We start from the raw sequence: 922,746 nt of genomic DNA on the forward strand, positions 1-922,746 counted from the left end.
GCTGCCTGCTCAACCTTTATCGGTGTGGAGTGCTCCAGGTGCTTTAGCCATCTTCGTCATGATCACGACAGCAGGTTTTGCGATTTCCGAGGCTAACGGCAAGCGATTAGTCGCTAAAACAACGCTGCCTGCTGTTAACACCACGCGTTTCCAGTGGGAGCAGGTGGTGGCGACCCATCGGGCGAGAGTAGCGTTTACCGAACAGTTGCAGAATACACCGTTGGAGCCCAGACCATTGCCTGGTTTGTTAGGGCGCAACGTCTTATTAACTTTTATTGAATCTTATGGTGTGTCGGCCATTAATGATTCTCGCTACAGCAGTGTCGTACTTCCTACGCTAGATGACATACAGCGACGTTTGGGACAGCGCGATCTACACGCTGTTTCGGGGTTGCTAGAAGCGCCTATTCGAGGGGGGCAGTCTTGGCTTGCCCATGCCACGGCACTAAGCGGGCGCTGGATTGATAACCAGCTATGGTATCGGCTGATGCTGGAGAGCGATCATTCAACGCTTATTAGTGATTTTAGTAGCACTGGGCAGCGGACGCTCAGTGTCATGCCTGCCATTACATTGGCTTGGCCAGAAGGGTTGGCCTACGGATTTGATGAGATTGCAGCAGCGAAAGATTTACCCTATGTAGGCCCACCGCTGAACTGGGTCACGATGCCCGATCAGTTCACTCTGGATTACACCCAGCGACATTTATTAGGTGAGGCGCCGGTATTCGCGCAACTCGCACTTATCTCTAGCCACGCGCCATGGACACCCATTCTGCCCGTTTTCGAAGACTGGTCGATGATAGGCGATGGGCGTGTTTTCGCCCCCTGGGAGGAGGCCGGCGATCCGCCAGAAGTGCTTTGGCAGGATATTGAGCGTATCCGCGACCATTACGCGTGGTCAATAGACTACGCTGTGAAGGTCACAGGACGCTGGGCTGAGCGAGTAGTTGATGACAAGACTCTATTGATTGTACTTGGAGACCATCAGGCGGCACCGCTGATTACTGGCGACAACGCCAGTGCAGCAGTGCCAGTCCATGTGATTAGCGGTGACCCCCGACTCTTAGAACCTTTTAAGGCACGTGGTTTTATTGATGGCATGCTGCCGTCACTGGAAAGCCCAGAGGAGGCCGCGAAAATGAGCCAGCTGCGTCATTGGTTACAGCAAGACTTTGGCACGCCAGCATTAACCTCTTCTTTGTCAACGACAGGGGAGACACCATGATCCAGCCCGTCATCCTTAGCGGTGGTAGTGGTACGCGGCTTTGGCCACTCTCTCGTGAGCAGATGCCAAAGCAGTTCTTACGCTTAACGTCTTGTCAAAGCCTACTGCAGCAAACGCTTGCGCGTTTGGCAGGATTAGATGCCCAGCCGCCGATGTTGATGGGACACCATGCTCATCGGTTCTTAATGGCGGAGCAGTTACGGGAGAGCGGTCTACAAGGAACGTTGGTGTTAGAGCCAGAAGGGCGTAACACGGCACCGGCAATTGCCTGCGCTGCGCTATTAGCACGTCAAGCGGGCGAGGATCCATTGCTACTTGTACTTCCAGCAGACCACGTTATCGGCAATGTAGCAGCGTTTACTCACAGTGTCGCTTGCGCAGAACCGCTTGCTGCCCAAGGGTATCTCGTTACGTTTGGCGTGGTCCCTAGCTATCCAGAAACAGGCTATGGCTATATTGCCTGCGGCCGCCCTTTAGGCGGTGGTCACGAGATAGCTTCATTTATCGAGAAACCTAGCGCAGAGCGTGCCCAGCATCTTTTAGACGCAGGCAAGACCCTGTGGAATAGCGGTATGTTTTTACTGCAAGCATCCACTTACCTGTCTCAGCTCGAACGTTTGCAGCCAGCCATGCTGGTAGCTTGCCAACAGGCTGTTGACGACGCTCATCGTGACTTGGACTTTTTACGTTTAGGTGAAGCTGCATTTTGCTCATCTCCGGCAGAGTCAATCGACTACGCCGTCATGGAGCATTGTGACCACGCAGCGGTGGTTCCGTTGGATGCCCAATGGAGCGATATTGGTAGCTTTGATGCGTTATGGGCAGCGCAAGCGCCCGACAAAGCTGGCAATGTGATTAACGGTGACGGGATCCTGACCAACACGCAACGCTCGCTTGTTATTGCTAAGCACCGACTGGTGGCAACGCTCGGTGTTGAAGATCTGATCGTGGTGGAAACATCCGACAGCGTGCTCGTTGCCCACCGCGATCAGGCTCAGCAGGTTAAACAGCTGGTGGCATCACTCACTCAAATGGGTCGACGTGAACCCCATGCTGCGCCGTTAGTTCATCGACCTTGGGGAAGCTTCCAGGCCATGGATAGTGGCGAGCGCTACCAAGTGAAGCACATCACGGTGAAACCTGGAGGGCGGCTTTCGCTGCAGCGTCATCACCACCGTGCTGAACACTGGGTCGTCGTGAGTGGTACCGCCCAAGTCACTGTCGACGAGCGGACCTTCCTTGTCAGTGAGAACCAGTCCACCTATATCCCTATTGGTGCGCTACACCGGCTGGAGAACCCTGGAAAAATTCCGTTGGAGTTGATCGAAGTCCAGTCGGGCAGCTATTTAGGAGAAGATGATATCGAGCGATTAGATGATGTATATGCTCGGCACAGTGATGAATAGGGGGTGGATACTTATTACCAGAGCCAGCTGTTAGGACGAGCCGGGGGCTCTCCCTGGCGCACTGCGACCCAGCCAATAATACAGCGCGCACCAAGCCACACGATTAATAGTGGCCATAGCAATGTGCCTACTAACATCAAACTAAGGGTAAAGGTGACGAAAAAGTAGAGGCAGCCTATCCAAAAAGTACGGATCAAGTAACGGTAGTGAGCTTGCAACCACGGCGCTGCCTCTTTGCGATACACGTAAGCGACTATAACGCCAATCAATAGCGTAACATTGGCCGTTACTAGACCTGCTAAGTAGAGCGCGTAAATGATCTGGGGTGGGCGCGTTTCCTCTTTGGGACTATAACGCTGGGTCATAAATTACCTCGTTACCCGTTAGTAAATCCGAAATTCTTTGGCGTTTGCCAGCCCTTGTTGTTGCTCTATGACTTTGCGATAGCGTTTGTATTCCCACTGATACTGCGTTGGATCAAGTGCAATTGATGCTTCTACGCTGGCATTAACACCAGTGGCTGAGACCACATCATCGGCGCTGTAAACCTGCTCATCGGCGTCAAGGAAATGAATTTCAAACCCCTTGCCGGGCACCCGTAAGGCAACGCCGGTGACTACCCTTGCCTGAGTGCGGGCGACCAGTTTCGGTAGCAGTGTTGCCGTGTAGGCATCTCGCCCATAAAAGGGGGCGAATACACCGCTGCCCCAGTTCGGTTCTTGGTCCGGTAAGATGCCAATGGCTTCGCTGCGCTTAAGTGCTTTGAGAAGGGCAGCAACGCCCCTGGCGTTGGTGGGTACCAAGCTGGCTCCCATGCGCTCACGGCCATGGCGAATAATAGGCTCAAGGTCGGCAATTTTGGGTGGCTCGTACATGGCGGTGAAAGGGAAGTGACTGGAGAGCCAAAAATTAAGCACTTCCCAGTTACCAAAGTGCGGAGCAAGTACGATGACGCCGCGGCCATTGGCTCGGGCGCTGTCTAGTTTATCTCGGCCATGAACCGATAAAATGCTGGCCTCTACTTTTTCGGGAGCAGCCATCCAGGCATGGCCAAGTTCCAGCATCGTTGCTGCCGAGTGGCGCAGGCTTTGTATGGCAAGCGCTTTGCGCTGGCGGGCAGTGGCTTCTGGGTTGACCACTTCCAAATTGATTTCCGTCACCTGGCGCTCTCGTTTGCTAAAGCGATAGACCAGCGGACCTAGCAGCACGGCAATACGCCATAACGCGCCAAGTGGCCAACGCGCCAGTAGCTTCCAAAGGGCTGTAATGGCACGTGCTTGGAGGCGTGATTTTTTAGAAGGTGACTGTTCTGTCATAAGCTACAGGAACCAGCTATCAACGTTGGTTGGCGCACGCTTCTCCTGCAGACCCTTAAAGCCTTTCACACAGCGAACAATAAACCATATAGCCAACGCCAATAGCATGGGGATGCCAATCAGAATAAACGTTAGCAACGTGGCAATGCTGCCGTAGAGCAGCCCAATCCAAAACGTACGGATCTGGTAACGGTAGTGTTCATCTAACCATTTAGGGCCTTTACCACGATAGACATAGGCGATAACGATGCCGACCAGAGAGGTAAATCCTACCAAAAAGCTTGCCAAATAAAGTGCGTAAATCACCATTGCCATGGTGGTGTCTGGCTGTTCTGAGGGCGTATTTTCGCTAATTACTTCACCTTCTAAAGGTGCTTTGTTGGCATCGTCGCGCATAACCGATCCTTTTTGCTATTCGCCATGAGGCATCCCTGAAGACGCCGCTTAAGCGCGCTATGATAGCGCGGCTGGCGCGGCTTATCATTAGCGGGCAGCAGGTCGGCAAATTTCTAGCAAATTACCGTCCGGGTCGCGTAAGTAAATCGACTCAATTGGACCATTAGCGCCTTGGCGGGCAACCGGACCAAGCTCTACGTCAATAGCGAGTGCATCCAAGTGCTGTTTGAACTCATCCAGCGGCAATTGGCAGCGCAGGCATAAATCCAGGCTGCCTGGGGTAGGGGTGGCAGAAACAGGCGCAATGTCGGTATCGGTTTGATGCAGACGCAGTGCCGTGTCGCCGAGCATAAGATCAACCCGCTGCGCGTCTCGGTAGCGCACGTCTAACCCAAGCACTCGGGAGTAAAAATCCACGGCGCGACCCATATCAGTCACCGTAACAACAAGATGGTCCAAACCTGAGAGCATGCCACTTTCCTTAAAAACAAACGTAAAACATGAGAATACGATGATGCGACGCTGCCCGCTATGCAATACGCCTCACTCGACGCTATATCACCAAGACCGTCGCCGCGATTACTACCAGTGTGCCACGTGTGCCTTGGTGTTTGTGCCTGCCGAGCAGCATTTAGATGCATGTCAAGAAAAAGCAGAGTACGACCAGCACCAGAATTCGCCGCATGATACGGGATATCGGCATTTTTTGGGGCGTTTATTTGCACCGCTAGTGGCTAAGCTGCCACAAGATGCCCATGGGCTAGACTTTGGCTGTGGCCCAGGGCCTACGCTGTCGGTGATGTTTGAAGAGGCGGGGTTCGTGATGACGGTTTACGATTTTTTTTATGCCCCAGACGTTGAAGTACTCAACCATCAGTACGACTTTATTACTGCCACCGAGGTGTTAGAGCATCTTGCGATGCCAGGCAAAGAGCTTAGTCAATTGGTCGAGAAATTAGTCCCAGGGGGCTATCTTGGGGTAATGACAAAGCGTGTCAGTACCCCAGAGGCGTTTGCCCGCTGGCACTATATAAACGACCCGACGCATGTGTGCTTTTTCAGCGAAGCGACGTTTCGCTGGTGGGCAGATAAACAGGGTTTAATAGTGGAATTTCCTGGCAATGACACAGCAATATTTAAAAAACACTAATTTACATACCCCAGCTATGAAAAAGCATTGACTTTGTGACATTCAAGGCAATAATTGCGCGCCCGTTTTCTGCCTGCTTGATGTGATAGGCGTGCTTGAGATAGGCGAGCTAACGGCTAACTGCTCTTTATTCAGGCAAGGTGAGGTATACATGTCGCGGCAACTGCTAGCCATGGCGCTAGCGCCCTTATTAGGGCTGTTTATTCTTGGGATTGGCAATGGCTTTCTCGCCACGCTGATCACGGTACGGCTGGACGCTGCGGGCGAGTCGGCAACGGTGATTGGCATTGTCTCCTCGGCTTACTTTATTGGCTTAGCGCTAGGTGCATTGGTTAATGACCGTTTGCTACTGCGTATAGGCCACATTCGCGCTTATGGCAGCTTTGCCTCGCTGGTTGCTGTCACGGTGTTACTGCAAGGGCTGTTTTTTGACCCTTGGGCGTGGTTTGTGCTGCGTTTAATTGGCGGCTGGGCCACGGTGGGCGTTTACTTAGTGATTGAGAGTTGGTTGCTGACATCAGGCGATCAAAAAGTACGTGGCCGATTGCTAGCGATGTATATGATCTCGCTGTATGCCGCGGGTGTACTTGGTCAGTTGCTATTGGGTGTCACCAGTGCCATGGGGGTGACAGCTCCCTTTATGGTGATTGGCCTATTGGCATCGTTATCGGTGTTGCCCATGGCAATGATTCCGCGGGTGTCGCCTATTATGGAACACGCTGAGCCGCTACCGCCACATCGCTTGATTACGATGACGCCAACAGGGGTAATGGGGAGTTTAGGTTCTGGCATGGTGGTGGCTGCCGCCTACACCCTGTTGCCATTGTATTTGCAGCGCATTGGTATGAGCGTCAACCAGGTGGGGCAAATGATGGCCGTCGTGATTCTTGGTGCCATGTTGCTTCAGTACCCGATTGGACGCTGGTCTGACCGTCACGACCGACAAATCGTATTGATCGCCATCAGCGCCTTCTGTGTGGTGATTTCCGCGGCCATGATATGGCTTCCGATGTCGACCCCCTTGCTGGCGGCGCTGCTGTTTTTACTGGGTGGCGGTGTATTTGCGCTTTACCCGGTGGCGGTTAGCCATGCCGCCGACCGTGCTCCTGCGGGAGCGCTGGTACGCATGAGCCAGGGCCTGCTATTGATCAACTCTATTGGGGCTACTATCAGCCCGCTAATGATATCCCCGGTAATGACCGCCATGGGCGATGCCGGGCTGTTCTGGGCGTTTGGCTCGCTGAGCCTGTTTTTTGTTTTATTTTTCAGCTGGCGACGCAGTGTTCGGCCTGCGCCAGTTCCTGTTGCTCCCTTTACACCGACAACGCCGATGACAGCAGCAGGTGCCGAGCTAGTGGTTACTGAGGAACTGATGCAAGGTGCGCTCGAGCACGAGCATCTGGAAGACCTCTCTGATGTTATACCTGACGTTGATGCTGTTGAACCCATCGTTGGGCCCCCCTCAGAAGATCAAACGCATATTGTTTATTACGATGATGTGGAAACTGAGGTGCGTCGATAACGAGAACTGGGTGAAACTGAGACAAAAATGCAGATAGAGGACTGATGTTAATTCAGCAGGTGAGACCTTGGGCTAATGGTGTGATGAAAGTAGTGAAACTACTATTCATGATAGTGTTTTTGCTAATTGCTATTTATCACCGATTTTCTCTGAGGTTTCGCCATGAATTATTATGCTGCGCCGGTACGCGATTTGCGTTTTGTACTCGAAGAGTTACTTGCGCACCGCTCGCTGGGACTGCCAGGCTTCGAAGAAGCCACGCCCGACTTAGTTGAGGCGGTGCTGGAAGAGGCAGCAAAGCTTGCAGGCGATGTGTGGGGGCCGCTAAATAGTGTCGGTGACCGACAAGGTGCTAAGCGCCACACCGATGGCAGTGTCACCACCTCAGAGGGTTTCGCAGCGGCCTATCAGGCGTATGTAGAAGGCGGCTGGAACGGCATTGGTGTTTCTGAAGCGTTAGGCGGACAAAACCTACCTGAGGTAGTCGCCAGTGCCGTTCAAGAAATGCTTCACGGTGCCAATATGGCCCTGGGCCTTTGCCCCATGCTGACGGCAGGCGCAATCGAAGCGCTGGCGCATCATGGCAGTGAAACGCTAAAAACGACTTATCTCCCCAAGCTCGTTGAAGGTACCTGGACAGGTACCATGAACCTGACAGAGCCTCAGGCAGGCTCCGACCTTTCTAAAGTACGTACCAAAGCCATCCCCGAAGGCGACCATTACCGCATTAGCGGCCAAAAAATCTATATCACCTGGGGCGAACACGACGCCGCTGAAAATATCATTCACCTCGTGCTAGCGCGAAAACCCGATGCGCCGGAAGGTAACAAGGGCATTTCGCTGTTCCTAGTGCCGAAGTTCCTGGTTAACGCAGACGGCTCGTTGGGCGAGCGCAATGACGTCACCTGCGCCTCTATCGAACATAAGCTGGGCATTCATGGTTCGCCTACCTGCACCTTAAGCTTTGGTGAAAACGACGGCGCTATCGGCTATCTAGTGGGTGAAGAGGGACGTGGCCTTAACCACATGTTCACCATGATGAATGAAGCTCGCCACAAAGTAGGTATTCAAGGTATTGGGGTGGCTGAGCGTGCTTGCCAGCATGCGTTTGCTTACGCCTTGGATCGCACTCAGGGGCGAGCACCTAAATCTCGCGGTGGTAACGAATGTACGATCAGCGACCACTTAGATGTGCGCCGGATGCTGCTCTCAATGCGCGGCCGCACCGATGCCCTTCGTGCTCTGGCGCTTTACTGCGCTGGCCAACTTGACCTTGCCCGACACAGTGAAAGTGACACCGAGCGCCAAACTGCCCAAGCATGCGCCGATGTACTGATTCCTATCGTCAAAAGCTTTTCTACCGACCAAGCCGTGGATATCGCCTCAATGGGTATTCAGGTACATGGCGGTATGGGCTATGTGGAAGAAACAGGAGCCGCTCAGCTACTTAGAGATGCACGAATCGCGCCTATTTATGAGGGTACGAATGGCATTCAGGCCCTCGATTTGGCGGGACGTAAGTTACAGCGTGATGGTGGTGCTGCGTTATCTGCGCTAATTGATGAGGTGCAAAAAACCGCTGAGACAATGCGTTCTGAGCCTAGCCTTGCGCGTATGGGCAGTGCGCTAGCGGTCGGTGCCGACGATCTTCGTACTGCTATGCAGCTTGTGCTTGAACAAGGCAGTGACCCTGAGACTGGCCCGGATGCTGTGCAGGCCTATGCAACGCCGTTGCTGAATCTAGCTGGCCATGTGCTATGCGCTTGGCAAATGGGTAACGCTGCCCTTCACGCGACCAGTGCGCTGCAACAAGGCAGCAATGAGCCGTTTTATCGCGCCAAGTTATCCAGCGCCAACTTTGTTATCACGCAATGGCTGCCTGTTGGTCGCGCGCAACGCGCGGTTATCGAAGCGGGTATGCAGTGTTTGAGTGATTTTGAATTAACCCCATAAAACACTGTAACGCCAAGTGCTTTAACCACTCATTTCCGCCGGCCTATTGGGTCGGCGGCTTACGTTAATACGCAGTGAAACGATCGTTTTAAAACGTATCGTTGTGCTTAACCGCGTCAGTACGCTTGTGCGTATCGTCACGCTAACTCTTTTTTCTGGTTCACAACAACATTAATGACTCAAACCAAGGAGCATTTCATGCAACTTAAGCACCGCCAGCACGGCGAAGAGCAGCCATACTGGCCCCTGGGGCCGTTTAAAGTGCGACTACCTTTTGTCCATTATCGCTGGGAAATGGCGGAGATGATTCAAGGGCTCATCATGTTTGTGGTTAGCCTGGCGATGATTCCGCTTTTAGAGCAGTACCTTGGCTTACCTTATGATGTTGCCTTGGCTTATGTGGTGGTGTGCGGCGTCGGCTTTATGCTTCCTGCCTTGCTAGGCGTGCCAATGGTGCCTGGTTGGATAACGCCCGCAGTGCCGGTGGTGTTGGCCTTCCTAGGAGATTTTGAGCCAGGCCCAGAGGCTATTCAGGCGTTGTTTGCACTTCAATTCTTGGTCTTTCTGATTTTCTTAATTTTAGGGGTAACCGGGCTGGGTCGTAAGCTGGTTCACTTGGTTCCTAACTCCCTTCAGGCAGGCATTATTATTGGTGCAGGCATCGCGGCTATTACGGGTGAAATACAGCAGGGCGGGCGCTTAGCTGAGACCCCGGTATCATTAATCGCTGGTATGTTAATTGCCATATTTATGCTTTTTTCGGTGGCCTTTAAGCGCTGGGTAGAAGAACACGCGATCATGCGTAAAATTGCCAACTACGGCATGGTGCCAGGCATGATTATTGCGATCCTGGTGGCTTGGGCGATTGGTGAGTACCCACGTCCTACTATTGAGTGGGGGATTACCCAGCCGAACTTCATCGAGATGTGGAACTACCTACCTTTTACAGTCGGCTTTCCTGGCGTTGATGTCTTTATGCTGGCCATACCCACTGCGGTGATCGCCTACGTCATCGCGTTCGGCGATATTGTCGTCGGGCGGACGTTGATGTCTCGTGTTGACCATATTCGTACCGATGAAAAAATCGACTACAGCACGGATCGTATCCACCACGTCACCGCTATTCGCAATGGTATGCATGCTTTTTTTGCTCCCTATCCTGGCTTGGCGGGCCCGATCTGGACTGCTGTAACGGCCACCATGGCTGAGCGTTATAAGAATGGCCGACATGCAATGGAATCGATTTATAGCGGCGGTGGCACGTTCTGGATTACCGGCTTTATTGCGCTGTTTACCCTGCCATTGGTCAGCATGTTTCAGCCGGTGCTGCCCATTGCGCTCTCGCTTACTCTGCTGCTGACTGGCTATATTTGCTTAATGGTGGGTATTGAACAGACTAAAACCACTGCTGAGCGTGGCGTTGCAGGCACGATGGCCGTAGTGCTGGCGGTATATGGTGCAGGGTGGGGGTTAGCCGCCGGGGTCGTACTGTACGTGTTAGTGCAAAAAACAAATATGCTCGGGCGTGAGCCTTCGTCTAGCCAAGACGCGGAAGAGCAAGATCAGCGCTAACGATAAAGATGATCAACACCAAAACGATCAACATAAAAGGTGATTTATGAACGCATCCATTTTTGAGCAGGGCATGCCGCCCACCGTTGCTAACCATGTACCGCTCTCTCCGTTGACGTTTATTGAGCGTTCGGCGGCGGTGTATCCTGATTACCCTGCGGTGGTGCATGGCACAACACGCCGCACCTGGGCAGAAACATGGACTCGCTGTCGGCAATTGGCGTCAGCGCTTGAAAAGCGCGGTCTTCAGCCCGGCCAAACGGTAGCGGCGATGCTGCCTAATATTCCGGCGATGTTTGAAGCCCATTTTGGGGTGCCTCTGGCAGGCTGTGTGCTCAATACCTTGAATATTCGCCTGGATGCCGAAGCCATCAGCTACATGCTGGCCCATGGTGAAGCGAAAGCTGTTCTTGTTGATCCTGAGTTTGCACAGGTCATCAACGAAGCCGTTGCCTTATTAGACAATAAACCGCTGATTATTGACGTTTTCGATCTGGAGTTTTTAGGCGAAACTCAAGGTATTGGTGAGGTTGAGTACGAAGCATTGCTCGCCGAAGGTGATGCTGACTATGCCTACAAGCTGCCTGAAAATGAGTGGCAAGCGATTTCGCTGAACTATACCTCGGGCACCACGGGTAAGCCCAAAGGGGTGGTTTACCATCACCGTGGCGCCTACTTAAACGCGGTCAGCAATATCTTAGAGTGGGCCATGCCGCATCATCCGGTCTATCTCTGGACCTTGCCGATGTTCCACTGTAACGGCTGGTGTTTCCCCTGGACAATTGCCGCTAACGCCGGTGTTAGCGTGTGCCTACGCAAAGTTGATCCAAAGCGGATTAATGACCTGATTGTGGATGAGAAGGTCACGCATTTCAGCGGTGCGCCGATTGTACTGAACGGCCTTGTGAACTTGCCAGCTGATCAGAAGCGGGAATTTGATCATCCCGTGAAAGTGACCACAGCAGGTGCCGCGCCGCCTGCATCAGTCATTGCTGGCGTTGAGAAACTCGGCATTGAAGTGACCCATGTGTACGGGTTAACAGAGGTATATGGCCCGGTGACGGTGTGCGCTTGGCGTGAAGCATGGAATGAGTTGCCGCTGGAGTCCCGTGCCAAGATTAAGGCGCGTCAAGGAGTGCGTTACCACATGCTTGAAGCGCTTTGTGTCGCCGACCCGTTGACCCTTGAGCCCGTCGCGAAAGATGGTCAGACCATTGGTGAAATTTTGATGCGCGGCAACAACGTAATGAAGGGCTATCTGAAGAATGCCGAAGCCACTGAGAAAGCCCTGGAAGGAGGGTGGTATCACACCGGCGATCTCGCGGTTTGGCATGCGGATGGCTACATCGAAATTAAAGACCGCTCTAAAGACATCATCATTTCTGGCGGTGAGAATATCTCCACTATTGAAGTAGAAGATGCCATTTATAGCCACCCTGCAGTAGAAGAAGCCGCCGTTGTGGCCAAGCCTGATGAAAAGTGGGGCGAGACTCCATGCGCGTTTGTTAAATTAAAAATCGGTTATGGTGAAATTACTGAAGCCGACATTATTGCTCATTGCCGAGAGCATTTAGCGAGCTTCAAAGTACCGAAGACAATCATTTTTAGCGAATTGCCAAAAACGTCTACGGGCAAAATTCAAAAATTTGTTTTGCGCGAAGAAGCGAAACAGCACTGATTCAGGGGATAAATAACGATGAGTGAACAACCAATCGGTGTAGTGGGAGCAGGCACCATGGGGCAGGGGATCGCTCAGGTCGTCGCTGCCAGTGGTTTTACGGTTCGTCTCTTTGATGTCGCCGATGAGCAGCTTACCCGCGCCCAAGGCAATATTGATAAAGGCTTTGGCAAGCTGGTCGCAAAAGAAAAAATGAGCGAGCCGGCTAAGCAAGAAGCACTGGCGCGGCTTTCCACGACCACTGATCTCGAAGCGTTGAGTGACTGCGGTATTATTATTGAAGCCGCACCAGAACAACCCGCGCTGAAAGAGAAGCTGTTTCGTGATCTGAGTCATTTAAGTAGCGATGCTATTCTTGCCTCTAACACCTCGTCGCTCTCGCTAACGCGGTTGGCTGCCGTGTGCGAACGTCCTGAGCGGGTAGTGGGCATGCACTTTTTTAACCCAGTGCCGGTGCTCAAATTAGTGGAAGTGATTCGTGCTGAGCAGACTTCTGATACCACCGTTGAGCGCATAGAAGCGTTGGCAAAAGCGCTGGGTAAAACAGCGGTACCGATTGGTGATTCACCGGGCTTTGCGGTTAATCGCTTGTTGGTGCCAATGATTAATGAAGCCGCCTTTATTGTTCAAGAAGGAACCGCAACGCCAGAGGCCATTGACGAAGCGATGAAGCTTGGCGCTGCCCATCCAATGGGGCCGTTGGCGCTGGCGGATCTGATTGGTCTTGATGTTTGTCTGGCGATCATGAATGTGTTGCAAGAAGGGTTTGGCGATCCTAAATATCGCCCCTGCCCGCTGCTAAAGCGCATGGTGGATGCGGGGTATCTGGGACGTAAGAGCGGTCGCGGCTTTCATATATACGAGTGAGAACGCGTAAGCGCATCAGGTCAGTCAAGCGCGACAAAAGAAGTGATTGCCTACCAACCAAGCGTTCGCTAGGGTTGGTAGGTGTTCACTTTAAATGCGTAATAACAATTAAGGAGCCTGTATGAGCGATGCAGTGATTGAAAAAGTTGATAACGACGGTGTGGTACGTCTGACGATTAATCGCCCTAAGGCGTTGAATGCACTGAACAGTGATGTGCTGAGTGCCTTAGAAGCTCATCTTGTAGAGCTTGAAACGCATCCACGTTTACGCGCTGTCATCATTACCGGTGCTGGTGAAAAGTCGTTTGTTGCCGGTGCTGATATCACCGAAATGCGCGATAAAACGCCAGAAGAAGCGCGTGCTTTTGCTACCCAGGCACTGCGTACTATTAAGCGCTTAGAAACATTGCCCGTGCCGGTGGTCGCGCTAGTGAACGGGTTTTGCCTTGGCGGCGGCTGCGAATTGGCGTTGGCCTGCGACTGGGCAGTAGCTAGCGACAACGCTGTCTTCGGCCAGCCTGAAGTGTTGCTAGGTGTGATTCCCGGTTTTGGCGGCACCCAGCGGTTGCCGCGTCGTGTTGGGCCTGCCATGGCGATTGATCTAGTAACCACTGGCCGAAAAATCGATGCTCAAGAAGCGCTGCGCATTGGGCTAGTCAACCGTGTCATGCCCCAGGCTGAGCTTGAAAGCTATGTAGAAGAGCTCACCAAGCAGCTTAAAGGCAACGGCCCTCTATCAGTGCGTGGCGCGAAGCAAGCCGTTCACGATGGGTTAGATCAAGACCTTGATAGCGCCTTGGCGCTGGAAACCAGCCTGTTTGCATTCTGTTTTGCTGGCGAAGAGCAGAAAGAGGGCATGAGTGCTTTCGTTGAAAAGCGCAAACCCAACTTCTAATCTGTGCTTAACTAAGTTTTGCTCATTTAAGGGGTGGCGGCTACGTCACCCCTCTTTTGTGCTCGATAGTTGGCTTCAGCTGTTGTCGGTATTCACAAGGAGCGCTGCATGTTTGATCTGTATATTGCCAACAAGAATTACTCGTCTTGGTCGCTGCGCCCTTGGGTGCTAATGAAGGCGCTGAATATCCCCTTCAATGAACATGTTATGCCATTTGAAGGTGGAGTGGGGGACAGTCATGCCACCTTTACGCGTTTCTCACCTTCTGGCTTGGTGCCATGTTTGGTGGATTCGGATGATGAGGTGACGGTATGGGACTCGTTGGCTATTGTTGAGTATCTTGCTGAAACGTACCCAGGTGTGTGGCCGGAAGACAAAGCAGCACGCGCCTGGGCACGTTGTGCCAGCGCTGAAATGCACAGCGGGTTTGGTGCACTGCGCGCTGAGTGTCCAATGAACTGCGGCGTGCGTGTTGGGCTTAAAGAGCTTTCAGCAGGGCTAAGCAACAATTTGGCACGGCTTGATACGCTATGGCAGGAAGGCCTTGAACGCTTTGGTGGCCCCTTTCTGGCAGGGGGGCAGTTATCAGCTGTGGATGCGTTTTACGCCCCCGTCGCATTTCGGGTACAGACGTTTAACTTGCCGCTGAGCGATGCATCATTGGCTTATGGTCAGCGTCTACTTGCACTTCCGGCGATGGAGGAGTGGTACCAAGCAGCATTGGCAGAAACTTGGCGTGAGCCAATGCACGAGCAGGACACGTTTAAAAACGGCCTTTTATTAAACGATTACCGCGCGGTTTAGCGTACTGTCGCCCTGTATTTTGATAAATCCGCTACACTGGCGAAAATTTTAGATGGATATTTCCAATGGCGTTGAGTGCTACCCCTTACAAAGTTGATGTCAACCTGACGGACCTTGATCGCAATGTCTATGAGACGCTGCGTTTTACGGTGGCTCGGCACCCTTCTGAAACCGAAGACCGGATGTGCGCACGCTTGATCGCCTACTTATTGTGGTATAGCGAAGCGCTCGCTTTTGGTCGCGGTCTTTCCGATGTTGACGAGCCTGCCTTGTGGGAAAAAAGCTTGGATGGTCGCGTGCTGCATTGGATAGAAGTAGGGTTGCCGGATGCAGAACGTCTTACTTGGTGTTCACGCCGTGCTGAGAGGGTGTCACTATTAGCTTATGGGCGAGTAGATCTTTGGGAAAATAAAGTGCTACCGGCGGTGGCGTCGCTCAAGAATGTACATGTAGCGGGGCTACCGCAAGAGGCACTTACGACCATCGCAGCGGATTTGCCGCGGTCCATTAACTGGGCAGTCATGATCAGCGACGGCTCGCTGTTTATTACCGATGAAAATGGCCAGCATGAAGTAACACCTCAGTGGCTTCTCCGAGATCGCTAGAGGAGGAAAGCTAGCTAGTCGCCATGCAAGGTATGGCGTCGTTTTTTCATGACAGGATGTCGTGATAGGCATTGAGTTAGCGAGGTAGATAGCAAGAAGTACGCTTGCTATCTATTCGTGCTATTACATACAATCATTCATGTTTGTTAATGATTGTTCACTCTTGCTTTCCCCGATACTCAAGGATTGAGCCATGAATAATACCTCTGCTCTATGCAGGAAGGTGCTGCCGCTTATTTTACCGTTAAGCCTGATGCCCACATTGGCCGTGGCTAGCGACAGCGCCCTGTCGGTAAAGCTTGAAAATGATGGTTTTGCTAGTAGCGATGACGGCCACTTTACCAGTGGTTTCGAGCTTAACTGGACCTTCACACCGCAAGAAAAAAGTTGGGTACAACACCTTGCGACAGCGCTGCCCGATAGCCTTATTGGCAAAGCGGATAGAGCGTCTTATCGTTTGATTCACCAGATTTATACGCCGAACAATATCGAGCGCCGCGCGTTGATAGAGGATGATCGCCCCTATGCAGGTCTTGTTTACGGCGGACTGTCGCTCTATGAAGACGTGGCGATGGGGCAATGGACGCAAGCTACCGATTTACATCTTGATATTGGGCTCGTAGGACCGTCCTCACTTGCGGACAGTATTCAGCGCGAAGTACACCGTGTGACCGATAGCGACCGCCCACGAGGCTGGAGAAATCAGCTGGGCGATGAGGCGCTGGTGAATGTAACCGTTCGTCGCCAGTGGTGGAATGACATACCGCTAGCCGGTAAACAGTTCTCCCACGGCCCCAGTGTGGGCGCAGCGTTAGGCAACTTGTATACCTATGCAAGTGCTGGCTATAGCGTACGCTGGGGGGACGATGCCGAAGGCATTCCTACGCTGACACCCAACCCGGGTAGCCGTCATCTAATGAGTGGCCATCGTGGTTGGCAGTGGTATTTGTTTGCGAATGTAGAAGGCTATTACATGGCGCAGAACCTAACGCTGGATGGTAATACGTTCAGAGATAGCCACTCTGTTGACCGTGAAGAATGGGTAGCAGAAGCCTCTGCAGGGCTTGCCATGGCCTGGGAGGACTGGCAAGTAACGTATGCCGCTGTTCAGCGTACCCGCGAGTTTGATGGACAAGATGAGCAGGACAAATTCGGTTCAATTACGCTAACGAAACGCTTTTAGTAAAACAATAAGCGGAAGGGGGCGGTATGGCCAACAAGTACCCACATACGCCGGATGGCCGCTATTTTGTGGCTAAAAATCGGCTATGGCGCTGTACCGACCCACGCTTGAGCGATGATGAAAAACGTACCCACATAAAGGCGCTGATGAAAGCCCGCCGAGCGGTGCGCACTGCTCAGCAACAAAACGATGAAATAGCGCTACGCCAAGCACGCGAGGCGGTGCAGTCTGCCAAGGAACTGCTGGGGGAGCGCGGCCCGGTATGGTGGCAGGACGGTGCCCCCGATGAAGGTGGTCTTGCCCCTCACAATAGCTCTTATGCAGAGTGGTGGGCGTCGCACTCCTAAGTGGTGGTTGCTACCCTGAATGCAAGGAGGCGTCAGCTATTCCTCCATTAATATCTATTTAGGAGGAGATTCATATGGATATAGTCTTTTATAACGGTTGGGAAAGTTTGCTGCGCACGTTAATCGTTGGGGTACTTGCTTATGGTGTGCTGGTCGCGTTTTTGCGTATTTCAGGAAATCGTACGCTGTCTAAAATGAATGCCTTTGACTTAATTGTGACCGTTGCACTGGGGTCTACGTTAGCCACCGTGCTGCTTTCAAAAGACGTTGCTTTAACAGAAGGAGCGCTAGCATTAGCATTGCTGATTTCACTTCAGTTTGTGATTACATGGCTTAGCGTACGCGTTAGTTGGGTAAAGCGGTTGGTGACGGGCGAACCATTGATGCTGTTGTATCAGGGGGAGTTTTTAACGTCCTCGCTGCGCCAGGCTCGGGTTACCAAAGACGAAGTGCGCTCTGCTGTTCGCAGCAGTGGCCTTGCAAGCCTAGAAGCAGCGCAAGCAGTAGTACTTGAAACAGACGGCTCGCTTAGTGTTGTTAAGCGGGAAGATGAAGGTACAGGTTCAAGCCTGAATGGCGTTCGTGGATCTCGCTAAACTATTAAAAATCATAAAATTTATAGCCATGACGGTAATTTTCCATTCACGATGACACAAGTGGATGGTAATCTGCGCCACTTTGTTTCTTAACATTTAAGGGCGCACCGTGAATATTAAAGCGAATCTCTCTATTCTAGATATTATTGGCCACTTATTGATTTGGGTGGTGCTAACGATTATTACCTTCGGGATTGCATTGTTTTTCTTCCCCTATTCGTTTTCACGCTTTGTGATTAATCGTACTTCAGTCGTGGATATTGCAACTGGTGCAGAGCGTAAGATGGTGTGTGATATTAATATTTTTAGCAATATTGGTCATATTATTTTGTGGATGATTATCTCAATTTTAACGTTTGGTCTTGGGTATGTTTTTTACTTCTATCGTGTTTGGAATTACGCACTGAATAACTCTCGTATTCAGTAAGTAGCAGGTGTTTTGGCTTCTTGTTGATAGCTTTTGTTTTATTTCCCTCTCCTGCAGGGCTGCCTGCAGGAGAGGTTCCCTTCCACGTCTATTTCTAGCACCACTATTGCCTATGGCACGTCACCTTATGGGTGCATTGACATCGTTTGGTTAGGTCTCTATATTTTCGCGAATAAAAATTACTATCATTAACTTTAACATTCGCTCTGGGATCCTATTCAAATGACCTTTACACCTACTTTTCGATTGCGTCGGCTAAGCATTGCTGTAGCGCTGGCGTCGACGGCAGCTATTCCTGGCGTTCAAGCGCAAGACGGTGCACCAAATGACAGCGTCGACCTCGGCACGGTAGAAGTGACTGCTGAAGTTGCAGGGCGCTTTGGATATAGTGATGCTGAGCGAGATCCCCTCGTTGGCAAACTCGATGTGCCGCTGGCAGAGCAGCCATTCTCAATGTCAGTAATCGACCAAGAGTTTATACAAGACAGCGGTGCTAAAAATATTCAGGATACGTTGCTCTACACCCCCGGTGTTTACGCCGGTAACTTTGGGTTTGATACCCGTGGTGATAGTGCCAAAGTGCGTGGGCTAGACGCCGGGCGCTACTTGGATGGCTTGCGCCAGTTGTATGGCTCTTACAATACGACGAGAACCAATGTTTATGCGCTGGAAAGCGTTGAAGTACTGCGTGGACCGTCGTCGATGCTTTATGGCCAAGCCGATCTAGGTGGCATTATTAACGGCGTTTCTAAGCTTCCTCAGGAAGAGCGAAGTGGGGAAGTTTGGGCGCAGTACGGCTCTTTCGATCGCAAACAGTTGGCATTTGATTTCACCGGTGCTGCGGATGAAGAGGGCACGTTTTTATATCGGATTGTTGGTTTGACTCGCGATAGTGATACCCAGGTAGATCATGTAGCCGATGACGGTTATTTAATTGCCCCTTCGTTTACTTGGCGTCCCAGTGACGATACCAGCATCACACTACTGCTCAATCGTCAGGAAGATAAAAGCCAGGTTTCTGCCCAGTTCTTGCCTCAGGTAGGCACATTAGAGCCGGGTTCCAAGGGCTTTATTGGCTCTGAGCGCTTTGTTGGTGAGCCGGGCTGGGATCGTTATGACAGCGAAAAAACTGAAACGACGCTGTTTGTTGATCACCAGCTGAATGAGAACTGGGCTTTTTCAGCCACCGCGCGCTATACCGATTCCCGCACCGAGACCCGAGAGCACTGGGTGGATATCCCTAGTGTTCCTGATGTTAATGGCGATGTGGACCGTACGATCTTTACGGCAGACGCAGAAACACGCATTTTGAATATGGATGCGCGTATGCAAGGGAAGTTTGAACTGGGCAGCACCCAGCATACGCTGATAGCCGGTATTGATCGTCAGGATGCCCGCTGGTCTCAAGACAACTACAGCTCGGTGACCAGCGGTGGGGGGCGCTTTAATGTTTACAACCCCCAATATGGAAATCTACAGCTAGATTCGCTCAACCCAACAGACCGCCCCGATAATGAAATTGAGCAGGTCGGGGTGTATCTTGCCGATCATATTGAAGTCGGGCCTGTCGTCGTATCCGCAGGCGTGCGCCGAGACTGGGCTGAAAACCGTACCTTGGCGCTGTCAGGTCCCGATACGGTAAGCGATGAAGGTGAAACAACCGGGCGATTGGGATTGATGTATCGTTTTGATAATGGCTTTTCGCCTTATGTAAGCTACGCGGAAGCATTTTCGATGAACCTGGGTAGCGACGGCACGGCGAACCCCAGCCCGTTGAAGCCCACCACCGGCGACCAAGAGGAGATTGGCTTTAAGTACGTCTCGCCAGATCAGTCGTTGGCGATTAGCGCGGCTTACTTTGATATTACCCAGCATAACCGCATCAGCGACGGTGCAACGCCGGGCGGTGTAGAGCAAGTGGGTGCTGTGGTGGATGGCTGGGAGCTGCAGATCAATAAACGCTGGCAGCAATTCGAGACGCAGCTGGCGTATACCAACATAAACGCGATCAACGATAGCACGGGTGCCCGGTTACCTTTTGTTGCTGAAGAGCAAGCGTCCTGGTGGAACCGTCTCTATGTCGGTAGCAACTGGCGTATCGGTGCTGGGGTGCGTTATGTGGGGGATAATGTTGGATCTGGAGGTGCTCCCGTTGTGCCTTCTAATACGCTTTATGACGCCATGGTGGGTTATACGATGGGGGAGTGGGACTTCTCGGTTGATGTGAAAAATGCCACAGATGAAGAGACTATCTCTTGGTGCCGCTATGAAGGTGGTGATTGTGGATATGGCGACCGCCGCAGTATCGTGGGTAATGTTCGATACCAGTTCTAAGTAGCGTTATTACTACTGCACCTGTCTTAACACCGGGCCTGAAAAATAGGCCCGATGTTATCAATGGTGCTTAGCCTGGGAGTTTAGTATATAGGGTTAGTGTGAAAGGTTAATTTAGGCGGTTAGTGTGGGTGCTTAATAAGTACCTTAACCAATCGCCGTACAATAGGCGACACTAGATTAATGACCGGTAGAGCAACCGCAAAAGCAAATAGCCATGCCTTCAACCAAACAAAGACAATGCCATCTATAAAGCCGACATTGTAGAGCGTAATCACCAGCGACATAATGCATGACATAAACAGTGCCATTAAGAAAGAAAATATCAGCTGGGCGTATTTTGGATCAAACATGACTGCCTCTGTCAAACATGCTATGAATTACAAATTAAAAATCGATAGCTAAATCAGGGTCGATAATGCAGTAAAGAGCGATAATGAAACACAGTAAATCGCCATCCTTAGCGATCGTTAGCCAATCCGGCCGCCTTAACGTTTATCTTCTGTCTTGTGAATAAAGTCACTGGCATCGTGGCGTTCGTGGAGCTGTTCGTTAGGCTCACCCCAGGTGCGGTTAACTATTCGTCCACGTTGAACGGCAGGGCGTGCGTCAATCTCCTCAGTCCAGCGTAAAACGTTCTGATAGGTGTGGGCTTCTAAAAACTCAGCTGCTTCATACACGCGGTTTTTTACCAGTGCGCCGTACCACGGGTGAATCGCCATATCCGCGATGGTGTACTCATCGCCCGCCATAAAGCGGTTATCCGCTAAGTGGCGATCCAGTACATCCAACTGACGTTTCACTTCCATGGTATAGCGATCAATCGGGTACTGGTATTTTTCTGGTGCGTAAGCGTAAAAGTGACCAAAGCCGCCGCCAAGCATGGGCGCACTACCCATTTGCCAAAATAACCAGGATAGGCACTCGGTTCGCTTCGCCGGGTCATTGGGTAAGAACGCACCAAATTTCTCAGCTAAATAAAGCAGAATCGCTCCTGACTCAAAGACCCGCTGTGGCGGGGTGGTGCTGTGATCCATTAGCGCTGGAATTTTAGAGTTGGGGTTTACCTCAACAAAGCCGCTACCAAACTGATCACCTTCGCCAATTTGTATCAGGTGAGCATCGTATTCCGCTTGTTTAATACCCTGTTCCAGCAGCTCTTCAAGCATGACGGTAACTTTTACGCCGTTTGGGGTTGCAAGAGAGTAAAGCTGCAGTGGATGCTTACCCACGGGCAATACTTTATCGTGGGTCGCGCCAGCAATGGGGCGATTGATGTTAGCGAATTTTCCACCGTTACCAGGTTCCCATTTCCAAACCCGCGGTGGCGTATAAGTCGTGTTGTCGCTCATGATGTCCTCGCTATTCCTAGAATTAAAAAGGGCGGTGCAGCGACTCACCCGAAATGTTGTGGCTACTAAGGCGTTATGGGGCCATAAAACGTGGGTACAAGGATAGTGTGTTGTTAGCCTGATAATAAATAGTTATTTATCATGGAGAAATGTCATGCGGACTATTGGCGTATTAGGCGGTATGAGTTGGGAGTCGACACAAAGTTATTATCAGGCGCTAAATCAGGGGGTTAATCAGGCTCTTGGCGGTTTTCACTCAGCGCAGATTGTGATGATAAGTGTTGATTTTGCTGAAATAGAAACCCTGCAACAACGGGGGGATTGGCAAACTGCTGGCCAGTTGCTCGCAAGCGCTGCCAAACGTATTGAAGAGGCTGGGGCAGAATGTTTGCTATTGGCTACCAATACTATGCATAACGTCGCGCCTGCGATTGAGTCTGCTATTCAGATTCCCTTTTTGCACATCGCCGATGCTACCGGGGAAACATGTCAGAGTGATGGCGTGACTCGGGTTGGGTTAATAGGTACCCGCTTCACGATGGAGCAGGACTTTTACAAGGCACGCTTAAAAGAGCGCTTTGGGATTGATGTCGTCATTCCGAATGAGCAAGAACGTGCCGAGGTGCATCAGGTTATTTTCGACGAGCTATGCCATGGCGATATCCTCGCGTCATCGCGTGTGCGTTATCTGGATATTATTACGTCGCTACACCAGCAGGGTGCCGAGGCCATCATTCTAGGTTGCACAGAGATAGCGCTATTGGTCGAGCAGAAACACACCCAGGTACCCCTTTATGACACCACCGCTCTGCACGCAAGCAAAGCGGTGGAGTGGGCGCTAGGTAATTAAACCAGCGTCAGTGTGACATCGATATTTCCGCGGGTAGCGTTGGAGTAGGGGCAAACAATATGGGCTTTGTCGACCAGTGATTGGGCAACGTCTTTTTCCAAACCAGGCAAGCTGATTTTTAGCTCAACTTCAATACCGAAGCCAGTTGGAATGGCGCCAATACCCACACTGCCATCAATCTGGGTTTCGTCGGGAAGTTTAACTTTTTCCTGGCTGGCGACGTGTTTAAGTGCGCCTAGGAAACAAGCGGAGTAGCCTGCAGCAAACAGCTGTTCGGGGTTAGTGCCTTCACCGCCTGCGCCACCTAGCTCTTTAGGTGTACTGAGCTGAACATTTAGCGCGCCGTCAGAGGACTTAGCATGACCTTCGCGGCCGCCAGTGGCGTGAGCGTGTGCACGGTAAGCAACAGTTTCAATTGACATAGATTATTTCCTAAACTTGGTTGTTATGGACATAGCTGTTATGAACCAAACGTGTGCTTGGGGGTTTAATTTAGTGCAGCTTTATTTTGCGCGCAAGTAAATGGCTGAAGAAATTACCTACCCTGCCACAACGTTCAGCGGGTTACTTGACCTTAAGTAAGTTTTCGCGCAGCTGGACTAAATCTTCTTTCAGTTGGTTGAGTGCTTCAACCGACGTTTCGCTGGCGTTGACGATACAGCTGGGAATATGGCGCGCCTGTTCACGAAGCGAGCGGCCTTTATCTGTCAGGAATAACTCGACAACACGTTCATCTTGAAGGCTACGCTGCCGGATAAGCAGCTGATCACTTTCAAGCCGTTTTAGTAGCGGCGTTAACGAGCCAGGATCTGTTAGTAAGCGTTTGCTTAGGGTACCTACTGTTAGGCCATCTTCTTGCCACAGTACCAGCATGGCGAGGTATTGCGGGTAAGTGAGCCCTAGCTCTTTGAGCAGAGGTTTATAAACTTTGGTCATCATCAGCGATGTTGAATACAACGCAAAGCAGAGCTGGTGATCTAACTCTAATTCGCTACAAGGGTCTAGCGCTGGCATGTCGACTCCAGGACAGGGTGCATAACGCGTAATGTAGCGTGCGGGGAAGTGAGTAGCTATCCCTAGACGTTGGTCGTAAGTTGGTCGTTTTGTTTTGACACCGCGTGTTGCGATAGCTAGCCTTCACTTATCGGATGTTACCGGTAACAATTTGTTGGAACATAAACTGCAAACCTGATGGCCGATACGATTCGATAGCCTTTCGGTAAATAGCCAACCAACAACAACGACTATTCTGGAGATAACGTCATGACAACGATTTGGCGCAGCACGCTTACTTTGGTCGGTGCGACCACTCTGACTTTTGGCATGGCACATGCTCAAAGCCCTGAACTTTCTGATCCGCCTGCGATTGAAGGCGACGTAGTGGCTGACCACGGAAGTCACACCCTGCGTATGGGCATTGGCCTGTCCGAAACATCGCCGCAGTTTCTCTCTAGCCAGTACTTCGGTGAAATTCTTGAGCAGCGTACCGATGGCCGTATTACGGTCAATGTTTTCCCCAACAGCCAGTTGGGCGACGATGTTCAAATGATGGAAATGCTGCAAACCGGCACGTTGGATATGACCTATCCTTCAAGCTCAGCTACGACCGGGTACGTGGAGGCACTGTCAGCATTTGATTTGCCATTCCTATTACCAAGCCGAGAAGCCGCGATTGCTGTTATGCAGAGTGATGTGGCTCAGGGAATGCTGGATGCGTTTGAGGGCACGGGCTTAAAAGCACTGACGTTCTCAGAAAATGGCTACCGCCAGCTCTCTAATAGTGCACGGCCCATCGAATCACCTGAAGATGTTGCTGGCTTAGACGTTCGCGGACTCAGTGTTCGTACGATGGAAAACCCTGTGCACTTAGCCATTTGGGAAGCGTTAGGTGCCAACCCAACACCAATGGCCTTTGGCGAGCTATTTTCGGCGCTTGAGCAAGGTGTTGTGGACGGCCAGGAAAACCCGTGGAGCACCATCCTTACTTCTAACTTCAATGAAGTGCAGGATTACGGCACCGAAACGCGTCACGTTTATACGCCATTTATCATGATGCTCTCCGAGCGTACCTGGAACCGCATGGCGCCTGAGTATCAAGCGCTGGTGCAGGAAGCTGCCCGACAGTCTGCTGAGTACGAAATCCAACTTTCTGCCGAGTATGACGATTGGTCGCGTGATCAGTTAGAAGCACGCGGTATGCAAATTACCCGCTTAGATGATGAGCAGTTAGCCGCTTTCCAAGACGCCGTTCAGCCTGTTTATGAAGAGTGGGCACCGCGTATCGGTGAAGATCTGATCGCTGAAATTCAACAAATCGTGGAAGACAGCAGCAACTAAGCTGCTACGTATAGCGCGCCATCGGGCAGGCCCACACGCCTGCCCGACTTGTCAGTGCCCCTCGGAGTTTTTATGACTACCTCCTCTACTCCCCCAAACGCGGTGACCTCTACAGCACCAACGTTGGAAGATCCGTCGGTTTATTTGAACGACCCTAATCGCAAGCTGCTTGAGATTGATACTGAGACTCGCCAAGGTCCTGCGCTGTTCCGCTGGTTAACACTCGCTATGGAGTATTTGATTGGCGTTATTTTGGCGGCGCTGATTGTCGCGGTTTCCAGTAATGTCGTTGGCCGTTCTGTGTTCAACCATTCACTGCCCTGGGTCGATGAGTTGGCACGCATGCTGTTTATTTGGCTGGTCTTTATCGGCGCAGCGGCGGCGTTTGCACGCTATGAGCATATTGCTGTCGATGCGCTGGTGAGGCGCTTGCCGTTGCGTGTCGCGCATATGCTCTATTTCTTACAACACCTGATTATTGCAGGGCTCATGCTGGTGATGATTTGGGGCGGCTATCAAGTGCTCACGCGCTCAAGCGGACGCTCCGCGATCATGGGCGTACCGCTAAGCTTGGTCAGCCTGTCATTGGTGTTGTGCGTCATTTTTATCGCGGCGGTATCGCTTTGGCGTATGTGGGTAAGCGTGGGAGTTATCCGTCAACCACATCGCCAATCGGCTGACTTACCAGGGGAGCGTTAATCATGCTGTGGATTTTTCTAGCCATATTATTGGCATCTATTGTGATTGGTTTGCCGATTGCGTTTGGCCTAGGGGTAGCAGCCTTAGTCATGGCAGTGCTCTCTGATATCCCGCTATCGATTATGATTGAGCAGTCAATTCGTGGCGTGAATAGCTTCCCGCTACTGGCGATTCCCTTCTTTATTCTCGTCGGCGAAGTGATGAGCAATGGTGGCATTGCTCGACGCTTGATGGAGCTTGCAGGCGCGTTGGTGGGCTTTATGCGCGGTGGGCTTGGCCAGGTAGCCATTACCGGTTCGATGTTTTTTGGCGGGATCAGCGGCTCGGCGGTTGCGGATACCGCAGCGACCGGCGCGATGATGATCCCCTCGATGAAACAGCAAGGTTACACCGCCGCAAATGCCACGGCGATAAACACCGTGTCATCGGTGATCGGCATTATTATTCCACCGTCAATACCGCTTATTTTATATGGCATTGTTACCGAGACGTCGATCAGTCGCCTGTTTATCGCGGGGATTGTGCCTGGCCTGTTAATTGGCGCGGCGCTAATGGTGACCACCTTTATTCTAGCGAGCAAGCAGGGTGGCGGCGTTCGCCAATTTCGCTGGGACCGGCTGTGGAAAGCGTTTAAGGATGCCTGGCTAGCCCTGGTGCTTCCTGTGATCGTTATAGGTGGCATTATTGGCGGCGTATTTACCGCTACAGAGGCTGCCGTTGCTGCGCTGCTCTATTCGCTGGCTATTTCTCTGCTGGTATACCGCGAATTTAAGCTCAGCGAGTTGGGCGGTATGTTAATTCGCACTGCAAGGCTTACTGGCATGGTGATGATGCTGTTGGCATTTGCCACCGTTATTGCTTGGTTTTTGACTATTAACATGGTTCCACAAACCTTAGTACGCCAAGTACAGGCGATTACCCAGGAGCCGTTTTTGCTGCTGCTAATTGTGGCGGGGCTACTGCTGTTGGTGGGGTTCGTGATGGACCTAACGCCGGCCATGGTGATTATGGCACCGATGCTTGCGCCGATTGTGACATCGGTAGGCGTCGATGCCGCTTATTTTGGCGTTCTAATGGCCTTTATTTTAGGCATTGGGCTGTTGACCCCGCCGGTTGGCACCTGCCTGTACGTTGGGTGTGGCGTTGGCAAGGTGTCTATGGAATCTCTGGTAAAAGCCATGCTGCCTTACTACGCCGCCTTGATCGTTGTTCTGGTGGTGCTGATTGCGTTCCCTGGCATCGTTACTTGGCTGCCAGACCTAACCGCCGTGCGCGGCAATTGATAGGAGCATCGAGTGAATAAATTATCACATCGTATTCTTGTCATGGGCGTTTCTGGATCAGGGAAGTCTCATATTGGACAGCAGTTAGCAGCAGAACTGGGCGCAACGTTTATTGACGGTGACGACCATCATTCACCCGCCAATGTGGCGAAAATGGCCAGCGGTACGCCACTCAATGACAATGATCGTCGTGACTGGCTGGCAACACTTGCTGATCTGTTCGCGGCTCATAAAGCGCGCAATGCTTCTGTGGTCATCGCCTGTTCCGGCCTTAAAAAACGCTATCGGGATCGCCTGCGTGAAGGTGACCCCGCACTGCGTGTTTTGTATTTAGAAGGAACCCACGCACTTCTGCGTGAACGGTTAGAAACCAGGGCAGGGCACTTCTTTAAAGGTGATAACATGCTGGCAAGCCAGCTTGCCGATTTAGAGCCGCCAAGCAGTGATGAAGCGGTGACGGTCTCCATTGCGCTATCGCCTATCGAGATTGTCGAGCGCTTCACGGCGGCGCTAGCACCCACGCTACGCGTTCATTAGGCTAAAGGATGGGATAGGCGAGGGGCCGTACTATTCGCTATGGTATGGCCCCTGCGCCTTCAACAGTCCTGTATTTAGCAGGTTTACGTAGTTAACAGGCTTACGCATTTAACAGAACAGTCAGTGACGCCATTGAAGAAAAAACGCCCGACATTACAAGATATTGCTGATCGCGTTGACGCGACAAAAATGACCGTCAGTCGCTGCTTGCGGGACCCTGATACGGTATCGGAAGGGCTTCGCGAACGTATTTTTAGCGTTGCTGAGCAGATTGGCTATATTCCCAATCGGGCACCAGACCTGCTTTCTCGGGCTACCAGCCACTCTATCGGCGTGTTGGTGCCATCGCTGACCAACCAAGTATTTGCTGATGTCATTGTCGGTATCGAAGCGTACACCGAGCCTGCCGGTTATCACTTGATGCTCTCTCACTACGGTTACAGCCCTGAGCTTGAAGAGCGCAGTTTGGCCTCGCTGCTCTCTTATAATGTGGATGGCGTCATCTTGTCTGACCGCGATCACACGCCGCGTAGCCTGCGGATGTTGGAGACAGCCGGTATTCCTATTGTGGAAATTATGGATACCCGCCGCCCGCCACTACAGCAGGCGGTGGGTTACGATAACGTACAGGCCGCTTACGATATGGTGAGTGAGATGATTCGCCGTGGCAGGCGCCAGGTGATTTATCTGGCTGTGCGTCTAGATGAACGGACACGCCAGCGCGAGCAAGGCTATCGCCAAGCCATGGAAGAGCAGGGGTTAACACCGATAACGCTTCAGAGCAGTCAGCGCTCTTCCTATAGTGTTGGGGCGGCGCTTATGCAGGAAATTCAGCGAGATCACCCTGGTGCCGATGGCATTTTCTGCACCAATGATGATGTTGCGGTGGGGGCTTACTTTGAGTGTTTACGCCATGGCATTAATGTCCCCGGAAAAATGGCGATTGCCGGGTTTCATGGCCACGATGTTGGCCAGGCGATGACGCCGCGCCTTGCCAGTGTCATTACACCTCGGCAAGCCATTGGGGAAGTCGCTGCGAAAACGCTATTGTCGCGCATTCGTGGCGAGTTCTCTGAACACCAAGTGATGGATCTGGGGTATCGAATTGAGGCGGGCAAAACACTTTAGCCGCTAGGTAGCTGGCGGCGAACCGGCAAACTCGATAGGCTGTTAATTAAAGAGTGGATATTAACCAGCCATCAAAAAGAATCGCTATAGAAAGCATGAGGCCGCCGTGAAAATTACCCAACTCACTGTCTATCCGGTTAAATCCTTAAAGGGAATTAACGTTACTCAAAGTGAACTCCATGGCCATGGATTGACCTGGGATCGCCGGTGGATGTTAGTGGATACTCAGCAGCGTTTTGTCACCCAGCGCCAGCTACCAGAGCTTGCGACCATCGCGGTTGAATTAACCGATCAAGCACTGGTGCTCTCTCACCCCAAGGTAGATCCGATCGCGATTCCCCTTGAAGACCCCCAAGGCAATTTGCGTCTTGTAAAAGTGTGGAACGACCACTGCAAAGCACTGCCAGAAAGCGACGATGTATCGCACTGGCTGGTGGCGGCGTTAGGTGAACAAGCACAAGGCATCAGTTTGGTGCGCTTTGCTACAGAGTTTACGCGTTCTGTTGAAGAGGATTTTCTGGCGGGAGGCGAGGCTCATACCTACTTTTCTGATGGCTACCCTTTCCTGATAACCACCATCGGCTCTCTGGATGCTTTGAATCAAGCACTTGTTGCCAATGGGCAATCCCCTGTACCGATAAACCGTTTTCGGCCGAATATTGTGATCGATTGTGATGATGCCTGGGCAGAGGACCAGTGGGCAACACTCGCGAGCCAGGGGGGCTATGAGCTGACGCTGCGTAAACCCTGTCAGCGCTGCAAAATTACCACTGTTGACCAGCAAACGGGCACCGTACCGGAGCAGGCAGAACCACTGAAAACACTGCTTTCACTGAACACTCAGCCCCACCTTAAAGGTGCGCATTTTGGCCAAAACGCCACGCTAACCCAGGGGCAAGGCAGCATTATTCGTGTGGGGGACGAGGTGGTGTCAACGCGCCGCGAGACCTAAACCTTAATAGCCGGGTGGCAATGGCGGTACCTGCTAGGGTAATTACCATGCCAGTCACCACTTGAAGGCTAAGCGTCTCATTAAGCAGTAAATACCCCCACAGTAGCGCGCTGACAGGAATCAAAAAGGTAACGGTTGACGTTGCGGTAGCGCCTGCGCTGGCTAAAAGTCCGAAGTAAAGCAGGAACGCTAGTGTTGTGCTTAGCATCGCCAGCGCCAGAGCGTTGCCCCACGCGAGCATGCTGACAGGCTCGCTAGGCCAGAGCAGCAGACCAGGTACGAGTAATACCAATGCTGACATCGCGCTGCTACCAGCCGCCAACACGCGGCTGGGCAGGTGACTCAAGCGGGTTTTCGAGTAGTTACCAGCCAGCCCGTAGCAAAACGTGGCACCGAGTACAGCAACAATAAACCAGCCGTCACCACCTAGAGTGAAGTCTAGTCGATCAGCAGAAAGTACATACACACCAAACAACGCCAATGCTAACCCTAGATATTGTTGGCGTTGTATGGGCGTGGCAAAAAAAGCAGCGCCCAATAACGCGGTAAAGATTGGCGTAGTGGCGTTAATAAGTGACGTAAAACCTGCTTCTAAGCGCGTCGTTGCTAAGGCCAGTAATGAAAAAGGCAGCACATGGTTAATGATGCCTAAAATCAATAACGCCCCTTTATGCTGCCAAATGAGCCTTAGATAGCGCAGGCTCATTAGCAACGGTACTAAGAGCAATGCGCCGATGCCCATTCTTATTAGCACGAGCGGGACTGGACCAAACTCCGGTACTGCGACGCGCATAAAAATAAAAGATAGCCCCCATAGCGAAGACAGCAGTAATAAACGCAGCGCATCAGCCGATGACATGAAATGTCCTTAGATTCATTGTGGCAATCATAAGCATAGTGGATGCCATAGTAATGCTCAGCTTAGCGATAAAGCGTTGGAAAGCGAATACTCTAGATTGCCCGTGCATCAGCATTTGCTAAAAATAGATAATATGTTTGTTAATCTTTGTATCTTTACTGATTTGGCGTTGACGCTGTTGCAAGGAAACTCTACTGTCTCGGCCAATTGTGCAGTTAGCATTTTTTTACATTCTTGAGGGAAGGCCGTGGATCTCGCAACGCTAATAGGTTTGGTAGGGGCTGCTGTGTTAGTGGGTGCCTCTGTAATCATGGGCACTTCGCCTGAGGTGTTTATGAACCCGACGGGATTGTTACTAGTGGTCGGGGGAAGCCTATTTGTTGTGCTGGCAAAGTTTAGTATCACCCAATTTAAATTTGCCTTCAAAGCGGCGGCACGGGCATTTAAATTCCAACTGCCAAGTGTTCAGGCAAGTATCGATGAGTTAGTTGAGCTAGCGAAAGTTGCCCGCCGTGAAGGAATGATTGCGTTAGAAAATCGAGAGGTAAACTCTCCATTTCTTAAAAAAGGCCTGCAAATGTTGGCTGACGGCTACAGTGCCGAAATGATTAAAGACATGATGGAAAAAGAGCGCCTGCTGACGTTGGAGCGAAACGAAGCCGGTGGCCAAGTATTTTCAGCATTAGGGGAAGTGTCACCTGCGATGGGAATGATCGGCACTTTGGTTGGCTTGGTACAAATGCTCTCTAATATGGGTGACCCATCTTTAATTGGGCCTGCTATGGCCGTCGCTCTGTTAACGACCTTATATGGGGCAATGATTGCCACCATGATCGCTAATCCGATTGCTCAAAAGCTGTGGGTACGGATGAATCAGGAAGCCAAAATGCAGGAGCTGTGGATCGACGCGCTGATAGCCATTAAGAGTGATAAAAATCCGCGGGTTCTTGAACAAATGCTAACGATCTATTTGCCCCCTGAACATCGTGGCTTAAAAGGTTCAGATGAAACTAGCCCTGCTGGTGAGCGTACGTAATCCATGGCACAAAAACAGACCAATATTCCTGCCTGGATGGTGACATACGCGGATTTAATGTCGCTGTTGTTATGCTTTTTTGTGTTGCTGTTGTCGTTCGCAGAAATTGATGCTGAAAAGTTTCGTCGTGTGGCGGAGGAGCTATCAAAAGCCTTCGGCGTTCAGCGCGATGTTGAGGCTACTCAAATCCCGATGGGGACCAGTGCGGTGCTCCAACAGTTTTCTCCAGCAGTGCCCGACCGAACGCTGTTAGACGAAGTACGCCAACGGACCACGCAGCAGCAGCCACAGCTTGAGTCCATGCGCAGCATGCTTGAAGCACAACGGCAGCAGAGAACTCTTCAAGTGGCCGCTAGTCTCGCGGAATTGCTCAAAACATCGTCGTTAGAAGGTGTTGCCGACATTGAGGTGGACCAGTTTCGTGTGGTTGTTAGGATTTCAGAGCAGGGCACATTCGGCTCCGGTAACGCAGATGTTATGCCCGCGTTTGCTGATTTGTTAGGGGAGCTAGCGGCGGTATTAGCCGCTGTCACTGGAACGATTTCAATTGAAGGGCATACAGACAACGTGCCTATTCAAACATCTCGGTTTCGAAGCAACTGGGATTTATCCGCGTTACGTGCGTCTTCTGTTGCGAATGTGCTTGTTGCCACTGAAGAGCTAACGCCTGAGCGCCTGATGATACAAGGCTTCGCTGATACTAGGCCGTTGGCTTCCAATAACACGCATGAAGGGCGAGCGAACAATCGTCGTGTTGAAATAAGGATCGATCTTAACGACTCGCTTGAAGAGCGGGGAGAGCGTTCAATTCGTGATCTGGCTGCGCAATCTGCTCTGTAGACAGTATGCCTACCTAGTAAATTCGGCAGCAGCGATAGAATCAGCTACGCTGATTGAGTTGACGGGCGTAGTGACTGCGTCCTAAAACGAGATGACGCTAACTATCAGAGGAAAGGAGAACGGAATGGATAGTAAAGCAAGCGCACGTTGGGAAGGTGGACTTAAAGATGGTCAAGGCAATGTGGCGACGGAAAGTGGAGCATTGGATGCTGGCTATTCGTTCAAACAGCGCTTTGAAGGGGCTCCCGGCACCAACCCAGAAGAGTTAATTGGCGCTGCCCATGCAAGCTGTTTCTCAATGGCGCTCTCCATGATTCTTGGAGAGAAAGGTTTTACCGCTGATGCTATTGATACTAATGCTCGTGTCACGCTTTCACAAAGTGCTGAAGGCTTCGATATTTCCAGTATTCATTTGGACGTTGTTGCCAGCGTAAGCGGTGCCGATGACGCTGCTTTCCAAGAAGCTGCTGAAACGGCTAAAGCGAACTGCCCTGTTTCCAAAGTGTTAAATGCTGACATAACAATGGAAGCAACCTTAAAGGGGTGATTCGAACGCCAGGTCATGCCGAAAAGCGCTGCAGACATGCAGCGCTTTTTTATGATCTTTTACGAGGAAGCGCAATAGCCGCTTCAGGCACTTATGAAAAGGCGCTTATGAAAAGGGCCTTGCGGCTAAGCAAGGCCCTATAGCAGTCGAGTTGAACTTATGTTGGCGAAAGCCACTAGTTAAAACGCGCGTTACTCGTCGTCATTTTCGCTGTTATTTAGCTCAGTGTCGCGTTCTGTTTCATGGTCACTGTCACGATTGTACTCTTCAGCGTTTTTAAGAGCATCTTCGGAAGCGTTTACTGATATGACGTAATCTTCGCTATCTTCGTCCTTAGTAAGTTCAAGCGAATCCCATTCGATAGCGACATCTTTTTCGCCCATACCAAGGAAGCCACCAACGCCTACAACAACAGCATTAATTTGCCCATCCTCATCAATGATTAAATCATTGATGGTGCCAATGTCTTCGTCGTTTTCAACGCTGCTTTTTACTTGATTACCCGTTAGAGAATCTGAGTGGAAAGTTCCTTGCGGCGCATGGGTCAAATAAGAGGCTTCCATGCCGGTCTGGTTGTCATCACTTGCGTGGGCAACGCCAGCGACTGCAATAAACGTAGGAATAACCAGCGTGCTGAGAAAAGTCGTTTTCATCGTTTTGCTCCTTGCATTTTTATAAAGGTATTAACAACTGAGCTGTTAATCCCTAAGTAACGTCGTAGCGATAGACTGATCGGCGACTTGCTTGCTCCTTGCTAGCCAACTCTACCCGGTAGGTTCCTTGTGCCGGGCGCGCTACTGTTCCTGTTGGTGATGAGTAAAGCCCGGCACGTTGCTGTGCACAGGCACTTCTAAAGGTAGGTGCTATGCGCTGTATTGCAACGCTAATGAAGAACTCTTAACTAAGATCAATTCAAATCTACATCAGCGTTAAACCAGGACGTGTTAGATTTATTAATAAACGTTAAAATCACTCTCAATGAGACGTCTCACCCACATTGGTCGTTGAGGTTGCTGCGACAGTCTGTCGAATTGACCCATCTAAACCACTTGTTCATATTCGCACGCAAATTGCCCCACAGCAGCCTGCCCAACAGCAGATAGTGCCTTGGGGTTTTATAATAAAGGAGACCCCATGACGTTAACTGAACGGTATCAAACGCTTCGACAGGTTAAAAAATTGTGGGCTAGCAGTGTAGCCCTGGGAGCTTGGCTGTTTGCTTCCAGTGCCGTTGCCAGTGAAAGTGAGTTACCTAAAGGCCACTTCGTGCTCCCTGATCAAGGGAATATGGTAGGCGAGATGTATACCGTTACGGCAAAAAAAGAGGACACCTTGCTCGACATTGCCCGTGAGCACAATGTTGGCTATGAAGAGATTCGTATGGCGAATCCGGATACCAGTATTTGGATACCAGGTGAAGGTACCGAGGTGACAATTCCCGGCCAATATATTCTGCCAGACGAGCCGCGGACTGGCATTGTGATTAATGTTGCTGAGCTACGGCTCTATTATTATCCAGAGGTGGAAGAGGGCGAGGCGCCTCGGGTAGAGACGTATCCTATTGGCATTGGTCGTGATGCGTTCAATACGCCGCTGGGCATTACTAAGACCACTATGCGTCTTGAGAACCCTGCATGGTATCCACCTGAATCTATTCGCCAAGAAGCTGCTGAGCGCGGTGATCCTGCGCCCGCGGTTGTTCCACCAGGTGAAGATAATCCGTTAGGGCAATACGCTATTTTGCTGGATATCCCAGGCTACTTAATTCACGGCACTAATCAGCCAGACGGTATTGGCATGCGCGCTAGCCGGGGCTGTATTCGGATGCACCCAGAAGACATTGAGTCTGTATTCTGGCGTGTTCCAGTAGGCACGCAGGTCAATATTATCGACTCCCCCATCAAGGTAGGTTGGGGGAGTAACGACAATGCCTATGTTCAAGCTTTTACGCCCACGGATGAGCAAAGTTTTGGTATGGAAACGCTGTTAGAAGTGGTTAGCTTAATTGAGGCTCATGAAGGTAATGAGCGCGGCATTGATTACGAGCAGGTGCGTAATGTGCTGGAAAAAGCCAATGGCCAAGTTGTTCCACTTAGCTAGGTCGTTCGCTATCAACATGGGGGGCGCTGAGCGAGGAAACGAGCTCCAGCGCCACCGCTTGTCGCACCAGCTCTGCCAAGTTTGCGGCGTGCATGGCCTTCATGGCTCTTAGTCGATAGACCTCGACGGTTTTACCGCTAATCTCCATGTGTTCAGCAATTTCACGACTGGTCATTCCCTCTGCTACATGAGTCACAATGCGCTGCTCTTTTGGGCGTAAGGATTGGTAACGTGTTCGCAGCATTGCTAACTGCTGCTTAGCGCGTTGCTGTTGATGAGCGTTGCCCAACGCTTGTTGCACGCTGTCAATCAGCTGCTGGTGGTTAAACGGCTTTTCAATAAAATCAAATGCGCCGTTCTTTAGTGCTGCCACTGCCATGGGTACATCGCCATGCCCCGTCATCATAATGACCGGCAGGGTAGCGCCTTGATCAACCAACTGCTGCTGCACTTGAAGACCACTCATTCCTGGCATGCGAACATCAAGCAGCAGTGCGCCGAACTTATCGTGCTGACTCCCTAAGAATTGCTCGCCGTCATGAAACGCTTGAGCGGTTAATCCGACGGATTCAAGTAACCAAACCAGCGATTCGCGCAATGCTTGATCATCATCAACAACCGCGATGGTGGCGGTAGACTGTCGTTCAACACTGCTGGTCATTACTGGCCCCTGTTAATGCACTGATTGCGCATTCATATTGTTTCTGTGCGAAGCGTGATGTCAAAGCAGGCGCCTTTCGCGCTTTGTTGGGGGCGAAGAGTAAGCGCCCCGCCCATGCTCTCAATTAGCGAACGGCTAATTGCCAAGCCCATTCCCAGTCCTTCATCGCGGGTGGTGAAGAAGGCATCAAAAATGGTGTCTTGATGTGCTGGCGCTACACCTGGGCCCTGGTCTTCAACGCTAAGGGTCAGTTGCCGATTGCCGCTTTTTTGCGCCGAAACGATGACCTGATCGGCACCAGGGGTGTCACGGCTCGCAGTTAGCGCGTTGAGCAATAGGTTAACGATTACTTGCTCAAGGGCAATAGGGTCTGCATAAATACGTGGCAATCCATGGGGCAATTGTTGAGTAAGCTGAACTGAGGCCTGTTTATATTGCCAGTCGCACAGTTGAAAGGCGGCGGCAATGACGTGTTCAAGTATCAGTGGCCTGACGCAGTGACTGCGTTTACGCACAAAGCTGCGCATATGTCGGAGTCGCTCGGCAAGACGCTGTACTTGCTCATCAATGCGGGCCAGTGGCAGCTGAAGTTCGCTGGCGGGTAAGTTGGGCGTGTGCGTTGTTTTCAAAAGGGCGCCACTGGTGTAATTGGCGATTGCACCAAGAGGCTGATTGAGTTCATGGGCAATATTAGACGCAAGCTCTCCGGCGGCGGCTAACCGATTGGCATGGGCAATTTGTTCTTGGTGCCGACGTGCCTGGGCTTCGGCAACTTTACGCACGCTAATATCGCGATTAATTAATGCAAAATGCCCAGGTTCCGCCCCTCGGCTGCGGTGGGTAAGCACGACACTAAGTACGGGAACTGAACCGTTCGTGCTGAGCATTTCCAGCTCGCCGCTCCAGGAGCCATAGCGTTCAACGGCGGGGAATACCACCTGCTCCAGTAGTGCCAATGAGTCAGTAGGGTAAAGCGCTGACAGGGCAACTTGCATGGCATCTCGCGGGAGTGAAAAACAGCGCCGAGCTGCTTCGTTGGCACTAAAAATATGTTGGTTAGGCCCTAAAAAAAGCACGTAGTCAGTGGTGGATTCGACCACCTGCGCTAAGCGCTCTCTTGTGGCTTCTGCATGGACTCGGCGGCTTACATCCCGAGAGACGCATAAAATATCAATTAGCTCGCCTGTGGCATCATCTCGGCGGGTTCGGCTGGTGGTTTCAAACCATATGTAGTGACCTGCTTTAGCCCGAAACCGATACGTTTGCTGATAAAAACCGTCGTGATAGTAGACTCGAGGTGATTTGTTAAGCAGGTCACTTAAATCGGCGGGATGAAACAGCTGATAGGCAGACACGCCAATCAGCTCTTCCGGTTCGTATCCTAATAAGTCTCTCGCTGCTTGAGAGGCATATAAAAAAGTACCGTCGCGGGCATGGCGAGATATCAAATCAGTGGTGCTTTCTGCTAGCCACTGATAATGACGCTTCTCTTCTTCTAGCACTGCGTTTTGCGCTTCTAGTGCTTTGATTCTGGCAATTAATGTGGCTTCGTTATTGGTGTCCATACTGTTTCAGCGCGCCGGGTCGAGCACGCCACCCAGCGAGGCGTTACGCCTAAACCAGCCAGCGATGCTAGCGCGCGGATGCTGGGTTGGCAGCACCTCGTGGGGAATGGTTTCGGATAAAAAGCAGGCAAACGTACCTGCTTCAGGCACTACGCGGGCGACTTCCTGAGAAGGGGTGTCGGGGTGATAAATGACCATTTCTCCGCCGCCATCTAAGGGCCACTGAGGGTTTAAGTAACCGACAGTTGAAATAACTCGGTTCGCTCGCCCTCGAAAACTGTCTAAGTGGCGTTGATAAAACGCGCCGGGCGGGTAGTGGGCAAAGTGGGCCTCATACTCAAACAATCCTAGGAAGAGCGCTTGATTGAGAGATAGCTGGAGTTCTGCCATGGCATCTAGGTAGCGGCGCTGGGCTACGCTTTCTCTATCCAACCAATGAATGGCATCGCCGCGAATATCTTTGCGAAGATGATGCTCTTTGCCACGGCCAATGCCAGCCTCATCAAGTACATCGTGTGCGGCCATGTGGAGCAGCTCTTTGTGCAGTGCTTGGCAAAGATCAAGGTCTATCACGTTGTTACCCACGTACCAGCCTTGCTCAACAAGCGCATCAACCAGTGCAATATGGGCGACGGGGTTGATCGCTGGTGGGCTATTACTATTGCTATTGGGTAAGGCGTTTGGCGCTGCAGAGGCAATCATTTCATGGTTCTCTTAGTCGGCATGCGAGTTGCTTTTGGTAGGCGACTGCTTCTCTCTGGATAGTGACGTAATGCTCCTGGTGGGCGCTGGTAAAGGTCAATTGCCATGCCAAATCCTTCCGCCAGAAGTTCTACCAGCATCATGGCAGAAAGCCCCCAAATCACGTGGCCGTCGACATGGTAGCTGGGTACATAGTGGGCAACGCCATCTACCGTGATCACATCGGTATGGGTGCGCTTATCATCTAGAAAATGGCTGATAGGTACTTCAAAAATGGTGTCTAATTCAGATGGATCTGCCACCAAGGGTAAATCTGGCGGAATGATACCGACCCACGGGGTTACTCGGATGCCATGCAGTGAAATAACGTCTGATAACCTTCCCAAGGGTTGTACAAAGGTGGGCGCTAGCGCAATCTCTTCTTCTGCCTCGCGAAGAGCCGTCGCATAGAGGTCGGCATCACAAGCCTCGCGTTTGCCACCGGGAAATGCCACTTGTCCACTGTGAGTGCTGAGATGGCTCGCTCGCCGTGTAAACAGCAGCGTGGGCGATGGACGCTCAACAATAGGCATGAGCACGGCAGCCTCAGGCATTACAACGTGGTCTAGCCGTTGAGGAGAGTGCTGTTGCAGCTGTTTGCGCAGTTTCTCTAACATAGAGCTTCCATTTGCTTTGTTCTCTTTTACCCAGCAGCGGTGTTTGACGTCAAGTACGTTAAAGCCTTGCCCCATCAGCCGTAGAGAAAACGCGATGAATTTTTGTAGTCAGTGTGGTGAAAAAGTCCGTTTTGCTGTTCCTGAAGGCGATGACCGTTCGCGCTATTTATGCGATGCCTGTGGCACTATTCATTACCAGAATCCGCGTATTGTCGCGGGTACGCTGCCGGTGATTGGCGATAAAATATTGCTGTGTAAACGGGCGATTTCTCCGCGCAAAGGGTATTGGACGCTACCCGCGGGCTATATGGAAAACGCCGAAACCACTCAGCAGGCCGCCGCACGCGAGACCTGGGAGGAGGCCGTTGCCGAGGTCAAACTGGAGGGGTTATACACGCTCATTGATCTGCCTCATATCAATCAAGTGTATATGATTTTCCGTGCAGAGCTTCTCGGTGGTTTTAGTGCGGGCCCTGAAAGCTTGGAGGTAGCGCTGTTCGAAGAGCATGAAATTCCTTGGGACGAGCTTGCTTTCCCAACGATTGAACGCACGTTACAGCACTTTTATGAAGACCGTAAAAGTTCGCACTACCCGCTGCACATCAGCTCAATTACCCCTGAAGATAGGGAGCGATATTTTGGCAGTGCCTAAGTTTTATTGCTGTTTAGGCGTTGCTAGCAACGTGGTCTATTAAAGCCTGGTAACGCTGAATTACAGGTCGGCCAATTGCCAAACATCATAGGCCACCTCTTCATAGGGGTGGGCTAATTTCAGTGCTGCAATCGCTGCCCGTATATGCTCATCGCGGCAAACAAGTTCAACCTTCACTTCTTCGACAATTTCGAGCGACCCTACGTGTCCAATGTGGGGGTGCGAGCCCTCCAGCGGGCGGAATTGGCCGGTGCCGTGGGTTTGAAAACAGCAGGCCTCGTAATCACCAAGTCGGCCAGCCCCTGTTTCAAAAACCGCTTCTTTAACACTCTCGGCATCATCAACGGGAACAAAAAAAGCAAGCTTGTACATAGTCATGTATATCCTTATTAATAAACCATGGCGCAAGAGCCCTACGGAAGGCGTTGTGCGACAATATTTCAAATTATAGGGCAGTGAGTGTGTCAATGGATAAGTTTGAGGTGAAGCTTGATCAGGCGGCCAGAGCCGCTTGGATGTCTTATGTCGGCGGCATGACTCAGGATGAAATTGCCAACCAGTTAGGGGTTTCTCGACCCGGTGTCCAACGCCTGTTAGCACTCGCAAGGCAAGAAGGGTTGGTAAAGGTCCATATTGACCATCCTATTTCTACCTGTATGACATTAGGCAGCGTGCTTCGCGATCATTTCGGCTTAGCGTATTGCGATGTTGTGCCCGCCGATAGCCAGGCACCTGAAAGCGCTGCGTATTACTTAGCTGTTGCAGCTGCTGAACGGATGGCTCGCTTGGTGGAGCGCAGCGATCCATTAACGCTGTCTTTAGGAACTGGGCGCTCGGTACGGGCTGCGGTAGAGGCTCTTAGTCGTATTGAGCGGCCCCAACATCGCTTTGTTTCTCTGGTAGGGAATGTTGCCAGGGATGGGTCGGCTAACCGCTACGACGCGGTCATGCTGCTGGCGGATAAAACGGGTGGCGAGCGCTTTTTACTACCTGCTCCCGTGGTTGCTGAGTCGTTAGTCGAGAAAGAGGCCATGTTGACACAGCGCCTGTTTAAAGCGATTGCCGATGTGGCGAGAGAGTCTGAAGCTGCCTTTATTGGAGTCGGCAGAATTGATCGACAAGCCACGTTATTTCAAGACCACTTCATCAGCGAAAGTGAGCTAGATGAGCTATTAAGCCTTAAAGCAGTAGGTGAGTTGCTGGGCTGGCCGCTTAACGAACGGGGAGAGGTGATTAATTGCTCAATAACACGGCGAGTGACCAGTTTGCCTCTAGAGCGATTCGGTAAGCATCATATGGTGGCAATAGCGGGTGGGCACGATAAAGCACCCGCCATACGGGCAGCATTGCGAGGAGGCTGGTTAAAAGGATTGATAACGGATGAAATCGCGGCAAGACATATCGTTAACACCATTACGCAATGATTTTAGCGCAGTGCAACATGCAAATAGCTGAATGAATTAGCATAAAGTCTAAAAGAGTTGGCTTTGCTTTTTTTTGGCTTTCGTACGATCATTTGATCGATGATTGATCAATGTGATCATTTTGGCTGCGGTGCCAATAGCTACATTTCCAATAACCACCGTCTTTAATAACCACCGTCTTTAATAACCACAGCCCTAATAAAGACCGTTCCAGTAACAGCTGTGCCGATAAAAACAATGCCAATATTTGCCAAGAGGAAAGCTGTATGCGTCTCGCACGTCATTTGCCCGTCACGACCCTAGCGGCCGCTATTGCGGTAGCTGGCCAAGCCCACGCTCAAACAGAAATCACGGTTGCCACGGTAAACAATAACGACATGGTCATCATGCAGAGCCTGACCGATGCCTTTGAGCAAGCGCACCCAGATATCACTCTGGACTGGGTGGTGCTTGAGGAGAATGTGCTGCGTCAGCGTATGACCACAGATATTGCCACCGGTGGAGGGCAGTTCGATGTGATGACCATCGGTACTTATGAAGTGCCTATCTGGGCAGAGCGCGGTTGGCTTGAGCCGCTGGAAAACTTGCCCGATGACTACAATGAAGATGATTTGCTGGCATCGGTTCGCGATGGCCTAAGCCTAGATGGCACGCTGCACGCCCTGCCGTTCTATGCGGAAAGCTCTATGATGTACTACCGCACTGATCTGTTTGAGCAGGCTGGCATCGAGATGCCAGAGCAGCCCACCTGGGAGCAGGTGCGCGACTGGGCTGAGCAGTTACACGGTACCGAAGAGAACCTGGCAGGTATTTGCTTGCGCGGTAAGCCGGGCTGGGGCGAGAACATGGCTTTTGTCTCGACGCTGGTGAACACCTTTGGCGGCCGCTGGTTTGATGAGCAGTGGAATCCGGAGCTTAACTCCGAGGCCTGGAACAATGCGATTGCGTTCTATGTTGACCTGCTAAGCAATTACGGTCCGCCTGGTGCCAGCTCCAACGGTTTCAACGAAAACCTAGCACTCTTTTCTCGTGGGAACTGCGCCATGTGGGTTGATGCCACCTCGGCAGCAGGCAAGCTCTACGATGAAAACGAATCGGACGTAGCAAATACACTAGGCTTTGCGCCAGCACCCATCGCGGAAACCCCTAAAGGCTCTCATTGGCTTTGGTCCTGGGCGCTGGCGATTCCCGCTTCCTCGGAGCACAAAGAAGCAGCACAGCAATTCATTACCTGGGCGACTTCACAGGAGTACATCAAGCTTGTTGGTGAAACGAACGGCTGGACCAGCGTACCGCCGGGTACTCGTGAGTCCACCTATGCCAACGAGCAGTACGTTGATGCCGCGCCATTTGCCGATTTTGTGCTTAACGCCATACAAGAAGCTGATCCTACTGACTCCAGCCTAGAGCCAAACCCCTATGTCGGCGTTCAGTTTGTAGGTATTCCAGAGTTTCAGTCGATTGGTACGCAAGTGGGCCAAACGATTGCCGCCGCTCTGACCGGTGACACCTCAGTAACGCAGGCGCTTGATAGCGCTCAGCGAGCCACCGAGCGCACCATGCAACGGGCTGGCTACATCGAACGTTAATGTACTCTTGCGTCTGCCCAGTCATGGGCAGACGTATTTCAGTGGTTCTAGCAGGTCTGTTTTCTTGCAGGTATTTCCATGAATAGAACACGTGCTTCCGGCCGTACGGTCGGCGGGCTAAGAACGCTTTCGCTTCAAGCGCCCGCGGTATCGCTGCTGCTGCTCTGGATGATCGTACCCCTGGGTATGACGATCTGGTTTTCTTTTCAACGCTATAACTTACTCATGCCAGGGATGACCGGCTTCGCTGGGCTGGAAAACTATGAGTATCTGCTGACTGATCCAGCGCTATGGTCGGCGATGGGCACCACCCTATTACTGGTAGGTTCGGTGCTGGTGATTACCGTGGTGGGAGGCACCCTGCTTGCAGTGCTGTTCCAGCAGGAGTTTGCTGGGCGTGGCATTGCTCGCGTGCTGGCGATTTCTCCCTTCTTTGTCATGCCAACAGTGAGTGCACTGGTATGGAAAAACATGATGATGCACCCCTCTAACGGGGTCTTAGCGTGGCTGGCGCAGTCGCTAGGGCTGCCTGCATTGGACTGGTTCTCATCGTTACCACTAACGTCCATCATCATTATTGTGTCGTGGCAGTGGCTGCCGTTTGCGCTACTGATCCTGCTCACCGCCATGCAGTCGCTGGATGAAGACCAAGTGGAAGCGGCGCGTATGGATGGTGCTGGGCCACTAGCGATTTTCTTCTTCATTACGCTGCCGCACTTAAAGCGTGCCATTAGCGTGGTGATCATGATCGAAATGATATTTTTGCTGACGATTTTTGCTGAGATTTTTGTCACCACCTCCGGTGGGCCGGGGCTTGCGACCACTAACTTAGCCTATTTGATCTATATCCAAGCGCTACTGGATTTCGATGTGGGCATGGCCTCTGCGGGTGGGGTGATCGCCATCATTCTTGCCAATATCGTCGCGATTTTCCTTGTCCGTATGGTCGCTAAGAATTTAGAAGACTAACCCCGGTGCCAGGGCGTCTTGGGAGCATTTCAATGACACTTCATCGTAATAGCATCGCGCCAGCTAACGCTCGCTCGTTGCCCATTAGGCAACTGGTTTTAACCCTAGTAGGCTGGTCGATTGCCCTGATTATCTTTTTTCCCATCCTGTGGATGGTGTTGACCGGGTTTAAAACTGAAACGGCAGCCATTGCAGATCCAAGTTTTATCTTTTCCCCCACACTTGAGAGCTATCAAGCTGTTCAGGCACGCTCGGGCTATGCGCGTTTTGCGCTAAATAGCGTAGTCGTAGCGTTTGGCTCCACTTTTTTAGCACTGCTGATTGCCATTCCATCGGCGTATGCCATGGCCTTTTTGCCCACTAAGCGCACCAAGGGCACGCTGCTCTGGATGCTTTCTACCAAAATGCTGCCACCTGTCGGTGTCTTGGTACCTATCTATTTGATTTTCCGCGATGTGGGGCTGTTGGATACCCGTACCGGGCTAATCATTATTTACACCCTGATGAACCTGCCCATTGTGGTGTGGATGCTCTACACCTTCTTCAAAGATATGCCCAAAGACATCTTGGAAGCCGGCAGGATGGACGGCGCGTCTACTCTGCAGGAGGTGTTTTTCCTGCTGCTGCCGCTAACGTTGCCGGGCATCGCCTCTACTGGGCTGCTCTCAGTGATTTTGAGCTGGAACGAAGCGTTCTGGAGTCTCAACTTAACCTCGTCGAAAGCGGCACCGTTGACCGCGTATATTGCCTCCTTCTCAAGCCCTGAAGGGCTGTTCTGGGCCAAGCTTTCAGCGGCTTCCACCATGGCAATCGCCCCCATCCTGATCCTCGGCTGGATGACCCAAAAACAAATGGTGCGCGGCCTGACCTTTGGCGCCGTCAAGTAAAGGAGTTCCCCATGGCAACCTTACAACTGAAGAACATTATCAAACAGTTTGGCGACACCAAGGTCATCAAAGGTATTGATCTCGAGGTGAATGACCGCGAGTTCGTGGTGTTTGTTGGCCCGTCGGGCTGTGGCAAATCCACGCTGATGCGCATGATCGCGGGCTTGGAGAGTGCAAGCGACGGCGACATTCTGATCGATGGTAAGCGAATAAACGATGTGGGCCCCGCCGACCGGGGCTTGGCCATGGTGTTTCAGAGTTATGCGCTATATCCGCACATGACCGTTGAGGGCAACATGGGCTTCAGCATGCGCTTGGCCGGAGTGCCCAAGGAGGAGCGGCGTGCCAAAGTGTTGGAGGCGGCCAAAATTCTGCAACTGGAGCCGCTATTAGATCGCAAGCCTAAAGCGCTTTCAGGCGGCCAGCGCCAGCGAGTGGCGATTGGGCGAGCGATTGTGCGCAATCCGAGTATCTTCTTGTTTGACGAGCCGCTCTCCAATTTGGATGCGGCGCTGCGGGTGCAGATGCGTATTGAGCTGGCACGGCTGCATGAAGAACTAGATGCCACGATGATTTACGTCACCCACGATCAGGTAGAAGCCATGACCATGGCCGATAAAATCGTTGTGCTACACGATGGCGTGGTGGAGCAGGTGGGCTCGCCAATGGCGCTCTACCACCATCCGCGCAATCGCTTTGTGGCGGGCTTTATTGGCTCACCGAAAATGAACTTTCTACCGGTGACGTTGACCGGCGTAACGCCTGAAGGCGTAGCGATTCGTTTGCCCGGCGGCGGTGAGCGCAGCGTGCCGGTCGATGGTGCACATTTGGATGCTAACGCCACCCTTGAGCTGGGTGTTCGCCCAGAACACTTAGTACTTGATAAGCAGGGGCCGCTGAGTGGGCAGATCAAAGTGCTTGAGCGCCTCGGCGGTCAAACCTCGCTCTACGTTCAAATGGACGATGAGCTGATCACTATTATGGCTGATGGCGATGTGGCCTACCGGGTCAACGATACCGTGCGCTTTGGTTTTGCCCCCGAGCGTGCCCATCTGTTTGACGCAGGCGGGCTAGCCCTACCTAGCCTGCAGCAGCATCCGCTGGCAAGCCTGACCCGTCAAGATAACCGCGTGGCTACGGAATCAGCCTCTCCAGGGGAGCAGGTATGAAAGCGCTGATTTTTGATTGTGACGGCGTCTTGGTGGATAGCGAAGCACTTGCTGAAGAGACCCTGGAAACCCACCTTGGGCAGTGGCTGCCGGATCTGGATATCCCGACGTTGCTTAGCCAAGCCTTGGGGATGACGACGGCCAACATCCTCCAGCATCTGGAACAGCTAAGCCGCCATTTATTGCCGCCCAATGCCGCTGAACTGGTTGATAACGCCATAGAGGCGCGCTTGGCGAGGGAGTTAACCGCCATTGCAGGGGTGCATGCAGCCGTCAGCGGGATCGATTTACCCAAGGCTGTCGTGTCGAACAGCCGCCGTTGCCGCGTGCTGGCATCGCTCGCCACTACCCAACTGAACGGCGTGCTAGGCGATGTGCCGATTTTCACCGCCGAGCAGGTCGAAAACCCTAAACCGGACCCCGCTATTTATCACTTGGCGGCCCGTTCTCTTGGCTGCCCACCCAGCTGCTGTCTGGTGGTAGAAGATAGCGTGGCAGGGGTAACCGCTGCTTATGCTGCAGGCATGCGAGTGATTGGTTTTGTGGGAGCGAGTCATATAGATGAACAACAGTCCTCACGGTTATTAGCGGCGGGCGCTTGGCGAATTTTGCCCCATATGCGCGGACTTCACGCTTTAGTAGACGAGTGGCAATCCCATTTGCAAGGACAAGATAACAATGAAACTGCTCAATAAACGCGCCGTCATCACAGGCGGTGCTCGTGGTATCGGGCTAGCCATTGCTCAGCGCTACCTCGCCGAAGGGGCGAATGTCATTGTGGCCGATATCGATGCCAATGCCATTGACGATGCGCTCGCCACGCTGCAACAAGACGCTAGTGCCGAGCGTGTGATGGGTGTCGTGCTGAACGTGTGCGACCAAGCTTCTATCAACGCCATGGTGGAGCGCGTTACCGAGCGATTTGACGGGATTGATATTTTAGTCAATAACGCCGCGGTGTTTGATATGGCACCGGTGCTCGAGGTGACAGAGGCCAGCTTTGACAAGCAGTTTGCGGTGAATACCAAGGGGCTGTTTTTTACGCTACAGACCGTGGCTCGCGCCATGGTGGCACAAGGCCAAGGGGGTAAAATTATTAATATGTCGTCTCAGGCAGGCCGACGAGGCGAACCACTCGTCAGCGTTTACTGCGCTAGTAAAGCCGCTGTTATTAGCCTCACCCAGTCCTGCGGGCTGGATTTGATTAAGCACCGTATCAACGTGAACGGCATTGCACCAGGCGTAGTGGATACGCCGATGTGGGAAGAAGTCGATGCATTGTTTGCACGCTATGAGAATCGCCCGCTGGGCGAGAAAAAGCGTTTGGTTGGCGAATCTGTCCCCTTTGGACGTATGGGGTTGCCGGAAGACCACACGGGGGCCGCCGTGTTTCTTGCTAGTCAGGATAGTGACTATGTCGTTGCCCAGACGCTCAACGTCGATGGTGGGAACTGGATGAGTTGATACGCCTATGACCCCTGATCTTGTTTCGTTAAGCCACCAACTGTTGGATGCCGCCGAAGGCAAAGCGCGCTTTATGGTTGCTCTGGTGGGGCCACCCGGGGCAGGAAAGTCTTATCGCAGTGCGCTGTTATGCGATGCGATTAATCAGCAGCAGCCAGGGCAGGCAGCCGTGGTTCCGATGGATGGCTATCACTTCGATAACGCCGTGTTGGGTGATGAGCAACTGCCGTTGAAAGGTGCGCCGCACACTTTCGATGTTGATGGCTTGCATCATGATTTAGTGCGCATTCGTCGCGGTGATCAAGCGGTAGCGGTGCCTGTGTTTGACCGACCGTTGGATCTCGCTCGAGCCGGAGGGCGGTTGATTACTCCAGCGCACCGCATTGTGATTGTAGAAGGTAATTACTTGCTACTGGATCAAGAACCCTGGCGGGCGCTGCACAAGCTGTTCGACTGGACGCTGTTTATCGATGTGGACGATGCCGTACTGGTTGAGCGGTTGGTGAATCGCTGGCTGTGCATGGGCCAAGATCATATCGGCGCCCTCGAGCGTGCTCATCAAAAAGACATGCTTAACGCTGAACTTGTAAAAAGCACCAGCGTGCCACCTGACCAGCGCTGGCGCTAGGGCGCGGCGTGCCTAACAAATGACCCGGAGAGTGACGATGACCCAGCTTAATAATCACAACATGGGTGCCCTCAGCGCGGCGGTTGAGACGCCTTCTTATGATCGGCAGTCCGTGACGCCAGGCATCGTGCATATTGGCGTCGGTGGTTTTCATCGTGCCCATCAAGCGATGTACCTTGACGCGCTAATGAACCAGGGGGAGGCGTTTGAATGGGGCATTGTAGGAGTGGGAGTAATGCCTGGCGATAAGCGTATGCAGAAGGCCCTGGCTGCGCAAGACTACCTTTATACGCTCGTGGTGAAGCACCCCGACGGCGAGTATCAGCCCCGTGTGATCGGCAGTATGGTGGATTATCTGTTTGCGCCAGAAGACCCCGAAGCAGTAATCGAAAAAATGGCCGATCCCGCCATCAAGATTGTATCGCTCACCGTGACGGAGGGGGGCTACAACCTCCATCCGGTGACCGGAGAGTTCAATCTGGATTCTCCGCAGGTGCGTGATGATCTCACCCATCCAGAGCAGCCTTCCACCAGCTTTGGCTTAGTGGTGGAAGCCCTGGTTCGTCGCCGGGCGCGGGGCATTGCACCTTTTACGGTGATGTCCTGCGACAATATTCAAGGTAACGGTGACGTGGCTAAACGTATGTTCAGTGCCTACGCACGTGCCCGTAGCGCAGGGCTTGGTGACTGGCTAGCTGCCGAAGTGGCGTTTCCCAATGCCATGGTGGATCGCATCACGCCAGTGACAGCGCCCGTGGATATCGACGAGCTGGCCCAGCGGTTTGATGTTGAGGATGCTTGGCCAGTGGTATGTGAGCCATTTACTCAATGGGTGTTGGAAGATCACTTTCCTTTGGGTCGCCCAGCGCTTGAGAAAGTAGGCGTTCAACTTGTCGCTGATGTAGAGCCTTATGAGCTGATGAAGCTACGACTGCTCAATGCCAGCCATCAGGCGCTTGCTTATTTCGGCTACTTAGCAGGCTACCGTTACGCCCATGAAGTGTGCCAAGACCCGCTGTTTGTTGAGTTTTTGCTGAGCTACATGCGTGAAGAGGGCACGCCTACGCTGGCACCAGTGCCAGGGGTGGATTTAGAAACCTATCGGCTGACCCTGATTGAACGCTTCGCCAACCCGCAAATTAAAGACACTCTGGTACGACTATGTGCTGAAAGCTCTGATCGCATTCCCAAATGGCTCGTGCCTGTCATTCGCCAGCAACTTGCCCAGGGAGGTGAGATTAAGCGCAGCGCCGCCGTGGTCGCCAGCTGGGCACGTTACGCTGAAGGCGTCGATGAGCAGGGAGAGGCTATCGATATTGTTGACCGTCTGCGTGAGCCATTGATGGCTATTGCCACTAACAACCGCACGTACCCCGCTGCGTTTGTCGAGAACCGCGAGCTGTTTGGCGACTTGGCTGACCAACCTCGCTTTCTACATGCTTATCTAAAGATATTGACGTCGCTGCATGAACGGGGAGCACGGGCTACTCTTGAGACTCTGGTCACGTCCAAAGGAACGTTGTGATGTATATCGGGGTAGATTGCGGTACGCAGAGTACTAAAGTCGTGGTAGTCGATGTGGAGCGCGGTGTGATCCTGGGTGAAGGCAGTCGTTCTCATGGTCTAGACGAGGGAGAGCATGGCCGCCGGGAGCAGGCACCAGCAGAGTGGCTGGCAGCGCTCAAAGGGGCTTTTATTCAAGCGATTGAGCGTTCTGGTATTGATACCAAGCAGGTGCGGGGGATAGGCGTTTCCGGACAGCAGCACGGCATGGTGGCACTGGATGCAGATGGCGTGCCGGTGTATCCCGCAAAACTGTGGTGCGATACCGAAACTAGTACTCAAAATAACGATTTAGTGGCTCGGCTTGGAGGCGAAGCGGGCTGCCTGGAGAAGCTTGGTCTGGTATTACAAACCGGCTATACCGCGTCTAAAGTGGCGTGGCTGCGCGAAAACCACCCTGATGCCTACCAGCGTATAGCCACGCTGCTACTGCCCCACGACTACCTCAACTTCTGGCTGACTGGTGAGCGAGTCACTGAGGCGGGAGATGCGTCGGGCACCGGTTATTTCGATACGCGTGCCCAATGCTGGCAGAAAGAGGTATTTGCAGCCATTGCGCCGGAACTTGACCCTGATCGTGTGCTGCCTCGCCTTATCCAGGCGCATGAGCCAGCAGGGCGAGTACGCCCGCTAGTGGCGCAAGAGCTAGGGCTTCATGATGATGTGTTGGTGTCTTCTGGCGGCGGCGACAACATGATGGGCGCAATTGGCACCGGTAATATTACTCAGGGGCTGGTGACGCTTAGTTTAGGTACGTCCGGCACGGTGTGCGCCTACTCACCTGATTCGGTGGTGTGCGACAGTGCCATGGTGGCCAACTTCTGTGCCAGCCACGGTGGCTGGCTGCCGTTAATCTGTACTATGAACGTTACTTCTGCGACTACTCGCGTGCGTGAGTTGTTTGGGCTGGACTTAGCTACCTTCAGCGAGCAGGTGGCAAGCGCCCCGATTGGGGCCGAGGGGGTGATTGTACTGCCGTTTTTTAACGGCGAACGGGTGCCGATGCTGCCCATTGCAACTGGCGACTTCCTTGGCTTGACCAGCCTTAATATGACTCAAGCTAACCTCTGCCGAGGGGTGATGGAAGGCGCTACCTTTGGCCTGCGCTATGGTTTGGAACTATTAGGTGAGCTAGCTGCAGGCACTAGCCAGATTAGGCTGATTGGCGGCGGTGCAAAGAGCCCAGTTTGGCGGCAAATGGTGGCTGACATTACTAATACCCAGGTAATTTGCCCAGAAATCACCGACGCTGCTGCACTAGGTGCTGCCATTCAGGCGGCTTGGTGCGACTTACATCAGGAGAGTGTGACCTTGGCATCGCTTTGTGAGCGCTTGGTGCACCTTAATACCGCTTCACTTGCGGATCCTGATGCTAAGCGTGTTACTGCTTATGAAGTGATTTATCAGCGTTATCGCGAGGCACTTGCTCAGCGTCATAGCGTTTAATAATGCGGATTGCCTAGAAAGGTATTGCTGTGCCTTGTAACGTTAAGGAGAGATACAGAGAGTATACGCGATGCTCAAGCGGAGAGAGTCATGGATGCCATCTTGCGCGATCTGCTAGATACGCTGGGATTAATCCCCATTGATAAACTTCAGCCACTCAGTGGTGGTGATATAGCGGCTGTTTACGCCTTGACTACCCGCCAAGGGCAAGTCGTTATTAAGCACGATGATTCAGCGCGACTACTTGGAGAAGCAGAAGGACTTCGCACACTAAAAGGGGCGGGTACTTCATTAGTGATACCTGAGGTTCTAGGAGAGGCGATGGGGTGGCTGGTGATAGAGTCGCTCGATACCAAACCCGCAAATGCCCAAAGCAGCGTCGCTTTGGGCGAGGGGCTGCGTGAGTTGCATGGTGTGATAGGTGAGGCCCATGGCTGGCATCAGGATAATGCGTGTGGGCGTACGCCCCAACCCAACTCCCCACTGACAGATGGCCGTGCGTTTCAGCGCGAACGGCGTCTACTGCCTCTTACTCAAGCTTGTTATCAGCAGGGCCTGCTGGATGACACGTTATGCCGCCGTATTGAACATCAAGCAGGCCAGCTAGAAACATGGTTGCCAGATTCCCCTGCCAGCCTTATTCATGGGGATCTATGGTCGGGCAATGTGCTGACGACCACTAAAGGGCCAGCACTGATCGATCCTGCTGTTTATCGCCATTATCCCGATGTTGATTTGGCCATGCTGACCCTGTTTGAGACACCAGGCGCACCTTTTTTTGATGCTTACTGGGACGGCAATAAGCCAACCGATTGGCCAAGGCGTGAAGCGCTGTTTCAGCTTTATCCCCTGCTTAATCATTTGCTGTTATTTGGTTCGGGGTATCGCGGTGCCGTTGAACGTGGTGTGGCAGTGTTGGAAGCTTTTGAGACTTAATAAGTCAGCATTTGACGCAGCAAAAATGGCGTTAGCGCTATTTTTCTCGCTTGAATAACCATCAGTTTGTTTTGCCAATTACTTGTTTGATAAGCCAATTACCATTTCATTTTTTTGAGAAATTCAAATGCTCACTTCATGCAGCATGTTATTACATTAGCTGTAACACTGTTTACTTAACATTCGCGTGGGGAAATGTAGTGCTAAAAAACTGCAAGCTCATAGGGCTTTGAACTAAGGTAAAAGAGAGTCTTATGCAGTGCGGCTATTTATAAGTGACGCTGTCCATATATTTAGGTTAAGTTCAAGCCTAGCATACATACATGAATGTAACTATAATGCCCCCTTTCAGAATGGCTATCAGACTCGCCAACCTACGTTGACACCTAGAGGCAATCCCATGCGACTGGCACACTGGGCAGTCAATGCCCCTTTTCGTCCCCTGCTATTAGCAGTGCTTACATCGTCTTTCATCCTGCCTGCTCAAGCGGCAGATTTGATCAATATCACCCGTGATGCGCTTAACAACAATGCTGCCTTGGCCTCTGCACGTGCTGAGTTTTCAAGTGTTGAAGCGGCAAGTGACGTGGCAAGTGGTGCATTGCTACCCCAGGTAAATGCTTCTGGTAACGTCGTACATAACCAGCAGTACGAAAGTCAGTCCTCCTCAAGAGGCGGGCAGAGTGGTGGTGCTGCTTCTAATGCAGGTGGAGGAGGTGTTGGCGATGATCGTTACAATACGGTGTCGTTAACGCTTGAAGCGACCCAGGCACTATTTAATGCCGTCACGCGTCAGGAAGTGAATCAGGCTGAGCGCCAGATTGATCAACAAGTGTACCTATTGGCCGCTACTGAGCAGCAATTGTTGATTGATGTTGCTACCGCTTATTTCGATATTTTACGTGCCCATGAAGTGCTCGAAGCGCGCTTAGCCCAAGAACGCGCGATTGGCCGCCAGTTAGAACAGGCTCAAGAGCAGTTTGAAGTTGGCCTCATTGCAATTACTGAAGTGGAGGAAGCGCGGGCAAGTTTTGATCAATCCCGCGCTGATCGCATCGCTGGAGAAAGTAATCTTCAGGTGGCATTTGAGGTGCTTGAACAGCTGACGGGGCAGCGTTATGCCAATATCGATGCACTTGGCGACAGCATGCCGATTGCCCTGCCGAGCCCCACGGATCGTAACTATTGGGTAGAGCAAGCAATAGAGCGTAATCCGCAGGTATTAGCGCAGCAGGCGGGTATTGAGCTTTCTCGCGTAGGCGTCGAGCTCGCGCGTGCCGGACGTATGCCGACGGTGCAGGCATTTGCTAACTACCAGTACTCGGATAGCGATAGTGATTTGGTGAGTGGCTACAACACATCAAGCCAAGTGGGTGTCTCAGCTAACTTGCCTATTTATACCGGTGGCAGCACCAGCGCTCGTATTCGCCAAGGTACCTTCCAGTTAGAAAGTAGCCAGTATGACTTCGAGTCCCAGCGCCGTACTACTATCCAGCAGGTGCGCTCGCTCTATACCCAGGTCAGCAACAACGTCGACACCGTTGAGGCTCGTCAGCAGGCAATCGTCTCTAACCGCAGTGCGTTGGAAGCTACCCGTGCCGGTTATGAAGTGGGCACACGCAATATTGTTGACGTGTTAAACGCGGAACAAAGCCTTTACAACGCCATCGCTAACTATGCTGAAGCGCGCTATGACTATGTGGTGAATCTCCTGTCACTGCGGCAGCAGGCTGGTTTGCTAGACGTTGCTGCAATTGAAGAAGTGAATGGGTGGCTAACGGGTGATGAGGTGAACTTCACGCTACCTGAGGGCGGCGACCCCGACGCCTATCAGCGAGCTATGGATATTGGCGCCCCACCCACGCCGGGCGCGTAAGTCAGCGAGTTGTTAGCTTAGTTTTCTAACATATTAAACAAAACACGCGCTGTGCTGCTATCCGTCAATGTTGAAAAGATTAATGGGAAACCGACGTATGAAGAAGACGATTCACTCAGGTCGAGCGAGTCTAGTGACGCTGATAGCTGCATTGGCGCTAGCCGCATGCGGCCAGGAGCAGCCTCAGGAACAGCAGGCCGAACAGCAGGAAGCTCCACCGCATGCGGTAGAAGTAGCTGAAATAGCTCGTCAGGATATTCCTCTTGATAAATCCTATCCATCCCTGCTGCGCAGCGACAGTGAGGTCACACTTGTAGCGCGGGTAAACGGGTTTCTTGAAGAGCGCCATTTTGAGCCAGGTCAACTGGTAGAGCAGGGTGATCGCCTTTACACCATTGAGCCAGACCTTTACCAAGCAACGGTCAACCAGCGTGAGGCTGACTTGCAAAGTGCGCGCGCTGAACTAGCCCGAGCTCAGCGCGATGCGCAGCGTTTTGAGCAATTGTTAAGCCAAAATTCGGTGAGTCGTCAGCAATATGATCAGGCACTGGCTGACCAGCGTGTTGCCCAAGCTAATGTTGCTCAAGCAGACGCTGCGTTATCCAGCGCTAACCTTGATTTAGGGTACTCAAACGTTACGGCACCCGTGTCTGGCATGATCAGCTTAAGCCAGATAAACGTTGGTAATTTGGTGACGCCAGGAACTGAGTTAGCCACTATTACGCCGCTTGATCCTCTTGAAGTTCGTTTTCAACTACCTCAGCGCGATGCCTTTGAGTTGCGTCGACAACTGGGTGAGAGCGGTAACGCATCAGACATTACCGCGCGTTTAAGCGTGCCAGGACAGTATGGTGGTGACAGCACTGAGCTTGAAGGTCGTTTAAACTTCCTGGGTTCTCGTGTTGATACCGGTACTAGTACGGTTCAAGCGTCAGCAACGTTTGCGAATCCTGATGGTGCTGTGTTGCCTGGTCAGTTCGTACGGGTTCGTATTGAAGGCTTGAAGCGTTTTGATGTGCTGGCGGTGCCGGAAATTGCTGTTACTCAGGGGCTGATGGGGCCGCAGGTCTTTATTGTTGATGATGAAAATAAAGCTCGCGAGCGTACGGTTCAACTCGGTGAAGTGGCTGGCCCATGGCAAATCATTCGTGATGGCCTTACCGCTGGTGAGCGTGTCATCGTAGGCGACCCCGCTGGTTTGGAGCCAGGAATGGCAATTGATCCTCAACCGTTTGAGGGTAGTGCTGCCGATATCGTTGAAGAGGCTGAGCAGGAAGACGCCCAGCAAGAAGCTGAGCAGGCAGAGGCAATGCAGGAAGGGGCAGCGGACGCACAGCCCGCTGAAGGGGAAGAGGGCGCGCAATAATGAACTTTTCCAACTTCTTTATCAGCCGACCGATTTTCGCCACCGTTTTGGCGATTATCTTGACGCTGGTAGGTACGATGGCGATGCGAATACTGCCGATTGAGCAGTATCCCAGCGTTGTTCCCCCCACAGTGTCAGTGCAGGCCCAGTTCCCCGGTGCAGATGCTGAAACGGTTGCGCAAACTGTAGCTGCTCCGCTTGCTGAGGCTATCAATGGTGTTGAGGACATGCTTTACATGACCTCTAACAGCGCTGATAACGGTACCATGAGCCTGAGCGTGGCATTCAATATCGGCACGGATGGTGATATCAATACCATTAACGTGAACAACCGGGTGCAGGGCGCACTTTCGCAGTTACCCGAGGCAGTTCAGTCTCAAGGAGTGACGGTCGAATTACGCTCTGACTCTATTTTGATGCTTGTTGCCTTGACGTCACCCAGCGGTGACTACAACAAGATCTACATGCAGAACTATGCCACGCTTAATATCTTGGATGAATTACGCCAAGTGCCAGGTGTAGGTAATGCCGAAGTACTGGGCGGCGGTGAGTTTGCGATGCGGGTATGGATGGACCCCGATAAGCTGGCTCAGTACAACCTTACGCCAAGCGAAGTGGCCAGTGCTATTCGCGCGCAGAACACCGAGATTCCCGCGGGTAACTTAGCGGCAACGCCACAAAGCGAACCGCGCGCTTATACCTATACGATTACCGCCGGTGGGCGTTTGTCGGGCACTGATGATTTTCGCAATATCTTTCTACGCACCAATCCGGACGGTTCTTCGCTACGTTTAGAAGATGTGGCGCGTATTGAGCTGGGTGCCTCGTTTTATGGCGTGGATGCTCGTTTAAACGGCGCCACCATGACGCCCATTATTATTAACCAGCAGCCTGGTGCCAACGCATTGGAAACCGCTGATGCGGTACGCACCACCATGGAAGAGCTTTCCGGGCGTTTCCCGCCAGGGCTTGAGTATGTAACGCCTTACGACACCACTCTGTTTATTGATGCATCTGTAGAAACCGTATTAAAGACCTTCATCGAAGCGTTCCTGATCGTTATCGTTATTCTGTTTATCTTCTTGCAGAACTGGCGTTTTACGGTCATTGCTATGTCGGTCGTGCCGGTGTCGGTTATCGGCACCTTTGCGGGCTTCTACTTATTTGGCTTCTCAATCAACCTGCTAACGCTTTTCGCCCTGGTGTTATCGATAGGCATCGTGGTGGATGATGCGATTCTGGTGGTCGAGAACGTCGAGCGGGTACTGAGCGAAGAAGACGATATCTCGGTACGTGATGCGACTATTCGCGCGATGAAAGAGGTGGGTGGTCCGGTTATTGCCACATCGCTGATTATGGCGGCGGTATTTGTGCCGGTGGCCTTCCTGGGTGGTTTTACCGGGCAAATTTATCAGCAGTTTGCGATTACTGTGGCAATATCGGTGGCGCTGTCAGCGTTGATGGCACTGACGTTCACCCCCGCGTTGTCAGCTATTTTCATTAAGCATAACCTGCATAAAACGAAACAGTCCGCGTTCCGGCGTGCTATTACCACGCCGCTGCGTCTGTTTGATCGCTTCTTCGCCGGTTTTACCGCCGTTTATATGTGGTTCGTGAAAAAATTGGTGCGCTTCTGGGTGTTAGCGCTCGCGCTAACCGTGGCGGTCGGTGCTGGTTCTTACTGGCTCTACGCGAATACGCCTTCCACGCTAGTGCCGGAAACTGACCAAGGTATCGTGCTGGTCAGCGTTTCCTTGCCAGATGCTGCGTCACTTAGCCGAACGCAAGCCTACATGGCCGAGCTCAGTTCACAGATAGAAGCCATTCCAGGCGTTGAGTACTCCTCTGCGGTCGCAGGTTATGACATTTTATCGAGTGCCGTTAATACGGCGCGTGGCATCATGTTTATCAACATGAAAACCTGGGCTGAACGAGACCTAACGGCAAATGAGTTAGTAGGCCGTATCATGCAGCTGGGTGCGAGTATTGATGGTGGTTCGGCAATGGCATTTAACGTGCCGCCGATAATGGGCCTCTCTACAACGGGCGGTTTCACTGGCTATTTGCAATCTTTTGAGGGCGCTTCCACACGTGAACTTTATGAAGCGTCATTACAAATTATGCAGGCAGCTAACCAACACCCGGCGCTGAGCCGAGTATTCTCGACATTTAATGTCAACGTGCCTTCTTACCGTGCGGAAATAGACCAGCAAAAAGCACTCAGTTACGGCGTTGCTCTTGAGAATATCAACTCTGCACTCGCCAATACCTTTGGTAATGGTTTTGTTAACTTCTTTAGCTATCAAAACCGCAATTTCCAGGTCTATCTACAGAACGAAGATGAATTCCGTAAAACACCGGATGATGTCAGCAGCGTTTATGTGCGCGGCGGCAATGGTGAGCGCATTCCTCTTTCCGAGTTTGTAACGCTTGAACGCCAAACTGGTCCATCGGTAGTCTCCCGTTTCGGGGTTTATGCGGGTGCACAGTTCCAAGGCAACCCTGCGCCAGGTTACAGCTCTGCCCAGGCTATCGAAGCCATGGAGGAAGTGGTTCAAGAAACGTTAGGTAGAAACTGGGGCATGGGCTGGACAGGTACGGCGTACCAAGAGTCTAACCTTGGTAATACCGCCACGCTTGCCATCGTGTTTGGTATCTTGATGGTGTTCTTGATCCTTGCGGCACAGTATGAGAGTTGGTCGCTTCCTCTCGCGGTACTGACCGCAACGCCGTTCGCCTTCCTAGGAGGGATTGGTGGCATTGTGTTGCGCGGCCTGGACACCAGTGTTTATGTCCAGATTGGGATGCTGGTGGTCGTTGGTTTGGCTGCTAAGAACGCGATATTAATTGTCGAGTTTGCTGAGATGCAGCGCAAAGAGCAGGGTAAATCGATTCGTGAAGCAGCGATTACCGCCGCGGAGCTTCGTTTCCGTCCTATCGTTATGACCTCGCTGGCCTTTATCTTCGGCACCTTGCCGTTGGCACTGGCCTCTGGCGCAAGTGATGTGAGCAGTCACCACATAGGTACCACCGTTGCGGTCGGTATGGCATCTGTTGCCGTGCTAGGAAGCCTGTTTATTCCAAGCTTCTACGCAATGATTGCCACGGTCTCCGATTGGCTCTATCGCAAACGCCACCCTGACCGGGATGGTAACAACGAGCAGGCAGCGCTAAGTCACGACCAACCGTAACGCTGTTTAGCGACTTGCTAGCGGGCACCCTGTTTTCAGGGTGCCCGTTTTTTTGAATGTGTTATCTCTGTTATTTCCGATGCTTGTAATAAATACTGCTGCTTAGGCGGATTTTTATATTAATTATTTATGGTTTTAAGCGTTTAGTGAGTTTTTTAAACTACACTTAATTGATAGTGGCTACCCAGAAAAGGATATCTATCAATGAGTAAATCTAACGCCTCAACAGCATCTGGTTCAACGCTAAAAGCCCATATTGATGCACTAGAGAGGCAGCCTCTCGATATTGCGCCAGACGCCTCATCAAGACACTTACACAACGGTGTCGACACGCCATTTCCACCCGCCGATCTGCATGGCAGCTACACCAACAATCGCCCGCTTCCAACCGACGGTATTGAGGGGCGTCATGCCTGGATCGTTGGCGGCGGCATTGCAGGGTTGTCTGCTGCCTTCTTCCTTATTCGTGACGGCCACATGCCGGCTGGCAATATCACTTTCCTAGAGGAGCAGAGCATAGAAGGTGGCTCGCTGGATGGTGCTGGCAACGCGGAAGAAGGCTATATCGTGCGTGGAGGTCGTGAAATGGAGATGACCTACCAGAATTTCTGGGACGTCTTCTCGGAAATACCGGCTCTGGAGTTACCGCCACCATTTACGGTGCTAGATGAGTACCGCATCGTGAATGACGCCGACAAAAACTGGTCAAAAGCGCGCCTGTTGGAAAAGCAGGGTCAGATCAAAGACTTTTCCACCATGAACCTCTCCAAACGCCAGCAGTTGGAAGTCGTCAAGCTTCTGCTAGCGCGCAAAGAGGATCTGGATGATGTCACGGTAGAGCAGTGGTTCAGTGAGGGATTCCTGGAAACTAATTTCTATACCTTCTGGCGCACGATGTTTGCCTTTCAAAACTGGCATTCAGTACTCGAAATGAAGCTTTACATGCATCGCTTTTTGCACTTGATGGATGGGCTTAACGACATGACGTCACTGGTGTTTCCAAAGTACAACCAGTACGACAGTTTTGTTCGACCACTGATGAGTTGGCTGAAGAATCAGGGGGTGAAGGTTGAGTACGACACGGTTGTCGAAAATTTAGACATGGAGACTCTGGAAGGCGGCAGGAGAACCGTCACCACGATTCAGTGCCATGGCAGTAACGGCGGTAAAACTATCCCGATCGGCCCCCGCGACTTGGTGTTTGTCACCACTGGTTCGATGACCGAAGATACTGCTTATGGCGATGATGACACCGTTCCACAGTTGAAAGACAACGTGCAGACTGGCGAGGGATCAGGCTGGCAACTGTGGAAGAATCTCGCAGAAAAATCCGATATCTTCGGGAAGCCAGAAAAGTTCTGCGGAGACGTTCCACGCTCTACCTGGGAGTCAGTAACGCTTACCTGTAAGCCTTCGCCTCTGATGGATAAACTTAAAGAACTGTCGGTTAATGATCCTTATTCAGGATTCACGGCTACAGGCGGGATTATCACCTTTACAGACTCTTCCTGGTTAATGAGCTTTACCTGTAATCGCCAGCCACACTTCCCCGACCAGCCCGATGATGTGATTGTGCTATGGACATACGCATTGTTGATGGACAAGCCCGGCGATTATGTCAAAAAGCCAATGCCTGAGTGCACTGGGAAAGAAGTGCTGACCGAGATGTGCTATCACCTTGGCTTGATTGATCAGCTCGACACCATACTGGCTGCCACCAAAACACGTATCGCGCTAATGCCTTATATCACCGCTCAATTCATGCCAAGAGCCAAGGGGGATCGCCCCCGCGTAGTGCCTGAAGGTTGCACCAACCTTGCCTGCATGGGGCAGTTTGTAGAAACTCATAACGATGTCGTGTTCACACTGGAAAGCTCGGTAAGGACTGCCCGTATGGGTGTTTATAGCTTACTAGGGCTAAAGAAGCAGGTGCCTGACATTTATCCTGGTCAATACGATGTGCGTCGCTTGCTGCGGGCAACTCGCACTTTGAACAGTGACGAAGCATTTTTGGGTGAAGGCGTTTTACGGCGTATTCTGGGGGGAACCTACTTCGAGAATATCCTGCCGCTTGGCCGAGAAGAAATCCCTGACGATCTTCGCAATCATGGGCTGTTTGAGCATCAGCTTCAGGCTGTTCGTAGTTTGTTGGGCGAAAACCATACCCTTGATGAAGTTAAAAGCCAGTTGCAAGCATTAAGGGATAAGTTGCGAGGGCGTCGCTGATTTAAAATAATTCATTTCAGTTAATGAGCTGCCTCAGCCTGTCGTCACATACGCGCGGTTAAGTTGAGGCAGTTTTCGTACAATGCGCAGTCTTAGCTTTTTGTCGATAAGTGATGAGAGTCAAGTTAGATAAACACATAAACGCGTAAGGTGGTCTACGCTAAAAGAGACCCTGTTTTTAGCTTGTGCTAATAAATATAACGTCAAGCGAAAACATCACCAGGCTTTGTCTGGAGGAGAACACGCCATGATGCAATCACTTGTTTCCGCCGTACTGCAATTTCCAACAGTTGTTTTTACCTTCTTGTTGGCTTTGATAGCGCTCTACTGGTTACTGGTGCTGGTCAGGCTTGCGCCGTTGGAGCTATTTGAGCGCGATAGTCTACGCGACGATCATATGGCCAGTACACTGGTATCACTCGGCTTTGCAGGTGTGCCTGCCACGCTTGCATTAAGCTTCTTGGTACTGTTTGCGGGTGCTATTTCGTTGGCTATTGAGTTATTAGTCCTCCGCTGGTTATCGCTGGGTATGTTGAGGGTGCCTGTCGGTGTGCTCGTGCTGTGGATCTCATTTGCGGTTGCGTCCCCAGTTGCGGCAGCCGTGTGCCATTCATTACAACGCGCGCTTCATCGCTATCAGCCGTTCAAACGTCGCTGTTTATTAGGCGCTACTGTCGTTGTTTCAGAACGTCAAAATGATGAATATGCATCTGCTCAGCTGGAAAACGAACCCAGCAGCGCAGTCAAATTGCATTGCAAAGCGGGAGACTGTCCGCAAGCTGGCGAGCGGCGGGTGCTTGTGAAGTATCTTGCTAGCGAAGGCGCGTATCGCAGTGTGCTTGAGCAACAATATCTTGATACGCGCGTTCGCGTAAATAAGCTTCGCTTGCATCGCAAGCATCATTCGAACGGCTATTCCACCTAGCGAATGTTGTCTAGCCAACGTATTGTCTAGCCAAATAGGCGCCGCCACTGCTTAATGAACCACTGGCCAATAGGATGCGAAGGAGAGGAGGCGCTTGTTGGGTTGCTGTGGGGGAAAGCGCTTAGTGGCGTGTCGAGAAACTGACGAAGCGGTGTTACTTGTTCGGAATGATTGAGCATAGGAGCATGGCCACAGCCTGGTGCGGTGAAAGTGACTAAGCCGGGTTGCACCTCTTTCATACGTGGCAGCGTTTCGGCATCCAGTAACGTTGATTCGGCACCTCGAATCACCATCACTGGGCAGTGAATATTTGCCCAATCTGCCCATGTGTCTCGCGGTGTGTCATGGATGAATTGCTCGCCAATACGAGGGTCGAAGTGATAGGTCCAGCTACCATCAGGGAGGCGTCGTGCGCTTCCTAATGCCAGTGCTCGCCATTCATCATCGGTGGTAATTCCAAAGCTTGCGTAGTGCTGTGTCAGCTCTTTTTGTAGGTCTACAAAGCTCGTAAAGCGGTGGGTTAGGCTGAAATAACTGGAGAGCGCGATTAGGCCGTCTTTATTCAACTCAGGCCCAACATCGTTCAGAATAAGCCTAGAAATCCGATGTTGATGTGTTTTGTCAGCAGCCAGCAGCATGCCTAATAGCCCGCCCATGGAAGTGCCCAGCCAGTCGACCTGCTTTAATTGAAAATGATCTAGTACGCCTATCGCCACGGTCATGTAGTGGCTGTAGAGATAATCGTGGGCAGGAAACAGTGACCAACTGGAAAGGCCGCGCCCGGGCGTATCTGGTGCAAGAATACGCCATTCGCTGCCCAGTTGATGGGCTAGGGCTTCGAAATCACCGCCGTGGCGCGCAAGGCCATGCCATGCCATCAGCGTGCGGGGGGCGTCGGGATTCCAAATGCGCACAGCGATATCAAGTTCGCGGATACGAACAAATTCCAATGCATCCATAAAATTATCCTATGCTGACAATCCGCTCAGTATAGGTGTATTGCTGCATTGCAGCGAGATGGTTAGCGCTTCATCATGGTGATTAATGTATCGATGAGCTCACCGCCGCGTTCGCGCAATGAAAAAGATTCTGGATTTCGCAGCCAGTCATGAAACAAGCCACCCAGTGCTGCCTGCATAAGCCGCGTTGCCACCTCAGGGGTTAAATCAGCGCGTAGCAACTGCTGCTGTTGGGCCAGTTGAAATACCGACAGCATTTCATCAAAACACTCGTCTGCAATCTCGTCCTGCATCTGAATCGGGTTGATATCGCTAAAGAATTCACAGCGGTGTAAAAGAATCGATAAAATTCGCTGATGGGATGGCTGCTCCATGCGGTTTAGGCCAGCATGGCAGGCAAGTTGTATGGCAGTGAGTGGTGAGATAGTCGGGTCGGCGTTATTTACCTCTTCCATTAGCGACTGGAAGGGCATGCGCACACGCTCCACTAGCGCCATAAAGAGGTCGCCTTTATTTTTAAAATGCCAATATACGGCACCGCGCGTTAGGTCAGCATGACGAGCAATTTGCTCCAGCGATGTGCGAGCTACGCCTTTTGCGAAAAACACCTCTTCAGCCGCATCCAACAGCGCTTCGCGAGTTGCAGCAGCTTCCGCTTTGGTTTTTCTTGCCATATAAAAACGTAACCTCAGTAAGCGACACGTGATAAGCCCATTTTATCTTATGTGCACCACTTTTTACATTCAAAACTGTATGGTTAATTGCTTTAGCTCATAACGTGGGTTAACAAATTCGTCATTTGTCGGTAAAAAGCGTATAAGATTTATTTGGAAACGCCGTTTCGAAACGAAACCGTCATTACGCACGCTATAGGAATTTCAGCATGGCGCGAGCTCCTTTTACCCTGGCCGGGCACACTGTGATGCCCGGCCAGCGCTTACAAATTGATGTGCCCGTGGCACGTTTATATACCCATACTCAGCTTCATATTCCGGTTGAAGTCGTGCATGGGCGTAAAGACGGCCCGGTCATGCTGGTGTGTGGTGGAATTCATGGCGATGAAATTAATGGGGTCGAAATTGTTCGTCGCTTGCTGCGTTCTAAAGCAATCAATAGCTTGCGTGGCACGTTAATCGCTGTGCCCGTCGTCAATGTCTTCGGTTTTTTACAGCAAACGCGCTATTTACCAGACCGCCGCGACTTGAACCGCTGTTTTCCGGGCAGTGAAAAGGGCTCGTTAGGTGGGCGGATTGCCGCGCTATTCCGCGATGAAATTGTCGATCACGCCACGCATATTATCGATTTGCATACCGGTGCTATTCACCGTACCAACCTTCCGCAAATTCGTGCTCAGTTGCAGCCTGGCAGTGAAACTGAGCGCATGGCTGATGCGTTTGGTGCTCCCGTGGTGCTCAATGCAGAGCTTCGTGAAGGTAGCCTGCGCCACTATGCTCAAAATCGTGGCATTCCGGTGCTTACTTATGAAGCCGGTGAGGCGCTACGTTTTGATGAGTGGGCAATTGCCCCCGGCGTGCGTGGTGTTTTACGAGTGATGCGACGTTTAGGCATGCTAGCGGGCGAGCAGCGTCGCCGCTCGCCAATGCCTGCGGAACTTGCCAATGGTTCTAGCTGGGCGAGGGCACCTATCGACGGCATCTTACGACCCAAAGTGCGTCTAGGCGCTCGGGTAGCAAAAGGCGAGGTGCTCGGTAAAGTAGCAGACCCCTTCGGTAATGATGAAGGTGAAGTGCTTTCTATGGCCGACGGCATTGTTATTGGTATGAGCCGTCTACCGCTAGCGAACGAAGGTGAAGCGCTTTATCACATTGCCCGTTTTGATGAGATTGAAGAAGCTGAGACGGCGATTGAGAATTTTCAATCAAGCCTGACGCCTCAGCCTGATGCGATGTATTGATACTGGGCTTTGGTACTGGGCTTTGGTACTGGGCTTTGGTACTGGGCTTTGGTACTGGGCTTTGGTACTGGGCTTTGGTACTGGGCTTTGGTATTTGGTAGTCGGTACTAATGATGTGCACTGTTACTAAGTAACGGTGCTCTACAAAGAGACCTTTGAACATCTGCTCACAAGCCGTTGTTGAAAATTATTGTTAAAGGCTTTTCATTAAAAAATTATAGCTAAAAACTATTGGCCTAATAGCAAAAGAGACCGAGTCACAGATGGCGTGATGCACGTGAGTTGGCTATACCTGTGGGGTGGCCGCTTTAGCTTAGATTAATATAGCCTGTTAAAGGCGGCCTTTTTCCAGTGGTACGGATCGTGCCATGTCGAATGTGACAAGGAGGAAGTGTTATGAGCAGTGATAGCCAGCATCCCACTACGAATGAGTCAGGTATTCCGGTTTCAAGCGACGAGCATGCGCTGTCAGTAGGGCCTGATGGCCCCATTGTTATGCACGATCACTATTTGATGGAACAAATGGCGGCGTTTAACCGCGAGATGATTCCTGACCGCCAACCTCATGCAAAGGGGAGTGGTGCCTTTGGGCATTTTGAAGTAACCCACGATGTTAGCCACTATACCAAAGCCAAGTTTCTACAACCGGGCACTAAGACTGACGTGCTGATTCGCTTTTCGACCGTCGCCGGCGAGAGCGGCAGCCCTGACACATGGCGCGACCCCCGCGGTTTCTCGATTAAGTTTTATACCGAAGAAGGCAACTTCGACATGGTGGGCAACAATACCCCCGTGTTTTTTGTTCGCGACCCGATGAAATTCCAACACTTTATTCACTCGCAAAAACGCCGAGCGGATAATGGCCTGCGTGACCACGATATGCAGTGGGATTTTTGGACACTGGCACCTGAGTCAGCTCACCAAGTGGCATGGTTGATGGGCGATCGAGGCGTGCCAGCTACGTGGCGGCACATGAACGGTTACTCCAGTCACACCTATATGTGGGTAAATGCTGAAGGAGAACGGTTTTGGGTGAAGTATCACTTCAAAACTGATCAAGGGATTAAATGCATGACCCAAGAGCAGGCCGATCAGATGGCCGGCAGTGATGCTGATTATCATCGTCGTGACCTGTTCGAGGCCATTAAGCGGGGCGACTATCCTACGTGGACGCTCAACATGCAGATTATGCCGTTTGATGATGCCAAGACCTACCGAGTGAATCCTTTTGACTTGACCAAAGTGTGGTCTCATAAAGACTACCCGTTAATCGAAGTTGGTAAGCTGACGCTCGACCGTAATCCCACGGATTTTCATAGCGAAATTGAGCAAGCAGCGTTTGAACCTAATAACATGGTGCCGGGGACCGGATTATCACCGGACAAAATGCTATTGGCACGCTCTATCTCTTATGCTGACGCTCACCGTGCCCGCTTGGGTGTGAACTACAAGCATATCCCAGTGAATACCCCAAAATGCCCCGTGCACAGCTATAGCCAAGGTGGCGCGATGCGTATTCGGCACGCCACCGATCCTGTGTATACGCCCAATAGCAAAGGCGGGCCGAAAGCCGATGCTCAGCGTTACCCAGAAGATGCGGTTTGGTCGACAGACGGAAAGTTTGTACGCGCGGCCTATACGCTCAGAAAAGACGATGACGACTGGAGTCAAGCCCATGCGTTAGTGCGTGAAGTAATGGATGATGCCCAGCGTGATCGCTTAGTGTCGAATGTGGTAGGACACTTATCCGGTGGCGTTACCGAGCCTGTATTAGCACGTGCTTTTGAGTACTGGCGCAATATTGATCAAGAGGTCGGCGAGCGGATTGAGCAGGGCGTTCGCAATCCATAGCGGTGCGTTTTTGCGCTTAACGCACTCAAGCCGCTAGGCAAGTTTCGACTGTAGCTAATGGCAGCCCGCAGTCCAACTAGGATGCGGGCTGTAGTGCTTCCTGAGTCTCTGTTTCGGGTTCGCGAACTAAGCTAAGCGCTTCATCGAAAAGCCGCAGGCCCGCGTCCTCTTTGTGCGCGTGCTCAGACAGGTGGCGACGGAAACGCCTGCCACCGGGACAGCCCTGAAATAACCCCAGCAAATGGCGGGTAATGTGATTCAGTTTGGCCCCTTCATCCAGCCGCTGCTGAATATAGGGGCGAAACGCGTTAGCCGCTTCCAAGCGCGTGCGTGCAGGCCCCGCTTCACCAAACAGCTGCTCATCCACCCCAGCGAGTAGCCACGGGTTCTGATACGCCTCACGGCCCACCATCACACTGTCTACGTGCTCAAGCTGGGCTTTGCACTCGGCAAGGGTTTTGATCCCCCCATTAATGCCAATATGCAGCTCAGGATGGCTTTGCTTCAAACGATGCACGCGGGGATAGTTAAGTGGGGGGACATCCCGGTTCTGCTTAGGTGACAAACCCTGCAGCCATGCCTTGCGCGCGTGAACGGTAAAGACGTTGCAACCTGCCGCTGCCACAATCTCAATAAATCGCGCCAAGTCAGCATCTTCATCTTGATCGTCAATCCCAATACGGCACTTAACCGTGACCGGAATTGACACTGCCGCCTGCATAGCTTTCACCGCCGCTGCCACTTTTTCAGGGTAGCCCATCAAGCAAGCGCCAATCATATTGTTCTGCACTCGGTCGCTGGGGCAGCCGACATTCAGATTGACCTCGTCGTAACCCCAGGCCTCGGCAATGGCTGCACACTCGGCCAGCTCTCCCGCATCGCTGCCACCCAGCTGCAATGCAATCGGATGCTCAACATCGCTATAGCCTAAAAAGCGCTCACGGGGCGTTCCATGCAAAATGGCACCAGTGGTCACCATCTCGGTGTACAGCAATGTCCGCTTGGTTAACGTGCGTGCAAACGCGCGGTAATCGCTAGTTGTCCAATCCATCATAGGTGCGACGGAGAAAGTTCTATCCAGCACAGGTCGGGCAGTGCCAGACTTCATGCAGGTTTGCGGGATTGTGTTATCATTCATAACTGTTCATATTTACAGTGGTTAAGCGGCGTTTTACATGGTTCGTTGGTACATATCTGGTACTTGAGCCGCTTTGGATTTGGTACATCGGAGAGGCAAGTATGGCAACGATTCGTAAGCGCCGTAAGAAGGACGGCAGTTTCTCATATTTAGTGCAAATACGCATCGCAAGACGTGGTCAACCTGACCACGCAGAAACAAAAACATTCCCTAGAAAAGCTATGGCTGAAGAGTGGGCAAAGCGCCGTGAACTTGAGTTGGCTGCTCCAGGTGGCGTGCTAGCTGCTAAATGGAAGGGCGTTACTCTAAACGATGCCATTGAACGCTACCTGCATGAATTTGCGAATGGGGCAGGGCGCAGCAAACGGGCCACTATTGAGCAGTTGCAGCGGTTTCCCATTGCCCGCGTCAAAATTACTGAGTTGAGTAGTGAGCAGATTATTGACCATGCCCAAATGCGGCGCCGTAGTGGCGTTAAGCCTTCAACCACGGCTCAAGATATCACCTGGCTGGGTATCATTCTGAAAACTGCAGTTGCCGCTTGGCGTATGCCGGTGGATCTCAATGAATTTGAATCGGCGAAGCTGCTTTTACGTAGCAAGGGCCTGATTAGTCGCCCTGGTTCGCGGGACCGCCGGCCAACGCTAGAAGAGATCGAGCAAGTACGCGCTTACTTCCAGCGCTCTCAGAAAATACGGCCAAGTGCGATTATTCCTATGGAAGACATCATGGATTTTGCAATTGCTTCGGCGCGGCGCCAAGAAGAGATTACACGTATTACCTGGGATGATCTGAATGAAGATGACATGACATGCTGGGTACGCGATGCCAAGCATCCACGTCAAAAGTGGGGCAATCACAAACGCTTTAAACTTACCCATGAAGCGATGGCTATCATCCAGCGGCAGCCGCGTAAGCAAGATGAACCGCGGATATTTCCCTATAGCGGTAAATCAATAGGTACTCGCTGGCGAGCAGCAACTGCGGCTAAAGGTATCGAAGATCTACGATTTCATGACCTGCGCCATGAAGCCACTTCACGACTGTTTGAGGCAGGATATGAGATCGTGGAAGTGCAACAGTTCACACTCCACGAAAGTTGGGATGTATTGAAGCGGTACACACATTTGAGGCCAGAAACGTTGCAACTTAGGTAGTCGGCATGGCGTTAGCAATATTTTTTAGTGCTATTAAGTCAGTGGAAAGGTTCAACGCATGCATCTTCCGGTGACAGTTGGGGCATAGTGCAACAGTGTTCTCGATAGAATCATCACCACCTTTGGCTAGCCACTCAATGTGGTGGCACTCCAGGTAACGCTCGCCCTTTTTGGTTTCAAAAGGGGCTGGTTGCTGACAGAGCTCACAATGCCCATTGGCACGTCGCTTAGCGTAGGCAGCAATATAGGGCGATCGAGGTATGACGGTAGTTTGACCTGTTCGACTTCCTACTTGAGCGGGGGCATTCTCAGCGCGTTTTCTTAGCTCGGTATCAGATAGCTTGCGAGCTTTTCGCTCTTTCTGCTCGAATAACTCACGTGCGGCCGTTTCATCCATTATCACGGCTTCGGCGTCCTTCAGCTTTAACGGAAAGAGCCAAACGCTGCGAAGGGCGCCTTGGGAGTCGGGTTGTGTTGCCTGATAAGGAGGGGCGACGCGGACGACCTCGCCTGTGTAGGTATATTGCTTATCCTTAAAAACTTCAAAAAGGTGCACTGAAACGCCATTTTCGGGGCTTTCACTGAGCGTTTTGTTCTGGTTGAAGCTCAGGCTCATGTCACCGGTTTGGCCCATTCCTGTGTAATGGATGGTATCGCCATGCCATTGGTCATCATATATCGATGCAACATGGTTAGTGACTATCACCAGGGTGTTCGTCTTATGAGATCGGCGCATGCCCCCTTGTGGGCTGCACTGGAATATTTCACATAGTTCTTGATTATTGAGAACTGTGCCGGGCTTAAGCGAGTTAATCGAGTTCATAAGTGCTTATCAATTCCTTGGCGATTGGGATGTCAGCGGGGGCCAGTTTGTAGTTAAGCAGGTCGGTGAGCGGCGCCCATGTGAGACAGTCGTGTACCTGTAGTTCAGGCTCTCCAGTGACGGTCACGAGAACGCCTATGAGGTTAATCACACCGCCTGGGTACTCGTACACGCTTTCCTGAAAAATGCGCTCAGCCACACATGTTAGATTGAGCTCTTCTTTGATTTCCCGCTCGATGCACTGGTGAACGGTCTCACCTGGCTCCACCTTACCACCGGGGAATTCCCAGAAACCTTCGAGCTGCTGCCCAGGCGCTCTTCGCGTCAGCATGATTTTACCGTTTGCGATTGCAAGCGCCGCGGCAACGTTCTTCAAAGCACACCTTCCTATCTCAAAATGGTTAGCTTACCTTAGCTTTTCAGCAGCCCGCTATCTACTCATTAACCATCTTCCACTGCTCCCTAGCCTCAGCACGCTTCTCATCAATGTATTGAGCCAAATCGATTGCACTGATCAGCCATGGGCTTTTTTGTGAATCTCCAGCGCGATAAGCGGGTACCGGTAGTGCTTGGGCTCCAGCACGAAAGCCCGCCGTTCGCGCAGTAATTCCGAAGAAGCGTGGCGCGACTTCTTCCAGCGGTAGTTCTGTACGGCCGTTAAATTCTGCGAGTAATCCGAAGTATGTATTCATTGTTGGTTATCTCCTTTTTGTTTAACTCGCCAGTGGTTGAAGCGGTTGCGAATCATACGAAACGATTGGCGCGCGGCGGGATTGCTATCCAGCTCCGCGCGGCTGGTAATTTTGCAGGCAGCACATAACCAGTCGCGTGCGTCCTGTTCGTTGTGGGTACCGTCGGGTAAGGCGCTGGGCTCAATGCCAAACTTGGCGCGGCGGCGACGGTCCAGGTAGAGCTGGAAGGCGCGATCCTGACAGAGCATGGCGGCTTGCCTTGCTACGGTGCCGCCCTTAGGTGGCGATGCGTTTGGTGTCCCCATAGTTCTGCTCCCTGCTTATTGTTTGAGACATCTAGCTCGTTAACTGTGTCGGGTTTCTTGTATCTTTATTGCGTAGTTTACTGCTCATTTTTGGCCATTTTGTGATTTTTTGAGCATTTTGTTGCACATATTGCCCGCTTTTCATCTTGGTACTTGCCCCCGCTTAAAAGTGCGATAGCGGCTAGCGTGCCTAACGTGATGAGCGCGAGCGCCGTTAGTAAGTAGTTCATTTTTGACCTATCGGCCCTGTCGGGCTTTCTGTTCGCGGATGCCCTGACACTCAATACAAGTGGCAGCCCATGGCGCGGCTTGTCGGCGCTGTGCGGGGATCTCATAACCGCAATCAATGCATTCATCGCTAGCGGCTTGCTGTGCAAGGTTCGCTTTACGAGCCAGGGCGGCCTCCAGGCTTTGTTGGATAGTGATCGCGGCGCGGTCGGCGTTATCTGCCATCGTTCTTCCTTGGGTTAAGTGATTGGCGGCGTGGCGAATAAACGGCGCGCGGCTTCTATGGCTTCTTGGCCTTCTCGGAAGGCGTCTTCTGCTTCAGTCCGGTAAATTTCTGAGCGCTTCCACTCTGCGAGGCGTTCGCGCTGGGCTTTTAGCTCTGCTGGTGATGGCTCGCGGGGCTGAATATCTGGCCCCTGCGTACAGTTAGTGACACGAGTCCAAGGGGACGCGGCTTCGCCGCCTCCCGAAACCCCCTGGTGGCCGCGCGACTTACTGCGCACTTGCCAGCGGTAAAAGCGGGTCAGGTATTCGTGTTCGTTACCCCGGCCATCGGAAACCACAATGCCGAAGGTGCCCAACTTGCTTTCGCCGTGGCGGCCTTTGGCTTCCACGCCTTCATGCACTTCGCCGGTGGCGTGGCTAAATTCAAGGCGGTCGAGGTCTACGCGGGGCATCGTCCACGGCTTAATCGGGCGCTGTTTGCGGGGCAGGTTAGGGCCACCCATCAAGCGTAAGAATTGATCCCACTGGCCGGAGTTAGCCGCCGCGCGGATCTTCTCCAAGCGCCCAGCAATGCGTTTTTCTGGTCGGGTGGCGGCTTCCCAAGCGGTTAGCTCATCAATGTGTTTTTCATTCAGGCGGCGCACTTCACGCCACACGGTGACGCTAGGTAGGCCAACGAACTGAAACTGGCGAATGCCCCACACCGCCGCCCACGACTCAATGCGCGGTGCGCTGCTGTTGAGGTCATGGCCATAGCGGTCTTTGTCATCGTCTTGCACACCATCGCGGGTGAACTGTTCGCCGTTAATGTTCTTTGAGATGTACTTGGCCACGTACCCCGCAGCGGTACCGCGTCGATAGTCGATTTTTTCCACCTTGAACCGAGCGGTGGTTTTCTCGCCACGGCGGTCGTAAAGCTCTTCGGGGGTATCCGCTTCGGCGTGGCAGCGTAGAATTTCGTTAACGGTGTCGGCGTGCTCAGGGGCAGTCCATATCAACAAATGCCAATGGGGCGTGCCATCGTGGTGGGGTTCCACCACACGGATGCCATAAACACCGATGTTTTCGCGGGCAAGCTTGGCGCGGGTGCGCGCCCATACTTGCTGCAAGTAGGCCTGTGCTTCACGCGGGGTGCTGCCGTCATACTTCGGGTTACGGGCGCTACTGCGAGAAAGCACCGGGTGAAAGCGGCTGGGGGCGGTGATGGTGTAGAACATGCCCACATGCCCTAAGCGACGGGATTCCACTTCCGTATCGCGGATGCGCAGCATCAACTCCGCCCGGCGGTGGTCAGGGTTCGATAAGCCCAGCTCAGCCAGTTCTGCCAGGGTGTAGACCTGACCTTCCTGGTTGATGGCTTCCAACGCTTCCAGCAAAGCGCGGGTGCGGTTCTTCTGGGAGCGGCGGCGGTCGAGTGTGACGTTGCTGCAGTAAATGCCTGCGCGTTTGTGTACGCGGTGGGCTTCGCGCTGCACTTGTTCCAACCGGCGGCCACCTAAACGGCGCAGTTGCCGACGCCACCAAATAGGGTCAGTTAGCTTGGCCAGTTGCACGCTGCTTTTCAGCTTCAGGCTAGGCGGGTTAATGCCATGCAGGCGCGCCCGGTGGCGTGCCTTTTCGAGCGCCATTTCATTGACGACGGATAGGCTCATAACTGGTGCGCGGTACCAGTTGAACACTGCCATCAATGGAATGACGCCCAATGGCGGGCTTAACGGATTGCGGGAATCGGCTATCTGCAACGCGATTTCACGCGCTTGGCCGGAAAGGGTGCGCGCCTTGGGCGTTTTCAGGTTTAGCGGGGGCGGCAGCAAACCCAAGCGAAGGCGGCGGTTATGTTCAGCAATGCCGCCGATCAACTTGCTACGTTCGCGCTCGATTGCCGTGGCCTGTGCGTCTGCATGATTGATGACCGCTTCATCGTCGTGGGTCACGTTCAGGCCATGAACTACCAAGCGATCTTGCACGCTGGCCAACCACTGGCACGCCTGCTGTAACCCTTCGATGGTCGTGGGCGCACGCTTCACCATGGCGTTATAGCCACGCTCTAAATCGGTTCCCATCGATTCAAAGCGGCGGTAGATGCTGGCAGGGTCGACCAGTTCGGCCGCGTTGCGCGCTAACCACCGGTTGCCCGCTGCATTACCGTGGCGCTTGGCCACGTGCACAAAGCCGCCCGCCAGTGTTTCAGCGATGCTAGGCAGCGGCGCCCAAAAGTTAGCCTCACGCCATACGCGGCATTCGCGGGTGCCAAAGCGCTGGCTCTGTTCCAGCGCGCTCATTTAGCACCCATCTGTGTAGCGGCAATATCGACTTGATACGCTTTTAATACATGCTCTAACTGCATTAACTGCTCGCTGATTTTGTCCAGTTCGCGCTGCAGTTCTGCCGCAGCCATCTGATGCCCGCGTTCGGCTAATGCGATGGCTAGCTTGTCAAAGCGCACCTTGGTGATGAACAGGTTGTCCATGGTGGTTTGGATATTCATGCCACCCCCTTTTCGATCAGGCTGAGCCAGTGCAGTGCCGCTTTGGTGTTGCCTTCTACGATGGCTTGGCGGGCGTGGCTGGCCAGTTCACAGCTGGGGTGCTGGGTGCGGTTGCGCAGCTGGTCACGCAGGCCGTTGGCGTAACTGCTCATACGGTGGATGGCGGCACGCACTGCATCGCGCTCGGGCTTGTTCAGTTGGCTGATTTGCTGGGTAGCATCGGCCTCTAACCCTGCGCTTTTCAGTACCAAGCGGCGCTCAGGAAAAGGCAGTTCCGCCCAAACGGCTACTAAGTCTTGGTCGGCTACGCGGCTGTGTAGCTCGGCGCGAAGTTCGCCGAAGCCCGCACGGTCGTGTTGAACGACCGCCGCGCGTTGGCGTGAGGGAAGTGGGGTCACATTATTCATGGTGGCCACCTCAGTGCTCTAACACGATGGGGCGGCGGGTATCGGCATCAACGACTTGAGCGAGGCCAGCATCGCGGGCTTGTTGAATCATGCGGTCGAGATCCCGCGCGGTGAACATGACCGGGCAACCGTTGCGGGTACGTAACACCACCACATGAGATGTGCTGGCATTCATATCGATGCTTGAATCCAAGTTCACGCTATCCAGATCGGCGAAGGCCTGAATGGCCGCCACTTCGGCAGTCGCTTCACTGATGTCGTAATCGTTGACCAGCGTGCCGATGGTGATGCGTAAGGCCTCGGCGCGGTTTTCCCAGCGATGTTGCCACAGCACTTCGGTAGCGATATCGAAGGGGGCTTTTGCGGTGTTAATGGATGTGACGTTCATTTTTTCGCTTCCTTTCTTGCGTCTAAAATCAGGCGGATTTGGCCTTCGCTCTCTAAAATTTCTTGATGCATCTTTCGCATTACCCAGGGCGACATCTTGATATTTACGCTTGGGTTTGGGCGGTAGCTTGGTGCTAGGGTCTCACTCAGGGTTACTCTTCCTTTGCAGCGGTAACCGCACTTAAATTCATTGGTGCAGTGCAAATACAGCTCGCGGTATTCAGGTAAGTGCGTCTTCGAAGTCCGCACTTTCATGTAGCTACCGCAGTGGGGGCAGTCGAACCGGAGTCGACTAACCTCCTGCATATCGCTCTCTTCAATTGGCTCAGTCACTTCGCCCCCTGACGTCGTAAAGAGCGCGGCCGCGGCCGGTGAGGTTGCCAACGCCTTTGCGCAAGCGGCGGCGGGCGAGCCATTCGGCGGCTTGGTCTATCGTTTCTAAGCCTTGCTGTTGCCGCACCGCCTCCAGCTGGCGTTCGAGTTCGTCATCCAGCGCTAGGTGGTTCTGGGGCATTTTGGGTGCTCCTTTTAGGCCTTTTTTGTGCCTGCTTTTACGACGCACGCTGGCCCATACTGGTGCTCACGATGTCGCTAACGCCGAGTGTTTCGAGCGCTTCTTTCAACACCAATTGGCGTAGCAAGGTGGCTTTCGACATGCCGGTGTAGTCGACCAGGGCGTCAATCAACTTGGCTTCGTAGTCGTCCAAATTGATGGCGGCATAGCGCTGACGGATGCGACGGGTGTCTTGATGCATGACGGCATTCCTTATGCAGAGGCACGAATAACGGGTTATTCGGCAGAAAGGGTGTCCTGGTCGTATTGGGCAATACCGCGCAGCATGAGCATGCGAGCAGTGGCCGACATTGAGCGCATTTCCAGTTGGGTAATGCGTTCCAGGCTGGTTCGCTCTCTATCGGTGAGGTAGGTCATGATGGGTTTATTGCACCCCTTGGGGGCATAAATTGGCTTTGGGCCAATGGTGTTAGCGGTGGCCATGGGTTAGGCTTCCTTAATAGAGTGAAATACTTTGAAAGAGATGGGTTAGTGCAGCGGCTTGCCGCTGGCGGCCTGGGTAGTAATGGCATTGTGGGTAACAGGTGTGGCCATGGCAGAGGCTCCCTAATGTTTTGGTTATTGCCCGAGGAGGGCTTTGGTTATGTCTGAACGTGTAGTGCATCCGAAAACTTCGCCTGAGAAGGCAGCTCAAGAAGTCGTCTTGGCACTTTGTGAAACCGGCGCTTTTGATCTCGGTGGTGAGTACAAGGCGATGGGTACCGGTGACGGCGAAGCGCTTGCTGATGCCATCATTGCGGTTCATAAGAAGCTGACGGCGTACTACAAGGAGCTTTAGCGCCAACGTGGTGGATACCCGCGCAAAGGGCGGTGGCCAGGTCGATTGCCCGCTCGCGTAGTTCTTCACCTGTGAAATGACCGCGCTTTGCGAGTTCGCCTATAGTTTCGACGACGACCTTGTTGGCCATCACTTGTTGGTGGCCTTCCAGGGGAATGTGGTAGTGAGATTCAGCAGGTGTGGCCATGGCAGTGGCTCCCTTGCAAAGTGTTATGAAGTAAAAGACATGAATAGAATGGTTCAGAAAAATGAACCTGTCAATAAGGATGGTTCATAAAAATGGTCATCGGTGAGCGTCTGAGAAAAGAGCGAGAACGACTTGGGCTTAGCCAGACGGCTTTGGCTGAGGTCGGTGGAGTCGGTAAAACGACGCAAATTAAGTACGAAAAAGGCACAAGTCGTCCCGATACTGCTTACTTATCTGCAGTTTCTGATAGAGGCGTTGACGTTCTCTATGTGCTCAAAGGGAAAAGATCAGATACCGCACAAGCCGATGCCTTAAAGGTTTCGTTTGGTGAACCTTCGGCTGATCATTCGCCGGTCAAGATGTACGACATTGAAGCGGCCGCCGGGGCAGGGCGAAGCTTTGAAGGCGAGCCGGTGAAAACCACGCTGTACTTTTCCACTGCCGAACTCACCGAGCAGGGGCTAAACCCCGCCCAGGTAGTGGGCATCAAAGTGCGCGGCGATTCGATGGACGGCACCCTAGCGGATGGGGACTGGGTGCTAGTGGATCGCAGTAACCGCGACCCGAAACAGGAAGGTGTGTTTTTGCTGCTGGTCAGCGGTGAGCGCCGTATCAAACGGGTGCAGCGCCTAGCAGGGGGCGCGCTGTACTTGATTAGTGACAACGACCATTACCAGCCGGAAATGATCAAGCCGCAGGATATGCACGACGTGGAGATTCTGGGGCGGTGTGAAATTCGGATTGGGCGGGTTTTGTAACTGTAAAACCATGGATGCATAAAGGCGGTTTTGAGGCTGCTAGATAATGATAAGAGAGGTGGGGAATGCCTGTTTTTACTGTTACAGATTTTTCATACATAGCAACGTCTGATGCAAAATTAAAACAAGGCCGTGAACGGAGTCTAAAGAATAGACCTTCTTACGCTCATTACCGTGATTACTATCTGAGTCTGAGGCAAGCCATTAAAGGTCTATTCAAACACCAGCGCAGTTTTGATCATCTACACGATGTTGCCAAAAAATCACATAAAGACAAGCAAGATAACTATTCAAAAATTGCCGAGAATTTTATTAGTTGGGCAAAGGGGAAAAATATTTATCACTATGATCCCCCTAAAGCGAGTTATCAGTATAGAGATACAGAAGTTCTATGTAATCCTGAGCTTTACTATAAAGTTGATGGTGAGGATCGTTTGCTAAAGCTGCATTTCAATAGTAGTAAGAAAATGAATCAACAGAGGGCAAATATAATTTGCTTTCTTATTAGTGAATCATGCGATGTCCCTCTCTCAGAATGCCGTGTTCTTGATCTGAGCATGAGAAAAATCTATAGCTTTAAAGGTTCTCCTGATACTCAGCTTGAAATGGTGGAAAGTGAAATAAGGCGTATAGAAAGTGAGTGGGATGAGCTCTAATGAGGCTTGAGTTTTAAGTCTTTGATAGGGTTTTGTTATTAATAATAAAATGCTTGGATCGCTCATGCTTATATTGATTTCTTTGTTATCTAGTGTGTTTTGTTTAATTTGGGTTATTTTGGATATTTCATTCTCAAGTGTTGCTGCTTTTCTGGCCTCCGTAGTTGTTGTTTTAACTTTTGTTTATCAAAAAAAATCTTCTTCTAGCAAGCAGGTGCAGAAGATCAAAAAAGGGTTTGGTATCCAGGCTGGTCGAGATGTAAATATAAGTGGGAAGCAAGGGAGGGATGAAAGTGTTAGATAAAGACATACAAACACAAAAAGCTTCTGGCAGTGCTCTTGCTGTTCAATCAGGAAGAGATACATATGTTGGGATGCAGTATGGTGACGTGAAAGACTTGGTTGTCTTGCTACTTGAAAATAATTTTCCTCGCCTCAGAGCTGAAGCAGTGGAAGAATCTAGAAAATATGTTGATGAGTTTGGAGAAAAAATAATCGAAAAGTTGGCGGATAAGTTTGAAGGCGACGATTATTCATTTTTATCTAAACCAAGTTTTCAAGCTTCTGTAAATGATGGAGTGATGTATGCTGCTCGTAAAACGAGTGAGGCAGATATAGACTTGGTTAGTGATCTTATAATTGAAAAAATAAATAATAAAAACGATTCGATAGTTGACATAATTTCTACTGAAGCAATTGCAGTTTTGCCTAAAATAAATAAAAGCATAATAGCTTTTCTAGCTTTTCATCATTTTATAAGACATTGCAGTGTTTTGCCTGCAAGGTATAGAGATCTAAAGTCAAAGTTTTTTTATAACTATATGTCTACTAAAGTTATAGCTTATGATGATATTGAAGCTATAGATAAAGATTATATTGAATACTTAGGCTTGGTCATGAGTGGGAAGCATTATACAAAAAAACTTTATGAACTTATGGAGTCAAATTCTGGATTAAAACATCCTAAAGATGACTATGATAAAAAGTTAAAGGCTGGGAATTATTATTATGATAATTATGAATTAATGTCTAAGTATATGCTGAAGTTTGGTGTTGAAAGCTTAAAGGAGTGGGATGATATGCCTATAAATAAAATTGCTAGTAAAATAGCTATGTCATATTTAAATGTTAATAATTTATATTGTGTTGAAAGATTGATCTTGAAAAAATAGAACGTAACTCTTCTTCTTAAAACGAGCACCTTCATCCGTATACGCCACCATCAACTCATCACAATTCGTCCTATAGCGCGGGCTTCGGTTCGCGCGGTGTAGGTGCCAGGGGAGGCGTTCTTTTCGGGCAGCCCTATGCGTTGATTCCATAACCCTTGCTATGCACTGTTAATTTTTACAGTATTGTACTTAGGGACGCGATGCATTGCATCGCTGTAGGGGAGCTAGCACAGGGCATGGATTATGCGCGTGAATTACTTGGGGCCTGCGGTGATGGGTGTGGAGCACCCCGCGATAGCAGAGATGGACAAGCGACGGTTTCCGCCTAGTTGCTTTCTGGTGGAGATCAGTGACGAGGCGCACTCAGGTGGGTTATGGATGGAAGGCGATGTGCTGGTAGTGGATGAAGCACGCTCGTTTGGCCATGCGGATCTGGTGGTGGCTGAGGTAGAAGGGGAATACCGGCTATTTAAATCTCATCGCGTGGGTAGTCGTTGCCGTTTGTTGCCTGCCAACGGTGGTGAAGGGTGTTTTATCACCCCCAAGCAGTATAAAGGCGTGGTGGTTCGGCAAGCGCGATGCTGGGCGGTGTAGTCTGTATTCAGTATTAAGCCCTTAGTCAGTGGCGATGACTAAGGGCTTCTTTGTGTTAGCGCTTCTTGCCTTTCCCTCCACTCGGTTTGCTAACCGTTTGAACAAACGTTGTGCTCGGCTTCGCCTTCACTTCCTTATCTGAAACAAAGCGGCCAGTTTTAGCGCTCTTGTTAACGGTAGTTTTCGTCATGCTTTACGCTCTCTTTGGCTATATATTGTACTCCGGTGTAGAGTACAATACTCTATATAGTATTAGTTGTGGTTTTGGTCAAGGTTAGATGTCGCTTATGCTTGGCGACTACTCGTTGGGGCGAAACGGTGGCGTAAAGCTGCTTTTGCCGCCTAGTGGCGGTAACGGGCTGATGGCCACGGCGAGGATGGTGCGAGGGGTGGTGGTGCATCAAGCGCGGTGCCAGTTGGATGAAATGGCGTGACTGTATAGGGCTTACGATTGGGGGCAAGAATGGCTTATCGGGTAAACGGCACGATGAAAGATGGGAAGTTAGTTTTAGAGCCTTCCCAGCTTCTACCGCCTTCTGAAAGAGTAGCAAGCTTGGCGCGTAAGCCCAATGAGACTGAGCTAATCCCGCTTTCAACTCCCTTTTGGGAAATGGATTTTTTTAAGGGGGTTTTTAATCGAAAGTACGAAGAAGCCCATTACTTGGAAAAGGCCTTGGTTAGTCAACATGTTTCTTTTTTGATGAAGAGCCACGCCTTGGCTCCTTATGCCACCAGTATTTCGGCAGGGCTAAGCTCGCCTGACTTCTTAACTGATCATATGAAGCTTCCTGATTGGGCTGAGCGATCAGCTAGCATTGCCAGTGAATATCAAGACCCTCTGGAGGCCGCTCGTAAAGCTGCATTGGGAGATAGTTCATATTACTTGGATCAGCATTTGGCTTCTTCTAACTTAGCGGGGCAAGTAGCAAATGGCTTTTCGAGCAGCACCATTGAAAGTTTTACCCGAGATTTAACAAGCTCCGAGGCTGCATATAAAGCCGCTACGGGTACCAGCTTAAGCTCTGCTAGCGAAGCTGTGGCGGGACTAACGAAGAACTATACTTCACTACTTGACGATGACGTACGTGAATCTCTGAAAGGCCATCATGCTTCTATTCGAGATGCTATAGCGCCTCAGTATGCCGATATTCCAGAGTCAGAGAGTAGGTTACCTTCAGTAGATATTGCTCCCTTTAAATATATTGATGAGCAAAACGCACGACTCAGGAAAGAGCAAAATGAACGTGACGAGTGGTTAAAGAAACAAGCCGAAAATAGTGATAAGCAGTTGCACATCCTAGCGGCCCAGGTGGAAGAGGGAAAGCGTTCACAGTCAGCACAGAGTCGAAGTAACGTCTTTGCACTGCTGCTTGCGGGAGCTGCTTTATTAGTCTCAATCCTGACTGGATTTTGGGACGCGGAGGAGCTGCGGGCGATGGTAATGGGTGTTTTTGAAGATCGTTCTGAGTGAGGGCTGATTGTTGTTGCTAACTCAATAAGCAATTCCCCCAGCATAGCCGGGGGAATTAAAGCCTAATTCAGCTCGACACCTTCGAGCGCCACTAACCACTCAGACGCCTTTGCTAATGCATTTTTCTGGCCTTTGCTGAAACGATTTGGCTTAGTTCCTTTGTTCCAAACCTCACCATGATAAGGGTTAGCAGCTATCGGGTCATAACCAATTATTAGGCCTGCACCGCGAGCAGCAACTGATTTAAAAACCACGGAGCCAGTGAATACAGGAGTGGTCACAAATTCCTTAACATCCGTTTCATCAGCTTCCATGAGCCTGGGAATATCAACAGACATGCCATCGTTAGGGCCTGATGATGCTGAAAAAAGCTTCGACGATACACGTTCTCTTTTCAGGTTCTCATCAAAAATCACATGCTGCTCGCGGCATACTCTTCTAATGATGTCATCTTCATTTGCAATCTGTGCCTCATCATAAGGTTGTACTGACATAACAGAGCTTGCTCTCCTCTATGCCAATTCGTTGGCATCTGCTAGAGAGCGTATCCAATCAACTACTCCTGCGAAGTCGTTTTGGATCTCCAATAAGTCTTCTTCATCAGTCAGAATGTTGTAACGAGTGGCTACCACATTTTGAGGACCTAATACATCGAGCTCAACATCATAATTGTTGCGGTGCCACTCTACCTGTAAGCTGCCATCACTACCTGGTACAAGGTAAGGTGCGGGCACACCATCTTGGCATAAACGCTCTAACATGTTGATAACAAAGTGAGCTGTTTGGCAAGACACTGGCCGACCGTTGTACCCATCCCAACCAACGGACAGAGATGTAAGTTCATCAAGCCTTTCTCTTAGAGCTATGCTCCAATCAGACTGATAACCGTGGACATTCAATCTGAAAGCTGAAAAAGCACTATGCGCAGCAGAAATATCCCGTGACCGACGTTCAGGGGTAGTTTTATAAGCCCTGTAAGGTGACTCTTTTCTGATAGCTTCAGCAATCATAGTATTTCTCCCCAAACCTTATGTGCTTCCTTGGTAGTCATTTCGCTAAAGCGATTGACAATTTTTTCTCTTCCCTGCCGGATAAAATTCATTGCATATGCAACACTGTTTCCGGCTGGTTGACCTCTATACGTTAAGATTAGCCTTACAGCTTTCACCTTTCCGTTTTTTGTCACTACGGGCTGCAACTCATGGAAAAGACGTGCAACTGGTTTTTTGTTAATGTCATTGACTACCTCGGTGAAATTAATGTTCATGCTTTCTACATTAATTCCTGAAAAATCAAGTGTTTTTATCCAGCTATTTATTTTTGAATAGTCTTCAGCCTGAATAAAATTAATATAAGATACTTCTGCTTGATTTATGTCGAGTGCGTTTTTCTGTCCATTGAACGAAAGTGCTTCAAGCTTTAGTAAATTGCTTTCAAAATTTTCAGATACACCCTCGAAGCGTGGGTATTGATTACCGTTAGCCTGTTTTCTCCAGTTCAAAAGAAAGCGATCTTCTTGGAACTGGATTAGATGGTTCTGATCCTGTGATATGAACCAAAGCCTAGGATTTAATTGGGAAGGGCCAAATCTAAACTGAACGCTTTGCTGAGGCCCCATGCCCCCGAATGTTTCAAAAGTTGGCTCAATAGGAGGATGCTCTTGGATAAGAGGAAAGTCATCCTTGTATAAGCCCCATACATCTTTTGCCAGCACCGATGAGTAGCCAGGAAGAGCTGAAAACTGAACACCAATAACCACTTCATCTAACGGTGGGTTAGAGAATTCTGGCAGATTTTTTGGCCTATCTTTCAAGTAATCGCTCCTCTAATTATTAGGCTTCTCTTGCCACACAAAGCCCAGCTTCTCATCCATGACGGCTCATTTCTCGCTACCAGCCATGCGAAAACCGCCTCTACGGTTTCGTGGGCGGTGTTTTCTGCTCAAACAGCCTAATAGAGCAGCCAATACAATTTTTCATTGGGTTCATTCTTGCAGGATGGTGCGGATATGACAAGGTGTATAAACATTCAGACGGAACCAGTGCCTAACTTTTGTTGCGAATTTCTAGTTGCAAGGCGGTGGTGTCGGTGAGGTTGTGGGTTACCTCGGTGATGATCCATGGGGTGGCGTCGATTTGGGGCTCGCCGCTCAATACTTTGAGGGTGTGGATACCAGGATAGTCGTAACCAGTGTCAACGCTAACTCAGGCTTTGCCTGACTTCGCGATGCTGGGCGGTGTAGATGATGGCTTACACGCTTGTCAGCAATTTCTTACACGTTACCCGCCAATTTCCTACACGCGTTAGTGGCAATGGCTTACATGGTTTGGCGGTAATAGCTTACATCGCTGCTGCTTTATTTCTGAGACCATGACACTGTCGCCTTGTAGCACGCGTGGTGGTTTCCGCTTCGCCAGAAGATTGCGACAGCAGTAGCCCCCGGCCATTGGATGGCCGGGGGTTTTTGTTGTGCGTGGTTATGCGCTTTTACGTGCTTTGGCCAGTTCTGCCATGGCAACCCGCGAGAGGAATCCGCTACGCGTTTTATCCCCTGGGTGGCTGGCCACAAAGTCGTCAATCTGTTTCACCAGTAGGTCTGGCAACGTGACGTTGATTTTGTGGCTTTTGCCCAGGTAGGGGGTTAGGTCAATATCGATCACGGCCCAGATCCAGCCTTCAAAATCGGGGTTATCCATGTGGTGTTCGATAGACGTTGCTTCAGGAATCGGGTCGCCGTAGTCCACGGCGACTTCTAGCCAGCCTTCAATGGCTTCCTTGGCGTTGACCATCGCTTCTTCAAAGGTATCGCCTGCTGAATGGCAGCCGGGCAAATCAGGCACCGCCACGCCGTAGGCGTGTTGTTCGTCGCCGCGTTCAATTGCAATGGGAAACAACATGCGTTGATCTCCTGTTGTGGTGCGGGGCAGCAGTGGCCAGCCTCATAAGAGGCCGGCGCTTTTTCTGATTCCCTTTACTAGCCCTGTTTTCAAATCCTTTTTGGGATGTGGCACGGTCACTGTGCCTGGCTTAGTAGGGTGCCTGAAATGGTGGTGGCTGCCTTTGACTCTCACTAACTCCCAGCCATCCGCTTCCAGTTCCTTGATCAGTGCTCTGCTATTCACCTCCTGCCCCTGTGTTTTTGAATGTAGGGTTACTATAACCCCGCATTTTGTGGCGGTCAAATTAAATAACCCCAATAACCCTGTTTCTATTGTTCTGAGCGGGTTTCGAGCTGCAACGCAGTGGTATAACTGGATTCGGTGAGGTTGTGGGTGACTTCTGTGATGATCCAGGCGGTGGCGTCGATTTGGGGTTTCCAGCCAATGCATTGGGCGGGCGTTTCGGGGAAGACGTTGGGGTCGCCTACCGCCTGGGTAATGCTGAAAAAGGCGACGCCGCGTTGCAGGCGTTGCCATTCTGCTTGGGCGGCTTCCAGCGCTTCGGTTTCGCTGGCGTAGGTGTGGCGTAGCTGCTGGGTGTTGTCGGGCTCGCCGACGGTGACCGTGAGGCGTTCAGCTTGGTCTTTTTCATACCATAGGGCGGTGACGCCGGTGTAGGCGTCGCGCTCGGCAACTAAGTATCGGTGTTGGTCACCGGTTTCGCGCCGTAGCTGGATGGGTGGGATTTCTAGCCCGCTGGCGGTGGTGGCTTGGCCCATGGGGACGAAGATCAGGTAACCACTTTTGACAGTGGCCACCGCGTCGAAGCGTTCGGCTAGGCGAGTTAGAAAGTGCAGGTCGCTTTCATCGGTTTGATCAATATGTGCGATGCGGATGCCTGCCAGCGTTGCGCCTACGCTGGCCACCAGCTCATGCCGTGCGGCAATGGTGATAAGGATCTCGCGAACCGTTACTTCATCCCAACTTTGCGTTCTTTTGCCGGGCAGCCCTTGGCGCATATCCGCACTTGAGGCGCGTATGCTGAGGGTATCCGGTGCGCCGGTGTGCTCCACTTCATCGACGATAAACGTGCCGCGTTCAGTGAGTGCTTGGCCTTGCCAGCCGATGGCCAGTGTTAGCTCTGCGCCTGTGGGCGGTATATCGAGCATGCCGTCATCGTCTGATAGCGTTATGTCCAGCTGGTCGGCTTGCATGCCACGGCGGTCGTGTAGGGTGAGTGATGACAACCGGGCACGAAACGCAGGGCTAATGGTTTGGCCTTGTAGGGTGATGCGGTAGTCGGGGGTCATGCCAGCGCCCCGCTAATGGCGCGAAGAGCACTGTTTTGCAGCACGCCCAGCAGTTCGGTTCTGGCTTCATCCACGCGGGTTAGCTTTAGATCAAATTCGATTTGCTTGGCCGCGCCGTCGCGGAAAAACTCGCTTTTACGTTCTTGAAGGCTTCCGATGGTGTACATGCCGTAATAGGTGCCGGTGCCTTCAATCAATGGCCACGCGCGGCCTTCATCCGCTAGTACCCTGAGCATATCCAGGTTTTGTTGGCCGCCGGTGAATAGGGGCAGCAGGGTGCCGGTTAGCGTGATGGTGTCGTCACCAGGGCCAAGGTATTGATGGGCAGGCCGCGCGTTGATGCGTGATGTGCTGGCGTGTCGCCAGTTGGTTTGCCGCTGTAATTCTTGATAAGCGGCGGTATTTAGGCCGAACACGAAAAGGCCATAGGTCATCATCATGTGATTGCCCTCAATCGTTATCGTAAAAGTTGCGGCGGCTGGCAGCGGCGGCGCGGCGTTCGGCTTGTTCCAGTGCCCGCTGTACTTGCTCATTCACCAGCCGTGCCAAGGCTTGTTCATCCATGCCGGGGGCGGCGTGCACTTGAATATTGATACCACCCTGAATCACCAGCCCGCCGCTTTGCGATGCGCTGGCATGGCTTTGCAGCGGTGGGCGGGCGTCTATTTGCACGCTGCTGGTGTCGACGTTGTTGCGATCTACGCTGGGTAGCTCTTGGGCGGCGATGTTTGCGGTGACGGTTTGCGCTTCGGGCTGTGGTATGTCTAGTGCAGCGGCGGGGCTGGCGATCCCTGCGCTGAGCATTAAGCCGCCTGCCGCGCTGCGTAGACTGTTGGTGAGGCTACGCACTTGCTTCAGCGGGCCGTCTGAATCGTCCTTGATGCCGTTGGCCAGACCGGCAGAAACATCTATGCCGATACTTCTAAACACGCGGCTTGGTGAGTGGGTATCCAGGTCTTCGCGGGCCTCTTCCTCTGCGCTTCCTGTCATCCATCTGATTGCCCCTTGCACTCTGCCTGTTGCGTTGGCTATACCGTCGCCTAGGCCATTGGCAATATCGCGACCCACATCAACGGCACTACCGACGGCGTTACTCATCCAGCCTGCTATATCGCTCGCTAGGCTTGTTACATGGTCGCGTAGCGCCCCAGCCATGCCGCCGATGCCGTTGATGATGCCTTCAACAATATTGGTACCGAAGCCTTCAAAGACTCGACTGGGGGAGTTGATGCCGAGTACGCCTTTAAACCAGTCCATGATGCTGCTAGCTATGCCGCTAACGCTCTCGCGCAAGGCATTGAGTTTGTCATTTAGCCCGCCGATTAGGCCGTCAATGACAAAGCTGCCCAGGTCGCGGAACCCCACAGGTACTGAAATACCCAGCAGATCTAGCGCGCCGATGAATGCGCTATGAATGAGGCCTAACGGTGACCAGTTGATTAGCAGGCGGGCAACGCCGTCGATGCCTTCATCGAACGCGGCTTTCACTTGTTGCCAAAGGCCGAGGAAAAACGCCTTGATGGGTTCCCAATATTTATAAATAAGGTAGGCCGCCCCGGCGATGGCGGCGATGCCTGCGATTAGCCAGCCAATCGGCATGGCCATCATGAGCGCACCAATCGCCTTAATACCTATGCCTAATGCGGGTAGCGTCTTCGCGAGCGCAATGATGGCACCTCCCGCTTTTACTATGCTGACGCCAAACATCACAATGCTGAGTATCATTTTGGCCGCGAATAGGCCGCCAACAATCATGGCGAGGTTGTCGAACCCGCCGACCAGTTCGGCCGTTCTGCTCACAATGTCGCCGATGCTGTTGGCCATGCCTGCCGCGCCGGTGGCTAGGTCGATAATGATGGGCACGGCGTTTTTCAGCCGTTCGCCAAACGCTTTTGCAAAGGCCTGCACTTGCTCGCGGTTTTCACGCATCCAGCCGACGAACTCGCGCATGATGTCGGTGACGGCGGGCATTAGCTCTGCCCCGATGGTGTTTTTGACACCTTTAACGGCGAGCTGGGCATCTAGCAATGCGTCTTGAAAGTTTTCAGCGCCACGGGCGGACTCTTCACTGAGCACATAGCCGGTTTCAAGCCCGGCAGCCATGAGCGCTTCTAGCTCTTCGCTGCCGCCGCGCAGCATGTTGATCATGGATTCGCCACTATTGCCCATGATGCCGCTCATGATGGCGATTTTGTCACCGTGGCTTTCGACGCTTTCCAGGGCGTCGGCAATGGCGGCCACCGCTTGTTCAGGGCGCATGTTATTCAGCTCTTGAGCTGATAAACCTAGTTGCTCTAAGGGCTTGACGGCTGCCCCCGTACCATTAGCCGCGCGACCTATGCGGCGAACCATACGTTGCATGCTGCTGTTTAAGCCTTCGGTGCCCACGCCAGCCCGTTCAGCGGCATAGTGCAACTGTTGCAGCTCCGTGGTGCCAATGCCCATTTTGTCGGCAGTTTTTGCGACGTCATCGCCTAAGCTTGCGGTGCTGCTGCTGAGTGCGAATATGGAGCCAGCCGCAATGCCGCCCGCTACCGTTACATTGCGGCCAAAGCGGCGTATTTCGCCGGTCATTGCATTGAACCTGCCGCCCACGTTGGCCTCTCCTAAACGTCGTAAGGCATCTTGCTGGCGACCCAGGCGGTGGTTGGTTTCTTCAATTTGTTTTGCTAGGGCATCTTGCTGCTGTGTAAACCCACGAACCCCTTCAACACCTGCGGGCAACTCGCGGGCAAGTTCTCTTACACGGTCGCGGTTTTGGCGGTATTCGCCGCTGAGCTTTTCAACTTCACGCTGGGCACGTTCCTGTTGCTGGGTAAGGCGGCGGGTGGGGCCGGTGGTGCTTTCCAGCTCTTGAGTGATGCGCTTTAGCTCCTCGCGCTTGTCCATTAATGCGCGGCGGGTGCCGTGGCTTTGGCGCGACATGTCCCGAAACGCGGTTAGCTTCTTTTGTTGATCTTGCAGGTTGCGCAGGTGGTCGCGGGTTTCGCGGATGGCACCGCCTGCCCCGCGAGAGCCTTCCATAATTTGCCGCAAAGGGCCGGTGGCTTTGTTGATGGCCTGTAGGGTGACGCTTAGATTTAGGTTACGGGCCATGCGGCCTCCTGCAGCAAAATGCCCCATTTATGGGGCATTGAGTGGTTTATCGCCCGCGCTTTTTAGGCGTGTTGCGCTCTCTGGCTTTTTCTCGCCAACGGGCTAGCTCTTCTAGCCCCATGCTATCCATGGCACTGGGTGGCCAATGGAATACGAAGGCAATATCGGCCATGGCGTCTTCAACATCGTTGGGAATGTTAGCGGTTACCCCTCGGCGCGTTTGCCCAACAAAAAATTTGAGACCGCCGTACCCAATTGCAGCAGGTCGGCGGGGTCTAGCTCGCGGCAGTCGGCTTCTGTTAGCGCTGGTTCGGTGATGCGTGGCAGCACCTTTTGCAGGCTGCGGGTATCCATGTTGAGCAGATCAACTAACGCTACGCCGCGAAGGGCACCGCTTAGCGGTTTTCGTACGTTAATTTCAGTGATGTCGGTTTTGCCGCGCTTTATCGGTGTATCCAGCTCTACGTTTTTCGTCGGCACGCCGGGGGCGGTGGCTGGCTTTGTGGCGGCTTGGGTTACTTGCTCTACGGCGTTGGCTTCAGTCTTTGCAGTCATGGTGATGCATTCCTATGTGTTGGGTTTGGCCGCCTGGGCGGCCGTGGTGAGTGATTTGGCTTACAGGTTTAGGGCGCGGCGGCGGCCTGCGAGGCGATCGACACCACGTACCTTGAATACGTAGCCGGGGACGTCGCGTTCGATGATCTCTTCGCCGTCGACGATGAGTTTGAAATAAGAAAGGGAGGTGGTAACGCTGATTTGGTTGTTATCCCCCTTGCTTGCATCGCCGAGGTTGATGGTTTTGTGGCGTCCGCGCATGACGATCTCCACGGGAATAATCCCGCCGTCTTCGTCGGATTCGTAAGCGCCTGTCATGCGTAGCATGGCGGCATCGTGAATGGGGCTGCCGTAGGTGTCGAAGATATCGACAATCATGCCGCCTGCTGTCCACTCAAACGTTTGCAGTTCGTTGCCGTGGTCCACCTCAATCGGGCCGTCCATGCCGCCGCCTTCGTACTCGACCATGCGGCGGGCGAGTTCGGGCAGTGTTAGTTCTGGAATCTGGCCTTGCCAGTTGTGTCCGTCACCAAACAGGTTGAAGTCTTTAAGAATGTAGGGAAGTGCCATGGGGCTGTGCTCCTGTTAGGCGGCGACGCGTTCGGCAAAATCGACTAAGTAGCGGTCGGTGATGCGCTGCTGCAGCGTGAGGTCTTCCAGTGGGGGCACTGGTGTGTAGTCGTAGTCGATGTACAACTTACCGGACTTCAACACCTCGGGGCTGTTGAGAGAGTCGTCAAACCACGCAGAGCCACCGAGGATGTAGCCACGGCGGGTGAGTTCGCGAAACTTGGCGTTGAGGCCTTCGATGATGTCGCGCACCAATGAGGGGTGCATGGGTTTATCGACTGCCCATAGGTGCGCCTCGGCGACGGTGTCGGCGAGCACTTGGGCGGTACGGGTGTAGCTCTCGAACGCGAACAGTGGGTCAGCGCTGCAGGTGCGTGAGCCCCAGAAGCGGAAGCCCGTTTTGTTGATCAGCGTGGTGACGTCGGCGGCGTTTAAATAACCGGCATCGGTGGCGGGGTTTTGCAGATCCCAGCTCAGGTCCTTGGTGATACCAGTGACGCCATTAACGGGCATGTTGGATAGCGTTTTATGCCAGCCAATGTCGTTATCCAGCTTGGCGCGATGGCCCAAGGCTTTGGCAACGGCCGATAGCGGGCGGGTTTCGCCTGCGTCGGCATCGAAAGCTTGGAAGTTTGGCCATAGCACCATGACTTCGCGTTGGCCGAAGTTTTCTCGGTACATGACCGCTTCTTCTTTGGTTTGGCAATCAAACGCAGAGACATACGCGAAGGCGCGCAGCTGCTGGGCGATGCCTGCGAGTTCCGAAGCAACGCTCTCATTATCGAGTTCAGGCACGCCCAAAATTCTCGGCTTAACACCCAACTTGGTTTCAGCCGTGGTGAGTGCCTGCATGCCGAGCTTTTGGCCTGTCTCGCTAACGCCGCCGATAATATTGGTGGTGGTTTCGACATCGTCTGGGCCTTCGGCGACACGCACAACCACACACAGTGCGCGGGTTTCACTGGCGATAGTGGCGAGGGTGCGGCGTAGTGTGCCGCCCACACCTGCTTTACCCATTGCGGCATAAAGGTCAGTGACTAGCACTGGTACGTTAAGGGGGAAGGCGGTTTCATCGGCGGCGGGGCCGGTGGCCACTAGGCCAATCACCGCGGTACTAACCGTGCGAATCGGGCGGGTGCCTTCATTAATTTCAACGACGCGAACGCCGTGGTGGTAGTCGGACATGGCTTGTCTCCTGCGCAGGTTCAAGCGGGTTCTGGTGTTTTCCTAAGTAGTGCCATGGTGTGTGGCTTACGCGCGGGAGGGTAGCGGCGGGCGTTGTGCGGGGAGGGTGGGACAAGGTTAGAATGTGTATTAAGAACGCTTAATAAAAAGGGGCAGGGACGTGAAGCATCTTAATAAATGGCTAGTGGGTGTGGTTGTAGGTGTGGCTGTCATCGCCATTGTTCTTTATATCTGGAATTTCTGGGGAAGGCCGCCCTCTGAAGACCCAAGTGACTGGGCGCATTTTGCGACGTATCTGTCTGGTACGGTGGGGGTAACAGCGGTAGTGGCGACACTGTTTGCCTTTGTTAAAACGCTAGGTCAGCAACAAGCGCTGATTGATAGCCAGGAGGAGATGATTGAGTCTCAAAAAACTCAGCTCTCACTAACAAGAAGCCAATTGGAGCTTGAAAAGGAAAGGAGAGAAATTGAACTAGCTTATAATAGCTCTTTTACAATATTTCCGATGCTTATGGATAGTTTGAAAAAAGATCTTGATCAAGATTTTTGGGCTGCTAGTGAAAGAGAAAAAGAGGTGCTTGACAGAGTTGTTGAGGAATTTAGAAACTATGATTTTTTAAATTATGACTTAATTTCAGACATGGAAGATTATGCTTCTATCATTTTAAGCTGTAATGAATATTCTGTTTACGAGTTTGCTGATGGAATTTTTTTAAAGTTAGATAAGATTTATGCATTTATGCTGAGTAAGTTGAAAATTGAGGAGGGGTTGAAGAGTTATTATGAGTCTTACTTGCTTAGTAATTATAATCATGCGACTACCTATTATCATTATATTTATTGTTACCATGCTTATTTGTTCGGGTGTGGAGAAACAGACTATGCTAATTTAGGTGTTAGTTTGCTAGATTTGCCGAAAGATTACCAAGAGAATCGAGATACATATCACGCTTGGTTAACTATAGGTGAAAAAGTCAAAAAAGTTAAAGAAGGCGTTAAAGCAAGTAATGAGCAGAAAGCCCGCTAATTAGCGGGCTTTTAAGTTAGAGATGACTACCAGTTGAGCGCTTCTATCGCATCCCTATCTTGTTCGCGTTCGGCGTTGTCGAGGGCATCTTTTAGCTGCCAGCTTTTCTGGTAGATGCCTTCGATGTGGGCGAGGGCGGCCATGGTGAGTGCGTCCATTTCTGTGGCGGTGATTTCTCGGTTGACGTTTTCGGCACCGCGAAACGTGAGGGTGGCGTCTGGGTGGCCTGCTGCGATCATCCGTTGTGCCTTCGCTGACAGCGCAATTAGATTGAGCTGGTCTTCCGGGCGGGTTTGCACCACATCGGTTTCGCCGTTGAAGTTGTATTCCATCCCCTGGGCAAAGGCGGCATCCCTTGCTGCGTTTAGTTCGCGGCGCTTTTGCGTGGCCAGCTGTTGAATGGTGGCCGCCGGTGGTTCTGCCAAGGTGGGGCGGCCGTGTTCATCGCTGATGATGTTTAGCCCAGTGGTTTGGCCATTCATCAACGCTTCATGGGTATCGGCATCAACCTCGACGGCATCTTTTGGTACTTTGGTGTCTGGATTGGGTACCTCAAGCATCGGAGGGATGTCGTCAGGATTGTTTTCATCGGGCTGCCATGCGGGATCAATTACCCGCAATAGGGGGGCACCGTGAATGCTGCTGTGAAAGAAGGCGTGCGCGGTGGCGCTCCAGTAAATTTGCTGCATGGGAATGCTCCTAGTTGCCGTATACCCAGTAGTTGAAGGTGCGCACGCCAGCGACGCCGAGCGTGGAGATGGTTAAGCCGGCTTTCGATACTTCGATGCCGACAACGTCTTCGGCGTTGACGCCTGCGCTGACCCGCGTTGCGACGCCGCGAAACTGTTGGTTAGGGAATTCAATGGGGAGCACAACAGAGGCGAAGTGACTGCCGGGCTGAATGGTGACAAACCCCCATTGCATAATCAGACCACTGGGTAAACGCTGCCAGCCAGTGGGGTGGGTATCCCCGGCAAAGAGGTCGTTTAAATGACCGTCATGGATGATTTTTCGCCATTCTGTGTCGCCATAGGCGTTTAAGCCTTTGCGCTTAAAGTAAAGATTATCGTCATTTTGGTAGCCCCCCGGCGCAAATATCCGAAAGCCGTCTGTGGTGCTCCCACCGTGCTCAACCCAACTCCCAGAGTTTCGGTTAGGGGCTTGTGGTGGGTTAGCTATGTTTCGATAGAAACCACTGGCTAAGGGATCAGCCATGCTTGTAGTGCCGGTGCTGGTTTTGCCCAAGCCGTAATGATTAAACGCTTGGTGTACGCGGACGGGCGTCATCAAACGTTCGTTGTCTTCTCCCGCTCGCGCTTGGGCTAGCGTTGCCATGTGTAGCTCGTGGGAGTGGCCCTCTGCTGTTGTTTCATTTTCTGACGTTGCGCTCAGCGGTTGAGGGGTTCCCATTTCGATGGTGATATCGCCACTTAACTCACCGCCGCCGGTAAGGCCTGCACCGGCGGTTACTTGGCGGGTTGGCTGAACCGCACCCTCGGCTTTTTCTAGTTTAGATAGGGTGGCGGTGTCGAGTGAGAGCGTTCGGTTGCTTGCTAAGCTGCCGCCGCCCGTAAGACCGGTACCGGCGCTAATGCTGCGGTTAGTGCGTACCACGGTGTTATCAACGCTTAGGGTTCGGTTGGCACTTAAGTTTCCGCCACCAGTGAGGCCACTGCCGGTGTGGACGGCGCGTTCGGTACGTACGACGGTGTTATCAACTCTGAGCGTTCTATCGGCGGTTAAGTCGCCGCCGCCACTTAGGCCGTCGCCTGCCTCGATTTTGCGGCTTTTGGGGGTTAGGTGTTGAGTTTGGGCGGCGATTTGCTGGGCCACGTATTCATGGGTCGCCAGTACCACCGATGGGTCGACCGTTAGCGTGACGGCTTCGGTATCGCTGACTTGCATGATGATGCGCACGGTTTGGGTGCGCCCGCTGCCTTCACTGAGTAGCGGTTTGTAGGTCTCGGGGTAGTTGCCGTAGACAATCAAATCCCCGGCGCTGTCGTAAACGCCCACCTCGCGAATCATCCAGCCACCCACTTCCGGTGGTAGCACCGCTTCGATGACCAGCCAGTGGGGGTTGTCGCTATCGACACCAATCACATTAATGCCGACGCGGTGCACTTCTTTAACCAGTGCGGTGCGGGCGGCGCTGGGGGTGGGAAGCGAGCCGCCGCCGTCACCCATGGCCACGGCGGAGAGTTCCAGCGGCTCATTGTTGGCAAGGGCGGCGGCCAATTTGGTTTGGCCTGTTTGGGTAATCAGCGTATGAAATTCGGCCATGGTGACTCCTGTAGGGTGACTAGGGCTTGGGGTAGACGGTGGTGGTGTCGGTGACATCCAGCCCTATGGCGGTGTACGCCATGACGGTGGCGTCTATATCGGGCATGCCGGGGTAGATGGTGGTGGTATCGGCACCTTGAGCGCTGGCGGCGACGTACATCACGCCCCTGACAGTGGTGAGTATGTTTAAGCCGGTCAGGTGGCGGGTAACGGGGCGGGCATCGTCAATGAGCCGTACCAGTTCGTCGTAGCCCTTTTCGTCTATCCCCTGGGCGGCCACGGTCATCCACCACGTAGCGGGGTGTTCGTTGGGGGTGACTTGCCACCACTCGGTGACGGATTCGATCTCATGGCCCAGTAGTTCAACCACGCGGCGCACGGCGGCATGGGTGCCTTTCTTACGATGAACTAACCAGCTTTCGGCAATGGCGCGGCGTTTGCGCTCGGTGGGCCATTCAGGCCGCCAGTGTTCGACGGAAAACGCCCAGGCTAAATAGGGCAGTAAGTGCTCTGGGCAGGTGTAGGGGTTCCACAGTGTGCGCAGGGGAATGGGCACCCGTTCTATATCAGCCAGGGCGCGGGCGGTGGCGCGTTCCAGTGGTGATCGGTTGGGCGGTAGCAGGTCGTTTCGTTCAGCCATCGTAGACCTCGATCGTCAATTCGATGCTGGTGCAGTGGCCCGCTTGGGTGGGGTCTAGCGGTAGGTCGGCCGCTGGGGCGGTGATGCCGACGTGGTGTACGCCTTCAACGTGTAGGGCGGCGTAAATGGCCGAGCGTCGGATGTCTCGCCCCAGGCGGCGCTGTTCGGTGATGTAGTGCTCAATGGAAGCGCGAGCGGCATCGAGAATAGGTTCTTGCTCTGGGCCTGGGTTGACGTAGAGCGTGGCGTCGATGTGGTAATCGATGATCTGCGCAGACTGCACGGTTAGCCGGTCGGCGACCGGGCGAATGTCGTCGGCGGACAGGGCGGTGTCTACCCGCTGTAGAAGATCCGGCGGTGCGGTGCCATCGCCTTCCACGGATAGCACGGTAACCACGGCCACGGCGGGCGATGGGCTAACGGTGGTGGCATCGGCGACTTGGCCATCGGCAGAGAGGGCGTAGAACACGTAGGCCGAGCGCGGCCCCGCGACGCTTAACCCTTCCCAGGCTTGTTGGGCGCGGATTCGTAGTTGGCTGTCGCTTTCCTTGACCGGCGGGATGGGGGGCACGGCCGAGGGGTCGCCGGGGTGAATGGTGAGGCGTTCAACGTTGTAGTTGGCTGCTAGCTGGTCGAGGTCGCTTTCGCGGCTGTAGGCCAGCATCAGTGCTTGGGCGGCTTCATTGACCCGTTGCCGCCAGACCAATTCACGGTAGGCGTTTTCTTGTAGCAGCTTGGTGAGCGGTTCGGATTCTAGCGCTAGGGTGCTTTCGACTGCTTCGCGCTGTGCGGGATCGACAAGATCCAGCAGGGCGGCGCGGCGTTCGGCATAGATGGCTTCGTAGTCCAGCGGTTCAATAACAATCGGCGCGGGGAGCAGGGATAGATCAATGGGGCCGACGAGTTTCATAGTGGTACCTCGAACACGACGTTATCGCCTTTGCGGGTTTGCCCTTCAATGGTGAGCCGGGCGGCCCCGGGTTGGGTGGTGCTGACGCTGCGCTGGGTGCGGGTAATGCGTAGGCGCGGTTCCCATTGGCTAACGGCAATCACCGTGGCGGCGTAAACCTGCATTAACAGCGCGTCATTCATCGGCCTGTCGATGAGTTCGGGCACTAGGCTGCCGTAATCGCGGCGCATCACGCGGGTGCCAATCGGGGTGGTGATGATGTCGGCAACGCTTTGTTGAATGTGTTCGATGCCGTTGAGCGCGTGGCCAGTGTGAGCGTTCATGCCTGCCATTAGATGGGTTCCTTTGTGGTGCCGCTGCCGCTTTGAACGCCGCTGTGTTTGTGGTCGTGGCCGATGTTTTTGCCGTTGTGGGTGAGCCCACCGCCGGTTTGTTCGTAGCTGCCTTCGCGCTGCATGTTGCCCTGCTGATTAATGTTGCCTACCCATGAGGTGCCGCCGGGGGCGTGGATCTCGATTGCGCCGGGCAAGTGAATGCGTAGCACGCTGTTGGCGTGGTCGTATTCAAACAGGCCGCCGTCGGGATATTCGCGCGCGACTTTGCCGGGGGCATTGCTCGGCGGCTGGTGATTACGTTGGAACAGGCTGGGCATGGCCACGCCGTTGGCCAAGTCGCCACCGGGGGAGAGGATCATTACCTGCTCGCCGATGGTGGGCGGGTTCCAATCGCGGGTGGTGCCCGCGCGGCCGTTGGCCCAGGGTAGCCAGCCGGTCAGCAACGCGCCGGATTTCACGCGCACGGCGGGTAGGCGTTCGCCGGGCGCGCCGTGGTCTACCTCGGCAATGGTGCCCAGGCGTAGTAGGTTTTCGATGAGGCGGAGTAGTTCGGCGACGTTGTTCATGCCGCCAATGGTGTGTGCCTTACGCGCGAATGGGTAGCGGCGGGCGTTGTGCGGGGTGGCTTGGACAAGCGGTGGTTATCGATTGGGAGGTACTAGGTGGTTTAGCACGCTGTCGGCGATGTGGTCGGCATCGGCTGCGGTGATACCGATGAGTTCGCGGCGGGCGTATTGGTGTTGCGGGCCGCCTTTTTCGACGCGGTCGCGCAGGCCGTAGTGGTGAACGCGGGCAATGCGGGCGACGCGAGCAAGAAAGCCGACGGCGGCTTCATCGGCGCTGGTTTTGATTTTTAGGTGTTTGGCGGTGCGTAGCTTTGTGAACATGGCTTTTCGGCGGATGGCACCGCTGCGGCCACGTAGTTGGGTGCGGGGTTCAAACGGCGTGCCGTCGGGGTTGGTTTGCGCCTTAATGCGGTTGCGGTTTGCTAGGCGTAGGTCCCGCGCGACTTCCCGCGCTAATACGCGGCGCTCTTTGGGGGTGAGCTTTTCGATTAGCGGCGCTACCCATCCTTCTAGCTGTTTTAGCTCTTGTTCAAGATCGGCGCTCATTCAGGGCTATCCCATTCGGCGATGAGTTCATGCGTTGTTGTATGAGGGTGCTTTATATACAACAGCCAGTGTTTTGTGGGGCAGGCGTCTACGGGAAATTCTGGCATGCGGTGTTCGGCGTTGATGGTGCCGGTTTGGCAATCCACCTTGGCGACAACACGCTCGGTTAAGCGCACGGTGATGGCGAGATCCCAGTGGGTGTTGTTGAGTATTTCGGCTTCTAGCGTTACCGCTTCATCAATGACGAGATCTGGCTGGTAGTGGTTGAGCCACTGCAGTAGCGGGATCATCACGGTATCGAGTGAGCCGCTGTAATCCGTAATGATGATTTGAGCATCGACGGTGTATTGGTGGCTGAGGTTTTGGCCACAGGCAAACTTCACTTTTCCATCGTTAATGAAGGTGTGTAGCTGTTCTGGGTTGCGGCGTAGCTCTTCGACCGAGGCCAGTAGGTGTTGGCGTAGGGATTGGAGTTTGATCATTTGCAGTGGCCATCACATTTGTGGGTGGTGTTTTTTCGCCAAGGCAAGGCGCCACCGAGCCGCACGCCCCAGTACATTAGCCGCCGTGTGATGAGTGACGTTGGATCATTGGCGGCGGCCATGGCTTCGAGAAAGATTTGGTCGGCGTGCTTGCGGGTTAGCTGCGTTGGCCAGCAGTCGTATAGGTAGTCGTGAACGATGGCGGGTAACACGGCTTTGCCGCCCACGGCGGCGTACACCAGGGGGATGCGCGGCACGCTGGCGAAGTCGGTGCAGTAACCGGCGGGGATTTTTATCAGGCCGGGGGTTGCCTTGGGCAGTTGCAGCCGTTTTAGCGTTGCCGAGCGGTAGTGAAGCGGGGCATCCAGCCGCCAGGGGTAGCGCCCACCTTGCCAAATGACGCGGGGGGCGTTGGTAAAACCGCTGGTCATGGTTACCACCGTTTGGGGCCGCCGGTGCGTGTGTCGATATGGGTAAAGCTGGCGTAACGGCCTACGCTAGCGTGGGGTGCATTTTCGATGACCCAGTCGGCAACGGCGGTGGGGGATGTGTTGCGAACTTGAATATCCGCCGCGCGGCCGCGGGTGTGTTGACTGTTAGGGGCACCACCTACGCGAGTGTTGTGGGCGGGGCAGCGGCATCCGCTGGTGATGATGACCGGTTGGCCGAAGTGGGTGCGCACTTGCTCAAGTATTTTCAGCGTTTGTGGGTCGACGGTATCGAACCCACAGCCGCAGCGACAGGCGAATTCTCGGCGTTGAAAGTGTTTGCTGAGTTGGGTCATGGGCGTGCTTCCTCTAGCTGTTGGATGCGTTGGTCTAGTGCGCTTACGTTGGTTCGTAAGGTTCTGAACTCGCGTTCGGCATCGGTTTTGCGGTAGTAAAGGTCACTCCATTCGCGCAGTTCGCGGCGCATTTCGTTAATCAATTGCCCTTGGTAAACCAGACGTTCCTGCAACACGGCGGTAGATTTTCCGAGGTTGACCAGTTCGACGCCTGCCCATGCCAATAGGGCTAGCAAGATGACTTGTATGGCGGTTTGTACGTGTCGCTCGAGCATAGTGGGTGACCTTTCGTGAGCAGGTGGCGAGGGCATCCCGTCTCCTAATTCCAAAGCTGAATGTTGGGTGGTTTGGTTTCGCGGGTTTCCGGGGGCGGCGGTAGCACGACCGGTGTTCCCTCTTTCAACACCGGGCCTTGTTCGGCTAGGCCTGGGTTGAGCGTTAGCGTTTGTTCGGTAATGGCGGCGGTTTTGCCGTACACGCGGTAGAGCAAGGCATCTAATGTTTCGCCTTGATGGGCGCACACCGTGCGTTTCATATCAGGTCGACCGTGGTGTGGTTGTGGCCGGTTAGCTCGGCAATTGCCCAACGGGCATCGGCGCGGTAGTCATCGGCGGCGAGGTCTTTGGCTTCGCCGAGCTTGTCGCCTTCGCCGGTGGCGGATGTATCGCGGTAGCGCTCTAACAGGTCGGCTTGTGCTTGGGCGTAGACGGCGCGCAGGTAGAGCAGCTGTAAATCTCCGGGCGTTTGCCATGATTCGATAGGTACGTCATCTATCACCGCGCGGCCGTTTTCTTGCTGTTCGGCTTGGTAGCTGGCGAGCTGGCGGTTTACATCGGCGATGGCGGCACGCAGTGATTGACGGATGCGCGGCGGCGTGACGTTGTGTACGCGCTCTTCATCAATGAATTGATTCGGGTCGATATTTGGCCAGAAGCCGTTGTTGCTGATGGTTTCTAGCGGCTGGCTTGGCGGGTTGGTGCCGTGGGCGATCATGCTAGCCACCTATGTTGCCGACGGGTTAAAGAAGGGGGTGGACCACTTCGCGCGCGGCTAAAAGCCCTTGCTTGGCGGTGCCCCCTTGCCGTCGGGGTGCGACTCGGTTGGCGGTTAGGCGGGTGCCTGTTCGCCCTGTTTTTTGAGCTGACGTTCTAGCTGCTGGATGTCTTGCTTGACGCCAATTTTTTCGTTGAGCGCTAACGCTTGCTTGAGCTGGTGTAGTGCTTCTTCTGCATCTTCTGCTGCGCGTAGGGCGTAGCCGTAAGACTTATGCACTTTGGCTTTGATTTGGTCGTGCATGTCGGCATCACCGACGATAGCGACAGCGCGAGCCATCACGTTGGCGAGGGCGTCGGCATCGGCACCTTCTTTATCCAACTGAGCCTTCACGCCTTCGGCGATCTCTTCGGCCAGGATGCTGACGGTGTCGCGGTCGTACTGGTCGGGCGTGTCGAGGTTGTGCTTCACGGCGTAGGCTCCAATTTCCAGCGCTTTTTCAAAATCGCCCACGTCGATACACCAGACCATTAAGGTCATGAGTACGTCGTCTTTTGCGCCTTTGCCTTCTGCTAGCACGCCATTCACGTAGGGCATGAAGTCGGGCAGTAATTCGCGCTTTTTCTCGATCTTGGCTTGAATCGATTTGATGGTTTTTAGGGTGCGGCGGGCTTCATAAAGTGCAGCGGCGTGGAGTTCGTATTGCTCGCCGCCTTGTTGCTGACCGGGCGTGGCAGCGCCCGCCGCTTTCGCGGCGGTCACCTGTTCAAAGTGTTGTCGGGCTGGGCTTTTCATTACGGAGATACTCCTGTTTGTGCCCCTACTTCTGCGATGTTTTCGACGATGCAGCCGAAGCCGTAGTCTTCAACGACGTAGGCGTCATTACTGGATTCGTAGTTTTCGATACGGTTGCGCTTGGGGTTGTCGATGACGTGGCGGCGACGGCTGCCTAGCTGCCAGTAAAGCGAGAGATTGGCCAACGAGGTGATCATGATTGTGCCGTCGGGCACGAACGGTGCGCGCACGGCTTGCAGACCACCGACACGTTTCTGGCTCACCATCATGTCGAGCGCACGAGCTTCGGTGGGCGTTTCGGCATGTTCTTGAATCAGCGGGAAATACTTATCGGCGAGTATTTTGCGACCCATGATGGCGACCAGTGCCGTGTCTTCGCGGTACCAGGGGTCGATCATTTCGTTGACCGCATCGAACACCAGGGCGTCGAGGTTTTCATACGTTCCCCCAGCACCGACAGTGACACCGGATAACACGCGGGCGGGGGCGTGGTTGCGGTATTTCTGCAGCCAGCCGATGTTGACGTCTTCTAACAGTGGATTAGCGGCACGATCGGTTTCAACGGCGGCACTGGTGCCGTTAAAGCCGATCATGATGCGGTCGAGCGCTTGGCGACGAATGATGGCGTTGCGAATGCGCGCTTGAAAGTCTTTAAAGCGTGACCAGGCATCCAACTGTGCCCACTTGATATGGGTATCAAACTCGGTGCTGACACATTCGTAACTGTTATCGCTTAGCTCGGTGACATCGCGGGTGGCGCGGTCGTTGTTGTCTACGTCGGTGCGCCCTGCAATGGGGCCGGAAACGCCGAGGCCCACTTTCTGCCCCTTGATTTCATCAACACCAATGACGTTGATTTGGCCAAGAAAGGCGCTTGATTCCTGCATTTTGCTTTCCAGCGTTTGCTGAACGCTGGGTTCGACGTTGAACTGTTCGCCGGTGTTATCGACGCCGTTTAACTGTGCTAATCGTGCCTTGAATTGGTTGAAGGCTTTACGGGTATCGTTGCGCATGGGTGTTCCTTTGAAATGGTGGCGTTGGCGGTTGGCTAGGGGCTGGCCAGCGTTAGCAGTCGGTTAGCTGTTCATCGCCACTGCCACCGGTAGCGGCTGGGCGGGTTGGCGTATCCGGCGTTGTGTCGAGCTGGGTATAGAGTTCGTCGAAACGCTTTTTCAGATCGTCGTGAGCGGTTTGCAGCTGGCTGAATGCTTCAGCGGTTGGGCGTTTTTCTAGCTCGGCATTCATGGCGTCGTGTTGCTTGGCAAACTCTTCAAACGCGCCTTTGATATCTGCGCCGAACGCTTCAAAGCCTTTGGTGGTTTTGGCGTCTTGGCGGTTGAATAGGTTTTTGACGAACTCGCCAATGCTGGGCTTGGGCGCTTCTTCCTCTTCAAAGTCGAAGTCGACTTCTACGGCTTCGGTAAAGAGGTTTTCAGGATTTTGCTTGCGGCTGGCCAGCGGTGACTTATCGCCCGCTTCTCGACTGAACTTCATCATTTCAGTACCCAAACTGGCGGGGCTGTCGGTAACTGCCAGGCCTTCTAGGTATGCCTGATCGGTGTCGCCAAACTTGTGATTGATTTCGATTGAGCTGTAGACCTTTTGGCGCTTTTTATTCATCGCCTTGAGTTCGTCGGTGGGGTCGATTTCAGCAAACAGGGCTAGCTTGCCGTCTTCCACTTCTTTGGCTTCTACCGAAATGACGTCGCCCATTGCACGGAACGTGCTATCAGGCCCAATGCCACGGATATGCTCGATCCATACACGGGCACCGTATTTGTTGGGGTCGTAGTTGTCGGCCATTTGCTGAATCCATTCGCGCTGGATCTCGCGGCCATCTGTGGTTGCGCCTTCTGTAGCAACGCGGAATTTTTTAGTTTTTCCAGCCATGTTGGGCATCCTGAGCAGTTTGCTAATTGATAGCGCTCAGGTTCCGCGCGTAAGCCGATTGGCTCAACGGTTGCGCGTTGTGCGGGGGTGGCAGGACAAGCTGAGGCGCGCGAGGGGATCGCGCGCGGCGGGTACGCTGGCGGCATGACGACGACAGCTCCCAACCTCATCCCCAGCGTGGAAGAATCCCCGCGACTCACCGCCCGCCATTTGTATTGGCAGGGATGGCGTGTTGCGCGCATTGCCGAACATATTGGTGAAAAACCGGCAACGGTGCATAGCTGGAAGGCACGCGACCGTTGGGAAGATGCGACACCTACCGAGCGCGTTGAGTACACGCTTGAAGCGCGGTTAGTTCAACTGATCGCATTGCCTGAAAAAGAGGGCAAACACTTCAAAGAGATTGATTTGCTGGGTCGGCAAATTGAGCGCTTGGCGAGGGTGCGCAAGTATCACGAAAGCGGCAGCGAGGCGGTTCTAAACCCTAATATAGAGGCACGCAACGCGGGGCCGAAGAAGAAGCCCCGGCGCAATGCACTGGATGATGAGCAGATTGAGGCGCTGGAAGCGGCGTTTCTAGATTCGCTGTTTGAGTACCAAGCGGTTTGGCATGAGGCGGGGCAGAAGCACCGCATTCGCAATATTCTTAAAAGCCGCCAGATCGGAGCAACTTGGTACTTCGCGCGGGAAGCCATCGTCGATGCGTTCAAGAACGGGCGTAACAAGATTTTTCTCTCTGCCAGTCGGGCCCAAGCCCATATCTTCCGTAACTATATCGTTCAGTTCGTAAAAGAGGTGTGCGATGTCGAACTGAAAGGCGACCCGATTGTTTTAGATAACGGTGCCGAGCTGCACTTCCTGGGGACTAACAGCAAGACTGCTCAGGGCTACCACGGCGACGTTTATCTCGATGAGTACTTCTGGATTCATCGTTTTGCTGAATTTCGGAAGGTCACCAGCGGCATGGCCATGCATAAGAAGTGGCGGCAGACGTATTTCAGTACGCCCAGTAGCGTCGGCCATGAGGGTTATCCGTTCTGGAACGGGGATCTGTTTAACAAGCGCCGGAAGAAGAGCGAGCGTGCTGAGTTCGATGTTTCTCACGATGCGCTGAAAAACGGGAAATTATGCCCTGACGGCCATTGGCGGCAGATAGTGACGGTGCTGGATGCTATCGCGGGCGGCTGTGATCTGTTCGATCTTGAACAGTTGCGCATGGAGTACTCGCCGGAAGAGTTCGACAACCTGTTGATGTGCGGGTTTGTTGATGATTCACAAAGTGCGTTCCCACTCGCCACGATGAAGGCGTGCATGGTCGATAGCTGGGAAGTGTGGGACGACTACCGGCCATTTGCACCGCGCCCGGTGGGTGATCGGGAAGTGTGGATCGGTTACGACCCGACCGGTCAAGGCGAGGATGGCGACGGTGCCGGGCTGGTTATCGTGCTACCTGCTGAATCCAGCGAGGAAAAGCACCGGGTGCTGGAACGCCACCGCTTGAAGGGCCAGGACTACGAAGACCAGGCCGCCTTTATCGAATCGTTCCGCGACAAATACAACATTGGGCATATCGGCATTGATACTACTGGCATCGGCGGTGCGGTGGCCGAATACGTCGAGAAGTGGTTCCCCACGGTAGTGCGTTACCGCTATGACGTGGCATTGAAAACATCAATGGTGCTGCAGGCTCAGCAGATCATCCGCAAGGACAGGTTGGAATTCGACGCGGGCTGGTCGGATCTCGCCGCTAGCTTTATGGCCATCAAAAAAGAACTCACCGGTTCCGGCCGCCAATTCACCTATGTATCAGGCCGCAACAAAGCGACCGGCCACGCGGACTTGGCGTGGGCCACGATGCACGCTCTACATTTCGAACCTATCGACGGCCCGGCGAACGAAGGCGCGGGTAAATCCCTTATGGAGATGTACGAATGACAACTACCGCTGCGGCTAAGCCGCGCCATCGCGTGTATGCCTATGAGACTGACAAGGCCGCCCCAGCGGTGGCCACCGACAGCGGGAGAATGGAGGCGTTTACGTTTGGCGACCCTGAGCCGGTCACGTCAATGCGTGATGTTTGGTATGAGGGTGTTTGGTTAACGCCGGATGAGTGGTATGAGCCGCCGATCCCGCTTAGCGTGCTGGCAAAAACCTACCGGGCAACGCCGCACCATGGCAGCGCGATGCAGGTTAAACGCAATATTTTGCTGAAAACGTTTGTCCCGCACCCGATGTTGAACCGCAGGACGTTTAGCGCGTTGGCGTTAGATTATTTGGTATTCGGTAATGGTTATCTTGAGGAAGTGAAGGGGCGTTTGGGGCGTCGTTTAGGGTTGCAGCATCGTAGCGCCAAATACATGCGACGGGGAGAAGAGGACCGCTATTGGTGGCTTCCCAATTATATGGAAAGGGTGGAGTTGCCAAAAGGACGAACGATTCACCTGCTAGAACCGGATATCGATCAAACCATTTATGGGGTGCCGGACTATATTGGCAGCCTTCAATCAGCATGGCTGAATGAGAGCGCTACACTGTTCCGCCGCCGGTACTACCTGAACGGCTCGCACGCTGGTTTCATCATGTACGTGAATGACCCTGCGCATGATCAAAAAGACATCGATGACATGCGTAAGGCGCTGAAGGATAGCAAAGGACCGGGCAACTTCCGCAATCTGTTCTTATATAGCCCTCGGGGGAAAAAGGACGGTGTGCAGATTATCCCAGTCAGCGAAGTGGCGGCTAAAGATGAATTCGGCAGCATCAAAAATATTACGCGCGATGACCAGCTCGCCGGGCACCGAATACCGCCCCAACTGATGGGTATCATCCCCAATAACACTGGCGGGTTTGGCGACATTGAGAAAGCCGCGCGGGTATTCGTGGCTAACGAGTTGGAGCCGCTACAGGCAACTATGCGAGAGATCAACGAGCACGTTGGCGAAGAGGTGGTGAGGTTTGAACCTTACAGTTTAGGAATTGAAGCATAAAAAAAGCGCCCGGTAACCCAGGCGCACCGCTCGTTCATCCTTGAAATTAAAGGGAGCTTCCGGCCCCGCAAGCGATAAGAAGACTATACCCTAAAACTGTATATATGAACAGGTGTTCAAGGATGATGAATCGACCGATTTTGCCCTGGATGGGCGGCAAGCGACGGCTGGCTAAACAGATCCTGCCACTCTTCAAACCCCACACAGCTTATGTAGAACCTTTCTGTGGTGGGGCGGCTATTTTCTTCATGAAGGAGCCAAGCAAAGTAGAGGTGATCAACGATGCGCATGGGGAGTTGGTCAATCTCTACCGCATCGTGAAGCACCATCCTGATGAACTGGTGAAGCAGTTCCGCTGGGGGCTGATTAGCCGTGAAGAGTACTTAACTCAAAAAGAGGTCGACCCACGCCACCTAACCGATATCCAGCGGGCGGCGTGTTTCTTCTACCTGCAGAAGCTAGCGTTCGGTGGCAAGGTCAGCGGCCAGACGTTTGGCACCTCAGCAGTATCACCTCCCCGGATGAACCTGCTGCGCATTGAGGAAGATCTAAGCGACGCGCATCTTCGGCTTTCCAGGGCGGTAGTCGAGCATTTGGACTGGGCAGAGTGCATCCGGCGTTATGATCGGGAGGGCACGTTGTTCTATCTTGACCCGCCTTATTGGGGCACCGCTGGATACGGCTGTGACTTCCCGCTTGAAGAGTATTACCGCATGGGCGAGTTAGCACGAACATCAAAAGGGCAGTTTGTGATCAGTGTTAACGACACGCCTGAGATGCGCGATGCATTCAAGGGCTTAACGATCCGCACAACTCAAATTCGTTACACTGTTGGCCAGCAGGCAACTGAGCCACGCGGTGAGCTCATTATCACCAACCGCTAACTCTCTAGCCAGCTACCCATGCTAAGCCGCTCCGAAAGGGGCGGCTTATTTTTCGATAGATGCAGGAAAAGCCAAATGATTACACTTAGCCTCCCAGGAGTATCATTGCCAGTTGCAGCGAAGGATTATAAGCATTTAGAGGATGCTTATGATAAGTACCTCTTTGACCCAAATCACCGACCATCACAATTTGGTCTAGAGGCGGCCTACTGGCGCTGCTATAAAAAAAGAGCCTCTGCAAAGCTTATAGATGACCTTGCTCAGGTGTCATGGGGGCCGATGAAAGCCTGGGAAGTTTTCGGCAAATCAAGCCCGGCGCTGATTCAGTGGAATCATGCAAACCATTCAGTTAAAGAGAAGTGGGGATTTAGGTATCCGAAACTTTGGAAAGCTTTTTCCTTTTTCTCAACTCCTATCCTATTTTTTGCATCCGCATTTCTACTATGCGCAGGTTTTTTTGCTGTAGCTGAAGTTGTTGTGATGTGGGTTGAAGCCTCACTTAGTGACTTTCACGACTCAAAAGAAGCTCTCCTATTCTTAACTTTTTTCTTTGGCACACTTGGCCCTGCACTTATCGGAACTGGGGCTGGTGGTCTATATATCTCCGCCATAACGACTAAAAGCGCTTCTTTGGAATCACATGTCCAAGAGTTGAAGAGATTGCTGGATGAACATCAGGCAAGCTAATGCTCACCCACGCCGCGCCATCGTCACCCCGCCCCGCCCGCGCGCTAAATGTAGTGGTTTTTATGCAGTATTGCGACAGGGGGCAGGCCGCGCCACTGCTGGGCGGAACGATGGTTCTAAGGGGATGTTTTTTTATGCGTTTTCATGCGGATTTATGCAGTTTTTCAGGTGGAGTCGCAATCTAGCAGCAATTGAAACGAAAAAGCGCCGTTTAGGCGCTTTTTTGGGATCTTGTTGTGACAAATTTGGTACTAAATAACTAGGAGGCCAGAAAATACGGCTTCATCGTCCAATCCATCATAGGTGCCACAGAAAACAGACGGGCAGCGTCTGCTGGGCTTGTTTTAGTCATATCAATCACTTGCATCATTCGATGCGGTATAAGCCAGTCGTGGTTGCTTAACAGCGGGGGAGTCGTTGGCGAGCGATTGTACGCAAAAAGTGGGTTTGAGTACAAAACAGACGCTGCTTAATTGAGAAGGTGGACGCCGGCAAAGATAGAAGGCAAATATTGCTTATTCAAAGCTAAGTGCTTTGGTGGGTAGGGGGGCAGGCAAAAGAAATACTAATACATTTGCTTGCTATGCGTAGTAAAGAGAATGGAGTATTTGGCTGAGGATCGCATAGAGCGGAATCTATCTGGATAGTTTCTGTAATAAGCTCTCAGCCATTGAAGTATTGGTATAGTCCTGTGACTTATGCATTCAATTTTAACAACTCGACTAACTTTAACCCTGCGACACTGGGCGCGCACCACCCACTCCAGACCCGCTCCCCAAAACTACCAGCTATGAGACTGCGAGTGACTTTATTTTCTGGCTGGTGGAGACGCGTATCGCCAACGAGTATTGAACGCTTACAAGCAGTCGTTCAACGCGGCATTTTATTTTAATGTTTTAGATAGGTTGGCTACGAAATTGCCGAGTATTTTCGTTTGCCGTGCTATTAACGTTTAGTTTTTGTATAAGTCTTATGAGCCCTGCAGCACTTTGCTTCTTTTGCGGTCTAATTCAATGTGATGAGGGCTAGGCAGTGGTAAGCTGATATTTCGTTGTTGAGGAGTCTCTATGCATAAGACACTAGGTGGTATCAGTTTAGTGTTGGTGAGCGTGTTACTGCTGGCTAGCTGTGGCGGTCAGGAGGAAGAGTCGCCCTCAGAACCGCCTGAGCCGGTCGTTGAAATGCCTAGCCCGCAGGAACGCGCCGAACCAAAAGAGATGGTCGATCCTCTCGTCGTAGCTATTTCGACTAAGGCCTCTCTGCGCTCTGATCGTCGTTTAATGGTAGAAGGCGAAACCAACTTGCCGGACGGCGCGCTCATCCAGGTAACCATTGAGCGTGAGATAAGCCGCGTGCGTTGGCAGGAGCGAACCAGTGTTTCGCAAGGGCAGTTTTATGCTGGCCCCTTTGGCTCCGGTAGTGGCTTACCGGATGGAAGGTATATCGTAAGCGTCCAGCTTTCAGAAGCTTCTGTGCAGCCAAGATTTGTGCAGGCGCGCATTGGCAGTGAAGGAGAGTACCTGACTGGTGAGCTAGTTAGCCAAACTCGCCATGGACTAGGGCAGGTGGCCACCTACTCGCGCAGTTTCTTGGTGGGCAGTGAACCAAGACGTACGCGCGACCAGGTGGACGTGGTTGAAGAAATGTAGGACGCGGGGAGGTAAAGATGCTTTAGGCAGGAGACCAGTGTGCTAGTAGTACCGCATGAATGGTGGTGTCACTGGGCGCCTTTGCAAAATGCTCAATAACATAACCTTGTTCACGCTGGATCAGATAATGGCCAGCTTTGTGAAACACATGGGTAGGCCCTAATAGTACTAAGTCGCCTGCTGACACCGGTGAGAAATCCGTTTCTTGGCCGGGAGTTGCCATGACACAGGGGGCTTTCCAGTCAATCTTTAGCGGCAGATGATGCGGCACCGTCATTGTGGTTGCCTTAACCTGTTCCCAGGGGAGGGGGCCAGTATGTGTCAGGGTCAACAGAGGGGGGGCGCTGTCACCTTCTAGCAGGGTTGCCAAAGAGCAATCAAGGGCATCGGCGAGCGCAACAAGGCGTTCGTGGCCGATTTGTTTGATAGCACCTGATTCCCAGTAAGAAATGGTGACATCTGATACACCTACTTTACGTGCGAGGGCAGCTTTGTTGAGCTTGGCCCGAAGCCGCAGTTGCTTTATACGTGAGCCTAGCGATTCCATTTCATTTTCCTATCGATGAGCCAAACAAGCTCGTTGAGTGTACTTCCACCCTATTCGGCGGCGCTCTGTGCATACTAAAAATCGCAAGGCGATTTCAAGTATGAACACGAATCATAGGTACTGCGCCATACTAAGCGATTGTGCTTTAACGCGCATCTTCCTATCAGTGAGCTTCCAGCTTTTGATCAGACGCTTTTAAGTCAAACTCGTTCCCTGCAAGGTACTGCTGGTTGCCTTAAGGGTGCGTATAATGCCCAGACGCTTTATTGCCAAAAGGACATTTTGATGACCGTTCGTACTCGTATCGCGCCTTCTCCAACGGGTGATCCGCATGTAGGTACTGCCTATATTGCGCTGTTTAATCTCTGTTTTGCGCGCCAGCATGGTGGCCAGTTCATTTTGCGCATTGAAGACACCGATCGGGTTCGGTCTACTGCTGAATCAGAACAGATGATTTTAGATTCGTTACGTTGGCTTGGTCTGGAGTGGGATGAAGGCCCTGATGTGGGCGGCCCTCATGGCCCGTATCGGCAAAGCGAGCGTGGCGATATCTACGCCCAGTACGCCCAGCAGCTTATAGATGCAGGGCATGCCTTTAAGTGTTACCGCACCAGTGAAGAATTGGATGAATTGCGGGAAGCTCGCAAAGCGGCCGGTATGCACTTGGCCTTGAAACCGGTTGACTTGGCGCTGGACTCTGATGAACAAGCCCGCCGTGAGCAAGAAGGCTGGCCTTATGTCGTTCGCATGAAGGTGCCAAGTACAGGCGTTTGTGTAGTTAACGATATGCTGCGCGGCACAATCGAAGTGGAGTGGGCACAAGTAGATGCACAAATTCTGCTGAAGTCGGATGGCATGCCTACTTATCACCTGGCGAACGTGGTTGATGATCACCTGATGAACATTACCCATGTTCTGCGTGGCGAAGAGTGGATTAACTCAGCGCCGAAGCATCAGTTGCTGTATGAATATTTCGGCTGGGAAATGCCGCAGCTTTGCCATATGCCATTGTTGCGTAATCCCGATAAGTCCAAGCTCTCCAAGCGTAAAAACCCGACGTCGATTAACTATTATCGTCGTATGGGGTTCTTGCCTCAGGCGGTCACTAACTACTTGGGCCGCATGGGTTGGTCGATGCCTGACGAGCGGGAGAAGTTTAGCCTGCCAGATATGATGGCTGAGTTTGATATTCAGCGGGTATCGTTAGGCGGGCCAGTGTTTGATTTGGAAAAACTGACCTGGCTGAACGGCGTCTATATTCGTGAAGACTTAGACGACGATGCGCTACTTCAGGCGCTTCGCGAATGGGCATTCAATGAGGAATATGTGAAGCAAATACTTCCTCAGGTGCGTCCACGTGTGGAAACGCTTTCCCAGGTAATACCGCTGGCGGGACACTTTTTCTCTGGGCTGCCTGCGCTAACGGAAGACGACTTTGATAGCGTGAAGCTTGAGAAAGAAGAACTGGTTAAGCTGCTGCAGTTCTTGGTGTGGCGTTTTGAAGCCGTACCTGCTTGGTCAAAAGAGGCGCTCTTAGCTGAGGTTAAAGTGCTTGCTGAACACTTTGACATTAAAATGAAGGCCTTCCTAGCCCCGGTCTTTATTGCCATTACGGGGAGTACGTCGAGTACCTCAGTGATGGATGCCATGGCGATCTTGGGTTCCGACGTTACGCGGGCACGGCTACGTAGCGCCATTGACGTACTAGGTGGTGTTTCCAAGAAGCAAGCAAAACGCTTTGAGAAAGAGTTTCGTGATCTCTAATGTCTTGTTGATATTTAGGTCTTGGCACTAGCGGGCTTTCTACAGGTGCCTTTAATAGAAATACTTGAAAAGGGCACTTGAAAAAAGAATCTTGTTTGGTGTTATGTCTAGTGTTGGGAAGCGCCACTTTTATATCAATCACTGAATTTGGCGTTTCCGGTGCTTTAAAGGCTTGACGAAGACGGGCGTAATCAGTAATATACGCTCCGTCTTCGAGACATGTGGGGCCTTAGCTCAGCTGGGAGAGCGCAACACTGGCAGTGTTGAGGTCAGCGGTTCGATCCCGCTAGGCTCCACCAATATTGAAAATTCTAATTGTCAGTTTTCAATGATGGGTTTTCAATATAGCGTTTCAAGGCCGTATTTATTAGGTTAATAACGTCCCATTCGTCTAGTGGTCTAGGACACCGCCCTTTCACGGCGGTAACAGGGGTTCGAACCCCCTATGGGACGCCATCTCCTACTTCCCCGAAATTTATTTGCAGATTTATTGTCGGCAAACATTTCTCAAAATACGCATTTTAATTAAAGGCAATGAGGAAACTCATCTGTCGATTTTTGCGTTCCTGTTATTGTGGCCATTGGCTGAAATCATTCCCATTTCAATCGTTTTTGGACGATTTTGTGCTTGACTTGTCCACTTTTGCAAGTTTGCGAAAGGGGTTGTGCACAACCCTGGGTTGTTGTCTCAAAAAATCAGTGATTTAGCATTATTTCTTTTAAATCAATAAGTTATGTTAGGTTAAAAAATGACCAATTTAAGGCTGGGTCACTGTTCATGGCGATTGTGGGACGTTTTGTAGTGGTTGTGAACAGGGTTATCCACAGATAGTGTGGAAAACCCTTTTCAAGATCGAGACGCTTAAAAGTCAAGCGTTATTCTGGCTTTTGTAGGCGCTTTAATAGCGACGAAGTGTCCCAACGACCACCCTCCATACGTTGCACATCAGCATAAAACTGGTCGACAAGGGCGGTCACAGGTAGCGTGGCACTCAATCGGCGAGCCTGCTCTAAACAAATACCTAAATCTTTGCGCATCCAGTCCACTGCAAAGCCATGGTTATACTCATTGGCAATCATCGTTTTGTGGCGGTTTTCCATCTGCCATGAACCAGCAGCACCCTTGGATACCACATCAATTACCTGTTGCTGATCCAGTCCTGCTTGTTCGGCAAAGTGAAGACCTTCGGCAAGACCTTGCACTAAACCAGCAATACATATCTGGTTAACCATTTTGGTAAGCTGGCCACTGCTAGCACTCCCCATTAGTGTGACGGCGCGAGCATAGTGATTAAGGATGGGGTGTACGGCGTCAAAGTGTGCCTGTTCACCGCCACACATAATTGTCAGTGCGCCATTTTCAGCCCCTTGCTGTCCGCCAGAAACGGGGGCATCTAAAAAGGCGACGCCTTGCTCGCGGCAGGTGGTGTCTAGCTCCAGGGCGAGGTCTGCAGAAGCAGTAGTGTGGTCGATGAGGTAGGTGTCGGCTGCCATGCTGCTCAATACGCCGTCGGTGCCGGTAGTTACTTGTCTGACGTCGTCGTCATTGCCTACGCATATCAAAACAAGATCCGCGCCGTCGGCGGCTTCCTTGGGTGTGGCATGGGCGGTGCCGCCATGCTCTTTTGCCCAGGCATCCGCTTTGCTGCTTGTGCGGTTGTACACGCGCGTTGTCAGGCCTTGTTTGGCGAGGTGACCTGCCATGGGATAACCCATAACGCCCAGGCCAATAAAGGCAACAGTAGTAATGGTTCGCATAGAGCACCTTATTTGTGTGGGGGAGTAGTTTGTGTGTGAGGAATAATAGAGAGAAGTGAATTTACGATAAGCAAAAGGCCACCCGAGGGTGGCCTTTTATTATCCTAGTCACACTGCGTTGTTGCTGCGGCGTTATTTTTTAGGATAGTCGCGCATATCGTGGCCGATATACAGCTGGCGCGGGCGGCCAATTTTGTAGCTTTCGCTGAGCATTTCATGCCAGTGAGAGATCCAGCCAATGGTGCGAGATACCGCGAAAATGACGGTAAACATATTGGTCGGAATGCCCATGGCTTTGAGAATGATGCCAGAGTAAAAATCGACATTTGGATACAACTTGCGCTCAATAAAATACTCGTCTTCAAGGGCGATTTGCTCAAGACGTTTGGCGATTTTGAGCTGCGGGTCGTCAGCTAAGCCAAGCTCAGCAAGGACTTCATCACAGGTCTCTTTCATTACTTTGGCGCGCGGGTCAAAGTTGCGATATACGCGGTGACCAAAGCCCATTAGCTTGAAGGGGTCATCTTTATCTTTTGCTTTGTCGACAAAGCGCTGAATGTTTTCTTCAGAGTCGTCGCCGATTTCGTCTAGCATATTAAGTACGGCTTCGTTGGCGCCGCCGTGTGCTGGGCCCCATAGTGCCGCAATACCTGCACTGATGCAGGCAAAGGGATTAGCGCCGGTTGAGCCTGCTAAGCGCACTGTAGAGGTAGACGCGTTTTGCTCATGGTCCGCGTGTAGCATAAAGATGCGGTCCATGGCTTTCGCGTATACCGGGTTTATTTTGTACTCTTCGCACGGATTGCTGAACATCATGTAGAGGAAGTTCTCTGCATAGCTCAGGTCGTTGCGGGGGTAGTTGAAGGGCTGGCCAACATTATATTTGTGCGACATTGCGGCCAGGGTAGGCATTTTAGCAATGAGGCGAATAGCGCTGATCACGCGGTCTTCTTCTTGGGTAATGTCCATGTGGTCATGGTAGAAAGCAGCTAAGCCGCCAACAACGCCACATAGAATCGACATTGGGTGCGCATCGCGGCGGAACCCTTTAAAGAAGTTGTTGATTTGGTCGTGCACCATGGTGTGATTGCGAATGCGCGACTCGAAATCTGCATACTGTTCATCATTGGGCAGCTCACCGAATAGCAGGGTGTAGCATACCTCGACAAAATTAGACTCTTTGGCCAGTTGGTCGATAGGGTAGCCGCGGTGTAGCAGCACGCCCTTGCCGCCATCAATATAAGTGATGGCGGACTGGCAGGAAGAGGTGGCCATGAAGCCGGGGTCGTAGGTAAACAGGCCTTCGGCACCTAAGCCGCGTACGTCGATGACGTCGGGGCCAAGTGTGCCGGAATACATGGGTAGTTCGATCGATTTTTCTAGACCGTCTACCGTCAATGTCGCTTTCCTGTCAGCCATGCTGGCCTCCTTTCGAATTCGGTTTGGGACGTAATGTCGTTGTTTCGCATACCGCGCCGGCGAAAAGGCTCGCCTACTATAGAAGTGTGCGACATTTTGTCAATTAGCCTAAGCGCTAGGTATCCTTGTACAGCTGTTGTTGTATTGGATAATCTTTGTATATGATAAGTGTGGAGTTCATAGTAAAGAGGCGTCAGGGGGTTGACGACACGTTAACGGACTTATCAAACCATCAATCTCCTGTCACTATAAACATGCTGCAACGCAAAATCGACTCAGGTTGACCTCATTTTTCTTGCACCATAGTCGAGTTAAGCTTGAGTTCGGTTTGTCAGCAGGGGCGAAGGTTCTTATAATCCACGGCGCGCGACCGGCAGGTAGGAGGTCGTGCTCGACTTGGCAACGGCCGAGCCCCTTCCAGCAACCACTGCCCGCTCGGGCCATGCCCGACCTGTCGCAGAGCGGGCCAAGAGAGTGTGTATAACGCCGTGAATAGCAAACGACCCGTAAACTTAGACCTTACTACGATACATTTCCCACTACCGGCGCTAACGTCGATTACACACCGTATTACGGGTGTCATCCTCTTCGTTGGCCTGATCTTCGCTTTTTGGGCGCTGGGTAAATCACTATCGTCTCCGGCTGGCTTTGATGCCGTCAGCAACGCATTGGCCAATAACTTTTTCGCCAAGTTCATTGCCTGGGGATTGTTATCCGCATTGGCATTCCATTTTGTAGCAGGCATCAAACACCTGTTGATGGATGCGGATATCGGCGTGACCCTTGAAGGTGGCGTGAAAAAAGCACAAATCACTGTTGTCGTCAGTGTCGTTCTGATCATCCTGGCAGGAGTTTGGGTATGGTAACCAACATCACAAGTTTTGGCCGTAGCGGGTTATCCGATTGGCTAATGCAGCGCGTTTCAGCGGTAATTTTGGCTGTATATACCGTCTTTATCGTTGCCTACCTGCTGCTCAATCCTAATCTGGATTACTACGCTTGGAGCGGACTGTTCGATCAAACTTGGATGCGTATTTTCTCGCTGCTCGCATTTGTTTCCATTGCAGCGCACGCCTGGATCGGTTTGTGGACGGTCACCACCGATTATCTCAAGTCCACTCGCCTGCGCGTGGGTGCCCAGACTCTGATTATTCTGGTCATCTTCGTATATCTGGTGTGGGGCATTCAAATTCTGTGGGGAGCTTGATACATGTCTAACCTTCGTAGCCTGACATTTGACGCCATTATTATCGGTGGCGGTGGCTCTGGCTTGCGTGCTGCTTTAGAACTTGCCAAGTCTGGCAAAAAGACAGCCGTACTGTCCAAAGTGTTCCCGACACGCTCCCACACGGTTTCTGCCCAGGGCGGTATTACTTGCGCCATCGCATCTTCAGATCCGAACGATGACTGGCGCTGGCATATGTATGACACTGTTAAAGGCGGCGACTACATTGCCGACCAAGACGCAGCTGAGTATATGTGTTCAGAAGGCCCGAAAGCGGTGTTTGAGCTTGAGCACATGGGGCTACCGTTCTCGCGCTTTGATAATGGCCGTATTTATCAGCGTCCCTTTGGTGGTCAGTCGAAGAACTTTGGTGAAGGTGGTCAGGCGGCACGTACCTGCGCAGCTGCTGACCGTACCGGCCACGCACTGCTTCACACGCTTTACCAAAACAACCTCAAGAACAACACAACGTTCTTGAATGAGTGGTACGCGGTAGATCTGGTGAAAAACAGTAACGGTGACGTGGTCGGTTGTATCGCCATGTGCATCGAAACGGGTGAAGTTGTCCACGTTAAATCGAAAGCCACTGTTCTGGCGACGGGTGGTGCAGGTCGTATCTATGCCTCTACTACGAATGCCTTGATCAATACAGGTGACGGTATCGGCATGGCGCTACGTGCTGGCTTCCCTATGCAGGACATGGAAATGTGGCAGTTCCACCCAACCGGTATCTACGGTGCGGGTACGCTAGTCACTGAAGGTTGCCGTGGTGAGGGTGGTTACCTGATCAATAAAGACGGTGAGCGTTTCATGGAGCGTTATGCGCCGAATGCCAAAGACTTGGCAGGTCGTGATGTTGTTGCGCGCTCAATGGTTATGGAAATTCTGGAAGGCCGTGGGTGTGGCGAGAAGGGCGATCACGTCTTCTTGAAGCTTGATCATCTGGGTGAAGAAGTTCTTGGTAAGCGTCTGCCGGGTATTGTTGAACTGTCGAAAACGTTTGCTCACGTTGATCCTGCTAAAGATCCGATTCCTGTTGTGCCTACTTGCCACTACATGATGGGCGGTATTCCGACCAACATCCATGGTCAGGCAATTACCCAGGACGAAAGCGGCAACGACCATATCATTAATGGCTTGTTTGCTTGTGGTGAAGCGGCGTGTGTGTCTGTTCACGGTGCTAACCGTCTGGGCGGTAACTCTCTGCTGGACCTAGTGGTCTTTGGTCGTGCGGCAGGTATGTTTATTGAAGGCGCGCTTAACGAAGGTATTGACTACCTAGATGCTTCTGAATCTGATATCGAATCAGCGATGAAGCGTATTACGCGCTGGAATGAATCTGAAGGTGGCGAGAGCATTCCTGAGCTTAAAGCTGAGCTTCAAGACATCATGCAGACCTCTTTCGGTGTCTTCCGTGAAGAGAAGAATATGCAGGAAGGTGTCAAAAAGCTTGCGGATCTGCGTAGCCGTATTGCCAATGCGCATCTGCCTGATAAGTCCAATGCTTTCAACACGGCGCGTGTTGAAGCTTTGGAGCTTGATAACCTGATGGAAGTGGCAGAAGCAACGGCGATTGCTGCCCTTGAGCGTAATGAGAGCCGTGGTGCGCACTCGCGCTACGACTACCCTGACCGTGATGATGTCAACTGGCTGAAGCACTCGCTCTACTTCCCAGCCACGAAAGAGCTGAAGAAGCGCGACGTCAACTTCAAGCCGAAAACTGTTGATACGTTCGAGCCTAAGGTTCGCACCTACTAATCTCTGCACTGACGAGAGGGAGTCACCATGTCTAACCTTCAGGTATCCGTATACCGCTACAATCCGGAAACCGACTCCGCGCCCTATATGCAGGAGTTCCAGGTCGATACTAAAGGCCGCGATCTGATGGTGCTGGATGTTCTGCATCTGATGAAAGAGCAGGATAGCGGACTTGCGTTCCGTCGCAGCTGCCGTGAGGGCGTATGCGGTTCCGATGGCATGAACATGAACGGCAAAAATGGTTTGGCGTGTATTACGCCGCTGTCAGATGTTGTGAAAGGCAACAAACTGACCTTGCGTCCGCTACCAGGCCTGCCGGTTATCCGCGATATGGTCGTTGATATGGGACTGTTCTATAAGCAGTACGAGCGTATTCAGCCGTATCTGCAAAACGACACCCCGGCCCCGGCGATCGAGCGTCTGCAATCACCAGAAGAGCGCGACAAGCTAGATGGCCTGTATGAGTGTATTCTTTGTGCATGTTGTTCTACGTCATGCCCATCGTTCTGGTGGAACCCAGACAAGTTTGTCGGTCCGGCTGGTTTGCTTCAGTCTTATCGCTTTCTTGCAGATACACGTGACACGGCTACCCGTGAACGTCTTACCAGTCTGGAAGATCCGTTCTCCGTATTCCGCTGCCGCGGTATCATGAATTGCGTTGCAGTTTGTCCGAAAGGGCTAAATCCGACCCGTGCAATTGGTAAAATTCGTGAAATGTTGTTAGCTGATGCGACGTAAACGCCTAATCCTATGAAAAAAATGCGATCGCTATGTAAGTTGCTGCACAAAGCTACTTAAATCGTGGCGCTTCGCTTGTTATCATAGGGACGTTAGATGGTGCGGCGACGCGTCGCACCGCCTAACCAGTCAAGTTTAAAAGCCGGTGCCGCAAGTACCGGCTTTTGAGCATGAACTGATTGAGTATGACTAGATAAAGAAACGCCTCTTATCGACGTAGTGAAAATACGTTGGGAAGTAGAGCGTTATGAAGTAGTACGTAATGAAGTAGTACGTAGTGAAAATGTAGTATTTACAGCTAGTATGAATAGGGCTTCCGGCCTCCGGTCGGCGCCGCCGGCATATGTCCCGCCCCGCCGGCAGGGCAATAGCGATGTCGTTGCGCGATTGCAGCGATACCGATACCACCCCATCAGTGCAGGGTGACCGAGAGATGCAACAAGGCATAATGGAGTTGATGTGGCGTTCCTCTCACGTTAGTGGTGGCAATGTCCACTACGTGGAAGCGCTTTATGAGCAGTACCTCGCCGATCCTGATTCTGTCTCAGACGAATGGCGCAGCTATTTTGATCAGCTGCCACGTTCTGAGGGCAGTGCCTCCCACGATGTTCCACTAAGCCCCACTCGTGATCAGTTCTACCAACTGGGCCGTGAAAGTCGCCCAGGCCGGGTAGCCGCCGCCTCCGATAGCGGTGAGAATAAAAAGCAGGTGAAGGTCCTGCAGCTGATTAACGCATACCGCTTTCGTGGTCATCAGAAGGCCAATATCGACCCGCTAGGACTGCGTAATCCCACCCCCGTCCCAGACCTCGATCTGTCATTTCATCAGCTTTCCAAAGCTGATCTTGACACCGAGTTCCAGACTGGCTCGTTTTTTCTAGGTATTGATAAAGCGCCGCTGCGTGAGATTGTGGATGCGTTGGAGCAGACCTATTGTCGCTCTATCGGCTGCGAGATCATGCACATCGTCGATACTGAAGAGAAACGTTGGTTGCAACGGCGTTTTGAATCGGTGCGAAGTGCGCCGAAATTCAGCGACGATGTGCGTAAGCACGTGTTGGAGCGCCTTACCGCTGCCGAAGGTTTGGAGAATTACCTAGCGTCTAAATATCCAGGTACTAAACGCTTCGGGTTAGAAGGCGGTGAATCATTTGTTCCAATGATGGACGAGTTGATTCAGCGGTCCGGCGGATATGGCACTAAAGAAGTCGTGATTGGTATGGCCCACCGTGGCCGCTTGAACCTGTTGGTCAATATTCTGGGTAAAAATCCCGCTGAATTGATCGATGAGTTCGACGGTAAAAAGGTGATCGAGCGTGGTTCTGGTGATGTGAAATATCACCAAGGCTTTAGCTCTAACGTCATGTCGCCTGGTGGCGAAGTTCACTTGGCAATGTCGTTTAACCCGTCGCATTTAGAAATTGTTGCGCCGGTTGTGGAAGGCTCGGTACGTGCACGTCAAGATCGCCGGAATGACGAAGAGGGCAGCAAAGTACTGCCAATCAACGTTCATGGCGATGCTGCGTTTGCTGGTCAAGGCGTGGTCATGGAGACATTCCAGATGTCTCAAACCCGTGCCTACAAAACCGGTGGCACAGTACACATCGTGATTAACAACCAAGTGGGCTTCACGACGTCAAACCCCTTGGATGCGCGCTCCACCGAATACTGTACTGACATCGCTAAGATGGTTCAGGCGCCGATTTTTCATGTTAACGGCGATGATCCAGATGCGGTTATCCATGCGACTCAAGTGGCGTTGGATTATCGTCAGCAATTTAAGAAAGACGTTGTTATTGATCTGGTGTGCTATCGCCGTCGCGGCCACAACGAGGCTGACGAGCCATCGGGTACTCAGCCGATGATGTACGCCAAAATTAAAGATCATCCTTCTTCGCGCTCACTGTATGCGAAACGTCTGGTTGAGCAAGGCGTGCTTTCAGAAGAAGACGCTAAGGCAATGGTTGAAACCTACCGCGATGATCTTGTGGCAGGTAATCACGTAGCGAACGCTTTGGTGCAAGAGCCTAATACATCGCTCTTTGTGGACTGGGCACCCTACCTGGGGCATGAGTGGACCGGTGATGCAGACACTACCTTCGATATGAAGCGTCTGCAGCAGCTAGCTGCGAGAATGTGCGAGATTCCAGATGGCGTCGAAGTACAGCGCCAAGTCGCTAAGATCTATGAAGACCGTCGCAAAATGCAGGCGGGCGGCATGGGGCTTAACTGGGGCTTTGCTGAAACGCTGGCGTATGCCACGCTGCTTGATCAGGGGCATCCGATCCGTATTACCGGTCAGGATGTTGGTCGTGGGACGTTCTCTCACCGCCATGCGGTTGTCCACAACCAGAAAGATGGTTCTACGTACGTGCCGCTGCAGAATATGTCAGACGGTCAACCACGCTTTACCATCCACGACTCTTTCCTATCGGAAGAGGCTGTGCTGGCTTTTGAGTACGGCTACTCCACAACAGCACCGGGTGACTTAGTCATTTGGGAAGCCCAGTTTGGTGACTTCTTCAACGGTGCCCAGGTCGTGGTTGACCAGTTTATCTCTTCTGGCGAGACCAAATGGGGACGACTGTGTGGACTGACCATGTTATTGCCGCATGGCTATGAAGGTCAGGGGCCAGAGCACTCCTCCGCACGTTTAGAGCGCTTCTTGCAGCTGTGCGCCGAACACAACATGCAGGTGTGTGTGCCAACCACCCCCGCACAGATTTATCATCTGATGCGACGTCAAGTCATTCGTCCGTTGCGTAAGCCGCTGGTGATCATGTCGCCGAAGTCGCTATTGCGCCATAAAGAAGCGGTATCTAGCCTAGAAGATCTCGCTCACGGCAAGTTCTACATGGTGTTGCCGGATCAGGCGAATCTTGAGGCAGAAAAGGTGACTCGCGTTATTATGTGTGCCGGTAAGGTTTACTACGACCTAGCCAACTGGCGTGCAGAAAACGAGCGTGATGACACGGCGATTATTCGTCTTGAGCAACTCTACCCCTTCCCGAAAGAAGAACTTCTGGAAGTGCTCCAGGCGTATGCCAATGTGGAAGACATCGTGTGGTGCCAGGAAGAGCCGCTGAACCAGGGCGCTTGGTACTCAAGTCAGCACCACATGCGCGCCGTGGCCGATATGCTGAAAGATGGCTTCGGACGTGATTTGAAATTTGCAGGACGTCCTGCCTCTGCCGCACCGGCAGCGGGCTATATGTCCGTCCACACTGAACAGCAGCGCCAGCTGGTGGAAGACGCTTTTAACCTATAAGCGCCCACCGGGTTTAGAGAACATATAAGGGAAACGACATGGCTACTGATATCAAAGCGCCAACCTTTCCGGAATCCGTTGCCGAAGGCACTGTGGCTGCGTGGCATAAAAAGCCGGGTGACAGCGTCGAACGTGACGAGCTGATTGTTGAAATTGAAACCGACAAAGTGGTGCTAGAAGTCGTCGCACCGGAAGCGGGTACCCTGACTGACGTGATGGCAGAAGAAGGCGATACCGTTGAGTCAGAGCAAGTCTTAGGCAAAATCGGTGAAGGCAGCGCGTCTGGCAGCAAAGAAGAAAAATCTTCTGACGATGCCAACGCTAAAGCGTCTGAAGCGAAAAAAGATGATAAGCAAGAAGAGAAAAAAGCCAGCGGCGGTAACGGCGGTGGTAAGCAGCATGACGTAAAAGCTCCAAGCTTCCCTGAGTCTATCCAGGAAGGCACCGTGGCAACGTGGCACAAGAAGGTAGGTGAAGCGGTTAAGCGTGATGAAGTGCTAGCCGATATCGAGACTGACAAGGTTGTGCTAGAAGTTGTCGCACCTGCCGACGGCGCACTGGCAGAAATTAAAGCCGAAGAAGGCAGCCAAGTTGAATCCGAAGCGGTTCTGGCCGTCTTTACAGAAGGTGCTGGTGGTGCCGGTGAAGAGAGCAGCAGTGCCTCTTCTTCAAGCGCTGCGGGTAGCGATGATGAAGGCTCTGATGAGAAGGTCGGCGATAAGATCCTAGCACCGGCGGCACGCAAAATGGTCGCTGAGCATGACCTGGACGTTGCCAAGATTGAGGGCACCGGCAAAGGTGGCCGCATCTTGAAAGAAGACGTGCAAAAAGCAGTGAAAGATGGTTCTGCTAAAAAAGCAGCCAAATCTTCAGCGCCAGCGAAAGCTGCCGCTGCACCAGCAGTGGAAGGCGATCGCGTCGAGAAACGCGTTCCGATGACGCGTTTGCGCCAAACCATTGCTAAGCGTTTGGTTCAGGCCCAGCAAACGGCTGCCATGCTGACCACGTACAACGAAGTGGACATGACTGAAATCATGGCCCTGCGTGCGCAGTACAAAGATACGTTCCTAAAGGCTCACGATATTAAATTGGGCTTTATGGGCTTCTTTGTGAAAGCGGCTTCTGAAGCACTCAAGCGCTTCCCGGATGTTAACGCCTCTATTGACGGTACTGATATCGTCTACCACGGTTATCAAGATATCGGTGTTGCGGTATCAACGGATCGTGGCTTGGTTGTACCGGTACTGCGTGATACCGATAGCATGAAAATTGCCGACGTTGAGCGCACGATTGTTGATTTCGGTAAGCGTGGTCGTGACGGTAAGCTGGGCATGGATGACATGATCGGTGGCACCTTCACTATCACTAACGGCGGTACATTTGGTTCTTTGATGTCGACCCCGATTATCAATCCGCCTCAGACCGCTATCCTGGGTATGCATAAAATCCAGGATCGTCCAATGGCTGTGAATGGTAAGGTCGAGATTCGCCCGATGATGTATCTGGCGCTGTCCTACGACCACCGCATGATTGATGGTAAAGATGCGGTACGATTCCTGGTTACTATTAAAGAGCTGCTGGAAGACCCGGCTCGCTTGCTGCTGGACGTATAACGGAGCGCGCTGATCCGCCTCCTCTGATGTATTAGCGTTCTAATGCAATCGCACCTTGCCTCCTGCCTGTTTTAGATTCAAGCGGGGGGAGGCAACCAAGCTAAAGGAGCCAACATGGCTGACAAGTTTGATGTGATCGTTATCGGTGCAGGTCCTGGTGGCTACGTAGCGGCTATCCGCGCTGCGCAGCTGGGCCTGAAAGCCGCCTGTGTTGAAAAATGGATTGGTAAAGAAGGCAATGTTGTTCACGGTGGTACGTGTTTGAACGTTGGCTGTATCCCGTCTAAAGCGTTGCTTGAGGCCTCGCATAAGTTCGTTGAAGCCAAGCACGATTTCGACGATATGGGTATCAATGCCGGTGACGTCACGATGGACGTCAAAAAAATGATGGCTCGCAAGGACAAGATCGTTAAGAACTTGACCGGCGGCATCTCTGGCTTGTTTAAAGCCAATGGCGTTACCGCTATTGAAGGTACCGGTAAAGTGGTTTCCGGTAAGCAAGTCGAAGTTACCGATCTAGACGGCAACACCACCACTTACGACGCTGATAACATCGTTGTTGCCGCAGGTTCTGTGCCGGTTGAAATTCCACCAACACCGCTAACCGAAGGCTTGGTTGTTGACTCTACCGGCGCGCTGGAATTCCAGGAAGTGCCGAAGCGCTTAGGCGTTATTGGCGCTGGCGTTATCGGTCTAGAGTTGGGTAGCGTTTGGAGCCGTTTGGGTTCCGAAGTCACGGTTTTGGAAGCGATGGATAGTTTCTTGCCGATGGTCGATACGGCGATCGCTAAAGAAACGCAGAAGCTGCTTAAAAAGCAGGGACTGGATATTAAGCTGGGCGCCCGCGTGACTGGTTCGGAAACCAATGGCGATGAAGTCATCGTTAAGTACACCGATGCCAATGGCGAACAGGAAATGACCTTCGACAAACTGATTGTTTGCGTTGGTCGCCGTCCGTACACCAAGGGTGTGATTGCCGATGGTGTTAGCGTTGAGCTGGACGAGCGTGGTTTTATCTTTGTTGATGACCAGTGCCGCACTAACGTACCGGGTGTTTATGCCATTGGCGACTGTGTGCGTGGCCCCATGCTGGCGCACAAGGCATCTGAAGAAGGCATCATGGTTGCTGATATCATCGCTGGCCACAAAGCCGAGATGAACTACGACACGATTCCGAACGTGATTTACACGTTCCCGGAAGTAGCGTGGGTCGGTATGACCGAGCAAGATGCCAAAGCTAAAGGCATTGAAGTTAAGACCGGTAGCTTCCCATTCGCGGCCAGTGGTCGTGCGATGGCGAACAATGCCACCGAAGGTAGCGCCAAGATTATTGCCGATGCGGAAACCGACCGTATCCTCGGCATGCATATCGTTGGTCAGCACGCGGGTGAGATGATTGCTCAAGGCGTGATTGCAATGGAATTCGGCTCTAGCGCCGAAGACTTGGCTCTGACCTGCTATGCACACCCGACCATGTCGGAAGCTGTGCATGAAGCAGCTCTTGCGGTAGAAGGCCATGCCATTCACATGGCTAACCGTAAGAAGCGCAAGTAATTCGCTAAGCAACAACCAAGCGCCACCGTCAGGTGGCGCAACACTTTCGGCTCTGTGAGAAATCAGCGGGGACGAAGGTACGGGGATGCCCCGCTCTTTTAAAGAAGCGGGTCATCGTTCGAGTCACATGCAACCAATGGCATGAATCGATGAACCTTCACGAGTATCAAGGCAAACAGCTGTTTGCTGATTATGGTCTACCAGTGTCTAAAGGCTTTGCCGTGGACACTCCCGAAGAAGCTGAAGAAGCGTGCAAAAAGATCGGCGGCGACATGTGGGTGGTTAAAGCCCAGGTTCACGCTGGTGGCCGCGGTAAAGCGGGTGGCGTTAAGCTGATTAAAGATCCGGCTGAAGCAAAAGCTTTTGCCGAGCAGTGGTTAGGCAAGAACCTGGTAACCTTCCAGACTGACGAAAAAGGTCAGCCGGTTGCTAAGATTTTGGTTGAGACTTGCACCGACATCGCTGATGAGCTGTATCTCGGCGCCGTCGTCGATCGTACTACCCGTCGCGTGGTCTTCATGGCTTCTACTGAAGGCGGTGTTGAAATCGAGACCGTTGCTGAAGAAACGCCAGAAAAGATTCTGAAGGCTGAGATCGATCCGCTGGTCGGCGCACAACCCTACCAAGCGCGTGAGCTGGCATTTGCTCTGGGTCTCAAAGGCGACCAGATCAAGCAGTTCACTAAGATTTTCCTAGGCCTTTCTAAGCTGTTCCATGACAAAGATCTGGCGCTGTTAGAAATTAACCCGCTAGTAATTACCGACGAAGGCAATTTGCACTGCCTCGACGCTAAACTGGGACTCGACAGCAACGCGCTGTACCGTCATCCAGATCTTCAGGCGATGCGCGATCCTTCCCAGGAAGATCAGCGTGAAGCTGATGCCGCGAAGTGGGAGCTGAACTATGTAGCGCTTGATGGCAACATCGGCTGCATGGTTAACGGTGCTGGCTTGGCCATGGGCACCATGGACATCGTCAACCTAAGCGGCGGTAAGCCTGCTAACTTCCTAGACGTTGGTGGCGGCGCGACCAAAGAGCGCGTTGCTGAAGCGTTCAAGATCATCTTGTCTGACGACAATGTCAAAGCGGTTCTAGTGAATATCTTCGGCGGTATCGTTCGTTGCGATATGATTGCTGAAGGCATCATCGGTGCTGTTGAACAAGTGGGTGTTAACGTTCCAGTGGTTGTGCGTCTGGAAGGTAACAACGCTGAATTGGGCGCTGAAAAACTAGCGTCTAGCGGTCTGAATATCATCGCTGCTACCAGTCTGACCGACGCGGCTCAGCAGGTTGTAAAAGCAGCGGAGGGCAAGTAATGAGCATCCTGATCGATAAGAACACCAAGGTCATCTGCCAAGGTTTCACCGGTGGCCAGGGCACGTTCCACTCCGAACAGGCGATTGCCTATGGCACGCAAATGGTCGGTGGTGTTACGCCGGGCAAAGGCGGCCAGACGCACCTGGGCCTGCCTGTTTTCAACACCGTGAAAGAAGCGGTTGAGAAAACCGGCGCAGAAGCCAGCGTGATCTACGTTCCGGCACCGTTCTGTAAAGACTCGATTCTTGAAGCCGCTAACGCTGGCATCAAGCTGATCGTATGCATCACCGAAGGTATCGCGACGCTAGACATGCTCGAAGCAAAAGTAAAATGCGACGAGCTGGGTGTGCGTTTGATCGGCCCGAACTGCCCAGGTGTTATCACGCCTGGCGAATGTAAAATTGGTATCATGCCGGGTCACATTCACCAGCCGGGTAAAGTCGGTATCGTGTCGCGTTCAGGCACCTTAACTTACGAAGCCGTAAAGCAGACAACTGACCATGGTTTCGGACAGTCTACCTGTGTAGGCATCGGTGGTGACCCGATTCCGGGTTCTAACTTTATCGACATTCTTGAAATGTTTGAGAAAGACCCGAAAACCGAAGCGATCGTGATGATCGGTGAAATCGGTGGTACGGCTGAAGAAGAAGCAGCGGCTTACATCAAAGCCAACGTTTCTAAGCCTGTGGTTTCCTACATTGCCGGTGTAACTGCACCTCCTGGCAAGCGTATGGGCCACGCGGGCGCAATCATCTCTGGCGGTAAAGGTACTGCGGATGAGAAGTTTGCTGCCCTGGAAGATGCCGGCGTGAAAACCGTGCGTTCTTTGGCTGAAATCGGCGATGCACTGAAAGAAGTTACTGGCTGGTAAGCCTTGACCTCTAGTCGCACGTAATAAGGGCGCCCCTCGGGGCGCCCTTATTCGTTGACGTACGGTTATCTTTACGGCGTTTTATGGTCGGGTTCTCGTTGCAGCAACCGGTAGCTGTACAGAATAAAGAGCGGCGCCCCCACCGCCAAATAGAGGTGGTAGCTCACCAGTCGCCACACCAAGACGGCTGCTGCGGCCTGCTCACGCTCCATCAAAGGCAGCAACAAACTACCAACGCCCACTTCGGCGGCACCTGCGCCGCCAGGAAGAAAGCTAAGCTGGCTAGCCGCCATGGCCAGCATTTGGGTTAAAAACGTCCACATCCAATCGGCATGACCGCCCACGCCCAGTACCGCCAAATAGAGCAAGCTATAGCGCATTAGCCAATGCGCTGTAGTGAGTGTCATTATCGTGAGCAGCGTTGTGCGTGGAAGCGCGAGCGTGACCTTGAGCGCCTGTCGGCATCGTAATAAACGGCGTGCCAGCCAGCGTCGTCGATAATGGCTTGGCCAGGTCGTTATAGCGCCGCCTGCACGTAGCAGGCTGGGTAAATAGCACATTACAACACTGACTAGCGTAGCCATGAATGCTAAACCGACGAGTGCCCATTGAACTAGCGACTGATGTGGCCACTGAGTGTCGCTAACCAGCGAAAAAAGCACCAAGCCGCTCAGCATGATAAGGAAAAATAGTAAATCACAGCCTTGGTCAATCAAGAACACGGCCGCCCCTTTGGCGGGAGGGAAGCCTCGTCGTGCAAGCAGGAAAAGTAGGGTGGCTGGCCCACCACTTCCTCCTGGCGTAGCGCACAGCGCAAACTTAGAGGCTAGTTCGATACTCAGCGCGCCACGCTGACCAAGTTGCCCTGCACGGCCGCCTAACATTAGTCGCAGTCTTGTCGCATTCAGATTCCAACACAGAAACGCTAACACTAGCATCAATAGCAATAATTCGAGTGGAAAGTGTTGGATACGCCGTAGCGCCTCGGTACCGCCCAGCCAAGTGGTAAGCACTAGCGGGGTTAAGAGCGCCCCTGCCAGCAGAAAACCATGCCGAGGGCGAAAACGTAGCAGCCGTTGAGGCTTAGTGGTGGTGGGCGAGGGCATTGGGTCGTTCAATGTTGCAAAGGTCGAGGTAATGCTCAAGTAATGACTGGATAACGCTATCCCAGCTGAACTGGCGTTCGACAAAATGACGGGCATAACGTCCGCTGGCGGCGATGTCATTACTAAACAATGCTGTACAGGCTTCTGCCATAGCATCTGGGTCAAGGGGGCGGCACAGAATACCTGCGCCTAGCGGTACATTTTCAGCCAGCGCGCCGGCTCTTGCTCCCACGACAGGTATGCCACAGGCCATTGCTTCTTGCGCGATTAGACCGAATGTTTCTCGAGTGCCCGCATGCAGAAGGGCATCGCTACTGGCGAGTGCTTTGGCCACTTCATGTGCGCCGCAGCAGCGATCCACGATAGTGACATTGTTGGGTACCTGATGGGGCATGCCGGGACCCATCAGCAATAAATGGTAATCACTGCCGAGCTGGCGCATCGTCGCCAGCAGCACATCAATATTTTTCTCGCGGGAATTGCGGCCCACAAAAATCAGTAGCTTTTTATCGCTGGGAATGCTCATCCCTTGGCGGAAGGAGGGATCTCGCTGCTGGGGATGAAAATGGTTTAAATCGACCCCTAATGGCTGTACGCGAACGTTATCGACTCCCCACTCCCTTAGTCGATTAGCCATGGCGTTACAGGGGGCTAGCACGCTATCAAATTGGCAGTAGAGGTCTTTAACATAGCGTGTTAAGCGTTTCTCAACGTGGCGGCCAAAGCGATCCCCCATTAAGCGCGGAAGGTCTGAGTGATAAAACCCTACCACCGGTACCCCAAGCTTCTGTCCCGCGGCAAGGGCCGCCCACGCCGTTACATAAGGGTCACCAGCCTCGATAAGGTCTGGCTTAAGATCAATCAACGCATCGCGCCAGCGTGACCCTCTCAGCGGAAATCGATACCCCTGGCCCAAGGGGAGATGTAACGCTGGCAAGGTGTGGTGATCGCCAAGACTATCGCGCTCAGCTCCCGGCACAAGCAAGCTGGCCCGTAAATGGGGGATGCCTGATAAAACACGGTGTTTAGCTTGTAAATAGGTGCGTACACCACCGCTGGCGGGGGCATAGAACATCGTCACATCTGCGATGTGCAAGCGAACCTCCAAATCCAAAAAAGCGTCTTCGTTTCACCATAAGGGAGAAATAAGTCAATTCAGCGACAGCTTAGCTAGGTCGTTGATTACACGTTCATCTGTGTTAACTCCCCATCAAGCTACATGGCGGAGAATCGCTTTCGCTTGTCTCATTGCTTGACACATGTCGGTGTTAGATTAATATAACATCCATATGGATGGTATATGGATTCCTTTTGGATTCTTTTGTAAGTATTTTAAAATGTTTTGAGCTGCTCTTACCTAGAGAGTTAGCCAACGAGGAATGACACATGAGTGTTCATGAACTACGCCGCAAGTCCGGCGATTCCAGCGAGAAAATCACCATTAACCTTGGGGTGGTCGACCTGGGGCAAATCGACCTGCTGGTTCAAGAAGGATTTTATTCAAACCGTACCGACCTGATTCGCACGGCTATTCGTAACCAATTGGCGACACATGCTGAAGTGGTTAAGCAAACCGTGACTCGTAAAGCATTCGTTCTGGGGCTTGAAAATTACAGCCGGGCGGACCTGGAGGCGGTGCAGTCAGCTGGCGAGAAGTTGCAGATTCAAGTGCTGGGGTTGGTCAGCATTGCTGACGACGTAACGCCGGAGCTTGCCCGCACCACTATCGAATCGATTGTGGTGCTAGGTGCCCTCCACGCCAGCAAAGCGGTGAAGGCCGCTCTGGCAGACCGAATCCAATGAATTACTGATCACCGCTTAGCGGAAGTAGGATATTGACCATGATTGGCGCGACTATGAATAAGCGAATGGAAGAAGTAACGCGACTGACGCGTGCAGGCAAGTTGCATGAAGCCATGGCGCTTCTCCAAGGCGCGAATGGGGAAGAAGCGTCAGCTAAGCCCTCCCAGGGTGGCAATATCTTTGAGGGAACCTGTGAGGTTGTCGACGAAGATGGCACTGCATCGAAATCAAGGCCAACGTCGAAAACCTCGTCTTCTGCGTTTGGTCGCAGCTGGCAAGCCAGCGCGGGCGCGTTTACGTCTGGGCATTTTTCTAACCATGTTGGCTCGCGTGATTACAAGTTGTATATCCCCAGTGGCCATAAGGGTCAGGCATTGCCGCTAGTGGTTATGCTACACGGCTGCACACAGAATCCCGATGACTTTGCTGCTGGAACCAACATGAATCAGTTGGCTGACGCTCAGCAATTCTGCGTGCTCTATCCTGCTCAGCCGGTCAGTGCTAATCACTCGAAATGCTGGAACTGGTTCAAGTCGGAAGACCAGCAGCGCGAAGGAGGAGAACCTTCGATTTTGGCTGGTATGGCACGTCACGTTACTGACACGCATGGGCTCGATGCGAGCCGGGTTTACGTGGCCGGGCTTTCGGCAGGAGGAGCCATGGCGACGACGCTAGCGATGACCTATCCGGATCTGTTTGCAGCGGTGGGTGTTCATTCTGGGCTGCCTCACGGTGTGGCAAAAAGTCTCCCCGACGCGCTGGGTGCTATGCAAGGTGGCACAGGGCCACTCGCTAACAATGGGAAAAAGCCAGGGGATGAGTGGGTATCAAAGGTGCCTGCCATTATTTTTCATGGCGACCGCGATACCACTGTGCACCCTAATAACGCGGATCGGGTAGCCGCCCAGTATGGCGCATCGCGTCCTGCAGGTGGCGCTAACAAGCCAACGGTAGACCAGGGGAAGTCCGCCAATGGTCATGCTTACACGCGTACCGCGCATTATGATTCAGCGGGCAAGACACGCCTGGAGCAGTGGAAGATACATGGAGCAGGCCACGCTTGGTCGGGGGGAAGCGCGAAGGGTAGCTATACCGACCCTAAAGGGCCTGATGCCACGCAAGAAATGCTGCGCTTTTTTGTTCAGCATCAGCAGCCCAGCTTAAAGCAGTGAGTTTCTATTGCATGGAAGAAACAACAACGGCGCCTTAGTGGCGCCGTTGTTGTTTATCTGGCTGATTTATCTAACAAGTTTATATAAAAGGTTTAGATAGAAGGCTTTATACCGTCGGTTTTGCCACCAGTGAACGGGTTTCTTCACGGGCTTCCGTTAGCGCAACGCGCAGGCTGTCGCCCAGCTTGTAGCGTTCTTCGCCTTCAATCTGAATGCGGCCCTCTTTATCATCAATAACCACTTTATCGCGATCACTGTGCATCAGCGGGGCTGGCACGAAGGCAGTAGCACCGTTTTCCAACAGGCGTACCCGCATACCACCGCGGTTGATTGCCATGATCTCTGCGTCAAAGGCATCTTGGTTTTGAGCCGCTGGCGTTAAGTAGCGAACGTAGAGCCAATCTTTTACGTCGCGTTCTGCCATACGGTTCAGGCGACGACGCTCAGTAAGCTGCTCAGTGAGCTGCTGGCTGGCTTCTGCCGGTGCCTGTTCACCCTTAAGCACACGCTTGATCAAACGATGGTTGACCATATCGCCATACTTACGAATTGGCGACGTCCAAGTGGCATAAGCCGGTAAGCCAAGGCCAAAGTGCGGGCCAGGTTGAGCTGACATGCTGGTAAAGCCTTGGAAGCGGCGCAGGCGTGCATCCAGCCAGGCATCATCACGGCTTTCGAGGGCGCGCTTCAGCTCTTTGTAGTGAGCTAGCTCAGTCAGCGCTTCCTGGGCAACCTCAATCTCCTGAGTTGCTAAGAACTCTTGAGCTGATTCGGCTTTTTCAGGCTCAAAAGCGCGGTGCACATTAAAGATGCCGTGGCCGATATGCTTGGCGAGGAAATCCGCACAGCAAGCGTTGGCGGCAATCATCGACTCTTCAATCATACGGTTGGCAATGCGACGATCTTCGGTGCGAATGCCTAATACGTTGCCCGCGTCGTCCAGGTCGAAAACGTAATCAGGACGATCTTTAAACACCAGCGCATGTTCGTTGCGCCAAGCGGTGCGCGCTTCGGTCAAATCGCGCAGTGCTTTCAGCTGTTCAGCGATATTGTCAGCGGGAGCCCACTCGCCTTGTCCTTCAATCCAGTCGGAAACGCGGTCATAGACTAGTTTGGCGTGGGATTTTACGTTAGCCGCAAAAAAACGGTAATCACCTAGGCTGCCGTCGGCATTAATATCTAACGAACAGGCAAGGGCAGGGCGGTCCTGACCTTCCCATAGCGAGCAGAGATCATCTGCCAGCTGTTCAGGCAACATCGTTACATTCTGGCCGGGTAGGTAGACCGTGAAGGCACGGGTACGCGCTTCAAGGTCGGCTGCATGGCCTTCTTCAACGTAGGCCGTCGGGTCAGCGATCGCGACGCTTAGCCGCCAACCGCCACTTTCCAGCGCTTCCACGTGAAGCGCGTCGTCCATATCGCGGGTTTTTTCGCCATCAATGGTGAAGAAAGGCTGCGCCGTAAGGTCTTCACGGATTAAACCTTCATCATGCAGCGGCCATTCAGTACCGGCGTCCGGGCATTCCTGTTCCAGCGCATGGCGGGCAAGGGTGACGCGCCACGGAACAGCGGGGTCATCAGATTTAGCCACTAGTTCATCAATTTGCGTAAAGAAGCCACGATCATTTTCTTTCAGCGGGTGGCGTACCAGCCGCGCGACAACCCAGTCGCCATCAGCAATGGTAGCTTCATCCAGGCTGTTCTTTATGCGCGCCTTCAGTACATTGCGAATCGACGGATGGTCGGGAACAACGGCTAAACGGTCTTCGCGTTTCTGAACACGGGCAACAAAGCGGTCAAGCCCAGCTTCGATCAGCTTTTCAGGCTCAACAGACTTTTTGTCGCCGTTTTCATGGATCACCGCCTCGACGCGATCGCCATGGAGTACTTGCTTCATGGCGGGGGGCGGCACGAAATAAGATTCACCGCTGTCGGTTTCAAGGAAACCGAAGCCTTTTTCGGTGGCTTTGATCACCCCTTCAGCGCGTGGGGTGGTATCACGGATCTGTTGCTTGAGCTGGGCAAGCAATGAGTTGTTTTGCAGCATGTGTTCAATCAGTTGGCGAGAGTAGCCTGCCACTATACGGATTCCCAAAGGCTGCGCCAATCGTGGTAGCCCTGAAGTTCGCTTTGGTCCCGCACTATCAATGATCTGCGTGCAATCTGATATGCGTGTTATCGCCTTGTGGGGTAATGCGGGTGCCACTATTCAACCATAGTTGTATCTAATTGGTATTTGATTGGTATCTTATTGGGTCTATAGTGGTATCTAATTGGTATGGCCGCTACTGGAGACACTCATGGACCCACGCTTTACTCAGCTACATCTTGATCCTCAGGGAGCAACACCGCTTTATCAGCAGTTAGCGCGCCAGCTTGAACAGGCCATTGAGACGGGCGCTTGGCAAGCTGGCGATGCGTTGCCTTCTGAGCGCAACTTGGCAGAGAGCTTATCGGTTTCACGCATTACTGCCCGTAAGGCGTTAGATCGACTAGCAGAGCTAGGGCTGATTCGCCGTAGCCGTGGCTCTGGCACGTTTATAACCCCTCGCCTTAATCAGTCTTTATCACGGCTCTCCAGTTTTACCGAGCTGCTGGCCCAGCGTGGGTTTACGCCGAGCTCTCATTGGTTAGAGCGCAAGCTGGCAAATCCCAGTGCAGAAGAGAGCATGCGCCTTGGCCTGGGGGCTGACGCCCAAGTCTCGCGCCTCAAGCGTTTGCGTTTAGCCGATGATGTAGTGATGGCGGTAGAGGAAAGCTGCCTCCCCATTTCAGTACTTCCTGATCCGCTAACGGTAGACACGTCTCTTTATGCGGTGCTGGAAGACAGCGGCAAAGGCATAGCGCGTGCCCTACAGCATGTTACTGCCATCAACGCAGGTGAAGAGTTGGCAGCGCTTGCTGAGGTGCCTGAGGGCCAGGCGCTGCTCAAAGTGACGCGCCTCGGCTATCTCTCAGATGGCACACCGGCAGAGCTCACCATTACCTACTGTCGAACCGATTATTACGACTTTATGGTTGAGCTGACCCGCTAGGAGGCTTTATGCAGTTTGGCAATATTCTCACCTCTGAGGGCTGGTGTCTGGGAGAGCTTCACTGGGAAGAAGGGCGTATCAGACGCATTGATGGCGTTCCAGTAGATCCCGATACCAATGATCATTCGCGCATTATTCCCGGTTTTATAGATTTGCATGTGCATGGTGGTGGTGGTGCCGACACCATGGAGGGCGGCGAGGCGCTTGCCACGCTAGCGCGAACCCATGTGCGTTTTGGAACCACCCGTTTGCTAGCTACCACCATGACGGCGCCAGATGCCCAGATTCGTCAGGTGCTATGCGACGTCGCCCGCTATATGGAGGCGCAGGAGCCGGATGCCGCCAGGGTATTGGGCGTTCATTTGGAAGGCCCTTATATCAACCCAGGCAAGCTGGGTGCTCAACCTGCCCATGCGCGTAATGGTGTGATTGAGGAGGTTGACGAGCTGTGTGCTTTGGCCCCCATCCGCTTACTGACACTGGCCCCTGAGTTAGCTGGCCACTATGCGCTAATTCGCCATCTTAGCGAGCGAGGCGTGCGGGTTCAGCTAGGGCATACGCTTGGCAGCTATGAAGAAGGCGTTGAGGCAATGGCTCATGGTGCCTGCGGATTTACTCATCTGTTCAATGCCATGACTGGCCTGCATCACCGTAAACCGGGAATGGTCGGCGCAGCGCTCGCCCATGCGCAGTACGCCGAACTGATTCCTGATTTGCTGCATGTGCATCCTGGTGCCATTCGTACTGCCTTACGCTGCATCCCTAATCTCTATGCTGTTACCGATTCCACCGCTGCAGCAGGCATGCCAGACGGTGATTACCGTCTAGGTGAGCAGACCGTCACCAAATGCCTGGGAGGAGTGCGTTTGGCTGACGGCACCTTGGCAGGCAGCACGCTGACCATGGATCAAGCGTTACGTAACTTCGTCAGTCTCGGCCTTACCCTGGCGGATGCCTCGGATCGCTTGTCACGTTTTCCCGCTGACTTCCTCGGAATTGACGATATTGGTCGCCTGCAAGAGGGCGCGTTCGCGGATCTAGTCGTCCTTGACCCTCAACTTCAACTCCAAGCGGTCTATGTCGAAGGCCGTCATATCTGTGGAAACGCCCAAGGAGTCTCTCCATGTCTCTAATGCTTGAAGAAACCCGCAATGCCCCTGAACGAATTCGCGGCCAGCTGCAGCGTAATGCGCCGTTGCTCGCTGCGTTAGGCGAGCGCTTACGCCTTGCCGAGCCTAACGCAGCGGTTACTGTGGCGCGGGGCAGTTCCGACCATGCCGCCAGCTACTTCGCTTACCAATGCATGAAGCGTAAAGGTGTTCCGGTGGCCTCGCTGCCTCCTTCGTTGACCACCTTGGCTAAGGCGCCTTGGCGGCTAACGGGGCAGTTGGCATTGGCGGTCTCCCAATCTGGACAAAGCCCTGACTTGGTGGCGATGCAGCAGGCGCTCACTGTCGCTGGAGCTCGAACGATTGCGTTAGTCAATACGCCGCAGTCACCCCTGGGTGCCGCCAGCGATAGTGAAATTCCACTCTATGCGGGGGAAGAAAAAAGTGTCGCTGCCACCAAAAGCTACTTAGCCACGCTGTCCGCTATGGCACAGCTCATCGGCCACTGGCAGGAAGACCGCCTACTACTCACTGCCCTGGAACAGCTTCCAGAACGGCTAACTCAGGCCCTGGAGGTGGATTGGTCACCGGCTATCGAGGCATTACTAAATGCCGACAAGATGATGGTGATTGGTCGTGGGGCCGGTCTTGCTGTCGCTCAGGAAGCGGCGCTCAAGTTTAAAGAAACCTGTGCGATTCAGGCTGAATCTTTTAGCGGTGCCGAAGTTCGCCATGGCCCTATGGCGCTGATCGGTCCGGATTATCCGGTGTTGGTATTCGCGCCACCAGGACACGAGCAGGCTGGTTTGTTGGAGTTGGCCAAATGGCTCACGAGTGTCGGTGCCAGAGTAGTGTTAGCTGCCGATAAGAGCGTCGTACAGCGCAATTTGACCTTGGTAGATGCTGGCCATGAAGACCTGCAGCCACTGTCGGTAATTCAAAGCTTTTATCAAATGGTGGCTGGTCTTGCGGCAGCTCGAGGAAGCGATCCAGATCGCCCTCGGCACCTCAATAAAGTCACCTGCACCCTGTAACGTATAACAACTATCTTGGGAGTCTTCCCATGTCAGATTCTAATCAATTACTAACACTGCAGGCCCCCGTGTCGGGAGTGGTGGTACCTCTATCAACGGTGCCCGATCCGGTTTTTGCCAGCCTAACCCTGGGAGAGGGCATTGCCCTTGATCCATTGGGTGAGTGTCTGCATGCCCCCTGTGATGGCGAGGTGGTGCAGTGTGCTCGCACCCATCATGCATTCACCCTAAAAACCGAGGCAGGCGTCGAGTTACTACTGCACCTGGGTTTGGATACGGTTGAGTTGAACGGGGAAGGCATTGAGCCTTTGGTTGCCGTGGGTGATCAAGTGCGTGCTGGCGATCCGTTGTGCCGCTTCGATGCTGATGCATTAGCGCAGGGCGCAAGTGCGCTGATTACCCCGCTGGTGGTTACCGAGGCGGCTGGATGGCAATTGTTGCCGACGAAGCATCGCGAGGGAGAGCAGGTTTCACTCGGTGAACCTTTACTGGTGCTAACCCGCACTGCTATTGAGCAATCTGATATACCTGCTGAAGGGTCGTTCGCTGAGCGCCGGGTGACCCTAGCCTTGGCATCGGGGCTGCATGCGCGACCGGCTGCTCGACTTCGTGCTATTGCTCGAAAGCATAACGTTAATCTGACGGTGCAACAGGAGTGTTCAAGCGACAACGCTACCAGTGCTAGCGCCGCTAGTCTTAGCGCATTAATGAACTTGGGCCTGACCGAAGGCGCAATGTTAAAACTGACTGCCCAGGGAGAGGCTGCTGAGGCCTCGCTGGATGCCGCCGAGCGGCTGTTAACAACTCCTGAAGCCGAAGAACATAGCGCACCTGCGTCATCTACATTAACCGCAGTAGCACTTAAAGAGGGCGAACTGGCTGGCTTAGTGGCTAGCACTGGTTTAGCCATCGGTCCGCTTGTCTCTTATCAATTGCCGCTACCCGCCGTGCCTTTGATGGGCGAGGGAGAAGCAATTGAAACAGCTCGCTTGAAAAAGGCGCTATTAAGCGTTGGCGAGGCGCTAGCCAACGCTGAAGCGCAAGCGACACGCCAGGGGCAGAGTGCCGAGGCGGAAATCTTTGCTGCCCATGGCGCCTGGCTCGAAGATCCCGATTTGGCGGCAGCTGCAGATAAGCACATTAGTGAAGGTCGCAGTGCTGGCCAAGCTTGGCGTGAGGCGCTTGATGCCGAAGCCGCAAGGCTTGCGGCGAGCGGAAATACGCTGCTTGCCGCCAGGGTTGCAGATCTGCGCGATTTGCAGCGCCGTGTGATGGTGGAACTAAGCGACGACCAGCAAACGGCACTTCCTGAGCTGCCTAAGGGGGCCGTCGTCGTTGCTGATGAACTGACTCCCTCAGAGCTGGTGGCCGTTGCTACCCAGCATCCTGCTGGGCTGTGTCTCGCGGGCGGCGGCACCACTTCTCATGTGGCCATTTTGGCACGCGCCCGAGGTATTCCCTGCCTTGTGGCCATGGGGGCGAGCCTAATCGACGCTGCTAATAGCGCCACAAGCGAGAGCGTCATTCTAGATGCGGAAAAAGGGCGCTTGGCGCTGAGCCCCAGCGCTACTCAAAGGGCGGAAGTGGCAGAGCGCATTAATGCTCGCCGTTATGAAGCTGAGCAAGCGCAAGCGTTAGCGCATGAGCCAGCGATGACTCTGGACGGGCGAGAAATTGAGGTATGCGCCAATATCGGTGGCGCCGAAGAGGCGCGTTTAGCGGCAGATTCGGGGGCTGATGGTGTAGGCCTACTGCGCAGTGAGTTTCTTTTTCTTGAGCGGGATAGCGCCCCCAGTGAAGCGACTCAGCGTGATGAGTATCAGGCTGCTGTGAAGGCCTTAGATGGCAAACCTGTGATTATTCGCACCCTGGATATTGGTGCAGACAAGCAGCTTCCTTATCTGCGATTGCCGTCAGTACCTAACCCAGCGCTGGGCGTGCGGGGCGCTCGTTTGTGGGCCAGCCAGCCTGAACTGCTGGAGACTCAGCTTCGAGCGCTACTCGGCGTCACGCCGTTGGAAACGTTGCATATCATGCTGCCGATGGTGACTGAGGTTGGCGAGCTGCGCGAAGTGCGCAAGCGCTTAGAGACGTTGGCCAGCGAAATGGGGCTCGATGCGCGGCCGCGCCTTGGTGCCATGATCGAGGTGCCTAGTGCTGCTCTGTGTGCTAGAAGCCTCGCTGTTGAAGCCGACTTTCTGTCGATCGGCACCAACGATCTAACCCAGTACACCCTGGCGATGGACCGTGAGGACCCGGCGCTCACCGCACGAGCGGATGTATTGCATCCCGCGGTGCTGCGGCTGATTCAAGCGACGGTGGACGGCGCGAAAGGGCACTGCCCCGTGGGAGTCTGCGGCGCGGCTGCGGGTGATGAACAGGTCGCGCTTCTGCTCGTCGCGCTGGGTGTCGATGAACTCTCTGTAGAACCAGCACGTGTGCCTGCAGTGAAAGCTGCCCTGCGTTGCCTGAATGCTGCCGCACTGGCAGACGAACTTCCCGCACTACTGGCCTTAGACGATGCGACCGCTGTACGCCAGCACTTAAGCGCGTGGCTTGCTCAGGCCAACCAAACCGACATAACAACAACGACCCTTGAGAGGTGCTGAAATGTCTTCTACGACCTTCGGTTCCCGCCTGATGGGCGGACTACAGCGGCTTGGCCGCTCTCTGATGCTACCTATCGCAGTATTGCCCATTGCAGGTCTATTGCTGCGACTTGGGCAGCCTGATCTGCTGGATATTGCCTTTATTGCTGGCGCTGGCGAGGCCATTTTCGCCAACCTGGCGCTGATTTTTGCCATCGGCCTAGCCGTAGGTTTCGCGGATGATAGTAACGGCGCCGCTGGTCTAGCCGGGGTGATTGGCTATCTGGTGCTAGATGCGGTGCTGACAGCGCTTAACCCTGAGATCGATATGGGAGTGCTGGCAGGGATTATTGCCGGCAGCGTGGCAGGTCTGCTTTATAATCGCTATAAGTCGATTCAGCTCCCTGATTATCTGGCCTTTTTTGGTGGTCGACGCTTTGTGCCTATTGCTACTGGCCTAGCTGCGGTGGCAATGGGGGTTGTTTTTGGGGTGATTTGGCCGCCCATCCAACATGGCATTGATGCACTTGGTCACTGGCTGATTGGCGCCGGTGAACTGGGACTTTTCGTGTACGGAACGATTAATCGTTTGTTGATTGTGACGGGGCTGCATCACGTACTGAATAGCCTGGTGTGGTTCGTCTTCGGCAGTTTCGAGACAGCCTCTGGGGTAGTAGCGAATGGAGACCTGAATCGTTTCTTTGCCGGTGACCCTGAAGCAGGGCGCTTTATGGCGGGCTTTTTCCCGGTGATGATGTTCGGCCTGCCAGCTGCGGCGCTGGCCATGTACCATGCCGCACCAAAAGGCCGCCGTGCCCAGGTGGGTGGCTTGTTACTTTCGTTGGCATTGACGGCTTTCCTGACCGGTGTCACGGAACCCATCGAATTCACCTTTATGTTCCTGGCACCGCTGCTTTATGGCATGCACGCAGTGTTAACGGGCATTTCCATGGCGCTGCTGCACTGGCTGGATGTGAAGCTTGGCTTCACCTTCTCCGCTGGAGCCTTTGACTTTGCACTCTCTTACGGGCTTTCCACCAATGGCTGGCTGATGCTGCCTGTCGGCCTCGTCTATTTTGTTCTGTACTACACGGTATTTCGCTGGGCTATCGTCCGCTTTAATTTACCTACTCCAGGGCGCGAGCCGGAAAGTACTTCCCCTGCAGCAGCCTCAACGCCACTCGGTGAACGTGGTCCGGCTTTTGTCACTGCGTTAGGTGGCGCGAGCAACCTGCAAAGCGTAGGTGCCTGTACGACTCGGTTACGCTTGGTGCTGGAGAATCCTGAGGCAATTGATGAGTCGGCTCTGAAATCGTTGGGCTCTCGGGGGATCATGCGTCTCCAGGGCGGTGGTCTCCAGGTAGTGATGGGGCCCATTGCGGATGGTATCGCAGATGAGATTCGACAAGCGCTCAAGCAGAGTGGAGCGGCGATGGATGCCAATACCTCTTCTTATAGCCCTTCTGAACATAGCCCTTCTGAACATAGCCCTGGTACCCCCGCAAACTCATCTCAACCGACGGCATTGCCCGCCGAGGTGGCCCAACGCTGGATGGCTGCCTTAGGTGGTAATGCCAACGTGCAACGGCTGGACGTCCAAGCCCAGACACGCCTGCGCGTGGAGCTAGTCGATGGCGCTGGTCTAGACAGCGCAGCGCTTGACCAACTGGGATGTAGAGGTATCCAAGCGTTGAACGGCAATACATGGCATCTGATCGTCGGCGATCAAGCCGCTGCTATCGCGCATTCACTAAGAGCCTAACGCTCGTAATCGACACCCGTTACTCGGCACCTGCTGAGTAACGGGGAGCCGTGGCGATTTAGCCAAGACTTCTACGTATAGACCCATGTTTATGGGGCAGCGTTGCGCTGCCCCACAGACCCCGCGCGTCTTTAAAACGTGCACATCACTGCAACGCTAATACAAAATCAACAACAATCGGATACGACGCCATGCTGATATCAAGCATACCTACGCCCCAAAAAGGGCAGCCGTTAGGTCGCTTTGGTCAACTAGCCCTGATCGGTACTTTATCGTTGGTTCCTTTGACGTCTTCTGCCGACGAGCCTCAGGGCTTTATGGAAGAGGCCAGCCTTGAGACCACTCTGTTTTATATCTATCGCGACCGTGATCGTCGTTCGGGAGGTATGGGGCCGGATGGCGAGGGCAGCCCAGGGGCTTACGCTTCCAATCTGCAGCACTCCACCGCCAATCTGGCTGTCGACTTCTCGAGTGGTCACGCGGGGGGCGTTGTGGGGCTGGATCTAGCTGCCTTTGCCGCCTATGACTTTCAGAACCGCCACCAGGGTACGGAATTTAATTTCCGCCCAGCGAGCACTCTGTGGGAAGAACGCTGGGACGGCAAGGAGACGAATGGTGCCAGCCTCTACCGGGCCGCACTCAAGTTCAAGTTTGGCGATATGTGGGGGCGGTTAGGGTATCTGCAGCCCCAAGGCACCAGTGTCATTGCCCCTAACTGGTCCTTCCTGCCAGGCACTTATCGCGGTGGAGAACTCGGCGCCAGGATAGGTGACCTATCGCTGAGCTATTTTCATGCTGATCGTTACAAGGCTCCTTGGTATCAGAGCTTCTACGAGTTCCGCCAAGCCGATGGAGAGACGATCGACTACCTACACTCGCTGGGAGCACGCTACGAAATCACCGAAGACCTGGTGCTCGAGGCAGCTTTTGGGCAAGCCCAGGGCTATATGGATCAAGGATTCGGCAAGGTTTCTTATGCCACCCAGCTAAACGATTCCCCGCTGCGCTTGAGCTACCAGGCCTACGCCGCCAGTGACCGTCATGACGATGGCTCGGCCAACGACGTCTATGACGGCACTGCCTGGCAACAGGTGCTTACCGCTCACTATGATCAAGGTGCCTTCGATTGGCGGCTTGAGTTTAGCTGGGTGCATGCCCCTGGGTCTCAGGGCTACTTCCTGCCGCGAATGACCACCCCTTATGCATCGTCTAACGGCCGCATGGACGTCTGGTGGGATGCCCGGTCCGATTGGAATCACGATGGCGAGAAGTCCCTCTACGCCGGTGTCACCTATGACCTGGAAGGCTGGAGTTTGCCTGGTTGGTCGCTGGGCGTGGCTCATGCTTATGGCTGGGATGCTCGTCCCTACTCAGGTTTTGAGGACCCCAGCCGCCGCTTTAGTGAGTCCGCCTGGAACTTTGATGTGCATTACAAGGTTCAGAATGGCTGGGCCGAGGGCACGCGTTTTCAACTGCACTATACCCGCTACGACAACCGCACCGACTACGCCTCCTGGGGAGATGGCGGCTTTAAAAATGCCTTTCAGGATGAACACGACATCAAGTTCACGGTCGTGGCTCCTTTCTCGATTCTGTAATGCTTGAGGTAAAAACAATGACAACATTGACAATGAAGGCCCTAACGGCACTGGCTGTCGGGGTTGCAATCAACTCGGCGACAGCCCAGGCCAGCGAAACCACACAGCTTGACGCGTCGTCTGCCCGCGACTTGGCGCAGCGGCTGGACGTGCAGTACAAGGTAACCGCCAACCAGCCGCAGGCGCATGATATCGACTGCCAGAGGCTGGGGGCGGATTATGCCGCCTGTTTCACCGCGACAATCCTTTTGACCAATACCTCCGATAAGGCCATTGAGGCGAGCGACTGGGGGCTGTATTTCTCGAGTATTCGTCGTCTGCTGCAGATGGATCACCCTGAACTGTCGCTGACGCGTATCACTGGGGATCTCCATCGCCTTGAACCCAATGACACCTTTACTGGACTGGACGCTGGAGAGAGCCTGGAAATTCCCATCGTGGGTGAGTACTGGCAGCTATTCATGACCGATGTGATGCCCAACTGGTACCTGGCAGTGGGCGATGAAACAGCGGTTATCGATAATACCCGTGACGACGTATTGACCGATTTTGTCCGTGCTCCTTTCGGTGAGCAGCTTATGCGTACACCGGACGATAACAACGTGGTGATGACGGCCGAGACACGCTTCGAGCGCAACGCTGCGGCCACTGCAATGCCCGCCGACGCATTGCGAGGAGCTATTTTGCCGACACCGCGCTTATCTCGCCTTGGAGAGGCTACCCTCGATTTATCTGAAGGGGTCAGCCTCGAGATGCCAATGCTTAGCGAGGCCAGCCTAGCGGTACTGGGAGAGCGCTTCGAGCGGTTCGACATCCCCGTCAACGAAGGTGGCGACAGCTTGGTGATCCGAGCCCGCTTGGTCTCTGAGTCAGACGTTCTCGATGAAGCATTGGCACGGGAGGGGGGCTATCGCCTGCAGCTCAATGAGTCCGGTGCCGATATTCTGGCCTTTGACGCCACTGGGGCTTTCTACGCTGTCCAGTCGCTAATAGCGGCCATGGATGAAGCGGGATTGGTGCCAGCGATGGACATTGATGACGCTCCACGTTACGACTATCGTGGCGTCATGCTGGATGTTGCACGGAATTTCAAAGATAAGGCCTCAGTGTTGCGCTTGCTTGATCAGATGGCTGCGTACAAGCTCAACCGTTTCCATTTCCATCTCACCGATGATGAGGGCTGGCGGCTGGAAATTCCGGGGTTGGCGGAATTAACCGAAGTAGGCAGCAAGCGCTGTCATGATCTGGCAGAAACGAACTGTCTTTTACCTCAGCTGGGCTCTGGCCCAGAGGACGATACTGCCGGTAGCGGTTTCTACACCCGTGAGGATTATATCGATATCGTTCGCTATGCCGAGGCTCGCCATATTCAGGTGGTGCCTGAGATTGATATGCCGGCCCATGCTCGCGCCGCTGTGGTGGCTATGGAAGCGCGACATCGTCGGCTGATGGAGGAGGGCGATAGTGCGGCAGCCAACGAGTATCGATTAATCGACCCCGAAGATACGTCCAATACGCTGTCGGTTCAGCTCTATGATCGTCGCAGCTACCTCAATCCCTGTCTTGAGTCGACGAACCGCTTTGTCGATAAAGTGATGGGCGAAGTGGTATTGATGCACCAAGAGGCAGGTCAGTCGCTGGACAATTGGCACTTTGGTGGTGATGAAGCCAAGAATATCCTGCTGGGTCATGGTTTTCAGGATATCGATGCCGAAGAGCCGGTCGACTGGCGAGGAACCATCGACCAGCGTGATCAGCACCATCCCTGGGAGGCGTCGCCAATTTGCCAACAGAGCGTTGCCGATGGAGAGGTCTCTTCTGTAGAGGAACTGCCGAGCCGTTTTGCCCTACAGGTCAATCAACTCGCTGATAGCTACGGAATAGCACGGATGTCAGCCTGGCAAGACGGCCTTAAGCATGTTGAGTCTGCCGCCGAGTTTGCGACGCCGCAGGTCGCGGTCAATTTCTGGGATCCGCTGTTTTGGGGCGGTAGCCAGTCGGTGGCTGAGTGGCAGTCGCGGGGTTATGAGGTGATTCTTTCTAGCCCAGATTATCTCTACTTCGACATGCCCTACGAGGTCAATCCACACGAACGAGGCTACTACTGGGCGACACGTTTCACCGATACTCGCAAAGTGTTCTCGTTTGCCCCCGATAATCTGGCGCAAAATGCGGAAACCTCAGTTGATCGAGACGGCAATACCTTTCGTTCCGAGAGCGCCGAGGGGTGGCAAGGTGCTCGGGGGATTTCCGCGCAAGCCTGGGGTGAAACGGTACGTAGCGAGACGCAGATGGAGTACATGATTTTCCCGCGTCTGCTAGCGTTGGCCGAGCGAGCCTGGCACCAAGCCGAGTGGGAACTCGATTATCAACCTGATCAGGCGTTCATCGGTGGTGAGACGTCCTTTGTCGACCATGAGTCGTTGATCGAGGACTGGCAGCGTTTTGCCAACCTGCTTGGCCAGCGTGTCCTGCCACGGCTGGAACGTGACGGAATCGCTTATCGTCTGCCGTTGCCTGGAGCCCGGGTTGAAGCGGGTAGGCTAGTGGCCAATGTTGCTCTGCCGGGGGTAAGTATTGAGTACTCCTTGGACGACGGGGCAAGCTGGCAGGTTTATCAGGACAACGCGCCACCTGAGGTGGAAAACGCGGTGCTATTACGCAGCGCCAGTGCCAATGGTCAGCGGCATAGCCGTGTCGTGACGCTAAATTAACCAGCGTTAAGATAGCGAAGAGCCCTCTTCAAGCGGCGTTGCCTTAGAGGGCTCTGATCCGGCTGGGAGCGGCGAGCGTAATCGGATAAGCTGAGAAGTTCTATCATCAGGAGTTCACCATGACATCACGCCTTATCGTTTCCGACCTTGACGGTACGCTGTTAGGCAGCGACCATCGGCTGCACGACAGCACTATTGAGGTGCTGAGAGCGCTGGTATCGCAAGGCCATCATGTCGCGCTAGCTTCTGGTCGCCACTATAACGATATGCGCGTGTTTCGCGATCAGTTGGATATCCCTGCCCATTTAATTAGTACCAACGGGGCATATATCCACGATCCAGACGGCGCTCTTTTGAGCGCGACCCATCTTGAACCAGCCCATGCCGAAACACTTATTGAATTGCCGCGCCCGCCTCAGGTAAGGCTCAACCTTTATCGTGAAAGTGGCTGGTATATCGATGCCGACGCACCGCATCTGTTGTCATTGCATGCCTCGACAGGCTTTCGTTACGAGGTTGTGCCGCAGGAAGCGATGGATGCCGATGGGGTTGGTAAAGTGCTCTATATAGGCGATCCGGCTGCGTTAGCGCAACTGGAATATCAGGCCCAGGAGGCGCATGGTCACAGCCTACATATCACATACTCAACGGTCGACTCTTTAGAAATTATGGCAGGTGGCGTTAATAAAGGCGTGGCCTTAACGGCGCTGTTGGAAAAGCTAAAGCTAACGCCGGCAGAGTGCTTAGCATTTGGCGATAACCTAAACGATACTGAAATGCTTAACCTGGCAGGGGAAGCCCAGGTGATGAACAACGCCCACCCGGCGCTTTTCGATCGTGTTTCCAGCGCTAAGCGTATCGGCCATCATGGCGAAGCGGCTGTGGCTCAGTGGCTAGCAAAACGCTTCGCGCTGTAACCTTGGTCGATGGCCGCTTGCGATAGGGTGGCCACTCCACCATCATCTAGCCCCTAAAATGATAATAACGAGTAATAATAACCCAGGGCATATTGCTACCATGACCACCACGCCTGCTACCTTGATGGTCGTTGATGACGACTCGGAAATACGCGAACTGCTGGCAGACTATTTTGGGCGTCACGGCTATCACGTGTTGACCGCCGACGGGGCGGATTCGCTGTATCAGCAATTGGTGGATCAAGCGCCAGACTTGTTGATCGTTGATGTCATGATGCCGGGGGATGACGGTTTTACCATCTGCCGGGAACTGAGAAAAACCAGCGATACGCCGATTATTATGCTCACCGCCAGTGCCGATGATACCGACCGCATTTTGGGGCTTGAGTTAGGCGCTGATGACTATATCGCTAAGCCCTTCAACCCTCGTGAGTTGCTGGCGCGAATTAAAGCGGTATTGCGCCGAGCCCGCCCGGCAGCAACTGGCGCGTCAACCCAAGAGGCTCGCTGGGTGCGCTTTGGCGACTGGCAACTTGACCGCATGACCCGCGAACTGATTGACCACGAAGGTCTTCGCACCGCACTTTCCGGCGCAGACTTTCAATTACTGCAGGTATTTCTGGAACGGCCTGCCACCGTCATTACTCGCGATGATCTCTACACATTGACCCGCGGCCGTGAAGCGCCACCGCTAGATCGCTCGATTGACGTACATGTGTGCCGCTTGCGCCAGCGGCTGGGGGAAGATGCACAGCACTCACAACTGATTCGAACTGTGCGTGGGGCTGGCTATGTGTTGACCGCTAGGGTTGAAGCTGCTTCGTGAAGGGCGTAAAGCGCAACCTCGCGGGCTGGTTGCCGAGCAGCCTACGTGGGCGCTTTGTGGTCATTATGATTGCGGGCGTGCTGGCTGCTCAAGCGGCTAGCTATGCGCTATGGACATCCCAGGTGCGAGCCAGCCAGCTGGAACAGTTAGACGAGCTTTCCAGCAACATGGCCTTCAGTATTGCTTCGACCATGCGGTTTTTCCGTTCGCTGCCAGTAGATTATCGGCACATTGTACTGGATCAGTTGCGTAGCATGGGCGGCACGCGTTTTTTTGTCAGCGTGAATGAGCGACGTATTCCTGTCGAAGATATTGGCAGCGGCCCGGAAAAAGAGGTCGTAGTCGACAATGTCCGCGCTATCTTGACCCAACAACTCTCCATCGACGATGTGGTGGTGGAGTTTTCCCGCCCGGAAACCTTGCGTGTCTTTAATAACGAAGTGCTGCTTTACGATTTACCACCCCGTTGGGGGCAGCACAGTCTGTTAATGGAGCCGCTTTCGCCCCCTATCTTAGTGGTGCAGTTGGAGCTGGCCCCGGATACCTGGCTTTACGTGGCCACATTACTGGGGGTGCCGGATATTTTTAGCGGCTACCGCTGGCTGTCTGAAGAGCGTTTATTAGTTGGTGTGCTGGTGCTGTTAAGCGTGCTCGCGCTTTCGTTACTCGGTATTACCAGTGTGACTCGGCCGTTGGCGCGGCTTTCCCGAGCAGCACGCCAACTGGGTGATGATTTGGATAGTCCGCCACTCAAAGAGAGCGGCCCTAAAGAAGTGGCCGCCACTGCAGTGGCCTTTAATCGTATGCAACGGCGTATTCAAGATCAGATTGATGAGCGTGAGCGGCTGTTTTCGGCGATTTCTCATGATCTTAAAACCCCCATTACACGCATGCGATTGCGTGCCGAAATGCTCGATGATACTGCTCAGCGTGAACGTTTTTGCGCCTCACTTGACGAGTTGAGTGAGCTGGTCAAGGGGGCATTGGCCTCGGTCAAAGGGTTGGACCTGCATGAAGAACCCCGGGCCACGGATCTTAACGCGCTGGTGTTGGAGATTGCCGAAGAGCTGCGTTTACATGGTGGAGAGGTATCTCTCTGTGGCAGCGTAGCACCACTGACTGTTAAGCCATTGGCGCTAAAACGCTGCTTGGCAAACCTGCTTGAAAACGCGGTTTTTTATGGTCAGAAAGCAACCGTAACGCTGGAAGAGCAGGCGGGCGTCGTGACGTTGCGCATTCATGATAATGGGCCAGGTATTCCTGATACGCAGCTTTCCCGAGTATTTTCCCCGTTTGTGCGCCTGGAAGCCTCTAGAAGCCGTTACACCGGTGGAAGCGGCCTGGGGCTTGGTATTGCTCGTCATATTGCCCGTGCTCATGGGGGCGATATTGTCTTATCGAATCACTCGGCAGGTGGGTTAGTGGCCACGTTAACGCTACCGCGCCAAACGAGTGTTACTGACTTGTAATAAAACCCTAACACTATTAATAAATTGCCAAGACTATGCAGGACTCGGTAACTCCCGTTGTGTACCTGGGTGGCGTACTCTGCTGTGAGTCGTTCAGTCGAGCATCATCAGCAACGACATCTCATAAGCACAAAAACAACACCACAATAACAACAGCAGGAGCTATTCATGCCGATTACCAATATGCCCGTTTTTAACGTCCCCACATTTAAAAAATCCGCACTCGCGTTAGCCCTGGTGGCTGGTACCACCATGGCAGCCAGCACCACCCAAGCTAACGAAGTGGAAGTACTGCACTGGTGGACATCCGGCGGTGAAGCCCGCGCGGCAAACGTTCTCAAAGAGTTAATGGAAGCTGAAGGCTATGGCTGGCAGGATTTTGCCGTGGCTGGTGGCGGTGGTGAAACCGCTATGACGGTACTTAAGTCTCGTGCAATGTCTGGCAACCCGCCTTCCGCCGCGCAAATTAAAGGCCCTGAAATTCAAGAGTGGGGCGAACTTGGCCTGTTGGGTGATTTAGACGACGTCGCCACTGCTGAAGACTGGAACGATCTACTGCCCGAGAGTGTTGCCGATATTATGCGCTACGACAGCCACTATGTTGCCGTACCCGCGAACGTTCACCGTGTTAATTGGCTGTGGGCCAATCCTGACGTGCTAGACGCGGCAGGCGTTGAGATGCCTACCACGCTTGAAGAGCTATTTACCGCCGGTGACGCCATTCGCGAAGCTGGTTTTGTACCGCTAGCCCATGGCGGCCAAGCGTGGCAAGACGCGACGGTGTTCGAGAGTGTCGTGTTGGGCAGTCAAGGCACCGAGTTTTACCAGCAGGCGCTGGTGGAACTAGACCCTGAGGCGCTGGGCGGGGAGCAGATGATTACGGCACTTGAAGACTTTAAGCGCCTGCGCGAGTTGATGGATCAAGGCATGTCAGGCCGCGATTGGAACATTGCTACCGCGATGGTGATTGAAGGTGTTGCAGGTTTTCAGCTAATGGGTGACTGGGCTAAAGGGGAGTTCACCGCCGCAGGCCTTACCGCTGGTGAAGACTATCTGTGTGCTGCCGCCCCCGGTACTGAAGACGCCTTTACGTTTAATATCGACAGCCTGGCGATGTTCCGTGTTACTGACGATGCTGAACGTGATGCCCAGCAAACCCTGGCGCGCCTAGTCTTAGAGCCGACCTTCCAAGAAGCCTTTAACCTCGCCAAAGGTTCCATTCCAGCGCGGCCTGATCTGGATATGAGTGAGTTCGATAGTTGTGCCCAGCAGTCGCTTGCTGATTTCCAACGCACTGCTGATAAGGGTGGCCTGGTGCCGAGCATGGCCCATGGCATGGCGGTACGCGCTGATGTTCAGGGAGCAATCTTTGATGTCGTGACCAACTACTTCAACGATACTGATATGCCTGCCGAAGAAGCCGCCCAACGGTTAGTGAGTGCGGCTGAAACCGCCTCTTTTTAAGCCACCGCGTACTTTTTTATAAGTGACGTAACTAGCGCCGCCGCAACGGCGGCGCTAGCGGTTGACTGGCGAGGAATTATCTCATGAGCGAACCCACGACGCGCACTGCAGTGCGACCGACGGCGTCTGGCTGGCTGCAAACTTGGCTACCACGCCTGGTGCTAGCCCCTTCTGTAGCGGTGTCTCTGTTTTTTGTTTACGGCTTTATGCTGTGGACCTTTGTGCTCTCTCTAACCAGCTCGCGCATGCTGCCAAGCTACGACTTTGTTGGTTTTGGCCAGTATTCGCGGCTGATGGCCAACGAGCGTTGGTGGGTAGCGTCCACCAATCTAATGGTGTTTGGCGTGCTATTTATTGCGATTTGCCTGGTGATTGGCGCACTGCTGGCAATTTTATTGGATCAGAAAATTCGCCAAGAGGGTGCGTTGCGCACGATTTATCTCTACCCCATGGCGCTGTCGTTTATCGTCACCGGTGTGGTGTGGAAGTGGCTACTCAACCCGCAGTTGGGCATCCAGGCGATGGTGCAAAGCTGGGGGTTTGAGTCGTTTCGCTTTGACTGGATCGTTAACCCGGATATGGCGATTTATACCCTGGTGATTGCTGCGGTTTGGCAAGCATCTGGCTTTGTGATGGCGCTCTTTTTGGCGGGGCTGCGGGGTATCGATGACAGCATCGTCAAAGCGGCTCAGTTAGACGGTGCTAGCCTGCCGCGCATTTACTGGCGAGTAGTGATGCCTTGCCTGCGCCCGGTAGTGTTCAGCGCGGTGATGATTCTGGCCCATATTGCGATTAAGAGCTTTGACTTAGTGGTAGCGCTCACCGGCGGCGGGCCTGGCTACGCCACCGACCTACCGGCCACCTTTATGTACACCCATGCCTTTAACCGTGCCCAGATCGGGCTTGGCTCCGCCAGCGCCATATTAATGCTCGGCGGCGTTCTGGCTATTTTGATTCCTTACCTCTATTCCGAATTAAGGAGCCGTAAACATGGCTAACGTGATTCGTCGGCAAACGCCCGCCGCGCGGCTTTTGCGTGCCGTGCTTTATGGCGTACTTATCGTGGCGGGGCTGTTTTATATCCTGCCGCTGGTGGTCATGCTGATGACCTCTATCAAGCCGTTGAGTGAAATTAGCGCGGGTACGCTGCTTTCACTGCCGCAAAATCCAACCCTTGAACCCTGGACGAAGGCCTGGGGAGAAGCGTGTACCGGTATGCGCTGTGAAGGGGTAGGTGGCTATTTTTGGAACTCCTTTGCGATTGTGATTCCTGCGGTGCTGATTTCCACCACGGTTGGAGCGCTAAACGGCTATGCGTTGACCAAATGGCGCTTTAAAGGCTCTGAGTTGGTCTTCGCGCTGATGCTGTTTGGCTGCTTTATCCCGTTTCAGGTGGTGCTGCTACCGATGGCACAAACCCTGGGCTGGTTAGGGCTTTCCAGCTCACGTGCAGGGTTGATTTTGGTTCATGTGGTCTTTGGCATCGCCTTCACCACGCTGTTTTTCCGCAATTTTTATGTCGGGATTCCTAACGAGCTAGTCTCGGCGGCGAAGTTGGATGGCGCGGGATTTTTCCGTATTTTCTGGCGCATTTTATTGCCGGTTTCCGCGCCGATTATTGTGGTGTCGGTGATTTGGCAGTTCACCCAGATTTGGAACGACTTTTTATTCGGCGTGGCATTCTCGGCCCACAACACCCAGCCAGTGACGGTGGCGCTCAACAATCTTGTGAATACGTCCACTGGTGTGCGTGAGTACAACGTCGATATGGCCGCGGCAATGATTGCAGCACTGCCAACGCTGGTGGTGTATGTCCTGGCCGGAAAGTATTTCGTGCGCGGGCTGACGGCAGGCTCCGTGAAAGGCTAATAACAACTAAGTGAATGGCAGCAACCATTTCTAGACGGTCAGAAGCAGCCCTCGGCGGGGGCGCTGTGAACCCATCCATGGGCGCTACTTTCGCCATCCATGGCGAAAGACCCCCGCTACGGGCTGCTATTGACCGATCCAACTAAGTGGAGTTTGTCAGTCGCTTTACAATGGGATTTTCATTATGGCAGCGTTAGAAATTCACAACGTGCGCAAAGAGTTCGGCAGCGAGCGGGTGTTGAAAGATGTCAGTATTTCGATTGATTCTGGTGAATTCCTGATTTTGGTGGGGCCATCTGGCTGTGGTAAATCCACGCTGATGAACGCCATCGCCGGGCTTGAGCCCGTGACTAGCGGCAATATCTATATTGACGGCGAAGACGTCACTTGGCGCACGCCCGCTGAACGGGATATTGCCATGGTGTTTCAGTCCTACGCACTTTATCCCAGCATGACCGTGCGGCAAAACATCAGCTTTGGCCTGGAAATGCGCAAGGTGCCCAAAGCTGAGCGTGCCGCTGCCGTAGAGCGCGTAGCCGACCTGCTGCAAATCTCCCACCTGCTGGAACGTAAGCCTGCCCAGCTTTCCGGTGGTCAGCGTCAGCGTGTGGCCATGGGGCGGGCGCTGGCCCGTGAACCCAAGGTGTATCTATTTGACGAGCCGCTATCCAACCTGGACGCAAAACTGCGGGTGGATATGCGTACCGAGATTAAAAAGCTCCACCAGCGCTTAGGTACCACAATTGTTTACGTCACCCATGACCAAGTTGAAGCAATGACCCTGGCCGACTGCATTGCGGTGATGCGTGATGGTCATATCCTGCAGCTTGGTAGCCCCGATGAGGTGTATAACAACCCGGTCGATATGTTCGTCGCAGGCTTTATGGGTTCACCCTCGATGAACTTTATTCGCGCGACGCTGGAGGCGGCGGGTGATGGTTATGCACTACGTATTGCCACCCCTGATGAAGATGATGTTTTGCTGCCATGGCCCTCTGAACGCAACACAGCGGGGCTCGTGGAACAGTTGAACAAGCCGATTATTCTCGGACTTAGACCAGAACACTTCAGCGAGGAGGATGTTCGGCTGAGCGACCAGGCAGAAGGGACGTTAATGGAGGCCAAGGTAAGCGTCGTTGAGCCGACCGGTGCCGATATTCTGCTACGCCTGCCGCTGGGTGAGCAAGAAATCACCGCTAGGGTAGGGCCTAAATGCGCAATTGCCCCCGGCGAGCGCTTGTCGCTGCGCGTTGATATGGCCCGCGCTGTGCTGTTTGATGCCGAGACTGAACAGCGCTTGGCTTGAAGCGTTAGTGTCATCTCATACTGATAAGTAACGAGCCTCTGCTGATGTTAGCAGAGGCTCGTTACTATCATCCTAATGTCCTCGTTAGCGACGCATATGCTTTAACTCACCATTAAGCGCTTTAATGATTGAGTAGCACATCAGCAGCATAACAATTGAGAATGGAATGGCCGTTGCTGTCACGCCTGCCTGAAGCGCTGATAAGCCGCCACCAATAAGCAGTACGATAGCGATAAGCCCCTCAACAATTGCCCAAAACATGCGCTGTGGTCGGGGAGCGTCAATTTTTCCGCCGGCCGTGATAGTGTCGATAACTAAAGATCCCGAGTCCGACGAGGTAACAAAGAATATCAGTGCCAACACGATGCCTAAGGTAGACATAATACCTGTTAGAGGCAGCTCATTAAGCATGCCGAATAGCGATAATTCAGGTCTGTAGTTGTCGATGACATACTCTTTAACCAAGCTGCCGGCGGGGTCTGCGTAGAGCTGATCTAGCGCAGTAGCACCAAAGACGCCCATCCAAATAAAAATGAACAAGCTGGGTACAAGCAGCACACAGAGCACGAACTCTCGCACTGTACGACCTCGTGACACGCGGGCGATAAACATGCCGACGAAAGGTGCCCAACTGATCCACCACGCCCAGTAGAAAATAGTCCAGGATTGACGGTAGGCATCATCATCACGGCCAAAAGGGGCAGATAGAGGCAAGAAGTCAGCAACATAGGTGATAAGCCCAGACATAAAACCGCTTAGCGCAATCAACGTTGGGCCGGCAAACAAAACGAAGAAGAAAAACAATACAGCCAGGATCATGTTGAATTCAGAAAGCTTCTTTAAGCCGCCCTCTAATCCACGCCATACTGACACTAGCGCGACTGCCGTTACGAGCACAATGACGATCACTTGGGTGGTGGTGTTTACCTCCATGCCAAAGACGAAGTTCATGCCCGCATTCGCTTGCTGTGCGCCCAGTCCTAGGGATGTGGCCAGCCCGAAGAGGGTGGCAAACACTGCCAGAATATCGATGGCATGGCCCCACCAACCCCAAACACGTTCGCCCAGAATTGGAAAAAACGCTGAACGTATCGAAAATGGCAGGCCCTTATTATAGGTAAAAATACCCAGGGCGAGAGCCATCACAACATACACCGCCCAGCCATGGAGACCCCAGTGAAGATAGGTGCCCGCAAGCCCCATGGCACTCGCATCAGCAATAGCGTCAGGGTTCAGTGTTCCATCACTTCCAAAGGGCGGCGTAATACCTAAAGGCAACGAAACATTGGCGTGATAAACCGGTTCTAGAACGCCAAAGAATAGTAAGCCGATGCCAATGCCCGCAGTGAACAGCATTGCAAACCAAGAAAGATAGCTATGATCCGGGCGAGCGTCAGGCCCCCCTAGCCTGACTGATCCATAAGGCAAGACCACTAGTGCCAAGCAAAACAGAATAAAGAAATCCACCAGGATCATGAAATACCAGTCCAGGGTGCCCGTGGAAAAAGCGACGATCGACTGAAAAATGCTCCCTGCGCGTTCAGGAAATAGCAGCGTAAGGATAATAAACACGACCGAAGCAAGTGCGGATACAGCAAAAACGCGATTATGGATATCAAATCCGATGGGGCCAAAGCTCCCCTCGATATTATCCTGCCCGACGACGTAGTCGGTTTGCATATCACTAGTCATAGGCGGCGACTCAGGGTCGCTTTTAGTGCTCATAATAAAATTTCCCTTATTATTAATAATGGGCTCATCAGCCGTCTTATCATCTTTATTTTAGGGTGGTAGTGGTTAAATGATGAATCAACGGTTGTTAGTTACAGAGACGGCTACTAAAAACAATGATGGTATTTTCATCGAGGCCAGTCTCTTTCAATGCTTTAAGCACGTCACCGATTTGATCATCGACATAGCTTAGCGCCCCATAGTAAGCATGGCGCGCGTTGCGAATCTGCTCATCGTTGATGGATCCCTCATCGCACTGGTCAACATGACGCAGCCGCTTTGAGTGTGGATCCATCAGCGCTTTCGAATAAAGCTCACGTGGTATATCGATGTCGTCGTTCTGGTAGCGGTCTCAGGACCCCGAATGGAGTAAGGGGCGTGTGGGTACGTATTTTAACTAGTCAGGAAGTGGTTTTTCCTGTCTGTAGTGCTGGGTTGGAGAGGACTAGTTGAAGACATGCTCGAACGTGACATGCTGGCCGGACTGACGCATCTCAGTCCAGCGACGCCTAACGGTTATGGCATCATTGATGCCAACCCAAATGACAATGGGGTTGGCAAACGCACGTTTCTCGATTGGATCGCATTGAATCATCCCGTTTAACGATCTCGTGAAACGGGCTCTTTATCGAGCCGTTTGATTTGCCTCCACAGGTCTTGACGTAGATCGGCCAACTTGGGTTGCTCTTCATCTGTAAAAGCCACAGGGCGACATAGGCGCTGGGCGCGTAGCCCTAAACGGGCGCTCAGAAGGCCTGTGGCCAAGCCTTGGCCCGCGCGGGCGGAAAGCCTACCTGCCAAATCCAGTGAAAGCATATCCATGCTGGCGTCAGTGGCGAGTTCACTGGCCCCAGCAAAGGCCATGTTATGCAGCACATTACGGAAAAGCCTTAGTCGGCTGGCGTAACCAAGCTCAAGCCCGTAAAGACGGCAGAGCCTGTCGACCATGGCAAGGCTGCGCCAGGCCACCAGTGCCATATCCACCAATGTAAGCGGGCTGATAGCCACCATAATGGCTGTTTCGCCGGACATACGGGTAATCAGGCGTTGGGCTTCGCGGTCACGAGGTGCCAGTAGGTGGTAGCGCAGCAGTGTTTGTATCTCTTCACCGCTGTGGTGGGGCTGGCAGGCGCGCTGAAATGCCTGCCAATGAGGATCATCGTCGCCCAGTTTTAGCTGGCGCTTAAGCTGCTCTGCCATCGATTGGGCTTGCTTGGTAGAGCGCTGTGGCAGCTCGGCTAGGTCATGGCGTAATCGGTCGTGGCGCTTTAAGCGGCGCAGACGGCCAAGCTCTTTCAACAACGACAGACCGCCTAAACCAATCAAGCTAATGCCAAACAGCTGCCAGGCCATGGACATCCACTGTGACTGGGCAAAGGCGTCTGGAATGCCGGTGACCAGTTCTACGCTGCCCAAAGTGGCACCGCCGACCAGGGCAAACATCAGCCCCCAATGGCGCTTTCGGGGCGTGCTTAGGCTCGTTTCCGGAAGTGCTTTAACGTCTGCCTGGGTAGTCAGCGGCTGATGCGATTCACTCGCGGCAAAACTTTCACGCTGACGCAACTGCTCGGGGCCAGGGACGGATGCTTCTTCTGTCTGAAAATCTCGGCGCGGCTGAGGATTACTCATATCAATTTATCTCCAATCAGCCAGTCGATAGCGGCATCCATGCGGATGTGTGAAAGCGCTTCGCTGTCAACAGACATTGGGCGAAAGCTGGGAAAGTCAAAGCCCTGCTGCTGCCAAAAGTCCGGTTTCGGAAGGCGGTTCGGCACGTCACCCGGGTAGACAAGTACGTCTTCACCCTCAAGGGTGGTGCCTTTTAGGGCGGGGGTGCGTTTGCCTTCGTGGAGCACTTCACGGGCTTCAGTGGCGCGTATGGCTGCCAGTGACAATGCTTTCACCGGGATGTCGGCAAAACGCAGATCTTTAAGCGGTTCAGCAAGTAACGCCTCCAGCAGTTGCACAACATTGCCGTGCTGATCGGGCGTCACGTGGTCAGCTTTGGTTGCAGCAATAGTGAGACGGTCAATTTTCGGCGCAAACAGGCGCGTCAGCAGGCTACGCTTGCCGTAATCGAAGCTTTGCATCAGTTGGCGCAGCGCTCGGGAAAGGTCTTCAAAGCGTTCCGGTCCGGCATTAAGCGCGCCTAGCACATCGACCAACACAATCTGACGGTCGAAACGGCGAAAATGGTCACGATAAAAGGGCCTTACCACTTGCTGCTGATAGTAGCGAAAGCGTGCTGCCAAGGTGGCGTAAATACTAGTATCGGGTAGTGCTTCCAGGGTTTCTTTTGGTGCATTTAATTCAGGAAGCGGAAAAAATTGCAGGACTGGCGCGCCATCTAGCTCGCCAGGGAGCAAAAAACGTCCTGGCTGAAGATCGGAAAATCCTGCCTGTTTGGCCCGTCGAAGACCTTGGGCATAGGCATCTGCGAGTGCTGCCAGCTTGGCTTCATCAGCCTCGGCGGCAGGGTCTAGTTGCTCAACCTCCACTAGCCATTCGCTGAATAGCACCTTCCGGTGTGGGCCTTCATGCAGCGACTGCGCCTGGCACCAGCTATAAAAGTCGTGCTGTAACAGGGGTAAATCCAGCAGCCACTCGCCTGGGTAGTCGAATAAGTCGAGGGTTAAGTGGGCAATGTCTGGGGTGAACCAGCCTTGTTGGGCAGGGCGGTAGCGTAACTGTAAGCGCAGTTCACTGATGCCACGGGTGGGCTCTGGCCAGCGCGGCGGTGTATCACGTAGCGCCGCTATGCCAGGGTCATAGGGGAAACGCGGCACACCAAGGTCGGGTTGGTTCAACCGCTGCGCACCCAGCAACCGCCCCTCACGGGCGGCCGGTAGCAAGCCTAGTTGGGCCTCAACTCCAGCGTGGCGCAACTGATTTACCAGCGACGTTAGAAACGCGGTTTTCCCTGCTTGAGATAGCCCCGTTACCGCCAGCCTTAATTGCCGGTCACGGCCTCGCTCTAATAAATTGCTAAGTTCGCGACTTAACGGCTGGCGCATCCTCTCAATTCCTTATTAGTACAGCCTGGGAAAGCATGGGTAGGGTGGCGATGATAAACCCGACCACAGCGACGCTATATCCTGGCCAGCGGCGCTGCATTTTTTGCGCAAGTGTTAAGCCAATTAAGCATATCACCATGCCAATCAGGTTAAAGGCAAAGGTGGCAGCCTCCAGCCATTGCTGTGGATCCATCGTGTCTCCCTTAAAAACGTTAACGACTTCGATGATAACAAAGCGTTGATGAACCGAGGATTAACCGCGGCTTAATGTCGTACCTAATAGATGTTGTGCGCCGGGGACTAGCCATACTGGATCTAAGCGGGTGTTGGCAGCTTCGACGCAAAAAAAGTGACGCGCAGCGTCGACTGGCGTGTCATTGGGTAAATCGCTGTCTGGGTGCCACACCACAGTGGAGTCGCTGGATTGTTTGGCAATACGAAGCGTACGTTGCCCATCGTTCAATAATACGGCTTCATTGGTGTGATAAATACGGTCGACGGCTCCGCGAATGGCCAGCGTGCCCTGTTGTTGGTTCTCGGCAAAGCCGCGCAGTTTGTCTAGATAACGTGCGCCTGCCAACCCTTCTAAGCGGCATTGGTGTACATCACTAACAGCCAAATAGGTGTGAAGAGCACCGCTGATTTTAACCGGTGCTTCACCAATATTTTCGCTGATCAATTCGACGTTCAAGCGTTGTGCGTTAGCCTGAATGACAACACGCGCGGTTAGCTGGCTATGCAAGGAATCGACAGGAGAGAGATGGACTTCAATACCTTCAGCATGTTCATCCACTGCGTCTAAACGCCACTGAGCGTGGCGAGCAAGCCCGTGGAAAGGGCCGTTACGATCAGGACTTTCATCGGCATAGCGCTCGTCGCCAAACCAGGGCCAGCATAGAGGAATACCACCACGAATCGCGCCAGGAAGCGCCTGTGGCGTGGGGGTAACCCAAAGCCAGCCAGTGTCGTCAGTAGGTTGAAAATGCAACACTTGTGCGCCCTGTAGGCTAACCGCCATTTCTCCCCAAGCCATCTTGAATAGCGCTATGTCACGCCCCTGCCAAGTTACCTGTTGGTGGCCGTCTACATCGGACAGTAATTGCTTGAGAGAATCGGGAATCATAGGGTTTCCTTGTAAGAGCAGGCATCAAGTAGGCAGAACAGTTGCGCCGTGTGCTATGGTAGGACAAGCAATAGTTATACGTAAAACACTGCGGATAAAACGTTGCAGTTAAGATGTTATAGGTAAAACCCTGACGAAAGTGAACATCAAGGAGGCACTATGGGCTTTATTGCGTGGTTGATTATTGGTGGTTTGGCTGGCTGGATCGCTGGCAACATCATGCGTGGCGGTGGTTTTGGCATTTTGGGAAATATTGGTGTTGGTGTTGTTGGCGCAGTGCTTGGCGGGTTTTTATTCAGCCTGTTAGGTCTACAAGCGGGTGGTTTTATTGGCTCGTTGGTAACAGCAACTGTCGGTGCAGTCGTGTTGTTATGGATAATCAGTAAAGTTAAAAGCGCTTAGCGCAGTCAACCAAGAGCATTATTTGCTGCCCGGCCCAGTGCCGGGCAGCACTGTTTTAGGCGCTCGATTTTTGCCTCGTTTTACGTTTCATCGCTATCGGCCTTCGCGCCACTTTCCGTTACACTATGCCTTCTTTGCAATGCCATTTTGACGATGTCTTTATAACGACGTCTCTTTTTATTTTAAGCGGCCTTATTTAGCGGGCGGCTCACTCTTTTTTTATTTTATTAATAGCTTCCTGTTTCTTAGAGGTGTCTTTTGGCCGATGCACTGAATGCCTGGTGGGCTCAACAGCTCGTGTTGTGTGATTGGGCCTTTACGCCGCATCCACTGACGGTGGATGCGAGTGCGGCTGAGCAACGTCTGCTACAGCTGGGTATTGCACACCGTGGTGAGTTGGCTGATCAGCTCTTTTTTGCGCTGGATGCCCCCACCAGTGAAGCTGATCGGCTATTGGGGGCGCTAGAGTGGGCAGCGCTAGCAGGTGCGGCATGCTGGTTGACACAATCTCAAGCGCAAACGTGGGCACACCACATTACTCGACGCATTACGTCTGATTACAGTGATCTGCGCGCTTGGCTTTCCGACCTGCGCCGAGCGCTTGGCGTGAAAGGATGGGAAACCGGCGCGGATGATCGTTTTATTGATGCTTGTCAGGCGTTAGCGGATTTAGAAAGTGAAGGCGAAGGCATCACTTGGCAAGTTCTTGAAACAGCACTGGCACGATTGCCTGAACCGCAGCCGCTATGGCCAGAAGGCCCCTCAGCACAGCCGTGGCGTCTATGTGCGCTGTTTCGCTCTGTGCTCAGCTATCCGGCAAGTGCTGCTGATTGGCCGGATGCCCCCCAATGGCTAGCACGTATCTGGCAGGTTCACGATCGGGATCAGTTACTTGAAGTGATGCTGTGGCTAAGCGCTCAAGGGGAGCGACAGAGCTGGGATATTGAAGCCCGTGAACTGCTTACGATGGATCATGCTCAGCGCCAAGAGTGGCAGCGAAGTGCTGTTGCAGATGCCCCCTATGCCCCTGTGTTGACTACATTTGTCAGTCAGGGCGAGCCACTGGAGTGGGCCGCTTGGGACTGGCTACGTCTGGTGGAATTGGCGTGGGCGGGCGCTTGCTGTGGCTGGTTAAGCCAAGCAGAAGCTGATGATCTTGCAGCGCATGCGGCTGACTTAATAAGCCGCCGTTACCATGATTGGTACGCGGTGCTGAAAGCCTACATGCGTGGCCAAAGCCTATTTGAAGGGGTCGATCGGCGTGGTATGACGCCTAGTACGCGCCATAAGTTGCTAACGCAGGCGCATCACAGTCCGTGGAAGTGCCCGTTGAGCTCGCTGCTTGATGAGCCAACGCTGAGTGCATCTCGTGAGCGTATTAAGCAATGGCGAAATACCTCTCATCATTGGTTACTGGCCCTGGCTAGCGTGCGAGAACCGGATGTGATGCTACGTCAGTTAAATCCGTCAGCGCCTATCTCAGAGCAGCGCCGTGCTGAAGCGGCGGTCTATCTTCAGGATTCGTTAGATCTGCATGCTGACGAGGGGTACCAAGCACTAGCTCGCTATTGGCTGCCTGCACAGGCGCACCACCTTAACCAGCTTGCCGCAGATGCCGTTCACGGCGTTATGCCGCCGTCGCAGACACCTTTTGGTCAACCTACGCCTGACGAGCTAAAACAGCGTAACGCTGTAAAAGGGGTTAGTCGTCACGCTGCTACTATTCACATGGCAGAAAAGTTCGCGTTTTACCTACACATGGCGCTGGATAGCAGCCTATTTGAGCGTGAACCACTGATGACGCATGCCAGTGCTTTGCGTAGCTGCCTATGTCGCTTTTATGCCACGCCAAAGCGTTTGCTTGAGGCATGGTTTGCCTGGGAAAGCTGTTTACCAGAGCCAGAGCACGATTCACTGATTAATGAAATTGCCTGGCACTTAGAGGACCCCGGTAGTCTTTTTCATTGGTTGAATTGGCGCCCTGATGCGTGGTGTGAACCTGGCGAACGGCCAACGCTCAGCCATTTCACTGCCATGTCGCTGGTTGGGCCGCTCAATAGCGCTGTGTGGAGTGAACCTCAAGTGGAAAGCCCCAGAGAGTGCGCTGATATCCGTGAATGGGTGGAAAGTCATTATCATCTGACGAGTGCTGGTGACATGCAGGAGTTTTTGACCTTCATGTTCGAGTCTGGTGATCGTCAGGAGTACCAGATTAACTATGCGCCCTACACACTTAACCCTGAGCGCTTAGATGCCGAAATCGCTATTTTAGAGTCGGGGGATTGTGCTGAGGAGGATCGTCATCATCTGCTTCGCTTGCGCCGAGTGCAAAGTAATGAAGATGGTTGTAACGATGTGGATATGGCTGCTTGGGACATTGCTCAATTAGTGGATCTCGCGATTGCTGCTCGCCAGCTTGGCTGGTTAGACCGGCAAGCGTTTGCTGACGTGCTGGATCGCGCTTATAAGCTGGCGGCTGATCACTATTCCGGCTGGCAAGAGTATTCCGCGGGAATGTACGCAGGCTTTTCATTTTTTATGGGCGAAACACCCGAGCGAGAAAGTTTTCTGGCAGGGTTTCGACAGGCGTTAGTCGCGTGGCTGTGTGGTGCACCCATACTGGCTGGGCCATGGGCAAGCCTTGATTTCCCTGGCAATAAACCGCGCCATTTCGCCCCGCTACATATCGATACGTTACCGGGCGATCAGCGGATATTACATTGAAGCTCGCCAAGCATAGGGTAATTAGCTTATAGTCCAGGGTTTGAAAAAATGAGCTATCTCATACGTCACTCCCATTAAACATTTTTATTGTTACGAGGTTAATCGCATGGTTGCGTCGCCACACCCCGCTGTGACCGCTGTCCGTGTTGTAAGTGTTTGTGCTGTTGTCGCTGTTTTAACTGGTTGTGCTGGCTCTGCCTCACGCCAGGGCATGGAGCCACCCGAGAATTATTTCTCAATGGCGCTGCCGGGATTGGCAAAGGGCGAAAGCCTCGCAATGTCTCCGGTCAGTAACGCCACTGGCCAACTGCGTAGCCTTCAGACGCCGCCACCTACGATCATTCGTCAGGCACTGTTAGAACAGCATCAGCGATGGGCTGGGACGCCGTACCGAATTGGTGGCACCTCAGAACAAGGCATTGATTGCTCTGCTCTGGTAAGAAATGTTTTTCGTGACACGTTTAATTTAGAACTGCCTCGATCAACCTATGATCAAGTGCATGAGGGACGCCCGATCGACCGCCAAGAGCTGCAGGCGGGCGATCTGGTCTTCTTCCGCCCTCCAGGTCAATATAATCATGTGGGCATTTATGTGGGAGATGGCCGTTTTTTACACGCGTCTTCTTCCAAAGGCGTCATGATTTCTCGTTTGGATAACAGTTACTGGCAGCGCTACTATTGGCAGTCTCGCCGCGCGCTTGAGCCGACTAACTTAGCCCAGCTTAGTAGCCGCTACATGCCGTAAATGTCTGCTATCAGTTTTGCATAGTTTGGACATCACATGATCGAAGCTAGAACGCGCGCCTGGTGGCGCGCGACAGCGGCTCTTTGCCTGGGGTCATTCCTTGTTTTTATCAACTTGTATGTTCCGCAACCGCTGCTGCCAGGGCTTAAGGACACCTATGGGGTATCCACCTTAGGTGTCAGTTTTTTGATGTCCGCCTCCACGCTTTCTCTTGCTTTCGCGCTACTCGTATTTGGTCCTCTGTCTGATGCAATTGGCCGTGAGGCTATTATGCGCGTCACGTTGCTCTTAGCAGGCGGGCTCTCCCTCGCATTGGCTTTTGCACCTACGTTTGAGAGCTTGTTATTGCTGCGTTTACTGCAGGGTTTTGTGTTGGGCGGGTTGCCAGCTGTTGCGATTGCATGGATGGGGGATGAGTTTGAAAAGTCTGCCTTACTCAGCGCGGTTGGCTTGTATATAGGTGCCAATTCGCTGGGGGGGATTAGTGGCCGAATTGTAGGGGGGGGGGCGGCGGCCTTAGGTGGCCCCTCAGCAGCATTTTTAGCGGTAGGAATCATGACGGTAGTAGGATGCGCGGTTTTTTGGCGACTGCTACCGAATAGTCGGGCTTTTACACCCAAGCGTTTCAAATTTCGCCAAGCGGCCGGTGATCTGCTCGGGCATCTGCGCACGCCAGTGCTGTTGGCGGCTTATTGTCTGGGCGGAATTAATTTTCTTATTTTTATCAATCAGTATAGCTATATCACGTTCCGTTTAGCTGGTGAGCCCTACCAATTAGCCGCTAGCAGCTTGGGCTTGATTTTCCTGACGTATCTGGGGGGGACGTTTGGCTCTACGGTATCAGGCCGGCTAGCTGGACGCTTTTCACCCGCTAGCTGCATGAGCGTGGGCATCGTAATTTTGATGCTAGGCACTGCGGTAACGCTGGCCAGTTCACTGCCGCTGATTATTGTTGGCCTCACTATTAACGCCTTTGGGTTTTTCTTAGCACACTCTTTAGCCTCTAGCTGGGTGGGCCGCTATGCACAGGGTGCAAGGGGAAGCGCCTCAGCGCTTTACTTAGTATTTTACTACCTCGGGGCGAGTGTTGGAGGGTTCTGGCTAGAGCCATTTTGGCGCTGGGCGCAGTGGCAGGGAGTAGCGATGGGGTCTTGGCTGCTGCTGTGTGTCACGTTAATCATTAGCATTGGTTTATGGCGCTTCGAGCGTCGTGAACTGCACTAAGCGTGCCTTGGGCTAAATGGAAACGTTTAGAACACAATCGCGCTAGCAGTGCCGCGTCATGGCTAATCACCAGTACGCCTAGTTGGTGGCGGTCGGCAACCTTTCTTATCGCCTGCCATAGCTCCGCTTGGGTGATGGGATCAAGCATGGTCGAGATTTCATCCGCGATCAGATAGCGCACACCTGGGGCCAATGCTCGCAATACGCATACCCGCTGTAGTTCTCCACCAGATAAGGCGCTTGGAAAACGAGAGAGCCAATCAGGTTGGATGTTAAAGTCCTGCATTAATGATTCGGAAGGGCACCATGCTTCGCAGAGTACTTTCTTTACTCGCCAACGTAGGTTGACGGCAAGTTCCGGTGATTGCGGTAGCCACTGAACCGGCCGCAGCCCACGAGAGGGGAATGGCTTACCGTCGGCATAAATCTCACCCTGTTGTGGCCGCAGTAAGCCAGCCAAGAGTTTTCCCAGCGTAGATTTGCCTGCCCCTGAGTCACCGCTTAGCCCCAACCATTCTCCCCGTTCAAGCTGAAATGAAAGTTGCGTTAATAGAGGTGCTTGAGAACGGAATCCAAAGGTGATTTTTCGCGCATCAAGCAATGGTTGGCTCCTTTGGTAGGCCAGTGGCATTAGCATGAGTGGCGCTTTCGCTAGCACGTACCTGAGTACTAAAGGTGTTGTCGGGTAGAGCATTCCATAGCGCCCGGGCATAAGCGCTTTTAAGCTGCTCTCCATTGCCTTGAAAGGCACTGGCTGGGGTGGTTTCAATGCACTGTCCACGGCGCAGTATCGTTACGTGGTCGGCAACGGGTAACGCATGGCGCAAATCATGGGTAATTAGCATGACGGCCTTACCCTCAAGCGCGAGGGCCTTCAGGGAGGCCAATACACGGTCGCGCTGCTGAGGATCCAATCCTACGCTTGGTTCGTCGGCAATAATCAGGCTAGCGTTACCTATTTGGGCCATGGCGGCTAAAACACGCCGCGCCATACCGCCTGAAAGCTGGTGGGGGTATGCCCGCTGGGCGTGTAAGTTGAGCTGATAATGATTTAGTGCACGCTCTGCGCTGTGCCAAGCGACAGTTCTGCTTTGCCCTGCCCGGCGAGCTGCCCAACTGACTTGGCGTTGGCTGCTAGCGAGCGGGTCTAGAGCATTGAGGGACTGAGGAATAAGAGCCAACTGGCGGCCTCTTAGCTGGCGCTGGCGCTCAGTGTTCAATGGCGCACCTTTAAAAAATAGCTGGCCACTGGTTTTTGCCCCTTCCGGCAGTAATCCCATAATCGTGTAGGCTAGCAGGCTTTTTCCTGCGCCGGATGCACCGATCACCGCATGTACTTCACTAGGTTGTATGCTTAACGACAGGTTATCAACGCAGGTGGTCCACTCTCGTCGCCACCAGTGCTTGTAGTAGGGCAATTGCAACGTCAGGTTTTCTAACTGCAGCATGCTGACTTCCTCCCGTTATAGAGCGCGACGCAACTGCGTCGCTAAACGATCAATCGATAGCACCATCAGCAGTAACCCTAGGCCCGGGAATACCCCTAACCACCAACCCCCCCCGGTTAAGTAGCGCATGGCATCAGCTAGTAATACACCAATAGCGGGTTGGGTAGGGTCTAACCCCACGCCTAGGAAAGTCAGTGCGGCTTCATGCAGAATGGCGTGAGGAAACAACAACAGCGCACCAACAATGCACTGGGGGAGTACATGGGGAAGTAAGTGGTGTGCTAAAATAAAACAGCGGCTTTTTCCTAGTGCTTGGGAAATAGCGACATAGGGAGCATGACGTAGGGAAAAGAGTTCTGCCCGCAGTATCCTGGCTAAACTTGGCCAATGGGTAAGCGCCACCGCAATAATCACTGCCTGTGTGCCACCACCTAAAGCAAAGGCTAACAGTAGTAGTAATATCAGATGCGGTACGCTTAACAGCGTGTCAATCAGCAGGCTAACGAGAGCATCTAACGTGGTTGAAAGTGTGGCCAGCGTCGCTAGCGTTAACGCAATGAGTGTGCCGAGTAGCGCAGCGCTTAGCCCGACCCAGAAGCTGAGCCTTAACCCAGCCAGTGTCCGCGCCCATAGCTCGCGTCCTAAAGCATCGGTGCCTAGCCAGTGGCTGCTGCTTGGTGGCATAAGGCGCGCATCAAACTGCATTTGTGCCGCGCTATGACCTGCCCACCATGAGCTACTTATCAGCAAAACCAACAATATGAGTAGAAGGCCAATATAGCCAGCGACGGCTAAGCGTGGTTGATTCATCTTCATGGCTGTTCCTGTGCCATGCGTGGGTCGATAAGTGGGTGCAGGCTATCTGCGATCAGGTTGCCGACACTGACAAACAGCGCGGTAAACAGCGCGATCCCAAGAAGCAAGGGGACATCGCTGCGTAGTCCTGCTTCAACGGTAGCTTGACCAAGGCCGGGGTAAGCAAATACCTGCTCAATTAATATTGAGCCGCCAAACAGCTCTCCCAGCGAAGCAAAAGCGAGTGTTAGTGCCGGGAGGCTGGCATGACGTAGACCATGACGCCAGGCGATATCTGATCGGCTGGCTCCTTGGGCGAAAGCGTGGAGGGCAATGTCGGAGTTCATCAGCGCTATCATGCGTGCGCGGGTATGAAGGGTGACGGTAGCGATGCCTAGCAGGGCCAGTGTCGTTATCGGTAGTATCAAATGGTGTAATCGCGTCAGCGTGCTTACGTCTTGATTGAGTACGCCTACAGGCCCGGCGCAGCAGGTCGGAGTCCAGCCGAGATAAACGGAAAACAGTAGTACAGCCAGCATGCCAAGCCAAAAAGCAGGTGTTGAGGCGATTATATAGGCGTAGCCACTAATCAGCTGGTCAAGTAGTGAGCCTTCTTTTGCACCCGCGATGACGCCCAACGCAAAGCCAACAACCAACGACATTAGCCAAGCGCTACCCAGCAAGATAAAAGAGCGTTGGAAACGCTGAGAGATAACCTCACTGACCGGTTGATTGTAGATATGGCTCCAACCTAACTCGCCATTTAACAATTGGCTTAGCCAATGGCCAAATTGAACGATCGGTAAAGTGTCAAAGCCCCACCTTTCAGCGATTAAGGCGTGTTGTTCTGGGCTTACCTGTGCCATTTGAGGGCCAAGGTAGGCATCCACAGGGTCAATAGGCGAGAGCATGACTAACCCAAACGTCACTATAGCGACGCACAGCAATACTAATGCTAGCCGTACTAAACGGCTTGCCAGTGCCTTAATCAATCGCACGTCCAGCGCCATTCAAGCAGGTTGGCGGTAATTGGCCAGCCGTGGCCGTGAGGAGCAATGCCTAATTCCCCAAGGTCCAGGCAGGTGTTGGCTGCATATACATGGGCTAGGTTAACCATCCATGCCCAGCTAGTATCGCCCCTAAAGCCATAGCCCGTATTGCCATCCCACTGGGCGGCTTGCCAGTGGCGGTTAGCTTCTTCTGCCCCTGCGGCCGCTTGAGCGGCTTCTAGGTGGCTATCCACCGTCGCGTTTGAGTAATAGCCACTGTTATAGAAGCCAAACCCCGCGTGCTGGCTATGAAACAGGTAGTACACCTCTTGTGGGCTGTGACTGCCAAAGCCGAAGACGATGGCGTCTTGGTGCAGTGCTTCACGCTGTATTTCGTCCCAGTGACGGCCTGTCGGCTGCATCTCAATGCCCAGGGGGCGTACCATCTCGGCGCTTACCTGAGCGAGCAGTTGGCGAGTGGTGTCGCTGGCAGGGTAGGTCAAGCGAAAACGGGCGGGCTGGCCGTTTTTATAGCGTAGCCCGTCGGCATGGCGCTCCCAGCCTGCTGCATCAAGTATCTCATTGGCACGTTCACTGTCGGGTGCTGTAAAGGATTCGTCATTAAGGCTCCAGGGTAACCCATCTGCAGGGCCAAAGGCGGGGCGTCCAAAACCATTTAGGGCGACGTCAACGAGTGTGTTTCGATCAAGGGCAAGATTAACCGCCCGGCGTATCGCACGATCGGCAGTAACATCGTTACCGATAGGCGCACCAGACGCGGCCTGCTCGCCCGTGGCAGGCTGCATAGGAAACAGAATACCTCGATTATCGACGCTTTCCATTACGATGCGCTGCATATCGCTTGGCAGATTGGTGGCGAGTGCTGGTGGCACAGCGGCAAGGTCGAGCTGCCCAGCATGGGCCGCGCTTAACGTGGACTCTTCGCCAGTAAATACAAACACCAGTCGTTCAAAGGGCGGTATGGGGCCATGGAAATAGGGATTCCGCTCAACAATTAGTTGCTCGCCCTCTTGCCATTCGACTAGCCGATAAGGGCCTGAGCCTAGCGGTTGTCTACCGTACCCTTCGCGATAACCGTTTTCTCTGTTAGCGTCAGGAACGATACCAAGCGTCATTAACTGATCGATGAAGGTAATACGCGGCGCGTTTAAAGAGAGCTCCACGGTTGTATTATCGATGGCGCTGGCTTTGTTCAGTGCGCTTAAATCGGCCCGGCCACCGGCTTGCTTTGCGGCATTAAAGGTGTAGGCAACATCCTTGGCAGTTAACGGTGTGCCGTCACTAAAGCGAGCGTCATCGCGCAGAGTGAGTATCCAGGTGAGTCGATCTTCTGACAGTGTCCACGCGGTAGCCAAACCGGCTTCTGGAGTAAGGTCATGTCCGCGGGTTAGCAACGTCGATTGAAAAAGCGGACTACCGTACTGGCCCCAGCCAAGCAGTGGGTCGAATCCCTGCTCGGGCTCTCCGCCGATTGCCAGAACCAATTGCTCTTTGCTGAAGGCAGGGGAACTAAACGCGACGCACGTAGCCGCCAGACCCAGTAAGATAGTACGACGCATGAGGCACCCCAGAAACCAACGTATGATGTTTTTACAATAACATCATACTCTAAGGGCTGGAAGTCACGGCAGCACCGCGCTTGCGGCGTTAGTTTAGGAGAGAATATGCAACGGGTAACGGTAACGCTGGATGAGGAACTACTGAGCGAGGTCGATGCATTGATGCATGCGCGCGGCTACCAAAACCGCTCAGAAGCGATACGCGATTTAACACGGAGTGGGTTAAAGCAGGCCAAAGAGGAGGTTGCGCCCGAAGCGCCGTGTATGGGCGCGCTCGTCTATGTGTACGATCATGCGGCGCGAGATTTATCGAAACGCTTAACCCGACACTCTCATGATCATCATGATCTAACGCTTTCGACGCTTCATGTGCATATTAATCATGACAGCTGTCTGGAAGTGGCGTTATTAAAGGGGCAGGGCAGCGCGTTGAAGCAGTTTTCTGATGAAGTGACATCGTCACGTAGCGTGCGCTATGGACAGTTGGTGATTATCCCTGAGGAGTAAAGCGGGGGAGCGCCCATTAAAAAGGGCGGCCCTAGGCCGCCCTATAAGCACGCGTTAAGCAACTTAGTGCTCTACGCCGCCTTCGCCGTGCACATGACCGTGCTCGACTTCTTCCTGGCTCGCTTCACGAACGGTTGCAATCTCAACATCGAAGTTAAGATGTTGGCCAGCCAGCGGGTGGTTGCCATCAACTACAACTGTGTCGCCTTCAACTTTCTTGACGGTAACCATCAGCGGGCCGCCTTGAGTCTGGGCCTGGAACTGCATGCCCGGCTCAATGCTTTCAACACCTTGGAACGCATCGCGAGGTACTTCTTGCATCAGCTGTTCTTGAACTTCACCGTAGCCCTCTTCTGGGGTTACTTTTACGTTCAGCTTATCGCCTTCGGCACGGCCTTCGAGTTCTTTTTCCAGACCCGGAATAATATTGCCAGCGCCGTGTAGATACGTCAGCGGCTCACGGCCTTCGGAACTGTCTAGCACTTCACCTGCATCATTGGTCAGGGTGTAGTGGAACGCGACAACCGAGTTTTGCGCAATTTGCATTTAATAACCTTTCGGTGAGTGCATGTCCCAACATGGTAACGCGTGAGAGCCTGCTTGTCAGGGGGTAAGCAGGCTTTTTCCTCCTCTCACTCCTTTGGCGCTATTGCGCCACGGGGTAACCGGGGATACCCTACGACAACTTCTTTTCCCCCTTTAGACAACATTCACTGGAGCTGGTTATGACGATCTTCTTGATTTGGGTTATCGCCTTTGTGCTAATTGCCTACTTTGCGAACAAACGCTGGGATAGCAGTGTCAGTCAGGGGCTGGATAAAATGCTGCCTGAGGTATTAAAAACTCATGGTGACAACCGCTATTTATGGGTGGCGGCATTAGCCGTGTTGGGTGCCACAACGCTGGTTCGTCCAGTCGATATTCTTCTGGTCGTTATCCTGCTGGCCATTATCGGTTTGATTGTCGCAAAGCTGGCAAGCTGGGCGAGCAATAAAGTGACCCACTAAATTATGCCTTGCTAGCTGTTAATTAAGGTGACAAAAATGCCCGACCAAGTCTACTTGGCCGGGCATTTTTCTTTTATGGCGCTACCTGTGTTGTTGGCTAGGAAGCGTTTGGTGATACGAGCTTAGTAAGGAGCTACGCTTAAGTTAGCGCCGCTGCCAATCAGGCGAACACGCTGACCTGCTTGATATTGACGGTCAGCACTTTGGACCACGATTACGTCCGTGCCATCATCGCGACGAATTTCCATTTCTAACGCGCTAATGCGGTTTGCGCGGTCTTCCACTGCGGTACCGGCAACTGCGCCACCCAATGCACCCGCGACAGTTGCTAGCTGACGACCAGAACCACCGCCAACTTGGCTGCCTAGCAGACCGCCGATGACAGCACCGCCACCACCGCCCAACAGGTTGCCTGTACGGCTGTCTGCTTGGATTTGTACAGGACGAACCGCCACGATAGTGCCATAGGCCACGCTTTGGCCTGTTTGCGCTTGATTACCACGGTATACATCACCTGAGTAAGGCGCAGTGTTTGCACAACCTGCCAGCGTGAGAATGCTCAATGCTGCAATAGGTAGTAAACGTTTCATTCAAACCTCCAGTGTGTCTTGGCCCGCATGGCTGCTAGGCAGCGGCGGTGGTAATACGTATGCTAGTTATAGAACAGCGTTCGCCAAAGATAACCTAAGCGACTAGTTTTGACTAGCCATCAATAAGAAAGATCATGGACTAAAGTGTAGACAAGTATTAAGAAAGTAATGTGTAAAAGTGAGCACGATGCTTGATCAGGAGAGGGATATTGTAAGGCTAACTTATAAAAAAACAGGGGGCCTAAGCCCCCTGTTGTGTAATGCTAATTAAATGTTTAGCCGAACTGGTTCATGGTGTTGTCTTTGCCACCGGCTTTAAGCGCCGCGTCGCCATGGAAAAACTCTTTATGGTCGTCGCCAATGTTAGAGCCAGCCATATCCTGGTGTCGTACAGTGGCAATACCTTGGCGAATTTCCTGGCGTTGTACCCCTGCGACGTAGGCAAGCATGCCTTCATCACCAAAGTAGCCTTTCGCTAGGTTATCTGTAGATAGTGCTGCTGTGTGGTACGTCGGCAGAGTGATTAGGTGGTGGAAAATGCCAGCTTCACGAGCGCCATCGCGCTGGAAGTTGCGTGTCCACTCATCCGCTAGCTGACCAAGCTCAGTGTTGTCGTATTCAACACCCATTAGCTTGTCACGCTGGTAAGCGGAAACATCTTTGCCTTCTTTTTCCCAGGCATCAAATACTTGCTGGCGGAAGTTCAGCGTCCAGTTAAATGACGGTGAGTTGTTGTACACCAGCTTAGCGTCGGGCACTACGGCGCGGATGCGGTTAACCATGCTGGCAATTTGGCCAACGTGTGGCTTCTCAGTCTCAATCCACAGCAGGTCAGCACCGTTTTGCAGGCTGGTGATACAGTCAAGCACAACACGGTCTTCGCCAGTCCCCGGTTTGAACTGGTAGAGGCCTGATGCTAAACGCTTCGGCTTAACCAGCTTACCGTTTTGTTTGATAACCACATCACCATTATTGATGTCGCTAGCATTTTCGATGACATCGCCATCTAAGAAGCTGTTGTACTGGTCGCCTAAGTCGCCGGGCTCATTAGTCACTGCGATTTTTTGGGTCAGGCCTGCACCTAGCGAGTCGGTGCGCGCTACGATAACGCCATCTTCAATGCCGAGCTCAAGGAAGGCATAGCGCACTGCATTGATTTTTGCCAAAAAGTCTTCGTGAGGAACGGTGACTTTGCCATCCTGGTGGCCGCACTGTTTCTCATCGGAAACTTGGTTTTCAAGCTGGATACAGCATGCACCGGCTTGAATGAATTTCTTGGCCAAGAGGTAGGTCGCTTCAGCATTGCCAAAACCAGCATCGATATCAGCGATGATCGGTACGATGTGCGTTTCGTAGTTATCGATTTTGCTGATAAGTTCTTGCTCTTTAGCGCTATCGCCTGCTTCTTTGGCATCATCCAGGGCACGGAACAGGTGGTTAAGCTCCCATGCATCTGCCTGCTTCAAGAAGGTGTAAAGCTCTTCTATCAGGTCAGCGACAGATGTTTTTTCATGCATGGATTGATCCGGCAGCGGGCCGAACTCAGAACGTAAGGCGGCTACCATCCAGCCTGACAGGTAGAGATAGCTGCGCTTAGTCGTGCCAAAGTGCTTTTTAATGGAAATTAGTTTTTGTTGCCCAATAAAACCGTGCCAGCACCCCAGAGACTGCGTGTATTTAGACGTGTCGGCGTCGTAGGCCGCCATATCATCACGCATAATTTTTGCAGTGTAGCGTGCAATATCTAAACCGGTATGAAAACGGTTCTGAGCACGCATGCGTGCAGCGTATTCAGGTTTGATCGCTTCCCATTTGCCGCCTTGAGCTTCGCGCAGTTGGGCCATTGCTTTGATATCGTCGAGCAGTCCTGACATAAGCTGTTTCCTCCGGGGTCATGATAGCTATTCGCAAGTTAGCTTATTCTTATGCTGCACCTGCGAAGATGTGTTCAGCATTATCGAAATTCGCTGCGCTGTCTCTACGCCAATTGTCTCTGAGCAAAACGTCTCTTAGTCAAACGTCGCATCGGAGAGTCATCATTGTTGAGACGCTTATTTAAACGTCGGTTACAGCGTTTCTAGTTTGGCTACCTTCGATGTTGCGCCATAACGCTGCGGTGCAATAACTATCAACGAGAACGGCAGGTTCAACAATTGTCACTTGGGGGCAGAAGGGGTTGTAGTTCAACTACAGGAGCGTGCTGAAACGCTCTGTTTGTGTAGTCGTTTTTCGTCAGGTGAGCTGAAAATGGAGCAAAAAAAGCGCCACATAGCAAATGGCGCTCTTATTGATCGATCACAACAGTAGTGAAAAAAAGAAACTACAGCGTTAGTAACATCTCTCGATGCGGTATTCCAGCATCCATAAAAGTGCTTCCGTGCACTACAAATCCCAAGCGCTGATAAAAGGCGAGAGCGTGCAATTGAGCGCTCAGCGCTACATGGGTATGGCCTGCTTCTCTGGCCGCCTGGATGGCAGCTTCCATAAGTTGATAGCCAATGCCAGCACCACGCGCGCTATCTAATACTGCAACGCGTCCAATATGGCCGTCGGGCAGCAGTCGCGCCGTCCCCACTGGCTGACCCTTAAGATAGGCAATGAAGTGGTGACACTCTTCGTCACGGCCATCCCACTCTTCCTCTTGAGGTACGCACTGCTCTTCGATAAACACCACGCGGCGGATATCGGAGGCTATGTCCTTTAGCGTACTCCAATCACCTTTAATAATCGTTGTCGTCGACACCGCTACTCCTCATCATCCTCTTCGCCCATAAAGCCTAAACTTCCAGTGTTTACTAACTGTGTTATCAGTGCTGCTGCCCCATCAATGGCAAGTACGTCTTCATACATGGGCGATGGGTCTGCAAGCCGCTTGGCAAGATCTTTGGAGCAGGAATGTCCGTCGCCGTCGACAAAGAGCGTGGTGCCATTGGCATCGCTTCGCCAAGCAAAGCGGGAGCCTGGCATATGAAACAGTGGTTCACCGTCTTGTAGTTGCGCAACAAGGTCAATTTCTGTCATTGGCACTTCAAGGGGCGCTACTTGGTCAATATATTTCGGTTGGGTCATGACGCGACCAAACCACTGGGCTATTTGCTCAGGATTATCCAAGGTGGAAAGTACGAACTGGCGCATACGCTCAACGGCAGCATCATCTAATTCACCCACTTGGCTTGCAGGAGACATGCCTGCATCGCTATAGCGGTGGGCGTCAGAAAGCTGCTCTCCTAGATAGTCGGCGTAGGATGTGATGGCTTCATCCGCTGATGGTGCCCTAAACCCTACCGAGATAGTCATGCAGTCGTCGGTTTGACTAACGCCATGGTGCGCCCAGCCGGGGGGAAGATAAAGCATATCGCCCGGTGCTAACGTCCAGTCAGAGTCAGCTTCAATCTCAAAGGTTTCAAGAATACGTAGATCAATACCTTGGATAATAGACGCGTTGTCTGGCTGCTTACCGCCTAGTTGCCAGCGTCGGTGGCCGCTAGCCTGCAATAGGAAAACATCGTATTGGTCGATATGTGGGCCGACGCTACCACCAGGCGGCGCATAGCTGACCATGATGTCGTCCAATCGCCAACGGGGAAGGAAATCAAATTCATCCATTAGTGCAGCGATAGACGGTACGTAGTGATCGACGGCTTGAACAAGGAGGCTCCAGTTGCCTTCCGGCAACCGCTCAAACGTTGCGTCGTCAAACGGGCCGTGGGAAACCTGCCAGGGGCCATCAGGCCCATTTTCTTCTACAAGGCGCGCTTCTACACCGGGTTCGCAGGCAAGCCCGGCTAGCTCATCTGGATCGATGGGGCTAATAAAATCGGGGATAGCGCCACGAATCAGCAGCGGCTTCTGCTGCCAGTAATTGGCCAAGAAGTCTTCAGGCGTTAAATCGCCCAGCAATGTGAGTGGCTTATCGTGTTGGCTCATGGCGTTATCCTAGTTCAAATGAGCGCTGCGTCTTACTAAGGGCGCAGTGCGTCGTTTAGAGTGCAGCAAGCCGCTGGTTAAGTGCTTCGGCTTGAGCCTTCGCATTACCAATATAGCTGGCAGGAGAGAGGGCTTTCAGCTCATTTTTAACCGACTCGGGGAGCTCAAGCGTATCAATAAAAGCAGCAAAGCCTGCTTGGTCAATACGTTTGCCGCGGGTTAATTCTTTAAGCTTTTCGTAGGGCTTTTCGATGCCATAGCGACGCATGACCGTTTGAATTGGCTCAGCCAGTACTTCCCAGCTGTTATCCAGGTCTTCAGCTAAGCGCTCAGGATTTGCTTCCAGTTTGCTGATGCCCTTGAGACTGGCGTGATAGCCAATTAGGCCGTACGCCAGGCCAACGCCTAAGTTGCGCAACACAGTGGAATCCGTCAGGTCGCGCTGCCAGCGTGAAATCGGTAGTTTTTGGGCCAGATGATTAAGCACGGCATTGGCCAACCCAAGGTTGCCTTCCGAGTTTTCAAAGTCAATTGGGTTAACTTTATGCGGCATGGTCGATGAGCCAATTTCGCCTTCGACGGTGCGCTGCTTGAAGTAACCCAGCGAAATATAGCCCCACACGTCGCGATCAAAATCGATCAAAATGGTGTTGAAACGGCAAATTGCATCGAAAAGCTCGGCAATGTAGTCGTGCGGCTCAATCTGTGTGGTATAGGGGTTGAAGTTCAGTCCTAAGCCTTCCACAAAGGTGCGTGCGTTGGCTTCCCAGTCAATGTCTGGGTAGGTCGTCAGGTGGGCGTTGTAATTACCCACAGCACCGTTAATTTTACCCAGAATCTCAACGCGTTCGATTTGTTTGAGCTGGCGCTTAAGGCGGTAGGCCACGTTGGCCATTTCCTTGCCTAGCGTTGTGGGGCTGGCGGTTTGTCCATGGGTGCGTGAAAGCATTGGTTGAGCTGCATGCGCAATGGCCAATTTGGCAATCTCATCGGCGACTTCATGCAGGGTGGGCAGAATGGCCTTTAGCCCATCTGCCAGCATAACGCCGTAGGAAAGATTGTTGATGTCTTCGCTGGTGCAAGCGAAGTGAATAAATTCAGTGACCGCGTTGAGCTCGGGCTGCCCCGCAATCTTCTCTTTCAAGAAATACTCAACTGCTTTGACATCGTGGTTGGTGGTGCGCTCTATTTCTTTAATGCGTTCGGCATCTTCGACAGAAAAGTCACGAATCAACTGCTCAAGAAAAGCCGTCGCTTCGACTGATAGCGGCGGTACTTCGACAATTTGGCTGTGGTCCGCAAGGCGCTGCAGCCAGCGCACTTCCACAATCACGCGAGCACGGATAAGACCGAATTCGCTGAAGTGCTCCCGTAGTGCGGCGGCTTTTGCGCCGTAGCGTCCGTCAACGGGGGAGAGGGCGGTCAAAGCAGAGAGTTGCATGGCTTGGTTTCCAAGGTGGTCTGAAGTCAATGGTTCGAACAGCAATATGTCGAAAAGAAATTGCTCGAAGTGCCGAGATGATCTTTGGGCGCGTTAGCCAAGGCTATCAAGCGCGCGCCTCAACGCTTTACGCTGGAAAACAAGCTTCCAGCGACGGCCGCCTTGCTGGTGCCATAGCAGCGCAAAACGTATGCCCGCCATCAAGCAGGCGCGCACCCGCTCGGGCATCATGCGAGTCTGCAGTAAAGAGGGGTCGCCCTGAACCACGATGCGGGTTTTAAACGTCGAAATGGTTTCTTGGTAGGCATCACCGAGGCTTGCAATCACATTTTCATGAGTGCTGCCGAAGTGCTCTGCCTGCCCCTGTACATGGGAAAGCTTTTGACCAAGTAACTCCATCATATGGCGGTCGGTGCGCAGTTTGTTCATTAAAAGTAGCAGCGAAAAACCGTAACGGAGAACCACAGGATTGGCTTGTTTACGGCCAACCAGGGCTTCGAGTGTTTCTAACCCGCGGCGTAAATTATTGGGATGGCCGCCATAAATAGCTTCAAAGCTTTCCGGGTTAGTGTCCACGGTTGCATTGATGAGTGTTTCCCAGGCGCGAGGATCTACTTGTCCAGTACGCGCGAGTTCATCTACCAAACTAGCGGATTGGAAGACGCCGGCTAGTGCTAGTGCTTGGCGAGCGGCTTGAGAATCCGGCGCGCGATGAATAGGGGTAGCGCTCATGCAGCGGCCTCCGTGGTATTCCAAGTGGCGCGAATAACACCGCCGCCTAAGCAAATTTCATCATCATAAAGCACCAATGACTGGCCCGGTGTAACCGCCCACTGAGGATCATCAAACACCACCTCTACAGTACCATCGGGCAGTGCATGGATTTCACATGGGCAATCACTTTGACGATAGCGGGTTTTTGCGGTGTAACGGCCCTGTGCGGCAGGCGGTTCACCTGCTACCCAATCCATGGCTTCAGTGGCCAAAGCATTGGTGAACAGCAGTGGGTGATGCTTGCCTTGGACGACAATCAATACATTGCGCTCAAGGTCTTTGGCCGCTACGTACCATGGGTCTTCCGAATAGTTGGCGAGACCACCAATGCCTAAGCCTTGGCGCTGCCCAAGGGTGTAGTACATCAGCCCCATATGCTTGCCAATGACATCGCCTCCGGGCGTTTCAATATTGCCGGGTTGTGCGGGCAGGTATTGCTGCAAAAAATCGCGGAAGCGGCGCTCGCCGATAAAGCAAATACCAGTAGAGTCTTTTTTCTTGGCGGTAATAAGATCGTGCTGTTCAGCTAAGGCTCTAACGACAGGTTTTTCCAGCTCACCAACAGGAAACAGAGTGCGAGCAATCGCTGCTTCAGGCACGGCGTGCAGGAAATAGCTTTGATCTTTATTGCTATCTACACCTTTTAGCAGGCGCGGGCGTCCTTCGCGAATCCCTTGTCGAACATAGTGCCCGGTCGCGATTTTATCGGCGCCTAACATTTCAGCGTAGTCTAGAAAGACCTTAAACTTGATTTCTCGGTTGCAAAGGATATCGGGATTGGGCGTTCTGCCCGCTTTATATTCGGCCAAAAAGTGCTCGAAGACGTTATCCCAATACTCAGATGCGAAATTGGCCGTATGCAATTTGATGCCCAGCTTCTCACACACGGCCTCTGCATCGGCAAGATCTTCTTTTGCCGTGCAGTATTCAGTGCCGTCGTCTTCATCCCAATTCTTCATAAACAGGCCCTCAACCTCGTACCCTTGTTGGAGAAGAAGGAGAGCAGAAACCGATGAATCAACGCCGCCCGACATGCCAACGATTACTTTTGGGGTCTCGGGCGCTTCAGGGATAGACGTGCCTTGGGTGGATGTCATTGGCATCCTCAGTTGAAGTAGTGTGCAATTGGGCGCTGATTATACACGATGGAGGCTTGGTGCTTCGAGTGCTTCACTCATGAATCACGGTCAGGGGATAACATTGGCCGTTAATGGCGTTTTCGATCCTTTTAAGTACCAGGGGGCTGCGCAGCCGACCGGCATTGCCGAGGGCTTTGATGTCATTCAATGTGAGCCAGTGAGTGGCGGTGATGTCGCTATCAATGGGGGACGAGAGCATGACGTCTGGTGTGGCTATAAAACCATGGCTATGAAAGGTAAGGCCTTCTGGCGTGTGGAAGACATAAAGACCTAAGTAGTCGGTTAGCGTCACCTGCCAAGCAGTTTCTTCTTGCACTTCGCGCAAGATGGCTACCATAGGACCTTCGCCTGGCTCTACGTGCCCAGCCGGTTGGTTAAAAACGGTTTGCCTACCGCCGCGGGCTTCTTCCACCATTAAGAAACGATTGTTGTGCTGAATCACGCAGGCAACGGTGCTTCTGATGATGGCGTTTTTTATCATCTCACTGCTCATTTGGAGTGCCTGTGCCGAGGTGCGCCGCTGCGCTTTGGCGCTTTAGTGGGGCGTGGAGCGTGCAGTGTTTGTTTGCGCCACTCGCCGGGGGCAAGGTCACCAAGTTGCCATGTGCCAATCGCCGCGCGTATCAATCTCAACGTAGGAAACCCTACATGGGCAGTCATGCGCCGAACTTGGCGGTTACGGCCTTCGCTGATTGTTAACTCTAACCAACTGGTGGTGGGGTGGAGCTTAGGGTCAATCCTTGAGTCGCGTTGTGCAATGGCAGGTGGCTCAATGCGCCGGGCTTTTGCCGGCTGGGTTGGGCCATCTTTTAAGGTGACACCGTTTTTGAGAGCACTAATTGCCTCATCATTAATCTGCCCTTCGAGCTGCACCCAGTAAGTTTTGGGCTGCTTGTGACGTGGGTGGGCGATACGGTGAATGAGGCTGCCGTCATCACTTAATAACAGCAGGCCCTCAGAGTCATAATCAAGCCGCCCTGCGGCGTACACGCCGGGCACATCTATAACATCGGCTAATGTGGCGCGGCCTTGTTTATCGGTAAACTGAGAGAGCATACGATAGGGTTTATGCAGTAAATATAAAGTGCTCATAATCTCTTTAGAAGGGTGCCCTTGATTTGTCGACAATCTCTCATGCGATTAAAATGCAGCGCTGGTATACTTTGAGGCTAATCCTGCAAAGGCAGTTCTTAAAAAGCTGCCTTTGAATAGCGTTTATGTCGTGCTGGAGTTGTCGTAATTATCACTGAAATAACCACCGTAAAAACCACCGATTGATAACCGGGAAAGCCAAATTAAATGGCCCCGCCTGCTTCGCGGCATGGTCTCTCGTTGAAGAAGTCGCGTCGCTCAGGATCTCTATAATCACAGCGATAGAAAAAAGAGGTTAACGCAAAATGTCTAAAACGCCGAAGATCATTTACACGCTCACCGACGAAGCGCCTGCGCTCGCGACATACTCTTTGCTACCGATTATTGATGCTTTCACCGACGCTGCTGGCATCGAGGTGGAAACCCGGGATATCTCCCTGGCGGCTCGCGTTCTCTCTTTATTTCCAGACTACTTGACTGAAGAGCAGCGTATTGAAGACCACTTGGCCGAATTGGGTGCACTTGCCAAGGTTCCTGAAGCCAATATCATCAAATTACCGAATATCAGCGCCTCAATGCCGCAACTGCGCGCTGTGATCAAAGAGCTGCAAGAACAAGGTTACAAGCTGCCCGAGTATCCGGACGACCCAAGCAGCGATGAAGAGAAAGATATCAAAGCGCGCTATGACAAAGTGAAAGGCAGCGCAGTTAACCCTGTATTGCGTGAAGGTAATTCCGACCGTCGCGCACCGAAAGCCGTGAAAGAGTACGCCCGCAAGTACCCGCATTCTATGGGGGAGTGGAGCCAGGCGTCACGTACCCATGTTTCGCACATGCATAGTGGCGACTTCTACCATGGTGAGAAGTCGATGACCCTGGATCGCGCCCGCAACGTCAAGATGGAGCTGATCACCGCCAGCGGTGAAACCAAGGTGCTCAAGCCTCGGGTCGAGCTACTGGAAGGCGAAATCATCGACAGCATGTTTATGAGCAAGAAAGCGCTGCTGGATTTTTACGAGCGTGAAATCGAGGATGCGCGTAAGACCGGTGTGATGTTCTCATTGCACGTAAAAGCGACGATGATGAAGGTGTCGCACCCCATCGTGTTTGGGCACTGCGTCAAAATTTTCTACAAGGACGCCTTTGAGAAGCACGGTGAGCTCTTCAAAGAGTTGGGTGTCGATGTTAACAACGGCATCGCTAATCTCTACGATAAAATTGCGACCTTGCCAGAATCTCAACGTGATGAAGTCATTAGTGACTTGCATGCGTGCCATGACAAGCGCCCAGAGCTGGCAATGGTTGATTCGGCTCGCGGCATCACCAACTTCCACTCACCCAGCGATGTAATTGTTGACGCTTCAATGCCGGCGATGATTCGTGCGGGCGGTAAAATGTACGGTGCTGATGGTCGTCTCAAGGACGTCAAAGCCGTCATGCCTGAGTCGACGTTCGCGCGTATCTATCAGGAGATGATCAACTTCTGTAAGTGGCACGGCGCGTTTGATCCGGCAACTATGGGTACCGTTCCTAATGTTGGTCTAATGGCGCAGAAAGCCGAAGAGTATGGCTCTCACGATAAGACCTTCGAGGTGCCGGAAGATGGTGTTGCTAACATTACTGACCTGGACACAGGCGAAGTACTGCTGTCGCAGACTGTGGAGCAGGGCGATATCTGGCGTATGTGTCAGGTCAAAGATGCACCGATTCGCGACTGGGTGAAGTTGGCTGTTGAGCGCTGCCGTGATTCTGGTATGCCAACGGTGTTCTGGCTCGACCCTTACCGCCCGCACGAAAACGAGTTGATCAAGAAGGTTAAAACGTATCTCAAGGATCACGACACTGATGGGCTTGAAATCCACATCATGTCCCAAGTTCGGGCGATGCGTTACACCCTTGAGCGTGTGATTCGTGGTCTCGACACGATCTCTGTAACAGGTAACATTCTCCGCGATTACCTGACCGACCTATTCCCGATCCTCGAGCTGGGCACTAGTGCTAAAATGCTTTCCATCGTGCCGTTGATGGATGGCGGTGGTCTGTTTGAAACAGGCGCCGGTGGTTCCGCACCTAAGCACGTTCAGCAGCTGCTTGAAGAGAACCACCTGCGTTGGGACAGCCTTGGTGAGTTCCTGGCGCTGGTTGCTTCTTTGGAGCATCTCGCCAAACGTTTTGGCAACGACCGTGCTAAGTTGCTGGCGAAAGCGTTGGATGAAGCTAACGGCAAGTTCCTAGAAAGCAACAAATCACCTTCACGCAAAGTGGGCGAGCTTGATAACCGTGGCAGCCACTTCTATTTGGCGCTGTATTGGGCAGAAGCATTGGCAGCTCAAGATCAAGACGCTGAATTGAAAACACGCTTTGCCCGTTTGGTAGAAACGCTGAAAGCCAATGAAGCTACCATCATTGACGAGCTGAATAGCGTGCAAGGCCAGCCTGTTGACCTTAAAGGCTATTACCACCCGAATGGGGAAGTGGCGAGCCAAGTCATGCGCCCAAGTAAGACGCTCAACGAAGCCCTTGCAATGGTCGCTAACGGTTAAGACTTAAATCACCAGCAATCTGCGCTGCCGTTGAGCAACGCGTATTAAAACGCTGTGATCTCCCTCGCCCGCCTTGGTGGGCGAGGGTTTTTTGTCTTATTTAGTATGCTAATTTTGTATTTTCCATGAACCCTTGCTGGTAACGAGCGTCTTACTGTGGAGAGCAAAATCAGAGTGATCGAATCTAGCGTAATTAAAGTTAGTGCACTTAAAGCTAGGATGGATGATTCAAGCGCCGTAAGACACCACCCGCCAGCTAAGAGACGATAAACCTTGCTGCTTATGCCTACTACAGACAGCCTATACATCATGGCTACCCTGCACGCAGGAATGACTCGGCCTGATGCGCCTGAATACGATGATGACCTAGCCGTTCAGTCAGCTGAGCCTGAGCTTGCTCGGCCGCCGTTGTACAAAGTGATACTTCACAACGATGATTTCACGCCGATGGAGTTTGTCGTCGAGGTATTGCAGGGATTTTTTAACATGGATAGTGAGCAAGCGGTGCAAGTGATGCTTGCGGTGCATACCCAAGGTAAAGCGACGTGCGGTATCTTTACACGGGATATTGCAGAAACGAAAAGTTACCAAGTCAATGAATATGCCCGCGAATGCGAGCATCCTTTAATGTGTGATATCGAAGCTGCTGACTGAAAGCGTTGAAAAAAATTAGCGATGGGCCTTGCAAGTGCGCCATTTGTACCCGATGTTGAAAGTGCCGGTCGATTAAACTGATCCGACGCAAGCCCTAGGTGGCGATAAGCCCTAGGTAGTAGCGAAAAGGGGACTGCCATGCTGAGCAAAGAACTTGAACTTACCCTGAACACGGCCTTCACCGTGGCTCGCTCAAAGCGCCACGAGTTTATGACCGTTGAGCACTTGCTCCTGGCGCTGCTGGATAATGCGTCAGCGGTTGATGTGCTGAAGGCCTGTGGGGCGAATCTCGATAAGCTGCGGTCCGATCTGCAGGATTTTATTAATTCGACCACGCCACTGATTCCTGAAAGTCAGGCGGATCGCGAAACACAACCAACACTTGGTTTTCAGCGCGTATTGCAACGTGCTGTATTTCATGTGCAGTCATCTGGAAAGAGTGAAGTGACTGGCGCGAATGTGCTGGTCGCTATTTTCTCTGAGCAGGAAAGCCAAGCGGTTTACTTCCTCAAGCAACAAAGCGTTGCGCGCGTAGACGCTGTTAACTACATCGCGCACGGTATTTCTAAAGTGTCTGGCCATGGACCTGCTCCATCGCCGTCTTCTCAAGAGAGTGAAGATGCTGAAGAGGGTAGCTCTGAAAGCGCAGCGCATCCGTTAACCGGTTACGCTACCAACCTGAATGAGCACGCGCGTCAAGGCAAAATAGATCCATTGATTGGTCGCGACCATGAGCTTGAGCGCGTTGTGCAAATCCTTGCTCGCCGTCGCAAGAATAACCCCCTGCTGGTTGGCGAGGCCGGTGTTGGTAAAACAGCTATTGCGGAAGGCTTGGCAAAGCGCATTGTTGAAGAAGACGTGCCTGACGTTATTGCCGATGCAGTGGTTTACTCGCTTGATATGGGTGCGCTGTTAGCGGGCACTAAATATCGTGGCGATTTCGAGAAGCGCCTGAAAAGCTTGCTTAGTGAATTACGCAAGCAGCCTAACGCCGTGCTCTTTATTGACGAAATTCACACCGTCATCGGGGCGGGAGCCGCTTCGGGTGGTGTAATGGATGCATCTAACTTACTGAAGCCTTTGCTTTCTTCGGGTGAGTTGCGTTGTATCGGCTCGACAACGTTCCAAGAGTTTCGCGGCATTTTTGAGAAAGATCGTGCCCTGGCTCGTCGATTCCAAAAAGTGGATGTGCTGGCGCCTTCAGTAGATGACACTATCAAAATCCTAAAAGGGTTGCGTTCGCGCTTTGAAGAACACCATGAGCTTAAGTACACCGATGGTGCACTAGAGAGTGCTGCTCGTTTGGCCGACCGCTATATCAATGATCGTTACTTACCCGATAAAGCCATCGATGTGATTGATGAGGCTGGTGCGCACCAGCGGATGTTACCGCCAGAAGTGCGGACTAACACCATCGATGTTGAGCAGGTGGAGGCGGTAGTAGCGTCTATTGCGCGTATACCGCCAAAAAGTGTCTCAAGCTCTGATCGTAAGTTGCTTGAAAAGCTCGACCGCGACTTGAAAATGTTGGTATTTGGTCAAGATGAAGCCATCGATACACTCTCCGCTGCTATTAAGCTTTCTCGTGCCGGTTTGAAATCGCCAGATAAGCCCGTGGGCAGTTTCTTGTTTGCTGGCCCAACGGGTGTTGGTAAAACCGAAGTGGCTAAGCAGTTGGCGCATATCATGGGTATTGAGTTAGTGCGCTTTGATATGTCTGAGTACATGGAGCGTCATACTGTTTCACGCTTGATTGGTGCCCCTCCGGGCTACGTAGGCTATGACCAAGGTGGGTTATTAACGGAAGCCGTCACTAAGCAGCCGCATTGTGTATTGCTGCTAGATGAAATTGAGAAAGCGCATCCAGAAGTGTTTAACTTGCTCCTGCAAGTTATGGATCATGGCCGTTTGACAGACAACAATGGTCGTGAGGCGGATTTCCGTCACGTGATCCTCATTATGACCTCTAACGCAGGGGCAGAGCAGGCATCACGGCGCTCTATCGGTTTCCAAAGCCAAGACCACTCAACTGACGCGATGGAAGTGATTCGTCGCACCTTCTCGCCTGAGTTCCGCAACCGCTTGGATGGTATTATCCAGTTCCATGCGCTGCAAACGTCTGTTGTGCGAAACGTTGTTGATAAGTTCTTGATCGAGCTACAGGCACAGTTGGACGAAAAGCGTGTGCAACTTGAAGTCGATGATACCGCGAGAGACTGGTTGGCAGAGAAAGGTTACGATCCCGATATGGGGGCACGCCCAATGGCCCGCTTGATCCAGGAGAAACTGAAGAAACCGTTGGCTGAGATGATTCTATTTGGCGAGCTGGCTGATCAAGGCGGCATCGTGCACGTAAGCCTTGAAGAAGGAGAGCTGCATTTGTCAACGGAGTCGGAGATGGCGGATGCGCCCTGAAAAGGGCGCTAAGGCTACCTAAGTCTACATCAAGCCCTTCTCTCATGCCTAACTAAAGCACAGCGCCCTGTCATCCGACGGGGCGTTGTCGTTTCCAGAGAGCGGCGCCGTACTTACGCTATATTTTCAGTCAGGATGCGTGCATGCGCGGGCAGTGTTTGCTTGTAGGCGTTACCAAGGCTTAGCGCGAGCGATAAACAATACGGCCTTTTGACAGATCGTAGGGCGTCAGCTCTACTTTTACCTTGTCACCTGTCAGGATGCGGATGTAGTTTTTGCGCATCTTGCCTGAAATATGAGCGGTCACGACGTGGCCGTTTTCCAGCTCAACACGGAACATGGTGTTGGGAAGGGTATCAACAATAACGCCTTCCATTTCAATATGATCTTCGCGTGCCATATAGGCAGATCCTCACTTATTTAACGTAATGGTTTGGTCTAATTAGTCACTTCAATGGGCGTCGTCAGGTGACGGCTACCCAGCAAGCAGCGCTATATTGTGCCGTAAGCCTGCCATCAAGGCAAAAAAGCTGGCAAGTTTAGCAAATTAAAGGCCGCCAATGTCGCCCATCGAGCACCTCTATGGGAGTGAATGCGCGCTTGTAACGCATCTTGCGGCACTCCTCAATCCAATAACCAAGGTACAAGTGGGGAAGCGATTTTTCACTGCATAATTCAATAAGCTTGAGAATAGCAAACGTTCCCAATGATCGCTTTTCCAGGGTCTTATCGACACTGAAAAACGTATAAATAGCCGATAGCCCATGCTCAAGTTGATCATATGCTGCTACTGCGACGAGTTTTCCATTCAGGCGCATTTCTAAAAGATGCGCATAGGGCTCTTCAAGCGTTAAAAAGGTACGGTACTGCTCCCGGCTCGGGGGATACATGTCTCCATCGGCGTGGCGTAAGCGGATATAATCTGCGTAGAGTGCATAATGCTCTGTCTCATAACGTGCAGGCACTACGCGTGTAGAAATATCGGCATTGAGTCGCCGGATTTTGCGTTGAGTACGATTAGCGCTAAAGTCGCTGATAGGAATGCGTACTGAACGACAGGCATCGCACCCCTCGCAGTGAGGGCGGTATAGATGGCGACCGCTGCGACGAAAACCTAGCAATGAAAGTGAGTCATAAACGCCGGGAACAGGAGACTCCTGGGGATCCAGAAACAGAGTGGTTGCCTCTTTGCCAGGAAGGTAGCTGCAGGCATGAGGAACGGTTAGGAAGAAGCGCAAATCCCGCACGGGGCGGCGAGGAGCGTTACTACTCACGGCTTGCCTCCTTGCTTAGTTTGAATATGAACTAGTTTGGATACGCTTACCATTCTGGGTGGTGGGACGAGGCAATAGCACCAAGCCACGGTGATCCAGGTACAGTAGGCGCTTCATTAATCATATTCGTTAAGTTAAATGCCTTGTTAGGCAACCACTTTTCAAGATAGTTGATGAACGTCTTACGAGCGACTGTTGTCGCACCAAGGCTTGCCAAGTGAGGTGTATGCATCTGGCAATCAATAAGTTTACCTTCATGGTGCTGCATAGCATGGGCTAAGTGGGCAAGGGCTACTTTGGAAGCATCGGGCACTCTCGAAAACATCGATTCACCAAAGAAAATAGGCCCCATTGCTAATCCATAAAGTCCGCCAACCAGTTGGCCTTCAAGGTGTACTTCAATGCTATGTGCTATGCCTAGCTCGTGTAGTCGTTGATAAGCGGCACGCATATCTTGATTGATCCAGGTGCCGGGTTCTCCAAGGCGTGGTGCAGCGCATGCTTTAACAATGTTTTCAAACTGTTGATCCAGGGTGACGATAAAGCCACCATGGCGCAATCGCTTAACAAGACTACGACGTCGTTTAAAATGTTCTGGTAGTAATACCATACGTGGGTTGGGGCTCCACCACAAAATTGGCTCATCATCGCTATACCATGGAAAAATACCTTTCCGGTAAGCGTGGATTAACCAGTGTGGGGAGAGCTCTCCGCCCGCGGCAAGAAGGCCGTTTGGTGAGTCTAGTGCAAGGTCGGTAGAAGGAAAGATAGGCTGTGGCGATGAAAGCCAAGGTAGCATTGTTTGCTCCTGTTACTGAACACTTCGATAGAAGCGCTGTGACGGCGAAAGGATGCTCGGTATGATGCAAACTCGCAAGTGGATTAAAGACACCATTGAGGTGTAAAGGGAGAATCGCTTGAAAGTAAATAAGGCGGTAGACAAGCGAACGCAACGTAACTCGCGTCAACCATCATCAACGGCCTCAACTGGGCGAGTTAAAGCCGCTAAGGATAAAGCTCGTCGGTTTGGGCTGCGCTTACAGGGCTCGGCTCGCGAAGGCGTGGTCGTGGTGCTGCTTGCGCTATGCGTATTTTTGTTATTAGCACTGTTTAGTTATGATCCTGCCGACCCTGGCTGGTCTTATCAAGGGCCGGAAACAGACGTTCAAAATTGGATGGGGCCTGTCGGCGCTTGGCTTGCGGATGTACTTTATTCGCTGCTAGGCGCAAGCGCCTTGTGGTGGCCGGGAATGTTTGGGTATGCAGCCTGGTGGCTAATGAGATCTCGCCAAGTACGGTTTGAGATTGATCCGGTAGCGATTGCTGTACACAGCGGCGGATTAGTGCTGCTGATCTTTGGCACGACGATGCTGGGGGCACTCCATTTTTATCATCCTGACAGCATTTTGCCTTACGCTTCTGGCGGTATATTGGGCGAAGGGTTAGTAAGCACCCTGAAGCCACTGGTTAGTAGTGGTGGCGTTGGGCTTATTTCTGCCGCGCTAATATTGATTGGTTTTCCGCTGTTTAGCGGCATGTCGTGGTTACAGGTGGCTGATGAGCTTGGTCGTCGTCTATGTAAAGTAGGGAGCTGGTTCAGCGCTCGGCGCGCTAAAGGGCGTGAGAAGCGTTCCCAGCGTGCTGCTGTGCGTGCCGCAGCGAAAGCTGCGTCTCAGAAAGTAAAAGAGAAGCCTCTTACTGAATTCAAAGCAGCTAAGCAAGAGAGTGACTCGCAACCTCCAAGTCCAAAAGAGAGTAGTCACCAGCAAGCACCCGCCCAAGAAAGCAGCCGCGTACGTCGTGAGCCTAGTTTTTCAACGACGACAGATACCTCAATTCCATGGGCAGCTGCTGCATTTTCAGGTGCGTTGCCTGAGGAAGAGATGCCCAAGCGTGTATCCTCAACTGCGCCTGAGCAGCCTGCTCCTGAGATGGATGCGCTTCATGATGTTCCGTTGGCTGAGCCTGACAATCAGCCTTTAACGTCTGCCACCGCGACTGAAGAGCGACGTGAAGCCAAAATAGAGCCCAAAACAGAAGTTAAAACAGAGCCTAAAATAGAGCCTGTTGTGAACAACGATGTGGAAAAGGTTGCGGAAGACGCTGTAGAAGACGCCGAGGAAAAATTGCCCAGCGCGCCTCGCGAGGATGCTTTTGCGGTGCGTATCAAGGATGAAAGCAGCGAGCCAACACCTTCAGTACCGCTCTCCGCGAGAGAGGCAGAGCCAACGTTCGATCGGCCGGCGCGTGATGAGCTAGCCGGTGAAAAAGCGGCTTCTTATTCTGCGCCTAGTTTCCAGCCAGCAGAAACGCAGCCATTTACTTCATCGGCAGACGTATCACGCGATGAAACAGAGCATCAAGCTACGTCTCAGGCGATGCCTTATGCAGCGTATGAAATAAAACAGCATGATGCAGCTAAGCAAGGCGACGACGTTGAACGCGAGATGGCGCCTGTTTCTACCAGCATGCCGGAACCCGAGCATACGCCCGCAATCACACCGCGAGATGCTGGTGACTCTCGCCCTGTACATGCGACGCCCCCTGAGCCTCGTTCCGAACGAGTACCTGAAGTCGTGCCAGAGCCAGTATGGGATGATGAGGAAGATGATCTCCCTGTCGCACGGCCAGCCGCTACTGCCGTGCGCCAAGAGCCAACGTTACATGATTCTGACGTACCCAGGGCAGAAGTACCTAGGACAGAGGTCTCCAAGGTTGGGGCTCCCCAAGTTGAGTCTTCTGAGACGGTGGATTCAAATGACATGTCTGCCGACGAGGCGTCTTCTGAGGAAAAAGAATCTGACAATGGGCCTACTCTGTGGACCGTTGAGCATCTGCAGAGCCAGCGTCCAGCGTTTGAAACATTTGATGAGCCAGAAGGGGATGTGCCCAGTCTCCAACTGCTGACGCCTCCAGAGCCGCATGAGCCAAATTACACGGACGAGCAGCTTGCTGATATGGCGGAGCTCTTGGAAGTGCGGCTGCGTGAGTATGGTGTTAAAGCAGAAGTCGTTGATACATGGCCTGGTCCAGTTATCACTCGGTTTGAAATTAAACCGGCGGCTGGGGTGAAAGTTTCTAAAATCAGTAACCTTGCCAAAGATCTAGCACGCTCGTTAATGGTCAAGAGTGTACGTGTGGTTGAAGTAATTCCTGGACGCCCAACGGTTGGCATTGAAATACCTAACCCCCATAGAGCGATGATTCGTCTGCGCGAAGTCATTGACTCTGACCGCTATCAACAGGAAAGCTCGCCACTGACCATGGCGTTGGGTCAAGACATTGGCGGCGGGCCCGTTGTCGCTAATCTAGGTAAGATGCCCCATCTTCTGGTTGCGGGTACGACGGGGTCTGGTAAGTCAGTGGGTGTTAATGCCATGCTGATTTCCATGCTGCTAAAAGCGACCCCAGATGAGCTGAAGCTGATCATGGTTGACCCAAAAATGCTGGAGCTGTCAGTCTACGATGGCATTCCACACCTTTTGGCTCCCGTGGTCACGGATATGAAAGAAGCTGCAAATAGTCTGCGCTGGTGTGTTGCGGAGATGGAGCGCCGCTACAAATTAATGGCGGCAATGGGGGTGCGTAACATTGCAGGCTTTAATGGCCGTTTAGATGAGGCTGAGAGTGCCGGCGCACAAGTTGCCGACCCGCTTTGGGAGCCACAGCCATGGGAAATGCATCAAACGCCGCCAATCCTTGAAAAACTGCCCTATATCGTGGTGGTGATCGACGAATTCGCCGACATGTTTATGATCGTCGGGAAGAAAGTTGAAGAGCTCATTGCTCGCTTGGCGCAAAAGGCGCGTGCAGCGGGAATTCACTTGATTTTGGCTACTCAGCGTCCCTCCGTTGATGTGGTGACAGGGCTGATTAAAGCGAATATTCCGTCGCGAATGGCCTTCCAGGTATCGTCGCGGATTGATTCGCGTACCATTCTAGATCAGGGGGGGGCTGAGAGCCTGCTTGGCCATGGTGATATGCTTTACTTACCCGCTGGCTCAGGGCCGCCTAACAGGATTCATGGTGCGTTTGTAGACGATGACGAAGTGCACCGGGTCGTGGATGATTGGAAACGACGTGGCGCGCCTGAGTACATTGAAGAGATTTTGTCAGGCGGTGTGACTGCCGATGCGCTGACAGGGCTTGAGGCTGAGGGCGTAGATGGTGATGATGCAGAGCAGGATGCGCTTTACGATGAGGCGGTTCAGTTTGTTACCGAAACGCGTAAAGCGTCTATATCTGCCGTTCAGCGTCGCTTCAAAATCGGCTATAACCGCGCTGCACGTTTAGTAGAGGCAATGGAAGGTGCCGGTGTGGTTACCTCTATGGGGTCTAACGGTGCCCGTGAAGTACTGGCTCCGCCACCGATAGGTCACTGACTTATCTCTATTAATGCATGCCTGGTACTTGATTCAATAATGCAATAAGCGTGAAAGTCGCGCCGTAGGTGAAACCCTGCGGCGCGTTTTGCGTCTGAGAGGCTACACGGATCGTCTTAACGCTCCTTGCCTCGTCCGCTATTCGGCAATGACTGCCTAGGGAGAAAATAATGCGCGATACACATACTCGACGCTCATCATCGTTGGCGTTAGCAGCCAGCGCGCTAGGGTTAGCCTTTGCAGCGCCTATTGCGTGGGCAAACGACGCCGCAGAGCGTCTTACTGAGCGGCTTGATCCGTTAGAGAACTATCAAGCGACGTTTGAACAGCAGATTTTAGACGGTGGTGGCGAGCGCTTACAAAGCGCACGTGGGGAAATGTGGCTCTCGCGTCCTGGTATGCTCCGTTGGGAAGTAGAGGCACCTTATACGCAAGTCGTCGTCTCAGATGGCGACGATGTTTATCTCTATGACCCTGATCTTGAGCAAGTCACCATTCAAGCGATGGATGATCGGGTTACACATACTCCGGCGCTATTGCTTTCGGGAAGTGCAAACGATTTAACTGCTAGCTATGACGTATTTCATGAGCAGCAGGACGGTGACGATGTGTTTACGCTGATTCCTGTCTCAGCAGATACGCTATTCGAAGAGCTGAGCATGGTCTTCGACGATCAAACCTTAACTGAACTGTGGATGATGGACAGTACTGGTCAGCGTACCGCGATTACGTTTAGCGACATTACCCGAAACGGTAGTATTGACCGCAGCTTATTCAAATTTGATATTCCTGATGGCACTGATGTTATCCGCGAAGAGTTGTAAAAGTGTTGTGAGAAGAGCAATGCACTGCTCGCAATAATGTACTCCGCACGATGATTAGATCAGGCACCTTAGGGTGCCTGATCTGCTTCTAGGTCCTGATGTTCCCGCCACGCCATGATCTCACCAAAGCGTTTCTCCTGACCAAAATCGCTCGGTTCATAAAATCGTGTTTTAGGTAAGTCGTCAGGCCAACAGTCATGAGCGCTGCCAGCAGGGTAGCCATAGGTTTCATCGTGCGCGTAGCGATAACCTTGGCCATGTCCTAACTGCTCCATCAATTTGGTGGGGGCGTTACGAAGATAGCTGGGTACTTCCAATTGTGGTTGCTGCTGCACAAACTGCTGTGCAGCCTTCCAGGCACGGTCGATACGATTACTTTTTGGAGCAACCGCTAAATGAATAGCAGCGTGAGCAATCGCTCGCTGGCCCTCATAATCGCCTAAACGTAAATAGGCATCCCAGGCAGCAATGACCAGGGGCAGTGCTCGCGGGTCAGCATTTCCTACATCTTCTGAGGCAATCGCCGTTAAGCGGCGCACAATATCAAGCGGGTCGCCGCCGCCCTGTAAAAAGCGTGCCATATACAGCAGGGCTGAATCAGGACGTGATGAGCGAATTGATTTATGAAGTGCTGATAATAAATCGTAATAAGCGTCACCTTGCTTATCAAAGGCGCTTGATTGATAACCTACCACGTCGGCTAACACCGCTTTTTGTAGCACCTCTTTATCACCATGCTGCTCAGTAAAGTCGCAAGCTGTTTCTAGTAGCCCCAACGCGCGACGTGCGTCGCCAGCACTGGCATGAGCAAGTGCATCTAATACTCCCTCTTCCAACTCGATGCGTCGCTTCCCCAGGCCATGCTCTGTGTCGCTTAACGCCTGGGATAACACCCGGAGAAGTTCGTCATGGCTCAGCGGTTTAAGCACATAGACCCGAGCACGAGAAAGTAGCGCCGAGTTCACCTCAAAAGAGGGGTTTTCCGTTGTTGCACCGATCAGTGTTAGCAGGCCCGACTCCACATGGGGCAGCAACGCGTCCTGTTGGCTCTTGTTCAGACGGTGGATTTCATCTAAAAATAGAAGTGTAGGCGATGTGCGTTGTTGGGCTCGCTCTACTGCTGAACGAATTTCTTTAACACCGGCCATGACAGCGCTTAAATGCTCAAGATGTGCGCCAGAAGCACGTGCTAGTAACTCCGCTAGCGTAGTTTTCCCCACGCCGGGTGGCCCCCATAAAATCATTGAGCGTACTATCCCAGACTCTGCCATTCGACGTAGGGGTTTTTCAGGCCCAACTAATGCTTGCTGGCCGACATAATCGTTAAGGGTTAGTGGGCGCATACGGTAGGCAAGGGGCACGTCTTCGCTCGTGGTAACGGACGCGCGGTCAAAAAGATCCATATAAACGTTCCCTCTAAATTTCCATCGTAAATCTTGCCATTGAACAATCAACGATTAACACGTGTCTGTGGTAAATAATGTAACGTCGGGCTACCTTTGGGCATAACCGACTGATAAGCGTCTGCTTGCCTAGGTAATGTCAAAGGCGCATGGTAACGATTAACACCAGTGTAGTTGAACCCAGCTCATGCCATGCGCTTAAGCGCTATTAGGCAATGGGCGAAAGGTAAAGCACTTACAAAGGAGACGGCAAGATGTTAAACCAACTGCGTCTAGATCATGCCAACATGGCGCGAATGCTCCATGTATTGCAGCTAAAACAAAAAACACTCGTGAGCGGTGAACGGCCCGACTTCCAGTTGATGCGTGAGGTGGTGGACTACATTTTGTCTTATATGGATGGTTTTGCTTCTCCACTGGAAAAGATTTGCGTGGAACGTTTGCAAGAGCAGGCTCCTGAGCACCTTCCATTGATGGAGCAAATGGCCAGTGACTATCGAAAATTAAAGCCGCGCCTGTCCCGTTTATCCAATGATATCGACATGATTCTAATGGATAACGTGCTACCAATGGATCGCTTTGCAGAGGCGTTAAAAGCGTACCTTGATGCACATCGTGCCTACCTTCGCCATGAGAGAGAGGGTCTGTTCCCGTTGATAGATAAGCATTTCAGCGAAGAGGATATGGAGGAGCTTCGTCAAGCGTTACCTGAGGGAGCTGAAAAAGAGCTAGAGCGCCTACAGCAAGCGTACCCCGAACTTTATGCTGAGTTGCGTGGTGCCGAGGTGCCATCAATGTAGCGTGTAAGCGGATCACTCAAGGTGTAACGGGGCGTGTTAGACTAGCGCCCCGTTTTTTATTGGCGGCTTGAGGGGGGTGGCATGTACAAAGCGTATTGGATGGTTAAGCAGTGATGTCAGGGCCTGTGCTACTGTTTGATTCAGGTGTGGGCGGACTTTCTGTTGCCCATGCCCTTCGCCAGCATTATCCGCATCTGGCAATGTGTTATGCCAGTGATAACGCGTGGCTGCCCTATGGTCTGCGCGATGATGTGATGCTCTCAGGGCGTATTGTCTCGGTATGTAAAGCGGCAGTAGATGCCTGCCAAGCGAGTGTCTTGGTCGTTGCCTGTAATACCGCTAGCACGCTAGCGTTAGAAGGGTTGCGTGCAACGTTAGATATTCCTGTCGTTGGAACAGTACCTGCTATCAAGCCCGCTGCGTTGAGTAGTCAGACACGTCATATTGGCTTGCTCGCCACAACGGCGACCGTCAATAGGTCATATACTCAGACGTTGATTGATAGCTTCGCGAGTGACTGTGTGGTCACCAAGGTGGCGGTAGATGCACTCGTCACAGAAGCAGAAGCGTGGCTATCAGGCGCGGCGATTAACGACCAGCGCTTAAACCTTGCGCTAACACCTTTATGGCAGGCTACCCAAGCTACCCCGGCACTCGATACGGTTGTGCTGGGGTGTACCCATTTTCCGCTATTGAAAACTGAGCTAATCCGGCTGTCGCCGGTGCCGCTGGTGTGGGTGGATTCTGGCGATGCAATTGCTCGTCGGGTGGGGCAAGTGGCACCTACTCTTGCAAACAGCTCCCAAGATGGGCGTTGCTTCACGACAGCGCCAGCGTCGCAACTCACTAAAGGGTTCGCACGCTTTGGTTTTCACTCGCCACAACGTTTAACGATTCCTAACGCGGTGTAGCCCCTCTGTTAGGTTGTTTGTTTTTATTGATGTTATTTACTTAAATGAGGAACTACCTTGGCGATCCCCACTGTAGAACCAGAACGCTACGCCGAACAACTCGCTGAAAAGCAAGCCTACGTGGAGAAGACCTTTGCAGCGTTCACCACGCCCACGCTAGAAGTCTACCCCTCACCGCCAAGCCACTATCGGCAACGCTGCGAATTTCGCATCTGGCATGAAGATGATGACCTCTTCTACGCCATGTTTGAGGTCGATTCGGATAATCCTAAAAACAAGCGTGTCGTGCGTTTGGATCAGTTCCCCATCGCCAGTGAGCATATTAATGCGCTGATGCCGCGTCTGCGAGAAGCGTTTCTTGCCAGCGATGAACTTCGCCGCCGCTTATTTCAAGTTGAGTTTTTAACCACCTTATCTGGCGAAGCCTTGGTAACGCTGATCTACCACCGCCCGCTAGGCGAGGCCTGGGAAGCCGAAGCGCGCGCACTGGAGGAGACGCTTGGCATCATGATTATTGGCCGCTCTCGCAAGCAGCGATGGGTGTTAACCCGAGATCATGTTTGGGAGCGCTTAACAGTTGATGGACGTGAGCTGGTGTACCAGCAGGTCGAAAACAGTTTTACGCAGCCGAATGCGCATATCTGCCAGACCATGCTTAGCTGGGCCAAGGAGGCCACCGCCGGACGGCAAGATGAAGACTTGGTGGAGCTTTACTGTGGTAACGGTAATTTTACGATTGCGTTAGCGGATAACTTTCGCCGCGTTTTGGCGACTGAAATTTCGCGCACCTCGGTTGCTAGCGCTAACGTCAATCTGGACGCTAACGGTGTGACCAATGCGCAGGTAGCAAGAATGTCTGCTGAAGAGTTCGCATTGGCGCTGAAAGGCGAGAAAACAGGCCGCCGAGTGACAGAGATGGGATTGGACGCGTATGAGTTTTCCACTGTACTAGTCGACCCACCACGAGCAGGGCTGGACGCCGAAAGTTGTCACCAGATCAGCGAATACGCTCAAATCGTCTATATTTCATGCAATCCGGCAACGCTAGCCGAAAACTTAACCATACTGACTCAAACGCATCACATTAAACGGTTCGCGCTTTTTGATCAGTTTCCGTTTACCGATCATTGTGAATGCGGTGTATTGCTCACAAGGAAGAGCATAGAGTAATAATTAACTTGTCAATAGTGCTTATGATGCATAAGCGGCATACATCATGAATAACCTGTCAGATGGTTAGGGAGACGAGCAACGGTAGCGTAAGCTAGTGGATAGTGTGGCCTAAAGGCCTATTGTCCTTCGTTTTTTGGCCTAAATAGTGGCCCCAGGCAGTCGAGGTGATGGATGCATTACGTTGCGATTGAAGAGAGTCGGCGGGATCTTTTGAAGCAGCTACAAGAGCGATTGGATGCGCGACTGGAGCCGGAGCGAGCGGCAGATGTCGAAGCCTTTGCTCGCCACTTTTACGCCACTGTGCCTGTGGAAGATCTAGTCGACCGACGCCTAGATGACCTATATGGGGCCACGCTATCGGTTTGGCAGTTTTTGCAGCATCACGATCCTAAAAGCCCCAAAGTGCGTATCTTCAATCCCGATTTTGAAGAGCATGGTTGGCAATCAACCCACACCTTTGTTGCCGTTCTGCACGAAGATATGCCGTTTCTGGTTGATTCAGTCCGGATTGAACTTAACCGTCGTGGGCTGACGGTTCACGCTATTCAAAATGCCGTATTTGCCGTAGCTCGTGACGGCCAGCACCAGCTTAAAGAGTTAACGTCACCAAGAGATGAAAATGCGCCTGAAGCGCGTGAGTCGTTAATGGTCATTGAAGTGGATCGCCACTCAGATCCTGAATCGTTGACCAAAATTGAGAACAAATTGCATGAAGTGCTGCGTGATGTTCGAACGGCTGTCAGCGACTTTGACGAGATGTGCGGTCAAATTACGTCGGCTATTCAAGAGTTAGAGAAAAACTGCCCCCCGCAAATTGATCCTGACGATCATGAAGAAGCTATCGCGTTTTTAGAGTGGCTGCTCAAAGACAACTTTACTTTCCTGGGTTATGACGAGTACCTGCTGGAAGGAAAAGAGTTGCAGCGCGACCCCAATAGTGTTCTGGGTGTTTTCCGCCTTGATCAGCCCCGATACCGCGAGCGCATCCGCACTGAAGAGGGGATTGATGATAATGACGACTACGTGCTGGTACCCCAGCTATTGTCGTTTGCTAAGAGCGCTCATCACTCCCGGGTGCATCGCCCCACGTATCCAGATTACATTACCGTTGATCGCTACGACGACGATGGCAATGTGATCGGCGAGCGGCGCTTTTTTGGCCTTTTCACCGCCACGGTTTACAACGAATCGCCACGCAATATTCCGCTGCTGCGTCGCAAGTTGAAAGCTGTGATGGATATTGCTGGGTTTAACCCCCAGGGGCATAACGGCAAACAGCTGTTGCAGGTGTTGGAAGTGTATCCCCGTGATGACCTATTTCAGATCAGCACGGAGTCACTGGCCAGCACTGCACTTGGTATCCTCAATATTCGTGAACGCCGACAAGTACGCTTGTTTATTCGCGCGGATGTCAGCGGTAAGTTCTACTCCTGCTTAGTATTTGTCCCAAGAGACGTGTTCTCTACCGACCTGCGCCAGCGCATACAAACGATGCTGTGCGATGAGCTAGACGCTCATTTTGGCGACTTTAATACCTATTTGTCAGAGTCGGTTCTCGCCCGTATTCAGCTTATTCTGCGTTTTAATGGGGAAGGGCCTAGCCAATACGACCTTAAGCGCTTAGAGAGCAAAGTGGCACGTTTGGCACGCAGCTGGCGTGATGAGCTTCAGGAAGCAATGGTTGAAGGCTTTGGTGAAGAGCGCGCCAATCACCAAATGGATAACTTCCATGATGCGTTCTCGGCCAGTTACCGAGAAGATTTCAATGCCCGCACCGCGGTGTTTGATGTTCAGCACCTGCTGACCCTGGATAGCGGTGAGGATCTCTCGCTGTCACTTTATCGCCCCCTAGAAGAGCAGGCGGGCGGTATGAATTTGAAGCTTTTCCATCGTGAAACGCAGATTCCGCTGTCTGATGTGCTACCGATGATGGAAAACCTGGGGCTGCGTGTCATCGGCGAGCGTCCCTACGACATCAATGCCCCGCAGCAGCGCTACTGGATTCATGACTTCGAGCTGGAACATAGCCGTGAAGGCGTCAACCTCAGCGAAATGCGTGACACTTTCAGCGAAGCGTTTAAGCGTATATGGGCAGGTGAAGCGGATAACGATGCCTTTAACCGTCTGATTATTGGTGCTGGCCTCGATTGGCGCGAAGTGGCCATGCTGCGTGGTTACGCCCGTTACCTTAAGCAGATACGCTTTGGTATGTCGCAGGACTACATTGCAGCTACCCTGGCTAATTACCCGGCAATCACCCAGACACTCGTTGAGCTTTTCCGGTTACGCTTCGATCCCAAGCGCCAGCCAAGCAGCTTAGATGACTGTATTGCTCGCTTAAACGAGCACCTGGAAGGTGTCGCCAGCCTTAATGATGACCAGTTGCTGCGCCGCTTTATGGAGCTTATTCAAGCGACGTTGCGCACTAACTACTACCAGACAGCTGCTGATGGTCGCTTTAAAGATTACATCTCCTATAAATTGGAGCCGTCGAAAGTCACGGGCATGCCCAAGCCACGCCCGGCGTTTGAGATTTTTGTTTGTTCGCCTCGCGTAGAGGGTGTTCACCTGCGTGGCGGTAAAGTCGCTCGTGGTGGCTTACGTTGGTCAGACCGCCATGAAGACTACCGCACGGAAGTATTGGGTCTAGTAAAAGCCCAGCAGGTGAAAAACGCGGTTATCGTGCCTGTGGGTGCTAAAGGCGGTTTCGTATGCAAACGCATGCCAGAAAACGCTGGTCGTGAAATCCAGCAGAAAGAAGGCATCGCTTGCTACAAAATCTTTATCCGTGCTCTGTTGGATGTCACTGACAATTTAGTGGGTGGTGAGGTCGTGCCGCCGCAAAACGTGGTGCGCCATGATGGCGACGATAGCTACCTTGTGGTAGCTGCCGATAAAGGGACCGCAACCTTCTCGGATATCGCAAATGAGATATCCATAGAGTATGGCCATTGGCTCGGTGATGCCTTTGCCTCTGGCGGTGCTAACGGTTACGACCATAAGAAAATGGCGATTACCGCGCGTGGTGCCTGGGAATCCGTAAAGCGACATTTCAAAAATCTCGACGTGAACACCCAGCAAGATTTGTTCACGGTAGTAGGCATTGGCGATATGGCTGGAGACGTGTTCGGCAATGGCATGCTGTTGTCGGATAAAATCCAGTTGGTTGGCGCGTTTAACCACCTGCATATTTTTGTCGACCCGAACCCCGACGCAGACGCTGCTTTCGCCGAGCGCAAACGCATGTTCAACCTTCCGCGCTCTAGCTGGGAAGATTACAGTGCTGAACTGATTTCGCAGGGTGGCGGTGTCTTTAGCCGCAGCGCTAAATCGATCCCGATTACCCCGGAAATGCAGCAGGTGTTTGGTATCGAAGAAACGCGCCTTTCACCCAACGATCTGATCCGCGCAATGCTGAAGGCCAAGATTGATCTGTTGTGGAACGGTGGTATCGGTACCTATGTGAAGAGCTCCGATGAAACCGACGCCGACGTGGGCGATAAAGCCAACGATGCGCTGCGTATTAACGGCGCTGAGTTAAACTGCCGCGTAGTCGGAGAGGGCGGTAATTTGGGCTTGACCCAGCGTGGCCGGATGGAAGCAGCCGCTAAAGGTGTGCGCGTTTACACTGACTTTATCGATAATGCCGGGGGTGTTAACTGCTCGGATCATGAGGTCAATATCAAGATATTGATCGATGAAGTGGTTAAGCGCGGCGACATGACCGACAAACAGCGTAACCAGCTGTTATCAGATATGACAGAGGAAGTAGCTAACCTAGTTATTCTCGATAACTATCGGCAAACCCAAGCGCTGGACCTGTCAGAAATACTGTCTCACCAAGGCATGGGACCCTACCGTCGCTTTATCAGTGAGCTTGAGTCAGCTGGTCAAATTGATCGTGAATTAGAATTTTTGCCTGCCGATGACGTGCTTAAAGAGCGTGCCAGTCATGACCAGGGCATGCGGTTGCCTGAACTTTCGGTGCTGATTTCTTACGCTAAGAGCACCCTGAAAGGCGATTTGATCAACTCTGATGTGCCGGATGATCCCTACATTCACCGTCACCTAGAGCGCTTGTTCCCTGAAGTGTTAACGGAACGCTACCAGACTGAAATGTACGACCACCGTCTGAAGCGTGAAATTGTTGCCACCCAGGTGGCTAACGATCTAGTTGATCACATGGGCATTGTGTTTGTTCGCCGCCTAATGGACTCAACCGGCGCAGGTCGAGCTGATATCGCGCGCGCTTATGTAGTTGCTCGAGATGCGTTTAACCTCACCTCTCTGTGGGAGCAAATCGAGGCGCTGGATAACCAAGTGCCGAATCGCGTGCAGTATTCGATGATGCTTGACCTGATGCGCATGATTCGTCGCGCGACGCGCTGGTTCCTGCGTCAGCATTTGGGGCTGTCGACTCAGGATACAATTGAGTACTTCGGGCCACGTCTTGCTCAGTTGCAAGAAGGTATTGGTGAACTGCTCAGCGGCGAAGAGCAGGCTGCATGGCGTAAGCGTTGCGACGAGCTGCTAGAAGCAGGTGTGCCTGAAGCGCTAGCTTCTACGGTGGCTGCTTCGCCTAGTCTCTATGCAGGTTTAGGCATTATTCACGCAGCGCGGGTCACCAATGAGAAACCCCAGCGTGTGGCCGAAGTGTTCTATGAAATCGGCAGCCGTCTAGAGCTACCCTGGATGATTCAACAGGTGACCCAGCTAGAAGTGCGTGATGCATGGCAGGCACAAGCGCGAGAAACCTTCCGTGACGATATTGATCGCCAGCAACTGGCACTAACGACCAGTGTTCTGAAGCTGGAAGCGGGTAGTCGTGACACCCAAGAGCGTGTGGCTCAGTGGCTTGAGCAGCACGCCGAGCTACACCGCCGCTGGTGCCATCTGATTGACGAAGTGCGTGGTGGCAGTGAAGGAGGCTTTGCACTGTTTGCCGTCGCCGTACGTGAATTGGTCGACCTTGCTGAAAGTGATAGCGAAGCGTAAGTCACAAGCTAGCTATCGAATTGCTCGATAAGTAACACCACCTAACCGCGTCCTGAATCAGGGCGCGGTTTTTTTATGACCGATCTTGTGACTGCTCGTGTGATCGCTTTTTCACTGCATCGCCTTTCTCACCGCACAGCGCTGCGAAGATAACTTGATTTACGCTATACTCTGCGCGCCGCGCGCTATGCCGTCTATTTGCTCACATGTAGCGTGCTTGTTCGTCTGCTTCATGCCCACTGCTCTGGAGAGCCTCGCTGATGTATAACTTCGCCCGTTCGCTGCTATTTCGACTCGACCCAGAAACGTCTCATAGGTTGGCGCTGGGTGCGTTAGATACTCTGCATCGGGTGGGTGGTGTGCAGCGGGTATATGGAGAACCTGTGAGCGACCCTGTCGAACTGATGGGGCTGCATTTTAGTAATCGGGTAGGGCTTGCCGCAGGGCTGGATAAAAATGCCGATCACTTGGATGCGCTGGGCGCGCTGGGCTTTGGGTTTGTAGAAGTAGGGACCGTGACGCCCAAAGCGCAGCCAGGCAACCCGAAGCCACGCCTGTTTCGGCTTGCAGGCCACGAGGCGATCATTAACCGCTTTGGATTTAATAACAAAGGGGTTGAGCACCTTGTCGCTCAGGTGAAAAAGCGCCACTACAGAGGCGTTGTGGGCATCAATATTGGTAAAAACTTAACCACCTCTGTGGAAAACGCGCTCGATGATTACCTGCTTTGTTTAGAGGCGGTGCACAGCGTGGCTGATTATATTGCGGTCAATATTTCCTCGCCTAACACGCCTGGGCTGCGGACATTACAGTTCGGCGAACAGCTGGACGCACTGCTTGGGCCTATTCGTTCGCGCAGCCAAGTACTGGACAGCGCGTTAGGCCGCAAGGTGCCGCTACTGGTTAAAATCGCCCCAGATATGAGTGAAGAAGAGGTCGCTCTGGTGGCTGGCAGTATTGCTCGAAATGCACTGGATGGTGTTATTGCGACAAATACCACGATAGCTCGCGATGCTGTTAAGAGTGACCCTCAGTCAGATGAGGCGGGTGGGCTTTCTGGAAAACCCGTTTTTGAAGCATCGAATAGAGTGATTCGCCTGCTGCGTGCGCAACTGCCAACGCTGCCTATTATAGGCGTGGGCGGAATTGATAGCGGTGAGGCCGCTGCTGCTAAAATTGCCGCTGGCGCAGACTTGGTGCAGCTCTATTCAGGGTTGATCTACCAAGGCCCTGGGTTAGTGAAAGCGTGCGCCGAGGCATTAAAACAGCAATAATTGAGCAATAAAAAAGCCCGCTTGTCAGCGGGCTCCGTACTCCAAATGTCATGTTTGAAAAGGTAAAAAACTAGGTCATCACCATGGGGTTTTTATGGATACCGGAGACGCCGGTCATCCCGTCCCACTGATCACCGCGACCTTCACGCCAACCACTCATCCAATATTCGCGTAAATTGACATCTTGACTGGGGCAGTCATCTCGGGAGCGACCCGTAATGCCCGCTTTATAGCCGTGAACATAAGCCCGTTGGAAGCGATCACGTTTTTGTCGTTTCATTGGCTAACCTCTTTTCACGAAAGCCTTTGATAAGAAAAGCACGCTGGGCAAAAATGCTATATTTGCATCAGTGCTATTTCGATAAATAACGTTGGCAAGCCGCCACTCAACGCTAGTGCCTAGCACTCACGTGCTGAACGGGCAAAGCGGCAGACTCGACAAATTAGGGATCTTGAAAGCAAGTTGCTAATAGAACCCTGACAAACAACGCATGCGTTTTTCAGTAGCTACACTCTTATTGTTAGCTCATGATGGGGTCACTTGTCGACCATCAAATTGTCATAAGACGTAAACTCATTTGCCATATATAGGAATATCGCGCTCTTACGCGCGGCGATAAACATGACCGAGTCGAGCCAAACTGCCCCTCTAAACCTCCTTGCTACCTGCCCAAAAGGTATTGAAGGCCTTTTAGCTGATGAGCTTTCAGCACTAGGAGCCGAGCCAGGTAAAACGACCGTGGCGGGCGTTTATTTTTCCGCCAATCTAGCAACCGCCTATCGCATATGCCTGTGGTCACGGTTAGCTAACCGCATTATTTTGCTGTTGGCTCGGGAGCCGATGATTGATACCGCTGAGCAAGTGCGTGACGTGGTTGCCCGACTTCCCTGGACGCAGCATTTAACGCCAGGCAAAACGCTGGCGGTAGATTTCCATGGCCGCAGCGATCACATTCGTCACACCCGGTTTGGTGCTCAGACGGTGAAAGATGGCGTTGTTGATTCGCTGCAGCTAGCAGGGCAGGAGCGCCCAAATGTTGATACCAAAGCACCTGATCTGCGCATCTATGCCCATCTACACCGCGCTAACTTAAGCCTGGGGATTGATCTTTCCGGTGAAAGTTTGCACCGTCGTGGCTACCGCCGTGATGTTGGGCATGCACCGCTGAAAGAGAACTTGGCAGCGGCATTGCTGTTGCGTGCAGGCTGGCCAGAACGAGCAAAAGCCGGTGAGCCGTTGTTAGATCCATTATGTGGCGCAGGCACGCTGCTGATTGAAGCGGCGCTAATGGCTGCCGACCAAGCGCCCAATCTCAATCGGGAGCGCTTTGGCTTTCAGGGCTGGGCAGGCCACGACGAGCCGCTGTGGAAAGAGTTAAAGCGCGAAGCTGAGGCACGGGCGTCGATAGGCCGTAAACGCTGTAAAACGGCGCTGGTGGGCTTTGATCAGAGTCCGGCGGCATTGACAGCAGCGAAAGCCAACGCCATGCGTGCGGGCATTCCTGCGCTAATTACCTTGCATGGGCAGAGCCTAAGTCAGCTAACCAGGCCAGAGACTATTATTGCCGAACGTGGGCTATTGATAACTAACCCGCCTTATGGCGAGCGCTTAGGCGAATTACCTGAATTGGTGCGTTTGTATGCCCAGCTGGGAGAAAAGGCAAAGGCGCTGTTTCCTGGCTGGACACTGGCGCTGTTTACCGGTAACCCCGATTTGGGGCATCGCCTTGGGCTGCGTGCTCATAAGCAGTATGCGCTGAAGAACGGGGCGCTGGATGCGAAGTTGCTGCTGATGGAAATTGCCACTCACACGGCTAGTACGCCAGGCAGTGACAGCGTTTCTTCTGTCTCAGAAAACGGAGGAGAGACGCAGCAAATAAGTACCAGTGCCAAGCCTGCCGTGTCGGAAAATGCCCAAATGTTTGCCAATCGACTGGCGAAAAATCAAAAACGTTTGAAAAAGTGGCTCAAGAAAAGCGGTGAGACTTGCTATCGTGTTTACGATGCTGATATGCCGGAATATGCGCTGGCAGTCGATCGTTACGGCGACCGAGTGCACGTTCAAGAGTACGCCGCACCCAGCTCAATCAACCCCGCTCAGGCTCAAAAGCGCCTATTTGATGCACTGGAAGTGCTACCAGATGCCCTGGGCGTTGATCCAGGCAAGGTGTATATAAAGCGTCGTGAACGGCAAGCTGGCAGTGCCCAGTACCAGAAACGGGATGCTAGCGGTGAGCGCTTTGAAGTGCAGGAAGGTGACGCTCGGTTGTGGGTCAACCTGCGTGACTACTTGGATACCGGCTTGTTTTTGGATCATCGGCCAGTGCGCCGCCTGCTTAACGAGATGGCTAGTGGGAAGCGCTTCTTAAACCTGTTTTGCTACACTGCGACGGCAACTGTGCAAGCAGCCCTGGGTGGTGCAAGCGACAGCGTCAGCGTCGATATGTCGAATACCTACCTTGAGTGGGCGAGGGACAACTTTTCGCTGAACAAGCTGGACCCAAGGCTACATCGCGTGGTGCGGGATGACTGTTTCCGCTGGCTAGAAACCGCGAACGCCGAATTCGACTTGATCTTTATGGATCCGCCAACGTTTTCTAACTCCAAGAAAATGCGCGATACCCTTGATGTTCAGCGTGACCATCCGCGGCTAGTAGAACTGGCCATGGCGCGTCTTGCGCCCGGCGGTACGCTGGTGTTCTCGAACAACCAGCGGCGCTTCAAGCTAGACGAGGCGCTCAGCGAGCGCTACGCAGTAGAAGATATTACATCGCGTACGTTTGATCCGGATTTTCAACGCCGAACCAACCTGCATCACGTGTTTTTGCTACGGCATAAAGCGTAAGGGCACAAAGAGATCGGATATGATTCAGCTGTCGATTTATACAACGTTAGGCTGCCACTTGTGCGCTCAGTTAGAAGCGCTGGTGGTAACGTTGGCGAACCAAGAGGTATCGCTGCATCACATTGAAATCAGCGACGACGATACATTAGCGGAGCGTTATGGTGTGCGCATTCCGGTGTTGATAGATGGTAATGGAGAAGAGCTGGATCGAGGCTTTGATCTTGATAGGCTGAGCGCTTGGCTACAAGCGCGCGGCTGGTTAGATGAGGCTGCGCTTGCGACACTTACCACACCGCCCGAAAATGCGCCGCCAATTGGCGTGCATCAGCGCAATGGACGGCGCTATTTGGGTTGAGATAGCCCTTGAGACAGCCCTTGAAACTGGTCTTAAAACAGCCTTTAGGGGTTGAATTATTGTCGCTAACATGGAATTTGATGCCCCTAAAGTGCATCAAGTAGCGACAACTGCCGCATGGCTTCCTGTCCTTCGGGCGTATGATCGGCTGCTTCCAGTACCTTGCGAAACCCTCGCGAGGTCTGGATGGTGGCCTCATCTTCCATCCACATTTGCGCTTGCTCCAGGGTGTCTGCCAACTGATGCTTTAGCCCGCCAAACTGGGTGCCGATTTGCCCCCAGGCGCGGCTGAAAATCCAGTCGCCAAACATATCCTGGTGAATGTGTACCAACACATAGTCATGGTCGGTTTCCCAGCGTACGATCACACCCATCTCCTTAACTGCTTCTTGATCATGCCTGCACAGCAAGCCGTTGCGGGCGTATTGTAAAGCCCGGATACGAAAACGCCTATGAAACTTGTTATCGACGCGAACATCCCTGCTGCAGACCTCTGTTTTGAGTCATTTGGCACGCTGCACCGCTTGCCAGGGCGTGAGATTCGTCCTGCCGATGTGGCTGATGCAGATGCACTGATCGTGCGCTCGATTACTCAGGTCAATCAAGCGCTGTTGGCACAAAGCCCTGTCCGTTTTGTAGGTACTTGCACCATCGGTACTGATCATATTGATCGCGCACTATTAAGCGAGCGTGGCATTGGCTTTGCCAGTGCTCCTGGCTGCAATGCCGACGCTGTCGTGGACTATGTGCTTAGTAGCCTACTGTTGATGAGTGAGCGAGAAGGTTGGTCGTTGCTAGCGCGTAGGGTGGGTATTGTGGGTGCTGGCAACGTTGGCAGTCGTTTGCAGCAGCGTTTGCAAGCGCTGGGTGTGGAAACCTTGGTGTGTGACCCACCTCGTGCAGAAAAAGAACACCCTGGAAAAGAGCCCACAGCAGTAGGGGAGACGAGCCTATTTTGCTCGCTGGATAGTGTAATCGAACACTGCGACGTAGTGTGCCTGCATACCCCGCTGGTGAAAGAGGGCCCCCATGCCACGTATCAGCTGCTTAATGCGGAGCGTATTAATGATCTTGCCCCTGGGACTGTGCTGCTAAACGCGGGGCGGGGTGATTGCATTGACGGCTTGGCGCTACGCAGCCGCTTAGCGGGTAAAGGCGATATCACGGCTATTCTCGATGTTTGGGAAGATGAGCCGGCGATTGATGCCGGGTTGCGTGATTTGGTAGCGCTGGCGACACCACATATTGCTGGGCATAGCCTTGATGGCAAGTTGCGTGGTACGTGGATGATTCAGCAGGCGCTGGCTCAGCATATCGAGCGGCCAAGTGGCGTTACGTTTAGCGAACTCTGCCCACGACCTGCGCTGTCGGCATTAACGCTGCAGCAAGCGATGCCGATAGAAGAAGCACTCCGGCTATGCACGCGCGCGGTTTACGATGTGCGCCGTGACCACGATGCGTTGCAGCGGCACGTGTTTCACCAGGGAATCAAAAAGGGCTTTGATTACTGTCGATCCAACTACCCACTGCGTCGAGAGTTTGCCACGCTTCGCATCTTATTAGAGAGCGACGCAACGATGTTGGAAGCGCCATTGCTAGCGGCTGGTTTTCAAGTGCAGTGTGTTTAGTTGCGTAGTGACGGTGTGTTGGTAGTGAGGTGATATAGAAAGCACAAGGCCCGCATCTGCGGGCCTTGTGTGTTATGCGACTAGCAACTATGTGACTAGCAACTATGTGATTAGCAACTATGCGTTACTGACGGTAAGCCGCTTCTTTCAAAGCGCGAATGCGATCGTCCAGCGGTGGGTGGCTTGCAAATAGCTGCTCTAACAGAGAGCGGGTTTGGCCTTTAGTAATAGCCATCGCGCGCAGAGTATCAGGCATCTGGTCAGGCATTTCAGTTTCCGCTTTCAGACGTGCCAGCGCATTTACCATCGCGCCGGTACCCGCTAAGCGTGCGCCTGCCTCATCAGCACGGTATTCACGATAGCGAGAGAACCAGGCAACGATTGCAGAGGCGACAAGACCAAAGACGATTTCTGCCACGATCACCACGGCAAAATAGCCAATAAAACCAAGGCCACCTTCGCCGTCGCTACGACTTCTTAAGAAGTTGTCGACTAACTGAGCCACGACCCGAGCAAAGAACATAACAAAGGTATTCACGACGCCTTGAATCAGCGCCAGCGTGACCATGTCGCCGTTGGCCACGTGGCCGATTTCGTGGGCCAGCACCGCGCGCACTTCTTCAGGGCGCATGCGGTTTAATAGGCCCGCTGAAACGGCGACTAATGCATCGTTTTTATTCCAGCCGGTGGCAAACGCGTTGGATTGCTGAGCAGGAAAAATGCCCACTTCTGGCGTTTTAATACCCGCTTCGCGGGAAAGTTCGGCCACCGTATCCAACAGCCACTGCTCTGTTGAATTAGAGGGTGTTTCGATAATCACGGTGCCAGTCGAACGCTTTGCCATCCACTTGGAAATAAACAGCGATATCAGCGAGCCGACCATGCCGAAGATAAAGCAGAAAATCAGCAGGCTGGTAAAGTTGATGCCCTGACTGCTTAGGTAACTTTCCACCCCAAACAGTCGCAGCGTTAAGCTGGCAACCAGCAACACCGCTAAGTTAGTGGCTAAAAACAGCACAATTCGCATCATGGTGCAGGTTCTCCATCAAGGGTCATTAAAAAAGCGTTAGTGGAATGACAGTTTAGATACGTGCTGTTAACGTCAGTTTCAAGTCGCCGTTTTTATTGATGACTGTCTTTATTGACGATAACGGGACAGGAAATTAGCAAAGCGATCAAGCGCATCCCCCAGCTGATCGGCCCAGGGCAGAGTAACAATGCGCACGTGATCCGGTTCTGGCCAGTTGAACGCAGTGCCTTGCACCAGCAGGATTTTTTCCTGGAGCAATAAATCCAGCACCAGCTGTTGGTCATCCTTAATGTTAAACACCTTGGGATCTAAGCGGGGAAAGGCATACAGCGCGCCTTTAGGCGTCACGCAAGAGACTCCTGGAATGGCGTTAAGCTTCTCTATCGTAATATCTCGCTGAGCCAATAGTCGGCCGCCCGGCAGAATCAAATCATTGATTGACTGGTAGCCACCCAGTGCAGTCTGGATAGCGTGCTGAGCTGGGACGTTAGCGCACAGGCGCATCGAGGCCAGCATGGTCAGGCCCTGAATGAAATCACTGGCGCGCTGTTTGGCCAGCGTGCCGGAAATGGTCATCCAGCCTGAACGAAAGCCCGCGCAGCGATAGCTTTTCGATAGTCCATTCATGGTAATGACCAGTTGATCATCATCGGCTAATGCGCCCGTGGCAGTGTGCTCTACGCCGTCGTAAAGTATCTTGTCGTAGATCTCATCGGAGAACACCACCAAGTTGTGCTCTTGGGCAATATCCAGCACTTCCCGTACTACTTCAGGGGGGTAGACCGCGCCGGTAGGGTTATTTGGGTTGATAATAACAATGGCTCGGGTACGGCTGGTAACTTTGGCGCGTATATCTGCCATGTCCGGTGCCCAATCGGCTTGTTCATCGCATAGGTAATGCACACCGTGGCCGCCAGACAAATTCGCTGCGGCGGTCCATAGTGGGTAGTCGGGGGCAGGGATCAGTACTTCATCACCATCGTTTAACAGCGCCTGCATGGCCATCACGATCAGTTCGGAAACGCCGTTACCGATATAAATATCTTCAATGCCAACCCCAGGGATCTGTTTACGTTGACACTCTTGCATAATTGCCTTACGCGCCGAGTAAAGGCCTTTGGAATCACAGTAGCCCTGAGCAGTGGGCAGGTTGCGCATCACGTCTTGAAGAATCTCTTCCGGTGCCTCAAAGCCAAACGGCGCCGGGTTGCCAATGTTAAGTTTTAAAACTCGCTGGCCTTCTTCTTCCAGGCGCTTGGCGTGGTCGAGCACTGGGCCGCGAATGTCGTAACAGACGTTATGCAGTTTGTGCGATTTTTTCAGCGTGTGTGATTCTGTAGGCTGCGGGGTGTCCATGGGGTTTATTATCCAAAATGTCCTGTGGCCGAGGGTGCTGCTGATGATCAGCCCATTATGCGTCGGATTGTAGGTGGCTGTCTTCGTCGTTTTGTATCGGCGGCGGTGGAATATCACCTGGGGTTTCTAAGGTAAGCCTACCAAGTTTGCCATCGCGTAGCTCGTGAAGCAGTACTTCGGCACCGCGGTGTATGTCGACCTCGCCACCTGGACGTAAGCCGCCGCGCTTACTCGCAATTTCTTTCAAAATGGCGTGGCCGTCAAAACCGGCGATGGCTAAGAAATCTGGCTTTTGCGGGCCATCAGCATCCACCTCTTGCGCTACGGGCGCTTCATACGTCGGCAGCGCCTTTAACTTATAACGGGCGGTCAACTCTTCAGGATAGCGCTTGGCAAGCTCGGCACTGGTGACGATGGCTACATCGGTATACTCAATCGCAGTATCACGAATTGCGCCGCTAGCAGCCAAACGATAGGCACTAGCCTGATCTTCGATTTTTGGCCATAACACCCCGGGGGTGTCGATTAACGCGACGCGGCCGTCAATTCGGACCTTTTGTTGGCGCTTGGTGACAGCGGGCTCATTGCCAGTTTTAGCAATTTTCCGACCCGCTAGCCCGTTGATCAGCGTCGATTTTCCGACGTTGGGAATTCCCATTACCATCACGCGGACATCTCTATCAGCACGCACCGCGCCTGCTAGTTCGTGGCATAGTTTAGGGATTTTTTTAAGCTCACGAATATTGGTAGTGGTAATTGCCAGGGCGCGGGTATCTTCTTGAGCATCGAAAAAAGATACCCATTCTGCAGTACGCTCAGGGTCGGCAAGATCTGCCCGTGACAAAATTTTCAATACAGGCTTATGGCGAGTCAGCTCGGCCAGCATCGGGTTGGCGCTGGAGTAGGGCAGACGCGCATCAAGTACTTCAATCACGACATCAATTTCGGGCAGCGCGTCCTTAATCTGGCGGCGGGCCTTGTTCATATGTCCGGGGAACCAGCCGAGCATGAGTTTCTCCTAATTAGCGCAAAGCAAATACAAGTACGAAAAATGGGCACAAAAAAGCGGGCTGCCATTCTAACAGATGGCGCCCGCCTTTCTGACGTTGAACGAGGATTTAGTGACGATTACTCGTCAGGATGAAACTCTAGTGACACCGAATTGATGCAGTAGCGTAACCCCGTCGTGTCTGGCGGACCGTCAGGAAATACGTGACCCAGATGGGCATCGCAGTGGGAGCAAACAACTTCAGTGCGCCGCATGCCGTGGGAGGTGTCGCTATGCTCTTCAATGCAGCGTGTTCCCAGTGGGCGATCAAAGCTTGGCCAGCCGCAACCCGCATCAAACTTATGTTCGTTTTCAAACAGCGGCGCATGGCAGCACACGCAGTGGTAAATACCTTGGGCATCACTGACCTGATAATCTCCGGTGAAGGGGCGTTCAGTGCCTTTTTCACGCGCCACACGGTACTGCTCCGGGGTGAGTTGCTTGCGCCATTCGTCAGGGGATTTTTCTATTTTCGCCATGGGGGTCTCCTCTCCCTCTGGTTACCGTTAAACAGAGGCTTACTAAGCAGGCTAGCGTATCACTACGCAGAGTGACAGTAGATAGCCTGCCCAGGTTCAGCATGTGTGAAAGGTAAAAAAACCGCCAGTATGACGTTTACACGCTAGCCGCACCTCCGTTGCTGCGCGGATCGTGGGCGCTTTCAATTAAGCCATCAGGATGCCGCACGATGCCGCCCGCATGACCCATGGTGTCGCTAAACGCCTCGGGAAGTACTTCAATATCGTGCCCAGCCGTAGCAAGTTCGGCGATCAAGCGGTCACTGAAGCGATCTTCGAGCTTCAAGTTAGTGCTGGATTCTCCCCAGGTGCGGCCCAATAGCCAGCGAGGTGCTGTCACCGATTGCTGAAGCGGCATGCCGTGTAGGGCATAACGGGAAAAAACCGCCGCCTGAGTTTGTGGTTGGCCTTCGCCTCCCATTGTGCCGTAAACCATGGTGCGGCCATCGTTAAAGGTAGCGAGTGCCGGATTAAGTGTATGGAAAGGCTTTCGACCAGGCGCAAGGCCACGTAAATCACCTTGGTTAAGTGAAAAGCTAATGCCGCGGTTTTGCCAAAGCACACCGCTTTCCGGCAGCACTACGCCACTGCCGAATTCCCAGTAGATACTCTGAATAAAACTCACCGAGCGGCCTTCGCTATCAACGCTGCCCATCCAGATGGTATCGCCAGGTGCGGGCTCATGGGGCCATGGGAGCGCCTGTGCAGCATCAATTTCAGCGGCTTCAGCGCTAATGCGCTCCTCACTCAACAGCTGTTGCAGGGGAACAGGCACGCGGTGGGGGTCTGTCACATAGCGGTCACGCAGCATAAAGGCCCGCTTGGTCGCTTCAATAAGGCCATGCAGGTGATCATAGCCGTTTGGTTCGGCTGCCTTAAGACGTTCGTAAATACCCAGAATCATCAGCGACGCCATGCCTTGGGTGGGGGCTGGTAAATTATACAGCGTGGCATCTTGCAGGCGCACGTGAAGAGGCGTGACCTGTTGAGCGTAGTAGGCGTGGAAATCGTCCAAGCGAAGCGGACTGCCAAGCGCTTCCAAGTCGCGCGCCATGCTGGTGGCAAGTTCGCCTCGGTAAAAATCATCCAGTCCGGCATGTGCCAAGCGTTTCAGTGTGTTGGCTAGACGTGGTTGGCGAAGGCGCTGGCCTTCCCGAGGTACTTGACCGTCAATCAGCAAGGTGTCCTTAAAGCCAGGACTTTGGCTCAGGCGTTCTAAGTGTTTTGCGGTCAACGTTTCCTGGCTCTGGGTGACGGCTATGCCTTCATCAGCATGGCGAATGGCATCGCTTAGTAGAACGGAAAGTGGCAGCGACTCTCCCCAGTTAGCGGCCACATTTAGCGCTTCCTGCCAGCCACTAATAGTGCCCGCCATGGTCAGCGCGGCCTTTGGGCCACGCTCAGGAATGTTCGACTCACCTGCATAAAAATCACTGTTAGCCAGCTGAGCCGCGGGGCCGCAAGCATCAATGGCGACAGGGGCTTTGCCGGGTTCATGAATGAGCCAGAAACCGTCACCACCTAGCGCGTTCATATGAGGATACACAACGGCAATCGCAGCCGCTGCGGCGACCATCGCCTCCACTGCATTGCCACCTTGTTTCAACACATCACGCCCTGCACTTGCGGCAAGATGGTGAGGGGCAACACAGCTGCCGCCGTAACTACGCTGAGTGTGGAGCATCTTCAATTCCTTTGTTATTGGTTAGGGTCATCAGCCAATGGCGAAGGTAACTAACGAACCACTGTGATGGCTGAGGCACAAATACACAGTGTGCCAAAAAATCGATTTTATTGTACATGAAAGATTTTTAGATAACTTTCTACTTTTTAATAGCCTTTTGGATTGATAGCTCTTTTGTGTTGATAGATGCGAGAAGGGCAGGTCGGGCTTTTATAAGAAGCCCGCTTATACGACGTTTCTAGGATGATGTGCTAAGGTCGCCAAATTACTTACTTTGAGCACAAAGCAGGCGCTACTCGTGGCAGGTTAAAACGTTTCGATTTCAGAGTGCTTGACAGCACATTAAGGGCTGAGTAATATACGCGCCACCTCGACGAGGCAATGAAACGTCCCATTCGTCTAGTGGTCTAGGACACCGCCCTTTCACGGCGGTAACAGGGGTTCGAACCCCCTATGGGACGCCACTTACTCTTTATAGAGTAAGAGGTTATAGAGTAAGAGTTCGTCAAGGTATCGGAATTGCGGGAATAGCTCAGTGGTAGAGCATCGCCTTGCCAAGGCGAGGGTCGAGAGTTCGAATCTCTTTTCCCGCTCCAAAACGTCCCATTCGTCTAGTGGTCTAGGACACCGCCCTTTCACGGCGGTAACAGGGGTTCGAACCCCCTATGGGACGCCAATCCGATTTGCGAGTAATACAGATTAAGCGGGAATAGCTCAGTGGTAGAGCATCGCCTTGCCAAGGCGAGGGTCGAGAGTTCGAATCTCTTTTCCCGCTCCAAAACGTCCCATTCGTCTAGTGGTCTAGGACACCGCCCTTTCACGGCGGTAACAGGGGTTCGAACCCCCTATGGGACGCCATCTCGCATTTTTGTAGCATTGTTTGTTTTACGCGGGAATAGCTCAGTGGTAGAGCATCGCCTTGCCAAGGCGAGGGTCGAGAGTTCGAATCTCTTTTCCCGCTCCAAGCAAACACTTTCTTTCATCCCTCCTTTTTGCTTGTTTTCCTTTGTTTTTTTGAACACTGTATCGCACATCAATTGGCGATATTTTTGCGTGGCTGTCTTTTGGGTGACTTGAAAAAATATACGGATGCCCCGATATCTTTTTATCTAGCTCGTTTTTCTTGTGCTCCCCATTTGCTGACAGGACATATTCATGGCCGAACCGGCATTGTCTATCCGTGGCCTTACAAAAGTGTATGGCAACGGCTTTCAGGCGTTAAAAGGTATTGATTTAGACGTCCAGCAGGGCGATTTTTTTGCTTTGTTAGGGCCTAACGGCGCGGGTAAGTCGACCACCCTCGGCGTGGTCTGCTCGCTGGTGCAGAAATCAGCCGGTAAGGTGTCGATTTTTGGTATCGACATCGATAAAGATTTCGCAAAAGCCAAGTACCAGCTTGGCGTGGTGCCCCAGGAATTCAATTTCAATCAGTTTGAAAAGGTCATTGATATCATTCTGGCCCAGGCGGGTTACTACGGAATGACCCGTAAAGAGGCGCTGCCCCGTGCCAAACAACTGCTCAGTGATCTTGGGTTGTGGGACAAGCGCAATGGTAGTGCGCGTATGCTTTCTGGCGGTATGAAGCGTCGTTTGATGATTGCCCGTGCGCTGATGCACCGCCCAAAACTACTGATTCTTGATGAGCCAACGGCAGGCGTAGACATCGAGCTGCGCCGCAGCATGTGGGAATACATGCGGCGTATTAACCGCGATGAAGGCACCACCATTATTCTCACGACACACTACCTCGAAGAAGCCGAGAGCCTGTGCCGCAATATCGCCATTATCAATCAAGGCGAAATTGTGCGTAACACCAGCGTGCGTGAACTGCTGACAGAGCTGAACACTGAAACCTTCCTGCTCGACCTGTCTGCGCCGGTAGAGCAAGCACCCGTTATTGAAGGGTTTGAAGTTCAGCAGATCGAGCCTTCCCAGCTAGCGCTGGTAATTCATCGTGGGCAGCGGCTCAATGATGTGTTCAGTGCCTTAAGCGAACAGGGGGTAACCGTAGTTTCCATGCGCAACCGCGCCAACCGCTTAGAGGAGATGTTTGTTTCCATGGTGGAAAGCAGCCAGCAAGCGATTGATCAGCGTGAGCAGCAGGAGGCGCGGGTATGAATGCAACGCAAACCCTTATCGCGCTGTGGACTTTAGTGCTTAAAGAGATCAAGCGCTTTACGCGGATTTGGCCCCAAACCTTGCTGCCGCCGTCAATTACCATGGCGATGTACTTCATCATCTTTGGTAACTTAATTGGTTCGCGTATTGGTGATATGGATGGCTTCAGCTACATGGACTTCATTGTTCCAGGGTTGATCATGATGTCGGTGATCACCAATAGCTACTCCAACGTGGCCTCTAGCTTTTTTTCCAATAAGTTTCAGCGCTCTATTGAAGAAATGATGGTCTCGCCGATGCCCAATTGGGTGGTCTTATCCGGCTTTATCTTGGGTGGTATGGCCCGCGGCCTAGGGGTTGGGTTAATTGTTACGCTGGTATCGCTGTTCTTTACCCGTTTAACTGTCGAGCATCCACTGCTCACGGTGCTGGTGGTGGTGCTGACCTCGGCGCTGTTTTCCATTGGTGGTTTTATTAACGCGCTGTTGGCTAATAAATTCGATGATATCTCCATCGTGCCAACGTTTATTCTGACTCCGCTGACGTATTTAGGTGGCGTGTTTTACTCGATTTCGATGCTGCCCGATTTTTGGCAGGGCGTCTCCATGCTTAACCCAATACTGTATATGGTGAATGTCTTCCGCTACGGCTTTTTAGGCGTTTCCGATATTCCGGTCGTCTGGGCGCTAACCGCTATCTTTGCCTTTATCGTTGTGCTGTTTATGGTGGCACTCACCATGCTAGACCGCGGCAAAGGGATTCGCAGTTAAACGTGTGATAACGCCCAGTAGAGGGCGCTACTAATCAAGAGAGCAACCAGTAATGGCACACCGCCCTGATACCTTAGAACACGCGCCCCTTGGGCGCGATTCCGCTTACCCAGAACAGTATGACGCTGGGCTGTTGTATCCTATTCCCCGTGCTGCAAACCGTGCCCCATTGGGCATCGAAGACAGTAAGCTGCCGTTTGTGGGGGAAGATGAGTGGCACGCGTTTGAAGTTTCCTGGTTGAATTGTCGTGGTAAACCCATCGTGGCGGTTGCCCGTTTTCGCCTGCCTGCGGATTCCCCCAATCTGATCGAATCCAAATCCTGGAAGCTCTATCTCAATAGCCTAAATCAAACGTGCTTTGAAAGCCGAGAAGCGGTGCAATGTGTGCTTGTGCGCGATCTGACCGCGGCGGCGGGTGCCTCTGTGAGCGTAGAGCTATTAGGGGTAGACGACAGCGACCTTACCCCCCAGCGTCTGCCGGGCGAATGCCTGGATGACCTGGATATCGACATCAGAGATTACACACCCAGTGCAGCGCATTTGGCAGTCAGTGAAAAGATCGTTGAAGAGACGCTGCACTCCCATTTACTTAAATCTAACTGCCCTGTGACTGGCCAACCCGATTGGGGTAGCGTATTAATTCGCTATAAAGGCCCTAAAATTGACCGTGAAGGGCTGCTACGCTACCTAATCGGTTATCGTCAGCACCAGGACTTTCACGAGCACTGTGTCGAACATATTTTTACTGACTTGATGCAGCTGGCTAAGCCTGATGAGCTACTGGTGTTAGCCCGCTATGTTCGCCGCGGCGGGCTTGATATCAGCCCATGGCGAGCAACGCCGGGATTAACGCCGCCCAGCCCATTGCGCCTAGCAAGGCAGTAACAACGGCGCTAACCTAGCGCTCCACGATCAATAAAAGGGGAGTCATAATGGACGCACTCACGCTGCTTCACGAACGTAGCTCTATGGGGAAACTCACTGAGCCTGCGCCCAGTGCCGAACAGCTCAGCGCTATTTACCAAGCCGCGCTGCGCGCCCCAGACCATAAAGAGCTGCGCCCCTGGCGGTTTATCGAATTTATCGGTGAAGGGCGCGAGCGCCTGGGTGAGTTGTTCGCAGAAGCAGAGTTTCAAGAAGACCCCAGTGCCAGCGACGACACACTAAATTCCGCACGTAAAAAGCCGCTGCGTGCGCCGATGATCATTGCCGTGATCGCCAAGGTCACCCCGGATGTTCCTGGTGTGCCGAAAATGGAGCAGGTGATTTCCGCCGGATGCGCCGCCCACGGTATTTTGTTAGCGTCCCACGCGCTAGGGTTGGGTGCCATGTGGCGCAGCGGTAAGTACGCCTTTGATCCCGTGGTGCGTAAAGGCCTATCGCTAGAAGAAGATGACGAGGTCGTCGCCTTTATCTACCTGGGCAGCCTAGCAGGTCGCCACAAGCCACTAGCACAGCATAATCAAGCTGACTTTGTAGAGCGTTGGGATTAACGAGGAGCAGGTGATGAGCCAGCCACGCCAACCGGGTATGCCTTACCCCCGTTTGCCACTCCCTCAGGCTCATGAAGACCTTGCCGCCTTTCAGCAGTGGCTAGGGGAGGCGATTCCCATGGTGGGTGCACTGGGTATTCAGAGTATGTCCCAATGCACCTCTCAAGAAGGCGGTTCATTGACGTGGCAACTGGCGCTTAACCCGAACCTAAACGATAAAGGCACAGGTTTTGGCGGCGCGCTAACAGCGCAAACCACGCTGCAGGGCTGGTGTTGGGTAACGCTATGGCTGCGTGCCCAAGGGCGGGCGCAAGATGTGGTAGTGGCAGAAGCCAGCCAGCGCTTTCTTGCGCCAGTTACTAGCGACTACCGCATCATTTGCACTCCCAGCGACTCCCAAGGCCCTGAGCAGCTAGCGGAAAAGCTTAACGCGCGGGGGAAGGGCAGCATTGCACTCACCCAGCAGCTCTACTGTGGCGACACGCTCTGCCTGGAAGCCAGCGGGCGCTACGCCGTGCTGCCTGTTGCTTAAATCTTTAAAAGGCTTGCTATTTTGGGCCTTAGACCATAGAATATGCGCCGTTCTGTTGGGAAAGGCAACGCCTTAACAACCGAGCAAAAAAGTGGAGAGGTGTCCGAGTGGTCGAAGGAGCACGCCTGGAAAGTGTGTAAGTCGAAAGGCTTCGAGGGTTCGAATCCCTCCCTCTCCGCCACAGAATATAGAAAAAGCCCGCTGAGCAATCAGCGGGCTTTTTCGTGCCTGCCATTTAAGTTATCCACATGCAGTTTGCGCTACGTTAGTCCTGTTTTTGCCCATACAAGGTGACAAGTGTGGTGTGCTTCGCTATTGTCATCTTAAGAATGGTGAGTATTTAGGCGGCTTTCGATCCGGTGCGGCGTTCCGCCGGAGTCGCATATTCACGGCAGCGTTTTGTTCGCATCATGCGAACTTTTCAGGTTGCAATTATCTTTCGGTTGAGATTTATTTCTATAAATTGCAGATAAATGGTTGAGGTTTTGGTTGCTAGAAAAACACGTATGCGCACTAACAAATTTTCATGAAGTAAGTTTAAATACTTGAGAACTGAATGGGGTTTTTATTTTATGAGTTTAGAAAAAGAAATTGAAAAAGCAAGGAAAGAAATTGTATCTGATGGCTATGATATGTCATTAGGTGAAGTAATGAATTTGTACAAAGAAGACGAGCTAAAGATAAATCCAGAGTTTCAAAGGCTGTTCCGTTGGGATATTACTAGAAAAACACGATTTATTGAATCGATATTGCTAAGTATTCCTATCCCTCCAATTTTTGTATTCCAGGATAAAGATGGAAATTGGGAATTAATTGACGGGCTTCAACGCCTGTCAACGATTTTAGAATTTGCTGGAGTGTTAAAAGACTCTGAAGGAAAAAAAGTATCTCCAAGCACTCTTGAAGGCACTAAGTTTCTGCCCAGCCTGGCTGATAAGCGTTGGCAAGTATGGAATGATGGTGATGCATCTATTGATAAAAGTATGCAGATGCAAATTAAGAGAGCTAGAATTCGTGTTGAAATTTTACTTAAAGAGAGTGATGAAAATGCTAAATATGAACTGTTTCAGAGGCTAAATACTGGCGGAGCACAATTATCTCAGCAAGAAGTTAGGAATTGTGTTGCTGTAATGATTAATCCTGAATTTTATAAGTTGCTGAAGAAACTTTCTGAGAATGAAGATTTTTCTAATACGGTGAATCAGACAGATAAGGCTCTTGAAAAACAGTCAGGAGTTGAGTTGGTTCTTAGGTATTTTGCCTTTAAATATCATCCATATAAAAACGGTTTGGATGTTCATGAATATCTTGATGAGGCTCTTATCGAGATTTCGCAAAATGTTGATATCGACTGGGTTAAAGAAGAGGTATTGTTTAAGAAAACATTTAGTTTATTGAATGATTCACTTGGTGATGCTGCGTTTAAGCGTTGGGATGGTAATAGTTTTAGCGGGAAATTTTTGATGTCTCTCTATGAAACAATAGCTTCTGGTGTTTCCCAAAACTTGGATGAAATTGAATCTAAAGATAAAGAAGAGCAAAAGGAATTTTTGGTAGCAAGGGCTAAAGCACTTTGGTCTGATCAAGTTTTTGAGAAAAACTCGGGTGCAGGTATCCGTGGCACAACACGTCTATCTAAACTTCTCCCTATGGCTAAGGGGTTTTTCAAACCATGAGTAAAATTAGAACAATAAATAAATTGCAGAACGCTTTAGATAATGAGTTTTCTTGGCGATTAAAGGAGATTGCTAATCTCAAAATCGTTGTGCGAAGCTCTGACAACCTTAATAAAAAGACAGCGGTTCGTGCTGCTATACCTCTGTTATATGGACATTGGGAGGGCTTTATAAAAAGCTCTTCTACATTATATTTAGAATATGTAAATGGTCAGTCTTTAAGGTATAGAGATCTTAAGTCATGTTTTGTTGTTTTTGGAATTAAACGTAAAATAAATGACTTGATAGATTCAAAGAATTCTAATTTGTCAATATCGACATTGGATTTTTTGCGTGATGAGTTGGATGAAAAAGCAAATCTTAAAATTGAGTCAGCTATTAGAACCGAGTTTAATCTTAGCTCAAAAGTGTTTGCTAACATTGCCAATTCTATTGGAATAAATACCCAAGATTATGAGGCTAGATATAAATTAATTGATGAGAGTCTATTAAGTAGGAGGAACTATATAGCTCATGGTGAATACTTAGATGTAGACTCGGAAGGTTTTCGTGAATTAGCAGATGAGATTCTATTCTTGATTCGTTCATACAAAACAGATATAGAAAATGCTGCATCACTTGAGGAATATAAGATAAGCGCATAACAAAGTGCTGCTGTTAGTAAAGTTTTCTGCAGATTGCTGTTTTTTGTATTTTTGTAAAGCTTAGGTGTTCAATGGAAGATTTAAATAAAGTAGGAGTTGAAAAGGACCATTTGGATAAAGTCTCTCGGGCGCCAGTCCTTAAGTGCCTTAACTGAACTAGTTTGGAATTAATTTGATGTTTACGCGGACCTAGTGCAAGTTGAAATAGATAAAACTGATTTTGGTTTGCAAGCTGTTCATGTAAACAAGAATGATGGGGCTAGGGTTGTTTATAAAGATCTTGGCCGCAGAAACTGAGTGCAACACCTGAGCATTTCGCTAAGGTGTTGTCCCATGTCTTACCCCGAACTCAGCATTGAAGAACGTGCCAGCACCCAAGTGAGTCAAGCCCAAGGGATTAGCCTTCGGCATATTGCCCAGCTCCTGGGGCGAGCTCCTTCGACCATATCTCGTGAAATACGCCGTAACCAAATGGCCCAGAACGGTTACTGTGCCCGGCACGCCCAACGTCAGCGAGAAAAGCGTCGAGCGGTCTGTCTTCCTGCGCGTAAGCTTTTGCCAGGCACCGAGCGGTTTTGACAAGCTACTCAAGTAGTGCACAAATAGCTGATTTTTCTCCAGCGTCGCTAATATTAAATAACTATTTTTCCTCTTAATGGGGCATTATACCAGCGCCATCTAAGTTTCGTGCCTGCCCGTTACATGCTTTAGCAATTCACCCACCGCAGCCTCTCAATCACTCCGCACTCGGCGATGAGGTGGCCACGGCGAGTCTGGTGTCAGTTTCCTTTAAAAGGGAAATATGCCGCTGAAACCTATCCCTGCGACGGCGACGATCACAACAACGATAACGACAATGGTAGTGGTAGATGGCATTTTTCTCTTCCTTTGAGATATGAATGTCATTGAAGCGTAGTCGTCATTGGCGTGTTTCGCACATCCCGCGTTTTATGAAGAGCTCTCTTTATTGAGTGCTTTCCCCAAACTGCCAAAATACACCCTGAACAGCGCATTGATGCGTTCGCGCTGCTCGCCTTGTGGATAAAGGCCGCGTTCTGCCTCGGGGGAGGTTTTGGTGCCTTTCACCAGGAAGTGGTTTTTGATGGTGGAATCTTGCACGAAGGCTTCAAAGGCTCGGGCGCATAGCTCTTCTGGTTTGCTGTAATAGAGCTGACCGTGAGCTTTATCCATGGCGGCCGAGTGGTTGAAAAGCGCGCTAGGCTGCTGGCCGTCGGGGTGAAGAAGAATCGCGTGGAAGCAGGCGAGTAGGCGCTGGTTGAGCGGGTGATTAATCGGGGCTGCATCCGCTAGCCATGCCGCCGAGGCGAAGGCGCTAGCGGGCATGTTGTTAAAACACTTCTGGGCAATGTAGTGATCAAAGGCGTGAAACCATTCGTGGGCAATGCTGCCAGGCCCCGCATTCTTAGCGAGCGAAAAGCTGCGCTGGCTGGGGTCATAATGAGCAGAAACGCCGGGCCTACCACCGCTGCCGTACTGTAGGGCTAACGAGCCACGCAGTGAAATCAGCGCTTCATTGCCGTGCAGTATCAGCATTAAGTCGCACAGCGCATCGTGGAAAAGCTCGGCGGCGCGGTCGCGCTCGGCGGTGGTCACCCAGCGGCCTATTTCAATTGAGCGAAAATCGAACTGGCGACGGATCAGCGCAAAGCTGCTAGCACGCTCTGGGCGGTGCATTGGCCCTTGGCGGTAAAACTCTCGCGCTTCAATGCTCACGGCGTGCTCGCTAGCCTAAAAAAGAAGTTCACTGAGCTATTTTATCGAAGGTAGCGAGTAAGCGCCAAAGGCTGTTCGGCAAGACTGGCTAAGGTGTCTACCCTTATACCTAGGCAGCGAATGATCGGCTGCGTTGTGTTCCACAACAGGGAGGAAGTATGGCAACGGCACATGTTTATCGCATGAAAACGGATGCGCACCAGTGCCCTTTTGGTTTGAAAACCGTTTCATTGCTGCAACGCAAGGGCTACGAGGTACATGACCACCCGTTAACATCCCGCGACGAAACCGATGCATTTAAAGCGAAAGAGCAGGTCGATACGACGCCGCAAACCTATATTGATGATAAGCGCATCGGTGGCTATGAAGAGGTGCGCGAGTATTTGGGCTTAAGCGTACCGAGTGCCCAGGAAACGTCTTATCGGCCAGTGATCGCCATTTTTATCACGGCATTACTGATCGGTTTGGCGATTAGTTGGCTGGCCCATGGGGCGCTATTGACTACGCAATTACCTGAATATGCAGTGGCTACCGCCATGGTGCTGCTTGGGTTGCAGAAGCTTCAAGACGTGGAAAGCTTCAGCACCATGTTTCTGAATTACGATTTGTTGGCTAAGCGCTATGTGCCCTATGGGTATATTTACCCCTATGCGGAAACCCTGGCGGGGGTCTTGATGCTGGCGGGTGCCTTGATTTGGTTAGCGGCGCCCTTGGCACTGTTCATTGGTACGGTGGGGGCTGTGTCAGTCATTAAAGCGGTTTATGTCGATAAGCGAGAACTGAAATGTGCTTGTGCGGGGGGGAATAGTAATGTGCCGTTGGGCTTTATTTCGTTGACGGAAAACCTTGTCATGATCGCCATGGGGCTATGGATGCCACTAAAAAGCCTACTGTAGCAGTAACGGGACGTAATGGTGCGTGGTAATGGTTTTTGTAATGGCTGTTGGTGACCATTGGTCGTTATCGTTCGCTGCGCGCCTTGCAAGCAAGAAAGCACGCCCCAAGGTAGAGTAGGTAACGCAAGACGCTATCGCACGCTTCACGATTAGGAGTATTGAGATGAGCAAGCGTATTTTGGTTGTGCTGACATCACATGATCAGCTAGGGGATACCGGCGAAAAAACCGGCTTTTGGCTAGAAGAGTTAGCAGCGCCGTACTATGTCTTTAAAGATGCAGGTGCAGAAGTAACGCTAGCCTCGCCAAACGGAGGGCAGCCGCCACTTGACCCGAAAAGTGACGCAGACGATAGCCAAACCGACGAAACGCGCCGCTTTAAGCAAGATGATGAAGCGAACGCGGCGCTAACGGCAACGCATCGCCTTAGCGATATGAGTGCTGATGATTTCGATGCTGTGTTCTACCCTGGTGGCCATGGCCCGCTGTGGGACTTGGTTGACGATAAAGACTCTATCCAGTTGATCGAAAACTTTATTGCCCAGGGAAAGCCAGTGGCATCGGTTTGCCATGCGCCTATCGTGTTGATTAATGCAAAAAACAGCAGTGGTGAACCACTGGTAAAAGGGCGCCAAGTCACAGGCTTTACTAACGGCGAAGAGGATGCGGTTGGCTTAACGGATATCGTCCCGCATTTGGTGGAAGATGCGTTGCAGCAGTGTGGCGGTATTTACAGCAAAGCTGACGACTTTACGGTTTACGTGCGTGAAGACGGCCAATTGATTACCGGCCAAAATCCGCCTTCCTCCGCGGCTACTGCTGAATCACTGATGGCGTGGTTGGCTCGTTAAGCGGTACATTTTTTAGCGTTAGACACCATGACGGCGGGCATAATGCCTGCCGTTTTCATGTGCGTCTATGAAAAGCTATACGTCAATATGGGCGTGCGTACGTAGTTATAAAAAGTAGGAGTACGTGTCTTTACGCCTATTGGCGTCGAGCAAAGCGATCACGTAGGCGTTGGAGCGCCTGTTCATCCCAATCGGGTGGTTCAGAAAGTGCTACCCAGGCATCAATATAGTGTTCAGCCGCAATTTCATGCCCAAAGCCTGGCGGGGCGCTGCCGGCGGCTAAGTCGGCGAGCAATTGCAGCATGGTCACGACTGGGTACCAGCGCAATTGCGGAGACACATCGGGGGCGCGTGGCTCTCGCATCCACTCGGGTTCTCGCCAGAAAGCTTCTGGTTCAAAAAACACAATGGGGTCGCTGGCGTACTGTAGATAGGCAATACGGAAATCTCCCCATTCGCCTGTGGTTTCATCCAATCCTTGGTATTGGTTCATAAAGCGCACCACGTCGCCATTACGGAACGTGGGTAACCAAGCGTGGCTACCTGGGGCGCGGTTGGCCGTCACATTGCGCCATGTATCGCTGCGAAAGGGTGGACCACTCCACAGTGCGCCATGGAAGGGGTCATTAATAATGTCGTATAAATCGAAGGAGAGGTCTGAATTAAGTGCGCCCAAACTTAGCCCGAATAGATATAGTTTGGGGCGCTGATCGCGGGGCATCGCAGACCAGTAATTGTAGATGGTGGTGAACAGTGCGCGGGCATTTTCAACGCCGTATTCTGCTTCAGATATAAGCGATAGATGGCTAGGAAGGTAAGAATATTGCGCTGCTACTGTCGCAATGTCGCCTCGGTGAAGATATTCCACGGGGTCTTGGGAGCTGGGATCAATCCAGCCGCGCCCGGTGGGTGTGGCTAGCACCAGCATAGAACGTTCAAAACCGCCTACGCGAATCAGCTCTTCAAGGGCAAGTTGGGCTCGGCCAGTGGGTGTGTCGGCAGCATTGAGGCCTACATAGACACGGATCGGGTCTAGGGATTTTTTGCCGAGAAACTCACCAATTTCAGCACCGTTTGGGCCATTGGTCACAAAACGCCTACCTCGGCTACCCAGCGCTTCCCAGCTAATCAATGAGTCGGCGCTGCCTGGTATCATAGGGTCGTCAGGTGGGTCGAGGTCATCCTGGATTAACTCATCCACTTCTTGATAGGAGCGGTCAGCCACTTTCAATGCGTAGGTAAAGACCACGCCTTCAATGACCATCCAAAATAGTGCGACGGAAGCGATTGTGCCTAGCACATAGGCGGTGCGGCGGGGGAGTATGTGGGTTAATTTAAGAGAAAGCAGCTTGAAAGTGCGTTTGAACAGCAGGCCAAGTATGCGAAGAAACACAAAGACACCCAGTGCAATGAGCGCTATAGAGAGCGGGCGGGTGCCTTTAGCGGGGGGCATGTCCATTAACTGGCGAATGCTGTCCTGCCACTCGGCAGCACGCCAAAGAAAAATAATCGAGATGCTTAAACAGACCAGCGCCGCTAGCCATTTCAGGTAGCGTTCCAATGTAGGGTTGGGTTCTGGCAAGTGCAGGTAGCGCCAAAGTGTGTGGCCTACCACGCCCATCGCGTACCCCGCTGCAAAGCTCAGCCCGGAAACAATGCCTTGGGCCACCAGCGGTCGAGGAACAAGGCTGGGAGTTAATGAAAAGGCAAAAAATAGCGTTGCTAGCACTAACCCCGCACCTGAAAGGCGGTTAAGGCTTAAGACCTTCCCTAGTCGGTTGGCGCTATTTCCCATTGTTTGCTCTTAAGTTATAAAATGATACACAAAATACTTATATTATAAAGGCATGGCCAACTGCCCGTGTCAAAGGCGATCGATTTTAGAAACGACCGACTTTAAAACGACTGATTTTAAAAACGACTGATTTTAAAATCGATAGCTTAACGATACTCCGGTGAGGGCTTGCCAATCGCTGCCTAACTCATCAACGATTGGGCTGTCGGCCGCGCTGCCAGTAAGGTGGGTTGCGCCGACGAAGCCAGTGGCTGTCCATTCAGGTGTCAGGAAGTAGCTGAGGCTAGCATTCACCCCCATTCGCCAGTAACCGCCGTCTGGGGTATAGGCTGCTACACCGCTGCGCGCGCTATCTTGAACCGACACACCAAATAGCGATTCGGTCCACTTCTCATTTGAATACGTAACGCTGGGTGTTAGCGTGAAGAGAGTGCGTTCGCTAACAGGCATACGCAGGGCGGCGTTGGCTGAAAATTTTGCGCCTTCAACGTCGCCGCTCACCGGCGTACTGCCTGCAACGCTATAACGCCAGAACCCTTGCTGATAGCTAACCCGCAGACCTAGCGTTGCCCCGCCATCGACTTTTTCAAACTGGCGGATATCGCCCTTATTGTCTCGCCCAAAGGTGTAGCCAATGAACGGGGAAGCGGTCCAGTTACCGTTACGGACAGCGTGCCACTCAATACCGTTGCGCACGTTGATCGAGAGCTGATCGCCGTATGCCAGGTTAAGGACAGGCCATGCTCGTGTGTCATAGTCGTCGCTGCCTAGGTAGTCAGGTGAGTAGGTCACGCCTGCGCCGATACTGCCTTCCCAGCTGTCTCCCAACGCAGGAGCGGTTAATGCGATGCTAAAAGCAGCCGCTAACCAGGGGGTAAAATACTTATATTTAGAAGCGCTTTGAGTAGCGCGAGAAACGAAAGTTGTCACGGGGTGTCCTTTTAATTATTCAAACGTGCGTGATTGTATGTTTTTGATTCAAGCGACTGCAAGCTCTCTAGAGGCCTGTGTGGTTCATGAATTGAAACTATTTTCTGTTTCATAGCTTAGGTTAGATAACTCAACGGCTATAGGGCGCACTGTGTGCACATAGCGCAGGGATAGCGCTACAGGGAAGTGCAAGCAGGGAGTGCTTGTGATGCACAAGGACGCATGAACAGGATGTTCGTGAAGGAAGATCAAGGAGGACCTGATAAAACCCCGGCCAGTGCGATGGCCGGGGTTTTTTTATGGGCAAACGGCACTGTTGACTAACAAGCGTGATGATAAAACAGTGCGCTGAGTTTGCTCATTGGTGTGGATACCGCCGTTTGGCAATTCATACAGCGTAGTGTCGCGCTGTCTTTGCCAGTGCCTTCAAGGCGAAATCGTTTTAGGTACGATGTTGTCGAGGATTCCGCGTTGCCGCAATGACGGCAAATAATATCCACGCCGTATACAGTCGGGCTGATCATGATATGTCTCACGCTGACCTCCTAACGCAAGGGGGTTAATGGGTTCAGTCGTGGTAACGTCCGTGTAGAAATGCATCCGTGACGATGCTTAAAAAGTATAAACAGCAAACGGCTAGTTCGCCATTTATATAAGCAGCTATCTATTTATGAGCTGGTAGTAAAAAAATTAAAAAAACGCATGTTTTGATATCCCAGGTTAATGTTTTTGACATATATGAGGTTCATGGTGAGTAACAACACAGGGAACGGTGTGAGGGAGCACGACCAAGCAGGAAAGCTTGTTAAACCAAGGATGCACGGACAGGATGTTCGTGAAGAAGGATTACGGAGGAAATACTACTACCCCGGCCAGGAATGGCCGGGGTTTTTTTACGCTAGTGTCTGGCTACAGTAGCTCTTTGCTACTTCTTCGCTTTTTTGGGCTTTGAGGCTTTTTTGTCTTCATCTTTATCAGACTTGTCACTGTCAGGCTTGTCGCTACCTTGATGGCTAAGCGGGCTGGCCTGGTCAAGCCGTGGATGGTTGTCCAGGAATTCCCGCTGAAGATCGGGTAGGGCATCCAGTGCTTTTAAGGTGTGGGTCAGCGCGTGAATGGCCGCGAGCACATCCTGGGTGTTGCCGGTTTCGGAAATAGTGTGCATGTTGCGGATCGGAAAGCCGATTGAGGTAGCTGCGCTATCAATAGAGGCCAGCACGCCAGCCATGCCGTCAGTTCCCGTATCCACACCAACGATGTCTCGCTGCAGGGGAATATCCTGCTCTTTGGCGGCGCTGGCGATAATGCGGTTGAGCTGTTCGCTGGCAATAGAACCTACCGCCATGGTGAAGCCTTTGCCCATCTCTAGCGGCTGCATGCGTTTGTCGCCAATACCAGGAGCAGCTACGTAGTCGTGGTTAACGTCTACGCCAATGAGTGCGTCTGGTTTTAATTCGCCAGCCAACACGCGGCTGCCGAAACGGCCAATTTCTTCGTAGCTGGCAATGGCAAACAGCACGCGTACGTTTTCGGTGCCGCCAGCCTCCGCGATTAGCTTCGCCACTTCTGCAGTAACAAAGCAGCCCAAGCCATTATCCAGGTAAGCCCCGTAGAAGGTGTTCGGGCTAAAACCAGGGCGAATAGGGCGGTCGAAAATAATGGAATCACCCGGGCGAACGCCTAGATTCAGCACTTGCTGCTTTTTATTTTCGCCGTGGATTTGCAGGTCCAGGTAGATCTGCTCTTTTTTGATGCCTTTGCTGCCATCGCGTTGTGCAGGATCAGAAAAGTGAATAGCGCCTAGGGCTTCTACTGTGCCACCTTGGATGCAGCGGTAGCTGCCGGGGGCGTCAGGATCTTCGCTGAACAGCTTCACTTCATGGCCGATAAGTACAGTCGGCAAGAAAGAGTCAGTGTTGATCCAGATCTTGCCGTCTTCGCCAATTGAGCGAACCTGCATGCGGATTTTGTCCGCGTGGCCGATGATCATGACTTTGAACATGTCATCGCGACCTGGGTGGGTATCCAGCACTACGCCAGCATTGCCTTTAAACTGATGCAGATGCCAGCTGGTTGGCGCGAAGCTTTCAAAGTAAGGCTTCAGTACGCCGTAAGTCATGGCGCCTTCCAGACCTACCGGGCTGGGGGCGGCAAGAATGTCGCGCATGATGTTGAACTGCGCATCGGGCATAGGCTGCGTCCAGGGTTTGGCGCTGTCGCTCATATTAAGCTCTCTCCATTGGGTGGTGTTTATCGCTAACTAGTCTGCCAGATTCTTGATTCAGATGCGCATGGCTGGTTCGCCTAGTGAGACAAGAATTTTGGGCTTTGGTTATAAAATCCTCTAGGATAGGCGCTTTTTTCTGACAAGGTGGAAGGTCATGGCGTCTTCTGGGCAACCTCGCATTCAGTGGCTGGGCCGCTGGGGCTTTATGCTGGCAGCCACCGGTTCGGCGGTGGGGCTGGGCAATATTTGGAAATTTCCCTATATCACCGGGGAGTATGGCGGCGGAGCCTTTGTGCTGGTGTATTTGGCGTGCATTTTAGCCGTCGGCGTACCGGTGATGATGACCGAGATTGCCTTTGGTCGCCGTGGGCGCGGCAGCCCGATTGATGCGATACGGCGCGTCGTCAATGAGTCTGGCCGCTCCTCTGCCTGGTCGTTGATTGGTTGGATGGCCATGCTCTGCGGCTTTATGATTCTGTCGTTTTATGTCGTGGTAGCGGGCTGGTCGTTCTCTTATTTATGGAAAATGCTCACCGGCGGATTGGCTGGCAGCAGCGTTGACGATATGGCCGCCGTATTTAGCGCGAATAACGCGAACCCGTTCATCCTGGGCGGTTGGAGCACACTGGTAGCAGTGCTGACCATGGTAATTGTGGGCAAAGGCGTTCAGGAAGGTATTGAGAAAAATGTCAGTTGGATGATGCCCGGGCTGGTGCTCATGCTCGTTCTGCTGATTATCTTCGGGGTGTTTTCCGGTGGGTTTGGCGAGGCCGTGAGCTTCTTGTTCTCGTTCAACGCAGGCAGCCTCTCGAGCGAAGGGATGCTAGCGGCGTTGGGCCACGCCTTTTTCACGTTGTCGTTGGCATCCGGTGCGATTCTTACCTACGGTAGCTACTTGCCCAAAGGTGCATCCATTGGGCGTACCACGGTAAGCGTGGCGATTGCTGATACCGTGGTTGCATTAATGGCGGGGTTGGCGATCTTCCCAGTCATTTTTGCTAACGGTATGAATCCTGGTGAAGGGCCGGGGCTTATCTTTATGAGCTTACCGTTGGCCTTCCAGGCGATGCCAATGGGCACGCTATTTGGCATTCTGTTTTTCTTGATGCTCTCAATGGCAGCGCTGACCTCGTCTATTTCGATGGTGGAAGCGACGGTGTCGTGGTTATGCGATAACAAAGGCATGACCCGTAAGTCTGCCTCTTGGGCGACGGGCATCGTGCTATGGCTGATCAGCACGCTGGCGATGCTATCGTTTAACCTGGGCGCTGATTGGGCACTTGCGGGCAAAAACTTCTTTGATTGGTTGGATTATTTGACCTCGCGCTGGATGATGCCGCTGGGGGGATTGGGTACGGTCGTGCTGGCGGGGTTTGTGCTGAAAAGTGAGACATTCCGCGATGAACTAGGCCTTGCACCGTTGCCTTATGCGCTATGGCTGACCATGGTGCGCTACGTTAGTCCGTTGGGTATTTTGGTTATCTTTGCTGATGCCTTGGGGCTTTACCAAGTTTCGTTCGCGGTGCATTGGCCGTGGCTGCTAGCAGTTTTGGTGGTCATGGTCGCAGCGGGGGAGACCCTAAGCCCGCGGCTGCGCCAAGCGCTGCGCTCGCGCTAGCCGCTGTTGTTCACGCTTCACCCTGGCGGCCGCAATGGCGCCAGGGTGAGTGCCTGCCTCCATGAGTTCGTCCCAGCAGGTGGTGTAACGGTCAGAGCGGTGTGCACAGCGTAGCTGCCACGGCGCTTCCGCCTCTGTCATTCCAAAACGAATGGTGCCTTGCCCCATGCGCTGATTGATGGCGTCAATGGTGTTCATCAAGTGCGGATGCGCCTTGGTTAAGGGCTGCAATAGTGAAAGCTGATACTGCTGCGCATCCACTAAGTCCAATAGCATGACGCCGGCTTTCATAAACTGAAAACCTGGCCGATACATCTGTTCAAGCCCTTCGCGCACGGCTTCTAAAATGATGCGGGTATCGTCGCTTGGCGATGCCAGGGGAATCATCGCGCTAGGCGAAAGTTGAGGCTGGTCTTTACGATGGCGGTTGGTGTTTAGAAACAACAACACGGCGCGGGTAAGGCTTTTCTGTTGGCGCAGTTTTTCGGCACTACGCTGGGCATGGCGCCGCAGCGCTGCGTGCAATTCCACTTTTACGCCGGTGGCTTGACCAAAAGAGCGCGACGTCATAATACGCTGACGCGGCTCTTCTAGTGCGTTCATTTCCAAGCAGGAGGTACCACGTAGCTCAAGTGCTGTACGTGCAAGCACTACTGAAAATCGTTTGCGAAGTTGCTTTGGGTCGCACTCCCGCAACTGCCACGCCGTGCGAATACCACTCACCGCAAGCCGTTCTGCTAGGCACCTACCGACGCCCCATACGGCATTCACCGGCAGCTGTTTAAGCAGCCCCATAGTGGTCGGGCTGTTGGCGGTGAGTAGGCAGACGCCTTGGTAGTGAGACTGCTTTTTGGCAACGTGATTCGCGAGCTTGGCTAACGTATGAGTAGGTGCCAGCCCTACGCATACGGGCAACCCTAAATAGCGGCGAATACGGCGGCGCACAACGTCCCCAAGCGTTTGACATTGAGCGTCGCTGAAGCCATCCAGGTAAATAAACATTTCATCAATAGAGTAAGGTGCGACGTCTGGGCAGGCATCTCGCAGCAGTTGGGCGAGTCGTGCGGACATGTCGCCATACAGCTCGTAGTTAGATGATAATAAATGAATCTCTCCCCGCCGATGCAAACCTTCCAGTTGGAAAGAAGGAGTGCCCATGGGGATTTCTAACGCTTTCATTTCAGCCGAGCGGGCAATTACACAGCCATCGTTATTCGACATCACGCCAACGGGTTTACCTTCAAGCGCGGGGTTAAAAACACGCTCGCAGGAAACATAAAAATTATTGGCATCAACAAGGCCAATCATGGCAAATACTCATGCACCACGGCGCGCACCACACCCCATAGCTGGCAATTTGTCTCTTCTAACGGCAGCGGTGGATAGTGGGGATGAGCCGAGCAAAGGTGTGGCGTGCCTTGATAGAGCGCATAACGCTTTATCAGTACTTCCTCTTCAAACATGGCGACCAGGATATGCCCTAAACGGGGCGGTATGCTGCGATCTACCACCAGTAAATCACCTTCGAATATCCCCCAGCCTTCCATGCTGTCGCCTGCGGCGGTGAGATAAAACGTGTGGTTGGGGTGTTTAATCAACCGCTCATTGAGATCTAGTGTGCGTGGTTCGTAATCTTGAGCAGGTGAAGGGAAGCCGCTAAACCCAGCACGACCGTATAACGTTGGAAATGGCAACGGCTGAGAGGTTAACGGCAGGGCTGTTGAAACCATCGTTGTTGTAAATGTGCTTGTTTCAAGCGTAGTTGTTTTTAAAGAGGCGGTTTGAGACGGCATCGTCGGCATCCTCATGAATAAATAATGTACTTAAGTACTGTTTTTATAGCCAGTATTTGTGAGCAGTATTTATTCATAGGGAGAAAATTGCAAGCGACGCTCAACGCTGGGGCCTACTGGCTCAGCGGGTGCTATTGGCTCAGCGGGCAAGCCATAGACCAACCACCAACGCGCTTATCACGGTAATCAAGAACACAAGATTGCGAGCACGGGTGTCACGACGTGGTTTCATGGTCATTTTCCTGTTGGTCATCATCGTTAAGAGCATTTCGAAGTAGTCGCAGCACGCAAGCGTTATCCGCATAAAGCGACAGATGTGCTGCGCTTAGCATGGTAACGTTTACGCCCTAGAGCGTCATCTGACGTAGATGACATTGCTTGGTTATCCGGCTTTAAAGAGATCCTGCTTATGAATGAATCGACCCACGTCGGTACCGCTGCGCAGCCGCTTTCCCTGGCGAATGGGCGGCTGGCGGCGCTTAGCTGGGGGCGTAGCACTGCGCCTACTTGGGTGGCACTGCATGGTTGGCTAGACAACGCGGCGAGCTTTAGCCGGCTGGCACCGCTGTTAGTGAAAGCGCTGGATATTCGCATTGTGGCGATCGACTTCCGTGGTCACGGGCACTCAGCTCATGCGCCGACAGGAAGCGACTATGCATTATGGGACTATACCCACGACGTGCTGGATACCATGGAGTCATTAGAGATCGAAAAAACGACGCTACTTGCTCACTCGATGGGGGCAGCCGTGGCTTGCCTAGTATCGGCAGCGCTACCCGAGCGGGTAGATAAGCTAATTTTGTTAGATGGCTTAGGAGCGCTAAACACACCTGCTGAAGAGACTGCAAGCCAACTACGCAAAGGATTAGTGGCTTACAGGCGGCCGCTTTCACGTCCTCCTCGTTATCCCGATGTTGAGAGTGCTGTGGCAGCGCGGGTAGCCGGAGGTGTCACGCCGCTGGACAGCATCACCGCCACGCCACTTGTCGAGCGCAACACACAGGCCACTGCCGATGGGCATGTGCAAATGCGCACTGATAGCCGTTTGTTAAAGCCTTCTTTGGTGCGCTTTACGCCCCAGCAAGTGTTGTCACTACTGGCGGAGATTCAAGCCCCGGTGCTATTGATAGAAGGTGAACGAGGTATTTTAGGCGAGCGGGACTGGGCAGAAAAAGCGCGGCAAGCAGTACCACAATTAACGCGCCATGTGCTAGCGGGCGGCCATCATCTGCATCTTGAACCTCAGGCGGTTCGTCACGTGGCCAGCATAATCAGTCAGCAAGCGTAGCGGGTATCTGATTGCTCGCGTTAGGAAGGTGACGATGAAGAAAGTAGCGCATGTTGTTAAAACACCTGGGGCAAGCAGCTGCTTGAATGGCGGTAATAAAGTTGCGCTGGTATTGGGAAGTGGAGGGGCTAGGGGGTACGCCCATATCGGCGTTATTGAAGCACTGGAAGCGCGCGGCTTCGAGATAATTTCGATTGCGGGTTGCTCCATGGGCGCGCTAATTGCTGGTATTTATGCCGCTGGAAAGCTGCCTGAATACCGGGAGTGGGTGTGTAACCTGGATTACTTAGACGTGCTCAAGCTGGTCGATGTGACCTGGAGTCCGATGGGCGCCATGCGAGCGAATAAGGTCATGAATAAGCTTGAAGAGCTGGTCGGCGATATGCTGATCGAAGATCTGCCTATTCCGGTGACGACCGTCGCGACAGATCTGGTTCGTCAACGTGAAGTGTGGTTTCAAAATGGCCCTTTACTCCAGGCAATCCGTGCCTCTATTGCCGTGCCGGGTGTCATTACCCCGGTGCATGTGGGGGATCAGGTGCTCGTTGATGGAGGCTTACTGAACCCATTGCCGATGATGCCGATATTAGCCGCCCACGAAGCGGATTTTGTGGTGGCGGTTAACGTGACGGCACACAGTCCGCAACCCATTACGTTAGAGGAGTTGTTACCCAGTGAAGGTGCAAGCGACAGCCGGACTGAGTTAGAGCGCGACCGCGATGCTAATATTGGCGGTTGGATGGACGATGTGCGTGCCACTACGCGCCGCCTGTGGGATGGGCTGGGAGGCAGCAATGGCGAAGAGAGCGATGTTGATGAAACCGTTGACCTGCGTGGTAAGCGTGAATGGGGCAAGCTCGATATGATTCTAGAGTCGTTTGATATCACCCAGGCGGCGCTCGCGAAGTATAAAATCGCAGGCTATCCGCCGGATGTATTGATCGAAATTCCCAAAACTGTTTGCAGTACTTACGAGTTTCACCGGGCCAACGAATTAATTCGTCTGGGGCGGCATCTTGCAGATGAAGCGCTGGAGCGCCGAATGCCAGGCATTGCCTCGGATGCCACCGAGTAAACCGCTGATTAAACGTAGTGAAATAGCCGCTTACTGCCCGCGCTTGCGTAGCAGAATATACACCGCGCCTGTGCCGCCATCGATATCGGTGGCGGAACAGAACGCCAAGACGCCGGGCCACTCTCTTAACCACGCATTGGTATGGCTTTTAAGTACCGGAAAATCTGAGGTGGTGCCCCACGCCTTACCATGCACCACTAGAACACAGCGCATGCCTTGTGCAGCGGCGTCGCGTAAAAAACTTTCCAACTCAATCCTAGCTTCTTCTAGGGTATAGCCGTGTAAATCCAGCCCCGCTTGCCAAGCGGTTTGACCACGCTTTAACTGGCTTAAGGTGCGCCAGGGCAGGTCGGGCACGCTAAACTCCAGATACTCAGAAGGGCGTACCGCCTCTACTCGGCCGTCGGATGTGCGACCGCTAGTTTGCAGCGTGTTGCTCTCTACCGCCGCTTGTCGACGTGCTTGCTGGGCCGCTTCGTCATTACGCTTAGGCTTGCCGGGGTCAGCTTGATTACTAGCAATACGGCGCACGCCTGCTGCCTGCAGCGCTTGGCGAAAGGCACTGATATCGTCGTCGTTGGGCAGGTGTCGCGTCATGGTCGGCTCAAGTAGAAAAATGAAGTGTTAACAAATAAGCATAATTGAGAAGCGCACAGTATAGCGAGCTTGTCGTTGCTGTGAACCTACCGTTCCTGTAAACCATGGCTGTGAACCGTTCACTGCGAACCACGCGCTGTGAACCAGGCGGCGTCAAAGGTACAATCCTTCTATGAACTTTTTACACGCCAGGAGCCGCTGTGACCACGCATCTCAATGATGAGACCTCCCACTCAATGCTTTCGTTGCCGGAGTCGGCATTAGTAAGCGAGCTTTTTACACTGCGCGACTATTTACGCTGGGTGTCCAGCGAGTTTTATCTGGCGGGGCTGCACTATGGGCATGGCACAGAATCGCCCTGGGACGAGGCTGTTGCGCTTTGCTTAGGCGCACTGCACCTACCGTGGAACGTCGATCCTGCTGTGCTGGACGCACGCCTATTGCCAATAGAGCGCGAGCGTATTATCCGTTTTGCGCGAGAGCGGGTGACGACTCGCCGCCCGCTGCCTTACTTGCTGGGCGAAGCTTTTTTTGCAGGATTCCCGTTCAGCGTTGACGAGCGCGTGTTAATTCCGCGCTCGCCCATTGCCGAGCTGATTGAAGACGGCTTTGCAGCATGGTTCCCAGAAGAACCGCCTGCCCGAGTATTAGATTTATGCACCGGTTCTGGCTGCATTGGCATTGCCACTGCGCTGGTATTGCCTACCTGCGAGGTGGCGTTGGCGGATATTAGCCAGGATGCCTTGGCAGTTGCTCGTCAAAACATTACGCGTCACGACGTTGGTGATCGCGTACGGGCCGTCGAATCCGATGTGTTTGATGGACTGGAGGGGCAGCGCTTTGACCTGATCGTATCTAACCCACCCTATGTTGATGCGCGAGATCTAGCCACCATGCCTGCCGAGTTCCGCCATGAGCCTGCCTTGGCATTGGGCGCTGGTAACGACGGGTTGGATATCGTGCGACGTATTCTGCGTGAGGGACGCCAGCACTTAACCGACGAGGGCTGGCTGATTGTTGAAGTTGGCAATTCCGACCGCCATGTGGAGGCTGCTTTCCCTGAAGTGCCCTTTATCTGGCTTGAATTCGAGCGTGGCGGCCAGGGTGTTTTTGCCTTGAGCGCCGCTGAACTCGACGCCCATGCGGCGTCTTTTGCGTGAGGAGCTAACGCCCATGTCTGGCAATACCTTTGGCAAGCTATTTACCGTTACCACGTTTGGTGAGAGCCACGGCCCTGCTTTGGGCGCTATTGTTGACGGTTGCCCGCCCGGCATACCGATCAGTGAAGCAGACTTGCAGCTCGATCTAGATCGCCGCCGTCCAGGTAGCTCTCGGCATACCACTCAGCGTAAAGAGCCAGATCAGGTGCGGATTCTTTCTGGCGTTTTTGAAGGCAAAACTACGGGTACGTCGATTGGTTTATTGATTGAGAACACCGACCAGCGCTCCAAAGACTACTCTAAAATCAAAGATCAATTCCGTCCCGCCCACGCTGACTACACTTACCATCATAAGTATGGGCACCGCGATTATCGGGGCGGCGGTCGTTCTAGCGCGCGGGAAACTGCCATGCGTGTTGCCGCTGGCGCTATTGCCAAGCAGGTACTGGCTGCGCAAGGGATTCAGATTCGTGGTTATATGAGCCAGTTAGGGCCAATTAAAATCGAATTTAAAACCTGGAACGCGGTAGGCGAAAATGCCTTCTTTTGCCCTGACCCGGACAAAGTGGCCGAACTTGAAGACTACATGGATCAGTTGCGTCGGGATCAAGATTCAGTGGGCGCTGAAATTACCGTGATTGCCGACGGTGTGCCGGTCGGGTTAGGCGAGCCAGTCTTCGACCGTTTAGATGCTGATTTGGCGCATGGTTTGATGAGCATCAATGCGGTAAAAGGGATAGAGATCGGGGCTGGATTTGGTTGCATTGCTCAGCGTGGTAGCGAGCACCGTGACGAGATGACGCCTGAAGGGTTTCTTTCTAATCACGCAGGTGGGGTGTTGGGCGGAATTTCCAGTGGCCAACCGATTGTCGCTCGATTAGCGTTGAAACCAACGTCAAGTATTACCACGCCTGGGCGTTCAATTGATGTACATGGTCAGCCAGTTGAGGTAATAACGAAAGGCCGCCATGATCCCTGTGTCGGTATCCGCGCGACGCCTATCGCTGAGGCGATGATGGCAATCACGCTGCTAGACCATTGGCTACGTCATCGTGGACAGAATGGAGACGTTAGCGTTGATACGCCGCGTTTAGAACAACAATAACAGCACGGTGCGCTTGGCGTAACGCTGCTACACTCTAGGAAGATGGTTAAGGAGTCGCCTATGAAGATCAACGTTGAATTTGACCTGACACCGGATGAGTTTCGCCAATCGCTAGGGCTGCCGGATGTTGAGGCGTTTCAGCAAAGCCTGCTGGAAAATATTCAGCGGCAAATGGAGTCTGGGGTGGATGGCTACGACCCCATGAGTCTAATGCGTCCTTTCCTGCAGCAGCCGATGATGCAGCAAGGTCTTTCCCAAGGGTTGGCTAACTTCGGCACATATCAACAAATGATGTTGGACATGTTGCGCAAAGCAGGCTCCTCCGGCAGCAGTGCCGAACAGGATGGCGGTACAGATCAAGGCGAGTCACAAGAGCCGGCCAAGCCAGCAGCGTCAGGTAGAAGCGCATCAAGTGCGAGAAGCTCCAAAGCGAAAGCGACAGCTTCTTCGCGTTCTCGCGCTAAAGGGTAGAACTGTCATGTGAAATGTGTAGCGTTGCTGAGCGTGCTGCTAAGAATGTTGCAAAGCAGCATTGCAGCGTTTACTCTTTTTGCAGTGCAGCAATTTTGCCAAGTGATGAGCCACTCCAGGCTCATGCCAAGGAACGAGAGACAGGAGCAGACACTATGCAAGATAAAATGATGGACGCCTTTAGTACCCAAACTCGCCAAATGTTTGAGCCAATGCGTAAGATGAACTCGCTAATGCTCAACAATATGGAAAAAATGACCCAGTACCAGCTGGAAGCAATGAAACGCTACAGCCAAATGGGCACCGAGCGCATCCGTAGCGCGACGGAAATTAACGATGCAGAAAGCCTGCGTGACTTTGGCACCAAACAAGCCGAAATGATGAACGAGCTTTCTCAGCAAATGCAGGAAGATGCCCGTGTCATGGGTGAGATGAGCTTGCAGTTCAAATCCGAAATGGAAAAGCTATTCAGCGAAGCTGGGCAGAAAATGAGCGAGCAAGCCACCTCTGCAACGAAAAGCGAACAGCCTGCGAAATCGACTAGCCAGTCTTCACGTAAAAGCTAAACGCAACTATGTTCGCGGCGCCTCCAAGGCGCCGCGTTCTTTTGGATGATGTGCCTGGGCAGAGAATGCCAAGCAGGTGAGGGGAGAGTGAGTATGCTGTCAGGGTGGAAAATGCCGTCTCAAGGTGTTTCTCAAGAAGAGCTTGAAGCATGGAAAGTGCAGCTAAGCGATGTTGGTGAACAGTACAAAGGCCTGCTTGAGGATTTACTGTCACGGATAGCACCCAGCGAAGCTGCTGACTCCGTCTACAGTGATATGCGCGAAAGCTTTGAAGCCGCCGCACAGTCGCTCATGAGTAACCCTAACCTGCTGTGGCAAACTCAGTCCCGCTTACTGCAAGATCAGTGGCTACTTTGGCAGCAGGGTGTGCGAGCGATGTCTGGCGAGCAAGTGACGCCATTGATAACGCCTGCAAAAGGCGACCGCCGCTTTAAAGATGAAGCCTGGACACAAGAGCCTTACTACTTAGCGATTATGCAGCAATATTTACTGTTTTCGCAGATGGTAGAGGAGCTTATTGAAGGTCTGGATGGTTTAGACCCGACACAGAAACGCAACCTAGCGTTTTATGCTCGGCAATTAGTAAGCGCCATGTCGCCTACTAATTTCGTATCGACTAACCCTGAGGTCATGCGGTGTACGTTAGAAACACGCGGGCAGAACTTGGTGGATGGTTTGACGCGTCTGCGAGAAGACCTGGCGAACTCTGCCGAAGGTATTAACGTACGCATGACCGATCGAAGTGCCTTTGGTGTTGGCGATAACATTGCTGTCACCCCAGGTGCCGTGGTGTATGAAAATGAGCTGATTCAGTTAATTCAATACACCCCTACCACGGAAAAAACCTTTAAAACCCCACTGTTGATCGTGCCCCCATGGATCAATAAGTACTACATTCTCGACCTGCGAGAAGACAATTCGCTGGTTAAGTGGATGGTGGATCAAGGGCATACGGTATTTCTGATTTCCTGGCGTAACCCTGGCCTAGAACAGCGTGACATCACGTGGGCTGATTACATGCAAATGGGCCCCATCAGCGCGATGGATGCTATTGAGCAAGCCTGTGGTGAAAAGTCAGTCAACCTGTTGAGTTACTGTGTGGGTGGCACACTAACTGCCTCTACAGTCGCTTATCTGACAAGCACGCGGCGTGGTCGAAAAGTGAAGTCTGTTACCTATATGGCGACGTTGCAGGACTTTCGCGATCCTGGTGATATTGGCGTATTCCTTAACGAACGTGTGGTTGAGGGAATTGAAAACACGCTAGAAATGAAAGGCTATTTAGATGGCCGCTCGATGGCCTACACCTTTAACTTATTGCGTGAAAATGATCTCTTCTGGTCGTTCTACATCAATAATTATCTGAAAGGCGAAACGCCCGCCGCGTTTGACTTGCTGTACTGGAATACTGATGGGACTAACCTGCCAGCCGGTACCCATGCTTGGTACTTGCGCCATATGTACCTGGAAAACCGTTTAGTAGAACCCGGTGGTATCGAACTGGACGAGGTGAAGATTGATCTTCGTAAAATCTCGACGCCGTGCTACTTCGTTTCGACGAAAGAAGATCATATCGCTAAGTGGAACAGTACGTATTATGGCGCGCTGTTGCCCAAAGGGCCGGTGACGTTTGTATTGGGTGGTTCTGGCCACATTGCGGGCATTGTGAACCCTCCCCATAAGAATAAATACGGCTACTGGACCAACGATGCGCTGCCCGACACCCATGAAGCGTGGCAGGAAGGCTCGACCTTTAACGAAGGCTCCTGGTGGCCGCACTGGCAAGCATGGGTAACGGAGAACGGCTATGCAGATCCAGAACCGGAAAAAATGGTGCCTGCGCGTCAGCCGGGAGAAGGTGAACTAAGCGTGATTGAAAGCGCGCCCGGGCGCTATGTGAAAATGACGATTCCTGAGGTGCTGGGCGAAATTCCCTCCGCGGAATGATGTGCCACCATAGCATGATAGTCTGATAATCAGACGCTACGTTTGTCGTTCAGTTAGAGCAGTAGAAAATGGCGGTGATGTCCTATTAGGAGTGATCTAATAGGGTATCACCGCCATTTGCATTACTCCCTTTTTTATAGGGTTACCTTCTCTATATCTACCGTTAATGTCTCTTCTGCCCTAGCAAAAACAGGCTAATAGGCGACCTACATAAACACCGTGCTCGAAGGCAGAAGGAGTAATCAGAAGTCCGTGATCATCATCAACGCATAACCTAATTTGTTATTTATTGAAAATGTTAAATCAGGGTTTAGGTGCTAAGGATAATAATCAGAGAAAAATTAGTGGATACGCGTTGGTAGTGCGTTAATGGTTCGTTGAGCAACGATTAGTGCTAAAAGTTGTTATGCCCGCTAGCTTTTATTGCTGTATTTTTTATAAGACTATTATGAAGTAATTGTATGCTGGTAAATTTGATGTATATTAAATTATGTTAACCTGCGGCAAGATAACTTAGCCTTAAGAAAGTAATTTTTTTGTTAACCGAGGCGCTAGCCATGCCCCCTATAGCCCATTCTCTATTTTCACCAGTGCTAACAGATGCCCACGCTCATCATAGCCATGGGGCATGCTGTTGTGGGTCGCCGATATTGCAACGCTTTCATGAACGAGTGATGGCAGAGATAACCCGCCGCCAAATGATTGGAGGAACAGCGGCGGTGATGGCGCTTTTCGCAGGTTTCCGTGTGCCGTTTGCTGTTGGTCAACAACCTAAAGCCCATGATGGACCGCTACTGCTAACCAATTTAAGGCTGTTTGATGGCAGCGGTGGTTCGCTGCGTGATGGCGTATCAATCAGGGTAGAAGATGGTCGTGTCGACGCTATTCTAGACAGTAGCGGAGAAGTGGACGGTATTGATGTCATTGATTGCGGCGGTCGTGTATTGATGCCAGGTTTGATTGATGCCCATTGGCACACCACTTTAGCGGCCATCTCCCAAATGGAAGCCATGACCGCTGATATTGGCTATTTGCACTTGGTGGCAGCAAGAGAAGCAGAGCGAACCCTGATGCGCGGCGTTACTTCGGTGAGGGATGTTGGGGGACCGGCGTTTGCGCTAAAGCGTGCTATTGATGAAGGTATTGTGAATGGCCCTAGGATATTTCCCGCAGGGGCGATGATTTCTCAAACATCGGGCCACGGTGATTTTAGAATGCGCCATGATATACCTCGTGGAAGCACAACGCCGCTAAGTGAAGCAGAACGTCAGGGAGTCGCAGTAATTGCAGATGGCGAAGCTGAAGTGCTTCGACGCACGCGTGAGCAGCTGATGCTAGGGGCTTCTCAGATCAAGTTGATGGCTGGCGGTGGAGTAGCCTCGCTTTATGACCCGTTAGATAGCACCCAGTTTACGGAACGAGAACTACGCGCAGCGGTTGAGGCTGCCGATGATTGGGGCACCTATGTGATGGTGCATGTCTATACGCCCCGCGGCATACAACGCGCTCTGCGGGCTGGTGTTAAGTCAATTGAGCATGGACAATTAGCAGATGAAGAATCGGTAAGAATGATGGCTGGAGAGGGGGCGTGGTGGAGCCTTCAGCCTTTCCTGCAAGATGAAGATGCCAACGTTTATCCTGACGCTGCTCGCCGAGAGTCTCAACGCCAGGTGGCTGAAGGCACTGTTCGCGCCTATGAAATGGCGCAGCGGTTTAATGTGAAAACTGCCTGGGGGACAGACATTCTCTTTAGCCCTAAGAATACGCCAAATCAACTTCGGCATTTGGCAAAGTTAACGCGCTTTTATGATCCGCTAACCGTATTGGCAATGGCAACGGGGCATAACGGTGATTTGTTGTCACTTTCAGGCCCTCGTAATCCTTATCCTGGTGTACTTGGTCGCATTGAGCCGGGTGCTCTGGCTGACCTCTTAGTCGTTGATGGCGATCCAAGTCGTGATCTTGATTTTTTAACCGACCCAGAACGTAACTTACGCATGATTATGAAAGGCGGTCAAATTTACAAGGATGAGTTATAAGGATGAGTGGTAAGGAATAAAATTTTTGACTAATTATTAGAGAAATTTGACTAAAACGATGGTTTTATTCTTAGTAATGAAAAGGTATTTTGTTTTTTCTTAAGTCTCATAGAGGGCTCTTTGGAGGTGTTATCTACCTAAAAGGCGAAAAGAGTCTTTAAATAGAGTCGTGGAAAAAAGTCATTGGCTGCTGCGCTACTCTTTTGCTGACAAGTGAGCAAAAACTAAAGTGCAATATTTTATATTCATGTAACTTAGTCGGCAATTTCCCCCACCTCCCGCTAGCGAGCCAATGTCTTTTTGCGGGAGATAGGGGCACTTACCTAGCCATTAAGTCAGTGTTTGCGTATCAAGCCTGGTAACAGTAGCAGGCCAGCGAATAACCACGCAGGCCAACTGCCAGTGCGGGTAAATGGTGTTGCTCCTTCCATGGCGTAAAATTCGCCAATGAGATAGGTGGTTTCAAATTGCGCTGCGCTATCTACCAACTCGCCACGTGGGTTAATAATCGCGGTAATGCCGTTGCTAGTAGCACGCACGACATAACGGCCATTCTCTAGTGCGCGCAGGCGGGCCATTTGCAAGTGTTGGTGGGGGCCAATGGAAGCACCAAACCAAGTGTCATTAGATACCGTCACAATCACATCGCTATCTGCTGCACGGCGTGCCACCAACTGCGGGTAGATAATCTCATAACAAATAGCGTTGCCAATTGTCACCCCGGCGGCCTGCATTGGCGTTTGTTCAGAGGCACCCTTAGAAAAACTCGACATCGGTAGATCAAAGAAATCGATAGCACCCCGTAACACGCTTTCAAGCGGCAGGTATTCACCAAACGGCACTAGGTGCTCTTTTTGGTAGCTACCCTCTACGTTGCCAACACCAATCACACTATTGAAATAACGGTTGTCCTCGTCGAGTTGGACAATGCCGGTTAGTAGCGCGGTGCTTGGCGGTAAGTTGGCTTGTACGCGCTCTAACACCGGACGAGCTTGGTTATCGATCATTGGCAAGGCGGTTTCGGGCCACAAAATGAGATCGGCATCATCCGCGACGCGGCGGGTTAAATCGCTATAGGTATTTGCTGCTACGCGCTGGCCTTCGGGGGTCCACTTTAATAGCTGTGGCAGATTACCCTGGAGTAGCGCAACGCGCGTGGGCTCGCTTGCTGGCGTTGTCCAAAGTGAGGGCAGTGCCAGCGGAACGAGCCAAATAGCGGCTAACGGCAGCGCTGCCCACCATTGGCGCCGCAGCAGTTCAGCGCCTAAGGTCCCCGTGAGCACTACCAGCAGGGAGAGCAAGTAAACGCCGCCTACTGGTGCCCAGTTGGCCAGCGGTGAATCCACATAGCTGGAGCCAACCAGCAGCCACGGAAAGCCGGTAAACAGATAGGTGCGAAGCACTTCCCCCAGTACCCAGGCCCCTGCAAAACTAGCCAGTGCCCAGCGCGGACTACAAAAACGTCGATAAAGCCAAAACGTGCCTGCAAAAAAGAGTGCTAATACGGACACAAAAAGAGCTGTCAGAAATACTGCCAGGGGAACGCCGGTATAACCGTAATCGTGAATGGATACATATACCCAAGATGTGCCGCTGGCGAAGAGCGCTACGCCGTATAGCCAGCCTTTTAGTGCTGCTTGAGCAGGACTTAATGTATGCAGGCCAACATAAAGAAGGCCGATAGCGATGGGCCCTAACCACCATAGTTCAAATGGTGAAGCGGTAAGCGTCGTGAAACCACCGGCTACAAGGGCAGCCAGCAGTTGAAGTGCAAAGGTGGGCGTCAACCCCATGGTGATATCCTATCGGCAGGTTGAGGTGGGCGGTTGGCTAACCGTCGCTGTCGTCGCCATCGGTAGCATTATTTTCACTGGCGTCATCGCGATAAGCTTCCAGCAACCGAATGCGCCGATTATCGGCATTAAGAATGACAAACCGCCAGCCGCCCAGGCTAGTATGTTCGCCACGGCCTGGTAAGTGGCCAAACTGTTGCATCACAAGGCCACCGACGGTATCGAATTCATCATCAGAAAATTCGGTGCCAAAGCGTTCGTTGAAGTCTTCAATCGGTGTGAGAGCACGAATGGCGAAGTGGCCATTGTCCAGCGTGCGGATATCGTCCTCTTCATCGGTATCATGCTCATCCTCGATATCCCCGACGATCTGCTCCAGAATATCTTCGATAGTAATAATACCAGCCGTGCCGCCGTACTCATCCACCACAATTGCCATATGGTTATGGGTATCACGGAATTCCTTTAGCAAACTGTTTAAGCGTTTGGACTCGGGAATAAACATTGCTGGGCGCAGAACGTCTTCCAGCTTAAAGGCATCACGGCTTTCTTGCGTTTGAGAGAGCAGGGGGAGCAGATCTTTAACCAGTAAAATGCCTTTTACATCGTCAAGATTCTCGCCAATCACCGGATAGCGGGAGTGCCCTGTTTCCTGAATCAATGGTAAGTAGCCATCGCTGGTTTGATCAAGGGTGATAGCCGACACTTGCGAGCGTGGAATCAATATTTCACGCACTTGCTGATCGCTGATTTCAAGAGCGCCTTCAATAATCATAATGGCGTCTTGATCAAGTTTTAGTTTCCCTGCGGTGTGGCGTAAAAACGTCATTAGCTCATCGCGTGAGCTAGGTTCGTCATTGTCTCCGGAAAGGGCGCCAAAGAGTTTCTCGAGCCAGGATTTTTGATTTGAGTTGCTCGATCGGTCTTCGCTCATTGCGTCTAATCTCTCTATTACGTGCAAATAGTTACTTGCAAATAGTTGTGTGCAAACAGTACGTCAAAGCAGTACTTAAAAACAGCTATGTGAAAATGGCGATGGATAACCAGTCTGTCGTTTTATCACTGAGTTGATGGATACACCACCTTAAAAGCAATTATCGGTCAGGGTAACAGCTTACTCATGATAAGGATCAGTAATATCAAGAATGGCAAGAAGCTCGCGTTCTAGCTGCTCCATATCTTCCGCTTCCTGTTCTTCAATATGGTCATAGCCCATTAGGTGCAGCGTGCCATGCACCACCATGTGCGCGTAATGATGCTCAAGAGACTTCTGCTGTTCACTGGCCTCATGAGCAACGACGGCATGGCAAATAATCAGGTCGCCAAGTAATGGTAAAGAGACGCCGGGAGGGTTCTCAAAAGGGAACGAGAGCACGTTAGTGGGTTTATCTTTACCCCGATAATCTCGATTGAGCGCTTGGCTTTCCGCTTCATCCACAAAGCGAATCGTCAGCTCCAAGCGCTCATCATCAGGATGTCGTGAAAAGACACAGCCCACCCAATGGGTGAGCTGTTCGAGGGTAGGAAGCAGCGGCTCATTGATGGCTGCCTGACGGTCAATCACGATGTCATTCATCGTGGTGCCTCTCCTGCGCGTTCAAGCGCTTGCATGCGGGCTTCACGCTCTTGCTGACGAGCTTCACGGCGAGCGCGCTCTTGTACTTCCTGCTGCGACTCAAACTCGTCATAGGCTTCGATGATCCGTTGAACCAGCGGGTGGCGCACAACATCTTTCGCAGCAAAGTGAGTCACGCCGATGCCCGGGGTTTCTTTAAGAACATCCAGCACTTGTGAAAGTCCAGAGCGCTGTCCGCGTGGAAGGTCTACCTGGGTAATATCACCGGTAATCACTGCCGTTGAGCCAAAGCCAATCCGCGTCAGGAACATTTTCATCTGTTCCGGCGTGGTGTTTTGGCTTTCGTCCAGAATGATGTAAGAGTTATTCAGCGTACGCCCACGCATATAGGCGAGCGGGGCAATCTCGATCACCTGGCGTTCAATAAGTTTGGCGACCTGCTCAAAGCCGATCATCTCGTATAGTGCGTCGTAGAGTGGGCGCAGGTAAGGATCGATTTTCTGGGCAAGATCACCAGGTAGGAAGCCGAGCTTTTCGCCTGCTTCTACCGCTGGGCGAACTAACAGAATGCGCCGCACTTCCTGTTGATTTAGCGCCTCTACCGCTGCGGCAACCGCCAAGTACGTTTTTCCCGTACCGGCAGGCCCAATGCCGAAATTGATATCGTGCTCGCGAATGCTTTGTACGTAGCGCTGCTGATTAAGGCCGCGAGGCTTAATCATGGTGCGCGGTGTGCGCATAATCACGTCATCGCTGCTGATGTCGCTATCATCCTCTTCTTCTAGCGCTTCTAAGCCAGATTCCTGAAGGAATAAGTGAACCGTGTCTGCTTCAAGCTCTTCTGCCGCAGTTTCACGGTAAAGGTGCTCAAGCACGTTAGCAGCGGCTTTGATCCGGTTAGCGGCACCGGCCAGCTGAAACACATTGCCGCGGTTGCGCAAGGTCACGTCCAGGCGACTTTCAATCAGCTTTAGGTGCTCGTCCTGTTGGCCGCAAAGGCTAGCTAGCCGCTGCGGGTCATTGGGTTCAAGGCTTAGGGTGATAATGCGATTGGCCTGAGGTGATGGCTGGCTCAAGAGTAAGAAACCCATTAGTTGATGTATGTGAGACTCAGCTTACTGCCCCGGCGATGCCGGGGCAATTACCTAGGATAAGTGAGCAGTTAATAACGCTCTGGAGAAGCGAGATCGCCACGCAACGAGTTGGGCAGCGCTTCGGTAATCTCCACGTCTACAAAGTAGCCGATCAGTTCTGTTGGGTTGGCCGCACGGAAATTAACCACGCGGTTATTTTCGGTGCGCCCTGAGAGTTGGCCCGGGTCTCGCGGTGAGAAACCGGATACCAGAACTCGCTGGGTAGTGCCGACCATGCGTCGGCTGATCTGCGCCGCCTGCTGGAGAATTCGCTCCTGCAAAATGGCGAGACGCTGTTTCTTGACACTTTCCGGCGTTTCGTCTGGCAGGCCGGAGGCTGGTGTACCCGGGCGTGCCGAGTAAACAAAGCTAAACGAGTGATCAAAGCCGATGCGATGAATCAGATCCATCGTTGCTTCGAAATCTTCTTCGGTTTCGCCAGGGAAGCCGATGATAAAGTCAGACGAGAAGCTAATGTCCGGGCGATTGGCACGAATACGCTCCATCTTCTCGATATACTCTTCTGCGGTATGGCCGCGCTTCATCGCACTTAAAATACGGTCAGAGCCTGACTGTACGGGTAGATGTAGATGGCTTACCAGTTCAGGGATATCAGCAAATGCATCTACCAAGCTATCAGTAAACTCCACCGGGTGAGAGGTCGTAAAGCGTACGCGGTCAATGCCATCGACTGCAGCGACGCAGGCGATTAACTCGGCAAGGTCAATCTCATCGCCCTCGTCATTTTCACCGCGATAGGCGTTCACGTTTTGGCCAAGCAGGTTAATTTCTCGTACCCCTTGATCGGCTAAGTGAATAACTTCATCAATAACTGATTCAAAGGGGCGGGAGACTTCTTCACCGCGGGTGTAAGGCACGACACAGAACGTGCAGTATTTCGAGCAGCCTTCCATGACAGAAACAAAGGCGGTTGCGCCATCAGATTTTGGCTGCGGCAGGTGGTCGAACTTTTCGATTTCTGGAAAAGTGACATCGACCGCGGCAATCTGATTGTTATTACGCGCGTCCAACATTTTTGGCACGCGATGAAGCGTTTGTGGGCCAAAAATCATATCGACAAAAGGTGCGCGCTTGCGCAGCGCTTCACCTTCTTGGCTTGCCACGCAGCCGCCAACACCAATCACGAGGTCTGGATTGGCGTCTTTTAGCTTTTTCCAGCGACCCAATTGATGAAACACCTTGTCCTGCGCTTTTTCGCGAATAGAGCAGGTGTTCAACAAGATAACGTCAGCTTCTTTTTCGTTATCGGTCAATTCCAGCTGGTGAGATTCGCCGAGCAGATCTGCCATACGCGAGGAGTCGTACTCGTTCATTTGGCAGCCGTGCGTTTTGATAAAGAGCTTCTTCGCCATCGGTACCTGTCATCTATGAGTCGTCGGGGGACGAGGGATGAATGAAAACATGATTGCAATCGTAATGGGCAGTGTAACGTGCTGCCATTGAATGGCGGTATTATACGGACACAAGAAACCTGGGGCTAGCGTTCACCTATAATCGATACTTGACCCGAGCATTTCTATCAGTATACTACGCACCGTGTTTGAGCAGTTCCTCGATAGCTCAGTTGGTAGAGCAAATGACTGTTAATCATTGGGTCGCAGGTTCGAGTCCTGCTCGAGGAGCCAATAAACTGAAGCAGACTTTGTGCTGATTTCAGTGGCTTCGCTCTAAACACAGCAGCAAAATGTAATGTTCCTCGATAGCTCAGTTGGTAGAGCAAATGACTGTTAATCATTGGGTCGCAGGTTCGAGTCCTGCTCGAGGAGCCAAACTGCTGTTCTTCTGTTATTACCGCCTAAGGTAGATGTTCCCCGATAGCTCAGTTGGTAGAGCAAATGACTGTTAATCATTGGGTCGCAGGTTCGAGTCCTGCTCGGGGAGCCATTCGGTTTTTTATCTTCCGGCTTTACTTTTCTCGTAAGCATTATCTACGTTGCCGTCAGCTTATATCGAGCGATTGACATCTCAGCGCTTTATTTATGATAACACTCAGTGCCCTCTGGCATTTGGGTGATTTTTTGTGCCTCTCGGTTGGCGGACGTATAGACTGTTTTGGATACTCATTGTTTGGGAAGGTGCTCGTGGGAAAAGCTACCGGTTTGCATGCGCTACAGGTATTTAAGTGTCTAAGTGACGAAACGCGATTAATGCTGGTGCTCTTGATCGCGAAAGAGCAATCGTTGTGTGTGTGCGAAATGACCTATGCGCTAGAAGAGTCGCAGCCCAAGGTGTCGCGTCATTTGGCTCAGTTACGCCAGTGTGGGTTGCTGATCGATCAGCGCGAAGGGCAGTGGGTTTACTATCGTTTGTCGCCTGATCTGCCAGGCTGGGTGCAGGCTATTATTGACGCTGGCGCCGAAGGTAGTGCAGTACGTCTTCAAGCGCTAGTCCTGCGGCTAGCGAAAATGGGCGACCGACCGGCACGGCGAGCCGCACTATGCTAATAACTAGCCATTAAAAAAACGCCGACCTTTGCTTTAGGTCGGCGTTCGTTGGTTAGTGCTTAGTTATTCGCTTAACGCTTAGCCATCCGCTGTGAGCCCTGAAGATGGGCATAATCGAGCAAGATTTCGGCGGCTTCTAGTACATGGGCGCGATCAGCGGGCATGTCTTCATCTTTCTCATCCTCACTGGCATCGTCCGCTTCACTGCCTTCAGGCTGCGAGTTATCGCTGCGTGCATCCATCCACTCTTCCAGCTCAGGTAGGTTTAAAGCGCGACGGCGTTGGTTTTCAAGAGAAAGCTGTTCAGCTTCTTGGGCTTCAAGCTCCCGCTGACGCTGCTCGCGATTTAGGCTAACGCTAGTATGCTGTTCGCGCAGTTGACGGGCCAGGGTGGACTGGCGTTCTAGATAGCGGAAGTTAGGATTCTCCTTGGCGCGCTCTTGGTGCTGGGAGGTCAGTGCAGCGAGCGCATTCTCGGGGGAGCCATAGCGACGGTATTGAACGTTTTGCACGGTATCCCAGGCAAGTGCGTTATCAAGACTGCTTTCACCAATGCGCTCTGGGTCAATTAGGCTGGGAAAAATAATATCGGGTTCAACACCGCGGTTTTGGGTGCTATCACCTGAAATGCGGTAGAACTTGGCACGGGTAAGCTTAATTTGACCATGGCTGAGATCATTCAGTGTCTGTACAGTGCCTTTGCCAAAGGTGGGGGTGCCTACCACGATGCCGCGACCATAATCTTGAATAGCGCCGGCAAAAATCTCTGATGCTGATGCCGACAGTCGGTTAACCAGAACGGTCAGTGGTCCATCGTAAACCGTACCCGCTTCGGTGTCGCCATAGAGCTGAATGCGCCCTTGAGCATCGCGAACCTGTACGGTAGGGCCTCGATCAATAAACAAGCCTATCAAGGAGTTGGCTTCTTGAAGTGCACCGCCCCCATTATTGCGAAGATCTAGAACAATACCTTCAACACCTTCTTGTTTGAGATTTTCAATTTCTCGGGCAACGTCACGCGTAGTGCTGCGGTACTCATCCTCGCCGGCTTGCCAGGCATCGAAGTCAACGTAGAACGTGGGAATATCAATCACGCCAATACGATGAGGGCTGCCGTCTCGCTCAATGTCAATCACTTCGCTATGCGCTGCCTGATCTTCCAGGCTGACGGTGTCGCGGGTAATTTCTACAATTTGTGAGCGGGTCATGTCTACTGCTTGAGCAGGCACTACGTCCAAGCGTACGACGGAGCCTTTAGGGCCGCGAATAAGGTCGACAACGTTGTCTAGGCGCATGCCTACCACATTGACCATGTCGCCTTCTTCTTGGCCTACGGCGATGATTCGGTCAGCGGGTTCAAGCACGCCCGCTTGATCGGCAGGGCCGCCGGGGACTAGGCTGGAAACTTTGACGTATTCACCATCGGCTTGAAGTAGTGCGCCGATACCCTCAAGCGAAAGGCTCATTTGAATATCAAATGATTCACTTTGGCGAGGGGAGAGGTAGCCAGTGTGGGGGTCGATTGTGCTGGAGACTGCCGCCATAATTAACCCAAAGACGTCTTCAGGCTCCGATTGGCGCAAGCGGGAGAGTTGTCCTTCATAGCGTTGGCGCAGATTATTCTCTATCTGCTCGTCATCTTGGTCGGTTAGAGCGAGCGTCAGCGCATCGTTTTTGAGCCGTTTGCGCCACAGTTCATCTAATTCATTTTCACGGGTTGCCCATGGGGCGTCTTCGCGATCGACTTCTAAGCGTTCGTCGCTATCGAATTCGAATGAAAGCCCTTCATCAAGACGTGATAGTAACCACTCAAGGCGTGCGGTGTGACGCTCGCTAAGGCGATTATAAAGTGCAAACGCATCGTCAAGATCGCCATCGAAAAGCGCTTCTGCCATGTCGCTCTCTAAATGGCGATAAGGCTCTATGTCGCGGTTCAACAGATAGGAGCGCTGGCCATCCAGAATGTCTAGATAGCGTTGGAAAGCTTCCGCTGACCACTGCTCATCGAAGTTAATATCAGCATAATGCCCATAGCGAAGTGAATCCGCTATTTCCACTGCCGCTTGGCGTTGTTCGTCGGTCGGCTCAAGTTGCGCCAGCGCAGCCGGGCTGGTAATAACCAGCATCATGGCAAGGGCGACCGAGCGCGAAAACGTTGCAAACAAGCTCATCAGTCAAGCTCTCCCGGATTTGTGTACACTCATTCTTCCCTAGACCCGCAGATAGCCTATGAGTTGCGTAGGCCGAGGGAGCATTGTAGCAGGTCATTTACCCTGTGATACTCAATCATTACTGTTATGAGGATTTCTATGTCCGAAGCTTTCAACGCGGATCGTGTAACGCGACTATGTGATTTTCTGCACCAGTCGCCCACGCCATGGCATGCGACTCGCTGCATGGCGGAGCGTTTGGAGCAGGCGGGCTTTGTGCGTCTTGAAGAGACGGCTAGCTGGCAGCTTAAGCCGGGTAAGCGCTATTACGTGACGCGCAATGATTCGTCAGTGATCGCATTTCAGCTGCCTGCAGAGAAATTAACCAGTCTGCGTATGTTAGGTGCGCACACGGATAGTCCGGGGCTACGTTTGAAGCCCAATGCTACCCAGTATGCCGCGGGATGGTTGCAGTTAGGTGTGCAGGTATATGGTGGTGTGTTGTTGGCCCCTTGGTTTGATCGCGACTTGGGGTTGGCAGGGCGTGTGCATGTACGTCACGCCGATGGTCATTTAGAAAGTGTGCTGTTAAATATAGACCGACCAATCGCCATGGTGCCTAGTTTGGCGATTCATTTAGACCGCGATGTTAACGCTGGGCGTGTTATTAACCCACAAACGCAAATGTCGCCTGTTGTCATGCAGAGTGATAGCGCGCAGCTTAGCGACTTATTGGCTGATTGGTTGGAAGAGCAGCATGGTCTGCGCGCTGTGGAAGTCGTCGACTTTGAGTTAGGGTTTTATGACGTACAACCGCCATCGTTGGTAGGGCTGCGTCAGGAGTTGGTCGCCAGTGCGCGGTTAGATAACTTATTGTCGTGTTTTGTGGGGCTGGAGGCGATGCTAGCGTGTGATGCTAGTCAGGGGGCCTTATTGGTGGCTAATGACCATGAAGAGGTGGGTAGTGCCAGTGCCTGCGGTGCTCAGGGGCCTTTCTTGGGTGATGTGCTAAAGCGTTTAAATGCCCAAGTGGGTGGTGCTACTGAAGAGTCGCTGATTCAGCTGATTCAGTCATCGCTTATGATTTCGTGCGATAACGCTCATGCTTTACACCCTAATTTCCAGGACAAACACGATGAACGTCATGGCCCTGCGATTAATGGTGGCCCAGTTATTAAGGTAAATGCCAATCAGCGCTACGCCACTAACAGTGTAACGGGGGCGCTGTTTCGGGATGTGTGTCGTGAGGCAGATGTGCCCGTGCAGTCGTTTGTTACGCGTTCAGATATGGGTTGTGGTAGCACTATTGGGCCGATTACTGCTACTGAGGTGGGCGTGCCGACGATTGATGTAGGGCTTCCTCAGTGGGCAATGCATTCTGTACGTGAAACCGCGGGTACGCGCGATGTTGATTATTTGACCCAGGCGTTGACGGTGTTTTTGAACCGGTCTGAATTGCGCTGAGTTTTGTTGTGGTTTGATAACGAAAAAAGCCCGCTGACACAGTCAGCGGGCTTTTACTATTCGTGTGGTGGCTACGCCCTGATTTGAACAGGGGACCCCATCATTATGAGTGATGTGCTCTAACCAGCTGAGCTACGTAGCCATTCAACGGGGGCGAATATTACTCAGTAGTTCGCCGTTCGTCAAGCGTTTCTTTTTATTGTCAGACGGTTGCCTGTCAGACGTTAAAACGGAAATGGATTACATCGCCATCTTTAACGATGTAATCCTTGCCTTCTAGGCGCCATTTGCCAGCGTCTTTAGCCCCTTGCTCGCCATTGAGTGAGACAAAGTCTTCGTAAGCAACCACTTCGGCGCGGATAAAACCTTTTTGGAAATCGGTGTGAATCACGCCCGCAGCTTCCGGAGCGCTGGCACCTTCTTTCACTGTCCAAGCGCGCACTTCTTTAACGCCAGCGGTGAAATACGTTTGTAGGCCAAGCAGGGCGTAGCCTGCGCGAATAACGCGATCAAGTCCGGGCTCTTCCATGCCCATTTCGGCTAGGAACATGCTGCGTTCTTCGTCATCCAGCTCGGCAATCTCAGCTTCTAGCTGGTTGCATACCGGCACCACTGCTGCGCCTTCTTCCGCCGCAATCTCGTTAACGATGTCCAGGTAAGGATTATTCTCGAAGCCGTCTTCATTAACGTTGGCAATGTACATGGTGGGCTTGAGCGTTAAGAAGCCGAAACTCTTAATCTGGCGCTTCTCGTCTTCATCAAGACCAAAACTACGCAGCGGCATACCTTCAGCGAGGTGTGGCTGGATTCGGTCAAGAATGGCCTTGGTGGCAGTGGCATCTTTATCGCCACCTTTCACTGCACGAACGAGGCGTTGGCTAGCTTTTTCGACGGTGTCCAGGTCGGCAAGCGCCAATTCCAGGTTGATGGTTTCAATATCCGCGCGCGGGTCCACTTGGTTAGCAACATGGATTACGTTGTCGTTATCAAAGCAGCGTACAACATGGGCGATCGCCTGGGTTTCGCGAATATTGGCCAAAAACTTGTTGCCCAAGCCTTCGCCTTTGGATGCCCCGGCGACTAAGCCTGCGATATCGACAAATTCCATTGTTGTCGGCAGCACTTTTTGTGGCTTGACGATCTCCGCAAGCTTATCAAGTCGCGGGTCAGGCATCGGTACGATGCCTACGTTCGGCTCAATGGTGCAGAATGGGAAGTTTTCTGCATCAATACCAGATTTGGTCAGCGCATTAAAAAGCGTGGATTTGCCTACATTAGGTAGGCCGACGATACCGCAGTTAAAGCCCATAAATTACTTCCTGGCCGCTAGGGCAGCGCAACAAGGGAAGCGCCTGCCAATATTGAAAAAAGGGCGTGCTAGAACGCCTGATTTTAAGGGTACTTATAAAGTGTGCTGCTATTTTACGCTATGAAGGCGGTTCATGGCTTTAGCCCAGTCGCCAGAGAGTGCAAGCGGCAATGTAGCCAGGCACTCATCCAAAGCGTTTTCGATGGCTTCCCGTTCGGCTTTGCCGGGTCGACCTAACACATAGTTAACGACTTGGCGTGCGTCTCCGGGATGGCCAATGCCAATCCTTACCCGATGAAACTGTTTCTGGTTGCCTAAAGCGCTAATAATGTCTCGCAGGCCGTTATGACCGCCATGGCCACCGCCGGTCTTGTAGCGTGCCTGTCCTGGCGGAAGGTCTAGCTCATCATGAGCGACCAGTAAATTGTCAGGCGCTAGCTTGAAAAACTGTGCAAGCGCCGCGACGGCAGCGCCGCTACGATTCATAAAAGTAGTGGGGTTGAGAAGGTGCAGTTCATGGTCGCCAACACGTGCTTTGGCGTACAGGCCCAAAAATTTCTTTTCCGGGCGAAGCTCTGTATGCGCGCTGCGTGCAATGGCGTCTACTAGCCAAAAGCCCGCGTTATGTCGAGTTGCATCGTATTCTGCACCGGGGTTGCCCAGGCCAATAATGGCCGTTACCTGGCTCATTGTCCCACCTCATAAAAAATTTCTAGACGAAATTTTCGACGTCATGTCAGGCCGCAAAAAAAAATCAAGCGCCGAAGCGCTTGATTTTATCATTCCTGAGCCATGCAGGCATGACCCAGGCGGCGCTGAAAAGCATCAGCTAGCAGCGCCGAGAGCTGGCGCTTACTCGGCGCTGGGCTCTTCTTCGCCTTCACCTTCGCTCTCTTCGTCATCACCGCCACGTACTTTTACTTTGGTGATGCTTAGAACGGCGTTGTCATGCTCTTCACCGTGAGACAGGTCAACAGACGTAACGCCTGCAGGCAAGGTCAGGTCAGACAGGTGAAGGGTGGTGCCCAGTTCGACGTTGCTGATGTCAACTTCCAGGAAGTCCGGAAGATCTTTCGGCAAGCAGCTGATCGCGACTTCGTTGGCCAAGGTGTGTAGTTCGCCACCCTGATCTTTAATGCCGACACATTTCTCTTCGCCAACGACGTGCAGCGGCACGTTAATGGTGATTTCGTGAGTAGCGTCAACACGCAGGAAGTCAGCGTGGGTTAACAGTGGCTTGAAGGGGTGACGCTGTAGGTCACGAACAACCACTTGCTCTTCCGTACCGTCGATGACCAGTTTGATAACCGAAGAGAAGAAGGACTCGTCTTCAATTGCTTTGTAGAAAGCAGTTTTTTCTACAGAGATAGACTGAGCGCCTTTTTCACCGCCATAAACAACGGCCGGTACTTGTTGGTTCGCACGACGCAGGCGGCGGCTCGCACCTTTCCCCAGGTCGTTACGAACGCTGGCTTTCAGGATAAAATCAGACATTTAATTTGCCTCTTAGTTTAAGTAAGGAAACGCCGCCGTCCGCGACCAGACGACGACGCTTCCAGGGCCCCAGTAGGGGGCTATGACGTTAGACGATTAATGGAACATCGCGCTAACGGATTCTTCGTTGCTGACCCTGCGAATAGCTTCCGCGATGAGTCCAGCAACGCTCAGCTGGCGAATTTTTCCGCTACGACGGGCAGTGTCGGAAAGCGGAATGGTGTCGGTCACGACAACCTCGTCCAGCACCGAGTTGGTAATATTGTCGACGGCAGGGCCAGACAATATCGGGTGTGTTGCATAAGCGACAACGCGTGCTGCGCCGTGATCTTTCAGCGCTTCGCCAGCTTTGCAGAGCGTGCCAGCGGTATCAATCATGTCATCAACAACCACACAGGTGCGGCCTTCGATTTCACCGATGATATGCATCACCTGGGCCTGATTGGCCTGGGGGCGACGCTTATCAATAATGGCAAGATCAGCGTTGAGTTGTTTGGCAATAGCGCGAGCGCGTACAACGCCGCCTACGTCAGGAGAGACCACAACGAGGTCGTCATAGTTCTGGCGCTCGATGTCGTCCAGCAGAATGGGCGAGCCATAAACGTTATCAACCGGTACGTCGAAGAAACCTTGGATTTGGTCAGCGTGCAGGTCCATCGTCATGACGCGATCAACGCCAGCTTTTACCATCATGTCAGCAACAACTTTCGCTGAGATGGGAACGCGAGCAGAGCGGACGCGACGATCCTGGCGTGCATAGCCAAAATAGGGAACGACTGCCGTGATACGGGCAGCTGAGGCGCGACGCAGGGCGTCCACCATCAGAATCAGTTCCATCAGGTTATCGTTCGTGGGGGCACAGGTGGATTGCAGGATGAACACATCCTTACCACGCACGTTCTCATTGATCTCGACCGCGATTTCGCCGTCGCTAAATTGACCGACCGTAGCATTACCCATACGGCTGTCTAAGCTCTCGGCAATCTTTTGAGCGAGTTCGGGATTGGCATTCCCGGTGAAAACCATCAATTTTGACACGCGCAGCCACCTTTGCAGTGTTGGGGATCAGGGGAGAAAACGCAGATCATAATTAGGTTGGCTGGGGTACCAGGATTCGAACCTGGGAATGCCGATACCAAAAACCGGTGCCTTACCACTTGGCGATACCCCAGCAATAGCCTAATGCGATGACCGGGCGCTTTCAGCGGCCCAGAGCATCTTGTAGGGGAGAGGTGTTGAGTCCGCGCGCTACCCATGAATGCCAATGTTGACTTGCCATATGTGCGACGGTTTGCGCGGCTTGTTGTGAATCGAAAGCCGCAAACAAACAGGCGCCGGTACCGGTCAACCGACTAGGTGCATGCTGCGTGAGCCAGTCCAATGCTTCCGCAATTGGCGAATAGCGTTTTTTGGCGATAGCTTCGCAGTCGTTACGCCACTCCGGCGCTCCCCCCTGCAGTGCGCGCGCCATAGTAATGGGGAGGCTGTCGCGTGTCAATTCTGGGTCTTGGAAGATTGCAGGTGTTGAGACGCTAACACCTGGGTGAATTACCACGAACCAGGGCGTATCTAGCGTGACAGGAGTAAGCTTTTCGCCAACGCCTTCCGCCCAAGCGCTGTGGCCGTGGACAAACACTGGGACATCGGCACCTAGCGTCAACCCCAGTTTGGAAAGCGCTTCATGGCTTAGTCCTAGTTGCCACAGATGATTTAACCCGACCAGAGTGGTAGCTGCATTGGAGCTTCCACCACCAAGACCGCCTCCCATCGGCAGGTTCTTTTCGATGGCGACCGAGACTCCTTGCTGAGTACCGCTTGCCTGTTGCAGCAAGCGTGCTGCACGTACAATTAAATTATCGTCGTGGGCAACGCCACTAAGAGCGTTGGAAAGGGGGGTGGAAAGGGTGTTGGAAAGAGTGATGGCGCTGTCAGTGCGTGGCGTGAAGGTAAGGTAATCGCACAAGTCGATAAACTGAAAAAGCGTTTGTAGCTCGTGATAGCCGTCTTGACGACGGCCTACGATATGCAACATGCGATTTAGTTTAGCGGGAGCAGGCAGTGTCAACGCCGGGGGTGTTGCAGGCATGTGATCTCTCTACTGATCTAGGAGTCCGAGTTAGTGGATTGCCACTGATTAACCACGAGGGTGATGCGCAGGTCGCCGTAGTTCATCACTAGTCGACGGGGTAGCCACATGCCTTCTACTTGCTCCCAGTCACGGTAGTCGATCTCCCAACCATCTTGCTGTAAATGGTTAGGGAAGCCGAGTTCGTCTGTTTCCAGCTGGTAACTGGCGTGCTCGCCCGGCAGGCCTCGTACCCAGTCAGGCATGGCGCGAACCGGCAATGACCAGCCAAGTTGTTCTTCCATTAATGCTTCTGGCGTTTCTGCTTCAAATCGACCATCGCTGGTGGTTAGCGAAAAGCGCCCTTCGCGTCCTTCTAGCACACTGCGTCCGCCGCCAAAGGGGCCACTGATTAGCATGCGGAAATAGTGAGGATGTTGGTTCCAGTCTAGGTTAGCGCTGGTATTTTCCTGGGGGGTGCGAAGTCCTGCTTTGCCCACGAGTGTCCAGGTATCGAAGGCTTCAACGTCTGCTTGCTGGCGTTCCCATTGTCCAGCTTGGCGTCCGCCATCGTCTACAGGCGCTTGAGTGGCGCACCCTGCCAGTGTTAACAGGGCAATACCGGCCATTAGCAAGCGAGTTGAGCGGCTACATAGTGATAAGCGGCTCGCGGGCAGGGAATTGGTTAACATAAACTGGCTCCATGTCAGTGTTGCGTAAACTGTCTTTTATAAAGGCATGCTTTTATAAGGGCATGCCGTATTAGGGCGCGCTTGACGGTGTTAGTTCAGGATGGCGCTCAAGTAAATCATCAATTTGCGGGTGATAGCTTGCCCGTTGGAGAATGCGCGCAATAAGTTGGCGTGCTTCTTCACTGCGCCCTAGGGCATGAAGAACTTCGGCTAAATGAGCGGCAACTTCTTGATCCGGTAGTTGTGCGTAGGCACTCTCTAACCACGCAAGGGCATTGTCAGGCTGGCCAAGCCGAAAATAGACCCAGCCCATACTGTCGAGTATTGCAGGGTTGCTTGGGTCTGCTTCATAGGCACGCTCAATTAGATCACGTGCTTCTTCAAGGCGACCCTGTAGATTCAGGTCGGCAAGCGTGTAGCCTAATGCGTTTAAGGCATCTGCATTATCAGGTTCAGTATGCAGTATTTGGCGCAGGTCTCGTTCCATCGCTTCAATATCGCCCATTTCCCAGGCGCGCATTGCCCTTAAATAAAGCAGGCTGGTGTCATCTGGCGTACGAGTAAGCTCTCTATTAAGAAGTGCCATGGCATCTTCTTGCAGATTGAATTCATCCAATAGCTGTATTTCTAGCATTACAAGCTCGCCGAAGTAGGCGTCATGGCGCATTCGCTCAACACGCAGCATAGCGCGAGCATCTAGCAGGCGATCATTTTCAATCAGCATGCGTGCAGCGGCAGCTCGGGCTGGAAGAAACTCGTTGCCATCTTGTACTTGCCGATAATAAAGCAGCGCGTTGTCGACTTCTTCTTGGGATTGAGCAATGGCTCCCAATAAGAAGTAGGCAGTGTTAGGTACGCGCTCCTGACCAATAAGGGGTTGCAGTAATCGATACGCTGGCTCGCCATGGCCTTCTTCCAAGTAGAGTTGGGCGAGAGCAATACGTAATTCTTCGTTACCACCATGCGTTTCTAGCAGAGTGTTGGTGTGTGCTTCCGCTGCGGTAATGTTGTTCAAGCGAATTTCAGCTTGAGCCAGCATTAAAATAAAGCGGACATCATCTGGCGCTAAATCTAGCCCCCTTTGAGCGGCATTCTGAGCGCCACGATGATCTCCTGTCTCTAATGCCAGGCGTGCCTTAGCAAGCCACAAAGCGGCAGATTCAGGCGACAGCTGCGTCACTTGATCCAGATGCTGTTGCGCTTGACGTGTTTGCCCTAGTGCTGACTCGATCAGTGCGGCGCCAAGTAAAACATCGCTGTGGAATTCATTTTGCTGGGCGTCAGGTTGGGCAAGATAGTCGCGCAATGGCTGGATTAATAGATTCAGTGGTGCCTCTTCGGCCACAGCTGCTTCAGAAAAAGCGGCTATTTCACCATTGCCCCCTGCCTCAGTGATCGCTAGGCGTTGCTCTAAGCTGTCCAGCCAGTCCCCCCGCTGTAATGAGAGTGTAGCCAGCAATCTGTTCGGCAGCTCCGCTTGAGGGGCTAATTCACGCCAACGTATCGCGGAGGCCTCCATTAATGCGACGTCATTTCCAAAGCGTGCTGCAAAGGTTGCGCGCTCGGCTAGCGCGGGGTTGCTGTAGCGCTGTGATGCTTCCAGATAGCCTTGGCTGGCGTAGCGATAATCGCCCCGTTGGCCAGCAAGTTCTGCTGACAGCAGCGAGCGAAGTCCCTCTGCGTCCAGTCCGCGCGTAATCGGCGGTGCTGACTGCATGGGATCGTAAGCATCATTTTGAACCCCGCTCTCAAAGGCAAAAGGAGAAAGTTGGCAGCCGCCCAGTAGTAGCGTTGCGGCCAAGGGCAGTAGGGGGAAACCCGGTAACGATAGGGGGTGACCCAGTAGTGTCGCTCGAAGGGGCATGCGTCTCTCGATCAGGTGGCCGAGTGCTCAGCATAGCGGCTTGGTTGCCTGCGGCAAAGTGGTGTGCGCCAGAACATGCTGTGCTGTGATAGAATATTACACCTTGAAAATAGGGTGGGGTGGTGCAATCCATGGTATCTACTCATAGTATCTACTTATAGTTCATAGTATCTACTCATAGTTCATCGTATCTACCCACTCTTTAGACTTGCTATAGCAAGCTCCAGACATTCAGATCGACAAGTGACGTGACGACCGATCCACTAGCGAAGACGCATAACGCATGACGCTTCTTGCCCTGGGAATAAATCATCGTACCGCCAGCGTGGCCGTACGTGAGCAGGTTGCATTTACGCCAACGCAGCTGGAAAGCGCGTTGACGGAACTGCGTAACCTGCCACAAATCAGCGAAGCGGCTGTGCTTTCGACGTGTAACCGTACCGAGCTTTATTGCGTGACGGATGCCGCCGGTGAGCATGCCGTGCTGGATTGGCTTGGGCGCTTTCATAATTTGCGCGTCGAAGATCTTTCCCGCTGTGCTTATCATTATCTTGACAACGATGCTGCGCGTCATCTGATGCGTGTCGCCGTTGGCCTGGACTCTATGGTGCTGGGCGAACCACAAATACTCGGTCAGTTAAAAGATGCTTATCAGCAGGCCCGCCAAGCCAATGGGTTGGGGGGTGAATTGGAGCGGTTATTCCAACACACCTTCGCGGTAGCCAAACAAGTGCGCACGGAAACGGGCATTGGCAAAAATCCAGTGTCGGTGGCGTATGCTGCTGTCAGTATGGCTAGCCGTATTTTTGATGATTTTAGCCGTGCCAGAGCGCTTTTGATCGGGGCGGGAGAAACCATTGAACTGGTAGCGCGCCATCTTCATGAAGCCGGTGTGCGGCATCTTACGGTAGCCAATCGTACCCGGGAACGCGCTGAGCAAGTGTCTGCCCCCCTGGGGGGATCTGCTATTACACTGCCAGAAATACCGGAGGCGTTGGAGCAGGCTGATATCGTCATATCCTCCACGGCTTCTCCGCTGCCGATCCTAGGGAAGGGCATGGTAGAGCGTGCGCTGAAAAAGCGCCGCCATCGACCGGTGTTTATGGTGGATATCGCGGTGCCACGTGATATCGAGCCAGAAGTGGGTGAGCTTGCAGATGTCTTCCTTTATACCGTTGACGATTTGCAAGAGGTCATTGAAGAGAATCGCCGTCACCGTCAAGTTGCCGCTGATCAGGCTGAGTCACTCATCGAGCACGGGGTGGGTAGTTGGCAGCATGAGCGCCGAATCCGTAATGGCGGCGAAATTATTCGCGACTATCGACGTCACGGAGAAGCCATTCGAGACCATTCTCGTGAGCAAGCTCTTGAGCGATTAGCAAAGGGTGAAGATCCTGCCAAGGTGATTGAGCGTTTAGCTCACCAATTGGCGAATCGGTTAATGCACCAGCCCACGCTTGCCTTGCGCGACGCTGCATCCCAAGAAAATAACGAGTTGCTGAATGCCGCGCCTAATATACTACTGCCTGCTAAGCCTGCCTTTGAGCAACCAGTAGCCGCGGTAAAATGCCAGAAGGATGATACACCCGCATGAAAGAGACTTTGCGCCAACGCCTAGATAGCTTTTCCGACCGCTTCGAAGAACTGGCAATGCTGCTGTCTGACCCTGAGGTGATTAATAACCAGCAGCGTTTTCGCGACTACTCCCGTGAGTACGCGGAATTAGAAGAGCTGGTCGCCGCCTGGCAGCGCTACGGCGAGGTAGAAAAAAGCATCGAAGAAGCCGTGCAGTTAAGTCGCGACAGCGATCCCGATATGCGCGAGCTGGCAGAAATGGAAATCAGTGAGGGGCGTGAGAAACTCGAAGCCCTGGATAGTGAGCTGAAACGCCTGCTGGTGCCTAAAGACCCCGATGATGGTCGCGGTGTGTTCTTGGAAGTGCGTGCCGGTACGGGTGGGGATGAAGCCGCTATTTTTGCGGGTGATCTGTTTCGCATGTACTCACGTTATGCGGAAAAACGTGGCTGGCGCGTTGAAGTTGTCAGTGCAAGTCACGGCGAACAGGGCGGTTACAAAGAAGTTATTTCTCGTGTGAAAGGCGATGGTGTCTATGCGCGCTTAAAATTTGAGTCTGGCGCGCACCGCGTTCAGCGAGTGCCCGCGACGGAATCGCAAGGCCGGATACATACGTCTGCCTGCACGGTGGCGGTCATGCCTGAGGTGGATGACGTGGGCGATATCGATATTAATCCCTCGGATTTGCGCGTTGATACCTATCGTTCCAGTGGCGCGGGCGGTCAGCACGTCAATACCACAGATTCTGCTATCCGTATTACTCACTTGCCTACAGGCGTCGTGGTGGAGTGCCAGGAAGAGCGTAGTCAGCATAAAAACCGCGCAAAGGCGATGTCGTTGCTGGCAGCCAAACTCAAACGCAATGCGGTTGACTCGCAGCGCCAAGAGCAAGCAGACGCTCGCCGCTCATTGGTTGGCTCAGGGGATCGCAGTGAACGCATCCGTACTTACAATTTCCCACAGGGTCGGATTACCGATCATCGTATTAACCTGACACTCTACAAATTAACGGAAGTCATTACGGGTGAGCAGCTTGATGATGTCATCGAACCGCTTATTCACGAATATCAAGCAGAGCAGCTTTCAGCCCTTCAGGACGCTTAATGAGCTTTGATGTTCCGACTTTCGATGCGCTTTTGCGACGAGCGACGACTCGGTTGCAAGCGGTAGGTTCACCTTCCCCTAGGATTGATGCAGAGGTACTGCTTCGTCACGCAACGGGGCATGACCGTACTTGGCTGTATACCTGGGGAGATCGTGAGTGCCCCCTCTGGGAGCAAGCACGATTTGATGCGTTGGTGGCTGCACGTGCTCAGGGAATGCCAATTGCCTATCTGACTGGTGAACGAGAATTTTGGGGACTGCGGCTGGCAACATCGCCAGAAACGCTGATTCCACGACCTGATACTGAAACCCTGGTTGAGACTGTGCTGATGCGTGCCAAAGCGAGGGCGGGGAGATTGCTGGATCTTGGCGCCGGCACTGGCGCTATTGCACTTGCGTTTGCCAGCGAGAAACCTCACTGGCAAGTAATAGGGGCGGATATTCGCCCAGAAGCAGTGGCGCTTGCAACGCGTAATGCACAAGCGCTAAAAATCGATAATGCTCAGTTCGTAATTAGCGATTGGTTTAGTGCGTTCGCTCAGTCCCCTCAAGCGGTTGCATTCGATATTATTGTTAGTAACCCGCCCTATATCGCTGCCGACGACCCACACTTGCGCCTGGGTGATGTGCGTTTTGAGCCATTATCGGCATTAGTGGCCGATGCTGACGGGATGGCGGATTTGCTGCATTTGATTAGCACTGCTTGTGGTTATCTTTCCGATGGAGGCTGGCTTGCCTTAGAGCATGGTTATACGCAAGCGGCCAACGTACGCACTGCGTTAGTGCGTGCTGGCTTCCAAAACGTTGAAAGTGTGCAAGACGTTGGAGGTCATGAACGGGTTACCCTGGGTCACCTTTAATAACTGCCTGATTCATCAGTATTGGATCCTGCCATGAAACCAAAAAATAGAACGCTGGACCGGATCGATCTTAAAATTTTGCGCTGTCTGCAGGAAAATGCGCGGATTTCCTATGTCGACCTTGCCGCTGAAGTCGGCTTATCCACAACCCCTTGTTTAGAGCGTGTTAAGCGCCTTGAGCGTGCGGGTATCATTCGCGGCTATCAAGCCATTCTTGATCCGCAGGCACTGAAAGCGAATTTGTTGGTCTTTGTGGAGATTAGCCTGGAGACACAGTCACCAGCTGTGTTCGATGAGTTTCGTCGGGCGGTAGAGAAATTACCGCAAATCCAAGAGTGTCACTTGGTGTCTGGCCAGTTTGATTATATTTTAAAATGCCGAATTCCTGAGATGTCAGCTTACCGACAGCTGCTAGGCGATGTCGTACTGACGCTGCCTGGGGTAAAAGAGTCCAAAAGCTATGTGGTAATGGAAGAAGTGAAAGAGAGCTTCAACTTACACATACCCGATTTCGAGGAATTTGAGGATAAGTAATCCGATGATGGATGATCAGGCGCTGCTGCGCTATAGCCGCCAAATTATGCTACCCGAAGTTGATATTCATGGGCAGGAGCTCCTGAGAAACGCTCATGCTCTGGTTGTTGGCGCTGGTGGGCTTGGGTCTCCCGTGGCGCTTTACTTAGCGGCTGCTGGCGTGGGCAACATCACTATTGCCGACGCTGACACGGTAGAGTTGTCAAACCTGCAGCGCCAGATTGCTCACCAGCAGGCGAGTATCGGCATCAACAAGGCACGTTCAGCAAAAGCGAGTATGGAGGCACTTAACCCTGAGTGCCATGTTACCGCCTTGGAGCAACACGCTGATGGCCAGGCACTCGAGGCACTGGTAGCGTCGGCAGATGTGGTGCTGGATTGCACAGATCGTTTTTCAAGCCGCTATGCGATTAACGCTGCTTCTCAGAAGGCCGGTGTGCCACTGGTCTCTGGAGCGGCAATTCGTTTTTCTGGGCAGTTAGCCGTTTTTGATCCTCGTGATCCAACATGCCCCTGTTATGCGTGCCTTTATCCTCCTGGCGACAGTGAAGATGAAGCCTTGAGTTGTGCAGAAAGCGGTGTCATGGCGCCACTGGTAGGATTGATTGGCTGTTTTCAAGCGATAGAAGCTTTTAAGCTGTTGAGCGGTGCAGGAAAATCGCATCAAGGACTTTCCACCTTTGAGGGCTTGAGCGGCCAGTGGCGTCACTTCCAAGTGCCTCGTGACCCTGCTTGCACAGTGTGTGGTTGCGCCGATTAACCATACGAACAAAAAAACGCCCGCAGGGCAGCGGGCGCGACGTCACGTTTTTACGTCAAAGGAAACAGCCTGCTAGGCGGCAGGGGCCCCGCCCGTCAGGCTAGCTAATGTCGAATCAGACTAGTGGCGAATCAAATAGTCAAACGCACCTAGTGATGCTTTTGCACCTTCACCCATGGCGATAATAATTTGCTTGTATGGCACAGTAGTAACGTCGCCTGCAGCAAATACGCCTGGAACCGACGTCATGCCATGAGCATCAACAATGATTTCGCCGCGCGGCGTCATCTCAATCGGCGAGCCTTTCAGCCACTCGGTATTAGGTACTAAGCCAATTTGAACAAAGATACCTTCTAGTGCGATGGTTTTAAGCTCATTGGTATTGCGATCTTTATAGGCTAAGCCGTTAACCCGGCTGCCGTCACCAGTCACTTCCGTGGTTTCAGCGTTTAAAATAATGTCCACGTTAGGCAGGCTCTTAAGCTTTTTCTGTAGCACGGCGTCTGCACGCATCTCACCCATAAACTCGACTAAGGTGACGTGGCCCACAATACCGGCCAAGTCGATAGCTGCTTCAACGCCAGAGTTGCCTCCGCCAATGACTGCTACGCGCTTGCCTTTAAATAGCGGACCATCGCAGTGGGGGCAGTAAGCAACGCCCTTGTTGCGGTACTGTTGTTCGCCAGGCACATTCATCTCGCGCCAACGCGCACCGGTTGCCAGCACAAGCGTTTTGCTCTTTAGCTTAGCGCCAGACTCGAAGATTATTTCGTGTAAATCACCTTCGTTTTCAGCTGCTTTAAACGATGTGGCGCGCTGAAGGTTCATGATGTCAACATCATACTCTTTAACATGCTCTTCTAGAGCGCTAACCAGTTTAGGGCCTTCGGTATGGCTAACTGAGATAAAGTTTTCGATACCCATGGTGTCTGCAACCTGTCCACCGAAACGCTCAGCAGCAACGCCTGTGTTTATTCCTTTACGCGCAGAGTAAATCGCTGCTGATGCACCCGCAGGGCCGCCACCAATCACTAACGTATCAAAGACAGCTTTTTCGCTAAGTTTTTTTGCTTCCCGTTCAGCAGCGCCCGTATCAACCTTGGCTAGAATCTGCTCTAAGGTCATGCGTCCCTGGTCAAACGGTTTGCCGTTTAAATAGATGCTGGGAACCGACATGATTTCTCGGGCTTCGACTTCATCCTGGAACAATGCGCCATCAATGGCTACGTGGCGAACATTCGGATTGAAAATTGCCATCAAGTTAAGCGCTTGAACAACATCTGGGCAGTTCTGGCAGGAGAGCGAGTAATACGTCTCGAACAGCATTTCGCCGTCGAGCGTCTTGATTTGATCTAGCAGTTCTTCGGATGTTTTTGGAGGGTGTCCACCCACTTGTAGCAGTGCCAGCACCAGCGAGGTGAACTCGTGACCCATCGGGATGCCAGCAAATACCACGCCGGTTTCTTCGCCGGGGCGGTTAATGGCAAATGACGGCGTGCGATTATCCTGGCCGTCAGTTTGCAGTGTAATCTTGTCGCTTAGGCTGCTGATGTCTTCGAGCAAACCTAGCAATTCACGTGACTTGGCCCCGTCATCGAGGGACGCAACGATCTCGAACGGTTGAGTCACTTTTTCTAAATAAGCTTTCAACTGATTTTTTAAATTGGCGTCCAGCATGACAGTGGCTTCCTCGCAGTCAGCAGTAATGAGTTCTCAACCTAAAACGCTCCCTGCTGTTGAAAGACCGCAGCATGAAAAAAGAGCGATAGGGAAAACGGTGGTTGCGTTAACACGGGTACTTAAAGAAAGACACCCGGGGTATGCCCGGGTGTCGTGCTGCCTTAAGGGGCTACCCTGAACGGCAGCGGTAGGCCGTTTAGATTTTGCCTACGAGGTCTAGAGACGGAGCAAGTGTCTCTTCGCCTTCTTTCCATTTGGCCGGGCATACTTCGTTTGGGTTCTCGCGAACATACTGGGCGGCTTTCACTTTGCGCAGTAACTCTTCAGCGTTACGGCCAATGTTGCCAGCGTTGATTTCGACGATCTGAATTTTGCCGTCGGGATCAACAACGAAGGTGCCACGCTCTGCAAGACCTGCTTCTTCAATCAATACGTCGAAGTTACGAGAAATTTGCAGGGTCGGATCAGCAATCATTGGGTACTGCAGCTTACCGATGGTTTCAGAGCTGTCGTGCCAAGCTTTGTGAGTGAAGTGAGTGTCGGTAGACACGCTGTAGATCTCAACCCCTAGCTTTTTAAACTCAGCGTAGTTGTCAGCTAAGTCGCCAAGCTCTGTCGGGCAAACAAAGGTGAAGTCAGCAGGGTAGAAGAAGAAAATAGACCACTTACCTTTCAAATCTGCTTCAGTGACGTCGATAAACTCGCCGTTCAAGTAAGCAGTCGCTTTAAACGGTTTTACTTCAGTATTGATCAAGGACATTCAGAACGTCTCCAAAATAAGTGAGTGGCAGTGAAAAAAGTTGATGCTCATGTTAACCAACTACGACTAATAGCTAAAATTGTAAAAATGAATCTATGCAATAGCTTTGAGCTATTAGTGCATGTTTTTGAGAGTTGGCTACTCTACAAATGGGGTCGCATTAGGCAGAATACAAGAATTTTCCACATGGGCTTGCGATAGATGTCGCTGCACCGCAAAATTCGCTCATCTGGCATAGTAGCTACAGCTGTTTCTAATGTTTTGGCGTAAGCTTGACGTTTGAATGCCTTAGCAGTTAACCAAAAATTCTTTGCGATATCGGATTTTATAAGGAGTAGTGAGATGGGGAATATTCACAAACTTTCAGTGGCCGTTACGGCCCTCTCTTTTGCCGTAGCGGCTGCTAATGCCCAAGCGAATGAAGTGCGAGTTTACAACTGGTCTGATTATATCGCCCCTGAGACGCTTGAAAAGTTTACCGAGCGCACCGGTATTGAAGTGACTTATGATGTTTATGACAGCAATGAAATTTTAGACGCTGCGCTTTTGTCTGGCCGTTCTGGCTATGATGTTGTTGTTCCTTCTACACATTATTTTACGCGTCAGTTGAAAGCTGGTGTTTATCAGCCGCTGAACCATGAGCTGTTGCCCAACCTGGACAATCTTAATCCTGAATTAATGGGTAACCTTGAAGGTATCGACAGCGGTAGTGAATACTCTGTGCCTTATATGTGGGGCACCAATGGCCTTGGTTACAATGTTGATCGTATCACCGAAATTTTAGGTGATGATGCACCTGTTGATAGCTGGGCACTGCTATTTGATCCAGACATTACTAAACAGCTTAGCGATGCTGGCTGCGGATTAGCCATGCTGGACTCTGGTGATGAAATGCTGTCCCCCGCTATGGCATACCTTGGCCTTAGTCCACTTAGTGAAAACATTGAAGATCTTGAAGCGGGTGGCGAACTAATCGCTAACATCCGCGATAACATTACGTATTTCCACTCCTCTCGCTATGTTTCCGACCTAGCAAATGGCGATATCTGCGTAGCAGCAGGTTATTCTGGCGATATTTTCCAGGCGGCTGACCGTGCTGAAGAAGCGGGGCGCGATTTCACCATTGCTTACAGTATTCCCAAAGAAGGCGCTGCGCTGTGGTTTGATATGATGGCCGTTCCAGCAGATGCGCCGAATACTGAAAATGCCCACGCGTTTATCAACTTTATTTTAGAGCCAGAAATTGCGGCTGAAATTAGTGAATATGTGCGCTATGCCAACCCTAATGCAGCGGCAAATGAGTACCTGTCTGATGAGTTGCTAAATGATCCTGCCGTATATCCTGAAACGGATGTCATGCAAAACCTCTACGTTGCGGTAGAGAAGCCTCAAGATGTTCAGCGCGCGCGTACGCGTATCTGGAATCGCGTAAAATCAGGTCGTTAATTTAATCAACGCTTAACAGCGAGCCAAGCGAATGCTGGGCTCGCTGTTACTTTTTTAACGCCCGGTTTCCGGGCCTTTTGATGGGAGTGGCGAATGGTCACTACGCCCCTGTCGAACGAGCCGTCATCCTCTTCTGCGGTAACGCCTCCCGCTGCTCAGCGTGCTCAGGGAAAAACGCCAAGGTTTGCAGAAGATATTGTGCTTGAGGTAAAGCGCTTAAGTAAGCGCTTCGACGATGCGCTTGCGGTCGATGATGTTAATTTGCAGGTAAAGCGCGGCGAAATTTTCGCCTTGCTCGGTGGGTCAGGATCAGGCAAGTCGACGTTGTTGCGTATGTTGGCAGGGTTTGAAACGCCCAGCGAAGGGCGGATTCTGCTAGGTGGCGAAGATATCACCTCTATGCCACCACATAAGCGTCAAATCAATATGATGTTTCAATCCTATGCGTTATTTCCTCATATGACGGTAGCGCAAAACATCGCTTTTGGGCTCAAGCAAGATAGGCTAACTAAAGGAGATGTCGATGCGCGTGTCGCACAGATGCTCAAACTAGTGCATATGGAACGTTTTGCTAAGCGTAAACCGCATCAGCTTTCCGGTGGGCAGCGTCAACGGGTCGCGCTTGCGCGTTCGCTGGCCAAACGTCCCAAGCTGCTGTTGCTGGATGAGCCGATGGGGGCGCTAGATAAAAAACTGCGGACTGAAATGCAGCTCGAGGTTGTTGAGATCATTGAGCAGGTGGGCGTGACCTGCATTATGGTGACTCATGATCAAGAAGAAGCCATGACCATGGCGGACCGTGTTGCGATTATGGCCGACGGCTGGATCGAGCAGGTGGGCTCACCGGTCGATATTTATGAAAGTCCGGCCAGCCGAATGGTGGCGGAGTTTGTCGGTACGGTGAATCTATTCGAAGGTGAAATCGTCGAAGACGCTGCGGACCACTGTCGCATTGCATCACCCGCATTATCTCGGCCGATCTATATTGATCATGGCATCACGACCCAGGCGGTAGATCGCCGTGTGTGGGCTGCGCTGCGCCCTGAGAAAATCTGGCTAACCCGTGAGCAGCCATCCACAGAGTACAACTGGGAAGCAGGCAAGGTTGATGATATCGCTTACTTGGGGGGCTACTCGCTTTACTACGTGCGTACGGCCTCTGGGCAAATGATCAAAGTGAGTATGGCCAATACTGAGAGGCGTGGTGATCGCCCAACCTGGGAGGATAGTGTTTATGTCTATTGGGAAGACCACAGCGCTATCGTGCTGAACCGCTAATGCCTCAGTGGCTGATAGGAGATCGCCAATCATGATGCCATCTCGCATTGCAGGCTTCGTAAAGCGGTTGCAATTAGGTCGTCGCGCAGTTATTGCGCTTCCGCTTTTGTGGCTTACGCTGTTCTTTTTGTTGCCGTTTGCGCTGGTCCTAAAGATTAGCCTTTCGGAAGCAGCAATTGCTATTCCACCCTATGGGCCGTTGGTCGAGTATGCTGACCAAACGCTCAATATCTTTTTGAATCTGGGCAACTATTTGTTTTTGTTGTCAGACTCTCTCTATGTGGCGGCCTATTGGGGCTCGATAAAAACCGCGTTTGTAGCAACAACAGTATGCCTATTGATTGGTTACCCGATGGCGTATGCAATGGCCCGTGCTCCTGGGCGCTGGCAACTTATTTTGCTGCTGTTGGTGATGCTCCCGTCGTGGACGTCGTTTTTGATTCGCGTCTATGCATGGATGGGTATTTTAAGTAATAGCGGGTTAATCAATAACGTATTGCTGGGAATGGGGCTGATCGACTCACCGCTACGCATGATGAACACCCAATTTGCTGTCATTATCGGTATTGTTTACGCCTATCTGCCGTTTATGGTACTGCCGCTTTATGCCCATCTAACACGGTTGGATAACTCGCTGCTAGAAGCAGCGTCTGATTTGGGGTCGCGTAAGCTGAATACCTTTATCAAGATAACGCTGCCGCTCTCTATGGGTGGAATCATCGCGGGCTCTATGCTGGTATTTATCCCCGCAGTGGGAGAGTTTGTGATTCCTGAGTTACTAGGTGGACCCGATACGCTGATGATTGGCAAAGTACTGTGGGAGGAGTTCTTCTTAAACCGCGACTGGCCTGTAGCTTCGGCGTTAGCCATGGTAATGCTATTGCTACTGTTAATTCCCATTGTGTGGTTCCATCGCTACCAGTCACGGGAGCTTGAATAATGATGAGACTGCGTAGACGCCCAAGCTTTACCACAGTGATGTTGGTATTGGGTCTGTTGTTTCTTTATTTGCCCATGGTGGTGTTGGTAGTTTATTCCTTCAATGCCTCGCGGTTAGTGACGGTATGGGCAGGATTTTCCACACAATGGTACGGCGAACTGTTTCGTGATCAACAGATCCTGTCTGCGGTTTGGACCAGCCTGAAAATTGCCTTTTTTGCCGCTAGCATGGCGGTATGTTTGGGGACGGTGGCCGCTTTTGTAATGACGCGATATGGCCATTTTCGCGGCAAAACGGCACTGTCGAGTATGGTTACCGCGCCGCTTGTAATGCCGGAAGTTATTACGGGACTATCGCTATTATTGCTATTCGTGCAGATGGCTCAACTGATTGGCTGGCCAGCTGATCGTGGCATGGCAACTATCTGGATTGCTCACACAACGTTTTGCAGTGCGTATGTTGCGGTGGTTGTGGCAGCCCGTTTGCGTGAAATTGATCGCTCTATTGAAGAAGCTGCTATGGATTTAGGTTCGCCGCCGGTAAAGACCTTCTTCTTTATTACGCTGCCTGTTATCTCACCTGCATTAGCAGCAGGATGGTTGCTGGCATTCACGCTTTCATTAGATGACTTGGTTATTGCGAGCTTTGTCTCTGGGCCTGGTGCGAACACGCTGCCAATGGTGGTGTTTTCGTCGGTGCGGATGGGTGTGTCGCCTAAAATCAATGCGCTGGCAACACTGATTATTCTAGTCGTATCGCTCGCGACGCTATTGGCGTGGTACTTCATGCGCCGCGGTGAAGCAAAACGTAAAGCACTACTTCGCCAAGCCGAGAGTGCTTAGCGTAGGGTGCTAAAGCACATCATCGTCTCGACCGGTGAGCACGGCTTCTAGCTCACCGGTCATTAGCGAGACAATGATATGTAATTGAATCGGTGCGCAGCATTGGTGGCAATCCTCCCAGGTATCGTGGCTACCTTGTGAGGTGTCAATCAGGAAAGTGAGGGGGGTATCGCAGTAGGGGCAGTGAAAGTCATGGTTTACTAGAGCGTCATCCTGCATAGCTATTTCCCCTTAATGTGATCGCTAGTGCTCTTTTATTAAAAAGCCCTGAAAATGAGGAACTCTAAAGATAATAGTGTAGCAGTGAGCTTGTCCGGTAGGACATGTAAGTAATGAATCAGGTAGGATAATAACGTATTCCTTAAAGCCACCTAGAGATGAGTGCGATGATGATACGACACATGGCAGTAGCGGCCTTTTTGGCCTTCCCGATGGTCGCTCAGGCAGAAACTCCTAACGTCACGCCTGGCGAGTGGGAGTTTGTCAGCGTGACCAGCATGAGTGGTGACATGCAAATTCCAGATCAAACGGAAACCGAGCGTCAGTGCATTACTCAAGAAGAGCTAGATAGCGCTGAGTTTGGCTTTATTGAAGAGGAAGAGGGTTGCGAGCTGCTCAACCAGGATATGAATGCCGATGGCCTTTCCTACAGCATGGTTTGCCGTGCCGATGGCGGTGAAGCGACTATCGATGGTGAAATGCGTTTTATGGGTGAACAGATCGAAGGCAACGTGGATATATTCACTCAGTCTCCCATGGGTGAGCTGACCATGAATACGGTGATTGAAGGCGAGCGTATTGGTAACTGCGAATAAGACGTCAGTTAGCGTATTTTCATGACCTAAAACAAAAGGCGCCCAAGTGGCGCCTTTTGCTTACTTAGTGCGAATGTCGTTACATGACATTTCGCAATGGCTCACATTAGCGCTCGGGTGTATTTAGCGGCGTATGATGAGCGGTAGGGGCGCTGGCTATTTCTTCTTCTAGCTGGCGCTTAACTGCCCCTGGCGAGCCTGAGTAACGCGCAAGCAAGTCGTAGGCTACGGGGACTACAAACAGCGTAAATACGGTCGCAGAGCCGACACCCGCCATAATGACGGTACCAATAACGAGCCGTGATTCCGCACCCGGGCCACTTGATAGTATCAGTGGTATTGCACCCGCCATCGTAGTGACTGCTGTCATTAGAATTGGCCGCAAACGAGTTACTGATGCTTCAATTAAGGCCGAACGAAACGCCTGGCCCTCATCGCGTAGCTGGTTGGCAAACTCAACAATCAGAATGCCATTTTTAGCTGCAAGGCCAATAAGTAGTACTAAGCCTACTTGGCTGTATATATTGAGCGACTGTCCGCTAAGCAGCAGAGCAAGCAGGGCGCCAATCATGGCCAGCGGGACGGTCAGCATGATAACAAATGGGTGGATTAAGCTTTCAAACTGGGCCGCAAGTACTAAGTAAACCACCACGGCACCTAGCACTAATAAGAACATGGTAGCGCCACTGGCCTGTTGAAAATCTCGGGAAGGCCCGGCTAGGTTCGTTTGTACTTCTTCGGGCAATACATTGTCGGAAGCTTGTTGCAAGTACTCCAATGCTTCTCCAAGGGGATAACCGTCGGCTAGATTGGCTTCAATAGTAATGGCGCGAACGCGATCAAAGCGGTTCAATGTGCTAGCACCAGCAAAGTCAGAGAGCGTTACTAAGCTGGCGAGAGGAATCAGCTCTCCTGAGCGTGCTGAGCGCACTTGAATATTATTTAGCGCAGCAGGGCTTTTTTGACCGCTGCGGTCACCTTCCAGGATGACATCGTACTCTTCACCATCATCCACATAGCGAGTGACATTGCGCCCACCCAGTAGCACTTCTAGCGTCCGGCCTATCTCTGTAACCGTGACACCCAGCGCTGCAGCGCGCTCATAATTGATATCCACGCGTAACTGGGGCTGTGTCTCATCATAATTACTTTCGATAGCGGTAATACGTGGGTTGTTTTCACGAACATGAGTAATCAACCTATCCCGCCAACGCGCTAAATCCTCGTAAGTGCCGCCCCCGAGTACGAATTGCACAGGTTTTTGAGTGCGCTGTCCAAAACCTTGTCTCATCACTGGAAAGGCCTGAACACCCGGCAGTGTTCGTAGCTGCTGACGCACCTCGGCCATTATCTCCCAAGCGCTACGACGGCTTCCCCAGTCGGCCATGTTAACGATAATAAAACCGCTGTTGAAATTTTCGATATTACCAAAGCCACGTGGAGCACGAACTACAATTCGTTCAAGCTCACCATTGTCCACAAAAGGCGTCAATCTGGCCTCTATCTCATCCATATAGTCCATCATATAGTCAAACGTTGCGCCTTCTGGGCCGTTGACAAGGACAATGAAATTGCCACGATCTTCTTGCGGTGTGTATTCATTGGGTAGTGCGGTTGCCAGCCAAGCGGTAGCGGCTATTAACAAGAAAAACAGGGCAACGACCAGCCACTTTAATGCGAGCACGATTTCTAATGCACGCTGGTAACGACGTTGGGTGCCCGTTAGCAGCCACTGAACGGCTTGGCTAAGCCGGCTATCATGCATACCTGGCTTGAGAATCTTAGAAGCCATCATCGGGGTTAGGGTGAGAGCTAGTAGGGTTGAGACAACAACCGCTGCCGCCATGGTAAGTGCAAACTCTGAAAAAAGCCGACCAATATCTCCCTGCAGCATGCTGAGGGGAACGAAGACTGCCACTAAAACTAGCGTCGTAGCAATCACCGCAAAAGCGATTTGCCGTGTGCCTCGAAATGCTGCGACCAGAGGTGTTTCTCCGTAGTCGTGCATACGTCGATTGATATTTTCAAGCACTACAATCGCGTCATCAACAATTAACCCAATCGCTAGCACCAGCGCCAATAGCGTGAGTAGGTTGATCGAAAAATTCATAGCGGCTAGGGCGGTAAATGCTCCAATGACGGCAATCGGCACCGTCACTGCAGGCACCAGTGTGGTGCGTAGATTACCTAAGAACATAAACATCACCACGACGACTAGCCCCATGGCGATAAACAGCGTCATCACTACTTGTTCGATAGCGCCTGAAACGAATACTGATGCATCATAGTTAAGGCTGAGTGACATCCCCTCCGGCAAGGTGCCTTGAAGCCGGTCAAGTTCTTGTCGAACGGCTTCCGATAGCTCCACTACGTTAGCCGTTGATTGCATGATCATGCCGAGCCCCACCATCGGGACTCCATTGGCACGAAACACAGATCGGTCCTCTACCGAGCCTATCTCGACACGCGCTACATCACCTAGTCGCACTAGGTAACCGTTACTACCTTCAATTAAAGCAATCTGCTTAAAATCATCAGCAGTCGCGAAGCTGCGCGGCAAACGAACAATAAATTGGCGATCTTCGGATTCAATTGAGCCGGCTGGCAGCTCAACATTTTCAGCACGCAAAGCATCCTCAATATCGCCGACGGTTAACCCTCGTGCAGCGAGTGCATTGCGGTCCAGCCAAACTCGCATCGCGTAATCACGCCCACCACCCACACGTACCCTTGCCACGCCGGGCTGCACCGAAAGGCTGTCCACCAGAAAGCGATTGGCATAATCGGTCAGTTCAGTAATGGTGTAATCTGCCCCTGAGAGACTTAGCCACACAACAATAGTCTCACTACTGTCGGCTTTGGTGACCTCAGGGTTATCGGCATCATCTGGAAGGTTGCGCAGCGCTCCTGAAATACGGTCGCGGATATCGTTCGCGGCAGCATCGATATCCATGGTGATGGCGAACTCAATTTCAATTCGCGAACGACCATCTTCGCTTTGCGAGGTGATCAACTCAATGCCTTCCACGCCGGCGATACGGTCTTCGAGCACTTGGGTAATGCGTGTCTCTACAACGCTTGCTGATGCGCCAGGATAGCGGGTGTCAACACTAACGATAGGTGGATCAACCGTTGGGTATTCTTGTAATGGCAGGCGGTTGAGTGCCAGTAGTCCAAACGCGATAATCAGCGTGGCAATTACCATCGCCAGTACCGGGCGCTGAACTGAAATATCGGATAAGCGCATTAGCGATCAGCCTCAAGTAGCGAGCGAATATCCGTTTCTTCATCAGCGATGCCTAGCAACCTGACGTGTTGGCCATCTCGGGCGAGTTGTAATCCGTGAATCACGATTAGGTCGCCTGCATTGATACCATCAAGCACTTCTACTTCACCACTTCGTCGTTCGCCAATGATCACTTCTCGCCGTTCTAATCGAGAAGTGTCGTTCTGTTGGTCGATCAACATCACAAAGTGGCGGTTGCCACTGGGTTCGATAGCGGCTTCAGGTAGAACAAGCGTATCGCGAACGCGCTGTTGAACCACGACCTCCATTAACATACCAGGCCGCAGACGAAGCCCAGGGTTTATCATTTCAGCGCGAACGTTAACACTGCGGGTGATAGGGTCAATGCGGGTACCAATGCTAGAGATTTCACCACTGAAGACCTCGTCTGGGAATGCCGCCGTAGTAGCACTAAGCTTTAGTCCGTTGGATAAACGCCCTAAAAATACTTCAGGTACGGTAAAGTCGAGCTTCATGACATCTAGCTTATCAAGCGTGACAAGCTCCATGCCGGGCGTCACTAATGTACCGATACTTATGTTACGAAAGCCAACCCGCCCGCTAAAAGGAGCATGTAAGCGAAAATTTGACAATCTAGCCTCTAAAGCTTGTGCGTCGGCTTGTGATTGGCGTAAACGAGCTTGGGTATCTTCTACATCAGCACGCGGGGCAAGGTTGCGCTGTTGCAGCTGGGTGGCTCGGTCTAATGCATTGCGACGTTCATCATTGAGGGCTTGCGCAGCCCTTAGCTGAGCCTGCTCTTCAGCATCTTCTAAACGAATCAATAACCTTCCGCGTTCTACCTGTTCGCCATCTTCAAAGTTAATCTCGGCAATCGTATCGGTCACCGTGGCGGAGAGTGTCACGCTCTCATCAGCGCTCAGTGTCCCTAACGCTTCAAGCGGATCAGACCAAGTTGTCATGGCAGCGTAGTGCCCAATAACGGGAGGGGGTGACTGTGCCAGCAGGGGGGTAACCCATATCAGGGTAAACAACCAAAAGAGAAAGATACGTTTACAGACAAGCATGGGCGTCTCAGTGTTATCAAAAATGCCTAGTAATACCATTTAGGGGAATGCCGCGTTAGAGGGCGAAAGAGTGAACAGTGATATTTTTTTAAATAGATATACATTGTTTGTACATCTTCTTTTTAATGTACAGTAATTTTGGGCTATTTACCTGTTAAAATGCCTCTCATTTTTTCATCTTGGGAGCCTGATTTTATGGTCTACGACGTCGTCGTCATTGGTGCGGGTGCCGCTGGTTTAATGTGTGCGGCTCAAGCGGGTTACGCGGGGCGTCGTGTGCTGTTAGTGGACCATGCTAACAAGGCGGGCAAGAAAATATTGATGTCTGGAGGTGGGCGCTGCAATTTTACCAATCTGGCTACCACTCCTCAGAACTTTTACTCGGAAAATCCGTATTTTTGCATTTCTGCGTTAAAGCGTTATCGCCCTGAGCATTTTGTGTCGCTGGTAGATCGGCATGGCGTTGACTATGTGGAAAAAGCGCCAGGTCAGCTCTTTTGTGCGAGTTCCGCTAAAGACATAGTTAGTGTCTTACTCACCGAGTGTGAATGGGCAGGCGTCGAGGTGTCGCTCAATACGTCAATTTCTAGGGTTGAACGCATGGGGGATAGCATGCGGTTAGCCACATCGTTGGGAAGTATCGACGCTGGAACAGTAGTGATTGCTACGGGGGGGCTGTCGATACCCACGATGGGGGCGACAGGATTTGGTTATGATATTGCCCGCCAGTTTGGCTTAGATGTTCTGCCTACCCGCCCAGGGTTGGTGCCGTTTACCTTGAGCGATAGTTGGAAAGAACGTGCGGCAGCGCTCTCTGGGGTCAGTGTGCCATGCGAGGTGAGCTGCAACGGTAGGCGGTTTATAGAACCCATGCTATTTACTCATCGTGGCCTGTCAGGCCCGTCGATGCTGCAAATTTCCAGCGTTTGGCAACCAGGCGATACTATCATTATTAATTTACTGCCCAGTGAGCATGTTGCTGACGTATTACGTCATGCGCGTCATGCGACCCCTAAGCGTCAGCTGTCCACTTGGCTGGGAGAGCGTTTTCCAAAGCGGTTTGCTCAGGCGTTGCTAGAGTGGTACCCGGACGCCAATCTTACTAGCCCTATGGCAGAATACAGTAATGATGCACTTGATCATTGGGCTCAGCGGCTAAACCAGTGGCAGTTAAAACCGTCAGGTACAGAAGGTTGGCGAACAGCTGAAGTAACGATGGGAGGGGTAAGTACGGAAGCGATTTCATCAAAAACGTTTGAAGTGAAAGACTTGCCGCAGCTTAGGTTTATCGGTGAAGTGCTAGATGTGACGGGTGAGCTGGGGGGATACAACTTTCAGTGGGCTTGGGCAAGTGGCGTCGCCTGCGGGCAAGCGTGTTGATAAGTGTTGAGCACTGGACCGTCAACACATAAAGCATTGATAAATTAGTGCTCATAAAACGGCCCAGTGTAGCTCACAGAAAATATTACTAGTAACTTGTTAGCTAGCCACTTTCGCGAGCAACTTAAGCTTTCGTATTAACATGTAGCTAGCTAATGCTTTTCTGCCAACCGCCATTGCGCCACCTGGATGGCGCAAAATACGGAAAGCGGCGACGCCACCAATCACATACAAAGGTATTTTGAGGCTGCGCCAATTCTTGTCTAGCGGTGAGGCTGCCTTTGTAAGTGTATCGCTATCAACCAATATATCGATACGCTGTTGCTCTAGTTCAGCTAACAAGGCAGCTTTGCGTTCCGCTCGGCTGGGAGGCTTATTAACGGTGTTGGGTTGAGTCATCCTCATTCACCTCCAACAAGGCTCGGTCAGCGGAGAGTTGCTTAAGCGTTTCTTTTAATAGCGTATGCTGCTTAGCTTGACGAATAGCAATTATCGCTAGTAAAAAACTTAAGGCAATAAGGACGCCTGCACTTACGCCAATCGCAGTAAGCCGATAAGTGTCCCAGAACAGCACTACTATTAGCGCGGTAAGGGTTGCGACGCCTAACAACAATAACAGAAGGCTAGCCCCTGCTAATAACAGCAGGGTCAGTAAACGAGCGCGCTCCTCCTCTAATTCTAAAACCGCCAAACGAAGCCGGGTTTCACCATTAGCAACTAATGATTTCAGCAGACGTTTAGCGGCAGAGAAGACGCGTTGTGTTGGCCCTAAAGCCATTAGCGACGACCGAGAAGCATACCCACCACTAAACCAGCTGCGGCACCAATACCAATACTAGCCCAGGGGTTTTCGTGCACGTAACGATCACAGCAATCAACTTGCTGAGACAGCGTTTCTCGAGTGTCTTCGTAAAGTCGTTCACCACGCGCTTCTAAGCGCGCTCGGGTGTCTTTCAGTCGTTTTTCTGCGCGTTCACGAAGATCACGCATCTCGCCACTTGCATCTTTTGACGTGGCGTTCATTAACTCTTCTACGGTTTCACTCAGGTGGCGGAGATCTTCCTTCAGCTGGTCAGCGCGAGCAGAGGTATCAGTATTACGTTTAGCCATGATGTCATCCTTTGACGAGTGAATAGGTAAAGTAACAACTCCAGCATAGCAGCCGTTACTTATAAGACAACCTCAGGCGCTATCGGTTCAGCCCTGACGTACTGAACAAGGGGTTTAAGCTAAAGCCGATGCTGAGACGATGCACACGATTATTGTAGTCAATCATGCTCTCTCCGTAGCCGTAGTAGTACTGCAGATGAGCACGCACATTGTTAAAAGCAGGCCAGCTGTAGTCTACTTGAGTACCGTAGTTGCCTGCGCTGGGATTGCCTCGCAGCTGCCCCGCGACTTCGTGGTTCCCATTGAGTCGTTTTGCCAGACGGATATCGCCATAGCCGACAAAGCGTTCAATATCCGGGTTGTCATCGTCGCCTTCGGACTCAGGTACGCGCCAGTGAGGCGCGAGTGAAAGTGCCCAGTCACCGCGTTGGAACGTGCTTTCTAGATAAACTCTGTTCCAGCTGCGTGAGAGTGGATCCGAGCGGCCGTTAGACTGATGAATGAAGGAGAGGCGATTGCGCGTATTTACCCAGCCTAATGCGCTCCAGGCGTTATCAAAATCAATAAAAATTTCAGGTTCGTAGTTAGTTTCCCGGAAGGGTGACGAAGCATCGGTATTATAGGCCTGCCACCAGCTTCTCTGCGTATAGGCGAAATAGACATCGCCAATATCACCAAATACATCCTCCGCAAGGTTGAATTTAGCGCTGAACTGAAATTTCACTTCGACATCGTTGGGTGAGGCGTCCTCAGAAACGCTGCGAAAATTCTCTGCATTTTGATTGGTGTTGTAGCTAACAGGCAAAAGATAGTTGAGTCGGTGAGTCGTAATAGCAAACGGGTTGCGTGACGACTCGTGCTCAAATTGGCGTCGCTCACTGAGATCTTCAAGCGCCATTTCTTCTGGAAGCAGCTGCGGACGAATCGTGGGGTCGCTTTCTGCCGGATCTTCAACATGTTGCAGCTGTTGGCGCAACTGATAAAGTTCGGTGTTGAGTGCGCGGATACGAGCCTCAATTTCCTCGCGTGTCTCTGCAAGGGCGCTTTCAGTGCCTAGCAAAACAATTAAACTAGTTAACAGCAGTTTTCGAATGACCATCAAAATGGCTCGCAAATAAATAAAAGGCAATTATCAGAGTCTCTTCTATACACGCCCATCGTGTAAGTCAACTCCCCCTGTGCATCAAACGCGTTAGATTGCGTAAGAAGCCAGAACGCCTGACAATGGCGTTCTTCCTGATTGGAGTAGCATCCATGTCGATGAGGCATATGTAACGTGGTCAAAAATGCACTGAAGGCACTCCTCAAGCTCTTCATTATTTATCTATTGTTAATAGTTTCTGGTGCGGGGTACGCACAAGCGTCGTTGCTTGATCAAGTTCCCACTGAGGCACAGTTAACTGAGCGATTGTCAGAGCTTGAGTCGCAAGAAAGCGAGCTAACCACCGAACAAAATCAGGTGAAGGAAGCCTTATCTGCTGCGTTGCAAAGTTATGAACGCCTTCGCGCAGTTGAAGAGCGCATTGAAGCGTTAGAGCAACGGGTTGCACAAGCTCCCGACATATTGCTTCGCCTAGAGCGTGAACTGAACGAGGCGGAAGAACAAAGCCGACAGTTATCGGTGGATAATCTTAGTGATATGCCACTGAATGAGCTGGAAGCTCAGCAGGCAGAGGCCGTCGTGGAACTTCAGCAGCTTCAAAGCCAATTAGCCGAAGTTAACTCTCAGCTGTTGGCTGCTCAAACCCTGCCTGAGCGTGCTCAGCAAGCAATTTCAGATGCGTTGCAGCGAGCTGAAAATTTACGACGCCAGTCTGATGAGCGAGAAGCCTTGCTGGGTGATCGGCAGCTATCGGCACGCCACGATGCGCAATTAATTCAGTGGCGCATTGAGCGAGCCCTTGCAGAGCAGGAAGTAAACCTGAATCAGCGCGAACTAAGTGCCAACAGTCGGCTGCGTGAGTTGGCCCAGGAGCGCCGGGAACTCATAGAGCTGCAAATAGACCAGCAGGAGCAGCAGCTTAATTTGTTGCAAGGCGTCATTGATCGCCAGCGGCGGCTTCAATCCGAACAGGCTATTGCCGATGCAGCAAAAAATGATCCACTAATAGCTGAAGGGCACCCTGTGGTGCTCAATGCCCAGCAAACGAACCAAGCACTGAGCCTGGAGCTGTTGCGAACGACGGATAGAGCGAATGGCATTATTCGTGAGAATATTGAGGCCCAGCGCCAGTTGGATCATGTACGGCAACTTCAGCGAAGCCTGAACGAACAAATTGATGCTATTCGTGGTAGCCAATTGTTGTCGCGTATTCTTCGAGAACAGCGCCAGTCGTTACCTTTAGTCGCGCCAAGGCGTGACTTGCAAGATGAAATTGCTGATTTGCGTCTCAAACAGTTTGACCTGATTCGTCAGCGCGATCAGTTGCGCCAAAGTGACCGCTTGGCAGCTCAGCGTTTGCAAGAAGCGGGGGTTGATGTCACGCCGGGGCTGGTGGACTCATTGACGCGACTTTACCAGTCACGCCGTGAATTGGTAGAGCAGCTTGAACAGTCGTACGGCAGTTTGCTGAGTGGTGCTATTGAGCTTCAACTGAATCAACAACAGCTATTAGCGACGACACGAGATTTACGAGCAACCATTGATGAACAGCTATTCTGGGTAGCGAATAGCCGTCCTCTGGATTTCAACTGGTTACGACAAATTCCCCACAACCTTCAACTGGAATGGCTAGAAGGCGAGTGGCGGGCGGTTTTGCCCTCTCAATGGAAAGGTTTTACTTGGCGTATGCTGATTGGCACGCCGTTTATTTTGCTGGGCGTGGTTCTGGTTGGGCTACGTCGGCGAATTAAGTCACGGCTTGCGCTCATTCACTCACAAATTGGTCGACTGAAAAGTGATACTCAGCTGCATACTACTAAGGCGGTGCTGCTAAATGCTCTTCTTGCGTTGCCAGGGCCGTTGGGATTGGCAGGTATTGGAATAGGCCTAAGTGAGGCTGAAGGCGCACTGGCAAGCAGCGTTTCGCCAGCGCTGCTGCAACTGGCTCTTAGTTGGGGGGTCGTGGCTTGGGGCCGTCGGCTCCTCGTTCATGATGGGGTGGCTGAGCGCCATTTCACCTGGGCGCCTGCTTATACAGCGAGGTTACGTAAACTGCTTGGTGGGCTAGGGTTGGCGCTAGCGCCCGTGGTCGCTATTGCCGCGCTGTCTGGGCAAATGGAAACACCGTTGGCGTTTCGCCCAGTGGCAATAGGGCTTTTTGCCGCGGGCTTGGTGGCAATGAGCTGGTGGCTGGCACTATTAATTCTATCTCATGTGCCATTTTTCGGTGTGCGACTCTTCCGGTTGGTGTTAGGGCTAGCGATGGCTTCGGTGCCCCTAGTGCTCCTTGGTCTTGTCGTCTGGGGGTACGAGTATACGGCGTTGCGGCTGGTTGCTCGTTTTGCAATAACCCTTTATTTGTTGGGCTTGTGGGTAGTTGTAGAAGCAACGGTTGTGCGTAGTTTAGCTGTTGCAGCCCGTCGGCTAGCTTATCGGCGAGCGCTCGCTAGGCGTCGTGCTCAAGTGCAAGAGGGCGCAGAAGGAGGATTGGAGGTCGTTGAAGAGCCACCTTTAGATATGGAGAAAATCAACTCGCAATCATTGCGGCTTTCAAAGTTGATTTTGTTGATTGGCTTCAGTGCCCTGTTGTATCTGGTGTGGTCAGATCTACTGGCGGTACTGGGCTATTTAGATCAGGTGTCAATATGGGATGCGGAAGAGGGTGACTTAGTTGGGGATGCGCTATCGATTTCCGATGTATTCACTGCGCTTCTTATAGTTGCTATTACGTTTATCATGGCGCGTAACTTGCCCGGTTTGTTGGAAGTGATGGTGCTTTCACGGCTGTCACTAAAGCAAGGTAGCGCTTATGCCATTAGCTCGCTGCTTTCTTATACCATTGTTGGTACTGGCGTAGTAATGGCGTTAGCCACGCTGGGTGTTTCGTGGAATAAATTGCAGTGGCTGGTAGCAGCGCTGAGTGTGGGGTTAGGCTTTGGGCTTCAAGAGATATTTGCCAACTTCATTTCTGGCTTGATCATTCTGTTTGAGCGCCCAATTCGGATTGGTGACACTATCACGCTTGGTAATCTTCATGGCACGGTCAGTCGGATTCGCATACGAGCGACTACGGTGACTGACTTTGACCGAAAAGAAATTATCATACCGAATAAAACGTTTGTGACGGATCAACTCATTAACTGGTCGCTATCAGATAATGTGACCCGCGTGGTATTGACTTACGGTGTTGCCCACGGGTCTGATCTGCCTTTAGTGCATACATTGCTTCGCCAAGCCGCCGACGAAAACCCTCGCGTGCTGGAAGACCCTGAGCCTCAGGTTTTTTGTCTGAACTACGGGCCGCATAGCTTGAATTTTGAGCTGCGTATTTTCGTTAACGATTTGCTGGACCGTCTGTTTGCTGCCGATGAAGTTAACTGCCGGGTTGACGAGCTGTTCCGTGAAGCGGGTGTTCGGGTAGCCTTTGAGCAAATGGATGTGTGGTTGCACCGTGATCGGGGCGAATCAGTTAAAGTTCAGTCAGCCAACCGACTGCCTCCTGCTAATCTAAGCTAACTATCATTAAGCTAATGGCTGGCTTGGCATCGGGGTTGGTTTAAGCACTTGGTTATTCATATTTTAGTGGCGAATAGTAAAAACTCTCGATTACCGTCGCTGCCGGTAATCGGGCTTTCCTGCCAGTGGCTAATGACCAAGCCGCACTCTGTACACGTATCACGTATCTTTTGCTCCACGTCGACATAACGGCTAGCGTTACGTACGATGCCACGCTTATCCAGTGCGCCTGGCTCTAACTCAAACTGTGGCTTTACCAATGAGAGCAGCTGCCCCCCAGAAAGGAGAAGAGAGGCGATCTCGGGCAAAATCAGTGTTTGTGAGATGAATGAAACGTCCATCACGGCTATATCGATAGGATGTTTAGCTACGGCGTGTTGAAGGGCTGTCGATGATGTCATATGACGAGCATTTAAGCCTTCAAGGCACGTGACCCTTGGATCGCCACGTAAGCGCTCGGCTAATTGGGAGTGACCAACTTCAATGCCTATGACATGACGGGCACCAAATTGAAGTGAGCAATCGGTAAAGCCCCCCGTTGATTGGCCAACGTCTAACACGATGCACCCATCCAGGCGCATGTTTAGCGCATTAAGAACGCCCTCTAGTTTTAAGCCTGCACGGGAAACGTAGCGTTCCTCTGGATCTTCATCAATATGAAGCGGAGTATCCAGGGGCCATTTTTCGGATGGTTTTTCGAGTGGCGTGCCATCGTGAAGCGACACGCGACCGTTGCGAATTAACCGCTGCGCGCGCGTACGTGAACGGGCCAGCCCTCGGCTGACCAGTAGTTGGTCTAATCGTGTTAGTTGAGTCATTGTCGTCAATATAGCGGTTATTAAACGCTTCTAGCGATTCTCGCTACGGCGTGTGTGGCCCTTCATCTGCCTGCAGTTCAGTGGGGGGTAAGCGGCTAGCTCCCCAACTGCGATGCAGATAGCCTTTTACAGATTCAAGTTCTTCTTCCGTCACCGTGGCCAGCTCGCCACGCTCCAACGGGTCATAGTGGTAAATATATAATCGAGACGTGAACTGTGCGAAGGGGAGCGAGGCCTCGCCAAAGCGCTCTCCATTACCTGATGTGCTAACTTTAACGCCATCTCCCCAATCTTGGCCGCTGTCGTTATTAGGGTTATAAAAATAGATTCTCATCACATCGTTGGGATCTAACGAGGCGCGTAAAATGGTAATCGCATGCCAACCAATAAACCGAGCAGCACTGTCAGTGACGGCAATGCCCGCAGGCTGAGGGTGAATCAGCGGTTGGTTGCCATTGTAGTAAGGGTGGTAGCTGGCGTAGAAGTGACGAATAAAGCTATCCACACCACTAAGTTGGCCGGAGGCAACATCAACGTTAATGCTAAAGCCCCGACCTGACCACCACCCGTGAAACTCTGGGTTAACCCAGCGGTGGGGATCGCCTTCTCGGCCAATACAGCGTCTGCCCATCTCAGCGTAAATGCGGTCAAGGTGGGGGACAACGATTAAAGAGGCTGGATCAAGATCCATAGGAAGCTCGGAGGCAACGCCTGAGGCGCTCTCCATTGAAGAGATTGACTGACCCTCGAAATGCATAATGATTTCATCATCACGCGCAGCCCAAGCCACCATTTGCAGTAAATAGTCAGGGTCGTTATAAGCCCACATAGAGAGCGCTCTCGCTGACTGGCAGGTAGGATTATTACCCTGTCCTACACCCAGTGGGAGCCCTAACATGCAAAGCACGCCTTCAATTAAACGTGCGCGGGGTGACGCATCTTCACCATAGGCAAGATTCAACCGTGCTTCTGACCACTCTGAAAGCTTTAGATTTAGCTGCCGCCACATCGCCGGAGCGACGGGAGGCTGATAGAGAATGCCCCGCTCAAGTAACAGGGCTAAGCCATACACCGCTTGGGCTGTGGCTGGATAAACACCGCCGCGAATCAGTGCATGTACCAGCTCGCGATAGCAAAGTAGGCAGTCACGCCCTGTTGAAGAGAGACCCAGGGCCTCCGATAGAAGGTGGTCTCCCTCTTCGAGTAAATAGCGCATCAGTATCGTATGATAGGGCGATACCAGCCCTGTGTCATGCATCGCACGAGCGAAGCCAGTGGATTCCGCTTGCAACGCAGCGTTATCCATACGTTCTAAGCGTTCACGGTACACCGCAACGCCAGGGTCTTCACGACAAGCTTGTGTCGGTCCAAAAAGCGAACTAACCAGCCTGTCAGCCCCTTGGCCACTTGCTCCCAAATCAATTGCTGGATTCACTTGGCACAGCGCAATTTGGGTGATCATCTGCTTTATGGCGTCAACTTGAATAGGACGTTGTTTTAAAATGCGCCATATTTCATCAATTAGCTGATCAATAACGTGTTCGTAGCCAATTCGATCGGCTAGGTGTTGAAACAGTTGCCTGGGAATCGTCGCTAATCGACCCTGGGTTTCCCGTTCGGCTTCACTAGGTGCGTTAAATAACAGCCACAGATTGATGGCCATTACTTGGGTTAAATAGTGGTGTGCATGCTCTTGGGATACCAGAGCATGTAAGTAATCACCTTTGGCGACTGCTAGAAGCCGCAGCTCACTCAGTGCCTCGATAACGACCACATTGGCGTCAGGGCTTTTGAGAGAGAACGTAGTAAGGGTGGGTACTAGGAATTGTGGGGTTTCCCAGTCTGAGCCCGCAAACACACCGGCGGATTCAAAATCCGCCGCGCGTGCTTCGAGGGCAGCGCAGCCACCCTCTTGCATCAAGATTCGGCGCGCAGTATCCATTACGCGGGGCAGTTTCGCCGGTTTAGAAAAAGCAGGCGCCTGCGAAAGCAGGCGCACCGCATCATCAAATTTGCTCAGCAATCCTTTGAGCTTGCCATCTTCAGTTGAAGATGCCTCTTGATTGATCGTCACATTGACTCCTTATCCCAGCCGTAGCGGGGATTATACATAGAAGTCGAGGTCTTCTTGGCGTTTAAGCAGATCACGGAGTGTATGTGCGTCTTCGCCTTTAAAGTAGACCAAGCCCCAGTGGGTACCAAATGCCGTACGTTTGGTAACGGTTTCTTCAACCGGTGATGTCAGCTCATGGGATTCAAAATAGGGGTGATCCTCTGTTTCTTCAGGAATCTCCAGGCGGCTAACAACGCGGCGGCGAGGGTAAACGCCAAAGCAGCCCGCGAACCCATCTGCATCCACCACTTCTTTGGGAAAGAAGGCAGCGACTTCTTCTTTTGTACTCTTAGGATCGAATACCAACATAGACGCCTGATAGGCGTTAAATCCGTAAACCCGCTCTAGGAGTTCGAAGACTTTAAAGCCGGGTGGGCGATAAGCGACTTCGCCAAAGTACATTTCACCATCACTGGTGACAAAATATTCGGGGTGAATGAGGCCGAACTCAATATCAAACGCTTTGATCAGCTTTTCGATTTGCGCAGTAATCTGTTCGCGATATTTTTCAAGCTCTGGAGATGCTGGCACAAATACTGAGTAGCCAAGTGTGACGTACTCTGAAATATTCAGGAAAGCGATCTTACCATCGTGAATCCACGCCTCTACGGCGAATTCCCAGCCGTCTAAGTGAGACTCCATCAGCACAGGGAATTCTTCGTCCGGGATAGTATCGACTTCATCCGGTGTGCGAATAACGCGGTGGCCAAGGCAGCCAGCCTTATCAAATGCCTTAAGATGGATAGGATCGTTGGGATCGCCATCCAACTTGAGTAGCGTCTGATTAACGCGTTTAAGAAAGCGTACGACGTCATCTTTATCGTGGGCTTCTTCGAAAATACCCACGCGAATGCCGCCGAGCTGGGCGCGGCGTTTCATCAATGCCTTGTCGCGAAGCAACAGCGACTGCCCGTAAATACGTGGATTGTCCAGCAGCACTGAATTAATAGCGCCTGCCCACTCTACAGTTTCCTCATAGAGCGGGATAGCAACGTCGACGCCTTTTTCTTTCAGCGTTTCAGCAATTTCGATGGAGCGATCATTGAGGCGCTCAAAGTTCCAGGGAACGTAAGGAATATCATGTTTTTGGCAGTACTCCTCGGCCCAGTCGGGTGCAACCACGATATAACGGCGGTCATAATTCTCTGCCGCTTCAATCGCATTGAGGCTCCAACCTAATAGGGCGATGTAGCCCTTATTGGGATCCTTTTGCATGATGGTGACTCCTGTGGGTGAGTGAATAAAATTGCCATACCACTTACTTCACCATACACGATAGGGCCTTGCGTCGGCTAATTAGCAGCCCCTGAAGGTGAAAATAGCCAAAAATAAGCACTTTTGATGGTGACGTATTAAAGAGCAAACCCCTGAGTATGGTAGGCTAGACCCCTTAACATTATGTTCAAGTGGCAAGAGGAATAGGCCAAGATGGCGGCCAAGCCGATCTACCGTGTGGTGGTTCACCAGCAAGGTGAAATCTGGGATTTATACGTCAGAGAAATCTTTCAAAGCGAACTCTGGGGCTTTATTGAAGTCGAGGAGTTTGTCTTTGACGATGCGTCGCGGGTTGTTGTCGATCCAGGGGCGGAAAAACTACAGCGTACCTTTGACGGTGTTAAGCGCAGTTACCTGCCGCTAAACGCCATTGTGCGTATAGATGAAGTTGAACGTGAAGGCCCTTTGAAAGCAGTTAAAAGCGATGCTCGCGTCGCAGAGTTTCCTCGTCCCTTTCCACTGCCGCCTCGTGGAGAAGGGTAAGCGCACAAGACAAGCGCACCGCTTTGAGCAATACGCGCGACTGGCTTCGTCTGCCTCGCGCGTTTTTACAATCAGGACATGACGTCATGCAAGTAAATAAACTTCGTAGTAGTTGTTACGCCGCTGCCGCTGGCGTGTTGTTGAGTATCGGAGGTACCCCTGCATTTGCCCAATCTGATACCCAAGCTTGGGTAAGTGATGAGTTAAGCACGTATGTGCGGAGTGGCCCCACTGATGGTTATCGCATTGTGGGAACGCTAAATGCAGGTGAGCAAGTCGAAGTGCTTGAAATAAGCGGCGATTATACTCGCGTACGTAGCAATAGCGGCGATACGGTGTGGGTGCTCAGTAGCGAGCTACAGCAAGATCCAAGCGCCCGCGAACAGTTGCCCGTATTACAAGCCCAGGTAGAAGAGCTTACTCAAGAGTTGGATGGTATTAACAGTACGTGGGAGCAGCGCGTTTCTTCGATGACGGAAACGCTTGATATCCGTGAACAGCGGATCGCTGAGTTAGAAACGCGCAACCATGAGCTCGATAATGAAGCTGAGCAGTCTCGCCAGCAGGTGCGTGCACTGCAAGCTCGTTTAGACACTCAGGAAGAAGATTTGCTGATGCGCTATTTCATGTACGGCGGTGGGGTTGCCGGGGCTGGGTTATTAGTTGGTCTGATTGTTCCTCATTTACCACGCCGTCGTAAAAAGAGAGACCGCTGGTTTTAAAGCGACGTTAGAAAACAAGCGTTACGAGTAAATTTCGAGTACGAGGTGGTCGCAATGGAAAACCCCTGGCGCCAACGTTGGCAGGAGGGTCGTATTGGCTTTCATTTGTCCGATACACACCCTGCGCTGGTTCAATACTGGCCTACGCTAAATGTGACGCCTGGGGCCAAAGTGCTTGTGCCGTTATGCGGTAAAAGCCTGGATATGCGTTGGTTAGCAGATGAAGGGCACCCAGTACTGGGTATTGAACTGGCGCCTGAAGCAATAGAGCAGTTCTTAGCTCAGCGCAGTGCTGGCGTATCGCGCTATACCCAGGCAGGTTTTAATGTCTCACGCCAAGGTAGCGTTGAATTGTGGTGCGGTGATTTTTTTCACCTGCACATCAAGCAGGCGGCAGAAGTCGGCGCGTTTTATGACCGAGCTTCATTAATTGCACTGCCTCCGGCTACTCGAGAGCGCTATGCCTTCCACCTTGCCCAGCTAGTGCCGCCTGGCGCCAGAGGGCTGCTAGTGGGATTAACTCACGATGAAGGCAGTGCAGGCCCGCCTTATAGCGTGCCCAATAGTGAGATTGAGCAATTGTTTGTGCCAAATTTTCGCGTTGAACTGGTTGAGGACAGAGAGGCGGATGAACGGGGGCGTAGTGAAAGCGTTTGGGCGTTGGAGCGTCGTGGGCCGCACGTATAAATCTGCCCGCAAAGCGGGCAGTTATTCTCACTATAAGTCGTCAGCATGAGCCGCTTAGCGGGCGAGCAAGCGACCAAGCTCAGGGTCACTAAACGCACGGTTCAAACCATCGCTTAACAAGTCGTTTAACATACGTGTATTGGCATCTTCACCGGGCTTGATGGCATAGCCTTGGGTGCGGCGCGAGGTGTAAGTGCCGGTATACGTCGTGCCTTTATTCTGGGCGATTGCCCGAAAAACCCCTTCAATACGCGCTTCGTCGATGAGCGGCTGTCCGCTGTCACCTTTGGCATAATTAAGGCTTGCGAGCTCAAGAGTAACGCTTGGGCGGCCTTGTGCAGCATCACGGGTTGGGGTAAATCCCATGTCCCGCACAGCGCGTTCCGCTTCGGCTTGCAGCTGCGGAATGAGTTCATGACTACTCACGGTAATCTGCGCGGTAGACATACTGCCACCTGAGCGCGTTCCAATCACTTCACTTTCCCTGGCATCGGCAGTGATCACAGTGACCTGCTGACCAGAACCTGTCTGCGGCACGCTAGCACTGCGCTCTGGACTTAGCTGTAGGTACTGAGGGCTAGCGCAGCCTACTAGCAAAACGCTGGTAAGCAGCGCACCAGAGAGGTATAAAAAATGGCGCCGACGCATACGATTCTCCGCTATAACCAGTGATATACAATAAAACGCTGATGGTTTCAGTGCGTTACCATAAAAGCTTGTCTAAACAGTAAATGCCTAACGTGCATGGCATTAGCTATATCGGTTGTCTGTATAGCCGGTTGCCAGTATAGCGCCGCGCTAGTGTAAGGTGCTACTAACGCTTAGGCCGCACGAGTCTGCTGCTGAGGCTTTTCAGTTTCTTCTTTAAAACGGTGCCATTGACGTGGATGGACAAAGAGACGTTGTCCACGGCGCATCTGAAGCTGCTCAAAATCAGCATGGCGCACCGTTGCAAGCCATGGCTTAGCCAGCCAGTCGGCCTCCAGTTCAACACGCACTTCAGCACCTACCGGTGAAATAGCAGTAATCGTCACCGGTAAGTGGCTCTCTGCACTAGGCTGCTGAGCAAGGCGAACTTCGTGAGGACGAAGCAATAACTCTTCGTCACCGTCAGGCAAGTCAACATTGAGATGAGCGTCGCCGCAGGTGAGTACGCCTTGATGTACTTTGCCTTCTAAGTGGTTAACGTCGCCCAGGAATTCAAACACGAAACGGTTTTTGGGCGAACGATAGAGCGTTTCAGGCGTATCAATTTGCTCGATACGACCGTTACTCATCACCACGACACGGTCAGAAAGCTCCAATGCTTCTTCTTGGTCGTGGGTAACAAACACGCTGGTAAAGTTAAGCTCTTCATGAAGTCGGCGTAACCAGCGACGTAGATCCTGACGCACTTTGGCATCCAGCGCACCAAACGGCTCATCCAATAACAACACGTCTGGCTCTACGGCCAGGGCGCGTGCAAGCGATACACGTTGCTGCTGGCCACCCGAGAGCTGGGCAGGCAAACGGTTCGCTAAATGCTGCAGCTGAACCATTTCCAGCAGCCTAAATACGCGGGCACGAATCTCGCCATTAGAAGGGCGGCGCTTTTTGGGCATCACGGTTAGCCCAAAGGCTACATTGTCGTACACGCTCATATGGCGAAAGAGAGCGTAGTGTTGGAAAACAAACCCAATGCGGCGATCGCGAACGTGAACGTTAGTTACATCACGGTCGCCGAACAATATTTTACCGGGTTGAGGGGAGCGATCAGCACTCTCCAAGCCGGCAATAATACGTAGAAGTGTCGTTTTTCCAGAGCCAGACGGACCAAGCAGTCCGACTAGTTCGCCTTCATGAATGTCCAGATTGATCGGCTCAAGCGCTTGGGTATTGGCAAAGTGCTTGGCGATGTTCTGTAGGCGAATACTCATAAAAATGCCTCCTGGCGCGCTGCGCGCCATTCCAGGCCTGCCTTGGCCGCAAGGGTTAACAGGGCAATAAGGGCCAGCAGCGCGGCGCTAGCAAACGCGCCCACCGCGTTGTAATCCTGATAAAGCTGCTCTAGGTGCAGTGGTAAGGTGTTTGTCTTACCACGAATAGCCCCGGCGACCACCGAAACGGCGCCAAATTCACCCACCGCACGCGCGTTGGTGAGGATGATCCCGTAAAGCAGTGCCCAGCGAATATTAGGTAGCGTGACACGCCGAAAAGTAGTCCAGCCACCTGCGCCGAGGGTCACGGCGGCTTCTTCTTCCCGGGAACCTTGAGCCTGCATGAGCGGAATGAGTTCGCGGGCCACAAACGGACAGGTCACGAAAATAGTCACCATTAAAATACCGGGCCAAGCGAACATCAGTTGAATATCGTGGGTGTCTAGCCAGCTGCCAATCCAGCCGTTTCGCCCATAGAGCAGTAAATATATAAGGCCTGCTACTACTGGGGATACCGCAAACGGAATATCGATCAGTGTTTGTAAAATGCGCCGACCTGGAAAGCTGAAGCGGGTAACTAGCCACGCCAAAGCGACACCAAACACTAGACATACCGGTATGGTTAATAATGCAATGACGAGCGTTAGGCCAATCGCGTGCAAGGTGAATGTATTGCTAACGTTAGCCCAAAAGACCATTACGCCCTGGGAGAACGCTTGGGCAAAGATTGCCACCAAGGGCAGCAGCAAAAACAGCGCTGACAGCAATAGTGCGGCGCCAATGAGTAAACGCCGCACAGCGGGTGCATCACCAATCCGGCGCATTAGCCTGTTCCTCCATGCAAGCGGCGCACAAAGCGGCCTTGCCAAATATTAATCGCCAGCAGTAGTGCCAGTGACACAAAGAGCACGACGGAGGCAATTGCGGAGGCACCAGCGTAGTCATACTCCTGCAATTTGACGAAAATCATCAGCGCAGTGATTTCGGTTTCGTAGGGCATATTACCCGCGATAAAAATAATCGCCCCGAACTCACCTAACGAGCGAACAAAGGCTAGCCCGGTGCCAGTAACGAGGGCTGGCCACAGGTGCGGCATAATCACACGCCGAAACGCCACGCCATCGGTTGCGCCAAGAGACATCGCTGCTTCATCAACTTCTGCGGGTAAGTCCTCCAGCACCGGCTGGACGGTGCGTACCACAAACGGAATGCTGGTAAACGCCATGGCCAGTGCAATGCCTACCCAGGTGTAGGCTACTTGGAATCCTAGTGGCTCTAATAAGCTGCCCATCCAGCCGTTACCCGCATACAGCGTAGCGAGGGTAATACCTGCAACCGCTGTGGGGAGCGCAAAGGGAAGATCCATTAAGGCATCTAAAAGACGCTTGCCGGGAAACTCATAACGAACCAGCACCCAGGCAAGTAGTAAGCCAAATGCTGCATTCACCAGCGCCGCGACAGCCGCTGCTCCTATGGTGACCATGTAACTGGCCACCACACGGCCTTCGGTAATAATGGCCCAGTATTCGGCAAGGCTAAGCCCTGCCAACTGGCCAAATAGCCCGGTGATCGGGAGAAGGAGAACCAGCGAAATAAATAGGACGCTGATCCCCATAGATAGGCCAAAGCCCGGCAGCACGCGTGCGCTGCCGGACCGCCATAATGCTAGCTGGCTCATGGGGTTCCGTTAACGACGTTGCAGTTGATCAAGTAGGGCGCCGCCTTCAAAGTGGTTTTCCATTGCTTCTTCCCAGCTGCCAAACACATCTTCAACTTCAAACAGTTCCGTATCGGGGAATTGATCGGCAAATTCGGCTACAACCGTTTCATCGTGAACGCGATAGTTAAAGCCTGCCAGCAAGCGCTGGGTGTCTTCACGGTAGAGATACTCAAGGTAGCTCTGGGCAAGGTCGCTGTTGCCGTTGCGCTCAGCATTTTCACCCACTACCGCAACGGGGAATTCTGCCAGAATGCTGACTGGCGGCACGATGACTTCGTAGTCGTCGCTGCCGTATTCGCTACGGATGTTGTTTACTTCTGATTCAAAGCTGATCAATACGTCGCCAATGCCGCGTTCGATAAAGCTAGTGGTGGCGCCACGGCCGCCGGTATCGAACACTGCAACATTGCGCAAGAAAGTACGCATGAAGTCCTGGATTTGCTCTTCATCACCCTCAAATTCGTTCTCGGCAAATCCCCAGGCGGCTAGGTAGGTGTAGCGGCCGTTACCGGACGTCTTAGGATTAGGGAAGACCATCTGCACGTCTTCTTTCACCAGGTCATCCCAGCTCTCAATACCTTTCGGGTTGCCTTTGCGAACCAAAAATGCAGTGGTGGAGTAATAGGGAGAAGCATTATTGTCGAACGCGTCCTGCCAGTCTTCTGCTACGAGGCCTGCATCCGCAAGTACTTGAACATCGGTTACCTGATTAAAGGTAACTACATCTGCACGCATTCCTTGCATAATCGCGCGCGCTTGAGCTGAAGAGCCGCCGTGGGACTGGCTAATGGCAATCTCCTCACCGTGCTCTTCTTGCCACCATGCTTGGAATTCCGGATTGATAGCTGAAAACAGTTCACGGGCAATATCGTAAGAGGAGTTCAGTAACTCGCGCTCTTGCGCCATCGCCGTGTTTGAAACAGCGGTGGCAGCCACCGTAGCGCCAATAGCGGTAGCTATCAGGCTGCGGCGCAGGCCGGTACGAAAAAAAGTAGATCGCGTCATTACAGGCTCCTTGCATATGGGGGCGATTTAATCGCAATGAGGATAAGGTTAAACCTGTGATTGTGGAATTACAATTATGTTTTATATTCTATTTGGAAATATGTATTTAGAGATATGCATTCATCGTGGGACGAGCTTTAACGGCAGGGAGATGGGGCTTCTTGGGTGGCTCTGGTAAGATATGTGGCTTCCTTTTCCCCTGTTAACCTAGGAATGCACTATGAGCGCTGAGCAGGACTTCCTGATTGCCCCTTCGATTCTTTCCGCTAATTTCGCGCGTCTTGGTGAAGAGGTCGACAATGTGTTGGCCGCTGGTGCCGATATTGTTCATTTCGATGTCATGGATAATCATTATGTGCCGAACCTGACGATAGGGCCGATGGTATGCAAAGCTCTGCGCCAGCATGGCGTGACGGCACCCATAGACGTCCATCTAATGGTTAAACCCGTGGATCGTATGATCGGCGATTTTAGTGAGGCTGGGGCGAGTTACATTACGTTTCACCCGGAAGCTTCTGAGCATGTTGATCGCTCGCTACAACTGATTCGCGATAGTGGTTGTAAGGCAGGGTTGGTATTTAATCCGGCAACACCGCTTTCGTATCTCGATTATGTCATGGACAAAATTGATATGGTGCTGTTGATGAGTGTTAACCCGGGCTTTGGCGGCCAGTCATTTATTCCCGGCACGCTGGACAAATTGCGTGAGGCTAGGGTACGTATCAATGCATCAGGCCGTCCGATCCGCTTAGAAATCGACGGCGGCGTTAAAGTAGATAATATTGCTGATATCGCCGCTGCGGGTGCTGACACCTTTGTCGCAGGTTCAGCTATTTTCAACGCTCACCGGTCAAGCGACCCGCACGGTTACGATAGTGTTATTAAGCAACTGCGCGCCGAATTGGCAAAGGGTAACGGCTAAGCGAAAAGCTTAATGCAATTTCATGCGGGGCTTTAGGTAGCGGTTTAGCTTATCAACCAGCCATGCGAGTCCCGTTTTGGGCGCGCCATGAATAGACAGCTGATGCATTCGATAAAGCGAAGCATAGGCTTGGCGCGCTAACCAGCCCTCCAAAAATAGCCCACGAGACGCGGAGCTACGCATCAAGTTTCCTACGGCATCGTAGCGGGCGAGCGATACCAGTGAACCGTGATCACGATAAGTAAAGCTTTGTAGCGGTTTACCATCCAGACAGTGCACGAGATTTTTGGCAAGCACTTTGGCTTGTTGATGAGCAGCCTGAGCCCGTGGTGGCACGGAGTTGCCTTCGCCCTGAGGGCAGTCAGCGCAATCGCCCATGGCAAAAATATAAGGGTCATCCACGCTTTGAAGCGTTTGGTGAACGCTGATTTGATTTTTCTTATTAGTGGTTAGATCTAATTCAGCCAAAAATGGCGGCGCTTTAATGCCCGCTGCCCAAACATTTAGGTCGGTTTCGATAATATCGCCATCGCCTGTCACTAAGCGATACTCCTCAGCCTCCTGAATAGCGGTGCCGACATGTACGTTTACGCCCATGTTTTCAAGCTCTTGTTGCACGGTTTCGCTGATGCGTTCGGATAGGCCAGGCAGCAGGCGGGGCGCCGCTTCGATGAGGTGCACGCTAATTGTTTGGTGGTCAACAGCGGTTACGCCGTAGGCGTTAAGCAAGCGCGAAGCATCTAGAAGTTCTGCGGAAAGCTCGACGCCCGTTGCGCCGCCGCCCACTATGCCAATGGTCAGCTCTTTATGCTGGCGCAGTTCTGGATCGGTATAGCGCAAAAAAGTATTGATCATATCGCGCTGAAACGCTTTGGCCTGCTGGGGTGAATCAATAAAGTGGCAGTGTTCAGCAACGCCAGTGGTGCCAAAATCATTGGAAACACTGCCAAGCGCTAGCACTAAATAATCGTACGTTAGTTTTCGAGAGGGAAGGACTTCAACACCGTCTTCATCTTTGATTGGTGCTAGGTGAATGACTTTTTGTTCTCGATCAAGACCATTTAGAGAGCCGCGCTGGTACCGGTAATGGTGCGCGGACGAGTGGCCACGGTAATCTACTTCATCCATGCTGGAGTTCAATACTCCGGTCGCGAGTTCGTGTAAAAGCGGTTTCCATACGTGGGTGGCATTGCGGTCTAGCAGGACAATTTCGGCGCGTTTTTTTTTGCCTAGCGTGCGCCCTAAGCGCGTTGCTAGGGCAAGCCCGCCAGCGCCACCGCCGACAATCACAATTCGGGGGATGGTCATTACTTTCTCCTCGGCTAATATGGTCACAGCATAGAGCTTTCGAGCGTGGTTGGCGACGTGCTGAGTGGGTAGGATAAAAGAATCAGCGGCGATTACGTTTACTAGTGTCCATGTTTGAAAAATATTTTTGCTTAGAGTAGGAGAAAGCAGCGTGCATGCCATTTTGCAGGGAAAGCGGTTAATTGCGTTTGATTTAGATGGCACTTTGATTGATTCGGTCCCGGATCTAGCGATAGCGGTTCAGAGCGCACTCAGTGATGTTGGGCTGCCTGTGCCAAGCGAAGAGTATGTGCGTGACTGGGTAGGTAATGGTGCGCAGGTACTCATTGAACGAGCGCTAACCTGGGCGCTAGCAGATATGCCAGGGAGGGTATTAAAAACCACCGCCTATGAGGCTTTTATGCGCCATTACGGTGCTGCTCCCAATGCGCTAACCCAACTCTATCCAGGTGTGCGAACAGCATTGCATGACTTGCACAAGGCAGGCTATCCACTGGTGCTGATTACCAACAAGCCTGAGCGCTTTATTGCGCCAATTCTGAACCACTTTGGCCTGCTAGCGCTCTTCACACATTGCATTGGCGGCGACACGCTTGCCGAGAAAAAGCCCAGCCCACTGCCGCTACTTCATGCGGCTCAACAGTTGGATATTCCACCTTCAGCAAGTGTCATGGTAGGCGATTCACGCCACGACATCGCCGCTGGCAAAGCCGCTGGTTTTACTACCGTGGCGTTACCTTACGGCTATAACCACGGCGAGCCAATTGAGCATAGCGAGCCTGATTTGATCATTAGCTCATTGCTGGCGCTGACGGAGTAAAATAGTCGATGTTTTTGTGCTAGGTGCTAGGTGCTAGGTGCTAGGTGCTAGGTGCTAGGGCTACTTCTCTGCCCGTGCCCCGCCTAAATATTCATGCAGTAATTCAGCGTTATGGCGCAACATAGCCGGGTAGTTATAGGCAGAGCCGTCGGCATCGCTCAAGGTATCTACGTATAAAGGCCCAGCTAGCGAAAGCTCCATTTCTCTGGCATGTGCATCCATGTGGATATAGGGTGACGTACTTTCATAGAACAGTGCAGGCGGGCGTTTTTGTAAGAGGCGCATGCTCATTGCTTCCATCGCCTGGGCACTGCCAATTGTCTCGCTGCCAATCCCCCAAATGGCTGTGTATTCAAAACGGTATGCACGGGCAAAGTAGGCCATGGAGGCTTCGCTGGTAGTGAGCATGCGATTGGTTTGCGGAATACCTTCCAAGCGTTCATTGAGTTGATGATCTAGCAGCGTTAATGCTTCTCGAGTTTCCGTTGCACGCGAGGTAAATGCATCAGCCTGATCGGGATAGTGCTCAATAAGCGTTTTTTCTATCACATCAACATAAGCGGCTGCCCCTTTCGGGTCCATCCACATATGCGGATCAGTGCTGTCTTTATATTGGCCTACGGGAATCGGTAGCGGCTCATAATCGGCACTTTCTGCAAGTGCTATCAGTGTTAGTGAATCATCTGCCATAGCTTCAATATGCCGTATCCATGGCTCTAGCCCATGTCCGTTGTAGAAAACAATGTCAGCTTCCTCAACAGCCAATGCATTTGGCGGTTGAAGCTCCCAGCGGTGCACATCTTCGCCTGTGGGCACAATGGTTGTAATGCTGATGCTGTCGCCCGCCACACGCTTCACTAAATCTTTAATAACTGAAAACGAAGCGATAACTTTAAACGAGGTGTCTCCCAGCGCGTGAGTGCTGCTGACAGTCGTCATCAATACGAGCGTTATTATCCAGGGTGCTCGATTGTCCATGTCACGCTCCTAACGCATTAAAAAGTCGGCAGATAATAAAGATAGTATAGGTCCGTTGCCAGTTTCGTTATGCTGCCAAGTTGCTTAAACCTAGCAGGAGGGGCTAAACAGTTGCCTTCAGGATTTTTATTTACTTTGAAAAGCCCCTCACAATTTACTGATAAACTCGGCGCTAGTTCCCCACTGAAAACTACCAGAGTACTCAACCGTGGTTTGTTGGTTGGCCCTCTAAAATAAGTGTAAATGTCTCAGTCGACCCTTGGCCCTGCAAGTGGTGCTTGGGTTGGGGTATCATCCCAGCAAAGTGGTTTGTCTAATGTGATGGAGTAAGTGGGGCGATGGCGCAAGTGCAGGTAGTGCAACGTGTGTTGATGATCGATAATTATGACAGCTTCACGTTCAATATCGTCCAATACCTTGGTGAGCTGGGGGCCGAGGTAATGACCTATCGCAATGATGAACTTACCCTTGAACAAATTGGCGCTTTAGCGCCTACCCATTTAGTCATTTCACCGGGACCATGCACCCCCAACGAGGCGGGCATATCGCTGGCGGCGATTGACCACTTCGCAGGTAAATTGCCTATTTTAGGGGTTTGTCTTGGGCATCAGGCGATTGGGCAAGTTTACGGTGGTAAAGTGGTGCGAGCACCTCAGGTAATGCATGGTAAAACGTCGGCTGTAGTGCACAGTGGGCAGGGGGTTTTTAGCGGGCTCGAAAACCCGCTAGAAGTGACCCGTTATCATTCACTCGTGGTAGAAAAAAACAGCTTGCCAGAGTGTTTTGAAATCACTGCTTGGACCGCAGACGATGACGTTACGCCAGGGCTGATAATGGGCTTTCGTCATCGCAGCCTGGATGTTGAAGGGGTACAGTTCCACCCTGAGTCCATACTCACGCGCCAAGGCCATGCGTTATTGGCTAACTTTTTAAAACGCGGCTGATTGCCAAATTTATACGCTTTAGGGGCTTTTCTGTTCATGCAAATGCGAGATGCAATTAACGCGGTGATGCGCCGCGAAGACCTCTCTTTCAATGCGATGCACGCGCTAATGCGTCAGATCATGACCGGCGAAGCCTCCGATGCGCAAATTGGCGGCCTGCTAGTGGGACTCGCCATGAAAGGCGAGAGCGCCGAGGAAATTAGTGCGGCGGCACAGGTTATGCGCGAGCTCATGAAGCGTGTTGAACTGCACACCGACAACGTAGTCGATATTGTCGGCACCGGCGGTGATGGAGCGAACCTGTTTAATGTTTCTACGGCGGCTAGCTTTGTGGCTGCTGCCGGGGGCGCTCATGTCGCCAAGCATGGTAACCGTAGCGTCTCCTCGTCGTCGGGCAGTGCAGATCTTTTCGATATCGCTGGCATTTACCTTGATCTTAAGCCTGAACAGGTGGCGCGCTGTATTGAGCAGGTAGGTGTGGGCTTTATGTTTGCCCCCAATCACCACCCGGCCATGCGCTATGCTATCGGGCCGCGCCGGGAAATGGGCGTGCGCACGCTGTTTAATATCCTTGGCCCATTGACCAACCCAGCAAGCGCACCTAACCAAGTGCTGGGCGTTTACTCGCTTGAGCTAGTGCCGTTGATGGCTGAAGTGCTGCGCAAGCTCGGCAGTCGACACGTGTTGGTGGTGCACTCTGAAGATGGTTTGGATGAAATTTCTTTGGCTGCCCCTACGCGTGTAGCTGAACTAAAAAATAGCGAAATTACTGAGTACACCATTACTCCCGAAGAGTTGGGTATCGAGCGTCAAAGCCTGGCGCCATTAAAAGCGACCAGCGCTGAAGATAGCCTACGGTTAGTGAAGGCCTCTCTTAGTGGCGAAGGGGCAGCGGCGGATATAGTGGCACTAAATGCTGGTGCAGCACTTTACTGCTCGGGTGTGGCCGATAGCTTAAAAGAGGGTGTGATGGTGGCTCAGGATGCACAGGCTTCCAAGCTGCCGTTAGAGAAGCTTCGAGAGCTTTCACACTTCACTAGCGTCTTTAAAGGGTGAATAATCTAATGACTGACCAGGCAACGCCAACAATTTTAACGCGTATTTTGGCTCGTAAAGACGAAGAAGTAGCCGAGCGCCGACAGGCGGTTTCTGAAGCAGATTTGCTGGCGCTGGCCGACAAACAAAGCGCCCCACGTGGCTTTATTAATGCGCTGAATGACCGTATTGCCGCAGGTGATGCGGCGGTCATCGCTGAGGTGAAAAAAGCCTCGCCTTCCAAGGGCGTGATGCGTGAAGATTTTCATCCTGACGATATCGCTAAACGTTATGCAGAGGGCGGCGCAGCCTGCTTGTCAGTATTGACGGATGCTGATTTCTTCCAGGGGCATGAAGACTTTCTGATCGCTGCCCGCGATGCCTGCGACCTTCCCGTTATTCGTAAAGATTTTATTACCCATAGCTATCAGGTAACCGAGGCGCGTGCCATTGGTGCAGATTGTATCCTGCTGATTGTAGCTGCTCTAGACGACTCTCAACTGCGCGATCTGCACCAGCAGGCCAATGCGTTAGGCATGGATGTGCTGGTAGAAGTGCATGACGCTGTTGAGTTAGAGCGTGCCCTAGCGCTGGATCTAAAACTGGTAGGTATTAACAACCGTAATCTGCATACCTTCGAGACCAGCCTGAATACCACATTAGACCTACTGCCGCGCATTCCTGAGGGCGTCACGGTTATCACCGAATCCGGTATCCATACCCGAGATGACGTAGAGCTAATGCGCGACCATGAGGTGAACGGTTTCTTGGTTGGTGAAGCCTTCATGCGTGAAGAGGACCCTGGCCAAGCCCTCAAGCGGCTCTTCTTTTAATTGACGGTGTTTAAAGCGTTGATTAACTTGCCCGCTTGAGGCACGTAAGTAGCGCCTGAAGCGGGTGGTGCAATGTTTGTGCTGAGTAGCGCTTCACCTGGCTGCGGCAGGAGTAGCCGGTGGCGAGCAGCTTGCCCGCGTTTTCCTCGGCTTCCACCTGGGGCTGCCAGGATTGGGCGTAGATCGTCTTCGACGTTTCGACATTGCGGGTTTCATGCCCGTAAGTGCCGGACATACCGCAGCAGCCGGTCGCCATCAGCTCAAGCTCTAAGCCAAACGCCGCAAACACCTGCTGCCAGGCCTTGGGGCTGCCCGGTGCGTTGGTTTTTTCGGTGCAGTGGGACAGCAGCTTAAAGCCAGGATCGGTTAAGTTCAGCTGGCGAGGCGCTAGCGTGTTAATGCGGGTGGCCAGCCACTCTTGCAGCATCAACACCTCGGGGACCTGCTCGGCCCCCAGGGCTTTGACGTATTCTTGGCGGTAGGTCAGCGTCATGGCGGGGTCGATCCCTACCATCGGTACGTCGAACTCTGCCAACGCCCGCAGGCGCTTGGCCTGTTTTTCCGCTGTGCGCTCAAAGGCGCCTAAAAAGCCCTGCACCTGCAGCGGTTTGCCGTTGGCAGAAAATGGCATCACAAACACTCGCAGATTCAGCCGCGACAGCAGTTCCACCACGTCCATCACCAGCTTGGCTTCAAAGTGGCTGGTGAACGCATCCTGGACAATAATCACGCTGTTAGCGCGCTGCTGCTCGGTAAGCAGTACCAGCGAGGTGGGCGTGGCTTCCGCAACGCCCCAGGCGCGCAACTGCTTTTTCACGCTGGCACGGGATAGCTGTGGGGAGTCACTCATTCCAAGCCCTTTACGCATCAGGCTATCTACCCAGCGCTGGTTGAGTAGGGCGTTATACAGCGGCGCAACCTTGGCAAGGGTTGGCAACATGAATTCGGTGCCACCGATGATGTAATCGCGCAGCGGGCGTAAATAGCGGCCGTGGTAGACCTCTAAAAACTGCGAACGGAACTGCGGCACATTGACCTTAATCGGACACTGGCCTGCACAGGATTTACACGCCAAGCAACCCGCCATGGCATCGTAAACTTGGTGAGAATAGTCGTGGTGTTGCTTACGGCTGAGCGTATTGGCAACGCGCAGTGGAAAGCGTTTAATAAAGCCCCAGCCGTTTTCGGTTTTCTTTTTGCGCGACTCTTCCACCACATCGATCCCTGCCTGGGACTGCAGACGCAGCCACTCACGCATCAAGCTGGCACGGCCTTTGGGCGAATGCACACGGTCACGGGTAGCCTTCCAGGAAGGGCACATGGGGTCATCAAGGTCGTAGTTGTAACAGGCACCGTTGCCGTTGCAATACACCGCCGCGTCATAGGCCTGCCAAGCACGTTCATCAATGGTGCGATCTAACTGGCCGCGCAGGGTGACGCCATCAATCGTTAACAGTTCAGGGTCGCTGTCTTTGGCAATCAGGTTATTGCTTTCGGCGGGAGACGCGATTTTGCCGGGGTTTAGCTGGTTATGCGGATCAAACGCGGCTTTGACGCGCTGCAGGCTGGGGTAGAGTTCACCAAAAAATTTGGGGCCGTACTCTGAGCGCACGCCTTTGCCGTGTTCCCCCCATAACAACCCGCCATACTTCTGGGTCAGGGCTGCCACTTCATCGGAAATCTCACGAATCAGTTTTTCCTGCTCGGGATCTTTCATATCCAGTGCCGGGCGCACGTGCAGCACCCCCGCATCGACATGGCCAAACATCCCGTAGGAGAGCTTTCGGGCATCCAGCGCGGCGCGAAACTCAGTAATAAAATCAGCCAAGTGCTCCGGTGGTACGGCGGTGTCTTCTACAAAGGCAATCGGGCGTTTCTCGCCCTGCACATTGCCCAGCAAACCCACTGAGCGTTTGCGCATGGCGTAGACTTTTTGGATCTGCGGACGACCTTCCGCCAGGGTGTAGCCTAAGCGCTCAACGGTAGCGTCTTGGCTCAAATGGTCAGTGAACGCCTGTACCCGTTCCGCCAAGCGCTCAGGATCATCGTCATTAAACTCGATCAGGTTAATGCCACAAATCGGCGTACTGCCGGTGGCGGGGAAAAACTCAGCTACGCTGTCCCAGACAAAGTCTTCCATGGCCAGCTGCAACACGGTGTCGTCGATGGTTTCAATCGAGGTGGGCCGAGCGCTGCTGGCCATCAATGCCTTGGCATCGCGCAGCGCGTCCATAAAGCTGGAGTAACGCACATTGATCAAAGTGGCGTGCTGGGGAATCGGCAGCACGTTCAATACCGCTTCATTCAAAAAGCCCAACGAGCCTTCCGAACCACACAGCAAGCTGTTCAGGTTCAGCTGGCCTTGCGCTTCCCGCAGGTGCGCCAGATCGTAGCCGGTTAAGCAGCGGTTGAGCGGCGGAAATTTCGCCTCAATCAGCTCACGCTGCTGGTCGATAATCTCAGCGGCGGTGGAGTGCACGCGACCAAGGATGCCTTCTTGTTGGCACTCAGCCTGTTCTTCTTCAGCGCTAAGCGCGCGGCTATGCAGATGCTGCCCCCCCAGCAGAACCGTGTCCAGTTCCAGCACATGGTCACGGGTTTTGCCGTACTCGCAGCTGCCCTGGCCGCTGGCATCGGTGGAGATCATGCCGCCGATGGTGGCACGGTTAGAAGTAGACAGCTCCGGGGCAAAAAACAACCCATGGGGCTTCAGCGCCGCGTTGAGTTGATCCTTCACCACGCCCGCCTGAACGCGCACCCGCCGTGCCTCTACATCAATCGATAGGATCTGGTTCATATGGCGGGAAACGTCCACCACGATGCCGTCGGTCAACGACTGGCCGTTGGTACCGGTGCCGCCGCCCCGAGGCGTGAGCACGATATCGCGGTGGGGCAGCTCAGCAGCCAGCTTGGCAAGGCGTTCCAGGTCTTCCGCGTGCTTAGGAAACACCGCCGCCTGAGGCAGACGCTGGTAAATAGAGTTATCCGTTGCCAGCACCGTACGGTTGGCGTAGTCCGGGGCAATCTCGCCTTCAAAGCCACGGGCACGCAAGGCTTCGAGGAAACGCACGTAATGAGTGCTCAGGCGTTTAAACGGGGCCGTACGAGAATCCAAAGATGCAATCATAGTTGATCAAGCCGTCACTGCAGGGAGCGGATAGGGAAGACGCTACTTTACCGCAGCTACCGCGGCTCTGCATCTTGATGGCAGTCTTATGCGCTGCCAAGCGCTTCTTTTACCAGCGCTGCACTGGTAGCGCTCATGGGCAGTGCCAGAGCGAGTGTATGTGCTTGGGGTGACATCTTGCCCCAGGTTTTTTGCACAATACGTACCATATGGTTGTGCTCGACCTTGCGGGAGAAATCTGCAAAATAATTTTCCAAAAACACTAGGCAGGCGCAATCTTCCAGCACTTGCACATCGGCATCCCGACCAAGCCCTTTCTTGCGGATAATCGTTGCGGTTCGTTCGGCGTCTGCTGCGCTATAGCCAGCATCGCGCATCAGTTTGGCAGTGGTATCGCCCGCGCGCTCACCCTGATCGCGACGCCAGGTTAAATAGCCTATGCGCCCTTCAGGGTAATCGCTGCGCGGTACAAGCCAGCGCTGGAGATGCTGGGCGCGTACTGCCAAACGCAACAGCTCGGTAGTGGCTGATTGTAATTGTGCTAACCAATGGCTCATACGCTGGGCATAGGCAAGTTCCTGGGGCAGGGGGGTGCCATCGGCAAGGGTGGTTTGGCGCGGATCTTGAGAGTGAAGTGCATCGATGGCTGTTAGAGTTTGTTCAAACGCAGAAGGCATAAGAATTCGCATAGTTAGGGGCAATTAACAACATGCTAGCAGGTTAGCGCCTAGCCATAAAAAAAACGCCTGCTGCAAAGGCAGCAGGCGCTAAAGCAATCTTCACAGGAAGTCTACGTGCGGCTGTTGTTATAAACCTCTTCGTTTAGCTCGCCTTCGCTTTTGCCCACGAGCGTCGTGACCATCAAATCACCTGCCACGTTTACGCTGGTGCGAGCCATATCCAGAATACGGTCTATACCGGCAACCACTGCAATGGCTTCCAAGGGTAGGCCAATTTGTGCCATTACAATCGACAGCATTATGAGGCCCGCGCCGGGAACGCCCGCGGTGCCAATTGAGGCCAGCGTACCGGTGGCCACAATCATACCGTAATCCATCATGGTTAAATCAGTACCGGTCATTTGGGCAATAAACAGCACTACTACGCCTTGGTAAAGCGCCGTGCCGTCCATATTAATCGTCGCGCCCACGGGTAGCACAAAGCCAGATACGCCTTCTGAAACCCCTAGGTTTTTTTGCGCACAGCGAATTGACACCGGTAGCGTGCCTGCAGATGAGGCAGAGGAGAACGCCACCACAATGGCATCCAAGCTTCCTTGTAGGTAGCGGACAGGATTCAAGCGGCCGAGTAGTGAAATAAAGCCAGAATAAACCACTAGCACGTGCAGAATGCTGGCGAGATACACCACGCCAATAAGCTTGGCCAGCGGCAGCAGGATTTCTAAGCCGTACTGGCCTGAGACGTGAGCAATTAAGCCAAATACGCCGAATGGGGCAAAGGCCATGACAATCCCCGTAAGCTTGTACATTGCTTCAGCAAAGCTATCGAAAACCTTCATAACTGGCTCGCCTTTTTCGCCAATCAGCGTTAGCGAAATACCTAAGCCAATGGCAAATACAATGATCTGCATAATGTTGCCATTAGCCAAGGCATCGAGAGGGTTGCGCGGCACTAAGTTAACCAGAATAGAAATCAGGGAGGGGGCTTCGTTTGCCGCCACTTCTGCATCGAAGCTTAAATTGACGCCAACCCCAGGCTGTAACAAGGTGGAAAGCATCAGGCCAATGCTGATTGCAAAGGCCGTGGTCACCAGATACAACGTAATGGTGCGCGCACCAATGCGCCCCATCTTTTGCGGGTCCCGCATGGAGGTAATACCCACTATCAGCGTCGAGAACACTAGTGGAACAATCAGCATCATTATGGCGTTAATGAAGATATCGCCGAGTGGCTTAAAGATGCTGGCAGTTTCACCCAGCATTGCCCCTGCTAACACCCCTAGCGCCAACCCCGCCAGAATTTTTTTCCATAGCGCGATTCCACGCCACCAAGAAAATTTTCCCTTTTGCGCTGTTTCCTGCACTACGTTTCTCCTGTTTAAAACCCGTTGTTAGTGATTTGCGCTGCAAATCGGCGGGCACTCTACCACTTTTGACTAATGGGCCAAGGTTTTTATGCCAATTGGTAATAGCGCATACAGGGGAGATGAGTTTTGTGCAGCAAACTTTCAGAATGATGTTTTATTGGGCAAGCGAGCCCTTAGTATCGTTTTCCAATCCGCTTTTTATAATTTGCTGCATCAGGCAATAATTCCCTGACGCTGCCCCCATAGCTCCACGCCTTGCTTTTGCCTACAATAGGCCCCTTTCATCACGGGCAGTGTACGCCGTGTTCCACTGATTTCAGGCCAAGGGATAACTCATGCTCGATCCAAAACTGCTGCGCGGTGATCTTGATGCGGCTGCGCAACAACTGGCCCGGCGGGGCTTCGAACTTGATAAAGCAGCACTGCAAGCGCTGGAATCGCGCCGTCGTGAGTTGCAAACCCAGACCGAGCAACTGCAAAACGAGCGCAATATGCGCTCAAAAGCGATTGGTAAGGCGAAGGCTAACGGTGAAGATATTCAGCCGTTGCTGGATGAAGTGAGCGATTTAGGCGAGCGTCTGGATAAAGCTAAGAAAGAGTTGGCCGAGGTGCAGGAAGAGTGGGATGACGCTATCAGTGGCATTCCCAACCTTCCCCATGAAAGCGTGCCGGAAGGAAAAAGTGAAGACGATAACGTTGAACTTCACCGCTGGGGTACGCCGCGAGAATTCGATTTTGAGGTGCTGGACCATGTTGATCTTGGTAAGAAGTCGGGCTATCTCGATTTTGAACTGGCGGCTAAGCTGACCGGCGCTCGCTTTGCAGTAATGCGCGGGCCGATTGCGCGCCTGCATCGGGCGCTGGCGCAGTTTATGCTGGATACGCAAACTCAGGAGCATGGTTACGAAGAGTGCTATGTGCCATATATGGTGAATCGCGATTCGCTGATGGGCACCGGCCAACTGCCAAAATTTGGCGAAGATTTGTTTAAACTTAACGACGAGCGGGAATACCATCTAATTCCGACGTCGGAAGTGCCGCTAACTAATTTTGTGCGTGATGAGATTGTGGATCAGGCGGCATTGCCAATGAAGTTGACTGCCCACACGCCTTGTTTCCGCAGCGAAGCAGGTTCCCACGGACGCGATACCCGCGGCATGATTCGTCAGCATCAGTTCGATAAAGTGGAAATGGTACAGATTGTCGAGCCTGAAAAGAGTTATGAAGCATTGGAAGAGATGCGCGGCCATGCTGAAGCAATTTTGCAGGCGCTGGCGTTGCCTTACCGCGTTGTAACACTGTGTACCGGCGATATGGGCTTTGGAGCGGCGAAGACCTATGATTTGGAAGTTTGGTTGCCTAGCCAAGAAACGTATCGGGAAATTTCTTCAGTCTCTAACTGTGAAGATTTCCAGGCGCGGCGCATGCAAGCCCGCTTCCGCCATCCAGACACAAAAAAACCACAGTTGCTGCATACGCTGAATGGCTCGGGCTTGGCGGTGGGGCGTTGCCTGCTGGCGGTGCTTGAAAACCACCAACAGGCGGATGGCTCTATTACTGTTCCTGTGCCTCTGCAACCCTACCTGGGCGGCCTTGAGCGTCTTGCCCTCTAAGTGCCCACTCGACGTTGACCTCGGCATCGATACGAATGGTGCCGGGGCGATAGTCGCTAGCTGAACCACTGCCCATGGCATCGCTTTCAGCGCGCATTGCCATCATGCGGGGTTGGAAGATGGGCGCTTGGACTTCTTCGATGCGCCGTACTGGGCCAAGTCTTACGTTTAGCGTGCTGGCCATTAAGTCCGCTTTATGGCGGGCTTTTTCTAGCGCTTTAGTTAGTGCTTCATCGGTAGCGGCGTCGCGGTCTTGTAGATCAAACTGAACGCCGTCTAGCGTGTTCACGCCAGCACTTATCATCGCGTCAAACACCTCGCCCAATTGGTCTATATTGGTAAGCTCAACACTAAAGGGGCGCTCTAAACGGGTGCGCATCAATGTTTCTTGTTCGCCGTCATCATTGCGCGGGCCTGCGACATGTTCAGGATAGACATTGAGCGACCCAGCATTGATGGCGCGTTGTTCAATGCCGATGTCTTCCATGGCTTTAATTAGCTCACTGGCACGAGTTTCAAGCCGTTCGCGTGCATCACTCAACGCTGCACTGTCGGTTTCTTCCAAAGTGGAGACCGCAGGCGTGTTTTCCCACAGCCGTGCAGATAGGGTGGCTTTATCAGGCTCTACTTCCACCCATGACTGAGCTTGGACATGCAAGCTGGGCGGAGTGGGTTGTGCAGCGTGAGCCGAAGATGCTGCCAGGAGGGCGAGAAGCGCGCTGCCAAGTACGCCATAGCGCAAACGTTTGAAAGATGGGGTTACTGAACTCATAGGTCACTTCCTTACTGAGAGAGCCAATGATTAGCGTTAACTAACTTATAGTGTGACGCTGCTTTGAAGGCCGAAGCGCCATAAAGTTCACTGGCTAAGAGTCGAAGCAAAGCAGTTGCTTAATATTGTCATGGTTTGTGCAATATCGCGCGAGCAGCCATGATGTATGGATTACATGCTAAGGAAAGGGCAATGTCGAAATTATCGGATGAGGATTATCGTAGTATCCCCTTGAATGCGACCTTGGCGCTTGCCGCGTTGGTGGTGATTATTGCGGGTATGAAGGCTGGGGCGGATCTTCTGGTACCCCTATTATTAGCGGTATTTATTGCTGTGGTATGTACGTCGCCTGTGCAGTGGCTTCACCACTGTGGCCTCAGCAGGCGTGCTTCTGCTTTTTTGACGCTGATGGTGCTGCTGGGTTTTATTTCCTTGATTGGCCTGCTGGTGGTGAACAGCTTTAGCACCTTTGTTCAGGCGCTACCAGATATCGAATCGCGTTTGTATGAGCACTATTGGGATATGCTGAACGCGCTCTCTAGTCGTGGGCTAGCCATTGATCCTGACCAGCTCAGTAATATGTTTGCCATGGAAGACGATGCGTCGTGGTTAACAACGTTATTAGGCGAGCTCGGCAATCTTTTTATGCAGGGCAGCATTATCGGGTTGTTAGTCATTTTCATGCTGTTTGAGACGCTCAACTTCCGAGATAAAGTGTCTCGTGCCCTTGAGAACCCAGCGCCAAGTCTAAAACGGTTTAGCGAGTTTAGTTTAACGCTGAAGCGCTACCTAGCGGTAAAGACAGTTATTAGCTTGGCTACCGGGGTATTAGTCTGGCTCTCTTGCGTGATTGTGGGCGTTGAGTTTCCATTGCTATGGGGGGTGTTGGCTTTTGCCCTGAATTTTATTCCCAATATAGGCTCGGCCTTGGCGGCGATTCCTCCTGTTTTACTATTGCTGGTATCTCAGGATGGCGGGGTATTGCAGGCCCTTTTACTCGCATCTGCTTATTTGGTAATCAATTTCGTTTTGGGCAACTTGATTGAACCACGAGTGATGGGGCAAGCCTTGGGGCTATCGACGTTTGTGGCGTTTCTGTCGTTGGTTGTGTGGGGGTGGATCTTTGGTGCTGCGGGGATGTTGTTGTCGGTAGTATTGACGATGACGTTAAAGATCGCCTTGGATAGTCATCCTCAGACTCGATGGATCGCCCATTTACTGGGGCCAGGGGGGCAGCGTAGAACGCGTCTTGGCGATGCACGACGTCCACCTTGGATGCGTCGAGAATAAATATGAAAGGAGACGTTGGAGGGCAAAACGTTACCGCTGGTATTGCCAGCGGTAACGTTAGCGCGGATTAAGCGTTTTGATCGATAAATTGGGTCAACTGAGATTTAGACTGAGCGCCAACCAGCGATGCGACTTTCGTGCCGGACTTAAATAGCATCACCGTCGGAACGCCCCGTACACCTTGTTCTGCCGCAATTTCAGGCGCATCGTCAACGTTCACACTAACCACTTTCAAATTGTCACCACGTTCGGCAGCAACTTCATCAACCACAGGTGCCATTACTTTACAGGGGCCGCACCAGGGGGCCCAAAACTTCAGTAGGACTGGCTGTTCGGCGTTGAGGACTTCTTGCTCAAAATTGGCGTTGGTGACATCAACATTGTTAGCCATTTGTTTCTCCCGTTTGCGTTGCTCTTGCTGTTTCGTTGCCTCAAATGGAGCAACGGTCATTACGCGTTCTACTAGCGCACTTTCACCGCGCCAAGTTGGCAGATGTTAGCGGGCGGAGAAGGTGCTGGCAAATTTCCTATAACGTTTTGACAGCAATTATGAAAAATTAATGGGTGTTCGTGACGGCTATTTTTTATACTATAAGTGAATTATAAGATATTTTTTTATTCAAAATTGTATGTATGAGGCGTGCCGCCCACCAAGTACTTCACCTTTAAGTGCTTCGCGGGAAAGGCAAGGCAGCAGCGGCGCGAGGATGCGCTTCAACGTGCTTCCTGCATAGATAATAAGGTGAGGATATGAAGCTACAGCAACTTCGCTATATCTGGGAAGTCAATCGACACAACCTGAATGTGTCAGCCACCGCGCAGAGTTTATTTACCTCGCAGCCGGGTATTTCCAAGCAGATACGCTTGCTTGAAGATGAGCTAGGTGTGGAGATTTTTGCACGCAGCGGAAAACACCTTACCCGCGTAACACCTGCTGGGCTGTCAATCATTGAGCTGGCAGGTCAGGTGTTGAAGCTGACCGAAAACATCAAACAAGTTGCCCAAGAGCACAGCGACGAGCGTCGGGGTAGCTTGTCGATTGCTACTACTCACACTCAGGCACGCTATGCGCTGCCTCCTATCATTAGCGAATTCACCCTCAAATACCCTGATGTTGCCCTGCATATGCAGCAAGGCACACCAAAGCAAATTGCTCAGATGGTTAGCGAAGGTCAGGCCGATTTTGCAATTGCCACCGAATCGCTAGAGCTATTCACCGACTTAGTGTTGCTACCTTGCTACCGCTGGAATCGCTGCGTTTTGGTCCCTAAAGATCATCCGTTGGCATCGATTAATAAGCCGCTGTCCCTTCAAGCGTTGGCCGAACATCCATTAGTGACTTATGTGTTTGGATTTACCGGCCGCTCGCAGCTTGATGATGCGTTTAAAGCCCAGGGGCTCACGCCAAATGTAGTGTTAACTGCTGCCGATGCTGACGTAATTAAAACGTATGTGCGGTTGGGAATGGGTGTTGGTATTGTTGCCCAAATGGCGGTTGATCCGGTGTTAGATGAAGACTTGGTCGCGTTGGATGCCAGCCATTTGTTTGCGAGTTCTACGACTAAGATCGGTATCCGTCGTGGCACCTTTATGCGCGGTTACATGTATGATTTCCTAGCCCGCTTTGCACCTCATCTCACCCGGGACTTGGTAGACGAAGCCTTGTTAGCTGGCCCACGTTTTGAGCATGAGCTGTTTGAGGGAGTAGAGCTACCTGAGCATTAGAGCAATCAGGTAGTGGATGAATAGCGCTTAAAAGTGATCTTCGGGCGCTATTCACCTTTTTCTGTGCTAGTTCTGTATTAATCAGCACTGGGCGTTCTATATCAGTGTTGTAAGTGCAGGCCGCACTCGCGTTTGTCTTCTACTTTGGTGGGGTCGAAGTAGTCGAAGTTATTGGGCAGGTCGTGTGCCTCAAGGTAGTAGTGCATATCTTTCGCACTCCAATGCAGTAGCGGGGCGATTTTTAATAAACCATCGCTGTTCCGGCTGGCAGGCTGCATTTTGGCCCGCTCTGGTGTGTCCTCTGCCCGTAACGCGGTAAACCAGATATCTGGCTGCATTTCTCGCAGGGCGCGCTCAAACGGCTCAATCTTTACTTCTTGAGTGAAGGCCGTGTGGCGTGGGTCGTCAATGCTTGGCATTGGGCCCTCTAGCGCTTCACGGTGAGCACGGGTTCGCTTCGGAATAAAGCTGACCATGTTTAGGTTTAGACGCTGGATTAAAGCATCGGCAAATTGATAGGTGGCCTCAGTGTTGTAGCCGCTATCCATCCATATAATTGGGATGTCTGGACGCGCCTGGGTGACCATATGCAGAATCACCGCTTCAAAAGGACGGAAATTTGTCGTGCAAATAGGGCGCTCACCTTGGCTAAGCGCCCACTTGATGAGGTCTTGGGGGGAATTGGCAAAATCACGGTTAATGCTGTCAAGTGCTGAAGACATGCTGCCTCCTGTCATAAGATCGAGTATGACACTAGGCTATCAAAGAGAGGGGGCTTAGCCCCAATACCGTTTGGTTTGGCTTTTATATTCCTTTTTGATGTAAAAATTTTGTTATTTATTCCAAAGCGCCAATTAGATGGCAGATTTTATCCAGCGTTTCTGTGTACTCCTCGTCTGCCCTAGAGTCGGCTACTAATCCTCCGCCGCCCCAAACATGCAGCTTGCCTGCATCTGCCACCATGGTGCGTATCGCAATTGATGTGTCCATGCTGCCCCGTTTATCGATGTACCCCAGGCTTCCGCAATAGATACTACGCTGGCAAGGTTCCAGCTCGTCGATAATTTGCATAGCGCGTATTTTAGGTGCGCCAGTAATAGAGCCGCCAGGAAACGCTGCTGTCAGCAGAGACAGCGGTGAGCGATGCTTAGCGAGCTTGCCTTGAACTACGCTTACCAGGTGATGCACGTTCGGATAGCTCTCTAACTGACATAGTTGCGGTACACGAATAGACCCTGGTGCGCATACGCGTCCCAGGTCATTGCGCAGCAAGTCAACAATCATGACATTTTCCGCGCGGTCTTTCGTACTGTTTAATAGCTGTTCTGCTAAGGCGGCATCCTCCTCCGGCGATTTACCTCTTGGTCGCGTGCCTTTAATTGGGCGCGTTTCCACCTGCCCGTCTTTACACTGGATAAAACGTTCTGGGGAAAGCGAGAGTACTGCCTGATTTTTCCATGCCATAAAGCCTGAGAAGGGCGTCGGCGTTGCCTTGCGAAGGCGTAGGTAAGCTTGCCATTCATCGCCTTCATAGCTCGCTGTGAACCGCTGGGCAAGATTAATTTGATAGCAGTCGCCTGCGCGAATGTAGCGCTGAACAGTCTTAAAACGTTCGGTGTAATCCGCTTGGCTTAGTTCGCCCTGGAAGGGGCTGATTAATTGAAAGTCTTTATCAAGACTGGCTGGTGGATTAGCCAGCCATTTCATAACCTGCCGTTGGCGACTCTCTGTTGCTATGAGCCATGCTGCCTGCTTCTCGTGATCAAAGGTAATGCACCAGTCGTAAAGCCCCAAACGTGCCAATGGCAGATCAGTAACACTGGGGTGGCGGCTGGGGATCGCGAGGTTATTACGTCCTAGATCATAACTCCAATAACCCATCAGACCGCCTAAAAAAGGCAGCTCGCTGGGGAGGTCTGAGTTGGGCAGCTGTTCAAGCATCCATTGTTGCTGGGCGGTCATGTCTCTCGTGAGTGCCGAAGGAAGTTCAAGCTGCGCTGACGTGAAGTTAGTTTGTCCGTCAGACATGACTTCCAGCGTGGCCAGCGGGTCACTGCTGATAATATCGAAACGCCCGTTTGCTGATGGGCGGCCGCTATCAAGTAATACCGCACCATGACGCTTTCGCAGGTGAGCAAAGATCTCCAGTGGAGTAGGAGAGTAGGGCAGGGCTTTAATGGTCAACGCCGATGTCATGAAGCAAACGCCAGGCCGATGGAAGGCAACGCATTCTAGAGGTCGTTAATAGATGACACCAGTGTTAACCACTGACGCCTTTCTCACGATAGATTAAACACGGTTAACGGAAAGAGAGTGATTGTTGACATTAACCCAAGAATAAATAGCTGGGTTACACGAAAGGTGAATAAAATCGACCATTTTGACTAGTTGACGGCACAAATGTGGCGGGCTAAAGTTCTCTTACCTCATAATTGTCGACAATTAGCCATGACCTCACTTGCTACTCTTTCTCGTTCTACAGCTGATTCGCCCAGTGATCAGGTCTCTCCAGAAGTTCGCACGCTGGCTGAGCGGGTCTTTCATCAGCTTCAAGACGCTATTGTACGTGGAGAGCTGGCACCGGGCAGCAAAATTACCGAGCCGGGACTTTCTAAAACGTACGGTATCTCACGCGGTCCGTTGCGCGAAGCCATGCGGCGTTTAGAAGCGCACCGTCTTATTGAACGTGTGCCCCACGTTGGCGCTCGCGTCGTCAAACTCTCTATGAAAGAGCTGCTTGAGTTGTTTGATGTGCGTGAAGCGCTTGAGAGCATGGCTGCACGTTTGGCTGCCGAGCACATGTCTGCCGAGGAGATCAAGGGGCTGCGAGAGGTGCTTGCACTTCATGAAGGGCAGGCAGACCTGAAGCGTGGCGAAGCTTACTATCAGCGCGAAGGCGATCTCGACTTCCACTATCGCATTGTTCAAGGCAGCCATAACAAAATGCTGATGAACCTGCTTTGCGACGATCTTTACTACTTAGTGCGTCTTTATCGTACTCAGTTCAGCGCCAGCGGTAAGCGGCCCCAGCTCGCCTTTGTAGAGCACCATCGTATTGTGGATGCCATTGAAGCCGGGGATGCCGAGCTAGCGGAATTGCTGATGCGCCGCCATGTTAGTGCTTCCCGTGCAAACGTCGCCGACCGTTACGCCGCTATCCTTGAACAACAATCAACGTCATCAGCGGATTAGTTCGATATAACTATCCGTCAAGCCTTTTAAAGGAGTAACGCCAATGTCCACCTCATCTACTCTCACGCCAGGTGCTCGCTTTCGTGCTGCGCTAGAAGCGAACCGCCCTCTACCGATTCTAGGCACGATTAACGCGTATACCGCGTTGATGGCTGAGCGAGTGGGGCACCAAGCGATTTATCTGTCGGGCGGTGGCGTGGCTAACGCGTCTTTTGGCTTGCCAGACTTGGGGATGACCAGCATGAACGATGTTGTTGAGGATGCACATCGTATATGCGGTGCGACTGACCTTCCGCTGCTGGTAGATATTGATACGGGCTGGGGCGGTGCTTTTAATATTTCTCGTACCGTTAAAGAGATGCAGCGCGCAGGCGTTGCTGCTGTTCACTTGGAAGACCAAGTGGCTCAAAAGCGCTGCGGCCACCGCCCGAATAAATCCATTGTGTCCCAGCAGGAAATGGTTGACCGCATCAAAGCCGCGGCAGATGCCAAATTCGATCCCGATTTTTATCTGATTGCGCGTACCGATGCGTTCCAGAAAGAGGGCTTAGACGCCGCCATTGAACGTGCTAATGCCTGTGTGGAAGCGGGTGCTGATGCAATCTTCGCCGAGGCCGTGCATACGCTGGATGATTATCGTGCGTTCTGTTCGCGCGTGAATGCGCCAATATTGGCTAACATCACTGAATTTGGTGCGACCCCGCTGTTCTCTCAGCAGGAGTTGGCCGACGTGGGCTGCCGCATGGTGCTCTATCCGCTTTCTGCCTTCCGCGCTATGAATGCTGCCGCATTGAAGGTGTATCAGAGCATTTTAGATAACGGTCATCAAAAAGAGGTGGTCGATACCATGCAGACTCGCGATGAGCTTTACGACTTTTTGAATTATCACGATTTCGAGCAAAAGCTCGACGCGCTATTTGCTGAGCAGAAAGACGCTTAATAGCCGTTAATAAAATTAAGACTAAAACATATAAAAAGAGCTAACAGGAGACACGACATGGCTGATAAATCGCAAAACAGTGCAGGACTACGAGGGCAAAGCGCCGGAGCTACGGCACTGTGTACGGTGGGTAAAACAGGTTCTGGACTAACCTACCGGGGTTTTGATATCAAAGAATTGGCCGAGAAGGCAAAGTTTGAAGAAGTCGCGTATTTATTACTGAAAGGCAAGCTGCCCAATCAAGCCGAGCTTGATAGCTATATTACCAAGCTGAAGGGGCTGCGTGGCTTACCGGATGCTTTGAAAACTGTGCTAGAGCAAATCCCCAAAGACGCGCACCCAATGGATGTGATGCGCACCGGTACCTCTATGCTAGGTAACTTGGAGACAGAAGAGAGCTTTGACCAGCAGCAAGATGTCTCTGATCGTCTGCTAGCGGTGCTGCCTTCGATTATTTGCTATTGGTACCGTTTCAGCCACGACGGTGTTCGCATTGATACTGAAACCGACGATGCCTCGGTAGGCGGCCACTTCTTGAATATGCTGCGTGGTGAGCCTGCTTCTGAGCTGCATGCGCGGGTTATGAACGTATCACTGATTCTATACGCCGAGCATGAGTTCAATGCCTCAACGTTTACGGCGCGTGTGTGTGCTTCGACGCTTTCCGATATGCACTCCTGTGTTACCGGCGCGATTGGTTCGCTGCGTGGCCCGTTACATGGTGGTGCTAACGAAGCGGCCATGGCGATGATCGAGAACTGGGCATCGCCGGAAGAAGCCGAGCGTGAAATGCTTGGTATGCTTGAGCGCAAAGAGAAAATCATGGGCTTTGGGCATGCAATTTATCGCGAGTCTGACCCGCGTAATGAAATTATCAAAGAGTGGTCAAAGAAACTTTCTGAAGACGTTGGCGACAGTGTGCTTTATCCCGTTTCTGTGCGCTGTGAAGAAGTCATGTGGCGCGAGAAGAAGCTTTTCTGCAACGCGGACTTTTTCCATGCTAGTGCTTACCATTTCATGGATATTCCGACCAAGCTGTTTACGCCGATCTTTGTCATGTCCCGCTTGACGGGGTGGGCAGCCCACGTGTTTGAGCAGCGCGCCAATAATCGCATTATTCGCCCTAGCGCCGACTACACTGGCCCTGAGAAGAGCGAGTGGGTGCCCATCGAAGCGCGTGACTAACCCTTAACGGGCCGTGATTAAGTGAGAGGCATTATGAACACGAATTATCGTAAGCCGCTGCCAGGCGTGACAGCAGAGGGGGCTCCGGTAGATTACTTCGACGCGCATCAAGCCGTTGAAGATATCAAGCCCGGCGCCTACGCGACGCTGCCCTACACGTCCAGAGTGTTGGCTGAGCAGTTGGTACGCCGCTGCGATCCAGCGCTGTTAACCGACGCACTGAAGCAGCTCATCGAGCGCAAGCAAGATTTGGATTTTCCTTGGTATCCGGCACGCGTTGTGTGCCATGACATCCTGGGGCAGACCGCGTTAGTCGACCTTGCTGGCCTAAGGGATGCCATTGCTGATAAGGGCGGTGATCCGGCTAAAGTGAATCCTGTGGTACCTACACAGCTGATTGTTGACCACTCATTGGCCGTTGAACATGCTGGGTTTGAGAAAGATGCGTTCGAAAAAAACCGCCAGGTAGAAGATCGCCGTAACGATGACCGCTTCCATTTCATTAACTGGACCAAAGTGGCATTTGAGAACGTCGATGTCATTCCTCCGGGCAACGGCATTATGCACCAGATCAATCTGGAAAAAATGTCACCGGTGGTGCAGTGCCGCCCTGATGAACAAGGCGTGCATATTGCTTACCCGGATACCTGTGTGGGTACCGATAGCCATACACCAATGGTTGATGCGCTTGGCGTCATTTCCGTCGGTGTTGGCGGTCTTGAGGCCGAAAGCGTAATGCTGGGCCGTGCTTCGATGATGCGCCTGCCGGATATCGTTGGTGTAGAACTTTCTGGCAAGCTGCAGCCGGGCATTACCAGCACTGATATGGTATTGGCGATTACTGAGTTTCTGCGTAAAGAGCGCGTCGTAGGTGCCTACCTGGAGTTTTACGGAGAAGGCGCTGACGCGTTAACCGTAGGCGACCGGGCGACCATTTCCAATATGACACCAGAGTACGGCGCCACGGCGGCGATGTTCTACATCGATAACCAAACCATTGATTACCTCAAGCTCACTGGGCGTGAGGATGAGCAGGTTGCTCTTGTCGAAGCCTATGCCAAGCACACAGGGTTGTGGGCCGATAGTTTAAAAACTGCTGAGTATGAGCGGATACTGCGCTTTGATCTTTCTAGCGTTGCTCGCACCTTGGCAGGGCCTTCCAACCCCCATGCGCATTTGCCTACCTCGGAGCTAGCCCAGCGCGGTATCGCGATCGACCTGGATAAAGCAAGGGCCGACGAGCAAGCGGGCAGAATGCCGGATGGCGCAGTCATCATCGCCGCCATTACCAGCTGCACGAATACCTCTAACCCGCGCAACATGGTAGCAGCTGGCTTAATTGCTCGTAATGCTAACCGCTTGGGGTTAACCCGCAAACCATGGGTTAAGTCGTCGCTAGCGCCGGGGTCAAAAACTGTCAAGATGTATCTGGAAGAAGCCAAGCTGATGGATGAGCTGGAAACACTTGGCTTTGGTGTCGTGGCATACGCCTGTACAACCTGTAACGGTATGTCCGGGGCGTTAGATCCGGTGATCCAGAAAGAGATTATTGACCGTGATCTATATGCCACAGCGGTACTTTCCGGTAACCGTAACTTTGACGGGCGTATTCACCCCTATGCGAAGCAGGCGTTTTTGGCATCGCCCCCGTTAGTGGTTGCCTACGCGATTGCGGGCACGATTCGCTTTGATATCGAGAAAGACGTACTGGGCACCGACCATGATGGAAACCCTGTTACGCTGAAGGATATCTGGCCCGATGATAGCGAAATCGATGCAATTGTGAAGGCTTCCGTGAAGCCGGAGCAGTTCCGTCAAACCTATATCCCAATGTTTGACCTCGACAAGAGCGCGCGAACTCAAGTAAGCCCGCTTTATGAATGGCGGCCACAGAGCACCTACATTCGTCGCCCTCCCTACTGGGAAGGCAATATGGCTGCCGAGCGTGGTTTGAAAGGCATGCGTCCGTTGGCGATCTTGCCGGACAATATCACCACCGATCATCTGTCGCCTTCTAACGCGATCATGATGGACAGTGCGGCTGGCGAGTATCTGCACAAGATGGGCTTGCCTGAGGAGGACTTTAACTCCTACGCGACCCATCGAGGCGACCATTTGACGGCTCAGCGGGCGACCTTGGCCAACCCCAAACTGTTTAATGAAATGGTGCACGACGAGCAGGGCAAAGTGTTGCAGGGGTCGCTGGCACGGGTTGAGCCAGAAGGCACTGTGACGCGGATGTGGGAAGCCATTGAAACGTATATGGCACGTAAACAGCCGCTGATCATTATTGCCGGTGCAGATTATGGTCAGGGTTCCTCGCGTGACTGGGCGGCGAAAGGCGTTGCGCTAGCGGGTGTTGAAGCTATTGTGGCTGAAGGGTTTGAGCGTATTCATCGTACCAACTTAATTGGTATGGGGGTGATGCCGCTGCAGTTTGAAGAAGGCACCACACGGAAAACTCTAGCGCTGGACGGTACGGAAGTCTTCGACGTAGAAGGTGCTCCTCAGCCTCGCGCTAAGCTGACGTTGGTTATTCATCGTCAAAGTGGTACCACTGAGCGTGTGCCAGTGATCTGCCGCATTGATACTGCCGAAGAGGTCACAATCTACTCTGCCGGTGGGGTATTGCAGCGTTTCGCACAGGATTTTCTTGAATCCACCACGGCGTAGCCAAGAAGGCGTGTAACGTGTAGTGCCAAGGCGATTAATGAAAGAGCCCGTCGCTAAGCGCCGGGCTTTTTTTTCGGCATGCGGTTAGTGAACATGGTCATTGAGAAACGATATTGAGCATGGTCATTAGGCATCGTCATCGAAAATGGTTAGGGAGCGTTGTTTATGTCTCATGTTGCGCAAATTAGTATTCCCGCCACGTATATGCGAGGCGGCACGAGTAAAGGAGTGTTCTTTACTCTAAGCGACTTGCCCGAGGCAGCGAGAGTGCCAGGTGAGGCGCGGGATAAGCTGTTGATGAGGGTGATCGGAAGCCCCGACCCCTATGAAAAACAGATTGATGGGATGGGGGGGGCGACATCCAGCACTAGTAAAACGGTTATTCTTTCCAAGAGCGAGTCCGCGGAACACGATGTGGACTATCTATTTGGGCAAGTGTCTATCGATAAGCCGTTTGTAGATTGGAGCGGTAACTGTGGCAACTTGTCAGCCGCCGTTGGTCCCTATGCAATTGCTAATGGATTAATTGATCCCGCTAAGGTGCCGAAAAACGGTGTGGCTGAAGTGCGTATTTGGCAGGTCAATATTGGTAAAACCATTGTTTCTCAAGTGCCTATTGTGAATGGTCAGGTGCAAGAGGCTGGCGATTTTGAACTGGATGGCGTGACCTTTCCTGCTGCTGAAATCCCCGTGGCTTTTATGGACCCTGCTGACGGTGAGGGGGCCATTTTCCCCACTGGCAACTTGGTAGATGAGTTGGAAGTGCCCGGTGTTGGTGTTTTAAAAGCGACGCTTATTAATGCAGGTATTCCCACCGTGTTTGTTAATGCCCAGGACATCGGCTATACCGGCTGTGAGTTGCAAGAAGCGATTAACAGCGATGCCAAGGCGCTTGCTATGTTCGAGACCATTCGTGCCCACGGCGCGGTGCGTATGGGATTGATTAAGCACGTTGATGAAGCGGCCAGCCGACAGCATACGCCGAAAGTAGCTTTCGTTGCCCCACCTGCCAGCTATACGGCCTCCAGTGGCAAAGCGGTGAGTGAAGAAAACATTGATCTCGTGGTAAGGGCGCTTTCAATGGGTAAACTGCATCACGCTATGATGGGCACCGCAGCGGTTGCCATCGGCGCGGCAGCAGCCATTCAGGGCACGTTAGTAAATTTAGCCGCAGGTGGTGAGGAGCGTGAAGCGGTGACCTTTGGGCATCCTTCTGGCTCGCTACGTGTAGGTGCAAAAGCAAGCCTGACCGATGGTCGCTGGCAGATTGATCAAGCTGTCATGAGCCGTAGCGCACGGGTGTTAATGGAAGGTTCTGTACGCATACCCGGTGATAGCTTCTAAATAGCACTTATAAATAGTGCTTGTAAATAACGCTTGCGTGGGCTTTTAATTGGGGTTTGATAGGGCTTGAAAGGCGGTTTTAGGCAGCATTTGACTAAGTGCCGTCTTACTTGCTATCACCGCCGTTTGGGATATCCCCAAATGGCGGCTTTGAACGAAAGTGATGTAAGTTTAACGCCTACCTCTGTTTTAGCGCCTTACTCTTCAGTTGCCACTTGGTCGCGCATGCGATCAACCGTGGCAGGCCCAATGCCGCTAACGCGGGTGAGATCATCTGCATTAGTAAATGCGCCATTGTTCTCGCGCTCTTCTATAATAGCGGCCGCACGGCTCGGTCCGATGCCAGGCAGTTCGGCAAGCAGCTCAGCATCCGCTGTATTCACATCAATAGGCGCTATATCTTGTGCCAACGCTAGGCTTGAAACCCCCAGGCTTAAGCTCAGTAGAAGTGCGGCCAGTAGTCCTTTTAGTGTTGTTTGCATTATTAACATCCTCATAGATTTCCCTGTGACCGCCTATCCCATAGATCGTTGGATCAATTAGTTATAAATTGTGGCGGTTCGTGTATGCAAAAGAGGTTTCAGCTTCTTCTATGCCTTTTGCCTTGATTAAACTAATACGTTTATAGAAGGAGTTCTGTAAGACATTAACGACGGTATTTGTAAGATATTTGCTCTCTGATAATGGTCAATCGCTTACACAGCAGGGTGGGGATGGCTGTTATAATGTGTCAAATGAAAAATGGAGTTAAGCGTAGTGGCTACTGATTCCCCTTTGATTATCGCTCTGGATTATTCCTCTCTTGATTCGGCCTTATGCATGGCAGATCAACTTGATCCTAAACGCTGCCGGGTGAAGGTTGGTAAAGAGTTGTTTACGCGCAGTGGCCCTGCGGTGTTAGAAGCCTTGCATGGTCGTGGTTTTGAAATTTTTTTAGATTTAAAATTTCATGACATTCCCAACACGGTGGCAGGCGCGGTGCAAGCGGCAGCTGAGCAAGGCGTATGGATGGTTAACGTGCATGCTTCCGGCGGGCGCAAGATGATGGAAACGGCTGCGAAGCGTTTAGATGATAATGGACTTAGTACACACCTTATTGCCGTTACTGTACTAACCAGTATGCAAGCTGCAGACTTACATGAGACAGGCATTGATGCTACGCCTGAAGAACATGTCTTGCGTTTAGCCGCCTTAACTCAGCAGAGCGGATTAGGTGGAGTTGTCTGTTCAGCCCAGGAAGCAGCGCAAATAAAGTCGCTCTGTGGTAACGACTTTTTGAAGGTAACCCCAGGAATACGGCCGAGCTTTGCTGCGGCTAATGACCAGCAGCGTATTATGACACCAAGCGATGCGATGCGTGTTGGTAGTACACATTTAGTGATTGGGCGGCCGGTGACACAGGCGGAAGAACCAATGGCGGCACTAGCAGCCATAGAAGCTGAGCTGGCTGGCTGATAATAATGTCGGTTAGTTACTCGCCATCAACCCCGGTAATAGGTTTGATAGTGCCCCAGCGGCGGCAGCTAGGGCACTGCCATGCTAGGCTGTCACTGGCAAAGCCGCAGCGGCGGCAGCGATGGCGAGACTTGCCCTCTAAAAGGGCATTAGTATGGTGCTTTAAAAGTAGCAAGCGCGTATCTGGCGGAGTTTTTCCACTCAAGCGTTGGCTTTCATGGTAAAGGTCGATCAAGTAATCAAGCCCTCCTAGGCTAGGCGCTTCCCTAAGCCATTCACCTGTTCTTTCAATGGCGCTATCTACGCCATCTCTTTGATGAACGAGTTCTCCTAAGGCGATAATTATACTGGTGTACGGTGCTTGCCCCAGCAGCCGATAAAGATGCGTCTCAAACCCCTGAATATCGTTGTTTCGCTCATAGGCATGCTGAAGAGCGGGCAGCATAGTGGGAATGTGAGCAATATCCTGTTGGGGGATATGGCTAAGGCGTTCAATGGCGCGCGTGTAATGCCCATTATCCATTTCCAGTTCAGCAAGCAGTAACGTCGCACGGACACATCGTTCATCAAGCTGAAGCGCTTTTTTTAAGTGCTTGCGGGCGAGCGCACGACTTGCTTGATGTATCTCTTCCTGGGCGAGTTCACATAGCCAGTGAGCAGCAGGACGACGCATGCCGGGCTGTTGTTTTAGCAGCGACTGTGCAACATCGAGTGCTTCTTGCCAGTCTTTTTCGCGTTCAAGTAAATCAATTAGCAGCCGCTTGGCTTCCTGACGATAGATGTCATTGACTGATTTATCCAGCAGCGCTCTCAGCATTCGCTGGGCTCGGTCGTGAACGCCTAGCGCCATAAAGTCACGTGCTAGTTCAAGCTGTACATGTTCGTTAGTGCTGGTGGAAAGGGCGGGGCGAGCAAGTAGGTTTTGATGAATGCTAACGGCTTTGTCTGCTTCACCGCGTGCTCGAAACAACTTGCCCAGCGCGATATGAGTTTCCACTGTATCGCTATTGACATCTAATGCATTGACAAACGTATTGATGGCTTCGTCGGGCTGCTCATTTAGCAGGTAATTGAGCCCGACAAAGTACTCTCTCGATAAACCAGATGGGCGAGAGTCGTGAGTGCGCAGGCGGCGGCGGGAAGCGTGACGAACACCCAGGCCAAAGCCGATGGCAATGGCTGCTAGTAGAACGCCTAGCAGCACGGCATCATACATTTAAGCCAGTTCCTTAAGCTCCTGGGTGCGTAGGCGGTCTAGCTCTTTGCGCTGTTGCCTATTGTGTCGTTCGCTTCGTGCTAGCTGCGCTTTAAGGCGTACGTAAACACCCAGCATGGCAAGCATACCTAGGATGACGCCGAGAGCTAACGTCGCTAGCAGCCATACAGAAAGTGACACAGGCGGCAATTCTGCCCAAATTAGGTTTAAGGCAATAGTTTGTTGGTTGTTGACGGCAAATAAAATGCCCACCAGTAGAACAACCAGCAATATGACGGCCAGAATCAGCCCTTTGATCCAACGCATGAGAGTTTCCTAGTCAGTGACATTCATGATGGCTCTATTGTGTATGAGTCGTGGCGCGGCGTCATCCCGCATAAAGTCGGATAACAAGACCATATTAATCTTGCTATTGAAGACGCCGTGGTTGTGTAGCCTCGGTGAGCTCATTAATAGCCAAGTGCACGGCTTGCATCTACCTGCTCGCGCAACTCTTTGCCCGGTTTGAAGTGCGGGACGTACTTACCGTCCAAGTCGACCGGGTCTCCTGTTTTAGGATTGCGCCCGACACGAGGCTCTCGGTAGTGAAGCGAAAAACTACCGAATCCTCGGATCTCAACCCGTCCCCCGCTAGCAAGAGCATCGGTCATATCGTCTAAAATAATACGCACCGCCGTTTCTACTTCTTTGGCGGATAGCTCCGGTTGACGCATCGCAATTTGTTCGATTAGTTCAGATTTGGTCATCGGTTGGCTCCCTGCGAACTTTAAAGGCCGTGACGCGCTTGCGACCTCGATAACAACAGAGTCAGCATACTGCGCATAACAGCATAAAACAATTCAGATAAAACAAGGTACTAGAATGAATAACAGCATAGGCGAAGTGCGGCGCTGGCGCGACCCTGTGGCTTAGGTATACTGGCAGCTCATTTTGTAACTGGAGAGGCTGACGTTGAACGACGATACTTCCCCTGCAGCCATATTGCGTAAACGGCTTTATTGGCACTCTCGCCGTGGCATGTGGGAGCTTGACCTGTTGCTGATACCGTTTCTTGAGCACCGCTTTGATGAGCTGAGTGAAGATGAACAGTTAGCCTATCAGCGTTTAATTGAGGAGGAGGATCAGGACCTCTTTGGGTGGCTGATGCGTCGTGAATGGCCCGAGGAGCCAGCGTTGAAGCGCATCGTGCAGATGATCGTAGAGCATGCTGAAAATACCGACAACTCTGCTTATCGCACGCTCTAAAATCCAATGCGCTTTCCACGCATTCTTGGCATTCGGGTTGTGTGCGTTAACGGCGTGGCTTGTTAGTCTGTGGATAGCGTTGCTTGCGGCAGCCGCAGCGATATTGTTGCTGGGCCGTGAGTATCGCTATCAACCCATTGGCGAGTTAAGAATTTCAAAAAATGGCAATCAATTAAGTGCTCAGTGGTTATCCGAAGAGGGGGAGCTTGAAAACGAGCAGCCCGTCACTGCTGATTACGTGAGCCCTTGGTTAGTCGGGCTCCATGTCGGACCGCAGCGGCTTTGGCTATGGCCAGATAGTCTGCCAGCTCAGAGCCAGCGTTCGCTGCGGCGTTTATGCCATCGTCCCGGGCGATAGCTGATCAAGTGACATCTCCGAAGCCGCTGTATTTTCCTGATGTTCAGGCCAGTCGATGGAGTAATGCAGCCCTCGTGATTCATGCCTTTGAAGTGCCGCTAATACTGTCAGCTTTGCAAGCCATAGCGCTTGCTGTAAGCGCACGCTTTCAGAGTGCCTGCGTTTGCCAACGATGGTGCTTTCAATAGCGTTGTTAGAACCGTCTTCAGCAATTTCGCTATGAATACCGTTAAGCTGCTTCTCAAGGTCGCTCAGTTTGTTGTGAGCGATGCTTAGCCCCTGGTTGCTGCGAACAATCGAAACATACTGGCTCATTATTGCCCGCAGTTCGCTACGCATAGTCGCCAGGATTTCCAATGAGGAGGATGACCACTGCTGGTCTGATGGCGATACTGCATCGAGGGTATCACTAAGAAGCGCTTTAGGTTCAGCTGGCAGTGTCTGTGCTCGTTTTTCCGGTGTGAGTAAGTGCTTTGCACAGCTTCTGGCGTATACCAGGCACTCCAATAGTGAGTTGCTAGCCATGCGATTTGCGCCGTGTAGGCCCGTGTAAGCAATCTCACCAATCGCATAGAGGTTGGTGACGTGAGTTGCACCGCGATGATCTGTGGCAACACCACCGCAGCTGTAGTGCGCCGCAGGCACTACTGGAATAGGTTGGCGGGTTATGTCAATTCCCCGGGAGGCGCAGTGTGCCAAGATTGTGGGGAAGTGGTGGCGAATAGCGGATGCCCCAAGGTGGCTGATATCTAGCCACACATGCCCTTGGCTGCTTTGTTGGATTTGTGAATCGATTGCTCGGGCAACGACGTCTCTGGGGGCCAGTTCGGCGCGAGAATCGATATCGGGCATAAACCGGTGACCAGCCTCATTTAGCAGATGCCCACCCTCTCCTCGTACGGCTTCGCTAATTAAAAAAGCAGGTCCTTCTGGGTCAAACAGGCAGGTGGGGTGAAACTGCTGAAATTCAAGGTTCATCAGTTTAGCGCCCAATTCAGCAGCCATTACCATGCCTTCCCCGCTGCTTGGTGATGGGGTGGTGGTGTGCCGATAAAGGCCACTTGCACCGCCTGTGGCCAGTACGATGTGCTTAGCAAGAAGGGTTTGTTGTTGTTGCTGTTGATCTACGCCTTCCGCGCCAATGCAGCAGCCTGTGGTATCGCTGATTAAGTGTAGGATGGTTAAGTCATTGCGCTGAATAATATTGGGGTGAGAGGCCACTTTTTCGTACAGAGTGTCGACGACTGCGCGTCCCGTTGCATCGTCAGCATGAATAATGCGACGTGCGTTGTGGCCGCCTTCCCGTGTTAAGTGATAAGGATAGCGGGCGCTTGGGTCTGGATCCGGCGTAAATGGGACGCCGTTGTCGATTAACCACTGAATGGCGTCTGGGCCGTGAGTCACTGTAAATCGAACAGCCTCTTCATCACAAAGACCATCGCCAGCAATGAGTGTATCTCGCACATGGGCATCCAAATCGTCGTCTGGCGAGAGTACAGCTGCTATTCCGCCCTGCGCCCAGCGGCTGGCTCCCTGGTCATCCAGAGCGGGCCTAACCAGGGTGACCGAAAGGTGGTCAGCAACTTCAAGGGCTAAGGTTAGGCCGGCGACGCCGCCGCCGATGACAAGTACGTCGGATATTGGCGAGCTCATGGGGCCGAATCCTCTTTTTACATTCAAACGCAGTAGATGCTAAATGCTTCACACGCTGTAAACAGCAGAGGAAGGCATCATAGCGTGACTGCTGTCGCTTGGCGATGAGGGTATGTGAAAAATTGCTTTCAGCGCATATAGATAGCGGCTAAACGCTCTAATGCAATATTTAAGAGAGGGCAAGCTATTTAGCGATTGGATAAAACAGGAGGGGCAAAAAAGAGGGGTAATCAAAAAATTGAAGAGCCATTTAAGAAGCGTAAAAAACGCTTCTCTAGTGCTCTTGAAGCAATGCAAGCAGCTTTTACTGCTCAAAAGGGGGGTGCTAATTAAATATGGTGCCCGGAGCCGGACTTGAACCGGCACGGAGTTACCTCCGAGAGATTTTAAGTCTCTTGCGTCTACCAATTTCGCCATCCGGGCAGTGCATCGTAGGAATATTGCTATTCATCGCCACACTTAAATGGAGGCTGGAGTCGGAATCGAACCGGCGTACACGGAGTTGCAGTCCGCTGCATAACCACTCTGCCATCCAGCCTTACAAGTCGTTGGAGCGGGAAAGTAGATTCGATCGGACTGGCGTTCCAGCTCACGACCCTCACTTGCTTAACCACGCTGTCCAAGTTGGAGCGGGAAAGGAGATTCGAACTCCCGACCCTCGCCTTGGCAAGGCGATGCTCTACCACTGAGCTATTCCCGCTCGACTCGAGGGCGAATTATACGCATCGCTACGAGCTTGTCAATTAATGAATTTGTTTGAAGGTTCAGTCGTCTAGAGAGTCGGTCACATGGAGCGGCTCAAGTGAGGCCAAGCTGCTTTGAGGTATTGCGCCATTGACCACAGCGTAAGAATGGCTGCAGCATAAAGAACAACGACTCCAATTAGTGCAAATTCATGGCCTGGTGGGAAGGCCAGGAGTATGAGCAAGGCAACCATCTGCAGTGTTGTTTTAAGCTTACCGATCCAGGAAACCGCAACCATGCCTCGCTTGCCCATTTCGGCCATCCACTCACGCAGCGCCGAAATGACGATTTCGCGGCCGATAATGACCAGCGCGGGCAGTGTTAATACCAGTGTGTCAAAGCGCTCAATGAGTAGCGCCAGTGCAACTGCGACCATCAACTTATCAGCCACAGGATCGAGAAACGCGCCAAACGGCGTTGATTGATTCCAGCGGCGGGCTAAGTATCCATCTAGCCAGTCGGTGATGGATGCTAGTGCAAATAAGCCTGCAGCGACTGGCATGCTCCAGCTGAAAGGTAGGTAAAAAAGCACTACCAGCAGTGGAATAAAAACGATTCTTGCCAGAGTAAGTATGTTGGGTATATTCATCGCAGGGCGCGATCCTTGCCGGAGAATCATGGAAGACGGAGTGTAGTGGGGGACATTCTATCCCCCTTGGTGCTTAGCATCCATGTTAACAGTTAGGTTTATCCATTTAGAGATTGGTAAATCGTCTCAGCGAGCGATGCATTAATGCCAGGTACGCGTGCCAGCTCATCGCGACTAGCCTTCTGAACCCCCTGCAAGCCGCCGAAGAAGCGTAATAGTTCGCGCCGTCTTTTAGGGCCTATGCCGGGAATGTCTTGAAGCGTAGAGGTGCGCCGTGCTTTGTCACGTTGGGCTCGGTGGCCAGCAATCGCAAAACGGTGAGATTCATCGCGTATATGCTGAATTAAATGCAATGCTGGTGAAGCGGGGTCAAGGGGTAATGGGTTGTCAGTAGTTTCTAGAAAGAGCGTTTCTAGGCCTGCTTTACGGGTGGTGCCTTTAGCAACGCCGAGCAAAATAATATCGGTAACAGCGAGTTCGGTTAATACGCCGCGAGCCATGTTTAGCTGACCTTTACCGCCATCGACAATCAAAATATCAGGCGCCACTGCCTCGCCACTTTTTACTCGTTTAAGGCGCCGTGTTAGTGCTTGTTGCATGGCTGCATAGTCATCGCCTGCGGCGACGCCTTCTATGCGGAAGTGGCGGTAATCGCTCTTGCGTGGGCCTTGGTGGTCAAATACCACGCAAGAAGCAACGGTCGCTTCCCCATGGCTGTGGCTAATGTCAAAGCACTCAAGGCGCTCGGGTATTTTGTCCAATGAGAGGGCTTTCTGAAGGGCTTCAAATCGCTGAATAAGCTGGGTTTTGTTAGCCAGTTGCGAGGCAAGCTGTTGCTCGGCATTCGTCATAGCCAGATGCTGCCACTGTGCGCGATGCCCCCGAACTTGGCTGGTGACGCGAACGCGTTTACCCGCTTGCTGTGAAAGTGCGTCGGCAATCAGTGCGCTATCTGCAAGTGGATGGCTGGTAATTACTTCACTTGGTACATTATGAGGCTGGCCAAAATAGTACTGGCTGACAACCTCTGTTAGTAGCATGTCCGGGGGCAGGTCGAGGTCGTTTTTAGGCGTGTGATGGCGAGCGCCTAGTAAGCGGCCATCGCGAACGCTAAGTATTGATACTCCGAGCGCCCCAGGGCGTTGGGCCAGCGCAAAGACATCGGCATCACCACTTTCATTATCGACAAACTGGCGTTGCTGTAATTGGCGTAGTTGCTGTATTTGGTCACGTAACCTTGCTGCTTCTTCAAAATTCAAAGCGCGGCTAGCCGTTTCCATCTCTTCGCTAAGAAGCTGGGTAACGTGCTCGCTTTTACCTTCAAGGCACATCACCGCATGCTCAACATCGCGTCGGTAATCTGCTTCCGAAATGAAGTCAACACAAGGCGCGCTACAGCGCTGAATTTGGTATTGCAGGCACGGTCGAGAGCGGTGGGCAAACACGCTATCTTCACAATTACGTATGCGAAAAATTTTCTGCATCAGCGCTAGACTTTCTTTCACCGCCCCGCTGCTTGGATAAGGACCTAAATAACGGCCATCTCCTCGACGCTGTCGCGCACGTTTGTACTCAAGCGCAGGGTAAGCATGCCGATCGGTCACAAATACGAAAGGGTAAGACTTATCGTCTCTTAGCAGAATGTTATAGGGTGGACGCAGTTCTTTTATGAGCGTCTGCTCTAGCAGCAGGGCCTCTGTTTCGCTACGGGTGACGGTAATTTGGATATCTGCAATTCGCGCCACCATCGCCTGGGTTTTGGTATTAAGCTGGCCACGAAAATAGCTAGCAAGTCGAGCTTTCAGGCGCTTGGCTTTGCCGACATAGAGAGTGTTGCTGTGCTCGTCCAGCATTCTATAGACGCCGGGCGAGGCACTGACAGAGCTTAAAAATTGCTTGGCATCAAAAGTCATAGCAGGATATCGGCGCTTCTAGGCAACGGAAGTTGCGATGGTAGGTCTATCCCAGCATGGCGTCAAAGCCCTCAACTAAACCGTGGCGTAGGGCCAAGTGGGTAAGCTCTACATCGGTAGCAACCTCTAGTTTGTCAAATAACCGATAGCGATAGGTGTTCACTGTTTTGGGGCTGAGGTGTAAGCGGTCTGAAATATCCTGGACGCGCTGACAGTTTACAATCATAAGGGCGATTTGTAGCTCACGATGCGACAGGTGTCTAAATGGATTGTCTTCGTCAGTAAAATGGGAAAGAGCCAGCCGCTGGGCGATTTCTTTACTGACATAGCGCTTTCCGTGAAAGACTTGACGGATAGCATCGGTCATTTCGGTAATGTCAGCCCCTTTACTAAGAAAGCCAATCGCGCCCGCTTCCAGCATGAGCCGTAACGCACTATCTTCCATGTGAGCGGTTAATATGAGTACTTTGACGTCTTCCATTGTTCTCTGGATGCGGCGGGTAGCTTCGAGTCCACCGATGCCCGGCATGCGAATATCCATCACGACAATGTCAGGTTTCAGGCGGCGGCATTGAGCTACTGCGCTTTCGCCATCGTCAACTTCGCCTACGACTTTAATATCGCACTCTTCGTTTAGCAGGTGAGCAATACTGGTTCTCACTAGGTGATGATCATCGGCGATTAAAACTTTGATCAAGGTGCAGGCTCCTGCATAAAATCATCGTAGTGGTGGGCGAAAGCCGCGTTGCATGACATAGAGTGCCACAGCTCTAACCAAAGGAGAATTTAGTTGATAGTTGTTCATCATTAGCTTGACGCTAAGCAAATTACTGGCGTAGTATCTTGCCGCTGCTCAATGAGTGGTTTGGAAAAGCAGTATGTAAAATTATGTGGGGCCTTAGCTCAGCTGGGAGAGCGCAACACTGGCAGTGTTGAGGTCAGCGGTTCGATCCCGCTAGGCTCCACCATTTTACCGAATTATAGAATCCAAAAAAACGCCCCGTTACCAGTAACGGGGCGTTTTTTATGCTTATGATTTTCAATTGAGCGTGCGTACTGTTGGTCATTCGCGTGATTAGCAGCCTGTGCTTATAAAGCTCGTGCAAAAAAACACGCACCTATGCGCTACTTGTTGGTAATTTTGCCAAGCAGTAAAAACTCGATTAGTGCCTTTTGTGCATGTAGGCGATTTCCCGCTTCTTGCCACACGACAGCGCGTGGATCGTCCAATAAGGTGGCGCTGATCTCTTCGCCGCGGTGTGCAGGCAGGCAGTGTAGGAAAAGTACATCAGGTTGAGCGCTATCAAGCATCGCCTCGGTGACCTGGAAGCCTGTAAAGTCTGCTTCGCGCTTAGCCTGTTCTTCTTCCTGTCCCATGGATGCCCACACATCCGTAGTGATCAAATCGGCGTCTTTGGCAGCCTCATGAGGGTCGTGAAGCAACGTAACGCAGTCCCTAGCGGCTTCCAAAATGTCCGCGCGAGGTTCATAACCTTTAGGGCAGCAAACACGCAGTTTGAAACCAAACTGACGGGCGGCGTTAATCCAGGAGTGGCACATGTTGTTGCCATCACCTACCCAAACAGCCGTGCGTCCTTCTACACTGCCACGCAGCTCGGTCCAAGTCATCACGTCTGCTAGCAATTGGCAAGGATGATAATCGTCACTCAACGCGTTAATTACAGGCACGCTGCTGGCGCTGGCATAAGCTTCTAGGCCCGCGTGTGAAAAGGTGCGAATCATAACCGCGTCAACCATTTCGGACAGGACGCGGGCGGTGTCTTCAATAGGCTCTCCACGCCCTAGCTGGGTGTCACGGGGAGAGAGAAAGAGTGCGTGACCGCCGAACTGCGCCATGCCGGTTTCAAACGACACACGGGTGCGAGTAGATGACTTTTCAAAAATCATCGCTAACGTGCGGTTAGGCAGCGGCGTATAAGTGGGGCCGTTAGCCTTGAGCTCGGTTTTGATCTTAATCGCACGCTGAATCAGGTACGCCAGCTCATCTGGGGTTAAATCCAGCAAGGTTAAGAAATGGCGTGTCGCCATGATGATATCTCTCCGCGCAAAAACACTATCCTAGCGATGCGGCGGGGGATGCGCAACGCGCTCGGCATGCGTAGAATGACGTCCCATACGGTAAGGCCGAGTAGTTTGCTCAAGTATTAGGTTGCACAGCAACAAAAGGTAATCTTCGGCTTTAAGGGTTAAAGCTAGTTAACGAATTGCGTAAACTGGCGAGATAACATCACTTGTTTTAGGAGCACATCATGAGCACGACTGCCGAAAATATTCAGCGCCAAATTAGTGAAAACCCCATTCTTATCTACATGAAAGGTACACCTCAGTTGCCACAGTGTGGCTTTTCTGCACAAACAGTGCAGGCGCTAATGGGCTGCGGTGAGCGTTTTGCCTTTGTTAACGTGCTGGATAATCCAGATATTCGCGCTGAGCTGCCAAAAATTGCTAACTGGCCGACCTTTCCGCAGCTTTGGGTGGAAGGTGAATTAGTTGGCGGCTGCGATATCGTGATCGAGATGCATCAAAGTGGTGAACTCGAAAAGCTGATCAAAGAAGCTGCCCAGCGTGCTGGCGCAGCTGAAAGTGACAACAACGCTTAACGTTTAATGCCCTACGCCGCTTGGCTCCGTGGGCTACAGGTCCATTGGGTTGAGCGGTTGGCGGGCTGCCGCGCAGCCGCTAGAATGGTGTCCTTTTCGCATCGACAGTTAGCCCGCCAAAGGAAGTAATGCTCAATGAGCTATCAGGTTCTGGCCCGCAAATGGCGGCCGCGTACATTCCACGAGCTCGTGGGCCAGGCCCATGTTCAGCGCGCCTTGGTCAATGCACTCGACCAAGGCCGTCTTCACCATGCCTACCTATTTACGGGTACCCGAGGTGTGGGCAAGACCACCCTCGCGCGTATCCTGGCTAAATGCCTCAACTGCACCGCAAATGGCCGTGGCAATGAAGGTATTACCTCTACACCTTGCGGTGAGTGCGACAGCTGTCGCGCGATTGATGAGGGTCGGTTCGTTGACTTGATCGAGGTCGATGCTGCTTCGCGGACAAAGGTTGAAGATACCCGTGAGCTGCTCGATAACGTGCAGTATGCGCCAACGCAAGGGCGCTATAAGGTGTACCTGATTGACGAGGTGCACATGCTATCGACCAGTAGTTTTAATGCGCTTCTTAAAACGCTGGAAGAGCCGCCACCCCATGTGAAGTTTCTGTTAGCCACTACAGATCCGCAAAAGTTGCCTGCCACTGTCCTATCTCGCTGTCTGCAGTTCACGCTCAAGCATATGCCACCTGAACGGGTGGTAGAGCACCTAACCTATGTGCTGGGAGAGGAAGGGGTTGAGTATGATGAGAGCGCTTTGTGGCTGTTAGGTAAGGCCGCGGAAGGTTCTATGCGCGATGCAATGAGCCTGACCGACCAAGCTATTGCCTTTGGCCAGGGTGCGATTCGCCATGCGGATGTCGCTGCCATGCTGGGTACCTTGGATCATCGCCATGTGTTGGCGCTGGTAGAAGCACTGGCTGAGGTGGATGTTCAACGACTGCTAGCCGAGGTTGCTCAGTTGTCGGAGCAGGGGCCTGATTTTGCAGCAGTTTTGGATGAATTAAGTGCGGTTCTGCATCGCTTGGCCGTGGCGCAGATGGTGCCTGATGCCGTTGATAATAGCCACGGTGATCGAGCGCTTATTCAACAGCTGGCGAGCCGCTTTACTGCCGAGGATATTCAACTCTATTACCAGATCGGCATTCAGGGGCGTGGCGACATGGTGCACGCACCTGATCTGCGCAGTGCGCTGGAAATGACGCTGCTGCGTATGCTGGCGTTTCGCCCCCAGGGTGTGCCAAAGCCTGCTGCCACGCCGCTTCCGTTGCGCCGCGAACCTTCCAGTGACACTGTTTCCCAAGAAACGGTGTCGCATGAGCCTGTCTCTCATGAGCCAACAGCAAAAAAGCCTGAGCCTGCGCTGCCGAGCAATCAGGTAAAAATGCCTGACTCAGCCGCGGTGCAGGCGAGTGCTGCCACGGGTGCAACTGAAGAGTTAAGCGCACCTGGCGCTGTTTCATCAGAGCAAGCGCCACCCTGGTCGCTTGACGAGGTGGAGAGTGCCGCCATGCTTTCTTCAGAGCCAGAGCCAGAGCCAGAGCCAGAGCCAGAGCCAGAGCCAGAGCCAGAGCCAGAGCCAGAGCCAGAGCCAGAGCCAGAGCCAGAGCCAGAGCCAGAGCCAGAGCCAGAGCCAGAGCCAGAGCCAGAGCCAGAGCCAGAGCCAGAGCCAGAGCCAGAGCCAGTTTCCAGTGAGGTGCCTGCCAATGCTGCTAGCAGCCAGGCTGCTGACGATCGTCTAGACCATGCTGGGTGGCTGGCATGCTTCAGTGCCCTTGGGTTAGGCGGCCTTACCCGTAATTTGGCAGCGCACTGTCAGCTTGAAAGCGATGATGGCCACACGGTGGTGCTGCGGCTTGACCCTGGGCAATCCGCTATGCAGGCCGATGTTCACAATGGCCGTATTGAGCGCGCGCTAAGTAGTTATGGGCTGCCTCGGCGTATCGAGTTTACGGTGGCTGACTTAGCGCCTGATCTTGAAACTCCCCGCCAGCAGGAAGAGCGTCAGCAGAAAGAGCGTCACTCGTTGGCTGTTGATCTATTACACCGCGACCCCAATATACAGAAGCTACAGCAGGCATTTGGGGCTACTCTCATTGAGTCAACCGTTAAACCCGCGTCTGACAAGCGTTCTTAGCCGCTGACGATTGACTCACGATGCTTATTTTTTATTCCTTCAGGAGATAACCGCATGTTTAAAGGTGGAATGGGCAACATAATGAAGCAAGCCCAAGAGATGCAGGAAAAGATGCAGCAGATTCAAGAAGAAGCTGCTAAAGCGGAAGTCCATGGCGAAGCGGGCGCCGGTATGGTGAAAATCACCATGAACGGCCGCCACGATGTTACCAATGTCACTATTGATCCCAGCGTTCTTGAAGAAGACAAAGAGCTGCTGGAAGATTTGCTCGCCGCTGCCGTGAATGATGCTGTTCGAAAAGTGGAAGCAAACTCCAAGGCGAAAATGGAAGAAGCGACGGCAGGCTTGAACTTGCCGCCCGGCTTTAAGATGCCGTTCTAAACATGCGCTTCTCCCCGCTTGTTGAGCAACTGATGGACGCTTTTCGCGTGTTGCCGGGCGTTGGGCCAAAAACGGCTCAACGCATGGCCATGCACCTATTAGAACGCGAGCGCCCGGGAGGGCAGCGGTTAGCAGCGGTGATTCAGCAAGCCATTGAAGAAGTCGGTTATTGTCAGCGCTGCCGTACGTTGACCGAAGCGGATATCTGCGCGCTGTGCGAGAGCCCCCGTCGTGATGATGCGCTGCTGTGTGTAGTTGAGTCGCCTGCTGATCAGCTTGCTATTGAAGAGGCGGGTGGCTTTCAAGGGCGTTATTTTGTATTGCATGGTCACCTTTCTCCGCTGGACGGCATTGGCCCAGATGCTATTGGATTGGATCTATTGGAAAGCCGCGTCGCAGAGGGCAATATTCGCGAAGTAGTGCTTGCCACCAATCCCACCGTAGAAGGCGAAGCGACAGCGCACTTCATTGCTGCCCAGCTTGCTCACTACGGTGTCTCTTTTTCGCGGCTCGCCTACGGTGTGCCCATGGGAGGGGAGCTTGAGTATGTAGACGGTGGTACGCTAAGCCGCGCCTTTAATGGTCGCCAGCCTTTCGCCAGCGATTGACCCTTATAAAAACGCAAGCGCTTTTGCGATTGTGCCAACCCGGAAGTTTGCTTTGTCCTCTTTAGCCCCCTCGTTGTATCAATGGATTGATAGTGCCGACGCCTTAGATGCTGCATGCGAGCAAGTCGCCGGTGCCAGTGTAATTGCCCTGGATACTGAGTTTTTCCGTGAAAACACGTTTTTTCCGGTGCCAGCGCTTATTCAGTTCACCACCGGTGACATGGCGTATTTAGTGGACCCGTTGAGCACGCCTTGCACCGCTGCTTTTCGTGATTTGTTGCAGAATAGTGCCATCAAATTACTGCATGCCTGCAGCGAAGACCTCGAGGTTTTCCAACACTGGGCCGGCGTATTGCCAGTACCGCTTATAGATACGCAAGTCGCTCAGGCTTTTTTGGGGGAAACTCCCGGCATGGGCTATCAAAAATTGGTAGAGCACTGGATGGGGGAAACGCTGCCTAAAGAGGAGACGCGTTCCAACTGGTTAGAGCGCCCCTTAACGCCCTCCCAGTGCGAATATGCGGCGTTAGATGTTATCTATTTGCTGAAGGTTTGGGGGCTTCAAGCGGAGAAGCTTGAGCAAATGGGGCGGCGCGAATGGCTTAACGATGAGTGTGCCAGTCTTATCGAGCAGGCAGGCCGCAGCGTAGAAAGCGATGGCCAATGGTATACGCGCCAGCGGCAGTTATGGCGCCTTGATCCTCGCCAGCTTGAAGCCTACCGCTTAATGACCATTTGGCGGGAAGGCGAAACCCGCCGTCGGGATTTGCCGCGTAATTGGTTGGTTAGCGATAAGTTGCTGTTCGCGGTGGCTGAAAAAATGCCTAAAAATCGTTATGAGCTAGCAGAAATTGAAGGGGTTAAGCCGCCCCTGGTTAAAAAAGAAGGCGATACGCTGCTGTCGCTGGTGAAACGGGCTCAGCATTGCCCCGAAGGTGATTTGCTGGCGCGCTGGCCAGACCCGATGCATCCTGTGTTTAAGCGGCGCTTTAAAGCACTTAAAAAAGTAGTGACTGAGAAGGCTGCTGAGCTGCAAATAGCGCCCGAGATGTTGCTGCGGCGGCGAGATATTGAGGCGCTTGTGATGCAGCGGCTTGCAAACCAGCCATTAACCACTCCTGGCGGCTGGCGTGATGCCTATTTAACTCAAGAAATTCATCAAGCGCTTGAGGAGTTATCGTAATGAGCGAGAAACTGCTTTGTGAGATTTTAAAAAGCTCACGCAAAGACGAGATGTATCTCTACATAGACAAACAGAAAGGGTTGTCATCCGTGCCCGACGCATTGATGGATACCTTCGGTAAGCCAGTGCCGGTGCTGACAATGATACTGACTGCCGATAAAAAGCTGGCTCGAGTGAACGCTGCTGATGTGATGGATGCAATCCAAGAGCAAGGCTTTTACCTGCAAATGCCGCCTGCGAAAGAAGCCTATTTGCTGGATGTTCACCGCGCTCAGGCGGCTAACCGCGAATGAGCGTTATGAGCTTCTTGTCATGAACGTTCTGCCATGAGCGTTTTTCCATGAACTTTCTTGCCCATGCTTGGCTTGCCCATCCTGGTAGTGATGAGTTTCTGTACGGAAATCTGATTGCTGACGGCGTGAAGGGGCAAGACTTAACGGCTTGGTCGCCAGATGTTGCTAGCGGCATACGTCATCATCGCCGCGTGGATGCCTGGATTGATCGGCACCCAAACGTTTTAGAAGCAAAGCGGCGCGCGCCACATGCTCAGCGGCGTTATGTCGGTATCGCGTTAGATATTGTGTGGGATCATTTTCTTGCTCGTCAGCAGGCGGGAGAGCAGCAGCACCAGTTAATCGAGCGCTGCTATCAGTTGTTACAGGCTTGGCCTGCGCCGCAACGGTTGTCTACCATGATGCCGTTGATGATTAAGCATGACTGGCTGCACCGTTACGCTGATTTTGACTTTACCTGCCGTGCAGTAGCAGGCATTGGTCAGCGGCTATCGGGGCCGAACCGCTTAGCAGAGTTAGTGCCTTGGCTTTACGAAGACTATCCATGCTTAGCGGCCGACTTCGCAGTGTTATGGCAAGAGTGTCGTGCCACGCTAACCAGCAGCGGTAGTGCTGCGGAGAGTGGGAGTTATTCAGACATGTTGAAAGTAAAGGGAATCAATGATGGTGGCGGCCATGCGTGAGCGCTTCTGGGAAAGATACTCGCTAGAAGAGTTAACGCCCCAAGAGTGGGAGGCGTTATGCGATGGTTGCGGCCAGTGTTGCTTGTTGAAGCTCCACGACGATGAAACACAAGAATTAGCGGTGCTTAACGTTGCCTGTCGGTTGCTGGATATTCACAGTTGCCAGTGCAGTGACTATGAAAATCGCTTCGATAGCGTACCCGACTGTACACAACTGACGCCTGAGCTCGTCAAAGAGTTTACCTGGCTGCCGCACACATGTGGCTATCGGCGTGTTGCTGAAGGGCGCAAGCTAGCAGGATGGCATCCGCTGCTGAGTAACGATGCTGAGCGCGTTCACCGGAAGGGCGTAAGCGTAAGAAGCTTTGCGGTTTCCCAAGATGACGTGCCCGAGCGCCTTTTGGAAGAGCATATTATCGCTGTATTGCCGATGTCCTAAACCTAACAGTCGCCCTCCCTGGCATGCTCACTAACCGCTGGCTAACGGTAATAACGTTAGCTGGCGGTTTTGCTTTTTGTGCTATCCCAAATGGTTAAAAACGCCTCTTTAAGGGGAGAGGGCTGTCGCTTTGCTATAGCTTCTCGCGTGGCAGATTGATGGGAAGGTGCGGTTGTTTTTAATGGAGTATCCCAAATCGTTGGAAACTTTTCCTGGTAGTTCATGATGCACTCCTGATTCTTCAATTAAGATGTTTGTCTATAAAACTTATGGCTAGTATGGCGTAAAAATTAATTTATGGAAAGCATTTCCATAAATTAATTCTTTCACAAAAAAGCAGCGCCTGGGCGCTGCTTGAATGCTATTTGCAGATCTTATGCTGTTTCTTGATGGGCCGTTATTGCGGTTGCTTTGTTCTGTTCATGGGGGCTAACCCAAGTGACCACAAAATAAACGCGTCTTGCCGAGCCGTATCTCGCCAAGCTTTGAACCTGCCTGACGCGCCGCCGTGGCCGCTGGTCATGTCGGTGTGAAGCAGTACAGGAGCATTGCCTTGCTGTGCCTCGGTAACGCGGGCATAAAATTTGGCAGGCTCCCAGTAACTAACACGAGTATCAAACCAGTTGCCCTCTATCCATAGCGCTGGGTAGTGCTGGGCGCGTATGTTGTCGATAGGTGAGTAGCCAGCGATACGCTCGGCGACTTCGGGGTCTTCAGGATTGCCCCACTCACTATATTCGGCGGTGGTAAGCGGTAAATCTGGGTTCTGCATGGTACGGAGCACATCCAGAAACGGCACCTCCAATACCGCTGCGCAAAATGCCTCAGGTTTACGATTGACGCAGGTGCCGACTAGCAAACCGCCTGCGCTTGCCCCGCAAGCCACGATCCGTTCTGGCTGGCTAAGCCCCTCGTTTACTAGCGCCTCTCGGGCAGCTAAGAAGTCGTTAAAGCTATTCTCTTTATGAGCCATTTTGCCATTTAGATACCATGGTTCGCCTCGCTCACCGCCGCCGCGTACGTGGGCGACTGCAAATGCTGCGCCACGCTCCAGTAGTTCGAGCCGAGCAATTGAGAACCAGGGGTCAAGCGCTTCACCATAGGCGCCGTAACCATACAGCAGCGTGGGCAGTAGTTGGCCAGCTAAGTCGGCGCGCATGACAATGGATACTGGCACGCTTTCGCCGTCAGCGCTGGTTGCCCATATGCGCTGGCTGACTAGTTGATCAGGCAGCAGTTGGCCGTAAACGGGGACTTGCTTTAGCAACGTACGTTCACCGCTATCAAGGTTTAGCGCATACCAGCTGGGAGGGCGAGTGAACGACTCTTCACGGAGGTGCACGATATTGGCATCGAAGTGTGGCGAATCTTCTAGTAACTGCGAGCAGGGCGTTTCAGGTAGTTCTATATGCTTATCTAGTGTGAGGTTGTGATCTTTATCTAGCACTAAGCGGCGTAACATAACCTGGGCATCACGATGGCTGCGCTCGGCAATGATTAGCCCCCATTCAAACGCATCGATCCCTTCTAGGGTAGTGTCTTCACGGTGAGCTATCAGTGACTTCCACTCGGGAGCAGGGTTACTGTGTTGATCAGCGCGTGTGAAGTCGAGCTGAAAATGCGGGCCTGCGAGATTTTGTAAGCGATAAAACGTACCAGGGCGATGATCAATGCTCACTTCAACCCCTGCCTGGCGGGCATGTAGGCACACTGGGGAGGTATGGGGCTGATCTGCCGGCACGACATGAATCTCTGTTGTATCTTTCGAACCGCTTTCAATCAAAAGCCATGCTTTCGAGCGCGTTTTGCCAATCCCAATCCAGAACTCCGGATCGTTCTCACGCATTACTAAGGTTGGTTCAGCAAGGCGCTCTGGCGTTGAAAACGGTATCCATACACGCCAGATGGAGTCCGGGCGCTGAGTGTCATCAAAGCGTGTAAATAGCAGCGTTGCGCCGTTGGTTGTTTCATCCTCTGCCCAGCATACGCTAGCGCCAATATCGCTCAGTAACTGCTGTGGTTTTCCATTGGGTAGTGCTTTTAACCATAGAGTGAATCGCTCGTCGCCCTGAGTGTCTTCTGTCCAGGCAAGCCACTGCTCATTTGGGGAAAGTGCCATGTCACCCATGTCATAAAAAGACTGATCGGCGGCACGCTCACGTACGTCAAGAAAACACTCATGAGCATTGGGTTGGTCGTTAGGGTGGCGCCACCAGCAAGGGTAATCATCCTCGGCGGCGGTATTGCTCCAGAACGTAAAGTGGTCAAGCGCTGTCTTAAGGCTGGTTATTGCCAATTCACGACGCGCTAAGTGGCTCTGATAAAGTGTTTCGGCAAGCGGCCGTAAAGGAGCAAACCACTCATCATGCTGATGGTTTGCGGCTTCTAAAAAAAGCGATACGTCAGGCGCATCACGCTCTTCTAACCAGTGCCATTCTGGAGAATTAGCGCGATAATAACGTGTAACAGGCGAGCCTTCGTGCTTACCAGGCTGTGCTTTCATAAATTGATAGGTACCATAACGGGAAATCAACGTCGGGTGTCTCCACCCACATGAGGGGTATTATGCTGTTTGAAGACTCAATGTCACTGCTGTGGTTAAGTTATTACGTTCTTTCACTGATCGTGCTGATCGCTGTCTACTTTGCGCTAACATTTTTGCCTCGCCTACCGCGTTTGGTGATCACCTGGTGTGTGGCCGGTGCGATGTGGATACCGGCAGGGTATCGGTTACCGTTGATAGAAGAGGGTGAGTTTTATACCGGCTGGGCACCGGCTGCCATGGTGTCTGCGGTTGCTTTTCTTGAGCATAGCACCAGTGCACTACGTGGTGGTTTGCTGTGGTTGATTTTAGGCATTGCTTTAGGTGCATGTGTTGGCATTGCCCTTTGGTGGTGGCGTAGGCCGGAACCTTATGACGATGCGTCTCAGCATCAGCCCCAGGAAGAAGATCCTCAGCCAACCCGACGCCGAGAACCAGTGATTAACTAATGCGAGTACTAGGCGCGATGATGGAGCTAGCCGATGTGTGAGTTACTAGGCATGAGCGCCAATGTTCCTACCGATATTTGTTTCAGTTTTTCCGGCTTTTTAAACCGCGGTGGGGGCACTGGCCCTCACCGCGATGGGTGGGGCATCGCATTTTACGAGGAGGGGGGGTACCGTGAATTTCGTGACCCCCATCCCTCGGTTAACTCCCCCATAGCCCGTTTAATCTGTGAATATCCTATCAAGTCCAATGTGGTGATTAGCCATATTCGCCAAGCGAATGTAGGCGGCGTACGGCTGGCAAATACGCACCCATTTACCCGTGAAATGTGGGGGCGGCCCTGGTGCTACGCCCACAATGGCCAGTTGAGTGATTGGCGGCAACTGCCATTAGGTACGTACACCCCGGTAGGTAATACAGACAGTGAACACGCTTTCTGCTGGCTAATGGGCGAACTACGTCGTTGCTTTCCCACGCCGCCCGCATCTCCTGACTCATTGTGGGAGCGTCTGCATGGGTTATGTGAAGAGTTGCGCGGATTAGGTGTTTTTAACCTACTGTTATCTGACGGTGTTTACTTATACAGCTACTGTTCGACCAAACTGGCTCATATCACACGACGCGCGCCCTTTGGTGAGGCGGAGCTGTCCGATGCAGAGTTGACGGTTAATTTTATCGAACATACGACGCCTAACGATATTGTCTCTGTAATTGCCACCGAACCACTTACCCAAAATGAAGCGTGGCAGCGAATGGTTCCTGGCGAATTATTGGTATGGCGCGAGGGAGAAATTAAAGCGAGTTACGGTCATAGTAAATAGTGTGACAACAAGTATGAGCGACAGCGAAGGGGGGATGTTTTAAGCTAAAGTTGAAACGCCAGTTTCAATCGATCGTTTTACAGCGTGCTGCCTGTCGTATATGGTTGGCTTTTTTAGGCTTGCTAGTTAGTCACGCAACAATAACAAGGTCGGTCAAATATCGACACGGATAGCGGAGATTGCCCATGAGCGAACACGCCAATGCCCACGTACTTCGTGGCCCAGCGCTTGAAGGCTTGGATCAGTACAACTCAGTCACGGATGTCTTTCATTCAGCGGTTAAACGTTTTGCCCACAAGCCAGCATTTAGCTGTATGGGTAAAACCCTCACGTTTGCCGACCTTGATCGTCTGTCGGCCAATTTTGCAGCTTGGTTGCAGCATGAAACTGATTTGGTTCCTGGAGATCGAATAGCCATTCAGCTGCCTAACGTGCTGCAGTTTCCTGTGGCGGTGTTTGGTGCATTAAGAGCAGGGCTCGTGGTCGTTAATACCAATCCGCTTTACACCGAGCGGGAGATGGCTCACCAGTTTAAAGACTCAAATGCCAAGGCCATTGTGATTTTGGCCAATATGGCTGACAAACTTGAGAAAGTGCTGGATAAAACGGATATCCAACACGTCTTAGTCACCCAGCTTGCCGATCTGCACGATGTGCCGAAGCGTTGGTTAATTAACGCCGTTGTTAAGCACGTTAAAAAGATGGTGCCTGCCTACTCGCTACCAAACGCTGTAGGTTTGCGCGATGCACTGAAAAAAGGCGCTTCGTTACATCATACCGAGGTGCAACGCACCATGGATGATGTGGCTGCACTACAATACACCGGAGGCACCACCGGTATGCCTAAAGGTGCGATGCTGACTCACCAGAATCTAGTGGCCAATATGCTCCAGGCGCGTGCCGCTATCGGTGAGCATTTGACTGATGGCGAAGAGCTAGTAGTCGCGCCATTGCCGGTCTATCACATCTATACGTTTACCGTTAACTGTTTGTTCCTGATGGAAACAGGCAACCACTCGCTATTGATTACCAATCCTCGCGATTTACCGAGCTTTGTGAAAGAGCTTAAGGGGTTGCCATTTACAGGTTTTATTGGTCTGAACACGCTGTTTAATGCGCTGTGTAACCGAGATGACTTTAAACAGCTCGATTTTTCAAAGTTAAAGCTGACCATTTCGGGCGGTATGGCGCTTACCAAAGCCGCTGCTAAACGCTGGGAAGAAACGACAGGTTGTCCAATTGCGGAAGGCTACGGGCTGACGGAAACATCGCCCATTGTTAGCTTTAACCCCACTAACGCTATACAGCTTGGCACCATTGGAAAGCCAGTGGCTGGTACCGCTGTGAAAGTGATAGATGCAGATGGTAATGATGTTCCCATGGGGGAGCCTGGTGAACTTTGCGTGCAGGGGCCTCAAGTGATGAAAGGGTACTGGCAGCGCGAAGATGAAACACGTAATTCCATTGATGAAAATGGCTGGTTTCACACGGGTGATATCGCCATATTGCAAGACGATGGCTATATCAAAATCGTTGATCGTAAAAAAGATATGATTTTAGTATCTGGCTTTAATGTCTATCCAAATGAAATAGAAGATGTGGTGGCAGCGCATCCAGATGTGTTGGAGTCGGCGGCCGTTGGCGTGCCGGATGAAGATGCGGGTGAAGCGATCAAGCTATTCGTTGTTTCTAAAAACAGTGAGTTAGACGCTGAGACGCTGCGCAAGTGGTGTAAAAAAGAACTAACCGGATACAAAGTTCCGAAGTACGTAGAGTTCCGTGATGAGCTTCCCAAAACCAACGTTGGTAAGGTGCTGCGTCGTCAGCTCCGCGATCAGGAAACAAGCAACGCTTAAGCGCTTAACGAGTTTGCTATCAGGTGGCTGTTAGGCGTCCTGTTATCGAAGGCGTTACAATAGTCGGCCCACTCATGCAGTGGGCCGATTTTATTCTGAGATGGAAACCGAGCCTAACGTGACCACCGACACGCAAACTTCCCATGCTGACGCCCAGAACGCTTCTCCACTCACCGTATTAGATGAGGAGATAAGGCACGTTATGCTGCGTGATGCACAGCAGCTAGCACGTCGTGTGGCAGGCCTTAAGCGGCGTCAACGAGACAGTAAGCCGATTGACCACGGTGTACAGCAAGTTCAGCGCGATCTTGAAAAAGCTAAACGCCTGCTTGCCAACCGCGAAGCACTGAAGGTGACGCTAGAGTATCCTGCCGAGTTGCCCGTTGTGGAGCGGCGAGAGGATATCTTAAAGGCGATCCGCGACCATCAGGTAGTGGTCGTGGCGGGGGAGACAGGATCGGGAAAAACCACCCAACTGCCTAAGATCTGTCTGGAGCTTGGCCGTGGACGCAAGGGGATGATTGGGCATACCCAACCGCGTCGATTGGCAGCGCGTAGCGTTGCCGGGCGGTTAGCGGAAGAGATGAGCGTACAGCTAGGTGAGCAGGTGGGGTACCAAGTACGCTTTAATGATCAAAGCTCGCCGAATACGCTCGTAAAGCTGATGACTGACGGTATCCTGCTGGCAGAAACGCAGCACGACCCATTGCTACTACGTTATGACACGCTAATTATCGATGAAGCTCATGAGCGCAGCCTTAATATCGACTTTTTGCTGGGCTATTTAAAGCGCCTGTTGCCGAAACGACCTGATCTAAAAATTATCATTACTTCAGCCACCATTGATGTGAATCGCTTCGCTGCCCACTTTGGCAGTGCTAAGACGACTGCGCCGGTGGTGGAGGTGTCTGGCCGCACCTTTCCTGTCGATGTTCATTATCGCCCGTTAGCGCGCAGTGAAGAGGATGAGGATGACCGGACACTGCAAGAAGGCATTTTACATGCAGTGCGCGAAATCGAAACCATCGAGCGTGAGAAGGGCTGGCTGCATGGTCCACGCGACGTGCTGGTGTTTTTACCCGGGGAGCGGGAGATTCGTGAGACAGCCGATACGCTGCGACGAGCTGACTTAACCGGCACCGAAATATTGCCACTCTATGCTCGGCTTTCCAACGAAGAGCAAAATCGTGTCTTTGCTGCCCACAAAGGGCGGCGAATTGTGCTGGCTACTAACGTTGCTGAAACCTCGCTCACGGTACCGGGAATTCGCTACGTTATTGATCCTGGCTTGGTGCGTATCAGCCGCTACAGCTATCGGGCGAAAATACAGCGACTACCGATTGAGCCGATTAGCCAGGCCAGTGCCAATCAGCGTAAAGGCCGCTGTGGACGTGTGGCGGAAGGGGTATGCATTCGTCTTTATGATGAAGAGGATTTCCTGTCGCGGCCAGCGTTTACCGACCCAGAAATTCAGCGCACCAATTTAGCATCAGTCATCCTTTCCATGCTGGCGCTGAAACTTGGCAGTATTGAAGCATTTCCTTTTGTTGACCCGCCCGATGGCCGATTCGTAAAAGATGGCTTTCGTTTGCTGTTTGAACTGGGAGCGGTAGACGACCAGCAGCGCCTGACCCCGCTGGGCCGCAAGCTAGCTAAGCTACCCATCGACCCACGCCTAGCGCGCATGGTGCTGGCAGGTGCCGAACGAGGCAGCCTGCGGGATGTGTTGATTGTGGTATCGGCTTTGGCGATACAAGATCCTAGAGACCGACCTGCTGACAAACGCCAAGCGGCGGATCAAGCGCACCAGCGCTGGCATGATCCCGATTCTGATTTTGTTGCGTTGCTAAACTTATGGCATGGCATCGAAAATGCCCGCGAGGCTCTCTCAGGCAACCAACTACGTCGCTGGTGTCGCGAGCACTATATTAACTATCTGCGCATGCGCGAATGGCATGACACGTTCCGTCAATTGCGTCAGCTGCTGCGCGATATGGACATCGACGTGCCCGCACCGCTGCCCAGAGATGAAGACGAAAGTGAAGAGCAGGCCAAGCAAGCGCGTCGTAAAACGTCAGGAAAACTGCACCAAGCACTGTTATCTGGGCTGCTTTCTAACCTGGGAACACTGCTGGAAAATCGTGAATATCTCGGTGCGCGGAATCGTAAGTTTATGATTCACCCCGGCTCAGGGCTGGCGAAAAAAACGCCGAAGTGGGTAATGGCGTTTGAGCTGATTGAAACCACTAAATTGTTTGCCCGTACTGTGGCGAAAATTGATCCCCAGTGGATTGAGCCTCAAGCGCAGCACTTGATAAAAAGCAGCTACAGTGAGCCTCACTGGGAAATGAAACGTGCCCAGGTAGTCGCGTTCGAGCAAGTAACGCTGTTTGGTCTGCCGATCGTTGCCCGTCGCCGCGTGCATTATGGCCCTATTGCTCCACAAGAGTCCCGGGAGCTGTTTATTCGTCGTGCGTTAGTGGAAGGCGAATTTCAGACTAAGGGTGCGTTTTTTGCCCATAACCGAGCGCTGATTGAAGAAGTTGAGGCACTCGAGGATCGTGCACGTCGGCGCGATATTCTGGTCGATGAAGAGACGTTGTTTGCTTTTTATGATGAACGACTCCCACACGATGTCGTTAATGGCAAAGGATTTGAGCACTGGCGTAAACAGGTGGAACGTGAGTCTCCTGACTTACTAAAATTCGATATTGAGGCACTTAAAGCGCGGGATGCCAACGACGTTACTCAGGCGCAGTACCCTGACCACCTAACGTTGGCAGGGGTTGCTTATCCGGTCAGCTATCACTTTGATCCTGATGCAGAAGATGATGGCGTCACGCTAACCGTTCCTGCTGCTATGTTGCCTCAGTTGCCCGTGCATGCCCTTGAGTGGGTAGTGCCGGGTTTACTGCGCGAAAAGTGTATTGCGCTACTTAAATCGCTGCCGAAAAGCATTCGCCGCCAGGTGGTTCCTATTCCCGACTGGGTCGATGCAGCGCTGGAAATGCTCGTGCCTGATAAGCGCCCACTGACTGAGGCGCTTGGCGAGTTTATTCGGCGGCGAACGGGCGTGCGGGTTCACCCTGACGACTGGCGGCTTGACTTGCTAGCGCCACATTTAATCATGAACGTACGGGTTGTGGATCACGCTGGCAAAACGCTGGGCCAGGGGCGCGACGTTCGCGCCCTTGAAAGACGCTTTGAAGAAGCCGCCAGTATGGGGGCCCAGGCATTAGCAGAACAGGCTAATCAGGCCCCGGCGCTTGAAAGTCTGCCTAGTGAGCCGCTCCCTGAGTCGCGGGTGACGACCCAGGCGGGTATCCGTGTTGAAGCTTATCCGGCGCTGGTGGCAGAAGATTCACGCTTCAAAGTGGCACTTTTCGACCATCCCGCCAAGGCAGCGGCAGCTCATCAAATGGGTGTGGCCCGTTTGGCGATCTCACAACAGCCGGATCAGGTGAAAGCTATTAAGCGTTTGCCGGACGTGGAAAAATGCGCATTGTTGTTTGCGAAGGTAGGGAACAAAAATGAGTTGGTTGATGATCTTTTGTTGGCGGTGTTTACTCAAGTAGTGGCTACGCATCCTCTACCACGCTCTGAGCAAGCCCTTAAGGAGCGCTTGCAAACTTCTGAAGGAAGCTTGTTAGCGCATGCCCAAACACTGTTAACTCATGTTGAGGCGGCGCTGAAGGGGCACTTGGCAGTGACCAAAATTTTAAAAGGGAAGCTCAATTTTGCATTGGCGCTTGTATACAGCGATGTCAGCGCGCAGATGAAGCGATTGGTTTACCCCGGTTTTATTCGCGATGCAGGTGAGTGGTTAACGGAGTATCCTCGTTATACAGAGGCTGCACTAATCCGGCTGGAGAAAGCCGCGCGAGAGCGAGGGCGCGACCAAATGCTGATGCACGATGTCCAAGCATTAGAAACACGTTTCGACGCGCGCCGAAAAAGCGAACGCAGAGGCGACGCAGAAGACCCAGAGTTGGTGGCATTTGGTTGGTGGATTCAGGAGCTCCGAGTGTCTCTGTTTGCCCAACAGTTGGGTACTAAAATGCCTGTCTCTGTGAAACGCCTAGAAAAGCGTTGGGAAGAGCTTATTAGCGTTTAACGCTTGTCGTAATACGATAATAGGCTCACGTAGTTAAGCCTATGCACCAAGATGACAGCATCGATTGACAGCCAGCGACTCTCATCAAGCCGCTAAAAGGAGAAAGGCATGACACATGTGGTGATTACCGGTACAGGACTTTACACGCCGGAACACGCCATTGATAACGCGTCGTTGGTGAAAGCATTTAACGCGTGGGTAGACAGCCAAAATGCTCGGCATGCTGATGCAATCTCACGTGGTGAACGAGCGCCGTTGTCACACTCAAGTAGCGAGTTTATTGAAAAGGCATCCGGCATTAAAAGTCGTTATGTGCTGGATGCCTCGGGTATTCTTGACCCGGCGCGGATGCGGCCTAAATTGCCACAGCGTAGCAATGATGAACCTTCTATTCAGTGTGGTATGGCGACCCAGGCAGCACAGCAAGCATTGGCAGCAGCTAACGTCGATGCTGCTGATATTGAGCTTGTCATCGTGGCGTGTTCAAACCTAGAGCGTGCCTATCCAGCCGTAGCCGTCGAAGTTCAACAAGCGTTAGGCACCAGCGGTTACGGTTTCGATATGAACGTGGCCTGTAGCTCCGCAACGTTTGCACTTGAAACAGCAGCCAATGCGATTGCATCCGGTAGCGTGAAGCGAGCACTCATCGTAAATCCAGAAATATGTTCGGCACACCTAAACTTTACAGATCGCGATAGTCACTTTATTTTTGGCGATGCTTGTACAGCAATGGTACTGGAAAGCAGTGACTGTGCGGTGGCAGATGAGCAATTTGAAATATTAGGTACGCGTCTAGTAACGAAGTTCTCAAATGCGATTCGTAATAACGCAGGCTTCCTTAATCGCGTTACCGACAGTGACCCGCTGGCGCTGGATAAATTATTTGTACAAGAAGGACGACGGGTCTTCCGAGAAGTTTGTCCCATGGTGGCTCAACTGATTTCGAGCCATTTAGCCTCTTTAGAACTTTCTGGAAGCGATTTGAAACGTATGTGGCTGCATCAGGCTAATCAGCATATGAATGATCTTATCGCACGGAAAGTGCTAGGTGTGGAACCTAGTAAAGCGCAAGCGCCTATTATTCTTGATCGTTATGCTAATACCAGTTCGGCAGGATCGATAATTGCCTTTCACCTGCATCGTGAACAGTTAGAAAGTGGCGATATTGGTGTGATTTGTTCATTTGGCGCGGGCTATAGCGCCGGTAGTGTTGTTATACGTCGTCAATAACAGTGCCTTTTATTAATTGTTTTTAGGCGTGAAATGCGACGAGCCGCACGCCACACATGTTGAAAGAGGAGCTACCATGCTTGGGTTGTTAGCAAAACACAAAAGCGCGTTTAGCTGGCGCTACAAGGGATTGCCTGTCTTGCTGCTAGCCGTATTAAGCATGAGTGGGTGTGCCAGTTCAGGGACTAATGTTGGCGAACAAGCCCACCCTGAAGATCCCTGGGAAGGGTTTAACCGTCGCGTGTTTGCTTTTAATGACGTGCTCGACCGTTACACGTTAAAGCCAATAGCTAAAGGTTACCAGACGGTTACCCCTGACCCCGTACAAACTGGGGTAGGTAACTTTTTCTCTAACCTCAGCGACGTGCGTACCGCGTTAAACAGTTTACTCCAAGGCAAGCCCGCCAATGCGGGGCTTGCGACGTCGCGCTTCTTAATCAACTCGACGGTGGGTATAGGTGGGTTGTTGGATTACGCGACGTTGATGGAAATCAATGCCGATAAGGAAGATTTTGGTCAAACGCTGGCGGTGTGGGGGTGGGATGATTCGCGCTATTTAGTGCTCCCGTTGCTCGGTCCTAGAACACTTAGGGATACCACGGGACTGCCTTTTGATATTGCAGCTCATCCTCTTACCTATATGGATGACCATACGCTGAGGGCTGGTTTAACGGCGCTGGATATTATTCATATTCGCGCAGGGCTACTTGATCAAGAAGAATTGATAAGCGGCGACCGTTACCGCTTTGTTCGTGATGCCTTCTTACAACGCCGTCAGTTTGAAATTAGTGATGGTGAGCTTGGGGACGACCCATTTGCCATGGACGATTTTGAATTCGACGATACCGATTTTGGTGACGACGATTTCGCCGATTGAGGCTTAATATGGATCATTCCAAGCAGTTGATCGCGGTGATCGATGAGCCGGGGCAGGAGCGAGATGCGCTAGCAGAAGCGATTACGTGCGATGGCCTATGGGTATTTGCAGCAGATAATATTGACAATTTGCCTGCCGATACAGCGCTTATCGTTGCTCATGCAAGGGCAGTACCGCGCCAGCAGTGGTCGCAGTTAACACATCGTTTGCCTACCTTAGTTGTCAGTGATTCTCGCCAGGACGCGGACCTAATCAAGGCAGTTGATGTTGGTTTAGTTGACTATATTGTTCACCCGCTGCGCCACGCGGAATTGTTGCGCCGGATGATTCGCAAAGCCATTGAGCTCCACACATTGGCTCAGGAGCGAGATCGAGACCGAGAGCGTCTAGCTGAATTAAATGAAAGCCTGGAAACGCATCTAGCCTTGCTGCGTATGGATCAACAGAGCGGTGGTCATATTCAGCGCCGTTTATTGCCGATTCATCCTAAAATCATCAACGGTGTGTACTACGATTACTGGTTTGCACCTTCGCTGTATTTGTCGGGAGATTTTCTTGATTATCAGCGCTATAACGACCGCTACAGCGCGTTCTATTTTGCTGATGTGTCTGGGCATGGGGCGTCCTCTGCGTTTGTTACCGTGCTGCTCAAGTATCTATGTAACCGATGGCTTAACGAGTGGGATGGTCAATCACCAGAGCGGCTGGCACCCAACTGGCTGGCGGCATTAAACAGAGAGTTGCAGGATACTGATATTGGTAAACACGCAACCTTGTTTGTTGGTGTCATTGACCACGAGGCACGAACGCTTCACTATTCGCTTGGTGCGCAGCTTCCTATGCCATTGCTAGTGTCTGGTGGTAAGCTAGTGCGTCTGGCAGGAGAGGGAATGCCAGTAGGTCTTTTTCCAGATGTAGAGTATCCTTCGCTCAGCTGTGCTTTACCGGCCGATTTTCATTTATGGCTGTGTTCAGACGGTGTATTGGAATGCTTGCCGGGTAAGACACTCGACACGCGGCTCAAGGAACTTGAGCAATTAGTAAGCGAAAGTGTCACGCTTGAGCAGTTGCGCGACCGGTTAGCCAACACCAACTCCCTTCTTATAGAAGGCGATGCGGACAACGAGGCGAACCAGGACCGCGATGCTTTACCCGATGACCTGACAATCATGATGGTGAGCGGATTTGGTCATGCTGATTGAAGAAGGCCGCATTAAAGCGGCGTTCGACTCCGGTGTTTTTGTTTTAAAATTATGCGGCGACGTGCGTTTGACGTTGTGTGCTACGCTTGATTCTCAGGCTCAGCGGCTTGCTGAAACGCCCGGGCTAACGGCGGTAATGATCGACCTGCGCGAAGCGACGAATGTTGATTCGACCGCGCTGGGCTTTCTTGCCAAAGTTGCTATGGCGGTCAAAGGACGTTTAGAGCGCCCACCCACCATCATTGCTGATAATCCAGATGTGCGACAAATGCTGGATGTGATGGGCTTTGCTCGTTTTTTTACGCTGATGGAAGCGCCATTGCAGCAAGCGTCGAAACTAACATCGGCCCTAGAAGACTTGCCTGCTGAGCCAGCTGACGAGGAAGGGTTGCGTGAACGTATTTTAGAGGCCCATCGAATTCTGATGCATATGAACGAGCACAACCGCGAACAGTTTCAACCGCTTGTGGAAATGCTCGAGGCGCAGAACACAACGGCCCACTAGCGCACTTTATCTGTATATAGGTTTCAAGAACTAGGTTTCAAGAACTAGGTTTCAAGAACTACGCTTCAAGAACTACGCGTCTACTAAACAAGTCCCTCTAAGATAAACATCCTAGAGGGCTTTTTTGTTTTTCTTTCGCCTATCTATGTTAGCGATCAAGCGGAGTCAGTAATCGTGTTAGCTGCTGCGAAGCTTACTAAGCAGTTCTTCGAGCTTGCGCTGGTCAGCCATAAACTTGCGGATACCTTCTGCCAGTTTGTCCGTCGCCATCTCATCTTCGTTCATTGCCCAGCGGAAATCCGCCTGGGCTAACGCTTCACTCGGTGCGCTGCTAGCGGTTTTGGGAATAAGTTGTTGCGGCAACTCTCCTTGAAGTTCGTCTAGCTCGTTAAGTAGTGCAGGGGAAATCGTCAAACGATCACAGCCAGCTAGCGCCTGAATTTCACCCACGTTTCTGAAGCTTGCGCCCATGACGATGGTGGGGTAGCCATGGTCTTTGTAGTAGTCGTAAATGCGCTTAACAGACTGCACGCCTGGGTCGTTGGTACCGCTAAAATCTGTGTCAGGGGATTTGGCTTTATGCCAATCGAGAATACGGCCAACAAATGGTGAAATAAGCGTTGCGCCAGCATCCGCACATGCCTGTGCCTGGGCAAAGCCAAATAGCAGGGTTAAGTTAGTGCGAATGCCATCGCGTTCAAGCTGGCGAGCGGCTTGGATGCCTTCCCAAGTCGACGCCATTTTGATCAAAATACGCTCCGGGCCCACTCCATGCTGTGCATATCGCTCAATCAGCGAGTGCGCCTTGGCAATAGTGGCATCACAATCAAACGATAGTCGAGCACTGACTTCAGTTGATACGTAGCCGGGGACCAGCTTGCTGATTTCGCTGCCGATATCAACTGCCACGCGATCTACTGCATCTTCCAGGTCAGTGCTTTCTTTAGCAATGCTGGCGAGCCGTGTTCGCCGATCTTCCTGCTGTGCAGCTTGCAAAATGAGCGAGGGGTTGGTCGTGGCATCTTGTGGCTGAAAACGGCGGATCGCGTCAAGGTCGCCGGTGTCAGCGACAACGGTGGTCATCTCTTTTAATTGAGTTAATAGGCTAGCTGCCATGCATCGCTCCTTAGTTGTCTTTGAGATAGTTGTCTTTGAGATAGTTGTCTTTGAGATAGCTGTCGTTTAGATAGTTGCCGTTGGGATACTTTAGCAAGGGCATTGCGTGGCGAACAGAGACCGACAAATGTAATGGAATCGATTATGATTAGCGGCCTATCTATTCAGCGGCATTCTCCGCTGATTAATGCCAACTTCAAGGATGTTTATGGAACTTAATCCTCGTCGGGTGGCGCTGTTGGTGGCGGCCAACACAGCGCTTGCGCCGTTTGCGATTGATGCTTACTTACCAGCCATGGGGATTCTGGCAGAAAACATTAATGCGAGCATTCACCATACTGAACTCTCTATCAGTATGTTTTTATTTGGTTTCGCAATCGGTCAGCTGTGCTTTGGGCCGCTGTCGGACAGAGTGGGGCGTAAGCCTGTTTTGCTCAGTGGCTTAGTGGTGTTTATGCTCGCAAGCCTAATGATCACTACCGTTGATAGTTTGTCCTCATTGCTGGTATGGCGATTTATTCAAGCACTGGGTGGCGGCGCTTGTGTGGTGAACTCAGCGGCGATTGTGCGCGACTGTTTTAGCGGACGTGAAGCCGCCAAAGTCATGTCGACGATGGCCATGATCATGATGCTTGCGCCGTTGGTGGCACCTGCCGTGGGTAGTATCTTGCTGCACATTGCAGGATGGTGGCTGATATTTGTGTTTTTAGCTGCTTACGCAGGGTTTCTGCTTTGGCTACTAGGTACTCGCTTACCTGAAACACGAGATACTAACTTGCCCGCGGCTTCGCCACGCCAAGTCATACGCAACTATGCCAGCGTGCTGCGTCATAAAGAGGGGATGGGCTATATTTGCGCTGTCGCAGCTTCATTCGCAGGGCTGTTTGCTTTTGTAACCGCTTCTCCATTTTTATATCTGGATTACTTCTCGCTATCACCTAGCGTTTACCCAATGGTATTTGGCGTCAATGTGTTGGTGATTGCGCTGTCTAATCGCGTCAATATTCATTTGCTGCGTAAGCGCTCACCACAACAGAATTTACGATTGGGGTTGATGATTCAGTTAATTGCAGCGCTGGGGCTTGTTATCGCGACAGCGCTTAATCTGGCGTCGCTGTATGTTGTGGTTCCCCTGATCATGCTGTTTACCGGCATGATTGGTTTGATCACGCCTAATGCCATCTCTGCGTTATTGGATCATTTTGGACATATCAGTGCTACGGCAACTGCATTGCTGGGCGGCATCCAGTTTAGCTGCGGGGCAATTGCGGGCGTGCTGGTGGGCTTGTTCCAGGTAGAGCACCTGTGGCCAATGGTGCTTACAATGCTGGGGGCTGCGCTGTTGGGTAATATCGGTGTCCGGAAGCTGACAAAAAAGCCCGCGTATGATGATTCATACTGATGCTGTGTCTGCAGAATGGTGCTAGCAAAAAAGCATGATGACCGATTTAGATGAATAACTTGTTGCCATGGATAGACATGCCACTTGGCATGTGGCTGGCCTGTTCAGCCGTATTAATGCTGGGTGCTTTTGTACAGCGTGCGACAGGCTTTGGTTTGGCGGTGGTAGGGGCGCCACTACTTTTGATGCTAGAGCCACGTTTGGTGCCGGTGGTTCTGGTGTTGTTTGGGTTCACGGTTTCATTGCTGATGGTGCGCCACTACTGGCAAGAAATACGCCTGGATGCGATAGGTATTGCATTAATTGGCCGCTTGCCAGGGAATGCGTTGGGCATTTGGTTATTATTAGCTGCCCCGATGGTAATACTTGAAAAACTAATCGCTGCTATCGTGCTGTTTGCTGTGGTTGTAACGCTGTTTCGTTTCAAGCCCCCTGTAAACCGTGTGACGCTGCTCTTGGCAGGTGTGCTGTCAGGTATTTTTGGCACGGTGGCCGCCATCGGTGGTCCTCCAATCGTTCTGCTAATGCATGGCTTTCCGCCGGATCGCTTGCGCGGCAATTTAGCCGCTTTCTTTATTCTGACATCTCTCCTTACGCTCACGACATTAGCGCTCGCAGGCCAAGTATCTGCTTGGCATTTCAAATTGGCGTTGACGTTTCTACCTGCAGTACTGATAGGTAATGCGTTGGCAGATACGATTGCCCATCGATTGGATAGACGATTACTGCAAGGTGTCTCGCTTGGGCTATGTACGTTGGCTGCGTTGGGGCTGTTAATTTAGTACCAGTAGTATGCGGTATTTCGGACTAAAAATTTTTATGATGTCACGTCGTGTCACAAAGTTGTCATTGAAGCGGTGCAAAGTACGTCTTGCGAAGGCCAAAACCTTACATCGACAGGAGTATTTCGCATGAACCGTATTCTAAAAACTACCGTGATAGCGGCTGCCGTAATGAGCGTTGCCGGTGTTGCCCAGGCACGTGACCAGATCCGCATCGTAGGTTCCAGTACCGTTTATCCATTTGCCAGCTACGTTACTGAAGAGTTCGGTGCCACTACCGGTATCCCTACCCCTGTTATTGAATCAACCGGTTCAGGTGGTGGTTTGCGCCTGTTCTGTAATGGTGTTGGCGAAGGCACACCCGATATCACCAACGCTTCTCGTCGTATGAAACCCTCTGAATTCGAGCGTTGTGAAGAGAACGGTGTTACCGATATTACCGAGGCTAAAATCGGTTCTGACGGTATCGTTCTTGGACAATCAGTTGATAACGACGCAGCAGACTTTACCCTAGAACATATTTTCCTAGCAGTTGCCGCTCAGGTTCCCGTTGATGGTGAGCTGGTTGATAACCCTTACACCAACTGGAGCGAAATCGACGATTCTTTACCGGATCGTGAGATCTCTATCTATGGACCGCCCACGACTTCTGGTACCCGAGATGCTTTTGAAGAGCTGGTGATGGAAGTAGCTTCAGAAGAGTTGGGTGCTTACGGTGACGAAGGTTACACCGACATTCGCTCAGACGGCGTTTATATTGATGCAGGTGAAAACGATAACTTGATCGTTCAGCGTTTGTCTGAAGACACTAAAGCGTTCGGTATCTTTGGATACTCTTTCTTGACTGAAAACCCGGATACTATCCAGGGCGCGTCTATTAATGGTGTTGAGCCAGAAGTAGAAGCAATTAGTTCTGGTGAATATCCAGTTGCTCGCTCGCTGTGGTTCTACCTCAAGAACCAGCACGCTGATGAAGTACCGCCAATGTATGACTATGCCAACATGTTTATGGAAGAGCTAATGATTGGCAGTGATGGCTATCTGGTTGATATTGGCCTGATTCCGTTGCCCGAAGCTGAGCGTGAGCAAGCTCGTCAGCGCGTTGCTGACCGTGCTCAGTTAACTGTTGAAGACCTGAAGTAAGTTAGAACGCTAGATACAAAAGGCCGGTAGCATAAGCTACCGGCCTTTTAGTTTGAGTTGGCTATATCTTGGTGTTTGTCACATTGCTGTCATGTTTTTACTCCAAAGTGGTCGCCAACACGATTTCATTAGGTGATGCGAGAGAAATTCGATGCAAACTAACCAGCTACTTTTACTCTTTTGCACTGTGCTCTTGCTGCTTGGGCTAGCGGCCTACTTTATTGGCCGCGCAAAGGCTTCCCGTGTACGCGCGTCAGGAGCTGCGATGTATGCGCAGCCAGATCAGTATGCATGGTTTGCTGTTCTCTCAACCGCAGGGCCAGCAGTGCTAGTGGGTGCAGTCGGCTCTTTGCTTTTATTGCTACTAGGCGCTGAGATACCCCCGCTTTATTTGTTTGCCGCTAGTCTTGTGGTGGCCGCCGCTGGTCTCGCCGTAGGTGTTGCTCAGGTAAAACCTCAGTTCCACGCGCGCCAAGCCATTGAACGCGTTATTCGGTGGATTTTAGCGGGCGCGGCTTTGATCTCGATTTTCACAACCTTCGGAATACTATTCTCAATTATTTCAGAAGCTTTACGCTTTTTTCAGATGCACAGCTTCTGGGAGTTCATTACCGGCACCACATGGAATCCAGGTGCGAGCTTTTTAGCATCGGCAGGGCGTGGTGACGGCAGCGGAGCAGAATTTGGTTCAGTGCCGCTATTTGCGGGCACCTTTATGATCACCGCTATTGCGATGTTGGTGGCAGTGCCGGTAGGGCTGCTCTCTGCTATTTATATGTCGGAATATGCGCCTACTAGGGTTCGCACTGTTGCTAAGCCTGTACTTGAAGTATTGGCGGGCATTCCAACCGTGGTGTATGGCTTCTTTGCTGCCATTACCGTTGCCCCAATTATTGTAAACATTGCGGGGTTCTTTGGTTTAGATGCCTCTTATAACAATGCCGTCGCACCCGGTGTAGTGATGGGGATTATGATCATCCCATTTATTTCATCACTTTCTGACGACGTCATTAATTCTGTACCAGACAGTATGCGACAAGGTTCGCTCGCATTGGGGATGACCAAAGGTGAAACCATCCGTGATGTTGTGATACCTGCTGCCTTACCAGGGATTATCTCTGCGTCATTGCTTGGTATGTCACGAGCGCTGGGCGAAACGATGATTGTGGTGATGGCCGCGGGTATGCGACCGAATCTGACAGCTAATCCATTAGAGGACATGACGACGGTGACTGTTCGCATTGTAGCGGCGCTCACTGGCGATCAGGAATTTGAAAGTGCCGAAACTCTCTCGGCGTTTGCCCTGGGCTTGGTGCTGTTCGCGGTGACACTGACGCTCAACCTAGTGTCTGTCTTAATGATTCGCCGCTTCCGTGAAAAATACCGCGTAAATAACCTGTAACGCCGAGGAACTGATTCGATGAGCCATACTTTTGACGAGATCAGCCAGCAGCTTAAGCGGCGTCACCGTAAGTCGGCACGCCTGAAGTGGGTATCCATGGGGGCGCTGGGGTTAGCGGGGCTGTTTTTGGTGCTGTTCTTTGCAGATATGTTGAGCAAAGGGTTGCCCGCTTTTCAGCAGGCGTACATCAATGCAGAAATACGTTATTCAGAAGAAGCTAGCCGCGATGGCCGTCAAGCATTTGATGATGATTTGATACCGCTGATTAGCCGCACTGTGGTGAGGGTAATTCCGCTTCAACTGCGTAACAACCCTGAGCTAATCGGAACATCAGAACAGCAGTGGATGTTGGCAAACAGTGAAGTAGATCAATATCTAAAGGGGCACCGCAATCGCCTCAGTGATCAAGAAAAGGCAGAAATTGACGAGCGTGTAGCAGCAGGCCAGGTGGATCTACGCTTCAATAAAACCTTCTTCGGTTCTGGTGATTCAAAAATTGCCGAGAATGCAGGTATTTTGTCAGCGGTTGTCGGGACGGTGATGACGATGATCGTCACCCTGTTGATTGCGTTTCCCATCGGTGTAATGACAGCGATTTATTTAGAAGAATTTGCACCAGATAACCGATTTACCCAAGCAATTGAAATTAATATCAACAATTTAGCCGCCATACCTTCGATTCTATTCGGTTTGTTGGGCTTAGCAATTTTTATCAATTTTTTTGGGGTGCCACGTTCTTCGCCACTGGCAGGTGGTATGACTCTAGCGCTGATGACACTTCCGGTGATTATTATTTCTACGCGGACGGCGCTGCGCAGCGTGCCGGATTCCATTCGTCATGCGGCGTTTGGAGTAGGGTGCTCACGCTGGCAGGTAGTGCGTGATCATGTTCTTCCCTTGGCAATGCCTGGCATCATGACGGGTTCTATCATCGGTTTGGCGCAGGCAATGGGTGAAACAGCGCCGCTGATTATTGTTGGTATGGTGGCATTTATCCCTGATGTAGGGGCTTCCTTTACTAATGCCGCAACGGTAATGCCCGCTCAAATATTTACCTGGTCAGGTGAGCCAGAGCAGGCGTTTGTAGAAAAAACCGCCGGCGGTATTTTAGTGCTGCTCACCATACTCATCTCACTCAACGCCTTTGCCGTTGTACTACGTAAGAAATTCGAGCGTCGCTGGTAGGCCAGCACGTCATAGAGGACATTACTATGAACAGCCATGCACCTGTCATGAACCAGCAGAATCTGCCCGACGTGGGGCAGCCTTATACGCGTAATGAAAAGGCTTGCCATGATTTAAGTATCCGCGTTCGTGATTTGAACCTCTGGTACGGTAAAACCCAAGCGTTAAAAGGGTTAAATATTGATCTCTTTCAGAAGAATGTGACCGCGCTGATTGGCCCTTCGGGGTGCGGTAAATCGACCTTTTTGCGCTGCCTTAACCGCATGAATGACCTGATTCCTAGTGTGCACACTGAGGGGCTGGTCGAAATGGATGGGCATGACGTCAACGCTTCTAAGATGGATGAAGTGGCGTTGCGCCGTCGTGTCGGCATGGTCTTTCAGAAGCCAAATCCTTTTCCTAAGTCTATCTACGAAAATATTGCCTACGCCCCGCGTATGCATGACATGGTTAGTCGTAAGGCAGATCAGGATGAGCTTGTTGAAAAAGCCTTGCGTGATGCAGGCTTGTGGAATGAAGTGAAAGATAAACTGCAGGAGCCAGGCACCTCATTATCCGGCGGCCAGCAGCAGCGTTTGTGTATTGCCCGAGCGATTGCAGTGCAGCCAGATGTGATTTTAATGGATGAACCTACCTCTGCGTTGGACCCGATCTCTACAGCAACGATCGAAGATCTAATGGATAAGCTGAAAGAGCAGTTCACCATTGTTACCGTGACGCATAATATGCAGCAGGCCGCACGGGTAGCCGACTACACGGCATTTTTCCACCTGGGAGAAATCATCGAGTACAACGATACCAAAGTGATGTTCTCAACTCCTGCAAAGAAAAAAACCGAAGACTATATCTCCGGTCGTTACGGTTAACTAAAACTGCCTGTAGGCTAGCGCCAAGCTAACCTGCAGGCATTTTTTTAGTTTTTCATATATGATTTTTCGCATATTTAAATTACGGTTTTTGCACTGTTCATTTATTTAGACGTTCATCCATACGTTTATCTAAATAGGAGGCCTTATGGGATTACGTATCGGTATTAACGGATTGGGTCGTATTGGTCGGCTGGCATTACGCAGCCTATGGGCTGACGTTGAAGCTGGGAGAGTAGAGCTTGTGCGTATTAACGACCCTGGCGGTGATTCAGCAACGTTTGCCCACCTGCTCGAGTTTGATTCGGTGCACGGCCACTGGTCTCCTGGTATAGGGATTACCGCTTCCGACGATGCGATTGTTTTAGATGGTAAAACTGTTGCATTTAGCGCTAATACAGCGATTGCTGACAGTGACTGGTCAGCGTGTGACGTGGTCATCGAGTGCTCTGGCAAAATGAAAGAAACCACCAAACTCCAGACGTACCTTGATCAAGGCGTTGCGCGGGTGGTGGTCAGTGCGCCGATAAAAGAAGCCAGCGTGCTGAACGTAGTGGTAGGTGTCAATGATCACCTTTATGATCCCGCTCAGCATCGTATCGTGACTGCCGCTAGCTGTACCACTAACTGTTTGGCACCGGTCGTTAAAGTGATTCAGGAAACCTTTGGTATTCGCCATGGTTCGATGACGACGATACACGATATTACCAACACTCAAACCATTCTGGATGCGCCGCATAAAGACCTGCGTCGTGCCCGTGCCTGCGGTATGAGTTTGATTCCGACAACGACCGGCTCTGCGAAAGCGATTACCGCAATTTTCCCCGAGCTGGAAGGCAAACTCAATGGCCATGCCATTCGCGTACCGCTGGCCAACGCATCGCTCACCGATATGGTGTTTGAGCTTGAGCGCGCGGTCACGGCGGAAGACGTTAATCTGGCGCTGAAGGCGGCCGCGGAGGGAGAGCTTGCCGGTATTTTGGGTTATGAAGAGCGCCCGCTGGTATCGATTGATTACCGCACCGACCCGCGCAGCTCCATTATCGATGCGCTTTCTACCATGGTGGTCAACGGCACCCAGCTTAAGCTTTACGCCTGGTATGACAACGAGTGGGGCTACGCTAACCGCACGGCTGAGTTGGCTCTGATGGTAGGTGGTGAGCAGATAGCGAGTGAGCAGGTGGCTCGTGGCTGATTTGGTGAAGATGTTCGCGCGCGTAAAGGCGCTACCTTTCGAGGTGCGTCAATACATGCTGATCACTGGCAACTACTGGGCGTTTACCATTACCGACGGCGCGCTGCGCATGCTGGTGGTGATGTATTTCCATCAGCTAGGTTACTCGCCGCTGCAAATTGCCATGCTGTTTCTGTTCTATGAAGCGTTTGGCGTAGTGACCAACTTGGTAGGTGGCTGGCTTGGTGCGCGGTTAGGCTTGAACCGCACGATGAATGTGGGGCTGGGGCTGCAAATTGTTGCGCTTGCCATGCTGATGGTGCCCGCAGGGATGCTCACGGTTGTTTGGGTGATGGCGGCGCAGGCGCTCTCTGGCATCGCCAAAGACTTAAATAAAATGAGTGCTAAAAGTGCGGTCAAAGTACTGGTGCCTAAAGACAGTGCCAACGCCAATAGCTCTCTCTACCGCTGGGTAGCGATGCTGACTGGCTCTAAAAATGCATTGAAAGGTCTAGGCTTTTTTATCGGTGGGGTGTTGCTAACGCTGATTGGTTTCCGTGGCGCGGTGATTGCTATGGCGGTGATGCTGAGCGCGGTATTACTGGTCTCTTTATGGCGCTTAAAAGCAGACTTAGGGCGCCAAAAAGTAAAGCCTAAGTTTTCGGAGATTTTCTCCAAGTCTCGTGCCATCAACGTGCTTTCAGCGGCGCGCTTTTGCCTGTTTGCTTCTAGGGATGTCTGGTTTGTCGTGGCGTTGCCGGTGTTTTTATATGATCAGCACGGCTGGACTCATTGGACAGTGGGGGGATTACTGGCAGCATGGATTATTGGCTACGGTGGGGTACAAACCCAGGCACCTAAACTTACCCGATTGATTAAAGGGGATGCCCGCGCGCTAACCGCAGGGTGGGCAGCCGCTTTAGCGGTACTAGCGATTTTGTTGGCGTTACTACCGCTGGCGCAGGTAGGTTGGCTGGTGGTCGGGCTTTTAGCGTTTGGTGTGCTGTTTGCGATTAATTCCAGCTGGCATAGTTACCTGATTGTTCATTATGCCCGTGCCGATGGCGTCTCGATGGATGTTGGCTTCTACTATATGGCCAACGCCATGGGGCGTTTGGTTGGAACGCTGCTGTCAGGCTGGCTGTATATGGCTTACGGGCTGAGCGCCTGTCTATGGGTATCGGCGGCCTTAGTGGCAGCCAGTTCATTGATGGCACTGGCGTTGCCAAAGCAGGTTACCTAAAGGCCAGTTTTTAGTCTGTTGATAACGCCGCGCCATCCACATAAAGATGGCGCAACTTCCACCAGCCTTCCACGCCAATGCGCAGCCCTTGAGCAGCCAGCTCAGGCGCGACCCATAATGTAATCCCTTGATAAACCTGTCGTTGAAAAGCTTCCGGATTATTTGGGGCTTGTGTTTCCGCGACTGCCACGCTGGCAAGGCCACCACAGCAGCCGTACTTAGGCGATAGTCGCACGGTTACAACGCCTCCCTGTTGTTGAACAAAAGCGATCGCAGCATTATCTATGTCGATCAGATTGGTCAATTCACCCTCTCTTACGCAGCGCTATTGATGGCCGTTCAAAAAGTTTTATCGTTTTTAGGCGCATTGCGCTGAGCGGGCGATTTATTAAACGCAGGTGATAGCGTTGTGGGATCTTGCTCGGCTTTGTGCAATTTGGCCGCTTCTGCCCACCACGTTAATTGGCCCAACGTGCGCCCAAAATAGCTTTCCCAGCGCTCATGTTCCCGGGCAAATTGCCCATCGTCGTTCAGTGCTTCCTGGACTTTGGGTATATGGATCATGGCAGACACTGGCAGGCAGCCAAGCTCAGATAGAAATGCGCGCATGCTAACGGCGGCACGTGCGCCTCCCCATTGCCCCATGGAGTAAGTCACGATAGCGCTGGGCTTAAACGCAAAAAGCGATGCGCCAAAATGATTCAGCAAATGGCTCAGCGCTGGGCTCATGGAGTGGTTATATTCGGGGCTGACCATCACGTAGCCATCGGCTTGTTCAATCTTGCCTGCAAGAGCTTCAAGATCATCAGGAACCGCTGTTTTTGCGTAAGCAAAATGTGGTTTAAAAGGGCCGTTAAGGTCTAACGTTAGCGGGTCTATAACCTCTGCCGTTGTATCGGGTAGCGATCTAAGTAGGCGTTTGCACGCCTGGGATACCCGCTCGCCTAAACGAGCAGGGGCGGGCGGCGTAGAGGTTCGAGTTGAACCGAGAAAAACTAAGTAATGTGCCATCCGAGTATCTCTTTGTTATGTGTTTTCAGGAAAATGCTGACGTGTTTTATTAGCAATACGTACTAGCGCGAGCATAAGTGGTACTTCAACTAAAACACCGACTACCGTGGCTAACGCGGCACCTGACTGTAAGCCAAACAGTGCAATGGCCGCTGCGACCGCTAGTTCAAAAAAGTTGCTGGCGCCGATCATTGCACCAGGAGCAGCGATGTTGTGCGGCACACGCCACGCTTTGGCCCAGCCGTAGGCGATAAAGAAGATCAAAAACGTTTGGATAATTAGCGGAATGGCGATTAATACGATATGCAGCGGATTATTCAGAATAACGTCGCCTTGGAAGGCAAATAGTAACACCAGGGTAACGATTAATCCGATGGGGGTGATGGGGCCGACCCGCTTCATAAATACGTTGTCGTACCATTCAGCACCGTGCTTGGCGATCAATGTTTTACGGGTGATGTAGCCAGCCGCAAGTGGAATCACGATGTACAGCACCACCGATAAAATAACTGTGTCCCATGGCACTTGGATATTTGAGATTCCTAGTAACAGCACCACAAGCGGCGCAAAGGCAAACAGCATGATCAAGTCATTCAAAGCTACTTGAACAAGGGTGTAAGCCGCGTCGCCGCGGGTCAGGTAGCTCCATACAAATACCATCGCGGTGCAGGGTGCTGCCCCTAGTAATATGGCGCCCGCTAGGTATTGGCTGGCCAGTTCTTCAGGAATAAATGGCCGAAAAATCACCATGAAAAACAACCAGGCCAAAGCGAACATTGTGAAAGGTTTAATCAGCCAGTTGACTGTGGTGGTAATAGTCAGTCCCTTTGGCTGGCGGCGCACTCCTGCAATAGCACTGAAGTCAATCTGCGCCATCATGGGAAAAATCATCGCCCAGATTAATACGGCAATCGGAATGGAGACCTGGGCATACTCAAACCGTGATAACACCTCTGGCACGGCAGGGGCGAACTGCCCAAGTGCAATCCCGGCAACAATGGCAATCGCTACCCATACGGAAAGGTAGCGTTCAAACAGCCCCATGTCGGCGCTGGTGGGTGAAGAGTTGCTCTGGGTCGTCATAAAACCACTCCCTGATCAAATAGCGCGTTGATTGACGCGTTTGGAGACTTCTTCGGCACTCTCTTTACGTTCAGAGTAGCGGTCGGTTAGCAGATCGCTACGCTCACGAACCAGCAGGGTGAATTTCACCAGCTCTTCCATGACATCAACAATGCGGTCATAAAAGGGTGAAGGTTTCATGCGGCCGTTGTCATCGAACTCCATAAAAGCCTTAGGCACCGATGACTGGTTAGGAATCGTCACCATACGCATCCAGCGGCCTAAAATGCGCAGCTGATTCACCGTGTTAAACGACTGGGAGCCACCGCACACTTGCATCACGGCAAGGGTTTTACCTTGGGTGGGACGAACACCACCTAGCGCAAGAGGAATCCAGTCTATTTGTGCTTTCATAATGCCGGTCATCGCACCATGGCGCTCAGGTGAGCACCACACCATGCCATCGGCCCACTGTGCCAGTGCACGCAGCTCATCCACTTTAGGATGGCTCGCATCTTCCGCATCAGGCAGAGGTAAGCCACGGGGATCAAAAATTTTTGTACTAGCCCCCATTGCATTGAGTAGCCGAGCGGCCTCTTCAACGGCTAATCGACTGAATGAGCGTTCCCGGAGTGAGCCGTAAAGCAGCAGGATTTTGGGTGCAGGCTGGTCACTCGAGGGAAGCCTCAATGTTTCATGATTGGGAGTTTCGAACAAACTGCTATCTACGTTGGGTAAATCGTCAAGCAATGCCATTGGCGGTACCCCCTTTTGTGTCGAAGAAGTGGTTATTGATCGTTATGATATATGTTTTTTCGTATATTTGTACCGGGAACTAGCAGGCTGCAATAAAGACGTCATCTTGAAGGCGTAAATTGCTGAAATTACACCCATCAAGAGGTTATTTATTTATGCCAAAGCGCCGCGTGCTGTTCCTTTGTAATGCCAATTCTGCACGGTCTCTGATGGGGGAAGCGCTGCTTCGCCAGATGGCAAGTGATCGCTTTGATGCTTTTAGCGCAGGCTCCGAGCCAGATGAACCCCATGCGCTAACGTTAGAGGCGCTGCACAAACAAGGGCTTTCTACAGAAGGATTGCGTAGTAAGTCATTAGGTGAGTTTGAAGACGAGTACTTCGATTTTGTCATTGTGCTATGTGACAAGGCGCAACAGGTTTGTAGAGACTGGCAAGGGCGGGCGAGAGAAGTGCTTTTCTGGGATATTCGCGATCCGAGGCTAATTAGTAAATTAGATGCATACGAGCAAGCGCTATTAGAGATCCGTCGGCGTCTACAGTTGTGGCTGCCCCTGCATACTGACGACCAGTCACGTGGTTGAGAGCTTTTATGCGCATGATTAATAATTTAAGCATTAAAGCGAGCTGGGCTCTGGTGTTAGTGACCTTCACCTGTCTTATATTGATGATTGGCGGGTTGGGGTTGTTTGCTAATCACTTTGGTCGTGAGGCATTTACGTCGCTGCAGCAGCGAGATATGAATCAGGTACGTGAGCTTAACGGGGCCTATACTCAGCTGCTGCGTGCCCGCATACAAATGAATCGAGCTGCAGAGCTAATTCGCACCCCATCTTTTGATCGTCCAGAACCTTTATTAGAAGAAGCAGGACGTTTATTGAGTGCTGCTTCAGCCCGGTTTAACGCTTTCCACTCGAATTTTGCTGAGGAAGAGCGGCTTGAGCTCGTGGATCAGTTAGCGAATGATTTCCGCTCGCTGGTTGATAATAATTTAAGTTTGCAAATGATGATGCTGGAAGAGCGCGATGTTCGAGGCTTCCTTTCTGGCGAGTCCCGCGTGGATGAGAGTAGCCAGCAGTTCGTGAGTACTGTCGAAGCTTTCTACGGTTACTCGGTCTCCCGGGGGGCTGGGCTGCTTGATCGCTTTCAAAAAGTATCATCACTCCTGTTTTGGGGAGTGCTGGGCGTTGTTGTGGTGGCAATGCTGGTCATAGCGTTAGTGGTATGGGGTGTGCGTAACAATGTATTGCAGCCTCTGCGTGCAATAACGCAGCACTTTAAACGCATTGCCAAGGGCGATTTATCAACGCCTGTTGAAGCCCATGCCGCTAATGAAATTGGTCTGTTGTTTAGTGAATTGGCGAACATGCAAAATTCGCTGACGTCGACGGTTAACCATCTTAATAACAGCAGTCAGCAGGTTTACACCGATAGCCAGGTAATGGCAGCTCAAAGCCAACAATTGGCAGGTCAAACGGACTCGCAAGTGTCAGCGCTTGTAAAAATGGCGGCAAGTCTTGAGCAGTTAACCGCAACCGTAAATCAGAATGCAGAAAGTGCGGCGCATGTGAGTCACGCAACGACGGGTGTTGCCCATAAAGCGCAGCAAGGCGATCAGGTAATTGCCCAGTTCATTGCGACTATGCAGGCCATTAACGAGCACTCCGAAGAAATACAAAGCATCATTTCAATGATTGAAAGCATTGCCTTTCAAACGAATATTCTTGCTTTGAACGCCTCTGTTGAGGCGGCGCGTGCTGGTGAACACGGGCGTGGCTTTGCGGTGGTAGCCAGCGAAGTGCGAGCGTTAGCAACGCGTAGTGCTGATGCTGCACATGAAATTCGGTCACGTATTGAAGCATCTCGTCAGAGTGTTGAAAAGGGGAGTGAGTTATCTCAGCAAGCGGGTGAGCATACGCGCGATATCATGCAGTCGGCTACTCAGGTAGAGCAGTTGATGGCGAGGATCGCCAGCGCGTCTGAGGAGCAGCGGCGTGGTATTGAGGAAGTGAATAGAGCGGTCACGCAAATTGATGTGACAACCCAAGATACGTTGCGGCTGGTCAATCAAGCGGCACAAAGTGCGGAAGGACTAACTCAAGAAGCTCTGCAAATGCGTGAATATGCTGGCCAATTTCGCATGGCTGAGGATCAGCGTAGCAGTAATCTTGATGATGTCAGCGATGCTGCAGAGACACTCAAGTCGTTGGACTGGCAGACATTAGCGACTTCAGAAGCCTATGGCACTAAGGAGGATGGGCGCGCCTTGGCATGACCAGCATGCCAAGGCGCGGAGGAGTTGATTGTATTAATCGATGAGTTCAACGGCCACGGCGGTGGCTTCGCCACCACCAATGCACAGGCTAGCAATACCCCGTTTGCCGCCTTTCGTGCGTAGGGCATGAATAAGCGTCGCAATCACCCGCGAACCTGTTGAGCCAATCGGATGCCCTTGGGCACAAGCACCGCCAAATACATTCACCTTATCGTGAGGTAGCCCTAAGTCATCCATGGCCATTAACGTGACGACCGCGAATGCTTCGTTAATCTCAAAGAGATCAACGTCGTTAACGCCCCAGCCAAGCTTTTTCATCAGCTTTTCAATCGCACCTACCGGCGCAATGGTGAATTCGCTTGGATGGCGGGAGTGGGTGGTATGGCCGAGCATTTTGGCTAGTGGCTTCACGCCATGACGCTTAGCGGCTTCATGGCTGGCCAAAATAAGCGCTGATGCGCCGTCGGAAATTGAGCTGGCGTTGGCAGCCGTAATAGTCCCGTCTTTGGCAAACGCTGGGCGCAACTGGCGAATTTTATCCAGTTTGGCTTGGAAGGGCTGTTCGTCATGTTCGACCAGCGTTTCACCTTGGCGGGTGGTTACTGTTACCGGTGCCATTTCAGCCGCTAAGTGGCCGTTATTGGTGGCGTCCATGGCACGCTCTAGAGAGGCAATGGCAAAGTCGTCCAAGCGCTCGCGCGTGTAGCCACGCTCTGATGCAACATCCTGGGCGAAAACGCCCATCAATTTGCCGGTTTCGGCATCTTCTAAGCCGTCTAGGAACATGTGGTCTTTCAGCTCGCCATGACCTAAACGGTAGCCGCCACGCGCTTTAGTAAGCACGTGTGGGGCATTAGACATTGACTCCATACCGCCTGCAAGCAGGATTTCGCCAGTCCCTGCTTTGATTAAATCGTGGGCTAGCATGGTGGCTTTCATGCCAGAACCACACAGCTTATTGATGGTGGTAGCACCATTGGCATCGGGAATGCCAGCCTGACGCATGGCCTGGCGGGCTGGCCCTTGTTTCACGCCGGCGGGCAGTACACACCCCATGATGCCTTCTTCAATAACGGATGCTTCAATACCTGCTCGCTCTATGGCAGCGCGGATTGCAACGGCCGCAAGTTCGGGAGCCGTCATGCTGGAAAGACTTCCCATCATGCCGCCCATTGGCGTGCGGGTGGCAGATAAAAATACAACCTCGGTGGCATTACTCATTTGTGCGTCTCCTGACGGATTTATTGTGATTATCTTGCTGTGAGCTTAGTGATGCGTTGACCCGTTGGCGGGGCTGTGGTCTTCTCCTAAGTAACCAAGCAAGCGCTAGTGTAAATGACATGAATGTAATGAATGCTTCCCCTCGCCGCAAGGAATTGACACGTTTAGCGGCTCAGCTATTCGTCCAAGAAGGCTTTGATCGCACTACAGTGCGTATGCTGGCGCAAGAAATGGGTATCAAGTCTGGCAGCTTGTTCCATCACTTCAAAGATAAGCAGGAAATCTTAGCTGCTGTAATAGAGGAGGGCACCCAGAATGCTCTCAGTATTGCTAAAGCAGCACTTCAAGAATGCGAGGATGATCCTGAGGCGCGTTTGCATGCTATGGCCCGGGCGCACTTAGAGACGCTTTTTGCTGATCGTAACGCCCATGTGGTCGCGTTATTTGAATGGCGACGGTTAGATCCTGATGCGAGTGCCCATTTAAGTCACCTTCGGGACGCCTACGAAGCACTGTGGGTAGACGTTATCGACGATGCGCTGGCAGCGGAGCTTATTCACGGTGACCGCTTTCTGGTGTCGCGGTTTATTTTGGGTGCGTTGAATTGGACAGTTCGCTGGTACGACCCGAGTGGGCCGCGTACTCCCGATGATCTAGCCGATGAACTTGTTGCGATGATTATGGTTCGTTAATACCCCCGCTCGACCAACGTCTAATCCATTTACGACGAGGATTGCTTGCGCTCCCGCGTAAATGCTTTTAGCGTTAGTTCAATTGCGAGGTTTCCGTTAACGTAAACGGACAATAATAAAGCGTAAGATCGGAACCCTGGCCTGTCTGTTTGCGTACCAATGCTCACGACTAACAACATAAGAGAGCCATCATGACAGCAACATCAGCGTCACTACCCACATATCCGACCTTCCTGGAAGACTTTACGGTTGACACCATGATTGCCCGGTTGGATGACCATCAGGATGGTTGTTTCAATGCCTTTGAAGCATGCTGCGGTCGTCATGTGCGCCAAGGGCGAGGCGATGTGCTTGCGCTCGTGCAGGAAGACATCAATGGGCAAACCCATACGCTGACGTATGCAGAGTTGGACGAACTGAGTGGCAAGCTTGCAGGTTGGTTTAAGGCCCAAGGGCTTGGTGAAGGGGACCGTATTGCCTGCATGCTGCCGCGCTCAACAGCGCTGTTAGTGGCTGTGCTCGCTACTTGGCGAATTGGTGCGGTTTATCAGCCGTTATTTACTGCTTTCGGTCCTGATGCGGTGGATTATCGACTGGGGCGCGCTGACACCAAGCTAGTGATTACCGATCACGCTAATCGCTTTAAGTTTGATGGGCTAAGTCAGTGCCCACCTGTTTTGGCAGTAGGTGGAGCCACTGGTGAGCATCCTAATGATCATGACTGGCAGACTGCATTGACGTATACGTCAATGAGCGACAAGCCACCTCGTCTTGCCCCTGAAAAACCTTTTCTGCAAATGTTTACTTCGGGCACGGTAGGTAAGCCAAAGGGAGTGGCTGTGCCGCTTTCTGGTATGACCGCGTTTGCTCTCTATATGGAGCTAGCAGTCGATCTTCGTGACGATGACCGCTTTTGGAATATGGCTGACCCAGGCTGGGCATACGGGCTATATTACGCGATCGCTGGACCGCTGCTGCTCGGTGTTACCACGCACTTCTGTGAAGCGGGTTTCAGTGCAGAAGGTGCCTTAGCGTTCATGAAGCGTCACCATATTACTAACTTCGCCGCAGCGCCCACGGCGTACCGTTTAATGAAAGCGTCAGGGCTGTTCGATGATGCCCACCAAACCTTAGAGCTTCGCGCGGCGAGTTCGGCAGGCGAGCCACTGAATACAGAAGTAGTGACCTGGGTGGAGAAGTCGTTAGGTTGTCCGGTCATGGATCACTATGGTCAAACAGAAACCGGCATGACATGTAATAACCATCACTCCCTTGACCACCCTAAACATGTGGGAGCGATGGGCGTGCCAATGCCGGGCTACCGCTTGGCTATCTTGGACGCCGAGTATAACGAGCTGCCGCCCGGTGAGCCGGGTGTGCTTGCAGTTGATATCAAAAACTCACCCGCCCACTTCTTCCAAGGGTATACCTGGCAAGAAAAAGACCCCTTTGTGAATGGTTACTACCTAACTGGCGATGTGGTTATCCGCAATGAAGACGGCTCATTTCAGTTTGCCGGACGCGATGACGACATTATTACCACCGCAGGCTACCGAGTTGGCCCTACGGATGTTGAAAACAGTGTCATGACCCACCCTGCGGTTGCCGAATCTGCAGCGGTTGGCCAGCCAGACGAGATTCGTGGCGAGGTGATTAAATCTTATATCGTACTGCGTGATGGGTATGAGGCTAGTGAGGCGCTTGCTGATGAAATCCGCCAGCAAGTGCGTGAGCGTCTTTCTACTCATGCGTTCCCCAGGGTTATCGAATTCGTCGATGAGCTGCCAAAAACGCCTAGCGGCAAGATTCAGCGCTTCAAACTTCGTGCCCAAGCGACTGAGCAAGCACGCAACGATAAATAATCAAAGGAAAGTTGAAATGCAGGTAAAGGATGGTACGTTTTTAATTACTGGTGCTGCTTCAGGGCTTGGTGCGGCAACAGCAGAGCGCCTAATAGCTGCCGGTGGGAGCGTAGTATTGTGTGACATGAATAATAGCGTGTCGGATCATGCTAAACGCTTAGGTGATCGTGCAGTGGCCTGCATAGCTGATATCACCTCTGCCGAGCAAATGCAGCAGGCGATTGACGAAGCGATTGCACTGGGAGGTGAAAACGGCCTTTCGGGTGTTATTCACTGTGCTGGCGTAGTCAGCGTGGCCAAGCTGGTTGACCGTAATGGCAATCCTGCAGATCTGGAAAGCTATGCAAAAACGATCAACATTAATTTAGTAGGTACGTTTAATGTGATGCGTTTGGCAGCCGCCGCCATGGCCAAAAATACGCCCAATGAAAGCGGTGAGCGGGGCGTAATTATTAATACGGCTTCTATCGCGGCATTTGATGGGCAGGTGGGGCAATGTGCTTACAGTGCTTCGAAAGCCGGTGTTGTGGGAATGAGTTTGCCTGCTGCTAGAGAGCTATCGCGTCATGCTATTCGCGTTATGGCGATTGCGCCTGGCGTTTTTGAAACGCCCATGATGAGCGAGATTCCTGACGAAGCGGCTCAAGCCTTAGCCGCTGCTGTGCCTTTCCCCAAACGGTTGGGTAAGCCAGATGAATTTGCTCAGTTGGCTGAGCAGATTATTACTAACCCAATGTTGAATGGTGAAGTGATTCGGCTGGATGGCGGCATTCGAATGCAGTAAATGGGCTGGAAAATTAGTAGCGTCTGATAACCTGTCAGCACTTTTGCTGACAGGTTTTTTTGTTTATAGATCAATTTTTTACCGGTTGGTCGACCAAAGTTGTAGCGGTTTTAGGTGTTATATTCAAACGACCGCTTGACTATGGTGCGGCTGCGCGCTAGTTTTCAAACATGTGTTTGAAAGTGGCTTTTTTGAAATCCAAGCCGTACTAAAATGTAAGCCGCTTTCAGCCCCCTGCTCAGGAGAAGTGACATGCCCAGCTATCAAGCCCCTCTACGTGATATGCGTTTCGTTATGGACGAAATGTTTGACTATCCCAGTCACTATGCAGCGTTGCCATGTGGCGATGATGCGTCTCCAGACGTCGTGAGTGCGATTCTTGAAGAGGGTGCGCGCTTTGCCCGTGAGGTGCTGCTTCCGCTCAACCAAAGCGGTGATGAAGAGGGGTGCTTGTTAGAAGGTGGCGAAGTGAAAGCGCCGCAAGGTTTTAAAGAGGCCTATCAGCAATATGTTGAAGGTGGCTGGCCAAGCTTGGCAGCAGACCCTGAGCAAGGCGGGCAAGGTCTTCCGCCCTCATTGGCGATGATGCTGTCTGAAATGATCTGCGCTACTAACTTAGCGTGGGGTATGTATCCAGGGCTTTCCCATGGTGCGGCCGATGCACTTCGGCACCATGGTACTGATGAGCAAAAGGAAACCTACCTTACCAAGCTGGTTGAGGGTGTTTGGACAGGCACTATGTGTCTCACCGAGCCCCACTGTGGTACTGACCTAGGATTAATTAAGACGCGTGCGGTGCCTGATGAAAGCGGTGCCTATGCCATTACAGGTACTAAAATCTTTATTTCTGCTGGCGACCATAATCTGGCAGAAAATATCGTACACCTCGTATTAGCCAAACTGCCTGGTGCTCCTGAGGGCTCGAAAGGTATTTCTCTATTTGTTGTGCCTAAGTTTATGCCCGATGCTCAAGGCAATCCCGGCGATCGTAATGGCGTTTCCTGTGGCTCGCTCGAACACAAAATGGGTATTCACGGTAATGCGACCTGCGTGATGAACTTTGATGGTGCGACTGGCTATTTAGTTGGAGCGCCTAACAAAGGGTTGGCGTGCATGTTCACTATGATGAACGCCGCACGTCTCGGGGTGGGCATTCAAGGCTTAGGCTTAATTGAAGCCAGTTTCCAAAACTCGCTCAGTTACGCTCGTGACCGGTTACAAATGCGTGCCCTTTCCGGTGCTCAAGCGCCTGAGAAAGTAGCAGACCCGATTATTGTTCATCCTGATGTGCGCCGTATGCTACTAACCCAGAAGGCGTTCGCCGAGGGTGGTCGCATGCTGGTGCTATACACCGCTCAAATGCTAGATATCGTTGAGCACGGTAAGCCCGGCGAAGAGAAAGAGCAGGCTGAAACTCTGCTTGGCCTATTAACGCCTATCGTGAAAGCGTTTCTCACTGAAGTTGGTTTTGAGTGCACCAATGAAGGCGTGCAGATTTTTGGTGGGCACGGCTTCATTAAAGAGTGGGGGATGGAGCAGTTGGTGCGTGATGCGCGTATTACCCGCCTATATGAAGGTACTACCGGCATTCAAGCGTTAGACCTGCTTGGTCGAAAGGTGTTGATGAGCCAGGGTGAATCGCTAAAAGTATTCACCAAAGAGATCCATAAGTTCTGTAAGACGGAAGCTGATAACCCTGCTCTAAAAGAGTTTGTTGAGCCGCTAGCGAAGCTGAATGCTGAGTGGGGCGAGCTAACGATGGGCGTGGGTATGAAAGCCATGCAAGACCGTGAAGAAGTGGGGGCGGCTAGCGTTGACTACCTCATGTACTCCGGCTATGTCACCTTGGCGTACCTTTTTGCCCGCGCAGCTAAGCAGTCGTTGGTGGAATTGGAAGGTGGCGATAAGGCGTTTTATGCGGCCAAGTTGAATACTGCTCGTTTCTATTACCAGCGCCTGCTGCCGCGTACTAAAGCACATGCTCAGATGATTCAAGCGGGGGCGGGAAGCCTTATGGCGATGTCGAGCGAAGATTTTGGCTTGGGCTTTGAGATTTAAGCATTAGGTTTAACTGAGTACTCTCTGGTCAGGGGACTGATCGGTGGTTTGCGGCAGGCTTGTTCTTGGAACAATACCTGCCGCTTTTTTATTTCAATTTATTTTCCAATAGCCCTTGCCAAGACGGCAGCGAATCCGTAAAGTACGCATCCGCTGCCGGGGACGCACAGCGTTACCAGCGGTGATTGAAGGTGAAAACCTTCGGTTTGTCAGAGAGTTAGGGTAGTTATAAAGAAAGCATCGTTATCTCGCTTTCTTAACCCACTCGCTTCACTCGCTAAAAACAGTGATTGACAAACACTAGGAAATGCGTAGAATACGCCTTCCTCGCTGAGGCAAGCCAGTTCATCGGTTAGTCAGTCACTTCTTCGGAAGTTCAGCAGCGAAAACAGCTCTTTAACAATTTGATCAGGTAATTCATGTGGGCGCTTGCCGATGAGGGTGATAAATCACCAAATATCAAGGCAAGCGGTCATGACAATGTAAATTGAAATGAATTCGTTTGAACCTTGAGCCAAGTTTGATGCGCTTTTGTTGCCTTCGGGTGACAAGTAAGTATCACAATGATTTTAAACTGAAGAGTTTGATCATGGCTCAGATTGAACGCTGGCGGCAGGCCTAACACATGCAAGTCGAGCGGTAACAGGGGTAGCTTGCTACCCGCTGACGAGCGGCGGACGGGTGAGTAATGCATAGGAATCTGCCCGGTAGTGGGGGATAACCTGGGGAAACCCAGGCTAATACCGCATACGTCCTACGGGAGAAAGGGGGCTCCGGCTCCCGCTATTGGATGAGCCTATGTCGGATTAGCTAGTTGGTGAGGTAAAGGCTCACCAAGGCAACGATCCGTAGCTGGTCTGAGAGGATGATCAGCCACATCGGGACTGAGACACGGCCCGAACTCCTACGGGAGGCAGCAGTGGGGAATATTGGACAATGGGGGCAACCCTGATCCAGCCATGCCGCGTGTGTGAAGAAGGCCTTCGGGTTGTAAAGCACTTTCAGCGAGGAAGAACGCCTAGTGGTTAATACCCATTAGGAAAGACATCACTCGCAGAAGAAGCACCGGCTAACTCCGTGCCAGCAGCCGCGGTAATACGGAGGGTGCAAGCGTTAATCGGAATTACTGGGCGTAAAGCGCGCGTAGGTGGCTTGATAAGCCGGTTGTGAAAGCCCCGGGCTCAACCTGGGAACGGCATCCGGAACTGTCAAGCTAGAGTGCAGGAGAGGAAGGTAGAATTCCCGGTGTAGCGGTGAAATGCGTAGAGATCGGGAGGAATACCAGTGGCGAAGGCGGCCTTCTGGACTGACACTGACACTGAGGTGCGAAAGCGTGGGTAGCAAACAGGATTAGATACCCTGGTAGTCCACGCCGTAAACGATGTCGACCAGCCGTTGGGTGCCTAGCGCACTTTGTGGCGAAGTTAACGCGATAAGTCGACCGCCTGGGGAGTACGGCCGCAAGGTTAAAACTCAAATGAATTGACGGGGGCCCGCACAAGCGGTGGAGCATGTGGTTTAATTCGATGCAACGCGAAGAACCTTACCTACTCTTGACATCCTGCGAACTTGTGAGAGATCACTTGGTGCCTTCGGGAACGCAGAGACAGGTGCTGCATGGCTGTCGTCAGCTCGTGTTGTGAAATGTTGGGTTAAGTCCCGTAACGAGCGCAACCCTTGTCCTTATTTGCCAGCGGGTAATGCCGGGAACTCTAAGGAGACTGCCGGTGACAAACCGGAGGAAGGTGGGGACGACGTCAAGTCATCATGGCCCTTACGAGTAGGGCTACACACGTGCTACAATGGCCGGTACAAAGGGTTGCGAGCTCGCGAGAGTCAGCTAATCCCGAAAAGCCGGTCTCAGTCCGGATCGGAGTCTGCAACTCGACTCCGTGAAGTCGGAATCGCTAGTAATCGTGAATCAGAATGTCACGGTGAATACGTTCCCGGGCCTTGTACACACCGCCCGTCACACCATGGGAGTGGACTGCACCAGAAGTGGTTAGCCTAACGCAAGAGGGCGATCACCACGGTGTGGTTCATGACTGGGGTGAAGTCGTAACAAGGTAGCCGTAGGGGAACCTGCGGCTGGATCACCTCCTTAAACGATGCATCATCCCTCGCGGTAAGCGCTCACAATGAATTACCTGATCAGAATGCTGTTGATACGCAGTGATAAGCGTTTTCTTCATAGTGAAAGAAGAGAAAAGAGCTTTTTTAAGATCTTCTTTAAAGACCTTTCTTTTCCTTTTAATGTGAAAAAAGCAACCGCTTATCACTGCGCATAGCAGTCGCTCTTTAACAATGTATATCATGCTGACATAAACGCTTCTTTGAAGTGTTTATACGTAATTGTTTTGTGATACGTCTCAAGCGTATCCGGCAATCGTTATCATTGCGAGACACCAGACTCCTTCGGGTTATAGGGTCAAGCAATGAAGCGCACACGGTGGATGCCTAGGCAGCCAGAGGCGATGAAAGACGTGGAAGCCTGCGATAAGGCTCGGCGAGGTGGCAAACAACCTGTGACCCGGGCATTTCTGAATGGGGAAACCCACTCATCATAAGATGAGTATCTTACGCTGAATATATAGGCGTAAGAGGCGAACCAGGGGAACTGAAACATCTAAGTACCCTGAGGAAAAGAAATCAACCGAGATTCCCCTAGTAGCGGCGAGCGAACGGGGACCAGCCCTTAAGCATGTGACTGATTAGGCGAATGCGCTGGGAAGCGCGGCCATAGTGGGTGATAGCCCCGTAGTCGAAAATCTGATCATGTGAAATCGAGTAGGTCGGGGCACGAGAAACCTTGACTGAAGACGGGGGGACCATCCTCCAAGGCTAAATACTCCTGGCTGACCGATAGTGAACCAGTACCGTGAGGGAAAGGCGAAAAGAACCCCGGAGAGGGGAGTGAAATAGATCCTGAAACCGTGTGCGTACAAGCAGTAGGAGCAGACTTGTTCTGTGACTGCGTACCTTTTGTATAATGGGTCAGCGACTTATATTCAGTGGCGAGGTTAACCGTTTAGGGGAGCCGTAGGGAAACCGAGTCTTAACTGGGCGACACAGTCGCTGGATATAGACCCGAAACCGAGCGATCTATCCATGAGCAGGGTGAAGGTTGAGTAACATCAACTGGAGGCCCGAACCAGGATCTGTTGAAAAAGATTTGGATGACTTGTGGATCGGAGTGAAAGGCTAATCAAGCTCGGAGATAGCTGGTTCTCCTCGAAAGCTATTTAGGTAGCGCCTCACGTATCACCGCCGGGGGTAGAGCACTGTTTCGGCTAGGGGGTCATCCCGACTTACCAACCCGAGGCAAACTCCGAATACCGGTGAGTGCGAGCGTGGGAGACACACGGCGGGTGCTAACGTCCGTCGTGAAAAGGGAAACAACCCAGACCGTCAGCTAAGGTCCCGAAATCCTGGTTAAGTGGGAAACGATGTGGGAAGGCTCAGACAGCTAGGAGGTTGGCTTAGAAGCAGCCATCCTTTAAAGAAAGCGTAATAGCTCACTAGTCGAGTCGGCCTGCGCGGAAGATGTAACGGGGCTAAACCAGGTACCGAAGCTACGGGTTCACACTTAGGTGTGAGCGGTAGAGGAGCGTCGTGTAAGCCAATGAAGGTGAATTGAGAAGTTCGCTGGAGGTATCACGAGTGCGAATGCTGACATGAGTAACGATAAAGGGAGTGAAAAACTCCCTCGCCGGAAGACCAAGGGTTTCTGTTCGACGCTAATCGGAGCAGAGTGAGTCGGCCCCTAAGGCGAGGCCGAAAGGCGTAGTCGATGGGAAACGGGTTAATATTCCCGTACCGGACATGATTGCGATGGGGGGACGGAGAAGGCTAGGTGAGCCAGGCGTTGGTTGTCCTGGTGAAAGTGAGTAGGCTGGCATCTTAGGTAAATCCGGGATGCTTTAAGGCCGAGACACGAAACGAACTGACCACGGTCAGGAAGTCATTGATGCCACGCTTCCAGGAAAAGCCTCTAAGCTTCAGATCATGTGCGACCGTACCCCAAACCGACACAGGTGGTCAGGGTGAGAATCCCAAGGCGCTTGAGAGAACTCGGGTGAAGGAACTAGGCAAAATGGTGCCGTAACTTCGGGAGAAGGCACGCCGGCGTAGGGTGACGAGACTTGCTCTCAGAGCCCGAACCGGTCGAAGATACCAGGTGGCTGCAACTGTTTAGTAAAAACACAGCACTCTGCTAACGCGCAAGCGGACGTATAGGGTGTGACGCCTGCCCGGTGCCGGAAGGTTAAATGATGGTGTTAGCCGCAAGGCGAAGCTCTTGATTGAAGCCCCGGTAAACGGCGGCCGTAACTATAACGGTCCTAAGGTAGCGAAATTCCTTGTCGGGTAAGTTCCGACCTGCACGAATGGCGTAATGATGGCCACGCTGTCTCCACCCGAGACTCAGTGAAATTGAAATCGCCGTGAAGATGCGGTGTACCCGCGGCTAGACGGAAAGACCCCGTGAACCTTTACTATAGCTTCACACTGGACGCTGATGTTGCCTGTGTAGGATAGCTGGGAGGCTTTGAATCTCGGACGCCAGTTCGAGGGGAGCCAACCTTGAAATACCAGCCTGGCATCATTGGCGTTCTCACTCAGGTCCGTTATCCGGATCGAGGACAGTGTGTGGTGGGTAGTTTGACTGGGGCGGTCTCCTCCCAAAGAGTAACGGAGGAGCACGAAGGTACCCTCAGCACGGTCGGACATCGTGCAGTGAGTGCAAGAGCATAAGGGTGCTTGACTGCGAGACAGACACGTCGAGCAGGTGCGAAAGCAGGTTCTAGTGATCCGGTGGTTCTGTATGGAAGGGCCATCGCTCAACGGATAAAAGGTACTCCGGGGATAACAGGCTGATACCGCCCAAGAGTTCACATCGACGGCGGTGTTTGGCACCTCGATGTCGGCTCATCACATCCTGGGGCTGAAGTCGGTCCCAAGGGTATGGCTGTTCGCCATTTAAAGTGGTACGCGAGCTGGGTTTAGAACGTCGTGAGACAGTTCGGTCCCTATCTGCCGTGGGCGTTGGATGTTTGAGAAGGGCTGCTCCTAGTACGAGAGGACCGGAGTGGACGCACCTCTGGTGTTCCGGTTGTCACGCCAGTGGCATTGCCGGGTAGCTATGTGCGGACGGGATAACCGCTGAAAGCATCTAAGCGGGAAGCCCCCTTCAAGATGAGACATCCCTGAGGCCTAGAGCTTCCTGAAGGGCCCAGCGAGACCAGCTGGTTGATAGGCACGGTGTGGAAGCGCTGCAAGGCGTTGAGCTAACGTGTACTAATGGCCCGTGAGGCTTGACCCTATAACACCCAAGGGGTCTGGTCGCAGTGATAACGAGACGAGTGTGAAGACACTCAGAGAACCGGATACGCGAATCAAGCCCAACGTGACACACGAAGGACTTGAGACGAAAGAGACGCCACAAAACATCAGTAACATGTTCAGCATGATATGCATTAAAAGTTACGCCTGACGACCATAGCACGCGTGAACCACCTGATCCCATGCCGAACTCAGAAGTGAAACCGCTTAGCGCCGATGGTAGTGTGGGGTCTCCCCATGCGAGAGTAGGTCATCGTCAGGCACTTATACCGCAAAAAACCCAGCCCATCGGCTGGGTTTTTTGTTTGTGCGGAAGAAAATCAATTAGGGACGTTCCCAAGTCACTGCACCGTCATTCCCGAGTGGGGTTATCGGGAATCCACCTTGACCTTGGCCTGCAGAAGCCTGGAACCCCAGCTCAACATGGATTCCCGCTAAGGGCCTGTGGGAATGACGAGAGCTGGGGGGCGCTGATAATGTTTTAAGCGTATCAAGCAGATAAATTACCGCTACTAATCTCACTACTTAGAAAGCAATTGAAAGAAAGTGCTATGATGCGGCGATTAACGGGGGCATTTTATTCTGAATAGATGTTCACCTATGACATGAAATTACTTTCGAGGTGAAAGGGTGAGTGAAACAGTACCCACATCGTGGCTTGTCTATTGCCGCCCAGGGTTTGAGAATGACGCGCTGGCTGAAATGCAGCACCATGCCAAACAGCATGAGGTGGATTGCGAGCCTGCGCAAGGCGATGGCTGGGCGAGTTTGACGCGCTTAGATGAAGAGCCAATTAATGATTTACACCGTAAAGCGGCGTTTAAGCGACTCATTTTTGCTCGTCAAAGCCTGGCGGCGCTGCCTGCTCTTACGTTGTCTAGAGATGATAGGCTCACTGCTATTCTTGATCAAGTAAAGTCAAGTCGTTGGAGCTTTGAAGAAATTTGGCATGAAACGCCAGATACCAATGATGGCAAAGCATTGGCAGGCCTAATTAAAGCGCTGACTAAACCTTTGCAGAGTATGCTTAAAAAACGGGGTGCCTTGCGCGGTAAGGCTGGTGCACGTCGTTTGCATATTTTCTGGACGGATGGTGATCGTGTTCAGTTGGGTATGAGCTTTCCTGACAATCGAAGTGAGCTGATTAATGGTATACGCCGCCTACGTTTCCCTTCCCGCGCACCAAGCCGATCAACGCTGAAGTTAGAAGAGGCATGGCATGAGTTTATTCCGCGAGAAGAGTGGGATACCCGGCTTGCAGATCATATGCAAGCAGCGGATTTAGGAGCCGCTCCTGGTGGTTGGACATGGCAGTTAGTTCAGCGTGGCATGTATGTTTATGCCATTGATAATGGGCCAATGGACAAGCAGCTAATGGCTACGGGACAGATAGATCATCTTAAAGAAGATGGATTTACTTGGGAGCCGCCGCAACGAATGGATTGGCTAGTTTGTGATATCGTTGATAAACCTGTGCGCGTGCTAGCAATGGTGGAAAGGTGGTTAACCCGCAAATGGTGCCGAGAAGCAATTTTTAATTTAAAACTGCCCATGAAGAAACGCTGGGACGAGGTTAACCGCTGTATTAGCACGTTGGAAGAAGCGTTGGAAGCGGCGGGAGTGCGCGCTAAAATCACATGTCGCCACCTCTACCATGATCGGGAAGAAGTGACGGTTCATGTAAGGCTCGCTCACTAATTTAAAGGTAAGTGGGGTAGCGTGAGGATGTTAACAGCCTGGCTCGTATACGCGGATTGTTTCGTCTTCTGTTAATAGAGGTAAGATACTCTGCATGGCCGCTGCACGTGCTTCACTTGAATGCCACTCTTTCCAAGCGCGAAGATCGCGCCATTTGGTAATCATCAGGCGACGATCTGTATGGCCAAGTTCGACGAGTGTTTCTCCACCGACAAATCCTCGTACGCCAAGTGAAACGCGCATTGCTTCGCGTGCAGCCAGCTCATATTCTTCTTCCAGGCCAGGCATAATGCGCCGTTCAATGATTACTTTGATCATGCTGTCTGTTTCCTAAACGAGATTGTAGATGACTGATAATACGTATGACCCAAGTGCCTTTGATACATCGTTAGACACAACGGGTTTATATTGCCCTGAACCTATTATGTTAATGCATAATAAGGTGCGTGATATGGTGCCGGGGCAGGTGTTGAAAGTAATAGCAACAGACCCTGCAACGATTCGCGATGTCCCAAAATTTTGTCAATTTTTGGGACACCAGCTGCTGCTGCAAGAGGAATCTGATGACCACTACGTGTATCTTATTCGCCTAGCGTAAGGTTTCTGCAGCTATGCGAGGCTAGCCATTAATACTGGCTCTAGGCACTGGCTTTCATTGGATAGCCTCGCAAGTGCTTATTAAGATCTCCCTTCTTTATTTGGAACAACCATCATCGTCAAGGCTTCCAGTGTCGCAGGGTCTTCATCCATTATGCGGCTAGCGATATGGCGTTGAAAAAAGTAAACCATGCGATGGCGGGAGTGGGCATCGTAAAGGCACTTGTCACCAAGAAGGATGGGGGACATTGTGGCTTGCTGTTCATCAGCAAGAACTGCTTCAACACTTCCATCACTGTAGAGACGCCATCCATAGACTTGCTTCATGTTCCAGGGGGCATCAGGATGATTCATGCATAAAGCATGAGTGCCCAGGGTGTCCGGAAGTTGTTGAATCAGTGTAACCTCACCAGAAGATTCATACTCGAAGTAGCTGGCTGAAGCCGTTAGCTCATCGTATTTATGATCAGGAGGAAGGGCGAAAATTTCTTCGGTTTCTGGATCGCGATAGCCAATAAACTGGCCGTTTTCATGGCTGTCTAGCTCATGACAAGCAGCGAGCTTCTCCATCCATGGTACAAGGCCAATGACGTTACCGTTCTCTTGTAGCCCCCAGGCCAAAACAGGTAGGCCGTAATACGTGTCGGGACTCGCAGCGAGCTGGTAGACCATCTCTAACCCGTCTAGCTCAGGGGCTAGGCGGATCAAACATTTTTGCGCCTGCTGACGCTGACGCACGGTTTCCAGGTCGATGACCTGGGCAGAGCGGGGTGACAGGGTTGCGCCCATAATGTCCCTCCTTGTGCTGCGTGGTCACGACATCGGTGGGTAGCGTGTGCTTGCCCACCACTTAGTTCACCAATAGCACAGGTTGCTCAGAAGGTTAAGAGGGTATGTGATTTTTAATTATCAGAACAGCGATTAAATTGATCTCGTAGCGCTTGGTGTTCCATTTTTACTCGTTGCAGTTGCTGCCAAGGGGCCTGGGGGTTACGCAGAGACAACCAAGTGTTCTGATAGTTCTTAACCACTTCTGGCGGCGTTATTTGATGGGCATTAATTAATCGGTTAATTGCTGTAAGCCACTTGAGGGAAATCCGCTCAACTTGATTAAGTTCTACTGAAAAATCATCTTGCAGACATTCATTAGTCGTTAAGCGCGTTGACTCAAGTGCCGCGTTTGCTTCCGTTAAGCGCTGATGGGCGAGCAACAGTGTGCGTAAAATTTCTGCTGTTAAAGGCCTTTCCTGCAGGACTTTAAGGTGGTTTTCAAGCACGGAAGAGTCCTGCTGCCACGCTTGGCTAAATTGGTGCGTCACCATCCGCTCAAGGTAGTTAACTGCAGCCAGTTGATTGTCAATATTAGGTAGTTCCGCGCTGTTTAAGGGGGCGCTTGCTCGGGAAAAGCTTTTTTCCCACTCTTCAGAATCAAAAATGGCATTCCAGCTGACCGCTGGTAGCTGTTCTGTCTTGAGCTCAGTTAGTTCAGCCAATCGCGCTTTATTGTCATCACTTAAGCGGTCAGGAATATCACTGTTCCAGCAGGCACTTAGACGTTGCCATAGCGCGCGTTCGTAAAGCCAGTGCTGGCTAGGGGGAGCAACGCGCCCTAACTGATTGTTCCGTGCTGCAATGAGTGATGTTATCTGACACTCACGTAACGCATAGATATTGAGCATACCTTCTCGGGTTTCAGGAATGTTGAACAGTCGCTCTCGACGTTCAGGAAACTCACCAATATTAGGTGGAGGATGACGCTCAATATCAGCAATTGAAAGATCTCTAATGAGCTGTTGGTGATACTCTACCCAGGGCTGTTCAGCACTGCTGTTTCCGCAGCCTGCTACTAGCAAGCTGGCACTGATAGCCAGCCATAATATAGGTTGAGGGTAGAGTGCCATTGCTTACTCCTGTTGACTAATCCACTTTAACCGCCAAGCAAGTAATAGTGCGGCTGTGCTGAGCCCAGCAATAAGGCCTATCCAGTAACCATGCACTCCCAATGGATCAGACATGTCACCTATAGTGTGAGTTCCTAGCCAGTGGCCCCCGCCTAAGCCGACAATCCAGTAAGAAAGTACGGTAATGACCATCACGATTCGAGTGTCTTTATAACCTCGTAATGCACCTGCCAAGTTGACTTGAAGTGAGTCTGAGAGTTGAAAAATAACCGCCAGGGATATGATGGTGAGCGCCAAAGCCTGGATGTCGGCATTGGAGGTATACAACGAAATCACCGGCACCGCTGTGAACCAAAGTAGTGTACTGTTGATGACCGCCACAATAACGCTGATCACAATACCATTCCAAGCAACAGTTCGTGCCATGGCTGAACGTTGTTGGCCTAGTGTATTACCTACGCGTACGGTCAGTGCCATGCTCAATGACATTGGCAGCATAAAAAGAATAGACGTAAAGCTCAGTGCAACTTGGTGAGCCCCCACCGTGACCTCCCCAAAGCTGGCAATAAACAGGGCTATTAGTGTAAATAACGTAACTTCCACGAAAATAGCCACCCCGATGGGCACACCCACTACGACAAGTTCACGTATACCCGCTAGCTTTGGTGGCGTCAGTGTCTGCCAAATTGAGACGCTTCGATAAGTGTGTCCTTTACGGGTGTAGAGAGCCATCGCAACGGCCATTGTCCACATCGAGAGGGCTGTGGCGATACCACAGCCGAATGCACCTAATGCAGGCAATTGTTGGAGACTATCGGGTAACCCTTCTCCAAATAAATTAACCAGACCATCGCCACCGTAGATAAGTAGGTAGTTACTGGGAATATTGACGGTTAATCCTACTAAGCTTATCCATAACGCAGGGCGGGTGTGATTCATGCCATCTGAAAAGGCTCTAAGCGCCTGAAACAAGGCGATTCCAGGCATTCCGAAGGCGACCGCGGAAAGGTAGGCAGCAGACTCTCTTGCAACCGCTGGAGGAACCTTCATGAGTTCGAATATCGGGGTAACGACTGTCCACAGTAATGCCGCGGCAGTGAACCCGAGTACTAAGGCGACCCACAATGCCTGGTGAACCGCAGGGCGAATATCAATGTTTCTCTTGCCGCCCAAAAGATGTGCCACGATAGGCGTAAGGCCCATTAACGTACCGGTCATAAATAGCATCAGCGGCATCCATAGGCTTGAGCCAACCGAAACGGCAGCTAAGTCGGTGGCGTTGTGCCTGCCGGTCATAATGACATCGACCACGCTCATACCCGCTTGTGCGAGCTGAGCGCCGCAGATGGGTAGTGCTAACGCTACCAATGTGCGTGTTTCTGGCCAGTAGATAGATTTTATATTGCTAGTAAAGCCGCCCACGGTATGTTTCCTGTTTAGCAAAGTGACCCAACAAAAGCCGATAGAGTAGCAGGAGTCGCTGGGATATCGGTAGCTGTCTAATGATTTGTTGTTTCCTTATCATAGGGACTAGGCGGGGGTATACTTTACGAAATGAACGGTGACGTAGATATATGGTGACTCAAGAGCAGGAGCGTTGGACGCTTCACGACATAACGGCGCTGTTTGATGGTGTGTTTTTAGAATGTTATCAGACGCGATTAATCAAAGGTGGCGATGAACCCCTATATCGCCCAGCTACATCTGAAACACCTTATCATCAGGTGATTTTTGCGCGCGGCTTTTTTGCTAGTGCACTGCACGAGATCAGCCACTGGTGCATCGCAGGAGAGAAGCGTCGGCAGTTGGAAGATTACGGGTACTGGTACTTGCCTGATGGGCGCAACGCCCAGCAGCAGCACGCCTTCGAGCAAGCGGAGATTGCTCCGCAGGCACTGGAAAAGCTGTTTACCCACGCCTGCGGACGCACATTCCACGTTAGTGTAGATAATTTAGGTGGGGACGTTGAGGTCGATCGTGAGGCGTTTGCCAACAAAGTAGATGCCAGAGCAGCACGTTATTTAGAAGAGGGACTGCCATTGCGTGCCAACGCTTTCTTTATCGCGTTGACACGCTATTATCAGCATCAAGATACTTTAGTTCAGGCCATTAAACAGGGGCAGCGAGAACTTGACGTGGTGCTGGTCGCGTCGGCTTAGTCTTTCTCGGTAAGCTGCTTGTGAAGCGTTAGCATTACTTCAATTTCGTGCTCGGGCCGCATCGGTTCGAGCCCCATGTCGTTAAAAATTTCGCTGCGTAAGCGGTGCCAATCTCTCGCACTAATCGCTTCATAAAGCACCTGTGCAGGCGCTAATTCAACAAAAGGATCCAAGCCGTAGGTGTCAAAGAGCCGAGCCAGCGCTGCTTCATCCTCACCGTTATCGCTAGTGTACAGCGTAGCCGAGAAGTGATCGGTCTCTAGTTCACGTATGACATCCAACGGGCTGACGCCGAGGCTTTCTAGCTCTTCAATGCTATAAGAACCCATCACGTTCGTGTCTTCACTGATCCAGCTATCGTCAGGCTGAATGAGTGTCTGTTTAATGCGTCCATCAGGTAGAGACCAGGCAATAGCCAGCGGCAAGCCGTCATCTTCGCCCGTCTCAATGGCAATAAATCCTGGGTAATCAGCCACGCTTCGCTCCTTTTAAGCTTCCGCATCAAGGCGGAAAAAATGCTGGGCAGTGCGGGTTGTTGCGTTCCCCAGCTCGGTTTCAGTCACGTCATGCCACTGGGCAATCTCTCTTACAATCCATGGTAGCAAGGCTGGCTCGTGACGGCGTCCTTTTAGTTTGGCTGGAAGGTTGCGAGGCAGCAGGTAAGGACAGTCAGTCTCTACCATTAACCTTTCTAACGGAATATCTTTCACTATTGAACGAAGGTGATGACCTCTGCGCTCATCACAAATCCAGCCGGTTAACCCAATATGAAGATCTAAATCGAGATAGCCGTGCAGCGTATCTCGGTCAGCGGTGAAACAGTGAATAACGGCTTGGCTGATATCATCTCGCCAGCTATGCAGCATTTCACGCATTCGTTGCCCCGCGTCACGTTCGTGCAAAAATAGCGGTAAGCCACTTTCAGCAGCGAGCGCCAACTGAGCCTCAAACGCTCGCTCTTGCTCGTGAGGCGTTGAAAAATTGCGATTAAAGTCCAGTCCACACTCGCCCACGGCAACCACTTCAGGTTTTTGATGAAGCGCTTTCAACTGGCGCGCCACATCACTGTTCCACCCGCTAGCATCGTGTGGGTGAACCCCGGCAGTGGCATATATTCCTGGGGTCTGTTTAGCCAGCTCTACGGCTTGCTCAGCGTGTTCAATATCAGTACCCGTCACTATTAAGGTAGCTACATTGGCCGCTTTCGCCCGAGCAATGACATCAGCTAAATCACGCTGAAAACTCTCGTGAGTCAGGTTAGCGCCGATATCCACCAAAGGGGCACCAGAACGAAATTGCAGCGCCTCGGGTAAAAAACTATCCACAGCACTTGTCGCCAAGCGTCACACTCCCAGTGTCAGTTAAATATTCGATAGCAGCCAGCTCTCGTTAATTATTTAGCCAGCTGTAAAACGCCATTGTAACGCTGGAGAGTAACAACGACTAATGGTCTATCCCGGATGGATATCTCATTCGAATGGCACGAATTGCAAAAAAACTGGCTCGATAGGTAAACAGTAAAGCGGTTTTTACTTTTAACATGAGGATGAAGCATGAAATAAATCGGGCTTAAGGCTCTTTTAATAACAACAATAGACAGGTGAAAAGCATGCATCTATCACGTCGTTTCGCTATTTCTGCGCTATCGGCTTCGGTCATTGCGGTGAGCTATGCACCCAGCTTAGCCGCCAATGAAGGCATCTCAGATAATGAAATCCGTATTGGTTATCTAGCTGATATGTCAGGTGTTTATCGTGATCCCATAGGCCCATTAGGGCAAGACGCCATTGAGATGGCAATTGAAGATATTGGTGGCAGCGTACACGGTGCTCAAGTTGTCGTCTTTAGTGCTGATGATCGCAATAGCCCTGATGTTGGCTCAAGCGTGGTGCGCGAATGGATTGATGAACGCAATGTCGACATGGTCACTGGTCTAGTGGCTTCATCGGTTACATTAGCAGCAGTAGGCTTGTTGGAAGAGGCAGATAAACTTGGCTTAGTGAACGGCGCTGTTTCTTCCAGTGTCACTAACGAACACTGCTCTCCTAACCATATTCACTGGGTTTACGATACCTGGGCTATGTCCAATGGCACGGCAAAGGCAATTACGCAGGAGGGCTATAAAAACTGGTATTTGCTCAGTGCCGACTATTCATTTGGCCATGCACTTGAAGCGGATGTCGAGCGTGTGGTTATCGAAAATGGTGGAACGATAGTCGGTAGCGCGCGCCACCCCTTTCCGAACAATGACTTTTCCTCTTTCATGCTACAAGCCCAGGCATCGGGTGCTGATGTAATTGCCCTCAATAATGCCGGTGGAGACACCATCAATGCCGTACAAACGGCTGGCGAGTTCGGTATTACCCAAGCGGGACAGATTCTAGCCGGCATGGTGCTGTTCAGCACCGATATACGCAGCATTGGGCTCGAAAATTCTCAAGGGCTGCAGTTCACTAAAGCATGGTATTACGACTTAAATGATGAAACGCGTGCCTGGGCAGAGCGTTTTCGTGAGCGCACCGGCAGCATGCCAACTATGGTGCATGCAGGGCTATATTCCAGTACCCGCCACTATTTAGAAGCTATTGAAGCAACGGGAACAGATGACACGCAAACCGTTCGTCAGCAGATGGCCGATACCCCCATTAACGATATTTTTGCGACGAATGGCTATATACGCGAAGACGGCCGTATGGTGCATGACATGTATCTCGTTGAAGTGAAAACACCGGAAGAGTCAGTTGATGAGGACGACCTATTCAGAGTTGTGCGTACTATTCCCGCCGAGGAAGCATTCCGGCCACTGTCAGAAAGCGTTTGTCCACTCGTCAACAATTCATGAAACGCTGAAGCCTTAACAACACATAACAATAAGGACTTGGCATGGAACACCAACACTTAATTCATCGTAATACGATTGGCGCTGCGCTAAACCGCAGCGCTCGCAAATATTCTCAGCAACTCGCACTAATGTTTGGTGAGCGAACCTGGAGCTATCAATCGCTTAACAATGCCGCTAACAGCGTAGCCAGTGGTTTGTTAGAGGCCGGTCTTTCTCCTGGGGATCGGTTGGCGGTATATGGTAAAAACTCAGATGCCTATGTCATTGCCTGGCTTGCTGCCACTAAAGCGGGCTTAGTACATGTGCCTATTAACTTTGCGCTGAGTAGTGATGAACTGCGCTATATCCTTGAGCAGTCCGGGGCGAAAGGACTGCTAAGCGATAGCTCGTTAGCTGACAAAGTTCAGGAGGCAACCCAAGGTTTAGCATTAACGGTCAATGGAACACTGCATGCTGATCAACAAGATATCCAGTTAGGTCGTTTTGATGTCTTGGCTTATGTGCATTCCTCGCCATCAACAAGAGAGCCAGCGGTCGCCGTAGAGGGAAGCAGCCTGGCACAGCTGCTCTATACCTCTGGTACAACGGCAGCGCCTAAAGCGGCAATGATGACCCACCAAGCGCTGATGGCGGAATATATGGCCTGCATGGTGGAGTTGGATATCAAGGGAGGCGACGCTATGTTGGCCGCTCTTCCGCTTTACCACTCGGCACAAATGCATGTTTTTTTGATGCCCGCTCTGCTACTAGGTGCTCCCGTTTATCTGCTTGAAGCGTCGTTAGCGGATAGCATTTTGGCGGTAATTGCCGAACAGAAAATCGTATCGTTCTTTGCGCCACCCACGGTCTGGATCAGCTTGTTGCGTCACCCTAACGTTGATCGGTTTGATTTAACCTCGCTCAAGAAGGCGTATTACGGCGCCTCGATCATGCCAGTGCCTGTTTTGGAGGAGATGCAACAGCGTTTCTCCGGCGTCGGTTTATATAACTGCTACGGGCAGAGTGAAATTGCCCCTTTGGCAACGGTGTTACGCCCAGAAGAGCATGCTGAACGTCCCGCATCGGCGGGGCGGCCCATACTCACGGTGGAAACGCGCATTGTTGATTTAGAAATGAACGATGTTCCCCCGGGGGAGCATGGCGAGATTGTCCATCGTTCGCCGCAATTAATGACGGGCTACTGGGACAAGCCTGAGATGACCGCTGAATCTTTCCAAGGTGGCTGGTTCCATTCTGGTGATGTGGGCTACATCGATGAAGCAGGTTATTTATATATCGTGGATCGTATTAAAGACGTTATCAATACGGGGGGCGTGTTGGTTGCCAGCCGTGAGGTGGAAGAGGCGCTGTTTAAGCACTCGGCCATTTCGGAGGTAGCGGTGGTGGGGCTGCCGGACGAAAAGTGGATTGAAGCGATTACCGCCGTGGTTGTGGTGAAAGAGGGGCAATCGGTTAGTGAGGGTGAACTCATCCATCATGTTAAAAGCTTAATTGCCCCCTACAAAGTCCCTAAGCGCATAGTGTTTGCAGAAGCATTGCCAAAAAGCACTGCCGGTAAAATTCTAAAACGTCACCTGCGCCAAGACCTAAAGGAGTGAGCATGGACGAGCAAACACAGGCACTATTTCATGACATGATCTCCCGCTGCTTAGCGCAGGAGGTGGCGCCTTTCTACGAGCAGTGGGAGGCGGCCGGTGAAATACCGCGCTCTTTATGGCTAGCGCTGGGTGGCGCTGGTCTATTGGGAATTGATCTTGATGAGACCTATGGTGGCTCAGGTGCCGATATTGCCATCACCCAATTGGCACTGGAGGAGATGTCTCGGCAAGGGTTTGGTGGGCTAGCCAGCGCTTACAACATTCACGCCAATATCGTGATGCCTTACCTGCAAAATTTAGGCACTGATGAACAGCGCGAAACCTGGCTGCCCCGCATGGCAAGCGGGGAGTGGTTGGGGGCGATTGCCATGAGCGAGCCGCATGCTGGCAGTGACTTGGCAGCGATGAAAACCCGCGCCACCAAAACAGCCGATGGGTGGCTACTCAACGGCAGCAAGCTGTTTATTACCAATGGCCAAGTGGCCGATCTCGTTATTGTCTGTGCAAAAACAGACCCCAGAGCAGGTGCAAAAGGGGTCTCGCTGTTTTTGGTCGATACGTCACTTCCCGGTTTTTCCCGTGGCAAGCCCATCAAGAAAATTGGCCAGCACGCCAGCGATACGGCAGAACTAGCATTTGACCAACTGCAACTGCCTAACAGCGCCTTATTAGGGGAAGAGGGCGCTGGGTTTCGCTACCTAATGCAAGAACTGCCCCGGGAGCGCTTAGGCGTAGGCGCGCAAGCACTTGGCGCGGTAGAGGGGGCGTTGGCATTAACGCTTGATTACGTCACCCAGCGTCACGCGTTTGGTCAGCGCGTGGCCGATTTTCAAAATACCCGTTTTACGCTAGCTGAAATCAAGGCACAGCTGGATGTCGCGCGTGCCTACTTCGATCAGTGCGTTAATAAGTACCGCCACGGCACGATGACAAGTACCGATGCCGCGATACTCAAATTGCAGCTTAGCGAGCTGCAGTGTCGTGCTGTTGATCGATGCCTTCAGTTGTTTGGTGGGTATGGTTACACCCATGAATATCCGATTTCACGCTTCTATTTAGACGCCCGTGTGCAAACTATTTACGCCGGTAGTTCTGAGATTATGAAAGAAGTGGTCGCACGCTCGCTGTTGGGCAAAGTGGCTTAAGCGCTTTTCTTAAGTTCTTTTCTTAAGTCCTTTTCCGCTGTGCGTCATTACTAAGGAGAGATTATGCAACTGGATAGCGTTGTTATTGTAAGCGGTGCTCGCACTGCTATTGGCGGGTTTGGTGGGTCGCTCTCATCTTTCGCGCCCCATGAGTTAGGCACTATCACTGCCCAGGAAGCACTGCGCCGTGCGGGCATTGCTGGTGCTGATATCGACCACTCTGTGTATGGCCATATTATTACCACGGGCCCAGAAGATGCCTATCTTGCCCGTCATATCGCGTTGAGTGCGGGTGTGCCGAAAGAAGCCGGTGCCTTTAATGTTAACCGGCTATGTGGTTCCGGCGTGCAGGCAGTGATATCCGCAGCGCAACAAATTGCCCTGGGCGACAGCCGCTTAGCATTGGCAGGTGGGGCTGAATCCATGTCGCGAGGTGCCTATCTACTGCCGCCCCAAGCACGCAATGGCATACGCCTAGGCGATGCCAATATTCAGGACCTTACCCTCGGCATTCTTAGTGACCCATTTGGCAGCGGCCATATGGGAATGACCGCTGAAAATATCGCCAAGCAGTATGGCTTAAGCCGCGAGCAGCTAGATCAGTTTGCAGTGGATAGCCATCGTAAGGCGGCAAAAGCCATTGCAGAAGGGCGTTTTGACGAGCAAATCGTGCCTGTTGAGGTGACAAAAGGAAAACAGACGGTTTCCTTTGCACGTGATGAGCATGTGCGAGAAGGCGTTGAGTTAAGTGATTTAGCACGGCTTAAACCGGCCTTTAAGAAAGAGGGAATAGTAACGGCAGGGAACGCATCCGGGATCAACGATGGCGCAGCGACCTTGGTGCTGGCGCATGCCGATGAAGCACAGCAGCGCAATTTAACGGTTAGGGCGCGGCTTCGCGTGGCAACTACCGCCGGTGTGGAGCCTTCGGTAATGGGGTTAGGGCCAATTCCTGCGGTGAAACGCTGTCTCCAACAGGCAGGGCTAACGATCAGTGACATTGATGTGATTGAGTCCAATGAAGCGTTCGCGGCACAAGCGATGGCGGTTGCCGATACGCTGGGTTTCCCATTGGAAAAACTAAACCCGAATGGTGGTGCAGTGGCGCTCGGTCATCCAGTAGGGGCGACCGGTGCCATCTTGATCTTAAAAACCTTACATGAATTGGAGCGACGTCAGGGTCGCTATGGTTTGATCACATTATGTATCGGTGGTGGTCAGGGCATTGCGCTGTTAATAGAACGCGAATAGCAACCGGTTTTCCAATAACAATCGACAGGTGTGTTTTATGTCTACGATAACGCCAAAAATACTTCCTTCTACGCCGTCTGCGACTAGCTCGCCGCTGTTAATTAGAGACTTGCTGGAGTCAGGTGTTCGAATGGCGGGGAACAACCAGATTGTTTATCGAGACCAGAGCCGTCATGACTATCGACATTTTCGTGAGCGGGTACATCAGCTTGCCCATACGCTAACAGCACAAGGCGTTCAGGCAGGTGATGTGGTGGCGGTGTTGGACTGGGACAGTCATCGCTATTTAGAGTGTTTTTTTGCCATTCCAATGATTGGTGCCGTGCTTCACACCGTTAACGTACGTTTGGCACCTGAGCAAATTCACTACACGATGGTGCACGCTGAAGACGTCTTTGTGCTGGTGCATGAGGATTTCGTGCCGCTACTGGAGCCACTTGCTGATCAACTACCTAATATACGCGGTTACCTACTTTGCCAAGAAGCGGCGAGTCAAGAAACACAAAGCACCCTCAACACGTCGCTGCCAGTAGTTGGTGAATTTGAGGCATTGTTAAGTGAGCAGCCAACTCATTACGAGTTCCCTATTTTTGATGAAAATGCAGTGGCTACGCTGTTCTACACCACGGGCACCACCGGTAATCCGAAAGGGGTATTTTTTACCCATCGCCAACTGGTACTGCACACACTAGGCGAAGCCAGTACCTTCCAAGCACCGGGGTTTGAGCTGCTCAACCGTGACAAGGTATACATGCCCATCACGCCGATGTTCCATGTGCATGCATGGGGCGTGCCTTACACCGCTACATTGATGGGGGCTACCCAGGTGTACCCTGGCCGTTATGAACCTGAAATGCTGGTTAAGCTGCTGGTGAACGAAAAGGTTGATTTCTCCCACTGCGTGCCAACGCTGTTAAATATGGTCGTTAGCGCTGACGCTATTGCATCGAAAAAAATTGATTTAACCGGTTGGAAGGTATTGGTGGGCGGCAGTGCGCTAACTCAAGCCCTGGCTAGCCGTGCTTGGTCACTCGGCATTGATACGCGTAGTGCCTATGGCATGTCAGAAACCTGCCCGCTGCTAACCGCTGATATTTTACCTCAGGATGTGGCTGAGGCCAGTTTTGAAACGCAGCTTCCCTGGCGATGTAAGGCTGGTTTACCCGTGCCTCTAGTGAAATTGCAGGTGGTTGATGCCAATGGAGAACCGTTACCCCATGATGGCGTCAGTGTCGGTGAAGTGCGTGCCCAAGCACCCTGGTTAACCCAGGCGTACTACAAGGAAGAGAAACGCAGTGAAGAGCTTTGGCGGGATGGATGGCTTCATACCGGTGATGTTGGCTCGATTGATGAGCATGGTTTCTTGGCCATTAGCGACCGTATTAAAGATGTCATCAAAACCGGTGGAGAGTGGCTCTCCTCACTTGAGCTGGAAAGCTATATTAGCCAATGCCCGGGTGTGGCGGAAGTGGCGGTAATTGGCGTTACGGATGATAAATGGGGGGAGCGTCCAGCAGCACTTGTTGTTCCCAGTGATATCAATAACCCACCCACGGCAGAAGAAGTACAGGCGTTTATGGTGCAGTTCGTCGAGCAGGGCAGCATCAACCGCTGGGGCATTCCATCGTTGATTCGCTTCGTAGATGAAATTCCTAAAACCAGTGTCGGTAAGCTGGATAAAAAGCGCATTCGCACTGAGATATAAACGCTAGCGTTTTATGCCCGCCGTTTGCGCCTTGCGGTAAGCGGCGGGTGAATTTCCTGTCCACTGTTTAAACGCTCGGCTAAGACAAGCAAGGTCTTCAAATCCTAGTTTTTCTGCGATGGTTGTCAGTGGTTGTGTGCTGCGAGTGAGTGCTTGAATGGCATAGTCGCGACGGTATTCGTCTTTAACTGCTTGGAAATGGGTACCTTCAAGTCTCAAGTGTCTTGAAAGTGTACGGACAGACATATGTAACGCATCTGCCACATGCTGAACAGTGCATGAGGCGGGTAAGTGGCGGCTAAGGTGTTCGCGAACGCGGTGAGTCACTAAACGATCTTCAAAAGAGACGTAGAACCAGTCAGCCGGTGCGCGTTGTAGAAATGCGCCAAGATGTTGTTTGGTTTGGCGTATGGGGTGGTTGAGAAACACCTTATCAAAGTAAACAGCTGTTTGCGGTTGATCAAATTTTACCTTGCCGGGATAAAAGTAGAGGTAGTCAGCACTGTGAGCGGGTTGGGCGTAGCCGCACTCCATCAAGATAGGTGGGATTTTGCGTGCGATCATCCAGGAGGCGATACCGTGAAACAGTTTCAACATCAATTCATGAATCAATATTCGACTGCCATGAAGCGGAGCGCGTTCTTCCAGCGCCATCCGGGCAAACCCGCCTTCAATAGTAAAGTCGTAGCCGAAATCATCTAAGAGAATCCGAAAAAACTGCGTATAGCGGTGAAGTGCAACATGCAGCGTAGGCGCATCTAGCAAGCTCAAACACAGCAGCTTTAGCGTTCCACAGCGTAGCGGCCTGGAGAAAAAGCATGGTGTCTCATCATCTAGCTTAAGGGCGAGGAGGCGGTAAAGCTCGGCAAACTGCTCAACAGTGACTCGACCGTTCGGTGCGCTGAGTAGAAAGGGTGAAATTCCAGCAAGTTCCAAGTAGCGAACAGGAGAATGCTCAGTAGCGGGTAAGCCACACAAGAGTTCGTTCACAAAGTGCATTGAGACGGTAACGGTCACGATGTCAGCCCTAAACGAGTAGCTTGGCACTACCTTGTTATTATCACGTGATGATGGGACGTTAGCACGATGTGTCGTTTGGCTCTATAAGGGCTCTCCTTAACGTGAGTGCATGCGTTACACTGTGCGCCTCATGATGAAGGAGGACACTGCGTGACCTTGTTACGACTCGAACAGCTGCAACTCGCTTACGGCACCCAAGTACTGCTTAACCGCGCCGACCTAACGGTTGAAAAAGGCGAGCGGCTGGCGCTGGTCGGGCGCAACGGCACCGGTAAATCAACGCTATTAAAACTAGTCGCGGGCGATATTCATGCCGATGATGGCTCTATTTGGCGTGCGCCGGGCTTGAAGATTGGCGTCTTATCCCAGGAGCTGCCTGAATCCTCAGGCATGACGATTTTTGACATGGTTGCTCAGGGGCTGCCGGAAGCGGGGGAGTTGCTTTCTGAATACCAGCATTTGATCAATGACCCAGATCCCGATATGAACCGCATGGCCAAGTTACAAACCCGCATAGAGGCTATCGACGGTTGGTCTTTCCATCAGAGTATTGACGTTGTCCTCACTCGCTTAGGATTACCCCCTGAAGCTGAAATGAGCGCGCTTTCCGGTGGCTGGCGCCGCCGTGTGGCGTTGGCGCGAGCATTGGTTTCTGAGCCGGACTTACTGCTTCTTGACGAGCCAACCAACCACCTCGATCTGGACACGATTGCTTGGTTGGAAGAGCAACTGCTGGCCTTCAACGGTGCGGTATTACTGATTACCCATGACCGTGCTTTTTTATCTAAGCTGGCCACCACGATCCTTGAGCTAGACCGAGGCAAGCTTGGCCGTTATCCCGGTAACTACGCTGAATATCAAGAGCGTAAGCAGCACGAGCTAGAAGTAGAAGCGCGAGAAAATGCGCTTTTCGATAAAAAACTGGCCCAAGAAGAAGTCTGGATTCGTCAAGGCGTCAAAGCGCGGCGTACCCGCAACGAAGGACGTGTTCGTGAGCTTGAGCAGATGCGCTTGGAGCGCAGTCAGCGACGTGAGCGTCAGGGGACTGCCAACCTCAACGTTGACAGCGGCGAGCGTACTGGTAAGCGGGTAGTTGAGTTGAAAGGCGTAACACAGCGCTTTGGTAATGATGTCATTCTGCGTGATGTGAATCTTGAAGTGATGCGCGGCGACCGCATTGGTTTCCTTGGTCGCAACGGTGCAGGTAAAACAACACTGCTGAAAATCTTGCTAGGCGAGCTTGCTCCAACGGAAGGTAGTGTTCAGTTGGGTACCAATTTAAAAGTCGCTTATTTTGATCAATTGCGTGCAGGCTTAGAACTGGAAAAAACCGTCTATGACAACGTTGCCCAAGGCAGTGATCGGGTAACCGTTGGTGGAAAAGATCGTCACGTGATGAGCTACCTTCAGGATTTCCTATTCACGCCTGATCGTGTTCGACAGCCAGTGAAAGCACTTTCCGGCGGTGAGTCCAACCGTCTGTTGTTAGCCAAACTGTTTACTCAACCAGCCAACGTATTGGTGTTGGATGAGCCTACAAACGACTTGGACATGGAAACCCTTGAGCTGCTTGAAGAGCTGCTGCTTGACTTTGATGGCACGCTGCTACTGGTCTCCCACGATCGGACATTTATGGATAATGTCGTGACTAGTATGCTGGCCTTTGAAGGTGAGGGCTTAGTGCGTGAATACGTGGGTGGCTACACAGATTGGATACGCCAAGGGGGGAAATTACCGCCAGCACCTTGGGAAGGCGCTGCCCGCCAGAACACTGAGCCGACCAGCACTGCAGTTGAAAAAACGCCAGAGAAGCCAGTTGATGAGCCCGTTAAGAAAACCGTTAAGCTCTCTTACAAATTGCAGCGGGAGTTAGATGCGTTACCTGCGGAGATTGAGCGGCTTGAGAATGAGGTAGAGGCGTTAGAGCAAGAAATTGGCAACCCCGCTTTCTATCAGCAAGAAGCCAGTGTCGTTACAACAAAATTGCAAGCGTTAGAAAACGTACAGCAGGCGCTTGAAACGGCAATGGAACGTTGGATGGAGCTTGAGGCGATGGCCAACGGTGATTGACACCAGCATCGAATGAGTAAAGGCACCCATAGGGTGCCTTTCTACACTGATTACTCGTCGCTCTCTTCACCTTTTTTGCCGACCCTAACGGCCAAGACGTCGCACTGCGCACCGTGCAGTACGCCCGTAGAGGTAGATCCAAGTAGTAGGGCAAAGCCATGGCGTCCATGCGAGCCAACAACGATCAGGTCGACGTTGTGCTCTTCTGCAAAGCGATGGATTTCAGTGTCTGGCATACCGACGACGACATGTTGATCAGCAGGCTCGACGTGAGGGGCGGCAATTTCAGCCAGCCGTTTTTTTGCGTGGTCGTCTAACTGGTCTTGAATGCTGGTGAGATCCATCGGGATGTCACCACCGTATGCGAAGCCCAATGGTTCGAGAGTGTGCATGATAGAAATCTTAGCATCATTGTTGCGTTCAGCAATCGCGACTGCGCGCTCTAAGATTTTATGGGAATCTTTGGTTAGATCAACGGCTACTAATATGTGGTGATAGCTCATGGCTTATCTCCTTCGTGATAATTAACAAAGAAAACGCTTTGTTAGATGACCTTTACTTTAGGCTGCAAGCGCAGTCTTAACAACGATCTATGTCATGCTTTTTTAAGTTAAAGAATAGGAGAGACGCCGAGATGGAATGGTTAATTATTATTTTTATTTTGATGTTTGTTATTGCTCCAGTGATGTGGCTTAAGCCTAGCCCTCAGCAAAAGCGTCAGATGGCCCTGCGTTTAAGCGCACAGAAGCAAGGGGTAACGATCAAAATGGAGAAGCCTCCCCTACATCATTTCCGAGGCACAATGCCCGCCTATCGTTGGTATTTTTCCCAGCAGCAGCCAGGGCCTGATTTTGTGTTGGTTCGCGAGTCGAACGCCAGTGAGGCGCTGGAGCTTTATCATGCCGGGTGGCGTTGGCGTATTGCCCCATTACGGCCGCTTCCAGAAATGGCAAGTGTCTCTTTAAAAGCCCTCCTAGAGCGTCTTCCACAAGATGCGTTGGTGATTGAGTCAAATTCTACGGCGCTAACACTTTGGTGGTGGGAGTCACAAGCTGCCGAGCGTTTCTCTACCTATGGAGAAGATTTTCAGGTGTTAAAAGAAGCGCTAGGCGGATTGTCAGACCGCCCTGCTGCAAGGCCGCTAAACGGGGCTGGTGAAACAGCAGGGCACTAAGGGGCGTTTTATGCCGAGGGACCATCTTGGTCTCTCGACTGAATCGCCATGCCATTGGACTCTATTAGCGCTAGCCACTTGTCTAACTGGTCTAAATCACCCTCACTTAGGCCAGCCAGCATCTCTTTGCGTGCTTCCTGGACAACGCTGTCGATTTGTTCAAGTAGCGGCATTGCCGCGGGTGTTAGATAGAGCCGTTTGCTACGGCGATCATTATCGCAGGCCCGCCGTTCAACCAGCCCTTGTGCCTCAAGTTGTCCAAGGGTTCTTACTAACGATGGCGCTTCAACGCCAATCGCCCTTGCTAAATCACACTGTGGATTGCCTTCACCTAATTTCCATAAATGGTAAAGCGTCACCCAGCGCGTTTGTGTTAATCCCAAGGGTGCAAGCCTTCGGTCAAGAATTGAGCGCCACAGGTGGGGCAGGCGTGCAATGCGAAAACCAATTGTTGAAGCCATAGTAAACAGCTACCTAAAAATGTAAGTAGGCGAATTGTCATAAGCTGTGCCGCTGAATGCAAGGCGTTATGTTATTCGTCCGTTGATAGATCGTTTTCAGAGTTGCTGTTTCCCGGTATAAAGCGGCGCAAATTTAGGGCACTCAAGCCGCTTGGTTGGATCTTGCTGTCCGCGATCGTGGCTTTTCCCAAATCTTCTGAAACAGTAAACCGGATCAGCCCTAACCGTTGTCCGCTATCCGTCATAATGTCGATACGCCACTCTCCTGACGGCGCTTCAGGAAAATTCTGCTTATGGCTCCACGCCCGGTAGCCCTGTTCCCGACCACCGTTGATAGCAAGTTCTACTTCATCTAACAATTCACCGTTGTGGTGCCATACATGATGAATTGTCTCGCTTAATCCACGCGGTGCACGAATAGCGGTGTAAACATAAAGGCCTTTTGAGCGAATTGCGTCTGGCGTAAGCGCCATTGTCCCCTGCGGCTCGCGGCTTTGAATATCAAGAGCCGGGGAAAGTGCACTGTTTGTCATCCACAAACTGGCAGGGGGTACCCATATTTTGCCGAGCCAAGCCGCATAGGCCAACAAAATAGTGAGTCCAAAGAAACTGCACCAGCGCGTTAATGAGCGTTTTTTAAGCAAGTGCCAAAAACTGGGTAGTGCAACAAATATGGTGATCACTAGCGCAAGGATCAAGCTTTGGCCAGTCGTCAGCTGCAGCATGATAGGCAGAATAACCAGTACAACTAAAAAGACACATTGGGCATGAAAGATAAAATAGAGGCTTCGCCAGCGCCCAGCGAGCTTGTAATAGAGCGGGTCTATGATCGACAGGATTGCCATTGCGATCACTAACAGCGCAAATAGTGTTTGCCCGCTATTCCAAACGGTTGTAACTAGGATGAACGGCAGCGTAAAGAAAAGTGTTTCCTGGTGAATCATTTGGGCAATAAAGGTGGTGACGCCGCGGGGCAGGGTGGGGTGGCCACGTTTAGCAAGCCAGCGTCCCATAAGGCTCTCAGTAAGCAATAGCAGCCAGGCAAAAAGAAGTCCCAGCGTTAACACAGCCCCTAGCCACTGTTGGCGATCCACCAGAAAAAAGCTACCTACCCCAGCGCCAAACGCGATAGGTGGCCACAGCCAGCTCCAGGGTTTTAGGCGTTCGACGGTACGTTCAACCTGCGCTTGCAGTGCAGTGATACGAGCGGGAGTAAAGAAACTACCCATGGCGTTGTTGGCTCACAAATGAAAACAGCATGATCGTTGGATTAATCGGGAAAGTCGATGCGTTCCCTATCATGTCTATAAAAAGCGCAAAAAATGTGCGCCTGTTGTAAGTTGATTTGTGTAAGTGCACTTGAGAGATAAGCGCATTAGCCAAAAGTCAGGGCTTGACGTTCCTCACTATCTCAACCAAGCTTACGCAATCAAACGACCGTATGAAATGCGTGGCGGGGCCGAGTAAAGGTGCCAGCCCGAACTTGTGGAGAGAGCGCGGATGATCTATCAAGGCAATGCCATCACGGTGGAGCGTCGTGACACCCAAGGTGGCAATGACATCGCAAAGCTCACTTTCGATCTGAAAGATGAGTCCGTTAATAAGCTGTCCAGTGCTGTTGTGGCAGAGCTGGGCGAGGCAGTAAAAGCGCTTCAAGCTGAAAGCGGCCTACAGGGGTTGATGATTAGCAGCGGCAAAGATGCGTTTATTGTTGGCGCTGACATCACCGAATTTCACAGCCTTTTTGACAAAGGTGAAGAGTATCTTGTCGAGATGAACCTTAAGGTTCACGACATTTTTAATGCGATTGAAGACCTGCCTTTCCCCACGGTGACGGCCATTAATGGTTTGGCTTTGGGAGGGGGCTGCGAAGTACTGTTGACGACCGATTTCCGAGTAATGAGTGAGAAAGCCAAAATCGGCTTGCCTGAAACCAAACTAGGCATTTTGCCAGGCTGGGGGGGATGTGTACGTTTACCTCGCTTGATTGGCGCGGATAACGCGATTGAGTGGATTGCCGGTGGCACTGAAAACCGTGCTAACGCAGCACTGAAAGTCGGCGCAGTCGATGCGGTTGTATGCCACGAGCTTTTGGAAGAAGCTGCGTTGGACATGTTAGACCGCGCTAATGCCGGTGAGTTGGATTACCAGGCACGCCGTGAAGAGAAGAAAGCACCGCTTAATCTCAACGCCATTGAGCAAATGATGGCGTTTGAAACCGCCAAAGGGTTTGTAGCTGGCAAGGCTGGCCCTCACTACCCAGCGCCGGTAGAGTCGATCAAAGTGATCCAAAAAGGCGCTGGCGAGACGCGCGCCCGAGCCCAGGCAATTGAAGCAAAAGCATTTGCCAAGCTAGCACTCAGCAGTGTTGCCTTTAACTTGGTCGGCCTGTTCCTTAACGACCAAGTCGTGAAGAAAAAAGGTAGCAAATACGAGAAGCAGTCGCAGCCAGTTAAGCAGACAGCTGTACTGGGCGCTGGCATTATGGGGGGGGGTATCGCCTATCAAAGTGCTAGTAAAGGCACGCCCATCATAATGAAAGATATTAACGATGAGGCTATCGAGCTGGGCCTGAAAGAGGCGCGTAAACTATTTGCTAAGCAGGTAGAGCGTAAAAAGCTGACGACCGAACAGATGGCTGAAAAGCTGACCAATATTCGCCCCACACTTTCCTACGGTGATTTCGGCAATGTTGATCTAGTGGTTGAGGCGGTGGTTGAAAATCCCAAGGTCAAAGACGCCGTACTGACCGAAGTGGAAGGCATGGTGAGCGAAAACACCATCCTTACCTCTAACACTTCAACGATTTCTATCAATCGTCTGGCCAAGAACCTTAAGCGTCCAGAAAACTTCTGCGGTATGCACTTTTTTAATCCTGTGCATCGTATGCCGCTGGTAGAAGTTATTCGTGGCGAGAAGACGTCAGATGCGGCGGTGGCCGCAACAGTTGCCTACGCACGTGCAATGGGCAAAACCCCGATTGTTGTGAATGACTGCCCCGGCTTCTTGGTCAACCGCGTATTGTTCCCATATTTTGGTGGTTTTAGTTTCCTGGTAGAGCAGGGCGCTGATTTCCAACGCGTTGACAAAGTGATGGAAAAATTTGGCTGGCCCATGGGACCTGCTTATCTACTGGATGTAGTGGGTCTAGATACGGCGGTACACGCTAACGAAGTGATGGCTGAAGGCTTCCCTGATCGTATGGCGCGTGACGGCAAAACCGCTATTCAGGTGATGTACGACAATAAGCGTCTGGGCCAGAAGAACGATAAAGGCTTCTATGCCTATGAAGAAGATAAGAAAGGCAAACCTAAGAAAGTTACCGACGAGCAAGCCTACGCGCTGGTGAAAGACGTCGTGAAAGAGCAGAAAGAGTTTTCTGACGAAGACATTATCGCTCGCATGATGGTACCGCTTTGTCTGGAAACTGTTCGTTGCCTTGAAGATGGCATTGTGGAAACCCCAGCTGAAGCCGATATGGCATTAATCTACGGCATCGGTTTCCCTCCCTTCCGCGGTGGCGCGCTGCGCTACATTGACGCGATGGGTGTTGCCGAATTCGTGAAGCTAGCCGAAAACCTTGCGGAAGAGTTAGGCCCGCTTTACGCGCCCACTGAGAAACTGCGTCAGATGGCTCAAAATAACGAGCAATTTTATTCTGGCACTCAGGCCTAACCACCACGCATAGGAGATAGAAGATGAGTTTGAACCCAAGAGATATCGTGGTGGTTGACGGTGTACGTACCGCCATGGCGAAAGCTAAAAATGGCGCGTTTCGTAATGTGCGCGCTGAGAACTTGTCAGCAGCCGTCATGCAGGCGCTGTTTGATCGTAACGCTAATCTAGATCCGTCCGAAGTGGACGATGTGATCTGGGGGTGTGTTAACCAGACCCTTGAGCAGTCCATGAACATCGCGCGTAACGCGGCGATCATGACCGGTATTCCCCGCTCGGTGCCTGCGCAAACCGTTAACCGTCTATGCGGCTCCTCAATGACGGCACTGCATATTGCGGCGGCCAACATTAAAGCGGGTATGGGCGACTTTTACGTGATCGGTGGGGTAGAGCACATGGAGCACGTGCCCATGGCTCACGGTGTAGACGTTAATCCCGCTGCCAGTAAGTACGCCGCAAAAGCCGCCATGATGATGGGGCTGACCGCTGAGCTGCTAGGCAAAATGCACGGTATTTCTCGTGAAGACCAGGATAAATTTGGCGTGCGTTCCCACCAGCGTGCCCAGGCCGCGATGGAAAAAGGCTATTTCGATAACGAAATAATTGGTGTTGAAGGCCACGATCAGCGCGGCTTTAAAATTCTGTTCAAAAACGATGAAGTAATTCGTCCTGAGGCCAGTATCGAGTCAATGGCCAGCCTTAAGCCGGTATTTGATCCTCGCAACGGTACCGTTACTGCGGGCACGTCATCTGCACTTTCGGTAGGCGCTTCGGCAATGGCTGTTATGAGCTACGAGCGCGCCCAGGCGCTGGGGCTTGAGCCGATTGCGAAAGTGCTTTCAACAGGTGTTGCGGGTTGTGATGCTTCCATCATGGGTTATGGCCCAGTGCCTGCATCTAAAAAAGCACTGAAAGCCGCTGGCCTGTCGGCAGCAGACATTCAAACGGTTGAGCTCAACGAAGCGTTCGCTGCACAAGGTCTGCCCGTTTTGAAAGATCTAGGCTTCTTAGATGCCATGGATGAAAAAGTAAATCTCAACGGTGGTGCCATTGCGCTAGGCCACCCGCTGGGCTGTTCTGGCTCGCGTATCTGTACGACACTGCTTAACGTTATGCAGCAGCGCGATACTACCCTCGGCCTTGCCACCATGTGTATTGGCATGGGGCAAGGGGTTGCGACCGTGTTTGAACGACTCAAATAAACACAACGGCTACCCATAGAACGGCACCCATGTGGTGCCGTTTTGCGTTCATAACGGCATTAAAATAAACCGTTATCCAGTCCCGCTGCCATGTAAAGGCCTAGCTCTTCTACTTGGTTTGCAAAAGTGTCTTGCCACTGACCACGTAACGTTAGTGGTTCCTGAACCCAGCGCCAACGTAGTCCTGTCACAATGCTTTCTATTGCCCGCCGGGTGCCGGTGCCGTCGTGTCCAGCGCGAATATAGAGTGCGCATGGAAGCCCTTGTTTCTCTTCCAATATGCTGTAGTAACTGCGATCAAAAAAATCCTTAAGCGCGCCGCTCATGTAGCCCAGGTTTTCCGTCGTGCCCAACAAAATGCCATCGCAGGCGCGAATATCGTCGGGTCCAGCTTCGAAAGGCGTTTTTACTGTGCAGGTAACCTGCTCAACAATGTCTTGGCTTGCGCCCCGCTGCGCGGCATCACACAGAGTGCGTGTATTAACTGATGGAGCATGGGCAACGATTAATAGATGTTTCATTGTAGCGCCCCGGTTAAGTGGAAATTTGCGTAGAAAGCGCAAAGTGTCACACTGCTAAATACGACCACGATGAGAGCCTATATGTCTGATAATGCCTCTATCAATGTTTTCTACGATGCTGTTTGTCCTGTATGCCGAAAGGATCGTCGTCTTTTTGAGAGATGGGCTGGCAAACATGGTACCGGGATTAACTGGTGTGATGTCACTGAGCATCAGCAACAATTGCGTGAAAAAGGGGTGACAGCAGACGCTGCTTTACGCTCGCTACATATCGAAAAAGCTGATGGCACGCTTATTGAAGGCATCGATGCCTACCGCTTGCTAATGATGCGTATTCCTCTGCTTGTGCCAATCGCATGGCTGATTGGCCTGCCAGGGATCAAAACAGCCTTACGCTGGTATTATGATCGCTGGGTAAAAAAGCGCCTAAAGCGGGAAGGGCGTTGGTCTGAATAAGTATGGATATTGATATAGGGAATTTATCATGAAGCAGCGTCTTCTAAGGTTAGTGCCAGCATGCGCAATGTTTACTATGTTAGTGGGGTGCGCTGGTCAGCCAGCCTCCTCTCAAGCACCTGATGCGGTCGCTCAGGAAGTGCCGTCTAGCGTGGCTCAGGTATCTCCAGGAGCAGCGCAGTCAGGTTACGTAACTAACCGCCAAGTAACCGACTGGGTGCCGCCACTGTTAACGAGCCCTGAAGAGAAGGCGGCTTACTATGTTAGTCGATTGGCAGACAGGCGTTTTGTTTCGCAGTACGGCGGACAAGATAATCCCCGTACTTGGTATATTGCGGCAGAGCGGCTAGGAGAAATTGGCTTGCCCGCCGTACCTTTGCTGTTTGCGCGTCTAAATACGACCGATGACTATGAGTTGATGTTAGCCCTATATGCGCTTCAGCTTGCCACCCAAGATCCGTTATTAATGGCGAGAACGCGAGGTGACTATATACAGTTGCCCAAAGTGTTAGATTCGGCTGCGAATGCAGGCAATGTAAGCATTGCAAATGAGTGGTGGCAGCGGCATTCCGCTAAACTGAATTAATGTTGACTTCTTATCGCTATTCGACAAGGCTAAAAATGCTTTTTTGTTTTGTCCCTATAGGAGAGCAGCATGGCATTTGCACTATCCTCTATGCATGTGACTAGCAGCGCGTTTCTCAACCATCAATCTATTCCTACTAAGCACACCGGCGAAGGCGAAGATGTTTCGCCTGCCTTAACCTGGGAAGGTGTGCCAGAAGGCACCAAGGGATTTGCAGTAATTTGTCACGACCCTGATGCACCATTGGTAAAAGAAGGAAGTTACGGGTTTGTCCACTGGGTGCTCTATAACCTTCCTGGTGATATTCAGGAGCTGGCTGAAAAGACGCCGTTAGGTACGACGGGAGTAAATGACAAAGGAAGTAATGGTTATTGTGGACCGATGCCGCCAGAAGGACATGGCAACCATCTTTACTATTTTTGGGTGTTAGCGTTGGATCATCAAACCTCACTACCTGAAGGGTTAACGCTTCAAGAGTTGCTCAATGAAGTTGAGCCACACCTGCTGGGTATGAACCGACTAGTAGGCACCTATCAGCGTGGTTAAGACACCAACTCTGGACATTTTGCAGAACCCGTGTAGGCTCCATCGCTTTCTAAATCCTGTGAATTAGATTGATGTGATGGAGCCTGTTATGAGTGATCTACCCAATTGTCCTGCCTGTGCCTCTGAATTTACCTACGATGATGGTATCCAGTATGTCTGCCCGGAATGCGGCAACGAATGGTCAAAAGTAACAGAAGAGGGCACTGAAGAAGCTGACTCTGGTATTCGTGATGCTAACGGCAATATTTTGGCCGATGGTGACACCGTGACTGTCATAAAAGACCTCAAAGTCAAAGGCAGTTCACTGGTGGTTAAGGTAGGCACTAAAGTCAAAAATATCCGTTTAGTCGATGGTGATCACGATATTGATTGTAAGATTGACGGTATTGGACCCATGAAGCTTAAGTCCGAGTTCGTCAAAAAAGCATAGTACTTAAAGGCATAGTAGTTAAAGGCATAGTACTCAAAGACATAGCACTCAAAGACATAGCACTCAAAGACATAGCACTCAAAGACATAGCACCTTCGTCACAAGGAGCTGTTCTTTTAAAAAAACCTGCGAAATTCTCGCAGGTTTTTTTTGTTAAACACATCGATAGCTTTTTCAAATGATAATGATTGTTGTTTTTGATGCTATCAGAGCCGAACGTGCTGTTATTTTGCACAAATTGATAACGATTTTGTTCTAGGGCTTCACATCAAATTTATACAGGACTAAAATGGTACCAATTAACGGGTAAGCCAACTGTAACGGCGAATGGGAGTCAACATGCTCAAGCTTTCTCGGCTGACAGATTATGCCGCTGTAGTGATGGCACAAATTGCTCGCCACCCACAAGCGTCACATGCGGCGGCTGATTTAGCAGACGCAGTGCAGCTACCACATCCCACTGTTAGCAAAACGCTAAAGATGCTGGTGAAAGCTGGTCTTCTGGAGTCGCAACGTGGTGTTCAGGGTGGTTATCGTCTGGCGCGACCCGCATCACACATCACCGCTGCCGATATTATTGCCGCTATTGAAGGGCCTGTGGCAATGACCGAGTGTAGCCAAGCGGAGGGTGAGTGTGATCTGGCTGCTACCTGCGGTGTCGCTGATAACTGGCAGCGAGTTTCACTGGCGATTCGCACGTTACTGGAAAGCGTTACGTTGGCGCACCTAGCTGATACGACGCCAATCAAGCTACCCGTACAGTTACCGATTCAAAGCATTAGCCTAGCATCTGCTTAGGCAATGCAACATAGACTAACCCTATTGACGGCGAGCTAGGCTCGCCACCCAACTGCCCGGAGGGTATCACCATGGCAAGCGAAGAAATGGAACAGTTGGTTCGTCGCGAATATAAAGATGGTTTTATAACCGATATTGAAAGCGACACCCTGCCACCTGGCCTTGATGAAAACACCATCGCCTTTATTTCTAATAAAAAAGGTGAGCCGGAATGGATGCTGGAGTGGCGCTTAGATGCCTATCGTCAGTGGTTGAAAATGAAGGAACCGTCCTGGGCGCATCTTGATTATCCGCCAATTGATTATCAATCGATCTCTTATTTCAGTGCGCCCAAGCGCCCTGAAGACCGCCCTCAGAGCCTGGATGAAGTTGATCCTAAACTTCTCGAAACATATGAAAAGCTTGGGATTCCTTTACATGAGCGTGCAGCGCTCGCGGGTGTGGCAGTCGACGCCGTATTTGACTCTGTTTCCGTGGCAACCACGTTTAAAAAACAGTTAGGCGAAGCGGGCGTTATTTTCTGCTCGATTTCTGAAGCAATTCGCGATTACCCAGACCTTATTAAACAGTACCTCGGTACGGTCGTTCCGGTGGCTGACAACTATTTTGCCGCACTGAACTCGGCTGTATTTACCGATGGATCGTTTGTGTTTGTTCCTGAAGGCGTGACTTGCCCTATGGAACTGTCGACCTATTTCCGTATTAATGCGGCCAACACCGGCCAGTTCGAGCGCACTCTAATTATCTGTGAGAGCCGTGCTCAGGTGTCTTACTTGGAAGGTTGTACGGCGCCAATGCGTGATGAAAACCAGCTTCACGCGGCAGTCGTAGAGCTCGTTGCGCTGGATGATGCCTACATTAAGTACTCCACCGTTCAGAACTGGTATCCCGGTGATGAGAACGGTAAAGGCGGGATTTACAACTTCGTTACCAAACGTGGCGATTGTCGCGGTGAGCGTTCCCGGATCAGTTGGACACAGGTAGAAACCGGTTCGGCGATCACCTGGAAATATCCTTCTTGCATCTTGCGTGGCAAAGACAGTATCGGTGAGTTCTATTCTGTGGCGGTAACTAATGGTCGTCAGCAAGCGGATACTGGCACCAAAATGATTCACATTGGCGAAGGCACTCGTTCCTATATCGTTGCCAAAGGCATTTCGGCAGGTAAGAGCGATCAATCTTATCGTGGCTTGGTCAAAATTGGCCCTCGTGCCAAAGGGGCTCGTAATTTCACCCAGTGTGACTCGTTGTTAATTGGCGACAAGTGCGGTGCTCATACCTTCCCTTATCAAGAAATTGGCAACAGCACCGCCACGATTGAGCACGAAGCCACCACGTCTAAGATCGGCGAAGATCAACTTTTCTACTGCCAAAGCCGTGGAATTTCTGAAGAAGATGCGGTCAGCATGATTGTTAATGGCTTCTGTAAAGACGTTTTCCAAGAGCTGCCAATGGAGTTCGCGGTAGAGGCAGAAGCGCTTCTAAATGTGACGCTTGAAGGCGCAGTGGGTTAACCACTTCGGCCCCTGACTTATTTTACGGGAGACGCGCTAGCGTCCCGCAGGAATTTAAAAGGTTATGACTATGTTGCAAGTTAAAGATTTACACGTCACCGTCGACGGCAAAGAAATTCTGAAAGGTTTAACGCTCACCATCAATGCAGGTGAAGTGCATGCCATTATGGGCCCGAACGGCGCAGGTAAATCCACATTGTCGGCAGTTATTGCCGGTAAAGATGGCTACGAAGTGACCCAAGGTAGCGTTACCTTTGAGGGACAGGACGTCCTGGAAATGGAAATCGAAGAGCGCGCTCAAGCTGGCTTGCTACTAGGTTTTCAGTACCCAGTGGAAATTCCAGGGGTAAAAAACATCTACCTGCTTAAGTCTGCGCTTAATGCTCAGCGTGTCGCACGTGGTGAAGCAGAAATGCCCGCTCCTGAGTTTATGAAGCTCGTGAAAGAGAAGCTGGGCTTTATGAAGATGGATGCCAGTTTCCTGCAGCGTGCCGTCAATGAAGGTTTCTCTGGCGGTGAGAAAAAACGCAACGAAATTCTTCAGATGCTGGTGCTCCAACCAAAGCTGGCCATGCTTGATGAAATTGACTCTGGTCTCGATATCGACGCGATGAAAGTCGTTGCCGATGGCGTTAACAGTCTGCGGGCTGAAGAGCGAGCCATTCTGCTGGTCACTCACTATCAGCGTCTGCTTGACTATATCGTGCCGGATAAAGTGCACGTCTTAGTCGACGGTCGTATTGTGAAGAGCGGCGACGCTGAGCTTGCTAAAGAGCTGGAAGCCAACGGCTATGAAGGTATTGAGGAGTCTGCGGCATGAGCGATACGCAAACGTTTTTGGACACGCTGAAAGCGCGTAGCCAACAGCGAGGAGTTGAGCCAACCTGGATCGCGGCTCGCCGCCAAGCGGGAGCTGCCCGTTTTGAAGCCATGGGGTTTCCTACTCGCCGCGATGAAGAGTGGAAATACACTGACGTACGCACGATTGCTCAGGGAAACTTTTCGCTGGCAGAGAATGCAGACTTTTCCAAGGTCCAAGCAGCCGCGCTTACGCTGCCGTTGGATGCGTACCGACTGACCTTTGTGGACGGTATTTTCTCAGCTGCGCTGTCAGACTTAGAAGCACTGCCAGATAGCGTTCAGGTAATGCCGCTTTCTAAAGCGCTGAGCGATAACCACGAAGCCGTTGGTGGGCCGCTAGGTCGCTTAACGGGAGTAGATTTTTCCCCGTTCGCAGCGCTGAACACAGCGTTTATGGAAGAGGGTGCTGTGGTGCGCATTGCACCGGGTACCGTTGTGGAAAAACCCATCCTGCTTCAGTTTCTGTCCCGTGCGGGTGCGCCAGTAATGAGTCATCCGCGCATTTTGGTTGAAGCAGCAGGGCGTAGTGAAGCTACGTTAATTGAGCACTACATCGGTGAGGCCGATGCGGCCAACTTCACCAACGTGGTTGCAGAACTGATGCTTGATCGCGGTGCGATTCTGAATCACTACAAATTGCAAGAGGCGCCCTTGGGTGATCTGCATGTCGCCAGTATTCATGTTGAACAGAGCCGGGACAGCCGCTACAGCTCCTACAATCTGAATTTGGGCGGTGCGCTAGTGCGCAACGACCTTATTAGTGATTTAAACGGCCAAGGCGCAGAAACCAACTTCTATGGCCTGTTCTTTGGTCAGGGTCGCCAGCACGTGGATAACCACACCAAGGTTAATCACAATGCGCCCCTCACGTTCTCGAACGAGAACTATAAAGGCATTTTGGATGACCGCGCTCATGGTGTCTTTAACGGTAAAGTTTTCGTTAAGCGCGATAGCCAGAAGATCGAAGGTTTCCAAAGTAACCAAAACTTATTGCTTTCAGATCGTGCACATATCGATGCCAAGCCTGAGCTCGAAATTTATGCTGATGACGTGAAGTGTTCTCATGGCACTACCACGGGGCAGTTGGATGAAGACGCGATCTATGCATTACGTACCCGCGGTATTGACAAGGCGACAGCGCGAGGCTTGTTAACGCTTGCATTTGCTGGCGAGGTGCTTGAGCAGGTCGCGTTAGATGTGATTGCTGAGCGGGTAGAGTTGGCAGTAGCGGGCAAGCTGCCGGAACGCTTCAACCTCGCTGGATTGGTAGAAGCAGCGGCCGCACTCAACGACTAACGCACTCAACGACTAGCCAAGGAGTCATCGATGCCCCATAGCGTGATTGAGAAACCCTCCGTGCTCGCCCCTGCAGCGTTTGATGTTGAGGCGCTTCGCAACGACTTCCCGATACTAAAACGGGAAGTGCACGGAAAGCCGTTGGTATATCTAGATAATGCCGCGACAAGCCAAACTCCCCAGCAGGTTATTGACGTATTCAGCGACTATTACTCGCGCTATAACGCTAATATCCACCGGGGGCTGCACACGTTGTCGGATGAGGCGACAGCCGCGTTTGAAGCCACACGACATCGCGTCAAGGCGTTTCTCAATGCGGAAGATGCACGCCAAATTATCTTTACGCGGGGCACGACTGAAGCAATTAATCTGGTAGTTCAAAGTTGGGGGCGTTCCCAACTTGCAGCGGGCGATGAAGTGCTAATTTCAATGTTGGAGCATCACTCCAATATTGTACCTTGGCAGCTGTTAGCCGCTGAAGTCGGCTTTACTATCAAGGTTATTCCCGTAGAAGCTAATGGGTCGCTAGACATGGCGGCGTATCGCGCGCTGCTCAGTGAGCGCACTAAACTGGTGGCGGTTAATCATGTCTCGAATGCGCTGGGCACCATTAACCCAGTAAAAGAGATGGCAGCGCTTGCCCATCAGCACGGTGCGCTTATTCTGGTGGATGGCGCCCAGGCAACACCGCACCAGCAGGTTGATGTTCAGGAGATTAATGCAGATTTTTATGCATTCTCTGGGCATAAAGTGTATGGCCCTACTGGGGTTGGCGTGCTGTACGGTAAGCAGGACTTATTGGAAGCAATGCCGCCTTGGCAGGGTGGTGGTGAAATGATTAAAACGGTCTCTTTTGACGTCGGTACCACCTTTGCGGAACTTCCGCATAAATTCGAGGCTGGCACTCCCGCCATTGCGGAGGTGATTGCTTTGGGGCGCGCTATTGAGTGGTTAGAAGGCGTTGGCGTGGAGTCGATAGGTGCTTGGGAAGCCGTATTGCTGGAACATGCCACTGAAGCGGTGAGCCAGATAGATGGCCTACGCATTCTCGGCACAGCGCCGCATAAAGCTGGGGTGCTTTCGTTCGTGGTTGAAGGTGCTCATTCTCAGGACATTGGGCTGCTGATTGATCAGCTAGGCGTCGCTATTCGGACCGGACATCATTGCGCACAACCATTACTACACCACTTTGGCGTAGATGCCACGTGTCGTGCATCATTTGCGGCGTATAATACGCTTCAAGAGATAGATACGTTCATTGCGGCACTTAACCGTGTGATTGGAATGGTACGTTAAAGGCCGTCATTTAAGGACCGTTATGGATATTGAGCAAGTGGCCAGCCTTGAACGTGGTCAAAAACTGCCGCTTCAACGTGATGTTGACGCCATTGCTATTCCGTTTGGAAAAACGGAGACACTGGCCGAAGATTGTGTTGTCAGCGTGATGCAAGCGAAGGGAAGCTCGGTAAGTGTTGGCTTTGAAGGACGGCTTTATCTTATTGAAGGGCGTAATTTAGATGCGTTAGGACTCGAGCCCTTGCCGCGTCCAACACTGCCGGAAAGTGCCAGCGATGAAGAAATTGAACAGTTTGTTTGGGATCAGTTGCGTACCTGCTTCGACCCCGAAATACCGGTTAATATTGTTGATCTAGGGTTGGTCTATGGTTGTCGTCTTGAGCGCTTGATAAGTGGTGAGCGGATGGTGACTATTCGCATGACGCTTACCGCACCAGGCTGTGGAATGGGCGATGTCATTGCGGCTGATGCGCGGAATAAAATCCTAGGCGCACCTCAGATTAATAAGGTACATACTGAAATAGTCTTCAGCCCGCCCTGGAGCCGTGACATGATGAGCGACGAAGCCAAGCTTGAGCTCGGCATGTTTTAACCCCTGGTGGGGAGCTGGATGCACAGCCTGCTATTACGTTACATAAAACGTTTTTTGATGTCGCTAGGAGCACTTATGCTGCTGGCGACATCGCTGTTTATAGTTGGTAATTTTTGGGTGGTTGCCAGTACGGCACGCTATATTGATAAAAATTTTGCAGAGTGTCGCCCAGCCGATGTGGCGATCGTGTTTGGTACCTCTAATTGGACACGTAGCGGCTTTCGAAACCCTCACTTTCACGCCCGTATGCGAACCTCTGCGCGTTTAATTGCCGACCAGCGGGTCAGTCATTTATTGATCTCTGGGGATAATCGTACTCAAGCCTATAACGAGCCTCGCGCCATGTGGCGTGACCTTTATCGTCGCGGAGTGCCAGCGGATCAGCTCACCATGGATTTTGCTGGTTTCAGCACCTATGACACGCTTGCGCGAGCTAGGGACGTCTTTCAGTTAGATAAGGCGTTGCTGGTTACACAGAGTTGGCACCTTCCCCGGGCAGTTTTTATTGGTCGTGCATTAGGGATGGAGGTAACCGGCTGTGTAGCCGAAGAGGAGTCTGTTGCTGGGGAGTGGCGGTTGAAAATTCGCGAATGGGTGGCGCGGGTTGCTACAGTAGGAGATCTATACATCTGGGGAAGAGAGCCTCACTTTCTAGGCTCTCCAGAACCTATCGAATTAAAAGCTAGTAGCAACGTCGGCGAAGTGTATCGCTTCCTGGTTGACCTTGAACACGCAACTGAGAGATTGGCACAAGCGCCCCATGAGCAAGCGTTGGGTGCCCAATAGGAGTGATCAATAGGTTAGCGATGCGTTTTGCGCTTTTGTAAGCTATACAATTCGCGTATTAGTTTACGGCAACCTTGCATGCACTCTTCAACCACAGGCTCAATGGGGTCGGGCAGGGGATGAGTGAATAGCGTTGAAAGGGCCTGCATCAGTACACGCTCTTGTTCCAGCAGCTCATTGATTAATACCTGACTATCGTTACCCACAAAACTTTTTAGACGGCTCCATAGCCATAAAAAGTCATCACGCTCTACATCGGCATCCCTGGGAAGCATTTTTAAGTGCGCACGGGCAAGCTCCTGTAGTTTACGCATCTGCTTTAACCGCTCTGTGTAGTGCGGTTTCAGCGCGTCACGCAGCGTAGGTCGCAGGCGTTCAATATTATCCTGGAAATAATCAATGCTGTCGGCCAGCGCTTCCAGCACGCTGTCCATCGCCACTTGGCGATTATCGAGAAACATGAGCGTCTACCTCCTTCGGTGACGCAGATTGTGGGGGTGGCAGCGATAATTTGCCACCCCTAATGCGGATTATTTTTGCATCCAGCCTTAGCCTTTAGGCTTGGGTGGCGCTTTACGCACCGGCATGGCATTTTTTTCGATGTGTTCGATGATCATGCCAGCAATATCTTTACCTGTTGCATTCTCAATACCTTGTAATCCAGGTGATGAGTTAACCTCCATAATCACCGGCCCATGGTTAGAGCGCAGTAAGTCGACACCTGCAACGCGCAGCCCCATGGCTTTTGCCGCTCGAATGGCGGTTGAGCGCTCTTCCGGTGTAATGCGGATGACGCTGGCGGTGCCGCCTCGGTGCAGGTTTGAACGGAACTCACCCTCGGCTGCCTGACGCTTCATCGAAGCAACCACTTTATCGCCAATCACTAGACAGCGAATATCGGCACCACGAGCTTCTTTAATGTACTCCTGCACCATGATATTGGTCTTCATGCCCATAAACGCTTGAATAACCGACTCAGCTGCTTGATTAGTTTCAGCAAGTACAACTCCGATACCTTGCGTCCCTTCCAGCAGCTTGATGACCAACGGTGCACCTTTGACCATGGTAATTAGGTCAGGAATATCATCAGGAGAATGGGCAAAACCTGTGATGGGCAAGCCCAGCCCCTTCCTTGAGAGAAGTTGTAGCGAGCGCAATTTATCCCGCGAACGAGTGATGGCAACAGAGTCGTTTATAACGTAGGTGCCCATCATTTCAAATTGACGCAGTACGGCGCAGCCATAAAACGTGACCGATGCCCCTATACGAGGAATGACGGCATCAAAGGGCTCGATTTCAGCGCCTTTATAATGAATCGACGGATGGTGGGAGGCGATGCTCATATAGCAGCGCAACGTGTCTACCACGCGAGCGGTGTGCCCACGCTGCTCGGCGGCCTCAATAAGGCGGCGAGTAGAATATAGATTGCGATTGCGCGAAAGCAGGGCAATATGCATGCAGGGCTCCGGGGCCAAAAGATGTGGCTAATAAGTTAGTTTAAGGCTCGCCGTGCAAAAATGCAGCCCCAGGGGCTATAAGCAAGCGTCGCATAGCGCGGCGCCCAAGCAGCATGGGATGGCGCATATTGCTACGGTCAGTCAGGGTTAGTTCAACCGGAAAATTTAGTTCACCCAATTGCATCGGGGTGCGAATCACATAACGCCACTCGCTGTGCCCATTAGAACTGGTAACGCGCCGCCTGTCGTGCAAGTGGAGCTGGTAGCGGTGAGCAGGCGTTTGCGGGCCACCGCTATGGGTAATAAAACTTACCCACAGCTGCCCATCCTCATCTTCATGAGTCTCAATCTCTTCGGCATGCAAAGCAGAGGTGCGCGCGCCAGTATCGGCTTTGCAGCAAAGGTGAAGCCCTAACTCAGGTAACGTCACCATTTCACGGCGGCCGATGACTGCTTTGGCCTGATAGGGTAATTCCTTCACGGCATACTCCTGGCAAATGAAGGTTTGTCATCAAGAAATGAGTCGTTTTAGCGTCTCATGAATGAATAGCTAGCTTCTAGCTTGGTTAATCAACGCATTTAGCCTTAGCTGAATCGCAGAATCTGGCGATGCGTCGCGTAGTGTCAGCATAACCAATAGGCGGAGCCTGGGAATCAGTGCAAGGTCACGTACTACTGCATTAAAGTTAGTGCGTTTGTCTTCTGCTAAACGCTGTAAAAGCAACGGTAAACGTTCAGCGTCTTCTAACAATAGCCACCCGCGGCCAGCGATGGCTGCGATAATATCTGGGCCGCAGGCAGCGGGGTCATTTAAAAGGCTTGAGTACCATTTGCCTACACTTGCTGATAGTGTGCAGCCCACGGCGCGTACACAGGCGCACAGGGTTTCTACGTCGGCATCAATGGCTGCTTGTTCTCCACGCGCCCGTAATGCACTTACCAGCGGCTCTTCAAGAGGCCTATGCTCCAGGCAATAGCACAGCGAGTGAGCGACATTAGTGGGCAGGTGGGGTAGGCGCAGCGCTAGCGCTTCTGATGTGGGTAAATCGAGGCGTACCACATAATCAGCGATGCCTTGTAATCCCAGTGCTTGCCAATCAATAGTCTGTTGGCCACTGAGATATGCTTCTACAGGCTCTAAGTGTTGGCTAGCGGCTAGCCCTAATGCGTGGGTGGCCTGTGCATTAAGCATTGCTTGAAAAGTAATATCAGGCGAAAAAGCGAGGGGATTATCCTTCATTAGATGATCCACGTCTGCAGTTTCTGCCTTACCTAGCGGTTTATTTTCCACCTGTGAAGCATTTCGCCCAAGGGTTTCTAGCAAGCGATTAATAAAGCCGTCTCGTTGGGCGGGGGAGAGCTTGCCTTGTTCGTCTAGCGGCAGCGCCAAAAACCAGATGGCTGGTTCAGGCATGTCACCCATACGAAATACCACGCCAAGTCTTGCCTGTTGTTGCCAGGGTTCAGGCCAGGCTATCTCGCCGCTTTCGAATGAACGCAGCGTTTCTCGTGGGCAGGTCGTTACTCGTCGTCCCATATGGTAGAGGGAAACGTCGGCGCCGCTACGTGTAAAAAACTCATCAAGTGTTTGGATTGGTTGCATGACATCCTTCCGCATTTCAAGCCTGCACTCTACCTTGCTGATGTATCACTGTCAGCCGCAAACGCTGATTAATCCGTGCTTTATTATCAAAGTGGTTAAAAATTGCACAACATGGCGTAACCCGCATGAGAGTAACAGTAGCGACATCTTTCCATAGTTTATCCACAGTCTCTTGCAGGTTTTCTGTGAGTCTGTGAATAAGGCACAAATTCAGCCAGATGGTTGGCAACTTGCGCATAGTGCTGGGATAATAAAGGCTTATTGATTCAAAGGGAAAAGGTACTTATGAGCGTCCATCAGCAGCTTCAAACCGCGCTTCTTGAGCTTGAAGCCACAATGAAGGCCGCTAATTTATGGCGTATGCCAACGCCTGATATCTCAGCATTTAATAGCCAGCAACCCTTCTGTATCGACACGATGTCGCTGCCTCAGTGGATTCGATTTGTCTTTATCGCTCGATTAAATGCACTGGTTGATGCCGAGGCCGCCATGCCTGACAAGTGCGATGTAGCACCGGCAGTGGCTGCTTACCTGATGCAGGAAAAAGTGCGTGCCAGTGACCAGCTGCTGGTTGTTCGCGCCGTTGAAAAGATAGATCGGCTAGTTACCGAAAGCTAGGTCGCGGTAAGACGAGGAGCTGAAGCCTAGTGTGATCAGGGTATCAGCAATGACAATGCCCAGCACCGCAAGCAGCGGTACTGGGCATTTTTCATACGATTATGGCGCTAGCACAGCCGTAGCGGTGCTTAGAAGCGGTAGCTTAAGCCTGCCATAACCACCAGAGGGTCAATCTCTACTGTGCCTGCAGCGTCGCCGTTAACGGTTGCGTCAGTATCGATGTCGATATACCACGCTGCTGCGTTAAGCGCCCAGTTATCATCGATAAGTAAATCGATACCCACCTGAGCAGCGGCACCCCAAGAGTCGTCCAGCTCCAACTCGCCAATGGCTAGTTCTTCATCAGAGAAAAAGGTGTAGTTAATACCTGCGCCTACATAAGGCTGTACGCGCGCATCAGTTCCACCTAGTGGGTAGTACTGGAGAGTTAGTGTGGGGGGGAGGTGTTTGGTAGAGGCAAGATTGTCACCGTTCAGGGCAATGTCGTGCTCAAACGGCAGAGCTGCCAGTAACTCGATACCCATCTTGTCGTGGAAGCGATAGCCAAGTGTAAATGCAAAATCGGTTTTGTCTTGAACATCAACCGCCAACGCGCCTCCAGCTAATGAGCCGTTGTCGCCTTTTGGTTCCACTTTGGCAACACCCACGCGAGTAAAGAAATCGCCAGCGCCGTAAGCTAAAACTTGGCCGCTTGCCATCAATGTGGCTGCTGCAAGTCCAGTGGTGAGCAGTGTTGAAAGAGAGTTATGGCGCATAGCATCGCTCCTGACCATTAATATGAGTCTTTGCAGTGAGAGGTTAACGTGAACCGTTGTTCGACATGATCGCGAACCATGTAAGGAGTGTATCGGGTAGAAGAAGACAGGTTATTGACCTGGGGCAAAGAGTGGAGCTACGCCGCTAAACATTGGGCTTATAAAAGAGGCAATCTGAAATGAAAGAAGCCTTCCCATGCCACGGGAAGGCCTCGATAATCAACTAATTGTTTGATCACGTTGAGTGTGTAATTGGCGCTCGTCTAGCGATCAATATGCTGATATTCACCCGCATCGGCAGTTACGCGACTAACCACCAAGATGGCAATAAAGGCAGCGATGAAGCCAGGGATGATTTCGTACACGCCGGGGCCACCCATGAATTCTCCGTTCCAGCCTAATGCAATCCAAATCATGACGGTAGCAGCACCCACCACCATGCCTGCAAGGGCGCCAGCACCGTTCGTGCGAGACCACATTAGCGACAGAATGATCAGCGGGCCAAATGCTGCGCCAAAGCCAGCCCAGGCGTTACTCACTAGTCCAAGAACCTGGGAGTCTGGATTTGACGCGATCACAGCGGCCACCAGGCCAACCAGTACGACACAGATTCGCCCCACCTTTACGCACTCTTTATCGGTTGCTTCCTTTCGTAAGAACAGACGATAGAAGTCCTCGGTCAATGAAGAGGACGACACTAACAATTGGCTAGAAATAGTGCTCATAATTGCAGCAAGCAGTGCCGCGTAGAGGAAACCAGTGACCAGCGGGTGGAATAGCAGGTTAGCCAGAATGATGAAGATCGTTTCTGGATCCTCGATATCCATGCCGTTGCGAATCGCATAGGCCCGGCCAAACAAACCTAGAGAAACAGCGCCAATCAGGGAAATAAGCATCCAACTCATGCCGATATTACGGGCAGTAGGCACATCCTTCAGCGTCCGGATGGCCATGAAGCGCACAATAATATGTGGCTGACCGAAATAGCCAAGCCCCCAGGTCACCGCAGAGAGCCAGCCAATAAAGGTTAGCCCTGACGTCCAGGATAGTAGGGTGGGATCGACTTCATTTAGCGTCTGCGATGCTTGGGAGAACCCGCCGCCACCTTCGCCAAATAGCACTACTGCTGGCATGATGACTAGCGCCAACATCATTATGCAGCCTTGAACGAAGTCAGTCATGCTAACGGCCAGGAAGCCGCCAACAACGGTATAGACAAGTACCACACCAAGTGTAATAAGAATGCCCACAGCGTAGTCGCTCATGCCGCCGATGTTAAAAATACCGGCAAACGCGCTTTCAAACAGCTTGCCCCCAGCGACTAAGCCAGATGCTGTATAAACCGCGAAAAAGATGACGATAACAATAGCCGACACCGTGCGCAGGGAAAGCGCACGTGTCGGAAATCGGTTTGCAAGAAAGGCTGGAATGGTAATCGCATTACCGTAGTGAACCGTCTGTTCACGAAGCCGGGGGGCGACCAGGGTCCAGTTGAAGAATGCACCCACCAGAAGGCCAATGCCTATCCAAGCTGATCCCAAACCGGAAACAAACATTGCGCCGGGCAGCCCAAGCAGCAACCAGCCGCTCATGTCCGACGCGCCAGCCGATAGAGCAGCTACTTGTGGACTTAGGCCACGTCCACCCAGCATGTAATCTTCCGATGAAGATGTCGCTTTGCGCATAGCATAAATGCCGATGGCGATCATAAGCGCAAAGTAGGCAAAAAGACTGATCCAAACACCGATAGCCATGAAAGTTCTCCAATTCGTCAGGACGGAGCTAGCTCCGACAGGTTAGCGCGCTTGCCGTGCAGGACCGGTAGTGGCACGCATTTTTAACTCCGTTTCTTATTCGCGTAACAAGGCGCTACCGTTTGATCCTCGATCTTCCTTGCTAGGGAGACGCCTGTTCTAGTCGTCTCCCGGCAACACGAGGTCATTATCTTATCTAAGTTTAGTTGCGAAATGTGGCGTCGACAAAGCTTGGGGGCCTATTCGGCCGTTGCCAGCAGGCTGGCGTTGCCTCCCGCAGCAGTCGTGTCGATGCACAGATGACGTTCCACCACGTAGCGATCTGGTGAAATGGTCTGCGTCTCGAGTGGCACGATGGCACCGTCGCGCTTAGCAAGTGCTATCCGCAGTTCATGCGTCCAATCGCTTTTGCCAGCCGCGGCGACTGCTGCAATCCCGTTGATCTCGCTCAGCGTATCTGCCGTGATGCTTCCCTCGAGCCCAATCACTGGCGCGCCAGCATCGACTAGCGGCTGGACGGCTTGGGCGGCGCCTGGTGCGATTACTACCGCCGTACAGCCTGCGCCAAGCGCCTGTATGGCTTGGGCAGCAGCGATATCGAGAGTTGGTCCAAGGCAAAGAACAGCTCCCTTTGGATACATCGCCAAACGGTTGCTTTCCCCTGTTGGCCCCGGAAGTGTCTGCGGTGTCATGTCGAGGGACGCTGTCTCATTGAGGGCTTTGCGGATCACGCCACCTTTGCCGGAGAGCGCTTTGCGGAGTACCTCGATCCGGTTTGGTCGTACCGCCCAGTTACGCGCATCCAGCCCATCTAGGGCCGATTGGAGGTCGCTGAGAGAAACGGTCTTACCCTCCGGAGCCACGTGGTGTTCGGTGACGGCAGTGCGGCGGAAGCGAGTGACATAGAGCGGGCCACCGGCCTTGGGTCCGGTACCTGAAAGGCCTTCGCCCCCGAATGGCTGGGAACCGACAATGGCGCCGATCTGGTTACGATTAACATAAACGTTGCCGACATGGATGCGCTCGACAATTTGCTGCACGCGATCATCGATGCGGGTATGCAGGCCGAAGGTCAGCCCATAGCCTTTTCCATTGATGGCATCGACCACGTTGTCGATGTCTCGTGCCTTGAAAGTGGCCACATGTAGAACCGGGCCGAAGATTTCACGTTCAAGATCCTCAATGCCACTGACCTTGATCACTGCTGGAGTGACAAAAGTGCCGGTTTCCGGCGCAGACAACTTCTTAAGTACGTTGCCAGACTTTTCGTGAGCCGCCACGTAGTCGCTTATCTCGGCTTGAGCGTCGGCGTCGATCACTGGTGAGACGTCTGTGTCAGTATTCCAAGGGTCGCCGATGGTGAGCGAGTCCATGGCACCATAAAGCATGTTGAGCAACCGATCGCGCGCTTCTTCCTGCACATACAGCATGCGTAGCGCTGAGCAACGTTGCCCAGCGGATTGGAAGGAGGAGATTAATATATCGCGGACTGCCTGCTCGGTTAGTGCCGTAGAGTCGACTATCATCGAGTTAAGGCCGCCGGTCTCGGCGATCAGTATGGCATCGGGTCCTGCGTTCTTTGCCAACGCCTTATGGATAATCTGTGCTACGGGAGTCGAGCCAGTGAAGCAGACACCAGCAATGCGGGGATCGCTAGTCAGCGGGCCGCCCACTGTGGGGCCATCGCCAGGCAGCAACTGTAGTGCCGCTTCAGGTAGGCCAGCTTCACGCATCAGCTCGACGGCGCGGGCGGCGATCAGCGGTGTTTGCTCGGCGGGCTTGGCAAGCACCGCGTTGCCAGCCACCAAGGCAGCGGCGATCTGCCCGGTGGTGATGGCCAGCGGGAAGTTCCAGGGGCTGATGCAGACGAAAATGCCACGGGCGCTACCGGGTTCTTCCGCCTCCAGCCGCTCGCCCTCATTGGCGTAGTAGCGCAGGAAATCAACCGCTTCGCGCACTTCAGCGATGCCATCAAACATCATCTTACCGGCTTCGCGGGTGGTGATCACGGTCAGTTCAGCGATATGTTCTTCATAGAGATCCGCAGTACGACGGAGCACCTCGGCACGCTCGGCCACCGGACGTGCTGACCACTCGCGGAAACCTTCCTCTGCAGCGTCAAGGGCGGCGGCTACCTCATCAGGGGTGGCCTCATGTACCTTGCCGATAATACGCGACTCGTCGGCGGGGGAGACGGCATCGCGAGCCGGGCCCTGGGGAGCAGGATTTCCCGCTAGCATGGGGCCTGCTGTCCAGGTCTTGTCAGCAAACGTTTCCCGCGCATTAAGCAGCGGCAGGATCGAGGCGGGCTCGTTGATACGATAACCCTTGGAGTTTTTGCGATCTGGCGCAAACAGCTCTCCAGGCTGGCGGATCAACGGACTTGAGATGGCGTCGCCAAGCTGTTTAAACCCTTCAACGGGGTCTCTTGAAACCTCGCTTGGGGGAATCGAGCTATCGACTACCTGGTTGACGAACGAGGAGTTCGCGCCATTCTCTAGCAGACGACGTACCAAGTAGGCCAGCAAGTCGCGGTGAGCGCCGACTGGGGCGTAGATGCGGCAGTGCGTGCCCTCGGCCTCCTTAACGATGTGGTGCAACGATTCTCCCATGCCATGCAGGCGCTGAAATTCGTAGCTGTCCTTATCATCGCCTGCCATGGCCACTACAGCAGCGCACGTATGGGCGTTGTGAGTGGCGAATTGTGGATAAATGCGGTCGCGCCGGTCAAGGAGCATTTGAGCGCAGGCCATGTAACTAACATCGGTGTTGACCTTACGAGTGAAGACCGGGAAGGTTTTAACGCCCATTTCTTGGGACAGCTTGATCTCGGTATCCCAGTAGGCACCCTTGACCAGGCGCACCATGATCTTGCGGCCGAATCGCTCGGCAAGTTCGTAGAGAGTCTCTATCACCGGCGCGGCGCGCCGCCCGTAGGCTTGCACAACGACCCCGAAGCCATCCCATCCGTCTAGGCTGGGGTCAGACATCAGAGCCTCGATTACGTCGAGAGACAGATCCAGTCGATCCTGCTCTTCTGCATCGATGTTGAAACCGATATTGGCTTTGGCTGCTTGTCTTACCAGCTCCAACGCACGTGGAACAAGCTCTTCCATGACCGTGTCACGGTGGGTGTATTCATAGCGCGGATGCAGAGCCGAGAGTTTTACCGAGATACCGGGGCTTCCACGTACATCGCCCTTGGCCTGTTCGGCGATAGCAGTAATTGCTTTGGCATAGGCCTCGTGATAGCGGACGGCATCTTCATCAGTGCGAGCTGCCTCGCCCAGCATGTCGTAAGAATATGTGTAGCCTTGCTTCTCTAGGTCGCGGGCATTCTTCATACCCTCTTCGATGGTCTGGCCAAGTACGAACTGACGACCGAGAATCTTCATCGACTGGCCAACCGCCTTACGCACTACCGGCTCGCCCATGCGGCGTACTAAACCACGTAGCGCTCGGGTTGGGCCCTTAGGGTCCTCTTCCAACACTTTGCCGGTTAGCAATAGTGCCCAGGTCGAGGCGTTAACCATCGATGAGGATGATTTCCCCAAGTGCGCGCCCCAGTCGGACGGCTCGATTTTATCGTGGATCAGATCGTCGATGGTTTCTGCATCAGGCACGCGCAACAGGGCTTCTGCCAAGCACATCAGGCCTACACCTTCTGTGGTTGACAGGCCGTACTCAGCGAGGAACGCCTCCATCATTGAGGGAGACCTTTCTTTGCGCACACGTTCCACGTAGTGGGCGCCGACGGCAGCAACTTTGCGTCGATCATCCTCTGATAGCTTGATTCGTTCGATCAGCTCATGCAGCACCGCTGCTTCATCGACGTCATAGTTGCTACGGATGCGTGAGCGTAGATCGCTCACGTCGCTATGCAGATTAAGGTTAGCTTTGTTCATGATGGTTCTCTCCTTGCAAGTCGACACATAGCGTAGATGTATCGACTTAAATCTTTTGCTTTTAATGGCTCACTAGCGATCAATATGCTGATATTCGCCAGAGTCGTTAGTCAGGCTACTCACCACCAGGATGGCAATGAAGGAAGCAATAAAGCCTGGAATAATCTCGTAAACACCAGGGCCACCCATGAACTCACCGTTCCAGCCTAGCGAGATCCAGCTCATGACAGTGGCAGCGCCTACCACCATGCCAGCGATGGCACCATTACCGTTCGTACGTGGCCACATTAGCGACAGAATAATCAGCGGACCAAACGCCGCACCGAAGCCAGCCCACGCATTACTGACCAGCCCCAACACCTGAGAGTTTTCGTCAGACGCTATTAAAGCTGCTACCAAGCCAACTAGCGCAACACAGACTCGACCAACGCGCACACACTCCTTGTCAGTTGCTTCTTTACGCAGGAACAGGCGATAGAAGTCCTCCGTCAACGATGATGACGACACTAGAAGCTGGCTGGAGATAGTACTCATGATCGCAGCTAGGAGAGCCGCATAAAGAAAACCGGTGATCAGCGGGTGGAACAGCAGCTCCGCAAGGATGATAAAAATTGTTTCCGGATCCTGGACATCTAATCCATTACGGATTGCATATGCTCGACCAAAAATACCCAGTGAGACCGCACCAATTAGGGAGATAAGCATCCAGCCCATGCCAATGTTGCGGGCGACAGGAACATCCTTGAGTGTCCTGATCGCCATAAAGCGCACAATGATGTGTGGCTGTCCGAAATAGCCTAACCCCCAAGTAACCGCTGATAGCCAGCCAATAAAGGTCAGTCCCGACGTCCAGGATAGTAGGGTGGGATCAACTTCATTTAGCGTCTGTGACGCCTGGGAAAAACCGCCGCCGCCTTCACCAAAGAGCACCACCGCTGGCATGATCACCAAAGCAAGCATCATGATGCAGCCTTGCACAAAGTCCGTCATGCTCACGGCGAGAAAGCCGCCGACAACGGTGTAAATAAGCACGACGCCCAGTGTAATGATGACACCCATGGCGTAGTTGCTCATATCACCGATATTGAAGATGCCGGAGAATGCGCTTTCAAACAGCTTGCCGCCTGCCACTAGGCCTGATGCCGTATAAACTGCGAAGAAGATAACAATAACGATAGCGGACACTGTACGTAGCGAAAGGGCTCTTGTCGGAAACCGATTCGCTAAAAAGGCTGGGATAGTGATCGCATTACCGTAGTGAACCGTTTGTTCACGAAGTCGTGGGGCGACCAGTGTCCAGTTGAAGAACGCACCCACGAGTAGGCCAATACCAATCCAGGCTGAGCCCAAGCCAGATACGAACATTGCACCGGGTAGCCCCAGCAGCAACCAGCCGCTCATGTCTGAAGCACCAGCCGACAGGGCCGCCACCTGTGGGCTGAGGCCTCGACCACCCAGCATGTAGTCTTCGGATGAAGACGTCGCTTTGCGCATGGCATAAACGCCGATGGCGATCATGAGCGCAAAGTAGGCGGTAAGACTGATCCAAACACCGATAGCCATAAGAACTCCTTCATTACATTAGGCCGGACGTAGCGCCGACAGGTATGTGCGCTTACCAAAAGAATCTAGTAATGGCGCAGCCTTATTGTTAAGCGTTGTTATTGAACCCTATGCTTATTCACGTTACTGGCCCCAACGAAAACCTACCCAGAGCCTCGTCAGAGGGGTAAAGCCTGGGTAGGCAACGAGAGTGAAGGCAATTGCTCAATTCGTTTCAGCTATTAGGTCACCTCATTAAAGAGAGTGAGGTTAATCGTTTTGTTTATCCATTCACTCATCGCCAAGCGCCAGAAGTGACGCGTTTCCACCTAAGGCAGCGGTGTTGTTGGTGATCGTTTTTTCAGTCACAAAGCGCTGGAGGTAGTGTGGGCCGCCTGCCTTTGGGCCGGTGCCAGAGAGGCCCTGTCCGCCAAACGGTTGAACGCCAACGACTGCGCCAATAATGTTGCGGTTGATATACACATTGCCTACTCGCATTTTCTGCGCTATTTCAGCGGCAAATGACTCATTACGGCTGTGCACCCCAAAGGTCAGACCATACCCGCGACCATTAATGTCATTGATAACGCGGTCAATATCGCGAGACTTGTAACGGACAATGTGCAGAATGGGGCCAAACTGCTCCCGGGTAAGCGAGTCAATGCTGTCGACGACAAAGGCGGTGGGCGCCACGAAGGTGCCATTTTGGGTGTGTTCTGCCACCATCGGTGTTTCCGCGACTAGGCGATTTTCACCCTTCAACTTTTCTATATGCGCCGTTAGACCCTTACGTGCGTCTTCATCAATCACCGGGCCCACATCGGTGCCTAAATCTCGTGGATCACCAATACGTAGCTCGTTCATGGCGCCTTTTAGAATTTCAATGACGCGGTCGGCAATATCGTCTTGTAAGTAAAGCACCCGAAGCGCGGAACAACGCTGACCGGCACTTTGGAACGCAGATTGAATTACATCGACAACGACCTGTTCAGGCAACGCTGTAGAGTCGACAATCATGGCGTTCATGCCGCCTGTTTCGGCAATCAGCGTTGGCAGCGGTGCATTTTCGCGGGCTGCAAGAGCACGGTTGATTATCTGCGCCGTATCAGTGCCGCCGGTGAATACAACACCCGTAATACGTGGGTCAGAGGTTAAGACGCTACCTACCGTGGGACCATCGCCAGGCAGTAACTGAACCACGTCACGTGGCATGCCCGCTTCGTAAAGCAACTCAATAACGCGGTGAGCAACGATCGACGTTTGTTCTGCCGGTTTAGCGAGTACGGTGTTGCCAGCAACGGCGGCGGCGACAATCTGGCCGCAGAAAATTGCCACCGGGAAGTTCCAAGGGCTGATTGCCGCGAATACCCCCTTACCGCCCATCATCAAGCGGTTGGATTCACCGGTAGGGCCTGGTAGCTCAATCGGCTGACTAAACGCTTCTTCAGCACGCATAGCGTAATAGCGACAAAAGTCCACAGCTTCCTTGATCTCGTCGACACCGTCGGTGAGCAGCTTACCGCCTTCACGTGAACAGAGCGTCATCAGCTCTGCCATGTGCTCTTCCATCAAGTCGGCTAAGCGGCGAAGGATGTCAGCACGCTCGGTTACCGGGGTCGTTTCCCAGCGGGGAAACGCTTGCCAAGCCGCGTCGAGTGCTTTGGCTGCCTGCGCTTTGCTAGTCCACTGAATGCTGCCCACAGTTTTGCGGCGGTCGAAAGGCGAGGTGACTGCGTGGGTATTCGCGGCATCGTCGGCAACATCAAAGGCCAGCAAGGGTTTTGCCAGGTACTGCTTATCCATAAACGAGCCCATCTTGTCCATTAACGGATAGAAATGGCTACGAATATTAAGATTGACCCCGCGAGAGTTACGGCGCTTAGGCCCATAGATATCTTTTGGCAGCGGAATGCGCTTATTGGAAAACGTTTTATGCTGACGAAGCGTTTCAATCGGGTGTTGGCACAATGACTCTACAGGGACTTCCGGATCGACAATTTGGTGAACGAAAGAGGAGTTCGCTCCATTTTCAAGCAGGCGACGTACTAGATAGGGCAGTAGGTCTTTATGGGCACCAACCGGGGCATAAATTCGGCAGTAAGTGCCTTTTGGCGCGCGTGCTAGGGCTGCGTCATAAAGTGCTTCGCCCATGCCATGTAAGCGCTGGAATTCAAACGGGCGGCTATCTTGATTGGCGAGTTCAAGAATCGTCGTGACGGTGTGGGCGTTATGCGTTGCGAACTGAGGGAAAATACGCCCACGAGTATCGTTGGATAGCAGAAACTGGGCGCAGGCCAAGTAAGCTACGTCGGTACAGGCTTTGCGCGTAAATACAGGATAGCCATCTACCCCTAGCTGTTGAGACTCCTTGATTTCGCTATCCCAATAAGCGCCTTTAACCAAACGTAGCGGTATTTCGTCGCCTTGTTGCTCGGCCAGACGGTTAATGAAGTGCAGTACGGGTAAAGCGCGTTTCGAATATGCCTGCACGACAAGGCCAAAGTGCCCCCATCCTTTCACTGCATCACTTTCATATATCGCGCGGAAAACGTCGAGAGAGAGCTCTAGGCGATCCACTTCTTCAGCATCAATTGTCACTGCTACGTCAAGCTCACGAGCCTTAGTCACTAGCTTAATAACCGTGTCGACTAGTTCGGTAAGTACCTGCTCGCGGCGACCAAACTCATAGCGGGGATGTAGGGCAGATAACTTAATAGATACTGACGGGGCAGGTGTTTTATCGCCTAATGTTTTGCAGGCTTTGCCGACCTGCTCGATTGCGCGAGCGTAGTCATCATAGTAGCGCTTGGCGTCGGCACGGGTGCGCGCTGCCTCGCCCAACATATCATAGGAGTAGGTATAGCCTTTATTGAAGAGCGTTTTAGAGCGTTTTAGTGCTTCATTAATATCGCGCCCTAAGACAAACTGTTTACCCATGATTTTCATCGCTTCCATCATGGCGCGACGAATAACGGGTTCACCTACTTTATTAACCATGCGGTTAATAAAGTGGGCTGGTTGGCCCTCTTTTGGGTGATCGAGCTTCAACACATGCCCGGTCATCAATAGACCCCATGTAGAAGCATTGACCATCCATGATTCGCTTTTACCTAAGTGGGACTTCCAATCTGCAGGGCCAAGCCTATCTTCAATTAGCGCATCGGCAGTCGCTGTATCTGGGATGCGCAGCATGGCTTCTGCTAAACACATCAGCATTAAACCTTCATGGGTGTCCAGACTGTACTGTTGCAGCAGTTCGTCAATCGTATCGACAGCAGTATCCATTTTGCGGACATCACGCACCAACGCTGCTGTATTCGATTCAATCCGTGCAAAATCGTCACTGTCAGCATTGAGAACTTTAATTAGCTCACTGACGAAGGCGTCCTCATCTACAAGATAATGATCACTGATACGCTCCATAAGCGTATCAAGATCAGTTTGCCAGATGGCAGGGTCACGCATTTTCTTGGCATTGAGCATTGAGGCCCCCATAAGTCTGAGCAGAAAACGAAAAGCAGAAACAAATAACCGAAATAAAGCGATGGTAGGGCGCTGTGCCCAAGATAACGGTCGAATGTAGAGCGAGCTGCCATTAGGTGTATGTCGTTTTCATGGCAAAACGTGTCAAATTCTCGGTAAGAAACGCTTTTTAAGACTTTAGTTTAGTTTCTGAACGGCTGCCAACACGCAAAATGGCGTGTTATGTGCCCAAGCTAACTGCTTCATTACTAGCGAAATGAGAGTGCGCCAGTCTTGACGCTTGCTCCTGAAGAAGGCGCGGAAGATGCTAACGAAGTTGCACTGGATGTTGAAGAAGACGCTAAGTGGGTAGCCGAATCGAGCGGCGTATTGGTTGCGCTTACACCTTGTCGTAGCTGGCGGGGAGACAAGCCGTAACTACGCCGAAAAGCATGCGAAAGAGCGCTCTGATTCGCGAAGCCTGTCTGGATGGCTATGTCAGTGAGTGGTAGACGGCTTTGTAATACAAGCTGCCTGGCTGCGTGTAAGCGTTGGCGTCGAACATATTGCCAGGGCGACAGGCCCGTTTGGACGCGAAAGCGTTCAGAGAAATGTGCCTCACTGAGGCAGGCCAATTTTGCTAAATCAGCTACTCTCAGCTCATCGGCCAAGTGATGGCGAATAAAACGATCAATTTGATCAAGGTTGAGCCGCCGTTGTGATGCGCTTTCTGATGCGCCCAGACGAGCCTTTAATGAACCTAACAACGTGGCAGCAAGACGATCTTGCTGGAAAGACATTGCCGACGTGTCAAATCCTTGGGCGAGCTCGCTTTCTACGAAAGCAAGGTAGTGGCGCAATGGATTGTCGAGTGCAAAAAAACGCGGCGCATCAAACAGTGCTACTAATTCGCGGTGTTCGCCCGTTAAGGCAGGTGCATCTTCAGGCAGGTCCAGTATCAGTTGACGATTGTAGCCGTTACCTGAATAGAAGTGTTCATGATTCGCGGGAACAATGCAGCCTGAAAATGCGTTTACCCGGCCACCTAGGCCTTCAATCTCAAATTCTGAAGAGCCGCACAGCGTAATGACTATTTGGTGAAAATCGTGGGAGTGATGCTTTGTGGCACTTTCTAAAGGGATTTGACGAATAGTACTCGGCATGAGGTCTCCTCGGCACTGCTGGCCTGTTTACCGCTGGCGCAGCGCTGTGTGTGCCACTAAATGATCACGTAGTGCTTTCAGTTCCGCATAACCCTCCTGGTTAAGTAACGGTTTGCTTCGAGCAATTTGCCAATGGCGCCCGTGGGTGTCCATTAAATGTGATGCGCGACGTCGCACATTATCCAGATACTCATCGTGGCGAATGGGGTAGCCAATGATGGCATTCCATTCCGTTTCACTAATGTTGCTTTCCAGCGCTTTGTCAAACAAATCGATCAAGTCGCTAGGCTCAGTTCGGTAGCGTGGCGTACCCACCGTCATCAATATTAGCAGTACGGCACCTATTACCAGCAAACAGACGCCAAACACTAATAGGTACAGCGCCATACTAAACTCCCTGCAAAATCAGTATCAGAATTCGTTTCAAGGTGGATGACAGTATACGCCTGCTGTCCGTTAAGACGAAAATTTTGCAGTTTTGCGAACTTTTCCTGTTCAAGGTGTCAGAGTGTGTACAGGCAACATCGCGATAGCAGTCGTTAATAGTGTTGTTCTGGCTATTGTTTTCGATCCCTTGCTTCCGCTGCTTATCAAGCAGCGGTTTTTTTTGCTTATCAATCGTTCATTATTCCGACTCAGAGCGACGACTCATATGGCTGGCAGCCTGTAGGTAGTGTCGACAAACAGGTAGTGTCGGCGAATAGTTAGTGTCGGCGAATTGTTAGCAGCGCCATCAAGATATCGCGACGCGTGACAATACCCACTAAGCGTTGCTGTTCCACAACGGGATAAACCTTAGGTTTTGCTCCGAGCATTTCCTGTGCTAAATCGGTAATGCTTTTGTTGGGCGTTGTGGTGAGTACGTCTTGGCGCATTAACTCACGTACCAGGGGCGCTTCATCATCGTGATAAATGCTATCCAATACGCGGCCCATTACATCCTGCTCAGATATAAAACCAATCAACCGATCAGACGCATCTACTACCGGGGCGCCTGGTAAACGGTGTAATGCCAAACCTTGAGCCAAAGTAGTGATAGAGGTTTGGCCGGTGACACGGTAGCAGTCCCGTGACATAACATCGCGTACGTTATCGGGGGTTTTTTTATTCATGTTGACACTCCTTGACGTGATACGCGCAGCTTCACTCTGTAAGAGAATAGAGCAATAACCGCTTGCTGCATGAAAGCCATGAATCACGAGACCTATAATTCTATTAATGTAGAAGATTTAACTCACCCTGCGTTGTCCTTATTATTGTTACATTCAACGCTTTGCTTCATTCCTGAAGCTGCAAGGAGTCAATATGGACGCACGTGAATACCTTAATCGCAAGGGCGTTGGCATAGAAAGAGACCCTGAACGGCCCAACACATTAGAAGAAAAAGCGTGGGAGCGAGCTCGCGGGTCAGGTAGCCAACGTCCGAAATCCGGTACGCCACATGACTGGGAAGATTGGGAGCGTCACCACGATGATTTGGCAGACGGCGCGGAAACGTTAGAGCAGAAAATTGATAAAGAGGCTCACCAAAAAGCACTAGCTAAGGAGAAGCAGCAAGCCAAGCAAGCGCAGGCGGCAGTAGAGCACTTTACGCCTACCGTGCAAACCACTGAGGCAGATAGCGCGCTGAAGCATCAAACCCCACCCCCCATTGTTTCTGAAGTAGTGTCAGCGTCGTCTCAACCTACATCGGTTCTGCTTGCCTACCGCGCGTTAGCCGTTTTGCTACCGCCTTTGGCCGTCGGGTTAACAGAGGGCGGGTCAAAACGTGTTGCCATTAGTATTGTATTGACGTTATTGGGCTGGATTCCAGGGGTGGTGCATGCGTTTATATGGTTAAAAAAGCACTAAGCTAGCGATTCCTCATCTAGCCCATTGGCAGTTGTCGTGAAGTGCGTATAATCCCCGTCAACTTTTCTGTGCTATGGGGTTTACTATGGGCTACCTTGTTGGCGTGACGGCGTTGTGGGCGTTCTCTTTTTCGTTGATTGGCGTATATCTGGCAGGTCAAGTAGACAGCTACTTTGCGGTGCTTGTGCGGGTAACGCTCGCCATGCTGGTGTTCCTGCCATTTTTACGGCCCAGCTTGCTGCGCGGTAAACAGCGTTTAGCGTTAATGGCGCTGGGTGCAGTGCAGTTAGGCATCATGTACACCTTCTTCTATCACTCGTTTTTGCTGCTATCGGTTCCTGAGGTTCTGCTATTCACGATTTTTACGCCAGTTTATATTGCACTTCTAGATGACCTAATGTTTAAGCGCTTCACGCCTATTTATCTAGTGACTGCACTATTGGCGGTGATCGGGGCGGGCGTCATTCGTTACGATGGTATTGATAGTGGTTTCTGGCTGGGCTTTTTGGTTGTGCAGGGGGCTAATCTCTGTTTTGCGTTAGGCCAGGTTGGCTATCGTCGTCTCGCAGCTGATTTGCCGCCCACTCTGTCGTGGCATAACGTCTTTGGTTGGTTCTTTATCGGTGCAATGCTAGTGGCGCTCCCTGCCTTTTTGCTCTTTGGTAATACGACAGCGCTGCCCAGTACTCCGGTGCAGTGGAGTGTATTGGCATGGCTTGGGCTAGTGGCTTCTGGCGTGGGTTATTTCGCTTGGAATCAAGGAGCCACTAAGGTTGATGCAGGAACGCTGGCCATAATGAACAATGCGCTGGTACCTGCGGGCTTGGTGGTTAACCTGGTGATTTGGAACCGGGATGCAGATATAGGCAAGCTACTATTGGGCGCCGCTATCATGGCCGCTTCTCTGTGGTTAAATCACTGGTGGTTGCAGCGTCGTCGCGCTATACCGGTCTAACTAATTCAAGCTATTGTTTTTGCCCAGAGTAGCCAGTGGTTTCGCGTTGCGCTGGGCAATTTGCTCGACACCCTCATACTCTCCATAATGTGGGCTGATGCCAGCGAGAGTTGTCCATGTCTAACACCCCATCGTCAGGTTTAGCACCCTTGAGCCAGGCCAAACGCACGCAGCCTTTTGAAACGACGCCCTTAAAAGCGACGTCCTTTAAAGCGACGTCCTTTAAAACAACGCCCTTTAAAACAATCGGCTTAATCGGTCGTTTAGGCAGTGACAAAGTGGTCGATTCGCTTAAACGGTTGGTCAGCTATCTAGTTGCCCACGACTATAAAGTTCTGATTGAAGACCGAACAGCAACGGTGTTGCCGAACCATGGCCTGCCTGAAGCCAGCCGCCGCATGTTGGGGGAACTGTGCGATTTAGTCATCGTTGTGGGAGGAGATGGTAGCCTACTCGGGGCTGCTCGTACGCTATGCCTCAGCGGTACGTTGATGTTAGGCGTTAATCGGGGGCGGTTAGGCTTTTTAACGGATATTTCTCCCGATGAGCTGGAAAGCCGGGTTGGCGAAGTGTTGGCGGGTGAGTTTGAAGTTGAAGAGCGTTTCTTGCTAGATGCCGTGTTGTACCGAAATGGTAAAGCGGTGGGGAGCGGTGTGGCGCTCAATGAAGTGGTGGTTCATCCAGGTAAAGCGGTGCGCATGATTGAATTCGAACTGTTTATTGACGGGCAGTTTGTGTACAGCCAACGTAGCGATGGTCTGATTATTGCCACGCCCACTGGCTCAACCGCCTATGCACTTTCTGGCGGTGGGCCAATTATGCACCCCAAACTTGATGTGGTGACGTTGGTGCCTATGTTCCCCCATACGCTTTCGAGTCGTCCTATTGTGATTGACGCTGCCAGTGAAATCCGAGTTCACATTGGTGAAACCAATCAGACCTATCCCCATATCAGCTGCGACGGACAAACCCGTGCCGTGGCTAAACCTGACGATGTGCTCGTTATTCAACGTAAACCGGAACGTGTTCAACTCGTGCATCCTATTGGGCATAACTTCTATGAAGTGTTGCGCAGTAAACTCGGCTGGAGCCATCGGCTAGGGGATTAATATGGAGGGCTACGATTTAATCGGGGATGTACATGGCTGTGGTGCAACACTGGCAGCGTTACTAGAACGGCTTGGGTATCATCAGCGGGGTGGGGTGTATCGTCACCCTCGCCGAAAAGTGATCTTTTTAGGCGATTTAATTGATCGTGGCCCCCGTATTCGTCTAGCGGTTACCATCGCACGCAGGATGGTTGAAGAGGGCGAAGCATATATTGTCATGGGTAACCATGAGTACAATGCCCTGGCCTATACGCACCCTGCGCCTCCTGGTAGCAACAAGCGCTGGCTGCGCGAACATACGCCGCGCCATAATCGTATTATTGAAGATACGCTGGCTCAGTACCGCGATTATACCAATGAGTGGGAAGACACCTTGGCGTGGTTTAAGACTATTCCGCTATGTCTTGAGCTGGATGGGATTCGTGTGGTGCATGCCTGCTGGGATGACGAGTTGATTCGACAGCTTAAACAGCGTGCCCCCAGCGCCTGCATGGACAACCACTTTCTGATTGAGTCCACTGATCCCTCAACGCAAGCTTTCCGTATACTTGACCGCCTAACTCGCGGGCCCCATATACCGTTGCCAAAAGGCATTGCGATACACTCAGGCGATGGCTTTACCAGGCAGAGTTTTCGTGCGCACTTTTGGTCAGCGAATCCCCAGCAGTGGGGAGACGTGGTATTTCAGCCGGATAACCTTCCTGGTGACTTAGAGACCAGAACGCTGACCGATACTGAGCGTCAGCGCCTTAGTTATTACGGCCCTGAACAGCCACCTTTATTTATCGGCCATTACTGGTGCGAGGGTATTCCCGCCTTACCAGCACACAACATTGCCTGCTTGGATTATAGTGCGGTGAAATTTGGCCGTTTAGTGGCTTATCGCTGGAGCGGAGAAGCGCGGCTCAATGCTGATCATTTTGTGTGGATACAGGTGCCAAAAGAGGAGCGGGCACTGCCTAAACCGTGGGAAATAGATTTTGATTAATAGCGGTATTTTTCAACTTTACACATGGTTACATATTTTTTTCAAAATAGCTGAACTAACGGTGTTGTCGGTTATCAGAGTAAGTGTTCCCTTGAATGATCCCTTGCTTTTTGATCCGGCGGCCCCCTCCGCCGGATTTTTTTCGTCTATCCGTTGGTGACGCGGCGTGTCATTGCGCCGATTCTTATTGGTTGAAAGGAACCTGCCATGCATCCAGTCATGCTTTTACCTACGGGCGCGGACACAAAAGAACTGCGTAAAGCGCTATGGCACTACCGCATTGGACACCGTATTACCGATGAAGCAGATGGCCAGCTACTATGGGTTGCTGACCCGCACCAACATGATGAAATGAGATCGTTGGTGAGTCGATGGGAGCGAGGTGAGCCTCTGATTACGACGACTGTTCGACCCACTCACCGTGGCGTGAGCAGTCGCTTGGTGCCGATGTTGCGCCAAGTGCCGGTAACAGCGCTGATGATTGGTATTAGCCTGTTGGTTTTTGCCCTAACGGGAGTGTTTGGCGACTTACTAATTGTAGGGCTCACCATCGTGCCGGTGGGTGTTTCAGGTGGGCAGCTCGTATATGGCAACCTTAGTGACACAATAATGTCTGGCCAAGTATGGCGCTTACTGTCGCCTGCGTTTTTACACTTTGGCTGGATGCATTTGATCTTCAACCTGATGTGGGTATGGTACTTCGGTCGTCAAATTGAGCAGCTTCAGGGTAGTCGTACCATGCTGCTACTGCTTCTGGTTGCCGGTATTGGCGCTAACATTGCGCAATATGTCACTGGCACAGTGCTGTTTGGCGGTATGTCTGGTGTGGTTTACGCCTTGCTAGCTCATGTGTGGCTGATGTCCTATCGTGCCCCGCAAAGCGGATTTTTCGTCCCCCAGATGCTAGTCGTCTTTATGTTGGGCTGGATGGTGTTCACCATGACCAATATTGCCGGTAGCGTGGGTTTTGGCAACGTTGCGAATGAAGCGCACTTGGGCGGGCTGCTCGTGGGGCTGGTCACAGGCTGGTATTATTCATCCAAACGAAGCAAACATTAAAGGTGCCTACGATGAGTGACATGACCTTCGATAAAATGATTAACCAAATGACGCCCGCCATTTACGAAAGCCTCAAACAGGCAGTTGCGTTGCGGAAATGGCCCGATGGCCGATATTTGACGCCAGAACAGACCGAGCTGTGCCTGGAAGCGGTGATGCGTTTTGAGGTGGAGAATAACGTTCCTGAAGAGAGCCGTGTCGGCTATCTGGAGCAGCGTACCTGTGGTGCTGGCGCGACAGGTGCCGGTGTTTCACCTGAAATGGCAGGCCTTGCCCGGGATGCCACGCGTGACTGATGATCTGTTTGCCTCGGTAGCATCCCCGGTGCAAGGGTGCTTGCAAAAAATGGCGGCTGATTTGCCTAGTCGCCAAGATGATCGGGTGGTGTATCACCTTCGCGCGGGAGACCATCGAATGCCACTGAATGAGCGTATCGGCTCGCCGATGCGTCTTGCCTGGAGTGGCGCGATTGCTTGTACCCACTGCGGGCGGGCAACCAAAAAAAGCTTTGCTCAAGGCTACTGTTACCCCTGTTTTAAACGCTTAGCTCAGTGTGATACATGCATCATGAAACCTGAGACTTGCCACTATCATCAGGGCACCTGCCGCGACCCCGGGTGGGGTGAAAAGCACTGCTTCCAGCCACACATTGTCTACTTGGCGAACTCATCAGGCTTGAAGGTGGGTATCACCCGCAAAACGCAAATGCCTACCCGTTGGCTGGACCAAGGGGCTATTCAGGCGTTGCCTATTCTTGAGGTAAACACCCGACAGCAGTCTGGTTTTGTCGAAATGCTCTTTAAAGAGCAAGTGGCCGACCGAACTAACTGGCGTGCCATGCTAAAAGGCGAGGTGAAACCACTGGATTTGTGCGCAGAGCGTGACCGTCTTTTCAATCTGTTCGGCGATGGGTTAGGGCGGTTACGTGACGTGCATGGTGCGGATGCCATTCGTGCGCTGGACGAAACGCCACTGGACTTTCATTATCCCGTGGCGACTTTCCCGACTAAAGTGACGTCCCATAACTTTGATAAGCAGCCGCTGATTGAAGGTACTCTTCAAGGTGTAAAAGGGCAGTACCTGATCTTTGATACTGGAGTTATTAACCTTCGTAAATTCACCGGTTACGAAATCACCGTGAAGTAACCCTTGTCATATCTCCTAACGGGTTCTTTTAACTGATTATAACTACCTATCTTAGCCATCCTGCCTAGCCAGAGTCGCTTTTGTTAACTAAGGTTGTTAGGGATAAATCCCATTCTGCCTTACGCAACGCAAGGAAGCCTCGATGCCATGGCTAAAACTGCTGCACATTGCCGCACTGGTCATCTGGTGCGGCGCACTTCTATACCTACCCGCTCTACTTTTGCATGCACTTCAACTGCGTAAAGACGCTGGGTTCGCGCAAGGCGCACCCCCGATGCCGCGATTTTTCTACAACTCCGTCGCAACGCCTGCTGCTCTGGTCGCCATCGCGTCCGGCACGTTACTGTTTCTGCTGCATGGCCTTCTCGGAGGGTGGTTAATTCTTAAACTAGGTGCCGTTGTGCTAATGGTGGTCGCCCACGGCTGTTTCGGTTGGCTGATTTTGCGGCTGGAAATGGGTATTTTTAAAGGGGTAAAAGTTGCCAGCTTATGCGCCTTAGTCCTCGCGTTAACGGGTATATTTGGTGTTCTTGGATTTGTGCTCTCCAAACCGCTGGCTTGGAGTTAACGCGATGACGACGGCTCCCTTTATTGCCTTCACTTCTGTTGCTATCACTATTGTTGTTATCGCTACTATTGCCAACATTATGCTGTTAAGGCGACTTCTCAACGTCGACGCCGACGGCATGCTCGTATACCAACTGGCCTCCCAGCCAACCTGCCAGTGCGATCAAGCTGGCAGTTACCAGCGAAATTGCCAAGCCCCAAGGCAGCACAGCGCTTGGTTCAGTAAAACGCAAAAGCCAGTTCAACGATGCCAGGGAAAGCATAACGACGGCCACAATTGCGTGGCTCCAGCCGGTGATCAGGCGGCGGATCCGCGCCACGGTGACCAGGTCAATAATGCCCGCTACCGAGGCAATCCAGCCGCCAAACGCGCCTACCCCCGCCAACCACAAACCGCTGCGCAGCCAGAAGGGATCTTGGGTATACCAGTAAGCCAGGTCGCTAGCGACCAGCGCCATCAGTGCGGCCACAGGAAAGTGAATCATCACTGGGTGAAGCGGATGGCCCGCCAGCGAAGCGCGGCTTTTAATCGAGCGTTGGGGAGTATGTGTCATGGTCACTTCCTGTGGTTAGACAAAGCGAAAAAGTCATTCAGACCAACGGCATGTCAGGGAAATTGCTAATGAGGGAGCGTAATAGCGTAACGTCCATCATCATTTCATATTTATCGTCGCGATGGGGCCGTCGTACAGCTTGCTTGCTTGCGACTTTCATACTGGGAAGCTTAGCGGGCTGCACAGGTGATAGATCTATCTTAGACCCTGCCGGGCCTGCAGCGCGAGACGTGCGGCTAATTTGGTGGGTAATGCTCGGGTTTGCCACCTTGGTACTGATCGGGGTGACAGCACTTTGGCTTTACGCCTTTAAACCAAGAAACGTAGTGCGTACACCTAGCCAAGAACGTCGCATCGCCCGTCGCTGGATTGTCGGTGGCGGCATTATGTTGCCAGTGGCCAGCATTACCGCGCTACTAATGTTTGGTGTTCCCGCCGGCCAGCGAATGCTGACGCTTCCAATGAGCGAGCCGCCAGAAGTTATCGAGGTGATTGGTCATCAGTGGTGGTGGGAAGTGCGCTATCCCGGCGCTGAAGGTGGCGAGGTTGTTACCGCTAACCAACTGGTGATGCCTGCAGGCGAGCCCGTGGATTTTCACGTCAGCGGTGCCGATGTGATTCATGCATTTTGGGTGCCCCGACTGGGGGGGAAAATAGATATGTTGCCGGGTCGCGTAAATAAGATTCGTTTACAAGCCGATGAGCCCGCGGTGTTTGGTGCGCAGTGTGCCGAACTTTGCGGCGTGGGCCACGCCCATATGCAGTTACATGTGGAGGCCTTGCCGCGCAGCGAGTTCGAGGCATGGTTAACTGCAAGACAAGAGGCGACGCTTAGCGAACTGTCCGTTGCCGATGCTACCTACGACGACGCGCGTGATGCCTTTATGACACACTGTGCCCGCTGCCACCAAGTAGCGGGTGTTAGCCAGGGGGGCATTGGGCCAACGCTTTCAGATGTTGGGGCGCGCGCCACGCTAGGAGCAGGGGTGATTGCCATGGAAGAGGGGGCGGTTAGCCACTGGTTGCAGCATCACCAAACGCTAAAGCCAGGCAATAAGATGCCTACCCATAGTGATATTGAAACGGACACCTTGGATGCCCTGGGTGCTTGGCTGGAGGCCTTGTCACCATGAAAAGTGTCAATCAAGAAGCCATTGAGCATGACCCGCAGCAATTGCACGAAGACTTGCACACCATTTGGGGGAACCCAACAGGTTTAAGATCCTTAACTATCGTCAACCACACCACGCTTGGCCTGCGTTTTATGGTCACAGGGATGGTGTTTTTCCTGATTGGCGGCATTTTGGCAATGCTGGTGCGAACCCAGTTAGCGATGCCCGACCAAAACTTTATGTCGCCAGACATTTATAATCAGGTCACCACCATGCATGGCACGGTGATGATGTTTCTGTTCGCTATTCCTATGCTGGAAGGGTTGGCGATTTACCTGATCCCAAAGATGATCGGTGCCCGCGACCTGGTCTGCCCTCGGCTAACGTCACTTGGCTATTTCTGCTATTTATTTGGCGGGATTATTCTTACTTCCAGCCTGATTATTGAAATGGCGCCTTCCAGCGGCTGGTTTATGTACACCCCGCTTAGTAGTAAAGAGTTCGCGCCTGATCTGGGCTCGGATTTTTGGCTGTTGGGAATCACGTTTGTGGAAATTTCCGCAGTGTCTGCGGGTGTAGAGTTGGTAGTGTCTATATTGCGTACTCGCACTCAGGGCATGGCGCTGCATAAAATGCCGTTGTTCGCTTGGTATATCTTGGCCATGGCGCTGATGATCGTGGTGGGGTTCCCACCGTTGATTCTTGGCAGCGTATTACTGGAACTTGAGCGCGCCGTTGGTATGCCGTTTTTCCAGATTGCGGGAGGTGGTGACCCCTTACTGTGGCAGCATCTGTTTTGGCTGTTTGGTCATCCAGAGGTTTACATCATCTTTCTACCGGCAGCGGGCATTGTTTCCACGCTGATACCGGTTTTTGCCGGGCGGCCTATTATCGGTTATGGGTGGGTGGTAGCTGCCATCGCTATTATGGGCTTTATCAGTTTTGGGCTTTGGGTACACCACATGTTTACAGTGGGTATCCCACAGCTCGCTCAGGCATTTTTCTCGGCGGCGAGCATGCTGGTGGCGGTACCAACGGCGATACAGGTGTTCGTTTGGCTGGCTACCCTGTGGCTAGGTAAACCTAAAATGAAACTGCCCATGCTTTGGGTGATGGGCTTTTTAATTATTTTCGTTTGCGGTGGCTTAACCGGGGTGATGTTGGCGCTAGTGCCATTTAACTGGCAGGTGCACGATACCCATTTTGTAGTGGCCCACATGCACTATGTATTGGTGGGTGGCATGTTCTTCCCACTCATTGCCGGACTTTACTACTGGTTGCCGCTATTTTCCGGGCGTATGCCATCTGAAAACCTTGGGCGCTGGGGGTTCTGGCTAACCTTTTTAGGCTTTAACGGTACTTTTTTAATTATGCATTGGACGGGCCTTTTAGGTATGCCCAGGCGTGTTTATACCTATGAGGCTGGCTCTGGGTGGGAGATTTATAACCTGCTCTCATCCGTCAGTAGCTTTGTGCTGTCGGCGGGTATTGCCATGGTGTTGCTGGATATCGCGCTACACTTCCGGTTTGGTAAACCCGCCAAGCAGAATCCGTGGAATGCCGATACGCTGGAATGGGCTAACACGATGCCCCCAAGCGCTTATAACTTTGTCAGCTTACCTACTGTAGAAACGCGGCATCCGTTGTGGGATGACCCGAATTTGCCACATACCATGGCGAAGGGTATGCATGGCTTAGCAGTGGCTTCCCACGGTCGGCGTGAAATGTGGGGTACCGACCCGATTACTGGCAAAGTGCGCGAAATCATTCACCTGCCTGGTAACTCTTGGTGGCCGCTGTTTGCCGCAGCAGCGCTGGCAGTGGTATGCATTAGTTTATTAACCCGTGTCTATGCGCTAGCGGGCATCTTTGTAGTGATTGCTGGCGTGTTTCTACTGCGCTGGTCGTGGGAGAACGGTGCACACCCCAATGCAGCCCCTGATGCAGGGGTAAAACCAGGCGATCCGCCGCTCCATTCGCGCACGATGGATGGCCCTGGGCTTTGGGCAATGGCGGTGTTTTTAATTGCCAATGGTTCGTTCTTTCTTTCCTACCTGTTTGGCTGGTTTTATCTATGGACTGTTTCGCCTGAGTGGCAAATGCCAGATACACCGCCGCTGTCTCTGCTGATAACGGGCATGGCTGGCGGGGCGGTTATAGCAGGGTGTGTGGTGATGGAGAAGCTGGTACGCGGGCTGCGTCAGCAACGTGATGCGGGGTTAAGAGCAAGCCTCTATTTAGCCGCTGCGTTAGGCGCACTTCAAGTGGGGCTCGCTGGCTGGGCGCTGTGGCGAGCCGATCTTTCACCGACCCAAACCACCCACGATGCGGTGATGCTGGTGGGGCTTGTTTACGCGCTTTTTCATGGTGGCCTAGCGGTTATTTTAACGGTGTTGCAAGGCATGCGCGTTGGTTATGGCTACGTGGGTGCGCATGCGCCGTTTGAACCCGCCGTAGTGGCACTACTTTGGCGCTATAACGTGGTCACATTCTGGTTGTTAGTCGGGGCGTTGGCGGTACTGCCTCGGGTGATAGGAGGATAATGGTGATGGTACGACTACATTTTACTCATCCCATCCACTTAATTATCGGACTAACGCTATGGAGCCTATGGTTTGTGGCGGTTTATAGCGGCCTTTCAGTAGCCTGTGCGGTGGCGCCACCATCGCCAGAAGCGGGAGCGCTTACAGGTCTTAATGCCGCGCTAGGCGGTGTTAGTCTTATTGCTGCCGTAGGGCTTGCGGCGCTTGCCTGGGGGAGTTGCCAAGTGGCGAAGCAGCATAAAGGTCGCCAGCGCTTTCATGCCACTGTCTCGGCGTGGCTGTATTTGTTTTCGGCTTTCGGTGTGGTGTTTGCGGGTATGCCGATTATCGGTGTGCCGCCTTGCCTATAAGTCATAGCGCCCACGTTAACTTGATGCCAGAAGACGATAAGACTTCTAGCCATAACACTCCTCTCTACACTTTGCATGGTATGTGGTGTACCAGCTGTGCTCTGGCGGTAGAGGGCGCGCTAACACGTCTGCCTGGGGTCATTGACGCTAGCGTTCATTACCCCACGGCAACCGTGTGGGTGAAAGGTGCGCGAGAGGCAGTCGATCTGACGGAGCTTGCGCCGGTAGTCAAACGGTTGGGTTATCGGCTAACTGAATTAGAAACCGTTGATGATGCCCATGATCGTCTTGAGCAGGAGAGCCGCTACCTTACCTTGCGGTTGTTAGTAGGCGCCGTATTCGGTATGTGGACCATGTTGGCATCACTGCTTATTTATGTGGGAGCGCTACCGAGCGCATCGATAGAGCAAGTGGTGGCGTGGATATCGGGTGCCTTTGCACTGCCCGTAGTGGTGTATTCGGGCTTGCCGTTTTACCGAGCAGGCTGGCGCACGTTACTTGCCAAACGCCCAGGGATGGATGTGCTGGTTAGCCTTGGCGCGATCGGTGCAGTGAGTGTGTCGATTGGGTTGTTGTGGCGTGGCTCGGCGGAGGTGTATTTCGATACGGCGGTTATGCTGATTGTGCTGTTGCTCGTTGGGCGACTGGTAGAAACGCTGTGCCGCCACCGTGGGCTGAAAGCGCTGGATGCACTGGCGTTGCCAGATGCAGTTATAAGCGCTTGGCAAAAGGGGGGCTGGGTCTTACTACCTGTCAATGATGTGGTCGCGGGTACGCGCGTTAAGCTAGCGCCGGGGGAGTTAGTGACGCTAGATGGCATTCTTGATGCTCCCGGTTGGATTGATACCGCCTCACTGACCGGTGAAAGCTTGCCACGTCACTTCAATGCAGGGCAGAGAGTGTATGCCGGCTGCTGCTATCTAGGCACGACGCCACTGATAATGCAGGTCACTGCGGGGGTTGGGAAGCGCCGATTGGATCGACTGCGTCATGAAATGCGCCGCTACCAGGCCCAAAAAGGGGAACTGCAGAAACTAGCCGACCGTTTTGCCGCTTGGTTAAGTCCTTTGGCACTTGTGCTCTCGCTAGTGACGTTGCTTGGTGCGCTACTCGTTGGATTGGGGTGGGAGGATGCATTGGTGCGTGCGCTCTCAGTGCTCGTGGTGGCATGCCCCTGTGCCGTTGGGCTGGCGGTGCCGTTGGCTAGTCTTGCTGGGAGCGGTCAGGCTATGCAGCAAGGTATTGCACTGCGCGACCCCGCCGCGCTAGAAATCTTGGCGCGTATTCGTTCAGTAGCGCTGGATAAAACCGGAACCTTAACAACAGGATGCCATGCGGTACTGCACTGGCAAGCACGGGGTGGCATGGATGAACACATGCTGCAGCACAAGCTCACCAGCGCCGTTGCCGGGAGCGAACATCCGTTGGCGCAAGCATTGGCGCGTTGGTCGGGTGGCCAAGATCAACAAAGCTTTCAGCCTTCCATAGAAGACATTGATGAATTCCCCGGGGAAGGACGCCGTGTTCGCCTTGTAAACGGTGAATGTCTGATGATAGGCAGCGCCGGTTGGCTGACACAGCAGCAGGTTGATGTTCCTTCCCAAGCGGAAGAGGCCACGCTGGCTTTTGCTTCCCAAGTAATGCTGGCAGATGAGTCAGGCTGGCTGGCGACGTTCTACCTGACCGATCAACCCGTCGACGGTGCGGAGCTAAGCGTGAAGCACTTGCTCGCGTCAGGTTATTTGGTTGCAATGATCAGTGGTGATCGACAGGGTGCGGTTAGTTGGTTAGGTGAGCGTGTTGGTTTGGTGCGCGAAGCTTGCTATGCCCAGCGCTCACCGGAAGCCAAGGCAAGGCTATTACGCGGGTTACCATCACCAACTCTGTTTGTGGGGGATGGCGTAAATGATACGCTAAGCTTGGCGGCAGCAGACGCTGGCATTGCCCCACTGAGTGCCAGCGAAGCTGCCCGCGAGGGAGCATCCGCCCAACTCATGACGCCAGGGGTCGGAGGGGTAGTAAAACTGCTCAATATCGCCAAGCGTACTCGGCGCGTTATGGAGCAAAATCTTTTCTTTTCGGCGCTTTATAACACTTTGGCACTTGGCGTGGTGGTCGTCATGGCCATACCACCGTTGATCGCAGTACTCGCCATGGCAATAAGCTCGCTTAGCGTGACGCTTAACGCCGCACGATTCGCATGGTCTGAGCCGGAACAATGAGTCAGTGTTTAAGCGTAACCAAGAGACTGCTTTAGCCGTTCCGCATGAGTAGCAACCCAGTGAGGATCTATCGCTCCCCAGTCACGTATCTGGTAGTGACCAATATTATGGCGCTCACCTTCGCCTTTCTCGAATATACACTCGATATCCAGCTCCGCAAGTGAGGTGATAGTGTCTTGCGCGGTACGACGAGGCATACCGGTAGCCTCGATTAACGCTGGCACGCTTGCGATGCCTTGCTCAATTAAATGCGCGACATACAAGCGGCGGTAAAAACTTGATTTGGTCTTGCTAAGCGATGTCATTGGATTTCCTTTGGCGGGAAGCTACTACATCAAAAGGCTTAGCTTAAATGAATAAATCCCCTTGCGCCCGTGGTGGACGAAAGTCGCGGGTATTCAGGCCCTGTTCGGTGCGTGGCTGCATGTTCCAATGGCGGCTGGCGCGATTAAAACGTTGGGCGATCAAGTCGGCAAATACACCTTCACCACGGAAGCGTTTACCAAATTGTGCATCATAGTTTTTGCCGCTTCGGCACTGGCGAATCAGGCTCATTACCTTAGCGGCTCGTTCGGGGTAGTGGGCTTGTAGCCATGCTTCGAACATCGGTGCGACTTCATGGGGCAGGCGCAGTAGCATCCACGTTGCTGTGCGCGCGCCAGCTCGGCTGGCCGCTTCAAGAATGCGTTCAATTTCGTGATCAGTAAGGCCAGGAATAATCGGTGAGACCAGCGTACCCACTGGAATGCCTGCGGTGTTGAGCTCTCGGATTACTCTTAAGCGCGCCTGAGGCGAGGCCGTCCGGGGTTCCAAGGTACGCTTTAGGTTGGCATTCAGGCTTGTCAGGCTCACAAACACTCGCACTAACCGGTGCTCGGCCATCTCTGCGAGCAGGTCTAAATCCCGCAGTATTAGTGTACTTTTAGTGACTAGGGTAACCGGATGCCTGCATGCCAGTAGCAGCTCCAATAAACGACGAGTTGTTTGATATTTTGCTTCCAGCGGCTGATAGCAGTCGGTGTTGCCGGAAAGGTTGATAGGACGACATACATAATGTGGGTGGCTAAGCTCGTCTGTTAAGTGCTCAACTAGTCCTGTGCGGGCGATTAATTTAGTTTCAAAATCGAGACCCGGTGATAAATCCCAGTAGGCGTGGGAAGGGCGAGCGTAGCAGTAAATGCAGCCATGCTCGCAGCCGCGAAAAGGGTTAAGTGAGCGGTCAAAGGGTAAATCTGGTGAACGGTTCCAGGAAAGCGCGCTCTTGCTGGGTTCCTCGCGTATCTCTGTTGCAAGCGAAGTAGAGGCCTCCTCATGCCACCAGCCATCATCCTCTACCACGCTGCATGTTGGTGCGAAGCGGTTATGCGGGTCGTAGGTCGCACCACGTCCTTTATACACGGTAGCGCTGGAAGGGGAAGAAGCCATTAGTTGCCACCTCTGCACGGACTAGAGTTGCCATATATGATTATATATACAGTATATGGCGTTTAGCTCTATGTGCAAGGTACGGCTTGGTGAGTTAGCGAAGTCAGCTGAACATGTGATTGGGTGTTTTCACCGCTGGCGTTGAGTTTAAACCTAAGCACAACCTCGGTTAACCGTTCAGCTTCATGCTCTAGCTGGGTTGCGGAGGTGCTGGCTTGTTCCACCATGGCGGCATTCTGCTGAGTCGTCTGTTCCATTTCGCCAACAGCACTATTTACTTCGTTGATGCCAACACGTTGCTCCTCGCTAGCGACTGCGATCTCATCCATTAAAGTGGTAACACGCTTAACAGATTCCATAATGGCGACCATTGACTCACCGGCTAGATCCGCTTGTTGAGTGCCTGCTTCTATCTGGCTCACTGACGTTGCAATCAATTGACGGATATCCGCTGCGGCATCAGCGCTGCGTGTTGCAAGCAGGCGAACTTCACTGGCTACCACGGCAAACCCACGACCATGCTCACCTGCTCGGGCTGCTTCAACTGATGCATTGAGCGCTAAAATATTGGTCTGAAAAGCGATTGAGTCAATTAGGCCAATTATGTCAGTAATCTGTTGCGAACTATGACGTATCTCATGCATTTTACTAACCACATGAGTCACGACATCACCACCTTGCTGTGCATTATGCGCAGCTTCTTGAGCAACGCGGCTAGCTTGCGCTGCGTTATCACTGTTGCGTTCCATGGTAGCCGTCATTTCTTCAATGCTGGAGGCAGTTTGTGTCAACGACGCGGACTGACGTTCGGTTCGCGAGGCGAGATCTTGGTTGCCTAACGCAATTTCCCGTGCGCCTGCAAAGACCTCTTCACTGCTATGGCGCACGGTTGCCACCGTTTCCAACAGATCTTTTTGCATGTTGCGTAACGAGTTGAAGAGAATGCCGATTTCATTTCGGCCATGCTTTTCAATTCCTCTAGAAAGATCGCCTTTCGCAATATGTTGAAAATGCTCGTTGATGCGTTGCATTGGGCGAATTAAGTTGACGCTTACGCCCCAGTAGACAATGGCAGTAATGATTAACGCGATGATGAATACAGTAACAATAGTTGAATTAGCTAAGTTGACCACTGAAGAGAAGTTATCCAAACGCTTATTGCCTTCGTCTTCTACCGTATGAAAAAAATTAACGGCATCTTGATAAAAAGTGTCATAGGCATCATGGGTACCATTGCGTAGGCGTTGGTAGCCAGCAGTGTCCCCTTGGTAAAGCGAGTCAAGTTGAGGAAATAGCTGGTTGCTCATCATGTTATTGAAGCTACTATCTATTTCACGAATGAAGTGCTCATGAGAAGGGTTGAATGATAAAGAAAGAAAATCAGCGAACACGTTGTCTGCATTTTCAAGCAGATTACGCATTTCATCAGCTCGTTGGCGCCTTTCAACGGCAGTAAGAGAAGGGGATGTCTCTAGCAGCTCTTCGTACAGACGACCCATTTGTAAACGTACATTTTGTATCGACGAATTGGTTCTGTTAAGTGTCGATTGTTGATTGACATTGACGTTGGTGAATTGCTCGATGCTTTCCTGGCTATGATTGACCGCGTAGAGGCCGGTGCCACTCAGCAGTAGCAGTAATGTCAGAAAAGAGAATAACACGAGTGACCAGCTCATTCTCATTGTCAGATTGTTTAAGCGATGCATGTGTCACTCCATTAGTCTCATTATTATGTTCTGCAAAGAGAAATAGAACTGCCGGGCTAGCGGCAGTTCTAAAGCGTCGTACATGTTTTAAATGATGTTTTAAATAATGGCTTTGGTGATAACTAACACACCATTACTCAGCATGAATGCTACGTTGACTAAGGTTATTATTCTGGTTGTTGTCTTCTTCCTTAGTGTCTTTATCTTCGTTAGCAATCTTTTCCCTTTCTTTAGCCTCATCTGAAAGAGATTTTTTGGGTAGGACGATATTCAGCGTGAAAGCCGTAATAGCGGCCACAACGATAGGCGCTCCGCCAATCAAGTCTCTTAATACCGCAGGAAACTGCTCAATAGCTGATGGCTCTGCAGCGATGCCTAAGCTTAGTGCTAGGGAAAGGCCGACGATGGTCATATTGCGCGCAGACATCTCATCTTTAACCAGCAACTGGATGCCGGTCATGGTAATCATGCCAAACACGGTAATTGTTGCACCACCTAGAACGGGGTAAGGAATCGTCGTGATCATTGCGCCGAATTTCGGACTGAGCCCCGCCAAAATCATAAAAATACCTGCCAGCGCCAGTACGTATCGGCTAATTACCTTGGTCATGGCTACGATGCCAACATTCTGGCTGAACGTAGAGGTGGGCAGGGCGCCGAAGAAAGAGCTGACGGTAGTGGTTAAACCATTGCCGAGTAGGCCGCCGGTAAGCTCTTTTGTTTTTAACTCACGGTTCATACCGCCAACGGTCGTGGCAGATAAATCCCCAATGGTCTGAACAGAGTTGATAATACAAATGACGACCATCGAAGCGATGGCTGCTGCGTGAAACTCCATTTCAAATGGCATTACTTTGGGAACGGCTACCCAGGATGCATTGGCTACGTTGTCGAAATTAACCAAGCCTAGCGATAGGGAAAGTAAATAGCCCACCACAATGCCCACAATAATGGCAGAGAGCTTAATCACCCCTTTACCAAATTGAGCTGCAATTAAGACAGTGAGCAACGTAACGACAGCGACGATCCAATTAATGGGGTCACCAAAGTTGGCAGCATTAACGTTTCCACTGCCCGCCATATAGCGAATAGCGATGTCATATAGCGACAGACCGATTACCAATACCACTGTTCCTGCCACGACAGGGGGGAACAGGTGGCGTATATATTGGATAAAGTAGCCCACCACGACCATGGTCATACCGCCAATCAACTGGGCGCCGAGTATTCCTTCAATCCCATACTGAGCGCCAACCGCCACAAGTGTCGGTACGTAGGCAAAGCCGACACCAAAGATAGCAGGTAAGCGCGCACCGAATTTCCACACACCGTATAGATGGAACACGGTACAGACACCTGATGCCAGTACCGCTATCTGGATAAGCAGGAGCTTTTCTTCGACGCTCGCGCCAACGACTCCGGCAACGATAATAGGCGGTGTTATCACGCCAGCAATCATGGCCAGTAGGTGCTGAAGAGAAAGCGGCAGCACCTTTAAGAATTTAGGTTTTCCATAAAAATCAAAGAGGGAGGTGCTCTTTCCATCTATTCGCGCTCGCTCTTCCGACGAGGCAATTGCGTCACTCATAAGGGACTCTCCATTGTTGTTGTATTCAATGATTTGAAATTATTGTTCATTTTTGAAGTTAATACTGTACACAAAAAATCTGCTGAAAATAAATAATTTCGCCCTGTTTGTGCTCATCTATTCGGCTAATAGCGACTCTTGATACGACAAGTAGCATGATGATTTTTCTGTCATGCTCATCAGTATTGTTATTCAAGCTTCTGATTTTTAATTTGTTTTTAGGTTTTTCTTTCTGAGGGATTCCTATGCTTGCATGCCTGATCGTCGCCTAAGAAAGAAAATCTGAGTAGCTAAGGTAGCGTCAAAATTTTGGCGCTGGACAGGGTGAACAAAGCTTCCTAATGAAAATGTATACAAAAATTCTTTGAAATGTGTCGATTTTTTATATAGAAATGTAGTCATTGGGTTTTGGGCTATGCCGTGTCTTACCCACTGTTGAGCTACTTATTGTTAGTAAGGCATTGGGAAAAAACAGGGTAATAGCTCTAATTACATTAATAAAATATTGGAGAAACCAATGGGTTACGTGACAACTCATGTGTTAGACACTGCGCAAGGCTGCCCAGGCGAGGGAGTCAAAATTGATCTATACCGTGTCGTTAACGGTGAACGCAGCTTCCTCAAAACGGTAACCACCAATGATGATGGCCGCTGTGACCATCCCATATTGGATGGCGACGAGCTACAAGAAGGGGAGTACGAGTTGGCGTTTCATGCGGGTGATTACTTCGCCAGTCAGGCTGGCCGAGTTGCGGATAACGGGCCTGCCTTCTTAAATGTGATACCGCTTCGCTTCGGGGTTAATGACGCTACACAGCACTATCACGTGCCATTGTTGCTATCGCCCTATGCCTACTCAACGTATCGCGGCAGCTAAAAAGACTTGATAAATAGTCCCGATAAAAATAGCCCTGATAAAAAACCTAATGCTGCCGACTAACAACAAACAAATGAGGCGAGGAAGCCGACATGCTGTCCTACTTAATTGATTTTTCTAATTTTATGCTTCGCTGGCTACACGTTATTGCCGCGATTGCCTGGATTGGTGAGTCTATCTACTTTGTCATGCTAGATAATGGCTTAAAATCCCCCAAAGATGAAAACTGCCGCAAAAAAGGCGTGTTTGGTGAGATGTGGGCCGTGCACGGTGGCGGCTTCTATCACAATCAGAAATATGCCACCAGCCCGGAAAAGCTACCTGATGACCTTCACTGGTCTTTCTGGAAGGCTTATACCACTTGGTTATCTGGCTTCGCTTTGTTCATTATTCTGTACATGGTTAATCCTGGCTTTTACTTGGTTAATCCCAATAGTAGCTGGGAGTGGGCTGCCAATATGACGGGCTGGCAGGCCAATGTTTTGGCACTGACCTTTTTGTTACTGGGGTGGGTGGTCTATAACGAAATGTGTAAGCGCATCAGCCCCAACATGGAGCGCGACGGCCTATTAAGTATTGGTGTTGCGATCATGATGGTGGTGGTAGCGTATTTAAGTACTCAAATGTTCTCAGGTCGTGCCGCATTTTTATTGACCGGGGCTGTTATGGCCACGGCGATGTCTGCCAACGTGTTCTTTTGGATCATTCCTGGGCAACGCCGCATTGTTAAAGCGATGAAAGCAGGCGAAACGCCAAATCCGTTAGACGGCAAACGTGGTAAGCAACGTTCGGTACACAATACGTACTTTACGTTACCCGTTGTCTTATTAATGATCAGTAATCACTACTCTTTCGCCTACTCTCATGCCCATGCGTGGGTAATCATGGCGCTGTTGATTTTTGCGGGTGCATTAATTCGTCAGTACTTCGTGTTGATGCACGCTGGGAAAATACAGCCTGGCTATCCGGCAGCAGGTGTTCTCTTGATTATGGTGGCGTTTTGGATAGGGATGCCCGCTAATCAACAGGCCAATGCTGGTTCAGAAAGCGGGCCGGACATTGCCGACGTGCAAGCAGTCATTGAACAGCGCTGTGTTGCGTGCCATGCCCAGTCGCCAACGCAGCCCGGTTTTTCTGCACCTCCTGCTGGCTTTGCTTATGACAGCCTTGACCAAATCGTTCGTCAAAAAGAGAGCATTCAGCAAGTGGTGGCCAGTGGTTACATGCCCCTTGGCAACATGACCAATATGACAGATGAAGAGCGCGCTTTGATTGGAGAGTGGTCTGAGTAACTAGCTCGCTCGTTGTGATGTCAGCAGCTAGCACTTCGAGCAGGAGTGATAGCTGCTGTCTCAACAGAGTTCCTCAACGAATGCGCAAGGTTACTTTATAGCCGTAATGACAATCGGCCAATGGTAAGTTTACGCAGGTGTTGAGGGGTTCACGTTATCTCGATAATACAAATAACGAAGTGAGCTAACCCGCCATGAGTGATAAGGAAAAAAAGCATTTAATTCCCGCGCTTGAACGAGGGCTGACGATTTTAATGGAGCTCAATCGTCATCATCGTGAGATGAGTTTTGCCGAGATCGTTAAACGCGTTGGCTATCCCCAGTCGACGTCGTATCGCGCAGTACAGACCTTGGAGCATATGGGGTTTCTTCGTCATCACCCGGTCACTGGCTTGTATTCGCTGGGCGTTAACGTGCTAAAGCTGGGCTTTGAATATGTGGCCTCATTAGATGTTGTGCAGGTAGGTCATCCGGTTATTGAGTCCCTATGTGAGCAGACCGGCTGCTCAAGTCACATTGCCGTTCGGGATGGAAGGGATGCCGTTTACGTGGCCCGTGTGGGCGCCACTAACGCCACGATTCGTCGCGTTAGTGTAGGAACACGAATTCCGCTGCACTGCACCTCATTAGGGCGACTGCTTCTGACAGATCTCTCAAAAGAGGAATTTGAATCGCTCTATCCTGATGATCAACTGCTTAATAAAGAACTCGGTGCCCCCATCCGGCGTGATGTTCTGTGGGACTTGGTTCAGGAAGACCGTCAGCGTGGTTATGTTATTGCAGATTCTTACTATCACTTTGGTATTTCATCGATTGCCTACCCGCTTTACAACCATGATGGGGTAGTGGAGGGCGTCGTTAGTATCATGGTGCCTGTGCATGAATTTGCCGAGGATGAGCGAACCAAGTTGCAAACATTGGTGCAAGAGGCCGCGAGAACAATCTCCGACATGCTAGGACACGACCAAGCCCTTGCGAAACGCGATGATTAGGTGTTGTAGGCGGCAATAGCACTTTGCGCCCGGGGTTAAATCTACACAATGTTTACCATTGTATGGACTGGATGCAAAAGCACCGGTCCGATTGGTATGCCTGTTTTACCAATACCGAGAGCGTTTCGTTAGCAACGCTTGTGCTCTCTTGTACCTGTGTATATTCAATATAATAGATATTAAGAATTTGATTTTAAATGATTTTTATTGCGTCTGTTGAATTTAATGGAAATATTTTCCATTAAATATTGACAGTGCGTCGGATGGCGCATACTTTGAATATTGTCTCGTATACAAAATTAAATACAAAAATGAATACTAAATGTATTCAATCTTCGAGGAGAAGTTGTGATGGCTAAAATGACAGCTGCAGAAGCCGCCATTCACGTCCTGAAAAAAGAAGGTGTTGATGTTGCCTTTGGTGTTCCAGGCGCTGCGATCAACCCCTTTTACGCTGCGATGCGTAAAGTGGGTGGGGTGGACCATGTGCTAGCACGCCACGTGGAAGGTGCCTCACACATGGCGGAAGGGTATACCCGTACAACCGCTGGCAACATTGGTGTGTGCATTGGTACCTCTGGCCCCGCGGGCACGGATATGATTACGGGGTTGTATTCTGCCAGTGCTGATTCAATTCCGATTCTATGTATCACTGGCCAAGCTCCCCGCGCCAAGATGCATAAAGAAGACTTCCAGGCCGTCGACATTCAGACGATTGCTGGCCCGGTGACCAAATGGTCCGTTACGGTGATGGAGCCTGCTCAGGTGCCGCGTGCGTTCCAGAAAGCTTTCCAGATCATGCGCTCTAGCCGTCCTGGGCCGGTATTGATCGATCTTCCCATCGATGTACAGATGAGCGAAATCGAGTTCGACCCGGACACTTACGAATCACTTCCGGCTTATAAACCCTCAGCATCTCGTGCCCAAATTGAAAAAGCACTGATGATGCTCAACGAAGCCGATAAGCCGCTGATCGTGGCTGGTGGTGGCATCATCAATGCCGATGCTGCCGAGCAATTAGTTGAATTTGCTGAGCTAACCGGGGTACCGGTGATCCCGACGCTGATGGGGTGGGGAACGATCCCGGATGACCACCCGTTAATGGCAGGCATGGTAGGGCTCCAAACGTCGCACCGATACGGCAATGCGACCATGTTGGCCTCTGACTTTGTCATGGGGATTGGTAATCGGTGGGCTAACCGACACACTGGCAATGTTGAAACGTATACAAAAGATAGAAAGTTTGTTCACGTTGATATCGAGCCTACACAAATAGGCCGTATTTTTGGGCCTGACTACGGCATCGTTTCTGACGCTAAGCTTGCCCTAGACCTGTTTATCGACGTCGCTCGTGAAATGAAGGCCAGCGGACAGCTTAAAAACCGTAGTGCCTGGGCCCAGGAGTGTCAGGAGCGTAAGCGCACGCTACTGCGCAAAACGCACTTCGATAATGTGCCGGTGAAACCGCAGCGTGTTTACGAAGAGATGAACAAGGTTTTTGGCAAAAATGCGCGCTATATCAGCACCATCGGTTTGTCTCAAATTGCTGGCGCTCAGTTCCTGCATGTGTACAAGCCTCGTCACTGGATTAACTGTGGCCAAGCTGGGCCACTAGGCTGGACAGTGCCTGCGGCACTGGGTGTTTGCCGTGCCGACCCTGATGCCGAAGTGGTTGCGCTGTCTGGCGATTACGACTTCCAGTTTATGGTAGAGGAGCTAGCGGTTGGGGCACAGTTTAACTTGCCGTATATCCACGTGCTGGTGAACAACTCCTACCTCGGTTTGATTCGTCAGGCCCAGCGTGGCTTCGACATGGATTACTGTGTCCAGCTCTCGTTCAAGAACATCAACTATACCGACGAAGAAGCGGCGCTCGCTGAGTACGGCGTAGATCACGTGTCGGTTGCTGAAGGCCTTGGCTGTAAAGCGCTGCGTGTCACTACACCCGATGAGATTGCACCTGCGTTAGAGAAAGCGCGTGAGCTAATGCGCCAATACCGTGTGCCGGTCGTGGTGGAAATCATTCTAGAGCGCGTTACCAATATCTCGATGGGCACTGACCTTGATGGGGTTAATGAGTTCGAAGCGTTAGCTGAAAACCTTACCGATGCACCGAGCTCTATTGCCAGCCTGACGTAACGCACCAAGGTGCTTCCAGGCAAGTCGCTGAAGTCGTTATTAAGACGCTAAAACGTTAGGAGAACACTATGGCTAAGTTTGCCGCGAATCTCAGTATGCTGTTCACTGAAGTCGATTTTCTTGATCGCTTTGAGGCCGCCGCAAAGGCGGGCTTTGAAGGGGTTGAGTACCTTTTTCCCTATGACTATGCGGCAGCTGACATCAAGCAGCGCTTGGATGCGAATGGCCTAACCCAAGTGCTGCACAACTTACCTGCGGGAGATTGGGGAGCCGGCGAGCGAGGCATTGCTTGTCATCCCGACCGGGTAGAAGAGTTTCGCGCCGGTGTGGATAAAGCGATCGACTATGCCACTGCGCTTGAGTGCAAGCAGGTGAACTGTCTTGCGGGTATTCAGCCTGAGGGCGTTAGTGATGCTGAGGCTCACCGTACTTTGGTCGAAAACCTTCGCTACGCTGCCGAAAAACTCAAAGCAGCCGGCATTTTGCTGCTTGCAGAACCTATCAACACCCGTGACATCCCAGGCTTTTTCCTTAATCGCACCGAACAGGCGTTGGCACTTTTTGACGAAGTCGGCAGTGATAATTTAAAGCTGCAGTACGACATCTATCACATGCAAATCATGGAGGGCGATCTTGCGCCCACTATTGAAAAGCATTTTGCACGTATCGCTCACGTGCAGTTGGCGGACAACCCGGGACGCCATGAGCCAGGAACGGGTGAGATCAATTATCCCTTCTTATTTAGCCACCTGCAGCAGCTTGGCTATGACGGCTGGATTGGCTGCGAGTACAAGCCCAAGACCACGACAGTCGAAGGTTTGGGTTGGTTAGATAAGACGCGTTAACCCTGTATGACTTAAAACAGGCAAGTGGGTAGATAGTCGTTAACTCAGGAAATATAAATCATTTAGAAACAATAGGTTGGTTTCTGAAAGACGCGAATGGAGAACAATTATGAGTAAGATTGGTTTTATTGGTTTAGGCATTATGGGGCGTCCTATGGCGGGGCACCTGCTCGACGCTGGTCACTCGTTGGTGACTGTTAAACGCGGCACCTTGGATGCTGCGCTTGCCGAGAAAGGCATGAGTGAAGTCGCTTCTCCCAAAGCGGTGGCTGAAGCGTCTGACGTCATTATCACCATGGTGCCCGATACGCCCGATGTCGAAAGCGTGTTATTTGGTGAGGAAGGCGTGATTGAAGGCCTGAAGCCCGGCACTCTTGTGATTGATATGAGCTCCATTGCTCCAATGCAGACCCAGGCATTTGCCAAGCGGATTACCGATGCAGGCGGGGAATTTGTCGATGCGCCGGTTTCTGGTGGTGAAGGTGGTGCGATTAACGCTGCGCTTACCATTATGGTGGGCGCAACAACGGAAGGGTTTGAGCGAGCCAAGCCATACCTGGACGTTGTTGGGAAGACGATTACCCACATCGGCGGCCACGGTGCAGGTCAGACGTGCAAAGTGGCTAACCAGATTGTGGTAGCACTGACCATTGAAGCAGTAGCAGAAGGGTTGCTGTTTGCCTCTAAAGCAGGTGCTGATGTCGCTAGAGTGCGTGAATCATTAATGGGCGGTTTAGCTCAATCGAAAATCCTCGATGTTCATGGCGAGCGCATGATCAAACGCACCTTTGAGCCTGGGTTCCGCGTTCGTCTGCACCAGAAAGATCTCAACTTAGCGTTAGAAGGTGCCAGGACGTTAAACCTGTCATTGCCAGGCACCGCCAATGCACAGCAGTTGTTCCAAGCGTGTGCCGCCAACGGGGGCGAAGATTGGGATCACGCAGGTATTGTGCGCGCTTTAGAAAAGCTGGCAGACCATGAGGTTGGCCAGTAACGCGCCTTTGTCAGGCAGGCCAGCGTCTGTTGGTCTGCCATTAAGTTCTTTTTACTGAGTTTTAAGTTCTTTTTATTGAGTTTTAAGTTCTTTTACTAAGCTTTCAAAGCTCTTTGCTTATGTTCTTTTCTAAGCTCCTTTCTGAGCCCTTTTCCTGATCCCTGCCCGAGGAGTCTTTTGATGAATTCCCTTGTTCGCTTGGCGCCTTTTACCAGTGAAGAGGCAACCCGACAGTGGCTGACTCAACTGGCCGAAACGGCCATTGCTGCCGTGCATCCCGATAGCTTATTAACTGCCCAGTTGCCTGAAAAACCACCAGGCCGAACTGTCGTCGTGGGCGCGGGTAAGGCTGCTGCCGCCATGGCGCGCGCATTAGAGTTGGCGTGGGAAGAACGCGCTCGTGAGTCAGGCGAAGAGGTTGATTTAACGGGCGTAGTAGTGACCCGTTACCAGCATGGTGCAGCCTGTCGCTATATCGATGTACTGGAAGCCTCTCATCCAATGCCTGATGCGCTGGGTGAGCAAGCCGCTAAGCGCATGCTTGATGAAGTAAAAGGCCTGGGTGAAGACGATCAAGTGATCGCACTTATCTCCGGCGGCGGCTCCGCGTTAATGACCCTGCCGGCGGACGGTATTTCGTTAGAAGACAAACAGGCTCTTAATAAGGCGCTGCTTCGATGTGGTGCACCGATCCGTGAAATCAACACCGTAAGGCGCCACTTATCGGCGATTAAAGGCGGGCGGTTGGCCACTGCTGCGCACCCCGCGCAAGTGGTGACGTTACTTATTTCGGATGTTCCTGGTGACGTGCCTTCATTAATTGCCTCAGGCCCGACGCTGCCGGATAACACAACGTCGTTAGATGCGTTGGCAATATTAAACCGCCATGAGATTGAGGTGCCTGAGCACGTGAAACGCCATTTAATGGCCGATCATCGTGCGCCTCAGACCTGGAACCAAGGATTTGCACGGGATAAGTCGACTATCCTAGCCCGTGCGCGGGACGCACTGAAGGCCGCCCAACTCAGTGCCGAAGAGAGTGGTTTAGAGGTAAGAGTGTTAGGTGATGATCTTGAGGGAGAAGCAAGAGATTTAGGCATTGCCCAGGGGCGTATGGCGTGCAAGTTGCAGGCTGAAATTACTCGTCCGCTGCTGGTACTGTCAGGCGGCGAAACGAGCGTTACCGTGCGTGGTAATGGTCGAGGAGGGCGTAACGTTGAGTACCTGCTGGGGCTTTTTGATACGCTAAAAGGATGTGATGGCATTTATGCGATTGCCATTGATACCGATGGAATCGATGGCTCTGAAGATAATGCAGGCGCGTTAATTGGGCCTGAATGCTGGCAGCGGGCTAAGGCATTAACGCTTTCTGCACAGGATTACCTTGCCCGTAACGATGCGTACAGTTTCTTTGACGCGTTAGATAACCTCGTGGTAACGGGGCCAACCCGAACCAATGTTAACGATTTTCGAGCGATTCTTATTCTACCCAACCCGTCGTAAGGCTGTGGTTGTGCCCGTATATCGACCCGATTACCCGTTAAGGCATTGTTTTGCGTGGTTCTGAGTGGTTGTCTGAGGGGTAAACATGATAAGTTTCGTCGAGGTTCATTAGAGAGTTAGGCCATGACCCTCGGCTGGCACAAGAAAGGTTTTACCAAAACGAAAGAAGGTCGCGTTAGCGATCAAGATATTGTTGAACACATCCGGTCTGCGGTACTGATGCAGCGACTGGCACCGAATACAAAACTGCCTGAAGTCACCATCGGCGATGTATTTGGCGTCAGCCGTTCAGTGGTGCGTAAAGCGTTAACACGGCTTGATGCTGAACATGTTATCGACCAACGGCCGAACCAGGTTGCCCGCGTCAGAGCGCCTTCGATTGACGAAACGCGAGAGACGTTTTCTGCGCGTAGGTTAGTGGAAGGTGAGATTGTCTCACTGTTGGCGGGTAAGCTGGATGTGGCGACTTACAAGGCGTTAGAGAAGCAGGTCGCCCTTGAAAAGCAGGCGTTTGAAAACAGTGACGAACCGTCACGCATTGAGCATTCCCTCAACATTCATCACCTCCTTGCGCAGCATGCCCCTAATCGTATCTTGGGTGCGATGTTGACCGATCTCGTCTTGCGAACGTCAATTGTCATCGCTCTCTATAAGCGTCCGGGCTTGTCTTCTTGCTACTTGGAAGGCGATCATGCGAACTTGCTTGGGCACTTGGCGAGTGGTGATGCACAGGCGGCTAAGCAGGCGATATACACGCACCTTAATAGCTTAGAGTCTTTGCTGGTACTGTCGTCTCAAGAGCCAGAAAACGACGATTTGATGACTATTCTAGGCGGTAAATCTGTTAGGGCGTGATTCGCTAGCCCTAGGTTTTCGATAACCCTGGGTTTTCGCGAACAAAATAGATTTCAATCCTCCAAACTGATGTCTCAAAAAAGCGGCGCCCATTGGGCGCCGCTTGTGGCTTACTCAGAGACGATTACAGCAGTAATCGGCGTATATCCGTCAGCACATCGGCCAGGAAGGCCGTAAAGCGGGCGGCATCCGCACCGTTAATCGCCCGGTGATCGTAGGAAAGCGATAGCGGCATCATTAAGCGCGGCTGGAAGGCACTGCCATCCCACACCGGTTTCATCTGCGCTTTCGACACCCCCAGGATCGCCACTTCCGGTGCATTAACGATCGGTGTGAACGCGGTTCCACCAATAGAGCCAAGGCTCGAAATGGTGAAGCAGCCACCGGTCATCTCGTCGCGCTTAAGCTTCTTGGTTTGCGCTTTCTTGCAGAGCTCCGCCATCTCCTTGGCAATCTCAATCAAGGATTTTTTATCGGCGTTGCGCACTACCGGCACCATCAGACCATCAGGTGTATCCACGGCAATCCCAATATGCACGTAGTTTTTCCATACCAGCGTTTCGCCGTCACCTTTCAGGCTGACGTTGAACTGGGGGAACTTACGCAGTGCAAAGGCACAGGCTTTAACCATAAACGGCAACGGTGTCAGCTTGGCGCCTTGGGCTTCGGCCTCGGCTTTCATGGCTTTACGGAAGCTTTCGAGCTCGGTAATGTCGGCCTCGTCGAACTGCGTCACGTGAGGCACATTGAGCCAGCTGCGGTGCAGATTCGTCGCGCCCATCTTGAGCAGGCGCCCCATCGGCTTCTCTTCTACGTCGCCAAACTGACTGAAGTCGACGTCCGGTATCGCGGGAATGCCAGTACCACCACTTGCTGCTGGGGCAGTCGCTGTTTGTGCTTTACCTTGGTTGGCTATGGCCTGTTTCACGTAGGCCTGTACATCTTCTTTCAGCACCCGGTCTTTCGGGCCACTAGGCTTAACAAGACTAAGATCAACATTTAGTTCACGTGCCAGCATGCGTACTGCTGGGCCTGCATGCACCAGCTTACTATCCCGTGGCTGATCATCAGCGATTTGTGCTTCCGGACTCGGGGTGCCTTCAGGAGAAGGGGCTTGTTTTGCTGGTGCTTCAGCGACAGGTTCTTCAACGGCAGACTCTTCAACAGCCGCTGCTTCCGACGCGCTGCTGGTTTGGCTAGCGGCTTGCGCTTGCGGCGCGTCTGCGCTGTCGTCACTACCCTCGCCAGCGATTTCCATCTGGCCGATCACGTCGCCTTCCGAGACGGTATCGCCTTCTTTCACCGTAAGCGCAACGATCTTACCACCGTGCGGGCTGGGTACATCCATCGAGGCTTTATCCGACTCGAGGGTGATCAAAGTGTCTTCAGCGTTGACCTCATCGCCAGCGCTGACCGCGACTTCGATGATTTCAACGTTGTCTGAACCACCCAAGTCCGGCACTTTAATATCGACCGTTTGCTTGCCGCCACTGGCTTTTTTAGCGGCTGGGGCTTGCTCTTTAGTCGGTTCTTTCGGTTTGTCTTCTTTCGCTGGCGCGTCGTTGGGCTGGCTGTCAGACGCGGGGGCTGACGTCTCTTCGCCACCGTCTGCGCCACCTTCAACCTCCAGCTCAACGATGTCGTCGCCTTCAGAGACGGTATCGCCTTCTTTCACCAGCACTTTGAGCACCTTGCCGCCTTTCGGGGCCGGGACGTCCATGCTGGCTTTGTCAGATTCCAGGGTGATTAGGGTGTCTTCCGCTTCAATGACGTCGCCTTCTGACACCGCAATCTCGATGATTTCGACATCGGCATCGCCACCGATATCGGGAACTTTGATGATTTCGCTACTCAAGGTCGCGCTCCTTCCAAATCGGATCGAGCCGGCGGGCATCTGCCCGCCGGGCAGCGGTTTAGCTGGTCAGCGGGTTCGGCTTGTTGGCGTCAATGCCATACTTCTTCAGCGCCTCGCCGACGTGCTTGCGATCAAGCTCACCACGGTCTGCCAGCGCACGTAGCGCCGCCACGGTGACGAAGTAGCGGTCTACTTCAAAGAAGTAGCGCAGCTTCTCGCGGGTGTCGGAACGGCCAAAGCCGTCCGTGCCCAGCACGGTGTACTCGCTCGGCACCCAGGCACGCACCTGGTCGGCGTAGAGCTTCATGTAGTCGGTGGAGGCAATCACCGGGCCGTCACGTCCTTCCAGGCACTTCGTCACGTGGGGCTTATTGCCCTCAACGTCCGGGTTCAAGAAGGCTTCACGCTCCAGCAGAAGGGCTTCGCGACGCAGCTCGTTAAAGCTGGTCACGCTCCAGATATCCGCGCCAATGCCCCAGTCGTTGGCCAACAGCTCCGCAGCCGCTTCGACTTCGCGCAGGATGGTGCCGGAGCCCAGCAGTTGCACGCGGCCTTTATCGCCCTGCGTTTCGTTGAGCAGATACATGCCTTTGACGATATCGTCGGTGGGCACGGTCTCAAGCGCGGGGTGTTCGTAGTTTTCGTTCATCACCGTCAGGTAGTAGAAGCAGTTCTCTTTGTCGGAGAACATGCGCTTCAAACCATCCTGGAGGATGACCGCCACTTCGTGGGCGTAGGTCGGGTCGTAACTGCGGCAGTTGGGGATGGTGGAGGCTTGAATCAAGCTGTGGCCATCCTGGTGCTGCAGACCTTCACCGTTGAGCGTGGTACGCCCGGCGGTGCCGCCAACCATAAAGCCGCGGGCTTGCAGGTCACCGGCGGCCCAGGCCAAGTCACCAATGCGCTGGAAACCGAACATCGAGTAGTAGACGTAGAACGGCAGCAGGGTGACGTTGTTGTTGCTGTAGGACGTCGCGGCGGCAATCCATGCGGACATGGCACCGGCCTCACTAATCCCTTCTTCGAGAATCTGGCCTTTCTGATCCTCGCGGTAGAACATGATCTGGCCTTTATCGACCGGCTCATACTTCTGACCTTCCGAGGTGTAGATCCCGAGCTGACGGAACATGCCTTCCATGCCGAAGGTACGCGCTTCGTCAGGAATAATCGGGACGACATGTTTGCCGAGCTTCTTATCCTTCACCAGACCGTTCAGAACGCGCACGAACGCCATGGTGGTCGAGACTTCGCGCCCTTTGGAACCCACCATTTGCGAGGCAAAGGTTTTGTCTTCCAGGCTGGGGATCTCCAGCGCTTCAAAGTCACTGCGGCGGCTCGGCAGGTAGCCGTTTAAGCGTTCCCGCTGCAGGTGCATGTACTTAAGCTCGGGAGAGTCTTCTTCCGGCTTGTAATAGGGCACATCTTTAAGCTGCTCGTCGGTGAGCGGAATACCAAAGCGGTCGCGGAATTTACGCAACGCCTCGTACTCCATGCTCTTGACCTGGTGGGCTTCGTTGGCGGCTTCGCCATCGCCACTGCCCATGCCGTAGCCTTTGACGGTATGCGCCAGAATGACCGTGGGCTTACCGTTGGTCTGGTTGACCGCTTCGTGGTAGGCCGCGTAGACCTTGAACGGGTCGTGGCCACCGCGGTTGAGCTTCCAGATGTCTTCATCAGACAGGTCGTTGACCATCGCTTCGGTTTCGGGGTACTTACCGAAGAAGTGCTCACGGGTGTACGAGCCGCCGTTGGCCTTGTAGTTCTGGTACTCACCGTCGACCGCTTCATCCATGCGTTTTTGCAGGATGCCTTTCTTGTCCTTCTCGAACAGCGGATCCCAGTGACGCCCCCAGACGACCTTGATGACGTTCCAACCGGCACCACGGAATACGCCTTCGAACTCGTCCATAACGCGGGAGTTGCCGCGTACCGGACCGTCCAAGCGCTGCAGGTTGCAGTTGATGACGAAGATCAGGTTATCGAGGTTTTCACGACCCGCCAGGGAGATCGCGCCCAGTGACTCCGGCTCATCACACTCGCCGTCGCCCATAAAGCACCAGATCTTGCGGTCGTACATGTCTTTCAGCTCACGGTGATGCAGGTACTTCATCACGTGGGCTTGGTAGATGGCCTGAATCGGGCCAAGGCCCATGGACACCGTGGGGAACTGCCAATAATCCGGCATCAGCCACGGGTGCGGGTAGGAAGACAGGCCATCGCCGTCGACTTCGCGACGGAATTTGTCCATCTGCTCTTCTGATAAACGGCCTTCCAAGTAGGAACGCGCGTAAATACCCGGGGCAACGTGGCCCTGGATGTAAATCAGGTCGCCTTCAAAGTCGCCTTTGGGGGCGCGGAAGAAGTGGTTAAAGCCAACATCGTACAGTGTGGCTGACGACATAAAGCTGGCAATGTGGCCACCCAGCCCGGGGTTGGCGCGGTTATTACGGATGACCTGGGCAATGGCGTTGTAACGAATCAACGACCGAATGCGGCGCTCCATAAACAGATCGCCGGGCATCGGTGCTTCGCGATGCACAGGGATCGTATTCCGGTGCGGGGTTGTCACCGAGAAGGGCACCTTCATCCCGTCCCGGCGCAGGCGATCCGCCAAGCGGGTCATCAGGTAGCGGGCACGATCTTCGCCCTCACGATCCAGTACTGATTCCAGGGATTCCAGCCACTCCGTGGTTTCGAGCGGATCGAGATCTTCTCTTGTCTCCAGACGCATAGAGGTCTCTCCGAATGACGATAAAAGGTAAGCCTCACAGCCTGAAGGGCCGAGCACCACAGGTCAGGCTGAAAGGAAAATACAAGCGCTAAGCGCGTGAGAATTACGCTGCCTCGGCCGCACGCATGTGCAGGCGAAAGCGCGCTATCTGGATGATTTGCTCAATAGCGGTTTGACGCTCGGTAGCGGCGTCGTTTTCAAGACGCTTTTCGAACGCATAAAGGATGGCGTGTCGATCAAGCCCTTTAACAGCAATCACGAAGGGGAAGCCGAACGTATCTTGATAGGTCTGATTCAGGCGTTGAAAGCGCTCAAACTCTTCAGTTGAACACTGATCTAGCCCTGCACCTGCCTGCTCACGGGTGGAATCCTGGGTTAGCTCACCCGCCAGAGCCGCTTTCCCGGCAAGGTCTGGGTGAGCACGAATGACAGCAATTTGCTGATCAATATCAGCACGTTTAAGCACATTGCCCATGCAGTCAGCTAGTACATCTGGGTCATCGTGTTGGTCGGTAAACCCCTGTTTCCAAGCGGTTTCGGCTACCCAGGGTGAATGTTCAAAGATGTCCCCGTAATGCTCAAGAAAGGCGTCTAAGCCGAGGCGGCTGGGGCGAGCTGATTTTAAAATCCGCGACATTGTATTCTCCATTTGTATTTGTTTATCTGTTTTATTGTATACAATAAATATGTCCAAATGTACTCTAGGAAGTGCCGTTTCTGCAAAAAAATCGCTATCGCATCCGTGAGAAGCGGGCATAACGGCGTTAGAAAGGCCTTTACAGAGGGGCTCTTAGAAAGATGTCTAAAAACAAAATCAAACAACAAAGGGTTTTGCATGTTGAAGAGCAAACGAGCAGTGACAACGTATCTGGCGATAGGCGTTTCTCTTAGCGCTATCTCGGTAAGTGCCCAGGCAGCGACATGGAGCGATACGTTCGTGGGTTATCGCTATGGAACGCAGTTTACCGAGCCGAATAACCCAGAGAATATAGAGAAGCATATTCTTCAGTTTACCCATGTTAGTGGTTACTCACTGGGCCAAAACTTTTTAAATCTGGACGTGCTTCAGTCCAGTAGCCAAGACCCCGCCAATAACAGTGATTCAGGGGCGACTGAAGCCTATTTGGCATATCGGCATCAACTCCATGGGGGCGGCGTATTCAATGAGCCCATTGCTTTCGGGCCCGTCAAAGACATGGCGCTGACATTTGGGTTTGACCTAAACACCAAAAATACTGGCTTTGCACCACGTAAACGTCAGCTAGTGGTGGGGCCAACGTTTAAATTTGATGTGCCGAGAGGTTTTGTGGATCTAAGTCTCTTCTATAGCCGTGAGTGGAACCACTGCGGCTTGACACCTTGTGGACTGCCACAAAATCAGAACAGCATTTCGTTTGATCCCTATTACCAAATTAACTTAGCCTGGGGTCTGCCGTTTGAAGCGGCGGCGTTACCGCTAAAATTCCAAGGGTTCTATAACTACAACAGCGAAAAAGGAGACGATTACTTTGGGGAAGCGACCGAGCCAGAGCAGTTAATGCGCACCTCGTTGATGCTAGACGTCGGGCAGGTTGCCTGGGGCGCGGAAAACTCCCTATGGGTAGGCATCGGTTATGAGTATTGGCGCAACAAATTCGGAAACCACAGCCAACCGGGGGTCGATACCGATGCCATGACCTTTAATTTGGAGTGGCACTTCTAAAACCAACCACCGCTACTGGTTTAACCGATACCCCTTGGCTTGAAAGTGCCAAGGGGTATTTTTTTATGTCTCAGGTGCTTCTTGACTAAGAGCGTTTGAAGAGATAGGCCATTATTTTTTGTGAAGCAGTGGTTTTTAATCGGGCGATTGTTTATTGAAGTTTTACATTCCTGCGGGTTGGTATACAACAATATTAATGCTTATTAATGTCGTAAGTGGTTAATTTTTCCTATATGTCAGTGTTTAAATATAGTTGTTGATATATGTGTCGTAAAAGTTTTGTTTTTTATTAACTATTGTTCACGTTATTGATGGTGTGCTTTTCCTTGGTGTTAGATAGTTATATTGTATATTGGTTAAGGTAGGTTTGGGTAAAGGTGTATTTTTAATGTTAAATTCGGTAAAGATGTCTCGTGGTTTTAAGTTTTTACTGAGCAGTTGTTAAGAATAGTAAAATTTTACTTTGTGATTGATGAAGTGTGAGAAAAAGAGTAAGGGATGGATTGGGATTTTAGTGTCTGGAAAAGGAGTTCCTCGATATGTCTGTTAGGGATAGGTTGCTTACAACTAAAATGAAGGTAAACGTAGTTATTAAGGCTGCTGACGTTTGGTTTTTCGATAGGGATATCGCGGTTAAAAATAATTATCAAAAATTGAGTTCTTGGTGTCCTGTTTACTTAGGAAGGGCTTGTTTGTGCCTGTTTTTGATGTGTGTTGCAAGTAATGCAGCCGCACAGAGTTCATTGGATCTTGACAACGAGTCCCTGCGCCAATTTCGGCAGGAGCAAGAAAGATTAAGGCAGCAGCGCGAGCAGCTTCAGCCTCAGAGCGATGTGCGACTATCTCCCCTGCATGATCCCAAAGTTCCGCTTGTTTTCCCTGCGACAGAGACGCCTTGTTTTGAAATTAGCAGTATCTCTCTTAATGTTATTGACAGAGGGAGTCGGGACTGGGATTGGCTATATGACTATGTTGATGACCCTCAAGATAGTCAGCCAGTGCTTAGTCGCTGCTTAGGAGCTCAGGGGGTAAGCGTCATTATGGCTCGCCTGCAGCAAGCGTTGGTTCAGAAGGGCTGGACAACCACACGCATTCTTGCGCCCCCACAAGATTTGTCGTCTGGAGAGTTGCGCCTAGATATCTTAGAAGGCGTGATTAGTGATATTCGCTTTGCGGAGGAATATGGTCAGCGCGCGACTCTTTTCAATACCATTCCAACCCATGCTGGTCGGGTTCTAAATTTGCGCGATATTGAACAGGGACTTGAAAATTTCAGACGTGTGCCAACAGTTGAAGCTGATATCTCGATTGAGCCTGGTGAAGAACCAGGTCAAAGTGAACTGATAATCCGCCACAAGCAGGCTTGATGTGGCAACAGTCTTCCGGACATATTTTTAAGCAGCTACTGGTAGCGCTGACTCATAGTCCACTGGACTCATATAGCCATTGCTGGAGTGCAGCCGCACCCGGTTATAAAACACTTCGATATACTCGAAGATGACTTGCTTCGCTTCAGCCCGTGTCTTGAAGTCTTCATGGTGAACAAGTTCCGTCTTTAGCGTGTGGAAAAAGCTTTCTGACGGGGCATTATCCCAGCAATTTCCCTTACGGCTCATACTGCACCGATAACCATGTTGCGTCAGCAGCTGCTGGAAGTTGTCCGATGCATACTGGCTTCCGCGGTCGCTATGAACCAGTAATCCGGCATTAGGCCTACGCTTCCAAATCGCCATGGTAAGCGCATCATTGACCAGCGAGGTCGGCATGCGACTATCCATTGACCAACCTACGACAGCGCGCGAATACAAGTCGATAAACACCGCCAGGTAAAGCCACCCCTCCCGTGTCGGTATGTAAGTGATATCCCCCACATAAGCCTGATCGGGCTTCTCCGTGGTGAAGTGTCGATCCAGCAGGTTGGGAGCAACGGGTTTATCATGTTTCGAGTTCGTCGTTGCCCTGAACTTGCGCCTTGTTTTGCACGCCAAGCCTTCCTCCTGCATTAATCGGCCAATGCGACGCCGACTGACTGATTCATTCTCTTCCGACAGCTTCTGCTGGAGACGTCGCGTCCCATACGTCGCTCGGCTGGCTTGATGGTGCTTATGAATGTTGGCCTTCAACGCTTCATCTCGCTGGTTTCTCAAGCTGGGCGGCCGTAATTGCCACTCGTAATAACCGCTTCGAGAAACGTCAAACACCCGACACATCAGAGCGATGCTGAATTCGCTCTGATGGTGCATGATAAAGGTGTATTTCAGCGTGATTCTTTGGCGAAGAAGGCTGCCGCCTTTTTTAACAGTTCCCGCTCCTCCTTGAGTCGGGCATTTTCACGACGCAGCTGTTTTAGCTCCTCATACAGATGCACGTCATTTACCTGCTTACCGGAGCCTGGCGGTGGTTCGCCGTGAAATTTATTGATCCAGGTATGCAGTGTATTGACGTTCACCCCCAGTTCTCGGGCGGACTGGGCAACTGGCTGATTCGATTCTATCGCCAGTTTGACGGCACCTTCTCTGAATTCGTCGGTATAAGAATTGGTTTTCTTCTGAGTCATGACACACCTCTATAAGCAGGAGATATTACCTGCGTCTGTGTGTCCGGGAAACTATAGCCACTTCAGCTTTTCCTTTCAGAGTACATGCATCGGTTGATGATTCAGGCAATGAAAGCACAGGAAAATACCAAGGGGCTTTTACACTCAGCTACGATAACCTTTTGACACTAAGCGACCTGTTCTACATTACTCTGCAGTCTGAATTAGGAGGTAAAGACCCCGGAGACCGAGGCAACTCTGGGCATGCTTTACATTACTCCGTCCCCTGGGGGTACAGTCTCCTGTCATTCAATAGTTCTAGCTCTCGATATCATCAAACTATTGCTGGTGCTTTTCAGGACTATGTTTATTCGGGTACAAGCGATCAGCACGATGCACAACTTTCGCGTGTCCTTCAGCGTGACCAAGCAGGTAAAACCACAGGCGCTATACGTGCGTTTCACCGGCGCTCAAACAACTACATAGATGATACGGAAATTGAGGTGCAGCGTCGTGCTGTATCTGGGGTGGATATCAGTCTTGGTCATCGTCGTAGCGTGGGCCCGGGGGTGTGGGAAGCAGTCCTCACTCATCGTAGGGGCATCGGTGCATGGGGGGCATTGCCCGCCCCCGAAGAAGCATTCGGTGAAGGCACGTCACGTATGCGAATGTGGTTACTGAATGCCAGTGTGAGTATTCCTTTTGATTTTGTCCATCAGCGTTGGAACTACCACGGTAGCTTTCGTGGACAGTGGCATGAAACCCCTCTAACTCCCCAAGATCGATTTTCTATCGGTGGACGTTATTCCGTGCGCGGCTTTGATGGTGTGAGCATGCTCAGTGGTGACAGTGGCCTTTTATTGCGTAACGAAGTTTCCATGCAGCTTGGTCGAAGCCCCTACAGCGTGTACTCAGGGTTAGATTGGGGGCGGGTCAGCGGACCCTCTAATCAAATGCAACTGGGTAACGAAATGGCTGGGGCGGTAGTGGGTCTGCGTACGCGATGGAACACGGGGCCAGTGCAAAGCAATGTCGATCTTTTCTTAGGTCAGCCACTTCATAAACCTGAGGGGTTCAGAACCGCCAGTCAGGATTACGGATTTAGTTTTCATATTCAATTTTGATACGAGAAAACAATGAATAAAAAACTCTACCGACTCGTCTTTAATGCCTCGCGCGGTTGTCTTGTCGCGGTATCAGAAAGTGCTCTGCGAAAAAACAAGAGCTCTGGACGGAGGCAGGGCGCCGGTATGGGGAGTTCCGCAATTGTGGTGCTGCGTTTGGCCGCTACTTTCGCCTTGGGGTTAAGTACTTTGAGTAGCGCTTTGGTTCAGGCGCAAATCATGCCTGATTCTGCCGCACCGGGCAACCAACGCCCTACGGTGCTAAGCACCTCTAATGATGTGCCGTTGGTCAATATTCAAACCCCAAGTGCTGCTGGTGTAAGTCGTAATACATACGAACAATTTGACGTGGGTGCGCCAGGAGCCGTACTCAATAACAGCCGCACTGATGTGCAGACCCAACTTGGGGGGTGGGTGCAGGGAAATCCGTGGCTGGCCAAAGGTGAGGCGCACATCATTCTCAACGAAGTTAACAGCAATAACCCTAGTCAGCTCAAAGGGTTTATTGAAATCGGTGGGCAGCGTGCCGAAGTCATCATTGCCAACCCTGCCGGAATTGAGGTGGATGGTGCAGGTTTCATTAATGCTAGCCGTGCCACTCTCACCACGGGTACCCCCTCAATGAACGGAGGTAGCCTCGAAAGTTATCGCGTGCTGCGCGGTACTGTTCGTATCAATGGTAAAGGCCTTGATGCCAGTCTGACTGACTATACTGGCATCCTAGCGCGTGCCATTGAAGTCAATGCTAGCATTCATGCGCAAGAGTTGGACTTAGTGACGGGTGAGAATAATATTGATGCTAGTAGCCCAAACAATATTCAGCCAAGCTCTGGCACTGGTGCTGCGCCAGCCTTTGCACTGGATGTGGGTGAGTTAGGAGGTATGTACGCTGGACAAATTCGGCTAGTAGGAACTGAAGCGGGAGTAGGTGTCCGTCATCATGGGACTATGGCTGCTAGCGCAGGCAATATTCAAATCGACACCAATGGTCAACTGAGTTCAACCGGGACTATCCAAGCAGATCAAGGTGATATTGCTATCCGTACCGCGCAAGACCAAAGCTACAGTGGAAGCTTGCTAGCCGGAGAAAACCTGACGCTGCATAGTGGCGGCAATCACCAGAATGAATACAGTGATAGCAAACTCGGTACCATTGAAAACAGCGGGGTTCTACGTGCTGGCCAAGAAGCTAATTTGCGTGCGGTCGATTTAAATAATAGCGGCCGGGTAGACGCTCAGCGGCTAGATATAGAGGTAGATAACCTCAGCAATAGTGGTGACTTGTGGCAAAGTGGTGCCCAGAGCCTTAGTGTCCAAGCCACCAGTCTGGTCAACGAGCAAGATGGGTTTCTAGGGCGTGTGGCATTACCTACACCAGCCCCTCAGGCTCCGGAATCTTCTGTACAAGTCCCAAGTGGCGATGAAACAAACAGTTCTCAAGTCTCTGATAGCCTGGTTATATCTTCGCAACCCAATCCGGACTCTAAGCAAGCTTCAGCTCCGCTTGCATTAGGGACGGTGAAAGTTGGTGATCGCTTGGAAAATTATGCAGATGGGACTCTAGCTGCAAAGGGTGATCTTTACGTAAGTACAGGTCAAACATTTAGCAATGCTGGTCACGTTCGCGCTCAAAGCGTGCAGGCTAGCGGCGACTGGTTTGAAAATTCTGCTGGCACCCTGCAGGTTGATCATCTCAGTGTTGGAGTAGACACCGTACACCTAAGCGGCGGTGCGGTGTCGGCTGATACCTCCACGCTCAGAAGCAAAAAGCACATCCAGGAGTCGGAAGCACAGCTTTATTCACATGGTGAGCTCCGCTTGAATTCTCAGCGTCTGAGCAATGCCGGTGAAATTCAGTCTGACGGCACGTCTCATATTGCTATAGCCAACAGTCTAACCAACACCGGCACCATTGCGGCGTCCGATGATCTAATCATCGATGCTGTCCGTATTGATAGTAGTGGCACTCTGGCGGCCGGCTTGAGCAGTAATGGAAATCTCAAACCGTTTGATGCTAATGGTGCTGCACTTCGCGTTACCACGACTAATGACCTGATCGCCACCGGTACTAATTTGGCTGCAGGCACTCTGACCCTTAACGGCGACAATGTCGATCTGAGTGAGAGTCAGACCAGTGCTTTTGATACGCATATCACTGCCCGTGGTGATATCGACACTTGGCAAGCCAGTGTCGTCACCCAGGAAAACTTATTGCTCCATACTGACGGTGCGCTCGACAATACCAAGGGCACCCTGTCCAGCCAGCAAGGCGACCTGAGTGTCCAGGCACTTAGCCTGAGTAACGAGCAGGGTGAGTTATTGGCTGATAAAGACCTGTCGATTGCTCTAAGAGACACCCTAAGCAACACTGATGGCGCCATCTACGCTGGCAAAAACGCCACTCTAGACACCACTGCGCTGACCAATACCGGCACCATCACGGCAGCTGATGATTTGACTATTGATGCCGACAGCGTTGATAGCAGTGGCACTCTGGCCGCTGGTCTGAATAGCGATGGCAGTCTAAAACCGTTTGATGCTAACGGTGCTGAACTGCGCGTCACCGCCACTGGAGGACTAAGCACCTCCGGCACTAACTTGGCTGCTGGCGCGTTGACCTTTAATGGTGACCATGTTGACCTCAGCGATAGCCAGACCAGCGCTTATCGCGCTGATATTGCGGCGCGTGGTGATCTGGCGACTTGGCAGGCCAACATTGTTGCTCAAGAGAGTTTATCGCTCCAGTCGGGCGGTGCTCTGGATAACACTGATGGCACCTTGTCCAGTGAGCAAGGTGATCTAAGTGTCCAGGTGTTGAGCCTTAAAAACACCGACGGCACCATCTACGCGGGTGGAAACGTCACCCTAGATACCGGCACACTCACCAACTCAGGCACTATTGCTGCAGCCGATGACGTGACAATTAGTGCTGCCAATGTGCACAGCAGCGGCACTCTAGCAGCTGGCCTGAACCAAGATGGCACCCTGAAGGCATTCGCCATCGGCGGCAGGGTTCTCGACGTAACGACCGCCGGCGATCTAACCGCTACAGGTACCAACCTAGCGTCGGGTAATTTGACGCTGGATGGTGGCAATGTCGATCTGAGTGAGAGCCAGACCAGTGCTTTTGATACGCATATCACTGCCCGTGGTGATATCGACACCTGGCAAGCCAATGTCGTTACCCAGGAAAACTTAACCCTGCAGGCTGAAGGTGCGATTGATAACACGGCAGGTACTTTGTCCAGCCAGCAAGGCGACCTGAGCGTACAAGCGTTGAGTCTGAACAACGAACAGGGCGAGCTGCTGGCAAGTGATGCCTTAGAGGTGGCTCTTAGCGAATCCCTCAGCAACACCGACGGCACCGTCTATGCAGGCGGCAGTGCCTCCCTCGATGTCAGTATGCTTACTAATACTGGTACTGTTGCTGCAGCGGATGACCTGGCTATTGATGCTGCCAGCGTTACTAGCAGCGGCACCTTGGCCGCTGGTCTGAATAGCGATGGCAGCCTCAACACGTTTGACGCGAATGGTGCCGGACTGCGTGTTACCACCAGTGGTGATTTGAGTGCTACCGGCACTAACTTGGCTGCAGGTACGCTTACTCTGGACGGTGAGGCTGTCGATCTGAGTGAGAGCCAGACCAGCGCCTATCGCTCTGGTATTGTGGCGCGTGGTGATCTGGCGAGTGGGCAAGCCAATGTGGTTGCCCAGAACGACCTATCGCTACAGTCTGGCGGTACACTGGATAACACTGAGGGTACTTTGTCCAGTGAAGACGGTGATCTAAGAGTGCAGGCGCTGAGTCTGAACAACGATCAGGGTGAGCTGTTAGCAGGCAACAGTCTTGAGGCCACTCTTAGCGACACGCTTAACAACACCGATGGTACCGTCTATGCAGGTGGAAATGTCACCCTCGATACCGGCACACTCACCAACTCTGGCACTATTGCTGCAGCCGATGACGTGACGATTAGTGCTGCCAACGTGCTCAGCAGCGGCACTCTAGCGGCTGGCCTGAACCAAGATGGCACCCTGAAGGCATTCGCCAACGACGGCGGGGTTCTCGACGTAACGACCGCCGGCGATCTAACCGCTACCGGTACTAACCTCGCGTCGGGTAATTTGACGCTGAATGGTGAGACTGTCGATCTGAGTGAGAGCCAGACCAGTGCCTTTGATACGCGTATCACCGCCCGTGGTGATATCGACACCTGGCAAGCCAATGTTGTGACTCAGGAAAACTTAACCCTGCAGGCCGAAGGCGCGATTGATAACACGGCAGGTACTTTGTCCAGCCAGCAAGGCGACCTGAGCGTACAAGCGTTGAGTCTGAACAACGAACAGGGCGAGCTGCTGGCAAGTGATGCCTTAGAGGTGGCTCTTAGCGAATCCCTCAGCAACACCGACGGCACCGTCTATGCAGGTGGCAATGCCTCCCTCGATGTCGGTGAGCTTACCAACACTGGTACTGTTGCCGCTGCTGATAATGTGACCATTAACGCCGCCAGCATCGATAGCACGGGCACGTTGGCAGCTGGCTTGAACAGCGAAGACGGCACCTTAAAAGCATTTGCCGAAGACGGTAGCGCCCTTAGCATCATCACTGATGGTGATCTCAGCGCCACTGGTACGAATATTGCGTCAGGCCGCCTGACCTTAGACGGCGACTATGTCGATCTGAGTAAGAGCCAGACCAGCGCCTACCGCGCTGATATTACGGCTCGAGGTGATTTGGCGAGCGGGCAAGCCAACATCGTCACTCAAGAGAGCTTATCACTCCAGTCAGGCGGTGCCCTGGATAACACTGAGGGTACCTTGTCCAGTGAACACGGTGACCTAAGTGTGCAGGTGTTGAGCCTCAACAACACTGATGGCACTGTCTATGCGGGTGGCAATACCACCCTCGAAGCAGCGGAGACCATTGATAACCGCCGAGGCACGCTATACAGCGAACAGGGCGATTTGAGTCTGCAGGCGATCAGCCTGGCTAATACAGAAGGCACTGTCTACGCAGGTGGCAACGCCGCCTTGGATACTGATGCACTGACCAATACTGGCACCATTGCCGCCGCTGATAATCTAGCTATCGACGCTGCCAGCGTCGATAGCAGCGGCACCTTGGCCGCTGGCCTGAGTAGCGATGGCAGCCTCAACACGTTTGACGCGAATGGTGCCGCACTGCGTGTTACCACCAGTGGTGATTTGAGTGCTACCGGCACTAACTTGGCTGCAGGTACGCTTACTCTGGACGGTGAGACTGTCGATCTGAGTGAGAGCCAGACCAGTGCCTTTGATACGCGTATCACCGCCCGTGGCGATATCGACACCTGGCAAGCCAATGTTGTGACTCAGGAAAATTTAACCCTGCAGGCTGAAGGCGCGATTGATAACACGGCAGGTACTTTGTCCAGCCAGCAAGGCGACCTGAGCGTACAAGCGTTGAGTCTGAACAACGAACAGGGCGAGCTGCTGGCAAGTGATGCCTTAGAGGTGGCTCTTAGCGAATCCCTCAGCAATACCGACGGCACCGTCTATGCAGGCGGCAATGCCTCCCTCGATGTCAGTGTGCTTACTAATACTGGTACTGTTGCCGCAGCGGATGACCTGACTGTTGATGCCACCAGCGTTACTAGCAGCGGCACCCTAGCGGCAGGTCTGAGTAGCGATGGCAGCCTTGGCACGTTTGACGCGGATGGTGCTGCACTGCGTGTTACCACCAGCGGTGACCTGAGCGCTACCGGCACCAACTTAGCTGCGGGATCGCTGACCCTAGACGGCGACCATGTCGATCTGAGTAAGAGCCAGACCAGCGCCTACCGCGCTGATATTACGGCTCGAGGTGATTTGGCGAGCGGGCAAGCCAACATCGTCACTCAAGAGAGCTTATCACTCCAGTCAGGCGGTGCCCTGGATAACACTGAGGGTACCTTGTCCAGTGAACACGGTGACCTAAGTGTGCAGGTGTTGAGCCTCAACAACACTGATGGCACTGTCTATGCGGGTGGCAATACCACCCTCGAAGCAGCGGAGACCATTGATAACCGCCGAGGCACGCTATACAGCGAACAGGGCGATTTGAGTCTGCAGGCGATCAGCCTGGCTAATACAGAAGGCACTGTCTACGCAGGTGGCAACGCCGCCTTGGATACTGATGCACTGACCAATACTGGCACCATTGCCGCCGCTGATAATCTAGCTATCGACGCTGCCAGCGTCGATAGCAGCGGCACCTTGGCCGCTGGTCTGAGTAGCGATGGCAGCCTCAACACGTTTGACGCGAATGGTGCCGCACTGCGTGTTACCACCAGTGGTGATTTGAGTGCTACCGGCACTAACTTGGCTGCAGGTACGCTTACTCTGGACGGTGAGACTGTCGATCTGAGTGAGAGCCAGACCAGTGCCTTTGATACGCGTATCACCGCCCGTGGCGATATCGACACCTGGCAAGCCAATGTTGTGACTCAGGAAAATTTAACCCTGCAGGCTGAAGGCGCGATTGATAACACGGCAGGTACTTTGTCCAGCCAGCAAGGCGACCTGAGCGTACAAGCGTTGAGTCTGAACAACGAACAGGGCGAGCTGCTGGCAAGTGATGCCTTAGAGGTGGCTCTTAGCGAATCCCTCAGCAATACCGACGGCACCGTCTATGCAGGCGGCAATGCCTCCCTCGATGTCAGTGTGCTTACTAATACTGGTACTGTTGCCGCAGCGGATGACCTGACTGTTGATGCCACCAGCGTTACTAGCAGCGGCACCCTAGCGGCAGGTCTGAGTAGCGATGGCAGCCTTGGCACGTTTGACGCGGATGGTGCTGCACTGCGTGTTACCACCAGCGGTGACCTGAGCGCTACCGGCACCAACTTAGCTGCGGGATCGCTGACCCTAGACGGTGACCATGTCGATCTGAGTGAGAGTCAGACCAGCGCTTTTAATGCTCATATCATTGCAAGAAACGCGCTAGGTACTGGCAGTGCCACTGTTGTTACTCAGGAAAACTTATCACTCCATGTCGCTGGCGTGCTTAACAATGCCGAAGGTACCTTGTTTAGCCAGCAAGGTGACTTGAGTGTTCAAGCGTTCAGCCTGAACAATGACCAGGGTGAGTTATTGGCCGGTAATGACCTTGAGGCCATCAGCAAAACCCTCAGCAACACCGACGGCACCGTCTATGCCGGTGGTAACGCCACTCTCGATACTGGTGCGCTGACTAACACCGGCACCATTGCGGCGGCTGATAACCTGACTATTGATTCCGCCAGCGTTACCAGTAGCGGCACTCTGGCGGCGGGCCTGAATAGCGATGGCAGCCTCAACACGTTTGACGCGAATGGTGCCGCACTGCGTGTTACCACCAGTGGTGATTTGAGTGCTACCGGCACTAACTTGGCTGCAGGTACGCTTACTCTGGACGGTGAGACTGTCGATCTGAGTGAGAGCCAGACCAGTGCCTTTGATACGCGTATCACCGCCCGTGGTGATATCGACACCTGGCAAGCCAATGTTGTGACTCAGGAAAACTTAACCCTGCAGGCTGAAGGCGCGATTGATAACACGGCAGGTACTTTGTCCAGCCAAGTGGGCAGCCTAAGTGTTCAGGCACTTAGTCTGACAAACGAGCAGGGTACGCTGTTAGCGGGGAACGACTTGTCGGTTGCCCTTAGCGAATCCCTCAGCAACACCGACGGCACCGTCTATGCAGGTGGCAATGCCTCCCTCGATGTCGGTGAGCTTACCAACACTGGTACTGTTGCCGCTGCTGATAATGTGACCATTAACGCCGCCAGCATCGATAGCACGGGCACGTTGGCAGCTGGCTTGAACAGCGAAGACGGCACCTTAAAAGCATTTGCCGAAGACGGTAGCGCCCTTAGCATCATCACTGATGGTGATCTCAGCGCCACTGGTACGAATATTGCGTCAGGCCGCCTGACCTTAGACGGCGACTATGTCGATCTGAGTAAGAGCCAGACCAGCGCCTACCGCGCTGATATTACGGCTCGAGGTGATTTGGCGAGCGGGCAAGCCAACATCGTCACTCAAGAGAGCTTATCACTCCAGTCAGGCGGTGCCCTGGATAACACTGAGGGTACCTTGTCCAGTGAACACGGTGACCTAAGTGTGCAGGTGTTGAGCCTCAACAACACTGATGGCACTGTCTATGCGGGTGGCAATACCACCCTCGAAGCAGCGGAGACCATTGATAACCGCCGAGGCACGCTATACAGCGAACAGGGCGATTTGAGTCTGCAGGCGATCAGCCTGGCTAATACAGAAGGCACTGTCTACGCAGGTGGCAACGCCGCCTTGGATACTGATGCACTGACCAATACTGGCACCATTGCCGCCGCTGATAATCTAGCTATCGACGCTGCCAGCGTCGATAGCAGCGGCACCTTGGCCGCTGGTCTGAGTAGCGATGGCAGCCTCAACACGTTTGACGCGAATGGTGCCGCACTGCGTGTTACCACCAGTGGTGATTTGAGTGCTACCGGCACTAACTTGGCTGCAGGTACGCTTACTCTGGACGGTGAGACTGTCGATCTGAGTGAGAGCCAGACCAGTGCCTTTGATACGCGTATCACCGCCCGTGGCGATATCGACACCTGGCAAGCCAATGTTGTGACTCAGGAAAATTTAACCCTGCAGGCTGAAGGCGCGATTGATAACACGGCAGGTACTTTGTCCAGCCAGCAAGGCGACCTGAGCGTACAAGCGTTGAGTCTGAACAACGAACAGGGCGAGCTGCTGGCAAGTGATGCCTTAGAGGTGGCTCTTAGCGAATCCCTCAGCAATACCGACGGCACCGTCTATGCAGGCGGCAATGCCTCCCTCGATGTCAGTGTGCTTACTAATACTGGTACTGTTGCCGCAGCGGATGACCTGACTGTTGATGCCACCAGCGTTACTAGCAGCGGCACCCTAGCGGCAGGTCTGAGTAGCGATGGCAGCCTTGGCACGTTTGACGCGGATGGTGCTGCACTGCGTGTTACCACCAGCGGTGACCTGAGCGCTACCGGCACCAACTTAGCTGCGGGATCGCTGACCCTAGACGGCGACCATGTCGATCTGAGTAAGAGCCAGACCAGCGCCTACCGCGCTGATATTACGGCTCGAGGTGATTTGGCGAGCGGGCAAGCCAACATCGTCACTCAAGAGAGCTTATCACTCCAGTCAGGCGGTGCCTTGGATAACACTGAGGGTACCTTGTCCAGTGAACACGGTGACCTAAGTGTGCAGGTGTTGAGCCTCAACAACACTGATGGCACTGTCTATGCGGGTGGCAATACCACCCTCGAAGCAGCGGAGGCCATTGATAACCGCCGAGGCACGCTATACAGCGAACAGGGCGATTTGAGTCTGCAGGCGATCAGCCTGGCTAATACAGAAGGCACTGTCTACGCAGGTGGCAACGCCGCCTTGGATACTGATGCACTGACCAATACTGGCACCATTGCCGCCGCTGATAATCTAGCTATCGACGCTGCCAGCGTCGATAGCAGCGGCACCTTGGCCGCTGGTCTGAGTAGCGATGGCAGCCTCAACACGTTTGACGCGAATGGTGCCGCACTGCGTGTTACCACCAGTGGTGATTTGAGTGCTACCGGCACTAACTTGGCTGCAGGTACGCTTACTCTGGACGGTGAGAATGTCGATCTGAGTGAGAGCCAGACCAGCGCTCACAGTGCTGAGATTGCCGCCCAGAGCAAACTCGACACCTGGCAAGCCAATGTTGTGACTCAGGAAAACTTAACCCTGCAGGCTGAAGGCGCGATTGATAACACTGAAGGGACCCTGTCCAGTCAGCAAGGCGACCTGAGCGTACAAGCGTTGAGTCTGAACAACGAACAGGGCGAGCTGCTGGCAAGTAATGCCTTAGAGGTGGCTCTTAGCGAATCCCTCAGCAACACCGACGGCACCGTCTATGCAGGCGGCAATGCCTCCCTCGATGTCGGTGAGCTTACCAACACCGGTACTGTTGTTGCTGCTGATAATGTGACCATTAACGCCACCAGCGTTACTAGCAGCGGCACCCTAGCGGCAGGTCTGAGTAGCGATGGCAGCCTCGGCACGTTTGACGCGGATGGTGCTGCACTGCGTGTCACCACCAGTGGTGATTTGAGTGCTACTGGCACTAACTTGGCAGCGGGCTCGCTGACCCTAGACGGCGACCATGTCGATCTGAGTAAGAGCCAGACCAGTGCCTACCGCGCTGATATTACGGCTCGAGGTGATTTGGCGAGCGGGCAAGCCAACATCGTCACTCAAGAGAGCTTATCACTCCAGTCAGGCGGTGCCCTGGATAACACTGAGGGTACCTTGTCCAGTGAACACGGTGATCTAAGTGTGCAGGTGTTGAGCCTCAACAACACTGATGGCACTGTCTATGCGGGTGGCAATACCACCCTCGAAGTAACGGAGGCCATTGATAACCGCCGAGGCACGCTATACAGCGAACAGGGCGATTTGAGTCTGCAGGCGATCAGCCTGGCTAATACAGAAGGCACTGTCTACGCAGGTGGCAACGCCGCCTTGGACACTGAAGCACTGACCAATACTGGCACCATTGCCGCCGCTGATAATCTAGCTATCGACGCCGCCAGCGTCGATAGCAGCGGCACCTTGGCCGCTGGTCTGAATAGCGATGGCAGCCTCAATACGTTTGACGAAAATGGCGCTGAACTAAGAGTTACCACCACTGGTGAGCTAACGGCCAACGGCACTAACCTAGCGTCGGGTAACTTGACGCTTGACGGTGACAACGTTGACCTGAGTGAGAGCCAGACCAGTGCCTTTGATACGCGTATCACCGCCCGTGGTGATATCGACACCTGGCAAGCCAATGTTGTGACTCAGGAAAACTTAACCCTGCAGGCTGAAGGCGCGATTGATAACACTGAAGGGACCCTGTCCAGTCAGCAAGGCGACCTGAGCGTACAAGCGTTGAGTCTGAACAACGAACAGGGCGAGCTGCTGGCAAGTGATGCCTTAGAGGTGGCTCTTAGCGAATCCCTCAGCAACACCGACGGCACCGTCTATGCAGGCGGCAATGCCTCCCTCGATGTCGGTGAGCTTACCAACACTGGTACTGTTGCCGCTGCTGATAATGTGACCATTAACGCCGCCAGCGTTACTAGCAGCGGCACCCTAGCGGCAGGTCTGAGTAGCGATGGCAGCCTCGGCACGTTTGACGCGGATGGTGCTGCACTGCGTGTCACCACCAGTGGTGATTTGAGTGCTACTGGCACTAACTTGGCAGCGGGCTCGCTGACCCTAGACGGCGACCATGTCGATCTGAGTAAGAGCCAGACCAGTGCCTACCGCGCTGATATTACGGCTCGAGGTGATTTGGCGAGCGGGCAAGCCAACATCGTCACTCAAGAGAGCTTATCACTCCAGTCAGGCGGTGCCCTGGATAACACTGAGGGTACCTTGTCCAGTGAACACGGTGATCTAAGTGTGCAGGTGTTGAGCCTCAACAACACTGATGGCACTGTCTATGCGGGTGGCAATACCACCCTCGAAGTAACGGAGGCCATTGATAACCGCCGAGGCACGCTATACAGCGAACAGGGCGATTTGAGTCTGCAGGCAATCAGCCTGGCTAATACAGAAGGTACTGTCTACGCAGGTGGCAACGCCGCCTTGGATACTGAAGCACTGACCAATACTGGCACTATTGCCGCCGCTGATAATCTAGCTATCGACGCCACCAGCGTCGATAGCAGCGGCACCTTGGCCGCTGGTCTGAAAAGCGATGGCAGCCTCAATACGTTTGACGAAAATGGCGCTGAACTAAGAGTTACCACCACTGGTGAGCTAACGGCCAACGGCACTAACCTAGCGTCGGGTAACTTGACGCTTGACGGTGACAACGTTGACCTGAGTGAGAGCCAGACCAGTGCCTTTGATACGCGTATCACCGCCCGTGGTGATATCGACACCTGGCAAGCCAATGTTGTGACTCAGGAAAACTTAACCCTGCAGGCTGAAGGCGCGATTGATAACACTGAAGGGACCCTGTCCAGTCAGCAAGGCGACCTGAGCGTACAAGCGTTGAGTCTGAACAACGAACAGGGCGAGCTGCTGGCAAGTGATGCCTTAGAGGTGGCTCTTAGCGAATCCCTCAGCAACACCGACGGCACCGTCTATGCAGGCGGCAATGCCTCCCTCGATGTCGGTGAGCTTACCAACACTGGTACTGTTGCCGCTGCTGATAATGTGACCATTAACGCCGCCAGCGTTACTAGCAGCGGCACCCTAGCGGCAGGTCTGAGTAGCGATGGCAGCCTCGGCACGTTTGACGCGGATGGTGCTGCACTGCGTGTCACCACCAGTGGTGATTTGAGTGCTACTGGCACTAACTTGGCAGCGGGCTCGCTGACCCTAGACGGCGACCATGTCGATCTGAGTAAGAGCCAGACCAGTGCCTACCGCGCTGATATTACGGCTCGAGGTGATTTGGCGAGCGGGCAAGCCAACATCGTCACTCAAGAGAGCTTATCACTCCAGTCAGGCGGTGCCCTGGATAACACTGAGGGTACCTTGTCCAGTGAACACGGTGATCTAAGTGTGCAGGTGTTGAGCCTCAACAACACTGATGGCACTGTCTATGCGGGTGGCAATACCACCCTTGAAGTAACGGAGGCCATTGATAACCGCCGAGGCACGCTATACAGCGAACAGGGCGATTTGAGTCTGCAGGCAATCAGCCTGGCTAATACAGAAGGTACTGTCTACGCAGGTGGCAACGCCGCCTTGGATACTGAAGCACTGACCAATACTGGCACTATTGCCGCCGCTGATAATCTAGCTATCGACGCCACCAGCGTCGATAGCAGCGGCACCTTGGCCGCTGGTCTGAAAAGCGATGGCAGCCTCAACACGTTTGACGCGGATGGTGCTGCACTGCGTGTCACCACCAGTGGTGATTTGAGTGCTACCGGCACTAACTTGGCTGCAGGTACGCTTACCCTGGACGGTGAGAATGTCGATCTGAGTGAGAGCCAGACCAGTGCCTTTGATACGCGTATCACCGCCCGTGGTGATATCGACACCTGGCAAGCCAATGTTGTGGCTCAGGAAAACTTAACCCTACAGGCTGAAGGCGCGATTGATAACACTGAAGGGACCCTGTCCAGTCAGCAAGGCGACCTGAGCGTACAAGCGTTGAGTCTGAACAACGAACAGGGCGAGCTGCTGGCAAGTGATGCCTTAGAGGTGGCTCTTAGCGAATCCCTCAGCAACACCGACGGCACCGTCTATGCAGGCGGCAATGCCTCTCTTGATGTCGGTGAGCTTACCAACACTGGTACTGTTGCTGCTGCTGATAATGTGACCATTAACGCCACCAGCGTTACTAGCAGCGGCACTCTGGCGGCAGGTCTGAGTAGCGATGGCAGCCTCGGCACGTTTGACGCGGATGGTGCTGCACTGCGTGTCACCACCAGTGGTGATTTGAGTGCTACCGGCACTAACTTGGCAGCGGGATCGCTGATTCTGACCGGGGGCCATGTTGACTTGAGCGAGAGCCAGACCAGTGCCTTTGATACGCGTATCACCGCCCGTGGTGATATCGACACCGGGCAAGCTAATGTTGTGGCTCAGAAAAACTTAACCCTGCAGGCTGAAGGCGCGATTGATAACACGGCAGGTACCTTGTCCAGCCAAGTGGGCGACCTAAGTGTTCAAGCACTTAGCCTGAGTAACGAACAGGGTGAGTTATTGGCCGGTAATGACCTTGAGGCCATCAGCAAAACCCTCAGCAATACCGACGGCACCGTCTACGCAAATGGCAATGCCAACTTGTATGCCGACGTACTGGCCAACACCGGCACCATCGCGGCGGCCGATAACCTGATTATTGATGCTGGCAGCGTTACCAGTAGTGGCACTCTGGCGGCGGGCCTGAATAGCGATGGCAGTCTCAACACGTTTGACGAAAATGGCGCTGAACTAAGAGTTACCGCTACTGGTGAGCTAACGGCCAACGGCACTAACCTAGCGTCGGGTAGCTTGACGCTTGACGGTGAGAATGTCGATCTGAGTGAGAGCCAGATCAGCGCTCACAGCGCTGACATTGCCGCCCAGGGCAAACTCGGCACTTGGCAGGCCAACATAGTTACCCAGGAAGATTTGTCGCTACAAGCTAACGGCGCGCTGGATAACACCGCAGGTACCTTGTCCAGCCAAGGGGGTGACCTAAGTATTCAGGCACTTAGTCTGATAAACGAGCAGGGTACGCTGTTAGCGGGGAATGACGTGTCGGTTACCCTTAGCGAAGCCCTCAGCAACACAGACGGCACCGTTTACGCCGGTGGTAACGCCATTCTCGATACTGGTGCGCTGACTAACACCGGTACTATCGCGGCGGCCGATAACTTGGCTATCGATGCTGTCAGCGTTGCGAGCAGCGGCACTCTGGCGGCGGGCCTGAATAGCGATGGCAGTCTCAACACGCTTGACGCGGATGGTGCTGCACTGCGTGTCACCACCAGCGGTGACCTGAGTGCTAACGGCAACAACCTAGCGGCGGGCTCTCTGACTTTGGGTGGTGATAATGTCGATCTGAGTGAGAGCCAGACCAGCGCTTTTAATGCTCATATCATTGCAAGAAACGCGCTAGGTACTGGCAATGCCACTGTTGTTACTCAGGAAAACTTATCACTCCATGTCGCTGGCGTGCTTAACAATGCCGAAGGTACCTTGTCTAGCCAGCAAGGTGACTTGAGTGTTCAAGCGTTCAGCCTGAACAATGACCAGGGTGAGTTATTGGCCGGTAATGACCTTGAGGCCATCAGCAAAACCCTCAGCAACACCGACGGCACCGTCTATGCCGGTGGTAACGCCACTCTCGATACTGGTGCGCTGACTAACACCGGCACCATTGCGGCGGCTGATAACCTGACTATTGATTCCGCCAGCGTTACCAGTAGCGGCACCTTGGCCGCTGGTCTGAATAGCGATGGCAGCCTCAACACGTTTGACGCGAATGGTGCCGTACTGCGTGTTACCACCAGTGGTGATTTGAGTGCTACCGGCACTAACTTGGCTGCAGGTACGCTTACTCTGGACGGTGAGACTGTCGATCTGAGTGAGAGCCAGACCAGTGCCTTTGATACGCGTATCACCGCCCGTGGTGATATCGACACCTGGCAAGCCAATGTTGTGACTCAGGAAAACTTAACCCTGCAGGCTGAAGGCGCGATTGATAACACGGCAGGTACTTTGTCCAGCCAGCAAGGCGACCTGAGCGTACAAGCGTTGAGTCTGAACAACGAACAGGGCGAGCTGCTGGCAAGTGATGCCTTAGAGGTGGCTCTTAGCGAATCCCTCAGCAACACCGGCGGCACCGTCTATGCAGGCGGCAATGCTTCCCTCGATGTCAGTGTGCTTACTAATACTGGTACTGTTGCCGCAGCGGATGACCTGGCTATTGATGCTGCCAGCATTACTAGCAGCGGCACCCTAGCGGCAGGTCTGAATAGCGATGGAAGTCTCGACACGTTTGATGCTAATGGTGCTGCACTGCGTGTTACCACCAGCGGTGACCTGAGCGCTACCGGCACCAACTTAGCTGCGGGATCGCTGACCCTAGACGGTGACCATGTCGATCTGAGTGAGAGCCAGACCAGCGCTTTTAATGCTCATATCATTGCAAGAAACGCGCTAGGTACTGGCAATGCCACTGTTGTTACTCAGGAAAACTTATCACTCCATGTCGCTGGCGTGCTTAACAATGCCGAAGGTACCTTGTCTAGCCAGCAAGGTGACTTGAGTGTTCAAGCGTTCAGCCTGAACAATGACCAGGGTGAGTTATTGGCCGGTAATGACCTTGAGGCCATCAGCAAAACCCTCAGCAACACCGACGGCACCGTCTATGCCGGTGGTAACGCCACTCTCGATACTGGTGCGCTGACTAACACCGGCACCATTGCGGCGGCTGATAACCTGACTATTGATTCCGCCAGCGTTACCAGTAGCGGCACTCTGGCGGCGGGCCTGAATAGCGATGGCAGCCTCAACACGTTTGACGCGAATGGTGCCGCACTGCGTGTTACCACCAGTGGTGATTTGAGTGCTACCGGCACTAACTTGGCTTCAGGCACGCTGATTCTAAACGGCGATAATGTTGATCTAAGCGATAGTCAAACCAGCGCTTACCGCGCAATATTTGCCGCCCAGGGCGATCTCGATATACGAGCAGCCGCTATCGTCACTCAGGATAGCTTATCGCTTCATACCGCCGGCGCGTTGGATAACACTGAGGGAACGTTGTCGAGCCAAGCCGGTGACCTGAGTGTCAAAGCGCTAAGCTTGAACAACGAAAAGGGCAGCCTGTTGGCAGGAAATGACCTCAAGGTCAGCCTTAGTGAAGCCCTGATTAACACAAACGGCTCCGTCTATGCTGGGGGGAACGCTACTCTAGATACCGGTGCATTGGTCAATACAGGTACTATCGCCACGGTAGATGACCTGACTATTGATGCTACTAGTGTGGACAGCAGTGGATCTCTGGCTGCTGGTCTGAACCAAGACGGCACTCTGAAAACGTTCGCCGACGGTAGCGGTGCGCTCAACATAACGACGATAAATGATATAGCGGCCACTGGCATCAACCTAGCTGCAGGTAACTTGACGCTGAAAGGTGACAACGTTGACCTGAGTGAGAGTCGGACCAGCGCTTACAGTGCTGACATTGCCGCCCGTGGTGATCTTGACACCTGGGAAGCCAACATCGTCAGCCAGGAGAGCTTATCGCTCTATGCCGACGGTGCACTCGACAATACCAAGGGCACCCTGTTCAGTCATCAGGGCGACCTGAATGCCCAGGCGCGTAGCCTGAACAACGAACAGGCTACGCTGTTGGCGGGGAATGACGTGTCGCTTGCCCTTAGCGAAGCCCTAAGCAACGCCGACGGCACCGTCTACGCCGGTGGCAATGCCACTCTCGACGTCAATGCGCTGACGAACACCGGCACCATTGCGGCGGCCGATAACCTGACTATTGATGCTGGCAGCGTTGCGAGCAGCGGCACTCTGGCGGCGGGCCTGAAGAGCGATGGCAGCCTCAACACGTTTGACGCGAATGGTGCTGAACTGCGTGTCACCACCAGCGGTGATCTGAGCGCTACCGGCACTAACTTGGCAGCGGGCTCGCTGATCTTGGGCGGTGACCATGTTGACCTGAGCGAGAGCCAGACCAGCGCCTACCGCACGACCGTTACTGCCCGTGGTGATTTGACGAGTGGGAAAGCCAATGTCGTTACCCAGGAAAATTTAACCCTACAGGCTAAAGGCGCGTTGGATAACACAGCAGGTACCTTGTCCAGCCAAGCCGGTGACCTTAGCGTTAAAGCGCTGAGTCTAAACAACGAACAGGGCAGCCTGTTGGCAGATAATAATTTGGTGGTCCTCGGCGAAGCCCTAAACAACACTGACGGCACTATTTACGCAGGCGGCAATGCCTCCCTCGATGTCGATGTGCTTACCAATGCCGGTACCGTTGCCGCTGCCAATGACCTGACTATTGATGCTACCAGCGTGGACAGCACTGGCACCTTGGCTGCTGGCCTGAACAGCGATGGCAATCTCGCTGCATTTGATACTAACGGTGCTGAGCTACGCATCACCGCCACCGATCATTTTAGTGCTACAGGGAACAACTTGGCGGCGGGCCACCTGACTCTGGAAAGTGGCAATGTCAATCTGAGCAATAGCCAGACCAGCGCCAACAGTGCGGCCATTGCCGCGCGTGGTGAACTACGTACTGACAATGCCGCGCTCATTTCCCATAGCGATATCGATATTGATGCTCAGAACCTGAATAACATGGGGGGCACTGTGTATGCAGGCAACAATGCCACTTTAGATGCCGGTGTGCTCACCAACACTGGCACTATCGCAGGGGCCGATAATCTCATCATCGACGCCAATAGTATTGAAAGTAGTGGCACCCTGGCCGCTGGTATGAACCAAGATGGAACCCTAAAAGAGCCTGCCCAAGGAAGCGGTGTACTCAGCGTCATCGCCATCGGGGACTTGAGTTCCTCTGGCACCAACTTGGCGGCGGGACGCCTGACGCTTGATGGTAACAATATTGATCTGAGCGGCAGCCAGACCAGTGCCTACAATGCCGACATCGTTGCCCGTGGCGACCTCACCACTTGGCAGGCTAATGTCGTCACTGAAGAAGAGTTGTCGCTTCGTGCCGCCGGTGCGATTGACAATAAAGACGGTGTCTTGGCTTCCAAGGCGGGTAGCCTAATGATCAATACCCACGGCGTGACAAATACCGGCGGCCTGATGGTAGCAGCCACCGAACTGGGTATCGAGGCCAATAGCGACAATATTAACAATATCAGTGGTGACATCCTGTCCCAAGGTGACATGAGCCTGTCGACCCACGCCGACATTCTCAACACGGGTGGTATCGTTCAGTCCAATGCGGCTATCAGCCTGAGTGCTAACACCGTCAACAACCGTCAGACCGGCGAAGATACCCAGGGTATTGTAGGTGATGACGTGCAGATCACTGCCAGCTTCGTCGACAATACCGAAGGACAGGTGCTAGCTGGGCGCGATCTGACCATCACTGCCGACAGGTTCATCAACAATACGCATGGTAAAATCAACGCTCAGCGTCATCTTAATCTGCAAGATGGTGTGCCCGGTTCAGACACCCTCCCTGGTGAGCGCAACCTAGTTATCAGCAATGCGGGGGGCGAGATTGTTGCTAATAATGACATCGCCCCAGCGGCTGCCTCTATCACTATTACTGCTAAGACGCTGGGTCTGGATGGAACCATGGAAAGCGGCGGTGATATGTCGTTGGATCTAGTGGGCGACCTCAACACCGCCGCTGATCAGCAAGTGCGCACGGAAGGCGTCTTGAGTTTACGATTACATGGCGAACCCAATGGTAACACCTTTAATAATGCTGGAAAGTGGGAGGGCGGGCGCGGTCTCGCTATACACGCCGATGAGATTCGTAACCAGGCTAGTGGCGAATTACGTAGCAGGGGTGTCACCGCACTAGACGCCGTACAAACAACCAATCGAGGCTTAATCGATGGGGCTGATACGCGAATCAACAGCCACAAGGTCGACAACGTAGGTACTGGGCGTCTCTATGGTGACCATATTGCCATTGCCGCCAATCACCTTAGCAATCGTGAAGAAACGGTGGGTGGCCAGACGAAAGCTGCCACGATTGCCGCCCGAGAGCGGCTGGATGTTGGCGCCCAGCATATTACCAACCGTGAGGGTGCGCTGATTTTTAGCGGCGGCGATATGGCCATCGGTGGCTCACTCTTCTCTAACTATCAGGCCGTGGCAGACGGCACTGGCAATGCAGCAACGCTCAACAACAACAGCGCCACCATTGAAAGCTTAGGAGACATGGTGCTGGCGGCCGACACGCTACGCAATACCAATGAGCATTTTGCGATCACTGAGGAGTATCTTGGTGAGACTACGTTAACGTTGATTCAGCCAGAGGGCTGGGGCACGGAGTTGATCATTGCTGAGAACGAGCAAGTTTTGAGGCCGCTTCATGGCTGGAGAACGCAGCTTGACAACGGGGTGACGCTCGTTTGGCATGATGGAGATAAAAGGCCAGAAACGCTATATTCTGAGTATTACCAAGGGAAGGATTTCTCGGGCTACTACGCCTATTACGACGGATCTGAACCAGACATAATTCGTAGTTGGACGCAGTACTGGGTTGACCGAAAAGAGTATGAAAGCAAGGTCGTCTCTAGCGCCCCCAGCCAGATTATGGCGGGAGGAAACCTCGGCCTGAGAGGACAACACATACTCAACGATAAAAGCCGTATTATCGTTGGTCGAACTCTGTACGGGGATACGGGTAACCTGGAAAACAGGGAGGCCTTGGGAGAAAGACGTGTAAGTAACGAAGGCACAGCACGAAAAACTAATCCTTCTGGAGCATCGTTTAGTGGCCCAGACGGAAGTGGAGGCATCCACTATACAAGACGTCACTGGCACGCTCCAACGAGTTACAACCCGCCTGATGAAGTCACGACCATCAACCTAGGCGTTGGTGAGATAAGACAAAACACAGCCGTTTCAGGTACCGGTGTTAGCATTGGTGGTAAAGCTGACCTTGGCACTGCTAGCGGCGTCAGCACCGGCAGCACAGATGCCACCGGTTCCGCACTGGCGGATCAAAACGCCAGTCACGATACACAGGAGGTGGCTAAGGCGAGTAATAGCACCAACGCCGTGAACACGGAAACCCATGGGGTTAGCGAAACAACGTTCAGTGCCAACCGCTCAGGCGATGCGACCAACAGCACCAGCGCGGTAAGTACGGATGCCCGCGAGGTGACTGATACATCGTTTAAGGCTAACCACTCAGGCAGCGTGGTGAATAGCGCCGACAGCGTGAACACGGAAACTCATGGGACAAGCGAAACATCCTTCAGTGCCAATAGCCCTGGTAGTGTGCACAGCGCTAATGGAGTGGACACGGATGCTCATGGTGTGACGGGAGCATCGTTTAGTGCCAACAACTCAGGTAACGTGACCAACAGCGCCAATGTCGTAAATACAGAAACTCATCGGGTGAGCGAAGCAGCGTTCAGCGCGAATGAAGCTGGCAACGCTGCCAGTAGTGTCAACGCTGTGAACACAGAGGCCTATGGGGCGACTGGCACGTCGTTCAGTGCCAACGATTCTGGCAACGCCGCCAGCAGTGCCAACGCTGTGAACACGGAAACCCATGGCGCGGCTGGCACACCGTTCAGTGCCAACAAGCCAGGCAATGCCACCAACAGTGCCAATGTGGTGAATACGGATGCTCATGGGCAGACCGAGGCATTGTTTAGTGCTAACAGACCGAGCAATGTCACCAACAGCGCCAATGCGGTGAATACGGATGCTCATGGACAGACAGACACATCGTTTAGTGCCAATAGCTCAGGTGACGCAACCCGGCGCGCCAATGCAGTGAATACGGAAACCCACGGAGCCGCTGGTACTTCGTTCAGTGCCAACAGCCCCGGTGATATAACCCACAGCGCTAATGCGGTGAATACGGATGCTCATGGGCAGACGAGAGCATCGTTTAGTGCCAATGGCTCAGGTGACGCAACTCGTCGCACCAATGCAGTGAACACGGAAACCCACGGAGCCGCTGGTACTTCGTTCAGTGCCAACAGCTCGGGCAACGTCACCAATAGCACTAATGCGGTGAATACGGATGTCCATGGAGCGACTGAAGCATCTTTTAGTACCAACACTAATAGTGCGACCCATAGCACCAATAGCATCAATACAGATACCCACGAGACCAACAGCGCCTCGTTAACTGTCCCGTCTTCCAGTAGCACTACCCAAGGCAGCGCCGCGCTCCCCACCGGCAACGCCCCAGTCTATCACACCAGCGCAAGCGAAGGGGCGCAAGCGACAGCAGGCTTGGGAACGCCATCCGCGCCTGCTGTCTTGCTGCCGACCAGCAGCCTCTTCACCATAGATCCTGGTAGTAACGCGCGTTACCTGGTGGCGACGGACCCCAACTTTACTGATCACCGCCAGTGGCTTTCCAGTGACTATCTACTTTCAGCGTTGGCCTACGATCCGGTTCATGCACAAAAACGCCTGGGTGACGGCTTTTACGAGCAAAAGCTCATTCGTGATCAAATCGCCGCGCTCACCGGCTACCGCTTCCTGGGCGATTACCGCAGCGATGATGCACAATACGCGGCGCTGATGAACGCGGGGGCGACCTTTGCGCATGAACACAAGCTGCGCCCCGGCATTGCGTTGTCAGCGTCGCAAACCGCCCAGCTCACCAACGATATCGTCTGGCTAGTCACACAAACCGTACAGCTACCCGATGGCTCTACCGCCACCGCCCTGATGCCCAAGGTCTATCTGGCCCCGCGCCAGGGTGATCTAGCCGCCAATGGCGAGCTGTTGGGTGGCCATAATGGCACGCTGATCAGCGCCCGTGATATCGACCTGGCCCTGAGTGGCGACCTCAACAACAGCGGCACCATTGCCGGGCGCAACCTGGTGGATATCAGCGCCCAGAACCTCACCAACAGCGGCCGCATTCAAGGCGATATCGCGTTAATTGATGCCCGTCAGGACATCACTATCGACGGTGGCAGCATTGCCGCCAATACTGGCATGGCGTTGCAGGCGGGCGGGGATATCAACATCGCCAGTACGCTCCACAGCGCCACCAACGAGGTCGATGGTAATACCTTCAGCCTGCAAGGCATTGACCGGATGGCCGGGCTTTATGTCAACGGCGAGGCGGGCAACCTGCTGGCCAGCGCGGGCGGTGCGATTAACCTCACCGCTGCCGAACTACACAACATTGGCAGTGGCGTGACTCAGCTCACTGCAGGTAGCGATATCAACCTGGACACATTGGAAGTTGGCCAACGCCACGCCCTTAACTGGGATGCCAACAACTACCATCACCAGAGCCACAGCGAAGAGATTGGCAGCGTGATCACCGGCGGCGGGGCGGTGAGCCTCACCGCTGGGCAAGACATTAACCTGCGTGCCGCCACTATTGACGCCCAGGGTGCCCTGGCCCTGAACGCCATTGGCGGTGATATCACCCTGGAAGCGGGCCAGCGAACGGATAGCCTGGCTGAAGGCCGCCAAACCCGCAGTAGCGGCCTGTTCTCCAGCCGCACCCGCACCACCCGCACGAGCAGCATCAACACTCAGGCACTAGCCAGCGAGCTAGGCGGCCAGACGGTCACTATGACCAGCGGTCAAGATATCCACCTCAGCGGTGCCAACGTCCTGGCCGACCAGGATCTAGGGATTCATGCTGGGGGCAGCCTCACCCTGGATGCCGCCCAAAACACTCTGAGCGACAGCCACTTCAGCGATAGCCGCAAGAGTGGCCTGTTCAGCGGTGGGTTTGGCATTAACATCGGCAGCCAGCGGCAGATGACCGATGCCACCAATACTGCCACCTTCGTTGCCCCCACCACCGTGGGCAGCATTGGCGGCAACGTTACCCTCACCGCAGGCGACACCTACACCCAGATCGGTTCTGACGTGCTGGCCCCCAGCGGCGATATCCTGATTGGTGCCAACACGGTCAACATCCTCGAAGGCCGAGAGACCCGTAGCAGCCAGACCGAACAGCGCTTCAAACAAAGCGGGCTAAGTCTCTCCCTCAGCAGCCCCGTGATAGACACCGCCCAACGCCTCGAGGGCCAGTTCCAGGCCGCTGGCGACACCCAGAGCCCGCGGATGCAAGCCCTGGCGGCGGCCAATAGCGCCCTGGCGGTGAAGGATATTCAGCAACAGCTGCAAAACGGCAACACCACCGACCTCAGCCTCAACATCAGCCTGGGCTCCAGCCAAAGCCGCAGCAACAGCGAAGCGAGCAGCAACACCGCCCTGAGCTCGACGATCACTGCCGGTGGCGACCTCGCCATTCACGCGCTCGGCCAAGGAGACGGCGAAGGCAACATCACCGTACAAGGCAGCCAGCTGGACGCGGGCAACCAGCTTCAGCTCAACGCCGCCCAGGATATCCACCTGCTGGCCAGCGCCGATGCCGTCTCCCAGCGCGACAGCCACAACAGCAGCAGTGGCAGCATTGGGCTGGGCATCGGCACGAATGGCATTGCCCTCAACCTGGACGCCAGCCGCGCCAAGGGCCACGGCAACGGTGACAGTACCTTCTTCAACAACACCCAGCTCAGCGCCGGTAATCAGGTCATCCTCACCAGCGGCGGCGACACCACCCTGCAAGGTGCCGTGGTCAGCGCCCCGCAAATCAGCACCCACATCGGCGGCGATCTGACCATTGAAAGCCTGCAAGACACCGCCACCCACAACGAACGCCACCAAAGCAGTGGCGGAAGTCTCAGCATACCGCTGATCGGCGTAGGGCAGGTCACCGCCAGCCTCAACGCCAGCCGCACTAAGCTCAACAGCGACTTCCAAAGCGTCAATGAGCAAAGCGGCCTGCGCGCTGGCGACGGCGGCTTCCAGGTCAACGTCGGCGGCACCACCAAACTCACCGGCGGTGCCATCACCAGCACACAAACCGCCATTGACAACGACCGCAACCGCTTCACCACCGCCGGGCAAACCGCCAGCGAAGCAATAGAAAGTGGCGCACTCACGTTAACCGACCTTGCCAACAACGCCACCTATGAAGCGGAAAGCACCAGCGTTGGCCTCAGCAGTGGTGACAAGGGTACCGGTGAAAGCAGCACCGGCCTCTCCGGCATCGGCACCGGCCGCGACGACGGCGACGCCAGCAGCACCACCGAATCCGCCATCAGCGGCCTGGCAGGCAACCAAGACGCCCGCACCGGCGACGCAGACACCGGCATTGCACCGATCTTCGATGCAGAAAGCGTCAGAAAAGACGTCCAGGCCCAGGCCGAGATTACGCAAGAGTTTGGGTCACGGGCGAGCAAGTTAGTGGGCGACACCGCCCAGGCCAAGCTCGAAGAAGCGCAGATCAAACGCCTGCAAGCCCAACAGGCTCAGGCCGCGGGTGACACAGAACGTGCCAACCAACTCAACGCCCAGGCTGATCAACTGCAAAGCGACTGGGGTGACAACGGCACCCAACGCCTCGCCGCCCACACCGCCATCGGCGCACTGACCGGCGGAACTCAAGGTGCCACGGGGGCCGCCGTGGGTACCCTCAGCGCCCCGGCCATCGCGAGTGCCCTGAAAAACGCCGGCCTCGACGACACCCTCACCGACGGCCTCACGGCACTGGCCAGCACCGCTGCCGGTGCAGCTACGGGCGGCACCCAAGGCGGCGCGGCGGCGTTTAATGAGGTGGTGAATAATTATCTGACCAACCGTGCCATTAACCAGGAGCTGGAGCGATTAACTTCGGAGGACTCGGCACTGGATCCAGAACTAAAACGCCAACTGGTTGAGCATCAGCTATTGAATGGCCTGCAGGAAAACGCGCCGTTGGATGACTGCCGCGTAGTTGGCAGTGACTGCAGCCCACAACTGGATGAGATAACGGCAACGTTCGAGCTGTTGCAAGATCCCAATACACGGGAACAGCTTGGCGGTGATCTCACCGATGCCCTCATCGAGCGTCAATTGAATGATCTAGTCGCCACCCTAGAAAGTGTTGACTGGTCACAAGACCCGGACACCATCGCCCGCGCTGAATGGATAGGCCAGCGTGTGCGCAACATTATTGATATATGTGCTGTGTTTCCAACAGGGGCAGCCTGCCGAGGGGTGTCTCTGGGAATGACTGGCTCGGATGTGACTGAGAAGGTATTAGATGGAGATGGTAGTGGAGCGTTGATACAAGCTACAGCAGCAGCTGCTAACCCGGTTGTTGGAAAGGCAGTCTCAGGAAGTGCCGAAAAAACTGGCGTGTACTCCGAGGAGTTCCTTGAATGGATGAGGAATATTTATGGAGCTGGCACCGAGAAAATCATTCAGTGGATATATGACGAAACGCAGTCCGCGCCTGATACAGACGACGAGTAATACCGCGATGGTAAAACGAGTTAGTCAACACCGGGGTGGGCACAAACAATGACAGAAAAACAGTTTCAGATATTTTGCAAGGTGATTTACCGGGTAACAGTGATGACGTTAATGCTGCAAATTGTGGCGTGTGGCATGATGTTCTGGATGTTTTGGCGGGGCATGCCGGAGTACCAAGATGTGTTGATGGGGTTGGCAGGCTCCATAATTTGGTCATTAATGCTCTTGAGTTCAAAAAAAACGCTCTTTAAACGTAAAGAAGTTAAAATGGGCACTTTGGGCGATTCAGGCATTATGCACTCACTGGGTGCGAATATCTTTTGGTGGTGTGGCTACCACTTTTTTGAACTGTTTTTTGTGCTATATGCAATCTGGCTTTATATAAAGGTGGTGTGGCTTTGAGTTCTACCTTTGACCGCCCACTGCCGTTCAACACTGTGGCCAGCATTGGAGGTGGCACATTGTTTGGTCACGCCATGAAATAACACCCTCAACCGACGCAGCAACACGGACGTTGCTGCATTGATTGGCAGGGAAGGCACGGAATGTCTTGCCTGGCGGTAGCGTGGTGATAAAAGGGCTCAGCCTACTGGAAAGCGCTGCTGATCATCGCCCGCCATGGTATTCTGCCACTATAGAATTAACAGGGACGCGTTATGGCCATCCACCACCACGATACCGGCTACAAGGAACTGTTCAGCCACCCTGAGTTCGTTGAGCAACTGATTGAAGGCTTTGCCCCGCCTAATTGCCGGGTTAATGAACTTCACGACGCTCAAGAAGCACAGTGGCCATTACATCACACCGCTGTTCGAAGAGAAGATCGAAGACGTGGTGTGGTCGGTGGAAGTCACTTGGCAGGGCATGACGCAGCGGGTGTTTCTATACATTTTATTAGAGTTCCAGTCAGCGGTTGATCGCAGCATGCCGATTCGGCTGATGCACTACGTCGCCTGCTTTTACAGTGAATTACTCAAACAGAAGGTCATCACCCCCAGTCAAGGCCTGCCACCGGTGTTTCCGGTGGTACTGTACAACGGCTCCAAGCCCTGGACAGCCCCGCTGGATATCTACGAGATGGTGCAGCCGGAACCGCCGAGCTTTCTGCAGGTCTATCAACCGCGCCTGCGCTATTTTCTGGTTGATGAAGGGCGTTATACTAACGAAGAATTGGGCTTACGCCAGACACCGCTCAGCGGTGTATTCGGTGTGGAAAATGCCGGTGAAAGTTGGGAAGCCCTACAGAACGCTGTGGATCGGGTCGTCGCCATTATTCAGGCTGACCCCAATAAGGAACGCATCGACCGGATTATCACCCGCTGGCTCAAGCGACATTTGTACCGGCTGGGCACAGAGGTCAACCTGGATCGGCTTGACAGCCTGATGGAGGATAAAGACACGTTGGCAGAGATAGAGAACCTGGTCAAGAAAGAACGCCTGGAAGGACGGCAAGAAGGACGTTTGACTGAAGCGCGCGAGGTAGTACGCACCCAGCTCACATTCAAGTTTGGTGAGGTGCCTGACTGGGTAGAAGCGCAGCTTGTGCAAGCCGATCATGACCAGTTGAAAGTCTGGATGCGTGATGTACTGTTCGCCAATCGCCTGGATGATATGTTCAAGCGCTAGCATTCTTACAGCCTGTAAGCCATCGACCGGGTAGTAGGCCTGCGCGTCGAACTGAAAAACGAGGCGATGTTGCTGACGTAACCGATACCCCTTGGCCCGAAAGTGCCAAGGGGTATTTTTTATGTTTCAGATGCTCCTTGGCTAAGTGCGCTTGAAGAGAGGTCACTGTTTTAAGTGAAATAGTGGTGATAAATAACTAGGATAATATCGTCAGCCCCCGATGTTCATCATGTGGCGTTTATATCGATGTAAATCACAGGGAGTGTGAACATATTCTATGAAAGCTTTCTCTATTATCTTGTTACGCATTTTAGCGCTGTATATTGCGCTTAATCCGCTACTTGCCCTAGCGCCGATGCTGTTTGGCCCAGGCTCGACAGAATCATATGACGAGTGGTTAGTCACCCTGATAGCAATGATTGTTATGCCTCTTATTGTCGGCGCTGTACTTTGGCTAGTGGCAGAACCGCTGACTAATAAAATTCATCCAGCTAATAACGCTGACTCTCAGTTATCACTGCACGAACTAGGCTTAGTCCGTGCAGGTAGTTTTCTGATAGGTGTTTATCTCACTTTGCAACATATTGGCACAGCGATTAGTCAGTGGATCTGGTCAGGTAGTATTGCCTATGGTTCTCTCGTCGTCATTGCTCTTGGTGTGGGCTTGATAGTGGGAGTCAATTTTATCGGTGAGCTATATAAGAAGATAAAGTATGCGGGCAGTGGTTTGTAAGTGCTAAATATAGGTAATCACTGTGCTGTAGAGCATAAGATCAGGCAAAAGCTTAACCATGCCTACTGCTATGATTCGACCATTCTACCCAAGCGTTACCGAGTGTGTGCTGGGCATCTGGCTAGAAGTCCCCACTGTCGATCTTTCGGTTGGCTTTGCCTTGGGTTTTAAACACGCTATTTCTAGGAGGTCTTGTGGCACTTCGCGCAATTTTGCTAGATCACGATGGGACGATCGTCAGTTCTGAACACATCCATTTTCAAATGTGGATACATATTCTGAGCCAATATGGCGTTGAATTGTCTGAGCTGCAGTACAGAACCCACTATGCAGGCCTACCAACGCGCGCCAATGCCCTGGATATGGTACAGAGGTTTGGGATTGATGCGTCCCCTGATCAACTGATAGAAGCGAAGAACGCCGCGACGCAGGACTACCTTGCTAGCCAGGCATTCCCGTTAATGCCTGGCGTACGAGAGGCTATTGCTTACTTCCACAGTGCGGGTTTGAAGCTGGCAGTGGTGACAGGCGCTAGTGCAAATGGTGTTCAAAAAACGCTGCAGGCCAATGGGTTTGAAGATAAGTTCTCTACGATTGTTTCTAACGATGATGTCCGAGACAGCAAGCCCGCACCTGAATGCTATCTCCTGGCTCTTCAACGGCTTGGCGTTGCTGCGGATGAATGTCTCGCCATTGAAGATACACAACATGGTCTTGAAGCCGCCTTTCGAGCTGGCATAAGCTGCTTGGCACTACCCACGGAAATGTCTAAACAGCAAAACTTTCATTCAGCGACAGCGGTTCTTAGTGGTATGGCTGAAGCCGTTGAGTATATACGCCATGCCTATGGCGTAGAGAGCAACTCTGCGCCTGTTTAAATCGAACGCCTAAGGGTAAAGGGGGCTTTAGGCTTTCTAGCCAGAGCTGGCTAGCCATTCGTTAAAGCGCTGTTTGTAAGGAGAGCATAAATGCATTTTCAAGCCATTCCGATTATACGAATTTTTGATGAATCTAAAGCCAAGGCGTTCTATCTTGAGTTTTTGGGGATGTCGCTTGATTGGGAGCATCGCTTCGAAGCAGACTTTCCTGTCTATATGCAGGTATCCCGAGGTGATCTGGCTTTTCACCTCAGTGAACACTCTGGGGATTGCTCCCCTGGCGCTAAAACGTTTGTGAATACTGATGATCTTGAAGGCTTGTACCGCGAGATTTTAGCCCGTGGTTACAAGTTTAGCCGACCGGAAATAACCACAGCTCCGTGGGGCGATAGGGTGTTTGAAGTGGTAGATCCGTTTTCCAACAGAATATTGTTCAATGAGCCTACAGCAGCTTAGCTCTCGTCGGCATCACAAGAGCAACTGTCATGGGGCTAACGGTAAGGGAGTTTGCGATGAAAGGAACATGTCTTTGCGGTTCCATCGAAGTGACTGCGCCTAACCACGAGCAGGTCAGTGTTTGTCATTGCTCACTATGTCGGCGTTGGTCGGGTGGGCCTATGTTCGCTGTGCATTGTGGTGGTCCGGTAGAATTCTCTGGTGCTGAGCCTACCGCTTACCGCTCGTCTGAATGGGCGGAGCGAGGATTCTGTGCAACCTGCGGGACGCATCTGTTCTATCACCTGCTACCCAGCAATGAGTATATTCTCCCAGCAGGCCTGTTCCAGGATCAGACGTACCAGCTTACCAGCGAAATATTTATTGATGAGAAGCCCGGTTATTACGAGTTTAATAACCAAACAGAAAAAATGACCGGACAGCAGGTCTTTGAGCAATTTACGCCGGATTAATTTAGTCGGCTAGGGGCTTCTGATTGCCTCCAGCCAGTGACGATACTGGCATCAAAGATCAAATCAAAAACGCCTTGGCTGAACAGCCAAGGCGTTTCTTTATCTAACGTTTACCTAACTCTCCGCTTAACGCTTCTTCCTAGCAGGCTTCTTATCAGCGCTGGCTGGCGCGCTTTGCTTTGCGTTGCTGTCGCCGGGAAAGTGGGCGCGTACCAGTTCCAACAAACCCTGGGTGGAGGTATCGAAGTCGGCGGCGTTGGTGTCGATGCGCTCGCTGATTTCACCGGCAATGCGTTTGCCAAGCTGCACACCCCACTGATCAAACGAGTTGATGTTCCAGATAACACCCTGCACAAACACCTTGTGCTCGTAGAGGGCAATCAGCGCGCCTAGGTTTTTTGGCGTTAGCTCATCAAGCAAAAGGGTGCTGGAAGGCCGGTTACCGGGGCAGCTGTAGGGGTCGTGCTGGCTAAGTTCTTTGCTGTCCCCTTGGCTGCCTTCCATAAAGGCGTTGGCTTGGGCGAGCATATTGGTGAGCAAGGCGAAGTGGTGGTCTTCCACGCCGGGCTCGGGTTTCAGCGAGGCAATAAAATCGATTGGCACGTAGCGGGTGCCCTGGTGTAGTAGCTGGAAGAAAGCGTGCTGACCGTTGGAGCCTGTTTGCCCCCAGACAATCGGGCCGGTTTTGTAGTTAACCGGATGGCCAAAGATATCGACTGACTTGCCGTTAGACTCCATATCCAACTGCTGCAGGAATGAAGGTAGTTGGTTCAAGGCTTGATCGTAGGGCACGATAGCCTGGGTTTCGGCGCCAATAAAGTTGATGTACCAGATACCAATCAGCGCCATCAGAACGGGCATATTCTGTGAGAAGGGCGCCTCGATAAAGTGGCGGTCCATCTCATGAGCGCCTTCCAGCAGCTCGATAAACCCTTCAAAACCAACCGAAAGCGCAATCGGTAGGCCGATAGATGACCACATGGAGTAGCGACCGCCCACCCAGGCCCAAAACTCGAACACGTTCTCTTCACGAATCCCGAACTCCATCGCCGCTTTGCGGTTAGTGGAAGCGGCAATAAAGTGGGCGCCTACGTCGGCATCTTCACCGGCATTTTCCACGAACCAGCGCCGTGCGGTTTTGGCGTTAAGCAGGGTTTCCTGGGTAGAGAAAGTTTTGGTGGAAACGATAAACAGCGTGGTCGCCGGGTCTAGTCGTGAAAGCACCTTCTGAATATGGGTGCCATCGACGTTGGAGACGAAGTGGAAGTGCAGTTCCGGGTGGCGGTATTTGAGTAGCGCGCGTACGGCCATGTTGGGGCCAAGGTCTGAGCCACCAATGCCAATATTGACCACGTCTTTGATGCGTTGGCCGTTATAGCCTTTCCACTCACCGCTTCTAACCGCTTCTGAGAACTGCTTGATTTGTTCCCGGGTGCGATTGATTTCCGGCATGACATCGTTGCCGTCTACATGTACCGGTTCATCGCTTAAATTGCGTAGTGCGGTATGCAGTACCGGGCGATTTTCGGTGACGTTGATAATGTCGCCAGAGAACATCTGTGCGCGACGCTGAACCAGGGCAGAGTGGTCGGCCAGCTCAAGCAGTTTGGCAAGCACTTCATCAGAGACGTGATGCTTGGAGTAATCCAAGAATAGGCCGCCCACCCGTAAGCTCATTTTTTCAAAGCGCTGCGGGTCATTGGTGAAGTAATCACGAATGCGGTCGTTGGCGGTTTTGTCGCGCAGGCGTTCAAGTGCCTGCCAAGTAACGCTGCGGGTGAGTTGAAACATAGAGGGCGGTCCTGTTGTTTTAGATCATTATTAAGTGACGAGCGCTATATTGCTGGCTCGTGCTTTGTACTATTTATGGCTCTATTTAGGTAAAAATACTACATAAAACCCCAGTTTAAGCAACTGTTAAGCGATTTGGGGTTAAAAAAATCAGTAATAAACCGTTGCTGGTATGGAGTTGAGGAGGGATATGCGTAGCAAAATAGGCGCTGAGCAGGTAGCAACCTGCTCAGCACTGGCGTTCAAACGTTTAGCTGGTAACGACGACGTGTGCGGCGCCGCGTTTGATAAAGGCATAGCCTAAGCCGGTTACCAGCGAGCCGATGATAATCGCGCCGAGGTAGAGCAACGCTGGGGTAATAGCGTTGGGGATTAGCAGAACAAAGATACCCCCGTGAGGTGCCATTAGTTTTGCGCCTACCAGCATGGAAAGCGCGCCGGTGATCGCACCGCCCACCATGCACGCGGGGATAACCCGCAACGGGTCTTTCGCCGCGAAGGGAATGGCCCCTTCACTAATAAAGCAAAAGCCGAGTACAAACGAAGCTTTGCCTGCTTCCCGTTCTGGTTCAGAAAATTTATTGCGCGCTACGAAACTGGCAATACCCATGCCAATCGCTGGCACCATGCCTGCCGCCATAATGGCTGCCATTGGGCCGTAGGTTTCTGACGCTAACAGGCCCACGCCAAAGGTATAAGCTGCTTTATTGACGGGGCCGCCCAAGTCGAAGCACATCATTGCGCCCAATAGAATGCCCAGCAGCACCGCGTTAGTAGAGCCCATCGAGGCCAGGAAGCTGGTCAGCGCATTCAGCAATGCTGCGACAGGTTCGCCAATCACATAGATCATCGTCAGGCCGGTGACCAGACTAGCCACCAGCGGGATAATCAGAATAGGCTTGAGCGATTCAACGCTGGAGGGCAGCTTAACGTAGCGGGTAACCGCGAGGGCTACGTAGCCTGCCAGAAAGCCTGCCAAAATACCGCCAATAAACCCGGAGCCAATGTTGGCCGCCAACATCCCGCCAATCATGCCTGGGGCGATGCCGGGGCGGTCGGCTATGGAGTAGGCAATGTAGCCTGCCAGCACAGGAATCATTAGCGCGAAGGCGGTACCACCGCCAATTTGCATAAGCGCAGCGGCCAGCGTGCCTTCCTGCTCAAAGGCTTCAATACCGAAGACAAACGAGAGCGCAATCAGCAAGCCGCCCGCTACCACCATAGGCAGCATGAACGAAACGCCAGTGAGTAGGTGCTTATAAACGCCTTTCTCTTTAACGCTCTTATTGGCGTTGCCCGAACCGCTGTTGGCGTTTTCTACGCTAGCATCAACAAGGGCGGCTTCCAGAGTGGGACGTGGCTTTTTTAGTGCATTGCCGGTTGAGGTGCGGTAGATACGCTTGCCTGCAAACCGCGCTGGGTCAACGTCGATATCGCAGGCCAGTACGACCACGTCGGCGTCGGCGATCTCTTCTTCGGTTAAATGATCCTGAGCGCCCACTGAGCCTTGGGTTTCCACGCGAATGGCATGCCCCATGGCTTTGCCTGCTTCGGCTAGCGCTTCAGCGGCCATAAAGGTATGGGCAACGCCGGTGGGGCAAGCGGTAACAGCGACAATCTTCTTGCCACCCGTGTTGCTCGCCGGAGTAGCAGCAGCTGTAGGGGTTGCAGGAGCAGTGTAAATCGGTGCTTCACGCTTGGCTTGAGCTAAAAAGGCGCTGGGGTCGGGCAGGGCGCTGGCAATCGGCGCCTGGAAAAGTCGCTTGCCTTCAAAACGCTCCGGGGCGGGAACGTGATCGGCGGCCACCACAATTAAATCGGCATTAGCAATTTGCTCGGCGGTGGCAGCCTGCAGCGGCGCAATCTCGCCGTGCATTTCCACATGAGCGCTCCAGCCCATCCGTGTGGCCGCTTGTTCAAGGCGCTTGGCGGCCAAAAAGGTGGTCGCCATGCCGCTGGGGCAGGCGGTAATCAGAATCAGGTTCATCGCGTGGCTCCCTCGGTGATAGTGTCGTCAAGACGCCGTACCAAAGTCTGTTGTTGGAGTAAGTCAAAGTCGTCGGCGTGGGGGGTGCCCACGCCGACGTGGCGAACCGCTTCGGCAGAGAGTGCCGTTGCGAAGCGAAGGGTGTCTTGTGGGGCGAAGTCGCTGAGCAGCCCATGAAGCATGCCAGCCAAAAAGGTATCGCCCGCACAAACGGTATTGGTGGCGTTCACGCTAGGTGGGGTAGATTGCCAGGTGCCCTGTGAACTAACCCATAAAACGCCCTCTGAGCCTGCGGAGATCAGTGCGTGCTCGATGCCGCTGGCGTGCAGTCGCTCGGCGGCGACCTGGCGCTGTTGATTTGAATCTAGCGCGCTGCCAGCCCAGTCAGCGAGTTCCGTTTCGTTAGGTTTTACAGCCGCAGGCTGAGCAGCAATGGCGGTCAGCAGTGCCGGGCCACTGGTGTCTATCCAAAGTGGTACGCCATAGCTTTTTAGGGTGGTTAGTAGCTCAGCAAACAGCGGCTGATCAATACCTGGAGGAAGACTACCGGCAACGACGACCGCTTGGGGCGGAGCGAGGCGCTGAAATAGATCGTCTAGGGTAGTTCGTAAGGCATCTAGATGGGTAGCCTCAATCGGCATGCCGGGGCCGTTAATATCAGTGACGCGGCCACTCTGTTCCGCCAGCTTGGCGTTAATGCGTGTGCTGCCGGGTACTCGTACAAAGGCATCTTCCACGCCGTAGTGGGGGAATGCCAAGCTGAACGGCGCGTCGTTATCCTGGCCGAGAAAGCCGCTAACAATCACTTGATGGCCTAAACTGGCCAGCACGCGTGCTACGTTAACGCCTTTGCCCGCGGCTTCTAACTGGGCGCTGTGGGGGCGGTTCACATGACCGAGTGTCAGCGTTTCAAGGTTGAACGCTAAATCCAGCGCGGGGTTGAGTGTAATGCACACTATCTGGGCCATTAGCGGGCCTCCAGGGCGTCACGCACCTCATCGCTGGTGGCTTTACTCAGTGCTAATTGGGCAGTGGCTTTTGCATCGGCAAGATCAAATTCACGCAGGCGAGCTTTGACTAGCGGAATTTGTCGCGCACTGACGGAAAGCTCATCAACGCCTAACCCTACCAGGACTGGCACGGCCATGGCGTCCGAGGCTAGCTCGCCGCATACGCCGACCCATTTGCCGTGGGCATGGGCGGCATCGACGGTCATTTGAATCAAACGCAGCACGGCGGGGTGCAGGCCATCGGCCTGGGCAGAAAGCTCTGGATGGCCGCGGTCGATGGCCAGGGTGTACTGAGTTAAATCGTTAGTGCCAACGGAGAAGAAGTCCACCTCGGCCGCCAGCGTAGGTGCTAGCAGTGCGCTGGAGGGTACTTCGATCATCACGCCCAGTTGCACATCAGTGGCGCGCTGCTGTGGTGGGATTTCGCTAAGCAGGCGGTCATAGATGACGTTGGCGGCGCGGAATTCAGCGACATCCTTAACCATCGGCAGCATGATGCGTAGCGGACGGCCGACAGCTGCCATCAGCAGCGCGCGGATTTGTGTTTCCAGCACTTCCGGTTCGGTCAGCGCTAAGCGAATGCCGCGTAGGCCAAGGAAAGGATTGTCTTCCTGGGGAACCGGCCAGTAGGGCAGCGGCTTGTCGCCACCCACATCCAAAGTACGCGCGACCAGCGGACGGCCATCCAAGGCATCGGTGGCTTCGCGGTACTCGGCAATTTGGGTGGCTAGGTCCGGTGCGCTTGAGTAGGCCATAAACAGGAATTCGGTGCGCAGCAGGCCAACACCTTCGGCACCGCGTTCAACCGCATCGGCGGCGTGGGCGGTGTTACCAAGATTGGCTGCCACTTCTACCCGATGACCATCGCGGGTTTGGGCTTGCTCAAAACGCAGCTCCCAGGCATCGGCTTCGCGCTGTTGCTGGTCGAGAAGCTGTTGTTCCGCGCGCTGCAGACGCTCTTCGGAAGGCTGGGAGGTAACCCGCCCACGTTCACCATCCAGAATCATCATGCTGCCGTTATGCAACGCCATGACGGCTTCACCGGCGCCGACAACAGCGGGAATGCCCAGGGCGCGAGCCAGAATAGCACTGTGAGCGGTGGCGCCGCCGCGCACGGTAAGCAGGCCGCGTACGCGTGAGGTATCCAGGCGGGCAACGTCGGAAGGGCCGATGTCATCCATCACCAGAATATACGGGTGGTCAGGCGGCTCGGGCAGTTGGACATCGCACAATACGCCCAGCACGCGGCGGCCTACGTCGCGCAGGTCGGCGGCGCGCTCGGCCAGCAGGCGGTCGGCGAGCATTTCCTGAGCGTGGGCGGCGGTTTCAATGGCATTCCACCAACCGGCTTCTGCTGAACGACCTTCACGAATCGCATCAATGGCAGCGTGGTGCAACTCGGGGTCGTCGAGCATCTCTTCGTGCATCGAGAGAATATCGGCCACTTCACCGCCAGGGGCGTTGTGCACCAGTGCCTGTAGTTGAGCAGCGCCTTCTTTGAGAGCCACTTTCAGGCGACTAATTTCAAGTTCGGGGTCGCTGGCGTGTTCGGCGTAGTCGAACTGCATCGGGCGAATCGCAAACACCGGCGCAATGGCTAAGCCCGGCGAGGCGGCAACGCCGGTGTGGGGCGCATCGGCGACTAACGGTTCAACGGGCTTGCTCGTGTTAGTCACCGACTTGGCATCAAAGCCGCCGTCGAACGGCGTTACTTTCTCGCCCAAGCCTTCTTCGATCGCAGCGGAAACGGCGTCCAGTGCAGCCGTTGCCTGCTCACCTTCGGCAGAAAGAATCAGCCACTGACCACGCCGTGCTCCCAAGCCAATCACTTTGGTGAGGCTGGCGGCAGAAACCGTGGAGGCACTGCCTTCTTCAAGGCGTACGTTAATCGGTATTGATTGCGCGCGGGCGACCTGTACCAGCTGTTTCGCTGGACGAGCGTGCAGGCCATGGGGGTTCAAGACGCGCACGCGACGAGTCTGAGTGCTGGCGGTTTCGCCCGCCAGCGTGGCCAGCAGCTGTGCGCTGCTTTTGCCCACCAAGCTATCACTTTCGCCGTTCTCTAGCATGGCTAATAGCTGTTCCAGCAGTGGGCGGTGGGCATCGCCACTGGCCGCTAAACAGAACAGCGCATGGACAGGGTGATCACTATGCTCAAGTTTAGGATCGGCTGGCGTGGCAACGCCTAGTGAGGGTTGTGTCACCCCTTGGACGTGGCTTGCCAACCAAAATCCCTTGCCCAGCCATTGGGGGGAAGCACTGGCGATGGCACTAATAAAAGCGTTATCAACACAGCCACTTTGGCGAAGCCGAGCGGCAGCGGCCAGGGCGAGCTCTTGAGGGTCGCGAGCAGGGAAATTAACGCACAGCGTATCAGCATCCAGGCGCGGCTCAAGCGCTGGCTTGGAAAGTAAACGCGCTACCTCGACAGCCGAACTGGCGCTGGCGAGCTGGTTGGCGACGCCGTCGCGGTCTAAGACGTGGGTTAATTGACGCAGGATGTCTAGATGTTCGTCATTTTGCGCGGCTATCGTCACCAGAACATAGACCGTCTGGCCGTCATGCCACTGAACGCCTTTGGGGAACTGCAGCACCCTCACGCCGGTATGTTTTACGTGCTGACGGCTTTCCGGCGTGCCGTGTGGAATGGCAATCGCATTACCAAGATAGGTTGACGACTGCGCTTCACGGGCATGGAGGCCATCACGGTACTCGGCCTCAACTAAGCCCGCATCCGTTAGCGCCTTAGCGGCGATGTCGAGTGCAGCTTGCCAGTCGTCCGCATGGCGGTCGAGCAAGATGTCATCTGGGCCGAGAGTTAACATAGGGTTCTCCTGTAAACGCTGTCAGCCAAGGGTAATGTCTGCAGCGTGATCATGCTTAAACGTTGGTCGTAGAGCGTTGAGCTTCGCTGGATGAATCGTGTCATCTGTGGTTAGTTGGCTATGCTGAATCGATTCACTTAAAGACACAAGGGTTGTCTTTCTAGACTTTAGTCTGGGTGGGGAGAAACGGCTGATAAACTACACCGGCAACCAGAGGGAGAATTGCATGACACTTGCCGACATTGCCCGGCTTGCGGGCGTATCGCGCACCACGGCGAGCTATGTAATTAATGGCCAGGCCGAGCAACGGCGTATTAGTAATGCCACCATTGAGAAAGTAATGGCGGTCGTGCGGCAGCATCGCTATCACATTGACCCGCAGGCAGCAGCGCTGCGTCGTGGGGCAAGTCGGCTGATTGGATTGATCGTGCCGGATCTTGAAAATATCAGCTATGCGCGGCTCGCGAAACGCTTAGAGCGTGGCGCGAGAGAGAAGGGCTATCAGCTGTTGGTGGCTAGCTCAGATGACTGTGCCGATAGCGAGCGCGCTTTGGCATTGGCGCTTCGCGCGCAGCGCTGTGAGGTGCTTATTACCGCCAGCTGCCTTGCCGAAGAGGACACCTTCTATTCTGATTTGGTGGATGAAGGCTGGTGCGTTGTGGGAATGGACCGTGGGCTTGCGCCGGCACGTTTTGCTAGTGTCGTCAGTAACGATCAAGACGCAGCATATGCGCTAACGCGCTCGGTCATTACGGGTAGCACGCGGCGGGTGGCGTGGTTAGAAGCGATGCCAAGCTTGTCGATCAGTCGTGAGCGGAGGGTGGGTTTTCAGTCAGCACTACAAGACAGCTCTATCGAGCCGGTTTTACTTAGCGGTACGCACTACGAGCGTAGCGAAGGTGCCCGTCTTGCCGCTCAACTGCTGGATGAGAAGGGGGGCGCTGACGCGTTGATCACCGCGTCTTATGTGCTGATGGAAGGGGTGTTTGACGTGTTTCTGGAGCGTGGTGGGCTACCAGAAGAGATGCGGTTGGCCACCTTTGGCGACCACCGCTTATTGGACTTTCTGCCGCAACCGGTGAATTCAGCGTTGCAAGATTATGATCGCATTGCTGAACTCACCCTGCGCTGTGCCCTGAATGCCATGAACGGTGACTATCAGTGTGGGCAGCAGGTCGTGGCGCGCCACCTGCATACCCGATAAGCCCCATTGATTCGTTCAGAGCTTGAGTTGTTAAGACCTTGAGTTGTTAAGAACTATACCGTGCGGGCTTGAGCCCAGGCCTGCGCATCCGGAATAGACATATCGTAGCGTTCACTGAGATAGGGCGACGACAGTAAAAAGTCGGCGCTCGCCGCATTGCATGCCACCGGCACGTTCCACAGCGCGGCTAAGCGCAGCAGCGCTTTGACATCAGGGTCGTGGGGCTGAGGGGCAAACGGATCCCAGAAGAAAATCAGCACGTCTAGCTGTTGTTCGGCAATACGCGCGCCAATTTGCTGATCACCGCCTAGCGGCCCGCTCATCAACCCCTCGACCTCTAGGCCAAGCGAACTTTTAAGCCGCCCAGCGGTCGTCCCCGTACCAATAAGCGTGTGCTGGCTGAGTGTTTCCTGCCAGCGTGTTGCCCACTCCAACATTTCGGTTTTTTTGCCGTCGTGGGCAATTAGCGCAATGCGTTTACGCGGTTGCAGCGTACGAACGGCTTGGCGGGGGGGACGTGCGTCGCTCATGGCATGGCTCTCCAGTTAACATTCCGGCTATTTCAGGTCACAGTTAGATTTACGCTTCTTCAACGGCCAGCACTTTCATGGTGTTGGTGCCGCCGTGGGCGTTCATGTGGTCGCCGCGGGTAAGAATGACATGATCACCAGGGTGTGCCAAACCATGAGCTTGCAGTAGCTTGACGGCTTCTTGATTGAGTTCTTTAGGGTCCATGTGAGTTGTGTCGAAGGGAATCGACACGACGCCGCGATAAAGCGCCATGCGCCGTTGGGCAATCGGGCTATGTGCAAGGCCAACAATCGGCAGGCCAGAGCGAATGCGTGAGGCAATCAGTGGCGTATAACCTGTTGAGGTCATGCAGGCTATGGCGCGTACGCCCGTTAGGTGGTTAGCGGCATACATGGCAGAGAGGGCAATGGTTTCATCAATGCGCTCGAAGCCTTCATGAATACGGTGGCCTGATGACTGAGCAATACGTTCGCGCTCAGCGCCGAGGCATACCCTATCCATCGCTTGAATGGTTTCTACCGGATAGTCACCCGCGGCGGTTTCCGCAGAAAGCATGACGGCGTCTGTGGCATCAAGCACTGCGTTAGCCACGTCGAATACTTCCGCGCGGGTGGGCAGTGGCGACTCAATCATTGACTCCATCATTTGTGTGGCGGTAATTACCGCGCGGTTAAGCGTGCGAGCATGTTTGATGATGCGTTTTTGAGTGCCGATCAATGAGGCATCGCCAATTTCTACGCCTAAGTCGCCTCGGGCGACCATTACGGCTTCAGAGGCTTCGATAATGCCATCCAGTGTCTCATCATCGGCAACCGCTTCGGCGCGCTCAAGCTTGGCAACCAAACCTATTTCCTTGCCTGCTTCGCCGAGCAGTTCGCGAGCTTCTTGCATATCAGCAGCACTGCGCGGGAACGATACCGCCAAGTAATCCACCCCGATATCGATCGCAGTGTTTAGGTCTTCTTTATCTTTTTCGGTAAGCGCAGGGGCGGATAGTCCACCCCCTTGCTTGTTGATGCCTTTGTTATTGGAAAGCTTGCCACCTACATGAACGCGGGTGTGCACTTCTTGATCAATAATCGAGGTGACATCCAGCACGACACGGCCATCATCCAGCAGTAGTCGGTCACCCGGCGCAACATCGTCAATCAGTGACTTGTAATCACAGCCGACGCGCTCGGCCGTGCCGCTGTTGGCATCTAGGGCCATGTCGAGCACGAAAGGTTGGCCAATATCCAAGTGAACGGCACCTTCGGCAAAGCGGGATATACGAATTTTTGGCCCTTGCAGGTCACCCAGTGCGGCAACGCTACGATTTAGTCGCTGGGCGATCTCGCGTACCTCTTTCAAGCGGCGGCGATGGTCATCTGCGGCGCCATGGGAGAAATTTAGCCGCACGACATCAACGCCCGCTTTTAGCATGGCTTCCAGGACGCCAGGGCGATCGCTTGCTGGGCCAAGCGTCGCGACAATCTTGGTGCGGCGAAGGGGAGTGGGAGATGTTGAGCGAGTCATAAAAGTTACTCCTATTGACCATCTTGGCGGTGATTAATTATTGGACTACGATAGCCTTTATATAGTAATTTTACTACATATTGGGATGTTATTAGCCTTTAAGGGCAGTTTGGATAGGTAAAAATTGACCTAAAGGCGAATAAATACGTATTTTTAGTAATTTTTTTACTGGATACGCCATCGACTACCACTGCTTGACTGAGGTGCCATCATGACAATAAGAGTTGCTATTAACGGATTTGGACGGATTGGTCGTAACGTACTGCGTGCGCTGTACGAAAATAGCTACCGGGATCGTGTCCAAGTGGTTGCGATTAATGATTTAGGTGATCCTTCCCTGAACTCGCATCTGCTGCGTCACGATACGGTTCACGGCCACTTTCCTTTTGCCGTTGAGCATGATGCCGAAAGTATTCGTGTGGATGGCGATCGCATCGCGATCTCTTCTGAGCGTGATCCTAGCCTGCTTCCTTGGGCATCCATGAACATTGATCTCGTCATGGAGTGCACAGGCTTGTTCACTAAGCGAGAAGCCGCTGCCAAGCATATAGAAGCGGGTGCTAAGCGTGTGTTGATTTCTGCACCCAGCCCCGATGCTGACGCTACTATCGTATATGGCGTTAATGACGATATTTTGACGGCTGAACACACGGTGGTCTCCAATGCGTCGTGCACGACTAACTGCTTGGCGCCTGTCGCCAAAGCGTTAAACGATGCTGTAGGCATTGAAAATGGCTTGATGACCACGGTCCATGCCTACACCAACGACCAGAACCTATCGGATGTTTATCACTCCGACCCTTACCGCGCGCGTAGTGCGACGCATTCGATGATTCCGACCAAAACAGGCGCAGCAGCGGCCGTTGGTTTGGTTTTGCCTGAGCTGGCAGGTAAGTTTGATGGGTTAGCCGTACGCGTACCGGTGATCAACGTTTCCCTGGTAGATTTAACATTTACGGCAAGCCGCGATACCACCAAAGAAGAGATCAATGCAATTGTTGAAAAAGCAGCGGCGAACTCGTCTGTGCTAGCGGTTAACGCACAGCCGCTGGTGTCTATTGATTTCAATCATGACGCACACTCGTCTACTTTTGATGCTAATCACACCCGTGTGAATGGCCGCCTGGTGAAAATTATGGCGTGGTACGACAACGAGTGGGGTTTCTCCAACCGTATGTTAGATACCGCCCTTGCCATGCAGAAAACGGCCAAATAGTACCTGGCTGATTTTTATGGGCAAGTGTCACCCAGCAGCAACTCTGTTTTGAGTAGCTGCTGGGTTTTGGGTATCCGACCTAGAATCATTTTTGCCGCCACGCGGCCTTTGCCCGCACTGTCCTGGCGCACGGTCGTTAAACGCGGTGCTCTATATTGCCCTTCAGCAATGCCATCAAAGCCTGTAATTCTTAGCTCCCCAGGTACGTGAATGCCGCGCTGTTCGGCTAGCGTAAGCGCGGTAAGCGCAATACGGTCTGACATACACAGCAACAGATCCGGGCGCTGCTTGGCAGGCAAGTCAAGGATTTCTGTGATTACCGGTGAGCACACGTCAAACACGTTCTCTTCGATATTCCACAGTGGGATCTGTTCAGCATCAAAGCCATGTTCGGTGAGTGCGGCATGAAATCCGGCCAGGCGCGCACGGCTGATGGTGCTAGTGTCTGGAAGTAGGGTGTGCACTTTGGTGACTCGGCCGTTGCAATGCTCTTTTGTCAGGCGAAGATTAATTACCGCAGGCCGCTGTGGCCGCGTTTTTAATGCGTGCTGGGCAAGGTGGTAGCTCGCGTCTTGGTCATCGATATGAACAGTCGGGCTGCCGTCAATATCAAAATCCACAGACACCAGTGGCCGCTGCGAAGGCAGCTCGCTTAGAAGCTTGTTATTAGGCATCAGGCCGTAAACGATAAAGCCATCGGCAATGTTTGCGGACCCTGGCGGCTGTGAAGCATGGCCTCGACCAGGCAGTAGTAGCATGGTATGACCATGTGCATCGAGTACTTCAGCGACACCGGATAAAAATTCACTGGCGACAGCATCATTGAGGCTGTAGGTCAGGCTTTCGGCAAGAATAACCGCAACAATGCTGGAACGCCCAGTACGCAGACTGCGGGCCTTGGCATCTGGACCGTTATACCCAAGGCGTTTGGCCTCGCTTAAAATACGATCGCGCAGAAGTGGCGAAAGCTGGTCGGGGCGGTTGAAGGCATTTGATATTGTCGCGGTGGAAACGCCGAGTTCTGTGGCAAGATCCTTGAGAGTCATTCTACGATGGGCTGTCACGGGCTTCCTATCCTGTTTAATTATTTGAGTGTTATTTTACATCGCAGGCTAATGAATTGAATCTGGCGCACAAAAATACGGCCTTGACGTTGTTTCTACTACCTTTGCATAAAGAGGTAGTAGCATCAAAGGCCGTTGTTCGCTTAGCAACAGCGCAGTCGATTGTGTTCGTTAAGCCGCAGAGCGTGTCTCTGAAAGCATCAATGCTGCTCCGCTTTCATCAAATAGGTGCACATGCTCAATGTCAGGCACCAGGGATACTTTTTGGCCTGCTTTCCACTGGCTAGGGGCTTCGCTACGGTGAATAAGCAGTGTATCGCCCTCTTTTGGTTCTAGGTAGACATAGACCTCATTACCCAGATACTCGACATTGAAAATTTCAAAGCAGTTATCGCCCCTGGGGGCTTCTAAACGTAGGTGCTCGGGGCGTATGCCTAAGGTAAGCGAGCTGCCCGTGGGATAGGCATCTGCGGCTTGGGGGAGCGCGACTTCTCCCAATCCTTTTGCAGTCACCCGGCAACCATCTTTTGAACCGCTGGCAAGCTCCGCGGGCATAAAATTCATCGTCGGTGAACCGATAAAACCGGCGACAAACTTGGTGGCTGGGCGTTGATAAAGCTCATGTGGGCTGCCAACTTGCTCGATATGGCCGCCTTTTAGCACCACGATTTTATCTGCCAAGGTCATCGCTTCGACTTGGTCGTGGGTCACATAAATCATCGTAGAGCCCAGGCGATTGTGCAGCCTGGCGATCTCGTTGCGCATTTGTACTCGCAGCGACGCATCCAGGTTGGAAAGTGGCTCATCAAAAAGCAGAATGCGAGGTTCTCGGGCCATCGCACGGCCCATTGCAACACGCTGGCGCTGACCGCCCGACAGTGCTTTCGGCTTGCGGTGCAATAGGTCCTCAAGCTGCAAAATTTTAGCGGTACTCATTACCCGTTCATGAACCGTCTCTTTGTCCGTTTTGGCAAGCTTCAAGCCAAAGGCCATGTTGTCATAAACAGTCATGTGTGGATAAAGAGCATACGACTGGAACACCATGCCCACACCACGTTCACGTGGGGGAAGGTCATTAACTAACGTATCACCAATGTTTAAGTCACCGTCGGTGATTGACTCAAGACCCGCGATAAGGCGCAGCAGTGTGGATTTGCCACAGCCGGATGGGCCAACAAAGACGACAAATTCACCATCGCCAATGGTCAGGTCAACGTCTTTAATAATGTGATCGCGACCAAATACTTTGTTGATCTTTTCAAGCGTAACACTTGCCATGGTTAGCTCCTTGTCGGCCTCAATGCTGCATTCCTCGTATCGGGCCGACTATCGTTATTGAATGTTGTTATTGAGTATTGCCATTGATTTGACTAAGCAACGTGCATGAAAGCGGCTTGATAGGCAGGCAGCGTCAGCACATTGTTTTTACGTGCCGCAGTGAAGCCGTGTCCTTCCAGGTCACCAATGACGTCTAAGGGGAGAGCAGTTTGCAGCTCATTCCCCGTCAGGTTAAAGACACACAGCACTTTCTCTTGGTCATTTTGACGAATAAAGCCCAACAGCTCCTCGCCAACTTCAATAAGCTGTAAATCACCGTCGAACAGCGCGGAGTGCGCTTGGCGGAAAGCCAACATGCGACGCACACCGTTAAGCGTTGAGTACGAGTCTGTTTGCTGTCGGCTAACCGCCAATGGCAGGTGGCGTTTTTCTACGGGTAGCCATGGTTCAATGGCCGAGAAGCCTGCCTGGGGGCCATCTGTCCATGGCATCGGCGTGCGGCACCCGTCTCGGCCTTTAAACTCTGGCCAGAGCACTTTGCCGTAAGGGTCTTGAATGCGCTCGAAGGGCACGTCGGCTTCAGGAAGCCCTAACTCTTCCCCCTGATAAAGGCAGACGCTGCCGCGTAGGGAAAACAGCATGGCGAGCATCACTTTAGGATAAGCAATGGGATCTTCTTCAGCGCCCCAGCGCGATGCGCTGCGTTCAACATCATGGTTGGATGTTGCCCAGCAGGGCCAAGCGTCGCCCGCTAAGTGCTGAAAGCGCTCAATAACATGACGAATATAGCTAGCGGACCGTGGCTTATTGAGCAAGTCAAAGGTGTAAGCCATATGCAGTTTGTCACCGCCTGCGGTGTACTCCGCCATGCGCTCAAGTGGGTTGTCATCGCCGATTTCACCCACGGTCGTAGTACCGGGGTACTCATCCATCAAGGCGCGTAAGTCTTTCAAGAAATCTACGTTTTCAGGGCGACTAATATCGTAGACATGGCGCTGCCACGTGTAGGGGTTAGCCTCTGGAGCGCCTAGAGTCTTGGATTCGCCTTTTGGCACCGGTGGATTGTCGCGCAGCTCAGCGTCGTGGAAGTAAAAGTTGACGGTATCAAGACGGAAACCATCAACGCCAAGGTCCAGCCAAAAGCGCATGTTATCCAGCTGCGCCTGACGGGCTTCCGGGTTGTGGAAGTTGACATCCGGTTGGCTGGTCAAAAAGTTGTGCAGATAATACTGCTGGCGGCGTGAATCAAAGGTCCAGGCAGGGCCGCCAAAAATAGATAGCCAGTTATTAGGGGGTGTGCCATCGGGCTTAGGGTCTGCCCATACAAACCAATCGGCTTTGGGGTTGGTACGATTCTGGCGGCTCTCTTTAAACCAAGCGTGCTGCTCAGAGGTGTGGCTGATGACTTGATCAATCATCACTTTTAGCCCAAGTGAATGGGCCTTGCCGAGCAGCGCCTTGAAATCATCCAGGGTGCCAAACATCGGATCAACGTCACGGTAGTCGCTGACGTCATACCCGAAATCCAACATGGGAGACGTGAAGAAAGGCGACAGCCAGACACCGTCAACATTCAAAGAAGCGACGTAATCCAGCTTTTCGGTAATGCCTTTCAGGTCACCAATACCGTCGCCACGGCTGTCTAGAAAGCTGCGGGGGTAAATTTGATAGATAACGCCGCCGCGCCACCAGGTCAGATTGTCTTGCATGAATAAATCCTTAATAAAACGTAAATAGCACCCACGCTTAGCCTTTAACTGCACCTGCAGTTAAGCCTGAAACAATGCGACGTTGGAAAATGATGACCAGGATAACCAGTGGCACGGTGACGACGACCGACGCGGCCATAATTGGCCCCCAGGGAAGCTCGTAGGCGCTACCACCTGACAACAGTGCAATGGCAACAGGCACGGTGCGCTGGGCATCAGTGAGTGTGAAGGTTAAGGCGAACAGGAACTCATTCCACGCAGCAATAAAGGCAAGCAGGCCAGTCGTGGCCATGGCAGGCCACATCAGCGGTAGGAAAACTTTAGTAATCGTAATCCAGGGCGTAGCGCCATCCATGATGGCGGCTTCTTCCAACTCCATGGGCAGTTCTTTCATGAAGGTGGTAAGTACCCACACTGTGAAGGGCAGCGTGAAAATGGTGTAGCTCAGAATGAGGCCAGCGGGATTGTTGTAGAGATTTAGTGCGCGAATCACCTCAAACAAGCCTGAGAGCACCGCGACTTGAGGAAACATGGAAACCCCAAGAATAACCAGCATGACAGTAGAGCGACCACGAAAGCGAACCCGGCCCAGCGCGTAAGAGGCGGTGATACCCAGTAGAAGCGCGATGAAAACAACGCTAAACGCTACGACTACCGAGTTAAAAATCGCACGTATAAAGCTCGACTGGCTAAAAATCTGCGCATAGTTGTCCAGGTTCCAGTTTGAGGGCCAAAGTTCAACTCGGAAAAGCTCGCTGGAAGGTTTAAGTGAGGTAATGACCGCGTAATAAAACGGGAAAACGGCATACACCATAATCAGCGCAATTAAGGCCCAAAAGCCGACGCGCTTGGCAATTTTGGCTAACTGACGTTGGTTCATCAGTCACCTCCTAGTTGTATTTTGTTGCGGCCTAAATAGAGGTAAGCAACGGTGGCCAGGGCAATAATCAAGAACAACAGCGTAGAGGCGGCACTACCGTAACCAACATCCTGGAACTCAACCAATTGTTGACGCGCATAGACTGACATCGACATCGTGCTGGTCGAGTTAGAAGTCAGTACGTAGATCACGTCGAACACCCGCAGGGCATCTAGAAGGCGGAAAATAACCGCTACCATCAAAGCCGGCGTAATCAGCGGCAGAGTAACTTTGAAGAACACACGCACGGGATGAATGCCGTCTACTTCTGCAGCTTCGTAACAATCTTTTGGCAACATTTGCAGGGCGGCTAATACCAACAGGGCGACAAACGGAATTGTTTTCCAGACATCAACCATGATGACGGCCCACATGGAGTAAGTAGCGCTAGCCGTCCAGGCAATAGGATTGTCGATAATCCCAACCGTCATTAGCAGGTGGTTGATGATGCCGAACTGATCGTTGAGCATCCACGCCCACATTTGGGCGGAAACGATGGTGGGGATTGCCCACGGAATCAGCACCGCTGCGCGAACAATCGTCCGGCCCTTAAACTCCGCATTTAGAATCAGCGCCACAATGACACCGAAAATGACTTCTAAAGAGACAGATACCACCGAAAAATAAACAGTGTTCCAAACAGAACGCCACCAGATAGGGTCGGCAAGAACCCCGAACCAACGGCCATTGTCATAGACGAGATAGTTTTCAAACCCGATTAGATTAGCCGCACCTAGGTCCGACAGTGAGGCATCTGTAAAGCTTAGAAAAAATGTTCGCATTAACGGCCAGCCAGCAACCAGCGTTAATGCAATCAGCATGGGAGCCAAGAACAGCCAAGCCGCTTTGACCCGCTGACGGCGTACTTTAGTGCCGCGATGCCGACGCGCTGGCGCTGCGGCTGAGCGCGCCTCCAGGGGCGCGCTGTTGTTAGAAGAGGTCGACATAGGTGTCTCCGCGGTTACCAGTTGCGACGCTTCAGGCGGAGTAGATCGCCTTCGAGGTCAGCGACGGCGTCAGCGCCAGTTTTAGTGCCTGAAAGCACATCATGTGAGGTGCTGAAGAAGGCGTTGCTGACACGGCCATAGGCATCCCCAGTAGGTGCTGACGGACGGGCGACGGCGTTGGTGAAGGTGTCGTAAAGGGTGCCGAAGAAAGGTACGGCTTCCAGTACTTCTTCATCTTGGTAAAGCGCATCGATGGTGGGGTTGTAGGAAGCTTGGATAGCACGACGCTTTTGCTCTTCTTCACCGGCCAAGAAAGCGACCAGATCAGCGGCAAGCTCGGGATGTTCGCTATAGCGGGATACCGCTAAGTTCCAACCGCCTAAACCGGCTGCACTTTGCCCGTCCTCTCCACCTGCGGGTAATTGGGTGACGCCGACGTTGCCACGTACATCACTATCCTCGCTTTGAGCCAGTGACCATGCGTATGGCCAGTTACGCATAAACACGGCATTCCCACCCTGGAAGACGCCACGGGCTTCTTCTTCGGTGTAATTCAGCACGCCCTCTGGAGAGATATCGCCAATCCATGAAGCTGCTAAATCTAGCGCTTCAGCAGCTTTCTCGTTATTAATGGTTACTTCGCCATTCTGATCTACCACGGTACCGCCACCGAAGCTTGAAACCCACTCCAGTGCATTGACAGTAAGTCCTTCATAAGCACGACCCTGGAAAACAAAACCCTGCATCCGATCATTGCCTTCTGCGCGCTCGGCATCTTTGATATCACGCGCGATGTCGGTCAGTTCTTGCCACGTAGTAGGTACGTCATGGCCATGTTTCTCCAGCAAGTCCTCGCGGTAATACAGAACACCTGCATCGGTAAACCAGGGCATCGCAACTAGGCGGCCATCGATAGTGTTGTTAGTGACAATGGTGTCGAAGTGACCTGCGGCAGCGTCTTCCCCGAGTACTTCGCTTAGATCGAGCAGGTGATTAGCAAGTAGGCCAGGCCAGACAACATCGATCTGCATGACATCAATGTCGCTAGAATTGGCGGACAAAATTTGTTGGTAGAGTGACAAGCGTTCAGTAGATGAGTTTGGCGTTGAAACCACATCGACACTGTGCCCAGTCTTCTCTTCCCAGGCGCTTACACCTTCTTGGCAAAGGGTAAGCTCCGCACCAACAGCTCCACAAGAAATGGTTAACTCAGCCGCTTGGGCAGAGCCTGTGGCGCTAGCGATACTAGCTAAAGCAATGGCAGAAGTGAGTAATGTCTTTTTCATAGGGCGTTCCTCGGCGTTTATTGTTGTGGGTAATGGCTGTTAAAAGCGCTTGCAGCGCTTACTTAAACGATTAAGTAAGGTGTCAGTTAGCCGTCTCCTCGTGACAAGTTCAATAGCGACTTTTGTCTAATGCCGGTGCATTACTTTTTTCTAACCTAATGATCAGTTTAGACATTGGTCGATAATTAGTAATTTCTTGTTGGTTTACTACCTCTTAATCGATTAAGTTCTTTCTACCGTTATTTAGCGGGATAAAACGTAGTTGCTTTGCAACATAATCTTCTGAATTTGGTTCTCGGTACAGCGTTTAACGTGACTCAGTGGGAGAGTCGTTGGGCGTGTTGATAAGCGGGGCTATCCGTGCAGTAAAGCGCCAGACTGATGGCTTTGGCTCGAAGGAAGGTTTAAAGCAAAAGCTTACGTTTTCAAGAAAATCTCAAAAATAAAAGATTTAAAACCAAGTTTTTAAAGCGGCCTTTAATGCATGAGAAATAAGAAGATAGCTTTCAAAGGTACAGTCTTTAAAAACAGCGGTTTAATAAATTAGGGTTTAAAACAATGCACAAAATGACATTCAAAACACCCCTCGCCATTGCCATCGCCGCTGCAAGCTTTGGGCTGTGTGGAACTGCTAGCGCCAATACCACATTGGAAGAACGGTTTGCTCAGTTAGAGGCACGAATTGCGGCTGCCGAGCAGCGGGCGGATGCCGCAGAGCGTCGCGCGGAGTTAGCAGAGCAGGGACAAACCGCACCATCGTCAAGTGCGCCCGCCGCCGCCACTGATATTGAAGAACGCCTTGCCCGTGTAGAGCGCCAATCCAGCGGTGAAGAAGGATTCTCCTTTAATGTCTATGCTCGTTCCGGCCTGCTAATTGGTGAAGATGGCAAAAGTGCACCAGGTGGCCCTTATCTAACACCCGCGGGTGGAAATGGCGGTGCCGTTGGTCGTCTGGGCAACGAGCCGGATACTTACTCTGAAGCCATTCTTAATTACCGCATGCAGTTTGATAACGGTGCAAAAGCCCGTTACACCACTATGTTGGCTGCCGGTACTAATTCCAGCAACGACTGGGTGGGTGATGATACCAACCTAAACGTGCGCCAGGCGTATGCAGAGTTTAGTGACTTACCAAGCTTTACCGGCGCGTTTGAAAACGCTTCTATTTGGGCCGGTAAGCGCTTTGACCGCGATAACTTTGATATCCACTGGCTTGATAGCGATGTCGTCTTCCTCGCGGGTACCGGTGGTGGTATTTACGACATGCAGCTAGCCGATAACTGGAAGAGTAACTTTTCAGTTTATGGTCGCAGCTTCAGCGACTATCCGGTCGTCAACCGTGAAAATCCGGGTTTAGATGGAGAAAATAGCGATACTGATAACCTCGTATTGACCTCTAATAATTACTTCGGTAACTGGCAGGTCATGGTCAACGGCATGTCTGCTGCGGATAACGATGAGCGTGATATCGGCGTGGGCCAAACTGCGGCTGATACAGGCTGGCATACCATGGTGGCTTACCACGGCGATAGCTTCTTCGGCATGGGCGAGGGTAACTTTAAGGCTGCTGTACTGCACGGCCAAGGCTTAGGGGCTGAAGTTAAAGGGTTGGGTAGTAACGGCGACCTGACGGATGATGCTACCGCAACGCGGCTGGCGTTATACGGAACGACCTATATTGCACCGAAGTGGCGTATTGCACCGTCTATACTGGCTGAAACCAGTGAAGATCGTTTCGCCAATGGTGACAGTTATGATTGGGCTACGCTAAACGTACGTCTGGCGAATGAAATCAATCAGAATTTTGAAATGCAGTACGAAGCTAGCTATCAGTGGATGGATTTAGATCCACAGGGTTACAGTGACCGTAACGCGGTTGATGGTGACTATATGAAGTTCACTATCGCACCGACTTTCAAGCCGGAAGTAGGTGGTTTCTGGAAGCGTCCTGAGATCCGTCTATTCACGACTTACAGCGATTGGGACGATAGCCTTAATAGCTACGGTGCAAGTTCTCTAGGTAGCGATGGATTTACTGGCGGTGAATTTACCTTTGGTGTACAAACCGAGGTATGGTTCTAAGCATAGGTTCTGAGCATAGGTTCTGAGCATAGGTTCTGAGCATAGGTTCTAAGCATAGGTTCTAAGCATAGGTTCTAAGCATAGGTTCTAAGCGTAAGCCGCTGCTCGCTAGTGAAAACTGTTTCTCCAATGCTGATTGCCCGCGACGTGTCGCGGGCTTTTTGTTATGTAAAAGCACTGATATCGGGAGGCGCTGATGTCGTTACTCCAAGAAAAGCTAAAGGCACCGCCGTTGCCGCTTAGTGTGGTGGCCCGTCCACGTCTAAATGATCATTTCGCCTTAAACGAGCGTACCCGCCTGCTAGTGCTGGCAGCGCCCTCGGGTTATGGCAAAACCACACTGCTGGCCGAACGGTTGCCCGCGCTGGAACAGGAGACTGCTTGGCTTCGGTTGGATCAGCGTGATAATCAGCCAGCACGCTTTCTAACCTACTGGCGGGCAGCGTTGAACAAACTGTTCGATGACACCTATGTGCTTTCGTCCATGGCTGACAATGCTGACTGCATCGAGCAGCTTGAACGCTGGTTGGGCGAGTTACCCGAGCAACGTTCCCCGTGTCGTTTTGTCGTAGATGAATTTGAACACGTGACCCATCCCGATATTTTGGCTGGCGTCGCTCACTGGCTGCGTCATCAGCCACCCTGGTTGACCTTGACACTGGCGAGCCGCTCACGCCCAGCGCTTGGTTTGGCGAGCTTGCGATTGAGGGGGGAACTTGAAGAGATAGATCTTCACGACTTGGCCTTTGACAGCGAAGAAGCACTCACTCTGTGTGCTGAACAGCTAAGTTTTCCACCCACTCGAGTGAGCCTTGAACGCGCGTTGCGTAGAAGCGGTGGTTGGATCGTGGCGCTTAACTGGCTGGTTGAGCGAACCACCACGCGCGCGGGATTTGATGCGCTGGTAGAGCGTTTAAGCGGTGCGCATCCTGATTTTGTCGCTTGGTTTGATGAACTGCTCGCTGCTGCGCTTCCTGCTGAAGAGCGCGAGCTGATGCTTCAGTTGGGGGTGTTAGAGCGTTTTTCGCCCGAGCTAATGGCACGCCTTTTGGAAGGGGAGCGGCTAACTCAGCGTTTAGAAGCGTTTGAGCAAGCGGGACTCTTTATTGAGCGACCCGACCCGCATTCCCAGTGGTTCCGCTTTCAGCGGTTATTTGGCGAGTATCTTCGACACCGCCGCCACGAGCTTAATTTATCCACTCAGCGTAGGTTGCATCAGCGGGCGAGCCAGGCGTGGTTAGCGCTAAATGATCCCGTCATGGCGTTACGACAGGCAATCTTAGCCGAGGAGCAAGAAGACGTTGCCAGCTTATTGACCGAGCAGGGCCCTGCCTTATTAGCCGGTGGGGCCTATGCGTTATTAGCGCAAGGTTTTGCGTTGCTGGGCGAACCGCGGCTTTCAAAAAGTCCGGAGCATACGCTGCTCTATGGTTGGGTATCCCATGGGCAATTTCAATTTGATATCACGGCACGAGTGATCGGATGGATAGAGGCGCAACTGGGTGAGCCCGAATGGCAGGCATTGAACGCTGAATTTGCCACGTTGCGTGCCCAATTGGCGATTAACCATGGTGATGCTGAGCGCGCAGCGCCACTTGCTGAGCAGGCGCTTGCGGTGCCTGCGCGTTACTTAGCGTCAACGCCGTTGACGGCAACAGCTATTCTAAGCGAAGCGCGCTTTGTACAAGGCTATTTAGAGGAGTCGCTGCAGCGGGTGCGTGACGTAGAGCGTCAGGCGCGGCAGGGCGATGATCATCAACGACTGCTGTGGTCGTTTTGTCATCAGTCGGAAGCACTGGTGGCTCAAGGTCGCTTGCAGGCCGCCTATGATATTCAAGAGCGTGCCTTTGCTCATCTAGAGCGCGCCGAACTTGAACATTTACCGGTCGCGGAGTTTTTGTACCGCATTCGCAGCCAGGTGCTTTGGGAGTGGCATCGGTTAGATGAAGCCGAGCAGGCCGCGTTGAAAGGTATTGCGGTGTTAGACAATCAAGGCGAGCGCTGGACGCTTCAGTGCCATATTCAGCTCGCTAAAGTCGCCCAGAGCCGGGGAGACCAAGCGCAGTGTGCTGACCATATTCGTAGGCTTCGCAAAATTCTCTCAGAAGGGGATTACCATATTGATTGGGTAGCCAATGCCCATGCAACGCTGTTGGCGTGGTGGCAATCGACACACGATATGGACGCGGTTGAACGTTGGCGCCAAGAAGCGCCAGAACCACTTACCGAGCATGCCACCAACCACTTTTCTCAGTGCAACGTGCGTAATCATGCCCGTGCATTAACACTATTGGGGCGCTACGAAGAGGCCCGCGAACTGCTGGATGCCCTTGAAGCCCACACCCAGCGACTGGGATTAGTGACCGACGCGAATCGCAATCAGCTGTGCTTAGCGGCGGTGGCTTGGTATCAAGGTCAAACCGCCCAGGGAAGTAGCCATATGCAGCAGGCACTTGGTTTAGCTTCCCGTACCGCATTGGTAGGCAGCTTTTTACGCTTAGGAAAACCACTGGGGGAGCTGCTGTCGACGTTATTAGCAAGTAACACCTTAGCCCCCCTTGAACAGGCTCGTGCGGAACGGTTATTGACCTTAGCTGGCCGCCAAAAAGATTTTGGCAGTGCCCGCCGCTTGATGTTAGACGAGACAGTGATTGCAAACATTGTGGCACGGCCCGATGTGCCTGAACTTATCAGAACATCGCCACTGACTCGACGAGAGTGGCAAATCTTGGGGCTGATTCATGCTGGGCTCTCTAATGAGCAAATCGCTGAACAGCTGTCGGTGGCGCCCACCACCATCAAAACGCATATTCGCAGCCTTTACCAAAAACAGAATATTCGGCGGCGTGACGAAGCCATTGCGCTGGCGGGGCAATTATTGGCGCATATTCAAGGAGAATAAAGGAAGAGTAAACAGTGCTCATGGCCGGCGATAGCAGCTACTCCTAACGCCTACGCCTACCGCTGCCTCTAGGGGAGGATTTTATCTAACGATCAACGCTGCATCATGCCAATCAACAGGCCATTTAAAGGATAAGGACAATACGATGATGCAGATGCCTTCCACCTCCCACTACGTTGGCAGCCAAGGCGCTGACTGGTGGCGCGGCGCAGTGATTTATCAAATTTATCCGCGCAGCTTTATGGATAGCGACGGAAACGATGGACGAAGCGATGGGATTGGTGACTTAAAAGGGGTGATCGATAAGCTTGATTACATTGCCTCGCTAAACGTCGATGCCATCTGGCTGTCGCCGTTTTTCACCTCGCCCATGAAAGACTTCGGCTACGATATTAGCGATTACCGTGGTGTTGACCCGATGTTTGGCACCCTGGAAGATTTCGATCGCCTAGTAGAGGCCGCTCATGCCAGAGGGCTGAAGGTAACGATTGACCAAGTAATGTCGCACACTTCTGACCAGCACGCATGGTTTGAAGAGAGCCGCAAAAGTCGCGATAACCCGAAAGCGGACTGGTATGTCTGGGCCGACCCCAAACCTGATGGTGCGCCGCCTACCAACTGGCAATCGGTGTTTGGAGGTAGTGCTTGGCAGTGGGATACGCGCCGTTGCCAGTATTATCTGCATAACTTCCTGGCCAGTCAGCCGGATCTCAATTTCCGCACTCCCGCCGTGGTGGATGCCATTCTGGAAGAAGCGCGCTTTTGGCTAGAGCGGGGGGTCGACGGCTTCCGTCTTGATGCAGTGAACTTCTGCACCCATGGCGAGCTTAAGGATAATCCTCCGCGCGCAGAAGTAACCGAAAGCTTTTTAGGTGTTCGCCCAGATAACCCTTATGGCTACCAGTTACATCAGTACGATAAAACCCAGCCGGAAAACGTGGTGTTTTTAGAGCGCCTGCGAGGCCTGCTGGATGAGTATCCCGGCTCGACGAGCGTAGGAGAAGTTGGTGACGATGACGCCCTGGGCGTGATGGCGGAATACTCCCAAGGTGGGAATCGCCTGCACATGTGCTACTCCTTTAACCTGCTGACCGACAAAGCCGACCCTGGATATTTGCATAAAACGCTCACCGAAATGGAAGCTCGGATTGGTGATGGTTGGCCCTGTTGGGCACTGGGAAACCACGATGTTACCCGCCTTGCCACTCGCTGGCAGGCCGAAGGGCAACTGGATAAGCTGCGCCTTTATATGGTGTTTTTGCTTACCCAAAGGGGCAGTGTGTGCCTCTATCAAGGTGAAGAACTTGGCTTGCCAGAAGCCGAACTGACGTTTGAGCAGTTGGTTGACCCGGCGGGCATCACCTTTTGGCCTACCTATAAAGGCCGCGACGGCTGCCGAACGCCACACCCTTGGCAAGCTGACGTGCGACACGCTGGCTTTAGCGACGTTTCGCCCTGGCTGCCAGTGCCCGATTCGCACGCAAGCCTCGCCGTTGATCAGCAAGATAATGATGCCGGTTCGTTGCTCAATGCTTACCGTGAGTTTTTAGCATTCCGTCGCACCCAACCTGCGCTAGTAAAAGGCGATGTGCGCTACCACGCTGTGCATGACGATGTGCTCTGTTTAGAGCGCACTTATCAACAAACACGCTTGCTGATTGCGCTGAATTTTAGCGATCAACCCGTCACTCGCGTGGCGCCGGAGGGCGCTGAATCACTGACGGGTTCGCCTTCTTGGCTAAATGGCGTATGGCAGGAGGGGCAACTACGACTACCGCAACTGTCCCTTCCGCCCTATGGCGTAGCGATTGCCTGCTGCCCACAATCCGAGGAGGATGCACCATGGGACGTTTAACGCTTAGCGGTATTGGTAAATCCTTTGACGGTGTGGAAATCTCTCGGGATATCGATCTTACGATCGAAGATGGCGAGTTTGTGGTCTTCGTTGGCCCTTCTGGCTGCGGAAAATCCACCCTGCTGCGTATGATTGCCGGTCTTGAAGACATCACCGAAGGCGATATGCAGCTTGATGGTCAGCGGATCAATGAGATTCCGCCTCAGGAGCGGGATATCGGTATGGTGTTCCAATCCTATGCGCTTTACCCGCATATGAGCGTGGCGGAAAATATGGCTTTTGGCTTAAAGCTGGCGCGTACTGATAAAGCTGAAATTCGTCGTCGTGTACAGCACGCCGCTGAAATGCTGCACTTAACTGAACTACTTGAACGCAAACCTAAAGATCTTTCAGGTGGCCAGCGTCAGCGGGTAGCGATTGGCCGTACCTTGGTAAAAGAGCCCGCGGTTTTTCTATTCGATGAACCGCTCTCAAACCTGGATGCCGCGCTGCGGGTGGATATGCGGGTGCAGATTGCGGCCCTGCATAAGCGCCTGAACGCCACCATGATCTACGTGACCCACGATCAAGTGGAAGCGATGACTCTGGCTGACCGTATTGTGCTGCTTTCCCGTGGCCGTATCGCCCAGGTTGGCGCGCCGCTCTCGCTTTATCACTTCCCTAAAACCCTTGAAGTGGCCGAGTTCATCGGCTCGCCGCGGATTAATACCTTTCCCGTCACGGTGGTAGACCCAGGTGAACGTCAAACAGTAGTGCGTCTTCATAGCGGTGACGCGCTGACAGTGGCGGTCAATGGCAAGCACCTTCAGTCAGGGGATAGTGCAACGCTTGGGCTGCGGGCAGAAGATTTTGTCGCAGCCGAGCAGGCAGAAGCCACGCTGAATGCGACCTTAATGGTGGCGGAAAAGTTGGGTTACGAAACGCTGGCGCATTGGCAGGTAGCAGGCATCGACGTCCCACTTACCCAGCGTTTAGACGGTTTGACCCACCTGAAAGAGGGGCAAACGGTGCGTTTGGGTCTTGTAGGCCAGCATTGCCATCTGTTTGATCACAGTGGCAATGCTTGCCCCCGGCAGGTTGAAGTAGATAGCGTTAGCCAATAATTAATCAGCTGATTTATATACACAAAAAGCGCCTCAGATTTTTTAGGCGCTTTTTTCTTAATTATTTTCTAAAACGAGTGCATCCAAAACGTCTCCTCGTGTGTATCCCCTATACAGCCACACTTTGCAGTGGTTGATACAAAACCCAAGGAGACTGAAATGACTATCCAACCTCTTACGCGTGCAGCACTCGCCGCTACCTTGATTGCATCCTTCAGTCACGTTGCGCTGGCCGATATGACGCCTGCCGACGTTCAAGTGCCCGATGGCAATACCGTCGCTCTGGAAACAGTCGGTGTGGGTGCGATTACCTACATGTGTGAAGCCAAAGACGACGGTACTATGGGCTGGGTATTCAAAGGCCCACACGCGGCGCTGAACGACAATGATGGGGCTCAAGTTGGCAGCTACTACGGCCCGCCTGCTACTTGGGAAGCATTGGATGGCTCCAAAATAACCGGCACTCAGCTGGCAACTGCTGCGAATGGTGATGGCAATATCCCATTGCAGCTAGTTGAAGCCAATCCTGCGGAAGGTGAGGGCGCAATGACTGGCGTTAGCTACATTCAACGTCTGAATACTCAGGGCGGTGTCGCCCCCGATGTGGCTTGCGATGACGGCCACGACGGTGCCACCGCAGTTGTAACCTATCAAGCAGACTATATTTTCTGGACAGCTAACTAAGTCCTTTAATTGCTTAGTTAATATTAATACTGTTGCTAAGCAAAAATTTTCTCAAGAAACACATCTAAGTAAGGCTAGAGGCTCGTCTCGCGAGTCTCTAGCCGCTATGCTAGCCAAAAGAGCGTCGATGACAGAATTGGTATTGGCGATAGTATTTGTGGACAGTATTTGTGAATAGTATTTATGAATAGCATCCCCAACTGTATCGGCGCGTCACTAGGGAGCTAGCATGTGTCTGATATAGGCGTATCTACGATAGCCAACGACTTCGACTATGCTGATGCACTTGCCCGCTGCGCGCGTGGTGAGCAAGCGGCACTGCATCAGCTTTATCGTCAAGAGGGGGCCCGACTGCTTGGCGTTGTCATACGTATCGTGAAAGACCGCGGTATGGCTGAGGACATTGTCCACGATGCTTGTCTGAACATCTGGCAGCGTGCCGATAGTTTCGACCCAGAACGGGGCTCTGCCCGAACCTGGATATTCAGTATTGCCCGCCACTTAGCATTAAATGCTATTCGTCAGCGCGACCGAGAAATCAGGGTGGATGTCAACGACCCAGGCGAGCTAGCCGATGATGATACCTACCAACAGTCATTATCGACGACGGTGGAGGCCTTTGACTGGCAGACTGGCCAACAGATGGATGAGTGCTTGCAGCAATTGGAAACCGAGCGCCGAAACTGTGTGCTACATGCCTACGTGGATGGGTTAAGTCATGCCGAAATTTCTGCACACACTGGCGCGCCGCTAGGCACTGTTAAAGCCTGGATTAAGCGAAGTTTACTTCGCCTGCGGGAGTGTATGTCATGACACGTTCAAACGAAAATGATGACCTTCATGCACTTGCAGGGGAGTACGTATTAGGGTCGTTACCCATTGCTGAGCGAGAAGCCTTTGAGGCACGCTTAGCCAACGACCCAAAATTACAGACCATCGTGGCTGACTGGGAAGAGCAGTTTTTCCCCTATACCGCGATCGTTGATCCTGTTACCCCATCAGATTATTTATGGCCGCGCATAGAGCGCAGCATGCAAGCCGCATCGAAAAGATCAGCGCGTGTTCCAAGAGCGGCACCAACGCCACGCCGCTTGGTGCACAGCCTGCCATTTTGGCGCGCCGCTACCGGCCTTGGTTTGGCTGCCGCGGTGACCATGGGAGTGATATTGACCAATGTCTCTACTGCACCAACAACGCCAGAATATATGGTGGTGCTGTTAGCGCCGCAAACTCAATCAGCAGGGTGGGTCGTACAGGCCGCCAACCGCCAAGAGATTCAACTGATCCCGTTGGGCACTTTTGAAGTGCCCGAAGGAAAAGCACTGGAGTTCTGGACCAAGGCAGATGATTGGCAAGCGCCGGTTTCACTTGGCCTAGTAGAGCCAGGGCAACCGCTACGCTTGCGTTTAGACCAGTTACCGCCGCTTGAGGATAACCAGCTCTTTGAACTCACGCTAGAAGATGACACCGGTTCGCCCACCGGTTTACCCACTGGCCCGATTGAGTTTATCGGCCGCGCGGTGGAGATTTAACGTATAGCATTATGAGCGATGCTAAAGAGTCTCTGATTCACGTGAGGCTAGTTCCGAGTGGCTTAAAAGAACGTTAAACCCACTTGGAATAGCCGCTCCACGTCACGAATGCGCCGCTTATCGATCACAAACAGAATCACGTGGTCGCCGCTCTCTACCATCACATCCCCATGGCCAATGATGACCTCTTTGCCTCGCACAATGGCGCCAATAGTGGTGCCTTCAGGCAGATTGATCTCAGCAATGGTCCGGCCCACCACTTTTGAAGACTGCTTATCACCGTGGGCGATCGCCTCGATGGCTTCTGCAGCGCCACGGCGTAGCGAGTGCACATTGACAATATCGCCCCGGCGGACGTGAGTAAGCAGGCTGCCGATGGTTGCTTGCTGCGGGGAAATGGCAATGTCGATTTCGCCCCCCTGAACCAAGTCCACGTAGGCAGCATTGTTAATCAGCGTCAGTACTTTCTTGGCTCCCAGGCGTTTGGCCAGTAGCGACGACATAATATTCACTTCGTCGTCGTTGGTCAGGGCACAAAAGATATCGCAGTCTTCGATGTTCTCTTCTTCCAACAGCCGCTTGCTGGTGGCGCTGCCGTGAAGTACCACCGTTCGGTCAAGCCGCTCGGAAAGCGCAGTGCAGCGCTCTAAACTGTGCTCGATAATTTTGACCTGATGGCTGTGCTCCAGGTGCTCGGCCAAGCGTTCACCGATATTGCCCCCACCAGCAATGACCACCCGCCGAAAATCCCGTTCAACACGGCGTAGTTCGCTCATTACTGCACGAATATCGCGCCGTGCCGCCAGGAAAAACACCTCGTCGTCGGCTTCAATCACCGTATCGCCACGGGGAATAATTGGCCGGTTGCGGCGGTAAATCGCCGCCACGCGTGTTTCCACATTGGGCATGTGCTTGGCGAGAAAGGCTAAATCCTGTCCCACCAGCGGGCCACCGTAGAACGCCTTGACCGCCACCAGCTGCACCAAACCACCGGCAAACTCCAACACCTGCAACGCCCCGGGGTGCTCAATCAGGCGGCGAACATGATCCGTGACTACTTGTTCAGGGCTGATCAGTACATCAATAGGAATCGCTTCGTGGGCGAACAACCCCTTACGGGTGAGGTAGGCGGTTGAGCGTACGCGGGCAATTTTGGTGGGGGTACGGAATAGTGTGTGAGCGACTTGGCAGGCGATCATATTGACTTCATCGGTGTTGGTTACCGCAATCAACATATCGGCGTCTTCGCAGCCCGCCTGACGAAGCACAATGGGATACGAAGCTGCGCCCGTCACGGTGCGAATATCCAGTTTGGTGTGCAGTTCGCGCAGTTTCGCACCGTCGGTATCGACAACGGTGATGTCATTTTCTTCGCGGGCAAGGTGCTCTGCCAGGGTGGCACCGACTTGGCCGGCACCCAAAATAATAATCTTCATCGGTGGTTAGATCACTCTGACGACATGTCACTGAGGATAGTCACCTATCTATAGGGAAGCTGTCGAGTGCAGCAGTGGCAGGAAACGCTATTAATGAGCCAAAAGCTCATTTTTTTACACCTTTTTGACGGTTAACGCCTTAAACGCCATCGATTTTTTACGCAGGCAATCTCTAAGCTCAAGGTGCCAATCAAAGGAGGCACATCGATGAATATTGCACTGTTGATAATCGCGACCGGCACTGCGGCGTACTTGTTTTACGCGCTAGTTTGCCCCGAGCGTTTTTAGGAGATTGCTATGAACGACATGATCGCCATTTATGCCATCGTGGCATTACTTGGTGTGCCATTGGGGATCTATATCGCCCGCGCGCTAAGTACTCAGCCTAGCCGAATCGACACGCTATTCAGAGTGATAGAGACGCCTATCTACCGATTAGCAGGCGTTAATAGTCAAAGCGTAATGACGTGGCAAGTCTATGCGTTAGCCATTCTGAAGCTGCATGTAGGCTTGATACTACTGGCATGGTTGGTGTTTATGTGTCAGGGCTTACTGCCCCTGAATCCTGACGGCATACCCGGCATGAAGTGGGATACAGCGCTGCATACGGCGGTGTCGTTTGCCACCAACACTAACCAGCAGCACTACTCAGGCCAAGCACAGCTTTCCCACCTCAGCCAAACCTTTGCCATTGTAACGCTGCAGTTTTTAACCCCCGCTACGGGGCTTGCCGTACTGGTCGCCATAGCACGTACCTTACTAGTGGCTCGGCCAGCTGGAACGTTAAAAGGAGTTGGCAATTACTATCATGACCTGACTCGCACGGTAGTACGCGTTATGTTGCCGCTGGCAGCAGTGGTGGCGTTGCTGCTGACGTCCCAGGGAGTGCCTTCTAGCTACCAAGCGGCGCATCAGGTGGAAATGCTGGATTCGCAAGTGGAAGAGGTGCAGTCGATACCCTTAGGGCCGGTTGCGTCCATGGTCGCGATCAAGCAACTGGGAACCAATGGTGGTGGCTGGTATGGGCCAAATTCTAGCGTTCCGCTTGAAAACCCAACGCCGTTGGCCAATGTGATTGAAACTGCTTCCCTGACGATCATTCCCTTCGCATTACTGATTGCCATTGCACTTATTAGTGGCCGACGCCGATTAATGATGGGTATTGGTGCTGTGATGCTGACGTTTTCGCTGATTTCCACCTCTGTTGTGGTTTCTTCGGAACGTATGCCGAATGCTGCTCTTGTCGAGCTTTCTCAGCCCGGCGCTAATTTGGAAGGCAAAGAACTGCGTTTTGGTACCGATCTTTCCGCTTTGTGGGGCAGTTGGACGACACAAACATCGAACGGCTCCGTTAACGCCATGCACGACAGCTTTAACCCCATGGGCGGCATGATGGTGTTAATGGATATGTTTGTGAACGTCACCTTTGGCGGCGTGGGTGTTGGGCTTATCGGTTTCTTTCTCTATCTGATGTTGGCGGCTTTTGTTGGCTCATTGATGGTCGGTAGAGCGCCAGAGCTGTTTGGCAAACCGCTAGAAACCCATGAAATGCGTTGGATATCTTTAGCGATCCTGGCGCAGCCGTTAGTCATTCTTGGTCTTTCCGCGCTTACCGTAGCGATGCCTAGCGCTGCTGGAACCTCAAACCCTGGTTTCCATGGCCTATCCCAAGTGCTTTACGAATTTACCTCTGCATTTGCCAATAACGGCTCTGGTTTTGAAGGGCTTGGCGATGATACGCCTTGGTGGAATCTCGGCTGTGTTATTGCACTGATGGTCGGCCGATTCCTTCCCATGCTGGTGCCATTAGCGGTGGCCGGATGGTTGGCAGCGAAGCGCACTGCACCCGCAGGACGCGGCACCTTGCCGATGGATAGCCCTGCATTTATGGGATTGACCGCCGGTGTGATTGTGATTGTTAACTTGCTGGGCTTCTTACCGGCGTTGGTGCTTGGCCCGATTGCTGAAGCCGTGACGCAAGGCTTCTAGGAGAAACGAGATGTCACATACTGAGCTTGCTAAACAGCCGCGTCGTCCGCTACCCATTGGCCAAGTCGTCGCTGGGGCTGTGAAAGGACTTGCGCCTCAACAACTTGCGCGAAATCCCGTGATGGCCGTGGTCGCCATTGGTACCGTAGTGTGCTTTGGGCTGACGCCTATTGCTTTCGTCCAGGGAGAAAATGGCGGTTTTGCGTTGGCTATAGCGTTGTTGTTGCTGGCCACCGTTCTGTTCGCCACGGGAGCCGAGTCGTTGGCAGAGTCTCGTGGTAAAGCCCACGCTGGGGCGCTGCGTAAAACCAAGGGAGAGCTGAAGGCAGTTAAGCTGAACGCTGATGGTACGACGAGTAATGTTACGGCCGACTCTCTCCGCAAAGGCGATCGTGTGAAAGTTGTCGCGGGGGAGCTGATTCCCGCCGATGGCGATATCGTTGAAGGGGCTGCCTCGATCAATGAGTCGGCTGTCACAGGTGAATCTGCACCCGTACTGCGTGAAGCGGGCACTGATAACAGCGGTGTCAGTGCCGGTACCAAAGTGCTGTCAGATCATCTGATTATCGAAGTCAGCGCTAACCCTGGCGAATCGTTGTTAGATCGCATGATTGCCTTGGTAGAAGGCGCCAATCGTCAGAAGACACCTTCCGAGCTGGCGCTATCGGTACTCTTGGCAATGCTAACGCTGGTGTTTTTGATCGTGGTCGTCACATTGGTACCCATGGCGACCTTCGTGGGCGTTGAAACCTCCACGGTCATGCTTGTGGCATTACTGGTCTGTTTAATTCCCACCACCATTGGTGGCCTCTTGCCTGCTATCGGTATTGCGGGTATGGAGCGCGCGATGCGGGCTAATCTGGTGGCTAAATCAGGTAAAGCCGTCGAGATCGCTGGCAGCATCGACACCTTGCTGCTGGACAAAACCGGCACGATAACGCTTGGCGATCGTCGTGCGACGGAGTTTGCTCCTTGCCAACAGGTTCCGCGCCAGCGAGTCCGTGACGTAGCGTTTTTAACGTCACTGGAAGACCCTACGCCGGAAGGACGCTCAATTGTTGAGCTAGCCACTGAACAAGGCGTCGATGTCCAGCTTAGTGAAGAAGCCGATGGTGCAACCTTTGAAGCGTTCAGTGCTGAAACACGTCTGTCAGGCGTTGATCTGACCAGTGGTAAAAAGCTGCGCAAGGGGGCACCGAATGCTATCGCTGAATGGGTAAAAGCCCAGGGCGGTGACATACCCAGCGATTACGAGCAGGTCATTGCACGTATCTCACGGGATGGCGCAACCCCCATTGCGGTGGCAGAAGGCAAACAGATTTTGGGCGTGGTGGCGCTGTCTGATGTGATTAAAAGCGGTATCGCGGAGAAGTTTGCTGAACTGCGTGCCATGGGTATCAAAACCGTAATGATTACGGGGGACAACCCGATTACGGCGTCGGCTATTGCCGCGACGGCAGGCGTGGACGATTACATTGCCGAAGCCACGCCAGAGCGCAAGCTAGCGTTGATTCGCGAAGAGCAGGCCAGTGGTCGCTTGGTTGCCATGGTGGGTGACGGTACTAACGATGCTCCCGCTCTTGCTCAAGCTGATCTGGGGTTGGCAATGAACTCGGGCACCCAGGCAGCCCGAGAAGCGGCCAATATGGTGGATCTGGACTCTGATCCTGGCAAGCTGATTAGTGCGGTGGAAATTGGCAAGCAGTTGCTGGTTACTCGAGGCGCGCTGACGACGTTCTCGCTGGCGAATGATGTGGCTAAATACTTTGTTATTTTGCCAGCGCTGTTTGCCGCTAGCTTCCCTGCACTTGGCGTGCTCGACGTTATGAATTTGCACTCGCCTACCACGGCGGTGCTAGCGGCGGTGCTATTCAACGCGTTAATCATTCCGGCATTAATTCCCTTTGCCTTGCGCGGTGTGTCTGTGAAGGCGGCATCGGCGACGGAATTGTTGCGTCGAAATCTGCTGATTTACGGCCTGGGTGGGCTGCTGCTGCCATTCCCTGCCATCAAGCTTCTCGACATGCTGATTGCGTTATTTATCTAGGAGAAACGTCATGAATGTAGATATGAAACGCCAGATCGCTGCGAATGACGATGTGCTGCAGGCAAAGGCTTCCTGGGGTAATGCACTTCGCTTTATGGTGGTAATGGCAATTCTGCTGGGGCTGATTTACCCGTTGGTTACCACAAAACTGGGTGGCTGGTTATTCCCCGAGCAGGCCCAAGGGAGCTTGGTACGAGACGCTTCTGGTCGGGTGGTCGGGTCAAGCTTAGTGTCCCAAACGTTTGTCAGCGATGAGTACTTTATTGGTCGTCCATCAGCGGCGGGCAATGACGCAGGTGATGTCTCAGGGTCTAATCTGGCGCCGAGTAACGTATCGCTGCGCGAGCGTGCCCAGGCAGATGCAAATGCTATTGCTCAACGTGAAAACGTAAGTGTCGAACAAATTCCAGTTGACCTGATTACCGCGTCTGGGTCAGGTATCGACCCACATATCTCCCCCGAGGCGGCTGAGCTACAAGTTGCAAGAGTAGCGCAAGCACGCGGAATCGACGAAGTTACTGTGACGGCGCTAATTGATCAAGCACTTGAAAACACAGGCTGGCTGGGCTCGCCGGTGGTGAACGTGTTGCGGCTGAATGTCAGTTTGGATGACCGTTTTCCAGTATCATCAACCACCGCAGCGCCATTAACCCCAGCCCCAGTCACCTCGACGGCTTCAGACACCATGGAGTAAACCAATGTATTCAGCGGATCAACGACCCGATCCCAATACATTGCTAAAAGCCGCGCGCCGAGAGGCGCGCGGCTGTTTGCGTGTATTTCTGGGAGCTGCGCCCGGTGTCGGTAAAACCTACACCATGCTTCGCACCGCCCGTGAACGGGCAGAAGAAGGTGACGATATTGTCATTGGTGTGGTGGAGTCACACGGACGCGCTGATACCGAAGCCTTGTGTGATGGGGTGGCACGGCTTCCGTTAGCGCCTTTAAAGCACCATGGCCGAACCTTCTATGAATTTGATATTGACGCGGCCCTGGCGCGGCGCCCCACTATTTTGCTGGTGGACGAACTTGCCCACCGTAATATCCCCGGCAGTCGGCACCCGCGTCGTTACCAGGATATTGAAGAGCTGCTAGATGCAGGTATTGACGTGTGGACAACCGTTAACGTCCAGCATCTCGAAAGTTTGAATGATGATGTCGCGCGGATTACTGGGATTCGCATGCGTGAAACGGTGCCCGATGCGCTGTTAGAGCGCGCCCGAGATGTATCGCTTGTTGACTTAACGCCTGACGAGCTCCTTGAGCGCTTAAGGCGCGGCAAAGTCTATATACCCGAGCAAGCCCGTGCCGCCATGGAAGGCTACTTTAATGAATCCAATCTCAACGCGCTGCGTGAGCTGGCGATTCAAACTATGGCCGAGCGCGTAGATGCCGATGTGAAGGTGGCAATGGATGCTGGCGGCAGGGCAGGCCCCTGGCCGGTGAGACCGCATCTGTTGGTGGTCATTAATGGAAGTGAAGACGACGTATCGCTGGTTCGCGCGGCTCATCGGATGGCAGAGCGGCGCTTAGCGGTATGGCGAGCGGTTTATGTTGATAAAGGAGTTGTTTCTCCACAGCAGCAACTGGCCGTTGAACAAGTCTTCAGCCTGGTCGCTCGGCTGGGTGGCGATTCAATACGTTTACAGGGGCATAGCCAGCTAAGTGAGATTCTCAACTATGCACGTTCAATTAATGCGACCACTATTGTGGTGGGTCGCGAAGCGAAGCGTCGCTGGTGGAAGTGGTCACTGCCATTGGCCCAACGCTTGATGGCGCATGCCGAGGCATTCGATATTGTTGTAGTGGCTAAAGGGGCTTTGAAACAACGCGCCAATCAATGGCAGCATGGCTGGAAGCTGCATCCTCCCCAGTTACTGGCCGCTAGCTTGGCGGTGATGGCATCCCTAGGGGTGGCTGTCATGCTGGAGCCCTGGCTTGAGCTAGCTAACTTATCATTAGTGTTTTTAGTGGCCGTACTGTTCAGTGCGGTATGGGCGGGTACCGCCATGGCAATGTTCAGCGCCATCGCGAGCTTTTTAGCATTTAACTTCTTCTTTACCGAGCCGCGTCTCACCTTTGCCATGGTGGAGCGTGGGCAGTTGCTAACGGCAGTATTTTTCTTGCTCGTTGCCGTGGTGGTTGGGCAGCTTGCAGGCAGGGGACGTCGGCGTTTAATTGCACTGCGTGCTAGCCGCGATCAGACTCAGCTTTTGTTGCGTTATGCCGAACAGCTATCAACCGCGACAGACAGCGCCAGTGCAGCAAAAATTGGCGTTGATACATTGGTGCAGTGCTTTGCGGTGCCCACGGTATTTATTGAAAGCGCCGAAAGCGCGAATGAAGTGCGGGTTGTTCATGCGCTGCCGGATTCGGTGCGCTTAGACATGGCCGCTAAGCAAGCTGCGGTGTGGAGTTGGCAGCATCAAAAGCCCAGTGGTCAAGGCACAGACACCCTGAGTCAACAGGCTTGGCGCTTAATACCCCTGGCAGTGCAGGGAGAAAAAGTAGGGATGCTGGCGCTTAAACTATCGGAAAGCCAAAAGGCGCTCACCTACGAACGAGAGTCGTTAATGGATACGCTGGTGCGTCAGCTTAGTATGGCGCTAGAGCGCACTCGGCTAGTGGCAGAGCTGAACACAACCCGTGTCTCCGAGGAGAACGAACGTCTGCGTTCTGCGTTACTCTCATCGGTGTCTCATGATCTACGTACACCACTTTCCTCTATTATTGGCTCAGCCAGTTCGCTGATCGAGCTCAAACCGCAGCTAAGCGATAGCGACCAGCGTGAGCTGCTTGATGGCATCCTGTCTGAAAGCGAGCGCCTTAATCGATACATACAAAACTTGTTGGATATGACCCGGCTAGGGCACGGCACGTTAAAAATTGAGCGAGACTGGGTAGCGTTTGACGACGTTATTAACTCAGCGCTCAAGCGCTTGGGTCAGTCACTTAAGCATGTCGTTGTCCGCAAGTCTTGGCCTCCTTCGTTACCGCTACTTTATGTCCACCCTGCGCTGGTAGAACAAGCGTTGGTGAATGTCTTGGATAACGCCCAACGTTTTTCACCACCAGGCGGAGAATTGAGCATAAAGGCGCACCTTAACGAAGGTGATCTCGCAACGCTGGTGATTACTGTTGAAGATCAAGGCCCGGGCATTTCTCCAGAGTTGCGCGAGCAGGTATTCGATATGTTTTACAGCGGTGGCGACGGCGATAGAAGTGCCCACGGTAGCGGCCTTGGTTTAGCCATATGTCGTGGCATGATTGGTGCCCATGGCGGCACTATTATGGCTGAAACCGGCGAAAGAGGGCGAGGTACCGCGATTATTATAACGCTGCCACTGTTAGGTGCAGATATCAGGAGGGGTGATGAAGAGTGAAGGCAGCGGTCGCATTCTAATTGTTGATGATGAGCAGCAGATTCGGCGATTTCTGCGTATCAGTTTAGCTTCTCAGGGCTACGGAGTATTGGAAGCAGAGAATGGCGAGCAAGCGTTAGCCATGGTGTATACCCAAGCCCCTGACGTCGTGCTGCTCGATTTAGGCTTGCCTGATATGGACGGCCACGAAGTACTGCAGGGGATACGTGAACACAGTACCGTGCCGGTCATTGTGGTATCTGTTCGTGATCGGGAAGAAGAGAAAGTCTTTTCGTTGGATAACGGCGCCAACGATTACGTTACTAAGCCCTTTGGCATTCAAGAGTTACTAGCGCGTATAAGGGCGGTATTGCGCTTGGCCCAGAAAGCTAGGGGAGAGCAAACATCAAGCTACTATGTCAGTCAGGGGTTAGCGATTGATCTGGAACTAAGGCGTGTCACACTACAACAAGAAGATGTGCATTTAACGCGAAAAGAGTTCGCTGTGTTAGCGCGCCTGTGCCGCTACGCCGGGCGAGTCGTTACACAGACTCAGTTGTTAAAAGAAATTTGGGGGCCAACGCATGTAGACGATACGCACTATTTACGCATCGTGATTAGTCGCCTGCGGCAGAAACTGGGAGATGACCCACAAACACCCACCCTGCTTCAAACAGAAGCAGGCGTCGGGTATCGATTATTGGTAGAAGCCGCGCTGCGCCCTGGAACGTAGCGCCGCTCTAACAAGGTTAGCGTCGCCAGAACATCGGCGTGAGCAGTACCACGACCGTTAAAATTTCCAGGCGACCCATTAACATACCGATGCACAATAGCCATTTAGCGGCATCGGGTAGTGTTGCAAAGTTACCTGCCGGACCAATGGTATCACCGAGACCAGGGCCTACATTCGCTACCGCAGTGGCCGCTCCGGAAAGGGCAGTGACTAAGTCCAAACCTAATGCTGAAAGGCCCAATGCAAGCACTGCAATCGTAATAAAGAAGAAGAAAGAGAAGGCCACTACGCTGCGGGAAATATCGCTGGTCACTGGCTGCTGATTATAGCGCGTTGTGAAAACACCATTGGCGTGAATCAGATAGCGCAACTGATTACGCAACATCAGCATAGCGATTTGGAACCGGAAAATTTTCATACCACCGCTGGTAGAGCCGCTACAGCCACCCATAAACGTAAGATAGAAAAACGCTGCAATGGGTAATGAACCCCATAGGGTATAGTCGTCGGATGCATAGCCCGTAGTGGTCACGACTGAAATGACGTTAAACGTGACATGAGTGAGCGAGACAAACCAGTCATCGCCTTGGTAAAAACGCCACGCGCTGAGAATCAAGATCGCTGTTAGCAGCAGTTTTAACAAACCACGGACCTGTTGGTCTTTCCACAGTGCGCTGCGAGAAGTGCGAATAAAGCGAATATACAAGACAAAGGGAAGTGCTCCACTGAGCATGAAAAAGCTACCCATCCATAGCAGCCACGGCTGCTCAGCGTAGGCACCAAACGAGGCGTCAGAGTTAGCAAAGCCACCGGTCGCCAGTGATGTCATTCCGTGAACCACTGCATCTAGTGGCAGCATTCCACCGATCCAGTAGCTCAGCATGGCCAGTAGTGTCAGCCCCACATAGATACTTAGCGTCGCTTTAGCAATGCCGCCCGTGCGGGGCATTACTTTATCGGACCAATCCGATGATTCGGTGTGGAATAGCCGCATGCCGCCTACTTTAAGAAACGGCAGAATGGCGATGCCCATGACGATAATGCCGATACCGCCCATCCACTGCATTAAGCCCCGCCACAGCTTTAGGCCGTCGGATAACTCTTCGATCCCAGATAATATGGTTGACCCGGTGGTGGTAATCGCGGAGACCGACTCAAAGACTGCATTAGTGACGCTAAGTTGGGGCGCACCTAAAATAAGCGGAAGGCTGGCAAAACAGCTAATGCTGGTCCAACTGCCCGCCGTCAATATAAACATCTGCCAGGGCTTCAGCTCCAGCGATACTCGGCGGGTTAGCAACCAAGTAATAAGCGTAGCGCTCAGAATAATGAGAAGCGACATTCCGAACGCAGGAGCGTCAGGATCTTTTTCAATAACGAGAACAATCCAAGGCAGTGTCATAAACATGGCAAGTACTAACCATAATACTGCCATGATTTTAAAGATTTGTGCCCAATTGCGGTAAGCGTCTCGATAGTAAATTCCGCTGGGAAAGATGGTCATAGATCCGCTCTTAAATTGCCCTAATGTTTATCGCGATATAACACCATGGCAACCACAAAAAGTCCGTAAAAATTCTCTAAAAAAATACTCAAGTGATGAACTCAGTGATGAAAAAACCGGCCCTATCAATAGAGCCGGTGACGAGCAAGGTGCTCAAGCGAGGAAGCGGGAGTGGTGTACTGAGTAGTTAAATCCAGGAATTTAGCCTTTGACGCCCCCAGCGGTTAATCCGCCAATAATCCAGCGCTGACAGATCAAGAACGCGACGGTAATGGGCAGGCCGGAAAGCACTGCAGCGGCGGCAAAGTTACCCCAGCGCTGGTTGTGGTCGGCAAGGTATTGTTGAGCACCTACCGCCAGGGTGAGCTTGTGCTCATCTACCAGCAGAACTGAGGCCATGGGGTACTCCATGATGCTCATCACAAAAGCCAGAATGAAAACCACCATCAAAATGGGAATCGACAGCGGCAGCAGAATGTAGCGGAACGCTTGCCAAGTGCTAGCACCATCGACCATAGCCGCTTCTTCCAGCGAGCCATCAATCGACTCAAAGTAGCCTTTAATGGTCCAGATATGCAGCGCGACTGCGCCCAGTGATGCCACGATCAACGCGCCGTGGGTGTTGATGCCTAACCAGCCAACAAACTGCCCCAGTCGATCAAACAGGGCGTAGAGCGCCACAAGCGACAGTACGGCTGGGAACATCTGGAAAATCAGCATACCTTTCAAAAGCGGTTCTTTGCCTTTAAAGCGCATGCGTGCGAAGGCGTAAGCGCTCGTCGTCGCTAACATTAGAATCAGCACCGAAGAAACTACTGCCACTTTTATTGAGTTCCAAAGCCACAACAGCACAGGGAAGGGTGGCTGTACAATACTGCCATCTGGGCGTTCCCAGGGAATTCCCAGTGCTAGTGACCAGTGTTCCAACGAGAAATTATTGGGAATTAAGCTGCCAGAGGCAAAGTTACCCTCCCGAAATGAGATTGAAATCACCAACAGTAGCGGGAAGACAATCAGCGAAACAAAGCAGATCAGTGCAAGGTGAGCGCCCAAGCGGCGCGCGCCCACAGAACGCGGTTGAACCATGGCCATGAGTAACCTCCTAAACCTTAACCTTGGAAAGGCGCAAATTAAGCAACGACATACCCGCGACCAAGAGGAAAATGAGCGTTGCGATGGCGGCTGCCAGCCCAAAGTTCTGTCCAGCATCCTGGAAGGCAATGCGGTAGGTGTAGCTGACCAATAGATCGGTGGTGCCTGCTGGGGTGCTGGCGCCCAAAATGTCGGGGTTGCCGCCCGTTAATAGCGCAATTAGCACAAAGTTATTGAAGTTAAATGCAAAGGCGGCAATCAATAGTGGTGTTAGCGGTTTAATGATCAGCGGCAGGGTAATCTTGAACAGGTTGGTAATAGGGCCTCCGCCATCTACCGCCGAGGCTTCGTAGAGATCTTGGGGGATGGCTTGGATTAGCCCCATGCATAGCAGCAACATATAGGGGTAGCCCAACCACGTATTAACAATCAGCAGCATGGAACGCGCTAACCACGGGTCGGTAAACCACTCTGGGCGAACACCAAACAGCGTGTCCAGAATCATGTTTACTTCACCGAAGTGTTGGTTAAACATGCCTTTAAAAATCAGGATGGAGATAAAGGCGGGCACGGCGTAGGGCAGAATTAACAGCGTGCGATAAACGGCTTTGCCCTTGAGTTGGTCCCACTGCAACAGTGACGCCAGCACAAAGCCAACGGCCAGGGTGAAGACCACCGTCAGTGCGGCAAACACAAAGGTCCACACAAAAATTTGCATGAACGGGCCGCGAATGTCGGGATCGGTGAATATCTTCGTATAGTTGGTAAACCCTACATTGACTGGCCATCCCGGCGTGATGCTTTCACCGTTATCAGCGACAAAAAATCCGATAGCGGGGTCGGGGGTAAGAACGCGGTCATCGCGGCGATCATAAAGCGAGCCGTCTTCACGAGCTTCATAGCGATCTACCATAGGGGCAAACTGGCGTAACCCTGCCATACGCAGCTCCGCGCCATCCGGTGTCAGCAGCCTAAGCCCTTGCAGAGAATCACGTGCCTGGATAATAGCGCGCATTCCTAGTGGCTCTTGGGCAGGCGAAGCGTCTACTGCCTGAATGCCTATTTGGCGGGTTTCATGGTTGGCGAAGTTGAGCGGTGAAGAAACGAAACGCTGGGTCGTGTCTGCCTCACTGTTTTCCAGGTATAAGCGGACAAGCTCACCTTCTTGGTAAAGCGTTAGCTCAAACGCGTTGCCTTCCTGTTGATAGGTTTGGCTCATCAGCTGGCCGCGCACGCGCTCTTCCGATAGCAGGTTGCTTGAGCTGTAATTACTAAAGCTAATGCCGATGGTGTAAAGCAGCGGAAAAATAACAAATACGCCGAGCCCCGCTATGGCAGGAAAAATATACCGGTGGCTCATTAACGTACGTTTGGTAAACACCACGCCTAGCGAGGCGCCCAGCACTAGAAAGAGCAGCGCAAACATCCACTGGCCGTTAAGGTGGAAGGCGACTACCAGCCATAACAGCGCGATTACCAAGGTGGCAATGACGCAGCGAAGTGCCCAGCGGGTGTAGCGTTCGGTGAGATGGCGAGAACGGTGGCGGGGAAGGCCACGAGAGGCGTTAGTGGTATACATAGTGACATCCTGAAAGCTGCCCGGTGGCATTGGCTACCGGGCAGAAGGGCAGAAAAAGCTTACTGGCGCATACGCCGCGCAGCGGCATCCAGCGCTTCTTGGGGCGATTGGCGTCCACTGCCGATGTTTTGAAGGGCGGGCTCCATGGCTGCCCAGAAAGCACCCATTTCAGGAATATTTGGCATGGGCATACCGACTTCAGCATTTTCAAGCGTCGCGGCAATGTTAGGGTTATCAGCAAGTTCAGCCTGATAATCGATATGGGCGACCGCTCCCAGTGACCCGTCGCTGTTGAATGTGTGCATGCCCTCTTCGCTAAGCAGGTAGTTTTCTAAAAACTCCACGGCGAGAAAATCATTGGGTGTGGCGGAGTTAATCATTGCCGTCATCACGCCAAACATGGGTTTAGCACGTTCATCACCCACTTTCGGCAGTAGCGCGACGCCGTAATCAATTCCGCTACGCTCAAGGTTCGGCCAGGCCCATGGGCCGCTAATCATGGTAGCCACTTCGCCCTGGTTAAAGCGGGTATCCATCAAGTTGTAATCAGTGCCTCGGGGTAATACATCACTTTCAATTAGCTCAACCAACAGTTCTGCCCCTTGTAGGGCACCTTCGTTGTTAACGCCTATATCGCTGACGTCATAGCCGCTGTCAGTCTGCTTGAAAGGGTAGCCGCCGTTGGCCGCTAGTAAGGTCCAACCGTAATACGGCTCGCTGTAATCAAATAAGATGGCCTTTTTGCCGTCTTGAGAGAGCGTTTCGTCAAGCTTCATCAGCTCGGCAAAACTTTCTGGCGGTGTTTCTACCAGGGCTTTGTTGTAAATGAGGCCCAGTGACTCTACCGATATCGGGTAGCCGTAGGTTTCACCATTCCACAGCGCAGCTTCCCAGGTGAAGTCGTAAAACGCCTCACGGAAGCTGTCACTTGGGGCGACTTGTTTCAATAAACCACTTTGTGCCCACTCACCCATGCGGTCGTGAGCCCAGATGACGATGTCTGGCCCTTGGCCACTTCCCGCCGCCTGCTGAAAGCGGTCGGTAAGGTTGTCGGGAAATACCACCTCAACTTCGATGCCTGTTTCTTCACGAAACTGCTCGGCAACCTCACGAATGCCTTCTTGACCTTTATTATCACCCATCCAGATAGTCAGGCGATCGTCCTCAAACGCAACGGCGGGAAGGGCGACACTGGCAGCCAGCGTCGCGGTTAGAAGCGGCATCATGATGGGGCGAGACGTAGCCATAATGTAAATACCTCATTGTTGTTGTCGTAGAGTGCTGCGAGCATATTGATGAGCAGCGCTTTAGTCAGTGCCAGCGTCGCCAATTACGCGCAACGTCACCTCATCCTCAGGGGGCGTAGCGATGGCGTATCCAAGGGGCGTAGAGTGGAATAAAAGGTAACAATAAAGCGGTATAACGTTAGGTGTCTGCATCGGTGCTGATCAGAGATGGCACTGCTCAAAGAGAGACGTTAATAACGTTAAAAGACGTAAATGGGGAGGCAATACTATTTTTTTGTAGTAAAATTACATGTAATGTTGCGTATAATGCCCGATATCAGATAGATTTTAGGTAATCTAACTACATTAGATCATCTAATTATAAATAGGAGCTGAGATGAGCCAGTCACAATCCCCGCTGGGCGATCAGAAGCACGCTATTGATTTAGCGCTGTTTGGGGCGCTGGGCGATCTTGCAATGCGCAAGCTGTTTCCTGCGCTTTATCACCTTGACCGTGAGGGCTTAATGCCCGAAAGCACGCGGATTATGGGGCTGGCACGTCAAACGCATGACACCGCTGCGTTTCGCCAGTTGGTAAATGGTGCGCTGCAAAAGCGGCTGAAAAAAGATGAGCAGGATAAAGAAAGTCTCGAGCGTTTTCTAAATCGGCTTGACTATTGTCAGCTGGATTTCAAAAAAGCTGAGGGATTTGAGCAAGTACGTGAATGGCGCGAAGGCTCCGATCGCCCCATGGTGGTTTATTTATCCGTTGGCGCAATGATCTACGGTGATATTTGCCGCAACCTTGAGGCGAGTGGCAGTCTGGATGAGCAAACGCGGGTCATCGTTGAGAAGCCCATCGGCTACGATTTGGTGTCATCAGAAGAAGTTAACGACGCTATTGGGGCCGTTTTTCCTGAGTCGCGTATTTACCGTATTGACCACTATTTGGGTAAAGAAACGGTACAGAACCTGATTGCGCTGCGCTTTGCTAACCCGCTATTCGGGACACAATGGAATCAGAACCACATTTCCCATGTGGAAATTACCGTCGCAGAAAAGGTCGGCATTGAAGGGCGCTGGGGTTACTTCGATGATGCCGGACAGCTTCGCGATATGGTGCAAAACCACTTGCTCCAGTTGCTATGCTTGATTGCCATGGATCCACCTTCCAATCTGGATGCTGACGCGATTCGTGATGAGAAAGTAAAAGTGCTTAAAGCCTTAAAGCCGTTTACCGGTGAAGCACTGGGGCGTGATGTAGTACGTGGACAATACACTGCGGGCACTAACGATGGACAGCCGGTACCGGGCTACCTGGAAGAAGATGGAGCGAATACCCAGAGCCAGACCGAAACCTTTGTGGCAATGAAAACCGAGGTTTCTAATTGGCGCTGGGCGGGTGTGCCGTTCTACCTGCGTACCGGTAAGCGCATGCCTGAAAAACTGTCCCAAATTGTGATCCACTTCCGCCAGCAGCCGCACTATATTTTTGATCCTGATCAGCGGGGGATTGCGTCTAACAAGCTGATCATTCGCCTGCAGCCAGATGAAGGGATCGCGCTTCAGGTGCTCACCAAAGACAGCGGTTTGGATAAAGGCATGCGCCTGCGTCCTGGTCCGTTGCACCTGGACTTTAACAGCGCGTTCCCCAAATCACGTATCCCAGATGCCTATGAGCGCTTACTACTGGAAGTCATGAAAGGCCAACAGTATCTGTTCGTGCGTCGTGACGAAGTTGAGCACGCCTGGCGCTGGTGCGACCAGCTTATCGATGGTTGGAAAGCCCGCGAAACCCCACCACGCCGTTACCCAGCAGGCTCTTGGGGGCCGGTTGCCTCCATCGCCATGATTACCCAAGATGGCCGCAGTTGGTACGAGGATTATTAATATGAGCGAAGCACGTCAGGCGCTAGCACAACAGCTGGCAGAAGCGGTCTTCCAGGCATTGACCGAAGATTTGAATCGCCAAGAGCGCGCGCTACTAGTCGTCTCGGGTGGCTCTACGCCGGTGCCTTTTTTTAAAGCGCTGGCAGCCAAACCGCTGCCTTGGGAGCGCATTGATATCACGTTGGCCGACGAACGCTGGGTAGGTGAAGAAAGTAGCGATAGCAATGCCAAGCTGGTGCGCGAAAACCTGCTTCAAGGAGCGGCTGCGAACGCCAACTTCGTACCGCTAACCTCAGATGCCTCGACGCCGGAGGAAGGGGTTGAAGAGGTTGCCACACGCACGGCATCTCTGCCTTGGCCCGCCAGCGTTGTGATCTTGGGAATGGGCGGCGATGGTCATACGGCATCGCTATTCCCCGACAGCCTAGAGCTAGGTTTAGCGCTCTCTACTGATGAGCCGCTTGTCGCGGTACGCACGCCTAGTCAGCCGCAGCCGCGTATTACTTTCTCGGCAGATCGCCTGCATCAGGCGCATCGACATATTTTACATATTACTGGCGATGATAAGCGCAGCGTATTGGCAAACGCCATGAATGGTGATGATGTCCGTAAGCTGCCGATTCGCGCGTTTTTATCTTGCCCGTTAGCGATCTATTGGGCGCCGTAATGCCTGGGCTTTCGCCAATAAAACGTTCGCCAGTAAAAATTGCTTGGAGACTCACTGATGACAATCGATAAACAGCTACCCTCAACGCGCACTGCCGAGCTTGACAGCATCTGCTTAAAGGCTGAGGTCATTCCGGTGATTACCATTGAGCGTCTTGAAGATGCGGTACCGCTAGGTCGCGCCTTGGTGGAAGGTGGCTTAAGCGTGCTGGAAATTACCTTGCGTACTGACTGCGCGCTGGAAGCAATTAAACGCATGAAAGAAGCGCTGCCAGGAGCCAGCATCGGTGTAGGTACTGTGTTAACGCCCGCGCAATACCGCCAAGCTGAACAGGTGGGGGCGGATTTTGTGGTGACACCCGGCGCGACAGAAGCGCTTTATCGCTATGGCGTAGAGAGCCCAGTACCGATGTTGCCCGGCGTATCAACGATTTCTGAGTTGATGACAGGCTGGCAATACGGCTATCGCCGCTTCAAGTTTTTCCCGGCTGAGTCCAGTGGTGGTGCCAACGCCATTAAAGCCTTTGGTGCGCCGATCCCCGAAGCGCGTTTTTGCCCAACCGGCGGTATCACGGTCGATAACGCTGAAACCTACCTTTCACTACCCAATGTTATGTGTGTAGGCGGTTCCTGGTTAACGCCTAAAGCAATGGTAGAAGCGGAAGATTGGGACGGTATTCGCGAGCTGGCCCGTCAGGCCGCTGAGCGTTTTCACCACTAAAGAATACGATGTAAATCGACACGAGCACTCTCGTTACTTGCCTCACTGATATCGGGTCGTGTGGGTAAGTCATTTGCCCGAGCATATTGCCATGCTCGGGCTTTTTTGTGTGCTTCACCTAACGGCGTAGAGCAGAGAAGAAAAAAGCGTGTTAGCCTCAACTTAATCGATTAAGTAAGGGTTTTTAACATTGAATCTCGTCAAATTTACTCCTCTCAGGCCAACGCTGCATTTTACGCCGCCTACCGGCTGGATGAATGATCCCAACGGGCTTGTGTATTTCGAAGGAGAGTATCATCTCTTTTATCAATACCATCCCCATGACACGGTATGGGGGGCAATGCACTGGGGGCATGCAGTGAGCACCGATCTCTGCCATTGGGAACACTTACCTATTGCGCTGGCGCCAGATGCCCAAGGCGCGTGTTTTTCAGGTAGTGCCATCGTGGATGAGCATGATGTGACGGGTCTGTTTGACGGCCAGTCGGGGCTGCTGGCGTTTTATACCTGCCACCGAGTACTTTCCGATGACCCTGAAGATTATGAGCAGTCACAGTGTTTGGCTTATAGCCACGACATGGGGCGTACTTGGCATCAGTACGCTAATAACCCGGTGCTTCCCGCGCCAGGGTTTAAAGATTTTCGCGACCCAAAAGTGTTGTGGCATGCCGCTACCCAGCGTTGGGTAATGGCGCTGGCCTGTGGGCAGGAAATTCATTTTTACACCTCGGAAAACTTATTGCACTGGCAGTTTGCCAGTGCGTTTGGCGAGGGCCATGGGGCGCATACTCAACACCCCTGGGAATGCCCCGATTTGTTCGAACTACCTGTGGAAGGCGCTAAAAATGGCCAGGCGACTAGCCGCTGGGTATTAATCGTGGGCATTGGTGCTACGCCAGATAATGCCTTTGGCTCGTTCACACAATATTTTGTGGGCGAATTTGACGGGCAGCGTTTTACTAACGACCACTCGCCTGATGACGTCATGATGATGGACGAAGGGCGTGATTTTTACGCCGTGCAGAGCTGGTCGAATACCCCGGGGCGTCGTTTAGCCGTGGCTTGGCTGAATAATTGGCAGTATGCCAATCATGCGCCTGAAGCTGGCTGGCGGGGGATGATGAGCCTGCCCAGAGCGTTAACCCTGCGTGCGACATCGAGTGGCATTCAGCTTTGCCAGCGTATCGCCAGTGAGTGCCATGAGGCGCTGACAGCTGTACCGCATATTATCCCGCCACAGGCGATGCCGGGGGGTGAGCAATATAGTGTCTTAACCTCGTTGCCGTTGGTAAGTCGTGGTTTGCTTGAACTGACCTTAACGCCTGGCAGCCGAGTAGCGTTGTCGCTTCAGCAGGGAGATCATCAACAGCTTACGCTTGAAGCGGGAGAAGCGGACGTTGCACTTCGCTACACGCGTAACGGCGTGAACGGACAAGCAGCTTTCGACAACCATTTCGCCTGTGACCATGCAGCGGGCAGCGTTGATGGTCTAACGATCACAATAGAGTGGTGGTGTGATCATGGCTCGCTGGAGGTCCTGATTAACGGCGCGACGCAGCAACGAGTAATTTCCCAGGTTAGCTTTACAAGTCTAACGACAGGCTCGATTGATGTGCACGTCTTGGAAGGCAGCGCAGAGTTGCTCGGTGGCAGTGTAACAACGAGTAAAGAAGCGGTAGCGCAAGAGAAGGTAGCCAATTCTTGCACTTATTAGCGCGCTAGTAGGATGTAGAGTGTAAATGGGATTTAGCGTGTTAGTGGGACTTAGCGTGTAATTACATGGTTAAGGGCGTGCTGTTGCACGCCCTTTTTCACAACAGACGTTACGTATTTCTTAGCGCTTCAATATCACTATGGGTCGGTAGTGCGGCGTAGGCGCCTGGGCGGGTCACTGCGTGAGCACCACAGCGGCAAGCAATATCCACCGCGCGGGTTAGAAAGGCACTGTCCTGGTACCAGTTCTCATCAATTCCGTGCCGTGATAACTCAGCCAGCAGGCCGCCAATAAACGCATCACCGCCAGCGGTTGTGTCAACAGCGGTCACCTGGGGCGGCGTGATGGTGTGGTCAAGGCCAACACCTCTCAGCACCACGTTGTTAGGGCCGTCAGTGATTAAAATTACTTTTACCCCAGCGGCTAGTCGCTGAGATAGCCACGCTTCCTGAGAGTGCCCGCCACGAAGATAATCAAGCTCATCTAGTGAGACTTTAACGAGATCGGCGTTATCCAATAGCTCGGTTACCAGCCAGAGGTCGGCTGACCCTTCGGTCCACAGGTTGTGGCGGAGGTTGGCATCCACGCTGACTAAACAGCCTGCGCGCTTTGCCATAGCGGCAATCGCTAAGGTGGTGTCGGCAATCTCAGGGTCAGTCAAACTGTTGCTGCATAAGTGAACAATGGCCGGTTGTTCAAACACGCCGTAGGGCAAGTGCTCTAGGCGATAAAGCAGATCGGCCGCCGGTGGGCGATAAAAATCAAACGTGCGCTCGCCGCTACTGTCCCGGGAAACAAACGCCAGCGCAGTGCGTGCTTCTTTGGTCAACACCACGCCCTGAGTATCCACACCATGGCTTTTTAGCTCACGAATCAAGAAGTGGCCAAACGTATCGTCACCCACCATGCCTAAAAACTGGCTGGGTACATTAAGTCGGGCACAGGCAACCGCGACGTTAGCAGGCGCGCCGCCCGCGTAAGGCGTGAAGGTTTCTTGGCCAGTGTCATCGCCTAAGCGGCTGGACAACATATCAACCAAGGCTTCACCGAAAGCAATCACCGGCGTCATAAGTCATTCCTTGTCATTATATTATTAATTGATGAAGGGATTACGCGACGCAGTGGCCTCGCGCGGCCTCTAACAGCTCGTACCATGTCTCTCTTGATAGCGTCTCAGGCCCGTCGAGCATGTCAGCAATACGCTCAGGTTTTACACTGCCGACAACGGGAATCGGACGGCTAGGCAGTGTCCGCAGCCAAGCCAGCCCTAACGCGTTAGGAGTGCAGTTTTGCTCTTGGGCTACGCGGTTAAGCACGTTACCGACGTCGCCTTGCATGAGTGTGCCGCCCGCTAGCGGTGACCAGGCCATCGGCGCATGGCCATCGGCGCAAAGATCATCAAAGCTGCCATCAAACAGGGGGGCGTTATGGCTAATGGAAAGCTCGATTTGGTTGGCTCGTAAAGGGTGGTGCATGGCGTTTTGCAGTCTGCGCCACTGGCTTGGCAAATGGTTAGAAATGCCCGCAGCGCCAATTTTGCCTGCGTCGATAGCGTCATCCAGGGCACGCCCAGTCGCTTCTGCGTTCATTAATAAGTCAGGTCGATGAATTAAAAAGTGATCTAGCCGTTCGACGTCCAAGCGATCTAGTGCGGCATCAATCGCCTTATTCAAATAGGCAGGGCTGGCGTTATAGTGCTTTATCTTGCCAGAGCCGTGGGCTGGGTTATCGTTGGCGATGCTCGCTTTGGTCACCACCTTAAGCTGTTTTGCCAACCCAGGACGCGTACGCAGCGCTTGACCAAATAGCGTCTCGCAAGCACCGCTGCCATAAATGTCGGCATGGTCGAACCAGTGCAACCCCTGCTCGATACGGGCTTCGATCCAGTCGGCAAGGTGATTCGCTTGGTGCATCTCTGGTGCTTCATGCAGGCGCATCATGCCGAGAGCAAAGGGCGCATCGAAAGTGTGAGCAGGCATGGACGTTCCTAATAAGTTAAAAGACTTCTTCGTTATGCAGCGCTTCGGCGGCTCCGAGCAGCCCTGTCCACGGGTGAGTAACAATCCACACGGGAATATCGGCGTTATAGGCGCCCATCCGGCCTTTGTTCACAAAGCTATCACGCAGCTCGGATTTAGGTAGCCACTCCAGCAGGCGCGGTAAGATTCCGCCGCATAGATAAACGCCCCCCCTGGCTCCCATTGTTAGGGTCGCGTCGCCGCATACATCGCCGAGGATTTTTAAAAAGCGCAGCAGGGTGGCGGTGGCGATAGAGTCACCCTGATTGGCGGCTTGGGTAACCTCGGCTGGCGTCGTGTAGCTAGGCGTTTGCTCGTTCAGAGCACAATGGGCCTGATACAGCTCTAGTAGGCCCTGGCCGCATAAAATGCGCTCCACGCTGACCCGTTGGTAGCGCTGTAGAAAAACATCCAGCAGCGCCCGCTCGGTGGTGTCAGTGGGAGCAAACGTGACGTGGCCGCCCTCGGTGGGCAGTGGTATCCAAGCATGTTGGCCGGGAAAAACGCCAGCAACGCCCAGGCCTGTACCGGGGCCAATTACCAAGCGGGTAGAGTGAGACTGAGCCACACCTGCTTGCACTTCCACCAGGTTGTCGGTGTCCACATGGGGCACGCCCAGTGCCTGTGCGGTAAAATCATTAATCACTTTGAACAGTGATAGGTTCAGCGTCTGCTGAACATCGCTTTTCATAAAATCCCAGTGATTATTGGTCATCTTGACTCGCTCGGCGTGAACCGGGCAGGCAAATGCCAAACAGGCTTCCATTGGTGCATTGTCACCGGTAGCTCCCACGCGCTCCAGGTAGTCCTGAATCGCGTCGATAACCCCAGGGTAATCCGCGCAGGGAAGATTAATAATATCGTGCGGCGTCACTTTGCCTGGCGTGACGAGCGCCAGGCGTGCATTGGTACCGCCAATATCACCAATTAAGGCTGGTCGCATCAGGCATCCTCTTGAAGAATCTGGTCCTGTTGACGAGCGAGGTCGTCGGCTTCAAAGCCGCCCAGTGAGCCTGCCCCTTCTTCACCCCGCATGGCCAAGTGGCGGAAGCCGCTAAACAGTTCACGGCCGAGGCCGACGTGATAGTGATCCAAATTCGCCACTACGCGCTCGCGATCTGCCCAGGTAGCCGCCTCTACTTTGGCTTCCAGCGTGCCTGCGTTAGCGTCCAGGCGCACAATGTCGCCGTCGCGCAATTTCGATAGCGGGCCACCGTCCAAGGCTTCTGGGCTGATATGAATCGCAGCGGGCACTTTACCGGACGCGCCGGACATACGACCATCGGTTACCAGTGCCACTTTGAAGCCGCGGTCTTGCAATACGCCAAGGAACGGTGTCAGTTTGTGAAGTTCCGGCATGCCATTGGCTTTTGGCCCCTGGAAGCGCACCACGACGATCACGTCGCGATCTAAATCTCCAGACTCAAACGCAGCTTTCATTTCGTTCTGGTCTTCAAAGATTTTTACCGGCGCTTCTACCACGCGATGCTCGTCGGCAACGGCGGATACTTTGATCACGCCGCGTCCCAGGTTGCCTTTCATTACTGTTAGGCCGCCGGTAGCTGCGAAGGGCGTAGCTACTGGGCGTAAGACGTCTTCATCTAAGCTGCTTTCTGGTCCTTCGTGCCAGACCACTTTGCCATTTTCTAGGAAAGGCTCTTGTGTGTAGGCTGTCAGGTCGGTGCCGAACACCGTTGGTATATCGCCGTGCAGCAAGCCCGCGCCCAGCAGTTCTCGGAACAAGTAGCTCATGCCGCCTGCCGCCTGGAAGTGGTTAATGTCCGCTTGGCCGTTAGGGTATACCTGCATCAGGCTGGGCGTTACGGCGGAGAGGTCTGTAAAGTCGTCCCAGTTCAGCGTAATGCCCGCCGCGGCGGCCATGGCAATCAAATGCATCGTATGGTTGGTTGAGCCGCCAGATGCCAACAAACCGACTACCGCGTTGACGATGGCGCGTTCGTCAATCTGCTTATAGAAAGGGCGGTAGTTGCCGCCAGGCTCAGTGTTGCGAATCGCTTGTTCGGTCGCGTAGCGGGTCAGGGCTTCACGCATTTCCGTGCCGGGGTTCACAAACGAAGTGCCCGGCAGGTGAAGGCCCATTACTTCCATCATCAGCTGATTCGAGTTGGCAGTGCCGTAGAAGGTGCAGGTGCCAGGGCTGTGATAAGAGTCAGACTCCGCTTGCAGCAGCGCGTCGCGCCCCACTTTGCCTTCTGCGTATAGCTGGCGGATGCGTGCTTTCTCTTTGTTCGGCAGGCCGCTGGGCATCGGGCCCGCAGGTACGAACATGGCGGGTAGGTGCCCAAAGCGCGCAGCTGCGATAAACAGGCCAGGGATAATCTTGTCGCACACGCCCAGATAAAGGGCGGCATCAAACATGTTGTGTGAAAGCCCAACCGCAGCAGCCATCGCAATCACGTCGCGGGAAAACAGCGACAGTTCCATACCCGGTTGGCCTTGAGTAACTCCGTCGCACATGGCGGGTACACCACCGGCAAATTGGGCGGTTGACCCCATGGCGCTAGCAGCGGCTTTGATGGTTTCCGGGAAAGTTTCAAACGGCTGGTGGGCCGACAGCATATCGTTGTAAGAAGAAATGATCCCCAGGTTGGCGCTATTCATTAGCTTCAGGGAGTCTTTCTCTTGGGGACTACAGGCGGCAAAGCCGTGGGCTAGGTTACCGCAGGATAGCTCTGCACGGTGCACACCACGCTTATGCTGGTCCGCCATGCGTTGCTCATAGAGAGCACGCCGCTCAGCAGAGCGCTCACGAATGCGTTGGGTAACCTCAGCAACGGTAGTATTTAAAGTAGCGGATGTTGAGCTCGGCATAGAGACCTCTGCAGGGTAGAGACGGTGAGTCAAGTTTGTAGTTATTTTACATCTTTTTGTGTCGATATAAGAGACTTTACGGCAATAAAAACCATATTTGTAGTTTTATTACCCCTGGTTAATAACGACTATCGTCGTAAATGATGATGCTTTTATGAACATTACAGCTAACAGGGCAGTTCAGCCCCTGATGGGGTTGTTGCGTGCTGGAGTGTCTTAAAGCGCAAGTATAGCAGCCGCGCTTTTGCTACCATCTTGCGCAAAATGAATTTGATTGCTGCCCTGGAGTTGCTATGCATCCCGTCGTTAACCACGTCACGCCACTTGATAGCCACACTGGCGCATTGACACTTCGCTATATTGATACGCTCACCAAGCCGCCAGGCAGCCTCGGCCAGTTAGAAGCATTGGCCGTTACGCTTAGTGAGATCACTGGTGAATGTAAGCCAAGCATCACGCCACCGGCGATCATTGTCTTTGCTGCTGATCACGGTGTTGCTGAAGAGGGCGTGTCGGCCTTCCCACAAGAAGTGACGGCGCAAATGGTGGCTAACTTTACCCGTGGCGGGGCGGCAATTAATGTCTTTGCCAGGCAAATTGGTGCACAGGTTGAGGTCGTGGATGTTGGTGTTGCGTCACCGTTGGTAATGCCTGATGTGATAGATGCCAAGGTGCGCGCAGGTACCGCCAATATGGTGCTTGAAGATGCCATGAGCCGTGACGAAGCGCTAGCTGCGTTACAGGTAGGCGGCGAGGCCGTTGAACGCGCCGTTCAGGCGGGAGCGAAATGCATTATTGTTGGTGAAATGGGCATTGCTAATACCACGTCAAGCAGCGCGATGCTGGCGGCGCTGACCGGTAGGCCAGTGGCTCAGTTGGTGGGCACTGGCACCGGTATTAACAGTGCTCAGCAGGCCCATAAAGTAGCGGTGATCGAGCGGGCGCTAAAAGCACGCCAAGCTAATGCCGAAGACCCCATGGAGGTGCTGAACAAGCTCGGCGGGTTAGAGATCGCTGCCATGACAGGAGCTTATTTGGCCACGGCGGCCAATCGCTTGCCAGCCATTGTGGATGGCTTTATTGCGACGGTTGCAGCCCTGACAGCCTGCCGTTTATGTCCAGCGGTGCGCGGTTATTTGATTTTTGGACATCGTTCTGAAGAGCCTGGCCATACCACGGCCCTTGAGGTGCTTGATGCGTCGCCGCTGCTAGCCCTGGGAATGCGCCTGGGAGAAGGCAGTGGCGCGGCGTTGGCATTTCCTTTATTGCAGGCCGCCGCCGCGATGCTCTGTGAAATGGCCACCTTTGCCGATGCGGGCATTAGCGATAATGCTGCCCCATGAGTGAGCAAGAAACGCTTTCATTTAGCAAGCCGCTAACGTGGTCGCAAAGCGAACACTGCTTGGTGGTGTCGGCTGCTGAGCCACTGTACACCCTGAGTAGCGCGCTTGTGGGGGGTGGGTTTGGACCTCGTCAACACTTCGCAAATTTTCACGTTGATAAAGATTACGACGGCCATCACCCGAAAGATGACCTGCTACGTTGGCTAGCAGATCAGCAGCTACCGCTATCCGCTGTTGCGATGATGACTGCAGTGCGCCTGCGCAGCGTATGTGCTGTCAGCGTGCCGTTGGCTGAAACACCTGATGGCGTGCTGGCCGTGGTGACGGCAGGTGTTGGCAACGCGGTGGATATTAGCGTTCCAAGCGATTCAGACCCTCGTCTAGTGCTGCGAAGCACATCCAAGGTGGGGACGATTAATACGCTTCTTTTTTTAGATGCTCATTTGACCGATGGTGGGCTGGTTAATGCGTCTCTGTCGGCAACGGAAGCGAAAGTTCAAGCATTGAGAGAAATGGGTGTTAACGATCCATTCAGCGAAACGCCCGCTACCGGCACATCAACCGACAGCCTGTCTATCGCCGCCACCCAGCGAGGGTGTCAGACCCCCTATGCAGGTTCTGGCACGGCGATTGGGCGGGCGATTGGCCAAGCAGTGTATCAGGCAACGTTGGGTTCGCTGACGAAATCACAGCAGGTTTCACCATGCTAGGGGTAACGTCTGTTGGATTAGTAGCGATGGCGATTGTCATTGATTTGATCGTTGGTGATCCCCGTTCGTTGCCGCACCCAGTGGTCATAATAGGGCGTGCCATCAGCGTACTTGAGCAGCGCTGGAACCAGGGAAGTGAAAAACGCCGTCGGCTTCAGGGCTTTATACTCACCGCCACCATTGTGCTGGGCACGTTTACCCTCGCTTGGCTGAGTTTGGAGCTACTGACTTGGGTGCATCCTTGGCTTGGGCTAGCTGCCGAGCTTTGGTTACTGGCAACAACGCTGGCTATAAAAGGCTTGGCGGAAGCGGGGCGCGCCATTGCCGTGCCGCTGGCTAACGGTGATGTTGTATCGGCACGAAAGGCGCTTTCTATGGTGGTGGGGCGTGATACGGAGCAACTGGATGAAGCGGAAATTACCCGTGGTGCGGTGGAAACCATTGCAGAAAATACGGTGGACGGCATCACCTCGCCGCTTTTTTTTGCTTTGATAGGCGGTGCGCCGCTGGCGCTGGCTTATAAAGCGATCAACACACTGGATTCCATGGTGGGTTACCAAAACGAACGCTATAGCGACTTCGGCTATGCCTCGGCGAAGCTCGATGATATAGCTAACTGGCTGCCCGCTAGGCTGACCGCGCTATGCTTGTGGGTTGCCGGGGTGCTGATCAGTTGGCAATCACCGGCGCTACATTGGCGTCGGGCCATGTTGGCTACCTGCCGCGAAGCGCCCCGCCACCCAAGCCCTAATGCGGGGTGGCCAGAAGCCATGGTCGCGAACTTGTTGGGTGTGCAGTTGGGTGGCACCAATGTTTATCAGGGCGCGGTTTCTCATCGAGCAACCCTTGGCTCGCGACTGGAAACGCTGACGTGTTCGCATATCAACGCCACGATTAAATTGATGCACGGCGCTTGGCTGCTGTTTTTCTTGTTAATGACCGTGTTGATGAGTGTATTAACGAGCGTATTAATGAGCTCGGAAAGCGCGGGGATTTCATGGCTATGAGTCGTCAAACCACTGTTCACGAGGCTGCTGATTGGCCAAGCCATGGTGGCCAGGCCGCCGCGCTGCTAAAGCGTTTTGGATTAGCTGCCGATCATGTGATTGACGATGTGAGCGCTAACCTTAACCCGCTTGGGCCGCCCGAGTGGGTAGCAAGCTGGCTGGTAGCGCGGTTTGGTGGGCTTAGCCGCTACCCCTCGCCAGACTACGCTGCAGCCCGGCAGGCCATTGCGGCGCACAACGGTGTTCAACCAGCACAAGTGCTGCTAACCAATGGTGGGGCAGAGGCCATTTTTCTTGCCGCTGCGCTGCATGCCAGTGGGCGTGCCTTATTACTGGCTCCCAGCTTTGGTGAATATGCCAGAGCCTGTTCTGCCCACCGTATTGAAATGACCGAGCATGTGTTGCGCGAGCCGCATTTCGCTTGTGAGATGGCCGACCTGCTAGAGAGCGCATCAAGCGCCGACGTGGTGTTTTTGTGTCGTCCGAATAACCCGACTGGCACGCTGATATCCATCGATGCAGTAGAGACGCTACTAGCGCATACACAGGCTACTGGAACCCAAGTGGTGGTTGATGAAGCCTTTATCGATCTATCGATAGGTGTCGAGGCGTTGACGCCGCTACTTAAACACTACTGTCACTTAGTGCTGCTACGCTCAATGACCAAGTTTTATACCTTGCCTGGAGTGCGCTTAGGCTACGTGCTGGCTTCGGAAAACATAGTAGACACCATGAGTCACCACCAGCCGCCTTGGAGTGTGAACCATCTTGCCGCCGAACTGGTGGCACCGCTGCTTGCGGATAGTGAGTTTGCACGGCTCACCCAGCAGTGGCTTGCCAGGGAGCAGCCACGTATGGGCAAGGCGTTGCAAACGCTAGGGCTTGAGGTGGCGACTAGTCATAGCTGCTTTTTCCTTGTGCGGCCTGGTGTTTTACAGCGTGAACGCGGCGTGACCAGCGCAGACCTTTTTGAACGCATGCTTTATAAAGGACTATTGGCGAGGCATACCCACAGCTTTAAAGGGCTTGAGGGCAGTTGGTTACGCTTGGCACTGCGTGATGAGTCGGCAAATAACCGCTTGCTAAAGGTGCTGCATGATTGTCTTTGTTAGTGGGGGGGCTCGCTCTGGAAAAAGCCAAGTAGCGGAGCAGCGAGTGCTCAGCGCAGCGGGTGACGCCCACTGCTATTACATTGCCACCGCCAATATTTACGACGCAGAAATGGCCGACCGGGTATCTCGCCACCAGGCACGCCGGGAAGGCCAGTGGGTGACGCTAGAGGCGCCCCTGGCGATTGACCAAGCGATTGCCCAAGTGCCCGATCACCACGCGGTGCTGCTCGATTGTTTAACCCTATGGGCAGGACAAGTGCTGTTTGGCGCTGAGCCAAATGAAGAATTCAGTGATGAGCAAGGCCTAGCGCTGTTGGCTCGCTGCCTGCGTGATGCACAAGCACGTGGGCTGACACTGGTGATTGTATCGAACGATCTCAACGAAGAGCTGATTCCTGATCAGCCGGCTACCTGGCGCTACGTTGAGTTTATCCAGTACTTGCACCGCTGGTTAGCGGCGGAAGCTGACTCAGTGCTTGAAGTCATCGTGGGCTGTGCCATGGAGTGGAAACGATGAACAATGCGCTGTTCGGCCTAATACTCGCGCTGCAGTTTCTAACCCGAATTCCGCTTCCTGTTGCCTGCCCATGGACACCTGCTACCCGTCGCTGGGCAATTCGCGCCTATCCGTTGGTAGGGTTATTAATTGGCAGCGTGCTGGCGTTAAGCGCGCTGCTATTAAGTTTCATAGCGTCACCAGCGCCAATCACTGCGTTGCTACTGCTAAGCCTATGGGTAGCGCTTTCGGGTGGTTTACATCTCGATGGCGTAATGGACCTTGCCGATGCGTTAGGCAGTAACCAACCCCTTGAGCGGCGTTGGGAAATCATGAAGGACGCTCAGATAGGCAGTTTCGGCATCCTGGCATTGCTGTTTTTGCTGGCCTGGAAGGGCGTATTGCTTTGGGCGCTGGTGGCTTATCAGGCGCCGCTGTGGTGGCTGGTGGCAGTGCCTGCATTAGGTCGATTTGCTGGCGTCGCACTGCTGATTTTTACTCCCTGTGCTCACTCGAAGGGGCTCGCATGGAGCTGGCAGCAGTCGCTTAGCGCCCGTGATGCTGGTTATGCCTTGTTACCGTTGGCGCTGGTTGTTGCGGTTTCACCGACATTGCTGGTCTGGGGGGTGGTCATCATCGTGTGGGTAGCAATCGCCAGAAGGGCACTGCTGCGGCTATTTAACGGCATCAATGGCGATATGGTAGGTGCCACCATTGAAGGAGGAGAGCTTTGGCTACTGGTCTTAATGTGGAGTTGGTGGCAGTTCGCCACGGTATTACCGCCTGGAATTTAGAGCGCCGCTACCAAGGGCAGCGCGATATTCCGCTGCTATTTCCTGATGCTGAAGCGGGGCTGCTAGCACTGCGTGACGCATTGGCAGAAGAGTGCTTTGATGCTGTTTATTCAAGCGATTTAAACCGCTGTCAGCAAACCCTTGAGTGGTCGCAGGCGGCAAAGCCGGGTGTGCCGCTGTATCTAGAACCACGATTACGGGAGCTGGATTTTGGTGACTATGAAGGCAAAGTTTACGATGAACTAAAAGACTTACCCCATTATCGCGCCTGGATTGACAGTGTGGGGGAGCTGGAAATTCCAGGCGGTGAATCGTCTGGCCAGCTACGTGACCGTTTAAATGCTTGGCTTGAAGAGGTGGCGGCGCACGCCCGCGAACATCATTATCAAAAAGTGCTGGTTGTTACCCACGGCGGGGTAATACGCGAGTTGCGGCGTCGTTTCGAAACCATTGGCTTTTGGGAAGGCATCGTTCATCAAGCACAAGGACGGCGTTGGCAACTGACGTATCTAAAACGTGAAGATGGCAAAGGAGAGTGGCAATGCAGCTGTTCATCGGCGGTGCCTGCGCAGGTAAGCGCGATGTTGTAAAAGCACGCTTTCCCAGCGCTGTTTGGTGGCGGCTTTCTCCAGGGCAGCGTTTACACGAAGTGACCCACATCATGCAGCCTAATGTGCCGCTCGTTCTGCATGGTGTGTTTGAGTGGTTAGCAGCAGTGTTGCACTCGGATATGAGTAGCGATGCGTCGCGCGCGCAGTGGCGGGGAGACCTGGAATGCTTGGCCACTGCCGCACAAACCCACAGTGTAACGCTAGTGGTGATTATGAATGAGTTAGGGCGGGGTATCGTTCCCATGGCCCGAGACCAGCGTCGCCTGCGCGATTTAAGCGGCTGGTTTAGCCAAGACGCTGCCGCCCAATCCGAGCAGGTCTGGCATGTACGACATGGGCTCGTGCAGGCGCTTAAACCCTAGTCGGTTAAATTGACCAGCCCCTAACAAGTTGCTAGTTTACGCGCACTCTCAGGTGCTGATGGCCATTATCGCCATCAGTTAAACGGGAAGTTGGTGAACACTTACGTGAATCCAACGCTGCCCCCGCAACGGTGATCGAGATAAGAACGGCTAAAGACGCCACTGTGCTAACGCATGGGAAGGTGGTCGTTCGGAAAGGCATGATGCTGTTATCCGCTTTTCGCTCGTCAGCCCGGAGACCGGCCTAAGAGGCATGGTTCTACAGGACCACAACATGCCGAGACGCGGAGGGCGTGCTCAGGGCGATATCGCTAGCTTAGGCTGCCGATCTCCCTATCATCCCTCTGCCCGGTCAAAAAAATACGCTGTGCGGGTGAGCACAGTGAGCAAGGGATCTCCTCATGTCTTACCGTTTTCATTCCACCGCCACGCTGGCGGCGTTTGCGATGGCTGCATTGCCCATGGCCGTTCAAGCCCAATCGAGCGCACAGCCTGCTGCGAATACATTAAACCCCGTTGTTGTTACCGCCGCACTTGCGCCGCGTACTGCTAACGACAGTCTGTCCTCGGTGACTGTACTGGATGAGGCAACGCTACGGCGCCAAGATCCTGTAAGTATTACCGACCTGTTTCGCGGCCAGCCCGGGGTGGATGTTTCCACGAACGGCAGCTTTGGCAAAAACAGCAGCGTTTTTATTCGCGGCAGCGGTAGCGGCCAAAATGTCCTGTTGATTGACGGGATTCGTCTTCGTTCTGCCACCAGTGGTGGGGCTGCTTGGCAGCATCTAGAACCGCGCATGTTTGATCGTGCTGAAATTGTGCGTGGTCCGCGTGGTAGCCTATACGGTGCTGACGCAATTGGCGGCGTTATTCAGTTGTTTACCCCCCAAGGCGAAGAAGAGGGCCCGCAGCCGCGTGTTTCTGTCGGTGGTGGATCGTTTAATACTCAGCGCTTAAGTGCGGGTATTAGCGGTAAAGAAGGCGGCACCCGCTATAGCTTTGCAGGTAGTCACTTCACCACTGAGGGTCAGCCGGTTCGACGCGACGGAGACGATAAGGGCTATGACAACACCACGGCGTTAGCGCGGGTATCTCACACCTTTGAAAGTGGTGCAGAAGCGGGCGTGTTGGCGCTTCGTGCCCGTGGTCACAACGAATACGATGGCGGTGAAAACGATTTCGTTCAGCAGGTGGCGGGTGTCTACGGTGAGCTGCCGATAACCGATCACTGGCGCAGCCGCTTAACACTCAGCGAATCTCGTGATGAAAGCGATAACATCGATAACTTTGGTGACTCAGTGTTTAACACCAAGGTGAGTACTGCGCGCTGGGAAAATACCTTAACAGCGGGTGCCCACGAGCTAATTGCAGGCGCTGAATACAGCGAAGATCGAGTCAATAGCACCACGGCGTACGATGAAACCAGCCGGAGCAACGCGGCGGTATTTGCCCAAGCTTTGCTCGATTTTGCACCGTTTACTCTGCAAGCCAGCTTGCGCTTTGATGACAATGAAGCTTACGGTGAAGAAGTTACTGGCAGCGTAGGTGTGGGCTATGACGTAGACGGCCATCACACCTTGCGTGCCAACTACGGTACAGCCTTTAACGCACCCACATACAACCAGCTCTATTTCCCAGGCTTTGGTAATCCCGACCTGGAGTCTGAAACGTCGGATAGCATTGAGGTAGGCGTGCGCGGTCAGTACGCCCAATGGTTCTGGGATGCCGCGCTTTATCAAACCGATATCGACAATTTGATTGCTGGTCAGGGGTTGCTGTTTAACGTACCCGAAACACGTATTCGTGGGGCTGAGCTGGCTGCTGGCGTTGAACTTGACCGTTGGACGCTAGCCGCCGCGCTGACCTACACCGACCCTGAAAACCGCCTAACAGGTAAGCGCCTGCAAAACCGCGCCTCACAAAGCCTTCGCTTAGACGTAGACCGTGAGCTTGGCGACTGGTCGGTGGGTGGGTCCTGGATTGCCCAAAATCACCGTTACCGTGATGCACAGAATAAAGACCGTCTAAGCGGTTACGGGCTGGTTAACCTGCGTGCAGGTTGGCAGTTTGCCCCGCTGTGGAGTGCGCGACTAACGTTGGAAAACGCGTTGGATCAAGATTACATTACAACGCGCTCGTTTGATGGTGCCGACTACATTAATGCAGGCCGCGCAGGGTTTTTAAGTGTTCACTTTGGCCAATAAAAAAGCGAATCAGAGATTTTTTAAACAGTGCGGGGCCATTGGCCCCGCACTGTTATTAAGTCGCTTCATACTAAGCTTATCAATGTTCAGTGGTGTGGTTTCAAACGCCGTATTGGCAGATGACCACAGCCGCTGCGCGGTGGATGATCGTGGCCGTGAAGTATGCCTATACACGTCAGCTCAACGTATTGCCACGCTCTCGCCAGGAGCGACTGAACTGACCTATGCCGCGGGTGCTGGGGATCAGGTGGTGGCTGTGGTTAGCTACAGTGATTATCCACCAGAAGCCAAAGACGTTGCGTCTGTTGGCAGCCACACGCGCATTGATTTAGAAGCCCTGGTAGGGCTAGCGCCTGATTTAGTGATCGGTTGGGTAACCGGGAACCCCGCTGAACAGCTGGAAACCCTTGAAGCCCTGGGTATGCCGGTGTTCTATATTGAGCCTAGGAATTTTGAGGGAGTGGCCAGCGCAATTGAGCGTTTGGCGAGGCTGGCAGGCACTGAAAACGCCGGTCAGGCGGTCGCTGATAATTTCAGATCAAGGATGGCCGAGCTGGCAGCTCGCTATCGTGATCGGGAGCCAGTGCGCACCTTTTATCAAGTGTGGGATGAGCCGTTAATGAGTGTCAATGACGCACATCTTATCGGCCAGGTGATCGAGATCTGCGGCGGTGAAAATGTGTTTGGCGAGCAGGCGCGCTTAGTGCCACGTATTGATGATGAGGCTGTCCTGGCGGCAAACCCTGAAGCGATTGTTGCCGGAGGCATGGGGGAAGAGAATCGCCATTGGCTGACCCACTGGGAGCAGTACTCAAACGTAACGGCGGTTGCCGATGGTAATCTCTTTTTTGTCCCGCCTTCTCTGATTCAGCGGCCTACTCCACGCTTGATGGAAGGTAGCCAAATTCTCTGCGAGAAGCTTGATATCGCCCGACAAAAACGCGAGCGCCATTAAATGTTAGCACGATTGGGCTTCCCGCTTGGCCTGTTGCTGCTAGCGGCACTGGCTTCGCTAGTGATCGCCCTTGGCGTCGGCAGTGCGCAGCTTTCCCCAGCGCAAATTTGGCAAGTGGTTCTCGGTCATCTTGGTTATATAGGCCAGGACGAGGGCAATGCACTTGCGCGTACCATGGTGCTGGAGCTGCGCTTGCCAAGGGCGCTTTCGGCTTTTGCTGTCGGTGGTTTGTTGGCGGTAGCGGGGGCTCTGATGCAAGTGCTGTTGCGTAATCCTCTTGCAGACCCTTATGTGCTCGGGCTTTCCGGCGGTGCCTCGATTGGTGCACTTGCTGCCATGCTAGGTGGTCTTGGAGGATTGGCGATTTCAAGCTCGGCGTTTGGCGGTGCGCTTTTTTCGACGTTCTTAGTCTTTGGCTTGGCCCATGGCAGCGGTAGTTGGACACCTTCGCGGCTACTGCTTACCGGCGTAGTGGTTGCGGCAGGCTGGGGCGCGGTGATTACTCTGATGTTGGCATTAAGCCCTGCTGAGCGGTTGCCGGGCATGCTGTATTGGCTAATGGGCGATCTATCCTACGCGCGTGCTCCTTGGCCGCCGCTGCTGCTGTTACTGGCTACCTGCGTGGTACTGATGCCCCTTGGACGCAGCTTAAATGTGCTGGCCCGTGGCCCGCAGCAAGCTGCTGCGCTAGGCGTTGCCGTTCGGCCACTTGAGTGGTGCATCTATATTGTCGCTAGTTTGTTAACCGCCGCAGCCGTTACTACGGCGGGCAGCATTGGCTTTGTCGGCTTGGTAGTGCCACATATGCTGCGCCTGTTACTGGGTAATGATCAGCGGTTAATCTTACCGGCCTGTGCTCTGGCTGGGGGCACCTTGCTGGTGCTGGCCGATACGTTGGCGCGCACGATGATTGCTCCGGAACAACTGCCAGTGGGGGTGATTACTGCGCTATTGGGTGTGCCGACGTTTCTCTTTCTGCTTTACCGGAGCCGCTGATGAGCCGTTTGGTTACGCAAGACCTCATCATCAACGTGCCGGAAAGAAGCGATGGCACGGCGCTGAATATAGCCATTGAACCAGGGCAGGTATGGGGCGTTCTCGGCCCTAACGGCGCAGGTAAAACGACGCTGCTGCATACCCTGGCAGGGCTCAACGCGCCGCGTTCCGGGCAAGTGATACTGGAAGGGCAGCCGCTTGAGACGCTACGCAGGCGCCAAGTTGCGCAAATGTTGGGAGTTGTATTCCAAGAACGCTTGGATGGATTTCCCGCGACCGTGCTGGAAACCGCGCTGATTGGCCGCCACCCCTACCTATCGCCGTGGCAAATGGAGGGAGCAGACGACTATGTCCAGGCCGAGGCAGCGCTTGCACGGTTAGACGTTGCGCACCTGCGCGACCGTTTGGTGAGTACACTTTCTGGCGGCGAGCGCCAACGAGTGGCGATGGCCACGGTACTGACTCAGGCACCCAGCATCTGGCTGGCTGACGAACCCACCAATCACCTTGACCTACATCACCAAAGCGCAGTGATGGCGCTGATGGCACAGCAGGCAGCCCAGGGCAGTGCGGTGATGATGTGCCTACACGATTTAAATCTTGCCGCCCGCTGGTGTGACCACATTTTGCTGCTTTACCCAAGTGGCGATGCCTGCTGGGGCACGCGAGATAGCATGCTGGTGCCTAGCGCATTAGAACGTCTTTATCAGCAGCGGCTGGCAGTGATTGAAGTGGAGGGCGCACCGGTATTTGTGCCGATAAAAGGATAATTCAAGCCTGGGGACTCGTTTCAGGCTTGCTATAAAGATATAGGCAAACCAACCCAACCTAAACAGCATTTCGAAATCGCATGATCTGCTTGCCATCGACAGGGTCATCGATCACATGGGCATGCACACCAAAGGTCTGTTGTAGCCTGCTGGCAGTTAGCACATCACGTGGTGGGCCGCTATCGATCAGGCGGCCGCTATCCATAACGCCGATGCGGTCGCACTCCATGGCCTGGTTAAGGTCGTGTAGTGAAATAATCACCGTAATCGGCAGTTGCCTGACCATCTCAAGAATCGAAAGCTGGTGGCGAATATCCAGGTGGTTGGTAGGCTCATCCAGTAGCAGGATATTAGGATGTTGAGCTAATGCCCTGGCAATATGCACGCGCTGGCGCTCACCGCCAGAAAGGGTATGCCACAGCCTGTCTGCCATATGCACCATATCGACATCTATCAGCGCTTTAGCCACGATGGCATTATCTTCAACTGACCAGGCGCGTAATGCGGAAAGGAAAGGTGTGCGGCCCAGCGCGACCACTTGGCGCACGGTAATTCTATCGGTGGTATCAGCCTGTTGCTCAACTAAGGCAATAGATTGAGCGATAGCCCGTTGTTTGAGAGCGTGTAAAGGCTGGCCATCAATCCGCACCTGGCCTTTCTTAGGTTTGTTCAAACCGGCCAGCAAACGCAGCAGGGACGTTTTTCCCGAGCCGTTGGGGCCCACCAGACCAAAGGTCTGACCGGGCTCGACGGTGAGATTGACGTCAACGACCAGTGGCGTGCCATGTACCGCCCAGGTGAGTTGTTCTGCAGATAATTGCATTAATGCCTCTTGCCACGGACAAGAATAAGCGCAAAAGCGGGCGCGCCGATCAGAGATGTAATCACCCCGATGGGAAGCACCTGACCAGATACTAGAGTGCGCGAAAGAATATCTGAACCGATTAAAAATACCGCGCCAGCAAGCGCGGTGGCGGGTACTAAACGCGTGTGTTGGCTGCCGACAATAAAGCGCATCGCATGGGGGATGACCAAGCCAACAAAGCCAATCGCGCCTACGATGGAAACCATTACCGCAGTGACCAGCGCCATCGCGATAATCAGCATGCCGCGTACCGGGCGCACTGCAATGCCCATAGACGCGGCACTATCGGCTCCGAAGGTAAACGCATCAAGGGAACGGCGGTGCCATAGGCAAACCATTAGCCCGAACAGCGCGGCAGGCACCGCTAGGCTAGCATCAGCCCAGCGCACCCCGGAGAGATTGCCCATCAGCCAAAACATAATGCCCCGTGCCTGTTCAGCACTTGCTGACTTGGTGATGATAAAAGCAGTCAGTGCATTAAACAGCTGCGAGCCAGCAATCCCCGCCAGAATAATCGCTCCTGCTGCCTGAACACCACGTCCACCACCGACACCACTATTAGCTGCATGGGCGAGCATCACGACGATGCCAAAAGCGAGTAGAGCGCCAGCGAAGGCACCCAGCGATAACGACAGCATGCCAGCGCCTAACCCAGCAACCGCCACTGCAACGGCACCCGTAGAAGCTCCAGCAGAAATGCCCATTAAATAGGGGTCAGCCAGAGGGTTACGCAGCAGGGCCTGCAATACGACTCCCGCCAGCGCCAAGCTGGTGCCGCAACAAGCGGCAACGACGGCGCGACTGAGGCGGTAGTTCCAGATAATACCCTCGTCGATTCGGTCAACTGGGTAATCCGCGCCAAGTAGTTGATTGGCGAGCACTTTGAGTATCGTATCAACGGGAATTGGTGTCTCGCCGATGGCGGTGCCCGCGATGAGCGCGGCCACCAGTACAAGAGGCGTCACCCAAAGCCAGCGCAACCCGAAGCGCCTAGTTGTTGGCCGTGATAGCGCTATGCTCATTCGTTAAAAGCCATATCAGTTGAAAGACATCGTCGATAGCGCCTCGGCTAATGACTCAAGGCCGTAAATACTGCGCATGGTGGCACTCATCGCATGGGCATCCATCTCTACGATGCGGTTATTTCTAACCGCCGTCATTTCGCTAGTGACGGGGTCACTGTGCAGAAACTCACGTTTTGCTTCGATGTCGTCAGCAGGAAAACGACGACGATCCATGGAGGCGATAACAATCACATCAGGGTCAGCCTTGGCGATGCTTTCCCAGCCAACGGTGGGCCACTCTTCATCAGACTCAATGACATTGCGAATGCCCAGTTTTTCCATCATATAGCCCGGTGCGCCAAGTTGGCCGGCAACGAAAGGGCTAACCCCGAGATCCGTTGATGAAAACCAAAATACTGCCGAGAGGTCTTCTGGTAAATCAAGGCGACTTGCTAAGTTAATAGCGTGCTCTTCACGGGCGTTAAGATCGGCCACCAGGGCTTCACCAGCGTCTTGAACGTCATAAATTTCCGCCAGTTCAGTGATCCCTTTATAAATCGACTCCGTCGAGAAGGCGGCAGTGCGAGTACCATCGCCACCGGTAGAGTTATCCTTGGTGTCGCAATCGGCGGGCATGATGTAAGTGGCGATGCCTAGTTCATGGAACTGATCCCGGCTGGCCACGCTACCGGTGGGGCCCACGTGCCACTCATACTGTACCGCAACCAAATCAGGCCGCTTATTGACGACGGCTTCGAAGCTCGGGTCGTCGTTGGCGATTCGCTCGACCTGTTCATTGACGTCTGCAAACTGCGGCAAGACCGGATTAAACCAGACCGAAGTGCCGTTCACGCTGCTAGCGAGCTCTAGCGAATAAAGGATCTCCGTGGCCGACTGACCCACCGTGACCGTTTGCTCAGGTGCCGACGCCACACTTATCTCTACGCCGCAGTTGGTCAAGTTAACGGGGTAAGTGGTGGTATCGGCCATCGCAAAAGAGACAGGCAGTAGCGCGGTGCTCAGTAGATAACACATGACCTTCATGTCTAGGGCCTTCATATCTGGTATCCAGAGGGTTGATGATGTTTGATGAACATACCGACAATGGTATTTATTGTTATGTTATAACATTTAAATTAATTCAAGTGTTATATGTTAGCTATATCTTAACTTATCTAGGCTGTCGCTGGGGACGACCTGGGTTTCGAACTGGCTTCAAAGCCGCGCCTTCCTCTATACTGCAATACTTTATTTCATCGTTTCCTTATGAATGGTTTTATCATTACTTATCAAATCATCATGAATCAAGTTCAAGCTTCGGGCATGCTCTGCATGGGAGGTTCGGTTGAGTGACTTTCCCTTTGTGGGCGTTGTTGGCCAGGAGGCGCTGAAAACTGCCTTGCTGCTAAATGCGATCAATCCGCACATTGGTGGTGTGCTAATCAGCGGCCCACGGGGCAGTGCGAAATCCACTCTGGCGCGGGCGCTGGCAGCGGTTTTGCCAAAAGACAGCAATGGCAAAAAGCCACCCTTTGTCACTCTGCCACTTGGTGCCAGCGAAGACCGGCTAGTGGGAAGTCTAGATTTGCAAAAGGTGCTAGCCGAGCGTGAAGCCACCTTTCATGAAGGGCTCCTCGCCAAAGCCCATGGCGGGGTGTTGTATGTCGATGAAGTCAATCTGCTGCCAGATATGCTGATTGACCTGCTGCTGGACGTGGCCGCTAGCGGGGTCAATATCGTTGAGCGCGATGGCATCAGTCACTCCCACCCGGCGCGCTTTAGCTTGATTGGCACCATGAACCCAGACGAGGGCGAGCTGCGCCCGCAGCTGCTTGACCGTTTTGGGCTCTGTATTGAACAGGCTGACCGCGTCAGCGTTAAACAGCGCATTGCTATTGTTCAGCAGCGCGAAGCCTTTGACCGCGACCCTGAGGCTTACATAAAACAGTTTGCAGTAGAGCAGGCAGCGCTGACTCAGCAGCTTCGCCATGCCCAGCAGGCGCTAGCCTCAGTGACCAGCGATAGCTGGGTTTACGAGACGATTGCGACGCGCTGCGAAGCCGCCGGCGTTGAAGGCCTGCGGGCCGATGTTACCTGGCACCGAGCAGCCCAGGCTCATGCAGCCTGGCGGGGGGCGAAAAGCGTCAGCCAAGAAGATATCGATACGGTAGCGCCCTGGGTACTTGCCCATCGGCGGACGCTTTCATCAGACCCTCAACCACCTAATGAGCCGTCTGGGGGCGCAGCAGATAATCAACCAAGCGATTCCCGAGACGGCCTAACTGGACAAGGCGGGCAAGGCTCTGCAGGACAAGGCTCTTCAGGACAGTGGGGCGCTATGCCGCCTATGGCACAGGCGTCTATTCACCAGCCAGCGGTTAATCTGCCTGAGAGCAATACCTTTTCCCCGCGTGCGCAACATGCCGATACAGTGGCTAGCACAGGCAAAGGAAGTGTCTCCGGTCGAGGGCGCTCTCAGGCGGAAACCTCACGGCTAGACGGGTTCGCGACGCTGATTGCCAATCGTGGCCAGTGGCCTTGGCGGCAGTTAAAAATGCGCAAATCTCGCGCAGGGCAGGCGATAGCCCATCTGGTGCTACTGGATACCTCTGGTTCCACCTTGGGGCAGCGTCTGTTAGGTCAAGCCAAAGGGCTGGTTGAGTCACTGGTCACCCAAGCCTACGCTGCGCGGGAGCAGGTCGCGGTGCTGGGGTTTGGTAATGGTGGCGTGGTGTCGATACTCTCACGTCGTCGTGCTCCCAAAAACGTGCAAGGCACGCTTGACAGTGCCAAGGGCGGCGGTGGCACACCGCTGCGGGAAGCGATTATTGAAGCCAAACGGCTAATTCAACAGTGGCAGCGCCGCGAGCCCGGCTTAAAAGTGCGAACTTATCTGATTACCGATGGCCGCACACGGGAATCTGTTGACGACCTCGCCCCGTTAGGTGACTGCCTGCTGATCGATACCGAGCAATCGAGAGTTAAACGCGGGCAGGGCGTACGCATCGCCCAGCAACTTGGCGCTCGTTATTGGCCAGCCTCGTTTGGCAAACCATCTTTGGCACCTTCTGTTTTTGCACATCAACCTGGGGAAAGCCCATGAGTGACGCTAGCCATTTAAACCGCATGCAGCGCAAAAAAGACGTGGTCGATGAGCGTATTAGCCGCGCCACTGAAGAGCGTGGCGTGCTGATTCTGCTTAAAGGCAACGGCAAGGGCAAAAGCAGCTCGGCCTTTGGCACCATGGCGCGTTCACTGGGGCACGGTCAGCAGTGCGCGGTCATTCAGTTTATTAAAGGCCGCCGTGAAACCGGCGAATACCTGTTCTTTCGCGATCATCCCAAGCTTGATTGGCACATCATGGGCCACGGCTTTACCTGGGAAACCCAGAATCGCGAGCGAGACATCGAAGCCGCAGAGGCCGCCTGGGCAGTCGCCAAAGGACTGCTGGAGAACCCCGCTTATCATATGATCGTGCTGGACGAGATGAGCTATATGTTCAAGTACGGTTATCTCGACCCCGAGCCAGTGGTGGAAGCGCTCAAACGTCGCCCGATGCACCAGAACGTCATCATTACTGGTCGCACTATGGCCACGCCGCTGCAGGAAATCGCCGATACCATTAGCGTTGTTCAAGATGAGCGCCATGCTTTCCGCGGCGGCGTCAAAGCTCAGGCGGGGATCGAATACTAATGCGCATGCCAACCGCTAGCTGCCCCGCGCTGTTTATCGCTGCCCCGGCTTCCGGCCAGGGTAAAACCACCGTGACAGCGGGCTTGGCGCGGCTGCTGCGCAATCAGGGCAAGGTGGTGCGGGTGTTTAAAACTGGCCCTGATTATCTGGACCCGCAGATATTGGCTCAGGCATCAGGTCAACCGGTAGATCAGTTAGATCTATGGATGGCAGGCGAAGCTTACTGCCGCCAACGTTTTTATGACGCCGCCTGTGACGCGGATTTGATTCTCGTCGAAGGTGCCATGGGGCTGTTTGACGGCGAGCCCTCCAGCGCTGACTTGGCGGCCTTGTTCGCTATTCCCATGGCAATTGTCATGGATGTAAAAGGCATGGCCCAGACCGCTGCCGCGCTGGTGTCAGGGCTTGCCAGCTTTCGTGATGACATCCATATCGCCGGATTAATCGCCAACGCCTGCGGCTCGCAGCGTCATCGTGAGTTGATTGAGTCAGCGCTGCCGTCGGCGATTCCTTTGCTGGCCGCTGTGCCACGAGACCCTGATTTAGCGCTCCCCGAACGCCATCTTGGGCTGGTGCAAGCAGCGGAGATTCGCGAGGATTTAGAGGCACGCTTTGAAGCCGGTGCTAAAGCGCTGGAAGCCGCCGGGCTGCTGGACGCGCTCGCGGCGCTTTCACCCGTGACCTTTACCGCACCGCAAGAGCAGCTTGCGGCCGTTAAGCCGTTGCTCAAAAGCCATACCATTGGCGTGGCCCGTGACGCCGCCTTCAGCTTCGTCTATCAGGCCAACCTTGATCTGCTGGAGCAGATGGGTGCCACGCTGCGCTTCTTCTCGCCGCTGACGGATAACCGCCTGCCCGAATGCGATGCGCTGTGGCTGCCGGGAGGCTACCCGGAGCTTCACGCCCAGCAACTGGCAGGTAACAGCGCCATGCGTTCGGCCATTGAGGCTTTCTATCGCGCCGACAAGCCTATTCTGGCCGAGTGTGGCGGGCTGCTGTACTGCCTGGAAAGCCTGACTGACTACGACGATATCATCTACCCCATGCTCGGCTTGCTGCCTGGGCAGGGGGCGATGCGCGGTCGGCGCGGCTGTCAGGGGATGCAAACTGCCGAATTGCCGGAAGGCCCGGTTCGTGGCCATGCGCACCACCGCTCTATGTCGGAAGGCACTCCCGAGCCGATTGCTCACGGCCGCCGTCAGCGTCACCCCGCACCGGGGGAAGCGATTTACCGTCAAAAGCGCTTAACAGCGACCTATTTACATCTGTTTTTCCCCAACAATCCTGACGCTGTGGCGAGGCTTTTTTCCGCCAGCCCGGCGCACTGCGAACTGCAGCACAGCGAGGCATTTACCCATGCAGCCCAATAACGTACAGCTGAATAAGATTCCCGCCACGGTCGTGACTGGTTTTCTCGGCAGCGGCAAAACCACGCTGCTGGCCAATATTCTGCGCCAAGTGACCGGCAAGCGGATCGCCGTGATCGTCAATGAGTTCGGCGAGCAGGATATTGATTCCAGCCTGCTGCGCAGCTGTGCGCTGGGGTGTGAAGAGGGTAGCGAAGGCGGGCAGCTAGACGGGGAAGACGGCAGCATCTATGAGCTGGCCAATGGCTGTATCTGCTGCACCGTGGAAGAAGAGTTTCTACCGGTGATGAAAAAGCTGGTCGCCCGCCGCAATGATATCGACCACATTCTGATTGAAACCAGCGGTCTGGCACTGCCTAAGCCGCTGGTGCAGGCGTTTAACTGGCCGGATGTACGCCAGCACTGCACCGTCGATGCGATTATTACCGTGATTGATGGCCCTGCAGTGGCCGCCGGCCGTTATGCCAGCGATGTGGATAAGGTCGAAGCCCAGCGTCGTGCTGATGAAAGCCTGGATCACGACCCCAGCCTGCGAGAGCTGCTTGATGACCAGCTAAGCGCGGCGGATTTGGTGCTGGTCAGCAAGGCGGACCTGCTTAGCCCGGAAGAGCGCACGCAGGTTGAAGCGGTGATTCAGTCACGGGTGAGCGAATCGGTAAAAACGCTGTTTATCGATCAGACCCAGACCACCGACACTGCCCAGTTGGAAGCGCTGATGGGCATTGGCGCGGCCAGCGAAGAGCATATTGACAGCATCACCAATCACCACGATAAGCACCACGCTGAAGGCGCGCATCACGACCACGCCCACGATAACTTTGATTCCTGCGTGATTACCCTGGGTGAAGTGGATGGCGACGCCCTGGCCAGCAAGCTGCAGCAGCTGTTGAAAAGCCACGAGATTTACCGCGCCAAAGGCTTTGCCGCGATTCCCGGCAAACCCATGCGCCGGGTTATTCAGGCGGTTGGCGAGCGTTTGGAAGGTTACTTCGACCGGCTTTGGAGCCAGGACGAGACGCGCCAGACCCAGCTGGTCATTATTGGCAAATCGCTGGATAGCGCCGCGCTACGTGAAGCGCTAGTGGAAGCAGAGGTTCAAACGGCTAGCTAATGCACTTATTTGCCGCCAAGCCCGGGGGCTTTGTCGATGATGAAGGCATTATCGACCTGCAACAGAGCCCCGCCGAGGTCGTGATACTCTCCGCCGCCGATAGTAATCTGTCGGCGCTGGCCCAGGCGGTTGATCGCCTGGGAGAAGCCTACCCCTCGGTACGGCTAGCCAACTGGATGAATTTGGTAAAACCGGCGGCCTATGATCTCTATGAAGATCGGGTGCTGGAAAAGGCTCAACTGGTCATCGTCTCGCTGCTGGGCGGTAAAGCCTACTGGCAGTATGGTCATGAGCGCCTGCTCGACTGGGCGGCAGCCAAACCCGAACGCCAGCTGATTTTGGTGCCGGGTTGCGACGCACCGGATGATGCCTTGTTGGAAGATTCCACCATCGCCTTTGATGGCGCTTACCGGGTGTGGCGCTATTTAAGAGAGGGCGGTGTGGATAACGCCGAGCAGTTGCTGCGCTTTATTGCCAGCGAATGTTTATCGCTTTCTCTGGCTTGGCAGGAGCCGAAAGTTATTCCGGCCGCGGTAATCTATGCACCGCAAGACCAGCAGGCGTCAAGCCTAAGCGAGTGGCGTGATCGTCAGGTGCCAGGGCGGCCGGTGTGCCTGCTGCTGTTTTATCGCAGCCACTTGCAGGGGGCGAATACCGCTGTACCCGACGGGTTGCTGGCAGCGCTCAGAGAAAAAGGGCTAGAGCCGCTAGCGGTGGCCGTGGCCTCCTTGAAAGAGGGGCCATGCATTGATTTTATCAACCACCTGATTGAGCAAACCGGCGCCATGCTGGTAATTAATACCACCAGCTTTGCGGTCAATCGCAACGCCGACGGCCTGGATGCTCTGGGTGAAAAGCTACCCGACAGCCTGTTTGTGGGGCGTCCGGTAGTGCTCCAGGCGATTCTTGCCAGCAGCACCAGTGAAGACTGGCAGGACATGGCCGCCGGGCTGCATAGTCGCGATGTGGCCATGCAGGTAGTGCTCCCCGAAATGGATGGTCGCATTATCACTAGGGCAGTGGGGTTTAAAGCCGAAGCCCACTATAACCCGCGCTGCCAGCTGGCAGTGACCCACCACGTGATTCATCCAGAACGAGCCGCCTTTGTGGCCGAGCTGGCGCGGCGCATCTGTTCGCTACGGCTAATCCCCAATGGGCAGAAGCGTATTGCGCTGATTATGGCTAACTACCCCAATCGCGATGGCCGGATCGGTAACGGGGTCGGGCTGGATACCCCAGCATCGACGCTGCAGATTCTCAGCGCTCTGAAAGGGGCGGGTTATCCGCTCAGCGAGCTGCCGGAAAATGGCGATGGGTTGATCCGCCAGCTTCAGGGCGCGGTGACCAACGATCACGGAAGCCTCGACCAGCGCGCCTGCTGGCAGAGCATCAGCGTTGATGATTACCTTGCTTGGTTTAAAACCTTGCCCAGCGAGCTGCAAGAAACCGTATGGACGCGTTGGGGGGCGCCTCACGAAGACCCCAAATGCCGCCAGGGACGTTTGATGATCGCGGGTGTTCGACTGGGAGAGACCTTCGTGGGTATTCAGCCGGAACGCGACTTTATCGACGATCTCACCCAGTCCTATCATGATATGGAGCTGGTGCCGCCCCACAGCTATCTGGCGTTTTACTACTGGCTGCGCGAGCACTATCAAGTCGACGCGGTTATTCACGTGGGCAAGCATGGCAACTTAGAGTGGCTGCCGGGTAAAAGCATCGCCTTGAGCGCGGACTGCTGGCCGGATATTGCCCTGGGGCCGCTGCCGCACTTTTATCCGTTTATTGTTAATGACCCCGGCGAGGGTGCCCAGGCCAAGCGCCGCAGTCAGGCGGTCATTATCGACCACCTGATGCCGCCGCTAGCGCGGGCCGAACTCTACGGCGCTATGGCTGAGCTTGAAGCGCTATGTGATGAGTATTACCAAGCGCTGGATATGGATCCGCGCCGGGAAGCGCTGATTCGCAGCCAGATTCTCGCCCACCTGCGTGATACCGGCATCGATCAGGAGCTGGCGCACGCCGTCGACGGTTGTGAAAACAGTGCTGATGATGCCGACATTCTCAACGAGCTGGATACCTTTCTGTGCGATATCAAAGAGTCGCAGATTCGCCATGGCCTGCACATACTCGGCACGCTGCCGCCGCAAGAGAAGCGGGCGGGGACATTGGTAGCGCTGCTACGGCTACCCCGTGGTGAAGCGGTGGCCAGCCGCGGCCTGCTGCACAATCTAGCGAGTGATTTAGGGTTGGATTTTGATCCGTTAGCCGCTGGCAACGAACCTTGGCAGAAGCCTAAGCCCGTTGTTCTAAGGGAGCTGCTGGATACCCCTTGGCGCACCGGCGCGGATACCCGCGAGCGCCTGGAACTGCTGGCCGAGCGTTGGGTGGCCGACTACGTGTTAGCCCCTGGTTGCCTGAAGGAACTGGCCCAAGATTACCCCAATACGGCGGAGCAACTGCGCTATGCCCGCGAGCAGCTATGGGTCGCCATGCAGCGCGGCGTGAAGATGGAAATTCAGTCGCTGCTCGACGGCCTAGAAGGTATCTTCGTTCCCGCTGGGCCTAGCGGCGCGCCCAGCCGAGGGCGGCTGGATACGCTGCCCACCGGGCGTAACTTTTTCAGCGTCGATAACCGCTCGATTCCATCGCCCGCCGCCTGGACGCTGGGGGAAAAATCCGCCCAGGCGTTTGTCGAGCGCTACCTGCAGGATAACGGCGACTATCCGCGCCGTTTGGGGCTTTCGATTTGGGGTACCGCCACCATGCGCACTGGTGGTGATGACATCGCTCAGGCCTTCGCGCTGATGGGCGTGCGTCCTAAGTGGTCGCTGGGCTCCCAGCGGGTGACTGATTTTGAAGTGATCCCCTCGATGCTGCTCAATCGCCCACGGGTAGATGTCACTCTGCGGGTATCCGGGTTCTTCCGCGACGCCTTCCCCAATGTGATCCGCCTATTTGATGCCGCCGTGCAGGCGGTGGCCAGTTATGAAGAGCCGGGTAACAGCAACACCATCCGCGAGGCGGTGCTTGCTCGCCAGCAAGCACTGGAAGACCAAGGGCTAAGCCCAGAGATGGCCGCCCAAGAGGCAAGTTACCGTATCTTCGGCAGCAAACCCGGCGAATATGGCGCGGGCTTAAACCGCCTGATAGAAAACCGCTCTTGGGACAGCGCCGACGATTTAGCCGAGGCCTACATGGATACAGGTGCCTACGCCTACGGCCAGTTTGAGGCTTCCGGCACTGCTGCGCGGGCGGCGTTCGAGCAGCAGCTCCAAGGGCTGGATGCGGTGATGCAGAACCAGGATAATCGCGAGCACGATATTCTTGATTCCAACAGCTATTACGCTTTTCAGGGTGGCATGGCCAACGCAACGCGCTCGCTAAGCGGAAAAGCACCGACTATTTATCACGCCGACCACGCCAATCCCGCTGTGCCCAAGATTCGTACCTTGAAAGAGGAGCTGGCGCGGGTGATTCGCTCGCGCGTGTTGAATCCCAAGTGGATCAATGCCATGCGCGAGCACGGCTATAAAGGCGCTTTTGAGATGGCTGCTACGGTGGACTACCTGTTTGCTTACGATGCCACCACCGATCTAGTCGCCGACTACCAGTACGCCCAGGTGAGTGATGCCCTGGTGCTCGACGCCGCTAATCAACAGTTTCTGCGTGAGCACAACCCCGCGGCTTTAGAAGAGATGGCGGAACGCTTACTTGAAGCCGCCCAGCGAGGCATGTGGCAAGCCCCCGGCGAACATGGCCAGGCGCTACAAGACTTGCTGCTGGAAATGGATGAAGCCAAAGAGGCGGGGCATTATGACCACCATCCCGCGCATTAAAGGCTGGTGCCCCGGCGCGTGGCGACCCATGGCTACTGGCGATGGCCTGTTGGTGCGTGTACGCCCACCGCTGGGCCAGCTTTCACGGCAACAGGTAGTGGCACTGTGTGAAGCCGCTGAGACCTTCGGCAGCGGTTTAATCGAGCTAACCAGCCGGGCCAATATTCAGCTGCGCGGGGTCACCGACGCCAGTTGGCCGCCGCTGATGGCGTTTCTGGTTGAGCATCAGCTGGTGAGCGACGACCCGCAGGTAGAACGCCAGCCGCAACTGATGCTGGCACCTGCTTGGCAAGTGGGCGATGACACTCATACCATTGCCCGCCTGCTGCAAACGCGGGGCAGCGAATTAGCCACCATGCCCGGTAAGATCGGCATCGCCATTGATACGGGAAAAGCACCAGTGCTGTGCGATAGCGCCGCTGATTTTCGTGTTGAGCGCTCGGTGGAAGGCAGTTTGATAGTACGCGCCGATGGCTATGAGTGTGGCACGGCGGTGAACGAGTCCGAAGCCGCCGTTGAGCAGTTAATACGCCTGACCCACTGGTTTGTGGACAGCGGCGGTTGGGAGTCTGGGCGCATGCGGCGGCACACAGCACCGCTGCCCGACTGGGCACCTGCGGATACTGCCCCCGCATCCCCTGGCGAGAAGCTGGCGCTGGGCAAACATAGCGAAGGCCGGGTGGTGGGGCTTCCCTTTGGGCGGGTAGCGGTTAATACGTTGCGCGCTGCTGTATCGCCAATAAATGTCAGTGCCTTGCAGGTCACGCCTTGGCGGCGCTTGCTGGTGAAGAGCGGCGATACACTACCAGCGGTTGACGGCTTAATCCGTCATAATAGCGACCCGCGGCTAGCAATGGATGCCTGCCCCGGTGCACCCTTTTGCGAACAGGCGAGTGTTTCCACCCAGCCGCTTGCTGAACGGCTAAGTGGCTGGGTGGAAGCAAGCGTACACATATCCGGGTGTGCCAAAGGCTGTGCCCGCCAACGGCCAGCAGCGCTGTGCCTAACCGGCCGCGAAGGGCGCTTTGACGTGATTGTTAACGGTCGCGCCGATAGCACACCGAAGGCCACCGGCCTTAGTGAATCTGACGTTTTACACTATTTGGAGAGTTTGGGTGCCTCACGTTTATGAAACACACGGACCGGCGATTTACCGGCAGTCGTTTGCGATTATTCGCAATGAAGCTGAGCTTGATCGCTTTTCAGCGGAAGAAGAAACGGTTGCGGTACGTATGATTCACGCCGCTGGGCTGGTGGAGCTGGCGGCGCATATTCATTTTCAGAATGACGTGGTCAATCGAGCGCGTTCAGCGTTAGAACAGGGCGCACCGATTCTTTGCGATGCTCGGATGGTTTCCGAAGGCATTACCCGCAAACGGCTGCCCGCTAATAACGACATCATCTGCACCCTTAATGATGAACGCACCCCTGGCCTTGCCCAGGAAATGGCCAATACCCGTTCAGCGGCAGCGCTAGAACTGTGGCGGCCGCACTTGGAAGGCGCGGTCGTCGCCATTGGCAACGCGCCCACCGCGCTGTTTCATCTGCTCAATATGCTCGAAGATCCAGACTGCCCGCGCCCGGCGGCCATTATTGGCTGCCCAGTCGGCTTTGTCGGCGCGGCGGAATCCAAAGAAGCGCTGTTGGCTAACCCCGCGCTGCCCAGCTGTATCGTGCGTGGCCGCCTGGGTGGTAGCGCCGTCACGGTAGCGGCCATCAACGCCATGGCGGATTGTATCGAATGACCCAAGGAACCATTTACGGAGTGGGTTTAGGGCCCGGCAGCCAAGACCTAATGAGTATGCGTGCCGACCGCTTGATACGCGGCGCGACCCATGTGGCCTATTTTCGTAAAAAGGGCCGCTGCGGACATGCGCGCACCATTGTGGAAGGCCTGGTCGCCCCAGGCACAACCGAGCTGCCAATGGAGTATCCGGTCACCACGGAAATTCCGTTTGATGACCCTCGCTACAATGAACTGCTGTCGGCCTTTTACGAACGCAGCGTGGCCCAACTGATCGAGATGGCAGAGGCCGGCTGCGATGTAGTAGTGCTTTGCGAAGGCGACCCGTTTTTCTACGGCTCCTTTATGCACCTCTACACGCGGCTGCTGAATCGCGTGCCGGTCTCAGTGGTGCCGGGGATTACCGGCATGTCGGCGGCCTGGACGGCCACCGGGCAACCGATCACCTGGGGCGATGACATCATGACGGTGCTGATGGCCACGCTGCCGGAAGAGACGCTGGCCGAGCGCATCGCCCAAACCGATGCACTGGTGGTGATGAAAATTGGCCGCAACCTGGCCAAGCTGCGCAGAGCGCTGACGCATGCTGGCCGTGAAGGCGAGGCGTGGTTGATCGAGTACGCCGCCATGACCCAGCAGCGTGTGCTGCCACTGAGTGAGGTTGGCGAAAGCGTGCCTTACTTCTCGATTGTGCTGATCCATGGCAACGGGAGGCGTCCATGAGCGGTTGGCTGAAAATCGTCGGCCTAGGGCCGGGTGCCGACGCCATGATTACCCCGGAGGTTTCGGCTGCGCTGCTGGAAGCCACCGATGTGGTGGGCTATGTGCCCTACGTTAATCGCGTGGCACCTAGGGCTGGATTAGTCCGCCATGGTTCTGATAACCGCGAAGAAATTCGCCGGGCAGAGCAGGCGCTACAACTGGCGTTTGAGGGCCACCGGGTAGTGGTTGTCTCCTCTGGCGACCCTGGCGTATTCGCCATGGCCGCTGCGGTATTCGAAGCCTTGGAGGCGGGCGATGCCCAGTGGCGCACGCTGGATATTCAGGTACTGCCGGGTATTTCTGCCATGCTGGCCGCCAGCGCAAGCGTCGGCGCACCGCTGGGGCACGACTTCTGCTGCATTAATCTATCCGACAACCTCAAACCCTGGGCGCTGATTGAGAAGCGCCTGCGCTTGGCTGCCGAGGCCGACTTCGCCATGGCGTTTTACAATCCGCGCTCCAAGGCACGGCCAGCGGGGTTTGAACGAACGCTAGAGGTACTGCGGGAAGCCTGCGGGCCGGATCGATTGATAATCTTCGCCCGCGCGGTTTCGACCCCGGAAGAATCAATTCGCGTCACCACATTAGAGCAAGCGACGCCGGATATGGCTGATATGCGCACGCTGGTCATCGTTGGTTCCCAGCAAACCCGCTTGATTGAACGCAGTGGCGTGCCGCTGGTTTACACGCCGCGTTCGGCGTGATGATTAATCGTGGTCACTAAGCCAGCTAAACACGTCATTGATACGATGAACTTCATGGCGTGGCGGTAGTGCTGGCCGCTCGATCATCACGATGGGTAGGCCGAGCATTCTCGCCGCGGTGAGTTTGGACGACGCACCTTCGCCGCCAGCGTTTTTGCACACGATGCGTTGGATGCGCTGATTCTCCAGCAGGGCGAGATCGCCTTCCAGCGTAAACGGGCCTCTATCAATCACACTGCTAACATCCGGCAGTGGCAACGGGCTGGTCGGCGGGTCAACTAAACGCAGCACGTAATGGTGCTGAGACTGGTCGGCAAAGGCGCTAAGGTGCATTCGCCCAATCGCAAGCAGCACCCGTTGGGGCGGGCCAGCCAAGGCGTTAACGGCCTCATCAATACTTGCCACGCTTTGCCATTGGTCGCCGGTAACAGGCTGCCAGGCAGGCCGGGTAAAAGCGGTGGCCTTTACACCGCACTGTGCCGCCGCGGCTAATACGTTGCTGCTCATTTGTGCGGCAAACGGGTGGGTGGCATCAACAATATGGGTAATGCGTTCCTGGGCTAAAAACGTGACCAGCCCATTAACGCCGCCAAAGCCGCCAATGCGGGTCGGCAGTGGCTGGGGTTTAGGCGTGTTAACGCGCCCTGCATAGCTAAAAATGGCGGGAATGCCACGCTTGGCAACAGCGCTAGCCAGGGCGCTGGCCTCGCTGGTTCCCCCGAGAATTAGGATTTTGATCATGGCTGAGGTTAACAACGCTCCCTGGCTTACCCTTTTAGGCTGGGGAGAGGGTGGCACACAGGGGCTGACAGCGGCAAGCCGACAGGCATTGGAAAGTGCCGAGGTAGTGTTCGGCGCACGCCGCCACCTGCGCCTTTTACCGCCGCTAAACGCCGAGGTGATTGAGTGGCCAGTGCCCTTTGCCGATGGCATTGCTAAGCTGCTAAATCAGCGCGGCCGCCGGGTGGTGATGCTGGTCTCAAACGACCCGTTTTGGTTTGGGGCGGGTACTACATTAGCGCAGCATCTCAGTGCAAACGAGTGGCAGGCACTGCCAGCCCCTTCCACCTTTAGCCTGGCGGCTGCACGTTTGGGCTGGCCGTTGGAGCGTTGCACTTGCCTGGGTTTGCACGCCAAACCGCTAACGCGCATTCGGCCTTACCTGCATGTTGGTAGACGCTTGCTGGTGTTGATAAGAGACGGCGAGGCGGTGACCGAGCTGGCGGCGCTGGTAAATAGGCTTGGCTTTGGAGATACCCAGCTAACACTGCTGGAATCTTTGGGTGGTGATAACGAGCGCATTCGCCATTGTCGTGTCGACGCCAGCTTGCCCGACGACATTGCCCACCCGGTGGCGGTAGGGCTGGAAGTCGCCGGTAATGGCCCCGCCTTGCCGCTGACGCCCGGCCTGCCGGATCATTTTTTTGACCACGACGGCCAGATTACCAAACAGACCATTCGCGCCATCACCCTGGCGGCCCTTGCCCCCATGCCCGGCGAGCGGCTGTGGGATATCGGTACCGGTTCGGGTTCTGTTGCCATTGAGTGGCTGCTCACCCATACGGATAATCAGGCGGTGGGCTTTGAGCAAAACGCTGAACGGGCAGCGCGAGCACGCAGCAACGCAAACAACCTGGGTGTTGACTGGCTAGAAGTAAAACAGGGCCGCGCGCCTGACGTACTCAACGATACGACGCTACCCGATGCGGTATTTATCGGCGGTGGGTTATCCCAAGCGCTGTTAGACGACTTATGGCAGCGCCTGCCCATGGGCGTGCGTATCGTTGCCAATGCCGTCACTCTGGAATCCGAAGCGCTGCTGGCGCACTGGCACCAGCAGGTAGGTGGCGAACTGCTGCGTTTAGAGCTTGCCAACGCCGCCCCCATCGGTACACGACGGGGCTGGAAAGCCAGCTATCCGATTGTTCAGTGGCGGGGCATTCGATGAAGCCATCGGCATTGAGAATTGCAGGGTTTGGTTTTCGCCGCGAAGCCACGCTTGAATCACTTATTCAAGCGTTAGATCAGCTTATTGATCAGTACGCTGCTGTCTACAAGTACGGCCTTATCAACCGGCTGGCGGCGGCGCGTTCTATGTTGCCGTTGGTAGAAGAGCTAGGCCGGCTGCGCAATATTGAAGTCATCGCCGTAGCGGATGCCGAGCTATCAACAGTGACAACGCTTACCCATTCAAACCAGAGTATGCAGGCGCGCGGCACAGGCAGCGTTGCCGAAGCCGCGGCGCTATTAGCCGCAGGCCCGAATGCGAGATTAGTGGGGCCACGGATAATTTCAGTAGATCGGCGGGCCACTGCCGCCCTGGCGTTGTTAGAAGTACCAGAAGGAGCCACCGAATGACCGTACACTTCATTGGCGCAGGCCCTGGCGCGCCGGATCTGCTTACCTTACGCGGGCGGGATTTAATCGCCGCCTGCCCGGTGTGCCTGTATGCGGGCTCTTTAGTGCCGGAGCAGATTCTGGAACACTGCCCGGCGGGGGCAAGGGTGATCAACACCGCGCCGCTCTCGCTGGATGAGATCATGCAGGAGATCAGCCGCGCCCACGCCGAAGGCCAGGATGTGGCCAGACTGCATTCGGGGGATCTCTCGGTATGGTCGGCCATGGGCGAGCAACTGCGTCGCCTGCGCGAGCTGAATATCCCCTACAGCATTACCCCAGGCGTGCCATCCTTTGCGGCAGCGGCGGCAACCTTGGGTCAGGAACTGACGCTACCCGGCGTGGCTCAGTCGGTAGTGCTCACCCGTACATCGGGGCGTGCCAGCGCTATGCCCAGTAACGAGACGCTTGCCAATTTCGCCCGCACTGGGGCAACGCTGGCCATTCACCTCTCCATCCATAACCTTTCCCAGGTAGTCGAAAGCCTGACGCCTTACTACGGCGCGCAGTGCCCGGTGGCGATTGTGTGGCGGGCAAGCTGGCCCGATGAGCGAGTGGTGCGGGGGCGGTTGGATACTATAGAAGAGCTGATCGATGATTCCATGCAGCGCACCGCATTGATCCTGGTGGGACCAGTGCTTGAAAGCGATGACTTCCAGGAGAGCAGCCTTTACGCGGTAGGCTACGACCGCCGTTTTCGCCCCCAGTCGGCGGATTCGCCTTTTGCCACGGCAAGCCAAGACCAAGAGAGCGACTCATGATCACGCTATCGCTAATAGGCATCGGCACCGGCAACCTTGATCACGTCACCCTGGCCGCCGTGCGCGCCCTCAATAGCGCCGACCTGATTCTTCTGCCTCGCAAAGGCGAGGCCAAGTCGGATTTGATCGACCTGCGCCGCTTACTCTGCGAACGCCTGTTAGAAGAACCAGTGACCACCAAGATCGTCGAGTTCGATCTTCCCAGTCGCGATGATCATAATGATTACCTTGGCGCGGTAGACGACTGGCACGCTGCGATTGCCAGCGTTTGGGCGCAATTGATGGATGAACATCTCCCCAATGGCGGTCGGGTCGGCATGCTGGTGTGGGGCGACCCTTCGCTTTACGACAGCAGCCTGCGCATTACCCAGCGCTTAAGCGCTGCGGGCAAGCAGGTTGATGTAGAAGTGGTGCCAGGCATCACCAGCCTGCAGGTGCTCGCCGCGGAACATAAAATTCCCCTCAATGCCCTCGCCGAGCCAGTACAAATCACCACCGGCCGCCGCCTGCGCGAGCGCGGCTGGCCAAATGATGCTGCCACGGTAGCCGTAATGCTGGATAGCGGCGGGGCGTTTACCACGCTGCCGTTTGACGACACCTACATCTGGTGGGGCGCCTACCTGGGCATGGATAAACAGTGCTTAATCAAAGGCTGGCTAAGCGAGGTCAGCGAGCAAATCATCCAGCGCCGCGCAGAACTACGCGACACCCACGGCTGGATTATGGATATTTACCTGCTCGCCAAGCAGCCGGAAAAATAAACCCAGGTATGAATATGGAATATTTTTCCATAAAATACTTCTGTCTACTAAATAACTAAGTTATCAGGAGCGATTATGAGCTTTTACGTCTATCTTTCTGGCGAGATCCACACCGACTGGCGCGAAGAGATCCAGCGCGGCGCTGATGCAGCGGGCCTGGATATCGTCTTCACTGCACCCGTCACCGACCACGATGCCAGTGATGCCGCAGGCGATCACCTAGGCAAGCCGGAAAATGGCTTCTGGCGTGACCACCAGTCCTCCAAGGTCAACGCCATCCGCACTCGTACCATGATCGAGCAAGCGGATCTGGTAGTTGTGCGCTTTGGCGACAAGTACAAACAGTGGAACGCCGCCTTTGATGCAGGCTACTGTGCCGCACTCGCCAAGCCCTACATCACCCTGCACAGCGAAGACATCGTCCATCCGCTGAAAGAAGTTGATGCCCAAGCCCAAGCCTGGTGCACCACCACCGACCAAGTCGTTGAAACCCTGCGCTACGTCCTCAAAGCCTAAGCACACAGCGCCTCCCACAACCCCGTCACTGCATTAGTGATGTTGTGGGAGGGCGCTTTAGCCCGCAACCATCCCGCCCCATAAACAACCCCGCCACTGAATCGATACTCTGCCCAAGTGTTGTGGAAGGGCGCTTCAGCCCGCGAAGACTCAGCCACATAAACAATCTAGCCACCCGTAGCGCGGCGTAACGCTTGTCGAGGAACGAGCCAAAAGGCAGCATTAGCTGCCCAAAGCCTGCTCCAGCTCAATTTTTCTTCAAAGCCACGTGACCTAAGCCAAATTTATGAATACAGTATGGTTAGATCAGCAAAACTAGTGCGTACGCGAATTTTGGATGTTATTGTTAATTTAATTAAATATCAGATAGTTATGGCGTTTTGATACGCGTGATAAGAATGTTAAACAGCACAGCGCGTTTATTCAATATCAGAACGTGCAGTCTAATCACTGTTAGTTTTCTGGTTAATGCCGTCATTTATCGTCGAGGAAAGAAATGGAAAGTATCATCGAATTTGTAAAATCAGACATTGGTGTCACATTGGCCTGGATCTGTACTGTAGGTAGCACATTCTTTGCAGTTATTAAATCAAAGAAAAATAAGCAGTTGAAAATTAAAATTAGTGAAATTAACAATAATTCATCAATAGATAACAGTCAGGACAGAGTTACACAAAATGGCCAGAAGAATGTATATACGAAGAGGAATTCTGGCGGTATGAAAATAGATATGTAAAGGACTGAATCTTGACAATAGAAAATGAAAAGGTGATGCACCTGTGAATAAAACAGTCACTGTTGAGCGCAATGCTGGCAATATCATTATTGGAGATTCTCCCGAGTATGAAATCAGCTCCGCCATAAATGAATTGCTAAAGACATTAGCCAATAAACCATTTTCATTTAATAAAAAAAAGCGTCGCCCATCTTCCGAGACAGTTGTAAAGATAAAACACAATAATCTTAAATCTAAAAGTCATATCATAAAACAATATCTAGACCACTCTTCAAAAATAGAAGAAGCGTATTCTGATATTGACTCATTAATAACTTTTGGAAAAGATACGATTCTTCAAAATTTAAACGACTTATATTATCTGGCATTAGATGCTGCTGATATAAGCTATCTAACTTGCGATATAGACATAGAAGAAGTCAGAGAAAATTCAGAGTTTATTTTGGAATTCATCATTCAAAAATTAAAAAATACCGTATTTGAGTCTAAAAACACTCCAGCTTACAAAGAGCATGTTGAGTTAGGAGTGAATGTCGTTGTAGCTCATGCTTTTATTGAATGCATAATCATGGAGAACCCTACTTATGATTCCTAGTAGAGGTTGTGACCCTGAGATAAACGTCGTAAGCATCGGGGCAAAGATCTTAAAGAAAATAGCAGAAGAAAATTCATCTTTAGATTCCATGCTTAGTGGCTGCTCGTCGGATCTTGGAGTTTCGGTTGATCACATCATCCTGTCATTAGACTGGCTATTCTCAATTAAGGCTATTGGCTTTAATGGCGTAGAGGTGTTTATAAATGAAGCTTGATAGCCTTGAAATAAAGATAAACAATGAAGTCAAGAGATTTGTAAAATTCGAGTTTGGCCTGAACCTCATCACAAACAAACCTGACTCAGGTCGCACAGGTAATAGCGTAGGAAAATCAACCTTGTCAAGAGTTGTTGATTTTCTTATGCTGGGAAGCATAGAAAGCATTTACATTGATGAAGAATTTAAAAAACCAAATCAAGAAATTGAAACTCTATTCAAAAACAATGTTGTGACGGCATCACTCAGTTTCCATGACTACTCAAATAAGATAAACCAAATTTCACGGAATTTATGTGTAGGTACTGGCTCAGAATCTAAATTCTGGATAAATGGCGAAGCTGTTGAAGAAAACAAATATGAAAGTTTTCTTCAATATAAAATATTTAATATATTAACCAGAAGGCCATCGGTTAGAGCTGTTGCCCCTAAGTTTATTAGGAACGACAGTCACCGAATGTTAAGTACAACCAAGTTTCTTGATAAACGACAAGGTTCAAAAGATTATAGCGAGCTTTTTTTATACCTCTTCGGCTTCAGTAATACGTCTCTGCTTACTGAGAAAAGAGATGCAACTAACTTGGTTAATAGACGCAAGCGGAATTCAACTTCTATTAATGCCTTAGTGAAAGAACAAAATCCAAGAAGTGAAATTAAAAAATATAAGGCCGATGCTAAAGAGCTAGAAAATAATCTTTTGACATTTGAGTATTCATCAGAGTATTCGAATCCAATAGAGAGGCTTTCAGAACTACAGGTACAAGAGGATAGATATACTGAAGAGCTTTTGTCTATACAGCGAAAAGTAGACAACATCAATCATACTATCGAACTCTTATCTAAAGACAAAGATGGTTATTTAATCAATGAGCTTAAAGCTATATATAGTTTCTCTGGTGTCGCAATTGACGGAGCATTACGAGAACTTGAAGACGTCATTTTGTTTCATCAAAATCTCGTTGAAAGAAAGAAGCACTTTCTTACAATTGATCTACCTAAATTGGATGAGGAGTTTGAAGGGCTTCAGGCGGAGCTCAGCTCAATAAGGAAGGATAAGTTACAAGTTTTTTCTGACATGAGGTCTAAGGAAAGCTTAGATAACGTGACTAAGAATCTGAAACGACTTGGTGAGCTTAAAGTTGAGCTTGGAAAATTAGAAGGTCTAATGGAGCAACAGTCAAAAGCAAAATCAAATCAGATTGAAGCGGAAGCTCAGTTGCAAAAGATTCTTGAAGCTATTTCCAAAGAAATTGACAATGTTTATGTGTTTGAGAAAAATTTCAATAAACATTTAAGATCACTTACCAAAAGTCTTCATGATGAAGAATACAGCATAGATTTAGAATTCAATAAGGATAGTGGTACTTGTTCTATAGAGCTCAATAATTCAGCAACTAATCCTGAGGGCGGCAAAAAGAAAGCTGAAGTTATTGCTTTTGATTTTGCATATATACATGCCATTAATGAGTTAAATATTAATAGACCAAATTTTATTTTTCATGACAGTATTGAGGATATTGACAAAAAACAGATCGAAGACATCTTCAAAGAAGCTAGCAAGCTTCCAGGTCAACAGATTTTGTCAATGCTTTCAGACAAAATATCAGAAGAAACTTATAAGAGAATATCTAAAAATATAATTTTGTCTCTTGATGAGGATGAAAAATTCTTTCGTGTTTAAACGAAAACTAATAAGTCAAATCACTCGGACGCAGCAAAGCTGCGCCGGTGTTTGAAGCGTTAACTCTATCAAGGAACGGGCCATGAGCATACATGACACAATCACCCAAATCGCAAGGTCAGGAATGCCCTCGAGCACTGAAATCAACTTAAAAACTCAAATTGAGTATTATCAGGCTTTTATTTCATGGAACTTGAATGACGATCCTGAAAGGCCGAATAAAAAATCTAAGACTATTATTCTTAATGTTTCGTATGAAGTTTTGGAGGACATACTGAAACTACCAGAAGACAAGCAAAGACAGGCCATGAACCAGATTGAGGCACACCTTCGAGACAACCTTAAGTCGTTTGACACAAGTCATGATACGCCATACTGTACACCAGTTCCTTCAGTCACTTGGGTTATTGATTCAACTATCGCAGGGTTAGCAAGTTAAGGCATGCGACGTAGAAAAACGTGTGCCTGCTTAATGCATTAGCCGATTTTTTGTTTTCTATATCCGCTTTAAAAAGCTTCAACGATCAAGGGAAAAACATTGATAGCATTAGCGACGGTTCTTCTAGTTATAGTAGGTGTCGCGCAAGTAATTGTGCTAATAATACAGCGGCGCCAAACTTGCCTAACTTTTGTTGAGTTTTATAGAAAAAGATGGTTCGAGTTGCGTGAAGCATGGTCCATAACTGTATTTTTTGGTAGAGATCCAGACGAGTATTACCAAGTCGTAAATAAAAACGTTGTAAAAAAATACCAAGAGGATTCTGCTAAAGCCATGCTGAGCGCACCAACTATATGGGCGCGCGAGTCGATCCAAGCAACGTGCTCAATGTTTAGTGACGTATGCCTGAAAATCCTGCAAGGGCAGCTAGCAGTCGAAGATATTTATCCCGTTTTTGGAACCGAACTACTTCGGCAGAGTAGGCCGCTCAGAGTTTTACTCGATACTACGGTTGATGATGGCCGGCATAAGTGGTTCGGGATGCACGCTGGCCCTTCGCAAGTACAGGAAAATCATTACAGAGTACGAGAAGAGCTGCAGGACTGGTTAATTTATCACGATGGTATTAGGCGCCGGTGCCTTATTCTTATTGACCTACTATGGGCCGAGGCGGTGAGGCTTGGAGATCTGCCGCCTGACGATATCAAGAGCGCCGCTGACGCTAAAGAGCTGTCTGGGCATCTAAATAGACGTCGCCTCAGCGACGAATGCCGAAGATTAAATTTAGCAAAATACGGCATTCGAGGCCTATGGTTATCGTTCTTTTTGCAACACGCTGAATACAAGAAGAAAAAGTTTATTCCCGGTATTGACCGGGAACGTTTGAAGGAGCTCGATAGAGAATGGACAAAACGACTGCTTCGGAGGTAGCTTTTGCGGCTAACTGCAGTTGATCGCCCAAAGCGCTGGCGCGCTTCGGGCGGCAGCTGAGCTCAGGCGTTAGGGCCACTAGAAATGACACCAACGAAATCCTGCTCCGTGGTTCTGCGTAACGGCGAGGAGATGGAAGTTCTTGCATTCCTGCATCCGATTGCTGGCCTTCAGTTAGTAAAAGGCACAATTGAACCGGGCGAGAATCCAGGAGAAACAGCGGTACGCGAACTCGCAGAAGAGGCCGGCATACTGGCCGCAGAAATCAAATCTGATCTAGGCCTTTGGGAGTCTGGCTACCAAGATCAAATCTGGTCATTTCACCTCAGTAAGGTTGAACAAGAAATTCCTGATGAATGGGTTCATCACACTGCCGACGATGATGGGCATGATTTCAAGTTTTTCTGGTATCGTCTTGCCAAGCCAACCAATTCAGAGTGGCACGAAGTTTTTCAGGGGGCGTTGGCTTTTATTCGTACGGCCCTAACCAATCATTTCAGCGGATCCGCTAAAGCGGGCCGCTGAACTCAAGCGTTATGCCTTCAGTTAAGCAGGAAATTTAAATGAATGAAGCATTACACCCTTATGAGATGCAACTGATAGGCTATTCTGACTATGTTGCATTGGCCGCAGATAAAGGGCATCAGATACCCAATGATTGGGCCGGAGGGCGTTGTCCAGTTTGTAAAAGAAGAATGAGTGTTAGAAGTGGACATAAAAAGGATGATGGGCATTTTTATCATGTTGATAGTGATTTTTGTCCTACTAAAGATCCTTCAGCAAGGCCTTATCTTTCAAAAATACCAACTAAGGTTGATCTCGAAGCTGAGGCTCGAAACAAGAAATTTGCTAGCGAGCACATCGATCAAATTTGGGGACGACTGAATGAAATGGTTCCCTTTCTTGATTTCAAAGAGTTTATATTGATAATTGAACAGGCTAAGAAGCTTCGAGTTTATGGATATGTAAATCTTGATCCCGGTTTTTTGCCATATGTTTATGCGACATTGATTAATTTCTTGCCAAGCAAAAGCAAGAACAAATTGAGAAAGCTTAAGTTTTGTTTTTTCTTTGAATCAAGTGTTAAGAAGTTTGATGAGCTATGGATAGATAGAGGCGAGAATAGTCAGTTTTCAAGAATTTCATATAAAGGAACAGATACAAAAAAAGTGTCTATCTACGAGTTAGAGAAAGATTACTTGAATAGAGGGTTTTACCCATTGTCGCAAGCCCAAAAGAAATGGGTGTTCGATAAAATCTAGGCATAACACCTATGAGCTTTCTCTCTGTCAATAAGCCGTAGTGTTTTTTATTGGCCGCGTGAGCGGCCAATATCAAGTCCCTGAGCCTGTGATCCTACTTCATCTGTCATCGTTGGCTGTTGGTGGCTTACTGCAAAAATACCGCAAGGGTACTTCCTTCGGTCGCCTATTGAGGCTCTCTTGGTGTGATCGTTAATCACTGCCAAACCGGTTTGCTCCTTGCAGGTGGGTCTGGGGCACTAGGCATTCATCGGTTAACCAGCATCTGTCCTATTCAAACAGCGGGTTACTTTATAGTCCCAGTTAGTTTCAGGTTCAGCGCCGGTGTAAGCCCACTCGCTCAGGGTATTGGTGCAGGCCAGCAGGATGGGTAATCAAAGCGACGGGCTTCGAATTGGGTGTAGAAGTCGGGTTTCAGATCTGAAGATTAGTCAGCAGACACCCGGTTTCAGCACACTCCGTGATGATCCAGTTAGACATTGATCATCATCCTACTGCGTAACTAACTCGTTAAAAAGCGTTGTTCACCAAACACCTTTTCGTTTTTTAACATGAAATAGACCGCACGCCCTAGCTTGTGGGCCAGAGTCGATAAAGCTTTGGCTTTACCCATGCGTTTCTGGAAGCGTTGCAACAGCTTTTGTGCACCTGGATTACCGCGTAGATAAAGCACCGCAGCCTCAGAAAAAGCCCACTTTAGATGGGCATTACCAGTCTTGTTGCCCTGGGTGCCATAGGTCTTACCAGCCGATTCGGCTTTGCACTTGATCAGTCGGGAATAGGAGGAAAACTTCTGGACAGAGTCATAACGTCGAATATCACCCACTTCATACAGAATGGTGAGGGCTAAAATACGGCCAACGCCGGGAGTGGTGGTTAATAAGTGGTAGTAGGTCGGCTGATGCTTTTTAGCCTGCTTTTCCAATAGCCATTCCACCTGGCTTAGTTCTCGGTGGTAGCACTCTAAAACGGCCATATCTAAATCAATATTGCGCTGAACGAGCGGGTCATGAAAGGTTCTGCCCAGTTGCTCTCTGGCACTGACATTTTTAAAATTGACCTTGTTGGGTGGCAGATTGTACTGACTCGTTGTGTTGACAACATGAGCTTTGAGATCAGCGCCGTGGCGAACGAGCCCAGTTCGGCGGCGAAGCAGGTCGCGAGTAGCTCGCATTCTGCGTGGGTAGACATAAGCGAGGGGGAAGTTGCCACCGCGAATAAGCGCGGTAATTTTGTAAGAATCCACGCGATCATTCTTAGTTTTACCGCCATGAATGGCATTGAAAAGTACATCCTGTACTTTTCCCTTCGGGCCAGCTAAAGCTGACCAAATTCTTTCCAGAAGAATTTGTCATATAAAGGGCATGACCGAGAATGAAAGCAATGCCCTGGTCTTCACAGAAATCAGCGACTCAGTACCAGCAGTGCATGCATTCCCGATCACTAGATCATCCAGGTAGGTTTTGATTAGTCGAAGTAGAGGTTCTGGGCTAGCGGGAATCTCTTTATGCAACAGGGTTTCTCCCTGTTGATTGAGGATACAGACATAAAGGCTTCTAGCATGTAGATCAATGCCACGGTAGTGACGATGAGTGCTATTGTAAAAGTTCATTGAATCTTCTCCTGTTAGGTTTGGTCGCCTTTTCGCTTAGTGAGCTGGGGGAGAAGGCTCAATGAGTATCAAAAGCGTCAATTAGGACGCTCCTGACGTCGCGCCTATTACGCTGGCGTTAACGAGAAATACTGAGAGAAAATGAACAATTTCGGAAGCACAGCCAGCAAAAGTTATCGAGAAATCCTCTTGGAATTATTGCTCTATTTATCGTCCTTGTTTACGGAATTGCCGGTCTGGTTCTAGGTGTGACTGGCGAAAACTTACTGCAACAGCATAAAACAGTTTTGGTTTGGTTCTTGGCTATTTTCCCCTTCGCGGTTCTTGGTGCTTTCACTTGGCTGGTGAGTCGTCACCATACCAAGCTTTACTCACCGTCTGACTTTCGCAATGACGACGGCTTCATTCGGATTTTGTCGCCGGAGGAGCAAAAGAAAAGAATTAAAAGTGGGGTTAGGGAGATCAGAGAGGCTGAGCAAAAGCTGAGTGAAAAGCCACAAGAAGAGCCTCCGGCAAGAAGGAATAGCGAGATTGTGCGTTCAATTATCCTAGCCGAAGAACTGGCCTTTAGAGAATTGGAAAGCATCTATGGTGTTTCTATAAACCGCCACGTGAGCATTGGAGCTGGTTACGATACTGGGATTGACGGAATGTTTGTTTCCGAAAATCGGGCTTATATTGTTGAAATAAAATATGTGAAGCATAAAATTAATTTCGCCTCATTTGAAAAGGGCCTGCTGGGCATGGCGAATAAATTGAAAAATTTCAATCGGAAGAATTTCAACATCATTTTTTCTGTAGTTCTTGAAAACGAACAGCTTCTAACCAAAGAACAAATGGGTCAAATGATGGAGCGCTTCACGCAGTTCGGTTCAGAGATTGGAGTGAAGGTTCTTCCTAAGGTGTTTCTTTTGAAGGAACTCAAGGAAAAATTTGGCTATGAGGAAAATCGCTAACCAGTGGGTGAAGCTGACCGGTACTACGCTCCGCACCGGCAGCTTGCCCGAGGCGTTAGATTCTGATAGCCACTGGAAATTGAGAAGAGGTATGAGTGAATAAACTGAAATTAGTAGCGCTGCAAATTGATGACATGCACCTGGCCTTCAGAGATGGTCTGAACTACATCGTCGGAAAAAATAATACTGGGAAAACAACAATTTTTAACTGCATTAGATATGTGCTTGGCTTGAGTAAATCTAGTGAAAGTTCGAACGTATATAGTATAAATTTAAAAGCTCGAATAGATGATCATGACCTGTTTTTTTCAAGAGATGTTGGTGATTCATCAATTTCGGTTTCCGTGAATGATGTGCTCTACCGTTTTCAGCCAATGTCCAAAGACTTAAATGACTTTTTTTGTGAGTATCTACGCCCGGACTACATATTTGGGGCGAAATATGAAGACATGTTTAGTTTGTTGGACTTTTTCTTCTTATCTGAAGAGCGCTCAGTAAATCGGCGGAAGCAGTGGGAGGCAATTAATTCAGTCTGCGGAATCAATGTGTCATTACTTAGCTCCTTAGAGAAAGATGTTACTTCCCTAAAGAAAGAAGTTTATAAAAATAAAGAGATTCAGGACTCAGTCGAAGAGTTTTTGGGGCTTTTTTTAAAAAACCTAAATGGGTCTTCTCATGATATTGGCGTTGATAAGAGTATAGAGATAACAAAGTCAGAATATTTTTCAAAGTTTTTGAAGGATAAAGAGTTGCTTGTTGGTGTAACTAAGAAGCTAGAGGATCTCAAGAGCAAGTCTGCATATGAATTAAGTGATCGGGTTTCAGAGATAGAGAGAGTATTTATAAGCCTGAGAAATTTTGCAGGCTACGAGCGGTGGGCTCTTGATGATTTGGAGTCGCTTGTAAGGGGGCGAAACCGCTACATGTCATATGGTGAGGAAGTTTTCTCTAAATTTATTCTTATCTTGGCGATTGCGAAAATAGCTCAAGATAGGAGATATAACTTTCCAAGTATAATTGTCAACGATAGCTATTTGTCAGCTGGTCTTGATGAGAAAGCATACAGAAATGCTCTTGAAATTTTGGAAGATGTAGCCGGTAATGAAAATGGGGTTCAGTATATTGAGTTTACCTATCGCGACAATATCCCAAAAGAGTATGTAGTACTGAATTTGAATTCTAAAGGTGCCCTTCATGTCTTCAGAGACTAAAAATATGAATTTGGCCCAGAAAATATCTTTGACAATCTCGGTACTGACCTTTGTTGTCGGTTTTGTTGGTCTTACGCTAAGTGACAGTGTTTCAGATTTGATAGAGAAAGTAGATATTGTTGTGATTCAGGACTCTATAAAGCTAGATGGGCTTGCTGAATCAGATGGTTACATAAACACACTGAACCTTCGTAATCGAGGTAATGCTTCATCGACGAACATGATTCTGATTGTTGATTTCGAGTCAAAAATGCCAGATTACAATATATCAAGTGATGAAGATTTAGGTGAGACAGACATTAGTGGTAATAGGTTGAGAGTTCGCATGGATAGGCTTTCAATAAATTCAAGTCTAAGTATCAAAATGTTTTCTAAGTTTCCTATAAGTTATGAAGCATCTTACATTGACGATAGCGGTAACCATAAACTCTATGCAAACAAAGACACGGCTCAGCGAAGCCTAGTTGATATGATCCTGCTTCTCATCGTAATAATATCGTTATTAATTATTGTTTGGATATGTAGGAAGGCCTCAGAAAACGCCTTGATTGAGACTTTGCAGAACCATCAAAATGAAATTCAGGATAGGCTTCGTGAAGTTCGTGATGAAATAGGGAATATTGAAGTTGTTGTCAAGGATTCACCTAACTCTGTTACAGCGGAAACAGAAGGTAATGATAAGGGCTTCAGTCAAAGGCTCTCGGACTTTATGAATAAAATCTAACAAATGCAGGCACAGCGACGCCCATTACATTCCGCCTTCGGCTCCATTCTATGGGCGCGCATGCTGCAAGCATTGAGCCTGTAGAAAAACTCCGCTTAAGGCTAAGTTTTGCTAGGATCGATAAAGCAGTCGAGAAGTGTTTTGCATGCCGCGCTTCAAGCTCTATAAACTACTAAGATCAACTCCACTCCGGCACCTTTGCGCACGCGGTGTATTTTCTGATCGAACACAAGTTAGACTTATCCGTTTTCCATGCCGAGTACCGCAACGCTGCGACTGCTCGGCTGGCTAAGCTATTCATCAAGGTTATTCAAGGCGATCCATCAATATTATGGCGAGAAAAACACTCAGTTTGAAAACGAAAAGGCAGACAGATGCCAAGCCCGCCGACGAAGTTGAAGATCCATTTTCTGATGATCCCGAAAAACGTTTTTTAAATGGCGTGGCTATTCATCCTTCCCCACGCATTGTTTTAGAGCTTGGCTCTACGCAGCGTAGTGTGCGCGCGATGGATTTGATTACGCCTATTGGGATGGGGCAACGCGGGTTGATTGTTGCGCCGCCGGGCTCTGGCAAAACGACGATGTTAAAACATATCTGTCAGGCCGTGGCAGAAGCTCATCCTGACATAAAGCTGTATGCCTTGCTGATTGATGAACGCCCTGAAGAAGTGACCGATTTTAAGCGCAGTGTATCGGCAGACGTACATGCATCGTCTTCAGACGAAACCTACTCACACCATGTGCATTTGGCAAATAAGCTCCTTGAGGCGGCGCGTAAGCAGGCAGGCGAGGGTCATGATGTGATGATTGTGATCGATTCGCTTACTAGGCTATCGCGGGTTCATAATGCCGAGCAGCGAGGCAATGGTCGTACCATGTCGGGTGGGCTGGATTCCCGAGCGATGGAAATACCACGCAAATTGTTTGGCGCTGCGAGAAAGATCGAGAATGGCGGATCGCTCACGATTCTGGCCACCGTGCTGGTGGATACCGGTAGCCGTATGGATCAGGTGATTTTCGAGGAGTTCAAGGGTACGGGCAATATGGAAATCGTGCTATCACGGGAAGTGGCGAATCAACGGATTTTCCCGGCGATAGATATTGCCAAAAGCAGTACCCGTCGAGAAGAGCTATTGATTGATGCAAAAGACATTGAAAAAGTACGTGCATTGCGTCGAGCGTTGACACATCTTAAGCCAGTAGAAGGCGCGCAGAAGTTGTTTGAGTTATTGGATAAATATCCAACCAATGCCGAGCTGTTAGATGCGTTTTCACCCGCCTAACGGTGGAAAAGATCTTTGACGACCGCAAGTTTTTTAAAAGCGACGTTGACTCCAGAAGTATTTAACAGTGAAGCCCACCTTTATATTTATCTAAAGGTGGGCTTTTGTGTTAAGGCTTAACGACTGCTTTTTTTAACGTGGTTCAAGTTGGAAGCGGGGACGGCTTTTTTAACCGGGAAGCCCTCAACTTCTTTGCGCTCAATCGTATTTTTCAAACGCTTTTCAATCGCACAAAGGTTTTTAAAGTCGCTGATGTCGACAAGAGAGATGGCTTCACCTGATGCTCCCGCGCGGCCGGTTCGGCCAATACGGTGGATGTACTCTTCTGGCTGAAAAGGTAGATCGTAATTCACCACTCGGCTCAGTTCACCAATATCCAACCCCCGAGCGGCTACGCCCGTAGCCACTAGGTACTTCAGTTCGCCAGTTTTGAACTGATCTAACACCTTCTCGCGCATGGCCTGGCTTCTGCCGCCATGGATGGAGTCTGCTTGAATGCCGCGCTTTTCCAGCTGAGCCACCAGTTTGGCTGCACTGTGTTTTTTCTCGACAAAAATAAGTGCCTGATCCCACGCTTGCTCGTTGATCAAGTGGCTCAACAGGGCGGACTTGGTGTCTTTGTCTACCGTGATTAGCCACTGTTTGATATTGGCGGCGGCGCGGATGTTGGGAGAGATGGAGATGTCAGCCGCCAGGTCGGTCATCTTACTATCTGAAAAACCGTAGGCGAGGGCGCGAACGTCGCCGGTCATAGTGGCTGAAAACAGTAGGTTCTGACGGTTTTCAGGCAGGCGTACTAAGATTTTGTGGATATCATCGACAAAACCCATGTCAACCATTCTGTCCGCTTCGTCCAGTACCATGACCTGAAGTTCATCAAAGTGCAGCGCACGCTGATGCGCCAAATCCAGCAACCTGCCCGGCGTGGCGACCAGAATATCCACCCCTTCGATTAGCCGCTCTTTTTGCGGCGCGGTGTCCACACCGCCATACACAGCCATAGAGGTTAACTGCGTGTGTTTAGCGTATTGAGCCACATTGGCTTCGACTTGAACCGCTAACTCGCGGGTCGGCACCAGAATCAGCGCACGTATGCGTTTGCCGCGTAACGCTTCCGATTGACTGAATCGCTCTAGCAGAGGCAGAACAAAGGCAGCAGTTTTGCCTGTGCCTGTTTGTGCGGTTGCGATTAAGTCTTTGCCCGAAAGAATGGCAGGAATCGCTTGTTCCTGAATGGGCGTTGGCGTTTTATAACCTAGTTCGGTAATTGCTTGAACAAGAGGACGGGATAAGCCTAGTTTTGAAAATGACATGAGGTGCTCAGACAGATGGTCGTAAGGTGTGTCGAAAATTAAAGATGAGGCAGTATAGCGTAAAAGCAGCCGTTCATTGCTCGAATAGTGCAATTAGCTTCATAGCGCCGAATGGCGATTTTTGTGATGAAATTAAAGGTGTTAATTAAATGAATGGTAAGTGATTTTTTATAGCACGTTTTGCTTTTTATGATCTGGTTTTTTAATTTTGAATACTATCTCTTTGAATTATGATTCGGTTTTACTAAGCAGTCGACTACTGAAGCGGAACCGCTTCAGCCCTCGCATATTTTCGAGCCACAATTGCGGGTGCGCTTCGCTTACCACGCACTACAAAACCATTAAAACCCAACGTTTACACATTTGTAGCGCGGCGTAACGCTTGGCGAGGAACGAGCCAAAAGACACCCGCGATGGCGGCGCAGCCGCCCAAAATAGCCACAGCGCAATTTTAAGCAAAGCTGCGTGACCTAAGCCAGTTTTATTAATAAAGTATGATTAGATTAGTGGGGCGAAGCGTTTGGTCAAATTTTGGTTATATACTGCCGGATTATTGTCAATTAAATGATATATCAAATGCTTAGGGGTTTTTTACGCGCACGATAAGCGTGTTGGAGAGCGCAGTACGTTCATTCAATATCAGAATGCGCTGTCTAATACGCTGTTAATTTCTAAAGACAGGGAGCAGTCCATGAATCGAGAAGGTCTGAAACAAGCACGAGAACACTGGTACGCCGCCTATTTCGCTGGTGACATTGAGTACCTTGTCCAAGTTCAGGCAGACAGTTTCACGGTTGCCACTGAGCGTGGTGTCCAATCCAAGAAATCCCAAATCGATGCTATCGCTTTAGCCAAACGGAACGGGAGCTGGTTTCCTCAAGGCGGGGAAAAACAGGATACTGAGCTAAGCTTTCAGGAATCTAATGGCAGCATCACCACAGTAACCGGTAAGGGGGTTACTCTCACTGGTGAATCCAAAGGGCCGGTGGTAGCGTTTATAGAAACCTGGGAGTGGAAGGGTAGTGCTTGGCAGGTTGTCAGTCTGAGCTACGGTGCTGCCCGAAATTAAAATTAACAAGTCGCTGCAGTAAGCGGCCGGTGGTCGCCGCTGGGCTCCGCGTTATAAGAAGGGAATATGAATTACGAGCTAATAGAGGTTCCCTCTGAAAAGGAAAGCTTTGAACTTTCCCAAAAGTTTCAGGAGTTTGTAAATTCCAATACTCCTTTGCCAGATGAGTCAGCAGATAAGAAATTCATAATAAACGTGAGAGACAGCGGCAAAGGGTTAATTGCTGGGATATTGGCTAACGCATACTGGGACGGTCTTGAGATTGATATCTTGTGGGTAGATCGAAGCCACAGGGGTACAGGCCTGGGCGCTGAGCTGCTCGGAAAAGCTGAGCAATATGGAAAGGAGCAAGGTGCGGTCATCTCGTTTCTAAAGACTGTAGAAGCCAAAGGCTTTTACGAAAAGTACGGCTACCAAGTTTTTGGTATTTTGGAGGATCGACCAATAGGTACTTTTCTCTACCATATGAAGAAGCGATTGGACTGAAATCTTATAACCACTAGCGTCAGTCGGACCGATTTTTTTCGCTTCCTATCCATAAAACCGGCCTCTACGTTGAGTCTGTAGATAAGCCCCTTTGATGTCTAAGTCTTGGTAGGATCAGCTTAGTTATATGACAGGAGAAGATGTGCATCATTTAGCAGCCCAATGGATAGTGGGATTACTGAGAGAAAGGAGTATTCCTTTTTTGATCTGCGGGGGACTCGCAGCAAAGGGGTATGGTTCTGAGCGTGATCTAAATGACATTGACCTTTTTGTCCCCGGCGAGCACTTTGCGTCAGTGGTTCAGGCCGGTCAGGAGTTGGTATCCAAAACTGCCGCTCACCGTCAAGAAGAGGGTTGGGATCTAACCTACGTCCAGTTTAAGTATGAAGGCGTTAAAGTGGAGGTAGGTAGCGCCGACGGCCCGCAAATTTTCGATGCAAGTAACGAGACCTGGGTACCGCTCAACATAGATTTTTCTCGCTATGTGATCGTGCATTTGTTGGGTCTTGAGCTTCCCCTTATGCTGAAGGACGATCTGGTTCGGTATAAATCTGCACTCGCACGGCCGGTGGATATTGAGGATATCTGCGCCATCCGTCAGAGCGCGGAGCTAGAAAATTCATCGAGTGGCGGGCGCTAGGCATTCGAGGAGGGGGCGTCAGAAATGCTAACTAAAGAAGTGTGTGCCTCTGCGGAGCAGAGTGTTCTCTGTTGGCTAGCCACAAGTGATGAAAGTGGCCAGCCGAATGTATCGCCAAAGGAAGTCTTTGCTGTTTTGGATAGCCAGCACATCGTAGTGGCAAATATTGCATCACCAAAGTCAGCTAAAAATATCAGAATAAATCAGAAGGTATGCCTTAGCTTTATTGATATCTTTGTCCAGAAGGGCTTTAAGATTATTGGTACTGCCACTGAGCTAAAGCCAACAGCACCAGAGTATTCCCATTGGGTTGCACCACTTCTGGCTATGGCGGGGGATCGCTACCCAATTCATAGTGTGCTCGTTATAAAAGCGACTGCTGTCGAACCGATTGTTGCGCCTAGTTATCGACTTTATCCCGCGGAGACCTCGGAAGAATCACAAACTCAGGCAGCACTGCGTACTTACGGTGTGAATCGAGGCAAAAGGCCTTGATAGTGTTATTTTAAAATGACTTTGTGAAAGGGGGCATCAGCCTACGATGATATCCGACAAGCCACCTTGCCACTAAACGAGTGTTCTGCACTGGTTCTTTGGGAGGCAGCTAGTGAGGGGTGAGCTAGCCAAATAATACAGTGAATTCGCTCATTGCGATCACCGCACGCTCAGGCGTTAATCGGAAACTAAATGAATCCCGTCATTCAAGAAGAAATATCCGGCTGTGGCATTGCAGCATGCGCAGTGCTTGCGGGCATTACCTATGCGCAGGCCAAAGAGACAGCCAACGCCTTGGGTATTTATGCCGAAGATACAGCGCTTTGGTCAGATACGAAGTACGTCCGTAAACTCTTGCGTGCTTTGGGTATCATGGCTGCGCCAACAGAGATGCCATTCGACACCTGGGTGACTCTTCCAGACAAGGCGTTGTTGGCCATCAAATGGCGCACAGAGCAGGGCAGGCCTTTCTGGCACTGGGTGGTGTTTGTCAGAACCAAGCAAGATGCCGTGGTGCTGGATTCCAAGAAAGCCTTGAAATCCAATATCCGTCGAGACTTTGGGCGTATCAAACCCAAGTGGTTTATTCATGTAGATTAAACATAAGGGCTACTATCCTTAATGCTCAAGGGGAGCGTGGATATCGCGTTGTACCGGAGTCTGCCCGTGGAGTAGTCAATTAGCGTTTGGCTTCGGTGTTTATTGGTTATGTGTTTGGCGCCGACTTCAGTGTTTGCCTGCAGGCGTAAACCTCCTAAGTGGCTCAGATGAATGTCCAGGCCAACACTCTCGTGATCTTATTTCCCTGCTTCATCTCTATTTCCCGTACATCAACGGCACCGAGCTTACGAATCAACTTCTTGGCAGGCTTAACATTGTCGGTTTTTGAAACCAGGCTGGTAAACCAGCGACACTGAGTTGAATACACCTTACTTTCTCTTATCAGCTTTTTAAGAAACAGCTGTTCGCCTCCCTTACACCAAAGCTCTGCCCCCAGCCCGCCAAAATTCAGAGTAGGGGATTGGTTTTTTGGTTGTTGTTCACCGCGACTGCGAGCAAGGTTATTGAGTTTAAGCTGGCTACCTTTAAGTGCTTCATCAAGCGAGGCATGGAAGGGAGGATTGCATACGCTGACATCAAAGAACTCGCCAGCTTGAATAATCCCTTCAAAAATGTGGTTTTTATCGTGCTGCATGCGCAGCGTGAAGCGTTCTTTGAGTGTGGGGTTGTTGGCGATAATCGTGGCTACGTTTTCAAGCGACTGAGGGTTAATGTCACTACCGACACACTGCCAGCCGTAAATTTGGCAGGCCAGTAGTGGGTAGATTCCATTGGCTCCAGTCCCTATATCGAGCAGCTTGATACTGCGCTGTTCACGCCCCAACAAGTCAGCTATGTAATGGATATAGTCGGCTCTGCCTGGGATTGGAGGGCACAGCGCGCCCTCAGGAATATCCCAATCGACAATGTTGTAGTGCCGGTTTAATAACGCGGCATTAAGCGTTTTTACTGCCAATGGGTCTGCGAAATCGATGGAAAGGTCGCCATGCGCGTTCGGTTTCACATGGGGGGCTAATGCTGGGTGGCTTTTTACGAGGGCCGGGAAGTCATAGCCTTGGTTGTGTCGGTTCCTCGGGTGCAGGCCTTTGCGAACAGGCTTGGCTCGACTTTTTTCACTTCGATGGAGGGTGTTCACAGTAATAGGCCTGAGGCTTGGCGCTCAATAGTAGAGTGGGTTTGGCTTAGCCAGTGATTATAATCTCAATGGCTGTGACGTGCATGCTCGGCAGTTCGAGGGGAGCGAGAGGCCTCCTGTTCATTACACGTTTGTTTCTTGTCGGGTTCTGGCTTTTTGCTCTGCCTGATCGAGAAGTACGGGGCCGCTACCTGATTCTGCCAGCTTATCGTCAGGGTTATAGAGTGGGCAATTAGTCATGCTCAGGCAACCACAGCCGATGCATCCCACTAGGTTGTCGCGCAGTTTTTGCAGGTAAGCAATTCGGCCATCAAGCATCTGCTGCCAGTTTTTTGAAAGCTGCTGCCAGTCTTCCACTGTTGGCGTGCGGTTATTCGGTAATGATTCAAAGGCCTGCTTGATTTCCTCCAGACTGACGCCAACTCTCTGTGCTGCTTTTATTACCGAAATTCGCCTTAGCACTTCTGGTTTATAACGCCGCTGATTGCCCGCATTGCGCCAGCTGTGGATCAGCCCTTGCTGCTCGTAATAGTGCAAGGTACTAACCTTAATACCGCAGCGTTTCGCTACCATTCCGACACTCCAAATAACCTCTGCCATCACTCACCCCAAAATTTTTTTGCCATTCTTTCCCACAAACCACTTTACCTCAACTTAAGTTGAGGTTTTATCCTGCCATCTCACTTAACGCAAGGAGACGCTTATGTACTTAGAACACGTGAATCTGGTGGTTACTGATATGGATGCCATGCTGGATTTTTACCGGGCAGTCTTTCCACACTGGCGGGTGCGAGATGAAGGCCATGGCGAGTGGTATGGCAAACCGCGTAAATGGGTGCACTTTGGTGACGATGAAAATTACTTGGCGTTAAGCGATCACGGCGAAGGGGCGAATCGCGATTTGAAAGGTCACAGCGTTGGACTGGCCCATTTTGCATATGTGGTCGATAACCTCGATGCCGTTGTTGCTAGGCTCAATAACGCGGGCTATGCCATTGCCAAACCTGGCGCTGTAGAGCCGTTTCGGAAAAATGTCTATTTTGTCGATCCGGCGGGTTTTGAAGTGGAGTTTGTCGAGTACCTGAGTGACATCCCAGCCGAGCGAAATTTAAACCGTGATGCTTAGCAACCAGCAGTACAGCAACGGAAAGGGTCAGTGTAATGAACGTTGCCGTTGTGTTTCATTCTGCTTTGGGCAGTACTAAGCAACTCGCGCAGGCTGTCGCTGCTGGAGCGGCAGCGCAGCCTGGTGTTGATGCTATTCAGATAGAAATCGTTGGCGCAGATATTGTTGAAGGGCGTTACTTAGGCCAACGGGTGGCGCAAGTCAGCAAGAAGTTTACGGTTTGAGGGCTGTTCACTTGGGCGTGCAGCAGGTGCTGACTAGTGATAGATTTACATTAAATTAGTAAAAAATAATGTAAATTACATTAGCTGCTGAAATTCAGGAGATTTTGATGAGAGTTGAAACTCAAAAAGGGATATTGGAAAGCGAGTGGCACTACTTAACTCAATGGAAAGAGAGAGTATTTCCTGAAGAGGGGCGAAGCAAAGAGTGGTCACCTGTTTCCTGGCATAGCATCGCCTACTCGGAAGCGAATGATCCTATTGGTCACATTGGTTTTGATCGTTTTGAAGTGCTAATTGATGCCGTGCCACGCTTTGTAATTGGTATTGGAGGGGTTGTTGTGCGGCCAGAATATCAAGGGCAAGGCATACCGGCTTTACTGTTTAATGAAGTGCATCATCAGGCAAGTAAGCGTTTGGGAGCTGATGTATTTACGCTTTTTTGCCCGTCTCGACTGGTTTCGTACTATGCAAAACAGGGTTATCAGCAGCATCGTGGTGACGTTTATTTCCTACAGCAAGGTGAGAAAGTACTTTCTACTTTCGAGTTCATGCATTGTGGCGAATTAACCGCGGATGGAGAGGTGGTGCTACAAAGCGAGCCCTGGTGAGTGTTGGTTTTCTAATAGGTGCATATGGTACCGCCACGCAGTTTAAACAAGTTTTGTAAGCTCTATTGCGTATATCTCAGCGGTCACGTGTGCCGGTGTCAATGTCTAAAGGAGTTATGGAGCGTTATAAATGGAGATAAGAAAATCATCCAGGCTAATAATTGTCGATGAAGAGGGACGTTTGCTCCTGTTTTTATACCACGATGAGCATCATGCGCCATTTTGGGCGACCGTTGGCGGCGAGCTGAAGTCCGGTGAAGGCTATGTTGAGGCTGCTGAACGTGAGTTATATGAGGAAACAGGCTTAATACAAAACGTTGGTGAAATGATAAGAGAGCGAGATGACGTCTATGCCGTTGCGAGATCGGTGCCAGCTCGGTGGCTTGAACAGTACTTCTTAGTTGAATGGCCTGCCAATAGAGACGTATTTGCTGCAGAGTGGACCGATGAAGAAAAGAGTACGATTCAAAAGTGGAAATGGTGGAGCTTAGACGAATTGCTCGATAACGACCCTGATCTTTTCAAGCCCGAATGGCTTCCTGATTTACTTCGCTCTGTGCTGCACAAACAACGGTTATCAAACGAGTCTCTGTAGTGCATTGGTTCAGCTGACCATCAGTAAGGAATATTTAAATGATTCGTAAATGCCGAGAGACGGATATTGACCAGATATTGGAGATATGGCTTTCAGCATCGATTAAAGCGCACGCTTTTGTTGAGGCGGAATTTTGGGCGTCAAAGGTTAACGAAATGCGAGATGTTTATATCCCCGCATCGGAGACGTTTGTCTTTGAATCTGGCAATCAGATAGCAGGATTCTACAGTTTGTACGGAAATACGCTGGCTGCCATTTTTGTGTCCCCAGAGTTACAGGGCGAAGGTGTGGGGTCTGCGATGCTGGATGATGCCAAGAGCAGAAGGGAGTGCTTGCAACTGTCGGTCTACCAGGAAAATACTCCCAGTATCAACTTTTATAAAAAGCAGGGGTTTATTTCATTAGGTGAGCAAGTTGATAAACAAACAGGCCATCCTGAGTTGGTCATGGAGTGTTATTGCTAACACAATGTCGCGTTAGTGTGGGCTGTTGGATGTGAAGTATTATAGGAGTGTTGAATGAAAGGTGAGTGTCTCTGCGGGGAGGTTAAGTTCAGCGTTAAAGGAGAACTACCAAACTTCTATCAATGCCACTGTTCTTTGTGTCGGAAAGCAACCGGTTCTTCAGCGAATGCCGCCACGTTTGTAAGCGAAGAGTGCTTTCACTGGATGTCTGGTCAAGACAATATTCGCTCTTTTCAAAAACCAACTGGCTATCGGAATGATTTTTGTTCGAACTGTGGTAGCTCAGTACCCAATAAATTGAGAGATACGGGGCTGATATGGATCCCCGCTGGACTGCTTGAAGGGGAAACGGGATCACGCGTTGCTGTGCATCTTCATTTGTCTTCATCGGCGACATGGGAACAAGCGTCCAGCAGCAGCATTCGGTTAGATGATGGACCCAATAGCTTAGCGTCGCTTCATGAAGCATTACAGCGCACAAGCTGATGAATACACTGTTTTATTTTCGATAATCAGAATAAAACGCCATGGTAAGGTGTTGCGATGGATCATGAAGCGCTGATCAAGCAATGGATAATGAGCGATCCTGATCGCCTGGAGGCGCTGACTATCGCGGCTGCGCAGGAGCTGCCGGGTTGGTGTCTCGCTGCGGGGTTCGTTAGAAATTTGGTGTGGGACAAGCTGCATGACTTTTCAGCGAGTACGCCATTGAACGACATTGATTTAATTTACTTCGATTCGAACGACATAAGCGTTTCTCGTGATCGTGAGATTGAGCAAGGGTTAAGAGGCGTCTCAACCTTTCCCTGGTCAGTAAAGAATCAAGCAAGAATGCATGAGCGAAATAGGGACTATCCGTATACCTCAACTGAAGATGCGATGAGTTTCTGGGTCGAAGTAGAAACTGCTGTAGGCGCTGCTTTGGATGATGGAGAAATCACTATTGTGGCTCCCTTTGGCGTTAAGCCACTGTTTGACTATACCGTTACATTAAATCCTAAACGGCCAAAACGAACGGATTTTGAAGCCCGGGTATACAACAAGCGGTGGCTGCAAACTTGGCCAAAGTTGGTGGTAAATGCTTAACACCAGCTAATTCGATGAGTTGCCGAATCGAAGTGGTGCGGTGTAACGCACGTTGAGGAGTGGTGGCTTTATTCTTAACTGTTGGCAAATAGCAAACTTAGATTCTAAGGACGTCCTCAAATGAACATTGGTATCTATATCTATGACCAAGCTGAGGTGCTCGATTTCTCGGGCCCCTTTGAAGTTTTTACCACGGCCAGTCGCGTCAGTGATGAAGACGCGCCGTTTTCAGTATTTTTGATTGCTGAAAAAGACGGCCCGGTAACTGCTAGGGCGGGATACCAAGTCTTGCCAAATGCCACCATTGATAATCACCAGCCTTTGGATGTATTGATTATTGTCGGTGGTGTACACACGGGTGAAATGGCAAACGAAAAGGTAAAGGCCTGGATTGCAGATCAAACAGCCATAGTGCAACAGGTGGCCACAGTGTGTACCGGTATCTTCCTAGTTGCTAATGCCCAGCCTAGCCTGAAAGGAAGAGTGACTACCCACTGGGACGATCAACGTGATTTGCGAACTCAGTTTCCGCAGCTTGATGTGGTGGAAGACGTGCGCTGGGTAGACGATGGCGGTGTTATTAGTTCCGGTGGCATCTCGGCGGGGATCGATATGTGCCTACACTTGGTAGCCAAATTGCACAGCTCCGAGCTTGCGGAGAAAACAGCGCGACAAATGGAATATCGCTGGAACCGGTAGGATTTTCCTATACGTAAGCAGCGGGTTTGGGCATCTTATAAGCCGCTAGGTAGCTAAAACCCTAGCGGCTATAGCAATGTCGGGTGTTGGCTCAACTAGACGTGCTTTTTACCCGTATTTTTAATACTCAATGCGTAAATAATAAACATGATGAGTGACCCCATTACAAAACACCATACGCCTACGGTTGCATAGAAAGCGCCGGACGGTAGGAATAAAAGACTGCCAAAGAAAAAACATAAACTGGATAAGAGACCCAGAATATTAGGTAGCTGTTGACGCTGTTTCGTCACACTGTTCATTTCATTTACTCATCTAAAATTTTAGTTTTAAGTGCCTAAGATGGATTAGGTACGGATTTCCGGTGCAAACTGAAAGCCCACCGATATCCGATTCCAGCTGTTGATTTGAACAATAATGGCAGTTAGGTCAATTAGCCCCTGCTCACCAAAGGCAGTTAATGCGTTTTGATAAGTGTCGTCGCTGATAGAGGGCTGTTGGCTGATGAGTGTGAGTGCTTCGGCCCAGGCGAGTGCGGCGCGCTCTTGTGTGCTAAAGCAAGATGCTTCTCGCCAGGCAGGTAATACGTCTAGGCGAACCTGATGCTCACCATCGTCTCTGGCTTCTTGGGAATGCATATGCTGGCAAAAGCAGCAGTGGTTAATTTGCGAAATGCGCAGGTTGATTAAGTGGATTATCGTGCGATTAACCGTTGAATCTACAGCAACATTGCCCAGTGCCGTCAGGTGTTTCGCTAGGCGTGGGACAAGGCGATACACTGACTGCTGAGATAGACGAGTAGACATGTGAGCGACCTCGGTGAGTAAGTTGAGAGCTCAGCTTAACGTCGAGGTTTTTTTACGCCTTGTAAATTTGCGACAGTTTTCGCTTGCGATAGGTGGCGGGTGTTTCATAGGCGAGTGATTGAAAGGCGTGAGTGAAGTGAGCCTGGTCATAGTAGCCGCATTGTAGCGCTATTTCCGCTAGGGGCAGCGCGGTTTCAAGCAGTCTGTGACGGGCACGGTCTAGTCGGGCATAGGCGACTAATTGGCCTGGCGTAACGCCCACCTCGCGTTTTAATTTGCGTTCCAGGGTTCGCCTAGTCACCCCTAATGTGGCACCTAACTGTTGAGGGGGAAGCTGTAGTTTTCCAATGGCTTGAACCATCGTGGGGGTACGACTATTGATCAGTGGCTGGCTCTTTAGTCGGTGTAACAACCATGTTTCTAGCAGGCGTAAACCCTGTTGTGCATCCAGATGGTAGAGTTGCTCTACCACGGGCATTAACCCTTGCAACCCGTGTGTTCCAAGCTCGTCATCTAGGCGCTGAGGTTTATCTGTGAATGCTTCGGGTAGCAAGCCCAACAGGCAGTGAACGCCTGCTGCTTTAAAGCGAATCCCCAGGCAGGGAGTGTAGGCGTCGAGTGTTTCTATTAATGTGCGCCTGTTAAAACAGAGCGTGATGATGGGGTGAGAACTAGCAAGCTTGATATTGAGACTAGCGCCGGCATCGGGATAGAATTTTTCGGTTCTGGGTTCAGTAACATCCCCTGAGCCACCCATTGACCAAAAGCACTGTACCCACGGGGCTAAACGCTTATCAGGTAGGCGATGCCGAAAATTGAGATAGTTAGCGTTGCTTGGCAGGATAAGATCGGTCATGGGGGCAACCTGCGATATGTTTTCCTAATGGTAGCTCGTATTGTCTCAATCCAGCAGCTTTTGAGAACTGGCCCGGCGCCATACACTCGGTGGCACTTTCTCGTGGCGAGCCCAGATACGCCTTAGTTGCCGTTCATCACCGAAGCCGGATGCTTCGGCAACCCTTGCTAGGGTCCATGTCGTCTCGGTCATTAATGTTTTAGCGCGTTGCAAGCGCAACCCCATAATGTATTCGCCTACCAGCATACCGGTGAGACTTTTGAACTGGCGCCGAAAATGGCGCTCACTCATGGCTGCTTGAGTCGCTAATGTTTCAATACGCCAGGTTTGCGAGGGGGCGGCACATATTGCATCTTGAACGCGATGCAGCCGTTCATCCACATGATTGCGGCCCTCAAGCCAGGCTCCCAACTGGGGTTCCTGTCCACTGCGGCGAAGATATAGCACCATTTCTCGCGCCACCGCTAGCGCCAATGAATGACCGCAAGCACGGGTGAGCCAGTACAGCATGGTATCTATACCGGTTGAAATCCCAGCGCTGGTTAAATAGCGGCCATCTTCAATAAAAATACAATCGCTTTGCACCTTAGCCTTTGGCGCTTTGGCCTGTAACTGTTCGATTAACGTGTGATGCGTGGTGCAACGTCGCCCTTCCAGCAAGCCTGCATCAGCCAGTAACAATGTGCCAGAGCAAACAGTCATCAGTGTGTCCGCATAGCATGCGTTTGCCTTGAGCCAACTAACACACTCTTGCTGCGCCAATGGCTCCACGCTATTGCGATACTGTCCTGGAATTAGCAGTAAGTGTTGAGGGGGAAGCTGTTCCGGTAACGGGTCAATGCCGCTAAGCGTCAGCGGGCCTAACCATGGCATAGCGGCGTTGGGGCCGACATAGCAAATCTCAACATCTATTGAAAGCCGGTCGGCACACTGCAGTACTTGTAGAGGCCCGACCAAGTCAAGCGGCACTTGGCCAGGCATCATCAATACCGCAATCCGCAGGGTGTTGGCTCTTTGGGAGAGCGGTTGGCTATTCTGTTGCTCTTCATTCACGCGTGTTTTGCCACTGATTGATCAAGTCTTGAGTATTGATAATACGCGCAAAACGGTCTTCAAGTACCAGTTCGGTACGTGCCTTAATATCATCCGCTGACCATGTAATGCCGTTACGCGTCATAGGAAACGTTAGTGTTGCATCGCTGACAAAATCAACGCTAAAGCCTAAATCTGACGCTACGCGGGTGGTTGTCTCGCAGCACTGTTCTGTGCGAATACCACTAATCGCAAGTTGATTAATACCGCGTTCACGTAACCAATTTTCAAGCTCCGTATCGCTGAATGCATTATGAACACGCTTATGGAATGTCACCGCCGCTTCATCGTCAAAACCATCAAGCGGGCGAATGAGGCCATTAGCGGGGTCAAAAGCGCCTTGGCTACCGGGTGCTTCATGAAAAATGCGCACAACAGGTATGTTATTTGCCTGCGCCGCGTCTAGCACTGCTCGTTGCTTGGGGCGCCATGCTTGCGCCAGAGATTCTACCCAATAATCGCGGGCAGGGAAGGAGGCTTGAACGTCAATTAATAGCAGAGCGGTTTTAGACTGGGTCATGGCTAATCTCATCGTGTTGAAGTGAGGCTACAGATTAGCTATTCCCATTTCAGCCAACGATACCTTGTGCGGTCTAAAAGCGGTCAATTTCGGCCAAGTATAGGCTGGTGGCGGGAAGTGTCGGCAAGAAGTGAAAAGCCACCTTGCTGATATCGAAAGCTGTAAAATGATCACCCGATGGTGCGCTATCAAAGGCTATAATGGTGTGATTATGGTGGAAAACCGCTACCGTGACTTTTATCTATCGGGCTGGCTTTTATAGTCTTTTATAAAATTACGTCGATAAGTCGGCCTGTTGGGTAATTTTTGTTGTTTGTTTTAATGAAAGGAAGGTGGTTGGTAATGATTAACACCAAAATATATAAAGCGGTTTATGAACTCGCGGAACGGCTAATGAAAGCCGCGGCTAAAGATGACAGAGAGGCGTTTGCTCCGCTCTATGCCGAGTTGCAGGCGATTTGTACCGATAACGAGAATACTGATAAAGACCACCCAGAGCAGTGGGAAACCTTGGCTGACTTTACCGAAGAGCTAGAGGATGCGCTGCCGATTTACCAAAAGGCGCTTGAGAAAGCTATTGCTAAGCACTCGAAAGACCACATGGCCTCTATTGGTTTTTCCATGGCAACGTTGCAAGTACAGTTAGGTCAGACGGATGACGCCATCGAAAGATTGCAACATGCGAAAGCCAGCGCTGATGGCATTGAAGATGACGAGCTGAAAGCAGAAATCGACCAGTTGCTTGAAACGCTAACGACCCACTAGGAACCCTATTTTGACGAATAATGATATTTTTCGCCGCATTCGCTACACCTTTGATTTAAAAGACAGCACCATCGTAGATATCTTCTCACTGGCTGACGTCAGCGTGAGCCAAGCGCAGGTCACTGCTTGGCTGAAAAAGGACGAAGATGATGCTTTTGTCACGATGAAAAACAGAGAGCTGGCGGCGTTTCTGAATGGTTTTATCAGCTTTAAACGTGGAAAGCGTGAAGGCCCGCAGCCTGCGCCTGAAGCGCAATTAAACAATAATATGGTTTTCCAAAAGCTGCGAATTGCGCTGAATCTGAAAGCAGACGATATCTTAGCAGTGTTTGAACTGGTGGGCTTACCGCTAAGCCATCATGAGCTAAGCGCTTTCTTCCGTAAGCCAAGTCATAAGAATTACCGTGAGTGTAAAGATCAAATGCTGCGTAATTTCTTGCTCGGTATTCAACGCCAGTTACGGCCTGGCTCGAACGACGCAGGTTCTGAGTCTTAAGTTCAGCGCGTTACACCTCGCTTTATGTCACACGGTAGCGGCAAGAGGGGCAACATAAGCCTCTCTGCCTTATCGACGCTAACGCTTAACACAGACGAAAATCGCATTGCCCGAAAGGTTATCCCAAGGGGTGATGGTCTGGTAGTTGTGCTCAAATACATGCACCTCAAAATAAGGCGCCAGTAGGTCGGTTAACTCCATAAAGCTGACCGCTACCATGGGGTGCTCATCGTTCCATATCTGGGTGGCGTCTGCGTTGGTTTTTTCAATACTTAGTCTAAGCGATTGCTTTTCGCCGTGTCCGTCGTAGTGCCAACCCGAGCGAAACGTAAAGATATTGTCTTCTTGTCTGGCACTGTGTTTAACAAATAAATCGTTATTGATTTTGTTTTTATCCACCACGTTAAAATAGAAAACGCCGTCCTGTTTTAGCGCGCGATGGGCACTGGAAATACATCCTTTTAGCTTTTCAATCCCATCGTTGTAGTGGATCGAGTACAAAAAACAGGTGATTAAATCGAGGGGTTCGCTGGCTTCGAATGCACTCATGTCTTGCAGCGAAAAGAGTGCTTCTGGGCAGCGTGTGGCGGCGATATCCAGCATGGGTTGGTTAATATCAAGACCGCTGCTGAGATAACCAAAATCAATAAAGTGGCGAATATGAGGGCCTGTGCCACAGGCTAAATCAAGGTGCGTATGCCCGCCGTTGCCGAAGATCTGATGGAGCCGATGAATGGCGTTGCTTTGCGCTTTATAGTCAATATCGACGCACATCAAATCATAGTAGCCAGATAGGTCGGTATAGAGTGCGTTGGCGGACAAGTTGGCGGACATAGTAGCCTAATGGTGGGCGCTGAAGTATTGGGTGGCGCATAGTAAACGAGCGGGGAAGGTTTTAGAAGCGAGGGTAAGGCCTCACCCGCTCATTTTCATAAAGCGGGAGGTTTCGCGGGGAAATTGTGCCTATTTAGTTTGGTTGCTTTTTTCCGCTAACCCTTTGGCTTGCGCATACCCTGTTAGCGCCAGATAGTCACGATTGCTATCAATGTCACTGTCTGTACCTGCTTTAAAGAAGGTTTTTTCAAGCATCGCTTCTCTGGCCTCCATGAGGGTTTGAGCTGTCTGCATATGTTCGCTGACAATCTGGCAGCCGCGCTGAATGTCTCCTTGACGCAATGCCTCTAATAATTGACGTTGATAATCATAGCCTTGACGGCGTAACTCAGGGTTGGGCTGTTCGTAGATTCGCTGGCAGACTGTCATGTTCATCAACAGACGTACTGGAAATCGGCACATCAAGGCCAGCAGAGGGTTAGGGCAATAATCAATCAGGACTAAATGAAACTCCAACTCCTTAAATCGCTGCTCGCGCTCTTCTTCTAACGATGCTGGCGGGTGGTCATAAAAGGTCATTACTGACGCTAGTCGATCAAAGGCATCCGTATCGAGGACGCCCTCAAGACTCTTTACCAGGGCTGGCCAGAGGGCTTTACGTGCTTCATAGATGTCGTGAATCGTGGGCGAGTGAAAGAAAAAATAGTTACCCAGCAAGGTCATCGCTCGATCATCGCTTACTTCACTGATAAAGGCTCCACCACCTGGGCCTGTTCGCGTTTGAACCAGCCCCTGGGCTTCAAGCCCCTTGAGAGCTTCACGCACCGTGCCTTTGGATGCATCTAGTGCCTGGATCAGTTCTTGTTCCTGTGGCAGTCGATCACCGGGCTTTAAATGGTGTTGCGCAATATATTCCTTAATTGCCTCACTGATTACGTCACTACGCTTAGGTTTAGCAGGTTGGCGTGCTTGCTTCATGATTGTCTCAGCTTACATTGGAAGAGGCATTTTTAATAAGAATCATCCCCTTGCAGTGACGTGATGTCTAGCAAATGTCGGCTTATGATTAAACGCGCGAAGCCGATTGAAGCTAGTGGGAGCTAATTTATAGTGATAAATTTTAAACCTCTTCAATCTGATAAGCGAGCAATACATCATGACCTACAGTTTAATAGCACTTGATAAGCAATCAGGCACTTTCGGCGTTGCATGTGCTACCGGCGGGCCTGCACTGGGTGGTTTTGTTCCCCATATGCTACCGGGTATTGGTGCCGCTATTACCCAGGGCTTTAGCACCAATGTATTCAGTGCAGAGCAAGGACTGTATCGCTTAGCCAACGGGGAAAAGGTGGCGGATATTATCAGCAGCCTGCAACAACAGGACAACGGTGCTGCGTGGCGACAGGTTGCTTTGATGGATCAGCGTGGCGTTGCCGCAGGCTGGACAGGCCATGAAAACGTTCCGGTTGCTGAGATGCGAATTAGCGATGGTTTGCTGATTGCAGGCAATATGCTGGCCAATCGTGACGTTATACCCGCCATGGAGGCAGCCTACCTTGATACTCGCCAGCGTAAAGATATGGCCAGCGCTTTGATAGCCGCGCTGAGTGCTGCTCAGCAGCAGGGTGGGGATCATCGTGGCACGCTCTCAGCGGCTCTGAAAGTACGCGCCCCAGGCGGCTTGCCCTACGATTTGAGAATCGATTATGCCCCTAACGCGATTACTGCACTGAGCGAACTTCACCTACGTATTGAGCAGGATGGTGATTTTCAGTCATTTCTTGCTCGTCTTCCTACAGCTGACAATCCGCATCGTTATTAATTATCACAATGTTGGTTAGACATAGGTCTTAAAACCGATAATCCCCCGAAAATTTAACCTTTTATTCTGGCTGAGTTTTTTGTTTTCCCAGTCGAAATGTCTTCTTGTCCGCTTCCTCAAGGGTTTGACAGTTTGTTCGATGCTCTCATAAGCTATTTATCATGATAAATAGCCGTTTTGTGCAGCTCACCAAACAATAACCTCTTGAGGCAACCATGACGCTTTCTTTAACCCAGGCCGGAGAACAGGCGTGGAAGTGGCTGGAAGATGCCGCTAAGTTTAGTGAAACCGACAATATTGAACGCGACGGCGTTACCCGTCGCTGCGCCACCCCTGAACACCGCGCTGTGCTGAATGAACTTGCAACGTGGATGAAAAGCGTGGGTATGTCTGTGCGCATGGATAATGCCGCAAACCTGATCGGTCGTTATGCCAGTCCACAGGCCGGTGCCCGTTCGCTGCTACTCGGGTCGCACCAGGACACCGTTCCTAATGGCGGCAAGTACGATGGCATGATGGGCGTTATTCTGCCTCTTGCCTTGGTGAGCTACTTGCATGAAAACGCGATTGAAATGCCCTTTCACATTGATGTGGTGGCGTTTAGCGACGAGGAAGGGACACGCTTCAGTTCTACCTTGCTTGGCTCTAAAGTGCTGGCGGGCACGTTTGAACCAGGGATGCTTGAAGCCCGCGATGATCAGGGCATAACACTTGGGCAAGCGCTGGCTGACTTTGGTTGTAACACCCAGCATATCGACGCCGATCGATACTTATCGAAAGACGTAATCGCTTTTATCGAAACACATATCGAGCAGGGCCCTCAGCTTGAGCAGGATGATGTCGCGGTGGGTGTAGTAAGTGCAATTACCGGGATCGAGCGCCACGAGATAACCATCAATGGCATGGCAGGACATGCTGGAACTGTTCCCATGCATATGCGGCAGGATGCGCTGGTGGGAGCTGCCCATGTCATCCAATTGGTCGATCAGTTATGCAAAAGCACTAATGAACTCGTTGGTGTCGTGGGCAAGATTGAGAACGCGCCTAATGGCGTCAATGTCATCCCTCAAACCACGACCTTGAGCATTGAGCTGCGCTCGCCGGATGATGCAATTCGCCGTCAAGCAAGAACTCAATTGTTAAGCCAAATTGACGCGTCTATGCAAGCCTTGAACCTTGGCTTTAAGCATCGTCACACCTATGAACAATCGGCTGTTCAATGCGCCAAGCACCTTATCGATACCATGCAGAGCGCGCTTAAGGATGCTCGGATTGAGCCACGGGTGCTATTCAGCGGCGCAGGCCACGATGGGTTAGCCATGGCCGACCTGTGTGACATCGGCATGCTGTTTGTTCGTTGTCGCGGCGGTATCAGCCACCACCCCAGCGAAGCTATCAAGCCTGAGGATCTCGGCGTTGCCATTGAGGTTCTCTTAAACACCTGCCAGCGACTCGCACAAAAGCAATAGCTGTCTTCATTGTATTAAGACATTTGTCCAACTAGCTCAACATAAAGCCACAAAAATCATAAGGGTTGATTATGAGCCAACAACAGCAAGTTTCAGACACAAAAGCCCCTGCATCAGGTAAATGGTACAAGCAGATACCGGACCCGATGGTGCTAATTTTTTTCATTCTGGTCGCCGCCTACCTAATGACGTTTATTGTGCCCGCAGGGGAGTTTGAACGTCAGACTGTCGATGGTCGTACGACGGTCATTCCTGAGTCTTTCATGTACTTGTCAGATGTTGCGAATCTGCACTTTTTCAAGATTTTCGTCGCCATACCGGAAGGTCTGATTAACGCATCGCAATTTCTGTTTATCGTGTTTATTGCTGGTGGTCTGTTTCATATTCTACAGCGGACAGGTGCACTGGAGAACGCCATTGGTGTCGCCGTTCATCGAGTGGGTGCTGAAAACAGCATTAAAAGTCGCAACCTGATCATTGCTGCGGGCACCTTTATCTATGGCTTCTTTGGCGTTGCTGTCGGCTTTGAGAATAATATCGCGCTCGTGCCCATTGGCGTGCTGATAGCTTCTGCCATTGGCTGCTCTCGATTAGTCGGCGTTGTGATGGCCGTAGGAGGTATCGGTATCGGATTCGCTTTATCCCCGATCAATCCATATACCGTTGGCGTTGCTCAAGGTATCGGTGAATTACCCACCTTTTCAGGCTGGTGGTTACGTACATTGATGGTTGTTGCGTGTCTGGCTACCTTGGCGCTTTTTATCTGCCGTTACGTTGTCAAAATGGACTACCACGATGACAGCCCGGCTGAGCTAACCAAGCGTCTCGAAGATTATACCTTGAGCCGCCAAAACATCATTACATTAGCTATTTTTATTTCTGGCCTGATTATCATGCTGATTGGTGTGTTCACCCGCGGTTGGTACATCAATGAAATTGCAGCCATGTTCTTGCTGATGGCGATTGTTATTGGGCTCTCTAACGGCCTGGGTGCTAATGCGCTGGTAAGACAAATGATGGAAGGAGCCTCATCCGTAACAGCCGGTGCCTTAGTCATTGGCGTTGCTGCTTCTATTCAGGTCATCCTTCAAGATGCACAGATTATTGACACTATTGTTAATTCCCTCAGCTCTCTGGTAGGTGATATGCCCACCGCTGTGGCGGCTGTCGCTTCAAGTGTTATTCAAGGCGTGATCAACCTGTTTATTCCGGGGGGATCAGGACAAGCATTAGTGACCATGCCGATTTTGATTCCTTTAGCAGATTTAATAGGCATGAGCCGTCAATTGATGATCACGTCATTCCAGGTGGGAGATGGTTTGACTAACCTGATTGTTCCAACGTCTGGTGGCACTCTTGCGATGCTAGCGCTAGGGCGGGTTTCTTACGCGCAGTGGCTACGCGTTATTACCCCTTTATTAGTACTAGTTTACGTTATGTGCTGGGCAGCGCTGGTATTAGGCTATTACGTGGGTTATTAAGTGCTGTAGTTTAGCGGTTAACTAACGGCCGACGAAGCAATGATGGGGGCGAAAATCCAGAAGGGTTTTCGCCCCATTTGTTTGACGGTTATGTAGGTTGGCCCTAAAGAAATCTCCCCATTATCCGATAATTACGTAAGAGGTATGAAAATACCAAACCGCCACAAGAGTCAGCCATGCCAAAATCAGTCGCTTTTTTTCTCGTTGCCATACTGCTTAGTCTAGTTCCCTATGCTCAGGCCTCTGCTCAGACGGCAGAAGCAGCGGCGCTCGCATGGTTGGAGTCAATTGACAGTGGTGAGGTTGAGCAAGCCTGGGAGACCTCATCGTCGCTACTAAAAACGCCGCTATCGCCCAACATGCTTAGACGTATCATTGAATTAGCGCGTCATGAGTTTGGCGCGGTTGAATCACGTCGGAAAGTGCAAGTCTCTCACTACCAATCTATGCCGGGTGCACCAGATGGTGACTACATGGTTTTTATCTTTCATACCCGGTTTGAAAATAAAGCGAGAGGAATAGAGACCGTAACACCTCATCTGGAAAATGGAGAGTGGCGAGTCAGTGGTTATTATGTGCAATAGTACTGTAATAAATCTTTGTAATAGGTTTGTGTAAATGACTGATGCCGTAACCAATACGAATCAAGGTAGTGATGCTATGCCTAGTATTGCTAATACGCCCGAGCCTCCTTACTACGCGGTTATTTTTACTTCCCTGCGCACTAATATTGATAATGGCTACGATGAAATGGCTGCTCGCATGGTCGAGCTTGCGGCTCAGCAGCGGGGATTTTTAGGGGTTGAATCCGCTCGTAACGAAGTGGGCGTTACTGTTTCATACTGGACTGATTTGGCCTCGATAAAAGCGTGGAAAGCGCACGCAGAGCATCAGGAAGCTCAGCGACTAGGTCATCAGCAGTGGTACCAACATTTTAAGACACGGATTGCTAAAGTCGAACGAGATTGTGGTGTTTAAAATATTAACGTAGCCTAGGTGTTATGCCTAGGCTACGTTTTTTGGTTAATAAGTGCCTGACGGTGACTCCACCCCAGCCCTCGTCATTCCTGCAGGCCCTGCCACGTCGTCATTCCCGATTACCCCACTCGGGAATGACGGTGTGGTGACTCGGGAGTGACGTGCGGTGCTCGCTTTGGGAGGTGGCCGCTTTGTTATATGGGGCTAGGGGAGAGTGCCAGTCAGCCTTAACTGACTGGCATTACAGCCTAGGCAGGCTTTATGCTGATTAAATTTAAGATGCTAACCTCAAGGCAAAGCCAATAATCAGTGTTCCAAATACCCAGCGTTGTAATGTTTGCCTTTTTTGATGGCTAGCAAACCAGCGCTGCATCTGCGCTCCTAAGCAGGCATATAGCGCATCGTACAAAAGCCCTACGCCCACTAGCACAGCCCCCAGTAAAGTAAATTGGAGCGCAACATCACCTTGTTGGGTGAGAACGAACTGGGGTAATAACACCGAACAAAACAGCAGCGATTTTGGGTTCAGCAAGTTCGTTAAAAGACCCCGTCTCCAAGCTAGGTAGTAGCTGCCGGTGAGTGATGCTTGCGGGTGGTTAGTATCGGTGCGCCGTTTGGTACGAATTAGCTGTACGCCCACCCAAATCAAGTAGGCAGCGCCGAGATAACGAACAGCATCAAAAAGCCACGGGGCGGCGACAAATAGGGTGGCTAGGCCCAAACCAGCTAACGCCACATGCAGCCCTCGCGCGATAGCTAACCCTAACGCTGTGGCTAGCCCATGTCCGCGGCCCAGCGTACTACTGGTATGCAGCACCAACAGCATATCAGGACCTGGAATCAGGTAAACAATGGCTAATGCGCTAATAAAAAGACCGATTTCCATGGCCGTTCCCTCAAGATTACACGTAGTGACTTCATAAGGAGCATGGTACCGTTAAAGTGATGAGTGAATTCTTGCCATTTACGCTCAATAATCACCAAATATTGGTATGTTGTGCTAGCTAGGAATAGGGAAATACTTACTTATGCCAATTGATCAGTTAGATACAACCGACCGACGCATTCTTGTGTTGCTACAGGGGGATGCTCGCTTAACCAATGTGGAGCTTGCGGAGAAAGTAAATTTGTCGCCGTCTCCCTGTTTACGCCGAGTGAGACGCTTGGAAGCCAGTGGCATTATTCGTGGCTACCACGCGGAGCTTGATCGTCGAAGCGTCGGGCTGGAGTTAACGGTGTTTGTGGGCATTAAGGTAGAACGCCACCATGAAGAGCAAGCTAATGCCTTCCGAGAAGCAGTGGTTAAACTGCCGGAAGTGGTCACTGCGCATTTGGTGTCTGGTGAATCGGATTTTCTGCTACAGGTGGTAGTGCCTAGCTTGGCTGCGTACGAGGCGTTTTTAACGGGGACGTTGCTGCGCTTACCAGGAGTGAGCGATATTCGCAGCAACTTTGCTATTCAGCCGGTGAAAGAGTACGGCACATTACCACTTGATAATAGCAATAAGGCCTAGTCGGGCAGTTGAGAGATGAAGAAGGCCTACGGTTTAGCGATTAACGCGACATTACTAACCCAGCCAGCGACTGTAATCCGACGACCACCACCAGAACCACCATACCTAGCGCGATGCTGGTTTTAAGCGCGTGACGCTTCCACATAAGTTCCACGCGGTTGCCAAAGCGGTGTACCAGCCAAGCAAGGCCGAAATAGCGAAGCCCGCGGGCTAACAGGGCAGCTAGCACAAATAACATAATCGGATAGCCGGAAAGCCCGGCGGTAATCATCGCCACCTGAAAGGGAATCGGCAGTATGCCAATGGCTAAAATTGCGGCAAAACCGTACTGCTCAAAGAAGGTTTGGAAAGATTGATAGCTTTGCTCAATACCCATGAATTCGATAAACCACATACCGATGGATTGATACAGCACCATGCCGACGGCATAGCCCACAATGGAAGCTATCAGGCAGCCGAGAGTCGTCGCGGTGGCAATTGCCCAAATGCGCTGCTTGTTAATCGCCATGAGCGGGATCAATACCAGCTCAATGGGAATAGGCAAAATAATGGTTTCTAAAAAAGACAGGGTGCCGAGTAACCACAGCATGTTTTTCGAGCCATTAATACGCTCAAACCACTGTTTAGTCCGTGTTGTTGAAAGCATTTTATGTCTCTACATTTCAGTATTAATGCGACGATAGACGGCCGCTAAAAGGCTGTAGAGACCAAACGCAAAGAGCCCAAGGGCGACAAAGGCAAGCAACCACTGACCGAAAGGTTGGCCTCGCAGTGTGCTGAATACTTCTCCTATACCACCTGCTTGATTAGGGTTGATTTGGTAGGCTGCAATGATAAAAAAGCTGCCCACGATCACGAAGACGAGACCGCGTATCACTAAGCCGAATCGACAGATCGGGTAGGCCCATTGTTGAGTTTGTGGTGGCATCGCAAAGTGTTTATCGAATTTTGCTTTGTAGCCTTTGATTGCATGGGCAATACCAACACCCATCAAGATTAAACCAACCCCGCCAACTAACCATCGCCCAAATGGCTGCTGCATCAACCAACCTGCTACGCCTTGCGAGCCGCCGCTGGAATCCCCAGAAGAGCCTGCAAATTGGAAGATGAGCGTTGCGGCAAAAAATGCCAGAAGAATATAATATGCGTAATGGCGCTTGCTAATAAGCCCGCACGAATCGCTAAGCCTTTTGCATCTTTACCATGATGGTCGGTGTCTTTAATGGCTTGGATGGTGCGCCACATAGCATAGCCGACCAAACCAACAGCAATAAGGCCCAACATGCTTTTACCAAAGGGAGCGGTAAGTACTCGCTCTAATGCGCCGCGGCTGCCTTCGGTCTGGCCGCCTTGCCCAAAAGCTGCCAGGGCGGCGAGGCCACCCACTAATACATAAACGATGCCGCGAGAAGCGTAGCCCATTCGGGCGAAAAGGGTAATCGCATCACGATGATCTGGGTTATTCATACGATTGGCCATGGTGTCCTCCTGACGTTAATGGCATTGCGAATTCCTTCGCAATCTGGCTTATATAGAGCTTGTCTGGCGGCCCATACTGTGCACGTGATGTGCTATTGTCCAGCGTAGGCCAAGTTAACAGGCTATTCGCTATTTTTTTGATGATGCGAGCAGAAGATGAGCTGTAAGTCTTTAGGTGCTGGGTCTCCAAGTTCTGGGTCGCCTCCGGTTTTTTGGCGCGACTCACGACTGCCCTATGTCGAACTACGTAAAATCAGCGATGCAAGGCAAGTGTGCTACGCCCCTCATAGCCATGTTCACTGGTCGGTAGGAGCCGTTACGTCAGGCAGCAGTACGTTTCGTTATCGGGAGTCGACTTATCCTATTAGCGCTGGTGACTTAGTCATGATGAACCCCAATTGGGTTCATGCATGTAACCCCATCAAGAATGAGCCTTGGGCATATTTGATGCTCTACGTGGACGCGCAATGGCTAGCGGATTTACGTTATCAAATAGGCACGCTGGATACCCCCGTCTGGAGTGATATCGATACGGCGGTGGTCTCTCAGCCAGCGCTTTATGCTCACTATTGCGAAATGGCGGCTTGCTTATTGGATGAACAACACGCCCTCTCTTCCAAGCACGCGTCAGTGACAGGGTTTCTTACAACATTAATGTTGGCATTGACGCATGAGACAACCGTCTCTAGGCCGCAGCCGCCGGATGGCTTGCAGGCTGCGGCTGCCTATTGTGACGTGAATGCACCTTTTGATGTGTCATTGGAAACGCTATGTCAGTTAACCGGTTATAGCGCTGGCCATCTTATTCGTGCGTTTAAGTACCACTATGGGCTTACCCCCCATGCTTATCTGATTAATCGCCGTGTACAGCTTGGCCAGCGGGCGCTTAAGCAGGGGGAGTCGATCGTTAATTCAGCTCTGTTAGCCGGTTTTAACGACCAACCCCATTTCCAGAGAACCTTTAAGCGGTTAGTGGCGGCGACACCCAACCAGTATCGTTATCCGCTACTCAAACAACAGGAAAATAGCGCTGGCAGCTAGACCAACAGCCAGTGTGCGATTAATAGCAAGTAGTATGAATGGACGGTGAATATAGCGTTTAAGAAAAGCACCTGCATAAACCCAGCTTGCCAATGACAGCCAACAAATGGGTAGGTAGAGAGCAGCGAAGAGCCATAACTGGTAGGGGTCATTACTGCTGGTATAAGCCCCAATGCCAGCGGCAGACGCCAGCCACGCCTTAGGGTTTAACCACTGCATCATCGCGCCGGTCATAAAACCTGGTGGCTTATCTGTACTCTGGCCTCGAACCAAACCATTATGCTGGAAAAGCTGGTAGCTTAAGTAAAGTAAGAAAAGTAGACCTGCCCAACGTAATATTTCCTCCAGTAGCGGTAGTGCGTTCAGAAGTGAGTAGAGCCCCGCGCCAATCGCCAGGAAAAGCACTAGAAACCCTAGGGTTGCACCCGTAACAAAGATAAGCCCTTTGGCAATAGGGTAGTGGGTACCGCTACTCAGGCAAACAAGGTTGACTGGGCCTGGGGAAATAGACGCGGCAAGAGCAAATGCTGACATTGGTAACAGTAGTGAAACGCTCATTGTTATCCTCCTAAACAGAGTCAAGAGCTTGCAAGAGCGCGGGAAAAGAGTATTGAACAAAATTGAGATGCCACGATATTGCGCAAGATTCGGGTAGGCCTGATGACACGGGCTAGTTAAGCTTGTGTTGTATTCAGAGAGCCCTATGCTTTTCCTCGTTTAGCTTCGGTGAGAACGTCTTTATGAATGACTATGCCCGTATCGAAAAAGCGATGGCCTATATGGTGGCCAATGCCGCTAGCCAGCCAAGTTTGGAAGCGGTGGCGGCGCAAGTACATTTGAGCGCTTACCATTTTCAGCGGCTGTTTTGTCGTTATGCGGGTATCAGTCCTAAGCGTTTTTTACAGGCGTTGACCTTGGAGCGGGGTAAACAACTGATCGCATCGTCAGAAAGTCTTACCAATACTGTGCATGCGCTAGGACTAAGCGGTGGCTCGCGGCTTTATGATCACTTTGTGCAGTTAGAAGCGGTCACGCCGGGTGAGTTTAAACGCCAAGGGGAGGGGGTGGAGATTGCCTATGGCGTGCACCCAACTCCTTTTGGCGAGATATTGGTGGCGATGACGCCAAGAGGAATTTGTCGGATGGCCTTTGTGGCGTCTACCAGCCAGGAAGCATTGCTCACACAACTAGCAAAACAATGGCCACGCAGTACGTTATGCCATCGCCCTGATGCCACTCGCTATGCGGTAGAGGCTCTGTTTACAACATCTGCAGAAACGACCAAAAAAGCGACACCTGCCACACTGTCGCTCCACGTGAGCGGTACTAATTTCCAGATTGCTGTTTGGCGCGCGCTGCTCACCATTCCTGAAGGGCAGTTGGCGAGCTATTCGCAAATTGCCCAGGCACTTGGCACGCCGAAATCATCTCGCGCAGTCGGAAATGCGGTGGGTGCTAACCCTATTGCACTGTTGATTCCTTGCCATCGAGTGATCCAACAAAGTGGTGCGCTAGGCGGCTATCGCTGGGGAATTGAAACCAAGCAGCAGGTCCAGGCCTGGGAAGCGGCGCAGCATTCCTCCTTGCTTGAGCCGCATTAACGCTGACTTAGTGTCCAAATACCGACCAGCCGGTCTCTTGAGCAAACATTTCCAAGGCGCGCGTACCCAGTAGGCTATTGCCGTATTTATCCAGCCCCGGTGACCATACGGCAAGCGAACCACGCCCAGGAGCAATAGCTAAAATTCCTCCGCCTACGCCACTTTTACCGGGCAGACCAACGCGGAAAGCAAACTCACCCGACGCATCGTAGTGGCCGCACATCATCATCAGTGAGTTAATCCGCCGCGCTCTTTGGGGCGATACCACGCGTAAACCACTTGGCTGATTGACACCATCCGATGCCAAAAACAGTCCGGCGTGAGCAAGCTGTTCGCAGCTCATGGCAATCGCGCATTGGTGAAAGTAGGTGCCGAGCACTTTATCGACATCGTGGCGCAGGCGACCAAAGGCTTTCATAAAATGAGCCAGAGAAGCGTTGCGGTCTTTGTGCTGCATTTCGGAAGCCGCTACCTGATGGTCAAAACAGATACTGTTATCGTCGGCGATATAACGCACAAAGCTAAGAATTTCCGCCAGTGTCTCTTTAGGCTCGTGACCCATCATGATGGCATCAACAATCGCAATCGCCCCAGCATTAATAAACGGATTACGCGGTTTACCGCTTTCATGCTCAAGCTGCACAATAGAGTTGAACGGGTCGCCAGAAGGCTCACGCCCGACCCGCGACCATAATCCATCGCCCCATTTCCCCAGCGCAATGGTTAGCGTAAAAACTTTGGAAATGCTCTGGATTGAGAACGGTGTGGTGGCGCAGCCCGCAGAAAAGCGCTGGCCGTCTACCGTAGCTAAACTGATAGCGAATTGGCTGGGGTCCACATGGGCAAGCTGGGGAATATAGTCAGCGACATTTCCCCGCTCGGTTTCAAGGGCAAGCTCAGCGGCAATCTTATTGAGTAACTCTTGCATGTAATACGAATTCGTTTGGCAGCGTGAGGCGCTACCCTAGCGGAAATTAGCAGGCTTGTCTGCTGGCGGTTGATACCGAAATGCCATGGCCTATGCACGTTGTTGAGAGGTCTTGTCCGTTGCTAACTATCTGTTCGGCGGCTACAGTTCGGCTACTCTCAGCAAGGGCCGACGGGCATGACCACATTAATGATTCAGGGAACTACTTCGGATGCGGGCAAAAGTACGGTAGTTGCCGGGCTTTGCCGCGTGTTAAAGCGCCGTGGTATTTCAGTCGCGCCATTTAAACCGCAAAACATGGCACTTAATAGCGCCGTTACCAGTGATGGTGGTGAGATTGGCCGCTCCACTGCGTTACAGGCGCAGGCAGCGGGTGTGGTTCCCCATAGTGATATGAATCCGGTGCTATTAAAGCCGGAGACGGATCGCGGAGCCCAAGTGATTCTACGCGGTAAAGTGCATGGCCATATGGATGCACTGGATTATCACGCGTTTAAGCGCACGGCGAAAGAGAGCGTCATGGCAGCATGGCAGGCCCTGGAAAGCCGCTTTGATGTGATCATTGCCGAAGGCGCGGGCAGTCCGGCGGAAATCAATCTGCGTAAAGGCGATATCGCTAATATGGGTTTTGCCGAAGCTGCAGACTGCCCGGTTTTATTAGTGGGCGATATTGACCGCGGCGGTGTGTTCGCTCAGCTAGTAGGAACACTGGCGCTACTAAGCGACAGCGAGCAGGCACGCATGAAAGGATTTATTATTAATCGTTTTCGGGGCGATATTGCTCTTTTAGAACCAGGGCTTGAGTGGTTAGAAGCGCGTACCGGCAAGCCAGTACTGGGAACCCTGCCTTACTTGCAGGGCCTACTGCTGGATGCTGAAGATAGCATTGGTCGGGTTCACGCTGAAAAAGCCAATCACACCCTGAAGGTCATTGTTCCCGCGCTGCCGCGTATCAGCAATCATACGGATTTTGATCCGCTGCGCTTACATCCCCAGGTATCGCTTACCTTTGTAGGGCCAGACCAACCGATTCCACCTGCTGATGTAATGATACTGCCGGGGAGCAAAAGCACCGCCAGCGATTTAGCCTGGCTTACACGCCAGGGCTGGAGAGAAGCGATTGCTCGCCATTTGCGCTACGGCGGCAAGGTACTGGGGATTTGCGGTGGTTTTCAAATGCTGGGCGAGTGGGTAGATGACCCGGACGGCTTGGAAGGCCCGCCAGGGAAAGTAGCAGGTTTGGGGCTGTTGCAGATGTCCACACGTATGGTAGCGGGCAAGCAGCTGCGCAATGTCAGCGGCGTCATGGTTGGGCAAGAAGCGGCTGTGACGGGCTACGAAATTCACAATGGTGTAAGCAACGGAAATGCACTCAATCGGCCGCTGTTTGATTTAGGTAGCCACGTGGATGGCGCTATCAGTATCGATGGCCAAGTGATGGGCACTTACTTGCATGGGTTGTTTGACCATCCTGAAGCCTGCCAAGCGTTGCTGACTACGTTAGGCTTAGAAAGTGCGGCCCCCGTTGATTACCGTGCCCATCGCGAGCAAGCGCTTGATCGACTGGCTGATACGCTGGAAGCGCACTTGGATATTGAGGCGGTGTTGGCGTTACTTATGCCTGTAGGTAGCGCTAAATAGTCTCTTTTCCCCAGTGTTCTAGAAGAAGATCAATAAATAACTGAGCGGTACTGGATAGGCTATGTGAGTTGCTGCGAACCAAGCCAATAGAGCGCTGAATGCGTGGTTCGGGCAGCTCCCGAGAGCAGAGCGTGTCGTGGTCTGGGCCGGGCATGGTCATGCGCGGCAAAATAGCCACGCCTAGCCCCGATTCGACCAGCCCTAATGATGTGGATAGATGTTGGACTTCGTAAAAGCTATTGAGGTGAATACCCTCTGCTGATAGGGCATTATCCAGTAGCGTGCGATTTCCACTATCTCGGCTCACCGTGATGAGTCGCACATCTTCAAGGTCGCTCCACTCAATTTTTTGTTTGCTAGCGAGCGGATGATCAGAACGTAACGCCAGTACAAAAGGATCTCGGAGCAGCGGTGTAAATCTCACCTCAGAGCTTTGCGCGCTGATCATGTTGATGCCGAAGTCAGCCTCGCCATTAATAACTTTTTCCAATCCCTCGTTAGCACTGACATCTAGAATCCTGATGCGTATGCCCGGCCACGCCTCGCTAAACACGCGAATGACACTAGGTAAAAAGTAGAATGCCGCGGTCGGCAAGCAGGCAATCGTCACAGTGCCTTTTTGGTGTGTGACTAACTCCCGAATCCCCAAAATAGAGGATTCATACTCCTCTAGCATGCGCCTGGCCCGGGGCAAAAAATCTGCTCCGATAGGCGTCAGTCGAGTACGCCTAGTCGTTCGCTCAAGTAGTTCAACTTCAAGGAGTTCTTCCAGCTTTTGGATGCGCCGAGTGAGGGCCGGTTGTGACAAATGCAGGCGCTGAGCCGCCTCATGAAAGGTGCCTAATTCAGCGACTAAAACGAACGCATGAAGGTCAAGAAATTCGAGTCTATGCAGCATAGTATTGTTGCGCGAAAAAGTTGGTTTAATAACCAAAACACATTAATGCAAAAAATGGATTTATAGCAATCTATATTTGCATTTGAGACATTAAAGATTGGCTGACATTCTCCGTTCATACAGTCATCGTGAACTATGGCGGAACGATATGAACAGCATTCCTTGTGTCATTATGCGGGGCGGCACCTCTCGAGGCCCCTTTATCCGTATGAAAGACCTGCCCAGTGATCAAGAGCAGCAGGCCGACATCCTGCTAAGTTTGATGGGGTCTGGGCATGCGCTACAGATTGATGGCATTGGAGGGGGCGACCCTCTCACTAGCAAAGTGGCTATTGTAGAGCGCTCATCGCACCCTGACGCCGATGTTGACTATCTATTTGCTCAAGTGGATGTAGTGAACAAACGTGTCGATTTCAATCCTAACTGCGGCAACATGCTCTCTGCTGTAGGTCCGTATGCCATAGAGACGGGGCTAGTGGAGCCCCAAAACGGAACTACGGTGGTGAAAGTACATAATTTAAACACGCAGCGGCTGATTGAATGCCATGTCCCCACACCGGGGAAACAGGTGCAGTACGAAGGCAGTGTCACCATTAGCGGCGTTCCGGGAAGTGCTGCGGGCATTCAGCTCAGTTTTTTAGACATCATGGGAAGTAAAACAGGCCACCTGTTACCCACCGGAAAAGCATGTGAAGAGATTGCGGGTGTCGAGGTGAGCTGTATCGATGCGGCTACCCCGATTATGCTACTGCGTGCCGAGTCGGTCGGATTGACCGGCTATGAGTTACCTGTTGAATTAGATGATAACGCGCCCTTGTTAACGCGTTTAGAAACCCTGCGCCGTGAGGCGGGGCTGCGGATGGGGTTGGGCGATGTTAGCCAAAGCGTTCTGCCAAAGGTCGTGCTTATTTCAGCGGCTGAAGCGGCATCGCATACGCTCAATGTTCGCTATTTTGTGCCTCATCGCTGCCACAAAGCCATTGCTGTAACGGGGGCAATAGCCGTTGCGGCCGCGATTAATGTGCCTGGTTCAGTTGCCAATGAAATGGCAATTGGTACCCAGCGGTTGTCCGCTGACCAACTTCTATCAAAGATTGTCTTAGAGCATCCTTCTGGCTCTATTGAGTTGACGGCTGAATATCGTCAGCAGAACGCGTTTGATCTAGCGCGTGTGTCGCTTATCCGAACGGCTCGTAAAATTATGAGTGGACAAATTTTTTATGCATCCCCTGCAAAGGCAGTGGGTAGTCACGCCATCGAAGCTGTTAATTAAATCACTCAACGAATATAACCAACCGACAATAATGAATAACAGGAGTTTCGCCATGACTACTCTAAAGAGAAAACCCCTCAATGCTCATAAATTGCCTGCTTTGCGCACAGTTTACAAAAAAGCACTACTTGTTGTTGCCTGTTCAGCGTTAGGCGCTACCAGCGTTAATACACAGGCAAGTGATGTGGGGGTGCCCGATACCATTCATTGGACCATTCCTTTTGGTGTCGGCGGGGGAACCGATGTGTGGGCACGCTTCTTCACGACCTGGATGAGCGACCATGTACAAGGTAACCCCACGCTGGTGATCGATAATGTGCCTGGCGGTGGCTCCATTAATGGCAGCAACTTGTTTGCCATGCGTGCTGCCTCGGATGGCAGTCAATGGATCGGCACCTCTGCCTCCACCCAGTATCCAGCCATGCTGCAAGATCGGCGTGTGCGCTATAGCTACGACGATTGGACACCTATTTTAGCTACCCCAACGGGAGGCGTGGTGTATGCCCAGCCTAAGCTAGGAAATACCGCAGAGGAGGTGCTAAGTGCGGTGGCCGATCAACGCGTTAAGTTTGCCGTACAAAGCCATACGGGGCTAGAGCTGCCGGTATTGATTGCGCTTGATTTGCTTGGGGCTGATGTGCAGGCCGTTTCGGGCATGCGTAGTCGTGGAGAGGGCAGATTAGCTTTTGAGCGGGGGGAGGCTGATATCGACTTCCAAACCACTTCTGCTTATTTCAGCAGCGTTGAGCCGCTGGTTGAGAGTGGACGGGCGGTTCCACTCTTTTCCCTGGGTATGCTCAATGATAACGGGGATATCGTCCGTGACCCAGCTTTCCCTGACTTGCCGACGTTCTATGAGGTGTACGAAACAGTTCATGGTGAAGTGCCTAGTGGTCCTGCTGCCGAGGCGTTTCGCAAATTTTTTGCCTCAGGATTCACACTTCAGAAATTGATCTTACTGCCTAAAGACGCGCCAGACGCATTGATTCAGGAGTATCGCGAAGCAGCACGTCGTTTTGTTGATACGCAAGCGTTTCAAGACGCTGCAATGGCCCAACTTGGCCCTTACACGCCCGTTGTTGGTGAAGTGGTAGAGCAGCACCTTCATGATGCTATGTCACTAGACGATGCCACGCGGCAGTGGCTGGTCGAGTGGTTGCTAGAGCAGCACGGCGCCCGTATTTAGCACGCCAATTAATACTACAAAAGCTCTGTTTAAGCAGTGCTTTTGGGCTCCCTTACACTAAACAACATAAGAGCCATCACAATGTTAGATGTCTTATTCTCCAGTTTGGGACAGTTGTTTACTGTTCCCCATATGCTGTACATGGTTATGGGTGTCCTCATTGGGCTCATTGTAGGCATTATTCCTGGCCTTGGCGGCATTGCTGGTATGTCGCTATTGCTGCCATTCCTCTATGGCATGGAGCCTACCGTGGCGCTGGGCATGCTGATGGGGTTAGTGGCGGTAATACCTACAGGCGATACCTTTGCCTCCGTGTTACTTGGCATACCAGGCTCCAGCGCTTCTCAGGCAACCGTGGTGGATGGCTTTGCGTTGGCCAAAAAAGGGCAAGCTGCACGAGCGCTTTCCAGTGCGTTCCTTTCTTCAATGATGGGTGGGCTAATCGGTGCGCTTGTGCTCACCGCATTTATTCTAATAGCCCGACCTGTTGTTCTGTCGTTCTCATCGTCTGAGCTGTTTATGTTAACGCTGCTGGGACTGTCCATGGTGGCAGTGCTTTCTGGTAAGGATGTTTTTAAAGGCGTTGCCGCTTGCGGCGTTGGGCTGCTGGTCGGCACCATTGGAATGGCTCCTGCCACCGGAGAGTTCAGGCTGCCCTTTGAAATTGACTATCTCTATGATGGTTTGCCGCTAGTGGTGGTCGGTTTAGGTATCTTCGCACTGCCCGAAATCATTGATTTATTGGTAAAACGAGGCGCGATTGCCGAGCAGCCTTGTCAATTAGGCAAAGGCTGGAAAGAGGGCGTAAAGGATGTCGCTCAGCGGCCGGGGTTAGTGGCCCGCTGTGCGGGGATTGGTAGCTTAATGGGGACGATTCCAGGCTTGGCCGGCTCGGTGGTAGATTGGCTAACCTACGGCCACGCTGTGCAGAGTGCCAAAGATAAATCGCAGTTTGGCAAAGGCGATATTCGCGGCGTCATTGCACCAGAGTCTGCTAACAATGCGTGTGCCTGCGGGGCGATGGTACCCACTCTGCTGTTTGGTATTCCCGGTTCGGGCACGGCGGCGGTCTTCTTAGGTGGCTTGCTACTACTTGGCCTTCAGCCCGGTGTCAGCATGTTAGAGACGAATCTTGATCTGACGTACACTATTATTTGGTCATTAGCGCTCGCTAATATCTTAGGCGCTGCTCTCTGCCTAGGTTTAGCCAGGCCCGTGGCTAGCTTAACGCGGGTGCCGTTCGTGATTTTAGCGCCGCTGATTACCATCTTGATACTGTTCGCGGCCTATCAAGCGACGCGCTCGTTAGGGGATTTATTCGCCTTAGGCATTATTGGCGCTATCGGGGTGCTGTTCAAGCAAGCAAACTGGTCTCGTCCCGCCTTTTTGATTGGGTTTGTTCTGGCGCCTGGAGCCGAGGCGTATTTCTATCAAGCCGCTCAGTTTCAGGGGGTAGAAGCCTTTATGCGGCCTGGAGTACTGATCATTGGTGCACTGATTGTGGCATCACTGATTGTCCCCCCTTTACGCAGCTACCTGCAAAAGCGCCCTCAGGCCGAGCAGCCCTCTCCACATGCACTTCAGGAAGAGGTGGCTCCGCTGTCGCTGGGTGTGATCGATTTGGTATTGCTGGGCAGCTTATTGGTAGGCGCTGGGTATATGTGGTTGGCCTTTGCTGATCTTTCCCTACTAGGTGGGATGATGCCGAGGCTTGCGATGGCCATTATCGTGGCAGCGTGCCTGCTTGAAATTATCAGAACGGCCATCAAACCGTTGCAATGGCAAACCCAGGTGTTACGTCAGCATTTCTCGTGGGTGGCTGGTTTCTTCGCCTTAATTGGCAGCGTGATGATATTCGGCTTCCTGTTTACTGCAGCGGTATTTTGTCTCGGTTTCTTGCTTATGGTGGCGCGCATTAAGCCTGTTGTTGCAGTGGGGGTAGCGGCCGGAGTGACTCTTTTCCTAATTGGAATGGCGAATCTGCTCACCCTGACATACCCCTCAGGTATGTTGGCTGGGCTATAAAGCTGATTCACGTTAGGTATGTAAGCACAAAAAGTCATTAATTTGGCTTTTTGTGCTTAATAGCAATTAGAGGTCTGGACGCTTTGCCATCAAAGTAATTTCGACGGTGCTGCCCCCGCAAATATTTGGTGACTCTGTACAGGTGCGTGCTGGGTAGCGTCCTGGTTCAAAAAACTCCGCGTAGATACTGTCTAATGCATTGATCTGTCTTAAGTCAGCAAGATGAATGTCGACTCTAACAATATCCGCCAGACTGCCTCCCTCTTGTTTTAGCATGCGTTCAAGTTCGCGCATGACGAGTCGAGTTTCCTCTTTGACATCTCCACGGGAGGCTTTGCCGTTAGAAAGATCTGTAACCGTTAGTCCTGAAATAAACACATAATGATCATCGATAACCATGTGGCTACCAGGGAAACTCGGTTTGGGTAACGTGGGATCGTCGATATACTGTGGCATTGGCTCTCCTTAGCGACAAATAAGCGAGTCGCGCTTAGTGCGACTCTGCCACTAGAGTGTAGTTCCTTTGGGAGCAGAGGGTGGTGCTAGCGAAAGCTTTGCTCTAGGCTGGCGAACTTTTAAAGTTTTTCTGTTGTTGATGTGATTTTAAATTCTCATGAGAGAGCGTAATGAAGGTAGTTCATATTAGTCAGAGCGCCCCGCGTAATGCGTGTTTGGCAACCTTGTGTGCCAAGGTATACGGTCAGCAAGCTGGGTTAACGCCATTGGTAATTTTTACTGGCACTAAAAATGTGTTGTTTGACCAAGAGGCAGCCCGTTTGTTAGCGGGAGTCGATGGCGATGGTAAACCCCTGGCGCTAGCATTGCTGGTGTTGGATGAGGCTGGCGAGGGGATGACGGTAACTCACGCTTGCGAGTTTGTTGATGGTGCTAAAGCGCGTCTAATCAGCGAGTTAACCCTTAAGGCCCCGCTGCGCGTTGAGGTAAGTGATGCCACCCAAGAAGCGTTCTATCAGCAGTGCGGGTTTAAGCGCTGGTTTGATGGTGCACAGGGGCAGCGCATTGGTTTAGGCGCCCGACATCCTGCTAAGCATAGTAATGACCTGACGCCCACCTTGAGTCTTGATGAGGCGTTAATACTACGCCGATTTAAGCATGACCCCGCTGCATTTACTGAGGCCAAAGAGGCTTTTTTGTCAGGTTTGAACAACTTTCCTGCCACGCTGTAGGCTAAAAAACAACGAAGCGTTCCATTTTATGCAACGAACTTGCACGCTGATGTCATGATGTTGTCTATTTTCCTGGGTAAAATAGAGGCAAGTTTTATCTTTAATTAAAGGGAAAAGCGTATGGCGCTAGCAATGATGGATACTAATAAACGCTATGGGATAGTCAGTCGCCTGCTTCACTGGGGGATGGCACTATTATTTGTATGGCAATTCAGCAGTGCTGCAGCGCGGGTGTTTTTCGAAGACACTCCGCTCGAATCTTTTTTATGGGGTACTCACAGCCAAGTGGGCGTTGTGCTCTTGACGCTTGTTGTCGCGCGAGGTGCCTGGGCGCTAATGAACGCATCTCGCCGCCCGCCCTCGGTTAGTGTGATGGCAAAGCTGGGGCACTTGGCACTGTATGGTTTGATGATCGCAGTGCCCACGATTGCACTGATTCGCCAATACGGTTCAGGTCGTGCGCTGGATGTATTTGGGTTCAACCTAATGCCAGGCTTTGATGGTGAAGAAATTGCCTGGATGACAGAGCTTGGCGGTTTGCTGCATGGTGAACTTGGTTGGATACTGCTGGCGCTGATTGTAGGCCATGTGGTGATGGCAATTTTGCACCGTAAATTGACCAACCATGATGTGCTATCACGCATGACTTAGTGGGAAGCGTTAGTCGATTAGGTTTGCAAAAACAGCGCGTTCTATCGAACACGCTGTTTTTTTGATTAAAATTTCAGATGAGATAGTAATATTGTTCCTTTTGACGAGTTGCTACTTAGCTAACTCGCGCATGGCTGTCTCCAGCCCTTCCATGGTCATGGGATACATGCGGTCATCGATAACGTCACGAATTAACTGGGTCGAATAGGTGTACTCCCAGGCACGGGGTGGCATGGGGTTTAACCACGCCAAGCGTGGAAACGTATCAGCCAAGCGCTTTAGCCACACGCCTCCAGGTTCATCATTGAAGTGTTCCACGCTGCCACCCGAGTGAGTGACTTCGTAAGGCGACATGGCGGCATCACCGACTACCACCACCTGATAGTCCGCCCCGTAGGTGTGCAACACATCCATGGTCGGGATGCGTTCGTTACGGCGCCGCATATTGTTACGCCAAACCCCTTCGTAGAGGCAGTTGTGGAAGTAATAATGTTCTAAATGCTTGAATTCGGAACGTGCCGCTGAGAACAACTCTTCGCAGACACGAATATGATCATCCATCGACCCACCGACGTCTAAAAACAGCAGCACTTTAACCGCATTATGACGTTCTGGGCGCATTTGGATATTAAGCAGCCCCGCATCCCGTGCGGTTTCGCGGATAGTGCTGTCTACATCAAACTCGTCCAATGCCCCTTGGCGAGCGAACTTGCGCAGCCGCCGCAAGGCCATTTTGATATTGCGGGTGCCCAGTTCAAGCGAGTCATCGTAATCGCGAAAACGCCGCTCGTCCCATACCTTTGTGGCGCGTCGATGGCGTGAGCCATCTTGGCCAATGCGTATGCCTTCAGGGTTGTAACCATACGCTCCAAAAGGGCTGGTACCACCTGTGCCAATCCACTTGTTGCCCCCCGCATGGCGCTCTTTTTGCTCTTCCAGGCGCTTTTTAAACGTCTCGATCAGCTCTTCAAGACCACCCAGGGATTCAATTTTGGCTTTCTCTTCGTCGCTGAGCTGTTTTTCAAATTCACGTCGCAGCCACTCATCCGGAATGAGTGCCTCAATTGCCGAATCCATGTCTTCCAGGCCTTTAAACCAGGCAGCAAAGGCGCGATCAAAGCGGTCAAAGTAGCGCTCGTCTTTGACCATGACAGTACGCGCCACTTGATAAAACGCTTCCATATCGGCAAACACGACGCCACGTTCGACCACGGCGTGAAGATCAAGTAATTCGCGCAGAGAAACGGGCACACCGGCACGTTTGAGGGCATCAAACAGACCAATAAACATGGCTTAGCGCCCCGTACTCTTTTGGCGACGCATCATAAACGCCAGGCGCTCTAGCAGGTGAGTATCCTGCTCGTTTTTAACCAGTGCGCCCGCCATCGGCGGTAGGGCTTTGGCCGGGTCGCGGTTATAGAGCGCTTCCTGGGCCAGTTCGTCGGCCATTAGCAGCTTGAGCCAATCCACCAACTCTGAGGTAGAGGGCTTTTTCTTGAGCCCTGGGGCGTTGCGCAGATCGAAAAACACTTCCAAGGCTTCGCCGACCAACCTGGGGGCGATATCCGGGAAGTGAACATCCACAATCGCCTGCATGGTTTCGCGGTCGGGGAATTCGATGTAATGGAAAAAGCAGCGACGTAGGAAGGCGTCGGGTAGCTCTTTCTCGTTATTCGAGGTGATCACGATAATCGGGCGCTGTTCGGCGCGAATGGTTTCGCCGGTTTCATAAACATGAAACTCCATACGATCCAGCTCTTGCAGCAGGTCGTTGGGAAACTCGATATCCGCTTTGTCGATTTCATCAATCAGTAGCACCACGCGCTCGCCCGCGGTGAAAGCTTCCCACAGCTTGCCGGGCTTGATGTAGTTACCGACATTTTCCACCCCTTCAACGCCCAACTGGGAATCGCGCAGGCGGCTGACTGCATCGTACTCATAAAGCCCCTGGGCGGCTTTGGTGCTGGACTTGATATGCCAAGTAATCAGCTTAGTGCCCAGGGATTCAGCGAGTTCCTCGGCCAGCAGTGTTTTACCGGTACCGGGTTCACCTTTGATGAGTAGTGGACGCTGTAGCACAACCGCGGCATTGACTGCCTGTTTGAGTGCATCAGTTGCAATGTAAGAAGAGGTTGAATCAAACGCCATGGGGGAGCCTCGGCTTGTCGAAACGAGTTGTTTAAAAATAGATTCAAACAAGTGTACGTGAGGGTAAACCCCATGGCCAACTAGTGGATAGAGCAATTGGCTATCAGCCCTGCCAGTTGGGGGGCACAATCCCTTGGCGCTGCATTTGCCGATATACCGTGGGACGCGAAACGCCTAGCTCACGGGCAACCGCGCTGATATTCCAGTGATGTTGCTTGAGCAGATCGATAAGTGAACCTGAAAGGGCTTCGCTGGCGTTCGTTTCAAGTTTGGCCGACGCGTTGCAGGTAATTCGCTGGCTAAGGCACTGTTCTGGCAGGTCGTGAACGGTGATTTCGTCACTTTCCGAAGTGGCCAGGGCAAAAGCGAGAGCGTTTTTAAGTTGACGGATATTGCCGGGCCAAGAATAAGCGAGCAGCGCACTGATGGCATCTGCGCGCAGGCGCGGCGAGGCACGCGTGGCGCGTTCGGCAGCGACGTCTTCAAACACGCGGCGAATAACAAATAGCTTATCGGCGCGTTCGCGTAGCGCGGGCAGTCGAAGCTGAGCACCGTTGAGCCGGTAGTAGAGGTCTTCGCGAAATTCCCCTTGCTGGATCATTTCTTCGATATGGCGATGGGTGGCCGTAATAACGCGAATATCGATTTTAACTGGCGTGTTAGCCCCCAGCGGCATCACTTCCCGTTCGGCCAGCACGCGCAGCAGTCGGGTTTGTAGCGCTAACGGCATATCACCGATTTCGTCTAAAAACAGCGTGCCTCCATGGGCCTGTGGAATGAGCCCGCGCATCCCTTTTGAGCGGCCGCCGGTAAAGGCGCCAGGTTCGTAGCCAAACAGTTCGCTTTCAATCAGTGACTCGGGAATGGCCGCACAGTTGACGGCAATAAATGGTTGTTTGGCGCGGTTGCCGCTTTCGTGCAGCGCCCGTGCAACCACCTCTTTACCGGTGCCGGTTTCGCCGCTAATCAGCACGTTCACGTTAGCTTCATTACGCAAGCGGTCGGCCAGTTTTTGTACTTTGCGCATCGCAGGGTCGTCGGCACCCAGCCGAGCTAAGGGTTCCGGCAGTTCAGAAGTAAGCGGTGTTGCCCGTTGCGCCATGCGGGGACGGCGGGGTTCCAGCAGGCTTATAAAGTGGATGGTGTTGCTGGCGCGAGCGCGGAAGGCACGCAATTGATCATCAGTACCGCTATTAATGCTGAGTATATCGGCGATTTCGCACTCAAATAGTTCGCCAAGCATTGGGGTGTAATTTGCGGACCAAGGTGGCCAGCGGTGCTGGTGTTCGGCGATTAGCTCGCGGCCCACGGCGTTGGCGGCGATCACCTGTCCATTCTCTTCAATGGCGATTAAACCACGCCCGTTGACGTGCACAAATTCCCGCGAGGTATCTAGACGCACCATCAGGCAGTCGCGGTAGCGCTGAAGAAAATAGGCATCCTCAATCATGCGTGCATAAAGCGTTACCAGCGATAGGCTGAAATTCTGGCTTTCGTGCTGGGTAGGCGACTGCAGCGCGGAGATATCTAATACCGCCATCACATTACCTTGAGGATCCGCAATAGGAGCGGCGGTGCAGGTCAGCGAGATATGGGATGCATCGAAGTGTTCTTGGCGGTGGCAGATGATGGCCTGACGATCATGTAAACAGGTGCCAACAGCGCAGGTGCCGGCAAAGCGTTCATCCCAGTCAGCCCCCAGGTATAGGCCTGCTTTGCGTAATTGCTGATCCTGGTTGGGATCACCGCGAAACTCAACGGTAATGCCGCGGTGGTCGGTGACCAGTAGCACGTAGCCAAGCTGAGCTATTTGTCCATAGAGCTGATCGACCCCGGCACGGGCGACATGCAGTAACTCATCGACGGACTCGCGGTGCTCAATCAGTGTTTGCTGGGGCACTACCCGCGCTGGGCGTGGATGAGTGGGGTCTAGTTGATATTCGTTCAGGCAGCGCAGCCAGGAGCGACGGATGGTAGCCTGCGCAGGCAAGCAGGGAGCCTCTAGCCCTTCACCGAGCTGAAAAATATGCTCGATATGTCGACGCTGTTCAGACTGAAGCTGTGTAGTTGTCTGAAACTGTTTAGTGGCGTGCGTGTGATGCAGCATGGCGTTACTCAATGGGCGCTGTTGTTATTGTCCTTTTAGCCTATGCGCTTTCCCCCCAGAGTCAACGTGGGCTGCTTACGCCGTTAGTCGTGCGTTACACCTGTAACGTTTAGCTGTAAACAGCGTGACAGGTGTACGGCACTTTCGCTGTTTTATCTATTTGTCTGTATGTGGATAAATTATATATTTTTCAGCTGCTTATTTTTTATATGGTTGGTTTGGCACGGCGGCTGCTATGTATTGGGTGCATCACAGTTAACTCAACAATAACAAATGCACATGGAGTACCCGCTATGTCAAAGATAACGGCACAAGTCCAGCAAACCCCCACGGATACTGTTCAAGCGTGGCTGCACGATTTCGATACTGCTCTTCAGGCCCAGGATATTGAGCGCGTGCTGTCACTGTTTGGAGACGAGTGCTACTGGCGTGACTTTCTTACGTTTACCTGGAATTTAAAAACCTGCGAAGGCAAAGATGAAATTCAGGCCATGCTTAATGCCACGCTCGATAACGCACAGCCTACGGACTGGCAGTTAGACGGCGAGGCCACTGAAAACGGCGATATCTACGATGCGTGGTTTACTTTCAATACAGCGGTTGCCCGTGGAAAAGGCTATTTGCGCCTAAAAGAAGGCAAGTGCTGGACGTTGCTAACCACCATGCAAGCACTGAACGACTACCCTGAGCAGTGCAATCACCATCGTCCCAAAGGGGCTGAGCACGGTGCCAATAAGCAGCGTGAAACGTGGTTGGAGTCACGGGAGCGTGAAGAAGCGGAGCTGGGCTACACCCGGCAGCCTTACTGCGTGATTATTGGCGGTGGCCAGGGTGGTATTGGTTTAGGCGCACGGCTAAGGCAACTGGGCGTGCCAACGATCATCATTGAGCGAAACGAGCGCGCGGGAGATTCCTGGCGTAACCGCTATAAGTCGCTCTGCTTGCACGATCCAGTCTGGTACGACCACCTTCCTTATATCCCCTTCCCAGATAACTGGCCTGTATTCGCCCCGAAAGACAAAGTGGGTGACTGGTTGGAAATGTACACAAAAGTGATGGAGCTCAATTATTGGAGTTCAACCGAGTGTCAGAATGCTAGCTACGACGAGGTCGCAGGTGAGTGGGTGGTTAAGGTTAAGCGCAACGGCGAAGAGATCACGCTACGGCCCAAGCAGTTGGTAATGGCTACCGGTATGTCTGGGATGCCGAATGTGCCTAAATTCCCAGGGGCAGAAAACTTTGAAGGTGAGCAGCAGCACTCTAGCCAGCACCCTGGGCCGGACGCCTATAAAGGTAAGAAGTGTGTCATCGTTGGCTCTAATAACTCGGCCCATGATATTGCCGCTGCGCTATGGGAGCACGATGCCGATGTCACCATGCTGCAGCGTTCATCTACCCATATTGTGAAGTCAGACTCACTGATGGAAGAGGTGTTAGGGCCGCTTTATTCGGAAGAGGCTGTGGCGAATGGGTTAACCCATGAAAAAGCCGATCTAGTGTTTGCCTCGATCCCTTATAAGGTGCTGCCGGATTTCCAGCGCCCCGCCTTTGAGGCGATTAAAAAGCGCGATGCTGAGTTTTACCAAAAGCTTGAGAAAGCGGGTTTTATGCTCGATTTCGGTGACGATGAATCGGGTCTGTTTTTGAAGTATTTGCGCCGCGGTTCGGGTTATTACATCGATGTAGGTGCATGCGACTTGGTGGCCAGTGGCGATATCAAACTGCGCAGTGGCGTAGGTATTGAGCACATTAATCCGCACTCCATCACGCTGACTGATGGCAGCGAGCTTGATGCTGACTTGATCATCTATGCCACCGGCTATGGCTCGATGAATGGCTGGGCGGCACGGCTTATTTCTCAAGAAGTGGCCGATAAAGTGGGCAAGTGTTGGGGATTAGGTTCCGACACCACCAAAGACCCCGGCCCATGGGAGGGTGAGCTGCGCAATATGTGGAAGCCCACTCAGCAAGAGGCACTGTGGTTCCATGGCGGCAACCTACACCAGTCGCGGCACTATTCACGTTATTTGGCGCTGCAGTTAAAAGCACGCATGGAAGGGCTAGACACCCCTGTCTATGGTCTGCAGCCAGTTCATCACAGAGCATAAGACATAATTGCATAACTAAGGGGTAGCTAATGAGCCAGTCAACGATGCAGGCAGCGGTTTGGTATGCAGCGAAAGACCTTCGTGTTGAGCAAATGCCAATACCGACGATTAACGACCCTCATGAGGTAAAGGTCAAAGTAGCTGCGTGTGGTATTTGTGGTAGCGATTTGCACGAATACGCCGCTGGGCCGATTTTTATTCCGGTCGGTAAGCCGCATCCAATTAGCGGCGAGCAAGCACCGATTATCATGGGGCACGAATTTGCTGGTGAAGTGGTTGAGGTAGGCGACAAAGTAACACGGGTAAAAGTGGGGGACCGCGTTGCCATAGAGCCGATTCTTTCACCTAATCAGAACGGCGCTTACCAAATGGAGCGCTACAACCTCACGCCGCTATTGGGTTTCCATGGCCTTTCTGGCGGCGGCGGTGGCTTCTCGGAGTTCACTGTGATGGGGGAGCACATGGTGCATAAGCTGCCGGATGATCTCAGCTTCGAGCAAGGGGCATTGGTAGAGCCAGCGGCGGTTGCTTTGCATGCAGTTCGTCAAAGTAGTTTGAAAGCGGGGGATAGCGCAGCAGTATTTGGCGCTGGCCCAATTGGGTTAATGACTATCGAAGCACTAAAAGCAGCAGGCGCCGCTCAAATTTACGCCGTGGAAGTAGCACCTTCACGTAAAGCCAAGGCCGAAACGCTTGGCGCTATTGTAGTGGACCCACAGCAAGAAGATGCAGTGGCTAAGCTACAAATGTTGAGCAACGGTGGCGTTGACGTGGCGTTCGAGGTGACCGGGATTCCGGCCGTACTGAATCAGTCTTTGCATAGTACTCACGAAGGCGGAGAAGTGATCGTGGTGAGTATTTGGGAAGGGGAGGCCAGTTTTCATCCCAACGACCTGGTCATTAAAGAGCGCACCATGAAAGGTATTATTGCCTATCGTCATGTTTATCCGGCGGTGATGGCGCTAATGCAGCGTGGCTACTTCCGAGCGGAAGATATGGTGACTCAGCGCATTCCATTAGCAGATATTGTTGAAGAGGGTTTCGAGGCGCTGTTGAGTGATAAAGCGCAGGTGAAAATAATCGTTACGCCCTAGCACTGCACAGAGCGACGACCCTAGGCCATCCTATGATGGCCTTTTTTAATGGTAGATTTAAATTAACTCTCAGCGCGACAACGCACGATTTAATTTTATTTCAAAAAAAATATTAATTTAACTATTTGATTTTAAATACATAATAATTTTAATTAGCAGAATATAAATATTGAAAATTAGTCGGATCAGCGACAAACGCTGAATTAATGCATACATTTTACTAATCAAAACGATCTAAGCAGTATTGCTGCATGAATGACGCTAACCAATACCGAATAAGAGGGGTGTAGCCATGGTAAAGGGTGAGCAAGAAAGGCTACGATCGTTGCGCCAACTGGCGCTTTTGGATACCCCTCCTGAAGAGCGTTTCGATAGGATTGTTCGGCGAGCCATCCAATTTTTTGGCGTAGAGACTGCGCTAATAACGTTAGTCGATGAAAATCGTCAATGGTTTAAATCCCGACAAGGAATGGCGCTTACCCAAACGTGTCGGCAAGAGTCATTGTGTGCCCATGCAATTCAGCAAGAAGGAATTTTTGAGATTGAAGATGCCAGGCTGGACGACCGTTTTAAAGACTTTGTTTTGGTAACAGCACATAGAGGCATTCGCTTCTACGCAGGCATGCCAATGACAACGGTGGATGGCTTCAGAGTAGGTACGCTTTGTATTATTGACTCCGTGCCACGGCGTTTAAATGAGCAGCAGCGTCAGGTGTTAAAAGATTTAGCAGCATGTGCTGAAGATGAGATCAACCGATCACGCTAGAAGCACTTCTCTGCTCAACGTTAAACGGAATTTCCAATAGGGCGATTCGTTATGAGGCAAAGCCAGCCTTTCATGCTCATAGATGGTGCGCTTTGGCACTGGCAACAACGCCTTTCAATAAGTATTCAGTCTTTATTTTTTATAAGGTGTTGTTTTTAAAAATTAAAATTTTAAGTGGCACGCAGTTCGCTATATATAAAGTAAGAAGCAAATGAACAGAGTCCCAGGCGTTAAATAGGTGTCTCTCCCTTCTTTGCTATATCGCCCCAACGACGATTGGTTAGCGATACGCTGAGTGAGCTGGCGTGCTCCACCTGGTCCCCTTCGGGGGACTTTTTTTATGCCTGTCATTTGTACCTGACGTTTATAACCGATGCTGTTGGCCGACTATGCTTGATATGTAAAACTTATATTAAAATAACACAACAAGTTTGGAAACGCTGTTCGATTGGTATATATTGTATAGGTAGCTGGAGTTACCGGCACCAATCCCAAGTAAGATGTAAGAGGATGACCCTGATGAGTAAATTAAAATTAGTATCTGCTGCTGTTCTTTCCGCTAGCGCATTGGTCGCCAGCCAAGCAGCACTCGCTTACGAAGCAGGTGACGTTTTCGTACGTGGTGGTGTCGCCCAAACGGATACGGGTTCTGGAAATGGCAATGTTGGCGCGGCAGATCTAAACGTACAAAGCGCGCGAGGATTTACGTTTGGCGCGGGTTACCTGTTCACCGATAAGCTTGGCGCTGAACTGAACAGCTCCGAGAAGTTTGAACACGACCTCAACACCAGTCCTGGTGGCAGCGCAGGCAGCGTAGATCGTTTGCCAATTAATCTGATGGTTAACTACTATCCGATGGGCGGTTTGGACTCTAAAGTTCAGCCCTATGTCGGCGTTGGCTTGAACTACACTCGCTTCTCAGGCGAGCCCACTGGCCTAAGCGTGGATGAAAGCTATGGCGCGATAGGTCAGGCGGGGGTTGATTTAGCGGTTACCGATAACGTCATGCTGAATGGTTACGTTAGCTACGCAGACGTGAATGCCGACATTAATGCAAGTGGTAACAAGGTCGGTGAAGTAAACATGGAACCAGTCACTATCGGTGGTGGCGTTACTTACCGCTTCTAACGGTTCGATCTGATAGTCGCCCGGCCCGGGGAATTAATCCTCGGGCCGGGCGTTTTGCTTATCAGGGGGTCAAGTTTTTGAAGCCACTCTCTGTGACGACAACGTTATCTTCAATACGGATGCCGCCACAGTTGGCTAACGAATCAACGGCTCTCCAGTTAATCGGCAGTGCCTCGTCGCGCAATGGTTTCAGCAACATAGGGATATAGTAGAATCCAGGCTCTATGGTTACTACCATGCCTGGGCGCAGTGTACGGGTTAAACGTAGCGCTGGGTGTTGTTCAGGAGCAGGTGAGGGCGTTCCGTCTGGATGACGAAGCCCTGCCACATCATGAACCTGTAGCCCCAACGAATGCCCTAATCCGTGTGGGCAAAAGGCCCGCGTAATCCCCTCATCAACTGCCTGTTCTGCACTACCCTGAAAAAGATCATTGGCAATCAGAATATCTGCCAACAAACGATGCATTTGCTCATGTAGCGCCATGAACTCCACGCCTGGAGCAACGCTTCGGACAAGCGTGTCTTTTAACTGGTGGATACCGTCAATTAAATCGCGATAGAGGGCTGGCGCGTCAGGGCCTGCATAAGTGCGTGTAATATCAGCGCAGTAACCGCGAAAACGGCGACCAGCGTCCACCAGTAGGCTATGTCGTTGCGTGGGACTTTTTAGATCATAGTGTTGGTAATGTAATACGCCCGCATGATCATTCAGTCCTATGATGTTCTGATAGGGGACATCGGATTCACGCTGTCTGCTGGCAGCTAGGTAGGCCAGTTGAATATCTAACTCTGCCGATATGCCAATAAAAGCAGCCTGCGCGGCTTGATGCCCTGCTATAGCAAGTCGGTTAGCTTCGCTCAAACAGGCTATTTCATAAGCCGTCTTAAACATGCGAAGTTCATCTAGCGCCTTAATCAGCGGTTCGGGCTGATACTGCGCGTCTAATGCTTGTCGCGTGGTGGCCTCAATATCGCCGATCACGGCAGCGCGACCGGCTAACGTTGGCGTAGTTTTTTCACTACATAGATGAATATCAAACTCAGTCACCCATGGCTCTTCAGGCAGGCGAGTAGGCAAATGCCAGAAATCCGCTGGCGCATACAAGTACAGCTGTGGGCGCTTGCCTGGTTGAATCACCAGCCAACTGTGCTGGATATCGGCTATGCCTACCCAGTGCATAAAATGGCCGTAAGTCTGGAAGGTTGGCGTTTGGTCGTCGCCAAAGTGTGGGGCTGTGTGGCCGCTATAGATAGCCAAGCTATCGAGACGGTGACTGTCTAACAGGTCTGAATACGCTTGCTGTAAATGCGCTAGGTGTTCGCGCTGCAGGTTAAACAAAGAAGCTGACATTCAAGTAGTGTCCTTTTTTCAATGACGGCTCGGTCATAAACTCTGATGACGGTAACACGTTGGGTAATAACCTTAACTGTTGGCTTAATTGCGCAGCGGAGCGAGCTCACTCCATAGGCTATCCAGCTCTGCGTGATGCTGGTTTTGATGCCGATATAGTCGCAGTTCCATCGGGACATCCCAACGGCTATCGCCTGCTCTGATTAATGTGCCGTTGGAGAGCTCAGCGGCTATGTTGCGTTCAGGTAGCCAGCTCATGCCATAGCCGAGAAGCACCAGCTCTTTAATACCCGCCGCATAGAGATTTTCACTTTGCGCCATGAGGTAGGTGCTCTGCGGTAGGCGAGCGAGATGCGCCTTTACCGCTGAGCCCAATAGGCCCCGCTTTGGATAGGCCAGCCAAGGCGCGGGTTGCTGCCGTGAGCCGGGCAGCAACGCACAAGGTGCGCCATTAGCATCTAAGCCTGTAACAGGAATCAAACGCTCGTGGCCAATGACTCGATACGTGCAAGCACTGGTATCAATGTCTAGATCGCAACGCCCGATTGGCCAATAGCAAATAGCAAGATCGCATTCTGCACGGCCAAGTGCTTGAAAATAGTCGCTCGCCACCCAGCCAGTCGCTCGTAAGTACGGCTGTATACGCTCTTGCCAACCCGTAGAGGCAAGCCATTCTGGCAAAAACTGCGGGAGTAAGCTCTGCGGAGCAGCCACCATGATACGGCGCTGCTGTCCGGCGCTGATTTCTCGCACACGGTCACGTGTTAAACGCACGCGATCGGTTACCTGTTCGCAAAGCGTCAGGAACTCCTCTCCCGCGGGGGTTAGCGAAAGCGGCAATGTCTGCCGGTTGATCAGCGTCACGCCCATCTCTTCCTCTAGCAACTTAATGCGCCTGGAAAAGGTGGGCTGTGTGACGTGCTGCTCATCCGCTGCGCGAGAGAAGTGTCGTGTTCTGGCCAGGGCAATAAAGTCTTCTAGCCAGCGAATTTCCATGTCTTACCTCGCAGTGCTGCCAAACGTAATGCTGTTGTTGAAACTGGCGTCATAGGCGGCCTTCTTCAACAGCGTGGCACGCAACGCGAGTGCCGTCATCCTGCGTTTGCAGAGCAGGGATTTCCTGATGGCAGCGGGCGTTGGCATAGGGGCAACGGCCATGGAATACGCAGCCGCTCGGTAAGTTGACCGGTGTAGGCACTTCGCCAGTAAGACGAATATGCTGGGGGCGATCATCTTTTAAGCGAGGAATGGCGGATAGTAGCGCCTGGGTATAGGGATGGCGCGGTTTAGCAAATAGCGTTGCCGTTGTGGCCACTTCACAAACCGTGCCTAAATACATCACTGCTACGCGGGTACCAAAGTGCTCAACAACTGCCAAATCGTGGGTGATAAATAGATAGGTCAGGTTACGTGCTTGTTGCGCCTCCATTAGTAGGTTGAGTACTTGCGCCTGAATGGATACATCCAGTGCCGAAATGGGCTCGTCGGCAACAATAAACTCAGGATCGACGGCTAGGGCGCGTGCTATGGCGATACGCTGGCGCTGGCCGCCGGAAAACTCATGCCCAAAACGCTTGCCCCAGTCGGGGTCTATCCCCACTGAACTCATAACGTCCTGAACTTTATCGAGTATTTTCTCACGGCTCCAGTCTGGGTGGTGCAAACGTAATGGTTCTTCCAGCGTTTGCTGAATCGTCATCCGTGGATTAAGCGAGGCGTAAGGATTCTGAAATATCATCTGCATACGCTTGCGATAAGGTAATAGTTGGCGCGAGCTTAAGTTATCGATACGCTGTCCGTCATAGCGAATCTCACCCTCTGTGGGGGTGAGTAAGCCCATAACAGTTCTAGCAACTGTGGACTTACCACAGCCAGATTCACCAACTACACACAGCGCTTCCCCCCGTTTGATATCAAGGTTGACGCCATTAATCGCGTGGACATGCTCTTGGTGACGTACCAACTTGCCGCCTTTAAAGCGCAGCTGGTCCAAAAAATCCCCTGATAATGAAAAGCGCTTCTTAAGGCCACGAATTTGTAGTAGTGATTCGCTGCTCTCTTCATTTTGAGTGGGCGTCGTTTGAGTAGACGACTTGGTTTGAGTAGACATAGCTTGATTCGGCGACGTACTTCGGGTTTCTACCTGAGCACTCATTGTGTTTCCTCCTTCAGGCGACGATCTTCAAGCATTTCAGCCACCATATGGCAGGCGACACGGCAATTGCCGGATTCGACAAATTCAGGCACTTGCTGGGTACAGGCAGGCCGGGGTTGACCATCGGCTCTATTGATGAAGTCGCAGCGAGGATGAAACGCGCAGCCGCTAGGTAAGTTCGAGAGAGACGGCATGCTGCCGCGGATCTGGTTGAGCTTTTCACCTGGGGTGGCCATTTGCGGTAACGCGTTGATCAGGCCTTGAGTATAGGGGTGCTGTGGATCATTGATGATTTCCCGTGTTAGGCCTTGCTCAATAACGCGACCGGCATACATGACCAACATGCGCTGGGTGACCTGACTCACGACACCCAGGTCGTGGGTGATGAGAATCAGGCCGACGTTGTGCTGTTCGCATAGCTCAAGCAACAGCGCCATGATTTCCGCTTGGATGGTCACGTCCAGGGCGGTGGTCGGTTCATCGGCAATAATAATATCGGGGTCGAGCAGGAGGGCGATGGCGATAATTATACGCTGACGCATACCACCAGAAAGCTCGTGGGGATATTGATCTAAGCGTGTTTCTGGTGACGGAATCTGAACTTGACGCAATTTATCAAAAGAAATGGCGCGTGCTTCTTTGGTGGAGATACGTCGATGGGCTTTTAAGCACTCGACCATCTGTTCACCAATCGAGAGCACAGGGTTTAGCGTCATCATCGGGTCTTGGAAGATCATCGAGATGCGGTTGCCGCGTATTTTTCGCAGACCGCGCTCGGACATGGTGTTAAGCGTCTGACCCTCAAATTTAATGCTGCCACCCGCTATAAAGCCGGGTTTGGCGATTAGGTTAAGCAGCGAGAAGGCGGCCACGGATTTACCCGCGCCCGACTCGCCCACGATACCTAAGCGCTCGCCGCGCTCCAGGGTGAAATTGACATCGCGAAGAGCGCGCACTTCACCTTGGCGAAGGGCAAAACGTACGTCGAGTTGTGAGACTTCAAGTAGTGCCATGGTGTCCTCAGCCTTTATAGAGTCGTGGGTTCATGACATCGCGCAGCCAATCACCCAATAGATTGATAGACAGCACCAGCACAACTAGTACCGCACCAGGAATCAGAGTGATCCACCAAGACCCCGATTGGATATAGTCAAATCCCGATTTGATCAGCGACCCAAGCGATGGGTGGGTTTCGGGCATTCCCAAGCCTAAAAACGATAGGGCTGCCTCTGAAATAATCGCGTTAGCAATTTGCACCGTTGAGATAACAAAAATCGGCGACATGGTATTAGGCAGCACATGGCGGAACATTATACGTTTGCTACGCAGGCCCATAACGCGTGCAGCATCAACGTACTCTTTATTTTTCTCAGCCAGCACAGAGGCGCGTACCGTGCGTGCATACTGAGGCCATTCGGCTAACCCGATAATCAAAATAAGCATGAGCACGGCATATTGGCTGTAAAACGCACTACCCATGGTAGCTTTCACTAGCGCGCCCACCACGATAGCGACCATCAGGGTGGAAAATGAAAGCTGGATATCAGCTAAGCGCATCAAAAAAGCATCGATGCGGCCGCCTAGGTAGCCTGCCATTAAGCCAAACGTTACGCCGAGCAGTGCTTGAAGTATGACAGCGCCAAAACCAATCAGTAGCGATACGCGGGTGCCGTAGAGAATAATCGACCATAAGTCGCGCCCCTGGGCATCGGTGCCTAGGCTGTAACGCTCATCGGCACCATCAATCCAAAAGGGGGGCAGCTCTGACGACATAATGTCGATATAACGTAGGTCATAAGGATCAGTTGGGGCTAGCAATGGCGCTGAAAAGGCTGCAATAACTAGGCAAATAAACATCGCAAGGCACAGTTGAGCCGTGCGGTCGCGCTTAAAGCTGTACCATAAGTAGGAGTCGCGCAAGCGTTCCCAGCGGCTAGGTGCAGTCGTTGTTGTGGGCGTTGTCATGCGGGCTTACCTGTCAGTTTTACGGTGGGGTTCACGAAGCCGTAGATCAAATCCACAATGGTGTTCGTCACCACGAAAATGACGCCGACAATCATCAAGTAAGTAACAATTAGCGGTATATCGGCTCGGTTAATAGCATCAAGGAACATCAGTCCCATGCCCGGCCATTGGAAAACGGTTTCGGTCAAAATGGTGTAAGCCACCATGGTACCGATCTGTACGCCGCCAACGGTAATCACCGGCAGCATGGTATTTTTAAGCGCGTGAACAAAGTAAACACGTCGCATTGAAATGCCTTTCGCTCTGGCGTACTTCACATACTCTGATTGCAGCACTTCCATCATTTCTGCGCGAATCAGGCGGATAAACAGCGGCAACATAATGGAGGCGAGTGAAATAGCGGGTAGTACCAAATGCTGTAAGCCATTCCACGTGGCTAAGTTGGTGTCCCAGTGGCCTACCACATGCACTAAGTCATAGCCACGGCCAAACGATGGCATATTACCTTCTGTCGACAGCAGGCTATTTAACCAAGCTCCCCAGCTGGTACTTTCAGGAAACAGGGTGATCGTGATCCCAATCGAGAAAATCTGAATCAATAAAATGGCGGTCAAAAACACCGGTATTGAAATGCCAATAATTGAGGCGCCCATAAAAAAACGTGATATAGGAGAGCGTGGTTTTATCGCGCTATAAACGCCGATTGGCACTGAAAAAAGTACAATAATGAGCGTAGCCGCAAAAACCAGTTCGAGGGTTGCGGGTAAGTGCCTAGCAATTACTTCCAGCGCAGGTTCGCGGTAGAAATAGGAGTACCCAAAATCGCCTTGCACCGCATTTTTAGCAAAGCGTACATACTGAACTAAAAACGAATCATTTAAGCCTAAGCGCTCGCGAATAGCTTCACGTTCACTTTCGGGGACCGACTGTCCGACCATCTGTTGTACAGGGTCACCCAGGTTATCCTGGATGGCGAAGGCCAGTACACTGATGACAAACATCACCAATATCGCGTGCATCAGGCGCTTGATTAGAAAAGCAATCATGGCGTACGCCACCTATGTCATAGGTTTAATAGAGAATTAATGGCAAGTTAGGGCGAAGCCTACGATGAGACTATTAACCACATAAAATGCTTCGTCCCCCAGGGTTATGGGGAACGAAGCATCCTTGCACGTGTAAAAATAAGCGTGGAAATTAGCGATTAATTACCAGATCACCTAGATAGGGGAAGTCAATGGCGTTAACGATTGGTTCGATATCTATGCCGTCAGCAGCGCCATAGGCGAGGTTTTGCCAATGCAACATGATGTAGCCTACGTCTTCATAGAGCATGGCTTCCGCTTCACGCAGCATTTCATTGCGTTTTTCTAAATCAGTTTCGCTATCTGCCGCAGTAACAAGCGCATCAATTTCTTCGTTGCAATAGCTGCCGTAGTTGTATTGACCAACGCCGGTCTCTTCATCAATGCAGAAAGAGAGATATTGGAAGAAGTTAGCGGTGTCTTCGGTGTCCGCATGCCAGCCAATCATTGCAATGTCAGATTCGCGAGTATCGTATTCGGGCCAGTACTGAGCAAGCGGCATCGTGCGCAAATTAACATTAATGTTAATTTGTGCCAGCATGTTAGCCACTGCTTGAGCAATCTGAGCATCGTTCACATAGCGGTTATTAGGCGCGATCATGTCAACGCTGAACCCTTCCTCGTAGCCCGCTTCTGCCATTAGCTCTTTGGCACCTTCAATGTCATAACGAGGCACTAAGTCAGGGTTGTGGCCAGAGTATCCTTCTGGAGAGAACTGGCCAGCTGGCGTGGCGAAACCGCGCATCAATCGGTCGGCAATACCTTCTTGATTAATTGCTAAGTCAACGGCTTGGCGAACACGTACATCTTGGAAGGCTTCAACGCGTTCTTCGTTGAGCTGGAAGCCAATGATGCGTGTACCTGCAATCTCTACTAGATTGGCATCGTTAGCCTCACGTACACGATCCAGGTCGTTGGGGGGTACTGCATCAATAAAGTCAACGCCGCCTGACAGTAGTGCCGCCACGCGTGAGGCATTTTCAGCAATGGGCGTCAGGACAATTTTAGAAACGTTACCTTCGCTGTCGGTATCCCAGTAATCCTCAAAGCGTTCAAAATCAACGCGGACACCTTGACGGCGTTCAGTGATAATAAATGGGCCAGTGCCGGAGACATTTCGCGATGCAAATGAGTTGCCCGCTTTTACGATTTCAGCTTTTTCATTGCCGCTTTCGGTTTCACCCGTGTAGAACTCGCTATCCATGGGGAAGATATAAGTTGCAAGGTTTAGCAGTAGCGGGTAGGGCTCAGTGGTTGTAATTTCGACAGTGTAATCGTCAACTGCTTCAGCACCTGCGACGGGCTCAAAAATAGCGCGATAATCGGGGCTTTCTTTCAGACGTTCAATGGTCCATACCACATCTTTGGCGGTGAACTCGTTACCTGAATGGAACGTGACGCCTTCTCGCAGCGTCATCCGTGTCGTCGTTTCGTCTACCTGTTCCCATTCGGTCGCCAGACGTGGCTCAAACTGAAAATCTTTTGTCCAACGTACCAGCGGATCAAACGCTAAGTGTGAAAGGCGCAGCATGCCGCCCGATAACTGCTCATGGATATCAAGGGTTTCAGGGTCGGCAGAATAACCAATGCGCAGGGTTTCTGCGCTAGCGGTCATGGGCAGCATCGTCGTGCCTGCAACCACAGCACCAATAACAGAAGCCAGTAGCGTTTTCTTAAACGTCATAATGTTTCCCTTTGTATTGTTTATTGTTCACTTTGCTGGCCAAACCTAGCGTGTTTAAAAACTAAGTGCTTTTAAAAACCAGCTGCGTTTGAAAACCAGCAAAACAGACACGGTCAGCTTATAAGCTGTTCTAACAATATTCTGTTCGCTATAAACATAGAGAGTGTGGGGCGCGTCATACAATCGAAATAATGAGAGGTATCATTCATCTGCTGAATGATAAGGCTGGGTGCGGTCTTAAAATGGAGGGAGATTAGACGAAGGTGGGGGGCCGCTATTGGGTGCTAGGTGCTTCAGTCGAATAGCGGCACTGTGTAAATGTGTTTTAAGCGAAATGTTGGTGCAACCAGCGGTTAATGGCATCTGACTCGTAGAGCCACTCTTCCCGGCCGTCTTCATGATTAATTTTTAAGCAGGGAACTTTGACTTTGCCACCGCCTTCTTGAAGGGCTTTTTTATGAGCAGGGTCTAGCTGAGCATCGCGCAATTCGATCTTTAGGCCCAACCGAGCGATTTCTTTACGTACTTTGATGCAGAAAGGACATGTCCGGAACTGATAGAGAGCTAGGTGTTCACAGGCGGCATCGACCTTAGCTTGCTCTTCCTCGGTACGCTCTACAGATTTAGGGGTTGAAAGCTTCTCTGAGATCAACATGACGGGGGCTAGAATAAGGCGGACACCTCTGAAGAAATAGCGAATCAAAACACGCATTGTAAGCTCCCTCGGTTACGCTGAGATTGGTCAGCGGTTGGATGTGTATGAATGATCATATTTAAAAAATCATGAGCAAAAAGGTAGCCGCATCCTGCATCAAACTGGGCGTTTTGTCACTTCTGAACGAGCTTTGGCCCTAGTTTTAAGCCAAGACTGCCTTGAACTAGATGAGCCTGTTAACGTTGCATGCTAGTCTCAGCAGCCTAGTTAACTGGTTAAGTAAGGAGCGCTTCACCGATGCGTCTGCATATTATGGGTATCTGCGGCACTTTTATGGGGAGCCTGGCTTTGCTAGCGCGTGAGTTAGGGCATCAGGTGAGCGGCTCAGATACGAATGTGTATCCTCCCATGAGCACCCAGTTAGAAGAGGCGGGGATAACCTTGATGGAGGGATATCGCGCTGAAAATCTTGCTGATCAGCCTGCACTTGTCATTGTGGGAAATGCGTTATCTCGGGGTAACCCCGAAGTCGAGGCGCTGCTAAATAGCGGTTTGTCCTATACCTCAGGTGCTCAGTGGCTGGCTGAGCATGTACTGCCTGGCAGGCAAGTCATTGCCGTTGCAGGTACTCACGGTAAGACCACCACTGCCAGCCTTTTAGCATGGTTATTGGAAAGCGCTGGCTTTACGCCTGGATTTTTAATTGGTGGTGTGCCGCGTAATTTTGGTGTGTCGGCACGCTTAGGTCATCACAATAGCCCCTTCATTGTCGAGGCTGACGAGTACGATACGGCATTTTTTGACAAGCGCTCTAAGTTTGTTCACTACCGCCCCCAGATTGCGGTGATGAACAACTTAGAGTTTGACCATGCCGATATATTCCCTGACCTTGCTGCGATTGAGCGCCAGTTCCACCATTTGGTACGAACAGTGCCGAGCCGAGGTTGCTTACTAGTTGCTGATCAACAGCCTGCGCTTGAGCGTGTTCTGGGAATGGGGTCGTGGTCGTCGGTCGAGCATTTCGGCACATTAGAGAGCAGTGAGTGGCAACTGCGTTTGGAACGTGCTGATGGTAGCCGTTTTCAGGTGCTCCACATCGGGGCAAACGGTGAAGAGGATGGCGTGGTCGAATGGGCGTTAACGGGTGAGCACAACGCGCGCAATGCACTCGCGGCACTTGCTGCAGCGAGCCGTTGCGGTGTGAATCTCCCTCGCGCTTGTGCCGCTCTCGCGCGTTTTAAAACACCCCGTCGGCGTCAAGAAATCATCGGTGAAGTGGACGGCGTACAAGTTATTGATGACTTTGCCCACCATCCAACAGCAATTGCAGCGACGTTAAAAGGGTTGCGCGCAGCCACCACCAAAGGGCGACTACTCGCGGTGATTGAGCCTCGTTCCAACACCATGCGTTTAGGCGCTCTACGTGCTCGACTAAACGAGAGCGTTGCCGATGCGGATGCGGTGTTCTGGTTTCAACCGGCAGGGCTTGACTGGTCAATGGAGGCGTTAGTGGCTGAACAAGGCGAACGCGCTGAGCTATATAGCGATATCGATGCACTTGTTAAGGCGGTTGTTACTCACGCGTCGCCACTCGACCGTATTGTTGTTATGTCCAATGGTGGTTTCGAGGGCGTTCACCAGCGTCTATTGAGTGCGCTGTCTGCCAAGGAGCAAACTGAGTGACAGACTTTAAACCTCCGGTGACGGTGGCGCTGACAGGTGCTTCAGGGGCGCAATATGGCCTGCGCTTGATCGACGTACTGGTGGCCTCAGGGCATGAAGTATGGGTAATGATCTCCAAAGCGGCGCATATGGTCATTGCCACTGAGACGGATGTGTCGTTACCCGCTCAGCCAAAACGCTTAGTAGAGGCGCTTACTGAGCAGAGTGGTGCCAAACCCGGTCAAATCCGCTGTTTTGGGCGTGAAGACTGGATGGCGCCCGTGGCATCGGGGTCCGGCGCTCCCTCTGCGATGGTAATTTGCCCCTGCTCTACAGGTACGTTGTCAGCAGTCGCAACTGGCGCGAGCAATAACTTAATTGAGCGTGCCGCTGACGTTGCCATCAAAGAGCGGCGGACATTAGTCATGGTGCCGCGTGAAAGTCCATTTTCCCCCATTCACCTGGAGCACATGCTGGCGCTAAGCCGTCTGGGTGTCGTGATTTTGCCTGCGGCCCCCGGCTTTTATCATCGCCCGGAACGGATAGAAGATTTGATCGACTTTGTGGTCGCACGGATTCTCAATCAGTTAGGCATTGCCCACCGTCTAGTACCGCGCTGGGGAGAGGGGTATGAAACCACGTCTAGCGATGCAGATAACGATGTAAACAACACGGAAGAGTAATGATGATGTCATGGGCGACGCTGTCGGTGTTTGTACCCACGTTTTTATTCGTTTCCCTTACGCCGGGGATGTGTATGACGTTGGCGATGGTACTGGGTATGACCCAGGGGGTGAAGCGAACGTTGTGGATGATGATAGGTGAGTTAATTGGCGTTGGCATCGTGGCAGCCGCTGCAGGTGCTGGTGTGGCAGCGTTAATGCTACGACAGCCAGAGCTGTTCATTGCGTTTAAGTGGGTAGGCGGTGCGTACTTGGCTTATCTGGGGATTATGATGTGGCGCTCCAGGGGGCGAATGGCTATCCCTGACGAGCTTAATGCCGGGCCGCCTGCTGGGCGGGTGCAACTGGCAATTCAGGGTTTGGTGACGGCCGTGGCCAACCCTAAAGGGTGGGCATTTTTTATGGTGCTGCTACCGCCGTTTTTAGATGGTAGTCGACCACTCGCGCCTCAGCTATCCCTTCTTATTGCGGTTATTTTAATAATCGAGTTTGCCAGCATGCTCGTTTACGCAACAGGGGGTAAAACGCTGCGTAACGTGCTGGGCAAAAGTGGCAATGTAAGGTTGCTTAATCGCATTGCAGGGACATTAATGATAGGCGTGGGAATCTGGCTGGCTCTGGGGTAGCACCGAATGGCTAGACAGGTGGCATCAGTATAATCCGTAGGACTACCAGCGCGATGGTGAATGCCATTAGTCTGCCCCACGGGCAATGAGGTAAAGGAGCTCTAACGCGTCGCTGCCAATTCAGTCGGATGAGGGCGCATACCAGCAAGCCCAAGAGCGCGCCGCCGATGAGATCACTTAGCCAATGAACGCCCAATATCAAACGCGATAGCGCCATAGGCGTTACTAGGGTAATGGCCAGCCAATAAACCCAAACGCGTTGTTTGCGGTGCAAGCCTGCTGCAATAAAAGCGGCTGCTAGCCCCACTACAACCACCGTCGTGGAGGTGTGTGCACTTGGATATGAAAATGAGCCAATTAAGTAGTCCGGTGTTTGCGGACGAGCACGCTCAAAAACCATTTTTCCAATAGTGTTGAGTAGTGCAACGAAACCAATGGCAAAGGCCCAATGGCAGAGAGCATCGATACGTTTATGGTGTGCCAGCCAAATGGCCAAAGGCACAAGCAGGGCGGTAACCCCAAGTGGATCCCCTATTTTTGCTAAGACCAGGCTGGTTAACTGAAGTGGCTCATTGGTTAACCAGCTAAACAGGCGCTGCGCTTGTAGGTCTATCGGCATAGGAGCTTGATGATTCATTACTAGCAGTGTCCAGGCTGAGACACTTGCTAACGTGATTACAAGTAGCAGTAACGAGGCTAGCGGTACTTCATCATTCAGGCTCATTGAGAGCCATGAGCGGCGCATAAAGGGAACGCGACGAATAAGGCGTGCTGTTGCCAAGTAGATAAAGCCATGGCGTCCAACCTGGGCTCTTCCCCAAGAGAAAATCACCGCAAGCACGACGAGACTGGCACCTAATGTAATGAGTACCGTTTCTATATTTTGGGGTAGATTGAGGTGTTGTTGCCAGGTCCTTCCTAACAAATAGCCAGGTAACACATAAGCGGGTGCCCACAAGATTGCAGACGTTATATTGGCCCATAAGAATGTGTGCTTTGGCATCCGCATCATCCCGGCTATAAGCGGAATGATAGGACGGACGGGGCCAACGAACCGGCCAATAAACACTGAATGGATACCATAACGTTCAAAAAAACGTACGCCGCGTTCAAGCCATTCTGGATGCATGGATAGGGGCCAACGACGGGTGACCTGTTCACGGTGGTGATAGCCAAGCAGGTAGCTGATGCTATCACCCAAAATTGCACCTATTAACGCAGCACCGATTAACCATGGCAGGGCAATGGCTTCATGTCCCGCTACAGACGCAGCTGCAGTAATTAACACCACACCAGGTACCAATAAACCAACCAGTGCAAGAGACTCAAGCAGCGAAATCAGCGCCACCATCAGTAGTAACATGGCTGGCGAGAGTGACAGGGCAAACAGCGTATCCGCCATGAAAAATACTGCTCCATTTATTCCGCATTAGGCGATAGATAATGCCTTGGCACGTGCTTCCAAGCGATTTGTATAGCGTTCGAAACTCTCATTTCGGCATGGTATGCAAACAGCAATACGGGTTTCTAACTGCCCCGTTTCCACTAGAACACGCTGTGATAATGCGCGTTGAAGCCGCTCGCGCACCAGCATAGCACCGCTCTCGCTTGTATCAGGTAGCACTAACCAGAATGTGGCATTACCTGCCCTGCCTAGTAGGTCGTGGTCACGGCAACGGCTATTCACTTCGTTACAGAGAGCGCCCAGTAGTGCCGTTTTTGCACGTGAACCAAATTGTTCTTCCGCCATATCAAGCTGGGGTAAATGCATTACTAAGACTGCCAAACGTTTGTTAAGCATCGCTGCGCGAAGAAACTCATTATGTAATCGCTCTTTAAGCGTATCGATATGGTAAGCATCGCAATCGTTGTCGTTTGGGTCTGTCGCTCTTAATAATGCGCGCTGCCGCGTGTGTTCCCATGGGGGTAATGCCAGCAGCAGAATGAGAGCGGTATAAGCAATGATCATCTCTGTGGTTGTATCGCTATGGCGGGTTAGCAACCACCACAACGGGCAGGCAAGTGCAGTTAGCGTTAAAGCACTCGATAGTGGTAGCAAAAAAAATGCAGCGGCCGTGGGCAGTCCGATCCAAATTGTCGAGATGCTAGGATGGTTATAGAAGGCTGCTAGGGTAATAACGTAACTGCTACCTAGCAAAATAGCGCGGGGGAGAACAGGATTTAACGCCTGACTGTGGTGCATTAACAACGCTGCAAATAGCAATAGTGTCACAAACATGGGCACTAAAAGGTCGTTATAGTTTCCCATCCCATAAAGCCAGAATGTGTACCCTGCTACCAGGGTCACGCTGGCGGTGTAGGCAAAGGTCATGAGGTGCCTGGGCAGCGGCTGATCAATCATTGTTCTCATCCCGTTGTTGAGGCGGGGGTTGGATTAGCGCCTCGACGGTTAGGCCTGATAGCTCTATATCCATTAGTGGTAGTTGGTGGGAGTGCTGTATTTCTGGGAGGCCAGCGCACAGAAGCTTGCGACGGTGGGCGGCTTCTTTTGAATTATGTGACAACATCAAGGCAGCAAGCGTCTGATTATTTAAGCGATAAACGTGTTCGAAGCTGTATGTAAGGTTGCATAACTTTTGCGCTGACGACCAAAGTTGATGGCGTTTTACTTGGATAATTAATAACTCTGCATAGATAGCTTCACGTTCAGAGCGGGTTTGTTCGCGGTTCAGGTCTTTCAACAGCTGCCCACTTGGCCATAGATTCAGTCCGGGGATAAGCCGAAGGCGTTTGCGAATGGAACCGTTAATATCGATTAACTGGCAGGCTTTTGCGCTGGACAGCACGCCCAGTGTCATCAATGCCGCCAACAGTAATAGCGCTTCGGGTAAGGCAAGAAGAGGGGCGATTAATGACCAGCTGATCAACGCAGCGCACGCATTAAAAACGGCCACCCAGCGTTTCTGAGGCAGCATAAACATTGCCGCCCAAGCCCATATTAAAAAGCTATGGCGCTCTGGAGCAACGGCAATAAGCCCCAGTAGTAGCGCCCCAGTGAACACTTGCCAAGGCAGGCCTTTAGAACGACGATGGCTAAAATCAAGTAATAGTGCAGTAAAAAAAAGCCAGCCAACAGACAACCAAAGCATTAGCGCAGCCACCGGCTGTGCCATATGCGTCCAAAACGCTAATGCTACCGCCGCTGCAAACAGATTGGCTCTTAGTAGGCGTATTTTGTACTTGCTTTGCATGGTGGCTTACTATTCACCTTTAATTCAGGATTGCCCATGGCACACTTTAACTAGGCGTGGGCGTCGAAATGTAATCACTGACAGCGTCAGTATAACGCTCTAATGGCGTAACATACTGCCAAACACCTAGTACCACTACCATAGAATGCAACTTGCCTTGCATACGCGATAACACAGGGAGAAAGTATGAGCGGTTCAAACGCACACCAGAACATAGCCCTACAGCAACTAGCTGCGGGGGATGTGCCCGCTTATATCCAGGTGCTCGGTCAAGGCGCTCGGGCAGCTGCTAGAGAGCTGCGACGTGCAGATACGGGATTGAAAAATCGCGCGCTTGAAGCAATGGCATCGCGCCTGATGGCATCTAGACAATTAATACTAGAGGCTAATACGCTTGACGTGCAGAGGGGTAAAGAAACGGGTCTAGACAATGCGTTGCTAGATCGACTGGCACTAAATGACGAACGAATTGATGCCATGATCGAAGGCCTTCATCAAGTGGCCGCACTGCCAGATCCTGTTGGCGAAGTTGACGATATGCGCTATCGCCCAAGTGGAATTCAAGTTGGCAAAATGCGCGTGCCGCTAGGAGTCATTGGCATTATTTATGAATCCCGCCCTAACGTCACCTTAGAAGCAGCAAGCCTCTGTTTAAAATCTGGCAATGCTTGTTTGTTACGCGGAGGTTCTGAGGCCAGTGCGTCAAATGCGGCGATTAGTAGTTGTATCCAGGAAGGGCTAGCCGATGTTGGCTTGCCAGCTGAATCAGTTCAGGTCGTTGCCACCACTGATCGCGCTGCGGTGGGGGCGATGATTAGTATGCCCGACTACGTCGACGTCATTATTCCTAGAGGTGGGAAATCTCTGATCGAGCGTATTTCCCGCGAGGCAACGGTACCGGTTATTAAACACCTTGATGGGGTTTGTCACGTTTACATCGACACTACGGCAGATCCCGCTAAAGCGCTGGCCATCGCGGTAAACGCGAAAACGCATCGCTATGGCACCTGCAATACGATGGAAACACTACTGGTGGATGCCCCGATTGCCGATATTGTGCTACCTGAGTTGGCTCGTGCCTACGCCGAGCATAAGGTAGAGCTTCGTGGTTGCGAGCGCACAAGAGCATTGCTGCCCCAAGCCGCGTTGGCCACTGAAGAAGACTGGGGGGCTGAGTACCTGGCGCCTATTTTAGCGATTAAAGTCGTCGATGGCATGGATGAGGCGATTCAGCATATCGAGCAATATGGTTCCCATCATACTGATGCCATTGTGACTCAAGATATCACTCTGGCGAGGCGCTTCATGGCTGAGGTCGACTCAAGTTCAGTCATCGTAAATGCCTCTACGCGCTTTGCCGATGGTTTTGAGTATGGGTTGGGCGCAGAAATTGGTATTTCAACCGATAAACTGCATGCGCGAGGGCCGGTTGGGTTGGAAGGGCTCACAACGCAAAAATATGTCGTCTTTGGAGATGGGCAAGTCAGGCAATGAGTTCAACACCCGTGCGAATAGGTATGCTGGGGGGCACATTTGATCCTGTGCATCTGGGGCATTTACGAAGCGCCGTTGAGGTTCGTGAAGCCCTTAAACTTGATCGTCTCCACATGATTCCCGCGCCTCAGCCGCCTTTGCGTGATACGCCTCAGGTGTCGCCGAAACAGCGTTTTGAGTTGTTAACGTTAGGTATTAGCGATACGCCAGGGGTGGTAGCGGATGATCGTGAACTACGCCGCGAAGGACCTTCTTATAGCGTGGATACGCTTGCTGAACTACGGCAAGCGTATGGCGATAGTGCTCGCTTAGTGATGATAATCGGGTTCGATGCTTTCCTGCGGTTAGCCAAATGGCACAAAGCCTCACAGATATTCTCTTTGGCGAACCTAGTGGTGATCGCTCGACCTGGTTATAACGCGCCGTTGCCTGAGGCATTAAGGGAACTGGTAGGCGATCGTGAAGTCGATACCGTAGATGAACTAATGAAAAGCCCTAATGGTAATGTTCTGACGCTGGCCTTGCCCTCCATGATGGCGATCTCGGCTACCTACATAAGGGAGCGTTTAGAAAAGGGCAAAAGCGTTCGTTATCTACTGCCTGAGGCCGTCGAAGAAGCCATTCTGCGGCATGGTTTCTATCATTGTGATGAATAGCGCTGGCAGTCAGGAAAGAAGCCGTTACAATGGCCGGCTTATTGACTGAATATCACTGAGCTTGTTTTTGCTGAGCTTACGACAACAAGGGGTTGCCTTTAGGAGCCATGCACATCGATACACTTAAAAATCTAGCGGTTGAAGCCCTAGAAGAACTTAAAGCACGAGATATTACGCAGCTAGATGTTTCCAAACTGACCGAAGTTACGGACTTGATGCTGATTGCCAGTGGTACGTCTACGCGCCACGTGGCTGCATTAGCGCAAAACGTTGTGGAAAAAGCCAAAGCATCAGGCCTTTCGCCCCGAGGTGTTGAAGGTGGCGACAATGCCGATTGGGTGCTAGTCGATCTGGGCGATGTGGTTGTGCATATTATGTTGCCTGAAGCGCGAGCGCTCTATGATCTTGAGCGTTTATGGGCAGATCTTCCCAATGACGCTGGTGCCATTAGCGAGTCGCTTAAAAGATTTGAAGAGCGAGCTACGATGTCATGAAGATCCGGCTGTTAGCGGTGGGCACCAAAATGCCTGCGTGGGTTGAAGAGGGCATTGAGACCTACCGCAAACGGCTACCTAGGGACTTCACGCTTGAAATAGAAGAGATTCCGTTGGGGCAGCGCGGCAAAAATGCTGATATTGCTAAGGCGTGTGCACAGGAAGCTCAGCGTATACGTGACAAGCTTCGCGGCGACGAATATATCGTGGCACTTGAGGTTAAGGGCAAAACCTGGAGTACCGAGCAACTTGCTGTCGAAGCTGATGCTTGGCGCATGTTAGGCAAAGATATAGTGTTGTTGGTGGGGGGGCCAGATGGTTTAGAGCCATCCCTTTCAGCAATGGCCGACAAAGCGTGGTCTTTATCACCTCTCACGTTGCCGCACCCTCTAGTACGCATAATGCTAGCTGAGCAGCTCTACCGGGCGTGGACCTTATTAGTAGGTCATCCCTATCATCGATAATTGCTTTTTGTCTGATTTGAGAGTCATCGTTACCCATGCCTAAGCGCCGTGACACGCTTAAAAACCCTGAGCAAGAATTGCGTATTTTTCGTGTCAGGGCGCTACTTGCCGTCTTAGTGGTGGCTGTTTTAACAGGATTGTTGACTGGGCGATTAGCTTACTTGCAGATCGTTCAGCACGATTTATACAGTACGCGCTCCGAAAAAAACCGTGTCCGTGTCGAGCCGTTACCTCCTAATCGTGGGTTAATTTACGACCGCAATGGTGTCCTCCTTGCCGAAAATCGCCCAACCTATAACCTCACGTTGGTGCGTGAACGCGTTGATGATTTAGATGAAACGCTAGCGCTGTTAGTTGAACTTCTAGACTTGCCCGAAGATGATATCGAAGCGTTCAATGTACGTTCTCGACAACGCCAGCGCCCCTTTCAGCCTGCGCTTTTAATGAGTGATTTGAGTGAAGATCAAATAGCGCGGCTGGCGGTGAATCGGCATCGTTTGCCAGGGGTTGAAGTAGAGGCGCAACTGCTCCGTTACTATCCGGATGCCGAAATGATGGCTCATTCGCTAGGCTACGTAGGACGCATCAACGCAGAAGAGATGCAAAGCCTAGATGCTGGGCGATATGCGGGGACGCACTTTATTGGAAAAACGGGTGTTGAGCGTTTTTACGAGACGGAGCTACACGGGCAGGCGGGGCTGCGTAAGGTTGAAACGAACGCACGTGGGCGTGTACTTAGAGAGCTTGGCCGGACTGATCCGGTACCAGGGGAAAACCTTACGTTGACGCTTGATAAGTCAATGCAAATGCTGGCTTACGAGCTGCTAGATGGTAGGCGTGGATCTATCGTCGCTATCGTTCCTGGATCGGGTGAAATCCTTGCCATGGTATCGACACCTGGTTTTGATAGTAATCAGTTTGTTACGGGAATTGATGTCGCTTCTTATCGCGGCTTGCAGGAAAATATCGACCTTCCGCTATTTAACCGAGCAATTCGTGGTCATTATCCACCAGGTTCAACTATTAAGCCCTTTTTGGCGCTTGCAGGACTAGTCGAAGGCGTTATCACTCCTGATAGCACGATTAATGATCCTGGTTTTTATCAGTTGCCTAACGACTCCCGTCGCTATCGTAATTGGCTACGCTGGGGGCATGGCCGAGTAGATATGGAGCGGTCTATTGCTGTTTCAAACAATACTTATTACTACACCCTAGCCCATGATTTGGGTATCGATAATCTGCATGAACAAATGACTAATTTTGGTTTTGGCCAACGTGTTGCTCATGACGTGCAGGGCGAAAGCACAGGCCTTATGCCATCTCGTGATTGGAAGCGGGCACGTTTTAATCAGCCTTGGTATCCCGGTGAAACTCTCTCTGTAGGTATCGGGCAAGGTTACTGGCAGGTAACGCCGTTACAGTTGGCTAGCGCAACCGCTACATTGGCTAATCGTGGGCATTGGGTAAAGCCACGTCTTGCGTTAGAAATAGGCGACGAACCCCTGGCGCAGGACTTACCAGACACGTTACCTGATATTCAGTTGGATAATGAGAATTGGTGGAACCGTGTTTTCAGCGGTATGGAAAAAGTTATCAGCGGTAACGAAGGTACAGCGAGGCGTACCGGGGTAGGTCTAGAGTACCGTATGGGTGGAAAATCCGGCACCGCCCAGGTGTTCTCGCTTGGACAGGATCAGCGTTACAACGCCGAAGAGCTTGAAGAGCGCCTGCGCGATCACGCTCTCTTTATGGCGTTTGCGCCACTCGACGACCCGCAAATTGCGGTTTCAGTCATTGTTGAAAATGCTGGCGGCGGAAGCACCCATGCCGCTCATTTGGCACGTGCAATGACCGATGCCTGGATACTAAGAGACGATGCGCCAGATGTAGAAGAAGTTAAAGAAGTATTGGAAGAAGATGCTGCCAACGTGGAGGGCAACTAATGAGGTCGTGGCAAACCCTCTCTCGCCCATTACGTCGTTATCCGGTACGCCCGCCAGACAGCGGTATTGCCAGGCGCAAAAGTATCTGGGAGCGGATTCATCTTGACCCATGGTTGTTAGGTTTGCTGCTCTTGCTGATGGGCGGTGGGTTATTAGTGCTTTATAGCGCCTCTGGGCAGCGCATTGATACAGTGATTGCTCAAGCCATACGTTTTGGTGTTGCCATCGTTATTATGGTGGTTATTGCTCAACTTTCGCCTTCCACATTTTTGCGTTGGGCGCCTTTAGCGTATGGCGTGGGTTTGGCAATGTTGCTAGCAGTTGAGATTGCTGGTGATGTGGGCATGGGGGCAAAGCGGTGGCTTGAAATACCGGGTGTTATTCGTTTTCAGCCATCTGAAATGATGAAGTTAGCGGTGCCCTTAATGGTGGCTGCCTATCTGAATCGTTGCCAATTACCGCCGCGTTTCAGGCATATTTTGGTATGCGCGGTGATCATCGGCTTGCCAGTAGTGCTTACAGCTATTCAGCCGGATCTTGGAACATCGCTTTTAGTGGCCAGTGCGGCGGTCATTGTCGTGCTTCTGGCAGGGTTGTCTTGGCGCTTAATTGGCTTAGTTGGCGCTTTAGTTGCGGCAGGGCTTCCTGTTCTATGGATGAACATGCACAACTATCAGCGTCAACGGGTGTTAACGTTCCTGGATCCGGATAGTGACCCATTGGGCTCGGGTTGGAATATTATCCAATCCACAACAGCCATTGGTAGTGGTGGTTTATGGGGTAAGGGGTGGCTTGAGGGCACTCAGTCCCAATTAGAGTTCCTGCCTGAGCGCCATACGGATTTTATTATTGCCGTGCTAGGTGAAGAGTTTGGTCTGGTAGGAATGCTGGTGCTGCTGTCCCTATACGTCATGATTGTAGGGCGAGGCCTTTGGCTGGCAACGTCTTCACAGGACACCTTTGGGCGACTATTTGCAGGTAGTATTATTCTTACGTTTTTTATATATGTGTTCGTCAATGTTGGCATGGTGAGTGGTATTTTGCCCGTTGTTGGCGTACCGCTGCCGCTAGTGAGCTATGGCGGGACTTCCAGCGTGACCTTACTGGCTGGGTTCGGTATTCTCATGTCAATACATGCCCATCGGCGGTTGTTGCCGCGCTAGTATCGAATGGATAAATAGCGGTGCTTTTTCACAGGAGTGGTGAGTTAATGAACTGGGCCCGAAATAAAGCAGGCGGTTGCGTGGCAGCTGTACTCTTAGCGTGTTCTTACACAGTTGCGTGGGCTGATGATGCGTCGCCCTTTGATCCGCAACAGCACGAAGGGACTCAACAGTTAGTTGACGAGTTAGCAGCGCAAGGAATTCCCCGGCAATGGCTAACAAATACCTTGAATCAAGCCAACTATAGCCAATCTGTTTTAGACGCTATGGAAGGTGCGGCTGAACGTCGCTTACGCTGGCATGAGTATCGAGATATATTCTTAACACAACAACGCATTGAGGAAGGTGCTGACTTCATCGATGAGTATGAGAATGCGCTTGCTCGGGCTGAAGAGGAATATGGTGTTCCCAGAGAGGTCATTGCCGCCATTATTGGTGTTGAAACCTATTACGGTAAGCATAAAGGACGCCATCGCGTACTAGACTCATTGGCAACATTGGCGTTCCATCATCCAGTCCGTGGTGGCTTTTTTCGAGGCGAGCTGGTGGCTTTCTTGAAAATTGCTCATGAGCAAGGCGTTGAAGCAGACGAACTCTATGGTTCGTATGCAGGTGCAATGGGGTATCCCCAGTTTATTCCCACTAGTTACCAAGCGTATGCTGTCGATTTTGACGACGATGGTAAACGAGACTTATGGGAAAATCCGGTTGATGCTATTGGCAGTGTGGCGAATTATTTTGCTGTTCATGGCTGGCAGCGTGATGGCGCAATTTATCATGAGGCCAATGGTCCTGATTCAGTGCCTGAAACGCTTCCTATGAATCAAACCAGTAAACCCGTTGTGACTGCAGCTGAGGCGATTGACGCTGGCATTGAGTCACAGAGTACGCTTGAACCAGAGTTGCTTGTGGTGCCATTAAGGCTCGAGCTTACCGATGACAGTATCCAGTATCGATTGGGTGAATATAACTTTTACGTTATTACTCGCTATAACCACAGCCATCTCTATGCAATGGCAGTAGCGGAGTTGTCAGAAGCTATTGCGCAGCAGGTTGAGGGCTAAACATGAGAACAGTGCTGTCTGAGGCTCGCTGTATAGGTGGTGCGGTGGTCATTATGGCGTTGGTTAGCGGTTGTGCCAGTCATGAAACTAACCAAAATAGCGCCAATCAGCCTGCTAGTAAGCCTGCTGCAGGTGCGAGTGGGGCGCTCAGCAGTGGAGCAAGTGATAGTGTGCAACGTGGTGGCTCATCACCGGGTGAGCGCTATGCAATGACTGGCGATGCGTATCCGCTAGAGCCGCCGGATGTGAGCAAAGTGCCAAACGCTGAGCCTCGTATAGAGCCACTATCGCGTGCTGGTAATCGCTCCACTTATGAAGTGTGGGGTGAAACCTATCATGTGCTACCGGATGCAGCAGGCTACGTGAAGCAGGGAACGGCCTCTTGGTACGGCGAAAAATTCCATGGCTATGCCACTTCAAACGGTGAAATCTATGACATGTATAAAATGTCAGCTGCTCACCGTTCGTTGCCATTACCAACATTTGCCCGCGTCACCAGTCTAGATAGTGGTCAATCTGTTATCGTGCGCGTTAATGATCGAGGTCCTTTTCATAGTGATCGTGAAATCGATCTTTCTTATGCAGCGGCTGCACGGCTAGGCTTTTTAGATAATGGCACTGGCGCCGTCCGCGTTGAAGCTATTGAGCCTGAACAATGGTTGGCGCAGCAGGGTAGGAGTGGTAGTAGCGGTAGTAGAGCAGCCAATACGGTTTCTTCTACAACTCCTGAGGTGAATGCACAGCCTGTACGAGAGGTTGCCGTACAGCGATCAATGGCAACCGATAATCCCATTTATCTACAAATTGCGGCTTTGGGTAGTGAAGAAGGAGCCCAGCAGTTGCAACAGCGCTTGGTTGATGAGCTGCCGCATAAAGTGCGGGTGATGAGTGATACAGATGTGCACCGTGTACAAGTTGGGCCAGTAAGCCCTGCACAGGAAACTCAAGCGCGTGAAGAACTCCGTCGGGCGGGCTTCCCACAAGTGTTTATCGTGAGATAGCTCACCCCATTTATTAGCTAAAATAACGTGCTTCGTTGACGTTTTTTCTTTGTTGTGAGAAGTATAGAGATGAATGTATTGATGTCTATTCGCCGTACCGCTGGGCTTTGTTTGTTTGCGGTTTTTGCCGTGGTGGCTTCACCGGCCGTGGCCCAAGTGATACCTCAGCCGCAAACAATTATTCCCTCTGCTCCTCAGTTGGCGGCGAGCTCATGGATTTTGATGGATGCCAACAGCGGTCGTATTCTTGCCGAGCATAATTCTGATGAACGATTGCCGCCAGCAAGCCTAACTAAACTCATGACTGCTTACTTGGTAGAGCGTGAGTTAGATCGTGGCACCATTAGCCTGACGGACATGATCAATATTAGTGAAAGAGCGTGGCGCACTGGCGGCTCTAAAATGTTCATTGAGGTGGGGGATCGAGTCTCTGTCGATGATCTGCTGCATGGTATTATTATTGTTTCGGGTAATGACGCTAGCGTGGCAATGGCAGAGCACCTTGCTGGTGGCGAAACGCCATTTGCAGATTTGATGAATCAGCACGCTACGCGCTTGGGAATGCACAACACTAATTTCCAAAACGCGACAGGACTGCCCGGTGATAATCACTACTCAACAGCCCGTGATATGGCATTGTTGTCTCAGCATATTATTAACGATTATCCCGAGCACTATGCCATTTATTCTCAACGTAACTTCGCGTTTGGTGGTATCGACCAGCCGAACCGTAACCGTTTGCTATGGCGTGATCCGAGTGTCGATGGCTTGAAAACGGGTTGGACAACGGAAGCAGGTTACTGTCTTGTCTCTTCAGCTGAGCGTGATGGTATGCGCCTAATTTCAGTCGTGATGGGCACTAGCTCAGAAGAGGCAAGAGCACAGGAAACACAGAAGCTCCTTAGCTACGGTTTCCGTTTCTATGAAACGATGAAGCTCTATGAGCGTGGTGCCGTGCTTGCAACGCCACGGGTATGGGGGGGTGATAATAATGAACTGCGTGTGGGCGTCGACGGTGAAGTGTTTATGACGCTTCCGCGCAACCGTAATGAAGAGTTGCGTGCTCGCTTGAACCTGGATGGCGATCTTCAAGCGCCAATTGCTGTGGGTGATGATGTCGGTACGCTAGAAGTCTATTTAGGCGAAGAAATGGTCGGCGAGCGTCAGCTAGTGGCTCTGGAGAATGTTGAAGAGGGCGGCTTGTTTAAGCGTTTATTTGATCAAGTAAGACGTTTCTTCAGTGGTTTGATCAGTAACTTCACCGATTAATTAGTCACTTCACCGGTTAGTCGCAGCGAGTGAGCTTAAGCGCAGAATTTTAAGCATTTTGCGCTTAAGTTACTAACTCTATAAAGCTGTACTGCATTCGAGTGTTGAACAGACGTATCTATATTCCGTGTAAAGGCGAGCTATGAAAAAAGGCGCGAAAAATGGGCTAAGAGATTTACGTCAGCCTGAAGTAAACGAGCCACCCAAAATCACCTTTCCCTGTGATTATTCATTGAAAGTGGTTGGCGATGCCGCTGAGGACTTCCCAGCCTGCGTGTGCCAAGTGATTGTTAAGCATTCTCCGGATTTTGATGAGACGTCACTTCAAGTCGTCGACAGCCGTAACGGTCGTTTTCAATCTGTGCGTGTCACTATTATAGCGACTGGCGAGCAGCAGCTACGCCAACTCTTCGATGATCTGAAGGCTACGGGTCGTGTTCACATGGTGGTATAACCATGGATAGTCAACCTATTGAACTGCATCAGCTTGGCCATCGTGCCTACTTGCCTGTGTGGAGCGCGATGCGCGAACTCACTGATACCCGGGATGAGGCCACGCCTGATCAATTCTGGTTAGTTGAGCACGATCCCGTTTTTACTCAAGGCCAAGCGGGTAAGCCAGAGCATGTGTTAATGCCTGGTGATATCCCTGTAGTGAAAACGGATCGAGGTGGGCAAGTAACCTACCATGGCCCAGGACAGGTTGTGCTGTACCCCTTGCTGGATGTGCGGCGTGGAAAAATTGGTGTTCGAGAGTTGGTTACTGCGCTAGAAAATTCAGTGATTGACGTACTTGCCTACCATGGTGTTTCTGCCTGGGCGAAGCCAGATGCACCTGGCGTCTACGTTGATACGCAGCAGGGTGAGGCTAAAATCGCCTCTCTGGGGTTGCGAATTCGTCGGGGCGCTAGCTATCACGGGGTTGCACTAAATGTAGATGGTGACTTATCCCCCTTCGGGCGCATTAACCCCTGTGGATACGCGGGTATGCAGGTGGCGCGCTTGGCTGATTTAGTGGTGTTGCCCACGCCTCACGACGTGGGCAAACAGCTGGCTTGTTCACTAGCTTTGAGGTTGGATCGTCACTTGGTGGATGTGCCGGTGACCCAGTAATTAGCTATCTGCACGCAAGACACTGTAGAACTGATGTGACTGTTCTGAACGGGGTATGTCAATTGCGTGCAGATAATTGGTGTTTCGTTTTATCCAACGTTAAACGCTGGAATACGGTTAGTATCAGGCTCTTGGCCAGGAACCGCGGCGGGGGAAGCAAGACCAAGGTTGTTTTTCTCAAAAACGCGATCGGCGCGATAGCTTGAGCGAACCAGCGGTCCTGAAGGCACTTCCAGAAATCCTTTTTCAAGACCAAGCACACGATAACGGTCGAACTCTTCTGGAGTAACCCAGCGCTCTACGGCCAAGTGGTTTTTGGTAGGACGCAAATACTGGCCAAGCGTCACGATATCAACGCCAATCTCTCTTAGGTCATCAAAAGTTTTAAGTATCTCTTCGTCTGTCTCGCCTAATCCAAGCATCAAGCTTGTTTTGGTAATTATGTCGGGTCGATACTGTTTTGCATGCGCTAATACATCTAACGTTTTACGGTAACCAGCACGCGGGTCGCGCACTTTGCTGGTTAGGCGCTCGACAGTCTCAACGTTCTGCGCGAACACTTGCAAGCCTGAATCGACAACCCGTTCAATAGCGGCTTTATCCGCATCAAAGTCGGGTGTGAGTGCTTCTACAACTACTTCCGGCGTGCGGGATTTAATAGCCTTAATACAGTTGGCGTAGTGTGTAGCGCCACCGTCGTCTAGGTCATCACGGTCAACAGAGGTCAGTACGATGTAGCGCAGCCCCATCAGTTCAACCGATTTTGCAGTGTTTTCCGGCTCGTCTTGATCAAGCCAGCCTTTCGGGTTGCCTGTGTCCACGGCGCAGAACCGGCATGCACGTGTGCAAACAGATCCCATCAACATGATGGTGGCGGTGCCATTGCTCCAGCATTCACCCATGTTAGGGCAGTGCGACTCCGCACAGACAGTGCTGAGGCGGTGTTTAGAGACATTTTTTTTGACGGCCTCGAAGCGTTCGCCACCTGGAATCTGCGCGCGCAACCATTTAGGTTTACGGTCAAGACTGGGGGACGCTTCTTCTGACGGTGCTTTGCGCTGCTTCATGCCGTCTTTGATGACTGACATGCCGTGCTCATTGCGGAATTTTTCGCCGCTAGGGACACGCGTTGTGGGGTTGTTGCTCATAGGAGAGAGCCTCTCTACTGTGCGGCAGGCAATGCCCAAATGTTATGCGTTATGGCGTCTAACCATATGCTTTGGCGATGGCGTTTAAATGCCATGGCGTTGACAGTTGGATCGCCTGCGCGAATACATGCCAAACCCTGAATATTCTGAATGATACGTAGGTAGTAGGCTAATGTAACATATCTCTTGGTTAACAAGACACTAAGCCACCTTTATCGCGCTGCTAAATAGCTATCCCACTAAATCGGGATCCTACTCTATAAACAACCTATTATATTGGCATTAATGGCAGGCAGGAAACGCCATGGCTGGGTAGCGGGCTAGAGGGGGCTTGAAAATGCCGACGAAAATCCGGCAGATGTTCCCTTATAAAGCGTAAAAAGAGATCGGCGACTGGCGTTGGAAAATGATCGCGGCGATACACTGTGCACCACGAGCGGCGAATGGGGAAATTAGGTAAGGGCAGTGCTGATAGCAACCCCTGCTCTAGTTCAAGTTGAACCGCCAAACGGGGCAAGACGGCAACCCCTAAGTGAGCCATAACACCTTGTTTAATGGCTTCATTAGTACCTAATTCAATGCGGTGGGGAAGACCGATTTCTTGGTCAACGGCCAACTGCTCAAATGCAATACGCACTCCAGAACCTGGCTCACGCATCAATACATAGTGACGCGCAAAGTCGGCTAGTGTGGGTGCTTCCATATGAAGCAGTGGGTGGTCTGGCCATACTAGAGCGATGAGTTCATTTTCAAGAATGGGCATTACCACCAAGTCGTCGTCTTCAGGCACCATGGCCATAATCACGACATCATCTTTCTGTTCTGCCAGCCTTTCTAGCGCTTGACTGCGATTGCATACCTTTAGACGAATACGGACATCGGGATAACGTGCTCGAAAGCGGGCTAATAAATAAGGCACCACATATTGGGCTGAGGAGACTGCCGCGATGTTCAGTTCACCGCTAATGTTGCCATTAATCTCCGAGAGATTCATTTGCAGTCTCGAGAGCTGTCCGAAAATTTCGCGCGTGGAGAGCGCCAAGGTATCCGCTGCAGGTAGCACGTGTAGGGTTTTACCGGCATATTTAAACAGCGGCTGACCAAGAGCGAGCTCTAACTGGCGAATTTGCGCGCTAACCGCGGGCTGTGTAAGTCCCAACTGCTCGGCCGCGCGGGAGTAGGATCGCTGGCGGTGGACTGCTTGGAATACCTGTAATTGTCGGAAGGTCAAACGGTTGAGTAGTGTAAGGGATGACATAGCAACCTCTCGGTATACACCCTCCGAAGATAGAAAGTGCCACAAAACAATAAGTCTCAGCATTACGTAGGAAATGCTATCACCGATGAAGTGCGGCGTCTTTATGGCAACAATGATGAATTTGCAAAGGTAAGCATCGACGTTACGCAGTGAGTGGCCTAAACTATATTGCATTGCAGCATCATCGCTTCGGGACGGGTGCTTTGCATCAACCCAATGGGAGAATATATGAACTTTCTCGCTCATCCTATGTTGCCTGGCAGCGCGCTGAAAAGCCTGTGGCCAGGAGCGTCTGATCAAATGACTCCACTGCCGGGCGGCGAGGCCCTTGCTAGCATGGTAGATCCGTTCGGATTCGGACGGGCTGCCGCGAGCTATTGGCGCGACAGTATTGAACGTAGCGTCCTTTATTGGGATGTTATGCGCGAACGCGGAAATCAATATCTTGAGCATATGGAGCAAACTAAGCCGAACGTGCTTGGGTTTGATACGGAAGTGCTCATTGACGGACGCACGCTTCCACATCCGACGAATTATGAATTACTGAGAGTTCTTCCCCCCAGTCATATTCAAATTGACCTTGAGAAACGTCCGTTTGTTGTCGTGGACCCCAGGGCAGGTCACGGCCCAGGTATCGGTGGATTCAAGCCTGATAGCGAGCTTGGGGTGGCACTTAAAGCTGGTCATCCTTGCTATTTTATTGGTTTTTTGCCTTTTCCCGAGCCGGGTCAAACTGTCGAGGATGTGGTAGAGGCTGAGATTGCGTTTTTACGCCATGTTATCGCTCTGCACCCCGAAACAGCTGAAAAACCAATGGTAGTGGGCAACTGCCAGGCAGGTTGGCAAATAATGATGGCTGCGGCACTTGAACCGGATGTGTTCGGGCCGATTCTTATTGCCGGTGCGCCGCTTTCTTACTGGGCGGGGGAGCACGGTAAAGCACCTATGCGTTACACCGGTGGTATGACTGGTGGAAGCTGGATTACTGCTTTAACGAGTGACATCGGTAATGGCCTGTTTGACGGTGCTTGGCTAGTGCAGAACTTCGAGCGCCTTAACCCAGCCAATACCTACTGGAAAAAGCAGTATCACCTGTATGACAACATTGATACAGAAGCCAAACGCTATTTAGAATTCGAGCGCTGGTGGGGCGGTCACGTTGTTTTAGGTGGTCAAGAGATCCAATATATTGTCGATAATCTATTTGTCGGTAATCGTCTCTCAACTGCCCAGTTGGTAACTCGGGATGGACGTCGTGTTGATCTTCGCAATGTGCGCTCGCCTGTCGTCGTGTTCTGCTCACGTGGTGACGATATAACGCCGCCGCCTCAGGCGCTGGGTTGGATACGTGATTTATACGAAGGCGAAGAAGATATCATCGCCAATGAACAGACAATTGTTTATTGCTTGCACGACACGACAGGGCATTTAGGAATTTTTGTTTCCGGCAGTGTGTCACGCAAAGAGCATACTGAGTTTACGGCAAACATGGATTATATCGATGTTATGCCGCCAGGGCTTTATGAAACAACGGTTTCGCATGTTAGCGAACGAGATGATGCGGACTTGCTTGAACGCGACTATTTGCTTGAGTTCACGTCGCGCAACTTTGAGGAGCTGGATCAGGATGTAATGCATAGTCCTGAGGATGACCGCCGCTTTGCAACCGTTGCCCGTATTTCTGAAATCAACCTTGGTTTCTATCGGCTGTATGTTCAACCTTGGTTGCAGGCTATCATGACTCCAGAAGCGGCACGCTGGATTCGTCGTATGCATCCTATCCGGTTAGGCTACAAGCTTATGTCTGATCGTAACCCGCTGACGGTCCCATTGCCCGTTATGGCTGACGCAATTCGACGCAATCGTCAGGTAGTCGGACAGGATAATGTTTTTAAAGCATTAGAAACCATGTGTTCTGATCAAATCGTCGCCAATCTTAATGCAGTGCGAGATTTGCGCGATAGCTCGACAGAAAGGCTGTTTATGGATATTTACGGGCAGCCACTATTGCAAGCAGCAGTAGGTTTGTATGGCGATGCTCATGTTCATCGTCGCCGTCCTGGGGCCGAGCCAGAGCATCAACGTTTTGTTGAAAACCGTAAAAATGAGCTGCGCAATAAAATAGCTCAAGGTGGCGCTCACGAAGCAGTCATGCGCTCGGTTATCTATGTGTTAGGTGGAGCACCCGCGACAGATGAGCGTAACTTCAAACGGTTACGTGCTTCCCGTGCTGAACTAGAGCCTAGTTCAACGTTGAGTGAATTTAAGCGTTTGGTGCGTGACCAGTTCTTTATCTTGAAATTAGATCGTGAACGAGCGCTATCGTCATTACCTGAGCTGTTAAAAGGCCAGAGCAACAGTGATATCGATGGGCATATTGAGCACCTTAAACATGTGTTCGCTGCGAGCGGTGAATTATCAGAGCACGCAGCAGAGCGCTTTGAGCAGGTGAAGACGTTATTTGATCAAGCGAGACCGCCAAAAGCTACTCAACCAAAAGCCGTGAGCGCACCAGCTACTGACACTCAGCAAGCAGGTGACCAGGAGGCGGCTATTGATACGCAAACCGCTGCAAGTTCTCCAGCTGAAAGCGTGTTGACAGAAGCTAAAAGCGTGACGACAAAGAAAGTATCGGCGGAAAAGGATGCTACCCAACGCGCGTCTGCCGAAAGTGTGCCTGCTACTAACAATGTAGCAGCAGATGCAGCTAAAGAAGCAAGCAAGCCTCAGTCAAGAGCGGCATCGCGCAGGAAACCACCGCGCAAGCGCTAAGTGTTGTAACACTTGTCCACGCCTCTGTTTTGTTACAGGGGCGTTTTTTTGTTTCCGTATTTTGGGTTGCCGTCTGCGTATTGGCAGTCTAGTGTCTAGCTACTTCATTATGAAAAATAGTACGGATAGACACCTCGCGGTTCAGCATTAGTTTGTTACTTATGCGTCGGTTGTTACTGGCGCTTGTTGCAGGCCTGGGGTAGGGTAGGCGCATTTTTCTCATGGTCGTCAAGTGGTAACGACAGGCGACAACGTATTCAGAGCATGGGCGACAGCGCCTAAGCATTAGGAAAGTGGAGCACTATGGGCAAGTCACTGGTCATCGTCGAGTCGCCTGCGAAAGCGAAGACGATCAATAAGTATCTCGGCAACGATTTCATCGTAAAGTCGAGCGTGGGTCACATCCGTGACCTGCCGACCAGCGGCTCAGGTAAGGCAGCCTCCGACCCGAAGGAGCGCGCTCGCCAGGCTGCGGCAACACGCAAGATGTCGGCGGAAGAGAAAGCAGAGTATAAAAAGCGTAAAGCCCACGACCAGTTAATTAGGCGCATGGGCATCGATCCGGATAATGGCTGGGAGGCGCGCTATGAAGTGCTCCCTGGTAAAGAAAAAGTCGTTGCTGAATTAAAGAAGCTGGCTGAAAAAGCGGATGCTGTTTATCTCGCAACGGATTTGGATCGCGAAGGGGAAGCAATTGCCTGGCATTTGCGCGAGACAATTGGTGGTGATGACAGTCGCTATAAGCGCGTTGTATTTAACGAAATAACCAAAAATGCCATTCAGGATGCGTTTAAGTCGCCAGGGGCGCTTAATATTCCCCGGGTGGAAGCACAGCAAGCACGCCGCTTTTTGGACCGTGTTGTTGGCTTTATGCTTTCTCCGCTGCTGTGGGCCAAGATTGCCAGAGGGCTATCAGCAGGTCGTGTTCAATCGGTTGCGGTTCGTCTAATCGTTGAGCGTGAACGAGAAATTCGTGCGTTTATTCCCGAAGAGTTTTGGGATGTGCATGCTGATCTCGCGTCCCCGGATGGGGAGCTAGTCAGGTTTGCGCTGGTGCGTCAGGAGGGTAAACCCTTCCGTCCTACCTCCGAAAAAGACACGCTTGCGCGTATTGAGCAACTGCGCAAATCCAAGCTTGCGATCACGTCCCGCGAAGACAAACCGACGAGTTCCAAGCCTACCGCGCCGTTTATTACCTCAACGTTACAGCAGGCTGCTAGCGGCCGGTTAGGGTTCTCTGTTAAGAAAACCATGACCATGGCTCAGCGCCTCTACGAGGCTGGCTACATTACCTATATGCGTACTGACTCCACCAATCTTTCAAAGGATGCAGTGGAGAGTGTTCGCTCGTTTATTGATGAAGAGTACGGTGCACGCTATTTGCCAGAATCTGCTAACCGTTACAGCAGCAAAGAGAGTGCCCAAGAAGCCCATGAGGCTATCAGACCCTCTAGTGTTGAGCGAAAAGCAAGCGACCTCTCTGGTATGGAGCGCGATGCAGAACGTCTCTACGAGCTGATTTGGCGTCAATTTGTGGCCTGTCAGATGACGCCTGCTGAGTACCTTTCCAGTACGTTGAGTGTTGAGATTGATGGCTACGACTTGCGTGCCAAAGGACGCGTGCTCAAGTTTGATGGTTACACGCGGGTGATGAAACCATCAGGTAAAAACGAAGATCAAAGCCTGCCCGATTTGCCGAAGGGCACGGCGATGGCGCTTGAAAAACTTGATCCCCAGCAGCACTTCACCAAGCCTGCCCCGCGTTACACCGAAGCTAGCTTAGTAAAAGAGCTTGAGAAGCAGGGCATCGGCCGTCCTTCTACCTATGCTTCCATTATTTCCACGATTCAGGATCGTGGTTACGTGAAGCTAGAAAGTCGCCGTTTTTATGCTGAAAAATTGGGTGATATTGTCACCGAACGGCTGAAAGAGTCTTTCCCGGATTTGATGGATTATTCGTTCACGGCTCGAATGGAAGATAGTCTGGATGAAGTTGCAGAAGGTGAGCGTAACTGGCAAGCCTTGCTGGATGCTTTCTATGGTGAATTCAGCCAGGAGCTTAGCAAAGCGGAAAGCGACGAAGGAATGCGCCCTAATCAGCCTGTTCCAACGGATATTGACTGCCCAAGTTGCGGCCGCAAAATGCAAATTCGGACGGCCTCCACTGGAGTTTTCTTGGGTTGCAGTGGTTATAACTTGCCGCCCAAAGAGCGCTGTAAAACCACCATTGATTTAATTCCCGGTGAAGAAGCCGTTGCAGAAGATGCAGGCGAAGAGGCAGAAACGAACGCGCTTCGTGCCAAGCGTCGTTGCCAGAAGTGTGGAACTGCCATGGATAACTATCTTATTGATGAGGGGCGCAAACTGCATATTTGCGGTAATAGCCCTGATTGCGATGGTTATGAAGTGGAAGAGGGCAAGTTCAAAATCAAAGGCTACGATGGCCCCATTATCGAATGCGATAAATGTGGCTCTGAAATGCAGCTTAAGTCGGGCCGATTTGGTAAATATTTCGGCTGTACGAACAGTGAGTGTAAAAATACCCGCAAGTTGCTTCGTAGTGGTGAAGTCGCGCCGCCTAAAATGGACCCTATTCCCATGCCGGAACTGGCCTGCCAAAAGGTGGAAGATCACTACGTCCTGCGTGATGGTGCCAGCGGCCTGTTTTTAGCGGCCAGCAAGTTCCCTAAAAACCGTGAAACCCGTCCCCCATTGGTAAAAGAGCTAAAAGCCCACGCCGATGAACTGCCGGAAAAGTATCATTTTATCTTGAAGGCTCCCAGCGAAGATCCGGACGGCCGTCCTGCACAAATTCGCTACTCACGGAAAAATAAAGAGCAGTACGTGATGACCGATGAAGAAGGCAAAGCAACCGGCTGGAAAGCGACGTTTGAGGGGGGGAAATGGCACGTGGAGGATAAGCGTAAGTGAGCTCACGTTCTCGTACCAACCAATTGCTTTATCAAGCTGAGCTTTTGGTTGGTCTTCCAACAGGTAGTGACGAGCATACGCAGGCTCGTCAAATGGCAATTGAGGAGAGTGCCCTGGCGCTTTTTGAGCTGGCGTTGAATTCGCTGCTCAAAGAAGTGACCGAGCATGCGCGCCTTAACGAGCATGGTTGGCAAACGCTTCTCAATGAAAAAGGCCCCGACGTTGCTGAACTGCAGCGCTTAAGGGATATGATGCACCAGCCGGATAGTTGGTTGCACTGGTTGATAGAGCAAGTAGAGAAGCTGCATAGTGACGAAGGGGTGAGTAAACGCGTTTTACAGAACCCCTCAATGATTGCTGTCGGCAGTCAGGTGAGCGTTTCTGACCAGCTGTTAGCTAACCTTCATGCTGCAAAACGCGACATTGCCGCGTTACGTGAAACTAGCCAAGAGTGGTAACTATAACGGCAAACATGCTTCTTGAAGAGAGTAAATCGCAAAAGGAGATATAGATGCGCTATAACCAAGTCAAAGACTTAGTTGAATGGGCCGCGGGTTATCATGGGCACATGGCGCGTCAGTATCGTGGCGCTGCTGACTCATGCGACCATCAGCGTCTTGCCATGGCATTAACGTATGTAGCCGACAGCGAACTACGCATGAAGACGGGGCTGGAAGCGCTTTTTAATGATGGCTCTGATCACAAAGAAGTGTTGGAAATATGGTTTGATGACCCTAGTGACTTTCCTCAGCCGCCAGCGCTCGAGGCGCTTGCCCAACAAACGGTGGCAGGTTCTATCGATGAGTTGACTCGTGTAGCTATCGAGTCGCATCGGCAGCTGCAAGGGCTCTATGAGCATCGTGCATCACGTGCGAAAATTGAGCCTGAGGAGACTTTTTTTAACGCCTTGGCAGAAGGGCACAATGCAGAGGCGCGCAAATTGGTAGTGAGTATGCAGGAATTTGAAGATATTTAGGCAGGAATTTAAGGCTATCTAGACAACAATTTGAAGCTTCCTGGATAGCATTTTAGAATAGTGCGGTTGCCAATGTTGGCGCACTGGCATGTTATTTGGCTTGTTAAAGCACTGACATTTGGTGTGAGAATAAGGTATAACAATCGCCACAAATGCTTTGTTGGCTGGTGATGCTGGCCTATTTAGAGAGCGATAACGATGCCTGTAAACCGTCGCCGTTTTTTAGCGTTGGCGCTGGGCTGGCCTGTTGTAGCCAGTGCAGCGACTTCGAGTACCTTGAGTAATTACGAACCCACAGACCTTGTTGAGACGCTTCTTTCGCGTGCGAGTATCCCGCGTCACAGCAATGAATTATGGGTGTTAATTGATGATAAAGACGCCACGTTGAGTGTCTACCGCGGTAATGCGTTAGTTGAGCACTACGCGCCCATCTCCCTTGGGCGAGGCGGTGCGAAAACTCAGCGAATCCGCGGTGATAATGTGACACCGCTTGGCGAGTTTCGAATTAATCGATTTAATTACGAAAGTCAGTGGCATATCTTTATTGGTATCGATTATCCTACGCCACCTCATGCAAGAATGGCGCTCGAAAAAGGCATTTATTCCCAAGCGGATTATGATGCTTATTTTGATCACTATCGGCGTCACGGCTCACCGCCGCAGAATACGGCATTGGGCGGCGCCATTGGCATACATGGTGTTGGTGGTGGTGATCCAGACATCCATGGTCAGTATCACTGGACCCAGGGCTGTGTTGCTGTCACCAACGAGCAAATTGAACGCGTTGCTTCGCTGGTAGGTGTTGGCACTCGCGTAGTGATCCGATAGGCTATGTTGTTGAAGGAAGTTAAAGGTTTTAAATACGTGGCTATAGACAACCGCTGTGGTCTATTATAAAACAGCGTTTGACTTGCGTGCGTTGGTGTAATGCCATGTACAAGTCGCTGTAAAGAACCTGCACCGCAGGTAGACAAAATTGAGCTAACGCTTTAGCCTTAAATTTGTCATACCCTTAACGTTGTACCCAAGGAAGACTCAAGGAGAACATTATGACTCTGAAGACTGCTCTGAAGATGACTGCCGCTGCCGCTTCACTGGCAATCCTAGCTGGCTGTGCTTCTACCAGCGCTCTGGAAGAAGTTCGCATGACTGCTGAATCTGCACAGGCTGATGCCGCAGAAGCACGCAGCATGGCTTCACAAGCAATGAACACTGCAAACCAAGCTCAGCGCGACGCGCAAGCTGCTCTGCAGATGTCTGAGCAAAACCGTGAAGAAATGAACCGCATGTTCCAGCGTTCCATGCAGAAGTAATTCTGCTTGGGCTCTAAGTGTTAAAACTTAGGGTTGCTGTAGATGTAAAAAAACCCCGCTTCGGCGGGGTTTTTTTATTTATACGAAGGTTATGCTTCTTCCTGTGCTTGTGTCGCTGTCGTGAGCTCAATTTCTTCTAATAATCCATCAAGCTCGACAGGCTCTTCAGCAGGGGCTGGCGCTGGTGCTTGGGGGCCATAAAGCGCTATAAAGCGACCATCCGGATTTTCTACTGCCAGTTTTACCTGAGCGTAATCAACCTCAGCCTGATCTTCAGCAAGCTCGCTTACTCGCTCGATAGCATTAAGCAGTGGTTCGAAATCGCCAACGTTTTCTTCAAGCTGAGGGAAGGACTGTACAAACAGTGTGCCGTCAGCTGCCCAACCTGCTTTAAATGGTGCATCCATCAGGTTGACCTGGGTGCCGCTTGGCATGCGCTCGTAGAGCGACTCGATATCTTCTGGGTACATGCGAATACAGCCGCGGCTTACCCGCATGCCTACGCCTTCAGGGCGGTTAGTGCCATGAATCAGGTAACTAGGCATCGCCAGCAATATAGCGTGACGACCCAGTGGGTTGTTGGGGCCAGCAGGCACAATAGAAGGTGCTGGCTCGCCACGTGCGGCTGCTTCACGTCGCATAGAGGCTGGTGGAGCCCAGGCAGGATCTTTTACCTTCACTGTCGTGCGGGTAATGCCGACCGGTGTTGCAAATTCCTCGCGACCAACACTGACAGGATAGGTTTCAACAATGCCAGGATTGTCAGCTGGATAATAATAAAGTCGCAGTTCAGACAAATTTACGACCACACCTTCGCGGGGAGCAGGCGGTAAAATATAGCGCGCAGGTATAACGATTTCTGTGCCTTCCCCGGGTACCCACATGCTGACGTCTGGATTAGCCATGCGAATTTCTTCGTAGCCAATGTTATGACGTCGCGCTATGTCGATGAGTGTCTCTTCTGGATTTTCGACGACGACGGTGTAGTGCTCTCCAATGATGTCTCCCGCCTCAGGGATGCGAAAATGGCCGCGTGGGAGTTCTCTTTGCTCTGCGAGCTGGTCAGTGCTGGCCAGCGCCTCTTCTGAAAGGGCAGTAGGACTTTCAGCCGTATCAGCATCGGCTGACTGCTGTGCATAAATAGGGCTGGAGAGGCTTGCTGTAAGTAAGACAGCTAAGCTAGTTGGGCCCCAGGCGTTATATAATTTACGAATATTCATGGTGGTTCCTAATTAATTTATGCGCCACATTACTGCAAATTAGCATAGTCGTGGGCAGCAGTTAGAGGGCCGTGCGTAGGGCTTTCATACAAGTTTGCCCCAAGGTTCACGCCGCCGCTACTTTTTGATTGAGTGTTGTAAGCAGAGCTTCGACTTTATCAAAACGCTGTTCGGTAGTTTCCATTGGAAATTCAAATCGTAAGGTGTCTGAACCATCCAGTCGGTAGTGCTGTGGCGATTTTTGAATGAGTGTCACAAGCGTTAGTGGGTCAACTTGGGTTGTGCCGTTGAAAAGCACTCGTCCACGGTTTTCACCGGCTTCAATGCGCGCTACACCTAGTTGCTCAGCTCGGTGGCGAAGCTGGGTCTGGCGTATCAGGTTTTTCAAGGGCTGAGGCAGGAGACCAAAGCGATCAATAAGCTCGACTTGTAGCTCCTTAAGCTCAGCGTCGCTCTGGGTGTTGGCGATACGCTTATACATCACTAGGCGCTGCTGTACGTCGTGAATATAGTCGTCTGGAATCAATGCTGGCAGGTTGAGGCTAATCTCGACGCCGGTGTTAAAGGGGGCATCAATGTTAGGTGTTTTGCCTGCTCGAATAGCCTTCACCGCGCGATCCAGCATTTCCATGTAAAGCGTGTAGCCGATGGTTTCCATTTGGCCGCTCTGCTCGTCGCCTAGCAGCTCGCCCGCGCCGCGAATCTCCATGTCATGACTTGCTAGGGTGAAACCAGCACCGAGGTCATCAGAGGCGCTAATCGCTTCCAGGCGTTTAACGGCATCTCGTGTCATTGCCTTGGGGGGAGGTGTTAGTAGGTAAGCGTATGCTTGATGGTGGCTGCGGCCAACGCGGCCACGCAACTGGTGAAGCTGTGCCAGGCCGAACTTATCGGCGCGCTCAATCAGAATTGTGTTGGCGCTGGGCACGTCAATGCCTGTTTCTATAATGGTAGAGCACACAAGCACATTGAAACGGCGATGATAGAAGTCTGACATTACTCGTTCAAGGCTGCGCTCGGGTAATTGGCCGTGGGCGACAGCGACCCGTGCCTCTGGCACCAGCTCGCGGATTTGTTCGGCAGCGTTTTCAATCGTTTTGACTTCATTGTGCAAAAAGTAAACTTGTCCGCCGCGTAATATTTCACGCAGCAGGGCTTCTTTAATGACGCTACTGTCTCGCTGCTGCACAAACGTCTTGACCGATAAGCGCCGCGCTGGCGGTGTGGCGATAATCGAAAGGTCTCGGATGCCGCTCATGGCCATATTAAGGGTGCGCGGAATTGGTGTTGCCGTTAGCGTCAGAATGTCGATTTCGGCGCGCAGCGTTTTGAGTTTCTCTTTCTGTGCGACCCCAAAACGGTGCTCTTCATCGATAATTAAGAGTCCCATTTTGGGAAGCTCAACGCTTTTAGACAGCAGTTTATGGGTGCCGATTACGATGTCAGTTTGGCCATTTTTGATGCTTTCCAAGGTTTGCGTCATTTCCTTGCCACTGGTAAAACGTGAAATGAGGCTAATATTCACAGCGGTATCGGCAAAACGGTCTCGGAAGTTTTCAAAATGCTGACGAGCTAATAGAGTGGTGGGAACAAGAACTACCACTTGGCGGCCAGTCTGAACGGCCAGAAATGCAGCGCGCATGGCGACTTCGGTTTTGCCAAAGCCTACATCGCCACAAACAACGCGATCCATTGGTTGGGGAGAGATCATGTCGCTTATAACCGCCTCAATAGCGGCCTGCTGATCAGGGGTTTCTTCAAACGGAAAGCTGGCAGAGAAGCGAACGTACTCGTCTCCTGGCGTGTCGTAAATGAACCCTTCCTGGGCCTCCCTTCGGGCGTAGATGTCGAGAAGCTCAGCGGCAGTGTCTCGGATTTTCTCAGCCGCTTTACGACGTGCTTTTTCCCACTGATCTGAGCCTAAGCGGTGCAGCGGGGCTAGTTCGTCATCAGCGCCGCTATAGCGAGAAATAAGATGTAAGCTATCGACAGGGACATAGAGCTTGGCACCATCGGCATAAGAAAGAGCTAAGAATTCGTTAGCCTGCCCGCCAGCTTCGAGGGTTTCCAGCCCCAAGTAGCGGCCTACGCCATGGGCTTGGTGAACAACCGGTGCGCCTTCTCGTAACTCAGATAGGTGGCGCACGGCCAATTCGTTGTCGTCGGTCGCTTTTTCTCGCCGTCGGCTCTGGCGCACGACATCGCCAAATAGCTCAGTCTCACTAATCACTGCGACATCTGGCTCGGTAAGCCATAAGCCACTACCTACCAAGCTTTCAGTGATGGCAATTCGATCAGTACTGCTTAAAAAGTCTTGGAAGGTGTCAACATGGGGCAGATTTAATTTAAGCGGCGCTAGTACTTCTTCTAGCGCTTCTCTGCGGCCCCGTGACTCGGCAACAAAAAGTACCCGCGTAGCTTGCTGTGCATCCAGAAAAGAAGCCAGTTCGCTAAGGGGGTGCTTGGCGCGAGCGTTAATCGCAAGCGAGGGCAGTGCCTGGGCTTTCGGCGTCAGGGCATGACGTTGAGTGTCGTCGTCGGTTAGTTCGATTCGTGGGCGTGCTTTAATCGCCGAAAAAACATCATTAACGGGAATAAACGCGCGATGAGGTGGTAAAAGGGGGCGTGTTGGATCAACGCCTAAATTTTCGTAGCGTGACTCAATAGATTGCCAGTGCTGCTCAGCCGCTTTGAATACGCCTGGCAATAGCGCCACGCGGGTGTCATCGGTAACGTGCTCAAATAAAGAAGCGGTTTCGTCGAAGAACAGTGGTAAATATTGTTCTAAGCCTGGGGATGGAATGGCTTTCAGTGCGTCGTTATAGAGAGGGCACTGGCGCGGATCAACATCAAAAAGCGTTTCAAACTGTTCTCGGAAGCAAGCAATCGCGCTGCGGCTTAACGAGTACTCATGGGCGGGTAGTAGCTCAATCACATCGACTTTGTTGGTCGAGCGCTGATTGCCAGGGTCGAAATGACGTAGCGTATCGATTTCGTCATCAAACAAATCAATACGAATTGGCTCATCCATGCCCATGGCGAAAAGGTCGATGATTGCGCCGCGCATGGCGTATTCACCAGGCTCGTAGACCGTTTCTACGGCGCGATAACCTGCCCGCGATAGCGATTCACGAAATGAGTCCCGATTTAGCTTCGCGCCTGCTTTTAGCGTCATAACACGCCCAGCAATATATGATACGGGTGGCAGGCGCTGCATCAGCGTATTGATTGGCACCAGCACAATGCCGCGCACGCCATCCTGCAGCAAACGCAGCGTGCGCAGGCGTGACGAGATAATATCCTGATGCGGAGAAAAACTGTCGTAAGGCAGCGTCTCCCAGTCTGGGAAGGGCAGAACAGGAACATTGCTATAGAACGCCAGATCCTGTTCCAAGCGCTGTGCGCTGGCAGTATTCGGCGTGATAACCAATAATGGCGCGCTTAACGCTACCTGAGCCAGTGCCAGGGCAGTTGCACTGCCCGGCGGCGCTGTAAGGTAGAGCGTATCGCGAATCCCTTTTGGTTGGGGCGGTTCGAGCAGAGAAAAAGAGGGCATAGTCACGGTATCGTTTTGCGCTGAAACGGAAATTGGATCATACACGATCAGTACTTTTAGGCAGAGACCTGCATAAATCAAACGCAGGGTGAAGTAAGTCTTCAAGCCTTTTTTAAAGGCTGATGGTGTTACTATATTTTTCCATACATTATTGTGGCTTGTAGTCAATTCGTACTTTCTGTAATACCCCTACATGTTGTGCGACTATCCATTCATTGCGGCATGTAGGTAAGCCCAGGATAATGCTCCAGGAAATTTCTTTTCACTACCCAATGAGGCCGCACGTGAGTCAGCAAGCTCTCGAAAACGTTTTTCAGGAATGGCAAAGCAACGAAGCTCTGGCTGAGCAAATGATTCCGCTGGTGGGTCAGCTGTATCGCCAAAACAATGTTGTCGCCACTATGTTTGGTCGTTCCTTGATTAAGCGGTCCGTTATTCGCATCCTCAAAGATCACCGCTTTGTACGCAAAATTGAAGGTACTGAGCTGTCTGTTGAAGATACGTTCCCCATCGTAAAAGCGATGAGTGAGATGAATCTCGGCCCTGCCCATGTTGACGTTGGAAAGTTAGCGGTTAACTTTAAACGCCAGGGCGGTGGTGACCTTGATGCTTTCCTGCGTAAAGAGCTTGCTGAGATCATTGATGGCTTTCAGCCAAACGGCAGCAAAGGTGAACCTCAAGACGTTGTGCTTTACGGGTTCGGTCGTATCGGTCGATTACTTGCACGTGTAATGGTCGAAAAAGCGGGCGGCGGTAATTTGTTGCGTTTGCGAGCGATTGTCGTTCGTGGCCGTGGCGATGTGGCTAAAGATCTTGAGAAACGCGCCAGTCTGCTGCGTCGTGACTCGGTACATGGGCCTTTCGATGGCACAATTACCGTCGATGTTGAAGCGCGCACACTTATTGTCAACGGTAACGTGATTCAGGTTATTTACGCCGACTCACCGAGTGAAATTGATTACACTGCTTACGGTATCGACAACGCGGTGATTGTTGATAATACAGGTATCTGGCGCGATGAGGCCGGTTTGGGGCAGCACCTTGAGTGCAAAGGTGCTAAGAAAGCACTGTTAACTGCTCCCGGTAAAGGCGATATCAAAAATATCGTCTTCGGCATTAACCATGAAACAATTGGTGATAATGACCGTATCGTGTCGGCAGCTTCCTGTACCACCAACGCGATTGTGCCAGTGCTTAAAGCATTAAATGATGAGTATGGTGTGGTGACCGGGCATGTAGAGACTGTGCACGCTTACACTAATGACCAAAACCTTATCGATAATTACCACAAAGGTGACCGCCGTGGCCGTAGTGCGGCGCTGAATATGGTATTGACCGAAACGGGTGCAGCAAAAGCGGTCGCAAAAGCGCTGCCTGAGCTCGAAGGTAAGCTCACAGGTAATGCCATTCGTGTACCTACACCCAATGTCTCAATGGCTATTTTGAACCTGACATTAGAAAAGGGTACTGATGCTGAGGCGTTGAACGATTACCTTCGCCGCGTATCGATTGATTCTTCTTACCAGAAGCAGATTGACTTCGTTGATTCAGCGGAAGTCGTTTCGTCTGATTTTGTTGGAAACCGTCATGCAGGGATTGTCGATGCTAAAGCCACCATTGCAAACGGTAATCACGCCGTTGTTTATGTGTGGTACGACAACGAATTTGGCTATAGCTGCCAAGTTATTCGTATTCTTCAGCATATGTCCAATGTGAAGTTTTTGAAGTTACCGCATCAAGCTGTTTGAGCATTAATGGCGTTAAAGCCGCAGTTAAAGCGCTTTTAAGCGCGAAGTTGTACCAAAAGCCACCTTAGGGTGGCTTTTTTTGTGCTGAAAACGAGAGCAGCTAAAGCGTCTATAGCACTTTAGGAGGCTGTCAGGGATGTGGTCATTGGCCGCGCTTATCTTTATAATACGATGGATTTTTCGGGGTGGTTCAAGCGTGCTTGGGCCTGACTGGTAACAATCTGAACAGACAATAAGAATTTACTGAACAGAAATAAGCATTCGAACCCCTTACCTTCGTATATCCGATCCATCAACTGGGCGAGACTATGATCGAAGTCAAAAAAGGCCTGGATCTCCCCATCACGGGAGCGCCCGAGCAGCGTATTGAAGATGCGCAGCCTGTGCGCCACGTGGCAATCCTGGGCACCGACTACGTTGGCATGAAGCCGACGATGGAAGTTCAGGAAGGGGATAAGGTCAAACTGGGCCAATTACTCTTCACCGATAAGAAAATTGATGGTGTGCGCTTTACAGCGCCTGCCAGCGGTGAAGTAGTTGCTATTAACCGTGGCGAAAAGAGACGTCTGCTATCTGTCGTTATTAAAGTCGATGAAAATGAAGAAGCGATGACATTTGCTTCTCATGATCGTGGCACTTTAGGGCAGCTAGAACGTCAATCTGTTGTTGACCAACTGGTTGAGTCAGGGCTTTGGACTGCTTTGCGCACCCGGCCTTTCTCTCGCACGCCAGCTATCGGCAGCGTGCCTACCGATATTTTTGTCACTGCTGTGGATACTCATCCTCTTAGCGCTGACCCTGCGGTAGTGATTAACGAAAACTCCCAAGCATTTGAAGACGGCCTCAAGGTGCTAACCCGCCTGACCGAGGGCAACGTTTTTCTATGTACGGGCGCTAATGCTTCCATTCCTGGTGGTGATGTCAGCGGCGTAAAGACTGAGAGCTTTGCTGGCCCGCATCCGGCAGGTTTGGTAGGAACGCATATTCATTATCTTTCGCCGGTAGCCCTACACAAAAAAGTGTGGCACATCGGTTATCAGGATGTGATTGCGTTCGGCAAGCTTTTTGTAGAAGGCAAGCTTGATACGACTCGTATCATTGCTGTCGGTGGCCCACGTGCTGAAAAGCCTCGTTTATTACGCACTCGTATTGGTGCTAGTACTGAGGAACTCTTAGCAGGCGAGGTCATCAAACCCGATGACACCCGCGTTATTTCAGGCTCTGTGTTCTCTGGCGCTTCTGCTGAAGGGAATCTGACCTATCTGGGGCGTTTCCATAATCAGGTGAGTCTGCTTGAAGAAGGCAATAAGCGCACCTTTATGGGATGGCTGTCCACGGGCGCTAATCGCCACTCAATTATGGGCATCTACATTTCCAAGATCAAAGGCTTGAGTAACTACGCGCCGACAACGTCTACCAATGGTTCTGAACGTGCCATGGTGCCGGTGGGTAATTACGAACGCGTCATGCCGTTGGACGTAATGCCAACACAGCTACTGCGTTCGCTGATTGTGGGCGACATTGAGGTTGCCATGCAGCTTGGGTGTCTTGAGCTGGACGAAGAGGATCTGGCGTTGTGTACCTATGTTTGCCCAGGCAAATATGAGTACGGCCCTATCCTGCGTGACAATCTCACCATGATCGAGAAAGAGGCCTGATGATGGGTATTCGACAAACACTCGATAATCTCGAGCCGCACTTCCATAAAGGTGGCAAGTACGAAAAGTTCTATCCGCTCTACGAAGCGATAGATACCGTTTTTTACTCGCCCCCCAGCGTTGCGAAAACCACTGCCCACGTGCGTGACGGTGTTGACCTCAAGCGCATTATGATTACGGTGTGGATGTGTACTTTCCCAGCGATGTTCTTTGGTATGTGGAACGCTGGCTGGCAAGCGAACACCGCGATTGAAGCTGGCTACGCGTCAATGAGCGGCTGGCGTGAGGCAATCATGATGACCCTGGCGGGTGGCCATGATCCCAGCAGCCTATGGGCCAACTTCGTACTGGGCGCTACTTACTTCTTACCTATCTACCTCGTTACGTTTGCAGTAGGTGGTTTTTGGGAAGTAATGTTTGCCATTAAGCGAGGCCATGAAGTTAACGAAGGCTTCTTCGTAACTTCCGTGTTGTTTGCCCTGATTCTTCCGGCAACTATTCCGCTATGGCAGGTCGCACTGGGTATTACCTTTGGTGTCGTGATCGGTAAAGAGATCTTCGGTGGCACGGGTAAAAACTTCTTGAACCCAGCTTTAACCGGTCGTGCGTTCCTATACTTCGCTTATCCGGCGCAAATTTCCGGTGATGCAGTATGGGTAGCTGCCGATGGTTATACTGGTGCAACAGCACTCTCCATGGCCTTCCAGGACGGTATGACAGCATTGACCAACACTTACAGCTGGTGGGATGCCTTCTTAGGTTTCATTCCTGGCTCAGTAGGTGAAGTGTCAACGCTGGCAATCCTGATCGGTGCTGCGGTACTGCTTTGGACTAAAATCGCTAATTGGCGAATCATGCTGGGTGTTTTCTTGGGCATGGTCATTACCAGCACGCTGTTCAATCTGATTGGTTCTGACAGCAATCCCATGTTCGCAATGCCCTGGTATTGGCACCTAGTGATTGGTGGCTTCGCTTTCGGCATGGTGTTTATGGCAACGGACCCCGTGTCTGCGGCTATGACTAACCAAGGTCGCTTAGTGTTTGGTGCGCTAATTGGTGTGATGACCGTGCTGATTCGCGTAGTAAACCCGGCCTTCCCCGAAGGCATCATGTTGGCCATTCTGTTTGCCAACTTGTTTGCGCCGCTGATTGACCACATGTTCGTCCAGGCCAATATTAAACGCCGTCTCAAGCGGACTGGCGTACCGGCCGAGGAGACTGCCTAATGGCACAAGGTAACAACTCCATCAAGAAGATCCTGATCGTAGCGTTTTCGCTGTGTATCGTATGTTCGGTGATCGTGTCGACGGCTGCTGTGGCACTGCGTCCCGCTCAGCAGTTAAATCAGGAGCTGGACCGTAAAACCAACATTCTTAATGTGGCACGTCTTTATGAGCCGGGCATGGATGTTGAGGAAGCGTTCCGCACCCAAATCACCGCACGTGTGGTAGAGCTTGATTCTGGTGAATATACCGATCAGTTCGACCCAGATACCTTCGATGGCTTCGAAGCATCTCGCGATCCAGCCACGGGTCGTACACTGTCTGGTGATCGTGATATCGCAGGTTTGTCTCGTGTAGAAAACTTTGCGACCGTTTATCTTGTCGGCGATGAAGAGAATCCAGACCAAATTGTTCTGCCCATTCGTGGACAAGGACTTTGGGGTCGCATGATGGGCTTCCTAGCTGTCGAAGGTGACGGTAATACCATCGTCAGTATCACCTACTACGACCATAGCGAAACCCCGGGTCTTGGCGCTGAGGTAAATAATCCGCGTTGGCAAGCTCAGTGGGAAGGTAAAAAGATTTACGATGAAGAGGGCGACCTCTCACCGGAAATCCACCTGACCAAAGGCGGTGCAAGCAATGAGTACGAGGTTGATGCACTATCTGGTGCAACGCTGACCAGTAACGGCGTGACTAACATGCTGCAGTTCTGGTTCAGCGAAGAAGGTTTCGGTCCTTATTTGGCGAAGTTCCGTAGTGGAACTGAGCCAGAAGACGCCGAAGATACCGACACCAACTTCGACGACGTTGAGGGGGCCTGATCATGGCGGATGCAAATGCAAAAAGCGTCTTAACGGCGCCGATCTTTAAGAACAATCCCATTGCGCTGCAGATTTTGGGGATTTGTTCTGCACTAGCGGTGACTACCAGCATGAGCGTTTCGCTGGTAATGGCACTAGCGGTAATATTTGTCACGGCCTTTTCGAACCTATTCGTATCGTTGATTCGGAACCATATTCCGTCCTCGATCCGTATCATTGTTCAAATGACCATCATTGCGTCACTGGTTATTGTGGTTGACCAGATCCTCAAAGCTTACGCTTATGAAATGTCTAAGCAGCTGTCGGTATTCGTGGGTCTGATCATCACCAACTGTATCGTAATGGGCCGTGCAGAAGGCTTTGCTATGTCCAACACGCCGGGCATGTCGTTCCTTGACGGTATTGGCAACGGATTGGGCTACGGCTTCATCTTGATGGTCGTTGGTTTCTTCCGTGAGCTGCTGGGTGCTGGCAGTATCTTTGGCTTTACTATCCTACCAACAGTGCAAAACGGTGGTTGGTATGTTCCTAATGGAATGATGCTCCTGCCGCCTTCTGCCTTCTTCATTATCGGTTTGCTGATCTGGGTGCTACGTTCAGTCAATCCTGAGCAGGTAGAAGAGAACGAGTTCAAAATGAAGCACAACACCAAGCCGAAGGAGGCCGTGTAATATGGAACACTATCTAAGCCTTTTCGTTGCTTCGGTTTTCGTTGAGAACTTGGCACTGGCCTTCTTCCTAGGGATGTGTACGTTCCTGGCGGTATCTAAGAAGGTTTCCGCTGCATTTGGTCTCGGAATTGCCGTTATTGTCGTACTAACAATCTCGGTTCCGGTCAACAATCTAGTGTTCAACCTACTGCTGGCTGAAGGCGCGCTGTCTTGGACTGGCATAAGCGGTGCTGAAAACATCGATCTCTCATTCCTGGGCCTTCTGAGCTACATCGGCGTAATTGCCGCACTTGTTCAGATTCTGGAAATGTTCCTCGATAAATATGTTCCTGCGCTTTACAACGCGCTAGGCGTATTCCTGCCGCTGATTACCGTTAACTGCGCCATCCTAGGTGGTGTACTGTTCATGGTTGAGCGTAACTATAACTTCGGCGAATCCGTAATTTACGGTTTCGGTTCTGGTGTTGGCTGGGCGCTCGCTATTACAGCGCTGGCTGGTATCCGTGAGAAGCTGAAGTATAGCGACGTGCCTGGCGGTCTTCAGGGGCTTGGCATCACGTTTATTACCGTTGGCTTAATGTCATTGGGCTTTATGTCCTTCTCAGGCATTCAGCTTTAACCGGAGCCGGTTTTCTCGGCAGCTCAGGCTGCCGAGGTACAGAAAACCTTCAGCAATAGGAAACCGACATGGTTGATACATCTGTCATCTTGCTCGGTGTTGTCATGTTCACGATCATCGTTATTAGTTTAACGGCGATCATTCTGGCAGCGCGCAGCAAGCTAGTGAGTAGCGGGGACGTGACAATTGAAGTCAACGGCGACCCCGAGCACACCCTGCAGACTCAGGCTGGTGGTAAGCTTCTTAACACCTTAGCTGCAAACGGCATTTTTCTTTCTTCTGCCTGTGGTGGTGGCGGTTCTTGCGCCCAGTGTAAGTGCCGAGTAGAAGAGGGCGGTGGCTCTATTCTGCCGACGGAAGAATCTCACTTCACTATGCGTGAAAAGAAAGAAGGCTGGCGTCTGTCTTGTCAGGTTCCTGTAAAGCAGGACATGAAAGTAGAAGTGCCTGAAGAAGTCTTCGGCGTTAAGAAGTGGGAGTGTGAAGTTACCGCCAACCCTAACGTCGCGACCTTTATTAAAGAGTTGAACCTGAAGCTGCCCGAAGGCGAGGAAGTTGCCTTCCGCGCCGGTGGTTATGTACAGCTGGTAGCGCCGCCTTACGATATCAAGTTCTCCGATTTTGACATCGAAGAAGAATATCGCGGCGATTGGGAAAAATTTGATATGTTCAAAATTTCCCATAAGAATGACGAGGAAGTGATACGCGCTTACTCCATGGCTAACTACCCGGATGAAAAAGGACTTCTCAAGTTCAACATCCGTATCGCTACACCGCCTCCGGGTACGAGCCATCCGCCTGGTCTTATGTCCACTTACGTCTTTAGCTTGAAGCCGGGTGACAAAGTGACCGTAATGGGGCCGTTTGGTGAGTTCTTCGCTAGAGACACTGATGCAGAAATGGTCTTCGTAGGCGGTGGTGCGGGTATGGCACCGATGCGTAGCCACATTTTCGATCAGCTTAAGCGCTTGAAGTCAGATCGTAAAATTACTTTCTGGTACGGTGCGCGCTCCTGGCGTGAAACTTTCTACAATGAAGAGTATGACCAGCTAGCGGAAGAGTTCCCGAACTTTGAGTGGCACTTGGCGCTTTCTGATCCGCAGCCTGAAGATAATTGGGAAGGGCCAACAGGCTTCATCCACAACGTATTGTACGAAAACTATCTGAAGGATCACCCTGCGCCTGAAGATTGTGAGTACTACATGTGTGGGCCACCCATGATGAACGCCTCGGTTATTAAGCTACTGCTTGACCTGGGCGTTGAGCCGGAAAACATTCTGTTGGATGACTTCGGCGGTTAATGAAGTGATTGTGTAAATTGCCTTCGGGCATGAACGGGGCTGGCCTTTTGGTCAGCCCCGTTTGTATGTGAATGTTGGAAAAACGACGTGTTGCCTGATCATTTTGGAGTGGCTGAGGTACAATAGGCATTAAAATTCTACGGCACTTAACGACATGACCGTTGTCGGCAGGTGAGCAGTTAATGCAATGCTGGGAGGTGAACATGACTATCTGGCTACTGGTATTTGGTTTTATGGCGCTGGTAATGACGGCAATGGCCGTCGGCGTATTAATGGGCCGCAAACCTATTGCTGGCTCCTGTGGCGGTTTAAATCAATTGGGCCTAAAAGAAGGCTGTGACATTTGCGGTGGCAAAGACGAGGTTTGCGAAGAGGAAAATCGCAAGCGTGGGAGTGTCCGCCGTCGTAGCGACGAGAGTCGTGGAGCTGACCTAGGTTATGACGCAACCCGTCGTTAATCTGGCAATTTTCTGCACAAACGCTCGCTCACTGCGAGCGTTTGTGTAAATGCCTTTGAAGCGCTTTTAAGTCAGGAATAAGGAGATCCAAGTCGTATGGCAGTTCATAATTACGATGTCGTGGTGATAGGTACTGGCCCCGCTGGGGAAAGCGCTGCCATTAACGCCGCTAAGCACGGTAAGCGAGTGGCGATTATTGAGAAGCAGGCTCAGGTGGGCGGCAACTGTACCCACTGGGGCACGATCCCTTCAAAAGCGCTTCGCCATCAGGTCAAACAGATTATGGCGTTCAATACCAACCGTATGTTCCGCGATATCGGTGAACCCCGCTGGTTTTCTTTTCCTAAAGTGATGGAGCGCTCGCGTGGCACCATCGATAAACAGGTTGAAATGCGCACGACATTTTATGCGCGCAACCGAATTGATCTGTTTCATGGCGTGGCTCGATTCAAAGATGAGCACACCGTGGTGGTACGAGACCGACAGGAGGGTGTGGAAGAGCTGATAGCAAAAAAAATTGTTATTTCTACCGGGTCTCGGCCTTATCGTCCTGCGGATATTAACTTTCGTCATCCGCGTATTTACTGCTCTGATACGATCCTCAGCCTTTCCCATACACCGCGGACACTGGTGATCTTTGGGGCAGGTGTTATCGGCTGCGAGTACGCCTCCATCTTTTCGGGCCTTGGCGTTAAGGTTGATTTAATCAACAACCGCGATAGCTTGCTCTCGTTTTTGGATGATGAAATCAGCGATGCGCTTTCCTACCATCTGCGTAAACACGGTGTCTTGATTCGCCATAATGAAGACTATAAAAGTGTCGAAGGCGATGAAGCCGGCGTAACCGTGAACCTGAAGTCGGGCAAGAAAATCCGCGCCGATGCGTTTCTCTGGGCGAATGGCCGTACCGGTAATACTGATAGCCTTGGGCTTGAGAACATTGGTTTAGAGGCAAACGGCCGAGGCCAGCTCAGCGTTGATGAGCACTACCGTACAGCGATTCCGCATATTTACGCTGCAGGCGATGTGATTGGTTGGCCGAGCCTTGCCAGTGCTGCCTACGACCAGGGACTAAACTCCTGTAACGAGCTGCTGGAAAAAGAGTATCGCTTTGTTAGCGATGTACCCACCGGGATCTACACTATTCCCGAAATCAGCTCTTTTGGCCCTAACGAGCGAGAGCTAACCGAAGCCAAGGTGCCCTACGAAGTGGGCAAGGCCTTCTTTAAAGATACTGCTCGTGCGCAAATAACCGGCGATACAGTGGGAATGCTGAAAATTTTGTTCCACCAAGATACGCTGGAGATTTTAGGTATCCATTGCTTTGGTGACCAAGCGTCGGAAATTCTACACATTGGCCAGGCCATTATGCAGCAGGAGGGTGAGGCAAATACCGTTAAGTACTTCGTTAACACCACTTTCAATTACCCGACAATGGCTGAAGCGTACCGAGTAGCGGCGCAAAATGGCTTAAATCGAGTGTTTTGAAATGTTTTAAGTATGGGGGCTATGCCCCCATACTCACACCTCACAATCCATTCAGCAGTTGCTGAGCACGTCGCTGCCAGTCACCGTCTAAGTCGGCAGCCTGAGTGAGTGCTTCGCGCGCACCCTCCCTATTTTCCTTCTGAAGTCTGAGTATGGCTACATTAAGCCATGCAGCACCCATGGCAGGGTCAAGCTGTGTGGCTGATTCGAAGGCTTCCAGCGCTGCTTGAGGTTGTTGATCTGCATATAATGCATTGCCGAGCGCAAATTGACCCAGTGGATTGGCAGGGAAGCGTTTTACAAAGGCTTGCCAGCTGGAAAGCGTTGCTACAGGCCCATGCTGCTCCTCATAAGCGCTAATGGATTCCAGTGCATTGCGGGCGGTAACACCCTCGGGCAGGCTGCCAGGTTCGCTAACCACAAATCCCCAGCGTTCACTGCGCGCCCAAGTGGCATCAAAGCGGCTAAACGACATCGTATGCCGTTCGATTTCACCGCTACGCAAGATCAGCGTTTCATTGGATAAATCAAAACCAATGGCCACTGCGTAGTGCCACATCGGGAAGGCTGGCAAGGAGAGATTTTGCATTACCACCACGGGGTCACCTGCTTCCAGGTGGCCAAGCAATGCATCCATAGTGCCACGAACAGGGATCGCCAACTGCTTATAGCGTCGCACAGTGGCTAGCATTTCAGGTTGGACGCTACCCTCTCTCCCAGGCAAAAATACCTGTGGGATCAACTGCTCAAGGCCTGCATCAACCCCCTGGTGATTAAGCACCATGGCCAGTGTTGCTGGGCCACACTGATACTCCGTCTGGGCGTAAAACGGTACCTCGGTGAGCTCAGTTTGCGGTGCCAGGCTAGCTTTAGTGCTTTCTAGCAGCACTGGGCTGCGGGCACAGCCGCTAAGCAAGGTGGGCAGCAGTAGGGCAGTTAGTAAAACGCCCGCGAAGCGGGCGTTTAAAAGGTGTTTCATCATGGTAGTCAATTAGCGAGTGAACGGATAAACATCGGTCAGGCCGAGAATATCAGTCACTAGTAGGATCACAAATACTGCAAACAGCGCGCCAATCACGCCGGCACCGGCGGGTAACTGTTCGAGTTGTTCGGCCATTTGCTGCGCTTCTGCATCGCTCAGTGCGGCAACGCGGGCTTCAACGTCATCTAAATCGACACCTTGATTGAGCAACTCTTCCTGCACATCTGCACGGGCGAGAATTTCATTGATACGCTCTCGGTCAGCACCAGCGCGGTCGCCTGCTAAAACAGATTGCGTAGAGACTAAGTTTGTAGAGACTAAGTTTGTAGAGGCAGCGTCCATACTCTGCGGGGCTGTGGGGGCAGCAGCAACAGGTAGGCTAGTAATGACTAACGCAGCGATAAGTAAGCTTGAGAGGTAAGCACGCACTTTTTTCATTGTCTTCATCCTTAGACGTATCTGGGAGCAAGTTAATTTGTAACTTGAATCAATAGTATAGAAATAAACCGCACTGGATTTAAGGCAAAAACGAAAAGTGCTAATTATTTGCACTAATGCGGTAGGTCCACGGGGTTTCAGCCAAAAGCCCCTTGCCACCCGCCATGGTCATGGCTAGGTCGTGAAGTCCAGGCCATAACGGCACCGCTGACGCGCCTTTCACTGCAAGGTCTAAACGTTGGGCCATCAACAGAAGCTTGTGTAAACGCTTCATTGATAGGCGGCTGATCGCTTTTTGATAAGCGGGGCGCCGTTTATCAAAAATCATCGGCTTCTGGGTTTTACACGCGTGCTCAATGCTTTGCCCCTGATCCAAATGCTGATGTAACGATAACAGGGTACGTAGCTCACGACTGAGTGCCCAAAGCACAATGGGCGCTTCAACCCCTTCACTGCGCAGCCCATTGACGATACGCGAGGTGCGGGTTGGCTCACCTTTTAAGCAGGCATCCGCAAGGTTAAACACATCAAAGCGGGTGCTGTCTTCCACGCCTTGAGCAATGCTTTCGACATTGAGGCGGGTGTTAGGTGGATGAATCAGCGCGAGTTTTTGAAGCTCTTGGTCGGCGGCCAGCAGATTGCCTTCAGTGCGCTCACCCAATAAACGAGCCGCTTCTAGGTCAATTTGCAAACCATGCAGTGATGCGCGATCCCGCAGCCAATAGCCTAAGCGCGAGGCATCGACGGGCCATACGGGTACAAATAAACCTTGTTTGTCGAGCGCTTTAAACCAAGCGCTTTTTTGCTGCTTAGCGTCTAACTTGCCCATGCTGATCAGCAGCAAATCGTCACTACCACTCATCATTTCAGCATACTGTGCCAGTGCTTTACTGCCATCTTGGCCCAGCTTGTGTGTTCCTAGCCGCAGTTCCAGGAGCTTATTAGAGGCGAATAGGGAAAGGTTACTGGCAGTTTCCAGCAGCCGACCCCAGGCAAAATTAGGCTCTACATCAAGCACTTCCCGTTCTTCGACGCCTGCTTGCCGCGCCGCTAAGCGCACGGCATCACAGGCATCTCGATGTTGCAGTGGTTCATCACCGGCAACAATCACGACCTTAGGCAATTTTTTTGCTAAGGCCGCGGGAAGCTGGTCCGAAAATACCTTCACTGAATGGCCTCAAGGTTCGCTAATCTTTCGATAATGCGCTCAGCCAGTTGCCGCGTTAGCGTTTGTTCCGCTTCTTGAAAGAGGGTTTCGCGATTGAGCAGGTCATCATCACTGACTCGAATACGCGTACTGGTAGTTACCGTTGCATTATTAAGCACGTAAGCATTGTTTTCTCGCTGCTGTACAGAGAGAGACGTGCTTAACGTTAGCTCGTGTTCTTGGCTGGCACGTCCTTCGCTGCCAATACGGCGTTGGCGAAGTGCTGGCGAACCTAGCGTGACCCGCCAGGGCGCACCATCAGAAACCTCGGTGCTTTGCTGCAGTAATCTGATGCGCAGCTGTTGGGCCAAGGAACTTTTGTCGTCGCCTTCAATTGAAAGTGCGGGCAAGCGCGGCATCGAATCTAAACCGCGCAAGCGAAACCCGCAGCCGCTTAGCAACACCGCCGCTGAGGCGGCGATGCTGGTAGCGAGGAAACGGCGGCGTGTAACGTGTTGGGATGGCTTCATCCACTCACCACAATGTTAACCAGCTTGCCGGGTACAACGATGACTTTACGAACCGTTTTACCTTCCAGATGGCGCTGGACGTTTTCGTTCTCCATCGCAAGCGTCTCGATGGCTGCTTTATCTGCGCTGGCCGGAGCTTCTAGGCGCGCGCGAAGTTTACCGTTTACTTGCACGACTAGTTCGATACTGTCGCGGGTTAGCGCGGCTTCATCCACCTTCGGCCACTGAGCTTCAATGGCAGGCTGATCATAGCCCAACTGTTGCCACAGCGTATGACACAGGTGCGGTGTGATGGGCGCCAGCAGCAGCACACAGGCTTCAAGCGCTTCGCGACTGACCGCTAAGCCAAGTTCGGACGTATCGTCGAACTTGGCCACTGCATTCGAGAGTTCCATCACCGCGGCAATGGCGGTGTTGAAAGTGGTGCGGCGGCCAATGTCATCACTGGCTTTTTTGATAGTCTCGTGGGTTTTACGACGCAGCGCTTTTTGGTCATCATTCAAGGCATCAACGGACAGTTCACCCGGTTTACCAGCAGCAAGGTGCTCGGTAACCTGACGCCAAATCCGCTTCAAGAAGCGGTGCGCACCTTCAACGCCTGAATCCGACCACTCCAGCGACTGTTCGGGCGGTGCGGCAAACATCATAAACAGGCGTACGGTGTCAGCACCAAACTTGTCGATCATCGACTGAGGGTCAACACCGTTGTTTTTCGATTTGGACATCTTCTCGATGCCGCCCATTTCTACTGGCTTGCCGTCGCTCATCAAAAGGGCGCTTAACGGGCGACCTTTTTCATCGCGTTTTACTTCCACATCAGCGGGGTTGAACCACTCCTTACCACCATTATCTTTAAAGCGGTAGAAGGTTTCTGCGATCACCATGCCCTGGGTGAGCAACTGCTGGAACGGCTCATCAGAATCCACCATGCCGAAATCGCGCAGCAGTTTATGGAAGAAGCGGGCGTACAGTAGGTGCAAAATCGCGTGTTCGATACCGCCGATATACAGGTCAACGGGTAACCAGTAATTGGCGCGCTCATCCAGCATGGCTTCGTGGTTATCCGCACAGCAGAAGCGGGCGAAGTACCAGGAAGACTCCATAAAGGTGTCGAAGGTATCGGTTTCGCGCACCCAGCCATCGCCCAGTTCAGAAAACTCCGGCATCTTTTTCAGCGGCGAGCCTGAGGCATCCACGGTCACTTCCATAGGCAGCGCTACCGGTAGCTCATCATCGGAGAGCGGAACGGTTTGGCCTTCCGGACCGTATTTCACTGGAATCGGTGCGCCCCAATAACGTTGGCGAGCGATACCCCAGTCACGCAGGCGGTAGTTGGTTTTCACCTCGCCACGGCCAAGCTCCGCAAGCTTCGCGGCAATCGCATCAAACGCTGCCTGGAATTCCAGGCCATCGAACTCGCCTGAGTTAATCAGCGTGCCGTGCTCAACGTAAGCACCTTCGGAAATATCCGGCTGGTTGCCGTTGGCATCTGCCACCACAGGCTTAAGCTCTACGCCGTACTTGGTCGCAAACTCCCAGTCGCGTTGGTCGTGGGCAGGTACCGCCATCACCGCACCGGTACCAAACTCCATTAATACGAAGTTGGCCACAAACACTGGCACTTCATCACCGGTTAGCGGGTGAATCGCCTTGTGCCCAGTGAGCATGCCCAGCTTTTCTTTGGTGGCCATTTCGGCTTCTGACGTGCCACCTTTGGCGCACTCGTCACAAAACACCGCCAACTCGGTGTTTTTTGCGGCAGCCTGCTTCGCCAGCGGATGACCAGCGGCGACAGCCACGTAGGTGACACCCAGCAGCGTATCCGGGCGGGTGGTATAGACCGCCAGCGGCTCGCAGTCGCTGCCATCTTCCGCCTGAATGTCAAAAGTCATCTCAACGCCACGGGATTTACCAATCCAGTTGCGTTGCATGGTTTTAACTTGCTCGGGCCACTCGACGTTTTCCAGGTCTGCCAACAGTTCGTCGGCATAGTCAGTAATCTTCAAGAACCACAGTGGGATCTCTTTACGCTCAACCGGTGCGCCAGAACGCCAGCCGCAGCCATCAATTACCTGCTCGTTGGCCAGTACCGTTTGGTCAACCGGGTCCCAGTTCACCGTGGACATTTTCTTATAGACCAAGCCTTTTTCGACCAACTTGGTGAAGAACCACTGCTCCCAGCGGTAATAGCTGGTATCGCAGGTGGCGAATTCGCGGCTCCAGTCATAGGCAAAGCCAAGTGCCTTCAACTGGTTACGCATATAATCAATGTTTTGATAGGTCCACTTGGCGGGCGGCACTTGGTTTTGAATCGCGGCATTTTCCGCAGGCATACCGAACGCATCCCAGCCCATGGGCTGCATGACATTTTTACCCTGCATGCGCTGGAAACGAGACACAACGTCGCCGATAGTGTAGTTACGCACGTGGCCCATATGCAGCTTGCCGCTGGGGTAGGGGAACATGGATAGGCAGTAGAACTTTTCGCGGTTAGCGTCTTCTACTGCTTTGAAGCACTGGTGTTTGTCCCAGTACTGCTGAGCGTCACGTTCAATCTCACGGGGGCTGTAATGTGCGTCCATCGGTGTTTTCAATGCCTTGGGGTAATTCGCCCAAAAAGGGCGCAAAGTGAATAATGGATGACGGCTGTCAGATAAGTAACGTCGATTGTATCCTATGCAGGTGTATCCTTGAACGGTTAGCCGATGATAGGCCGCACCTTGGGTCGACAAAAGGAGAGGTACCATGGAACAACATAACGATCACCGTTTGCGCGAAGGCTATGAGCGCCTGCTAGAACGCATGCAGGGCGGGGCCAATGATCTTACCTGGGATAATCTACAAAAGGATTTGGACGACGCCGTTGCCTTTGAAGCGGAGCTAGAAGAGTACACCAAAGATGAGCTAGCCCTGCTACGTGCCTGGGTAGAGCGTGACCTGAAAGATATGCGCTACTACATGGCAGATACCGGTAAGCAGGTTGCAAGCTGGTTGGGCATCGATATCGACAGCCTCTCCCGGCGTGTGGCGGAATCGCTGCTCTCAATCGCCGACCGCAGTGTAGTGGAGCGCGAACGCTTCGAAGATGACCTGGAAGCTGCCCGCGCCGACTACTGCGAAGGTGAAGTTGCTGCGCCAGGCCTGATGGCGTGCGTACACTGCGATGCCCAGGTGATGCTAGAAAGCGTCTCGCGCCTAGAGCCATGTCACCAGTGTGGCCACCGCTATTTCTACCGCTTTCCCAGTAAAATCGTCGAAACCTGAGAGCTAACGCACTCAACAATTAATTGACCCACACGCTCAAGCCTGCGATCGCCCCTAGCGAGAGCAGGCTCATCATGGCGGCATACAGTAAATTATTTTTCATCATGCGGTAGCCGCTAACCCCGTAACGCCCCTGCAGAGAAAGGTTAATGCCGGAAAGCGGCCCAACGCTGGTACCTACCGCCCAGGCGCTCAGCGCGACAAAAGCAAACAGCGTTTGCTCACCATTCGCTAAATTCAAAATAGATGCCAGTACGGAAACGCCAATAATCGGGTGTAACCCCACCAGTGCACTCAGTGTAATCGCCGCAAAGCTCACCATGGCCTGCCACATGCCAAAGGTGGCAAATAGCGTCCAGTCGTCACCTGCTGCGGCCGCGACCAGGGTAGAGAGCCCCAGGGTTAATAAGCCCGCCGCCAGAAATAGCGAAATTTCCCCGCGCATTGCGGGTAGCCGTGTAGTGGTATGTTGGCGAATGCGTCGCAGGGTATAGCGCGAACCTTCCCGCAGGTTGCTTAGTATCGCCACCGCTGGTAGTAAAAAGGTAATGATGCTGACAATGGTGAGCGACGGCGTCAGCCAAAAGTGAAACAGCATCACCAGCGCTGCCATGCCCGCAGGCATTAACAGGCTGCGGGGTGAAAGCGAAAAGCCATCCACCTCGGCTAAATCAAACCGTCGCCTAAGCTCTAGTGTGGTTAACAGCCCCGACAGCATCGCCAACGGAAACCCAATCATCGCAATCTGGCCGTACTGCACCTCTGGCACCAGCGCAATCACCACCGCCATAGAAGCAAAGAAGGGCGACCACAACGCCGCACTTGAAAGCCCACGGTTCAGCGCTAACAGCTGGGGTGTGGTTAGCGGTGAGCGTCTGGCTAAGCGGTCGCCGACCATAAAGACCGTCGAAAGATTCAAAATCGTGCCGAGAAAGTGCACCCCCAGCCACGTACGCAGCACGCCATCTGCACCGGTCACCCGCTTACCTGGTGGGCGCTTATTACCCTGGGTGCCAATCAAGGAAATAAAGCTAACACCCACCAGCATCGTGGCCACAAATACATTGCCCTGAAGCATGGCAGGCCAATTCACATTGGCACCATAAACCACCCGCGCCACTACCAGCATTAACACCCCAAGGGCAATCAACACCCCCGCCTGAATGCGCGAACGCTTTGGAATATCCCGCCACAGCAGCGCTACCGCCGCCCACAGCAAATAGCTCACCGCCTGCGCAGTTGGCACCACGCCGATAAAGCCAGTAATTTGAGCGACCAGCCCAAGCAGAATTAAAACACCCGCCACCCGCTGCCGCATCGTTGTCTCTTGCATCTCAATCCCTTACTGGTTGAGTTAGCAGGCTAATCGGGTTTTCAACAATTGGCTAGCGGAAGAGAAACGAAGAGGGCGTTTGCCGAAAAGAAAAGTCACATTTTCGTAGCGCGGTGCCTGATGCTGCCCACAGGCTGTGCCGTTATTACCAATGAAAGCAACTTGTAGCGCGCGGTAACTAATTTCGCGAGGAACGAGCGAATGAGGCACCCGCGAAAAGGATCAATTTTGTTCCTCCACGATTTAGCTGTGTTGAGTAATTCGTTTGGCAAAGGTATTGGCTCAAAAATGATGGCGCATTTAGGAACGTTGCCATTGTCTCAGGCCGACGTCACCCCATTGCAGACGATCTTCGCTCTGACCTGAACATACTTCGAAAATACCGGAATAAATGGGTTCATGTGAATGACCCATGGGATGATCAATGCCTTATCGACACACCGGAAGAGGCCGAAACAGATTACAGGTTCTACTATTGTACTCAATTAAAGCACGTAAAATCGCATAACAAGGCGTTTAGGAGTGATTTCAAATGCTTGTCGGCTTCGCTTCGCTCAAGTATGGCAAGCGCTGGTCACACATTAATACGGCGTTATGTGAGGCCGTGAAAGGAGTTCTTATGACTGATTATTTTGGTTCTTGCCTGTGTGGCACCGTGAGATTTGAGGTAAAAGGCGAGTTTGACAGCTTTTACCTGTGTCATTGTCAGCATTGTCAAAAAGATACAGGCTCGGCTCATGCGGCAAATCTATTCTCAAGTTCAGCAAAATTGGTCTGGCACTCAGGTGTAGATGCTGTCACTTCCTTTGTGCTTCCAGGCTCTCGTCATAACAAGAGTTTTTGTAAGTTGTGTGGTTCAGCATTACCCAATACGCAGATCGAAGGTTTGCTCGTTGTTCCTGCAGGGGGGTTGGACACTGAAATCACTATGTTGCCAACTGCACACATCTTTTCATCCAGTAAAGCTGCTTGGGACGGGGAGTTAGAGGAGGTGCCAAAGTTCGAGGGGCTGCCAGATTGAGCTATCATCATATAACCAGCGTCTATTGGCGGATGCACCTATGTTGCGCTCTGGCAAGTCGCAAAGCCAAGCGTTAGACCTGGAGTTGACATGAGTTTAGTTGAAATATTAGCTCTGTTTACAGTGATGTCAGCTTTAGCGTTGGTCCCCAGCACTAGTGTCGCTTTGGTCGTTGCTCGCGCTTCTTCTGCCGGATTCTCGAACGGCTGTGCCGTTGCGGCGGGAATTGTGGTCGGTGATCTTATCTTTGTATTGCTAGCTGTTTTAGGGATGACTGCGCTGGCAGACGTTGTGGGTAGCTTTTTCTTGATACTGAGATATTTGGCAGGCGCGTATTTGATCTGGTTTGGTATAAGTCTTATAAGATCGAAAGCTACATTGCAGGTGGAGTATTCCAGCCGGTCAGCATCTAAATTATCAGCAAGCTTTTTCTCTGGTCTACTCCTCACCCTCGGTGATGTAAAAGCTATATTTTTCTACGCGAGCTTATTCCCTATTTTTGTTGATTTGGCCACTATCCAGACACAGGATGTCGCAGTAATTACGATGATAACTATAGTCACCGTTGGTGGTATCAAATTAGGCTATGCATATTTCGCAGGGGTCGTTGCGTCATTTGGCATTAACCATAGAGCAGAACGAGCAGTTAAAGTGGCGGCTGGTGGTTTAATGGTTGGAACTGGATTGTATCTAATAGCAAAGGCTTATTGAGCCTCTCTTAGGATGATCGTTAATCAATGACCATTCCTCAAAATCTACCAACATGGAAGGTGGTAGATAGAGGTCGAAAGTGGATTTTCTACAGCCTGTTAAGCCTCTATAATGACAGCATTTAGACAGTAAGGAAGTCGAATGAAAAAAATGTTTTTAGCTGCATCTTTCGTAGATGTTGCAGACCTATTTGTGACATTTTTCAGCGCAAAGTGTGTAGGACAAACGGTTACGTTCATTCCTACTGCAAGCCTAGTCGAAGAGGTCAATTTTTATGTGGCCGCAGGCAGAGAAGCACTCGAGAAGTGTGGGCTAATTGTTGATGAGCTTGAGATTTCAACTGTTCCAAGTGAAGAGATAAACAGCAAGCTTCAAAAAAATGACTATATCTATGTCACTGGTGGAAATACTTTCTTTTTACTTCAAGAATTGAAAAGAACTGGTGCAGATGAAATCATAAAGGAGCAAATAAGTTCAGGTAAAGTGTATATTGGAGAGTCTGCCGGCTCCATTGTTATGTCGCCTAACATTGATTATGTGAAAGGCATGGACGATTTCACGATGGCACCTAATGTAGGCTCTTTTGCATCATTAGGCATGGTTAGCTTTTATCCAGTACCACACTATACCAACGCTCCTTTCAAGAAAGTCGTTGAAGGCATAATCACTAGATATGATGAAAAAATAGACCTTTGCCCAATTAGCAATACGCAAGCCATTATCGTCAATGGTGATGAGTTTGAAGTCTGGACGGCTGAAACTTAACCAGACACAGCAGTTCGCGGACTATGATTACGTCATTTTAGAAGTACAAGGAGATCGTAAATCGCCTATCCGTGAAGCTATAAAAACTTTTCACTCCGCCTTTCAAAGTCTTTGCTCTGACAAGTGCAGTAATGGTGATGGCAGTTCCTTATAATTGATATCTCAGTATATTTTGGAGTAGTTCGTGCCACATTGCATCGTTGAGCATTCAGCTTCATTGGACGGCGAGTTGATCTTGCCATTGGTATTTTTAGGTGCCATGACGTCAGCGCTATTTAAGGCTGATGGCAGTGACATAAAAGTAAGGTCGATCGCTTATCAGTGCTATCTGACGGGGCAGGCAACGTCAGATTTTGTTCATGTAGTGTTAAAAATTCTGTCAGGTAGAACTCCTGCCCAAAAGCAAATGCTTTCAAGATCGGTATTAGCGCAATTGCAAACACTTGAGATTCCACGTTGCTCGTTAACCGTCGAGGTCGTGGATATTGAGCGTGCCAGCTATTCAAAGTGGGTTAGTGGGTCATAGCAAGGTGAAGCATGTGGCCACTGCAATGCTCACGATTTGGGTGTTGAATGGCTGGCTATGGTGCGAAAAATCTACCAGCAAAGAATCAGGGTGGGCTCCATTAGCGAATCTGAAAGAGGCTGCGGAGTAGTATTTAAAGCCGCGCGTGCATTGTTCATAAGGAGCAATCAATGAGCTCTTACGGAACGTTGATATTCTTCTGTGGAAAGATGGGCGCTGGGAAAAGCACGTTGTCTGCCAGTATTGCTCGTGAGCGCGGCGCGGTGCTCCTTTCAGAGGACGACTGGCTATCTGCTCTTTTCCCTGGCGACATCAATGATTTCAACGACTACATCAGTTACTCGTCACGCCTTAAGCCATTGCTCAGAGCACATGTTGAGCAAATACTCATGGCCGGTACCACTGTGGTTCTAGACTTCCCCGGCAACACCAGGAAGCAAAGGGCTTGGTTCAAGGATATCTACTCGCAACGAGAGATACCTCACGAACTGTACTATGTGGTGGCAGATGACGAGATTTGTCTAAAACAGCTGAAACAGCGGCAAAAGGAGCAGCCTGAGCGCGCGACGTTCGACACCGAGGAGGTTTTCAGAGTGGTGACGGGCTACTTTGAGCCTCCCGAAGAATCAGAGGGATTCAATGTCGAGGTTGTAGCACGAGCGTTCACATAATCTCCATATTGCCGATCTGGATGCTTTTGGTACCGTTTTATCAGCGTTAGCCGCACTTTGAAAACATGTATCTAGAGCTTCATTATGGACTAAAGGGAATTAGAATATGACTCAAAGAAGCGATGATAGAACAGTTAAAATGGGTATGCTGCTAGGGTTTTTGGGGACTATAGTGGTGTTTATTTCTTTCTATAGTTTTTTGCCTCAAGTTGCTGAAGAGGTTAGCTTAGTTGAGCGGCTAAAGCTCGGAATAATGTGCCTTGTTTTTCCCGTGACACTATTTTTTTTGATGATTGTTAGAGTTGGCTCCCAGCGTTTCGGAAACCTGTCAGCGGATCCAACTAAGTGTGAAGCAAATACAGAAGGGATGAAGGTTGATCTAAGAGTCCTCTCTAATACTCATGAGCAGCTTATGATATTCGCTATTAATATATTGGCGCTATCTGCTTTAATGCCTTATCAATTCTTGAGCTTGCTGCCCATCTATTCTGGAGTTTTTGTTGCTGGTCGCGTCATGTTTTGGGTAGGTTACAGGCGTAATGTATTATGGAGAGCCCCAGGGTTTGCGATGTCTACACTGCCTGCCGTGATAGGAGTGGGGTATAGCTGTGTTGCGGTTTTATTAGCTGCATTCGAAAGTGTTTAATAAGATTGAGTTTTAAACTGCAGCGTTTTTTATTTTTATTGTTGATTTCAATTCGAGTTTTTAATTTTTTCTAAAGAAGGGTGGTCTATGCTTGCACTTTCAATAGTAAGCCCACATGGCTCCAATATAGCTTCAGGGAAAAAGACGCTGGAGGTTCGCTCGTGGCGCCCGGAATCTTTACCTATCCGTGATCTTTTGATTGTAGAAAATTCTCACTTCTTATCTGCTGATAACCCCGTTGACCCTGATGGCAGGGCTGTTGCAATTGTGGATGTTGAAGAGATACATGAATGGCAGCCTTCTGAAGTCAAAGCGGCTTGCTCAAATGGCTGGGAGCCAGGTTATTTGGCTTGGTGCTTGTCAAACGTTCGCCCTATTACCAACAACACCCCGACTTTTAACAATGTGGCTGTGCCAGCCAAGAGAAAGCTCTATGAAGTTGAGCTGCTGCAAATTTCACAGCTCGGCTTTGGATAGCCTGAACAAAAAACACTTGCTCTTCCGTATTTAAGGCACTAAGTGCCAATGCAGGAGCCTTGGTAGGGCTGGTTCGGCGCCACAGTGACCAGACGGGAGTATATGGCAATAGTGATTTTTGATCAGATTGATGGTGCAAGGGATAGTGACGATGGATGAAGCGGAATCCCTAGAAAGAGCGATTAATGAGGAGGTGGTAATCTTCCCATATGATGCCAGCTGGCAACGAATGTTCGAGGAGGAGCGAGAGCGTCTCTTTGATTTGTTTTCAGGTGATTTTTTGGCCATCGAACACGTTGGGAGTACTGCCGTACCGGGGCTTTCTGCCAAGCCGGTTATCGATATATTGGCTGGCGTGGATTCGATATCACGTGCTGACAAATTAATGGAGCCGTTGTGCCGTGCAGGCTATGCAACATCGATGGCGTTCAACGCTTCGTTAGTTGAGCGGCGTTGGCTTATGCGGTGGACTGAGGGGCGCAGAACACATCACCTACACCTCATGGTCTACGGTAGTCACGAATGGGATCAGCGCTTGGCATTTCGGAACATACTGCTTGCCAATACCCAACTAGCCCAACGGTATGAGAAGAATAAGCGGTTGTGGGCGGCAGAATTTAAGTCAGACAGGGAAGCATATACGGCTGCCAAAGCGGGTTTTATCCTAGAGGCCTTGGAGAGCGCTCCATAGGCCATATAGACAGGCGAGGTGATCGATTTACCCCTCGTTATAAATTTTATGATTTTAAAAGGATGATGAAAGTGGATTGCAAACAACGAGTTTCGCGCTGGGTTATGTCGATTTTCTTAATAGCGGTTCCTTCTGTGTTGATGGCTCAGGATGATAATTTGCTTACAGAGGTTGATCGTATAGAGAGACAGTTGGACGCGCGTGTTGGTTTTGCAGCCTATAACTTGGAAACTGGGCAGCGTTGGGAATACAACGCAGACCAGCTGTTCGCCATGTCCAGCACCTTTAAAACCTTAGCATGTGCATCGCTGCTGCAGCGTGTGGATGAAGGAAATGAGCAACTCGAAAGACGAGTGAAGGTATCTGCTTCTGACATTGTCACTTATTCACCCGTTACTGAAGCGTATGCGGATAATCGGGAGATATCGCTTTTTGAGCTCTGCGAAGCGACGATGACAACTAGCGATAATACGGCGGCTAACCTAATTTTACAGGCGATTGGTGGACCGCAAGCCGTGACGGAGTTTGTTAGAGAGCTGGGTGATAGTGTCACGCGCTTGGATCGTTGGGAGACAGAGTTAAACGAGGCTACCCCACATGATGAGCGTGATACTTCAACACCCAATGCAATGGTGAGTAACCTTGAGAAGCTAGTAGTGGGAAACGCACTATCACCTCAGTCGAAAAACCAACTGCGTGAATGGTTGGTTAATAATGAAGTGGCTGATGGCTTGTTTAGGTCACATATGCCTGATGAGTGGGTGATTGGAGATCGGACGGGAGCCGGTGGTTTTGGTTCAAGATCGATTACCGCCGTTATATGGCCGCCTGAGCGCGAGCCTACCATCGTGGCATTTTATATCACCGAAACTGACGCATCATTTGAAGAACGAAATAGCGCAATAGCTGAATTGGGAAGTGTGATCATAGAGTCTATTGAGACGAGTAGGTAATGGCAATGTAATCACGACCGACGATGAGTGATTGCATTGCTTATGATGTAAGAGGTGGCGCTGTTCTCCAAGAAGCGGAAGGTAGGGCTGGGCGCAGGGGGTAAAGTGAAAATATCATCGGTGCTAGTCGATTTCGAGCAGTCTCAAACGACTAGCTAGTGCTCGGTCATTTCGGCCGCTGCTACTGCTTAGAAGCACTTGCTCTTTAAGGAGATCGATGATGATTACTGTGTATGGATTCGGAAAAGTTACCCACAAAGTCATTGGCATTACGAGAGACCTGCGTGTGCTTTGGGCGCTTGAGGAGTGCCAATTACGTTATCGGGTTCAAGGACTAGATGACGTCGCTGGGGAGCTATATAACCCTGAATATTTAAAGATCAACCCATTCGGTAAAGTGCCTGCCATTGACCATGATGGCCTCATCCTCTTTGAATCAGGTGCCATAGTGACCTATCTGGCTGAGCAGTCAGGGAGGCTAATGCCCTCAGGTGAAAGAGAGCGAGCAAAAGCTTTGCAATGGGCGTTTGCTGCACTGGATACGGTTGAACCGCCTATCACACAGATTGCCGTGATTGATCTGTTTGAAGTAGATGCTAATTGGGCAAAGCAACGACGTCCTGCATTGGTGCAGTCGGCTCATGAGAATCTAAATGTGTTAGAGCATGCGCTAAGTGACACTAAGTATTTGCTTGGGGACCAGTTCACCTATCCCGATATTCTGATGACGTCTGCACTAAGTCAGATTCTGCACACAAACCTCATAGACACATTTCCCAATGTGGCTACGTATTTAGGGCGTTGTCATGATCGTCCTGCCTGGCTACGTTGCATCGATGAATACCATCGACGCTTGGCTGCCTAGATGGTTTTTAATGATTGTGTAAAGGAGTGTTTACGAATGGCGCTGCACTTTCAAAAAACGCAAAGCAATGATGTGAGCGCGCTTTTTGAGGTACGCAGTAAAACCCGTGATAACCCCATTTCCAAGCAGCAGTTAGCGCAAATGGGGATCACCCATGCTGCAGTCGTTGAAGGACTTGAGTCTGGGGAGCTTTATAGCTGGGTATGTGTAAACCAAGATAGCGTTGTTGGGTTTTGTACAGGCGATATGGCGACGGGGGAAGTGTTGGTTCTCTCGGTGTTACCTGATTTTGAGGGGCAGGGGGTTGGGAAGCAGCTGCTTAGTAACGTGGTCGAGCAACTCCAGCGCAACGGTGCAAATCCGGTTTGGCTGGCAGCCGATAGTAACGCGCGGGTTCGCGCTCATGGGTTTTATCGTCGGTTGGGATGGCTGCCTACGGGTGACGTGCTAGAAAATGGTGATGAAGTTTTGGCGTTGCGCGTAACATAATAATTTCATGGGTGCCCACATGCCTATACGCGGGTGCTTTCCAGTTCTTCAATCATTTTTTTAGCGGCATTGGAAAGTGTACGACTGGTGTGGACGAGATAGCCCAACGGGCGCTGGATGGGGGCGGTGTCTATATTGAGTTCGATGAGTTCGCTATCGATCATGTTTTCAGGTAGCAGGCTCCAGCCCAGGCCCACGCTACACATCATTTTCAGCGTTTCTAAATAGTTTGTCGCCATGCTGACGGGAAGTTGTAGGCCCACTTCGGCAAAACGTTGGCCAATCAAGGTGCGAGTAAAGGTTTTTGCACCTGGCAGCACGCAATTGAATTCACATAATTCAGCTAAGCTGAGCGGGCTGCTGGTGTGGCGGGTACGCTGTGCCAGTGGGTGGTCGGTGGCGCAGACAAAGCACAGCCGGTCGCGCCATAGCTCAACCACGTGCAGTTGTTCGACGGGATGGGGGGCGAGAGTGACTATCGCCATCTCCAGCGTGCCGTCGAGTACTCCTTGATAGGCTAACTCTGAGTCTAGAAAGTGCAGGTCTAACGCCACTTCCGGGTGGCGGTGAGTGTACTGCTTTAATAGCGGCGGTAGACGGTGCAGGCCGATGTGGTGACTGGTAGCGAGCGTAAGCTTACCGCCTACTTGGCCGGAAAGATTGGCGAGTGCGCGGCGGCTATCTTCCACGGTAAACAGTATGTGCTGTGCTTTGGGAAGCAACACATTGCCCGCTTCGGTCAGCGCGATGCGCCGCCCGATGCGGTCAAATAGCCGGGTGCCAAGTTGGTCTTCCAGAGTAGCGATGCGTTTGCTTACTGCAGGCTGCGTTAAATACAGTTGTTCCGCCGCGCGGGAAAAGCTCTGGGTTTCGGCAACGGCCAGAAATGCTTGCAGGCTTTGAGTATCCACTTGCGACTCCCTGAACAGGTATTTATCACTAGGTATTTAATAGGTGCTACTGAATAAGTATTCCAGTTTGGAATCTAATCTATGAATAACATGAATTGCTTTTATGCGCGACTCGCGTGACACTGCCTATATAGCCACATAAGCAGCACGTAGAGGCTGCCATACCGAACTAGCAGGGCAATGCCCAGGAGAGCAACATGTCAGGTCAAACGCTTTACGACAAACTCTGGAATCAACATTTAGTGAAACAGCGTGACGACGGCACGGCGTTGATCTACATCGATCGTCAGTTGCTTCACGAAGTCACCTCGCCCCAGGCGTTTGAAGGACTGCGCTTGGCTAATCGTAAGCCCTGGCGTTTAGATGCTAACTTGGCAACGCCTGACCACAACGTTCCTACGACGGTAAAAGAGCGCGCTGAAGGCAATAGCGGTATTAAAGACCCGGTGTCGTTAATCCAAGTACAAACCTTGGACGATAACTGCCTTGAGTACGGCATTGAAGAGTTCAAAATCAACGACCCGCGCCAGGGTATCGTGCACGTGGTAGGCCCAGAGCAGGGCGCTACGTTGCCGGGTATGACTGTGGTGTGTGGCGACTCCCACACCGCTACCCACGGTGCGTTTGGTGCTTTGGCCCATGGTATTGGCACCTCGGAAGTTGAACACGTTATGGCGACCCAGTGCTTGCTGGCGCAAAAAATGAAGAACATGCAGGTGCGCGTGGAAGGCGAGCTTGGCCTGGGCGTGACCGCTAAAGACGTGGTGTTGGCGATTATCGGTAAGATCGGCACCGCTGGTGGCACGGGCTATGCCATTGAGTTTGCAGGCAGTGTGATTGAGTCGCTCTCTATGGAAGGGCGCATGACTGTCTGCAACATGGCCATTGAGGCTGGTGCTCGTGTGGGCCTGATTGCAGTAGATGATACAACGATTAACTACCTTGCCAAGCGTCCGTTTGCGCCCACCGCCGAGCAGTGGGAAGGGGCTGTGGCGGATTGGCGCAATCTGGTTTCCGATGCCGATGCGCAGTTCGATAAAATAGTTACTCTGCAAGCTGAAGAGATCGAGCCTCAGGTTAGTTGGGGCACCAGTCCTGAAATGGTCACCGGTATTTCTGGCCAAGTGCCAGATCCCCAAGCCGCGTTGGATGACACCGTGCAGCGCAGCCACGCGCGCGCCCTCGACTATATGGGCTTGCAGGCGAACCAGAAAATTACCGATATCAAGCTCGATAAAGTATTTATTGGCTCCTGTACTAACTCGCGTATTGAAGATTTACGCGAAGCGGCCAAAGTCGCTAAAGGCAATAAAGTTGCTGACTCTATTAAGCTTGCCATGGTTGTGCCGGGCTCTGGCTTGGTAAAACGCCAGGCAGAAGCAGAAGGCTTGGATAAAATCTTTATTGAAGCAGGCTTTGAGTGGCGCGAGCCGGGTTGCTCAATGTGTTTGGCAATGAATGCCGACAAGTTGGGTGCTGGTGAGCACTGTGCATCAACGTCTAACCGTAATTTTGAAGGTCGACAGGGTTACGGCGGTCGCACACATCTGGTGAGCCCTGCGATGGCCGCGGCGGCAGCGATTGCTGGTCACTTTGTTGATGTACGTACCTTACCCGCTAACGACACTAGCCACGCGCAGGAGGCCTAAGCCATGAAAAAGTTTGAACGTTTAGAAGGAATAGTAGCGCCGCTTGATCGTGCTAACGTCGATACCGATCTGATTATTCCGAAGCAGTTTTTGAAGTCGATCAAGCGCACCGGCTTTGGCGTTAACCTGTTTGATGAACTGCGCTACCTGGATGAAGGCCAGCCAGGGCAAGACTGTTCTCAGCGTCCGCTGAACCCAGATTTTGTCTTGAACCAACCGCGGTACCAAGGTGCTGAAGTATTGCTGGCGCGCCGCAACTTTGGCTGTGGTAGTTCACGCGAGCACGCCCCGTGGGCGTTGGAAGATTTTGGTTTCAAGGCGGTGATTGCGCCAAGCTTTGCCGATATTTTCTACAACAATGCTTTCAAAAACGGCATCCTGCTGATTACCTTGGAAGAAGATGTTGTTGACCGCCTGTTTACGGAAGTGGCAGGCAGTGAAGGCTATCAATTAGACGTAGATCTAGAAAATCAGCGGGTCATTACGCCCAGTGGCGAAATTCTCGAATTTGAGGTGGATGCGTTCCGTAAGCACTGCCTGCTGAACGGCTTGGACGATATTGGTATTACACTGCAGGACGAAGACGCAATTCGCGCGTTTGAAGAAAAACACCGCCAGCAGCGTCCTTGGTTGTTCCGTCAGCCTGCGTAAGTGTTCATTCACCTTTAACGTTTGAAATGCTAAGGAAATTGCATGACTCATAAGGTATTACTACTGCCGGGTGACGGTATTGGCCCTGAAATTGCGGCCCAGGCGGCTCGCTTGCTGAAGGCCTGCCAGGAAGCTGGTTTGGATATCGACGTCGAAGAAGGCCTTGTCGGTGGCTCTGCTTACGATGTGCACGGTGATCCCCTGCCTGTTGAAACACTTGAAAAAGCCAAGGCAGCCAGTGCTATTTTGCTTGGCGCTGTCGGTGGTCCTAAGTGGGACAAGCTAGAAGACCTTTCCAAGCGTCCTGAAAAAGGCTTATTAGGTCTGCGTAAAAACTTAGGTTTGTTCGGCAACCTGCGTCCGGCCATGCTTTACCCTCAGTTGGCTAGCGCCTCTAGCTTGAAGCCGGAGTTAGTGGCTGGGCTGGATATTATGATTGTCCGCGAGCTTACCGGCGGCATTTATTTCGGCCAGCCACGCGGCATTGAAGAGCGTAATGGTGAGCGGGTAGGTTTTAACACCTACATTTACTCTGAAAGCGAAATTGAGCGTATTGGTCGCGTCGCCTTTGAAATGGCTCAGAAACGCGGCAAAAAACTCTGCTCGGTAGATAAAGCCAACGTGCTTGAAGTCACTATCTTGTGGCGTGAAGTGATGGAGCGTTTGGCACCGGAGTACCCGGATGTTGAGCTTTCCCATATGTACGTGGATAACGCCGCCATGCAGCTGGTGCGCGCGCCGAAACAGTTTGATGTGGTAGTGACGGGCAACATGTTTGGCGATATTCTTTCTGATGCCGCTGCCATGCTTACCGGCTCTATTGGTATGTTGCCGTCTGCGTCGCTAAACGAGAGTGGGCAGGGCATGTACGAGCCTTGCCACGGTAGCGCGCCGGATATCGCTGGGCAGAATATTGCTAACCCGTTGGCGATGATGCTGTCTGTTGCGATGATGTTACGCTATTCATTGAATGAAACCGCCATGGCTGCGCGCATTGAAGCCGCTGTTGGCAGTGTGTTGGATGATGGCTTGCGTACTGCTGACATTGCCTCTGAAGGGACGCGCCGTGTCTCTACCGATGAAATGGGTGATGCAGTATTGGCGGCCTTCGCAAAAAATTAAATTATGTATAAAGCGTGCTAACTAATTGACGCTGAAAGGTATTAACAGTCGGCCACTCTAAGGGTGGCCGACGTTGTGTCTAATATTTGTGTATAATATCGCTCTCATTCTTAGTTGGAGGACTTCACATGTTGAAAGTCGGTTTCGTGGGATGGCGTGGCATGGTTGGCTCAGTGCTGATGCAGCGCATGCAGGAAGATGGTGATTTTAACGGTATTGAACCGGTATTTTTCACCACCTCCCAAGTTGGTCAGCCTGGCCCCGATATCGGCGTGGACGTGCCTCCACTGAAAGATGCGTTTGATATTGATGCGTTAAAAGCACTGGACGTGGTGGTTACCTGTCAAGGTGGCGACTATACCAAACCGGTTTATAAAGATTTACGCGAGGCGGGCTGGAAAGGCTACTGGATTGACGCTGCCAGCACTCTGCGCATGGAAGACGAAGCAACCATTATTCTGGATCCGGTCAACCGTAAGGTGATCGATGATCAGCTAGCGAAAGGTGCCAAAACCTTTGTCGGTGGCAACTGTACCGTTAGCCTGATGCTGATGGGGCTGGGTGGCTTGTTTGAAGCAGACATGGTTGAGTGGATGACCTCCATGACTTACCAGGCTGCTTCCGGTTCAGGTGCCAAACACATGCGCGAGCTGTTGAACCAGATGGGTCAACTGCGCGACAGCGTAGGCGAAGAACTTAAAGATACCTCTAGCGCGATTCTAGATATCGACCGTAAAGTGACTGCTGCGATGCGCAGTGGCGACTTCCCCACGGATAATTTCGGTGCACCGTTAGCGGGCAGCCTGTTGCCATGGATCGATACCAAGCTTGATAACGGCCAAAGCCGCGAAGAGTGGAAGGGCAGCGTTGAGACCAATAAGATCTTAGGTTTACAAAATAACCCGATCCCCATCGATGGCCTTTGCGTGCGCATCGGTGCAATGCGTTCTCACAGCCAAGCGTTCACTATTAAGCTGAAGCAGGATGTACCGCTTGACGAGATCGAAGATCGCATCTCTAAGCATAATGAGTGGGTTCAACTGATCCCGAACGACAAAGACGCCACTGTTGCTGGCCTCACACCCGCTGCTGCGACTGGCACGCTGCAAGTACCGGTCGGTCGTCTGCGCAAACTGAATATGGGCGGCGAATACCTGTCTGCATTCAGTGTTGGAGACCAGTTGCTATGGGGTGCTGCCGAGCCGCTTAAGCGTATGCTGAAAATCTTACGCGAGCAGTAAGCACGCCATGCAATAAGTAAGGGTGTTGAAATAAACGGGAAGCTGTTCGCAGCTTCCCGTTTTTGTTTGTGCGCATTGCCACCCAATTTGTCGTTGATACCCTGTAAAACTCGCTTCCGCTGTGACGAGCCGATGGTTATAGGCCAATTTTTAATAGGTCGTGCTGAGATGGACCGGTACTGAGACAGTCCGGTGCTGGGTGAGTCTAATGCTGAAATAGGTGGTAATGGTTAGATTGTGGTAAAAACGTATCACTCTATAACGTTAATGCCTGATTCGTTCGTATGAGAAAGCCACGAACAACAAAAAACAGTAGGGGCGTGAATGAAAAAAAAGTTGGCAAGGTTGTTGTGGCTATCGCTCAGTGCCGTTAGCCCGCTAGCGCTGGCTCTCGGGTTGGGCCAAGCAACGGTAAATTCGCCGTTAGATGCGCCGCTTGAAGCAACAGTGCCACTTCACGACAGCGGGCATTTCGCGTTAAGTGACCTACGTGTTGACGTGGCAAGCGAATCAGCGTTTAAGGCGCTTGGCTTGGAGTGGTCACCGCTCACGGCAAATATCAGTGTTCAACTACAAGAGCAGCCTAACGGGCATCGTCTGCTACTGCGCTCTTCTCAGGCAATTCATGAGCCGTGGTTAGATCTACTGTTAACCATTTCCTCGCCGGAAGGGCGTCAGACGCGCGCTTTAACGCTATTGTTTGACCCGCCTGAGTACGCGATGGATAGTTCCGGTGATGATGTTAGCGCTCGCGAAGCAACCAACCGCGCCACTGCCGCTACTGCACAAGCCGCACGAGATATTGCCTACGTCGCAAGTGGCGATACTTTGTGGGGCGTTGCCGCAAGGGTGAAGCCCGCCGACGTAACCATTCAGCAAATGATGATGGCGCTTTTAGAGGCCAATCCCAGCGCGTTCCCCTCGGGGAATGCGGATGAGCTCCGCGCGGGGCAGTCGCTTACTGTCCCCAGTCGTCAGCAGATAACCTCACTAACGCCCCGTAATGCCGCTCAAGCGATTCAGGCGATGCGGCAGCCTGCAAGTCGTCGGGTAGCAGAGCCCCAAGAAGCACCTGAAAGGCAAGGGGATTCAAGCACCGATCAGGCTAACGAGCCCGCCATGGTGAGTGACAATCAGGGCGCTAATCAATCGCAGGAAATGGCTGATACCGAGACCGCTGACGAAGAACAAGTCCTAGCCGCAGAGCTACTAGAAAGCCAAGCTAGGCTGCAAGCCGTACTGGATGAGCGCGATCAAATGCGCGATGAGCTAGTCATGCTACGCCAAGAGATGGCGTCGCTCACGCAAGCATTGAGTGCTTCTCAGCGTGAGCTTGAACAAGTGAATGAAATGTCTGATGTGATGGCAAGCAGTGATGCACCTAATGAAGCGCCTAACATGAGCCATTCACAGAGTGCGTCAGAAACGATTATTGAGCGCGTGACTGCATATCAATGGCCGCTTGCTAGTATTGTGCTAGCGCTTTTGTTAGCAGCGCTAGTATGGTCTCGCAAACGTCGTGAGCGGCAGTGGGAGGATGTCCCCTTAGTCTCTCCGTCTGGGCCAGCAGGAGCGCATCCACCTGATGTCGTTGCTGACAGTGCAGCGCCTAGAGCACCCCTTGAAACTTCACAGCAAAACGTTTCTGGACGCACGGATCCACAGCACGTTGAGCCACTACACGATGAAACAGAGCACGTTGAAAAAGAGCACGTTGAAAAAGGGCACGTTGAGCCAGATCAGCTTGAGTCAGAGCTGCTTGCGCAAGAAGAACCGATATCTGAATTGTTTGTGCCGCTGAAAGAGAAGCAAGACGAAGCGAGCCAAACGGATGAAGATGAACTGGCGCTTGATAATGCTTTCTTAGATACACCTGAGCCAGTCGAAGAGCCTTCAAAGAGCGACGAGGGACGGCAAGCCGGTACGATTGATTATGAGCCGCCCTCTATCGAGCCTCAAGAGCCACCAGCAGAGACCCCCTTGCAGCCCACGGTAGACTTTACGTGGGACTATGTTTCTTCTGAACAAGAGAGTGAGGTGGCTAAAACAGCTGCAGAGCAGCAGCGAAAGGCGGCTGAGGATGAATGGGAAATCGAAGAGGTGGCATTCGAGCCGCGACGTCGGGATAATAGTGCACCTTAACTGTTTTCTATGTGACGTGGCTTCATGACGCTGTTTTACCATTTTGACGAAACAAAGCCCCTGGTAGGGCGCCTAGCGATGGGTATTGAATATGATGGTACGCGCTTTTGCGGCTTTCAGCGTTTGAAGCACGCAGCTTCTGTTCAGCAAGCGGTGGAAGATGCGCTGGAGAAGGTGGCCAGTGCGCCAGTGCGCATTCATGCCAGTGGTCGTACCGATTCTGGCGTGCATGCCACGCGGCAGGTCATCCATTTTGACCCGCCTGTTCAGCGTTCTGAAAAAGCCTGGATTTTTGGCAGCAACACTAATCTTCCCAGAGACGTCGCTGTGCGCTGGGTAAAGCCAGTGTCCGACGACTTTCATTCTCGCCTGGGCGCACTTGGGCGTCGCTATCGATATATATTATTGAATCAAATTAGCCGTCCGGTGCTCGAACGCCATAACGTAACTTGGTGCCGAGATCCGCTAGATGCTGATGCTATGCATCGGGCGGCACAAGCTTTGGTAGGTGAGCATGACTTTAGCAGCTTTCGAGCAGCGGGCTGTCAATCCAAAACGCCTTGGCGGCAAATGCACTTTGTAGAAGTGAAACGCTATGGGCCGATAGTGGTCATTGATATCCAGGGCAATGCCTTTTTGCATCATATGATTCGTAATATAGCAGGGGCACTGGTCAGCGTAGGGCGCGGTGCCCAGGATGAAGGGCATATTGAGCGCCTGCTGGCACTGAAAAATCGCCGAAAAGGCGATGTCACTGCACCAGCGTGTGGCCTTCATTTCGTAGACTCACTTTATGATGAGCGATTTGATCTGCCAAAAGAGCCGCTAGGCCCTAACCTGCTCGCATTTACCGGTGAGTGGACCGGGGAGCGTCAGTTGCCTGATAATCCGCGCATTGCTGCAAGGCGCAAGTTGACGTTTAAGAGTCAGACGCCGTTAAACCAAGAGTCAGCGCCTTCAGAGCGGCAGGAGACCCCATAATGAACGTGCGTTCTGGTCGTACACGAATTAAATTCTGTGGCTTAACTCGCCATGAAGATGTCGCGATAGCAGCATCGCTTGGTGTGGATGCACTTGGTTTCGTAATGTGGCCTAAGAGCGCTCGCAGCATAACGCCTGCTGTGCTGGAAGAGTTGGCAGCGGAAGTGCCTGCCTTTGTGACGCGGGTGGGATTGTTTGTTAATCAGCCCGCTGACTTCATTGAGCGGTGTTTACCTTACTTGGATTTAATCCAGTTTCACGGTGATGAGCCTGCCTCGTTCTGCCAGCAGTTCGGACGGCCTTGGATTAAAGCACTGCGCATGCGTGATGATATCGACCTGCATCAAGCGGCGTCTGACTACTCGCTCGCGCAAGCGCTGCTATTAGATGCCTATCAGCCTGGTATCCCTGGGGGAACGGGAGAGACGTTTGATTGGTCTAGAATCCCCGCAACCTTAGAAAAACCTGTTATCCTGGCTGGTGGGTTAACGGCTGATAACGTGGGTTCTGCGGTTAATCAAGTAATGCCTTATGCTATTGATGTTTCTGGTGGTATAGAAAAATCTCATGGCATAAAAGATGCCGAGTTAATGGCATCTTTTGTTCAAAATGTGGCGTTAGCCAGCGCCCATTAAGCTCATTGCGTAGCGTGCCCAACGGGTGACTACGCCTCATTGTTAGTTCATTTATTGTTTGCCTGTTCTGGCGATCTTGTGAGGTATGCCTGTGACTGTCTCAGCGACTGAAACCAAGTTCAGCGACCTGACCCGAATGCCGGATGCCCGTGGTCATTTTGGGCCCTACGGCGGCCGGTTTGTGTCGGAAACCCTGAGCTTTGCCCTGGAAGAGTTAGAGCAGACCTACCTGAGTCTGCGTGATGATCCCGATTTCCAGGCTGAGTTTGACCGTGATCTTGCCCATTATGTGGGGCGTCCTTCGCCGCTTTACCATGCAGAGCGTTGGTCACAATCACTAGGTGGCGCGCAAATCTGGTTGAAGCGTGAAGACTTGAACCACACGGGTGCTCACAAGGTTAATAACACCATTGGACAAGCCCTGTTAGCCAAAAAAACGGGTAAGCCCAGGGTTATTGCTGAGACCGGAGCAGGCCAGCACGGTGTTGCCACGGCGACTGTGGCAGCTCGCCTAGGTTTGGAATGTGACGTTTATATGGGAGCTGCAGACGTTCAGCGCCAAAAGTTGAACGTTTATCGTATGCGCCTGTTGGGTGCCCGTGTAATTCCGGTCGAGTCAGGCACTCGTACGCTTAAAGACGCAATGAATGAAGCATTGCGGGACTGGGTGACCAACGTTGATAACACGTTCTATATTATTGGTACCGTGGCTGGACCGCATCCTTATCCGCAGCTAGTGCGTGATTTCAACTCGGTAGTAGGGCGTGAAGCGCGCCAACAGTCATTAGCGCAAATTGGACGTCTGCCAGATGCGCTGATTGCCTGTGTGGGCGGTGGCTCCAACGCGTTAGGCTTATTCTATCCTTTCGTCGAAGATGATGCGGTGGCGATGTATGGTGTTGAAGCCGGTGGCGATGGTATCGAGACAGGCCGACATGCCGCGCCGCTTTCGACGAATGCGCCACGTGGTGTTTTGCACGGTAACCGAACTTACTTGATGTCTGACGAAGCCGGACAAGTGTCAGACACACACTCGATTTCTGCTGGCCTCGATTACCCGGGTGTTGGGCCTGAACACGCGTTATGGAAAGATGTTGGCCGAGTGAACTACGTCGCCGCAAACGATAAAGAAGTGCTGGAAGCGTTTCGTGAGTTAACACACATGGAAGGTATTATGCCGGCATTGGAGTCTGCTCATGCGCTTGCTCATGCGAAGGTGCTGGCACCGACCATGCGCCCTGACCAGCATATCGTGGTCAACCTTTCTGGTCGTGGTGATAAAGATATCATGACCGTTGCGAACATCGATGGCATTGAGTTTTAAGGGCTAGCATGAACCGTATTGACCAGCGTTTTTCCGAATTAAAAGAGCAGGGTCGTAAGGCCCTGATTCCTTATATTACCGCCGGTGACCCCGCACCACAGTATACCGTGGGCTTTATGCATGCCCTGGTAGAAGCGGGCGCTGATATTATTGAACTCGGCGTGCCGTTTTCAGACCCAATGGCCGACGGCCCGGTGATTCAAAAAGCCTGTGAGCGCGCACTTAAGCAGGGCACTCGCTTGGTTGACCTGCTGGATATGGTCGCTGAGTTCCGCCAAGTGGATGCTACAACGCCTATCGTGTTGATGGGGTATCTCAATCCGATAGAGCGGATTGGCTATGAAACGTTTGCTGATAAAGCGGCAAGCGTTGGCGTTGATGGCGTGCTGGTAGTAGATATGCCGCCTGAAGAAGCTGATGAGTTCGGCCCGCTATTAAAAGCCCGCGATTTAGCAGCGATTTTCTTAGTTGCGCCTACCACTTCCAATGCTCGTGCCGCTACAATATGCGCCCACGGTGAGGGCTATCTCTATTATGTTTCGCTTAAGGGCGTTACCGGTGCTGCTACACTCAATGCTGACGATGTGGCTGAGCATCTCGCCCCCTTGCGTGAAATGACCGATTTGCCACTATGTGTTGGCTTCGGTATCCGCGATGGTGTGACGGCCGCTGAAGTGGCGAAAGTCGCTGATGGTGTGATTGTTGGCAGTGCGCTAGTGAACCGCATTGCAGAGAGCGTTGACGCACCTGAAACCATTGCTGGTCAGCTTAAAAGCGTGTTGGGCGAAATGCGCACCGCGATGGATGCCTAAGCGCATTCCCTCATCGTCTACACTGAATTGATTGACGACACTCATCAAGCTTGGCGTTGCTAAGCATGACGTACACGGAAACTTTTTGATATGAGCTGGTTAGACAAGATTGTGCCCTCCATGGGGCGTATCCAGCGTAAAGACCGTCGCGCCAGCGTGCCCGATGGCCTCTGGCGTAAATGTCCCAAGTGCGAAGCGGTTCTCTATCTCCCTGAGCTTGAGAAGCACCATAGCGTCTGCCCCAAGTGCGACCATCATTTACGGTTGACTGCGCGTAAACGTTTGGACTGGTTTTTGGATAAAGAGGGTCGACAAGAGATTGCGGCTGAGATTGAGCCTAATGATCGCTTGAAATTTCGCGACTCTAAAAAATACAAAGACCGTTTAACGGCTGCCCAAAAAGAAACCGGCGAGAAAGATGCGCTGATCGCTATGCGTGGTGAGCTAGACGGACTTCCGGTTGTTGCGGTGGCCTTTGAGTTTACCTTCATGGGCGGTTCAATGGGGGCGGTTGTTGGCGAGAAATTCGTCCGCGCCGCGACCATAGCTCTCGAAGAACGGCTTCCACTGATTTGCTTTGCTGCTTCTGGCGGTGCAAGGATGCAGGAAGCGCTGTTTTCATTGATGCAAATGGCTAAAACGTCAGCAGCACTTGAAAAGCTTAAACAGTCGGGCGTGCCTTATATCTCCGTTCTGACTGACCCGGTGTTCGGTGGTGTATCAGCATCGCTTGCGATGTTGGGTGATCTAAATATTGCAGAGCCAAACGCTCTGATTGGTTTTGCTGGCCCGCGGGTTATTGAGCAAACCGTACGCGAAACGCTGCCGGAAGGTTTTCAGCGCAGTGAATTTCTGCTTGAGCACGGCACGGTAGATATGATCGTGCATCGTCATGAAATGCGTGCTCGTGTTGGTGGTGTGCTGCGTAAGCTGACCCATAATATCGCGCTGCCTACTGAAGGTGGTGTCAGTGATGATGCATCGGTTAATGAACCGGTGGTTGATGAAGAGCCTGTAGCCGATGCTGCAAATGCAGTAGACATTGATACGCCCGAAACGCATAGCGAAGCCAGTACTGTTAAGAGCGACGATTCGACCCGCAATGTCTAAGTCTATAGCCCCTGAATCTTTAGCTTCTGACTCTTCAACCCCTGGGTCTTTAACCGAATGGTTGCATTACCTTGAAACCCTGCACCCAGTAGGGATTGATATGGGGCTTGACCGCGTAGCAGAAGTTGCCCAGCGCATGGGGTTGTTAACCCACCCGATTGCAACACGGGTGATTACGGTGGCGGGTACTAATGGCAAGGGGTCAACCCTTGCCATGATGGATGCTATCGCACGTGCCCACGGTTTACGGGTGGGTACTTATACTTCGCCCCATCTAGTGCGCTATAACGAACGCGTGACGATCAATGGTGCCCATGTTGATGATCTGCAGCTAATTGCTGGTTTTTCTCAGGTAGAGGCCGCAAGGCTGCAAGCGCCTGAAATTAGCTTAACCTATTTTGAGGCGGGAACGCTGTGTGCCCTTTGGTGCTTAGCACAGGAAAACCTCGACTTAGCGCTGCTCGAAGTTGGTCTGGGTGGACGATTAGATGCCGTTAATATCATTGATGCAGACGTTGCTATAGTCACCACCATTGCTCAGGATCATGCCAATTTTCTTGGATCTGATATTGCGCAGATTGGGCGTGAAAAAGCAGGCATCTTTCGTGCTTCAAAACCCGCTGTGTTGGGCAGTCGACTGCTTCCCAGCAGTGTGGCAGCGGCTGCCGATGCGATTGCTGCTCCTGTTTACTGTCTCGGTGAGGCTTTTAGCCATTCTGCTAATCATGACTCAGACCCTGCAGTTGATTTAAGTGCTGATACTCAGCCTGAATGGCGCTGGAGTGGAATGACTTGTCAAAGAGAGCCTATTACTCTGACAGGCCTTCCTGATCCCGGTTTGCCAATTGATAATGCGGCAACAGCTCTCCAAGCCCTTATACTTAGTGGATTAGTGGTCAATGCAGATGCATGCCGTCGTGCGCTTCATGAGGTGCAAGTGCCAGGGCGTATGCAGTGGATAGGGCAGTGGTGCCTGGATGTTGGGCATAATCCCCATGCAGCTGATTATGTAGCTAAGCGACTCCCATGGGTGCCTCAAGGTGGTCGGCAGTGGGCGCTGATCGGCATGCTAAATGATAAAGACGCTGATGGTGTTATTAGCGCTTTGTTGCCGCGCATTACCGACTGGGTATGTGTGACGTTAGAGGGTGAACGTGGTCGCTCAGCCGAAGACCTAGCGGCACGTATTACGTTTCTCGGTGGGCGTGTTTATCATTGCGCGAGTTCTCCAGAGGCCGGGGTGCAGATCATGGCTGAACAGTTGGCATCCTCTGACCGGGTGTTAGTTACCGGCTCGTTTTTTACAGTTGCGGCCCTGTTGGAAATGACACTGCCGCAAGCTAAATCAGCCTAACCGTTGTGCTCGCTAAGCTTGATGGAGAGGGATATGAAATACGGTAAAACGGAACGCATCAGTGGTATTGTCATTTTGCTCGCGCTGCTGGCGATTTTCGTGCCGTGGTTGATGAGTGATCCTGCTCCAAGAGAAGAACGCCCTCAGCCTACGTTTGTTATTGAGCAGCCTGTTGAGGCAACACAGCAAGATGTTCCGGTCCCGGAAATGCCTTCATCCATCAATACGTCTTCGTCATCAAACGAGGATAGCTCTGTAGATAGTGCGGTGAATAGTGTGCCAATTGATGCCAATCCAAGGCAGCCACAAACTGACCAAGCCAGTAGCTCTAATGCTCAGAGTGCTGAAGAAAATGACCCGATTGCTGAGTTAATGGCTACGAATAACCGCAATAACGCGTCTTCAAGTTCTTCTACTAGCTCGCCTAGTGAGTCATCGAATGCTGCTGGCCCAACGTCTTCTTCCCAAGGCGAGTGGGCAGTTCAAGTAGGAAGCTTTGGTGATGCGGGTAACGCGCGGCGTTTAAGCGAACAGCTTGCCCAGGCGGGGTTTAGCACTTACTTGCGAGAGCGTGATAACAACCTCACCTCTGTTTATGTTGGGCCTTATTCAACGTCTGAAGACGGTGAGTCTGCGATGTCGATTATTAAGCAGCGTGCCAATGTGCAGGGTTTGTTAGTGCGGGTAAGAGACTAACGTATGGCACTTACTTGGATAGACGCGCTTTTTTTAGCGGTGCTGGCACTTTCCATGCTAGCAGGCTTTATGCGCGGATTTGTCAGAGAAGCTCTCGGTCTAGCTGCGTGGGTCGTTGCACTAATGGTCGCGCGAGTGCTGGCAGAACCTGTAGCGGATCTGATGAGTGGGTTCATCGATAGTTTCGATGCTCGCTTGGTATTGGCATTTATTTTAGTGATTTTTGCGGTCATTTTACTTTGTGGAATTGTGATTCGCCTTGTGCACGCGGCGGTAGAGTGGGTTGGTATGGGGTTGCTCAACCGCTTTGCTGGTGCCGCCTTTGGGCTTGCCCGTGGTGCTGTTATTTTATTGGTAGCCACCGTCCTTATTACGTTAACTCCCTTAGCTGAGCTACAGGCTTGGCAAGAAGCTGAGTTACGACCAACGTTTATTGAGCTACGCGATTGGGCGGTAAGCCAGTTAGACCAGTGGGAGCGGGAGCTGCCCCAGGCACCTGGCTCGCTTCGTGACATATCGTTGCCAGATTTTCGTGCCCAGGAAGAGCTAGTTCCACAGCCTTTTACGCCAACAAGTGAGAATAGTAGCCAATGAGTGCATTACTTATGTTGGCGCTACGCTACGCGATGTTTAGTTAGTAATACAGTTAGCTACTGTCTACCAATGCTCGCTCTTGCGATCGAGAAATAGACAGTGGCTCACATTCGTTTGATGAACGTACGGGTTTGCTACGGTAAACCATGGCACTAAAGCGAGGTAACTTGAATGTGCGGTATAGTGGGCCTTCTGGCCAAGCAGGCGGTAAATCAGGGAATCTACGATGCTCTGACCGTACTTCAGCATCGGGGCCAGGACGCTGCCGGCATGATGACTTGGAGCGAGGGACGCTTTCTACTGCGCAAGAGTAACGGGTTGGTTCGAGATGTGTTTCATACCCGCCACATGGCTCGCCTAAAAGGTAACCTTGGTATTGGCCACGTACGTTATCCAACCGCTGGTTCCTCTAGTGAAGCTGAATCTCAGCCGTTTTATGTCAACTCGCCCTATGGTATTGCGCTGGCTCATAACGGTAACCTGACTAACTCTGAGCAGTTAAAGCAGGAACTTTTCTCGACAGATCTTCGCCACATCAATACCAGCTCTGACTCTGAAGTGCTGCTAAACGTATTTGCTCATGAGCTGGGCAAGCAGGGCTTGCACCTAGAAGCTGAGGATATTTTTGATGCCGTTCGTAGAGTGCACCGGCGCTGCAAAGGCGGCTACGCGGCGGTCGCGATCATTAACGGTTTTGGCATGGTGGCATTTCGGGATCCTCATGGTATTCGTCCAGTAGTTTTCGGTACTCGCCAAAGTGACGAGGGCCAGGATGTCATGATTGCTTCGGAATCCGTTGCCCTCGATGTAGGCGGCTTTGAGCTGGAGCGTGATCTTTCGCCTGGTGAGGCGATTTTCGTTGACATGCAGGGACAGATTCACACTCAGGTATGTGCTGATCGTCCTGTGTTGCGCTCCTGTATTTTTGAACATGTATATCTGGCGCGCCCCGATTCTATTCTTGATGGTGCCTATGTATACGGCACCCGTATGCAGATGGGGCGCAAACTTGGCGACCGCATTCTCAACGAGTGGCCTGATCACGATATCGACGTCGTCATTCCGATTCCTGATACGTCACGCACCTCTGCCCTTGAGATGGCACAGCACTTGGGTGTGACCTATCGTGAAGGGTTCATGAAGAACCGCTATATCGGCCGTACGTTCATCATGCCGGGCCAGACTCAGCGTAAAAAATCGGTACGTCAGAAGTTGAACGCCATTGACGTCGAATTCAAAGGCAAGAATGTACTGTTGGTAGATGACTCCATTGTGCGCGGAACCACCTGCAAACAGATTATTCAAATGGCACGCGATGCAGGAGCGCGTAAAGTGTACTTTGCTTCTGCAGCGCCGCCCGTTCGTTACCCCAACGTTTATGGCATTGATATGCCTGCGGCAAAAGAGCTGATCGCCCATGGCCGCACGGAAGAAGAAGTTGGCCAGTTGATTGGTGCAGATCGAATTTTCTATCAGGATTTAGAAGATTTGAAAGCTGCTTGTCGAGACGTTAACCCCGAAATGGAGGAGTTTGATTGCTCTGTTTTCGATGGCAACTACGTCACTGGGGATATTGACGATGCCTATTTGGCAGTGCTTGAAGCGAGCCGTAACGACGCCGCCAAAGATCAAAGTGCGGGCGACCATGCGCTAGTGGATATGCATAATCAAGATGATGATGATCTTGATGACTAAGGCCACGTATTGACAGCTCGTCTTACGATTTTATTGACGTTTTTAAACAAGGTGCTCAGCCATGCATGATGATAGTCACCAGGATGAGTGGTCGCTAGAGACCCTGGCCATTCGTGCGGGCCATCACCGCACGTTTGAGCAAGAGCATGCCGAGCCCATTTTTCCAACTTCAAGCTTTGTTTACGAAAGCGCGGCTGAAGCTGCACGCAAGTTTGGAGGGCAAGAGCCGGGTAACGTCTATTCGCGCTTTACAAACCCTACTGTTCATACCTTCGAGCGCCGTTTGGCGGCGCTTGAAGGTGGCGAGCGATGTGTGGCAACGAGCTCGGGTATGTCGGCCATTTTATCGACGGCATTGGCATTGCTAAGTGCTGGCGATGAAATCGTTGCATCGCGTTCTCTGTTTGGTTCTACCGTGAGCTTGTTTGACAAGTACCTGGGAAAATTTGGCATTTCGACTCGCTATGTAGAGTTGTCTAACGTTTCTGCCTGGGAAGAGGCGATCGGTCCAAATACCAAACTGATGTTTGCTGAAACTCCTTCTAATCCATTGTCGGAAGTCGCGGATATTCCAGCATTAGCCGAACTTGCTAACCGTAGTGGTGCACTTTTGGCGATTGATAACTGCTTCTTAACACCGGCACTTCAGCGGCCACTTGCACTTGGAGCCGACTTAGTCATTCATTCCGCAACGAAGTATCTGGATGGCCAGGGCCGTGCTGTGGGTGGAGCGGTTGTTGGTAAACATGACGTGTTGGAGGAAGTGTTTGGTGTTGTGCGAACCTGCGGGCCTTGCCTTAGTCCCTTTAATGCATGGATTTTCACCAAAGGTCTTGAAACCTTATCGTTACGCATGAAAGCGCATTGTGAAAATGCACTGACCCTAGCGCGCTGGCTAGATGAACACCCGGCCGTTAATAAAGTGTATTACAGTGGTTTGGAAGCCCACCCTCAGCATGCGCTTGCCAAAAAACAGCAGCAAGGGTTTGGTGCCGTGTTGGGTTTTGAAGTGAAAGGAGGGCAGGCGGGAGCCTGGCAAGTGATTGATGCAACGCGCATGTTGTCCATCACTGGCAATCTAGGGGATGTTAAAACGACGATTACCCATCCGGCTACCACCACCCATGGGCGTCTTTCTGATGCGCAGAAAGATGCTGCGGGCATCACGCCAGGGCTGATTCGCGTAGCGGTAGGGTTGGAAAGCCAAGCTGATATTCAGCATGATCTTGCCGCTGGCCTGGATGCTTTGGCGGCTAGCTGAGCGATTCACATATCGTTTTGATAATCCGGCCATCCATGGCCGGTTTTTTATTGCTTGTTTGGCTAACGTTATTGTTTTTAATACGGCTTTTTACGAATGGTTTTTAACAAACGTTTTTTACGAATGGTGTGTTCTGCTTTTTTCAGCAGTGTTTTGATTAGCAAGACGGTATGCTTTATATAAGTATGTGCTTACAGCGGGCATGAGCTATCGCTGTTGTAAATGAGGAAATCAAGGATGTGGCGGAACACGCAGAGTGGTTGGGGAGTCATTAGTATTGCTCTTCACTGGCTAAGTGCACTAACAATTGTAGGGTTGTTTGCTTTAGGTTGGTGGATGACAGATCTTGGCTACTACGATACATGGTATAACCAAGCACCGTGGGTGCATCGCTCGATTGGTATTCTGTTGTTAATAGCAACCTTTGCTCGCTTGATATGGCGCGTAATTCAGCCAACGCCTCATGCAGAGGGTGGGCGCTTTGAACGTCTAGCTGCCCATGCTGGCCACATAATGTTGTATGTCTTGTTATTGTTAGTGCTTGTTAGTGGCTATTTAATTTCTACCGCCAACGGGCGCGGAATTAATGTATTTGATTGGTTTGAAGTGCCAGCGCTGCTTCACGGGCTTCCTAATCAAGCCAGTCTAGCAGGCGATGTTCACTGGTACAGCGCCCTGGCTCTTATGGTACTGGCTGCAGGGCACGCGCTAGCCGCTATGAAGCATCATTGGTGGGATCGTCATTCAACACTTGTTCGAATGGTTAATCCTGCTCATGGCCGTAAGCGATAATGGAATTTTTTTGTCCACTGCGCTGATAGTTTGCTCGTAGTGTTTATTAGGAAAATAAAGGAGATTTCCACGATGTTAAAGAAAACCGCTTTTGCTACTGCAATTGCCGCCGCTTCGCTAGCGACGTTCAGCCAAGCGCAAGCAGCAGAATATCAAATTGATACTGAAGGCCAGCACGCCTTTGTTCAATTCAAAATAAACCATCTCGGCTTTTCCTATATTCTGGGTACTTTCGAAGAGTTTGACGGTCAATTCTCTTATGACCCAGAAGATTTAGAAGCCTCTTCTGTAGAAATGGAAGTGCAGGTGAGTAGCCTAAACACTAATCATGCAGAGCGTGATCGTCATTTCTTGAGTAGCGATTTTCTTGACGCTGATGAATACCCCACGGCAACTTTCACTTCAACAGGTTTTGAATCAACCGGTGAAAATGAAGGTGTCGTAACCGGTGAGCTAACGCTTCATGGAGAGACACAGGAAATTGAAATGCCTGTTACCTTGATGGGCGAAGGTGATGACCCCTGGGGCAATTACCGTGCAGGTTTTGAAGGCAGCACCATGTTGACGCTGGGTGATTTCGGCATTGATATGAGCGATTTCCCAGAAACGATGCACGAACTGGAACTTTACGTGACCTTTGAAGGCATTCGTCAGTAAGCGAAAGTAAGCAGAAAGCGCCATCACCCTTGTCTGGGTGATGGCGCTTTTGCGTTCGGCGCCACATCTAACTTACATCTCGCACGGTGTAAGCCGTCTGAACTACGAAGCGTTTATCGTTACCCACTCTGTTTTGAGGAGTTTTCTTTGGCAGCGGTCGTTATGCAGCAACGCGAGTTGGCGATAACCTTATGGCGTCAAACGTGGCCGATGGCCATTGGCGTGTTGGCGCTATTGGGTTTCCAGCTTGTAGATAGTGCTTTTATTGCCCGTTTGGGAACAGCGCCCTTGGCCGCTCAGTCATTCACCTTTCCTTTATCATTTCTGATTATTGGTATTCAGGTGGGAATGGGGATCGCGATTGCAGCGCTTATTTCCCGCGCCCTAGGGGCTGGAGAAGAGGGGAGGGCGAAGCGGTTAAGTAGCCTAGTGCTAATTGCCGGTGGGCTTGTCATTGGCCTACTAGTCGTATTGCTCTGGTTTCTTCAAGTGCCCATATTTAGGCTATTAGGTGCCGATGATACGGCGCTGGTCTATATTCACGCTTACTGGGGACCACAGCTATTTTCGGCTTGGCTAGGCGCACTGCTCTATTTTGTCTATAGCGTATTTCGTGCCCATGGCGATACACGGCTGCCAGGTAAGATGATGGTGCTTAGCAGTCTTATCAACCTGGGGCTGGATCCGCTGTTTATTTTTGGCGTCGGTTCTTGGCAAGGGTGGGGATTGCCAGGTGCAGCTTGGGCGACCGCCATCGCTTTTTCTGTCGGGCTTTTATTTAGCAGCATCAAGCTAAAGCGTCGGCAATGGACGATGACTACCGCGCTATGGCAGGAAGCCGGGCGCTCGTGGCGGCTCTTTACCGGTATTGCTGCTCCCGCTATGGTTAGCCAGCTGATGCCGCCACTGGCGGCAATGTTGGCAATCGCGGCTGTTGCTGGCTTGGGGGATACCCAGGTAGCGGCCTGGGGGCTTGCAAGCCGCCTTGAAACGGTTTCGCTGATGGTGATTTTAGCGATGACGATGTCACTACCACCTTGGCTTGGCCGTTGCTATGGGGCGGGCGACTGGGGACAGATTCAGCAGTTGATGCGCTTGGCAGTGAATGTCGCGTTGATATGGCAGCTCAGCCTGGGGCTGTTACTGGCGCTGGCTTCTCCCTGGGTGGCTATGGTGTTAGCTGGAAACCAGGAGGTGCAAAGTGAACTCGCGCTTCTAATTCGTTTTTTGTTGCCAAGTTATGCCGCATTGGGTGTGTGTATGCTGGTGGTATCTGCAGGTAACGCTCTCGGCTGGCCCCTTAGGGCGATGTTGCTTTCGAGTGCACGATTGTTTATTTGCTATCTACCTTGCTTATGGTTGGGTGCGCAGTTGTTTGGATGGACAGGCTTAGCCGCTGGCGCAGCAGTGGGTAATGTGTTGGCAGGCATTGTTGCTTGGATAGTGCTCAAGCGCATTTTATCCCGCCCGCATCGGCAGGCGGGGTTCAGCAAATAATGTAATTTAGTGCTTCTTAGGGGCTTCCTGGAACGAGAAGTACATAAATAGTAATGCCATGCCCAAGTAACCCATGACAAATTCAGGCGCCGCGTTAAAGGCCAGTTTTGGAGCGTGCATCAGTCCTACAAACGAGAAGCCTGCCGCAATGGCGGCAAATGCGGCTGCGCGCCGGAACTGATGGTCAATCACCGACACTGTCATTGCCCCTAAGAAGATGGCCATAAACATCGCACCTTGCCCCATGACAACAATGGCACTTGAAATATCGCTGACGACTTCACCAGCGCCTCGGTTAAAACGTGTCATCACGTAGTTGGCAAAGTAAGGGAGCATCGCCAGAGCAATCGCTGGGTAGTAGCGGGTATCGTTGGCTTGAAACGCAGTAGCAATCATCGACATGCCCACAAATACTAAGATAGGGGCCACTACCGAGACCGGAATAATGGCCGCTAAGGCAGCGATAAGGCCAAACATGGTGGCGAGCGCATAAACAGCACCGTTCAAAATACTGTAGCCTCGTCCTGCGCCCATCCATTTCGCACCTACCGTTGCGATATAAACAGTTGTCGGGAATACGCCGCCAAACAGCGCACCGATCATCGTGCCTGCCCCGTCAACTGCTTGACACTCACGCACATCGTATTTATCGCCAGCTGCTTCCATTGCTTCCACATTATTCATGGTTTCAATAGCGTTGTAGAGAGTGATGGGTAGCACGACGGTAAGTACGGCTAACATGCCGGTAAACAACAATCCTAGGCCTTCATACCATGCCAGATTGGGTAGCAAAGGGTAAAAGCCTAGGTGGGTAAATGCATCGCTGAAACGTTCGCTGCCTGCATCGCCAATCAAGTACGCCATTGCGGTTCCAACCACAATGGCAAATAGCGATGTCGGTAGCTTAAACGGCATGCTGACGCGTGCCACAAGACCAACAATGATAATGCCGAGCACCAGAAGTCCGATGATAGGCATTTCCAAGGTTTTAAACAGCATCTCACCGGCAATAAAGGTCAGTGCGACGCCAGCCACAGCACCCAACATGGCAGCCCGCGGCAAGTGATACTGCACCCAGCGGCCAATAATGCTAATCAAAGCTTCTATTGCGCCACTAATAAAACAGGCGGCGACGGCAACTTTCCAGGCTAATTCGGCATCACCCGTTAACTGTTTGGCAGGAAGCAATACGCCGAATAGAAACACAAACATGACCGGGGTAGAGATGCCGTAGGAGAGCGCGGTGACATCACTGCGGTTTTCCTTTCGTGCAAGTCTAGCGGCACTCCATGCGTAATAAAAATTGCCTGCCATGACTGCCACTGCAGCGCCAGGCAACACTTGGCCATAAACAATAGAGGTGGGGAATCCCATGCCCAGCATGGTGATCGCAATAATGACAAAGTTGGCAATATTGTTTTGAAACAGCGCGAAGAACGCGTCGGTATCTTCTTTCTTGTACCACGGATAGTGAGTGCCGGCAGCCGCCATGTTAGGCCTCTTAGTTATGGTGTGTTGTATACAAGGCTATGCTGAGTGTGCCGAAGGTTTGACTGATCGGTCAAGCATTGCGTTGTAGCAGACGCCGCACGGGCGCCCCAGGCTCTGGCGGCAAGCGCGCAATTGTACATAACAATCGCTTGTATGTTCAGTTGCTTATCTTCAACTCATCTACAAAAACGCCCAGGCAAATTGCCTGGGCGTTTTAGCAGTTGTTACTACCGTTACCAACAAATTGGCGTTATTCGTTAACCGCAGCGATGGCCTTAGCGAGGTAAGGTAAATTCTCGTGCGAGAATCCTGCAACGTTGGCACGGCCAGAGCGCACCATGTAAATACCGAACTCATCACGTAGGCGGTCTACTTGCTCCGGTGTTAAGCCGGTGTAAGAGAACATGCCGCGCTGCTCTGCAACGCATGCGTACTTATCATCAAGGCCGTAAGGTTTAAGGGCCTCAACGAAATCACGACGCAGCGTATTAATGCGATCCCGCATTTCGGTTAGCTCTTCACGCCACATTGCAGACAGCTCAGCGTCGTGGAGAATTTCACTAACAATCGCACCGCCATGGGCGGGCGGATTAGAATAGTTCTCACGGGCAACAATAGCTGCTTGAGAGCGAACGTTTTCCATTTGCTCAGCGTCTTTTGCAATTAGGATTAAGCAGCCAGTGCGTTCGCAGTAAATACCAAAGTTCTTCGAGCAGGAACTCGTGATGATGACTTCATCAAGGTTCTCGGCCAGTAGACGAACACCATAGGCATCTTCGTCCAACCCTTCACCGAACCCTTGATAAGCGAAATCAACCAATGGCAGCAGTTTACGCTCGCTCAGTACCGCCATTACTTCATTCCACTGATCTTTAGAGAGATCAAAGCCCGTCGGGTTGTGGCAGCAGGCGTGTAGCACCACAACGTCGCCTTCAGGAATTTTTTTCAGCGCTGCTAACATGCCGTTGAAATCAAGGCGGTTGTCAGCATCAACGTAAGGATATTTATGAAGTTCGATGCCTGCCGCGGTGAAAATACCGTGATGATTTGGCCAAGTAGGATCGCTGACCCAGATTCCTTTTCCAGGAAGCTGGTGAGCAATAAAGTCAGCGGCTAAGCGCAGTGCACCTGTTCCACCGGGAGACTGAGTAGCGCTCGCGCGGTTGGCTTTCAATACGGAAGAATCCGCACCTAATACCATAGGCAGCACAGCATCACCGTAAGCAGGGGCACCATGAGAGCCAATATAGGTCTTGGTGGTTTCATTCTTGAGCAGGCGAGCTTCTGCTTCCTTGACAGCACGCATGACCGGCGTATTGCCTTGTGCATCGCGGTAAACGCCAACCCCTAAATCGACTTTCTGCGGATTGGTGTCTTTTTTGAAAGCTTCGATCAGCCCGAGAATGGCATCTCCTGGGACTCGCTCAATTTGCTCAAACATTTATTCGGCTACCTCGTCGGTTCTGGCGGCAAGAATGAAATCATTAAGATGCAGGCCCTTTATTGCATGGGACCACCACGTGACGGTGGTTTTACCCCACTCAGTAACAATGACAGGGTGGTGCCCAGCCTGCTCTGCTAAGTCGCCGACGCGCTGGGTAAATGCCAGGGCATCAGCAAAGTTGCGAAACGTAAACTGTCTCGTCAGCTTCATGATGCCATCGTGATCAACAATCTGCCACTCTGAAAGCGCTTCTAGATGGGGTTGGCATGCGCTATAAGTTAGCGGTATGGCATTGCTACTGCAGGGTTCACAGGTGGTTTGAGCAAGGGTTGTCATATGTTGCCTCCTTTTTAATATTGCTCTTATCAGGGTAGAAGGCATACACAGTCACGACCAACCTCTTTGGCACTGTATAAAGCTTGATCTGCGCGCTCTATCAAGTTGGCTAAAGGCTCACCGCACCGATACTCCGCTACACCAATGCTCACCGTTACTTGGCCAGCACCAATTCCAAAATCGTAGCTTGCGATGGCATGTCGGAGACGGTCAGCGAGTTTATGGCATTGTTGCAGCGGTGTAAGCGGCAACACGACCATAAACTCTTCACCGCCAAGCCTTGCAACCATATCTTCGCAGCGGAGTAGTTGCTGAGTTTGGACGGCAAGCTGTTCAAGTACGCTATCGCCCTGCAAGTGTCCCCAGCGATCATTGAGCTGTTTAAAATGATCTATATCTACCATCATGATAGATAGAGGCGTCCCATGCCGCGTGCTCAGTGAGGCTAGGTGCGTTAAGTGCACCATAAGTTTGCGTCGGTTAGGCAAGCCCGTTAATGGGTCGGTATCGCAGAGCTTTCTTAGTCGCTGCTCTTCAGCGACTTGATCAGTAATGTCCATCATGATGCCGTCCCAGCGAACCCCAGTGGGTGTTGGGGAGGGGTTAGCACTTACCGCAATCCAGTGTGGTTTTCCTTTAGGAAATGGAAGTCTGAAGCGGGTAGTAAGCGGTAGCATCCAGCGCGCAGAGCGCTCAATAGATGACATTATTTTGGGATGATCGTGACCGGTTAAATGTTCAATTAGCTGGCCAGCATCATGTGCTAATTGTTGTCGATCAATGTGAACTAGCGCTTCGCCCCCACCTTCAAGATAGGGAAAATGCATACGGCCGCAATGTGATCGATAGAATTGAAAAATAACCCCAGGTATCTGGGATATCAGGCTATCAGTACTGTGTAGTACTGGGACTGAATCATTCACGGGCATGCGTGAGGCTCCAAAGCATATGCCAAATAAAAGTTAATCGTGAAGATTAGCCCTAAAAACGTAACTAATATGTAAGCTATTGCTGACAATTCCATCTTTTTTTAAAATTAATTGATATATGTATATTCAAAAAAAGAATTTAAGTGGCGTTTAACGATTAAGTGTCTACTGTTGAAGTATTGGCAAGAAACCAAAAGTTATATTGCTTTTTTGAATATTAAATTAATTTTTATTTTCGGGGTGTTTCTTTGAGCGAAGAAAAAGACGTCACTGTGCAAACAGATCATGCAGTCAGCGTTCAAAAAGTGAGTGCTGGTTTAGTGAGTTTAGTAGGTGCTGGTCCAGGGGACCCAGAGCTATTGACGTTAAAAGCTTATAAGCGGCTTCTGGCAGCTGAAGTGGTGCTCTACGACCGCCTCGTAAGCGATGAAGTGCTAGCCTTGATTAGACCTGAGGCTGAGCGGTTTTATGTTGGCAAGGCGAAGGCGTCGCACAGCGTCCCTCAAAATGAAATTAACCAAACATTGGTGGCTTGGGCCAAGCAAGGTAAGCAAGTTGTGCGTCTCAAGGGAGGGGATCCCTTTATTTTTGGTCGAGGTGGAGAAGAATTAGAAACGCTAGTGGCTGAAAACGTGGCGGTAGAAGTCATCCCGGGTATTACCGCGGCATCCGGTTGTGCAGCCTATGCGGGCATTCCTCTGACACACCGAGATCATGCGCAGTCGGTTCGCTTAGTCACTGGCCACTTGCAACATGGAGAGAATACGCTTGATTGGCAAGCGTTAGCTCGCCCTGGACAAACCTTGGTATTTTACATGGGGCTGAGTAACTTAGAAGCCATTTGCGTGGCGTTGATAGACCACGGTCTTGCTCCCAGCACACCGTTGGCGCTTGTTGAGCAAGGTACCACAAAGCATCAACGAACGCATATTGGGTGTTTGCAACTGTTGCCTGAAGCATTTCAGCAGGGTGAAATTAAACCACCTGCGTTATTGATTATTGGCAGCGTTGTAGAATTACACGCCAAGCTTTCTTGGTTTGAGGTTACCGCTGCGGATGCGATAGGCTTTAAAGAAGGTAAACACCAGACTAATCAAGAAGCGGGTAATAGTATGAATCGTTAGTCATAACCGTTTACGTTGATCACTGGCTAGATGTTGCTAAATGTGTATGCTAGTAAAGGAATGTCAGGTGTTAATGGCCTATCAACGCTGCTGATATCGGTAGCCTATAAAGAAGAGAGGGACGCAGTATGTCAGAAGCAAACCACTCGGATAATCAAGCGTCGGCGAGCAAGCCGGACATGAAAACGCTTTTTAAGGACAACCGTGTCAAAGGCATTGCTGGCATTGCCGCTATTGCTGTTATCTGGGCAATCATGGCGCAATCTAATTCAGGCACTCGGCAAGAACGCGTCGAGACGCTAGAAGGCCAGCTAGCAAGCGTTGAACAAGATAATAGCGAGCTCAGCCAGCGAATTGCTGAAGTTGAACAAGCTGAGACCAATTTAAGTGCGATGCGTGAAGAAATGGCGTCGCTGGAAGAGCAGCAAGCCCAGTCACAAAGTGATCTTGAGTCAGCTCAGCGCGATACGAGTGCGGTGCAATCTCATCTTGAGGAGTTAGAAGCTGAGCGTGATAACCTTCAGCAAGAAGTGGATACGTTAAGTGAGCAAGTAGAAAGCGCTGAAGCCGACTTGCAATCACTTAAAGAAGAACGTGATCAGGTGGTAAGCGCGCGTGATGAGGCTGAGTCTGCTCGCCAGGAAGTTGAAGAAGCTCGTCAAAGTGCCGAAGAAGCTCGCCAAGAAGCTGAGTCAGCTCGTCAGCAAGCTGAGCAGGAGCGCCAGGAAGCCGTAGACGAGCTAAATGCCGCTCAAGAGGAGTTGTCGAGCTTAGAGGCTCAGATTAGCGAATCAAACGAACAACTGACCGGTATTGAGGAAGAAGTTTCTACAGTTCAAAGTGAACTTGAGGATTTACAAAGCGAGCGTGACTCCCTCACCAGTGAGCGGGATGAGTTGCAAAGCGATGTTGATTCGTTAACCGAGCTACGTGATGAAGAGCAGCAAAGCCTCGACCAAGTGCGCACTGAGATGGATGATCTTATGGTTGCGCTAGATATTGGTCGTGAAGAAGTGGCCAACGTTGAGAGTGATATTGAAGCCCGTGAAGAGCAACTGGCACGCCTGGAAACCCAGCTTAGTGATTGGCGTGATGAGCTCTCATCTTTGGAGAGTCGCTTACATGTAAGCGATGCAGCGAATGACGAAGTGCCTTCTCTGACTGATGAGCAGAGTGACAACGCTGATTCAAATGATTCTGAGCAGGCTGAAGAGGTCAGTTCTGAAGAGCAGGACCAACAAAACAGTAACTAATCCATACACCTGAGCGTGCGCTAATTGCTAGCGCAATAAAGCGGATGTAGGCACCCCCTGCATCCGCTTTTTGCATGTTGGTTTAGAAATAGGCCGCCTAGGAGTATCATTAAAACCACGGAAAGACTGGTCGCAAAAGATTGGCCGCAAAAGGTTGATCGTAAAAGATAGGAGTGCCATTGATGGACGGCGTAAAACATATAGTAGCAGTGGCATCCGGGAAAGGTGGTGTCGGCAAATCGACCGTTACTGTGAACTTGGCACTAGCACTCTCTGCTCAGGGCTATCGTGTTGGCGTACTGGATGCTGATATTTACGGTCCTAGCCAAGCGCAAATGTTGGGTGTTAAAGAGGGTGTACGTCCTCAGGCGGCAGATGACAATAAGTTCCTGCCGCTAGAGGCGCACGGCCTGCAAGCGATGTCGATGGCCTTTATGGTTAACACCCGTGAGGCAATGGTATGGCGTGGTCCGATGGTAGTTGGTGCATTTCAGCAAATGCTGACACAAACTCAATGGGATAACCTGGATTTCCTGCTGATTGATATGCCGCCAGGTACTGGCGATATTCAACTGACACTGGCGCAAAAAGTGCCTGTTTCAGGTGCTGTGATTGTAACCACGCCCCAGGATATTGCGCTCCTTGATGCCCGCAAAGGCATAGAGATGTTCCGCAAGGTCAATGTGCCAGTACTAGGCGTTGTGGAGAACATGAGCCTGTACCATTGTGAAAATTGTGGCCACGAAGCGGCAATTTTTGGGACTGGTGGCGGTGATCTCATTGCAGAAGAGTACGATACAACCGTTCTTGGGCGGTTGCCGTTAACGCTGTCTATTCGTGAGTTAGCTGACTCTGGACGCCCCAGCGTAATTTCCGAACCCGATAGCTCAGTGAGCCGCACGTTTGCAGACATTGCCCACCAAGTAGCGCAATCGGTAAATGCTAGCCATAGCGGTGGTCCGACTATTTCTTTTAGCGAGTGATGACGTAACAAATGAGTATTAAATCTGATAAGTGGATTCGTCGCATGGCACAGAGCGATGCCATGATTGAACCGTTTGAAGCTGAGCAGGTGCGCTATGTGAATGATCAGCGCGTGATTTCTTACGGCACGTCGAGCTACGGTTACGACGTTCGCTGCGCCGATGAATTTAAAGTGTTTACCAACATACATTCGGCCATTGTCGACCCAAAAGCGTTTGATGACAAAAGCTTCGTCGATATTAAGGGCGATGTGTGTATTATCCCGCCAAACTCCTTCGCATTAGCACGAACGGTAGAGTACTTTCGTATTCCTCGCAGTGTGCTGACGATTTGCCTTGGAAAATCCACTTACGCGCGCTGCGGCATTATTGTCAACGTAACGCCGCTTGAGCCAGAGTGGGAAGGGCATGTGACGCTTGAGTTTTCAAATACTACCAATCTGCCCGCCAAGATCTACGCGCATGAAGGGGTAGCTCAGATGCTGTTCCTTGAATCTGATGAGGTGTGTGAAACATCTTATAAAGATCGTGGCGGCAAATATATGGGGCAACGAGGCGTTACGCTGCCTCGCACTTAATGTTTGCAAGCCAAGCGAAAAACGCCTTACTCGCTAATAGCGGTAAGGCGTTTTTTTATGGTCAGGCCAGTAACGTTTACGTATTTTCGTCTAGCTCTTCTGCAGCATCTGTGTGTGAGAGCCGCATACCATGTGGGGGAAGGGGATGCCCATCCATGGTGGCGTTTTCAGCGTTATACTGTAGACGGCCTTGCAAGAACCACTGAACGGCAATTGGGTAGATAAGGTGTTCACGAGCGTGCACCTTTTCCTTAAGCGTCTCAACGGTATCTTCATTTGAAACGTTCAGTTCTGCTTGTAGCACAACAGGCCCACCGTCTAGCTCTTCAGTGACAAAATGCACGCTACAGCCATGCTGTTTGACACCGTCTGCCAGCGCTCGAGCGTGAGTATTTAGCCCTTGATAAGCCGGAAGCAAAGACGGATGGATATTGAGCATTTTGCCTAAAAAACGCTGCACAAAGCGGGGCGTCAGAATGCGCATAAAGCCTGCTAAAACAATCAGGTCAGGCTCATGGCGTTCGATGACTTTGATCAACGCTCCGTCGTAAGCATCGCGGCTGTCATATTCACGGTGTGGTAGCGCAACAGCTTCAATGTCCGCTTCCAAGGCGCGCTTCAAGCCATAGGCATCCGGCTCATTAGAAATAACCGCGACGATTTCACCGCCAAGTCGATCATGGCTTTGCGCGTCAATGAGCGCCTGTAAATTACTGCCACTGCCGGAAATCAATACCACAATACGTCGTGCGGCTGTTGGTTCTGGTGCCATGTCGTTTATGGTGTCGTTGAACGTGCCGTTATTGAAGTCGGTACTGCTCATGCGCGAAGGTTCTCCAATACGACGGCTTCCTCCTGGCGCTGAATAATCTGACCAATTCGGTAAACGGTCTCGCCTTGAGCTTGCAGGTGCTCCATAGCGTCTTCAGCTTGGGCCTGGGGTACTACAACCACCATGCCGATGCCGCAGTTCAGTACGCGGTGCATTTCGGTTTCACTGACATTGCCTTGGGCTTGTAACCAGTTAAATACTTCTGGACGCTGCCAGGTAGAAAGATCGACGTGGGCAGCGAGGGTGTCGGGTAGAACACGGGGAATGTTTTCCAGTAAACCACCACCCGTAATATGGGAGAGCGCGTGAACGGGAATATCTGTGCCGCGCATCATCGACAGCAACGACTTCACATAAATACGCGTCGGCGCCATTAACGCGTCGCCAAGTGGCTGCCCATCTACAGTGTCATTGAGTGAAGTGTTGCTAACTTCCAGGATTTTGCGAATCAGCGAGTAGCCATTAGAGTGCGGGCCAGAAGAAGCAAGCCCCAGCAATACATCGCCTTCGGCTACCTTGCTGCCGTCTAAAATATCGGCCTTCTCAACAATACCTACGCAGAAGCCTGCCAAGTCATAGTCATTGCCTTCGTACATGCCGGGCATTTCGGCAGTTTCGCCACCAACTAATGCGCAACCAGCCAGTTCGCAACCAGCGCCAATGCCGGTCACGACATCTGCGGCGATATCCACGTCCAGCTTACCCGTGGCATAGTAGTCAAGGAATAGCAGCGGTTCGGCACCGGCAACGATCAAATCGTTGACACACATAGCGACAAGGTCAATACCAATGGTGTCATGCTTACCAAGGTCCATGGCAAGACGTAGCTTAGTGCCGACACCATCCGTGCCGGATACCAAGACTGGCTGCTTATAACCAGCGGGAAGCTCACACAGTGCGCCAAACCCGCCAAGGCCACCCATGACTTCAGGGCGTGTTGTGCGTTTGGCAACGTGTTTGATGCGATCAACTAGCGCGTTGCCGGCATCAATATCGACACCTGCGTCTTTATAGCTGAGTGAGGGAGTGGCCTGAGAAGTGGAGGTATCGGTCATGACAGATCCTGTGAAGCCTATAGCAGTGCGGGTAGTGCTGGCGAAATGGCCAGTGCTGGGGCGATAACGGAACGGATTGTAACACCCAGAGACGTATGTCGCATCGATGTGCGGCGTTAACCGATGTTCAATACGCTACTTTTGTTACTATTCAGTACGCTAAGGGCGCTAACCATCTTTCCAGGAGGGATATAAAGAGCATGCGACATTCATGGTGGGGCGTTGTTTTTTTGGTGGTGTTGGTGGGCTGCCTGTACTTATTAGATGCGGTACTGATGCCATTTATTGCGGGTTTAATTTTGGCCTATCTGGCTGACCCGCTTGCTAATTATTTCCAGCGGTTAGGCATGAAGCGGCCCTGGGCAGTGAGTAGCGTCTTTTTTGTCCTGTTACTGATCCTTATTTTAAGCCTGCTTATTTTGATTCCGCTGGTTGTTCAGCAAACAAAACAGCTGGGAGAGGCATTGCCGAGTGTCTTTAATTGGATTGAGAACATATTAGCGCCACAAGTTCAGGAGTGGACGGGTTACGACTTGGGCGCGGAGCTAACGAACGTTAGAGAAACTTTAATCGAAAACTGGCGAGATGCAGGTAGCTATGCAGCTCAGGCGTTGAGTCAAATAGGCCGTTCTGGGATGGCTTTTGTTTCCTGGGTTACCTATGTTGCCCTAATTCCTGTCGTAACGTTCTATTTGCTACTTGATTGGAACAGGCTGATTTCTAGTCTTGCTGATTTGGTTCCTCGTCAATGGACAAGTGATGTTTCCCGTTTGGCTCAGCGCTGTGATGAAGTTCTATCAGCTTTCCTGCGTGGCCAGCTACTGGTTATGCTGTGTTTGGGCATTATTTATGCGGCGGGCCTTACGTTGATGGGGCTGAATTTCGGCCTGTTGATTGGTGTTGTATCGGGGCTTGTCAGTATTGTGCCGTTCCTAGGCTTTATTGTGGGTTTAGTGGTGGCACTTATTGTGGCGCTTTTCCAGTTTGATACATGGTGGGCTGTACTGGGTGTAATCGCTGTATTCGGTATCGGTCAAGCAGCAGAAAGTGTCATACTTCAGCCTAAACTGTTAGGCGATAAAATCGGTTTGCATCCTGTCGCAGTTATCTTTGCGGTACTGGCGGGTGGTCATCTTTTCGGCCTGACGGGGGTATTATTAGCATTGCCTGCAGCAGCGGTCATTATGGTGCTTTTGAGGGAAATTAAAGATCGTTATAAAGGCAGTGCTCTCTATGATGCCGAGCAACGTCCTATAGAACAGCAACATGACAATGATGGACTGGGTCGTCACGACGAAAGGGAGTCACCATGAGCCGATTACCGGCACAGCTACCGCTTGGGGTAGGGTTGCGAGACGACGCGACTTTTAATAATTACTATGCCTCAGAATCAAACGCTTCATTGATGGAGTATTTGAGTCGGCAGCTTGAGTTTGACGCTGAGCCTTTTTTATATTTATGGGGCGCGCCGGGCAGTGGTCGTAGTCATCTTTTACAGGCGGCCTGTCACGCTGCTTCAGATGCTGACAAGCGGGCACTTTATCTTCCATTGGCAGACCTAGGTCATTTTCCTCCGCTGATGCTGGAGGACATTGAGCGCTTGGATCTTGTCGCCATTGACGATCTTGAATATGTGATAGGGCGTAAGCGTTGGGAAGAAGCACTGTTTCACGCTTTTAATCGGCTGCGTGATGCGGGAAAAGCTCTAGTAATTGCCGCCAATACGTCTCCACGTCAGTTAGATGTTGCATTGCCTGACCTGGCATCAAGGCTTACCTGGGGAGTCACGTTTCATCTGCATCCATTGGATGATAACGAACGCCTAGCGGCGTTAAAGCTTCGTGCCAACGTACGTGGTATGCAGTTGCCTGATGACGTAGGACGCTACATTATGCACCGTGGGCCGCGTGAACTAGGGGATTTGTGTCGTGCACTTGAGACGCTTGATCAAGCATCTTTATCCGCTAAACGTAAACTGACTATCCCTTTCGTCAAGTCCGCTCTTAATTGGTAAAGCGCAATTGGCAAAACGCCCCTGCCAGATCACTGGCAGGGGCGTTTTAATGACAGCAAGTCAATAGCCGTAACAGATTAAGCAGTTTTGCTCATTTTGCTAGCAGCAGCTTGCGCTTGCTTAACATTGTCTTCTGTCAGCTTTTGGCCTTTCTGCAAGAAGTCTTGCTGAAGAGCAACGACTTTATCTGCATCGCCTTTTACACGCTCAGCCAGTTCTTTAGCCACTTTCTGCTGACCTTCCATGTAGCTACGCAGGCCGTCAGCGTCTTTCACGCTCATCAGCTGACGCATTTGGGCGATGCCGGTATCTACATAAGATTTGTTAGCATCAAGCTGTGCGTTCAGCATTTTTTCAGAATAATCGATGCTTAGCGTCATGTATGCACGCACAGGTGCCATGAACATGTTGTCGAATTGCTGAGTCATTTCGTTGGTGTTAAATGTTTGCATGGTAAACACTCCTGTTCCATTGCCTACTAATCGGCCCATTGATTGACGGTGCCGTTAGTATTGGTTGATCAGCAACGGTTTTGTTAAGTATTCACCGCAGCTGATATCTAGTTATCTTGCGTTGCAGCATAACAGGGGTTTTTGTGCAGTGCAACATTGCGGTGAAGTGGATTTAAATATCGTGTGAGTGTGGCTGTGGTAGCCGATGATCCGCACGGATTTACCTAATGCGTTGGTGGCGCTAGGCTTAAGTGTATAGATAACCGTCATCACTAAAATAAGCGTTGAGAAACGTAATGTTAGTGATCTGAGCAGTGTTAGCTAAATCGTTTATAAGAGGAGTGCCAGGATGGACACACGTATTGAACGGGATAGCATGGGCGAACTTGATGTACCGGCCACTGCACTTTATGGCGCCCAAACCCAGCGTGCTATTAACAACTTTCCTGTCTCGCATACGCCAATGCCTACAGCGTTTATTCATGCTGTCGCGCGGATAAAACTCGCTGCTGCGCGAAGTAACTGTAAGCTGGGGTTGCTGGATAAGTCCCGCGCAGAGGCGATTGAGAATGCTGCCCGGGCAGTGATTGGCGGTCAGCATGATGCGCATTTTCCAATCGATGTTTTCCAGACAGGCTCTGGTACGTCGACAAATATGAACGTCAATGAAGTGATAGCGACGCTTGCCAGTCGTGAAGGGGTTGAAGTAACGCCAAATGATCACGTTAATATGGGGCAGTCCAGTAACGACGTTATCCCAACGGCCATTCACGTATCGGCAGCGATAGCTGTTAATGAAACGCTTCGTCCCGCATTGGTGACGCTGCAGGCCACGATTGATCGTAGAGCGAGTGAGCTGGCCCACGTTGTTAAAACAGGTCGTACCCATCTGATGGATGCCATGCCGCTGCGTATGGATCAAGAACTAGGTGCGTGGTCGAGCCAAGTAGGGCAGGCTATTGAGCGTTTTGACAGCGCCATGACAAGGCTGTGTCGGTTAGCGCAAGGCGGTACGGCGGTGGGCACTGGTATTAATGCACCTGAAGGGTTTGCTGAGCTAATGGCTAGCGACTTAAGTCAGCAAACAGGCCTATCTTTTGTGCCTAATGATAGCTTTTTTGCCAGTTTGGCATCCCAGGATGCTGCCGTAGAGCTATCGGGGCAGTTAAAGGGATTCGCTTGTGTCGTCATGAAGATAGCTAACGATTTGCGATGGATGAATTCAGGACCTTTGGCAGGGTTGGGCGAGATTGAACTTGAGGCACTACAGCCTGGCAGTTCCATTATGCCGGGTAAGGTAAATCCTGTGATTCCTGAGTCGGCCGCTCAAGCGGCAGCGCAAGTCATCGGCCTGGATGCCGCGGTAACGGTGGCTGGGCAGAGTGGAAACTTTCAGCTCAACGTGATGCTGCCGCTAGTAGCTTCGAATCTTCTCACTTCTATTGAATTGATGAGTAACACAGCCACCTTGCTGGGTGAGCGTGCTATCGCCACATTCAAAGTGCGTGACGATAATTTACAAGGACCGCTTGCACGGAATCCTATTTTAGTCACGGCTCTTAATAACGTGATTGGCTATAACGCTGCCGCTGCGGTGGCTAAAAAAGCCTATCAGGCTGGGCGACCAATCATCGACGTAGCAGAGGAAGAAACTGATCTAGATCGCTCAACGCTCGAGCGTTTGCTAGACCCTGCTGTACTAACGAAAGGAGGCATACCTGAGTAGCCTCTTTTGAGATGTTAAGAGGGCAGGCGGTTATGTTTCTTGCGTTTCCGTTTTGCCCTTTTGAATGGTTTCGTTCGCCTCTTGCCGCTCTTCTGCACTGGCGTCGGGTGTTTCGTGTTCATCTTGGCGCGAAGGTCGATAACAAAAAGTGGCTAATATAGGAAAGTGGTCAGACCCAAACGCCCCAAGTCGCTGCATGTTTACGAGGGTGAAGTGCTCGCTTACAAATGCATGGTCGAGAGGCCAGCGTAATATGGGGTAATTAGCGTGAAAGGTGCTGTACAAGCCGCGACCACGACGCGGATCTAGCATGCCACCGATACGACAAAAACGGCGTGTTGTACGTGACCAGGCAACATCATTCAGATCACCGGCGACAATAGTGGCCTTTGGGTTTCGATGTATTTCTTTTCCAATCCATAAAAGTTCTGCGTCACGCCATAAAGATTTTTCGCTTTCACTGGGGGCTGGGGGTCTAGGATGAACGGCAAATAAGCGAATATGCTGGCCGCTTTTGAGTTCTACCCGGGTGTGAATCGAAGGTATGTCGTCCTGAATTAGCCACTTAATCTCAGTATCTTTCAGCGCTAGGCGCGAATATAGGTGCATACCATAAAGGTTATCTAAGGGGATCTTAACGCTATAAGGCCACTGTGTATCTAATGCCGGGTCAAGCTGTTCTTGCCACCATTGGTCCGATTCTAGCGTGAGAATCATGTCGGGCTGGTGGTGGGATATCATCTCAAGTAGTTTTTTTGATTGACGGTTTGGTGTTAGTACATTGGCGATTAACAGCGTTATCATCTGGTCTTTAGGGGCATTATGAGCGGCTTTTACCTGCACAGGCCAGAGCTTTGTCCATGGCAAAATGTAGCGCAGTTGAAGCGCTAGCGTAACGAGTGAGACAAGTATCGCGGTAACACGCCACTGCCCAGGGTTTAATAACCAAAGGCTTGCTAAGCCACATACTAACGCGAGTACAGCAATTTGCAGTCGGGGAAATTCAAAACTGCGTACCCACCACCAGCGCATTGGCACGCGGGCAATAAGTGTGGCGAGTAACAATGAGATGGCAATGCATCCTAGCAAAGGCCCGAGCAAGGTTTACCTCCTGGTTCAACCGTGAATAGTTGTGAATCTCTGATTAGCTTAGCGTTAAGAAGAGATAAGTGTCGATCTCACTTTGCAATTGAGAAGAATTTGTTCATTCGCCTCATTTCAAAGCGCTAAAAACTACTTGCAATTCAGCTATGAAGCCGTAGAATACGCATCCGTTGCACAGCAGGACCATAGCTCAGTTGGTTAGAGCGCCACGTTGACATCGTGGAGGTCGGCGGTTCAAATCCGCCTGGTCCTACCATATTACGTGCAGATGATTAGCTACATTTAGGACCATAGCTCAGTTGGTTAGAGCGCCACGTTGACATCGTGGAGGTCGGCGGTTCAAATCCGCCTGGTCCTACCAGATACTTAAAAGCCCCATGCTCCTTAGCATGGGGCTTTTTTTATGGCTAATCGATAAAGCTAGTCGATAAAAAAAGCTAGTCGATAAAGAGGGGGAGGTCAGTCTGGCGAATAAACGTAGCCACCAGTGCTTCAATGCCAGCCTGATCTTCCAGACTAAAGCGTGCGTGCTGGGGGCTGTCTAAGTCAAGCACTCCCCAGAGATGGCTGTCGATCACGATAGGAGCAACGAGCTCTGAGCGGGAGTCGGCATCGCAGGCGATATGATCAGCAATAGAGTGAACGTCATCAACCCGTTGGGTAGCTTGTTGTCGCGCAGCAGCCCCGCAAACACCTTTGTTGAAGGGGATAGGATTGCACGCGGGTTTACCCTGAAATGGGCCAAGGCTGAGTTGGTTGGGCTGGCGGTGCAAATAGAACCCTACCCAGTTGACGTCGCTTAGCGCGTGTTGAATAAAGGCGCAGGTTTGTGCGCTGTTAGTTAGCCAATCACGTGTGTCTAGCAGAGCTTCAAGCTGCCGATTAAGCAACGCATAATCAACACTATACATACGAATTCCTTATAGAATTAAACACATCAGGCCAGCCCTAAGGCTGGCCTGATTAAAACGATAGAGAAAACCGTACTGCTTATTCGATCCAACCGGGTACGGCTGCCCCTTTAAACAGTTCTTCTGCTTTTTCGATAACTTCATCGCGCTGATAGGCGTCAACAAGTTGACGGATTTCTTCACGATCTTCATCACCGCCACGTACCGCAATCAAGTTAACGTAAGGGGATTCTGGACCTTCCTTGATTAGCGCGTCACTCAGGCTCAAGCCAGCCGGTTGAGCAAACGTATTGTTAATGAACGCCATGTCGACGTCTGGTAGTACACGAGGTAGTTGTGCAGCTTCAATTTCGCGGAAACGGAAGTCGCGTGGATTTTCAGCGATGTCGATGGGGGTAGCTTCCAGGTTGTCCGGATCATTGAGTGTGATCAGACCCTGGTTGTGCATCAGAATGAGTGCACGCCCTTCATTTGACGGGTCGTTGGGCAGTGCGATTTGAGCGCCATCGGGCAGTTCTTCGATGCTGTCGTACTTCTCAGAATAAGCACCGATCGGGTAAACAAAAGTGTAGCCCGCAATGGCAAGATCATACCCACGGTCATTAACCATGGCTTGTAGATACGGTTCGTGCTGGTAAGCGTTTGCGTCTAGGCTGCCATCGGCGAGAGCGGCGTTCGGCGTGACGTAGTCAGTGAACTCAATAATCTCGACGTTTAGGTCGTGCTCTTCTTTGGCAATTCGCGCTGCCACTTCCATAACTTCGGTTTCCGGGCCTGCCACAGTGCCCATTTTGATGGTGCGTGTTTCTGCGTTGGCAACGTTAACCGCAAGGGCTAAGGTAGTCAGGCTGCCGATAAGTAGTTTTTGCATGTTGTCACTCCTGTGGCGCAGTAAAGGTTGGATGTGATTATGCGGCAATAAGAAATAAAATTCTAATGCGTTTTGGTTATATTCGACTATGCCGATAAAAGGTGCAGACTATCGTCACTTGCGATCACTTTTGCGCACTAAATAGTCACCCAGGCTTTGGAAACCTTGAACCATCACCACCAGTATAACGACGGTAATTAACATAATGGTGGGGTTGAAGCGGTTGTAGCCATAGCGAATTCCTAAATCGCCAAGGCCACCGCCACCTACGGCGCCCGCCATGGCAGAGTAACTGACCAGCGTCACCAACGTAATCGTCAACCCTGTGATAATGCCTCCCCTTGCCTCTGGAATCAGCACCTTGGTAATGATCTGCCAAGGCGTTGCACCCATTGATTGAGCAGACTCAATAAGCCCCGGGGATATCTCGTTAAGCGCACCTTCGATTAGCCGAGCCACAAATGGAATGGCTGCTATGGTTAGCGGTACCGAGGCGGCATTAATGCCAATAGAGGTGCCTACTAGCATGCGTGTGAACGGGATAATCGCCACCATCAAAATGATGAATGGAATTGAGCGGCCAATATTGGTAACAATTCCTAGCACTTGATTAAGTGCAGGCATCGCTAATATCTGGCGAGGGCGAGTCACGTAAAGCATGACGCCAAGTGGCAGGCCGAGCAGAGTGGCGATCACGCCTGAAATGGCCACCATGTAAAGTGTATCCAGCGTGGCTTGTAAAATAAGATCAAACATTGCGCTGGACATGACCAAGTACCTCTACCTGTAGTTTATGTGCTTCTAAATAAGCCATTGCTTCCTGAGTTTGTGCGGGGCTGCCGAGCAGCTCAGCAATCATTAGCCCTAACGTGCGGTCTTGAATGGATTCGACCTTTGCCTGGAGTATGCTGACATCAACGCTACACTCTCGCGCTAAGCGTGAAATAAGGGGCGTCGAAACGGCATCACCAGAAAACGTTAGCCGAACGACGGGGTGAGTATGTTCGCTCGGTGTATCGCTTAAGCGCTCGATTAGTTCTTTAGGTGGGCTTAGCTGCAAAAAGTCATTTAAGAATTCCCTACCTAGCTGCGTGATAGGCGCAGTGAAGAAATCGCCAACTTCAGCATCTTCTACTAGTTCACCATCAGAGATGAGGCTTACGCGGTGGCAAATAGATTTCACAACTTCCATTTCGTGAGTGATCAACAAAATGGTAATGCCAAGCTGCTGATTAATTTCTCTCAACAGCTCAAGAATCGAGCTGGTGGTTTGAGGGTCTAGTGCTGAAGTGGCTTCATCGCATAGTAATACGTTGGGTTTGCTAGCCAATGCGCGGGCGATGGCGACACGCTGCTTTTGGCCACCAGAAAGCTGGGCTGGGTATTGTTTGGCTTTGTCGGACAAGCCCACCAGCTTAAGCAGCGGCAGTACGCGATCCTTTATAGCACTGCGGCTTTCGCCCATTAATTCAAGGGGGAGTGCCACATTATCGAATACAGTACGCGTTGTCAGCAGATTGAAATGCTGGAAAATCATTCCAATGCGGTGTCGGGCACGGTTTAATTCGCCGCGACTGAGGCGGGTCATTTCCTGGCCATCGACGGATACGCTTCCAGTGCTTGGTCGTTCAAGCAGGTTAACGCAACGGATGAGGGTTGATTTACCTGCGCCCGAAAGGCCAATAACGCCGTGAATAGTACCTTTAGGAATCGTTAAATTGACATCTTTTAGGGCATGAACGGCACTATTGCCAGTGCCATAAGTTTTACTAACGTTGCTAATTTCAATCATAGCGTCTGCCTTAACGGTAGGCCGAAGACGGAGTGCGAGGGAGCAAGCGTAGGGCGGGAAATAAAAAAAGGCCACCCTTGTGGGTGGCCATCAACGCTGGACACACCCTTTTAGCTGCACTTCACTAAGCCATTGGCTTAGTAGACGCCCGCAATCTGGGTACAAATCGGCGTCATTACATTTGCGGCGAAAGTCTAAAGAGTGGTGGGTGTCTTGTCAATTAGTGCCGTTCTATTTCATCTTTTAATGCGACGATTTAGGTTTGTTTCCTGGGTAATTGCTATTTTTTAGTGTTTAGTTCTGCCGAGTAATTATCCAGCCGCCTGTTATCAGAAAAAACCGTTTCAACGTTTGTATCAAGGCTTCTGGCTGCACAAGGGCTGGGTATTAGTAGTAAGCTTGCACAAAATTTTAGTATCTGTTTTTACTTTAATGCGTTGAGAAAGAGGGTGTAGCAATATGTTTACTGGCATTGTGCAAGGCGTGGCTGAGGTCGTCGCTGTTAAAGAGCTGGAAGAGTTTCGCACCCATGTAGTTGCATTGCCGGAAGCGTTGCGCGAAGGGCTCACTATTGGTGCGTCGGTAGCCCATAATGGCGTTTGCCTGACGGTAACCGCGATAGAAGATGGGAATGTCAGTTTTGATCTGATGCGTGAAACATTGCGTTTGACAAATCTTGGTGCAATTGCACCAGGTCAGTGCGTCAACATAGAGCGTGCGGCGCGTTTTGGTGATGAAATTGGTGGGCACTCCATGTCTGGCCACATTATCTGTATGGCCAATGTGGTGGCGATAGAAGAGGCGCCTAACAATCGTCGGCTTTGGTTTTCACTGCCTGAGAAAGTCGCTAAGTTTGTATTCGAGAAAGGGTACATTGGTGTTGATGGGATTAGCTTAACGGTAGGTGACGTAAGACCCGCGGGCGATGGTGCCGGGGTTGAGTTCAGTGTCAATCTGATACCGGAGACGTTGGCGCGCACGGTTTTAAAAGATCGGTTACTAGGTGACAGAGTCAATATCGAAATTGATCCACAAACTCAAGTGATTGTTGAAACAGTTGAGCGCGTGTTAGCGAGTCGTCTTTAATCGTGTTTTTTGTCTTACCGTTGACCGATCGGTTAGCTCATGGCCTGAAGTTTGCTATTCATAATAGAAGGTGGGTGACTTCCCACCAACGCTAGCGGCACACGGGGCACTCGCAACGCGTAGAGCCTTTAGGTAGTATGTGCGGCTTTTCTCGCATCAAGGGACGCATTCAGCGTAAGCGCGAAGGATAAAAACGACATGAAACTTCTGGACAATTACTTCAAGCTCACCGAGCAAAAGACCAATGTAAAGACCGAGGTGATCGCGGGGTTCACCACGTTTCTTACGATGGCTTATATCATTTTCGTCAACCCGAGCATTCTCTCGGAAGCGGGAATGGACTACGGCGCAGTATTTGTTGCTACCTGTGTCGCTGCTGCCATCGGATGTTTTGTCATGGGGCTTTGGGCAAACTATCCAATTGCGCAAGCACCGGGTATGGGGCTGAATGCTTTCTTTACCTACGGTGTGGTGTTGGGAATGGGCTATACCTGGGAGGCGGCATTGGGGGCTGTCTTCTTCTCCGGCCTGACATTTTTCCTGCTAAGTATTTTTAAAATCCGCGAGTGGATCATTAATTCTATCCCGCTCTCATTGCGCTTGGGCATTGCCGCGGGTATTGGCTTGTTTCTGGCGATGATAGCCCTTAAAAATGCCGGGATTGTGGTCGCTAACCCAGCCACCTATGTGGCACTTGGTGACCTATCTCAGCCACCCGCACTTTATGCCTTATTGGGCTTTTTTGTTATTACGGCGCTTTCCTACCTGCGCGTGACCGGTGCAGTAATGATCGGTATTTTGGGTGTCACGATTCTTGCGATGCTGTTCGGACATAATCAGTATGGCGGTATTATGTCGATGCCTCCTTCGATTGCGCCTACCTTTATGGCAATGGATCTAATGGGCGCACTGGATGTGGCCATGCTAAGCGTTATTTTTGCCTTCTTGTTTGTGGATCTGTTTGATACCTCAGGCACGTTAGTAGGTGTGGCACATCGTGGCAAACTGTTGGATGAAAATGGCAAGCTGCCGCGCATTGGCCGCGCTATGATGGCAGACAGTACTGCGTCTATGGCGGGTGCTGCATTGGGTACTTCGACAACGACTAGTTATATCGAATCAACCGCAGGTATCGCTTCTGGTGGTCGTACGGGTCTAACGGCGGTTGTCGTCGGTTTGCTGTTTTTGATTAGCCTTTTCTTTGCGCCGTTAGCAGGCTCTATTCCTGCCTATGCGACAGCAGGGGCGCTGCTTTACGTGGCCGTTTTAATGGCGGGTAGCTTAGCCCACGCAAACTGGGAAGACCCAACTGATGCTGCGCCAGTACTAATCGCTGCCTTGGCTATGCCACTGACCTTCTCAATTGCCGAGGGAATTGCGCTTGGTTTTATTAGCTACGTGGCGATCAAAGCGCTGTCGGGACGGTTCAGCGATTTGAACCCCGCCGTCATAACGCTGGCGCTACTGTTTGCAGCAAAATTTCTTTTCCTGGGTTAATTACCCGCTTTATCATTTAATCAATGAGAGACGCGATGAGCATCTACGGCGACTACATTAAGTCCGTTATTCGCACGGTTCCTGACTGGCCAGAGCAGGGCGTAAATTTTCGTGATATCACACCGCTTCTGCAGAATAGTGCTGCCTTTCGTAAGCTGATTGATAGCTTTGTGCATCGCTACCAGGAAATGAACTTAGATGCCATCGCGGCTATCGATGCCCGTGGCTTCATTATCGGTGCGCCCTTAGCTTACGAGTTAGGCTGCAGTTTTGTTCCCGTTCGCAAGAAGGGAAAACTGCCATTCAAGACGATTAGTGAGACTTATACGCTTGAGTACGGCCACTCTGAAGTTGAGCTTCATTCTGATGCTTTTCAGGAAAATGACCGTATCCTGCTGATGGATGACCTAATTGCCACTGGCGGTACTATGCTTGCAGCAGCGAATCTAATTCAACGCTCTGGTGGGCACGTGGTGGAAACCGCAACTATTATTGATCTGCCTGAGCTAGGCGGTTCCCAGAAAATTCGCGATGCTGGTTATAGCGTATTCGCGGTATGTTCATTCACCGAAGACGAGTAACGCCTCTTATGAGCAGCGAACGCTATCATCAGCACTTCACCATTTCCTGGGATCAACTGCACCGCGATGTGCGTCAACTTTGTCATCAGCTAATTGAGCGAGACTTCAAAGGGATCGTCGCGATTACCCGTGGTGGATTAATACCTGCAGCGCTTATCGCCCGTGAGCTCAATATTCGCTTGATCGATACCGTTTGTATCAAAAGCTATGATCATATGGACCAAGGCGGTTTAGACATCATGAAGGGCGTTGACCATGATGGTGATGGTTGGCTCTTGGTTGATGATCTGGTGGATACCGGTAAAACCGCCCGAGCCGTTCGTGAAATGCTGCCTAAGGCGCATTTTGTGACAATGTATGCCAAGCCAGAAGGGCGCCCTCTGGTTGACCAATACCTTACCGAAGTGGCCCAGCAGTGTTGGATCCAATTCCCTTGGGATATGGGCATTGCTTATGTTGAGCCGCTGGCGGATCAACTGAAGAAGTAATATGGCTAACCCGCTACCCGACGATTGGAATCAATGGCTTGGGCAAGAGTTTCAGGCTGACTATATGTCAGCCCTGAAAACATTTTTGGCCCAAGAAAAATCAGCCAAGAAAGTTATCTACCCGCACTCATCACATTGGTTTCGCGCTTTTGAGCTGACGCCTTTGGCCTCTGTGAAAGTCGTTATTCTAGGGCAAGACCCTTATCACGGCCCAAACCAGGCTCATGGGTTGTGCTTTTCGGTGCAGCCGAGTATTCAAGTGCCTCCCTCGTTGATCAATATTTATAAAGAATTAGCTGCTGATGTGGGGTTTACACCCGTGCGTCACGGCTTTTTGGAATCTTGGGCAACACAGGGGGTGCTGCTGCTCAACACCGCATTAACGGTTGAACAGGGTAATGCCGCTTCTCATCGTGGTAAGGGGTGGGAGCACTTTACCGACTGTGCGATTGATACCGTCAGTCGGCATGCTGAACCGTGCGTTTTCTTGTTGTGGGGCAGTCATGCGCGCCAGAAAAAAGTCCTGATTGATCAGTCACGCCATTTGGTGTTGGAATCCCCGCATCCTTCGCCACTCTCTGCACATCGAGGCTTTTTTGGTAATCACCACTTTTCCCGGGCTAATCAGTTTTTAACTGAGCATGGGCGCTCTCCGATTGAGTGGCAATTACCGGAAACCCCTTAACCTACTGGTCAGTTGCGGGTAGAATGGCGCGCAATTTTGTAAGCTTGTCGATGCGACCTAGGTCGCCATCCTGAATCCCATGCCGCGAGGAAGTCCCATGAGTGTTTACGCCATTAATCATCCGCTTGTTCAACATAAGCTGGGACTGCTGCGCGAAGCTGATTTGAGCACCAAGAGCTTCCGAGAGCTAGCAGGTGAAGTGGCTAAGCTTCTGACCTATGAAGCAACAAAAGGGCTAGAGCTTGAGGATCATGAGATTCAAGGCTGGAACAACGAGCCTATCGCGACGCGCCGCTTAAAAGGAAAAAAAGTAACGGTTGTGCCAATTCTGCGAGCCGGTTTAGGCATGCTAGAGGGCGTAACTGACCTAATTCCTAGCGCACGCGTCAGTGTAGTGGGTCTTTATCGGGATGAAGAGACTCTTCAGCCAGTGCCTTATTTCGCCAAGTTCGCCAATGATATTGAAGAGCGCATGGCGCTTGTCATTGACCCTATGCTTGCGACCGGTGGCTCAATGGTTGCGACGCTAGATATGTTACGTGAGCGTGGTTGTGAACATATGAAAGTCATCGTACTGGTAGCTGCCCCTGAGGGCATTAAGCGAGTTCAGGACGCGTATCCAGATGTTGAGATTTACACAGCATCCGTTGACGACCGGCTAGACGAGAACGGTTATATCGTCCCTGGTTTGGGAGATGCAGGCGATAAGATCTTCGGGACGCGCTAAGCACTCCGACTAACAATGCCCCTTACGCTTCGCGTTGGGGGCATTTTTTTGGCTAACCACCGACAACGAAAACATTGGAAACGTTTAGATGAGACATTCAGCAAGTCATGAATCTTGGCCCAAAATGCTGCTGACAGGTGCACAAATGCTCTTCGTGGCCTTTGGTGCACTGATATTGGTTCCATTGTTGACTGGGCTAGACCCCAGTGTCGCTTTATTTACCGCGGGTATTGGTACGCTGGTGTTTCACGGAATTACCAAACAGACGGTGCCGGTTTTCTTGGCGTCATCATTTGCGTTCATTGCCCCAATTCAAGGCTCGATTGCAAGCTTTGGCGTATCAGCCACGCTAGGAGGCTTAATGGCAGCAGGGGTGGTGTACGTTGCCATTTCTCAAGCAGTGCGTGTTAAAGGCACGGCTTGGTTGCACAAGCTGTTACCGCCAGTCGTGGTCGGGCCAGTTATTATGGTGATTGGTTTAGCGTTGGCGCCAGTCGCTGTCAGTATGGCAACAGGAGAAACAAGCGATAACATTGGTTATGGTCAAGCGGTCTTCCTTTCCATGGCCAGTTTGTTGGTGACGCTTATGCTGGCTGTTTTCGGACGTGGTATTTTACGTCTGGTGCCGATTATGGGCGGCATTGCAGTCGGGTATGGCTTAGCGCTTGTTATGGGGGTTGTTGATTTTACCCCCGTGCGTGACGCTGCTTGGCTGTCAGTGCCCAGCTTTACCGCGCCGAGCTTTCACTGGGCGGCTATTTTGTTCATGATTCCTGTCGCGATTGCTCCCGCGGTTGAGCATATCGGTGACATGGTGGCGATAGGCTCGGTGACACGTAAAAATTATTTAGAGAAGCCAGGTCTGCATCGCACCTTGTTAGGCGATGGGTTGGCGACAATAGCGGCTGCGCTGTTTGGTGGTCCTCCCAATACTACTTATTCAGAAGTAACCGGTGCGGTGACGCTAACCAAGGCATTCAACCCCATGTACATGATCATCGCCGCGGTGATTGCGATTGTCCTGGCCTTTGTGGGTAAACTGGGCGCGCTACTACAAACTATTCCTGGTCCTGTGATGGGCGGTATTATGACCTTGCTGTTTGGTTCGATTGCGGTGGTGGGTATGAACACGCTGGTGCGTGCAGGTCAATCATTAACCGCGGCGCGCAATCTCGTGGTGGTTTCATTAATTCTAGTATTTGGGATAGGTGGAATGCAGTTTGGAGGTGGTCAATTCACTCTCCAGGGCGTTAGCTTAGCGGCATTAGTTGGCATTGCGCTAAACTGGCTGTTACCCGCTGAAAAAGAGGACGAATAGCCTTTGCATCATCACCATCGGTTGGTCATTGGGAGTCGTTAATGGAAGAGGTAATTGATAGTCCATTTCCTGTGCTAGGCATTGCCGCCTGGAGCGGTACCGGAAAGACGACCCTGTTGGCGCAGCTTCTACCTCGCCTGCGTGAAGCGGGGCTCAGGGTGGGCGTAATAAAGCATGCTCACCATAGCTTTGATGTCGATCAGCCAGGAAAAGATAGTTATAAACTTCGTCAAGCTGGCGCTGCACCGATGTTGATTGCATCCCGAGAGCGTTTTGCCATGATGCAAGAGACACCTGGCCAAGAAGAACCAGATCTTGATTACCTCTTGTCACTGATGATTACCCAGGCACCAGATCTGGTCATTGTGGAAGGCTTTAAGGCGTGGCCAATTCCTAAGCTAGTCCTGTACCGTGCAGGAATTGGAGATGTTTCCATTGTCAGTGGCGACTGGGTAAAGGCGGTAGCGTCAAGTGATCCGTTCCCCCCATCAATTCGCCCGTCAGTTAAGCGGCTGGACCTCAATAATGTTGAAGCGATCACTGAGTGGGTAATCGAATGGATGAGTGCTCAACCCAATGCTGTGGCTATCTAAATTGGCAGCTTCAACAGCAGTTTTATAACACCGTGGCTTGATTAAAAAGGTAACGATATGCAGCTAACTCACCTCAATACACACGGCGAAGCCAATATGGTCGATGTCGGAGATAAGCGAGAGACCCGCCGTGAGGCGGTTGCGTCTGGGCGTATCGTTATGCAGCCTAAAACGTTGCAACTGTTGAGTGATGGCGAGTTGCCCAAGGGAGATGTACTGGCGACCGCCCGTATTGCGGGTATTCAAGCGGCTAAGCGTACGCATGACTTAATTCCGTTGTGCCATTCATTAGCGCTTTCAAAAGTCTCAGTGGACTTCGATATTGATCACGCTAACGGTTGTGTTCATGTCTCTGCACTGTGCCGCCTTAATGGGCAGACAGGGGTGGAAATGGAAGCTCTGACGGCCGTGTCGGTGGCTTGTCTAACGCTTTACGATATGTGTAAAGCGGTGGACAAAGACATGCGCATTGACGCTATTCAGCTGGAAAGTAAGCGAGGAGGGGTTCGTGGCGACTATCAACGAGGTGTGCCAGAGCCCATTGTGACTGGCGGTGGCGTTGCGGGAGAAGTCAGCTTAGGTGAGCGATGTGCATCCCCCTGTGTGCGTGTTAAATTTCTTGCTGAGTTGCGTGAGCGGGTGGAAGAAAGTGACCTTGCCATTGGGCTTGATCAGCTTGCAAGCCGAGATGTGGCGGGGTTAAAAGCGGCGTTAAGTACTAGGGATGCTCGCTTTAACGTGTTGTCAGAGCAGCGCACGCTGTGTGCGATTAACCAAGTGATGGCAAACGACAATGCGCGTCTTACTGATGAGGATGAAGTGGCCTTCTTTCCTCCAGTGACGGGAGGTTGATCAGATGGCAGATCTTACAGAGACTGAATTTGATATTGCCGTTAGGGTTCAAGAAGAACCATTTAGCATGGATGATGGCTATGAAAGTGCGCTTCGCAGGCGTACCGATATCGGCGCTATTGTCACTTTCACAGGGTTGGTACGTGACTTTAATGAAACCCCTGATGTTATCGGGCTTACTCTTGAACACTACCCCGGGATGACCGAGCGCACATTAACGCAGATTGGTCAGCAGGCTTATCAGCGTTGGGAGTTACAGGCCGTGCGGATTATTCATCGCATTGGGGAGTTGACGCCGGGAGACCCTATTGTGCGGGTGCTGGTGGCCAGTGCTCATCGCCGCGATGCTTTCCAAGCCTGTGATTTTATTATGGATTTTTTAAAAACCCAGGCGCCGTTTTGGAAGAAAGAGCACTCTCGCCAGGGCGCTTACTGGGTAAAAGAACGACACACTGATCAGCAGGCGGCAGAGCGCTGGTAAATGATATTACCAATGGCTTTAACTATCGCTAATGGCTTCTGAAGAGGGCATTTCGGTTGCCATTATTTGCAAATGTACGTCCGGCATGTGCTGAAGATGATTGGCTAACCAGTAGATTAGCCTTGGCTGAAGCGCTTGGCGCAAGTCGGCAAGCGTCTCTGCTTCTATTTCTTTAAGCTGATCATCCAGCCATTCACTGAAACTATCTTCGTCGAGTGGGCTGGTGCCGCTGGCATCCAGCATCAAGCGGCCAATGCGGCACCAGCCATTGTCAGTAGCTGTAACAGGAAGTGCGAGGAATAAGCTTCCACGTCGCGATGAGTGAGAGCCAGTGTCAAGCCCCGGGTGGGGCACGACGCTGTTCTGATTAACGATGCAGGGCGGTTGGGGATAGCGAGTTTCGCAGTGTAACCCTAGATTGTCGAACATCAGCATGTCGCCATTTACTGGTGCGAGCGGGGCATTAATGCCGAGGCTGCTAGCAATTTCCTGGTGGGCCGCTTGATGGCGTGCCTCTCCATGAACCGGCAGCAATGTTTTTGGCCGAACCCATTGATAAAGCTTTCTCAGCTCATCTTCGGCGGGATGCCCGGTAGCGTGTAATTCTGGATGGTTCATTTCATCGAAAATTGTCACCCCAAGCTGCGCTAGGCGTTTTTTAAGTTGTTCTATAGGGCGCTCATTGCCTGGTATGGCTTTAGCAGAAAAAATAATGCTATCACTTGGTTCTAAATCCACAAAAGGGTGCCTTCGCTGCGCTAAACGCTGTAGCGCGGCACGCGGTTCGCCTTGGCTGCCCGTGGCAATGATCACCACCTCTTCTGGCGGCAGGTAGCCTAAATCATGGGGCGGCACTAGCGGCGGAAAGTCGTCTAGATATCCAAGGCCTTTCGCGACACTTACCATACGTTCCATTGAGCGGCCCATCAGGCTGACGCGCCGGCCGCACTGTTGGGCAGCAATTCCAATCGCTAATACGCGGGCGAGATTACTCGCAAAACAAGATACAACCACGCGGCCTTTGCACTGCTTCAAGGTGTGAGCGAGTGCTTTTGCAACATCACCTTCACTGCCTGAATGACCGGGCATCGGGGCGTTAGTAGAGTCGCCTACGACTAAGTCGATAGGCGCAAGCGCGCGAAATTGAGCTGCATCAATGGGTGAGCCGATGAGCGGGTTGGGGTCTAGTTTCCAATCCCCTGTGTGTAGCACGCGATAGTCGCCTGCCTGCATGAGAATTGAGCAGCTTTCAGGAATCGAATGGGTAACCGAAAGGTAACGCAGCGTGAAGGGGCCAAGTTCCATTGCATCCCCCGGTTCTACGACGTTTATAGCGGCGCTACTAAGCTGATGCTCTGCGAATTTATGGCGCAACAAGCCTGCGGCTAACGGCGTTGCAAAAATGGGGCAGTTCCACTTGGGCCAGAGCCACGCAACGGCACCAATATGATCTTCATGGCCGTGGGTAATGTAGAGCGCCTTTGGGGTGATGTTTAGCGCTGTTAACGTATCTGTATTGGGCACCTGCAACGGGGAATTGGGTAGATCTTGGCGAATCATCATGCCGCAGTCGACGGCGATCCACTCATCGTCGTATCCATAGAGCGTAAGGTTCATTCCAATTTCACCACACCCACCTAGCGGCAGTAGGCGCAGGGGAGGACGACGGCGGGGACGAAGTTGAACGCGTGGTGGATGCATCAGTAATGAAAAGCCTAAAAAGTAAGACCTTAACTATACGGGAAGGCGGGGGCGGGTAACAATCATCATGGCACTCACCTGCAATGCTTACTTGATGAGCATAAGGTACACTATTTCGTCTATATACCGTTTCCCTACCGCTGGTAGGTGCTTGTCGATCGTGCCGTTAAAATATGTCAAGAGTGTTTATTTATGTCTCATTATTACCGTTTGGTGGTGTCTTGCCCTGATCAAGTGGGCATTGTGGCGCGTGTCTCAAGCTTTATTGCTCAGCAGGGTGGATCTATTACCGAAGCCAGCCAGCATTCTGATCTAGAGACTGGTCGATTTTTCATGCGATATGAAATTCTGGCAGATTCCCTAGGTATGTCAGCAGAGGCGCTACGTAGCGCGTTTGAGCCAGTGGCAGAGGCCTTTCACATGCAGTGGTCGCTGGTTGATACTCAAAAACGCAGGCGTGTGGTGCTGATGGTGTCGCGGGAGTCTCACTGTCTGGTTGATTTGCTTTACCGTTGGCAAGCAGGGGAGCTGGACTGCGACATTGTTGGGGTTATTTCAAACCATGAAGATATGCGGTCACTCACTGAATGGTATGGCATTCCTTACCATCATGTGCCAGTAGACCCTGAAAATAAGCAAGCTGCTTTCGAGCAGGTTCAGGCGCAAATTGATAGTGCACGAGCGGACTGTGTTGTGTTGGCGCGTTACATGCAGATTTTGCCGCCTTCACTCTGTTCGCGTTATGCAGGACGGGTGATTAACATCCACCATAGTTTCTTACCCTCTTTTGCTGGTGCTAAGCCCTATCATCAAGCTTACCAGCGAGGCGTTAAGCTAATCGGTGCTACCTGTCACTATGTCACTGAAGAGCTGGATGCTGGGCCGATTATTGAACAAGATATTCATCGGGTCAGTCATTGCCATACGCCAACGGATCTCGTGCGTTTCGGGCGCGATGTCGAAAAAGCGGTATTGGCGCGTGGTTTACGATGGCATCTAGAAGACCGAGTATTAATCCATGGCAATAAGACTGTGGTGTTCAGCTAATCATGCTATTTAGTTAATCAGACTTTTTAATCAATTCAGATTTACAGCTGGCTAGTCGTTAGCTGAGGGTAGATAGGGGCATCCATGTCTTTCGCGCAAAGTGTTTTAGCTCCCTGGGCATTGTTGCTGACGTGGTTGGTATCGTTTAGCGTGCTCGCGTGGATGATATGGCTGCGCCCATGGCGATCACTGATAGACGATGTGGCGCTTCAGCATCGGTGGTTAGCCGCGACGCTTGCCGTGATGCTGATGTGGCAACTGCGTGCTCAGGCAGTCGATTGGTTAACCCTGCACTTAGTATTCACTGTCCTGATGACGTTGGTATTTAAAGTGCCGCTCGCATTAATTAGCAATGTGCTGATTAATGTTGCGATGTCAGCCGTTGGGCGCAACGAATGGGCGTTACTAGGCGCTAATGTGTTGGTAACCGGCATTGTGCCTGCGGTCGTTGCTGGTCTGGTATGGCGGTTTGTAGACCGACGTCTGCCTGATAATTTGATGGTCTTTCTTTTCGTATGCGGTTTTTTTGGCGCTGCGCTGGCAACATTGGGTGGAGGATTATCGGCTGTCTTGCTAATCATGGTGGCGGGTACCGACTCTGAAGCTGTGTACTTAGCCCAAGAGTATGCGCGCTTCTTACCCCTGTTAATGCCCTCCGAGGCTTTTATCACAGGGATGTTACTCAGTATTTTGCTGGTGTATCACCCGAGTTGGGTAGCTACGTTTAATGATCGTCGCTATATAGACTCTCAGTAACATTGCGATAGCCGGTGAGTATCTCTATCGAGTGCCTCACCGGTATTTACACTTACTCGCTTATCCCAGTGCTTGGCCGTTACCGCCACGTATGACACCAACGCCCACTCCTTCGATATCTAACTGCTGGGTGCGTAGATCAATTTCTATGGGCGCAAAGTCACTGTTTTCTGCAATTAGTGTCACCGTATGGCCCTGTCGTTTAAAGCGCTTTACGGTCACTTCATCTTCTAGCCTTGCTACCACAATCTGGCCATCTCGAACTCGATCGGTGCGATGTACGGCAAGAAGGTCACCTTCCAGTATGCCAACATCCTTCATTGATAAGCCCCGCACCCGAAGAAGGTAATCCGCTTTGGGAGTAAAGTATTCGGCGGGTAGAGGGCAATAACGATCAATGTGTTCCGCTGCTAAAATCGGACTTCCTGCGGCCACCTCTCCGATGACCGGTAAGCCATTTGGTAGTGGTTCTACATTGGTTGCGGGCGCCGTTGTCGAAACGTCACTTACATCCTGCGGTTCCTGATTAGGTAGTCGAATTCCGCGCGAGGTATTACGGATAATGCGGATGGCACCTTTGCGCTCAAGCGCTCTTAAATGTTCTTCAGCAGCGTTAGGAGAACGAAATCCGAGTGCTTTGGCGATTTCTGCGCGGGTCGGCGGGTAGCCAAATTCAGCCATTGTTTTAACAATAAAATCAAAAACATGCTGCTGACGAGCAGTCAGTGGACGCGACATAACAAACTCCAAAAAATTGAACAAGACAGTGGCTACATGTCGGCTTAAACAGTATGTGGTTAAGTATACAGTATGTTGCTCTGTCCAGTACATGCAAGAGAGCCCCGCAATGCCGGTCGCTATGGAAGTGTTTTGAGAAAATGGAGACAAGAGCGACTAGCCTGGGTGTTATATCAACGGCAAACGCGACAGCGACAGTTGGCAGGTGTCTGAATAGGTGCCTAGGGTTGATTTTAGCGTTGGGTAAAAAGCTAAAGATAAGTGATTGAGCCAAATAACGTTATGGCATAGTATTTAACGATGTTTTAAACACTCGTTTTCTGGAGGGCGCTATGGCGCAATCTGATACGGTAACACGTATCCTCGATACCGCTGAGGTGCTGTTTGCAGAGCGTGGTTTTGCTGAAACGTCGCTACGCAATATAACCAGTAAAGCGCGGGTTAATTTGGCCGCCGTTAATTACCATTTTGGTTCTAAAAAGGCGCTTATCCAAGCTGTGTTTGCGCGCTATCTAGATCCCTTCTCGCAACGTTTTCATACGGCGCTTGATGATCTTGAAGCGCAGTACAACGGTGATGTGATTCCTCTTGAAGTACTGTTGGAAACAATGGCAAGCACGGTGTTGGCCGTGCCTGCTGAGCGCAATAGCTTGAAGGTGTTTATGCGTCTTCTAGGGTTGGCGTATAGCCAGGCACAAGGGCACTTACGACGTTATATCCAGCAGCAGTACGGTGACGTGTTTACCCGTTTCACTGAGCTAGTGCGTCAGGCAACGCCAGATTTACCAGATGCTGAGCGTTTTTGGCGGCTGCATTTCATGCTGGGCACCGTAATTTTTACGCTGTCTGGTTTAGATGCACTGCGAGACATTGCCGCGAAAGACTATAATGAGCAAGTAACAGTGAGGGATTTGGTAAGACGTTTACGCCCTGTCGTAGTTGCCGCCATGAATGCACCGCTGCCGCCTGCTGCTGATGAAGGACATTATGCGAACGCCTACGCTAGCTGATCTGCCCCCGCAGAATGATGGGTGGATAGAAATCAATATCAAACAGCAGCAACTAAGCTGGTGGAAAGGGCGTACGTTGCTGCACACGTGTGCCGTGTCGACCGGCGAGAAAGGTGTAGGGCAGCAAGAGGGCAGTGGTCAAACCCCCCTTGGATGGCACTATATCCGCGCATCCATAGGTGACGGTTTGCCTAATAATGCCGTTTTTCGCGGGAGGCGGTGGACTGGGGAGGTATTTACGTCGGCACTTGCGATTGAATTCCCGCATCGTGATTGGATATTAACGCGTATTTTGTGGCTCTGTGGTTTAGAGAGAGGGGTGAATCGAGGCGGGGATGTCGATACTCAACGTCGCTTCATCTACCTTCATGGGACTCCACCTGATCAACCGATGGGCGTAGCCGCTTCGCATGGTTGTATTCGGTTGCGAAATGATAACTTGGTGTATCTTTTTGAGCATGCGCCGCCGGGCACACCCGTTTGGCTTCATGATGGCCAAACCTAGGCAACTTATTATTGATTTTTTGACACGAGAGATTGATCAACTAAAATTGACGGCCCTTTTGTTGGATCCATCACAATGACTCAATCTTTAGGCCCGGTCATGCTCGACCTTGAAGGGCCGCGATTAACCAAAGCTGAAAAACATCTTTTGATGGACCCTGCTGTGGGCGGTGTCATTTTATTCGCTAGAAATGTCGAGAATGCTTATCAGGTTAGAAAGCTTTGCAGTGATATTCGTCGTGTCCGCGGTGAGCTGTTGCTTGGTATTGACCAAGAGGGCGGTCGCGTTCAGCGAATTAGAGAAGGCGTTACTCGCATGCCAGCTATGGCACGTATTGGTGATCAATTCACTGAGGATTCGGCATCCGGTCTTGCATTAGCAAAAGATGCGGGTTGGTTGCTGGGCATGGAAATGGCTGCCTGCGGTCTTGATATCAGCTTTGCTCCTGTCTTAGATGTCGACAGTGGTATATCTAGTGTTATCGGTGATCGCAGCTTCAGCACCGACCCTGCGCATGTCGCTGTTCTAGGGCAGAGTTTTATAAATGGTTTGCATGAAGCGGGTATGGCGGCAGTAGGTAAGCACTTTCCTGGTCACGGTGGCGTTGCCGCTGACTCTCATGTGGCATTACCTGTAGATGATCGCCCGCTGGCGGCTATAAAACAGCGTGATCTTGTTCCGTTTAGCCAGCTTGCGGCTCAGCTTGATGGCGTTATGCCTGCCCATGTTATTTATAGTGCATTTGACTCACGCCCTGCTGGTTTCTCTCCCAGTTGGTTGGGAATGTTAAGGGAGTCTTTAGGGTTTAAAGGTTGCATTTTTTCAGATGATTTAAGCATGGCAGGTGCCCATGAAGCGGGTGACCCTAAAGCGCGCGCCAGTGCTGCCCTTGCCGCAGGATGTGACATGTTGCTGGTCTGCAATGACCGCTCTGCGGCGTTAGAAGTTGTTGAAGCATGCCAAGGATTACAGAGTAAACGACCCACCAAGTTGCGCTATGGGCGTGCCCGCCCAGACGTTGATGCGCTAACGGCACTAGGCCGCTGGCGGCGTACACACGCTAAATTAGAAGCACTAGCGAATTAACCCTTTCTTTTCTTATATTTTTTCGTCTTTAAGTTATTGACTAGTTAACCCCTTCTTGGAGTAACCCGATGTCCAAACTGGATAAAGAGGCGCTTGAGTCGCTTGACTCAATGCGTGAGCTAATGGATAACGCTGACTGCTTAATTTCTCAAGAACAAGTTGAGCGCGCACTGGACCGAATGGCGGAGGCAATTAGCAAAGATCTAGGGGATAAGTTACCGGTTTTTTACTGCGTTATGAATGGCGGCTTGATCACCACAGGGCACCTGCTAACCCGACTAGGTTTCCCTCTTGAAGTCGATTATCTGCATGCGACCCGTTATCGTAACGAATTGCGAGGCGGCGAACTTTTTTGGCGTGTTTCGCCAGAAATTCCTATGGCGGGTCGCCACGTAGTCATCGTCGATGACATTCTTGATGAGGGGTCTACATTAGCCGCCATTCTTGCCTACTGCGAGGAAGCCCAAGCAGCAAGCGTTACTACGGCAGTGCTGGTGGATAAGCAGCATGACCGTAAAGCGGTACCAGGCTTAAAAGCCGATTACTGTAGCCTTGAAGTCGCAGATCGCTACGTGTTTGGCTTTGGTATGGATTACAAAGGTTATTGGCGTAATGCCCCAGGGATTTTTGCTCCAAAGGGCATGTGACGATTGGGCTTAGCGGGGCGAAAAGCGCCTAGCTAGGCCTGTTTCTGCAATCATTCGGGTTGATATCTCTTCTACTGAAAAGCGCGTCGTATCGATAAACGGAATGTGCATCGAGCGATATAGTGATTCAGCCTGTTCAACTTCTTGTAAACACTGGTCCATTGAACTGTAGCGGCTGTTTGGACGTCGTTCGTTGCGTATTGCCGCCAGCCTGCGAGCATCAATCGTCAGACCAAACAGCTTGTGTCTATGGGGAGCTAATGCCTTAGGCAGCTTTAAACTACCATCTTCATCCAGGTCATCTTCAGTTAGTGGGTAGTTAGCTGCTCGAATACCGAATTGAAGCGCTAGATAAAGAGAGGTGGGGGTTTTTCCGCAACGTGAAACGCCAACCAAAATAATGTCTGCTTTATCGTATTGGTGCGTTCGTGCACCATCATCGTTGTCTAGCGCAAAATGGACGGAATGGATGCGATCCATATATACGTCATCGCTACCAATCGAATGCGTTCTGCCGACGCTGTAAGAAGAGTGTGTCTCTAGCTCCTGCTCTAGCGGTTCTAAAAAGGTTGAGAAGATATCCACCTTGAATCCAGAAGCTTGTCGAATGACGTTGCGAATATTCTGATCCACAATGGTATCAATGATGATTGGGCGCTGGCCGTCACGGGTGGCGGTGGACTCGATTATTTCCGCTAAAGCTTGAGCCTTTTCTAACGTATCAATGTAGGGCTTTGTCAGCATATCAATTTCAACATCACTAAATTGAGCTAACAGGCTACGCCCAAGGCTTTCTGCCGTAATGCCAGTACCATCAGAAATAAAAAAGGCTGTTCGCTTCATTACTAAATCCGTCAATAAAGAAAGTTACTATTGTGGAGTGGGGCGTGGATTAGCACAATCATTGCCAGGCAATTCACTTGGCGATTCGTTTTAAGCTAATTTAATAAAAACTACCTCATTAAGACTACACAAAAAGCCCTTTATTGCACTTTGTTGTAAAAATCCTCCACTCCGTTCGCTATTAGACCAATGGCGAATGCGATACGTCGATGCTAGTGTGACATGGTCAATTAGAGTCGGCCTGTCAGGTCGCAAAGCAGTCTAAAAGCGAGGGGGTTGCGTGGAACAGTACATTCTATGGTTCGATCAGCTAGGTATGGCAGACGTCGAACGCGTGGGTGGTAAAAACGCTTCGCTTGGCGAAATGATCTCGAACTTGTCAGGTGTAGGTGTGACAGTGCCTGGTGGATTTGCCACGACGGCTCATGCCTATCGTGAGTTTCTCTCTCACGAAGGGCTAAATGATCGCATTAACGCCACCCTTGCTCGCCTTGATGTCGATGACGTCAAAGCGTTGGCAGAGGCGGGCAAGACTATTCGACAGTGGATTATTGATACGCCGCTCCCCCCCGCATTTGAACATGCTTTACGCGGTGCTTATGAGCAGCTTCAGGCTAAGCATCCCAGTTTGAAAGTAGCCGTACGCAGCTCAGCAACGGCAGAAGATTTACCTGATGCGTCTTTTGCTGGTCAGCAGGAAACGTTTCTTAATATTGAAGGTTTTGACAATATTAAACAGGCGGTGCACGAAGTTTTTGCATCGCTATTTAATGACCGCGCGATCTCTTACCGCGTTCACCGTGGATACGCCCATGAGAATGTGGCGCTGTCTGCGGGTGTGCAGAAGATGGTTCGTTCTGAGACAGGCGCTTCCGGGGTTATGTTTACACTGGATACCGAGTCTGGTTATCGCGATGCGGTGTTCGTCACTGCTTCGTGGGGGCTTGGCGAAACCGTCGTCCAGGGGGCTGTCAATCCTGATGAGTTTTATGTGCACAAGCCCACGCTTGAGGCTGGCCGTCCGGCGGTGCTTCGTCGGACGCTGGGCTCTAAACTAATCAAAATGATCTATGGGCAAGATGCCAGCGCCGGTAAATCAGTTGAAACTGTTGATGTGCCTCTTAAAGACCGTGGTCGGTTCTGTATTGACGATGAGCAGATCATGGATCTTGCACGGCAAGCCATGACCATTGAAAAGCACTATCAGCGCCCGATGGATATCGAGTGGGCGCTAGATGGCGATGATGGTCAGCTTTACATCGTTCAAGCGCGTCCTGAAACCGTCGTTTCACAACAGGAAGGAGGCAAGTTGGAGCGCTTCCATCTGCGTGAGAAAGGACGCACGCTAATTACAGGGCGGGCGATTGGTCAGCGGATTGGACGTGGCACGGTAAAAACAGTATTAAGCCCAGAAGAAATGGACAAGGTTCAAGAGGGTGACATCCTGGTAACAGACATGACCGACCCCGATTGGGAGCCGATCATGAAACGTGCGTCAGCGATTGTTACTAATCGAGGTGGACGAACCTGTCACGCGGCCATTATTGCGCGGGAACTGGGTATCCCAGCGGTAGTTGGTTGCGGGGATGCAACCACTCAGCTTAAAGAAGGTATTGATGTTACGGTGTCCTGTGCCGAAGGCGACACTGGGCACGTATATGAAGGGCTTCTGGCATTCGACTGTAAGGTTTCAAGTGTCGATGCGATGCCGGAAATCCCCTTTAAGATTATGATGAACGTTGGTAACCCAGACCGTGCATTTGGCTTTGCTGGCTTGCCCCACGCTGGGGTTGGCCTTGCTAGGCTCGAATTCATTATTAATCGTATGATCGGTGTACACCCTAAAGCGCTGTTGGATTACGACACGCTGCCGGCTGATCTTCAGCAGGTCATCGATTTGCGCACCGCCGGTTACGATGATCCTGTCAGTTTCTATGTTGATAAGCTGGTCGAAGGAATCTCAACCCTGGCCGCTGCTTTCCATCCTCAGCGAGTGATCGTAAGGCTCTCTGATTTTAAATCAAATGAGTACGAAAACCTCATTGGCGGCAAGCTTTATGAGCCCGGTGAAGAGAACCCAATGCTTGGCTTCAGAGGAGCCTCGCGTTATATCTCGGATGCCTTTAGGCCTTGTTTTGAACTTGAGTGCCGAGCGCTTAAGCGGGTTCGTGAAGAAATGGGCTTTGATAACGTAGAAATTATGGTGCCCTTTGTTCGCACGACTGATGAAGCGCGCGAGGTCGTCGAGTTGTTAGCAGCTAACGGCTTGCCGCGGGGCGGTGAGTCTAATCCTGATGGCTTAAAAGTTATCATGATGTGCGAGCTGCCAGCTAACGCGCTACTGGCTGATGAGTTCCTCGAGTATTTTGATGGTTTCTCTATTGGTTCTAACGATTTGACCCAGCTGACGCTTGGTCTTGATCGTGACTCGGGTATCGTTGCGCATCTGTTTGATGAACGAAATCCAGCGGTGAAAAAGTTGCTAGCAATGGCTATCAAGGCATGTAAAGCACAAGGCAAGTATGTGGGCATTTGTGGTCAAGGCCCTTCTGATCATCCGGATTTGGCCAAGTGGTTAATGGAACAGGGAATTGATTCTGTCTCTTTAAACCCAGATGCAGTGCTTGAAACCTGGTTTATGCTGGCGGGTGAAACCATCGAGTAATGCTGTCTCAAAGTCCTGTCTAACAGGGCTAGCTCACAGGACTAGCTCAGAATGCCAGCCCACAACACCAGTGAGAGGCATCGTGGGTTTAGTTGCTTATCTTCGCCCGGCCATTGTGCCGGGCGACTGCGTTTTATAGGCTACGCTGTGGTTGATATCGAGTGCTGAAGCGTCGTGAGGGTCATGTGCGCTAGTCACTGTCGTTGGAGAGAAAAGCATGTTGCCAAAACGGGTTTTAACGCTAACGGGCTTAATGTTAGTGCCTCTATATAGTTGGGGATTTAGCTATGAAGCGCCCTCTATTACTCCCGAAGTGGGGACTGGTTTTGAAGAGAAGCCTGGCTGGGAGGCTTCAACATTTGCGGTAGCAGCGGCAAATCCGTTGGCAACCGATGCCGGTTATCAGGTGTTGAAAGCAGGTGGCAACGCCATTGATGCTGCAGTAGCGGTGCAAATGGTGCTAACGCTCGTGGAGCCACAGTCGAGTGGTATTGGCGGTGGCGCCTTTTTAATGCACTACGATGGTCGTGACGTTCAGGCTTATGATGGCCGAGAAACTGCACCAGCGGCAGTGACCGGCGAGCTATTTATTGAGGACGGTGAGCCACTTGATTTTGCCGACGCAGTGGCAAGTGGTTTATCTGTTGGGGTGCCTGGAACTGTACGTATGTTAGAAATGGTTCACTCAGAACATGGCCAGCTGCCATGGAAAGACCTTTTAGCGCCCGCCATTACCCTTGCAGAAGAAGGCTTTGGAGTAAGCCAACGATTGCATACAAGTTTAGCCAACGACAAAGATTTACGTGAAAACGCGCTCGCGAGCGACTTTTACTATGCCGATGGTGGAGAGCCGATAGCCGTTGGTGAAACGCTTAAAAACCCTTCGTTGGCCGCTATTTTGCGCCGGATTGCTGAAGAGGGTAGTGCAGCACTCTATGAAGGAGACATCGCTCAAGATCTTGTGGAGCGTGTTCAATCTCATCCGGTACGCCCAGGTGTGCTGTCGTTAGATGATTTGAGTACCTATGCGGCGCTGGAAAGGGAGCCACTGTGTACGCCTTGGCAGCAATGGGAAGTTTGTGGCTTTCCTCCACCCTCGTCGGGGCACTTAACGGTCATGCAAATTTTGGGCATGTTGGAGCAGCAGCCATTACTTGAAGCGCCTTTAGAGAATGGTGTGAGTAGCAGTGGTTGGCTACACCAGTTTTTAGAGGCGTCTCGCCTAGCATTTGCAGACCGTGGACGCTATATCGGCGACCCAGACTTTGTTGAGGCGCCGGGGGGAGATTGGTCACTCATGCTGGCGCCGGATTACTTAGCTAACAGAAGTGCCTTAATTGATGAGCAGAGCATGGGAGATAACGCTAAACCTGGTAATCCTGGTGAGCTCTCCGTTAGCTTTGCAAGCCAACCTGATCAGCCTGAGTATGGTACCAGCCACATTAGTATTGTGGATGCTGAGGGCAATGCAATTGCGATGACTACCACGATAGAGCAAGCATTCGGTTCACGTATTTTGGCTGATGGTGGAACCGGGATGGCGGGTGGTTATTTGCTGAATAACGAGCTGACAGATTTCTCATTTGTACCGGAGGTCGATGGTGAGCCCGTTGCTAACCGTGTTGAACCAGGCAAGCGTCCTCGTTCAAGCATGAGCCCAACCTTAGTATTTGATCAAGAAAGTGGCGAGTTGGTTGCAAGCTTAGGGTCACCAGGTGGTGCAGCCATTATTCATTACACTGCTCGTACACTGCTGGCCATGCGCGACTGGGGACTAAATGCACAAGAAGCGCTGAATCTACCTCACGCCATTACACTGGGTGGTGATGTGTTTATTGAGGAGGGGCGCTTCCCTGACGATACTATTGAGGCACTCCGAGAGCGTGGGCATACCGTCAACGAACGTGAGCTTACCAGCGGGCTGCAAGCTATTATGCGCCTGGAAGACGGCAGCTTATTTGGCGGTGCTGATCCGCGTCGGGAAGGCATTGTTATGGGCGATTGAGTCTCGTAGAGAGGGCTTTGCTATTGGCGTAGCCAGTTGCGTAACTTTACTAGCATTAGACCGCCGTCGCTCAGCGCACGGCGGTCTTCTATTAGCTCGCTCAAACGATCTGGATAGTCGGTGATTATCGCATCAACACCAAGGTCTATCAGAGTCGACATGCGCGTTCGGTCATTAACTGTCCAGGCATGTATTTCGTAGTTATAAAGCGCAGCCAATCGAACTTCATGTGGTGTGATGCGATTATGGCGAAGGCCTAAAGCATCAAATTGGCGTCGATCCAATGTGCCAGCTAAGATTAGCTGGGCGAGTAAGGTAACGCGTAATTCTGGTGCTTGCTGCTTTAAAAAGGTAACCATACTTGGTGACATGGTCGCCATACGCATTTCCAAAAATACATTCGGAAACCCGCAATTTGCGTTTGCATTGAGTGCGTTATCCTGGGTTGCCCAGCAGCGGTAACGAGTGTCGCTTTCTGCCTCAAGCGTTGCTAATACAGCGCGAGCGAGTTTCTCTTCGTCGCCCGGAGAGGGCTTCATGTCAATCATTAAGCCTGCGCGTCCTCTCACGAGCGCCAAAGCATCATCCAAACCGGCAATTCTCTCGTTTTGAAAAGCATCGCCAAACCAGCTGCCAACATCAACTTGGCTCAACTCTGCTCGAGTGAGTGAGTCAAATTCTCGCCGATCGCCTGTTAGTCGGGCCAAGCTACGGTCATGATAAAGAAGCACTTGGTTATCAGCGCTCAGGCGAACATCCAACTCTATGGCATCGGCACCGTCTTCAAGCGCTTGTCTTATTGCGGATAAGGTATTCTCAGGTGCTACCATTGAACTGCCACGGTGTGCGATGACCGCTACGTTATCGCGTATTTCAAAGCTATTGAGAATCCACCAAGCTTGTAGCCCCGCCAATAGCAGTACGCTTAGCTCAATCGCCCACGCAAGGCGGCCTGGATGGGCGTTTTCTGATCGAGGTGAAGGGCGAGTCTCTCGAAAAGCCAGTTGTAAGTAAAGGCACGCTGACAGGAGGGCATTAGTGGCAATGCCTAAGAATGTAATGGTTAACGTAACGAGTACGTAACTGGTTAAATAAGCCAACATTGCTGGAATCAGCACAGCATTATGTTCGGGTAGCCCCCATAACAGAGGCGTCACGACACTATCAAATAGCCATGTAGAGATAATCGGTAGGCTGATAATAACGATCAGCAGTGACAAAACCGCCACACCAATTGAACGATGCCAGCCGCGTGTTAAGCGCACGCTACGCTTAAGCGCTTGTAAAGGAGAGCAGTTGTCCAACGCTACTAACGGTAGCGCTAGTAACCAACGCAGATATAGCCATGCGGCAAGCCCAAGCCAGATAATCAGTAATGGCAGTGAGCAAGCAATAAAATACCAAAGCGAGGCTGGACGAGCTTGTTGTAAATAGTAAGGATCTATACCGCTTAACCACACATCATAAAGCCACGTTAAGCCCATCATAAAAGGGGCTAGGAGTAGCAAGTGGGAGCCCACCTGAAGAATTACCAGGCATGCGAGTGCTGGTAAGCGACGGGTACTCAACCAAAGCGCTTCAAAGGCGAGTCGATAGTGGTTATCTTTAGGTCTGACGGCCACCAGCAGCATGCCCGCTTGTTGCCAATAAATCAGTAAGAATGCAAAACCAAGGCCCACGAGCATTGCAATTAACCCCAGTGGACTAAAAAGCAGTGCAATCAGTGCATCATTGGTTACCACTGCTCGATTGAGCTGCGCTAGTAACGCCCTTGAGACCCATGCAATCATTGGCACTAAAAGAGCAGAGGCTAACAGCGTAAAGAGCAAGTGATAGGCAATGAGAGGACGAAGATGGTCGCGAAGAGTTCGAAGTAGGGTGTAGCCCAATTGGTTTAGCGGCTGCATGGTCACAATTTTGTCAGAGTTGAATTACCAGGGTGGCACTGCGCGCCACACCTGGCAAGCCCTTGTCTCAGGAAAGCTCAAGCGGTTTTTCGGCGATAATAATGCCGTTGTTATCTGCGTAAAGCCATTGTCCCGGATGTAGCGTGACGCCTGCAAATGTAACTGGGATATCACGGAGTCCTTCGCCGCGCTTTTCGCTTTTGCGTGGGTGATTACCTAATGCTTGAACGCCAAGTGGTAGTGTGACAAGAATATCCACGTCTCGCACACAGCCGTACATCACCACACCTGCCCATCCATTTTTAGCAGCTTGTTCGGCGAGCATATCACCAAGCATGGCACAGCGGTGTGACCCGCCAGCATCCACAACCAGCACTGCACCATCACCAGGTTCGGCAACGGCTTGCTTAACCATTGAGTTGTCTTCAAAACACTTAACGGTGCGGATAGGGCCATAAAAACTGTCGATGCCACCATAGTTGGCAAACATCGGTTCTAGTACTGTCACGTCAGGGTACGCATCACATAAATCTGGTGTGACAACAGGGGTAGCATATGTCATTACACACTCCTATGAAGCATTGTCTTAAAATTAGCCCATGAAGACCAATTGATGAAAGTCAGACGGCCATAAAAAAACGCCCCAACCTACAAGTAGGTTGGGGCGTTCGGTCATCGGCTCAAAAAGGTGACATTGTCATCCTTCTTGCGATGTTGCGAGCATCGGCGATAGGTTCGGTACTGCAAGAGCATTAAGCTTCTTGAGCAACCGGAATCACGTTCGAGGCGATTTTTTGATACTCCTCGATTTCGTGGAAGTTCATGTAACGATATATTTCTCCAGCGAGTGCGTCAAATTCACTCATGTAACGCTGGTATTCTTCTACGGTTGGAAGGCGACCTTCCACAGCAGCTACGGCTGCGAGCTCCGCTGAGGCGAGGTATACATTTGCACCATCACCTAAGCGGTTCGGGAAATTACGTGTAGACGTAGACACAACGGTGCTTTTCGCTGCAACGCGTGCCTGGTTACCCATACACAGTGAACATCCCGGCATTTCCATACGGGCGCCAGCACGGCCATAAATGCCGTAGTAGCCTTCTTCGGTAAGCTGGTGCTGATCCATTTTGGTCGGCGGCGCTAGCCAAAGGCGCGTTTTCAAGCTGCCCGCAGGCTGTTTTTCAAGTAGTTTACCCGCTGCCCGGAAATGACCAATGTTGGTCATACAAGAGCCGATAAATACTTCATCAATTTTTTCGCCAGCAACATCTGATAGCAGACGAGCATCATCTGGATCATTGGGCGCACAAAGAACGGGCTCTTTTATTTCGCTCAAATCAATTTCGATGACTTCAGCATAATCTGCATCTTTGTCAGCACGCATCAGGCTTGGGTTCTCAAGCCATGCTTCCATACCTTCGATACGACGGCTGATAGTGCGTTCGTCACCGTAGCCATTCGCAATCATCCACTTTAACAGTGTGATGTTCGATTTAAGGTACTCAGTAACGCTTTCTTCGGACAGAGTGATTGTACAGCCTGCTGCACTGCGCTCTGCTGAGGCGTCAGAAAGTTCGAAAGCTTGTTCGACGGTTAGGTCTTCAAGGCCTTCAATTTCCAATACGCGACCAGAGAAAGCGTTCTTCTTGCCGGATTTCTCAACGGTAAGCAGGCCTTTCTTGATGGCATAAAGCGGAATGGCGTGAACCAGATCGCGCAGTGTAACACCCGGCTGGCGCTCACCCTTAAAGCGAACCAGCACGGATTCCGGCATGTCCAAAGGCATGACGCCAGTCGCGGCAGCAAACGCTACTAAACCAGAACCTGCCGGGAACGAAATGCCCAACGGGAAACGAGTGTGAGAGTCACCACCGGTGCCGACGGTGTCGGGCAGCAGCATCCGGTTCAGCCAGCTGTGGATAATGCCGTCACCAGGGCGAAGAGAGACGCCGCCACGGTTCATGATGAAATCAGGCAGTGTGTGATGCGTATCCACATCGACAGGCTTTGGATAGGCTGCTGTGTGACAGAATGATTGCATGACCAAGTCGGCCTGGAAGCCAAGACATGCTAAGTCTTTCAACTCATCGCGGGTCATCGGCCCAGTCGTGTCCTGAGAGCCAACGGTGGTCATCTTCGGCTCGCAATACATGCCGGGGCGCACGCCATCCATGCCACATGCTTTACCCACCATTTTCTGAGCAAGAGTGAATCCCTTGCCAGTATCTATCGGTTGGTCTGGGAGGCGGAAAACATCAGAGGGCTCAAGACCCAGTGATTCACGCGCTTTACCTGTAAGGCCACGACCGATGATCAACGGTATGCGTCCACCAGCGCGCACTTCGTCAAGGATAAGCTGGGTTTTGAGCTCAAATGTTGTCAGTACCTCGTCGGTGCCGTGCTTGCACACTTTACCTTCATAAGGATAGACATCAATGATATCGCCCATTTCCAGTTTGGAAACATCCATTTCTACCGGAAGTGCACCAGAGTCTTCCATTGTATTGAAGAAGATGGGCGCGATTTTTGCACCGAAACAGAAGCCGCCAGCGCGCTTGTTAGGCACGTAAGGAATGTCGTCGCCAAAGTACCAAAGAACAGAGTTAGTGGCAGATTTGCGAGAAGAGCCGGTGCCTACAACATCACCTACATAGGCAACGGGGAAGCCTTTCGCTTTGACGCTTTCAATTTGTTTCAGCGGGCCGGTTGTTCCTTGAACTTCAGGCTCAATACCCTCGCGCTCGTTTTTGAGCATAGCGTTGGCATGCAGCGGGATGTCTGGGCGCGACCATGCATCAGGTGCTGGTGATAGATCGTCGGTATTGGTTTCACCGGGAACCTTGAAGACCGTTAATGTGATCTTCTCTTCCAGCGCAGGCTTGGAGAGGAACCACTCTGCATCAGCCCAGGACTGAATAACGTCTTTGGCGACTGCATTCCCTTTTTTGGCACGCTCTTCAACGTCATGGAACGCATCAAACATGAGAAGGGTATGCTTGAGCTGTTCACCAGCTTCACGAGCAAGCTCTTCATTGTCTAATAGTTCGACCATGGAGACGATGTTGTACCCGCCCTGCATGGTGCCAAGAAGTTTAACGGCATGGATCTTATCGATCAGCGGAGAGGTTGCTTCACCTTTAGCAAGCGCGGTCAAGAAGCCTGCCTTTACATAGGCAGCTTCATCGACACCTGGGGGAACTCGATTAGTAATTAGATCAAGAATGAACTCTTCTTCACCTGCCGGCGGATTTTTAAGTAGCTCAATTAAGGCAGCAACTTGTTCTGCGTTCAGGGGCTTGGGCGGTACGCCCTCTGCAGCGCGTTCCTCGACATGTTGGCGGTAAGCTTCAAGCACGTTGGGGCCCTCTCATCTTCTTAATGGTGACGAGCGCATACCCACACGGTATTGAGTATGTGCCCGGACACGTGACATACGCTTGACAAACAGCGTCTGGTGGATGAAATGGATTCTACGGGAAACTGTCGACAATGTTAAGACAGCAAGCTCTTGAGGGCCTTGTACTTTATGTTGAGGAGATGGCGCAAAGTTTCTTAACAACAAATTTTTTTCTTAATTAATCCAGTGGGTGGAAGTTTTTTACCGAACAGGCGTAATTGTGGGTGAGGGCACGTGTGATTATTGTGATGCCGCGTTACCATACTGTTTGACCATTTCGTCGTATCATGATCATTACGACAGTAAAATCGCGAGTATCGAAGTGTGGAGCTTCAATATAAGCGCAATTTTATATTAGTAATGTGCTATATAAAAAGTGCTGTTACAGCTTATTCAATGGCGATCGTAATGGCAGGGAACAGACGCCAATGGCGTTTATATGTTGTACAATAGTGAGATAAGCGCTTGGTAATGGTGTTATGTCGATACAATTAAATGCGTTACAACCCGTAGGTCATGCGCTCCAAGCGGATGATCTACTCCCGGAATGTCTTCATCAGTTTCTTGCTTGCCCAACGCCTGATGCTTGGTTGCAGTGGGCACTTGAACACCCTGAGACACTTCTTATTGACCACGCTCAGTGTGAAAAAAAAGCCGCTTCAACGGCAATGAGCCTGCTCTACCGTTATGTTGATCAGCCGTTACTGTTGAGCAAGATGTCGCAATTGGCGCGAGAAGAGCTGCTGCACTTTGAGCAGGTAGTCGGCTTAATGGAAAAACGGGGCGTGACGTATATGCATCTTACTGCGTCACGTTATGCCGAAGGCTTGCGTAAGCATTTGCGTAGCAATGACCCTGAACGCTTAATTGATGTGTTAATTATTGGTGCGCTCATTGAAGCACGCAGCTGCGAACGCTTTGCGCGATTAATACCTTATTTAGATGAAGAGCTTGCCAAGTTCTATCGCACGTTAGTGAAGTCAGAAGGTCGTCACTTTGAAGACTATTTGCTGTTAGCAAGACAGCAGACAGCTGCATCAATAGACGACAGAATCGCCTTTTTTGTGGCGCGTGAAGCGGAGTTGATTACTTCGCCAGATACGGCTTTTCGTTTTCATAGCGGTGTGCCGGCTTGAGCCACTGCTAGTCTAGGTAGGATATGTATCATGCGCGATGCTCGTGAGACAGACCAACTGACCCTGTTCGGCCATTTCTCTTTGTCACAGGGAGAAGATGTGCTGACGCACTTCAGTTATGACAAGGTAAAAGCGCTGCTGGTTTATTTGCTGCTGCACCGACAGCCCGTTAACCGAGCTTCCCTTGCAGAATTACTTTGGCCAGACCAGGGGCTGTCGTCGGGCAGAACCAACCTACGTCATGCGCTTCATTGTCTACGTCAGTCGATGGGTGACAATGCCGAGCAAGTGTTGAACGTATCCCGCCAGACCATCGCTTTCCAATTGCCAGCCCACTGGCGAGTTGATTTGCACGAATTACAGCAATTGTTAGAAGGGCCTCGAGATTTAGCGAACCTCGAAGAGGTGATGTCGTGCTATCAAGGGGATTTAATAGAAGAGCTTCAGCTTGCCAATTGCAGCGAATTTCAGCGATGGTTAGTTCAGGTGCGAAATGAGTGGCGTCAACGTGTTATTCGTTTTGCTGAGCAGGTGCTAGATGCCCACTCAGATGTACCTGACACGCTATTGGAAGGGTTAGTCAGTCGCTTTTCTGGCTACGGACCATTTCATGAGCGCCTGGTACGTCAGCTAGCCGAGCAAAATCAGATGGCGGCTGCTCATGAGCAGTACAACAGCTATTTACAGTTGTTAGCGCTTTCTGGTCAGCAGCCTGAACCGAGCTTTCTTCAGTTAGCAAATTATTGGTCAGATGGCCATCATGATCCGCGCGTAATGAGCCCGCAAGGCGCTTTTTCTCGCGTACTGGCGGCAGATAGTAAACCTCTTCGTGAAGATGAAATTGAGCTGCGCCAGTTATCTGTCATGGCTATTCGGCTTAAGTTACAAGGCGACTGGCAAGACCGTGCGGCTACCCGAAACTGTTTGGCGCTTCAATTAGAGCTACTGCGTTGGTTGGAGCAGCAGTGTCATCACTTAGGAGGATTCTGGCTGCCTGGCGCAACGGGGGGGCTGGGCTTGGCCTGCTTTGGGACTCATGGTCCAGCTCACCAGTTGGCAGAACTGGTTGCGCTTTATGAACATTGCCGTCTGGCGTTGCCTTTAGAGTCTCAGCGTCACTGGATCGGTGACGGTGACCCTCCAAAATTTGAACTCGCCGCAGGCCTTAATAGCGGGAGGGTGGTGTATCTTCCTGAGCGTCAGCTAGCTGACCCGCTTGGCCAAGTGACTCAAGTATCATTGGAGTTAATGAGCGCTGCAGAGGGCAGCGAGCTGGTGATCTCCCAAGAAGCCAGCCAGCACATGCCGCCTGCACTTGATTTGCAGCCGCGGTTGGTATCTCGTTTGGTTGCTAGCGATGGCCGCGTCCGTTTAAGAGCATTAGTGCTGGGGGTGAATGAAGGTGGTAGAGATGCGTTGCCACCTAGTTTAGTGGGTCGAGAAACATCACTGCGCACGCTAAGAGACGCGCTGGCGAGGGCCGGCATTGGTTTGCGCCAAAGCGTGCTGGTTCGTGGTGCATCGGGGATGGGTAAATCTGCTCTGATGGTGGGTTTTCGTCAGTTAGAATTGAGCCGTGATGCTGCCATCTGTTGGCAGCCAACGACGCGGCTATCGGTGCTAGAGCCCTACGGTGTCGCACGCACTTTGCTCGCTTGGTATTTTGAAGCAACGCCAACCTGTGAGGCTGTTCGTCAGTTACAAGAAACGCTTTGTATGGAGCCTCTGGATGATGAGCGACAGCAGCTGCTTGAAGAGGCGTTAGGGGTTCGTGACGTTCAAGAAGTGGCCCAGTTAACTCAGAATGGTGAGGCCATTGAGCTAGTCGTAAAGCTTCTACATCGCTTAATCGATCATCAAGCCAGTTCACGGACATTAGTGCTGATGATCGACGATCTGCAATGGCTAGATGAACCTTCATTCAAGGTATTAGGAGGGCTACAAGCTCGGTTGCCAATCAATACGGCCTTCATGCTGGTAGCCAGCCATCATGGTCGAGAGTCACTGCCAGTTAAGCTGCACTGGGATCAGCAAATTACTCTTGGAAAGCTGGACGCTCTGCAGTCCTCTCGTTTGCTTTCTCAGTTATCCCGCCGTTATCGCATTCATTTAAGCCCACGGCTGCGCAACCAAATTATTGAGCGTTGCGACGGGGTGCCGTTGTACATGCAAGAGATTTGTCGGCGTTTAGATATGGATCGCCGCGAAGGTCGCAGTGTGCAGTTTGATGAGCTTCCAAAAGGGCTATTAGGGCTGCTGGCTAGTCGTATTGATCAGTTGGAAGGTGATCGAGAAATTGCCCACGTAGCAGCGGTATTAGGCAAACGTTTCCGTCTTGATTTTCTGCAAGAGTGCAGTGGTTGGGAAAAACCGCGGCTGTCCCAAGCGATTGAGCACATGCGTCAACTAGAAATTATAGAACCAGTGGATAAAGAAGGAGGGGAGCCGGAGCATCAGTTTAGTCACCAGTTGCTGCAAGAAGCGGCCTACCTTTCATGTCCTAGGGACGTGCGCGTTAAGCTTCATCAGCAGGTAGTCACACTGATTGAAGAACGCTTCCCTGTATGGATTAGCCGCCACCCAGGTGATTTTGCAACCCACTTACGCCGCAGTGGCCATTACGCCAGGGGCGCTCGTTACTTTGAGCTGGCCGCACGGGAAGCCCTCAAGGTGAGTGCTAACCGAACGGCACTGCGCATGGCAGACTTCGGACTTGCCAGTCTGCGTCATGTGGATCATGAAGTTGAGCGTGAAGTAAGCCTGCTGACCGTGCGTGGCCAAGCGGCCTTCGCCTTAGAGGGGCATGGATCGCCCACTGCGCATGAAAGCTTCGTGCGTGCGAGAGAGTTGCTTCGCCAGTCGGGTGGCGCCGCCACGGAAGATCCCGAAGATCTTGAGCAAATATTTTTGGTTAAGTGGGGCTTATGGGTCGGCCGAAGCCAGCGCTATGCCCACGCCGATGCATTTGCGCTGGCCTCGACGCTTGCAGACATTGCTGGGCGTTTAGACGATCCGCGCTACCAACGGCTCGCTGACTATGCCCGGGCGCATTGCGAATACTGGGCTGGACGTATTCAGCAAGCGCATGATCACCTGGACGAAATTGACCCGCTCAATGCGCAAATGATGATTGAATGGCTGCCATTCTCTGATCACCCACAAGTAACCGCTGCCTCTTTCCAAGGCTGGGCGCTCTGCTTGCGTGGTGATTATCAACGCGCAGAGCGGCATATATCCTCCGCTATCCGATTGGCTGAAAAAATTGGCCATCCAGGTACGCTTGCCATGGCGTTGATGTTTTCCGCCGCCCTTTATCGGCAGCTTGGGCATGTGCATTTAGCAGCACGACACGCTGAGCGTGCTGCTGCCATGACGGGTACGCCCGATTTGCAGCTGTGGCAGATTTCTGCTCAGGGTATTCTTGGCTGGCAACGAGCTCTCGAGGGCGACCAGGGGGGGCTAGCACAGGTGCGGGATAGTTTAGACCAGATGGCAGAGCTGAATGGGCGCGATCGTTATCAGCGTCCAGTTTTATGGTACTCAGATGCGTGTATTGAGCTCGGAGAGCTAAAAGCGGCTGAAGATTATCTGGATCAGTGCCTAGTCATTGCTAAAGAGCGCACAACACTCTTTTTGCCTGAGCTGGCAACGCAGTTAGCTAAGGTGCGCGATTTGCTTGGGCACCCTGCTAATGAAGTGAAAGCACTGGCTGAAATGGCCATTGATCAGGCTCGAGAGCATGGCAATCGCCATCAGGAGCTTGCGGCACTTGAGCTTTGGTTGACGCGCATTGCACCAAATGACCTGCAGGCCAAAGAAGCATTTAGGCGCTTATTGAGTGAGGTGAGCCATAGCGATGCGCCAGTACTGGTTCGTTGGGTGAGCCTACTTGATAGGCGACTCCCCCACGCAGTGAGTGTTGAAAACGAAACATGATTGTGGCTACGAATACGTCACTGATTCCAGCCAGTGAAGTGTGGCGAGCGCCTCCTCTCGGTGCCCGCCACACACATCCGCATCATAGTCGAACTGCTCACACACATCAGGACGATTAGGATCACCAAATAACCTGCATAAATTGTCATCACTTAACTGTACGCATCGAACGCCTGCCGGTTTGCCATTTGGCATGCCGGGTATAGAAGAGGTAATAGACGGTGCAATACAGCAAGCACCGCAGCCTGCTCGGCAGGCGGCGGTGTCCGTTGCAAATACGTGGCTACTCATGGCGAGGCTTCTGCCGTTGCCCCTTTATCAATTCCTTCGAAGGCTTGAACCAGTGTTTTATGGCCGCTGTGTTCTGCAACACTTTTAGCAAGCCACAAAGCAATGTTCTCGACGGTTGTTGGCTTAGGCAGTACGCAGCAGCGTTCTTGAGGCAGCGTGATCGAAAACGTGCCTTGTGCAGACTGATAACGGCAAGTCAGCTTTTCATCAATCTGGCTTTCAATGTCCGCTTTTTCAAGCAAATATCGATTATCCAGCCATGCTGCCCAGTGCTGTTCAAGCGTAGGCTGACGTGCCTGCTGCTGCCAGATAAACAGGCGCGAGCGGTGGCCATGTGCAATCCGTTGGCAGTTGCCGAGATGCCGCTTCAAGCCATGACTATAACCATAAGCAGCGCCGTCTATAGGCTCGTCACTGAGCGTTAAAGTGACGTTGTGGACGTTGGTTGGTCGTTGCTCCGTTAGCTGTAAACTCAAGTGGTTGGTGACACGGTCAAGAGTGATGGTATCCCAGGGGAGCAAGGTAAATGCTTGGGCTGGGCCGCGAACTTCCATTTCGTAGGGAGTCGTGGTTCTAATGCAGATGCCTTCAGCGCAGTCAGTAACCTCAATGCCGGGCGCGTTGATAGGTATTAACAAGGTATGGTCTAAGCCGCTATCGAGCGTGCGTTTAATCCAGGGCTTTACTTCTCCGAAGTCAAAAAGCATGCCATCTTCGCCTAGCTCCCCCTCCAGGTGAGCATCTACTTGCCAGCTACAGCCTACCAACCCTTTTGTAGGGCACCACAGTGAAACATCAATATGGCTGAGACGATTTACAAATAACGCCATTACTCAAATCCTGCAATTTTGTGCGTTTGAAGCGATAGCCGCCACTGGGGATTAGCCATGCAATAGGCGGTGGTTGCCTGAACAGTTTCGTGATTCTTCTGCGTTGTGCCGTGGTCCATTGGCTGCAAAAAAAAGTGGTTGAAGTCCAAATTGGCGAATTGAGTGGGTGGCGCTAAAGATTGTGGGAAAACCAGCTTTAACTCATCACCGCGGGTGACCACCAATGGGTTTGTGCCCTTAGGGCTAACACATAGCCAGTCAATTCCTGGCGGTGGCATGACCGTTCCATTTGTTTCAACTGCCACTTCAAATCCATCGCTGTGCAGTAGTGCAATCAGCGGGGAATCAAGTTGGAGCAATGGCTCGCCACCCGTGAAGACTACGTAAGGTGTAGCTCTTCCAGCATGAACTGGCCAAAGGGCTTTAATGTGTTCAGCGAGTTCACGTGGTGTGTTAAAGCGTCCACCGTTAATGCCATCCGTGCCGATAAAATCGGTGTCGCAAAAGGAGCATTTTGCGCTGGCGCGATCGATCTCACGCCCAGACCATAGATTGCAGCCGCTAAAGCGGCAAAATACGCTGGCACGGCCTGCCTGAGCACCTTCGCCCTGCAAGGTATAAAAGGCTTCTTTGACGTGATACATCAGCCGGTAACCTGTGTAGGGGTAGATTCATATGCTAGTGGGTCTAGAGTATTGTTGGCTGCGAACGCCGCCAGACGTTCAAGGCAGCTGCCGCATTTGCCGCAAGCCATCGCGCGTCCTTCATAGCAGGTCCAGGTATCACGGTAATCCAGACCCATTGCTAGGCCATCGAGCAAGATATCGGCTTTGCTCGAAGTTAAATAAGGTGCATGTAGCGTTACCGGTTCAAAATTGGCGATGCCAGCAACATGGTTCATTGCGTGAACAAATTCAGGGCGGCAGTCAGGGTAGAGAATATGGTCACCGCCATGGGCGCCATAATCGACACGCGCCGCACCGATATTAACTGCTTTAGCAATGGCTAAAGAAAGCAGAATCATGTTGCGGTTAGGGACAACGGTGGTGTGGAGGTTTTCAGCAGCATAGTTGCCTTCGGGCATTGATACGTCTGGATTGGTCAGCGCTGAGTTATCTATTAAACCGTGAATAGCGCGTATATCAACGATCTGATGGGGAATGTTGTGCTGCTTACAAACTGCTTTCGCTATGTCCAGTTCTTTGGAGTGGCGTTGGCCATAATCAAATGAGAGCGCATGAACGTCGAGCCCTTCTTGAATTGCGCGGTGAAGAACGGTGTAGGAGTCCATGCCACCAGAATAAACCACAACGGTAGATAAGGCGTCTGCGCCAGAGGTAGGGGGTAACGACATAATAATTACTCATTGGCCGGAGAATTTATTGAGTGCTTTAGCATCGCGCTAAATGAGATTCCGGGGTCCGGTCCGGAAGGGCGGCAGTTTACGCAATGCGGGCTTGCCTGGCCAGTAGTAGTGGCAATTGGTACCATTTTCTGTTCGGTATGTGCATGGGTCAACATGCTAAGCTAATCCTTCTAGTCGTAAGGGATGAATCCATGGCCACCATAGAACATAGCGAAATTATTAATGCTCAGCCTGAAAGGGTGTTTGAACTGCTAAGTCGAGTTGAAGATTTTGCTGACTATTCTGATCTCATCAGATCAATTGATACTTTAGGCGATAATCGTTATCGCTGGCATGTCCGTGCGGTGGGTATGGATTGGTCATTTGATGTGGCAGTAACCGAGATCAAGCCACCGAATGTGCTGGCGTGGGAATCATTAGAAGGCGTTAAAAATCAAGGACGTTATCAATTGCGTGAAGTGCCGGAGGGGACTGAGGTATCGCTCACGCTGAGTTATGAAATCCGCAACCGGTTAATGGAAAAAGCGGTGAACCGTGCTGCAAAGCCATTAGTTGGAAAAGTGAGTAGGCAAATTCTTGAGCGGGTTGAAGCGCGACTAAATGAATAACTTTTTTAAGCACTCCTGGCGTTGGGCCGCTGGCTTTTCTATCGCAGCAATGCTCGCCTATGTTTGGTTGTGGTATTCGCCAGACTTGATGGCTGTGAAACGCTGGGCGGCTACGATGTCACACCATCCCCTGGTTGTGATTGCTGTAATGGGCACGATGGCCATCACGTTGGCAATTGGTTTGCCGGGCAGTATAGGGCTATGGCTGATTGCGCCTTTCTATCCACCTTTAGTTGCTACCTTAATGTTAACGCTCAGCAGTGTTGTTGGTGCATGGGGAGCTTATCTATTAGCAGCACGAGCCGGAGGGCGTTGGCAACCAAAAGGTTTGACGCTTAAGGTGATGGATACACTGAAAGAAAGAAGTGATCTGTTAACTCAGTGCGCGCTGCGCGTTCTACCTGGTTTTCCGCATTCAGTGATTAATTTTGCTGCTGGATTAGGGCATATTCCTCTAAAGCGTTACTTAATAGCGGCAGCAATTGGGCTTTCGGTAAAGTGGGGGGTTTACAGCAGTGCTATATATGGTGCACTTGAAGCGGTTGAAGAGAAAGATGCATTGCAGTTTGATGTGATCCTACCACTTGTCGTGCTGACGATTCTTCTCTTCGTTGGCGGATGGTATAGGCGCCGCGTGGAGGCGGCGCGTCAGTGATTAAATAAGTTGTTTGGTCAATGTTTGGATCTAATAGTAATGCTGTTAGTTGCTTTTGTGCATTGAGGCATCAAGATGGTCGACAACTTCGGCCCAGTCGGCATCTTCCTCAACGGCCTCACGAAGAAATTCTGCTTGGCCTTCGTTCCAGCAGGGAGCTTCTGCGAGCGGCGTTTCCGAGGGCAGCGGGGAGTGGCGTTGAATGAAGCGATCAATTGACTCTGCATCTGAGCGTAGTCCGAGTTGCTCAAATAACTCACTAAAATGGTGCACAGGCTGTTCCATACGCTGCTTTCCTTTTCGGTTATTAACGTATGTTTAAACATAGCGTGTATGAGTGACTACGCCAGTGCCATTTTTTCGGCATGAGATGTTTAACGCTCGCCGACAAGTGATGTTAAAAATCGCTGGCGTCGAACGTCTATGGAAAGGGGTTGAGCCAATAGATGAATGAGTTTAGTGAAAGCTGCTTCCGGCGTCATGTTATCTCCAGAGAGTAGGCCCGCTTCTGCTAGGCCGTGGCCCGCAGCGTAATCACCCATATGAATGCTGCCCTGGGGGCACTGGCTAATCGCGGCCAACAGTTTTCCTTCGCCACTGGCGTTAGCAATAACATCAATTATTGCAGGGTCGTTGGGTATATTACCTGCTCCCCAAAGCTGCAGTAGGGCGCCTTTTACGCGCGAGTCACCGAGCAGAGCTTCTAATTGCCAAGGCGATATACCTGGCCACAATGCTAGTCTAATAACGGCACTATTGGAGGCGGCTTGATAGTCTGAAAGCTCAAATCGGGGCGCGCCTCGTTGTTGAAACCCTAGGCCTCTGCTTGGGTAATAAATGAAGTCATCGCCAACGCGCTCACCTATACAGGGATAGTTTGGTGAGATAAATGCATCTAAGGATTCTGTGTGCTGTTTAATCGCTCGTGTCCCCCTCAGAAGGCGATGTGAAAAATAGATCGCCACCTCCTGTAGCTCAGCGCTTGCAGCAAACCTTAGCGCTCCGTAAAGGTTGTCGATTGCATCGCTATTAAAAGTTTCAAGAGGATGCATGGAGCCTGTTAACACAACCGGGCGGTCTATCCCTTGTAGCTGATAGGCAAGGCTCGAGGCGGTCCAGCTTAATGTATCTGTGCCGTGAATAACGACAAAACCACGGTAGGTGGCTAGGCGGGCAGCAATATCGTTGGCTATCTGTTGCCAAGTTAGCGGCGTCGCTGCACTTGAGTCGATCAATGATGCATAACTAAGCACGTCATAGGCGGGGAGGGCCTGTTGGTGCAATACAGGAAGCTGGCTTAACGCGGCTGCCATGCGATCTTGAAAGTTCCCCCCTGGGGTTAATCCCTTCACATTTGGCTGCATGCCAATGGTGCCGCCAGTATAGATGACCAGCACACGTTCTTGAGTGGGGGCGGCGTTTACCAGGGAAGAAGTCATGCTCATAGCCATTTCCTGAATTTGATAAATCTAAAGGGGTGATTCTCACTCGCAGCGTATAAGTGCTTGTGCTTAAGAGGCCGTAGCCCAGCAATTATATTGAAGTGGGTGCTGAAAGCCGAGGCAGGCATTGGCAAGTATGCTAGCCTCGATGTACTAATAACTCGCCACTTCGGTCGTCTAATTGGCGGTTACGCCCTGCCAATAAGGCGAATCCGCAGCAAAGGGTAATCAATAAGATAAGTAGCCAGGCTATGTGGGGTATCTCTGCTCCGGATTGCAGCATTAGACCAACCCCAAAGGGCCCAAGCGCTGCCAACGTATAGCCGCCACCCTGCACTAAGCCAGAAAGCTGCCCTGCGAGACGTGAGTTTGCCGTTCGTAACACCAGCAGGCTCAGTGCAAGGCTGAAGCTGCCTCCTTGGCCAATCCCTAGGAGTACCGCGCCAGGCCACTTCCATGCTAGCGGTGCAATAAGCAACATCCAAAGCCCTAGTGCGGTGCTAAGAAGGACCAACAGTAAGGCAGGGCGTTGATCGCGGGTTAAGCGGGCTAGCCAAGGTGCGCCCAACGCTGAAACTAGTTGACACATGATTGAGATGGCCATTGTCCAGCCGGCCGCAGCTTCATCATAGCCTCTGTAGACTAGTAAGGTGGGTAGCCAACCAAACACAATGTACGCCATTGAAGACTGAATGCCCATGAACAGCATGACATGCCACGTAAGTGGTTTACGCATTAACTGTGCAAGCGAAGAAGAGGTTCTTGGGTTGTAGGGGGTATGCTGCGTCGTTGGCATGTTGATCACCCATAGTGCCAGTGCTACTAATGCTAACAGTGACCAGCTCATTAGACTCAACTGCCAGCTGCCTAGCCACCGCATCAGTGGAACACTAAGACCAGCGCCTAATGCACCGCCGAAACATAACGCCATGGTGTATAAACCAGTCAGAAGGTCGGCACTGTGGGGTAGCTCTCGTTTAACGAGCGCTGGTAGAAGGGTGCCTGCAAGGCCAATCGCGCTGCCTGCCATTGTCGAGCCGATAAAAAGCGCGCCAGTAACTGGCAAGCCTCTTAAAATTAAGCCGCAGGTTAATAAAAGCAGTGCAATGCTCAGGGCTCGTTCGCTGCCCACCTGTTTAGCCAATAGTGGGGCAAGAGGGGCTGATAAGCCTAAAAAAAGCACGGGTAACGTGGTTAAAATGCCCGCTGATGCGGGGCTTAAACCAGCAGTTTCTTGCAGTCGGGAAAGCAGAGGCGCAACGGATGACATAGCAGGGCGTAAATTAAGCCCTACTACGAACATCAGAACAATAAAGGTGTATGCGCGACGAGAAGCCATGCTGACATTTTACTTGAGGTGGGGGCGTAAGTCGCCGCGCACCGCATCAAGCAGGGTAATGAAATGATAATCTTGCTGCGTGTCTAAGCAGTCTACGCGCACCTCGGTACGCATCCCCTTATCAATATTCAGCTTGTCGTAGATTTCGAGGGTTAATTTACGTGCAGGTTTATCCCCTGGCGTAATAATGCCATCTTCCAGCGTAAATGTTTCAAGTAACGTTACCCGTACTCGCGTGCTGCTCTCTTCGCTGAGTACACGTCGTACAAATAACCATCCTTCACAGGGTAGCGATTCGTTATTATTACGTTCACGTAAGAAAAGTGTGCGATAACAAGCGCCCTCCGTAGAGGCTTTTTCTGCCATGCTGCGATACGCTTGCAGTACCTGCCCAGCCGATGCTCGGGCATCCTCTAGCCGCTGTGAAATACCTTGGTGCTCACGGCTCAGTTGCTCCTGACGTTGGAAGGTAAGCCACTGGCGATAATCGTTAATAAGTTGAGATGACGCCATAATCACTCCATGAATAAGTTAAGCTGTACCAGCGGAATACGCGAATCGGCAACCTTCGCATATTCCAAGGCTAAGGGCTAGCGACGGGCGCGACGACGACGTTCACCGCCTGTATTGGCTGCTTGTCCTTCCGGTTTACGCTTAGCGCGGGGTTGCTTCTGGCAACGGCGGCCATTTTCAATCGGCTCGGGCTTGGCGTTTGGATCAGGTTCAAAACCGGGTTCGATACGTTTAGGTAGGTTTTGCTTGATAAGACGTTCAATCCCACTCAGTAAACCGTGTTCGTCGACACATACGAGCGAAACTGCTTCTCCATCGCTGCCCGCTCGGCCGGTGCGTCCAATACGGTGAACATAATCCTCTGCCACATTGGGTAAGTCGAAATTAACGACATGGGGAAGTTCGTTGATATCTAGCCCGCGAGCGGCAATGTCAGTGGCGACTAGTACCTGCAAGTCACCGCTTTTGAAAGCACCTAGTGCGCGTGTTCTAGCGCCTTGGCTCTTGTTGCCGTGGATGGCCATGGCGGGTATGTCTTGCTTAGAAAGCTGCTCTGCTAAGCGGTTTGCGCCATGTTTGGTGCGCGTGAAAACGAGTACCTGAAACCAGCCATGCTGCTGAATTAAATGAGCCAGCAACTCGCGTTTTTTATCACGATCTACTCGGTAAATGGTTTGCTCAATCTTTTCAGCGGTCGTATTGCGAGGTGCGACTTCTATTAACGCTGGGTTGTTGAGAAGCTGTTGCGCCAATAACTGTATTTCGTTGGAGAATGTTGCAGAGAACAGCAGGTTTTGACGCTGTTTCGGTACTAAACGCAATAATCGCTTAATATCATGGATGAATCCCATGTCGAGCATGCGATCAGCTTCGTCGAGCACCAGGATTTCGACGGCCGATAGATCCACATGGCCCTGCTGATGTAAATCTAGCAGCCGACCTGGCGTGGCAACTAACACATCAAGCCCCGCTTTGAGTGCGTCAACTTGTGGCTGTTGGCCAACACCGCCGAAAATAATATGCGAGCGTAAAGAGAGATGCTTGCCGTAAGCGGTCACACTTTCGCCTACCTGGGCAGCAAGCTCGCGCGTAGGCGTGAGCACTAACGCACGTACTTGGCGTTTGCCAGGACGTTTGCCATTCGCTAACCGCTGTAACATGGGTAACGTAAATCCAGCGGTTTTGCCTGTGCCTGTTTGGGCACTGGCGAGCATGTCGCGACCTTCAAGTACAACGGGAATAGCTTTTTGTTGAATAGGGGTAGGCTGCGTATAGCCCTGCGCGGTAACCGCGCGTAGTAAATCGTCGTGCAGACCAAGTTCAGAAAAGCTCATGCGTTCTCCGCAGTCGCTTAGTAAGTGACGTCGCTTGGCGTCGTCGTTACTGAGCGTAATGTTCAAAAAGCGAGGATGGTACACCTTCGCGGCAGCGAAGTTTGCCAGATAAAGTACGATGCCGCGATGGTCATTTTTTTGCCGATCAAGACGGTGAAATAGACATTGGCCTGAATCGGGGGTGACGTGGTAGTGCTGAAAGATGACTCCTTTAGTATATCATGGATACTTCATTTCAGCGTTTAACATAGAGCTAGGGCACCTATTGGTATCACTTCTAAAAATAACTTCCTTGGCGGATCTCGTTGGCAATTTGAAGGGCAACCTTATTCCAGCTTTCGCCAAGTGAGCGAACAAGAGCAGGGTAACCATCCTGCTGGAGCTCGGTTTCGGCAGAAAAACTTTTAAGCGCAAGTAGGTTGTTATCTACACCGCGTAACTGCCATTGGCCACTGGTTACTGCCCGTCCGTCGTGCCGCCCCTGAAACTGATCAACTTCAAGTAGTAATGTGAGCGCTTCAGGTGCGTTGCCGTCAGCATGAACGACCTGAATGGACGTGAGCTCTTGGGATAGTTGAGCACGCAATGCACGCTCTAATTGGCGCCCAATACTTTCAGCCCATTGGTGTTCGCGGGCTTCATTTAGGGTGATGTCATCAAGCTGCATGACGATACCGTCCACATCTAGATAGTGTGCTAAGCGTGGTGATCGCACCTGCAGTGTACCAATCGACTGGTTTGGCGAACTCACCGCGCTCTGGCTTGGCAGCATGTAGCGAGAGGGCGGAGCGACACTGCTAGCGCAAGCGCTTAGCAGTATGCAAAAGCCGAATAGTGATAAATAGCGGATTGCCTTGCAGCGCATAGTAAGCTCCTTCTTAGCGTGGTGCGCGAGGCACGGGATCTTGAGCATCCAGGTTATCGAATAAGAGCGCTCTTGGGTTTTCATTTAATGTGCGAGTAAGTGGTTGTAAGTCGCGCATTAAGCGATCCAGCCGCTGAATAGCCGTTGTTAAATCCTGGTAGGCTGGAGATGATGGCGATACACCTTGCAGGGTGTTACGCACCTCTTCAAGCGTTGCATTTACGTTTCCGCCGACTGCCTGAGTGTCGGGGTCATTCAGCAGCTGGTTGATGGAGGTGCTTACTTGGCGTATCTCGTTGAGCACACTTTCAGATGCTTGTAAGTTTCGGTCTAAACCAGTGAGTAATGGCTCAACTTCAAGCGCGTTTAATTTCTCAAGTAGGCTGGTTATCTGTGCTTGGATCTGCGCAAAGCCGCCAGCGACGGTAGGGAATACTGTCCGCTCGGAGAACGTTTCGGCGACATATTCATCAGCCAAATCGCGTTGAAAATTAAGATCTACAAAAAGTGCACCCGTTAATAAGCTGCCATTTTTAAGCGATGCACGAAGCCCTATGCCGAAAAGGCGCTTAAAGCGTGAGTCCCACTCTTCTATATCGATGTCTGTATTCTCAATGCCCAGCCGTTGAGGCTCGATTCGAATTAGCACTGGAATAGCAAACTGAGAGCGTGAGTCTGGTTGTGGAGCGGTAAAATTCCAGGGCACTGATGCAACCGTGCCGATTCTTACACCGCGAAATTCGACGGGCGCACCTTTCGATAACCCGCGAACAGTATCATCAACCAATAGTACGTACTCTAAATACTGATTGAAGGTTCCTTCCCGGGCAGTATTTTCATCCGCATAGAGATTAAAGCGTGCATTGGGCTCTACTGGCTGCCCCATCGGCAAGTCTTCTGGCACGCCAAAAGTCACACCGCCTCCCAGTAACGCTTCCAGGGATTCCACGTTGACACGCACACCATCGGCATCTAGCTGGAAATCAACACCGCTCGATGCCCAAAATCGAGTGCTATCCGTTACTAGCTGGCCGTAGGGTTCTTCAATAAATACTTGGTGGTGCATTGTGCGAGATTCAGCGTCAAATCGAGTATCTTCAACTCGTCCAACGGTATAGCCCTGGTAAGAAACAGGGTCGCCTATACGAAGTGAATTACCTAACTGACTGACTAGGCTGATTTGCAAACCGGCTTGGCCAGCCGGCGCAACCGGTGGCGTATCGCTTACCGTAAACTCCCGCTCAGGTTTATCAGACTGACCTGCCTCTAGCTGAATATAGGCACCCGACAACACAGTGCCCAGCCCGCTAATACCCTCGCGGCCGATGCGCGGCTTTACTACCCAGAATCGGCTATCTTCCCTAAGCATTGCTTCCGCTTCTGGTTGAATGCGGGCGGTCATAACGGCGTGGGAAAGGTCATCAGATAAGCGAACGTTTTGGACTCTGCCTATTTCAACATTGCGGCTACGAATAAGCGTGCTGCCTGCTTCGATACCTTCCGCGCTGTCCATCGTTAGCGTAACGAGCGTGCCTCGGCTGGCATAGTTGTCGTAGACAAGCCAAAGCCCAATCACAACAGCAACAATTGGCACAATCCAAATCGGAGAGAGTCGCGTTTGTGGTGATGACTTTGCACGATGTAGGTCGTTGTTGTCGTTAATGTCGGCTTTCTTTGGTGTTGAATCATTAGCCATCAACAGTTTCCTTGGTGGCCGTTTTACGGCGAGTAGGGCGGGGTGGCGGGGTATCCCAAATTAAGCGCGGATCAAATGTCATAGCAGCTAACATTGTAAGCACAACGACGGCAGCAAATGCCAATGCGGCAGGCCCCGGTGTAATTGACATTAAAGATCCTGCGCGAATTAAAGCGACCAATATGGCAACCACAAATACGTCAACCATCGACCACCGGCCTATAAATTCAGTGATTCGATAAAGCCGGGTACGACTTTGTGCATTAAGCTCGTTGCTATGTTTTATAACCATACAGAGCCAAATTAATGCGAAAAGCTTACCAACGGGCACAATAACACTCGCTACAAAGATCACGGCGGCCACTGGCCAGGAGCCCATTTGCATCAATTGTACAACCCCGCCGATGATCGTTGAGGGTGATGAGTGCCCTAAGCTTGTAGTCGTCATAATAGGGTACACATTAGCGGGTATATACATCACCGCTGCTGCAAAAAGCAGTGCCCAGGTACGCTGTAAGCTGTGTGGGAGCCGTGGGTGGAGTTTTTCATGGCAGCGCAAACAGCGACCCTTACCATGCACAGGAAGGCGATTAATCAGGCCACAGGTCGGGCAGCCGGCTATCCCTTGGTTTGCAGCTGTCGTTCCTGTAAGAGTGCCTTCAGGCGCGAGGGGCTCTTTCTCTAGTGAGAACCACATCCAATCCGAATCAATGGATTGGGTCGTTAACAGTAATAGGATGGCAAACACGCTGAACGCCCAAAAGGAGATGCCCAGTTCAATTTGTGCCATGCCAGCTATTTTTATCAAACTAACCAGTGCCCCAACGATGAAGACATCCGCCATCATCCATGGGGTCAGTCTTGCAAGTGAGCGGGCGATGTCTCGGCTAAACGGCATGGGGTGGCTACGAAGCAAGCCAAACTGGAGCCAGATAACGCCAATTAGATAAATCGCAGGCAGCACAACAATGGTCATAATGACAGCGATGGCGACAATAGGCTGATGAAACGCGATCAATGTGGTCGCGGTCTGCGCTAGTTCAATGCGATTACCAATGCCGCTGACACTAAAGCTTACAAAGGGGAATGACACGGCTACCAGTAGCGCTATTAGTGATGAAAGCGCTAGCGCCATACTTCTCTGAGCAGGATAACGATGCCGCTTTACCAACACGTGTGAGCAGCGTGGGCAAGATGCCTTTTCTCCAGACCCGAGAGGAGGTAGCGCAGACACCCAGTCGCACTCATGACAGGCACGCAAGCGTCTGCGCTGAACGCGTGATTCTGGAGGGTGGCAGTCGACCTGGGGTGAGTTCACCCTCAAAGAAGGTCGTTTGATAAACTGATAGTGAGGCAACAGCTAATTCTCAATACGTTGAGGAATCCAAATTAGTACGGTGAGCAGATACCACTGTCAAATCGAGGTTGTAAAACCTCCCCACCAAAACAGCACTTGACCTAACTAATTAGTTAGACAAGGATGCCCCGGTAATGGTGCCGAATAATAGTGCCTAACGTTACGTTATTAAGGAAATGAAATAATGTTGCTCCCTTTTTTTTCTGTGGTTGTGGGATTGGTACTGCTTGTATGGAGCGCCGAGAAATTTATCGATGGTGCTGCAGCTACCTCTAGGTGGTTAGGATTATCGCCCCTATTAATTGGCATGCTAGTTATTGGTTTTGGCACTTCTGCACCTGAAATGATGGTGTCAGTGTTGGCGGCCATGCAAGGAAATCCTGGTTTAGCGGTAGGTAACGCATATGGTTCAAATATCGCAAATATTGGCCTTGTTTTAGGTTTTGTTGCGTTGATAGCTCCTTTAGCGGTGCATTCCGGCGTGATTCGTAAGGAGATGCCACTGTTGATAGGTGTCATGCTTTTGACGGGGTATATGCTTTATGACGGCTGGATTTCTCGTGGAGAAGCAATTTTATTGCTAGGTGCGTTGGCGCTCTTTATTGGGGTCAGTATTGTTCGTTCGCGCGGGCAGCAAGATGATCCGCTAGTGGGGGAAGTGGCAGAAGCACTTGATAGTAAAGCCATGTCACGTGGCAAGGCGCTTATGTGGACGTTAATTGGGCTAGTCTTGTTGATCGCTAGTTCGCGCATACTTGTGTGGGGAGCAGTCGAAATAGCGGTAGCTTTTGGGGTTAGTGATTTAATTATTGGCTTAACCGTCGTAGCAATAGGCACGTCCTTGCCAGAGCTTGCTTCCTCTATCAGCGCTTTGCGGCGTAAAGAGCATGATATGGTGCTGGGGAATGTGGTCGGTTCTAACCTGTTTAACAGCTTGGCTGTGGTAGGTCTTGCAGGCGTCATTACACCAATTGAAGTAGGGCGCGAAGTGCTAATTCGTGATTGGAGCGTCATGACCTTCATGACCCTAATGATGGTGTTCTTTGCTTTCTCCTGGCGGGGGCGTCCACGACGTATAAACCGTATTGAGGGGGGGGTGCTGTTCTCTATGTTCATTGCTTACACTGGTTACATGGTCAGCATCGTGGTGATGTCTTAACTGCGTCAATGCGACACAGTTTTGAAACAGAACTAGTAGTGTATAACTTTTGTCTCAATATCAAATTACAACACATTCAAATATCAGGCTTAGTTTCTGTGTAGTTGCATCGTGATGAGAGCTCGTGTTTATTACTGAAATGCAGCGCCAGTGAGGCTCAACTAAGCTTGTGTGACCCAGTAATGGGATACTTATCCAGGTCTTAGGAGAGTGTGATGGAACTTGATCCCCTCGTGCTATCACGAATTCAGTTCGCCTTCGTGGTATCTTTTCATGCGATTTTTCCAGTTTTTACCATCGGGCTGGCCTCTTATATAGCGCTACTCCATGGTCTTTTCTTTAAAACACAAAACCCTGCTTGGGACCGCCTTTCGCTGTTTTGGACAAAGGTGTTTGCGGTTGTCTTTGGCATGGGGGTAGTGTCCGGCATTGTCATGTCGTTTCAGTTTGGCACTAATTGGAGTAACTTCTCGCAAGCGGCGTCAAACTTTTTAGGCCCCGTATTAAGCTACGAAGTTGTAACAGCATTCTTCTTAGAAGCAGCTTTTCTGGGTGTACTTCTGTTCGGGCGCGGTAAAGTGCCTCAAGGTGTCCACCTGTTTGCTGCCATCATGGTGGCGGTAGGCACTTTTATCTCTTCTTTCTGGATCTTGTCGGCAAACAGCTGGATGCATACGCCTGCTGGTGTGGAGTTGATTGATAACCGCTTTCATGTGACTTCGTGGCTACAAGCAATTTTTAATCCGTCCTTTCCCTACCGCTTTGCTCATATGGCCATGGCGTCATTTTTAACTGGTGGTTTCGTGGTGGCTGGTGTAAGTGCTTGGTTCTTGCTTCGTGGCCGTGATCCAGAGGCTAACCGTCGGGCGCTGTCGATGTGTTTATGGTTACTATTATTTCTCGCTCCGGCGCAGGCTGTGGTGGGTGATTTCCACGGTCTCAATACACTTGAGCATCAGCCAACAAAAGTTGCAGCAATGGAAGGCCATTGGGAAACCTCAACGAACGTGCCACTCCTGCTGTTTGCAATTCCTGACCAGGAAGCACAGAAAAATCACTTTGAATTGGGCATTCCAAATCTAGCAAGCATTATCCTTACTCATTCACCCGAGGGTGAAATTCCTGGTATTACAGAAGTGGCGCCAAATGAGCAGCCACCAGTTCTTATTGTGTTCTGGGCATTTCGTGTGATGGTGGGAATAGGGTTGTTAATGATTGCCACTGCGCTGGTTGGTTTACTTATGCGGCGTAAAGGGCGGGTGTATCAGCATTCAGCCTACTTGAAAGCATTAGTCTGCATGATACCCATGCCTTTTGTTGCGGTGCTGGCAGGCTGGGTTGTCACTGAGTCTGGACGGGCGCCTTGGTTGGTATACGGCATTATGACTCATGCTGAAGGTTTAACGCCGTCACTTACTGGTCCAATGGCGCTGTTTACGTTGGTCGGCTATGTGCTGGTCTACGCAGTGGTGTTTTACGCTGGTATTTATTACCTCACACGCGTGGTGCGTAACGGTATGTTGCCTGAAGATGAGCGAGAAACTACGTCAGAAAACTTCAAGCGTCCGATGCGGCCCTTTTCAGCGGCGCATACGCCTTTTGATGAGGATGTTGACCCGGTGAGGAGCTAAACATGGAAATGTTTGATTTAACGCTAATTTGGGCAGGCATTATTGGTTTTGGCATTATGATGTATGTGCTGATGGACGGCTTTGATTTGGGGTTGGGAATACTTTATCCATTTGCCCCAGATGAAGATGCCCGTGACGTCATGATGAATTCTGTTGCGCCTATTTGGGATGGAAATGAAACATGGCTGGTGTTGGGGGGGGCGGGATTATTAGGTGCTTTTCCCTTGGTTTATTCGGTGTTTCTTCCAGCGCTCTATATTGGAGTGTTCTTAATGCTTGCGGGGCTTATTTTTCGCGGTGTTGCTTTCGAGTTCCGTTTTAAATCACATCGCAACCGTCGTTGGTGGAATCGTGCTTTTTGCTGGGGGTCGGCTGTTGCTGCTTTTGCCCAAGGCGCTGTAGTGGGTGCTTATATTCAAGGCTTCCAGGTTGAGGATTTTGTTTACACCGGTGGCGCCTTTGACTGGTTGACGCCTTTTTCTGTCCTTACTGGGCTGGGGCTTATGGCTGGCTATGCACTGCTTGGGGCGACATGGCTCATCCTTAAATCTGAAGGGCATGTCCAAGATTGGGCTTACAAAATAACTCCTATCCTGCTGGCGCTTGTGCTGTGCGTGTTTTTAATAATTAGCGTGTGGACGCCATTTGTAAATCCACTAGTGTGGGAGCGCTGGTTTGGCCATCTTCAACTGATTTGGGTATTTCCAGCGCTTGCGCTGCTCAGCGCTTTCTTGGTTTATAGGTCAGTAAAACGTCGCGATGAGGGCATCCCCTTTATTGCTACTATCGGTATCTATGTTTTTACTTATATTGGCCTAATTGTCAGTAAATGGCCGGTTATAGTGCCGCCGGATTATACGCTTTGGGATGCTGCTTCAGCCCCTGAATCCCAGCTGTTTTTATTGATAGGTGTACTGTTTGTAATCCCTATCATATTGACTTATACAGCTTGGACGTATTGGGTTTTTCGTGGAAAGGTGAGAGTAGGTGAGGGGTATCACTAACCCTATGGCTACCTCTCAATCAGATCAGGTAATACCCTTAACTTCACGCTCGTGGCTGAAATCGCTTGCTCGGCGTGAGCACAGAAAGCTCACGCTAGCCGCCATATACGGCGTTCTTGCTGGGGGGCTTACGGTTTTATTAGTGGTGGGGCTTGCGTGGTGCATTGACCAGCTTGTAATTCATAGCCGGTCACCGGCATCACTGACTTTTTTTTTCTTAGGGTTGATGGCAGTGGTGCTGTGTCGCTCACTCCTTCAAGCAATGTATGAAGCCAATAGCGCAGAGGCAAGTCTTCGTATTCGCCAGCATGCGCGAGAGGAGTTGTTAAATAAAGTGGCGACACTTGGGCCAGTTTGGCTTACTCGCCAACAAAGTGGAGCGATAGCGACCCAGGCGGTAGAGCATATTGAAGCGTTGGATGGTTATTTCGCACGTTTTTATCCTCAGATGAGGATTGTCGTCGCATTGCCTTTACTTATTCTTTGCATTGTTGGATGGCTGGACTACCTTGTGGCCATTTTTTTATTGCTTTCAGCACCCCTTATCCCGCTTTTTATGGCGTTGGTAGGCATGGGTGCTGAGCGTTTGAATCGTGATCAATTCATGGCCGTGTCGCGTTTGTCGGCTCACTTTGTAGATCGAGTCAGAGGGATGACGACGCTCCAGTTGTTTGGCCATACCAAGTCAGCACAAAAAGATGTTTGGTATTCCACTGATGACTATCGACGACTGAGTATGCGCACGCTGCGTTTAGCGTTTTTATCATCAGCGGTGCTTGAGTTTTTTGCGTCCGTGGCGATTGCGGTTGTGGCCATGTATGTCGGTTTTGGTTTGCTTGGTTATATCGACTATGGGCCATCGCCCTCTCTAACTCTCTTCACTGGGCTAGCCGTTTTATTGCTGGCGCCAGAGTTTTTTCAGCCTCTACGAACGCTATCCCAGCACTATCATGATCGCGCGGCAGCATTAGGTGCGGCTGAAAGTATCGTTACAATATTTAATGAGCCAACCCTAGTCCCTTCAGCCACTTTAGTGCCTCATTCTGAGAATACGATTATTGAACTCCGCGAGGCTGGTGTTGGGTATGAGGGGCGTGCCACGGTCTTGGCCAATCTGAGCGCTACCATCCGACATGGTGACGTGGTTGTTATCACTGGTGAATCAGGTAGTGGCAAATCATCCATCCTAGCTTTAATGGCTGGTTTTATGATGCCTAGTAGCGGTGAGTGCCGGTATCGTCACAGTGGCCAAGTCGCCTGGCTTGATCAAACGCCTTGCATTATTCAGGGAAGTCTTGCTGATAACCTGCGCTTAGCCGCTCCTGAGGCTGACCAAGCGTCAATGGTACGAGCATTGCAACGGGCAGGGCTGGGTGAGCTGTTGTCCCAGCTACCTAATGGTCTGGAAAGTATGATAGGCGAGCGCGGTGTAGGTCTGTCTGGTGGCCAGGCGCAGCGCCTAACCCTGGCGCGTGTATACCTTAGTCAGGCGCAGCTTGTTTTGTTAGATGAGCCAACGGCTAGTCTAGACGCTCTTACTGAGAAGGCTGTCATTCAAGCACTGTTAGATTGGGCAAAGGAAGGCCGTACGCTAGTTATTGCAACGCATCATCCTGCGGTGGTAACCGTTGCTAATCGTCACTTTATTTGTGAGGCCGGTCAGCTTATTGAGGCGACGGTATGAAGCAGTTTTATCTTGATATGAAGCCATGGCTGCTCATAATGCTGCGCCGTCGTCAGCGCTTTTTTATAGGTGCATTATTAGCGTTGGTAACGCTTTTGGCAGGTCTTGCACTGTTAGGGCTCTCTGGATGGTTTATTACCGCGTGTGCATTGGCTGGCATCGCGTTGGCGGCTGGGCTGCCCGTTACTTTGGATATTTATGTTCCTGGTGGCGGCATTCGCTTTTTTGCACTGCTGCGAACAGTGTCGCGCTACGCGGAGCGTCTTTATAACCACAATACCGTACTAACATTGTTAGCTGATTTGCGTTACCGCGTGTTTGGCGATTTAACAAGGTTGAATGAAGCAACCCTTAAGCGCCGCCGTGCTAGTGAATGGCTAAGTCGCTTAACGTCGGATATTGATACGCTTGACAACCTGTATCTGCGATTGCTTATCCCTCCGTTAGTTGGGCTGCTGAGCATCCTGGTTGTATCTGGCTTTATCGCTATTTGGGTGCCAGTGTTGGGTGGTTTGATAGCCGCTGTGTTGAGCGTACTATGGTTTGTGGTGACGCTTGGTTATGCGTGGTTGGGGTTTGGTAATAGCCACCAGCAAGTTAGCGACCAAGAAGAGTTACGCCGTCTAGTGCTTGATCAAGTACAAGCGTCGGCTGAGCTAATGAGTTACCAGACCAACCCTTGGTACCGTACACGGATTAATCAACACGAAGACCAAGCGCTAAGTAATCAGCGTCAGCTTGCTTATAAGTCGGCCATTGGCAATGCGTTAGTATTAGCGGTGACCGGTATGTTGTTGGTGGGCGTATTATGGCTGGGCAGCTTCATTGTAGAGGCTGGTCATGTGTCCGGGCCTATCATTGTTATGGCGGTTATCGCTGTGCTGGGTATAAATGAAGTATTCACTACGTTGCCTAACGCCTTTCTAAAAGTCGGTGCTAGCTATGGCGCTGCTCGGCGATTAAATGCACTGAGCAGCATAATAACTGAGGCGCCGTCGTTGGCCTTGCCTAATGCTTCTCGCGGGCATCCAGTGGCGTTTAATAAAGTTTCTTTTCGTTATCCCGACACAGCCTATTCGGTGCTGTCTGATACTACATTTACCTTGCCTGCCGGAGAGCGAGCAGTAGTGACAGGTATCTCAGGGGCGGGCAAGTCAACGTTGGCTAACCTTATTGTGGGTAGAATATCGCCTTCAGAGGGGCAGGTTTACGTTGCCAGCTGTGCGCCTTCTAACGTTACTGTGGAAAGCCGTGCCAAGCATTTTGTTTTGCTCACGCAGCAGATTGATCTTTTTGATGGATCGTTAGCGGCGAATCTTCGTATTGCGAACCCTGAGGCAAGCGATGACCAATTGTGGGAAGCACTCTCGCAAGTTGCTTTAGAGGATTGGGTAAAGGAGCAACCAAAGCAGCTTGAGACTCAAGTCGGTGAAAAGGGTCAGCAGCTCTCAGGCGGGCAAGCACGTAGAGTGGCATTGGCTCGCCTTTTCTTGCGTGATCCAGCAGTAGTGCTGTTAGACGAACCTTTTGCTGGTGTGGATATGTTCACCGCTATGCATATTGCTAAATCTCTGAACCATTGGCTCACTGGTCGAACAGCGATCTATTTTATTCACCAAGTAGAATATCCGTCGTTGCTGCCTGGTGTTAACTATCACTGGCGACTTGCTGAGGGGAAGTTAAATACGGATACTCTTGATAATGTTAGAAATAATTTATCCTAATGACAGGAGTTTCGTATGCATGAATTTCTTCTCCAGCTACCTAAGGTAGAGCTTCATTTGCATATCGAAGGCTCACTTGAGCCTGAGTTAATGTTTGAACTTGCCAAACGAAATGGTATTGAGCTTCCTTACGCTTCGGTCAAAGAGGCAAAAGCAGCTTATGAGTTTGATGACCTACAGGGATTCTTAAACCTTTATTACCAAGGCATGAATGTACTCCGCACAGAGCAGGATTTTTATGACTTGGCGATGGATTATTTCCAACGTGCTCGTGGTGAAGGGGTAGTGCATATTGATATGCATTTTGACCCTCAGGCCCATCTTCAGCGTGGCATTCCTCTTGAAGTTGTGATGGCGGGATTGCTTCGTGCGAAAGAAGAAGCAGAGGCAGCGCTTGATCTGTCTGTTGGTATGATTATGGCTTTTTTGCGTGATCGTCCGGCTGAAGAAGCGCTCAGCGTGCTTGAAAACGCTGCTCCATATTGGAAGTTTTTAGATGCTATTGGTTTAGACAGCGCAGAGCGTGACAACCCCCCGGCAAAGTTTCAGGCGCTTTTTGCGCGAGCTAAAGAGATTGGCTTAGTGCGTGTTGCCCATGCTGGAGAAGAAGGGCCTGCCGAATATATCGCTGAAGCTCTGGATCTTCTCGATGTTCAGCGAATTGACCATGGGGTTCGCTGTCTCGAAAGTGACACAGTGGTTGAGCGGCTTAGAGAGCGTCAAATTGTACTAACTGTTTGCCCTCTTTCTAATATCAGTTTAAAAGTGATTGATGATCTTCGACATCACCCTCTTCCTCAGTTGTTGAAAGAAAACCTCAAGGTGACGATTAGCTCTGACGATCCTGCTTATTTTGGAGGTGGGTTGCTGACAAATCATGTTGCTTGTGCTGACGCGTTTGGCTGGGATGCTGATGTATTTCGCATGCTAAATCGTAATGCAATCGAAGAAGCTTTTGTTGATGAGCCTCGTCGCCAAGAGCTTTTGCTGCGCCTTGAGCAAGCATGAAAGGACCGCCGACTTCTGGTCGGCGGTGACTCATTTAAGGAAGCGCAGGAACGTCAAATTCAGGCATTTCACCTGTTAGCGTGTGCAAGAAAGCCGTAATCTCATCTATCGTTGTGGTATCAAATTCACGCCCTAGCATCTCCTGTCCCATGACTGCGACAGCTTCCTCTAGTGTTTGTGTTGCGCCGTTATTCATATAGGGGTAAGTGACAGCCACATTGCGAAGGGTGGGTGTACGGAATCGGTATTTATCACTCTCTTCACCGGTGACAATATAGCGTCCCAGGTCTGTAGAGCCAGGTACCTGAATAGCATGAAATTGACTATCGGTTAAATTAGGGCCGCGGTGGCAGGCAATACAACCATTATCGACAAACGCGACCATTCCATTTTTTGCTTGCTCGCTAATGGCATTCATGTCGCCTTGTAAGTAACGGTCAAAAGGCGCATTCGGGGTATTAAGCGTCCGTTGAAACACGGCGAGTGCTTTTCCAAGGTTTTCTGCATTAATAGGATCTTCTTGGTTTGGGTAAGCCTCCGCGAACTTATCTTGATAAAGCTCAAATTCCGCAAGCCGTTCTAGCGCGTGATCAAGCTGCATGGCCATTTCGACATCGGCTTCGATGGGTCCTAATGCTTGTCCCTCGAGATCGGGTTCGCGCCCATCCCAGAATTGTGCATTTAAAAATCCGCTGTTCAATACAGTCGGTGTGTTGCGTTCGCCAATTTGTCCGTTATGGCCCACTGCCCTGGGGATGCGGTCAGACCAGCCTAGCGCAGGGTTATGGCAGGTGGCACAGCTAATGACTCCGCTTGCAGAAATGCGTGGTTCAAAAAATAGCATATTGCCTAGCTCTACTTTCTCATCTGTTTGAGAGTTTTCAGCAGGTAATGGTGGCAGGTGGGGCAGTGGTTCAAAACGAAGGCGATAATTCTCCATATCATCATCGGCCAGCGTCATATTTGAAGCTATCAGTAATGCAGCTCCTGCTAAATAAACTGGGCTCTTAAACGATTGCATATTATCCCCCTCCAGATTGCTGTTAAGTGTCGTGCTTTTTGTATTGTATGAGCACTCTTGAAATGCTAGCGCCAGTTTAGAAAGAAGGGGGAGAAAGAGGCTTGCGCTAGGTCAATTTTAGAATCGATCCTTTTTGCTCATTTTACTCATCAGAAAGGATAAAAAAGTGTTGACGAATAAATAGAAATGAGTAGAATACGCCCCACATCGAACGGCAACGCCAGTCGATAGCTCTTTAATAATTTGATCAGGTAATTCATGTGGGCGCTTGCCGATGAGGTGATAAATCACCAAATATCAAGGCAAGCGGTCATGACAATGTAAATTGAAATGAATTCGTTTGAACCTTGAGCCAAGTTTGATGCGCTTTTGTTGCCTTCGGGTGACGAGTAAGTATCACAATGATTTTAAACTGAAGAGTTTGATCATGGCTCAGATTGAACGCTGGCGGCAGGCCTAACACATGCAAGTCGAGCGGTAACAGGGGTAGCTTGCTACCCGCTGACGAGCGGCGGACGGGTGAGTAATGCATAGGAATCTGCCCGGTAGTGGGGGATAACCTGGGGAAACCCAGGCTAATACCGCATACGTCCTACGGGAGAAAGGGGGCTTCGGCTCCCGCTATTGGATGAGCCTATGTCGGATTAGCTAGTTGGTGAGGTAAAGGCTCACCAAGGCAACGATCCGTAGCTGGTCTGAGAGGATGATCAGCCACATCGGGACTGAGACACGGCCCGAACTCCTACGGGAGGCAGCAGTGGGGAATATTGGACAATGGGGGCAACCCTGATCCAGCCATGCCGCGTGTGTGAAGAAGGCCTTCGGGTTGTAAAGCACTTTCAGCGAGGAAGAACGCCTAGTGGTTAATACCCATTAGGAAAGACATCACTCGCAGAAGAAGCACCGGCTAACTCCGTGCCAGCAGCCGCGGTAATACGGAGGGTGCAAGCGTTAATCGGAATTACTGGGCGTAAAGCGCGCGTAGGTGGCTTGATAAGCCGGTTGTGAAAGCCCCGGGCTCAACCTGGGAACGGCATCCGGAACTGTCAAGCTAGAGTGCAGGAGAGGAAGGTAGAATTCCCGGTGTAGCGGTGAAATGCGTAGAGATCGGGAGGAATACCAGTGGCGAAGGCGGCCTTCTGGACTGACACTGACACTGAGGTGCGAAAGCGTGGGTAGCAAACAGGATTAGATACCCTGGTAGTCCACGCCGTAAACGATGTCGACCAGCCGTTGGGTGCCTAGCGCACTTTGTGGCGAAGTTAACGCGATAAGTCGACCGCCTGGGGAGTACGGCCGCAAGGTTAAAACTCAAATGAATTGACGGGGGCCCGCACAAGCGGTGGAGCATGTGGTTTAATTCGATGCAACGCGAAGAACCTTACCTACTCTTGACATCCTGCGAACTTGTGAGAGATCACTTGGTGCCTTCGGGAACGCAGAGACAGGTGCTGCATGGCTGTCGTCAGCTCGTGTTGTGAAATGTTGGGTTAAGTCCCGTAACGAGCGCAACCCTTGTCCTTATTTGCCAGCGGGTAATGCCGGGAACTCTAAGGAGACTGCCGGTGACAAACCGGAGGAAGGTGGGGACGACGTCAAGTCATCATGGCCCTTACGAGTAGGGCTACACACGTGCTACAATGGCCGGTACAAAGGGTTGCGAGCTCGCGAGAGTCAGCTAATCCCGAAAAGCCGGTCTCAGTCCGGATCGGAGTCTGCAACTCGACTCCGTGAAGTCGGAATCGCTAGTAATCGTGAATCAGAATGTCACGGTGAATACGTTCCCGGGCCTTGTACACACCGCCCGTCACACCATGGGAGTGGACTGCACCAGAAGTGGTTAGCCTAACGCAAGAGGGCGATCACCACGGTGTGGTTCATGACTGGGGTGAAGTCGTAACAAGGTAGCCGTAGGGGAACCTGCGGCTGGATCACCTCCTTAAACGATGCATCATCCCTCGCGGTAAGCGCTCACAATGAATTACCTGATCAGATAATAGAGCAAACGGTTTACGCACGATCCCCTCTTGGGTCTGTAGCTCAGTTGGTTAGAGCGCACCCCTGATAAGGGTGAGGTCGGCAGTTCAAGTCTGCCCAGACCCACCAAATTCCTGTGATACTGCATTAAAATGCTCCTCGTATAGCAGGCTATACGTCGTTGCATTTTGCCTTGTCTCACAGAAATTAATGGCAAGAGGTTAGGTCGGCCAAAAAAATGGGGCCATAGCTCAGCTGGGAGAGCGCCTGCCTTGCACGCAGGAGGTCAGCGGTTCGATCCCGCTTGGCTCCACCATTATGTTGTACGTTACCCACCGTTTGTTGATGTTTTGTGACCACTGATAAGTCAAGCGCAGCGATTGCGTTGTCTTATCACTGTTCATCGAACAGTCGCTCTTTAACAATGTATATCATGCTGACATAAACGCTTCTTTGAAGTGTTTATACGTAATTGTTTTGTGATACGTCTCAAGCGTATCCGGCAATCGTTATCATTGCGAGACACCAGACTCCTTCGGGTTATAGGGTCAAGCAATGAAGCGCACACGGTGGATGCCTAGGCAGCCAGAGGCGATGAAAGACGTGGAAGCCTGCGATAAGGCTCGGCGAGGTGGCAAACAACCTGTGACCCGGGCATTTCTGAATGGGGAAACCCACTCATCATAAGATGAGTATCTTACGCTGAATATATAGGCGTAAGAGGCGAACCAGGGGAACTGAAACATCTAAGTACCCTGAGGAAAAGAAATCAACCGAGATTCCCCTAGTAGCGGCGAGCGAACGGGGACCAGCCCTTAAGCATGTGACTGATTAGGCGAATGCGCTGGGAAGCGCGGCCATAGTGGGTGATAGCCCCGTAGTCGAAAATCTGATCATGTGAAATCGAGTAGGTCGGGGCACGAGAAACCTTGACTGAAGACGGGGGGACCATCCTCCAAGGCTAAATACTCCTGGCTGACCGATAGTGAACCAGTACCGTGAGGGAAAGGCGAAAAGAACCCCGGAGAGGGGAGTGAAATAGATCCTGAAACCGTGTGCGTACAAGCAGTAGGAGCAGACTTGTTCTGTGACTGCGTACCTTTTGTATAATGGGTCAGCGACTTATATTCAGTGGCGAGGTTAACCGTTTAGGGGAGCCGTAGGGAAACCGAGTCTTAACTGGGCGACACAGTCGCTGGATATAGACCCGAAACCGAGCGATCTATCCATGAGCAGGGTGAAGGTTGAGTAACATCAACTGGAGGCCCGAACCAGGATCTGTTGAAAAAGATTTGGATGACTTGTGGATCGGAGTGAAAGGCTAATCAAGCTCGGAGATAGCTGGTTCTCCTCGAAAGCTATTTAGGTAGCGCCTCACGTATCACCGCCGGGGGTAGAGCACTGTTTCGGCTAGGGGGTCATCCCGACTTACCAACCCGAGGCAAACTCCGAATACCGGTGAGTGCGAGCGTGGGAGACACACGGCGGGTGCTAACGTCCGTCGTGAAAAGGGAAACAACCCAGACCGTCAGCTAAGGTCCCGAAATCCTGGTTAAGTGGGAAACGATGTGGGAAGGCTCAGACAGCTAGGAGGTTGGCTTAGAAGCAGCCATCCTTTAAAGAAAGCGTAATAGCTCACTAGTCGAGTCGGCCTGCGCGGAAGATGTAACGGGGCTAAACCAGGTACCGAAGCTACGGGTTCACACTTAGGTGTGAGCGGTAGAGGAGCGTCGTGTAAGCCAATGAAGGTGAATTGAGAAGTTCGCTGGAGGTATCACGAGTGCGAATGCTGACATGAGTAACGATAAAGGGAGTGAAAAACTCCCTCGCCGGAAGACCAAGGGTTTCTGTTCGACGCTAATCGGAGCAGAGTGAGTCGGCCCCTAAGGCGAGGCCGAAAGGCGTAGTCGATGGGAAACGGGTTAATATTCCCGTACCGGACATGATTGCGATGGGGGGACGGAGAAGGCTAGGTGAGCCAGGCGTTGGTTGTCCTGGTGAAAGTGAGTAGGCTGGCATCTTAGGTAAATCCGGGATGCTTTAAGGCCGAGACACGAAACGAACTGACCACGGTCAGGAAGTCATTGATGCCACGCTTCCAGGAAAAGCCTCTAAGCTTCAGATCATGTGCGACCGTACCCCAAACCGACACAGGTGGTCAGGGTGAGAATCCCAAGGCGCTTGAGAGAACTCGGGTGAAGGAACTAGGCAAAATGGTGCCGTAACTTCGGGAGAAGGCACGCCGGCGTAGGGTGACGAGACTTGCTCTCAGAGCCCGAACCGGTCGAAGATACCAGGTGGCTGCAACTGTTTAGTAAAAACACAGCACTCTGCTAACGCGCAAGCGGACGTATAGGGTGTGACGCCTGCCCGGTGCCGGAAGGTTAAATGATGGTGTTAGCCGCAAGGCGAAGCTCTTGATTGAAGCCCCGGTAAACGGCGGCCGTAACTATAACGGTCCTAAGGTAGCGAAATTCCTTGTCGGGTAAGTTCCGACCTGCACGAATGGCGTAATGATGGCCACGCTGTCTCCACCCGAGACTCAGTGAAATTGAAATCGCCGTGAAGATGCGGTGTACCCGCGGCTAGACGGAAAGACCCCGTGAACCTTTACTATAGCTTCACACTGGACGCTGATGTTGCCTGTGTAGGATAGCTGGGAGGCTTTGAATCTCGGACGCCAGTTCGAGGGGAGCCAACCTTGAAATACCAGCCTGGCATCATTGGCGTTCTCACTCAGGTCCGTTATCCGGATCGAGGACAGTGTGTGGTGGGTAGTTTGACTGGGGCGGTCTCCTCCCAAAGAGTAACGGAGGAGCACGAAGGTACCCTCAGCACGGTCGGACATCGTGCAGTGAGTGCAAGAGCATAAGGGTGCTTGACTGCGAGACAGACACGTCGAGCAGGTGCGAAAGCAGGTTCTAGTGATCCGGTGGTTCTGTATGGAAGGGCCATCGCTCAACGGATAAAAGGTACTCCGGGGATAACAGGCTGATACCGCCCAAGAGTTCACATCGACGGCGGTGTTTGGCACCTCGATGTCGGCTCATCACATCCTGGGGCTGAAGTCGGTCCCAAGGGTATGGCTGTTCGCCATTTAAAGTGGTACGCGAGCTGGGTTTAGAACGTCGTGAGACAGTTCGGTCCCTATCTGCCGTGGGCGTTGGATGTTTGAGAAGGGCTGCTCCTAGTACGAGAGGACCGGAGTGGACGCACCTCTGGTGTTCCGGTTGTCACGCCAGTGGCATTGCCGGGTAGCTATGTGCGGACGGGATAACCGCTGAAAGCATCTAAGCGGGAAGCCCCCTTCAAGATGAGACATCCCTGAGGCCTAGAGCCTCCTGAAGGGCCCAGCGAGACCAGCTGGTTGATAGGCACGGTGTGGAAGCGCTGCAAGGCGTTGAGCTAACGTGTACTAATGGCCCGTGAGGCTTGACCCTATAACACCCAAGGGGTCTGGTCGCAGTGATAACGAGACGAGTGTGAAGACACTCAGAGAACCGGATACGCGAATCAAGCCCAACGTGACACACGAAGGACTTGAGACGAAAGAGACGCCACAAAACATCAGTAACATGTTCAGCATGATATACATTAAAAGTTACGCCTGACGACCATAGCACGCGTGAACCACCTGATCCCATGCCGAACTCAGAAGTGAAACCGCTTAGCGCCGATGGTAGTGTGGGGTCTCCCCATGCGAGAGTAGGTCATCGTCAGGCACTTATACCGCAAAAAACCCAGCCCATCGGCTGGGTTTTTTGTTTGTGCGGAAGAAAATCAATTAGGGACGTTCCCAAGTCACCGCACCGTCATTCCCGAGTGGGGTTATCGGGAATCCACCTTGACCTTGGCCTGCAGTAGCCCGAAACCACAGCCCAACATGGATTCCCGCTGGGAGTGACGAGGGTGGCTCGGAGGACTGGAGTCAACGTCAAGTACTTATTAAGAGAAGCCCCGGGCGCAGAGTGTTCGGGGCTTATGATTGTGGGCTATCTTGAAATCCCTCAAGGTATCCGTTTGGGGGATTTTAACTTTGAAAATTAATCTCTTTGATGCTGGCATTCGCCAGCGGCCCATGTTTCGTAGATAGCGCGATCATCAGCGAGCATCATCAGCGCAAATAAACGCTCGCCGAGCGTTGTGCTGTGTTGGATACGGCGCTTCAACAGTGATGTCGCATGAGGGTCAATCACTACAAAATCTGCCTCGTAGGAAGGGGCAAGCTGGCCGATATGGGTATCTAATGAGAGCGCTTTTGCATTGCCATGGGTTAAACCATAAAAACCTTGCCATGCGGTAAGCGGTTGCCCTCCTAATTGGCCCACTTGGTAGGCTGCCTTAAGCGTTCCAAACCCTGATAAATCGGTGCCTGCGCCGATATCGCTAGCATAGGTAAATGCCATACCAGTCTGTTTAGCTGCCTCCCGGTCAAATAATCCGCTGCCTAGGAAAAGATTGGAGCTTGGACAAAAGGCAATATTGGCGCCTCGATCCGCCAGGCGTTTACGCATATCGTTATCCAGATGGATGCCATGTGCGAAGGTGCTGCGGGGGCCGACTAACCCCGCTTCCTCATAAACGGCTAAGTAGTCGCGGCTACCAGGAAATAATTCGGCTACCCAGTCTAATTCCCCACTGTTTTCAGCCAAATGAGTTTGCAGCCAAAGGCTAGAGTCATTACGTAAGAGAGCGCCAGCAGCATCCATTTGCACTTTGGTAGAGGTAGGCGCAAAGCGTGGTGTGACGCTATAACCTAGTCGGCCATTGCCATGCCAGTCTTGAATAAGACGCTCACTGTCTGCAATCCCTGACATGCCATCCATTAGCGCGTCAGGCGCGTTGCGGTCCATTAATACTTTGCCGACCAGCATGCGTAGCTGACGTTTTTGGCAGGCGGTGAAGAACGCATCTACTGAGCCAGGGTGACTGGAGCCAAATACTTGGGCTGTTGTCGTTCCTGCACGAAGCATTTCATCTAGGAAAGCGTTCGATAGCGCTTCTGCATGTGCATGATTGGCAAAACGGCACTCTTCAGGAAACGTATAGTCATTTAGCCAATCAAGTAGCTGTCGGCCGTAGGAAGCCATGATGTCTAGCTGAACATAGTGAACGTGAGTATCGATAAAACCGGGCATAATCAACTTGCCTCGATAATCAATAACATGGGCGTCACTTGGCAGTTGGTGAGAGAGATCACCATAGTGGCCGACAGCCTGAATATGACTGCCTTTTAGCCAAAGTAGCCCGTCGCCATAATGCTCTAGGCTACCTGGCTGAGGTAGGTCATCATTACCTGGGTCGCGTGCAAAGCTGACAATTTCAGCGCGGATGAGCGTATCGATTGAGGAATTCATATTAACTCTGAGTCGTTTTCGTATCGTCAACAAGTGCACGTATTGCGTTCGGCTCAAGGCCGCGCATTTCTAGTGAGGCTGGCTTGTCTGTTAGCCAAAGCAGTTCGGTTACCACCGTCAAAGCGATCGCATAGGGAGTTTTGTTGCTAAGTTTAGTGTTATGGATACAGCCAATGGGACTGCGTACACGCTCTATTTCCTCGGCGGTGCAGCCTTCACGTTGCAGTCGTCCTCGGAAGCTTGCCCATTTGCTATCAGAGCCGATTAGTCCTATTGAGGCGATGTCATGACGCTTTAGTAAAGCAGTGATAAGGGCATAGTCTTCATCATGGTTGTGGGTTAACACCAGTGCATGACAGTAGGGTGGCAGAGTTAAAGTATCTTCCTGTGCATTGCTCAGCGTATGGCAACTAAGTCGGGGTTGCTGCTGATCGCGTTCGTTAAATGCATCTACTCGGCTATCAAACCAGTGTATTTGCCAGGGTAGCGGTTCGCTAAGCTTTACGATCTCTCGTCCGACATGGCCAGCACCAAACAAGGCGATATTGATAGCCGCCCCAGGAAACACCTCCAGCAGCACATTGACATAACCGCCACAGCACTGGCCGCTGCGTCCACCGAGTGAGAATGCCTCTAAGTGAAAGCCTACGCGGCCTTGCTGTAAAAAGTCTCGGGCAGCGTGGATAGTTTGCCACTCGAAAGTGCCTCCACCTAACGTGTCATAGACCGCTTCTTGCGTGATCACCATGCGCGCGCCGGGCTCACGCGGGGTTGAACCCGCGCTGGTTACCTGAGTGGCTAATACATGGGGAACACCGCTACGCTGCAATCGATCGAGTGCCGCGTGCCAAGTTTCTGCTGAGGGCTGTGTCATAGTGCTTTTTCCCTGATTGCGTTTGCAGCCAGCATCACTCGCTCAGGGGTTGCGGGAGTGTCGAGATGGGGAGACGCTTGGTAATCGGTTAAGCTTGAAAGCGCATCACGGAGTGCAGACCAAACACAGATACCAAGCATAAACGGTGGCTCACCAACGGCTTTAGAACGGTATAGACTTGCCATGGAGTTTGGGTGGCCTTCCAGTAGTTCAACGTTGAAAATAGCGGGAAGATCACCAAACGTGGGTATTTTATAGGTTGCAGGCCCGTCGCTAATCAGTAGGCCTTTATCGTTCCACTTAAGCTCTTCACTAGTTAGCCAACCCATTCCCTGGATAAAACCACCTTCTACTTGGCCAATATCAATAGCAGGATTTAGCGAATTACCAACGTCATGTAGCACATCAACGCGGGTAACAAGATATTCGCCGCTTAATGTATCAACATTGACTTCAGCAACGGCTGCTCCAAACGCGTAATAATAAAAAGGGCGGCCTTGGCCCGTTGCACGGTTGTAATGAATCAGTGGTGTGGCATAAAAGCCTTTTTCTGAAAGCGAGATGCGATTGAGATAGGCTGTTTGAATAAGCTCTCCCCAGGGGATGCGACGCTCGCTCTCTCCAATACCAGCAATCAGCAGGCCATCTTCCAGACGCATATCTTCTCGGTCTAAGCCGCCCTCAAAATGCGTCGAAGCAAAGTCGAACAACCTTTCGCGCAGTTTGCTGGCAGCATCTCGCGCAGCCATTCCATTGAGGTCGGCGCCGCTTGAAGCTGCCGTAGGGGACGTATTGGGTATTTTATCCGTGCGAGTGGCACTAATCCGAACGCTATCTAAATCCAAGCCAAGTTCGCGCGCCACTACTTGGCAAATCTTGGTGTGCAGCCCTTGGCCCATTTCAGTGCCGCCGTGATTGATCATGATGCTGCCATCGGTATAAACGTGCAGCAGAGCACCGGCTTGGTTGAGGTGCTGGGCGGTAAATGAGATGCCAAACTTTACTGGCGTCAGCGCAAGCCCTTTTTTAATAATAGGACTGTTGCTATTAAATGCCTTAATAGCTGCACGGCGTGCCCAGTAATCACTACTGGTTTCCAATGTATCTACCAGCGTATGCAGCAACTGTTTTTGATCCACTGACTGGCCGTAGTGGGTGATGTCTCGCCCATCGCGATAGAAGTTTCGTTTGCGTATGGTGAGAGGGTCTTCACCGACTTTGCGCGCGATATCATCCATTGCAGCTTCGATAATCATCATGCCCTGAGGGCCGCCGAAGCCCCGAAAAGCCGTGTTAGAAGCCGTATGGGTCTTAGCTCGGTGACCGGTGACGCGAGCATTGCCTAATGAGTAAGCGTTGTCGGCATGGAACATTGCACGATCAACAATGGCGTCCGAAAGGTCAGGTGAGTATCCGCAGTCACCAATAACTGTTATGTCTCCCCCCTGGATGATGCCTTGCCGATTAATTGCTAGTCGGTAGCGATTATGAAAGGGGTGTCGCTTACCGGTCGCGCGCATATCATCACTTCGTGGTAGACGTATACGTGTGGCTTTTCCGGTTCTGCGGGCAATAATGGCTGCCATACAAGCCCAAGGAGACGCTTGAGTTTCTTTGCCTCCAAAACCGCCGCCCATTCGGCGTACTTCAACGGTGACAGCATGAAAGGGAATGCCCAGTACTTCAGCGACAAGTTTTTGGGTCTCACTAGGGTGCTGGTTAGAGGTATGAACAATGACCCCTTCATCTTCGGTGGGCAGAACTAAGCATGCTTGTCCCTCCAGGTAAAAATGTTCCTGTCCGCCGATAAAAAGCTCGCCCTCAACCGTTTGCTCGGCTTGGTGCAGTTCCGTTTGCCAATCGCCTCGCTCTTGAACATGTGTAGGGCGAACCACATCATTGCGTTCGGCAGCAGCAACAGGGTCGAGGCTAGCTGGTTGTTCATCAATACTTAACTTGGCCAGCGTTACCGCTCGACGAGCAGCCTGAAGCGAGGTAGCCGCAACGGCGAAAATACACTGGCCTGCGTAGCTAATTTCTTGGTCAACAAAAATGGGGTCGCCTGGAAACACAGGGCCGATATCTGTATGGCCGGGCACATCGTGAAAAGTGATGACATCGACAACGCCAGACGCCTGTTTGACTGCATCGAGATCAAGCGCGGTCAATGTGCCGTGTGCGACAGGAGAAAGCCCCAAAGCTACATACAGTGCATCGGCCGGTGCTTTGAGGTCATCAATGTAGGCAGCCTTGCCTGTAACGTGTTTTTCAGCGCTTTCATGGAAGCTAGCGGTGCCTGCTTGGCGCTGACCGCGGCTATCGACAGTATGGCGGGCAAGTGGGCCTGACCCTTGTATGTGGTCATGTAACTCTCGACGAGCGCGGCTGCTATCGCCATCAAGTTTAGTGAGCGTACGCATGGAGCATCACCTCCTGGTTGGGTGACGAAAGCGATAAATAGAGGCGTTCTAATAGGTTGAGAGCGGCTTGTTCTCGATAATATTGGCTACCCCGTACATCGCTCATTGGCTGAAATTCTTCAGCAAGGGCTTGCTGGGCTGCTTGAAAGCTAGCTTTGGAAACGGGCTGTCCCTCTAGCGCAGCTTCTGTTTGACTAGCTCGCTTGGGAATTGCAGCCATACCGCCAAAGGCAATGCGGACATCCTCCATCACACCCTTATTAACACGGTAGCAAAACGCACCTAATACCGCCGTTATGTCATCCTCGCGTCGTTTAGAAAGCTTCCAAACCCTTAGTGTGGCTGATTCAGCCAGTTGAGGTATAAAAATACGGCTGATGACTTCATCAGCAGCCAGCGCTGTTTTCTTATAGTCGATAAAAAAATCACTCAGCAAGAGCTGGCGAGTATTGACGTGGCTGGTAAGTTCTAACCAGGCATTGAGGGCCAGCAGTACAGGTGGTGTATCCCCAATTGGCGAAGCGTTGGCGATGTTTCCGCCAAGCGTTCCCCGATTACGAACTTGTTGGGAGCCGAGCCTGTGAAGGAGGTGTGCAAACGCAGGAAAGTGACTGTTTAATAAGGGCTCAAGCTGCGTGTACGTAACCCCGGCGCCTACCCACCAACCTGGTTGAGCTTGGAATGTCGTCTCTTCAATTTGGCGCAATTCAGTCACACGCGTGGTGTCAATAAGCTGGTTCAATGCGGTAAGGCGCTGAGTGCTTTCCAGCCATAGATCTGTAGCGCCAGCCACGAGGCGTGCATCAGGATAGCGATATCTTGTGTCGGCCAACTCAGCCAAGGTGGTTGGCTGTACGAAGAGCAGTTCACTCTTAGTGGTTGACCCCGGCGCATGAAGCGTGTGGCTGGCTGGCTGAGACACATCGAACCACTGCGGTGCTTCCCAAGAGAAATCTTGCATACTCAATGCGGCGTCACGAATAGGTCGGTATCCCGTGCAGCGGCATAAATTTCCACCTAATGTGGCTTCAAGTGTTTCTGGTGTGAGAGGCGAGGGGCGCTGCTGCTGGTTGGCATGCAATGTGAACAATGACATGACAATTCCTGGTGTGCAAAATCCGCACTGGCTGCCATGGCACTCGATCATTGCACGCTGAGCTGGGTGTAGATTGCCTTCCGTCGCTAGCCCTTCGACGGTAATTATGTGCTGACCGTGAAGTTGATGAGCGGGGGTAATACACGCGTTGACGCTTAAAAAGCGGCTTTGCGTGTCGCTTGGATTGTTGATTGCGACTGTACAAGCGCCACAATCACCCGATGCGCAGCCCTCTTTTGTGCCAGTGATGCCCAAATGATCACGCAACAGCGTTAGAATGCTGGTGTCAGGGGGTACATGACACTGCTTGGGGGTGCCGTTGAGCAGGAACTCAATCGTAGCCATGCCAAACTCCGTTATGATTGTTCTGACCGATCGGTCAATATTGTTTAGCTTGAGACAAAAAAGCGCACCTTGCAAGAATTTGTTGCTAATGCGGCTGTCTGTGCACTTACACGGCAGGCGTCGATAAACCAATTATATGTAATAAGTCCCATGGGCTGACCATTGGTGCTTATCAAAAGCGCTTATTAAAGGAGCTTAATCAATGACAGCGGATACCGCTAACCATGAAAATGCCAGCAGAGATCGCATTGAACAGACCATACTGAGCGCTGCGGAGCAGGTGTTTTCTCAACATGGTTATCGTGGTGCCAGCCTTCAGGCAATCGCCGATATAGCAGGTCTTCCTAAGGCGAATATTCTCTATTACATGGGCAGTAAGCAGCTGCTTTATGTACGACTGCTTAATCGAATGATGAACCGATGGAATGCGGTACTTGAAGATATAACACCTGAAAGTGATCCAGCTAAGGTATTAAGCGATTTTATTCGCACCAAAATGATGTTGGGCCAGCGTTATCCTGAAGGTTCAAAGCTGTTTGCCGCTGAGATTTTGGCTGGCGCGCCTTTCTTGAATAATTACCTCTCCGGTGAATTAAAAGAGTGGGTAACTTCCCGTGCAGAAATTATTCACCAGTGGTCTCAGCTCGGAAAAATGGATGATGTTGATCCTCGTTGGCTTATATTCTTGATCTGGTCGGCCACTCAGCATTACACCGAATACAGTGCACAGGTAACGGGGATATTAGGGACTGAGGTGCTCAGCGAAGCGGATTTCGAGTCCATTTGCCGTTTTCTTGAGCATGTTATTTTGAAAGGATGCGGTATTTCAGCATCGCATTTATCAAGCGGCGTATCAGTTTAGCTGTTATGTCTATATTGGCGATGTCCACACTTCCAATTGAGCAGCACCTGAAGCCGATTCAGACCGCTCTTACTGAGCATAACCGCCTTATCTTAGTTGCCCAACCTGGGGCGGGTAAAACAACCCGCGTTCCGCTGTCTTTATTGAATAGCCAATGGGCGAAGGGCCAAAAGATATTGTTGTTAGAGCCTCGACGGGTAGCTGCTCGTTTGGCGGCAAGCTTTATGGCCGCGCAGCTTGATGAGCCTGTCGGTAAGACCGTTGGCTATCGTATGCGAGGGGACAGCAAAGTGGGCCCACACACACGCTTGGAGGTGGTCACCCAGGGCGTCCTGACGCGTATGTTGCAAGATGATCCGTTGCTCGAAGGAGTCGCCGGTATCATCTTCGATGAGTTTCATGAACGCAGCATAGAAGCAGATCTTGGGCTAGCGCTATCGCTGGATATTCAGCAAAGCATTCGCGATGACTTACGGCTGATTGTGATGTCTGCGACGTTAGATGTTGCTGCATTAACAAGTGTATTGGGCAGCGATACATCCGTGATTGAAAGTATGGGGCGTGAATTCCCAATTGAAACGTATTATCGCCCTTTTAGCAGCGATGAAGCGTTAGACACCGCTACTTACCGAGTGATAGTGGAAGCCTTAGCGAATGCCAATAACGGTGATGTATTGGTGATTTTACCCGGTGTGGCAGAAATAACCCGATTGGTAAAAATACTGGACAGTAGCACCCTTGATGTTGAGGTATGCGCTTTACATGGTGGTATGCCTATCGAGGCTCAGCAAAATGCATTGAAACCTCACGAAACTCGTCAGCGGGTGATTGTATCAACCGCCATTGCGGAATCCAGTGTGACAGTTGATGGTGTAAATGTGGTTATTGACGCTGGTTTGGAGCGAGTACCGTTGTTTCAGCCGCGAACTGGACTCACTCGTTTAACTACCCGACGTGTCAATCGTGCCAGCGCTGATCAACGTCGTGGTCGTGCAGGACGGCAGCAGCCGGGTGTATGTTATCGCTTGTGGTCTCAAGAGCAGCCACTAGTTGCCTATGGTGAACCTGAGATAGCACAAGCTGATTTATCAAGACTAGCGCTTGAAGTTGCCCGATGGGGAGCGCGTTCGCCAGATGAGTTAGTTTGGATGACACCACCGCCTATCGGCGCATGGCAAAGTAGCCAAGCGTTACTTCGTCAGCTTGGTATTCTTGATTCGGCGGGTTTATTAACACCATTAGGTAAGCAAAGTGCGCGTTGGCCGTTTGAACCTCGTTTATCGGTCATGCTTTCGAAGGCTTTGTCACTTAATGCAGTACCGCTCGCCTGTGCATTAGCGGCTTTACTAGAAGGTAGGGAGCGTGTCAGTGGTTCATTGAAAGATGCGTTGGCCCAGCGGCTCAGCCAACCCTGGCGATTTCCTCAATGGCAACGAGAAACCAGGCGACTTACGGATATAGCTAGCGTTCAGCTGCCACATAAGGTATCGCTTGAGTTGCTTAGCTGTTTGTTAGCTATAGCTTATCCTGATCGAGTTGGTCAATTCATCAGCCCAGGCCGGTTCAAGCTTGCCAACGGCAAAACTGCCACGCTCTCCGTTAGCCACCCGCTAGCGAATGAAGCATTTATCGTCGCGGTTAGTGTAGAGAGTGCCAGCAGTGAAGCGGCAATATACCTGGCAGAGCCGATTACGCAGGCAGCGCTCATTGACCTTTACCCGGCAACTCAACAGTGGGAGGAGCGCGTTACTTGGTCAAATGCCCAGGGAAAGCTTCTTGGTGAAGCTGTTCAGCGTCATGGTGAACTTGTGTTAGCAAGTCGGCCCTTAGCGGAGTTACCTGGAGAGGCTGTCAAAAAAGCGTTGCTGCGGGCATTAAAACAACGTCCTGCGGTGCTTTTTAATGACAAGATTAAGCAGTTACAGGGCCGAATGGCGCTAGTGGCGGGTATTAATCCTAATGCATGGCCTGACTGGTCAGAAAGCTCGCTATTAGACAGCTTAGATGTTTGGTTGGCACCCTACATGACGGGTATTACACGTTTCAATCAGCTAGAAAAAATGCCGTTCCATAACTACTTAATGGCAACACTCAGCTGGGATGAGCAAACCCGTTTTGAGCGTTTAACGCCATCGACATTAATGGCTCCTAGTGGTAATCAAGCAACAATTGATTATGAGTCCTGCCTAGCAGGAAGGCCTCCAGTGCTTGCTCTGAAGCTACAGGAAGCGTTTGGTTGGCAAGATACTCCCGTCGTTGCGGACGGTCATATGCCTGTCGTCATTCATCTGCTATCACCAGCAAAAAGGCCGCTTCAAGTTACTCAGGATTTACGCAGTTTTTGGTTGAATGGCTACCCAGAGGTGCGTAAAGAGATGCGTGGCCGCTACCCTAAGCACCCCTGGCCTGAAGATCCAATTACCGCTCAAGCAACGGCCTCTACAAAACGACGGTAAGTTTAATAACGCCGTTTAAAGAGAAGCCAGATCGAAGAAGATCATTCCGTTTGCTCTTCGGGTATTTTACCAGGTACGCGATAGCGTACTCCGTCTGCGCGTTGCTCTTCGTAACGACGGTTTTCTTCTTCTGGGGGCACACCAAGCACAGTCTCTTGAGAACCATCCGGCCAAGTGTAAGTTGTGCAGCCAGTCAACGATACTAGACCCACGGCTATTAACCAGAACAACAAAATAAATTTACGACATTTGGGCATATTAGGCTCCATCACCAGTCCAAAGCTGCTCTCAGTAAAGCGTGCGTAGTGTGAATGTCGCGACAGTAAGCCGCAAGCTTAATCCCAAATTGTTAGATTTCTTCCCAAAGGCTACGTCGAAACTCATGGGAAAGCTTAGATACCTTAGCAAACCGTTCAAGGTTGGCATCGGTAAGTGTTTTGACCATTTCTTGGTATTGCTCAGTGAGCTCCTTAGCGTTGCAGTTTTCTTTGTTATCAGTCAGGCATAGCGTTAGTTTCTCGCTACTTTTAGCGATAGCTTGGAAAAGCTCAGCCTCCAGCTGCATGGCCTCCGTCAGGTTCTCAAGCCATGCAATCTGACAACGCACCATTGGCATGGTGCTCAATAGGCAGTAATGCTGCCACCAAGTCACGATATCTTGGTTCGTGTCGTAGACAGATGCAGGCTGCTTTTTGCTTGTATGATCCATAGTAGGTTCCTATCGAGTTTTTCAATTTGTGAGGCATTCTTCACAGGTTCTCCTATCTTCAACTATAGCTAAAGCTCTGCAGAAGAGTTGCTCATTTAGGCAACGCGATGCGTGATAACGAGGAGAGGCTCAATGTGGTCAGTCGTTAAATCAGTACTGTCAGCGCTTTTAGGCGTACAAAATGACCTCAAGCGGCAACAAGATTTTTCTAGCGGTAACCCCGCTGCCTTTATTGTGGCGGGAATTGTGATCACTCTCGTATTTGTTTTGATCTTGGTAGGGATTGCAGTGATTGCGTCGCGATGAAGCGTTGATACACCTCACGATAGTTGTTCGTGACGAATGCCACATGTTTTCTATACTGACGTTAATCAATTAATCCTGACCTAATAAAAGGGTTGGTGAGAACAACAATAATAACGGAGGTCTCTATGCATCTATCGTGGCAATGGCTGCTAACCATTACCAGTGCCTTCAGTATCACTCAAGCTCATGCTAATAGCTGGAATATGCCTGTTGGGGTCACCGATATCAGCCAAGATATTTTTGGTCTGCATATGGCGATTTTTTGGGTATGCGTGGTGATTGGGGTGATTGTGTTTGGGGTGATGTTTTACTCACTATTTAAATACAGACACTCAAAAGGGGCAAAAGCAGCGAATTTTCATGAGCATACCTCAGTTGAAGTTCTTTGGACCGCTATTCCTATCCTGATTTTGATTGGAATGGCTGTGCCTGCGACCGCGACATTGAAAAATATGTACGATTCTTCAGAAGCTGACCTAGATGTGATGATTACTGGTCAGCAATGGCGCTGGCGCTACGAGTACCTTGGAGAGGATGTTGCGTTTACCTCAAATATGACTACATCAAGAGCACAAATTCGTGGCGAGGAGGCGAGAGATGAGCACTATTTGTTAGACGTAGATGAGCCATTGGTACTACCAATCAATCGTAAAGTGCGCTTTTTAATGACGTCGGATGACGTTATTCATTCTTGGTGGGTGCCTGAATTGGCCGTTAAGCAGGATACGATTCCTGGGTTTATCAATGAAAATTGGGTGAAAATTAATGAACCAGGCATCTATCGTGGCCAGTGTGCTGAGCTTTGTGGCGTTAACCACGGGTTTATGCCAGTGGTTGTGCATGCGATGGAAGAAGAAGAGTTCGAAGCATGGTTGGCTGAACGTAAAGAAGCAGCAGAGCAAGAGGCTATGGGGGTTGACCGAGAGTGGGAGATGGAGGATTTGATGGCGCGGGGAGAGACCGTTTATCAGACTATCTGTTCTTCATGTCACCAAAGCGAGGGCCAGGGGGCACCACCAGCATTTCCTGCACTAGCCAACAATAACCAACTGATTAGTGATTTAGATTGGCATATGGATCGAATCATTAACGGTGTTTCTGGCGCTGCTATGCCGGCGTTCCGCAGTACGTTAAATCCTGTCGAAATAGCCGCTGTTGTTACTTATACCCGTAATGCTTGGGGGAATGAGACAGGCGATGTGGTGCAGCCAGCTGCGGTGGCCGAACGTATTGCACAATAATTTAAGGTACTAACAACAATAAATCAGGCGGAGATGCTCATGGCGCCCAAACTACCTCCTCAACACTCGCTGCAACATAGCTCTACTGCAGCGGCTGGCGGTCATTCTCATCACGACCATGCGGCTCAGCCCAAAGGAATACTGCGCTGGGTTTTGACGACCAACCATAAAGAAATTGGTTCTCTGTACCTGATTTTTTCGCTCACCATGTTTTTTGTTGGAGGCATATTTGCCTTAGTAGTGAGAGCCGAGCTATTTCAACCTGGTTTACAGCTCATAGAGCCAGAATTTTTCAATCAAATGACCACCATGCATGGGTTAATAATGGTGTTTGCTGCGGTGATGCCAGCGTTTACAGGGCTAGCCAACTGGATGATTCCGCTTCAGATTGGCGCGCCGGATATGGCGCTACCCAGGCTCAATAACTTTAGTTTCTGGCTGCTTCCGGTGGCATTCACACTGCTACTTTCTACCCTATTAATGCCGGGCGGAGGGCCGAATTTTGGCTGGACATTTTATGCGCCGTTATCGACGACTTACGCACCTGCCTCCACAACATTTTTTATTTTAGCCCTACATATTGCAGGCATTAGCTCGATTCTCGGGGCTATAAATATTATTGCGACCATTCTGAATATGCGCGCACCAGGAATGCGCATGATGGATATGCCGCTGTTCGTATGGACATGGTTAATTACGGCTTTTCTATTGATCGCGGTAATGCCTGTACTAGCGGGTGTTATTACCATGATGCTGATGGATATTAACTTCGGTACCAGTTTCTTTGACGCCGCGGGTGGTGGCGACCCAGTGCTTTTCCAGCACTTATTTTGGTTCTTTGGTCATCCTGAAGTTTACATCATGATTTTGCCAGCTTTTGGTATTGTCTCTGCCATTATTCCCACGTTCGCGCGTAAGCCTTTGTTTGGATATGCTTCTATGGTGTATGCCACGGCAGCTATCGCGCTGCTGTCTTTTTTAGTGTGGGCACACCATATGTTTATCGTCGGTCTTCCGCTAACAGCGGAGCTGTTTTTCATGTATTCAACCATGCTGATCGCCGTGCCGACAGGCGTGAAAGTGTTTAACTGGGTGACCACGCTGTTTCGTGGCTCGATTAGCTTTGAGCCGCCTATGCTGTTCGCTTTGGCTTTTGTCGTTCTATTCACCATCGGCGGTTTTTCAGGACTGATGTTGGCAATTGCACCTGCGGATTTCCAATACCACGATACTTACTTTGTTGTGGCACATTTTCATTATGTGTTAGTACCAGGCGCTATTTTTGCCATTATGGCTGGTGTCTACTATTGGTTACCCAAATGGACAGGCTATTATCCTAACGAGCGCCTTGCTCAATGCCACTTCTGGTGCTCTATTATTGGCGTTAATCTAACGTTTTTCCCCATGCATTTCGCAGGCTTGGCGGGCATGCCAAGGCGTATTCCCGACTATGCGTTACAGTTTGCGGATTTCAATTTACTTTCCAGCATTGGAGCTTTCTTTTTTGGCGCGTCGCAGCTGATTTTTGTATTGGTTGTGGTGATGTGTGTGAGGGGAGGAAAAAAAGCGCCTGCAAAAGCTTGGGAAGGGGCAGAAGACCTTGAGTGGAGTGTCCCTAGTCCGGCACCGCTGCACACCTTTGAGACACCACCTGTATTTAACCGTACTCATCACCATGACTAATTAGCTGTCCACCAGCAAATGGTCTAGGGGGATATATGGCAGTAAATAATACGGTGCAATCAGTTGGGGTAAAACGAACGGTCATCCGTACGGTGGCAGCGCTAATTGGGATGTTTGCCTTCGCATTTGCGCTCGTCCCTCTTTACGACGTGTTTTGTCGTGTGACGGGTCTTAATGGCAAAGTGGATACTACGGCTAAAGCCATTATTCATGAAGAAGTTGACCAGTCCCGCTACATCACCGTGCAGTTCATCACTCGAGGCAGCGCGGGTTTACCATGGCGAATGAGCGTCGAAAACCGCCAAATGCGTGTGCATCCAGGCCAAACAGCTGAAGTTGATTTTACGTTTACCAACAACAGTCATGTCGAGAGTTGGGGGCGGGCTGTACCTAGCGTTTCTCCTTCAAGCGCTACGACGCATTTAAGAAAAGTAAGCTGTTTCTGTTTCCAAGAGCAGCAGCTCCAGGGGGGAGAACGCTTGACGATTCCTCTGATATTTCAGCTGGCGCGTGACCTTCCTGAAGATATCAATACGATAACGCTCGTGTATACCTTGTATCCAGTTCATCACTTAGTAAAAGACATCTCAAAGAATGACAACAAAACGATAGGGGATTCGATATGAGTGGCGGCTACTATGTTCCAGCAACGAGTCGATGGCCCATTCTAGGTTCGCTAGCGCTCGGGGCTATGATGGTGGGTACAGGAATCAAGCTTGTGTACGACACGGGCACCCCGATCATGTTAATCGGTATGGCTTGTGTAATTACAGTCATGGGGCTTTGGTTCAGAGATGTTATTCACGAGTCAATGAGCGGATTGTACGATGCTCAGATGGATCGTTCGTTCCGTTGGGGGATGGGCTGGTTTATTTTCTCTGAAGTAATGTTTTTTGCTGCTTTCTTTGGTGCGCTGTTCTACGTTAGAACGTTCGCTATACCTTGGTTGGGTGGTGAGGGGGCAAAAGGTGTTTCTGCGTTGTTATGGCCGGAATTTGTCGCCCAGTGGCCGTTATTAAATCCTCCAGATTCATCAGTGGCTGGCCCGGATAGTGTCTTAAGCCCATGGCAATTGCCGCTCGTCAATACACTGATTTTGGTAACTTCGAGCATTACATTGACGGTCGCACATGAAGCCTTGAAGTTAGGCGAGCGTAAGACGTGCAGAAATTGGCTGGCAGGTACCGTATTGCTGGGCTGCTGTTTTATTGTGATTCAGGGTGTCGAATATTATGAAGCCTATAACCATTATGGCATTACGCTTGAGGCAGGAATCTTCGGCGCTACTTTCTTTATTCTAACGGGCTTTCATGGCGTTCATGTCATTATAGGTACGCTAATTTTAGCCAGTATGCTGCTTCGTATACATAAAGGGCACTTTGCCCAAGATCATCATTTTGGTTTTGAAGCATCTTGTTGGTATTGGCATTTTGTAGACGTTGTATGGGTTGGATTATTTATTTTTGTATACGTTTTCTAATCAATTAGCCTAAATCTCCTGACCAGAAGCCAAACACTAACAAGGCCATGAGTAGGCATGTTAACCCAATGCGCCATTTAAGGGATGCTAGTAGACGTCGCGAGTTGCTGTCGTCCTTTAATAAAAAACCTGCGCCGGCCGCTAAGCTAGCGACTATTCCAATAAAAACTAGGCCAATGAGCAGTTTTAACCACATGACGAAAACCTCTTTTGGGACGCAGCGTCTATACGTCTGGTGTGTGTTTTGGGGCGTATTAGTTTCACTAGGTATCTTCCTAGGACTATGGCAGTGGGAGCGTGCTGCTGACAAGCGAGTTTTGTTAGCAGCTCGTGAGGCAGCGCCTTTGGTTAAATCGCCTACTGCAATGCCAGAAGAGGGGGCTGAGCTGCATTTGAAAGGAGAATACCTCGCTAACCACACTCTTTATCTCGATAATCGAATTGTAGACGGGCGCCTGGGCGTTGCTGTGTTAACGCCATTCCGAGACAATTTTGATCAGTTGTGGCTTATTCAGCGAGGGTTTATTGAAACAGGGACGAGTAGAGCGGCGCCTCAAGCAGATACTCCAGAGGGTAGCGTAACCATTTCAGGAGAGTGGCAGGTCGCGCACGCTGGCGGGCCGCTATATGGCAAAAACAAGGAAGGGGTAAGACTGCAGCAGATAAGTTTAACCCCGTGGGAATCAACATTGCCGACCTTCACTTACACCGGCTGGCTTCATGCTGAGCAGGGAGAGGGGGTGTTTACGCCCTGGTGGGAAGCTAGCGTGATGCCTCCTAGTCGCCATCTTGGCTACGCTTTTCAATGGTGGGGGTTAGCGCTTGCGGCGACAGTAGTCATGGTGTTGGGGGGGCGTCGCCTGCGTAAAGATAGTCTTACAGATGATTGAGGGGAATGCATGGAACAACGCCAGCCAGTTCGTTATCCGCGGGTTAAACTGCTGCTTATATTTGCAGCATTCGCTGCGCCTATTGTTACTGCGTGGACGATGTTGACATGGCAAATAGGCATACCTGGTGATGATACTGCCCATGGTCAAGTGCATGTCAGCGTACCATTACTAGATGATTGGCCGTTGAGTGCTCAACCTGAAAAAAGTGATGCATGGACACTAGTATTTGATTGTACTTCTCTCTGTGACGAGCGCATGGATGAATTGTGGCGGCTGCATCGAGCGTTGGGTCGAGAAGCTCCACGGTTAGAGCGACTACGGATAGGCGGTAGTGCCCAAGAGCTTCCCGGTGAAACGGTTAATCGTTGGTTAGTAGAACCTGCATGGCGAGAAGAAAATAGCGTATGGCTGATGGATCCTTTCGGTAGGCCCGCGTTGTCATTTAACAATGCAGTGCCTGCAGCTGATATTCTCGATGATATACGTCACTTATTTAAGGTCAATCCGCTGTAGCGAAGCATATATCGTTACTCTGCATGCTCGACCTTTTAGGTCGTAAGGAAGCAACGTGCCACATTCTACTGAGCGGCGTTTACAATGGCTGAAGCGTTTAACCTTGGTCGGCACTGTGCTGACAGCGTTAGTGATTCTAGTTGGTGCATGGACACGCTTAGTTGACGCTGGGTTGGGGTGCCCGGACTGGCCGGGGTGCTATGGGCGGTTGTTAGTCCCTGATGCTGAGCATGCTGCTCTACGTCATCCCGATGTACCTCTAGAGCCTTTTAAAGCATGGGTGGAAATGGCTCATCGGTATGTAGCAAGTTTTTTAGGGCTTATTGTTCTAAGCGTAGTGGCGCTAGGTTTTTCATTGCGCAAGCGTTCAGGGTTTCCATGGAAAGTAAGTATTGCCTTGCTCGTTGTTATTCTACTTCAAGGCGCGTTTGGCGCCTTTACAGTTACTCTCAAACTCTGGCCACAAGTCGTTACTCTGCATTTGTTGGGTGGGTTAAGTGTACTTATGTTGTTTTTTTGGGTGCATTTGCGAGTTCGCTTTGCCTTAACGCGTTATACGCCTTCTGATAACAATTCTGTTTCTTCGTCCACAAACTATGTTTATTCATGTAAGAAGATTAATTTGCTCTGGTTAATAGGCGTGTCGGTATTAATTTTGCAACTTGCATTAGGTGGCTGGGTGACCAGCAACTATGCAGGCATCGCCTGCCAAGGGTTTCCGACCTGCAATACGCAGTGGTGGCCTGAAATGGATATAAGTGAAGGCTTTCATCTGACACAAACTGTCGGCCCTAATTATTTACATGGTCAGCTGCATGCCGATGCACGTACTGCAATTCACGTTATGCATCGTATTGGAGCGCTTTTACTCGGAATTGTCTTGTTAGCGCTATGGTGGCGATATCGTACGGCTGCGTCTGTTGGGCGAGCGCTCACCTTGGTGATAATTACTTATTTTGCCCAAGTCGCGCTTGGTATTGCTAATGTATTGTTGTGGCTTCCTCTATGGCTGGCTCTGTTACATACCGCTGGAGCGGTTGCCTTGACCTTGAGTATGGGGTGGGCTGTCTGGTGCTGGAAATATTCTTCTAATCAACATCTTACTAATGTGAATGATCTACAGTCATCTCAGGCTTTCTTGACGTACGGTGGTAGCTAGAGGTTTTGCTTCGTCAAAAACAATAATGGTTACCACGGAGTGAATAACGAAAAACGTTGCTGTGTAATCCTTGGCTTTGTGCGGAAGCATAGGTGAAGAAACAGTGAAAGTGGTTTCATTGGGTGGATAGGGTGTACAATTATCGTCAAGCTTTCTATCTTTCCGTTAAGAAAGGAGCGTTATGAGTTCCATAGGAGCGTTGTTATTATTCATCGTTGCAATTGCTGTCATTGCAGCCCTTGGTTTTTATGCCTATAAACTTCGCCAAGAGGTTAAACGCCGAGAAGCATTTCGGATGGACGAGGAGCGTCGTGCCCATCAAAATAGCCTGGAAAATCTTGATTTTGTCGTTAGCGCGCTTGTGCAAGAGCAAGTCGACATTACAGAAGGGTCTTGGCGATGCAAAGTGTTGCTTGAGATTATCGATCCTAGCCTAACAGAGCGTCCAGACTTTCAGGCGTTTGCAGAGGTGTACAATCGTACTCGGCACTTAAAAACGCACTCTGCACGTAAGCAATTGACGCCACGAGAGCGAATGCAAGAAGATAAAGAGCGTATTGCTGTTGAGGACGAAATGCGTCCTGCCGTACTTGAGGCAGCAAAAAAGGTAATCGTCTGGAGGTCCAAAGGGTCAATTGGTCTTCATTAACCTTGTTTAACGAGCATAGGGGACTATAAATACGATAACCTATGTTTTTTGACGCTTATTGCGTCAATTTTGCTATGCTGAAAATGTCGGTATTGGCAAGAAGTTGATATCTCGGCATTGTTGCCTTCTCGTGATTAAACGTTAATCATAGGCAAACGTTCAGCCTTATGGTGAAAGTACGCTATTGCCATGGTGCTGAGCAGCGAAAAATGGATGCTCTCGCAAATAAGAAGCATTGGGATAGATTTGGTCTTATGACCATGTCAGCATTGGATCAAGAAGGAGTCTTGCATGAAAAAATCAACGACTGGCTTGCTAATCGGTTCTGCACTGGTAGTGGGTTTATCAGGCTGTGCCAGCTCAGCATCACAATCATCTGGCCAAACCAGCGCAAGTAGCGACCGCGATTGGTATCAACATCCCTTCGTTTGCGGCTTGGCCGGCAGTGTCATCGGCGGCAGTATCGCTTACGCTACTAGCGGCAATTCCGACGAAGATGAAAATACCGCTATTGGCGCAACAGCTGGTGCGGCGATCGGCGGTTTGCTATGTGCAGATCGTACGCCTGAGCCGGTAGCACCTCAGTGCCCAAGCTATGGTGAAGTACCCGCCGGCGTTGCTGTTGATGCTGAAGGTTGCCCGCTGGACTCCGATGGTGACGGTGTGCCGGATTATCGTGACCAGTGCCCAGGAACTCCCGCTGGCGTATCTGTTGATGCCAATGGTTGCCCGCTGGATTCTGATAATGATGGCGTGCCGGATTATCGTGATCAGTGTCCTAACACACCTGCAGGTGTTGAAGTTAACTCACTGGGTTGCCCTGAAAGTTTAGTGCTGCGTGATGTTAATTTTGAGTTTGATTCTGCACAGCTGACGCCGGGCGCACAAAATGTATTGAATGGTGTAGCTGAGCGTTTGGTTAACAACCCGAACGTGCGCGTAAGCATCGAAGGTCACACTGACTCTCGTGGATCGGATCAGTACAACAAGAACTTGTCTCAGCGCCGTGCAGAGTCTGTTGCTGCTTACCTTGCCCAGCGTGGCGTAGGTGCTAATCGTATGCGTGCTATTGGCTACGGTGAAGAGCGTCCAGTAGCTAGCAACGATACTAATGAAGGCCGTGCACAGAACCGTCGTGTAGAACTGGATGAGTGGAACTAAGCTACGCATCAGTTTGCATTAAGAGGGGTGGGCCATTGTGCCGCTAACTAATCCCCTTTACGTACGGAACGGGAGGCTTATGCCTCCCGTTTTATTTTACGGCTTGCTAAATTCTGGTAGGCTGAGCATCCCTTCAGAAACACTCATTACTCTCGACCATTGATAGCGAAATGTGATCCTTGGTATGGATCACCACTGCGCTCAAGGAATATCTTAATGCCCATAGTAACATTGCCTGATGGCAGCCAAAGAACGTTCGAAGCACCACTTTCTATTATGCAGCTTGCAGAATCGATTGGCCCTGGTTTGGCCAAGGCCTGTGTCGCTGGCAAGATTGATGGTGTATTGGTCGATGCTGCTGATTTGATCGAGCAAGATGCTGAAATAGCGATAATCACCGCCCGTGATCCAGAAGGTCTTGAAATTATACGTCATTCGTGTGCTCACCTAGTCGGGCATGCGGTTAAGCAGCTATATCCTGATGCCAAAATGGCCATTGGGCCAGTGATTGACGATGGTTTTTATTACGATATTGATTTCGGCAAGTCAGTAACGCCTGATGATCTAGAGGCCATTGAGAAGCGCATGCAATCGCTCATTGAGCGTGATTACGATGTCGTGCGTGAGTACGTTGATCGCGACGAGGCGATGAAAACATTTATTGAGCGTGGCGAAACGTTCAAGCAGGAAATTGTCCGCGATATACCTGAGGGTGCAACAATACGTTTGTATCATCACGAAGAGTACACGGACATGTGCCGTGGACCGCACGTGCCGAATACGCGTCACCTGAAAGCTTTCAAGCTGACCAAGCTTGCTGGTGCCTATTGGCGTGGAGATGCCTCAAATCCCATGCTGACACGTATTTACGGTACCGCGTGGGGCGATAAGAAGCAGCTCAAGGCTTACTTGAAGCGTTTGGAAGAGGCCGAAAAACGAGATCATCGCAAGTTGGCCCGCAAAATGGATCTTTTCCACTTGCAAGAAGAAGCGCCAGGTATGGTTTTTTGGCACCCCAATGGCTGGACAATGTATCAGGCATTGGAAGACTACATGCGAAAAATTCAGCGAACGCATGGTTATCAAGAAATTAAAACGCCGCAAGTGGTGGATCTTTCATTGTGGAAGAAATCGGGTCACTGGGGGCACTATAGTGAACTCATGTTTACCACTGAGTCAGAAAAACGTGAGTACGCCGTTAAACCTATGAATTGTCCCTGCCACGTACAGGTATTTAATCAGGGATTGAAAAGTTACCGCGATTTACCTTTGCGCCTAGCAGAATTTGGAAGTTGCCACCGAAATGAACCTTCCGGTTCTTTGCATGGTCTGATGCGTGTCCGTGGCTTTACTCAAGATGATGCGCATATTTTTTGTACAGAAAGCCAAATTCAGGCCGAAGCAGAAGCATTCATTGCGCTTACATTGCAGGTTTACAAAACACTTGGTTTTGAAGATGTTGAGCTCAAGCTTTCAACTCGACCTGAGGACTTTCTTGGTGAAGCAGAGATGTGGGATCGAGCAGAGCAGGGGCTTGAAGCTGCGCTCAATGCGACGGGGCTTGATTGGGAGCTTCAGCCGGGAGAGGGGGCTTTTTATGGCCCGAAAATTGAGTTTGCTCTGCGTGATTGCCTGAATCGTGTTTGGCAATGTGGTACTCTACAACTAGATTTCAATTTGCCAGGGCGTTTAGGCGCGCAGTATGTTGATGAAGATGGAACACGTAAGACTCCTGTGATGCTTCATCGTGCTATCTTAGGTTCTTTTGAGCGGTTTTTGGGAATCCTAATTGAGCATTATGCTGGTGCGATGCCGCTATGGTTGGCACCTCAGCAGGCAGTATTGATGACCATTACTGATGCACAGCGTGATTATGCGCTCGATTTGGAACAACGGCTGCAAAAAAATGGCTTACGAGTCAAAGCGGACTTGAGGAACGAGAAGATCGGCTTTAAAATCCGTGAGCACACGTTACAGAAAGTTCCCTATCTCCTTGTGGTGGGAGATAAGGAAGTCGAAGCTGACTCAGTGGCCGTGCGAACTCGCAGCGGCGAAAACCTCGGTACAATGACTGTCGATGAGTTCATCGAACGTTGTAGTGTTGAGCGAGCAGCCCTGGCGACATCGTCAATTGCCTAAGGAGACGGAGCAATCAAGCGAAGCAATCAGCGCGGGCGTCCACAAGACAAACGCCCACCAATGAACGAGAGAATTACCGAAGAAGAAGTACGTTTAATTGATGCTGAAGGTGAGCAGTTGGGTGTTGTGCCCACCACCGAAGCATTGGAGCGTGCAGAAGCTGCCGGTTTAGACCTCGTACAAATTTCGAATGCCGATCCAATCGTTTGTAAGATTATGGATTACGGCAAATTTGTTTTTGAGACGAAGAAGCAGAAAGCGGCTCAAAAGAAAAAGCAGAAGCAAATCCAGGTTAAGGAAGTTAAATTCCGTCCTGGCACTGATGAAGGCGATTATCAGGTTAAGCTTAAAAACCTGACGCGCTTTTTAGAAGGTGGTGATAAGGGCAAAGTCACATTGCGCTTCCGTGGTCGTGAAATGGCGCACCAGGATATTGGCCGTAAGCTAATGGAACGGATCGCGGCAGACCTGGAAGAGATCGGAGCGGTAGAGTCTTTCCCGAAAATGGAAGGACGCCAGATGATCATGATTATTGCCCCGAAGAAGAAGTGATCCAACGGCGAAGTTAACGGGTCAGCGTGAAAGCGCTGATTGGCCCTGGGTTTTCTAAAAAATATCGAGCGGAGTTTTCTCATGCCGAAAATCAAAAGCAACAGCGGCGCTGCCAAGCGCTTTAAAAAGACCGCTAATGGCTTCAAGCACAAGCAGTCTTTCCGTAGCCACATCTTGACTAAGAAGTCGACCAAGCGTAAGCGTCAGCTACGTGGCATGAAGCAGATCCATGCTTCTGACAAAGCGTTGATCCAGCGCATGCTGCCGAACCTGTAAGGTCGAATTTTCTTATCTGAGTGCATTTAGCCTCAGTCATAAAGTCAGGAGTGTGTTATGACCCGTGTTAAGCGTGGCGTAGTTGCCCGTCGTCGCCATAAAAAAGTATTGAAGCAGGCCAAAGGTTATTACGGAGCCCGTTCGCGTGTTTTCCGCGTAGCCAAGCAGGCTGTCATCAAAGCCGGTCAGTATGCTTACCGTGACCGTCGCAACCGCAAGCGTCAATTCCGCGCTCTGTGGATTCAGCGTATTAACGCTGGTGCGCGCATCAATGGCATGTCTTACAGCCGCTTTGTTGGCGGTCTGAAGAAAGCCGGTATTGAAATTGACCGTAAAGTATTGGCCGACCTGGCAGTACACGAGAAAGCTGCATTTGCGGCTATCGTGGAAAAAGCCAAGGCTGCCCAATAAATCACATTGCACTGAGTTAAATCAGTGTGACGTGACAGAGGTCATTTCAGTGTGACCCATGCAGGGGAAGAGCAGCCGCTCTTCCCCTGTTTTTTTGTCACCTTCAACATGCCAGCCATCTTTAGAGATGGAAACCGCTTAATTCGGAGTGAATCGGATGGACCATCTTCCTACTCTGGTGTCAGAGGCTCGCGATGCTATTCATGCGGCGCAAAGTGTCTCTGCTCTAGATGAGTTGCGCGTACGTTACTTGGGTAAAAAAGGCGAAGTGACGGCCTTGTTGAAAGGCTTAGGAAAGCTATCAGCAGAAGAGCGTCCTGCCGCTGGTGAGCAAATTAATCAGGCGAAACAGACCCTGGCAGCTGAAATTGATACAAAGCGTCAGCAGCTTGAAAGCGAAGCGCTTAACGCTCGCTTGGCGGCTGAAAAAATTGACGTGACTCTGCCTGGTCGCGGTCAAGAAAGTGGTGGCCTACATCCCGTCACTCGAACGCTTGAGCGTATCGAAGGCTTGTTTACCAGGATTGGCTACGATGTGGCTGTAGGGCCAGAAATTGAAGATGATTATCATAATTTTGAGGCGTTAAATATACCGGCTCATCACCCTGCGCGGGGTATGGCAGACACCTTCTATTTCGATGCTACACGCTTATTGCGTACTCACACGTCGCCAGTTCAAGTGCGTACCATGAAAAGTAGCGAGCCGCCGATCCGTATCGTTTGTCCCGGTCGTGTCTACCGTAGTGATTCAGATCTCACCCACACCCCAATGTTCCACCAGGTGGAAGGTCTGTTGGTCGACGAAGGTGTGAGCTTTGCAGATCTTAAGGGCACTATTGAAGACTTTCTTCAGGCGTTTTTTGAACGAGATGATCTTTCAGTTCGCTTCCGCCCCTCTTACTTTCCATTCACTGAGCCCTCCGCAGAGGTCGATATTCAGTGCGTGATGTGTAGCGGTGATGGTTGTCGGGTTTGCTCGCATAGCGGCTGGTTGGAGGTTATGGGGTGTGGAATGGTGCATCCTGAGGTGTTCCGGCATTCAGGTATTGATGCTGAGCGCTACACAGGGTTTGCGTTTGGTATGGGTGCCGAACGACTTGCAATGCTGCGCTACGGTGTCAATGACCTGCGTTTGTTCTTTGAGAACGACCTGCGTTTTCTTCGCCAATTTACCTAAGACCGCTGCCAACGACGGGAATCAATATGAAATTTTCAGAACAGTGGCTGCGTGACTGGGTGGCTCCGCAGCTTGATACACAGGCAATTGCCGATCAAATTACCATGGCAGGCCTTGAGGTCGATGCTATCGAGGCTGTTGCGTCCGCGTTTAGTGGCGTGGTGGTTGCAGAGGTGCTGACTAAAGAAAAGCATCCAGATGCTGATAAGCTCAACGTATGTACTGTTAATGATGGTACCGGCGAGCCTGTTCAGGTTGTTTGTGGCGCTGCCAACGTTGATGTTGGTCAAAAAATTCCGTTTGCTCAGGTGGGGGGAGTGCTGCCGGGCGACTTTAAGATTAAAAAAGCCAAATTGCGGGGTGTTGAGTCTCGCGGAATGATTTGCTCGGCCTCAGAGTTAGGCCTTGAGGAAGAGACGTCTCCCGGTATTTTTGTGCTGCCAGTTTCCGCGCCGGTAGGTATAAGTTTTCGAGAGTATATGCAGCTCGATGACATGACCATTGAAGTTGACCTTACGCCGAATCGTGGTGACTGTCTAAGTATCAAGGGGTTGGCGCGAGAAGTGGGTGTGCTCAATCGTCTTCCAGTGAGCGGGCCTGAAATTGCGGTTATCGAGGCCAGTATTGATGATACTTTTTCAGTACGTATTGAAGCGCCGGAGCAATGCCCGCGCTACATGGGTCGCATTATTAAGGGGGTAGATGTTAGCGTAGAAACCCCGCTTTGGATGGTGGAGCGTCTCCGGCGTAGTGGTGTTCGTTCTATTGATCCCGTCGTTGATGTGACTAATTACGTGATGCTAGAACTAGGTCAGCCATTGCATGCGTTTGATCGCGACAATCTCCGCGGCGGTATTATCGTTCGCTTGGCGCGTAAAGAAGAGCGTTTGACTTTATTGGACGGTCAGGAAGTAGCGCTAAGACCTGAAACACTGGTGATTGCGGATGATCAAGGTCCTCTAGCAATGGCAGGCGTTATGGGGGGCGAAAAGTCAGGGGTAAGTGAGAAGACCGATACGATTTTCTTGGAATCTGCCTATTTTACACCGCTGGCTATTGCAGGGCAGGCGCGTTCTTACGGCCTACATACGGATGCATCACATCGTTTTGAACGTGGCGTTGATCCAGAGCTTGCCAGTGTGGCCATTGAACGTGCCACTCAGCTTCTGATAGAGATATGCGGCGGCCAGGCTGGCCCTGTTACTGAGTCGTCTAGTGGTGAACACCTGCCAGCACCCCGTAATATTATATTGCGCGAGGCGCGTTTAGAGAGTGCGCTGTCGAAGCGGCTGCCCGTTGAAGATGTAACTGATATTCTGCAGCGTTTAGGGCTTGCGGTTGTTAAACAGTCAGATGGTTGGTTAGTCACAGCGCCAAGCTGGCGTTTTGACGTGGCGATCGAAGAAGATCTCATAGAAGAAATTGCTCGGGTCCATGGTTACAACAACCTGCCTGTACGACGCCCTGCGGCGCGTTTGGCGCTACGTCCGGCTAACGAGGCGGTGCTAACCCAAGCTCAGCTGCGTAACCAAATGGTAGCTCGCGGTTTTCAGGAAGCGATAACTTATAGTTTTGTGGCACCTGATCTGCAGGCGGTGATGTTGCCAGATGTCGTTTCGCCTGTGTTGGCGAACCCGATTTCGTCAGATCTGTCGGTGATGCGGGCTAGTTTGTTCCCCGGCTTAGTGCGTGCGCTTGAGCACAACCTCAACCGCCAGCAAACTCGTGTCAGACTGTTTGAAACCGGATTGGTATTTAACGGCCATTTGGACAACCTCTCGCAGATCCCAATGATGGGGGCGCTGGCGTGCGGAGCTCGTGAAGCTGAGGGTTGGAATGGTGTTAAAGCCCAGGTCGATTTCTACGATCTCAAAGGGGATTTAGAAAGCCTGCTAGCGCTTGGTGGCGCGCTTGACGCATGGCGCTTTGAGCCAGGTGAGCATCCTTCATTACATCCTGGGCAAACAGCAAAGCTGTTGCATAACGGTAAGCCTGCCGGTTGGCTTGGCACCTTACATCCTCAGGTGCGAGCCAAGCTCGGGCTGAAAGTGGATGCCGTCATGTTTGAGGTTCGCTTAGATGCGCTTAGCGAGGGTCTCATCCCAGCCTTTGAGCCGCTGTCACGTTATCCAGAAGTCCGTCGCGACTTAGCCTTCACTGTTAAGGCAGAGATACCGGTTCAGGCGTTACTTGATTGTGCAAAAGCACAAGCTGGCAATTACTTAAAAGACATTAAGCTATTTGATGTCTATGCTGGTAAGGGCGTGGCTGATGGTTACAAGAGTATTGCGTTGGGCTTGACGTGGCAGCATGCATCGCGCACGCTAAATGATGATGAAATCAACCTGTTGGTGGATTCAATTGTATCGCAAGTGCGAGCAGAATTGGATGCTGAGCTACGTGGATAGGATTGATAGATAGGATTTGTGAATAGTCACGTGAATAATTAAATAATGCCATGACACGACGCTTATCACGTTCTTGGCAATGCGTTTGCTACATGGAGGGGGCCTTATGGGTGCGTTGACCAAAGCAGAGCTAGCAGAACATTTACACACTGAGCTCGCGCTGTCGAAGCGAGAAGCAAAAGCCATGGTTGAGGCTTTTTTTGAAGAGATCCGTGCCTGCCTGCGCGAAAATGAGCAGGTTAAGCTATCGGGTTTCGGCAATTTCGATTTGCGTGATAAGCGCGAAAGACCGGGGCGTAACCCCAAAACAGGTGAAGAGATACCCATTTCTGCCCGACGCGTAGTTACTTTTCGTCCCGGCCAAAAGCTAAAGCAGCAGGTGGAGCGCTATACAAGTAGCTAATGTAAGTCAGTAATATAAACGTACTGTGCGGTGTGGACGTGAGTCGAGCAGTTGCGTTGAGCTGAAGCGCTGGATGGTAGTAAATGAAAAGGAGTACCTTTTGGTGCTCCTTTTTAATTTTTGGACTAAAGTCCGCGTCCTTCGATTAACCAGGTGATCACTACCTTAATGATATAACCCAGCATGCCAGCACCCAAAACGACAAAAAGCATGATCGTACCAAACTTCCCTGCGTTGGATTTCTTAGCTAAGTCCCAAATAATAAAGCACATAAACACGATTAAGCCACCGACCATGATGGGTGTTATCCATGCTTCAAAGAGCTGCTGCATAAGATTTCCTATTAAATGATTGATAGTCGCCTCATGAGAAGGCGTGTGTCGTTTTTGCGAGTCGTGTTAATATTTGACCAAATTCATCGGGTATTTGTCGACTGAACAAAGCACAGTGCGACACTATTGCAGAGGAGTAAGCCATGCCAACGCTAACGATTCTAGTCGGTACCATGTACGGTGGCGCGCTAGATGTCGCAGAGCAAGTAAAGCCGTTGTTTGAGCAGGCTGGCTACTGCGTTGATATTTCTGAGCAGCCGACAATTGACGATTTGACCAATAGCCAAGATCTTACGCTGTTTTGTGTGTCAACGACGGGCAGTGGGGATTACCCAGGGAATTTTGTTTCTTTTGTGCGCGGGCTGCAGGAAAAAAGTCCCTCGCTTACGTCGTTACGCTATGGGTTGATTGCGCTGGGAGATAGCTCTTACGGAGACACATTCTGTGGAGCGGGAAGGGCTCTCGATGCGTTATTAGAAGATCATGGTGCAACGCGTTTAGGGGAGCGGCTAGAAGTAGATGCTATGGAAACCTTTATGGCAGATGACGCCGCTATTCCGTGGGTGGAAGAGTGGATTGAGTCTCAGCAACTGAAGGTTGCTTAACTATGCAGCGGGTCCCTTTTTCTCCAGAACGTATTAGCGTTGCTATCGGACTTTGCATTGTGATGTTGGCCGCGATACCTCGTTACATGGTAGAAGGGCATGAAACACGCCAAGCGTTGTTGCTTATTGCGCTAGCCATAGTGGCGGGTGCTGCCGCTGTTCAGTGGAAAATGCTGTCAGTTGACGCACGAAGAGCGCTGCCAAAATTATGTCAGCGTTTACTATTTATGCTGCTAGTGGGTGTCTTGGTAATGGGGGCTTGGCATGGCCTGTTCACTGACTGGATTAGCTGGCAAGTGTTTATTTCCCACGCAGCAACGTGTGGACTGTTATTTCATGCTGTTTCTTTGTGGTGGGCAAAGCGCGATTAAAGGCCATTATTTTAGATGTGATGATTAGGCTATAAGGCTTTGTCTAACGTTTAAAACTAATTTTGACCGCACTGTGGTCAAAAAAACGACCTAAAATGGTCGTTTTGCTAGTGATTACCCTTGTATTTGTGGGTTATGCCCCCATCTTGCGAGCATGGCGCTTGCCACGATGCGCTAGGGTTCTTAAAATTGCCCCCTTGTACTTATTTTACGCAATCAACATAACGCCCAGCCGCTAGAGGACAATTCATGCAAGTTTCCGTCGAGACGACCTCCCAGATCGAACGCCGTATCACTATTCAGGTGCCGGCCGCCGAAATCGACGAGGCCGTCAGCGCTCGCTTAATAGACACCGCGAAAAACGTTCGCCTGAATGGTTTTCGCCAAGGCCGAGTGCCGATGGCTGTAGTTCGTCAGCGCTATGGCGACAGCGTGCGCAATGAGGTGGTAGGTGAAGTGATGCGTGAGCGCTATGTGCGTGCCATCACTGAAGAAGGCCTTAATCCTGCCGGTTTCCCCCAGATTGAGCCAAAAGTAAACCAAACTGGCAAAGACCTAGAGTTTGTGGCGGTTATGGAAATTTATCCGCAGGTTGAGCTTGCGTCTATCGAAGGCACCGAGGTTGAGCGTCCGGTAGTGACGGTTAACGATGCTGATGTCGACGAAATGATCGATACACTGCGTAAGCAAAATGCTGCGTGGGAAGAAGTAGATGCCGCTGCTGCTGATGGCGATCAAGTTACCATCGACTTCCAGGGTTTCCTGGGAGACGAGCCGTTTGAAGGTGGTAGTGCTGAGGGCCATGCCTTAGTTATTGGTTCCAACAGCTTCATTCCAGGCTTTGAAGAGCAGCTGATCGGCACGAAGGCGGGTGATGAGAAAACCATCAGCGTTACGTTCCCTGAAGATTACCAAGCGGAGCATCTTGCAGGCCAAGAGGCTAGCTTTAAAGTTACCGTTCATAAAGTCAGCAGCCAAACGCTGCCGGCCGTAGACGCTGAGTTTATTGCGCGCTTTGGTGTTGAAGATGGCGATGAAGACAAATTCCGCGCTGAAATCAAAAAGAACATGACGCGCGAAGCGGCTCAAGCGGTAGATAACCGTGTTAAGCAGCAGGTGTTAGATGCGCTGAAGAAAGCGAATGATATTCCTGTGCCCAGCGCGCTTGTTCAGCAAGAAACGGATGGCATGAAGCGCCAGGCAGCTCAGCAGTTCGGTCTGGGTGAGGACTTTGACGTTAGCCAACTGCCGAATGAGCTCTTCGAAGCGCAAGCGAAAGGCCGCGTCCAGGTTGGATTGTTGCTGGCCGAGGTTATCAAGGCGAATGAGTTAGACGCTGATGATGATGCAATTAAAGCGAAGGTTGAAGAGCTGGCAGAGCAGTATCAGGATCCTTCCGAGGTTGTTGAATATTACATGGGTAATGAGCAGCTCAAAACCCAAGTGAAGTCTGCCATCCTGGAAGAAAAGGCTGTTGATAAGCTGCTGGAGCAGACGAACGTTAAAGATGTCGAAATGTCATATCAGCAGGCATTGGCAGCGGCTCAGCAACAGGCCGAGCAAGATGAAGGTGTTGAAGAAAGCGAGCAAGCTAGCGCCTAACTTCATCGCGTGGCGCACCCTGTTTGGGTGCGCTTTCCCTTACCGGACGCAAGGAATCACGAATGAGTGAGTTTGATATTCAAAACGCCGGCGGTTTAGTGCCCATGGTGGTTGAGCAGAGCGCCAAAGGGGAAAGAGCCTATGACATCTACTCACGCCTGCTAAAAGAGCGTGTTATTTTCCTGGTTGGACCAGTTGAAGATTACATGGCGAATTTAGTGGTGGCGCAGCTGCTGTTTCTTGAGTCAGAGAACCCTGATAAAGATATTCATCTTTACATTAACTCGCCTGGTGGATCTGTTACGGCAGGTATGTCTATCTACGACACCATGCAGTTTATTAAGCCTGATGTATCGACCGTATGTATCGGTCAAGCGGCCAGCATGGGTGCATTGTTGCTGACAGCAGGTGCAGCAGGTAAGCGTTATTGTTTGCCTAATTCCCGTGTGATGATTCACCAGCCGCTGGGTGGCTATCAAGGTCAAGCGTCTGATATCGAAATCCACACCCGTGAGATTCTAGGTATTCGTGAAAAACTGAACCAGATTTTAGCCCATCATACTGGTCAAGATCTTGATACTGTTGCCCGGGATACTGACCGTGACAACTTTATGAGCGCCACTAAAGCCCAAGAATATGGCTTGATTGACGCAGTACTGGATAAGCGGCCTACATCCTGATAGCGTGATAGGATTCTGCTTTTCTAACGAGCTTTTCCGGCGGCGTAAGCCGCCGCAGTGATAGAGGTACGCGAATGGCCGACGGCAAAGGCAAGGACGAAGGTGGCAAGCTTTTATACTGCTCGTTTTGTGGTAAAAATCAAAACGAAGTACGTAAGCTAATTGCAGGCCCGTCCGTATATATCTGCGATGAGTGTGTCGACTTATGTAATGACATCATTCGCGAAGAAGTTCTCGAAGCCGATGCCGAGAGCGATGAAGAGCGTTTACCTACGCCTCGCGAAATACGTCATACGTTAGACGACTATGTCATCGGACAAGATCGCGCCAAAATGGTGCTATCTGTAGCGGTTTATAACCACTACAAGCGTCTTAAGACGGAAGTGCGCGAAGGTGATGTAGAACTAGGTAAATCAAATATTCTGCTCATTGGTCCTACTGGTAGTGGTAAAACACTGTTGGCGGAAACCATGGCGCGGTTATTGAATGTACCTTTTACCATTGCCGATGCCACTACACTGACAGAAGCGGGCTATGTGGGTGAAGATGTTGAGAACATCATCCAAAAGCTTCTGCAGAAGTGTGATTACGACGTCGAAAAGGCTGAGCGAGGCATTGTCTATATCGATGAAATCGATAAGATTTCGCGCAAGTCTGACAACCCATCCATCACGCGTGATGTGTCGGGCGAGGGCGTCCAGCAGGCGCTGCTCAAGTTGATTGAAGGCACAACAGCATCCGTGCCGCCGCAGGGTGGTCGTAAACATCCTCAGCAAGAGTTTGTTCAGGTCAACACGGCCAACATTCTGTTTATTGTAGGTGGCGCTTTTGCGGGGCTTGATAAAGTTATTCGTGATCGTGCTGAAAAAGGTGGTATTGGTTTCAATGCCAGCGTGAAGAGCAAAGAGTCTTCACGTGGTGTAGGTGAGTTATTGGCAGACGTAGAGCCAGACGATTTAGTGAAATTTGGTTTGATTCCTGAGTTTGTTGGACGTCTGCCCGTGATTGCGACGCTCACTGAGCTAAATGAAGATGCGTTGGTACAGATATTAACTGAGCCTAAAAACTCGCTGGTTAAGCAGTACGCCAAGCTCTTTGAAATGGAAGATGTGACACTTGAGTTTAGAGACGAAGCGCTGCGTGCTGTCGCGACTAAGGCAATGGAGCGTAAAACCGGTGCGCGAGGTTTACGATCTATCCTTGAGTCTGTGCTGCTAGACACCATGTACGAGATACCTTCGCTTGAAGGTGTTAGTAAGGTGGTGATTGATAGTTCAGTGATTGCTGGCGAAAGTGAGCCACTACTGATCTATTCGCAGCAGGAAGACGCTCGTGTTGATGGCACCGACGGTTAGCACCGAGGTGCGCGCCACGGCCTAGCTTTTACCGCTTACGCCAAACCAAGGGGTCGCCTAGGCGACCCCTTGTTATTCATAAGTTACTCATGAAATGTTTGCCTAGTTGCTCAGCACCTAGCGCTATGCTTTTCATACTGTGAGGTACTTGGCTAAGTACCCTTTCAAGTACTCATCCGATTTTGAGGAACGTCTGCGATGCAGCAGAACGCCGATCAGACACAATGTCTACCCCTGTTGCCTTTGCGGGATGTGGTCGTGTACCCGCAAATGGTTATTCCACTTTTTGTTGGTCGTGAAAAGTCCATCCAAGCGTTGGAAGCGGCGATGGAGGCCGACAAACGTGTGCTGCTGGTGGCTCAGCGCGAGGCCTCCCAGGATGAGCCTGATAACGCTGATCTTTATGCCATGGGCACCGTGGCCGATATCATGCAACTGCTGAAATTGCCAGATGGCACTGTAAAAGTGTTGATTGAAGGTAATTTTCGCGCTGATGTTATTGATATTGAAGAGCACGAGACGGGCTACACCCAAGCTTACTTGGTGCCTCGCGAAAGCGAGCCGCTAACCAGTCGTGAGCAAGAAGCGCTGGTACGTGTGCTGCTCAACCAATTTGAGCAATACGTCAAGCTGTCCAAAAAAGTGCCTAACGAGGTACTCAATTCGCTTTCTGGGATTGAGGATCCGAGTCGGTTGGTCGATACCATCTGTGCGCATTTGTCATTAAAAATAGGTGACAAGCAAGAGTTGCTCGAAATGGACCGCGTACGCGATCGCATTGAGCACTTAATGGCGCTGATTGAGTCCGAAATTGATTTGCTGCAGGTTGAGAAGCGCATCCGCTCGCGTGTGAAAGAGCAGATGGAAAAGACCCAGCGTGAGTATTACCTCAATGAGCAGATGAAGGCCATCCAGAAAGAGATGGGTGAGCTGGATAATGTGCCGAATGAGGTCGAAAAATACGAGCAAGCCATTGCTTCATCTGGAATGCCCAAAGAGGCGGCAGAAAAGGCTACTCAAGAGCTTGGTAAGCTAAAAATGATGGCTGCTAACTCGGCCGAAGCTACCGTGGTTCGCTCTTACCTAGACTGGCTAATAGCCGTCCCTTGGAAGAAGCGTACCCGCGTCAAGCACGACTTAGTGAAAGCTCAGGAAGTGTTGGATCAGGATCATTACGGCTTAGAAGAGGTAAAGGCGCGCATCCTTGAATATCTTGCGGTACAGAAGCGCGTGCGCAAGATGAAAGGGCCTGTATTATGCTTGGTGGGCCCGCCAGGTGTGGGTAAAACCTCTCTTGGTCAATCTATAGCACGAGCCACGAATCGTAAATATGTTCGCCTTGCGTTAGGTGGCGTGCGTGACGAGTCTGAAATTCGCGGACATCGTCGCACTTACATAGGCTCGTTACCGGGTAAGTTAATGCAGCGGATGAGTCGTGCTGGTGTTAAAAACCCACTGTTTTTATTGGATGAAGTCGATAAGCTCGGTATGGATCACCGCGGTGACCCTGCGTCAGCGCTGCTAGAGGTGCTTGATCCCGAGCAAAACAACAGCTTTAGTGATCACTACCTTGAGTTGGACTACGATCTGTCAGAAACGCTATTTATCTGTACTGCTAACTCGATGAATATTCCTGGTCCTTTGTTGGATCGTATGGAAATAATTCGATTGCCGGGATACACAGAAGATGAAAAGCTAGCGATCGCTAGGCGTTATTTGTTGCCAAAGCAGCAGGAAGCGAATGGCCTCAAAACAGAAGAGCTGGCTCTCAACGATGATGCTCTGCTTGAGCTAGTGAGATATTACACCCGTGAAGCAGGGGTGCGAGAGCTAGAGCGTCAGATCGCTAAAGTATGCCGTAAGGTGCTGCGTGAGCGTTTAGAGGCCGAGCAGACAACTAGTGGTAAGCAGGGTAGCCAGCTGCAGGCCCAGCAGGTGCTGGCAGCTGAAGATATTGAAGCCTATGCAGGTGTGCGCCGTTATAGCTACGGGTTAGCTGAACAGGAAGATCAAGTGGGTCGCGTGACGGGGCTAGCGTGGACATCTGTTGGCGGTGAATTACTGAATATTGAATCTGTTGTGACGCCAGGTAAGGGGCGTATTAACAAAACTGGCTCGCTGGGCGATGTTATGAAAGAGTCAGTGAGCGCAGCGCAAACGGTCGTTAAGGCACGCGCAAAAGAGTATGGTATTGATCCGCAACGGTTTGAGAATGAAGACTTACACATTCACGTTCCCGAGGGTGCTACACCTAAAGATGGCCCCAGTGCAGGCATCGCCATGGTAACCGCTATTGTCTCTGCTTATACTCAACGCCCAGTGCGTTGTGATGTGGCCATGACAGGAGAAGTGAACCTACGTGGCGAAGTGATGCCTATTGGGGGGCTGAAGGAGAAATTGCTGGCAGCCCGTCGCGGTGGTATAAAGACGGTCTTGATTCCTGAGGAAAATCGTCGAGACCTCAAGGAAGTGCCAGAAAATATCAAAGGGGCGCTTGATATTCGCCCTGTACAATGGATAGATGAAGTACTGGCCGTAGCGCTTCATAACGATCCAATTGACGAGAGCGTCTCGTTAAAAGGTTCCGATCCGGCTTTTAGTTCAACCGTCGTAACGAGTACCCATTAAGCGTTAATGCTCCGTTGAGTTTTAACATTACTTAATAGTTTTGCCCAAGGCCTTGAGTTGCGGGCATTTATCGGCACTGTTGCTTGACAGGAGTTTCAAGGCATTGCTATAAAACACAGCTACGCTTTGAAGTTGTATCTAACGGTGGCAGTGCCGTTCAGAGCCATTTTTTTGAAACAGTTAAGGGGTGAAGTGTGAATAAGTCCGAGCTGATTGAAGCTATTGCCGCATCTGCTGATATTCCTAAAGCAGCGGCAACCCGCGCATTGGATGCCATGGTGGAGTCTGTCACCGATAGCCTCAAAAAAGGCGAAAGTGTTTCACTGGTAGGTTTTGGTACTTTCGCAATTAAAGAGCGTGCTGCTCGTACTGGTCGTAATCCGCAGACCGGCCAGCCGATTGAAATTAGCGCTGCAAAAGTCCCCAGCTTCAAAGCCGGTAAAGCGCTGAAAGACGCCGTCAACTAATTGGCTCGCGTTTGCTGTAAGCTAATGGGCGCATCGCATTCGCGATGCGCCCATGTTTTTTTCTGGCCCGATAGTTAGGGCGATAGATAGCTGTGATGATCTGAGGCTAGCATGCTGCAAAGTATTCGAGATGGCTCCAGAAGCTGGGGTGCCAAAATAATTATCGGTGTCATGGTGGCTGCCATGGCGCTTTTTGGCGTGGAGTCGCTGTTTAGTGTCTTTGGCGATGATCCTAATGAAGTGGCGAGCGTTAACGGCGAACCAATCATGCGTCAGCAGGTTGAGCTTGAGGTGCAACGTGCGCTTCGCTCTGGACAAGTACCACCAGAGCAAGAGCGGGCGCTTCGTAATGATGTCCTTGACCAGCTGATAACTCAGCAACTGCTAACACAGTATGCTGAAGACGGTGGTGTGTTCGTCTCCGATGCCCAACTAGATCAAATGATTGTTGGTCTGCCAGAGTTCCATGATCAAGATGGTCGTTTTTCGGCTGAGATATTCCGCAACCGTCTTGCCGGTGCCGGATATACCCCAGTGGCGTTTCGTGAAGAGCTGCGTGCCGATATCAAGCGCCAGCACTTGCAGCAAGGCCTTGCTTTTAGCGACTTTAGCCTGGAAAGCGAGCAGGAGCGCTTAGCTCAGCTGCAGCGTCAGCAGCGCAGTTTTCGCTATATTTTATTAGATGCCAATGATGTAAATGTAGAGACGGATGTTACTGAAGCGCAAATGCAGGAATACTTCGATGCAAACCAGGCACGTTTCGAGCGTCCTGAGCAGGTGCGCGTTGAATATGTGCTAGTTGACCGTCAAACCATGGCGGAAAATGTTGAGGTTGACGAGCAAAGCTTGCGCGATGCGTGGCGGGAGCAGAATCGCAACGCTGATAGACGTGTCTCTCATATCATGGTGACGTTTGGCGAAGAGCGTAGCCGTGAAGAAGCGCAAGCGCACGCTAATGAGGCTTTAGAAGCCTTGAGTAGTGGTGAATCTTTCGCCGATACAGCACTGCGTTATTCAGATGACACGGCGAGTGCTGAGGAAGGCGGCGACTTAGGGGTAATTAGTCGTGGTTTCTTTGGTGATGCCTTTGATGAAGCTGCTTTTACTCTAGATGAAGGTGAAACATCTCAACTGGTGGAAATGGATGGAGCATTTCATATCCTTCAGGTAACCGAGCTGGTAGCGCCCGCCTTTGAAGAGCAGCGTGAGGCACTTCAACAAGATGTTGCTCTGCGTGAAGTCAATGATGAGTTCAATCAACAAGTTCAGCGCTTAATTGATGAGAGTTTTGCTGCCGATGATCTTCAAAGCGTTGCGGATGACCTTGGTCTAACGCTAAACCAGACTGACTGGTTAGCACGTGGTGAAGGTGAAGGCGTACTTTCAGAGCCAGGGGTGCTAGATGAGGCCTTTAGTGCTGATGTGCTAGAGGAAGGCTATAACAGCGAAGTGATCGAGCTGGATGATGATCGTCGTTTGGTGCTGCGTGTCGCGGAACATCGCGAAACGACTCAACTCACGCTAGACGATGTGCGTGACGAAGTCGCTAATGCTGTTGTTGCTCAACAACGCCAAGAAGCGCTTGAGCAAGAGGCCTCTCGCATGATCGAGGCAGTGGAAGCGGGCGAGGCCAGCGACATTGACTGGCTTGAGGCTAACAATATCTCACGCCAGTCTGAAAGTGTACTTCCGCAGGCGGTAGTGCAAGAGGTGTTTCGTATGCCGCGTCCGCAGGAGGGCGATAGTGTTTACCGCTCTGTGTCACTTCCAGAAGGTGTTGCTATCATCGCGCTTGATAGTGTGTCCGTAGGCGAAGTTGACGAGCAGCTTACTTCTTTTGTAGCTCAAATGGCTGAACAACTCCGCGCACAGTCTGTCATTCAGGGCTTGGTGGATGATCTGCGAAGTGATGCGGAGATTGAGCGTTAATTAACGCGTTTTTATCAACCCAAAAAAAGCCGGTCAAATTAATTTTGGCCGGCTTTTTAGATCACGTGCAACGTTAGGTATTAGGGTGGATTGGCTAAGGTGAATTGGCGCAGAATAGGCATGGCACTGTGTTCTGCTGTGCGTTCAATGACGATGTCCCAGCCATGGTGAGCATCCCAATCACCGAGAACAAAACGTTTTGCAGGAACGTCCTCAACCGTCAGGTCATGTACCTTTGGCCGATGGGTGTGACCATGAATCATGGTGGTAACACCTGAGTGCGCCATCAGTGCAACCACTTCTTCATGTGTCACGTCCATGATCGCTTCCGCTTTACTCGCGTTGGCATCGCCCGACTGCATACGCAGACTCTTGGCAAGCTCCAACCGCTGATCAAGGGGTAAGGATAGGATTTGTGTTTGCCACTGAGAATCTCTCGACTGTTGGCGGAACGCCATGTAAGCATCATCTTTAGTGCAAAGGCTATCGCCATGTAGAATAACGACAGGCACTCCTTGGAGTTCTACCGTTTGGCTTTCGGGTAGCAGAGAGGCTTGGCACTCACCGATAAAGCGCTCGCCAATCAGAAAGTCGCGATTGCCGTGCAGGAAATAAATCGCGGTTCCGTTGCTGCTTAATTTGCGTAACCGTTTGATTACTTCCCAGGCAATGTCGCTAAGAGGATGCGGTGTGTCAAGGAGATCATCTCCGATCCAGGCGTCAAACAGGTCGCCTAGAATATACAGGGCATCAGCCCCAGTAGCGGTGTGCTCTAAGTAACGATAAAACCCCTGATTAATCTCAGGGGTATCACTGCTTAGATGCATATCAGCTATCAGCAGAGTGCGCATAGAACTCCCATAATTAGTCGGCTTCTTTTACATAGGCGCGCTCAATGATGACATCGTCTGCGGGCACGTCAGCGTGCATGCCACGGCGTGTGGTGCTTACACCACGGATGGCGTCTACCACATCCATGCCGTCGACAACCTCTCCAAACACGGCATAGCCCCAGCCTTGAAGACTTTTACCACTATGATTTAAGAAGCTATTGTTACCAACGTTGATAAAGAACTGTGCTGTGGCAGAGTGAGGATCTTGAGTGCGCGCCATCGCCAGTGTGCCAACCGTATTTTGTAATCCATTGTCAGCTTCGTTCTCGATCGGATCACGCGTTGGCTTTTGGTTAAAATCTTGATCGAAGCCACCGCCCTGAACCATAAAACCATCGATAACACGATGAAACAAAGTGCCGTCATAAAAACCTTCGCGGACATATTGCTCAAAGTTGGCGGCAGTTTTCGGCGCTTTTTCATGATTAAGCGCAATAGTGATGTCACCGTGGTTGGTCTGTAATACGATCATAGATAAATTCCTGTTCAATAAAGGCGTTCGCCTTGGCGCTGTGCATCGGCGTCACGTTATAATAGCGGTTTTGCTTGGCACCGCGAAGCGCAAACCCTAATAGCTTAGGCATTGGTTGCCTAGCCCGCCATCCACCATGAGGTTATCAACACCACCATGACCAACGAGACCACCCCAGCGCCGAACTTCATTCGCAACCAAGTACGCGACGAAATAGAGGGCGGCCAGGTCACCAAAATCGTGACGCGCTTTCCTCCCGAACCTAATGGCTTTCTACATATCGGTCATGCAAAGTCGATCTGTTTAAACTTCGGGTTGGCAGAGCAGCTAGGTGGTGACTGTCATCTGCGCTTTGACGACACCAACCCCGCGAAGGAAGAGCAGGCGTATATCGACGCTATCAAAGAAGACGTCAGCTGGTTAGGCTTTAACTGGGCAGGCCCAGTTCGCTTTGCTTCTGATTATTTCGACCAGCTTTATGCGTGGGCACAACATCTTATTCGCGAGGATAAAGCTTACGTTGATGATCTTTCGCCAGATGAAATTCGCGAATACCGTGGCACACTCACGGCACCGGGTAAGCCAAGTCCATACCGCGAGCGCAGCGTTGACGAAAACCTAGATTTGCTGGAACGCATGCGTAACGGCGAGTTTGGCGAAGGTGAAAAAGTACTGCGCGCAAAAATTGATATGGCGTCGCCTAATATCAATCTTCGTGACCCGATCCTTTATCGAATTCGCCATGCTAGCCACCATCAAACAGGTGACAAGTGGAAAATCTACCCGTCGTACGATTTTACCCACGGCCAGTCAGATGCCATCGAAGGCATTACCCATTCAATCTGTACGCTGGAGTTTGAAGACCATCGCCCGCTTTACGAGTGGTTTTTGAATAACTTGCCGGTTCCCGCCAAGCCGCGCCAAATCGAGTTTGCTCGACTTAATTTGGATTACACCCTCACTTCGAAGCGCAAGCTGAAACTGCTGGTTGACGAGCAGATTGTCGATGGCTGGGACGATCCGCGTATGCCAACTATTTCAGGTATGCGTCGTCGCGGCTATACGCCGGCATCCATTCGCAAGTTCTGTGAGATGATTGGTGTTACGCGCGCCGATGGCGGCTTGGTGGATATTGCCATGCTAACGCATGCGATTCGCTCTGATCTTGAGGACAATGCGCCGCGGGCAATGTGCGTATTGAACCCCCTTAAGGTGGTGCTGACCAACGTTCCTGAAGACCATGAAGAAGTGTATGACGTGCCTGGGCATCCTGCGCGCGAAGATATGGCTGTGCGTAAGGTTCCGTTTAGTCGCGAGCTATATATTGACCAAGAAGACTTCATGGAAGACGCGCCCAAAAAGTTTTTCCGTTTAGCGCCTGGCAAAGAAGTCCGTCTGCGTAATAGCTATGTGATTCGTTGTGATGACGTTGTTAAGAACGATGCGGGTGACGTGACGGAGCTGCACTGTTCGGTGGATTTCGATACGCTAGGTAAAAATCCTGAAGGCCGAAAGGTGAAAGGCGTGATTCACTGGGTGAGTGCAGCCCACGGTGTACCGATGGAAGTGCGTTTATATGACAATTTATTCACGGTTGAACAGCCAGATCGTGACAAAGATGTCGACTTTCTCGAACACCTGAACCCTGACTCCTTGACGGTGTGCCACGCCATTGGAGAGCCGAGTTTGGCAAATGCTGTCCCAGAAGATCGCTTCCAGTTTGAGCGAGTGGGCTATTTCTGCGCGGACCGTCATGCTTCCAAGCCAGGTCACCTAGTGTTTAATCGTACCGTTGGGTTGAAAGATAGCTGGGCGAAAATCAAACAGAAGGGCTAAGGAATCGTCATATGCACATTTATAATACGCTGACACGTCGCAAAGAACCGTTTACCCCGCTGGTGGCGGGTAAAGTTAGCATGTATGTCTGCGGCATGACGGTGTATGACTACTGTCACCTTGGCCACGCGCGGGTCATGGTGGCCTTCGATGTGATAACCCGCTACCTACGTTATCGCGGTTATGATGTTACTTATGTCCGTAACATCACTGACATTGACGATAAAATTCTCAAGCGTGCGGAAGAGAATGACGAATCGATTAGCGCACTCACCGAGCGCATGATTCAGGCGATGCATGAAGACGAAACACGTCTTGGTGTATTACCCCCAAGCCATGAGCCTAGGGCGACAGGTCATATTGATGACATTGTTGCCATGATTGAGACGCTGATTAAGAAAGACTTTGCGTATGCCGCTGCGAATGGTGATGTGTATTACCGGGTACGCAAGTTCGCTGATTACGGCAAGCTAAATAATCGCCAACTTGATGATATGCGTTCTGGTGCCCGGGTTGAGGTTGATGTTCATAAAGAAGATCCACTCGATTTTGTGCTTTGGAAAGCCGCTAAACCGGGCGAAGCACACTGGCACTCTCCTTGGGGCAATGGCCGCCCAGGATGGCATATTGAGTGTTCAGCAATGTCGACGTGCTGCTTAGGCGATACCTTTGATATTCATGGTGGAGGCCCTGATCTTACGTTTCCTCATCATGAAAATGAAATTGCCCAATCAGAGGCGGCGACTGGTAAAACCTACGTCAACACCTGGATGCATGCCGGGGCTGTGCGGGTTAATCAGGAAAAGATGTCAAAATCGCTGGGTAACTTTTTTACCATACGTGATGTGTTGGCTGAGCATGATCCGGAAGTCGTGCGTTTCTTGCTAGTGGCTAGCCACTACCGCAGCCCAATTAACTACTCGGTGGATTCTCTCCATGAGGCTCGCAAATCGCTGACACGTTTTTATACCGCATTAGAGGGCGTGGAAGTAGAGGGTGTGGAAGTGTTGTCTGGTGGTGATAATGATGAGGCAGGCTATGCCGAGCGTTTCACTACGGCGATGGATGATGACTTTAATTCGCCTGAAGCATTGGCGGTATTATTCGATTTGGCGCGGGATCTCAATCGCGCTAAGAGCGAGTCGTCAGAAAAAGCGCAGCGTTTAGCATCACAATTAACACGTCTAGCGGGTGTGTTAGGGCTTCTGCAGCAAGATCCTCAGACTTTTTTGAAAGGTAATCAGCAGCAGGTAGCGCTGAGTGAGGCTGAGATTGAGGCCAAAATAGCACAGCGTAAGGAAGCAAAAGCGAATAAAGATTTTGCTCACGCAGATGCTATTCGAGATGAGCTTGCGAGTTTGGGTATTATCCTGAAGGATTCCCGTGAGGGGACAACCTGGGTGATTGAAGCGCCTTAAGTGTTATCAATGTTGAGCGTGATTGCAGCGGGTGTCATCGAATAAAAGCGTTGTAGATGTCAGACGCCGTTGATATGGCGTCTGACGTCAACGCAGTTGACTCTTATACTGAGATGATACCTTCAAGACGCTAAATAATAGGATGACCACTATGCGCTTTACTCTAAAACCGACCATCGTCGCTTGCTTATCAGTCATTACTTTTTCGACTGCTTACGCCAGTGCCCCTGTTGTCGTGTCCTCTAAAATCGACACAGAAGGGGCCGTGCTGGGTGAGTTGATTATTCAAACGCTAGAGCGTGGCGGTGTGCCGACAGAAGATCGCCTACAACTAGGTGGCACCAGCGTTGTGCGTAGTGCACTTGAAGCGGGAGAAATTGACCTATATCCCGAATATACCGGTAACGGCGCTTTTTTCTTTGATATGACTGACAGCCCTGTCTGGAATAGCGCGGAGGATGCTTACCAGACTGTCAAAGAGCGCGATGCGGCGCAGGGGCTGATATGGCTGAACCCTGCTAGTGCTAGTAACACCTGGGCCATGAGTATTCGTGAAGACGTGGCTCAAGCCAACGGCTTAACAACCCTTGATGATCTTGCCCACTATATAAATCAAGGCGGCGAATTTAAATTTGCGGCTAGTGCGGAATTTGTAGAGTCCGCTCAGGCATTACCTGCATTCCAGGATGCCTACGGTTTTGAACTTAGCGATGATCAACTGCTCGTGCTGTCCGGTGGTAATACGGCGGCTACTATGCGAGCGGCTGCCCAACAAACGAGCGGTGTTAATGGTGCCATGACCTATGGAACCGATGGTGGCTTGAGTGCCCTGGGGCTGGTTGTTTTAGAAGATAGTAAGGGTGTTCAGCCGGTATATCAGCCGTCGCCAGTTGTGCGTGCCGAAGTACTGGATGCCTACCCTGAAATTGAAACGCTACTCAACGACGTATTTGCAACGCTTGACCTTGTTACGTTGCAAACACTGAACGCTGATGTAGCGGTGAATGGTTTCTCTCCTGATCAAGTCGCAAGCGACTATCTTGATAGCCTGGATGACTAATGAATGTCGCAGATAGACGCCTTGCCATCGCCACCCCGTCAATATGGGTATTTAAACTCAGTACTGATATGTTTAAGTGCCGCTATGTTAGGTGCCTCTTGGTTACTGAGTCTTGTTAGCGTCGCGCCTAATAGAATTGTACCGGGTTCATCTTATGGCTTAGTGCCTGCGATTGGGTGGCCTGGGGCACTGCTTGTTTCCTTGCTATTTATCGCTATGGGCGGCTTGGCTATAAGGTCAAGCCGCCTACATTGCTACGCTCAGCTATGCATCGTTACCTTGACATTATTGTTGATGCCATTTGGGCTTATGGTGGCAGGTCACTGGCTAATTGATCCGACTCTGCCGCAAGCGCGTTTAGGTATTGGGGCTGGCTATTGGGTCGTGCTTTTTTTACTTTTATTGTGTCTAGTGGAAGTGCGTATACGTTTGGGGTTGTCGCGATTATGGACCACTCTATTGCTCAGCAGCGTGGGGGCAGCATGGCTGCTTTGTGCCGCCTTATGGCTTGAAAATTTAGCCCTTGTTCAGGAGTTTCAAGCGCGCGACCAGCAATTTTATCGTGCCATGCTGCAACATATGGTACTGGTCGGCATAGCAGTAAGCGTTAGTATAGTGGTCGGTTTAGTTCTCGCTATGCTAATGCGACGTTACCAACGTCTACAACGAATAGCGTTTGCATGGCTGAACTTCCTGCAAACGATCCCGAGCTTAGCTCTGTTTGGGCTACTGCTGGCTCCGCTTGCTTGGCTAGCTGCTAACGTGCCTTTTTTAGCCCAGTTAGGTGTTAGCGGTATTGGCGCCACACCCGCATTGATTGCGCTCATTGCTTATAGCTTGTTACCCATGGTGCGCAATACTTATATTGCGCTTGATGAAGTCGACCCTGATACTTTAGATGCTGCTAAGGCGATGGGGATGCGTCCGTATCAGCGCTTCTGGCAGGTAAGATTTCCTTTGGCGCTGCCAATACTATTAGAAGGTGTGCGAATTACCGCTGTTCAAGCCATTGGATTAACGGCCGTTGCTGCATTGATTGGGGCAGGTGGGCTTGGTACGTTTATTTTTCAGGGGTTGGGCCAAGCGGCTATGGACATGGTGTTACTTGGCGCGCTGCCTATTTTAGTCTTGGCACTTATTGTAGATGCTAGTTTGGGGGCATTAGCCGACGCGCTTCGCCCCGGAGGACATAAATGATAGAGCTTTCCCATGTGTCGAAGCACTTTGGCGAAGACACAGCGGTAGACGACATATCCTTACACGTCGCGAAAGGAAAGTTCTGTGCGCTGGTAGGGTCATCAGGCTGCGGAAAATCGACGACGCTACGTATGATAAATCGTTTGATTGAGCATAGTAGCGGCGACATTATCATCGACGGACAGGCAATAGGCCACTATGACCCGGTTAAGCTTCGTCGCCGCATTGGCTATGCGATCCAGAGTACTGGTCTGTTTCCCCATTGGACCGTAGCGCACAACATTGGGCTGGTACCGCGTTTGTTAAAATGGCCTGCCGCTGATGTTAAAGCACGGGTCGAAGAACTAATGCGCCTGTTAGGCCTTCCCACGGAAGAGTTTGCCCATAAGTATCCTCACCAGCTCTCTGGTGGCCAAGCACAGCGGGTAGGCGTTGCGCGCGCATTGGCGGCAGATCCTGATATTTTACTGATGGATGAGCCTTTTGGAGCGCTAGACCCTATTACTCGAGAAAAGCTTCAAGACGAACTGGCAAAGCTTCAGGCGCGGCTGCATAAAACCGTGGTGTTCGTGACTCACGATATGGATGAAGCGCTCAAACTGGCGGATCATTTAGTCGTTATGCGTGAAGGACGTATTGTTCAGCAGGGATCACCGCTAGCGCTGCTTCAAACTCCAGCCGACCCATTTGTTGAGTCGCTATTGGGAGGGTTGGAGCGAGGTTTAAAACAGGCTGCCTTAACACGCGTCAAAGATCACATGTCATCTCTTGGGCAGACGCTGCCTGCCCAGTCGCGTATTCCGGGTGATTTTTCACTGCGCCAAGCGCTTTCAATGATGCTGCGTGACCACTGCGATAGGCTGACGGTTGTCGATCAACATGATATGCCGATTGGAGAGTTATCGCTGCGCAAAGTGGTGAAAGAGGCCCAGTTAGACAGGATGAGTCACCGTGACGCGTGATCGTAATCGTCCTGAATCACGAATAGCAGCCGGCCCGCGGTGGCTATGGCCAGTCAGCTGGGCACTATTCCTACTGATAGGTGTATTGGGTATCCCGGCGTTAGAGCCTGGATTTCGTTGGCTAGAGCCTGACGCCCGTCAGGTAATTTATTCCCGAGCTGATTTTACTTCTCTGCTGGCAAGGCACGTGTTCGTTGTTGGAATAGCGGCTGTCGTCACGATAAGCGTAGGCGTATTGGCCGGCATTGCAGTCACTCGGCAGTGGGGGCGAGACTTCTTACCCCTAGCCGGGCAGTTGGCTTCACTGGGTCAGACATTTCCCCCTGTGGCAGTGCTTGCCCTGGCGGTTCCTATATTGGGTTTTGGAACGTTGCCGATTATCGTGGCGCTAATGCTCTATGGCTTATTGCCGATTGTGCGAAATACGCTTGCGGGGCTGCAAGATGTAGATGGGAGTCTTAAACAAGCGGCGTTTGCCATGGGGATGACCCCTTGGCAGGTTTTAACTCGCGTTGAACTTCCTTTAGCCACGCAGGTGATTCTGGCCGGTATCCGCACATCGGTAACTATAAATATTGCGACAGCGGCCTTAGGGGCGACTGTTGGCGCCAGTAACTTAGGAGACCCGATTATAGCGGGTATCGTGAATGGCAATATGGCCTATGTTTTACAAGGCGCGCTGTTAATCGCGTTACTCGCGTTAACCGTCGATAGCCTGTTTGATGCGTTGCAACAACAGCTGCGCACTCGTCTCTCTGCGTCTTAAGTTGTATCCCTAAAAGTAGCAGACTGCGTTACTGTCCTTGTGTTGCGTTGATCGAGGTGGCACTAACCTCGACGAGCTTGGCCTATGCTAGATAAATCCACTGGCAAAAACGGTCAACACCAACAACACTGCCCTCAAAAGGGGTAATACAAGGATAATAAACATGACAAACTACGTACATCAGCCGCTCTTTATGACCGGCGACGAATTCTCAATGGCTACCTTCAGCCTGCTCGACCCAGAGGGCGAGCTTTACGAAGGAGCGAAAGAGCCAGACCTCCCGCGTGATCATGCCCGACGGCTCTATCAAGCCATGCTGGCCACCCGTATCCTGGATGAGCGCATGATGGCTGCCCAACGCCAGGGGCGGCTCAGCTTTTATATGCAAAGCACGGGTGAAGAAGCCGCCGTTGTTGGTGCAACTGCTGCGCTAGATGATGCCGATATGATCATGGCGCAATATCGCGAGCAAGGCGCATTAATGTATCGCGGGTTCTCCATTGACGAGTTTATGAATCAGCTGTTCGGCAACGAACTGGACTACGGCAAAGGTCGTCAAATGCCGATTCATTATGGATCACGCAAGCTGCACTACATGACCATCTCTTCTCCGCTTGCAACGCAAATCCCCCAGGCGACAGGTTATGCATACGGCCAGAAATTAGCGGGTGATGGTCATTGCACTTTAACGTTTTTCGGTGAGGGTGCTGCATCAGAAGGTGATTTCCATGCCGCGCTAAATATGGCATCAGTCCATCAAGTACCGGTTATTTTTTTCTGCCGTAACAATGGCTATGCCATTTCGACGCCATCAACCGAGCAGTTTGCCGCCGATGGCATTGCCCCCAGGGCATTCGGCTATCATATGCATGTGATACGCGTTGACGGGAACGATGCACTGGCGGTTTATGAGGCGACACGCCAAGCGCGCCAAATTGCTGTGGAACAAAACAAGCCTGTGCTGATTGAAGCAATGTCTTACCGTCTTGCTGCTCACTCCTCTTCGGACGATCCTTCCGGCTATCGTGCCAAAAGTGAAGAAGAAGCATGGCGGTTAAAAGATCCCATACTGCGCATGCAGAAATGGCTGTTGAAAAAAGGCTGGTGGAGCGAGGAAGAGGAAACCAGCCAGCAGGAAACGTTGCGTCGCGACGTGCTGGATACCATGAAACGGGCAGAAAAGCGTTCACCCCCACCGCTGGAATCGCTAATTACTGATGTCTATGCCGATATAACCCCTGAGTTGCAGCGTCAATTTGACCAGCTTAAGCGCCATATTCGCCGCTATCCAGAGGCCTACCCGCGTGGAGCGCGGTCGCTAGACCTTGAGGTGAATACGTCCACAGATTCCCAGGGGGAGGCATAACATGCCCACAATGAACATGCTCCAGGCGATCAACAATGCACTTGATATCGCCATGGCTGAAGATGACAAAGTTATCTGTTTTGGTGAAGACGTTGGCGTTTTTGGTGGCGTATTTCGTGCTACCAGCCATTTGCAGGAAAAGTATGGTAAATCGCGCTGCTTTAATACGCCGCTGGTAGAACAAGGCATCATTGGCTTCGCCAATGGGCTGGCTGCTCAAGGCTCAGTGCCCGTTGCTGAAATACAGTTTGCCGACTACATCTTTCCTGCCTTTGATCAAATCGTTAATGAGTCTGCGAAATTCCGCTACCGCTCGGGGGATTTATTCAATGTCGGTGGATTAACCATCCGCACGCCCTACGGCGGTGGTATCGCGGGGGGGCTCTACCATTCACAATCACCAGAGGCTTACTTCACACATACACCTGGCTTGAAAGTTGTTGTTCCGCGCAATCCCTACCAAGCGAAAGGGCTACTGCTCGCCGCTATTCGCGATCCAGATCCGGTACTTTTTTTAGAACCCAAGCGTCTCTATCGTGCCTCGGTGGGTGAGGTGCCCCAAGAAGATTATCAGCTTCCTATTGGTGAGGCGGAGGTCATTAAAGAGGGGACTGATATGACGTTGGTGGGCTGGGGCGCACAAATGGAAGTCATCGGCAAAGCCGTTGAGCTTGCTGAAGAGCAGGGCATTGCCTGTGAAGTGATCGATCTGCGCACGTTGCTGCCATGGGACGCGGATACTGTTGTTGAGTCTGTTCTAAAAACTGGACGTTTGATCGTCAGCCATGAAGCGCCGTTAACAGGTGGCTTTGCGGGTGAAATCGCCGCGACGATCCAAGAGCGCTGTTTTCTCTATCTTGAATCGCCGATTGCTCGGGTAACAGGGCTAGATACACCTTTCCCGCTAGTGCTGGAAAAAGAGTACTTGCCCGACCATCTGAAAATTTTTGAAGCGATTCGCGAAAGCGTTAACTTTTAACGCCAGGGAGAAAAATAATGAGCGATTTCATGCTGCCGGATATAGGCGAAGGCATTGTTGAATGTGAAGTGGTGGAGTGGCGCGTTGCTGAGGGTGATCGGATTGAGGAGGATCAGCCAATTGTCGAAGTGATGACCGACAAAGCGCTAGTGGAAATTACCGCTCCCGAAGCAGGCGTTGTCACCAAGCTTTATGTTGCCCAAGGAAAAATTGCCAAAGTACACGCACCGCTTTATGCCTATCAGGCAGAAAATGACACCCAAGAAGCGGGCGCGAAGGAACAGGCTAACGAGCCTCAATCACCAGACGCTGATCGTGGCTCAGCCAAGGCGGTTGAGCAAGCCGCTGTGGTAACCAGTGCCAGCAGCCTTAGTAACAGCAGCGGTAAAGTACCTGCCAGCCCAGCCGTGCGGCGCCTAGTCCGTGAGCATCAACTTGAGTTAAGCGCCATTACTGGCAGTGGTAAAGATGGCCGGGTATTAAAAGAAGACGTGCTGGCCCACCTGAATCAACCTTCTACAGCTCCTGCCCAAGCACCATTGCAAGAAACTCAAGGCACCCAGCCGCCTCGCGTCGAACCGCTTCGCGGTGTGCGTGCGGTGATGGCGAAAAGAATGGTTGAGGCAGCTAGCTCTATCCCGCATTTTCACTATGGCGAAGAGATCGATGTGACCGATCTGCTGGCGCTGCGTGAACGCCTAAAGCCACGGGTAGAGGCGCTTGGCGAACGGTTAACACTCATGCCCTTTTTCATGAAAGCCATGGCGCTGGCAGTAACTGAGGCGCCGATCATCAATGCCCAGCTAAACGCGGAAGCCAATGAGTTGCACTACTACGAGCAGTGCAATATCGGCATGGCGGTGGATAGCAAAGCCGGCCTTCTGGTGCCCAATGTGAAAAGTGTTGAGCGTTTAACACTGCTCGATATTGCTCGTGAAGTGGGGCGTTTAACCATTGCGGCCCGAGAAGGGCGTGTCGATCAGGCTGACCTTAAAGGTGGCACCATCAGTATTTCTAACATTGGTGCGTTGGGCGGAACCTATGCGGCGCCGATTATCAATGCGCCGGAAGCGGCGATAGTGGCGATTGGCAAAACCCAATGGTTACCGCGCTTTGACGAGCAAGGCGAGGTTCAGCGACGGGCCATTATGACTATCACCTGGGCAGGCGATCACCGCTTTATTGATGGCGGTACCATCGCCCGTTTCTGTAATGCCTGGAAAGGCTACCTGGAAGCGCCTGAAACCATGCTGCTGCACTTGGGCTAAGGTTACCAGACACTGGATAACAAGAAGTTAAATAGCCAGAAGTCGGCTAGTAAGGAATGAGAAATGTCTCAGGCACCGCTCCAGCAGTTTTATATACCGGAAGAGCAGTCGGTATATCTGCTAAGCCATCACGATGCCCGTAAGCTTAAAGACTGGGTAGCACTGTGTCAGGCACAGCTCGCCCAGTTGGGCTACACGGGAATTGAGCTGGTTGGTAAAGGTGCCTATGGCTTTGTATTTGCGGGCAGCGCGCAACACCATGATGTGCCTGCCCACTACGTGTTCAAATTCTCACGTATTACGCTGCCTACCCATTTACAAGAACGCCTCGAAGAAGAGGCGTTTATGCTTGATCAGGTTTCCCATCCCCGCATACCAAAGCTTGTGACTTATCAACGCTCCCGAGGCCAGTCAATTCTGGTGATGGAGCGTGCGCCTGGTTGGAACCTTGAACAGGTGTCGCTGAAAGAAGGCCGTCTATCTCCACGTTTAGTGGTCCGCATTGCCAACCAGTTGGCCGATATTCTTTCCGCATTGCGCCGCGAAACCGGTCCCAATGCACGTCCCGTTGTACATGGCGACATCAAGCCGTCAAATTTGGTATTTGATCCAGATACCGAGTCCATTGCGTTGATTGACTGGGGATCGTCCGTATTTGCCCAGTTAGATGAAAAGCTTCAATTTGTCGGGGCAAACGTGATGGAATTAATGTCCGATAATCTGCAGCAAACCAACGCCCGGCTGGGCGATGTCTACTTCATTGGTGAAGATCAGCTAAATGGAGCGCTATCATCACCCCGTTTTGATGAGCAAGGGGCGGCAGGAACGCTATATGCATTAGCCTCTGCGCAATCTTGTCGCTTTGGTCATCGTGCTATTCCCGCTAGCTCGCTGGGGCTCCCCTTGGAGTTTGCCCGCACTTTGGACGGCATGCTGGATCCCGACCCACACATACGTCATAAAGCAGGGGACCACTATTTACAGGCGATGTCGCGCATGGCCAAAGTGGTGATGTTAGATTTACCTATTCCAACACAAACACCGCTAGTGCCTGTCTGGGGCCGTGCTGCGCACCAAGAGATTGATACGGTCGTATACAGTTCCCGTAAGGCGTTTCTGCGCGAAGCGAACGCAGAAGAAACACTTAATGATGTCAATGATGTGCAGCTAGACCGCTATTACAAACAATTTATGCAGGGTATGGGGGAAACAGAAAAGGCGTTTTTGGCCTCGGTGAGTCGCTTAGGAAAATACCCGGTTGTCGGTGGTTTAGCAGTGCGCTGGGAGCGAGAGGGCGTCTATATAGACTCCTCACTTAACCTGCATGATCCCGCATTAAAGCCAGCGTTTATTCAAGCCGTCAACAATATGGTGCACTTGGCGCGTGCTATCCATCGCCAAGGGGTGTTTAAAAGCTGCTTGTTTAATGCACGCCAAACACTGCATTTAGAGCGTCTAAGTGCGGAAGAGCCTTTTAACTGTGATCCTGACACCACGATTGACTATGAGCTGAGTGCTGTTCCAGAAATGGAAGACCGCACTCGCCAGCATAGTTACTTTGAAGATGGCCCTGATCCAGAAGAGCTGCTTGTCTTGCCTGATACTATTATGCACATACTGCAACGGCTGAATGAGATCCATCACACTGGCATGATTATCTTTGAGGCACTACCGAAGCATCTTAAAATCCATAGCTACTATCGGCTTCTTGACCCAAGCCGAGAGGTAGAGTTTCGGTTTTTGCTGGCACAGATGTTGGCGTCTGTAAGTCAGATAGAGGGGTTGGGCGTGTCCGGCTTTATGAAAATGCCTTATAAAGACACGCGATTTTTTACCCATTTAGAACGCCAGCCTGAACATTTTTATCCTAAAGACCCACGTGACTTTTTAAGAAAGACGCCGTCAATCGGCGGTTCTCAGACTGCTTGATTGCGCCGCGACCCATGCTGAAAGCTGCTCAGCTAGCGCGTCGCTGGCTGCGCCAAACGCATTCACGACGTCAGGAATCTCTGGACTATCCGCGCGGGTTCGGATAACAAAACTAGTCGCTGCTAGCGGTTTTCGGTGTTGTGTATTCACAAGTTGGACATCTAGTTGAAGATGAATACTGGGTGGGGAAGTGTCGTACTCACTTTGGAAATGGCGCAGCTCGCTCAGTAGCAGTACATCGTGAGGCAATCGGTCGCTACTCACGCCAGTGAATAGCTGGCGCTGCTGGAGGTCAGAAATTAAGCGCGCTTGAAGCATTTCTGGGGCGTCTTCATGCCAGCGCACCCCCTCATAGACATTGACTACATTGCCTTCTGGATATACCACAATACGGTTGCTGTTAAGTAAGTGGCCTGCCCCTGGGGTAGCAATGCCTAGTCTTACGGGGAGGGGGGCGGCCGTGTGTTCAGACAGTGTGACAGACGATGGCAGCCGATAGAGTGTTGCGGGATTACTTTCGGGCAGTATTGAACAACCTGTACTTAATACAAGCGCCGCTAATGTGACGATGCTAAACGGAGAGCGCAAGCTCATGGGCGAAACTCCTCTACTTGATCCCGACCCAAGAAAAAGTCTGCGGGACTCTCTTCAAGCTGGCGAGTAATACGATCAAGATTGGTTAGTGTAGAACGCAGGGCTGAAAGTGCGGGAGCAATATCTTGTGCTCCCTGCAGCGTACTGTCGACAGCACCGGCATTGTCGTTAACGAGCTGTTCAATTCGTCGGGCGGCGCTGGCTACATCGCGACTGGCGCTTTCAGCGCTTTGCATCATTTGCTGACCATCTTGTTGCAATAGCCGTGTTGCCTCGAGGCTAAGCGTATCGATACTTTCAAGGGTCGCTGTTGCTTGACGTGACACCTCACCGAACAGTGCCATATTTTGATCAAGCGCTGTTTGTTGTGAGGCGATCATCTCTGTGATCTGCGCAATACTCGTCAAAATAGTGCCGGCTTGTTCACGATTGCCGTCATTAAATAGTTCGTTAACGTTTAGCAGAATAGAGTTAATGTTTTGCACCATTGTTTCGCCTTCATCAAATAGCGTGGCGATCGGTGAAGGGTCTGCGTTAATAAACGGTGCGGTGCTGTCTGTTTGGTTTATCAATCGTGAGCTTTCGGGAGTGCCACCATAGAGTTGAATCGACATGCTGCCGGTAATGCTGGCAAAGGCTAGTTTTGCTCGGGTATCTGTCTTGACGGGGGTATCTTCATAGACCCGCACACTGGCAATAACCTGACGTGGGTCGTCAGGGTTTAGTGTTAGCTCGGTAACATCGCCAACTTCAATGCCGTTGTACTGCACCTTACTGCCAATGGATAAACCACTAACACTGCGCTCAAACAGAATCCGGTAAGGCTGGTAGTTGCGCTCTCCTGCGGCATAGCTCATCCACAGCGCAAATAGAAGTGCTGCCGCGGCAGATAATAGGGTAAACAGACCTATAACGACGTGATGAGCACGGGTTTCCATTGACAACTTACTCCTTAAAACCTGCCGTTGATGCGTTAACAGCGTACTGAGCAGCACGCCCTCGAGGTCCATTAAAGTAGGCTTGCACCCACTCATCATCAGTCTTGGCGACATTTTCAAGCGTATCTGCCACTAACACGCGTTTTTGTGAAAGCACGGCGACTCGGTCGCAGGTAGCATAAAGCGTATCTAAATCGTGGGTAACCAAAAAAACGCTAAAGCCTAACGCGTCGCGCAGCGTAACCAATAGCTGATCAAAGGCGGCTGCCCCGATAGGGTCAAGACCCGCGGTTGGCTCGTCAAGAAACAAAATATCTGGATCAAGTGCCAGCGCACGAGCCAGTGCTGCACGTTTTACCATGCCGCCCGATAGAGATTCAGGAAACTGCAGTGCCGCCTTAGCGGGCAGCCCAACTAAAGAGAGTTTGATGCGTGCGAGGTACTCTGCATCTTTTCGCGACAGTTTGGCGTGTTCAATAAGCGGCAAAGCAACATTTTCTTGTAAATTCAGTGAGCTAAATAAAGCCCCCCGTTGAAACAACACACCAAAGCGGCGTTCTACCTGACTGCGCTGTTGTTCATTTAATTCGCTTAGGCGACTTCCCAGAACATCGATTGTGCCTCCATTAGGACGCTTTAAGCCCACAATACTCCTTAACAGCACAGACTTACCGGTTCCTGAGCCGCCCACCACACCGAGAATTTCCCCTCGCTTTAACGTTAAGTCGAGGTTTTCATGAACAACCACAGGGCCAAAGCGATTGACTAACCCTTCAACCCTAATAACAGCTTGCCCATTTTGTTCGGATTCAGCCTGCGTTGTGGTCACCATCCCAGCTCCATAAAAAACAGTGCGGCTAGCGCGTCAATAAGGATGACCATAAAAATTGATTGCACGACGCTTGAGGTAGTGTGAGCGCCAACAGATTGTGCGCTACCGCTGACCTTAAAGCCTTCAAGACAGCCAATGACGGCAATAACAAATGCAAATACGGGCGCTTTACTGAGACCGACCAGGAAATGGCTGACGGATACGTCTTTTTGTAGCGTGGTCATGAACTGGCTAATCGAGATATCCAGCGAAAGCGTTGCCACCATGGCTCCACCCACGAGCCCGCTTAGCATTCCCACGAAAGCGAGCAGAGGCAGGCTAATCAGCAGGGCGATTACCCGAGGAAGTACTAAAAGCTCTATAGGATCAAGCCCTTGAGTTTGAAGCGCATCAATCTCTTCATTGGACTTCATGGCACCAAGCTGGGCGGTAAAGGCACTGGCAGTGCGTCCAGCTAATAGAATTGCTGCGAGCAGCACGCCAAATTCACGTAAAAAAGAGAAGGCCACTAAATCAATCGTGTATACCGTGGCGCCAAAGTCTTGAAGCACGGTGGCTCCCAGAAAAGCCACCACCGCGCCCACCATAAAGGTCAGCAGCGCAACAATGGGGACTGCGTTTAGCCCGCTTGAATGAATATGCGCAACCGTTGCTGTGAAACGCCAACGATGAGGACGAAGTAGTAGAGAAAACAGTGTTGCCAGGACAAGCCCAATAAACGCTAAAAGCTGTCGCTGTTGCGAGTACAGTGCCACCATTTGCTGGCCAATTATCGCCAATCCATCGATTATGCGATTGTGCTTAGGGGGCGTGATATCGAGAGGCGTCTCCATCGCCTCTGCAACCCGTACTAAAAGCGCCAGTTGTTTTTTAGGTAATGAGCTTTCCGCTTGCTGTTTGGCGTTTTCGATGCCCAATAGCTCAACGATTAAGGCAGCACCTGCTGTGTCTAGTTGGGTAATACCACTCAGCGAAATAGCGTGATTTCTGGCGCTATTAGTATGCTGAGCCACCAGCGATTTTAGCGGCTGGTAATGAACGAGTGTCCACTCATGTTGGAGCGATAGACGCCCACTTTCGTGTGTTATCCATTCGTTTGGCATCCCTGCTCCTCATCGACATTCACGATAGTGGTAACACTATGATGCATTCAAACAAGCGTTAGTTAAAGGTGCGTTGTTAAGCTTAAAAAACAAGCTTAAGAAAATTCGCGCCAGGCAGCATAAGTGCTAAGAAAAACGCGTCCGGTCAGAGCCTCTAAAAAATCACTCTTTTTGAGCTGATCCATGACGGGGCCCTTCACCTCGGATAGATGAAGCTTGACATCGGAATCTTTTAAACGGGCGTTGATGGCATCCAGGCTCTCGAGGGCTGATGCATCAATTAAATTAACAGCTGAACAGATAAGAACGACGTGCTCCAGCTCAGGATAGCTGGCGACCAAATTATAAACGGTATCCTCAAGGTAACGGGCATTCGCAAAATAGAGGCTTTCGTCGATTCGCAGTAGCGCCACATTACTGACGGTTTCAACATTATGGCGTTCGGTATTGCGGAAGTGTTCGGTATCCGGTACGCGGCCCACCAGCGCGCTATGAGGACGGCTTGTGCGATACAAAAATAATGCGATAGAGAGGCTTACGCCACCGATGATGCCAGCTTCAATACCTTCAACTAGGGTTAGCAGAATTGTAACGGCCATCGCAGCGAAATCACTGCGAGAATAGCGCCACGTTTGGCGCAGCATGGGGATATCGACCAGAGTCAAAATGGATACGGTAATTGTCGCGGCCAACGTTGCAATCGGCAGGTAGTAGAGCCATCCGGTAAACGCCATCGTCACCAAGGCTATTCCCAGGGCTGCAAAGGCCCCGGCTGCGGGTGTTTGTGCCCCAGCGTCATAGCTGATGACCGTGCGTGAAAGGCCGCCAGTCACCGGCATGCCGCTGGTAAATCCTGCCGCTAAATTAGCGGCACCTAAGCCAATCAGTTCCTGGTTGGGAGATATGCGCTGGCGCCGCTTGGCTGCCAACATCTGCCCCATGGAAACAGATTCGACGAACCCTACCAAACTGATGAGTAGCGCTGGGATAAATAGTGCATGCCATAGTGACGTATCTCCCCAGGGAAAACTTAGCGCAGGTAGTCCGCTGGGAATGGTGCCAACAATGGCAACGCCTTGGTCGGCCAGTTGCCAATACCAAGTAGCCAGCGTCGTAATAACCACTGCAAAGACAGGGCCTGCCTTGGTAATTAAATCGGCTAGCGCTTTAGGCAAACCAATAGCGCCGAGGCTCTGCTTACCAAAACGCCGCATCATGACGAGAAAAAAAAGTGTGCTAGCACCGATTGCAAGCGTATAGGGATTAAAGGTAGGGAGGTTAGGAAAGAGCGTTATCACACGCTCTACCAGCGTAAAACCACTACTGGAGACGCCCATTAGACTACCTAATTGACTGACGGCAATCAGAATGCCCGATGCGGTTAAAAAGCCCGAGATAACCGGATGGCTTAAAAAATTGCTAAAAAAGCCCATTTTAAGGGCTCCCATCGCGACCAATATGCCGCCAGAAAGTAATGAAAGTACCAGTGCAGCTTGTAAATAGTCGGGGCTGCCGGGCGTTGCAACAGAAGATAGCGCAGCGCCCGTCATTAACGCAATGATAGCCACTGGCCCTACGGCCAGGGTGCGGCTTGTACCTAAAAAGGTATAAATAAGTTGCGGCAAAATACTGGCATATAAACCTACTACCGCGGGCAAGCCAGCAAGCAGGGCATAGGCTAACGACTGCGGAATCACCATCACGGTTACGATGAGTCCCGCCAATACATCGGCACCTAACAGGCGCTTATGGTAGTGGGGCAGCCATGTAAGAATAGGAAAATAGCGCTTGAACATAAGCTCCTGGCGTCAGCTTCGTTTTTTTAAACCCCACCACTGGTGAGTTCGTTAGTTTAACGCGTTGTATGGACAATGATGGCCTTTGCTTTCAAACAAAAGCATGTTCTGACCCGAAAGTGCTACTTCATTCATTAGCATAACCCGTTAAGCTGACTGAGAAGTGGCTAATCGCTTCTTCTTTATTGATTGACTGCTCAATAACGTCAAATAAAAAAGAGTATCCCTCATGCGACTACTTCGGCTGTTAGTGCCTTTGGCAGTGCTAGGTGTTTCTGTTTGGATGATGACTGAATCTGGTGCTTTACCCTATGTTGCGCTGCTATTGGCGACGGGGGCTGGCGCGGGTTTAATGCTCGTTATGATGACGTCGGTTTACGCCGCTGATCAAACGCGTTTGACGAAACCTATCCACGGTTTCAAGCCCATTCGCGATTATGGTTCGCTTCGCGCGATGGCCTATCGGTTGATGAACCGAGCGAGTAGCACCGCTATCGCCTCGGCAGAAGTTTCTCATTACGCTGATCTTATGGCTCAACGCCTTAGTAAGCAGGAAACCATGACGAGTGATGCGTCATCGAGTATGAACGCTATTAATGCCGCCATCATGCAAGTGAGTGCCAGCGCTAGCCACGTCGCCTCGCTTGCCGAGAGCGCTCGTCAGGCAAGTCATCACAATCATGATGAGCTGGCCGATATTATTGGCGACATGAGCGATGTTTCCGAGCGCTCTGATCGAGCGCTGGAATTGCTATCTGCGCTAAACGATAAAATTGAGCGCGTGCGCAATGTGACCTCGATGATTGAGGGAATAGCAGAACAAACACATTTGTTATCACTCAATGCTTCTATTGAGGCAGCTCGAGCGGGAGAACATGGACGCGGATTTGCGGTGGTCGCGGGTGAAGTGCGCAACTTGGCGCTAAAGACGTCAACGGCGACACAAAGCGTCGATGAGCTTGTTAAAGATATGCACCAGAGTGGCCAGAGTGTTGTTGGTACGATGGGAGCGCTGATGAGCCGAATCAGAGAGCGTTCCCAAGGGATGCAGCAGGTGGGCAGCAGTCTTGCCACCATCACGGAGCAGTTCGATCAAGTAGAGCAGGAAATCACCAGCGTCGCAGAAGCAATGGAAAGCACCAAGGCCCATAGCCAAACAGTTGCTGATAGCTTACGACAGCTTGAAGATGATGTAGATGAGGGCAATCGCGATATGAGCGATTTAGCCCAGCAAGCTCGGGCATTGATGGAGGCCGCAGAAGGGGTTGATGGCGAGCTGGCACAGCAGCGTTTACGGGGGCGACATCAGCATGTATTTAGCGCTGCTCGCCAAGCGGCTGACCGTATTGGTAAATCGTTTGAGAAAGCGATTGCTTCCGGTGAGTTATCAGAAACGTCGCTATTCCAACCTGATTACAGGGTCATACCAGGGACACAGCCGCCGCTTTACCACACCGGCTTTGATGCATTCACGGATCTACAGTTACCCAGCTTGCAAGAACCTTTGCTTGCTGAGTACGGGTTGAGTTACGCCATTGCATGTGACCGCAACGGTTATGTGCCTACTCATAACGCAGCCGTCAGCCGCGAGCCCACCGGTGATTACGATCACGATCTCAAGTATTGCCGCAGCAAACGTATTTTTGATGATCCGACTGGCAGCCGTTGCGGCGCCCATGAGAAGCCGCTGCTGCTACAAACCTATAAGCGTGACACAGGTGAAATCATGCACGATCTTTCGGTACCCATTTACATTAATAGCAAGCACTGGGGAGGCTTTCGTGTGGGTTACCAGCCTGAAAAGACAAATGACATCAGTGCAGTGGTGATTGAAAAACCAGTGGAAGAGCTAGCCTCAGGTACCCGCCTTCTGGCGCGGACGTGACTGCCAAGATGACCAGGAATAAAGCGCTAAGCCTGTCCAGATCATCACAAATGTGACTAACTGGATGAGGCCTAGAGGCTCGCCAAAGATGATGATCGCAATCAAAAACTGAATGCTGGGGTTGATGTACATCAGAAACCCCAGTGTTGCCAGCCGTAGACGTCGTGCAGCCCCAGCAAAGGCCATTAATGGCAAAGCGGTTAACACGCCGCTAATCATTAGCAGGGCACTCATTGGCACATCATGAATGAAGTGAGATTCCCCCTGCCAGCTGAGCCAAGTGAGCGCTATTAATGCCAACGGGAACAGCAAGAGCGTCTCTACAAATAGACCTGAAAGCCCATCAAGAGGTACTTGCTTGCGAAATAATCCGTAGCTACCAAAGCTAAGTGCTAGCAATAGGCTGATCCAGGGCAGTTCACCCAATATCACGAACTGAATTGCAATCGCTAAACTTGCTAAGCCGAGAGCAACTAGCTGGAGGCGAGCCATTACCTCACGTAGCACCAGCACACCCAGGGCAATGTTTACCAGCGGCGTGAGAAAGTAGCCTAAACTGGCTTGTAACACCTGTTTGCTCTCAACGGCATAGATGTAGAGGCCCCAATTAAAGGCAATCAATAACGCGCAAGCGAGTACGCGTCCCAAGCGCTTGGGCTCAAAAAGTGCGCTAACCACTGGCGTCCATCGGCGCAGTATGCTGATTAACCCCACCAGGAAAAGGCACGACCACAAAATCCGGTGTATCAGAATTTCAAATGCCGGGATGCCATCAAAGAGAGCGAAAAATAGTGGGAAACAGCCCCACATGGTGTAAGCGGTTAAGCCAAACATAACGCCCTTAACCGCTTCAGGATCCCTTGATGCAGGTGAAAGCATAGCAGCCTCATTAATTAAAAATGTTAATCTAGCACACTATTGACGAACACACTGATGCAAAGGAGACGAGGCATGAGCCAACTGAAAACGAGCTTGGTGCAGTGCGATTTGCGCTGGGAAGATCCTCAGGCCAACCATGCGCATCTTGAACAGCTATTAGGGGAATTGGATAGTCGCGATACAGATTTAATTGTGTTGCCAGAGATGTTTGCCACTGGCTTCACTATGAATTCACGGGAAATGGCCCAGCCCATGGCCGCGAGCCAAAGCGTTGCTTGGTTGCAGGCGCAGGCAAAAGCGAGAGGCTGTGTAATGACCGGCAGCGTGGCGATTGTTGATGAAGGGCAGTACTTCAACCGTATGGTGTGGGCTACTCCCGACGGTGACTTGCAGTACTACGATAAGCGTCATTTATTTCGTATGGCCGGAGAGCATGAGCGCTATGGCATGGGCGACCGCCGGAAAATTGTCGAGCTGAAAGGCTTCAGGTTGCTATTGAGCGTCTGCTACGACCTGAGGTTTCCCGTTTGGATGCGCCAGCAGCCAGCAGAAGGCGAACATTTCGAGTATGATGCCGCGCTGTGCGTGGCGAACTGGCCTGCACCCCGGCGTCACCCATGGCGCACGCTTTTACAAGCGCGTGCAGTTGAAAACCTAGCTTACGTAGTAGGTGTAAACCGCGTCGGTGAAGATGCCAAAGGACTCGCTTATAGTGGTGATTCCATGCTGGTCGATTTCAAAGGGGAACCGCTGATCGACCACCCTGCAAACTCTCCGTTTATTGAAACGGGGACGCTAAATAAAACGGACCTAGATGCTTTTCGAGAAAAATTTCCTGCCTGGCAAGATGCCGACCGCTTTTCGCTTCTGCCAGGAGTGGGTCAATAATGCGCCTTGATCGCTTTTTGAGTGAAACAACCCCGTTGACGCGCAGCCTAGCAAAGCGTGCGTTAAAAAATGGCGAGGTGACCCTGAACGGCGAGCCCATCAAGCAGTCTGCGACTCAAGTTGACACCCAGAACGACGAAGTAAAGCTCAACGGTGAGACGCTAGCGCTGGTTGGGTTGCGTTACCTGATGATGCATAAGCCGCTGGAAGTAGAGTGCACTGCCCGCCGTGGGCTCTACCCAAGGGTGATTGACCTCATTGATCTACCCAAAGTAGAGCGGCTGCAGCCGGTAGGGCGGTTGGATGTAGATACCACCGGCTTGTTATTGCTCACTGATGATGGCCAATGGTCCCATCGTGTCACCTCGCCGCGCCATCGCTGTGCCAAGGTATACATTGCAGAGTTGGCGGAGCCTATGGAAGGTAGCGCCGCTGAGTGGGCAATTCACCAAGTAGAGGAAGGACTTCTACTCGATGGTGAAGAAACGCCAACGCAACCTGCCGTGCTGAGGTTTATTACTCCGCAGCAAGCGGAATTGACCATTACAGAAGGGCGCTATCACCAAGTGAAGCGCATGTTTGCAGCCCTAGGCAATCACGTCAATGCGCTTCATCGCCGTTCGATTGGTGATGTGATCTTGCCAGATGACCTAGCACCTGGTGAATGGCGGGAGCTAACGCCTGAAGAAATTGCCAGCTTCTAAATACACTTAGCGTCACTGCTAGTGGATAAACCGCCCTGGTCAGCACACCCGTGCCAAGGCCGGGGCGTTTTTATTATGAGCAATGAATTTTTATACCGTTATCTTGCTTTTGCGTTCATGCGTGGACAACTTGAAAAATTGCCGAGACAAACGTTTATGTTTACCAGGTGGCTAGTGCAAGTGGGCAGCTTCTATCAATGCTTTGGTGTAGGGATGCTGCGGGGCGGCGAGCACTTCAAGGCAATCCCCTTGTTCTACTACGTCGCCATCTTTTAGCACCATAATGCGGTGGGCCATAGCGCGCACCACGGCAAGATCATGGCTGATAAACAGGTAGCTTAGTTGGCGGCGTGCCTGAAGTTCGCGCAGCAGCGTGACTAACTGTTTTTGTACTGTCCGGTCTAACGCTGAGGTTGGTTCGTCCAGTACCAGTAGCTCAGGTTCTAGGATAATTGCCCGTGCCACCGCTATGCGCTGGCGCTGTCCCCCCGAAAACTCATGAGGGTAACGGGCAGCACAACTTTCTGGCAGACCCACTTCTCGCAGCGTGCGATGCACGCGTTCGGTGACTTCTGCATTGGTCAAGTTAGGATAATGAAATTGCAGGCCTTCACTGACAATATCAAATACCGGCATCCGCGGAGAGAGCGCTCCGTAAGGATCTTGAAAAACCATTTGCAGCCGGTGGCGCTGGCGTCGAAGCGCGTCGCCAGACAGCTGGCTTAACGTGGCATTGCCCAGTGACACCTCACCCTGGCTAGCGACTAATCGCATGACCGCTGACGCCAGCGTCGTTTTTCCAGAGCCTGATTCGCCAACAATGCCAAGTGTTTCGCCAGGAGCGATGGTTAGGTCGGTGGCTTTAAGGGCCTCAAAAGCAGGGGGCTGGCGCTGAAAAAGTCCTGTTCTCGGGCGCTTGAAGCTTACGCGAAGCTGGCGCGTGGTCAAAAGCGGTGTGGTATCGGCAGGCTCATCAGGCCGGCCTTCTGGTTCTGCGGCAATGAGGGCTTTGGTATAGTCGCTTTGGGGATTATTAAACACATCGGCAACGCTACCGGTTTCCTGGATTTTCCCCTGATACATGACGCATACACGGTCTGCGTGGCGGCGTACCAAGTTTAAGTCGTGACTGATAAACAGTACGCCCATGCCGTGATGATCGCGGAGTTCTTTCAGCAGGGCTAAAATTTCTTGCTGAACGGTCACATCGAGTGCTGTGGTCGGCTCATCCGCAATCAGTAATGCCGGGTTGTTGGCAATGGCCATAGCGATCATTACCCGCTGGCGCTGGCCGCCAGAAAGTTGATGTGGCCAGGCGTCAAGCAGTTCGTCAGGACGCGGCAGTCGGACTTGTTCTAACAGTGCTTTGGCCCGTGTACGTGCAGCCTGCCCGCTAAGGCCCTGGTGTAAACGAAGGGTTTCACCTATTTGCTTGCCAATACGGTGAAGTGGGTTGAGCGACGTCATTGGCTCTTGAAAAATAAACCCCACCTGATTGCCGCGTATACCATTCCAATCACGCTTGCCGAGTTGATTGAGATCGGTTTCTTCTAACCAACGCTGGCCGCTTACCGTGGCGTTGTCAGGTAGCAAATCAATCGCACCCAGTGCCGAAACTGACTTGCCAGAGCCAGATTCCCCCACGATAGCGAGCGTTTCACCCGCATTGACAGTGAGCGAGAGGGAATCGACAACTAGGATGCCATCGAAGGAAACCGAAAACTCGTTTAAGCGCAGTAGCGGCTTAGCGTTGTTTGCGTCATTAGGCATGCTTGGTTTCCTGGGCGGGTGACTGATGCTGCTTCACATGGCGTGGATCGAAGGCGTCACGCAGCCCTTCACCAATAAACACCAACAGTGAGAGCATAATGGCAAGCGTCATAAACGCGGTGATGCCTAACCACGGTGCGTGCAGGTTGTTTTTGCCCTGTGCCGCTAGTTCGCCAAGTGAAGGCGCGCCAGGTGGCAGGCCAAAGCCTAAGAAGTCCAGCGCGGTCAGTGTGCCAATGGCACCAGTGAACAGGAAGGGGATAAACGTCAGTGTGGCTACCATCGCGTTCGGTAATACATGACGCCACATAATCAGCCGAGAAGGGAGCCCCATAGCCTTCGCTGCACGAACGTACTCAAGATTGCGTGCACGCAAAAACTCGGCGCGAACGATATCAACCAGTCCCAGCCACGAAAACAACAGCATGATGCCAAGTAACCACCAGAAACCGGGCTGCACAAAGCTAGCCAATATAATCAGCAGAAATAGCACCGGTAACCCAGACCAGATTTCTGTGATGCGCTGTCCGATGAGGTCTACTTTGCCACCAAAGTAACCCTGCACTCCGCCCACCACTACGCCGAGTACTAAAGAGCCAGCGGTGAGCACCAGGGCAAAGGCAACCGACAGTCGAAACCCGTAAATGACTCGCGCTAACACATCACGCCCTTGATCGTCAGTGCCTAGCCAGTGGCGCCTATCGGGCGGTGCAGGCGAAGGTCGTGTCATCAGCATATCGAGGGTTTGATAGGAGTAGGGAATCATCGGCCAAAGCGCCCAACCGTGTTCGCTAATTTGCTGTTGGACAAAGGGGTCTAAGTAGTCGGTACGGGTGGGTAAGAAACCACCGAATTCGGTTTCCGGATAATCGACCCATAGCGGTACATACCACTGCCCGTCATATTTCATTACGAGAGGCTTGTCGTTGGCGATGAGTTCAGCAAATAGGCTGACAATAAACAGAACGCCAAATAGCCACAGCGATATCCTCGCGCGGCGATTGGCTTTAAATGCTGCTAGGCGACGCAGCGTAATCGGCGAAAGACGCGAGCTGATAAATGTCATGCTTATGACTCCCTCGACGCAAAATCAATGCGCGGGTCTACCCACACATAGGTCAAGTCGGATACTAGCTTTAGCAGTAGCCCGATTACCGTATACAGAAATAGCGTTCCGAAAATGACGGGGTAGTCTCGCTGCATTACTGCCTCAAAGCCTAATAAGCCGAGGCCATCCAAAGAGAAAATGACCTCAATGAGCAGTGCGCCGGTAAAGAAAATGCCAATCATTGCAGAGGGCAATCCAGCAATGATGATCAGCATGGCGTTACGGAAAACATGGCCATACAAAATACGCTGCTCGTCGGCACCTTTGGCCCGAGCTGTCAGTACGTACTGCTTATGAATTTCATCCAAAAAGCTGTTTTTGGTCAGCATGGTGAGTGTGGCAAAACTGCCAATCGCGGCAGCCAGTACCGGCAGGGTGATATGCCAAAAGTAGTCTTTAATTTTGCCCCAGGCGGATAGCTCAGAGAAATCGGGTGATGTTAAGCCGCGTAGAGGAAACCAATCCAGGTAAGTGCCACCAGCAAACACGACAATAAGAAGAATGGCGAACAAAAAGCCTGGGATGGCATAGCCTACGATCACTAAACCTGAGGTCCAGACATCAAAGCGAGATCCGTGCCGTAACGCTTTGCTGATGCCTAAAGGAATAGAAATGAGATAGACCAGCAGTGTTGTCCATAGGCCTAATGAAATAGACACGGGTAAGCGCTCGATCATCAGTTCAATAACCGGTCGATCACGAAAAAAGCTGGTGCCGAAATCGAAGGTGAGATAATCCACCATCATGCCGATAAACCGTTCATGAGCGGGTTTATCAAAGCCAAATTGCTGCTCTAACTGCTCAATAAAGCGTGGATCGATTCCACGTGCCCCCCTTGAGTCGTCATTAATTTGAACATCGGCCCCCCCCATATCCAGGCGTGTGCTTGCCATGGCGTCGGCTCCCTCAAAGCGGGCCAACATTTGGTCAATGGGCCCTCCCGGGGCAGCCTGAACAATCATGAAGTTAAGCAGCATGATGCCGAACAGGGTCGGTATCATCAGTAGCAGTCGGCGTAAGGTATAACGTGCCACAGTGCGCTCCATGAGTAATTGGGGGCCAAAAGTTATTGCCGGTAAGCTGTTATAACTATGTTGGATGAATCTATGTTGGATGAATCAGCGGCGTCGATGACGGCGTTGTAGTTCTGCTTCTCGATCGGTGTTTACCCACCAAGCGTCTAAATCCATGGCATAAGCCGGAAACGGTTCTGGGTAGCCAAATTTATCCCACACAGCAATCCGCGTCTCGCCTGAATGATAATGAGGGATTACATAAAAGCCCCAACGCAGTACTCGATCAAGCGCTTGCGCAATGGTGTCCAGCGTTTCGCGATCGTTAGCACGAATGAGTTGCTCTACTAGTGCGTCAACAGCAGGGTGGGCAAGAGCCATACGATTACGACTTTGTGGTGCTTCTGCGGCAGCACTGGTCCAATAGTCGCGCTGTTCATTACCAGGATTGTTAGACTGCGGGAAGTGGCTGATAACCATGTCGTAATCGTAGCTGCGCACACGATTAAGATATTGATTTATATCGACAATGCGTAGCGACGTTTGAACCCCAAGACGTGCCATATTGCGTAGCATGGGTTGCACAACACGCTCCAGGCCTGAGTCGTAGAGCAGTACTTCCAGGGTAAGCGGCCGGCCTGTTTCACCGTGCACCAGCACACCATCTTCTACGCGGTAGCCAGCGTCGAGCAGCAGGTCAAGCGCAAGCCGCAGGCGTTCACGGAGTTCTGTAGGGTGTTCAATGGGCAGCGGGTCAGTGAACAGTCGTTCTGAACGATGGGAGTCCATCAACGCTTCCCGAAAAGGTTCGAGTAGCGCAAGCTCTTCTTCTGACGGCGCTCCAATAGCTTCCATTTCAGAATTCTGAAAAAAGCTTTCCGTGCGCCGATAGGTGTCATAGAAGATATTAGTGTTGAGCCAGGGGAAATCGAAAGCGAGGCTTAGCGCTTCTCGAACCCTAGGGTCTTGAAACTTCTCTTTGCGCAAGTTGAAGACAAACGCCTGCATCATGGAGGGATTAACATCGGGCACGGTAATCCGCTTAATTAAGCCATCTCGGTAAGCAGGAAAATTATCGTAGCCAATGGCCCAAGTGGCAGCGCGCGCATCGGTTCGAAAGTCAGTGAGACCGGCTTTGAAGGCTTCCCAAGCAATGTCACGGTCTCGGTAATACTCATAAACCACATGGTCAATATTGTAGCGACCAACATTGACGGGCAAATGTTTACCCCAATAGTTGTCATCTCGCTGATAAACAATTCGTCGCCCTGGATCTACCTCGCTAATGCGATAGGGGCCTGATCCCGGATGTGCATCCAAGGTCGGAGAGGAGAAATCCCGGGGCTCCCAGTAGTGGCGAGGTAAGATGGGCAACTGGGCCACAATCAGTGGCAGCTCGCGTGACTCAGTGTCGTTAAATTCAAAGCGCACTTGATGATCATTCAAGGCAATCGCGTGTTCGACACCGGCGTAATAGCTACTGTAGAAGGGGTTGCCTTCTTCACGCAGCAGATTCAGCGAGAACACCACATCATAGGCCGTTACGGGTTCACCATCCTGAAAGCGTGCCTCTGGGCGCAAATCGAACTCTATCCACCGGCGTTCCGGATCCAGACGAACGCCTTCTGCCAGTAGCCCGTACAAGCTAAACGGCTCGCCAGGATTGCTCGCCATCAGCGAGTCGTAAATCTGAAAAACTCCCGTAACAGGCGTGCCACGAATAATAAACGGGTTGGTAGAGTCGAAACTGCCGCCCACGGCGGTATGGGTGATTGTTCCACCCTTGGGAGCGGACGGATTAACATGGGGGAAATAGGCGAAGTCGGGAGGAAGCTCTGGGCTATTATAGAGCGATAGTCCGTGCACAGTCTCAACGGGGACAGAGGTGTTGTTTTCGGCGACGTTTTCAGAAGCCAACAGCGATAGGCTCAACAGCAAGCCGCTGGTTAACAAAAGTGCTTTGATAAACAACCCACCACGTGGCATTGGTAACTTCCTGTAGCAACGAAGGCTTAGTAACTGAGTCTTAGTAACTGAGTCTTAGTAACTGAGTCTAGCGACTGGGCTTAGAAACTAGGCATTGAGCCATAGGCACAGCTGCTGAGTCACAGTAGCGGCGCTAATAGTAACTGAGACAAAGCCAAGAAGGACTAATTAAGACTGCGTTTTAAACCTAGTTAACAAAGCCTGGTTAGATTTCCCAAATTACCGTCCTGAGAGCGTCAGCATTTGACCTGGCTTTAGTGCCTCTGGGCGTTCAATAGCATTCCACCTAATCAAATCTTGTTGGGTGACATTATAGCGTGACGCAATCAGCGATAGATTATCGCCACTTTCAACGCGGTGAACGCTTGGCGTGCTGGTTGATGCTAACGAGGTGTTGTTTGATTGCGAAAGCTGAGCTAACACCTGAGTGTCGACTTCTTCAGGCACAAGTAACGTCTGTGCGCTGCGTGGATCGAGGCTGCCATTGAGCAAGCCAGGGTTTAGCTCGGCCAGCGCGGATTGACTGACATCCAGAAGCTGAGAGGCCTGCGCCAGGCTAACTGGCTGCTCCAACTGAACTTTTGCAAAAGCAGGATCAGGATGAATGTCAGGAAGTGCAACTCCGTACTGCTCTGGATCGTTGATGATCGTCGCAATTGCTTTAAGTTTAGGAACATACTGCATCGTTTCGTGGGGCAGTGATAGTTCCCAGTAGTCGCCTGTAAGGCCTTGGCCCTGAGCTTGGCGTTGCGCGCGGTTAACGGTGCCAGCACCAGCGTTATAAGCCGCCAGCGAGAGCATCAAGTCTCCTTCGTACCACTCATCGGCCTGCATTTCCAGGTAATCAAGCGCTGCTGCGGTAGACGACACGACGTCTAAACGCCCGTCGTAATTGCCGTTGCGAACCAAGCCTAATGCATCTCCAGTACCTGGCATAAACTGCCACAGCCCAGCGGCTCCTCGATGGCTTCGGGCGCTTGGATCGAAAGAACTCTCGACAAACGGAATCAGCGCAATTTCACCAGGAAGACCGCGCTCGCTCACTTGCTGGGTGATCCAGGCAAGCCAGGGGGTTGCTCGTTCCGTGATGGCGGCAATATTTTGCGGGCTGGAGCGATAGTACTCTATCCACTTGTCGACACGTGCTTGGGCATCGGCAGGAAGATTTTTTTCCTGCCACTGGAAGCTCTCACGTAGTGTGCTCCAGGCATCTTGGGGTTGCAGTTCTAGTGCTTCCCAGAAGTGATGCTGAAAGGCATTGGGTCGGAAGTTGGGTGAAGCGGGCGCGTCATTGAGGGCGCTGTCAGGTTGGTATGCTTCGGTAGTAGAGGCTTGAGAGCTGGCCGCTGCGGCTAAAAACAGGCTCACAATAAGAGTGCTTCCAGCGCTTAGTAATAAGCGCTGGCGAATCGTTCGATAAGTCATAGTCGGTTCGTTTTTACTCGATAGCGTTCTTAAAAACGGTTCTTCCACTCGCGTAACGTGGAGAACGTGGCGAGATCATCATCATTGACCCCTTGCGTACCTACTGCTTGACGCACACTATCAGTGCTCACGCGCAAGTAGGGGTTGATCTTCAGCTCGCGTCCTATCGTGCTGGGTAAGGTAGGTCGGTCTAATGCCCGAGCCTTCTCACACTCCTGTAATGCAAATTTAACGTCTTCGTTATCAGGGTCTGCAGCACGAGCAAATGTTAGATTCGCTTCCGTATATTCATGCGCTGCAAAGACCAGCGTATCCTCTGGGAGTTCCGCTAATGTTTGAAGAGATGCAAACATTTGCTCTGGGGACCCCTCAAACAAGCGGCCACAACCACCGCAAAACAGGGTGTCACCGCAGAAAAGTAGCGCAGGAATTCCTGGAGTGAAGTAGCTCACGTGATCTAACGTATGCCCTGGCGTGGCTATGACTTCAAAAAGTCGCCCCATAATACGAACTTCATCGCCGTGCTCTACCTGTTCATTAATACCTTCAATAGTAGGGTTTGAGGGACCAACGACCCGAGGCGAGAAGCGTTTAATCAACTCTGAAAGGCCACCCGTATGATCATGATGGTGGTGAGTGATTAAAATCGTATCAAGCATTAAGGATTCACGCTCAAGAAACTCAATGACAGGCGCCGCTTCACCGGGATCCACCACGCAAACGCTTTGACTGGTATCCTGTCTTAATAGCCAAATGTAGTTATCGCTAAGTGCGGGAATCGGTGTCACGCTCATCATGGGCGAGATCCTTTGAAGTTCAAAAATAGATGCTCAGTTAGTCGCTATTGAACGCACTAACGTTCGCATTGAAAACGTTAAAAAGCATTTACTGTGGAGGGAAGCGCTGTTCATGTCAACTTCGTCAACGGCAACTCGGCTCGCCCAGCAGATGGCGGAAGGCCAAGCGTACTGGCAATCAGAGGCTGGCCGTTCGCTATGGGAAACGCAGCGAGCGTGTTTGGGGCCGCTGGTTGAAGGGCGCAAAGGTGGTCACAGTTTAGAGATGAGCATGGGGCCCACGTTGATGACGATGTCGGCCATTCCACATGTTATTCGATGGTCACCGACGAGAGTAACTGCGGAGTCCTCGTCCACATTAGTATGTCCACCAGACCACCTTGCTTTACCAGACCGTAGTTTAGATGTGGTGGTTATTCATCATTGGCTAGAGCATCTGCCTGATGCCCATCACACTTTACAAGAGGCTGCTCGAGTAACGTCAGATAGCGGTGTGTTAGTCCTCTTTGGCTTTAATCCGATAGGGTTGAATGGATTAACCCAGCGTTGGCGTAAGCAGCAAGGAAATTTCCCTTGGAGCGGGCAGTGGCGTACGGCTAGCCGTTTGCGCGATTGGCTGGCGTTTGTCGATTTTGACGTAGAACGCGTAGACTACTGCTGTTTTCGGGGGCCGATGAGCACCACCTGCGGAGAGCGCTGGGAAGCGTTGGGACGCAGGCATAATTTACCGTTGGGTGAAAGTTACATGATTCAAGCGCAGCGGCGACAGCGCCATGCGCCGGTAGAGCGTCTTAAATTCGGGTTGCGTGCACCGGTCACTCCCACTTCTTTGGGAGCCACACGAACTGGCGTTTCTGCGCGATACCACTCAGGTCAACGTCGTTTAGAAAAGGATAGTGAAAGTGAGTAAGCAAGCAACCGATGGGTTGCCTCGCGTTACGGTGTATACCGATGGGGCCTGCCGAGGAAATCCAGGCCCAGGCGGCTGGGGTGTAGTGCTACTAAGCGGGCAGCATGAAAAGACGTTAAAAGGCTTCGAAGCAGATACTACTAACAATCGTATGGAATTAATGGCAGCCATTATGGCGTTGCGAACGCTAAATAAGCCATGTGAAGTGGCCCTCTGGACCGACTCCCAGTATGTGCGCCAGGGAATTACTCAATGGATTCACAATTGGATTAAGCGAGGCTGGAAGACGGCGGCCAAGCAACCGGTTAAAAACGCTGAGCTTTGGAAAACTCTTCACGAGGAAACACAGCGACATCGTGTCGATTGGCACTGGGTAAAAGGGCATAGCGGGCATCCCGGTAATGAGCGCGCCGATGCGTTGGCTAACGAAGCCATTGATGAGCATAACAGGAGAGCAGCATGCGCCAAGTAATCTTGGATACGGAAACAACCGGTATCGACCCAAAAGATGGCCACCGATTAGTGGAAATTGGTGCCGTTGAAATGATTAACCGGCGGTTTACAGGGCGCTCCTATCATCAATATATCAATCCTGAACGGCATATTGATGCTGAAGTCGTGGCGGTTCACGGTATTGATGATGCCAAGGTGGCTAATGAGCCAGTGTTTGCCGAAATAGCGGATGACTTCTGGGCATTTATAGCAGGGGCGGAGTTGGTGATTCATAACGCCCCCTTCGATGTGGGGTTTATTGATCATGAGCTGACAATGCTAAACCAGCGGCGTCGGTCACCCGCTTTAGGCCCTGTTAGTGAGCATTGCCGCATTCTTGATACGTTGGTGATGGCCCGCCAGATGCATCCAGGCCAGCGTAATAGTCTTGATGCGTTATGCAAGCGCTACGATATTGATAACGGTCATCGCGTGCTGCACGGCGCATTGCTCGATGCTGAGATCTTAGCCGACGTTTATTTAGCGATGACCGGCGGGCAAACGGCGTTGACGCTTGATTCAGAATCATCGTCCGGTGAGCAGCAAAATAATCAAGCTAATGAAGGGCTATCGGTTCAGCGTTTAGCGTTGACGCCAGGGCAATTAAGGGTGGTCCGGCCTAGTGAAGAAGAACGCGCAGCCCACCAAGCTAAGTGTCAAGCACATCAGTTACATTGGTTCGAGGGCGGTTTGACTGAAGGTAATCGTTCCGATGCTTAGACGTGAAATTCCCCATTATGCGCGAGAAGGTCGTGTTATTCGTGTGTCCCGAAGTCATCTAGCGCCAGCACCACTGGCTCAAAGCGGCGAGTTGACGCCGTTACAGCCGACTCAACCTTGGGATGAACGGATGCAGCCACTGTGCTATTGGCACGATGAGCCGGTGGCGCTCTCTGTGGAAGGTAAGCCGGGTGAGGACTGGATAGATGGACGGCAGTGGCTAGGGGAGTTACCTGCTTCCTGGTTCAGCCTGCTATCGACGGCACTTCAAGTCGGCGCTTGGTTGGAGAACCATCGTTTTTGTGGGCGTTGCGGTGAGAAGGCAACCAAGTTAGAAGCTGAGTTTGCAATGCATTGCCATGCCTGTGGGCATCGTAACTATCCGCGTATTTCTCCCTGCATTATTACGCTAGTCACCAGTGGGGAGGCGATGCTTTTAGCACGAAGCCCAAGATTCCCACCCGGACGTTACTCGACGCTTGCGGGCTTTATTGAGCCTGGAGAGTCTGCTGAAGAAGCGGTGCATCGTGAGATATATGAGGAGGTAGGCGTGCATGTGGAAAAGCTTCGCTATCATCAAAGCCAAGCGTGGCCATTTCCGCATTCACTAATGTTTGGTTTTTTTGCCGAAGCGACAACGCGGCGCATTCACATTGATGGTGTGGAGATTAGCGATGCTGCTTGGTTTTCGCCAAGGCAGCTACCTTCATTGCCGCCGCCGTACTCAATTTCACGTGAACTTATCGAAACACATCTCGCCCGCTGGCGGTGAAAGCCGGCGGGCGAGAACGGCCATTATTTGCTGGGAAACAGGCTGGTCAACTTAGTGGCCAGCATAACATTACCGGTGGCTTTTAACTTGCCTGTCATGAAGGCAGTCATACCATTGACGTCTCCGCTCATAATGCCTTTTAGCGTATCTGTACTCATGCTAAGGCTCACAGAAGGATCGTCGTGCTCACCTTCGTGTACGTCCAGAGTCCCGTCTTGGATAACCATATAATGGCTGCCCGCGTCAGAGAAATGAAATTGAAATACCTCATCCATGCCTTTGGCGGCTTCTGGATTAAAGCGAGACTGAAGTTTATCTAACGTGTTCGATGACATAATAAATTCCCAAAAATTATTTGGTCGTTAACCAAGCAGGTTTAAGGCGTTAGGCGAGTTTTTTACGACGCTAGAGGCGAGGTTATTTTAAACAAGTGTTTTAATCAAGCTGGATTGTCGAGTAGGAGATAACGTATGAGCGAATGGATTGTAGAGATGGGCACGTTTTTAATTCAAGCCACTTTGTTGATGGCGATGGTAGGCATCGTGCTGGCGCTAATGTTGCGTAATAAGGAGAGTGGGGATAATAGCCTTAAGCTAAGCGTTGAGTCACTCAATGATCAGCGGCGCTCCCGTGGTCGCAGGCTGCGCGTTACAACGACAGAGCAAGGTGCAAGGAAAAAACTGATAAAAGCGTTTCGCCAAGAAGAGAAAGCAAAGCACAAAGCCGCCAAGCAAAGTAAAGGAAAGGCTCGAAACGCTCAAAAGGTTTGGGTGTTGGACTTTCATGGTGATCTCAAGGCTTCGCAAACTGAACAGTTTGCACAGGAAGTTTCTGCGATTATTGATGTTGCCGCAGCCGAAGATGAAGTTGTCGTACGGTTAGAGTCGGCGGGTGGGCTTGTGCATGCCTATGGCTTAGCGGCAGCGCAGCTTGACCGTCTTCAAGCAGCAGGTTTAACCACAACGGTATGTATCGACAAAGTAGCCGCCAGCGGCGGCTATATGATGGCGTGTACGGCTAACCATATTAAAGCTGCGCCGTTTGCGGTGATTGGCTCTATTGGCGTTGTGGCTCAGGTGCCCAACATCCATCGATTGTTAAAGCGTAATGATATTGATGTTGAACTGCTGACGGCAGGTAAATACAAACGCACATTAACCGTGTTAGGGGAAAACACCGACGAAGGTCGTGAAAAGTTTATTAATGACTTAGAAAATACCCATCGGTTGTTTAAAGAGTACGTTTCTCAGCATCGCCCTGACATGGACATTGATGCACTAGCGACGGGTGAAATTTGGTACGGCAGTGAAGCGCTTGAGCAGAAATTGATCGACAGCGTCGGCACCAGCGAAGCGTATTTGGTAGAGCGTATGGCGCAAGCCCAAGTATATAGCGTGAAGCTTGAACCGCCGAAAACCTTCAGCCGTAAGGTCGGCTTGGCAGTGTCGGCGGGCGTCGAGCAAGCGATTGTTAAAGGGCTTGGTTTAATCGATGCGGCTGGTTGGCAGCGTCGATAGGCGCTAGGCGTTTAGGCAGCGTAATGGTGTGCCAAGGTGTCAATAATCGCCTTGGCGCTTTCACTGCTTAATGAGTAGTAAATGGTTTGCGATTCGCGGCGGGTGTCGACCAACTGATCGCGGCGCAAAATGGCTAAATGTTGGCTTAACGCGGACTGGCTCAGCTCCAATTGCTGGTTGATTTGAGTGACTGAGAGCTCTTTTTCTGCCAGTAGGCAGAGTATTTGGAGACGTTTTTCGTTTGCCAATGCTTTAAGTAGATTAGTGCCCGCCTCAATGGCGTGGCAATCATGTTCAAGCAAACGGGCAGCGGCGCTAGTAGAAGCAGACATGAGGATCTCCTTGCCTACACTGTTGTGACAGCGTTGTTATAGGTTATTTAGGCATCGTCGCGTCGCGAGGATCAGTTGTTGAATGATCAGTAATTTAGCGGTGTTTGTCCAAGCACTGGTTTAACGATCTATCAATGGTAGTGAGGTGGCGTTTTGTCGACAATGATGTGATGCATGTAGCGCTTTAGTCGCGGTTTATCCCATAGTATGAGGGTGTGACGGCTATTTTCTTTATAAAGTGTCAACAATCGTTCGCTTTCATTGACACAATAAAGGCAAGCCCACCATGAGCCTCTATCAGCAAACTTATCAGCAATCTGTCGAAAAACCCGAAACATTCTGGGCTGAGCAGGCCAAGCGACTGCCTTGGTTCAAATTTCCTTCCACTATTCTTAGCTATGACGATCAGCAACATGCTCGCTGGTTTGAAGATGGCGAGCTGAATATTTGCTACGCGGCGATCGATTATCACGTTGAGCAAGGCAGGGGCGACCAGCCTGCTATCTTATGGGATTCTCCCGTTACCCAAACAAAGCAAACCATTACCTATCAAGTGTTGCGTGATCGAGTCGCGCAGTTCGCCGGAGGGCTTGCTCGCCTTGGTGTGACAAAAGGGGATCGAGTGGTTATTTACATGCCGATGGTGCCTGAGGCGCTCATCGCAATGTATGCCTGCGCTCGATTAGGGGCGGTTCACTCGGTGGTATTTGGTGGCTTTGCACCCCACGAACTGGCGGTGCGCATCGAAGATGCTGAACCAAAAGTAGTAATTGCTGCTTCCTGTGGCATAGAAGTAGATAAAGTGCTTCCTTACAAACCTATTGTTGATCAGGCCATTTCACTGAGCAGTTTCAAGCCGGATGCCTGCGTTGTTTTTCAACGTGAAGCCCACCGTGCGGAACTTCACGAAGGCGACCATGACTGGCAAGCATTGATAGCGGATGCACCGTTTGCTGATTGTGTTCCCCTAAAAGCGACCGATCCACTCTATGTTCTTTATACTTCTGGCACGACAGGTAAGCCCAAGGGGGTTATGCGAGATACAGGCGGATACGCGGTAGCATTAGCCTATTCGATGGAAGCAATTTATGCCCTGAATCCTGGCGATGTGATGTTTACGGCGTCGGATGTAGGGTGGGTAGTAGGGCACTCTTATATTGTGTATGCGCCGCTGCTAAGAGGATGTACCACAATAGTGTATGAGGGAAAACCTGTTAAAACACCTGATGCAGGCGGCTTTTGGCGGTTGATTGACGAGTACAAGGTTAAAAGTTTTTTCACTGCACCCACTGCCTTTCGTGCAATCAAAAAAGAAGACCCTGATGCCAAGCTGCTAGCTAATTATGATATCAGCAGTCTTGAACACTTATATGTAGCCGGTGAGCGTTTAGACCCTCCGACGTTTCATTGGCTCGATGACCTGCTGGATGTGCCGGTAATCGATCATTGGTGGCAAACTGAAACCGGCTGGCCTATTGCGGCAAACTTACCTGGCATTGAGTCTGCGCCCACCAAAGCAGGCTCGGCTACCTTCCCAGTGCCTGGCTTTAACGTGCAAATTTTGGATCGTGACGGTGAACAAACAGACCCAATGCAGCAGGGCAGCGTGGTCATAAAGCAACCGCTTCCACCTGGTTGTCTTACCGGTATCTGGCGTGATCCTCAGCGTTTTCATAGTGCCTACATGGCAGCCTACCCAGGTTATTACCTCACTGGCGATGGTGGCTATTTCGATGAGGACGGGTACTTATTCATCATGGGTAGAACCGATGATGTGATTAACGTTGCCGGGCATCGGCTTTCTACCGGCGAAATGGAAGAAATCGTCGGTGCGCACCCTGCAGTGGCTGAGTGTGCCGTGATTGGTATTCACGATGAGCTAAAAGGCCAACTACCCATTGGACTGGTGATCACTAAAGATGGTTTCGATGGCGATGAAGCAACGCTTGAAGCAGAACTCATCAGTCGAGTACGCGAGCACATTGGGCCGATTGCTTGCTTTAAGCAGGTGTTGGTCGTCAATCGATTACCTAAAACCCGCTCGGGTAAAATTTTGCGCAAGTTACTGCGTAATATTGCCGACGGTAAGTCGTTCGGCATTCCCTCAACCATTGATGATCCGACTAGCTTAGAAGACGTGCATGCGGCGATGCGCGAGCGTTCTGTCGGCGCGTCGGATCAAGCTAAGTCGCTAGACGTTTAGGTTAAAATGTTGCTAATAGCGTAATGAATAAAGTCGCCCAGGCAGGTGGGCGACTTTAATTACCTAACGGAAGGCGTATAATGCGCGCCCCAGTGGCGTTTACCGCGCTTAAATGAGGGTTCCCTAACCCCTCGGACTTGCAAAAAAAGGCCAACCTGCATGTTTGCATTGACTGACACTCAGTACCGCCGTTGCCTACTGGTAATGGTCGCGTTTCATATTGGTATCATTGCCGCCAGTAACTACTTGGTTCAATTACCATTTACCCTGTTTGGTTTCCATACTACCTGGGGGGCGTTCAGTTTTCCCTTTATCTTTCTTGCAACTGACTTAACGGTTCGTTTGTTCGGGAAAGGGCCTGCTCGCTCAATCATATTGCGCGTCATGTTTCCGGCGCTAGTGATTTCCTACGTTGTTTCAGTGATTTTCCCACGGGGAAGCTTTGCCGGTATCGAAGCCTTGGGTGAATGGAATTTATTCGTTGCCCGTATCGCGTTAGCTAGCTTCCTTGCTTACGTGCTAGGCCAGTTACTCGATGTTCAAGTATTTGACCGTCTTCGTCAGTGGGCGTGGTGGGTAGCCCCCGTTTGCTCTACCGTATTGGGCAATCTAGCGGATACGTTTGCTTTCTTTGCGACCGCATTTTATAACAGCCCAGACCCTTTCATGGCCGAACATTGGGTAGAAATAGCGGTGGTCGACTACGCCATTAAGCTAGGCATTAGTTTATTATTCTTCCTGCCTTTATATGGCCTGTTGTTAGCGTGGCTAACGCGTCGGCTAGTCGTGTGGACAGGGCAAACTGACGCATCGCCCCGAACCGCATAACGGCTAGGCTTAACGACCAAGCATAAAAACCAAGCGCAACGACTGAGGAGCCTGCATGACTGATGATGCCCGTGTTGATCTTTATGTTATCGATTTACCTGACGAATCAGGCAGCGACGATCAACTGCCTATTGTAGTGATTCACGGTTTGTTGGGTAGCGCTGATAACTGGCGTTCGCATTTAAAGGTTTGGCATCGCAGCAGGCGTGTCGTTGCTGTGGATCTTCGCAACCACGGTCGTTCACCTCATGCAGAAGGTATGAGCTATACCGCTATGAGCCAAGACGTATTAGCGACGCTAGATAAGCTTGGGATCGAACGCGCACATGTATTGGGACACTCCATGGGCGGGAAGGTGGCTATTACGCTGGCGCGTATGAGCCCTGAACGCTGTGCGTCACTGATGGTGGCCGATATCGCTCCGGTAGCTTATCAGCATGGCCACGACGATGTGTTTGCTGCACTCGAACGGGTAGCCGCGGGTAAACCCACTAACCGCCGTGAAGCCGACGCCTTATTGGCCGAGCATGTTGACTCCCGTCCAACTCGACTGTTTCTTGCCACCAACTTAGTGCGCAATGAGCAAGGTGAGATGGAAGTGCGGGTTGGGTTGGATGAGATTCAACGTGGTTATGAAGCGATTATTGGAAAGCCTGATGGTGATCGCGCTTTCGAAGGGCCGACATTGGTGCTTAAAGGCGCTGATTCGCACTACATCGCAGATGACATGCTACCAGCACTGCGTGAAGTACTGCCACGCGCAAGAGTAGTGACACTTAAAAACGCTGGGCATTGGCTTCACGCCGATCAGCCAGAAGCGTTTCAGCAAGCCGTTGATACATTTATTGCCGCCCATTCGTAGCCTTACAAAGCAAGGTTAGAGCGGCAACACCGTCAGGTTATGCCGCTCTGGCTCACGTAAAAAGCGGTTTAGGATGCGATAGGTATCTACATCAAATTTGACAGCGACGCCTTTTAGTCTCAGTGCACGCTGTTTGGTCGTGGCGCTGCCTAAATAGCACCAGTGATCAACTACATGATGGCTGGTTGGACCGTTTTTACAGCTTTTCTCGCGAATAATGATTCTCCCCGGCCAGGGCCATGTTTTTACTTGAAAAGATACTAGCGCTTCTTGGGCGCGCTGCGTGTGGCTTTCAAGTGTCTCCTGTCCACAGCAGGCGCCTCGACACTTGCCTATCTGATTAGCAAAACACCGTCCTGTTCCCTTATCTATTCCTAGCACTTGTGGGCAAAGCTGATGTGTTTCGGCAATATTGCGCAGCGCATCTTTAGCTTCTTTAGCACTGCGAAACAGCCCAAATAACTTTCCTGGCTGAGGCTGGCTGATCGCTTTGCCGCTGACCAGGGTTGGGCAAGGTTGGTTGGTTGGCCAATACCAAGTTTTTAAATGCCCCTGGCGGCGGAGCTGGCGGTTCATAATTGGCATCAGCTCTTTGACCAGTTGAGCTTCTCTCAGCTGGGCACTTAAATCGCCAGCGGTTTCTTCCCACTCAACGTGCTGTATTTGCTGGGCAAGGCGCATCTCTTTGTCGTCTTGATGGTCGCGTTGGAAATGGCCAAGCACGCGGCTGCGTAAATTAATACTTTTGCCAACGTACAACGGAAGGCGGTTGTGACCATAAAACAAATAAACCCCTGGTGAAGCAGGAAGCCCGGAAAGCTGTTCACTGGCTAAGTGTGCGGGCAGGCTTCGGTGGCGTTGTTCGTCGGTAAGTGCGGCTTGCCAGCTGGCAGCATCAAACTGTTGCTGCCAGGCTTTCCACAACTGCCAAAGAGCATTGGCATCGTCCTCTGCCCGATGCTGGCGGGCTTGTTGAATGTTGAAGTTAGCCAATAAAGCTCGAAGATTGTGCTTGGGCAGTTCAGGCATTAAACGGCGAGAAATGCGCAGTGTGCAGCAGAGCTGCGGCTGATAGGCAATATCGGCACGTTTGAACTCGTTGCGCAAAAAACTGGCATCAAATCGAGCATTGTGGGCTACAAGGCACTCTTCACCGAGCCAGTCGCGCAAGCTGTGCGCAATGGCTTGAAAAGGCGGTGCATCAATCAGCATGTCATCATAAATGCCAGTGAGCTGGCTGATGTGAGAAGGTACGCTGGCACCAGGGTTAATCAGGCTGACCCAGCGATCCGTAATGAGACCATTCACGACCTTTAATGCAGCAATTTCAGTAATGCGATCACGTGTCGCACGGGTGCCCGTCGTCTCAACATCAATAAATATCAGTGGTGTATTGCTCATGGTGCTTTCGTTTTACTACTTTGTTTTAGCGTACATCAACCAACGCATGAGGATTGACGGCTAGTCGAGAAACCGGCAATGCTGTTTCGGTAATTCCAGCTTGCTCAAGATAGTGCTCGAATGATGCATAACGCCGGTCATCAAGAGCCGCCGGGCTAATGGCAATGCGGCGTAATAGGTCGTCCCAGGCGGCTTCGTTAATCGCATTATCCAGTACAGGATGGCTGCTAATCAGCAGTGACCACGCTGCTTCCGGGTTTTCGATAATCCAATTGCTCGCCTCTTCCAAGGCAATAAGGACACGTGACCAAGTGGCTGATCGTCTTGTTACTGTGTCGCTATTTGCCAGTAGTATCAAACCGTCATGACGCGGAACGTCAATATCGTTATAACGCACGGTGTGGGTGACAATGCCATCTGACGCCAGTTGTTGAGGCAGCGTGAGATAAAAGCCATCAGCGATGGCATCAACACGGCTTTCTCGCAGGGCGCTGGCAGCATCAAAATGAACGCTCTCAGGCGGGTTAAAGTCGTCGATTTGGCGAAGCGAGATAGGTACCAGTTGATCTACCAGCACATCACGCCCTTCGCGGGTGGAAAATCCATAGTGCAAGCCTGCAAGCTGATCGGTAGTTTCGTTTGTTGGGGCGTTTCCCGCCACGATGACAGCATTTAGTGGCGTCTCAATCAGCGTGCCGATTCGGGTGATAGCGGCACCTTCGTGAGCATGTAAATGCAACAACGGCTGGCGCGTTAACGCCAGATCAACTTCTCCTGCCGTCAATAGCTTGATCGCAATGGATGGGTCTGCAGGCGTTAATAATTCAAGTTCAAGTCCTTGGGCAGCAAATAGACCGCGCTGCTTCGCCACAATTAAAGCAGCGTGCTGAGGGCTGATATACCAATCTAGCATTAGCAGGAGCTGCTTTAAGGGCGGCGGATCTAATGGCGGTGGGGGAGTTAGCGCCATGCTAGGCGCGTCTTCCTCTTGTTCCACCGCTTCCTCTAATGCTTCGTTGTCCGAAAGTGGCCATAAGTCCGCAGGCAGTGTTACCTCGCTGTTCAGCGTTAGTGGTTCACTATTATTAACTGCTCCATTTTCTTTGTTTGCGTAAGTGGCTGAAATTGAAAATAATAAAAAAATGCTCAATGTGACAAATACAAGTGAACGGGCACGCAAAAAAGCGTTCAACATAACCTTAACTCCAGATGGTATGACGCCGGAGTTTAGCTGTGAGGTGAAGTATCTGGCTAGCCCCTGTAAGCGACAAGCCGAACAAGCTCAGTAAATTGTACGTTGGCATGTAATAATAGAACGGCATTGATGGTGAGACGGAGAGACATGGACGCAATTTACACGTTCTTCTTAGTAGGCGGTTCCCTGATGGCGCTCAGCATTTTAGCGAGCCGTCTTTCTTCAATGATGGGAGTGCCGCTGCTACTGATTTTCTTAGGACTTGGCATGCTGGCGGGGGAAGAGGGCCTGCTAGGGGTTGAGTTTGACGATTACACCATGGCGTTTACGATTGGCCATCTAGCGCTCGCAATGATTCTGCTGGATGGCGGCCTTCGCACTCGATTAAAAACGTTCCGTGTCGGCTTTAGGCCAGCGCTCTCGTTAGCCACCTTTGGCGTCTTTATCACCAGCGCTATTGTTGGTGTCATTTCCATGTGGGTGTTTAATCTTTCCCTAGTACAAGGGTTGCTTGTTGGGGCAATTGTTGGCTCCACCGATGCAGCAGCCGTGTTCTCGATGCTTAGCGGCCGTGGGGTTAACCTCAACGAGCGGGTAGGGGCCACGCTCGAAATCGAATCGGGTACCAACGACCCGATGGCCATTTTCCTCACGCTAATGTTGGTCGAGCTGTTGGTTGGCGATATTGGCGGCATTGGCGAAACACTGCTGTTCTTCATTTCCCAGTTTGGAATTGGTTTAGTTGTTGGTATTGGTGGTGGCTGGCTAAGCGCTAAGCTGCTGCGTTGGTTAGATCTAGCCCCCGGCCTTTATGCCATGCTAGCGCTGGCGCTTGGGTTCAGTGTGTTTGGATTAACCAGTGTGCTGGGCGGTAGCGGTTTCTTGGCCATTTATTTAGCAGGGTTGATGATTGGTAATCAGCCTGGGCGGCACCTTAACTTTATTCTTCCGGTACACGACGGGCTGGCTTGGTTGAGTCAGATTGGTTTGTTCCTGGTGTTGGGCTTACTCGTCACTCCAAGCCAGCTCTGGGACGTGGCATTGCCAGCAGGGCTAGTTGCGCTAGCACTGATTTTTGTTGCGCGGCCCCTGGCGGTGTTGATCACCATTAAGCCGTTTTTCAAATTCCGCTGGCGAGAGACTTTCTTTATTGCCTGGGTTGGCTTGCGGGGCGCGGTGCCTATCGTGCTGGCTATCTTCCCGTTAATCGGCGGAGTGGAAAATGCCTCGCTGTACTTTAACGTAGCGTTTGCGGTGGTGTTGATGTCGCTGCTTATTCAGGGCGGCTCGCTAACATTTATGGCGCGATGGCTGAAAGTAGAAGTACCTGTAGGCACCACGCCGAACCGCCGAGGGCCGCTTGGCATAATGCCGGAAAATGATTTTGAGATGTTTGTTTATGTGGTCGAAAACGAAGACTTAGAAGATGTTCCTATTCGGCTGCTGCGCTTCCCTTCGGGCGCATTGATTTCGGCGCTTTTTCGCCACCACGTCATGCTGCATCCTAAAGGGAGTACGCGGCTAAAGCTTGGTGATGTCATTTGTGTCATTGGTCGCACCGAAGACCTCGTCGCGCTCAACCGTCTATTTAATGGCGATGCAAAGCTCAAACAAGAGCGAGCCTTCTTTGGTACTTTCACCTTGGATGGCGAAGCGCAAATGCAAGATATTGCCCAAGCCTATGGTTTAACCTTAAGCCCGGGTGAGCAGGACATGACGCTTGCGGAGTTTATTTCGCTACGTGTCGGCGGCCACCCAGTAGTAGGCGACGATGTCGACTGGCATGGCATTCACTGGGTAGTTAGTGAAATGGAAGGCGGTAATATTACTCGAGTTGGCTTAAGGCTCTACTAATTAACCGGAAAGGCGTTGACTTCCAAGGGAAAGCTGTTATTATACGCACCCATAAGCCGGAGGGATGGCAGAGCGGTTGAATGCACCGGTCTTGAAAACCGGCATAGGTTAATAGCCTATCCAGGGTTCGAATCCCTGTCCCTCCGCCAAGTATTACGAATAAGCCGCTGATTTCAGCGGCTTTTTTGTGTCTGTAATTTAGTCAGCCCATACCTCAGCCCATACTTTGGTTTTGGCTTTCACTGAATAGAAACAAACCTCTCTGGACGCTCTCTCTTCGTAAGTCGTTTTTTGATACTCACCTCCATGGCTCAACTCCCTCAAAAGCTTCACTGATGCACGCTCGTGAGGGCGAGGTGACAGCCTCTCTTCTTTCAGATAATGTCCTCTGAAGAGTTTTGAATGGTAGCCACTGGCTGGTAACGACCCAAAGCGGCCATGCCGACAAAGACAGCGGGCGCGGTTTTTTGAGTATATGGGGTATTCTCGATGAATGGTGTTATGTGCTTAAAGGTGGCGGAAGATGATCATAATTAAGACTAAAGTTACAGCTATTGTATTCCTTGTATTAATGGCATTTTCTATCCATGCTCAAGCCGCCGACGAGGACCACATCCGATCAAACCTTGCAGCCGATTATGCACAGTGTTGGAGTTACTACGCGATTACTTCTGAAGGCGTACGTCGCGGCGGGCAGAACGACTTGGCCGAGCAATTCACTGCTCTTGCGAATGAAGCATTCCTAAAGGGGGTTACCCTTAGTAATGCTGAGGTCACAAAGGCTAGGGCGGAGATGGCACGCATGCAGCAGTTTAATGAAATCCGTAGTGATTTTTCAAATCTTGAAATCCTATTTGTAAAGTATAATCAACTCTGTAATGGATTAATGGCTGACCCAATAAGCCGTGAAGAGTATGGGAGGCGTAGCGGGCAGTAATGTTTGTTAGAAAAAGTGGCGAATAACTCTAGATCAAACAGGCGCGCTATCGACCCTGAGCGGACTTCGCTGAGACCGGATATTCATAAGTACCTTTGGCTCACAATGCGCGTTTTTCTGGTTGGGTTTGAAATACAAATGTTTGGTTTTCTGGAGCGGCTTTTTCAAAGTTTTTATGAAACAAGGTGTTAGGGGAAAGCTATTGATGATTATGTGCAATATCCAAAGGATGGTGAAAATGTTAACGCGCATGCGGCATTTATTTCTCTAAATTTCAATGCATTATAACTATATGGTCAGGATGGTGGTGGCCAGAAAAGCACGCATGCGCACTAATAAACTGTTACGTGAAGCCATATGGAAAGATTTGAAACATATACCCGCTTAGGTGGAGATGATAGGTTTAGATGGATTGCCGAGAGTAATCTAGACACGTTTGAGGAAATCGACCCAAAAGTGAAAAAGCTTTGGGCTGATATTTCATCATTGCTATCAAGCTGTGATGACCCCGAAAATCCTCCAGCCGAATACTACACGCTCCATATAGAGCTAGATCCTCTGGAGGAGGCTAGAGACCAGTCATGTATTATTGCTGTTGTGTTCACGGCGATGTACTTTGAGGCCTTTATTTATGACTATGCTGCATCTTGTTTAGGAGATAAGTATTCGAAAGATCACTTGGACAAATTAGACTTCGTATCGAAGTGGCTAGTTATCCCTAAACTGATTACTGGAAAAGAGATATCTAAGTCTGGCCAAGCTTATGAATCATTGAAACGCCTCCACAAAGATCGAAACTCTCTCGTGCATCTGAAATCAAGAGAAATGAATTTCGATAATGAAGAATTGGCAAGTTATATGAAGGCGCGTGAACAAGATATTCAAGAATCAACGAAAAACTGTAGGAAAGCGTTAAGGTATGTAATCCAAGAGCTTTTGGCAATTGACCCAGATCATCCAAAGGTTATCTTGGCGAGTCAATCACGTAACAAGTCAAAGCACTCAGACGCAGCTAGCTGCGCCGGTGTTTGAAGCGTTATGAATTACGAGAAAGGTGAGCCATCGTGCCAATTGAGTTGCCAGTAGAGTTACGGTTCCCGATGGGAGGAACAACTCCGTTAACCGACAGAGCGGTTCAAGACTTTATTAGCCTTGCGCGAAAGGCCTCATCTAGCACCATTGGTCGCCAACAGATTATTGAAAAATTTAAGGAATTTTTGGCTGTTGCGAGTGGTGATCAGTACGCCAAAAGCTCTAGTTTGTCGTGGGCTGAGTCAGACCTAGAATATCACGCTGACAGAGCTGCATCCGACGCACCTGGTTTTATCGCCGCCTTCTGCGATGCATGTGAGGCACTTGAAAACTGGGGAGTAGCTGTTCCCGGGCACCAATACGTTAACAATATCCTTGAGAAACATTCGGTTCCGTTTAGAGTCATCGATAATCAGCTGATGGCCACTGATGAGCACTGAAGTGGCTATAGTTTCCCGGACACACAGACGCAGGTAATATCTCCTGCTTATAGAGGTGTGTCATGACTCAGAAGAAAACCAATTCTTATACCGACGAATTCAGAGAAGGTGCCGTCAAACTGGCGATAGAATCGAATCAGCCAGTTGCCCAGTCCGCCCGAGAACTGGGGGTGAACGTCAATACACTGCATACCTGGATCAATAAATTTCACGGCGAACCACCGCCAGGCTCCGGTAAGCAGGTAAATGACGTGCATCTGTATGAGGAGCTAAAACAGCTGCGTCGTGAAAATGCCCGACTCAAGGAGGAGCGGGAACTGTTAAAAAAGGCGGCAGCCTTCTTCGCCAAAGAATCACGCTGAAATACACCTTTATCATGCACCATCAGAGCGAATTCAGCATCGCTCTGATGTGTCGGGTGTTTGACGTTTCTCGAAGCGGTTATTACGAGTGGCAATTACGGCCGCCCAGCTTGAGAAACCAGCGAGATGAAGCGTTGAAGGCCAACATTCATAAGCACCATCAAGCCAGCCGAGCGACGTATGGGACGCGACGTCTCCAGCAGAAGCTGTCGGAAGAGAATGAATCAGTCAGTCGGCGTCGCATTGGCCGATTAATGCAGGAGGAAGGCTTGGCGTGCAAAACAAGGCGCAAGTTCAGGGCAACGACGAACTCGAAACATGATAAACCCGTTGCTCCCAACCTGCTGGATCGACACTTCACCACGGAGAAGCCCGATCAGGCTTATGTGGGGGATATCACTTACATACCGACACGGGAGGGGTGGCTTTACCTGGCGGTGTTTATCGACTTGTATTCGCGCGCTGTCGTAGGTTGGTCAATGGATAGTCGCATGCCGACCTCGCTGGTCAATGATGCGCTTACCATGGCGATTTGGAAGCGTAGGCCTAATGCCGGATTACTGGTTCATAGCGACCGCGGAAGCCAGTATGCATCGGACAACTTCCAGCAGCTGCTGACGCAACATGGTTATCGGTGCAGTATGAGCCGTAAGGGAAATTGCTGGGATAATGCCCCGTCAGAAAGCTTTTTCCACACGCTAAAGACGGAACTTGTTCACCATGAAGACTTCAAGACACGGGCTGAAGCGAAGCAAGTCATCTTCGAGTATATCGAAGTGTTTTATAACCGGGTGCGGCTGCACTCCAGCAATGGCTATATGAGTCCAGTGGACTATGAGTCAGCGCTACCAGTAGCTGCTTAAAAATATGTCCGGAAGACTGTTGCCACATCAGTGAATCTGTATGACTGACTCAGGTGATAAATGTCGTCTTAAACGGCGTAATGGTACGCCAGGTGCGGGGGGTAAGATCACCCTGCCTAAAGTAGTGGATTGATATGTCAAAGTGATGAAACCCGAAGGGCAGCACTAGACGCTAGGTGCAATGCAGCAGGTTTGCTGCTAAGATATAGCACGTTTTTGCACTACTCTTTCTTTTTCCCAGCTGTAAAAGAATCTCTGCCAATGACTGTATTTACACATCGTTTTTTAGGGCTGATGACTCCACCCTAGCTCCAAGCTCCCCCCACTTGAGGTGCTGATAGCGCTTTCACTGTGCTGTCATCGCTTTCTGGTACTTAAGCCTTCAGTACCTGATTTTCTTGTACATGAACGTAGCCGTACCTAAAGCTAGCTTTCCACTATTGAAAAACTACAAGCTGATTACCCCAGCGTGCCAATGTGTTGGCGATGCTTCCTATTGTTGGCTGCGCTGTTAGCCCGTTTTTGGCTTGTCGTTACCCCAAAATCATGGACCCCTCGCATGTACGAAAAGTTTAAACAATCATGGCTCTCCAACCTCAAGGGTGACACCTTAGCTGGACTTGTTGTGGCGCTTGCGCTAATCCCCGAGGCCATTGCGTTCTCGATTATTGCCGGTGTTGACCCGAAGGTCGGCCTTTACGCCTCGTTTGCAATCTGTGTGATTATCGCCTTCGCAGGTGGCCGCTCGGGAATGATCTCCGGCGCTACCGGTGCTATGGCACTGCTGATGATAACCCTAGTTAAAGATCACGGGTTAGAGTATCTGCTGGTGGCTACCCTGCTCACGGGGGTGCTGCAAATTATTGCGGGCTATATAAGGCTCGCTGAGCTGATGCGTTTTGTATCGCGTTCTGTGGTAACAGGGTTCGTTAATGCCCTGGCAATTCTGATTTTTATGTCACAGTTGCCCGAGCTGACCGATGTCACATGGCACGTCTATGCGATGACACTTGCGGGCCTGGTGATTATTTATGGCTTCCCCTATGTACCCGCAATCGGTAAAGCTATCCCTTCGCCACTGGTCTGCATCGTTGTTCTTACCGTCGTTTACATGATGACCGGCATGGAGATTCGCAGCGTAGGTGATATGGGTGAACTACCCGATACGCTGCCAGTTTTTTTGTGGCCCGATGTACCGCTGAACCTAGAAACGCTGATGATTGTATTGCCCTATTCAATTATGTTGATGGTGGTGGGGCTACTAGAGTCAATGATGACAGCCACGATCATCGATGATTTGACCGATACCAAAAGCGATAAAAACCGCGAGTGTAAAGGACAGGGCATTGCCAATATTGGCTCGGGTCTAATCGGTGGTATGGCAGGCTGTGCCATGATTGGCCAGTCGGTAATCAATATCAAATCCGGTGGACGTCGTCGTACCTCTTCGCTGATTGCTGGAATCGCGCTGTTGTTGATGGTCGTTTTCCTGGCGGATTGGGTATCGCAAATCCCCATGGCGGCGCTGGTAGCGGTGATGATTATGGTGGCAATCGGTACCTTTAGCTGGGAATCGATTCGCGACCTGAAAAAGCACCCTATGAGTACCAATTTTGTCATGGTGGCCACCGTTATCGTAACGGTAGGCACCCATAACCTAGCGATTGGCGTCTTTGTTGGTGTGCTGTTGGCGGCGATGTTCTTTGCCAATAAAGTCGGCAACATTATGTATATCGGCTCTAAAGAAGTAGAACCGGGGAAAGAGCGTGAATATGAAGTCGTCGGTCAGGTGTTTTTTGCTTCTTCTGAGCGCTTTATCGCCGCCTTCGACTTCAAAGAGAGCATCGATAAAGTCACTATCAATCTTTCCCGCGCACACTTCTGGGATATCACTGCCGTACAGGCGTTGGATCGCGTGATAATTAAATTCCGCCGTGAAGGTACCGAGGTTGAGATGGTGGGCTTGAGCGAAGCCAGCGCGACGGTAGTGGATCGCTATGCGGTTCATAACGACCCCGAAGCAGTTGAAAAACTGATGGGCGGCCACTAACCAATGAAGGAGAGCGATATGACTGATCAAGTATTAGCCGCGATTGACGGCTCCCAGTATGCAGAAGGCGTCTGCGATTACGCCGCCTGGGCAAGCTTGGCCATGGATGCACCGTTAACCTTTGTGCATGTGGTCGACAACCATTCTGAAATACCCGAAGAGCAGAATCTTTCCGGCAACCTGCGATTCGGTGCCCGCGAACGGTTAATGAAAGAGCTTTCCGACCTTGATGAGCAGCGCGCCAAGGTGAATCGCGAGCAGGGCAAGCTAATGCTGGAGGCGGCCAAAGAACGGGCGATAAAGGATGGGGTCAGCGACCCCATCACTCGCCAGCTCAACGGTACCCTAGTTGAAACGTTAGTAGAGCTTGAAAAAGACGTGCGATTGCTGGTGGTGGGTAAGCGCGGTGAAACCGCTCACCAGGCCAGTGGCCATCTTGGCTCTAACCTTGAGCGGGTAGTGCGTGAAATGCACCGCCCGATCCTGATGGTGCCGAAAACCTTCAAGCGGCCTGAAAAAATATTGATGGCCTTTGACGGCAGTAAAACAGCCCGTAAAGGCGTCGAGATGCTGGCCCGTTCACCGCTCTTCGTAGGCACCGAGTGCCATGTGCTGATCATCGGTGCAGAAACGGCTGAACGCCGCTCTGAGCTTGAATGGGCGTTAAGCACGTTGCGTGAAGCGGGCCATCAAGCCGAAGGCGCTATTCGTGCTGGCGAGGTAGACGAAGCGCTACAAGCCTACGAAAAAGAGCACAGCATTGACCTGCTGGTGATGGGCGCCTACGGGCATTCCCGTATTCGCCACTTACTGGTAGGTAGTACAACCACGGCCATGCTACGTGGTAGCCGCATACCGGTGCTGATTTTGCGCTGAGTTTTGGTAAGAGCAACAGCGCATAAATATTTAGCTCGCATTGCGACTTGTTACCCGCAGCCGGCCCTCATTTTTTGAGTGAGCCGGCTTTTTTGTTCTAAGGAGAGGCTAATGAAGACTTGGCAGCTCAATAAAACGGAGATATCGGTTCACCAGACGGACGTACCTTTATTGCTAGAAAATGCGTATGCAAAACCTGCTACCAAAGAGCATATAAAAGCCTTGGGCAGCGGAGTGATTGGTGAAGCTTGGATGGTCTCGCAACCTTTTCAGGAAGGGCCAACGATGATTAAATTTGCACCACCCCAAAGTAGTGATGGTGATACTAAAACGCTGGCTTTATGGGCCAAGTGCTACCGTAAAATTATTATTGTGTCAGAGCGAGAAGAGCTTACTACGCTCTCTATTCCTCTACCCGGCGCCAACCCCCATGTTCAAGGCGTTGAAGAGGCAGTACGGGAAGCTGTTTTTGCATTGAGTGATCAACTGCAACACTCGAAACACCTGCAACACTTACACCTTTATGCTTCCGATGAAGAGAGCGTATGGGCATTATTCAACTCAACGTCCTAATCTAGCCGTCTGGGTATTAGGCCGCTTGAAATTGATGGCTTTCCAGCTCTTCGATAAACGGCGAGGGCTGATCGTGGTAAGTAAGGTCAAGCTGATGCATTGTCCGTGTACAGGCCACGTAGAGTAAGTTGCGCTCCATATCCGTTGCGTAATGGGTGGCCGTTACCTCGGGCACAATAACACGGTCAAATTCCAAGCCCTTCGCCATATGAGCGGTACAGATAATAATGCCCTGTCCAAACGCGGTGCTTTGTTCAGTGAGCAACTGTATCTTATCGAATTGTCCTTCTAACGCTTTAAAAACAAGGCTGGCCTGCTTTTGGGTTTTGCACACAATACCCAAGGTATTATGTGTTGAGGCTGCAAACTCTTGGGCTAGCTGCTGAATGGCTGTGTGCGACTGCTTGCGTGAGGCGCAGCGGTGAATAGCAGGCGATTTGCCATGACGCTCAATCGGCTCTAAATCGGGGTTATAGGCGATATGCTGGGCGAAGCGAGTTATTTCAATACTGGAGCGGTAGCTTTTGTTGAGTGTCACGTACATGGATTGACGCAGCACTCGTCGAATCTGCTCGGCTTTCGAGGCGCTATAAGGGTTAACCGATTGGTAGCTATCGCCTAGCACGGTTTTTTTGCAACGAAACAGCTGGCCGATAACCGCGTACTGTACGGGGGTATAGTCCTGCATTTCATCGATTAATAGATGCTTGGCATTCCGCCACCGTGAATGGACTCCCTCCAAGCGCATCTTTAAATAGATCAGCGGGAATACGTCGGCGTACTCAAGCCGCCCCCTGGAAGCTGTCTTGAACAGTTCGGGGTTACCCAGCCAGGTGTAAAACGCCTTGTAGGTTTCGCGCAGGGTTTTCTGCTGCAGCATGCCCTTAATAGTGGCTTTGAGTGTCTTGCGCTCGTCAGGCGCTAAATCATAGTTATATTGATTGCCAATTTTCTGCTCTATTTCCCAGCTCACCTGTTTTAGGCGCTCATTGGTAGGTAGGTTGCGATGCTTTTTAAACACTTCTTCCAGTAGCCAGCCAGGCACTAATCGCCGAGCAATCCAAATATCCTTAGCCTTAAAGCGTTTCGCTTCTACGTCGGCCGCGTAACGATCAAGCTCTTTAAGAAACTCGGGTGAGGCTTTGAAATGCAGGCGCGCCTTCATAGCCTCGTCGTTCTTTTCCAGTAGCGCCGTGGTTTGTTCAAAAAATGTTTCGAATCGATACTGGCTGTCGAGCAACTCGTCGGCCAATGTTTCCATCCCTACTTGATTAACCGTCTCTTCACCCAGCTCGGGCAGCACGTTGGCGATGTAGTCAGAAAACACCTGGTTGGGCGAGATAATTAAAATATCTTCGGAGGTGAGGGTGTCTTTAAATCGATAGAGTAGAAATGCAATCCGGTGTAGCGCAATCGAAGTTTTTCCAGAACCCGCCACCCCTTGAATAATCAGCGTATGGGCTTCGTCGTTACGGATAATCGCATTTTGATCACGCTGAATGGTGGCAACGATGTTCTTCATCGTGTCGTCAGACGCTTGGCTCAGCGTGTCCTGGAGCACATCATCGACCACGTGAACATCGCTATCGATCATCAGTTCAATGCTGGCTTTCTTTATTCTGAACTGCCGCTTGAGGCTGATTTGGCCTCTAATCTCGCCTTTCGGGCTCTGATAGCTGGCGGGGCCTGTTTCGTAATCGTAAAACAGTGACGCAATGGGGGCCCGCCAGTCGTATATGCGGTTTTGACCGGCCAGATCGTCGTAAAAGTGGTGAATGCCGATATAAATCGGCATGGGAGTCGCTTTAGGGGAGCCCCACTGGGCAAAATCGAAGCGCCCAAAATAGGGTGAGTGCCTGAGCTTTTCGAGTTTATGGCGGCGTGCCAAGGCATTGTCGCCAGTCATTACCGCTTGCTCAATTGACTCGCGGGCGGAGATTTTCTCAATGTGATCCATCTCATCCCGGCTTGTCCATAAATACTCTTTTTGGGCCTGTATGTCCTCCGCATAAGCCGCTAGGCGTTGGTTAATCTCTTCTATGTTTAGGTCAATGCGTTCAAGGGTGTGCATTAACTGGCGGTGTTCAGCGTCGCGTTGAGAGATGTTGGTTTTGGTATCCATAGTGCCTGTTAAATGGGGAGTATTTACGTCTTAACGTCTTGTAAAGTAAGTCTTAGTTCAAACAGCGTTTATTTCGCGGGTAGTGTGAAACGTAAGCTCTGGCCATCTTTCAATAGTAATGTCCAGTGCTGCGCGAGTAGGGGGCATAAAGGCCAGGGCGCCCGCTGCGTCGTAGGCTAATCGTACAGAGCTAGTTTGGGTAAATCGCTTTAGCTGATGTATATCCTCACTCGATACCCAGAGCGCTTTATGCACAGGCACGCTTTCAAAGGTAGCGTCAATGTTGTATTCCGTAAGTAAGCGATGAGCGACGGTTTCAAACTGTAGCTGCCCAACAGCGCCCATAATCATCCCGGTCTTTTCTAGCGGTTCGAATACCTGGATAGTGCCTTCTTCACCTAGCTCTTTAAGCGCTTTGTTTAACTGCTTTGAACGTAGCGGATCGTTTAGACGCGCCGTTTTGAAAATTTCAGGTGAAAAGTGAGGGATGCCTGCGATGGCCAATAGCTCGCCTTCACTTAGCACATCGCCAATACGCAGCTTGCCATGGTTGGGGATGCCAATAATGTCGCCTGCATAGGCGGTGGTAAGGTGTGCGCGTTCTTGAGCCATAAAGGTAATAGCGTGGTCGAGTCGAATAGGCTTGGCACTTCGCGCGTGGTTAACTTTTAATCCCTGCCGATAGACGCCGGAGCAAATACGTAAGAACGCAATTCGGTCGCGATGCTGTGGGTTCATATTGGCTTGAATTTTAAACACGATACCTGAAAATTGTTTCCCATCAGGATAGACGGTTGTTTCTTTCGCTTCTCTAGGACGTGGAGAAGGTGCCCACTGGGTAAGCGCCTCTAGAATATCGCGCACGCCGAAGTTGTTAATCGCTGAACCGAAAAATACCGGCGATAAGTCACCTGCTAGAAAAGCTTCCTGGTTAAAAGGATCAGCTGCTTCTTGAACAATTTCCAACTCCTCTTTGAAAGTGGCGTGGGCAATAGGAAAATTCTTGGTGAGGTAAGGATCATCAACGCTTTCTAGCACTTCCACTGCCTGATGAGCAGTGTTATCGCCTGGGGTGAACTTAAGCATGTGGTGGCGACGTAAGTCGAAGACACCTGCAAATTCTTTTCCCATGCCTACAGGCCAAGTAATGGGGGCGCAGGTGATACCCAGAATTTGCTCAATTTCATCAATGACGTCTAATGGTTCACGAACTTCACGATCCATTTTATTGATAAAGGTGATAATCGGGGTTTTACGCTGACGGCACACTTCTAATAATTTTATGGTTTGTGCTTCTACCCCTTTCGCCGCGTCAATGACCATTAATGCGGCATCTACAGCGGTTAGCACGCGGTATGTATCTTCGGAAAAATCCTTGTGGCCTGGCGTATCGAGCAGATTAATTACACACCCTTCGTGCTCAAACTGCATGACAGAGCTTGCTACTGAAATACCCCGCTGCTTCTCCACTTCCATCCAGTCGGAGGTGGCAAATTGCTGGCTCTTTTTGGCTTTTACGGTACCCGCTGTACGGATTGCGCCACCGTACATCAATAGCTTTTCGGTTAAGGTGGTTTTGCCCGCATCAGGGTGCGAAATGATGGCGAAGGTACGACGACGTTTTACTTCTTGTTCAATGGGGAACTGAGCTGCAAGAGCGGCGTTTTCCATATTGACCTCGTGGTGTGGTTTGGCGAAGAGTAAAACTGGATGAGATTACTCCTCCATGTAGCGCCAAGCCTGAACGCCACGAACCAAAGCGCGATTAGTAACGCTAAGAAATCGCCCGCGTTCTAAAATAGCCGATGTCACACCAGCCCCATGGATATCGCGATAAACCACCAGTAAGGGTGTTTTGGCATTGGTGGGTAAATAACTGTGCACGCTAGTCCACTCAGTGGATGTCGTTAATTCGTCGATGTTGGGAATAAAGGCGTTTTGTAATTGCATGGTCACTCCACTCACAGGTCGGTTTCGGCAAATCATTGCGTTACAAAATGCAATGAATGCATAGCGTTGTCTGGAGGGAGTAGCGCTAGGGTGGCGTAGGGCAAAAGCCGTTGTGTAACCGTGCCATTGAGTTACCTCATGCAGTTACCAGCGACCTTAAACAAAGGTATCTGGGGTAAATTGAAGCGGAATCTTACTTCGATTGACCGCTACTCAGGTTTGGTGTTCCGTAGGATGTCGTTACCACTAGAGTAGGCCAAGCGCGATGGTGTGAATTCGTCAAGCGCTTGGTTCATACCCTAAGTTGATGGTTAGTGAGCTAGATGACCTTAAGTTCAGGATAGAATCGTTTTAAGCAAAGACTTGTGTCCATTCATCGCGTTTTTCAAGCAGATCGCTGGCAAGAGCTTGAGCGCCTTTCAGGCTATGACTGGCAGCCCAGCCGCACTGCATTTCGTTGCAAGCGGGTACTTCGGTAGCCGTTAAAACGTCTTCCAGTGTCTTATCGAGTATCTTAAGTACTTCCTCATAGTCATCGTGGTTAATCATCGCGATATAGAAACCGGTTTGGCACCCCATCGGGCTGATATCCACGACCTTATCCGTATGATTACGCGAAAGCTCGGCCATTAAGTGTTCGAGTGAGTGTAGGGCGGGCATTTCCATGTGAGCTTGGTTAGGTTGGCAAATGCGTAAATCGTATTTATGAATACGGTCGCCGTTCTGGCCCTCTTTGATATCAGCAAGGCGTACATAGGGGGCTTTCACCTTGGTGTGATCCAGATTAAAGCTCTCGACGTTCATTTTTTGCTCAGTCATGTGGGATATCCAATGTTTAATGTCTAGGGAGATTATTTTCTATTTCAACTGTAGGTGAAGCCGTACAGCGGTGTGGACTTAGATTCTAGGCGCATCGTAGTCATAAGGTTCGTCGCTATATACACAGACATTAGCGTGATCGATATCGCCGTCCTTAGCTTCCACGTGTTGGGCAAAAAACTGTTTTATCTCTTGGCGATTGCAGTGCGCTTCGAACGAATCACGATTAGCCCATACTTCGTGAAAGACAATGGGGTAACTCGCCCCTTTGGCATTCGGGTGATCAATATGGCGAGTCACCGTGTATGCTAGGCAGCCATCTTCTCGATGAGTATTTGGTTCTAGCCTTTGAAGCGCTTCAAATACGGCTTCCTCTTTTCCGGGCTTAGGTTTGAAGTTGGCAATGCAATATATCTTGCTTGACATATACGGCTCCTAGGCTGGTTTAGTTATTTTAACAACGCTGCTGCTTGACGTAGCGCTTCGGCTTTATCGATTTTTTCCCAGGGGAAAGCGGTAAAGGTTTCTACCTGCGCCGCGCCCTTATCATCGATCCAGTGGTAGCTATGCTCAAACGGCTCGCGCCCAAAGTGACCGTAGGCGGCGGTAAGCTGATACATCGGGTGCAGCAAGTCGAGCATAGTGGTAATGGCAAAGGGCCTGAGGTCAAAATGCTTCCGAACAAGGCTCACAATCTTGGCATCGTCGATGGTGCCAGTGCCAAAGGTATCAATGGCCACAGATGTGGGTTCAGCGACACCGATTGCATACGAAATTTGTATTTCACACTTATCGGCTAAACCAGCGGCAACAATGTTTTTGGCGACATAGCGACCCGCGTAAGCAGCACTGCGGTCGACCTTTGAGGGATCTTTTCCGGAGAATGCACCGCCACCGTGACGCGCCATACCGCCATAGGTATCAACGATAATTTTTCGACCGGTTAGGCCGCAATCGCCCACCGGGCCACCAATCACAAATTTACCCGTTGGGTTAATGTGGTACTGGGTGTTTTCATCCAGCCATTCATCAGGCAGCACTTGCTCAATAATTTCGTGCTTAATAATGCTGCGAAGCTCTTCCTGGTCGATGCTGGGGTCGTGCTGAGTTGATAGCACGACAGCATCAACGCCACAGGGCATACCCGCAGCGTTATAGCGGAAGGTCACTTGGCTCTTGGCATCGGGGCGTAGCCACGGTAGTAAACCGTGTTGACGAAGTTCTGCCTGACGCTCGACTAAGCGGTGCGAATAGTGAATCGGGGCGGGCATGTACGATTCGGTTTCGTTCGTGGCGTAACCAAACATTAAGCCTTGGTCACCAGCACCTTGATCTTCGGGCTTGGTGCGATCAACGCCCTGAGCAATATCAACGCTCTGTTTGCCGATTAGATTCATCACGCCGCAAGTGGCGCCATCAAAACCAACGTCTGATGAGTTATAGCCAATATTGGTAATAACGTCGCGAACTAGCGTTTCCAAATCTACCCAGGCAGAGGTGGTGATTTCACCGGCGATAATCGCCACACCGGTTTTAACCATGGTTTCACAAGCCACCCGCGCCTGCTTGTCACGGGCGATGATGGCATCTAAAACAGCATCAGATATTTGGTCGGCGATCTTGTCGGGGTGGCCTTCTGAGACGGATTCGGATGTAAAGAGGGTAAACGTGTTATGCATTAAACAGTCCAATTAATGAATAGTGAGTCGTGGCTTAATATTTTCAAACGCAAGCATCGAAAACGACTTAGCTAACGCGGTCGTAGCCACCGAGCACACCCTTTTTACTGAGCACAAATTGCCACAGCTGAATGTCGCGAGCGCGGAAAGCACCCGCACAGCTAAGCAGGTAGTAGCGCCACATACGGTAAAAACGCTCGCTGAACTGGTCTTTGAACTGAGGCCAGCTCGCTTCAAAGTTTTTATACCAAGCCATTAGCGTGCGGTCGTAATCTGCGCCAAAGTTGTGTACATCTTCCACCACAAACAGTGACTCCGCAGCGTTGGTCACTTGGCTCAAGGCGGGCAATTCACCGTTGGGGAAAATATACTTATCAATCCAGGGGTCTGGAGAGGTATTACGTACATTTTTGCCAATGGTGTGCAGCAAGAAAAGGCCGTCATCTTTTAAACAGCGATTGGCTACCTTCATGTACTCGCGATAGTTTTTGCGACCCACATGCTCGAACATTCCGATACTGACAATGCGGTCAAATTGCTCGGTTTCATCACGATAATCTTTTAACCGGAATTCAACCGGTAACCCGCTCTGCATTAGCAGCTTGCCGTATTCTGCTTGCTCTTTTGAAATCGTCAGGCCTACGCACTCAACGCCGTAATGTTCGGCGGCGTAGGCCATAAAGCTTCCCCAGCCACAGCCGATATCCAGCACGCGCATGCCGGGTTTGAGCTTAAGTTTGCGGCAAATCAGATCGAGCTTGGCTTCCTGGGCCTCGTCGAGCGTTTTGGCATCTTTCCAGTAGCCACAGGTGTAGGTCATGCGCTTGTCGAGCATGGCGGCATAAAAATCGTTGCCAAGGTCGTAGTGTGCCTCGCCGACCTGAAACGCACGTTTGGCGGTTTGTAAGTTGACCAAACGTGTTTTTAGGTGGTGAAACACTAATTTGCTGTGATTGACCTGATCGGGAAGACGGGCACGCATCAGTTTAAAAAAGAACTTATCGAGGTCATCGGTTTCCCAATCACCGTCCATATAGCGCTCACCTAGGCCGAGATTGCCTCGTGCTAAGGCATCTTCAATCACGCCATGGGCATTTAACCGCATATCCCAGGGACGGTCACCATTGATATGAATATCTGCATTTTCAAGCAGAGTCGCCACAAATAGCTGTGAGGAAGAGGTTTCGTCAAAGAACGCAGTGTGAGGGAGAGGTAGGTATTGCAATGAATTCGCCTTGTTTGAAGAGTAAAAACTTACCAACATGAGGTAAGTGCTTTAGTCTGAAAATCAAACAATGCTTAGGGTGGATTGGTTGTCATCGTTGCCAGCACTTATTGCATTAGTCCATAAGTAACTGATCGTTTTTCATGATATTTTCTCATGAGAAGCAATCAAGCGGAGTGCATAAATGTCGGGCAAAAAACTAGGGTGGGGTCATCAACTGTGAGAGTAGGTGTGGCATGGTTTATGATCCTGCTGATGTATTCTATCGACAGCGAAAAGCCTTCGTTAAGGAAGCCTAGTAGCCAGTAACCGCGCAGATAATGTTAGCAGATTAAATACCAGTTATCACCCTGGTGCCCTATCGGACGAGCGTCGTAGCGAAGCATTACCTTACCCACACTAAGGGAATTAGGCACATTTGGTAGCGACAGTGGCTAACCGGTGGCTTTACATGGCGATAACAATTAGTCATAGCATTACCCTACCTGATAGGTTAGGTGTTGCATTTGGTCATTGAGACCGCCCAGTTTCTGGCACCGCACAACGTGATGATCGCGTTTGACGTTAGTAACCGGCCGTAAAGGGGTGGAAATGCTAGCTAAAAGTCCCTTGTTTGAAGGCACTACTTGTCATGCCGTCATTGTGGGCGCAGAAACAGCTGAACACCGCTCGCAGCTTACCTGGGCGTTAGAAACGTTACGTGCACTGCGAAGGCGCGGGCGAAGTGGAAGAGAAGCTGCGTACCTATAAGCAGGAGCACAGTATCGTTATGCTGGTAATGGCCACCTATGGCCACTCGCGCATTCGCCACCTTCTAGTGATTAGTACTACGACCTCGGTGCAGCGTAACGCCCAACTGCCGGTGTTAACTTTGCGCTGAACACTTGCTTTCATTGCTTGCTACTTACTGCTCCGCCGTGCAGTTGGCTGCTTCCCGCAGCACGCGCTGTGCCAGTAGCCATCCGGCAACGATGAACACCAGCATACCTAATAAAAGCGAGTAAAAGGGTGCACCCACTCCAAGGGCTAACCCCAGTACCGCAGGCGCTATGCCGGTGGAGAACACCATGGATGCGCTAAGTGCTGAGCGTACCTTGCCAAGATGCTCAGCGCCCCATAGCTTGATCAGCAGACCAGAGGCGATAAGCTCCTGAGCGCCCATGGCTAACCCGCCGCCTACCATTAGTGCCCAAATGCTGATGTTCCCACCGATGGTTAACGCCATCACCATAGCGATGGCGTAGGGTAACAAGTAAAGGCGCGCTAGCTTCACGGGCCCCAATTTATCGATCCATCGACCGCCTAGTAACGTCCCCGGCAGTTTGGCGAACCCCATGCCGGTCAGCGCCAGTGCATAAACCGCCAGTGAGCTGTCGAGGGCTTCGGTTAATTGGGCTTGATAAATAAATAGCCCCGTCATGGTGATAGGCAGTGACATTAACAGGGGCAATAACAACCAGAAGCGTTTATCACGAAAGGGGCGAGGGCCGTGGGGTGTTTGTTTCGTCGGTTTAACGCTCGGCGCGCTGGGCCAGGGGGCTTTCATTAGCAGCCACAGCCATGGAAGTGCAATAGTCCCGCACATTAGCCACCAAAAAGTTTGCCAACTGCTCCAGATAAGCGCCGCAGCAACCAACGGTGGTAGCAGCGCTTCACCCAGTGGAATGCCTAAGTTTGCCAACCCAATGGCGCGGCCACGCATGGTGGAAAACTCTCGGGCGGCAAGCGTGTTACCCAAATGGGTCAACATACCCTGACCGCATAGCCGTACTATGCCAAGGCCGACTATCCCTAACCACCACCAGGGCGATAAGGTAAGCAGCACAACGCCGGTTAATAGCAGTAATAATATGATTGCTGCGAAACGTCGTGGGTTTATCCAATCAACAGATGGCCCAAAGCGCAGCATGCAGAAGCCCGCTATCAGAGTAACCACAGCATAAGCGGTGCCAAACTGGCTGACACTAAGCCCAAGGTGGTCTGAAAGAGGGGCTTGAAAGAGGCCAATGAAATAACTCTGCCCAAGGCTTGAGCTAAACATGGCCAAAAAAGCGATACTGAGTACGCTGCGGTGATCGCGCAGCAGGGTGCGATAGCCCATCGAATAGTCCCTTACGCGATCAAACAAATTAGTAGGGTAACGATTGTAGGCTAACTGGAGACGCAGATGAATCACCCCGAGGTGGATATAGCCGTTATCCGTGAGAAACTGATGACACTCGACACCACGCTTCGCGAGGAGAGCGCAAGCAGTGAAGACTCACGCGATACTGTAATGTTGGATCAAACGTCGGTAGGTCGGCTGTCGCGTATGGATGCAATGCAGGGGCAAGCGATGGCCAAAGCAGGCGAGCAGCGCCGCCAGTTAAAGCTAAAGCAGATTGCCGCTGCCCTGCAACGCATTGAGAGTGAGAGCTTCGGTGAGTGTATCGAGTGCGGCGAATGGATTGGGGCCAAACGCCTCACCTGGGATCCGTTAGTGCTGAAGTGTATTGAGTGTGCCGATTAGCCAGGGTATGCAGGCTCCTCTTGAACGCTTTGTAGCCCTCCAATTATTAACTGAATTTAAATAAAGCGCTGAAAGAGAAGTATATTAGAAGACTTTTAAAGACTGCTTTTGGCCGAGGCTGTGTGAAAACGTAGCTGTCGCTATACTTATCCCATGACAGAGTGTGGGAGGTAACGATGAAACGGTTCGTCGCAGGTGAATCCCGATCCCAAGCTACCTTGTTTCCGGAGCTCCTGGATGATTTTGTCTCTGAAGATAATCCGGTTCGAGCCATTGAGGCTTTTGTTGACGCCCTTGATCTCAAACAACTGGGCTTTAATGGCGTTGATCCTCATGCGACGGGTCGGCCCGCCTACCATCCCGCTGTTCTTTTAAAAATTTATCTCTACGGTTACCTCAATCGCATCCAGTCTAGCCGCCGACTGGAACGTGAGACACAGCGTAATATTGAACTCATGTGGCTAACGGAACGCCTAGCGCCGGATTTCAAAACGATCGCAGATTTCCGCAAAAACAACGGCAAAGCGATTCAAGGTACTTGCCGCGACTTTGTCATAATATGTCGACGTCTAGGGCTCTTTTCTCATTCGATAATGGCGGTTGATGGGAGCAAATTTAAGGCAGTCAACAATCGAGATCGTAACTTCACCTTGGCTAAGATGAAGCGGCGGGCAGAAGAAATCGATAAAAGTATTGAGCGTTACTTACGCCAGCTCGACGCAATGGATCAAGGCTCCGCCGCTGTCACAGAAATGCAGACGACAGGTTTGAAGGAAAAGATCGCTTCCCTAACAGAAGAAGTTCAGCAACTACAATCCATTGAAATTCAAAGAACTGAGTCCCCTGACCAGCAAGTCTCTTTGACAGACCCTGACGCTCGCTCCATGACTGCGCGAGGAACGGGAATCGTGGGCTACAACGTGCAGACGGCTGTCGATAGCCAGCATCATTTGATTGTCGCCCATGAGGTCACCAATGTCGGCAGTGACCGGCGTCAGCTTTTCAGGATGGCAAAGAAAGCACGCGATGCTAGCGGCATCGATGATCTTCACGTTGTGGCTGATCGTGGTTACTTCACAGGAGAGGAGATTCTTGCGTGTCACGAGGCCGGTATCACGACATATCTTCCCAAGCCCAAAACCTCGCCGAACCAGGCCAAAGGTATGTTTCCCAGAGAAGCGTTCCGTTATGTGCCCGAACGAAATGAATATCGCTGTCCCGCGAGAGAGCGATTGGTTTGGCGCTTCAAAAACGTCGAAAAAGGCCAGACGCTACATTGCTATTGGAGCTCGGCCTGTCCGAGTTGCTTAATGAAGTCGCAGTGCACCACAGGTATATATCGACGCATCAGACGCTGGGAACACGAAGAGGTACTGGAGGCGGTAACATCACGTCTGGACCAGACGCCGGATAAAATGCGAACCCGTCGTCAAACGGTCGAGCATCCCTTTGGCACGTTGAAAGCGTGGATGGGTGCGACACACTTTTTAACCAAAGGGCTTAAGAACGTCGGAACGGAAATGAGCCTTCATGTGCTTGCCTACAACATGAAACGCGTCATGAATATCCTCGGTTCCAAGGGTTTTATCCAGGCGATGCGAGCATAGGGCAGCTGATCCTGGTCGACCAAGCATATATAAGTTGTTAACGCTCTTTAGCAGGTGTTTCTTAGCCATTATCTCGAATAGCTTGAGATGCATAAATAGTAAATGAAGGCATTCTGAAGCGCACTGCTGGCCGATAGTCGTACCAATACGACTGAATATTGTCACCGCCAACTGATTTTTAGGTTTTCACACAGCCTCGGCCGATAGCGGCCAAGCCAACTTTGGTGATGCAGAGTTGCATATCTGAGAATCATGGCACTGAATGCATCTGGTGCCAGGGAGAGAATTGCTTAGCCTGTGCTGTTTAGGTGTGTTGTTATTATCTGTATCAACCTGATGGTCGAGAGGAAATTGAACTGACGCCTGATAGCGCCATCGAAGGAAATATCAGATAAAGGTCGGCTTTTGCTGACAAGCTATTACTACCCGTTCTTGCAGGATGGGGTCTTCGCGGAGAACTTTATGGACTACGAACATGCAATTGTGAAATTCGAAGACGGGATTGGCACCCTGTTCTGCAACGGCTGCGGCATTATCATCGCTGAGGGTACCCAGCATGAGGATAGAGAGCACTACTGTACCATGTGCATGAGCGGCAATTGTAAAGCAAAATTCAAGGAAGGAAACTGACATTCCCAGCCCGCCACGCTCCGCGTTTTAGGGAAGGGGGCGTGGAATAGATGTTGTGAACATCATTAATCTGAAAACTCTTTAACATCCGCTCTTGGCGGTTTGCTGAAGTAACGAAAAAATAAAGCCAGTTTGACGGATGGAGCTGCCTTTCCGGCAGCTCCGTTATATGAATCTGGGGCTCTACAAATACCCCATTTCGGCGAACGACCTACAACCATCACTCCCCACCACCACGTGATCAATCACCCGTATATCCATCAAGCCAAGAGCTTCCTTCAGTCGTTCGGTAATACGCCGATCCGCATCGCTAGGTTCAGGGTCGCCGCTAGGGTGGTTGTGAACGAGGATGACAGCAGCGGCGTTGTAGGCCAGTGCTGCTTTCAGCACTTCCCGTGGATAGACGCTTGCTGCGTCGATAGTGCCGCGAAACAGCTCTTCAAATCGAATTACACGGTGTTGGCTGTCGAGGAACAGCACGCTGAACACCTCGTGCTCATAGTCCTGCAGCAGTAGCTGCAGATGCTCAAACGCTTGCGAAGGCTGGGATATCTTGCGGCCTTTAGCGAGCTTGCGCCGTGCGAAACGCTTGGCCATGGTGATTATGTCAGTTTCCGTGACCGGTGAAGTGACTAAGTAAGTGCCCGCCACTTCACCGGCTTTAAGTTTGGCGTGTGTCATGGTTGTCTCCAAAAAATAAAAAATGCCGGGGTGATGGCCCCGGCGTCTATGTCGTTAATGATCGATTGGTGTAACTATGGGAAGGTCGTGTCACGCTGCCATCACTTGACTGATCCGCCGCTCCATCTCTTCATAAAAGGCCTCGACCCGTTCGGCAATGGTGCGAATCATGATGTCGTCACGGTAGGCACGTTTGATAAACAACGGCATGCCGGGCCAGTAGCTCACGAAGTCGATCCACTCCCGTTCGCTGACCCATAGCCCCCCCTGGCATTGGGGTATGTGTTCATCAGGTATTTCTCCATTCAACAGCACTTCGATTTGGAACTTGGGCAGTTTGGTTTTGATTTCCAGCAAGCCTTTATCACCCACCAAACTGTCAGGTGAGTAACCCACCTCGTGATTGAGGATAATGCCCACTTCCTGTGGCTCTGGTTCGCCAGTGGCATCGCGGTAGAGCTCTCTTGCCACACTTTCTAGCTCGTGGCCCCGTCGGGTATGGGCATTGCCTTGAAACGGCTCTGCCAGTTCACCGGTAATCCGCTCGCCGATTAGTTGGTGCATATACGAAAAGGCCCCAGTACCAAATCCACCAGGGCCTTTGCCGTTGACCAGCAGCGTTTTTAGCTCCGACATGGTGACGCGCCCTAAGCGCGCCGCTAGCCACTCAGGGGAGCCTTGCTCCATGTTGAGTATCTGCATGGATGCCTCCTTTACTCAGGTAGGATTGATACGCCGTTTTAATTAACCGCACGCTTGGTGAGGGATGCTCGCAGCTTGTCAAAATCAACCTGAGGCACCTGAACGGCGGAACCGTATTTACCACTGAACCACTCCTGGGTCGTGGCGGGGCATTGGCTAATCAGCCGCTGGATCTGTCCCGCCTGAAAGGGTGTTACTAGCTTTACTCTAGTGCAGGTGTTGCCGTTATCGTCCTGGCCTCGCGTCGTGATATTTAGCAGGGCACTCAGCACGTAACGTTTGCCATAGCTAGTAGACGAGCCAAAAGCCTGTACCGCGTTTTTGTTACCGCTCATGTCCGCAGGCAGCAGCATGCTGGTCTCTTCACGGTGGCCGTCCTTGTGCATCAACACACCGGTGACCTGAATGCCCCGTTCTTGGGTCTGAATACGGAAGCTCACTGCAAAGCCGTACTTCTGCATAATGGGCCGCACGGTATCGACGATATCTTCCAGCGTGGCGTACTTACCGTTATTGCCTTGGCCATGTTCTTCGATGCTGGGTAACTCGGTCTGCATGGCCGCCATGGCCGCGCTATAGGCCATCATGGCCTGGCGATCCATCACCCGTTCCTGCATCTGTAATAAGCGCTCCATCTTGTCGATATCAACGTCTGGGTTGAGCGCAGCGCGCTCAATGACTTGGATGATGGCCGTGCTTTCTGCAAGGTGAGGGGCAGGCACCGTAGGAACAGCTTGTAAAGAGGGTGCAGATAAGTCGTGATTTACCACATTAGTTTTAGTTGCCATGACGAAGTACCTTCAATAGGGATTAAAGATCGGCAGGAAGCTCACTAGGTGAAACGGGGCATAAGCGCAGCTCGGTGCGATAGAGCTGCCCCTTTGCCATGACGTAGGTCTTGGCATAGGTTTGGTCTTGGGTAAGCAGTCGTTCCGTTAGTTGGGTTAATGCGATATCTAAATCAAGGCTAAGATTGGCCATGGTGTGCTCCACGTAAAATGCAAAAAGCCCAGCCGTGTAGATGGCTGGGCTGATCGCGCTATCCAATAAGGGGTAAGATAAAAACCAAAAGAATTAGCAGTAAGATGATGAGAAACAGCATGTCAGCTCACCAGGGCAAGGGCCGTTTGCAATGCCTCCTGCTTTAACTGAGCCCCTTGACCAAACCACGCTGAATCCAATCGAGTATCGTTACTGCGCGCACGCTTGTCGTGATCCACGTACTCGGTAATAGCATTGAGCAAGCCCCACGCAGTATCTTTGGCAGTGTCGAGATGAGAACCGCGGCCTTCGCCGTGGTAGAGCTTCTGTACCTTGTTAAGCGCCCGATAGTTGGGCAGTTTGGAAGGATCGTCTATCGCCTTATCAATACCGCAGAGTACCGACTGAAAATACTGCTGTGCCTCGCCGTGGTCGACCTTGCGTTCCGCTAACGCCTTCATGCGATACATGAAGTCGTTCCACTGAGAAACAGAAATACCCAGTTGGCGTTTCACTGCACGGGGGTCGAACTCCGAACGGTGGGGCACCTTCACCGCCTGCGACGTACCATCCACGACAATTTGTAGCGTGTTATTGCACACTACCCGCACCGTGGTGGGGGTCGCCATAGTGGCTAGGGTGCCATCGCACGACGTCGCCAACAGCAAGTAGTCGTTCACCTCATCCTGGCCTTTCAGCGAGGTGCTTAAGCCGCTACGGGCCAACGCCCAGAATTTACGCCCACCTTTAAGCACGCCCGCTGTCTCCAGCTCATAACCGGCGTATTCCGTTAGGTCGCGGTAAAACTCCAGAATCTCCTCAGGCTGCACCACCTTATAACGCTGAGATACTACGGAAAGGGGAGCCTTGGTATCCGAGCGATAGAGCACCTTCTGTTCTGGGAACGAGTGGATGCTACCCAAGTGGCTGGCACCCTCGGCAATAAACCGCACTGGCGCTTCTTCAATATGCCAATTCATACCGGCCTGTTGCTGCCAGATTTCCAACGGTTGATGACGTGAAAGCTGCTGCCCCAGGCCATGCCAAGGGGTATCGCCAACGTAAGCCATTTGTTCAACTAGATGTGCCATGAGTCATTCTCCAGATATAAAAAAACGCTGACGAATCGCCAGCGCAAATAAGTGTTTAAGTAAGGGAGCCGCCCGTAGGCGAAGGTAAAAGACGAGGTTTAGTAGGCAGACGCTAAGGGAGGATAGGGATAGCGAAACGCTTGACCGCACGACAGGCATAGCCATGGGGTGCCGTTACCCAAGGGCAGCCACTGTTCAAGCAGCGAGTGGGCGATACGGGAGCCGGTTTGGCCACCGGCAACCGCACCCATCAATGCAGCAGGCAGCTTTGCAAGGGGAAAGCGAGTGACAGCAACCGCAAGTGGACCAGTCATGGCTGTCGCACGCCAGGCACCGATGGCACTCCCTAACAGGGTGCTACCCAAGACGCCAATGCGATGGGCAGTCTCAAGGTTCAACGTACTCAGTGACGCACAGCGTGTGCAGGATGGGGGCATAAACAGCGCTCCTATGCAGTGGAAAAAGGTTCCAGGGTGGTGGATGCATAGGAGTGATATAGATCTGAAATTGGTTGGGATACGTCGATGAGGTATTGCGTTAAGTAAGCACTTTACGGATACTGTTTTTATATACAGTTAATGATGGAGGTGCCCATGACTTTACCTGTTACATTACTGGGACAAGCAGACGTTTTGACGTTTTCGCAGCCCTTACCACTCTATTCCTGTGCCGTGCGCGCTGGCTTTCCCTCGCCCGCAGATGACCATTTGGATACCGATCTTGATCTTCATCGTTATGTGGTGAAACGGCCTGCTGCAACGTATTTCGTGCGCTCAGAAGGAGACTCCATGATCGGCGATGGGATTCACCATGGGGATTTGCTGGTGGTGGATCGCAGCCTCGAAGCCTTACCAGGGCGAATTATAGTGATTTGTGTTGATGGCGAGCTCACGGTAAAGCGCCTTGAGCGGGTAGGGCAGCGGACCTATCTCCGGGCCAGTAATCCCGCTTATCCTCCCATTCCTTTAGATGGACGTGAGTCCCACGTCTGGGGCGTAGTAACTCATGTGCTTCACAGCTTCCCAGGAGCGGCGTTGCAATGATCGCCTTAGTGGACTGCAACAACTTCTACGTCTCCTGCGAGAGGGTCTTCAATCCGTCACTGGAAGGTCGTCCTGTTGGGGTACTATCCAATAACGATGGTTGCGTAGTGGCTCGCAGTAACGAACTCAAAGCCCTAGGTGTGGAGATGGGGACGGCCATGCATCTGCTTGCATCGCATATTCGTCGCCAAGCGGTGTTGCTCTCCAGTAATTACGCCCTGTATGGCGATATGTCCCAGCGGGTCACCGAAGTGCTAGGCGAGTTTTCACCCCATGTTGAGATTTACTCCATTGATGAAAGCTTTGTAGGGTTTCAAGGCTTCGAACATAAGACCCTGGAGGCACGGGGCCAAGCCATGCGCGATACCGTTCGACAGTGGACAGGCATTCCCGTATGCGTGGGGTTTGCACCTACCCGCGTATTGGCCAAAGTGGCGAACCAAGCGGCTAAAAAACATCCCGCCTACAAACAGCACGGGGTGTGTAAGCTGACCGCTGATAGTGAAACGACCAAGGCACTGCTTAAGCAGTTGCCGGTGACCGAGCTGTGGGGCGTGGCACGCCGTACCGGTGAACGTTTAAGGGTGATGGGTATTGAGTCTGCCTGGGATCTGCGCGAAGCAGACCCTAAGCGTATTAGGCAGCGCTTTAGTGTGATGCAGGAGCGCATCGTCTGGGAGTTGCGGGGGCAACCTTCCATTCAGCTAGATGACATGAGCCAGCCCAGACAACAGATCATGGTTTCTCGTTCGTTTGGGCGACTTACCAACGATCCCCGTCAGCTAAGGGAGGCGCTACGGCATCATGCCGCCAGGGCGGGTGAAAAGCTTCGCAAACAGCGAAGCGTCACCAGCGCCATTATGGTGTTTATCCGCACCAACCCGTTTCGTAAAGATTTACCCCAATATCGCCAACGCGTGGTGATATCCCTGGAGCGACCAACTGACGACAGTCGGGAGATTATTGCCGCCGCAGTGCAAGGGCTACGCCGTCTCTGGCGAAAAGGATACGCCTATCACAAAGCCGGCCTAATGCTGCTTGATCTATCCCCCAAAGCTAACCGACAGCTCACCCTTGAAACCCCGCAAACTGACGAAGCGGCTAAGCGCAGCGAACGCCTGATGACGACGATGGACAAGCTCAACCGTGAGCTGGGTAAGGGAACGGTACAGTTGGGCCTGCCCCGTAAAGGAAATGCCTGGGCGCTGCGCAGTGAGCGGAGAACGCCTCGTTACACTACCAAGTGGAACGAGCTGTTGGTCGTTAAGTAGGCCTAACACGCTTGTATGGTGCTGGTCATGCTAGGGGAAGTGCCATTTTAGAAAGAAAATACTGACTGGTATCATTATCTGAGCAGATGCCGAGCCCAAAAGGCTTCTAGTTATCTTATTGAAAAAATGGAATTATTTTTATTGAAAGGAAAGATGAATAAAGTTGTCATGGTCGGCAGAAACCCGCTTACCATGCGGGTTTAGTCTTCTAAATACTAAACCATCGATCCGCTTTAAATGACGGTAATAGTATTATGCTCCTTTGAGGGATTAGGAATAGTATCCATGAAGGGGCCTTTAAGCCGACGCCCTTTCCTCAAGAAGATAGCCGTTAAGCCCTAATAAAACCAGCGCATCTCTTCATGACAAAGCAGTCAAGTGTCATGTAACGATAAGCAAGGCGTGTTAAAGGCACGCCTAACGAATAGTCCTAAATGCTAAAGCGATAAGAAGACAGTGTGACAGCGCTCGCATGATGTTCACAAATATCTGCTAAGGCATTTCCTGTTACGCCGATGATAACCGCGTTTACTAATGCGTTAACATTTCAGCGTTTTCTATTAATCCCATGATCACATTTTTGCTACAGGCATGGCACGGCATCAACGCTGTGTCTATTCCCGTGCGTGAGTTTTAGGAGTTTGATAATGAACACCACTATACAGTACGTAGGACAACACCCACGTAAACGTCATCAATGTAACCCAGCCCTTAAGCTCTGGTGGGATATGTATTACCAAAACATGAGGGTAAATATTGAGAAAGGCCCTTTAATTGAAAACTACCTAGCAACCTTGCTTCGCGTAATGGAGAATGCCCGCCGAGAATGTCCACGAATATTCGCCGTACGCATCGACCCGCGCTTTCCTGCACGGAATTATATTAGCAATACAGGCAATGACAATTCCTATATTCGCAACTTTATAAATCATTTGCAGTGGGAACTAGATGTCGCAGGAACCAAATATCCTCACAAAATGCGCTACGTATGGTGTCGCGAGCAAGTGACCAGCATCCACCATCACTACCACGTACTACTGCTGTTAAGCGGGGATGCGTATAGAAGCCTGGGAAATTATACTCATTCAACTGGTGGAAGCTTTGAGCGTGACAACCTTTACCACCGAATTGTCCGGGCTTGGTCAGTCGCGATAGGCTGGCCACTAGAAAATATGGAAGGGTTAGTACATATAGCCACCGATGACATGACTCATCAAACGTACACTTGGCATTATCAAAGAAATGACCAAGCTACTTTTGAGGAAGTATTTCGTGGGGCTAGCTACATGTGTAAAGAATATTCGAAGCCGATCGGACAAAGTATCCATTGTTTTGAGGGAAGCAGACGGTAGCCACGTAATCCGTCATTAGTCATAAGTCGCAATATCCCAACTCGACTAAAATCGAGCGTTCGAAGCGTGCTTCGAACGCTCGATTACTTTGCTGTACTTAGTACCTAAGTGCGCCTATATCGTTAGCTGAGCAATTAATTATCATTCGCTCTCCCTGATTAATCTGATTCGGCAATACACCTTAAAAATCGTTCTAATGATTTTCTTCAGAGCATTCCGCCCAGGCGTGGGTACATCTTGGCCATCATCAAAAAGACTCAGAACCAAACATGGGTAATGTCCATGAATTCAGATAAAAATAAAAAATATGTTATGAAAGCTTGCTATTTTTGCTATTACTAGCAGAAATAGCATGTAAAATTATTAATTTTTATAATTATTCACAGTGAGAAACACAATGCAGACAAATATAAATAGTGAAGAAGAATGGCCAGCCTTTGATGAACAATCACTATTCGAGTCTATGAGCCGCGAGGTGAGCCAGCATGTCGAGGTGGCTCCGGAAATGGCACGAACGACTGCGCTTGGTGCAATGGCAATGGCATGTCAAGGAGTTGTTGATGTAGCTTTTCCTAATGGACATGTGGTTCCTACTTCGTTGAACCTTCTGACTATTGCTGAGAGTGGCGAAAGAAAAACAGCTTTAGAAAATTGGTTCTTTCAACCCATTCGTGATTTTCAGTCAGCACAAAAAAAGGAGCGGCAGCTATCCATTCAGGTATATCAACGAAATCTTAAAAACTGGAGAAATGCGGAAAAAGCACTTGAAAAAAAGCGGACCCAAACTTACTTGAATGGTGAATCCATTGAAGAGATTGAGCGGCAACAAGCCGAGTTAGATGATCAAAAACCTCAACCTTCGCGTCTTCGGCAGCTGATATATGAAAATGTAACACCAAGTGCCCTCGCATTTAGTTTGTACGAAAATATTCCGTTAGCTTGTCTGGTTTCTAGCGAAGCAGGCAACATTTTTGAAGGCCGTGCATTTCAAGATTTACCTATGTTTAATTCGATGTGGAGTGGTTCCACCCTGGATGTATCACGCCGTAGTTCTGAAAGCTTCACATTAGAAAATCCACGATTAAGTCTGGCTTTGATGGCGCAGCCGAAAGTAATTGATCGATTTTTAGAAAAGCGGGGTAGTGAAGCCAGAGACAATGGCTTTCTATCGCGTCTGATCGTAATCAAGCCTGTATCATTCATAGGGAATCGGAAAGGTGGGTCTTCTGTTGATGCCAAAAAAAGCAAGGAGTTTAGCGATAGAGTAACAAATTTGCTTACTGAGGCGTTTGCTATATTGGACAGTAAAAGCCGACAACGGAAGGTTTTAAGGTTTAGCTCATCAGCCAAAACACTTTGGCAACAAATTCAACTAAGCATTGAGCAAGATATGGCAGAGCATGGTAAGTATTACCATGCACGGGATCATGCTTCAAAGCTGATTGATAACGTCACCCGTGTTGCCGCTATTCTTCACACGTTCGAGGGGTATGAAGGAGACATTGAAAGTCATGTCCTTGAATATGCTTATCGGCTTTGTAAATGTCATTCTAACCAATACCTTAAATATTTAGCAGGCGAGCCTGAAATTGTTACCATAACTAATGAACTTATTAGAGAAATCCGGCGCCTGGGTTATCCGGTTGGAGAAGATGTTTTTAACTTTAACAAGACATTGTTTCTTCAAAATGGCCGTGGCAAATCCCGCAACCGTAAAAAACTTGACCAAGGTTTACAGCTGCTTATAAAGCTGGGACATGTAATATGGACTAGTCACACTAATTTAAATTTTTCCGAGGTAAGATTTTATAATGTCCCCTGCGTCTTAAAAAACGGTATTGATTATCATATTGAAGAGCTACCGAGTTACGAATCACAGTATTTCAGTACAGGCGATACAGGTAGGTATCCTGTAACTAGGATAGATACATCTTTATAGCCTAAATGCTGATATTAAGCTGTTTCTAAAGATGGTTCGATGTTGTGCATTATCTACGCTTTGAATGAAATCGAACCATCTATTGATCTTTCCCCAAAGTCATCCCCCCCGTTCAAGATACGCCTCAATCAGTGCTGATGATGTAGGCGCTTCATGCTTCTACTCTTTATCATTGTACGTTTTCAAAAAACCTAACGGCACATTATATCCCCGCTTCAGAGACGGCTGGTTTGGTATCGATGTCGCAAAGCTGGTCGACTCGGATGCGCAGCATGGCGGTTTCGACGAACCACGGCAAGATAGGCGCTTGCGCCCAATTGATTTCGTTTTGGAGGAAAATCACAAAGATGCAAAGAGATTATTTTTATAAAAAATTTCGCAGCTAAAGCCCTAGTATTTTTTTACATAGCTGTTTTTGTTGTCTTATTTTTCCAAAAAGCTAATTATTTCCATTGCGAGACTGGTGGTGTTGAGCGGACCTACACTGTCGACATCAACTCACAAGGAGCTCGACCATGAGTAATATCGAACCACCCATCACTGTTCTACGTATGAAGCAATTAGTAAAGAAAATTGGCATCAGCCGTTCTTCTGTGTACGAAAAAATGAATCCCAAATCACCTCGCTACGATAAGACATTCCCGCGGCCTTTCAAACTAGGAAAATCGGCAGTGGGATGGTTTGAAAGTGATATTAATCAATGGCTTATGCAGCGTCATGCATAAATGGTTTAGATGTTTGGTAAAGGCTACTTACGGCGGTGAGTAAAATATTGTTTTCTACATTGCTCATCATTTTTTAACCAGGTAGTTAGCCAAGTTTCAACATCAGTGACTGTTGTATCCGGATCTGCATCAATTCCACTGTTCATGTGCCGCTCAAATATGAGCGGCGCTAGTTTGCTTGCCGCAGTTTTCATAGCTTTCCAACCATTGACAGGTACTTGAGATGCTAAAAGCTCGAAAAAATAAGGTTTTAAGTATCGCCGTTCTTGGTGATTATTCTGTCCAGAGGCTCTATTACGATTCGATACTGAAAGTTTGTCTTCCTCATATAGAGCTATCTCTATTTTAAACTCTGACTTTTTGTATTCGATGAGAGTAGACCATGCATTTAGCTCACGTCCTGATTGGAAAAGTAAGTCAGAACACAGCAACCAGGTCATTGCTTGAGAGAAATAGCTTTGTAAATAGGGGCTCTGAAACGCAGTACTAAGTGTGTTTTTTATATGCTCTTCGCAGGATGTTCCACTTTGGCCGCTTTTTAACGCTTTCAAGGCTGTGTGGTATGCATCTAAAAATGCAGGGTCTTGGTTTTCTTCAGGAGGTAGGTCGCTATTGATATAATTACCTGAAAAATAAGCATTTTTCAAAACCATCTTCGCGTCTTCGATGTGCTCAGATAAAGATATCTTCGACTTTACATGGTAAAGGTCATCTACAACCATAACGGGGGTAGGGTATTTAGATGATTCTGGCCTTAAGTGTATAGCATTCAGTGGGTAAGTCATGGCTAGTTTGTTGCTCTATTATGCAAGATTTGCATATCAAGCCATGTAAAAATATGAATATCAATACGGGATTTAATTGCACGGTGCTGATCATTAACATAAAACCTGATACTAATGACGGGCGCACCCGATCCATCAAGCCAACCCAGCATTCCTGACATGAGGGTATAAAGGGGAAAGATCCATCAGGCATGTCAAACTTGACTTTTTATTTTACCATTTTGTGCTTTCAAGTGATTGTATTTAAAGATTAAGTGGGTCTATCGCCACGTTCAGGGCTATGAATTTAAAATGACTCTGTTCGCTACTCTAGCCTTTGCTGTGAAGCATAGAAGGTACTCGATTGGATGCACAGATGTGTATGATAGTACCCATTAATTTTCACTAAATTTGGGGAAGCCTCCGTGAACACGGAAAGTCACTCTCAGCTTGCTGCTTTTATCTGGTCGGTCGCTGACCTATTACGCGGCGATTTCAAGCAGTCCCAGTATGGCCGCATCATTCTGCCGTTTACCCTGCTGCGCCGCCTAGAATGCGTATTAGAGACTACCAAGGTCGATGTGCTGAAAGCCGCTGAAGACCATCAGAACAAGCCTGAGGCAGTGCGTGAGAAGCTGTTGCTTCGCGCAGCCAACCAGCCGTTTTTCAATGCGTCACCCTTTAGCCTGATCAGCCTGTCTGACACCCAGACTAGCGACGACCTGATGAGCTACGTGCAGTCGTTCAGCCAGAGCGCGCGGGAGATTTTCGAGCACTTTGAGTTTGAAAGTTTTGTTCAGCAGCTCAGCGCCAATAACCTGCTCTATAAGGTGGTGCAGCAGTTCGCGGCGATTGATCTAAGCCCAGCGCGGGTTAGCAACCATGGCATGGGTGGCATCTTTGAAGAACTGATTCGCAAGTTTGCCGAAAGCTCCAATGAAACCGCTGGTGAGCACTTTACGCCTCGCGATATCGTTCACCTGACTACCTCGCTAGTGCTCACTGGGCAGGAATCCAAACTCAAGCCTAATAGCATCGTCACTGTGTATGACCCAACGGCGGGCACTGGCGGCTTTCTTTCTGAAAGCGACGAGTATATTCAGCAGGTCAGCGAGAATGTCACCGTCTCGTTGCACGGGCAGGAGCTCAACCCCGAGTCTTACGCCATCTGCAAGGGCGATATGCTGGTCAAGGGACAGGAAGTCGAGCAGATCAAGCTCGGCAACACGCTCTCGGATGACCAGCTAGCAGGTGAGCACTTTGACTACATGCTCTCTAACCCGCCGTTTGGCGTGGAGTGGAAGAAGGTGCAGAAGCAGGTCACCGACGAGCACAAGCACCGTGGCTACGATGGCCGCTTTGGACCTGGCCTACCGCGTGTCTCCGATGGTTCACTGCTGTTTTTGATGCATCTGGTAGCCAAAATGCGCTCCCGGCAGGACGGCGGCTCGCGCATAGGGATCATCCTCAACGGCTCGCCGCTGTTTACCGGTGGGGCAGGCAGTGGGGAATCCGAGATCCGCCGCTACCTGCTACAACATGACATGGTGGAAGCCATCGTTGGCCTGCCCACGGATATGTTCTACAACACCGGCATTGCTACCTATATATGGGTGCTTTCCAACAACAAGCCCGCCGAGCGTAAAGGCAAAGTACAGCTGATTAACGCCACCGGCCGGGCCAGCAAGATGCGCAAGTCGCTAGGCAGCAAACGCCAGTACATTACCGACCGCGATATTGACGATATCGTCCGCTTGTATGGCGCTTATGAGGAAAACGACGAAAGCAAGCTCTTCCCAGTAGAAGCCTTTGGCTATCGGCGGATTACCGTCGAGCGGCCACTGCGCCTGAACTTCGAGGCCAGCGCAGAACGCCTGGCTAAACTCGATGACGAAAAAGCCATTCAAAAGCTGGATGACGCCGAGCAAGCCGCGCTCAAAGCTGCCTGCAAGCAATTAGGTGAGCATCGCTACACTAACCGCGATGCATTCACCAAGGCGCTGAAGGGTGCCCTCAAGGCCGAAGGGCTGAAAATCGGCGCACCAGTGCAGAAGGCCATTCTTAATGCGCTTTCTGAGCGCGATCCGGAGGCCGATATCTGCCTGGACAAGCAAGGCAACCCCGAGCCAGACACCAGCCTGCGCGATAACGAAAACGTGCCCTATGGTGAATCGGTATATGACTACTTTGATCGGGAAGTAAAACCCCACGTACCCGATGCCTGGATCGATGAAAACAAACGCGACGAACTGGACGGCCGCATCGGCATTGTTGGCTTTGAGATCCCGTTTAACCGCCATTTCTACCAGTTCACGCCCCCGCGCCCGTTGGAAGAGATAGACGCTGACCTAAAAGCCTGCACTGACAAGATCAAGCAGATGATCGAGGAGCTGTCGGCATGAGTTATCCAGCTTATTCCGAATACAAAGACTCCGGCGTCGATTGGCTGAGAGAGGTGCCGGTTCATTGGGCAATTTCTGCTTTGTCGCGAGTGCTAAAATGTCCTGTTACGGATGGCCCTCATTCCACCCCAGTGTTTGTGGACGAGGGTGTCCCATTCCTGTCTGTGGATGGTATACAAGATGGTGAATTGTTTTTTGATAGCTGTAGGTATATATCTACAGAGGATCATAAAGAGTTCTCGAAAAAGGCTTCCCCTAGAATAGATGATATTTTGATGGGGAAAGCGGCCTCTGTAGGCAAGATTGCTCGCGTTAAGACTGATGTGGAATTTAGTATATGGTCACCACTTGCTTTGATCAGAATTGATCAATTAAAAGCGTTGCCTGAATTTTGCGAGTACGCTCTTAAGGCTGAAGAGTCACAATATCAAATCTCTCAAAAGTCAAATTCAAATACTCAGCTCAACATAGGGATGAAAGATATTCCTAAGCTGAGGGTTTGCTTCCCCCCTTTAGATGAGCAGAATTTAATTGCTATTTTCCTCGACCACGAAACCGCTCGCATCGATGCCCTGGTGGAAGAGCAGCAGCGCCTGATCGCATTGCTCAAGGAAAAGCGCCAAGCGGTGATTTCCCATGCTGTCACCAAAGGGCTCGACCCCGATGTGCCGATGAAAGACTCCGGGGTGGAGTGGCTTGGTGAAGTGCCTGAGCATTGGGGTGTTGGCAGAATTGCTTACTACGCAACAGTAAGCAATGGAACTACGCCTAGTAAGGCTAAGCGAGAATACTGGCATGAAGGGAATATTGCTTGGCTGTCTTCGGGGGCTGTGAACCAATATAGCGTTACAAAACCTACAGAATATATCTCGAAACTAGCACTTCGTGAATGTTCGCTTGAGTTACTACCCGTGAACACACTAATTGTAGGAATGATTGGGCAAGGAAAGACTCGGGGGTTATCTGCAATTACTAAAATTGAAACTACTATTAATCAGAATCTGGCTGCCATTGTTACTCACGGTCGACTGTCATCTGAATATCTTCACTTGGTTCTCCAAGCCAGCTATCTGGTACTTAGAGAGGATGGGAGAGGAGGCAATCAAGCTGCACTCAACTGCGATATCATTGCTGATTTCAAGACTACCGTGCCGCCGCTCGATGAACAAAACAATATAATTCAAAAGGTAGCCGAAGACATACGTAAAATAGATGGCTTGATTAATGAGTCTAATAGACTAATAGCAACCTCAGAGCAACGCCGTTCTGCCCTTGTCTCCGCCGCCGTTACCGGCAAGATTGATGTGCGTGGTTGGCAGCCACCAGAGGATTCGGTGTTGACTGGTGAGGCCTCTCGGATGGAGGTTGTATGACCCAACTTCCACCTGATACTCAAGAAATGCTCAATAGCCTTCGCACCGCCGTGGCTGAAACCTTAGAGCGCAAACGCCGCCTGGGGCAATACGCGGTGTTTTGGCAGGATGGCAAGCCTGTTTTAATCGGTGAAGACGCACCGTCCAATCCTGACATCACAACCCACGACGATAATCAGCAGGCCAAGACGCAACATTGATCACTCATTAGTTGATCATCGCGGTAATCGTCATGTATTGGTATCGCTCTGCTTTTTTTATTTGACGGGTATTTGATAAGCAGTGCCCTTTTATAAGCAAAAATGGGTTATGGCTCATTTAAATCAACTGCTTATGAATATATTTCTTTTTGACAGGTATGTGATTAATGACACAGGGACGAAGCATCCGGCTATTTCTAGTGGATGGCACGCCCAACGGCTTGCTTACCGCTGAGATTATGAACTGGACCGGACACGTGCTCACCGGCCCACGCACCAAGCTGACAGAGCTAGTGCAGCGGCCCGAGTGCGGCCGCACCGGTATCTATTTTCTGGTGGGGCCTGACCTGGAAGGCAGCCCACGCCCACAGGTGTATATCGGCGAAAGTGATGATGTAAGAACACGACTAAAACAGCATAACCGGCCAGAAGATAAAGGCGGTAAGGACTTCTGGGAGAAAGTCTGTTTAGTGACCAGCAAGGATCAAAACCTCACCAAAGCCCACGTCAAATATCTGGAAAGCCTGCTGATCCAGTCAGCAGGCGAGCTAGGGCGCTGCAAGCTGGTCAATGGCACCGCGCACGAATACATCAACCTGCCAGAATCCGACCGTGCTGATATGGCGTTTTTTGTCGAGCAGATCCGTACCGTACTGCCGGTACTTGGGCTGGATTTTTTGCGAGGTCGGCCTATGCCATCTCACCCACCGTCGATATTAAAACCGTCGCCAGCTGCCTCTCCAAAGTTTGTAGCAGAAGTACCTCGTTACGGTATTAAAGCCTACGGGCAAGAACTGGACGGTGAGTTTTACGTGCTGGAAGGTTCTATCGCGAGAGGTACATGGACAGGTGTTGATGGTGGTTACCAAAGCCTCTATCAGCAGCTATGTGATGAAGGAGTGCTGGTTGAGGACGAGAACAAGGTGAGACGTTTCGCCAGCGATTACGCCTTTACTAGCCCGAGTGCCGCTGCTGCAGTGGTGTCAGGTCGAAGTGCCAATGGCCGAATACATTGGAAATTGGAAGGCACTGGCCAGACATATGGGGCTTGGCAAGATCAGCAAGTAAGTGCTGCTGCCTCAATGTCCAAGGAGGGCTAACATGACTCCGCCACAGCAACATCGTGATGCTGATATCCAACAAGCAATTGACGATTATCTCCTGGCGCGTCAGGCCATTCTAAAGCTAGGGCGTGAGGTGCCGGGTCGTATTGGTGGAAATGACAACATCATTGGCCGTATCGGTGAGTTTATCGGCCTACGCTTTTTAGAAGCACTCGGCCAAGAACCCGTCATGATGACGGGTAGCTCAAACCCTGGTTTCGATCTTATAGAAGGTGATCAGCGAACCCAGATTAAAGCAATTACCCATGAAAATAAGCGCGGCCGCAGCGTTCGTCTCACACCGGGTTGGACGCAATTCGTATTGATGGAGCTAGGTGAGCATTACACGCCCGAGCGGATTGGCTTGCTTACCTCGACACAGCAAGAGATAGCATTAGCGGATAACTTTGCTAAAACTGCTACCCCGATAGTTAGTCTCACGATGCTTGGGCCTAAAGGGCTCATTAGCCGCTATGGTCGCGTTTATAACCAAGACGAGCTTAGCGCTCTAATGGTTTGAAAAGCGTTTCTTCGAGCTTTGGCGTGAAATTATTCACCCAAGTTGTGGGCCTGGGAAAGGGTAAGCCTTAAAATTTATAGCTAGCGGCTCGTTTCGTTGAGCCGCCAGTTGCAATTTACAAAGCTTTAATTTCGATAACCCAAATCCGGAAAGTGGCATCGGCCACAGTGTCGTAATCTCGATTGATAAATGGTGTAAGGGGATCACTGTGAATTATTTTACAGCTCACCCCCTCGATGCCATCTAATTCTTCGAGTATTACCTGCTTTGCCTTTTCTAAGCGTGAGCCGCCCTTGGGGCATTTACGGGTTAGAACCAGGTAGTTTGTTTCCAGGCTTTTGTGGCCTGCGTGAAAGCACACTCTAGCTAAGCGTTTTATGTCTGGGCGGAGAGAATCCAACTTGGCGCCACGTTTGAATTCGATTACATGGGCGGGACGTTCTCGCTTGTTGTTGTAAAGCACTAAGTCAAAACGGCCGTTGTGACGAATATCTGGATCAGCACGCAGTGACTCGGCCTCTTCGTGCCAGAGATGAGCTTTCTTGAAGGTTCGTTTGACCTGAGGTTCCAACCGATAGCCGAAATCAAGAAAATTATCCGCGAAGTAATCGGCCACGCGCATCGCCATATAATACTCCGGCATGCGGTTCAACGATGTCCCGCATAGCTGCAGGGCGCTTTCATGGGCACGTACTAAGGCGTCTACAATGGCCTGGCGTCGGCTGTTAGGTGAGGATTTGATCAAGTGCTTGCGCCTTCATGGTGGTTTTTGACAACTATTGGAATATATCGGCTAGGTCGAATATAACTTAAGCTATTAATTCAATGGTGATATTAAGCGAGGAAACCAGTTGAAGAATCCAGCCAAAGTGCAAGAGCAGCTAATCTCGTCGACGCCGCAGGCTTGCTTAGTTGCCTTTCACGATGCGATATATGCCCAGGCCGAACTAGAAGCCAAGAGCAACATGTTTGAGATGGTAGGCCCATTAGCAATGAGAGACGATCACGATGCGATCATTTCAACTGCTCAAGCAAACCTTCGCGCTGTGGGCTATTCAGAGGCTGAACAAGTAGCGGTATCGCTTTTAATGCTATTGGAGGTGAAGCAACTCAGCTTCGATCATTTGACCAATGCGTTTGGTAAAGATATCG

Annotated in this window: 832 protein-coding genes, 23 tRNA genes, 6 rRNA genes, 3 pseudogenes and 1 riboswitch (2 of these 865 cut by a window edge); of the genes and pseudogenes, 522 read left to right on the forward strand and 342 right to left on the reverse strand. The window is 51.7% G+C overall.

Translation table 11 applies throughout. The annotated features are described in order from the left end of the window. Together B6A39_RS04495 and B6A39_RS04500 are read left to right on the forward strand one after the other, a co-directional pair. Positions 1-1,225, forward strand: partial view of an alkaline phosphatase gene (locus B6A39_RS04495; protein WP_083001787.1) — the 3' portion only. 389 nt of this gene lie to the left of the window's left edge; 1,225 of the gene's 1,614 nt are visible here — the last part of the coding sequence; the start codon falls outside the window, past its left edge; it ends in the stop codon at positions 1,223-1,225. Then, positions 1,222-2,631 (forward strand): mannose-1-phosphate guanylyltransferase/mannose-6-phosphate isomerase, encoded by a 1,410-nt coding sequence (locus B6A39_RS04500; RefSeq protein ID WP_083001789.1) that lies wholly within the window; start codon positions 1,222-1,224, stop codon positions 2,629-2,631. The genes B6A39_RS04495 and B6A39_RS04500 overlap by 4 nt, the downstream gene beginning before the upstream one ends. A gap of 14 nt (positions 2,632-2,645) precedes the next feature. On the opposite strand, the gene B6A39_RS04505 is transcribed toward B6A39_RS04500, so the two are convergent. The 4 genes from B6A39_RS04505 to B6A39_RS04520 all read right to left on the reverse strand — a co-directional run bounded on the left by B6A39_RS04505 (position 2,646) and on the right by B6A39_RS04520 (position 4,814). Next, positions 2,646-2,996 (reverse strand): DUF4870 family protein, encoded by a 351-nt coding sequence (locus B6A39_RS04505; RefSeq protein ID WP_083001790.1) that lies wholly within the window; start codon positions 2,994-2,996, stop codon positions 2,646-2,648. Positions 2,997-3,014: 18 nt separating this feature from the next. After that, positions 3,015-3,947, reverse strand: coding sequence for a lysophospholipid acyltransferase family protein (locus B6A39_RS04510; protein WP_083001792.1), 933 nt, complete (start codon positions 3,945-3,947; stop codon positions 3,015-3,017). A gap of 3 nt (positions 3,948-3,950) precedes the next feature. Further along, positions 3,951-4,343, reverse strand: a complete 393-nt coding sequence (locus B6A39_RS04515; protein ID WP_083001794.1) for a DUF4870 family protein — start codon at positions 4,341-4,343, stop codon at positions 3,951-3,953. Positions 4,344-4,430: 87 nt separating this feature from the next. Further along, positions 4,431-4,814, reverse strand: a complete 384-nt coding sequence (locus B6A39_RS04520) for a VOC family protein (RefSeq protein WP_083001795.1) — start codon at positions 4,812-4,814, stop codon at positions 4,431-4,433. 40 nt (positions 4,815-4,854) lie between these two features. Here B6A39_RS04520 and B6A39_RS04525 point away from each other — a divergent pair, with 40 nt between their 5' ends. From B6A39_RS04525 to B6A39_RS04590, 14 genes are all read left to right on the forward strand, one after another. After that, positions 4,855-5,493: a class I SAM-dependent methyltransferase gene (locus tag B6A39_RS04525; protein ID WP_083001797.1), complete on the forward strand. Its 639-nt coding sequence runs from the start codon at positions 4,855-4,857 to the stop codon at positions 5,491-5,493. Between the two features lie 151 nt (positions 5,494-5,644). After that, positions 5,645-7,015, forward strand: coding sequence for an MFS transporter (locus B6A39_RS04530; protein ID WP_083001799.1), 1,371 nt, complete (start codon positions 5,645-5,647; stop codon positions 7,013-7,015). A gap of 162 nt (positions 7,016-7,177) precedes the next feature. Further along, entirely contained in the window at positions 7,178-8,968 is a 1,791-nt protein-coding gene (locus B6A39_RS04535) for an acyl-CoA dehydrogenase (protein WP_083001801.1), read from the forward strand. 198 nt (positions 8,969-9,166) lie between these two features. After that, the gene (locus tag B6A39_RS04540) at positions 9,167-10,540 is read left to right on the forward strand and encodes a solute carrier family 23 protein (RefSeq protein ID WP_083001803.1); all 1,374 of its coding nucleotides are present in this window, start codon (positions 9,167-9,169) and stop codon (positions 10,538-10,540) included. 46 nt (positions 10,541-10,586) lie between these two features. Continuing rightward, positions 10,587-12,218 carry an acyl-CoA synthetase gene (locus B6A39_RS04545; protein ID WP_083001805.1) on the forward strand — a complete coding sequence of 544 codons (1,632 nt, stop codon included), beginning with the start codon at positions 10,587-10,589 and terminating at the stop codon, positions 12,216-12,218. Positions 12,219-12,236: 18 nt separating this feature from the next. Beyond that, a complete protein-coding gene (locus B6A39_RS04550) occupies positions 12,237-13,085 on the forward strand; it encodes a 3-hydroxybutyryl-CoA dehydrogenase (protein ID WP_083001807.1) in 849 nt (282 codons plus the stop codon). Positions 13,086-13,206: 121 nt separating this feature from the next. Continuing rightward, on the forward strand, positions 13,207-13,980 hold the full coding sequence (locus B6A39_RS04555) for an enoyl-CoA hydratase-related protein (protein WP_035565515.1): 774 nt from the start codon (positions 13,207-13,209) through the stop codon (positions 13,978-13,980). Positions 13,981-14,088: 108 nt separating this feature from the next. Further along, on the forward strand, positions 14,089-14,784 hold the full coding sequence (locus tag B6A39_RS04560) for a glutathione S-transferase family protein (RefSeq protein WP_083001809.1): 696 nt from the start codon (positions 14,089-14,091) through the stop codon (positions 14,782-14,784). A gap of 65 nt (positions 14,785-14,849) precedes the next feature. Continuing rightward, positions 14,850-15,389 carry a YaeQ family protein gene (locus B6A39_RS04565; protein ID WP_083001811.1) on the forward strand — a complete coding sequence of 180 codons (540 nt, stop codon included), beginning with the start codon at positions 14,850-14,852 and terminating at the stop codon, positions 15,387-15,389. 193 nt (positions 15,390-15,582) lie between these two features. Continuing rightward, a complete protein-coding gene (locus B6A39_RS04570) occupies positions 15,583-16,572 on the forward strand; it encodes a lipid A deacylase LpxR family protein (RefSeq protein WP_083001813.1) in 990 nt (329 codons plus the stop codon). A 26-nt stretch (positions 16,573-16,598) separates the two neighbouring features. Further along, entirely contained in the window at positions 16,599-16,919 is a 321-nt protein-coding gene (locus B6A39_RS04575) for a hypothetical protein (RefSeq protein WP_083001815.1), read from the forward strand. A gap of 74 nt (positions 16,920-16,993) precedes the next feature. Beyond that, entirely contained in the window at positions 16,994-17,515 is a 522-nt protein-coding gene (locus B6A39_RS04580; RefSeq protein WP_083001817.1) for a DUF421 domain-containing protein, read from the forward strand. Between the two features lie 109 nt (positions 17,516-17,624). Then, positions 17,625-17,942, forward strand: a complete 318-nt coding sequence (locus tag B6A39_RS04585; protein WP_083001819.1) for a DUF6693 family protein — start codon at positions 17,625-17,627, stop codon at positions 17,940-17,942. A 222-nt stretch (positions 17,943-18,164) separates the two neighbouring features. Next, positions 18,165-20,276 carry a TonB-dependent siderophore receptor gene (locus B6A39_RS04590; RefSeq protein ID WP_156886193.1) on the forward strand — a complete coding sequence of 704 codons (2,112 nt, stop codon included), beginning with the start codon at positions 18,165-18,167 and terminating at the stop codon, positions 20,274-20,276. Positions 20,277-20,398: 122 nt separating this feature from the next. Here B6A39_RS04590 and B6A39_RS04595 read toward each other — a convergent pair whose 3' ends face one another. After that, positions 20,399-20,629 (reverse strand): DUF2798 domain-containing protein, encoded by a 231-nt coding sequence (locus B6A39_RS04595; protein ID WP_083001821.1) that lies wholly within the window; start codon positions 20,627-20,629, stop codon positions 20,399-20,401. A 135-nt stretch (positions 20,630-20,764) separates the two neighbouring features. Continuing rightward, entirely contained in the window at positions 20,765-21,628 is an 864-nt protein-coding gene (gene yghU, locus B6A39_RS04600; RefSeq protein WP_083001823.1) for a glutathione-dependent disulfide-bond oxidoreductase, read from the reverse strand. Positions 21,629-21,782: 154 nt separating this feature from the next. On the opposite strand from yghU, the gene B6A39_RS04605 reads away from it, so the two are divergent. Beyond that, on the forward strand, positions 21,783-22,478 hold the full coding sequence (locus B6A39_RS04605) for an aspartate/glutamate racemase family protein (protein ID WP_083001826.1): 696 nt from the start codon (positions 21,783-21,785) through the stop codon (positions 22,476-22,478). On the opposite strand, the gene B6A39_RS04610 is transcribed toward B6A39_RS04605, so the two are convergent. Next, on the reverse strand, positions 22,475-22,900 hold the full coding sequence (locus B6A39_RS04610; RefSeq protein ID WP_083001828.1) for an organic hydroperoxide resistance protein: 426 nt from the start codon (positions 22,898-22,900) through the stop codon (positions 22,475-22,477). The two genes, B6A39_RS04605 and B6A39_RS04610, sit on opposite strands and share 4 nt — an antisense overlap. Before the next feature lie 142 nt (positions 22,901-23,042). After that, a complete protein-coding gene (locus B6A39_RS04615; RefSeq protein ID WP_083001830.1) occupies positions 23,043-23,492 on the reverse strand; it encodes a MarR family winged helix-turn-helix transcriptional regulator in 450 nt (149 codons plus the stop codon). A gap of 249 nt (positions 23,493-23,741) precedes the next feature. On the opposite strand from B6A39_RS04615, the gene B6A39_RS04620 reads away from it, so the two are divergent. The 6 genes from B6A39_RS04620 to B6A39_RS04645 all read left to right on the forward strand — a co-directional run bounded on the left by B6A39_RS04620 (position 23,742) and on the right by B6A39_RS04645 (position 29,414). Then, on the forward strand, positions 23,742-24,815 hold the full coding sequence (locus B6A39_RS04620; protein ID WP_083001833.1) for a TRAP transporter substrate-binding protein: 1,074 nt from the start codon (positions 23,742-23,744) through the stop codon (positions 24,813-24,815). Between the two features lie 72 nt (positions 24,816-24,887). Beyond that, on the forward strand, positions 24,888-25,514 hold the full coding sequence (locus B6A39_RS04625) for a TRAP transporter small permease (RefSeq protein ID WP_083001835.1): 627 nt from the start codon (positions 24,888-24,890) through the stop codon (positions 25,512-25,514). Positions 25,515-25,516: 2 nt separating this feature from the next. After that, positions 25,517-26,797: a TRAP transporter large permease gene (locus B6A39_RS04630; RefSeq protein WP_009722466.1), complete on the forward strand. Its 1,281-nt coding sequence runs from the start codon at positions 25,517-25,519 to the stop codon at positions 26,795-26,797. A gap of 12 nt (positions 26,798-26,809) precedes the next feature. Further along, complete coding sequence (locus B6A39_RS04635) at positions 26,810-27,334, forward strand: gluconokinase (RefSeq protein WP_083001837.1); 525 nt, start codon at positions 26,810-26,812, stop codon at positions 27,332-27,334. A 132-nt stretch (positions 27,335-27,466) separates the two neighbouring features. Then, the gene (gene gntR / locus B6A39_RS04640; RefSeq protein ID WP_083007846.1) at positions 27,467-28,462 is read left to right on the forward strand and encodes a gluconate operon transcriptional repressor GntR; all 996 of its coding nucleotides are present in this window, start codon (positions 27,467-27,469) and stop codon (positions 28,460-28,462) included. A 106-nt stretch (positions 28,463-28,568) separates the two neighbouring features. Continuing rightward, positions 28,569-29,414, forward strand: a complete 846-nt coding sequence (locus B6A39_RS04645) for an MOSC domain-containing protein (RefSeq protein ID WP_083001840.1) — start codon at positions 28,569-28,571, stop codon at positions 29,412-29,414. Here the strand turns inward: B6A39_RS04645 and B6A39_RS04650 are convergent. Beyond that, a complete protein-coding gene (locus B6A39_RS04650; protein ID WP_083001842.1) occupies positions 29,368-30,273 on the reverse strand; it encodes a DMT family transporter in 906 nt (301 codons plus the stop codon). The genes B6A39_RS04645 and B6A39_RS04650 overlap by 47 nt on opposite strands. 247 nt (positions 30,274-30,520) lie before the next feature. Here B6A39_RS04650 and B6A39_RS04655 point away from each other — a divergent pair, with 247 nt between their 5' ends. The 3 genes from B6A39_RS04655 to B6A39_RS04665 all read left to right on the forward strand — a co-directional run bounded on the left by B6A39_RS04655 (position 30,521) and on the right by B6A39_RS04665 (position 32,696). Further along, positions 30,521-31,309, forward strand: a complete 789-nt coding sequence (locus B6A39_RS04655) for a MotA/TolQ/ExbB proton channel family protein (protein WP_083001845.1) — start codon at positions 30,521-30,523, stop codon at positions 31,307-31,309. Positions 31,310-31,312: 3 nt separating this feature from the next. Continuing rightward, complete coding sequence (locus B6A39_RS04660) at positions 31,313-32,149, forward strand: MotB family protein (protein WP_083001848.1); 837 nt, start codon at positions 31,313-31,315, stop codon at positions 32,147-32,149. 124 nt (positions 32,150-32,273) lie between these two features. Then, positions 32,274-32,696: an OsmC family protein gene (locus tag B6A39_RS04665; RefSeq protein WP_083001850.1), complete on the forward strand. Its 423-nt coding sequence runs from the start codon at positions 32,274-32,276 to the stop codon at positions 32,694-32,696. 191 nt (positions 32,697-32,887) lie between these two features. Here the strand turns inward: B6A39_RS04665 and B6A39_RS04670 are convergent, their stop codons facing one another. Then, entirely contained in the window at positions 32,888-33,349 is a 462-nt protein-coding gene (locus B6A39_RS04670; RefSeq protein ID WP_083001853.1) for a PRC-barrel domain-containing protein, read from the reverse strand. Positions 33,350-33,830: 481 nt separating this feature from the next. On the opposite strand from B6A39_RS04670, the gene B6A39_RS04675 reads away from it, so the two are divergent. Then, entirely contained in the window at positions 33,831-34,796 is a 966-nt protein-coding gene (locus B6A39_RS04675) for a L,D-transpeptidase family protein (protein ID WP_083001855.1), read from the forward strand. Here the strand turns inward: B6A39_RS04675 and B6A39_RS04680 are convergent. From B6A39_RS04680 to B6A39_RS04695, 4 genes are read right to left on the reverse strand one after another with little or no spacing between them, the layout of a single operon-like run. Beyond that, positions 34,789-35,457 carry a response regulator transcription factor gene (locus tag B6A39_RS04680; protein WP_083001857.1) on the reverse strand — a complete coding sequence of 223 codons (669 nt, stop codon included), beginning with the start codon at positions 35,455-35,457 and terminating at the stop codon, positions 34,789-34,791. The two genes, B6A39_RS04675 and B6A39_RS04680, sit on opposite strands and share 8 nt — an antisense overlap. A gap of 32 nt (positions 35,458-35,489) precedes the next feature. Next, complete coding sequence (locus tag B6A39_RS04685; RefSeq protein ID WP_083001860.1) at positions 35,490-37,022, reverse strand: PAS domain-containing sensor histidine kinase; 1,533 nt, start codon at positions 37,020-37,022, stop codon at positions 35,490-35,492. A gap of 6 nt (positions 37,023-37,028) precedes the next feature. Continuing rightward, positions 37,029-37,724, reverse strand: coding sequence for a 2OG-Fe(II) oxygenase (locus tag B6A39_RS04690; protein WP_083001862.1), 696 nt, complete (start codon positions 37,722-37,724; stop codon positions 37,029-37,031). Then, on the reverse strand, positions 37,721-38,380 hold the full coding sequence (locus tag B6A39_RS04695; protein WP_198036756.1) for a CoA pyrophosphatase: 660 nt from the start codon (positions 38,378-38,380) through the stop codon (positions 37,721-37,723). Before B6A39_RS04695 ends, B6A39_RS04690 begins: the two co-directional genes overlap by 4 nt. Positions 38,381-38,474: 94 nt before the next feature. On the opposite strand from B6A39_RS04695, the gene B6A39_RS04700 reads away from it, so the two are divergent. Beyond that, positions 38,475-39,032: an NUDIX hydrolase gene (locus B6A39_RS04700; RefSeq protein WP_083001867.1), complete on the forward strand. Its 558-nt coding sequence runs from the start codon at positions 38,475-38,477 to the stop codon at positions 39,030-39,032. A gap of 60 nt (positions 39,033-39,092) precedes the next feature. Here the strand turns inward: B6A39_RS04700 and B6A39_RS04705 are convergent, their stop codons facing one another. Next, a complete protein-coding gene (locus B6A39_RS04705; RefSeq protein WP_083001868.1) occupies positions 39,093-39,404 on the reverse strand; it encodes an NGG1p interacting factor NIF3 in 312 nt (103 codons plus the stop codon). Positions 39,405-39,499: 95 nt separating this feature from the next. On the opposite strand from B6A39_RS04705, the gene B6A39_RS04710 reads away from it, so the two are divergent. The 16 genes from B6A39_RS04710 to B6A39_RS04785 all read left to right on the forward strand — a co-directional run bounded on the left by B6A39_RS04710 (position 39,500) and on the right by B6A39_RS04785 (position 60,691). After that, complete coding sequence (locus tag B6A39_RS04710; RefSeq protein WP_083001870.1) at positions 39,500-40,456, forward strand: sugar-binding transcriptional regulator; 957 nt, start codon at positions 39,500-39,502, stop codon at positions 40,454-40,456. Positions 40,457-40,722: 266 nt separating this feature from the next. Continuing rightward, positions 40,723-42,045: an ABC transporter substrate-binding protein gene (locus B6A39_RS04715; RefSeq protein ID WP_083001872.1), complete on the forward strand. Its 1,323-nt coding sequence runs from the start codon at positions 40,723-40,725 to the stop codon at positions 42,043-42,045. Between the two features lie 78 nt (positions 42,046-42,123). Beyond that, the gene (locus B6A39_RS04720; RefSeq protein ID WP_083001874.1) at positions 42,124-43,014 is read left to right on the forward strand and encodes a carbohydrate ABC transporter permease; all 891 of its coding nucleotides are present in this window, start codon (positions 42,124-42,126) and stop codon (positions 43,012-43,014) included. Positions 43,015-43,046: 32 nt separating this feature from the next. Then, the gene (locus B6A39_RS04725; protein WP_083001876.1) at positions 43,047-43,901 is read left to right on the forward strand and encodes a carbohydrate ABC transporter permease; all 855 of its coding nucleotides are present in this window, start codon (positions 43,047-43,049) and stop codon (positions 43,899-43,901) included. Between the two features lie 11 nt (positions 43,902-43,912). Then, positions 43,913-45,070: an ABC transporter ATP-binding protein gene (locus B6A39_RS04730; protein WP_083001879.1), complete on the forward strand. Its 1,158-nt coding sequence runs from the start codon at positions 43,913-43,915 to the stop codon at positions 45,068-45,070. Further along, entirely contained in the window at positions 45,067-45,765 is a 699-nt protein-coding gene (locus tag B6A39_RS04735; protein WP_083001881.1) for an HAD family hydrolase, read from the forward strand. Before B6A39_RS04730 ends, B6A39_RS04735 begins: the two co-directional genes overlap by 4 nt. Next, positions 45,749-46,534, forward strand: a complete 786-nt coding sequence (locus B6A39_RS04740; protein ID WP_083001883.1) for an L-iditol 2-dehydrogenase — start codon at positions 45,749-45,751, stop codon at positions 46,532-46,534. The genes B6A39_RS04735 and B6A39_RS04740 overlap by 17 nt, the downstream gene beginning before the upstream one ends. A 7-nt stretch (positions 46,535-46,541) precedes the next feature. After that, positions 46,542-47,162 carry a nucleoside/nucleotide kinase family protein gene (locus B6A39_RS04745; RefSeq protein ID WP_083001885.1) on the forward strand — a complete coding sequence of 207 codons (621 nt, stop codon included), beginning with the start codon at positions 46,542-46,544 and terminating at the stop codon, positions 47,160-47,162. Positions 47,163-47,199: 37 nt separating this feature from the next. After that, on the forward strand, positions 47,200-48,687 hold the full coding sequence (locus B6A39_RS04750; protein WP_083001887.1) for a mannitol dehydrogenase family protein: 1,488 nt from the start codon (positions 47,200-47,202) through the stop codon (positions 48,685-48,687). Next, positions 48,687-50,171 carry a xylulokinase gene (gene xylB, locus B6A39_RS04755; RefSeq protein ID WP_083001889.1) on the forward strand — a complete coding sequence of 495 codons (1,485 nt, stop codon included), beginning with the start codon at positions 48,687-48,689 and terminating at the stop codon, positions 50,169-50,171. The genes B6A39_RS04750 and xylB overlap by 1 nt, the downstream gene beginning before the upstream one ends. Positions 50,172-50,261: 90 nt before the next feature. Further along, positions 50,262-51,107 carry a fructosamine kinase family protein gene (locus B6A39_RS04760; protein ID WP_083001891.1) on the forward strand — a complete coding sequence of 282 codons (846 nt, stop codon included), beginning with the start codon at positions 50,262-50,264 and terminating at the stop codon, positions 51,105-51,107. Positions 51,108-51,507: 400 nt separating this feature from the next. Further along, positions 51,508-52,983 carry a TolC family outer membrane protein gene (locus B6A39_RS04765; RefSeq protein ID WP_083001893.1) on the forward strand — a complete coding sequence of 492 codons (1,476 nt, stop codon included), beginning with the start codon at positions 51,508-51,510 and terminating at the stop codon, positions 52,981-52,983. A 97-nt stretch (positions 52,984-53,080) separates the two neighbouring features. After that, a complete protein-coding gene (locus tag B6A39_RS04770) occupies positions 53,081-54,349 on the forward strand; it encodes an efflux RND transporter periplasmic adaptor subunit (RefSeq protein WP_083001895.1) in 1,269 nt (422 codons plus the stop codon). Continuing rightward, complete coding sequence (locus tag B6A39_RS04775; RefSeq protein WP_083001897.1) at positions 54,349-57,540, forward strand: efflux RND transporter permease subunit; 3,192 nt, start codon at positions 54,349-54,351, stop codon at positions 57,538-57,540. Before B6A39_RS04770 ends, B6A39_RS04775 begins: the two co-directional genes overlap by 1 nt. A gap of 204 nt (positions 57,541-57,744) precedes the next feature. Beyond that, the gene (locus B6A39_RS04780; RefSeq protein WP_083001899.1) at positions 57,745-59,766 is read left to right on the forward strand and encodes an oleate hydratase; all 2,022 of its coding nucleotides are present in this window, start codon (positions 57,745-57,747) and stop codon (positions 59,764-59,766) included. Positions 59,767-60,016: 250 nt separating this feature from the next. Next, complete coding sequence (locus B6A39_RS04785) at positions 60,017-60,691, forward strand: hypothetical protein (RefSeq protein ID WP_083007847.1); 675 nt, start codon at positions 60,017-60,019, stop codon at positions 60,689-60,691. 26 nt (positions 60,692-60,717) lie between these two features. Here the strand turns inward: B6A39_RS04785 and B6A39_RS04790 are convergent, their stop codons facing one another. Together B6A39_RS04790 and B6A39_RS04795 are read right to left on the reverse strand one after the other, a co-directional pair. Next, positions 60,718-61,650: an alpha/beta fold hydrolase gene (locus tag B6A39_RS04790; protein WP_083001901.1), complete on the reverse strand. Its 933-nt coding sequence runs from the start codon at positions 61,648-61,650 to the stop codon at positions 60,718-60,720. 62 nt (positions 61,651-61,712) lie between these two features. Continuing rightward, positions 61,713-62,324, reverse strand: coding sequence for a TetR family transcriptional regulator (locus tag B6A39_RS04795; RefSeq protein WP_083001903.1), 612 nt, complete (start codon positions 62,322-62,324; stop codon positions 61,713-61,715). A gap of 209 nt (positions 62,325-62,533) precedes the next feature. Between B6A39_RS04795 and B6A39_RS04800 the strand changes: the two genes are divergently transcribed. Continuing rightward, a complete protein-coding gene (locus B6A39_RS04800) occupies positions 62,534-63,565 on the forward strand; it encodes a succinylglutamate desuccinylase/aspartoacylase family protein (RefSeq protein ID WP_009722500.1) in 1,032 nt (343 codons plus the stop codon). Positions 63,566-63,961: 396 nt separating this feature from the next. Beyond that, entirely contained in the window at positions 63,962-65,416 is a 1,455-nt protein-coding gene (locus B6A39_RS04805; protein ID WP_083001905.1) for a catalase, read from the forward strand. A 76-nt stretch (positions 65,417-65,492) separates the two neighbouring features. Here B6A39_RS04805 and dusA read toward each other — a convergent pair whose 3' ends face one another. Then, the gene (gene dusA / locus B6A39_RS04810) at positions 65,493-66,524 is read right to left on the reverse strand and encodes a tRNA dihydrouridine(20/20a) synthase DusA (RefSeq protein WP_083007848.1); all 1,032 of its coding nucleotides are present in this window, start codon (positions 66,522-66,524) and stop codon (positions 65,493-65,495) included. Between the two features lie 131 nt (positions 66,525-66,655). On the opposite strand from dusA, the gene B6A39_RS04815 reads away from it, so the two are divergent. Beyond that, entirely contained in the window at positions 66,656-67,711 is a 1,056-nt protein-coding gene (locus B6A39_RS04815; protein WP_083001907.1) for a tyrosine-type recombinase/integrase, read from the forward strand. On the opposite strand, the gene B6A39_RS04820 is transcribed toward B6A39_RS04815, so the two are convergent. From B6A39_RS04820 to B6A39_RS04880, 13 genes are all read right to left on the reverse strand, one after another. Further along, positions 67,704-68,447 (reverse strand): HNH endonuclease, encoded by a 744-nt coding sequence (locus B6A39_RS04820; RefSeq protein ID WP_232318750.1) that lies wholly within the window; start codon positions 68,445-68,447, stop codon positions 67,704-67,706. The two genes, B6A39_RS04815 and B6A39_RS04820, sit on opposite strands and share 8 nt — an antisense overlap. A 73-nt stretch (positions 68,448-68,520) precedes the next feature. Beyond that, positions 68,521-68,910, reverse strand: a complete 390-nt coding sequence (locus B6A39_RS04825) for a (deoxy)nucleoside triphosphate pyrophosphohydrolase (protein ID WP_083001912.1) — start codon at positions 68,908-68,910, stop codon at positions 68,521-68,523. A 58-nt stretch (positions 68,911-68,968) separates the two neighbouring features. Next, complete coding sequence (locus B6A39_RS04830; RefSeq protein ID WP_083001914.1) at positions 68,969-69,226, reverse strand: pyocin activator PrtN family protein; 258 nt, start codon at positions 69,224-69,226, stop codon at positions 68,969-68,971. Further along, positions 69,223-69,531, reverse strand: coding sequence for a hypothetical protein (locus B6A39_RS04835; protein ID WP_083001916.1), 309 nt, complete (start codon positions 69,529-69,531; stop codon positions 69,223-69,225). Before B6A39_RS04835 ends, B6A39_RS04830 begins: the two co-directional genes overlap by 4 nt. Before the next feature lie 237 nt (positions 69,532-69,768). Beyond that, positions 69,769-69,984, reverse strand: coding sequence for a TraR/DksA C4-type zinc finger protein (locus B6A39_RS04840; protein ID WP_083001919.1), 216 nt, complete (start codon positions 69,982-69,984; stop codon positions 69,769-69,771). Positions 69,985-69,998: 14 nt separating this feature from the next. Next, entirely contained in the window at positions 69,999-72,266 is a 2,268-nt protein-coding gene (locus B6A39_RS04845; RefSeq protein ID WP_083001922.1) for a replication endonuclease, read from the reverse strand. Continuing rightward, complete coding sequence (locus tag B6A39_RS04850; RefSeq protein ID WP_083001924.1) at positions 72,263-72,472, reverse strand: hypothetical protein; 210 nt, start codon at positions 72,470-72,472, stop codon at positions 72,263-72,265. The genes B6A39_RS04845 and B6A39_RS04850 overlap by 4 nt, the downstream gene beginning before the upstream one ends. Then, on the reverse strand, positions 72,469-72,879 hold the full coding sequence (locus B6A39_RS04855) for a hypothetical protein (RefSeq protein WP_083001927.1): 411 nt from the start codon (positions 72,877-72,879) through the stop codon (positions 72,469-72,471). The genes B6A39_RS04850 and B6A39_RS04855 overlap by 4 nt, the downstream gene beginning before the upstream one ends. 10 nt (positions 72,880-72,889) lie before the next feature. Further along, entirely contained in the window at positions 72,890-73,267 is a 378-nt protein-coding gene (locus B6A39_RS04860) for a hypothetical protein (RefSeq protein ID WP_083001929.1), read from the reverse strand. After that, a complete protein-coding gene (locus tag B6A39_RS19190; RefSeq protein WP_083001931.1) occupies positions 73,264-73,572 on the reverse strand; it encodes an ogr/Delta-like zinc finger family protein in 309 nt (102 codons plus the stop codon). Before B6A39_RS19190 ends, B6A39_RS04860 begins: the two co-directional genes overlap by 4 nt. 19 nt (positions 73,573-73,591) lie before the next feature. Beyond that, positions 73,592-73,780, reverse strand: a complete 189-nt coding sequence (locus tag B6A39_RS04870) for a hypothetical protein (RefSeq protein ID WP_083001934.1) — start codon at positions 73,778-73,780, stop codon at positions 73,592-73,594. 37 nt (positions 73,781-73,817) lie between these two features. After that, entirely contained in the window at positions 73,818-74,021 is a 204-nt protein-coding gene (locus tag B6A39_RS04875; RefSeq protein WP_083001936.1) for a hypothetical protein, read from the reverse strand. Positions 74,022-74,056: 35 nt separating this feature from the next. Next, positions 74,057-74,263, reverse strand: coding sequence for a hypothetical protein (locus B6A39_RS04880; protein ID WP_083001939.1), 207 nt, complete (start codon positions 74,261-74,263; stop codon positions 74,057-74,059). Between the two features lie 160 nt (positions 74,264-74,423). Here B6A39_RS04880 and B6A39_RS04885 point away from each other — a divergent pair, with 160 nt between their 5' ends. Further along, complete coding sequence (locus tag B6A39_RS04885) at positions 74,424-74,618, forward strand: hypothetical protein (protein ID WP_083001941.1); 195 nt, start codon at positions 74,424-74,426, stop codon at positions 74,616-74,618. On the opposite strand, the gene B6A39_RS18870 is transcribed toward B6A39_RS04885, so the two are convergent. Then, a complete protein-coding gene (locus B6A39_RS18870; RefSeq protein ID WP_156886195.1) occupies positions 74,572-74,805 on the reverse strand; it encodes a hypothetical protein in 234 nt (77 codons plus the stop codon). The two genes, B6A39_RS04885 and B6A39_RS18870, sit on opposite strands and share 47 nt — an antisense overlap. A gap of 92 nt (positions 74,806-74,897) precedes the next feature. Between B6A39_RS18870 and B6A39_RS04890 the strand changes: the two genes are divergently transcribed. From B6A39_RS04890 to B6A39_RS04900, 4 genes are all read left to right on the forward strand, one after another. Next, positions 74,898-75,563, forward strand: a complete 666-nt coding sequence (locus B6A39_RS04890) for an XRE family transcriptional regulator (RefSeq protein WP_083001943.1) — start codon at positions 74,898-74,900, stop codon at positions 75,561-75,563. A gap of 65 nt (positions 75,564-75,628) precedes the next feature. Next, the gene (locus B6A39_RS04895) at positions 75,629-76,219 is read left to right on the forward strand and encodes a hypothetical protein (RefSeq protein WP_083001945.1); all 591 of its coding nucleotides are present in this window, start codon (positions 75,629-75,631) and stop codon (positions 76,217-76,219) included. 64 nt (positions 76,220-76,283) lie between these two features. Then, positions 76,284-76,523: a hypothetical protein gene (locus tag B6A39_RS18875; protein ID WP_156886196.1), complete on the forward strand. Its 240-nt coding sequence runs from the start codon at positions 76,284-76,286 to the stop codon at positions 76,521-76,523. Next, complete coding sequence (locus B6A39_RS04900; protein WP_156886197.1) at positions 76,513-77,391, forward strand: LPO_1073/Vpar_1526 family protein; 879 nt, start codon at positions 76,513-76,515, stop codon at positions 77,389-77,391. The genes B6A39_RS18875 and B6A39_RS04900 overlap by 11 nt, the downstream gene beginning before the upstream one ends. Here B6A39_RS04900 and B6A39_RS19195 read toward each other — a convergent pair. Continuing rightward, positions 77,356-77,541 carry a DUF4113 domain-containing protein gene (locus tag B6A39_RS19195; protein ID WP_442906299.1) on the reverse strand — a complete coding sequence of 62 codons (186 nt, stop codon included), beginning with the start codon at positions 77,539-77,541 and terminating at the stop codon, positions 77,356-77,358. The two genes, B6A39_RS04900 and B6A39_RS19195, sit on opposite strands and share 36 nt — an antisense overlap. Positions 77,542-77,634: 93 nt before the next feature. Between B6A39_RS19195 and B6A39_RS04905 the strand changes: the two genes are divergently transcribed. The 3 genes from B6A39_RS04905 to B6A39_RS04910 all read left to right on the forward strand — a co-directional run bounded on the left by B6A39_RS04905 (position 77,635) and on the right by B6A39_RS04910 (position 79,456). Beyond that, positions 77,635-77,985 carry a S24 family peptidase gene (locus tag B6A39_RS04905; protein WP_083001949.1) on the forward strand — a complete coding sequence of 117 codons (351 nt, stop codon included), beginning with the start codon at positions 77,635-77,637 and terminating at the stop codon, positions 77,983-77,985. A 278-nt stretch (positions 77,986-78,263) separates the two neighbouring features. Continuing rightward, positions 78,264-78,419, forward strand: a complete 156-nt coding sequence (locus B6A39_RS18880; RefSeq protein WP_156886198.1) for a hypothetical protein — start codon at positions 78,264-78,266, stop codon at positions 78,417-78,419. 176 nt (positions 78,420-78,595) lie between these two features. Then, entirely contained in the window at positions 78,596-79,456 is an 861-nt protein-coding gene (locus B6A39_RS04910; protein WP_156886199.1) for a hypothetical protein, read from the forward strand. Positions 79,457-79,518: 62 nt separating this feature from the next. Here the strand turns inward: B6A39_RS04910 and B6A39_RS04915 are convergent, their stop codons facing one another. The 12 genes from B6A39_RS04915 to B6A39_RS04970 form a co-directional block, all read right to left on the reverse strand. Then, entirely contained in the window at positions 79,519-79,950 is a 432-nt protein-coding gene (locus B6A39_RS04915; protein WP_083001953.1) for a hypothetical protein, read from the reverse strand. Between the two features lie 18 nt (positions 79,951-79,968). Next, on the reverse strand, positions 79,969-80,466 hold the full coding sequence (locus tag B6A39_RS04920; RefSeq protein WP_083001955.1) for a hypothetical protein: 498 nt from the start codon (positions 80,464-80,466) through the stop codon (positions 79,969-79,971). Beyond that, positions 80,463-81,269, reverse strand: a complete 807-nt coding sequence (locus B6A39_RS04925; RefSeq protein WP_083001957.1) for a TIGR04255 family protein — start codon at positions 81,267-81,269, stop codon at positions 80,463-80,465. The genes B6A39_RS04920 and B6A39_RS04925 overlap by 4 nt, the downstream gene beginning before the upstream one ends. Positions 81,270-81,933: 664 nt before the next feature. Next, a complete protein-coding gene (locus B6A39_RS04930; protein WP_083001959.1) occupies positions 81,934-82,353 on the reverse strand; it encodes a type II toxin-antitoxin system HicB family antitoxin in 420 nt (139 codons plus the stop codon). Positions 82,354-82,395: 42 nt separating this feature from the next. Then, on the reverse strand, positions 82,396-82,578 hold the full coding sequence (locus B6A39_RS04935; protein ID WP_083001961.1) for a type II toxin-antitoxin system HicA family toxin: 183 nt from the start codon (positions 82,576-82,578) through the stop codon (positions 82,396-82,398). An 86-nt stretch (positions 82,579-82,664) separates the two neighbouring features. After that, a complete protein-coding gene (locus B6A39_RS04940) occupies positions 82,665-83,645 on the reverse strand; it encodes a phage late control D family protein (protein ID WP_083001964.1) in 981 nt (326 codons plus the stop codon). Next, on the reverse strand, positions 83,642-84,085 hold the full coding sequence (locus B6A39_RS04945; RefSeq protein WP_083001966.1) for a phage tail protein: 444 nt from the start codon (positions 84,083-84,085) through the stop codon (positions 83,642-83,644). Before B6A39_RS04945 ends, B6A39_RS04940 begins: the two co-directional genes overlap by 4 nt. A 10-nt stretch (positions 84,086-84,095) precedes the next feature. Next, positions 84,096-86,741 (reverse strand): hypothetical protein, encoded by a 2,646-nt coding sequence (locus B6A39_RS04950; RefSeq protein WP_083001968.1) that lies wholly within the window; start codon positions 86,739-86,741, stop codon positions 84,096-84,098. Between the two features lie 46 nt (positions 86,742-86,787). Beyond that, positions 86,788-86,913, reverse strand: a complete 126-nt coding sequence (locus tag B6A39_RS04955; protein WP_083001970.1) for a GpE family phage tail protein — start codon at positions 86,911-86,913, stop codon at positions 86,788-86,790. A 32-nt stretch (positions 86,914-86,945) separates the two neighbouring features. After that, the gene (locus tag B6A39_RS04960) at positions 86,946-87,296 is read right to left on the reverse strand and encodes a phage tail assembly protein (RefSeq protein WP_083001972.1); all 351 of its coding nucleotides are present in this window, start codon (positions 87,294-87,296) and stop codon (positions 86,946-86,948) included. Positions 87,297-87,356: 60 nt separating this feature from the next. Further along, positions 87,357-87,866, reverse strand: coding sequence for a phage major tail tube protein (locus tag B6A39_RS04965; RefSeq protein ID WP_083001974.1), 510 nt, complete (start codon positions 87,864-87,866; stop codon positions 87,357-87,359). 15 nt (positions 87,867-87,881) lie between these two features. Further along, positions 87,882-89,051 carry a phage tail sheath protein gene (locus B6A39_RS04970; protein WP_083001976.1) on the reverse strand — a complete coding sequence of 390 codons (1,170 nt, stop codon included), beginning with the start codon at positions 89,049-89,051 and terminating at the stop codon, positions 87,882-87,884. A gap of 160 nt (positions 89,052-89,211) precedes the next feature. Here B6A39_RS04970 and B6A39_RS04975 point away from each other — a divergent pair, with 160 nt between their 5' ends. Further along, on the forward strand, positions 89,212-90,078 hold the full coding sequence (locus B6A39_RS04975) for a hypothetical protein (protein WP_083001978.1): 867 nt from the start codon (positions 89,212-89,214) through the stop codon (positions 90,076-90,078). 26 nt (positions 90,079-90,104) lie between these two features. Here the strand turns inward: B6A39_RS04975 and B6A39_RS04980 are convergent, their stop codons facing one another. The 16 genes from B6A39_RS04980 to B6A39_RS05055 all read right to left on the reverse strand — a co-directional run bounded on the left by B6A39_RS04980 (position 90,105) and on the right by B6A39_RS05055 (position 100,302). Further along, positions 90,105-90,767, reverse strand: a complete 663-nt coding sequence (locus B6A39_RS04980) for a DUF4376 domain-containing protein (protein WP_083001980.1) — start codon at positions 90,765-90,767, stop codon at positions 90,105-90,107. 10 nt (positions 90,768-90,777) lie between these two features. Next, positions 90,778-92,361, reverse strand: a complete 1,584-nt coding sequence (locus tag B6A39_RS04985; protein ID WP_198036757.1) for a phage tail protein — start codon at positions 92,359-92,361, stop codon at positions 90,778-90,780. Positions 92,362-92,380: 19 nt separating this feature from the next. Next, a complete protein-coding gene (locus B6A39_RS04990; RefSeq protein WP_083001984.1) occupies positions 92,381-93,001 on the reverse strand; it encodes a phage tail protein I in 621 nt (206 codons plus the stop codon). Beyond that, entirely contained in the window at positions 92,994-93,911 is a 918-nt protein-coding gene (locus B6A39_RS04995; protein ID WP_083001986.1) for a baseplate J/gp47 family protein, read from the reverse strand. Before B6A39_RS04995 ends, B6A39_RS04990 begins: the two co-directional genes overlap by 8 nt. After that, complete coding sequence (locus tag B6A39_RS05000) at positions 93,908-94,243, reverse strand: GPW/gp25 family protein (RefSeq protein WP_083001988.1); 336 nt, start codon at positions 94,241-94,243, stop codon at positions 93,908-93,910. Before B6A39_RS05000 ends, B6A39_RS04995 begins: the two co-directional genes overlap by 4 nt. Next, the gene (locus tag B6A39_RS05005; protein WP_083001990.1) at positions 94,243-94,812 is read right to left on the reverse strand and encodes a phage baseplate assembly protein V; all 570 of its coding nucleotides are present in this window, start codon (positions 94,810-94,812) and stop codon (positions 94,243-94,245) included. Before B6A39_RS05005 ends, B6A39_RS05000 begins: the two co-directional genes overlap by 1 nt. A gap of 75 nt (positions 94,813-94,887) precedes the next feature. Beyond that, the gene (locus B6A39_RS05010) at positions 94,888-95,358 is read right to left on the reverse strand and encodes a phage virion morphogenesis protein (protein ID WP_083001992.1); all 471 of its coding nucleotides are present in this window, start codon (positions 95,356-95,358) and stop codon (positions 94,888-94,890) included. After that, the gene (locus B6A39_RS05015) at positions 95,355-95,840 is read right to left on the reverse strand and encodes a phage tail protein (protein WP_083001994.1); all 486 of its coding nucleotides are present in this window, start codon (positions 95,838-95,840) and stop codon (positions 95,355-95,357) included. The genes B6A39_RS05010 and B6A39_RS05015 overlap by 4 nt, the downstream gene beginning before the upstream one ends. Beyond that, positions 95,837-96,271 (reverse strand): DUF1353 domain-containing protein, encoded by a 435-nt coding sequence (locus B6A39_RS05020; protein WP_083001996.1) that lies wholly within the window; start codon positions 96,269-96,271, stop codon positions 95,837-95,839. Before B6A39_RS05020 ends, B6A39_RS05015 begins: the two co-directional genes overlap by 4 nt. Before the next feature lie 2 nt (positions 96,272-96,273). Next, on the reverse strand, positions 96,274-96,624 hold the full coding sequence (locus tag B6A39_RS05025) for a D-Ala-D-Ala carboxypeptidase family metallohydrolase (protein WP_083001999.1): 351 nt from the start codon (positions 96,622-96,624) through the stop codon (positions 96,274-96,276). After that, entirely contained in the window at positions 96,621-96,899 is a 279-nt protein-coding gene (locus B6A39_RS05030; protein ID WP_156886200.1) for a hypothetical protein, read from the reverse strand. Before B6A39_RS05030 ends, B6A39_RS05025 begins: the two co-directional genes overlap by 4 nt. Before the next feature lie 44 nt (positions 96,900-96,943). After that, positions 96,944-97,159, reverse strand: a complete 216-nt coding sequence (locus B6A39_RS05035) for a tail protein X (RefSeq protein WP_083002004.1) — start codon at positions 97,157-97,159, stop codon at positions 96,944-96,946. Next, positions 97,156-97,617 carry a head completion/stabilization protein gene (locus B6A39_RS05040; protein ID WP_083002006.1) on the reverse strand — a complete coding sequence of 154 codons (462 nt, stop codon included), beginning with the start codon at positions 97,615-97,617 and terminating at the stop codon, positions 97,156-97,158. The genes B6A39_RS05035 and B6A39_RS05040 overlap by 4 nt, the downstream gene beginning before the upstream one ends. Positions 97,618-97,731: 114 nt before the next feature. Beyond that, complete coding sequence (gene gpM / locus B6A39_RS05045) at positions 97,732-98,412, reverse strand: phage terminase small subunit (protein ID WP_083002009.1); 681 nt, start codon at positions 98,410-98,412, stop codon at positions 97,732-97,734. After that, the gene (locus B6A39_RS05050; protein WP_083002011.1) at positions 98,412-99,425 is read right to left on the reverse strand and encodes a phage major capsid protein, P2 family; all 1,014 of its coding nucleotides are present in this window, start codon (positions 99,423-99,425) and stop codon (positions 98,412-98,414) included. Before B6A39_RS05050 ends, gpM begins: the two co-directional genes overlap by 1 nt. A gap of 52 nt (positions 99,426-99,477) precedes the next feature. Continuing rightward, complete coding sequence (locus B6A39_RS05055; RefSeq protein WP_083002014.1) at positions 99,478-100,302, reverse strand: GPO family capsid scaffolding protein; 825 nt, start codon at positions 100,300-100,302, stop codon at positions 99,478-99,480. A gap of 87 nt (positions 100,303-100,389) precedes the next feature. On the opposite strand from B6A39_RS05055, the gene B6A39_RS05060 reads away from it, so the two are divergent. The 5 genes from B6A39_RS05060 (at position 100,390) to B6A39_RS05080 (ending at position 106,509) form a co-directional block, all read left to right on the forward strand. Continuing rightward, on the forward strand, positions 100,390-102,237 hold the full coding sequence (locus B6A39_RS05060) for a terminase large subunit domain-containing protein (protein WP_442906300.1): 1,848 nt from the start codon (positions 100,390-100,392) through the stop codon (positions 102,235-102,237). Next, positions 102,234-103,289 carry a phage portal protein gene (locus B6A39_RS05065; protein WP_083002016.1) on the forward strand — a complete coding sequence of 352 codons (1,056 nt, stop codon included), beginning with the start codon at positions 102,234-102,236 and terminating at the stop codon, positions 103,287-103,289. Before B6A39_RS05060 ends, B6A39_RS05065 begins: the two co-directional genes overlap by 4 nt. Before the next feature lie 122 nt (positions 103,290-103,411). Beyond that, positions 103,412-104,173, forward strand: a complete 762-nt coding sequence (locus tag B6A39_RS05070; RefSeq protein WP_156886201.1) for a DNA adenine methylase — start codon at positions 103,412-103,414, stop codon at positions 104,171-104,173. 75 nt (positions 104,174-104,248) lie between these two features. Then, the gene (locus B6A39_RS05075) at positions 104,249-104,860 is read left to right on the forward strand and encodes a hypothetical protein (RefSeq protein WP_083002019.1); all 612 of its coding nucleotides are present in this window, start codon (positions 104,249-104,251) and stop codon (positions 104,858-104,860) included. Positions 104,861-105,927: 1,067 nt separating this feature from the next. Beyond that, positions 105,928-106,509: a hypothetical protein gene (locus B6A39_RS05080; protein ID WP_083002021.1), complete on the forward strand. Its 582-nt coding sequence runs from the start codon at positions 105,928-105,930 to the stop codon at positions 106,507-106,509. A gap of 22 nt (positions 106,510-106,531) precedes the next feature. Here the strand turns inward: B6A39_RS05080 and B6A39_RS05085 are convergent, their stop codons facing one another. Further along, positions 106,532-107,056, reverse strand: a complete 525-nt coding sequence (locus tag B6A39_RS05085) for a helix-turn-helix domain-containing protein (protein WP_083002023.1) — start codon at positions 107,054-107,056, stop codon at positions 106,532-106,534. A gap of 285 nt (positions 107,057-107,341) precedes the next feature. On the opposite strand from B6A39_RS05085, the gene gltX reads away from it, so the two are divergent. The 3 genes from gltX (at position 107,342) to B6A39_RS05100 (ending at position 109,276) form a co-directional block, all read left to right on the forward strand. Continuing rightward, the gene (gene gltX, locus B6A39_RS05090) at positions 107,342-108,820 is read left to right on the forward strand and encodes a glutamate--tRNA ligase (RefSeq protein ID WP_083002025.1); all 1,479 of its coding nucleotides are present in this window, start codon (positions 107,342-107,344) and stop codon (positions 108,818-108,820) included. A 223-nt stretch (positions 108,821-109,043) separates the two neighbouring features. Then, positions 109,044-109,119, forward strand: a tRNA-Ala gene (locus tag B6A39_RS05095). Positions 109,120-109,200: 81 nt separating this feature from the next. Next, positions 109,201-109,276 (forward strand) — tRNA-Glu (locus B6A39_RS05100). A gap of 420 nt (positions 109,277-109,696) precedes the next feature. On the opposite strand, the gene B6A39_RS05105 is transcribed toward B6A39_RS05100, so the two are convergent. After that, positions 109,697-110,578 (reverse strand): NAD(P)-dependent oxidoreductase, encoded by an 882-nt coding sequence (locus B6A39_RS05105; RefSeq protein ID WP_083002028.1) that lies wholly within the window; start codon positions 110,576-110,578, stop codon positions 109,697-109,699. A gap of 132 nt (positions 110,579-110,710) precedes the next feature. After that, positions 110,711-111,997 (reverse strand): citrate synthase, encoded by a 1,287-nt coding sequence (gene gltA, locus B6A39_RS05110; RefSeq protein WP_083002030.1) that lies wholly within the window; start codon positions 111,995-111,997, stop codon positions 110,711-110,713. Between the two features lie 488 nt (positions 111,998-112,485). Here gltA and sdhC point away from each other — a divergent pair, with 488 nt between their 5' ends. The 9 genes from sdhC to sucD all read left to right on the forward strand — a co-directional run bounded on the left by sdhC (position 112,486) and on the right by sucD (position 124,341). Beyond that, positions 112,486-112,863: a succinate dehydrogenase, cytochrome b556 subunit gene (gene sdhC / locus B6A39_RS05115; protein ID WP_171880175.1), complete on the forward strand. Its 378-nt coding sequence runs from the start codon at positions 112,486-112,488 to the stop codon at positions 112,861-112,863. Continuing rightward, positions 112,857-113,204 carry a succinate dehydrogenase, hydrophobic membrane anchor protein gene (gene sdhD, locus B6A39_RS05120; RefSeq protein WP_083002033.1) on the forward strand — a complete coding sequence of 116 codons (348 nt, stop codon included), beginning with the start codon at positions 112,857-112,859 and terminating at the stop codon, positions 113,202-113,204. The genes sdhC and sdhD overlap by 7 nt, the downstream gene beginning before the upstream one ends. A gap of 3 nt (positions 113,205-113,207) precedes the next feature. After that, positions 113,208-114,980: a succinate dehydrogenase flavoprotein subunit gene (gene sdhA, locus B6A39_RS05125; RefSeq protein ID WP_083002035.1), complete on the forward strand. Its 1,773-nt coding sequence runs from the start codon at positions 113,208-113,210 to the stop codon at positions 114,978-114,980. A 27-nt stretch (positions 114,981-115,007) separates the two neighbouring features. Then, on the forward strand, positions 115,008-115,718 hold the full coding sequence (locus B6A39_RS05130; protein ID WP_083002038.1) for a succinate dehydrogenase iron-sulfur subunit: 711 nt from the start codon (positions 115,008-115,010) through the stop codon (positions 115,716-115,718). 433 nt (positions 115,719-116,151) lie between these two features. Beyond that, entirely contained in the window at positions 116,152-118,986 is a 2,835-nt protein-coding gene (locus B6A39_RS05135; protein WP_083007851.1) for a 2-oxoglutarate dehydrogenase E1 component, read from the forward strand. Positions 118,987-119,024: 38 nt separating this feature from the next. Continuing rightward, positions 119,025-120,599, forward strand: coding sequence for a 2-oxoglutarate dehydrogenase complex dihydrolipoyllysine-residue succinyltransferase (odhB, locus tag B6A39_RS05140; protein ID WP_083002040.1), 1,575 nt, complete (start codon positions 119,025-119,027; stop codon positions 120,597-120,599). 114 nt (positions 120,600-120,713) lie between these two features. Further along, positions 120,714-122,153, forward strand: coding sequence for a dihydrolipoyl dehydrogenase (gene lpdA / locus B6A39_RS05145; RefSeq protein WP_083002043.1), 1,440 nt, complete (start codon positions 120,714-120,716; stop codon positions 122,151-122,153). A gap of 149 nt (positions 122,154-122,302) precedes the next feature. Further along, positions 122,303-123,469, forward strand: coding sequence for an ADP-forming succinate--CoA ligase subunit beta (sucC, locus tag B6A39_RS05150; protein ID WP_009722517.1), 1,167 nt, complete (start codon positions 122,303-122,305; stop codon positions 123,467-123,469). Next, entirely contained in the window at positions 123,469-124,341 is an 873-nt protein-coding gene (gene sucD / locus B6A39_RS05155) for a succinate--CoA ligase subunit alpha (RefSeq protein ID WP_009722518.1), read from the forward strand. The genes sucC and sucD overlap by 1 nt, the downstream gene beginning before the upstream one ends. Before the next feature lie 71 nt (positions 124,342-124,412). Here sucD and B6A39_RS05160 read toward each other — a convergent pair whose 3' ends face one another. Further along, positions 124,413-125,447: a lysylphosphatidylglycerol synthase transmembrane domain-containing protein gene (locus tag B6A39_RS05160; protein ID WP_083002045.1), complete on the reverse strand. Its 1,035-nt coding sequence runs from the start codon at positions 125,445-125,447 to the stop codon at positions 124,413-124,415. Continuing rightward, positions 125,425-126,543 (reverse strand): glycosyltransferase family 4 protein, encoded by a 1,119-nt coding sequence (locus tag B6A39_RS05165; RefSeq protein WP_083002048.1) that lies wholly within the window; start codon positions 126,541-126,543, stop codon positions 125,425-125,427. The genes B6A39_RS05160 and B6A39_RS05165 overlap by 23 nt, the downstream gene beginning before the upstream one ends. Positions 126,544-126,833: 290 nt before the next feature. Here B6A39_RS05165 and B6A39_RS05170 point away from each other — a divergent pair, with 290 nt between their 5' ends. Both B6A39_RS05170 and B6A39_RS05175 read left to right on the forward strand, forming a co-directional pair. Next, positions 126,834-127,250 (forward strand): CopG family transcriptional regulator, encoded by a 417-nt coding sequence (locus B6A39_RS05170; protein ID WP_083002050.1) that lies wholly within the window; start codon positions 126,834-126,836, stop codon positions 127,248-127,250. A 38-nt stretch (positions 127,251-127,288) separates the two neighbouring features. Continuing rightward, entirely contained in the window at positions 127,289-128,422 is a 1,134-nt protein-coding gene (locus B6A39_RS05175; protein WP_083002052.1) for an extracellular catalytic domain type 1 short-chain-length polyhydroxyalkanoate depolymerase, read from the forward strand. Positions 128,423-128,528: 106 nt separating this feature from the next. On the opposite strand, the gene B6A39_RS05180 is transcribed toward B6A39_RS05175, so the two are convergent. Beyond that, positions 128,529-130,469 (reverse strand): exoribonuclease II, encoded by a 1,941-nt coding sequence (locus B6A39_RS05180; RefSeq protein ID WP_083007852.1) that lies wholly within the window; start codon positions 130,467-130,469, stop codon positions 128,529-128,531. 253 nt (positions 130,470-130,722) lie between these two features. Here B6A39_RS05180 and B6A39_RS05185 point away from each other — a divergent pair, with 253 nt between their 5' ends. The 14 genes from B6A39_RS05185 to B6A39_RS05250 all read left to right on the forward strand — a co-directional run bounded on the left by B6A39_RS05185 (position 130,723) and on the right by B6A39_RS05250 (position 150,113). Then, positions 130,723-131,457, forward strand: a complete 735-nt coding sequence (locus tag B6A39_RS05185; protein WP_083002055.1) for a GntR family transcriptional regulator — start codon at positions 130,723-130,725, stop codon at positions 131,455-131,457. Positions 131,458-131,465: 8 nt separating this feature from the next. After that, positions 131,466-132,590, forward strand: coding sequence for an N-acetylglucosamine-6-phosphate deacetylase (gene nagA, locus B6A39_RS05190; protein ID WP_083002058.1), 1,125 nt, complete (start codon positions 131,466-131,468; stop codon positions 132,588-132,590). Continuing rightward, positions 132,581-133,600, forward strand: coding sequence for an SIS domain-containing protein (locus B6A39_RS05195; protein ID WP_156886202.1), 1,020 nt, complete (start codon positions 132,581-132,583; stop codon positions 133,598-133,600). Before nagA ends, B6A39_RS05195 begins: the two co-directional genes overlap by 10 nt. Positions 133,601-133,629: 29 nt before the next feature. Beyond that, positions 133,630-136,209: a phosphoenolpyruvate--protein phosphotransferase gene (gene ptsP, locus B6A39_RS05200; protein ID WP_083002062.1), complete on the forward strand. Its 2,580-nt coding sequence runs from the start codon at positions 133,630-133,632 to the stop codon at positions 136,207-136,209. Between the two features lies 1 nt (position 136,210). Then, positions 136,211-137,950 carry an N-acetylglucosamine-specific PTS transporter subunit IIBC gene (gene nagE / locus B6A39_RS05205; RefSeq protein ID WP_083002065.1) on the forward strand — a complete coding sequence of 580 codons (1,740 nt, stop codon included), beginning with the start codon at positions 136,211-136,213 and terminating at the stop codon, positions 137,948-137,950. A 191-nt stretch (positions 137,951-138,141) separates the two neighbouring features. Further along, positions 138,142-139,548: an OprD family outer membrane porin gene (locus B6A39_RS05210; RefSeq protein ID WP_083002068.1), complete on the forward strand. Its 1,407-nt coding sequence runs from the start codon at positions 138,142-138,144 to the stop codon at positions 139,546-139,548. 17 nt (positions 139,549-139,565) lie between these two features. Further along, positions 139,566-142,262: a beta-N-acetylhexosaminidase gene (locus tag B6A39_RS05215; protein ID WP_083002071.1), complete on the forward strand. Its 2,697-nt coding sequence runs from the start codon at positions 139,566-139,568 to the stop codon at positions 142,260-142,262. A 119-nt stretch (positions 142,263-142,381) separates the two neighbouring features. Next, positions 142,382-143,179, forward strand: a complete 798-nt coding sequence (locus B6A39_RS05220; protein WP_083002075.1) for a Cof-type HAD-IIB family hydrolase — start codon at positions 142,382-142,384, stop codon at positions 143,177-143,179. A gap of 100 nt (positions 143,180-143,279) precedes the next feature. After that, positions 143,280-144,005, forward strand: a complete 726-nt coding sequence (locus B6A39_RS05225; protein ID WP_083002079.1) for a response regulator — start codon at positions 143,280-143,282, stop codon at positions 144,003-144,005. Next, entirely contained in the window at positions 144,002-145,474 is a 1,473-nt protein-coding gene (locus B6A39_RS05230; RefSeq protein ID WP_083002082.1) for an ATP-binding protein, read from the forward strand. Before B6A39_RS05225 ends, B6A39_RS05230 begins: the two co-directional genes overlap by 4 nt. A 168-nt stretch (positions 145,475-145,642) precedes the next feature. Beyond that, entirely contained in the window at positions 145,643-146,938 is a 1,296-nt protein-coding gene (locus B6A39_RS05235; RefSeq protein ID WP_083002086.1) for an ABC transporter substrate-binding protein, read from the forward strand. Positions 146,939-147,021: 83 nt separating this feature from the next. Then, positions 147,022-147,936, forward strand: coding sequence for a carbohydrate ABC transporter permease (locus tag B6A39_RS05240; protein ID WP_083002090.1), 915 nt, complete (start codon positions 147,022-147,024; stop codon positions 147,934-147,936). Further along, positions 147,929-148,807 (forward strand): carbohydrate ABC transporter permease, encoded by an 879-nt coding sequence (locus tag B6A39_RS05245; protein ID WP_009722537.1) that lies wholly within the window; start codon positions 147,929-147,931, stop codon positions 148,805-148,807. Before B6A39_RS05240 ends, B6A39_RS05245 begins: the two co-directional genes overlap by 8 nt. Positions 148,808-148,991: 184 nt before the next feature. After that, positions 148,992-150,113, forward strand: coding sequence for an ABC transporter ATP-binding protein (locus B6A39_RS05250; protein WP_083002093.1), 1,122 nt, complete (start codon positions 148,992-148,994; stop codon positions 150,111-150,113). A gap of 84 nt (positions 150,114-150,197) precedes the next feature. Here B6A39_RS05250 and B6A39_RS05255 read toward each other — a convergent pair whose 3' ends face one another. Then, positions 150,198-151,838, reverse strand: a complete 1,641-nt coding sequence (locus tag B6A39_RS05255; protein ID WP_083002096.1) for a BCCT family transporter — start codon at positions 151,836-151,838, stop codon at positions 150,198-150,200. Positions 151,839-151,932: 94 nt separating this feature from the next. Beyond that, the gene (locus tag B6A39_RS05260; RefSeq protein WP_232318751.1) at positions 151,933-152,139 is read right to left on the reverse strand and encodes a sulfatase-like hydrolase/transferase; all 207 of its coding nucleotides are present in this window, start codon (positions 152,137-152,139) and stop codon (positions 151,933-151,935) included. Positions 152,140-152,301: 162 nt separating this feature from the next. Here B6A39_RS05260 and B6A39_RS18885 point away from each other — a divergent pair, with 162 nt between their 5' ends. Next, entirely contained in the window at positions 152,302-152,448 is a 147-nt protein-coding gene (locus B6A39_RS18885) for a hypothetical protein (RefSeq protein WP_156886203.1), read from the forward strand. On the opposite strand, the gene B6A39_RS05265 is transcribed toward B6A39_RS18885, so the two are convergent. The 4 genes from B6A39_RS05265 to B6A39_RS05280 are packed head-to-tail and all read right to left on the reverse strand — an operon-like array spanning position 152,445 to position 155,981. Next, a complete protein-coding gene (locus B6A39_RS05265) occupies positions 152,445-153,473 on the reverse strand; it encodes a YcjF family protein (RefSeq protein WP_083002109.1) in 1,029 nt (342 codons plus the stop codon). The two genes, B6A39_RS18885 and B6A39_RS05265, sit on opposite strands and share 4 nt — an antisense overlap. Next, positions 153,470-154,858, reverse strand: coding sequence for a YcjX family protein (locus B6A39_RS05270; RefSeq protein WP_083002113.1), 1,389 nt, complete (start codon positions 154,856-154,858; stop codon positions 153,470-153,472). The genes B6A39_RS05265 and B6A39_RS05270 overlap by 4 nt, the downstream gene beginning before the upstream one ends. Before the next feature lie 4 nt (positions 154,859-154,862). Then, positions 154,863-155,051 carry a hypothetical protein gene (locus tag B6A39_RS05275; protein ID WP_083002117.1) on the reverse strand — a complete coding sequence of 63 codons (189 nt, stop codon included), beginning with the start codon at positions 155,049-155,051 and terminating at the stop codon, positions 154,863-154,865. Between the two features lie 60 nt (positions 155,052-155,111). Next, positions 155,112-155,981 (reverse strand): D-hexose-6-phosphate mutarotase, encoded by an 870-nt coding sequence (locus B6A39_RS05280; RefSeq protein ID WP_083002121.1) that lies wholly within the window; start codon positions 155,979-155,981, stop codon positions 155,112-155,114. Positions 155,982-156,140: 159 nt separating this feature from the next. On the opposite strand from B6A39_RS05280, the gene B6A39_RS05285 reads away from it, so the two are divergent. The 4 genes from B6A39_RS05285 to B6A39_RS05300 all read left to right on the forward strand — a co-directional run bounded on the left by B6A39_RS05285 (position 156,141) and on the right by B6A39_RS05300 (position 161,076). Continuing rightward, on the forward strand, positions 156,141-156,383 hold the full coding sequence (locus B6A39_RS05285) for a GlsB/YeaQ/YmgE family stress response membrane protein (RefSeq protein WP_009722543.1): 243 nt from the start codon (positions 156,141-156,143) through the stop codon (positions 156,381-156,383). 258 nt (positions 156,384-156,641) lie between these two features. Further along, positions 156,642-159,107: a DUF1266 domain-containing protein gene (locus B6A39_RS05290; protein WP_083002125.1), complete on the forward strand. Its 2,466-nt coding sequence runs from the start codon at positions 156,642-156,644 to the stop codon at positions 159,105-159,107. A gap of 106 nt (positions 159,108-159,213) precedes the next feature. Then, positions 159,214-159,852, forward strand: coding sequence for a C40 family peptidase (locus B6A39_RS05295; protein ID WP_083002130.1), 639 nt, complete (start codon positions 159,214-159,216; stop codon positions 159,850-159,852). 36 nt (positions 159,853-159,888) lie between these two features. Beyond that, positions 159,889-161,076, forward strand: coding sequence for an MFS transporter (locus tag B6A39_RS05300; RefSeq protein WP_083002134.1), 1,188 nt, complete (start codon positions 159,889-159,891; stop codon positions 161,074-161,076). Here the strand turns inward: B6A39_RS05300 and B6A39_RS05305 are convergent. The 5 genes from B6A39_RS05305 to B6A39_RS05325 are packed head-to-tail and all read right to left on the reverse strand — an operon-like array spanning position 161,033 to position 165,888. Continuing rightward, the gene (locus B6A39_RS05305) at positions 161,033-161,677 is read right to left on the reverse strand and encodes an ABC transporter ATP-binding protein (RefSeq protein WP_083002138.1); all 645 of its coding nucleotides are present in this window, start codon (positions 161,675-161,677) and stop codon (positions 161,033-161,035) included. The genes B6A39_RS05300 and B6A39_RS05305 overlap by 44 nt on opposite strands. Continuing rightward, positions 161,670-162,524, reverse strand: a complete 855-nt coding sequence (locus B6A39_RS05310; protein WP_083002142.1) for an ATP-binding cassette domain-containing protein — start codon at positions 162,522-162,524, stop codon at positions 161,670-161,672. Before B6A39_RS05310 ends, B6A39_RS05305 begins: the two co-directional genes overlap by 8 nt. Before the next feature lie 15 nt (positions 162,525-162,539). After that, positions 162,540-163,340 carry an ABC transporter permease gene (locus B6A39_RS05315; RefSeq protein ID WP_083002147.1) on the reverse strand — a complete coding sequence of 267 codons (801 nt, stop codon included), beginning with the start codon at positions 163,338-163,340 and terminating at the stop codon, positions 162,540-162,542. Further along, on the reverse strand, positions 163,337-164,317 hold the full coding sequence (locus tag B6A39_RS05320) for an ABC transporter permease (RefSeq protein WP_083002151.1): 981 nt from the start codon (positions 164,315-164,317) through the stop codon (positions 163,337-163,339). The genes B6A39_RS05315 and B6A39_RS05320 overlap by 4 nt, the downstream gene beginning before the upstream one ends. Then, positions 164,308-165,888, reverse strand: a complete 1,581-nt coding sequence (locus B6A39_RS05325; protein ID WP_083002154.1) for an ABC transporter substrate-binding protein — start codon at positions 165,886-165,888, stop codon at positions 164,308-164,310. Before B6A39_RS05325 ends, B6A39_RS05320 begins: the two co-directional genes overlap by 10 nt. 105 nt (positions 165,889-165,993) lie before the next feature. Here B6A39_RS05325 and nikR point away from each other — a divergent pair, with 105 nt between their 5' ends. After that, positions 165,994-166,395, forward strand: a complete 402-nt coding sequence (gene nikR, locus B6A39_RS05330; protein WP_038482498.1) for a nickel-responsive transcriptional regulator NikR — start codon at positions 165,994-165,996, stop codon at positions 166,393-166,395. Between the two features lie 63 nt (positions 166,396-166,458). On the opposite strand, the gene B6A39_RS05335 is transcribed toward nikR, so the two are convergent. Further along, on the reverse strand, positions 166,459-166,941 hold the full coding sequence (locus tag B6A39_RS05335) for an FKBP-type peptidyl-prolyl cis-trans isomerase (protein WP_009722554.1): 483 nt from the start codon (positions 166,939-166,941) through the stop codon (positions 166,459-166,461). A 179-nt stretch (positions 166,942-167,120) separates the two neighbouring features. Between B6A39_RS05335 and B6A39_RS05340 the strand changes: the two genes are divergently transcribed. After that, a complete protein-coding gene (locus B6A39_RS05340) occupies positions 167,121-167,402 on the forward strand; it encodes a hypothetical protein (protein ID WP_083002159.1) in 282 nt (93 codons plus the stop codon). A 122-nt stretch (positions 167,403-167,524) separates the two neighbouring features. Here B6A39_RS05340 and B6A39_RS05345 read toward each other — a convergent pair whose 3' ends face one another. The 9 genes from B6A39_RS05345 to B6A39_RS05385 form a co-directional block, all read right to left on the reverse strand. Beyond that, on the reverse strand, positions 167,525-167,992 hold the full coding sequence (locus B6A39_RS05345) for a glycine zipper 2TM domain-containing protein (protein WP_083002164.1): 468 nt from the start codon (positions 167,990-167,992) through the stop codon (positions 167,525-167,527). A gap of 275 nt (positions 167,993-168,267) precedes the next feature. After that, positions 168,268-169,866: an isocitrate lyase gene (locus B6A39_RS05350; RefSeq protein ID WP_083002168.1), complete on the reverse strand. Its 1,599-nt coding sequence runs from the start codon at positions 169,864-169,866 to the stop codon at positions 168,268-168,270. A 446-nt stretch (positions 169,867-170,312) separates the two neighbouring features. After that, a complete protein-coding gene (locus B6A39_RS05355; RefSeq protein ID WP_083002173.1) occupies positions 170,313-170,735 on the reverse strand; it encodes a GNAT family N-acetyltransferase in 423 nt (140 codons plus the stop codon). Positions 170,736-170,737: 2 nt separating this feature from the next. After that, the gene (locus tag B6A39_RS05360) at positions 170,738-171,919 is read right to left on the reverse strand and encodes a cupin domain-containing protein (RefSeq protein ID WP_083002177.1); all 1,182 of its coding nucleotides are present in this window, start codon (positions 171,917-171,919) and stop codon (positions 170,738-170,740) included. 55 nt (positions 171,920-171,974) lie between these two features. Continuing rightward, positions 171,975-173,360 (reverse strand): adenylosuccinate lyase, encoded by a 1,386-nt coding sequence (gene purB, locus B6A39_RS05365; RefSeq protein WP_083002182.1) that lies wholly within the window; start codon positions 173,358-173,360, stop codon positions 171,975-171,977. Positions 173,361-173,453: 93 nt separating this feature from the next. Beyond that, complete coding sequence (gene hflD, locus B6A39_RS05370) at positions 173,454-174,092, reverse strand: high frequency lysogenization protein HflD (RefSeq protein WP_083002185.1); 639 nt, start codon at positions 174,090-174,092, stop codon at positions 173,454-173,456. Beyond that, on the reverse strand, positions 174,089-175,231 hold the full coding sequence (gene mnmA / locus B6A39_RS05375; RefSeq protein ID WP_083002188.1) for a tRNA 2-thiouridine(34) synthase MnmA: 1,143 nt from the start codon (positions 175,229-175,231) through the stop codon (positions 174,089-174,091). Before mnmA ends, hflD begins: the two co-directional genes overlap by 4 nt. Before the next feature lie 73 nt (positions 175,232-175,304). Continuing rightward, positions 175,305-175,754, reverse strand: coding sequence for an NUDIX hydrolase (locus tag B6A39_RS05380; RefSeq protein WP_083007854.1), 450 nt, complete (start codon positions 175,752-175,754; stop codon positions 175,305-175,307). A gap of 8 nt (positions 175,755-175,762) precedes the next feature. After that, positions 175,763-176,365 (reverse strand): pseudouridine synthase, encoded by a 603-nt coding sequence (locus tag B6A39_RS05385; protein ID WP_083002191.1) that lies wholly within the window; start codon positions 176,363-176,365, stop codon positions 175,763-175,765. A 305-nt stretch (positions 176,366-176,670) separates the two neighbouring features. Here B6A39_RS05385 and B6A39_RS05390 point away from each other — a divergent pair, with 305 nt between their 5' ends. From B6A39_RS05390 to clpA, 3 genes are all read left to right on the forward strand, one after another. After that, positions 176,671-178,908: an NADP-dependent isocitrate dehydrogenase gene (locus B6A39_RS05390; protein ID WP_083002196.1), complete on the forward strand. Its 2,238-nt coding sequence runs from the start codon at positions 176,671-176,673 to the stop codon at positions 178,906-178,908. A gap of 309 nt (positions 178,909-179,217) precedes the next feature. Continuing rightward, the gene (gene clpS / locus B6A39_RS05395) at positions 179,218-179,562 is read left to right on the forward strand and encodes an ATP-dependent Clp protease adapter ClpS (RefSeq protein WP_198036759.1); all 345 of its coding nucleotides are present in this window, start codon (positions 179,218-179,220) and stop codon (positions 179,560-179,562) included. 138 nt (positions 179,563-179,700) lie between these two features. Beyond that, positions 179,701-181,977 (forward strand): ATP-dependent Clp protease ATP-binding subunit ClpA, encoded by a 2,277-nt coding sequence (clpA, locus tag B6A39_RS05400; protein WP_083002201.1) that lies wholly within the window; start codon positions 179,701-179,703, stop codon positions 181,975-181,977. A 181-nt stretch (positions 181,978-182,158) separates the two neighbouring features. Here clpA and infA read toward each other — a convergent pair whose 3' ends face one another. From infA to aat, 3 genes are all read right to left on the reverse strand, one after another. Continuing rightward, positions 182,159-182,377 (reverse strand): translation initiation factor IF-1, encoded by a 219-nt coding sequence (infA, locus tag B6A39_RS05405; protein WP_007111068.1) that lies wholly within the window; start codon positions 182,375-182,377, stop codon positions 182,159-182,161. Between the two features lie 139 nt (positions 182,378-182,516). Beyond that, a complete protein-coding gene (locus tag B6A39_RS05410; RefSeq protein ID WP_083002205.1) occupies positions 182,517-183,251 on the reverse strand; it encodes an arginyltransferase in 735 nt (244 codons plus the stop codon). Positions 183,252-183,297: 46 nt separating this feature from the next. Further along, positions 183,298-184,050 carry a leucyl/phenylalanyl-tRNA--protein transferase gene (gene aat, locus B6A39_RS05415; RefSeq protein WP_083002209.1) on the reverse strand — a complete coding sequence of 251 codons (753 nt, stop codon included), beginning with the start codon at positions 184,048-184,050 and terminating at the stop codon, positions 183,298-183,300. A gap of 118 nt (positions 184,051-184,168) precedes the next feature. Between aat and B6A39_RS05420 the strand changes: the two genes are divergently transcribed. Beyond that, positions 184,169-187,633 carry a DNA translocase FtsK gene (locus tag B6A39_RS05420; protein WP_083002212.1) on the forward strand — a complete coding sequence of 1,155 codons (3,465 nt, stop codon included), beginning with the start codon at positions 184,169-184,171 and terminating at the stop codon, positions 187,631-187,633. 170 nt (positions 187,634-187,803) lie between these two features. After that, positions 187,804-188,457 (forward strand): outer membrane lipoprotein chaperone LolA, encoded by a 654-nt coding sequence (gene lolA, locus B6A39_RS05425; protein ID WP_083002215.1) that lies wholly within the window; start codon positions 187,804-187,806, stop codon positions 188,455-188,457. A 68-nt stretch (positions 188,458-188,525) separates the two neighbouring features. Here lolA and B6A39_RS05430 read toward each other — a convergent pair whose 3' ends face one another. Continuing rightward, entirely contained in the window at positions 188,526-189,860 is a 1,335-nt protein-coding gene (locus tag B6A39_RS05430) for a replication-associated recombination protein A (protein ID WP_083002219.1), read from the reverse strand. Positions 189,861-190,114: 254 nt separating this feature from the next. Between B6A39_RS05430 and B6A39_RS05435 the strand changes: the two genes are divergently transcribed. The 5 genes from B6A39_RS05435 (at position 190,115) to B6A39_RS05455 (ending at position 199,013) form a co-directional block, all read left to right on the forward strand. Then, complete coding sequence (locus B6A39_RS05435) at positions 190,115-190,660, forward strand: hemerythrin domain-containing protein (RefSeq protein ID WP_038482554.1); 546 nt, start codon at positions 190,115-190,117, stop codon at positions 190,658-190,660. Positions 190,661-190,773: 113 nt separating this feature from the next. Then, complete coding sequence (gene murI, locus B6A39_RS05440; protein ID WP_083002223.1) at positions 190,774-191,571, forward strand: glutamate racemase; 798 nt, start codon at positions 190,774-190,776, stop codon at positions 191,569-191,571. A 57-nt stretch (positions 191,572-191,628) separates the two neighbouring features. Further along, entirely contained in the window at positions 191,629-192,741 is a 1,113-nt protein-coding gene (gene trmA, locus B6A39_RS05445) for a tRNA (uridine(54)-C5)-methyltransferase TrmA (RefSeq protein WP_083002228.1), read from the forward strand. A 174-nt stretch (positions 192,742-192,915) separates the two neighbouring features. Next, positions 192,916-197,739 (forward strand): NAD-glutamate dehydrogenase, encoded by a 4,824-nt coding sequence (locus B6A39_RS05450; RefSeq protein WP_083002231.1) that lies wholly within the window; start codon positions 192,916-192,918, stop codon positions 197,737-197,739. 260 nt (positions 197,740-197,999) lie between these two features. After that, positions 198,000-199,013 carry a quinone-dependent dihydroorotate dehydrogenase gene (locus B6A39_RS05455; protein ID WP_083002235.1) on the forward strand — a complete coding sequence of 338 codons (1,014 nt, stop codon included), beginning with the start codon at positions 198,000-198,002 and terminating at the stop codon, positions 199,011-199,013. 70 nt (positions 199,014-199,083) lie between these two features. On the opposite strand, the gene rmf is transcribed toward B6A39_RS05455, so the two are convergent. Further along, a complete protein-coding gene (rmf, locus tag B6A39_RS05460) occupies positions 199,084-199,293 on the reverse strand; it encodes a ribosome modulation factor (protein ID WP_009722578.1) in 210 nt (69 codons plus the stop codon). Between the two features lie 342 nt (positions 199,294-199,635). Between rmf and rlmKL the strand changes: the two genes are divergently transcribed. Further along, positions 199,636-201,858, forward strand: coding sequence for a bifunctional 23S rRNA (guanine(2069)-N(7))-methyltransferase RlmK/23S rRNA (guanine(2445)-N(2))-methyltransferase RlmL (rlmKL, locus tag B6A39_RS05465; protein ID WP_083002239.1), 2,223 nt, complete (start codon positions 199,636-199,638; stop codon positions 201,856-201,858). A 19-nt stretch (positions 201,859-201,877) separates the two neighbouring features. Next, entirely contained in the window at positions 201,878-202,213 is a 336-nt protein-coding gene (locus tag B6A39_RS05470) for a glutaredoxin family protein (protein WP_083002243.1), read from the forward strand. An 86-nt stretch (positions 202,214-202,299) separates the two neighbouring features. On the opposite strand, the gene B6A39_RS05475 is transcribed toward B6A39_RS05470, so the two are convergent. Next, the gene (locus tag B6A39_RS05475; protein WP_030070186.1) at positions 202,300-202,581 is read right to left on the reverse strand and encodes a WGR domain-containing protein; all 282 of its coding nucleotides are present in this window, start codon (positions 202,579-202,581) and stop codon (positions 202,300-202,302) included. Positions 202,582-202,665: 84 nt separating this feature from the next. Between B6A39_RS05475 and pdxB the strand changes: the two genes are divergently transcribed. Further along, complete coding sequence (gene pdxB, locus B6A39_RS05480; protein WP_083002246.1) at positions 202,666-203,841, forward strand: 4-phosphoerythronate dehydrogenase PdxB; 1,176 nt, start codon at positions 202,666-202,668, stop codon at positions 203,839-203,841. A gap of 124 nt (positions 203,842-203,965) precedes the next feature. Here pdxB and htpX read toward each other — a convergent pair whose 3' ends face one another. The 5 genes from htpX to B6A39_RS05505 all read right to left on the reverse strand — a co-directional run bounded on the left by htpX (position 203,966) and on the right by B6A39_RS05505 (position 209,477). Beyond that, positions 203,966-204,871: a protease HtpX gene (htpX, locus tag B6A39_RS05485; protein WP_038482579.1), complete on the reverse strand. Its 906-nt coding sequence runs from the start codon at positions 204,869-204,871 to the stop codon at positions 203,966-203,968. 108 nt (positions 204,872-204,979) lie between these two features. Next, positions 204,980-206,227, reverse strand: a complete 1,248-nt coding sequence (locus B6A39_RS05490; protein ID WP_083002250.1) for a pyridoxal phosphate-dependent aminotransferase — start codon at positions 206,225-206,227, stop codon at positions 204,980-204,982. A 55-nt stretch (positions 206,228-206,282) separates the two neighbouring features. After that, positions 206,283-207,236 (reverse strand): ribosome biogenesis GTPase YlqF, encoded by a 954-nt coding sequence (gene ylqF / locus B6A39_RS05495; protein ID WP_083002253.1) that lies wholly within the window; start codon positions 207,234-207,236, stop codon positions 206,283-206,285. Between the two features lie 119 nt (positions 207,237-207,355). Next, complete coding sequence (gene msrB / locus B6A39_RS05500; protein ID WP_083002257.1) at positions 207,356-207,754, reverse strand: peptide-methionine (R)-S-oxide reductase MsrB; 399 nt, start codon at positions 207,752-207,754, stop codon at positions 207,356-207,358. Between the two features lie 136 nt (positions 207,755-207,890). Then, positions 207,891-209,477 (reverse strand): gamma-glutamyltransferase family protein, encoded by a 1,587-nt coding sequence (locus B6A39_RS05505; protein ID WP_083002261.1) that lies wholly within the window; start codon positions 209,475-209,477, stop codon positions 207,891-207,893. Between the two features lie 388 nt (positions 209,478-209,865). On the opposite strand from B6A39_RS05505, the gene B6A39_RS05510 reads away from it, so the two are divergent. From B6A39_RS05510 to B6A39_RS05585, 15 genes and pseudogenes are all read left to right on the forward strand, one after another. Further along, positions 209,866-209,941: transfer RNA gene (locus tag B6A39_RS05510), tRNA-Glu, on the forward strand. 57 nt (positions 209,942-209,998) lie between these two features. After that, positions 209,999-210,073, forward strand: a tRNA-Gly gene (locus B6A39_RS05515). 4 nt (positions 210,074-210,077) lie between these two features. Next, positions 210,078-210,153: transfer RNA gene (locus tag B6A39_RS05520), tRNA-Glu, on the forward strand. 27 nt (positions 210,154-210,180) lie between these two features. Next, positions 210,181-210,255, forward strand: a tRNA-Gly gene (locus tag B6A39_RS05525). A 4-nt stretch (positions 210,256-210,259) separates the two neighbouring features. Beyond that, a tRNA-Glu gene (locus tag B6A39_RS05530) sits at positions 210,260-210,335 on the forward strand. A 31-nt stretch (positions 210,336-210,366) separates the two neighbouring features. Then, positions 210,367-210,441: transfer RNA gene (locus B6A39_RS05535), tRNA-Gly, on the forward strand. A gap of 191 nt (positions 210,442-210,632) precedes the next feature. Then, complete coding sequence (locus B6A39_RS05540) at positions 210,633-211,595, forward strand: ABC transporter ATP-binding protein (protein WP_083002265.1); 963 nt, start codon at positions 210,633-210,635, stop codon at positions 211,593-211,595. Beyond that, positions 211,592-212,365: an ABC transporter permease gene (locus B6A39_RS05545; protein WP_009722589.1), complete on the forward strand. Its 774-nt coding sequence runs from the start codon at positions 211,592-211,594 to the stop codon at positions 212,363-212,365. Before B6A39_RS05540 ends, B6A39_RS05545 begins: the two co-directional genes overlap by 4 nt. 52 nt (positions 212,366-212,417) lie before the next feature. After that, positions 212,418-213,251 carry an NADPH-dependent 7-cyano-7-deazaguanine reductase QueF gene (gene queF / locus B6A39_RS05550; RefSeq protein WP_083002268.1) on the forward strand — a complete coding sequence of 278 codons (834 nt, stop codon included), beginning with the start codon at positions 212,418-212,420 and terminating at the stop codon, positions 213,249-213,251. 47 nt (positions 213,252-213,298) lie between these two features. After that, a complete protein-coding gene (locus B6A39_RS05555; protein WP_083002272.1) occupies positions 213,299-213,859 on the forward strand; it encodes a nitroreductase family protein in 561 nt (186 codons plus the stop codon). A 13-nt stretch (positions 213,860-213,872) separates the two neighbouring features. Then, complete coding sequence (locus B6A39_RS05560; protein ID WP_083002277.1) at positions 213,873-214,391, forward strand: YiiD C-terminal domain-containing protein; 519 nt, start codon at positions 213,873-213,875, stop codon at positions 214,389-214,391. A 93-nt stretch (positions 214,392-214,484) separates the two neighbouring features. Next, positions 214,485-214,572 (forward strand) — tRNA-Ser (locus B6A39_RS05565). A 391-nt stretch (positions 214,573-214,963) separates the two neighbouring features. Beyond that, entirely contained in the window at positions 214,964-216,067 is a 1,104-nt protein-coding gene (locus B6A39_RS05570) for a DUF262 domain-containing protein (protein WP_083002280.1), read from the forward strand. Then, positions 216,064-216,711, forward strand: a complete 648-nt coding sequence (locus B6A39_RS05575; protein WP_083002283.1) for an MAE_28990/MAE_18760 family HEPN-like nuclease — start codon at positions 216,064-216,066, stop codon at positions 216,709-216,711. Before B6A39_RS05570 ends, B6A39_RS05575 begins: the two co-directional genes overlap by 4 nt. A 333-nt stretch (positions 216,712-217,044) precedes the next feature. Beyond that, positions 217,045-217,287, forward strand: a pseudogene (locus tag B6A39_RS05585) (helix-turn-helix domain-containing protein); the annotation flags it as partial. Between the two features lie 372 nt (positions 217,288-217,659). Here the strand turns inward: B6A39_RS05585 and B6A39_RS05590 are convergent. Continuing rightward, positions 217,660-218,445: a CLCA_X family protein gene (locus B6A39_RS05590; protein WP_083002290.1), complete on the reverse strand. Its 786-nt coding sequence runs from the start codon at positions 218,443-218,445 to the stop codon at positions 217,660-217,662. A 158-nt stretch (positions 218,446-218,603) separates the two neighbouring features. Here B6A39_RS05590 and B6A39_RS05595 point away from each other — a divergent pair, with 158 nt between their 5' ends. Both B6A39_RS05595 and B6A39_RS05600 read left to right on the forward strand, forming a co-directional pair. Beyond that, positions 218,604-219,341, forward strand: coding sequence for a MauE/DoxX family redox-associated membrane protein (locus tag B6A39_RS05595; protein WP_083002294.1), 738 nt, complete (start codon positions 218,604-218,606; stop codon positions 219,339-219,341). 163 nt (positions 219,342-219,504) lie between these two features. Beyond that, a complete protein-coding gene (locus tag B6A39_RS05600) occupies positions 219,505-220,191 on the forward strand; it encodes a type 1 glutamine amidotransferase domain-containing protein (protein ID WP_083002298.1) in 687 nt (228 codons plus the stop codon). A gap of 136 nt (positions 220,192-220,327) precedes the next feature. Here the strand turns inward: B6A39_RS05600 and B6A39_RS05605 are convergent, their stop codons facing one another. The 3 genes from B6A39_RS05605 to B6A39_RS05615 all read right to left on the reverse strand — a co-directional run bounded on the left by B6A39_RS05605 (position 220,328) and on the right by B6A39_RS05615 (position 225,140). Continuing rightward, entirely contained in the window at positions 220,328-221,986 is a 1,659-nt protein-coding gene (locus B6A39_RS05605) for an alpha/beta hydrolase (protein ID WP_083002301.1), read from the reverse strand. 132 nt (positions 221,987-222,118) lie between these two features. Next, a complete protein-coding gene (locus B6A39_RS05610; RefSeq protein ID WP_083002306.1) occupies positions 222,119-222,916 on the reverse strand; it encodes a MipA/OmpV family protein in 798 nt (265 codons plus the stop codon). A gap of 925 nt (positions 222,917-223,841) precedes the next feature. Beyond that, a complete protein-coding gene (locus tag B6A39_RS05615) occupies positions 223,842-225,140 on the reverse strand; it encodes a M20/M25/M40 family metallo-hydrolase (RefSeq protein WP_083002310.1) in 1,299 nt (432 codons plus the stop codon). Between the two features lie 157 nt (positions 225,141-225,297). Between B6A39_RS05615 and B6A39_RS05620 the strand changes: the two genes are divergently transcribed. Beyond that, complete coding sequence (locus B6A39_RS05620) at positions 225,298-226,761, forward strand: sodium-dependent transporter (protein WP_083002313.1); 1,464 nt, start codon at positions 225,298-225,300, stop codon at positions 226,759-226,761. On the opposite strand, the gene B6A39_RS05625 is transcribed toward B6A39_RS05620, so the two are convergent. Both B6A39_RS05625 and B6A39_RS05630 read right to left on the reverse strand, forming a co-directional pair. Next, positions 226,723-228,069, reverse strand: coding sequence for a Y-family DNA polymerase (locus tag B6A39_RS05625; protein WP_083002316.1), 1,347 nt, complete (start codon positions 228,067-228,069; stop codon positions 226,723-226,725). The genes B6A39_RS05620 and B6A39_RS05625 overlap by 39 nt on opposite strands. Then, positions 228,066-228,554 (reverse strand): LexA family protein, encoded by a 489-nt coding sequence (locus B6A39_RS05630; protein WP_083002319.1) that lies wholly within the window; start codon positions 228,552-228,554, stop codon positions 228,066-228,068. Before B6A39_RS05630 ends, B6A39_RS05625 begins: the two co-directional genes overlap by 4 nt. Positions 228,555-228,963: 409 nt before the next feature. On the opposite strand from B6A39_RS05630, the gene B6A39_RS05635 reads away from it, so the two are divergent. Together B6A39_RS05635 and B6A39_RS05640 are read left to right on the forward strand one after the other, a co-directional pair. Further along, entirely contained in the window at positions 228,964-229,842 is an 879-nt protein-coding gene (locus tag B6A39_RS05635) for an alpha/beta fold hydrolase (protein ID WP_083002323.1), read from the forward strand. Between the two features lie 34 nt (positions 229,843-229,876). Continuing rightward, on the forward strand, positions 229,877-230,917 hold the full coding sequence (locus B6A39_RS05640; protein ID WP_083002327.1) for a patatin-like phospholipase family protein: 1,041 nt from the start codon (positions 229,877-229,879) through the stop codon (positions 230,915-230,917). A gap of 30 nt (positions 230,918-230,947) precedes the next feature. Here the strand turns inward: B6A39_RS05640 and B6A39_RS05645 are convergent, their stop codons facing one another. Next, positions 230,948-231,514: a Smr/MutS family protein gene (locus tag B6A39_RS05645; RefSeq protein ID WP_038482648.1), complete on the reverse strand. Its 567-nt coding sequence runs from the start codon at positions 231,512-231,514 to the stop codon at positions 230,948-230,950. A 200-nt stretch (positions 231,515-231,714) separates the two neighbouring features. On the opposite strand from B6A39_RS05645, the gene prmB reads away from it, so the two are divergent. The 6 genes from prmB to B6A39_RS05675 all read left to right on the forward strand — a co-directional run bounded on the left by prmB (position 231,715) and on the right by B6A39_RS05675 (position 238,802). Further along, positions 231,715-232,674, forward strand: coding sequence for a 50S ribosomal protein L3 N(5)-glutamine methyltransferase (gene prmB / locus B6A39_RS05650; RefSeq protein ID WP_083002332.1), 960 nt, complete (start codon positions 231,715-231,717; stop codon positions 232,672-232,674). A gap of 13 nt (positions 232,675-232,687) precedes the next feature. Then, a complete protein-coding gene (gene aroC / locus B6A39_RS05655) occupies positions 232,688-233,779 on the forward strand; it encodes a chorismate synthase (protein WP_083002336.1) in 1,092 nt (363 codons plus the stop codon). Between the two features lie 60 nt (positions 233,780-233,839). Then, a complete protein-coding gene (locus tag B6A39_RS05660; RefSeq protein ID WP_083002340.1) occupies positions 233,840-234,250 on the forward strand; it encodes a hypothetical protein in 411 nt (136 codons plus the stop codon). Between the two features lie 155 nt (positions 234,251-234,405). Continuing rightward, positions 234,406-234,816, forward strand: coding sequence for a phasin family protein (locus B6A39_RS05665; RefSeq protein ID WP_083002343.1), 411 nt, complete (start codon positions 234,406-234,408; stop codon positions 234,814-234,816). Between the two features lie 93 nt (positions 234,817-234,909). Beyond that, positions 234,910-236,763, forward strand: a complete 1,854-nt coding sequence (gene phaC, locus B6A39_RS05670; RefSeq protein ID WP_083002346.1) for a class I poly(R)-hydroxyalkanoic acid synthase — start codon at positions 234,910-234,912, stop codon at positions 236,761-236,763. Positions 236,764-237,437: 674 nt separating this feature from the next. Then, positions 237,438-238,802, forward strand: coding sequence for a metal-dependent hydrolase family protein (locus B6A39_RS05675; RefSeq protein ID WP_156886204.1), 1,365 nt, complete (start codon positions 237,438-237,440; stop codon positions 238,800-238,802). A 335-nt stretch (positions 238,803-239,137) separates the two neighbouring features. On the opposite strand, the gene lnt is transcribed toward B6A39_RS05675, so the two are convergent. From lnt to miaB, 5 genes are all read right to left on the reverse strand, one after another. Further along, on the reverse strand, positions 239,138-240,595 hold the full coding sequence (gene lnt / locus B6A39_RS05680; protein WP_083002349.1) for an apolipoprotein N-acyltransferase: 1,458 nt from the start codon (positions 240,593-240,595) through the stop codon (positions 239,138-239,140). Between the two features lie 37 nt (positions 240,596-240,632). Continuing rightward, the gene (locus B6A39_RS05685; protein WP_083002353.1) at positions 240,633-241,529 is read right to left on the reverse strand and encodes an HlyC/CorC family transporter; all 897 of its coding nucleotides are present in this window, start codon (positions 241,527-241,529) and stop codon (positions 240,633-240,635) included. A gap of 180 nt (positions 241,530-241,709) precedes the next feature. Further along, positions 241,710-242,171, reverse strand: coding sequence for an rRNA maturation RNase YbeY (gene ybeY / locus B6A39_RS05690; RefSeq protein WP_083002356.1), 462 nt, complete (start codon positions 242,169-242,171; stop codon positions 241,710-241,712). Further along, entirely contained in the window at positions 242,168-243,247 is a 1,080-nt protein-coding gene (locus B6A39_RS05695; protein ID WP_039868772.1) for a PhoH family protein, read from the reverse strand. The genes ybeY and B6A39_RS05695 overlap by 4 nt, the downstream gene beginning before the upstream one ends. A gap of 86 nt (positions 243,248-243,333) precedes the next feature. Then, positions 243,334-244,677 (reverse strand): tRNA (N6-isopentenyl adenosine(37)-C2)-methylthiotransferase MiaB, encoded by a 1,344-nt coding sequence (gene miaB / locus B6A39_RS05700; protein WP_038482686.1) that lies wholly within the window; start codon positions 244,675-244,677, stop codon positions 243,334-243,336. 197 nt (positions 244,678-244,874) lie between these two features. On the opposite strand from miaB, the gene B6A39_RS05705 reads away from it, so the two are divergent. The 4 genes from B6A39_RS05705 (at position 244,875) to B6A39_RS05720 (ending at position 245,769) form a co-directional block, all read left to right on the forward strand. Continuing rightward, positions 244,875-244,950, forward strand: a tRNA-Asn gene (locus B6A39_RS05705). Positions 244,951-245,018: 68 nt separating this feature from the next. Next, a tRNA-Asn gene (locus tag B6A39_RS05710) sits at positions 245,019-245,094 on the forward strand. A gap of 39 nt (positions 245,095-245,133) precedes the next feature. Continuing rightward, positions 245,134-245,209, forward strand: a tRNA-Asn gene (locus B6A39_RS05715). Between the two features lie 197 nt (positions 245,210-245,406). Beyond that, positions 245,407-245,769: a metalloregulator ArsR/SmtB family transcription factor gene (locus B6A39_RS05720; RefSeq protein WP_083002360.1), complete on the forward strand. Its 363-nt coding sequence runs from the start codon at positions 245,407-245,409 to the stop codon at positions 245,767-245,769. Between the two features lie 71 nt (positions 245,770-245,840). On the opposite strand, the gene B6A39_RS05725 is transcribed toward B6A39_RS05720, so the two are convergent. Further along, positions 245,841-247,940, reverse strand: a complete 2,100-nt coding sequence (locus tag B6A39_RS05725; protein ID WP_083002363.1) for a carboxy terminal-processing peptidase — start codon at positions 247,938-247,940, stop codon at positions 245,841-245,843. Positions 247,941-248,078: 138 nt separating this feature from the next. Here B6A39_RS05725 and B6A39_RS05730 point away from each other — a divergent pair, with 138 nt between their 5' ends. Beyond that, entirely contained in the window at positions 248,079-249,383 is a 1,305-nt protein-coding gene (locus tag B6A39_RS05730; RefSeq protein WP_083002366.1) for a M18 family aminopeptidase, read from the forward strand. A gap of 65 nt (positions 249,384-249,448) precedes the next feature. Here the strand turns inward: B6A39_RS05730 and B6A39_RS05735 are convergent. The 9 genes from B6A39_RS05735 to B6A39_RS05775 form a co-directional block, all read right to left on the reverse strand. After that, positions 249,449-249,525, reverse strand: a tRNA-Met gene (locus tag B6A39_RS05735). Between the two features lie 75 nt (positions 249,526-249,600). Further along, positions 249,601-250,692, reverse strand: coding sequence for a redox-regulated ATPase YchF (gene ychF, locus B6A39_RS05740; protein WP_083002369.1), 1,092 nt, complete (start codon positions 250,690-250,692; stop codon positions 249,601-249,603). A gap of 108 nt (positions 250,693-250,800) precedes the next feature. Continuing rightward, positions 250,801-251,382, reverse strand: a complete 582-nt coding sequence (pth, locus tag B6A39_RS05745; RefSeq protein WP_083002372.1) for an aminoacyl-tRNA hydrolase — start codon at positions 251,380-251,382, stop codon at positions 250,801-250,803. Between the two features lie 162 nt (positions 251,383-251,544). Next, complete coding sequence (locus B6A39_RS05750; RefSeq protein WP_083002375.1) at positions 251,545-252,186, reverse strand: 50S ribosomal protein L25/general stress protein Ctc; 642 nt, start codon at positions 252,184-252,186, stop codon at positions 251,545-251,547. 96 nt (positions 252,187-252,282) lie between these two features. Continuing rightward, entirely contained in the window at positions 252,283-253,224 is a 942-nt protein-coding gene (locus B6A39_RS05755) for a ribose-phosphate pyrophosphokinase (protein WP_009722639.1), read from the reverse strand. Positions 253,225-253,282: 58 nt separating this feature from the next. Beyond that, a tRNA-Gln gene (locus B6A39_RS05760) sits at positions 253,283-253,357 on the reverse strand. 30 nt (positions 253,358-253,387) lie between these two features. Then, entirely contained in the window at positions 253,388-254,272 is an 885-nt protein-coding gene (gene ispE, locus B6A39_RS05765) for a 4-(cytidine 5'-diphospho)-2-C-methyl-D-erythritol kinase (RefSeq protein WP_083002379.1), read from the reverse strand. 17 nt (positions 254,273-254,289) lie between these two features. After that, positions 254,290-254,943, reverse strand: coding sequence for a lipoprotein insertase outer membrane protein LolB (gene lolB / locus B6A39_RS05770; RefSeq protein WP_083002382.1), 654 nt, complete (start codon positions 254,941-254,943; stop codon positions 254,290-254,292). Positions 254,944-255,013: 70 nt separating this feature from the next. Next, a complete protein-coding gene (locus B6A39_RS05775) occupies positions 255,014-256,807 on the reverse strand; it encodes a tetratricopeptide repeat protein (RefSeq protein ID WP_232318752.1) in 1,794 nt (597 codons plus the stop codon). A gap of 283 nt (positions 256,808-257,090) precedes the next feature. Here B6A39_RS05775 and hemA point away from each other — a divergent pair, with 283 nt between their 5' ends. Genes hemA through B6A39_RS05800 form a run of 5 tightly spaced genes read left to right on the forward strand, consistent with a single transcriptional unit; the run spans position 257,091 to position 261,640 of the window. Beyond that, positions 257,091-258,401: a glutamyl-tRNA reductase gene (gene hemA, locus B6A39_RS05780; protein ID WP_083002385.1), complete on the forward strand. Its 1,311-nt coding sequence runs from the start codon at positions 257,091-257,093 to the stop codon at positions 258,399-258,401. Beyond that, positions 258,398-259,486: a peptide chain release factor 1 gene (prfA, locus tag B6A39_RS05785; protein WP_083002389.1), complete on the forward strand. Its 1,089-nt coding sequence runs from the start codon at positions 258,398-258,400 to the stop codon at positions 259,484-259,486. The genes hemA and prfA overlap by 4 nt, the downstream gene beginning before the upstream one ends. Beyond that, positions 259,486-260,346, forward strand: coding sequence for a peptide chain release factor N(5)-glutamine methyltransferase (prmC, locus tag B6A39_RS05790; protein WP_083002392.1), 861 nt, complete (start codon positions 259,486-259,488; stop codon positions 260,344-260,346). The genes prfA and prmC overlap by 1 nt, the downstream gene beginning before the upstream one ends. A gap of 33 nt (positions 260,347-260,379) precedes the next feature. Beyond that, positions 260,380-260,880 (forward strand): Lrp/AsnC ligand binding domain-containing protein, encoded by a 501-nt coding sequence (locus B6A39_RS05795; RefSeq protein WP_038482725.1) that lies wholly within the window; start codon positions 260,380-260,382, stop codon positions 260,878-260,880. Positions 260,881-260,884: 4 nt separating this feature from the next. After that, the gene (locus B6A39_RS05800) at positions 260,885-261,640 is read left to right on the forward strand and encodes a HesA/MoeB/ThiF family protein (RefSeq protein WP_083002396.1); all 756 of its coding nucleotides are present in this window, start codon (positions 260,885-260,887) and stop codon (positions 261,638-261,640) included. A 120-nt stretch (positions 261,641-261,760) separates the two neighbouring features. On the opposite strand, the gene ahpF is transcribed toward B6A39_RS05800, so the two are convergent. Together ahpF and ahpC are read right to left on the reverse strand one after the other, a co-directional pair. Continuing rightward, positions 261,761-263,317 carry an alkyl hydroperoxide reductase subunit F gene (ahpF, locus tag B6A39_RS05805; RefSeq protein ID WP_083002401.1) on the reverse strand — a complete coding sequence of 519 codons (1,557 nt, stop codon included), beginning with the start codon at positions 263,315-263,317 and terminating at the stop codon, positions 261,761-261,763. 199 nt (positions 263,318-263,516) lie between these two features. Further along, positions 263,517-264,080, reverse strand: coding sequence for an alkyl hydroperoxide reductase subunit C (ahpC, locus tag B6A39_RS05810; RefSeq protein WP_083002405.1), 564 nt, complete (start codon positions 264,078-264,080; stop codon positions 263,517-263,519). Positions 264,081-264,422: 342 nt separating this feature from the next. Between ahpC and B6A39_RS05815 the strand changes: the two genes are divergently transcribed. The 4 genes from B6A39_RS05815 (at position 264,423) to B6A39_RS05830 (ending at position 268,586) form a co-directional block, all read left to right on the forward strand. Next, positions 264,423-265,526 (forward strand): polyamine ABC transporter substrate-binding protein, encoded by a 1,104-nt coding sequence (locus B6A39_RS05815; protein WP_083002409.1) that lies wholly within the window; start codon positions 264,423-264,425, stop codon positions 265,524-265,526. A 93-nt stretch (positions 265,527-265,619) separates the two neighbouring features. Further along, on the forward strand, positions 265,620-266,804 hold the full coding sequence (locus tag B6A39_RS05820) for an ABC transporter ATP-binding protein (protein ID WP_083002413.1): 1,185 nt from the start codon (positions 265,620-265,622) through the stop codon (positions 266,802-266,804). Between the two features lie 31 nt (positions 266,805-266,835). Next, the gene (locus B6A39_RS05825; RefSeq protein ID WP_083002417.1) at positions 266,836-267,744 is read left to right on the forward strand and encodes an ABC transporter permease subunit; all 909 of its coding nucleotides are present in this window, start codon (positions 266,836-266,838) and stop codon (positions 267,742-267,744) included. Next, positions 267,744-268,586 (forward strand): ABC transporter permease subunit, encoded by an 843-nt coding sequence (locus tag B6A39_RS05830; RefSeq protein ID WP_156886205.1) that lies wholly within the window; start codon positions 267,744-267,746, stop codon positions 268,584-268,586. Before B6A39_RS05825 ends, B6A39_RS05830 begins: the two co-directional genes overlap by 1 nt. A gap of 9 nt (positions 268,587-268,595) precedes the next feature. On the opposite strand, the gene B6A39_RS05835 is transcribed toward B6A39_RS05830, so the two are convergent. Beyond that, positions 268,596-268,805 (reverse strand): CPXCG motif-containing cysteine-rich protein, encoded by a 210-nt coding sequence (locus tag B6A39_RS05835; RefSeq protein ID WP_083002420.1) that lies wholly within the window; start codon positions 268,803-268,805, stop codon positions 268,596-268,598. Positions 268,806-268,972: 167 nt separating this feature from the next. Between B6A39_RS05835 and B6A39_RS05840 the strand changes: the two genes are divergently transcribed. Continuing rightward, entirely contained in the window at positions 268,973-269,401 is a 429-nt protein-coding gene (locus tag B6A39_RS05840; protein WP_198036760.1) for a DUF3617 domain-containing protein, read from the forward strand. A gap of 106 nt (positions 269,402-269,507) precedes the next feature. Here B6A39_RS05840 and B6A39_RS05845 read toward each other — a convergent pair whose 3' ends face one another. Next, positions 269,508-272,648, reverse strand: a complete 3,141-nt coding sequence (locus tag B6A39_RS05845) for an efflux RND transporter permease subunit (RefSeq protein ID WP_083002426.1) — start codon at positions 272,646-272,648, stop codon at positions 269,508-269,510. Further along, the gene (locus B6A39_RS05850; protein WP_083007859.1) at positions 272,648-273,715 is read right to left on the reverse strand and encodes an efflux RND transporter periplasmic adaptor subunit; all 1,068 of its coding nucleotides are present in this window, start codon (positions 273,713-273,715) and stop codon (positions 272,648-272,650) included. The genes B6A39_RS05845 and B6A39_RS05850 overlap by 1 nt, the downstream gene beginning before the upstream one ends. A gap of 195 nt (positions 273,716-273,910) precedes the next feature. On the opposite strand from B6A39_RS05850, the gene B6A39_RS05855 reads away from it, so the two are divergent. After that, positions 273,911-275,095 (forward strand): NAD(P)/FAD-dependent oxidoreductase, encoded by a 1,185-nt coding sequence (locus tag B6A39_RS05855; protein ID WP_083002429.1) that lies wholly within the window; start codon positions 273,911-273,913, stop codon positions 275,093-275,095. A 99-nt stretch (positions 275,096-275,194) separates the two neighbouring features. On the opposite strand, the gene B6A39_RS05860 is transcribed toward B6A39_RS05855, so the two are convergent. The 4 genes from B6A39_RS05860 to B6A39_RS05875 all read right to left on the reverse strand — a co-directional run bounded on the left by B6A39_RS05860 (position 275,195) and on the right by B6A39_RS05875 (position 277,304). Continuing rightward, positions 275,195-275,494, reverse strand: a complete 300-nt coding sequence (locus tag B6A39_RS05860) for a YqjK family protein (RefSeq protein ID WP_083002433.1) — start codon at positions 275,492-275,494, stop codon at positions 275,195-275,197. Continuing rightward, positions 275,472-275,873 carry a phage holin family protein gene (locus B6A39_RS05865; protein ID WP_083002436.1) on the reverse strand — a complete coding sequence of 134 codons (402 nt, stop codon included), beginning with the start codon at positions 275,871-275,873 and terminating at the stop codon, positions 275,472-275,474. The genes B6A39_RS05860 and B6A39_RS05865 overlap by 23 nt, the downstream gene beginning before the upstream one ends. After that, positions 275,873-276,205, reverse strand: coding sequence for a DUF883 family protein (locus B6A39_RS05870; RefSeq protein WP_030070257.1), 333 nt, complete (start codon positions 276,203-276,205; stop codon positions 275,873-275,875). The genes B6A39_RS05865 and B6A39_RS05870 overlap by 1 nt, the downstream gene beginning before the upstream one ends. Before the next feature lie 79 nt (positions 276,206-276,284). Then, the gene (locus B6A39_RS05875) at positions 276,285-277,304 is read right to left on the reverse strand and encodes a phospholipase A (RefSeq protein WP_083007860.1); all 1,020 of its coding nucleotides are present in this window, start codon (positions 277,302-277,304) and stop codon (positions 276,285-276,287) included. A gap of 177 nt (positions 277,305-277,481) precedes the next feature. On the opposite strand from B6A39_RS05875, the gene mscK reads away from it, so the two are divergent. Beyond that, positions 277,482-280,823, forward strand: coding sequence for a mechanosensitive channel MscK (gene mscK, locus B6A39_RS05880; RefSeq protein ID WP_083002439.1), 3,342 nt, complete (start codon positions 277,482-277,484; stop codon positions 280,821-280,823). Between the two features lie 56 nt (positions 280,824-280,879). Here the strand turns inward: mscK and B6A39_RS05885 are convergent, their stop codons facing one another. From B6A39_RS05885 to B6A39_RS05895, 3 genes are read right to left on the reverse strand one after another with little or no spacing between them, the layout of a single operon-like run. Further along, positions 280,880-281,641, reverse strand: coding sequence for a TlyA family RNA methyltransferase (locus tag B6A39_RS05885; RefSeq protein ID WP_083002442.1), 762 nt, complete (start codon positions 281,639-281,641; stop codon positions 280,880-280,882). 43 nt (positions 281,642-281,684) lie between these two features. Further along, the gene (locus tag B6A39_RS05890; protein WP_083002445.1) at positions 281,685-283,715 is read right to left on the reverse strand and encodes a hypothetical protein; all 2,031 of its coding nucleotides are present in this window, start codon (positions 283,713-283,715) and stop codon (positions 281,685-281,687) included. A gap of 30 nt (positions 283,716-283,745) precedes the next feature. Continuing rightward, entirely contained in the window at positions 283,746-284,969 is a 1,224-nt protein-coding gene (locus tag B6A39_RS05895; RefSeq protein WP_083002450.1) for an ATP-grasp domain-containing protein, read from the reverse strand. Between the two features lie 213 nt (positions 284,970-285,182). On the opposite strand from B6A39_RS05895, the gene B6A39_RS05900 reads away from it, so the two are divergent. From B6A39_RS05900 to B6A39_RS05910, 3 genes are all read left to right on the forward strand, one after another. Further along, positions 285,183-285,512 carry a DUF1820 family protein gene (locus B6A39_RS05900; protein WP_083002455.1) on the forward strand — a complete coding sequence of 110 codons (330 nt, stop codon included), beginning with the start codon at positions 285,183-285,185 and terminating at the stop codon, positions 285,510-285,512. An 86-nt stretch (positions 285,513-285,598) separates the two neighbouring features. Then, a complete protein-coding gene (locus B6A39_RS05905; protein WP_083002459.1) occupies positions 285,599-286,234 on the forward strand; it encodes a TIGR04211 family SH3 domain-containing protein in 636 nt (211 codons plus the stop codon). Positions 286,235-286,288: 54 nt separating this feature from the next. Further along, a complete protein-coding gene (locus B6A39_RS05910) occupies positions 286,289-286,921 on the forward strand; it encodes a thiopurine S-methyltransferase (protein WP_083002462.1) in 633 nt (210 codons plus the stop codon). Positions 286,922-286,975: 54 nt separating this feature from the next. On the opposite strand, the gene B6A39_RS05915 is transcribed toward B6A39_RS05910, so the two are convergent. From B6A39_RS05915 to cysP, 5 genes are all read right to left on the reverse strand, one after another. Beyond that, the gene (locus B6A39_RS05915; protein ID WP_083002465.1) at positions 286,976-287,569 is read right to left on the reverse strand and encodes a YajG family lipoprotein; all 594 of its coding nucleotides are present in this window, start codon (positions 287,567-287,569) and stop codon (positions 286,976-286,978) included. Positions 287,570-287,742: 173 nt separating this feature from the next. Beyond that, entirely contained in the window at positions 287,743-288,837 is a 1,095-nt protein-coding gene (locus B6A39_RS05920) for a sulfate/molybdate ABC transporter ATP-binding protein (RefSeq protein ID WP_083002470.1), read from the reverse strand. Further along, the gene (gene cysW / locus B6A39_RS05925) at positions 288,834-289,661 is read right to left on the reverse strand and encodes a sulfate ABC transporter permease subunit CysW (RefSeq protein WP_009722675.1); all 828 of its coding nucleotides are present in this window, start codon (positions 289,659-289,661) and stop codon (positions 288,834-288,836) included. Before cysW ends, B6A39_RS05920 begins: the two co-directional genes overlap by 4 nt. Further along, complete coding sequence (gene cysT, locus B6A39_RS05930) at positions 289,661-290,515, reverse strand: sulfate ABC transporter permease subunit CysT (RefSeq protein WP_083002474.1); 855 nt, start codon at positions 290,513-290,515, stop codon at positions 289,661-289,663. The genes cysW and cysT overlap by 1 nt, the downstream gene beginning before the upstream one ends. Before the next feature lie 9 nt (positions 290,516-290,524). Further along, on the reverse strand, positions 290,525-291,562 hold the full coding sequence (cysP, locus tag B6A39_RS05935; RefSeq protein WP_083002477.1) for a thiosulfate ABC transporter substrate-binding protein CysP: 1,038 nt from the start codon (positions 291,560-291,562) through the stop codon (positions 290,525-290,527). Positions 291,563-291,782: 220 nt separating this feature from the next. On the opposite strand from cysP, the gene rpe reads away from it, so the two are divergent. Then, on the forward strand, positions 291,783-292,484 hold the full coding sequence (gene rpe, locus B6A39_RS05940; protein WP_083002480.1) for a ribulose-phosphate 3-epimerase: 702 nt from the start codon (positions 291,783-291,785) through the stop codon (positions 292,482-292,484). Between the two features lie 9 nt (positions 292,485-292,493). On the opposite strand, the gene B6A39_RS05945 is transcribed toward rpe, so the two are convergent. Next, positions 292,494-293,792, reverse strand: a complete 1,299-nt coding sequence (locus B6A39_RS05945; RefSeq protein ID WP_083002484.1) for an NAD(P)/FAD-dependent oxidoreductase — start codon at positions 293,790-293,792, stop codon at positions 292,494-292,496. 151 nt (positions 293,793-293,943) lie between these two features. Here B6A39_RS05945 and B6A39_RS05950 point away from each other — a divergent pair, with 151 nt between their 5' ends. Next, on the forward strand, positions 293,944-294,612 hold the full coding sequence (locus B6A39_RS05950) for a phosphoglycolate phosphatase (RefSeq protein ID WP_083002488.1): 669 nt from the start codon (positions 293,944-293,946) through the stop codon (positions 294,610-294,612). A 60-nt stretch (positions 294,613-294,672) separates the two neighbouring features. Here B6A39_RS05950 and B6A39_RS05955 read toward each other — a convergent pair whose 3' ends face one another. Continuing rightward, positions 294,673-295,590 (reverse strand): metal ABC transporter solute-binding protein, Zn/Mn family, encoded by a 918-nt coding sequence (locus B6A39_RS05955; RefSeq protein WP_083002491.1) that lies wholly within the window; start codon positions 295,588-295,590, stop codon positions 294,673-294,675. Between the two features lie 338 nt (positions 295,591-295,928). On the opposite strand from B6A39_RS05955, the gene B6A39_RS05960 reads away from it, so the two are divergent. Genes B6A39_RS05960 through trpC form a run of 3 tightly spaced genes read left to right on the forward strand, consistent with a single transcriptional unit; the run spans position 295,929 to position 298,402 of the window. Further along, entirely contained in the window at positions 295,929-296,534 is a 606-nt protein-coding gene (locus B6A39_RS05960; protein WP_083002494.1) for an anthranilate synthase component II, read from the forward strand. Positions 296,535-296,570: 36 nt separating this feature from the next. Next, positions 296,571-297,590, forward strand: coding sequence for an anthranilate phosphoribosyltransferase (gene trpD, locus B6A39_RS05965; protein WP_083002498.1), 1,020 nt, complete (start codon positions 296,571-296,573; stop codon positions 297,588-297,590). 8 nt (positions 297,591-297,598) lie between these two features. After that, a complete protein-coding gene (gene trpC / locus B6A39_RS05970) occupies positions 297,599-298,402 on the forward strand; it encodes an indole-3-glycerol phosphate synthase TrpC (RefSeq protein ID WP_083002502.1) in 804 nt (267 codons plus the stop codon). A gap of 22 nt (positions 298,403-298,424) precedes the next feature. Here the strand turns inward: trpC and ydiJ are convergent, their stop codons facing one another. The 3 genes from ydiJ to B6A39_RS05985 all read right to left on the reverse strand — a co-directional run bounded on the left by ydiJ (position 298,425) and on the right by B6A39_RS05985 (position 303,573). Then, the gene (ydiJ, locus tag B6A39_RS05975; RefSeq protein ID WP_083002505.1) at positions 298,425-301,529 is read right to left on the reverse strand and encodes a D-2-hydroxyglutarate dehydrogenase YdiJ; all 3,105 of its coding nucleotides are present in this window, start codon (positions 301,527-301,529) and stop codon (positions 298,425-298,427) included. 86 nt (positions 301,530-301,615) lie between these two features. Beyond that, positions 301,616-302,206, reverse strand: a complete 591-nt coding sequence (locus B6A39_RS05980; RefSeq protein WP_083002509.1) for a DUF4202 domain-containing protein — start codon at positions 302,204-302,206, stop codon at positions 301,616-301,618. A gap of 113 nt (positions 302,207-302,319) precedes the next feature. Further along, entirely contained in the window at positions 302,320-303,573 is a 1,254-nt protein-coding gene (locus B6A39_RS05985) for a dicarboxylate/amino acid:cation symporter (RefSeq protein ID WP_083002512.1), read from the reverse strand. Between the two features lie 338 nt (positions 303,574-303,911). Between B6A39_RS05985 and serS the strand changes: the two genes are divergently transcribed. Next, a complete protein-coding gene (gene serS / locus B6A39_RS05990) occupies positions 303,912-305,189 on the forward strand; it encodes a serine--tRNA ligase (RefSeq protein ID WP_083002516.1) in 1,278 nt (425 codons plus the stop codon). On the opposite strand, the gene B6A39_RS05995 is transcribed toward serS, so the two are convergent. After that, positions 305,131-305,961, reverse strand: a complete 831-nt coding sequence (locus B6A39_RS05995) for an SIMPL domain-containing protein (protein ID WP_083002520.1) — start codon at positions 305,959-305,961, stop codon at positions 305,131-305,133. The genes serS and B6A39_RS05995 overlap by 59 nt on opposite strands. Before the next feature lie 192 nt (positions 305,962-306,153). Between B6A39_RS05995 and B6A39_RS06000 the strand changes: the two genes are divergently transcribed. Beyond that, positions 306,154-307,251, forward strand: a complete 1,098-nt coding sequence (locus B6A39_RS06000; protein WP_083002523.1) for an AI-2E family transporter — start codon at positions 306,154-306,156, stop codon at positions 307,249-307,251. Positions 307,252-307,318: 67 nt separating this feature from the next. On the opposite strand, the gene trxA is transcribed toward B6A39_RS06000, so the two are convergent. Continuing rightward, a complete protein-coding gene (gene trxA, locus B6A39_RS06005; protein ID WP_009722702.1) occupies positions 307,319-307,702 on the reverse strand; it encodes a thioredoxin in 384 nt (127 codons plus the stop codon). Between the two features lie 299 nt (positions 307,703-308,001). On the opposite strand from trxA, the gene cysB reads away from it, so the two are divergent. Further along, on the forward strand, positions 308,002-308,976 hold the full coding sequence (cysB, locus tag B6A39_RS06010; protein WP_083002527.1) for an HTH-type transcriptional regulator CysB: 975 nt from the start codon (positions 308,002-308,004) through the stop codon (positions 308,974-308,976). Between the two features lie 101 nt (positions 308,977-309,077). Here the strand turns inward: cysB and B6A39_RS06015 are convergent, their stop codons facing one another. Then, complete coding sequence (locus B6A39_RS06015) at positions 309,078-309,698, reverse strand: phosphoadenosine phosphosulfate reductase domain-containing protein (protein ID WP_083002530.1); 621 nt, start codon at positions 309,696-309,698, stop codon at positions 309,078-309,080. A 115-nt stretch (positions 309,699-309,813) separates the two neighbouring features. Beyond that, on the reverse strand, positions 309,814-311,172 hold the full coding sequence (pabB, locus tag B6A39_RS06020) for an aminodeoxychorismate synthase component I (RefSeq protein ID WP_083002534.1): 1,359 nt from the start codon (positions 311,170-311,172) through the stop codon (positions 309,814-309,816). Positions 311,173-311,424: 252 nt separating this feature from the next. Here pabB and B6A39_RS06025 point away from each other — a divergent pair, with 252 nt between their 5' ends. From B6A39_RS06025 to prpF, 5 genes are all read left to right on the forward strand, one after another. Continuing rightward, positions 311,425-312,168, forward strand: a complete 744-nt coding sequence (locus tag B6A39_RS06025; protein ID WP_083002537.1) for a GntR family transcriptional regulator — start codon at positions 311,425-311,427, stop codon at positions 312,166-312,168. Positions 312,169-312,211: 43 nt separating this feature from the next. Continuing rightward, complete coding sequence (gene prpB, locus B6A39_RS06030; RefSeq protein WP_083002541.1) at positions 312,212-313,108, forward strand: methylisocitrate lyase; 897 nt, start codon at positions 312,212-312,214, stop codon at positions 313,106-313,108. A 57-nt stretch (positions 313,109-313,165) separates the two neighbouring features. Further along, positions 313,166-314,293: a bifunctional 2-methylcitrate synthase/citrate synthase gene (prpC, locus tag B6A39_RS06035; RefSeq protein ID WP_083002546.1), complete on the forward strand. Its 1,128-nt coding sequence runs from the start codon at positions 313,166-313,168 to the stop codon at positions 314,291-314,293. A 33-nt stretch (positions 314,294-314,326) separates the two neighbouring features. Beyond that, positions 314,327-316,966, forward strand: a complete 2,640-nt coding sequence (gene acnD, locus B6A39_RS06040; RefSeq protein ID WP_083002550.1) for a Fe/S-dependent 2-methylisocitrate dehydratase AcnD — start codon at positions 314,327-314,329, stop codon at positions 316,964-316,966. A gap of 165 nt (positions 316,967-317,131) precedes the next feature. Further along, entirely contained in the window at positions 317,132-318,310 is a 1,179-nt protein-coding gene (gene prpF / locus B6A39_RS06045; protein ID WP_083002554.1) for a 2-methylaconitate cis-trans isomerase PrpF, read from the forward strand. A 197-nt stretch (positions 318,311-318,507) separates the two neighbouring features. Here the strand turns inward: prpF and B6A39_RS06050 are convergent, their stop codons facing one another. Continuing rightward, positions 318,508-318,792, reverse strand: coding sequence for a ComEA family DNA-binding protein (locus tag B6A39_RS06050; RefSeq protein ID WP_083002558.1), 285 nt, complete (start codon positions 318,790-318,792; stop codon positions 318,508-318,510). A gap of 274 nt (positions 318,793-319,066) precedes the next feature. Between B6A39_RS06050 and pyrF the strand changes: the two genes are divergently transcribed. After that, on the forward strand, positions 319,067-319,765 hold the full coding sequence (gene pyrF / locus B6A39_RS06055) for an orotidine-5'-phosphate decarboxylase (RefSeq protein WP_083007861.1): 699 nt from the start codon (positions 319,067-319,069) through the stop codon (positions 319,763-319,765). A 16-nt stretch (positions 319,766-319,781) separates the two neighbouring features. On the opposite strand, the gene lapB is transcribed toward pyrF, so the two are convergent. From lapB to B6A39_RS06070, 3 genes are all read right to left on the reverse strand, one after another. Next, on the reverse strand, positions 319,782-320,981 hold the full coding sequence (gene lapB / locus B6A39_RS06060; protein ID WP_083002563.1) for a lipopolysaccharide assembly protein LapB: 1,200 nt from the start codon (positions 320,979-320,981) through the stop codon (positions 319,782-319,784). Beyond that, on the reverse strand, positions 320,982-321,287 hold the full coding sequence (locus B6A39_RS06065) for a lipopolysaccharide assembly protein LapA domain-containing protein (protein ID WP_083002568.1): 306 nt from the start codon (positions 321,285-321,287) through the stop codon (positions 320,982-320,984). It lies immediately after the preceding gene. A gap of 143 nt (positions 321,288-321,430) precedes the next feature. Then, positions 321,431-321,727, reverse strand: a complete 297-nt coding sequence (locus B6A39_RS06070) for an integration host factor subunit beta (protein ID WP_009722715.1) — start codon at positions 321,725-321,727, stop codon at positions 321,431-321,433. A 205-nt stretch (positions 321,728-321,932) separates the two neighbouring features. On the opposite strand from B6A39_RS06070, the gene B6A39_RS06075 reads away from it, so the two are divergent. Together B6A39_RS06075 and B6A39_RS06080 are read left to right on the forward strand one after the other, a co-directional pair. After that, positions 321,933-322,226 carry an FAD assembly factor SdhE gene (locus tag B6A39_RS06075; protein ID WP_083002571.1) on the forward strand — a complete coding sequence of 98 codons (294 nt, stop codon included), beginning with the start codon at positions 321,933-321,935 and terminating at the stop codon, positions 322,224-322,226. Next, the gene (locus tag B6A39_RS06080) at positions 322,186-322,584 is read left to right on the forward strand and encodes a protein YgfX (RefSeq protein WP_232318753.1); all 399 of its coding nucleotides are present in this window, start codon (positions 322,186-322,188) and stop codon (positions 322,582-322,584) included. Before B6A39_RS06075 ends, B6A39_RS06080 begins: the two co-directional genes overlap by 41 nt. On the opposite strand, the gene nadB is transcribed toward B6A39_RS06080, so the two are convergent. The 7 genes from nadB to uvrY form a co-directional block, all read right to left on the reverse strand. Further along, the gene (gene nadB, locus B6A39_RS06085) at positions 322,561-324,237 is read right to left on the reverse strand and encodes an L-aspartate oxidase (protein ID WP_083002574.1); all 1,677 of its coding nucleotides are present in this window, start codon (positions 324,235-324,237) and stop codon (positions 322,561-322,563) included. The two genes, B6A39_RS06080 and nadB, sit on opposite strands and share 24 nt — an antisense overlap. Before the next feature lie 336 nt (positions 324,238-324,573). Continuing rightward, positions 324,574-324,660: transfer RNA gene (locus B6A39_RS06090), tRNA-Leu, on the reverse strand. A 41-nt stretch (positions 324,661-324,701) separates the two neighbouring features. Then, positions 324,702-324,775, reverse strand: a tRNA-Cys gene (locus B6A39_RS06095). Between the two features lie 87 nt (positions 324,776-324,862). Then, positions 324,863-324,937, reverse strand: a tRNA-Gly gene (locus tag B6A39_RS06100). A gap of 84 nt (positions 324,938-325,021) precedes the next feature. Beyond that, positions 325,022-325,570, reverse strand: a complete 549-nt coding sequence (gene pgsA, locus B6A39_RS06105) for a CDP-diacylglycerol--glycerol-3-phosphate 3-phosphatidyltransferase (RefSeq protein WP_083002578.1) — start codon at positions 325,568-325,570, stop codon at positions 325,022-325,024. Positions 325,571-325,668: 98 nt separating this feature from the next. Then, positions 325,669-327,483 (reverse strand): excinuclease ABC subunit UvrC, encoded by a 1,815-nt coding sequence (uvrC, locus tag B6A39_RS06110; protein ID WP_083002583.1) that lies wholly within the window; start codon positions 327,481-327,483, stop codon positions 325,669-325,671. A 46-nt stretch (positions 327,484-327,529) separates the two neighbouring features. Then, positions 327,530-328,180: a UvrY/SirA/GacA family response regulator transcription factor gene (uvrY, locus tag B6A39_RS06115; protein ID WP_083002587.1), complete on the reverse strand. Its 651-nt coding sequence runs from the start codon at positions 328,178-328,180 to the stop codon at positions 327,530-327,532. A gap of 195 nt (positions 328,181-328,375) precedes the next feature. Between uvrY and B6A39_RS06120 the strand changes: the two genes are divergently transcribed. After that, positions 328,376-328,451: transfer RNA gene (locus B6A39_RS06120), tRNA-Ala, on the forward strand. A 157-nt stretch (positions 328,452-328,608) separates the two neighbouring features. On the opposite strand, the gene argF is transcribed toward B6A39_RS06120, so the two are convergent. Then, on the reverse strand, positions 328,609-329,532 hold the full coding sequence (gene argF, locus B6A39_RS06125; RefSeq protein ID WP_083002590.1) for an ornithine carbamoyltransferase: 924 nt from the start codon (positions 329,530-329,532) through the stop codon (positions 328,609-328,611). Positions 329,533-329,753: 221 nt separating this feature from the next. On the opposite strand from argF, the gene grxD reads away from it, so the two are divergent. From grxD to B6A39_RS06165, 8 genes are all read left to right on the forward strand, one after another. Further along, positions 329,754-330,104: a Grx4 family monothiol glutaredoxin gene (gene grxD / locus B6A39_RS06130; RefSeq protein ID WP_038482899.1), complete on the forward strand. Its 351-nt coding sequence runs from the start codon at positions 329,754-329,756 to the stop codon at positions 330,102-330,104. Between the two features lie 135 nt (positions 330,105-330,239). Further along, positions 330,240-332,243 (forward strand): DNA polymerase III subunit gamma/tau, encoded by a 2,004-nt coding sequence (gene dnaX / locus B6A39_RS06135; RefSeq protein WP_083002593.1) that lies wholly within the window; start codon positions 330,240-330,242, stop codon positions 332,241-332,243. Positions 332,244-332,297: 54 nt separating this feature from the next. Next, positions 332,298-332,624 carry a YbaB/EbfC family nucleoid-associated protein gene (locus B6A39_RS06140; RefSeq protein ID WP_038482905.1) on the forward strand — a complete coding sequence of 109 codons (327 nt, stop codon included), beginning with the start codon at positions 332,298-332,300 and terminating at the stop codon, positions 332,622-332,624. Between the two features lie 2 nt (positions 332,625-332,626). Beyond that, entirely contained in the window at positions 332,627-333,232 is a 606-nt protein-coding gene (recR, locus tag B6A39_RS06145; protein WP_083002596.1) for a recombination mediator RecR, read from the forward strand. Positions 333,233-333,284: 52 nt separating this feature from the next. Then, positions 333,285-334,415: a ribonuclease D gene (gene rnd / locus B6A39_RS06150; protein WP_083007863.1), complete on the forward strand. Its 1,131-nt coding sequence runs from the start codon at positions 333,285-333,287 to the stop codon at positions 334,413-334,415. Further along, positions 334,415-334,708: a YcgL domain-containing protein gene (locus B6A39_RS06155; RefSeq protein ID WP_038482913.1), complete on the forward strand. Its 294-nt coding sequence runs from the start codon at positions 334,415-334,417 to the stop codon at positions 334,706-334,708. The genes rnd and B6A39_RS06155 overlap by 1 nt, the downstream gene beginning before the upstream one ends. 47 nt (positions 334,709-334,755) lie before the next feature. Next, positions 334,756-335,391 (forward strand): acyl carrier protein phosphodiesterase, encoded by a 636-nt coding sequence (locus B6A39_RS06160; RefSeq protein WP_232318754.1) that lies wholly within the window; start codon positions 334,756-334,758, stop codon positions 335,389-335,391. Further along, complete coding sequence (locus tag B6A39_RS06165) at positions 335,372-335,830, forward strand: YcgN family cysteine cluster protein (protein WP_038482916.1); 459 nt, start codon at positions 335,372-335,374, stop codon at positions 335,828-335,830. Before B6A39_RS06160 ends, B6A39_RS06165 begins: the two co-directional genes overlap by 20 nt. A gap of 56 nt (positions 335,831-335,886) precedes the next feature. Here the strand turns inward: B6A39_RS06165 and B6A39_RS18970 are convergent, their stop codons facing one another. Continuing rightward, positions 335,887-336,054: a hypothetical protein gene (locus tag B6A39_RS18970; protein WP_198036761.1), complete on the reverse strand. Its 168-nt coding sequence runs from the start codon at positions 336,052-336,054 to the stop codon at positions 335,887-335,889. Between the two features lie 173 nt (positions 336,055-336,227). Beyond that, positions 336,228-338,333 carry a S9 family peptidase gene (locus B6A39_RS06170; RefSeq protein WP_083007864.1) on the reverse strand — a complete coding sequence of 702 codons (2,106 nt, stop codon included), beginning with the start codon at positions 338,331-338,333 and terminating at the stop codon, positions 336,228-336,230. A 62-nt stretch (positions 338,334-338,395) separates the two neighbouring features. Between B6A39_RS06170 and B6A39_RS06175 the strand changes: the two genes are divergently transcribed. The 8 genes from B6A39_RS06175 to B6A39_RS06210 all read left to right on the forward strand — a co-directional run bounded on the left by B6A39_RS06175 (position 338,396) and on the right by B6A39_RS06210 (position 349,424). Continuing rightward, positions 338,396-338,821 (forward strand): hypothetical protein, encoded by a 426-nt coding sequence (locus tag B6A39_RS06175; protein WP_083002600.1) that lies wholly within the window; start codon positions 338,396-338,398, stop codon positions 338,819-338,821. Between the two features lie 33 nt (positions 338,822-338,854). Continuing rightward, positions 338,855-339,640, forward strand: coding sequence for a class II glutamine amidotransferase (locus tag B6A39_RS06180; protein WP_083002603.1), 786 nt, complete (start codon positions 338,855-338,857; stop codon positions 339,638-339,640). A gap of 185 nt (positions 339,641-339,825) precedes the next feature. Next, the gene (locus tag B6A39_RS06185) at positions 339,826-341,496 is read left to right on the forward strand and encodes an AMP-binding protein (protein WP_083002606.1); all 1,671 of its coding nucleotides are present in this window, start codon (positions 339,826-339,828) and stop codon (positions 341,494-341,496) included. A gap of 100 nt (positions 341,497-341,596) precedes the next feature. Further along, a complete protein-coding gene (gene hrpA, locus B6A39_RS06190; RefSeq protein ID WP_083007865.1) occupies positions 341,597-345,610 on the forward strand; it encodes an ATP-dependent RNA helicase HrpA in 4,014 nt (1,337 codons plus the stop codon). Positions 345,611-345,718: 108 nt separating this feature from the next. After that, on the forward strand, positions 345,719-346,840 hold the full coding sequence (locus tag B6A39_RS06195; RefSeq protein WP_083002609.1) for a beta-ketoacyl-ACP synthase III: 1,122 nt from the start codon (positions 345,719-345,721) through the stop codon (positions 346,838-346,840). A 76-nt stretch (positions 346,841-346,916) separates the two neighbouring features. Next, the gene (locus B6A39_RS06200) at positions 346,917-347,717 is read left to right on the forward strand and encodes an MlaA family lipoprotein (protein ID WP_083002613.1); all 801 of its coding nucleotides are present in this window, start codon (positions 346,917-346,919) and stop codon (positions 347,715-347,717) included. A gap of 8 nt (positions 347,718-347,725) precedes the next feature. Further along, positions 347,726-348,919, forward strand: coding sequence for a PP2C family protein-serine/threonine phosphatase (locus tag B6A39_RS06205; RefSeq protein WP_083002616.1), 1,194 nt, complete (start codon positions 347,726-347,728; stop codon positions 348,917-348,919). Continuing rightward, on the forward strand, positions 348,909-349,424 hold the full coding sequence (locus tag B6A39_RS06210) for an STAS domain-containing protein (protein WP_083002619.1): 516 nt from the start codon (positions 348,909-348,911) through the stop codon (positions 349,422-349,424). The genes B6A39_RS06205 and B6A39_RS06210 overlap by 11 nt, the downstream gene beginning before the upstream one ends. A 177-nt stretch (positions 349,425-349,601) precedes the next feature. On the opposite strand, the gene tal is transcribed toward B6A39_RS06210, so the two are convergent. Beyond that, the gene (gene tal / locus B6A39_RS06215) at positions 349,602-350,540 is read right to left on the reverse strand and encodes a transaldolase (protein ID WP_083002622.1); all 939 of its coding nucleotides are present in this window, start codon (positions 350,538-350,540) and stop codon (positions 349,602-349,604) included. Positions 350,541-350,748: 208 nt separating this feature from the next. Here tal and B6A39_RS06220 point away from each other — a divergent pair, with 208 nt between their 5' ends. The 8 genes from B6A39_RS06220 (at position 350,749) to arsJ (ending at position 359,737) form a co-directional block, all read left to right on the forward strand. Continuing rightward, on the forward strand, positions 350,749-351,942 hold the full coding sequence (locus tag B6A39_RS06220) for a Bcr/CflA family multidrug efflux MFS transporter (RefSeq protein WP_083002626.1): 1,194 nt from the start codon (positions 350,749-350,751) through the stop codon (positions 351,940-351,942). 50 nt (positions 351,943-351,992) lie between these two features. Beyond that, a complete protein-coding gene (locus tag B6A39_RS06225; protein WP_083002629.1) occupies positions 351,993-352,724 on the forward strand; it encodes a sulfite exporter TauE/SafE family protein in 732 nt (243 codons plus the stop codon). Positions 352,725-352,853: 129 nt separating this feature from the next. After that, positions 352,854-353,867, forward strand: coding sequence for a substrate-binding domain-containing protein (locus tag B6A39_RS06230; RefSeq protein ID WP_083002633.1), 1,014 nt, complete (start codon positions 352,854-352,856; stop codon positions 353,865-353,867). Positions 353,868-354,018: 151 nt separating this feature from the next. Next, on the forward strand, positions 354,019-355,269 hold the full coding sequence (gene pstC / locus B6A39_RS06235; protein WP_083002636.1) for a phosphate ABC transporter permease subunit PstC: 1,251 nt from the start codon (positions 354,019-354,021) through the stop codon (positions 355,267-355,269). Between the two features lie 18 nt (positions 355,270-355,287). Beyond that, positions 355,288-356,454 (forward strand): phosphate ABC transporter permease PstA, encoded by a 1,167-nt coding sequence (gene pstA / locus B6A39_RS06240; RefSeq protein ID WP_083002639.1) that lies wholly within the window; start codon positions 355,288-355,290, stop codon positions 356,452-356,454. Positions 356,455-356,480: 26 nt separating this feature from the next. Further along, positions 356,481-357,320 (forward strand): phosphate ABC transporter ATP-binding protein PstB, encoded by an 840-nt coding sequence (pstB, locus tag B6A39_RS06245; protein ID WP_083002642.1) that lies wholly within the window; start codon positions 356,481-356,483, stop codon positions 357,318-357,320. A gap of 148 nt (positions 357,321-357,468) precedes the next feature. After that, entirely contained in the window at positions 357,469-358,515 is a 1,047-nt protein-coding gene (locus B6A39_RS06250) for an ArsJ-associated glyceraldehyde-3-phosphate dehydrogenase (RefSeq protein WP_083002645.1), read from the forward strand. Between the two features lie 10 nt (positions 358,516-358,525). Further along, the gene (gene arsJ / locus B6A39_RS06255; RefSeq protein ID WP_083007866.1) at positions 358,526-359,737 is read left to right on the forward strand and encodes an organoarsenical effux MFS transporter ArsJ; all 1,212 of its coding nucleotides are present in this window, start codon (positions 358,526-358,528) and stop codon (positions 359,735-359,737) included. Between the two features lie 10 nt (positions 359,738-359,747). On the opposite strand, the gene B6A39_RS06260 is transcribed toward arsJ, so the two are convergent. Genes B6A39_RS06260 through arsH form a run of 4 tightly spaced genes read right to left on the reverse strand, consistent with a single transcriptional unit; the run spans position 359,748 to position 362,566 of the window. After that, the gene (locus B6A39_RS06260; RefSeq protein WP_083002649.1) at positions 359,748-360,041 is read right to left on the reverse strand and encodes a CC/Se motif family (seleno)protein; all 294 of its coding nucleotides are present in this window, start codon (positions 360,039-360,041) and stop codon (positions 359,748-359,750) included. Between the two features lie 35 nt (positions 360,042-360,076). Beyond that, positions 360,077-360,748: an NADPH-dependent FMN reductase gene (locus B6A39_RS06265; RefSeq protein ID WP_083002652.1), complete on the reverse strand. Its 672-nt coding sequence runs from the start codon at positions 360,746-360,748 to the stop codon at positions 360,077-360,079. A gap of 15 nt (positions 360,749-360,763) precedes the next feature. After that, positions 360,764-361,831 (reverse strand): ACR3 family arsenite efflux transporter, encoded by a 1,068-nt coding sequence (arsB, locus tag B6A39_RS06270; protein WP_083002656.1) that lies wholly within the window; start codon positions 361,829-361,831, stop codon positions 360,764-360,766. 15 nt (positions 361,832-361,846) lie between these two features. Next, on the reverse strand, positions 361,847-362,566 hold the full coding sequence (gene arsH, locus B6A39_RS06275; RefSeq protein ID WP_083002659.1) for an arsenical resistance protein ArsH: 720 nt from the start codon (positions 362,564-362,566) through the stop codon (positions 361,847-361,849). Positions 362,567-362,721: 155 nt separating this feature from the next. Here arsH and B6A39_RS06280 point away from each other — a divergent pair, with 155 nt between their 5' ends. Both B6A39_RS06280 and B6A39_RS06285 read left to right on the forward strand, forming a co-directional pair. Then, the gene (locus B6A39_RS06280) at positions 362,722-363,147 is read left to right on the forward strand and encodes an arsenate reductase ArsC (RefSeq protein WP_083002663.1); all 426 of its coding nucleotides are present in this window, start codon (positions 362,722-362,724) and stop codon (positions 363,145-363,147) included. 8 nt (positions 363,148-363,155) lie between these two features. After that, complete coding sequence (locus B6A39_RS06285) at positions 363,156-364,838, forward strand: methyl-accepting chemotaxis protein (protein WP_083002666.1); 1,683 nt, start codon at positions 363,156-363,158, stop codon at positions 364,836-364,838. A 33-nt stretch (positions 364,839-364,871) separates the two neighbouring features. Here the strand turns inward: B6A39_RS06285 and B6A39_RS06290 are convergent, their stop codons facing one another. Next, a complete protein-coding gene (locus B6A39_RS06290; protein WP_083002670.1) occupies positions 364,872-366,059 on the reverse strand; it encodes an acetyl-CoA C-acyltransferase in 1,188 nt (395 codons plus the stop codon). 128 nt (positions 366,060-366,187) lie between these two features. On the opposite strand from B6A39_RS06290, the gene B6A39_RS06295 reads away from it, so the two are divergent. From B6A39_RS06295 to rlmM, 8 genes are all read left to right on the forward strand, one after another. Continuing rightward, entirely contained in the window at positions 366,188-366,751 is a 564-nt protein-coding gene (locus B6A39_RS06295; protein WP_083002674.1) for a TetR/AcrR family transcriptional regulator, read from the forward strand. A 191-nt stretch (positions 366,752-366,942) separates the two neighbouring features. After that, complete coding sequence (locus B6A39_RS06300; RefSeq protein ID WP_083002678.1) at positions 366,943-368,613, forward strand: AMP-binding protein; 1,671 nt, start codon at positions 366,943-366,945, stop codon at positions 368,611-368,613. A 16-nt stretch (positions 368,614-368,629) separates the two neighbouring features. After that, a complete protein-coding gene (locus B6A39_RS06305; protein WP_083002681.1) occupies positions 368,630-369,397 on the forward strand; it encodes an SDR family NAD(P)-dependent oxidoreductase in 768 nt (255 codons plus the stop codon). A gap of 252 nt (positions 369,398-369,649) precedes the next feature. Next, the gene (locus tag B6A39_RS06310) at positions 369,650-371,455 is read left to right on the forward strand and encodes an acyl-CoA dehydrogenase C-terminal domain-containing protein (RefSeq protein WP_083002684.1); all 1,806 of its coding nucleotides are present in this window, start codon (positions 369,650-369,652) and stop codon (positions 371,453-371,455) included. A 571-nt stretch (positions 371,456-372,026) separates the two neighbouring features. Then, positions 372,027-373,559 (forward strand): 16S ribosomal RNA (locus tag B6A39_RS06315). A 322-nt stretch (positions 373,560-373,881) separates the two neighbouring features. Then, positions 373,882-376,775 (forward strand): 23S ribosomal RNA (locus B6A39_RS06320). A gap of 166 nt (positions 376,776-376,941) precedes the next feature. Further along, positions 376,942-377,057, forward strand: a 5S ribosomal RNA gene (gene rrf / locus B6A39_RS06325). Together the 16S, 23S and 5S rRNA genes form the textbook arrangement of a ribosomal RNA operon. A 368-nt stretch (positions 377,058-377,425) precedes the next feature. Further along, complete coding sequence (gene rlmM, locus B6A39_RS06330) at positions 377,426-378,493, forward strand: 23S rRNA (cytidine(2498)-2'-O)-methyltransferase RlmM (protein ID WP_083002688.1); 1,068 nt, start codon at positions 377,426-377,428, stop codon at positions 378,491-378,493. Positions 378,494-378,523: 30 nt separating this feature from the next. Here rlmM and B6A39_RS06335 read toward each other — a convergent pair whose 3' ends face one another. Continuing rightward, complete coding sequence (locus tag B6A39_RS06335; RefSeq protein ID WP_038482998.1) at positions 378,524-378,811, reverse strand: antibiotic biosynthesis monooxygenase family protein; 288 nt, start codon at positions 378,809-378,811, stop codon at positions 378,524-378,526. Positions 378,812-378,839: 28 nt separating this feature from the next. On the opposite strand from B6A39_RS06335, the gene tusA reads away from it, so the two are divergent. Further along, on the forward strand, positions 378,840-379,091 hold the full coding sequence (gene tusA, locus B6A39_RS06340; protein WP_083002692.1) for a sulfurtransferase TusA: 252 nt from the start codon (positions 378,840-378,842) through the stop codon (positions 379,089-379,091). 80 nt (positions 379,092-379,171) lie between these two features. Here tusA and B6A39_RS06345 read toward each other — a convergent pair whose 3' ends face one another. From B6A39_RS06345 to B6A39_RS06355, 3 genes are all read right to left on the reverse strand, one after another. Then, a complete protein-coding gene (locus tag B6A39_RS06345) occupies positions 379,172-379,879 on the reverse strand; it encodes a hypothetical protein (RefSeq protein ID WP_083002695.1) in 708 nt (235 codons plus the stop codon). A gap of 113 nt (positions 379,880-379,992) precedes the next feature. Beyond that, on the reverse strand, positions 379,993-380,991 hold the full coding sequence (locus B6A39_RS06350) for a DUF3080 family protein (protein WP_083002698.1): 999 nt from the start codon (positions 380,989-380,991) through the stop codon (positions 379,993-379,995). A 3-nt stretch (positions 380,992-380,994) separates the two neighbouring features. Continuing rightward, positions 380,995-382,413, reverse strand: a complete 1,419-nt coding sequence (locus tag B6A39_RS06355) for an MATE family efflux transporter (RefSeq protein WP_083002701.1) — start codon at positions 382,411-382,413, stop codon at positions 380,995-380,997. Positions 382,414-382,565: 152 nt separating this feature from the next. Between B6A39_RS06355 and B6A39_RS06360 the strand changes: the two genes are divergently transcribed. Further along, positions 382,566-383,150 carry an elongation factor P hydroxylase gene (locus B6A39_RS06360; protein WP_083002704.1) on the forward strand — a complete coding sequence of 195 codons (585 nt, stop codon included), beginning with the start codon at positions 382,566-382,568 and terminating at the stop codon, positions 383,148-383,150. On the opposite strand, the gene B6A39_RS06365 is transcribed toward B6A39_RS06360, so the two are convergent. After that, positions 383,147-383,626, reverse strand: a complete 480-nt coding sequence (locus tag B6A39_RS06365; RefSeq protein ID WP_038483013.1) for a hypothetical protein — start codon at positions 383,624-383,626, stop codon at positions 383,147-383,149. The genes B6A39_RS06360 and B6A39_RS06365 overlap by 4 nt on opposite strands. Before the next feature lie 12 nt (positions 383,627-383,638). Further along, entirely contained in the window at positions 383,639-384,490 is an 852-nt protein-coding gene (locus B6A39_RS06370) for a TatD family hydrolase (RefSeq protein ID WP_083002708.1), read from the reverse strand. Positions 384,491-384,759: 269 nt separating this feature from the next. Here B6A39_RS06370 and B6A39_RS06375 point away from each other — a divergent pair, with 269 nt between their 5' ends. The 5 genes from B6A39_RS06375 to B6A39_RS06395 all read left to right on the forward strand — a co-directional run bounded on the left by B6A39_RS06375 (position 384,760) and on the right by B6A39_RS06395 (position 391,691). Then, on the forward strand, positions 384,760-385,992 hold the full coding sequence (locus B6A39_RS06375; RefSeq protein ID WP_083002712.1) for an ABC transporter substrate-binding protein: 1,233 nt from the start codon (positions 384,760-384,762) through the stop codon (positions 385,990-385,992). A gap of 41 nt (positions 385,993-386,033) precedes the next feature. Then, on the forward strand, positions 386,034-387,590 hold the full coding sequence (locus B6A39_RS06380; RefSeq protein WP_083002716.1) for a fatty acyl-CoA synthetase: 1,557 nt from the start codon (positions 386,034-386,036) through the stop codon (positions 387,588-387,590). Between the two features lie 2 nt (positions 387,591-387,592). After that, a complete protein-coding gene (locus tag B6A39_RS06385; RefSeq protein WP_083002720.1) occupies positions 387,593-388,735 on the forward strand; it encodes an acyl-CoA dehydrogenase family protein in 1,143 nt (380 codons plus the stop codon). Positions 388,736-388,798: 63 nt separating this feature from the next. Then, positions 388,799-389,986, forward strand: a complete 1,188-nt coding sequence (gene bktB, locus B6A39_RS06390; RefSeq protein ID WP_083002724.1) for a beta-ketothiolase BktB — start codon at positions 388,799-388,801, stop codon at positions 389,984-389,986. A gap of 37 nt (positions 389,987-390,023) precedes the next feature. Beyond that, positions 390,024-391,691: a fatty acid--CoA ligase gene (locus B6A39_RS06395; RefSeq protein ID WP_083002727.1), complete on the forward strand. Its 1,668-nt coding sequence runs from the start codon at positions 390,024-390,026 to the stop codon at positions 391,689-391,691. Positions 391,692-391,694: 3 nt separating this feature from the next. Here the strand turns inward: B6A39_RS06395 and B6A39_RS06400 are convergent, their stop codons facing one another. Next, on the reverse strand, positions 391,695-392,708 hold the full coding sequence (locus B6A39_RS06400; RefSeq protein ID WP_083002730.1) for an AraC family transcriptional regulator: 1,014 nt from the start codon (positions 392,706-392,708) through the stop codon (positions 391,695-391,697). Positions 392,709-392,861: 153 nt separating this feature from the next. On the opposite strand from B6A39_RS06400, the gene B6A39_RS06405 reads away from it, so the two are divergent. After that, positions 392,862-394,781: an ATP-binding cassette domain-containing protein gene (locus B6A39_RS06405; RefSeq protein WP_083002734.1), complete on the forward strand. Its 1,920-nt coding sequence runs from the start codon at positions 392,862-392,864 to the stop codon at positions 394,779-394,781. 50 nt (positions 394,782-394,831) lie between these two features. On the opposite strand, the gene B6A39_RS06410 is transcribed toward B6A39_RS06405, so the two are convergent. Next, positions 394,832-395,284: a universal stress protein gene (locus B6A39_RS06410; RefSeq protein WP_083002737.1), complete on the reverse strand. Its 453-nt coding sequence runs from the start codon at positions 395,282-395,284 to the stop codon at positions 394,832-394,834. Between the two features lie 131 nt (positions 395,285-395,415). Here B6A39_RS06410 and B6A39_RS06415 point away from each other — a divergent pair, with 131 nt between their 5' ends. Continuing rightward, entirely contained in the window at positions 395,416-395,955 is a 540-nt protein-coding gene (locus B6A39_RS06415; protein ID WP_083002741.1) for a preprotein translocase subunit YajC, read from the forward strand. Positions 395,956-395,963: 8 nt separating this feature from the next. Here B6A39_RS06415 and slyA read toward each other — a convergent pair whose 3' ends face one another. Beyond that, entirely contained in the window at positions 395,964-396,416 is a 453-nt protein-coding gene (gene slyA, locus B6A39_RS06420; RefSeq protein ID WP_083002744.1) for a transcriptional regulator SlyA, read from the reverse strand. A gap of 71 nt (positions 396,417-396,487) precedes the next feature. Beyond that, positions 396,488-397,645, reverse strand: a complete 1,158-nt coding sequence (locus tag B6A39_RS06425) for a DUF5924 family protein (protein ID WP_083002748.1) — start codon at positions 397,643-397,645, stop codon at positions 396,488-396,490. A gap of 271 nt (positions 397,646-397,916) precedes the next feature. Here B6A39_RS06425 and fadB point away from each other — a divergent pair, with 271 nt between their 5' ends. Together fadB and fadA are read left to right on the forward strand one after the other, a co-directional pair. Next, on the forward strand, positions 397,917-400,091 hold the full coding sequence (gene fadB, locus B6A39_RS06430) for a fatty acid oxidation complex subunit alpha FadB (RefSeq protein ID WP_083002753.1): 2,175 nt from the start codon (positions 397,917-397,919) through the stop codon (positions 400,089-400,091). 23 nt (positions 400,092-400,114) lie between these two features. Beyond that, the gene (gene fadA, locus B6A39_RS06435; protein ID WP_038483059.1) at positions 400,115-401,293 is read left to right on the forward strand and encodes an acetyl-CoA C-acyltransferase FadA; all 1,179 of its coding nucleotides are present in this window, start codon (positions 400,115-400,117) and stop codon (positions 401,291-401,293) included. A gap of 59 nt (positions 401,294-401,352) precedes the next feature. On the opposite strand, the gene B6A39_RS06440 is transcribed toward fadA, so the two are convergent. After that, on the reverse strand, positions 401,353-401,814 hold the full coding sequence (locus tag B6A39_RS06440; protein WP_083002756.1) for a flavodoxin family protein: 462 nt from the start codon (positions 401,812-401,814) through the stop codon (positions 401,353-401,355). Between the two features lie 81 nt (positions 401,815-401,895). Here B6A39_RS06440 and B6A39_RS06445 point away from each other — a divergent pair, with 81 nt between their 5' ends. The 11 genes from B6A39_RS06445 to B6A39_RS06495 all read left to right on the forward strand — a co-directional run bounded on the left by B6A39_RS06445 (position 401,896) and on the right by B6A39_RS06495 (position 410,975). Next, positions 401,896-402,270 carry a thiol-disulfide oxidoreductase DCC family protein gene (locus B6A39_RS06445; protein ID WP_083002760.1) on the forward strand — a complete coding sequence of 125 codons (375 nt, stop codon included), beginning with the start codon at positions 401,896-401,898 and terminating at the stop codon, positions 402,268-402,270. Positions 402,271-402,298: 28 nt separating this feature from the next. Next, on the forward strand, positions 402,299-402,856 hold the full coding sequence (locus B6A39_RS06450) for a hypothetical protein (protein ID WP_083002763.1): 558 nt from the start codon (positions 402,299-402,301) through the stop codon (positions 402,854-402,856). Positions 402,857-402,925: 69 nt separating this feature from the next. After that, a complete protein-coding gene (locus B6A39_RS06455) occupies positions 402,926-403,402 on the forward strand; it encodes a YbhB/YbcL family Raf kinase inhibitor-like protein (RefSeq protein ID WP_083002767.1) in 477 nt (158 codons plus the stop codon). Between the two features lie 88 nt (positions 403,403-403,490). Further along, positions 403,491-403,832: a zinc ribbon domain-containing protein YjdM gene (locus B6A39_RS06460; protein WP_083002772.1), complete on the forward strand. Its 342-nt coding sequence runs from the start codon at positions 403,491-403,493 to the stop codon at positions 403,830-403,832. Between the two features lie 339 nt (positions 403,833-404,171). Next, on the forward strand, positions 404,172-404,630 hold the full coding sequence (locus B6A39_RS06465; RefSeq protein ID WP_083002775.1) for an SUF system Fe-S cluster assembly regulator: 459 nt from the start codon (positions 404,172-404,174) through the stop codon (positions 404,628-404,630). A 71-nt stretch (positions 404,631-404,701) separates the two neighbouring features. Further along, complete coding sequence (gene sufB, locus B6A39_RS06470) at positions 404,702-406,144, forward strand: Fe-S cluster assembly protein SufB (protein ID WP_030068888.1); 1,443 nt, start codon at positions 404,702-404,704, stop codon at positions 406,142-406,144. Between the two features lie 70 nt (positions 406,145-406,214). Continuing rightward, positions 406,215-406,964, forward strand: a complete 750-nt coding sequence (gene sufC, locus B6A39_RS06475) for a Fe-S cluster assembly ATPase SufC (RefSeq protein ID WP_038483082.1) — start codon at positions 406,215-406,217, stop codon at positions 406,962-406,964. Beyond that, entirely contained in the window at positions 406,961-408,301 is a 1,341-nt protein-coding gene (gene sufD, locus B6A39_RS06480; protein ID WP_083002779.1) for a Fe-S cluster assembly protein SufD, read from the forward strand. The genes sufC and sufD overlap by 4 nt, the downstream gene beginning before the upstream one ends. Positions 408,302-408,331: 30 nt before the next feature. Continuing rightward, positions 408,332-409,597, forward strand: coding sequence for an aminotransferase class V-fold PLP-dependent enzyme (locus tag B6A39_RS06485; RefSeq protein ID WP_083002783.1), 1,266 nt, complete (start codon positions 408,332-408,334; stop codon positions 409,595-409,597). Positions 409,598-409,619: 22 nt separating this feature from the next. Continuing rightward, entirely contained in the window at positions 409,620-410,189 is a 570-nt protein-coding gene (gene sufT / locus B6A39_RS06490) for a putative Fe-S cluster assembly protein SufT (protein WP_083002788.1), read from the forward strand. An 18-nt stretch (positions 410,190-410,207) separates the two neighbouring features. Further along, positions 410,208-410,975 carry a SanA/YdcF family protein gene (locus B6A39_RS06495; RefSeq protein ID WP_083002792.1) on the forward strand — a complete coding sequence of 256 codons (768 nt, stop codon included), beginning with the start codon at positions 410,208-410,210 and terminating at the stop codon, positions 410,973-410,975. Positions 410,976-410,989: 14 nt separating this feature from the next. On the opposite strand, the gene B6A39_RS06500 is transcribed toward B6A39_RS06495, so the two are convergent. From B6A39_RS06500 to B6A39_RS06515, 4 genes are all read right to left on the reverse strand, one after another. Beyond that, the gene (locus B6A39_RS06500) at positions 410,990-411,436 is read right to left on the reverse strand and encodes a hypothetical protein (protein WP_009724954.1); all 447 of its coding nucleotides are present in this window, start codon (positions 411,434-411,436) and stop codon (positions 410,990-410,992) included. An 87-nt stretch (positions 411,437-411,523) separates the two neighbouring features. After that, positions 411,524-412,432: a 30S ribosomal protein S6--L-glutamate ligase gene (gene rimK / locus B6A39_RS06505; RefSeq protein ID WP_009724955.1), complete on the reverse strand. Its 909-nt coding sequence runs from the start codon at positions 412,430-412,432 to the stop codon at positions 411,524-411,526. 40 nt (positions 412,433-412,472) lie between these two features. Continuing rightward, positions 412,473-412,913, reverse strand: a complete 441-nt coding sequence (locus B6A39_RS06510; protein ID WP_083002796.1) for an ATP-dependent zinc protease family protein — start codon at positions 412,911-412,913, stop codon at positions 412,473-412,475. A gap of 69 nt (positions 412,914-412,982) precedes the next feature. Then, the gene (locus B6A39_RS06515) at positions 412,983-414,035 is read right to left on the reverse strand and encodes a DUF3549 family protein (RefSeq protein WP_083002799.1); all 1,053 of its coding nucleotides are present in this window, start codon (positions 414,033-414,035) and stop codon (positions 412,983-412,985) included. Positions 414,036-414,320: 285 nt separating this feature from the next. Here B6A39_RS06515 and B6A39_RS06520 point away from each other — a divergent pair, with 285 nt between their 5' ends. Next, positions 414,321-414,653, forward strand: coding sequence for a YqcC family protein (locus B6A39_RS06520; protein ID WP_083002802.1), 333 nt, complete (start codon positions 414,321-414,323; stop codon positions 414,651-414,653). A 128-nt stretch (positions 414,654-414,781) separates the two neighbouring features. On the opposite strand, the gene B6A39_RS06525 is transcribed toward B6A39_RS06520, so the two are convergent. From B6A39_RS06525 to B6A39_RS06560, 8 genes are all read right to left on the reverse strand, one after another. Next, positions 414,782-415,408: an OmpW/AlkL family protein gene (locus B6A39_RS06525; protein WP_083002806.1), complete on the reverse strand. Its 627-nt coding sequence runs from the start codon at positions 415,406-415,408 to the stop codon at positions 414,782-414,784. 263 nt (positions 415,409-415,671) lie between these two features. Further along, positions 415,672-417,162: a sodium/proline symporter PutP gene (gene putP / locus B6A39_RS06530; RefSeq protein WP_083002809.1), complete on the reverse strand. Its 1,491-nt coding sequence runs from the start codon at positions 417,160-417,162 to the stop codon at positions 415,672-415,674. Positions 417,163-417,401: 239 nt separating this feature from the next. Further along, the gene (gene putA, locus B6A39_RS06535; protein ID WP_083002813.1) at positions 417,402-421,067 is read right to left on the reverse strand and encodes a bifunctional proline dehydrogenase/L-glutamate gamma-semialdehyde dehydrogenase PutA; all 3,666 of its coding nucleotides are present in this window, start codon (positions 421,065-421,067) and stop codon (positions 417,402-417,404) included. A 72-nt stretch (positions 421,068-421,139) separates the two neighbouring features. Then, complete coding sequence (gene putP / locus B6A39_RS06540; protein WP_083002816.1) at positions 421,140-422,630, reverse strand: sodium/proline symporter PutP; 1,491 nt, start codon at positions 422,628-422,630, stop codon at positions 421,140-421,142. A gap of 270 nt (positions 422,631-422,900) precedes the next feature. Next, entirely contained in the window at positions 422,901-426,092 is a 3,192-nt protein-coding gene (gene putA, locus B6A39_RS06545; protein WP_083002820.1) for a bifunctional proline dehydrogenase/L-glutamate gamma-semialdehyde dehydrogenase PutA, read from the reverse strand. 248 nt (positions 426,093-426,340) lie between these two features. Further along, positions 426,341-427,234 (reverse strand): AraC family transcriptional regulator, encoded by an 894-nt coding sequence (locus B6A39_RS06550; RefSeq protein ID WP_083002825.1) that lies wholly within the window; start codon positions 427,232-427,234, stop codon positions 426,341-426,343. A gap of 27 nt (positions 427,235-427,261) precedes the next feature. After that, entirely contained in the window at positions 427,262-427,621 is a 360-nt protein-coding gene (locus tag B6A39_RS06555; protein ID WP_083002827.1) for a hypothetical protein, read from the reverse strand. Positions 427,622-427,938: 317 nt separating this feature from the next. Beyond that, positions 427,939-428,346 carry a CBS domain-containing protein gene (locus B6A39_RS06560; RefSeq protein WP_083002830.1) on the reverse strand — a complete coding sequence of 136 codons (408 nt, stop codon included), beginning with the start codon at positions 428,344-428,346 and terminating at the stop codon, positions 427,939-427,941. Between the two features lie 193 nt (positions 428,347-428,539). On the opposite strand from B6A39_RS06560, the gene B6A39_RS06565 reads away from it, so the two are divergent. The 8 genes from B6A39_RS06565 to B6A39_RS06600 all read left to right on the forward strand — a co-directional run bounded on the left by B6A39_RS06565 (position 428,540) and on the right by B6A39_RS06600 (position 434,910). Then, positions 428,540-429,085: a YqaE/Pmp3 family membrane protein gene (locus B6A39_RS06565; protein WP_083002833.1), complete on the forward strand. Its 546-nt coding sequence runs from the start codon at positions 428,540-428,542 to the stop codon at positions 429,083-429,085. Positions 429,086-429,170: 85 nt separating this feature from the next. After that, positions 429,171-430,040 carry a carboxylate/amino acid/amine transporter gene (locus B6A39_RS06570; protein ID WP_083002837.1) on the forward strand — a complete coding sequence of 290 codons (870 nt, stop codon included), beginning with the start codon at positions 429,171-429,173 and terminating at the stop codon, positions 430,038-430,040. A 116-nt stretch (positions 430,041-430,156) separates the two neighbouring features. After that, positions 430,157-431,149 (forward strand): NAD(+) kinase, encoded by a 993-nt coding sequence (locus B6A39_RS06575; RefSeq protein WP_083002841.1) that lies wholly within the window; start codon positions 430,157-430,159, stop codon positions 431,147-431,149. Position 431,150: 1 nt separating this feature from the next. Continuing rightward, a complete protein-coding gene (locus B6A39_RS06580) occupies positions 431,151-432,137 on the forward strand; it encodes a metallophosphoesterase (RefSeq protein WP_083002845.1) in 987 nt (328 codons plus the stop codon). A gap of 207 nt (positions 432,138-432,344) precedes the next feature. Next, positions 432,345-433,196, forward strand: coding sequence for a rhomboid family intramembrane serine protease (locus tag B6A39_RS06585; protein WP_083002848.1), 852 nt, complete (start codon positions 432,345-432,347; stop codon positions 433,194-433,196). 11 nt (positions 433,197-433,207) lie between these two features. After that, complete coding sequence (locus B6A39_RS06590) at positions 433,208-433,492, forward strand: YeaC family protein (protein WP_038483142.1); 285 nt, start codon at positions 433,208-433,210, stop codon at positions 433,490-433,492. Beyond that, a complete protein-coding gene (locus B6A39_RS06595) occupies positions 433,476-434,342 on the forward strand; it encodes a DUF2797 domain-containing protein (protein ID WP_083002851.1) in 867 nt (288 codons plus the stop codon). Before B6A39_RS06590 ends, B6A39_RS06595 begins: the two co-directional genes overlap by 17 nt. A gap of 142 nt (positions 434,343-434,484) precedes the next feature. Beyond that, on the forward strand, positions 434,485-434,910 hold the full coding sequence (locus B6A39_RS06600) for a CopD family protein (RefSeq protein WP_083002855.1): 426 nt from the start codon (positions 434,485-434,487) through the stop codon (positions 434,908-434,910). A gap of 85 nt (positions 434,911-434,995) precedes the next feature. Here B6A39_RS06600 and B6A39_RS06605 read toward each other — a convergent pair whose 3' ends face one another. Continuing rightward, the gene (locus B6A39_RS06605; RefSeq protein ID WP_083002858.1) at positions 434,996-435,463 is read right to left on the reverse strand and encodes a DUF2231 domain-containing protein; all 468 of its coding nucleotides are present in this window, start codon (positions 435,461-435,463) and stop codon (positions 434,996-434,998) included. Positions 435,464-435,531: 68 nt separating this feature from the next. On the opposite strand from B6A39_RS06605, the gene coxB (B6A39_RS06610) reads away from it, so the two are divergent. The 4 genes from coxB (B6A39_RS06610) to B6A39_RS06625 are packed head-to-tail and all read left to right on the forward strand — an operon-like array spanning position 435,532 to position 441,690. Further along, positions 435,532-436,596 (forward strand): cytochrome c oxidase subunit II, encoded by a 1,065-nt coding sequence (gene coxB, locus B6A39_RS06610; protein ID WP_083002862.1) that lies wholly within the window; start codon positions 435,532-435,534, stop codon positions 436,594-436,596. Beyond that, positions 436,593-439,118 carry a cytochrome c oxidase subunit I gene (gene ctaD / locus B6A39_RS06615; RefSeq protein ID WP_083002865.1) on the forward strand — a complete coding sequence of 842 codons (2,526 nt, stop codon included), beginning with the start codon at positions 436,593-436,595 and terminating at the stop codon, positions 439,116-439,118. Before coxB (B6A39_RS06610) ends, ctaD (B6A39_RS06615) begins: the two co-directional genes overlap by 4 nt. Positions 439,119-439,123: 5 nt before the next feature. Further along, the gene (locus B6A39_RS06620) at positions 439,124-439,468 is read left to right on the forward strand and encodes a hypothetical protein (RefSeq protein ID WP_198036762.1); all 345 of its coding nucleotides are present in this window, start codon (positions 439,124-439,126) and stop codon (positions 439,466-439,468) included. 23 nt (positions 439,469-439,491) lie between these two features. Further along, on the forward strand, positions 439,492-441,690 hold the full coding sequence (locus tag B6A39_RS06625; protein WP_083002871.1) for a heavy metal translocating P-type ATPase: 2,199 nt from the start codon (positions 439,492-439,494) through the stop codon (positions 441,688-441,690). A gap of 8 nt (positions 441,691-441,698) precedes the next feature. On the opposite strand, the gene B6A39_RS06630 is transcribed toward B6A39_RS06625, so the two are convergent. The 4 genes from B6A39_RS06630 to B6A39_RS06645 all read right to left on the reverse strand — a co-directional run bounded on the left by B6A39_RS06630 (position 441,699) and on the right by B6A39_RS06645 (position 446,409). Then, a complete protein-coding gene (locus tag B6A39_RS06630; protein ID WP_083002875.1) occupies positions 441,699-441,995 on the reverse strand; it encodes a winged helix-turn-helix domain-containing protein in 297 nt (98 codons plus the stop codon). Positions 441,996-442,038: 43 nt separating this feature from the next. Then, positions 442,039-443,115, reverse strand: a complete 1,077-nt coding sequence (locus B6A39_RS06635) for a PA0069 family radical SAM protein (protein ID WP_083002879.1) — start codon at positions 443,113-443,115, stop codon at positions 442,039-442,041. A gap of 68 nt (positions 443,116-443,183) precedes the next feature. Beyond that, complete coding sequence (locus tag B6A39_RS06640) at positions 443,184-444,821, reverse strand: methyl-accepting chemotaxis protein (protein ID WP_083002882.1); 1,638 nt, start codon at positions 444,819-444,821, stop codon at positions 443,184-443,186. Between the two features lie 133 nt (positions 444,822-444,954). Then, entirely contained in the window at positions 444,955-446,409 is a 1,455-nt protein-coding gene (locus B6A39_RS06645; protein WP_083002886.1) for a uracil-xanthine permease family protein, read from the reverse strand. A gap of 517 nt (positions 446,410-446,926) precedes the next feature. Between B6A39_RS06645 and uraH the strand changes: the two genes are divergently transcribed. The 8 genes from uraH (at position 446,927) to B6A39_RS06685 (ending at position 455,906) form a co-directional block, all read left to right on the forward strand. Then, complete coding sequence (gene uraH, locus B6A39_RS06650) at positions 446,927-447,286, forward strand: hydroxyisourate hydrolase (protein WP_038483178.1); 360 nt, start codon at positions 446,927-446,929, stop codon at positions 447,284-447,286. 92 nt (positions 447,287-447,378) lie between these two features. Then, positions 447,379-448,578: a urate hydroxylase PuuD gene (locus tag B6A39_RS06655; RefSeq protein WP_083002889.1), complete on the forward strand. Its 1,200-nt coding sequence runs from the start codon at positions 447,379-447,381 to the stop codon at positions 448,576-448,578. 194 nt (positions 448,579-448,772) lie between these two features. Next, a complete protein-coding gene (locus tag B6A39_RS06660) occupies positions 448,773-449,570 on the forward strand; it encodes an IclR family transcriptional regulator (protein ID WP_083002893.1) in 798 nt (265 codons plus the stop codon). Between the two features lie 351 nt (positions 449,571-449,921). Beyond that, entirely contained in the window at positions 449,922-451,709 is a 1,788-nt protein-coding gene (gcl, locus tag B6A39_RS06665; RefSeq protein ID WP_083002896.1) for a glyoxylate carboligase, read from the forward strand. A gap of 68 nt (positions 451,710-451,777) precedes the next feature. Then, a complete protein-coding gene (gene hyi, locus B6A39_RS06670; RefSeq protein ID WP_083002900.1) occupies positions 451,778-452,554 on the forward strand; it encodes a hydroxypyruvate isomerase in 777 nt (258 codons plus the stop codon). Positions 452,555-452,663: 109 nt separating this feature from the next. Continuing rightward, positions 452,664-453,548, forward strand: a complete 885-nt coding sequence (locus tag B6A39_RS06675; protein WP_083002903.1) for a 2-hydroxy-3-oxopropionate reductase — start codon at positions 452,664-452,666, stop codon at positions 453,546-453,548. Positions 453,549-453,728: 180 nt separating this feature from the next. Continuing rightward, positions 453,729-455,051 (forward strand): glycerate kinase type-2 family protein, encoded by a 1,323-nt coding sequence (locus B6A39_RS06680; protein WP_083002906.1) that lies wholly within the window; start codon positions 453,729-453,731, stop codon positions 455,049-455,051. Between the two features lie 123 nt (positions 455,052-455,174). After that, the gene (locus B6A39_RS06685) at positions 455,175-455,906 is read left to right on the forward strand and encodes a GntR family transcriptional regulator (RefSeq protein ID WP_009724992.1); all 732 of its coding nucleotides are present in this window, start codon (positions 455,175-455,177) and stop codon (positions 455,904-455,906) included. Between the two features lie 124 nt (positions 455,907-456,030). On the opposite strand, the gene aceF is transcribed toward B6A39_RS06685, so the two are convergent. The 3 genes from aceF to uraD form a co-directional block, all read right to left on the reverse strand. Continuing rightward, entirely contained in the window at positions 456,031-457,761 is a 1,731-nt protein-coding gene (gene aceF, locus B6A39_RS06690) for a dihydrolipoyllysine-residue acetyltransferase (protein ID WP_083002909.1), read from the reverse strand. 58 nt (positions 457,762-457,819) lie between these two features. Continuing rightward, a complete protein-coding gene (aceE, locus tag B6A39_RS06695) occupies positions 457,820-460,492 on the reverse strand; it encodes a pyruvate dehydrogenase (acetyl-transferring), homodimeric type (protein WP_083002912.1) in 2,673 nt (890 codons plus the stop codon). Positions 460,493-460,595: 103 nt separating this feature from the next. Further along, positions 460,596-461,129 (reverse strand): 2-oxo-4-hydroxy-4-carboxy-5-ureidoimidazoline decarboxylase, encoded by a 534-nt coding sequence (gene uraD / locus B6A39_RS06700; RefSeq protein WP_083002915.1) that lies wholly within the window; start codon positions 461,127-461,129, stop codon positions 460,596-460,598. Positions 461,130-461,327: 198 nt separating this feature from the next. On the opposite strand from uraD, the gene B6A39_RS06705 reads away from it, so the two are divergent. Together B6A39_RS06705 and B6A39_RS06710 are read left to right on the forward strand one after the other, a co-directional pair. Next, a complete protein-coding gene (locus B6A39_RS06705; protein WP_083002918.1) occupies positions 461,328-462,194 on the forward strand; it encodes a hypothetical protein in 867 nt (288 codons plus the stop codon). 539 nt (positions 462,195-462,733) lie between these two features. Then, on the forward strand, positions 462,734-463,561 hold the full coding sequence (locus tag B6A39_RS06710) for a POTRA domain-containing protein (protein ID WP_083002921.1): 828 nt from the start codon (positions 462,734-462,736) through the stop codon (positions 463,559-463,561). Between the two features lie 27 nt (positions 463,562-463,588). Here B6A39_RS06710 and B6A39_RS06715 read toward each other — a convergent pair. Further along, positions 463,589-464,751 (reverse strand): IS3 family transposase gene (locus B6A39_RS06715; RefSeq protein ID WP_156886207.1). Its coding sequence is split into 2 segments (ribosomal slippage): positions 463,589-464,478 and positions 464,478-464,751, totalling 1,164 coding nucleotides; the frame shifts between segments, so codons are not numbered across the junction. A 53-nt stretch (positions 464,752-464,804) separates the two neighbouring features. Between B6A39_RS06715 and B6A39_RS06720 the strand changes: the two genes are divergently transcribed. The 8 genes from B6A39_RS06720 to B6A39_RS06820 all read left to right on the forward strand — a co-directional run bounded on the left by B6A39_RS06720 (position 464,805) and on the right by B6A39_RS06820 (position 495,487). Beyond that, positions 464,805-465,854 carry a ShlB/FhaC/HecB family hemolysin secretion/activation protein gene (locus B6A39_RS06720; protein ID WP_232318768.1) on the forward strand — a complete coding sequence of 350 codons (1,050 nt, stop codon included), beginning with the start codon at positions 464,805-464,807 and terminating at the stop codon, positions 465,852-465,854. Positions 465,855-465,866: 12 nt separating this feature from the next. Continuing rightward, positions 465,867-491,342, forward strand: coding sequence for a two-partner secretion domain-containing protein (locus B6A39_RS18890; RefSeq protein WP_156886208.1), 25,476 nt, complete (start codon positions 465,867-465,869; stop codon positions 491,340-491,342). Between the two features lie 48 nt (positions 491,343-491,390). Further along, positions 491,391-491,744 carry a hypothetical protein gene (locus B6A39_RS06795; RefSeq protein WP_083002926.1) on the forward strand — a complete coding sequence of 118 codons (354 nt, stop codon included), beginning with the start codon at positions 491,391-491,393 and terminating at the stop codon, positions 491,742-491,744. A 324-nt stretch (positions 491,745-492,068) separates the two neighbouring features. Continuing rightward, positions 492,069-492,968, forward strand: coding sequence for an Rpn family recombination-promoting nuclease/putative transposase (locus B6A39_RS06800; protein ID WP_232318756.1), 900 nt, complete (start codon positions 492,069-492,071; stop codon positions 492,966-492,968). Positions 492,969-493,245: 277 nt separating this feature from the next. Beyond that, positions 493,246-493,701 (forward strand): hypothetical protein, encoded by a 456-nt coding sequence (locus tag B6A39_RS06805; RefSeq protein WP_083002930.1) that lies wholly within the window; start codon positions 493,246-493,248, stop codon positions 493,699-493,701. Between the two features lie 194 nt (positions 493,702-493,895). Then, the gene (locus B6A39_RS06810) at positions 493,896-494,579 is read left to right on the forward strand and encodes an HAD family hydrolase (RefSeq protein ID WP_198036763.1); all 684 of its coding nucleotides are present in this window, start codon (positions 493,896-493,898) and stop codon (positions 494,577-494,579) included. Between the two features lie 90 nt (positions 494,580-494,669). Beyond that, a complete protein-coding gene (locus B6A39_RS06815; protein WP_083002937.1) occupies positions 494,670-495,035 on the forward strand; it encodes a glyoxalase superfamily protein in 366 nt (121 codons plus the stop codon). Positions 495,036-495,091: 56 nt separating this feature from the next. Further along, positions 495,092-495,487 carry a GFA family protein gene (locus B6A39_RS06820; protein WP_083007867.1) on the forward strand — a complete coding sequence of 132 codons (396 nt, stop codon included), beginning with the start codon at positions 495,092-495,094 and terminating at the stop codon, positions 495,485-495,487. A 126-nt stretch (positions 495,488-495,613) separates the two neighbouring features. Here B6A39_RS06820 and pgi read toward each other — a convergent pair whose 3' ends face one another. The 4 genes from pgi to ptsP (B6A39_RS06840) form a co-directional block, all read right to left on the reverse strand. After that, positions 495,614-497,278, reverse strand: coding sequence for a glucose-6-phosphate isomerase (gene pgi, locus B6A39_RS06825; RefSeq protein ID WP_083002940.1), 1,665 nt, complete (start codon positions 497,276-497,278; stop codon positions 495,614-495,616). A 250-nt stretch (positions 497,279-497,528) separates the two neighbouring features. Continuing rightward, on the reverse strand, positions 497,529-499,265 hold the full coding sequence (locus tag B6A39_RS06830; protein ID WP_083002944.1) for a PTS fructose-like transporter subunit IIB: 1,737 nt from the start codon (positions 499,263-499,265) through the stop codon (positions 497,529-497,531). Continuing rightward, positions 499,262-500,233, reverse strand: a complete 972-nt coding sequence (pfkB, locus tag B6A39_RS06835; protein WP_083002947.1) for a 1-phosphofructokinase — start codon at positions 500,231-500,233, stop codon at positions 499,262-499,264. Before pfkB ends, B6A39_RS06830 begins: the two co-directional genes overlap by 4 nt. Beyond that, entirely contained in the window at positions 500,233-503,100 is a 2,868-nt protein-coding gene (ptsP, locus tag B6A39_RS06840) for a phosphoenolpyruvate--protein phosphotransferase (RefSeq protein WP_083002951.1), read from the reverse strand. Before ptsP (B6A39_RS06840) ends, pfkB begins: the two co-directional genes overlap by 1 nt. A gap of 226 nt (positions 503,101-503,326) precedes the next feature. On the opposite strand from ptsP (B6A39_RS06840), the gene cra reads away from it, so the two are divergent. Then, positions 503,327-504,304 carry a catabolite repressor/activator gene (gene cra, locus B6A39_RS06845; protein WP_083002955.1) on the forward strand — a complete coding sequence of 326 codons (978 nt, stop codon included), beginning with the start codon at positions 503,327-503,329 and terminating at the stop codon, positions 504,302-504,304. 53 nt (positions 504,305-504,357) lie between these two features. Here the strand turns inward: cra and B6A39_RS06850 are convergent, their stop codons facing one another. Together B6A39_RS06850 and pyk are read right to left on the reverse strand one after the other, a co-directional pair. Next, positions 504,358-504,834 carry a methylglyoxal synthase gene (locus B6A39_RS06850; RefSeq protein WP_083002959.1) on the reverse strand — a complete coding sequence of 159 codons (477 nt, stop codon included), beginning with the start codon at positions 504,832-504,834 and terminating at the stop codon, positions 504,358-504,360. A gap of 49 nt (positions 504,835-504,883) precedes the next feature. Next, the gene (gene pyk / locus B6A39_RS06855; RefSeq protein ID WP_083002963.1) at positions 504,884-506,350 is read right to left on the reverse strand and encodes a pyruvate kinase; all 1,467 of its coding nucleotides are present in this window, start codon (positions 506,348-506,350) and stop codon (positions 504,884-504,886) included. 211 nt (positions 506,351-506,561) lie between these two features. On the opposite strand from pyk, the gene gap reads away from it, so the two are divergent. Further along, entirely contained in the window at positions 506,562-507,566 is a 1,005-nt protein-coding gene (gene gap, locus B6A39_RS06860) for a type I glyceraldehyde-3-phosphate dehydrogenase (protein WP_083002967.1), read from the forward strand. A 14-nt stretch (positions 507,567-507,580) separates the two neighbouring features. Here the strand turns inward: gap and B6A39_RS06865 are convergent, their stop codons facing one another. The 6 genes from B6A39_RS06865 to B6A39_RS06890 all read right to left on the reverse strand — a co-directional run bounded on the left by B6A39_RS06865 (position 507,581) and on the right by B6A39_RS06890 (position 514,769). After that, a complete protein-coding gene (locus B6A39_RS06865; RefSeq protein ID WP_083002970.1) occupies positions 507,581-508,612 on the reverse strand; it encodes a LacI family DNA-binding transcriptional regulator in 1,032 nt (343 codons plus the stop codon). Between the two features lie 189 nt (positions 508,613-508,801). Next, positions 508,802-509,908, reverse strand: coding sequence for an ABC transporter ATP-binding protein (locus B6A39_RS06870; protein WP_083002974.1), 1,107 nt, complete (start codon positions 509,906-509,908; stop codon positions 508,802-508,804). 92 nt (positions 509,909-510,000) lie between these two features. Continuing rightward, positions 510,001-511,617: an alpha-glucosidase gene (locus B6A39_RS06875; protein WP_083002977.1), complete on the reverse strand. Its 1,617-nt coding sequence runs from the start codon at positions 511,615-511,617 to the stop codon at positions 510,001-510,003. Positions 511,618-511,654: 37 nt separating this feature from the next. Continuing rightward, positions 511,655-512,497, reverse strand: a complete 843-nt coding sequence (locus tag B6A39_RS06880; RefSeq protein ID WP_083002980.1) for a carbohydrate ABC transporter permease — start codon at positions 512,495-512,497, stop codon at positions 511,655-511,657. After that, positions 512,497-513,483, reverse strand: coding sequence for a carbohydrate ABC transporter permease (locus B6A39_RS06885; RefSeq protein WP_083002983.1), 987 nt, complete (start codon positions 513,481-513,483; stop codon positions 512,497-512,499). Before B6A39_RS06885 ends, B6A39_RS06880 begins: the two co-directional genes overlap by 1 nt. A gap of 14 nt (positions 513,484-513,497) precedes the next feature. Beyond that, a complete protein-coding gene (locus B6A39_RS06890; protein WP_083002986.1) occupies positions 513,498-514,769 on the reverse strand; it encodes an ABC transporter substrate-binding protein in 1,272 nt (423 codons plus the stop codon). A 558-nt stretch (positions 514,770-515,327) separates the two neighbouring features. Here B6A39_RS06890 and B6A39_RS06895 point away from each other — a divergent pair. The 7 genes from B6A39_RS06895 (at position 515,328) to B6A39_RS06925 (ending at position 524,927) form a co-directional block, all read left to right on the forward strand. Beyond that, a complete protein-coding gene (locus B6A39_RS06895; protein WP_083002989.1) occupies positions 515,328-516,851 on the forward strand; it encodes a carbohydrate porin in 1,524 nt (507 codons plus the stop codon). 196 nt (positions 516,852-517,047) lie between these two features. Next, positions 517,048-519,753 (forward strand): HTH-type transcriptional regulator MalT, encoded by a 2,706-nt coding sequence (gene malT, locus B6A39_RS06900; RefSeq protein WP_083002993.1) that lies wholly within the window; start codon positions 517,048-517,050, stop codon positions 519,751-519,753. A 145-nt stretch (positions 519,754-519,898) separates the two neighbouring features. Further along, positions 519,899-521,608, forward strand: a complete 1,710-nt coding sequence (locus B6A39_RS06905; RefSeq protein WP_083002997.1) for an alpha-glucosidase family protein — start codon at positions 519,899-519,901, stop codon at positions 521,606-521,608. After that, a complete protein-coding gene (gene ugpC / locus B6A39_RS06910) occupies positions 521,596-522,711 on the forward strand; it encodes a sn-glycerol-3-phosphate ABC transporter ATP-binding protein UgpC (RefSeq protein ID WP_083003000.1) in 1,116 nt (371 codons plus the stop codon). The genes B6A39_RS06905 and ugpC overlap by 13 nt, the downstream gene beginning before the upstream one ends. Before the next feature lie 159 nt (positions 522,712-522,870). Then, positions 522,871-523,395, forward strand: coding sequence for a DUF3455 domain-containing protein (locus B6A39_RS06915; RefSeq protein ID WP_083003003.1), 525 nt, complete (start codon positions 522,871-522,873; stop codon positions 523,393-523,395). Between the two features lie 231 nt (positions 523,396-523,626). Then, positions 523,627-524,208: a sigma-70 family RNA polymerase sigma factor gene (locus B6A39_RS06920; protein ID WP_083003006.1), complete on the forward strand. Its 582-nt coding sequence runs from the start codon at positions 523,627-523,629 to the stop codon at positions 524,206-524,208. After that, positions 524,205-524,927 carry an anti-sigma factor gene (locus B6A39_RS06925; RefSeq protein WP_083003010.1) on the forward strand — a complete coding sequence of 241 codons (723 nt, stop codon included), beginning with the start codon at positions 524,205-524,207 and terminating at the stop codon, positions 524,925-524,927. The genes B6A39_RS06920 and B6A39_RS06925 overlap by 4 nt, the downstream gene beginning before the upstream one ends. 62 nt (positions 524,928-524,989) lie before the next feature. Here the strand turns inward: B6A39_RS06925 and trkA are convergent, their stop codons facing one another. After that, a complete protein-coding gene (gene trkA / locus B6A39_RS06930; protein WP_083003014.1) occupies positions 524,990-526,363 on the reverse strand; it encodes a Trk system potassium transporter TrkA in 1,374 nt (457 codons plus the stop codon). A 207-nt stretch (positions 526,364-526,570) separates the two neighbouring features. Between trkA and kdpF the strand changes: the two genes are divergently transcribed. From kdpF to B6A39_RS06960, 6 genes are read left to right on the forward strand one after another with little or no spacing between them, the layout of a single operon-like run. Next, entirely contained in the window at positions 526,571-526,651 is an 81-nt protein-coding gene (gene kdpF, locus B6A39_RS19200; protein ID WP_083003017.1) for a K(+)-transporting ATPase subunit F, read from the forward strand. A gap of 9 nt (positions 526,652-526,660) precedes the next feature. Beyond that, a complete protein-coding gene (gene kdpA, locus B6A39_RS06940; protein ID WP_083003021.1) occupies positions 526,661-528,352 on the forward strand; it encodes a potassium-transporting ATPase subunit KdpA in 1,692 nt (563 codons plus the stop codon). 10 nt (positions 528,353-528,362) lie between these two features. Beyond that, on the forward strand, positions 528,363-530,399 hold the full coding sequence (gene kdpB / locus B6A39_RS06945) for a potassium-transporting ATPase subunit KdpB (RefSeq protein ID WP_083003024.1): 2,037 nt from the start codon (positions 528,363-528,365) through the stop codon (positions 530,397-530,399). Positions 530,400-530,409: 10 nt separating this feature from the next. Further along, positions 530,410-531,093 (forward strand): potassium-transporting ATPase subunit KdpC, encoded by a 684-nt coding sequence (kdpC, locus tag B6A39_RS06950; protein WP_232318758.1) that lies wholly within the window; start codon positions 530,410-530,412, stop codon positions 531,091-531,093. A 4-nt stretch (positions 531,094-531,097) separates the two neighbouring features. Then, positions 531,098-533,782 carry a sensor histidine kinase gene (locus tag B6A39_RS06955; protein WP_083003028.1) on the forward strand — a complete coding sequence of 895 codons (2,685 nt, stop codon included), beginning with the start codon at positions 531,098-531,100 and terminating at the stop codon, positions 533,780-533,782. After that, the gene (locus B6A39_RS06960; RefSeq protein WP_083003031.1) at positions 533,772-534,494 is read left to right on the forward strand and encodes a response regulator; all 723 of its coding nucleotides are present in this window, start codon (positions 533,772-533,774) and stop codon (positions 534,492-534,494) included. Before B6A39_RS06955 ends, B6A39_RS06960 begins: the two co-directional genes overlap by 11 nt. Positions 534,495-534,510: 16 nt before the next feature. On the opposite strand, the gene B6A39_RS06965 is transcribed toward B6A39_RS06960, so the two are convergent. The 4 genes from B6A39_RS06965 to malE form a co-directional block, all read right to left on the reverse strand. Then, complete coding sequence (locus B6A39_RS06965; protein ID WP_083003035.1) at positions 534,511-535,998, reverse strand: TrkH family potassium uptake protein; 1,488 nt, start codon at positions 535,996-535,998, stop codon at positions 534,511-534,513. A 201-nt stretch (positions 535,999-536,199) separates the two neighbouring features. Further along, the gene (malG, locus tag B6A39_RS06970) at positions 536,200-537,090 is read right to left on the reverse strand and encodes a maltose ABC transporter permease MalG (protein ID WP_030069051.1); all 891 of its coding nucleotides are present in this window, start codon (positions 537,088-537,090) and stop codon (positions 536,200-536,202) included. A gap of 10 nt (positions 537,091-537,100) precedes the next feature. Next, entirely contained in the window at positions 537,101-538,669 is a 1,569-nt protein-coding gene (gene malF, locus B6A39_RS06975) for a maltose ABC transporter permease MalF (protein WP_083003038.1), read from the reverse strand. A 59-nt stretch (positions 538,670-538,728) separates the two neighbouring features. Beyond that, positions 538,729-539,916 (reverse strand): maltose/maltodextrin ABC transporter substrate-binding protein MalE, encoded by a 1,188-nt coding sequence (gene malE, locus B6A39_RS06980; RefSeq protein WP_083003041.1) that lies wholly within the window; start codon positions 539,914-539,916, stop codon positions 538,729-538,731. Between the two features lie 376 nt (positions 539,917-540,292). Here malE and zwf point away from each other — a divergent pair, with 376 nt between their 5' ends. From zwf to B6A39_RS07000, 4 genes are all read left to right on the forward strand, one after another. Then, positions 540,293-541,786 carry a glucose-6-phosphate dehydrogenase gene (gene zwf / locus B6A39_RS06985; protein WP_083003044.1) on the forward strand — a complete coding sequence of 498 codons (1,494 nt, stop codon included), beginning with the start codon at positions 540,293-540,295 and terminating at the stop codon, positions 541,784-541,786. Position 541,787: 1 nt separating this feature from the next. After that, entirely contained in the window at positions 541,788-542,453 is a 666-nt protein-coding gene (pgl, locus tag B6A39_RS06990; protein ID WP_083003047.1) for a 6-phosphogluconolactonase, read from the forward strand. 57 nt (positions 542,454-542,510) lie between these two features. Further along, positions 542,511-543,173 (forward strand): bifunctional 4-hydroxy-2-oxoglutarate aldolase/2-dehydro-3-deoxy-phosphogluconate aldolase, encoded by a 663-nt coding sequence (locus tag B6A39_RS06995; protein WP_083003049.1) that lies wholly within the window; start codon positions 542,511-542,513, stop codon positions 543,171-543,173. Positions 543,174-543,363: 190 nt separating this feature from the next. Further along, positions 543,364-544,887 carry a glycoside hydrolase family 32 protein gene (locus B6A39_RS07000; protein WP_232318759.1) on the forward strand — a complete coding sequence of 508 codons (1,524 nt, stop codon included), beginning with the start codon at positions 543,364-543,366 and terminating at the stop codon, positions 544,885-544,887. A 109-nt stretch (positions 544,888-544,996) separates the two neighbouring features. On the opposite strand, the gene B6A39_RS07005 is transcribed toward B6A39_RS07000, so the two are convergent. The 4 genes from B6A39_RS07005 to edd are packed head-to-tail and all read right to left on the reverse strand — an operon-like array spanning position 544,997 to position 549,737. Continuing rightward, positions 544,997-545,956, reverse strand: coding sequence for a carbohydrate kinase family protein (locus B6A39_RS07005; protein ID WP_083003056.1), 960 nt, complete (start codon positions 545,954-545,956; stop codon positions 544,997-544,999). A 40-nt stretch (positions 545,957-545,996) separates the two neighbouring features. Beyond that, positions 545,997-546,866 (reverse strand): aldo/keto reductase, encoded by an 870-nt coding sequence (locus B6A39_RS07010; RefSeq protein ID WP_083003059.1) that lies wholly within the window; start codon positions 546,864-546,866, stop codon positions 545,997-545,999. 16 nt (positions 546,867-546,882) lie between these two features. Further along, a complete protein-coding gene (gene glk / locus B6A39_RS07015; protein ID WP_083003062.1) occupies positions 546,883-547,848 on the reverse strand; it encodes a glucokinase in 966 nt (321 codons plus the stop codon). Further along, positions 547,848-549,737, reverse strand: coding sequence for a phosphogluconate dehydratase (gene edd / locus B6A39_RS07020; RefSeq protein WP_083003066.1), 1,890 nt, complete (start codon positions 549,735-549,737; stop codon positions 547,848-547,850). Before edd ends, glk begins: the two co-directional genes overlap by 1 nt. Before the next feature lie 293 nt (positions 549,738-550,030). Between edd and cobT the strand changes: the two genes are divergently transcribed. The 12 genes from cobT (at position 550,031) to B6A39_RS07080 (ending at position 561,097) form a co-directional block, all read left to right on the forward strand. After that, on the forward strand, positions 550,031-551,080 hold the full coding sequence (gene cobT / locus B6A39_RS07025) for a nicotinate-nucleotide--dimethylbenzimidazole phosphoribosyltransferase (protein ID WP_083003068.1): 1,050 nt from the start codon (positions 550,031-550,033) through the stop codon (positions 551,078-551,080). Continuing rightward, the gene (locus tag B6A39_RS07030) at positions 551,077-551,790 is read left to right on the forward strand and encodes an adenosylcobinamide amidohydrolase (protein ID WP_083003071.1); all 714 of its coding nucleotides are present in this window, start codon (positions 551,077-551,079) and stop codon (positions 551,788-551,790) included. The genes cobT and B6A39_RS07030 overlap by 4 nt, the downstream gene beginning before the upstream one ends. Further along, positions 551,784-552,797 carry an adenosylcobinamide-phosphate synthase CbiB gene (gene cbiB / locus B6A39_RS07035; RefSeq protein WP_083003087.1) on the forward strand — a complete coding sequence of 338 codons (1,014 nt, stop codon included), beginning with the start codon at positions 551,784-551,786 and terminating at the stop codon, positions 552,795-552,797. The genes B6A39_RS07030 and cbiB overlap by 7 nt, the downstream gene beginning before the upstream one ends. After that, complete coding sequence (gene cobD / locus B6A39_RS07040; protein WP_083003091.1) at positions 552,794-553,909, forward strand: threonine-phosphate decarboxylase CobD; 1,116 nt, start codon at positions 552,794-552,796, stop codon at positions 553,907-553,909. Before cbiB ends, cobD begins: the two co-directional genes overlap by 4 nt. Continuing rightward, positions 553,893-554,426, forward strand: a complete 534-nt coding sequence (locus tag B6A39_RS07045) for a bifunctional adenosylcobinamide kinase/adenosylcobinamide-phosphate guanylyltransferase (RefSeq protein WP_083003094.1) — start codon at positions 553,893-553,895, stop codon at positions 554,424-554,426. Before cobD ends, B6A39_RS07045 begins: the two co-directional genes overlap by 17 nt. Then, on the forward strand, positions 554,423-555,199 hold the full coding sequence (gene cobS, locus B6A39_RS07050; RefSeq protein ID WP_083003097.1) for an adenosylcobinamide-GDP ribazoletransferase: 777 nt from the start codon (positions 554,423-554,425) through the stop codon (positions 555,197-555,199). Before B6A39_RS07045 ends, cobS begins: the two co-directional genes overlap by 4 nt. Continuing rightward, on the forward strand, positions 555,136-555,789 hold the full coding sequence (locus tag B6A39_RS07055) for a histidine phosphatase family protein (RefSeq protein WP_083003100.1): 654 nt from the start codon (positions 555,136-555,138) through the stop codon (positions 555,787-555,789). Before cobS ends, B6A39_RS07055 begins: the two co-directional genes overlap by 64 nt. Further along, positions 555,741-556,172 carry a bifunctional adenosylcobinamide kinase/adenosylcobinamide-phosphate guanylyltransferase gene (locus tag B6A39_RS07060; RefSeq protein WP_083003103.1) on the forward strand — a complete coding sequence of 144 codons (432 nt, stop codon included), beginning with the start codon at positions 555,741-555,743 and terminating at the stop codon, positions 556,170-556,172. Before B6A39_RS07055 ends, B6A39_RS07060 begins: the two co-directional genes overlap by 49 nt. A gap of 33 nt (positions 556,173-556,205) precedes the next feature. Further along, positions 556,206-556,434, forward strand: a riboswitch (cobalamin riboswitch). A gap of 139 nt (positions 556,435-556,573) precedes the next feature. Further along, on the forward strand, positions 556,574-558,376 hold the full coding sequence (locus tag B6A39_RS07065) for a TonB-dependent receptor domain-containing protein (RefSeq protein WP_083003107.1): 1,803 nt from the start codon (positions 556,574-556,576) through the stop codon (positions 558,374-558,376). A gap of 82 nt (positions 558,377-558,458) precedes the next feature. Continuing rightward, on the forward strand, positions 558,459-559,331 hold the full coding sequence (locus tag B6A39_RS07070; RefSeq protein WP_083007869.1) for a cobalamin-binding protein: 873 nt from the start codon (positions 558,459-558,461) through the stop codon (positions 559,329-559,331). Further along, positions 559,332-560,327 (forward strand): FecCD family ABC transporter permease, encoded by a 996-nt coding sequence (locus B6A39_RS07075; RefSeq protein ID WP_083003110.1) that lies wholly within the window; start codon positions 559,332-559,334, stop codon positions 560,325-560,327. Next, positions 560,327-561,097, forward strand: coding sequence for an ABC transporter ATP-binding protein (locus tag B6A39_RS07080; protein WP_083003113.1), 771 nt, complete (start codon positions 560,327-560,329; stop codon positions 561,095-561,097). The genes B6A39_RS07075 and B6A39_RS07080 overlap by 1 nt, the downstream gene beginning before the upstream one ends. A 58-nt stretch (positions 561,098-561,155) precedes the next feature. On the opposite strand, the gene B6A39_RS07085 is transcribed toward B6A39_RS07080, so the two are convergent. From B6A39_RS07085 to B6A39_RS07095, 3 genes are read right to left on the reverse strand one after another with little or no spacing between them, the layout of a single operon-like run. Further along, a complete protein-coding gene (locus B6A39_RS07085) occupies positions 561,156-561,920 on the reverse strand; it encodes an ABC transporter ATP-binding protein (protein ID WP_083003117.1) in 765 nt (254 codons plus the stop codon). Next, positions 561,920-562,984: a FecCD family ABC transporter permease gene (locus B6A39_RS07090; RefSeq protein WP_083003120.1), complete on the reverse strand. Its 1,065-nt coding sequence runs from the start codon at positions 562,982-562,984 to the stop codon at positions 561,920-561,922. Before B6A39_RS07090 ends, B6A39_RS07085 begins: the two co-directional genes overlap by 1 nt. 15 nt (positions 562,985-562,999) lie before the next feature. Next, on the reverse strand, positions 563,000-564,001 hold the full coding sequence (locus tag B6A39_RS07095; protein ID WP_442906319.1) for an ABC transporter substrate-binding protein: 1,002 nt from the start codon (positions 563,999-564,001) through the stop codon (positions 563,000-563,002). 310 nt (positions 564,002-564,311) lie between these two features. Between B6A39_RS07095 and B6A39_RS07100 the strand changes: the two genes are divergently transcribed. Genes B6A39_RS07100 through cobJ form a run of 9 tightly spaced genes read left to right on the forward strand, consistent with a single transcriptional unit; the run spans position 564,312 to position 576,186 of the window. Further along, entirely contained in the window at positions 564,312-566,069 is a 1,758-nt protein-coding gene (locus tag B6A39_RS07100; protein WP_083003127.1) for an ATP-binding protein, read from the forward strand. Further along, positions 566,066-566,659, forward strand: a complete 594-nt coding sequence (cobO, locus tag B6A39_RS07105) for a cob(I)yrinic acid a,c-diamide adenosyltransferase (protein WP_083003130.1) — start codon at positions 566,066-566,068, stop codon at positions 566,657-566,659. Before B6A39_RS07100 ends, cobO begins: the two co-directional genes overlap by 4 nt. Beyond that, complete coding sequence (locus B6A39_RS07110; RefSeq protein WP_083003133.1) at positions 566,659-568,029, forward strand: cobyrinate a,c-diamide synthase; 1,371 nt, start codon at positions 566,659-566,661, stop codon at positions 568,027-568,029. Before cobO ends, B6A39_RS07110 begins: the two co-directional genes overlap by 1 nt. Then, positions 568,016-569,137 (forward strand): cobalamin biosynthesis protein CobW, encoded by a 1,122-nt coding sequence (cobW, locus tag B6A39_RS07115; RefSeq protein ID WP_083003136.1) that lies wholly within the window; start codon positions 568,016-568,018, stop codon positions 569,135-569,137. The genes B6A39_RS07110 and cobW overlap by 14 nt, the downstream gene beginning before the upstream one ends. Then, complete coding sequence (gene cobN, locus B6A39_RS07120; protein WP_083003139.1) at positions 569,137-572,976, forward strand: cobaltochelatase subunit CobN; 3,840 nt, start codon at positions 569,137-569,139, stop codon at positions 572,974-572,976. Before cobW ends, cobN begins: the two co-directional genes overlap by 1 nt. After that, positions 572,954-574,108: a cobalamin biosynthesis protein CobG gene (locus B6A39_RS07125; protein WP_083003142.1), complete on the forward strand. Its 1,155-nt coding sequence runs from the start codon at positions 572,954-572,956 to the stop codon at positions 574,106-574,108. Before cobN ends, B6A39_RS07125 begins: the two co-directional genes overlap by 23 nt. Then, positions 574,092-574,721 (forward strand): precorrin-8X methylmutase, encoded by a 630-nt coding sequence (locus tag B6A39_RS07130; RefSeq protein WP_083003145.1) that lies wholly within the window; start codon positions 574,092-574,094, stop codon positions 574,719-574,721. Before B6A39_RS07125 ends, B6A39_RS07130 begins: the two co-directional genes overlap by 17 nt. Continuing rightward, positions 574,718-575,443: a precorrin-2 C(20)-methyltransferase gene (locus B6A39_RS07135; protein ID WP_083003148.1), complete on the forward strand. Its 726-nt coding sequence runs from the start codon at positions 574,718-574,720 to the stop codon at positions 575,441-575,443. Before B6A39_RS07130 ends, B6A39_RS07135 begins: the two co-directional genes overlap by 4 nt. Then, the gene (gene cobJ, locus B6A39_RS07140) at positions 575,440-576,186 is read left to right on the forward strand and encodes a precorrin-3B C(17)-methyltransferase (protein WP_083003152.1); all 747 of its coding nucleotides are present in this window, start codon (positions 575,440-575,442) and stop codon (positions 576,184-576,186) included. Before B6A39_RS07135 ends, cobJ begins: the two co-directional genes overlap by 4 nt. A 3-nt stretch (positions 576,187-576,189) precedes the next feature. Here cobJ and B6A39_RS07145 read toward each other — a convergent pair whose 3' ends face one another. Next, positions 576,190-576,927, reverse strand: coding sequence for a cobalt-precorrin-6A reductase (locus tag B6A39_RS07145; protein ID WP_083003155.1), 738 nt, complete (start codon positions 576,925-576,927; stop codon positions 576,190-576,192). Here B6A39_RS07145 and cbiE point away from each other — a divergent pair. The 13 genes from cbiE (at position 576,926) to B6A39_RS07210 (ending at position 586,478) form a co-directional block, all read left to right on the forward strand. Next, positions 576,926-578,134, forward strand: a complete 1,209-nt coding sequence (cbiE, locus tag B6A39_RS07150) for a precorrin-6y C5,15-methyltransferase (decarboxylating) subunit CbiE (RefSeq protein ID WP_083003159.1) — start codon at positions 576,926-576,928, stop codon at positions 578,132-578,134. The genes B6A39_RS07145 and cbiE overlap by 2 nt on opposite strands. Further along, positions 578,131-578,544 carry a cobalamin biosynthesis protein gene (locus tag B6A39_RS07155; protein ID WP_083003162.1) on the forward strand — a complete coding sequence of 138 codons (414 nt, stop codon included), beginning with the start codon at positions 578,131-578,133 and terminating at the stop codon, positions 578,542-578,544. The genes cbiE and B6A39_RS07155 overlap by 4 nt, the downstream gene beginning before the upstream one ends. Beyond that, complete coding sequence (cobM, locus tag B6A39_RS07160; protein WP_083003165.1) at positions 578,541-579,344, forward strand: precorrin-4 C(11)-methyltransferase; 804 nt, start codon at positions 578,541-578,543, stop codon at positions 579,342-579,344. Before B6A39_RS07155 ends, cobM begins: the two co-directional genes overlap by 4 nt. Then, a complete protein-coding gene (gene cobF, locus B6A39_RS07165) occupies positions 579,341-580,105 on the forward strand; it encodes a precorrin-6A synthase (deacetylating) (RefSeq protein WP_083003168.1) in 765 nt (254 codons plus the stop codon). The genes cobM and cobF overlap by 4 nt, the downstream gene beginning before the upstream one ends. Positions 580,106-580,180: 75 nt before the next feature. After that, positions 580,181-580,621, forward strand: coding sequence for a YtoQ family protein (locus B6A39_RS07170; protein ID WP_009723617.1), 441 nt, complete (start codon positions 580,181-580,183; stop codon positions 580,619-580,621). A gap of 496 nt (positions 580,622-581,117) precedes the next feature. Continuing rightward, positions 581,118-581,357, forward strand: a complete 240-nt coding sequence (locus tag B6A39_RS07175) for a hypothetical protein (RefSeq protein ID WP_083003172.1) — start codon at positions 581,118-581,120, stop codon at positions 581,355-581,357. A 43-nt stretch (positions 581,358-581,400) separates the two neighbouring features. Beyond that, positions 581,401-581,952: an ABC-three component system protein gene (locus B6A39_RS07180; protein ID WP_083003175.1), complete on the forward strand. Its 552-nt coding sequence runs from the start codon at positions 581,401-581,403 to the stop codon at positions 581,950-581,952. Next, a complete protein-coding gene (locus B6A39_RS19205) occupies positions 581,942-582,166 on the forward strand; it encodes an ABC-three component system middle component 6 (RefSeq protein ID WP_083003179.1) in 225 nt (74 codons plus the stop codon). Before B6A39_RS07180 ends, B6A39_RS19205 begins: the two co-directional genes overlap by 11 nt. Beyond that, positions 582,156-583,847: a DUF2326 domain-containing protein gene (locus tag B6A39_RS07190; protein ID WP_083003182.1), complete on the forward strand. Its 1,692-nt coding sequence runs from the start codon at positions 582,156-582,158 to the stop codon at positions 583,845-583,847. The genes B6A39_RS19205 and B6A39_RS07190 overlap by 11 nt, the downstream gene beginning before the upstream one ends. An 82-nt stretch (positions 583,848-583,929) precedes the next feature. Continuing rightward, positions 583,930-584,286 (forward strand): hypothetical protein, encoded by a 357-nt coding sequence (locus tag B6A39_RS07195; RefSeq protein WP_083003185.1) that lies wholly within the window; start codon positions 583,930-583,932, stop codon positions 584,284-584,286. Between the two features lie 222 nt (positions 584,287-584,508). Further along, positions 584,509-585,216 (forward strand): hypothetical protein, encoded by a 708-nt coding sequence (locus B6A39_RS07200; protein WP_198036764.1) that lies wholly within the window; start codon positions 584,509-584,511, stop codon positions 585,214-585,216. 84 nt (positions 585,217-585,300) lie between these two features. Further along, positions 585,301-585,741: an NUDIX hydrolase gene (locus tag B6A39_RS07205; protein ID WP_083003191.1), complete on the forward strand. Its 441-nt coding sequence runs from the start codon at positions 585,301-585,303 to the stop codon at positions 585,739-585,741. 38 nt (positions 585,742-585,779) lie between these two features. Beyond that, positions 585,780-586,478 (forward strand): hypothetical protein, encoded by a 699-nt coding sequence (locus tag B6A39_RS07210; protein WP_083003194.1) that lies wholly within the window; start codon positions 585,780-585,782, stop codon positions 586,476-586,478. A gap of 502 nt (positions 586,479-586,980) precedes the next feature. On the opposite strand, the pseudogene B6A39_RS07215 reads toward B6A39_RS07210, so the two are convergent. Further along, a pseudogene (locus tag B6A39_RS07215) lies at positions 586,981-588,090 on the reverse strand (IS110 family transposase). A 248-nt stretch (positions 588,091-588,338) separates the two neighbouring features. On the opposite strand from B6A39_RS07215, the gene B6A39_RS07220 reads away from it, so the two are divergent. The 4 genes from B6A39_RS07220 (at position 588,339) to rho (ending at position 592,266) form a co-directional block, all read left to right on the forward strand. Further along, positions 588,339-589,046: a hypothetical protein gene (locus B6A39_RS07220; protein WP_083003197.1), complete on the forward strand. Its 708-nt coding sequence runs from the start codon at positions 588,339-588,341 to the stop codon at positions 589,044-589,046. 95 nt (positions 589,047-589,141) lie between these two features. Then, positions 589,142-590,257 (forward strand): AAA family ATPase, encoded by a 1,116-nt coding sequence (locus B6A39_RS07225; protein ID WP_083003200.1) that lies wholly within the window; start codon positions 589,142-589,144, stop codon positions 590,255-590,257. Beyond that, complete coding sequence (locus tag B6A39_RS07230; protein WP_083003203.1) at positions 590,241-590,981, forward strand: hypothetical protein; 741 nt, start codon at positions 590,241-590,243, stop codon at positions 590,979-590,981. Before B6A39_RS07225 ends, B6A39_RS07230 begins: the two co-directional genes overlap by 17 nt. 331 nt (positions 590,982-591,312) lie before the next feature. Then, on the forward strand, positions 591,313-592,266 hold the full coding sequence (rho, locus tag B6A39_RS07240) for a transcription termination factor Rho (protein ID WP_083003206.1): 954 nt from the start codon (positions 591,313-591,315) through the stop codon (positions 592,264-592,266). A 116-nt stretch (positions 592,267-592,382) separates the two neighbouring features. On the opposite strand, the gene B6A39_RS07245 is transcribed toward rho, so the two are convergent. Then, positions 592,383-593,579 (reverse strand): DEAD/DEAH box helicase, encoded by a 1,197-nt coding sequence (locus B6A39_RS07245; RefSeq protein WP_083003209.1) that lies wholly within the window; start codon positions 593,577-593,579, stop codon positions 592,383-592,385. A gap of 691 nt (positions 593,580-594,270) precedes the next feature. On the opposite strand from B6A39_RS07245, the gene B6A39_RS07250 reads away from it, so the two are divergent. The 5 genes from B6A39_RS07250 to B6A39_RS07270 all read left to right on the forward strand — a co-directional run bounded on the left by B6A39_RS07250 (position 594,271) and on the right by B6A39_RS07270 (position 596,869). After that, positions 594,271-594,648 carry a DUF4440 domain-containing protein gene (locus B6A39_RS07250; protein ID WP_083003214.1) on the forward strand — a complete coding sequence of 126 codons (378 nt, stop codon included), beginning with the start codon at positions 594,271-594,273 and terminating at the stop codon, positions 594,646-594,648. A gap of 66 nt (positions 594,649-594,714) precedes the next feature. Continuing rightward, positions 594,715-595,134 carry a GNAT family N-acetyltransferase gene (locus B6A39_RS07255; RefSeq protein WP_009723609.1) on the forward strand — a complete coding sequence of 140 codons (420 nt, stop codon included), beginning with the start codon at positions 594,715-594,717 and terminating at the stop codon, positions 595,132-595,134. A gap of 142 nt (positions 595,135-595,276) precedes the next feature. Then, positions 595,277-595,774 carry a hypothetical protein gene (locus B6A39_RS07260; RefSeq protein ID WP_083003218.1) on the forward strand — a complete coding sequence of 166 codons (498 nt, stop codon included), beginning with the start codon at positions 595,277-595,279 and terminating at the stop codon, positions 595,772-595,774. Positions 595,775-595,798: 24 nt separating this feature from the next. Next, positions 595,799-596,269: a pyridoxamine 5'-phosphate oxidase family protein gene (locus tag B6A39_RS07265; RefSeq protein WP_083003221.1), complete on the forward strand. Its 471-nt coding sequence runs from the start codon at positions 595,799-595,801 to the stop codon at positions 596,267-596,269. 192 nt (positions 596,270-596,461) lie between these two features. After that, a complete protein-coding gene (locus tag B6A39_RS07270) occupies positions 596,462-596,869 on the forward strand; it encodes a hypothetical protein (RefSeq protein ID WP_083003225.1) in 408 nt (135 codons plus the stop codon). A 163-nt stretch (positions 596,870-597,032) separates the two neighbouring features. On the opposite strand, the gene rlmF is transcribed toward B6A39_RS07270, so the two are convergent. Further along, on the reverse strand, positions 597,033-597,965 hold the full coding sequence (gene rlmF / locus B6A39_RS07275) for a 23S rRNA (adenine(1618)-N(6))-methyltransferase RlmF (protein WP_083003229.1): 933 nt from the start codon (positions 597,963-597,965) through the stop codon (positions 597,033-597,035). Between the two features lie 123 nt (positions 597,966-598,088). Then, positions 598,089-598,565 carry a redox-sensitive transcriptional activator SoxR gene (gene soxR / locus B6A39_RS07280; RefSeq protein ID WP_083003232.1) on the reverse strand — a complete coding sequence of 159 codons (477 nt, stop codon included), beginning with the start codon at positions 598,563-598,565 and terminating at the stop codon, positions 598,089-598,091. Between the two features lie 103 nt (positions 598,566-598,668). On the opposite strand from soxR, the gene B6A39_RS07285 reads away from it, so the two are divergent. From B6A39_RS07285 to B6A39_RS07320, 8 genes are all read left to right on the forward strand, one after another. After that, positions 598,669-599,091 carry a VOC family protein gene (locus B6A39_RS07285; protein ID WP_083003237.1) on the forward strand — a complete coding sequence of 141 codons (423 nt, stop codon included), beginning with the start codon at positions 598,669-598,671 and terminating at the stop codon, positions 599,089-599,091. 35 nt (positions 599,092-599,126) lie between these two features. Next, on the forward strand, positions 599,127-599,315 hold the full coding sequence (locus B6A39_RS07290) for a hypothetical protein (RefSeq protein ID WP_083003240.1): 189 nt from the start codon (positions 599,127-599,129) through the stop codon (positions 599,313-599,315). A gap of 107 nt (positions 599,316-599,422) precedes the next feature. Continuing rightward, on the forward strand, positions 599,423-599,923 hold the full coding sequence (locus tag B6A39_RS07295) for a GNAT family N-acetyltransferase (RefSeq protein WP_083003244.1): 501 nt from the start codon (positions 599,423-599,425) through the stop codon (positions 599,921-599,923). A gap of 130 nt (positions 599,924-600,053) precedes the next feature. Further along, a complete protein-coding gene (locus tag B6A39_RS07300; protein ID WP_083003247.1) occupies positions 600,054-600,518 on the forward strand; it encodes an NUDIX hydrolase in 465 nt (154 codons plus the stop codon). A gap of 38 nt (positions 600,519-600,556) precedes the next feature. Further along, positions 600,557-600,982 carry an N-acetyltransferase gene (locus B6A39_RS07305; RefSeq protein WP_083003250.1) on the forward strand — a complete coding sequence of 142 codons (426 nt, stop codon included), beginning with the start codon at positions 600,557-600,559 and terminating at the stop codon, positions 600,980-600,982. 54 nt (positions 600,983-601,036) lie between these two features. Continuing rightward, positions 601,037-601,468: a GFA family protein gene (locus B6A39_RS07310; RefSeq protein ID WP_083003254.1), complete on the forward strand. Its 432-nt coding sequence runs from the start codon at positions 601,037-601,039 to the stop codon at positions 601,466-601,468. 57 nt (positions 601,469-601,525) lie between these two features. After that, positions 601,526-602,068 (forward strand): nucleotidyltransferase family protein, encoded by a 543-nt coding sequence (locus tag B6A39_RS07315; protein WP_083003257.1) that lies wholly within the window; start codon positions 601,526-601,528, stop codon positions 602,066-602,068. A 120-nt stretch (positions 602,069-602,188) separates the two neighbouring features. Then, the gene (locus B6A39_RS07320; protein ID WP_083003260.1) at positions 602,189-602,767 is read left to right on the forward strand and encodes a DJ-1/PfpI family protein; all 579 of its coding nucleotides are present in this window, start codon (positions 602,189-602,191) and stop codon (positions 602,765-602,767) included. 95 nt (positions 602,768-602,862) lie between these two features. On the opposite strand, the gene B6A39_RS07325 is transcribed toward B6A39_RS07320, so the two are convergent. Genes B6A39_RS07325 through B6A39_RS07345 form a run of 5 tightly spaced genes read right to left on the reverse strand, consistent with a single transcriptional unit; the run spans position 602,863 to position 606,041 of the window. Further along, positions 602,863-603,069 carry a YrhK family protein gene (locus tag B6A39_RS07325; protein ID WP_083003263.1) on the reverse strand — a complete coding sequence of 69 codons (207 nt, stop codon included), beginning with the start codon at positions 603,067-603,069 and terminating at the stop codon, positions 602,863-602,865. Between the two features lie 45 nt (positions 603,070-603,114). Then, positions 603,115-603,573 (reverse strand): carboxymuconolactone decarboxylase family protein, encoded by a 459-nt coding sequence (locus tag B6A39_RS07330; RefSeq protein WP_083003266.1) that lies wholly within the window; start codon positions 603,571-603,573, stop codon positions 603,115-603,117. Positions 603,574-603,625: 52 nt separating this feature from the next. Next, positions 603,626-604,429: a helix-turn-helix domain-containing protein gene (locus B6A39_RS07335; RefSeq protein ID WP_083003269.1), complete on the reverse strand. Its 804-nt coding sequence runs from the start codon at positions 604,427-604,429 to the stop codon at positions 603,626-603,628. A gap of 45 nt (positions 604,430-604,474) precedes the next feature. Beyond that, positions 604,475-605,482, reverse strand: a complete 1,008-nt coding sequence (locus B6A39_RS07340) for a GlxA family transcriptional regulator (protein ID WP_083003272.1) — start codon at positions 605,480-605,482, stop codon at positions 604,475-604,477. Beyond that, on the reverse strand, positions 605,475-606,041 hold the full coding sequence (locus B6A39_RS07345) for an isochorismatase family protein (RefSeq protein WP_083003276.1): 567 nt from the start codon (positions 606,039-606,041) through the stop codon (positions 605,475-605,477). The genes B6A39_RS07340 and B6A39_RS07345 overlap by 8 nt, the downstream gene beginning before the upstream one ends. Before the next feature lie 342 nt (positions 606,042-606,383). On the opposite strand from B6A39_RS07345, the gene B6A39_RS07350 reads away from it, so the two are divergent. Continuing rightward, positions 606,384-606,806 (forward strand): Replicative DNA helicase, encoded by a 423-nt coding sequence (locus B6A39_RS07350; RefSeq protein ID WP_083003280.1) that lies wholly within the window; start codon positions 606,384-606,386, stop codon positions 606,804-606,806. A 10-nt stretch (positions 606,807-606,816) separates the two neighbouring features. Next, positions 606,817-607,302, forward strand: a complete 486-nt coding sequence (locus B6A39_RS07355) for a DUF1456 family protein (RefSeq protein ID WP_083003283.1) — start codon at positions 606,817-606,819, stop codon at positions 607,300-607,302. Positions 607,303-607,380: 78 nt separating this feature from the next. Here B6A39_RS07355 and B6A39_RS07360 read toward each other — a convergent pair whose 3' ends face one another. Continuing rightward, positions 607,381-608,124: a class I SAM-dependent DNA methyltransferase gene (locus tag B6A39_RS07360; protein WP_083007870.1), complete on the reverse strand. Its 744-nt coding sequence runs from the start codon at positions 608,122-608,124 to the stop codon at positions 607,381-607,383. A gap of 141 nt (positions 608,125-608,265) precedes the next feature. Beyond that, on the reverse strand, positions 608,266-609,114 hold the full coding sequence (locus tag B6A39_RS07365; RefSeq protein ID WP_083003287.1) for a FadR/GntR family transcriptional regulator: 849 nt from the start codon (positions 609,112-609,114) through the stop codon (positions 608,266-608,268). A gap of 178 nt (positions 609,115-609,292) precedes the next feature. Here B6A39_RS07365 and B6A39_RS07370 point away from each other — a divergent pair, with 178 nt between their 5' ends. The 5 genes from B6A39_RS07370 (at position 609,293) to B6A39_RS07390 (ending at position 613,886) form a co-directional block, all read left to right on the forward strand. Then, the gene (locus tag B6A39_RS07370; protein ID WP_083003290.1) at positions 609,293-609,958 is read left to right on the forward strand and encodes a DUF1028 domain-containing protein; all 666 of its coding nucleotides are present in this window, start codon (positions 609,293-609,295) and stop codon (positions 609,956-609,958) included. Positions 609,959-610,173: 215 nt separating this feature from the next. Continuing rightward, on the forward strand, positions 610,174-611,427 hold the full coding sequence (locus tag B6A39_RS07375; protein WP_083003293.1) for an allantoate amidohydrolase: 1,254 nt from the start codon (positions 610,174-610,176) through the stop codon (positions 611,425-611,427). Between the two features lie 71 nt (positions 611,428-611,498). Continuing rightward, positions 611,499-612,908 carry a YfcC family protein gene (locus B6A39_RS07380; protein WP_232222324.1) on the forward strand — a complete coding sequence of 470 codons (1,410 nt, stop codon included), beginning with the start codon at positions 611,499-611,501 and terminating at the stop codon, positions 612,906-612,908. 176 nt (positions 612,909-613,084) lie between these two features. Further along, positions 613,085-613,492: a DUF4019 domain-containing protein gene (locus B6A39_RS07385; RefSeq protein ID WP_083003296.1), complete on the forward strand. Its 408-nt coding sequence runs from the start codon at positions 613,085-613,087 to the stop codon at positions 613,490-613,492. A gap of 76 nt (positions 613,493-613,568) precedes the next feature. Continuing rightward, positions 613,569-613,886, forward strand: a complete 318-nt coding sequence (locus B6A39_RS07390; RefSeq protein WP_083007871.1) for an antibiotic biosynthesis monooxygenase family protein — start codon at positions 613,569-613,571, stop codon at positions 613,884-613,886. 274 nt (positions 613,887-614,160) lie between these two features. Here the strand turns inward: B6A39_RS07390 and B6A39_RS07395 are convergent, their stop codons facing one another. Next, a complete protein-coding gene (locus tag B6A39_RS07395) occupies positions 614,161-614,772 on the reverse strand; it encodes a LysE family translocator (RefSeq protein WP_083003299.1) in 612 nt (203 codons plus the stop codon). Positions 614,773-614,914: 142 nt separating this feature from the next. Between B6A39_RS07395 and B6A39_RS07400 the strand changes: the two genes are divergently transcribed. After that, positions 614,915-615,400: an Lrp/AsnC family transcriptional regulator gene (locus B6A39_RS07400; protein ID WP_083003303.1), complete on the forward strand. Its 486-nt coding sequence runs from the start codon at positions 614,915-614,917 to the stop codon at positions 615,398-615,400. 40 nt (positions 615,401-615,440) lie between these two features. Here B6A39_RS07400 and B6A39_RS07405 read toward each other — a convergent pair whose 3' ends face one another. The 3 genes from B6A39_RS07405 to B6A39_RS19045 are packed head-to-tail and all read right to left on the reverse strand — an operon-like array spanning position 615,441 to position 616,879. Beyond that, positions 615,441-616,046, reverse strand: a complete 606-nt coding sequence (locus B6A39_RS07405) for a YqaA family protein (protein WP_083003306.1) — start codon at positions 616,044-616,046, stop codon at positions 615,441-615,443. A 9-nt stretch (positions 616,047-616,055) separates the two neighbouring features. Next, a complete protein-coding gene (locus tag B6A39_RS19040) occupies positions 616,056-616,565 on the reverse strand; it encodes a DUF1206 domain-containing protein (protein WP_332308480.1) in 510 nt (169 codons plus the stop codon). Then, entirely contained in the window at positions 616,454-616,879 is a 426-nt protein-coding gene (locus B6A39_RS19045; protein WP_232318760.1) for a DUF1206 domain-containing protein, read from the reverse strand. Before B6A39_RS19045 ends, B6A39_RS19040 begins: the two co-directional genes overlap by 112 nt. 156 nt (positions 616,880-617,035) lie before the next feature. Between B6A39_RS19045 and B6A39_RS07415 the strand changes: the two genes are divergently transcribed. After that, positions 617,036-617,920, forward strand: a complete 885-nt coding sequence (locus B6A39_RS07415; RefSeq protein WP_083003309.1) for an AraC family transcriptional regulator — start codon at positions 617,036-617,038, stop codon at positions 617,918-617,920. On the opposite strand, the gene B6A39_RS07420 is transcribed toward B6A39_RS07415, so the two are convergent. Beyond that, positions 617,885-618,478: a LysE family translocator gene (locus B6A39_RS07420; RefSeq protein ID WP_083003311.1), complete on the reverse strand. Its 594-nt coding sequence runs from the start codon at positions 618,476-618,478 to the stop codon at positions 617,885-617,887. The genes B6A39_RS07415 and B6A39_RS07420 overlap by 36 nt on opposite strands. Before the next feature lie 182 nt (positions 618,479-618,660). On the opposite strand from B6A39_RS07420, the gene B6A39_RS07425 reads away from it, so the two are divergent. Continuing rightward, positions 618,661-619,521: a bifunctional transcriptional activator/DNA repair enzyme AdaA gene (locus B6A39_RS07425; protein WP_083003314.1), complete on the forward strand. Its 861-nt coding sequence runs from the start codon at positions 618,661-618,663 to the stop codon at positions 619,519-619,521. A gap of 7 nt (positions 619,522-619,528) precedes the next feature. On the opposite strand, the gene B6A39_RS07430 is transcribed toward B6A39_RS07425, so the two are convergent. Then, positions 619,529-620,449 carry a glutaminase gene (locus B6A39_RS07430; protein WP_083003317.1) on the reverse strand — a complete coding sequence of 307 codons (921 nt, stop codon included), beginning with the start codon at positions 620,447-620,449 and terminating at the stop codon, positions 619,529-619,531. A gap of 177 nt (positions 620,450-620,626) precedes the next feature. Between B6A39_RS07430 and B6A39_RS07435 the strand changes: the two genes are divergently transcribed. Then, positions 620,627-622,090: a cobyric acid synthase gene (locus tag B6A39_RS07435; protein WP_083003320.1), complete on the forward strand. Its 1,464-nt coding sequence runs from the start codon at positions 620,627-620,629 to the stop codon at positions 622,088-622,090. On the opposite strand, the gene B6A39_RS07440 is transcribed toward B6A39_RS07435, so the two are convergent. After that, on the reverse strand, positions 622,083-622,988 hold the full coding sequence (locus B6A39_RS07440; RefSeq protein WP_193061679.1) for a LysR family transcriptional regulator: 906 nt from the start codon (positions 622,986-622,988) through the stop codon (positions 622,083-622,085). The genes B6A39_RS07435 and B6A39_RS07440 overlap by 8 nt on opposite strands. Positions 622,989-623,136: 148 nt before the next feature. On the opposite strand from B6A39_RS07440, the gene B6A39_RS07445 reads away from it, so the two are divergent. The 3 genes from B6A39_RS07445 (at position 623,137) to B6A39_RS07455 (ending at position 627,472) form a co-directional block, all read left to right on the forward strand. Continuing rightward, a complete protein-coding gene (locus B6A39_RS07445; RefSeq protein ID WP_083003322.1) occupies positions 623,137-624,261 on the forward strand; it encodes a 4-oxalomesaconate tautomerase in 1,125 nt (374 codons plus the stop codon). A gap of 52 nt (positions 624,262-624,313) precedes the next feature. Beyond that, positions 624,314-625,447, forward strand: coding sequence for a tricarboxylate transporter (locus tag B6A39_RS07450; RefSeq protein ID WP_083003325.1), 1,134 nt, complete (start codon positions 624,314-624,316; stop codon positions 625,445-625,447). 81 nt (positions 625,448-625,528) lie between these two features. After that, entirely contained in the window at positions 625,529-627,472 is a 1,944-nt protein-coding gene (locus tag B6A39_RS07455) for a tripartite tricarboxylate transporter permease (protein WP_083003328.1), read from the forward strand. Between the two features lie 66 nt (positions 627,473-627,538). Here the strand turns inward: B6A39_RS07455 and B6A39_RS07460 are convergent, their stop codons facing one another. Next, positions 627,539-627,928 carry a RidA family protein gene (locus B6A39_RS07460; RefSeq protein ID WP_083003332.1) on the reverse strand — a complete coding sequence of 130 codons (390 nt, stop codon included), beginning with the start codon at positions 627,926-627,928 and terminating at the stop codon, positions 627,539-627,541. A 170-nt stretch (positions 627,929-628,098) separates the two neighbouring features. Here B6A39_RS07460 and B6A39_RS07465 point away from each other — a divergent pair, with 170 nt between their 5' ends. Both B6A39_RS07465 and B6A39_RS07470 read left to right on the forward strand, forming a co-directional pair. After that, the gene (locus B6A39_RS07465; protein WP_083003335.1) at positions 628,099-628,659 is read left to right on the forward strand and encodes a hypothetical protein; all 561 of its coding nucleotides are present in this window, start codon (positions 628,099-628,101) and stop codon (positions 628,657-628,659) included. A 120-nt stretch (positions 628,660-628,779) separates the two neighbouring features. Next, complete coding sequence (locus B6A39_RS07470; RefSeq protein ID WP_083003339.1) at positions 628,780-629,310, forward strand: cytochrome b; 531 nt, start codon at positions 628,780-628,782, stop codon at positions 629,308-629,310. A gap of 111 nt (positions 629,311-629,421) precedes the next feature. Here B6A39_RS07470 and B6A39_RS07475 read toward each other — a convergent pair whose 3' ends face one another. From B6A39_RS07475 to B6A39_RS07485, 3 genes are all read right to left on the reverse strand, one after another. Next, positions 629,422-630,600 carry a vWA domain-containing protein gene (locus B6A39_RS07475; RefSeq protein ID WP_083003343.1) on the reverse strand — a complete coding sequence of 393 codons (1,179 nt, stop codon included), beginning with the start codon at positions 630,598-630,600 and terminating at the stop codon, positions 629,422-629,424. A 3-nt stretch (positions 630,601-630,603) separates the two neighbouring features. Next, complete coding sequence (locus B6A39_RS07480; RefSeq protein WP_009723563.1) at positions 630,604-631,458, reverse strand: AAA family ATPase; 855 nt, start codon at positions 631,456-631,458, stop codon at positions 630,604-630,606. Between the two features lie 103 nt (positions 631,459-631,561). Beyond that, a complete protein-coding gene (locus B6A39_RS07485; RefSeq protein WP_083003346.1) occupies positions 631,562-633,565 on the reverse strand; it encodes a sigma-54-dependent Fis family transcriptional regulator in 2,004 nt (667 codons plus the stop codon). A 293-nt stretch (positions 633,566-633,858) separates the two neighbouring features. Between B6A39_RS07485 and B6A39_RS07490 the strand changes: the two genes are divergently transcribed. The 4 genes from B6A39_RS07490 (at position 633,859) to B6A39_RS07505 (ending at position 638,661) form a co-directional block, all read left to right on the forward strand. Further along, entirely contained in the window at positions 633,859-635,673 is a 1,815-nt protein-coding gene (locus B6A39_RS07490) for an NAD(P)/FAD-dependent oxidoreductase (protein WP_083003350.1), read from the forward strand. Positions 635,674-635,702: 29 nt separating this feature from the next. Further along, positions 635,703-636,767 carry a 2,3-butanediol dehydrogenase gene (locus tag B6A39_RS07495; RefSeq protein WP_269747992.1) on the forward strand — a complete coding sequence of 355 codons (1,065 nt, stop codon included), beginning with the start codon at positions 635,703-635,705 and terminating at the stop codon, positions 636,765-636,767. Between the two features lie 292 nt (positions 636,768-637,059). Continuing rightward, a complete protein-coding gene (locus tag B6A39_RS07500) occupies positions 637,060-637,533 on the forward strand; it encodes a GAF domain-containing protein (protein WP_083003353.1) in 474 nt (157 codons plus the stop codon). Positions 637,534-638,052: 519 nt separating this feature from the next. Further along, entirely contained in the window at positions 638,053-638,661 is a 609-nt protein-coding gene (locus tag B6A39_RS07505) for an OmpW/AlkL family protein (protein ID WP_198036765.1), read from the forward strand. 61 nt (positions 638,662-638,722) lie between these two features. Here the strand turns inward: B6A39_RS07505 and pepQ are convergent, their stop codons facing one another. The 8 genes from pepQ to B6A39_RS07545 all read right to left on the reverse strand — a co-directional run bounded on the left by pepQ (position 638,723) and on the right by B6A39_RS07545 (position 647,613). Continuing rightward, on the reverse strand, positions 638,723-640,012 hold the full coding sequence (pepQ, locus tag B6A39_RS07510; RefSeq protein ID WP_083003359.1) for a Xaa-Pro dipeptidase: 1,290 nt from the start codon (positions 640,010-640,012) through the stop codon (positions 638,723-638,725). Positions 640,013-640,096: 84 nt separating this feature from the next. Further along, on the reverse strand, positions 640,097-641,008 hold the full coding sequence (locus tag B6A39_RS07515; RefSeq protein WP_083003362.1) for a LysR family transcriptional regulator: 912 nt from the start codon (positions 641,006-641,008) through the stop codon (positions 640,097-640,099). Positions 641,009-641,057: 49 nt separating this feature from the next. After that, positions 641,058-642,167, reverse strand: a complete 1,110-nt coding sequence (locus B6A39_RS07520; RefSeq protein ID WP_442906306.1) for an ABC transporter ATP-binding protein — start codon at positions 642,165-642,167, stop codon at positions 641,058-641,060. Further along, the gene (locus B6A39_RS07525; protein ID WP_083003365.1) at positions 642,164-643,180 is read right to left on the reverse strand and encodes an ABC transporter ATP-binding protein; all 1,017 of its coding nucleotides are present in this window, start codon (positions 643,178-643,180) and stop codon (positions 642,164-642,166) included. The genes B6A39_RS07520 and B6A39_RS07525 overlap by 4 nt, the downstream gene beginning before the upstream one ends. A gap of 7 nt (positions 643,181-643,187) precedes the next feature. Further along, positions 643,188-644,132: an ABC transporter permease gene (locus tag B6A39_RS07530; RefSeq protein ID WP_083003368.1), complete on the reverse strand. Its 945-nt coding sequence runs from the start codon at positions 644,130-644,132 to the stop codon at positions 643,188-643,190. Beyond that, positions 644,129-645,178, reverse strand: coding sequence for an ABC transporter permease (locus B6A39_RS07535; protein WP_009723545.1), 1,050 nt, complete (start codon positions 645,176-645,178; stop codon positions 644,129-644,131). The genes B6A39_RS07530 and B6A39_RS07535 overlap by 4 nt, the downstream gene beginning before the upstream one ends. Positions 645,179-645,329: 151 nt before the next feature. Continuing rightward, positions 645,330-646,901 carry an ABC transporter substrate-binding protein gene (locus tag B6A39_RS07540; protein ID WP_083003371.1) on the reverse strand — a complete coding sequence of 524 codons (1,572 nt, stop codon included), beginning with the start codon at positions 646,899-646,901 and terminating at the stop codon, positions 645,330-645,332. Positions 646,902-647,226: 325 nt separating this feature from the next. After that, on the reverse strand, positions 647,227-647,613 hold the full coding sequence (locus B6A39_RS07545) for a glutaredoxin family protein (RefSeq protein WP_083003374.1): 387 nt from the start codon (positions 647,611-647,613) through the stop codon (positions 647,227-647,229). Between the two features lie 240 nt (positions 647,614-647,853). Between B6A39_RS07545 and mpl the strand changes: the two genes are divergently transcribed. From mpl to B6A39_RS07560, 3 genes are read left to right on the forward strand one after another with little or no spacing between them, the layout of a single operon-like run. Continuing rightward, positions 647,854-649,239 (forward strand): UDP-N-acetylmuramate:L-alanyl-gamma-D-glutamyl-meso-diaminopimelate ligase, encoded by a 1,386-nt coding sequence (gene mpl, locus B6A39_RS07550; protein WP_083003378.1) that lies wholly within the window; start codon positions 647,854-647,856, stop codon positions 649,237-649,239. Further along, positions 649,236-649,901 (forward strand): flavin prenyltransferase UbiX, encoded by a 666-nt coding sequence (locus B6A39_RS07555; RefSeq protein WP_083003381.1) that lies wholly within the window; start codon positions 649,236-649,238, stop codon positions 649,899-649,901. The genes mpl and B6A39_RS07555 overlap by 4 nt, the downstream gene beginning before the upstream one ends. A 2-nt stretch (positions 649,902-649,903) precedes the next feature. Beyond that, complete coding sequence (locus B6A39_RS07560) at positions 649,904-650,527, forward strand: LysE family translocator (RefSeq protein WP_198036782.1); 624 nt, start codon at positions 649,904-649,906, stop codon at positions 650,525-650,527. A gap of 10 nt (positions 650,528-650,537) precedes the next feature. On the opposite strand, the gene B6A39_RS07565 is transcribed toward B6A39_RS07560, so the two are convergent. From B6A39_RS07565 to B6A39_RS07575, 3 genes are read right to left on the reverse strand one after another with little or no spacing between them, the layout of a single operon-like run. Then, positions 650,538-651,929, reverse strand: coding sequence for a bifunctional DedA family/phosphatase PAP2 family protein (locus tag B6A39_RS07565; RefSeq protein WP_083003384.1), 1,392 nt, complete (start codon positions 651,927-651,929; stop codon positions 650,538-650,540). A gap of 27 nt (positions 651,930-651,956) precedes the next feature. Continuing rightward, entirely contained in the window at positions 651,957-652,889 is a 933-nt protein-coding gene (locus B6A39_RS07570) for a GGDEF domain-containing protein (protein WP_083003388.1), read from the reverse strand. Continuing rightward, on the reverse strand, positions 652,882-653,739 hold the full coding sequence (locus tag B6A39_RS07575; protein WP_083003391.1) for a hypothetical protein: 858 nt from the start codon (positions 653,737-653,739) through the stop codon (positions 652,882-652,884). Before B6A39_RS07575 ends, B6A39_RS07570 begins: the two co-directional genes overlap by 8 nt. Positions 653,740-653,925: 186 nt before the next feature. On the opposite strand from B6A39_RS07575, the gene B6A39_RS07580 reads away from it, so the two are divergent. The 11 genes from B6A39_RS07580 (at position 653,926) to lipB (ending at position 664,400) form a co-directional block, all read left to right on the forward strand. Further along, a complete protein-coding gene (locus B6A39_RS07580) occupies positions 653,926-655,233 on the forward strand; it encodes a glutamate-5-semialdehyde dehydrogenase (protein WP_083003393.1) in 1,308 nt (435 codons plus the stop codon). Continuing rightward, entirely contained in the window at positions 655,230-655,889 is a 660-nt protein-coding gene (gene nadD / locus B6A39_RS07585) for a nicotinate-nucleotide adenylyltransferase (protein WP_083003396.1), read from the forward strand. Before B6A39_RS07580 ends, nadD begins: the two co-directional genes overlap by 4 nt. Before the next feature lie 107 nt (positions 655,890-655,996). Beyond that, entirely contained in the window at positions 655,997-656,383 is a 387-nt protein-coding gene (gene rsfS / locus B6A39_RS07590) for a ribosome silencing factor (RefSeq protein ID WP_083003400.1), read from the forward strand. Beyond that, a complete protein-coding gene (rlmH, locus tag B6A39_RS07595) occupies positions 656,380-656,847 on the forward strand; it encodes a 23S rRNA (pseudouridine(1915)-N(3))-methyltransferase RlmH (protein ID WP_083003403.1) in 468 nt (155 codons plus the stop codon). Before rsfS ends, rlmH begins: the two co-directional genes overlap by 4 nt. A gap of 35 nt (positions 656,848-656,882) precedes the next feature. Beyond that, positions 656,883-658,790 carry a penicillin-binding protein 2 gene (mrdA, locus tag B6A39_RS07600; RefSeq protein ID WP_083003407.1) on the forward strand — a complete coding sequence of 636 codons (1,908 nt, stop codon included), beginning with the start codon at positions 656,883-656,885 and terminating at the stop codon, positions 658,788-658,790. Beyond that, positions 658,790-659,953, forward strand: a complete 1,164-nt coding sequence (gene rodA, locus B6A39_RS07605) for a rod shape-determining protein RodA (RefSeq protein ID WP_083003410.1) — start codon at positions 658,790-658,792, stop codon at positions 659,951-659,953. The genes mrdA and rodA overlap by 1 nt, the downstream gene beginning before the upstream one ends. Before the next feature lie 47 nt (positions 659,954-660,000). Continuing rightward, on the forward strand, positions 660,001-661,017 hold the full coding sequence (gene mltB, locus B6A39_RS07610; RefSeq protein WP_083003413.1) for a lytic murein transglycosylase B: 1,017 nt from the start codon (positions 660,001-660,003) through the stop codon (positions 661,015-661,017). Positions 661,018-661,019: 2 nt separating this feature from the next. Further along, positions 661,020-662,018, forward strand: coding sequence for a septal ring lytic transglycosylase RlpA family protein (locus B6A39_RS07615; protein WP_083003417.1), 999 nt, complete (start codon positions 661,020-661,022; stop codon positions 662,016-662,018). Positions 662,019-662,087: 69 nt separating this feature from the next. After that, the gene (locus tag B6A39_RS07620) at positions 662,088-663,287 is read left to right on the forward strand and encodes a D-alanyl-D-alanine carboxypeptidase family protein (protein ID WP_083003420.1); all 1,200 of its coding nucleotides are present in this window, start codon (positions 662,088-662,090) and stop codon (positions 663,285-663,287) included. Between the two features lie 142 nt (positions 663,288-663,429). Further along, positions 663,430-663,741, forward strand: coding sequence for an HP0495 family protein (locus B6A39_RS07625; protein ID WP_083003423.1), 312 nt, complete (start codon positions 663,430-663,432; stop codon positions 663,739-663,741). A gap of 2 nt (positions 663,742-663,743) precedes the next feature. Further along, positions 663,744-664,400: a lipoyl(octanoyl) transferase LipB gene (gene lipB / locus B6A39_RS07630; protein WP_083003426.1), complete on the forward strand. Its 657-nt coding sequence runs from the start codon at positions 663,744-663,746 to the stop codon at positions 664,398-664,400. Between the two features lie 89 nt (positions 664,401-664,489). Here the strand turns inward: lipB and lipA are convergent, their stop codons facing one another. Together lipA and B6A39_RS07640 are read right to left on the reverse strand one after the other, a co-directional pair. After that, entirely contained in the window at positions 664,490-665,548 is a 1,059-nt protein-coding gene (lipA, locus tag B6A39_RS07635) for a lipoyl synthase (RefSeq protein ID WP_083003429.1), read from the reverse strand. 271 nt (positions 665,549-665,819) lie between these two features. After that, the gene (locus tag B6A39_RS07640; RefSeq protein ID WP_083007876.1) at positions 665,820-666,806 is read right to left on the reverse strand and encodes a LysR family transcriptional regulator; all 987 of its coding nucleotides are present in this window, start codon (positions 666,804-666,806) and stop codon (positions 665,820-665,822) included. Between the two features lie 228 nt (positions 666,807-667,034). On the opposite strand from B6A39_RS07640, the gene B6A39_RS07645 reads away from it, so the two are divergent. From B6A39_RS07645 to B6A39_RS07670, 6 genes are all read left to right on the forward strand, one after another. Then, positions 667,035-669,578 carry a DUF3141 domain-containing protein gene (locus B6A39_RS07645; RefSeq protein ID WP_083003432.1) on the forward strand — a complete coding sequence of 848 codons (2,544 nt, stop codon included), beginning with the start codon at positions 667,035-667,037 and terminating at the stop codon, positions 669,576-669,578. 303 nt (positions 669,579-669,881) lie between these two features. Further along, positions 669,882-672,509, forward strand: coding sequence for a type I DNA topoisomerase (topA, locus tag B6A39_RS07650; RefSeq protein ID WP_083003436.1), 2,628 nt, complete (start codon positions 669,882-669,884; stop codon positions 672,507-672,509). Beyond that, positions 672,506-672,967 (forward strand): DUF6586 family protein, encoded by a 462-nt coding sequence (locus tag B6A39_RS07655; protein ID WP_083003439.1) that lies wholly within the window; start codon positions 672,506-672,508, stop codon positions 672,965-672,967. The genes topA and B6A39_RS07655 overlap by 4 nt, the downstream gene beginning before the upstream one ends. Before the next feature lie 53 nt (positions 672,968-673,020). Further along, positions 673,021-673,485, forward strand: a complete 465-nt coding sequence (locus tag B6A39_RS07660; protein ID WP_083003442.1) for a hypothetical protein — start codon at positions 673,021-673,023, stop codon at positions 673,483-673,485. Positions 673,486-673,683: 198 nt separating this feature from the next. After that, on the forward strand, positions 673,684-674,313 hold the full coding sequence (locus tag B6A39_RS07665; protein ID WP_083003445.1) for a L,D-transpeptidase family protein: 630 nt from the start codon (positions 673,684-673,686) through the stop codon (positions 674,311-674,313). A gap of 221 nt (positions 674,314-674,534) precedes the next feature. Then, positions 674,535-674,798, forward strand: a complete 264-nt coding sequence (locus B6A39_RS07670) for an Lpp/OprI family alanine-zipper lipoprotein (protein ID WP_030069272.1) — start codon at positions 674,535-674,537, stop codon at positions 674,796-674,798. Between the two features lie 89 nt (positions 674,799-674,887). Here the strand turns inward: B6A39_RS07670 and B6A39_RS07675 are convergent, their stop codons facing one another. Together B6A39_RS07675 and mfd are read right to left on the reverse strand one after the other, a co-directional pair. Next, positions 674,888-676,018 (reverse strand): L,D-transpeptidase family protein, encoded by a 1,131-nt coding sequence (locus tag B6A39_RS07675; protein ID WP_083003448.1) that lies wholly within the window; start codon positions 676,016-676,018, stop codon positions 674,888-674,890. A gap of 106 nt (positions 676,019-676,124) precedes the next feature. Then, on the reverse strand, positions 676,125-679,574 hold the full coding sequence (gene mfd / locus B6A39_RS07680) for a transcription-repair coupling factor (RefSeq protein ID WP_198036783.1): 3,450 nt from the start codon (positions 679,572-679,574) through the stop codon (positions 676,125-676,127). 284 nt (positions 679,575-679,858) lie between these two features. Here mfd and B6A39_RS07685 point away from each other — a divergent pair, with 284 nt between their 5' ends. The 9 genes from B6A39_RS07685 to sthA all read left to right on the forward strand — a co-directional run bounded on the left by B6A39_RS07685 (position 679,859) and on the right by sthA (position 689,564). Further along, the gene (locus B6A39_RS07685) at positions 679,859-681,322 is read left to right on the forward strand and encodes a glyceraldehyde-3-phosphate dehydrogenase (protein WP_083003452.1); all 1,464 of its coding nucleotides are present in this window, start codon (positions 679,859-679,861) and stop codon (positions 681,320-681,322) included. A 308-nt stretch (positions 681,323-681,630) separates the two neighbouring features. Then, positions 681,631-682,980 (forward strand): Na(+)-translocating NADH-quinone reductase subunit A, encoded by a 1,350-nt coding sequence (locus tag B6A39_RS07690; protein ID WP_083003455.1) that lies wholly within the window; start codon positions 681,631-681,633, stop codon positions 682,978-682,980. Further along, positions 682,980-684,206 (forward strand): NADH:ubiquinone reductase (Na(+)-transporting) subunit B, encoded by a 1,227-nt coding sequence (locus B6A39_RS07695; RefSeq protein ID WP_083003459.1) that lies wholly within the window; start codon positions 682,980-682,982, stop codon positions 684,204-684,206. Before B6A39_RS07690 ends, B6A39_RS07695 begins: the two co-directional genes overlap by 1 nt. After that, positions 684,206-685,027: a Na(+)-translocating NADH-quinone reductase subunit C gene (locus B6A39_RS07700; RefSeq protein ID WP_030069286.1), complete on the forward strand. Its 822-nt coding sequence runs from the start codon at positions 684,206-684,208 to the stop codon at positions 685,025-685,027. The genes B6A39_RS07695 and B6A39_RS07700 overlap by 1 nt, the downstream gene beginning before the upstream one ends. A 2-nt stretch (positions 685,028-685,029) precedes the next feature. After that, the gene (locus tag B6A39_RS07705; protein ID WP_083003463.1) at positions 685,030-685,698 is read left to right on the forward strand and encodes an NADH:ubiquinone reductase (Na(+)-transporting) subunit D; all 669 of its coding nucleotides are present in this window, start codon (positions 685,030-685,032) and stop codon (positions 685,696-685,698) included. Position 685,699: 1 nt separating this feature from the next. After that, complete coding sequence (gene nqrE, locus B6A39_RS07710) at positions 685,700-686,317, forward strand: NADH:ubiquinone reductase (Na(+)-transporting) subunit E (protein ID WP_009723509.1); 618 nt, start codon at positions 685,700-685,702, stop codon at positions 686,315-686,317. 68 nt (positions 686,318-686,385) lie between these two features. Further along, complete coding sequence (gene nqrF, locus B6A39_RS07715; protein WP_009723508.1) at positions 686,386-687,618, forward strand: NADH:ubiquinone reductase (Na(+)-transporting) subunit F; 1,233 nt, start codon at positions 686,386-686,388, stop codon at positions 687,616-687,618. Positions 687,619-687,821: 203 nt separating this feature from the next. Beyond that, entirely contained in the window at positions 687,822-688,076 is a 255-nt protein-coding gene (nqrM, locus tag B6A39_RS07720; protein WP_009723507.1) for a (Na+)-NQR maturation NqrM, read from the forward strand. 96 nt (positions 688,077-688,172) lie between these two features. After that, entirely contained in the window at positions 688,173-689,564 is a 1,392-nt protein-coding gene (gene sthA, locus B6A39_RS07725) for a Si-specific NAD(P)(+) transhydrogenase (RefSeq protein ID WP_009723506.1), read from the forward strand. A 40-nt stretch (positions 689,565-689,604) separates the two neighbouring features. Here the strand turns inward: sthA and B6A39_RS07730 are convergent, their stop codons facing one another. From B6A39_RS07730 to leuS, 5 genes are all read right to left on the reverse strand, one after another. Further along, positions 689,605-690,546 (reverse strand): PA2778 family cysteine peptidase, encoded by a 942-nt coding sequence (locus B6A39_RS07730; protein ID WP_442906307.1) that lies wholly within the window; start codon positions 690,544-690,546, stop codon positions 689,605-689,607. 9 nt (positions 690,547-690,555) lie between these two features. Beyond that, positions 690,556-690,984: a PA2779 family protein gene (locus B6A39_RS07735; protein WP_083003469.1), complete on the reverse strand. Its 429-nt coding sequence runs from the start codon at positions 690,982-690,984 to the stop codon at positions 690,556-690,558. A 100-nt stretch (positions 690,985-691,084) separates the two neighbouring features. Then, a complete protein-coding gene (gene holA / locus B6A39_RS07740) occupies positions 691,085-692,152 on the reverse strand; it encodes a DNA polymerase III subunit delta (protein ID WP_083003473.1) in 1,068 nt (355 codons plus the stop codon). Further along, a complete protein-coding gene (locus B6A39_RS07745; RefSeq protein WP_083003476.1) occupies positions 692,149-692,661 on the reverse strand; it encodes an LPS-assembly lipoprotein LptE in 513 nt (170 codons plus the stop codon). Before B6A39_RS07745 ends, holA begins: the two co-directional genes overlap by 4 nt. Then, on the reverse strand, positions 692,658-695,243 hold the full coding sequence (leuS, locus tag B6A39_RS07750; protein ID WP_083003481.1) for a leucine--tRNA ligase: 2,586 nt from the start codon (positions 695,241-695,243) through the stop codon (positions 692,658-692,660). Before leuS ends, B6A39_RS07745 begins: the two co-directional genes overlap by 4 nt. Before the next feature lie 163 nt (positions 695,244-695,406). Between leuS and B6A39_RS07755 the strand changes: the two genes are divergently transcribed. Beyond that, on the forward strand, positions 695,407-695,925 hold the full coding sequence (locus B6A39_RS07755; RefSeq protein ID WP_083003484.1) for a zinc ribbon-containing protein: 519 nt from the start codon (positions 695,407-695,409) through the stop codon (positions 695,923-695,925). 19 nt (positions 695,926-695,944) lie between these two features. Here B6A39_RS07755 and B6A39_RS07760 read toward each other — a convergent pair whose 3' ends face one another. Next, on the reverse strand, positions 695,945-697,258 hold the full coding sequence (locus B6A39_RS07760; protein WP_083003486.1) for a hypothetical protein: 1,314 nt from the start codon (positions 697,256-697,258) through the stop codon (positions 695,945-695,947). Between the two features lie 532 nt (positions 697,259-697,790). On the opposite strand from B6A39_RS07760, the gene B6A39_RS07770 reads away from it, so the two are divergent. The 11 genes from B6A39_RS07770 to B6A39_RS07820 all read left to right on the forward strand — a co-directional run bounded on the left by B6A39_RS07770 (position 697,791) and on the right by B6A39_RS07820 (position 705,073). Next, positions 697,791-698,279, forward strand: a complete 489-nt coding sequence (locus B6A39_RS07770; RefSeq protein WP_332308473.1) for a GFA family protein — start codon at positions 697,791-697,793, stop codon at positions 698,277-698,279. A 90-nt stretch (positions 698,280-698,369) separates the two neighbouring features. Next, positions 698,370-698,990, forward strand: coding sequence for a LysE family translocator (locus B6A39_RS07775; RefSeq protein WP_232318761.1), 621 nt, complete (start codon positions 698,370-698,372; stop codon positions 698,988-698,990). 141 nt (positions 698,991-699,131) lie between these two features. Continuing rightward, a complete protein-coding gene (locus B6A39_RS07780) occupies positions 699,132-699,755 on the forward strand; it encodes a peptidase E (RefSeq protein ID WP_083003492.1) in 624 nt (207 codons plus the stop codon). Between the two features lie 184 nt (positions 699,756-699,939). Further along, positions 699,940-700,281, forward strand: coding sequence for a 5-carboxymethyl-2-hydroxymuconate Delta-isomerase (locus tag B6A39_RS07785; RefSeq protein WP_083003494.1), 342 nt, complete (start codon positions 699,940-699,942; stop codon positions 700,279-700,281). 170 nt (positions 700,282-700,451) lie between these two features. Continuing rightward, complete coding sequence (locus B6A39_RS07790; protein ID WP_083003497.1) at positions 700,452-700,952, forward strand: AAA family ATPase; 501 nt, start codon at positions 700,452-700,454, stop codon at positions 700,950-700,952. Positions 700,953-701,058: 106 nt separating this feature from the next. Beyond that, positions 701,059-701,598 (forward strand): MAPEG family protein, encoded by a 540-nt coding sequence (locus B6A39_RS07795; protein WP_083003501.1) that lies wholly within the window; start codon positions 701,059-701,061, stop codon positions 701,596-701,598. Between the two features lie 87 nt (positions 701,599-701,685). Beyond that, entirely contained in the window at positions 701,686-702,075 is a 390-nt protein-coding gene (locus tag B6A39_RS07800) for an ASCH domain-containing protein (protein ID WP_083003504.1), read from the forward strand. 151 nt (positions 702,076-702,226) lie between these two features. Beyond that, positions 702,227-702,766 carry a GrpB family protein gene (locus B6A39_RS07805; protein ID WP_009723480.1) on the forward strand — a complete coding sequence of 180 codons (540 nt, stop codon included), beginning with the start codon at positions 702,227-702,229 and terminating at the stop codon, positions 702,764-702,766. A gap of 65 nt (positions 702,767-702,831) precedes the next feature. Further along, positions 702,832-703,719 carry a class A beta-lactamase gene (gene bla, locus B6A39_RS07810; protein ID WP_083003508.1) on the forward strand — a complete coding sequence of 296 codons (888 nt, stop codon included), beginning with the start codon at positions 702,832-702,834 and terminating at the stop codon, positions 703,717-703,719. A gap of 217 nt (positions 703,720-703,936) precedes the next feature. Next, the gene (locus B6A39_RS07815; protein WP_083003511.1) at positions 703,937-704,584 is read left to right on the forward strand and encodes a glutathione S-transferase family protein; all 648 of its coding nucleotides are present in this window, start codon (positions 703,937-703,939) and stop codon (positions 704,582-704,584) included. A 36-nt stretch (positions 704,585-704,620) separates the two neighbouring features. Further along, on the forward strand, positions 704,621-705,073 hold the full coding sequence (locus tag B6A39_RS07820; protein WP_083003514.1) for a GNAT family N-acetyltransferase: 453 nt from the start codon (positions 704,621-704,623) through the stop codon (positions 705,071-705,073). 23 nt (positions 705,074-705,096) lie between these two features. Here the strand turns inward: B6A39_RS07820 and B6A39_RS07825 are convergent, their stop codons facing one another. Next, a complete protein-coding gene (locus tag B6A39_RS07825) occupies positions 705,097-705,984 on the reverse strand; it encodes a LysR family transcriptional regulator (protein ID WP_083003517.1) in 888 nt (295 codons plus the stop codon). A 197-nt stretch (positions 705,985-706,181) separates the two neighbouring features. Between B6A39_RS07825 and leuC the strand changes: the two genes are divergently transcribed. The 18 genes from leuC to B6A39_RS07915 all read left to right on the forward strand — a co-directional run bounded on the left by leuC (position 706,182) and on the right by B6A39_RS07915 (position 726,197). After that, positions 706,182-707,633: a 3-isopropylmalate dehydratase large subunit gene (gene leuC / locus B6A39_RS07830; RefSeq protein WP_083003520.1), complete on the forward strand. Its 1,452-nt coding sequence runs from the start codon at positions 706,182-706,184 to the stop codon at positions 707,631-707,633. 3 nt (positions 707,634-707,636) lie between these two features. After that, entirely contained in the window at positions 707,637-708,284 is a 648-nt protein-coding gene (leuD, locus tag B6A39_RS07835; protein WP_038483703.1) for a 3-isopropylmalate dehydratase small subunit, read from the forward strand. A 42-nt stretch (positions 708,285-708,326) separates the two neighbouring features. Beyond that, on the forward strand, positions 708,327-709,406 hold the full coding sequence (gene leuB / locus B6A39_RS07840) for a 3-isopropylmalate dehydrogenase (protein WP_083003523.1): 1,080 nt from the start codon (positions 708,327-708,329) through the stop codon (positions 709,404-709,406). 128 nt (positions 709,407-709,534) lie between these two features. Next, on the forward strand, positions 709,535-710,647 hold the full coding sequence (gene asd, locus B6A39_RS07845; protein ID WP_083003525.1) for an aspartate-semialdehyde dehydrogenase: 1,113 nt from the start codon (positions 709,535-709,537) through the stop codon (positions 710,645-710,647). A 324-nt stretch (positions 710,648-710,971) separates the two neighbouring features. Beyond that, complete coding sequence (locus B6A39_RS07850) at positions 710,972-712,789, forward strand: type IV pilus assembly protein FimV (protein ID WP_083003528.1); 1,818 nt, start codon at positions 710,972-710,974, stop codon at positions 712,787-712,789. Positions 712,790-712,813: 24 nt separating this feature from the next. Continuing rightward, positions 712,814-713,770, forward strand: coding sequence for a tRNA pseudouridine(38-40) synthase TruA (gene truA, locus B6A39_RS07855; RefSeq protein ID WP_083003531.1), 957 nt, complete (start codon positions 712,814-712,816; stop codon positions 713,768-713,770). Next, positions 713,770-714,405 (forward strand): phosphoribosylanthranilate isomerase, encoded by a 636-nt coding sequence (locus B6A39_RS07860; RefSeq protein WP_083003534.1) that lies wholly within the window; start codon positions 713,770-713,772, stop codon positions 714,403-714,405. Before truA ends, B6A39_RS07860 begins: the two co-directional genes overlap by 1 nt. 85 nt (positions 714,406-714,490) lie before the next feature. After that, on the forward strand, positions 714,491-715,729 hold the full coding sequence (gene trpB / locus B6A39_RS07865; protein ID WP_038483713.1) for a tryptophan synthase subunit beta: 1,239 nt from the start codon (positions 714,491-714,493) through the stop codon (positions 715,727-715,729). 8 nt (positions 715,730-715,737) lie between these two features. Continuing rightward, the gene (gene trpA / locus B6A39_RS07870; RefSeq protein ID WP_083003536.1) at positions 715,738-716,541 is read left to right on the forward strand and encodes a tryptophan synthase subunit alpha; all 804 of its coding nucleotides are present in this window, start codon (positions 715,738-715,740) and stop codon (positions 716,539-716,541) included. Between the two features lie 90 nt (positions 716,542-716,631). Beyond that, complete coding sequence (gene accD, locus B6A39_RS07875) at positions 716,632-717,651, forward strand: acetyl-CoA carboxylase, carboxyltransferase subunit beta (protein ID WP_083003538.1); 1,020 nt, start codon at positions 716,632-716,634, stop codon at positions 717,649-717,651. Continuing rightward, positions 717,644-719,005, forward strand: a complete 1,362-nt coding sequence (gene folC / locus B6A39_RS07880; RefSeq protein WP_083003541.1) for a bifunctional tetrahydrofolate synthase/dihydrofolate synthase — start codon at positions 717,644-717,646, stop codon at positions 719,003-719,005. The genes accD and folC overlap by 8 nt, the downstream gene beginning before the upstream one ends. 33 nt (positions 719,006-719,038) lie before the next feature. Then, the gene (locus tag B6A39_RS07885) at positions 719,039-719,701 is read left to right on the forward strand and encodes an SPOR domain-containing protein (protein WP_083003549.1); all 663 of its coding nucleotides are present in this window, start codon (positions 719,039-719,041) and stop codon (positions 719,699-719,701) included. A gap of 3 nt (positions 719,702-719,704) precedes the next feature. After that, positions 719,705-720,295 (forward strand): CvpA family protein, encoded by a 591-nt coding sequence (locus B6A39_RS07890; protein WP_083003552.1) that lies wholly within the window; start codon positions 719,705-719,707, stop codon positions 720,293-720,295. A 171-nt stretch (positions 720,296-720,466) separates the two neighbouring features. Next, positions 720,467-721,990 carry an amidophosphoribosyltransferase gene (gene purF / locus B6A39_RS07895; RefSeq protein ID WP_083003555.1) on the forward strand — a complete coding sequence of 508 codons (1,524 nt, stop codon included), beginning with the start codon at positions 720,467-720,469 and terminating at the stop codon, positions 721,988-721,990. A gap of 61 nt (positions 721,991-722,051) precedes the next feature. Continuing rightward, on the forward strand, positions 722,052-723,251 hold the full coding sequence (locus tag B6A39_RS07900; RefSeq protein ID WP_083003559.1) for an O-succinylhomoserine sulfhydrylase: 1,200 nt from the start codon (positions 722,052-722,054) through the stop codon (positions 723,249-723,251). Between the two features lie 237 nt (positions 723,252-723,488). Next, positions 723,489-724,043: a cytochrome b gene (locus B6A39_RS07905; protein ID WP_083003562.1), complete on the forward strand. Its 555-nt coding sequence runs from the start codon at positions 723,489-723,491 to the stop codon at positions 724,041-724,043. A 72-nt stretch (positions 724,044-724,115) separates the two neighbouring features. After that, the gene (locus tag B6A39_RS07910) at positions 724,116-724,700 is read left to right on the forward strand and encodes a YceI family protein (protein ID WP_083003565.1); all 585 of its coding nucleotides are present in this window, start codon (positions 724,116-724,118) and stop codon (positions 724,698-724,700) included. A 162-nt stretch (positions 724,701-724,862) separates the two neighbouring features. Next, complete coding sequence (locus B6A39_RS07915) at positions 724,863-726,197, forward strand: MATE family efflux transporter (RefSeq protein ID WP_083007879.1); 1,335 nt, start codon at positions 724,863-724,865, stop codon at positions 726,195-726,197. Positions 726,198-726,203: 6 nt separating this feature from the next. Here B6A39_RS07915 and B6A39_RS07920 read toward each other — a convergent pair whose 3' ends face one another. From B6A39_RS07920 to B6A39_RS07935, 4 genes are all read right to left on the reverse strand, one after another. Then, positions 726,204-727,688: a uracil permease gene (locus B6A39_RS07920; protein ID WP_083003568.1), complete on the reverse strand. Its 1,485-nt coding sequence runs from the start codon at positions 727,686-727,688 to the stop codon at positions 726,204-726,206. A 250-nt stretch (positions 727,689-727,938) separates the two neighbouring features. Further along, on the reverse strand, positions 727,939-729,129 hold the full coding sequence (locus B6A39_RS07925) for an amino acid aminotransferase (RefSeq protein WP_083003571.1): 1,191 nt from the start codon (positions 729,127-729,129) through the stop codon (positions 727,939-727,941). Beyond that, entirely contained in the window at positions 729,130-729,468 is a 339-nt protein-coding gene (locus B6A39_RS07930) for a 4a-hydroxytetrahydrobiopterin dehydratase (RefSeq protein WP_083003574.1), read from the reverse strand. It abuts the gene before it with no gap. 29 nt (positions 729,469-729,497) lie between these two features. Beyond that, the gene (locus B6A39_RS07935) at positions 729,498-730,397 is read right to left on the reverse strand and encodes a GGDEF domain-containing protein (RefSeq protein WP_083003577.1); all 900 of its coding nucleotides are present in this window, start codon (positions 730,395-730,397) and stop codon (positions 729,498-729,500) included. Positions 730,398-730,717: 320 nt separating this feature from the next. Here B6A39_RS07935 and cobA point away from each other — a divergent pair, with 320 nt between their 5' ends. The 4 genes from cobA to dcd all read left to right on the forward strand — a co-directional run bounded on the left by cobA (position 730,718) and on the right by dcd (position 734,335). Beyond that, a complete protein-coding gene (cobA, locus tag B6A39_RS07940; protein WP_083007880.1) occupies positions 730,718-731,521 on the forward strand; it encodes a uroporphyrinogen-III C-methyltransferase in 804 nt (267 codons plus the stop codon). A 128-nt stretch (positions 731,522-731,649) separates the two neighbouring features. Further along, positions 731,650-732,774: a kinesin gene (locus B6A39_RS07945; RefSeq protein WP_083003580.1), complete on the forward strand. Its 1,125-nt coding sequence runs from the start codon at positions 731,650-731,652 to the stop codon at positions 732,772-732,774. 182 nt (positions 732,775-732,956) lie between these two features. Continuing rightward, entirely contained in the window at positions 732,957-733,757 is an 801-nt protein-coding gene (gene apbC / locus B6A39_RS07950) for an iron-sulfur cluster carrier protein ApbC (RefSeq protein ID WP_083003583.1), read from the forward strand. 11 nt (positions 733,758-733,768) lie between these two features. Beyond that, positions 733,769-734,335, forward strand: a complete 567-nt coding sequence (dcd, locus tag B6A39_RS07955) for a dCTP deaminase (protein ID WP_009723443.1) — start codon at positions 733,769-733,771, stop codon at positions 734,333-734,335. Between the two features lie 76 nt (positions 734,336-734,411). On the opposite strand, the gene purN is transcribed toward dcd, so the two are convergent. Both purN and purM read right to left on the reverse strand, forming a co-directional pair. Beyond that, positions 734,412-735,158 (reverse strand): phosphoribosylglycinamide formyltransferase, encoded by a 747-nt coding sequence (gene purN / locus B6A39_RS07960; RefSeq protein WP_083003586.1) that lies wholly within the window; start codon positions 735,156-735,158, stop codon positions 734,412-734,414. Continuing rightward, positions 735,155-736,222, reverse strand: a complete 1,068-nt coding sequence (purM, locus tag B6A39_RS07965; protein WP_083003589.1) for a phosphoribosylformylglycinamidine cyclo-ligase — start codon at positions 736,220-736,222, stop codon at positions 735,155-735,157. The genes purN and purM overlap by 4 nt, the downstream gene beginning before the upstream one ends. Before the next feature lie 200 nt (positions 736,223-736,422). On the opposite strand from purM, the gene B6A39_RS07970 reads away from it, so the two are divergent. Both B6A39_RS07970 and hda read left to right on the forward strand, forming a co-directional pair. Then, positions 736,423-737,535: an AI-2E family transporter gene (locus tag B6A39_RS07970; RefSeq protein WP_083003592.1), complete on the forward strand. Its 1,113-nt coding sequence runs from the start codon at positions 736,423-736,425 to the stop codon at positions 737,533-737,535. Continuing rightward, positions 737,532-738,236, forward strand: a complete 705-nt coding sequence (hda, locus tag B6A39_RS07975) for a DnaA regulatory inactivator Hda (protein WP_083003594.1) — start codon at positions 737,532-737,534, stop codon at positions 738,234-738,236. Before B6A39_RS07970 ends, hda begins: the two co-directional genes overlap by 4 nt. A gap of 77 nt (positions 738,237-738,313) precedes the next feature. Here hda and B6A39_RS07980 read toward each other — a convergent pair whose 3' ends face one another. After that, positions 738,314-738,688, reverse strand: a complete 375-nt coding sequence (locus B6A39_RS07980) for a phasin family protein (RefSeq protein ID WP_083003597.1) — start codon at positions 738,686-738,688, stop codon at positions 738,314-738,316. 349 nt (positions 738,689-739,037) lie between these two features. Here B6A39_RS07980 and B6A39_RS07985 point away from each other — a divergent pair, with 349 nt between their 5' ends. Continuing rightward, positions 739,038-740,414, forward strand: coding sequence for a class II fumarate hydratase (locus B6A39_RS07985; protein ID WP_083003600.1), 1,377 nt, complete (start codon positions 739,038-739,040; stop codon positions 740,412-740,414). Positions 740,415-740,444: 30 nt separating this feature from the next. Here the strand turns inward: B6A39_RS07985 and B6A39_RS07990 are convergent, their stop codons facing one another. Then, positions 740,445-741,515, reverse strand: a complete 1,071-nt coding sequence (locus B6A39_RS07990) for an endonuclease/exonuclease/phosphatase family protein (protein WP_083003604.1) — start codon at positions 741,513-741,515, stop codon at positions 740,445-740,447. Between the two features lie 182 nt (positions 741,516-741,697). Between B6A39_RS07990 and B6A39_RS07995 the strand changes: the two genes are divergently transcribed. After that, a tRNA-Val gene (locus B6A39_RS07995) sits at positions 741,698-741,774 on the forward strand. A 28-nt stretch (positions 741,775-741,802) separates the two neighbouring features. Next, positions 741,803-741,879, forward strand: a tRNA-Val gene (locus B6A39_RS08000). Positions 741,880-741,955: 76 nt separating this feature from the next. Here the strand turns inward: B6A39_RS08000 and B6A39_RS08005 are convergent. The 4 genes from B6A39_RS08005 to B6A39_RS08020 all read right to left on the reverse strand — a co-directional run bounded on the left by B6A39_RS08005 (position 741,956) and on the right by B6A39_RS08020 (position 745,092). Next, positions 741,956-742,429: a GAF domain-containing protein gene (locus B6A39_RS08005; protein ID WP_083003607.1), complete on the reverse strand. Its 474-nt coding sequence runs from the start codon at positions 742,427-742,429 to the stop codon at positions 741,956-741,958. Positions 742,430-742,508: 79 nt separating this feature from the next. Next, on the reverse strand, positions 742,509-743,300 hold the full coding sequence (locus tag B6A39_RS08010; RefSeq protein WP_083003610.1) for a MetQ/NlpA family ABC transporter substrate-binding protein: 792 nt from the start codon (positions 743,298-743,300) through the stop codon (positions 742,509-742,511). Between the two features lie 114 nt (positions 743,301-743,414). After that, the gene (locus tag B6A39_RS08015) at positions 743,415-744,068 is read right to left on the reverse strand and encodes a methionine ABC transporter permease (RefSeq protein ID WP_038483760.1); all 654 of its coding nucleotides are present in this window, start codon (positions 744,066-744,068) and stop codon (positions 743,415-743,417) included. Next, positions 744,049-745,092, reverse strand: a complete 1,044-nt coding sequence (locus B6A39_RS08020) for a methionine ABC transporter ATP-binding protein (protein WP_083003613.1) — start codon at positions 745,090-745,092, stop codon at positions 744,049-744,051. Before B6A39_RS08020 ends, B6A39_RS08015 begins: the two co-directional genes overlap by 20 nt. A gap of 459 nt (positions 745,093-745,551) precedes the next feature. On the opposite strand from B6A39_RS08020, the gene B6A39_RS08025 reads away from it, so the two are divergent. The 10 genes from B6A39_RS08025 (at position 745,552) to moaE (ending at position 753,400) form a co-directional block, all read left to right on the forward strand. Continuing rightward, complete coding sequence (locus tag B6A39_RS08025; protein WP_039869192.1) at positions 745,552-746,178, forward strand: riboflavin synthase; 627 nt, start codon at positions 745,552-745,554, stop codon at positions 746,176-746,178. A 198-nt stretch (positions 746,179-746,376) separates the two neighbouring features. Continuing rightward, entirely contained in the window at positions 746,377-747,675 is a 1,299-nt protein-coding gene (locus B6A39_RS08030; protein ID WP_083003617.1) for an NCS2 family permease, read from the forward strand. Positions 747,676-747,710: 35 nt separating this feature from the next. After that, positions 747,711-748,256, forward strand: coding sequence for an adenine phosphoribosyltransferase (locus B6A39_RS08035; RefSeq protein ID WP_083003621.1), 546 nt, complete (start codon positions 747,711-747,713; stop codon positions 748,254-748,256). 8 nt (positions 748,257-748,264) lie between these two features. Further along, a complete protein-coding gene (gpt, locus tag B6A39_RS08040; protein WP_009723428.1) occupies positions 748,265-748,744 on the forward strand; it encodes a xanthine phosphoribosyltransferase in 480 nt (159 codons plus the stop codon). Between the two features lies 1 nt (position 748,745). Next, positions 748,746-749,429 (forward strand): uracil-DNA glycosylase, encoded by a 684-nt coding sequence (gene ung, locus B6A39_RS08045; RefSeq protein ID WP_083003625.1) that lies wholly within the window; start codon positions 748,746-748,748, stop codon positions 749,427-749,429. 97 nt (positions 749,430-749,526) lie between these two features. Beyond that, the gene (gene upp, locus B6A39_RS08050) at positions 749,527-750,156 is read left to right on the forward strand and encodes a uracil phosphoribosyltransferase (RefSeq protein ID WP_009723426.1); all 630 of its coding nucleotides are present in this window, start codon (positions 749,527-749,529) and stop codon (positions 750,154-750,156) included. 88 nt (positions 750,157-750,244) lie between these two features. Then, the gene (locus B6A39_RS08055) at positions 750,245-751,474 is read left to right on the forward strand and encodes a uracil-xanthine permease family protein (RefSeq protein WP_083003628.1); all 1,230 of its coding nucleotides are present in this window, start codon (positions 750,245-750,247) and stop codon (positions 751,472-751,474) included. Between the two features lie 41 nt (positions 751,475-751,515). Continuing rightward, positions 751,516-752,067: a molybdopterin-guanine dinucleotide biosynthesis protein B gene (gene mobB / locus B6A39_RS08060; RefSeq protein ID WP_083003630.1), complete on the forward strand. Its 552-nt coding sequence runs from the start codon at positions 751,516-751,518 to the stop codon at positions 752,065-752,067. 57 nt (positions 752,068-752,124) lie between these two features. Beyond that, a complete protein-coding gene (gene moaC / locus B6A39_RS08065) occupies positions 752,125-752,919 on the forward strand; it encodes a cyclic pyranopterin monophosphate synthase MoaC (protein WP_083003633.1) in 795 nt (264 codons plus the stop codon). Positions 752,920-752,923: 4 nt separating this feature from the next. After that, positions 752,924-753,400: a molybdopterin synthase catalytic subunit MoaE gene (moaE, locus tag B6A39_RS08070; RefSeq protein WP_083003637.1), complete on the forward strand. Its 477-nt coding sequence runs from the start codon at positions 752,924-752,926 to the stop codon at positions 753,398-753,400. Between the two features lie 18 nt (positions 753,401-753,418). Here the strand turns inward: moaE and B6A39_RS08075 are convergent, their stop codons facing one another. Further along, positions 753,419-755,017 carry a ribonuclease J gene (locus tag B6A39_RS08075; RefSeq protein ID WP_083003640.1) on the reverse strand — a complete coding sequence of 533 codons (1,599 nt, stop codon included), beginning with the start codon at positions 755,015-755,017 and terminating at the stop codon, positions 753,419-753,421. Positions 755,018-755,293: 276 nt separating this feature from the next. On the opposite strand from B6A39_RS08075, the gene purU reads away from it, so the two are divergent. Both purU and B6A39_RS08085 read left to right on the forward strand, forming a co-directional pair. Next, positions 755,294-756,148 (forward strand): formyltetrahydrofolate deformylase, encoded by an 855-nt coding sequence (gene purU, locus B6A39_RS08080; RefSeq protein WP_083003645.1) that lies wholly within the window; start codon positions 755,294-755,296, stop codon positions 756,146-756,148. 84 nt (positions 756,149-756,232) lie between these two features. Further along, positions 756,233-756,904, forward strand: coding sequence for an energy-coupling factor ABC transporter permease (locus B6A39_RS08085; RefSeq protein ID WP_083003649.1), 672 nt, complete (start codon positions 756,233-756,235; stop codon positions 756,902-756,904). Between the two features lie 60 nt (positions 756,905-756,964). Here B6A39_RS08085 and lexA read toward each other — a convergent pair whose 3' ends face one another. Next, entirely contained in the window at positions 756,965-757,642 is a 678-nt protein-coding gene (gene lexA, locus B6A39_RS08090) for a transcriptional repressor LexA (protein WP_083003652.1), read from the reverse strand. Positions 757,643-757,974: 332 nt separating this feature from the next. Here lexA and B6A39_RS08095 point away from each other — a divergent pair, with 332 nt between their 5' ends. From B6A39_RS08095 to B6A39_RS08110, 4 genes are all read left to right on the forward strand, one after another. Then, positions 757,975-758,652 (forward strand): TetR/AcrR family transcriptional regulator, encoded by a 678-nt coding sequence (locus tag B6A39_RS08095; RefSeq protein WP_083003655.1) that lies wholly within the window; start codon positions 757,975-757,977, stop codon positions 758,650-758,652. Beyond that, positions 758,630-759,157, forward strand: coding sequence for a L,D-transpeptidase (locus B6A39_RS08100; protein WP_083003660.1), 528 nt, complete (start codon positions 758,630-758,632; stop codon positions 759,155-759,157). The genes B6A39_RS08095 and B6A39_RS08100 overlap by 23 nt, the downstream gene beginning before the upstream one ends. A gap of 75 nt (positions 759,158-759,232) precedes the next feature. Next, entirely contained in the window at positions 759,233-760,243 is a 1,011-nt protein-coding gene (gene nagZ, locus B6A39_RS08105; protein WP_083003665.1) for a beta-N-acetylhexosaminidase, read from the forward strand. Positions 760,244-760,311: 68 nt separating this feature from the next. Then, a complete protein-coding gene (locus tag B6A39_RS08110; protein WP_009723414.1) occupies positions 760,312-760,890 on the forward strand; it encodes a hypoxanthine-guanine phosphoribosyltransferase in 579 nt (192 codons plus the stop codon). A 9-nt stretch (positions 760,891-760,899) separates the two neighbouring features. Here the strand turns inward: B6A39_RS08110 and ppsR are convergent, their stop codons facing one another. Then, on the reverse strand, positions 760,900-761,733 hold the full coding sequence (gene ppsR, locus B6A39_RS08115; RefSeq protein ID WP_083003669.1) for a posphoenolpyruvate synthetase regulatory kinase/phosphorylase PpsR: 834 nt from the start codon (positions 761,731-761,733) through the stop codon (positions 760,900-760,902). 280 nt (positions 761,734-762,013) lie between these two features. Here ppsR and ppsA point away from each other — a divergent pair, with 280 nt between their 5' ends. Continuing rightward, entirely contained in the window at positions 762,014-764,398 is a 2,385-nt protein-coding gene (ppsA, locus tag B6A39_RS08120) for a phosphoenolpyruvate synthase (protein WP_083003674.1), read from the forward strand. Positions 764,399-764,615: 217 nt separating this feature from the next. Next, a complete protein-coding gene (gene ggt / locus B6A39_RS08125) occupies positions 764,616-766,403 on the forward strand; it encodes a gamma-glutamyltransferase (RefSeq protein ID WP_083003678.1) in 1,788 nt (595 codons plus the stop codon). Between the two features lie 20 nt (positions 766,404-766,423). Here ggt and B6A39_RS08130 read toward each other — a convergent pair whose 3' ends face one another. From B6A39_RS08130 to acnB, 3 genes are all read right to left on the reverse strand, one after another. Next, entirely contained in the window at positions 766,424-768,310 is a 1,887-nt protein-coding gene (locus B6A39_RS08130; RefSeq protein WP_083003681.1) for a glycerophosphodiester phosphodiesterase family protein, read from the reverse strand. Positions 768,311-768,377: 67 nt separating this feature from the next. After that, a complete protein-coding gene (gene rraA, locus B6A39_RS08135; protein WP_083003684.1) occupies positions 768,378-768,872 on the reverse strand; it encodes a ribonuclease E activity regulator RraA in 495 nt (164 codons plus the stop codon). 190 nt (positions 768,873-769,062) lie between these two features. Next, positions 769,063-771,666, reverse strand: a complete 2,604-nt coding sequence (gene acnB, locus B6A39_RS08140; RefSeq protein WP_083003687.1) for a bifunctional aconitate hydratase 2/2-methylisocitrate dehydratase — start codon at positions 771,664-771,666, stop codon at positions 769,063-769,065. Between the two features lie 521 nt (positions 771,667-772,187). Between acnB and B6A39_RS08145 the strand changes: the two genes are divergently transcribed. Further along, positions 772,188-772,844: a tRNA-(ms[2]io[6]A)-hydroxylase gene (locus B6A39_RS08145; RefSeq protein WP_083003690.1), complete on the forward strand. Its 657-nt coding sequence runs from the start codon at positions 772,188-772,190 to the stop codon at positions 772,842-772,844. Positions 772,845-772,874: 30 nt separating this feature from the next. Continuing rightward, positions 772,875-776,780: an AAA family ATPase gene (locus B6A39_RS08150; protein WP_083003693.1), complete on the forward strand. Its 3,906-nt coding sequence runs from the start codon at positions 772,875-772,877 to the stop codon at positions 776,778-776,780. 6 nt (positions 776,781-776,786) lie between these two features. Here B6A39_RS08150 and B6A39_RS08155 read toward each other — a convergent pair whose 3' ends face one another. Genes B6A39_RS08155 through queC form a run of 4 tightly spaced genes read right to left on the reverse strand, consistent with a single transcriptional unit; the run spans position 776,787 to position 779,255 of the window. Further along, positions 776,787-777,071 carry a YkgJ family cysteine cluster protein gene (locus B6A39_RS08155; RefSeq protein ID WP_083003697.1) on the reverse strand — a complete coding sequence of 95 codons (285 nt, stop codon included), beginning with the start codon at positions 777,069-777,071 and terminating at the stop codon, positions 776,787-776,789. Then, complete coding sequence (locus tag B6A39_RS08160; RefSeq protein ID WP_083003700.1) at positions 777,068-777,901, reverse strand: 6-pyruvoyl trahydropterin synthase family protein; 834 nt, start codon at positions 777,899-777,901, stop codon at positions 777,068-777,070. Before B6A39_RS08160 ends, B6A39_RS08155 begins: the two co-directional genes overlap by 4 nt. Further along, positions 777,901-778,545, reverse strand: a complete 645-nt coding sequence (gene queE / locus B6A39_RS08165) for a 7-carboxy-7-deazaguanine synthase (RefSeq protein ID WP_083003704.1) — start codon at positions 778,543-778,545, stop codon at positions 777,901-777,903. Before queE ends, B6A39_RS08160 begins: the two co-directional genes overlap by 1 nt. After that, positions 778,545-779,255 carry a 7-cyano-7-deazaguanine synthase QueC gene (gene queC / locus B6A39_RS08170; RefSeq protein WP_083003708.1) on the reverse strand — a complete coding sequence of 237 codons (711 nt, stop codon included), beginning with the start codon at positions 779,253-779,255 and terminating at the stop codon, positions 778,545-778,547. The genes queE and queC overlap by 1 nt, the downstream gene beginning before the upstream one ends. 203 nt (positions 779,256-779,458) lie before the next feature. Between queC and B6A39_RS08175 the strand changes: the two genes are divergently transcribed. Beyond that, entirely contained in the window at positions 779,459-779,875 is a 417-nt protein-coding gene (locus B6A39_RS08175) for an SRPBCC family protein (protein WP_083003718.1), read from the forward strand. Beyond that, positions 779,868-780,530 carry a TVP38/TMEM64 family protein gene (locus B6A39_RS08180; protein WP_083003726.1) on the forward strand — a complete coding sequence of 221 codons (663 nt, stop codon included), beginning with the start codon at positions 779,868-779,870 and terminating at the stop codon, positions 780,528-780,530. Before B6A39_RS08175 ends, B6A39_RS08180 begins: the two co-directional genes overlap by 8 nt. Before the next feature lie 45 nt (positions 780,531-780,575). Here B6A39_RS08180 and B6A39_RS08185 read toward each other — a convergent pair whose 3' ends face one another. The 8 genes from B6A39_RS08185 to B6A39_RS08220 form a co-directional block, all read right to left on the reverse strand. Further along, complete coding sequence (locus B6A39_RS08185) at positions 780,576-780,815, reverse strand: DUF2789 domain-containing protein (RefSeq protein ID WP_083003730.1); 240 nt, start codon at positions 780,813-780,815, stop codon at positions 780,576-780,578. 89 nt (positions 780,816-780,904) lie between these two features. Next, entirely contained in the window at positions 780,905-781,975 is a 1,071-nt protein-coding gene (locus B6A39_RS08190) for an asparaginase (protein ID WP_198036766.1), read from the reverse strand. Between the two features lie 136 nt (positions 781,976-782,111). Beyond that, positions 782,112-783,311 carry an MFS transporter gene (locus B6A39_RS08195; RefSeq protein ID WP_083003737.1) on the reverse strand — a complete coding sequence of 400 codons (1,200 nt, stop codon included), beginning with the start codon at positions 783,309-783,311 and terminating at the stop codon, positions 782,112-782,114. Between the two features lie 9 nt (positions 783,312-783,320). Continuing rightward, a complete protein-coding gene (locus B6A39_RS08200) occupies positions 783,321-783,824 on the reverse strand; it encodes a hypothetical protein (protein ID WP_083003740.1) in 504 nt (167 codons plus the stop codon). Positions 783,825-783,901: 77 nt separating this feature from the next. Next, positions 783,902-785,158 carry a DEAD/DEAH box helicase gene (locus B6A39_RS08205; protein ID WP_083003744.1) on the reverse strand — a complete coding sequence of 419 codons (1,257 nt, stop codon included), beginning with the start codon at positions 785,156-785,158 and terminating at the stop codon, positions 783,902-783,904. Between the two features lie 277 nt (positions 785,159-785,435). Next, positions 785,436-786,023: a PqiC family protein gene (locus tag B6A39_RS08210; protein ID WP_083003747.1), complete on the reverse strand. Its 588-nt coding sequence runs from the start codon at positions 786,021-786,023 to the stop codon at positions 785,436-785,438. A 13-nt stretch (positions 786,024-786,036) separates the two neighbouring features. Further along, a complete protein-coding gene (pqiB, locus tag B6A39_RS08215) occupies positions 786,037-787,719 on the reverse strand; it encodes an intermembrane transport protein PqiB (protein ID WP_083003750.1) in 1,683 nt (560 codons plus the stop codon). After that, the gene (locus B6A39_RS08220) at positions 787,712-789,058 is read right to left on the reverse strand and encodes a PqiA/YebS family transporter subunit (protein ID WP_442906320.1); all 1,347 of its coding nucleotides are present in this window, start codon (positions 789,056-789,058) and stop codon (positions 787,712-787,714) included. Before B6A39_RS08220 ends, pqiB begins: the two co-directional genes overlap by 8 nt. 202 nt (positions 789,059-789,260) lie before the next feature. Between B6A39_RS08220 and B6A39_RS08225 the strand changes: the two genes are divergently transcribed. The 6 genes from B6A39_RS08225 to B6A39_RS08250 all read left to right on the forward strand — a co-directional run bounded on the left by B6A39_RS08225 (position 789,261) and on the right by B6A39_RS08250 (position 797,286). After that, entirely contained in the window at positions 789,261-790,235 is a 975-nt protein-coding gene (locus tag B6A39_RS08225) for a calcium/sodium antiporter (protein ID WP_083003758.1), read from the forward strand. Positions 790,236-790,450: 215 nt separating this feature from the next. Beyond that, the gene (locus B6A39_RS08230; RefSeq protein WP_083003761.1) at positions 790,451-791,866 is read left to right on the forward strand and encodes a cytochrome ubiquinol oxidase subunit I; all 1,416 of its coding nucleotides are present in this window, start codon (positions 790,451-790,453) and stop codon (positions 791,864-791,866) included. 2 nt (positions 791,867-791,868) lie between these two features. Continuing rightward, positions 791,869-792,870, forward strand: a complete 1,002-nt coding sequence (gene cydB / locus B6A39_RS08235) for a cytochrome d ubiquinol oxidase subunit II (protein WP_083003764.1) — start codon at positions 791,869-791,871, stop codon at positions 792,868-792,870. A 4-nt stretch (positions 792,871-792,874) separates the two neighbouring features. After that, positions 792,875-794,554 carry a thiol reductant ABC exporter subunit CydD gene (gene cydD, locus B6A39_RS08240; protein ID WP_083003767.1) on the forward strand — a complete coding sequence of 560 codons (1,680 nt, stop codon included), beginning with the start codon at positions 792,875-792,877 and terminating at the stop codon, positions 794,552-794,554. Continuing rightward, entirely contained in the window at positions 794,551-796,278 is a 1,728-nt protein-coding gene (cydC, locus tag B6A39_RS08245; RefSeq protein WP_083003770.1) for a thiol reductant ABC exporter subunit CydC, read from the forward strand. Before cydD ends, cydC begins: the two co-directional genes overlap by 4 nt. A gap of 15 nt (positions 796,279-796,293) precedes the next feature. Beyond that, positions 796,294-797,286: an adenosine deaminase gene (locus tag B6A39_RS08250; protein WP_083003774.1), complete on the forward strand. Its 993-nt coding sequence runs from the start codon at positions 796,294-796,296 to the stop codon at positions 797,284-797,286. A gap of 34 nt (positions 797,287-797,320) precedes the next feature. Here the strand turns inward: B6A39_RS08250 and B6A39_RS08255 are convergent, their stop codons facing one another. Beyond that, positions 797,321-798,307 carry a cytochrome-c peroxidase gene (locus B6A39_RS08255; RefSeq protein ID WP_083003778.1) on the reverse strand — a complete coding sequence of 329 codons (987 nt, stop codon included), beginning with the start codon at positions 798,305-798,307 and terminating at the stop codon, positions 797,321-797,323. 409 nt (positions 798,308-798,716) lie between these two features. Between B6A39_RS08255 and B6A39_RS08260 the strand changes: the two genes are divergently transcribed. The 5 genes from B6A39_RS08260 (at position 798,717) to rrf (B6A39_RS08280) (ending at position 804,006) form a co-directional block, all read left to right on the forward strand. Then, positions 798,717-800,249 (forward strand): 16S ribosomal RNA (locus B6A39_RS08260). 87 nt (positions 800,250-800,336) lie between these two features. Further along, positions 800,337-800,413: transfer RNA gene (locus B6A39_RS08265), tRNA-Ile, on the forward strand. 111 nt (positions 800,414-800,524) lie between these two features. Beyond that, positions 800,525-800,600, forward strand: a tRNA-Ala gene (locus B6A39_RS08270). Positions 800,601-800,830: 230 nt separating this feature from the next. Continuing rightward, positions 800,831-803,724 (forward strand): 23S ribosomal RNA (locus tag B6A39_RS08275). A gap of 166 nt (positions 803,725-803,890) precedes the next feature. Then, positions 803,891-804,006 (forward strand): 5S ribosomal RNA (rrf, locus tag B6A39_RS08280). A 321-nt stretch (positions 804,007-804,327) separates the two neighbouring features. On the opposite strand, the gene guaD is transcribed toward rrf (B6A39_RS08280), so the two are convergent. Genes guaD through xdhA form a run of 4 tightly spaced genes read right to left on the reverse strand, consistent with a single transcriptional unit; the run spans position 804,328 to position 810,376 of the window. Next, positions 804,328-805,641, reverse strand: coding sequence for a guanine deaminase (guaD, locus tag B6A39_RS08285; RefSeq protein ID WP_083003782.1), 1,314 nt, complete (start codon positions 805,639-805,641; stop codon positions 804,328-804,330). A 1-nt stretch (position 805,642) separates the two neighbouring features. Further along, entirely contained in the window at positions 805,643-806,515 is an 873-nt protein-coding gene (gene xdhC / locus B6A39_RS08290; RefSeq protein ID WP_083003787.1) for a xanthine dehydrogenase accessory protein XdhC, read from the reverse strand. Continuing rightward, positions 806,512-808,935, reverse strand: a complete 2,424-nt coding sequence (gene xdhB / locus B6A39_RS08295) for a xanthine dehydrogenase molybdopterin binding subunit (protein WP_083003790.1) — start codon at positions 808,933-808,935, stop codon at positions 806,512-806,514. The genes xdhC and xdhB overlap by 4 nt, the downstream gene beginning before the upstream one ends. Continuing rightward, the gene (gene xdhA / locus B6A39_RS08300; RefSeq protein ID WP_083003794.1) at positions 808,919-810,376 is read right to left on the reverse strand and encodes a xanthine dehydrogenase small subunit; all 1,458 of its coding nucleotides are present in this window, start codon (positions 810,374-810,376) and stop codon (positions 808,919-808,921) included. The genes xdhB and xdhA overlap by 17 nt, the downstream gene beginning before the upstream one ends. Before the next feature lie 202 nt (positions 810,377-810,578). On the opposite strand from xdhA, the gene B6A39_RS08305 reads away from it, so the two are divergent. Together B6A39_RS08305 and hrpB are read left to right on the forward strand one after the other, a co-directional pair. Continuing rightward, positions 810,579-811,238, forward strand: coding sequence for a TetR family transcriptional regulator C-terminal domain-containing protein (locus B6A39_RS08305; RefSeq protein WP_083003799.1), 660 nt, complete (start codon positions 810,579-810,581; stop codon positions 811,236-811,238). A gap of 20 nt (positions 811,239-811,258) precedes the next feature. Next, positions 811,259-813,694 (forward strand): ATP-dependent helicase HrpB, encoded by a 2,436-nt coding sequence (hrpB, locus tag B6A39_RS08310; protein ID WP_198036767.1) that lies wholly within the window; start codon positions 811,259-811,261, stop codon positions 813,692-813,694. A gap of 41 nt (positions 813,695-813,735) precedes the next feature. Here hrpB and B6A39_RS08315 read toward each other — a convergent pair whose 3' ends face one another. Beyond that, positions 813,736-813,951, reverse strand: coding sequence for a hypothetical protein (locus B6A39_RS08315; protein ID WP_083003806.1), 216 nt, complete (start codon positions 813,949-813,951; stop codon positions 813,736-813,738). A 92-nt stretch (positions 813,952-814,043) separates the two neighbouring features. After that, positions 814,044-814,403, reverse strand: a complete 360-nt coding sequence (locus tag B6A39_RS08320) for a hypothetical protein (RefSeq protein ID WP_083003810.1) — start codon at positions 814,401-814,403, stop codon at positions 814,044-814,046. A 132-nt stretch (positions 814,404-814,535) separates the two neighbouring features. Between B6A39_RS08320 and B6A39_RS08325 the strand changes: the two genes are divergently transcribed. The 5 genes from B6A39_RS08325 to B6A39_RS08345 all read left to right on the forward strand — a co-directional run bounded on the left by B6A39_RS08325 (position 814,536) and on the right by B6A39_RS08345 (position 819,113). Further along, positions 814,536-814,709 carry a DUF2970 domain-containing protein gene (locus B6A39_RS08325; protein WP_083003813.1) on the forward strand — a complete coding sequence of 58 codons (174 nt, stop codon included), beginning with the start codon at positions 814,536-814,538 and terminating at the stop codon, positions 814,707-814,709. Positions 814,710-814,834: 125 nt separating this feature from the next. Next, a complete protein-coding gene (gene coxB / locus B6A39_RS08330) occupies positions 814,835-815,950 on the forward strand; it encodes a cytochrome c oxidase subunit II (RefSeq protein WP_083003817.1) in 1,116 nt (371 codons plus the stop codon). Between the two features lie 39 nt (positions 815,951-815,989). Continuing rightward, entirely contained in the window at positions 815,990-817,633 is a 1,644-nt protein-coding gene (gene ctaD / locus B6A39_RS08335; RefSeq protein ID WP_083003820.1) for a cytochrome c oxidase subunit I, read from the forward strand. A gap of 35 nt (positions 817,634-817,668) precedes the next feature. Beyond that, complete coding sequence (locus B6A39_RS08340) at positions 817,669-818,259, forward strand: cytochrome c oxidase assembly protein (RefSeq protein ID WP_083003824.1); 591 nt, start codon at positions 817,669-817,671, stop codon at positions 818,257-818,259. Next, positions 818,256-819,113 (forward strand): cytochrome c oxidase subunit 3, encoded by an 858-nt coding sequence (locus tag B6A39_RS08345; protein WP_083003827.1) that lies wholly within the window; start codon positions 818,256-818,258, stop codon positions 819,111-819,113. The genes B6A39_RS08340 and B6A39_RS08345 overlap by 4 nt, the downstream gene beginning before the upstream one ends. Positions 819,114-819,117: 4 nt before the next feature. Here the strand turns inward: B6A39_RS08345 and B6A39_RS08350 are convergent, their stop codons facing one another. Further along, entirely contained in the window at positions 819,118-819,309 is a 192-nt protein-coding gene (locus tag B6A39_RS08350) for a DUF2909 domain-containing protein (RefSeq protein WP_083003831.1), read from the reverse strand. Here B6A39_RS08350 and B6A39_RS08355 point away from each other — a divergent pair. The 12 genes from B6A39_RS08355 (at position 819,308) to B6A39_RS08410 (ending at position 830,854) form a co-directional block, all read left to right on the forward strand. Then, positions 819,308-820,003, forward strand: a complete 696-nt coding sequence (locus B6A39_RS08355) for an SURF1 family protein (RefSeq protein ID WP_083003834.1) — start codon at positions 819,308-819,310, stop codon at positions 820,001-820,003. The genes B6A39_RS08350 and B6A39_RS08355 overlap by 2 nt on opposite strands. A 9-nt stretch (positions 820,004-820,012) precedes the next feature. Next, positions 820,013-820,519 (forward strand): hypothetical protein, encoded by a 507-nt coding sequence (locus tag B6A39_RS08360; RefSeq protein ID WP_083003838.1) that lies wholly within the window; start codon positions 820,013-820,015, stop codon positions 820,517-820,519. A gap of 55 nt (positions 820,520-820,574) precedes the next feature. Continuing rightward, a complete protein-coding gene (locus B6A39_RS08365) occupies positions 820,575-821,678 on the forward strand; it encodes a COX15/CtaA family protein (RefSeq protein ID WP_083003841.1) in 1,104 nt (367 codons plus the stop codon). A gap of 181 nt (positions 821,679-821,859) precedes the next feature. Beyond that, positions 821,860-822,327, forward strand: a complete 468-nt coding sequence (locus tag B6A39_RS08370) for a DUF2489 domain-containing protein (RefSeq protein WP_083003845.1) — start codon at positions 821,860-821,862, stop codon at positions 822,325-822,327. Positions 822,328-822,618: 291 nt separating this feature from the next. Continuing rightward, complete coding sequence (locus B6A39_RS08375) at positions 822,619-823,488, forward strand: OmpA family protein (RefSeq protein ID WP_083003849.1); 870 nt, start codon at positions 822,619-822,621, stop codon at positions 823,486-823,488. Between the two features lie 216 nt (positions 823,489-823,704). After that, positions 823,705-825,627 carry a threonine--tRNA ligase gene (gene thrS / locus B6A39_RS08380; RefSeq protein WP_083003852.1) on the forward strand — a complete coding sequence of 641 codons (1,923 nt, stop codon included), beginning with the start codon at positions 823,705-823,707 and terminating at the stop codon, positions 825,625-825,627. A 12-nt stretch (positions 825,628-825,639) separates the two neighbouring features. Further along, positions 825,640-826,179, forward strand: a complete 540-nt coding sequence (gene infC / locus B6A39_RS08385; RefSeq protein WP_083003855.1) for a translation initiation factor IF-3 — start codon at positions 825,640-825,642, stop codon at positions 826,177-826,179. A gap of 81 nt (positions 826,180-826,260) precedes the next feature. Then, the gene (gene rpmI / locus B6A39_RS08390; RefSeq protein ID WP_009724291.1) at positions 826,261-826,455 is read left to right on the forward strand and encodes a 50S ribosomal protein L35; all 195 of its coding nucleotides are present in this window, start codon (positions 826,261-826,263) and stop codon (positions 826,453-826,455) included. A 57-nt stretch (positions 826,456-826,512) separates the two neighbouring features. Next, positions 826,513-826,866, forward strand: coding sequence for a 50S ribosomal protein L20 (gene rplT / locus B6A39_RS08395; RefSeq protein ID WP_009097607.1), 354 nt, complete (start codon positions 826,513-826,515; stop codon positions 826,864-826,866). A 157-nt stretch (positions 826,867-827,023) separates the two neighbouring features. Beyond that, a complete protein-coding gene (pheS, locus tag B6A39_RS08400; protein WP_083003858.1) occupies positions 827,024-828,043 on the forward strand; it encodes a phenylalanine--tRNA ligase subunit alpha in 1,020 nt (339 codons plus the stop codon). 26 nt (positions 828,044-828,069) lie between these two features. Continuing rightward, positions 828,070-830,451 carry a phenylalanine--tRNA ligase subunit beta gene (gene pheT, locus B6A39_RS08405; RefSeq protein ID WP_083003861.1) on the forward strand — a complete coding sequence of 794 codons (2,382 nt, stop codon included), beginning with the start codon at positions 828,070-828,072 and terminating at the stop codon, positions 830,449-830,451. A gap of 106 nt (positions 830,452-830,557) precedes the next feature. Continuing rightward, entirely contained in the window at positions 830,558-830,854 is a 297-nt protein-coding gene (locus tag B6A39_RS08410) for an integration host factor subunit alpha (protein ID WP_009724294.1), read from the forward strand. A 125-nt stretch (positions 830,855-830,979) separates the two neighbouring features. Here the strand turns inward: B6A39_RS08410 and B6A39_RS08415 are convergent, their stop codons facing one another. Further along, the gene (locus tag B6A39_RS08415; protein WP_009724295.1) at positions 830,980-831,186 is read right to left on the reverse strand and encodes a DUF2788 domain-containing protein; all 207 of its coding nucleotides are present in this window, start codon (positions 831,184-831,186) and stop codon (positions 830,980-830,982) included. A gap of 143 nt (positions 831,187-831,329) precedes the next feature. Between B6A39_RS08415 and B6A39_RS08420 the strand changes: the two genes are divergently transcribed. The 8 genes from B6A39_RS08420 to B6A39_RS08455 all read left to right on the forward strand — a co-directional run bounded on the left by B6A39_RS08420 (position 831,330) and on the right by B6A39_RS08455 (position 840,823). Next, the gene (locus B6A39_RS08420) at positions 831,330-831,791 is read left to right on the forward strand and encodes a flavodoxin domain-containing protein (RefSeq protein WP_083003865.1); all 462 of its coding nucleotides are present in this window, start codon (positions 831,330-831,332) and stop codon (positions 831,789-831,791) included. Positions 831,792-831,793: 2 nt separating this feature from the next. Then, positions 831,794-832,162: a hypothetical protein gene (locus tag B6A39_RS08425; protein WP_083003868.1), complete on the forward strand. Its 369-nt coding sequence runs from the start codon at positions 831,794-831,796 to the stop codon at positions 832,160-832,162. A 249-nt stretch (positions 832,163-832,411) separates the two neighbouring features. Beyond that, positions 832,412-833,764, forward strand: coding sequence for a trigger factor (gene tig, locus B6A39_RS08430; protein ID WP_083003872.1), 1,353 nt, complete (start codon positions 832,412-832,414; stop codon positions 833,762-833,764). A 62-nt stretch (positions 833,765-833,826) separates the two neighbouring features. Then, positions 833,827-834,444 carry an ATP-dependent Clp endopeptidase proteolytic subunit ClpP gene (gene clpP / locus B6A39_RS08435; RefSeq protein ID WP_030073154.1) on the forward strand — a complete coding sequence of 206 codons (618 nt, stop codon included), beginning with the start codon at positions 833,827-833,829 and terminating at the stop codon, positions 834,442-834,444. Positions 834,445-834,518: 74 nt separating this feature from the next. Further along, entirely contained in the window at positions 834,519-835,799 is a 1,281-nt protein-coding gene (gene clpX, locus B6A39_RS08440; RefSeq protein WP_083003875.1) for an ATP-dependent Clp protease ATP-binding subunit ClpX, read from the forward strand. Positions 835,800-835,997: 198 nt separating this feature from the next. Further along, complete coding sequence (gene lon / locus B6A39_RS08445) at positions 835,998-838,427, forward strand: endopeptidase La (RefSeq protein ID WP_083003880.1); 2,430 nt, start codon at positions 835,998-836,000, stop codon at positions 838,425-838,427. A gap of 194 nt (positions 838,428-838,621) precedes the next feature. After that, on the forward strand, positions 838,622-838,894 hold the full coding sequence (locus tag B6A39_RS08450) for an HU family DNA-binding protein (protein WP_009724302.1): 273 nt from the start codon (positions 838,622-838,624) through the stop codon (positions 838,892-838,894). A gap of 111 nt (positions 838,895-839,005) precedes the next feature. After that, complete coding sequence (locus tag B6A39_RS08455) at positions 839,006-840,823, forward strand: SurA N-terminal domain-containing protein (protein ID WP_083003884.1); 1,818 nt, start codon at positions 839,006-839,008, stop codon at positions 840,821-840,823. 80 nt (positions 840,824-840,903) lie between these two features. Here B6A39_RS08455 and B6A39_RS08460 read toward each other — a convergent pair whose 3' ends face one another. Genes B6A39_RS08460 through B6A39_RS19050 form a run of 3 tightly spaced genes read right to left on the reverse strand, consistent with a single transcriptional unit; the run spans position 840,904 to position 842,300 of the window. After that, positions 840,904-841,674: a UDP-2,3-diacylglucosamine diphosphatase gene (locus tag B6A39_RS08460; RefSeq protein ID WP_083003889.1), complete on the reverse strand. Its 771-nt coding sequence runs from the start codon at positions 841,672-841,674 to the stop codon at positions 840,904-840,906. Positions 841,675-841,687: 13 nt separating this feature from the next. Next, entirely contained in the window at positions 841,688-842,188 is a 501-nt protein-coding gene (locus B6A39_RS08465; protein WP_083003892.1) for a peptidylprolyl isomerase, read from the reverse strand. Beyond that, positions 842,160-842,300: a hypothetical protein gene (locus B6A39_RS19050; protein WP_232318762.1), complete on the reverse strand. Its 141-nt coding sequence runs from the start codon at positions 842,298-842,300 to the stop codon at positions 842,160-842,162. Before B6A39_RS19050 ends, B6A39_RS08465 begins: the two co-directional genes overlap by 29 nt. A 44-nt stretch (positions 842,301-842,344) precedes the next feature. On the opposite strand from B6A39_RS19050, the gene B6A39_RS08470 reads away from it, so the two are divergent. From B6A39_RS08470 to B6A39_RS08515, 10 genes are all read left to right on the forward strand, one after another. After that, positions 842,345-844,024, forward strand: coding sequence for a glutamine--tRNA ligase/YqeY domain fusion protein (locus B6A39_RS08470; RefSeq protein WP_083003895.1), 1,680 nt, complete (start codon positions 842,345-842,347; stop codon positions 844,022-844,024). Positions 844,025-844,035: 11 nt separating this feature from the next. Then, on the forward strand, positions 844,036-845,442 hold the full coding sequence (cysS, locus tag B6A39_RS08475) for a cysteine--tRNA ligase (RefSeq protein ID WP_083003900.1): 1,407 nt from the start codon (positions 844,036-844,038) through the stop codon (positions 845,440-845,442). 151 nt (positions 845,443-845,593) lie between these two features. Continuing rightward, the gene (gene osmF / locus B6A39_RS08480; RefSeq protein ID WP_083003904.1) at positions 845,594-846,502 is read left to right on the forward strand and encodes a glycine betaine ABC transporter substrate-binding protein OsmF; all 909 of its coding nucleotides are present in this window, start codon (positions 845,594-845,596) and stop codon (positions 846,500-846,502) included. Positions 846,503-846,505: 3 nt separating this feature from the next. Next, a complete protein-coding gene (locus tag B6A39_RS08485; RefSeq protein WP_083003908.1) occupies positions 846,506-847,699 on the forward strand; it encodes an ABC transporter permease in 1,194 nt (397 codons plus the stop codon). Beyond that, positions 847,696-848,661, forward strand: coding sequence for an ABC transporter ATP-binding protein (locus tag B6A39_RS08490; protein ID WP_083003911.1), 966 nt, complete (start codon positions 847,696-847,698; stop codon positions 848,659-848,661). Before B6A39_RS08485 ends, B6A39_RS08490 begins: the two co-directional genes overlap by 4 nt. Continuing rightward, positions 848,651-849,427 (forward strand): ABC transporter permease, encoded by a 777-nt coding sequence (locus tag B6A39_RS08495; protein WP_083003914.1) that lies wholly within the window; start codon positions 848,651-848,653, stop codon positions 849,425-849,427. Before B6A39_RS08490 ends, B6A39_RS08495 begins: the two co-directional genes overlap by 11 nt. 163 nt (positions 849,428-849,590) lie before the next feature. Further along, positions 849,591-850,793, forward strand: coding sequence for a thiamine pyrophosphate-dependent dehydrogenase E1 component subunit alpha (locus B6A39_RS08500; RefSeq protein ID WP_083003918.1), 1,203 nt, complete (start codon positions 849,591-849,593; stop codon positions 850,791-850,793). 1 nt (position 850,794) lies between these two features. After that, positions 850,795-851,772: an alpha-ketoacid dehydrogenase subunit beta gene (locus B6A39_RS08505; protein ID WP_083003922.1), complete on the forward strand. Its 978-nt coding sequence runs from the start codon at positions 850,795-850,797 to the stop codon at positions 851,770-851,772. A gap of 17 nt (positions 851,773-851,789) precedes the next feature. Continuing rightward, positions 851,790-853,040 (forward strand): 2-oxo acid dehydrogenase subunit E2, encoded by a 1,251-nt coding sequence (locus B6A39_RS08510; RefSeq protein WP_083003925.1) that lies wholly within the window; start codon positions 851,790-851,792, stop codon positions 853,038-853,040. Positions 853,041-853,103: 63 nt separating this feature from the next. After that, positions 853,104-854,969, forward strand: coding sequence for a protein kinase domain-containing protein (locus B6A39_RS08515; protein WP_083003929.1), 1,866 nt, complete (start codon positions 853,104-853,106; stop codon positions 854,967-854,969). Here B6A39_RS08515 and B6A39_RS08520 read toward each other — a convergent pair. The 5 genes from B6A39_RS08520 to B6A39_RS08540 form a co-directional block, all read right to left on the reverse strand. Next, a complete protein-coding gene (locus B6A39_RS08520; protein ID WP_083003932.1) occupies positions 854,943-855,563 on the reverse strand; it encodes an ABC-type transport auxiliary lipoprotein family protein in 621 nt (206 codons plus the stop codon). The genes B6A39_RS08515 and B6A39_RS08520 overlap by 27 nt on opposite strands. Continuing rightward, complete coding sequence (locus tag B6A39_RS08525) at positions 855,560-856,501, reverse strand: MlaD family protein (protein ID WP_083003935.1); 942 nt, start codon at positions 856,499-856,501, stop codon at positions 855,560-855,562. The genes B6A39_RS08520 and B6A39_RS08525 overlap by 4 nt, the downstream gene beginning before the upstream one ends. Before the next feature lie 7 nt (positions 856,502-856,508). Continuing rightward, a complete protein-coding gene (locus tag B6A39_RS08530) occupies positions 856,509-857,333 on the reverse strand; it encodes an ABC transporter ATP-binding protein (protein WP_083003939.1) in 825 nt (274 codons plus the stop codon). Further along, complete coding sequence (locus B6A39_RS08535; protein WP_083003942.1) at positions 857,327-858,436, reverse strand: MlaE family ABC transporter permease; 1,110 nt, start codon at positions 858,434-858,436, stop codon at positions 857,327-857,329. Before B6A39_RS08535 ends, B6A39_RS08530 begins: the two co-directional genes overlap by 7 nt. Before the next feature lie 95 nt (positions 858,437-858,531). After that, entirely contained in the window at positions 858,532-860,232 is a 1,701-nt protein-coding gene (locus B6A39_RS08540; protein WP_083003945.1) for a SulP family inorganic anion transporter, read from the reverse strand. Between the two features lie 229 nt (positions 860,233-860,461). Between B6A39_RS08540 and B6A39_RS08545 the strand changes: the two genes are divergently transcribed. Further along, entirely contained in the window at positions 860,462-862,117 is a 1,656-nt protein-coding gene (locus B6A39_RS08545) for a methyl-accepting chemotaxis protein (protein WP_083003949.1), read from the forward strand. Here the strand turns inward: B6A39_RS08545 and rarD are convergent. Beyond that, the gene (rarD, locus tag B6A39_RS08550) at positions 862,088-862,996 is read right to left on the reverse strand and encodes an EamA family transporter RarD (RefSeq protein ID WP_083003953.1); all 909 of its coding nucleotides are present in this window, start codon (positions 862,994-862,996) and stop codon (positions 862,088-862,090) included. The two genes, B6A39_RS08545 and rarD, sit on opposite strands and share 30 nt — an antisense overlap. A 72-nt stretch (positions 862,997-863,068) precedes the next feature. Between rarD and B6A39_RS08555 the strand changes: the two genes are divergently transcribed. Both B6A39_RS08555 and B6A39_RS08560 read left to right on the forward strand, forming a co-directional pair. Next, a complete protein-coding gene (locus tag B6A39_RS08555; protein ID WP_083003957.1) occupies positions 863,069-863,884 on the forward strand; it encodes an amidohydrolase in 816 nt (271 codons plus the stop codon). Continuing rightward, positions 863,884-864,588 (forward strand): pseudouridine synthase, encoded by a 705-nt coding sequence (locus B6A39_RS08560; RefSeq protein ID WP_083003961.1) that lies wholly within the window; start codon positions 863,884-863,886, stop codon positions 864,586-864,588. The genes B6A39_RS08555 and B6A39_RS08560 overlap by 1 nt, the downstream gene beginning before the upstream one ends. A gap of 171 nt (positions 864,589-864,759) precedes the next feature. Here B6A39_RS08560 and B6A39_RS08565 read toward each other — a convergent pair whose 3' ends face one another. The 6 genes from B6A39_RS08565 to gloB form a co-directional block, all read right to left on the reverse strand. After that, complete coding sequence (locus tag B6A39_RS08565; protein WP_083003964.1) at positions 864,760-866,358, reverse strand: ABC transporter ATP-binding protein; 1,599 nt, start codon at positions 866,356-866,358, stop codon at positions 864,760-864,762. Continuing rightward, positions 866,351-867,424, reverse strand: coding sequence for an ABC transporter permease (locus B6A39_RS08570; protein ID WP_083003968.1), 1,074 nt, complete (start codon positions 867,422-867,424; stop codon positions 866,351-866,353). Before B6A39_RS08570 ends, B6A39_RS08565 begins: the two co-directional genes overlap by 8 nt. A gap of 2 nt (positions 867,425-867,426) precedes the next feature. After that, a complete protein-coding gene (locus B6A39_RS08575) occupies positions 867,427-868,500 on the reverse strand; it encodes a microcin C ABC transporter permease YejB (RefSeq protein ID WP_083003971.1) in 1,074 nt (357 codons plus the stop codon). A gap of 84 nt (positions 868,501-868,584) precedes the next feature. After that, positions 868,585-870,465 (reverse strand): extracellular solute-binding protein, encoded by a 1,881-nt coding sequence (locus tag B6A39_RS08580; RefSeq protein ID WP_083003975.1) that lies wholly within the window; start codon positions 870,463-870,465, stop codon positions 868,585-868,587. Between the two features lie 219 nt (positions 870,466-870,684). Next, positions 870,685-871,890 (reverse strand): transglycosylase SLT domain-containing protein, encoded by a 1,206-nt coding sequence (locus B6A39_RS08585; protein ID WP_083003978.1) that lies wholly within the window; start codon positions 871,888-871,890, stop codon positions 870,685-870,687. Positions 871,891-871,919: 29 nt separating this feature from the next. Continuing rightward, a complete protein-coding gene (gene gloB, locus B6A39_RS08590) occupies positions 871,920-872,687 on the reverse strand; it encodes a hydroxyacylglutathione hydrolase (RefSeq protein ID WP_083003982.1) in 768 nt (255 codons plus the stop codon). Between the two features lie 112 nt (positions 872,688-872,799). On the opposite strand from gloB, the gene B6A39_RS08595 reads away from it, so the two are divergent. Genes B6A39_RS08595 through nudC form a run of 4 tightly spaced genes read left to right on the forward strand, consistent with a single transcriptional unit; the run spans position 872,800 to position 875,581 of the window. Next, entirely contained in the window at positions 872,800-873,597 is a 798-nt protein-coding gene (locus B6A39_RS08595; RefSeq protein WP_083003985.1) for a class I SAM-dependent methyltransferase, read from the forward strand. Next, positions 873,590-874,069, forward strand: coding sequence for a ribonuclease HI (gene rnhA / locus B6A39_RS08600; RefSeq protein ID WP_083003989.1), 480 nt, complete (start codon positions 873,590-873,592; stop codon positions 874,067-874,069). Before B6A39_RS08595 ends, rnhA begins: the two co-directional genes overlap by 8 nt. Continuing rightward, positions 874,057-874,809, forward strand: coding sequence for a DNA polymerase III subunit epsilon (gene dnaQ, locus B6A39_RS08605; RefSeq protein WP_083003993.1), 753 nt, complete (start codon positions 874,057-874,059; stop codon positions 874,807-874,809). Before rnhA ends, dnaQ begins: the two co-directional genes overlap by 13 nt. Continuing rightward, on the forward strand, positions 874,802-875,581 hold the full coding sequence (gene nudC, locus B6A39_RS08610) for an NAD(+) diphosphatase (RefSeq protein WP_083003998.1): 780 nt from the start codon (positions 874,802-874,804) through the stop codon (positions 875,579-875,581). The genes dnaQ and nudC overlap by 8 nt, the downstream gene beginning before the upstream one ends. Before the next feature lie 23 nt (positions 875,582-875,604). On the opposite strand, the gene B6A39_RS08615 is transcribed toward nudC, so the two are convergent. Next, positions 875,605-875,916, reverse strand: a complete 312-nt coding sequence (locus B6A39_RS08615; protein WP_083004001.1) for an SCP2 sterol-binding domain-containing protein — start codon at positions 875,914-875,916, stop codon at positions 875,605-875,607. A gap of 135 nt (positions 875,917-876,051) precedes the next feature. On the opposite strand from B6A39_RS08615, the gene sohB reads away from it, so the two are divergent. Beyond that, the gene (sohB, locus tag B6A39_RS08620) at positions 876,052-877,098 is read left to right on the forward strand and encodes a protease SohB (RefSeq protein ID WP_083004006.1); all 1,047 of its coding nucleotides are present in this window, start codon (positions 876,052-876,054) and stop codon (positions 877,096-877,098) included. Positions 877,099-877,109: 11 nt separating this feature from the next. Here the strand turns inward: sohB and B6A39_RS08625 are convergent, their stop codons facing one another. Then, positions 877,110-877,430 (reverse strand): ArsR/SmtB family transcription factor, encoded by a 321-nt coding sequence (locus tag B6A39_RS08625; protein ID WP_083004010.1) that lies wholly within the window; start codon positions 877,428-877,430, stop codon positions 877,110-877,112. A gap of 286 nt (positions 877,431-877,716) precedes the next feature. On the opposite strand from B6A39_RS08625, the gene B6A39_RS08630 reads away from it, so the two are divergent. The 3 genes from B6A39_RS08630 (at position 877,717) to B6A39_RS08640 (ending at position 881,323) form a co-directional block, all read left to right on the forward strand. Then, a complete protein-coding gene (locus B6A39_RS08630; protein ID WP_083004014.1) occupies positions 877,717-879,633 on the forward strand; it encodes a propionyl-CoA synthetase in 1,917 nt (638 codons plus the stop codon). A gap of 159 nt (positions 879,634-879,792) precedes the next feature. Beyond that, entirely contained in the window at positions 879,793-880,461 is a 669-nt protein-coding gene (locus B6A39_RS08635) for a 7-cyano-7-deazaguanine/7-aminomethyl-7-deazaguanine transporter (protein ID WP_083004018.1), read from the forward strand. A gap of 55 nt (positions 880,462-880,516) precedes the next feature. Next, complete coding sequence (locus B6A39_RS08640; RefSeq protein ID WP_083004022.1) at positions 880,517-881,323, forward strand: alpha/beta fold hydrolase; 807 nt, start codon at positions 880,517-880,519, stop codon at positions 881,321-881,323. A 15-nt stretch (positions 881,324-881,338) separates the two neighbouring features. Here B6A39_RS08640 and B6A39_RS08645 read toward each other — a convergent pair whose 3' ends face one another. Together B6A39_RS08645 and B6A39_RS08650 are read right to left on the reverse strand one after the other, a co-directional pair. Further along, positions 881,339-882,724, reverse strand: coding sequence for a 3'-5' exonuclease family protein (locus B6A39_RS08645; protein WP_083004026.1), 1,386 nt, complete (start codon positions 882,722-882,724; stop codon positions 881,339-881,341). 25 nt (positions 882,725-882,749) lie between these two features. After that, positions 882,750-883,919, reverse strand: coding sequence for an ABC transporter substrate-binding protein (locus tag B6A39_RS08650; protein WP_083004030.1), 1,170 nt, complete (start codon positions 883,917-883,919; stop codon positions 882,750-882,752). Positions 883,920-884,066: 147 nt separating this feature from the next. On the opposite strand from B6A39_RS08650, the gene B6A39_RS08655 reads away from it, so the two are divergent. The 9 genes from B6A39_RS08655 to B6A39_RS08695 all read left to right on the forward strand — a co-directional run bounded on the left by B6A39_RS08655 (position 884,067) and on the right by B6A39_RS08695 (position 892,906). Continuing rightward, complete coding sequence (locus tag B6A39_RS08655; RefSeq protein ID WP_083004033.1) at positions 884,067-885,773, forward strand: potassium/proton antiporter; 1,707 nt, start codon at positions 884,067-884,069, stop codon at positions 885,771-885,773. A gap of 58 nt (positions 885,774-885,831) precedes the next feature. After that, positions 885,832-885,922, forward strand: a tRNA-Ser gene (locus B6A39_RS08660). A 374-nt stretch (positions 885,923-886,296) separates the two neighbouring features. After that, positions 886,297-886,710, forward strand: a complete 414-nt coding sequence (locus B6A39_RS08665; RefSeq protein ID WP_083004036.1) for a hypothetical protein — start codon at positions 886,297-886,299, stop codon at positions 886,708-886,710. 357 nt (positions 886,711-887,067) lie between these two features. After that, the gene (locus tag B6A39_RS08670; RefSeq protein ID WP_083004039.1) at positions 887,068-887,742 is read left to right on the forward strand and encodes a hypothetical protein; all 675 of its coding nucleotides are present in this window, start codon (positions 887,068-887,070) and stop codon (positions 887,740-887,742) included. 32 nt (positions 887,743-887,774) lie between these two features. Continuing rightward, positions 887,775-888,182 (forward strand): hypothetical protein, encoded by a 408-nt coding sequence (locus B6A39_RS08675; protein WP_083004043.1) that lies wholly within the window; start codon positions 887,775-887,777, stop codon positions 888,180-888,182. 62 nt (positions 888,183-888,244) lie between these two features. Beyond that, positions 888,245-889,407 (forward strand): IS3 family transposase gene (locus tag B6A39_RS08680; protein WP_156886207.1). Its coding sequence is split into 2 segments (ribosomal slippage): positions 888,245-888,518 and positions 888,518-889,407, totalling 1,164 coding nucleotides; the frame shifts between segments, so codons are not numbered across the junction. Positions 889,408-889,966: 559 nt separating this feature from the next. After that, the gene (locus tag B6A39_RS08685; RefSeq protein WP_083004047.1) at positions 889,967-891,457 is read left to right on the forward strand and encodes a SulP family inorganic anion transporter; all 1,491 of its coding nucleotides are present in this window, start codon (positions 889,967-889,969) and stop codon (positions 891,455-891,457) included. Positions 891,458-891,475: 18 nt separating this feature from the next. Next, positions 891,476-892,333: a universal stress protein gene (locus B6A39_RS08690; protein ID WP_083004051.1), complete on the forward strand. Its 858-nt coding sequence runs from the start codon at positions 891,476-891,478 to the stop codon at positions 892,331-892,333. Between the two features lie 111 nt (positions 892,334-892,444). After that, a complete protein-coding gene (locus B6A39_RS08695; protein WP_083004054.1) occupies positions 892,445-892,906 on the forward strand; it encodes a hypothetical protein in 462 nt (153 codons plus the stop codon). 16 nt (positions 892,907-892,922) lie between these two features. On the opposite strand, the gene B6A39_RS08700 is transcribed toward B6A39_RS08695, so the two are convergent. The 7 genes from B6A39_RS08700 to cfa all read right to left on the reverse strand — a co-directional run bounded on the left by B6A39_RS08700 (position 892,923) and on the right by cfa (position 900,701). Further along, positions 892,923-895,028 carry a HelD family protein gene (locus B6A39_RS08700; protein ID WP_083004058.1) on the reverse strand — a complete coding sequence of 702 codons (2,106 nt, stop codon included), beginning with the start codon at positions 895,026-895,028 and terminating at the stop codon, positions 892,923-892,925. Positions 895,029-895,085: 57 nt separating this feature from the next. Continuing rightward, on the reverse strand, positions 895,086-896,699 hold the full coding sequence (locus tag B6A39_RS08705) for a peptide chain release factor 3 (RefSeq protein ID WP_083004062.1): 1,614 nt from the start codon (positions 896,697-896,699) through the stop codon (positions 895,086-895,088). A 45-nt stretch (positions 896,700-896,744) separates the two neighbouring features. Further along, the gene (locus B6A39_RS08710) at positions 896,745-896,978 is read right to left on the reverse strand and encodes a hypothetical protein (protein WP_083004065.1); all 234 of its coding nucleotides are present in this window, start codon (positions 896,976-896,978) and stop codon (positions 896,745-896,747) included. 351 nt (positions 896,979-897,329) lie between these two features. Beyond that, a complete protein-coding gene (locus tag B6A39_RS08715; RefSeq protein WP_083004069.1) occupies positions 897,330-897,797 on the reverse strand; it encodes an S-ribosylhomocysteine lyase in 468 nt (155 codons plus the stop codon). 78 nt (positions 897,798-897,875) lie between these two features. Beyond that, on the reverse strand, positions 897,876-898,223 hold the full coding sequence (locus B6A39_RS08720; protein ID WP_083004072.1) for a putative quinol monooxygenase: 348 nt from the start codon (positions 898,221-898,223) through the stop codon (positions 897,876-897,878). Between the two features lie 23 nt (positions 898,224-898,246). After that, entirely contained in the window at positions 898,247-899,476 is a 1,230-nt protein-coding gene (gene metK / locus B6A39_RS08725; RefSeq protein WP_083004076.1) for a methionine adenosyltransferase, read from the reverse strand. Between the two features lie 67 nt (positions 899,477-899,543). Next, positions 899,544-900,701, reverse strand: coding sequence for a cyclopropane fatty acyl phospholipid synthase (gene cfa / locus B6A39_RS08730; RefSeq protein ID WP_083004080.1), 1,158 nt, complete (start codon positions 900,699-900,701; stop codon positions 899,544-899,546). A gap of 524 nt (positions 900,702-901,225) precedes the next feature. On the opposite strand from cfa, the pseudogene B6A39_RS08735 reads away from it, so the two are divergent. Beyond that, a pseudogene (locus tag B6A39_RS08735) lies at positions 901,226-901,581 on the forward strand (universal stress protein); the annotation flags it as partial. Positions 901,582-901,605: 24 nt separating this feature from the next. Here the strand turns inward: B6A39_RS08735 and B6A39_RS08740 are convergent. After that, positions 901,606-902,802 (reverse strand): MFS transporter, encoded by a 1,197-nt coding sequence (locus B6A39_RS08740; RefSeq protein ID WP_083004083.1) that lies wholly within the window; start codon positions 902,800-902,802, stop codon positions 901,606-901,608. A 66-nt stretch (positions 902,803-902,868) separates the two neighbouring features. On the opposite strand from B6A39_RS08740, the gene B6A39_RS08745 reads away from it, so the two are divergent. The 3 genes from B6A39_RS08745 (at position 902,869) to B6A39_RS18975 (ending at position 905,447) form a co-directional block, all read left to right on the forward strand. After that, positions 902,869-903,210, forward strand: a complete 342-nt coding sequence (locus tag B6A39_RS08745; RefSeq protein WP_083004087.1) for a TraR/DksA family transcriptional regulator — start codon at positions 902,869-902,871, stop codon at positions 903,208-903,210. A 176-nt stretch (positions 903,211-903,386) separates the two neighbouring features. Then, entirely contained in the window at positions 903,387-904,817 is a 1,431-nt protein-coding gene (locus B6A39_RS08750; protein ID WP_083004090.1) for an IS1182 family transposase, read from the forward strand. Between the two features lie 462 nt (positions 904,818-905,279). After that, entirely contained in the window at positions 905,280-905,447 is a 168-nt protein-coding gene (locus tag B6A39_RS18975) for a hypothetical protein (protein ID WP_198036768.1), read from the forward strand. 183 nt (positions 905,448-905,630) lie between these two features. Here B6A39_RS18975 and radC read toward each other — a convergent pair whose 3' ends face one another. The 6 genes from radC to B6A39_RS08780 form a co-directional block, all read right to left on the reverse strand. Further along, positions 905,631-906,128, reverse strand: coding sequence for a RadC family protein (gene radC / locus B6A39_RS08760; RefSeq protein ID WP_083004097.1), 498 nt, complete (start codon positions 906,126-906,128; stop codon positions 905,631-905,633). Between the two features lie 90 nt (positions 906,129-906,218). Continuing rightward, positions 906,219-906,830 (reverse strand): lambda exonuclease family protein, encoded by a 612-nt coding sequence (locus B6A39_RS08765; RefSeq protein WP_083004100.1) that lies wholly within the window; start codon positions 906,828-906,830, stop codon positions 906,219-906,221. A gap of 38 nt (positions 906,831-906,868) precedes the next feature. Further along, positions 906,869-907,618, reverse strand: a complete 750-nt coding sequence (locus tag B6A39_RS08770) for an ERF family protein (protein ID WP_083004103.1) — start codon at positions 907,616-907,618, stop codon at positions 906,869-906,871. A 22-nt stretch (positions 907,619-907,640) separates the two neighbouring features. Next, positions 907,641-907,811 carry a hypothetical protein gene (locus tag B6A39_RS18895; RefSeq protein ID WP_156886210.1) on the reverse strand — a complete coding sequence of 57 codons (171 nt, stop codon included), beginning with the start codon at positions 907,809-907,811 and terminating at the stop codon, positions 907,641-907,643. 122 nt (positions 907,812-907,933) lie between these two features. Next, positions 907,934-908,902: a DUF932 domain-containing protein gene (locus B6A39_RS08775; RefSeq protein WP_083004107.1), complete on the reverse strand. Its 969-nt coding sequence runs from the start codon at positions 908,900-908,902 to the stop codon at positions 907,934-907,936. Positions 908,903-909,000: 98 nt separating this feature from the next. Next, positions 909,001-909,339, reverse strand: a complete 339-nt coding sequence (locus B6A39_RS08780) for a hypothetical protein (RefSeq protein WP_083004110.1) — start codon at positions 909,337-909,339, stop codon at positions 909,001-909,003. 156 nt (positions 909,340-909,495) lie between these two features. Between B6A39_RS08780 and B6A39_RS08785 the strand changes: the two genes are divergently transcribed. The 5 genes from B6A39_RS08785 (at position 909,496) to B6A39_RS08805 (ending at position 915,232) form a co-directional block, all read left to right on the forward strand. Continuing rightward, complete coding sequence (locus tag B6A39_RS08785; protein WP_083004113.1) at positions 909,496-909,945, forward strand: LexA family protein; 450 nt, start codon at positions 909,496-909,498, stop codon at positions 909,943-909,945. Beyond that, positions 909,942-911,216 carry a Y-family DNA polymerase gene (locus B6A39_RS08790; RefSeq protein ID WP_083004117.1) on the forward strand — a complete coding sequence of 425 codons (1,275 nt, stop codon included), beginning with the start codon at positions 909,942-909,944 and terminating at the stop codon, positions 911,214-911,216. Before B6A39_RS08785 ends, B6A39_RS08790 begins: the two co-directional genes overlap by 4 nt. A 647-nt stretch (positions 911,217-911,863) precedes the next feature. Further along, a complete protein-coding gene (locus B6A39_RS08795) occupies positions 911,864-912,568 on the forward strand; it encodes a YagK/YfjJ domain-containing protein (RefSeq protein ID WP_083004120.1) in 705 nt (234 codons plus the stop codon). Positions 912,569-912,965: 397 nt separating this feature from the next. Further along, on the forward strand, positions 912,966-914,507 hold the full coding sequence (locus B6A39_RS08800; protein WP_083004125.1) for a YfjI family protein: 1,542 nt from the start codon (positions 912,966-912,968) through the stop codon (positions 914,505-914,507). Between the two features lie 515 nt (positions 914,508-915,022). Further along, positions 915,023-915,232, forward strand: a complete 210-nt coding sequence (locus tag B6A39_RS08805; protein ID WP_083004129.1) for a helix-turn-helix transcriptional regulator — start codon at positions 915,023-915,025, stop codon at positions 915,230-915,232. 23 nt (positions 915,233-915,255) lie between these two features. Here B6A39_RS08805 and B6A39_RS08810 read toward each other — a convergent pair whose 3' ends face one another. Continuing rightward, positions 915,256-916,017, reverse strand: a complete 762-nt coding sequence (locus B6A39_RS08810; protein ID WP_083004133.1) for a hypothetical protein — start codon at positions 916,015-916,017, stop codon at positions 915,256-915,258. A 404-nt stretch (positions 916,018-916,421) separates the two neighbouring features. On the opposite strand from B6A39_RS08810, the gene B6A39_RS08815 reads away from it, so the two are divergent. From B6A39_RS08815 to B6A39_RS08835, 5 genes are all read left to right on the forward strand, one after another. Further along, positions 916,422-918,398 carry a type I restriction-modification system subunit M gene (locus B6A39_RS08815; RefSeq protein ID WP_083004136.1) on the forward strand — a complete coding sequence of 659 codons (1,977 nt, stop codon included), beginning with the start codon at positions 916,422-916,424 and terminating at the stop codon, positions 918,396-918,398. After that, entirely contained in the window at positions 918,395-919,771 is a 1,377-nt protein-coding gene (locus B6A39_RS08820) for a restriction endonuclease subunit S (RefSeq protein ID WP_083004139.1), read from the forward strand. Before B6A39_RS08815 ends, B6A39_RS08820 begins: the two co-directional genes overlap by 4 nt. Continuing rightward, a complete protein-coding gene (locus tag B6A39_RS08825) occupies positions 919,768-919,971 on the forward strand; it encodes a hypothetical protein (RefSeq protein ID WP_083004143.1) in 204 nt (67 codons plus the stop codon). The genes B6A39_RS08820 and B6A39_RS08825 overlap by 4 nt, the downstream gene beginning before the upstream one ends. Before the next feature lie 167 nt (positions 919,972-920,138). Next, positions 920,139-921,071 (forward strand): GIY-YIG nuclease family protein, encoded by a 933-nt coding sequence (locus tag B6A39_RS08830; RefSeq protein ID WP_083004146.1) that lies wholly within the window; start codon positions 920,139-920,141, stop codon positions 921,069-921,071. A gap of 1 nt (position 921,072) precedes the next feature. Next, positions 921,073-921,594: a hypothetical protein gene (locus B6A39_RS08835; RefSeq protein WP_083004150.1), complete on the forward strand. Its 522-nt coding sequence runs from the start codon at positions 921,073-921,075 to the stop codon at positions 921,592-921,594. Between the two features lie 115 nt (positions 921,595-921,709). Here the strand turns inward: B6A39_RS08835 and B6A39_RS08840 are convergent, their stop codons facing one another. Then, positions 921,710-922,222 carry a hypothetical protein gene (locus B6A39_RS08840; RefSeq protein WP_156886211.1) on the reverse strand — a complete coding sequence of 171 codons (513 nt, stop codon included), beginning with the start codon at positions 922,220-922,222 and terminating at the stop codon, positions 921,710-921,712. A gap of 223 nt (positions 922,223-922,445) precedes the next feature. Here B6A39_RS08840 and B6A39_RS08845 point away from each other — a divergent pair, with 223 nt between their 5' ends. Beyond that, positions 922,446-922,746, forward strand: partial view of a hypothetical protein gene (locus tag B6A39_RS08845; protein ID WP_083004157.1) — the 5' portion only. 260 nt of this gene lie beyond the right edge of the window; 301 of the gene's 561 nt are visible here — the first part of the coding sequence; its start codon is at positions 922,446-922,448; the stop codon falls past the right edge of the window.

It is taken from the genome of Halomonas sp. GT (assembly GCF_002082565.1).
GTDB lineage: Bacteria > Pseudomonadota > Gammaproteobacteria > Pseudomonadales > Halomonadaceae > Vreelandella.

Bases quoted from the DNA above. Each gene is read 5' to 3' on its own strand.
- B6A39_RS05905 (WP_083002459.1), top strand. From the start codon at position 285,599: ATGCAAGTAAATAAACTTCGTAGTAGTTGTTACGCCGCTGCCGCTGGC.
- hda (WP_083003594.1), top strand. From the start codon at position 737,532: ATGAGCCGATTACCGGCACAGCTACCGCTTGGGGTAGGGTTGCGAGAC.
- B6A39_RS07010 (WP_083003059.1), bottom strand. From the start codon at position 546,866: ATGCCTGCTCACACTTTCGATGCGCCCTTTGCTCTCGGCATGATGCGC.
- B6A39_RS08705 (WP_083004062.1), bottom strand. From the start codon at position 896,699: ATGGAAAACGCCGCTCTTGCAGCTCAGTTCCCCATTGAACAAGAAGTA.
- B6A39_RS04565 (WP_083001811.1), top strand. From the start codon at position 14,850: ATGGCGTTGAGTGCTACCCCTTACAAAGTTGATGTCAACCTGACGGAC.
- B6A39_RS04750 (WP_083001887.1), top strand. From the start codon at position 47,200: ATGACCCAGCTTAATAATCACAACATGGGTGCCCTCAGCGCGGCGGTT.
- B6A39_RS06175 (WP_083002600.1), top strand. From the start codon at position 338,396: ATGCTGTTTGAAGACTCAATGTCACTGCTGTGGTTAAGTTATTACGTT.
- recR (WP_083002596.1), top strand. From the start codon at position 332,627: ATGCGCTTCTCCCCGCTTGTTGAGCAACTGATGGACGCTTTTCGCGTG.
- arsH (WP_083002659.1), bottom strand. From the start codon at position 362,566: ATGGCATTGCTTGACGATTTACCCAACGTAGATAGCAGTTTGTTCGAA.
- B6A39_RS08820 (WP_083004139.1), top strand. From the start codon at position 918,395: ATGAGTTATCCAGCTTATTCCGAATACAAAGACTCCGGCGTCGATTGG.
- B6A39_RS08055 (WP_083003628.1), top strand. From the start codon at position 750,245: ATGAGACATTCAGCAAGTCATGAATCTTGGCCCAAAATGCTGCTGACA.
- B6A39_RS05160 (WP_083002045.1), bottom strand. From the start codon at position 125,447: ATGCCCTCGCCCACCACCACTAAGCCTCAACGGCTGCTACGTTTTCGC.
- B6A39_RS08645 (WP_083004026.1), bottom strand. From the start codon at position 882,724: ATGAGCAATACACCACTGATATTTATTGATGTTGAGACGACGGGCACC.
- B6A39_RS18870 (WP_156886195.1), bottom strand. From the start codon at position 74,805: ATGGCCACACCTGCTGAATCTCACTACCACATTCCCCTGGAAGGCCAC.
- ctaD (WP_083002865.1), top strand. From the start codon at position 436,593: ATGAAAAGTGTCAATCAAGAAGCCATTGAGCATGACCCGCAGCAATTG.
- B6A39_RS07320 (WP_083003260.1), top strand. From the start codon at position 602,189: ATGAACATTGGTATCTATATCTATGACCAAGCTGAGGTGCTCGATTTC.
- B6A39_RS04875 (WP_083001936.1), bottom strand. From the start codon at position 74,021: ATGCATCAAGACACCCGTCGCATCCGTCAGCGCTATGCCGCCATCAAT.
- B6A39_RS07080 (WP_083003113.1), top strand. From the start codon at position 560,327: ATGAGCCGTTTGGTTACGCAAGACCTCATCATCAACGTGCCGGAAAGA.
- lpdA (WP_083002043.1), top strand. From the start codon at position 120,714: ATGGCTGACAAGTTTGATGTGATCGTTATCGGTGCAGGTCCTGGTGGC.
- B6A39_RS06585 (WP_083002848.1), top strand. From the start codon at position 432,345: ATGCATCCAGTCATGCTTTTACCTACGGGCGCGGACACAAAAGAACTG.
- B6A39_RS05215 (WP_083002071.1), top strand. From the start codon at position 139,566: ATGACAACATTGACAATGAAGGCCCTAACGGCACTGGCTGTCGGGGTT.
- B6A39_RS08030 (WP_083003617.1), top strand. From the start codon at position 746,377: ATGAAACTTCTGGACAATTACTTCAAGCTCACCGAGCAAAAGACCAAT.
- B6A39_RS05830 (WP_156886205.1), top strand. From the start codon at position 267,744: ATGATGAGACTGCGTAGACGCCCAAGCTTTACCACAGTGATGTTGGTA.
- B6A39_RS04705 (WP_083001868.1), bottom strand. From the start codon at position 39,404: ATGTACAAGCTTGCTTTTTTTGTTCCCGTTGATGATGCCGAGAGTGTT.
- B6A39_RS05020 (WP_083001996.1), bottom strand. From the start codon at position 96,271: ATGACCAGCGGTTTTACCAACGCCCCCCGCGTCATTTGGCAAGGTGGG.
- B6A39_RS07770 (WP_332308473.1), top strand. From the start codon at position 697,791: ATGCTTGTCGGCTTCGCTTCGCTCAAGTATGGCAAGCGCTGGTCACAC.
- ybeY (WP_083002356.1), bottom strand. From the start codon at position 242,171: ATGAATGACATCGTGATTGACCGTCAGGCAGCCATCAATGAGCCGCTG.
- B6A39_RS07405 (WP_083003306.1), bottom strand. From the start codon at position 616,046: ATGCTTTCAACAACACGGACTAAACAGTGGTTTGAGCGTATTAATGGC.
- B6A39_RS04665 (WP_083001850.1), top strand. From the start codon at position 32,274: ATGGATAGTAAAGCAAGCGCACGTTGGGAAGGTGGACTTAAAGATGGT.
- B6A39_RS06425 (WP_083002748.1), bottom strand. From the start codon at position 397,645: ATGGGTAGTTTCTTTACTCCCGCTCGTATCACTGCACTGCAAGCGCAG.
- B6A39_RS04845 (WP_083001922.1), bottom strand. From the start codon at position 72,266: ATGAGCGCGCTGGAACAGAGCCAGCGCTTTGGCACCCGCGAATGCCGC.
- B6A39_RS08410 (WP_009724294.1), top strand. From the start codon at position 830,558: ATGGGTGCGTTGACCAAAGCAGAGCTAGCAGAACATTTACACACTGAG.
- B6A39_RS05055 (WP_083002014.1), bottom strand. From the start codon at position 100,302: ATGGCTGGAAAAACTAAAAAATTCCGCGTTGCTACAGAAGGCGCAACC.
- B6A39_RS06815 (WP_083002937.1), top strand. From the start codon at position 494,670: ATGCATTTTCAAGCCATTCCGATTATACGAATTTTTGATGAATCTAAA.
- ung (WP_083003625.1), top strand. From the start codon at position 748,746: ATGGCTAACCCGCTACCCGACGATTGGAATCAATGGCTTGGGCAAGAG.
- ylqF (WP_083002253.1), bottom strand. From the start codon at position 207,236: ATGCTCGGCTGGTTCCCCGGACATATGAACAAGGCCCGCCGCCAGATT.
- B6A39_RS04820 (WP_232318750.1), bottom strand. From the start codon at position 68,447: ATGCGCCGATCTCATAAGACGAACACCCTGGTGATAGTCACTAACCAT.
- B6A39_RS07265 (WP_083003221.1), top strand. From the start codon at position 595,799: ATGCTAACTAAAGAAGTGTGTGCCTCTGCGGAGCAGAGTGTTCTCTGT.
- B6A39_RS08180 (WP_083003726.1), top strand. From the start codon at position 779,868: ATGAATAACTTTTTTAAGCACTCCTGGCGTTGGGCCGCTGGCTTTTCT.
- cydC (WP_083003770.1), top strand. From the start codon at position 794,551: ATGAAGCAGTTTTATCTTGATATGAAGCCATGGCTGCTCATAATGCTG.
- B6A39_RS08825 (WP_083004143.1), top strand. From the start codon at position 919,768: ATGACCCAACTTCCACCTGATACTCAAGAAATGCTCAATAGCCTTCGC.
- B6A39_RS08145 (WP_083003690.1), top strand. From the start codon at position 772,188: ATGTCGATACAATTAAATGCGTTACAACCCGTAGGTCATGCGCTCCAA.
- B6A39_RS06265 (WP_083002652.1), bottom strand. From the start codon at position 360,748: ATGGCACATTACTTAGTTTTTCTCGGTTCAACTCGAACCTCTACGCCG.
- B6A39_RS06380 (WP_083002716.1), top strand. From the start codon at position 386,034: ATGGAACACCAACACTTAATTCATCGTAATACGATTGGCGCTGCGCTA.
- B6A39_RS05835 (WP_083002420.1), bottom strand. From the start codon at position 268,805: ATGCAGGATGACGCTCTAGTAAACCATGACTTTCACTGCCCCTACTGC.
- pgi (WP_083002940.1), bottom strand. From the start codon at position 497,278: ATGTTTCAACTCACCCGCAGCGTTACTTGGCAGGCACTTGAACGCCTG.
- B6A39_RS07905 (WP_083003562.1), top strand. From the start codon at position 723,489: ATGTGGCGGAACACGCAGAGTGGTTGGGGAGTCATTAGTATTGCTCTT.
- malE (WP_083003041.1), bottom strand. From the start codon at position 539,916: ATGGCTACGTCTCGCCCCATCATGATGCCGCTTCTAACCGCGACGCTG.
- B6A39_RS07915 (WP_083007879.1), top strand. From the start codon at position 724,863: ATGCAGCAACGCGAGTTGGCGATAACCTTATGGCGTCAAACGTGGCCG.
- rplT (WP_009097607.1), top strand. From the start codon at position 826,513: ATGACCCGTGTTAAGCGTGGCGTAGTTGCCCGTCGTCGCCATAAAAAA.
- B6A39_RS04880 (WP_083001939.1), bottom strand. From the start codon at position 74,263: ATGGCCACCGCTAACACCATTGGCCCAAAGCCAATTTATGCCCCCAAG.
- soxR (WP_083003232.1), bottom strand. From the start codon at position 598,565: ATGGCAGAGGTTATTTGGAGTGTCGGAATGGTAGCGAAACGCTGCGGT.
- B6A39_RS08655 (WP_083004033.1), top strand. From the start codon at position 884,067: ATGGACGCAATTTACACGTTCTTCTTAGTAGGCGGTTCCCTGATGGCG.
- B6A39_RS06630 (WP_083002875.1), bottom strand. From the start codon at position 441,995: ATGACATCGCTTAGCAAGACCAAATCAAGTTTTTACCGCCGCTTGTAT.
- B6A39_RS08110 (WP_009723414.1), top strand. From the start codon at position 760,312: ATGTCCAAACTGGATAAAGAGGCGCTTGAGTCGCTTGACTCAATGCGT.
- B6A39_RS08345 (WP_083003827.1), top strand. From the start codon at position 818,256: ATGAGTGGCGGCTACTATGTTCCAGCAACGAGTCGATGGCCCATTCTA.
- B6A39_RS05210 (WP_083002068.1), top strand. From the start codon at position 138,142: ATGCTGATATCAAGCATACCTACGCCCCAAAAAGGGCAGCCGTTAGGT.
- B6A39_RS08840 (WP_156886211.1), bottom strand. From the start codon at position 922,222: ATGGCGATGCGCGTGGCCGATTACTTCGCGGATAATTTTCTTGATTTC.
- B6A39_RS06300 (WP_083002678.1), top strand. From the start codon at position 366,943: ATGACAGCAACATCAGCGTCACTACCCACATATCCGACCTTCCTGGAA.
- B6A39_RS07525 (WP_083003365.1), bottom strand. From the start codon at position 643,180: ATGGCACTACTTGAAGTCTCACAACTCGACGTACGTTTTGCCCTTCGC.
- B6A39_RS07370 (WP_083003290.1), top strand. From the start codon at position 609,293: ATGACCTACAGTTTAATAGCACTTGATAAGCAATCAGGCACTTTCGGC.
- B6A39_RS05685 (WP_083002353.1), bottom strand. From the start codon at position 241,529: ATGAGCGAAGACCGATCGAGCAACTCAAATCAAAAATCCTGGCTCGAG.
- B6A39_RS05235 (WP_083002086.1), top strand. From the start codon at position 145,643: ATGCCGATTACCAATATGCCCGTTTTTAACGTCCCCACATTTAAAAAA.
- B6A39_RS07935 (WP_083003577.1), bottom strand. From the start codon at position 730,397: ATGCCCGTGAATGATTCAGTCCCAGTACTACACAGTACTGATAGCCTG.
- B6A39_RS07495 (WP_269747992.1), top strand. From the start codon at position 635,703: ATGAGCCAGTCAACGATGCAGGCAGCGGTTTGGTATGCAGCGAAAGAC.
- B6A39_RS06465 (WP_083002775.1), top strand. From the start codon at position 404,172: ATGCTCAAGCTTTCTCGGCTGACAGATTATGCCGCTGTAGTGATGGCA.
- B6A39_RS05840 (WP_198036760.1), top strand. From the start codon at position 268,973: ATGATGATACGACACATGGCAGTAGCGGCCTTTTTGGCCTTCCCGATG.
- B6A39_RS07210 (WP_083003194.1), top strand. From the start codon at position 585,780: ATGAATGAAGCATTACACCCTTATGAGATGCAACTGATAGGCTATTCT.
- metK (WP_083004076.1), bottom strand. From the start codon at position 899,476: ATGCATAACACGTTTACCCTCTTTACATCCGAATCCGTCTCAGAAGGC.
- B6A39_RS04910 (WP_156886199.1), top strand. From the start codon at position 78,596: ATGGATTTTTTTAAGGGGGTTTTTAATCGAAAGTACGAAGAAGCCCAT.
- B6A39_RS06890 (WP_083002986.1), bottom strand. From the start codon at position 514,769: ATGAAAAAGACATTACTCACTTCTGCCATTGCTTTAGCTAGTATCGCT.
- cysS (WP_083003900.1), top strand. From the start codon at position 844,036: ATGCACATTTATAATACGCTGACACGTCGCAAAGAACCGTTTACCCCG.
- B6A39_RS04540 (WP_083001803.1), top strand. From the start codon at position 9,167: ATGCAACTTAAGCACCGCCAGCACGGCGAAGAGCAGCCATACTGGCCC.
- B6A39_RS05245 (WP_009722537.1), top strand. From the start codon at position 147,929: ATGGCTAACGTGATTCGTCGGCAAACGCCCGCCGCGCGGCTTTTGCGT.
- B6A39_RS07570 (WP_083003388.1), bottom strand. From the start codon at position 652,889: ATGATTGATCAGCCGCTGCCCAGGCACCTCATGACCTTTGCCTACACC.
- B6A39_RS04995 (WP_083001986.1), bottom strand. From the start codon at position 93,911: ATGAAACTCGTCGGCCCCATTGATCTATCCCTGCTCCCCGCGCCGATT.
- coxB (WP_083003817.1), top strand. From the start codon at position 814,835: ATGCATCTATCGTGGCAATGGCTGCTAACCATTACCAGTGCCTTCAGT.
- B6A39_RS05825 (WP_083002417.1), top strand. From the start codon at position 266,836: ATGATGCCATCTCGCATTGCAGGCTTCGTAAAGCGGTTGCAATTAGGT.
- mltB (WP_083003413.1), top strand. From the start codon at position 660,001: ATGAACTGGGCCCGAAATAAAGCAGGCGGTTGCGTGGCAGCTGTACTC.
- B6A39_RS05065 (WP_083002016.1), top strand. From the start codon at position 102,234: ATGACAACTACCGCTGCGGCTAAGCCGCGCCATCGCGTGTATGCCTAT.
- B6A39_RS05010 (WP_083001992.1), bottom strand. From the start codon at position 95,358: ATGAGCGCCGATCTTGAACAAGAGCTAAAACAGCTAGAAGGATGGGTA.
- B6A39_RS07250 (WP_083003214.1), top strand. From the start codon at position 594,271: ATGAATCGAGAAGGTCTGAAACAAGCACGAGAACACTGGTACGCCGCC.
- B6A39_RS08160 (WP_083003700.1), bottom strand. From the start codon at position 777,901: ATGGCGTTATTTGTAAATCGTCTCAGCCATATTGATGTTTCACTGTGG.
- B6A39_RS04970 (WP_083001976.1), bottom strand. From the start codon at position 89,051: ATGTCCGACTACCACCACGGCGTTCGCGTCGTTGAAATTAATGAAGGC.
- xdhC (WP_083003787.1), bottom strand. From the start codon at position 806,515: ATGACACAGCCCTCAGCAGAAACTTGGCACGCGGCACTCGATCGATTG.
- B6A39_RS07730 (WP_442906307.1), bottom strand. From the start codon at position 690,546: ATGATGAAACACCTTTTAAACGCCCGCTTCGCGGGCGTTTTACTAACT.
- B6A39_RS07925 (WP_083003571.1), bottom strand. From the start codon at position 729,129: ATGTTTGAGCAAATTGAGCGAGTCCCAGGAGATGCCATTCTCGGGCTG.
- leuS (WP_083003481.1), bottom strand. From the start codon at position 695,243: ATGGACGCACATTACAGCCCCCGTGAGATTGAACGTGACGCTCAGCAG.
- B6A39_RS04790 (WP_083001901.1), bottom strand. From the start codon at position 61,650: ATGGATGCATTGGAATTTGTTCGTATCCGCGAACTTGATATCGCTGTG.
- B6A39_RS05900 (WP_083002455.1), top strand. From the start codon at position 285,183: ATGGCGGCCAAGCCGATCTACCGTGTGGTGGTTCACCAGCAAGGTGAA.
- B6A39_RS06880 (WP_083002980.1), bottom strand. From the start codon at position 512,497: ATGAACCAACGTCAGTTAGCCAAAATTGCCAAGCGCGTCGGCTTTTGG.
- B6A39_RS07195 (WP_083003185.1), top strand. From the start codon at position 583,930: ATGAGCATACATGACACAATCACCCAAATCGCAAGGTCAGGAATGCCC.
- mrdA (WP_083003407.1), top strand. From the start codon at position 656,883: ATGCCTAAGCGCCGTGACACGCTTAAAAACCCTGAGCAAGAATTGCGT.
- B6A39_RS06595 (WP_083002851.1), top strand. From the start codon at position 433,476: ATGCCACGCGTGACTGATGATCTGTTTGCCTCGGTAGCATCCCCGGTG.
- B6A39_RS08670 (WP_083004039.1), top strand. From the start codon at position 887,068: ATGGAAAGATTTGAAACATATACCCGCTTAGGTGGAGATGATAGGTTT.
- trxA (WP_009722702.1), bottom strand. From the start codon at position 307,702: ATGACCGTTGCTCCATTTGAGGCAACGAAACAGCAAGAGCAACGCAAA.
- B6A39_RS06455 (WP_083002767.1), top strand. From the start codon at position 402,926: ATGGCATTTGCACTATCCTCTATGCATGTGACTAGCAGCGCGTTTCTC.
- B6A39_RS08560 (WP_083003961.1), top strand. From the start codon at position 863,884: ATGCGCCTTGATCGCTTTTTGAGTGAAACAACCCCGTTGACGCGCAGC.
- putP (WP_083002816.1), bottom strand. From the start codon at position 422,630: ATGGCTATCGGTGTTTGGATCAGTCTTACCGCCTACTTTGCGCTCATG.
- pdxB (WP_083002246.1), top strand. From the start codon at position 202,666: ATGAAACTTGTTATCGACGCGAACATCCCTGCTGCAGACCTCTGTTTT.
- queF (WP_083002268.1), top strand. From the start codon at position 212,418: ATGGCACACCGCCCTGATACCTTAGAACACGCGCCCCTTGGGCGCGAT.
- nqrF (WP_009723508.1), top strand. From the start codon at position 686,386: ATGGTTGATACATCTGTCATCTTGCTCGGTGTTGTCATGTTCACGATC.
- B6A39_RS19045 (WP_232318760.1), bottom strand. From the start codon at position 616,879: ATGGCCAATCGTATGAATAACCCAGATCATCGTGATGCGATTACCCTT.
- lapB (WP_083002563.1), bottom strand. From the start codon at position 320,981: ATGTATGATGCCGTGCTGCTAGGCGTTCTACTAGCAGCCATTGCCATC.
- ggt (WP_083003678.1), top strand. From the start codon at position 764,616: ATGTTGCCAAAACGGGTTTTAACGCTAACGGGCTTAATGTTAGTGCCT.
- miaB (WP_038482686.1), bottom strand. From the start codon at position 244,677: ATGGCGAAGAAGCTCTTTATCAAAACGCACGGCTGCCAAATGAACGAG.
- B6A39_RS05855 (WP_083002429.1), top strand. From the start codon at position 273,911: ATGGTCTACGACGTCGTCGTCATTGGTGCGGGTGCCGCTGGTTTAATG.
- B6A39_RS08460 (WP_083003889.1), bottom strand. From the start codon at position 841,674: ATGCGCACTCTGCTGATAGCTGATATGCATCTAAGCAGTGATACCCCT.
- B6A39_RS08190 (WP_198036766.1), bottom strand. From the start codon at position 781,975: ATGAGCATGACTTCTTCCCTGGTAAACGCCGCCCCCACTCAAGAACGT.
- B6A39_RS05885 (WP_083002442.1), bottom strand. From the start codon at position 281,641: ATGACTCAACTAACACGATTAGACCAACTACTGGTCAGCCGAGGGCTG.
- rodA (WP_083003410.1), top strand. From the start codon at position 658,790: ATGAGGTCGTGGCAAACCCTCTCTCGCCCATTACGTCGTTATCCGGTA.
- moaE (WP_083003637.1), top strand. From the start codon at position 752,924: ATGGCAGATCTTACAGAGACTGAATTTGATATTGCCGTTAGGGTTCAA.
- ugpC (WP_083003000.1), top strand. From the start codon at position 521,596: ATGGGACGTTTAACGCTTAGCGGTATTGGTAAATCCTTTGACGGTGTG.
- lon (WP_083003880.1), top strand. From the start codon at position 835,998: ATGCAGCAGAACGCCGATCAGACACAATGTCTACCCCTGTTGCCTTTG.
- B6A39_RS07125 (WP_083003142.1), top strand. From the start codon at position 572,954: ATGACCACCATCCCGCGCATTAAAGGCTGGTGCCCCGGCGCGTGGCGA.
- B6A39_RS06070 (WP_009722715.1), bottom strand. From the start codon at position 321,727: ATGACCAAATCTGAACTAATCGAACAAATTGCGATGCGTCAACCGGAG.
- B6A39_RS08640 (WP_083004022.1), top strand. From the start codon at position 880,517: ATGACTGATGATGCCCGTGTTGATCTTTATGTTATCGATTTACCTGAC.
- B6A39_RS06310 (WP_083002684.1), top strand. From the start codon at position 369,650: ATGCCCAGCTATCAAGCCCCTCTACGTGATATGCGTTTCGTTATGGAC.
- B6A39_RS04560 (WP_083001809.1), top strand. From the start codon at position 14,089: ATGTTTGATCTGTATATTGCCAACAAGAATTACTCGTCTTGGTCGCTG.
- accD (WP_083003538.1), top strand. From the start codon at position 716,632: ATGAGCTGGTTAGACAAGATTGTGCCCTCCATGGGGCGTATCCAGCGT.
- B6A39_RS07350 (WP_083003280.1), top strand. From the start codon at position 606,384: ATGATTAACACCAAAATATATAAAGCGGTTTATGAACTCGCGGAACGG.
- B6A39_RS05080 (WP_083002021.1), top strand. From the start codon at position 105,928: ATGCATAAGACACTAGGTGGTATCAGTTTAGTGTTGGTGAGCGTGTTA.
- rpe (WP_083002480.1), top strand. From the start codon at position 291,783: ATGAGCGCTGAGCAGGACTTCCTGATTGCCCCTTCGATTCTTTCCGCT.
- B6A39_RS05335 (WP_009722554.1), bottom strand. From the start codon at position 166,941: ATGCAAATTGCGCAAAACTCGGTTGTCGCGTTCCACTACACCCTGACC.
- B6A39_RS04675 (WP_083001855.1), top strand. From the start codon at position 33,831: ATGACGTTAACTGAACGGTATCAAACGCTTCGACAGGTTAAAAAATTG.
- pgsA (WP_083002578.1), bottom strand. From the start codon at position 325,570: ATGAATATACCCAACATACTTACTCTGGCAAGAATCGTTTTTATTCCA.
- pheT (WP_083003861.1), top strand. From the start codon at position 828,070: ATGAAATTTTCAGAACAGTGGCTGCGTGACTGGGTGGCTCCGCAGCTT.
- B6A39_RS07775 (WP_232318761.1), top strand. From the start codon at position 698,370: ATGAGTTTAGTTGAAATATTAGCTCTGTTTACAGTGATGTCAGCTTTA.
- malF (WP_083003038.1), bottom strand. From the start codon at position 538,669: ATGTATACCACTAACGCCTCTCGTGGCCTTCCCCGCCACCGTTCTCGC.
- rlmH (WP_083003403.1), top strand. From the start codon at position 656,380: ATGAAGATCCGGCTGTTAGCGGTGGGCACCAAAATGCCTGCGTGGGTT.
- B6A39_RS05130 (WP_083002038.1), top strand. From the start codon at position 115,008: ATGTCTAACCTTCAGGTATCCGTATACCGCTACAATCCGGAAACCGAC.
- ychF (WP_083002369.1), bottom strand. From the start codon at position 250,692: ATGGGCTTTAACTGCGGTATCGTCGGCCTACCTAATGTAGGCAAATCC.
- B6A39_RS08635 (WP_083004018.1), top strand. From the start codon at position 879,793: ATGTTTGCATTGACTGACACTCAGTACCGCCGTTGCCTACTGGTAATG.
- moaC (WP_083003633.1), top strand. From the start codon at position 752,125: ATGCAGCTAACTCACCTCAATACACACGGCGAAGCCAATATGGTCGAT.
- B6A39_RS07640 (WP_083007876.1), bottom strand. From the start codon at position 666,806: ATGTCATCCCTTACACTACTCAACCGTTTGACCTTCCGACAATTACAG.
- sufB (WP_030068888.1), top strand. From the start codon at position 404,702: ATGGCAAGCGAAGAAATGGAACAGTTGGTTCGTCGCGAATATAAAGAT.
- mnmA (WP_083002188.1), bottom strand. From the start codon at position 175,231: ATGACATCCACCCAAGGCACGTCTATCCCTGAAGCGCCCGAGACCCCA.
- folC (WP_083003541.1), top strand. From the start codon at position 717,644: ATGTCTAAGTCTATAGCCCCTGAATCTTTAGCTTCTGACTCTTCAACC.
- B6A39_RS04980 (WP_083001980.1), bottom strand. From the start codon at position 90,767: ATGCAGCAAATTTACTGGAGCGCCACCGCGCACGCCTTCTTTCACAGC.
- B6A39_RS07155 (WP_083003162.1), top strand. From the start codon at position 578,131: ATGAAGCCATCGGCATTGAGAATTGCAGGGTTTGGTTTTCGCCGCGAA.
- B6A39_RS07505 (WP_198036765.1), top strand. From the start codon at position 638,053: ATGAGTAAATTAAAATTAGTATCTGCTGCTGTTCTTTCCGCTAGCGCA.
- B6A39_RS08205 (WP_083003744.1), bottom strand. From the start codon at position 785,158: ATGAGCTTTTCTGAACTTGGTCTGCACGACGATTTACTACGCGCGGTT.
- B6A39_RS05730 (WP_083002366.1), top strand. From the start codon at position 248,079: ATGTCCGAAGCTTTCAACGCGGATCGTGTAACGCGACTATGTGATTTT.
- B6A39_RS07565 (WP_083003384.1), bottom strand. From the start codon at position 651,929: ATGGCGGATACGCTGTTTGCCCTGTCACTCTCGCCAGCCATGTTACTA.
- B6A39_RS08795 (WP_083004120.1), top strand. From the start codon at position 911,864: ATGAACACCACTATACAGTACGTAGGACAACACCCACGTAAACGTCAT.
- purU (WP_083003645.1), top strand. From the start codon at position 755,294: ATGTCTCATTATTACCGTTTGGTGGTGTCTTGCCCTGATCAAGTGGGC.
- B6A39_RS05050 (WP_083002011.1), bottom strand. From the start codon at position 99,425: ATGCGCAACGATACCCGTAAAGCCTTCAACCAATTCAAGGCACGATTA.
- nqrE (WP_009723509.1), top strand. From the start codon at position 685,700: ATGGAACACTATCTAAGCCTTTTCGTTGCTTCGGTTTTCGTTGAGAAC.
- B6A39_RS05220 (WP_083002075.1), top strand. From the start codon at position 142,382: ATGACATCACGCCTTATCGTTTCCGACCTTGACGGTACGCTGTTAGGC.
- B6A39_RS05800 (WP_083002396.1), top strand. From the start codon at position 260,885: ATGATGGATGATCAGGCGCTGCTGCGCTATAGCCGCCAAATTATGCTA.
- B6A39_RS05750 (WP_083002375.1), bottom strand. From the start codon at position 252,186: ATGTCTGATTTTATCCTGAAAGCCAGCGTTCGTAACGACCTGGGGAAA.
- B6A39_RS08805 (WP_083004129.1), top strand. From the start codon at position 915,023: ATGAGTAATATCGAACCACCCATCACTGTTCTACGTATGAAGCAATTA.
- B6A39_RS04720 (WP_083001874.1), top strand. From the start codon at position 42,124: ATGAATAGAACACGTGCTTCCGGCCGTACGGTCGGCGGGCTAAGAACG.
- B6A39_RS07300 (WP_083003247.1), top strand. From the start codon at position 600,054: ATGGAGATAAGAAAATCATCCAGGCTAATAATTGTCGATGAAGAGGGA.
- B6A39_RS07045 (WP_083003094.1), top strand. From the start codon at position 553,893: ATGATTGTCTTTGTTAGTGGGGGGGCTCGCTCTGGAAAAAGCCAAGTA.
- B6A39_RS07780 (WP_083003492.1), top strand. From the start codon at position 699,132: ATGAAAAAAATGTTTTTAGCTGCATCTTTCGTAGATGTTGCAGACCTA.
- nagE (WP_083002065.1), top strand. From the start codon at position 136,211: ATGTCTTCTACGACCTTCGGTTCCCGCCTGATGGGCGGACTACAGCGG.
- lipA (WP_083003429.1), bottom strand. From the start codon at position 665,548: ATGAGCAACAACCCCACAACGCGTGTCCCTAGCGGCGAAAAATTCCGC.
- B6A39_RS05630 (WP_083002319.1), bottom strand. From the start codon at position 228,554: ATGCCGTCTCAAACCGCCTCTTTAAAAACAACTACGCTTGAAACAAGC.
- B6A39_RS08615 (WP_083004001.1), bottom strand. From the start codon at position 875,916: ATGTCATCGAACACGTTAGATAAACTTCAGTCTCGCTTTAATCCAGAA.
- B6A39_RS06965 (WP_083003035.1), bottom strand. From the start codon at position 535,998: ATGACCATCTTTCCCAGCGGAATTTACTATCGAGACGCTTACCGCAAT.
- B6A39_RS05350 (WP_083002168.1), bottom strand. From the start codon at position 169,866: ATGTCAGGACTGCTCGACGATATCAAAGCAATGGCCCAACTGCGCGAA.
- ahpC (WP_083002405.1), bottom strand. From the start codon at position 264,080: ATGTCCTTGATCAATACTGAAGTAAAACCGTTTAAAGCGACTGCTTAC.
- B6A39_RS05575 (WP_083002283.1), top strand. From the start codon at position 216,064: ATGAGTAAAATTAGAACAATAAATAAATTGCAGAACGCTTTAGATAAT.
- B6A39_RS07850 (WP_083003528.1), top strand. From the start codon at position 710,972: ATGAAAAAAAAGTTGGCAAGGTTGTTGTGGCTATCGCTCAGTGCCGTT.
- B6A39_RS08775 (WP_083004107.1), bottom strand. From the start codon at position 908,902: ATGGCACATCTAGTTGAACAAATGGCTTACGTTGGCGATACCCCTTGG.
- B6A39_RS05505 (WP_083002261.1), bottom strand. From the start codon at position 209,477: ATGCTCCACACTCAGCGTAGTTACGGCGGCAGCTGTGTTGCCCCTCAC.
- ptsP (WP_083002951.1), bottom strand. From the start codon at position 503,100: ATGTTAACTCTCGGCCCAGATGACATCTTGCTCGACCGCCATGCGGAC.
- B6A39_RS07580 (WP_083003393.1), top strand. From the start codon at position 653,926: ATGAGCGGTTCAAACGCACACCAGAACATAGCCCTACAGCAACTAGCT.
- trpB (WP_038483713.1), top strand. From the start codon at position 714,491: ATGCCTGTGACTGTCTCAGCGACTGAAACCAAGTTCAGCGACCTGACC.
- B6A39_RS05820 (WP_083002413.1), top strand. From the start codon at position 265,620: ATGGTCACTACGCCCCTGTCGAACGAGCCGTCATCCTCTTCTGCGGTA.
- B6A39_RS04735 (WP_083001881.1), top strand. From the start codon at position 45,067: ATGAAAGCGCTGATTTTTGATTGTGACGGCGTCTTGGTGGATAGCGAA.
- B6A39_RS06170 (WP_083007864.1), bottom strand. From the start codon at position 338,333: ATGAAAGCACAGCCTGGTAAGCACGAAGGCTCGCCTGTTACACGTTAT.
- B6A39_RS08225 (WP_083003758.1), top strand. From the start codon at position 789,261: ATGTTGCTCCCTTTTTTTTCTGTGGTTGTGGGATTGGTACTGCTTGTA.
- B6A39_RS05545 (WP_009722589.1), top strand. From the start codon at position 211,592: ATGAATGCAACGCAAACCCTTATCGCGCTGTGGACTTTAGTGCTTAAA.
- B6A39_RS06590 (WP_038483142.1), top strand. From the start codon at position 433,208: ATGAGTGACATGACCTTCGATAAAATGATTAACCAAATGACGCCCGCC.
- B6A39_RS06290 (WP_083002670.1), bottom strand. From the start codon at position 366,059: ATGAGTAATGCCACCGAGGTTGTATTTTTATCTGCCACCCGCACGCCA.
- B6A39_RS06225 (WP_083002629.1), top strand. From the start codon at position 351,993: ATGAATAACTTGTTGCCATGGATAGACATGCCACTTGGCATGTGGCTG.
- B6A39_RS05955 (WP_083002491.1), bottom strand. From the start codon at position 295,590: ATGGACAATCGAGCACCCTGGATAATAACGCTCGTATTGATGACGACT.
- B6A39_RS08810 (WP_083004133.1), bottom strand. From the start codon at position 916,017: ATGACTTACCCACTGAATGCTATACACTTAAGGCCAGAATCATCTAAA.
- B6A39_RS05270 (WP_083002113.1), bottom strand. From the start codon at position 154,858: ATGCGCCAGCCGTTAAGTCGCGAACTTAGCAATTTATTAGAGCGAGGC.
- cobF (WP_083003168.1), top strand. From the start codon at position 579,341: ATGATCACGCTATCGCTAATAGGCATCGGCACCGGCAACCTTGATCAC.
- B6A39_RS07070 (WP_083007869.1), top strand. From the start codon at position 558,459: ATGTTCAGTGGTGTGGTTTCAAACGCCGTATTGGCAGATGACCACAGC.
- B6A39_RS08625 (WP_083004010.1), bottom strand. From the start codon at position 877,430: ATGTCTGCTTCTACTAGCGCCGCTGCCCGTTTGCTTGAACATGATTGC.
- B6A39_RS06385 (WP_083002720.1), top strand. From the start codon at position 387,593: ATGGACGAGCAAACACAGGCACTATTTCATGACATGATCTCCCGCTGC.
- B6A39_RS07330 (WP_083003266.1), bottom strand. From the start codon at position 603,573: ATGTCTACTCGTCTATCTCAGCAGTCAGTGTATCGCCTTGTCCCACGC.
- sthA (WP_009723506.1), top strand. From the start codon at position 688,173: ATGGCAGTTCATAATTACGATGTCGTGGTGATAGGTACTGGCCCCGCT.
- cysB (WP_083002527.1), top strand. From the start codon at position 308,002: ATGAAGCTACAGCAACTTCGCTATATCTGGGAAGTCAATCGACACAAC.
- B6A39_RS08690 (WP_083004051.1), top strand. From the start codon at position 891,476: ATGACTGATCAAGTATTAGCCGCGATTGACGGCTCCCAGTATGCAGAA.
- B6A39_RS08155 (WP_083003697.1), bottom strand. From the start codon at position 777,071: ATGAGTAGCCACGTATTTGCAACGGACACCGCCGCCTGCCGAGCAGGC.
- B6A39_RS07325 (WP_083003263.1), bottom strand. From the start codon at position 603,069: ATGAACAGTGTGACGAAACAGCGTCAACAGCTACCTAATATTCTGGGT.
- B6A39_RS18970 (WP_198036761.1), bottom strand. From the start codon at position 336,054: ATGAACTACCAGGAAAAGTTTCCAACGATTTGGGATACTCCATTAAAA.
- B6A39_RS04760 (WP_083001891.1), top strand. From the start codon at position 50,262: ATGGATGCCATCTTGCGCGATCTGCTAGATACGCTGGGATTAATCCCC.
- B6A39_RS05875 (WP_083007860.1), bottom strand. From the start codon at position 277,304: ATGGTCATTCGAAAACTGCTGTTAACTAGTTTAATTGTTTTGCTAGGC.
- B6A39_RS04550 (WP_083001807.1), top strand. From the start codon at position 12,237: ATGAGTGAACAACCAATCGGTGTAGTGGGAGCAGGCACCATGGGGCAG.
- B6A39_RS05960 (WP_083002494.1), top strand. From the start codon at position 295,929: ATGGCGCAAGTGCAGGTAGTGCAACGTGTGTTGATGATCGATAATTAT.
- leuC (WP_083003520.1), top strand. From the start codon at position 706,182: ATGTCAGGTCAAACGCTTTACGACAAACTCTGGAATCAACATTTAGTG.
- B6A39_RS06520 (WP_083002802.1), top strand. From the start codon at position 414,321: ATGAGCGTCCATCAGCAGCTTCAAACCGCGCTTCTTGAGCTTGAAGCC.
- pyk (WP_083002963.1), bottom strand. From the start codon at position 506,350: ATGACTCGCTCAACATCTCCCACTCCCCTTCGCCGCACCAAGATTGTC.
- B6A39_RS08195 (WP_083003737.1), bottom strand. From the start codon at position 783,311: ATGGCTTCTCGTCGCGCATACACCTTTATTGTTCTGATGTTCGTAGTA.
- B6A39_RS06415 (WP_083002741.1), top strand. From the start codon at position 395,416: ATGGAATGGTTAATTATTATTTTTATTTTGATGTTTGTTATTGCTCCA.
- B6A39_RS07005 (WP_083003056.1), bottom strand. From the start codon at position 545,956: ATGACGCCGGTGATTGCTTTCGGTGAAGCCTTGGTTGATATGTTGTCC.
- B6A39_RS18895 (WP_156886210.1), bottom strand. From the start codon at position 907,811: ATGGCCAATCTTAGCCTTGATTTAGATATCGCATTAACCCAACTAACG.
- B6A39_RS08780 (WP_083004110.1), bottom strand. From the start codon at position 909,339: ATGCCCCCATCCTGCACACGCTGTGCGTCACTGAGTACGTTGAACCTT.
- B6A39_RS08770 (WP_083004103.1), bottom strand. From the start codon at position 907,618: ATGGCAACTAAAACTAATGTGGTAAATCACGACTTATCTGCACCCTCT.
- B6A39_RS04710 (WP_083001870.1), top strand. From the start codon at position 39,500: ATGGATAAGTTTGAGGTGAAGCTTGATCAGGCGGCCAGAGCCGCTTGG.
- B6A39_RS05860 (WP_083002433.1), bottom strand. From the start codon at position 275,494: ATGACTCAACCCAACACCGTTAATAAGCCTCCCAGCCGAGCGGAACGC.
- B6A39_RS06285 (WP_083002666.1), top strand. From the start codon at position 363,156: ATGCGCATGATTAATAATTTAAGCATTAAAGCGAGCTGGGCTCTGGTG.
- bla (WP_083003508.1), top strand. From the start codon at position 702,832: ATGAAAGTGGATTGCAAACAACGAGTTTCGCGCTGGGTTATGTCGATT.
- B6A39_RS04855 (WP_083001927.1), bottom strand. From the start codon at position 72,879: ATGAATAATGTGACCCCACTTCCCTCACGCCAACGCGCGGCGGTCGTT.
- B6A39_RS04515 (WP_083001794.1), bottom strand. From the start codon at position 4,343: ATGCGCGACGATGCCAACAAAGCACCTTTAGAAGGTGAAGTAATTAGC.
- B6A39_RS04775 (WP_083001897.1), top strand. From the start codon at position 54,349: ATGAACTTTTCCAACTTCTTTATCAGCCGACCGATTTTCGCCACCGTT.
- B6A39_RS08585 (WP_083003978.1), bottom strand. From the start codon at position 871,890: ATGACTTATCGAACGATTCGCCAGCGCTTATTACTAAGCGCTGGAAGC.
- kdpF (WP_083003017.1), top strand. From the start codon at position 526,571: ATGAATATTGCACTGTTGATAATCGCGACCGGCACTGCGGCGTACTTG.
- B6A39_RS08740 (WP_083004083.1), bottom strand. From the start codon at position 902,802: ATGGGCTATCGCACCCTGCTGCGCGATCACCGCAGCGTACTCAGTATC.
- B6A39_RS05255 (WP_083002096.1), bottom strand. From the start codon at position 151,838: ATGAGCACTAAAAGCGACCCTGAGTCGCCGCCTATGACTAGTGATATG.
- B6A39_RS04570 (WP_083001813.1), top strand. From the start codon at position 15,583: ATGAATAATACCTCTGCTCTATGCAGGAAGGTGCTGCCGCTTATTTTA.
- B6A39_RS07475 (WP_083003343.1), bottom strand. From the start codon at position 630,600: ATGTTTATTGGTCTGTTTGATGCCCTCAAACGTGCCGGTGTGCCCGTT.
- trkA (WP_083003014.1), bottom strand. From the start codon at position 526,363: ATGAAGATTATTATTTTGGGTGCCGGCCAAGTCGGTGCCACCCTGGCA.
- cobO (WP_083003130.1), top strand. From the start codon at position 566,066: ATGAGTGACGCTAGCCATTTAAACCGCATGCAGCGCAAAAAAGACGTG.
- B6A39_RS06805 (WP_083002930.1), top strand. From the start codon at position 493,246: ATGAAAGCTTTCTCTATTATCTTGTTACGCATTTTAGCGCTGTATATT.
- hrpA (WP_083007865.1), top strand. From the start codon at position 341,597: ATGGAAACCGAGCCTAACGTGACCACCGACACGCAAACTTCCCATGCT.
- B6A39_RS07085 (WP_083003117.1), bottom strand. From the start codon at position 561,920: ATGCAATTATCTGCAGAACAACTCACCTGGGCGGTACATGGCACGCCA.
- B6A39_RS08695 (WP_083004054.1), top strand. From the start codon at position 892,445: ATGAAGACTTGGCAGCTCAATAAAACGGAGATATCGGTTCACCAGACG.
- B6A39_RS07375 (WP_083003293.1), top strand. From the start codon at position 610,174: ATGACGCTTTCTTTAACCCAGGCCGGAGAACAGGCGTGGAAGTGGCTG.
- clpS (WP_198036759.1), top strand. From the start codon at position 179,218: ATGGCTACCCTGCACGCAGGAATGACTCGGCCTGATGCGCCTGAATAC.
- rsfS (WP_083003400.1), top strand. From the start codon at position 655,997: ATGCACATCGATACACTTAAAAATCTAGCGGTTGAAGCCCTAGAAGAA.
- ydiJ (WP_083002505.1), bottom strand. From the start codon at position 301,529: ATGATTGCATCTTTGGATTCTCGTACGGCCCCGTTTAAACGCCTGAGC.
- B6A39_RS06955 (WP_083003028.1), top strand. From the start codon at position 531,098: ATGTATTCAGCGGATCAACGACCCGATCCCAATACATTGCTAAAAGCC.
- B6A39_RS06875 (WP_083002977.1), bottom strand. From the start codon at position 511,617: ATGCAAGACAATCTGACCTGGTGGCGCGGCGGCGTTATCTATCAAATT.
- B6A39_RS06660 (WP_083002893.1), top strand. From the start codon at position 448,773: ATGAGTGATAAGGAAAAAAAGCATTTAATTCCCGCGCTTGAACGAGGG.
- B6A39_RS04610 (WP_083001828.1), bottom strand. From the start codon at position 22,900: ATGTCAATTGAAACTGTTGCTTACCGTGCACACGCTCACGCCACTGGC.
- B6A39_RS05285 (WP_009722543.1), top strand. From the start codon at position 156,141: ATGGGCTTTATTGCGTGGTTGATTATTGGTGGTTTGGCTGGCTGGATC.
- B6A39_RS07315 (WP_083003257.1), top strand. From the start codon at position 601,526: ATGGATCATGAAGCGCTGATCAAGCAATGGATAATGAGCGATCCTGAT.
- B6A39_RS07415 (WP_083003309.1), top strand. From the start codon at position 617,036: ATGAGCTGTAAGTCTTTAGGTGCTGGGTCTCCAAGTTCTGGGTCGCCT.
- B6A39_RS07515 (WP_083003362.1), bottom strand. From the start codon at position 641,008: ATGGAAATTCGCTGGCTAGAAGACTTTATTGCCCTGGCCAGAACACGA.
- B6A39_RS04795 (WP_083001903.1), bottom strand. From the start codon at position 62,324: ATGGCAAGAAAAACCAAAGCGGAAGCTGCTGCAACTCGCGAAGCGCTG.
- B6A39_RS04780 (WP_083001899.1), top strand. From the start codon at position 57,745: ATGAGTAAATCTAACGCCTCAACAGCATCTGGTTCAACGCTAAAAGCC.
- kdpC (WP_232318758.1), top strand. From the start codon at position 530,410: ATGAATGTAGATATGAAACGCCAGATCGCTGCGAATGACGATGTGCTG.
- B6A39_RS18875 (WP_156886196.1), top strand. From the start codon at position 76,284: ATGCTTATATTGATTTCTTTGTTATCTAGTGTGTTTTGTTTAATTTGG.
- B6A39_RS05620 (WP_083002313.1), top strand. From the start codon at position 225,298: ATGGCGTCTTCTGGGCAACCTCGCATTCAGTGGCTGGGCCGCTGGGGC.
- pth (WP_083002372.1), bottom strand. From the start codon at position 251,382: ATGAGCCAGGTAACGGCCATTATTGGCCTGGGCAACCCCGGTGCAGAA.
- cysP (WP_083002477.1), bottom strand. From the start codon at position 291,562: ATGACGCGATCTACTTTTTTTCGTACCGGCCTGCGCCGCAGCCTGATA.
- B6A39_RS07170 (WP_009723617.1), top strand. From the start codon at position 580,181: ATGAGCTTTTACGTCTATCTTTCTGGCGAGATCCACACCGACTGGCGC.
- B6A39_RS05430 (WP_083002219.1), bottom strand. From the start codon at position 189,860: ATGGATCTTTTTGACCGCGCGTCCGTTACCACGAGCGAAGACGTGCCC.
- B6A39_RS05615 (WP_083002310.1), bottom strand. From the start codon at position 225,140: ATGAGCGACAGCGCCAAACCCTGGACGCAGCCTATGCCCGATGCGCAG.
- B6A39_RS07460 (WP_083003332.1), bottom strand. From the start codon at position 627,928: ATGCCACAGTATATCGACGATCCCACGTTACCCAAACCGAGTTTCCCT.
- gcl (WP_083002896.1), top strand. From the start codon at position 449,922: ATGGCTAAAATGACAGCTGCAGAAGCCGCCATTCACGTCCTGAAAAAA.
- B6A39_RS04885 (WP_083001941.1), top strand. From the start codon at position 74,424: ATGTCTGAACGTGTAGTGCATCCGAAAACTTCGCCTGAGAAGGCAGCT.
- B6A39_RS05075 (WP_083002019.1), top strand. From the start codon at position 104,249: ATGATTACACTTAGCCTCCCAGGAGTATCATTGCCAGTTGCAGCGAAG.
- tal (WP_083002622.1), bottom strand. From the start codon at position 350,540: ATGGCAGCTAGCCTATTAACTCAATTAAAAGAGATGACCACCGTTGTC.
- B6A39_RS06570 (WP_083002837.1), top strand. From the start codon at position 429,171: ATGGGCTACCTTGTTGGCGTGACGGCGTTGTGGGCGTTCTCTTTTTCG.
- B6A39_RS06625 (WP_083002871.1), top strand. From the start codon at position 439,492: ATGCCAGAAGACGATAAGACTTCTAGCCATAACACTCCTCTCTACACT.
- B6A39_RS04500 (WP_083001789.1), top strand. From the start codon at position 1,222: ATGATCCAGCCCGTCATCCTTAGCGGTGGTAGTGGTACGCGGCTTTGG.
- B6A39_RS06680 (WP_083002906.1), top strand. From the start codon at position 453,729: ATGAATTCCCTTGTTCGCTTGGCGCCTTTTACCAGTGAAGAGGCAACC.
- B6A39_RS08505 (WP_083003922.1), top strand. From the start codon at position 850,795: ATGCCCACAATGAACATGCTCCAGGCGATCAACAATGCACTTGATATC.
- B6A39_RS04930 (WP_083001959.1), bottom strand. From the start codon at position 82,353: ATGTTGTTTCCCATTGCAATTGAACGCGGCGACGAACAACACGCCTAC.
- B6A39_RS07395 (WP_083003299.1), bottom strand. From the start codon at position 614,772: ATGGAAATCGGTCTTTTTATTAGCGCATTAGCCATTGTTTACCTGATT.
- B6A39_RS04915 (WP_083001953.1), bottom strand. From the start codon at position 79,950: ATGTCAGTACAACCTTATGATGAGGCACAGATTGCAAATGAAGATGAC.
- B6A39_RS05280 (WP_083002121.1), bottom strand. From the start codon at position 155,981: ATGATTCCCGATTCTCTCAAGCAATTACTGTCCGATGTAGACGGCCAC.
- B6A39_RS08350 (WP_083003831.1), bottom strand. From the start codon at position 819,309: ATGTGGTTAAAACTGCTCATTGGCCTAGTTTTTATTGGAATAGTCGCT.
- lolB (WP_083002382.1), bottom strand. From the start codon at position 254,943: ATGTTAACCAATTCCCTGCCCGCGAGCCGCTTATCACTATGTAGCCGC.
- B6A39_RS05040 (WP_083002006.1), bottom strand. From the start codon at position 97,617: ATGATCGCCCACGGCACCAACCCGCCAAGCCAGCCGCTAGAAACCATC.
- B6A39_RS05660 (WP_083002340.1), top strand. From the start codon at position 233,840: ATGAAGATCAACGTTGAATTTGACCTGACACCGGATGAGTTTCGCCAA.
- edd (WP_083003066.1), bottom strand. From the start codon at position 549,737: ATGCCGAGCTCAACATCCGCTACTTTAAATACTACCGTTGCTGAGGTT.
- B6A39_RS04990 (WP_083001984.1), bottom strand. From the start codon at position 93,001: ATGGCTGAACGAAACGACCTGCTACCGCCCAACCGATCACCACTGGAA.
- B6A39_RS05995 (WP_083002520.1), bottom strand. From the start codon at position 305,961: ATGAGTTCAGTAACCCCATCTTTCAAACGTTTGCGCTATGGCGTACTT.
- dnaX (WP_083002593.1), top strand. From the start codon at position 330,240: ATGAGCTATCAGGTTCTGGCCCGCAAATGGCGGCCGCGTACATTCCAC.
- prpF (WP_083002554.1), top strand. From the start codon at position 317,132: ATGTCTCATGTTGCGCAAATTAGTATTCCCGCCACGTATATGCGAGGC.
- B6A39_RS08835 (WP_083004150.1), top strand. From the start codon at position 921,073: ATGACTCCGCCACAGCAACATCGTGATGCTGATATCCAACAAGCAATT.
- dcd (WP_009723443.1), top strand. From the start codon at position 733,769: ATGAGTATTAAATCTGATAAGTGGATTCGTCGCATGGCACAGAGCGAT.
- B6A39_RS06820 (WP_083007867.1), top strand. From the start codon at position 495,092: ATGAAAGGAACATGTCTTTGCGGTTCCATCGAAGTGACTGCGCCTAAC.
- clpA (WP_083002201.1), top strand. From the start codon at position 179,701: ATGCTGAGCAAAGAACTTGAACTTACCCTGAACACGGCCTTCACCGTG.
- B6A39_RS05455 (WP_083002235.1), top strand. From the start codon at position 198,000: ATGTATAACTTCGCCCGTTCGCTGCTATTTCGACTCGACCCAGAAACG.
- B6A39_RS08320 (WP_083003810.1), bottom strand. From the start codon at position 814,403: ATGGATCATACAAGCAAAAAGCAGCCTGCATCTGTCTACGACACGAAC.
- B6A39_RS07705 (WP_083003463.1), top strand. From the start codon at position 685,030: ATGGCGGATGCAAATGCAAAAAGCGTCTTAACGGCGCCGATCTTTAAG.
- B6A39_RS07795 (WP_083003501.1), top strand. From the start codon at position 701,059: ATGACTCAAAGAAGCGATGATAGAACAGTTAAAATGGGTATGCTGCTA.
- B6A39_RS07985 (WP_083003600.1), top strand. From the start codon at position 739,038: ATGGACACACGTATTGAACGGGATAGCATGGGCGAACTTGATGTACCG.
- sohB (WP_083004006.1), top strand. From the start codon at position 876,052: ATGAGCGAATGGATTGTAGAGATGGGCACGTTTTTAATTCAAGCCACT.
- B6A39_RS07455 (WP_083003328.1), top strand. From the start codon at position 625,529: ATGTTAGATGTCTTATTCTCCAGTTTGGGACAGTTGTTTACTGTTCCC.
- B6A39_RS04650 (WP_083001842.1), bottom strand. From the start codon at position 30,273: ATGTCATCGGCTGATGCGCTGCGTTTATTACTGCTGTCTTCGCTATGG.
- B6A39_RS06000 (WP_083002523.1), top strand. From the start codon at position 306,154: ATGTCGAAATTATCGGATGAGGATTATCGTAGTATCCCCTTGAATGCG.
- B6A39_RS06555 (WP_083002827.1), bottom strand. From the start codon at position 427,621: ATGGCGCTGTACCTATTAGTGTTTGGCGTCTGTTTGCTGGTAATAGGT.
- B6A39_RS05275 (WP_083002117.1), bottom strand. From the start codon at position 155,051: ATGGATCCACAGCAATGGCTGGAGGCTGCCACCTTTGCCTTTAACCTG.
- B6A39_RS08570 (WP_083003968.1), bottom strand. From the start codon at position 867,424: ATGACATTTATCAGCTCGCGTCTTTCGCCGATTACGCTGCGTCGCCTA.
- B6A39_RS05560 (WP_083002277.1), top strand. From the start codon at position 213,873: ATGAGCCAGCCACGCCAACCGGGTATGCCTTACCCCCGTTTGCCACTC.
- B6A39_RS08455 (WP_083003884.1), top strand. From the start codon at position 839,006: ATGCTGCAAAGTATTCGAGATGGCTCCAGAAGCTGGGGTGCCAAAATA.
- B6A39_RS07430 (WP_083003317.1), bottom strand. From the start codon at position 620,449: ATGCAAGAGTTACTCAATAAGATTGCCGCTGAGCTTGCCCTTGAAACC.
- B6A39_RS07440 (WP_193061679.1), bottom strand. From the start codon at position 622,988: ATGCTGCATAGACTCGAATTTCTTGACCTTCATGCGTTCGTTTTAGTC.
- B6A39_RS04985 (WP_198036757.1), bottom strand. From the start codon at position 92,361: ATGGCCGAATTTCATACGCTGATTACCCAAACAGGCCAAACCAAATTG.
- B6A39_RS05325 (WP_083002154.1), bottom strand. From the start codon at position 165,888: ATGCGTCGTACTATCTTACTGGGTCTGGCGGCTACGTGCGTCGCGTTT.
- B6A39_RS04850 (WP_083001924.1), bottom strand. From the start codon at position 72,472: ATGAATATCCAAACCACCATGGACAACCTGTTCATCACCAAGGTGCGC.
- B6A39_RS08340 (WP_083003824.1), top strand. From the start codon at position 817,669: ATGGCAGTAAATAATACGGTGCAATCAGTTGGGGTAAAACGAACGGTC.
- B6A39_RS07190 (WP_083003182.1), top strand. From the start codon at position 582,156: ATGAAGCTTGATAGCCTTGAAATAAAGATAAACAATGAAGTCAAGAGA.
- lipB (WP_083003426.1), top strand. From the start codon at position 663,744: ATGGATAGTCAACCTATTGAACTGCATCAGCTTGGCCATCGTGCCTAC.
- arsB (WP_083002656.1), bottom strand. From the start codon at position 361,831: ATGACGACCCAGAGCAACTCTTCACCCACCAGCGCCGACATGGGGCTG.
- B6A39_RS06025 (WP_083002537.1), top strand. From the start codon at position 311,425: ATGACCTCACTTGCTACTCTTTCTCGTTCTACAGCTGATTCGCCCAGT.
- B6A39_RS06485 (WP_083002783.1), top strand. From the start codon at position 408,332: ATGCCCCATAGCGTGATTGAGAAACCCTCCGTGCTCGCCCCTGCAGCG.
- B6A39_RS04840 (WP_083001919.1), bottom strand. From the start codon at position 69,984: ATGGCAGATAACGCCGACCGCGCCGCGATCACTATCCAACAAAGCCTG.
- cysW (WP_009722675.1), bottom strand. From the start codon at position 289,661: ATGCGCCGGATTGGTGATGCACCCGCTGTGCGGCGTTTACTCATTGGC.
- B6A39_RS04785 (WP_083007847.1), top strand. From the start codon at position 60,017: ATGCAATCACTTGTTTCCGCCGTACTGCAATTTCCAACAGTTGTTTTT.
- B6A39_RS07520 (WP_442906306.1), bottom strand. From the start codon at position 642,167: ATGAGTGCTCAGGTAGAAACCCGAAGTACGTCGCCGAATCAAGCTATG.
- B6A39_RS05070 (WP_156886201.1), top strand. From the start codon at position 103,412: ATGATGAATCGACCGATTTTGCCCTGGATGGGCGGCAAGCGACGGCTG.
- B6A39_RS08015 (WP_038483760.1), bottom strand. From the start codon at position 744,068: ATGTCCAGCGCAATGTTTGATCTTATTTTACAAGCCACGCTGGATACA.
- B6A39_RS06295 (WP_083002674.1), top strand. From the start codon at position 366,188: ATGAATGCTTCCCCTCGCCGCAAGGAATTGACACGTTTAGCGGCTCAG.
- B6A39_RS08425 (WP_083003868.1), top strand. From the start codon at position 831,794: ATGCAGCGGGTCCCTTTTTCTCCAGAACGTATTAGCGTTGCTATCGGA.
- B6A39_RS05775 (WP_232318752.1), bottom strand. From the start codon at position 256,807: ATGCCCCTTCGAGCGACACTACTGGGTCACCCCCTATCGTTACCGGGT.
- B6A39_RS07760 (WP_083003486.1), bottom strand. From the start codon at position 697,258: ATGCAAGAGACAACGATGCGGCAGCGGGTGGCGGGTGTTTTAATTCTG.
- gpM (WP_083002009.1), bottom strand. From the start codon at position 98,412: ATGAAAAGCCCAGCCCGACAACACTTTGAACAGGTGACCGCCGCGAAA.
- B6A39_RS05915 (WP_083002465.1), bottom strand. From the start codon at position 287,569: ATGCGTCGGCGCCATTTTTTATACCTCTCTGGTGCGCTGCTTACCAGC.
- B6A39_RS07450 (WP_083003325.1), top strand. From the start codon at position 624,314: ATGACTACTCTAAAGAGAAAACCCCTCAATGCTCATAAATTGCCTGCT.
- B6A39_RS07175 (WP_083003172.1), top strand. From the start codon at position 581,118: ATGGAAAGTATCATCGAATTTGTAAAATCAGACATTGGTGTCACATTG.
- B6A39_RS06205 (WP_083002616.1), top strand. From the start codon at position 347,726: ATGGATCATTCCAAGCAGTTGATCGCGGTGATCGATGAGCCGGGGCAG.
- B6A39_RS04530 (WP_083001799.1), top strand. From the start codon at position 5,645: ATGTCGCGGCAACTGCTAGCCATGGCGCTAGCGCCCTTATTAGGGCTG.
- B6A39_RS08100 (WP_083003660.1), top strand. From the start codon at position 758,630: ATGCGAACGCCTACGCTAGCTGATCTGCCCCCGCAGAATGATGGGTGG.
- B6A39_RS05170 (WP_083002050.1), top strand. From the start codon at position 126,834: ATGAGTGTTCATGAACTACGCCGCAAGTCCGGCGATTCCAGCGAGAAA.
- B6A39_RS07270 (WP_083003225.1), top strand. From the start codon at position 596,462: ATGAATCCCGTCATTCAAGAAGAAATATCCGGCTGTGGCATTGCAGCA.
- infA (WP_007111068.1), bottom strand. From the start codon at position 182,377: ATGGCACGCGAAGATCATATTGAAATGGAAGGCGTTATTGTTGATACC.
- B6A39_RS08545 (WP_083003949.1), top strand. From the start codon at position 860,462: ATGCGACTACTTCGGCTGTTAGTGCCTTTGGCAGTGCTAGGTGTTTCT.
- B6A39_RS07255 (WP_009723609.1), top strand. From the start codon at position 594,715: ATGAATTACGAGCTAATAGAGGTTCCCTCTGAAAAGGAAAGCTTTGAA.
- B6A39_RS07930 (WP_083003574.1), bottom strand. From the start codon at position 729,468: ATGACAACCCTTGCTCAAACCACCTGTGAACCCTGCAGTAGCAATGCC.
- mobB (WP_083003630.1), top strand. From the start codon at position 751,516: ATGGAAGAGGTAATTGATAGTCCATTTCCTGTGCTAGGCATTGCCGCC.
- B6A39_RS18880 (WP_156886198.1), top strand. From the start codon at position 78,264: ATGTCGCTTATGCTTGGCGACTACTCGTTGGGGCGAAACGGTGGCGTA.
- pstB (WP_083002642.1), top strand. From the start codon at position 356,481: ATGAACAGCCATGCACCTGTCATGAACCAGCAGAATCTGCCCGACGTG.
- B6A39_RS06345 (WP_083002695.1), bottom strand. From the start codon at position 379,879: ATGGGCGCAACCCTGTCACCCCGCTCTGCCCAGGTCATCGACCTGGAA.
- B6A39_RS05815 (WP_083002409.1), top strand. From the start codon at position 264,423: ATGGGGAATATTCACAAACTTTCAGTGGCCGTTACGGCCCTCTCTTTT.
- B6A39_RS08700 (WP_083004058.1), bottom strand. From the start codon at position 895,028: ATGGATACCAAAACCAACATCTCTCAACGCGACGCTGAACACCGCCAG.
- B6A39_RS07790 (WP_083003497.1), top strand. From the start codon at position 700,452: ATGAGCTCTTACGGAACGTTGATATTCTTCTGTGGAAAGATGGGCGCT.
- B6A39_RS07445 (WP_083003322.1), top strand. From the start codon at position 623,137: ATGAACAGCATTCCTTGTGTCATTATGCGGGGCGGCACCTCTCGAGGC.
- B6A39_RS07135 (WP_083003148.1), top strand. From the start codon at position 574,718: ATGACCCAAGGAACCATTTACGGAGTGGGTTTAGGGCCCGGCAGCCAA.
- B6A39_RS06015 (WP_083002530.1), bottom strand. From the start codon at position 309,698: ATGTCTTCAGCACTTGACAGCATTAACCGTGATTTTGCCAATTCCCCC.
- B6A39_RS08360 (WP_083003838.1), top strand. From the start codon at position 820,013: ATGGAACAACGCCAGCCAGTTCGTTATCCGCGGGTTAAACTGCTGCTT.
- bktB (WP_083002724.1), top strand. From the start codon at position 388,799: ATGCAACTGGATAGCGTTGTTATTGTAAGCGGTGCTCGCACTGCTATT.
- B6A39_RS04740 (WP_083001883.1), top strand. From the start codon at position 45,749: ATGAAACTGCTCAATAAACGCGCCGTCATCACAGGCGGTGCTCGTGGT.
- B6A39_RS06960 (WP_083003031.1), top strand. From the start codon at position 533,772: ATGAAGAGTGAAGGCAGCGGTCGCATTCTAATTGTTGATGATGAGCAG.
- mpl (WP_083003378.1), top strand. From the start codon at position 647,854: ATGCGTCTGCATATTATGGGTATCTGCGGCACTTTTATGGGGAGCCTG.
- B6A39_RS06795 (WP_083002926.1), top strand. From the start codon at position 491,391: ATGACAGAAAAACAGTTTCAGATATTTTGCAAGGTGATTTACCGGGTA.
- B6A39_RS06905 (WP_083002997.1), top strand. From the start codon at position 519,899: ATGATGCAGATGCCTTCCACCTCCCACTACGTTGGCAGCCAAGGCGCT.
- dnaQ (WP_083003993.1), top strand. From the start codon at position 874,057: ATGCGCCAAGTAATCTTGGATACGGAAACAACCGGTATCGACCCAAAA.
- B6A39_RS08305 (WP_083003799.1), top strand. From the start codon at position 810,579: ATGACAGCGGATACCGCTAACCATGAAAATGCCAGCAGAGATCGCATT.
- B6A39_RS06460 (WP_083002772.1), top strand. From the start codon at position 403,491: ATGAGTGATCTACCCAATTGTCCTGCCTGTGCCTCTGAATTTACCTAC.
- ptsP (WP_083002062.1), top strand. From the start codon at position 133,630: ATGTCAGATTCTAATCAATTACTAACACTGCAGGCCCCCGTGTCGGGA.
- B6A39_RS05035 (WP_083002004.1), bottom strand. From the start codon at position 97,159: ATGAAACGCACGGTGTGCGCCCATCAAGGCGAAACATTAGATGCCTTG.
- cobN (WP_083003139.1), top strand. From the start codon at position 569,137: ATGCACTTATTTGCCGCCAAGCCCGGGGGCTTTGTCGATGATGAAGGC.
- B6A39_RS04730 (WP_083001879.1), top strand. From the start codon at position 43,913: ATGGCAACCTTACAACTGAAGAACATTATCAAACAGTTTGGCGACACC.
- B6A39_RS04505 (WP_083001790.1), bottom strand. From the start codon at position 2,996: ATGACCCAGCGTTATAGTCCCAAAGAGGAAACGCGCCCACCCCAGATC.
- B6A39_RS07480 (WP_009723563.1), bottom strand. From the start codon at position 631,458: ATGGCGTTTGATTCAACCTCTTCTTACATTGCAACTGATGCACTCAAA.
- B6A39_RS07065 (WP_083003107.1), top strand. From the start codon at position 556,574: ATGTCTTACCGTTTTCATTCCACCGCCACGCTGGCGGCGTTTGCGATG.
- B6A39_RS08830 (WP_083004146.1), top strand. From the start codon at position 920,139: ATGACACAGGGACGAAGCATCCGGCTATTTCTAGTGGATGGCACGCCC.
- B6A39_RS06210 (WP_083002619.1), top strand. From the start codon at position 348,909: ATGCTGATTGAAGAAGGCCGCATTAAAGCGGCGTTCGACTCCGGTGTT.
- B6A39_RS06220 (WP_083002626.1), top strand. From the start codon at position 350,749: ATGGAACTTAATCCTCGTCGGGTGGCGCTGTTGGTGGCGGCCAACACA.
- B6A39_RS07060 (WP_083003103.1), top strand. From the start codon at position 555,741: ATGCAGCTGTTCATCGGCGGTGCCTGCGCAGGTAAGCGCGATGTTGTA.
- prfA (WP_083002389.1), top strand. From the start codon at position 258,398: ATGAAAGAGACTTTGCGCCAACGCCTAGATAGCTTTTCCGACCGCTTC.
- B6A39_RS06675 (WP_083002903.1), top strand. From the start codon at position 452,664: ATGAGTAAGATTGGTTTTATTGGTTTAGGCATTATGGGGCGTCCTATG.
- upp (WP_009723426.1), top strand. From the start codon at position 749,527: ATGAGTGTTTACGCCATTAATCATCCGCTTGTTCAACATAAGCTGGGA.
- malG (WP_030069051.1), bottom strand. From the start codon at position 537,090: ATGGCCATGGTTCAACCGCGTTCTGTGGGCGCGCGCCGCTTGGGCGCT.
- yghU (WP_083001823.1), bottom strand. From the start codon at position 21,628: ATGAGCGACAACACGACTTATACGCCACCGCGGGTTTGGAAATGGGAA.
- thrS (WP_083003852.1), top strand. From the start codon at position 823,705: ATGCCCATAGTAACATTGCCTGATGGCAGCCAAAGAACGTTCGAAGCA.
- putP (WP_083002809.1), bottom strand. From the start codon at position 417,162: ATGGCTATCGGTGTTTGGATCAGTCTTTTTGCCTACTTTGCGCTTATG.
- B6A39_RS04765 (WP_083001893.1), top strand. From the start codon at position 51,508: ATGCGACTGGCACACTGGGCAGTCAATGCCCCTTTTCGTCCCCTGCTA.
- B6A39_RS05600 (WP_083002298.1), top strand. From the start codon at position 219,505: ATGAGCAAGCGTATTTTGGTTGTGCTGACATCACATGATCAGCTAGGG.
- B6A39_RS08420 (WP_083003865.1), top strand. From the start codon at position 831,330: ATGCCAACGCTAACGATTCTAGTCGGTACCATGTACGGTGGCGCGCTA.
- B6A39_RS06575 (WP_083002841.1), top strand. From the start codon at position 430,157: ATGTCTAACACCCCATCGTCAGGTTTAGCACCCTTGAGCCAGGCCAAA.
- B6A39_RS04745 (WP_083001885.1), top strand. From the start codon at position 46,542: ATGACCCCTGATCTTGTTTCGTTAAGCCACCAACTGTTGGATGCCGCC.
- B6A39_RS08230 (WP_083003761.1), top strand. From the start codon at position 790,451: ATGGAACTTGATCCCCTCGTGCTATCACGAATTCAGTTCGCCTTCGTG.
- uvrC (WP_083002583.1), bottom strand. From the start codon at position 327,483: ATGACTTTTGATGCCAAGCAATTTTTAAGCTCTGTCAGTGCCTCGCCC.
- B6A39_RS08565 (WP_083003964.1), bottom strand. From the start codon at position 866,358: ATGCCTAATGACGCAAACAACGCTAAGCCGCTACTGCGCTTAAACGAG.
- B6A39_RS07390 (WP_083007871.1), top strand. From the start codon at position 613,569: ATGCCTAGTATTGCTAATACGCCCGAGCCTCCTTACTACGCGGTTATT.
- cobD (WP_083003091.1), top strand. From the start codon at position 552,794: ATGAGTCGTCAAACCACTGTTCACGAGGCTGCTGATTGGCCAAGCCAT.
- B6A39_RS05015 (WP_083001994.1), bottom strand. From the start codon at position 95,840: ATGATCAAACTCCAATCCCTACGCCAACACCTACTGGCCTCGGTCGAA.
- B6A39_RS05390 (WP_083002196.1), top strand. From the start codon at position 176,671: ATGTCTAAAACGCCGAAGATCATTTACACGCTCACCGACGAAGCGCCT.
- B6A39_RS08375 (WP_083003849.1), top strand. From the start codon at position 822,619: ATGAAAAAATCAACGACTGGCTTGCTAATCGGTTCTGCACTGGTAGTG.
- B6A39_RS07645 (WP_083003432.1), top strand. From the start codon at position 667,035: ATGAACTTTCTCGCTCATCCTATGTTGCCTGGCAGCGCGCTGAAAAGC.
- B6A39_RS07435 (WP_083003320.1), top strand. From the start codon at position 620,627: ATGACCACATTAATGATTCAGGGAACTACTTCGGATGCGGGCAAAAGT.
- mfd (WP_198036783.1), bottom strand. From the start codon at position 679,574: ATGCCCTCTTTTTCTCTGCTCGAACCGCCCCAACCAAAAGGGATTCGC.
- pgl (WP_083003047.1), top strand. From the start codon at position 541,788: ATGAGCGAAGCACGTCAGGCGCTAGCACAACAGCTGGCAGAAGCGGTC.
- B6A39_RS05340 (WP_083002159.1), top strand. From the start codon at position 167,121: ATGACGATCTTCTTGATTTGGGTTATCGCCTTTGTGCTAATTGCCTAC.
- B6A39_RS07365 (WP_083003287.1), bottom strand. From the start codon at position 609,114: ATGAAGCAAGCACGCCAACCTGCTAAACCTAAGCGTAGTGACGTAATC.
- gpt (WP_009723428.1), top strand. From the start codon at position 748,265: ATGAGCAGCGAACGCTATCATCAGCACTTCACCATTTCCTGGGATCAA.
- arsJ (WP_083007866.1), top strand. From the start codon at position 358,526: ATGTTCGCGCGCGTAAAGGCGCTACCTTTCGAGGTGCGTCAATACATG.
- B6A39_RS06885 (WP_083002983.1), bottom strand. From the start codon at position 513,483: ATGTCGACCTCTTCTAACAACAGCGCGCCCCTGGAGGCGCGCTCAGCC.
- B6A39_RS05025 (WP_083001999.1), bottom strand. From the start codon at position 96,624: ATGACCCAACTCAGCAAACACTTTCAACGCCGAGAATTCGCCTGTCGC.
- B6A39_RS04535 (WP_083001801.1), top strand. From the start codon at position 7,178: ATGAATTATTATGCTGCGCCGGTACGCGATTTGCGTTTTGTACTCGAA.
- B6A39_RS06925 (WP_083003010.1), top strand. From the start codon at position 524,205: ATGACACGTTCAAACGAAAATGATGACCTTCATGCACTTGCAGGGGAG.
- B6A39_RS07380 (WP_232222324.1), top strand. From the start codon at position 611,499: ATGAGCCAACAACAGCAAGTTTCAGACACAAAAGCCCCTGCATCAGGT.
- B6A39_RS05555 (WP_083002272.1), top strand. From the start codon at position 213,299: ATGGACGCACTCACGCTGCTTCACGAACGTAGCTCTATGGGGAAACTC.
- rpmI (WP_009724291.1), top strand. From the start codon at position 826,261: ATGCCGAAAATCAAAAGCAACAGCGGCGCTGCCAAGCGCTTTAAAAAG.
- B6A39_RS06605 (WP_083002858.1), bottom strand. From the start codon at position 435,463: ATGACACATACTCCCCAACGCTCGATTAAAAGCCGCGCTTCGCTGGCG.
- B6A39_RS19050 (WP_232318762.1), bottom strand. From the start codon at position 842,300: ATGCCTAAGCTATTAGGGTTTGCGCTTCGCGGTGCCAAGCAAAACCGC.
- B6A39_RS04725 (WP_083001876.1), top strand. From the start codon at position 43,047: ATGACACTTCATCGTAATAGCATCGCGCCAGCTAACGCTCGCTCGTTG.
- B6A39_RS04555 (WP_035565515.1), top strand. From the start codon at position 13,207: ATGAGCGATGCAGTGATTGAAAAAGTTGATAACGACGGTGTGGTACGT.
- B6A39_RS04830 (WP_083001914.1), bottom strand. From the start codon at position 69,226: ATGAATACATACTTCGGATTACTCGCAGAATTTAACGGCCGTACAGAA.
- B6A39_RS04670 (WP_083001853.1), bottom strand. From the start codon at position 33,349: ATGAAAACGACTTTTCTCAGCACGCTGGTTATTCCTACGTTTATTGCA.
- B6A39_RS07560 (WP_198036782.1), top strand. From the start codon at position 649,904: ATGATGTCATGGGCGACGCTGTCGGTGTTTGTACCCACGTTTTTATTC.
- murI (WP_083002223.1), top strand. From the start codon at position 190,774: ATGTCAGGGCCTGTGCTACTGTTTGATTCAGGTGTGGGCGGACTTTCT.
- B6A39_RS07970 (WP_083003592.1), top strand. From the start codon at position 736,423: ATGCGACATTCATGGTGGGGCGTTGTTTTTTTGGTGGTGTTGGTGGGC.
- B6A39_RS05175 (WP_083002052.1), top strand. From the start codon at position 127,289: ATGATTGGCGCGACTATGAATAAGCGAATGGAAGAAGTAACGCGACTG.
- purB (WP_083002182.1), bottom strand. From the start codon at position 173,360: ATGCAACTCTCTGCTTTGACCGCCCTCTCCCCCGTTGACGGACGCTAC.
- B6A39_RS08520 (WP_083003932.1), bottom strand. From the start codon at position 855,563: ATGAGCTTGCGCTCTCCGTTTAGCATCGTCACATTAGCGGCGCTTGTA.
- B6A39_RS07900 (WP_083003559.1), top strand. From the start codon at position 722,052: ATGCATGATGATAGTCACCAGGATGAGTGGTCGCTAGAGACCCTGGCC.
- B6A39_RS08485 (WP_083003908.1), top strand. From the start codon at position 846,506: ATGTCGCAGATAGACGCCTTGCCATCGCCACCCCGTCAATATGGGTAT.
- B6A39_RS04895 (WP_083001945.1), top strand. From the start codon at position 75,629: ATGCCTGTTTTTACTGTTACAGATTTTTCATACATAGCAACGTCTGAT.
- B6A39_RS07305 (WP_083003250.1), top strand. From the start codon at position 600,557: ATGATTCGTAAATGCCGAGAGACGGATATTGACCAGATATTGGAGATA.
- prpB (WP_083002541.1), top strand. From the start codon at position 312,212: ATGTCCACCTCATCTACTCTCACGCCAGGTGCTCGCTTTCGTGCTGCG.
- B6A39_RS08415 (WP_009724295.1), bottom strand. From the start codon at position 831,186: ATGCAGCAGCTCTTTGAAGCATGGATAACACCCATCATGGTCGGTGGC.
- B6A39_RS05635 (WP_083002323.1), top strand. From the start codon at position 228,964: ATGAATGAATCGACCCACGTCGGTACCGCTGCGCAGCCGCTTTCCCTG.
- B6A39_RS07890 (WP_083003552.1), top strand. From the start codon at position 719,705: ATGGCACTTACTTGGATAGACGCGCTTTTTTTAGCGGTGCTGGCACTT.
- B6A39_RS05180 (WP_083007852.1), bottom strand. From the start codon at position 130,469: ATGCTGCAAAACAACTCATTGCTTGCCCAGCTCAAGCAACAGATCCGT.
- B6A39_RS07820 (WP_083003514.1), top strand. From the start codon at position 704,621: ATGGCGCTGCACTTTCAAAAAACGCAAAGCAATGATGTGAGCGCGCTT.
- cydB (WP_083003764.1), top strand. From the start codon at position 791,869: ATGGAAATGTTTGATTTAACGCTAATTTGGGCAGGCATTATTGGTTTT.
- B6A39_RS06655 (WP_083002889.1), top strand. From the start codon at position 447,379: ATGCTGTCCTACTTAATTGATTTTTCTAATTTTATGCTTCGCTGGCTA.
- B6A39_RS06550 (WP_083002825.1), bottom strand. From the start codon at position 427,234: ATGCCGAGTACTATTCGTCAAATCCCTTTAGAAAGTGCCACAAAGCAT.
- B6A39_RS07575 (WP_083003391.1), bottom strand. From the start codon at position 653,739: ATGCAAAGCAAGTACAAAATACGCCTACTAAGAGCCAATCTGTTTGCA.
- B6A39_RS08630 (WP_083004014.1), top strand. From the start codon at position 877,717: ATGAGCCTCTATCAGCAAACTTATCAGCAATCTGTCGAAAAACCCGAA.
- B6A39_RS06140 (WP_038482905.1), top strand. From the start codon at position 332,298: ATGTTTAAAGGTGGAATGGGCAACATAATGAAGCAAGCCCAAGAGATG.
- B6A39_RS06230 (WP_083002633.1), top strand. From the start codon at position 352,854: ATGAACCGTATTCTAAAAACTACCGTGATAGCGGCTGCCGTAATGAGC.
- sdhD (WP_083002033.1), top strand. From the start codon at position 112,857: ATGGTAACCAACATCACAAGTTTTGGCCGTAGCGGGTTATCCGATTGG.
- pepQ (WP_083003359.1), bottom strand. From the start codon at position 640,012: ATGTCAGCTTCTTTGTTTAACCTGCAGCGCGAACACCTAGCGCATTTA.
- pfkB (WP_083002947.1), bottom strand. From the start codon at position 500,233: ATGGCCCAGATAGTGTGCATTACACTCAACCCCGCGCTGGATTTAGCG.
- dusA (WP_083007848.1), bottom strand. From the start codon at position 66,524: ATGAAGTCTGGCACTGCCCGACCTGTGCTGGATAGAACTTTCTCCGTC.
- B6A39_RS05225 (WP_083002079.1), top strand. From the start codon at position 143,280: ATGACCACCACGCCTGCTACCTTGATGGTCGTTGATGACGACTCGGAA.
- B6A39_RS08765 (WP_083004100.1), bottom strand. From the start codon at position 906,830: ATGCAGATACTCAACATGGAGCAAGGCTCCCCTGAGTGGCTAGCGGCG.
- B6A39_RS06685 (WP_009724992.1), top strand. From the start codon at position 455,175: ATGACCCTCGGCTGGCACAAGAAAGGTTTTACCAAAACGAAAGAAGGT.
- queE (WP_083003704.1), bottom strand. From the start codon at position 778,545: ATGTATCACGTCAAAGAAGCCTTTTATACCTTGCAGGGCGAAGGTGCT.
- rraA (WP_083003684.1), bottom strand. From the start codon at position 768,872: ATGACATATGCTACCCCTGTTGTCACACCAGATTTATGTGATGCGTAC.
- B6A39_RS06830 (WP_083002944.1), bottom strand. From the start codon at position 499,265: ATGAACCTGATTCTGATTACCGCCTGCCCCAGCGGCATGGCGACCACC.
- B6A39_RS06445 (WP_083002760.1), top strand. From the start codon at position 401,896: ATGTCTGATAATGCCTCTATCAATGTTTTCTACGATGCTGTTTGTCCT.
- B6A39_RS05360 (WP_083002177.1), bottom strand. From the start codon at position 171,919: ATGAGCCAACACGATAAGCCACTCACATTGCTGGGCGATTTAACGCCT.
- B6A39_RS06080 (WP_232318753.1), top strand. From the start codon at position 322,186: ATGCTGAAAATACCGACAACTCTGCTTATCGCACGCTCTAAAATCCAA.
- B6A39_RS08095 (WP_083003655.1), top strand. From the start codon at position 757,975: ATGGCGCAATCTGATACGGTAACACGTATCCTCGATACCGCTGAGGTG.
- B6A39_RS04940 (WP_083001964.1), bottom strand. From the start codon at position 83,645: ATGACCCCCGACTACCGCATCACCCTACAAGGCCAAACCATTAGCCCT.
- B6A39_RS08785 (WP_083004113.1), top strand. From the start codon at position 909,496: ATGACTTTACCTGTTACATTACTGGGACAAGCAGACGTTTTGACGTTT.
- B6A39_RS05195 (WP_156886202.1), top strand. From the start codon at position 132,581: ATGTCTCTAATGCTTGAAGAAACCCGCAATGCCCCTGAACGAATTCGC.
- B6A39_RS06335 (WP_038482998.1), bottom strand. From the start codon at position 378,811: ATGATCAAAGTAATCATTGAACGGCGCATTATGCCTGGCCTGGAAGAA.
- B6A39_RS07075 (WP_083003110.1), top strand. From the start codon at position 559,332: ATGTTAGCACGATTGGGCTTCCCGCTTGGCCTGTTGCTGCTAGCGGCA.
- radC (WP_083004097.1), bottom strand. From the start codon at position 906,128: ATGACACACGCCAAACTTAAAGCCGGTGAAGTGGCGGGCACTTACTTA.
- B6A39_RS05945 (WP_083002484.1), bottom strand. From the start codon at position 293,792: ATGACCATCCCCCGAATTGTGATTGTCGGCGGTGGCGCTGGCGGGCTT.
- B6A39_RS07145 (WP_083003155.1), bottom strand. From the start codon at position 576,927: ATGATCAAAATCCTAATTCTCGGGGGAACCAGCGAGGCCAGCGCCCTG.
- B6A39_RS06600 (WP_083002855.1), top strand. From the start codon at position 434,485: ATGCCATGGCTAAAACTGCTGCACATTGCCGCACTGGTCATCTGGTGC.
- hemA (WP_083002385.1), top strand. From the start codon at position 257,091: ATGACGCTTCTTGCCCTGGGAATAAATCATCGTACCGCCAGCGTGGCC.
- B6A39_RS04520 (WP_083001795.1), bottom strand. From the start codon at position 4,814: ATGCTCTCAGGTTTGGACCATCTTGTTGTTACGGTGACTGATATGGGT.
- cobT (WP_083003068.1), top strand. From the start codon at position 550,031: ATGCATCCCGTCGTTAACCACGTCACGCCACTTGATAGCCACACTGGC.
- prpC (WP_083002546.1), top strand. From the start codon at position 313,166: ATGGCTGATAAATCGCAAAACAGTGCAGGACTACGAGGGCAAAGCGCC.
- B6A39_RS06165 (WP_038482916.1), top strand. From the start codon at position 335,372: ATGGTGGCGGCCATGCGTGAGCGCTTCTGGGAAAGATACTCGCTAGAA.
- B6A39_RS04920 (WP_083001955.1), bottom strand. From the start codon at position 80,466: ATGATTGCTGAAGCTATCAGAAAAGAGTCACCTTACAGGGCTTATAAA.
- B6A39_RS05435 (WP_038482554.1), top strand. From the start codon at position 190,115: ATGTTAAACCAACTGCGTCTAGATCATGCCAACATGGCGCGAATGCTC.
- B6A39_RS08535 (WP_083003942.1), bottom strand. From the start codon at position 858,436: ATGCCAAACGAATGGATAACACACGAAAGTGGGCGTCTATCGCTCCAA.
- B6A39_RS18975 (WP_198036768.1), top strand. From the start codon at position 905,280: ATGGACTACGAACATGCAATTGTGAAATTCGAAGACGGGATTGGCACC.
- purM (WP_083003589.1), bottom strand. From the start codon at position 736,222: ATGACCGATACCTCCACTTCTCAGGCCACTCCCTCACTCAGCTATAAA.
- sdhA (WP_083002035.1), top strand. From the start codon at position 113,208: ATGTCTAACCTTCGTAGCCTGACATTTGACGCCATTATTATCGGTGGC.
- B6A39_RS05105 (WP_083002028.1), bottom strand. From the start codon at position 110,578: ATGCGAACCATTACTACTGTTGCCTTTATTGGCCTGGGCGTTATGGGT.
- B6A39_RS04545 (WP_083001805.1), top strand. From the start codon at position 10,587: ATGAACGCATCCATTTTTGAGCAGGGCATGCCGCCCACCGTTGCTAAC.
- prmC (WP_083002392.1), top strand. From the start codon at position 259,486: ATGAGCTTTGATGTTCCGACTTTCGATGCGCTTTTGCGACGAGCGACG.
- B6A39_RS04815 (WP_083001907.1), top strand. From the start codon at position 66,656: ATGGCAACGATTCGTAAGCGCCGTAAGAAGGACGGCAGTTTCTCATAT.
- B6A39_RS05450 (WP_083002231.1), top strand. From the start codon at position 192,916: ATGCATTACGTTGCGATTGAAGAGAGTCGGCGGGATCTTTTGAAGCAG.
- B6A39_RS04945 (WP_083001966.1), bottom strand. From the start codon at position 84,085: ATGATGATGACCTATGGCCTTTTCGTGTTCGGCCTAAATACCGCCGCT.
- B6A39_RS05135 (WP_083007851.1), top strand. From the start codon at position 116,152: ATGCAACAAGGCATAATGGAGTTGATGTGGCGTTCCTCTCACGTTAGT.
- clpX (WP_083003875.1), top strand. From the start codon at position 834,519: ATGGCCGACGGCAAAGGCAAGGACGAAGGTGGCAAGCTTTTATACTGC.
- B6A39_RS05910 (WP_083002462.1), top strand. From the start codon at position 286,289: ATGGAAAACCCCTGGCGCCAACGTTGGCAGGAGGGTCGTATTGGCTTT.
- B6A39_RS07310 (WP_083003254.1), top strand. From the start codon at position 601,037: ATGAAAGGTGAGTGTCTCTGCGGGGAGGTTAAGTTCAGCGTTAAAGGA.
- B6A39_RS05310 (WP_083002142.1), bottom strand. From the start codon at position 162,524: ATGCTGCAGTTAGAAAACCTGACGTTGCAATTGCCCTACTACAAGCAC.
- B6A39_RS06160 (WP_232318754.1), top strand. From the start codon at position 334,756: ATGAACTTTCTTGCCCATGCTTGGCTTGCCCATCCTGGTAGTGATGAG.
- B6A39_RS05870 (WP_030070257.1), bottom strand. From the start codon at position 276,205: ATGGCTAAACGTAATACTGATACCTCTGCTCGCGCTGACCAGCTGAAG.
- B6A39_RS04680 (WP_083001857.1), bottom strand. From the start codon at position 35,457: ATGACCAGCAGTGTTGAACGACAGTCTACCGCCACCATCGCGGTTGTT.
- ppsR (WP_083003669.1), bottom strand. From the start codon at position 761,733: ATGAAGCGAACAGCCTTTTTTATTTCTGATGGTACTGGCATTACGGCA.
- B6A39_RS05645 (WP_038482648.1), bottom strand. From the start codon at position 231,514: ATGACGCGACACCTGCCCAACGACGACGATATCAGTGCCTTTCGCCAA.
- B6A39_RS07920 (WP_083003568.1), bottom strand. From the start codon at position 727,688: ATGGCGGCTGCCGGCACTCACTATCCGTGGTACAAGAAAGAAGATACC.
- cobS (WP_083003097.1), top strand. From the start codon at position 554,423: ATGAACAATGCGCTGTTCGGCCTAATACTCGCGCTGCAGTTTCTAACC.
- B6A39_RS05265 (WP_083002109.1), bottom strand. From the start codon at position 153,473: ATGAGTAATCCTCAGCCGCGCCGAGATTTTCAGACAGAAGAAGCATCC.
- B6A39_RS08035 (WP_083003621.1), top strand. From the start codon at position 747,711: ATGAGCATCTACGGCGACTACATTAAGTCCGTTATTCGCACGGTTCCT.
- B6A39_RS07620 (WP_083003420.1), top strand. From the start codon at position 662,088: ATGAATGTATTGATGTCTATTCGCCGTACCGCTGGGCTTTGTTTGTTT.
- B6A39_RS07335 (WP_083003269.1), bottom strand. From the start codon at position 604,429: ATGACCGATCTTATCCTGCCAAGCAACGCTAACTATCTCAATTTTCGG.
- B6A39_RS06410 (WP_083002737.1), bottom strand. From the start codon at position 395,284: ATGAGCTATCACCACATATTAGTAGCCGTTGATCTAACCAAAGATTCC.
- B6A39_RS07110 (WP_083003133.1), top strand. From the start codon at position 566,659: ATGCGCATGCCAACCGCTAGCTGCCCCGCGCTGTTTATCGCTGCCCCG.
- sucD (WP_009722518.1), top strand. From the start codon at position 123,469: ATGAGCATCCTGATCGATAAGAACACCAAGGTCATCTGCCAAGGTTTC.
- B6A39_RS08710 (WP_083004065.1), bottom strand. From the start codon at position 896,978: ATGCAATTACAAAACGCCTTTATTCCCAACATCGACGAATTAACGACA.
- nadB (WP_083002574.1), bottom strand. From the start codon at position 324,237: ATGAGCTCGCCAATATCCGACGTACTTGTCATCGGCGGCGGCGTCGCC.
- B6A39_RS06200 (WP_083002613.1), top strand. From the start codon at position 346,917: ATGCTTGGGTTGTTAGCAAAACACAAAAGCGCGTTTAGCTGGCGCTAC.
- B6A39_RS08745 (WP_083004087.1), top strand. From the start codon at position 902,869: ATGAATCACCCCGAGGTGGATATAGCCGTTATCCGTGAGAAACTGATG.
- B6A39_RS04690 (WP_083001862.1), bottom strand. From the start codon at position 37,724: ATGATTGCCTCTGCAGCGCCAAACGCCTTACCCAATAGCAATAGTAAT.
- B6A39_RS06280 (WP_083002663.1), top strand. From the start codon at position 362,722: ATGCCAAAGCGCCGCGTGCTGTTCCTTTGTAATGCCAATTCTGCACGG.
- B6A39_RS07805 (WP_009723480.1), top strand. From the start codon at position 702,227: ATGGATGAAGCGGAATCCCTAGAAAGAGCGATTAATGAGGAGGTGGTA.
- B6A39_RS18885 (WP_156886203.1), top strand. From the start codon at position 152,302: ATGCTCGAACGTGACATGCTGGCCGGACTGACGCATCTCAGTCCAGCG.
- cobJ (WP_083003152.1), top strand. From the start codon at position 575,440: ATGAGCGGTTGGCTGAAAATCGTCGGCCTAGGGCCGGGTGCCGACGCC.
- B6A39_RS07540 (WP_083003371.1), bottom strand. From the start codon at position 646,901: ATGACGTTTAAGAAAACGCTACTGGCTTCTGTTATTGGTGCTGTGGTT.
- clpP (WP_030073154.1), top strand. From the start codon at position 833,827: ATGAGTGAGTTTGATATTCAAAACGCCGGCGGTTTAGTGCCCATGGTG.
- B6A39_RS04575 (WP_083001815.1), top strand. From the start codon at position 16,599: ATGGCCAACAAGTACCCACATACGCCGGATGGCCGCTATTTTGTGGCT.
- cbiB (WP_083003087.1), top strand. From the start codon at position 551,784: ATGCTAGGGGTAACGTCTGTTGGATTAGTAGCGATGGCGATTGTCATT.
- serS (WP_083002516.1), top strand. From the start codon at position 303,912: ATGCTCGATCCAAAACTGCTGCGCGGTGATCTTGATGCGGCTGCGCAA.
- B6A39_RS05085 (WP_083002023.1), bottom strand. From the start codon at position 107,056: ATGGAATCGCTAGGCTCACGTATAAAGCAACTGCGGCTTCGGGCCAAG.
- odhB (WP_083002040.1), top strand. From the start codon at position 119,025: ATGGCTACTGATATCAAAGCGCCAACCTTTCCGGAATCCGTTGCCGAA.
- lnt (WP_083002349.1), bottom strand. From the start codon at position 240,595: ATGGGGTTGACGCCCACCTTTGCACTTCAACTGCTGGCTGCCCTTGTA.
- B6A39_RS08465 (WP_083003892.1), bottom strand. From the start codon at position 842,188: ATGATCGTATTACAGACCAACCACGGTGACATCACTATTGCGCTTAAT.
- aroC (WP_083002336.1), top strand. From the start codon at position 232,688: ATGTCTGGCAATACCTTTGGCAAGCTATTTACCGTTACCACGTTTGGT.
- B6A39_RS07980 (WP_083003597.1), bottom strand. From the start codon at position 738,688: ATGCAAACATTTAACACCAACGAAATGACTCAGCAATTCGACAACATG.
- tig (WP_083003872.1), top strand. From the start codon at position 832,412: ATGCAAGTTTCCGTCGAGACGACCTCCCAGATCGAACGCCGTATCACT.
- B6A39_RS08370 (WP_083003845.1), top strand. From the start codon at position 821,860: ATGAGTTCCATAGGAGCGTTGTTATTATTCATCGTTGCAATTGCTGTC.
- B6A39_RS05865 (WP_083002436.1), bottom strand. From the start codon at position 275,873: ATGGCTTTAGGGCCAACACAACGCGTCTTCTCTGCCGCTAAACGTCTG.
- B6A39_RS07755 (WP_083003484.1), top strand. From the start codon at position 695,407: ATGGAACAACATAACGATCACCGTTTGCGCGAAGGCTATGAGCGCCTG.
- B6A39_RS08325 (WP_083003813.1), top strand. From the start codon at position 814,536: ATGTGGTCAGTCGTTAAATCAGTACTGTCAGCGCTTTTAGGCGTACAA.
- B6A39_RS05490 (WP_083002250.1), bottom strand. From the start codon at position 206,227: ATGGACACCCCGCAGCCTACAGAATCACACACGCTGAAAAAATCGCAC.
- B6A39_RS07465 (WP_083003335.1), top strand. From the start codon at position 628,099: ATGAAGGTAGTTCATATTAGTCAGAGCGCCCCGCGTAATGCGTGTTTG.
- B6A39_RS07695 (WP_083003459.1), top strand. From the start codon at position 682,980: ATGATGGGTATTCGACAAACACTCGATAATCTCGAGCCGCACTTCCAT.
- B6A39_RS07425 (WP_083003314.1), top strand. From the start codon at position 618,661: ATGAATGACTATGCCCGTATCGAAAAAGCGATGGCCTATATGGTGGCC.
- cbiE (WP_083003159.1), top strand. From the start codon at position 576,926: ATGGCTGAGGTTAACAACGCTCCCTGGCTTACCCTTTTAGGCTGGGGA.
- B6A39_RS07290 (WP_083003240.1), top strand. From the start codon at position 599,127: ATGAACGTTGCCGTTGTGTTTCATTCTGCTTTGGGCAGTACTAAGCAA.
- B6A39_RS06995 (WP_083003049.1), top strand. From the start codon at position 542,511: ATGACAATCGATAAACAGCTACCCTCAACGCGCACTGCCGAGCTTGAC.
- B6A39_RS06155 (WP_038482913.1), top strand. From the start codon at position 334,415: ATGAGCGAGAAACTGCTTTGTGAGATTTTAAAAAGCTCACGCAAAGAC.
- sufT (WP_083002788.1), top strand. From the start codon at position 409,620: ATGGATATTGAGCAAGTGGCCAGCCTTGAACGTGGTCAAAAACTGCCG.
- B6A39_RS05850 (WP_083007859.1), bottom strand. From the start codon at position 273,715: ATGCTTGTCTGTAAACGTATCTTTCTCTTTTGGTTGTTTACCCTGATA.
- B6A39_RS08175 (WP_083003718.1), top strand. From the start codon at position 779,459: ATGGCCACCATAGAACATAGCGAAATTATTAATGCTCAGCCTGAAAGG.
- B6A39_RS06580 (WP_083002845.1), top strand. From the start codon at position 431,151: ATGGAGGGCTACGATTTAATCGGGGATGTACATGGCTGTGGTGCAACA.
- phaC (WP_083002346.1), top strand. From the start codon at position 234,910: ATGCTGTCAGGGTGGAAAATGCCGTCTCAAGGTGTTTCTCAAGAAGAG.
- gltA (WP_083002030.1), bottom strand. From the start codon at position 111,997: ATGGCTGACAGGAAAGCGACATTGACGGTAGACGGTCTAGAAAAATCG.
- B6A39_RS04960 (WP_083001972.1), bottom strand. From the start codon at position 87,296: ATGACTGCAAAGACTGAAGCCAACGCCGTAGAGCAAGTAACCCAAGCC.
- malT (WP_083002993.1), top strand. From the start codon at position 517,048: ATGTCGTTACTCCAAGAAAAGCTAAAGGCACCGCCGTTGCCGCTTAGT.
- rho (WP_083003206.1), top strand. From the start codon at position 591,313: ATGGCGAGAAAAACACTCAGTTTGAAAACGAAAAGGCAGACAGATGCC.
- glk (WP_083003062.1), bottom strand. From the start codon at position 547,848: ATGCGACCAGCCTTAATTGGTGATATTGGCGGTACCAATGCACGCCTG.
- B6A39_RS05240 (WP_083002090.1), top strand. From the start codon at position 147,022: ATGAGCGAACCCACGACGCGCACTGCAGTGCGACCGACGGCGTCTGGC.
- B6A39_RS06705 (WP_083002918.1), top strand. From the start codon at position 461,328: ATGTTGAAGAGCAAACGAGCAGTGACAACGTATCTGGCGATAGGCGTT.
- B6A39_RS07945 (WP_083003580.1), top strand. From the start codon at position 731,650: ATGTCAGAAGCAAACCACTCGGATAATCAAGCGTCGGCGAGCAAGCCG.
- B6A39_RS18890 (WP_156886208.1), top strand. From the start codon at position 465,867: ATGAATAAAAAACTCTACCGACTCGTCTTTAATGCCTCGCGCGGTTGT.
- B6A39_RS07245 (WP_083003209.1), bottom strand. From the start codon at position 593,579: ATGTCATTTTCAAAACTAGGCTTATCCCGTCCTCTTGTTCAAGCAATT.
- nadD (WP_083003396.1), top strand. From the start codon at position 655,230: ATGAGTTCAACACCCGTGCGAATAGGTATGCTGGGGGGCACATTTGAT.
- B6A39_RS05640 (WP_083002327.1), top strand. From the start codon at position 229,877: ATGAAGAAAGTAGCGCATGTTGTTAAAACACCTGGGGCAAGCAGCTGC.
- pstA (WP_083002639.1), top strand. From the start codon at position 355,288: ATGAGCCATACTTTTGACGAGATCAGCCAGCAGCTTAAGCGGCGTCAC.
- lexA (WP_083003652.1), bottom strand. From the start codon at position 757,642: ATGTCGCGTCCACTGACTGCTCGTCAGCAGCATGTTTTTGATTTTATT.
- cobW (WP_083003136.1), top strand. From the start codon at position 568,016: ATGCAGCCCAATAACGTACAGCTGAATAAGATTCCCGCCACGGTCGTG.
- B6A39_RS06525 (WP_083002806.1), bottom strand. From the start codon at position 415,408: ATGCGCCATAACTCTCTTTCAACACTGCTCACCACTGGACTTGCAGCA.
- B6A39_RS06250 (WP_083002645.1), top strand. From the start codon at position 357,469: ATGGGATTACGTATCGGTATTAACGGATTGGGTCGTATTGGTCGGCTG.
- B6A39_RS07670 (WP_030069272.1), top strand. From the start codon at position 674,535: ATGACTCTGAAGACTGCTCTGAAGATGACTGCCGCTGCCGCTTCACTG.
- B6A39_RS04695 (WP_198036756.1), bottom strand. From the start codon at position 38,380: ATGTTAGAGAAACTGCGCAAACAGCTGCAACAGCACTCTCCTCAACGG.
- B6A39_RS04860 (WP_083001929.1), bottom strand. From the start codon at position 73,267: ATGAACGTCACATCCATTAACACCGCAAAAGCCCCCTTCGATATCGCT.
- B6A39_RS08595 (WP_083003985.1), top strand. From the start codon at position 872,800: ATGTCAACTTCGTCAACGGCAACTCGGCTCGCCCAGCAGATGGCGGAA.
- B6A39_RS08750 (WP_083004090.1), top strand. From the start codon at position 903,387: ATGAAACGGTTCGTCGCAGGTGAATCCCGATCCCAAGCTACCTTGTTT.
- sucC (WP_009722517.1), top strand. From the start codon at position 122,303: ATGAACCTTCACGAGTATCAAGGCAAACAGCTGTTTGCTGATTATGGT.
- B6A39_RS05795 (WP_038482725.1), top strand. From the start codon at position 260,380: ATGAAACCAAAAAATAGAACGCTGGACCGGATCGATCTTAAAATTTTG.
- xdhB (WP_083003790.1), bottom strand. From the start codon at position 808,935: ATGCGTACGCTCACTAAACTTGATGGCGATAGCAGCCGCGCTCGTCGA.
- B6A39_RS07420 (WP_083003311.1), bottom strand. From the start codon at position 618,478: ATGAGCGTTTCACTACTGTTACCAATGTCAGCATTTGCTCTTGCCGCG.
- aat (WP_083002209.1), bottom strand. From the start codon at position 184,050: ATGCTACCTTGGCTTTCATCGCCACAGCCTATCTTTCCTTCTACCGAC.
- B6A39_RS04685 (WP_083001860.1), bottom strand. From the start codon at position 37,022: ATGGACACCAATAACGAAGCCACATTAATTGCCAGAATCAAAGCACTA.
- nudC (WP_083003998.1), top strand. From the start codon at position 874,802: ATGCTTAGACGTGAAATTCCCCATTATGCGCGAGAAGGTCGTGTTATT.
- xylB (WP_083001889.1), top strand. From the start codon at position 48,687: ATGTATATCGGGGTAGATTGCGGTACGCAGAGTACTAAAGTCGTGGTA.
- B6A39_RS07545 (WP_083003374.1), bottom strand. From the start codon at position 647,613: ATGCGTGTTTTGATTCGCTATTTCTTCAGAGGTGTCCGCCTTATTCTA.
- B6A39_RS08210 (WP_083003747.1), bottom strand. From the start codon at position 786,023: ATGCGCTGCAAGGCAATCCGCTATTTATCACTATTCGGCTTTTGCATA.
- B6A39_RS07745 (WP_083003476.1), bottom strand. From the start codon at position 692,661: ATGAAGCCATCCCAACACGTTACACGCCGCCGTTTCCTCGCTACCAGC.
- B6A39_RS06620 (WP_198036762.1), top strand. From the start codon at position 439,124: ATGGTACGACTACATTTTACTCATCCCATCCACTTAATTATCGGACTA.
- B6A39_RS04890 (WP_083001943.1), top strand. From the start codon at position 74,898: ATGGTCATCGGTGAGCGTCTGAGAAAAGAGCGAGAACGACTTGGGCTT.
- B6A39_RS08685 (WP_083004047.1), top strand. From the start codon at position 889,967: ATGTACGAAAAGTTTAAACAATCATGGCTCTCCAACCTCAAGGGTGAC.
- B6A39_RS06180 (WP_083002603.1), top strand. From the start codon at position 338,855: ATGTGTGAGTTACTAGGCATGAGCGCCAATGTTCCTACCGATATTTGT.
- osmF (WP_083003904.1), top strand. From the start codon at position 845,594: ATGCGCTTTACTCTAAAACCGACCATCGTCGCTTGCTTATCAGTCATT.
- B6A39_RS06065 (WP_083002568.1), bottom strand. From the start codon at position 321,287: ATGCGTTGGATCAAAGGGCTGATTCTGGCCGTCATATTGCTGGTTGTT.
- B6A39_RS04955 (WP_083001970.1), bottom strand. From the start codon at position 86,913: ATGGCCGATATTGCCTTCGTATTCCATTGGCCACCCAGTGCCATGGAT.
- B6A39_RS08525 (WP_083003935.1), bottom strand. From the start codon at position 856,501: ATGGAAACCCGTGCTCATCACGTCGTTATAGGTCTGTTTACCCTATTA.
- B6A39_RS05980 (WP_083002509.1), bottom strand. From the start codon at position 302,206: ATGCCTTCTGCGTTTGAACAAACTCTAACAGCCATCGATGCACTTCAC.
- B6A39_RS05005 (WP_083001990.1), bottom strand. From the start codon at position 94,812: ATGAACAACGTCGCCGAACTACTCCGCCTCATCGAAAACCTACTACGC.
- B6A39_RS07675 (WP_083003448.1), bottom strand. From the start codon at position 676,018: ATGAATATTCGTAAATTATATAACGCCTGGGGCCCAACTAGCTTAGCT.
- B6A39_RS06450 (WP_083002763.1), top strand. From the start codon at position 402,299: ATGAAGCAGCGTCTTCTAAGGTTAGTGCCAGCATGCGCAATGTTTACT.
- B6A39_RS04605 (WP_083001826.1), top strand. From the start codon at position 21,783: ATGCGGACTATTGGCGTATTAGGCGGTATGAGTTGGGAGTCGACACAA.
- B6A39_RS04620 (WP_083001833.1), top strand. From the start codon at position 23,742: ATGACAACGATTTGGCGCAGCACGCTTACTTTGGTCGGTGCGACCACT.
- leuD (WP_038483703.1), top strand. From the start codon at position 707,637: ATGAAAAAGTTTGAACGTTTAGAAGGAATAGTAGCGCCGCTTGATCGT.
- B6A39_RS06440 (WP_083002756.1), bottom strand. From the start codon at position 401,814: ATGAAACATCTATTAATCGTTGCCCATGCTCCATCAGTTAATACACGC.
- B6A39_RS07485 (WP_083003346.1), bottom strand. From the start codon at position 633,565: ATGCTGCATCACACGCACGCCACTAAACAGTTTCAGACAACTACACAG.
- B6A39_RS08720 (WP_083004072.1), bottom strand. From the start codon at position 898,223: ATGTCAAGCAAGATATATTGCATTGCCAACTTCAAACCTAAGCCCGGA.
- B6A39_RS06895 (WP_083002989.1), top strand. From the start codon at position 515,328: ATGCACAAAATGACATTCAAAACACCCCTCGCCATTGCCATCGCCGCT.
- B6A39_RS07700 (WP_030069286.1), top strand. From the start codon at position 684,206: ATGGCACAAGGTAACAACTCCATCAAGAAGATCCTGATCGTAGCGTTT.
- B6A39_RS08355 (WP_083003834.1), top strand. From the start codon at position 819,308: ATGACGAAAACCTCTTTTGGGACGCAGCGTCTATACGTCTGGTGTGTG.
- B6A39_RS04615 (WP_083001830.1), bottom strand. From the start codon at position 23,492: ATGCCAGCGCTAGACCCTTGTAGCGAATTAGAGTTAGATCACCAGCTC.
- B6A39_RS05540 (WP_083002265.1), top strand. From the start codon at position 210,633: ATGGCCGAACCGGCATTGTCTATCCGTGGCCTTACAAAAGTGTATGGC.
- B6A39_RS06375 (WP_083002712.1), top strand. From the start codon at position 384,760: ATGCATCTATCACGTCGTTTCGCTATTTCTGCGCTATCGGCTTCGGTC.
- B6A39_RS05000 (WP_083001988.1), bottom strand. From the start codon at position 94,243: ATGGCAGGCATGAACGCTCACACTGGCCACGCGCTCAACGGCATCGAA.
- B6A39_RS08010 (WP_083003610.1), bottom strand. From the start codon at position 743,300: ATGCAAAAACTACTTATCGGCAGCCTGACTACCTTAGCCCTTGCGGTT.
- B6A39_RS08185 (WP_083003730.1), bottom strand. From the start codon at position 780,815: ATGGAACAGCCTGTGCACCATTTTAGTGAGTTATTTGAGCAACTCGGA.
- nqrM (WP_009723507.1), top strand. From the start codon at position 687,822: ATGACTATCTGGCTACTGGTATTTGGTTTTATGGCGCTGGTAATGACG.
- msrB (WP_083002257.1), bottom strand. From the start codon at position 207,754: ATGGCGAAAATAGAAAAATCCCCTGACGAATGGCGCAAGCAACTCACC.
- B6A39_RS05895 (WP_083002450.1), bottom strand. From the start codon at position 284,969: ATGCAAAAGGATCCCAATAAGGGCTACATCGCCCTATTAGGTTGGAGC.
- leuB (WP_083003523.1), top strand. From the start codon at position 708,327: ATGACTCATAAGGTATTACTACTGCCGGGTGACGGTATTGGCCCTGAA.
- B6A39_RS04700 (WP_083001867.1), top strand. From the start codon at position 38,475: ATGAATTTTTGTAGTCAGTGTGGTGAAAAAGTCCGTTTTGCTGTTCCT.
- nagA (WP_083002058.1), top strand. From the start codon at position 131,466: ATGCAGTTTGGCAATATTCTCACCTCTGAGGGCTGGTGTCTGGGAGAG.
- B6A39_RS07665 (WP_083003445.1), top strand. From the start codon at position 673,684: ATGCCTGTAAACCGTCGCCGTTTTTTAGCGTTGGCGCTGGGCTGGCCT.
- xdhA (WP_083003794.1), bottom strand. From the start codon at position 810,376: ATGGCTACGATTGAGTTCCTGCTCAACGGCACCCCCAAGCAGTGTCAT.
- B6A39_RS05470 (WP_083002243.1), top strand. From the start codon at position 201,878: ATGATTCAGCTGTCGATTTATACAACGTTAGGCTGCCACTTGTGCGCT.
- B6A39_RS06850 (WP_083002959.1), bottom strand. From the start codon at position 504,834: ATGAGCGACGCACGTCCCCCCCGCCAAGCCGTTCGTACGCTGCAACCG.
- putA (WP_083002820.1), bottom strand. From the start codon at position 426,092: ATGCTCAATGCCAAGAAAATGCGTGACCCTGCCATCTGGCAAACTGAT.
- rmf (WP_009722578.1), bottom strand. From the start codon at position 199,293: ATGAAACGACAAAAACGTGATCGCTTCCAACGGGCTTATGTTCACGGC.
- B6A39_RS19205 (WP_083003179.1), top strand. From the start codon at position 581,942: ATGATTCCTAGTAGAGGTTGTGACCCTGAGATAAACGTCGTAAGCATC.
- gloB (WP_083003982.1), bottom strand. From the start codon at position 872,687: ATGATGAGCGTGACACCGATTCCCGCACTTAGCGATAACTACATTTGG.
- grxD (WP_038482899.1), top strand. From the start codon at position 329,754: ATGAGCACGACTGCCGAAAATATTCAGCGCCAAATTAGTGAAAACCCC.
- B6A39_RS08200 (WP_083003740.1), bottom strand. From the start codon at position 783,824: ATGGCGTCATCTCAACTTATTAACGATTATCGCCAGTGGCTTACCTTC.
- B6A39_RS07690 (WP_083003455.1), top strand. From the start codon at position 681,631: ATGATCGAAGTCAAAAAAGGCCTGGATCTCCCCATCACGGGAGCGCCC.
- ctaD (WP_083003820.1), top strand. From the start codon at position 815,990: ATGGCGCCCAAACTACCTCCTCAACACTCGCTGCAACATAGCTCTACT.
- rlmKL (WP_083002239.1), top strand. From the start codon at position 199,636: ATGACCGAGTCGAGCCAAACTGCCCCTCTAAACCTCCTTGCTACCTGC.
- acnD (WP_083002550.1), top strand. From the start codon at position 314,327: ATGAACACGAATTATCGTAAGCCGCTGCCAGGCGTGACAGCAGAGGGG.
- B6A39_RS08715 (WP_083004069.1), bottom strand. From the start codon at position 897,797: ATGACTGAGCAAAAAATGAACGTCGAGAGCTTTAATCTGGATCACACC.
- nikR (WP_038482498.1), top strand. From the start codon at position 165,994: ATGCAACGGGTAACGGTAACGCTGGATGAGGAACTACTGAGCGAGGTC.
- B6A39_RS06350 (WP_083002698.1), bottom strand. From the start codon at position 380,991: ATGGCACTCTACCCTCAACCTATATTATGGCTGGCTATCAGTGCCAGC.
- B6A39_RS05625 (WP_083002316.1), bottom strand. From the start codon at position 228,069: ATGATTGGCCTTGTTGATGCCAATAATTTTTATGTTTCCTGCGAGCGT.
- uraD (WP_083002915.1), bottom strand. From the start codon at position 461,129: ATGTCGCGGATTTTAAAATCAGCTCGCCCCAGCCGCCTCGGCTTAGAC.
- B6A39_RS06305 (WP_083002681.1), top strand. From the start codon at position 368,630: ATGCAGGTAAAGGATGGTACGTTTTTAATTACTGGTGCTGCTTCAGGG.
- B6A39_RS06710 (WP_083002921.1), top strand. From the start codon at position 462,734: ATGTCTGTTAGGGATAGGTTGCTTACAACTAAAATGAAGGTAAACGTA.
- B6A39_RS08800 (WP_083004125.1), top strand. From the start codon at position 912,966: ATGCAGACAAATATAAATAGTGAAGAAGAATGGCCAGCCTTTGATGAA.
- purF (WP_083003555.1), top strand. From the start codon at position 720,467: ATGTGCGGTATAGTGGGCCTTCTGGCCAAGCAGGCGGTAAATCAGGGA.
- B6A39_RS05300 (WP_083002134.1), top strand. From the start codon at position 159,889: ATGATCGAAGCTAGAACGCGCGCCTGGTGGCGCGCGACAGCGGCTCTT.
- B6A39_RS07860 (WP_083003534.1), top strand. From the start codon at position 713,770: ATGAACGTGCGTTCTGGTCGTACACGAATTAAATTCTGTGGCTTAACT.
- hflD (WP_083002185.1), bottom strand. From the start codon at position 174,092: ATGAGCGCTACCCCTATTCATCGCGCGCCGGATTCTCAAGCCGCTCGC.
- B6A39_RS08650 (WP_083004030.1), bottom strand. From the start codon at position 883,919: ATGTTGAACGCTTTTTTGCGTGCCCGTTCACTTGTATTTGTCACATTG.
- sufD (WP_083002779.1), top strand. From the start codon at position 406,961: ATGAGCGATACGCAAACGTTTTTGGACACGCTGAAAGCGCGTAGCCAA.
- slyA (WP_083002744.1), bottom strand. From the start codon at position 396,416: ATGGCTTCAACAATTGGTTTTCGCATTGCACGCCTGCCCCACCTGTGG.
- trpA (WP_083003536.1), top strand. From the start codon at position 715,738: ATGAACCGTATTGACCAGCGTTTTTCCGAATTAAAAGAGCAGGGTCGT.
- B6A39_RS06870 (WP_083002974.1), bottom strand. From the start codon at position 509,908: ATGGCAAGTGTTACGCTTGAAAAGATCAACAAAGTATTTGGTCGCGAT.
- B6A39_RS04590 (WP_156886193.1), top strand. From the start codon at position 18,165: ATGACCTTTACACCTACTTTTCGATTGCGTCGGCTAAGCATTGCTGTA.
- B6A39_RS06495 (WP_083002792.1), top strand. From the start codon at position 410,208: ATGCACAGCCTGCTATTACGTTACATAAAACGTTTTTTGATGTCGCTA.
- B6A39_RS08085 (WP_083003649.1), top strand. From the start codon at position 756,233: ATGTCTTTCGCGCAAAGTGTTTTAGCTCCCTGGGCATTGTTGCTGACG.
- B6A39_RS08470 (WP_083003895.1), top strand. From the start codon at position 842,345: ATGACCAACGAGACCACCCCAGCGCCGAACTTCATTCGCAACCAAGTA.
- B6A39_RS07285 (WP_083003237.1), top strand. From the start codon at position 598,669: ATGTACTTAGAACACGTGAATCTGGTGGTTACTGATATGGATGCCATG.
- B6A39_RS06515 (WP_083002799.1), bottom strand. From the start codon at position 414,035: ATGCAACCAATCCAAACACTTGATGAGTTTTTTACACGTAGCGGCGCC.
- putA (WP_083002813.1), bottom strand. From the start codon at position 421,067: ATGAACAAAGCTAACCTTAATCTGCATAGCGACGTGAGCGATCTACGC.
- B6A39_RS06915 (WP_083003003.1), top strand. From the start codon at position 522,871: ATGACTATCCAACCTCTTACGCGTGCAGCACTCGCCGCTACCTTGATT.
- B6A39_RS05570 (WP_083002280.1), top strand. From the start codon at position 214,964: ATGAGTTTAGAAAAAGAAATTGAAAAAGCAAGGAAAGAAATTGTATCT.
- B6A39_RS06560 (WP_083002830.1), bottom strand. From the start codon at position 428,346: ATGAATAAAAAAACCCCCGATAACGTACGCGATGTTATGTCACGGGAC.
- cobM (WP_083003165.1), top strand. From the start codon at position 578,541: ATGACCGTACACTTCATTGGCGCAGGCCCTGGCGCGCCGGATCTGCTT.
- B6A39_RS06640 (WP_083002882.1), bottom strand. From the start codon at position 444,821: ATGCATCGCTTAAACAATCTGACAATGAGAATGAGCTGGTCACTCGTG.
- B6A39_RS07030 (WP_083003071.1), top strand. From the start codon at position 551,077: ATGAGTGAGCAAGAAACGCTTTCATTTAGCAAGCCGCTAACGTGGTCG.
- B6A39_RS08490 (WP_083003911.1), top strand. From the start codon at position 847,696: ATGATAGAGCTTTCCCATGTGTCGAAGCACTTTGGCGAAGACACAGCG.
- B6A39_RS04800 (WP_009722500.1), top strand. From the start codon at position 62,534: ATGGCGCGAGCTCCTTTTACCCTGGCCGGGCACACTGTGATGCCCGGC.
- B6A39_RS07205 (WP_083003191.1), top strand. From the start codon at position 585,301: ATGACACCAACGAAATCCTGCTCCGTGGTTCTGCGTAACGGCGAGGAG.
- B6A39_RS05605 (WP_083002301.1), bottom strand. From the start codon at position 221,986: ATGGGAAATAGCGCCAACCGACTAGGGAAGGTCTTAAGCCTTAACCGC.
- B6A39_RS19195 (WP_442906299.1), bottom strand. From the start codon at position 77,541: ATGGAATCAACGCATAGGGCTGCCCGAAAAGAACGCCTCCCCTGGCAC.
- B6A39_RS08515 (WP_083003929.1), top strand. From the start codon at position 853,104: ATGTCTCAGGCACCGCTCCAGCAGTTTTATATACCGGAAGAGCAGTCG.
- B6A39_RS05260 (WP_232318751.1), bottom strand. From the start codon at position 152,139: ATGGATCCACACTCAAAGCGGCTGCGTCATGTTGACCAGTGCGATGAG.
- B6A39_RS05315 (WP_083002147.1), bottom strand. From the start codon at position 163,340: ATGAAGATGAATCAACCACGCTTAGCCGTCGCTGGCTATATTGGCCTT.
- argF (WP_083002590.1), bottom strand. From the start codon at position 329,532: ATGGCGACACGCCATTTCTTAACCTTGCTGGATTTAACCCCAGATGAG.
- B6A39_RS07230 (WP_083003203.1), top strand. From the start codon at position 590,241: ATGTCTTCAGAGACTAAAAATATGAATTTGGCCCAGAAAATATCTTTG.
- B6A39_RS19190 (WP_083001931.1), bottom strand. From the start codon at position 73,572: ATGCAGGAGGTTAGTCGACTCCGGTTCGACTGCCCCCACTGCGGTAGC.
- B6A39_RS08020 (WP_083003613.1), bottom strand. From the start codon at position 745,092: ATGATTGAAATTAGCAACGTTAGTAAAACTTATGGCACTGGCAATAGT.
- B6A39_RS04770 (WP_083001895.1), top strand. From the start codon at position 53,081: ATGAAGAAGACGATTCACTCAGGTCGAGCGAGTCTAGTGACGCTGATA.
- B6A39_RS08025 (WP_039869192.1), top strand. From the start codon at position 745,552: ATGTTTACTGGCATTGTGCAAGGCGTGGCTGAGGTCGTCGCTGTTAAA.
- B6A39_RS04660 (WP_083001848.1), top strand. From the start codon at position 31,313: ATGGCACAAAAACAGACCAATATTCCTGCCTGGATGGTGACATACGCG.
- B6A39_RS07490 (WP_083003350.1), top strand. From the start codon at position 633,859: ATGTCAAAGATAACGGCACAAGTCCAGCAAACCCCCACGGATACTGTT.
- B6A39_RS06395 (WP_083002727.1), top strand. From the start codon at position 390,024: ATGTCTACGATAACGCCAAAAATACTTCCTTCTACGCCGTCTGCGACT.
- B6A39_RS04630 (WP_009722466.1), top strand. From the start codon at position 25,517: ATGCTGTGGATTTTTCTAGCCATATTATTGGCATCTATTGTGATTGGT.
- pstC (WP_083002636.1), top strand. From the start codon at position 354,019: ATGCAAACTAACCAGCTACTTTTACTCTTTTGCACTGTGCTCTTGCTG.
- B6A39_RS08250 (WP_083003774.1), top strand. From the start codon at position 796,294: ATGCATGAATTTCTTCTCCAGCTACCTAAGGTAGAGCTTCATTTGCAT.
- B6A39_RS04595 (WP_083001821.1), bottom strand. From the start codon at position 20,629: ATGTTTGATCCAAAATACGCCCAGCTGATATTTTCTTTCTTAATGGCA.
- B6A39_RS07535 (WP_009723545.1), bottom strand. From the start codon at position 645,178: ATGATTGCTTTTCTAATCAAGCGCCTGATGCACGCGATATTGGTGATG.
- B6A39_RS04950 (WP_083001968.1), bottom strand. From the start codon at position 86,741: ATGGCCCGTAACCTAAATCTAAGCGTCACCCTACAGGCCATCAACAAA.
- B6A39_RS08500 (WP_083003918.1), top strand. From the start codon at position 849,591: ATGACAAACTACGTACATCAGCCGCTCTTTATGACCGGCGACGAATTC.
- uraH (WP_038483178.1), top strand. From the start codon at position 446,927: ATGGGTTACGTGACAACTCATGTGTTAGACACTGCGCAAGGCTGCCCA.
- B6A39_RS07615 (WP_083003417.1), top strand. From the start codon at position 661,020: ATGAGAACAGTGCTGTCTGAGGCTCGCTGTATAGGTGGTGCGGTGGTC.
- truA (WP_083003531.1), top strand. From the start codon at position 712,814: ATGACGCTGTTTTACCATTTTGACGAAACAAAGCCCCTGGTAGGGCGC.
- fadA (WP_038483059.1), top strand. From the start codon at position 400,115: ATGAGTTTGAACCCAAGAGATATCGTGGTGGTTGACGGTGTACGTACC.
- B6A39_RS08315 (WP_083003806.1), bottom strand. From the start codon at position 813,951: ATGCCCAAATGTCGTAAATTTATTTTGTTGTTCTGGTTAATAGCCGTG.
- hrpB (WP_198036767.1), top strand. From the start codon at position 811,259: ATGTCCACACTTCCAATTGAGCAGCACCTGAAGCCGATTCAGACCGCT.
- nagZ (WP_083003665.1), top strand. From the start codon at position 759,233: ATGACTCAATCTTTAGGCCCGGTCATGCTCGACCTTGAAGGGCCGCGA.
- aceE (WP_083002912.1), bottom strand. From the start codon at position 460,492: ATGCGTCTGGAGACAAGAGAAGATCTCGATCCGCTCGAAACCACGGAG.
- fadB (WP_083002753.1), top strand. From the start codon at position 397,917: ATGATCTATCAAGGCAATGCCATCACGGTGGAGCGTCGTGACACCCAA.
- cra (WP_083002955.1), top strand. From the start codon at position 503,327: ATGACACTTGCCGACATTGCCCGGCTTGCGGGCGTATCGCGCACCACG.
- pabB (WP_083002534.1), bottom strand. From the start codon at position 311,172: ATGACATCGGCGTTGACCATTAAAGCCCTGCCCTACTCTCCTACTCCA.
- B6A39_RS04905 (WP_083001949.1), top strand. From the start codon at position 77,635: ATGCGCGTGAATTACTTGGGGCCTGCGGTGATGGGTGTGGAGCACCCC.
- B6A39_RS08255 (WP_083003778.1), bottom strand. From the start codon at position 798,307: ATGCAATCGTTTAAGAGCCCAGTTTATTTAGCAGGAGCTGCATTACTG.
- kdpB (WP_083003024.1), top strand. From the start codon at position 528,363: ATGTCACATACTGAGCTTGCTAAACAGCCGCGTCGTCCGCTACCCATT.
- B6A39_RS06185 (WP_083002606.1), top strand. From the start codon at position 339,826: ATGAGCGAACACGCCAATGCCCACGTACTTCGTGGCCCAGCGCTTGAA.
- ahpF (WP_083002401.1), bottom strand. From the start codon at position 263,317: ATGCTGGACGCCAATTTAAAAAATCAGTTGAAAGCTTATTTAGAAAAA.
- B6A39_RS07500 (WP_083003353.1), top strand. From the start codon at position 637,060: ATGGTAAAGGGTGAGCAAGAAAGGCTACGATCGTTGCGCCAACTGGCG.
- pqiB (WP_083003750.1), bottom strand. From the start codon at position 787,719: ATGGCTAATGATTCAACACCAAAGAAAGCCGACATTAACGACAACAAC.
- B6A39_RS08130 (WP_083003681.1), bottom strand. From the start codon at position 768,310: ATGCAGCCGCTAAACCAATTGGGCTACACCCTACTTCGAACTCTTCGC.
- coxB (WP_083002862.1), top strand. From the start codon at position 435,532: ATGAGGGAGCGTAATAGCGTAACGTCCATCATCATTTCATATTTATCG.
- B6A39_RS05295 (WP_083002130.1), top strand. From the start codon at position 159,214: ATGGTTGCGTCGCCACACCCCGCTGTGACCGCTGTCCGTGTTGTAAGT.
- rimK (WP_009724955.1), bottom strand. From the start codon at position 412,432: ATGCATATTGCCCTGCTTTCGCGCAATCGCAATCTATATTCTACTCGC.
- B6A39_RS05920 (WP_083002470.1), bottom strand. From the start codon at position 288,837: ATGAGTATTCGCCTACAGAACATCGCCAAGCACTTTGCCAATACCCAA.
- queC (WP_083003708.1), bottom strand. From the start codon at position 779,255: ATGTCGTTACCCCCTACCTCTGGCGCAGACGCCTTATCTACCGTTGTG.
- B6A39_RS08580 (WP_083003975.1), bottom strand. From the start codon at position 870,465: ATGCCACGTGGTGGGTTGTTTATCAAAGCACTTTTGTTAACCAGCGGC.
- gap (WP_083002967.1), top strand. From the start codon at position 506,562: ATGACAATAAGAGTTGCTATTAACGGATTTGGACGGATTGGTCGTAAC.
- B6A39_RS08665 (WP_083004036.1), top strand. From the start codon at position 886,297: ATGATCATAATTAAGACTAAAGTTACAGCTATTGTATTCCTTGTATTA.
- B6A39_RS05665 (WP_083002343.1), top strand. From the start codon at position 234,406: ATGCAAGATAAAATGATGGACGCCTTTAGTACCCAAACTCGCCAAATG.
- B6A39_RS06645 (WP_083002886.1), bottom strand. From the start codon at position 446,409: ATGAGTGACGCAATTGCCTCGTCGGAAGAGCGAGCGCGAATAGATGGA.
- B6A39_RS07800 (WP_083003504.1), top strand. From the start codon at position 701,686: ATGCTTGCACTTTCAATAGTAAGCCCACATGGCTCCAATATAGCTTCA.
- B6A39_RS05675 (WP_156886204.1), top strand. From the start codon at position 237,438: ATGGCAGAGATAACCCGCCGCCAAATGATTGGAGGAACAGCGGCGGTG.
- sufC (WP_038483082.1), top strand. From the start codon at position 406,215: ATGTTGCAAGTTAAAGATTTACACGTCACCGTCGACGGCAAAGAAATT.
- B6A39_RS05380 (WP_083007854.1), bottom strand. From the start codon at position 175,754: ATGATAAAAAACGCCATCATCAGAAGCACCGTTGCCTGCGTGATTCAG.
- B6A39_RS04870 (WP_083001934.1), bottom strand. From the start codon at position 73,780: ATGCCCCAGAACCACCTAGCGCTGGATGACGAACTCGAACGCCAGCTG.
- ispE (WP_083002379.1), bottom strand. From the start codon at position 254,272: ATGCCTGCAACACCCCCGGCGTTGACACTGCCTGCTCCCGCTAAACTA.
- B6A39_RS05345 (WP_083002164.1), bottom strand. From the start codon at position 167,992: ATGAAACGTTTACTACCTATTGCAGCATTGAGCATTCTCACGCTGGCA.
- gltX (WP_083002025.1), top strand. From the start codon at position 107,342: ATGACCGTTCGTACTCGTATCGCGCCTTCTCCAACGGGTGATCCGCAT.
- asd (WP_083003525.1), top strand. From the start codon at position 709,535: ATGTTGAAAGTCGGTTTCGTGGGATGGCGTGGCATGGTTGGCTCAGTG.
- B6A39_RS06565 (WP_083002833.1), top strand. From the start codon at position 428,540: ATGGACGCACGTGAATACCTTAATCGCAAGGGCGTTGGCATAGAAAGA.
- B6A39_RS04580 (WP_083001817.1), top strand. From the start codon at position 16,994: ATGGATATAGTCTTTTATAACGGTTGGGAAAGTTTGCTGCGCACGTTA.
- B6A39_RS07815 (WP_083003511.1), top strand. From the start codon at position 703,937: ATGATGATTACTGTGTATGGATTCGGAAAAGTTACCCACAAAGTCATT.
- B6A39_RS08005 (WP_083003607.1), bottom strand. From the start codon at position 742,429: ATGTATAGTGTTGATTATGCGTTGCTTAATCGGCAGCTTGAAGCTCTG.
- B6A39_RS04510 (WP_083001792.1), bottom strand. From the start codon at position 3,947: ATGACAGAACAGTCACCTTCTAAAAAATCACGCCTCCAAGCACGTGCC.
- pheS (WP_083003858.1), top strand. From the start codon at position 827,024: ATGGACCATCTTCCTACTCTGGTGTCAGAGGCTCGCGATGCTATTCAT.
- B6A39_RS07470 (WP_083003339.1), top strand. From the start codon at position 628,780: ATGGCGCTAGCAATGATGGATACTAATAAACGCTATGGGATAGTCAGT.
- trpC (WP_083002502.1), top strand. From the start codon at position 297,599: ATGACTGACCAGGCAACGCCAACAATTTTAACGCGTATTTTGGCTCGT.
- B6A39_RS07295 (WP_083003244.1), top strand. From the start codon at position 599,423: ATGAGAGTTGAAACTCAAAAAGGGATATTGGAAAGCGAGTGGCACTAC.
- B6A39_RS07885 (WP_083003549.1), top strand. From the start codon at position 719,039: ATGAAATACGGTAAAACGGAACGCATCAGTGGTATTGTCATTTTGCTC.
- tusA (WP_083002692.1), top strand. From the start codon at position 378,840: ATGACTGATAATACGTATGACCCAAGTGCCTTTGATACATCGTTAGAC.
- B6A39_RS05845 (WP_083002426.1), bottom strand. From the start codon at position 272,648: ATGCGCTTATCCGATATTTCAGTTCAGCGCCCGGTACTGGCGATGGTA.
- B6A39_RS08150 (WP_083003693.1), top strand. From the start codon at position 772,875: ATGCGCGATGCTCGTGAGACAGACCAACTGACCCTGTTCGGCCATTTC.
- B6A39_RS06050 (WP_083002558.1), bottom strand. From the start codon at position 318,792: ATGCAAACAACACTAAAAGGACTACTGGCCGCACTTCTACTGAGCTTA.
- B6A39_RS05250 (WP_083002093.1), top strand. From the start codon at position 148,992: ATGGCAGCGTTAGAAATTCACAACGTGCGCAAAGAGTTCGGCAGCGAG.
- B6A39_RS05185 (WP_083002055.1), top strand. From the start codon at position 130,723: ATGGACCCACGCTTTACTCAGCTACATCTTGATCCTCAGGGAGCAACA.
- B6A39_RS05030 (WP_156886200.1), bottom strand. From the start codon at position 96,899: ATGCTCGAGCGACACGTACAAACCGCCATACAAGTCATCTTGCTAGCC.
- B6A39_RS07660 (WP_083003442.1), top strand. From the start codon at position 673,021: ATGCGCTATAACCAAGTCAAAGACTTAGTTGAATGGGCCGCGGGTTAT.
- cysT (WP_083002474.1), bottom strand. From the start codon at position 290,515: ATGAGCCAGCTAGCATTATGGCGGTCCGGCAGCGCACGCGTGCTGCCG.
- B6A39_RS06635 (WP_083002879.1), bottom strand. From the start codon at position 443,115: ATGGCTTCTTCCCCTTCCAGCGCTACCGTGTATAAAGGACGTGGTGCG.
- topA (WP_083003436.1), top strand. From the start codon at position 669,882: ATGGGCAAGTCACTGGTCATCGTCGAGTCGCCTGCGAAAGCGAAGACG.
- kdpA (WP_083003021.1), top strand. From the start codon at position 526,661: ATGAACGACATGATCGCCATTTATGCCATCGTGGCATTACTTGGTGTG.
- B6A39_RS07625 (WP_083003423.1), top strand. From the start codon at position 663,430: ATGAAAAAAGGCGCGAAAAATGGGCTAAGAGATTTACGTCAGCCTGAA.
- B6A39_RS05385 (WP_083002191.1), bottom strand. From the start codon at position 176,365: ATGAGCACTTTATATTTACTGCATAAACCCTATCGTATGCTCTCTCAG.
- B6A39_RS07400 (WP_083003303.1), top strand. From the start codon at position 614,915: ATGCCAATTGATCAGTTAGATACAACCGACCGACGCATTCTTGTGTTG.
- B6A39_RS07530 (WP_083003368.1), bottom strand. From the start codon at position 644,132: ATGACAACGCCCACAACAACGACTGCACCTAGCCGCTGGGAACGCTTG.
- trpD (WP_083002498.1), top strand. From the start codon at position 296,571: ATGCAAATGCGAGATGCAATTAACGCGGTGATGCGCCGCGAAGACCTC.
- B6A39_RS06500 (WP_009724954.1), bottom strand. From the start codon at position 411,436: ATGTTTCTCGATAATCGCCAAGTGGCGATGGACAGCGTGCTGGAAGCG.
- B6A39_RS04715 (WP_083001872.1), top strand. From the start codon at position 40,723: ATGCGTCTCGCACGTCATTTGCCCGTCACGACCCTAGCGGCCGCTATT.
- B6A39_RS08555 (WP_083003957.1), top strand. From the start codon at position 863,069: ATGAGCCAACTGAAAACGAGCTTGGTGCAGTGCGATTTGCGCTGGGAA.
- B6A39_RS06195 (WP_083002609.1), top strand. From the start codon at position 345,719: ATGACACATGTGGTGATTACCGGTACAGGACTTTACACGCCGGAACAC.
- B6A39_RS04625 (WP_083001835.1), top strand. From the start codon at position 24,888: ATGACTACCTCCTCTACTCCCCCAAACGCGGTGACCTCTACAGCACCA.
- purN (WP_083003586.1), bottom strand. From the start codon at position 735,158: ATGAGCAGTACCGACTTCAATAACGGCACGTTCAACGACACCATAAAC.
- B6A39_RS08540 (WP_083003945.1), bottom strand. From the start codon at position 860,232: ATGTTCAAGCGCTATTTTCCTATTCTTACATGGCTGCCCCACTACCAT.
- guaD (WP_083003782.1), bottom strand. From the start codon at position 805,641: ATGAATTCCTCAATCGATACGCTCATCCGCGCTGAAATTGTCAGCTTT.
- B6A39_RS07910 (WP_083003565.1), top strand. From the start codon at position 724,116: ATGTTAAAGAAAACCGCTTTTGCTACTGCAATTGCCGCCGCTTCGCTA.
- apbC (WP_083003583.1), top strand. From the start codon at position 732,957: ATGGACGGCGTAAAACATATAGTAGCAGTGGCATCCGGGAAAGGTGGT.
- B6A39_RS07095 (WP_442906319.1), bottom strand. From the start codon at position 564,001: ATGTGTTATCTACTGAGCACCGCGCTACTGCCTGTCTCTTTTGCGATG.
- hyi (WP_083002900.1), top strand. From the start codon at position 451,778: ATGGCTAAGTTTGCCGCGAATCTCAGTATGCTGTTCACTGAAGTCGAT.
- htpX (WP_038482579.1), bottom strand. From the start codon at position 204,871: ATGATGCGAATTGTGCTGTTTTTAGCCACTAACTTAGCGGTGTTGCTG.
- B6A39_RS04965 (WP_083001974.1), bottom strand. From the start codon at position 87,866: ATGGCACTTCCCTACATTCTTAAAGACTTCAACCTGTTTGGTGACGGA.
- B6A39_RS07345 (WP_083003276.1), bottom strand. From the start codon at position 606,041: ATGACCCAGTCTAAAACCGCTCTGCTATTAATTGACGTTCAAGCCTCC.
- B6A39_RS06360 (WP_083002704.1), top strand. From the start codon at position 382,566: ATGGTGACTCAAGAGCAGGAGCGTTGGACGCTTCACGACATAACGGCG.
- B6A39_RS08075 (WP_083003640.1), bottom strand. From the start codon at position 755,017: ATGAACCTTACGCTCTATGGATACGACGATGAGTGGATCGCCGTCGAC.
- B6A39_RS04805 (WP_083001905.1), top strand. From the start codon at position 63,962: ATGAGCAGTGATAGCCAGCATCCCACTACGAATGAGTCAGGTATTCCG.
- B6A39_RS08510 (WP_083003925.1), top strand. From the start codon at position 851,790: ATGAGCGATTTCATGCTGCCGGATATAGGCGAAGGCATTGTTGAATGT.
- rarD (WP_083003953.1), bottom strand. From the start codon at position 862,996: ATGCTTTCACCTGCATCAAGGGATCCTGAAGCGGTTAAGGGCGTTATG.
- cydD (WP_083003767.1), top strand. From the start codon at position 792,875: ATGGCTACCTCTCAATCAGATCAGGTAATACCCTTAACTTCACGCTCG.
- B6A39_RS07090 (WP_083003120.1), bottom strand. From the start codon at position 562,984: ATGAGCATAGCGCTATCACGGCCAACAACTAGGCGCTTCGGGTTGCGC.
- B6A39_RS08790 (WP_083004117.1), top strand. From the start codon at position 909,942: ATGATCGCCTTAGTGGACTGCAACAACTTCTACGTCTCCTGCGAGAGG.
- B6A39_RS07735 (WP_083003469.1), bottom strand. From the start codon at position 690,984: ATGAAAAAAGTGCGTGCTTACCTCTCAAGCTTACTTATCGCTGCGTTA.
- B6A39_RS04835 (WP_083001916.1), bottom strand. From the start codon at position 69,531: ATGGGGACACCAAACGCATCGCCACCTAAGGGCGGCACCGTAGCAAGG.
- zwf (WP_083003044.1), top strand. From the start codon at position 540,293: ATGAGCCAGTCACAATCCCCGCTGGGCGATCAGAAGCACGCTATTGAT.
- B6A39_RS04525 (WP_083001797.1), top strand. From the start codon at position 4,855: ATGATGCGACGCTGCCCGCTATGCAATACGCCTCACTCGACGCTATAT.
- B6A39_RS07385 (WP_083003296.1), top strand. From the start codon at position 613,085: ATGCCAAAATCAGTCGCTTTTTTTCTCGTTGCCATACTGCTTAGTCTA.
- B6A39_RS06865 (WP_083002970.1), bottom strand. From the start codon at position 508,612: ATGACTCTCAAGGATCTTGCCACAGAACTCGGCGTTTCCACCGCGACA.
- B6A39_RS05595 (WP_083002294.1), top strand. From the start codon at position 218,604: ATGGCAACGGCACATGTTTATCGCATGAAAACGGATGCGCACCAGTGC.
- B6A39_RS08530 (WP_083003939.1), bottom strand. From the start codon at position 857,333: ATGGTGACCACAACGCAGGCTGAATCCGAACAAAATGGGCAAGCTGTT.
- B6A39_RS05725 (WP_083002363.1), bottom strand. From the start codon at position 247,940: ATGAGCTTGTTTGCAACGTTTTCGCGCTCGGTCGCCCTTGCCATGATG.
- lolA (WP_083002215.1), top strand. From the start codon at position 187,804: ATGCGCGATACACATACTCGACGCTCATCATCGTTGGCGTTAGCAGCC.